The following is a 700124-nucleotide window of genomic DNA, read 5'->3' on the forward strand; positions in this document are numbered from 1 at the left end:
CGTCCGTGGACCAGGTGATCATCGCGGCGTCCTGCGACGAAGCCGCTTTCGAGAACGTACGTGACCTGCGGATATCGCTGTACGACGCGGCGTCGGCGGACGGCGGGCCGCTCGCGGTCTTCGACGTGCGCGCGGAGACCGGCGAGGAGACGGCCGTCATCTGCGGCGAGCTCTACCGGCGCGGCGAGGGCTGGAAGTTCCGTGCCGTGGGCCAGGGCTACCCCACGGGGCTCGTCGGGCTGGCCACCGCGTTCGGCATCTCCGTGGACGAGGCCGAGGCGGCCGCCGAGCCGGGACCCGCGGCCGAGCCCGGAACCGCCGCCGGGAGCGACGCGTCCACCCGGACCCTGCCGGAGCCCGGCGCGCCCGAGGCCGACAGCCAGGCCACGGTGCAGCACCAGCAGCCCGCCTACGGCTACCCGCAGCCGTCCTCGGCGGGCCCGGGCTCCTACGGCTACCCCCAGCCCTCGACGGCGGGCGGGCCCGCGTACGGCTACCCGCAGCCCTCGGACCGGCCGGCCTACGGCTACCCGCAGCCGGCGGCGGCCGCCGCACACGCGGCCGACCCGAATTTCGTGCTGCCCCCGCAGGGCCCGCAGTTCCTCCGGTCCTGAACCGGCGCCGCGGATGCCCTCGACGGTGCGCACTCAGGCCCGCGTCTTGTAGCCGCGCCCCCACTGCATGCCGAAGCCGTACATGCGGTCCAGTTCCGACTGGAAGCCGTAGACGAACTTGACCTCGCGCCGCACGACCAGCTCGCCCTTGGTGTTGTCCACGGTGAACACCGCGCACGAACGGGCCTGCGGCGCGCGCTCGTCCAGCTCGATCTCGATGCGCGGGCCGTTGCCCGGGTAGAGCGTCACCTTGGCGTGCGTACGGTCGAAGGCCGGGGTCTGGTCGTAGATGTAGACGAAGAACAGCAGGCGCTTGATCTCGTCGCGCTTGTCGAGGTTCACGTAGACGGTCTCGCCCGACGGCGCCCCGAAGCGGTCGTCCCCGCTGAGCCGGATGTACGGCGCCGCGTTCAGGTCGCCGATCAGGTTGCCCAGCGGCTGCACCACGCCCTTGGTGCCGTCCGCGAGTTCGTACATGCAGCCGAGGTCGAGGTCGACGTTGACCATGCCCTGGGTGTGGGCCTGGACCACGTCGGGCTTGAAGAGTTTCAGCGGGCGCAGCAGCCGGCCGCTCTGCCGCGACCTCCCCCCGATGTCCGAGGTGCGCATGCGCCACGACAGGTTGACGCGCAGGTTGCCCGACAGCGCGCCCTGCTTCGTCAGCGAGACCGTCGCGTTGCGCCGGGAGAGCACGATCGAGTTCGTCGCGGAGCTACCCGACTCGAACTGCGCCGCGCGACCCGGAAACAGGCCGTCCCAGAAGGCCATCCCAACCCCCATGCATCCGTAGTACTTCCCGACCCCGCGCCCTGTACGGCCCGTGCGCCCCGCACGTCACTGCGGGGCGGCCACCGGGCCGGTTCCGGGTGTTCCCGGAACCGCCGACGTGGGCCGCCCCGCAGAGAGAGCGTTCCTCAATCCCTGCCGGGTCACACCCCGGAGGAGACTTCCGCCTTGGAATCGGAGCCGCCGCCGTCGCCGCCGGCCGCAGCGATCGCCTTGTTGCGCCGGACCGAGGACCAGAACGACCAGGCGATCAGGACGACGCCGACGAGACCGGTGATGATCTCGTTGATCTCGTACCGGATGGTGACGAGCAGGATGATCGACAGGGCGCCGATCGCGTAGTGCGCGCCGTGCTCCAGGTAGACGTAGTCGTCCAGGGTGCCCTGGCGCACCAGGTACACGGTCAGCGAACGGACGTACAGGGCGCCGATGCCGAGGCCGAGGGCCATCAGCACGATCTCGTTGGTGATGGCGAAGGCGCCGATGACGCCGTCGAACGAGAAGGACGCGTCGAGGACCTCGAGGTAGAGGAACATGAAGAACGCGGCCTTGCCGGCCAGTGCCACCGCGGCGACCGGCTTCCCGGACCTCTTGGCCTCTTCCTCCGCCTCGTGCTCGCGCTCCTCCTCCTCCTCGAGCTTGTTCTCGAAGAATCCGGACAGGCCGCCGACCACGAGATAGGTGATCAGACCGGCGACACCGGAGAGCAGCACGGTCGACGTCTTGTCGGCGTGCCCGCCACCGTGCTGGTGGGCCTGGGTCGCGAACGTGAGCGCGCTGACCAGCAGGACGATGAGCGCGACGCAGACCGACAGCATGTCGACCTTGCCGAGCTTCGCGAGCGGACGCTCGATCCAGCGCAGCCACTGGATGTCACGGTCCTCGAAGATGAAGTCGAGGAAGATCATGAGCAGGAACATGCCACCGAAGGCGGCGATCGACGGATGGGCGTCCGTGACCAGTTCCTTGTACCTGTCGGGGTCGTTGAAGGAGAGGTCGACGGCCTCGATCGGGCCCAGCTTGGCGCTGATGGCGACGATCACGACGGGGAAGACCAGCCGCATACCGAAGACGGCGATGAGAACACCGATGGTGAGGAAGATTCTCTGCCAGAAGGCATTCATCTTCTTCAGGATCCCGGCGTTGATCACCGCGTTGTCGAAGGACAGCGAGATCTCGAGGACCGACAGGATCGCGACGACGCCGAATGCCTGCCACCCCCCGTAGAACACCGCTGCGACCAGGCCGAGCGCGGTGAACGCGATCGACCAGCCGAAGGTTTTCAGAAGCACTGGCTACCCCATCGTGTATGTAACGGGTCCCCCGCGCCGTGCGCGGCTTTACGAAACGTTGACCCCGAAGTCTAGAGCGATGCCCCGGAGCCCTGACGCGTACCCCTGTCCCACCGCACGGAATTTCCACTCCCCGCCGTAGCGGTAGAGCTCACCGAAGATCATCGCCGTCTCCGTGGAGGCGTCCTCGGTGAGGTCGTAGCGTGCCAGTTCCTGACCGTCCGCCTGGTTCACCACACGGATGAAGGCATTGCTGACCTGTCCGAATGTCTGCCCACGATTGTCGGCTTCATGGATCGAGACCGGAAAAAGAATCTTGTCGCAGTGCGCGGGGACCTGCGTCAGGTTCACGATGACGGACTCGTCGTCGCCGTCACCCTCACCGGTGAGGTTGTCGCCGGTGTGCTCGACGGACCCGTCGGGGCTGGTGAGGTTGTTGTAGAACACGAACCACTCGTCGCCGAGGACCCGGCCCGACTGGCACAGCAGCGCGCTGGCGTCGAGGTCGAAGTCGGCTCCCGTCGTGGATCGTGCGTCCCAGCCGAGCCCGACCAGCACCTGCGTGAGATTGGGTGCGGCCTTGGAGAGGGAGACGTTGCCTCCCTTGGCGAGCGTGACGCCCATGGTGTGTCCTCCCCGAGTCGATGGACGGTCGTTCTGGCGGCAGGCGCCTGCCGGACGCGGGGCGCTCTGCCCAGAGCGTCCGGCGCCGCACGTGGTGCGACGCCGGACGCGGTGGAGCCGGAGGGTCCGGAGCTTCCCCCGGACCGGATCAGACGTTGACGCCGAAGTCCTGCGCGATGCCGCGCAGACCCGAGGCGTACCCCTGGCCGATGGCGCGGAACTTCCACTCCGCGCCGTTGCGGTAGAGCTCACCGAAGACCATCGCGGTCTCCGTCGAGGCGTCCTCGCTCAGGTCGTAGCGCGCGAGTTCGCTGTTGTCGGCCTGGTTCACCACGCGGATGTAGGCGTTGCGCACCTGGCCGAAGCTCTGCTGGCGGGTCTCGGCCTCGTAGATCGAGACCGGGAAGACGATCTTGTCGACGTCGGCCGGGACACCGGCGAGGTTGACCTTGATGACCTCGTCGTCGCCCTCGCCCTCACCGGTGAGGTTGTCACCGGTGTGCTCGACGGAGCCGTCGGGGCTCTTGAGGTTGTTGAAGAAGACGAAATTCCCGTCGCTGCCGACCTTGCCCTCGGTGTTCGTCAGCAGAGCGCTGGCGTCGAGGTCGAAGTCACCGCCGGTGGTCGTACGGGCATCCCAGCCGAGACCGACGATGACCGCGGTCAGGTTCGGCGCGGCCTTGGTCAGCGAGACGTTGCCGCCCTTGCTGAGGCTGACTCCCACGAGTCCTCCAAAAGTTTTGAGAGGGCCGGCAGACACCAGCACCCCCGTCGTGCGTTGGCATCGGATCAACGAATGGATCCTAGTGACCGGTTCCCGGCCAAAACAGGCTTTTGGCCGGTCGCCGCCAGGAGATCCCCGGATCCGGCAGGGCACAAACCCCGGATCCCGCACATCACGGACCCCGTCGCCGCGGGAGGCGGGCCGGGCCCCCCGGGTCAGATCGAGTCGAGCGCCTTGACGTAGTCCTTCAGGTCACGCGCGTCGGGGAGGCCGTTGACGACGGTCCAGCGGACCACGCCCTCCTTGTCGATGACGAAGGTGCCGCGCACCGCGCAGCCCTTCTCCTCGTCGAAGACGCCGTAGGCGCGCGACGCGGCGCCGTGCGGCCAGAAGTCCGACAGCAGCGGGTACTCCAGGCCCTCCTGCTCGGCGAAGACGCGCAGGGTGTGGATCGAGTCGTTGGAGACGGCGAGCAGCTGGGTGTCGTCGTTCTCGAACCGCGGCAGCTCGTCGCGGAGCGCGCAGAGCTCGCCCGTGCAGACGCCGGTGAAGGCGAACGGGTAGAAGACCAGCACGACGTTCTTCTCGCCGCGGAAGTCGGCGAGCCGCACGGTCCGCCCGTGGTTGTCCTTCAGCTCAAGATCCGGAGCCTGTGTACCGACCTCGATCGCCATGAAACGCATCCCTTCACCGGCGTGACGACTTTCCCGGCATGGGCCGTCCGGGTGACACCCACCCTACGCAGCGGCCCTCCGGAACACGGTCAGGCCCCACCGGCGCGTACGAAGGCCCCCGGCGGCGTGATGCCGTCCGGGGGCCCCGGTGGTGTTGGAAGAGTCCTCAGCGCTTGGCCTTGGCCCCCTTGGGGGTGACCAGACGGCTGCCCGTCCAGTCCTTGCCCGCGCTGATGCTCTTGGTCTGGGCGAGACCAGCTGTCTGGGCAGCCTCGTTGATGTCGCTCGGTTCGACGTATCCGTCGCGGCCGGTCTTGGGGGTCAGCAGCCAGACCGCCCCACCGTCCTCGATCAGACCGATGGCATCCACCAGCGCGTCCGTAAGGTCGCCGTCCTCGTCACGGAACCAGAGCAGGACGACGTCGGCGACGTCGTCGTAGTCCTCGTCGACGAGATCCTGGCCGATTGTGGCCTCAATGCCCTCACGGAGCTCCTGCTCGACGTCGTCGTCGTAGCCGATCTCCTGGACCACCTGTCCGGGTTCGAACCCAAGCCTCGCGGCCGTGTTGGTCCGTTCCTCCGCGTGGTCCGCGGTCGCGCTCACGGGTTGCCTCCTGATCATGTTTCGGAAAATGCTTCAGCCACGCGCGTGCGCGGGGCATTGGCCGTAGTCCACACGGGCTCGGCGAATCGCGCAAGTACCCGGCGTCCGAGACCGCCTGAACGGTGACGTTCCCTGCCACGTCGCCGCTGTGTCCGGCATGTCTCCTGCGGGCCCGGAAAAGGAGTCCGGACCCTTTACGTCCTTCCTCAGCTTATGCCGTTTCGCTCCGCCATTCGGATTCGAACGGGCTTCGGGAACGCGTGGACGGGCCGGGCGTATGGTTGCGGTTCGGGCCGGACCGTCCCCGCGATGCTGATACTCGTGCCCTGGACGCGGCCTCGGCGAACCTTGTGTTACCCCACAGTAGAGGTGACGTTTGGATCCTCGCGGTACACGATGGAGGCGGCGTACAGCAGCCGCCCCGGGGGTACGTTCCCCGCAACCAGGCCCTGAAGAGCACCACCGAACAGCGAAGGAACAGCGTGGCTTCCGGATCAGATCGCAACCCGATCATCATTGGCGGCCTTCCGAGCCAGGTCCCGGACTTCGATCCCGAAGAGACCCAGGAATGGCTCGACTCCCTCGACGCCGCCGTCGACGAGCGGGGCCGTGAGCGGGCCCGCTATCTGATGCTCCGGCTCATCGAGCGCGCGCGGGAGAAGCGCGTCGCCGTGCCGGAGATGCGCAGCACCGACTACGTCAACACCATCGCCACGAAGGACGAGCCCTTCTTCCCCGGCGACGAGGAGATCGAGCGCAAGGTCCTCAACGCGACCCGGTGGAACGCCGCGGTGATGGTCTCCCGCGCCCAGCGTCCCGGGATCGGGGTCGGCGGCCACATCGCCACCTTCGCCTCGTCCGCCTCGCTGTACGACGTGGGCTTCAACCACTTCTTCCGCGGCAAGGACGACGGCCGCGGCGGCGACCAGATCTTCTTCCAGGGCCACGCCTCCCCCGGCATCTACGCCCGCGCCTTCCTGCTGGACCGGCTCAGCGAGGCCCAGCTCGACGGCTTCCGCCAGGAGAAGTCCAAGGCCGGGCACGCGCTGTCCAGCTATCCGCACCCGCGGTCGATGCCGGACTTCTGGGAGTTCCCGACGGTCTCGATGGGCCTCGGCCCCCTCGGCGCGATCTACCAGGCGCGGATGAACCGCTACATGGAGGCGCGCGGCATCGCCGACACCTCCGACTCGCACGTCTGGGCCTACCTCGGCGACGGCGAGATGGACGAGCCGGAGTCGCTCGGCCAGCTCTCCATCGCCGCCCGCGAGGGCCTGGACAACCTCACCTTCGTGGTGAACTGCAACCTGCAGCGCCTGGACGGGCCCGTACGCGGCAACGGCAAGATCATCCAGGAGCTGGAGTCCCAGTTCCGCGGCGCCGGCTGGAACGTCATCAAGCTGGTCTGGGACCGCTCCTGGGACCCGCTGCTCGCGCAGGACCGGACGGGCATCCTGGTCAACAAGCTGAACACGACTCCCGACGGCCAGTTCCAGACGTACGCCACCGAGACCGGCGCGTACATCCGGGAGCACTTCTTCGGTGACGACCCGCGGCTGCGCGACATGGTCAAGGACATGTCCGACCACCAGATCCTGCACCTCGGGCGCGGCGGGCACGACCACCGCAAGGTCTACGCGGCGTACGCGGCGGCCAAGGCCCACAAGGGCCAGCCGACCGTGATCCTGGCGCAGACGGTCAAGGGCTGGACCCTCGGCCCGAACTTCGAGGGCCGCAACGCGACCCACCAGATGAAGAAGCTCACGGCGGACGACCTCAAGCGCTTCCGTGACCGTCTGCACATCCCGATCGCCGACAAGCAGCTCGAGGACGGCAACCCGCCGTACTACCACCCGGGCCGCGACTCGGAGGAGATCCAGTACATGCACGACCGCCGCCAGGGTCTGGGCGGCTACGTCCCGACGCGGGTGGTGCGGGCGAAGCCGCTGCCGCTGCCCGACGACAAGGCGTACGCGACCGCGAAGAAGGGTTCGGGTCAGCAGTCGATCGCCACGACCATGGCGTTCGTCCGCATCCTGAAGGACCTCATGCGGGACAAGGAGATCGGCAAGCGTTTCGTGCTGATCGCGCCCGACGAGTACCGCACCTTCGGTATGGACGCGTTCTTCCCGAGTGCGAAGATCTACAACCCGCTCGGCCAGCAGTACGAGTCGGTGGACCGTGAGCTGCTCCTCGCGTACAAGGAGTCGCCGACCGGCCAGATGCTGCACGACGGCATCTCCGAGGCGGGCTGCACCGCCTCGCTGATCGCCGCGGGTTCCGCGTACGCCACGCACGGCGAACCGCTGATCCCGGTGTACGTCTTCTACTCGATGTTCGGTTTCCAGCGCACCGGTGACCAGTTCTGGCAGATGGCCGACCAGCTCTCGCGCGGCTTCGTGCTGGGCGCGACGGCCGGGCGCACGACGCTGACCGGTGAGGGTCTCCAGCACGCGGACGGCCACTCGCAGCTCCTCGCGTCGACGAACCCCGCCTGTGTCTCCTACGATCCGGCGTTCGGGTACGAGATCGCGCACATCGTGAAGGACGGTCTGCGCCGGATGTACGGCGGCGCCCCCGAGGAGAACGAGGACGTCTTCTACTACCTCACCGTCTACAACGAGCCGATCCAGCACCCCGCCGAGCCCGCCGACGTGGACGTCGAGGGCATCCTCAAGGGTGTGCACCGCCACCACGCGGGCGAGGCCGGCCGCATCCCGGCCCAGATCCTGGCGTCCGGTGTCGCGGTCCCGTGGGCGGTCGAGGCGCAGCGGATCCTCGCCGAGGAGTGGGACGTGAAGGCGGACGTCTGGTCGGCGACCTCCTGGAACGAGCTGCGCCGTGAGGCCGTGGAGGTGGAGCGCCACAACCTGCTCCACCCGGAGGAGGAGCAGCGCGTCCCCTACGTGACGCGGAAGCTGTCCGGCTCCGAGGGCCCGTTCGTCGCGGTCTCGGACTGGATGCGTTCCGTGCCGGACCAGATCGCGCGCTGGATCCCGGGCACCTACCAGTCGCTGGGCGCGGACGGATTCGGCTTCGCCGACACCCGTGGTGCGGCGCGGCGCTACTTCCACATCGACGCGCAGTCGATCGTGCTGGCCGTGCTCACCGAGCTGGCCAAGGAAGGCAAGGTCGACCGTTCGGCGCTGAAGACGGCGCTCGACCGGTACGAGCTGCTGGACGTGGCCGCGGCGGGCCCCGGCCCGGCGGGCGGCGACGCGTAACAGCCCCGGCGCGGGGCCGGAGGGCGGCGGGGCTTCACGGCCTCGCCGCCCTCCGGCGTCCCCCGGGGCGCCCACCCCGCGGAACGCACGGCTCCGGTCAGTTCTCCCAGATCTTGAACGCCCTCACCGTGTAGGGCGAGCGGGGTACCCAGGTGCCGCTGCCCGGGTACGTCTCGAACTCACCGGTCTCCGCGCATTCCCCCGACTGGTAGGTCGTGACGGGACGGCCGGTGCGGTTGACGAGTGCCTGGGCATGCCGGCCGGCCGGGAGGGGGACGCAGCTCTCGATGTCGACGGTGGACAGCTCGTGGGCCTGGGTGGCTCCCGAGAAGCCCGGCTTCGTCCAGAGGCATAGCTCGCCCGCGCCGCAGGGCGCGAGTCCCGCGGGCGCGGCCTGCGCGGCGTTGCGGGAGCGCTCGTGACCCGGGGGCCCGTGGTGGACGGCGGGCGCGGCGCCCGAGGCCAGGGCCGTGGCCGGGACGAGCGCGGTGGCCGCCAGGGCGGCGGCGAGGACGGTCGTACGCATGGTGGATCAACCCCCGTGGTCGAGCGGGCCGGACGGCTCGCATGTCCGCACTCTGACCTGCGGGGCGGCGGCCCGGGAAGGGGCGTGGCCGTGGACCACCCTGATAGGCGACAGCCCCGCCGGAACCGTCCGGCGGGGCTGTCGGATGCGCTGGGTTGACGCCCGGGGAACCGGGTCCCGCCGGGGCGGGCCGGCGTGTGGCGCGCCGTCAGATGTGTCCTGCGCCCATCCCTGCCTCGGCGTTCGCGCCGCGCTTGGTGAGGGTGGCGACGAGTGCGGCGACCACGGCGACGATGCCCGCGACCATGAAGGCGGAACTCATTCCGGACACGAACGTGTCATGGGCGACGTCCGAGATCTTCGCCGCGATCTCCGGCGGGGTGCCCGGGGCGATCGGCGGCATGCCGACCTTGATGGCGGAGGATGCCTGGTCCAGCTGGTCCGGGGTGGCCGGCGGGAGCTCGGCGGACTTCCAGTTGTCGCCGAGCGTCGCGTCGACCCGCGAGGCCATCACGGCGCCCAGCACGGCGGTGCCGAGGCTTCCGCCGACCTGCATGGCGGCCTGCTGGAGCCCGCCCGCGACGCCGGAGAGCTCCATCGGCGCGTTGCCCACGATGACCTCGGTGGCCCCGACCATGACCGGCGCGAGACCGAAGCCGAGGAGCGCGAACCAGAGGGACATGGTCAGCGTGCCGGTGCCGACGGTCAGCTGCGACATGCCGAACATGGCGACGGCGACGGAGACCATTCCGCCGACGAGCGGCACGCGGGGACCGAACCGGGTGATGGCGGCGCCGGCGAGCGGCGAGCCGACGATCATCATCCCGGTCAGCGGCAGCAGGTGCAGGCCGCTGTCGACCGGGCTCATCCCGTGGACGTTCTGGAGGTAGAAGGTGACGAAGAACAGGCCGCCCATGAAGGCGAACGCCATCAGCACCATCAGGACCACACCGGCCGAGAGCGGCACCGAGCGGAACATGGCCAGCGGGATAAGCGGCTCGCGCACGTTCTTCTGGGAGAGCGCGAACACGACGAACAGGACGAGCGAGGCGCCCAGGAAGCCGAGGGTCCTCGCGTCGCCCCAGCCCCACTCGGAGCCCTTGATCAGCGACCAGATCAGGCAGAACATCGCCTGGGACAGCAGGACGATGCCACCGATGTCGAAGGACCTCGGCGCGTTGGCCGCGCGGTGGTCCCTGAGGATCACGAGTCCGAAGACGAGCGCGATCACGCCGACGGGCACGTTGATGAAGAACACCGACTGCCAGCTGACGTGCTCCACGAGCACACCGCCGAGGATGGGCCCGCCCGCGGTCGAGGCGCCGATCACCATGCCCCAGATGCCGATCGCCATGTTCAGCTTCTCGGCGGGGAAGGTGGCCCGCAGCAGGCCGAGCGCCGCGGGCATCAGCAGCGCGCCGAAGAGGCCCTGCAGCACGCGGAAGACGATCACCAGGAACACGCTGTCGGACAGGCCGATGGCCGCGGAGGCGGCGGCGAATCCCGCGATCCCTATCAGGAACGTCTGACGGTGGCCGAAGCGGTCGCCGAGTTTGCCGGCGGTGATCAGGGAGACCGCGAGGGCGAGCATGTAGCCGTTGGTGATCCACTGGACGTCGGCGAGCGAGGCGCCGAGGTCCTGCTGGATGACGGGGTTGGCGATCGCGACGATCGTGCCGTCCAGCGCCACCATCATCACGCCGATGGCGACGGCGAAGAGCGTCAGCCACGGGTGGCCGCGCAGCCCTTTCGCCGGTGCGGGGACGACGGTGTCCTGAGGCTCCCGCGGCGCCTTCTCGACTGTGGTCTGACTAGTCATGCGCTGGAGATTATGTCAGCCACTGACAGTCGACAAACCAATTCACAAGACGGTAACCGTCATGTAGCTCACAGGTAGGCTGATCTGCGCAAAGCAGTGGAAAGAGGTCCAGCACGTGACACGCAGGCAGACACCGGGCCCCCCTCCTCCCGGGGCCCCGGCCGGATTGCGCGAGCGCAAGAAGGCGCGCACCCGTGAGGCTCTGCTGCGGGCCGCTCTCGGACTCTTCGCCGCCCAGGGGTACGACACGACCACCGTCGACGAGATCGCCGACGCGGTGGAGGTCTCCCAGCGCACCTTCTTCCGCTACTTCGCGAACAAGGAGGCGGCCGCCTTCGCCGTACAGGACGCCATCGAGGCGCGCTTCCTCGTCGAGCTCCGTCAACGGCCCGCAGCGGAGACCCCTTTCGAGGCAATGCGCCGCGCGATCCTGATCGCCTGGAACGCCGCTCCCGAGACGGCCGGCAGCGACGACACCGCCGAACTCCGGATCCGCACCTACCGCATGATCGAATCGACCCCGGCACTGCTCGCCGCGCACATGCGGCGGAGCGTCGGCCTGGAGCGGCAGACCACCCTGGTGGTGGCGGAGCGTGAGGGTCTGGATCCGGAGACGGATCCGCGCCCCCGGGTCGCGGTCGCGGCGTTCGCCGGGGTGATGCGCCTGACCGGCCAGTTGTGGAGCGGCGGCCGGGACGGCGGCCTGGAGGCGCTCGCGGAACTGACCGAACTCCACCTGGATCACCTCGGACCTGCGCTCTCCGAGAACTGGCGCGCCGCATAGGAACGCGCTCACCCGAACCGCACACATGTGCCGGACACCTCATCGTGAGGACATGGCCGAACTCACAACACGCGGAACGTATCCGGCATTTCGGACATCGACAGTCCGTCGGGCGCGCCTGAGTGTGCGTCCGGCGCGCACGGAGCGTGAGAGACGGGTGGCCAATTCCCTTCGCCCGAGTGATCCGTGTCACCCCTGCGACGACCTCGGGTGCGCGTCTCCTAGGGTGGGGCGCAGTGACTTCCTTCGACTCCTCCCCCACGATCACCGCATGGCGCGCACTGCTCGCCATCGCGGTCGTGTTCGTGATGCTGGCGACCACCGGATGGACCGCCGTGCGCCACCAGCACGCAGCCGCGCCGCGCGAGATCGCGCTCGCCTCCTGGGCGAAGGACCGTATAGCCGGTCACGCGCTGCCGGACCCCGAAGCCCCGGCCTACCGGCTGGCCCACTTCTTCGCGACGCTCACGGCGGGCCAGCAGGTCGCTCTGGCCGACTCGTACCCGCTCGTGGTGGGGAACCTGAACGGCGCGCCGTCCGCCCTGCGCTACCGGGCCAACCGGCACGCGCTGGCGGACGCGGAGACGGCGGAGCAGCAGCGCGCGAAGGACGTGCGGCTGTCACCGGACGGGCGCCGGCAGGCCGTACTCCGGCTGGAACGCTTCCGGTCCCTCCTCGCGGGGGACCGCCAGATCCTGGCCTTCGACCCCTCCGGACGCGGCCGTGCGGCCGAGGTCTTCGGCGACCTGGACCGCGCCGACCGGGTCTCGGTCGTGGTGCCGGGGGTCGACACGAATCTGCTGACCCTGGAGCGCACCGGCCCCAAGACGAACGCCGCGCCCGTCGGCATGGCGCGGTCGCTGTACGGCGCCGAGCGCGCGGCACGCCCCGGCTCCCGTACGGCCGTCATCGCTTGGGCCGACTACACGGCGCCCGCCGGCATCGGCATGGACGCGGTGCTGGGCGGGCTCGCGAGGGAAGGTGCTGAGCGACTGAACGCGCTGGTGAGCGGGTTGCCGGGGCTCTCGGACGTGACACTGGTCTGCCACAGCTACGGCTCCGTGGTGTGCGGGGTCGCCGCCCGCGCCCTGCCGTCCAGGGTGTCCGACATCGCGGTCGCGGGAAGCCCGGGGATGCGCGCGGACAGCGCGGCCGGCCTCCACACCCGGGCGCGGGTGTGGGCGATGCGGGACAGCGGTGACTGGATCGCCGACGTACCGAATCTGGCGGTCGGCGGACTGGGCCACGGTGCGGATCCGGTCGACCCGGACTTCGGTGCCCGGATCGTGTCCGCGAGCGGGGCGGTCGGGCACAGCGGCTACTTCGAGCCGGGCACGGAGAGTCTCGACAACTTCGCCGCGATCGGCGTGGGCGCCTATGACTCGGTCAGTTGCGCGAACAGCGATCAGGCGTGCCACCGGGAAATCTCCGGTGACGCGGACGGCCGACGCGCGTAGAAACTCGTCCGGCGCGCGTGAGAACGGCGAACGGCCTGCCCGATTTCGCCTGTACCGAGGGGGGACGTGCGGGGCCGTGCCACATACGATGAGGCACATGGGTGATGTGCTGGCCGGAATTCATGCCACCTGGGAGTTCGACACGGACTCCTTGCTCATCCGCTTCGAACGGGGGATCCGCACGCCGAGGCTCTTGCAGAGCCTGCGTGAACGCCGCGTTCCGTACGCGGCGTTGTCGGCGGTGACACTGACCCCCGGCAAGCGGAGCACGGTGGTTCTGCACGCGGTGCCGAGACCGGGCGCCGATCCGCTGCTCGAGGCCGCGGCCGGGCAGCTCAAGGAGGGCTGCGACCCCTACCGCCTGGTGCTGCCCGCCGAGCGGGAGACGCTCGCCGACTACTACGCCGAAGAACTGCGGGCCGTGCTGGGCCCCGAGGCCTCCCTGCCCGCGGAGCGCTTCATGGTGACGGCCCCCGAGGCGCCCGTGCACTTCAAGGCGTACGACGGCCGGGCGGGGTTCGACGGGACCGTGGTCTCCTTCCGCTGGTACTGGACGGGTGCGTCCAGCGCCAAGTGGAAGGCGGGCGACCAGACGTTCGCGGTGGCGGACCTGGGCGGGATCGAGTGGCGCTCCCCCGAGGCGTTCGAGGGGTATCTCCGGCTGGTGCCGCGCGGCGCCGAACCGGGCGCATCGGGGCAGGACACGGCGCCGCTCCCGTCCGCGCCGCGCGTGCAGCCGGACCAGGACCCCGCCTCCGTGGTGTTCGGCCTGGGATACGGGCAGGTCCACGAGTCTCTGCCCTTCGCCGCGGCGGTCCTGGAGTCCGTCCGGCGCACCCAGCCGGTACCGGTCGCGACGGCGCCCGTCCCCGTGGGCGGCCGGCGCGATCCGGCGGACATCGCCGAGCGGATACGGCACCTCGGCGACCTCCACCGGGCCGGTCTGGTCACGGACGCCGAGTACACCGCGAAGAAGACGGAACTGCTCGCCGAGCTGTAGACGGCCCCGGCGGGCCTCAGCGCTACCCGGCACCCCTACTCCGGTACGGGTGCCGGGGTCCGCGGCCGGCCCCCTGGTATGACGCCCTCCGGCGTACTCCGTGCCTACCCTGACCGGATCATGACCACGTCTCCCGCCGGGCCGCCGCCCCCGTCCACGCCCTCCGCGGACGGTCCGCCGAGCGCCGCCCGCCGCAGTCTGCGCGAGCTCGCCCACGCGCTGTCCCGCGCCTCCCACCCGCCGGTCCCGCCGTTCGCGGACTCACCGAGCCGCTGGCTGCGGCTGCTCCCGTACGCGGTGGTGACCGCCCTGACCGCCGTGTTCGTCCCCGTCACGATCCAGGTGCTGGCCGACGACTACCACCTGGGCGGCGGGGTCGCCGGAGCGCTGGCGGTCGGGCAGACCGCCCCCCTGCTCATGCTGGCGCACCGCCCGCTGCAGGCCTGGTGGATCGTCTTCACCGCCGACACCGTGGGCGCCGTGGTGCTGCTGGGACAGCCCCCGGACCCGGACGTCATCTGGCCGTGGCCCCCGCCCACGCTGATCGGCTGCCTGTTCGTGCTGCTGGCCCTCGGACTGCGCGAACGCCGGACCACGGTGATCGGCGTCTGGCTGGTCACCGCGCTGGCGGGGCTGGCGCTGCACCTGGCCGCGCCAGCCCGCAGCGACGGCGGCGCGCTGCTGCTGCTCGTCCTCGGCGGGGTGGTGCTGGTCATCGGCGCCGCCGTGCGCGAGCGGAGCGAGGTCCAGCGCCGGCTCGTCGAGCAGGAGACCATCAGCGAGGCCGAGCGGGCGCAGCGCACGCTGCTGGAGGAGCGCACCCGGATCGCCCGTGAGCTGCACGACGTGGTCGCGCACCACATGTCGGTGATCACGGTGCAGGCCGACTCGGCCCCGTACCGGGTGGCCGGGCTCTCCGCCGAGGCGCGCGCCGAGTTCGCGTCGATCGCGGCCGGCGCCCGGGAGTCCCTGGCCGAGATGCGGCGGCTGCTGTCCGTGCTGCGCAGTGACGGCAGCCGGGGCGAGCTGTCCCCGCAGCCGGGGCTGGACCGGGTGCAGCAGCTGGTGGAGGCGACGGTACGCGCGGGGCTCCCGGCCGAGCTGTCGCTCGCCGCGGGGGTGCGGGAGGCGGTGGAGCGGGGCGAGGTCCCGCAGGCCGTGGACCTGTCGGCGTACCGCATCGTGCAGGAGGCGCTGGCCAACGTGGTGCGGCACGCGCCGGGTGCGCCGACCAGGGTGTCGGTCTCGGTGCGGGACGGCCGGCTGACGGTGCTGGTGGTCAACGGGCCCGCGCGGGGCCCGGGTTCGCCCCTGGAGGTGTCGGGGACGGGACACGGGCTGGTGGGCATGCGCGAACGCGTACGGTTGACCGGCGGCAGCCTCGACACCGGCCCGCTGCCGGACGGGGGCTTCCGGGTGGCGGCCCGGCTCCCGCTGCCGCCGTCCCGCCCGCCCTCGGCAGTACCGACCCCGGAGGACCTGTGACCATCCGCGTGATCATCGTCGACGACCAGGCCATGGTGCGGGCGGGGTTCGCCGCCCTGCTGTCCGCCCAGGCCGACATCGACGTGGTGGGCGAGGCACCGGACGGGCGGCGGGGTGTGGAGGTCGGCAGGGCCGTGCATCCCGACGTCGTGCTGATGGACGTCCGGATGCCGGAGATGGACGGACTGGCGGCGGCCCGCGAGCTGTTGAGCCCGCCGGCCGGGGTGGTCCACCGGCCGAAGGTCCTCATGCTCACCACGTTCGACGTGGACGACTACGTCTACGAGGCGCTGCGCGCCGGGGCCTCCGGCTTCCTGCTGAAGGACGCCCCGCCCGCGGACCTGATCTCGGCGGTGCGGGTCGTGGCGGCGGGCGACGCGCTCCTCGCGCCGTCCGTGACCCGGCGGCTCATCGCGGACTTCGCGCGGCAGCGCCCCGCGGTGCCGGCAGGAGGCCCCGCGCTGCGGCTGAACGGCCTGACCCCCCGGGAGCGGGAGGTCCTGGAGCTGATCGCCCGGGGCCTGTCGAACCAGGAGATCGCGGCGCGGCTGGTGCTGGCCGAGCAGACCGTGAAGACGCACGTCGGCCGGGTGCTGGCCAAGCTCGGCGTCCGGGACCGGGCGCAGGCGGTGGTCTTCGCGTACGAGTCGGGGCTGGTGGCCCCCGGGGACCAGTAGCCGGGGGCGGCTTCCCCCCGCACGGCGGTGGGGGTCTCCCCCCGTACTCCCCCTACCCCGGTATCACCGCGCAGTTGGCTCCCCGGGGTGACGCACGGTCACCTGCCGCCCGCCTACTTTCCTCTCCGGCACGCCGTCCGGCGTGCTCACACCGGACGGGGAGGGCACGATGCGACGGTTCGCGAGGACGCTGGCCGCGGTCGCACTGGCGGCCACAGTGGTGGCGGGGACGGCGGGATGGGCGTCCGGGACCGGTCAGCGGGCGGTGACGGGGCCGCCGCCGGGCAGCGCCTCATGGCGGGCCGACGGGGCGCTGGGGCGGCAGCTGCCGGACCCGGGCAGCGCGGCGCCGGACGACGTGGCGCTCTTCTTCGCCGGGTTGGGCGACCGGGAGCGGCAACTCCTGCTGGAGCGCCACCCCTCGGTCGTCGGCAACCTCGACGGGACGCCGCTGGAGCTCCGCTACCGCGCCAACGCCCTTGCGCTGAGGGCCTCCCCGGACCCACGGCTCATCCGTCTCGGCGCGCCCGGCCGGCAGATCCTCGCGTTCGACCCCCGGGGCCGCGGCCAGGTCGCCGAGGTGTTCGGCGACCTGCGCACGGCACGGCACGTGTCCGTCGTCGTCCCCGGATCGGACATCGACGCAGGAACCTTCGACCGGAGGAACGACGTGTACGGCACGCCGGCGGGCATGGCGAAGTCGCTGTACGCCGAGACGGGTCCGGGCAGCGCGGTGATCGCCTGGGCGGGTTACACCACGCCGGTCGGGCTCGGCCTGGACGCGGCGACCGGGGGCCTGGCCGAGGCCGGCGCCCGACGGCTGACCCGGTTCGCGGCGGGGCTGGCGGCCGACGGCCTGCCCTCGCCCGTCGTGTTCTGCCACAGCTACGGCTCGGTGGTCTGCGGGCTCGCGGCCCCCGGTCTCGGCGCCACGGATCTGGTGGTGCTCGGCTCCCCCGGGATGCGCGCCGACGACGTGGCCGGTCTGCGCACCGGGGCGCGCGTCTGGGCCGCCAAGGACGACACCGACTGGATCGACGACGTGCCGCACGTCCGCGTCGCGGGTCTCGGGCACGGCCCGGACCCTGCCGGCGCGGCGTTCGGTGCCCGCCGGGTGCCCGCCGAGGACGCGAAGGGCCACACCGGGTACTTCGCTCCCGGCACGGACTCGCTCCGCGCCTTCGCGGCCATCGCCGAGGGGGGCTCCCGGTGAGCGTGGGAGTGCGGCAGGTGGTCTCCCGGATCGACGCGGCCACCCCGGGCCACCGCGACCGTGCGGTCGACGGGCTGCGCGCCCTCGCGCTGATGGCCGTGCCGACGGGTCACTGGCTCCTCGGAGGGTTCACCCGGGACGACGACGGCACCCTGCACAACGCCAGCCCGCTGTCCGCGTTCGGCGGGTTCGCCCCGGTGAGCTGGGGGCTCCAGATGCTGGGCGTCTTCTTCCTCGTCGGCGGCCGCGCCTCCGTCCTCTCCTACCACCGCAGGCCGTCCACCGGCAGGGCGTGGCTGCGCGGCCGCATGGTCCGGCTGGGCAGGCCGGTGCTCGGGGTGACCGCCGTGTGGGCGCTGATGATCCCGCTGCTGTACGCCGCCGGGGTGCCCGGGGACACCCTGCGCACGGGGGCGAAGCTGGTGATCCAGCCGCTCTGGTTCGTGGGGGTGTACGCCGTGGTCACGGCGCTCACGCCCTGCTGCGTGCGCCTGGCCCGGAGGTTCGGCGGGTGGGCGGCGGCCCCGCTGATCGGGTCCGTCGCGGTGGTCGACTTCCTGCGCTACGGGCCGTACGCGGACGCCGTGCCGCCCTGGACCGGGCTGCTGAACATCCTTCCCGGGTGGCTCTTCGCCTATCAGCTCGGCGTCTGCTGGGGGCAGGGCCGTCTCTCCGGGCGCGGAGCCCGGCTCCTGCTCGTCGGTGGCACCGCCCTGTTCGCCCTGCTGCTGCTCGGCCTGCACTACCCGGCGTCGATGGTCGGCGTACCGGGTGAGGCGCGGACCAATTCGCATCCGCCGTCACTGCTGGTCCTCGCGCTGGCCTCGGCGCAGAGCGGCGCGGCGGTCCTGCTGCACGGACGGATCGGCCGGGCGCTGCGCCGTCCCGCTCTCTGGGCCCCCGTCGTGGTGGTCAATCTGTCGGCGATGACGATCCTGTGCTGGCACCAGACGGCGATGCTCGCCGCCGCGGTCCCGGCCTCCCTGGCCGGCGTGGTGCCGGGGCTGACGACGAGCCCGGACTCGGCGGGCTGGATCGTGGCGCGACTGGCGTGGCTGCCGGTGTTCGCCGCTCTGCTGGTGCCGATCGCGCGGTACGCCCGCCGCTTCGAGGAGCCCTGGGAGCCGGGCGGCCGGGCGGGGAACGTCCGCCGGGCCGCCGCCGGACTGCTCGCGGCGGGCTTCGCGGTGTTCGCCCTGCGGCTGGCCTGAGCGGTTATTCGCGTGCGGTGGCCGTGCTGCTCATGTCCGGGTAGCGGTCGCCCGCCACCTGGCCCGCGAGGGGTTCCAGCGCCAGGAGTTCCCGCTCGGACAGCGTCAGCCGGGTCGCGCCGGCGTTCTCCAGCAGGCGGCTGCGCCTGCGCGTGCCCGGGATCGGCACGACGGACAGGCCGTGCACCTCGGACCGCTGCTGCACCCAGGCGAGGGCGACCTGCGCGGCCGTCGCGCCGTGTGCGGCCGCGATCTCGTGCACCGGCTCCAGCAGAGCCGAGTTGGTCCTCGCGTTCTCGCCGGTGAAGCGGGGCTGGTGGGTGCGGAAGTCGTCCGCGCCCAGCTCCTTGCCGGCGTCCGCGAACGCGCCGGTCAGGAATCCGCGCCCGAGCGGGGAGTACGGCACCAGGGTCACCCCGAGCTCGGCGGCCGCCGGGACGGCGCTCCGCTCGACGTCCCGGCTGAAGAGCGACCACTCGGACTGCAGGGCGGCGATCGGGTGCACCGCGTGGGCCTCGCGCAGTTCCGCCCCGGTCACCTCGCTCAGGCCCAGCTGCCCGACCTTGCCCTCCCGCACCAGTTCGGCCATCGCGCCGACCGATTCGGCGAGCGGGACGAGCGGGTCCCGGCGGTGCATGTAGTACAGGTCGATGACGTCGGTGCCCAGCCGGCGCAGGCTCGCCTCGACGGCCCGACGGATGTACGCCGGGTCGTTGCGTACCCCGCGGTAGTGCGGGTCGTCGGTCCGCTCAATGGCGAACTTCGTGGCCAGCGTGATCTCGTCGCGGTGCGCGGCGACGAACGGCGCGAGGAACGTCTCGTTGGCGCCGCGGCCGTAGACGTCCGCGGTGTCGAACAGGGTGACGCCCGCTTCCAGCGCGGCCTCCAGGGTGTCCCGGGCCGCCGCCTCGTCGGTGTCGCCGTAGAACTCGCTGATCCCCATGCAGCCGAGGCCCTGGACTCCGGTCCGGGGGCCGTCGGTCCCGAGCGTCGTCGTGGCGATCTTTCCGGTACCGGTCATTCGTCAGGCCCTCTCCGACGCCGCGCGGGCGCCGCCATAGAAGTCGATCTTGAAGTCGAGGACGGCGAGCGTGCCCTGCAGCTCGGCGATCCGCTCCCTCACGTCGCGGCGGGTCGCCTCCAGCAGCTCCTGGCGTTCGGCAAAGGTGTGCTCGCCCTCGCGGACCAGCTCCGCGTACCTGACCATGTCGGCGACCGGCATCCCGGTGAGCCGGAGCTTGCCCACGAAGGCCAGCCAGTCCAGGTCGCGGTTGGTGAAGCGGCGCTGGCCCGTGTGCGAGCGGTCGACGTGCGACATCAGCCCGATCCGTTCGTACCAGCGCAGCGTGTGGGCGGTGAGCCCGCTGAGCGCGACGACCTCGCTGATGGTGTAGCGGTCCTGCCCCTCGGGGCGCGGATGCGCCTTGGGGGCGGAAGCGCAGGTGTCCGTCCGTGCGGAAGTGCTCTCCATCACCGTCATGCCCCCACGCTAGAACCTTGGAGTGCACTCCAGGCAAGCGCGGCCGGGTGGCGTTCGCCGTTTAGGCTCGTACCCATGCAGAGCCTCGCGATGATCGAGAACTGGCCCGTACCCACCGCGGCCGCCGCCGTCGTCACCGCGGACGGCACCACGGTGGGCGCCCACGGTCCCACCGCGCACCGCTTCCCGCTGGCCTCCGTCAGCAAGCCGCTCGCGGCCTACGCGGCGCTGGTGGCGTACGAGGAGGGCGCCGTCGAGCTGGACGAGCCGGCCGGGCCCGAGGGCTCCACGGTGCGCCACCTCCTCGCGCACACCAGCGGCCTCGCCTTCGACGAACACCGGGTCACGGCGGCACCCGGCACGCGGCGCCTCTACTCCAACGCGGGCTTCGAGGTGCTGGGCGACCACATCGCGAAGGCGACCGACATCCCGTTCCCCGAGTACGTGCGCCAGGCGGTGCTGGAGCCGCTGGGCATGACGGCGACGACGCTGGAGGGCTCGCCCGCCAAGGACGGCGTCTCGACCGTGGACGACCTCGCGCGCTTCGCCGCGGAGGTGCAGGCCCCCCGGTTGCTCGATCCGCGCACGGTGCTGGCGGCGCAGACCGTCGTCCACCCCGGCCTCAAGGGCGTGCTCCCCGGTTACGGACACCAGAACCCCAACGACTGGGGGCTGGGCTTCGAGATCCGCGACTCCAAGGCGCCGCACTGGACGGGATCCTCGTCCTCGCCCGCCGCCTTCGGGCACTTCGGCCAGTCCGGCACCTTCCTGTGGATCGACCCGGCGGCCGGCGCGGCCTGTGTCGCGCTGACGGACCGGGCCTTCGGGCCGTGGGCCGCCGAGGTCTGGCCGGAGTTCACCGACGCGGTGCTGGCGGAACTCGCCTCCCGCTAAGGGGAGCGCGCCTCCGGGACGCACCTGGGGGACGCACCCCTGAAAATCCGCCGGGACGCACGGCCGGGGCGCACCCGACCTCACACCGAGGCGAGCTCCCAGACCAGGGTCTCGGACCGCTCCAGCGCCTCCAGCTCCAGACCGCTCGCCCCGGTGATCCGCGCCGAGTCGCCCGGACCCAGCTCCTCGCCCCCGAGGAGCACCCGCCCGCGCACGACGTGGACGTAGACGCCCACCGCGTCGGGCACGGCGGTGCGTTCGCCCTCGGACTGGCGGCGGACGTGGAGCATCGCACCCGCCTCCGGCAGGGCGTACGGCGTGGAGTCCGCTATCCCGGCGACGTGGGTGTACGCGGGTTCGCCACCGGGCTCCAGGGGCGCCAGCCACATCTGAACGAACGTCAGCGGGCTTGCCCCGTCGTTGCGCTCGACATGACGCACGCCGCCGCCCGAACTGAGGTGCTGGACGTCACCGGCCCGTACGACGGTGGCGTGCGCGGCCGAGTCACGGTGGGTGAGTTCGCCCTCCACCACCCACGTGACGATCTCGGTGTGGCTGTGCGGGTGCTCGTCGAAGCCGGCCCCCGGGGCGAGACGCTCCTCGTTGCACGCCAGGATCGGGCCGAACCGCAGGTTGTCCGGGTCGTAGAACCGCCCGAAGGAGAAGGCGTGCAGCGTCTCGATGCCCGCGGAGTCACCCGTGGCCGGGTCCCCGCCGCGGAAGCGGTCGCCGGAGCGGCGTACGTCCATCACGTCCCCACGGTATCCCCGGTGGCCGGTCGGCCGCCCCGCCCCTCCGGGTTCGTGTCCCGATAAGGCAGTCTTGTGTCCGTGCCCCGACCCGATCCTGAGCAGCCCGCCGCGAACGACGCCCATCTCCACGCCGCGACCCTGAAACGCCTGGAGCAGTCCTCCGGCCGGCTGGCCGCCAACGCCATCGCCCGCATGGACGAGGCGCTTCCGTGGTACCGGGCCATGCCCCCGGAGAACCGGTCCTGGATCGGCTTGGTCGCCCAGGCCGGCATCGCCGCGTTCACGGAGTGGTTCCGTCACCCGGAGACGCCGCAGGCGATCTCCACCGACGTGTTCGGCACCGCTCCGCGCGAGCTGACCAGGGCCATCACCCTGCGCCAGACCGTGGAGATGGTGCGTACGACGATCGAGGTCATGGAGGCCGCGATCGACGAGGTCGCGGCGCCCGGCGACGAGTCGGTGCTGCGTGAGGCCCTGCTCGTCTACGCGCGCGAGATCGCCTTCGCCACCGCCCAGGTGTACGCGCAGGCCGCCGAGGCCCGCGGCGCGTGGGACGCCCGGCTGGAGTCGCTCGTCGTGAACGCGGTGCTGTCGGGCGAGGCGGACGAGGGTGCCGTGTCCCGGGCGGCGGCGCTCGGCTGGAACTCCCCCGAGCACGTCTGCGTCGTGCTCGGCACCGCCCCGGAAGGGGACAGCGAGCTCACCGTGGAGGCCATCCGGCGGGCCGCGCGGCACGCGAAGCTCCAGGTCCTGACCGGAGTGCTCGGCCACCGCCTGGTCGTGATCGCCGGCGGCAGCGACAACCCCCTGAACGTGGCGAAGTCGCTGATCGGCCCGTACGCCGCCGGCCCCGTCGTCGCCGGGCCCGTGGTGCCCGACCTGCTCGCGGCCACCCGGTCCGCGCAGGCGGCGGCGGCCGGGCTCAAGGCTTGTTCGGCGTGGCAGGACGCGCCGCGCCCCGTGTTGTCGGACGATCTCCTTCCGGAGCGCGCGATGGCGGGTGACCCGGCCGCACGCGATCAGCTGGTGGAGGAGATCTACAGACCGCTCGAAGAAGCGGGCTCGGCACTTCTGGAGACGTTGAGTGTGTATCTCGAACAGGCGAGCAGCCTGGAGGGCGCGGCCCGGATGCTGTTCGTGCACCCCAATACCGTGCGCTACCGGCTGCGACGTGTGACCGACGTCACCGGATGGTCACCCTCGGACGTGCGTTCCGCGTTCACGCTGCGGATCGCCCTCATCCTGGGGCGCTTGGCCGACGGCGACTCCCAGCTCTAGACTTTTGTCGAACTTCAACAATTCCCCTGACGGTTCTTCGTCCCTGTCCCCACGGGCGTCCGGGGCCGTCCACAAGAGAGAGTGTGAGGGTGCTCGTACTCGTCGCTCCCGGCCAAGGCGCTCAGACGCCCGGCTTCCTGACTCCCTGGCTCGAACTCCCCGGTGCCGCAGACCGCATCGCGGGCTGGTCCGAGGCCATCGGGCTCGACCTCGCCCACTACGGCACGAAGGCGGACGCGGACGAGATCCGCGACACGGCGGTGGCCCAGCCGCTGCTCGTCGCCGCCGGTCTCCTCTCGGCGTCCGCCCTGGACGCCTCCCCCGACCTCGTCGCGGGCCACAGCGTCGGTGAGATCACCGCCGCCGCGCTCGCCGGCGTCGTCGAGGACGAGGCGGCGCTCCGCTTCGTCCGCACCCGGGGTCTCGGCATGGCCGAGGCCGCCGCGATCACCGAGACGGGCATGGCCGCCCTCCTCGGCGGCGAACCCGAGGTCACGGTCCCGCACCTGGAGAAGCTGGGGCTCACCCCGGCCAACGTCAACGGCGGCGGCCAGATCGTCGCCGCGGGCACCGCGGCGCAGATCGCCGCCCTGCTCGACGACATGCCGGAAGGCGTGCGCCGGGTGGTTCCCCTCAAGGTGGCGGGCGCGTTCCACACGCACCACATGGCTCCGGCCGTGGACAGGCTCCGCGACGCCGCCGCCGCCCTGAAGGTCGCCGACCCGAAGGTGACGTACGTGTCGAACGCCGACGGGAAGACGGTCGCCACCGGCGACGAGGTCATCTCGCGGCTCGTCGGCCAGGTCGCCAACCCGGTCCGCTGGGACCTGTGCATGGAGACCTTCAAGGCCCTCGGTGTCACGGCCATCGTCGAGGCGGCGCCCGGTGGCACGCTGGTCGGGCTCGCCAAGCGCGCGCTGCCCGGCGTGAAGACCCTCGCGCTCAAGACCCCCGACGACCTCGACGCCGCCCGCGCGCTCATCTCCGAGCACGCGGGTGCCTAAGGAGCCCGCGAGCATGTCGAAGATCAAGCCCAGCAAGGGCGCCCCGTACGCACGGATCATGGGCGTCGGCGGCTACCGCCCGACCCGTGTCGTGCCCAACGAGGTGATCCTCGAGACGATCGACTCGTCCGACGAGTGGATCCGCTCCCGCTCCGGTATCGCCACCCGGCACTGGGCCTCCGACGAGGAGACCGTGTCGATGATGTCGGTGGAGGCCTCGGGCAAGGCCATCGCGGACGCCGGGATCACTCCCGAGCAGATCGGCGGAGTCATCGTCTCCACCGTCTCGCACTTCAAGCAGACCCCCGCCGTCGCGACGGACATCGCGCACCGGATCGGCGCGGGCAAGCCCGCCGCCTTCGACATCTCGGCCGGCTGCGCGGGGTTCGGCTACGGCCTCACCCTCGCCAAGGGCATGATCGTCGAGGGCTCGGCGGAGTACGTGCTCGTCATCGGTGTCGAGCGGCTCAGCGACCTCACCGACCTGGAGGACCGCGCGACGGCCTTCCTGTTCGGTGACGGCGCGGGCGCGGTCGTGGTCGGCCCGTCCCAGGACCCCGCCATCGGCCCCACGGTCTGGGGTTCCGAGGGCGACAAGTCCGAGACGATCAAGCAGACCGTGGCATGGAACGACTTCCACATCGGCGACGTCTCGAACCTGCCGCTCAACGAGCGGGGCGAGGTCAAGTTCCCGGCCATCACGCAGGAGGGCCAGGCGGTCTTCCGCTGGGCCGTCTTCGAGATGGCCAAGGTCGCCCAGCAGGCGCTGGAAGCGGCCGGGATCTCGCCGGAGGACCTGGATGTCTTCATCCCGCACCAGGCCAACATGCGGATCATCGACTCGATGGTGAAGACACTCAAGCTGCCGGAGCACGTCACGGTCGCCCGTGACGTGGAAACCACCGGCAACACGTCGGCCGCCTCGATTCCGCTCGCCATGGAGCGGCTTCTGGCGACCGGCCAGGCAAAGAGCGGCGACACGGCGCTCATCATCGGCTTCGGGGCGGGTCTCGTCTACGCCGCGACGGTCGTTACCCTCCCCTAGGCACACCGGACCTTTCGGTCCGCTCGCCCGAACCCTGCAGAAACACATCGAAGGAGCGCCAACATGGCCGCCACTCAGGAAGAGATCGTCACCGGTCTCGCCGAGATCGTCAACGAGATCGCCGGTATCCCGGTCGAGGACGTCCAGCTGGACAAGTCCTTCACCGACGACCTGGACGTCGACTCGCTGTCCATGGTCGAGGTCGTCGTCGCCGCCGAGGAGCGCTTCGACGTCAAGATCCCCGACGAGGACGTCAAGAACCTCAAGACGGTCGGCGATGCTGCCGAGTACATCCTGAAGCACCAGGGCTGACCCCAGCCCGTTCCGTGTGTCGCCACCCGGCGGTGGCGCCGCTGATTCACGACCCTCTACACGTGGAGAAGATTTTCCAGTGAGCCCGACCAATCGCACCGTGGTCGTCACCGGTATCGGCGCAACCACTCCGCTGGGTGGCGACTCCGCATCGACCTGGGAAGGTCTGATGGCCGGCCGCTCCGGCGTCAAGCCTCTCGAGGGCGAACGTTTCGCCGAACTGCCCGTACGGATCGCCGCCCTCGCGGCCGTCGACCCGAGCGAGGTTCTGCCCCGCCCGCTCGCCCGCAAGCTGGACCGCTCGGCGCAGTTCGCGCTGATCGCGGCCCGCGAGGCGTGGGCGGACGCGGGCTTCACCGGCAAGGCCGGTGAGGACGAGAAGATCCAGCCCGAGCGTCTGGGCTCGGTCATCGCCTCCGGCATCGGCGGCGTGATCACCCTGCTCGACCAGTACGACGTGCTGAAGGAGAAGGGCGTACGCCGCGTCTCCCCGCACACCGTGCCCATGCTCATGCCCAACGGCCCGGCGGCCAACGTCGGCCTCGAGGTCAACGCCCAGGCGGGCGTCCACACGCCGGTCTCGGCCTGCGCGTCGGGTGCCGAGGCCATCGGATACGCCGTCGAGATGATCCGCACCGGCCGTGCCGACGTGGTCGTCGCGGGCGGCACCGAGGCGGCGATCCACCCGCTGCCGATCGCCGCGTTCGCCAACATGATGGCGATGTCCAAGAGCAACGACGAGCCCGAGAAGGCCTCGCGTCCGTACGACACCGGCCGGGACGGCTTCGTCCTCGGCGAGGGTGCCGGCGTCGTGATCCTGGAGTCCGCGGAGCACGCCGCCGCGCGTGGCGCCCGGGTCTACTGCGAGGTGCTGGGCCAGGGCCTGTCCGCCGACGCCCACCACATCGCGCAGCCCGAGCCCAGTGGGCGCGGGATCGCCGCCGCGATGCGGAACCTGCTGGACTCCACGGACCTGAAGCCGTCCGAGGTCGTTCACCTGAACGCGCACGCCACGTCCACCCCGCAGGGTGACATCGCCGAGATCAAGGCGCTGCGCCAGGTGCTGGGCGACGACCTGGACCACGTCGCGATCTCCGCCACGAAGTCGATGACGGGCCACCTCCTCGGTGGCGCGGGCGGTATCGAGACCGTGGCGACCGTGCTGGCGCTGCGGCACCGGATGGCGCCGCCCACGATCAACGTCGACGAGCTCGACGCGGACGTCGACGCCGACATCGTGCGCGGTGAGCCGCGCGCGCTGCCCGAGGGTTCGATCGCCGCGATCAACAACTCGTTCGGTTTCGGCGGCCACAACGTGGTGCTCGCGTTCCGCTCCGTCTGACCGTCTGATCCACGCAAGGCCCGCTCCCCGCTCGGCGGTTTCCGCCGGGGGCGCGGGCCTTTCGCGTGCCGCGTCCGGTGCGTGGGCCCCGGACGGCCGTACGGCTCGGGGTCTGCGGGGGCGGTCGGTGTCCGGGGCGGCGCGTCGGCGCGGTGCCGCGCCCGCGCGCGTACGGCGGGGCGGGCGGCGCCGGGCGGGGCGGGGCGGGGCGGGGTCAGACGACCTGGTGCAGCCAGCGGACGGGGGCGCCCTCACCCGCGTGCCGGAAGGACTCCAGTTCGTCGTCCCAGGGCTTGCCCAGGAGCTTGGCGACCTCGGCCTCCAGGTCGGTCTCGCCGCTCACCGAGCGTGCCAGGGCAGCCCGCAGCCGGTCCTCGGGGATCAGGATGTCGCCGTGCATGCCGGTGACGGCGTGGAAGATGCCGAGGCCGGGCGTGGAGCTGTAGCGCTCGCCCTCGGCCGTCGGGCACGGCTCGGCCGTCACCTCGAAGCGCAGCATGTCCCAGCCGCGCAGCGCGGAGGCGAGCTCCGACGCGGTGCCGGCGCGGCCCTTCCACGAGAATTCGGACCGCCAGGTGCCGGGCGAGGCCGGCTGTCTGATCCAGTCGAGCTGGACCCGCACACCGAGCACACCCGCCACCGCCCATTCGACATGCGGGCACAGCGCGCGCGGTGCGGAGTGAACGTACAGGACTCCACGTGTCGTCACCGGGACCTCCAGTGTGGGACGAGGTTCGCCTTCCCCAGCGGCCTCGCGCCCGTACCGCCTCTTCCCGGCCGGCTCCCGAGGTTGTCATCAGTAAACAGCATCGGGAGTGAATCTCCTGAAAAGGGACAGTATGTGACGTGAGATAACTTACCGGACCCCGCCGATTCATACGCGGGCCGGTCGGGCGCCACTGGTTCGACGGGGAAAAACTACCGTGCGCCGGGGCCGGGCGTGTGACGTACCGTCGGTCCCGGGCCCATGATTCCCTCAGCTTTCACCCGCGAGGGCGCGCGGGCCCGCCACCTGGGGCTGTCCGGTTGTGCCAGGGGCACAATCACCCGTGTGAGCGGAGGGGAGAGAGTGATGCCCGAGCGTTCGTCACGCCGCCGGGTCCGCAGGGGCGGTACCACTCTGACGGCGGTCGCGGTCGTCGCGGGCGCCGTGCTCACGGGATGCACGTCCTCCGGCCGGGAAGGCGCCGTCCCGGGTGCCGCCGGGCCGCGCAGCCCCTCCCCCTCGCCCGCCTGGGACGCGAGCCCCGCGTCCGTCGCGGCCGTCGGGGACTCCATCACCCGGGGCTTCGACGCCTGCTCGGTGCTGGCCGACTGCCCGGAGGTGTCCTGGGCCACCGGGACCGACACCGCCGTGCGGAGCCTCGCCGTACGCCTGCTGGGGGCGTCGAAGGCGCCGGCGCACAGCTGGAACCACGCGGTGTCCGGCGCACGGATGGCGCAGCTGCCGGAGCAGATGGCGCTGGCGGCGAAGGAGGACCCCGCCCTCGTCACCGTGATGATCGGCGCGAACGACGCCTGCCGCGACTCCGTGCGGCTGATGACCCCCGTGGCGGATTTCCGGGTGTCGTTCGAGGCCGCCGTACGCCGGCTGCGCGCCACCGCCCCGAAGGCACAGCTGTACGTGTCCAGCGTCCCCGATCTCAAGCGGCTCTGGTCGGCCGGGCGCGTGAACCCGCTCGGCAAGCAGATCTGGAAGCTGGGCATCTGCCGGTCGATGCTGGGCGACGCGGACGACATGGGCGCGGCCGCCGTCGCACGGCGCGAGGCGGTGCGGGACCGTGTGGTCGCGTACAACGAGGTACTGCGGGACGTCTGCGCCCGGGACGAGCTGTGCCGTGACGACCGCGGGGCGGTCTTCGCATACCGCTTCACGGGGAAGCAGCTCAGCGAGTGGGACTGGTTCCATCCGGGGCGCAACGGCCAGGCCCGGCTGGCGGAGATCGCCTACCGCGAGGTGACCGCGTCCCGGCCGCCCGCGTAGGGTCCTTGATCGTGACGACGGGTACAGCGGTACGCAGCGAAGACTTCTCCACCCTCGCCGACGGCACGCCGGTCGGGCGCTGGACGCTGGAGCGCGGGGGCACGCGGGTGCGGGTGCTGACGTACGGCGCCGTGGTGCAGTCGGTGGAGGTGCCCGGCAGGGACGGCGGCCGGGCGGAGGTGGCCCTGGGCATGCCGGACGTCAAGGGCTACGAGACGCACACGGGCCCCTACTTCGGCGCCGTGGTGGGCCGGTACGCGAACCGGATCGCGGGCGGCTCCTTCGTCCTGGACGGGCACACGCACCGGATCACCCGGAACGAGGGCCGCAATACGCTGCACGGCGGTGAGCGCGGCTTCGACAAGCGCGTCTGGGACGCCGAGGAGGTGCCGGACGGTGTGCGGCTCACCCTGGTCGCCCAGGACGGCGAAGAGGGCTTCCCGGGGCGGCTCACGGTAGGCGTGACGTACACCCTGGACGCGGACGGCGCGCTGCGCATCGGCTACCGCGCGACGACGGACGCGCCGACCGTGCTGAACCTGACGAACCACACCTACTGGAACCTGGCCGGTGCGGACAGCGGAAGCGCGCTGGGGCACGAACTGCGTCTGGCGGCCGGGCTGATCACGCCGGCGGACGCGGAGTCCGTCCCCACGGGCGAGTTCGCGCCGGTGGGCGGGACCCGCTTCGACTTCCGCGAGGCGAAGCCGGTCGGCCCGCACTACGACACGAACTACGTGCTGGAGGAGACCGGCGGGGAGCCGGTCGCCGAGCTGTACGACCCGGGGTCCGGGCGTCTGCTGACGGTCCGTACGACGGAGCCGGGGCTCCAGCTCTACACCGCGGACCACCTCGACGGTGAGCCCTTCGGTCCGTGCGCCGGGATCGCGCTGGAGACGCAGCACTTCCCGGACTCGCCGAACCGCCCGGAGTTCCCGGGCACGGTGCTGCGCCCGGGCGAGGAGTTCGCCTCGACAACGGTGTACGGCTTCTCGGTGCGCTGACGCCGGGGGGGCTCAGCCCTTGCGCAGCGAGTGCGGGGCCGGCGCGGGCTCGGGGGCGGCGGGCGGAGCCGTCAGGTCGCGGGCCAGCAGCGTCGCCCCGGCGACCGCCCCGGGCATCAGGAACACGGCGACGAGCGGGACCACGAAGGCGAGGGCGAGCGGGACGCCGAAGCCGAGGGCCGCCATCCGGCGGCCGCGCAGCAGCGCGAGCCGGTCCTTCAGGACCATGCCGCGGCGCTGGAGGGCGACGGCGGTGAGCTCCTCGGCGAGGAAGTAGCCGGTGACGCAGAAGCCGAGCGCGGGGATCACGGTCTGTCCGATGACGGGGACGAACCCGAGGGCGAAGAGCAGCACCCCGTAGAACGCGACGCGCACCAGGACGCGGACCGAGTCGCGGGCGGAGATCCAGAGCTCCCGCCACAGCGGCAGGCCCGACTCGGGCACGTCCCCGCCCTCGCTGCGGTCGACCTCCTCGGAGAGCGACTCGTAGAACGGCTGGCCCACCAGAAGGGTCACGGCGGTGAACGTGACCACCGCGAGGAACAGGCCGAGGACGAAGACCAGGACGACCAGGGTGTTGCGCAGGAGCCCCTGCCAGGGCGAGGACCAGTCGTCGGCGAACGGGGTGACCCAGCCGGCGAAGTCGTCGGCGCCGTAACCGAGTCCGACGAGCGCGCCCGCGTAGACGACGAGGGTGATCAACGCGGGCAGGAGGCCGAAGCCGAACCACCGGCCGTGCCCGAAGGCCCAGCGCTGCCCCTTTATCAAGTAGCCGAAGCCCGCCCCGAGATCGCTCATGGCGTCAGCGTACTTGCGCGAACCATTGACACCGCCCCTGGCCCGTCATTACCGTCACGCCAGCATTTCGAACGAGTGACGAAATACCGAACACCACGAGAGGCAACACCCGTGCGCATCACCGGAATCAGCACGCATGTCGTCGGCACGCCGTGGCGGAACCTCACCTACGTCCAGGTCCACACCGACGAGGGCCTCACCGGTGTCGGTGAGACGCGGATGCTGGGCCGCACCGACGCGCTGCTCGGCTATCTGCGGGAGGCCACGGCCAACCACATCGCCGGATCCGACCCGTTCGCGGTCGAGGACCTCGTCAAGCGGATGAAGTACGGCGACTACGGGCGGGCCGGGGAGATCGTGATGTCCGGCATCGCGGTCGTCGAGATGGCCTGCTGGGACATCAAGGGCAAGGCGCTGGGCGTCCCGGTGTGGCAGCTGCTCGGCGGGAAGGTCACCGACCGGGTCAAGGCGTACGCCAACGGGTGGTACACCACGGAGCGCACCCCGGAGGCGTACCACAAGGCCGCGCAGGGCGTGGTGGAGCGCGGCTACCGCGCGCTGAAGATCGACCCCTTCGGCACGGGCCACTTCGAGCTCGGCCAGGAGGAGACGCGTTACGCGGTGTCCCTCATCGAGGCCGTGCGGGACGCCATCGGGCCCGACACCGAGCTGATGCTGGAGATGCACGGGCGCTTCAGCCCGTCGACGGCGGTCCGGATCGCCCGCGAGATGGCGCCCTTCCGCCCGGCGTGGCTGGAGGAGCCGGTGCCGCCGGAGAACCTCAAGGCGCTCGCCAAGGTCGCGGAGAAGGTCGACATGCCCATCGCGACCGGTGAACGCATCCACGACCGGATCGAGTTCCGGGAGCTGTTCGAGTCCCAGGCGGCCGACATCATCCAGCCGGACGTCGGTCACATCGGCGGCATCCTGGAGACCCGGAAGCTGGCGGCGACGGCGGAGACCCACTACACGCTGATCGCACCCCACAACGTGGGCGGATCGGTGCTGACCGCGGCCAGCCTCCAGGTCGCCGGCTGCACGCCCAACTTCAAGATCCTGGAACACTTCAACGACTTCGCGGACGCCGACATCAAGAAGGTCGTCAAGGGCGCGCCCAGCGTCGATCCCGCCACCGGCTGCTTCGAGCTCTCCGACGCCCCCGGGCTCGGCGTGGAGCTGGACGTGGACGCGGCGGCGGAGTTCCCGCAGCAGCAGGCGCGGTTCGACCTGTGGGCGGACGGCTGGGAGAAGAGGCAGCCCAAGTGAGCCGCGCCTCGCGCTCGTTGGTCGTGGACCGGCCCGGCAGCCACCGGCTGTCCGAGGGGCCGCTCCCGGAGCCGGGCCCCGGCGAGGTCCGGGTGCGGGTCGCGGCGGCCGGGATCTGCATGAGCGACCGCGAGCTGTACGACGGCCACCGCGACGCGGCCTATGTGCGCTACCCCGTGGTGCCGGGTCACGAGTGGTCCGGGACGGTCGACGCCGTGGGAGCGGGCGTCGATCCCGCACTGGAGGGCCGGCGCACGGTCGCCGAGGGCTTCCGGGCCTGCGGCCGCTGCGAGCGCTGCAGATACGGCGAGACCTCCCTGTGCACGGCGGGCTACGACGAGACGGGGTTCACGCGTCCCGGCGCGTTCGCCGACCACGTGGTCGTACCCGCCAGGCTGCTCCACCCGCTGGCCGACGACGCGGACCTGCGGGCCGCCGCCCTCCTGGAGCCGGCGGCGGTGATCGCGGCCGCGGTGCGGGCCGGGGCCCCGGAGCCGGGCGAGCGGATCGCCGTCCTGGGCGCCGGCACGCTCGGGCTGCTCGCGGTCCAGCTGCTGGCCGCGGTCTCGCCCGGCCGGCTCACGGTGATCGACCCCAGGAAGCAACGGGCCTCCCTGTCACTGGACTTCGGTGCGGACGAGGCCATCGACCCCGAGGAGGCGGAGGAGACCCGCGGGCGCTACGACCTGGTCGTGGAGACGGCCGGGGCGCCGTCCACCGCCGCGGACGCCTGCCTGCTGGCGCGGCGCGGGGGCCGGGTGGTGCTGACCGGGATGTTCACCCCGGGAGCCGTGGGGATCGACCCGGTGCACCTGTCGCTGAGCCAGCTCACGGTGCGCAGTGTGTTCGGGGCGCCGTCGGCGGCCTGGTCCCACGCGGTGCGGGCGTTCACGGCCGGGCTGCTCGATCCCGCGCCGCTGATCACGCACGAGTTCCCGCTCGAACGGTTCGCCGACGCGGTGGCGCTGGTGGGCAGCGGGGCTCCGGACACCGGGAAGGTGCTGCTGCGGCCCTGACCGGTCCTCCCCGATCCGTGCGCCGGTACGGCGGCGCCCTGACCGCCCTCCGTACCGGCGCACACCCCGAGATCCGAATGTCGTCCGAAATACCGAACGTGAAGGACCTGTCGTGAACGACGCGCTCGACCCCACCCCCGGCACGGCCGGCCCCCGCCGCCCCGGCGGCGCCGTGCTCCCCGCGCTGGGCCTCGGCCCGGCGCCCCTGTCACCGGCCGACGCCTCGCCGCACGCCTTCCCCGACGGAGGGACCTGGCGCACCGAGGTGCCGTCCGTGGAGGGCCCGGAGGCCCTCGGCGTCGTACTCAAGGAGTCCTCCCGGCTCGACGTGCCCGTCCACCGCGTCAGCCAGGGCAGCGGCATCTGGATGCTGACCGACGCGGAGATCACCGAGATGGTGGAGGGCTGCGCCGAACGGGACATCGAGCTCTGCCTGTTCACGGGCCCGCGGGGCACCTGGGACACCGGCGCCTCGGTGCGCACGGACTCCGGTGGCGCGGGCCTGCGGGCGCGCGGGCACGACGCCCTGGCCGGCTGCGTCGAGGACGCCCTGCGCGCGACCGGGCTGGGCGTGAAGTGCCTCCTCGTGGCCGACGAGGGGGTGCTCTGGACCCTGCACCGGCTGCGCGAGCAGGGGGCCCTGCCCGCGGACACCACGTTCAAGGTGTCGGCACTGATCGGACCCGTGAACCCGGCGTCGTACGCCGTGTTCGAGCGGCTGGGCGCCGACTCGGTCAACGTGCCCTCCGACCTGACCCTCGCCCAGTTCACCGAGATCCGGCGGGTGTCGGGGGCGCCGATGGACGTCTACATCGAGGCCCCCGACGACCTCGGGGGCTACGTGCGGATGTACGAGGTCGCCGAACTGATCCGTCGTGGCGCCCCGTTGTACCTGAAGTTCGGCCTCTCCAAGTCGCCCGGCATCTATCCGTACGGCCAGCACCTTCGCGAACTGGCGCTGTCCACGGCGAAGGAGCGGGTGCGGCGCGGCCGGCTCGCTCTGGACCTGCTCGCGCGGCACGGGGCGGACGGGGGTATGGCCGCGCTCGGCAGCCGTCTGCCGGGCTCGCTCAACCGCTTCGAGATCTCGTCATAACGTTCCGGAAACAGTCTCCCCAAAAGACGACACAGCCGCGCACAATCCCACACACCCCTTCTCGGCAGATCCGCTTCCAGCGGTCCGGTACCTCCGGACCGAGGCCCGACCCACACCAAGGATGATGACCATGCGCAACCGCAGAGCCGCACTTGCCGCCGTCGCCTCCGCCGCGTCCCTCGCCCTCACCCTGACCGCCTGCGGCCAGAACAGCGAGGGCGGCAGCGAGGAGAACAAGGGAGGCAGCGACGGTGCCACCATCGGCATCGCGATGCCGACCAAGTCCTCCGAGCGCTGGATCGCCGACGGCGCCAACGTCGTCAAGGAGCTGAAGGGCAAGGGGTACAAGACCAAGCTCGCCTACGGCGAGGACGACCCGGACCAGCAGGTCTCGCAGATCGAGAACATGATCACGCAGGGCGTGGACGCCCTGATCGTGGCCGCGATCGACAACAAGTCCCTCGCCAACGTGCTCCAGCAGGCCAAGGACGCCGACATCCCGGTGATCTCCTACGACCGGCTGATCCTCGGCTCTCCGAACGTCGACTACTACGCCTCCTTCGACAACGAGAAGGTCGGCGAGCTGCAGGGCACGTACATCGTGGACAAGCTCGGCCTGGGGAGCGGCAAGAAGGGCCCCTTCAGCATCGAGCTGTTCGCGGGTTCCAACGACGACAACAACACCAAGTACTTCTTCCAGGGCGCGATGAACGTCCTCAAGCCGTACGTCGACAAGGGCGAACTGGTCGTCAGGTCCAAGCAGACCGCCCTCAACCAGGTCACCACGCTGCGCTGGGACGGCGGCACCGCGCAGAAGCGCATGGACGACCTGCTGACGTCCAGCTACCGCAGCGCCCGGGTCGACGCGGTGCTCTCGCCGTACGACGGCATCTCCATCGGCATCCTGTCCGCCCTGAAGTCCGACGGCTATGGCACCAAGGCCAAGCCGATGCCCGTCGTCACGGGCCAGGACGCCGAGGTCGCCTCGGTGAAGTCGATCATCACGGGTGAGCAGACCCAGACGGTCTACAAGGACCTGCGCGAGCTCGCCAAGGTCGCCTCGAACATGGTCGACGCCGTCCTGAACGACAAGAAGCCCGAGGTCAACGACACCAAGTCCTACGACAACGGCTCCAAGGTCGTCCCCGCGTTCCTGCTGCAGCCGGTGAGCGTCGACAAGGCCAACTACAAGCAGGTCCTCGTCGACGGCGGCTACTACACCGAGAACGACCTCAAGTAACCGGGCCCCCTCAAGGATTGGAAGGCAAGACCATGGCGGGACCCGTCCTGGAAATGCGCTCGATCGTCAAAACCTTCCCCGGCGTCAAAGCGCTTTCGGACGTCACGCTGACCGTCCGGCAGGGCGAGGTCCACGCCATCTGCGGGGAGAACGGCGCCGGCAAGTCGACCCTGATGAAGGTCCTCTCCGGCGTCCACCCGCACGGCAGCTACGAGGGGGACATCCTCTTCGAGAGCGAGACGTGCCGGTTCAAGGACATCCGGGCGAGCGAGCAGCACGGCATCGTGATCATCCACCAGGAACTGGCGCTGGTGCCGTACCTCTCCATCGCGGAGAACATCTTCCTCGGCAACGAGCACGCGAGGCGCGGGCTCATCAACTGGAACGACACCCTGCGGCACGCGGGCGAACTGCTGCGCAGGGTCGGTCTCGACGAGCACCCGGAGACCCGTGTCGCCGACATCGGCGTGGGCAAGCAGCAACTGGTGGAGATAGCCAAGGCGCTGTCGAAGAAGGTGAAGCTGCTCATCCTCGACGAGCCGACGGCGGCGCTGAACGACGAGGACAGCGGCAAGCTCCTCGACCTGATCCTGCAGCTCAAGGACCAGGGCATGACCTCGATCATCATCTCGCACAAGCTGAACGAGATCCGCCGGGTCGCCGACTCGGTCACGATCATCCGCGACGGGCGCTCCATCGAGACGCTCGACGTGAAGGCCGAGGAGACGACCGAGGACCGGATCATCAGCGGGATGGTCGGCCGCGACCTGGAGCACCGGTTCCCGGAGCGCACCCCGCACCACCCGGAGGAGGGCACCGCCCCCGCCCTGGAGATCCGCAACTGGACCGTGCACCACCCGATCGACCAGCAGCGCAAGGTCGTCGACGACGTCTCGATCGAGGTGCGGCGCGGCGAGATCGTCGGGATCGCCGGTCTCATGGGCGCCGGCCGCACCGAGCTGGCGATGAGCGTCTTCGGGCGCTCCTACGGCCGGTACGCGGGCGGCACGGTCCTCCGGGACGGCACCGAGATCCGCACGAAGTCCGTCCCCGAGGCCGTGAAGCACGGCATCGCGTACGCCACCGAGGACCGCAAGCACTACGGCCTCAACCTCATCGACACCATCAACCGGAACATCTCGCTGACCGCCCTCGGCAAGGTCGCCAGGCGGGGTGTGGTCGATGAGCACGGGGAGCGGCAGGTCGCCGAGGACTTCCGCCGGTCCATGAACATCAAGGCGCCGACGGTCTTCGAACCCGTGGGCAAGCTGTCCGGCGGCAACCAGCAGAAGGTCGTCCTCAGCAAGTGGATCTTCGCGGGTCCCGAGGTGCTCATCCTGGACGAGCCCACGCGCGGCATCGACGTCGGTGCCAAGTACGAGATCTACACGGTCATCGACCGGCTGGCCGCCCAGGGCAAGGCGGTCGTCTTCATTTCCTCCGAACTGCCGGAGCTGCTCGGCATGTGCGACCGCATCTACACCATGGCCGCGGGACGGCTGACGGGCGAGTTCCCGCGGGCCGAGGCCACGCAGGAAGCGCTGATGCGTCAGATGACGAAGGACAACGAGGTAACCCGATGAGTACGGACCTGACCGACAGGACCCCGGCCCCCGCACCGGCCGGAAAGGGCGGGGCGGCATCCGGCGACGGCCTGCTGCAGCTGGTGCTCGGCGGCATGCGCCGCAACATGCGCCAGTACGGCATGCTGATGGCCCTGGGCCTGATCGTGGTGCTGTTCGCGGTGTGGTCGGGCGGCGACCTGCTGCTGCCGCGCAACGTCTCCAACCTGGTGCTGCAGAACAGCTACATCCTGATTCTCGCGATCGGCATGATGCTCGTCATCATCGCAGGCCACATCGACCTCTCGGTCGGCTCGCTGACCGCGTTCATCGGCGCGATGGCCGCCGTACTGATGGTCGAGCACGATCTGTCCTGGCCGCTCGCGGTGGTGCTGTGCCTGGCCATCGGCGCCGTGGCGGGCGCGGTGCAGGGCTTCTTCATCGCCTATCTCGGCATACCGTCGTTCATCGTGACCCTCGCGGGCATGCTGCTCTTCCGCGGTCTCACCGAGATCTTCCTGAAGGGCCAGACGCTGGGCCCCTTCCCCAAGGACCTGCAGGAGATAGCCAACGGCTTCCTCCCCGAGGTCGGCCCCACCACCAACTACCACAACCTCACGCTGCTGCTGGGCTTCGCGCTGATCGCCTTCGTGGTGTTCCAGGAGGTCCGCGACCGCAAGCGGCAGCAGGAGTTCGCCCTCGACGTGCTGCCTGCCAAGCTCTTCGTGCTGAAGCTGGTCGCGCTGGTCGCGGCCGTCCTCGTGGTCACACTGCTGCTGGCCAGCTACAAGGGCGCCCCGGTCGTGCTGCTCATCCTCGGCGTGCTCGTCGTCGGGTTCGGCTACCTGATGCGCAACGCGATCATCGGCCGCCACATCTACGCCATCGGCGGCAACCTGCCCGCGGCCAAGCTGTCGGGTGTGAAGGACAGGAAGGTCACCTTCCTGGTCTTCCTGAACATGGGCATGCTCGCGGCCCTGGCGGGTCTGGTCTTCGCCGCCCGCTTCAACGCCGCTTCGCCCAAGGCGGGCCTCAACTTCGAACTGGAGGCCATCGCCGCCTCGTTCATCGGCGGCGCGTCGATGAGCGGCGGCGTCGGCACGGTCCTCGGCGCGATCATCGGTGGTCTCGTCCTGGGTGTGCTGAACAACGGCATGAACCTCGTCGGCATCGGCACCGACTACCAGCAGGTCATCAAGGGTCTCGTCCTGCTCGCGGCGGTCGGCTTCGACGTCTGGAACAAGCGCAAGGTCGGCTCGTGACGCGTCGTCCGCGAGGCTGAGTCCACGACCGGTACCGCGCCGCGGGCACCGGTCACGGCCGAGGGCCGCACCCCGCGTGGGGTGCGGCCCTCGGACGCGTACGGCCGGGTCCGTCCGGTCAGGCGACGGACAGCTCGACCTTGATGTTGCCGCGGGTGGCGTTCGAGTACGGGCACACCTGGTGCGCCTTCTCGACGAGCGCCTGGGCGGTGGCCCTGTCGACGTTCGGGATGGAGGCGCTGATCGCGACCTCCAGGCCGAAGCCGCCGGCCTCCGTCTTGCCGATGGAGACCGAGGCGGTCACCGTCGAACCCGAGATGTCGGCCTTCTCGCTGCGGGCGACCACACCGAGCGCGCCCTGGAAACAGGCGCTGTAGCCGGCCGCGAAGAGCTGCTCGGGGTTGGTTCCCGCGCCGCTGCCGCCCATCGCCTTCGGCGGGTTGACGACGACGTCGAGGTTGCCGTCGTCGGAGGAGACGCGGCCGTCGCGGCCGTTCTCGGCGGTGGCGACGGCGGTGTAGGCCACGTCTATGTGCTGGATGGTCATACGGGTGATTCCTCCTGCTGGTGCGCCGCGGCTCGCGCCCACGACCGCGACGGCCTGGGCCGAGCCTATCGGGTCACGTCCCGGGGCGGTCAGGCGTCGAGCGAAACGACCATCTTTCCGGTGTTCTCGCCGCGCAGCATGCCCACGAAGGCGTCGTAGCCGTTCTCGATGCCCCGGACGTTCGTCTCGGTGTACTTGAGGTCTCCGGATGCGATCCAGCCGGCCACCTCCTGCACGAACTTCGGCTGGAGCGCCGCGTGGTCGCCCACGAGGATGCCCTGCAGGCGCAGGCGCTTTCCGATGACGAGCGCGAGATTGCTCGGCCCCGGGGTGGGCTCCGTGGCGTTGTACTGCGCGATCATCCCGCACATGGTGACGCGGCCGTGCAGGTTGAGCGTGGAGAGCGCGGCCTCCAGGTGCTCACCGCCGACGTTGTCGAAGTAGACGTCGATGCCGTCGGGCGCGGCCTCGGCGAGCTGCTCCCGGACGGGGCCCTTCTTGTAGTTGAAGGCCGCGTCGAAGCCGTACTCCTCGACGAGGAGCTTGACCTTCTCGTCGGAACCGGCCGAGCCGATGACCCTGGACGCGCCCTTGATCTTCGCCATCTGGCCGACCTGGCTGCCGACCGCTCCGGCCGCGCCGGAGACGAAGACGGCGTCGCCCTCCTTGAAGGAGGCGACCTCGAACAGGCCCGCGTAGGCGGTGAGCCCGGGCATGCCCAGCACACCGAGGTAGGCGGACACGGGAGCCAGCGAGGCGTCGATCTTCACCGCGTGCTCGGCGGGCACCTCGGCGTACTCGCGCCAGCCGAGGCCGTGCAGGACGTGGTCGCCGACGGAGAAGCCCTCTGCGGCCGACGCCACGACCTCGCCGACCGCGCCGCCCTGCATCGGGTGGTCGAGCTTGAAGGGCGGAGCGTACGACTTCACGTCGTTCATCCGGCCCCGCATGTACGGGTCGACCGAGAAGTGCAGGTTGCGGACGAGGACGCGGCCCTCGGCGGGAGCGGTCACCGGCGCCTCGCGCAGCGCGAAGTCCTTGGCCTCGGGCCAGCCGTGCGGACGGGCGACGAGGTGCCATTCACGGCTCGACGTGGGAAGTGCTGCAGACATGGGCTCGGGTTCTCCTCGATGTCGGACGGTGCGGGAAGCCGAAAAGCTTCAGGACATGAAACAACCATGCGTCGCGATATTTCACCTTGTCAAGTAATTCGGTACGCTGGGTGTCATGGCCACCCCGAACACGGACCCCGTGACCCACGACGTCATCCGGCTCATCGGCGGCGTCGTGGCGCGCTACCACGAGGAGTACGACCGGGCCGCCGCCGCCCACGGCCTCACCGGCGCGCAGGCGCGCGTGCTCGGGCTGCTCTCGCTGGAGCCGATGCCCATGCGCAAGGTCGCCCAGAAGCTGAAGTGCGAACCGTCCAACATCACCGGGATGGTCGACCGGCTGGAGCTCCGCGGCCTGGTCGAGCGGCGCCCGGACCCGGCCGACCGCCGGGTGAAGCTCGCCGCGCCGACCGAGGAGGGCGTGCGGACGGCCGCGCAGCTGCGGGACGCCCTGGACTTCGCCCGGGAGCCGCTGGCCGAGCTGTCGGAGGCGGAGCGGACCGTACTGCGCGACCTCCTGCGCCGGATGCTCGGCGAGGAGGCCACCTGAGGCCGTACGGGACCGGGAGGCCGTACGGGACCGTCCGATGGAGGGGACCGTCCGAGGCGGGGATGCCTCAGACGCACCACCAGAGCCACGGTGTGCACGTCTCGGAGGGCGACGGCGTGGGCGTGGGGTCGCCGCCGGGCGCGGGGCTCGTCGGCTCCGTCGTCGGCCCGGTGGAGTGCGTGGGGTCCGACGGCCCCTCGGTCGCGGCGGGCCCGCTCGGCTCCGGGGCCGAGGTGGACGGGGACGGGGGTCCGGGAGGGGTGGTGGCCGGAGCGGAGGCCTCCGGCGACGCGGAGCCGGCGGGTCCGTCCTCGGCCTCGCCGGAGCGGGACGCGGTCACCGGGACGACTGTGGGCGCCTCCACCGGCACGGCGTCGTCCGGCTCCACACCGGAGGACCCCGGCGGTGCGCTGCCGGTGGAGGTGTCCGCGGCCTCGCTGACGTAGTCCGCCGCGCCGCTGTCACCCCCGGGCTCGATGGCGAGCTCGGCCAGGCTCAGGGCGCCGGCGGCGAGCACGACACCGGTGGCCGTCAGCAGCAGGGTGCGTCCGCGACGGCGGTGGCCGCGGCGCCCCCGGCGGCGCGGGGCGGCTTCTCGGGCCCGGCGGCGGTGTCCGGTGGCCTCGGAGGCACCGGAGGTCTCGCCCTCGGGCCCTTCGTCGCGGCCGGGACGGGCCGGGGCGGCGGGGACCGCGTAAGGGACCAGCGCGTCGGCGGGTGTTCCGCAACCGGCGCAGGCCAGGGCCCCGTTGAGGTGCCGTTGGCACGGGTGGCAGTAATCCATCGCGCCCGCAGACTAAACGCGTGGGGAAGCGCACAGGAAGCCGCACAGGTGAGGATCCTGTGTGGAATCCCGGACTCCGGGGCACGCCGTCCGATACGCGTGACACGCGGCAGGATGGGCCCCATGACCGCTCCCGCCCCGTTCGGGCCGCTCCAGTTCCAGCTCGTCCTGCTGCGCCGCATGGCCGATCACCGGCCGGACCTCGTCGAGGACGCACGCATCGAACTGGGTGCGTCGCTCGGGGAGATGCGGGAGGCGAACCGCCGCTGGCAGGCCATGCTGCGGGCCCCGCGCGGCCGGGGTGCGCTGCGCCGCTACCGCTCGGTGCTGGGCGAGCCCGAGGCGTCCCTGCGCCGCACGGTCGGCGACCTGGAGTGCGACGCGCTGCTGTGGCCGCTGCCGCTCTGGCCCGACCTCCGGTTCGAGGTGATGGCGGGCCCCGGCGGGGCCGTGTGGAACGAGTGGCTGGTGCGCGCGCCCGGCGTGCCGGGCCCCGAACTGAACGGTGCCGGGGACCTGCTCCCGTGGTCCTGCACCGTCGACGAGGTGGCCAGGGCCTTCGCCCCGGTCAGGCCCATGGAGGGGAGCGCGCCGACCCGCTGGGCCCTGTCGTTCACCGACCCGGCCGACGGGCGGCCGCAGGTCGCGGAGTTCACCTGGGGCCTGTTCCAGCGTCTGCTCCCGGGCCGGTCCTGACACCTGTCGCGCCGTCAGCTCCGGGTCCCCCCTACGGCTCACCCAGCGCGCGCCCGGCCAGTCCCGGCGCGACGATGCCATGAGGGCCGGCTGCCGCCGGTGCCCCCGCCAGCGCTCTCGGGAGACCCTGCCGTGACCGTCAGTCTCGATCAGTTGCGCCGTTGCCATGTCGCCGTCGATCTCGGGGCCGCGAGGACCCGTGTGTACATCAAGGGAGTGGGTCTCGTCGTGGACGAGCCCAGTGTCGCCGCCGTGAACACGCGCACCGGCTCGCTCATCGCCGTCGGCGCCCTGGCCGAGCAGATGACCGGGCGCACCCCCGCGTACATCCGGGTGGCCCGCCCGGTGTCCGGCGGAACCGTCGTGGACATCGACATGGCCCAGCGCATGCTGCGCCACCTCCTCGGCGAGAAGCTCCGCCGCCAGCTGCGCCGCAAGCCCCGGCTGCGGGCCGCCGCGTGCACGCCGCACGAGGCCGATCCGCTGGCCCAGCGGGCGACCGTCGAGACCCTCGTCGGGCTCGGGGCGCGGCGGGTCGAGCTGGTCGACACCCTGATCGCGGCCGCCGTCGGCTGCGGGCTCCCGGTCGAGCAGCCGACCGCCACCATGATCATGGTCTGCGGCGCGGCCACCACCCAGATCGCGGTGCTCTCGCTCGGCTCGATCGTGACGGCCGTACGCATCCCCATCGGCGGGGAGGCCATCGACCACGCGGTGATCCAGCACCTGCGCCAGCACCACGAGCTGATGCTGCCCAGCCAGTCGGTGCGGCCCCTCCAGCTCGCGCTCCGGGGCAACGGCCTGACGCTCAACGGGCCGGCGATGACGGAGATCCACGGCCGGGACGTGGCCACCGGCCTCGCCCGCTCGGTGCAGGTCGACACCGCCGCCGTACGCCAGGCGATCCACACCCCGCTCACCGCGGTGCTCGACGGGCTGGGCAAGGTGCTGCGCGACTGCCCGCCCGACCTGGTCGCCGACATCGCGGACTCCGGGATCATGATGGTCGGCGGCAGCGCCCTGCTGCCCGGCCTCGACCAGATGCTGCGCGAGGCGACGGGCGTGCCGGTGCACATCGCGGAGCGGCCCGACGTGTGCTCGGTGCTCGGGCTCGGCGCGATGCTGGACGGCATGGTCCAGCCGCTGGTCCTCGCCCCGATCGCGGGCTGAGAGCCGCGGGCCCGCCGGTGGCGGAGACGGGGCTCGACCTGCGGACCACGCTCCAGCACATCGTGGACACGGCGACGGCCCTGGCCGGGGCGCGTCACGGCGCCCTGGCCCTGCTCGACCCGGCGGACCGGCACGTCACGGACCTGTTCACCACCGGCATGACGGACGCCGAACGCCTGGGCGCGCGTCCGCTGCTCGACGGCCGGACGGGGTTCCTCGGGGTCCTCGTCGACGACGCGCAGGCGGTACGGCTCGACGAGCTGCCGCCCCGCCCCGCGTCCGACGGCGAGCCGCCCCCGATGCGGTCCTTCCTCGGGGCCCCGGTCCGGGTGCGCTCCGAAGTGCTCGGCAGCCTGTGCCTCACCGCGGAGGAACCCGGGCGGTTCTCCGACACCGATCTGGCACTGCTGCGGCTGCTCGCCTCCCAGGCCGCCGCCGCGATCGGCGGTGCCCACCTCTACCGGGCGGCCCGGCAGCGGGAGCGCTGGATCGAGGGTGCGGCCGCCGTGACCCGGGCTCTGCTGACGGGCGCCGGCCCGACCGACGCCCTGACCACGGTCGCCGAGCGGGCGCGGGTGCTGGCCGGCGCGGCGGCCGGGGTGATCCTCCAGCCGACCGACGACGGCGGGATGGAGATCGTCGCCGCCTCAACCCTCGACGATCCCGCGGGCCTCGTCGGCACCGCCATCGCGCCGGGCTCCCCCGTCCTCGTGCAGCTGCTGAGCGGCGAGGAGGTCTTCATCGACGACTCGTCGACCGACCCCAGGATGACGACCCCGGTGCGGTCGCGGTTCGGCCCCAGCATGATGCTGCCGCTGCAGAGCGGGGGGCGGCTCATCGGCACGCTCGCCCTGCCCCGGCGCAGGGGCGGGCTCCCGTACACGGACATGGACCGGCTGCTGGCGTCGCAGTTCGCCTCCCAGGCCGCGCTGGCCCTGGTGATGGCGGACGCGCAGCACTACCGGGAGCAGCTGGCGGTCTACGAGGACCGTGACCGCATCGCCCGTGACCTGCACGACCTCGTCGTACAGCGGCTGTTCGCGACGGAGATGATGCTGGAGTCGACCCGCCGCAAGGACCTCGACGGCGACGCGGAGACCGCCCGGCTGCTCACCCGGGCCGTCGACGAGCTGGACTCCACCATCCAGGAGGTCAGGACGGCGATCTTCGCCCTTCAGCAGCCGCCGGCCGAGGCACCCGCCACGTTCCGCGGCAGGGTGCTGCGCGAGACGGGTGGCGCCGCGGCGGTGCTGGGCTTCCAGCCGTCGGTGCACTTCGCGGGTGCGGTGGACACCCTGGTCGTGGAGCCTGTGGCGGGCCGGCTGCTCGACGTGCTGCGCGGGGCACTGGCCGCCGCGCACCGCCGGGCGGGCGCGACGGCCGTCGAGGTGGAGGTGGACGCGACGGCGCGTGAGCCCGACGGGCGCGCCGCAGTGCGCCTGGTGGTGGCGGACGACGGGCGCGACGAGGACGGCACCCGGTCGCCGACCGTCATTTGGCAGGTGCCGCTCTGAGCGCGATGCGGGTGCTGGAGTGGGCGACGCCCGCGTCCTTCTTCAGCCGGCGCAGCAGGGCGTCGAGCGACCCCGGGTCGGCCGCCGTCGCGCGCACCAGGTAGTCGTGGCCACCCGTCACGTGCACCACCTCGGTGATGCCGGGCAGGGTGAGCACCGCCCGTTCGAACTCCTCGTTCGTCGTGTCGAGGCGCAGCGACACGTCGATGAAGACGACGAGACCCGAGCGGGTGTCGGCGGCCGGGTCGACGATGACGGTGAAGCCCCGGATCACGCCGTCGCGGCGCATGCGGCGTACGCGGTCGCCCGCCGCGTTGGCGCTGAGCCCCACGCGTACACCCAGATCGCGGTACGAGATCCGGGCGTCCTCCTGGAGGATGCCGAGGATCTCTCTGTCCAGCCGGTCCATAGGCACGAGTGTGGCAGCCGGGGCCCGGAAGCGACCGCCGAGCGAGGTCCGGACCGGCTGCGGGGGCCCGTCGGCCCTAGGGGCGTCTACGTCGGAAGGGCTTACCCGGATGGCTCAGTCCACCGCGCCCCACCGGTGGGCCCGCCCTTGACTTGCGGTGTGGACACCGTCGGCAAGGCCCCCTCCCCGGACCGGACCCGGTCCACCGCCGCGTACCGGAACCTGATCATGGCCACGGTCGGGTTCACCCTCACCTTCTGGGCCTGGAACCTGATCTCGCCGCTGTCCGGGGACTTCAAGGAGAGGCTCGGGCTGAGTTCCTTCCAGCAGTCGCTCCTGGTCGCCGTGCCGGTGCTCGTCGGCTCGCTCGGCCGCATCCCCGCCGGCGCCCTGACCGACAAGTTCGGTGCGAAGCTGATGTTCCCGGTGGTCTCGGCGCTGACGATCGTCCCGGTGCTGCTGCTCATCCCGGCGAAGGACTCCTACGGGGCGATGATCGCCGTCGGCTTCCTGCTCGGGCTGGGCGGCACGACGTTCGCCATCGGCATCCCCCTGGTCAACTCGTGGTTCGCGCCCGCGAAACGGGGGCTCGCGCTCGGGGTGTTCGGCATGGGCATGGGCGGCGTGGCCCTGTCCGGCTACTTCACGCCCCGGATCGCCGACCAGCACGTGAACCTGCCGTTCTGGATCGTCGCCGGAGCGCTGGCCGTGTACTCGCTGCTGGCCGCGGTCCTCATCACCGACCACCCGGACCGCAAGGTGCCGACGGACACGCTGGGCCACCGGCTGGGGCAGGCGGGGCGGCTGCGTGTGACGTGGGAGCTGTCCGCGCTGTACGCGATCGGTTTCGGCGGCATCGTCGCGTTCGGCGTGTACCTGCCGACGTATCTGAAGACCTGGTACGACATGTCGCCGACCGAGGCGGGCACCAAGGCCGCCGGTTTCGCGCTGGTCACCGTCGTCTTCCGGCCGATCGGCGGCTGGCTGTCGGACCGGATCCATCCCGCCCTCGTCACGGCCGGGGCTCTGCTGCTGGCGGCCCTGCTGGCCATCGTCCAGGCCTTCGACCCGCCGCTGGACCCGCTGGGCACGATCGCGCTGCTGTTCATGGCGGCGGGGCTCGGCACCGCGAGCGGCAGTGTCTTCGCCCTGGTCTCGCAGGTGACCCCGCAGGCCAAGGTGGGCAGCGTGACCGGCATCGTCGGTGCCATGGGCGGCCTCGGCGGCTTCGTGCCGCCGCTGGTGATGGGCGCGATCTACAGCGCCAAGGGCACCTACTCGATCGGCTTCATGCTGCTCTCCGACCTGGCGCTGGCCGGGAGCGTGTACGCGTACGGCCGCATGCGGAACGTGCGGCGCGACGCCTGACGGTGTGTCCGGCTCGAGGGGCGGTCCAGCGGGTACCGCCTAGGCTGCACCGGGTGACCTCTCTTCTGCCCGCGCTGAGCGGAGCGTCCCGCAGGCCGGACTCCCCCGAGGCCGTCCGGTTCGGGGAACACGTCCTGACCTACGCGCAGTTGGACACGGCCTCCGCCTCCCTGGCCGCCCGGATCGCGGGGGCGGGGCGGGTCGCCGTCTGGGCCACCCCGACGCCGGAGACCGTGGTCGCCGTCGTCGCGGCGCTGCGGGCCGGGGTGCCCGCCGTCCCGCTCAACCCGAGGACGGGCGAGCGGGAACTCGCGCACATCGTCGCCGACAGCGCGCCCCGCTGGGTGCTGGCCGGGGCGGACGACGAGCTGCCGGCCGCACTCGACGGCACGGAGCGGCTGCTCGTCCGGACGGAGCTGCTGCCCGGCGGCACACCCGCCGGGGACGGGGAGCCGGCTCTCCCCGAGCCCTCCGCCGACTCCCCCGCCCTGGTCGTCTACACCTCGGGCACCACCGGTCCGCCCAAGGGCGCCGTCCTGCCGCGCCGGGCGATCGCCGCCTCGCTGGACGCGCTGGAGGACGCCTGGCGGTGGACGGGTCAGGACGTCCTGGTCCACGCCCTGCCGCTGTTCCATGTGCACGGCCTGATCCTGGGCGTCCTCGGACCGCTGCGCCGGGGCGGCTCCGTGCGGCACCTCGGCCGGTTCTCCGCCGAGGGTGTGGCACGCGAGCTGCTGTCCGGGGGCACGATGCTCTTCGGAGTGCCCACGATGTACCACCGGCTGGCGGGCGCGCTGGAGGATCCCGGGGCCCCCGCGGGCCTCAGGAAGGCCCTCGCGGGTGCCCGGCTGCTGGTCTCCGGCTCGGCGGCGCTGCCGGTCCACGACCAGGAGCGGATCGCGTCGGCCACCGGCCGCCGGGTCGTCGAGCGGTACGGGATGACGGAGACCCTGATGAACACCGGGGTGCGGGCGGACGGCGAACCGCGTGCCGGGACGGTCGGCCCGCCGCTCCCGGGCGTGGAGCTGAGGATCGTCGAGGAGGACGGCAGCGTGATCGAGGACCCCGCCTCCATCGGCGAGATCCAGGTGCGCGGCCCGAACCTCTTCACCTGCTATCTGAACCGGCCGGACGCCACGGCGGCCGCCTTCACCGAGGACGGCTTCTTCCGCACGGGCGACATGGCCACCGTCGACCCCGACGGCTACGTGCGGATCGTCGGACGCAAGGCCACCGACCTGATCAAGAGCGGCGGCTACAAGATCGGGGCGGGCGAGATCGAGAACGCCCTGCTGGAGCACCCCGGTGTGCGGGAGGCGGCCGTCACCGGCGAGCCGGACGCGGACCTCGGCGAGCGGATCGTCGCCTGGGTCGTGCCGGCCGACCCCGGGGCGCCGCCGGGGACGGCGGAACTCGCGGACCACGTGGCGCGTCTGCTGGCACCGCACAAACGCCCGCGCGTGGTGCACCATCTCGACGCGCTGCCCCGCAACGAGCTGGGCAAGATCATGAAGAGGTCGCTCGGTGTCTGAGCCCCGTGGCGACGACCGCATGTCGGCCCGGGACGCCGTCGCCGCCGTCACCAGCCGCTTCACCGAGCACCGCCCCGACGCCCGCCCGGCGGCCCCGGACGGACCGCTCGGCTGGTCCGGCTACGCCGAGTCCAGGGCGCGCGCCGTCGAGCGCACCGGCGAGGAGGAGTCCGTCCTGTACGGCACGGCCGGGGTCGGCGACCGGGAATGCGTCCTGGTCTCCTTCGAATTCGGCTTCCTGGGAGGCTCGTTGGGCGGCCTCACCGGGGACCGGCTGGAGGCCGCGTACACGCTGGCACGGGAGCGGCGCCTGCCCCTCGTCTCGCTCGTCGCGACCGGGGGCAGCCGGATGCAGGAGGGCATGATCGCCCTGATACAGCTCCAGCGCGTGGCCCGGGCCTCCGCCCTGCTGAGGGCTGCGGGACTGCCGCAGATCGCCGTGCTGCGGGACCCGACGACCGGGGGCGGCTGGGCGACCGTCGGTGCGGGCGCCGACGTGATCCTGGCCCTGCCCGGGGCGCAGATCGGGTTCGCCGGCTCCCGGGTGCGCCCGGCCGACGCCGATCCGTACGCGTACACCGCCGAGGGGCAGTCGGAGGCGGGGGCGGTCGACGCGGTCGTCGCGCCGGACGAGCTGCCCGGCGTGCTGAACCAATGGCTGACCCTGCTGACCGCGACGGTCCCGGCCGAGGCGGCCCCCGTCCCCCGCGCGCTGTCGGCCACCGCGCTGCCCTCGACCGGCTGGGAGGCGGTGGAGCGGGCGCGTTCCGCCGCCCGCCCTCGGGCCGGGGCCTACCTGGACGCGTACTTCGCCTACCGGCTGCCGCTGACCGGCGACCGCTGCGGAGGGACCGACCCCGGTCTGCTCGCCGGTGTCGGCCTGCACGACGGACGCCCGGTGGCGTACGTCGCCCAGTGCGGCACGGCGACCCGCCCGGCGGGCTACCGCACGGCGGCCCGGGTCGTCCGTCTCGCGGACCGGCTCGGCCTCCCGGTGCTGACGCTCGTCGACACACCCGGCGCGGCCAACGACGCCGAGGCGGAACGGGCGGGCGCCGGCGCGGCCATCGCCGACGCCTTCGCGGCGGTGGCCGGGGCCGGGGTGCCCGTGACCACGCTCGTCATCGGCGAGGGCGGTTCGGGCGGCGCACTGGCCCTGGCCGCTCCGGACAGCACCCATGTCACCTCGGACAGCTACTTCTCGGTGATCGCTCCGGAACTGGCGGCGGCGATCCTGAAGCGGGGGCCCGGCGAGGTGCGGTCCACCGCCGACCAGCTGCGGCTGCGCCCCCAGGACCTGGTGGACCTCGGGGTGGCGCGCTCGGTCGTGGGCCCGGCCGACGGCGCCTGACGTCCCCGCGACGCGACCGGCACCCAGGGGGCGGCCTGCGGGCCTGTCGAACGGCTGTTGGCTAGCGTGACGGAGGACCATCATCGAACGAGGAAAGGTCCGAGTCATGGCCGCAGAAACCGAGGGCACTCCGTGCTGGGCCGACGGGACGTTCGGCGACCTCGAAGGGGCGAAGCTCTTCTACGGTGAGCTCCTGGGCTGGTCGTACGGCGACTCGATGCCCGAGTACGGCAACTACACGCAGGCCTACGTGGACGGCAAGGCGGTCGCCGCCCTGTCGCCGCCCATGCCCGGCGAGGAGGTGCCGTCCGCGTGGTGCCTGTATCTCGCCACGCCGGACGCCGCAGCCGTCACCGGGAGGATCCGCGAACACGGCGGCCAGGTGGTCGTGGAGCCCATGCAGGTGGGTGACTTCGGGACGATGGTGCTCGCCCTCGACCCCGGCGGGACGCCGTTCGGCGTGTGGCAGAAGGGCACCCACCAGGGCTTCGAGGCACAGGCGGTACCCGGCGCCTACTGCTGGGCCGAGGTCTACACCCGGGACCCGGAGAAGGCGGACGCCTTCTTCTCCGCCGTCTTCGGATACGGGGTGAAGCACCTCCAGGACGACGCCATCGACTTCTCCCTCTACGACCTGGGCGCGGACCCGGTGCTGGGCAGGATGAAGATGACCGGGGACTTCCCGCCCCAGGTGCCGGCCCACATGAACGTGTACTTCACCGTCGCCGACTGCGACGCCGCCGTGGAGAAGGCCACGTCGCTCGGCGCGGAGCTGCGGTTCGGCCCGATGACGATCCCCTTCGGCCGGTTCGCCACCCTGACGGACCCTCAGGGTGCGGTGTTCTCGGTCATCGACGTCACGACGACCGCGGGTGAGATGCCCGAGGTCTCGTAGACGCACCGGCCTGCCCCGCCCGCGTCGGGGCACATGGCCGCCCGGGCCCGGGGCCGGTCCGGCTGCCGGGCCCCCGCCGCCCGGCAGCCGGGCCCCGGCAGCCGGGCGGTGCCCTGCCGTCAGTCCGCCCGGGGCGGTGGTGACGCCTGCCGCATCACCGCCGCCAGCTCCCCGCGCAGCCGTGAGAACTCCGGGGTGCCGCGCAGGGCGGCCACGTCCGTCCCCGGCCCACGCTCCAGGCCCACCTCCAGCTCGGTCACGATGCGGCCGGGGCCCGCCGCCATGACCAGGACCCTGGAGCCGAGCAGTACGGCCTCCTCCGCCGAGTGCGTCACGAACAGCACGGTGGTTCCGGAGGCCGCGGCCAGGGTGCGCACCTCCTCCTGGAGGCGTTCCCTGGTGAGCGCGTCCAGCGCCGCGAACGGCTCGTCCATCAGCAGCACGCGAGGCTCGCCGGCGAGGGTCCGCGCGATGGCGACCCGCTGCTGCTGGCCGCCGGAGAGCTCCCAGGTACGGCGCCCCTCCATGCCCGCGAGACCGACCTGTTCCAGCAGCTCCCGGGTGCGCGCGGCCCGCTGCGCACGCGGGACGCCGTGCCGTGCCAGTGCGAAGGCCACGTTGCCGCCGGCCGTACGCCACGGGAAGAGCCTCGGCTGCTGGAAGACGACACCGGTGGCGCTGCCCGGCACCGGCGCCTCGCCCCGGACCGTCGCCGTCCCCCGGGTGGGTTCCACGAAGCCGGCGGCGATCCGGAGGAGGGTGGTCTTGCCGCACCCGGACGGCCCCACGAGGACGACGAACTCCCCCGGCGCGACCCTGAGCGAGACGTCCTGCACCGCGGTGACGCGCGCCTTCGGCCGCCCGTACCCGACCGTGATCCGGTCCAGGGCCAGGTCGGCGGTGTCAGCCCGCGGCACGGGCCAGCTCCTCGGCGGCGAGGGCCTTCTCGAACGCGGCGGGTTCCGGGACCGCGTCCACGGCCTTCTGCCCCTCCAGAAAGACGGCCGCGTCGTGGAGGTACCGGGCGAACCTTCCGGGCGCGCCGGGCCTGCCGAGGTAGTCGGGACCCTGCTGCTCCTTCGCGGTCAGCAGGACGAGCTGCGCCAGCTGCCGCTTCGCCTCGGCCGGCGGGATGTTGAGTTCGGCCCCGATCGACCTGGCCGCCCGGTCGGGGTCGCTCCTGGTCTGCCCGACCGCCGCGTCCTGCGTCTTGAGCCACGTGGTGACGATGTCCGGGTGCTTCCGGGCGAACGTGTCGGTGACGATTCCCAGGTCCGCGGTGACCTTGCCCTGCTCGGCCAGTTCGCGGCTGGTGATCAGCGTCGTGCCGGTCTTCTGGATCTCGCCGAGCGTCGGCGTCCAGACGTACGCCGCGTCGATGTCGCCGCGCGTCCAGGCCGCGAGCGCGTCCTGCGGCTGGAGGTCGACGATGTTCACGTCGGCCGGCTTCACCCCGGCCTGTTCCAGGGCGGCGAGCAGCGAGAAGTGGGTGGTCGAGCCGAAGGGCGCGGCGACCTTCTTCCCTTTCAGCTCCTTGACGGAGCGGATGCCCTTCCTGGCGACCAGGGCCTCGTTGTCACCGATCACGTCGTGGATCCACAGGACCTTGTAGGGAATGTTCAGGGGAGCGGACAGTCCCTTGGTGACCGGGCTGGAACCGGCGAGCCCCAGGTCGACCGAACCGGAGATGACGGCGGTGTTGACGTCGCCGCCGGAGTCGAACTTCACCCAGCTGATGTCGGCTTCGGGCAACGCCTTCTCCAGCAGCCTCTGGTTCTTCACGACGAGGTCGGCGTTGGGTATCGCCTGGTAGGCGATGCGGACGGCGGTCCGGCCGGCCGCGCTGTCGGAGGCGCCGTCGCCGCAGCCCGCGACGGTCAGCACGGTGAGGGCGGCGGTGAGGAGGGCGGCTCGGCGGCGGATGGCCACGGACATGACGGGCTCCAGGGAGGGGATGGGCGGGGACATGGGTGTCAGGACCGGCCGCGCCACGGCACGAACGCACGCTCCGCGCCCTTGAGCAGGGCGTCGAGGAGGATGCCGGAGAGGCCGATGGCGATGAGGCCGGCGATGACGACGGCGGTCTGGTTGTAGCGCTGGGCGTCGCGGATCATGCCGCCGATACCGGGGACGCCGTTGATGGTCTCTGCGGCGACGACGCAGGTGTAGGCGACGCCGACGGCGATCCGTACGCCGGTGAGGATCTCCGGCAGGGCGGCGGGCAGCCGGACCGAGAGCAGCAGGGACACCGGCCCCGCGCCCAGTGACCGTGCCGCCTCGACGAGTTCGCCCGGCACCGAGCGCACGGCGGCGGCGGTCGCGGCGGCGATCGGCGGCAGGGCGGCGATGACGAGCAGCCAGATCTTCGGTGGTTCGTCGATCCCGAACCAGATGACGAGCAGGGAGAAGTAGGCGAGCGGGGGCAGTGTGCGCAGGAAGGTGACGGCCGGTTCCAGGACGACGGCGAGCGGTTTGACGACGCCGATGAGCAGCCCGAGCGGCACTCCGGCGAGCACCGCGTAACCGGCCCCGATGCCGATGCGCCGGAGGCTGACGCCGAGGTGCTCGATCAGCAGGTGTCCGCTGTAGCCGCGCACCCCGTCGTGGACCGTGGACGCGAGGACGAACTGGTGCCAGACCTCGCCGGGGGACGGCACGAGCACCCGCGGCCACACCTCCGCGACGACGACCGCCTGCCAGACGGCGAGGAGCACGACGAGGGCGACGGCGCGCAGGCCCGTCCAGCGCAGGGCGGCGAGCCTCGCCGGGACGCGTCGCGCACCGGCCGGACCGGTTTCCACCGGGGCGGGGGCGGCTCCGGCCGTCGCGGCGGCGCTCACGCCCGTGCTCCGGCGTCCACGCCTGCCCCTGCCCCTGCCACCAGTGCCCGCAGGCGGGGCGCGACCTCCTCGCCCACCCGGTAGGCCTCCTCCAGGTGGGGGTAGCCGGAGAGGATGAACTCACCGATGCCCAGGCGGTGGTACTCGAAGAGCCGCTGGGCGACCTCGTCGTGCGAGCCGACGAGTGCCGTGCCCGCCCCCTCCCGTACGAGCCCGATGCCCGCCCAGAGGTTCGGGGCGACATCCAGCGCCGTCGCGTCGGCACTTCCGCCGTGCAGCGCCGTCATCCTGGCCTGCCCGGTCGAGTCCATGCGGGCGAAGCGCTCCTGGCTCGCGCGTACGGCCGCCGGATCGAAACCCGCCAGGATCCGGTCCGCCTCGGCCCACGCCTCTGCTGCGGTGTCGCGGCTGATGACGTGCAGCCGGAGCCCGAAGCGCAGAGCCGGGGCGGCGGCCCGCAGGCGCCCGATGCGCTCCGCGAGGGCGGCGGGCGGCTCGCCCCACAGGAGCTGTACGTCGGCGCGGCGCGCGGCGACCGCCTCCGCCGCCGGGGACGCGCCCCCGAAGTACAGGGGCACGGGGTACTGGACGGCGGGGTCGTGGAGCCGGGCGTCCTCGATCCGCAGGTGCTCACCGCGGTGGTCGACGCGCTCTCCCCGCAGGAGGTCCCGCAGGACGGCCATCACCTCGTCGGTGCGGGCGTACCGCTGGTCGTGGTCCAGGTCGTCGCCGTACGCCCGCTGTTCCGCGGGATCGCCGCCCGTGACGACGTTGAGGCGGAGGCGTCCTCCGGCGAAACGCCGGAAGGCGTCGGCCTGTTGGGCGATCAGCGTCGGGCCGGCCAGTCCGGCGCGGAAGGCGACCAGGAACCCGATCCGGTCGGTGTGCTGGGCGAGGGCGGAGGTGAGGATCCACGGATCGACGCAGCCGAGCCCGACGGGGGTGAGCAGCGAGTGGAATCCCGCCTGCTCCGCGGCGCGCGCCACCTGCGTCAGATAGCCGATGCCGGCGGGGCGGCGGGTCGCGGCGGACGTCCTGCCCTGCACGGCGGTGACGCCGCCGGGGTCGCGGCCGTCACCGCCCGTGGGCAGGAACCAGTGGAGCAGGAAAGGGTCATCGGGCATGACGGATCCTCGTGGGACGGCAGCGGGGAACTCACCCCGGGCGCACGGATGCACGGGCGTACGGACGCACGGGTGCGGCGGCGGACCGGGGTGTCCGGGAGATCAGGGACGCGAAGGCGTCAGGGGCCGACGGCGAGGGCCGGCCGGGGTGCCGGGTCAGCAACAGGGGCGACGGCGGCGGGAGTCGGCCCGACAGAGCATGGTCGAGACACGCAGGAGATCCACGTGGCGACGCGATACGAGGGCAGGGGCCATGCGGGCATCCTGGCCGCGCCAAGGGCGTGACGACAAGCCCTGCCCGCATGCCGGACATTCCCGTATCGGTGAATGGACGGGACGGTCCCTCAGGGCCGGGGGTCGAGCGCGTCGTACCGTGCGAAGCCGCGCCAGCGCAGTCCCAGGAGGCAGACCACCAGGACGCAGGCGAGCCCTCCCCCGGTCACCGCCACGGCGGGGGACGTCAGGTCGGCCACGGAACCGGCCATGAGGTCGCCGAGGCGCGGGCCGCCCGCCACGACGACGATGAACACGCCCTGCAGCCGGCCGCGCATCTCGTCGGGCACCGCCGTCTGGAGCATGGTGTTGCGGAAGACCATGGAGATCGAGTCCGCGCATCCGGCGAGGGCGAGCAGGACCAGTCCCGGCCACAGCTGCCGGGTGAGCCCGAACACGGCGATGGCGGCGCCCCAGCAGGCCACCGATATCAGCACCGCCAGCCCGTGTCTGCGGATCCGGCTCAGCCATCCGGAGAAGACGCTGCCGAGCAGGGCGCCGAACGCCGGTGCGGCGACGAGCAGCCCCGTGGTCTTCGCGTCGCCCCCGAACCACACGACGGCGACCACCGGGAACAGGGCGCGCGGCTGGGCCAGCACCATCGCACTCAGGTCGCTGAAGAAGGTCATCCGCAGATTGGGCCGGGTGCCCAGGAAGCGCAGGCCGTCCAGCACCGAGGCCCTCCCGGCCTTCCCCTGCTCCCCCTCCCCGCGGTCGGGCAGCATCGACGGCAGCCGCCACATCGCGTACAGCGAGGCGGTGAAGGTGACGGCGTCGACGGTGTAAGCCGCCCGGTAGCCCCACCAGCCGACGATGACGCCGCCGACCATCGGCCCGGCGAGGCCGCCCGTGGTGGAGGTCATCGCGTTGAGCGCGTTGGCCGCGGGGAGCTGTCCGGCGGGGAGCAGCCGGGCGATCATCGAGCTGCGGGCCGGTGAGTTGAGCGCGAAGCAGACGGCCTGGAGCGCGACGACGGCGTATAGCAGCCCGACGTGCTCGACCCCGGCGAAGGTCACGGCGGCCAGCACGACCGAGAGCAGGAACGATCCGCCCGCGCTGAACAGCCCCAGTTTGCGGCGGTCGACGGTATCGGCGACGGCCCCGCTGTACAGGCCGAGGAGCACCAGCGGGACGAGTGAACAGAGACCGATCAGACCGACGGAGAACGCGGACCCGGTGATGTCGTACACCTGCAGGGACACGGCGAGCGCCGTCATGCCCTGCCCGATCCAGGACACGGTGTTCCCGAACCAGAGCCGCCGGTAGTCGGGCGAGGTCCGCAGCGGGGTCAGGTCGGCGAATATGCGCGTGCGGGATACACGCGGTTCGGCTGTTTCGGTCACAAGGGATGGTAACGGTCCTCTCCGGAGCCGAGGACGGCGGACGCCCGAGGGCGGCGGGGGCGGGGGCGGCACCTCGGCGCGCCCCGGCCCGAGACACGGGACAACAGGACATAGGAGATCGTTTTCAGACATAGCGGCAGGTCAGCACATCGGTAACCGGCCGATTAATCATGTACCCCTCAACTGCGGGCCCTGCGGGGCTACGGTCTCACCGGTATCCGAGGCGGTAGACGCCACGGGTGGCCCCGACGCCGCACCGGCCTCGGCCGCCCGGCAGGGGATCACGCCGAGAAGGCCCGGGCAGCGTCGCCGGGGCGCCGGAACCTCGTTCCGCCACTCCCGGACAGTCCGCACGGACGGAGCGCCCACGGGCGCCCGCTCCCCTGCCCGCTCCGGGAGCCGGCAGGCAACGGGGCCCGATCGGGACGCACGGTCCGCCGCAATCGGGACGGACGGTCCGGCCCGGCTCCGTCGCGTGGGTGGGAGCGCTCCACCCACACCCGCCCGGACCACGTGTCCCGTCCGACGGGACGCGCCGCACGCACACGCACACCAACGGGAGAACGAGTGAGATTCCGCAAGAGACGGTGGACCGCCGCAGTGGTGGCCACCGCCGCGATGTCGCTGATCACACCGGCGGCGCTGCCCGCCCACGCGGAGGACGCCCCGGCCCCCAAGGCCCAGGGCGCGGCACCGGTGAGGAGCGACGGGACGGAGCCTTCGGCCGTTCCTGCGGGCGAGCGCCGAAAGGTCCTCGGCGCGGCCTCCGACCGGGCCTGGACCACCTCGGGTGACGCAGCCGGGTTCCACGTCCTGGTGGCCGACGCGGCATCGGGCTACAGCTGGAAGACGGCCGCCAGCCTGTCGGAACCCGGTCCGGACACGGACGCGTGGATCGGCAACGCCTGTCTCACCGGGTCGGGCCGCTACGTCGTCGCGGTCTACGCGCCGAGGACGTTCACCAACAAGCCGGCCCTCATGGCGCGTGGCGCCTTCGCCGCCGTCGTCGACCTGGACACGGGCAAGGTGAGGAAGCTGCCCGTCCAGGCGTCCCTCGCGTACTTCTCCCCGGGCTGCGGGGCGGGGGACGCCGCGGTCCTGTCCCAGTTCACCGACGAGAGCATGGGCGAGAACGCGACCCGCCTGATCACCGTCGACGCGGCGAAGGGCACGGCGGGCAGGCCCCGGGAAGTCGACGGCCAGATCACCTCCGCCATCCCGTACGGCGACGGCGTCACCGTCGCCGCCCAGGGGACCCGGCTGGTACGGATCGGGCAGGACGGCTCACGGACGACCGTCGCCCGGACGCGCGGTGTTCCCTTCGAGCTGACCCGGGACGCGGCGGGCGGTGTCACGTACCTGGAGAAGACGCGCGCCCAGGACGGATCCGCGGCCGCCCGGGGCGAGGTGGCCCACGTGACGGCGGCCGCCGTGCGCTCCCCCAGGGCCACCACGAAGGCCCGTGTCCTCGCCTCGGGCCGGCTGGACGGCATGGACCTGGCCGGCACCGCGTCGGGCGAGGTCTTCGTCACCGGCTCGGCGCGGACCGCCGGCGGCGGGCTCCCCGCCCACCTGCACAACCCCGGGAAGCTCGACAAGGACGCGCGGATGACCAGCAGGGGGCATGCCGCGGTCACCTCCCGGTGGAAGAGCGGCGAAGGCTCACCGGCCCTCGCGTCGCAGGCGGTCACCGAGCGGACGGTGGCCACCGGCATCCACGTGCTCGGGACCGGCAGGGACGTCCAGCTCCATTCCGTGCCCGGCCGCTCGCCGGTGGACGCGGGACGGCTGGGCGAGGGAAGCCTGCCGGTCCGTCCGTCCGCCCCGGCAGGGACCGCCGCGGCAGGCAGGTCCGCCGCGACCGGCAGCAGGACGGCCGCGGCCTCCGGCCCCAACGACCCGGTGGACGACCCCCGCACCTGCTCGGTTCCGCGCAACGACACCAGCGCGCAGGCGTTCCAGCCGACTCCCCGTCAGGTCGAGTGGGCGGTCGACCAGGCCGTCATCGACGGCCTCGACAAGTGGATCACGCGCTCGGGCGACTGGAAGGGGATGGAGATGGCCCTCTACTCCCCTCAGGAGCTCTTCCCGATCCGGCCGCTCCTCGGGGACCCCGACGGAGTCGTCAACCGTGACGCGGACTGGCACATCCCGGCGCAGATCCTGCTGGGCATCACCGCGCAGGAGTCCAACATGTGGCAGGCGAGCCGCTACGCCGTACCGGGCGTGACCGCGAACCCGCTCATCGGGAACTTCTACGGCATCCAGTACGCCGCGGACGGCGACCAGGGCGACGCCTGGGCCATCAACTGGGACAAGGCCGACTGCGGGTACGGGATCACCCAGATCACGGACGGGATGCGACTGCCCGGCAAGGGCCAGCCGACCCTCTCGTACAACCAGCAGATGGCGGCCGCCCTCGACTACACCGCCAACATCGCGGCCGGCGCGGACAAGCTGGCCGAGAAGTGGAACCAGACGCGCTCCGCCGGCCTGATCGTCAACGACGGAAAGCCGAAGTACATCGAGAACTGGTACTTCGCGCTCTGGGCGTACAACGCGGGGTTCTACGAGCGGTCGGACGCCCCCGACAACAAGGGGAAGTGGGGCGTGGGATGGACCAACAATCCCGCGAACCCGCTGTGGAAGGCGAACCGGACCCCCTTCCTGGAGAACTCCGACGGCAAGGACGACTATTCGCATGCCGCGCACCCGCAGGACTGGCCCTACCAGGAGAAGGTGATGGGCTGGGCGGCCCGCCCCATCTCCGCCCTGTTCGCCCCGGACGACATGCAGCCGGGATACCGGGCGGCCTGGTGGAGCACCAATCAGGACCGCACCCAGATGAAGGCTCCGGAAGGTCTCTTCTGCGACGTCACGAACGAGTGCGACCCGGGCCTGATCGGACCGGACGACAAGAACGAGCCCGGCCTCGGCGCCTGCAACCGTGACGACATGTACTGCTGGTGGAACCAGCCGGTCACCTTCAAGAACTGCGACACCGGGCACTGCGGAAACGCCGTTCACCGCTTCAACAACACGGATTACCCGGAACAGGCCGACGCGACCACGTCGTACCCGCCCCGGTGTTCCGCCGGGCTTCCCTCCGGCACGCTGATCGTGGACGACGTGCCGAACAACACGACGACGGCCGGAGTGAGGTGCGGAACCGCCCATTCCGACGGCACCTTCGCCTTCACCTACAAGAGTGTCGGGGGCGCCTATCCCGGGAAGATCGACACCCACCAGATAGGCGCCGGATACGGGAACCACTTCTGGTTCTCCCACACCCGCAAGTCCGGTGACGAGAGCGGCCGCCTGGAGATGTCGGGCCTCTGGACGCTCGGACAGCAGCTGAACGGCTGGACGCGCATCCTGGTGCATCTCCCCGACCACGGGGCCCACACCCAGCAGGCCAAGTACGAGATCGACCTGGGAGGGAAGTCCTTCACCAGGACGCGCTACATCAGCCAGAAGCGCAAGGCCAACGAATGGGTCTCGCTCGGCGTGTACAACGTGAGCGGCACACCCCGGGTGAGACTCGGTACGACGACGAAGGACGGCGACGGGAGCGAGGACGTGGCCTGGGACGCGGTGGCGTTCCAGAAGCTCCCCGCGAAGCCCAAGCACATGGTCGCGGTCCTGGGTGACTCGTACACCTCGGGCGAGGGTGCGGGGGACTATCTCAGGGAGACCGACAGCGGCGTGGAGACCAAGGCGTGGAACGCCTGCCGGCGCAGCAAGAACTCCTGGTCCCGCAAGACCACGCTGCCCGGCACGTCCGCCCCGCTCGGCGAACTGGCCGACAGCAACAGTGCCACGGTCGACTTCCAGAACGTCTCCTGTTCCGGAGCCCATTCATGGGTCGGCCAGGTGCTGCCCGGCGATCCGCTGGGCAACGACGGAAAGATCCACTGGGACTGGGACGGGAGCTTCCGGGAGATCGCACAGATGGACTCGGGCATCCTCTCGGACGACACCACGCTGGTCGCCCTCACCATCGGCGGCAACGACGCCGACTTCCCCACGGTCATCCAGGACTGCGCGACGATCGGCTGCGCGGCGGAATCCGACCTCAGGGTGAAGGTGGACGACGCCGTGGGATCGGTGTCCACCGTCCTGGAACAGGTGGCGGCCCGCGCGAAGAACGCCAAGATCGTCCTCCTCGGATATCCCCGCCTGTTCAACCAGACCCTGCTGTGTTCCTCAGGGGTCGGGACGCGCGGCGTGGAAGTCCTCAACAACGTCGGCCAGTACATGATCGACGAACAGCAGAAGGCGGTCGCGGCCCTCAAGCAGCGGGGCATCTCCGTGTCCTTCGAATCACCCGACGGGGACTTCGAAGGAAAGCGGGCGTGCGACAGCACGGAGGGCATCAACAAGATCGTCAAGGCTCCGACCGGCAACGGAGGGGACTTCAAGTGCACCGTCGGCGGCACCTGGTGCATCAGCCGTGAGAGCTACCACCCCAACAAGCTCGGCACGAGTGCCTACTCCAGCGCCTTCCTCAGGGCCGTCAACGGCCTTTAGCCTGGCCTTCACCACTCCACGGACAAGGACGGAATCCTGACAACGAATTCGCCGGCGAACAGCTCGCCGCGAAGCGGAAGCACGCCGTGGGTCGTCACCCTCGGCGTGTTTCTGCTTTTCATCGCACTCTTCCTCCTCCTGAGAGTCCTCACCGGAGGAGGGGACCCGGAAGGGGCGGAGAAAAACGCCTTCGACCGCACACGGAACGACGCCGCCCGCTTCACCGCCGCCCTGGAGGCATCCCCGTATCAGCCGCCGTTCACGGAGGCACAGGTGAAGGAGGTCCTCGCGGCGAGTTCGCGGGAGAACGGCGGAGGCGGAACGCTGCGCGGCATGGTCACCACGCCCCGTTCGACCACGATGGAGGTCAGCTTCACCGGAATCTACGAGCGCGGGAACGCGATCCTCGGCACGGAGGAGGCCGCCGTCCACCGGTGTTTCACCGTCACGCTCTCCCTCCGGGACGCCACCGTCCGAAGCCTCGTCACCCCGCACGCCGCCGGCTACGCCTGCGGCGGCCCCGGCGAGTGACGCCCGGTCTCCGCCCTGCCCCCTCGGCGGCCGGGCGGAGACCGGACAGGCGGGCCGCCTTGCCCGGCCCTGCGCCGGGGCCTCACCGCATTCGGCACTCTTCATGGATGATTTTCAGACACTCGATCAAATCCAGCCAGACATATGCCTTTTCTGTGCAAAATCTGTGCACGACACACCTTCATTGCCCCGATAAATCTGACATGCCCAAAACATTTTCCCTGGTCCGGCCGACCGTGCCGAACTAAGGTCAGCCGCGGACGCCGGGGGGATCACGGGCGTCCACCGCTCCATGGGGCGGTTCACGGGGGAAGGCGACACGCGGGTTCACCGCGCCCTCCGCGGCATGCCCGCCAACGGCGACGGGTGCGGGCCGCGGACAGGCGGGTGCCCGCTCCTCACCGCATCGGTGGGTCGGCCGGCTTTCGCGACGACTGGTCCGCACATCGCCGGTCCGGGGGCTCGCGCCCGGCACGGGACCGGCTCGCCCAGGAGAGACATATGAAGACCGCAGTCACCCGCTTCGCCACCATTTCAGCCGCCACCGTCGCGCTCGGCCTCATCCCGCTCGCCGGCACCTCCTACGCCGCGAGCTGCAGCGGCACCGGCTGTGACAACCAGGGGCCCCGCGCGACCGCGTGCGAGACCTCCAGCGTGTCCACCCAGCGCACCATCACCAACAACTCCCGCAAGGCCGAACTCCGCTGGTCCGGCGGCTGTTCCGCCGCATGGGTGCGGGTCACCGACGACTCCGGCAACTCGATCTACAACTCGTTCGGCTACATCGAGAAGTACGACTCGGCCGGCAAGCTGATCCGCTCGCTGAGCGTCGAGATCCCGCACAACGGCAGCGACTGGTCCAACATGCTCGGCGGGGCCACCTACTACTACCGGGTCTGCGTCAAGTTCCAGGGCAACGAGTACCCGATGACCTGCAGCACCAAGTTCTGACCGGCCCACGGGGCCCCCGGCTCCCCGCAGGCGCGACGTGCCTGCGGGGAGCGGCCCCTCGACCGGGCCGGTGAGGATCCTCACCGGTCCGGCCCCCTTCCCCGCACCTTCTCCGCGCGAGCGGCCCCGCACCCGTGTGCCCGGCACACCGGTGTCCGAGGCCCGCCCGTGCCCGGCGGGACCACCCAGCGGCGGCCCCGCCCAGATCCTGGAGCACCATGCGTCATCGCCCTGCAAGACCCCGGGCGTCGTGGGCGGCCCTGACGGCCGCCGCGATGCTGAGCGGAACCCTTTTCACCACCTCCGCGGGAGCGGCCGAGCCATCGGCACCGTCCGCCCCCGCGGCCGTGGCCGCGCCCGCGACCTCGAACCCCACCTCCGTGCCCGCGTCGGAACGCTCCGCGCTCCTCGGTGAGCAGTGGAAGTCCTCCCAGGACGTCGCGTGGACGACGAGCGGGGACGCCGACGGCTTCCATCTGCTGACCGCGACCGGCTCCTCCGGCTACGCGTGGAAGACCCTGGCCACCCTCGCCGAACCGGGCTTCGACGCGGACGCCTGGATCGGCAACGCGTGTGTGACCGGAACGGGTCATCACGCCGTCGTCGTCTACGCGCCGCGCACCTTCACCAACAAGCCGGAGCTGATGGCCCGCGGCGGCTTCACCGCCGTGGTGAACCTGACCACGGGCGCGGTGCGCAAACTGCCCGTCCTCTCCTCGCTCTCCTACTACAACCCCGGCTGCGGCAACGGCGACGCCGCGGTGCTGACCCAGTCCGGCAGCGAGGCGCGTCCCGGTACCCGCCTGTTGCGCCTGGACGCGCGCACCGGCCGCACCGCCCCGCCCACCACGGTGAAGGGGCAGGTCACCTCCGCGGTCCCGGGCCCCGGAACCACCACCCTCGCGGCGCGCGGCGCCCAGGTGATCTCCCTCGACGCGAAGGGGCACGTCAGCACCGTCACCCGCACCGACAGCGTCCCCTTCCGCCTGGCCCCGGACGCCGACGGCGGTCTGCTCTACCTGGACCACCGGGGCGCCACCGCCACGGCGCGTCACCTCGGCGCCGGGGCACTGAAGCGCCCGGACGCCACGACGGCACGGCCGGTCCAGGTGGCCGTCGGTCCGCTGAGCCGGCTCGGAGTGACCCGCAGCCGCGACACCGTCTACGTGACGGGGCCCAGCCGGGCCCCGCGGACGGCCGCCCCCGCAGGCGTGGCGCGTGCCCCGGAGGCCGGCAAGGACGCCCAGGTGTCCACGCTGGGTTCCGCGCTCGTCTCCCACCAGCGGTGGGCCGACGGCAAGGGCACCCTGCTCCAGCCCGGCGAGAGCACGGCCGGCCGGCCCGTCGACCTCGACCTGACGGTCCGGGACTCGGGCCGCACCCGGACGCTCCGGGCCGTCACCGCCAAGGTGTCCTCCCGGCACTCGGCCGAGGGACGCTCCCTCTCCCCGGGCATACGGACCTCCGCCGCGCCCCGGACCGGCGGATCCGCCGCGGCCGGGCGGACGGCGGCAGCCGTAGCGGCGGCGAGCTCGCCGAGCGACCCGGTGGAGGACGAGCGGACCTGCTCGGTGCCCCGCAACGACCCGGGTAACCAGGCCATGCAGCCGAAGCCCCGTCAGGTGGAGTGGGCCGTCGACCAGGCGGTGCAGGGTTACCTGAACACCCACATCTCGCGTCCGGCGAACTGGCAGAACCTGGGCATGCCCGCGTACAGCCCCCAGAGCCTCTTCCTGAACCCCGCCCTCGACGGCGGCGGACGGGCCATGGCGCAGGTCATGCTGGGCGTGACCACGCAGGAGTCGAACATGTGGCAGGCGGCCCGCTCGGCCGTGCCCGGGGTCACCGCGAACCCGCTGATCGGCAACTACTACGGCATCGACCTCTACGACGGCGACAGCGCCAACGACTGGGACGTCGACTTCGCGGAGGCGGACTGCGGTTACGGCATCACGCAGGTCACGGACCACATGCGGATGGCCGGCCGCGAGGACGGTCACGGCGGTGCCGCCTGGGACTACCAGAAGCAGCGTGCCGCAGCGCTCGACTACACCGCGAACATCGCCGCCGGCCTGCAGATCCTCGTCTCCAAGTGGAACGAGACCCGGGCCGCGGGCATGATCGCCAACCATGGGACCAGCGGCCGTCCCGAGAACTGGTACTTCGCCCTGTGGGCGTACAACTCGGGCTTCCACGCCAATGAGGGCAACGGGGCTCCCTGGGGGCTCGGCTGGGCCAACAACCCCGCCAACCCGGAGTGGGACGCGGGGCGCCTGCCCTTCATGGAGAACGCCGCGGGCGGCGAGGACGCGAGCGCCGCGGCCCGGCCGCAGAACTGGCCGTACCAGGAGAAGGTGCTGGGCTTCGCCGCCCATCCGCCGTCCTTCCTCGAGTCGCCCGGCGTGATGGTGGCGGCCTTCCGCCCCGCCACCTGGAACGGCACGAACGAGAGCGTCTCCACCAAGGGCAGCGCCTTCTACAACCGCGCCCATCTGAAGGCGCCCGAGGACGCGTTCTGCGAGCCGACGTCCAACGACTGCTTCCCCGGCCGCATCTCCGACAGCGCGTCCAACGACAACGGCTCCTCGGGTCCGTGCGGGCGCGAGGACTTCATGTGCTGGTGGCACAAGCCGGTCACCTGGAAGGCCGACTGCGTCGACACCTGCGGCTACGAGTTCATCCGCTTCTCGACCAGCATGGGTGAGGAGCCGAACGGCACCGCCTACCCGCCGGCCTGCACCACCGCGGGGCTGCCGTCCGGCGCGCTGATCGTCGACGACGTGCCGCAGGGCACCGCGGTCCACCGTCCGGGGTGCGACAACAGCGGCTGGACCAGCAAGGGCTCCTTCTCCTTCGACTTCGGCAACAACGGAAGCGAGAGCGTCTATCCCTCCAAGGTCGACCTCCACCAGCTGGGCGCCGGCTTCGGAAGCCACTTCTGGTTCGGTCACACCCGCCAGGACGACGCCAAGGGCAACCGCCTGAAGATCACCGGCAGCTGGAAGCTGAACCAGACGCTCGACAAGGACGCCAGGGTGTGGGTGCACCTGCCCGACCACGGCGCGCAGACGAAACAGGCCGAGTACCAGATCAAGACCAAGAACGGCTGGTCCACGAAGACCGTCTCCCAGCCCGGGAGCACGAACCGCTGGGTCAGCCTCGGCGCCTACCGCACCAAGGGCATCACACCGGAGGTCAGACTCAGCACCATCACCGCGGACGGCACCGGCGACGAGGACATCGCGTTCGACGCCGTCGCCTTCGAGCCCGGGAACTGGAGCACCACGCCCGACATCGTCATCCCCGACGCCGTCGAGGACGCCCCCGATCCGGAGTGGGAGGACACCGACCGCCAGAAGCAGCCCGCACCCGACGGGGTGACCTCGGTGTCCAGGCTGGCCGCGACGCCGAAGGAGACCTGCCGGGACACCGACCACAAGGGCACCCGGCAGTGCATCACGCTGGACCCGGACATCGACCAGTACGCCACCCCTGAGCAGCAGAGGTCGCTGGACCGGGCGGCCGCTCTGGACACGCCGCTGGTCTCCTGGTGCGACAACGCCGACGTCTCCGGCTACACGCTCACCCGACGGGAAGGCTGCCACAAACTGGCCGTGCTGATCCGCTGGGAGCACGACGGCAAGACCGTCGGCACGGCCGTGTTCATGGTGCGTCAGGAGATCCTCCTGGAGAACAAGGCGGCCTCCCGCGAGAAGCTCTTCATGGGCGCCCTGTCCATCGACACGACGCTGGGCCCGGTGACCCTGGACTACTGGGACGCCACCTGTTCCCCGAACTGCGACACGACGTACAACGGGACGTGGAGCGGTCCGACCGTGTGGGAGCCGGTGGTGGACACGCACTGGGTGTCGGCCACCCGGACCTTCACGTGGAAGACGCCGGTCTCCGGTACGACGGAGGAGTTCGACCGCGGCACCTTCCTCGGCTTCACCTCCGCCGCGGCGGCAGCCGCCGGCGCGGTGAAGCTCAAGGAACCGAGCTGGGTGTTCTGGGGTCAGGTCAGGTGCGACAACTCCGTCAACGTGTCCAACTCGACGGGCTGCATCTTCCCGAAGCACGTGCCCACCTGGGAGACGAACACCAAGCGGTACCCGGCGGCGGCCACCTACTACTGGGTGATGCGGGAGGAGTTGTCGACCCACCCGGGCAGCCGGTCGCGGGGGAAGCCGATGCACCGCCTGGCGGACACCGCCGCCCAGGAGTACAACCGCAACACGATCTGCCGGAAGACGGGCCCGGGTGCCTTCGTCCCGCACGGCGACGCCACACCCGACGCCAAGGGTGAGGTCCAGTGCGACGAGTTCCCGTTCGCCGCGGCCAAGGAGAGCGGTGGCCAGTGGCTTCCGGTACGCAGTGGCGGCGTGTGCGCCCAGTTGTACGCCAAGCAGCAGCCGGACGACACCTGGCGTCTCTTCGACGACGACAACTACGACCCGCCGTCCTGGAACGAGCCCTGCGGCCGGGCCAGCATGGCCGGCAAGCAGAACATGGACGCCGGCCGGGGTCCCGGCCTGTCCGGGTTCTACACGAAGGCGCGCGTCGCTGACGGCGACGCCTTCTACATGGACGTACCGGGTGTCGAAGGCTGCACCCTGACCGACGTCTGCACCGTGCGTCCGCCGGCCTAGCGACCGGCGTCCTCACGGACGGAAGACCGCCTGCGGGCCCGCACCGACCGAGGTGCGGGCCCGCAGGTGCGCGCGGGCGGGGGCGGACTCAGCCGTAGTGGACGTCCCAGACGACATGGGGCAGCGGCACCCCGTCGGCCTCGATACGGGGGACGGCCTTCCGCCCGGTGGCGGTGGGGACCGGGGAGCCGCCGGCCAGTGCCTCCAGGACGGTCTCCAGGAGGTGCGACAGACTGTCCCAGCGCTTCACCCCGTTCAGGCCGACGGACGGATCCAGCTCCAGGACGGCCCCGAACCCGGGCCCCTCCCGGTGGTCGACCACGAGCTGTCCGCCCGTGTGGTTGAGCGCGACCGGGAGCCAGCGCACATCCGCCGTCACGCCGACGACGTATTCCGCCTCGTCGTCCTCGACGGCCCTGGCGACCTCCTCCTCCATGTCCCGCAGCCCGTCGGACATGCGGGCCGCACCCAGGAGCGGGAAGTCGGTGGGCACGAATGCACCGGCGGCGAGTACGCGGTCGACGGCGGAACCGTCGTGCAGTTCGAGCCAGGACCGGACGTCCGGGTGCAGGTCGAACCGGTCTGGTGCGATGCCGTCGACCAGCCGGGGATCGGCGGGCGGAGCGAGCTGCCCGAAGTCGCCCGGGGCGTGTTCCCGCAGCCACGCGTCGAGACGGGCCACGGTGTCGGCAGGTTTCACGGGTCGGTCCCCTCGTCGTGCGAGGCGGCCCCACCGGCCGATACGGCCGGGACACGCCGCGCCTCGCGCCTGTCCGGGTCGGGCCGGTGGCGTGCGTAGCATCGTGGGTGCCACGAGCGGGACAGCCGTGCGGCGAGGGTACGACCCGGCTCGCAGGTCCTGTCCCTCGTCGCAGGGCAGAACGATTTTTCAGTGGTGGGGCGGGTGGGACTCGAACCCACGGCCGACGGATTATGAGTCCGCTGCTCTAACCGGCTGAGCTACCGCCCCGTATCGGCGTGGCGCGTACACGTGTGCGCGCCGTCTGCCGCAGCATAGCCGGTCATACGATCTCCTGCTGCGGATGGCCGGCTTCGCGTGACCATGAAGACCTCGCTGCGCGCTGCCCGGTTCCGGACGTCGCGAAATCACCCCGAAAGAGTCACTGACGGGCTCGCGCGGGCACAAGAAAAAGGACCCCGTGGGGTCCTTTTCCGTCCGCTCCCCCGACTGGACTCGAACCAGTAACCCTCCGGTTAACAGCCGAATGCTCTGCCAATTGAGCTACAGGGGATCGCGCTCCCCCGACTGGACTCGAACCAGTAACCTGCCGGTTAACAGCCGGCTGCTCTGCCAATTGAGCTACAGGGGATTGCTGCGTGCCTCGAATCGTACCTGCCTGGCGGCTGCCGAGCGGCGCGCGTTCGCTGCGACACATACATTAGCGCAAGCAGGGGGGTGCTCCGCCAATCGGTATGCCCCGGGGTGATCTCGGGCGTGCGCGGGTAGGCGGGCAGCACACGTCGCACGGAGCGAAGGAAGGGTGGCAGCCATGCGGTACCGGCTCACGTTCATCGCCGGAGTGGCCCTCGGTTACGTGCTCGGCACGCGAGCCGGGCGCGAGCGTTACGAGCAGCTGAAGAAGTCGGCGCAGCGGCTCGCCGAGAATCCGGCGGTGCGCAGCGCGGCGGAGTCCGCCGCGCACGGTGGCCGGGAGTTCGCCGGCAAGGCCTACCACTCGGTGAGCGAGAAGGTGGGGGACAGGGTGCCCGTCTCCGTCTCCGACCGGGTGCGCTCGCTGAAGGAGCGCAGCGGCCAGAACGGCTCCGACGACTGGGGCACGACCAACACCTGAGGCCCACACCTGAGGCCATCACCTGACGCCGCACCGGCGGACCTTTCCCGTACCGGGCACCGGCCCGGTACGGGAAAGGTCCGCCGGTGCGGCAGAATCTTGGGTATGGGCATAGTCGCCGGCTTGGACAGTTCCTCCGCCTTCTCACACATCGTCGTCTGCGACACGGACACCGGTGCGGTGCTGCGGCAGGGGTACGCCGCGCATCCCGTGGAGGCCAAGGCCTCCGAGGTGGATCCGCAGGCGTGGCTGCTCTCACTCGGTGAGGCGGCCTCCGGAGGGCTGCTCGAAGGCGTGCAGGCGATCGGTGTGTCCGCGCAGCAGCACGGCCTGGTGCCGCTGGACGGCCAGGGCAACCTCGTGCGTCCCGCGCTGCTCGGCAACGACCGGCGGGCGCAGGCCGCGGCGGCCGATCTGGTCGACGGGCTCGGCGGACGGCAGGCTTGGGCCGAGGCCGTCGGAGCCGTGCCGCAGGCCGCGCAGCCGGTGGCGAAGCTGCGCTGGCTGGCGCGGACCGAGCCGGAGAACGCGCGGCGGGTCGCCTCCGTCCTGCAGCCGCACGACTGGCTGGTGTGGCAGCTGCTCGGCAGGCCCGCCCGGCGTACGACCGACCGGGGTGCCGCGTCCGGCACCGGCTACTGGTCCGCCGGCTCCGGGTCCTACCGTCCCGATCTCGTGGAGCTCGCGCTCGGCCACCAGGCCGCGCTGCCCGAGGTGCTCGGCCCGGCCGAATCCGCGGGGACGACTCCGGAGGGGCTGCTGATCTCGGCGGGCACCGGCGAGACGATGGCGGCGGCCTTCGGGCTGGGTGTGGCCGTGGGGGACGCGGTGGTCTCGCTCGGTGCCTCCGGTTCGGTGATGGCCGTGCACCACGAGGCGCTGGCCGATCCGACGGGGATGATCACCTCGTTCGCCGACGCGACCGGGATGCACCTGCCGGTGGTGTCCACGTCCAACGCGGTGCGCGCGCTGCGCGGGACCGCCGAGATGCTCGACGTGGACGGCCTGGACGCGCTGTCCGCGCTGGCCATGAAGTCGACGCCGGGTGCCTCGGGGCTGGTGCTGCTGCCGTACCTGGAGGGTGAGCGCACCCCGCACCTGCCGCACACGGCCGGGACCCTGAGCGGGCTGCGCCGTGAGTCGATGAAGCCCGAGCACCTGGCGCGGGCCGCGTTCGAGGGCATGCTGTGCTCGCTGGCCGACGCGCTGGACGTGCTGCGCGGCAGGGGCGTGGAGGTGCGGCGGGTGTTCCTGCTGGGCGCCGCGGCCGAGCTGCCCGCCGTGCAGGCGCTGGCTCCGGCGCTGTTCGGGACGCAGGTCGTCGTGCCGCAGCCCGCGCAGTACGGGGCGCTGGGAGCCGCCCGGCAGGCGGCGTGGGCGCTCGGGGTGTCGCAGGGCACGCTCGACCCGCGCACTCCCCCGGCCTGGCACGGCGCCGCGGCGCAGGTGCTGGAGCCGGGCGACGAGCTCGCCGTGGGCCGCGCCGTGCGCCAGCAGTACGGGGCGACCCGGGACCAGATCCACCCCGGGGCGTTCGACACGACCGTCTGACGGGCAACGGTCCGGATTTGACCCGGGCTTGAGGAAAAGTGTTGGCCGCCGCGGCGCGGTGTACCGGAGTATGGATCGGCCTCTGCCCTTCGCCGACTCCGAGAGACTCGTGTGCTCATAAAAATCCTGCGGACCTACCTGGGTCCGTACAGACGGCCGATCCTGCTGCTGGTCCTGCTCCAGCTCCTGCAGACCTCGGCAAGCCTCTACCTGCCCAGTCTCAACGCGGACATCATCGACAACGGTGTCGTGCGGGGGGACACCGGCTACATCCTTCGCTACGGCGGGGTGATGATCGCCGTGAGCGTCCTCCAGGTCGTCTGCAACGTCGGCGCGGTCTACTACGGCGCCAGGACGGCGTCCGCGCTCGGGCGTGAGGTGCGGGCGTCGGTCTTCGGCCGGGTGCAGTCGTTCTCCGCGCGCGAGGTCGGCAGGTTCGGCGCTCCTTCGCTGATCACGCGTACGACCAACGACGTGCAGCAGATCCAGATGCTCGTGCTGCTGGCCTTCACCCTGATGGTGTCGGCCCCGATCATGTGCGTCGGCGGCGTCATCCTGGCGCTCGGCCAGGACGTCCCCCTGTCGGGCGTGCTGCTGGCGGTGCTGCCCGTCCTCGGCATCTCGGTGAGCCTGATCGTGCGGCGGATGCGTCCGCTGTTCCGCACGATGCAGGTGCGGCTGGACACGGTGAACCGGGTGCTGCGCGAGCAGATCACCGGCAACCGGGTCATCCGCGCCTTCATACGGGACGACTACGAGGAAGGGCGCTTCCGGGGCGCGAACACCGAACTGACGGACGTGGCGCTGTCGACGGGCCGCCTGATGGCCCTCATGTTCCCGACCGTGATGACGGTGGTGAACCTGTCGTCGATCGCGGTCGTCTGGTTCGGTGCGCACCGCATCGACAGCGGCGGGATGCAGATCGGGGCGCTGACGGCCTTCCTGGCGTATCTGATGCAGATCGTCATGGCGGTGATGATGGCCACCTTCATGTTCATCATGGTGCCGCGTGCCGAGGTCTGCGCGGAGCGTGTCCAGGAGGTCCTGGACACCGAGTCGAGCGTGGTGCCGCCGAGCGCCCCCGTCACGAAGCTGCTCAAGCACGGCCACCTGGAGATACGGGGTGCGGAGTTCCGCTACCCGGGCGCCGAGGAGCCGGTGCTGCGTGCGGTCGATCTCGTGGCGCGGCCCGGGGAGACCACCGCGATCATCGGGTCGACGGGCAGTGGGAAGTCGACGCTGCTGGGCCTCGTGCCGCGGCTGTTCGACGCGACGGACGGCGATGTGCTCGTCGACGGTACGGACGTGCGGACCCTGGATCCCGTCCTGCTGGCGAAGACAGTGAGCCTGGTGCCCCAGAAGCCGTACCTGTTCTCGGGGACGGTCGCGACGAATCTGCGGTACGGCAATCCGGACGCGACCGACGAGGAGCTGTGGCACGCCCTGGAGGTGGCGCAGGCGAAGGGCTTCGTCGAGGACCTCGAACACGGTCTGAACGCCCCGATCGCGCAGGGCGGCACCAACGTGTCCGGCGGACAGCGCCAACGCCTCGCGATCGCGCGGACGCTGGTGCAGCGGCCGGAGATCTACCTGTTCGACGACTCGTTCTCGGCCCTGGACTACGCGACGGACGCCGCTCTGCGGGCCGCGCTGTCCGAGGAGACGGCGGCGGCGACCGTGGTGATCGTCGCCCAGCGGGTGTCCACGATCCGTGACGCCGACCGCATCCTGGTGCTGGACGAGGGCCGGGTCGTCGGGAACGGCAGCCATCGCGAGCTCATGGACGGAAACGAAACCTACCGGGAGATCGTGCTCTCCCAGCTGACGGAAGCGGAGGCCGCCTGATGGCCGGGCCTGGCGGACGGATGATGTCCATGGGACCCACCGAGAGGTCGATGGACTTCAAGGGGTCCGGGAAGCGGTTGCTGAGACGGTTCAGCAAGGAGAAGTCGTCGCTGTCCCTGATGCTGGGGGCGGGCACGCTGAGCGTGGCTCTCTCCGTGGCGGGGCCGAAGATCCTCGGTTCGGCGACGGACCTGATCTTCGCGGGGGTCGTCGGCCGGGGGCTCCAGGAGGGCACGACGAAGGAGCAGGCCGTCGAGGGCCTGCGGGAGAAGGGCAGCGGCGGTCTCGCGGACGTGCTGTCCGGCGTGGACTTCACCCCCGGCGAGGGCATCGACTTCGGGGCGGTGGGGCACGTCCTCCTGCTGGCGCTGGCGGTGTACGTCGCCGCGGGGCTCCTGATGCTGGTGTCGACACGGGTCTCGATCCGGGTGATCAACCGGGTCGTCTACCAGCTGCGCGAGGACCTGCAGACGAAGTTGGCGCGGCTGCCGCTGTCGTACTTCGACCGGCAGCAGCGCGGTGAGGTCCTCAGCCGCGCGACGAACGACATCGACAACATCTCGCAGACGATGCAGCAGACGATGGGCCAGCTCATCAACTCCCTGCTCACCATCGTCGGCGTGCTGGTCATGATGTTCTGGATCTCTCCGCTGCTGGCCCTGGTGGCGCTGGTGACGATCCCGCTGTCGGTGGTCGTCGCGACACGGATCGGGAAGCGCTCGCAGCCGCACTTCGTGGCGCAGTGGAAGGTGACGGGCGCCCTCAACGCCCACATCGAGGAGATGTACACCGGCCACACGCTGGTCAAGACGTTCGGTCGGCAGGAGGAGTCCGCGCGGGACTTCGCCGAGCAGAACGACGCGCTGTACGAGGCCGGTTTCAAGGCCCAGTTCAACAGCGGGATCATGCAGCCGCTGATGATGTTCGTGTCGAACCTGAACTACGTCCTCGTCGCGGTCGTCGGCGGGCTGCGGGTGGCGTCGGGTTCCCTGTCGATCGGTGACGTGCAGGCGTTCATCCAGTACTCCCGGCAGTTCTCGATGCCGCTGACCCAGGTCGCCTCGATGGCGAACCTGGTGCAGTCCGGCATCGCGTCGGCCGAGCGGGTCTTCGGCCTGCTGGACGCCGAGGAACAGGCACCCGACCCGGACACGGCGGAGCGGCCCGCGGAGCTGCGCGGCAGCGTCTCGCTGGAGAACGTGTCCTTCCGGTACGACCCGGAGAAGCCGCTCATCGAGGACCTCTCGCTGAGCGTGGAGCCGGGCCACACGGTCGCGATCGTCGGACCGACCGGCGCCGGCAAGACGACGCTGGTCAATCTCCTGATGCGGTTCTACGAGGTGACGGGCGGCCGCATCACCCTCGACGGGGTCGACGCCGCGCGCATGTCACGCGACGAACTCCGTTCGGCCATAGGCATGGTGCTCCAGGACACCTGGCTGTTCGGGGGCACCATCGCGGAGAACATCGCGTACGGCGCCTCGCGCGAGGTCACCCGGGAGGAGATCGAGGAGGCGGCGCGCGCGGCCCACGCCGACCGCTTCGTGCGTACCCTGCCGGACGGCTACGACACCGTGATCGACGACGAGGGGTCGGGGGTCAGCGCGGGCGAGAAGCAGCTGATCACCATCGCCCGGGCGTTCCTCTCCGACCCGGTGATCCTCGTGCTCGACGAGGCCACCAGCTCGGTGGACACCCGGACCGAGGTGCTGATCCAGAAGGCGATGGCGCGGCTGGCCCACGGCCGCACCAGCTTCGTGATCGCGCACCGTCTCTCCACCATCCGGGACGCGGACGTGATCCTGGTGATGGAGAGCGGCTCGATCGTCGAACAGGGCACGCACGACGAGCTGCTGGCGGCCGGCGGCGCCTACGCCCGGCTGTACGCGGCGCAGTTCGCGCAGGCGCTGGCGGAGGTCGACTGACCGACCCGGCCGGCGCACGGGGGATGCGGCACCGCCGCCCATGCGCCGGCCCGGCTCAGTCCAGGTAGCCGCGCAGCTGGTCGGCGTAGGCGTGGTCCCGCAGTTTGTCGAGCGTCTTGGACTCGATCTGGCGGATGCGTTCGCGCGTCACGCCGAAGATCCTCCCGATCTCCTCGAGCGTGCGGGGCCTGCCGTCGTCCAGCCCGTAGCGCAACTGGACGACCTTCCGCTCACGTTCCCCGAGGGTGGACAGGACCGTCTCCAGGTGCCGGCGCAGGAGGAGGAAGGCGGCCGACTCGACGGGGGACGCGGCGTCGCCGTCCTCGATGAGGTCCCCGAAGGCGACGTCGTCCTCCTCGCCCACGGGGGCGTGCAGGGAGACGGGTTCCTGGGCGAGCCGCAGGACCTCACCGACGCGTTCGGGGGTCAGGTCCAGCTGGGCCGCGACCTCCTCGGGGGTCGGCTCGTAGCCGCGCTCCTGGAGCATCCGGCGCTGGACGCGGACGACCCGGTTGATCAGTTCGACGACGTGCACCGGGACCCTTATGGTCCTGGCCTGGTCCGCCAGGGCCCGTGACATGGCCTGGCGGATCCACCAGGTCGCGTACGTCGAGAACTTGTAGCCCCGGGCGTAGTCGAACTTCTCGACCGCCCTGATCAGGCCGAGGTTTCCCTCCTGCACCAGGTCGAGCATGGTCAGGCCGCGGCCGACGTAGCGCTTCGCCACGGAGACGACGAGGCGGAGGTTGGCCTCGATCAGCCGGCGTTTGGCCATCCGCCCCATGACGACGAGCCGGTCCAGATCGACGGCGAGCCGGGTGTCGGGGTCGGGGGTGCTCGCGAGGCGCTCCTCGGCGAAGAGCCCGGCCTCGACGCGGCGGGCGAGTTCGACCTCCTCGGCCGCGCTCAGCAGCGGTATCCGCCCGATCTCGCGTAAGTACTGGCGGAACAGGTCGGAGGACGGGCCGCCCGCCTCCGGGCGGCTCCGCGGCTCCGGGGGCCGCGGGGGCTCCACCGGTTCCTCCAGTACCGATTCGGGCGTGCCCGCCGCCTCCGGGTGTCGTGAGGCCCGGTTCTGCGCGGGGATCGCCGGGACGTGCTCGGTCGTGGTCGGCGCGGTCCGGGTCTGCACGAGGGCGGCCTCCAGTGATCGCTGCGGATCGCGGGGGATGGAGGGTCCGCCCTGGGTGGACCGGCCGCGCTCCGATGACTCAGGCACCGCCACCCAGTGTGGGGTACGACACATAGCTGTCACGAGGGGCGTGCGGTGACTTTTTGCGTCCGATGGGTGACAGGGTGCTGATCGCCGCTCAGAGCGCGTCGGCGCCGTGGCTGCGCAACGACTGCGCGTACTGCTGGAGGACCCAGACCTCGTTCTGCGCGGCGGCCAGGTGGTCCGGGGCCACGTTGCTCCCGAGCCGGGCCAGGCTGCCCTGGACGTCGTCGATCCTGCGGTCGACGGCCCGGAGGCGGACCTGGACGAGCTGCATGCCCGCGTAGGTCTCGTCGATGGTCTTGCCGTGGAAGACCTCGACGGCGAGTTCGGTGACGAGCTTGCGCACGGTGTCGTCGGGGGTCGCGTCGAGCACCTGGACGAGGTACTCGCGGGTCTCGCCGACCCCCATCTCGGCGCCGCCCGCCTCCGCGATGCACTGGCGCACCGCCGCGTAGGGCGGGGCGGTGAACTCGTCGACGCCGTAGGCGTCGAAGGCCGGTGACACCAGGGCGGGCTTCTGCAGGGCGAGCTTGAGCAGCTCCCGCTCGGTGCGGTGGGCGGGGCTGCGGAGGTTGAGCGCGGGGCCGGACGGTGCCTTGGGCGCCTGGATCCGGTCCTGCGGGCCTCCGCCCCGGGAGGGCTTGCCCGGCGCGGGTCCGCGTTCGCCCCGGCCGCGGGCCCACTGGGCCAGCTGGTTGACCCGGTGGACGACGAACTCCTGGTCCAGGATGCCGACGAAGCCGGCGAGCTGGACGGCCACCTCCCGCTGCACGCTGCTCGTCTTGATCTTCGCGACGACGGCGGCCGCCTCGTCCAGCGCGGCGGCCCGGCCGGCGGGGGTCTCCAGGTCGTAGCGGGCGACGATCTGCCGGAGCGCGAACTCGAAGAGGGGGGTGCGGGGTTCGACCAGGTCGCGGACGGCGTCGTCGCCCTTGGCCAGCCGCAGGTCGCACGGGTCCATGTTGTCCGGGGCGATCGCGATGTAGGTCTCGGCGGCGAACTTCTGGTCGTCCTCGAAGGCGCGCAGGGCGGCCTTCTGCCCGGCCGCGTCGCCGTCGAAGGTGAAGATCACGCGGGCGCTGCCGTTGTCCATCAGGAGCCGTCGGAGGATCTTGATGTGGTCGTTGCCGAAGGCGGTTCCGCAGGTGGCGATGGCGGTGGTGACCCCGGCCAGATGGCAGGCCATGACGTCGGTGTAGCCCTCGACGACGACGGCCCGGCTCGCCTTCGCGATGTCCTTCTTGGCCAGGTCGATGCCGTACAGCACCTGGGACTTCTTGTAGATCGACGTCTCGGGGGTGTTGAGGTACTTCGGGCCGTTGTCGTCGTCGCGGAGCTTGCGGGCGCCGAAGCCGACGATGTCCCCGGAGGTGTCGCTGATCGGCCACATCAGCCGGCCGCGGAAGCGGTCGATGGGGCCGCGGCGGCCGTCCTGGGAGATGCCGGAGCTGATCAGCTCCTTGTCGCTGAAGCCCTTGCCGCGCAGGAAGCGGGTGAGGTGGTCCCAGCCGGCCGGGCTGTAGCCGACACCGAAGTGGGCCGCGGCGTCCTGGTCGAAGCCGCGCTCGGCGAGGAACTTCCGGCCGATCTCCGCCTCGGCGCCGTTCAGCTGCTCGCGGTAGAAGTCGGCGGCGATCTTGTGGGCCTCGACCAGGCGGATGCGCTCGCCGCGCTGGTGGGAGGGGTTGTAGCCGCCCTCCTCGTACCGCAGGGTGATGCCCGCCTTGGCGGCGAGGCGCTCGACCGTCTCGGAGAAGGTGAGGTGGTCGATCTTCATCACGAAGGCGATCGTGTCGCCGCCCTCCTGGCAGCCGAAGCAGTGGAACAGGCCCTTGCCGGGGCTGACCTGGAAGGAGGGGGACTTCTCGTCGTGGAAGGGGCACAGGCCCTTGAGGTTTCCGCCGCCCGCGTTGCGGAGCTGGAGGTACTCGGAGACGACGGCGTCGATCGGGACCGCGTCCCGGACCGCCTTCACGTCGTCGTCATTGATCCTGCCTGCCACGCGTGAAGTCTACGGGTGGCCCCGGACATCCGGGACCGGCCGTGCGGCGGGCCGGTCCCGTCGTGGCGTCCGCCCGCCCCGGGACGGGCGCACCGGTCAGAGCAGGGAGTCCAGCGGCACCGACGGGTCGCCCAGGGCCTCCGGGTCGACCGGCACGGCGGCCCGGACCAGCTTCTGGATGCTCTCGGTGACGTCCCACACATTCACGTTCATCCCGGCGAGGACGCGGCCGTCCTTCAGCCAGAAGGCGATGAACTCGCGCTTGCCGGCGTCCCCGCGCAGGACGACCTGGTCGTAGGAGCCGGGCGGCGCCCAGCCGGAGTACTCCAGCCCGAGGTCGTACTGGTCGGAGAAGAAGTAGGGCACCCGGTCGTACGTCACGTCCTGGCCGAGCATGGCCTTGGCCGCTGCGGGTCCGCTGTTCAGGGCGTGCGCCCAGTGCTCGACGCGCAGCCGGCCGCCGAACAGCGGGTGGTCCACGGAGGCGATGTCCCCGGCGGCGTAGATGTGCGGGTCGCTGGTGCGCAGGGAGGCGTCGACGAGGACGCCGCCGCCCTGGTCCCGTGCCGCCATGTCGAGCCCGGCGGCCTCGGCGAGCGAGAGGCGCGGTGCCGCGCCGATCGCGGCGAGCACGTCGTGGGCCGGGTGCTCCTCGCCGTCGTCGGTGCGGACGGCGAGGACCATGCCGTCCTCCCCGGTGATCTCGGTGAGGCGGGCGCCGAAGTGGAAGCGGACGCCGTGCTCGGCGTGGAGGTCGGTGAAGATCTGGCCGACCTCGGGGCCGATGACGTGGTGCAGCGGGGTCGGCGAGGGGGCGACGACGGTGACCTCGGCGCCGTAGGTCCGGGCGGCGGCGGCGATCTCCAGTCCGATCCAGCCGGCTCCGGCGATCACGAGGTGGCCGTTGTCACGTCCGAGCGAGCTGAGGACGTTGCGCAGCCGGTCGGAGTGGGCGAGCCGGCGCAGGTGGTGCACGCCGACCAGCTCCGTGCCCGGGACGTCCAGGCGGCGGGGCTCGGCGCCCGTGGCGAGCAGCAGTTTGTCGTAGTGGACGACGGTGTTGTCGCCGAGCAGCACGGAGCGGCCCTCGCGGTCGACGGAGGTGACCATCTGGCCGAGGTGGAGCTCGATGTCGGCGCCCGCGTACCAGGCGGTGTCGTGGACGAAGACGGAGTCCCGTTCCTCCTTGCCCAGCAGGTATCCCTTGGACAGGGCGGGCCGTTCGTAGGGATGGTCGCGCTCGTCGCCGATGAGGATCACCCGGCCGCTGAAACCCTCCGCCCGGAGTGTCTCGGCTGCCTTCGCTCCGGCGAGTCCTCCGCCGACGATGACGAACGTCCGATGTGCGTCGACCACTTGATGCCTCCTCGGTACTGTGCTGCGCGGCGCCACCACCCGCGAGCGTCCCGCACGCAGCGTGATGGCGAAAGAGGGTGTGCCCCGATCGGGCCGAAGCCACCGGCATGTGGCCCGGTCATGGTCCAGTCTGCCGGGCGCCCGTGAGAGTCCGGTGAAGGGAACGCGCGGAGGCGTCGGTGAGTGCGGCGATCTGGTCGACGAGCACCCGCTTGCGGGCCCGGTCGTCGGCGGCCGTGGCGAACAGGGTGTGGAACTGCGGCTCCAGTCCTTCGGGGGCGCGTGCGGTGAGCGCGGCGGCGAGTTCGGCGATGACGATCCGCTGGCCGGCGCGGATGGCCTCCTGCTCGGCGCGCTGCATGACGTAACGGTCCGCGACGGCCTTGAGGACGGCGCACTCGTTGCGGACGGAGCGCGGGACGACGAGTTCGGCGCCGTAGCGGCCGAGCCGTCCGGGGCCGTAGCGCTCGTGGGTCGCGACCTCGGCGGCGAGGCAGAACCTGCCGATGAGCTGGCTCGTGGCGTCCTTGAGCCGGGCCTGGGCGACCGCGGTGCCGTCGTAGCCGTGCGGCCACCATTCCTGGGCGGTGAGCCGGTCGAGGGCCTCGGCGAGCTCCTGCGGGTCGGTGTCCGCCGGGACGTACCGGCCGATGGCCACCTCCCAGATCTCGCGGCGCTCCGGGTCGGAGAAGAGGCAGCCCGGGTCGACGTGTCCGGCGTGCAGGCCGTCCTCGAAGTCGTGCACGGAGTAGGCGACGTCGTCGGACCAGTCCATGACCTGCGCCTCGAAGCACTTGCGGTCCTGCGGCGCGCCCTTGCGGACCCATGCGAAGACCGGCATGTCGTCCTCGTACACCCCGAACTTCGGTGAGCCGGGGTCCGTGGGGTGCGCGCCCCTGGGCCAGGGGTACTTGGTGGCGGCGTCGAGCGCCGCCCGGGTCAGGTTGAGCCCGACGCTGACGAGTTCGCCGCTGCGGGGGTCGCGCACGAAGCGCTTGGGTTCGAGGCGGGTGAGCAGGCGCAGCGACTGGGCGTTGCCCTCGAAGCCGCCGCAGTCGGACGCGAAGTCGTTGAGCGCCTGTTCGCCGTTGTGGCCGAAGGGCGGGTGGCCCATGTCGTGGGAGAGGCAGGCCGCTTCGACGAGATCGGGGTCGCAGCCCAGCGCGGCGCCGAGTTCCCGGCCGACCTGGGCGCACTCCAGGGAGTGGGTGAGCCGGGTGCGCGGGCTGGCGTCCCAGGCGCGGCCCCGGGTGCCGGGGGTGACGACCTGGGTCTTGCCCGCGAGCCTGCGCAGGGCGGCGGAGTGCAGCACGCGGGCACGGTCCCGCTGGAACGCGGTGCGCCCGGGCCGTTTGTCCGGCTCGGCGTCCCAGCGCTCGGTGTCGGCGGCGTCGTAGGGCGCCGTGCCGCGCTCCTGCGTGTCCGGGGTGGGGTGCGTACCGTCCATGCACCGACAGTAGACGTACGGGCTGACAGGAGACGTCAGGCCGTGGCCAGGAGGGGCGCGTGGGCCGGGGTGTCGTGCGCGGGCGCGGCGGCGGTGAGGGCCTGGTCGTAGCGGTGGAGCAGGAGGCGCGCCATCGCGGGGTGCGCGCCGAGCGGTGCGGCGGCGATGCCCGGTGCGGCGTCCGCCGAGGCGGTCGCGAAGCGGCCGGGGGCCGCGAAGTAGGAGGCGAGGGCGACCCGGTGGCGTCCGCGTGCGGCGAGGCCGCGCACGGCGGCGGGCACGGTGGGGGTGGCTGCCGAGGCGTACGCGGGCACGACGGGCACCCCGCCCAGGCGGGCGCTCAGCATGGCCGCGGTGCGGCGGGCGTCGGCTCCGGAGTCGGGGTCGCGCGACCCGGCGGCGGCGAGCACGACCCCGGCGCTGCGGCTCGTGCCGTCCGCGTCCCGCCAGCCCGCCTCGACGAGCCGCTCGTACAGGGTCTCCACGAGGAGGGGGTGCGGTCCCAGGGGCGCGGCGACGCGGGTCCGCAGGCCGCTGGCGGCGGCTGCCCGGGGCAGGTCGTGCCGGACGTGGTGGCCGCGGCCGAGCAGCAGCGGCACGAGCACCGCCTCGCCGTGCCCGATCCCGGCCAGGGTGTCCGGCAGCAGGGGTTCGCTGAGCTCGATGTGGCCGAGCCGTACGTCGAGTCCTGGGCGCAGTTCCCGCGTCCGGTCCAGGAGTTCGAGGGCGGTGCGCAGGGCCCGCGGGTCCCGGCTGCCGTGCGCGACGGCGACCAGGACGGGACCGGGGGTGCGGGTGCGGTGCATGGGCCTGCGGGTTCCGTTCGGGGAGACGAGGCTGAGCTGGGTTCCGAGCTGCGTGGTGATGCGTGTCAGGAGTTGCGCCGTGCTGTCGAGGGGCAGGGCTTCACGGGGTGCTTGCGGTGCCGGCTCCGTCATGGACCGATCGTGCCGGGCGGACGTTGCCGGGCCGTTTCGCACCGGTGACGGGTGTTTGCCTCGGCCTCACGGTGCACGTGTCCATGGTGTCAGTACCCGTTCACACGCGCGCGGGCGAAACCTTTCGCGCGCGCCGGTCGTCCCCTCCCGTGGAAGTCCGGTACACGAGCGGGGGGCGTCGCATGCGGCTGGGGACGACGGGGTGGTTCGCGGCCCTGCTGGGGCGGGCGGGTGGACGGGTGCGGCTCGTGTCCGCGCTGCCGCGGCTGCCGAGGACCCGGCGGGGCCGGCGGCGGCTGGTGCAGGCGCTGATGGTGGCCTGCGCGGTGGCCCTGGCGCCCATGGCGTGGCTGCACACCGCGGCCGACGCCCGGGTGCGGACCGCGGCCGGCGCCCCGGCGGCGCCGGTGGCGGTCGTGTTCGGGGCGGGGCTGTGGGAGGGCAGGCCGTCGCCGTACCTCGCGCACCGGCTGGACACCGCCGCCGAGCTGTACGGGTCCGGGAAGGTGCGGGTCGTGCTCGTCACCGGGGACAACAGCCGCGTGGAGTACGACGAGCCGGACGCGATGCGGGCCTACCTCACCGCCCGCGGGGTGCCGGACGCGCGCATCGTCAGCGACTACGCCGGGTTCGACACCTGGGACTCCTGTGTCCGGGCCAAGAGGATCTTCGGCGTCGACCGGGCCGTCCTGGTCAGCCAGGGTTTCCACATCCGGCGTGCGATCGCCCTGTGCCGTTCGGCGGGGATCGACGCGTACGGGGTGGGGGCCGACGACGTACACGACGTGACCTGGTACTACGGCGGGACCCGGGAGGTCCTCGCGGCGGGGAAGGCGCTCCTGGACGCGGTGTTCGAGCCGGATCCGCACTTCCTGGGACCGCGGGAGTCCGGGGTGGCGGACGCGCTCGACGACGACCTCACCGCGGCCGGCGGGGCGGGCTGAGGGGCGTGTACCGGGGGCGTAACCGGACGCACCGGCCCTCGTAATACCCGGATCGCACGCTGGGTGCATGGCCAGCACCGAGACGTCCACACACTGCCCGTACTGCGCACTCCAGTGCGGGATGAAACTCCGGCCCGCCACCGGCGGCGGGGTGGTCGAGGTCGTCGAGCGTACGGAGTTCCCCGTCAACCGGGGCGCCCTGTGCGGCAAGGGGCGCACGGCGCCCGCCGTGCTGGCCGCCGGTGTCCGCCTCACCGGTCCCCTCGTGCGCGACGGGCGCGGCGAGCTGGTGGCGGCCGGCTGGGACGAGGCGCTGGAGCGGATCGCGGACGGGCTGCGCCGGACGCGGGCGGAGCACGGCGCGGACGCGGTGGGGGTGTTCGGCGGGGGCGGGCTCACCAACGAGAAGGCCTACTCCCTCGGGAAGTTCGCCCGGGTGGTGCTGGGCACGTCGCAGATCGACTACAACGGACGTTTCTGCATGTCGTCGGCGGCCGCCGCGCACCAGCGGGCCTTCGGCCTCGACCGGGGGCTGCCGTTCCCGCTGGAGGACGTCCCCCGGACCGGCTGCGTGATCCTGGTCGGATCGAACCTCGCCGAGACGATGCCGCCCGCGCTCCGCTACCTGACCGAGCTGCGGGAGAACGGCGGCCGGCTGATCGTCATCGACCCGCGCCGCACCAGGACGGCCGAGCAGGCCGACCTGCACCTGGCCCCGCGGCCCGGCACCGACCTGGCCCTCGCGCTCGGCATGCTGCACCTGGTCGTGGCGGACGGCCGGGTGGACGAGGAGTTCGTCCGCACCAGGACGCGCGGCTGGGACGAGGCGCGGGCGGGCGCGATGGCGCACTGGCCGGAGCTGGTGGAGCGCCTCACCGGGGTGCCCGTGCCGCAGGTGCGCGAGGCCGTGGAGATGTTCTGCGGGGCCGCGAGCGGGATGGTGCTCACCGCGCGGGGGCCCGAGCAGCAGGCGAAGGGCACGGACACCGTCGGGGCGTGGATCAACTTCTGCCTGGCGACCGGCCGGGCGGGCCGTCCGCTGTCCGGGTACGGCTGCCTGACCGGTCAGGGCAACGGCCAGGGCGGCCGTGAGCACGGCCAGAAGGCCGACCAGCTGCCCGGCTACCGCAAGCTCACCGATCCTGCCGCGCGCCGCCATGTCGCCGGGGTCTGGGGCGTCGACCCCGACACGCTGCCGGGGCCCGGGCGCAGCGCCTACGAACTGCTGGACGCGCTGGGGCGGGACGTGCGGTCGCTGCTGGTCATGGGGTCGAACCCGGTGGTGTCCGCGCCGCGCGCGGGGCACGTCGAGGAGCGGCTGAGGTCGCTGGACTTCCTCGCGGTCGCGGACGTGGTGCTCTCCGAGACGGCGGCGCTGGCCGACGTGGTGCTGCCGGTGACCCAGTGGGCCGAGGAGGGCGGGACGACGACCAGCCTGGAGGGCCGCGTGCTGCTGCGGCAGCGGGCGGTCGCTCCGCCCGAGGGGGTGCGCAGCGACCTGGAGGTGCTGAACGGGCTCGCCGGACTGCTGGGGCACGGGAAGGGCTTCCCGACAGAGCCCGAGGAGGTGTTCGACGAGCTGCGGCGTGCCTCGGCGGGCGGGCCGGCCGACTACGCGGGCATCACGTACGCCCGGATCGCGGCGGAGGACGGGGTGTTCTGGCCCTGCCCGGACGAGGCGCACGCCGGGACGCCGAGGCTGTTCCTGGAGCGGTTCGCGACGGCCGACGGGCGCGCCCGGTTCGTCCCGGTCACCCACCGGCCGCCGGCGGAGGAGACGGACGCGGAGTACCCGGTGGTGCTGACCACCGGGCGTGTGGTGTCGCAGTACCAGTCGGGGGCGCAGACCCGCCGGGTGGCGGAGCTGAACGCGGCGGCGCCGGGACCGTTCGTCGAGCTTCATCCGCGGCTGGCCGAGCGGATCGGGGTGGCCGAGGGCGAGAGGGTCGCGGTCACCTCCCGGCGGGGGCGGGCCGTCGCTCCGGCCCGGATCACCGCGTCGATCCGGCAGGACACCGTCTTCATGCCGTTCCACTGGCCAGGCGAGGGCCGGGCGAACTCGCTGACGAACCCGGCGCTCGACCCGGTGTCGCGGATGCCCGAGTTCAAGGTGTGCGCGGTGCGGGTGGAGGCCGCCGGGTGAGCCAGTCGCCGCCGGGCACCACGGTGCCGCCGGTCCGCAGGGAGCGGGCGACGGCGGTGGCGGCGAGGTAGACCCAGGCGCGGACCGGTCCGGGAGGGGCCGGGCCTTCCGCCCGGGGCAGGACCGTCCTGACCACCCGTTCGTAGAGGTTGCGCGGGTGGTCCGGGCCGACGTACTCCTCCAGGCCGTCCAGGAGCCGGAGCAGTTCCGGGTACGCGTCCGGCGCGGCGGTGACCAGGGACCCGGTGACCGTGCCGTGGCCGTCGGTCGCGTACGGGTAGCCGGGGCCCTCGTAGAGGAGGGCGCCCGGCAGCACGGCGGGCCGCTCGTCGCGCGTGCGGCCCCGGAGGAACCGGTCGTGGTTGTGCTCGCCCGGCAGCAGGGTGCCGTACACGAAGAACGGCAGCGGCCCCTGCGTCACAGGTCCGCCGTGGGAGCCGTCTCGGCGCCCACCCAGGCGAGGTAGCGGCTGCTGCCCCGCACCACGGGCGTCGCGATGATCTCGGGGGTGGCGTAGTCGTGGACGGCGACGAGGTGGGCCTCCAGCGCGTCGTAGCGCTGTGCCGTCGTCTTGAACAGCACCTGCCACTCCTGCCCGGTCTCCACCGCCCCCTGCCAGCGGTAGACGGAGGTGACGGGCGCGGAGATCTGCGCGCACGCGGCGAGCCGTGCGTCCACCGCCCCCCTGGCCAGGGCGTGGGCCTTCTCCTCGCTGTCCGTCGTGGTCAGCACGGTCAGCACTGCGGGCTCGGTCATCGCGGACCTCCTGGTCCTCGGCGTTCGTGGCCTCCCGATTGTCGCCCTCCGGGGTGTCAGCTCCCGTACGGGTGCCGGGTCCTGGCGTCGCGGAGCGCCCTGCCCCACCAGACCAGCTGGTCGATCATGCGCTTGGCCGCGCCTTCGGCCGGTCCGGGGTCCTTGGGCTGCCCCCGGTCGTCGAAGAGGGCGCCCGCGCTGTGGAAGGAGACGGTGTCGCGCACGGTCGTGGCGTGGAGTTCGGCGAAGACCTGGCGCAGGTGCTCGACGGCCCGGAGCCCGCCGGAGACACCGCCGTACGACACGAACGCGACGGGCTTGGCCTGCCATTCGGCGAAGTGCCGGTCGATGAGGCTCTTCAGCGGCGCGGGGTAGGAGTGGTTGTACTCCGGGGTGACCACGACGAAGGCGTCGGCCGCCGCCAGTCGTGGCACGGCGGGGGCGTCCGGAGTCTCGGTCCCGGCGACGTCGACCACCGCGGCCTCGATGCCGGGGTGGCCGGCCGCCCGGCCGAGGAACCAGTCCGCGACGACGGGCCCGAAGCGGCCTTCGCGGTTGCTGCCGAGGATGACGGCCACCTTCAGCGGGGCGTCGGAGGGGCTGGGGACGAGAGGTGTGGTGAGGTCCATGAACGGAAGGCTCACACCTCGACCAAGGTTGAGGTCAAGCGTGCCGGACGGGCCGCCTACGGTGGGGCGATGACGACTCCCCCAGCCACCCCGTACGCCGAGTTCGACGGCCGCCCCGCCACCGCGGAAGACCTCCGGATCCCGGCCTTCGCCGGCTACGGCCACTTCACCGCGATGCAGGTCCGGGACCGCACGGTGCGCGGCCTGGACCTGCATCTGGCGCGACTGGACGCGGCGAGCCGCGAACTCTTCGGGCCGCCGCTCCCCGGGGACCGCGTGCGGGAGCTGATCGGACACGCGCTCGACTCCACCGGGATACGGGACGCGTCGGTGCGGGTGCACGGCTTCATGCCGCCGGGCAGCGCGGAGACGGTGACGATGGTGACCGTCCGCGGACCGGCGGACATGACCCGGGAGCCGCGGACCCTGATGTCGGTCCCCTACGCCCGGCCCGTGCCCCACATCAAGCGCCCGGGCGAGTTCGGCCAGACCTACTACGGGCAGCTGGCCGGGCGTTCGGGCTTCGACGAGGCGCTGCTGACGCTGCCCGGCGGCGTGGTGACCGAGGGCGCGATCACCAACATCGGTTTCTGGGACGGCACATCGGTGGTCTGGCCGGACGCGCCGGCGCTCACCGGCATCACGATGGCGCTGCTGGAGGACGGACTCGGCCGTACGGACCTGCCCTCGGCGCGGCGGCAGGTGACGCTGGACGGCCTGGGCGCCTACCGCTCCGCCTTCCTGAGCAATTCGCAGGGGATCGCGCCGGTCCGGGGGATCGACGGCACCGGCTTCGCGGTCGACGAGGACCTGATGCAGCGGATCCGGCAGGTCTACGAGGACGCCCCTCGCTCCACCGTGTGACCCCCTCCAGAGCACACGGGGCGGGGCCTTTCCGGGATTGCGGGGCTTCCCCCGGGCGTCCGGCCGGGGTGCGCGGGGGCCGCACCGGGGATGCGGGCCCCTCGGCGCGGCCTGGAGCACACCGGCGGGCCGCCGCCGCCCGCCGGTGCGGGACCATGGGCCCCATGCAGATCCACATCGAGGCATCGGAACTTCCGGGCCGCACCTGGGGTCCCGGCACCGGCTTCGCCGGTCTCGAAGACATCCACGTCGGCGTACAGCGCAAGGACCGGCCGGGAGAGCTGCTGGGCGTGTACCCGGGCGACGCGCCCCGTGCCGACTGGACCCTGGACTGCACAGCCGTGTCCACCCCCGAGGGCGTCGAGATCTCGGGGCCGTACATCCAGAACCGGCTCGGCGGGTGCTTCATCTACCTGTCGTGGGGCACCGTCGACGGGTCCGGCGACTTCACCATGTTCCGGCGCGCCAAGCTGATGACCGGCGACATCGATCCCGTGGTCGTCGAGGCCGCGGCGCGGTCCGGGCACCTCACCGCCCGGCTGCGCCTGAGCGACGACGGGGGCGGACCGAGGTGCGGCCGCGTCCGTCCGGCGGACATCACCTGGTCCGCGACCCGGAGTGCGTGAGGGAGCGGCGCAGCGCCGGGGCATGGCACCGCCCCCACCGGTCCCGGGGGGGGATGGGCCGGTGAGGGCGGTTGCCGGGGGTCGGCCGGGGGCTGCCGTCCCGTGGGGGGTGTGGTGCGTGTGCCCGCCCCCGCCGACTCCATTCATGTGACGTGCGCCACACCCGAAAGGCGGGGGTGTCACCCGATCGGCACCGGGCGCGTTCCGCCTCCGCCCAGCGGCGCACGACCTGGACGGAACTCCCCGGGAAAGGGCGCCACCCGGGGCCGTACGGGTGAGACCTGACCATGCGTCGACATGCGGCCCCGGCTCACGGCCCGTTACCTCGGAGGGAGGACACATCCGTCTGCCCGGAGGATTCCCATGCGCAGCCCCGCCCGCCTCGTGACCGGTACAGCCGCCGCGGCCCTCACCGCCGCCGCGCTCGGCCTCGCCGCCGCCCCGTCCGCCCACGCGGACGCGCCCGGCCTCGGCAGACCGGGGCTCACCGCGGTGGCGGTCCCGGCCACCGGCGCGGCGGAGTGCGAGTCCGGATCGCCGGGTGGCACGGACGCCTCGGCCGCCTGCGACACCGACGCGGCCCCGGCCGACGAGCTGTACCCGGCCGACGAGTCGGACACCTTCGAGGAGCCGGCCGCCCCCGACGACCTCGCGGCCACCGATCCCCTCGACGCGGCCGACGACCCGGCGGCGCTGTCCGGGTCGCTCCGGCCGGAGACCGGCGAGGACCCGCTGGACGACCCTCTGGCGGACGACCTCGGCGCCGGCGTCGCGGAGAAGCCGGGGACCCGGCCCGAGCCCCTGACCCCGCCCGGCGCCGACCCCGGGCACGCCAAGCCGCCCACGGGCCGGCCCACGACACCGCCGGGAAACCGCCCCAGTGAACCGTCCGGGCACGTCAGGACCGGAGTCGGCGGGAGCGCCGCTCCCGACACGGCGCAGCTCGCGGCGGGAGCGGGTCTCGTCGCGGCGGCGGCCGTGTGCGGTGTGCTGCTCCTGCGCCGCCGGCGCTCGGACGGCACGCACGGCTGAGCCCGCCCGGAGGAGGACGACGTGAACGGCACCGCGCTGCAGGCCAGGGCCTGGCTGGCCGGCATCGTCGCGCTGTGCGGCCTGTGGCTCGTCGAGGGCGGTGCCGCCGCCCGGCTCGCCGCACCCCAGCCGTCCACCGGGGAGGCCTTCGCCGCCGGACCCGGGGTGCGGCCCGGCGCACCGGTCGCGTCGCCCCTGCGCCCGTCGGCGCCGGTCAGGATCCGCGTTCCGGACATCGGCGTGGACGCCCCCATGACCGGGCTCCGGCTGGGCGCCGACGGCAGTCTCGACGCGCCCCCGGCCGAGCGCCGCAACCTCGCGGGCTGGTACGAGGACGGCACGCCCCCGGGAGCCAGAGGAACCGCGATCGTCGCGGGGCACGTTGACAACGCCGACGGACCGTCCGTCTTCTACTCACTGGGGTCGCTGAAGAAGGGCGCCCGGATCGAGATCGACCGCGGTGACCACCGCACGGCGGTCTTCTCGGTCGACGCGGTCGAGGTGTACGACAACGACCGCTTCCCGGACGAGCGGGTCTACGGCCCCACCGCCCACGCCTCGCTGCGCCTGATCACCTGCGGCGGCGGCTTCACCCGCGAGACCGGCTACCTGGGCAACGTGGTCGCGTTCGCGCACCTCACCGAGGTGCGGTGATCAGGCGGTCCACTGGTCGAAGCCGAGCTTGGCGACGAGCGAGAACACGACGACCAGCAGCACTCCGCGTACGAAGCCGCTGCCCTTCCTCAGAGCCATGCGCGCCCCGAACATGCCGCCGGCCAGGTTGAACACGGCCATCAGCGCGGCCAGCTGCCACAGGACGGTGCCCTGGTAGGCGAACATCGCGAGGGCTCCGGCGTTGGTGCAGACGTTCACGATCTTGGCCGTGGCGGAGGCGGTGACCAGGTCGAGGTGGAGGACCGCCGTCAGCGCGAGCACGAGGAACGTGCCCGTGCCCGGCCCGAACAGGCCGTCGTAGAAGCCGATTCCGCCTCCGACCAGGACGATGGCGGTGACGGTGCGCGCCCGGGTGACCTGCCGGCCCGTGCCGTCGCCGGCCGCCGCCGTGCCGAAGGACGGCCGCAGCATCACGAAGGCCGCGACGCCGAGCAGGACCACCATGATCACCGGGCGCAGCACGTCGCTGCTGATCCCGGCAGCGAAGAAGGCACCGGTCATCGACCCCGCGAGGGCCGTGAGCCCGATCCTCACGGCGGTCCCGACCTGGACGGGCGCCTTGCGGACGTAGGTCACGGCGGCGCCCGAGGTGCCGACGATGGCGACCGCCTTGTTGGTACCCAGGATGTGAGCGGCCGGGACGTGCGGGAGTCCGAGCAGCAGGGCGGGCAGGAGGAGGAGCCCGCCGCCGCCCACCACCGCGTCGATCCAGCCGGCAGCGGCGGCCGCGAGGCACAGGAGGACGAGGGTGGTCAGCGTGATGTCGGGCATGGACGCGACCTTAGGCAAGCGATAGGTGCCCCGTCCAACCAGTCTCACCGGCGCCTCACAGGAGGCGTGCGGGCGCGCTGAGCGCAAGGTTCCTCCCGGGAAACAGGAGGGATGCGGCCGGGTAACACCGGCCGCGCAGTCTCTTCGCCATGAGGACACGGAGCGGGAACGCGGCGCAGGTGGTGGTGATCGGCGCGGGGATGGCGGGCGCGCGGCTCGCCGCCCGGGTGCCCGGTGTCACCGTCATCGGCGAGGAGGCCCACGCACCGTACAACCGGGTGCTGCTGGCCGAGGTCCTCGCGGGCCGCTACGAGCCGGACGTGATCGCGCTGCCGCCCGCCCCGGTGCGGCGCGGGGTGCGGGTCGTGCGGATCGACCGGGAGGCCCGCGAGGTCGTGTGCGACGACGGCGGCGCCATCGGTTACGGGCGCCTGGTGCTGGCCACCGGCTCGAACCCGGTGCTGCCGCCGCTGCGGGGCATCGGCCGGGCCCTTCCGGACGGGGTGCACCCCTTCCGCACCCTCGACGACTGCCTCGCCCTCCGTGCCGCCGTCCGTCCCGGAACGCGCGCCGTCGTCATCGGCGGCGGGCTCCTCGGGGTGTCGGCCGCCCGCGCGCTGGCGGAGTGCGGCGCCCAGGTGGTGCTGGCCCAGCAGGGCGAACACCTCATGGAGCGGCAGCTGGACGCCGAGGCGGCGGGGCTGCTGCGGCGCCACCTGGAGGCGCTCGGCGTCGAGGTGCACACGGAGAGCCGGGTGCGCGGGCTGCGCTGCACGGACGGCGCCGCCCCGGCGGTACGTGCGGTGGAGATGGCCGACGGTTACGAACTGGAGGCCGAGATCACGGTCCTGGCCTGCGGGGTCCGCCCCAGGACGGGGCTGGCCGTGGCGGCCGGCCTCGACGTCCGCAAGGGCGTGGTCGTGGACGACGAGCTGCGCACCTCGGACCCGTACATCCACGCCGTCGGCGACTGCGCCGAGCACGACGGGACGGTGTACGGGCTGGCGGGTGCGGCGATCGAACAGGCCGACGTCCTGGCCGAGGTGCTGGCGGGCCGGACGGCCGGCTACCGGGGCACCAGGGCACTGACCCGGCTCACCCTGCGCTCCCCCGCGGCCGCCCCGGTGACCGCCGGGGCTCCCGGCGGCCTGGACCTGGCGGCGTTCGGCGACTCCCGCCCGCTGCCCGGGGACGACGTGGTGCGGCTGGCCGACGCCACCCGGGGCGCGTACCGCACGGTCGTCGTCCGGGGCGACCGGCTAGCCGGCGGGGTGCTGTTCGGCGATCTCGCCGCGGTCGGCACGCTCGCCCGGACCTGGCAGGACGACGAACCGCTGCCCGCCGACATGTCCCTGCTCCACCTGCTCACCAACGACGGAGGCCTCTGATGCCGGTGCCCACTCCCCCGACCTCCCCCACCGCGGGCGTGCCGACGATCGTGGTCGTCGGGCACGGCATGGTCGGGCAGCGGTTCCTGGAAGCGCTCGCCGACCGCGGTCTGACCGCCGCCGCGGGCACGGCCCGTGTCGTCGTGCTCTGCGAGGAGCCCCGCCCCGCGTACGACCGGGTGCAGCTGACCTCGTACTTCGCCGGGAGGACTCCGGAGGACCTCTCGCTCGTCGAGCCGGGTTTCATGGCACGGCACGGCTTCGAGCTGCGCGTCGGCGATCCGGCGGAGAGCGTCGACCGTGAGGCGCGCACCGTCACGGCGCGCTCCGGGGAGACCTTCGCCTACGACACGCTGGTGCTGGCGACCGGCTCGTATCCGTTCGTCCCGCCCGTACCGGGCAAGGACGCCGAAGGCTGTTTCGTCTACCGCACCATCGAGGACCTGCTCGCCATCGAGGAGTACGCGAAGGGCGCGACGACGGGGGCCGTGGTCGGCGGCGGGCTGCTCGGCCTGGAGGCCGCGGGCGCCCTCCAGGGCCTGGGACTGCGGACGCACGTCGTGGAGTTCGCGCCCCGGCTGATGCCGGTGCAGGTCGACGAGGGCGGCGGCGCGGCCCTCCTGCGCACCATCGAGGGCATGGGGCTCTCCGTCCACACGGGTGTCGGCACCCAGGAGGTCACCGCGGGCGAGGACGGCCGGGTCGACGGCATGTCGCTGTCGGACGGGTCCTCCCTCGCGACGGACCTCGTCGTCTTCTCCGCCGGAGTGCGCCCCCGGGACCAGCTGGCCCGCGACTGCGGCCTGGAGGTCGGCCCGCGCGGCGGCATCGTCGTCGACGAGCAGTGCCGCACCTCGGACAGCGCGGTGTTCGCGATCGGCGAGTGCGCGCTGGCCTCCGACGGCCGGGTGTACGGCCTGGTGGCGCCGGGCTACGAGATGGCGGCCGCGGCCGCCGAGGTGATCGCGGGCAGGGCGGCCTCCTTCACCGGCGCCGACCTCTCCACGAAGCTGAAGCTGCTCGGTGTGGACGTGGCCTCCTTCGGCGACGCGCACGGCGCGGCCGAGGGGTGCCTCGACGTGGTGTACGCGGACTCCCGCTCGGGCGTCTACAAGAAGCTGGTGATCGGCGAGGACGGCACTCTGCTCGGCGGTGTCCTGGTCGGGGACGCCGACCAGTACGGCACCCTGCGGCCGATGACGGGCACGGTCCTGCCGGTCGCCCCCGAGCAGCTGGTGCTGCCGGCCGGTGCGGGCGGGCCGGTCACGCTCGGCCCGTCCTCGCTGCCCGACGAGGCGGTGATCTGCTCCTGCCACAACGTCACCAAGGGCGCGATCTGCGAGCACACCACGCTGCCCGAGGTGAAGAAGTGCACCAAGGCGGGTACCGGCTGCGGGAGTTGCGTCAAGGTCATCGGTCAGCTGCTGCCGCAGCCGGAGGACCAGGGGCTGTGCGGCTGCTTCGCGTACACCCGCAGCGAGCTGTACGAGATCGTCCGCACCCTCGGTGTCACCTCGTACGCCGCCCTGCTCGACTCGCACGGCCGCCCGGAGGCGCGCGGCGGTGACGGCTGCGAGGTCTGCAAGCCGACGGTCGGCTCGGTCATCGCGTCGCTGGCGCCGACGGTCGGCGCGAGCGGTTACGTCCTGGACGGCGAGCAGGCGGCCCTCCAGGACACCAACGACCACTTCCTCGCCAACCTCCAGCGCAACGGCTCGTACTCGGTGGTGCCGCGCATCCCCGGCGGCGAGATCACCCCGGACAAACTGATCGTGATCGGCGAGGTGGCCCGGGACTTCGGCCTCTACACCAAGATCACCGGAGGTCAGCGCATCGACCTGTTCGGCGCCCGCGTCGACCAGCTGCCGCTGATCTGGACCCGGCTGGTGGACGCCGGCTTCGAGTCCGGGCACGCCTACGGGAAGTCGCTGCGGACGGTCAAGTCCTGTGTGGGGCAGACCTGGTGCCGCTACGGCGTGCAGGACTCCGTGCGGATGGCGATCGACCTGGAGCTGCGCTACCGGGGCCTGCGCTCCCCGCACAAGCTGAAGTCGGCGGTCTCGGGCTGCGCCCGCGAGTGCGCGGAGGCCCGCGGCAAGGACTTCGGGATCATCGCCACCGCCCAGGGGTGGAACCTGTACGTCGGCGGCAACGGCGGCGCCACCCCGCGCCACGCGGACCTGCTCGCACAGGACCTGTCGGACGCCGAACTGGTCCGGCTCATCGACCGGTTCCTGATGTTCTACATCCGCACGGCGGACCGCCTGGAGCGCACCTCGACCTGGCTGGACCGGATCGAGGGCGGCCTGGACCACGTGCGGGACGTCGTCGTCCACGACTCGCTGGGGCTGTGCGACGAGCTGGAACGCCTGATGGCCGACCACGTCGCCGGCTACCGGGACGAGTGGGCCGAGACCATCAGGGACCCCGAACGGCTGCGGCGGTTCGTCACCTTCGTCAACGCCCCCGACGCGCCCGACCCCTCGGTCCGGTTCGTCCCGGAGCGCGACCAGGTCAAGCCCGACCTGGACATCCTCGCGGGCCCGGTGCTCGCTATCCGTACTCTCGAAGGGACCCCCTCCTGATGACGACCACGACGGTGGAGACGGCGCGGGACACCCGGACGGTCCGGCTCGCGGACGGGGACGGCTGGCTGACGGTCTGCGACCGCTCGCTGCTGACCCCGGGGCGCGGCGTGGCGGCGCTCCTGCCCGACGGCCGACAGGTCGCGCTGTTCATGGACAGGTCCGGGCGGGCGTACGCGATCGACAACCGCGACCCGTTCACCGGCGCGTACGTCCTGTCCCGGGGCCTGCTCGGTTCCGCGGGCGGGCGGCCGTTCGTCGCCTCGCCCCTGCTGAAGCAGCGCTTCGACCTGGAGACGGGCGCGTGCCTGGACGACGACGAGGTGTCGGTGCCGGTGTTCCCGGTCCGCGCGGACTGACCGCGCGCCGTCTCCGCGTACTGACTCCGCCCCGTTCACGGCGCGTTGGAGCGGTGTCCACCCCGCGCCTCTACTGTCCTGACGTTCGACCCGCCGGGCCGACCGGGCCGGCGGGCCAGCACGTCACCCGTGGAGTGATCGTGGAACGTCGGACCTTCTTGCGCACAGCGGTGATCGGTTCATCGGCGGCGGCCTTCGGCGGCACCCTCTGGAGGGGTGCGGCCTCCGCGGCCCCTGCCCAGCCGGCCACCGGTCCGTACGGTGCGCTGCAGGCCGCCAACGCGAACGGCATCCTGCTGCCGAGCGGATTCACCAGCCGCATCGTCGCGCGTTCGGGGCAGATCGTCCCCGGCACCTCGTACGCCTGGCACAGCGCACCCGACGGGGGCGCCACCTTCGCCGCCGGCAGCGGATGGATCTACGTGTCCAACGCCGAGGTGTCCTCGGGCAGCGGCGGCGGGGCGAGCGCGGTGCGCTTCGACGCGTCGGGGAACGTCACCTCGGCGTACCGCATCCTGTCCGGCACGAACAACAACTGCGCGGGCGGCCGCACCCCGTGGAACACCTGGCTGTCCTGCGAGGAGGTCACCCGCGGATTCGTCTACGAGACGGACCCCTGGGGCGTGAACGCGGCCGTGCAGCGTCCGGCGCTCGGCCGCTTCAAGCACGAGGCGGCGGCGGCCGACCCCGACCACGGCTACGTCTACCTGACCGAGGACGAGACGGACGGCCGCTTCTACCGCTTCCGTCCCACCACCTGGGGCAACCTGTCGGCCGGCACGCTCCAGGTCCTGGTGGCCGGCTCGGGCACCTCCGGCCCGGTGACCTGGACGACGGTCCCCGACCCGGACGGATCGCCCACCCAGACCCGCTACCAGGTCTCCGGCGCGAAGGTGTTCAACGGCGGCGAGGGCTGCTTCTACGCGGCGGGCACCTGCTGGTTCACCACCAAGGGCGACAACCGGGTGTGGGCGTACGACGCGAACGCCTCGTCCCTCTCGCTCGCCTACGACGACTCGCTCGTCACGAGCGGCACCGCGCCGCTGACGGGCGTGGACAACGTCACCCGGTCCGCCTCGGGCGACCTGTACGTCGCCGAGGACGGCGGCACCATGGAGATCTGCCTGATCACCCCGGCCGACACGGTCGCCCCGTTCCTCAGGATCAGCGGCCAGTCGGGCTCGGAGATCACCGGGCCCGCCTTCTCCCCGGACGGGAAGCGGCTCTACTTCTCCTCGCAGCGGGGTACGAGCGGCAGTTCCTCCGGCGGCATCACCTACGAGGTCACGGGGCCGTTCCGCTCCTGACCCGCCCCCGGGGCGGGTGTCGTGGTGCGCGCACCGCGGCAGCCGCCCCGTCCGGACGTCAGGACTGTCCCTCGACCGCGGACGGGTCCATCCACACGACCTCCCAGATGTGGTGGTCGGGGTCCTGGAAGGAGCGGCCGTACATGAAGCCCTCGTCCATGGGCTCGTTGGCCGGCGAGCCGCCCGACGCGAGCGCGGCGTCGGCCATCTCGTCGACCTCGGCGCGGCTCCCGGCGCTCAGGGCGATGAGGACCTCGGTCGTCGCCGACGCGTCGGCGATCTCCTTCTTGGTGAAGTCCTTGAAGCGCGGCTCGCTGATGAGCATGGCGAAGATCGTGTCGCTGATGACGAGACAGGCGGTCGTGTCGTCGCTGAACTGCGGGTTGAAGCCGAAGCCGAGCTTCGAGAAGAAGTTCTTGGTCTTCTCCAGGTCCTTGACCGGCAGGTTCACGAAGATCATCCGAGGCTGAGGCATGGTTCCCACTCTTCCGTCCGGCACCCTGCGGTGCTCCCGCGCGCTCCGTGCGAGCGCCCACAAGAGGTAGACGGCCCCGGCGCGCGGAACTCATCGCCCGGTGCGGGGCGGCTTCCCGCGCGTCACCGCCGGTGCCGGCGCGGCGGCGCATAGCTTCGGGGCATGAGCGGAGCCACGGGCCGGAGGATCACCGGGAAACTGTCGGACGGAGCCCTGAGGGGGGCGACCGGCCGGGGCTGGGCGGACTGGTTCGACGTGCTCGACGCCTGGGACGCGACGCGGCGCACCCACGCGGAGATCGCCGCGTACCTGGGCACGGAGCACCGCATGGGCGGCTGGTACGCCCAGTCGGTCGCCGTCGGGTACGAACAGGAGCGCGGCCTGCGGGAGGTGGGGCAGTCGTCCTCGGGCGACTGGAACACCTCGGGCAGCCGGACGCTCGCGGCCCCGCCGGAGCGCGTCCTGGCGGCCTTCACCGAACCGGGGCAGCGCGGGCGCTGGCTGCCGGACGTGGAGCTGTCCGTGCGCACGCTGCGCCCCGGCAGGTCCCTCACCGCGGATCTCCGCGACGAGTCCGGGGACGCGGCGGGGCGCGTCTCGGTGCGGCTGGAGGCCCTGCCCGACGGGCGTACGCGCGTGGGCGTGGGCCACGGGAAGCTGGCGGACGCGGCGGCGGTGGCCCGCTACAAGGCGTTCTGGAAGGAGCGTCTGGCCGTCCTGAAGGCGGTGCTGGAGGAGCGGGGCTGACCCGGCTCGGGACAGGGTGTACGGGGCCGACCCCGGCTCAGGACAGGGCCAGCGGGGCCCCTCCCCGGAGCAGGGCGGCCCCGAGCGGGGTCAGCGTGTGCAGGACCGAGCTGCCGTGGCGCAGGGTGCGGACGAGACCGGCCTCGCGCAGCACGCAGGCGTGCTGGCTGGCGGAGGCCAGGGACACCCCGGTCCTGCGCGCGAGCTCGCTGGTCGTGCAGCCGTTGCCGATGGACCGCAGGACCGCGGAGCGGGTGTGGCCCACGAGCCGGCCGAGCCAGGGCCCCGGCTCCGCGAAGGCGGGGGCGCCCGGGTGGGTGACCGGGTAGACGAGGACGGGTGGCAGGAGCGGGTCTCGGTAGACGACGGGCGTGCCCCGGCAGAAGTACGAGGGCTGCAGGAGGAGACCCCGCCCGTCCAGGTGCAGCTCCCGGTCGACGGGGTAGTCCGCCTCCAGCACCGGCGCGCGCCAGCGGATCATCGGGGGCAGGGTGGCGAGGAGTTCGTCCGCCCCGCCGTCGAGCAGGGCCCGCCCCCGGACCGCGCGGTCGGCCTCGACGCTCGCCCGGATGTGCGGCCAGTACGGCTCGACCGCCGCACGGTGGTAGGCACGCAGGGTGGAGATGAGCCGGCCCAGGGGCTCCGTGCGGCCCTCGGCGAGCGCGTCCGGCAGGGCGGCCGCGGTGGGACCGCCCGACGGCCGCCTGAGCAGGGGGACGTTTTCGGCCAGGAGCGCGGTTTCCGCGCGGATGCGGTCGGGCGGGGTGTCGCGCAGCGCTTCCATTCCGGCGTCGAATCCGAAAGGTTCGGCACCCTCCGCGGAAGGCGTCAGGAAGTCGGGGAAATAGCCGCGAGGCGGAACTACGGCCGACAGCAGACGTGCTTCACCATTCAACCGGGTCCGGGATTCCTTACGCCATTTCCCGAACACCGAGGAACCACGCCGGTCCCTCAGCCTGTGAAAACTGAGGACGGTTTCCCACATCGCGTCCGGCCGCGCGGCCATCCGCACCCGCGAGAGGTCCACTCCGGACACATGGATACGCAGCACCGAACCCCCACCTGTTGCACCCGCAATTGCCCCCGTCGAAGGGTATGCACAGCGTCACAGGAGGTCACCACGGGGTTTCGGCCACAGTTGAAAAGCCTCGCCCGTATCGGCCGCACCCGAAAGGCTGTACGACGTCGGGTACGCATCCGGCGTCACCGAAAGAGCGGGTGAGGGCCGTGGGGGGCTTTGCCCGTTCGGCGGCGGTGAACGACGGTGCGGCTCCGTACCCGGCAGGGGTAAGCGGGTGCGGCCCAGGGGTGGGGATCCTTGGGCCGCACCCCTGCGGCCGTCCCCCGATTTGCGCACCGAACGGTGAAAAGAAACAACCTTGAACGGTTCGCGATTCAATTGACGAAGCGGCGGCACCCCCGCACAGGGTGCCGCCGCTTCCGGGTAATCCGGCCCCGCCGTCGGATCGTCGAGGGTGTATGTGATCCGACGGCGGCCCCGGAGTCCTGCCGCTCGCTCGCCGCGGGGACTCAGCGGCTGTCGCTGCCCCGGGATTCGGCGGCGGCGCGGCCCGCTTCCAGCCGGGCGACCGGAATGCGGAAGGGCGAGCAGGAGACGTAGTCCAGGCCCACCTCGTGGAAGAAGTGCACCGACTCCGGGTCTCCGCCGTGCTCCCCGCAGATGCCGAGCTTGAGGTCCGGGCGGGTGGCCCGGCCGGCCTCCACGGCGCTGCGCACGAGGGCGCCGACGCCGTCCTTGTCGATCGTCTCGAACGGCGACACCCCGAAGATGCCCTTCTCCAGGTACGCGGTGAAGAACGAGGCCTCGACGTCGTCGCGGGAGAAGCCCCACACCGTCTGGGTGAGGTCGTTCGTGCCGAAGGAGAAGAACTGCGCGGCCTCGGCGATCTGACCGGCGGTCAGCGCGGCCCGGGGCAGTTCGATCATGGTGCCGATGGTCAGCCGCAGCTCCGTGCCGGTGGCCGCCTCGACCTCGGCGATGACCCGGTCGGCCTCCTCACGGACGATCTCCAGCTCCTGGACGGTGCCGACGAGCGGGATCATGATCTCGGCGCGGGGGTCGCCTTTGGCGTTCTTGCGCTGCGCGGCCGCCTCGGCGATCGCGCGGACCTGCATCGCGAACAGCCCCGGGATGACCAGGCCCAGGCGGACGCCGCGCAGCCCCAGCATCGGGTTCTGCTCGTGGAGCTTGTGCACGGCCTGCAGCAGGCGCAGGTCGTTCTCGTTGGCGTCCTTGCGGGACTCGGCGAGCGCGACACGCACCGAGAGCTCCGTGATGTCGGGCAGGAACTCGTGCAGCGGCGGGTCGAGCAGCCGGACCGTGACGGGCAGCCCGTCCATGGACTCGAACAGCTCGATGAAGTCGGCCTTCTGGAGCGGCAGGAGGGCTTCCAGGGCGCTGTCACGCTCGTCGTCGGTGTCCGCGAGGATCAGCTTCTCGACCATCTCGCGGCGCTCGCCGAGGAACATGTGCTCGGTGCGGCACAGCCCGATGCCCTGGGCGCCGAAGCGGCGGGCCCGCGAGGCGTCCTCGGCGTTGTCCGCGTTCGCCCGTACCCGCAGCCGGCGTACCCGGTCGGCGTAGGCCATGATGCGGTGCACGGCGGCGACGAGCTCGTCGGCGTCGTCGGCGCCCGCGTGCATGCGGCCCTCGAAGTACTCCACCACCGGGGACGGCACGACGGGGACCTCACCGAGGTACACCTTGCCGGTGGAGCCGTCGACGGAGACGAGGTCGCCCTCCTCGACGACGGTGTCCCCGACCGTGAGCCGGCGCCGCTTGGTGTCGACCTCGATCTCCTCGGCGCCGCAGACACAGGTCTTGCCCATGCCCCGGGCGACGACGGCCGCGTGCGAGGTCTTGCCGCCGCGCGAGGTCAGGATCCCCTCGGCGGCGATCATGCCGTCGAGGTCGTCGGGGTTGGTCTCCCGGCGGATGAGGATGACCTTCTCGCCGGACCGCGACCACTTGACGGCGGTGTAGGAGTCGAAGACGGCCTTGCCGACGGCCGCACCGGGCGACGCGGCGATGCCGCGGCCGAGCAGCACACTGGCCGCGCCGTGGTCGAAGCGCGGGAACATCAGCTGCGCGAGCTGGGCCCCGTTGACCCGCTGGAGCGCCTCGGCCTCGTCGATGAGGCCCTGGTCGACGAGCTGGGTGGCGATCCGGAAGGCGGCACCGGCGGTGCGCTTGCCGACCCGGGTCTGCAGCATCCAGAGCTGGCCGCGCTCGATGGTGAACTCGATGTCGCAGAGATCCTTGTAGTGGGTCTCCAGCGTCTCCATGATCTTCATCAGCTGGTCGTACGACGCCTTGTCGATCGACTCCAGCTCAGCCAGCGGCACCGTGTTGCGGATACCCGCGACGACGTCCTCGCCCTGCGCGTTCTGGAGGTAGTCGCCGTAGACGCCCTGGTGACCGCTGGCCGGGTCACGGGTGAAGGCGACGCCCGTGCCGGAGTCGGGCCCGAGGTTCCCGAAGACCATCGAACAGATGTTGACGGCGGTGCCGAGGTCGCCGGGGATGCGCTCCTGGCGGCGGTAGAGCTTGGCCCGGTCGGTGTTCCACGAGTCGAAGACCGCCTTTATGGCCAGGTCCATCTGCTCCCGCGGGTCCTGCGGGAAGCCGCGCCCGGCGTCCCGCTCCACGATCCTCTTGAACTCCGTGACCAGCTTCTTGAGGTCCGCCGCGTCGAGGTCCACGTCGACGGTGACGCCCTTGGCCTCCTTGGCGGCCTCCAGCGCCTCCTCGAAGAGCTCGCCGTCCACTCCGAGCACGGTCTTGCCGAACATCTGGATGAGACGGCGGTAGGAGTCCCAGGCGAAGCGGTCGTCCCCGGCCTGCGCGGCGAGGCCGACGACGGAGGCGTCGGAGAGGCCGATGTTGAGGACCGTGTCCATCATCCCGGGCATCGAGAACTTGGCGCCGGAGCGGACCGAGACCAGCAGCGGGTCGTCGGCCTGGCCGAGCGTCTTGCCCATGCGCGCTTCGAGCGCCGCCAGGTGCGCACCCACCTCGTCGCGCAGCGCGGCCGGCTCGTCACCGCTGTCGAGGTAGACCTTGCACGCCTCGGTGGTGATCGTGAAGCCGGGAGGGACGGGAAGCCCGAGGTTGGTCATCTCCGCGAGGTTGGCGCCCTTGCCACCCAGAAGATCTTTCAGATCCTTGTTGCCCTCGGTGAAGTCGTAGACGAACTTCTGGGGGTCTTTGTTTTCCGACACGGGTCTCGACTCCTCGAGGACGCGGTGGCTGCCCTGACGGCGAGGAACATACCCAGATCGAAGGTGTCTGGGTACGGCCACTTGCGCGTCGTGAGGTCTCAACCACCCGTCCGCCAGCAGATCGAAAGTGGCGCGGCATCAGGGTCCGACAGCCGCCCGCGTTCACCTCTTGAACGCAAAACCACCGAGCGTGCACGTCATCGGGGTGAATCCACACGCACAGTGCCGGAAGCCTTGATCGATCAAAGTGAAGTTGCCTGGCACCCAGTGCCGTCATTTGAGAAGTACAGTCGCACTTCACGCGCTCATCTGAGCCAAACTGTTCTCAGGGGTGGCGAGAATCACGCCCTCGGGTGCGCTCAGATGTCACCATCCGGACGCCCTCCGGGCTGATGGACGTCACTCCACCGGCACACAGTGAGCGCGAGGAGTCACCGGACGGCGTGCGCCACGGGCGCGCGGGGACGCCCACCGTCGATTCTCGGCGGAATCGCCCGGATCACGCGAAACGAGCCCGCTCACATGAGCGGGCTCGTCATGGGGCACTCGGTGCCGTCGCGAGGGAGGTACGGCTCAGCCGCCTGAGGTGTCCAGCTCGGCGTCGGCGCCCACGCCCGCGCAGTCGTTGGGGTCGTCGAGCCAGCCGTCCGGCAGGGCCACCCGGTTGTTGCCCGAGGTGCGCCCGCGGGGGCCGTCCGCGCCCTCCGGCCACGGCTGGTCGAGGTCCAGGCGGTGGAGCTGCCCGGACAGTTCCTCCAGCGTCGATGTGACCGCGAGGCACTTGCGCATCTCCGAGCCGACGGCGAAGCCCTTGAGATACCAGGCCACGTGCTTGCGGAAGTCGATCACCCCGCGGCTCTCGTCGCCCATCCACTCCCCCAGCAGCGTGGCGTGACGCACCATGACGCCGGCCACCTCGCGCAGGCTCGGCCTCTGCCTCGCACCCGTGCCGTCGAAGGCGCCGGCCAGGTCACCGAAGAGCCAGGGCCGCCCGAGGCAGCCTCGGCCCACGACCACTCCGTCGCAGCCCGTCTCACGCATCATCCGCTGCGCGTCCTCGGCGCTCCAGACATCGCCGTTGCCGAGGACGGGGATCTCCGGAACGTGCTCCTTGAGCCGTGCGACGGCGTCCCAGTCGGCCGTGCCGCCGTAGTGCTGGGCGGTGGTCCTGCCGTGCAGGGCGACGGCGCTGATGCCCTCCTCGACCGCGATGCGGCCGGCGTCGAGGTAGGTCATGTGGTCGTCGTCGATGCCCTTGCGCATCTTGATCGTGACCGGGAGGTCGCCCGCCTGCGCGACGGCCTCGCGGAGGATCGCACGCAGCAGCGGCCGCTTGTACGGGAGCGCGGAGCCGCCGCCCTTGCGGGTGACCTTGGGGACCGGACAGCCGAAGTTGAGGTCGATGTGGTCCGCGAGATCCTCGTCGACGATCATCCGGACCGCCTTGCCCACGATGGCCGGGTCCACTCCGTAGAGCTGGACGGAGCGCAGCGTCTCGCTCGCGTCGAAGTGGATGAGCTGCATCGTCTTCTCGTTGCGCTCGACCAGGGCGCGCGTGGTGATCATCTCGCTGACGAACAGTCCCCTGTCCCCGGAGAACTCGCGGCAGAGCGTGCGGAAGGGAGCGTTGGTGATGCCCGCCATGGGGGCGAGCACGACCGGCGCCTGCACGGTGTGCGGGCCGATCCGGAGCGCGGGGGGAGCGGGAGCGAGCGTGGTCATGAGCCCATTGTCCCGTACCCGGCGCGAGGCCCGGATACCGCCCGCTCAGGCATCGGCGAGGGCCGACTCCAGCAGCCGCTCCAGCCCCTGCCGGGACTCCTCGTCCGCGGGCACGTACGTCACCATGCGCGGCCCCGGGGAGGGGCCGAGCCACAGGTCGGTGTGGTCGAGGCGCAGCGGGCCGACCCGGGCGTTGTGGAACAGCTTGGTGCGGTTGGCCGTCCCGACGACCTCGTGGCGGGCCCAGATCTCGGCGAAGTCCGGTGCGGCCCCCAGCCGCCCGAGCAGCGCCTTCCAGGCGGGCTCGGCGAGGTGCCCCGCCATGGCTCCGCGGAACTTCGCGGTCATCAGGCGGTGCGCCGCCGGGAGGTCGGCGACGGCGGCCCGCCAGTCCTCGTTCGTGAAGGCGAGGATCATGCAGTTGCGGTCCTCGGGTGCGATGTCGTCCAGGTCGCAGAGCAGCCGCCCGTACGTGCGGTTGTACGCGAGGATGTCGTAGCGGCTGTTCTGGACGCAGGCCGGGAAGGGCTCCAGGCGCGTGAGCAGTTCCCGCAGAGCCGGGGTGACGCCGGTGCAGTCGGCCCCGGGGGCCGGGTCGACGGCCCCCGCCAGCGAGAAGAGGTGGGTGCGCTCGCCGCGGTCGAGGAGCAGGGCGCCGGCCAGCGCGTCGAGGACCTGGGGCGAGACCTGGATGTCACGCGCCTGCTCCAGCCACGTGTACCAGGTGACGCCCACGGCCGACAGCTGCGCGACCTCCTCGCGCCGGAGCCCCGGGGTGCGCCTGCGGCGCCCGCGCGGCAGCCCGACCTGCTCGGGGGTGATGCGCTCGCGGCGGCTGCGGAGGAACCCCGCGAGTTCGTGCCGTCTGGCGCCGGACCCGGGTACCTCGGGGCTCACGGTCGTCATCCTCCCAGCCTGCCGGACGCCCCGACGCGCTGCCAGGTGCTCCTGCTACCAGGATAAGGAGACTCTGGTACCAGGCTGCGGGCTCCCCCAGAGTCGGTGGTGTGAGTGAATCCTCTGTACTGACGAACACGACCCCCGACGGCATCACCGCGGCGCGGCACCACCATCCGGCACCGGTGCTCGGGACGCTCGGGCTGTTCACCGTGCTGCTCGGCGGGGCGCTGCCGCTCGTCGACTTCTTCATCGTCAACGTCGCCCTGCCCACCATCGACCACGACCTGGCCGCGGGCCCCGCCCTCCTCGAACTGGTCGTCGCGGGCTACGGGCTGGCGTACGCCGTGCTGCTCGTCCTCGGCGGGCGCCTCGGCGACATGGCGGGCCGCCGAAGGCTCTTCCTGGCGGGGATGGCCGCCTTCGGTCTCACCTCGCTCGCCTGCGGGCTGGCACCGGACGCCTGGACCCTGGTCGGGGCGCGGGTGGCGCAGGGCGCGTCCGCCGCGCTGATGCTCCCCCAGGTTCTGGCGACCATCCAGGCGGCGACGGCCGGCCACCGCAGGGCGCGGGCCATGAGCCTGTACGGGGCGACGGCCGGGCTGTCGATGGTCGCGGGCCAGATCCTCGGCGGCGTCCTGGTCTCGGCCGCCCCGCTGTCCGCGGTGTTCGGTGCGAGCGCGGGCTGGCGCTCGGTGTTCCTCGTGAACGTCCCGGTCGCCGCGGTGGGTCTGCTCCTGGCCGCCCGCTCGGTGCCGGAGACGCGTTCGGAGCGGCCCGCCCCCGTCGACGTACCGGGCACCCTGCTCCTCGCCACCGCCCTGACGGCTCTGCTCGCACCGCTGACGGAGGGGCGCGCGGCGGGGTGGCCCCTGTGGACCTGGCTGTCCCTGGCGCTGTTCCCGTTCGCCGCGGTGGCCTTCTGGCGGGTGGAGCGGCGGGCCGACGCGCGGGGGCGGACGCCGCTGGTGCCGCCGAGCCTGCTGCGGCTGGACTCGCTGCGGCGCGGCCTGATCCTGGTGGTGCCCTTCTCCGTCGGCTTCGGCGGCTTCATGTTCGTGATAGCGGTCGCCCTGCAGCAGGGCCTGCGGATGGGTCCCGCCACCGCGGGGCTGTCCCTGGCCCCGATGGCCGCCGCCTTCTTCGCGGCCTCCCTGGCAGGTCCCCGGCTGGTCCGGCGCTTCGGCAGCCGGGTCGTGACGGCCGGAGGGCTGATCCAGGCCGTGGGCGTCACCGTGCTGGCGCTGACCGTGTGGCGAGGCTGGCCGGACCTCGGTCTGCTCGGCCTGCTTCCCGGCATGGCGGTCGCGGGACTGGGCCAGGGGCTCCAACTCCCCGTGCTCTTCAGGATCGTGCTGTCGGACGTGCCGTCCGAGCGGGCCGGGGTGGGCGGCGGTGTGATGACGACGACCCAGCAGGCGTCGCTGGCGCTCGGGGTCGCCACGCTCGGCACGCTGTTCCTCGGCGTGGCTCCGGGCGCGGGCATGCGGGACGCACTGGTCATGACGCTGCTGGTGCAGTTGGCGGCCGTCGTCCTGACCGTCCTGCTGAGCCTGCGGCTCCCCCGCACGGTGGGGTGAGAACGCGGACGGTGACACGCACACGGCGGGGTGGACGCGACGCGGGCCCGGATCACCGAGGTGATCCGGGCCCGCGCTCGTACGGGTGGCGCGAGGAGGTCAGCTCCCGGCCGGCGCGTCCCCGGCCGGTGCGGCATCGGCCGACCCGGCGCGCTCACGCATCTTGCGCACCAGCTCCTGCTTCTTGTCCTCGGCGGCCTTGCGGTCCTTGTCGCGCGCGGGACCGGCGCCCTGCTGTTCGGCGCGGGACAGCTTCTTGCGCTGTCCGCCCACACCGAGGAGGTTGTTGCGGCTCTTGGCCACGGGGTTCTCCCATTCGTGGTGAGAAGTGAGTCCGGGGTGACCGGAGATCACCTGGGGATCGGTTCGACGGTGACGGGCGGCGAGGGCCCGTCACACGCTCACTCGTAGATCTGGAAGAACGAGGACATGACGAAAAGGTACCCCGGCGCAGGAGATGCCTCATCCGGTTATTCTCGGCGCGGCCGGGACGCCGGTTCAGGCGCTCGGGTCGACCGTCGCCTGATGGGCCTCGGTGAGGTGCTCCTCCGCCTTCAGCCAGGGCAGGAACTGCGCCGTCCTGCGCCACCCGCAGGTGTCGCAGGCGAGCTGGCGCTGCATCCCCGACTTCCGTACGTGGACGACGTGTTCACGGCCGTGCTGGTCCCATCTGCTGACCTTGCTCGTGGTCATGGACGGCATCCTGGCCTCCCCTGTGGACGAGTGCGCCCAGTGTGCACGAAGCCCCCGGTTCCGCAGACCGGAACCGGGGGCTTCGTCACGTGCGACCGGGTCAGCAGCCCAGCAGACGGGAGCCGAGGTAGCCCTGGATCTGGTCCAGGGAGACGCGCTCCTGCTTCATGGTGTCGCGCTCGCGCACGGTCACCGCGTTGTCGTCGAGGGTGTCGAAGTCGACGGTGACGCAGAACGGCGTACCGATCTCGTCCTGACGGCGGTAGCGGCGGCCGATGGCACCCGCGTCGTCGAACTCGATGTTCCAGTTCTGCCGCAGGTCCGCGGCGAGGCCCTTGGCCTTCGGCGACAGCTGCGCGTTGCGGGACAGCGGCAGGACGGCGACCTTGACCGGCGCCAGGCGCGGGTCGAGGCGCATCACGGCACGCTTCTCCATGACGCCCTTGGCGTTGGGCGCCTCGTCCTCGCTGTAGGCGTCGAGGAGGAAGGCCAGCATCGAGCGGCCGACACCGGCCGCCGGCTCGATGACGTAGGGCGTGTAGCGCTCGCCCTTCTCCTGGTCGAAGTAGACGAGGTCCGTGCCGGACGCCTCGGAGTGCGCCTTGAGGTCGTAGTCGGTGCGGTTGGCGACACCCTCCAGCTCGCCCCACTCGCTGCCGCCGAAGCGGAAGCGGTACTCGATGTCAGCGGTGCGCTTGGAGTAGTGGGAGAGCTTCTCCTTCGGGTGCTCGAACCACCGCATGTTCTCCTCGCGCAGGCCCAGGCCGGTGTACCAGTTCCAGCGCTGCTCCATCCAGTACTCCTGCCACTGCTCGTCCTCGCCCGGCTTGACGAAGAACTCCATCTCCATCTGCTCGAACTCGCGCGTGCGGAAGATGAAGTTGCCCGGAGTGATCTCGTTCCGGAAGGACTTGCCCATCTGCGCGATGCCGAACGGCGGCTTCTTGCGCGAGGTCTGCTGCACCTGGCCGAAGTTGGTGAAGATGCCCTGGGCGGTCTCGGGGCGCAGGTAGGCGACCGAGCCGGTGTCCTGGGTCGGGCCGAGGTGGGTGGAGAGGAGACCCGAGAAGGCCTTGGGCTCGGTGAAGGTGCCCTTGTTGCCGCAGTTGGGGCAGTTGAGGTCGGCCAGGCCGTTGACGGGCGGCTTGCCGTGCTTCTCCTCGTACGCCTCCTCCAGGTGGTCGGCGCGGTAGCGCTTGTGGCAGGAGGTGCACTCGGTGAGCGGGTCCGAGAAGGTGGCGACGTGGCCGGAGGCGACCCAGACCTCGGGGGCAAGGATGACCGACGAGTCGAGACCGACCACGTCCTCGCGCGCGGTGACCATGTAGCGCCACCACTGGCGCTTGAGGTTCTCCTTCAGCTCGACGCCGAGCGGCCCGTAGTCCCAGGCGGCCTTCTGACCGCCGTAGATCTCACTGGAGGGGTAGACGAAGCCACGGCGCTTGCTCAGGCTGACGATGGTGTCGATCTTGTCGGCGGCCACGGTGCTCTCTTCATTACGACGGCGGAACGGGACAGGGGCGGCGCGGAGCCTCGCTGAGGGGATGCGCGCGAGGCGGGCGGGCGAATGCCCCAGATTACCGGCGGGCGCACCCCCCGGATCAAATCGGTGGGGCGCATAGCGGTACCAGGGCTGCGATCCGGGCATCTCATCAGCCTTGTTGACAATCGTTTCCAGTTTTGTTGAAAATGACTGTCATGAACGTACGCCGCCTCATACCCGCAGCCGCCGTCGCCGGAGCAGTCGCACTCGGCCTCACCGCGCTCTCCGCCTGCTCCTCGTCCGACGCGGCCGAGGGAGGGGGCGACGGCAAGCTGGACGTGGTGGCGTCCTTCTACCCGATGCAGTTCCTCGCCGAGGAGATCGGCGGGACGCACGTCTCCGTCACCACGCTCACGAAGCCCGGCGCCGAACCGCACGACCTGGAGCTCTCCCCCCGGCAGATCGGCGGCCTGAGCGACGCCGACTACATCCTGTTCCTCAAGGGCGTCCAGCCCGCCGTGGACGACGCGGTCGCGCAGGCCGGCGTGAAGAACACCGTGGACGCGGCGAAGCTGACCACGCTGGAGAGCCACGGCTCCGAGGTGGACGGCCACGACCACGGCCACGAGGAGGGCGGGGAGCACGAGGGCGAGGAGCACGGCCACGAGGAGACCGGGCTCGACCCGCACATCTGGCTGGACCCCGTGAAGTACGCCGAGGTCGCCAAGGGCGTCGGTAAGTCCCTGGAGAAGGCCGACCCCGCCAACGCCGCGGACTACCGCAAGAACACGGACACCCTGGTCGCCGAGCTGAACGAGCTGGACACGGCGTACCGGACCGGTCTGAAGGACGCGGCCACCCGGACGTTCATCACCACGCACTCCGCCTTCGGGTACCTCGCCGAGCGCTACGGCCTGACCCAGGAGGGCATCGCCGGCATCGACCCCGAGGCCGAGCCCAGCCCGGCACGGATCGACGAGATCCACACCGCCGCCGAGAAGAGCCGGGCCACCACCGTGTTCTTCGAGACGCTCGCCAGCGACAAAACCGCCAGGACGCTGGCGAAGGACCTCGGGCTGAAGACCGGAGTCCTGGACCCGCTGGAGGGAATCACGGAGAAGTCCGCCGGCGCTGACTACCTCGAGGTCATGAAGTCCAACCTGACCGCGCTGCAGAAGGCGCTCGGCGCGAAGTGACCCGTCAAGTGCCCGTAACCGCAGCAGCACCGGAGGCGACCGTGCCCGAGCCAAGTACGCCCGAACCCGTGATCAGGATGTCCGGAGCGACGGCGACGCTCGGCGCGCGCCCCGTGCTGCGCGGCGTCGACCTCGCCGTCAACCGCGGCGAGGTCGTGGCGCTGCTCGGCGCCAACGGCTCCGGCAAGTCCACCGCCGTGCGTTCCGTCATCGGCCAGGTCCCGCTGACCGGCGGCACCGTGGAGCTCTTCGGCACGCCGCTGCGGCGCTTCCGCCAGTGGTCCCGCATCGGTTACGTGCCGCAGCGCACCACGGCGGCCGGCGGCGTCCCGGCGACGATCCGCGAGGTCGTCGCCTCCGGGCGGCTGTCCCGCACGAAGCTCGGACTGCCCGGCCGGGCGGACCGTGCGGCCGTGGACCGCGCGATCGGGCTCGTCGGCCTCGCGGACCGCGCCAAGGACTCCGTGAACGCCCTCTCCGGGGGCCAGCACCAGCGGGTCCTGATCGCCCGTGCGCTCGCCTCCGAGCCCGAGGTGCTGATCATGGACGAGCCGATGGCGGGCGTCGACCTCGTCAGTCAGGAGATCCTCGCCTCGACGCTGCGCGAGCAGGTCGCCGGCGGGGCCACGGTCCTGCTGGTCCTGCACGAACTGGGAGCCCTGGAGCCGCTGATCGACCGGGCCATCGTCCTGCGCGACGGCTGCGTCATGCACGACGGCCCGCCCCCCGAGGCCATGGGCCAGCACGCCCTTCCCGGCCACGACCACGTACACCCCCACGCGGCCTCCGAGCCCGCCCGGACGGGACTGCTGACCTGATCATGCTGGAATTCCTGAACCCTCCCTTCATGCAGCGGGCCCTGCTCGCCGCCGTCCTGGTCGGGATCACCGCGCCCGCCATCGGCATCTACCTCGTCCAGCGCCGTCAGGCCCTGATGGGCGACGGCATCGGGCACGTCGCCCTGACCGGGGTCGGCCTCGGCTTCCTGCTCTCCGTCAGCCCCGTGTGGACGGCGACGCTCGTGGCCGTGGCCGGCTCCGTCGTGATGGAGCTGATCCGCTGGTACGGCCGCACCCGCGGCGACATCGCGCTGGCCATGCTGTTCTACGGCGGCATGGCGGGAGGCGTGATGCTGATCAACCTCTCGGACACCGGCTCCAACGCCAACCTGACGTCGTTCCTCTTCGGCTCCCTGTCGACGGTCTCCGAGGAGGACGTCACCGCGATCGTGGCGCTCGCCGCCTTCGTGGTGCTCGTGACGGTGGGGCTGCGGCGCCAGCTGTTCGCCGTCAGCCAGGACGAGGAGTTCGCCCGGGTGAGCGGCCTGCCGGTACGCGCGCTCAACCTGCTGGTCGCGGTGACCGCCGCGATCACCGTCACCGTGGCGATGCGGGTCGTCGGCCTGCTGCTGGTCAGCGCCCTGATGGTGGTGCCGGTCGCCGCCGCCCAGCAGATCACGAAGTCCTTCAAGGTGACGTTCGTGCTGTCCGTCGTCATCGGGACGGCCGTCACCCTGGCGGGCACAGTGACCTCGTACTACGAGGACGTGCCGCCGGGCGCGACGATCGTGCTGATGGCCATCGCCGCCTTCGTCCTGCTCACCGCGCTCGCCACGCCGCTGGCCCGCAGACGTGCCAGGGGGAGCGAGGCCGAGGCGGCCCGGTGCACCCTTGAAGTACCGGCGGCCCGCACGGCCAAGGACGACGTGCAGGTGTGACCGTGACGACGGAGCGGGCTGGCACAATGGCCCGACACATGCACGGGCGACACGAGGAGGCAGCTGTGGCGACGCCGATCAGTGGCACGAACGCGGCTCCGGTGCGCGGCCGGTCCACCCGGCAGCGGGCGGCTGTCGCGGCGGCGCTCGACGAGGTCGACGAGTTCCGCAGCGCCCAGGACCTGCACGACGTGCTCAAGCACAGGGGCGACTCCGTCGGTCTGACCACGGTCTACCGCACGCTCCAGTCCCTCGCCGACGCCGGTGAGGTCGACGTCCTGCGCACCACGGACGGCGAGGCCGTCTACCGGCGGTGCTCGACGGGTGACCACCACCATCACCTGGTGTGCCGCGTCTGCGGGAAGGCCGTCGAGGTCGAGGGACCGGCGGTGGAGCAGTGGGCCGAGACCATCGCCTCGCAGCACGGCTACGTGAACGTGGCCCACACGGTGGAGATCTTCGGGACCTGCGCGGACTGCGCGGGCGCCGGGGACTGACTCCGGCGCGGGCCCCGTCACGACGGGGCCCGCGCCGTGCCGTCTCAGCCCTCGGCGAGCTCGTCGGCGCCGCCGAAGCGCCGGTCGCGCTTGGCGAACTCGAGGCAGGCGCGCCACAGGTCGCGGCGGTCGAAGTCGGGCCACAGGACGTCCTGGAAGACCATCTCGGCGTACGCGCTCTGCCAGATCAGGTAGTTGGACGTGCGCTGCTCGCCGCTGGGACGCACGAAGAGGTCGACGTCCGGCATGTCCGGGTAGTAGATGTACTTCGCGAACGTCTTCTCGTTGACCTTCGAGGGGTCGAGCTTTCCGGCCGCGACGTCCTCGGCGATCCGCTGCGCCGCGTCGGCGATCTCGGCCCGGCCGCCGTAGTTGACGCAGAAGTACAGCGTCATCCTGTCGTTGTCCTTGGTCTGCTCCTGGGCGACCTGGAGTTCCTGGACGACGGACTTCCACAGCTTGGGCATGCGCCCGACCCAGCGGATGCGGATGCCGAGTTCGTCCATCTCGTCACGGCGGCGCCGGATGACGTCGCGGTTGAAGTTCATGAGGAACTTCACCTCGTCCGGCGAGCGCTTCCAGTTCTCCGTGGAGAAGGCGTACAGCGAGAGGTTCTTGACGCCCATCTCGATGCAGCCCTTGAGGACGTCCAGGACGACGCCCTCGCCGACCTTGTGTCCCTCGGTGCGCGGGAGTCCCCGCTCCTTGGCCCAGCGGCCGTTCCCGTCCATCACGACGGCCACGTGCTTGGGCACGAGCTCGCCGGGGATCTTCGGCGGGGTGGCGCCTGAGGGGTGCGGCTCGGGGTTCTTGTACTCACGCCGGTTACGGCCGCCGAGCATCCCGCGTACTGCCATGGGCTTCTCTCGTCTCCCTGTGTCACTTCTCTACGTACCGCAGCGAGCGCAGACCGCGCTCCAGATGCCAGTGCAGATAGGCGGACACGAGTCCGCTCCCCTCCCTGACATGACGCGCCTCGCACGCGTCCGCCGTCTCCCAGTCACCGGTGAGCAACGCGCTCAGCAGTTCGACGGCCTCCGCCGAGGGTACGACGCTGCCGGGCACCCGGCAGTCGGCGCATATGACGCCGCCCGCCGCGACGGAGAAGAACCGGTTCGGTCCAGGCATTCCGCACCTGGCGCAGGCGTCGAAGCTGGGGGCGTAGCCGTTGACGGCGAGCGAGCGCAGCAGGAACGCGTCCAGGATCAGGTTCGGCGCGTGCTCGCCGCGCGCGAGGGTCCGCAGGCCGCCGACCAGCAGCAGGTACTGCTGGACCGCGGGCTCGCCCTCGTGGTCGGTGAACCGCTCGGCGGTCTCCAGCATGGCGGTTCCGGCGGTGTAGCGGGCGTAGTCGGCGACGATCCCGCCACCGTACGGAGCGATCGTCTCGCTCTGGGTGCACAGCGGGAGGCCGCGGCCGACGAGTTCGCTGCCGCGCGCGAAGAACTGCACGTCCACGTGGGAGAAGGGTTCGAGCCGCGCCCCGAACTTCGACTTGGTACGGCGCACTCCGCGCGCCACGGCACGCACCCTGCCGTGGCCGCGGGTCAGGATCGTGATGATCCGGTCGGCCTCGCCCAGCTTCTGCGTACGCAGCACGACGCCGTCGTCCCGGAACAAGCTCATACGCCCATTGTCGCCCACGGGCGTTCCCGCCCGGCAGAGGGTCGCGCGGGCCCGGGTGCGGCGACGGGCCGCCGGGACCCTCAGGAGGCCCTAGGAGGGCGTACGGGCCGCTGCCGCGAGCAGGGCGGCCGTGTCGGCCGGGCAGAGCCTCAGAGCGCTGCCCACCGTGGTGAGCACCTCGCGCTCCGCCTGGTTGTACGCCCCGTCCGCGAGCGCGATCCTGGCGCCCTGCAGCAGGACGGCCTCGCGGCCCGTGGTGGCCAGGTGCGGCGCGAGGGGCTTCAGCGCCTCGTGCAGTTCGATGGCGAGGGCCGCGCCGCACGCCTCCGCCGCCGGGCCGGTGCCGCCGGCCCCGGTCTCGGCGGCGAGCACCTCGACGATGGTGAAGAGCTGCTCCTGGGTGCAGTCGTCGAGCCCCGCCTCACGGACCGTGGCCGCCGCGGTCTCCAGGACCGTGCGGGAGGTGGTGCCGCCCGCGGCGAGCACGGCGAGCGTCACGGTGTGCACGGCCTCACGGAGCATCGCGGAGAAGCGCGTGGTCGTGGGGTGGTCCAGGACGTCGGTCCCGAAGTGCGTCCGGCAGGCGGCGCACTCGACGACGGGGCCCGCGCTGCCGCGGGGCAGGAGCGGCAGGCCGAGGACGGTCAGACGGTGGCGCCCGGTGAGCCGGCGGTAGTTGCGGTCGCCCCCGCAGCCGGGACAGAAGAACTCGCCGTCGCCGACGGTTTCCCAGACGGTGCGGCTGCCGCAGATGCGCAGTCCTGTGGCGCGTTGTCCTTTGGCCGTCCGCACGTCGCACACCTCCGTAACCCCACGGCAACATTGCCGCGCTGGACGTGATGTTAGCCACATGCGTGATGTGGCGTCAGCATTCCGGACGTCACAACCGCCGGAGATGGCCGAACCCCGCCCACCCTCGACGGGTGAACGGGGCTCCATGGCCGTGCGGTTCAGCACTTCTGCGGGCTTCTGCCCGGTTTGCCGTGCGAGGAGGTCAGCGGGCCGACCGGTTGACCGCCGAGACGACCGCCTTCAGCGACGCCCGCGTGGTGTTGGCGTCGATTCCGATGCCCCACAGCACCTTGCCGTCGATGGCGCACTCGATGTAGGAGGCCGCCTGCGCGCTCGCGCCCTCGCTCATGGTGTGCTCGGTGTAGTCCAGCAGGCGCGCGTCGATGCCGATGGCCTGCAGCGCCCCGAAGAACGCGGAGATCGGGCCGTTGCCCGTGCCGGTCAGCACCGTGTCCGAGCCGTCGACCGTCGCCTCGACCGTGATGGTGTCCTGGCCGTCGGAACCGGTCGTCGTCTGGCCGGACCGGATCTGCACCCGCCCCCAGGCGTTCTCGGGGTTGGGCAGGTACTCGTCGGCGAAGGCGGACCAGATCTCCGCCGGCGTGACCTCGCCGCCCTCGGCGTCGGTCTTGGCCTGAATGATCCGGGAGAACTCGATCTGCATCCGGCGGGGCAGGTCCAGCTTGTGGTCGTTCTTCAGGACGTAGGCGATGCCGCCCTTGCCGGACTGCGAGTTGACGCGGATGACGGCCTCGTAGGAGCGGCCGACGTCCTTCGGGTCGATCGGCAGGTAGGGCACGGCCCACTCGAGATCGTCGACGGTGACACCCTCGCCCCGGGCGGCCGCGTCGGCCTCCATCGCGTCGAAGCCCTTCTTGATGGCGTCCTGGTGGGAGCCGGAGAAGGACGTGTAGACCAGGTCGCCCGCGTAGGGGTGGCGCGGGTGGACCTCCATCTGGTTGCAGTACTCGCTGGTGCGGCGGATCTCGTCGATCTGCGAGAAGTCGATCTGGGGGTCGACGCCCTGCGAGAACAGGTTCATGCCGAGGGTGACCAGGTCGACGTTGCCGGTGCGCTCGCCCTGGCCGAACAGGCAGCCCTCGATGCGGTCGGCGCCCGCCATGATCGCCAGTTCCGCGGCGGCGACGGCCGTGCCGCGGTCGTTGTGCGGGTGGACCGACAGGCAGACGTACGGGCGGCGGGTCAGGCTGCGCGACATCCACTCGAAGCGGTCGGCGTGGGTGGACGGCGTCGAACGCTCCACCGTGGCGGGCAGGTTGAGGATGATCTCGCGGCCCTCCTCGGGCTGCCACACGTCACAGACGGCCTCGCAGACCTCCAGGGCGAAGTCCAGCTCGGTGTCGGTGAAGATCTCCGGGCTGTACTGGTAGCCGAAGATCGTCTCGTCGCCCAGGATCTTGTCCGCGTACTCCATCACCAGGCGGGTACCGTCCACGGCGATCTGCTTGACCTCCTCCTTCGAGCCGCGGAAGACCACGCGGCGGAAGGTGGGGGCGGTGGCGTTGTACAGGTGGACGGTCGCCCGGCGGGCCCCGCGCAGCGACTCGACGGTGCGCTCGATCAGTTCCTCACGCGCCTGCGTCAGGACGGAGATCGTCACGTCCTCGGGGATCGCGCCCTCTTCGATGATGGAGCGCACGAACGCGAAGTCGGTCTCGCCGGAGGACGGGAAGCCGACCTCGATCTCCTTGTAGCCCATGCGTACGAGCAGGTCGAACATCTCGCGCTTGCGCGCCGGCGACATGGGGTCGATCAGGGCCTGGTTGCCGTCGCGCAGGTCGGTCGACAGCCAGCGCGGAGCCTGCGTGATGCGGTTGTCCGGCCATGTGCGGTCGGAGATGTCCACGGCGTCGTACCCGCGGTACTTGTGGACCGGCATCCCGGACGGCTTCTGCAGCCGCTTCGCGTTGGTCAGCGGGGTGGGGCCGCCGACGGGAGTGGCTGCGGCGTCGGCGTGCACACGGGAATTCGCGGGGGTCATGGCGTACGGCTCCTCGGAGGTCCAGCAGGGGCGGCCGACTGTGTCGCTGCAACAGCGAACTCCGCGGGGAGGGAGCCGGCCTACGACTACAGGCCCTCGCCGCGGCAGCTAAGAAGAAGCAGCCCGATACGCATGATGCGGCAACACTAACCGAGGGGCGCCCGATACGTCGGTCCGTATCAGTATGCGGGATCGGCGCCTTGTAAAGGGTGAACGGTGATACATCACTCTATTTCGTCAATCACGATCGCAACCAGTGACAGCGTGGTGACTCAGTGCCACAGTCATTTGCATGCAGCCTCGACCGAACACCGGGCTCAGGCCCGTCTTCTGCACCATCGTCCCGCCCCACCTCCTCGACAAGCTGGCCCAGGCCGACGATCCGGTCCTGGCCGGTCCGGCCCGCCGCACCCTGGAGGCCGACGGGGCCCGTCGCCACCACCGCCGGGTGACGGCGCTGGCCTGGACGCCGGCGGCCACGGGCACCTCCGCCCCGGTCCCCGTCAAACCCCACCGCACCCTCTACGACTGCCGCCACGGCACGGACCTGCCGGGCGTCAAGGTCCGCGACGAGGGCGAGGAGGCCACCCAGGACGCCAGCGTCAACCGCGCCTACGCGGGACTCGGCGCGACCTACGACCTGCTGCTCTCGGAGTACGGCCGCAGCTCGATCGACGGCAAGGGCCTGCCGCTGATCGGCTCCGTCCACTACGACGAGAAGTACAACAACGCGTTCTTCGACGGCGAGCAGATGGTCTTCGGGGACGGCGACGGGGAGATCTTCCTCGACTTCACCGTCGCCATCGACGTCATCGCCCACGAACTGGCGCACGGGCTGACCCAGTACACGGCCAACCTGGCCTACGAGGGCCAGTCGGGCGCGCTCAACGAGTCGGTGTCGGACGTCTTCGGGTCGCTGGTCAAGCAGTACTCGCTGGGCCAGAGCGCCGACCAGGGCGACTGGCTGATCGGCGCCGGACTGCTCGCCCCCCGGGTGAGCGGCGTCGCGCTGCGCTCCATGAAGGCTCCAGGTACCGCGTACGACGACGACGTGCTCGGCAAGGACCCGCAGCCCGCCTCGATGGACGACTACGTCGAGACGGACGAGGACAACGGCGGGGTGCACATCAACTCCGGCATCCCGAACCGGGCCTTCTACCTGCTGGCCACGGCCCTCGGGGGCAACGCCTGGGAGCGGGCCGGCCGCATCTGGTTCGACGTGCTCACCGGCGGCGAGCTGACCCAGGACGCGTCCTTCACGGACTTCGCGAAGCTGACCGTCGCGGCGGCACAGCACAGGTTCGGGGAGGGCGACGAGGCGGAAGCGGTGCTCAAGGCCTGGTCGGAGGTGGGCGTACCGACCAGGTGACCGGGTAGGTACGAAACGGACCGTCCGAGCGGGCCGTCCGACCGGGCAAGGCAGGAGCCGTCACGCATGCGCATTCAGGTCAGCCGGACCGGCGGGTTCGCCGGCATCGCCCGCGACGGCGAGGTCGAGACCTCGGGACGGGCCGACGCCTCGGAGTGGGAGGCCCTGGCCGAGGCGGCAGTCGGCGCCTCCCCCGGCGGACGTCCCGCGGGGGTGCCGGACGGCTTCCGCTACCGGATCACGGTCGGCGACCGGACGGTCGACTGTGCGGACCCGCGGCTGACCGAGGCGCAGCGGACGCTGATCTCCCGGGTCCTGAAAGAGGGTGCGTAGTCCGGGTCCCGGCCCCCGCCCGGTGGGGCGGGGGCCGGGACCCGGGACCCCGCTCAGAATCCCAGCTTGCGCAGCTGCTTAGGATCGCGCTGCCAGTCCTTGGCGACCTTGACGTGCAGGTCCAGGAAGACCGGGGTGCCGAGCAGTGCCTCGATGTGCTTGCGCGACTTCGTACCGACGTCCTTCAGCCGCTTTCCCTTCGGGCCGATGATGATGCCCTTCTGGCTGGGGCGCTCGATGTAGACGTTCGCGTGGATGTCCAGCAGCGGCTTGTCCGCCGGGCGGTCCTCGCGAGGCAGCATCTCCTCGACGACGACCGCGATGGAGTGCGGCAGCTCGTCCCGGACGCCCTCCAGGGCGGCCTCGCGGATGAGCTCGGCGACCATGACCATCTCGGGCTCGTCGGTGAGGTCGCCCTCCGGGTAGAGAGGCGGGCTCTCGGGCAGCAGCGGCGCGATGAGGTCCGCCAGCAGCTCCACCTGGCCTGCGCCTCGCCCGTCACCGCCCTTGTCCGAGGCGGTACGTCCCGCCTTCTGCTCTGCCTCGACCGCGGAGACCGGGATGATCTCGGCCCATTCGAAGCCGAGCTCGTCCGCCAGCGCGGAGACGGCGAGCAGCTGCTCGGCGAGCGCCTTGGACTCGACCAGGTCGGTCTTGGTGATGATCGCGATCTTCGGGGTCTTCTTGATCCCGGCGAGTTCCTTGACGATGAACTTGTCGCCGGGGCCGAGCTTCTGGTCGGCGGGCAGGCAGAAGCCGATGACGTCGACCTCGGCCCAGGTGGTCCGCACGACGTCGTTCAGTCGCTCCCCGAGCAGCGTCCGCGGCTTGTGGAGGCCGGGCGTGTCCACCAGGATCAGCTGGGCGTCGTCGCGGTGCACGATGCCGCGCACCGTGTGCCGGGTGGTCTGGGGGCGGTTGGAGGTGATCGCCACCTTCTGACCGACCAGAGCGTTCGTGAGGGTGGACTTGCCCGCGTTGGGGCGCCCCACGAAGCAGGCGAAGCCGGCCCGGTGGGGGGCGGTGTTCTCAGCCTGCTGGGCAGCGGCTTCTGTGTTCGGTCGAGCGCTCATGGCGCCCATTCTCCCCGATCCCGGCGGCGGCGATGCACAGCAGGGCGCGGCGGTCCCGGATCAGCCCGCGCTCAGCGTCGACCGGAGCGTGCCGTCGGGCCCCGCGAGCAGCACGGGTGTGTCCGGACCTCCCAGGTCACGGACGGCGGCCCGGTCGGCGTCCGAGGCGGCACCGGCCTCGGAGACCACCGCCGCCGCCTCCAGCGACGTGGCACCACTGGCCACCGCCATCGCGACGGCCGTCTGGAGCGCGCTGAGCTTCAGCGAGTCCAGGGCCACGGTTCCGGCGGCGTACGTACGCCCGGTCTCGTCCCGGACCGCCGCACCCTCCGGCACTCCGTTGCGGGCGCGGACGCTGCGCGCCAGTGTGACGATCTTGCGGTCCTCGGGGCCGAGGTCGGTGGTGTCGGTCATGTGCCGAGCATACGGAGCGGGCGCACGCCCTCTCGGCGACGGGGTGCGTTCACCCCGCTGCCGGACACATCGAGCCGCGTCTGCCCTCTGGCGAGTCCGGCCACAGCGGTCGGGCCCGCGTGCCGGTGCCGGGCAGCGGGGTGTGCGGGACGGACACCAGGTCCGTGCGGGGTGGGCAGCCGCAGTCGGGGCCCGGCGGGGACGCGGCTCCCGCTGGGCTTCACCGCCGGCACGGCGGCGGGCGGTGCTCACCGGCGCGCGGGGACGGCCGAAGCCCGACGGACCCCGTACCCCGTACCCCGTGCGCCATTCCGCCGTAGGGCCTACGGCCGGTCCAGGCGCAGCCGTTCCGCTTTCGGCAGGCCGGCCACCACGAGGTCGTAGCTGTCCTCGACGAGCTCCCGCACCATCCGGTCCGGGAGCTCGGAGACCGTCACCGTGTTCCAGTGCCGCTTGTTCAGGTGCCAGCCGGGGACGATCGCGGCGTGCTCCTTGCGGAGCCGCAGAGCCTCGTCCGGATCGCACTTGAGACTCACCTGCAGCGGCGAGGAGTCCAGCACGCTCAGGGCGAACATCTTTCCCAGGACCTTGAAGACGGAGGCGTCCGGGCCGAACGGGAACTCCTCCACGCTCGCGTTGAACTCCAGGCAGAATCCGCGCAGTTCCTGGGGCGTCATGCCGTCTCGCTTCCCTCCGGCTCCACCAGCACCGTGACGATCTTGTTCCTGCGGCCCGCCGGGGACTCCGCCGTGAGGCGGAGCTTCCGTCCGTCGGGGAGGTCGACGATCGAGGAGGCCCCGGAGATCGGCACCCGCCCGAGCGCCTTCGCCAGCAGACCGCCGACCGTCTCGACGTCCTCGTCGTCGTACGCGTCGAGGCCGAAGAGCTCCCCGAGGTCACCGATGTCGAGCCGGGCGGTCACCCGGAAGCAGCCGTTCTCCAGCTCCTGGACCGGCGGGAGTTCGCGGTCGTACTCGTCGGTGATCTCGCCGACGATCTCCTCCAGGATGTCCTCGATGGTGACGATGCCGGCCGTGCCGCCGTACTCGTCGATGACCACGGCGACGTGGCTGCGGTCCTGCTGCATCTCGCGCAGGAGGTCACCGGCGTTCTTCGTGTCGGGGACGAACGCGGCGGGGCGCATGGCCGTGGAGACCAGGTCCGACTCCGCCTCCCGGTTGATGTGCGTCTTGCGGACCAGGTCCTTCAGGTAGACGATGCCGACGATGTCGTCCTCGTTCTCCCCGGTGACCGGGATGCGCGAGAAGCCGGAGCGCAGCGCGAGGGTGAGCGCCTGCCGGACCGTCTTGTACCGCTCGATGATGACGAGGTCGGTGCGGGGCACCATCACCTCGCGCACGAGGGTGTCCCCGAGCTCGAAGACCGAGTGCACCATGCGGCGTTCGTCGTCCTCGATGAGCGACTCCTGCTCGGCGAGGTCGACCATGGCGCGCAGTTCGGCCTCGCTGGCGAAGGGACCCTTGCGGAAGCCCTTGCCCGGGGTCAGCGCGTTGCCCAGGAGGATCAGCAGCTGCGGGATCGGCCCCATGATCCTGGCCAGGGGCAGCAGCGCGTAGGCCGCTGCCGTCGCGGTGTTCAGCGGGTGCTGACGGCCGATGGTGCGCGGCGAGACCCCGATGGCGACGTAGCTGACGAGGACCATGATCCCCACCGCGAGGGCCAGCGCCTGCCAGGTCTCGCCGAGTTCCTGGAGGCAGGCGTAGGTGACGAGCACCCCCGCCGAGGTCTCGCAGGCGACGCGCACGAGCAGCGCCACGTTGAGGTAGCGGGTGGGGTCGGCGGCGACCTGCGCGAGTTTGGCGCTGCCGCGCCGCCCTGCGCGCTCGGCCTCGGCCGCCCGGAAGCTGGACGTGCGCGCGATGCCGGCCTCGGCACACGCGGCGAGCCACCCGACGACGACCAGCAGGACCGCGCCCGCGACGAGGGGGAAGCTCACGAGACGGTGGGGGCGGGGGACGGGCCGGTCAGGCCGCGCTCGCCGCGCCAGCCGTCGACGATCGCCGCCTGGAGGCCGAACATCTCGGCCTTCTCGTCCGGCTCCTCGTGGTCGTACCCGAGGAGGTGCAGCACCCCGTGGACGGTCAGCAGTTGCAGCTCCTCGTCCATCGAGTGCTGCGTCTCGGCGTCCTCACCCTGCTTCTTGGCGACCTCCGGGCACAGCACGATGTCGCCGAGGAGCCCCTGCGGGGGCTCCTCGTCGTCCTTGGCCGGCGGGCGGAGTTCGTCCATCGGGAAGGACATGACATCCGTAGGGCCCGGGAGGTCCATCCACTGGATGTGGAGCTGCTCCATGGCGGCGGTGTCCACCACGATCACCGAGAGTTCGGACAGCGGATGGATCCGCATCCGGGCGAGGGCGTAGCGGGCGATGTCGAGGATCGCCTGCTCGTCGACCTCGGTTCCGGACTCGTTGTTGACGTCGATCGACATGGTGCGCTGCGACTACTTCCCGTTGCGGCCGGTACGGCCCTCTGCGTTGTCGTACTTCTCGTACGCGTCGACGATACGGCCGACGAGCTTGTGCCGGACGACATCCTGCGAGGTGAGCCTGGAGAAGTGCACGTCCTCCACGCCGTCCAGGATCTCCTGAACCTGACGCAGACCGCTCTTGGTGCCGCTCGGCAGGTCGACCTGGGTGACGTCACCGGTGATGACGATCTTCGAGTCGAACCCGAGCCTGGTGAGGAACATCTTCATCTGCTCGGCGCTGGTGTTCTGCGCCTCGTCGAGGATGATGAACGCGTCGTTCAGCGTGCGGCCCCGCATGTAGGCCAGCGGCGCGACCTCGATCGTGCCCGCGGCCATCAGCCGGGGGATCGAGTCGGGGTCGAGCATGTCGTGCAGGGCGTCGTAGAGCGGACGCAGGTACGGGTCGATCTTGTCGAAGAGGGTGCCGGGCAGGAAGCCGAGCCGCTCCCCCGCCTCGACGGCGGGCCTGGTCAGGATGATCCGGCTGACCTGCTTGGACTGCAGGGCCTGGACCGCCTTGGCCATGGCGAGGTAGGTCTTGCCGGTGCCGGCGGGGCCGATGCCGAAGACGATGGTGTGCTTGTCGATCGCGTCGACGTACCGCTTCTGGTTCAGCGTCTTGGGACGGATCGTGCGCCCGCGGTTGGAGAGGATGTTCTGGGTGAGCACCTCCGCGGGGGTCTCGGCGCCGTCCCCTTCGCCGTTCCCGCTCGCCCTGAGCATGGCGATCGAGCGTTCCACAGCGTCCTCCGTCATCGGCTGCCCGGTGCGCAGCACCAGCACCATCTCGTCGAAAAGGCGCTGGATCAGCGCGACGTCCGCCGCGCCTCCAGTCGCACTGATCTCGTTGCCCCGGACATGGATGTCGACGGCCGGGAACGCCGTTTCGATCACGCGCAGCAGCGAATCGCCCGACCCCAGGAGCATCACCATGGGGTGTGCGGCCGGAATGCTGATCCGGGCCGTCGCCTGCGGCTGTGTAGGTGACTGCGTCATGGGCCGGCCCTCGGGCCTGCGCATACCTCCCGTTGCAGGGCCGTCGCTGCTCGACGGCCTCTGGAGTACCAGCGTACGACTCCGCACCGACAACGCAGAGGGATTTACCGCGTGATCATCCGTCCTTCACTGACGGAAGCCGATGGTCGGAACGGCCCGGCGCAGCGGCCACGCCCTGCTGGTCGCGGGCAGCAGCTCCTCCAGGAAGGCGTAGCGCTCCAGGGCGGCCGGGTCCTGCTCGGCGAAGGTGCGCACCTGCTGCCACCAGGCGCCGACCTCGGCCCATCCGGGGGCCGAGAGGGACCCGCCGAACTCCTGCACCGAGAGGGCCGCCGTCAGTCCGGCGAAGGCGAGGCGGTCGGCGAGCGGCCATCCCGCGAGGGTCCCGGTGACGAAGCCGGCGACGAAGACGTCGCCGGCCCCCGTGGGGTCGAGCGCCTCGACGTCGATGGCGGGCACCGAGGCGGCCGCCCCGGTCGCCCCGTCCACCGCGTAGGCGCCGTCGGCACCCAGGGTGACCACGGCGAGGGGGACCCGTTCGGCCAGGGCGTGGGCGGCGGCGCGCGGGCAGTCGGTGCGCGTGTAGCGCATCGCCTCCTCGGCGTTGGGGAGGAAGGCCAGGCAGTGGCCCAGGTCGGGCAGCGCGTCCAGGTCCCAGCGGCCGGACTCGTCCCAGCCGACGTCGGCGAAGAGCGTGGCGCCGTTACGGGCCGCTTCGGCCACCCAGGGCTCGCTGCGGCCGGGCGTGAGCGAGGCGATGGCGGCGCGGGCGCGCGGCGGACAGGACGGCAGTGTGCGGCCGGGCACCGCCGACGGGCCGGGGTCCGGAGCCTCGTGGCCGTGCGAGACCATCGTGCGTTCGCCCTCGTAGGCCATGGAGACGGTGACGGGCGAGTGCCAGCCGGGGACCGTGCGGGACATGGACAGGTCGATGTGCTCACCCTGTTCGAGGGCGTCCCAGCAGTACTCGCCGTAGTGGTCGTCGCCGAACGCGGCGGCCAGGGAGGTGCGCAGGCCCAGCCGGGCGAGGGCGGTGGCCATGTTGGCGACGCCACCCGGGCTGGATCCCATCCCCCGCGCCCAGGACTCGGTCCCGCGTACCGGAGCGCTGTCCAGGCCGGTGAAGATGATGTCCAGGAAGACCGGACCGGTCAGGAAGACGTCGCAGGCGGGGTCCTGGGGGGCGCGCAGCCCGAGCAGCGGGTCGATGCCTGGATTACCTGTACTCACCTTGCGCTCCCGGCCGTGGCGGATCTGATCAGTGCGAGATCCGGCCAGTCTGCCGGATCGGCAGCGCCGTCCGGAGCGCACGCGCCGGTCCCCGCGCACTCGTCCCCACCTGCATAAACATGCGCTGTTACCCGGCCTTGCGCTGCATAAACACAAGAGTGACCCAGATCACATCGAGCCGACTTTCCGTCGCCAGTGCGTGCTTGATACAAATTGGCCCGCGAGCACCGTTCGGGACAGTTGACGACGAGTGCCTCCTCTCCCGCTTTCCCCCGCTATTTCTCGCTTTACCCTCCCCTGCCTTCCTGCGCCTCACCCTCCCCCGCTCCACCCTCCCCTGCCTTCCCCTGCCCTCTTCGGCATGTCTCCAGGAACGCCCATGTCCTCGCGCCCTCGCGCCGCGTGGCCCTTGGTGGCCGTGTTCACCGCCGGTTACCTCGCCGCCTATCTGCTCCCGACCATCGTCGGCCGCCTCAGCAGCTCTCTGGGGCTGAGCCAGGCCCAGTCCGGCCTGGTCGGCAGCGCCCTTCTGCTCAGCTCCGCCTCCGCGGGCTTCACGCTGGCCGGTCGCGTCGAGAGGTACGGCTCGCGCAGACCGGCACGTGCCGGTCTGGTCCTCGCGGGCCTCGGCTACGGCTGCGCGGCGCTGACCACCTCGGTGCCCCTGGTCGTGCTCGGTGCGGTGATCGGCGGATTCGGCTCCGGCACGGCGACCGCCGTGGCCGCCTCGGGCATCGCGGCGCAGAACGACCCGCACCGGACGTCGTCGCTCGGGCTGCTCAGCGTCTCGGCGACGGCGGGCGCCCTCTACCTGACGATCCCTCACCTCGGTGGCGGCCACCGGCTGCCGTTCGCGTCGATCGCCCTGGCCGCCCTGCTCGTCTGGCCCGCCACGTCACGGCTGGGCGGTTCCGTGCCCGCGGGTGCGGCCTCCCCCGTCCAGGGGCGGCTGCCGCACCGCCGCTCCGGCCTGGTCCTGGCGGGCGGGATGCTCGTGTGGTCCATGGCGCAGAACGCCCTCTGGGGCGTCAGCAGCCGTATCGGCATCGGTCAGGCGGGGCTCTCCGAGGTGACCGTCGGCGCCGTGTTCGCCGCCGCGCTCGGCGCGGGTCTGCTCGGCGTCATGGGGGCCGGCGTGCTGGGCGCCCGGCTCGGGCGGGCGGTGCCGATCGGCCTCGGGACGATGATCATCGCGTGCAGCATCGTGCTCAGTTCGTCGGCCGACGACCTCGGGTCCTTCGCGACCGGCGAGGTCGTGTGGAACACCTTCTACCCGGTGGTCCTGTCCTACCTCATCGGTCTGGCCGCCTCGCTGGACGTGCGCGGCCGCTGGGCGGTCCTCGCCGGCTCCGCGTCGTCCGTGGGCGTGGCCTGCGGCCCGGTCCTGGGCAGCGTGCTCTCCCAGCAGGCGGGCTACGCCGTGATGGGCCTGATCCTGGGCGCGGCCACCCTGCTGGTCGCCGCCCCGGTCACCGCCGTCGCACTGCACACCGGCGGACGCCCGCTGGTGCCCGGTTCGGTCCGCCGCAGGGGCGGCGCGCCCGCCGCGCTCCTCGCCGCCACGACGGGCAGCCTGCCCGGCGCCGTACCCAAGCTGGGTGCGCCGGAGCAGGCCGTCACGGAGATCAGCGTCCCCGGCCTCCGGCGGAGGCGGCTGGTCCGCAGCGCGATCCGGACCGCCGGCCCCGCCGGTCAGTCGAACGCGTACGCCTCGACCTCGGAGAGGTAGCGCGCCCTGCGCTCCTCGTCGTGGTCGAGGAAGGCCGCCTCGAAGGAGTTGCGGGCCAGGGTGCGCAACTGCTCCCGGTCCAGGCCGAGTGCCTCGTGCACGGCGTGGAAGGTGTCCCCGACGTAACCGCCGAAGTAGGCGGGGTCGTCGGAGTTCACCGTGCAGAGCAGTCCGGCGGCCATCATGGCCGGCAGCGGGTGCTCCTCCAGTACGTCGACGGCGCGCAGCCGCACGTTGGACAGCGGGCAGAGCGTGAGCGGCACCCGGTCGGCGACGAGCCGCTTCACCAGGTCCGGGTCCTCCATCGCGCGCAGTCCGTGGTCGACGCGCTCGACGCCCAGGACGTCCAGGGCCTCACGGATGTAGGCGGGCGGGCCCTCCTCCCCGGCGTGTGCGACCTTGCGCAGCCCGAGGGCCCCGGCCGCCTCGTACACCTCGCGGAACTTCGACGGCGGGTGGCCGACCTCGGCGGAGTCGAGGCCGACGGCGCTGACGCGGTGGAGGTACGGCTTCGCGGCCTCCAGGGTTTCCAGCGCCGACGCGGCGGACCTGTCACGAAGGAAGCACATGATCAGCTGCGTGGAGATGCCGTGCTTCTCCTCGCTCTCGTCCAGCGCCCGCCCGAGCCCCTCGATGACGGTCCCGATCGGCACGCCCCGGTCGGTGTGGGCCTGCGGGTCGAAGAAGATCTCCGCGTGCCGGACGCCCTGCGCCGCGGCGCGGGCGAGGTAGGCGTCGGCCAGTTCGGCGAAGTCGTCCTCGGTGCGCAGGACCGCCATCAGCGCGTAGTAGAGGTCGAGGAAGGTCTGCAGGTCGTCGAAGAGGTAGGCACGGCGGAGCTCTTCGGTGTCCGCGTAGGGGAGGCCGACGCCGTTGCGGGCCGCGAGCGCGAAGGCCAGCTCGGGTTCGAGGGTCCCCTCGATGTGGAGGTGGAGCTCTGCTTTGGGGAGGTGCACGGTGATCTCGTTACTGGTGGCGGGTGGGTACGGGGACCCTGATCAGGTCCTGGGCGATGGTCAGTCCGCCTTCGAAGCCGGCTGCCCTGGCCTGTTGCTCGAAGACGTCGGGGTCGCTGTAGCGCTGGGAGAAGTGCGTCAGCACGAGGTGCCGTACGCCCGACTCCCTCGCCACGCGCGCCGCCTGCCCCGCGGTGAGGTGACCGTGGTCGGCGGCGAGCCGGCCGTCCTCGTCGAGGAAGGTCGACTCGATGACCAGCATGTCGCATTCCTCCGCGAGCGCGAACGCACCGTCGCAGAGCCGCGTGTCCATCACGAAGGCGAAGCGCTGGCCGCGCCGCTCCTCCGAGACCTCCTCCAGAGTGACGCCGCGCAGGACGCCGTCCCGCTGGATGCGTCCCACGTCGGGGCCCGCGATGCCGTGCTCCGCCAGCTTCCCGGGGAGCATGCGCCGCCGGTCGGGTTCGGTGAGGCGGTACCCGAAGGACTCGACCGGATGCGAGAGCCGGCGGCTGTCGAGGGTGTACGCCGCCGTGGTGGCGAGGATCCCGTCGGCGGCCACCGGGACCTCCGTCAGCTCGACGGACTCGCGGTAGGCGGTCGAGTACCGCAACCGGTCGAAGAAGTGCTGTCCGCTCGCCGGGAAGTGCGCGGTGACCGGGTGGGGGACCTGGTCGAGGTTGATCCGCTGGATCACACCGGCGAGGCCCAGCGCGTGGTCGCCGTGGAAGTGGGTGACGCAGATCCGGTCGATGTCGTGCGCGGCGACGCCCGCCCGCAGCATCTGCCGCTGCGTCCCCTCCCCGGGGTCGAAGAGGATGCCCTCGCCGTCCCACCGCAGCAGGTAACCGTTGTGGTTGCGGTGGCGGGTGGGGACCTGGCTGGCGGTCCCGAGGACCACGAGTTCTCTTACGGACACGGTCGCTTCCGGGGTCGTTCGTCGGATCGGGGCGGACCGGGCGCCGGGGCCCCTGCCGTGCGCCCCGCGGGGCATCAGCGGGCCGGTGGCGGCCCGGGGCGGTACCTTCGGGGGCCCGCGAGCGGTCCCGTCACCGTGGTGGATCAGTACGGCGTCGCATGCGGTGCACCCCACCGCGGGGGGACGTCGCACAGCGGACGCCTCCGGGGCTCCGCGACGACGTCGCGAGGTGCCGCGGCCGTCGTCGCGCGCCCGCCGGGGATCACGTGACGGTTCTCAGCCGGGGGGCCACTGCATCCCGCGTCCGCCCAGGACGTGGGCGTGCGCGTGGAAGACGGTCTGCCCGGCGCCGGCACCGGTGTTGAGGACGATGCGGTAGCCCGATTCGCCGAGCTTCTCGTCCGCCGCGACCAGACCGGCTTCACGCAGCACGTCCGCCGCGGTCTGCGGCTCGGCGGCCGCGAGCGCGGCGGCGTCCGGATAGTGCGCCCTGGGAATGACCAGGACGTGCGTCGGCGCCTGGGGGTTTATGTCGCGGAAGGCGATGGTCGTGTCGCTCTCGCGGACGATGGTGGCCGGGATGTCCCCTGTCACGATCTTGCAGAACAGGCAGTCGGTCTGCGGCTCTCCCGCCATGGCCCGGTCCCCTCGGTCGTTCGGTCCTCGTGATCAGTACACCGGCATGCTATCCGGCCGGTCCGGAGCGGCAGGGCGTCAGCCCCAGCGCCCGGTGCGCCCCATCAGCAGGGCGGCGGCCGCCGTACCGGCCGTCGAGGTACGCAGCACGCTGGGCCCGAGCCGGTAGGCGGGTGCGCCCGCCTCGGCGAACGCCGCCAGCTCCTGGGGGGACACACCGCCCTCCGGCCCGACGACCAGCACGATGCCGCCCTCGCCGGGGAGTACGGCGGTCGCGAGCGGCTCGCTGCCGGTGTCGCGGTCCTCGTGGAGGACACCGGCGAAGTCCGCCCCGGCGAGGAACGCGGCGACCTGTCTCGTCGTCATGAGGTCGGTCACCTCGGGGAAGCGCACCCTGCGGGACTGCTTGCCGGCCTCCCGCGCGGTGGCACGCCACTTCGTCAGCGACTTCAGCCCCCGGTCGCCCTTCCACTGCGTGATGCACCGGGCGGCCTGCCAGGGCACGATCACGTCGACGCCGGTCTCGGTCATGGTCTCCACCGCGAGCTCCCCGCGGTCGCCCTTGGGGAGCGCCTGGACGACGGTGATCCGGGGCGCGGGCTCCGGCTCCTCACGGACGCCCGCGAGACCGGAGACGACGAGCCGGTCCTTGCCCTCGGCCGAGCGGACGACGCCCTCGGCCCAGCGGCCGCGGCCGTCGGTGAGGACGACGTCCTCCCCGGGGTTGAGCCGCTTCACGGAGACGGCGTGCCGCCCCTCGGGGCCGTCCAGGACGAACTCCGGCCCACTGGGGAGGTGTTCGACGACGAAGACCGGTGCCGTCACGGGGCACTCCTCACGTTCACTGCCGCACGCGCGGCTTCCATTTCTGCGGCGAGCAGCCCGACGAGCTCTCCCGCGGGCATCTCGCGGGCCATCCGGTGCCCCTGCCCCGCCCACAGGGCCATGCCCTGAGCGTCGCCCGTCCTGGCGGCCTCCCTGCGCAGCGGGCCGGTCACCTGGTGGATCTGCGGGTAGGCGGCGGGGGCGTAGGGCCCGTGCTCCCGCACGAAGCGGTTGACCAGGCCGCGCGCGGGTCGTCCGGAGAACGCCCGGGTCAGGGCCGTGGTCACGAACAGCGGGTCGGTCAGGGCCTGTTTGTGCAGCGGGTGCGCGCCGGACTCCGGGCAGGCCAGGAACGCGGTGCCGAGCTGTGCCGCGTCCGCGCCCGCCGCGAGGACCGCCGTGATCTGGGAGCCGCGCATCAGTCCGCCGGTCGCGACGAGGGGCAGCGCCACGGATTCGCGGACCTGGGCGATCAGGGAGAGCAGGCCGGTGCCGGTGAGACCGCCCTGCGGGTCGTCGTGGTGCGTGGACTGGTGGCCGCCCGCCTCGACGCCCTGGACGCAGAGGGCGCCGGCCCCCGCCCACCGGGCGTTGCGCGCCTCCTGGGCCGAGGTGACGGTGACGACGGTGAGCGTGCCGGCGGCGGCGAAGGCTTCGAGGACCTCGCGCGCCGGGCAGCCGAAGGTGAAGGAGACGACGGGCACGGGGTCGTCGAGGAGGATCGCCACCTTGGCCTCGTAACCGTCGTCGCCGCATGCGTCCGGGTCACCGAGCGGCGTCTCGTACCAGGTGGCCTCGCCCGCGAGCTGGTGGCGGTAGACCTCGACGGCGCTCGGGTCGGCGACCGCGGGCTGCGGCATGAAGAGATTCACGCCGAAGGGCCGGACGCTGGCCCTCCGCATCTCCCGGATCTCCTCGTACATCCCGTCCGCGGTCTTGTAGCCGGCGGCGAGGAAACCGAGCCCTCCGGCCTCGGCCACGGCGGCCACCAGTCCGGGGCGTGACGCGCCGCCCGCCATGGGGGCCTGCACGATCGGGTACCGGCAGAGATCGGTCAGGGCCAAGGACATGACCGCATCGTGCCACGTCCGGAGAACCGCGCCGAATCAGCCGTTCCGCGGTGCGCGCGGGGTGTCGCGGAAACACCGCACCGCCCGCCGGTGAGGAACCGGCGGGCGGTGCGGTGAACGGGGTCAGCGGCCGTTGAAGGCATCCTTCAGACGGGAGAAGAGCCCTTGCTGTCCTGGCTGGAACTGGCCGGTGGGCCGCTCCTCGCCACGGAGCTTGGACAGCTCCCGCAGGAGGCGCTCCTGCTCCGGGTCCATCTTCGTCGGGGTCATGACCTCGACGTGGACGATGAGGTCACCGCGGCCGTTGCCGCGCAGGTGCGTGATGCCGCGCCCGTGCAGCGGGACCGACTGGCCGGACTGGGTGCCCGGCCTGATGTCGATCTCCTCCAGGCCGTCCAGCGTCTCCAGCGGCACCTGCGTGCCGAGCGCCGCCGCGGTCATCGGGATGGTGACCGTGCAGTGCAGGTCGTCCCCGCGCCGCTGGAACACCGGGTGCGCCAGCTCGTGGATCTCGACGTACAGGTCGCCGGCCGGGCCGCCGCCGGGGCCGACCTCGCCCTCTCCCGCGAGCTGGATCCGGGTGCCGTTGTCGACACCCGCCGGGATCTTCACCGTGAGCGTGCGGCGGGAGCGGATGCGGCCGTCGCCCGCGCACTCGGGGCAGGGGGTCGGCACGACCGTGCCGAAGCCCTGGCACTGCGGGCAGGGACGCGAGGTCATGACCTGGCCGAGGAAGGACCTGGTGACCTGGGAGACCTCGCCGCGGCCACGGCACATGTCACAGGTCTGCGCGGAGGTGCCGGGGGCGGCTCCTTCGCCACTGCAGGTCGTACAGACGACCGCCGTGTCGACCTGGAGGTCCTTGGTCGTGCCGAAGGCCGCCTCGGAGAGGTCGATCTCCAGCCGGATCATCGCGTCCTGGCCGCGGCGGGTGCGCGAACGGGGTCCGCGCTGCGACGCCGTGCCGAAGAACGCGTCCATGATGTCGCTGAAGTTGCCGAAGCCGCCGGCTCCAAAGCCTCCCGCGCCGCCACCGCCCGAGGAGGACAGCGGATCGCCGCCGAGGTCGTAGACCTGCTTCTTCTGCGGGTCCGACAGCACCTCGTAAGCGGCGTTGATCTCCTTGAACCGCTCCTGGGTCTTCGGATCCGGGTTGACATCCGGGTGCAGCTCGCGGGCGAGCCGACGGAATGCCTTCTTGATCTCGTCCTGAGATGCGTCGCGGCGCACGCCGAGTACGGCGTAGTAGTCCGTGGCCACTTACGACTCCGCCAGGATCTGTCCGACGTAACGTGCCACTGCGCGTACCGCTCCCATCGTTCCGGGGTAGTCCATGCGGGTCGGTCCGACCACGCCGAGTTTGGCGACTGCCTCGTCGCCCGAACCGTAGCCGACCGCGACGACGGACGTGGCGTTGAGGCCCTCGTGGGCGTTCTCGTGCCCGATCCGTACGGTCATGCCCGAATCCGTCGCCTCACCGAGCAGCTTCAGCAGGACGACCTGCTCCTCCAATGCCTCCAGCACCGGCCGGATCATCACAGGGAAGTCGTGTCCGAAGCGGGTGAGATTGGAGGTGCCGCCGATGATCAGCCGCTCCTCCGTCTCCTCCACCAGAGTCTCCAGGAGGACGGAGAGCACCGTCGACACGGTTCCCCGGTCCTCGCTCTCGAAGGACTCCGGCAGATCCTGCACCAGCTGCGGGACGTCCGCGAACCGCCGCCCCACGACCCGGCTGTTGAGCCGGGCCCGCAGGTCGGCCAGTGACGTGTCACCGAACGGGGCAGGGCAGTCGATCATACGCTGTTCGACCCGGCCCGTGTCCGTGATCAGCACGAGCATCAGCCTGGCGGGAGCCAGGGACAGCAGCTCCACGTGCCGGACCGTCGAACGTGTCAGTGAGGGGTACTGCACGACGGCGACCTGCCGGGTCAGCTGCGCGAGCAGCCGCACCGTGCGACCCACGACGTCGTCGAGGTCGACCGCGCCGTCGAGGAAGTTCTGGATGGCCCTGCGCTCCGGCGACGACAGGGGCTTGACGCCCGCGAGTCTGTCGACGAAGAGGCGATAGCCCTTGTCCGTCGGAATGCGCCCCGCACTGGTGTGCGGCTGGGCGATGAAGCCCTCGTCCTCCAGCACCGCCATGTCGTTGCGGACGGTCGCCGGGGAGACCCCCAGGCTGTGCCGCTCCGTGAGCGCCTTGGAACCGACAGGCTCCTCGGTGCCGACATAGTCCTGGACGATGGCGCGCAGCACTTCGAGTCTGCGTTCACTGAGCACCGCGCACACCTCCAGCTGTTGTTCTCCGGTGTCTGCCTGGCACTCTGTGCGTTCGAGTGCCAGCAATCCCCCGGTCAGTGTACGGGGGTGGGGTGGGCCCGGGGCAAGGCCGACCGGCCGGTCCGTCGTGGGACCGCGCAGGTCGATGCCGATAGCGTCGTCGTATGGACGCCTCTTGGGAAGAGTTCGGCTGGGAGCGGTTGGGCAACGGTATCGGGCGGCGGCGCCTCCCCGTCTGGGACGCGACCGTCACGCTGGTGGCGGGGGCGGACTCCGTTCTGCTCCACGACACCGGTTCGTCACTCCGCGAGGGGGCGGAGGTGCGGGCGCAGGCACAGGCCCTGCTGGGCCGGAGGGTGACGCATATCGCACTGAGCCATCCCCACTTCGACCATGTCCTGGGGACCGCCGCCTTCGCCGGTGCGGAGGTCTACGGCGCCGTGGGCACGGCGGAGCTGCTGGGGCGGAGCGGCGCCGACGGGCTGCGCGCGGACGCGGTGCGGCACGGGATGGACGAGCGGGACGCCACGGCGGCCGCGGACGCGCTGGTGGCTCCCCGGCATCAGGTCAGCGGCGAGTGGACGCTGGACCTCGGCGGCGGTCTCCAGGTGCTGCTGGCCAACGTGGGGCCCGGCCACACCGGGCACGATCTCGCGGTGCTGGTGCCGGGCTCGCCGGTCGTGGTGCTGTGCGGGGATCTGGTCGAGGAGTCCGGCGAGCCGCAGGCCGGCCGGGACGCGGTGCCCTCGCACTGGCCGGCGGCGCTGGACCGGCTGCTGGAGCTGGGCGGCGAGGACGCGCTGTACGTGCCGGGGCACGGGGCGGTGGTGGACGCCGCGTTCGTGCGGGGCCAGCGCGACCGGCTGGCCGCCCGGTTCGGCGTGTCGTGAACGGGCGCCCGCTCCTAGGGGAGAGGGCGCCCGCTTATCGTCGTGCCATGCGCAGCTACCAGCCGGACCTGACCCCGCCGTGGAAGAGGTCCTCCCCCGCCCCCGAGGTCCCCGCCGAGCCCGATCTCGTCGTCGAGGAGGCCGTGACCGGTTTCTGCGGGGCGGTGATCCGGTGCGAGAAGACGGCCGAGGGGCCGACGGTCACGCTGGAGGACCGCTTCGGCAAGCACCGGGTGTTCCCGATGGTGCAGCGCGGCTTCCTGCTGGAGGGCCGGGTGGTCACCCTCGTACGCCCCTCGGCGGGCGGTCCGGCACGCCCGTCCCGCACGGCGTCGGGTTCGGTGGCCGTCCCCGGCGCGCGGGCACGGGTGGCGCGGGCCGGGCGCATCTATGTGGAGGGGCGTCACGACGCGGAGCTGGTCGAGCGGGTCTGGGGCGACGACCTGCGCATCGAGGGCGTGGTGGTGGAGTACCTGGAGGGCGTCGACGACCTGCCCGCGATCGTGCGCGAGTTCGCGCCGGGCCCCGACGCGAGGCTGGGCGTGCTGGTCGACCATCTCGTGCCGGGCTCCAAGGAGTCCCGGATCGCCGCCCAGGTCACGGACGCGAACGTGCTCGTGGTGGGACACCCGTACATCGACGTCTGGGAGGCCGTGAAGCCGTCGTCCGTCGGCATCCCCGGCTGGCCGGTGGTCCCGCGGGGCCAGGACTGGAAGACGGGCGTGTGCCGTGCGCTGGGCTGGCCCGCGAACACGGGCGCGGCCTGGCAGCACATCCTGTCCCGGGTCGGCTCCTACAAGGACCTCGAACCGCAGCTGCTGGGCCGGGTCGAGGAACTGATCGACTTCGTCACCCTGCCCGGCTGACCCGCGCGGGCCCGTCCGCGCCGCGAGCGGCGGCGCGGACCGGGCCCTCAGTCCACCAGGTCCCGCACCACCGCGTCGGCCAGCAGGCGGCCCCGCAGCGTCAGGACCGCGCGGCCCTCGGCGTACGGTCCGGGCTCCAGCAGGCCGTCCGCGACGGCGCGGCCGGCTGCCGCGAGGCCCGCGGGGGCCAGCAGCGACAGCGGGCAGCCCTCGACGAGCCGCAGTTCCAGCAGGATGCGCTCCACCCGGCGGTCCTCGTCGCCCAGGACCTCGCGGCCCGCGCCGGGCGACCGGCCCTCCGCGATGGCCTGCGCGTACGCCCCGGGGTGCTTGACGTTCCACCAGCGCACGCCGCCGACGTGGCTGTGCGCCCCGGGCCCGGCGCCCCACCAGTCGGCGCCGCGCCAGTACAGCTCATTGTGCAGGCATCGGCCCTCGGGGGTCCGGGCCCAGTTCGACACCTCGTACCAGGAGAAACCGGCCGCCGCCATCGCCTCGTCCGCGATCAGGTAGCGGTCGGCGTGGACGTCGTCGTCCGTCATCGGCACCTCGCCCCGGCGGATGCGGCGCGCCAGCTGGGTGCCCTCCTCCACGATCAGCGCGTACGCCGACACGTGGTCGGGCCCGGCGCCGATCGCCGCGTCGAGGGAGGCCCGCCAGTCGTCCTCGGACTCACCGGGGGTGCCGTAGATCAGGTCGAGGTTGACGTGCTCGAAACCGGCTTCACGCGCCTCGGCGACGCAGGCCTCGGGCCTGCCGGGTGTGTGCGTGCGGTCCAGGATCTTCAGGACGTGCTGCCGGGCGCTCTGCATGCCGAAGGACACACGGTTGAAGCCGCCCTCGCGCAGGGCCACCAGGTAGGCCGGGTCCACGGACTCCGGGTTGGCCTCCGTGGTGATCTCGGCGTCCTCGGCCAGCCCGAACTCCTCGCGGATCGCCGCGAGCATCCTGACGAGGTCGGCGGCGGGCAGCAGCGTCGGGGTGCCGCCGCCCACGAAGACCGTGCGGACCGGCCGGGGGTCGTCGCCGAGCACCTTGCGCGCCTGGCGGACCTCCTCGACCAGATGGGCCGCGTAGTTGTCCCGGGAGGCGAGGGCGCCGCCGGAGCCCCGCAGTTCGGTCGCGGTGTACGTGTTGAAGTCGCAGTAGCCGCAGCGGGTGGCGCAGTAGGGCACGTGCAGGTAGAAGCCGAGCGGCCGGTCGGCTGCGCCTTCCAGGGCGTGGCGGGGCAGCGCCCCGTCGTCGGGCACGGGCTCACCATCGGGCAGTACGGAAGGCATACCGTCCATTGTCACTCGCCGCCGGAGCTTCCCGGCACGCCAGGCTGTGGGCCCGGTCTCAGTCGACCTGGATCACCATCAGGGCGAGGTCGTCGTCCGGCGGACGCTCGGCGAAGGTGTGGACGGCCCGCTTGATCCGGTCGGCTATCCCGGCGGCGGAGAGCCCCGCGCAGTCCGCCAGCACCCGTGCGAGCCCGTCGCCGTCGTCGAACATCAGCCGCCCGGAGCGTCTCTCCGTGACCCCGTCCGTGACGCAGAGCAGGCTGTCGCCCGGTGCCAGGTCGAAGGTCTGGCTTCCGTACGCCACGTCCTCGACCACCCCGAGCAGCACCTGCGGCTCGGCCGCGGGGCGTACGGATCCGTCGGGGCGCAGCAGCAGCGGGAGCGGGTGGCCGGCGCTGGCCACGGTGCAGCGCACGCCGCCGTCCGGGAGCGGCACCAGGTCGCCGTACAGCAGGGACAGGAAGCGGGACTGGGTGCCGTCCTGGATCTGCTGGCCGCCCGCCGCCGCGACCATGAGGGCGGCGGCCTCGGCCGCCTCCATCGCGTCGTCGAGGAGGAGCCGGTTGAGGCGGTCGAGGACCTCGCCGACGCGGAAGCCCTCCCGGGAGAGCAGGCGGAGCCAGGGGCGGGCCAGCCCGGTGACGACGGCGGCCTCGGGGCCGCTGCCCTGGACGTCACCGAGGACGAAGCACCAGCGGCCGCCGGGGCACGGGAAGAGGTCGTAGAAGTCCCCGCCGACGACGCCGTCGTCCCCCGGTTCGTAGACCAGGGCACTGGTGACGCCCGGTATCTCCGCGACCTTGCTGGGCAGCAGTCCGCGCTGGAGGATGCGGCTGATGGTGGCCTGGCGGGTGTAGGCGCGCGCGGCGCCCACGGCGAGGCCGACCCGGCGCACGAAGTCCGCGAGGAGCGCGACGACCTCGTCGGGGATGTGGTCCACGCCCTCGCGTCCCACGAGCACCGCGCCGAGGGTCCGCCCGCCCGAGATGATGCGGTGCGCCAGGGCCGCCCCGGTGACGCTCTCACGCTCCGCGGTGGCACCGCCGGGCCAGGGCATGGGCACGGGACCGGTGCCGACGCTGCCGGGCAGCCGGAGCGGTTCCTTCTCCAGCGCGGGCCGCAGCAGCGCCGTACGGGCCTCGTCGCTGTGCCAGACGCCGGCGAGGCGGGGCACGGCGGCGGGGCCGCCGCTCTCGCTCTCCAGCCATATGGCGCACCAGTCCGCGAGCCGGGGCACCAGGAGCGGGCCCGCCGTCGCGGCGACCAGGTCCTCGTCGAGCTGGCCCGCGAGCATGCCGGACGCCTCGGCGAGGAAGGCGGGACCTCCGCGCCCCGCCCAGCCGGCGTCGTCGCGCTCCGGCCGCCCGCCGGCGGGGGCGGTGCTCCCGGCCGGACGCGGGACCGGCCGGGAGCCCGCCTCCGCGGCGGACGGGGCGTCGGGCAGCCCGAACCGGTCGTCACCGAGGAGGCGGGCCCAGACGGTCTTGAGGCCGGTGCGGTAGGTGATGCCCCAGGATTCGGCGAGGGTGGCGACCAACTGCAGCCCACGGCCGTACTCGGCCGGATCGGGCCGCTCGGCGCGGCCGTCGCGCACCGAGCGTGCGGGATGGTGGTCGGTGATCTCCAGCACGAGCGCGAGCGGCTCGGGTCCGGCCGAGTCCTCCAGCCGGATGAGCAGCTCGACCGTCGTGCCGGCGTGCACGACGGCGTTGGTGACCAGTTCGCTGGCCACGGTCAGCGCGTCGTCGGTGAGCCGCTCGCCGAACCCGCCCGCGCCCGGCAGGCCGAGCCCGCTCCAGTCGGCGAGCGCGGCGCGGACGAACCTGCGGGCCGCCGACGAGGCCTGCGGGATACCCGGCAGGCTCGTGCGCGCGACCGGACGCGCGTCGTCGCCCTGACCGGCGACGACGGTCGCGGGACGGTGCACGATGTCCCGCTGCAAGGGAATGGGCCCCACGGTGCGGCTCCTGACGGTCTCGCGAACACCGCTGACGTTCTACGACAGAGTGACAGACCGACCGTGCCCATAAGCACCGAGTGACGGAAGTCGGGCGGGAAAGGGGAGGGGCCGGTGGACGCGTCCGCGTCCACCGGCCCCTCCCGATCGCCGGACCGGGCTCACTTCTCCCGGGAGCCGGCGTACATGTCGTCGATGAGGTCCTGGTACTCGCGCTCGACGACCGGCCGCTTCAGCTTGAGGCTGGGGGTGAGCTCGCCGTGCTCGATGTCGAGGTCGCGGGGCAGCAGCCGGAACTGCTTGATGGTCTGCCAGCGCTGAAGGCCCTCGTTGAGGCGCGTCACGTAGCCCTGGACGAGCTCCACGGCCTGCGGGGACGCGACCACGTCGGCGTACGGCTTGCCGCCCAGGCCGTTCTCCTCGGCCCAGCCGAGGATGGTCGGCTCGTCGAGGGCGATGAGAGCGGTGCAGAAGTTACGGTCGGCGCCGTGCACCAGGATGTTGGACACGAACGGGCACACCGCCTTGAACTGTCCCTCGACCTCCGCGGGGGCGATGTACTTGCCGCCGGAGGTCTTGATCAGGTCCTTCTTGCGGTCGGTGATCCGCAGGTAGCCGTCCTGGGACAGCTCGCCGATGTCACCGGTGTGGAACCAGCCGTCGGACTCCAGCACCTCGGCGGTCTTCTCGGGCAGCCGGTGGTAGCCCTCCATCAGGCCGGGGCCGCGCAGCAGGATCTCGCCGTCGTCCGCGATGCGGACCTCGGTGCCGGGGAGCGGCTTGCCGACGGTCCCGGTGCGGTACGCCTCGCCGGGGTTGACGAAGGAGGCGGCGCTGGACTCCGTGAGGCCGTAGCCCTCCAGGATGTGGATCCCGGCGCCGGAGAAGAAGAGACCGATGTCCGGGGCGAGCGCGGCGGAGCCGGAGACGCAGGCACGGAGCCGGCCGCCGAAGGCCTCGCGGAGCTTCGCGAAGACGAGGGTGTCCGCCACCTTGTGCTTGGCGCCGAGGGCGAAGGGCACGGAGGCCCTGCCGGTGCGCCGGAAGTTGTCCTGCGACACCGTCGCGTACTCGCGGGCGACGCCCGCCGCCCACTGGAAGATCTTGTACTTCGCGCCGCCGCCGGCCCGCGCCTTGGCCGCGACCCCGTTGTAGACCTTCTCGAAGATGCGGGGCACGGCCGCCATGTAGGTCGGCCGGACGACCGGCAGGTTCTCGATGATCTTGTCGACGCGGCCGTCGACGGCGGTGACGTGGCCGACCTCGATCTGGCCGGAGGTCAGGACCTTGCCGAAGACGTGCGCGAGCGGCAGCCAGAGGTACTGGACGTCGTCCGCGGTGATCAGACCGGTGGCCACGGTCGCCTTCGCCATGTACGACCAGTTGTCGTGCGGCAGCCGCACGCCCTTGGGACGCCCCGTGGTGCCCGAGGTGTAGATGAGGGTCGCCAGCTGATCGGGGGTGATGGCTGCGACCCGGTCGGTGATCGCGTCCGGGTTCTTCACCAGGTACTCGGCGCCCCTGGCCTCGAGATCGGCCAGCGTGAGGATCCAGCCCTCGGGATCGCCGTCGACGGGCTCGACGCCCGCCGGGTCGATGACCACGACATGGGCGAGAGCGGGCAGCCCTGCCCTGCTCTCCCTGGCCTTCGCGAGCTGGGCGGCGTCCTCGGCGATCAGGACGCGGCTGTCGGAGTCGGCCAGGATGAAGGCGGACTCCTCGGTGTTCGTGGACGGGTAGATCGTCGTCGTGGCCGCGCCCGCGCACATCACGCCGAGGTCCGCGAGGATCCACTCGACGCGGGTGGAGGACGCCAGCGCGACCCGCTCCTCCGGCAGGACGCCGAGCCCGATCAGCCCGGCCGCGATGGCGTGGACCCGCTCGGCGGCCTGCGCCCAGGTCAGCGACTTCCAGTCGTCCGGGCCCTCGCCCGAGGCGGCGGGCACCGGGTAGCGGTAGGCCTCCCCCTGCGGGGTGGCCGCCACGCGGTCGATGAAGAGGGACGCCACGGAGGGCGGCCGGCTGTCGATCAGGGTCTGTGTGTCGCTCACGACGTCCTCCGGGCCTGCGGCATTGCTACGACCGGTCTTTTCGGGGGCTGCTGCTGGTATTCCTGCTTCTCGTTCCCGCTCGGCCTGCTTGTTTAACTGGCGAGTAACTAACGGGTGGTGATCAGAGTAGAGCGCACGGGACCGCGGCGTAAGGGGCAACAGGCCGCCGCTTGATAACGAACCGGGCCCCTGTGCCGCGGACGTCCGCGGCACAGGGGCCAGTTGGGCTACTCCCGGGTACTTCCAGGTCGTCGCGCCCCGGTGTCGGCCGGGGCGCGCTCCCTGTCACCCCAGGGCCGGGAGAGGCGGGCGTTACTTCTTGGCCTTGCCCTCGCCCGCCGACTCGTCGGTCGACAGCACGGAGATGAACGCGTCCTGCGGCACCTCCACGTTGCCGACCATCTTCATCCGCTTCTTGCCTTCCTTCTGCTTCTCCAGCAGCTTCCGCTTACGGGAGATGTCACCGCCGTAGCACTTGGCGAGGACGTCCTTGCGGATCGCGCGGACGGTCTCGCGGGCGATGACCCGGGAGCCGATGGCGGCCTGGATCGGCACCTCGAAGTTCTGCCGGGGGATGAGCTTCTGCAGCTTGGCCACGAGGCGGACACCGTAGGCGTACGCCTTGTCCTTGTGCGTGACAGCGGAGAAGGCGTCGACCTTGTCGCCGTGCAGCAGGATGTCGACCTTGACCAGCTGGGCGGACTGCTCGCCGGTGGGCTCGTAGTCCAGGGAGGCGTAACCGCGGGTCTTGGACTTCAGCTGGTCGAAGAAGTCGAAGACGATCTCGGCGAGCGGCAGGGTGTAGCGGATCTCGACCCGGTCCTCCGAGAGGTAGTCCATGCCGAGGAGCGTGCCGCGCCGGTTCTGGCAGAGCTCCATGATCGCGCCGATGAACTCGCTGGGCGCGAGGACCGTGGCCCTCACGACCGGCTCGTGCACCTTGTCGATCTTGCCCTCGGGGAACTCGCTCGGGTTGGTGACGATGTGCTCCGAACCGTCCTCCATCTCGACGCGGTAGACCACGTTGGGGGCGGTGGCGATGAGCTCCAGGCCGAACTCGCGCTCCAGGCGCTCACGGACCACGTCCAGGTGCAGCAGGCCCAGGAAGCCCACGCGGAAGCCGAAGCCGAGCGCGGCGGAGGTCTCCGGCTCGTACACCAGGGCGGCGTCGTTGAGCTGGAGCTTGTCCAGGGCCTCACGCAGGTCCGGGTAGTCCGAGCCGTCCAGCGGGTACAGGCCCGAGAACACCATCGGCTTGGGGTCCTTGTAGCCGCCCAGCGCCTCGGTCGCCCCGTTGTTCAGGGAGGTGATGGTGTCACCGACCTTGGACTGCCGGACGTCCTTCACACCGGTGATGATGTAGCCGACCTCGCCGACGCCGAGACCGTCGGACGGGGTCATCTCCGGGGAGGAGACACCGATCTCCAGCAGCTCGTGGGTGGCGCCGGTCGACATCATCCTGATGCGCTCGCGCTTGTTGAGCTGGCCGTCGACGACCCTGACGTAGGTGACGACTCCGCGGTAGGGGTCGTAGACCGAGTCGAAGATCATCGCCCGGGCCGCCTCGTCCGCCATGCCGACGGGGGCGGGGACGTCCCTGACCACGCGGTCGAGCAGCGCGTCCACTCCGACACCGGTCTTCGCGGAGACCTTCAGCACGTCCTCGGGCTGGCAGCCGATGAGGTTGGCCAGCTCCTCTGAGAACTTCTCCGGCTGGGCGGCCGGCAGGTCGATCTTGTTGAGCACCGGGACGATGGTGAGGTCGTTCTCCATCGCCAGGTAGAGGTTGGCGAGCGTCTGGGCCTCGATGCCCTGGGCGGCGTCGACCAGCAGGACCGTGCCCTCGCAGGCGGCCAGCGAACGGGAGACCTCGTACGTGAAGTCCACGTGCCCCGGGGTGTCGATCATGTTGAGGATGTGGGTCGGGCCCTTGCCCTTGCCCTCGCCCTCGGTGGGCGCCCACGGCAGACGGACCGCCTGGGACTTGATGGTGATGCCGCGCTCGCGCTCGATGTCCATCCGGTCGAGGTACTGAGCACGCATCTGCCGCTGATCGACCACTCCGGTCAGCTGGAGCATCCGGTCGGCAAGCGTCGACTTGCCGTGGTCGATGTGCGCGATGATGCAGAAGTTGCGGATCAGCGCCGGGTCGGTACGGCTCGGCTCGGGCACGTTGGTAGGAGTCGCGGGCACGCAGGGTCCTGATTCTTGAGACGTCGGACGCCGTGTCTCGGGTCGATGTCGGGTCGGACGGATCGATACGTAGCCACCATGGTCCCACGCCTGCGGGACCGGGACCGGTTTGGGCCGGTCCGAGGGTGGCTGCTACCGTGGGCAGCTGTGCCTCGTGGCCCTCAGAAGCGGCGTGGCGCACATAGAAGATCCAACGAACCTGAAAAGGCTCTTTCGTGGCGAACATCAAGTCCCAGATCAAGCGGAACAAGACGAACGAGAAGGCGCGCCTGCGCAACAAGGCCGTCAAGTCCTCGCTCAAGACCTCGATCCGCAAGGCCCGTGAGGCTGCCGCTGCCGGTGACGTCGAGAAGGCCACTGTGGCCGTCCGTGACGCGTCGCGCCAGCTCGACAAGGCTGTCTCGAAGGGTGTCATCCACAAGAACGCCGCCGCCAACAAGAAGTCGGCGCTGGCGCTCAAGGTTGCCGCCCTCCAGGGCTGAGCTACTGATGTGATCGCCGGAACGGACTCAGCGGGCCCTCTCTCCCGCTCCTGACCGGCACCCCGCGCCGCACACCGAACCTGCGTTCGCCACGCGGGTGCGGCGCACCTCGCTTTGACCGAAGGCCCCGGCCGAAGTCCTCCCCAGGACGACGGCCGGGGCCTTCGTGCGTGGGGCGGGGGTGCTGCGCGGGGGCGGGTGGTACGCCGCAGGCCGGGACTCGAAGAAGGAGCACGGCTGAGCGCGCGTGCTGGGCTGGGCGGCGACTGGGCGCGCGTGCTGGGGCTGGGCGGCGGGGCTCAGCGGCCGCCGGAGCGTGCCGCGCGGGCGACGGCCACCACGGCCTTCTCCAAGGCGTACTCGGGGTCGTCGCCCCCGCCCTTGACGCCCGCGTCGGCAGCCGCGACCGCGATCAGTGCTGCGGCGACCCCGTCCGGAGTCCATCCGCGCATCTGCTGACGTACCCGGTCGATCTTCCACGGCGGCATTCCGAGCTCACGGGCGAGATCCGCCGGCCGCCCGCCACGGGCGGAGGAGAGCTTGCCGATCGCCCGGACGCCCTGAGCGAGGGCGCTCGTGATCAGGACGGGGGCGACACCGGTCGACAACGACCAGCGCAGCGCCTCCAGTGCCTCCGCGGCCCGGCCCTCGACCGCCCGGTCGGCGACGGTGAAGGAGGAGGCCTCCGCTCGGCCCGTGTAGTAGCGGCCGACGACGGCCTCGTCGATGGTCCCCTCGACGTCCGCGACGAGCTGTGAGGCGGCGCTCGCGAGCTCCCGCAGGTCGCTGCCGATGGAGTCCACCAGCGCCTGGCACGCTTCGGGCGTCGCGGAGCGGCCGAGCGCACGGAACTCCGCACGGACGAAGGACAGCCGCTCGGCCGGCTTCGTCGTCTTGGGGCACGCCACCTCGCGCGCGCCGGCTTTCCGCGCCGCGTCCAGCAGCCCCTTGCCCTTGGCTCCGCCCGCGTGCAGGAGCACGAGGGTGATCTCTTCGGCAGGGGCGCCCATGTACGCCTTGACGTCCTTGACGGTGTCGGCGGAGAGGTCCTGGGAATCGCGCACGATCACCACCTTGCGCTCGGCGAAGAGCGACGGACTGGTCAGCTCGGCGAGCGTGCCCGGCTGCAACTGGTCCGGAGTGAGATCGCGGACGTCCGTGTCGGCGTCCGAGGCGCGCGCCGCCGCCACCACGTGGCGGACGGCGCGGTCCAGGAGCAGGTCCTCCTGGCCCACGGCGAGCGTGACGGGAGCGAGCGGGTCGTCGGTGGAACTGTGTCTGGTGGCCATCGCGCTCCAGCATCCCACGCTCCACCGACAGCGACGCCGGACGGCCGCCCGCGGGCGGAGCCGCCGGGTCCGTGCCGGAGAATGGCCGGGTGAGCGATGTGAGACACGTACTGGTACTGCCCGACCGGGATTCGGCCGAGGCGGTCGCCGAGGAGTTGCCCGACCGGTTCCGGGTCGCCGAGGAGCCCCAGATCGTCCGGGACGCGCTGGCAGGGGAGGACGACGCCGAGGACGCCCAGTGGCTGGTGGTCGTCGAGGACCCCGCGGAACGGCTGGACTCCGCGGCCCTCGACGCCTTCGCCGCGGAGTACGAGGGCTGGCTGGAGACGCCGTAGCCCGCGGCGTCCGGCCGAGCCGCGCGGCTCACGCCCCCCGGGTCCCCGCCGGCCCTTCGGAACGCCCTGGGGAACGCACTTGGGAACGCACTTCGGGCACCTGGTCCAGCACCACCCCAAACCGATCGCGGTACGCACGGAGTACGTCCGCGTCGGTCGCCAACTCCTCCGTGGAGCGGTTCCCGCGCACGGTCGACACGAGGGTCCGGCCGCGGAGTGTCACCCGCCCGTCCTCGGTCAGCCGTGAGCAGACGAGGGACCGGGTGAAGTGGGACTCGGGCGAGGTGCGGTGGTACCAGGAACCCGCCCGGAAGTCCGCGAGCGCACGCGGTCGCAGGTCGAGGCGGAACTGCCGGGAGCCGTCCCGCACCAGGTCGAGGTCCCCTCGCGGTGCCTCCCTGAAGCGAAACCTTCCGCTCGCGTCCTCCTGTTCCACACGGGAGTCCAGGGCCAGCGGATCCACGGCGTGGTCGCCGAACCCCACATCGGCGAGCCACGGTCCCGTGCCGTCCTCGGTCTCCACCCGCAGCGCGACGTGGTCGTACGGGATGCCGAGGCGCCCTCCGTCGCCGAAGACCCGGGCCTGGAGCAGGGTGACCCGGAAGCCGAGGCCGCGCAGCAGTACGGCGAAGGCGCCGTTCAGTTCGTAACAGAAGCCGCCGCGGCGCTGCGTGACGATCTTGTCGACGAGTCCGTCTTCCTCCAGGACGATGTCCTGGTCCAGATGGATGGACAGGTTCTCGAAGGGCACGGTCATGAGGTGGCGGCGCTGCAGTTCCCGAAGAGCGGGCGCGTCGGCCCGGGAGGGGCGGGCGGCTCCGATGCGCTCCAGGTAGGCGTCCACGCGGGCTCCGTCGAGGCCGGGGGCAGGTCCGGGTGGTCCTTCGGTCGTCCTGGCAGATTCGTCCATGGCGGCAGATTCGTCCATGGCGGAAGTCTGTCCCCGCACACCGGGCGGTGCCATGCGCCGGTGGACCTAGGTCCGTCGGCCGAGGCGAGGTCAGCGGCCGGTCGCTAGCGTGTGGGCCATGACGGAGTCGGCACCGGCCCGCAGCCCGGAACAGCGCAAGCAGGACGTACTTCACCGTCTGGAGCACGACGAGGACGTCTGGGTGGCGACGGCGTCGCCCCAGGGTGTGCCCTGCCTCGTGCCGCTGTCGTTCGTGTGGGACCGGAACACGCTGCTGCTCGCCACCCGGCGCACCAATCCGACCGCTGTGAACGTGACGCCCAAAGGCCGTGTGAGGCTCTCCCTCGGGCACACCCGCGACGTGGTGCTGATCGATGGCGAGGCCGAGATCGTGGAGGGCGCGGAACTCCCCACCTCTTCCGGCGACGCGTTCGCCGAGAAGCTCAAGTGGGACCTCCGCGGCCGCCCCGCCTGGGTGTACCTGCGCGTCAGGCCGCACGGGATCAAGGCGTGGCGGGAGGAGAACGAGCTCGCGGGGCGCGACCTGATGACCGACGGAAGCTGGCTGGTGTGACGCCAACGCGCCACCCCGGCCACCGTGGCCTCGCCGCACCTTCGTCATCGCCCTGCCGGGCCGCTCCCCGCACGCCGTCGCCCTCATGTGGGGGCTGCCGCACCCCGACGGGTGCCCGCTTCCCGTTCATGACCGCCCCGCCGCGGAAAGTTCCTCACCGCTTCCCGTGACCGCGATCGCACCGTCCCTGTCGGTCCGAAGGATCTCCGCACCCGCCGCTTCGAGCGCGTCGAGCGTACGGGCGGCCGGATGCCCGTACGGGTTGTCCGCGCCACAGCTGATGAGGGCGAGCCGTGGGCGGGCGCTGCGCAGCAGGGTGGGGTCCTGGTGTGCGGAGCCGTGGTGCGCGACCTTGAGCACGTCCACGCGCGGCAGCACGGGGAAGGCCCGCAACACCCCCTGCTGCGAGGGGGGTTCGAGATCCCCGAGCAGCAGCAGGGTCAGTCCTGCCGATCTGACCAGGAGCGTCACACTGGAATCGTTCGGCTCCCCGGTCATCCGGGAAGGGAGCGGACCCTGCCCGCCCGTCGCCGGCCACAGCACCTGCCAGTCGACCGGGCCTGCCCGGCGTCGCTCACCCGGGGCGGCCCGGATCAGCGGAATGCGGGCCGCCGCTGCCGTCCGCTTCACGAAGGCGGCCTGCTCGGGTGGTTCGTCGAGCACCGTCGTCTGGATCACGCCCACCTCGCGGCCCCGCAGCACGCCCGGCAGCCCGCGTACGTGGTCGGCGTGGAAATGTGTCAGGAGCAGGAGGGGAACACGGGTGATGCCCAGGTCGCGCAGGCACCCGTCGACAAGGCGCGGTTCGGGGCCCGCGTCCACGACCATCCCCGCCCCCTCCCCCGTGGCGAGCACCATGGCGTCGCCCTGCCCGACGTCGCACAGGGCGAAGGACCAGCCTGGAGGTGGCCATCCCGTGATGAGCCGGGTCAGCGGCACCGGTCTCCATACCGCCAGCACCAGGAGGACCGCGGCAGCCGAGCAGAGCCACGGGTGGCGGGCCAGACGGTGGGCGGAGAGCAGCAGCACCACGGTGAGAGCGGCCAGGAGGGCGGCACCGCGCCAGCCACCGGGCCAGTCGGCCTCCGCCCCCGGCAGGTTCGCCCCCGTACGGGCCACGTACGCGATCCAGCTGACCGGCCAGCTCGCCACCGTGGCCAGCCCCACGGCCGCCGGCATCCACACAGGAGCCACCGCGAGGGCGGCGAAACCGAGTACCGTCGCGGGCGCCACCGCGAGCTCGGCCAGCAGATTGCACGGGATCGCCACCAGGCTGACCCGTGAGGCGAGTACCACGACCACGGGAGCGCAGACCGCTTGGGCGGCTCCGGCGGCCGCCAGCATCTCGGCCGGCCGGGCCGGGACCCCGCGTCGTTGCAGCGCACCGCTCCACCGCGGGGCCAGCGTGAGCAGCGCACCGGTGGCGAGCACGGAGAGCAGGAAGCCGTAACTGCGGGACAGCCACGGGTCGTACAGCACCAGGAGCAGCACGGCCGCGGCAAGTGCGGGGATCAGCGATCTGCGCCGGCCCGTCCCGATCGCGAGGAGGGTGATCAGACCGCACGCCGCCGCACGCAGGACGCTCGGTTCGGGGCGGCAGACGATCACGAAGGCGAGGGCGATGATTCCGCCGATGACGGCCGTCATGCGCAGCGTGATGCCCAGCCTGGGTGCCAGCCCACGGCGTTCGCTGCGCAGCGCCGTACCCGGTGGTCCGATGAGGAGGAACAGGAGCACGGAGAGGTTGGCACCTGAGACCGCGAGGAGATGGGTGAGGTCGGTGGCTTTGAAGGCGTCGTGCAGGTCGGGTGGGACACGGGAGGTATCTCCGACCACCAGCCCCGGCAGCAGCGCACGCGCGTCGGAACCGAGCCCGTCCGTGGCCTCCCGGAGGCCGGAGCGCAGTCGTCCCGCGCCCCGTTGGAGGAAGGTCGGGCCGGCGCTCGTCCTCGGTGGCCCGTCCGCGTCGGTGCCGAGGACGGCTGCGATGCGCTCGCCCTCGTGACGCGGCGGTGCGAGGCGCCCGCTGATGCGGAGCCGGGTCGAGGGCAGCAACCGCCTCCAGTGCGCGACCGCGTCACCGGGGGCGACCATGACCAGGACCGGGGTACGGAGCGCGGTGACCCGTCCGTCGGGAGCCGTCAGCCGGGTGACCTCGGCGTCGATGAGCAGAGACACGGGCGTGCTGTGATCGCCCTGGACGCGGGGCCGGGTCGGCCGCGGGTCGGACGTCAGGGTCAGGTCGGCCTCGACCCTCGCATACGCCTGCGCGAGGCCCGGGACGGGCCCGCTGCGGGAATCCGCCGCGTGCAGCCCTCCCGCCGCCGCGCCCGCGGCAGCGCACAGGAGCACCCCGGCCACGGCGGTGGCGCGCGGTACGGCCAGGCGCACCCGCCCCTCGGGGCCTGTTGTCGACAGCGGTGCGCCGGAACGCCCCGTCCACCACGGACTCACCCGCACAGGCGACCCCTCGGCACGGCCTCCTGCGCTCCGGAACAGGGTGAGGATGCCCAGGCCCGCGCAGCCGCAGAGTACGGCTCCCACCGCAGCCCAGCGGCCGGGCACACCCAGAGCCAGCGCTGCCGCCCCCCACACCGCCAGCGCGGGAGGCACCAGCCGGAGATCCACCGGAGCTTCCTGCTGAGGGTCCGCGGCTCCCAGCCGAGATCCTGAATCCCTGTGCAGATCGGCGCTGTTCACGGTGTGACCAGTGACCGAAGGTCCGCGAACCGGCGGTCGCCGATTCCGTTCACCTCGCGGAGTTCGTCGACGGATCGGTAACCGCCGTGTTCGGTCCGGTAGTCGATGATGTGCTGCGCGAGGACGGGTCCGACCCCGGGCAGGGTCTCGAGTTGTTCGACGGTGGCCGCGCCGAGGCTCAGCGGGGTCACCGGTCCGGTGCGCCCGGGTCCGGCCCCGGTGCTTCCGCCCGGTGGAGGCTGGGCGGCGGGCACGCCGACGGCGACCTGCTCGCCGTCCGTCAGTACACGCGCTCGGTTCAGTCCCGTGACATCCGCACCCTCACGCACGCCCCCCGCGGCCCGCAGTGCGTCCGCGACCCGGGAGCCGGCCGGCAGGTGCTGGATCCCTGGGCGGCGCACCTTTCCGCTCACGTCGACGACGATGCGTCCGCCCGGAGTCGGGCCGGCCGGCGAACCGGCTGTCAGCGGAGAGGGCACGCCGGGCCCGGAAACACCCGGCATGCCCGCCTGGACGGCTGCCGCCTCCGCCACCCGGTCGGGAGCACGGACGGTTTCGGGCCGCGCGGACCAGAAGTGGGTCGCCGCGAGGATCACCGCACCGGCCAGCACGACCGCCACCGCCGCGAGCGCACGCGGTTCCAGTCCGCATCGGAGCTGTAACCACAGAGGAAGGCGGTCCCGGAGCGCCGGGCCTGCCTCCCGCCACCACCGGGCCCGCGTTGCGGGGGTCAGGGGCACTTCTCCGTCCGATGGCCGGAGCGAGCCCGCAACGGCAGGAGCGGACAGCCCGGCCGGCTCGGGCATCAAGGGGGGCAGGCCCTCGGCCACAGGCGGAGCCGCGGCGGTGGTGCCAGGGCCCGGTCGCACGGCGGGCGCAGGAGGGCTCCCGGCGGACGTGGCCGTCATGCCCCGGTCCACAACCCAGGACGGTGCCGCGCGTGCCCGCCCGGGTGGGGCGGATGGCGCGCCGGCCCCGCTCGCTCCCGCATTCGTCGGCACGGAGGCTCCCACGTTCGTCGGCACCGGGCGCCCGCCCGCCATCAGCGCGTCCGCCCTGAGCCGTGAGGCTGCCGCGGCCTCGGCGTCGAACCCGCGCGCGAGACGCCGCCTCGCGTGCCGGGCTCCGTAGGCGGCGCCCGGCGAAGTGCCTGCCGCGCCGCCCGGGCGGACACCGGATCCGTGCCGGGAGCGGCCCGCCGGGCCGCTCCCGCGCACCGGACGCCGGCCGGCTCGATGCGTGTTCGCGCCCGCGTGCTGAGGCGAATGCGGGCGCACCTCTCCGGCCCGGTCCGGAGCGATGCGCGCGGCGTCGCCGAAGTGCTGCTGCGAGGCCGCGAGCGGTCCGGATACCGGAAGACCGGACGGCGAGAGGCCGGGCGCGGAGAGGCCGGGCGCGGAGAGGCCGGGCGCAGGAAGACCAGGCGTGGAGAGGCCGGGCGCGGAGAGGCCGGGCGCGGAGAGGCCGGGCGCAGGAAGACCAGGCGTGGAGAGGTAGGGCGTGGCGAGGTCGGGCGTCGGACAGCCCGACGCCGAGAGGTGGGGCGCCAGAAATCCGGCCGTCGGAAGTGATCGGTAGCTCATGCCGTACGACGCTAGACACTTCTGCCGGAATGCGCCGAGGCGCCCCATATCCGGTGGATAACTCACCAGTTGTGGATATCTTCGCCACCCACAGGGAGGAAAATCAGCGCGGAGACACGACCGCGCCCAGCAGTCCGGGCCCGGTGTGCGCTCCGATGACCGCGCCGACTTCGCTGACGTACAGCTCGGCGAGTCCGGGTACACGGGCCCGCAGTCGCTCCGCCAGTCGCTCGGCTCCTTCCGGCGCGGCCAGATGGTGCACGGCGATGTCCACCGCGCCCGAGCCCGCCTGCTGCGCCACGATCTCCTCGAGCCGGGCGATCGCCCTGGACGCGGTTCGCACCTTCTCCAGCAGTTCGATGCGGCCACCGTCCAGCCGGAGCAGCGGCTTGACCGCGAGGGCGGATCCGAGCAGCGCCTGAGCGGCGCCTATACGTCCGCCCCGGCGCAGGTAGTCCAGCGTGTCGACGTAGAAGTAGGCGGACGTGTCAGCGGCCCGCTTCTCGGCTGCGGAGACCGCCTCCTCCGGACCGCCCCCCGCCTCCGCGGCCTCAGCGGCGGCGAGTGCGCAGAAGCCCAGGGCCATGGCCACCATGCCGGTATCCACGACGCGCACGGGCACGGGTGCGTCCTTCGCCGCGAGCAGCGCGGCGTCGTACGTTCCGGAGAGCTCGGCCGACAGGTGGAGGGAGATGACGTCAGTGGCACCCGCGGCCGCCACGGCGCGGTACGTCGCGGCGAACACTTCCGGGCTGGGCCGCGACGTGGTCACGGAGTGGCGTTTCTGCAGGGCCAGAGCCAGCGACCGGGCCGAGATCTCCGTGCCCTCCTCCAGCGCTTGATCACCCAGGACCACGGTCAGCGGCACCGCGGTGATGCCGTGCCGTTCCATCGTCCTGCGTGGCAAGTAGGCCGTTGAATCGGTGACGATAGCGACATGGCGGGACATGAGCCGGAGATTACCTTCCAGGGCGGGGGCGCGGCAGCCCGGGACCGACCTGCTGATCTTTTCCGCTCGCCCTGCAAACATTCATCGATCGCACTCCGACACGCGTTGACGACCCCGAAAGCACGTCGCCACCTGCGCCGCCCGTGGGCCGCCGGCTCCGAACGCGCCCTCAGCGGGCCCCGACCGCGCGGCGGGCCGCCCCACCCGGCTGTGGGCATCGGCTGCCGGCTGGTTCAGTTCGTCGTCTCGGGCTTGGCCGACTTCTGCCACGGGTAGCCACCCGAGCGCGGATCCGGGGAGGTGATCGCCTGCGGTGACGGCTCGTCCGCCGGTGCGGTCCAGTGGTGCCCTGCCGCGTCACCGCCGTGTGTCTGCGGTTCCTCGGTGGTCCAGTGCCGCAGGGCGCCGGCCTCCACGTCGATCTGCGCGTTCAGTGCGGCCAGGTCGTCGTCGGCGAACTGCCGGGCCCGGTCACGCGCCGCCCAGCGCAGCGATTCCGCCGAGTGCGTGATGCGCTCGGTGCGCTCCTTGAGCGCGGGGAGCAGGGAGGCCACGGTCGCCCGGTCCGGCTCGCGTTCCAGACGCTTGAGGTCGTGGTCGAGCTCGCGCCCATGGGCACTCAGCCGGTGGAACAGGTTCAGCGACTCCGCGAGGGAGGCGTCCTCGGCCGCTCCGGCGTTCAGCGCCTCCTGCGTGGCTCGCATCGACGTCCGCAGGGCGAGCCTCAACTGGGCGAGTTCGCCGGGCACCCCCGGCTGCCCGTAGCTCTTCGCCCGCAGCGCGGTGTCCTCGACCGAGCGGCGCGCCTGCGTGATCGTCCGGTCGACCCCCCGCTTGGCGGCACGCACCGCCTTCACGCCGGCGTACACACCGAGCGCCATGAACGCGACGAACAGCAACGTCAGGATCAGGATCACGGCTTCCATGGACGCCCCTCGGTTGTCGGCTCGGCTGCCGGTGTGCGGCCCGCCCCTCCACGGTAAACGGAACGGGCAGCCCGAGGGTTCCGGAGGAACCCCCAACCTGCCCGTAGGGGAAAGCCCTGGCGGCCGGAAAATCCCTGGTCGCGGGGGAGGGCCCCGGCCGTGGAGCGGAAGAACGGTGCGACCCTGACCGCCCGGACGCGTTCCCGCCCACCCGTCACCGAGCGGCTCACCCCTCACACCGCGGGCCGCCCCGCAATCACACGGAGCGGCCCGAGGACGTCCCTATGCGGGGACGATGTTGACCAGCTTGGGCGCCCGGACGATCACCTTGCGGATACCGGCCCCGCCCAGAGCGGTCACGACGTTCTCGTCGGCCAGGGCCAGCGCCTCCAGCTCCTCGTCCGTGATCGACGGGGAGACCTCCAGGCGCGCCCTGACCTTGCCCTTGACCTGCACCACACAGGTGACGGTCTCGTCGGTGACGTACGCGGGGTCGGCGACCGGGAAGTCCTGGTGCACGACGGACTCGGTGTGGCCCAGCCGGCGCCACAGCTCCTCGGCCACGTGGGGCGCCAGCGGCGCCACCAGCAGCACCAGTCGCTCGGCGACCGACCGCGACAGCGGGCCACCCGACTTCGTCAGGTGGTTGTTCAGCTCGGTGACCTTGGCGATCGCGGTGTTGAAGCGCATCCCCGCCATGTCGTGGCCGACGCCGTCGATGGCCTTGTGCAGGGCCCGCAGCGTCTCTTCGCCGGGCTCGGCATCGACGACGGTGACCTCACCGGTCTCCTCGTCGACGATGTTGCGCCACAGTCGCTGCAGCAGCCTGTACTGGCCGACGACGGCCCGGGTGTCCCAGGGACGCGAGACGTCCAGGGGTCCCATGGCCATCTCGTACAGGCGCAGGGTGTCGGCGCCGTACTCCCCGCAGATCTCGTCGGGCGTCACCGCGTTCTTCAGCGACTTGCCCATCTTGCCCAGGACGCGGCTGACCTTCTCGTCGCCGTGGAAGTACGCCCCGTGACGCTCCTCGACCTCGGCGGCCGGGACCGCGATGCCGCGGCTGTCCCGGTAGACGAAGGCCTGGATCATGCCCTGGTTGTACAGCTTGTGGAACGGCTCGGCCGACGAGATGTGCCCCAGGTCGTGCAGGACCTTCGACCAGAACCGGGCGTACAGCAGGTGCAGCACGGCGTGCTCGGCGCCGCCGACGTACAGGTCGACACCGCCGGTCGGCAGGCCGTCCCGCGGTCCCATCCAGTACTGCTCGATCGCGGGGTCGACCAGCCGCTGGTCGTTGTTCGGGTCCAGGTAGCGCAGCTCGTACCAGCAGGAACCGGCCCAGTTGGGCATGGTGTTGGTCTCGCGGCGGTACCGGCGCGGGCCGGAGCCGTCGCCCAGGTCCAGCGTGACGTTGACCCAGTCGGCGTTGCGGGACAGCGGGGTCTCGGGCTGGGTGTCGGCGTCCTCCGGGTCGAAGGTGCGCGGCGAGTAGTCCTCGACCTCGGGCAGTTCCAGCGGCAGCATCGACTCGGGCAGCGGGTGGGCGATGCCCTCCTCGTCGTAGACGATCGGGAAGGGCTCGCCCCAGTAGCGCTGGCGGCTGAACAGCCAGTCGCGCAGCCGGAAGTTGACGGTGCCCTCGCCGACTCCGTGCGTCCGCAGCCATTCGGTGATCTTCGCCTTGGCGTCGACGACGCCCAGGCCGTCGAGCGAGATCTCACCGTTGGCGGAGTTGACCAGTTTCGCCTCGTAGGAGGAGAACGCGTCCTCCCACGTGGAGGGGTCCAGTCCGCGGCCGTCCGAGGGCTCGACGACGCAGCGCATCGGCAGCTCGAAGGCGCGCGCGAAGGCGAAGTCGCGCGCGTCGTGCGCCGGGACGGCCATGATCGCGCCGGTGCCGTAGCCCATCAGGACGTAGTCGGCGATGAAGACCGGCACCTTGTCGCCACTGACGGGGTTGGTCGCGTACGTCCCGGTGAAGACACCGGTCTTGTCCTTGGCCTCCGCCTGGCGCTCCACGTCGGACTTGGCCGCGGCCTGCTTGCGGTAGGCGGTGACCGCCTCGGCCGGGCTGGCGTGGCCGCCGGTCCACACCGGGTGCGTCCCCTCGGGCCAGGCGGCGGGGATGATCCGCTCGACCAGCTCGTGCTCCGGCGCCAGCACCATGTAGGTGGCACCGAACAGGGTGTCCTGCCGGGTGGTGAAGACGGTGATGTCGCCGGCACCGTCGACGGGGAAGTCGACGCGGGCGCCCTCGGACCGTCCGATCCAGTTGCGCTGCTGCAGCTTGATGGCCTCGGGCCAGTCCAGCCCGTCCAGGTCGTTCAGCAGCCGGTCGGCGTAGGCGGTGATCCGCATGTTCCACTGGCGCAGCTTCGCCTTGAAGACCGGGAAGTTGCCCCGCTCGGAGCGGCCGTCGGCCGTCACCTCTTCGTTGGCCAGCACGGTGCCCAGACCCGGCGACCAGTTGACGGGCGCGTCCGAGGCGTACGCCAGGCGGTACTGCCCCAGGACGTCGGCGCGCTCGGCGGCGCTCAGCCCACTCCATGCGCGGCCGTCCGGCAGCGCGCGCTCACCGCTCTCGAACTGGGCGACCAGGTCGGCGATCGGGCGGGCCCGGTCGGCCTCGGTGTCGTACCAGGAGTTGAAGATCTGCAGGAAGATCCACTGGGTCCACTTGTAGTACTCCGCGTCGATCGTCGCGAAGGAGCGGCGCTTGTCGTGGCCCAGGCCCAGCCGTCGCAGCTGGACCTTCATGTTCTCCATGTTGGCCTCGGTGGAGGCGCGCGGGTGGGTGCCCGTCTGTACGGCGTACTGCTCGGCCGGCAGACCGAACGCGTCGAAGCCGAGGGTGTGCAGGACGTTGTGCCCGGTCATCCGCTGGTGGCGGGCGTAGACGTCGGTGGCGATGTAGCCCAGCGGGTGCCCGACGTGCAGACCGGCACCCGAGGGGTACGGGAACATGTCCATGATGAAGCGCTTCGGCTTCGCCGCCAGTCCGGAGCCGTCCGCCAGGTCACCGCTCGGGTTGGGCGCCTCGTATGTGCCCTCGGCGTCCCAGAAGTCCTGCCAGCGTGCCTCGATGTCGGCGGCCATAGCTGCCGTGTAGCGGTGCGGCGCGGCCACCTCGGCTGCGGAATTCGTCTCGCTCATGATCCTCAAAGCTCCATCGATCGTCATCTGCCGGCGCCCACCGTCTACGGACACACGTCTACGGAAACGAAAAATCCCCTCGCACAGGAGGGGACGCCGCGCTGAGTCCGACCAGGCGTTCTCACCGGTCGGGAGTGGTCAGCGCGGCTCGCTGAGCAGAAGGCATACGGCACGCATGGCGTCAGGGTACCGCACGGGCCCGGAGCCCGGCCCGGCAGTTGTCCGCCGCACGCCGTGCCCGGGACCCGCCCCGACTGCCCATCCCGGGCACCCGATGGGCACGAACCCTCCGCAGGACCTACACAGTCCGGGGGTTACTCCGCGTACTGCCCCCTATCGGGGCAACACTTCAAACCTCGTACCGGCCAGTATGCGGCGACCTAGCATGCGGCAACGGGACCGCTTTGCCGAACCATTCGGAGTCGCCCCCATGAAGCCTCATCGCAGGATCCGCTCGTCCCCCTCCATGAGTCCGAGTCCAGGTATGAGCCGCCAGACACAGGGCGGACTGACCGTCGCGGCGCTGGTCCTCATTCCGCTGCTCGCCGTCGCCGGGAGCGACGGCATGCGCACCGCGTTCGACTTCACCACCGGCGTGCTCACGCTGGTGTCGCTCACCGCAGCCGTCGCATGGGGCCTGCTGGCCACCGACCGGCTGTTCCTCTCGACCCGCCAGCGGCTCGTCTGCCAGGGCATCCACCGGGCCGCCGCCGTCACCTCGCTCGGCTTCCTCCTGCTGCACGGCACCGTGAAGGTCGCTCTCGGGCACGTCGGTCTGCTGGCCGCCCTCATACCCTTCGGCACGGGTGTCGGCGGCACCGCCGGTCTGATCGGCTTCGGCTCACTGGCCGGTCTGCTGATGATCGTCGCCGCCGCCACCGGCGCCATGCGCAGCGCGTTCGCGACCCCCGGCAAGATCGCCGGCCGCTGGCGCGCGCTGCACGCTCTGGCCTACCCGGCCTGGTGCTCCGCCCTGGTGCACGGTCTGTACGCGGGCCGGCAGCCGGCGACCTGGGTCGTCGTGATGTACATGCTCTGCCTGCTCGCCGTGGCGGCCGCACTCTGCCTGCGGCTGCTCCCCGGCCCGGCGAAGAGGCTGATCGTCGAGCTGGTCACCGATCTGATCGGTTCGGCGGCTCCCCCGTCGGCGTCCGACCCGGTCGTCCGCTCCTCGCCGCTCCCCGGCGCGGAGAACGCACCTCCGCAGCCCCGCCGGGGCCTGCCGCCGGAGGCCCCCGGCTGGGGGGACGACGACGACCGCGGCGTACGCGGCACCCCGGTCCGCCCCCGGACCCTGGCTGCGCCGCCCGACGCACCCGGGTACGGGTACGGGAGGGCCTACGAGGAGGCGCCGTTCACACAGACCTCCTACGCGCAGCCGCCGTACGAGCAGCCACGGTACGAGGCCCCGTCCTACGAAGGCCCGTACGAGGCGCCGCCCCGCGTCTCCGACCGGTCCGGACCGGCACCGGAGACGTCGACCGGAACGCGGCCGGGCATATCGGCGGCCTACCGGGCGGTCTCCCGGGCCTCCGCCGCCTCGCAGCAGGCGACGGACGCACGCTGGCCCGCTCCCTCTCCCGCTCCCCCGGCGCAGGCGCCCACGCCCGCGCAGACCGTCCGTCCGACCACCGCATCCGACCAGGAGACCGAGCAGCTGCCCGGGCCGCTCTACCCGCCCCCGCCCGGGGCACCCTGGCACGCACCCGCAGGAGAACGACCTTGAACGTCCCCCTCCCCGATGTGCCCGAGGTCCGCGTCGTCGGCCTCCCCCAGCTGACCACCGGCTTCGACCTGGTGGAACGCCTGGATCTCGCCATGCACCTGAAGGTGCACGGCCCGCTCGAACCGATGACGGGCGAGCGGCTCGCCGAGCTCGCCGAGGCCATCTCCCTGCGCGGCCGGGGCGGCGCGGGATTCCCGTTCGGGAAGAAGCTCCGCGCGGTGGCCAAGGCGTCCATACGGCGCGGAGTGAGGCCCGTCGTCGTGATCAACGGCAGTGAGGGCGAACCCGCATGCCGCAAGGACACCGTGCTGCTCAACCGGGCTCCGCACCTCATCCTGGACGGCGCGCTGCTCGCCGCCGAGGCGCTCGGCGCCCGCACGCTCGTCGTGGCCGTCACGCGCAACTCCACGGAGATATCCGTCCGGTCCGCCCTGGCCGAGCGCGGCCTGTCCGACAAGCGCGGGCAGCACCTGCGGGCACGCGTGGTGCGTACCCCCGAGCGCATGGTCTCCGGGGAGGCGTCCGCCGTCATCCGGGCCGTGAACGGCGGTCCCGCCCTGCCCCCGGGGCGCCGCGAGCGCGCGGCCGAGTCGGGCGTAGCCGGCGCGCCGACGCTGCTGTCGAATGCGGAGACGTACGCCCAGCTCGCGGTCGCCGCGCGCATCGGTTCCCGCCGCTACGGGCACACGGGTCTGCACGACGAACCGGGCACGGTCCTGCTCACCGTCTCCGGAGCCGTGGCGACCCCGATGGTGATCGAGGTGCCCACCGGGGTGCCCCTGCGGTACGTCCTGCAGCTCGCGGGAGCCCCGCCCCTGCCTCAGGGGGTCCTCACCGGCGGCTATCACGGCAACTGGATCGACGCGATCGCCTCGCACGACGCCGTGGTCTCCAGGGCCTCGCTGGCGGCGGCGGGAGGCGCACTGGGCGCCGGGGCCATCCTGCCGATCGGCCCCGACACCTGCCCGATCGGCGAGTCCCTGCGCATCGCGAACTGGCTCGCCGCCGAGACGGCCGGCCAGTGCGGTCCCTGCAAGCTGGGACTGCCGGCGGCGGCGGGGGGCCTCTCGGACGTGCTGAACGGCGGCGGGCCGGCGGCCCTGGAGGCGCTGCGCGAGGTGACCCAGGCCGTGAAGGGCCGCGGGGCCTGCAAGCACCCGGACGGCTCGGCGCGCTTCCTGTCGTCCACCCTCTCCGCCTTCACGGACGACCTCGCCGCACATGTTCTGGACGGCGGCTGCGGACGCGAGACGCTCGGCGTGCTGCCGCTGCCCGCCGCCGGATACGAGGACCTGGAGGAGTCCATCCCGAGCGGGGAGAAGCTCGCCGTGGACTGGACGCTCTGCCAGGGCCACGGACTCTGCGCGGACATCGTCCCCGAGCTGATCAGACTGGGACCCGACGGCTACCCCGCGCTCGCGGACGCCGCCGTTCCGATGCACCTGCGGGGCCGCGCCCAGCGAGCGGTACGCCGCTGCCCTGCGCTGGCCCTGCGTATCGAACAGGCCCCCGCGGAACGCCCCGCCCTGCCCAGCGCACAGCGCAAGGCACTGGGCAGCGGCCGGGGCTGACCCGCCCGCACGGGAGGTGGGCCCAACGAAGAGAAGCGGGTCATCCGATCCGGATGACCCGCTTCTTCACTGTGGAGCTAAGGAGAATTGAACTCCTGACCTCCTGCATGCCATGCAGGCGCTCTACCAACTGAGCTATAGCCCCGCGCTGTTTGCCGCCCGGTTTCCCTGGCGACATCGAGAACATTACACGGTCCCCCCGGCCCATCAAAAATCGTTTCCACCTGGGCCCGACCCGACCGGCGGCCGACGGCCCGGAGCGCGGTCCGTCCGGCTCCGACGGCCCTGAGCGCGGTCCGTCCGGCTCCGGCGGCCCCCTCAGGCGGTCGCGAAGGAGTAGAACCGCTTGAGCGTGCAGTGCTCCTCCAGGAGCCGGCCGTAGATGGGCTCCCCTTCGAGCTCGCGGTACGTCTCGATGGCGTCGCCTTTTATGATCAGCGCCCGCGCGCACTCTTCGCACCAGTACTGGAAATCCGCGTTGACGGGGTCCATGTCCCTGACGATGGGCGTGCCGCTGCCGCACCAGTCGCACTTCCGCCTGTGTGCACCCATTCGGTCAGCTCCGACTGTGGCCGCAGGCCGTGCACGCGAAGGAGTTCTTCCGCGGGACGGCGAATCCGCCGTCGGCGGTGCAGCCATGGGTCGCGGTGAGGGCAAGCGGCAGGTCGGGGACCCGTACGCGGCTCGCAGGCATCGCGCTCCCTCCCGATCGGTCCGTCGCCCCCTCCGGCGCTCCGATTCTGCCATGGCCCCGCAAGGGGGTCAGCCCGAAGACGACCCCGTCATCCGCCTTTGGCCTGAAGGAACGGCACCGCGCGGGCCTGCCCGCCGCTGGAACGGGGTCCCCGGCACCCCGTCTCCCCTTGTGCCCGGCGGGGCAAGGCAGTTGGGAGGTTCCCGCGCGCGTTGCCGTCTCCGTCCCCGGCAGGGGACGAAAAAAAGATCCCGCCCCCTGCCGGGGACGGGATCTTCACTGTGGAGCTAAGGAGAATTGAACTCCTGACCTCCTGCATGCCATGCAGGCGCTCTACCAACTGAGCTATAGCCCCGCTGTCCGCTGTGTTTCCCTGCGTTTCCGCGCTGCGAACAAGAAGAACTTTAGCCTGCGACCAGCCGGAAAGTGAAATCCGGTCCCGACCGGCGGCGGAAGGCCTCGCGGCACCCGTCAGTCGTCGTCCCCGAGCACGGGTTCGGGAAGCGTCCCGGCGTTGTGCTCGAGCAGACGCCAGCCCCGCGCGCCTTCCCCCAGGACGGACCAGCAGCAGTTCGACAGCCCGCCGAGCCCTTCCCAGTGGTGGGACTCGAGACCGAGCAGCCGGCCGATGGTCGTCCGGATCGTGCCGCCGTGACTCACGACGACGAGGGTCCCCGCGTCCGGCAGCTTGCCGACGTGGTCCAGGACGACCGGGGCGGCTCTGTCGGCCACCTCGGTCTCCAGCTCGCCACCGCCCCGGCGCACGGGCTCACCGCGCTTCCACGCGGCGTACTGCTCGCCGTACTGCTCGACGATCTCCTCGTGCGTGAGTCCTTGCCAGGCGCCCGCGTACGTCTCGCGCAGGGCGGAGTCGTGCGCGACGGTCAGGCCGGTGACCGCGGCGAGCTCGGCGGCCGTAGCCGCTGCCCGGCTCAGGTCGGACGCCACGATCGCGTCCGGCCCGAGCGAGGCGAGGAGCCGGGCGGCCCGGCGGGCCTGCCCGACGCCGGCCTCGGTCAGCTCGATGTCCGTGGACCCCTGGAAGCGCCGCTCCAGGTTCCACGCCGTCTGGCCGTGGCGCCAGAGGACGATCCTGCGGCCTCTGCCGCTCCTGCTGCCGTTCAGTTCTGCTCACCTTCCGTGCCGCCGTTGAGCTGGGCGTGCTCCTCGGCCTTGCCCCGGGTCTTGACCGCGTCCTCCGGGAGGGCGATCTCGGGGCAGTCCTTCCACAGGCGCTCGAGCGCGTAGAACACGCGCTCCTCGCTGTGCTGGACGTGGACGACGATGTCGACGTAGTCGAGCAGGATCCAGCGGGCGTCGCGGTCGCCCTCGCGGCGCACCGGCTTGGCGCCGAGCTCCTTCTGCAGCCGCTCCTCGATCTCGTCGACGATCGACTTGACCTGGCGGTCGTTGGGAGCCGAGGCCACGAGGAAGGCGTCGGTGATCGACAGGACGTCGCTGACGTCGTAGGCGATGATGTCGTGCGCGAGCCGGTCGGCCGCCGCCTGGGCGGCGGCGGTGATGAGCTCGATGGAGCGGTCCGTGGCGGTCACATGCAGGCTTTCGTCGGCGGTCAGATCAACCTCTAGGGTCTCACGGACCGCCGACAGCCCTTACGACGTCGCCTTCGGGATCTCGTAGTCCCGGCCGAGGACCACGGACACGTCCGCGTTGGCGGCGGGCTTGCCCTTCTCGGCCGCGCTCTCCGGCAGACCGAGGGTCTTCGCGACCTCGACCGCCTTCGCCTTGTCCTCGGGCGCGCCGTAGACCACCGCGGACGAGGCCGCCGTGTCCGCCGTGCCCCCGTCGACGAAGGCGTAGCCGCCGTTGACCAGCTGGACCCGGGCGCTCTCGGTGCCGCGGGCGCTGCCGGTGGCGTTCTTGATGCCTACACGCACCGCCGCGTCCTGGTCCGGGGCCTTCACCTTGCCGCCGAGAACGTCCTTGACCACGCTCTCGGTGGCACTCTCGGTGAGGGTCCCGTCGTCCTGGACCGGGAGGAGTTCCGTCTTGTAGTCGCCGACCTTGGCGTGCCCGGCGAGCTTCGCCAGCGAGGCACCGAGGTCCTGCTCCGGCAGGGACGGATCGAGGATCTGCGCGAGCGTCTGAATCGTGACGGTCGCGGCCTTGGGGTCCTCCGAAAGCTTGCGGAGCACGCCGCGCATGACCTGTCCGAACCGCGTGAGCTGCTTGGCCTCGGGCTCACCAGGGCCCTGGTAGGTGGCGTACGCGACGGCCGCCTGGCCGCTCAGCGTCTGGGCCTCGCCCTTGCGGACCAGCGGTGAAGCGCCCTTCTCGGCGGCGGGCACCGCGGCGTCGGTGTCGACCTCGATGTTGCCGACGAGCTCGACGAGGTTCTCGAGGTAGGGCGTGTCGAGCCGCCAGGTGCCGCTGATGCTGGTGCCGAGCAGCGTGTCGATCGCCTCGCGGGTTCCGCTGGAGCCGTCGTCGTCGACCGACTTGCCCAGGGTGGTGGTGGAACCGTCGTCCCCGGCCACCGCGAGGGAGTTGGGCAGAAGGACGGTGGTGCCCTTCTTGGTGGTGACGTTGTCGACGAGCAGCGCCGTGGAGGTGCCGCCCTTCTTGGTGTTGTGCAGGTGGACGACTATGACGTCCCTCTTCTGCGGGCCGGCGGCCGCGGCGGTCTGCTCGTCCTTGCCCGCGACACCCGGGATCTTTCCGGCGAACCAGAGGTAGCCGGCTCCCCCGACGACCACGAGTGTCACGACGACTATCAGCGCGACCATCCGGTTGTGCCCGCGCCGCCGTGCCTCCTCGCGCCGCTCACTCCTGCTCTCGGTGAATTTCAGCCAGTCGATGACGTCTTCGGAGTTCTCGTCGGGCTCCTCGATGAAGGAGAACTGCTCCGTGCGGTAGTCACCGTCGGCGCGGCGCTGCCCGGGCACGCCGGTCCCGGCCTGCGGCTCGGGTTCACGCCGCTCGTCCGGCTGCGGCGGGGCGGCGACGGGAGCGGGGGCGGCGGCGGGCGCGGCGGGGGCGGGGACGGCGGCCCACTGCTGGGTGGAGTCGTTCACGACGGGCTGTGTGCCGGTGTCGTAGCCGTACCCGGCGTAGCCCTGGTCGTATCCGTAACCCTGCTGGCCCTGCTGCTGGGTGTGCTGGCCCTGGTGCTGCGTCTGCTGCGCCTGCTGGGCCGCGTACGGGTCGTACTGTTGCGTACCGGCGTACGGGTCGTAGCCGTAGCCCTGCTGGGGCTGCCCGTCCTGCTGGGGCTGCTGGGTCTGCTGCTGCGTGTACGGGTCGTACTGCTGCTGCCCCTGCTGCTGGTAGACCGGCTGCCCGTACTCGTCGTAGCCGATGATCTGCGGCTGCTGCTGGTAGTACGGGTCGTACGGGTTCTGGCGGTCGGTCACAGGTGCCCCTCTCCGTGGCTCATTCGCCGCGGTACAGCTGGCGCTTGTCGATGTAGCGGACGACACCGTCCGGCACCAGGTACCAGACCGGCTCCCCTTGGGCGACCCTCGCCCGGCAGTCGGTGGACGAGATCGCCAGCGCGGGCACCTCCACCAGCGAGACACCGCCCTCGGGCAGTCCGTCGTCCGTCAGCACGTGACCCGGCCGGGTCACACCGATGAAGTGGGAGAGCGAGAAGAGTTCCTCGGCGTCCCGCCAGGTGAGGATCTGGGACAGGGCGTCGGCGCCGGTGATGAAGAACAGGTCCGCGTCACCGTGGGCCGTGCACAGATCCCGCAGCGTATCGATCGTGTAGGTCGGCCCGCCACGGTCGATGTCGCTGCGGCTCACCGAGAACTGCGGGTTGGACGCGGTGGCGATGACCGTCATGAGATAGCGGTCCTCGGCCGGGGACACCTGCTTGTGGCTTTTCTGCCACGGCTGTCCCGTCGGCACGAAGACGACTTCGTCCAGGTCGAAATGGGCGGCCACTTCGCTGGCCGCCACGAGGTGGCCGTGGTGGATCGGGTCGAATGTCCCGCCCATCACGCCGAGTCGGCGCTTGCCGCGTCCGGTAGGCACTTCCTGCTCTCCCATGCGTGCAGACCCTACTGGCACAGCTGTTCGTCCTGCGCCTCAGCGGTCCCGGTTGAAGCGGGTGGTGACCCAGAGCAGGAGCAGCAGCACGACGAGGGCGCCGCCACCGGTGAGATACGGGCTGAGGCTTTCGTGGTTGCCACCGTGCTCACCTTCGGCGGCGAGGTTGGCCAGCTGGTTCGCGGTGCTCGTGAGGCTCATCTTCTGCAGGACCTATCCATCGGGGATCTGGAGGGAGACGTCGCGCACATCGTATGCGGGAGCCGCGGGCACGCTCACGCCGACTCAGTCGTTGTTGTCGTCGTTGCGGTATCCGCGCAGCAGGAACCAGCCGAGCAGAGCGGCTCCCACGAGCGAGACGAGGAGTACGACGCGGAGCGTGTCGCCCGGCCCCTGGTCCTCGGACACGGCGGCGAGCAGTACTGCGATGTGCGGCATTCCGGGCGCTCCTCAAAGTTATCCACAGCCCCCCGCACACCGTAGCGCCAGCACATACGCTGGCTTTTGTCAGGGGGACGAGCGACGTCTCGTACGAAACAGGGGGCATCCATGACCGACACCGGCCACGAGGGCGTGCCGAGCAGGCAGCGCAAGCGATTCCCGGGCATCTCGTCCCGGGCGTACGAACACCCGGCGGACCGCTCGGCCCTGGTGGCCCTGCGGAAGCTGAGCGGCTTCGACACCGTGTTCAAGGCGCTGAGCGGTCTGCTTCCCGAGCGCAGTCTGCGGCTCCTCTTCCTGTCGGACTCCGTCCGGGTGAGTGACGCGCAGTTCGCGCATCTCAACGACATGCTGCGGGACGCCTGTTACATCCTGGACCTGAAGAAGGTCCCTCCGATGTACGTCACGCAGGACCCCCAGCCCAACGCCATGTGCATCGGTCTCGACGAGCCGATCATCGTGGTGACGACGGGGCTCGTGGAGCTGCTCGACGAGGAGGAGATGCGGGCCGTCGTGGGCCACGAGGTGGGCCACGCCCTCTCGGGTCACTCGGTGTACCGGACGATATTGCTCTTCCTCACCGGCCTCGCGCTCAAGGTGGCGTGGATTCCGCTCGGCAACGTCGCGATCATGGCGATCGTGACGGCGCTGCGCGAGTGGTTCCGCAAGTCGGAGCTGTCCGCCGACCGGGCAGGGCTGCTGGTGGGCCAGGACCTGCGTGCGTCGATGCGCGGGCTGATGAAGATCGCCGGCGGCAATCACCTCCACGAGATGAACGTGGACGCCTTCCTCGCCCAGGCCGACGAGTACGAGAAGGGCGGAGACCTCCGCGACTCCGTGCTCAAGATCCTCAACGTCCTGCCCCGGACCCACCCGTTCACCACGGTGCGTGCGGCCGAGCTGAAGAAGTGGTCGGAGTCGCGCGACTACCAGCGCCTGATGGACGGCCATTACCCGCGCCGCGACGAGGACAAGGACACCTCGGTGACGGACTCCTTCCGGGAGTCCGCGGCCCACTACGCGGACACGGTGCGCACGAGCAAGGACCCGCTGATGAAGCTCGTCGGTGATATCGCGGGCGGCGCGGGGGACCTCGGCGGCAAGCTCCGGGACAGGTTCACCGGGGCGAGCGGCGGGGCTGCCTCGGGAGGCGGCGCCACCGGCAAGGGTGGCGCGTCCGCCTCGGACACGAGGACCGGCACGGACGCTACGGACGGCTCGGAGGGGACTTGGCGGCGTCCGGGCCCCGAGGAGGAGCCGGGGGCTGGGGGCTGACCGCCAGGGTGCCGCAGAGGGCGGCCGTGGGCACGCCCGTGGCGTAGGGATCGGTGCCGGCGGGCCCCCGGGTGTCCGCCCGCTCGCCTGCGAGCAGCGGGCGCAGGACACCCGCCATGTCGGCGGAGCAGGACTGCGGGCCGGCCTGGACGTAGGCGCTGCGGACCTCCAGCCGGTGGAGCCTGATGTCCTCGCGGTCGAGGAGGAAGCGCATGACGCGGCGCACGGTGAACAGCGAAGCCGCGTCGGCGCGGTGAGGGCCGGAGACCGCAGGTCGCAGTGTGTAGGTGAAGGTGTGGTCGGACACGACTTCCAGCGTGTCCGCCCCCGCCTCCGCATAGGTGAAGGTGCCCTGCACCCGGATCTCGGGGTCGGCCAGTTCCACCTTCGCCGGGTCGAAACGCACCAGCCAGCCGGTCGCCAGGTGCTCGCCGTCGGCGGCCGGCGCGCCTACGCTCCGGTCGAACTGCACCGTCTGGTCCGGGTCGAGGAGGCGCCCGACCGGCCGGACGACTCCTCCGGTGAGCACGTCGGGGTCCAGCGCCGATGCGACCAGGTAGTCCTTGACCGTGGTCAGGCCCATGGTCACCTGGCTGTCCGAGAAGTTCTTGGTCCTCCGTACGGCCGGAAGGTTGATGCCCGAGGCGCCGGTGCGGAATCCCGCTGCCGGACCGTCGTCGAGGAGGGACTCCGGTGTCCCCGCGGGGACCGGGCCCTGGGGGGCCAGCGGGACGACGGTTGTGTGCAGCGGTTCGGCCCGTCGGCCGACGGGGGCCGGGTAGGGGTTGCGGAAACCCATGTAGACGGCGGTGGCGAACGCCAGGGCGATCAGCACCACGAGCGCTATGCCGGCCCTGGAGCGGTGCCTGCGGGAGACCCTGCCGGGGAGGGAGCGTACGGCGCGGGCAGGTTCACCCATGCGTTCCCTGGCGGAGAACTCCTGAAGCCGGGCGGCGCGCACAAACGATTCGTCGAAGACGAGGGAGCGGTACTCGTCCTCGCCGCCCGAAGAGTTCTCGGGCGTCCCTTCCGGCGGTTCTCCGCGGCCTGCCATGACTCCTCCCGACCTCCGCGCGCCGCCGGGTGAGGGCGGGCGCTGGGATCCGCCTCAGCCGGGCGGCTGCGGGCGGACCTGTCCGTCACGGGTTCGGCATCAGGGCCCTCTCCCCGGAGACGGGGACGGGAGGAGGGGTCACAGGGTCGTACCTTCAGATTGGGTCGATCGTCATCACGGTAAACGCCGCGCAGGTGGGAGCGCAGTCGGAAGTCGCGCCGGCCGGCAGGCAGACCGGCCCCGCACGGCCCCGCCGACCAGGCTCCCTCGCGCGGCGGTGCTCCTACGGCCGTACGGGTGTCGCTCGCAGGCCCCAGGGCCGCGGCCGGGGCGGCTTCCACCCGGCCGTTACTCCATCCGGGTTCCCCCGGCCCGGTCCCGGCGGTGGCCCTCCCCGGCCCGGTCTCGGCAGCGGCCCTGCCCCGCGGTCCCGGCCATGACCGTCCCCGGCCCGGTCCCGGCCATGACCGTCCCCGGCCCGGTCCCGGCAGCGGCCCTCCCCCGCGGTCCCGGGCATGACCGTCCCCACCCCCGTTTCGGCCATGACCGTCCCCGGCCCGGTCTGGACGGCTGAGTCCGGACTCCTGTCGTCACGCGGAGCGCGGCGAGCGTATGTGCTGGGCTCGGGCCACAGCCGGGGTGGGGACTCACCGGCCTCAGGGACGCTCAGCCGGTCGTCCTGGAATGGAGCGCCACAGGTCGCGCAGCATGGCGATCTCGGCCATGTGGTGGATGAACTCGATGTTGCCCCCCGCCAGCACGTTGACGTAGGGGTACTCGTCGTCGTTGCTGTACGGGTAGGCCGAGAAGCCGACCGTGTCCAGCTGCTCCTCGGTGACTGTCGCGACGCTGTCGCGCCAGCGGTCGACCGACGCCCAGAACGTCTCGACAGCCACCGCGGCGGAGGGGCTGAAGTCGACCATCAGCTTCGGGTCCTGCCGCCGCTCACCGAAGGTCCACTCCCAGGCCCCGGCGAACTGCAGATGCAGGTGCCCGAGCCGCCAGGCGATGGTCGTCACCGGCGTCACGTCGGGCTCGGGTACGCCGGTGTGGGAGAGGACCTCCTGGACCCGGCCGACGCTCACGCTCCAGTCGTCGGCGATCTTCTCGACGGTCATGCCGCCGGCAACCTGCCGCGCCACCTCGGCGTACTCGCTGCCCGGGATATCGGGGGCGCCGAGGTCCATGACCCACTCGCCGGGTCCGAACGCCCGGGGTGTCCCGGCCTCGTCCCGCCGCCGGACGGACCAGCAGCCGGGGGCCGGCTCCCAGAGGTACTCCTCGTCGCCGAGTCCTGACAGCCGCACCTGGGCCGCCTCCCTGACCTGGTCGAACTGCTCCAGCAGTACGCCCAGCCGGTCCGTCCGCGCGCCGTCCGTCTCCACACCTGGCTCCCCTCGCGAGTTCGCCAGAAGTTAACGGACGACCGGCCGGACGCGCGATCGAATTCCTCCGCGCAAGGGGGCGTCGGCTGAGGGCTGTACCCGGTGGCCTGGCCACCGCCGGGCCACCCGCGCTGCGACCGTGCCGGGCGACCGCGTGCCGGCCCTCCCCGGTGGCCCGGACCACGGCCACCCGCGCAGCGCCCCTGAGGCGCCCTGCACAGCCGGCCCGGGCCCGGGCCCCTCGCCTCTCGCGCCCGGGCCTTACCGGAACGGCCTGCGGCGCCCCCGCCCGGTTCAGGGCGTGCGCGGGACCGCGGAGACGGCCGGGCGGGAGTGCCCGGCCGAGAGCGAGGGAGCCGGGCCCGGCTTGTCCACCCCGCTCGTGGCCGGGGACGGCACCTGTTCCTGCCGGTTGTTCGCCGCGCCTCGGTAGACCGCGCTGAAGGCCAGGGCGACCATCCCGATGCCTATGAGCACGGCGAGCAGCCAGGCGATCGGCCGGTGCCAGTGCGCCGTGCCGCGATAGGGGCGCAGAGCGCCGCCGTCAGGCCCGTAGGGGTCGGAGGCGTCTCCGCGCGCGCCATCGGGGTCGTCGGGGTCCCAGAAGCCGCCGCGAGCCCTCCGGTGGCCGTACGCACCCTCCGGGCCGTACCCGTCGTAGGGGTCGTCGTCCCGGGAATCGCGACGGAAGCGTGCCCTGCTCGCCTCCGCCTCGGCGCGGGCTTCCGCGGCGGCGAGAAGACGCTCGACCGCGCTGGGCTCGTGGATCTCCGCCGACCGCACGAAGTCCTCGTCGAACACCACGGAGGCGAAGTCCTCGTCCGCGCCCCCGCGGTCGTCGTCGGGCTCCCAGCCGTCCTGGAACGGCTTGCCCCCCACGTCGTCCGGCACGGCTTCAGCGTAGCCCCCGGCAGGGCGATCCGGGCAGAGAGCGCACAGAATCGTCCGTACCGCCGGGGGCCGCGCGGCTATCGGATGTGGCCGTCCCCGGTGACGATGTACTTCGTCGACGTCAGCTCCGGAAGCCCCATCGGGCCCCGGGCGTGGAGCTTCTGGGTGGAGATGCCGATCTCGGCCCCGAAGCCGAACTGGCCGCCGTCGGTGAACCGCGTGGACGCGTTCACGGCGACCGTCGTGGAATCGACCAGCTGGGTGAACCGGCGGGCCGCGGCCTGCGAGGTGGTGACGATCGCCTCCGTGTGGCCGGAGGACCAGAGCCTGATGTGCGCCACGGCCCCCTCCAGCGACTCCACGACGGCCGCCGCGATGTCGTACGAGAGGTACTCGGTCTCCCAGTCCTCGGGCGTCGCCGCCACGACCGTCGCCTTGGAGCCCTCGGCGTAGGACAGGACCCGCTCGTCGCCGTGCACCGTCACCCCGGCGTCGGCCAGGGCGTCGAGGGCCAGGGGAAGGAACTCGGCGGCGATGTCCTTGTGGACGAGGAGCGTCTCGGCGGAGTTGCAGACGCTCGGGCGCTGCGCCTTGGAGTTGACCAGGATCTCGACGGCCATGCCGAGATCGGTCTGCGCGTCCACGTACACGTGGCAGTTGCCGGTGCCGGTCTCGATGACGGGGACGGTCGACTCCTCCACGACCGTGCGGATGAGGGAGGCGCCGCCACGCGGGATCAGCACGTCGACCAGTCCGCGGGCCCGCATCAGTTCGCGCACCGAGTCACGGTTCTCCCCCGGCACCAGCTGCACCGCGTCCGCCGGGAGACCGGAGCCGCCCACGGCGTCGCGGAGGACCCGTACGAGAGCGGTGTTGGAGGCGTACGCCGACGAGGAGCCGCGCAGCAGCACGGCGTTGCCCGACTTGAGGCAGAGGGCGGCGGCGTCGACGGTCACGTTGGGGCGGGCCTCGTAGATGATGCCGACCACCCCGAGCGGTACCCGGACCTGGCGCAGGTCGATGCCGTTCGGAAGGGTGGAGCCGCGGACCACTTCGCCGACCGGGTCGGGCAGGGCGGCCACGTCCCGGGCGTCCGCGGCGATGGCGCGGACGCGCTCCGGGGTGAGCGTCAGCCGGTCGACGACGGACTCGCTGGTCCCGGTTTCCCGGGCCCGGGCGATGTCCTCGGCGTTGGCCTCGATGATCTCGCCCGTGCGCACCTCGAGCGCGTCCGCGATCGCCAGGAGGGCGTCGTCCTTCGCCGCGCGCGGGAGTGGCGCGATGTCGTCGGCGGCGGCGCGTGCCCGGTAGGCGGCCTGGGCGACCGGGGACATGTTGTCGTACGGCGAAAGCGTGGTCATGCCCGCAGGGTAGTGCGCCCACTGCGGGCATTCGTCACGTATCCCGTGATGCGAGACGGGCGTACCGGTGCCCGTGCACCCGGTCCGGTACGCCCGGTCAGTACGGGTGCACCCCGACCGGGGCCGCCGGTGGCGGACCGTATCCCTCGGCGATGCGCAGGTGGTACGTCTGCCGGTCGATGACTTCGAGGCCGACGATCTCCCAGGGGGGCAGCCGGGCGCTCGACCGGTGCTCCCCCCACAGCCGCAGGGCCACCGCCGCGGCGTCGTGCAGGTCCCGGGCCTCTTCCCAGTAGCGGATCTCGGCGTGGTCGTTGGCGTACCGGCTGGTCAGCAGGAAGGGGTGATCGTGCGCCAGTTGTTCGAGCCCGCGTCTGACCTCGCTCAGCGGGGTCTCGCCACCGGAGACGCTGAGGGTGATGTGCCAGAGCCTGGAGCGGACGCGCTCGTCGTCCGTCGTCACCGGTTCCTGTTCGAGGGCCTGGCCGGCGGGGGCGTCGGCGAAGTCGGCCCCCGCCCCGACGCTGGTCAGGGCGCGGCTGCCCGATCCGCGGGGCGGCGCCCCCGGGCGCGCTCGTCTCACCGGCGGCCTCCTGTGTGAATGCGTAGCTGTGCTGGCCCCTTCGTGTCCCCGTGACAAAGTTGACCAGCCCGGAGCGGGGTATGGGGCGGTTTTCGTGAAGGTCTCCGCCCGATGGCCGGACTTTCAGCCGTTTCGGGGGCCCGCGTGCGGGGTGAGGACGACGAGATCGTCCCTGTGTACGACCTCTCGTTCGTAGGCGGGCCCGAGTTCGCGGGCGAGGTCGCGGGTGGACCTGCCGAGGAGCTGGGGGATCTCCTTGGCGTCGAAGTTTACGAGGCCGCGGGCGACCGCGTGGCCGGCGGGGTCCCGCAGCTCGACGGGGTCACCGGCGGAGAACTCGCCCTCCACCGCGCTGATCCCCGCGGGCAGCAGGGACGTACGGCGTTCGACGACGGCGCGCACCGCCCCTTCGTCGAGCGTGAGGGCGCCCCGGGGTGTCGAGGCGTGGGCCAGCCACAGGAGCCGGTCGGCCGAACGGCGTCCCGTGCGGTGGAAGTGTGTGCCGGTGTCCCGTCCGGAGAGGGCGTCCGTCACCCGGCTGGCGGAGGTGAGGACCACCGGGATCCCGGCGGCGGTCGCGATGCGGGCGGCCTCGACCTTGGTGACCATGCCCCCGGTTCCGACACCGGCCTTGCCGGCGCTGCCGATGACGACGCCCTCCAGGTCTGCGGGGCCGCCGACTTCGGCGATCCGCGTCGTGCCGGGCGTGCTCGGGTCACCGTCGTAGAGGCCGTCGACGTCGGACAGGAGGACGAGGAGGTCGGCGTGCACGAGATGGGCGACGAGGGCGGCGAGCCGGTCGTTGTCGCCGAACCGGATCTCGTCCGTGGCAACCGTGTCGTTCTCGTTGACGACGGGGAGGGCGCCCATCTCGAGGAGCTGGTCGAGCGTGCTGTAGGCGTTGCGGTAGTGGGCCCGCCGGCTGGTGTCGTCGGAGGTGAGCAGCACCTGGCCCACCCGGATGCCGTAGCGCGCGAAGGAAGCGGTGTAGCGCGCCACGAGCAGCCCCTGGCCGACGCTGGCGGCGGCCTGCTGGCGCGCCAGGTCCTTGGGCCTGCGGACGAGTCCCAGGGGCGCGAGCCCCGCCGCGATGGCGCCGCTGGAGACCAGGACGATCTCGCGGTCCCCGCCGCTCCTGGCCTTGGCGAGCGCGTCGACCAGCGCGTCGACCCGGTCGGCGTCGAGGCCTCCCGCCGCGGTGGTCAGCGAGGAGGACCCCACTTTGACGACGATCCGGCGGGCACCGGTCACGTCCGGCCTGAGCCCGGCGTCGCCCTCCGGGGGTGTGCCGAGTGCGCCTTCGGAATCCCTTGCCCCTGACACGTACGCCTGTCCCCATCACGTCGTCCTGCGCGGTTCCCCTCAATCTACGCGAGGGGTCCGCACCGCACCGAGCCGTCTCAACTGCTGACGCGGCAGGAGGCCGCATTACGGAGGAGCCGCTCCGGCAAACGCGTTCCGACATGCCCCCGAATGGAGTCATTTACGTAATCTCCACAGGCCGTTCATCGGGCTACCCTCATTAGGTGACTGATGAACCCACCCGCCAGCGACGCATTCTTCTCCGATCAGGTAAAAGCCCCTTCGATGTGGACACACTCGAACAATCGCTCCACAGGGATGTTTTCGCTACGAACGCGGGCAACCTGATCTTCAGTGATGCGTCGCACAAGATCCTCACGACCCCACGGGCAGAGGTCTTCTCCAACGGCATCCGCACGGATCCCTCGGCGGCCGACCGCATAAACGAGGAGTTCGACGTATTCGTCGTCCCGTTGGCGAACGCGTTCCGTCCGACGTTCGAGCGGCCGCTGAAGCGGATGACACAGCTGATCAAGAAGCTGCGCATTCCCGTCGTCGTCCTGGGTGTGGGCGCACAGGCCGACCTCAAGTACGACGCGGCCAGGCTGAAGCCGATGGAGCCGACGGTCAGGGAATTCGTCACCGAAGTGCTCAACCGCAGTGCGTCCATCGGCGTGCGCGGGGAGTTCACCGAGCAGTACCTGAAGAGCATGGGATTCCGGGACGTCGAAGTCATCGGCTGTCCCTCCATGTTCATGAACGGCGAGACGTTCACGCTCGAGAAGAAGTCCGAGTCGCTCACCGCGGAATCCCGCATCTCGGTGAACGGCTCGCACAGCGCCGTGCGCTCCCACGGTCTCGACGCCATCATCCGGCAGGCCCACCAGCGCTATCCGCATCTCCGGTTCGTCGGGCAGAACCTCCTGGAGGCCCAGCTGCTCCACTGGCGGGAGACGTCGAACCCGATCGGCGCCCAGACCTCGATGCCCACCCATCCGTCGCATCCGATGTACCGCGAGGGCAAGGTCAGGCTCTACATCGACCCGGCCACCTGGATCGATGAGCTGCGCGCGTTCGACTTCTCGTTCGGCTCCCGCATCCACGGCAACATCGCCGCGCTGCTGGCCGGCGTCCCGAGCACCGTGCTCTGCAGCGACTCGCGGACGCTGGAGCTCTGCCGGTACTTCGGCATCCCGCACCGCAAGATCTCCGAGACGCCGAAGAACATCGACCCCGCCGAGCTGTACGAGGCGGCCGACTTCGGCGAGCTGGTGAACGGCCACAAGGAGCGGTTCCTCCGGTTCACCGGCTTCATGGAGAAGAACGGCCTGGAGAACACCTTCCACCACGGCGACGGCGGCAAGGCGTTCGACGCGCTGCTCGCCAAGCGCACCCTGCCGGCCGCTGTCCGCCCGTGGACCGACTCGGACCCCGAGACGATGAGCAGCCGGTTCAGCTTCATGCAGAGCCGCATGACCGAGCTCTCCGAGCAGAACGCCCTGCTGCTCAGCCAGCTCGCGAACAGGTCCGGTCCGGTCAGCATCAAGTTGCAGGCGGGCGACAGCGCGGCCGCTTGGCCCTCCGCCTACCGGCGCGCCCGCCGGGTGGTGGGGCGTCCGGTCCGCAGGCTTCTGCGCCCCGAGCAGTAGGGATCCACCCGCGAGACCGCACCGCGCCCGTCTCAGACCTTGTGGGCGCGGTGCGGCACGCGCAGGCCGGCCGATCGGACCGTCCTGCGCGCCTTGCCTGCGAGCCGCCGCAGGAAGAGGGCGAACGACTGAGGGCCCGGTACGTCGATCCGCTTGCGGCCGATCCACTCGGGGACCGTCAGTTCGTAGGCCGACAGGGGCAGCGTCGCGCTCTCGCCGAAGTGGGGGTACACCAGGTGCAACCGGCCCCGGAGCCCCTTGCGGACCGCTCTCGGCTTCTTCTTGTCCTGTATGAACTGCAGAACGTCCAGGAGCAGATCCAGCCTGCCCTCCGCGATGCAGGTCAGACGGAGCCGTTCGTTGACCTTCAGCCGACGCGCCAGGCCCGGTGACCAGTAGGCCTCCAGAATCGGCGCTGCCAGCTCCATCTTCCTCCTCCGCACCTCGTCGGACTGCCTGAGCAGCGCGGGCCCGAACTGCGGGAGGAGGGTGATGACGAACGGGCGAACCAACAGGATGTCCCGCTTCGGCCCGGGCGGCACGTGCTCGGCGATCAGAGCGGCCAGCGCTCGGGCCGAATCGAAGCGGAGCACATAACTGCCGCTCTTCGTCACGTGCTTGCCGTCGTCGCGGCCCACCAGGTAGTAGCAGGTGTAGTCGGCCACGACGGAGACCCCGGAACCCCGCAGATACGCCTCCATGGTGAAGAGCGCGTCCTCACCCGTCTTGAGGGCTTCGTCGAAGCGCATCCCCAGCCGCACGAGAAGATCCCGGCGGAACAGCTTCTGGGCGCTCAGGGTGAACTTGATGTTGGAGGAGTAGAGGTCGGCCCGTTCGAGCGTCTCCTTCCACATCGACTTCGCCGCACCTCGGTTGACGCCGACCACCTTGCCGAGCACCACATCGGTGCCCGCACGGTCGCCCATGGCCACCATGCGTTCCAGCGCCTCCTCACCGAAGTAGTCGTCGGCGTCGAGGAAGAACACGTACCGGCCGCGTGCGAGACCGAGGCCGACGTTGCGAGGGCCGCTCGGGCCGCCGGAGTTCTTCTGGCGGACGACGCGCGTCTCGATGGGAGTGCGCGCCGCGAACTCCTCCAGGTACTCCCCCGTGCCGTCCGTGGACCCGTCGTCGACGGCGACGATCTCGATGCGTCCCGTCCCGAGCGTCTGTGCCTCGACCGATTCGAGACAGCGAACCAGGTAGGGCATCGCCTCGTAGGCGCCGATGATGACGGTGACGTCCGGAACCTCGGCACGTGGTGCGCTACTGCTCATTACTCCCCGGTTCATACATGTTTGTATTTATCAGGAGAAACGATAGAACGACTTTGTTCGGTTCGTTTCGTGCACAGACACGCCGAACGGCCCGTACGTTCCCCTCCCTGAGGAGGAGACGGACGGGCCGTCGAAGAGGTTGCGTCGACAACCAGACAAGTTTCGAACAACTGGATGACGTCCGGATCACACCCGGCAGTCACCAGCGTTCGGCACGGTGGAGACCTCGCGGTCAGAGCAGCGTGGAGGGACCTGCGCCGATCTCGGCTTCGGCTTCGGCGGTCGGCACATCGGGGTCGACCGCCGCCTCGGCCTCGGCGACGATCTCCGCCGCCCCGTCGCCGACGCCGCTGGACGCCGCCTCGGGATCCGGCAGAGGTGCGGCCTGCTGCTCGCCCAGACGCTGCTCGACACCGGCGTTGCGGGCCTCGGCCCGGGCCGTGAGCGCGTGCACGGCGGCGTTGAACTGCTCCATCGAGGTCGGCTCGTCCGGCCCCAGCAGGTAGCTCTTCAGCTCGTGACGGGCTCCGGCCAGCGGGTCGGCCGACGGATCGGCGACAGCGCTCAGCAGCGTGTCGATCTCCTCCGCACCGTTGGAGAGGATGACTGCGGCCCGTACGGCGGTGTTCTTGCGCCTGAACTCGTCCGCACCGAGTTCTGCGGAGTCCGTCACCGCGTAGGGCTTGCCGCTCGCGATGAAGTCGGACACGACGCTGGAGATGTCCGAGACCATGGCGTCGGACTGGTTGAAGCAGTCGTACAGCTTGGGCTGTGCGCCCGCCACGGTCCTGTGCTCCCACCAGCCGAAGGAGCGCCAGTAGGCGTCGTTCCATTCCGTACGCAGCCTGACGAGCTCGGCCTGGCGGGCCGGATCGGCGAGCGCGACCCGCGACTCCTCCGACTCGTCGCCCCCGGCGCGGCCGGGCATCGCCAGCTCCGCCAGCCTGGCGTCGATACGGGCCAGCTCCGCCGTGGCGGCGCGCTGCCCGGCGGCGGCGGCCGACGCCTCCTTCATCCACCGGGGGTCGGTGGCACGTTCCTGCGCGGCCTTGCTGATCAGGGCCTTGATCCGCGCGTTCACGGCCTTGGCCTTGGCACTGCGGATGCCCGTGAACGGGTGGGGCTTGTAGATGACGCGCACGGGGCTGTCGGCCTTCAGCAGCCGCCGGACGATGTTCTCGCCGGCCAGCAGCAGCGAGGTGTTCCCGGGGTTGTCGTCCCAGCCCTCCCAGGTGGGGGCGTAGAGCACCGTCGGGATGGGGTTCTTCGTGGCGCCGGTCCAGCTCTCGATGGGGGCGAGCTGGGGGCGTCCGACCTCGACGATGTCCTCGTCGCGGATACCGACGTCGGCGAGCGCGTAGCGGTCGCGTCCCGCCCTGCCCGCCGTCCACACCTCGTCGTACACCTTGGAGTAGGGGTTGACGCTGGCCAGCTTGTCGCTGTCGCCGTGGCCGATGAAGACGTGCTTCATCGTCGGGACGCGCAGCATGTGGATGTTCTTGCCGACGTTCGCCGGATACAGGCAGACCCGTACGGAGGAGAGGTCCATGTTCATGAGGTGCGTGCCGGCCGGCACACAGACCACGGGGACCGACGTGTCCGCGAGCTGCGACACGAGGTTGCGCTCGCGCATGACGATCAGCGGGCGTCCCTCGACGGCGGCCATGGTGTCCAGCCACATGTTGCCCTGGTAGGCGGACTCGTTGGAACCGGAGAAGTAGAGCACGACCGTGGGCTGGTACTCCCGCAGCCAGACGTCGAGAGCCTTCAGCACCGCGGGGGCCGACGGCGCCCGCCGGCTGCGCCGCAGATAGGGGGCGAGGAGCACGTTGTAAAGAACTGCCAGCAGCAGCGTGACACCGGCGCCGACGTAGCCGGCGACGTCCTCGCCGGTACGGGCGGCGACCAGGACGCCGGCGACCGCGGGAAGGTCGAGGTGCAGCATCTTCTCGCTGGAGCGGTGCAGGAGAGCGCGCGGCGGGGCGTCGGGGATACGGACCGCGTGCAGGTCGACGTTGCGGGTGACGATCGGCAGGCTGCGTCGCAGCCGGATGAGTGTCGTCAGGGCACCGTGCGGGGCCTGCAGCCCGTAGAAGACGAGGAAGCACGCCACCGCCGCGTAGAAGAGCGGCTCCTCGGCGAGGTCCAGGCGGGCCAGAAGGAGAATGACCATCAGCTGACGCAGCAGGAAGCGGATGGAAAGTCCCGCCCGCACCTTGCCGAGCCGGTTGATCAGATAACTGCCGCGCTGGTGCAGATACCAGTCCGCGACGTACGTGACAGCCGTGGCCGCCGCGAAGAACCAGATGTCGGGGAGAAGCGCGGCGATCATGACGCAGGGATAACCCAGCGTCATCAGTATCGCCGCCACAAGCTCTGACCGGCTGCCCACACGGGCCAGGCGAATGGCTGTCGAAATCACGAAGAACCTGCTCCAGGGGGTGCCGGTTGTTTCACGTATGGAGGGAATTGTGAAGGTGCGGCTTCACGCAGTCGGGCCTCTGTGTACGCCTTTCGGCGTGCACAGAGGCCCGTAAGAGTGCATTTGTCAAGAATTATTACACATCTTCCTGACGGTCCAGAACCGAGGCCAGTGCCTGCTCGAACCCCGAGGCTTCGGAGACGTCGGCCGTCGGATCCTGCTGCCGCACATCGATGACGTGCCCCGTCATCGCGGACAGGAGGACGTCGAGCGAGGTGCGCGCGACGGCCTCGGAGGAGAGCAGCGAACCCTCCGGCTCCTGGCCGAACGCCTTCGTCCGCATGGGGGTCGCGGTGCGCTCCGGATTCACGCAGTTGACCCTGACACCCTCCCCCGCCCACTCGTCGGCCAGCGCCTGCGTGAGGTTCACCATCGCGGCCTTGGTGGAGGAGTAGAGGCTGTACTCGGCGCGGCCCCGGGTGTAGCTGCTGGAGGTGTACAGGAGCAACTGTCCCTGCGTCTCCGCCAGGTACTTGTACGAGGCGCGCGCGATCTGCACGGGCGCCAGGTAGTTGACGTTCAGCGCTTCCTGGATCGTCGCGGTGTCCGTCTCCGCCAGCTTGCCGATGCGCAGCACGCCCGCGGTGTTGATGACGTAGTCGATGCGGCCGGTCTCGGCGTAGGCCTTCGACAGCGCGTCGTCGATGTGCTCCGGGTTCTCGACGTGCGTGCCCGTGGTGGAGCGGCCCAGTGCGTAGACGCTGGCGCCGTACTGCTCGGCAAGGGTGGCGATGTCGGCACCGATGCCGTACGAACCGCCGAAGACGACCAGGGTCTTGCCCGAGAGCAGCTCGCGGTAGGCGGCCTCGTCGGCCTGGCGCGGGGCGGCGGTCGAGGCGAGCTGGAACAGCTTGTCGGTGATGAAGACGTCGACCGGCTGCGTCACCTTCATGTTGTACTCGTCGCCCGCGACCACGTAGATCGGTACGTCGGGCAGGTACCGCAGGACGACCGAACAGTCGTCGGTGGCCTGGAAGTTCGGGTCACCGGCCGCGACGGCGTACGCCTTGCGGATGGTGGACAGCTTGAAGGCCTGCGGGGTCTGGCCGCGGCGCAGCCGGGACCGGTCCGGGACCTCGGTGATGAACTCGCCGTCCTCACCGTGGGTACGGGTGACGATGATCGTGTCCGCGGACGGAATGGCGACATCCACGGCCTGATAGCGGCCGAGCGCCTCCACGCAGTCCTTGATGACACGCTGTGACAGAAGGGGACGGACCGCGTCATGGAAGAGGACGTTGCGGTCCTCACCCTCCGCGAGCCCCTCACCGAGGGCCGCGATGGCGCGCTCGGTGGTCTCGTTCCGGGTGCTGCCACCCTCGATGATCTTGATGACCTTGGTCAGGCCGGCCTTGGCGACGATCTTCTCGACGTCCGGCACGAAGCCCGGTGCCATCAGCACGATGACGTCGTCGATGTCCTCGGCGTTCTCGAAGATGCTGAGCGTGTGCTCGATGACGGCCTTACCGGCGATCTTCAGCAGTTGCTTGGGGATCGCCAGTCCCACGCGCTGACCGGTCCCACCGGCGAGCACGACAGCTGTGGTCCGGGGCTTGGCTTCATGCGGCACAGACACAGACGACCTACCTTGCGACGACACGTGGGGAACAGTGTGATGGTCGCACTCTCCGTGACCGTCTCGCAAGGCGGACGTTTACCGCTGCTCGTCCGTGGGAAACCCGCAGTTCACCGCCTGGCCAGGGAGATTGGGCTCGCCCGCGCCCGCACCCGGAGTGACGGACTCCACAGACGTGTTACGCAATCAGCACATCGACGGGTCCCCGCAGCCCGCCACCTGGCAGTTCTCCGTGAACACGGCTGCTCCCGCGCGAGGCGGGAGCAGCCGGACGACCGCCTAGAAGGGGTCGAACTCGTCGTACTCGCGCTGTGCGTCGTCACGCTCGGAGTCACGCTCGCGGCGGCGCTGCGCCGCCGGGCGCGGGGCCTCGAGACGGTGGTCCTCGCCGCGTCGTCCCAGCATCTCGGCGCCGGCGGCCATGGTCGGCTCCCAGTCGAAGACGACCGCGTTCTCCTCGGCGCCGATGGCGACGCCGTCGCCGGCCTGGGCACCCGCCTTGCGGAGCGCGTCCTCGACGCCGAGGCGGTTGAGCCGGTCGGCGAGGTAGCCGACGGCCTCGTCGTTGTTGAAGTCGGTCTGGCGGATCCAGCGTTCGGGCTTCTCTCCGCGCACGCGGTAGATGCCGTCCTCGTCCAGGGTCACCGTGAAGCCCGCGTCGTCGACGGCCTTGGGACGGATGACGATGCGGGTCGACTCCTCCTTCGGCTGCGTGGCGCGCGCCTCGGCGATGATCCCGGCCAGGGCGTAGCTGAGGTCGTTGAGGCCCTTGTGCGCGATCGCCGAGACCTCGAAGACGCGGTAGCCGCGGGCTTCCAGGTCGGGGCGGATCATGTCGGCGAGGTCCTGCCCGTCCGGGATGTCGACCTTGTTGAGGGCGACGATGCGCGGCCGGTTCTCGAGGCCCCCGTACAGCCGCAGCTCCTCCTCGATCATGTCGAGGTCGGAGACGGGGTCGCGGTCCGACTCGAGCGTCGCGGTGTCCAGGACGTGCACGAGGACGGAGCAGCGCTCGACGTGCCGCAGGAACTCCAGGCCGAGCCCCTTGCCCTGGCTGGCGCCCGGGATGAGCCCCGGGACGTCGGCGATGGTGTACACGGTCGAGCCGGCGGTGACGACGCCCAGGTTGGGGACGAGGGTCGTGAACGGGTAGTCCGCGATCTTCGGCTTGGCCGCGGAGAGCACGGAGATCAGCGAGGACTTGCCGGCGCTCGGGTAGCCGACGAGGGCCACGTCGGCGACGGTCTTGAGCTCCAGGACGATGTCCCGGCTCTCGCCCGGCTCGCCGAGCAGCGCGAAGCCCGGCGCCTTGCGGCGGGCGGACGCCAGCGCGGCGTTGCCGAGCCCGCCGCGACCGCCCTGGCCTGCGACGAAGGTGGTGCCCTGACCGACGAGGTCGGCCAGCACGTTGCCGGCCTTGTCGAGGACGACGGTGCCGTCCGGAACGGGCAGGACGAGGTCCTGGCCGTCCTTGCCGGAGCGGTTGTCACCCGCACCGGGCTGGCCGTTCGTGGCCTTGCGGTGGGGGTGGTGGTGGTAGTCGAGGAGTGTGGTGACGGACTGCTCGACGACGAGGATCACGTCGCCGCCGCGTCCGCCGTTGCCCCCGTCGGGACCGCCGAGCGGCTTGAACTTCTCACGGTGCACGGAGGCCACGCCGTGGCCTCCGTTACCCGCGGCGGCATGCAGCTCGACGCGGTCCACGAAGGTGGTCATGGTTGGTGCCTCCAGGTACAGCGGAAAAAATACGGAATGTCTCTAGACGTAACGCGCCGAGGGCGGACCCGCTTCCCCGCATACCGGGAAAGCTGAGATCCGCCCTCGGAAGGTGCTGTGTCGTTCGGTCGTCGCCTGACTCAGGCGGCGACGGGAACGATGTTCACGACCTTGCGGCCACGGTGCGTACCGAACTCCACCGCACCGGCGGTCAGCGCGAACAGCGTGTCGTCGCCGCCACGGCCGACGCCCGTGCCCGGGTGGAAGTGGGTGCCGCGCTGGCGGACCAGGATCTCACCGGCGTTGACGGCCTGACCGCCGAAGCGCTTCACGCCGAGCCGCTGAGCATTGGAATCGCGCCCGTTCCGAGTGGACGATGCGCCCTTCTTGTGTGCCATGTCTCCTCAGTCCCTTACTTCGCAGCCGCGGGGATACCGGTGACCTTGATCGCCGTGTACTGCTGGCGGTGACCCTGGCGACGGCGGTAACCCGTCTTGTTCTTGTAGCGAAGGATGTCGATCTTCGCGCCCTTGTGGTGGTCCACGACCTCGGCCTGGACCTTGATGCCGTCCAGCACCCACGGGTCGCTGGTCACGGCGTCGCCGTCGACAACGAGCAGGGTCGAGAGCTCGACCGTGTCGCCAACCTTGGCGGTGGAAATCTTGTCAACCTCAACGATGTCGCCGACAGCAACCTTGTGCTGGCGACCACCGCTGCGCACGATGGCGTACACGCGGATCTCTCTCTCACTCGGAACGGATCCCCTGATGCCAGCCGCCCGCGCGGGCCGGAGCCCACGACAGTCCGGAAGGATGAGCGGCCTCCCCCGGGGACGGATCACCGGGAGGGATGTGCTCAGGGCGTAGGCGCACAGAAACACGCCGAGAGTCAAGGTTACGGGGCGGGGGTACGGGGGGTCAAACCGGGTCCTGCGTGCCCTGGACCGGCCCTCGCGACGTCGTCGAAGTGACGTCCGCCGAAGCGGTCCACGGACCCGCGGGGTGGATTGCGTACGCCCATGTCCCACCCCGCGCCAGGACCGTATGCTCTCCTGGCAAGTCCGCCCGCCAGGAAGGCACCGCACGTGAACTACAGGGTCCAGCCCACCGCCCAGGTCGACGAGAGCGCCGAGATCGGGGACGGCAGCAGCGTGTGGGAACTCGCCCAGATCCGTGAGGGCGCCAGGCTCGGCGCGGGCTGCGTGATCGGCCGCGGCGCCTACGTGGGTACCGGCGTGCAGATCGGGAACAACGTCAAACTGCAGAACTACGCCCTCGTGTACGAGCCGGCCGAGCTCGCCGACGGTGTCTTCGTCGGTCCCGCCGTGGTCCTCACCAACGACCACAACCCCCGCTCCGTCGACCCCGACGGCAAGCAGAAGCGCGGCGGTGACTGGGAAGCCGTCGGTGTGAAGGTCGCCGAGGGCGCCTCCCTCGGCGCGCGGTCCGTGTGTGTCGCACCCGTTCGGATCGGTCGCTGGGCCATGGTCGCGGCCGGCGCGGTGGTGACCAAGGACGTCCCCGACTTCGGGCTGGTCGTGGGCGTGCCTGCCCGCCGGATCGGCTGGGTGGGCCGCAGCGGCGTCAAGCTCGTCGAGCGGACCGACGAGCCGGGCGTCTGGGAATGCCCGCAGTCGGGTGCGCTCCATGACGAGGCGGACGGCGTACTCACGGAGCGTTCCGCCCGCGCACTCTGAGCGGCGCGGGTGGCATCAGGCACCTTTGTCCCGATGCCCGTAGGCTCGTGACAAAGATGCCTGTGCCTGGGGGCATCGCTCCCGGGTGCACATGGGAGACGGCTCTTCCGTTACCAGTGCCGAGCCCGTACGGTCCAAGTTCCTGACTCGAACGTGGAGCTTCGCTGTGCAGACACCTCGCCTCTCCGACGAGCGCCTCGTCGGAATCGCCCGTTGGGCCACCAGCCGGATGGCACGCCTCGACAACCCCGTCCTGGCGGAGCGCGTGCTGGGCATGGCGGGTCACCGCATCCAGGATCCGCGGACCAGGGCCGACGTGCTGGCCGAGGGCGCCGAGGCGAGGCTCGGACTGGGCTATCTGCCGCGCCATCTGACCCAGGCCTACGCGGCCGAGCTGGCGTGCGCCGACGAGCACTACAAGGCGGGCCGGCGCAAGGCGGCCGCGGCCTCCGCCGCGAAGGCGCTGATCCTGGCCTTTCACAGGGTCGCGCACCTCGACGGCCTCACCTCGCCGCTCGCGACGGAGCCGGCCCGGTTCACCGCTCCGCTGCGCCGTAGCCGGACGCTACGAGCGCTGCGTGCGCCCCGCGGGCGTTCGGCTCCGGCGGCGGCACCCCCTGCGGGCCGGTCGCTGCGCATGCTGTTCCTGCACAGTGGCAACGACAACTTCCTGCCCGCGGTCCTGGGGCGCTACCGGCAGCATCCGGACACCGAGGTCCGGGTCCTGAACACCGCCGCCGATCCGGTCACCGCCCCCCTCGCCAAGGGCATGGGCCGGATGATCGCGTCCGGCATCGGAGTGCCCTCCGCCTACGCCGACCAGGCGGAGGAAGCCCTGCGTCCGCATCTGGACTGGGCCGATGTGGTCTTCGTCGACTGGTGCACGGCGGCGGCCGCCTTCCTGACGCTCGTCGATCCGGGCAGCGCCCGTGTGGTGGTCCGCCTGCACAGTTTCGAGGCATTCAGCTACTGGCCCCACCTGGTGGACTTCTCCCGTGTCGACGACCTCGTGTTCGTCAGCGAACACCTGCGCGATCTGGTCCTCAGCACCCTCCCCCGGTTGCGCGAGGCGCACGCTCCGGCCACACACGTCATCGACAACGCCGTCGACCTCACCCCGTTCGACCTGCCGAAGGATCCCGAGGCCCGCTTCACCCTGGGACTCGTCGGCATCGGTCAGGTCGCCAAGGACCCCCGCTGGGGCCTGGAGGTGCTGCGCATCCTCCGCCGGCAGGACGAGCGCTACCGACTGCACCTGGTCGGCGGCGGGATGAATCCGTCCGCCGGGCCGGCTCTCGCCCGCTATCACGCGGCTTACGTCGAGGAACTCACCCCGCTGGTGGCCGCCGGCGCCGTCCGCACGAGCGGGCAGACCGACGACGTCGCCGCCGAGCTGAAAGGTGTGGGCGTCATACTCAGCACCTCCGTCCGCGAGAGCTGGCACCTCGGCCTTGTGGAGGGAGCAGCGAGCGGTGCTGTCCCGGTGGTCCGGGACTGGCCGTTCTTCGCGGACAAGCCGCACGGTGCCCACTCCCTCTTCCCCCGTGACTGGGTGGTTTCCACACCCCAGGAAGCCGCGGAGCGCATCCTCGCGGTGACCGGGTCCGAGGAGACCTGGCTCGAGGAGGGGCACAAGGCCCGGAACGAAGCCCTCTCGCGCTGGGACTGGGACGTGGTGGGCCCCCGTTTCGACGCCCTGCTGCCGGAGAGGTCCCTCGACATCCCGGTCCAGCGCGGTGTGCGGACGAACGTGGAGTGAGCAGCCCGCGTCGCACTGCCCCAGGCCCCGGTCGAGGGCGCCGTGTCCGCTCCTTAGGATGTCCGGGCACGGCACCCCTCTGAGGTGCCCCGTACGAACCTGACGAGGCCGACATGCCCCAGACCGAGGTACAGGTGCCGAGCCGGCCGGCGGAGACCGCTCCATCACCGCGGGAGTCCGCCTCCAGGACTCCCGCCCCCCGCCTGCACGCCCTCGACGCACTGCGGGTCGTCGCGGCCCTCGCCGTGCTCGCCTTCCACTTCACCGGAGTGGATGCCGCGACGAAGGCCAACTGGGGCGAGAACCCGAAGGAGCTGTTCCCCTGGCTCTTCCCCGTGACCTCGTACGGTTCCTACGGCGTTCAGCTCTTCTTCCTCATCAGTGGTTTCGTGATCTGCCTGTCCGCCTGGGACCGGACACCGGGACAGTTCGTACGGGCCCGGTTCCTCCGCCTGTTTCCCGCCTACTGGTTCTCGGCGGCCGCTGCCTTCGTGGTGTGGCGAACCCTGCCGGACGGTTCGCGCACCGGCCCCAGCATCAGTGAGTCGCTGACCAACCTGACCATGCTCCAGGTGCCGCTCTCGGCCCAGCACCTGGTGGGTGCGTACTGGACGCTGTGGGCCGAGCTCACCTTCTACCTGATCTTCCTGGTGGTGATCTGGAAGGGCCTCGACTACGCCCGTGTCAGCGTGTTCTGCTGGCTCTGGCTGCTCGCGAGTGTGCTGATCCAGCAGGAGGGCAACCATGTGCCCGTGGTCGGCATCTTCGCCCAGCCGCTCAACACCGCGCTCTTCGTCGGCGGCATCGCGATGTACCTGATGTACCGCTTCGGACCGGACCTCAAGCTGTGGGGGCTGCTCGCCGCGAGCTGGCTGGTCATGCAGAGCGACCTGGTCGAGCACGCCGACGGTCTGCGTCACGACCGGGGTATGGACCGGCAGCCCTACGTCGCGCTTGCGCTCGTGACCGTCTTCTACGTGCTCGTCCTGGCCGTCGCGCTCCACAAGCTCGACCGGATCCGCTGGAGTGGCTTCGCTGCTCTGGGCGCGCTCGTCTACCCCCTGTATCTGCTTCACGAGGAACTGGGATGGGCGTTGATCCGGACCCTGTACGGGCACCTGGGCGCCTGGTCCACGCTCCTGGTGACCACAGCGTGCATCGTGCTGGCCGCCTGGTTGCTGCACCGGCTGGTGGAGCGTCCGTCGCAGCGCTGGCTGCGCGCACGGCTGGAGCAGGAAGCCCGCCGCGCGGCGGCGAGGGATCGGGTGGACCGGTCGGGAGACTGAGCATGTCGTAACGGCTCACGGCTGAGGCCCCCGACCCCCGTGCGGGGGTCGGGGGCCTCAGCCGTGAGCCGTCGGTCAGCCGCCGATGACGACGCGACGGACGCCCGCCCAGTTGGCCGGGTCCGTCGTGCGGCGCCCGTCGACCAGGACGCGGACGTCCGGCAGGTCGGAGGCGGCCAGTTCACGGTACTCGGAGTGATCCGCCTGGAGGATCGCGGCCGTGACGGCCTGGCCCTCGTGCGGCACGAGACCGTGCGCGGTCAGTTCGTCGGCGGTGTACATGGGGTCGGAGACGAACGGCACGGCGCCGCGCGCCTTGAGTGCCTCCACGACTCCGAAGACGCCGGAGAAGGCGGTCTCCTTGACACCACCCCGGTAGGCGGCACCCAGCACCAGAACGCCGACGCCGTCCAGGTCGCCGTAGGCCGCGGCCAGCAGGTCGACCGAGTACTCCGGCATCGCGGCGTTGGCCTCGCGGGCCGAGCGCACGACGGTGGCCTCCGGGTCGTTCCACAGGTACATCCGCGGGTAGATCGGGATGCAGTGGCCGCCGACGGCGATGCCCGGCTGGTGGATGTGGCTGTAGGGCTGGCTGTTGCAGGCCTCGATGACCTTCTTGACGTCGATGTCGTTCTTGTCGGCGAACCGGGCGAACTGGTTGGCCAGACCGATGTTGACGTCGCGGTAGGTGGTCTCGGCGAGTTTGGCGAGCTCGGAGGCCTCCGCCGTGCCGAGGTCCCAGACTCCGTTGGGGCGCGCCAGGTCCTCACGGTCGTCGAAGTCGAGCACTGCCTCGTAGAACTCCACGCCCCGCTGCGAGGACGCCTCGTCGATACCGCCGACGAGCTTGGGGTAACGGCGCAGGTCGGCGAAGACACGGCCGGTCAGCACACGCTCGGGCGAGAAGACGAGGTGGAAGTCGCGTCCCGGTGTCAGGCCCGACCCCTCGGCGAGCATCGGCGCCCAGCGGGTGCGCGTGGTACCGACCGGCAGCGTGGTCTCGTAGCTGACGAGAGTGCCGGGCTTGAGGCCTGCGGCGATGGCCTTCGTCGCCGCGTCCATCCACCCGAAGTCCGGGGTGCCCTCGGCGTCCACGAACAGCGGGACCACCACGACCACGGCGTCGGAGGCGGCAACGGCCGCGGTGGTGTCCGTCGTCGCGGACAGCAGGCCGGCGCCGACGGTCTCCTTGAGCTTGACGTCCAGGTCGTGCTCGCCGGGGAACGGCTCGGTGGCCGCGTTGACCAGCTCGACGACCTTCTCGTTGACGTCCGCCCCGATGACCTTGTGGCCCTTGGCTGCGAACTGCACGGCGAGCGGAAGGCCGATCTTGCCGAGTGCGACTACACAGATGTTCATCGGATTACTTTCCTCTTCAGCCTGGACAGCATGTGGCGCAGCCGCTTGCCCGCGCCGGGTTCGATGTCCCACAGCGGCGCCGTCGTGATCACGAGCCGGCCCTTGGGATTCTGGTTGGCCGCGACCCTGTACGGGACGGCCTGCCGCCAGCGACGGGCCAGAGGCAGCGGCATTCCGCCGGTCTTCACCGGGATCTCGTACGTGGAGCCCGCGACGTCCACATACACCCTGACGCCGAGCTTCGACTTCACGGCATGGACCGGCACCCGGCCCCGCAGCGTCGTCGCCCGGCCGTCCTCGGTGGTCTCGTACGTGAAGCTTCCCGCGGTGGGGGGCAGTTCATGCCCGGCCTGGAGTCGGCGTGCACCGGGCTTGTCGGCGCTCTTGGGCATGGCACCCTGCGCGAGTCGCACAGCCAGGGAACCGGTGTCTCCCAGGACACCGACCCTGGCCGTGAGCAGGAGGTGCAGGTCGTCACCTGTCTGGTCCCAGTCCGCGGCCACGAGCTTGGTGCCCTGGGCCAGCCTTCCGGGCACCGCCTCACCGACCAGCTCGAAGACGCGGTCGGGAAGGCCGAGGGCGTCGTCACGGAAGCCGGGGTACAGCGCGAAGGCCCGGCCGCCTTCCAGATGGAAGGGCGGGGCCCCGTGCTCCGCCTCCCCGGTGACGGCCCGGACCAGCGTGTCGACCGCGCCCGCCTGCGCGAGACAGATGCGGACGCGCCGCTTGACGTCCAGGGAGTCCCGCAGAGCGTCGGTCATGTACTCGTCCGCGAGCGCGGCGATGCCCGCGCAGACCTGCCTCCGGGTATCGGCGTCGAGCCTGGGGAAGTCGTCCTGGACCAGCTTAGCGAGCTCCCACGTGAAATGCCGTTTGAAGAGCGCGTCCCGATCAGGTCCCGCTTCCACGAGTGAGGCCGCGTGATTCATGATCGCTGCGGTGCAGCGCAGCCGGGACAGGTGGTCGGCCCGGTAGGTGATATTGCTCGCGTCACCGCGCTTGACGGCGTAGTAGAACGTGTAGTCCGAGAGGACCGAGATCTTCCGAGCGCGAACGCACGCTTCTATGGTGAAGGGCTGGTCGCTGCCCACCGGCAGGTCCTCCGGAAAGCGCAGCCCGTGCTTCTCGACCAGGTCGCGGCGGAAGAGCTTGGTGTTCGCCAGCGTGAACGGCAGGCTGGAACTGTAGAGGCTGATGTCCGGGTCGTTCTTCGTGTACAGCTTCTGGTGCACGTAACGGCCGTTGGTGCCGACCATCTTGCCGATGACGACATCGGACTCGTGCTCGTCCGCATATCCCACCATGCGGGCGAGTGCTTCCTCGCCGAGGTAGTCGTCGGACCCGATGAAGTACACGAAGCGCCCCGTGGCCAACTCCAGCGCCCTGTTGCTGGGCGCGGCAGGGCCACCGGAGTTGGCCTGGTGGAGGACCTTGACCGTGCCGGGGTATCGCGCGGCGAACCGGTCGAGCTCGGCACCGCTCTCGTCCGTCGACCCGTCGTCGACAGCCACGATCTCGAGCCTGTCCAGACCGATGCTCTGCCCGACGAGTGAGTTCAGGCATTCGGTCAGGTAGGGCATCGTGTTGTAGACCGCGACAATCACACTGACGTCAGGAGCCGTCGTCATCGTCTGTCATCCGCCTTCTCGCGGTCGGGAAGCAGGTTGGAGTAGAGCCCGTCGAGCACCTCGGCCTGCGCTTCCCAGGTCCAGGTGTCGAGCAGTCCGGGCTTGTCGTACGCGGCCTTGTAGCGCTCCGGATCGGCAAGCACCTTCTTGATCGCCGCGGCGAGGCCGGAGATGTCCTCGGCCTTGCAGACCTCGCCCTGACCGGTCGAACGCGTCACCTCGGACATGGTCTTGACATCGCTCACGACCAGCGGGAGCCGGGCGTGCGAGTACTCGAAGAACTTGGTGATCAGTGCGATCTCGTGGTTCGGCCAGTGGTGGATCGGGATGCACCCGGCGTCAGCCGCGGACAGGAACGGCACGACCTGCCAGTGCGGTACGTAGGGAACGGCGTGCAGACGGTCTCCCGCTCCCAGTTCGTCGGCCCGCGCCAGCAGGCCCTTTATGTAGGCCGCGGCCGGATTCGGCACGACGAAAGCCATGTGCACGCCGTCGAGCTGAGGCAGAGCCTCGACCATGTCACCGAGACCACGCTGCGGACCGGGCGATCCGCTGTAGACCACCAGGGGGACGTCCGGACCGATGCCGCACAGCTCGCGCAGGTCGGGCATCGGCTCGGCGGCGTCGGCCGCCGCGCTCCGCTCGACGGGCCTGTCGGGCGCGTTGAGCACGACCGTGGGCTGCTCGGCGAGCGAGTGCCGCTCGCGCAGCAGATCGGCGAGGCCTTCGGAAACGGTTACGACGGCGTCGGCGTAGGGGGCGTACTCGCTCTCGTGGGCCGTGTTGCCCGGAATCCAGTGCGCGTTGTCCTCCCAGGGCCTGACACCGGGCAGGAACTCATGGGCGTCCCAGACCAGCTTGACCTGACGGCCGGCAGCTCTGGCGCGGACGGCGGCGCGAGCGCCGACGCCCAGCATCCTGAAGTCGTTGGCGTGGATGAGATCCGGCTTGAGCGCGTCGATCTCCTTGCCGTAGGTCAACTCGTAGTCCCACAGCGCGGGTTCCAGTCTGCGCCACGCCCGCTTCCCCTTGGTCGCCTTCCAGGTCGCGGTGAAGGCGCGGTCCAGAGGACCCTGTAGCCTGCGGCCGGCCTTCTGCGCCTCCGTGGACTGGCGGGACCGAAGCTCGATCCAGCGCTGCATCACCTTCGAGGCGGGGCCTGCCAGTGCCAGACGCGCCTTCTCGGCCTTGCGGAAGCCCGGCTTGCCGACCGCCTCCGGAACCACCTTGAGCGCGGCACGGCGAGTCGCGACATCGGCACGCCACGCCTTGGCCCACTGCCGGCGGTAGGAGCCGAGCGGGCCGGGCGGATAGGCCAGCGGGCGACGGAACAGCGAGCGATGCCGCTCGGCATGACGCTTCGCCAGCGGGGTCTTCAGCGGCAGCAGGCGGACATCGGCGTCCCCGAGCTTCCAGCTGCGCCCGCTGCCCGAGCGCACCAGGCCGAGCAGGGTCACGTCCCAGCCGGCCGCGGCCATCGACTCCGCGGCCTTCTGTACCCGTGAATCACCTTCGACCTTGTTGTCGACGAGCATGACGACCCGGCCCCTGCGGGGCCGGCCGATGCCGACTTCCTGCGTGTCCATGAACAACCTTTCCCCCGGACGCGTCACTTGAGGAATCCGCTCAGAACCTGCGCGGTCCAACGTCCGTCGTGGTACGTACGCGCGAATTCCACCGAGGCACGGCCGATGGCTGCGGTGCCCTCGCGATCGTCGATCAGGGAATCCAGCACCGCACGCAGAGTGGCGGGTGTGGCACTGACGATGGGCAGATCGCCGTTCGTCGTGGCCTTGACCGCATCGCTGATGTAGCCGATCACGGGCTTTCCGGCGGCCATCGCCTCGACCGCGAACGTGCCGTAACTGCCTGTGGTGAACTGGTCCAGAACCAGGTCGCTGTCCTTGACCAGTGCCTGCATCTCGGCCCAGGGGATGTTCTCCACGAGCCTGAAGTCGATGGCACCGCTCTCGTGCAGCGCGGTGAGGACAGGCATGATCCGGTCCGTGCCCTTGGTCCAGCGCTTGGACGGGGCGTGCAGCACTATGGGCCGCTTGCGCTCCATCACCGGTGCCTCAGCCGCCCACGAGGCGACGTCCACCACCAGCGGTGCCCACTTGGCAGCGGGCAGATCGTCGAGCAGGTCGGGGGTCGTGACGAAGAGCGGCAGACCGGAGTCGTCAGCGATGCGCCGGTTCGCCTCGGCCTTGCTCCGGAGCTTCTCGGCGATGCCGTCCGGAGCGTCCCGGAACAGCGAGTACTCGTGCCGCTCCAGGTGCCGGTCGGGGTGGCGGATGTCGCTGCCGTGCGACAGGAGCGCCACCTTCACACGGGCCTTGCGCAGCGCGGCCAGGTCGCCGGCGATGGTATCGCCGTTGAGCCGCCCGAAGACCGGCATGAAGGCATCGACGATCAGGTGACTGTACCGGCCGACGATCCGCTTGACCTGCTCCACCTGGACGTCGAGTTCGCCGAGCCGTTCCGCGTCCACGTACACGTCGGCGGGATAGTCGAAGGACTCGGCACGCTGGTTCATGACGACTTCGACGGACACGTCCGGGTTCGCCTGCGAAAGCGCCTGGGCGAAGGCCGCACCCTGGCCGGCGTAGTTGGCGGGGCCGATGCCCAGCTTCACCGGCGTGGAGCCCAGGGGGGTCCAGACCGGCACACCGGGCTTGCCGCTGCTCGCCCCGAGCCGGGCCGCTCCCGGGGTCTCCTGGATCGTCCACGGGATCTCGGCGACCGGCACCGGCGGCGTCTTCTTCGACAAGGTTCGGTAGAGCTCCAGGAGTCCGGCGCTCTGCTGCTCCCAGGAGAGGTCCTTGAGCACGTCCTCCGTGATGGCTTCCCCGAGCTCGGCACGGCGCTCCAGCGCGCGGGACGCGGCGGCCACGAAGGTGGTCGGGTCGTCCCACGTGAAGACCTCGCCGAGTCCCTTCTCCTCGACGTACGCCTTGATGACCCGCACGTCGCTGGTGACCAGTGGAAGGCGTGCCTGGAGGTACTCGGAGACCTTGGTCGGCAGCGAGACCTCGCAGTTGGGCACCCGCCTGAAGGGGGTGAGACCGATGTCGGCGGACGAGAGGTAGTCGGCGACCTCGTGCTGGGCCACGTACGGGACCAGGTGGATACGGTCGCGGACGCCGAGGTTCTCGGCCGTCGCCAGCAACTGCTCGAGGAGGGGTGTCACCCGGCTGCAGACCAGGGCCAGGTGCACGCCCGGCAGGTGGGGAAGGCCGTCGATGACGGCGTCCACGCCCCGCTCGGGGCCGAGCCAGCCCGAGTAGACCATGAGCGGGACGTCCGGTCCCAGACCGCAGACCTCGCGGACGGAGGCCCGGACGGTGCCGGATCCGATCACTTCACGTACCGGGGAGTTCCCCACCACGAGGGGGAGCTTCGAAAGCTTGTGGTCGTTCTTCAGGAGCTCGGCCAGCTGCGTCGACACGGTGACGACCGCGTCGGCCCGGCCGATGAACTCGGCCTCGGCGGCCGGAAGGGCATACGCCTGTCGAGGGTTCGGCCATTCGACGCCCCGGACGTACTCGTGGGCGTCGTAGAGCCAGACACACCGGTGCCCGCCCGCTCTGAGTCGCGCAGCACTACGGGCCGCCGCCACGATCATGGTGGAGTCGTTGGCGTGGATGACGTCCGGCTTGAGTTCCTCGATGACCGGACCGAAGGCGAGGTCCAGATCGACGACCTGGGGCCAGTCGAGGCGCCAGTCGCGAACAGGGTCCGGGTGCTTCGGCACACGGCGCTGCTCCCACTTGAACGCCCGCACGCGCAGCTTGTACACGGCTCGGCGCGCACGCAGCACCGCCTTGAGCGAAGCCCGCCGGGGAGCTCCCGACCAGGTCGTCTCGGCGGACGTCTGCCTGACCCACGCGCGGTACGAGGCACGGTACTGGCTCAGCGCCGCCTGATCCTGGATACGGAACTGCGTCAGCGCACCTCGCAGCGGGTGCGGCCGACGGGCCTTGACCGAGCGCACGTACTCCGTGGTCACCGGGACACGGACGACCTCGATGGGTCCCATCCGCGATCTCTGGACGCGCTTGGTGTCGCTCCTGCCGATCAGTGTGACGTCCCAGCCGTCGCGGGCTGCGGCCACGGCCGTCTTCTGGACCCGCGAGTCACCCGTGATGCCATTGGCGACGATCACGGCGAGCCGCGGTCGGCGGGCAGGGGATTTCATTCTGTACTTCCTCCGGTGGAAGACGAACGAGCCGAGACCTGTTCCGCACTCCCCCGGAGTGCGGAACAGGCCCGGCAGTGGAGCGTTGTGTCCACTGCCAGGTGTTCAGCCCGCCATGCGATCGGTGTCCAGGCGGACGGTGGTGCCGTTCACTGCGGACTCGAGGACGGCTGCCGCCACCTCGACGGTACGCAGCCCCTGCCGCAGTGTGCAGATGTCGGCCGACTGGCCCAGCACGGCGTCCCTGAAGAGTTCGTGCTCGACGAGCAGCGGCTCGCGCTTCGGGATCGCGTAGCGGATCATGTCGCCCTCGGACACGCCGCGGAAGGCGCGCAGCGCCTCCCACTCGGTGGTCACGGCGGCGTTCGAGTGGAACGTCAGGTCGGCGGTGAGGGTGTCGGCGATGTAGCAGCCGCGCTCGCCGGTGACCGAGGTGAACCGCTCCTTCAGCGGGCTCAGCCAGTTGACGAGGTGGTTGACCATGGTGCCGTCGGACAGCTGGCCCACGGCGGAGACCATGTCCTCGTGCGCGCGCCCCGACTTCGACACGGTGTGTGCCGCGATCGAGGTGTACGTCTGGCCGGTGACCCACCCCGTCAGGTCGATGTCGTGGGTGGCGAGGTCCTTCACGACGCCGACGTCCGCGATGCGGTGCGGGAAGGGACCCTGGCGGCGGGTGACGACCTGGAACACCTCGCCCAGCTCACCGGCCTCCAGGCGGCTGCGAAGGGAACGCAGAGCCGGGTTGCAGCGCTCGATGTGGCCGACCCCGGCGACCAGGCCGCGCGACTCGAAGGCCTCGACGAGGCGGCGGGCGCCCTCGACGGTGTCGGCGACGGGCTTCTCGATCAGCGCGCAGACGCCGGCCTCCGCCAGCTGGAGGCCGACCGTCTCGTGCAGCGCGGTCGGGCAGGCCACGACCGCGTAGTCGACGCCGAGCGCGATGAGTTCCTCGACGGTCTCCAGCACGGGGGCACCCTGCGCCCAGCCGTTCTTGTCACCCATCGGGTCGACGACGCCGACCAGGTCCACGCCCTCGAGCCCGGCGAGCACCCGGGCGTGGTGGCGCCCCATGGAGCCGAGACCGATGAGGCCTGCCTTCAGGACTGCGGCGCTCACAGGCTCTCCCCCAGTGCGTTCACTGCGTTGGCGATGCGTTCCAGGTCACCCTCGCCGAGCGACGGGTGCACGGGGAGCGAGACGACCTCGGCGGCGGCCTTCTCGGTCTCGGGGAGGTCCCAGTTCCGGCCGGCCTTCTGGTCCGGCTCCCAGTACGGCTTGAGCCGGTGGATCGGGGTCGGGTAGTAGACGGCGTTTCCGATGCCCGCCTCGGTGAGCTTGGCCATCATGGCCTCGCGGTCGCCCTGCACCCGGATCGTGTACTGGTGGTAGACGTGGCGGGCCCCGTCGGCGACCGGCGGCGTCGTGACGTTCGGAGCGCTGATGTGCGCGTCGAGGTACGCCGCGTTCGCGCGGCGCTGCTCGGTCCATCCGCCGACCTTGCCGAGCTGGACGCGGCCGACCGCGGCGGCGACGTCCGTCATCCGCATGTTCGCGCCGACGATCTCGTTCGCGTACCGCTGCTCCATGCCCTGGTTGCGCAGGAGGCGCAGGGTGCGTGCCAGTTCGGCGTCTGCCGTGGTGACCATGCCGCCCTCGAGAGCGTGCATGTTCTTCGTCGGGTAGAAGCTGAACGTTCCGCCTTCGCCGAAGGCGCCGACCGGCGTGCCGTTCAGCGCGGCCGCGTGCGCCTGGCACGCGTCCTCGACGACGGCGAGCTTGTGCTTGGCGGCGATGGGCATCAGCTTGTCCATGGCAGCCGGGTGACCGTAGAGGTGCACCGGCATGATGGCGGCCGTGCGCGGGGTGATCGCCGCCTCGACGGCAGCCGGGTCCAGGCCGTAGCTGCCGGGCTCGATGTCGGCGAACACGACGTCGGCGCCGACCAGGCGGACGGCGTTGGCGGAGGCCGCGAAGGAGAACGAAGGGACGATCACCTCGTCGCCCGGCCCGATACCGAGGGCGAGGAGGAGCATGTGCAGCGCCGAGGTGCCGGAGTTGACGGCGACGCAGTGGCGGCCGTCGACCAGCTCGGAGAAGCCCTCCTCGAATGCGGCGACCTCCGGCCCCTGCACCACGCGACCGCTGCGCAGTACGCGTACCGCGGCCTCGATCTCCTCTTCACCGATGACCGGGCGGGCAGCAGGAATCGGCTGCTCGTTGATGCTCGTCATGGACGTCCTCCTTGAACACCGCAAGAGCTCTTCACAGGCAGAGATCTGGGGTGCGGGACGTCTCACGAGGCCGCGCATAACCCCGTCGGCGCAATGCCGACGCCCTACCGAGGAAACTGGGCCCGGTCGGTCCTGAACCGGGTCGGTCACCGACCGTAGTTCCCTTACGGGAGGTTCACAGGCGGCGACCGCCGTCACATTATCAGGGATTTCTCAGGCGATTTCGGGCCCGTTAACCGGCTGATGCATCAATTCTGAAACAAACCGCGTGTCCCGCCCCGAAGGCTTCAGGGCGGGACACGGATAGATGAACAACCGGTTACGGAATGCTCGGCGCGCGCGTCACTCCGAGGCGTCCGACGAAGTCGAAGCCGTCACGGAAGGCGACGACTGCTCGGCCGCGACGGTCTTCTTCGTCGCCGCCTTCTTCGTCGTCGTCTTCTTCGCGGTGGTCTTCTTCGCGGTCGTCTTGGCGGCGGCCTTCTTGGGGGCCGCCTTCTTCGCCGTGGCCTTCTTGGCCGTCTTGCGCGCGGCCGTCTTCTTCACCGGGGCCTCGGACTCCGGGGCCTCCGACTCCGGGGCCTCGGACTGCGGGGCAGCGGCCTCGTGAGCCTCCGGGGCAGCGGCCTCGTGAGCCTCCGGCGTGCCGGAACCGTCACCGGTGACCACGACGACCTCGGTCTCCTCGGCGCCGGCCGGGGACCCGGCGGGAGCCGTGGCCTTCCGGGTCGCGCGCCGACGCGCACGCGGCGCCGGAGCCTCCGCTTCCGCCGCCTCGTCCGAGGGGGCGGGCGCGGGGGCCTTGACGACCGGGTCCTCGATCGCGACGGGGTCCGCGGCGGGCTCGGCCGGGTGCACCGGAGGTGTCACGTCGGCCTGCTGGGGCGAACCCGCCGGAGCGGTCGCCTTGCGCGTCGCCCTGCGCCGGGTGCGGGCCGGGGGCGCGGCCTCCGCCTCGGGAGCGGCCTGCGGGACCGGGGTCACGGCCTCGACGGCGGGCTCCGCCTGCGGCTTCTCCTCGGCAACCGGCGCCGGTGCGGGCTCCGCCACGGGGGCGGGCGCGCCGGCCGGGGCCGTGGCCTTGCGGGTCGCGCGACGGCGGCCGCGTCCGCGCCCTGCCGCCGCCTCGGCCTCGGCGGGGCTGCTGTACAGCTCCTCGTCGGCGACGAACTCCGGCTCGGGCAGCGCCACCGGTGCGGCGACCTCGGCCGCCACCTCGGCTTCGGTCTCCGTGTCGGTCGCGTGCTCCGCCGTCTGCTCCGCGTGCTCGTGGTCGTGGTCGTGCTCGTGTCCGGCACCACCGCGGCCGCGCTTCTTGGACCGCTTGCCGCCACCACCGCCGCCGGCGGACGTCGGCTGCTCCATGTGGACGATCACGCCGCGCCCGTTGCAGTGGACACAGGTCTCGGAGAAGGACTCCAGCAGACCCTGGCCCACCCGCTTGCGCGTCATCTGGACCAGGCCCAGCGACGTGACCTCGGCGACCTGGTGCTTCGTACGGTCGCGTCCCAGGCACTCCAGCAGACGCCGCAGCACCAGGTCCCGGTTGGACTCCAGCACCATGTCGATGAAGTCGACGACGACGATGCCTCCGAGGTCGCGCAGCCGCAGCTGGCGCACGATCTCCTCGGCCGCCTCCAGGTTGTTCTTGGTGACGGTCTCCTCGAGGTTTCCGCCCTGCCCGGTGAACTTTCCGGTGTTGACGTCGACGACGACCATCGCCTCGGTCTTGTCGATCACCAGCGAGCCGCCGCTCGGAAGGTAGACCTTGCGGTCCAGGGCCTTCATCAGCTGCTCGTCGATGCGGTACGTCGCGAAGACGTCGACCTCGGAGGTCCAGCGCGACAGGCGGTCCGTCAGGTCGGGTGCGACGTGCGAGACGTAGCCGTGGATGGTCTCCCACGCGTCGTCACCGCTGACGATGACCTTCGAGAAGTCCTCGTTGAAGATGTCCCGGACGACCCGGACCGTCATGTCCGGCTCGCCGTAGAGCAGCGTCGGCGCGTTGGAGCTGCTGGTGTTCTTCGACTTCTTCTGGATCTCTTCCCACTGCTGCTGCAGCCGCTCGACGTCGCGGCGCAGCTCGTCCTCGCTGGCGCCCTCGGCGGCGGTGCGCACGATGACGCCCGCGTCCTCGGGGACGATCTTCTTGAGGATGGTCTTCAGCCGGGCCCGCTCGGTGTCGGGCAGCTTGCGGCTGATGCCGGTCATCGAGCCCTCGGGCACGTACACCAGGTAGCGGCCGGGCAGCGAGACCTGGCTGGTCAGGCGGGCACCCTTGTGGCCGATCGGGTCCTTCGTCACCTGCACGAGGACGGACTGGCCGGACTTGAGCGCGGTCTCGATGCGGCGCGGCCCGTGGGCCATGCCGAGCGCCTCGAAGTTGACCTCGCCGGCGTACAGGACGGCGTTGCGGCCCTTGCCGATGTCGACGAACGCGGCCTCCATGGACGGCAGCACGTTCTGGACCTTGCCCAGGTAGACGTTGCCGACGTAGCTGGTGGCCTGCTCCTTGTTGACGTAGTGCTCGACGAGCACGTTGTCCTCGAGGACGCCGATCTGGGTGCGCTCGCCGCTCTGGCGGACGACCATGACGCGCTCGACGGCCTCGCGGCGGGCCAGGAACTCGGCCTCGGTGATGATCGGGACGCGGCGGCGGCCCTGCTCACGGCCTTCGCGGCGACGCTGCTTCTTGGCCTCCATGCGGGTCGAGCCCTTGATGGACTGGACCTCGTCGAAGCCGGTGCCGGGCTCGCGGTCGGCCGTCTCCTTGCCGCGCCGCTCACGCGGCTCGCGGACCTTGACGACGGTGCGCTCGGGGTCGTCCGTGCCGCTGCCCGCGTCCTCGCCGGAGGCGTCCCCGCTGCGGCGGCGGCGACGGCGACGGCGACGGCTGCTGCTGGACCCGGAGGAGGACTCGTGCTCCTCGTCGTCCTCGTCGTCCTGGCCCTGCTCGTCCTCGGTGTGGTCCGCCGCGGAGTCGTCCTGTCCGTCGTCCGCGTCGCCGGCCTCACCGCGGCGGCGGCGACGGCCACCGCGACGGCGACGGCGCGAGGGGCGGTCCCCGTACTCGTCCGACTCGTCGTGCTCGTGCTCGGCGTCCGTCTCGGCCTCGGCCTCGTGCTCGTCCTCGTCCTCGACGGGCGCGGCGGCGGGGGCCGCCTGCTCGGCGGGAAGCGTGACGGGGGTCGCGGCCGGCTCGGTCTCCACGGCCTCGCCGCGGCGGCGGCGCCGACGGCGCGAACCGCCCTGCGCGGCTTCGGCGGGCTCCGCCGGAGCGGTGGGCTCCGCGGCCTTCACGGGCTCGGCCGCGGCCTTGCGCGGCGCGCGCTCGGGTGCCTTCTGCTCCTCGGCCTCGTCGCTCTCGTCGTAGGCCGATGCGGCCGCGGCCGCGGCGGCAGCGGTCTCCGGGGTCTGGAACATCGGCTCGGCGAAGACCGGGGCCTGGAACACGGCCACGGCCGGGCGCGTCGCGCGGCGGCCCTTGCGGGCCGGCTCCTCGGCCTTGCCGGTGAACTCCGGGCGGCCGGCGGCGGCCGTGGCACGTCGGCGCTGACGGCCGCGGGGTGCGGCCTCCTCGACCTGCTCGGTCTCGGTGGCCAGTTCCTCGGCCACCGCGGCGGGAAGGCTCTCGGCGTTCTCGGCGGCCGCCTCGGCGACCTCCTCGACGGGCTGCGGGGGGCCGGCCGGAGAGCTCGCCTTACGGGAGGCGCGGCGGCGGCCACGCGGGGCGTCGGCGGCCTCGGGGGCGGCCTCGGCCGCCGGAGCGGCGACGGGCTCGGCCTGCGTCTCGGTCTGCGCGACCTGACCGGCGTCGGCGGCCTGGGGTGCGCCGGCCGGGGCCGACGCACGGCGCCTGGTGCGGCCACGCGGCGCGGCGGCCGGTTCCGCGGGGGCGGGCTCGGCGACGGCCTCGGCGGCCTTCACGGGCTCCGCCGCGGGGACGTCCTCGACGACGGGCTCGGCCTGCGGCGGGGCGCCGGCCGGAGCCGTCGCCTTGCGCGTGGCGCGACGACGGCCGCGCGGGGCGGGGGCCTCGACGACGGGGGCCTCGTCGGCCTCCTCCTCGGTGTCCTCGGCCGGGGTCTCCACGACGGGCTCGGCCACGGTCTCCACGACCTCGGCGGCCTGCGGCGCACCGGCCGGAGCCGTCGCCTTGCGCACCGCACGGCGACGCGCACGGACCGGCGGGGCGGCCTCGGCCGGCTCGTCGGCGGGGGCCGGGGTCTCCTCGACGGGCTCGGCCACGGTCTCCACGACCTCGGCGGCCTGCGGCGCACCGGCCGGAGCCGTCGCCTTGCGCACCGCACGGCGACGCGCACGGACCGGCGGGGCGGCCTCGGCCGGCTCCTCGACGGCTTCGGCAGCGGCGGGCGTGGCGGCCTCGGCGGGGGCGGTGCTCTGCTCACCCGACGGCGGGCCGGCGGGGCGGGATGCCGCGCGGCGCCTGCGGCGCGGCGGCAGCTTGTCCCCGGGGGTGTTGTCTTCGGTGTTACCGGTCGTGCCGGTTTCGTTCTGCTCGTGCATGCGGGCGGTTCTCCCGTCGCGCTCCCGGGCGCCACACCTGATTCCGGTCCGACGCGATGCGCGCGGTGTGCGCGGTACCGCCGTCCGGGGCGCGGGCGCCGCACGGGAGCTGATGTCTGGCTCGCCGGTTCCGTACGCGCTACGCACGGCCTGGCGAAAGTCTTATGGGGCGGTGCGCGGCCCGACCCAGGTGGCTCCCGAGTCGAAGGGCTGCGCTACGACGACCGCCTTACGCGGAACCCGCACCTTCCGGCGCCGTCGCGGCGGCTGCCGGGTCGGCCGTGGAAACGGCCGGGGCTGCCTCGCGGTCGGGCGCGAGCGGGTCGGTCACCGTGCCGGACTCCTCGTCGAAGAGACCCTGCGCCAGCCTGGTCACCGCTGCGGGGACCGGCGGCGTCAGATCGGCCACGGCTCGGAGACCTGAAAGGACGTCGTCGGGTCGCACGGCAGGTGTCACGTGCCGCACTACCAGCCGCAGTATCGCACAAGGCCCGTCCCCGGGCCTATCAGCCTGTGGATCAAGGGCCTGCAGGTCGGCGACGGCGGCGCGGGCGTCGAAGCTCCGCATGCCGTTCTTCGCCCGGCGCTGGACCTCGACGGTCTCGGCCTCCAGGAAGGCGGCCACGGCCGTCTTCGCCTCCTCGGCGTCGACCCCGTCCAGACGCATCTCCCACACGGAGGCGGTCAGGCGCTCGGCGAGGCCGGAGGTACGGACCTCGACCGCGTCGATCACGTCGAGGCCGTCCGGCATCGACGCGTCGAGCAGCCCCCGGAGGGTCTCGGGGTCACGCGCCTCGGTGAGGGCGATCTCCAGGAACTCGGCCTCACTGCCCGTGCCCGTGGGGGCGGCGTTGGCGTACGACACCTTGGGGTGCGGGGTGAAACCGGCCGAGTAGGCCATGGGCACCTCGGAGCGGCGCAGTGCCCGCTCGAAGGCGCGCTGGAAGTCTCGGTGACTGGTGAACCGGAGGCGGCCCCGCTTGGTGTAGCGCAGTCGGATGCGCTGCACCGCCGGTGCGGGCGGCGGGCCTTCGGGCTGTCGCTTGCCCAGTGGTTCTTCTCCTCGGTGCGGGGCGGCCGCGGTGGCGTGCCGCCCACGAAGTACAGGGTGCCCCGGGGTGCTGCTCCGGCTCACCCCCGCTCGACGGTTCTACCGACCTGCGGGGAGATCTCGGACGCGGGCGCCGCGCTGGGGACAGTCGTTGTCCTACCCAGGGTACGCGCAGCCGACCCTCCCGTTTTCCGCGCGTCCCCGGCCTGCGGCTTTCCCACCAGCGCACGCCACGCGTCGCGGCGTGCCATGCGCAGCGTCTCCCGGGCCGTGGAGAGCGCGCCGCGGACCGCGTGACCCGCGTCCCGTGCGGCCCGCCGGGCGGGAGTCCAGACCGCGTCGCGCAGGAAGTGGCCCACCGGTGTGCACACGGCACGGAAGACCCAGGTCGCCGGCGCACCGACCAGATGCCACGCCAGCCGGGCCAGCACCCTGCCGACGGCACGCGAGATGAACCCCGCGATCCGCCAGGCGACGCCGACGGCGGCCACGACCTCCCGGCCGAGGGGGGCCAGGACACGCCGGTACGCCCAGGCGACCGGACGCACCAGAAGGGTCATGACCAGCCACACGGCACCGGTCCACAGCCCCTGCCCCAGAACCGCCATCCCCCGCCCCACCAAACCCAGCACCCACGCCACGCCCCGCCCCACCAAGCCAAGCACCCACGCCACGCCCCGCCCCAACGGCGTCAGCACACTCCCGTACACCCACACCACCGGAAGCACGAGCAAGGTCGTCACCAGCCAGGCCGCAGCGATGCCGAGCGGCCTGAGGAGGTATCGCCACAGCCCGACCGCCGGCCACACCAGCAGCAGGGTCACGAGCCCGGTCACGGCCGGGACCAGCAGTCGGGTGTACGTCCACCGCAGCCCGTGCCAGGCCGGGACGAGCACGGCCGAGTGGAGCCACACCAGCGGGACGACGACCCCGTACCGGACAACCGGCACGACGACGTGGCGCCACAGCCCCACCCAGGGCCACACGAACAGGGCCGTGGCGAGCCAGGCGAGTGCCTTCACGGCAGGAGCGAGCACCTGGTCGCAGAACCAGTCCGCCGCCCTGGACAGGGGGCGCAGCAGCAGCCTGTCGAGGAGCCGGCCGCCGGCGACGAGCAGGTCCCAGAGCATGCGGACCGGCAGGACGAGCACCAGCACGACGATCCGGACCGGAATCCTGACGAGGGTGGTCAGACAGCCCTCACCGCCCTCGTACGGCGCGGGAGTGCGGTGCTTGTCGAGGTCCATGCCGGTAGGGACGCGAACGCCCGGCCCGGGGTTTCCCGGGCCGGGCGTTCGTCACCGGGCTGTCACCCGGAGGGTCTACTTCACGACAGTGAGCGGCAGGAGCTTCTTGCCGGTCGGGCCGATCTGGATGTCGAGGTCGAGCTGCGGGCACACGCCGCAGTCGAAGCACGGCGTCCAGCGGCAGTCCTCGACCTCGGTCTCGTCGAGCGCGTCCTGCCAGTCCTCCCAGAGCCAGTCCTTGTCGAGGCCGGAGTCCAGGTGGTCCCAGGGCAGGACCTCCTCGTACGTCCGCTCGCGGGTGGTGTACCAGTCGACGTCGACGCCGAAGGCGGGCAGCGTCTTCTCGGCGCTCTTCATCCACAGGTCGTAGCTGAAGTGCTCGCGCCAGCCGTCGAAGCGGCCCCCGGACTCGTAGACCGCGCGGATGACGGAGCCGACGCGGCGGTCGCCGCGGGAGAGCAGGCCCTCGACGATGCCGGGCTTGCCGTCGTGGTAGCGGAAGCCGATGGAGCGCCCGTACTTCTTGTCGTCGCGGATCTTGTCCCGGAGCTTCTTGAGCCGGGCGTCGGTGTCCTCGGCGCTGAGCTGCGGGGCCCACTGGAAGGGGGTGTGCGGCTTGGGCACGAAACCGCCGATGGAGACGGTGCATCGGATGTCGTTCTGCCCGGAGACCTCGCGGCCCTTGGCGATGACGTTGACGGCCATGTCGCCGATCTGGAGGACGTCCTCGTCGGTCTCGGTGGGCAGGCCGCACATGAAGTACAGCTTCACCTGGCGCCAGCCGTTGCCGTAGGCGGTGGAGACCGTGCGGATCAGGTCCTCCTCCGAGACCATCTTGTTGATGACCTTGCGCATGCGCTCGGAGCCGCCCTCGGGGGCGAAGGTGAGACCGGACCTGCGGCCGTTGCGGGTCAGCTCGTTGGCCAGGTCGACGTTGAAGGCGTCGACGCGGGTGGAGGGCAGCGAGAGGCCGATCTTGTCCTCGGTGTACCGGTCGGCGAGGCCCTTGGCGATGTCACCGATCTCGGTGTGGTCCGCGGACGACAGCGAGAGGAGACCGACCTCCTCGAAGCCGGTGGCCTTGAGACCCTTCTCGACCATCTCGCCGATGCCGGTGATGCTTCGCTCCCGCACGGGGCGCGTGATCATGCCGGCCTGGCAGAAACGGCAGCCGCGGGTGCAGCCGCGGAAGATCTCGACGGACATCCGCTCGTGGACGGTCTCGGCGAGGGGCACGAGGGGCTGCTTCGGGTAGGGCCATTCGTCGAGGTCCATGACCGTGTGCTTGGACACGCGCCACGGGACACCGGACTTGTTGGGCACGACGCGGCCGATGCGGCCGTCGGGGAGGTACTCGACGTCGTAGAAGCCTGGGACGTAGACGCCGCCGGTCTTCGCGAGGCGGAACAGCACCTCCTCGCGGCCGCCCGGGCGGCCCTCGGCCTTCCAGGCGCGGATGATCTCGGTGATCTCCAGGACGGCCTGCTCGCCGTCGCCGATCACCGCGCAGTCGATGAAGTCCGCGATCGGCTCGGGGTTGAACGCGGCGTGGCCGCCCGCCAGCACGATCGGGTGGTCCACGGTCCGGTCCTTGGACTCCAGCGGGATGCCCGCGAGGTCCAGGGCCGTGAGCATGTTGGTGTAGCCGAGCTCGGTGGAGAAGCTCAGGCCGAACACGTCGAAGGCGCCGACGGGGCGGTGGCTGTCCACGGTGAACTGCGGGACCCGGTGCTCGCGCATCAGTTCCTCGAGGTCCGGCCACACGCTGTACGTGCGCTCGGCGAGGACGCCGTCGCGCTCGTTGAGCACCTCGTACAGGATCATGACGCCCTGGTTGGGGAGCCCGACCTCGTAGGCGTCCGGGTACATGAGTGCCCAGCGGACGTCGCACTCGTCCCACGGTTTGACGGTGGAGTTCAGCTCACCGCCGACGTACTGGATGGGCTTCTGCACATGCGGGAGCAGAGCTTCGAGCTGTGGGAAGACCGACTCGGCAGACATCTGTGGACCTTCGTAGCTGGCAGGGGTGACCATCTAGCGTAACCCGGTGCTCAGCCTTCCAGTGCCGCCCGCAGCCGGGGCCGCGACGCCCGCGCCCACACCTCGGGCAGTTCGCCTTCCCGCGCCCGGGCCGCCGCCTCCTCGCGGCCGTACAGGAGTCCCCAGGTGAACGCGGACTCCCCCGCGCCGTGGGCCTGGACGGCGAGGGCGCGCAGGGCCTCCCGGGCCATGACGCTGTCCTGGTGGTCTCCCAGGACCGTCTGCACGGACTTCATCCGGCGGGAGAACTTCTTCGCGGGCCGGCCCAGCGCCGGCCTGGCCGCCTCCGCCGCGTAACGCACGCGCTTGGTGGCCTTGCGCGCCTCGTGCATCGCCACGTCCCGCTCCGGGCCGGGCGGCAGGTCGAGCGCGTGGCCCACCCGGGCGGCGAGGCGGGCGTAGTCCTTGAGCACCGCGCGCGGCAGGGCGTGCCCGGGGTCCTTCGCCGCACGGCGCCTGAGCGGCGGATCGCCGATGAGGGCGTCCAGGGCGTCCAGCAGGTCCAGGTAGCGCTCGCTGTCCAGGGCGTCGACGACCCTGCGCCGCGCGCCGGCGTCCGCGGCGACGGTGGACCGCTCCAGGCGGGCCCGCACCGGGCCGAGCACCAGGGTGTCCGGCAGTCCGGCGACGCGGGAGCGGAGCCGGGCGTCGAGGACTTCCTGGTCGCGCCCGGCCCCGAGCTCGCCGGCCAGCCACTTGAGTTCGTCGCGGAGGGGGTCGGTGACGGTGCGGTCGAGGACCGGGCGGTACGTCCTGAAGGCGCTGCGCAGCCTCCGCGTGGCGACCCGCATGCGGTGGACGGAGTCGGGAAGGTCGCGGCGCACGGCGGGATCGAGCCGGACGAGGGCTTCGGTCTGACGGCGTACGTAGGCGAGCACGTGGTCGCCTGCGGTCCGCGGCGGCCCGGCCGGCTCCGGGGCTTCGCGCCGCTTCCCGGGAGCCGTCTCGGCCAGTGCCCTGGCGAGCTTGGAGGGGGAGGCGGCCGGCTGGACACCGGCCTTGCGCAGCCGTCGCTCCACGGCGTCGAGGACGGCGGGGTCCACGTCGTCGGCCAGCTCGACCTCCAGTTCCGTCCAGGCCGCGGTGGCGCCGCGGCCCTCCTCTGTGAGGCGCTCGGCGAGGACTTCGTCGACGCTGAGTTCGGCGAGCAGGCCGCCGTCGTCGTCGAGGAGGTGGTGGACGTCGCGCGAGGAGAGGATCCGGACGACGGGGACGACGCCCGCGTGGCGCACGCGGGAGCGGACCAGCCCGGCGAGTCCGGTCGGCAGGCCCTCGCTCAGCGGAGCCCGGATCTCGTCGCGGACGTCGGCGGACACGGGGAACTTGAGGTGCCATCCGGCGTCCCCGCCGCCGGTCCGGCGCCTCAGTGTGAGGGACCCGGCGGCCAGCGCGAAGTCCTCGGTGTCGTGGTAGACGGCGTCGAGTTCGGTCAGGCCCCGGTGGACGACCTCCGAGACCCCGGCCGCGCGGGTCAGGTCCGGCAGCCGGGTCCCGGGAGTCGCTTCGTACTTTCGCTCGACCTCACGCTTCGAGTCCGCCATACGACGAATCTATCCGCGATGGGCCGGTTCATGCAGGGCGGGCGTCCGGGCTCAGGCGGACATCGGCCGCTGCACCCGGATCGACTGGAGCAGCCCGATGGCCACCCAGACGGCGAACATCGAGGATCCTCCGTACGACACGAAGGGCAGCGGGAGTCCCGCCACCGGCATGATGCCGAGCGTCATGCCGATGTTCTCGAAGGACTGGAAGGCGAACCAGGCGATGATCCCGGCGGCCACGATCGTGCCGTACAGCTCGGTCGTCTCCCGGGCGATCCGGCAGGCGCGCCACAGGATGACACCCAGCAGGACGATGATCAGTCCGGCTCCGAGGAAGCCGAGCTCCTCACCGGCGACGGTGAACACGAAGTCGGTCTGCTGTTCCGGGACGAACTGCCCCGTGGTCTGCGAACCGTTGAAGAGGCCGGTGCCCGAGAGTCCGCCGGAGCCGATCGCGATGCGGGCCTGGTTGGTGTTGTAGCCGACTCCGGCCGGGTCGAGCGCCGGGTTGGCGAAGGCGGCGAAACGGGCGATCTGGTAGTCGTCGAGCACGCCGAGCTGCCAGACGGCCACCGCGCCCGCCGTGCCGGCGCCGAGGAGCCCGAAGATCCAGCGGTTGGACGCCCCGGAGGCCAGGAGCGCGCCGAGCACGATGACGGCCATGACCATGACGGAGCCGAGGTCCGGCATCAGCATGACGATCGCCATCGGGATGACGGCCACGCCGAGCGCCTTGGCGACCGTCCGGTGGTCGGGGTGCTGCTGGTCGCCCGCGTCGACGCGGGCGGCGAGCAGCATCGCCATGCCGAGGATGATCGTGATCTTGGTGAACTCGGACGGCTGGAGGGAGAACCCGCCGGGCAGGAGGATCCAGGCGTGCGCGCCGTTGACGGTGGCGCCGAGCGGTGTGAGGACCGCGAGGACCAGCACCACCGAGATGCCGTAGAGGACCGGCACCGCGCCCCGGAGGGTGCGGTGCCCGAGCCAGATGGTGCCGATCATCAGCCCGAGGCCGATGCCGGTGTTGAGCGCGTGACGGAAGAGGAAGTAGTACGGGTCGCCGTGGGTCAGCGAGTCGCGTCCGCGGGTCGCCGACCAGACCAGGAGCGAGCCGACGAACGACAGGGCGACCGCCGAGCCGAGCAGGGGCCAGTCCAGCCGCCGCACGACGGAGTCGCGGGCGGTGAGCTTGGCCCAGGCGGAACGCTCGGGGGCGTAGCGCGAGACGGAGAAGCCTGCCATCAGTCCCGCCTCCCCGGGGCTCCGGCGACGACGGCGGCCAGGGCCTGCGTACCGTCCTCGGCGGGCGGCTCGGGGACGTAGGGCTTGATCTTCGGCGACTCGATCTGCCCGTCCGGCTTGATCCTGGGCAGCGTCTTCTGGGGCTTGGGCAGCAGGGCCTTCTTGAGGTTCTGCTTGCCGGCGGAGTCGAGTCCGTAGAGCGCGTTGTAGATGTTGCGCACGGCGGGGCCGGAGGCCCCGGAACCCGTACCACCCTGAGAGATCGTCATGACGATCGAGTAGTCCTTGGTGTACGTGGCGAACCAGGAGGTCGTCTGCTTGCCGTAGACCTCGGCCGTGCCCGTCTTGGCGTGCATCGGGATCTTGTCCTGGGGCCATCCGCCGAACCGCCAGGCGGCGCTGCCCCGGGTCGCGACTCCCGCGAGGGCTTCGTCTATCTCGTCGCGCGTGTCTCCCTTGAAGGGGAGCTTGCCGTGCGACCGGGGCTTGATCTCCTGGACGCTCCTGCCGTCGCCGCTGACGATCGCCTTGCCGACGGTCGGGTCGTACAGGGTGCCGCCGTTGGAGATCGCCGCGTAGATCGTCGCCATCTGGATCGGGGTGACAAGCGTGTCGCCCTGGCCGATGGAGTAGTTGACGGAGTCACCGGCACGCATCTTGTAGCCCTCGATGCAGCCTTCGTACGCGATCTTCTCGACGTACGTGCCGTCCTTCTTGCCCTGCTTGCACCACGACGTCTTGTTGGCGTCGTAGAAGCTCTGCTTCCACTGGCGGTCGGGGACCCGGCCGGAGACCTCGTTGGGGAGGTCGATGCCGGTCTCCTTGCCGAGGCCGAACTGGTGGGCCGTCTTGTAGAACCAGTCGCCCGGGTCCTTCTTCGGCTTGTTGCCGCCGTCCTTCTGCCACTCCCGGTGCGCCAGGCCGTAGTACACGGTGTCGCAGGAGACCTCCAGGGCGCGGCCGATGGTGATGCTGCCGTAGCCCTGGGACTCGAAGTTCTTGAAGGTCTGGCCGCCGATGGAGTACGAGCTCGGGCACGGGTAGTTGCCGTTGAACGGGTAGCCGGCGTTGACCGCGGCGGTCGAGGAGATCACCTTGAAGATGGAGCCCGGGGCCGCGGTCCCCTGGATGGCCCGGTTCAGCAGCGGGAAGTTGGACTTCTTGCCGGTGAGCTTGGCGTAGTCCTTGGCGGAGATGCCGCCGATCCAGGCGTTGGGGTCGTACGTCGGCAGGGACGCCATCGAGACGATGCGGCCGGTCTTGGCCTCCATCACGACGACCGCGCCGGAGTCGGCCTTGTAGAGCTGGTTGGTGTTGCGGTCCATCTCCTTGCGGGCCGTCTCCATCGCCTTGTTGAGCTCGTACTCGGCGACGGCCTGGACCCGGGCGTCGATGGACGTGACGACGCTGGCGCCGGGCTCCGCCTCGTCGTTCTGGGCCTGGCCGATGACCCGGCCGAGGTTGTCGACCTCGTAGCGGGTGACGCCGGCCTTGCCGCGCAGCTCCTTGTCGTAGGTGCGCTCCAGGCCCGAGCGGCCGACCTGGTCGGAGCGCAGGTAGGGCGAATCGGTGTCCTGGGCCTTGGTGACCTCGTCGTCGGTGACCGGCGAGAGGTAGCCGAGCACCTGCGCGGTGTTGGCCTTGCCGGGTGCGGCGTAGCGGCGTACGGCGGTGGGTTCGGCGGTGATGCCGGGGAAGTCCTCCGCGCGCTCGCGGATCGTGAGGGCCTGCTGCGTCGTGGCCTCGTCGGTCACCGGGATCGGCTGGTAGGGCGAGCCGTTCCAGCAGGGCTGCGGGGTCTTGGCGTCGCAGAGCCGGACCTTGTCCTGGACGTCCTTCGCCTTCATGTCCAGGACGTCGGCCAGCCGGGTGAGGACGCCGACGCCGTCGTCCTTCATCTTCATCAGCTCGGTGCGGCTCGCGGAGACCACGAGGCGGGTCTCGTTGTCGGCGAGGGGCACGCCGCGCGCGTCGAGGATGGCCCCCCGGACGGCGGGCTGCACGACCTGCTGCACGTGGTTGTTCTTGGCCTCGTCGGTGTACTCCTGCCCGTTGCGGATCTGGAGGTACCAGAGCCGCCCTCCGAGCGTCAGGAGCAGCGAGAAGACGAGGACCTGGATGACGACGAGACGGATCTGGACCCGCTGGGTCCGTCCGGTCTCCGGAATGTTGCTCACGGGGCACCCCCGGTGGTGGTCGGGCCGGGGTCACGGGGGTCGCCCCCGGTGCTCGTCCGGTGCCGGTACGGCCTCACAGTCGCTTGACCCCCTTGATCCTTCCTGCGCGTGCGGCGCGGCTGCGTGCGGCCCTCAGCCGCATCCCGCTCCGCTGGCTGCCGATCCGCAGCCCGGTGCCCGTGGCGAGCCAGCCGGCGGCGACGTCGCCGCTGCCGGAGCTGTCGGCGACGGGGTCGTTCTCGGTGCGTCTGGCGAGCGCCATGATCAGCGGAACCGTGAACGGGGCGAGGAGCAGGTCGTACACGGCGGCGGTGAACAGCAGGCTGCCGAGGCCCACATGACGGGCCGCGGTGTCGCCGACGAGGGCGCCGACCCCGGCGTACAGCAGGGTCGATCCGATCGCCGCGGCCACGACGAAGGCCATCGGGGTGAACGCGGACTTCAGCTGGCCCTTCTCGGGGCGGGCCATTCCGGCGATGTAGCCGATCAGGCACAGCACCAGGGCGTAGCGCCCGGCCGCGTGGTCGGCGGGCGGCGCCAGGTCGGCGAGGAGGCCCGCGCCGAAGCCGATGAGCGCGCCGCTGACGGGCCCGTAGACGAAGGCGAGTCCGAGGACGACGAGGAGCACCAGGTCGGGCGTGGCGCCCGGGAGCTGGAGGCGGGCGAGCACGGAGACCTGGATGACGAGGGCGACCACGACCAGGGAGACGGAGAGCAGCGTCCGGTTGATACGCATGGGGATCAGCTCTATTCCTGGTCGTTCGCCGCGTCACCGGCGGGTGTGTCGGCATTCGCGGAGGGGCTGCCGGAGGCGTCCGGGTCCGGCTTCTCGTTGACGTTCCCGACGACCTTCCCACTGGCGTCGACGAGGTCGCCGTTGGGCTGCACCGTGACCGTGACGGTCGGGGTGGGCTTGGGCTTCTCCGGCTTCTTGGGCTGCTTCGGCAGGACCATGTCGCGGGGGTCCTCGCGGGGTGCCTGGACGACGACGCCGACGATGTCGAGCTTGGTGAAGCCGACGAACGGGCGGACGTAGACGGTCCGGGTCAGGTCACCGCCCGAGGGGTCCACGCGCACGACCTGTCCGACGGGCACGCCGGGGACGAAGGGCTTGTCCTTGCTCGACCCGAAGGTGACCAGCCGGTCGCCCTTCTTCACGTCGGCCTTGCCGTTGAGGAACTGGACCGAGAGGGGCCGGGAGCCCTGTCCGGTCGCGAAGCCGAGCTCGTCGGTCTTCTCCAGGCGGGTGCCGACGGTGAAGTCGGGGTCGTTGGCCAGCAGGACGGTCGCGGTGTTCGGGCCGACCGTGGTGACCCGGCCGACGAGTCCCTCGCCGTTCAGCACGGTCATGTCGCGCAGGATGCCGTCGTTGGTCCCGGCGTCGATGGTGATGGTCCAGGAGAAGCCCTGGGCCGCTCCTATGGCGATGACCTCGGCGCCCTTGATGCCGTACTGGCCGGCTCCGGCGCTCTTGAGCATGGTGTCCAGCTGGCGGACCTTGCTGGTGTTGCGGTCGTCGCTGCCGAGCCTGGTCTTCAGCGCGGCGTTCTCCTGCTCCAGGGCCGCGATCCGGTCGTGCCGGTCACCGGACTCCCGTACGGCGCCGATGGCGTTGCCCACCGGGTCCACCGCTGCCGCGACGCCGTTCTCCACCGGTCCGAAGACCGTGGCGGCGGCCTGCCGGGCCCCGTCCACCGGTGACTCCTCACCACCGCGGATGTCGACCGTGATCAGGGCGAATGCGATGGCGATCAGCAGCACCAGGAGCAGCCGGCTCTCTCGTGTGTCCCTCACGTGCGGCGGCCGTGCCTTCCTCGTAGGAATGTTCGTGCCTGTATACCAACGTTCCGCCGTACGGGGCGGTTTGCGCCCGTACGGCGGAACATCGTTCTTCTAGCGTCGGGGCTGGGCGTCCAGCACCTGCTGGAGCGCCTCGAACTCCTCGACGCACTTGCCGGATCCGAGTGCCACCGAATCCAGCGGGTCCTCGGCGATGTGGATCGGCATGCCCGTCTCGTGGCGCAGGCGCTCGTCGAGACCCCGCAGGAGCGCGCCGCCGCCGGTGAGGACGATGCCGCGGTCCATGACGTCGCCGGAGAGCTCCGGCGGGCACTTGTCGAGCGTCGTCTTCACGGCGTCGACGATCGCGTTGACCGGTTCCTCGATGGCCTTGCGGACCTCGCTCGCCGAGATGACGACGGTCTTGGGCAGGCCCGAGACCAGGTCGCGGCCGCGGATCTCGGTGTGCTCGTCCTTCTCCATCTCGAAGGCCGAGCCGATCGTGATCTTGATCTGCTCGGCGGTCCGCTCGCCGAGGAGGAGCGAGTACTCCTTCTTGGTGTGCTGGATGATCGCGTTGTCCAGTTCGTCACCGGCGACCCGGATCGACTGGGCAGTGACGATTCCGCCGAGCGAGATGACGGCGACCTCGGTGGTACCGCCACCGATGTCGACGACCATGTTCCCGGTGGCCTCGTGGACCGGCAGTCCGGAGCCGATGGCCGCGGCCATGGGCTCCTCGATGATGTGCACCTGCCGGGCGCCCGCCTGCGTCGACGCCTCGATGACGGCGCGTCGCTCGACCCCTGTGATGCCGGAGGGCACACAGACGACGACCCGGGGGCGCGCCAGGTAGCGGCGCTTGTGGATCTTGAGGATGAAGTAGCGGAGCATGCGCTCCGTGATCTCGAAGTCGGCGATCACGCCGTCCTTCAGGGGCCGCACGGCAACGATGTTGCCCGGCGTGCGGCCGATCATCTTCTTGGCCTCGGCACCGACCGCCAGGATGCCGCCCGTGTTGGTGTTGATGGCCACGACGGACGGCTCGTTCAGTACGATGCCGCGCCCCCTGACGTACACCAGCGTGTTGGCAGTCCCGAGGTCGATAGCCATGTCACGGCCGATGAACGACATTGAGTTCCCCTTGTTCCCCATGAGGATGCGTCGGGCCTTCCCAGAAAGCGAAGAATGGCTTGTTTTAGGTAGGCGAGGGTTGGCGCTGCGGGCGTGGAAGCTTCCATCGTAGTGCCGTGTGCACGGACAACGCGCGAGGGTCCTTCGCCTGACGAGCAGAACGGCTGCCCGTTCCACCCATGGTGACGTTACGTCGGAGGGATGCGTTCCCGCGATACGGGACCCTATGCCGAAGGGCGACCGAATTACTTCGGTCGCCCCAGGTCATGAGCGCTGTTTGGCGGAGCCGAAGTCAGGAGAGGCCGGGAAAGAAAAGCTTCAGTTCTCGCTCCGCGGACTCCTCGGAGTCCGAGGCGTGGATGAGGTTCTCCCGGGTGATCGTGCCGAAGTCACCGCGGATCGAGCCGGGCGCGGCGGCGATCGGGTCGGTCGGGCCGGCGAGCGCGCGGACGCCCTCGATCACCCGCTCGCCTTCGGCCACAAGAGCGACGACGGGGCCGGACGCCATGAACTCGACGAGGGGCTCGTAGAACGGACGGCCCTTGTGCTCGCCGTAGTGCTGCTCCAGGGTCGCCTCGTCGAGCGTGCGCAGCTCCAGCGCGGTGATCGTCCAGTCGGCCTTGCGCTCGATGCGGCCGACGATCTCGCCGATCAGCCCACGCCGGACGGCGTCGGGCTTGAGAAGGACGAGGGTGCGCTGGGTCATGTACGGCTCCTTGCAGACTTCCGGTGCGGGTGAGGGCGAGATTACAGGGCTGCGGGAGCGACCCGACGGCCGGGCTTACTCTGCGTCATCCTTGGGCCGGAGCCTCGACGCCGTCCTGCGCCTCGGCCTGTGCCGCCCACCGCGCCTTCGCCTCGTCGATCTTGCGGCCGTAGTGCACGGACGCCCACCACAGGGCGCCGAAGGCGATCCCGAGGATGTACATCATCGGGACGAAGAAGCCGCTCAGGACCAGAGCGATCTGCAGCGCCCAGCCGAGCTGGACGCCACCCGGCCTGGTGATCACACCGCACAGCAGGACGGACAGCAGCATTCCGACGCCGCAGACCGTCCACACCGTGCCCATGGACATGCCGTCGAGCTTCATCGCCACGAGTCCGGCGAAGCCGATGACGAAGAACTCCCCGATCAGCGTCGAGGCACAGAGCGTACGCACAGGTCAGCGCCTTCCCAGGAGCAGCCGGGCCTCGCCGACCGTGATCACGGAACCCGTCACCAGGACGCCTGCGCCCGCGTACTCGGCTTCCTCCTCGGCCAGGGTGATGGCGGCCTCCAGGGCGTCGTCCAGACGGGGCTCGACCTGCACACGCTCGTGGCCGAAGACCTCGACGGCGATCGCGGCGAGCGCGTCCGCGTCCATGGCGCGCTCGCTGGAGTTCTGCGTGACGACGACCTCGGCGAAGATCGGCTCGAAGGCTTCGAGGAGCCCCCGGACGTCCTTGCCGTCGCTGGCGCCGACGACCCCGATGAGCCGCGTGAAGCTGAACGCCTCGCTGACCCCCTCCGCGGCCGCGAGGGCGCCGGCCGGGTTGTGCGCCGCGTCCAGGACGACCGTCGGGCTGGAGCGCACGACCTCCAGGCGGCCCGGCGAGAGGACCGAGAGGAATGCCTTGCGGACCACCTCGACGTCCAGACTGCGGGCCTGCTCCGCGCCGATGCCGAAGAACGCCTCGACGGCCGCCAGCGCCACCACCGCGTTGTGCGCCTGGTGGGCGCCGTACAGCGGCAGGAAGATGTTGTCGTACTCGCCGCCCAGGCCCCGCAGGGTCAGCAGCTGGCCGCCGACCGCGATCTCCCGCGACACGATGCCGAACTCCATGCCCTCGCGGGCGACCGTGGCGTCCACCTCGACGGCCTTCTTCAGCATGACCTGTGCGGCGTCGACCGGCTGCTGGGCCAGGATGACCGTCGCGTCCTGCTTGATGACGCCGGACTTCTCCTCGGCGATCTCGGCCGGTGTCGTGCCGAGCCGGTCCGTGTGGTCGAGGGAGATCGGCGTGATCACGGCGACCGAACCGTCGATGACGTTCGTCGCGTCCCAGGTCCCGCCCATGCCGACCTCGACGACCGCCACGTCGACCGGCGCGTCCGCGAAGGCGGCGTACGCCATGCCCGTGATCACCTCGAAGAAGGAGAGCCGGTACGGCTGCTGCGCGTCGACCATCTCGACGTACGGCTTGATGTCGTTGTACGTCTCGATGAAACGCTCGGCCGTGATCGGCGCGCCGTCCAGGCTGATGCGCTCGGTCACCGACTGGACGTGCGGCGAGGTGTAGCGCCCGGTGCGGAGTTCGAAGGCACCGAGCAGTGCCTCGATCATCCGGGCCGTGCTGGTCTTGCCGTTGGTCCCCGTGATGTGGATCGAGGGGTAGGCGCGCTGGGGTTCGCCGAGCACGTCCATCAGGGCGGCGATCCGGGTGACCGACGGTTCGAGCTTGGTCTCGCCCCAGCGGCCGGCGAGCTCCTGCTCCACTGCGCGCAGCGCTCTGTCCGTCTCGGGGTCGGCGGGGCGGTCGGGCACCGCCTCGCCCTGCGGCGGACCGGACTGGGTGCGCAGCGTCCGGCTCCCGGCCTCGATCACCGCCAGGTCGGGGTCGCGCTGGGTCTCTTCGTCGACGATCTCCGCGAAGGTGCCGTCGGGATCTGACGCGTCGTGCCGGTCTGAAGGGCGGGGCTCACTCACAGGGCCAGTCTACGGATGGCGTCGGACAACGCGCGCAGCGCCCGCCGGGGTACGTCCCCGGGGCACGTCCCCGGGGCACGGAGAAGCCCCCGCACTCCCGGTCGGTCGGGGGTGCGGGGGCTCCGTGCTCAGATCATCAGCCCTGGGGCAGATTCGCCAGCTGGGCGGTGATCCGCTCGATGTCGGCCTCCGCCTTGGCGAGCCGGCCGCGGATCTTGTCGACCACGTTGTCCGGCGCCTTGGCCAGGAACGCCTCGTTGCCGAGCTTGCCGGTGGCCTGGGCCTTCTCCTTCTCGGCCGCGCCCAGGTCCTTCGTCAAGCGCTTGCGCTCCGCCTCGACGTCGATCGTGCCGGACAGGTCGAGGGCGACCGTGGCTCCCGCGACCGGCAGGGTCGCCGTCGCGTGGAAGTCGTCCCCGGCGGGCTGAAGGCGCAGCAGCTGGCGGATGGCGGCCTCGTGCGGGGCGAGCACCGTGCCGGTGACCGTCAGCTCGGCCGGGACCTTCTGGCCGGGCTGGAGGCCCTGGTCGGAGCGGAAGCGGCGGACCTCGGTGACGACCTGCTGGACGAGCTCGATCTCCTTCTCGGCCGCGTCGTCACGGAAGCCGCTGTCCTTCGGCCAGTCGGCGACGACGACCGACTCCTGGCCCGTGAGCGTGGTCCAGAGCGTCTCCGTCACGAACGGGACGATCGGGTGCAGCAGGCGCAGGGTGACGTCCAGGACCTCGCCGAGGACGCGCGCGGAGACCTTGGCCTGCTCGCCGCCGGCGAAGAAGGTGGTCTTCGAGAGCTCGACGTACCAGTCGAACACCTCGTCCCACGCGAAGTGGTAGAGCGCGTCGCTGAGCTTCGCGAACTGGAAGTCGTCGTAGAACGCGTCGGCGTCGGCGACCGTCTTGTTCAGCCGGGACAGGATCCACCGGTCGGTGGCCGACAGCTGCTCGACGGGCGGGAGTTCGCCCTCGACCGTCGCGCCGTTCATCATCGCGAACCGGGTGGCGTTCCAGATCTTGTTGGCGAAGTTCCGGGAGGCCTGGACCCAGTCCTCGCCGATCGGGACGTCGGTGCCGGGGTTGGCGCCCCTGGCGAGGGTGAAGCGGACGGCGTCGGAGCCGTAGGTGTCCATCCAGTCCAGCGGGTCGACGACGTTGCCGAAGGACTTCGACATCTTCTTGCCGCGCTCGTCGCGGACGAGGCCGGTCAGGGCGATCGTCTTGAACGGGACCTCACCGTCCATGACGTACAGGCCGAACATCATCATCCGGGCGACCCAGAAGAAGATGATGTCGTGGCCGGTGACCAGGACGTCGGTCGGATAGAACTTCTTGAGGTCCGGGGTCTCCTCGGGCCAGCCGAGCGTGGAGAACGGCCACAGGCCGGAGGAGAACCAGGTGTCCAGGACGTCGGTGTCCTGGGTCCAGCCCTCGCCCGCGGGCGGCTGCTCGTCGGGGCCGACGCAGACGACCTCGCCGTCGGGGCCGTACCAGACGGGGATGCGGTGGCCCCACCAGAGCTGGCGCGAGATGCACCAGTCGCGGAGGTTGTCGACCCAGTCGAAGTACCGCTGCTCCATCTCCTTGGGGTGGATCGCGACCCGCCCGTCGCGGACCGCGTCACCGGCGGCCTTCGCGAGGGTCTCGACCTTGACCCACCACTGCAGCGAGAGGCGCGGCTCGACCGTCGTGCGGCAGCGGGAGCAGTGGCCGACGGAGTGGACGTACGGACGCTTCTCCGCGACGATCCGGCCCTGTCCGCGCAGCGCGCCGACGATGGCGGAGCGGGCCTCGAAGCGGTCGAGCCCCTCGAACGGGCCCGGGACGGTGATGACGCCCCGCTCGTCCATGACGGTCATCGACTCCAGGCCGTGGCGCCGGCCGATGGCGAAGTCGTTCGGGTCGTGCGCCGGGGTCACCTTGACGGCGCCGGTGCCGAACTCCGGGTCGACGTGGGTGTCCGCGACGACCGGGATGGTGCGGTCGGTGAGGGGCAGCTTGATGCGCGTACCGACGAGGTGGGCGTACCGCTCGTCGTCGGGGTGGACCGCGACGGCGGTGTCACCGAGCATCGTCTCGGCGCGGGTCGTGGCGACGACCAGCGTGTTCTCGCCCTCGCCGTACTGGATCGAGACGAGCTCGCCGTCGTCGTCCTGGTAGTCGACCTCGATGTCCGAGATGGCCGTCAGACAGCGCGGGCACCAGTTGATGATGCGCTCGGCGCGGTAGATCAGGCCGTCGTCGTACATCTTCTTGAAGACGGTCTGGACGGCGGCCGACAGGCCCTCGTCCATGGTGAAGCGCTCACGGGACCAGTCGACGCCGTCACCGAGGCGGCGCATCTGCCCGAGGATCTTGCCGCCGTACTCCTCCTTCCACTGCCAGACGCGCTCGACGAACTCCTCGCGGCCCAGGTCGTGGCGGGACTTGCCCTCCTCGCCGAGCTGCTGCTCGACCTTGTTCTGGGTGGCGATGCCGGCGTGGTCCATGCCGGGGAGCCAGAGCGTCTCGTACCCCTGCATCCGCTTGCGGCGGGTGAGGGCGTCCATCAGCGTGTGCTGGAAGGCGTGGCCGAGGTGCAGGGAGCCGGTGACGTTGGGCGGCGGGATGACGATCGTGTACGGAGGCTTCTCGCTCTCCGGGTCGGCCGTGAAGTAACCGCGCTCCACCCAGCGCTCGTACAGCTTCCCCTCTACCTCGGCCGGCGCGTACTGGGTCGGCAGTTCGGGGATGCTGGCTGGCTGCTGCGCTGCGTTCTCGGTCACGCCCCACAGTTTAGGGGCGTCACAGTCGTGCACTGAAACCGGTTTGTTGAGTAACGGTGTGCCCCCGGATGCCGTGTGCGGACGCGGCTTCCGTCAGGATGTGCGGAACGCATAAGCATTCTGGAGGGGGACAGCACCATGAGCCACAACCAGCCGGGGCCGTACGGCGGTCAGCCGCCGCAGGGCCAGCCTGGACCGTACGGCCAGCAGCCGGGTCCGTACGGCCAGCAGCCCGGCCCGTACGGCGGGCCGCCGCCCCAGGGGCAGCCGCAGGGCCAGCCCGGCTACGGCTACCCGCAGCAGGCTCCCCAGGGCGTTCCGCCGCAGCAGCAGCCCCCGCAGCCGGGCTACGGATACCCGCAGGGCCAGCAGCCGGGTCCGTACGGCCAGCAGCCCGGCCCGTACGGCCAGCAGCCGCCCACTCCCCCGTACGGCGGCCAGCCGGCGTACCCCGGCATGCCCCCGCAGCCGGGCGCCCCGAAGAAGAAGACGGGCCTGATCATCGGCGCGGCCGTGGTGGCGCTGGCGGTCGTGGCGGGCGGGGTGTACTTCCTCACGTCGGGCGGTGGCAGCGGCAACAGTGACGTGGCGGACGCGACGAAGGGCTACAAGCTGACGCCCGCCGCCTCCGTGGACGACTACAAGAAGGACTCCAAGGAGACGTCCTCGGGCCCGATGACGGGCAAGGAGAAGAAGGACGCCGAGGCCCTGGGCATGAGCAACCCCCAGAAGGCCGAGGCCCAGTACGCGAGCGGCGACCTCGCGAAGAACCCGCTCATGACCAAGATGCTCATGCTCAGTGGCGCCTGGGGCGAGGTCTCCGATCCGGCGAAGGCCGTCGACGGGATGTTCGAGCAGGCCAAGGCCGGGATCTCCGAGAGCGACAAGGACGCGGAGATCTCCCTGGTCGGCAGCCCCAAGAACGTGACGCCGCCCGGTTTCAAGGGTGCGCTGATGAAGTGCCAGGACATGAAGATGCTGAACTCCAAGGCCGACGGCACCCCGTCGGGCGGCCCCAAGGAGATGGTCATGCCGGTCTGCATCTGGGCCGACTACAGCACCGTCGCGGCAGTGATCGGCTTCGACATCGGCGGCGCCATGACCAACAAGCCCATGTCGCAGGACGAGGTGGCCGCCCTCGCGGCCAAGCTCTACAACACCTCACGCACCAAGATCTGATCCGACCCGCAACGCCGAAGGGGCGCCCGGCCGTTGGCCGGGCGCCCCTTCGGCGTATGTGCCGCCGCCGCTACGCGGACTTCTCGTGGCGGCCGCCGCCCTCGTTCTTGCCGATCGTGCGCGGCTCGCGCGGGACCAGCGTCGGGTTGACGTTGTTGCGGACGACGTCCGGGGTGATGACCACGCGGGCCACGTCCTTGCGGGACGGCACCTCGTACATCACGGACTGGAGGACTTCCTCCATGATCGCGCGCAGACCACGCGCGCCCGTCTGGCGCAGGATCGCCTGGTCGGCGATGGCTTCGAGGGCCTCGCGCTCGAAGTCCAGCTCCACGCCGTCGAGTTCGAACAGGCGCTGGTACTGCTTCACCAGGGCGTTGCGCGGCTCGACGAGGATCTGGAGCAGTGCCTCACGGTCCAGGTTGTGGACCGAGGTCAGTACGGGGAGACGGCCGATGAACTCGGGGATCATCCCGAACTTCACCAGGTCCTCCGGCATGACTTCCTGGAACTGGTCGCTCGCCTGGATCTCCAGCTTGGAGCGGATCGTCGCGCCGAAGCCGATGCCCTTGGCGCCGGCCCGCGACTCGATGATCTTCTCCAGACCCGAGAAGGCGCCGCCCACGATGAACAGCACGTTCGTCGTGTCGATCTGGATGAACTCCTGGTGCGGGTGCTTCCGTCCGCCCTGCGGCGGCACGGAGGCGGTGGTGCCCTCCAGGATCTTCAACAGGGCCTGCTGGACGCCCTCGCCGGACACGTCCCGCGTGATCGACGGGTTCTCGCTCTTGCGGGCGACCTTGTCGATCTCGTCGATGTAGATGATCCCGGTCTCGGCCTTCTTGACGTCGTAGTCGGCGGCCTGGATCAGCTTCAGCAGGATGTTCTCGACGTCCTCGCCGACGTAGCCGGCCTCCGTCAGCGCCGTCGCGTCCGCGATGGCGAACGGGACGTTGAGCATGCGGGCCAGCGTCTGCGCGAGGAGCGTCTTGCCGGAGCCCGTGGGGCCCAGCAGCAGGATGTTCGACTTGGCGAGCTCGATCGCGTCGTCACGATTCGAACCGCTGCCGTTCTCGCCGGCCTGGACCCGCTTGTAGTGGTTGTACACAGCGACCGAGAGGGCCTTCTTCGCGGGCTCCTGCCCGACGACGTACCCCTCGAGGAACTCGTAGATCTCACGCGGCTTGGGGAGTTCCTCCCACCGCACCTCGGAGGTCTCGGCGAGCTCCTCCTCGATGATCTCGTTGCAGAGATCGATGCACTCGTCGCAGATGTACACACCGGGTCCCGCGATGAGCTTCTTCACCTGCTTCTGGCTCTTTCCGCAGAACGAGCACTTGAGCAAGTCGCCGCCATCACCGATGCGTGCCACGAGGTGCTTCCCCTTCGCCTGGGAGCAGCCTGGTTCAGCGGCTCCTGGTGCCTCTATCCGACGGTACCTTGCCTGGCCCCCCGTACGGGCCCCCCTTGGCACGGTTCACACGGCCGTGGCCGTGCATACGGAATGTGCCAAGGGGAAAGACCGACGTCAGACGGACGCGCCGGCTGTGGTCTTACGGGTGGACACGATCTGGTCCACCAGACCGTACGCGAGTGCGTCGTCCGCGGTAAGGATCTTGTCGCGCTCGATGTCCTCGCTGATCTTCTCCAGCGGGGTCGTGGAGTGCTTGGCCAGCATCTCCTCGAGCTGCGTGCGCATCCGCAGGATCTCGTTGGCCGCGATCTCCAGGTCGGAGAGCTGCTCGCGGCCGGTCTGCGAGGACGGCTGGTGGATGAGGACACGGGCGTGCGGGAGCGCCATGCGCTTGCCCGGGGTGCCCGCGGCCAGCAGGACGGCGGCGGCGGAGGCCGCCTGGCCCATGCAGACCGTCTGGATGTCCGGCTTCACGAACTGCATCGTGTCGTAGATCGCGGTGAGCGCGGTGAACGAGCCGCCGGGGCTGTTGATGTAGATCGAGATGTCGCGGTCCGGGTCCATCGACTCGAGGCACAGGAGCTGCGCCATGACGTCGTTGGCCGAGGCGTCGTCGATCTGGACGCCGAGGAAGATCACGCGCTCCTCGAAGAGCTTCGCGTACGGGTCGTACTCACGCACACCCTGCGAGGTGCGCTCGACGAAGCGCGGGACGACGTAGCGGTTGTCCACCTGCGGGCCGGTGTAGAGGCCGCTCGCGGAGGCGCCGGGGAAGTTGTTCATGTGGGTGTTCACCATCCTGGTGGCGTTCATGGGGCTGGAGGTCTCGGCGTACGAGAGGGTGCGGGGTGGTGCGCGCCTGGGTCAGGCGCCGGTGCCGCCGCCGCCCGGGATGCCCGACGCGAACGTGATGATCTCGTCGATGAGGCCGTAGTCCTTGGCCTCCTCGGCGGTGTACCAGCGGTCGCGGTCGCCGTCGCGGATGATCGTCTCCACGGTCTGACCGGAGTGGTGGGCGGTGATCTCCGCCATGCGCGTCTTGGTGCGGAGGAGGTACTGCGCCTGGATCTTGATGTCCGAGGCCGTACCGCCGATGCCGGCCGAACCCTGGTGCATCAGGATGTCGGTGTTCGGGAGCGCGAAGCGCTTGCCCGCCGTGCCACCGGTGAGCAGGAACTGGCCCATCGAGGCCGCCATACCCATCCCGATGGTGACCACGTCGTTCGGGATGTACTGCATGGTGTCGTAGACCGCCATGCCCGCCGTCACCGAGCCGCCGGGGCTGTTGATGTAGAGGTAGATGTCCTTGTCCGGGTCGGCGGCAAGGAGCAGAAGCTGTGCGGTGATCTTGTTGGCGATGTCATCGTCGACCTGCTGACCGAGGAAGATGATGCGCTCGCCGAGCAGTCGGCTGTAGACCTGGTCACCGAGGCCTCCACCGAGGGACGGCTCTCCGGCGGCGTAGGGCATCAGATTCGTCACGTATCCACCTGCTCGTCTCTGACGGCTCCGGCCGTCTCAGCGTCTTCGTACCGGGTGGGCCGGGACTACCCGACCCTTCCTCTTCATGGACCCTAACGCGCAGGTGGGACAACGCCATCCCGCTTCCCCAACTGTTCGCTGGGAGCGCAAGGTCCGCAGTCCGCACAAGGGTTCCAGGGCGCGGGCCGATACGACGGCGGGCCCCGGACGCGGTACGTCCGGAGCCCGCCGTGCGGTTCAGATCAACGGGAGGAGCGAGGCTCAGGCCTCGTTCTTCTCGTCCTTCTTCTCGTCGGCTGCCTCGGTGTCACCCTCGGCGGCCTCGACCGTCTCCGTGTCCTCGTCGTCCTCGAGCTCGACGACCTCACCGTTGGTGTCGACGACCTTGGCGGCCTCGACGACGACGGCGAGCGCCTTGCCGCGGGCGACCTCGCCGACGAGCATCGGCACCTGGCCGCCTTCGACGACGGCCTGGGCGAACTGGTCGGGGCTCATGCCGGAGGACTGCGCACGCCGCATGAGGTGCTCGGTGAGCTCCTCCTGGTTGACGTTCAGCTTCTCCTTGTTGACGAGCTCGTCGAGGATGAACTGGGTCTTGATGCCCTTGATCGCCTGCTCGGAGGTCTCGGCCTCGAACTCCTCGAGCGTCTTGCCCTGGATCTCCAGGTACTTCTCGAGGTCGAGACCCATCTGGCCGAGCTGGTGGTGCTCGAGGTTGTGCTTGCGGGTCTGGACCTCGTCCGCGAGCAGCTTCTCGGGGATCGGGACCTCGGCCAGCTTCAGCAGCTCGTCGAGGACGCGCTCCTGGGCCTGCGTGGCCTGGTCGTACTGCTTGGTGTTCTCGAGGCGCTTGCGGCTGTCCTCGCGGAGCTCGGCGAGCGTGTCGAACTCGCTCGCCATCTGCGCGAAGTCGTCGTCCAGCTCGGGCAGTTCGCGGGCGGCGACGGCGGTGACCTTGACGGTGACCTCCGCTTCCTTGCCCTCGGCGGAGCCGCCCTTCAGCTCGGAGGTGAAGGTGGCCTCGCCACCCGCCTCCAGGCCGGTGACGGCGTCGTCGATGCCGTCGAGGAGCTCGCCGGAACCGATGGTGTACGAGACACCCGCGGCCACGCCGTCCTCGAGGACCTCGCCGTCGACCTTGGCCTCCAGGTCGATCGTCACGACGTCGCCCTCGGCGGCGGCGCGCTCGACCGGGTTGGTGGAGGCGAAGCGCTCACGGAGCTGCTCCACGGCCTTGTCGACGTCCTCGTCGGTGACCTCGAGTGCGTCCACGGTGACCTCGATGCCGGAGTAGTCCGGGATCTCGATCTCGGGACGGACATCCACCTCGGCGGTGAAGGCCAGCAGTTCGCCGTCCTTGAGCTCGGTGATGTCAACCTCGGGCTGGCCCAGAACGTTGAGCTCACCCTCGTTGACAGCCTCGGTGTAGAACTTCGGGAGGGCGTCGTTGACGGCCTCCTCGAGCACGGCACCGCGGCCGAACCGCTGGTCGATGACGCGGTTGGGGATCTTGCCCTTACGGAAGCCCTTCACCGTGACCTGCTGGTTGATCTTCTTGTACGCCGCGTCGAGGCTGTCCTTGAGCTCCTCGAAGGGCACCTCGATGCTGAGCCGAACCCGGGTCGGGTTCAGGGTCTCCACGGCGCTCTTCACGGTTCGGTCTCCTTGGTGGCTGACTTCTTGGGGTTCTGCTGGGCCGCCGATCGGCGGCTTCGCGGACCGAGCCCGGTACATCAGACACACGGGCACGCATTTTGCATAGTAACGGCAAGGGGGATGACTCCCACAATGCGATCTTGCCGGTGGTCGGGGTGGCCGGATTCGAACCGACGACCTTCCGCTCCCAAAGCGGACGCGCTACCAAGCTGCGCCACACCCCGTCGGTGCGACACGAAGGGTACATGCAGACGCGCGGTGCGTCGGCCTCTTCGCACGGACCGTCACCGGAGCGTGGCGGGCGCCGTCACGGGGGCACGCCGATACGGGTGTGCGCGCACCTTCCCGGACCCGCTACGATGCTTCCCGTACCGCAGTCCGGACGGACCGGCGGTGCGGCACTTGCGGGCGTAGCTCAATGGTAGAGCCCTAGTCTTCCAAACTAGCTACGCGGGTTCGATTCCCGTCGCCCGCTCCACACGGAGAACCCGGTCCGGCAGTCAGCTGCCGGACCGGGTTCTTTCGTATGCCGTCAGAAGTTGATCTGGTTGATCGTGTCGGCTATCGAGTTCATGAATCTGTTGATCGACGGGGCCATGCCCGTCGAGGCGAGGAAGAAGCCGAACAGCACGGCGACGACCGCCGGCCCGCCCTTGAGGGATCCGCCGCGGATCAGCACCACCAGGACGATCCCCAGCAGAAGCACCACAGACAGTGAAATGGCCACGACTGATCACACCCTTGGTCGGTCCGCCTTGCCGGCCCGGTGGCATGCGGCCCGGCACACCTCCGTCGCGCCCATCGTGCCACCAACTCCCCCGTCACTGCTGCCGGGTGACGGAGTGGACTGACCGGATCGCGCCATCCTCGCGCCCGCGCGCGCCCGTGTGCGCTCCGGCGCGGACCAAGGCCCCGCAAGGGGGGCGCGCCCTGCCGGCGCATTCTCCGCAGCCCTCGCGCGGAGGGCGCTCCGCATATCGGCCGCCGTGATCGTTTCACTATCCCCACACTTCATCCACAGCAATTCGGCGGGCGTTCGTGCGACGTAATTCACCTTCATTAATCACCCTCCGAAATGCACCATTTAAGGCGGATGAATCAGCACAGAACGGACAGAGATGGGTGGTTTCATATTCGAGCGCCCGGGCACACGCATTATTTCTTGAGGGTTTTACGCATACCGATCGACGGGTCTAAGGTGCATCCGATGTCCAAAGCTCCGAGCGAAATCCAGCGGTCCCCGATCACCCCGGAGAGCCGGGAGTCGGAGCCCAGACGACCGCAGCCCCTGGCGGTCGCCGGGCGGCCCTCCCCGACCCCCGGAAGCACCTCCGGCACCGCCCCCGCACGCGCCGCGACGCCCGCACCGGCCAAGCGGCGCGACGCGTACTTCGACAACGTGAAATACCTCGCCATCGTGCTCGTCGCGGTGGCGCACGCGTGGGAACCGGTGATGGACGGCAGCCGCACCGCCCGGGCGCTGTACATGGTCGTCTACACCTTCCACATGCCGGCGTTCATCCTCGTCTCCGGCTACTTCTCACGCTCGTTCGACATGAGCGCACCCAAGGTGAGGCGCCTGGTCACCGGGGTCCTCGTGCCGTACGTGCTCTTCGAGACCGCGTACTCGCTCTTCAAGCGCTTCGCCGGCGGTGCGGACGACACCCAGATCACCCTGCTCGACCCGCTGTTCCTCACCTGGTTCCTGATCGCGCTGTTCATCTGGCGCGTCACCACCCCGATGTGGCAGTCCCTGCGTCATCCGCTGCCCGTGGCCCTGACCGTCGCCGTGCTCGCCTCGGTGACGCCCGGCATCGGTGACGACCTGGACCTGCAACGCGTCTGCCAGCTCCTGCCGTTCTTCGTGCTCGGCCTGCTGATGAAGCCCGAGCACTTCCAGCTGGTCCGGCGGCGCGAGGTGCGGCTGATGGCCCTCCCGCTGTTCGCCGGAGCACTCCTCTTCGCGTACTGGGCGGCGCCGCGCATGCAGCTGGGCTGGTTCTACCGCAGCAGCGCCGCGCAGGAGCTGGACGCCCCGTGGTGGTCGGGGGCCGTGATGACCCTCGCCATGTTCGGGTGCGCGCTGCTCCTCACCATCGGCTTCCTGTCCTGGGTCCCGCGCCGGCACATGTGGTTCACCGTGCTGGGCGCCGGAACGATCTGCGGCTACCTGCTGCACGGCTTCCTGGTGAAGGGCGCCGGCTACTACGGCCTGTTCGACCGCTACGAGTGGCTCAAGGGCCCCGCCGGACTGGCCGTCGTGTCGCTCGTCGCGGCCGTCGCGGTCACCCTGCTGTGCACCCCGCCGGTCCGTCGCGCCCTGCGCTTCGCCACCGAGCCCGACATGAACTGGGCGTTCCGCCGGAGCCCCGCCAAGCGCTGAACCTGTCCGGATCGACCCCGTCCCGACGGGGCCGGCCCGGCCCTCAGGTCAGGCTGCCCCGGGGTTGGCTTGATCCCGCCCTTCGCCGGGCCTTCCGCCCTCCCCGAGCCCGAGCAGCCCACGCACCTGCGCATACTTCTCGGTCAGCCGGGTACGGGTCGCCGCTTCCAGGACCGCGAGCCGGTCCGGATCCGCGTTGTGGGCGAGATCCGACTCCTTGATCAACAGCGCTCCGGGTGTGGCGAGAATCCGCTCGGTGTAAGCGCAGAGGTCCTCGCCGTCCCGCTTGGTGACGGCGAGGACCATGTCCTTGACCTGCCGGGGCAGCGCGGCGTCGTCCAGCCACTGCCGGGAGAGCGCCCCGTCCTCCACCGCGTCGTGCAGCCAGGCCGCCGCGATCTGTTCCTCACTGCCGCCCCGGATCCGCACGCCCTCCGCGACTGCGGCCAGGTGTTCGGCGTACGGGCGCCCCGCCTTGTCGGTCTGGAGGCGGTGGGCCTCGCGGGCGACGGACTCCACCTCGGACAGGGTCAGGTACGCGGTCGGCATGGGCCGACTCTACGCCGCGCCCGGGCGTCCTCCACCGGATCCGGAGAGCCGGTCACAATCGTTCGGTAAACTAATTACTGACGATTTCTTGACGCTCTCTTGACCTGACGAAGGAGACGGGCTCATCGGACACGCAGACACGCTCATCGCCATGGGAGGCGCGTTCCTCGCGGCCGCCGTCCTCGCCCGCGTGGGCGGGCGCATCGGACTCCCCACCATCCCGCTGTTCATCCTCGCCGGCATCCTGCTGGGCCCCCACACGCCCGGGGTCGTCCTGCTCGACGACCCCCACGACCTGGAGATGCTCTCCGCGCTCGGTCTGGTGCTGCTCCTCTTCTACCTCGGCCTCGAGTTCCACCTGGACGACCTGAAGAAGGGCGGGCGCAAGATGGCGCTCGCCGGCGGCACCTACCTCGCCCTGAACGTCGGCGCCGGCCTCGGCTTCGGCTTCGCGCTGGGGTGGGGCACCTCGGAGGCCCTGGTCCTCGCGGGCGTACTCGGCATCTCGTCGTCGGCCATCGTCACAAAGGTCCTGGTGGACCTGGGCCGCATCGGGAACCCGGAGACGCGCCCGATCCTCGGCATCATCGTCGTGGAGGACGTCTTCCTCGCGCTCTACCTCGCGGCGCTGCAGCCGATCCTGTCGGGCGCGGACAGCCTCGGCGCCGCGGTGCTGGACGGCGGCAAGGCGTTCGGCTTCCTGCTGCTGCTCGCCGCGGCGGCCCGGTTCGGCACGAAGCTGATCAGCAAGCTGATCAGCACCCGGGACGACGAACTCCTCGTCATCTCCTTCCTGGGTGCGGCGGTCTTCGTGGCCGGGGTCTCGGAGTGGTTCGGGGTCGCCGACGCGATCGGCGCGTTCATGGTCGGCCTGATGCTGGGCAGCACCTCGTCCGGCGAGCGCATCCTCAAGCTGGTGCATCCGCTGCGGGACGCCTTCGGGGCGATCTTCTTCTTCGCGTTCGGGCTGTCCATCAACCCGGGCGACCTGCCCAGCGTCCTGTGGCCGGTGCTGGCCGCCGTGGCGGTGACCGTGGCGATGAACGTCTTCGCGGGCATGGCCACGGCGAGGATCTACGCCTTCGGCCCGCGGGCCACGGCGAACATCTCCACCACCCTGCTGGCCCGGGGCGAGTTCGCGCTGATCCTCGCCACCATGGCCGCGGGTGCGGGCCTGGACGAAAGGCTCTCGCCGTTCATCGCCGGGTACGTGCTCCTGCTCGCCGTCCTCTCGCCCCTGGCGGCCGGCCGCTCGCACTGGCTCGCCAGGATCCTGCCCGGCGGCCGGACGGCCCCGGAGCGGGAGGCGGAGAAGGAGGCGGTACCGGTCTGAGGGGGCAAGCGGCACGGGTGCGCGGGTCCGGGGCCCGCGGACCCGGCATTGACTCACGTATGAGTGATGAGCGGGGCTTCTCGTTGACGCCTGTACCGTTTCGACCGGTTGCGCATGGTTCAGGCGCGACGGGACAGCAGCAGCAGCGCGCGGTCGTCGTTGACGTCCTTCGCGCAGGCCTCGATCAGGTGCCAGGCAGCGCCTTCGAAGCCCGTGGCGACGTAGCGGTCGGCCTCGCCTGTCAGCCGGTCGATGCCCTCCGCGATGTCCCGGTCGGAGGCCTCCACCAGCCCGTCCGTGAACAGCATCAGGACGTCACCGGGCGCCAGGGACCCCTTCACCGCGTCGAACTCCGCCCCGTCGTAGACCCCCAGCAGGGGCCCCTCGGCGGCCATCTCCTCCCACCGGCCGCTCCCCGCGTGCAGCTGGAGCGCGGGGGGATGGCCGGCCGAGAGCAGTTCGTAGTCGCCGGACTCCAGGTCCAGGACGAGGTGGATGGAGGTGGCGAAGCCCTCGTCCCAGTCCTGGCGCAGGAGATACCCGTTGGCCGCGGGGAGGAAGCCGTGCGGCGGCAGGGAGCCCAGGAGTCCGCCGAACGCCCCGGACAGCAGCAGGGCCCGGGACCCGGCGTCCATGCCCTTGCCGGAGACGTCGGTGAGCACGACCTCCAGGGTGCGCCCCCCGTTCGTCCGGGCGGCGACGACGAAGTCGCCGGAGAAGGACTGTCCGCCCGCCGGGCGGAGCGCCATCTCGCGGTGCCAGCCCTCAGGCAGCCTCGGCAGGGCGCTCTGGACCCGGATCCGCTCGCGCAGGTCGAAGAGCATCGTGCCGCCGCGCCGCCACGGCACCCCCACCCTGGCCCTGAACTGCGCGAGGATCAGGCCGAAGAATCCGCAGGCCGCGACGACCAGGACCGTGCCCGGTGTGACCCTGGCAGGGCCCTCCGAGTAGGGGCCGAGAGCCAGGGACTCCACGATCAGGGCGGCGGCCGCGGTGGCGTAGAGGCCCAGCAGGCTGGCGGGGCGCAGCAGCAGGCCGCCGGCGACGATCGGCAGCGCGAGGGCCGTCGGTGAGCACCAGACCGGGTTGAGCAGGGTGCAGACGGTGATCACCGGAATGACGATCAGGAGGCCGGCCAGGGCTATCCAGTCGCTCCCGTCACCGCGGAAGTAGTCGACTCCGGACCGGCGCAGCGCGATGCGCGCCCGGTGCATGGATCTTCGCCACCGGGCGGTGTAGGTGTCTGCTCCTCTGCGACGGGCCATTGCCCGGACCTTATCGACCCGGAGGCCTCCGGTGCAGGGGTACCCCCGTGAGAATGCCCTCGAAACCGGGTCGCCCGGTCGTCGCGGCCCTGGTAGGCAGGGCGCATGACCACAGAATTGCGTGTGCTGTCGCGTGCGGACTGGGACGCCTGGCTCAGCTGTGTCGAGGTGGCGTTCGGCGGCGTTCCGATCTCCCCCGAGGGCCGCGAGATGTACGCCGCGCTGGCGGAACCGGACCGGTGCCTCGGCCACTGGGACGGCCCGGACTGCGTGGGGACGGCCGGGGCGTACAGCTTCCGGGTGGCCGTGCCGGGCGGCCGGGTGGTGCCGGCCGCGGGGATCTCGATGGTCACCGTCGCCCCGACGCACCGCAGGCAGGGACTGCTCACGGCGATGATGCGGCGTCAGCTCGACGGCATCCGCTCCGCGGGCGAGCCCCTCGCGGTGCTGCTGGCCTCGGAGCCCGCGATCTACGGACGGTTCGGCTACGCCGCCGCGACGTCCGAGACGAACCTGCGGATCGACACGTCCCGGGTCCGGATCGCCGCGCCCGAGGGCACGGACGGGGTGCGGTTGCGCCGGGTCCCGCCGGCGGACGCCCTGGACGCGTGCGAGGCGGTGTACGGCCGGCTGGCGGCGTCGCGGCCCGGCACTCCCCTGCGGCAGCCGGGCTGGGAACGGGTGCCGGTCAGCGATCCGGAGAGCGCCCGGAAGGGGGGCTCTCCCCTGCAGTGCGTCCTCGCGGAGCGGGACGGCGAGGTGACGGGCTACGTCACCTACCACCTCCACCCCTCCTGGGACGACTCCGGGCCCAGGGGCACGGTGGCGGTGCGCGACCTCATGGGGCTGGACCCCGCCTCGTACGCGGCGCTGTGGCGCTTCCTGTCCGGCATCGACCTGACGTCGGTGGTCGAGTGCCGCAACCGGCCCGCCGACGACGCGGTGCTCCGGCTGGTCTCGGACGTACGGCGGTGCGAGGTGCGGTCGCGGGACGGGCTGTACGTCCGGCTGGTCGAGCTGGGGCAGGCGCTGGAGGCGCGGGGCTACCGCACCCCGGTGGACGTGGTGCTGGAGGTGGAGGACACCTTCTGCCCCTGGAACGCGGGGCGTTGGCGGCTCACGGCGGACGCGGAGGGCGCGGCGACCTGCCGCCGCACGAACGAGGATCCCGAACTCGCACTCTCGGTCAACGAGTTGGCAGCCGCATACCTGGGCGGTGTGTCCCTGACGATGCTGGCCGCGGCCGGACTCGTACGGGAATTGCGGGCGGGTGCGCTGGCCGTGGCGTCCCTCGCCCTCTCCTCGGACACCCAGCCCTGGTGCCCGCACGGGTTCTGAGGTCCGGGGATTGCGGGACAGTCCTTAGCGTCCGCCCGCGGACGGCTGGCAGGACGGGCACCAGAAGAGGTTGCGGGCGGCGAGTTCGGCCGTGCGGATGCCGGTGCCGCAGATGTGGCAGGCCTGCCGGGCCCGACGGTAGACGTAGACCTCACCGCCGTGGTCGTCGACCCGCGGCGGCCGGCCCATCGCCTCGGGCAGGTGCTCGGGCCGGACGGTGTCGATCCGGTTGTGCCGCACACCCTCGCGCATCAGGACGCGGAGGTCGGCCCAGAGCGCGTCCCACTCACCCCGGGTCAGGTCCTTGCCCGGGAGGTAGGGGTCGATGCCGTGCCGGAAGAGGACCTCGGCCCGGTAGACGTTGCCGACTCCCGCGACGACCTTCTGGTCCATCAGCAGGGCGGCCAGGGTGACGCGGCTGCGGGAGACGCGCCGCCACGCACGCTCGCCGTCCTCGTCGCCGCGCAGCGGGTCCGGGCCGAGCCGGTCGTGTATCGCGCGCTTCTCGGGTGCGGTGATCAGGGCGCAGGTGGTGGGTCCGCGCAGATCGGCGTGGTGGGCGTCGTTGAGCAGGCGCAGCCGGACGGTGCCGGTGGGGGGCGGGGCCGGTACCCCGCCGAAGCCGAGCTTGCCGAAGAGGCCCAGGTGGATGTGGATCCACACCGAGCCCTCGAAGCCGAGGAAGAGGTGCTTGCCGTGGGCGTCGACGCCCGTGAACGTGCGGCCGTCCAGCAGCGCGGCGCTCTCGGCGAAGGTGCCCTGCGGGCTGCTCACGCGCACCGGCCGGCCGGTGAACCGCTCGTGGTGGTCGGCCGCGAGGCGGTGGATCGTATGCCCCTCGGGCACGGCTGGTCTCCTGGGAACGCGGGTGTGCCGCCGGGCGGGAGCCCGGCGGCACGAGGGATGCGGGTGCGGGGCGGGTCAGCCCTGCTGCGGGTGGTGGGCCGGGACCGGGGGGAGTTCGCCGGTGTTCTCGTAGGCCGAGAGCATGTCGATGCGCCGGGTGTGGCGCTCGGCACCCGAGTAGGGGGTGCCGAGGAAGATCTCGACGAACTTCGTGCACTCCTCGGCCGTGTGCATGCGGCCGCCGATGGCCACCACGTTGGCGTCGTTGTGCTCGCGGCCGAGAGCGGCGGTCTGCTCGCTCCAGGCGAGCGCGGCGCGCACACCCTTGACCTTGTTCGCGGCGATCTGCTCCCCGTTGCCGGAGCCGCCGATGACGATGCCGAGGCTGCCCTCGTCGGCGACCGTCCGCTCGGCGGCGCGGAGGCAGAACGGCGGGTAGTCGTCCTGGGCGTCGTAGATGTGGGGACCGCAGTCGACGGGCTCGTGGCCGTGGGCCGTGAGCCACTCGACGAGGTGGTTCTTCAGTTCGAAACCGGCATGGTCGGAGCCGAGGTACACGCGCATGGTGCGAAGTGTGACACGGACCGGGCGGGGTAATCGTCAGCGGGGTCGGGACCCACCGGGCCGTTCCCGGATCGCCTTCCGTGCGGGATCTGTGGGCCATGCCACTCCGGCAACGATCGGGTCAAGGAACCGGACCAGGGGGTTCCGCTTCTTGCGCCGGCCGGGCTTGAATGCGTGGCCTTGCCTCCGCACCACCCAAGCGGAGGCAACACCGACACACGTGATCAGAAAACGTAAGGATTCGATCCATGACGTCGCAGACGACTCTGGCAGGTCCGGGCCAACAGCCCGGTGAGCCGGGTGAGCCGGGCTCACCGGACGGGCTCAAGGCCGGTCTCAAGAACCGTCACCTCTCGATGATCGCCATCGGCGGCGTGATCGGAGCCGGCCTCTTCGTCGGCTCGGGAGCCGGTATCGCCGCCGCGGGACCGGCCATCCTCCTGTCCTACGCGCTGGTCGGCCTCATGGTCGTCCTCGTCATGCGGATGCTCGGCGAGATGGCCGTCGCCCGGCCGAGTTCCGGCTCCTTCTCCGCCTACGCCGACCAGGCCCTGGGCCGCTGGGCGGGCTTCTCCATCGGCTGGCTCTACTGGTTCTTCTGGGTCGTGGTGCTCGCCGTCGAGGCCACGGCGGGCGCCAAGATCCTGGAGAGCTGGGTCCCGGGCGTGCCGCAGTGGGCCTGGGCGCTGATCGTCATGGTGGTGCTGACGGCGACCAACCTGGTCTCCGTCGGTTCGTACGGCGAGTTCGAGTTCTGGTTCGCCGGGATCAAGGTCGTCGCGATCGGCGCGTTCGTCGTCGTGGGCCTGCTCGCCGTCTTCGGAGTGCTGCCGGGATCGGACCACGCGGGGTCGGGCCTCGCCCACCTCACGGACACCGGAGGGTTCTTCCCCGAGGGACCGGGGGCCATCCTCACGGGTGTCCTGATGGTCGTCTTCTCCTTCATGGGCAGCGAGATCGTGACGCTGGCGGCCGGCGAGTCCGAGGACCCGCGCCGTGCCGTCTCCAAGGCGACCAACAGCGTGATCTGGCGTATCGCGATCTTCTACCTGGGCTCGATCTTCGTCGTCCTCACCCTGCTGCCGTGGAACGACCCCTCGATCGTCGAGGACGGCTCGTACGTCGCCGCGCTCAACGTCATCGGCATCCCGCACGCGGGCCAGGTCATGGACGTCATCGTGCTGACGGCCGTGCTCTCCTGCCTGAACTCGGGCCTGTACACGGCCTCGCGCATGGCCTTCTCGCTGGGGCAGCGCGGCGACGCGCCCAAGGCGTTCGCCACGGTGAACAAGCGGGGCGTGCCCCAGGTGGCGATCCTGTCGTCCGTGGTGTTCGGTTTCGTCGCGGTGTTCTTCAACTACCAGTGGCCGGACACGGTGTTCGCCTTCCTGCTGAACTCCTCCGGCGCGGTCGCCCTGTTCGTGTGGCTGGTGATCTGCTTCACCCAGCTGCGGATGCGCGGCATCATCCTGCGCGAGTCGCCGGAGAAGCTCGTCGTACGGATGTGGCTCTTCCCGTACCTGACCTGGGCGACGATCGCGATGATCTCCTTCGTCCTGGTCTACATGCTGACCGACGATGCCGGACGCGAGCAGGTGCTGCTCTCGCTGCTGGTCGCGGCCCTGGTGGTGGCCGTCTCGCTGGTGCGGGACGCCCGCAGCCGGAAGGCGGCGGCGCCGGTCGAGTGACCGGCCCGCCCGCCTGACGGCGGGGCCGGTCATGCCAGGAGGGCTCCCCCCTCGTCACGCCGCGCGGCGTACGGGCGGGGAGCCCTCCTCATGGGTCCGCGCGCGCCTTCCGCGGTGCCCCCTCCTCACGGGGTCCGCGCCCACCTTCCGCGGCTGCCCCGGGTCGATCCGCCGGGACCACCCGGGTCCGGACATACGAGAGGCCCGCCGGTCACGTGTCGCGTCACGGACCGGCGGGCCCCTTCGGTGGTGGAAAACCCGGCGTCAGCCGCGACGCCCGAGGAGCTTCCAGGAGGCGGGGAGGGCGCCCATCGCCAGTGCCGCCTTGAGGGCGTCGCCGATCAGGAAGGGCACCAGGCCCGCCGCGACGGCGGCACCGAAGGACATGCCGGTGGACAGCGCGAGGTAGGGCACGCCGACCGCGTAGATGATCAGGGAGCCGACCGCCATGGTGCCCGCGGTGCGCAGGACCGACCGGTCGCCGCCGCGGCGGGCGAGGCCGCCGACGACCGTGGCGGCGAGGAGCATGCCGAGGACGTAGCCGAAGGACGCGCCGCCGGCGCCGGAGCTGCCCTCGGAGAACCACGGCACGCCGGCCATGCCGACGAGCGTGTACAGGGCGAGCGAGAGGAAACCGCGGCGCGCGCCGAGGGCGGTGCCGATGAGCAGTGCGGCGAAGGTCTGGCCGGTCACGGGGACCGGGGAGCCGGGGACGGGCACGGCGATCTGCGCGGCGATGCCGGTGAGCGCGGCGCCGCCGAGGACCAGGGCCGTGTCGACGGCGTAACGGTTCCGGGCCGCGGGCAGCAGGTCGGCGAGGACCGCTCCGGAGCGGGCGGGGGCGGCAGCAGTGCTCATCAGGACTCCGCGGGTGAGATCGGCAGGGCAGGACTGATGGTGACGTTAGCCGACTGAATATCGCTCGATCACCATCAGCCGCCCACAAAGCGGTGGTTGACGGCTTAGTCGGGTTCGCACAAAGGGGGTTGCGCAATCTCTCCTCGACGTGATGCTGGTCACTGAGGTGAGGAAGCACGCCGGCCACGGTTCGGGACGGGGCTCCGGGCCGTGAGACTGTAGGTTCCCCATAAATGATCCCGGAGTGACCCGCACCTCATGCATGACGCGCCCCCCACGCAGTCCCCCGCACCCCCGAAAGCCCTGACGCACGGCCTGAAACAGCGCCATCTGACGATGCTCGGTCTCGGCGGGGTGATCGGAGCGGGACTGTTCGTCGGCTCGGGTGCCGGGATCGCGGTCGCCGGGCCGGCGGTCGTCGTCTCCTACCTGATCGCGGGCACGCTGGCGATGCTCGTGATGCGGATGCTGGGCGAGATGTCGGCGGCGATGCCCGCGTCCGGGTCGTTCTCCGTCCACGCGGAGCGCGCGCTCGGCCGCTGGGCCGGTTTCGGGGTGGGCTGGCTCTACTGGTTCCTGCTGGTGGTGGTCCTCGCCGTGGAGGCGACCGCCGCCGCGCAGATCGCCCACGGGTGGGTGCCCGCGGTGGATCAGTGGCTGTGGGTGCTGCTGTTCATGGTCGTGTTCACGGTGGCCAACCTGACGGCGGTGAAGAACTTCGGCGAGTTCGAGTTCTGGTTCGCCGCGCTCAAGGTGACCGCCATCGCGGCCTTCCTGGTGCTCGGCCTGCTGGCCGTCCTCGGCCTGCTCCCGGACACGGATCCGGTGGGTCTGACGAATCTGACCGGCCGGGGCGGTTTCCTCCCGAACGGCTGGAGCGGGGTCGTCTCCGGTGTGCTCACCGTGGTGTTCGCCTTCGGCGGGCTGGAGGTCGTCACGATCGCGGCGGCCGAGACCGACGATCCGGCGCGCGCGGTGGGCCGCGCGGTGCGCAGCGCGGTGGTGCGCATCCTCTTCTTCTACGTCGGTTCCATGCTGGTCGTCGTGACCGTGCTGCCGTGGACCGCGCAACGGGCGGGACTGAGCCCGTACGTGAAGGTCCTGGACTCGCTGGGCGTGCCGTCGGCCGGGCAGATCATGAACATCGTGGTGTTCGTCGCGCTGCTCTCCGCGCTGAACGCCAACCTGTACGGATCGTCACGCATGATCTTCTCGCTGGCCGAGCGCGGGGAGGCGCCGCGCGGTCTGCTCAGGGCCGCGGCCGGGCCGGCCGGCGGCGGGGTCCCCCGGCGCGCGGTGCTGGCCTCGGTGGCTTTCGGGTTCGTCTCCGTCCTGCTCAACCTCCGCTGGCCCGACACGGTGTTCCTCTACATGCTCAACTCGGTCGGCGCGGTGCTGCTGTTCGTGTGGGGCCTGATCGCGGCCTCCCAACTGCGGCTGCGGCGCACGCTGGAGCGCGAGGCGCCCGGCGGCCTGGCGCTGCGGATGTGGTGCTTCCCGTATCTGACCTGGGTGACGCTGGCCGGTCTGCTGGGCGTCCTGCTGCTGATGCTCACCGACGACACGGCCCGCCCGCAGGTGCTGTGGTCGGCGGGGGCCACCGGCGTCGTGCTGGTCGTGGCGGCCGTGCGGGAGTCACAGGCCCGGCGGTAGGCGGGTGGGCACGATGTGTGAACCCGGTGACCGTATAGCGGACAGCCGTTCCCTGTCGCCGGGACGCGTGTTCAGACTGTGGGCCGTCCCCTGTCCCCACCAGTGAACAGAGCCGCCCCATGTCCCGGACCTCTGCGCCGCCCCCCACGGACTCCGCGGCCCCCACCGCCGACTCCGCCCTCACCCACGGCCTCAAGCAGCGCCACCTGTCGATGATCGCCCTCGGGGGTGTCATCGGCGCCGGGCTGTTCGTCGGCTCGGGTGCGGGGATCGCGTCGGCGGGCCCGTCCATCGTCGTCGCCTACGGCATCTCCGGCTTGCTGGTCATGTTCGTGATGCGGATGCTCGGCGAGATGTCCGCGGCCAACCCCGCGTCCGGCTCCTTCTCCGTCCACGCGGAACGGGCGATCGGACCGTGGGCGGGCTTCACCGCCGGGTGGTCGTTCTGGGTGCTGCTCTGCGTCGCCGTCGGCCTGGAGGGCATCGGCGCCGCGCAGATCGTCACGGGCTGGCTGCCGGGGACTCCGGAGTGGGCGTGGGTGGCCCTGTTCATGCTGGTGTTCCTCGGCACGAACCTGGCCGCGGTGAAGAACTTCGGCGAGTTCGAGTTCTGGTTCGCGGCGCTCAAGGTCGTCGCGATCAGCCTCTTCCTGGTGCTCGGCGTGCTCGCCGTCCTGGGCCTCCTGCCCGGCACGGACTCCCCCGGCGCCTCGAACCTCACCGCGGACGGCGGGTTCCTGCCGCACGGCTCGAACGGGTTCATCATCGGACTGCTGGCCTCCGTCTTCGCGTACGGCGGCCTGGAGACGGTCACCATCGCGGCGGCGGAGTCCGAGAACCCGGTGCGGGGCGTCGCCAAGGCCGTACGTACGGCGATGTGGCGGATCGCGGTCTTCTACGTCGGCTCGATGGCGGTCGTCGTCACCCTCGTCCCCTGGGACGACCCCCAGGTCGCCGAAGTCGGCCCGTTCTACGCGATGCTCGACCACCTCGGCATCAGCGGCGCGGCGGAGATCATGAACGTGGTCATCCTCGTCGCCCTGCTCTCCGCGATGAACGCGAACATCTACGGCTCCTCGCGCATGGCCTGCTCCCTCGTCGCCCGCGGCCAGGGCCCGAAGGTCCTCGGCAAGGTGTCCTCGGGTGTCCCCCGCAACGCGGTGCTCGCCTCGTCCGTCTTCGGTTTCCTGTGCGTGCTGCTCAGCTACTGGCGCCCCGAGGACGTCTTCCCATGGCTCCTCAACATGATCGGCGCCGTGATCCTGGTCGTCTGGATCTTCATCGCCGTCTCGCAGCTGATCCTGCGCAGGCGGACCGAGCGGGAGGCGCCGGACCGGCTCGTCGTGCGCATGTGGCTCTTCCCGGTGCTGACGATCGTGGCGCTGGCCGCCATGGCCGGCATCTTCCTCCTGATGCTGCGCCAGCCCGGCACGCGCGACCAGCTGCTGGCGACCGGTGCGCTGACCGCCGCGCTGATCGTGACCGGCCTGGTGCGCCAGAAGCGGGCCGAGCGGACCGCCCCGGCCCAAAACTGAGTGCAGGCGGCACGGTCCTTCTGCGAGGGTGCCCCCCATGAGTCCACTTCTCCCCGCGGATCCGACCGTGCTGCACCCGATGCCCGGCCAGCCGAGGGTGGTGCAGCTGAAGCCGCTCGTCACCTCCCCCCTCATCGAGGCCGGCGCCTACTCCTACTACGACGACCCCGATGACGCGACGGCCTTCGAGACCCGCAACGTGCTGTACCACTACGGCCCGGAGAAGCTGGTCATCGGCCGGTTCTGCGCCATCGGGACCGGGGTGCGGTTCATCATGAACGGCGCCAACCACCGTATGGACGGGCCCTCCACGTTCCCCTTCCCCACGATGGGGGGCTCCTGGGCGGACCACTTCGACCTGCTCACCGGGCTGCCCGGCCGGGGCGACACCGTGGTCGGCCACGACGTGTGGTTCGGCCACGGGGTGACCGTGATGCCGGGCGTACGCATCGGGAACGGCGCGATCCTCGCCACCGGGTCGGTCGTCACCTCCGACGTGCCGGACTACGGCGTCGTCGGCGGCAACCCGGCGAAGCTGATCCGCATGCGCCACGACGGGAAGGACATCGCCCGGCTCCTCGCCCTCGCCTGGTGGGACTGGCCCGCCGAACACATCACCGCGCACGTGCGCACCCTCATGTCCGGCAGTATCGACGACCTGGAGGCGGCCGCGCCTCAGCCCGGCTGAGCCCGCAGGAGCACGTCGCCGGCCTCCGTGCGGAAGTAGAGGACGGAGCGGCCCGACCTGCGGCGCCCGGCGAGCCCCGCGTCCAGCAGCACCTTCAGGTGCCGGCCCACCGACCCGAGCCCCTGCCCGGTCAGTGCCACCAGCTCCGTGGTGCTCCTTGGCCGGTCGAGGAGCACGAGGACGCCGGCGCGCGCCGGTCCGAGCAGCCGGCCGAGGCTGTCGGGCACCACGGGCCGGCCCGCGTCGGAGAGGACCCCCGAACACGCGTACACGATCGCGTACCGCTGCGCCGACGCGTCCCAGGAGACCCACCCCTGACGGGGCGTGACCGGGACGAACACCAGGTTCGCGCCGGCCAGTTCACGTGGCGGGTAGTCACGCGGGTTGACCTGGAGCCTGCTTCCGCCCAGCCAGCGCATGCCCGGGTTCAGGCTCTCCAGAGTCGCGGCCCAGCCGCCCCGGCTCAGCTGGGCGGCGCGCGCCACGACGTCAGCCTCGATGATCCGGCGCCGACGCGGCCAGTCCGGGCGCACGACGCGCTCCCACACCCATTCCAGCAGACCGGCGGCGCACCGCGGCAGGTCGGCGGCGAGCAGCACGGCCGGCAGCGGGCCCCCTCCCGAGACCTCCAGGTCCGCACGGGCGTCCTCCCGGGACGTCCGCCGCACCCGGTCGACTTCCTGGGCGAACGTGCCGGGGCCGCTGGGCGTGGGGGTGAGGAAGTCCGCGTTCCAGTGGCCGCCGAGCCCGATCCCGACAAGACGTTCCGCGGCCGGATCGTCGGCGAGGCGGGCGCGGTAGGCGGGTCCGTGCGTGTCCAGCCACGAGCGTTCGGCGGGGTTCGCCGCCGTGCCGCGGTACAGGAACTGGAGCGTGGCCGTGACCTCGGCCAGTTCCGACACGACGAACCTGCCCGCGGCCAGTGTGTCCGCGCCGACCTGCCACCACCCCACGTTTCGCCTCCCCGCGAAACAGTAACGGCCGCACGGGGCACCGGCCGAGACTCCCCGGCATGCTCACCTACCGGGAAGTCTTCCGCGTGCCGCAGTTCGGCGCCCTCTTCGCGACCGGCGCCCTGCAGGGCGCGGCGTCGACCACGGGCGGACTGGCCCTGGGGATCCTCGTGTTCTCGGCCACGGGGTCTCCCCTGCTCTCCGCGCTCTCCATGTTCGGCTCCTCGCTGGCCCAGTTGATCGGCGCGACCCTGCTCATGTCGGCGGCGGACCGGCTCCCGCCGCGTGCGGGGCTGAGCTGCGCCGCCCTGGTCTTCGGACTCGGCACCGCCGTCCTCGCCGTGCCCGGGCTGCCGCTGCCCGTGGTGTTCGCCGTGGTCCTGGGCGAGGGTGCGGTCGCCGCCGTGGCCGGCGGGGTGCGGTACGGGCTGCTCGGCGAGATCCTGCCCAGGGAGGCGTACCTGCTGGGGCGTTCGGTGCTCAACATGTGCGCGGGCACCGTGCAGGTCTGCGGTTACGCGGCCGGAGGCGTCCTGGTCGCGGCCCTGTCCCCGCGCGGCACCCTGCTGGTCGCCGCCGCGCTGTACGCCGCCGGTGCCGCGGTGGCCCGGTTCGGTCTGTCCCGGCGGCCGGCCCGGGCGGCGGGCAGGCCCTCGGTGGCCGAGACCTGGCGGACGAACGCGCTGCTGCTGTCCTCGGCCCCCAGGCGGCGCGTCTACCTCGCCCTCTGGCTGCCCAACGGCCTGGTCGTCGGCTGCGAGTCGCTCTTCGTCCCGTACATGCCGGACCGGGCGGGGCTGCTCTTCGCGTGCGCCGCGCTCGGGATGCTGGCCGGGGACACGGTGGCGGGACGTCTGGTGCCACCGCGATGGCACGGCCGGCTCGGTACGCCGGTGCTCCTGCTGCTCGCCACCCCCTATCTCCTGTTCGCGTGGCGGCCGGGGCTGCCGTGGTCTCTCGTTCTCGCCACCATGGCGTCGACGGGTTTCTCGGCGAGCCTCCTGCTCCAGGAGCGGCTGATGGCCCTGACCCCGGAGGCGTCGACCGGGCAGGCCCTCGGCCTGCACGCGTCGGGAATGCTCGCCCTGCAGGGCGTCGCGGCCGCGCTGGCGGGCACCGTCGCCCGGTGGAGCTCCCCCGCGACGGCGATCACGGTGATGGCCGCGGCCTCCCTCGTCGTGACACTGCTCCTGGCGCCGGGGCTGCGCCGCGATCGCGCGCGGGGCACCGAAGCCCCCCGCCTGCCCGTCACCTGAGGACGAGCTCCAGCAGCGGCAGCCTCCGGCCCGGCACGGAGCCCGACGGCGTCGAGCCGATCCGCACCGCGCCCATCGCCGTGTAGATCGCCTCGGTGTTGGGGTCGGCGTCGATGGTGAGCCGTACGAACCCGGACCGCCGCGCCCGTACCACGATGTGCTCGAACAGGAGCCGCCCCACGCCCCGTCCGATGGCGTCCGGCTCGACGAACATCATGGCCAGGGAGCCCTCGGGTGGCTCTCCGGCCAGCGTGGCGAAGCCCAGGACGCGGCCGGCACGGCCGTGCTCCTCAGCGACCACCGTGCGGCCGTCCGCCGTGTCGTCGGGGCTCACCGTCAGTTCGTCCCGGCACGCCGCCAGGAACTCCTCGTCGTACCCCCAGTGCGCTTTGGACCGCAGCGCCAGGCCGGTCAGTGCGCCGGCCTCCTCGGGCCGCCCTTCCCGTACGTCCACCATCGGCTCCCCCTCCGTCATGCCGTCCCGCGATTATCCAGGCCTGAGACCAAGGGCTGATCACTTCCGTGGCCTACCCCTGCTAGCCTGCAATTGCGAATGACTAGCAACAACAACCTGTCAGCAGTTGGAGGGTTCGAACCCATGGCCACGTACACGCTTCCGGAACTCCCGTACGACTACGCGGCGCTCGAACCGGTCATCAACCCGCAGATCATCGAGCTCCACCACGACAAGCACCACGCGGCGTACGTCAAGGGTGCGAACGACACCCTGGAGCAGCTGGAGGAGGCCCGCGACAAGGAGGCCTGGGGCGCCGTCAACGGCCTCCAGAAGAACCTCGCCTTCCACCTGTCGGGCCACATCCTGCACTCGATCTACTGGCACAACATGACCGGTGACGGCGGCGGCGAGCCGCTCGCGGCGGACGGAGTGGGCGACCTCGCGGACGCGATCACGGAGTCCTTCGGCTCGTACGCCGGCTTCAAGTCCCAGCTGACGAAGGCCGCGGCGACCACGCAGGGCTCCGGCTGGGGCGTCCTCGCCTACGAGCCCCTCAGCGGCAGGCTGATCGTCGAGCAGGTCTACGACCACCAGGGCAACGTCGGCCAGGGCTCGGTCCCGATCCTGGTCTTCGACGCCTGGGAGCACGCCTTCTACCTGCAGTACAAGAACCAGAAGGTCGACTTCATCGAGGCGATGTGGCGCGTCGTCAACTGGCAGGACGTGGCCAAGCGCTACGCCGCGGCCAAGGAGCGCGCCGACGTACTGCTGCTGGCCCCCTGACGGACCCGATGCGTCCTGCCTCGTGATCGTCTTCTCAACCTTCACCGGGCAGGCGGATGAACGGTGAGCCCCCGCGAGGACATGACTCGCGGGGGCTCACCCATGCCGTGCGCCGCGGGCGTGCGTCAGATCCTGAAGACGGAACCGATGAACTCGGCCAGCAGCCGCTCCTTGAGCGCCCGGGGCAGCGCGTCGAGCAGGACGAGCACGGGTGCCATCCGGCCCGGGAGTCCACCGTCGCCGCCGAGTCCGGCGAAGGCGAGGACGGCGTCGATCTCGTCCGGGCCGAGCGTCGCGGGATCCAGCCCGGCCGCGAACGACGCGAGGGCCGGGTCGACCGCCACCGGGTCCAGCGCCCGGGCCTTCGCCAGCGCGGCGGTGAGGTCGTCGAGGAGCGGTCCGACCTGGCCGACGGTGGCGGGCGTCAGGGTGAGGTGGAGGTTGGGCGGCAGGCCGTCGAAGGAGAGCTGCGGCTGGAGGTACCAGCCCAGCTCGCGCATCTCGTCGGCCAGGTGCAGGAGCAGGCTGAGGTCGGGGGCCCCGTCCTCCCGCCCGGCGACGGTGAACGCGACGAGCCCGGCCGCGGGATCACCCAGGACGCGGACGCCGTCGATGGAGCGCAGCCCGGCGAGCAGCCGGTCCGACGCCTCCCCCACCCGGCCGGCGAGCGCGGTGTACCCCTCCTCGCCGACGTGCTGGAGGACCGCCCATGCCTGGGCCAGCAGTCCCCCGGACTTGGTGCCCTGCACCGTCGGGTTGACGACGGGGTAGCCGGGCCAGCCCGCGTGGGCGAAGTACTGGTACCGGCGGAGCGCGGCATCGCGGTAGAGGACCACGGAGGCGCCCTTGTCCGCGTAGCCGTACTTGTGCAGGTCCACGGAGAGGGAGGTGACGCCCGGCACGGACAGGTCGAAGGGCTGCACCTCGCGCCCGGCGCGCCGCAGGTAGGGCAGGATCCAGCCCCCGATGCAGGCGTCCACATGGCAGAGCACCCCGCGCGCGGCGGCGGCAGCCGCTATCCCGGCCACCGGATCGATCACTCCGTGCGCGTACGAGGGCGTCGAGGCGACCACCAGCACGGTGCGGTCGTCCAGCGCGGCGGCCATGGCCTCGGCGTCGGCGCGGAAGGTGACGGGGTCGACGGGCACCACGAAGGGTTCGACACCGAGGTAGGCGGCGGCCTTGTGGAAGGCCGCGTGGGCGGTGGAGGGCAGCACCATCCGGGGCTCGGTGATCCCGCGCTCGGCGCGGCCGTGGTCGCGGGCGGTCTTGACCGCGAGCAGGATGCTCTCCGTGCCGCCGCTGGTGAACGTCCCCTGGGCACCCGGGGCGCCGAGCAGCGCGGCGACGGCCGCCACCAGGTCGTTCTCCAGCCGGGCGACGCTCGGGAAGACCGTGGGATCGAGGGCGTTGACCGTGGCGAAGGCGGTGTACGCGTCGGCGGCCAGCTCGTCCAGCCCTTCCAGCCCGGCGTCGTAGACGTAGGCGAAGGTACGGCCCCCACGGGTGGGCGCGTCCGCCTCGCGCAGCGCGCGCAGTTCGGCGAGCACCTCGGTGGCGGGGCGGCCGTCGGGCAGGGCGGGTTCAGTCGGCACGGGCGGGCTCTTCCTGGAGGGGGTGGGGCAGGGTCGGCGTCACGCGGTAGCGGCTCAGCAGCAGGAGGCTCGCGGCGGCGAGGACGGCGGGCAGCAGGCTCATCCCCGCGGTGATGCCGGTGAGGGCCGCGTGCGGCTGCTCCACCTGGTGCGCGGCGTCGGACGAGCGGAAGCCGGTCGCGGCGAGGACGAGGGCGAACACGCCGGCGCCCAGGGCGAAGGCCAGGGTCTCGGCCGCCGTCCACAGCCCCGTGAAGGTGGCGGCCCTGCGCCTGCCGGTGACGACGGCGTCGGCGGCCAGGGTCTCCGCGAGCATGGTGAGCGGCAGCAACTGCAGCCCGGCGTAGGCGATGCCGACGAGGACCACCGCGGCGTACCCGACGGCCGGGCCCGCGACGCCGGTGAGGCCGAGGAGCACGGCGCCGCAGGTGTAGAGCAGCGACGCGCACCACTGGGCGTACGTCACGCCCTTGCGCCGGGCCAGTCTGTTCCACAGCGGCATGAAGAGGACGAGCGGGCCGATCAGGCAGACGAACAGCGGGGTGACGGCGCCCGCCGAGCCGAGGGTGTACGTCGCGAAGTACTGGACCCCGGCGAGCATCACGCCGATGGCGAGGGCCTGGAGCGTCCACATCCCGGCCAGGTGGAGGAACGGCCTGCTGGAGCGGGCGGCGGCGAGCTGTGCCCGGAGGGAGGGTTCGGCCTCGCTGCGGGCGACGGCCGGGGCGCGGCGGGTGGCGGCCCACGCCCCGAACATCCCGGCGGCCAGGAGCAGGGCGACGACGGCGCCCATCGTCCGGTAGCTCTGCGGGGTGTCGCCGTCGGCGTGGGCGATCGAGGGGGCGAGCGCGCCGGACAGGAGGATCGCGACGCCGAGGAACCCCACCCGCCAGCCGAGGACGCGCCCGCGTTCACGCGGGTCCTCGGTCATCTCGGCGGGCATGGTCACGTACGGCACCTGGAAGACGGCGTACGCGGTGGCGGCGAGGAGGAACAGGGCGCCGACGTAGGCGGCGGCCGCGGCTCCGCGCAGGGGCGGCGCCGCGAAGATCAGCGCGAAGAGCGGCGGCAGGGTGCAGGCGCCGGCCAGGAGGAACGGGCGGCGCGGTCCACCGCGCAGCCGGCTGCGGTCGGAGAGCGCGCCGACCAGCGGGTTGACGAGGACGTCCCACGCCTTGGGCAGGAACACGGCGGCGCCCGCCACGGCGGCGGGCACGGCGAGGACGTTGGTCAGGTAGTAGAGCAGGATCAGGCCGGGCACGGTGGCGAAGGTGCCCGTGCACAGCGAGCCGAGCCCGTATCCGATCCGCACGGTGCGCGGCAGGGGCGGGGCCGCGGGACGGTCCGGACCGGCAGCTGGCATGGCCAGATCATGAACGACGGTTCAGCCCTTCGGCAATACCCGGGGGCGTCCACGCCGCGCGGCAGGCGCACCGCGGCCCGGACCGGTGCGGCCGGTCCGGGCCTGCGGCAGCGCGCGGGATCAGTCGAAGACGGGGCCCTGGGTCCGGGTCCGCTTGAGCTCGTAGAAGCCGGGGATCGAGGCGACCAGCAGGGTGCCGTCCCAGAGCTTCGCCGCGTCCTCGCCCTTCGGGGCGGGGGTGACGACGGGACCGAAGAAGGCGACCTGCTTGCCGTCCGAGCCGGGTACGGCGATGACCGGTGTGCCGACGTCCTGGCCCACCTTGTCGATGCCCTCCTGGTGGGAGGCGCGCAGCTCCTTGTCGAACGCGTCGGAGTCGGCGTACTCCAGCAGGTCGGCCGGCAGACCGACGTCCGCCAGGGCGCCCGCGTACGCCTCGCGGGTGAGGCCCTCGCCGTTGTTGTGGATGCGGGTGCCGAGTGCGTTGTAGAGGGGGCCGACGACCTCGTCCCCGTGCTTCTGCTGCGCGGCGATGACGATGCGGACGGACTCCCACGCCGTCGTGCGCATCACGTCCGCGTACTTCTCGGGCAGCTCGTCGATCCGGCTCTCGTTGAGGACGGCCAGGCTCATCACGTGCCAGCGGACCTCGATGTCGCGGAGCTTCTCCACCTCGAGCACCCAGCGGGAGGTCATCCACGCCCAGGGACAGAGCGGGTCGAACCAGAAGTCGACCGGGACCTTGCCGGCGGCCGTGCTGTTCTCGGGCATGTCTCTCCTCATGAAATCGGTCTGCACCTTTCCGCAGAACACCACGGAGCACTCAGGCCATTCCCGTGCACGCCGCCGGATGCCCGCATGCGAGGATCAAAGGTGTTCGAATGAGACACGAAGGAGTGTTCCGTGCCCGGTGAAAACCTGTCCCGCGACGAGGCCCGCGCGAGGGCCGAGCTGCTGACCGTCGACGGATACGAGGTCGCCCTGGACCTGCGTTCCGCCGTCGGCGAGCCCGGCGGGGCCGACGGGGAGGCCGGTCCGCGCACCTTCCGCTCGCGGACGACGATCCGCTTCCGCGCCGCCCGCCCCGGGGCCTCGACCTTCGCCGACCTGGTGGCCCCGGCCGTGAGCGCCGTGTCGCTGAACGGGAAGGACCTGGACCCGGCGGCGGTCTTCGACGGCACCCGGATCGCGCTGGACGACCTCTCCGAGGGCGACAACGTCCTGGTCGTCGACGCGCAGTGCGCGTACAGCAGGACCGGCGAGGGCATGCACCGCTTCGTCGACCCGGAGGACGGCGAGGTCTACCTCTACACGCAGTACGAGCCTGCCGACGCCCGGCGCGTCTTCGCCAACTTCGAGCAGCCCGACCTCAAGGCGCCCTACCGCTTCGAGGTGACGGCGCCCGAGGGCTGGCGGGTGTGGAGCAACGGCGCGGAGGAGTCGCAGGACGGCGAGGTCCACCGGTTCGCGGAGACCCTGCCGATCTCGACGTACATCACCGCGGTCGTGGCGGGGCCGTACCACTACGTGACCGACAGCTACACCCGTACGTCCGACGACGGCGAGAAGCTGGAGATCCCCCTGGGCGCCATGTGCCGCAAGGGGCTCGCGCGCCACTTCGACGCGGACGACATCTTCCTCGTCACGAAGCAGGGCCTGGACTTCTTCCACGACCACTTCGACTACCCGTACCCCTTCGGGAAGTACGACCAGGCGTTCGTGCCGGAGTACAACCTCGGCGCGATGGAGAACCCGGGCCTGGTCACCTTCCGCGAGGAGTACGTCTACCGCGGCAAGGTCACCTCGGCGTCCTACGAGCGCCGCGCGAACGTCATCCTGCACGAGATGGCGCACATGTGGTTCGGCGACCTGGTCACGATGCGGTGGTGGGACGACCTGTGGCTGAAGGAGTCCTTCGCCGACTTCATGGGGACGTTCTCGATGGTGGAGGCGACCCGCTTCACCAACGGCTGGATCACCTTCGCGAACAACCGCAAGGCCTGGGCGTACCGCGCCGACCAGCTGCCGTCCACGCATCCGGTCACGGCCGACATCCGTGACCTGGAGGACGCCAAGCTGAACTTCGACGGGATCACGTACGCCAAGGGCGCCTCCGTGCTGAAGCAGCTCGTGGCCTATGTGGGACGCGACGCGTTCCTGGAGGGCGCGCGCCGGTACTTCAAGCGGCACGCCTACGGGAACACCGAGCTGGGCGACCTGCTGTCGGTGCTGGCCGAGACGTCCGGGCGCGACATGACGGCCTGGTCGCGCGCGTGGCTGCAGACCGCCGGCGTCAACACGCTGACCCCGGTCGTGACCTACGACGACGAGGGCCGCGTCGCGGAGCTCGCCGTGACGCAGGAGGCCGCCGCCTCGCATCCCGAGCTGCGGCCGCACCGGGTCGCGGTGGGCCTGTACCGGCTCACCCCCGAGGGCACGGTGGAGCGGTACGCCCGCGCCGAGACCGACGTCGCGGGCGCACGCACCGTGGTCGCGGAGCTGGCCGGGGCCGAGCGGCCCGACCTGGTGCTGGTCAACGACGACGACCTCACGTTCTGCAAGATCCGCTTCGACGAGCGGTCGCTGGACACCCTCCGCGATCACCTCGGTGACATCACCGACCCGCTGGCCCGCGCGCTGTGCTCGTCGGCGCTGTGGAACCTGACGCGTGACGCGGTGCTGCCGGCCCGGGACTTCGTCTCCCTGGTGCTGACCTCCGCCGGCCGCGAGACGGACATCGGCGTCCTGCAGATGCTGCACACCTGGGCCCGGTCCGCCGTGGACCACTACGCCGCGCCGGGCTGGCGCGAGGAGGGCGGCCGGGCCCTGGCCGAGGGCGCGCTGCGCGAGCTGCGGCGCGCGGAGCCGGGGAGCCAGCACCAGCTGACGTGGGCCCGGTTCCTCGCCGCGGTGGCCTCATCGGACGCGGACCTGCAGCTGCTGGCCGGGCTGCTCGACGGCACGGCCGTGATCGAGGGCCTGGACGTCGACCAGGAGCTGCGCTGGGCCTTCCTGTCCCCGCTGGTCTCGCACGGCGCGGCGGACGAGGCGGCCGTGGACGCCGAACTCGCCCGCGACGACACCGCGTCGGGCAAGCGGCACCACGTGCGGTGCCTCGCGTCGCGCCCCTCGGCCGCGGTCAAGGCTCAGGCGTGGGCGGCGGTCGTCGAGTCCGACAAGCTGTCCAACGCCCTGGTCGGGGCGACGATCGCCGGTTTCGAGCAGGCCTCGCAGCGTGAGCTGCTGGCGCCGTACACGGCCTCGTACTTCGAGGCGATCGAGCGGGTGTGGGCCGAGCGCTCCATCCAGATCGGCATCGACGTGGTCAAGGGCCTGTTCCCGGGGCTGCAGGACGACCCCGCGACCCTCACCGCGACGGACGCGTGGCTGACCTCGCACCCGGACGCGGCACCCGCGCTGCGGCGGCTGGTCCTGGAGGCGCGGGACGACCTGGCGCGGACGCTGCGGGGCCAGGAGCGCGACGCGGCGGAGTGAGAACCCGGTGCGCGCCCCGCACACGCGTGCGGGGCGCGCGCCGCACATTCCCCGTCGCGACCACTCTTTTCGGCACTCGAACTGCTGTGCTTTTGAACGGCGTTGTCCTGGAATGTCGACGGACGTGTAACACCGGCTACCGCGGCGCGGACCTGCGGGAACCTCCCCGGCATGACCCAGAACACCCCGCCCTCCCCCCACACCGTCGCCGCGGTGCGCCACCGCGTGCAGTCCGCCGCCCAGCTGCGCGCCCGGGGCGTGACCGCGGCGCAGACCGCCGCCCAGTGCCTGCCCGGCGGCCCCTGGCAGCAACTGCTCCCCGGCGTCTTCCTCCTGCACTCCGGCCGGGCGACGGACGAGGACCGGGTGCACGGCGCGCTGCTGTACGGCGGCAGGCCCCCGGCCGCCGCCCGCCGGGGCGTCCCGGCGCAGGCCGGACCCGGTTACGGCGAGGCGATGGTCACCGGCCTGGCGGCCCTGGCGCTGTACGGCTTCGCGTCCGCGCCCCCGACGATCGCGCTGCACCGCATCGACGTCCTGGTGCCGCGCACCAGGCGGCTGCGGTCCACCCGGTTCGTCCAGGTGACCAGGGCGGCCGTCCTGCCGAGGCCCCAGCGGCGGTCCGGGGTACCGCTGGCGCCCGTCGAGCGCGCCCTCGCCGACACGGTCTCGGCGCTCACGGACGCGTCGACGGTGCGCAGGATCCTGACCGAGGCGGTACGCGGCGGACACTGCGAACCCGCGGCGGTCGTGCGGGAACTGAACGCGGCCAAGCTGCTGGGCCGCCCGCACGTGGTGGACGCCGTGGACGCGCTGCTCGTCGAGGGCCGCTCGGTCGCGGAGGGCCGGCTGTACGAGATGGTGCGCACCCACGGGCTGCCGGAACCCCTGTGGAACGTGGAGCTGTCGCTGCCCGGCGGCCGCGTCCTGGGCGGGGTGGACGCGTACTGGCCGGAGCAGGCCGTCGCCCTCGAACTGGGCACCCGCTCGCCCCGGGAGGACGGGGTCGTCTTCGCCGCCGACCGGGAACACCTGGAGCGCCTCGGAGTCACGGTGGTGCGGGTGACACCCGCGCAGCTGCGCGAGGTCATGGCGCAGCAGGCGGTGGTGCCGCGCACGGCGATGATGGCGGCCGAGGACCGCGAGCCGGCCGCGTACGTGGTGGTTCTGCCGCGCTGAGGGCCGTCCCGCGATCCCCGGCGGGCGCGCGGCGGCCGGTCCTCGGCTGGCGCAACCGGACCAGTGGCGGATCTACGCCATGTCCCGGTTTGGTCCCCGTCAACTCTCCACAAACCCCTGTCATTTACGAAAGGCTGAGCGGTCATCGGGTACCGAATTCCGGACTCTCTCTTTCTTTCACAAAACAGGGATGCTCATGACCAAGGAATCCCCCAGCTCCATACCCGGGGCGAGACGCGCGGCCCGCATCGCGGCCGCGGCCGGCCTGGCGGCCGCACTGGCCGCCTCCGGCGCCGCCCCGGTCTTCGCCGCCGACGACCCCGCGCCCGCCCCGGTGAAACCCGCCGCCGCGAGCGTGAAGGGCGACAAGCTGGGCGAGGCCGACGCCGATGTGCTGGCGAAGGCCGAGGCCGAGGGCGAGAAGAACGTCACCATGATGGTCGCCACCACGCCCGGTGCGACCGAGCAGGTGCGCGACCAGCTGGACGCCGTCAAGGGGTCCGTCGTGGGGCAGACCTACGACAAGCTCGGTTACGTCCGGGCGACTGTCCCGACCGCGACCGCCGAGGCCACCATCAAGGCGGCGCAGAAGCTCTCGTCCGTCCAGGGGATCGACCTCAAGCAGGAGATCGAGCTGGACGACCCGACGCCCGCGGGCGACCGGGCCGCCGGGGTCAAGCAGCAGAAGGCGACGGGCAGTTACCCGGCGCCCGGCAAGCACACCCCCGCGAAGAACCCGTACAACCCGTCCTTCGAGACGGGCGCCGTCGACTTCGTGAAGCAGCACCCGAAGGCCGACGGCCGCGGGATCACCATCGGTGTCCTGGACTCCGGTGTCGACCTCGGCCACCCCGCGCTCCAGAAGACCACCACCGGCGAGCGCAAGATCGTCGACTGGGTGACGGCGACCGACCCCGTCAGCGACGGCGACGGCACCTGGCTGCGGATGGACCAGGCCGTGACCGGCCCGACGTTCACCAGCGGCGGCCGCACCTACTCGGCGCCCGAGGGGTCCTACCGGATCCGGCTCTTCTCCGAGGCCGCCACCAAGGGTGGCGACATGGCCGGGGACCTGAACCGGGACGGCGACACCACCGACGTGTGGGCCGTGCTCTACGACCCGGTCGCCGGCACCGTCCGCGTCGACCTGAACGACAACGCGGACTTCCGCGACGACGCCGCGCTGAAGCCGTACAAGGACAAGCACCAGGTCGCCTACTTCGGCACGGACAACCCGGCGACGCAGATCGCCGAGCGCATCCCGTTCGTCGTGGAGACCCGCAAGAACGTCGTGTACAACGCGGCCGGCGCCAAGGCCGACTTCGTCAGCATCGGCGTCATCGAGAGCGAGCACGGCACCCACGTCGCGGGCATCACCGCGGCCAACGGCCTGTTCGGCGGGAAGATGAACGGCGCGGCGCCCGGCGCCAAGGTCGTCTCCTCCCGTGCCTGCACCTGGTCCGGCGGCTGCACCAACATCGCGCTGACCGAGGGCATGATCGACCTCGTCGTCAACCGCGGCGTCGACGTCGTCAACATGTCGATCGGCGGCCTGCCGCCGCTCAACGACGGCAACAACGCGCGCGCCGAGCTCTACAAGCGCCTCATCGACATCTACGGCGTCCAGCTGGTCATCTCGGCCGGCAACGAGGGCCCGGGCGTCAACACCATCGGTGACCCCGGTCTCGCCGACCACGTCATCTCGGTGGGCGCGTCGATCTCCAAGGAGACCTGGGCCGCCAACTACGGCTCAAACGTCACCAAGAAGTACGACATGCTCCCCTTCTCCTCGCGCGGCCCGCGCGAGGACGGCGGCTTCACGCCGACCCTGACGGCGCCGGGCGCGTCGATCAACACCACGCAGACCTGGTTCCCCGGCGGTCCGGTCAAGGAGTCGGGCTACACGCTTCCCGCCGGCTACTCCATGCTGCAGGGGACCTCGATGTCCTCGCCGCAGGCCGCGGGCGCCACGGCGCTGCTGCTGTCCGCCGCGAAGCAGAAGCACATCGAGCTGCCGCCGGCCGACCTGCGTACGGCGCTGACCAGCACCGCCACCCACATCGCCGGTGTGCCCGCGCACGCCCAGGGCGCCGGTCTGATCGACATCGTCGGCGCGTGGAAGCAGATCGAGAAGCAGGGCGCCCCGGCGCACGAGTACTCGGTCAAGGCCCCGGTCGACACCGCGATCGACTTCGCGCTGAAGGACCCGGGCTTCGGCACCGGCCTGTACGACCGTGAGGGCGGCCTGAAGGCCGGCCAGAAGAAGTCGTACGACGTCACCGTCACCCGCACCACGGGCCCGGACAAGGCCGTGAAGCACAAGCTGTCGTGGAAGAACAACGACGGCACCTTCTCCCTGACCGGTTCGAGCACCGTCTCGCTGCCGCTCGGCACCCCGGTGACGGTCAAGGTCCAGGCGAAGCCGCGCACGGACGGCGTCCACAGCGCGATCCTGCAGGTGGACGACAGCCGGACCTCGGGCATCGACCAGCAGATCCTTTCCACCGTGGTCGTGGCCAAGGAGCTCGTGAAGCCGGGGTACGCCTTCTCGACGACCGGCTCGGTGCAGCGCAACGGCACCACGTCGTACTTCGTGAACGTGCCCGAGGGCGCGAAGACCCTCGAGGTCGCGCTGAGCGCCCTGCGCTCGGGCAGCCAGACGCGGTTCATCTCCCTCCACCCCTACGGGGTCGGCGTGGAGGACAGCTCCACGATCTTCTGCTACCCGAACTACGAGAGCCCGACGAACACCTGCCGTCCGGACGCGCGCTCCTACAAGGACCCGCAGCCCGGCGTCTGGGAGATCGAGGTCGAGTCCCGCCGCACGTCACCGCTGCTGGACAACCCGTACAAGCTGGACATCTCGCTGCTGGGCGTCACCTTCGACCCGGCGGTGCGGACCATCGCCGAGGCGAAGATCGGCACCCCGGCCGCCGTGGACTGGACCGTCACGAACAACGCCGGCGCGCTGAAGGGCTCCCTGAAGGGCGGCTCGCTCGGTTCGGCGGACGTCGAGCGTCCGTCGATCGCCACGGGCGGCGAGTACGTCAAGGAGGTGACCATCGGTGAGGGCGTCGAGAAGCTGGACGTCGCCATCGGCGGCACCTCGGACGCCAACGCCGACATCGACCTGTACGTCCTCAAGGACGGCACGCAGGTCGGCGCGTCGACCACGGCGGGCTCCGAGGAGTCGGTCAGCCTGGTGAAGCCGGCGGCCGGCACCTACACCGTCGTGATCGACGGCTACTCGGTCCCGGCCGGGACCACCGAATACGACTACCGGGACGTGTACTACGCCCCGTCGCTCGGCGCGATCAAGGTCGACGAGTCGAAGGCCGTGAACCTGGCCGCCGGCGCGTCCGCCAAGGTCGGCGCCGAGGTCGTCGTCGCCGGAGCGGCTCCCGAGGGCCGGCAGTTCTTCGGCGAGGTCCAGCTGGTGAACACCCGCGGCACCGCCGCGGGCACCGGCAGCGTCGTGATCGAGAAGGTCACGCCGTAACCGTCATGGCGGTGTGATCCGTACGACATGTGACGGCTGTGGGGCGGGCGCTCTCAAGGGCTCCCGCCCCACAGCCGTGTGCGCGCCCCGTCCGCCGGACGGACAATGGATTGGACAAGGAGGCCATGGACACAAGCATCATGGACCGGCAACCGTGTCCGTTCGCACGTCCGTGAAGGAGTCCCAGTGAAGGTCGGAATCGTCGGCGCCACCGGTCAGGTCGGCACAGTCATGCTCAGGATTCTGGCCGAGCGGAAGTTCCCCGTCGCCGAACTGCGGCTCTTCGCCTCCGCGCGCTCCGCCGGCTCCGCCATCGCGTACGAGGGCGAGGACATCACGGTGGAGGACGCCTCCACCGCGGACTACACGGGCCTCGACATCGTGCTCTTCTCCGCCGGTGGCGCCACGTCGAAGGCGCTGGCCGAGAAGGTCGCCTCGCAGGGCGCCGTGGTGATCGACAACTCCTCCGCCTGGCGCAAGGACCCCGAGGTCCCGCTGGTGGTCTCCGAGGTCAACGCACACGCGATCCGCAACCGCCCCAAGGGCATCATCGCCAACCCGAACTGCACCACGATGGCCGCCATGCCCGTGCTGCGCCCCCTGCACGACGAGGCGCGGCTCGACGCGCTGACGGTGGCCACCTACCAGGCGGTGTCCGGCTCCGGGCTCGCCGGTGTGGCAGAGCTGCACGGCCAGGCGTCCAAGGTCGTCGCCGACGCGGACAAGCTGACGCACGACGGCGAGGCCGTGGACTTCCCCGAGCCGGCCGTCTACAAGCGCCCGATCGCCTTCAACGTGCTGCCTCTCGCCGGAGCCATCGTCGACGACGGCTCCTTCGAGACGGACGAGGAGCAGAAGCTCCGCAACGAGTCCCGCAAGATCCTGGAGATCCCAGAGCTCAAGGTGTCCGGCACCTGCGTCCGGGTCCCGGTCTTCTCCGGTCACTCCCTCCAGATCAACGCCCGCTTCGGCCGGCCGATCAGCGTCGAGCGCGCCTACGAGCTGCTGAAGGACGCGGAGGGCGTCGAGCTCTCCGAGATCCCGACCCCGCTCCAGGCGGCCGGCAGGGACGCCTCGTACGTCGGCCGCATCCGCGTCGACGAGACGGTCGAGCACGGCCTCGCGCTGTTCGTCTCCAACGACAACCTGCGCAAGGGCGCCGCGCTGAACGCGGTGCAGATCGCGGAGCTGGTGGCGGCCGAGCTCAAGGGCTGACACCCACCCCACTCGCGCGGAAGGGCGGCCACCGGTTTCCGGTGGCCGCCCTTGCGCGTGCGCCGCGGGACGCCTGGGCCGCCCGCTCCCCCGGCCCCTTGGCACCGCTGCGGGAAACGGACATCGCGCGGGGCGCGTCCCACGTGGAAGGATGGCCGAAAACGTCGGATATCAAGGAGATGACCGCGTGCCTGGCACGAATCTGACCCGCGAAGAGGCACAGGAGCGGGCGCGCCTGCTGACCGTGGACGCGTACGAGGTCGACCTCGACCTCTCCGGAGCGCAGGAGGGCGGCACCTACAGGTCCGTCACCACCGTGCGCTTCGACTCCGCCGAGGCCGGTGCGGAGACATTCATCGACCTGGTCGCCCCGGCCGTGCACGACGTCGTGCTGAACGGGAAGGCGCTGGACGTCGCGGCGGTCTTCCGCGACTCCCGGATCGCGCTGCCGCACCTGCTGTCCGGTGCGAACGAGCTGAAGGTCGTCGCCGACTGCTCGTACACCAACACCGGTGAGGGCCTGCACCGGTTCGTCGACCCGGTCGACGAGCAGGCCTACCTCTACACCCAGTTCGAGGTCCCCGACGCCCGCCGGGTGTTCGCCAGCTTCGAGCAGCCCGACCTGAAGGCGACCTTCCGGTTCACCGTGAAGGCCCCTGCGGGCTGGACCGTGATCTCCAACTCGCCGACGCCGGAGCCCAAGGACGACGTCTGGTCGTTCGAGCCGACGCCTCGCATCTCCACCTACATCACGGCGCTGATCGCGGGCCCGTACCACGCGGTGCACAGCAGCTACGAGAAGGACGGCCAGACCGTCCCGCTAGGCATCTACTGCCGGCCCTCGCTCGCCGAGTACCTCGACGCGGACGAGATCTTCGAGGTGACGCGGCTGGGCTTCGAGTGGTTCCAGGAGAAGTTCGACTACGCGTACCCGTTCGCGAAGTACGACCAGCTCTTCGTCCCGGAGTTCAACGCGGGCGCGATGGAGAACGCGGGCGCGGTCACGATCCGCGACCAGTACGTCTTCCGCTCGAAGGTGACGGACGCCGCCTACGAGACGCGGGCCGAGACCATCCTCCACGAGCTGGCCCACATGTGGTTCGGCGACCTCGTCACCATGGAGTGGTGGAACGACCTCTGGCTCAACGAGTCGTTCGCGACGTACACCTCCATCGCCTGCCTGGCGGACGCGGAGGGATCGAAGTGGCCGCACTCCTGGACCACCTTCGCCAACTCGATGAAGACGTGGGCCTACCGCCAGGACCAGCTGCCCTCGACGCACCCGATCATGGCGGACATCCAGGACCTCGACGACGTCCTGGTGAACTTCGACGGGATCACGTACGCGAAGGGCGCCTCCGTCCTCAAGCAGCTCGTGGCGTACGTCGGCCGGGACGAGTTCTTCAAGGGCGTGCAGGCCTACTTCAAGGCGCACGCCTTCGGCAACACGCGCCTGTCGGACCTGCTGGGCGCACTGGAGGAGACCTCCGGCCGTGACCTGAAGACCTGGTCGAAGGCGTGGCTGGAGACGGCCGGGATCAACATCCTGCGCCCGGAGATCGAGACCGACGAGCACGGTCACGTCACCTCCTTCACCGTCCTCCAGGAGGCCCCGGCCCTGCCCGCCGGCGCCAAGGGCGAGCCGACGCTCCGCCCGCACCGGATCGCGATCGGCTGCTACGACCTCGACGAGGCCGGGAAGCTGGTCCGCACGGACCGCATCGAGCTGGACGTCGACGGCGAGCGCACGACCGTGCCGTTCCCCTCCGGTACGGCCCGTCCGGCGGTCGTCCTGCTCAACGACGACGACCTGTCGTACGCCAAGGTCCGTCTCGACGAGGAGTCCCTGCGGGTCGTCACCGCGCACCTGGGCGACTTCACCGAGTCCCTCCCCCGGGCCCTGAGCTGGGCCTCGGCCTGGGACATGACGCGCGACGGCGAGCTGGCGACGCGCGACTACCTGGCGCTGGTCCTGTCGGGGATCTCCAAGGAGTCCGACATCGGCGTCGTGCAGTCGCTGCACCGCCAGGTGAAGATGGCGCTCGACCTGTACGCGGCGCCCGAGTGGCGCGAGGCGGGTCTGAACCAGTGGACCGAGGCGACGCTCGCGCACCTGCGCGCGGCGGAGCCGGGTGGGGACCACCAGCTGGCCTGGGCCCGCGCCTTCGCGGCGACGGCCCGCAGCCCGCTGCACCTGGACGTGCTCCAGTCGCTGCTGGACGGCTCGCAGGTGATCGAGGGACTGACCGTCGACACCGAGCTGCGCTGGGCGTTCGTGCAGCGCCTGGCGGCGACCGGCCTCCTGGACGAGGAGGAGATCACGGCGGAGTACGAGCGCGACAGGACGGCCGCGGGTGAGCGCCACGCGGCTTCCGCGCGCGCCGCGCAGCCCACCGAGGAGGCGAAGGCCGAGGCGTGGGCCTCCGTCGTCGAGTCGGACAAGCTGCCGAACTCCCTCCAGGAGGCCGTCATCGACGGCTTCGTGCAGACCGACCAGCGTGACCTGCTGGCTCCCTACACGGAGAGGTTCTTCTCCGCGGTGAAGGCGGTCTGGGACACCCGGAGCCACGAGATGGCGCAGCAGATCGCGGTGGGTCTGTACCCCGCCCTCCAGGTCTCCCAGGAGACCCTGGACGCCACGGACGCCTGGCTGGAGTCGGCGCAGCCGAGCGCCGCGCTGCGCAGGCTGATGTCGGAGTCCAGGTCGGGCGTGGAGCGCGCGCTCAGGGCCCAGGCGGCGGACGCCGCCGCGGCGACCGCCTAGCGGACCCGGCGGGAACGGGAAGGGGCGCCTCCGGTGGGAGGCGCCCCTTTCGCGTGGGCGGGGCCGGTGGCATCGGCGGGCGGCGGCGTCACCGGGACGTGTGCCTGTGACCGCCCGGCGGGCGGGCGCCTGGGCGCGGCCGCCGGCCGGGCGGGTGTCCGGGGAGGAGGGCCCTCAGGCCACCGACTCCTCGTAGCGGCGGACCAGTTCGGCCGTGCCCGCCTCGGTCGGTGAGCCGTGAAGGCGCATCCGGGCCACTCCGCCGTCGGGGAAGGCGTCGAGGCGTACGTGGGTGACCACGGCCTCGGCGTCCAGGACGAAGCGGTGCGCCGTGTCGGGCTGGAGCCTGGTGCGGGGGATGATCTCGAACCACTCGCCGTCGTCCCCGTCGCGGCCCTGGAGGCTGATCCAGCCGGCCGAGTTGCCCTTGAGGTACGCCGTGTCGATCTCGACGGCGCGCACCGCGCCCTGGGCGGGCAGGCGGAAGCGGACCCAGTCGTTCGTGTCGCGTACCCGGCGGCGGCGGTTCTCCCAGCCGTCGTCCATCTTGCGGGACGTGCCGGGCAGGATGATCTGGGCCGGCGAGGAGTAGAAGCGGTCCGAGGCGTCCTCGTACATCCCGCCGTTCAGGATGGAGAGCAGGTCGATCGTGCCGAGTGCGGCGATCCAGGCCGGGTCGGGGACGACCTCGCCGTGCACGCGGAGCCGGGCGATGCCGCCGTCGGGGTGCTGGCAGAGCCGGATGTGGGTGTAGCGCCGGTCGGAGGTGATCTCGAAGGGATTGGCCGCGTGGCCGCGCACGGGGGTCGGCGGGACGATCTCCTCCCATTTCACGTCGTCGGCGAGGAGCCGCTCGGGGCTCGGGGCGCCCTCGACGGCCGTGGCCTGGACGGAGACGCGCTGGGGGTAGTTGCCGCGGAAGTGCGCGGTGTCGACGACGAGGCCCCTGATGACGCCGGGAACGCCGAGGCGGACGATCGCCCAGTCGTGGTCGCCGGGAGCGGGGAAGGGGTGGTCCGCGTCGGCGCCACGGCGGCGGCGGGTCTCCCAGCCGTCCATGATCTTGCCCTTGTGGCCGAAGCGCTCGGGGTCGAAGACGGCGGGTTCACGGATCAGCAGGTTCTCTCGCTCGGCGAAGAACTCGTCGTTGGCGGCGACGACTCCCGCACCGAGCCGGCGGTCGGCGAGGTCGACGAGGTCGGTGAAGGGGAGTCCGGCGGCGTGGCGGTAGTCGGCGTACGGGTCGCCCCCGCCGTAGGGGGCCGCGTCGTTCGCGTGGGGGTCGGTGTCGTTGAATGCGGTCTCGCTCGCGTCGGTGGTCATGAACCGAGGGTCAGGCACACGGAACCGTCAGGTCCATCGAAAGTTTTCGTACGGTCTCTTCAGTTGTGCTTAACGGTTGGTCCCTCCGGCCCCTCGCGCGTCCTTCCGGCCCCTCGCGCGGCCATCCGGTCACGCCGCCGCGGGCTCCTCCGCCACCCGGCTCAGGGCGGCCAGCACGCGCGCCACCGCGGGGCCCCGCTCGGCGCCCTGCCTCACCGCGGCCACCACGTGCCGGTGCGGCCGGTCCGCCTCCAGGACCCGCATGGCCACCGTGTCGCCCCAGCGGTCGGCGGCCGACGCCATCCGGGGCACCAGCGCCACCCCCATGCCCGCCTCCACCATGGCCAGGATCGCGGTCCAGCCCGAGGCGCTGTGGGCCTGTTCCGGAACGAAGCCCGCCGCCTCGCACGCGGCCCTCGTGATCTCCGACCACGGACCGGAGCCGCCGAAGATCCAGGGCTCCGAGGCGAGATCGGCCAGCCTCAGGCCGGGGGTGCGGGCGAGGCGGTGGTCCGCGGGCAGCGCCACGTCGAGCGGGTCGGCGAGCAGCGGGACGAGGGTGAAGCGGGGGTCCCGGGCCGTCGGGGCGTGCGCCGCCAGGGACAGGGCGAGATCCACGTCCCCGGCCGAGAGCAGCTCGTAGGCCTGGGCCGCCTCCGCCTCCCGGACGCGCACCTCGGGCCCGGGGCGGTCGCCGGCACGCAGGAGCCGGACGGCCGGTACGACGAGGGCGGGTACGGCCGTCGAGAACGCGCCCACCCGCACCTGTCCGGCCTCGCCCCGCAGATAGCCGGTCAGTTCGGCGTCCGCCTGCTCCAGCCGGGCGAAGACGGCCTCGGCGTGGCCCAGCACCAGGTGGGCGGCGTCGGTCAGCCGGACCCGTCGCCCCTGCGCTTCGAGCAGCGGCACCCCCAGCTGCCTGGCGAGGTTGGTCAGCTGCTGCGACACCGCCGAGGGGGTCATGCGGAGGGCCTCGGCCGTCGCGGTGACCGTGCCCCGGTCGCGCAGCGTGCGCAGGATGCGGAGCTTCTTGACGTCCCACTCGGTCATGGGCGCAACCTACCCGGGAGCGGACATGCCGGTGCGCCGCGCGGTACGACCTACCGGCGGCGCACTCGGAAGAGCTGTCTAGGCCTGCTTCTTGGACTTGTCGAGGACCATGACGAGGCCCACGATCACCAGGAACAGGAGGATCGGCAGCGCGACGTAGAGACCCAGGGTCTCCAGCACGCTCAGCCCCGGACCCGGGTCGTCACCGTCGTCGCGGGTGAGCGCGAGCGCGGGGGACGACATGAGCAGCATCATCAGCGTCGTACCGGCCGCGACGGCGCCGGCGCGCATAGCGTTCTTCTTGTCCACGGTGCAAACGTAGCGAACGCCTACGACGGGCGCGCGTCCGGGGGTGCCGTACGGGCCCCCTCCGCGCCCCGACGCTTCGGCGCACCCCGGCCGTTCGGGTCGCCCGCGCCGCCCCGGGGCGGCGCGAGGACGGCCATCAGCCGGTGCAGCCGCGGTGACGCGGTGATCTCCTCCAGCGTGACCGGATGGCCCTCCCCGTCGGCGATGGGCAGGCGCCAGTTGGGGTACTGGTCCCAGGTGCCGGGGAGGTTCTGCGGACGCCGGTCGCCCACGGTGTCGGGGAGCCACACTCCCGCCATCCGGGCCGGGGTGCGCATCAGGAAGCGGTGCACGGCGCGCACGGCACCCTCCTCGTCCCCCGCGCCCTCGGGCAGCAGCCGGAGCCGGGCCAGGTAGGCGAGCCACTCCGCGGTGTCGGCGGCGTCCTCGGCCAGTTCCCGGTCCAGGTCCCGGGTGAGCAGACCGAGGCGGTGGCGGAGCGTCACATGGTCGCCCGTCAGCCGCGCGGCCGTGGACGGCAGATCGTGGGTGGTCGCCGTGGCGACGCAGTCCTCGCGCCACTTCTCGGGGGCGAGCGGGCGCCCGGTGCCGTCCCAGTCGCGCTCGAACCAGAGCACGGACGTGCCGAGCACCCCGCGCCGGGCGAGCGCCTCGCGCACCCCCGGCTCGACGGTGCCGAGGTCCTCCCCTATGACGACGGCACCGGCCCGGTGCGCCTCCAGCACGAGGACGGCGAGCATGGCCTCCGCGTCGTAGCCCACGTAGGTGCCCTCGGTGGGCGGACGGCCTTCGGGTACCCACCAGAGCCGGAAGAGGCCCATGACGTGGTCGATGCGCAGGGCCCCGGCGTGCGCGAGCAGTCCGCGCAGCAGGTTGCGGTACGGGGCGTACCCGGAGGCCGCGAGGGCGTCCGGGCGCCAGGGGGGCAGGCCCCAGTCCTGGCCGTGGGCGTTGAAGGCGTCGGGGGGCGCGCCGACGGACATGCCGTGCGCGAAGGCGTCCTGCTGGGACCAGGCGTCGGCACCGTCGGGGTGCACGCCCACGGCGAGGTCGTGGACGATCCCGACCGCCATGCCGGACTCCCGTGCGGCACTCTGGGCGGTGGCGAGCTGGGTGTCGGTGAGCCAGGCGAGCCGGCAGTGGAAGTCGACCCGGTCCATGAGGGCGGACCGGGCACGGGCGCTCTCCGGGGAGCGCGGGTCCCTCAGCCCCTCGGGCCACTCGCGCCACCGGGAGCCGTGCACCTCGGCCAGTGCGCACCACAGGGCGTGGTCCTCCAGGGCGCGCCCCTGCTCGGCGAGGAAGTCGCAGTAGGCGGCGCGGCGGCCGGGCGTCAGGGGGACCTCGTGGATCAGCTCCAGCGCCTGCTTCTTGAGTTCCCAGACGGCGTCACGGTCGATCAGCGCGCCCTTGTTCAGTACGGCTTCGCGCAGCGCGGCGGCTTCCTGGCGCAGGTCGTCGAGCGCGACCGTGCCGGGCTCGGGGACGTGGCCGTACTCCGGGACCGACTCGATGTGGAGGTGGACCGGGTCGGGGAAGCGCCGCGAGGAGGGCCGGTAGGGGGAGGGGTCGGTCGGCTTGCCGGGTACCGCCGCGTGCAGGGGGTTGACCTGCACGAATCCGCTGCCCAGGGTGCGGCCCGACCAGCCGGCGAGGTCGGCCAGGTCACCGAGGTCGCCCATGCCCCAGGAGCGGGCGGAGAGCAGCGAGTACAGCTGGACCAGGAAGCCGTGCGTCCGTCCGGGGGGCTGCGGCACGCGGTCCGGGGCGACGACGAGCGTGGCGGTGGCCCGGTGGCGGTCGGGGGTGCGGACGGTCAGCCGGTGGACGCCCGGCGGCGGTCCGGCCCACCAGGCGGGCACGGCAGCCGCACCCCGGGCCGGGGCCGGTGTCACCCGCATCGTCAGGGGCGAGGACGGTCCGGCGGCGTCCGGCTCGGGGGCGATCGTCACGGCCGTTCCGGGCGGCAGCGCGGTCAGCGGGGCCGGAAGCGGCTCTCCCGACCAGACCACCACCGTCCGCGGGAGCAGGCGGGAGGCCGCTGCGGACTCGGCCGCGGCGAGCGATCTCCCCACCTCGGCGGGCGTGGCGGCTTCGACGCCCAGCGCGGCGAGCACGGCCGTGACCGTGTCGTCGGGGACGGACACCGTGACATCCGCGGACGGGGAGAAGGAGGTGGCGACGCCGTGCAGTTCGGCGAGCCGGGACAAGCCCATTCAGACTCCTGGGGACTCCATGCCCCCTGCGGTGCCGGGTGCTGTCGGCTCGCTGGTCAGAGGGGCGACGGCGGCGAGCGGTGGCTCGCTCGTGAGAGGTGTGGCGTCGGCGAGCGGAGGCTCGCTGGTGAGCGGCGCGTCGGCGAAGGCGGCTTCGGCGGTCAGGTCGGAGACGTAGGCGAGCGGCAGCTCGCTGATCATCGGAGGGACGGGAGTAGGGGAGTTCTCGGCTGCCGGCGGATCGCAATCCATGAGGCTCGGTACCTGTTTGGAGAGGGCGGAGAGCAGAAGCTGTGCGGAAGCGGGCACGTCGGCCTCCTGGCCGTGGACGACAGGACAGGGCAGACCTACCCAGCCGGCGCGGCCGCAGACGTGAACGTGACATACGCGTTATACCAACGAGCTGAACGTGCCGTGGGTCACATTCGGTTCCCCACATGCCAGGTCTGGGCGGTTTTCGGCCACTCGGCAGCACCCCCGCGTCCGCCCCGCCCGGATCACACGCCACCTCCGGCATATCCGGCACAACGGCCATGCGCGTTGACACCCTCACGCCCGGATGGTGGGCTCGGACGTCACTGGCGGGGCGGAGTCAGGACGAAGGGGACACCGTGCGGATCGGACGCATGAGGCACGCGACGGCCGTCGCCGTCGCGGTGATCGGCGGACTGCTGGCCCCTACGGCACCCGCGGCGGCGGTCACGGCCGCCCCCGCGGCGACGGCGGCCCCCCGCACCGCCGTGCCCCTTCCGGAGGTCTGGCCGCGTCCGCAGTCCATCGAGGCCACGGGCCGCCCCGTGCCGCTGGGCACCGAGGTCACGCTCCTGGCCGGCGGCGAGGCCGACCCGTACGCCGTGGACGCGCTCCGGGACCTGCTCACCGACGCCGGTGTGCGCACGGTGCACGAGGTTCTGCCGGGCCGCGGCCCGGTGATCCGGCTCGGCGGTCCGGACGCGGGCCGCGCGCTGAGGGACCTGCGCGTCCCCGAGCGGACCGATCTGCCGTCCGGCGGCTACCGCCTCGCCACGGGGAGGACCGGGGGCCGCCCCACCGTCGTGATGGACGGGGTCGGCGAGGACGGCCTGTTCCACGCCGTCCAGACCCTGCGCCGGCTCGTCACGGACGGCGCAGTCGCGGGAGCAGTGGTCCGCGACTGGCCCGGCACCGCCGTGCGCGGGACGGCCGAGGGCTTCTACGGGCAGCCGTGGACCCAGGAGGAACGACTCTCCCAGCTCGCCTTCATGGGCCGTACGAAGCAGAACCGCTACCTCTACGCGGCCGGTGACGACCCCTACCGTCAGGCCCGCTGGCGCGAGCCGTACCCCGCGGACCGGCGTGCGGACTTCCGCGCCCTGGCCCGCAGGGCCCGGGCCGAGCACGTGACACTCGGCTGGGCCGTCTCCCCCGGGCAGGCCATGTGCCTGGCGTCCGAAGGTGACGTCAGGGCGCTGACACGGAAGCTCGACGCGATGTGGGACCTCGGGGTGCGGGCCTTCCAGCTCCAGTTCCAGGACGTGAGCTACAGCGAATGGCACTGCGACGAGGACGCGGAGACGTTCGGCAGCGGGCCGCGGGCCGCCGCCGCGGCGCAGGCCCGGGTCGCGAGCGCCGTCGCCCGGCACCTCGCGGACCGGCACCCGGACGCGGAACCGCTCGTGCTGATGCCCACGGAGTTCTACCAGGACGGCGCCACCGACTACCGCACCGCGCTGGCCGCCGGACTGGACCGCCGGGTGCAGGTCGCCTGGACCGGCGTCGGCGTCGTGCCGAGGACGATCACCGGGCGCGAGCTCGCGGGTGCGCGGGCCGCGTTCCGGCGCCCCCTGGTCACCATGGACAACTACCCGGTCAACGACTACGCGCAGGACCGGATCTTCCTCGGCCCCTACACCGGCAGGGACCCGGCGGTGGCGAGCGGCTCCGCGGCGCTGCTGGCCAACGCCATGAAGCAGCCGTCGGTGTCCCGCATCCCGCTGTTCACGGCGGCGGACTTCGCCTGGAATCCGAAGCACTACCGGCCGCAGGAGTCATGGCGGGCCGCCCTGGACGACCTCGCGGACGGGGACGCCTCCGCCCGGGCGGCCCTGGGCGCGCTGGCGGGCAACAGCGCCGCGTCGGTGCTGGGCGGCGACGAGTCCGCGTACCTGCGGCCGCTGCTCACCGCGTTCGAGGAGTCCCGCGCGGCCGGGGGCCCGGCCCGCGACAGGGCGGCGCGTGAGCTCAGGGCCGCGTTCGGCGTGATGCGGCAGGCCCCGACGCGCCTGGCGGGCACGGCGGACGGGCGCCTCGGGGACGAGGTGCGGCCGTGGACCGGACAGCTGGCCCGGTACGGCCGGGCGGGTGAACTGGCCGTGGACCTGCTGCGCGCGCAGGAGCGCGGCGACGGGTCCGGTGCCTACCGGGCCCTGCTGGCGCTGGAGCCGTTGCGCGAGGAGATCGGCGCGAGCCGGGCCACGGTGGGCCAGGGCGTCCTGGACCCGTTCCTGGACCGGGTCGTCTCGGATGCCGGGGCCTGGAACGGCACGGACCGCGACGCGGGCAGCGTGACCCGGACCGCGGACGGTTACACGGTCCGGCTCGGCCGGGCCCGCCCGCTGGAGGCCGTCACCACGATGACCCGGCCGGGTGGCGCCGCGGCGGACGGGGTCCTCCAGGCCCATGTGCCGGGCCGGGGCTGGCGCGGGATCGGCCGCCTCTCCGGGACCGGCTGGACGCAGACGGAGGGCAGGGGCCTGCGTGCGGACGCGCTGCGGGTGCTCCTGCCCTCGGCCCGGCCGTCGCTCGTGGACCCGTCGGCCCCGGGTGTCACCGGAGCGCCGCCGGCCGGGCGCGCGCCGGACGTGCGTGCGGTGGTCCCGTGGTTCGGCGACGAGCCGGCGGCGCGGCTGGCGCTCGTCCGGAGCAGGACGGACGCCGTCATCGGCGGTGGCACGCACCGGGTCGAGGCGCGGCTGGCCGCCGGCCGCCCCGCCGAGGTGAAGGGCAGGCTGACGGCGAAGGCGCCCGAGGGCATCGAGGTCGAGGTGCCGAAGCGGACGACGGTGCCGCGTGGCGCCCGCACCCACGTCCCGGTGGACATCACGGTGCCCGCGGGCACCCCGGCCGGCGAGTACGAGGTGCCGCTGAGCTTCGGCGGCGACAGGCGCACGCTGACCGTCCGGGCCTTCCCCCGCACGGCTGGACCGGACCTCGCGCGGACGGCGAGGGCATCCTCGTCGGGGGACGAGACCCCGGACTTCCCGGCCTCGGCGGCCTCGGACGGCGACCCCGGGACCCGCTGGTCCTCGCCGGTGGAGGACGGCGCGTGGTGGCAGGCCGAGCTGCCCCGGCCGGTACGGCTGGGACAGGTCGTGCTGCGCTGGCAGGACGCCTACGCCTCCCGCTACCGCGTCCAGGTCTCGGCCGACGGCCGCACCTGGCGTACGGCGGCCACCGTGCGGGACGGGGCCGGCGGGCGCGAGTCGGTCCGCATGGACGCGCGGGACACGCGCTTCATCCGGGTCCGGGGCGACGGGCGCGGGACCCGGTTCGGCTACTCGCTGTGGTCGGTGGAGGCCTACGCGGTCGCCGGACGTCCGTAAGGGCATACGGGACGGTCCGAGGCGGACGGACCGTCCCTGAGGGCGTACGGGACGGCCCCGAGGGCGGCCGGACGACGGTAAGGCGGGGCGGCGAGGGCCCGGCCGGTCGTGCTTCTCAGGCGGAGACGCCGTCGATGCGGGCCATCACGTCCTCCGCGCCGAACGGCTGGAGATAGGGCAGCCAGCGCGGATCGCGGTGCCCGGTCCCGATGATCCGCCAGGCGAGCCCGCTGGGCGGGGCGGGCTGGTGGCGCAGCCGCCATCCCAGTTCCGGCAGGTGGCGGTCGGCCTTGACGTGGTTGCAGCGGCGGCAGGCGGCCACCACGTTCTCCCAGGCGTGCTGTCCGCCGCGGCTGCGCGGAATGACGTGGTCGACGCTGGTGGCGGCGGCCCCGCAGTACATGCAGCGGCCCCCGTCCCTCGCGAAGAGGGCCCGGCGTGTGAGGGGGACGGGGCCCCGGTAGGGGACCCGCACGAACCGCTTCAGGCGGACGACGCTCGGTGCCGGCACGGCCCGGGTGGCACTGTGCATGAAGGCGCCGGACTCCTCGAGGCAGATGGCCTTGTTCTCGAGGACGAGGACGAGTGCGCGGCGCAGAGGTACGACGCCGAGCGGCTCGTACGAAGCGTTGAGAACCAGGACGTGCGGCACGTGGATGCCTCCTTGTACGCCGGCGACGCGTGGCTCGCGCCGGGACGATCCGATCTCAGTCTCTCCTCATGCCTGGTCCGAGCGCCACCACGTGCGGGTAACGGGCCGGAGGGATTTTCCTCACCACCCGGCCGTGCGCGGGCCCCGGACGTCCCGGAACCGGCGCCCGTACCGGGCTGCGGACCCCGCATGAGATGGGCCACACACCGTGTATCCCCGCGTGAGCCCCGTCTCTCCCCCCGCCGGAGCAACGAACCACTCCTCCGGCTTCGTTAGTGTTGACGGTCTGCCGTCGCCCCACCTGGAGGTCCTTGTCGTGCCCTTGTCCGCCCTCCTGGCCGTCGCCCCGTCACCCGGGACCCCCGGCTCGCTGGACGAAGCAGCCGAGCGGGCCGGGAACGCCGCGGGCTGGGTCGAGGAGAACTGGTCCACCTGGCTGAACACCGGTCTGCGCATCATCCTGATCGCCGCCATCGCGCTCGTGCTGCGCTATCTGATCCGGCGGGCCCTCACCAACCTCATCGACCGGATGAACCGCAGTGCCCAGGCGGTGGAAGGCACCGCTCTCGGCGGTCTGCTGGTCAACGCGGAGCGTCGCCGCCAGCGCTCGGAGGCGATCGGCTCCGTCCTGCGCTCGGTCACGTCGTTCCTGATCCTGGGCACCGCCTCGCTGATGATCCTCGGCGCCTTCAAGATCGACCTGGCTCCGCTGCTGGCCTCCGCGGGTGTGGCGGGTGTGGCGCTGGGCTTCGGCGCCCGCAACCTCGTCACCGACTTCCTCTCCGGCGTCTTCATGATCCTGGAGGACCAGTACGGCGTCGGCGACCAGATCGACGCGGGCGTGGCCTCCGGCGAGGTCATCGAGGTCGGCCTGCGGGTCACCAAGCTGCGCGGCGACAACGGAGAGATCTGGTACGTCCGCAACGGTGAGGTGAAGCGGATCGGCAACCTCAGCCAGGGCTGGTCCACGGCCGGCGTCGACGTCACGGTCCGCCCCTCCGAGGACCTGGACGCCGTCCGCAGCGCGATCAGCGGCGCGGCCGAGGCCATGACCAAGGAGGAGCCCTGGTCGGAGCGGCTGTGGGGTCCGGTGGAGGTACTCGGCCTGGACGCGGTGCTGCTCGACTCGATGACGGTGCGGGTCACGGCGAAGACCATGCCGGGCAAGTCGCTGGGCGTGGAGCGAGAGTTGCGCTGGCGCATCAAGCAGGCGCTCGACTCGGCCGGCATCCGGATGGTCGGCGCCCTGCCGCTCGCGGCGGACGGCGAGTCCACCGCCGATCCGACGGCGGGCATGGCGGCTCCCTCCGCGTACGCGTCGACGACCTCGCCGCAGTCACTGGCCGCGACGCCGATACCGCCGCCGAACCTCACGAAGTGACGCGTCCGGACATCACGACGGAGCTGACGGGGGTGTCCTCGCGCCTTGCGCGGGGCACCCCCTTCCGCCCGCTCCCCTGAGCCCTCGCCCGGCGGAGGCCGTTCCGCCCGATCCGCCCCCGCAGGTAACGCTTCGGTTGCCTCGGGGGCGTTTTCCATTGACGGCCGGATGACGTCCGCCTACGTTCCTCAATGAACAGGAAACTTTCCTAACAGAGGGCAGGTGTCACTCATGGCCGGAACCACCCCGGGTACCCCCCGCGTGCTGCGCGCCATGAACGACCGGGCGGCCCTCGACCTGCTGCTGGAGCACGGCCCGCTCACCCGCACGAGGATCGGGAAGCTGACGGGCCTGTCCAAGCCCACCGCGTCGCAGCTCCTGGCCCGGCTGGAGGCGGCGGGACTCGTCGTCGCCACCGGCACGAGCGAGGGGCGGCCCGGCCCCAGCGCCCAGTTGTACGCGGTCCACGCGGGGGCCGCCCATGTGGCGGGGCTCGACGTGACCGCCCAGCGGATCGTCGCGGCCGTCGCGGACGTGACCGGCGCGACCGTCGGCACGTACGAACTGCCCACCTCCAAACGGCGCGCCGGAGGCGTGGTACGGCAGGTGACGGACGCCCTGGACGGCGCGGTCAAGGACGCCGGCATCACCCGGGCCGACATCCACCGGGTCGTCATCGGCACCCCCGGGGCGTTCGATCCCGGCACGGGCCGGCTGCGCTACGCCTCGCACCTGCCCGGCTGGCACTCCCCCACGCTGCTGGACGAGCTGGCCGCCATCCTGCCGATGCCCGTGGAGTACGAGAACGACGTGAACCTGGTCGCGGTCGCCGAACAGCGGCTCGGCGCGGCCCGTGGTCACGAGGACTTCGTCCTCCTGTGGAACGAGGAGGGCCTCGGAGCCGCCCTCGTGATCAACGGCCGGCTGCACCGCGGCTTCACCGGCGGTGCGGGCGAGGTCGGCTTCCTGCCCGTGCCCGGCACCCCGCTGGTGCGCCAGGTGGTGAAGGCGAACGCCGGTGGTTTCCAGGAACTGGCGGGCGCCCAGGCCGTACCGAGGCTCGCCACCGCCCTCGGCATCGAGACCCCGCACCAGCCGTACACCGAGGTCGCCGCGGGCCTCCTCGCCCGCGCCGCCGCGGAGTACGAGCGGGACCCCTCCCTCACCGAGCTCCTGCGGCAGTACGCGCAGCGCCTCGCCACCGGGCTCGCGTCCGTCACGGCCGTGCTCGACCCGGGGCTGATCGTCCTCTCGGGCGGACTGGTCTCGGCCGGCGGTGAGCGGCTGCTGTCCCTGGTCCAGTCCGAGCTCGCCGAACTGGCCGCGTCGCGGCCCCGGCTGGCCCTCGGGCTGATCGACCGGCACCCGGTCCTGCGGGGCGCCCTGGAACGCGCCCTGGCGGACACCCGCGACGAAGTGTTCGACACCTCCCGCTGACCCCCCGGCACTCCCCCGCACCTCCCGCTCCACCCTCTGTCCCTCTCCTCCTTCTCCTTCTTCCCCTGCCCCTGGGAGCTTTGTCATGCGCAGAAGCCGCACGATGACCACCACGGCCGTCGCCGTCGCCGCGATCTCGGTACTCGCCACCGCCTGTACGGGCCAGACCGATTCCGGGGCGAACGACGATCCGAACGCGAAGACCACGATCAACTTCTGGCACGGCTGGAGCGCGCCCTCCGAGGTGAAGGCCGTCCAGGACAACGTCGACCGGTTCGAGAAGACCCACCCCAACATCACCGTCAAGGTCGTCGGCAACATCAACGACGACAAGCTCAACCAGGCGCTGCGCGCGGGGGGTTCGAACGGTCCGGACGTGGTGTCCTCCTTCACCACCTCGAACGTGGGCAAGTTCTGCTCGTCCGGGGCCTTCGCCGACCTCGGCCCGTTCATCGAGAAGTCGAAGCTGGACCTGGAGAAGACCTTCCCCAAGGTCCTGCTGGACTACACGCAGTTCGAGGGCAAGCGCTGCGCGCTGCCGCTGCTCGCCGACGCGTACGGGCTCTACTACAACAAGGACGCCTTCGAGAAGGCCGGCATCACCGCGCCGCCGAAGACGATGTCCGAGCTGGCCTCGGTCGCGAAGAAACTGACGGTGAGCAAGGGCGACAGCTACGAGCAGCTGGGCTTCATGCCGACCTTCCACGGCTACGAGACGGTCGCCGACCACTACCTGTCCTCGTGGGACCACGCGTACTTCGACGCCGCCGGCAAGTCGAACATCGCCCAGGACCCGGCGTTCGCCGAGATGTTCACGTACCAGAAGAAGCTGGTCGAGGACCTCGGCGGATACGCGAAGCTGGAGAAGTACCGGGGCACGTTCGGTGACGAGTGGGGGGCGAAGCACCCCTTCCACACCGGCCAGGTCGCGATGCAGCTGGACGGCGAATGGCGCCTCGGCATGGCGTCGGACGCCAAGGTGCCGTTCGAGATCGGCGTGGCCCCCATGCCGGTCGCCGACGACGAGGCCGACAGCTACGGCAAGGGCTTCCTGTCCGGCACGATCATGGGCATAGCCCCGGCCAGCAAGAAGCAGAACGCGGCCTGGGAGCTCATGAAGTTCATGACCAGCGACACGCAGGCGGTGGTCGACTTCGCGAACGGCATCCGCAATGTGCCGTCCACCTTCGAGGCGCTGAAGTCGCCCGGCCTGAAGTTCGACCCGCGCTTCAAGACGTTCCTCGACATCGCGCAGCACCCGAAGTCCAGCACCCCGGACGGCGCGGTCAACGGCTCGACGTACCAGCAGACCATCCAGGACTTCGGCTTCCAGTACGAGAAGGGCGCGGTGAAGGACCTGAAGGCCGGTCTGGCGAAGACCGCCGAGCAGATCGACACCGACATCGCCAAGGCGGAGTAGTCCCCGATGACCACGCACACACTCCGCTCCAAGCGCCGCAGGTCGGCGCTGCGGACGGCGGCCTTCATGTCGCCCTGGCTGATCGGGTTCGCCGTCTTCTTCGCGTACCCGATGATCTCGACGGTGTACTTCTCGTTCATGAGGTACGACGGCTTCGGGGCGCCGTCGTTCAACGGGCTGACGAACTGGACGTACGTCTTCACCGACTACCCGATGTTCTGGCCCTCGCTGCGCAACACGCTGTGGCTGGTGCTCGTCATGGTCGGCTGCCGGGTGGTGTTCGGACTCGGCATCGGCATGCTGATCACGAAGATCAAGACGGGCACAGGGCTGTTCCGCACCTTCTTCTACCTGCCCTACCTCGCGCCGCCGGTGGCCGCGACGCTGGCCTTCGTCTTCCTGCTGAACCCGGGGACGGGCCCGGTCAACGCGATCCTGGGCGACCTGGGGCTGCCGGCCCCGGGCTGGTTCAACGACGCCTCCTGGTCCAAGCCCGCGCTCACGATGCTCGCGGTGTGGGGCATCGGGGACCTCATGGTGATCTTCATGGCGGCGCTCCTCGACGTGCCCCGTGAGCAGTACGAGGCGGCCGAGCTGGACGGCACGTCGGCCTGGCAGCGCTTCCGCTTCGTCACGCTGCCGAACATCTCGCCGATCGTGCTGTTCGCGGTGGTCACGGGGGTGATCCAGGCGATGCAGTACTACACGCAGCCGCTCGTGGCCGGGAAGGTCGCGTCGGGGGTGATCGGCGGCTCGGGGCAGCAGTTCGAGCCGGGGTATCCCGACAAGTCGACACTCACGCTGCCCCAGCTCGTCTACAACCTCGGCTTCCAGCGCTTCGACTACGGCTCCGCCTGTGTCGTCGCCCTCGTCCTGTTCGCCCTGGCCATGGCCTTCACCGCACTGCTGATGCGGGGCCGCAACAACCTGATCCAGGCCGGTGACTGAGCCATGACCCAACTCCTCGACCCGCCCCGGGCCCTCACGGCCGACGAGGCGCCCACGCCCGCCGAGCGCACCGCGCGCCGCAAGGCGCTGCTGCACTGGATCGCGGTGCACTCCCTGGGCGTCGCGGCCGCGCTGTTCTTCGTCCTGCCGTTCGTCTTCGTCCTGCTGACCTCGCTGATGAGCGACCAGCAGGCGCTGACCAGGGACCTCACGCCCGACACCTGGGAGTGGGAGAACTACCGGCGGGTCCTCGACACCCCGGGATTCCTGACCTGGTGGCGCAACACCCTCCTGTACGCGGGGGTGGGAACCGTCCTGACGGTGCTCTCGTCCGTGCCCGTCGCCTACGCGCTGGCGAAGTTCCGCTTCAGGGGACGCCGGCTCTCCCTGATGCTCGTCATCTCGATGATGATGCTGCCGCCGCAGGTCGTCATCATCCCGATGTACCTGTTCTGGGCGAAGCAGCTGGACCTCTCCGGCACGCTCTGGCCGCTGATCATCCCGATGGCGTTCGGCGACGCGTTCTCCATCTTCCTGCTGCGGCAGTTCCTCCTCACCATCCCCGACGAGTACCTGGACGCGGCGAAGGTCGACGGCTGCGGCGAGTTCCGCACCCTCGTCAAGGTCGTGCTGCCGATGGCCAGGCCCGGCATCGCGGCGATCGCCCTGTTCCAGTTCTTCGCCGCGTGGAACGACTACTTCGGGCCGCAGATCTACGCCTCCGAGAACCCGGCTGCCTGGACACTGAGTTACGGCCTGGAATCCTTCAAGGGCGCGCACCACACCGACTGGAACCTGACCATGGCCGCGACCGTTCTGGTCATGGCCCCCGTGATCGCCGTCTTCTTCTTCGCCCAGAAGGCATTCGTCGAGGGCGTCACACTGACCGGAGTAAAGGGCTGACATGAAGCTCGCAGTAGTGGGTGGCGGGTCCACCTACACACCCGAACTGATCGACGGTTTCGCACGTCTGCGGGACACCCTGCCCGTCGAGGAGCTGGTGCTCGTCGACCCGGCGGCCGACCGGCTGGAACTCGTCGGCGGCCTGGCGCGGCGGATCTTCGCCAAGCAGGGCCACCCGGGGCGGATCACGACCACGGCCGACCTGGACGCGGGGGTGGAGGGCGCCGACGCGGTGCTGCTCCAGCTGCGCGTCGGCGGGCAGGCCGCGCGCAACCAGGACGAGACCTGGCCGCTGGAGTGCGGCTGCGTCGGCCAGGAGACCACCGGGGCCGGCGGCCTCGCCAAGGCGCTGCGCACGGTGCCGGTCGTCCTGGACATCGCCGAGCGGGTCCGGCGCACCAACCCGGACGCCTGGATCATCGACTTCACCAACCCGGTCGGCATCGTGACCCGGGCCCTCCTCCAGGCCGGTCACAAGGCCGTGGGCCTGTGCAACGTCGCGATCGGCTTCCAGCGGAAGTTCGCGCGGCTCCTGGACGTCGCGCCGCGTGAGGTGCACCTCGACCACGTCGGGCTCAACCACCTCTCGTGGGAGCTCGGGGTGCGCCTCGGCGGCCCGGACGGCGAGGACGTCCTGCCGAAGCTGCTGGCGGAGCACGGCGACACGATCGCGGGCGACCTGCGCATGCCCCGGCAACTCGTGGACCGGCTCGGTGTCGTCCCCTCGTACTACCTGCGCTACTTCTACGCGCACGACGAGGTCGTCCGGGAGCTCGGCACGAAGCCGTCCCGGGCGGCGGAGGTCGCCGCGATGGAGAAGGAACTCCTGGCCATGTACGGCAATCCGGCGCTGGACGAGAAGCCGGAGCTGCTCGCCAAGCGCGGCGGCGCCTACTACTCGGAGGCGGCCGTCGACCTGGCGGCCTCCCTGCTCGGCGGGGGCGGCTCCGCGGTGCAGGTGGTCAACACGTACAACAACGGGACGCTGCCGTTCCTCCCCGACGACGCGGTGATCGAGGTCCAGGCCCGCGTGGACGGCACGGGCGCCGTCCCGCTCGCGGTCCCGGCCCTCGACCCGCTGTACGCGGGACTCGTCGGGTCCGTCACGGCGTACGAGGACCTGGCGCTGGACGCCGCCCTGCGCGGCGGCCGGGACCGGGTGTTCAAGGCGCTGCTCTCGCACCCGCTCGTGGGCCAGTTCGAGTACGCCGAGGCGCTCACGGACCGGCTGATCGCGCACAACCGGGAGCACCTGGCGTGGGCGTGAACGCATCGGTCCTCGCCATCGACGCGGGGAACAGCAAGACCGATGTGGCACTGATCGGCGAGGACGGCAGGGTCCTGTCCACGGCGCGCGGCGGCGGCTTCCAGCCGCCGGTCGTCGGGGTGGAGCCGGCCGTCGACATCCTGGCGGCGGTGGTCGGGCAGGCGCTCGCGCGGTGCGAGGAGGACGTCACGGGCGTCGCCCATGTGTCGGCCTGCCTGGCGAACGCCGATCTGCCCGTCGAGGAGGCCGAGCTGACCGAGGCTCTGCTGCGGCGCGGCTGGGGCGGCACGGTGGAGGTGCGCAACGACACCTTCGCGATCCTGCGCGCCGGGGTGGACGAGCCGCGCGGGGTGGCCGTCGTGTGCGGTGCCGGGATCAACTGCGTGGGCATGGTGCCCGACGGCCGCACCGCGCGCTTCCCCGCCATCGGGCGCATATCCGGTGACTGGGGCGGTGGTTCGGGGCTCGCGGACGAGGCGCTGTGGTTCGCCGCGCGGGCCGAGGACGGCCGCGGGGAGCCGACGGAGCTGGCCCGTGCGCTGCCGGGGCACTTCGGGCTCGGTTCGATGTACGAGCTGATAGAGGCGCTGCACAGGGGACTGATCCCCGACGGGCGCCGCCACGAGCTGACGCCGGTGCTGTTCGCGACGAGCGCCGCCGGGGATGACGTGGCGGGCGCCCTGGTGGACCGTCTGGCGGACGAGGTCGTCGCCATGGCGTCCGTCGCGCTGGACCGGCTCGGGCTGCTCGCCGAGGAGGTTCCCGTGGTGCTGGGGGGCAGCGTCCTCGCCGCACGGCACCCCAGGCTGGACGGCAGGATCGCGGAGCTGCTCGCCGGGCGCGCCCCCCGGGCGGCGGTACGCGTGGTCGCCCAGCCCCCGGTGCTGGGAGCCGCGTTGCTGGGTCTCGACCATGTGGCGGCGCCCCCGGCGGCCCACGGGAGGCTGCGCTCGTACTACGCCTGACACAATGACACCACTGGTGGGGGCGTCACGCGGCTTCGGCGCCGCGCGACGCCCCTTCCGCACGGGAACCGAACCGTCACGCCGTACGTGTTCATGGTGGGGGAGAGGGATCCGGTGCGCATCCGGTTGTTCCTGGTGGATACGGGTCCGTGCGGCCATACTTCTGGCCGGGCGCCAGTCCTCCTCGGCAGGGGGCCGGGGCCGTCGTCAGTGACCGAGGGGGAGGTCGAGTGACATACCCGCCGAGCGGGACCGCACCGCGGGATCCCGCGCCCGGGCCGCGGGAAGCGTCCGTGGGCGTACCCGCGCCGCGCCGTGGCGCCCGGACAGCCGCCGTCGGCCGGCTGCGCTCCGCGGCGACGACCGAACCGGGCCGGCTGCAGATCTTCGGCGCCGTACTCGCCCTGCTGGTCGTGGTGTTCGGCGCGGTCACGTACCTGGAGATCGCCGCCCGGGCCGAGGCCGCGCACGACGTGGTGACCCGCAGTCAGCCGCTGAGCGCGGACGCGGCGGACATCTACCGTTCGCTGGCGGACGCGGACACGATGGCGGCGAGCGGCTTCCTGGCGGGGGCGCAGGAGCCGAAGGACGTGCACGAGCAGTACGAGCGGGACATCAAGGAGGCCTCCAGGCTCCTGGTGAAGGCCGCGGCGAGCACCGACGCCTCGACCTCCTCGCACCGCGAGATCACCACCCTGGGCGAGCTGCTGCCCGAGTACACCGGGCTGGTGGAGCGGGCGCGGGCCAACAACCGGCAGGGGCTTCCGCTCGGCGGCGCCTACCTCCGGTACGCCAACCAGAAGATGACGAACGAACTCCTCCCCGCGGCGGAGCGGCTGTACGCCGCGGAGACCGGCAGGCTCGCCACCGACTCGTCCGACGCCCGCAGGTGGCCGTTCCTCTCGCTGGCCGCGGGCGTCGTGACGCTGGCCGCGCTGGTGTGGATGCAGCGGCGCAACTACCGCAGGACGAACCGCGTCCTCAACCACGGGCTGGTCGCCGCGACGGCCGCGGCGACCGTGGTGCTGCTGTGGCTGGCCGTCGGGCACACGGTGGCCAGGGCCGAGATGCGCGACGCGATGGTCCACGGCCAGGAGTCCCTCGACGTCCTGAACAAGGCCAGGATCAACTCGCTGAAGGCGCGCGCCAACGAGAACCTCACGCTGGTCGCCCGGGGGGCGGTGCTCACCCCGGACGGCACGCGGGACAAGTACGAGACCGACTACGGCACGGGCATGAAGGCCCTCGCCGCACAGCTCGCCGGCGCGGAGAAGCTCGCCGACGACTCCAGTGGGAGCAAGCCGGTGGCGAGTGCCATCACCAGTGTGACCGAGTGGCAGAACCGCCACCGGAAGGCCCGGACGACGGACGACCGGGGCGACTACGACGGTGCGCTGAAGCAGATCATCGGCCCGAAGGGCTCCACGGGCGAGTGCTTCGAACTGGTCGACGGCGCACTGCGGCAGGCGCTCGCCCATGAGCAGGGCGAGTTCGACACCGCCGCCAGGAGCGGGCGCGGAGCGCTGGGCGGGCTGCCGGCCGGGGCGGCCGTCCTCGCCGTACTGGGTGCGGTCGCCGCGATCGTCGGGGTCAACCGCAGGCTCTCGGAGTACCGGTGAGGGGACGAGCGATGACCGGGGCGAAAGGCTGGGCCGCACGCGGCAGGCTGCGCGGCTGGGGCGGCGTGACGGGAATGGCGGTCGCCTGCGCCGTGACGGCCTGCCTCACGCTGCTGCCGCTCGCGCACGGCGACGGGACGTTCGGCGCCGCGGGTGCCGGGCACGGCGCCACCGCGACGGTGCCGATGAAGGCCGCCGACACCTGCGAGGACCCGGAGGCGAGCCTCCCCCCGTCGGGTGCCGACGGCCCGAACGTCGCGAAGATCCGCGAGCGCGGGAAGCTGATAGCCGGCGTCGACCAGAACAGCTTCCGGTGGGGGTACCGCAATCCGGAGACCGGCACCCTCGAGGGGTTCGACATCGACCTGGTGCGGGCCATCGCGAAGGACGTCCTCGGCGACCCCGACGCGGTGATCTTCCGTGCCATACCGACCAACCAGCGCATCGAGGCACTGGAGCACGACCGGGTCGACGTCGTGGTGCGGACGATGACGATCAACTGCAAGCGCCTCGACCAGGTCGCGTTCTCCACGGCGTACTTCCAGGCCGGTCAGCAGGTGCTGGCCCCGAAGGACTCGGACATCAGCGGGTACGACGACTCGCTGAAGGGGAAGCGGGTCTGCACGGCCGAGGGCTCCACGGCGTACGACGCGCTGAACGAGAGGTCCTACGGCGCGGTGTTCGAGGACGAGCACGAGGGCACCGCTCAGGACCCCGACCGCCTGACCGTGCCCAACCAGCTGGACTGCCTGGTCCGGCTGCAGCTCGGCGAGGTCGACGCCGTGGTCACGGACAACGCGCTGGCGGCCGGCCAGGCGGCGCAGGACCCGGCGGTCGAGCTCAAGGGCGACAAGCCGTTCACCACCGAGTACTACGGCGTCGCCGCCAAGCTCGGCGCCGACGACCTGGTGGCGCGGGTCAACAAGGTGCTGGACGACTACCGCCGGGGCGGGGCCGACAGCCCCTGGATGGTGTCGTACCGCAAGTGGCTGGCGACGGGCCTGCCGGGGATCACCGGACCCCCGGCCCCGAAGTACCGGAGCAACTGACCAGTCCGGGCCCCGGCCCGGCGAATCGAGCGGAGAGGTGATCGATGGGCGTGGCGGGATCCTTCCCCAGCTTCGCGGGGAGGCCCCCCGGCCCGGTCATGGGCCGGGACGAGGCGGACCGTACGCTGGCCCGGCTCGGTGCGGAGCGCGAGGCCATCGAGACCTCGCTGTTCGCCCTGGAGGAACACGCCGGCCGCAGGCTCCTGGAGGGCGCCGGCCTGACCGGTGTCACCCAGGAGCGCTGGGCCTCCGCCGAGCGGTCGATCACCCTGCTGTGGACGTACTTCGAGGCCTATGCCGGGGCCCTGGCCTCGGCGCGCGAGATCCGGGCCAGGCGCCGCTATCCGGGCAGGAGCGACCTGATGGCCCTGACCGACCTGCTGCGCGGCGACGGCGTGACCGTCGCGAGACGGGGAGCGGCCGGCCCGGGCCCCTCGCTCACCGGCCCCGCCCGGCTCTCCGAGCGGTTCACGCTGGAGGAGCTGGTGGCCCGGATGAACGACCTGTACGCCCATGCCCTGGACGTGGTCCTCTCGGCGGACTCCGTGTGGTCGGCTCTGCCCGCCCGGATAGACCTGCTGGCCGCCGAGCTGCGCCGCACCGGGTCGCTGGCGCACTCCGTCGGTGTGCGTCCCGGGGAGCATCCGGCAGGGGACGACCTGGTGTCGATCGCCGAGGAACTGACCGCGCTGCGGGCGCAGGTGATCTCCGATCCGCTGGCGTTCTGGACGCCGGGTCCGGGCAGCGCCGCGCCCGGCGGAGGGCGCCCGGACACCGCACGCTACGACCGGGCGGCCCGTGCCCTGGAGGAGGTGCGCCGCGAGATCGAGGCGGTGCTCGCGGTCCGGCAGGACGCCGATCAGCGCCTGGCCCAGGTGCGTGACCTGCTGTCCCGGGCGAACCGCACGCTCACCGAGGCGCGTTCGGCACGCGGCGAGGTGCTGGCGAAGATCGCCGCCTCGGAGGTGCCCGCGGTGAGCGGCCCGCCCACCGCGCTGCACGAACGGCTGGCGGCCGCGGCGGAGTACCGCAGGCACGCCCAGTGGAACCGGCTGTCACCGCTGCTCGACTCGCTGGAGCGGGAGGCGGAGGACGAGCTGATGCGCGCCCGGGAGTCGCTGACGTCCGTCACGGCGCCGCTCGCCGTGCGGGCGGAGCTGCGCGGCAGGCTGGACGCCTACCGGGCGAAGGTGACCCGGCACGGCCTGGCGGAGGATCCGCTCCTGATCGAGCGCTACGACGCGGCCCGCCGGATGCTGTGGAGCGCCCCGTGCGATCTGCGCGTCGCCGGACAGGCGGTGCTGCGCTACCAGCAGGCCGCGACCGATCTGCTGACACCGCGCTCCCGGGGCGGCCACGACGGACAGGGGGAGACATCATGAGTGCGCAGTGCCAGCGCCCGGGTTGCGAGGGCGGTTACGAGGACATGGGCGGCGGTGAGCTGTACTGCGACACGTGCGGTCTCGCACCGGTCGTGTCCCCGACGGGCATGGTGAGTTCGCCGCCCACGGGCATCGCGGGCGGCGGGGCCGGCGGCCGCGGGAGCGGCAGCACCTCGCAGCGGACCGGCTCGCGGGCGTCGTCCCGTTCGTCGACCTCCCGGCGTTCGGTCTCCGGGCGGCTCTCGCGCTCGCTGTCCGGTTCCTCCGCCTCGCGCTCGGTGTCGGTCCGCTCCTCGGGGTCCTCGACGGCCTCCGCCTCCGGGCGCGGCAGGCTGGGCGTGGGGCTCGTCCTCGTCCCGGACGTGCCGAGGCCCGATCCGCGTACGGCGGTGATGGAGAATCCCGAGGTGCCCGAGAGGAAGCGATTCTGCTCGCGGTCCGACTGCGGCGCCCCGGTGGGCCGCTCCCGCGGCGAGCGGGCCGGCCGCACGGAGGGGTTCTGCACGAAGTGCGGCCATCCGTACTCGTTCGTGCCCAAGCTGCGCGGCGGCGACGTCGTGCACGGCCAGTACGAGGTGGCGGGCTGTCTGGCGCACGGCGGGCTCGGCTGGGTCTACCTCGCGGTGGACCGCGCGGTCTCGGACCGCTGGGTGGTGCTCAAGGGCCTGCTGGACACCGGTGACCAGGACGCCATGGCCGCGGCCATCTCCGAGCGGCGCTTCCTGGCGGAGATCGAGCACTCCAACATCGTCCGGATCTACAACTTCGTGGAGCACCTGGACCAGCGCACCGGTTCGCTGGACGGCTACATCGTCATGGAGTACGTCGGCGGCAAGGCGCTGAAGGAGATCGCCAACGAGCGCCGCACCCCGGCCGGGAAGCGGGACCCGCTGCCGGTGGAACAGGCCTGCGCGTACGGCATCGAGGCGCTGGAGGCGCTCGGCCACCTGCACAGCCGCAACCTGCTGTACTGCGACTTCAAGGTCGACAACGCCATCCAGACCGAGGACCAGCTCAAGCTCATCGACATGGGCGCGGTGCGCAGGATGGACGACGACGAGTCGGCCATCTACGGGACCGTCGGCTACCAGGCCCCCGAGGTCGCGGAGACCGGGCCGTCCGTCGCCTCCGACCTGTACACGGTCGCCCGGACGCTCGCGGTCCTCACCTTCGACTTCCAGGGCTACACGAACGTCTTCGTGGACTCACTGCCCGACCCGGACAACATCGACGTGTTCCGCCGGTACGAGTCGTTCTACCGGCTCCTCGTGCGCGCCACCGACCCGGACCCGGCCCGCCGGTTCTCCTCCGCCGGGGAGATGGCCGAGCAGCTGACGGGGGTCCTGCGCGAGGTCGTCGCCCTGCAGACGGGCCGGCCGCGACCCGCGCTCTCGACGCTCTTCGGCACGGAAGTCCGGGTGACGGACACGGAGTTGTTCGCAGAGCCGGCGGGCGACGCGTCGGCGCTCGGTGCCCGGCGGGCCCCGGCTGCGGGCCGGGGCCGTCCCGGACGGCGCGGCACACCGGCCCCGGTTCCCCCCGCGCCCGCTCCGGCCCCCGCCTTCCCCCCGCCGCTCGCCGCCGCCCCGCAGGGTGCGTCCCCGGGTGCGGCTGCGGTGCACGCGCCGGACACCCACGTGCGGGCGGGCACGGGGGGCTCCGCCCCGGCACGGGCCGCCGTCCCGGCCCCGCGCGCACCGGCGGCCCCGGCCCCCGTGCCGCTCCCCGCCGCCTACGCGGGGGCCGGCCCGCGGCTCGCCGTGTTCGACGCGCGGGCCACCGCGCTGGCCCTCCCGGTCCCCCGGGTCGACCCGAACGACCCGAACGCGGGTTTCCTGGCCGGGGTGATGGCGTCGGCGCCCGCCGAACTGGTCGCGGCACTGCGCTCCGTGCCGGCGGCCTCGCTGGAGACCCGCCTCCGGGAGCTCCGCGCCCGTCTGGAGATGGGCGAACCCGGCTCCGCCGAACGGGTCCTGACCTCGGTGGAGGGCCGGCACCCGGACGACTGGCGGGTCGTGTGGTACCGGGGGGTCACCTCCCTGGTGACCGGTGACCGGGAGGGCGCGGCACTGTCCTTCGACGCGGTCTACGACGCCTTCCCGGGGGAGCCGGCTCCGAAGCTGGCCCTGGGGATCTGCGCCGAGCTGCTGGGCCAGCTGGACAACGCGGCGGAGTACTACCGCCTGGTGTGGACGACCGATCCGAGCTTCGTCAGCGCCGCGTTCGGCCTGGCCCGGGTACAGATCGCCGCCGGGGACCGCGCCGGAGCGGTGCACACCCTGGAGTCCGTACCGGAGTCGTCGATCCACTACACGGCGGCCCGGGTGGCCGCGGTGCGCGCCCGGCTGCGCGAGCGCGCGCCCCAGGAGCCGCTGCTCGACGACCTGTCGGCCGCCGCGGACCAGGTGACGGCGTTGCAGGGATACGGCCTGGACGCGGTGCGCCGAGAGCAGTTGTCGACCGAGGTGCTGGGGACGGCGCTCGACTGGGTACTCTCCGGTAGTCCCACGGCTCGGCCGGCCGCTCCGTCCTCCCCCGCAGCCGCGGGCCCGAGAACGGTGCTCGGCAGTGAGCTGGACGAGCGGGGCCTCAGGTTCGGCCTCGAACGCTCGTACCGGATACTCGCCCGGCTCGCGCAGCGGGGCGACGAGAGGATCGAACTGGTGGAGCGGGCCAACCGTTTCCGCCCCCGGACCTGGGTGTGAAGATGTCACAGATCCACCAGCGGGCCTCCTTGCCGGGGTGCCCCAGCTGCGAGGAACCGCTGGAGCCGGGCGACCTGTTCTGCGGGGCGTGCGGATACGACCTCTCGGCCGTGCCCGCTCCCCCCGGGGACCGCCCCACCGTCGCCATCACGGTGCCGGCGCAGGGCGCGGAGGCCGGGGCGGCCGCTCCGGTGGAGTGGCCGGCCGCCTCCGGGACCGACAGCTCCGACCTGCCCGCTCCCACGCACCGCCCGGCCGACCTGCCGGGCGTGGACTCGGGCGGGCGGCCCCTCGCGGCCTCGGCGCCGGCGGCCGTCCGCCACGACGAGCCGGACGGCGCCGGCGGAGAACGCGGCGGTGCGGCGGCCGACTTCGAGCTCGCCGCGCCCGATCCCCGCACGGTCGAGCACGCGACCGCGGGGGGCGCGGCGGCGAAGGTCTGCGTGGCCTGCCGCTCGGGTCATGTCGATCCGGACGGCTACTGCGAGAACTGCGGCCATGCCCAGCCTCGCGAGCGGGACCACATGGAGCAGGAGCTCGGCGCCGTGGCCGCGGTCAGCGACCGCGGGCTGCGGCACCACCGCAACGAGGACGCGTTCGCGGTGTCCTGCACGGGCCTGCCGGACGGTTCGCCCGCCGTGGTGGCCATCGTGTGCGACGGCGTCTCGTCGGCGAGCCGGCCGGACGAGGCGTCCGCCGCCGCGGCTCGCGCCGCGAACGAGGCGCTGCTGGAGTCGCTGCCGCGCGGCACGCATCCGCAGACTGCCATGCACGAGGCGATCGTGGCGGCCTCCGAGGCCGTCAACGCCCTCGCGCAGGAATCCGGCCGGGCGCTGGAGCACGACCAGCACCGCCACCAGAACGCCCCCGCCTGCACCCTGGTCGGCGCGATCGCGGCCGGGGGTCTGCTGGTCGTCGGCTGGGTGGGCGACAGCCGTGTCTACTGGGTGCCCGAGGACCGTGCCCACCCGCCGGCCCGGCTCACGGAGGACGACTCCTGGGCGGCGCAGATGGTCGCGACCGGCCTGATGAACGAGGCGGAGGCGTACGCCGACGAGCGCGCCCACGCCATCACGGGCTGGCTCGGCGCCGACGCGTACGAACTGGAGCCGCACACCGCGTCCTTCAAACCGGACCGGCCCGGGCTGGTGGTGGTGTGCACCGACGGTCTGTGGAACTACGCGGAGGCCGCGGCGGAGATGGCGGCGGCCCTGCCGCCCGACGCCCACGAACGGCCGCTGCACGGTGCCCAGGTGCTGGTGGGTCACGCGCTCGACGGCGGGGGCCACGACAACGTAACAGTGGCGCTGCTGCCGTTCGCCGTGGTGCCCGCGGGGGCAGGATCCGCCTAGCCACGTCCGGTCCGCCCGGTGGGTCCGGTGATCCGTCCTGCCCTACGCCCTTAACGTCCCACGTCCTGAACCCGGCCCGCGCGATCGTCACCGACCGACCTACGTGGAGCCTCAAGGAGCCGATCAGATGGCCAACTTCTCCAAGTCGAACGTGCCGCAGTTCTCCGTCGAGGTGTACCAGAACGCCTACCTGCCCGAGGGCGGGCGCGAGGTCAACGCCATCGTGACCGTCACGTCCACGGGCGGGGGGACGACCGGCGGCGTGCCGCTGGGCGGCGCGGTACCGGCGCCGAGGGACTCGGCCGGGGCGGGGGCCGGCGCCGCCGTGGTGCTCATGGTGGACTGCTCGGGGTCGATGGACCACCCGCCGACGAAGATGCGCAACGCGCGCGACGCGACCGCGGCGGCGATCGACACCCTGCGCGACGGCACCCGCTTCGCCGTGATCGCGGGCACCCACGTCGCCAAGGACGTCTACCCGGGCGGCGGACGGCTGGCGACCGCGTCCGCGACGGCCAAGGCCGAGGCCAAGGAGGCCCTGCGCCGGCTGAGCGCGGGGGGCGGGACGGCTGTCGGGACCTGGCTGCGGCTCGCGGACCGGCTGCTCGCGTCGGCCGACGCCGGTATCCGGCACGGCATCCTCCTCACCGACGGCCGCAACGAGCACGAGTCCCCGGAGGACCTGCGGGCCGCCCTGGACTCCTGCGCGGGCCGCTTCACCTGCGACGCGAGAGGTGTGGGCACCGACTGGGAGGTGAAAGAGGTCACAGCGATCGCCTCCGCCCTGCTCGGCACGGCGGACATCGTCGCCGATCCCTCGGGCCTCGCGGGCGACTTCACGCGGATGATGGAGAACGCGATGGGCAAGGAGGTCGCGGACGTCGCACTGCGGCTCTGGACACCCGTCGGCGTGGAGATCGCGTTCGTCAAGCAGGTCGCGCCCACGGTCGCCGATCTGACCGGCCGCCGGACCGCGGCCGGGCCGCGCGCGGGGGACTACCCGACCGGTTCCTGGGGCGACGAATCCCGCGACTACCACGTGTGCGTGAGGGTTCCGGAGGCCGGGATCGGCCAGGAGATGCTGGCCGCGAGGGTCTCACTGATCCTGCCGCCACCGTCGGACGGTGGCACCCCGCAGACGCTCTCGCAGGGTCTGGTGCGTGCCGTCTGGACGGACGACATGGCCGCGTCCACGTCGATCAACCCGCAGGTGGCGCACTACACAGGACAGGCGGAACTGGCACAAGTCATCCAACAGGGACTGGATGCCCGCAAATCCGGAGACTTCGACGGCGCTACGGCGAAACTGGGCCGAGCGGTGCAGCTCGCCTCGGCATCCGGGAACGCCGATACCGCGAAGCTGCTTTCGAAGGTGGTCGACGTCGTCGACGCGGCGACCGGTACTGTGCGACTGAAAGCGAGGGTCGCAGAAGCGGACGAGATGACACTCGAAACGCGCTCGACCAAGACCGTTCGTGTCAAGAAATAGCCACACGAACGACAACGACAGAACCGTACGGAAGGCCGACCGGCCGTACGGCTGCACCGACGAGCATGGCGGCCTCCGGGCCGGACGAGGAGAGGGGGAAGCGCCGACATGCCGACCTGCCCGAACGGACACCAGTCGGGTTCCGAGGACTGGTGCGAGGTCTGCGGACATCGCATGACCGGGACGGACGCGCCCTCGGGTGCGGTTCCGCCGCCGCCCCCTCCGCCGCCGGCGCCCGGCTACGGATATCCGCAGCAGCCCGGGGCCGGCCAGCCCACCGTCCAGGCCGAGCTCTGCCCGCAGTGCCGCACCCCGCGCGAGGCGATGGCGCCGTTCTGCGAGGAGTGCCGCTGGAACTTCCTCACGAACACGGCGACGTCCTACACCCCGCTCGCACCGCAGGGCGGTACGGGCGGTCCCGTGCCCGGCCTGAACCTGCCGCCCGGCTTCCAGGCGCAGCAGGGCCCGCCGCCCCAGCAGCAGCGCGACCCCTTCGAGTACCAGGGCTCGCGGCCCTCGCAGGTGAACCGGCCCGCGGAGCCGCTCTCCCCCGAGCAGGGCGGCCGGTCCGGTCCGCCGCCGTCGTTCCGCCAGGGGCCGCCGCCTCCGCCGTCCTTCCAGCAGCAGTCGCCGTCGCCGTTCGAGCGGCAGGAGCAGCAGCCCGCGTCACCGTCGCCGTTCGAGCGGCCGGGACAGCAGCCGCCGTCGCCCTCTCCGTTCGAGCGGCAGGAACAGGGCGGCCAGGGTCCCGGTGGGCAGAGTCCCTCCGGCGCCCCGTCCCCGTTCGAGCCGCACCGCCAGGGACCCCCGCCGTCCTTCCAGCAGCAGTCGGCGGCGCCCGCTCCCGCGCAGCCGCAGGCGCCGCAGTCCGGCGGGGACGACGACTGGATGCTGCCGCCGCCCTCGCGGCAGCAGCAGCCGCAGGGCTTCCAGCAGGGCGGGCAGGCGCCCCGGCCGCCCCAGGTCCCGCAGCAGCAGTTCCCCGGCCAGGGCCCCGCACAGGGCGGCCCCGACCAGGGACCGGGCACGTGGACGGCGGTCATCGCCCCGGACCGCGACTACTTCCTGGCGATGATGCAGCGCAGCGGCCCCGAGGCCACCGGCCTCAATCTGCCCGCGTACTCCCCCGAGCAGCGCCTTCCGCTCACCGGCGGCCAGATCACCATCGGCCGCCGCCGGCACAGCACAGGTGAGTCGCCCGACGTCGACCTGGCCGTGCCGCCGGAGGACCCGGGCGTCTCCCACCAGCACGCCGTGCTCGTGCAGCAGCCCGACGGCACGTGGGCGGTCGTGGACCAGAACTCCACCAACGGCACCACGCTGAACGGTGCCGAGGACCCGATCCAGCCCTACGTCCCCGTCCCGCTCCAGGACGGCGACCAGGTGCACGTGGGCGCCTGGACGACGATCACGGTCCGCCGCGACTGAACCGCGCACCCCGGCCGAGGTCAGGAGTCCTAGGACTCCTGACCTCGGCCGGGGTGTCTGCGACGATGGACCTGTGACAGAGATTCCGCGCGACACCCTGCAGGAGCAGACCTTCTACGAGCAGGTCGGCGGCGAGGACACGTTCCGGCGCCTGGTACACCGCTTCTACCAGGGCGTCGCCGGGGACCCGCTGCTGCGCCCGATGTACCCCGAGGCGGATCTCGGTCCGGCCGAGGAGCGCTTCAGGCTGTTCCTCATGCAGTACTGGGGCGGCCCGCGCACCTACAGCGACGAGCGGGGCCACCCCCGGCTGCGGATGCGGCACGTCCCGTTCCGCGTGGACAGGGCGGCGCACGATGCCTGGCTCGGCCACATGCGGGTGGCGCTCGACGAACTCGGCCTCGCACCCGAGCACGAGCGCCGGCTGTGGGACTACCTCACCTACGCCGCGGCCTCGATGATCAACACCGCGGACTGATCCGGAGCAGGCGCCCGGTCACACACGGAACCGACCGATCCGAAGCAGTCCGATCAGTCATGTGCGAAATTCGGTGCTTCACACCCGCATAACGGTCACGATCCCATCAATTTGCGACCACAAGCGGTTTCCAGAGCGCGTGCACTCTGAAAGCATCCGAGGGACGCCGGGGGGCGTGGAAGGCGTACGGCTGCTGAGGGTGCGGGGGAACACGGGTGACGGGGTTCGTCTTTCTGCGGGTGCGCGCGCACCGGCTCCTGCTCGCCGCAGCCCTGCTGGCCGTCCTGCTCACCACCTGTGTGCTGGCCTCGCTCACCGCGTTCTCCGGCTCCATAGGCGACGCCGCGCTGCGGCACACGCTCACGCACCGCTCCGCGGAGCAGGCCTCCCTGTTCGTCTCCGCCGACGTGGACCGCGAGCGGCGCGAGAAGGCCGACGCCCTGGTGCGCCGGGCCGCCGACGCCACGTTCGACGGGCTGCCGGTCACGGTACGGAAGCTGGAGAGCTCGGGCCCGTACGCGCTGCCGCGCTCTCTCCAGACGGCGGCCGAACGGCGCGGTGAACCGGATCTGACCCATCTCGCCTCGCTGGACCGCAGCCGGGTGCGCCTCACCGCGGGGCGCATGCCCGGGGCCGGTGCCGGCGCGCCGGACGCCCCGGTGCAGGTGGCGCTGCCGCGCGCCGCGGCCGAGGCCCTGGAACTGAAGCCGGGCTCCGCACTCACCCTGACCGACCGGGTGGGTGGGACGCCGCTGAAGGTCGAGATCACCGGCCTCTACGAGGCCTCCGACCTGGCCGACCCCTACTGGCGGCTGGACCCGCTGGGCGGGCGCGGGGTCCGCGAGGTCGTCTTCACCACCTACGGCCCGCTGCTGGCGGACCCTGCCGTGCTCGGTTCCGCCCGCGTCAGTGCCGGTCCGTCGTCGTGGGTGGCCGCCGCCGACTTCACGGCGGTGACCACGGACCGTACGAAGGCCCTGCGCGAGGCGTCGGCGTCGGGGCCGAAGACCCTGGCCGCGTCCGGGGTGTTCGGCGACGGCCCGGCGGTGCGCACCTCGCTGCCGACCGTCATCGACCAGATCGAGCGGGCCCTGCTGGTGTCCCGCTCCACGATCATGATCGTCGCCGTCCAGCTCGTCCTGCTCGCCGGTTACGCGCTGCTCCTCGTGGCCAGGCTGCTGAGCGGTGAACGCGGCGGCGAGAGTGAGCTCCTGCGGGCCCGGGGCGGTTCGCGGGGCCGCATCGCCTCGCTGGCCGCGATCGAGGCGCTGCTCCTGGCGGTGCCCGCCGCCGTCGTCGCTCCGCTGCTCGCCGGGCCGCTGACCCGGCTGCTGGCGCGGCGGAGCGACCTGGGCCGGATCGGGCTGCGGCTCGACGGCGGGGTGGACGCCACGGTCTGGCTGGTGGCCGCCGCCGTGGCCCTGATGTGCGCGCTCGCCGTGGTCGCACCCGCGCTCACCGCCGGGGGGAGCGGCCGCCGCAAGGGCCGCGGCTCCACGCTGCCCGTACCGGTGCGGGCGGGCGCCGACATCGGGCTCCTGCTGATCGCGGGAGTGGCGTACTGGCAACTGGACCGGCAGACCGGGGCGTCCGGCGGCGGCGCACTCAGCGGCGACCGCGGCGGCGAACTCGGCATCGACCCGCTGCTGGTCGCCGCCCCCGCGCTGGCCCTGCTCGCGGGGACCGTGCTCACGCTGCGGCTCCTCCCGCCCGCCGCCAGGCTCGCGGAGCGCCGTGCCGCGGGCGGCCGGGGGCTGTCGGCGGCCCTGGCCGGCTGGCAGTTCAGCCGCCGTCCGCTGCGCGGCGCGGGGCCGGTGCTGCTGCTGGTCCTCTCGGTCGCGATGGGCATGCTGGCCATCGGGCAGAGCGCCTCGTGGGACCGGTCGCAGGACGACCAGGCGGACTTCAGGTCGGGTGCGTCGGTGCGCATGGTGGGCGGGCTCTCCGGCGACCCGGCGAACGCCGCCCCCTACTCGGAGTTGCCCGGGGTGCGCCAGGCGGCCCCGGCGTTCCGCGCGACGGCCGACCTGTCCGGGGGCCGCACGGCCGAGATGGTCGCCCTGGACACCGCGCACGCGGACGAGGGGATGCTGATGCGTGAGGACCTCTCCGGGGCGTCCCCGGCCGAGCTGTTCGACGCGATCGCCCCGCCGAGGACGGCACGGACCGGGGTGGTCCTGCCGAAGGGCAGCACCCGGGTGCGGTTCGGTCTGCGGATCGCCGGCACCTCGGCGGACGGCGGGGAGCCCCCGGTCGGGGCCGCGCCGTTGGTGAGCGTGCTGCTGGAGGACCGTTACGGGATCGGCTACCGGGTGGGAGCCGGTACGGTCCCCGCCGACGGCCGGGTCCACACGAAGTCCTTCCCCGTGTCCGCGTCGGGCGGACTGGCGGTGACGGGCTTCGAGGTGGACGGCCAGGTCCCGGAGGGCCCGCAGGAGCGTCTGGTCTCCGTGACGGGGATGCGCGCGCTCGCCGCCGGCGGCGTCGAGCGGCCGGTGCCCGCCTCGGACGGGGTGCGCTGGCACGCCGCCGCGACCGTGACCGAGGCCGGGGAGACCCGCCCGGGCGAGAAGACCGAGACGGTCACCGGCTCGGGCCCGGCCCCGGCCTTCCGCTACGGCACCGGCGCCGACACGGAGGACGGCGGATTCTGGGCCGGCGAGCCGGTCGGCACCCTGCGCATCACCGCGGCCCGCCCCGCCGCCCCCGCGTTGAAGGCGGTGGCCACGGACGCGTACCTGAAGTACGCGGGCGCCGAGCTGGGCCAGGAGGTCGACCTGACCCTGGCGGGGAACACGGTCCGGGTGACCCTGGTGAAGTCGGTGCGGCAGTTGCCGACCACCGGACCGGGCGCGGCCACCGGTGTCGCGGAGGGTGCCGCGACCGACGCGTCGGTCAAGCCCGGCGGGGCCGTGCTGCTGGATCTCAGGGCCGTGTCCGAGGTACTCGCCCACCGGCCGGGCGCCACGCTCGCCCCCACCGAGTGGTGGCTGAGCACCGCACCGGGCGGTGGCGCGGAGGTCGCGGCAAAGCTGCGCGCTCTGCCGGACACGGACCCGGCGCAGGTGCGGGTGCGGGACGAGGTGGCGCGGGACCTCGCGGACGATCCGCTGGGCGCCGGTCCGCAGTCCGCGCTGCTGGCGGCCGCCGTCGTGGCCGCCGCCCTGGCCGCGGTCGGATTCGCCGTCGGGCTCGTCGGTTCGCAGCGGGAGCGGGCGGCCGAGTTCGCCGTGCTGCGGGCACTGGGCGCGCCCCGGCGCCGCCTGGCCCGGATGATGGCCGCCGAACAAGGGGTCCTGATCACCCTGGCGTTGCTGATCGGGCTCGCCCTGGGGGCCGTGCTGACCCGGGCCGTCGTCCCCCTCGTCGTACTCACCGGGCAGGCGGCCAGGCCGGTGCCCGATGTGCTGGTGCTGCTGCCCGCCGGTCAGGTCGCCGTCCTGCTGGTCTCGGTCGCCGCGCTGCCGCTGCTGTTCGTCGCGGCGATCACACTGCGCCGCGCCGATCCCGCGGTGTCGCTGCGCCACCAGGGGGACAACTGACATGAACACAGGCAAGATTCAGGCCGCCTGCGCCCCCTGGGTGCGCACACGCCTGCGTACGGCCCCCGGGATCTCCGCCGCGCTCGCGGTCCTGGTCCTGCTGACGGCGTTCCTCGCCGCCGCGTTCCCGCGCGCGGTCGACGCCTACGAGACGAAGGCGCTGCGCCACGACATCACGGAGGCCCAGCCCCGGCAGAGCGTGCTGGAGGTGACGACACCGCCGCCGGCGCTCGGGCAGGCCCCGGCGGTCCGTGAGGGCGCGATGCGCGAGGACGCGCTGTCCGGAGCGGACCGGGCGCTGGCGAAGGCGTTCCCCGCTCCGCTGCGGGCCGACAGGCCGCGGTCCTCGTACGGGGTGCACACGACGACACCCGTCGTGGCGCAGGAGCCCTGGCTGCCGCGCCCCGACGCGCTGCCGCCCCAACTCACCTACGCGGCGCCCTCCGCGCTCCCCCGGCACAGCACCCTGCGGTCGGGGCGCTGGCCGGCCGTGCGCGGCGAGGTGACCCAGGAGTCCCGCGAGGTCGAGGCCGCGGTCACCGAGGAGACCGCGGCGGGGCTGAGGATGAAGCCGGGCTCCACGATCTCCGTGCCCACCACGCGCGGCGCACCGCTCACCGTACGGATCACCGGAATCGTCACACCCCGGGCGCCGGAGAGCGGCTACTGGGCGGTGGATCCGCTCTTCCGCGCCCCGTCCCTGGTCAGGGACCCGGGGTCCCCGACGCCGGTCTTCTACTGGCGGGCCACACTGCTGCTGGCGCCGGACGCCGGTCCGGCACTGCTGGCGACCATGAGCGATCCCGAGCTGTACTGGCGGTTCGCCCCGGACGCCTCCGGCCTCACCGCGGCCGACGCGTCCCGCCTGGGCACCTCCGTGGCCGTGTCGGAGAACGGCCCCGGGCTCCTGAGGCTGCGCGACATCGCCGGGCCGAACACCGCGCTCACCACCGACCTGGACGCCATCGCGGAGGCCCACCTGGGCATGCGTGCCGCGATCAGCTCCGTCGTCACGGTGGCCGCCATGGGCATCGGTGCGGTGGCCGCCGTCGTCCTGCTGATGACCGGGGGGCTGATCGGCGCCCGCCGCCACCACGAGCTCGCCCTGCTGCGCTCGCGCGGCGGGTCCCTGCGGGGCATCGGTGCCCGGCTGTTCGCCGAGACCGCCGTGGCCGTCCTGCCGGCGGCGGCGCTCGGCCTTCTGCTGGCCGTGCTGCTCGTCCCGGAGGCACGGTTCCTTCCTGCCGCGGTGGGTGCCGGCACCGTCGCGGCGCTGGTCTGCGTGGTGCTGCCGCTCCGCACGACGCTGCACCACCGCAGGCCGCTGCTCCACGGTGCGCGCGAGGACGTGGTGGCCGCCCGGCCCTCCCGCCGGCGTACGGTCGCCGAGCTGACCCTGCTCGTGCTGGCGGCCGGCGCGGTCGCCGCGCTGCGCCGCCGGGGCACGTCGGCGGGGTCGGGGACCGACCTCCTGATCAGTGCCGCTCCGGTCCTGGTGGGCCTGATCGCGGCGCTCGTGCTCGTACGCCTGTACCCCCTGCCGCTGCGGCTGGCGTCGCGCCCCGTGGCCCGGCTGCGCGGAGCGGTGGGCTTCCTGTCGCTGGCTCGCGCGGGCCGTGCCTCGTCGAGCGGGACCCTGCCCCTGCTGGCCCTCCTGGTCGCGCTGACCACGGCGGCCTTCGGCGGCTCGGTCCTCGCCGGGGTCGCCGACGCGCGCGACGCCGCCGCGCTCCGGGCGGTCGGCGCGGACGCCAGGATCAGCGGCGAGGGAGCGCTGACCCCGGTCCCGGACGCGGTCGTCCGGCAGGTGCGGGCGGTGGAGGGCGCCGAGGGCGTCGCGGCCGTGCGCATCGAGTACGCGACCCCGCTGGCCGCGTCCGCCGACGTCAGGTCCGACACGAGACGCGTGACCCTGATCGGTGTCGAGCCGGGCTCCTACGCACGGCTGGCCCGCGACACCGGCCTGCCCGCCTTCCCCGCGGACGCGCTGGCGGGCGGACGGGGCAAGGACGAGGCACTGCCCGCGGTGGCCTCGCCCGCCCTGGCCCGCCGGCTCGGGGACCGGCCGCACACCGTCCGGTCCCAGGCAGGTGACATCGCCGTGCGGGTGGCCGCCGTACTCCCGCGGACCTCGGCGGCCGGCGACTCCGAGTTCCTGATCGTCGACTCGGCGGCGCCCTCCATGAGCCGGCCCACCACCCTGCTGGTCACCGGGCCGTCCCTCGACCGGGCCCAGCTGCGGGCGGCGGCGCGCGAGGCGGGTCCGGAGTACTCGGTACGGATACGGGCCGTCGAGCGCGGGGTGTTCGTGGACACCCCGATGCAGGCGGGCGCCGAGCAGATCTACGGGGCGGCCGTCGCGGCGGGCGCCGGATACGCGCTCCTCGCCGTGCTCCTCTCCCTGCTGCAGACCGCGCCGGAGCGCACCACGCTCCTGGCCCGGCTGCGCACCATGGGGCTGACCACCCGGCAGGGCAGGCGGCTCCTCGCGTTCGAGGCGATGCCGCAGGCACTGCTGGCCGCGTCCGGCGGCCTCCTCGTCGGCTGGGCGACCATCGCCCTGCTGGCACCGGGCGTCGACCTGGCGGCGCTGGCACTGGCGGGCGGGGGTCCGGGAGTGGCGCAGGCCGCCTCGCTGCGGGCGGACCCGCTCTCGCTGGCGCTCCCGGCGCTGGGCGTCGTCGTCCTCGCGGGCGCCGTGGCCTGCGTCCAGGCGTGGTGGGCGGGCCGCCGCGGATCGATCAAGGAACTCAGGGCAGGAGACACCCGGTGACATCGTCGACAGAGACCACCCTGGCGGAGCTGGAACAGCGGGCGGCGGCCCGCCGTGACCGGCCGTCGTACGGACACGACTCCCTGATCGCCTGCGACCGGCTGGTGCGCATCTTCTCCGCGGACGGGGTGGAGGTGCAGGCGCTCCAGGGACTTGATCTGCTGGTCACCAAGGGTGAGTTGATGGCGCTGGTCGGGGCCTCGGGGAGCGGCAAGTCGACCCTGATGAACGTCCTCGCCGGCCTGGACGTCCCCACCGCCGGCTCGGCGAAGGTGGCGGGCTGCGACCTCCTGGCGATGGGCCCGAAGGAACGGCTGCGCTACCGCCGCGACGTCGTCGGCTTCGTCTGGCAGCAGACCTCCCGCAACCTGCTGTCGTATCTGACCGCCGCCCAGAACATCACGCTCCCGATGCAGCTGCGCGGGGGCGGCCGGAACCGTGAACGGGCGGCGCGCGCCGAGTCGTTGCTGGCGATGCTGGAGGTCGCGGACTGCCGCGACCGCCGCCCCGCCCAGATGTCCGGCGGGCAGCAGCAGCGGGTCGCGATCGCGGTGGCCCTGGCGAACGACCCCTCGGTGCTGCTCGCCGACGAACCGACGGGCGAGCTGGACTCGGCGACGGGCGAGCAGGTGTTCGCGGCGTTCCGCAGGGCCAACGAGGAACTCGGCACGACGATCGTGATCGTCACCCACGACCAGGCCGTGGCGAACGAGGTGCGCCGCACGGTCGCGATCCGGGACGGCCGCACGTCGTCCGAGGTGCTGCGGCACACGGAGGTGGACGCCGCGACGGGGCAGGAGTCCCAGGTGGCCCGGGAGTACGCGATGCTCGACCGGGCGGGCCGGCTGCAACTCCCGGCGGACTACACCGAGGCGCTGGGGATGGAGCACCGCGTGATGCTCGAACTGGAGCAGGACCACATCGGGGTGTGGCCGGACGCAACGGACCGATGATGCCGGTGGGGCGTGCCGGGGACGTACGGAGCACACCTTTCGGGTGACGGAACGTCACCGGCGCATGAGGCAGGGATGGGTGGGGCATCGCAAGAACAAGAGGTCACGCTGGGTGACCGGCTGACGTGCCCGCCATCCGGGCTCAGCCCGCCCTGGCAGCGCCAGAGAACATCACTCCCCGAGCCGTCCCCGCGCACGTCCGTCCGGGGCTCGGCTCTCACGCACGGTGCCGGACGAACCACAGCCGTTCTCCCCACACCCGTGGACCACCACGGCACCCCTGCACGCAATGGAGACCGCAGGAGGTTCAATGAACCGCAGGACGTTCCTGATCACCACATCCGTCACCCTCGGCAGCACACTCACCCAGTGGCCCGGCACCGCACCCGCCGGTGCCTCGCCCCCTGCGACAGGCCGCCGCATCGGCGCCCGCGTCCCCGAGCTGTTCGAAGCCCGCCTGCACCGCTTACGCCGCCTCGACGACCAGGTGGGGTCGGGCGCGGTCCACGACATCGTCCGAGCCGAACTCCCCCTCATCACACGCACCATCCGCAACTCCTCTTACGGCGAGCGGGTCGGATGCCGCCTGTTCGGCGCCGCCGCCGAGGCGGCCCGCTCCGCCGCCTGGACGGCTTACGACAGCGGCCGGATCGCCGTGTCCGAACGCTACTTCGCCACCGCTCTGCGGGCGGCCGCCAGCGCGGACGATCCGGTCGTCGCCGCGAACACGCTGGCCTTCTGGGCGATCCAGCAGTACTCGACGGGCAATCCACGCGGTGCGACCGACCTCGTGGAAGCGGCCCTGACCACGGCACCGCAGATCGGTTCCGCACGGATGACCGCCATGCTCCACGCCCGCGCCTGCCGGGCCCATGCCCGTGCCGGCGACGCCCGCGCCTCCGCCCGGTCGGCGGACGCCACCCTCGACGTCTACGCCCACGCGGGCCCCATCGCCGACGATCCGCCGTGCGTGTACTGGTTCAACCTGGGGACGGCCCACCAGCTGCTCGGCAGTTCCGCGCTCGACCTGGGCGACCCGCGCCAGGCCCTCCGGCACTTCCAGCACGCCTCCGGGGCCCACGGCACGGAGGGTGAGGCGTACGACGGGGACGAGTTCCCCCGCGCACACGCCATCTACCTCGCGCGCCTCGCCGAAGCCCACCTCGCCCTCGGCGATGTCCACGCCGCCGTCACGACCGCCCACGCGGCCGTCGCCCGTATGGGAGGCGTGAACTCCGCACGCGGCAGCCGCGCTGTCCACGGCCTCCGCAAGAGGCTCGGCCACCGTCGCGGCGTCCCTGCCGTCGCCGGCTTCCTGGACCTCACCGCCGCCCGGGCCGGGACGGACCGGGTCCGGGCGGCCGGCACCTCGGAGGGCGGGGGGCCGCCCTCGGACGGGTCCGGTCCGTGCTCACCCGGGACGGGCCGTCCGGGGTGGCCTCAGGCCGTCCCGACGGTCACGGCGAGGTTCCCGAGACCGCCGCCCGTGCCCCGCAGTGCGATCGAACCGTACGGTGTGCGCAGCCGCATCCAGGACCCGGTGGTGAGCAGCGCGACGGGGAATCCCTCCTGCGGGCGCAGGAAGCCGAGCGACTGGGCGGCGTGCACGGCGCGCAGCGGGAGTTCCGTGCTCCCGACCGTCCGGGACCAGATGTCGCGGCCGATCAGGTCGCGTTCCGTCCTGGTGCGCCGGTCCTCCGGAAGCGCGGCGTCCCGGGACCGGAACTCGGCCACGGCGTCCGCGAGCGCGGTGCGCAGGTCGACCGGCCCGGGGAGCCCGGTGCGCTCCTGCCAGCCGCCTCGGGGCGGCAGGACCCCGGTCCAGGGAGGCCCGGTCACGGGCGCCGGCAGGGCGCCGACTCCGGCCGCGTCCTCGTCCGCGCCGCCCGTGTCCAGCGCCTCGAGGAGTTCCCCGGCCGACACGGTGACGTCGAAGTCGTGCGTCCCGGCCAGCCGGACCGTGCGGATCGCGAGGACCTCGAACGAGGGGGGCCGGCCGAAGACCGCGAGCGCGCCGCCGCCCGCCTGGAGGCGGACGGCGGCGGCCCGGTCGTAGTGCAGGAGCCGGCCGAGGAAGGCGGCGAGGTCCGCCGCCTCCCTCGCGTCGGCGAACCGCAGCGACCGTACAGGCACTGTCATACGACGGCGGGCTCCTGGTCGAGGTACTCCTGCAGGAAGTGCTTCTCCTCGGCCGTGATCCGCCTCGGCCGCTCCTCCGCCAGGTTGTAGGGGACGACGACCGTCGACGCCCGTACGTAGACCTGCTCGGGGTCCTTCACCTCGTAGGCGATGGTGAGCGACGCCGCGGTTATCTTCGTGACCCACGACTCGACGGTCACCGGCGCGTGCCGGTGGACCAGCGGCCGCACGTAGTCGATCTCGTGCCGGGCCACGACGGAGCCGCCCGAGAAGGACGGCGAACCGTCCCCCGGCGCCAGCCGGAACATGAAGTCGATGCGCGCCTCCTCCAGGTAGCGGAGGAAGACCACGTTGTTCACGTGGCCGAAGGCGTCCATGTCCGACCAGCGCAGCGGGCAGCTGTAGATGTGACGGGCCAAGTCGATCAGCCTCGCGTGAGCTTCTTGTACGTGGCACGGTGCGGGCGGGCCGCGTCCGCACCGAGGCGCTCGATCTTGTTCTTCTCGTACGACTCGAAGTTGCCCTCGAACCAGTACCACTTGGAGTCGCCCTCGTACGCCAGGATGTGCGTGGCGACGCGGTCCAGGAACCAGCGGTCGTGGGAGATGACCACCGCCGCACCGGGGAACTCCAGCAGCGCGTTCTCGAGCGAGGACAGGGTCTCCACGTCGAGGTCGTTGGTGGGCTCGTCGAGGAGCAGCAGGTTGCCGCCCTCCTTGAGCGTCAGCGCCAGGTTCAGGCGGTTGCGCTCACCACCGGAGAGGACACCGGCCGGCTTCTGCTGGTCCGGGCCCTTGAAGCCGAACGCCGAGACGTACGCCCGCGAGGGCATCTCGACCTGGCCGACGTTGATGTAGTCCAGCTCGTCCGACACGACGGCCCAGAGGGTCTTCTTGGGGTCGATGTTGGCGCGGGACTGGTCGACGTAGGAGATCTTGACCGTGTCGCCGACCTTGATGGCGCCGGAGTCCGGCGTCTCCAGGCCCTGGATCATCTTGAACAGCGTGGTCTTGCCCGCGCCGTTCGGACCGATGATGCCGACGATGCCGTTGCGCGGGAGCGTGAACGACAGGTCGTCGATGAGGACCTTGTCACCGAAGGCCTTCGAGAGGTTCTCGACCTCGACGACGATGGAACCGAGCCGCGGGCCCGGCGGGATCTGGATCTCCTCGAAGTCCAGCTTCCGCATCTTGTCCGCCTCGGCCGCCATCTCCTCGTAACGGGCGAGACGTGCCTTGGACTTGGTCTGGCGGCCCTTGGCGTTGGAGCGGACCCACTCCAGCTCCTCCTTGAGCCGCTTGGCGCGCTTCTCGTCCTTGCGGCCCTCGACCTTGAGGCGGGTGGCCTTCTTGTCGAGGTACGTGGAGTAGTTGCCCTCGTAGGGCAGGGCGCGGCCCCGGTCGAGCTCGAGGATCCACTCGGCGACGTTGTTCAGGAAGTACCGGTCGTGCGTCACGGCGACGACGGCGCCCGCGTACTTCGAGAGGTGCTGCTCCAGCCAGTTCACCGACTCGGCGTCGAGGTGGTTGGTGGGCTCGTCGAGGAGGAGCAGGTCCGGGGCCTCGATGAGCAGCTTGCAGAGCGCCACACGGCGCTTCTCGCCACCGGAGAGGTTGTTGACGGGCCAGTCGCCGGGCGGGCAGCCCAGGGCGTCCATGGCCTGCTCCAGCTGCGCGTCCAGGTCCCACGCGTTGGCGTGGTCCAGGTCCTCCTGGAGCTTGCCCATCTCGTCCATGAGCGCGTCGGAGTAGTCGGTCGCCATGAGCTCGGCGACCTCGTTGAAGCGCTTGAGCTTGCCCATGATCTCGGCGGCGCCGTCCTGGACGTTCTCCAGGACGGTCTTCGACTCGTCGAGCTTCGGCTCCTGCATGAGGATGCCGACGCTGAAGCCGGGGGTGATGAACGCGTCACCGTTGGACGGCTGCTCCAGGCCCGCCATGATCTTCAGCACCGTTGACTTACCGGCGCCGTTGGGCCCCACGACACCGATCTTCGCGCCGGGCAGGAAGTTCAGGGTGACGTCGTCGAGAATCACCTTGTCGCCGTGCGCCTTGCGCGTCTTGCGCATGGTGTAGATGAACTCAGCCAAGAGAAACCGTCCGGCAGCAATAGAGGTGTGGGCAGATACACCCATCTTGCCTGACGTCCGCACCCGGACGGAAACCCGTCCGGTCCCCGGTACCCGCCCGGCGCCCGCTGCCGGGCCGCCGGAACACCGGAGGGCCCGGTACGGATGTCCGTACCGGGCCCTCCTTCGGCGCCCTCGGGCGCCGTACCGCTATGCGTCACTCACCGCTGGTCTGCGTCTTCTTCCTGCGGAGGAAGAAGACCGCGCCGCCGCCGAGGACGACGAGGGCGATCGCGACACCCGCGATGACGGGGGTGGCGCTGGAACCGCCGGTCTCCGCGAGGTCGCCCTCGGGATTCGGGGTGCTCGCGACGGGCGAGGGCTCGGAGCCACTCTGCGTCTCGGTGTCGTCACCCGGTGCGGGGGTGCCGGCCGTCTTGCAGTCCAGGACGCCCTTGAAGTTCTTGCTGAAGCCGCCGGGGCCGGTGATCGTGAAGTCGTACGCCTGGTCCTCGCCGACCGGGACCGTCACCGTGCGGGTCTCACCGGCGGGGATGGTGTGCTCGGCACCGGCCAGGGTGAAGGTGAACGGCTCGTCGCCGTTGTTGGCCGCGGTGATGTCCACGCCGCCCTTGGCGCAGTTCTTCTCCGCGGTCACGGCCGGGACGGCGCCCTTCTCGGCCCAGGTGGCGCTCGCCGTCGCGGAGACGGTGGACTCGCTGGAACCGGCGAGGATCATCGTCTGGCTCTTGATCAGCCCGGCGAAGACGCGGCCCACCGGCACGGAGGTCGAGGCCTGGACGGAGAACGAGGCCGAGCCGTCGGTGGCGTCCTCGGGGACGGAGAAGTACAGGTCGGCGCCGTCTCCGGCCTCGGTGACGGGCTTGCCGGCCTTGTCGGTGACCTGGACCCCGCTGGCGGGGGCGTCGGCGGGCGGTACCACCGAGACCTGGCCGGCGTCGGTGTGGACGGTGATCGGACCCAGCTTCTCGCCGGCCTTGCCGGAGACAGCGGCCGGGGACAGCCCCACGGACGCCTTGGGCTCCGCGACGTTCTGGGCGTTCTCCTCCAGCCAGTCGGCGAGCTTCTCGGCGTTCGCGTCCTTGGCCGTCACGTCGGCCTTGTCCGAGAAGCGCCAGATGGCGACCTGGGTACCGGCGGCGGCGGTCTTCTCGTCGAGCGGGCCGGTGCCGGCCTTCTCGGCGAGGGCCGCGAAGTCGTTGACCTGCGGGTAGGAGTGCTGCAGGATCCAGCGCACCTTGCCGGCGTTCTCGTTGGCACCGAGCGAAGACTGGTCCCAGGGGGTCTCCGAGTACTTCGCGCCGTCCTTGGTGGGCGTGTGGAAGTCGATGCAGTACGTCTGGATGGTGCCGCCGCCGTCGACCTTCATCTCGAACAGCCCGGCGGGCAGCTCCTGGGGCTTCTTGCCCTCACCGGTGTTGAGCTCGGCGGTGCCGTAGGTCTTCAGACCCTCCAGCACGGCGACCGCACCACCCTGATGCTGGCCCGTCTCGTCCGCCGGCGCGGCCGTGGCGGCCGTCGCTCCGACGATCGTTCCCGCGACGACCAGGCCGGTGGCCAGCATCGCCGCGGCCGTCCTGACCAGACCGCGGCCGTGGCCCTTGCTCAGGCCCCCTGGGGAGACCTCCGTCGACGCCGTCGACGCAGCGGATGCTGAAGACACAGAAAACACAGAATTCCCCTCCGGGCGAGACCTTCACGCTTGAGGCGCGTGTGGGAGGTGTCTCGCCAGCAAACTCAAGTGCCGCATGAGTACGGGGGAATCGTAAGGATCGAACGAAGAGGCGTCCCCCGTCATGCCGTCAGATAAGCATTCCGACTCGTAATCGTTACAGCTTTCATCGGCGCGCCCCCGTTGTTCAGGACACCGATGCCATTTCCGTGGCCGGTTTCTGACGATGCGTAGGCGCAATGAGTGCGGGGTCGGCTCTGGCCACCCGCCGGAAAGCGGCCGTCCCCCTGGTCAGATCGTGTCCCACCGCCACCGCCTCGACGTCCACGGACGTCTTCCACACCCCGTCGCGCTCCTCCTCCCTCACCTTCAGACGCCCGTGCACGACGAGCGGTTCGCCCACGGAGACGGATCCGGACAGATTCGCGGCGAGCGTGCGCCGGGCCCACACCGTGTAGAAGCTGGTGCGGCCGTCGGCCCAGCTCTGCCGTTCGCGGTCCCATCGCCTGGGCGTCACCGCCAGCCGGAACCGGGCCGTGGCCCCGGCCTCCGTCTCCCGGAAGTCCACCGGAGTCGCGCTGTTGCCCACCAGCGTCACCAAGGTCTCGTTCATTTCCGTCCCCCGTTTCCGTCGCGCGCCGCGCCGCACATTTCCGTGCCGCGCCGGCGCACCTCAGCGCATTCCGTCCGGCTTTCCGGCACAACGTCCGGCCTGCGCCGATGGGATGCGAAGACGCCCGGTCCGGCACGTCCGACGCGCATGCCCGGCGCACATGTCCGGTACGCCTGTCCGGTGCGTCCGTCAGGTCGTGCACACCATCCTGGGCGGAAACGGGAAATCCCGCTGGGGCTGTGGATTACCGGCCGGTTGTGGAGAACTCCGTCACCGTCACGTACCGCTCGCGCACCTCGCGGTAGCGCGCCAGTTCCGCCGCCACCGGATCGAGCACCCTGGCCCGCCCGCAGCCCGCGGCGGCTTCGCGCAGGCGCCGTTCCGCCTCCTGCCCGTACCGCCGTGCGGGGCCGCGCGCGGCGGCCGCGCACGACCATTCCACGAGCGGCCCGCCGATCACCCCGGCCAGCATCACCAGAGCCGGGACGACCAGCCCCGGTTCGAGGAAGCCCACGATCTGCCCCAGCAGCCACAGGCCGCCGAAGATCTGGAGCAGGGTCATGGAGGCCTGTGCGAGCACCGCGGCCGGCCACCACGCGGGGCGCGGCGGTCGCGCCACCCTCGCGCCGAGACCGCCCGGGAGGGGCACGGCCCTCACCACCGCACCCGGTCCGCGGCCGGCCGGGACCGCCGGCTTCCCCGCCGCGCCCGTCTTCCCCGCCGCGCCCGTGCCGCCCGGATCCACGGCCGCCGAGGCGGTGTCCCCGCCCCTTCCGCGGCCTCGCCCGGCCGAGGCCGCCTGCGCGTTCCGCGCCAGCTCGTCCAGTGCCTCGGGCAGGCCCTCGGCACCGCCCACCGCCGCCTCGCGCACGGCCTGCGCCCAGGGCGCCGGGAGGCCGTCCACCGCGTCGTCCGCCAGTGTCCGCACCGCCTGTTCGACGCGCTGACGGGCGGTGAGCTCCTCCTCGGGCGGTGCCAGGGCCTGGGCCATCAGGTCCAGGCCGCCGAGCTGCCGGGTGGACTCGTACCAGCGCCACAGACGCAGCCACGGCGTTCCGCAGGCCCGCCCCGCGTTCCTGCGCCACTCGCGTTCCGCCGCCTGTCCCGCGGCGGTCGCACCGACGGCTTCGGCGAGCCGGTCGGTGAACTGTTCGCGGGCCCGTTCACCGAGTCCGGGCCGCCCCTCCGCGACGTACACCGGACGGAGCCGGGCCGCCGCCGCGTCGACGTCCGCGGAGAGCCTGCGCGCCGCCGCCGTGCGCTCCTGGACGAACCTGCCGAGGAGTTCGCGCAGGTCGGCCACCCCGGCGCCGGTCAGGGCGGACAGGGACATGACGGTGGCGCCCGGCTCGCCGTGCTCCCCCACCGCCATACCGTCCTCGTCCAGCAGCCTGCGCAGGTCGTCGAGGACGAGGTCCGCCGCGTCGCCGGGGAGCCGGTCGATCTGGTTGAGGACGACGAAGGAGACCTCCGCGTGCCCGGCGAGCGGCCGGAGGTAGCGCTCGTGGAGGGCGGCGTCGGCGTACTTCTCCGGGTCGACGACCCAGATCACCGCGTCGACCAGGGCCAGCACCCGGTCGACCTGGGCCCGGTGCCCGGTCGCCGCCGAGTCGTGGTCGGGCAGGTCCACCAGGACGAGCCCCTGGAGCGCCTCGTCTGCCGGTGTGCTGCCCTGGACGGGCCTGCGCCGCAGCCGGCCGGGGATGGCCAGCCGGTCGAGCAGTCCGGCGGCGCCGTCGGTCCAGCTGCAGGCGATCGGCGCGGACGTGGTGGGCCTGCGCAGCCCGGTTTCGGAGATCTGGACGCCGGCGAGGGCGTTGAAGAGGGTGGACTTCCCGCTGCCGGTGGCCCCGGCGACGGCGACCACGGTGTGCCTGGAGGAGAGCCGCTGGCGGGCCGACGCCTCGTCGAGCACGCGCCCCGCCTCGGCGAGGGAGTCCCCGTCCAGCCGGGCGCGGGAGAGCCCGACCAGTTCGCGCAGGGCGTCGAGCCGGGGCCGCAGGGGGCCGCTCGGCAGTCCGTAGGCCTCGACCTGGGGCCCGGCCTCGTCCGGTTCCGTGTGCTCCCCCTCGGCCCGCTCCTTCGACGCCTCGGCGGCGCGGCGCGCGATGAGCCCGTCGTCCCAGCGCCGCTCGTCACCCCCGCCGGACCCCGCGGGCCGGTCGGACGCCTCGGGGGTATCGCCCGTCCCGGCCGGCTGGGTCTTCAGGAGGACGCCGGGGGCTTCGGGGGCACCGGCCCTCCCGCTGCCCGGCCCCGGTCCCTCCCCCTGTCCCTGTCCGGGTCCGTGGTCGCGGCCCTGGTCGGTGACGGCAGTCATCGCTGCTTCCTCTCCTTCTGCAGTACGGACAGCGCGGCGATGAGCTCGGCCTGCGGCTCGGGGGCCACTTCGAGGGCGTCGAGCGGCGCGAGCCGCCGGTCGCGTTCGCCGTGCAGGACCTGCCCGAGGCAGGTGGTGAGCAGTGCCCCGCCCTTGTCGCGCAGGCGCAGCGCGCCCTGGGCGCCGATCCGCTCGGCGAGCTGCTCGCCGGCGCCCCTGGCCCTGCGTCCACCGAGCAGGGCCGCGGCGAGCAGTGCCGCCACCGTCTCCGCGTCCGGAGCCGCGTTGCGTTCGAGCAGCCGCGCCTCCTCCTCGGCCAGCTCCTCCAGGACCCGCCGCCAGCGCCGTACGGCCATGCCGACCCGGCCCTGGATGTCCTCGGCGGGACCCCAGCCGCCGGCCTCCCGCCCCGCGTCCTCGAACCGGAAGATCCCGGCGGCGGGTTCGCGGCGCCAGGTCGTACGGATCTGTTCGTCCGCGGCGGCCACCGCGCACTGGAGCAGGGCCGTGAGGCTCTCCACGAGGGCGTCCAGCAGCTCTCCCGCCGTGCTGTAGAGCGGGTAGCCGCGCCAGCGGGTGCGGGCGCCGCCCGCGAGCACGGCGCCGTCCTTGAGCCGCCGCCCGACGCGCGACAGCTCCTTCCCGTACGCCTCCTCGACCACGCCCGTCAGCCGGACGGCCGCGGCGTACTGGGCGGCGACCGCGGCGGCGAGTTCGGGCATCCGTACGTTCAGCGAGTCGATGACGCCGGACGCCGTGCGCCCCACGGCCTGCTGACGGGCCGCCGGGTCCTGCGCCCGGTGGGTGAGCCAGGCCCTGAGCGGTGCCACGGCGGTGGTGGGCAGCAGCCCGCTGCCGCCTCCCGCGGACTCGGGCAGCTCCGGGATCGTGAACCGGGGCACGTCGCCCAGACCGGCCCGGGTGAGCAGGGCGGCGTACTGGCGGGACACCTCGCCGATCACCTGGTGCGGCACCCGGTCCAGGACGGTGACCAGCGACGCGTCGTACTCCTTCGCGGTCCGCAGGAGGTGCCACGGTACGGCGTCGGCGTACCGGGACGCGGTGGTCACCATGATCCACACGTCGGCGGCGCAGATGAGTTCGGCGGCGAGCACGCGGTTGCGCACGACGAGCGAGTCGATGTCGGGGGCGTCCAGGAGGGCCAGCCCGCGCGGCAGGGTCGCCGCCGTCTCCACACGCAGGACGGACTCGTCGTGGTCCCCCTCGCCACCGAGGTGGTCGAGCCCGTCGGGGTCCCGGGCCTGTCCCGGGGGCAGCCACACCCGGGTCAGCTGCGGCAGCACGCGCACCCCTGCGAACCAGTGGTGGTCGTCCGGGTGGCAGACGAGCACCGGGGTCCTGGTGGTCGGGCGAAGCACCCCGGACTCACTGACGCGGCACCCCACCAGCGAGTTGACGAGCGTGGACTTGCCGGCGCCGGTGGATCCGCCGATCACCGCGAGCAGCGGCGCGTCGGGGTCCTTGAGGCGAGGTACGAGGTAGTCGTCGAGCTGGGCGAGCAGTTCGGTCCGCGTCTGCCGGGAGCGCGGGGCTCCGGGCAGCGGGAGTGGAAGACGCACGGCAGCGACACGGTCGCGCAGGGCGGAAAGTGCGTCGATGAGCTGGGGCCGTACATCCATGGTTACCACATGTGAAGAATGCCCAATTTTGACGGCTTTTTGAAGCGTATAGGCCCCTCTGCGCGGCGGATCCGCTCCGGGGGACAGAGGGGACGAGTGGGGCGCAGGCATAACGAGTGCACAACACCCGGGGCGCGAGGCGCGAAAAGCGGTGCACGAATCGCACCTACCTGCGATTATCGGTTCGCTTCACCGAACCTCCACATCGTGCCACGCAGGTGAAGCAACCGGGACGAGGTCATCTGAGCCCTATCCTTGTCCCGGCAGCGTCGCGGATGGCTTGAACCCACGCCCTCCGGGACACCGGCCGACACCCGGCCCCCGTAGCTCAGTGGATAGAGCAGGCGCCTTCTAAGCGCTTGGCCGCAGGTTCGAGTCCTGCCGGGGGCACACCGTCCGCAGCACTTCGAGGCCCTCCGATCCGGAGGGCCTTTTCGCTGGTCGAAGGCACACCGCAGGGCGGCCCGTAGAGCGCGCGCAAGCACCGCCCCCGCCGCACCGGGACGCTGTGCGCGAAGGGCGGGCCGCCCCCGGAGGAGTGACCCGCCCCTTGGTCATGTGCCGTTGCGCTACTGCTTCCTGAGGGTGAAGTTACCGGTCACCGTGCCGCCCTTGACGAGCTTCACCGTGGCCGTGGCCGGCGCGTAGCCGTCCTTGGCCGCGATGACGGTGAGCGGGTTGTTGCGGGTGTCCAGCCACAGCGCGTAGGTGCCGTCGGCAGCCGTGCGCAGGGTGTAGGCGGACGCCCAGCTGTCGATCTCGACGGTCGCACCCGCGATCGGGGCCGTGGTCCCGTTCGCCGCCTTGCCGAGGATCGTGCCCGTGATCTTGCCCCACGTCTTCGGCGGGTTCACGGTCAGCGACACGGGGAGCTTCCACCCGCCGTACGGCGTGTCCGTGCGGAACGCCAGCGACGCGCGGTAGGTGCCGGGCTGGGTGATCTCGGGCGCCGAGGCGTCGAGCGAGACCGTGAACGTCGCGCTGGCGCCCGGCTGGAAGGTCAGTTCCTGGGTGCTCTCGCTGAGCCAGGAGACGTCGCCGGTGCCGTCCTGGTCGTAGCCCGGGAGGTACTCGGCGTGGGTGGAGGGCCTGTTCGGGGCGTCACCGCCACCGACCTTGTAGAAGCCGAGGGCGCCGGCGCCGCGGTACGTGGCGACATTCGCGTTCGGCAGGGCCGTCCACACGTCGGAGGCCGGGTCGAACGCGAAGCTCTGGTTGGTCAGCGCGTTGTCACTGACACCACCGGTGGATACGAGCTGACCGTTGGCCGCGGCGTACGAGGCGCCCCATGCCGCGACCGGCATGTCCGCGACCTGGCTCCAGCTGTCGGTGTCCGGGTCGTAGGAGTAGGCGTGCTTGAGCGTGGTCTGGCCCGAGGTTCCACCGGCGCAGTACAGCCTGCCGCCGATGGCGCCGCAGGACTGCCAGGCCACGGTCTCGGGATAGTCCGCGATCTGCGACCAGCTGTCGCTGCCCGGGTCGTACACGCTGCCGTTCTTGCTGCCGCAGGCGTCGGTGCAGCCGCCGATCACGTACAGCTTGCCGTCGAGGACCGCCGCGCCGGCGCCCGCGAAGGCGTGCGGGTTGGAGGCTCCGGTCGTCCAGCTGTCCGACTCGGGGTCGTACACCTCCAGCTTCGGGTCGGGGATCCCGGTCGACTGCCAGCCGCCGACGACGTAGAGCTTGCCGTCGATGAATCCGGCCGAGGGGCCCTCACGGCCGTCGGTCGCGGACGCCTTCTTCGACCAGGCTCCGGTCTCCGTGTTCAGGGCGTAGAGGTCGCTCAGGACACCGGATCCGCCGAAGCCGAATCCCGAGTACACCGTGCCGTCGTTCACGGCGGCGATGTTGCTCATGGCCGCCTGCGGCAGGTTGGGAGCGGTCTGCCACGTGCCGTCCGACGGCGCGGCCGCGGGAGCGGCCTTGGCCGCGGAACCGGCCGGTGCCTTGCTCGGTCCGGTCGGGTACGTGCCCTTGATCTTCTGGAGCGGAGCGCCCTGCTTCCGGTCCTGGGGCTGGTACTTGCCGGCCTGCTCGGACATCTTGAGCGTGGCGGGCGCACCGCCGGTGTTCTTGACGGTGATCTTCTGGGTGGCCTGCGCGCCCCAGGCGACCGTCTTGTCCACGGCCTGCGGGGTCACGCTCAGCCGGCCGGCCGTGAGGGTGAAGCCGGTGGACACCGCACCGTCGGCCGCCGTCCTCACGGTCTTCGACTGCTTGGTGTAGCGGCTCTTGGACGCGGTCATGCCGTGCTTGCCGAGGTCGGGCGTGAAGAGCGAGTAGAAGCCCTCGGACACCTCCGGGTCGTCCGGCGTGGCGACGGTCGTGGTCGTCACGCTCGGCTTGTCGTCGCTGGTCACGGCGGCACCCGTCACACCCAGGCCGGTGTTGGCGTCCGTCACGTCACCGACGAGCAGGCCTCCGGGGGTCGCCTTCAGGGTGCGCTCTCCGATGAAGACGTCGTCGATCTTCCACCACCAGCCGAAGAATCCGACGAAGTGGAAGCGCAGGACGACGTCCGGGGAGCCCGCGTACTCGTCCAGCGGGACGGTGATCTTCGAGGGGCCGTCGGTCGAGGAGACGGTGGACCAGACGGTCTTCCAGGTCTCGCCGCCGTCGTCGGACGCGTCGACGGCGGCCTCCTGGCCGCCCGACGCCAGGTAGTCGGTGGCGAAGGTCGCCACCGGGTGGCTGTCGGCCGCGAAGCTGTACGAGGGGCTGATCAGCTGGGTGTCCGTGGTCGAGCCGGAGCCCGCGTTGTCGCTGTCGGCGATGGCGAAGGCCCCGGAGCCGCCGGTCGTGTTGCTCCGCGCGCCCGGGTCGTCGAACTGCCAGCCGGAGTCGGTCGCGTTGACGATCTTCCAGCCGTCGGGGGCCGTGGTGGTGGAGTCGAACGGCTCCGTCTTGCCCGTGTCCTTGACCGTGTAACCGGGTGCCGTGTCCCCGAAGGCGTTCGCCTTCACCGCGATGTTCGCGGTGACCGGCTCGTCGTCCACGGAGATCTTCTCGCTCACGGCGCTGTATCCGCGGGTGGCCGAGGCGATGTTCAGGGTGTAGCCGTGGTTCTCGGGCAGCGACAGGTCGAAGGAACCCGTGGCCGGGTCCGTCCAGACCGGGGCACCCGGGACGCCCTCGACGGAGACCCGCGCGTACAGCGGCCAGCCGTGGCCACTGCCGTCCGTCACCTTGCCCGAGACCGTCTGGCTCGGGACCGCGGTGAGCGCGAAGTCCTTCGTCAGCGCCGCGCCGTCGGCGACCTCGACCGAGGAGACCGTCGCCGTCCTGTAGCCGTACGCGTCGACGGCGATGTCGTACGTGCCCGCCGGGACGTTCAGCTCGTAGGAGCCGTCCGAGCCCGACTTCGCGAGGTTGTCGCCGACCGTGACGGTCGCACCGGCGAGTGCCTTGCCCGTGCCGGCGTCCGTGACCTTCCCGGACACCTCACCGTGCGGACCGCTGCGGAACGCCTCCGCGCCGTTCGGCGTGCCGAGCCCGGTCGGGCCGTCGTAACCCGTGGCGCCTTCGCACAGGTAGTTCGGGGTGCAGGATCCGTTGCTGCCGCCCGTCACGTCGTTGAGCCCCGCGCCGTTTCCGGCGTAGGGGTACGCGTTCGGGTACGTGCCGGCGACGGGGGTGCCGGCGACCGCGTACGTCGCGGCGATCAGCGGCGACGCGGCGCTCGTGCCGCCGTAGACCGCCCAGCCGCCACCGCCGTACGTCTGGTAGACCGATACACCGGTCGCCGGGTCGGAGACCGCGGAGACGTCGGACAGGGAGCGGTTGGCGCAGCCCGTGTCCTTCTGGAACGCGGGCTTCGGCTCGTAGAGGGAGCAGCCCGAGCCGGCGCCGTCCCAGACGCTCTCGGTCCAGCCGCGCTCCGTGCCCGTGTCGCGGTGCAGCGCGGTGCCGCCGGCCGCGGTGACGTACTGCGACGCGGCCGGGTAGCTGACCCCGTAGCCGTAGTCACCGGTCGAGGCGACGACGGCCACACCCGGGTGGTTGTAGTAGGCGTCGTACTCGGTCGTCTCGGCCGGGTCCTCGCCGCCGCCACCGCGGTAGTCGGTGCCGTAGGAGTTGGACACGAACTTGGCGCCGAGCGCGACCGCCTGGTTGACCGCGGCGCCGAGGCTCTCGAAGCTCGCGTCGTCGGCCTCGACGAGCAGGATGTGCGCGTTGGGAGCCGCTGCCGACACCATGTCGAGGTCGAGCGAGATCTCGCCCGCCCAACCCGGGTCAGGGGCGGGGTAGTTCGTGCCGCCGCGCTGGTCCACCTTGGTGAAGCAGCCGTTCGCCGTGGTGCACTCCGGCAGGCCGAACTGCTCGCGGTACACCGCGAGGTCGCTCTCCGCGGTCGGGCTGTCGAACGCGTCGACGACGGCGATGGTCTGGCCCGCCCCGCCGTTGTCCGGAAGGTTGTAGGCACTGCGCAGGTCCGTCGCTCCGAAACCGGCGGGAGCGTCCGAGGCCGGCCTCAGCCCCTTGGTCTCCTTGACGTCCGTGCGGCGCAGCGAATAGCAGGTGGCGTCACCCGGCTTCGCCACGCCGCAACTCGCCTCGTACGTCACGCGGGCGTCGACGGCGGGCGCCGCACCGGCGGAGCCGGCGGCCGGAACCTGCAGACCCAGGACGCCTATGGCGGCCGCGCTCAGTGCCGCGAGCCCACCGCCGATTCTCTGCCGCGCCTGTCCGCGGCGTTTCGCCGTCTCTGATCTGCCGGACCCGTTCGATCTTTTCGATCTTGCTGCTTTGCGCAAGGCATGACTCCATGCTGCGAGCAGGTGTCGGCCCGTGATTTCCCGGCCGACAGCGAATGGTCGTATTCGCCGGGAGCCAATTAGTGAGGCACGTGCGATCAAGGTCAATACACGTTGCGTTACTGGTTCATGACGTCGAGTCAGTAAACGTACGAAGGTTGTGGAAAAGCTGTGAGAACGGCGTGAGCGCACCGGAGGGGCTCTATCGCGCCCTAAGTCGCCACTTGTCCGCCACGTGAATCCGGCCTATCCCGGGAATCGACGGGGCGGGCGACCGCCGCCCGGCTGCGCGCGTAGATGTCCGGGTTGCACGTCCGGCCTCCCGGACCACCGGACTCCACCCCGCGCATCACGCCCCACCTCCACCGACCGGCGACCTGCGCCGATCGGCCCGGGCCCGAGGGAGGCACCCGCCCACCGGCCACCTCGGCCCCGCCACCCCTCCGGGAGGCCATGTCGGACATGCGCGGCGGGGCGAAGTGGCCGACTTTATTTCCTCTGTCAAGGAAACAGGATTCCGGCCCGTGCACGAATCTTTTCCGGGCCCGGACGCTGCGGTGCGGGGCAGAGCACCGCGCACCCCTCGCGGCGGGCGGTGCAGAGGGAGGAGAAGGGTATGGGCGAGACCGGAACGCACTGCTCCCGTGGCGCCCTCCGCACCCCGCCGGGCCTTGGGGCCGCATGACGCCGTCCCGCCGGAACAGCCGGACCCCGGGCCGTCGGACCCCGGGGGCGTCTCTACCGCCGAAAGCGGCCTCCCCCCGACTTGCCGAACCCGCACGCATGGGTTTGTTTCGAAGAGGGGATGTGCGCGCGCTGCCGTCTCCTCTCTCCCCTCGGGGGTGCACCACCGTTTCCGTTGGAGGTGAACCACCGTGCTGTTCACCGACCGCACGGACGCCGGGCGACGACTGGGCGAGGCCCTGCGGCACCTGGAGCGGCGCGACCCCGTCGTACTGGGGCTGCCACGCGGCGGCGTCCCCGTGGCGTACGAGGTGGCCCGGATCCTGGATGCGCCGCTCGACGTGATCGTGGTCCGCAAGCTCGGCGTGCCGCACCACCCGGAGCTGGGCTTCGGCGCGATCGGCGAGGGCGGGGTGCGGGTCATCAGCGACGAGATCGTGCGGCACGCCGGTGTGCGGGAGGCGGAGGTCTCGTCCGTCGAACGCGCCGAGGAGACTGAGCTGCTGCGGCGGGCGGGTGCGTACCGGGCGGGCAGGACGCGCATCCCCTTGCGGGGCCGCGCGGTGGTCGTGGTGGACGACGGCGTCGCCACCGGCGCCACCGCGAGGGCGGCCTGCCAGGTCGTCCGGGCGCAGGGGGCCGCGTACGTCGCGCTGGCCGTGCCCGTGGCGTCCTCGGACGTGGCCGCGCGCCTCGGTGGGGACGTGGACGAGATCGTGTGCCTGTCCACGCCGGCCCTCTTCTCCGCGGTGGGCGAGTGGTACGGGGACTTCTCGCAGACCTCCGACGAGGAGGTCGTCGCCCTGCTGTCCCGCGCGCCCGCGGACGGTGTGACGGCCGAGAGCGTCGAGGTGGACGCGGGCGGGGTTCCGCTGACGGGCGACCTGGTGCTCCCCTCGGGCGCCGGGGCCGTCGTGGTGTTCGCCCACGGTTCCGGCAGCAGCCGTCTCAGCCCGCGCAACCGCGCCGTGGCGACGGCTCTGAACCGCGCCGGTCTGGGCACGCTTCTCTTCGACCTGCTCACCCCGGGCGAGGAGGTCTACCGGGCCAACGTCTTCGACATCGGCCTGCTGTCCGCACGGTTGTCGGACACCACCCGCTGGCTGCGGAACCGGGTGGCCCTGCCGGTCGGCTCGTTCGGCGCCAGCACCGGGGCGGCGGCGGCACTGCGGGCCGCGGCCGCCCCGGACTCGGGGATCGGTGCGGTGGTCTCGCGCGGCGGCCGGCCGGACCTGGCAGGCGTGGACCTCTCCGGGGTGCGTGCGCCGACGCTGCTCATCGTCGGGGGCGAGGACACCACGGTGATCGACCTGAACCGGCAGGCCCGGGCGGCGCTGTTCTGCGAGAACCGGCTGGAGATCGTTCCGGGCGCCACCCACCTCTTCGAGGAGCCGGGAGCCCTGGACCTCGTCGCCGACCTCGCGCGGAACTGGTTCACCGCCCACCTCCTGCCGCCGGGCTGAGCCGGGCCCCCGGGTCGGGCCGGGGCCGACGGCGGCCGCGCTCCCGGGTGCGGCACCCCTCCCCCGGAGGAGGGCTGGGCGGACGGCGCGGCAAGGCGGCGCAGACCGCGAAAGCCCTTCCCCCGGCACGACTTGACGGCCCGTCGCCCGGCCCCGTCGCTGAGCGCGGCGGCACCGGTCGGCCGGGCGCACCACCGTGCCCGCCGCCGCGCGCACCCTCGCCACACGCCGACGCCACCGTGCCCGCCGCCGTGCGCACCCTCGCCACACGCCGACACCACCGGGTCGCGCCGGATCGCTCCGGCCGCGGCGCGGGTGCCGCGTCCTATTCTTTCCGCAGCGGTTCCGGAGCTCAGGACCGGGTCCGGAGCGGAGGGGGCGGCATGCGGGTCCGGTTGATGACGGGCGGGCTCCTTCCCGCGTACGCCGACGGGATCCGGCGGGTGTACGCCGAGGTGTTCTCGGCGCCGCCGTGGAACGAGGACCCCGCGGCGGCCGGACCGTACGTCGAGCGGCTCATGACGGACGCCCTGCGTCCCGGTTTCACCGCGGCACTGGCCCTGGATCCCGCCCCGGGCACGCCACCTCGCGGAACGGAAGGCCCGGGCTCCGGCGACGAGGTGGGCGGCTTCGCCACCGCGTGGACCACGCCCGGGGTGTTCCCCACCGACCGCAGTTACGGCGATGTCGGCCGGGCACTGGGCCCGGAGCGCGTCTCGGCCTTGCTGTGCGGGGCGCTGGAGGTCGACGAACTGGCGGTCTCCCCGGCCGCACGCGGCGCCGGTCTGGGCGCAGCCCTGCTGACGGCCGTGACGGCCGCCGCGCCGGACGGACGGTGCTGGCTGCTGACCTCCGTGCACGCGGAGGCGACGCTTCGCTTCTACCGGCGGGCGGGCTGGCGCCGGGTCCCGGCGACCGTACCGGGAAGGGCGGGGCTCACGGTCCTGCTCGGGCCCGGGCACCCGGGGGCCGACGGGTTCGCGCACCGGTGAGGGCCGGACGCACGTGGTGCCGCCGCGCCCCCGGCCGGCCGCCGCCGCACCCTCCGGGGGCGCGGCGGCGTGCGGGTGAGTGGAGCGATGCGCAACCGTGACATGAATCGATTCAAAGAGCGGGAAGATAGTGGCCCGCAAAGAAGCCTGTCAAGGGCGCACGGCCATTCCCCCCATTCAGGTCGTACATCGACCTCATCCCTGGAACTTCTCGCCATCAACCCATTGACTGCGCCTGCAATCCCCGTTTAGCTTCCGAGCAACCTCATTGAAACCTTTCACGGCGTGTGGAGCGACCAGGCCACCGCTGAGGAGCTCCCATGAACCAGTCCGCCCCGGACCCGGCCCCGGTCCTGGCCCTGAAGGGCGTGAGCAAGTCCTTCGGTGCCGTACGGGCCCTGCAGGACGTCTCCCTGCAGTTGTTCCCCGGCGAGGCCCACGCGCTCGCGGGCGAGAACGGCGCAGGCAAGTCGACCCTGATCAAGGCCCTCGCCGGCGTGCACAGGCCGGACGGCGGCGAGGTGCTCCTCGACGGGGAGCCCGTCGTCTTCCACGGCCCGGCCGACGCGCGTGACGCCGGCATCGCCGTCATCTACCAGGAGCCGACGCTCTTCCCCGACCTGTCCATCGCCGAGAACATCTTCATGGGCCGCCAGCCCCGGCGGACACTGGGCCGGATCGACCGCAGGGCCGTTCACGAGACCACCGCGGCACTGATGCGCAGGCTCGGCGTCGATCTGGCGCCGGACCGGCCGGCCCGCGGCCTGTCGATCGCCGACCAGCAGATCGTCGAGATCGCCAAGGCCCTCTCGTTCGACGCCCGCGTCCTGATCATGGACGAACCGACCGCCGCCCTCACCGGCAGCGAGACCGCGCGGCTCTTCTCCGTCGTCCGCGCGCTGCGGTCCGAGGGCGCGGCGGTGCTGTTCATCTCGCACCGCCTCGACGAGATCTTCGAGCTGTGCCAGCGCGTCACGACCCTGCGCGACGGACGGTGGATCTCCTCCGAGCCGCTGGAAGGGCTCACCGAGGACGACCTGGTCCGCAGGATGGTCGGCCGCGACCTCGACGACCTCTATCCCAAGCAGGACGCCGAGGTCGGCGAGGTCGCCCTGTCGGTGCACCGGCTGACCCGGGAAGGCGTCTTCCGTGACGTGTCGTTCGACGTCCGCCGCGGCGAGATAGTGGCGCTCGCCGGGCTCGTCGGCGCCGGACGCACGGAGGTCGCCCAGGCGGTCTTCGGCGTCGACCGCGCCGACGCCGGCGAGGTGAAGGTGGGCGGCACGGTGCTGCGCCCCGGTTCGCCCACGGCCGCGATGGACGCCGGTCTGGCGCTCGTACCCGAGGACCGGCGGCAGCGCGGACTGGTCATGGATATGTCCATCGAGCGCAACATCGGCCTCACCGGCCTGGGCGAGGTCCGCAAGCGCGGGCTCGTCAGCCGGGCGCTGGAGCACGACCGGGCCGCCGACTGGGCGGTGCGCCTCCAGCTCAAGTACAACCGGCTGGCCGACACCGTGGGCGTGCTGTCCGGCGGCAACCAGCAGAAGGTCGTGCTGGCCAAGTGGCTGGCGACCGGCCCCGCCGTCCTGATCGTCGACGAACCGACCCGCGGGATCGACGTCGGCACCAAGGCCGAGGTCCACCGGCTGCTGTCCTCGCTCGCGGCGGACGGCCTCGCCGTCCTGATGATCTCCTCCGACCTCCCCGAGGTCATCGGCATGGCCGACCGCGTGCTCGTGATGCACGAGGGCCGGCTCGTCGCGGAGATCCCGCGGGAGAGCGCCACCGAGGAGTCGGTCATGGCGGCGGCCACCGGACGCAACGAGAGGGCAGCGGCATGACCACCACCATCGGGAGCCCCCCGGACCTCGCGAAGGCACCGGAGCGCAGCGCCGCCTCGCTCGTGGACGCGGTCTTCCGGGCGCGCGAGATCTCCATCGCGGGCGCGCTCGTCCTGCTGATCCTCGGCACCTACCTCGCCAACCCGCGCTTCCTCTCCGACCAGGGCATCAAGGACCTCCTGCTCAACGCATCGATCCTGGTGCTCCTGGCGGTCGGCCAGTCCGCCGTGGTGATCACGCGGAACATCGACCTGTCCGTCGGCTCCGTCGTCGGCCTCTCCGCCTTCGCCTGCGGCAAGTTCGTGGCGGGCAGTGACCACGGGGTGGTGACGGTGATGCTGCTGGGCATCGCCATCGGGGTGGTCTGCGGGCTCGTCTCCGGCGCCCTCGTCAGCTTCGGCAGGGTACCGGCGCTCGTCGTGACCCTGGGCATGCTCTACATCATCCAGGGCGTCGACTACTGGTGGGCACAGGGCGAGCAGATCAGCGCCTCCGACGTGCCGGAGGCCGTCCTGGGGCTCGGCAGCGGCAGCGTGCTCGGCATCCCGTACCTTCCGCTGCTCGCGGTGGTCCTGCTCGCCGCGACGGCGTACTTCCTGCGCAGCTACCGCTCGGGGCGCGAGCTCTACGCGATCGGGTCGAGCCCCGAGGCGGCCCGGCTGGCCGGCATCCCGATCCGCCGCCGCGTGCTCGCCGCCTACGCCTTCTCCGGGGCGGTCGCGGGCTTCGCCGGTGCCCTGTGGCTGGCCCGCTTCGGCACCGTCGTCGCGGACAACGCGCACGGCTGGGAGCTGACCGTCGTCAGCGCCGTCGTCGTCGGCGGTGTCGCGATCACCGGCGGCACGGGCACCGTCTGGGGCTCCGCGCTCGGCGCCCTGCTGCTCACCACCATCGGCAGCGTCCTGGTCGTGCTGAAGGTGGACTCCTTCTGGCAGGGCGCCATCACCGGCGCGCTCCTGCTGCTGGCCATCAGCGTCGACCGGATCGTGAACCTGCGGATGACCGCCGCACTGAGGAAGAGGAGCGCCCGTCATGACCACGGCGCCTGAGACAAAGAAGGCTCCCGCCGCGCGGGCCTCGCTCGTACGCGGTCTGGCGCTGCGCTGGGACACCGCCGTCGGAGTCCTGCTGGTGGCGGTCCTCGTCGTCGGGCTGGGCACCACGGAGGGTTTCGGCTCCGGCGAGAACCTCGCGTTCGCGTTCAACGACATCGCCGAAGTCGCCCTCATCGCCCTGCCGATGACCCTCCTCGTCGTCGCCGGGCAGGTCGACCTGTCGGTGGCGTCCATGCTGGGCCTGGGCAGTGCGCTGACGGGCGCGCTGTGGGAGGCGGGCTGGGCGTTCGAGATGATCGTGCCGGTGGTGCTCCTGGTGGGCGTCGTCGGAGGCCTGCTCAACGGCTGGCTCGTCACCAGGGTGGGACTGCCCTCGCTGGCGGTCACCATCGGGACGCTGGCCCTGTACCGGGGTCTCGCCTCGGTGGCGCTCGGCAGCGACGCGGTGACGGACTTCCCGCAGACGTACGCGGACTGGGCCGTCGACACGACGACGGTCCCCGGAACCTTCCTCACCTATCCGGTGGTGCTGTTCGCCGTCCTGGCCGTGATCACGGCCGTCGTGCTGCACGCCACGGGGCTCGGCCGCTCGCTCTTCGCGATCGGCGCGCAGGAGGAGGCCGCGTACTTCGCGGGCATCCGGGTCAAGCGGATCAAGCTGCTGCTCTTCGTGGTGACGGGGCTGTTCTCCGCCTTCGCGGGGGTCGTCTTCACCCTCCGCTACGGAAGTGCCCGGGCGGACAACGGACTCGGCTTCGAGATGCTCGTCATCGCCTCGGTGCTGCTCGGCGGTATCGACTTCGACGGCGGGAAGGGCACGCTCTTCGGCGCGGTCGCCGGTGTCCTGCTGATCGGTGTGCTGAAGAACCTGCTCACGCTCAACGACATCGCCAACGAGGTGCAGGTCATCGTGACCGGGCTGCTGCTCGTGGCGTCCGTCCTCACTCCGCGGGTCATCGCCGCGGTCGTCGAACGCCGGCACAGGCGTGCCGCGAACACCCCTTCGCCGCAGCCGTAGACCTCCTCCCTTCTCGGTACCTCTCAGCTCCTTCTCCGAAAGGCACACGCCGCCATGATGCTCCGCAATGCCGCTGGGCGCCGCGCCGTCGCGACCGCAGCCACCGCCGTCTCCCTGGCCATCGCCCTGACCGCCTGTTCCGGCACCACGAAGGACAGCAAGGACAGCGGCGGCGCGAAGGCCGGCAGCTCCGCGAAGGCCGACCCGGACGCCCCGCTGAAGAAGGGGCTCAAGCTCGCCTTCCTGCCGAAGCAGATCAACAACCCGTACGAGAAGATCGTCGACGAGGCGGGTATCGCCGCGGCGAAGGAGTACGGCGGCACGGGCAAGGAGGTCGGTCCGTCCGACGCGAACGCCTCCTCGCAGGTCTCCTACATCAACACCCTCATCCAGCAGCGCCAGGACGCCATCCTCGTCGCGGCGAACGACCCGAACGCGGTGTGCGGCCCGCTCAAGCAGGCCATGAAGAAGGACATCAAGGTCGTCGCCTACGACTCGGACACGGCGAAGGACTGCCGCCAGCTCTTCATCAACCAGGCCAGCTCGGAGGAGATCGGCCGCAGCCTGGTCCAGCACCTGGGCGAGCAGATCGGCTACAAGGGCAAGATCGCGATCCTGTCCGCGACGCAGAACGCGACGAACCAGAACACCTGGATCGAGTTCATGAAGGAGGAGCTGAAGCTCCCGAAGTACAAGGACATGCAGCTGGTGAAGGTCGCGTACGGCGACGACGCCGACCAGAAGTCCTTCCAGCAGACCCAGGGCCTCATGCAGGCCTACCCGGACCTCAAGGGCATCATCTCCCCCACCACGGTGGGCATCGCCGCCGCCGCGCGCTACCTGAGCGACTCGTCGTACAAGGGCAAGGTCGTCCTCAACGGCCTCGGTACGCCGAACCAGATGCGCAAGTACGTCAAGGACGGCACGGTCGAGCAGTTCTCGCTGTGGAACCCGGAAGAGCTCGGCTACCTCGGCTCCTACGCGGCCGCGGCCCTGGCCTCGGGGCAGATCACCGGCGCCGAGGGCGAGAAGTTCAAGGCGGGCAAGCTCGGTGAGTACACCGTCGGCAAGGACGGTGAGGTCATCCTCGGCGAACCGACCGTCTTCGACGCCAAGAACATCGACACGTTCGACTTCTGAGCAAGGGACCCCTCTCCATGCAGCGCGTCTGCTTCCTGCTGAAGGTCCGCGCGGACCGCACGGCCGAATACCGCGAGCGTCACGCCGAGGTGTGGCCGGACATGCTCGAAGCCCTGTCGGAGGCGGGCTGGCACAACTACTCGCTGTTCCTGCGCGAGGACGGCCTGCTCGTCGGCTATCTGGAGACCGAGGACTTCGACGCCGCCCGTGAGGCGATGGCGGCGACCGAGGTCAACGCCCGGTGGCAGCGGGACATGGCCGCCTTCTTCGAGCAGTCGGAGGCCGCCGACGAGGCGATGCTCCCGCTCACCGAGGTGTTCCACCTGGCGTAGGGCCGCCGGCCGGGCCGCACCCCGCCGCCCTGGCTGCCCTCCCCGGCGGCCAGGGCGCCGCCGTGCCGACGGTGCCGGGAGCCGCGAACGGCCCGGCGGGGGTCCCCCGCCGGGCCGTTCGCGGCGTCAGCCGACCTCGCCCTCGCTCCCGTTCCCCGAGGGCTCGTCGCCACCGCCGTTCAGCCGGTCCGCCTGCTCGATCATCGTCGCGAGTTTCCGCACCGCGCTGTCCTCGGTGGAGACGGCCAGCGACCGCGCCCGCTCGGCGAGTTCACCGAGCGCGGGCGTGCCGGGCAGGTCCCCGCCGCGCAGGGTGTCCGCGAAGTAGGCGGCGACCGCCGTCACCTGGAGCCGCGCTCCGGCCCCGCCCCAGAGCTTCCCGTCGACCGCGCCGGTCTCCACCGATCCGGTCGCCTCGTGCGCCTTCCTCGTCGTCGGGTCGAGCCAGCGCACCGTCGCCGTCGCCACGTGCCCGGACGCACCCTCACGGAGCCGTACCGCGTACAGCGCCGTCACCGTGTGGCCGGGGCCGACCTCGCCGCCGTCGACGGCGTCGTCACGGAAGTCCTCGTCGGCGACCTTCCTGTTCTCGTAGCCGATCAGCCTGAACTGCCGGACCGTCCCGCGGTCGAACGCCACCTGGGCCTTGGCGTCCCGGGCGCGCAGCTGGACGTGGGCGGGCAGCTGGTCGACGAAGACCTTCCTGGCCTGCGACTCGTCCGCGATGTAGGTGGTGTTGCCGTCGCCCTTGTTCGTCAGGCGTTCCATCAGCTCGTCGCCGTAGTCGCTGCCGACGCCCACGCCGAACAGTGTGATGCCGTACTCCTCGCGCGCGTCGGCGATCCGCTCCAGGATCGCGTCGGCGTCGGTCTCGCCGGTGTTGGCGAGCGCGTCGGAGAGGAGGACCACCCGGTTGGTGGCGCCCTCGCGGTGGCCTTCGACCGCTTCGTCGTAACCGCGTTCGACGCCGGCGGCGACGTTGGTGGAGTCCTCCGGCCGCATCTCCCCGATGGCGTCCCTCACCTTCGTGCGGTTGCCCCGCAGCCGGGTCATGGGGAGCAGGGTCTCGGCCCCGTCGCTGAAGGTGACCAGGGAGACCGAGTCGTCGTCGCGCAGTTCGTCGGTGAGGATGCCCAGTGACGTCCTGGCGAGGTCGAGGCGTCCGGGCTCGGCCATCGATCCGGAGACGTCGACGACGAAGGTCAGTGCGGCGGGCGGGCGTTCACTCGTGCGCGCCGCGGGGGCGGTGGCCAGTCCCACCCGTACGAGCGACCAGTCCGCGGCCCCGGCACCGGACCGGGCGCCGTCGACCGAGACGGAGAAGCCGTTGCCCTTGGGCGTCCGGTAGCCCTGGCGGAAGCTGTTGACGAACTCCTCGGGGCGCACCGTGTCCGCCTCGGGGAGCCGGCCTTCGCCCAGCGTGCGGCGCGCGTAGCCGTAACTGGCGGTGTCCACGTCGAGTGCGAAGGTCGACAGGTAGTCGGGCGCCACGCCCTTGCGGGTGCCGCCGTCCTTCGCCGCCCCGTCCGCGTCCTGCTCCTGCTCCGGTGCGGCGGGCGGTGGCTGCTTGCCGCCGGCCGGCCCGCCGCTGCCGGTCGCCCGGTCGACGGACGACTTGGCCCCGTCCGAACCCGTCCCCGCGCAGCCGGTGATCAGCGCCGCGCCCAGGAGCAGGGCCAGTGCTCCCCCGTACGTCCTCGTCCTCGTCCCACGTTGCATGCGTACCCCCCACGTCGTCGGCATCTGTGAATGTGACGTGCGGGGTGGCCCCGTGGAGTCGTCGGAAGCGTTGCGGAACAGTCTCGATGGCGCAACGGCCGCCGTCGGCGGGGCGGAACGTCGACGTCAGGACACGATGTCCTTACGACTGAACCCTCGGAAGGCGAGAGCGAACAGGATCAGGGCATAGGTGACGGACACGGCGGCGCCCTTCACCATCCCGCCCCATTCGAGGTCGGGCTGGAGGGCGTCCGCCCAGGCGAACTGCCAGTGGGCGGGCAGGAATTCACGCCAGGTGCCGAGCGCGGTGACGGCGTCCAGGACGTTGCCGACGATCGTGAGCCCGACGGCGCCGCCCACCGCGCCCAGCGGGGCGTCCGTCTTCGTCGACAGCCAGAACGCCAGCCCGGCGGTGACGAGTTGGGAGACGAAGATGAACGCGACGACGAGGGCGAGCCGGGGCACGGTGTCCGCGGTGCCGAGCGCGCCTCCGGTGGGCAGCTTCAGCGGCCCCCATCCGTAGGCCGCCGCCCCCACGCCGAGGGCGACGAGCGGCAGCAGCACCATCGCGGCGAGGCTGAAGCCGAGGGCTACGACGAGCTTGCTCCACAGCAGTCTGGAGCGGGGCACGGGGGCCGCGAGGAGGTAGCGCAGCGAGGACCAGCTCGCCTCGGAGGCCACGGTGTCCCCGCAGAAGAGGGCCACCGGCACCACCAGCAGGAAGCCGGCGGAGACGAAGAGGCAGGTCGCCGCGAAGTTCGCGCCCGACTCCGTGGCCACGTCCATCAGGTTGATGCGGGAGGCGCCCCGGCCGCCGTCGCCGCCGCCCGGGGTGCCGCCGATCGCGAAGGCGATGACGAGGATGAACGGCAGGGCGGCCAGCACGCCGCCCATGAGCAGGGTGCGTCGCCTGCGCAGCTGCCGCATCGCCTCCACGCGCAGCGGCAGGGTGCGGCGGGCACGGTAGCCGGGGGCCTCCGGGAGCGCCCGGACCTCGGTTGCGGAGCTCATGCGGATCCTTGGGAGATGAGGGTGAGGAAGGCGTCCTCCAGGCGGCGGTGCGGCCCGACGCCGGTGACCGGTACGTCGAGGCGGACCAGGTCGGCGACGAGCTGCGCGGCGGTGGCGCCGTCGAGACGGACGAGGAGACCGCGGCCGTCGTCCACGCGGACGGCTGAGCCGATGCCCGGCAGGGCGGCCACCTTGTCCACGAGCGGCTCGGCGACCTCGGCCGCGGTGGTGACGAGCAGCATGTCGCCGGAGCCGGTGATCTCGGCGACGGGACCGGCCTGGACGAGCCGGCCGCGGTCCATGACCACGAGGTGGGTGCAGGACTGCTCGACCTCGGACAGGAGGTGGCTGGAGACGATCACGGTCCGGCCGCCGGCCGCGTAGCGGATCATCACGTCCCGCATCTCGCGGATCTGGGGCGGGTCGAGACCGTTGGTCGGTTCGTCGAGGATGAGGAGGTCCGGCATCCCCAGCATCGCCTGGGCGATGGCGAGCCGCTGCCGCATGCCCTGGGAGTAGGTGCGCACGGCGCGGGCCAGGGCGTCGCCGAGTCCCGCGATCTCCAGGGCCTCGTCGATGTGCGCGTCCCCGGCGGGCCGGCCGGTGGCCTGCCAGTACAGCTCCAGGTTGGAGCGGCCGGACAGGTGGGGCAGGAAGCCCGCGCCTTCGACGAAGGACCCCACACGGGACAGCACGGGCGCGCCGGGGCGGATGGCGTGGCCGAAGACCCGGATCTCGCCGGAGTCGGGCGTGATGAGGCCCATCAGCATGCGCAGGGTGGTGGTCTTCCCGGCACCGTTGGGTCCGAGGAGTCCGAGGACCTGGCCCTTCTCGACACGGAAGCCCAGGTCCCGGACGGCGTACCGGTCCACGGACTTGGCGTACTTCTTGGACAGGTCCGTGATCTGCAGCGGTACGCCGGCGAGCGCCGGGTCGGGGGCGGGTGTCGTGGTGCGGCGGCGTGCGGTGATCAGGAGGGCTGCGGCGATGACGACCGCCGCAGCGGGAAGCCCCCAGGTCCACCAGGGCAGGACGGCCGCGGCGGTCTTCACGGCGGGTGCCGTCGGGACGGTCAGCGGTCCGTCGAGGGAGACGGTGTAGGTGGCGGGCTCGGCGGGTGAGGCGTAGCCGAGGTCGGTGGCGGAGAGCACCAGCCGCAGCCGGTGTCCGGCGTCCACCTCATGGTCGACGGCGGGCAGGGTCAGCTCGACCGGCCTGCCCTGCTGTCCGGGGGTGATCCGGTGGGGCGTGACGAGCTGGGAGGGCAGGACCTGCTGCTTCCCGTCGGGTGACACGTCGTACACCTTGCCGAACAGCACCGCGTCTCCGTGGTCCGCCGTGACGTTCACGCGGACGGTGGGCGTGCCGGTGACGCGCACGGCGGTGTCCAGCGGTGCGGACTCGTAGCGGGCGTACTGCCCGGGGAAGTCGGCCGAGAACCCGACGCCGAGGGACGACAGCTGGGAGAGCCCGCCGCCGACGCCCGGGACGGCGGAGATGGAGGGCGGGCTCGCCCCGGCCGGGTTGCGGAACGTCTGCGTCGTGCCGCTCCGGCCGTCTTCCCTCGTCGCGCCACGGCCGTCGCCCCGCTGGGCGTCCTGTCCGCCGGTGGCCGGGCCGCCGCCCGTGGCGGGCGTCGGCGTGGTGCCGGTGAGGGGGATCTCGCGGCCGCCGCCGGTCAGTCCGGGATAGGTGGCGCTGCTCGCTCCGCGCTTCAGCGCGGCGCCGTCGGTGGAGTCGACGCCTCCGGTCCGGGTCACCCGGAATCCGGGGCCGGTGTCGGCGCCCTCGTCCTGCTTCAGGTAGCGGTCGAACCAGGCGCCGATCCGGCTCTCGACACGGTCGCCCTCGTCGTCCCCGCCGTCGTGTCCGCCCGCGATCCAGTCGACCGAGACGGGAGCTCCGTTGGCGCTGATGGCCTTGGCCATGGCGTCGGACTGGCCGAGCGGGAAGAGCGAGTCGCTCTGCCCCTGGACGATGAGCGCGGGTACGTCGATGCGGTCGGCGACCGCGACGGGGGAACGTTCCGTCAGCAGGGCGCGCGCCGCGGCGTCCGGCTTGCCGCTGACGGCGACCCGCTCGTACATGTCGCACAACTGCTTCTGGAACCTCTGGCAGCCGCCGCCGGAGGTGACGAAGATCCCCGCCCAGAGCTTCTTGAACACACCGTCCGGGAAGAGCGCGTCGGCGAGGTTCCAGTAGCTGATCACGGGTGCGATGGCGTCGACCCGCTTGTCGTGACCGGCGGCGAGCAGGGACACCGCCCCGCCGTACGAGGCGCCGGTGACACCGACCCGGGGGTCGCCCTTCTTGTCGAGCTCGACCTCGGGCCGGTCCGCCAGCCAGTCGATGAGGCCCGAGACGTCCTCGACCTCGCCGTCGGGCGCGTTGAGCGTGATCTCGCCGCCGGTCCTGCCGAACCCCCGGGCGGACCAGGTCATGACGGCGTAGCCGTCGGCGGCCAGCTTCTCGGCCTGGGAGCGCACGTCGTTCTTGCTGCCGCCGAAGCCGTGCCCGATGAGGACGGCGGGCCGGCGCTGCGAACCGCCGGACGTGAAGTACGACGTGTCGACGTCCACCCCGTTCATCCGCATCATCCGGTCCTGCCGGTGCACGGACGGCTCGCCGTCGCCGTCGGCCGCGGCGGTCCAGGTACCGGCGCCCACGAGTACGGCGAGGGCGGCGACGACCGCGGCCCACCGGCCTGGGGTACGGGGCAGCCGGCGCCGCCACCGGGAAGTCGAGTGGTCCATGACCCGACCCTAAACGGAGTGCGCGGCGCGCCGGGAAGCCGCCAGGGTGAGCTGACCGGCCTCCTTGAGAGGTACGCCGCGCAGGGGCGTACTCCGTACGCGGTACGCGGTCTGCTCCGCTCACGAAAGGCACCGTCCATGGACATCGTCATCCGCCTCGCGACCACCACGGCCGAACTCCTCGGCGCCGGGCACCTCTACGACGTCGCGCCGCGTCCCGAGTGGGCGGACCGCTTCCTCGCGGCGCACGGCCATCTGATGCTCATCGCCTACGTGGACGGGGCCCCTGCCGGGTTCGTCTCGGGCATCGAGATGCTGCACCCGGACAAGGGCACGGAGATGTGCCTGTACGAACTCTCAGTCGGCGAGCCGTTCCGCCGCCGGGGCATCGGGCGGGCCCTCACGCACGCGCTGGCGGCGGAGGCCCGCACGCGCGGCTGCTACGACATGTGGGTGGGGGTGGAGCGGGACAACGAGGCGGCCCTGGCCGTCTACCGTTCGGCGGGCGCGGCCGACGACGGCGGGTTCGCCATGCTGACCTGGGAGTTCGGCAGCCCGGCCGGGACGGTGCAGCCCGGGTCGTAGGGGGTCTCGCGCGGAAGGAGCGCGGCGGCCTCGTCGTGCCGTCCGGCTCCGACGAGACCGTGGATGTCGCGGGCGAGCGGAGTGACGTCGCGCACGGAGACCAGCCACTCGTCCGCGTACCGACGCGCCGCCTCGCCGCCCAGCCCGAGCTGGAGGGAGCGGTACGGCAGCGGGTTCAGGCGGAGGTCCCGCTCGGGGTCCCACTGCACCCGGGTGGGGCTGCGGCGCAGGCCGCGCCGCCAGGCGGCCCGGTCGGGGTGGACTCCCCGTACGTAGTGGGAGAGTTCGGCGTTCTCCAGTGCCCAGGCGAAACCCTCGCGGGTGATCTCGACGGCGAGCACGGTCTCCTGGCCCTCCTTGGTGCCCCAGCCACAGCGGTACATCATCCACAGGAAGCTCGGCTTGATCCAGGTCATGCGGTCGCGCTTCCAGGCCGCCGGGAACCGTCCTTCGCGGGCCGCCGGAACACCGATGACGGGCGAGTAGGCCTGGTAGACGGTGAGCGTGTCGGCGGTGTGCAGGGCGCGGATCTCCCGGTGCGGTGCGGTCATCGCCCCAGGATGGTCCGGACGCCGTGCCCCGGGCCACGGGTTTTCGGCTGCGGCCGCACGGGCCCCCGGACCTTGCGGTCTCCCCGTGCATGCAGGCCGACGGCCCCCGTCCGTGAGGGGGCGGGGGCCGTCGGCCGGGGAGGCGGTCAGTGGTTGCGGGGGAAACCGAGGTCCACGCCGGCTGGGGCGTCGGCCGGGTCGGGCCAGCGGGTGGTGACCACCTTGCCGCGCGTGTAGAAGTGCACGCCGTCGTTGCCGTAGATGTGGTGGTCGCCGAAGAGGGAGTCCTTCCAGCCACCGAAGGAGTGGTAGCCGACGGGCACCGGGATCGGCACGTTGACGCCGACCATGCCCGCCTCGATCTCAAGCTGGAAGCGGCGGGCCGCACCGCCGTCGCGGGTGAAGATCGCCGTGCCGTTGCCGAACGGCGAGGCGTTCATCAGGGCGACGCCGTCCTCGTAGGTGTCGACGCGCAGGACGCACAGGACGGGGCCGAAGATCTCGTCGCGGTAGGCGTCGGAGTCGGTGGAGACGTTGTCCAGGAGGGACAGGCCGATCCAGTGGCCGTCCTCGAAGCCCTCGACGGTGTGCCCGGTGCCGTCCAGCACGACGTCGGCGCCCTGCGCGGCCGCCCCGGTGACGTAGGAGGCGACCTTGTCCCGGTGGGCGGCGGTGATCAGCGGTCCCATCTCGGAGGCGGGGTCCGTGCCGGGACCGATGGTGATCTTCTCGGCGCGCTCGCGGATCCTGGTCACCAGCTCGTCGGCGATCGAACGCACGGCGACGACCGCCGAGATGGCCATGCAGCGCTCACCCGCGGAGCCGTACGCGGCCGACACGGCGGCGTCGGCCGCCGCGTCGAGGTCGGCGTCGGGGAGGACCAGCATGTGGTTCTTGGCGCCGCCGAGCGCCTGGACCCGCTTGCCGTTGGCGGAGGCCGTGGCATGGATGTACCGGGCGATGGGGGTGGAGCCGACGAAGGACACGGCGGCCACGTCCGGGTGGTTGAGGAGCCCGTCCACGGCGACCTTGTCCCCGTGCACGACGTTGAGCACGCCGTCGGGCAGGCCCGCCTCGGCGGCCAGCTCGGCCAGCAGGTTGGCGGCCGACGGGTCCTTCTCGCTGGGCTTCAGGACGAAGGTGTTGCCGCAGGCGATGGCCAGCGGGAACATCCACATCGGCACCATGGCCGGGAAGTTGAACGGGGTGATGCCCGCGACGACGCCGAGCGGCTGGCGGATCGAGGAGACGTCGACCTTGCTGGACACCTGGGTGGACAGCTCGCCCTTGAGCTGCGTGGTGATGCCGCAGGCCAGCTCGACGATCTCCAGACCGCGGGCCACCTCCCCGAGGGCGTCCGAGTGCACCTTGCCGTGCTCGGCGGTGATCAGCGCGGCGATGTCGTCGCGGCGTGCGTCGAGCAGGGCGCGGTAGCGGAAGAGGACGGCGGTGCGCGCGGAGAGCGAGGAGGTGCCCCAGCTCTCGTACGCGGTCCTCGCGGCGGCGACCGCGGCGTCGACCTCCTCGGTGGAGGCGAGCGCGACCCGGGTGGTGACGGCTCCGGTCGCGGGATCGGTGACCGGACCGTGGTTGCCCGACGTGCCCTCGACGGTCCTGCCACCGATCCAGTGGTTGACGGTCTTCATGACAGGGGTCTCCTTCACAGGTGGCGGCGTCGGGCTGCGATCTGCCGGTCGTACTCTTTCCTGGCCTCGACCGCCGACGGGCGGGTCGCGGTTTCGGCTACGGGAACATCCCACCACGCCTGTGCCGGAGGAGGCCCCGACACTGTGTCTGCCGTTTCGGTCTCGACGTAGACACAAGTGGGGCGGTCCGCGCCGCGCGCCTCGGCGAGGGCCCGGCGCAGTTCGCCGACCGTCCCCGCCTTCAGCACGTGCATGCCGAGTGACGCCGCGTTGGCCGCGAGGTCCACGGGCAGCGGGGCGCCGGTGAACGCGCCGCCGTCGGCGCGGTGGCGGTAGGCGGTGCCGAAGCGTTCGGCGCCGACGGACTCGGAGAGGCCGCCGATGGAGGCGTACCCGTGGTTCTGCAGGATGACGAGCTTGACGGGGAGCCCTTCCTGCACGGCGGTGACGATCTCGGTGGGGTTCATCAGGTACGTGCCGTCGCCGACGAGGGCCCAGACGGGGCGGCCGGGGGCGGCCAGTTGCACCCCGAGGGCCGCCGGGATCTCGTAGCCCATGCAGGAGTAGCCGTATTCGAGGTGGTACTGGTGCGGGGAACGGGTCCGCCACAGCTTGTGGAGGTCCCCGGGGAGCGAGCCGGCGGCGTTGACCAGGATGTCGTCCTCGGTGACGAGTCCGTCGAGCAGTCCGAGGACCTGGGCCTGGGTGGGCCGGGCGTCCTGGTCGTCGGCGGCGTACGCGGCGTCCACGCGCCGCTCCCAGCGTTCCTTGGCGTCGGTGTAACCGGTCTCGTACGCGGGGTCGACGTGGTAGCCCCGCGCTCCGAGGGCTTCGCCGAGCGCTTCGAGGGAGGTCCGGGCGTCCGCGACGAGGGGCAGGGCGGAGAGCTTGTGGGCGTCGAAGCCGGTGATGTTGAGGTTGAGGAAGCGGACGGCCGGGTCGGCGAACAGGGTGCCGGAGGCCGTGGTGAAGTCCGTGTAGCGGGTGCCGACGCCGATGACCAGGTCGGCTTCCCGGGCGAGCGCGTCCGCCGTGGCGGTGCCGGTGTGACCGATGCCGCCCACGTCGGCGGGATGGTCGTGGCGCAGGGACCCCTTGCCGGCCTGGGTGGAGGCGACGGGGATGCGGGTGGAGGCGGCGAACGCGGCGAGCGTCTCCTCGGCGGCGCTGTGGTGGACCCCGCCGCCCGCGACGATCAGGGGACGGCGTGCGGCGCGCACCGCCCTGACCGCCTGTTCGAGCTCGTACGGATCGGGGGCCGGCCTGCGGACGTGCCAGACGCGGGGGGCGAAGAACTCGGCGGGCCAGTCGTACGCCTCTGCCTGCACGTCCTGCGGCAGCGCGAGGGTGACCGCTCCGGTGGCCGCCGGGTCGGTGAGCGTGCGCATGGCCTGGAGGGCGGCGGGGATCAGCGCCTCCGGACGGGTGATCCGGTCGAAGTAGCGGGAGACGGGGCGCAGGCAGTCGTTGACCGACACGTCACCGCTGTGCGGCACTTCGAGCTGCTGGAGCACGGGGTCGGCGGGCCGGGCCGCGAAGGTGTCCCCGGGCAGGAGCAGCACGGGCAGGTGGTTGACGGTCGCCAGGGCGGCCCCGGTGACGAGGTTCGTGGCGCCGGGCCCGATGGAGGTGGTGACGGCATGAGCGGACAGCCGGCCGGACTGGCGGGCGTATCCGACGGCCGCGTGCACCATGGCCTGTTCGCTGCGGCCCTGGAGGTAGGGCATCGCGGGTCCGCACTCGACGAGAGCCTGTCCGACGCCCGCGACGTTGCCGTGACCGAAGATGCCCCAGGTGGCGCCGATCAGGCGGTGCCGGCGGCCGTCGCGCTCGCTGAACTGCTGGGCGAGGAAGGCGATCAGGGCCTGGGCGGTGGTGAGCCTGCGGGTGGACGCGGAGGTGCGGCCGCGGGTGGACGCGGCGGCGTCGGACGTACGGCGCGGGGTGGTCACCGGGCGGCCTCCTGTCCGTGCAACGGCAGTCGGGGGTCGACGGGCTGCCCGGGCCAGGTGTCCCGGACCCAGCGGTGGCCGGGGTGGTCGCGGATGAGCCACTCGCGCTGCTCCCCCGGGCCGGCCATCACGTTGAGGTAGTACAGGGTGCGGCCGGGCGGGGCGATGGACGGGCCGTGCCACCCGTCCGGGATGAGGACGGCGTCGCCCGTGGAGACCTCGGCGAGCACGTCGGTGCCGCCCGCCCGGGACGGCGAGACCCGGTGGTAGCCGAGGCCGTCGCCCTCGACCTCGAAGTAGTAGATCTCCTCGAGTTCCGCCTCCGTACCGGGCAGGTACTCGTCGTGCTTGTGCGGCGGGTAGGAGGACCAGTTGCCGCCGGGGGTCAGTACCTCCACGGCGATGAGGCGGTCGCAGTCGAAGGTGTCGGCGGCGGCGAAGTTGTTGACCTGGCGGGAGCAGACGCCGGCACCGCGCAGTTCGACCGGTACCTCCGGCGCGGGACCGTAGCGAGCGGGGAGTCGTCGCTCGCACTTCGCTCCTGCCAGGGCGAAGCGGCCTCCTGCGCCGGAGGCGATCTGGACGCGTGCGTCGCGGGGGACGTAGGCGAAGTCGCTCACTGCGCTGAACACGTCTTTCCTGCCCAGCAGTTCAAAGATCTCATCTGCCGCCTGCACCGTACAGCCACCGGACAACGGCAGAACGATCCATTCGCTCTCCCCGGTTACCAGGGTATGAACACCACCCGGCTCGAGTTCCAGCACACGCAGACTCGACCGGTCCCACCCGGCCCGCTCCGGGTCGATGTCGAGGGCGTACGGACCACGCGCGGCGTGGCCTGCCCTGAGGTGGTGCCTCTGCTGCTCGTCGGGCGTCGTCATGACTCCATCCCTACCCGTCACCGGGCCGCGTTCACAGAAGTCCGACGGCCGTGTCGACCGCGCCCGCCACGTCGCCGTCGGCGGGATAGAGCAGCGAGCGCCCGACGACCAGCCCCTGGACGGTCGGCAGCCGCAGTGCGCGCCGCCATCGCTCGTAGGCGGCGTCCGGATCCTCCGCGACCTCGCCGCCGAGCAGGACGGCGGGCAGGGTCGAGGCGCGCATCACCCGCTCCATGGCGTCGGGGTCCTCGGTGACGGGGACCTTGAGCCAGGTGTACGCGGATGTGCCGCCGAGCCCCGAGGCGATGGCGATCGACGTCGCGACGGCCGCGGCACCCAGGTCGGTGCGGATACCGCCGGGGGTACGGCGGCAGAGGAACGGCTCGACGAAGACGGGCAGCCGGTGGGCGGCCATGGCGTTCACCGTGCGGGCGGCGGTGTCCAGGGTTTCCAGGGAGCCGGGGTCGTCGAGGTCGATACGCAGGAGCAGCTTGCCCGCGTCGAATCCCCGCCGGGAGATGTCGACGGGGCGGTGGCCGGTGAAACGGTCGTCGAGCTCGAAGGCGGCACCGGCCAGCCCGCCGCGGTTCATGGAGCCGATGACGACCCGGTCCTCCAAGGCTCCCAGGAGCAGCAGGTCCTCCAGGACGTCGGCGCCCGCCAGCACCCCGTCGACCCCCGGGCGCGAGAGTGCGAGGCAGAGGCGTTCGAGCAGGTCGAAGCGGTCGGCCATGGCGAGTTCGTCGTCGCCCACGGCGAGGGCGCCGCGTGCGGGGTGGTCCGCGGCGATGATCATCAGACGTCCGGCGGGCCCAAGGAGCGGGCGCCTGCGACGGGCGTCGGCGGCTTCCGTGACGGCTTCGGGGTGGCGTGCGCGCAGCCGGACGAGATCGGCGGGGCCGGAGGCGGCGGGCGACGACGCGCGCGGCGGTGAGGCGGCGGGCGCGGGCGGCGGTGGCGTCGGCGGGTTCGCAGGTGTGGACGGGGGCGGCGGGGTCACGGTGTGTCTCCTGGGGGGCCTGCGACTTCTGAGGTCCGGGAGCCCGCGCAGGTCGGCAGGGGCGCGGCCGCTCCGGCCGGTCCCGTACGTGTCGCGTCCGCCGCGCCCACGACACCGGCGGACAGTGCCTCCTCGACCTCGGAGGGGAACGGCATCGCCGACGAACAGGCGAGCCGTGAGGCGACGATGGCCCCGGCGGCGTTGGCGTAGCGCATCACGCGTGCCGTGTCCCAGCCGGAGAGCAGCCCGTGGCAGAGCGCGCCGCCGAACGCGTCCCCCGCCCCCAGCCCGTTCACGACGTCGACCGGGAGGGGCGGGATCTCGGCGGCGGTGCCGTCGCGGTGGACGGCGAGGACGCCGTGCGGCCCCTGTTTGACGACGGCCAGTTCCGGACCGGCGGCGAGCAGGGCGCGGGCAGCCGCGTGCGGTTCGCGTTCACCGGTGGCGATCTCGCACTCGTCGATGTTCCCGACGGCGACCGTGGCGTGGGCGAGTGCCTCCCGGTAGCGGGCGGGTGCGGCGGAGCCGTGGTCCTCCGGATGCCAGAACATGGGGCGCCAGTCGAGGTCGAAGACCGTGGTGCGGGCGCGGCCCGGCGGGTCGTCCGACGCTGCCGCCGCGCTGCGGGCCCGCAGAGCGGTGAGGGTCGCGGTCCGGCTGGGCTCGGCGCAGAGACCCGTACCGGTCATCCAGAACACGCGGGCGTCCCGCACGGCGTCCAGGTCGAGTTCGTCGCCGTCGATCTCCAGGTCGGGCGCCTTGGGCTGCCGGTAGAAGTAGAGCGGGAAGCGGTCCGGTGGGAAGATCTCGCAGAAGGTGACCGGGGTGGGGTACTCCGCCACCGCGCTCACCCACCGGTCGTCCACCCCGAACTCCCGCAGCGCCCGGTGCAGATAGTCGCCGAAGGCGTCCCGGCCGGTCCTCGTGATCACGGCCGTCCGGCGTCCCAGCCGGGCCGCGGCCACCGCCACGTTGGCCGGCGAGCCGCCGAGGAACTTCCCGAAGGTCTCGACGTCGGCCAGCGGTACACCGGTCTGCAGCGGGTAGATGTCCACCCCGATCCGCCCCATGGTGATCACGTCGTACGGCTCCGCGATCGCGTCGTACGGCTCAGGCATGCGCATCCCTTCGACCCGGTGCTCCGGCCCGGCACCCGCCCGGGGAGGCCTGGTACACATCCTGGGAACCGGCTCCGCGGGGTGGCCGACTCCCAGGTCTAACCGTGGTCCGACGCCCTGTCAACTCTTTGTCCGGACATAAGGACGAAGCCTTGACACTCCCTCCGGAGGGCTGGAGGGTGGGCGATATGACCTCCTCCGTACCCTCTCCGGCCCGCATCCGCATCGGCTCGGCACCCGATTCGTGGGGGGTGTGGTTTCCCGATGATCCGCTGCAGGTGCCTTGGGAGCGGTTCCTCGACGAGGTCTCCGAGGCGGGGTACGAGTGGATCGAACTCGGCCCGTACGGCTACCTCCCGACCGATCCCGTCCGGCTCGCGGACGAGACCGCCGGGCGCGGCCTCTCCGTCTCCGCGGGCACGGTCTTCACCGGATTGCACCACGGCCCCGCCGTCTGGGAGCGGACCTGGGAGCATGTCGCGGGCATCGCCGCCCTGACCCGGGCGATGGGGGCGGGGCATCTGGTGGTCATCCCCTCCTTCTGGCGCGACGACAAGACGGGTCAGGTGCTGGAGGACCGCACGCTCACCGCGGAGCAGTGGCGCGACCTCACCGCCCAGACCGAACGCCTGGCCCGCGAGGTGCGGGACCGCTACGGACTGCGGATCCAGGTGCACCCGCACGCCGACACGCATGTCGACACCGAGGAGAACGTCAGCCGCTTCCTCGACGCGACCGATCCCGACCTGGTCTCCCTCTGCCTGGACACCGGTCACTTCGCCTATTGCGGCGGCGACAGCGTGAAGCTCATCGAGACGTACGGCGAGCGGATCGGGTATCTGCACCTCAAGCAGGTCGATCCGGTGGTACTCGCCGACGTCGTGGCGAACGAGGTTCCCTTCGGTCCCGCCGTCGCCCGCGGGGTGATGTGCGAACCCCCGGGCGGGGTACCCCCGCTGGAGCCGGTACTGGACGCGGCGCGCGCCCTGGGCACCGACCTGTTCGCCATCGTCGAGCAGGACATGTATCCCTGCCCGCCCGACAAGCCGCTGCCCATCGCCCGCCGGACGCGCGAGTTCCTCAGGAGCTGCGGACCCTCACGGCCCTCTTCCTGAAACATCCCGCCCCTGCCCGGGCCCTGCCTGCTGCTCGTGCCCGCGCCCGGCCTTGAACCCTGCTGCCCTCGGCCTCCCCCGCGCCCGGCCTCGAACCCTTCTGCCCTCGGCCTCCCCCGCGCCCGGCCTTGAACCCTGCTGCCCTCGGCCTCCCCCGCGCCCGGCCTCGAACCCTTCTGCCTTTGGCCTCCCCCGCGCCCGGCCTTGAACCCTGCTGCCCTCGGCCTCCCCCGTTCACCCTTCGCCCATGGGCCGGCCGCTGCCCGCGCCGGCCCCCGGGCCGGGTCGCCGCCCCGCGCCCCTGAGCCCCCTGCGCCGCGCCCCCGACCCACTCTGGCCCCAGCAGTCACTTCTCTGTCACGTATGTCCGCGTTCCGCTGATCCTCCGTCACGGACCGGCGACACCCCCTGCCCGACGGTCGGCCCTCTCGTTCACGGAGCAGAGGCGCACCGAGGTACAGAGAGGTGTCATTCATGACGGACAGAACGCTCTGGTCGTACAAGGACATCGCGGCACACATCAAGGTCCAGCCGGACACCATCCGCTCGTACCGCAAGCACGGCCTTCTCCCGCCGCCCGACGACGCGCGGAACGGGAAGCCCCACTGGTACGTGGACACGGTCCTCGCGTGGATCGCGTCCCGCCCCGGCAACCGGGGCCGTTGAGAGGGCGCCTGGACACCGGCACCCCCCTGGAGCGGCGCTCCCGGCCGCCCGTACGCCGATCCCGTCCGATCCCGTCCGATCCCGTCCGCCCACTTCCGCCGGCTCCCGTCAGCGCCCCTCGCCCGCGCGCCCGATGGCCCCCGACGGCCGGGTACGACCGGGTGCGGCCGGCTCGACCACGACGGCGGTTCCAGCCACGACGGCAGACCCGGTTGCGAGCGCAGGTCCCGCTACGACGGCTCGATGATCGTCACGCCCGCCCCAGGGGTACTGCCCATGGCCGCGAGGGCCGCCGGAGCGGCGTCCAGGGTGATGGTGGAGGTCACCAGCAGATCCGGTCGCAGCACTCCCGCCCGCACCATGTCCATCATCGGCGGATAGGCGTGGGCTGCCATGCCGTGGCTGCCGAGGATCTCCAGCTCCAGCCCGATCACCCGGGCCATGGGCACGACGGGGTCGCCTCCGGCCGGCGGCAGCAACCCGACCTGGACATGCCTCCCCTGTCTGCGCAGGCTTCGCACCGAGGCGGCACACGTGACGGGCGAGCCCAGTGCGTCCAGCGACAGATGGGCGCCGCCGCCTGTCAGTTCCCGCACGGCCTCGTCCGCTCCGGACGGGTACGCCGAAGCGTCCACGCACTCCGACGCACCGAACGCCCGAGCCAGCTCCAGAGCCTGCGGCGAGACGTCGACCGCCACCACCCGCGCCCCGCTCGCGACCGCCACCATCACCGCCGACAGCCCGACCCCACCGCAGCCGTGCACGGCGACCCACTCGCCCGGTGCCACCCGCCCCTGTGCGGCCACCGCCCTGAACGCCGTCGCGAACCTGCATCCCAGCCCCGCCGCGGTGGCGAAGGACAGTTCGTCGGGTACGGCGACCAGATTCACGTCCGCCTGCTCCAGCGCCACGTACTCGGCGAAGGATCCCCAATGGGTGAAGCCCGGCTGGGTCTGCCGCTCGCAGACCTGCTGCGCACCCGCCGCGCACGCGGCGCACCGGCCGCACGCGCAGACGAACGGCACGGTCACCCGGTCGCCCGGCCTCCAGTTGTGCACACCGCCGCCCACCGCCTCGACCGTTCCCGCGAGTTCGTGCCCGGGAACGTGCGGGAGGACGATGCCGGGGTCGTGCCCCATCCAGCCGTGCCAGTCGCTCCTGCAGAGGCCCGTGGCGCCGACGCGCACCACGACACCCCCGTCCGGGACCCCCGGGTCGGGGAGTTCGCGCACCCGGGCCTCCTGCCCGAACTCCTCGAAAACCACTGCCCGCATCCGCCCCGCCTTCCGTGGCCCGGATCGCACCGTCCGGGTCGTGTCGTCCTGGTCGGGGCGCCCGGACCGCTCCGTCCCGACGAGGCCGCGTCTCCGTCCCGACGACGCCGCGCGGACCACTCCGTCCCGACGACGCCGCGTGGATCGCACCGTCCGGCTCCCCGATCCGGGGAATCTACGCCCCGGCCGTGATCCTGTCGCGCTCCCGCCCGGCCTCTTCGTCAGTCGGCCCGGCACCCTCGTCACCGCGCAGTGCCGGCTCCCCCTCGCTCAGCCCGAACCGCCGATGGAGGGCTCGCAGCGGCCCGGGAGCCCACCAGGTGAGCCGGCCCGTCAGTTTCATCACGGCCGGCACGAGCAGGCTCCGCACCACCATCGCGTCCATCAGAACGGCGAGCGCGATCCCGAGGCCGAGCATCTTGGTGTTGGTCACGCGCGAGGTACCGATGGCGACCATCACCACGGCCAGGATGACGGCGGCGGCCGTGATCAGCCCGCCGGTGTGTCTCAGCCCGAACGCCACCGCGTGGTCGTGGTCGCCCGTGCGGTCGTACTCCTCCTTGATGCGGGAGAGCAGGAAGACCCCGTAGTCCATGGAGAGGCCGAAGGCGACGCAGAACATCAGCACGGGCAGGGTCGTCTCTATGTCTCCCGTGCTGGTGAAGGAGAGGAACCCGGACAGGTGTCCGTCCTGGAAGACCCAGACGACGGCTCCGAACATCGCCGTCAGGCTGAGTGCGTTCAGCGCCACGGCCTGGAGCGGTATCAGCACGCTCCCGGTGAGCAGGAAGACCAGCAGCAGCGTCACGCCGACGATGATCGCCAGCGCCCACGGAAGCCGGTCGGCTATGGCGTCCTTGGAATCGATCAGGACGGCGGCCGTGCCGGTCACGGAGGTGTCGAACGGGGCGGCCTCGGCCCGGATGGCACGGACGAGGTCCTGGGCACCCTGCCCGACGGACTCCCCGGCGAGCTGGACGTCGAAGTACGCCACACCCTTCCCGGCGACGGGGCCCTCGACCCGCCGCACCCCGGGGAGCGCCGCGATCCGCTTCCGGTAGTCGGCGTACTGGGCGGGGCTCGCGGATCCCTCCGCCAGTACGTCGAGGCCGCCCCCGGGGGTTCCGGGGAAGCTCTCCCGGATGTGTTCCTGGACGACGCGGGACTCGGCCGCGGCGGGCAGCTGACGGTCGTCCGCCGTACCGAACTTCACCCCGAGGAAGGGGAGCCCCAGGAGGACGAGCCCGACCGTGGTGAGGACGGCGAAGACCGGGGCCCTGCGCATCACCAGCGCCGCGAACCGGCCCCACCCCCTGCTCTGCGTCCCCGTCTCCGCGACCGCGGACGCCGTGCCGCGTCGGCGCAGGAGCCGGCGCAGATCGAGGGCGTCGACCCGCGGGCCGAGCAACAGCAGGGCGGCGGGGAGCACGACCAGGGCCGCGGCTGCCGCGAGGAGCACGACGGCGATACCGGCGTAGGCGAAGGAGCGCAGGAAGTACTGGGGGAAGACCAGCATCGCCGCCAGGGAGACCGCGACCGTCAGCGCGGAGAAGAGCACGGTGCGCCCCGCCGTGCGCAGCGTGGTGCCGACCGCTGTCCGCGCGTCGGCGCCCGCGGCCAGTTCCTCCCGGAAGCGCCGGACGATGAACAGGGCGTAGTCGATGGCGAGTCCGAGGCCGAGAGCCGTGGTCAGGTTCTGGGCGAACACGGAGACGTCGGTGAACTCGGTGATGCCCCGCAGTACCGCGTTGGTGCCCAGGATCGCGATGATGCCGACGCCGAGCGGCAGCAGGGCGGCGATCGCGCTGCCGAAGACCATGATCAGCAGCACCAGCGTCACGGGCAGGGCGATGAGTTCGGCCCTCAGCAGGTCCTCCTGGATGGTGCTCTGCATCTCGTGCCGCACGGCGAGGGGGCCGCCGACGGACACCTCCACCGGTCCGTGCGTGCCCCGGAGGGCGGGAGCCGTCCGGTCGAGGATCTCCCCCGCCGCCTTCTCGTCCCCCTCGATCCGTGCGGCGACGACGGCCTCGTGTCCGTCCTCGGAACGCAGCGCGGGGGACTTCGTCCGCCAGTACGAGCCGACGCCCGAGATCCCCGGCTCGGCCGACAGCCGCTCGGTGAGCCGCTCGGCCTCGGCGGCGACCGCGGGGTCGTCCACCGAGGCGGTGCCGCTGTCCAGGAGCAGGAGCAGATTGGGCTGCGAGCCGGGGAACTCCCTCTCCAGCACCGCGGTCGCGTACGTCGACTCGGCGTCCGGTGCTTCCCAGCCCCCACTGCCCATCCGGTCGGCGACCCCGCTTCCCGCGAACACGGCCAGCACCGTGATCACCAGCGCTGCCAGCAGGGCGAGCCGTGGCCGCGCGGTGACGAGGCGGGCCCATCCCCCGACAGGCTCCGAGCTGTTGACTTCGGACATGGTGCGGTGTCCCCTTCACCGGGACCCGGGCAGCACAGGGCAGCATGGGTCGGTCATTGCCACTTACACTGGCAAACACGAGTCCCCGCTCGCGTTTCATCAGAATGCGAGCACCCACTCGCGTTTGTCAACCACGTCCTGAAAGCTGGGGATCGACGTGTCCGAGTCCGTGCCGGAGTCCAGGGCGGAGAACGCCGCCACGCCCGCACAGAGGGGCAAGCGCGAAGAGGGGGCGCGCGCGGACGGGGGCCCGACGGCAGGCACCGCGGCCCCCGCGGACGCCGGCGCGGCGCGCCCACGCCGCCGCCAGGCGCGCGGCGAGGCCCGTATCGCGCAGCTGCTGGAGGCGGCGGCGAGCGTGTTCAGCACCAGCGGCTACAACGGGGCCAGCACCAACGCCATCGCCCGCGAGGCGGGCGTCTCGCCGGGCACGCTCTACCAGTTCTTCCCCAACAAGGAGGCCATCGCGGTCGAGCTGGGCGACCGGCTCATGCACCGCTGGCGGGAGACGTACGGTGCCGCGTTCGTCGTGAGTCACCTGGAACTGCCGCTCGACCGGCTGCTCGACGCCGTGCTCGACCCTCTCATCGCCTTCAACTGCGAGAACCCGGCCTTCGCGGTGCTGACCCACGGCTCCGAGATCCCCGGCGTGATCAGCCAGGAGCACGACGCCCTGCACGCCACGATGCTCAGCCGGATCGAACAGCTCCTCGGCACCTATCTGCCGGACCTTCCGCGGGACCGGGTCGCACGCGTCGCCGGGATGTCCTTCGTGCTCTTCAAGGCCGGTCTCGATCTGGTCATGTCGCACGAAGGCGCCGAGCGGGCGGCGTACATCGGGGAGCTGAAGGCGGTGATCCACCGCTACCTCGAACCCCTGGCCTGCGACACGCCCGGTGGAGTGACCGGCGAAGCCCGTTAATACCCCCTAGGGGTATACTTGGCGTGCAGACGGGCGCACCGCGCTTCCCGGCGCCCCCTCGCGCCCCGCCTGCCGCGTCCAGTGTGCCTGCGAAGAGGAGAACGTCATGACCGCCGAGACCGAGACCCCCGAGGCCGCGGGCTCCTGCTGCTCGTCCACCGGGTCCTGCCAGGACGGTACGACCGATGTCCAGGTGGGCGGCGTCACCGCCGTCTACGAGGTGAAGGGCATGACCTGCGGCCACTGCGAGGGCGCCGTGTCCGAGGAGATCTCCGGCATCGAGGGCGTCACCTCGGTGAAGGCGGAGGCCGGCAGCGGCCTGGTCACCGTCGCCTCCGCCGCCCCGCTCACCGAGGAAGCGGTACGCGCCGCCGTGGACGAGGCGGGCTACGACCTCGTCGGCCGCGCCTGACCGCACCGGCACGGACGTGACGGTCCCGGACGCGCGGACCGCGTCGCGGCGGCCGGGCCGCAACCGGCACCCGGACGGCCGCGACGGTCCCGCAACCGGGATCACGCCCCCGATCACGCCTCCGCGCGCTCACGCCGGTGGGCACCCCCGCACGCACCCCCGTCGGCCGTTCCTCCACCCGGGAAGCAGATACTGGTGGGGAACGGCACGACTGCTCGACCCAGGAGTCCGCACATGGCCGGCACCACGGCATCCGAGGCCCCCGTGGAGGAGACCTCCCAGACCGAGTTCACGATCGGGGGGATGACCTGCGCCTCGTGCGCGGCGCGCGTCGAGAAGAAGCTCAACCGCATGGACGGGGTCAGCGCCACCGTCAACTACGCGACCGAGAAGGCCCGCGTCTCCTTCGGCACGGGAATCGCGCTCGAAGACCTCGTCGCCACCGTCGAGAAGACGGGCTACACGGCGCAGCCGGTGGTCCGCCCGGCCCCGGTACCCCCGCCCCCGCCGGCCGGTGAGGATGCCGCACGCGGTGCCGTCCCGGCGGGCCGGGAGGACGAGGGCGGCGCTTCCCCGGACAGCGCCCCGGGCGTGATCACGTCCGGGACCCCCGCCGACGCGGCGGCCGACGGGCCGCTCGCCGCACTGAGGCAGCGACTCCTGGTCACGGCGACGCTCGCCGTACCGGTCGTCCTCATGGCGATGATCCCGGCCCTGCAGTTCGACAACTGGCAGTGGCTCTCCCTCACCCTCGCCTCCCCGGTGGTCGTCTGGGGCGGGCTGCCCTTCCACCGCGCCGCCTGGGCCAATCTGCGCCACGGTGCGGCGACCATGGACACGCTCGTGTCGATCGGGACGCTCGCCGCCTTCGGCTGGTCCGTGTGGGCGCTGTTCCTCGGCGACGCCGGCATGCCGGGCATGCGGCACGGCTTCGACCTCACCGTCTCCCGGTCCGACCCCTCGGCCACCATCTACCTGGAGGTGGCGGCGGGGGTCACCGGTTTCCTCCTGCTGGGGCGCTACCTGGAGGCACGGTCGAAGCGGAAGGCGGGCGCCGCCCTGCGCGCGCTGCTGCACCTGGGCGCCAAGGACGTCGCCGTCCTCCGCCCCCGTACGGGAGAGCACCCCGGCGCCGCGGCGGGGCCAGAGGATGCCCGGCACGGGGCCTCCTCACCGGACCTCACGGAGGTGCGGGTCCCCGTCGACGCCCTCCTCGTGGGCGACCGGTTCGTCGTACGGCCCGGGGAGACGATCGCCACCGACGGCACCGTCGTCGAGGGACTCTCCGCGGTCGACACCTCCATGCTCACCGGGGAGTCGCTCCCCGTGGACGCAGCCCCGGGCGACTCCGTCACGGGCGGCACGCTCAACACCTCGGGACGGCTGGTCGTCGAGGCCACCCGGATCGGCTCCGACACCCGGCTCGCCCGCATGGCCCGTCTCGTCGAGGACGCGCAGAACGGCAAGGCCTCCGCCCAGCGCCTGGCGGACCGCATCTCGGCCGTCTTCGTCCCCGTGGTGCTGCTCATCGCCCTGGCGACCCTGGTGGCCCAGCTCCTCGTCACCGACGACGTCACGGCCGCGTTCACCGCCGCCGTCGCCGTCCTGATCGTGGCGTGCCCCTGCGCCCTGGGACTCGCCACGCCCACCGCCCTCATGGCCGGCACCGGGCGCGGCGCACAGCTCGGGATCCTGATCAAGGGGCCCGAGGTGCTGGAGACCGCCCGCAGGGTCGACACGATCGTGCTCGACAAGACCGGCACGGTGACCACGGGCCGGATGACCCTGGGACGCGTCCACACCGAGCCCGGCACGACCGAGGCCGAGGTGCTCCGGCTCGCCGGCGCCCTCGAACATGCGTCGGAGCACCCCGTGGCACGCGCCGTCGCCGCCGGAGCGGCCGCCCGGACCGGCGGGGCGCTCCCCGCCCCGGTGGACTTCACCAGCGTTCCCGGCCTCGGCGTGCGCGGCGTCGTCGAGGGCCACCAGGTGCTGGCGGGCCGCCCGCGACTCCTCGCCGACGCCGGGATCGCCCTGTCGCCGTCCCTGACCGAGGCGCTGGCGGGCGCGGCGGGACAGGGCAGCACGACCGTCGCCGTGGCCTGGGACGGCCGGGCGCGGGGCGTGCTGGAGGTCGCGGACACGGTGAAGGAGGGCAGCGCCGAGGCCGTCGCGGAACTCCGCGCGCTCGGGCTGCGGCCGATCCTGCTGACGGGCGACAACCGGGCGGCCGCGCAGGCCGTGGCCCGCACGGTCGGCATCGACGAGGTCCACGCCGAGGTCCTGCCCGAGGACAAGGCCGAGGTCGTACGGGGCCTTCAGGCGGAAGGCCGCTCCGTCGCCATGGTCGGTGACGGGGTGAACGACGCAGTCGCGCTGGCGGTCGCCGACCTGGGCCTTTCCATGGGTACGGGGACCGATGCGGCGATCGAGGCGGGCGACCTCACACTGGTTCGTGGAGATCTCAAGGTGACCACTGCCGCCATCCGGCTCTCACGGCGTACTCTGTCGACTATCAGAAGCAACCTCTTCTGGGCCTTCGGCTACAACGTGGCCGCACTGCCTCTGGCTGCGTTCGGGCTGCTCAGCCCCATGATCGCGGGTGCGGCGATGGCGTTTTCGTCGGTGTTCGTCGTGACGAACAGTCTGAGGTTGCGCTCCTTCACATAATTTCTACAAAGAGACTTAGATCACACCGATTCGAGGGTAACCATCTGATGGGTTGGTGAGTCTAAGAGTGCGATGTCATGGATGTCTTGGGGGACGTCCGATGGAGTGTCTTGGGGGACGCTCCTGGCGATCGCCGGCCGGGGCACGTGCACCGGGGAGCTTTGAGCGGCCCTCCCGTACGTACCCCGGCAGCCGCACGGCAGGACAGAACTGAATACGCGTCACCGGCAGAACGAGTGGAGTTCAGGCTCCCTTCAGACGCCCGGCCGGATCCCGTGGGGGGAATCCGCTCCGGGATATGGAAAACGCCCCGTCCGTCGACCCGTGGGGGGATCGGCAGGCGGGGCGTTTTTCCGCATGCGGGCGTGTGTCGCACCGCGCTCCCCCGGTGGCGGGTTCCGGGCCTGCGGGCGCACGCGGCACCGCTCCGGGGCCGCACGGGTTCCGCACGGCATGTAACCAGGCGGCACCGCTCCGAGGCCGGCCGGCGGCGCCCCGGGCACCCAGGCGGCCCGCCCGGTCGCCCGCACGGCACGGCTCCGGAACGCCGAATCGCCCCGACACCGCGCTCCGAACAGTTGGTCGGGCGCGGTACACGGGGCGAAGGATGCCGGCCGGTTCAGCCGGGTACGGCGGTACGGCAGCGGCTCAGGCGAGCGGGATTCAGCGGCCCTCGGCCGGGACGAAGTCGCGCAGGACCTCGCCCGTGTAGATCTGGCGCGGGCGACCGATGCGGGATCCCGGCTCCTTGATCATCTCGTGCCACTGGGCGATCCAGCCCGGAAGGCGGCCGAGCGCGAAGAGCACGGTGAACATCTCGGTCGGGAAGCCCATGGCGCGGTAGATCAGGCCCGTGTAGAAGTCCACGTTGGGGTAGAGGTTGCGCGAGACGAAGTACTCGTCGGAGAGCGCGTGCTCCTCCAGCTTGAGCGCGATGTCGAGCAGCTCGTCGGACTTGCCGAGCGAGGAGAGCACGTCGTGCGCGGCAGCCTTGATGATCTTGGCGCGCGGGTCGAAGGACTTGTACACCCGGTGGCCGAAGCCCATCAGGCGGACGCCGTCCTCCTTGTTCTTGACCTTCTGGATGAAGGAGTCGACGTCGCCGCCGTTGGCCTGGATGCCCTCGAGCATCTCCAGGACCGACTGGTTGGCGCCGCCGTGCAGCGGGCCCCACAGGGCGGAGATGCCGGCGGAGATCGAGGCGAACATGTTCGCCTGCGAGGAGCCGACCAGGCGCACGGTGGACGTCGAACAGTTCTGCTCGTGGTCCGCGTGCAGGATGAGCAGCTTCTCCAGCGCGGAGACGACGACCGGGTCCGGCACGTACTCCTGTGCGGGCACCGAGAACGTCATGCGCAGGAAGTTCTCGACGTAGCCGAGGTCGTTGCGCGGGTAGACGAACGGGTGACCGATCGACTTCTTGTACGCGTACGCCGCGATCGTCGGGAGCTTGGCGAGCAGGCGGATCGTCGAGAGGTGACGCTGCTCCTCGTCGAACGGGTTGTGGCTGTCCTGGTAGAAGGTGGACAGCGCGCTGACGACCGAGGACAGCATGGCCATCGGGTGGGCGTCGCGGGGGAAGCCGTCGAAGAAGCGCTTGACGTCCTCGTGCAGCAGCGTGTGCTGGGTGATCTCGTTCTTGAAGGCCGACAGCTCGTCGACCTTGGGAAGGTCACCGTTGATCAGCGTGTAGGCGACCTCGAGGAACGTCGAGCTCTCCGCGAGCTGCTCGATCGGGTAGCCGCGGTACCGCAGGATGCCCTGCTCGCCGTCGAGGTAGGTGATGGCGGATTTATAGGCGGCCGTGTTGCCGTATCCGCTGTCCAGCGTCACCAGGCCCGTGTTGGCCCGGAGCTTCCCGATGTCGAAGCCCTTGTCGCCGACGGTGCTGTCGATCACCGGGTAGGTGTACTCGTCATCGCCGTACCGCAGTACTACAGCGTTGTTGGTGTGCTCGCTCACGTCATCCCTCACCGACGTAGTGCCTCTTCTTCGAGGTGCCCTGACTGTCTCCACCCTCCCCCATTTGGCTCAGGAGAGTGCACTCGGGGTCGTCCATTGGACCTACTGGCGGCACTGAGTGCCGTCAACTTTCTCATCCTGCCCCCTGGACCCCGGTTCCGGAAGAGCTCAGTGATGTTTCCCACCGTTTTGATCGATCATTTTTCCGGGAAGTCTGCGGCCGTACCGCTCCGGAGCCGGAAATCCAGTGCCGTACAGCGTCTGCCTGCGGAAACGGTGCGGACCGCCTGGCCGATGGCCTTGCGCGAACCGACCAGCACGACAAGCTTCTTGGCCCTGGTCACGGCGGTGTAGAGCAGGTTCCGCTGGAGCATCATCCAGGCGCTGGTGGTGACCGGGACGACCACCGCCGGGTACTCGCTGCCCTGCGAGCGGTGGATGGTCATCGCGTAGGCGTGGGCCAGCTCGTCCAGTTCGTCGAAGTCGTACGCGATCTCCTCGTCCTCGTCCGTCAGGACCGTCAGCCTCTGCTCGTCCGGGTCGAGGGCGGTGACGATGCCGACCGTCCCGTTGAAGACACCGTTCTCTCCTTTGTCGTAGTTGTTCCTGATCTGCGTCACCTTGTCGCCTACCCGGAAGACCCGGCCTCCGAACCGCTTCTCGGGCAGGCCCGGGCGTCCAGGGGTGATGGCCTGCTGGAGAAGTCCGTTGAGATGGCCGGCGCCCGCCGGGCCGCGGTGCATCGGGGCGAGGACCTGCACGTCACGGCGTGGGTTCAGACCGAACCTGGCGGGGATGCGGCGGGCGGCGACGTCGACGGCGAGGACGCCGGCGTCCTCCGTCTCGTCCTCGACGAACAGGAAGAAGTCGTCCAGCCCCTGCGTCAGGGGCGGCACTCCGGAGTTGATCCGGTGGGCGTTGGTCACGACGCCGGACTTCTGGGCCTGCCGGAAGATGGTCGTCAGCCGGACGGCGGGGACGGGGCCGCCCTCGGCGAGCAGATCCCTCAGCACCTCCCCGGCGCCGACCGAGGGAAGCTGGTCCACGTCGCCGACCAGCAGGAGATGGGCACCGGGTGCCACCGCCTTGACGAGCTTGTTGGCGAGCAGCAGATCCAGCATCGAGGCCTCGTCGACGACGACCAGATCGGCGTCCAGCGGCCGGTCCCGGTCGTAGGCGGCGTCCCCGCCGGGCTTCAGCTCCAGGAGCCGGTGCACGGTCGACGCCTCGGCGCCCGTCAGCTCGGACAGACGCTTCGCCGCCCGCCCGGTGGGGGCGGCCAGCACCACCGTGGCGTTCCGGGCGCGGGCCAGTTCGACCACGGAGCGGACGGTGAACGACTTCCCGCAGCCGGGGCCGCCGGTGAGGACGGCGACCTTCCTGCTGAGCGCGAGCCGGACGGCGGCCTCCTGCTCGGGGGCGAGCGTCGCGCCCGTACGCCCGGCGAGCCAGCTCAGCGCCCTGTCCCAGTCGACGTCCTGGAACGCCGGCATCCGGTCCTCCGGCGTGCGCAGCAGGCGCTGCACCTGGGCGGCGAGGGAGATCTCGGCGCGGTGGAACGGCACCAGGTACACGGCGGTGACGGGCTGCCCGTCCTCGGGTCCCGGCACCCTCTCGCGCACGACTCCCTCCGGATCCTCGGCGAGTTCGGCGAGGCAGTCGATGACGAGCCCGGTGTCCACCTGGAGGAGCTTCACCCCGTCCGCGATGAGCCGCTCCTCGGGCAGGAAGCAGTGGCCCTGGTCGGTGGACTGCGACAGCGCGTACTGGAGTCCGGCCTTGACCCGCTCCGGGCTGTCGTGCGGGATGCCGACGGCCTGGGCGATGCGGTCGGCGGTGAGGAAGCCGATGCCCCAGACGTCGGCGGCCAGCCGGTAGGGCTGGTTCTTCACGACGGAGATCGAGGCGTCCTCGTACTTCTTGTAGATGCGGACCGCGATGGAGGTGGACACACCGACGGTCTGGAGGAAGACCATGACCTCCTTGATCGCCTTCTGTTCCTCCCAGGCGGCGGCGATCATCTTCGTCCGCTTCGGCCCGAGTCCGGGCACCTCCACGAGCCGCTTCGGGTGCTGCTCGATGATGTCCAGGGTGTCGACGCCGAAGTGGGTGGTGATGCGGTCGGCCATGACCGGGCCGATGCCCTTGATCAGGCCCGAGCCGAGGTAGCGGCGGATGCCCTGGATCGTGGCGGGGAGGACCGTCGTGTAGTTGTCGACCTGGAACTGCTTGCCGAACTGCGGGTGGGAACCCCAACGCCCCTCCATCCGCAGGGACTCACCGGGCTGGGCACCGAGCAGCGAGCCGACGACGGTGAGCAGGTCACCGGCCCCGCGGCCGGTGTCGACGCGGGCGACGGTGTAGCCGTTCTCCTCGTTGGCGTAGGTGATCCGCTCCAGGACACCTTCGAGCACGGCCGTGTTGGACATGGGACGACGCTACCGGCTGCCACCGACAGCCCTGCCCCTGCTCGTCCAGGAGCCGCTCCGCCCCCGGCTGCGGGTCCGCGGCATGTCCCGTACCGCCCGGAGGCGTTCGGCAGGGGCCGGGGCGCGTGCCGCCCGGCCGGGGACGGCACGGCGGAGCGCGTAATCCGGTCGACTCGCGGGAGGGCCCGCGTCGATGATGCGTCCATGGCACTGACCGATACCCTGGCGCGCGTCGACGGCGACCTCGCCGCCGGGCGGGTACCGATGGCACGGCAGCGGCTGCGCGGGCTGGTCTCGTCGTTCCCGCACGACCACGCGCTGCGCCGCCGGCTGGCCGAGGTGTACCGGCTGTACGGCGACCCCGCCGAGGCCGGACGCTGGATGTACCTCGAGCAGGACCGCTCCCCCGAGGAGACCGCCGCCTTCGCCGCGCGGTACTCCGACCCGGTACGCCGCATGAGGGCCCTGGCCTGGCGTGGGCCGGAGACGGCCGCGGGTTCGGCCTTCGCCGAGCGGGAGCTGGCGTCCGTACGGCTCGCGGCGAGCGCCTCCGCGGGGCGGGCCCTCGGCTGGGACACCCTCCCGGACTACGGCAGCGGCACCGCGGACGAGGGCTCCCCCGGCCAGTCCCTGGCCGCTCTGGGATGCCTGGCCCTGACGCTCGCGTTCCTCGCGATCTGGGTGAACGGCCTGATCGCGCTCTTCGACTGAACGGCCTGGTCGCGCTGTTCGACTGACCCGCCGGGCGGCCGGCACCGCGCGCGGCTGCCCGCGAAACCGGGTGGCTTCCGGCGGGGGCCGCGCCCTACCGTTCGCTGCCATGGCAGACGCATGCTTCGCGCACCCCAGGCTCGCCGCGATCTACGACGCCCTCGCTCCCGATCGGACCGACCTCGCCGCGTATGTCGCGATGGCGGAGGAGTTCGGCGCGCGCCGGGTGTGGGACATCGGCTGCGGCACCGGGGTACTGGCCCTTCTGCTGGCCGGTCGCGGCATCGACGTCACCGGTTGCGACCCGGCCGCCGCGTCCGTCGACGTGGCCCGGCACAAGCCCGGTGGCCACCGGGTGCGCTGGATCGTCGGTGACGCGACGGCGTATTCGCCCCTGGGGGTCGACCTCGCGACCATGACGGCCAACGTCGCCCAGCAGATCACCGGGGCCGAGGACTGGCGGAGGACTCTGCGCGCGGCGCGGGAGGCCCTGCGGCCGGGCGGGCGCCTCGTGTTCGAGACCCGCGATCCCGCGCGCCGGGCCTGGGAGGAGTGGACCCGCGAGGACTCGTACCGGGTGACGGAGATTCCGGGGGCGGGTTCCGTCGAGAGCTGGGTCGACGTCGTCGAGGTGCGCGGTCCCTTGGTGACGTTCCGGTGGACGTACGTCTTCGCGCAGGACGGCCAGGTGCTGACGTCGGACTCGACGCTGCGTTTCCGTGAGGCGCGTGACGTCGAGGCGGCGCTCGGCGCGGAGGGGTTCGTCGTGGAGGACGTGCGGGACGCCCCCGACAGGCCGGGCCGGGAATTCGTGTTCGTCGCCCGCCGCCCCGGGTGGCCGCGCGCCTGACCCCGTGTGCCAGAAGCCCGGGTGGGCGCCAGTACACCTTCGCCGGACGGGAGTTCCTCACGGAGGCGACCGGGCCGGGCGCACCCGGGTGCCCCGCTCCGGAGTACGGACGGCCTTCCTGACGGGCCGTCGCCACGGTTCCCGAAGGTGCGGAGAAAGGCACCCGCGCGCCGCCCTGCGGGACCCCGTGGCGGCCCGTGAGGGGGCCCTGCGGGGGCGGTCACCGGCACTCCGGAGCCGGCCCCCCACCCCCGGGCGATAGGGCTCCCAGATCTCCTCCGTGACGCCCACACACCCCTCCTGACCTGGGGTTATATCCTCGGCGCGACTATGCTTGCACTGTCTGGAAGGGGGTTCCGAATGGACCGGAACATACGCTCGGTGGACGACGTCCTGAGGCTCATGGACAGCCTGTTCGCACCGGAGGCCGACCGGTGGACGCAAGGGGCGGGGGCCTGGTGGGACGACTTCTACGCGGACCGGTCGAAGCCGGTCCCCTTCTTCGTGGCGAAGCCCGACGAGAACCTCGTCTCCTGTCTCGACCGGGACCTGATCGGGCCGGGGCGGGCCCTCGATCTCGGCTGTGGTCCGGGGCGCAACGCCCTGTTCCTCGCCTCGCGGGGCTTCGACGTGGATGCGGTCGACCTGTCGCCCGGCGCCATCGCCTGGGCCCGGGAACGGGCCGTCGAAGCGGGAGCGGACGTCCGGTTCCACTGCGGTGACGCCTTCGCCGAGGGGGCACCGACCGGGCCGTACGACCTGATCCACGACTCCGGCTGCTTCCACCACCTGCCGCCCCACCGCCGCGTCAGCTACCTGGGGTTCCTGGAGCGCAACCTCGCTCCGGGCGGGCACCTCACCCTCAGCTGCTTCGCCTCCGGTGCGATGGGGTCCGAGCTGCCCGACGCGGCCTTCTACGGCGAGGCGGGCCTGCTCGGAGGCCTCGCCTACACGCCGGAGGAACTGCGCTGGATCTTCGCCGGTCTGGAGGAGGTCGAACTCCGGCGGATGCGCGACGAGCCGGCCGACTCCCCCTCCTTCGGCGAGGACTTCCTCTGGACCGCGCTGTTCCGGAAGCCGGACCGGATTTCCTGATCCCCCTCGACGGCCCGGTGCGACCGGGTTCGGCCGACGGCTCGCGCAACGTCTCGCGCGCCACCGCGCGGGCGTCCCGCGAAAGCGGAATGGGGCCCGGCCGTCAGGCCGGACCCCCCTCGCTCTCCCCCTCCGTCGGGCTTCCCGAATCCCCCCGGACCCCTCCCCGGAAGTCCCGACGCCGAATACGACCGGGGAGGGTGCGGAAAGGTTGTACGCCTTGACCTCTTCTTTACCCAGGGCGTACGGCGCGGCTCTCAGCAGGCGTGTTCCGCGTAGCGCGCGGCGACCTCCGCGACCACCTCGGCGCCGTCGCGGGCCCACAGCTCCTCGTTGAAGATCTCGACCTCGATCGGGCCGCCGTACCCGGCCGCCTCCACCTGGGCGCGGAACGCACGGAAGTCGACGCAGCCGTCGCCCAGTTGGCCGCGGCCCACCAGGACTCCGGCCGGCAGCGGGGTGATCCAGTCGGCGAGCTGGAAGGAGTGGATCCGGCCGCCCGCGCCCGCCCGGGCGATCTGCGCGGGCACCCCGTCGTCCCACCAGACGTGGTAGGTGTCGACCACCACGCCGACCTGCTCCGCGGGGAACCGCTCGGCGAGGTCGAGCGCCTGGGACAGGGTGGAGACGACGCAGCGGTCCGAGGCGAACATCGGGTGCAGCGGTTCGACGGCGAGCCGCACGCCGCGGTCCCGCGCGTACGGCGCGAGTTCGGCCAGCGCGTCGGCGATCCGCTCCCGGGCGGCGTGCAGGTCCTTCTGCCCGTCGGGGAGTCCGCCGGAGACCAGGACCAGGGTGTCGGTGCCCACGCCCGCCGCCTCGTCGACCGCCGCCCGGTTGTCCTCCAGGGCGCGGGCCCGCTCGGCGGGGTCGGTCGCGGTGAGGAAGCCGCCCCGGCACAGGCTGGTGACGGTGAGGCCCGCGTCCCTGAACAGTTTCCCCGCGCGCTCCACCCCGTACGCCCTCACAGGTGCCCGCCAGAGGCCCACCTGCCCGATCCCGGAACTCAGGCAGGCTTCGGCGAGGTCCGGCAGGGACAGCTGCCGGACCGTCTCCTGGTTGAGGGACAGGCGGGACAGGTCGGTGCTCATCGGCCACCTCCGTGGACGGCCAGCAGTGCGCGCATACGGGACTCCGCCAGGTCCGGGTCGGGGAACAGGCCCAGCCGGTCGGCCAGTTCGTACGCCCGGGCCAGGTGCGGCAGCGAGCGGGCCGACTGGAGGCCGCCGACCATCGTGAAGTGCTCCTGGTGGCCCGCGAGCCAGGCGAGCAGGACCACGCCCGTCTTGTAGAAGCGGGTCGGCGCGCGGAAGAGGTGGCGCGACAGCTCGACCGTGGGGTCCAGGAGGGCGCGGAAACCCGCCGTGTCACCGGTGTCCAGGACGCGCACCGCGTGTGCGGCGAGCGGGCCGAGCGGGTCGAAGATGCCGAGCAGGGCGTGGCTGAAGCCCCGGTCGTCGCCCGCGATCAGCTCGGGGTAGTGGAAGTCGTCGCCGGTGTAGCAGCGCACCCCGCCCGGAAGCCGGCGCCGTACGCCGATCTCCCGCTCGGCGTCCAGGAGCGAGATCTTGATGCCGTCGACCTTGTCCGGGTGTTCCGCGATGACCTTCAGGAAGGTGTCCGTGGCGGCGTCGAGGTCCGCGCTGCCCCAGTAGCCCTCCAGCGCCGGGTCGAACATGGGGCCGAGCCAGTGCAGGACGACCGGCTGGGCGGCCTGGCGCAGGAGGTGGGCGTACGTCTCCAGGTAGTCCTCGGGGCCGTCCGCGGCGGCGGCGAGCGCGCGGGAGGCCATCAGGATGGGCTGCGCGCCGCTCTCCTCGACCAGGGCGAGCTGCTCCTCGTACGCCGCGCGCACCTCGGGCAGGGTCGCCGGGCCGCTGAGCTGGTCGGTGCCCACACCGCAGGCGATCCGGCCGCCCACGGACCTCGCCTCGGCGGCGGAACGGCGGATGAGTTCGGCGGCGCCGGCCCAGTCCAGGCCCATGCCGCGCTGCGCGGTGTCCATGGCCTCGGCGACGCCCAGGCCGTGCGACCAGAGGTGGCGGCGGAAGGCGAGCGTGGCGTCCCAGTCGACGGCGGCGGGGTCGCCGGGGCCGGCGTCCGCGCGGGGGTCGGCCACGACGTGCGCGGCGGAGAACACCGTGCGCGAGGCGAGCGGCACGCCGGACGGCTTCAGGTCGAGCGGCGTGGCCCGGGGTTCGTACGGCCCGTGCGGGAGCTGGATGGTCACAGGCTCAGCTCCGGCACGTCGAAGCGGCGGCCCTCGGCGGACGACCTGAGGCCGAGCTCGGCGAGCTGGACGCCCCGGGCGCCGGCCATGAGGTCCCAGGTGTAGGGCTCGTCGAGGGCGACGTGGCGCAGGAAGAGTTCCCACTGGGCCTTGAAGCCGTTGTCGAACTCGGTGTTGTCGGGAACCTCCTGCCACTGGTCGCGGAAGGGCTCGGTGACGGGCAGGTCGGGGTTCCAGACCGGCTTGGGCGTGGCGGAGCGGTGCTGGACGCGGCAGTTGCGCAGCCCGGCGACGGCGGAGCCGTGGGTGCCGTCGACCTGGAACTCGACGAGTTCGTCGCGGTTGACGCGCACGGCCCAGGAGGAGTTGATCTGGGCGACGGCGCCGCCGGCCAGTTCGAAGGTGCCGTAGGCGGCGTCGTCGGCGGTGGCGGCGTAGGGCTTGCCCTGCTCGTCCCAGCGCTGCGGGACGTGCGTCCGCACGAGGGCCGAGACGCTCGTGACCCGGCCGAACAGTTCGTGCAGGACGTACTCCCAGTGCGGGAACATGTCGACGACGATGCCGCCGCCGTCCTCCGCCCGGTAGTTCCAGGAGGGACGCTGGGCGTCCTGCCAGTCGCCTTCGAAGACCCAGTAGCCGAACTCTCCCCGCACGGACAGGATCTCGCCGAAGAACCCGCCGTCGATGAGGCGCTTCAGCTTGAGCAGGCCCGGCAGGAAGATCTTGTCCTGGACGACGCCGTGCTTGATGCCCGCGTCCCGGGCGAGGCGGGCGAGTCCGAGGGCGCCCCCGACGTCGGTCGCGGTGGGCTTCTCGGTGTAGACGTGCTTGCCGGCGGCGATCGCCTTCCTGATCGCGTCGACGCGGGCGGAGGTGACCTGGGCGTCGAAGTAGAGGTCGACGGACGCGTCGGCGAGGACCGCGTCGAGGTCCGTCGACCATTCGGTCAGGCCGTGCCGGGCGGCGAGCGCCTCCAGCGCGTGGGCGCGGCGGCCGACGAGCACGGGTTCGGGCCACAGCACATCGCCGTCGCCGAGGTCGAGGCCGCCCTGCTCCCGGATCGCGAGGATCGAGCGCACCAGGTGCTGCCGGTATCCCATGCGTCCCGTGACGCCGTTCATGGCGATGCGCACTGTCCTGCGTGTCACGAAAGTTCCTCCATACGACCGTAGCAAGCGCTTTCTATGCGGTATGACGCTAGCCTGCCGACAGCGGCCCGGACAAGAGGGGCCGCTTCACCACTCCTCGGAGGAGAGCCATGACAGTCACCCTGGCGGACGTCGCGGCCCGCGCCCGGGTGTCCCCGGCCACCGTGTCCCGTGTCCTGAACGGCAACTACCCGGTGGCGTCGTCGACCCGGGAGCGGGTCCTGCGCGCGGTGGACGACCTGGACTACGTGCTCAACGGCCCCGCCAGTTCACTCGCCGCCGCCACGTCCGACCTCGTGGGCATCCTGGTCAACGACATCGCCGACCCGTTCTTCGGGATCATGGCCGGTGCCGCGCAGACCCAGATCGGCGGACCGGGTGACGGGTCGGGCCGCGCGGGCGGGGAGAAACTCGCCGTCGTCTGCAACACCGGCGGCTCCCCCGAGCGCGAACTCACCTACCTGACACTGCTCCAGCGCCAGCGGGCCGCCGCCGTCGTCCTCACCGGCGGCGCGCTGGAGGACCCCGGGCACCAGGCCGCGATGACCGCGAAGCTCACGAAGCTGGCGGACGCCGGGACCCGCGTCGTCTTCTGCGGACGGCCCCCGCTCCAGGAGGGCGACGCGGTGCTCGCCGCACTGGCCTTCGACAACCGGGGCGGTGCACGGCGCCTGACGGAGCACCTGATCGCGCTCGGGCACCGGCGCGTCGGTTACGTCGCCGGCCCGCTGGAGCGCACCACGACCCGGCACCGGCTGGAGGGCCACCGCGAGGCCATGAAGGCGGCGGGGCTGTACGGCGACGAGGAGAACGTCACCGTGCACGGCCCGTACGACCGGAGCTCCGGCTACGACGCCACGCTCGAACTGCTGCGGCGCGAGCCCGGCCTCACGGCGGTGGTCGCCGCCAACGACACGGTGGCCCTGGGGGCCTGCGCCGCCCTCAGGGACCGCGGGCTCCGCATCCCCGAGGACGTCTCGGTGGCCGGCTTCGACGACCTGCCGTTCTCGGTGGACGCCGTGCCCGCGCTGACGACCGTGCGGCTGCCCCTCTTCGAGGCGGGCGTGCGGGCGGGCCGGCTGGCGATGGGCAAGGAGACACCGCCGCCCGGAGGCATCGCGACCATCGAGGCCGAACTCATGGAACGCGGATCGACGGCCGCCCCTTCCCACTGACCCGCCCGCACCGGCCCGGCCGGGAACGCCGTGCCTCCCGCACCGGCGCTCCGGGACCACGCCCCCGCCCCCGCCTTGTACCTCTCGTACCGTACGTACGAGCCCCTGACCTGGTGCTCCCGTACGGCCGGCCGGGCCACCCCGAAAGATGGGGGCGACTCCCCCATGTGCGCGGACCTGGAGCCCTCCAGGATGGGCACGGGAGAACCGCTCGGGCCTCCCTGGACCGGGGAGGTGAACGCGGTGGTGGAGAAGCAGGCGATCGACGGTACGGCGCTTTCGGACGGCGAGGGCCACGCCCCGGCGGCGGACACCGCCGGCCCTTTCGGAGTCCAGGGCCACGGCGAACCCTGGTGGGCCGCGGGCACGGTCGGACCGCGCCCGGCCGCCGAGCCCGAGTGGGCCCGCTTCGCCCGCGAGGCCGTCGGCCGGGCACCGCGCTCGGCACGGATCGCGGACCGGGACTACCCGGACCTGACCGGCTTCGTCGTGGTCGTCGCCCCGTTCGCGGCCCGGGCTGCCGACCGCATGGTGTCCAGGGCGTCCGGGGGCGGCGGCACGCGGCCGGGGCCGTCCCCCTGCTCCACCGCCGTGGCGGACGGCTTCCGCCGCGACGTGGAACGCCGCCTGGCCGTGCTCGCCGCCCGGACCCTCGTGTCGGAGCTGCACGACGCGCGGATCGCGGGCCGGCTGACCGGCTCCGGGCCGCGCGAGCGCTTCCGGGACTTCCTGCGGCTGACCGCGGGCCGGGCGGGCCTCACCTCGCTGGTCACCGCCTACCCGGTCCTCGCCAGGGTCCTCGCGCAGGCGGCCATGAACGCGGCGGACGCGTTCGCCGAGATGCTCGGCAGACTCGCGGAGGACAGCCGGCTGCTGGCCTCCTCACCGGTGTTCGCGGAGCAGGGCCCGGCCCGGCTCGCCGGATACGGTCCGCACGCCCTGACCGAGGTCGAGGCGGGCACGGGCGACAGCCACCGCGGGGGCCGGTCCGTGATGCTGCTGCGGTTCGCCGACGGCGCCCGGCTGGTCTACAAGCCGCGCCCGCTCGCCGCGCACCGGCACTTCGAGACCCTGGTGCAGTGGTTCAACTCCCTGGAGGGCACGCCCGGTCTGCGGGCGCCCCGGGTCCTGGACCGGGACGCGTACGGCTGGGCGGAGTTCATCGAGGACGCCCCCTGCCACACGGCGGCCGACACCGCGCTCTTCTACCGGCGCCTGGGTGCACTGCTGGCCCTGCTGCACGTCCTGGACGGCACGGACCTGCACCACGAGAACCTCATCGCGTGCGGGGCGCATCCCGTCCTGGTCGATGTGGAGACGCTGTTCCATCCACCGCTCACCCAGACGCCGCCCGCCGATCCGGCCGCCCGCGCGCTGTACAGCTCGGTGCACCGGGTCGGGCTGCTCCCGCAGCTGCTCGTCGGGGACACGACCGCGCTGGACATGTCCGCCGTCGGCGGTGGCCGGGCGGCCTCCTCGCCGCTGGAGACGGCCTCCTGGGCCGCGGCGGGCACCGACACCATGCACCTGGTGCGCACCACCGGACGGTTCGGCGCGTCGGCCAACCGCCCCACCCTGGACGGGGCGGCGGCCGATCCCTTCCACTTCACCGACGCCCTCTGCGAAGGGTTCCGCGCCGCGTACACCGCCGTCGGCGACTCGCGCGGCGAACTGCTCGGGCCCAGAGGCCTGTTGCGTCTCTTCGCGGACGACGAGACCCGCTTCGTACCGAGGCCGACCTGGACGTACGCCACGCTGATGCACGAGTCCACCCACCCCGACCTGATGCGGGACGCCGCCGAGCGCCAGCAGGTGTTCGCGCTCCTGCGGACCGGCGCCCTGGGCACCCCCGCGCTGGCCGGTCTGGAGGACGAGGAGATCGAGGACTTGTGGCAGGGCGACGTCCCGGTGTTCACCACGCGTCCCGGGCTCACGGAGGTGTGGAGCGGCAACGGGCGCAGGGTGCGGGGGCCCGCGGGGCCCGGCGGGCTGGCGCGGGTGGAGGCGAAGATCCTGGCCCTGGACACGGTGGACCGGCTGGACCAGGAACGCATCATCCGCACCGCCATGGTCAGCACCTCCACCGAGCCCCCGCACGGCGGCGCCGGGTCCGCGCGGCCCAGGACCGAGGCCACCGCGCCGGAACCGGAGCGGCTGCTGTCCGCCGCCCGTTCGGTGGGCGACCAGCTCGTCTCGCTCGCGTACGACGGCGGCACCCGGACCAACTGGCTGGGCCTGGAACTGCTCGGCGAGCGCTACTGGCGTCTCACGCCGCTGGCGGCCGACCTCGCGGGCGGCTACACCGGGCCCGCGCTGTTCCTCGCCCAGTTGGCGTCCCTGACCGGTGCCGCGCGGTACGCCGACGCGGCCCGGGCCGCGCTGGCGCCCCTCCCGGGCCTGCTGGACGCGCTCCACCAGCGTGGTGACGACCTCGGGGTACTCGGTTCCGGTGCCTTCTCCGGCCTCGGGGGCATCGCGTACGCCCTGACCGAGGTCGGGACGCTGCTGGACGACAGCCGCATCCTTGACTGGGCGGGGCCCGCCACGCGGCTCGCGTGTGCGGCGGGTGCGGCCGAGGAGGGGCTCGGCGTGCGCGGCGGCACGGCCGGGGGCCTGGTGTCGCTGCTCGCGGTTCACCGCGCCACCGGCCGGGCCGAGGCCTGGCGCGGTGCCGAGCGGTGCGCCGAACGGCTCGCGGCGGCGCCGCCGCCCCCGTCCGCGGGCTTCGCGGACGGGGCTGCGGGCGTCGGATGGGCTTTGCTGCGGTTCGCGGGGGCGGGGGGCGGCCCGCACCACCGGACCACGGGGCTGGACGTCCTGCGCGGCGCCGTACGGGCGGCCGGCGGCGGCCGGGCCTGGTGCGAGGGGACGTCCGGGGTCGCGCTCGCGGTCGCCGACAGTCCCGAGGCCCTGGCCGATCCGGAACTCCGCGACTGGCTCGCGGGGCAGGCCGGTGACGTGGCCCGGGCCGCGCCGCAGCCGGACGACAGCCTGTGCCACGGCGAACTGGGCGTGCTGGAACTGCTCGCGCACCCCGCCCTGCCCCGGCTGCGCCCCCACTGGCTGCGCCGGACCGGCACCCTGCTCGCCGCCGCCGACCGGGCGCAGTCGCACTGCGGCACCCCCGGACACGTACCTCATCCCGGGCTGCTCACCGGCCTGTCCGGCATCGGACACGGGCTGCTGCGGGCGGGGTTCCCCGACCGGATCGGCCCGGCACTGCTCATGCGCCACTCGGCGGGGCCCGACCGGGCCCACGCACCCATGACGTTCTCGACCAACGACCTGAAGAAGAGGCAGAGATGACGCAGATCAGCGAGTCGGCCGGATACGTGGACGCCACCGTGGCGCACGAGGGCGCCGTCGAGCACCCCGCGGACCGGATATCGCTAGGGAACAACGGCGGGCTGGGTCTGCGGAGCAGACTCCTCAGCGCCTCGGACGGGGACATGTCCGGCCCCGACCTGCCGTGGACGACGTTCACCGTGCCGATGTGACCCTTTCCCGCCACGGTGCACGGCATGACGGGAATGTGCCTACTGCCGCACTCTGTACGGCTCCAGTAGCCTGCGGCCATGCGTGCGAATTCGCCGGTCGTCGTCGGTCGTGACGAGGAGATCGGTCTGCTGAGCAGCGCCCTGGACGCCGCACGACGGCGTTCGGGGCGCGCGCTGTTCCTCGTCGGGGAGGCGGGGATCGGCAAGTCCCGGCTGGTGGGCGAATGCGCCTACCGTGCCTACGGGCTGGGGATGCCGGTGCTGCGCGGGCGGGCGGGGTCCACGGGCCTGGTCGTGCCGTTCCGCCCCCTGGTGGAGGCGCTCTCGTCCCACTTCCGTGCGGCGGGTACGCCGACGGATCCGGAACTCGCCCCGTATCACCCGGCGTTGTCCCGGCTGGTCCCGGAGTGGCGGAGCGGGGCGTCGGCCGGCTACACCGAGACCGTGGTCGAGCTGGCGGAGGCCCTGCTGCGGCTGCTGTCGGTCCTCGGCCGGGACAGCGGCTGCGTCGTGCTGCTGGAGGACCTGCACGACTGCGACACGGAGACCGTCGCGGTCGTGGAGTACGTCGTCGACAACCTGGCGGACCTGCCGGTCCTGCTGCTGGGCACCCTGCGCCCGGAGCAGGGCACCGCACTGGACCTCGTACGCTCCGCCGAACAGCGCCACAGTGCGACGGTGGTGGAGTTACGCGGTCTCGACGACGCGCACGTGCGGACCCTGACCGGCGCCTGTCTGGAGACACCGCCCGAGCTGATACCCGAAGAGGTCCAGCGGCGGCTCGTCGAACGCGCGGCCGGCAACCCCTACCTGGTCGAGGTGCTGCTCGACGACCTGCTCGACACCGGCAGGCTGCGGCGCACGGAGACGGGCTGGGAGGCGGCGGGCGGGCCGGACGGCTCTCTCCCGTCGCGCATCCTGCGGAGCTGGGCCCACCGGCTGGACCGGATGGACGAGCCGGTGCGCGACCTGCTGCTGACGGCGGCGACCCTGGGCGGCCAGTTCTCGGTGGCGGTGCTGCAGACCGTCACCGGACTGGAGGACCGGGCCCTGTTCACCCATCTCCGGTCCGCGGTCGAGACGGGTGTGATCGCCCCCGACGGCGCGGCACCCGACCGCTACGCCTTCCGCCACACCCTCACCGCCGAGGCGCTGGTCGCCTCGCTCGCACCGGCCGAGCGCGCCGCACTGGCCCGGCGTGCGGCCGCGGCGGTCGAGCGGTCGGGGGAGCCGCTCGACGAGGACCGGCGGCAGCTCGTGGCCTCGCTGGAGCTCGCCGCGGGCAACCGCGCCGGGGCCGCGCTCCAGTTCGCCGAGGCGGGCCGGCGGATGCTCGCGTCGGGTTCGCACGGTTCGGCCGTGGTGCTGCTGGAACGTTCCCTCTCCCTGGCGACGGACGCCGATCTCGCGGCCGTCACCGAATCCCTGGCGGTGGCCAGGGCCGAGGGCGGCGACCTCGACGGGGCCCTGGCGCTGGCCGAGGGCCTGCCACCGCTCCCCGCGCGCTCGGAGGCGGCCGCCCGTCGCGGGGACGCCCACATCAAGATCGCCTGGGTGGCGGTCATGGCGGAGCGCGCGGAGGACACAGCGCGTCAGATCGCCGCCGCGCGCACTCTCTTCGGGCCGTCGCCGTCCCCGGCCCGCCGCGCGTCACTCGCCGTCGTGGACGGTCATCTCTCGCTGCTGCCCGGGGAGGACCGCCCGGAGCCGGAGGCGGCCGAACGGGCCGCGCGCGAGGCCGCCGGGACCGCGGAGGCCGAAGGACTCCCGGTCGTGGCCTGCCAGGCCTGGCAGTTGCTCGCCCTGCTCCACCGGGAGCGGGGGTTCGACGCCGCCGACGCGTGTCTGGAGCGGATGCTCACCCTGTCCACCGAGCACTCCCTGCCGCTCTGGCGGGTGGAGGCGCTGGTGCGCCTGGGGGTGAACGGCTTCATGCGGACCGGTGACGCGGGCCGCCTGCACTCGGCCCGGGCCGCCGCGGCGGAGCTGGGTTCCCTGCTGCTGGCGCAGACGGTCGACGGACTGCTCGCGATGAACGCGGTGATGTGCGCCCGGTGGGACGAGGCGGAGGAGATCACCGCACGGTCGGTGGAGGCGAGCGCCAGGATCGGCAACCACGGCGCGCACCGCTATCTGCTGCTGGCCGGGGCGGCGGCCGCGGCGCACCGGGGCCGGCGGCGGGAGACGGACCGGGCCCTCGTCGCGTTCCGCAGGGCGGGCGGCGAGCAGTCCGCGCTCGTGCCCCTGCGCCAGGGATTCTGCGGGGCGATCGGGGCGCTGCTGGAGGAGGACCGCCCCGCCGCCGCGGCGGCGCTGGACGCCGCACTGGCCTGGGAGCGTGACCACCCCAGCTACTACTACCTGAGCGGCCGCTACGGGCTGCGCCCGCTGCTGCGGGTGCTGTCGGGCGACGCGGCGCGCGGGGAGTACGAGGAGGTGGCCGGGGCGCCGGGCGCCGCCCTGGCCTGGAATCGCCAGTTCCTCGAACTGACGGAGGCGGTGCTGCTCGGCAGGGAGGGCGATCCCGTGGGTGCCGCACGGCGGATGACGTCCTTCCACGCCCGGTCCGCGGCCTTCCCGGTGGCCCGGCATCTCGGTCTGCGGCTGGTCGCGGAGGCGGCGCTCGCCGACGGGTGGGGCGAGCCGGTCGTGTGGCTGCGCACCGCCGAGGAGTTCTTCCATTCGGCCGGGGTGCAGCCGGCGGCCGCCGCGTGCCGGTCGGCGCTGCGGCAGGCGGGGGTGAGCGTGACCCAGCACCGCGACGGACGGGACCGGATCCCCCCGACGCTGCGGACCAACGGGGTGACCCCCCGCGAGTACGAGGTGTTCGTGCTGCTGGCGGAGCGTCCGGGCAACCAGCAGATCGCCCGGCGGCTGTCCATCTCGCCGCGCACGGTGGAGAAGCACCTGGCCAGTCTGCTGAGCAAGACGGGCCGGGCGAACCGTTCGGCGCTCTGCGACTTCGCCGCGGAGTGCGCGGTCGACCTGCCCTGAGCGGGCGTCGGGCGGCCGTGCCCCCATCCGGACGGCAGGAGCGCACGCACCCGGCCGTCCGGATGGGGGCACCGCACCGCAACATGGGGGCATCGGGCGGCGGGGGTCGGGTGCGCCGCCCGGAAGATGCGGGGCGGCCACCGATGTGCCGCCTCCGGCGTCGCGGCAGCATCGGCGGAGTACGGCAACTCGTCGCCCCTCCCCCCGCCAGGAGGCCCGCTGATGCCCCTTCCCCCCGTCCGCCCCGGCGGTCCCGGCACGGTCTACTTCTCGCTGCTCGGGCCGCTCTCGGCGGTGATCGACGGCAGGCCGCTGCCGCTCGGGCCGCGCAAGCAGAGGCTGGTCCTGGCCACCCTGCTGTCACGGCCCAACACCCCCGTTCCGGTGGATGTGCTCACCGACGTGGTGTGGCCACAGGGCCCGCCGCGGACCGCGCGCAAGAACCTCCAGGTCTATGTCAGCGCCGCCCGCGCGCTGTTCGGGGCCGTGGACGGCGACGACCGGGGCCGGGTGGTGCACGACTGCGGCGGGTACCGGCTGCGGGTGGAGGAGGGCGAGCTGGACACCCTGCGCTTCAGGACGCTGGCCCGGGCGGGGCGGGCGGCGGCCGAGCGCGGCGACCTGCGCACCGCGGCCCGGCTGCTGCGGGAGGCGCTGGACCTGTGGGGGGAGCGTCCGCCGCTGCACGACCTGCGGGACTCCGCCGAGGTGGCGGAGGAGGCCGAACGTCTGGAGGCCCGCTGCCTCACGGTCTACGAGGACTGGGCCGAGGCGGAGATCGAGACCGGCCGGGCGGGTGTCACCGTGGACGGTCTGCGGGACCTGGTGGAACGCCACCCGTTCCGGGAGAGGCTGCGCGCCGCCTGGATGAACTCCCTGCACCAGACGGGGCGCCAGGCGGAGGCGCTGGCGGTGTACGACGACTACCGGCAGCTGCTCGCCCGGGAGCTGGGCCTGGAACCCAGCCCGGCGATGGCGGGGCTCTACCGGGCGATGCTCGGCGAGGGCCGGGCGGCCCGGTCCTCCGCGTCCCGGGGCGCGGCCGCCGGTGTCTCGCTGCCCGCGGACAGCCGGCACTTCACCGGGCGGGAGGACGAACTGACCTGGCTGCTGGACGTGTCGGGGTGCCCGGAGGGCGCGGTGCTGGTCGTGTCGGGCCCTGCCGGGGTGGGGAAGTCGGCGCTGGCCGTCCGGGCGGCGCATCTGCTCGCGGACTGCTTCCCCGACGGGCGGGTCCACGTCAGGGCGCGCACGGAGGACGGGGTGCCCCGTACCCGGAACGACATGCTGGAGGAGCTGGGGCGGCTGTGCGGGGTGGGCGGGCCCGGCCGTCCGGACCCGGCGCAGGCCCAGAACGCGTGGCAGGACTGGCTGTCGCGGCACCGGGCGCTGATCGTGCTGGACGACGTGGCGGACGAGGCGTCGGTGCGCGGGCTGCTGCCCCGGTCCGGGCGGAGTTCGGTGCTGCTCACCTCCCGAGGTCAGCTCGCCGGTCTCGAGGCCGTGCACCGGACGGCGCTCGCCGCCCCCGGGGAGGACGAGTCGCTGGAGCTGCTGGGGACGCTGATCGGCGGGGACCGGCTGCGTTCGGACCGGGCCGCCGCCGTGCGCATCGTGCGGGCGTGCGGGGGTCTGCCGTTGGCGGTGGCGGTGAGCGGGATGCGGCTCGCGGTGCTGCGGCACCTTCCGCTGGCGGAGTACGCGGACCGGCTCGACGACCCGGCGGCGGCCCTGGACGAGCTGGTCGCGGGGGACGTGTCCGTACGCTCCCGGCTCGCCGCGGGCTGGCGGGACCTGGGGGCCGCCGACCGGGGGGCCCTGGCCCGTATCGCGGGGCCCGCGGGGGAGGGCGGTTTCACGCTGGAGCGGGCGATGGCGGCGCTGGACCGCGACGAGCGGGGCGCGATACGCGCGGTCGAGTCGCTCATCGGCGCCGGCGCGGTGACCTCCCCCTCGGGCGAGGTCACCGCACACGCCGCGCTGTACGAGGTGCCCCGGCTCCTCTGTCTGTACGTCCGCGAGGAGACGGGCCCCGAGGCGCCCGTCGGGCGGGGGCCCGCCCCCTCGGCCGGAAGCGGCGCCGCCCGTCTCCTCAGCCGAGGGTGAGGAGGCCCAGCAGGCCGGGGAGGCCGTCCCCGGCCTGCTGGACACGGGGGCCGCGTCCGGCGGTGTCCCCGTCGCGGCCCGCGGACAGGAAGTGCAGGGCGAGCAGCAGACCCGCCGCCCCCGTGCCGAGGTCGGCGGAGAATCGACGCAGCGTCGCACCGGGGACGAGCAGCCGGTCCTCGTCGGCGACGAGGTGCCAGGTGAGGTTGCGTACGGAGGCCATGACGCCGGGCCCCGTCCGGGTCTCGGGGTCGAGCTGCCCGGCGGCGGCCGCGAGACCCGCCCGCCCGGTGAACAGCCCGGGTTCACGGACGAATTCCATGGCGCAGCCCTGGGCCACGCCCGGGATCAGCGCGCTCAGTTCCTCGTCCTCGTGGCGGGCGGTGTACGCCTGGGCGACCAGTGCGACACCCGAACTGCCCTGCCCGAGGTAGAGCAGATGGCGCCGCCCGTCCTTCACCTGGAGCGAGCCGTCGTCCATGGTGACGAGGTGTCCGGCCTCGCGTCCCAGGGCGGTGCGGGCGGCCCGGCGCAGCCAGTCCTCGCCGGTCAGCGTGTGCAGTTCGAGGAGGAGCAGGGCGGCTCCGCTCAGCCCGTGCAGCAGCCCGGCCGACTCCGGCGCCCGCATGCCGTCCACCTGTTCGCCGCGCACCAGCCGGTCCAGGTCCCGGGCGGTGCGCAGGGCGCTGTCGACCAGTCGGGGGTCGGGGGCCGTGCCGCCCACGCGCGCCATCCGGAGTGCGGCGAGCGCGGTTCCGGCCCGCCCGCCGAACAGATCGGCGGAGGCCGTCACCGGTGCGCGGGACACCGCGCGCTCCCACACCTCCCGTCCCTGATCGGTGCGGCCCAGGAGGGAGAGCACCAACGCGGCGCCGGGCAGCCCGTCGTAGAGCCCGCCGGCCCCCGCGGGGTCCCTGCGCAGGGCCGCTGCCGCGAGCCAGTCGGTCCACTCGGCGGGGACGGCCGCACCGGTCCGGTGCAGGGCGTACAGGACGCCCGCCGCACCGTTCACGAGGTCGGTGCCGCCGGTCGCGAAGAGGCCGGGGCCGCCCGGGAAGAGGCGGTCGGCGCGTCCGGGGGTGGCCCCGGCGTGGATTCCGGCCAGCAGGCGGGTGCGGATCCCGGCCCAGTCCACCTCCGGCCCCTCGAAGAGGGCGGCCACCTCGTCCTCACGCCGCCGTGACGCCTCCAGTCCGTCGAGGAGCCGTGGCCGGCGGGGTCCGGCTCCGGCCGGGAGCGAGTACCGCCGCCGGGCCCAGCGTTCCAGGGTGAGGGCCTTCGCCCCCTCCAGTCCGGCCATCTCCATGACCGGCATCAGCATGCTGAGCCAGGTCGCCCAGAGCGCGTAGGCGTCGGCCTCCGCCCCGGGGGTGCCCGGCGGCGCCTGGAGGCCCTGGGCGCCGGCCAGCGGGATGTCCTGGTCGTCGAGGGCGGTGGCGTACTCGAAGTCGACGAGGGCGATCCGCCCGTCGGGCCGGACGATGATGTTGGAGGGGTGCAGGTCGCCGAAGCGCAGCCCGCGCGCGTGGACGGCCTCCAGTGCCCGGGAGAGCTCGCCGGTCACCGACTCGGTCCAGGCGACGTAGGGGGCGAGTTCGTCCGCCGTGTCCGCCCCGCGCACGAGGGCGAAGCGGGCGACGATCTCCTCCAGCAGGGTGTTCCCCTCGATGTGCTCCTCGATCAGGAAGTGGTGCTCCCACACGGTCCGCACTCCGAACACCCGGGGTACGCAGTCGAGTCCGGCCAGCGCCGTCAGTGCCCGGTGCTCCCGGTGCAGGCGGGTGACGGCGTCGTCGCCCGCGCCGTCGAGTCCGCAGTGCGGGCGCGCCTCGCGCAGCACCACGCGCCGTCCGGTCGCCCGGTCCTCGGCGAGGTAGATCCCCCCGGCGCTGGAGAACTGGAGGGCCTGGGTGACCGTGTACGGGAAGGTGTCGTCCCGGGCGGCGGCGCGGGCCGCGAGGTGGGGGCGCAGGGCCTCGGGGACCTCGATCCAGGAGGGCATCCGGAACACCACGCCGCGCTCGTCGGGGACGAGCTTCCCGGACGGGTCCCGCAGGGCGAGGACCCGGCGGCCGTCGGCGTCGTCGCACCAGCGGGGGACGTAGGCGCCGTAGCGTGTGTAGACGGGTGCGTCGCCGATCCGCAGGTCGCTGAGGATGTAGGGGCCGCTGCGGCCCGCCAGTGCCTGGGACAGTTCCTCGGCGAGCGCGAGGAACACGGTCTCGTCGGGCGGGTAGGCCGCGATGAACTTGCCCGCGCCGCTGCGGTTCATGTGCTTGCCCGCCACCAGCAGCAACGCCTTCTCGCTGCGCAGGAACTTGAAGGGCACCCCGTGGCGGAGGCAGATCCGGGCGGTGTCCCGCAGGGTCGCCTCGGCCTCGCCGGGGACGGTGGACACGTGGATCTTCCAGCCCTGCTCGGCGGGTTCGACGTGCTCCGGCACGAGCGAGGTCCACAGGCCCACGGCCTCCCGGCGCCAGCCCGCCGGGGGCGGATCGGTGTCGAGCCGGTACCGCGACTCCTCGTCGGGCAGCCGGGCCGGGGTGTCGAAGTACGTACGGTCGGCGAGGCAGTACAGCTGGGTTTCCTGGATGCCTGGCACGCTCGGCTCTCTCTTCTCGAAGCCCGCGGGGCGGCGGACGGTGGCGGTGGGCGGCGGGTCCCGGTTCGCGGATCAGTCCCCGGTGGCGGAGGGGTTCGCGCCCGCGGGTGCGCGGGCCGGTCCTGCCCCGGGCTCGGTGACGGGCTCGGTGACGGTCGCGGGCCCGGTGCCGGTGACGGTCCCGGGCTGGGTGCCGGTGACGGTCCCGGGCTCCTCCGCACGGTGCGGGGACGGCTCGGTCCGCGCCGAGCGGGCGAAGGTGACCACGAGCGCGGACACGCCCAGGACGCAGCCGGTCAGGGCGAAGGCCCAGCGGGCGCCGAAGGCGGTCAGCAGGGCGCCCCCGGCCAGCGGCCCGAACGGCTGGACCATGGAGGACAGGAAGCCGGCCGCGCTCTGCACCCGGCCCACCCGCTCCTCGGGGGTCACGACCAGGAGCTTCGAGAGGAAGCCGATGCTGGCGATCGTCGACAGGCACATGCAGAGCGCGCACACGACTCCGGCCACGACCGGCCGGCTGATCCAGGCCATCACCCCGGCAGCCGCCACGCAGGTCCAGCAGGTGGCGACGATCAGGACCCGGGAGTGCCGGGCGGGCTTGATCCGTGGCGCGAGCAGTGCTCCGGACAGCGCCCCGGCGGAGACGCAGGTGAGGACGAAGCCGCCGCCTACGCCCGACGTGCCCCCGTCGGAGAACGCGGTCAGGGCGGTGAAGGTGAGCGCCCCGAACGCGAAGTTCATGCCCAGCCCGAACACGAGGAGGACCGTACGGAGGTAGGGCAGGCCCCACAGGAAGGTCAGGCCCGCGAGGAGTTCGCGCCGGCTGAAGACCGGCCCCGCCTTCGCCCTGGCCCGGGACCGGGTGCGTACGAGGGCCACGCAGACGGTCGACAGGAGGAGGCCCAGCGCCTCGGCCGCGAACGGCAGGGCCGGGTGGATGCCGAACAGCGCTCCTCCGACGAGGGGTCCGACGAGCCGGGCGGTCTGGGTGCGGGCCTGGAGCCGCGCGGTGGCGGTGCCCATCTGGTCGGCCGGGACGACCGCGCGCATGAGGCCGAAGACGGCGGGCCCGTAGACGCTGCCGATCACGGCGCCCGCCGCGGCGCAGAGCAGGACCAGGGGCATGGGGACGTGTCCGGACCAGACGGCCGCGGTGAGCGCGGTGACGACGATCAGGCTGCCGACGTCGCAGACCCGCATCAGCCGCCGGCGTTCGACACGGTCGGCCATCACCCCGCCGGGCAGCATCGTGATCAGCACGGCTCCCACCGACACCGTCCCGATGGCTCCGGCCTGTACCGCGGACCCGGTCTCCTTGAGCACCAGCAGCGGAAGGGCGAGGGAACTCATCTGCCCGCCCAGGACCGCGAAGAGGCCGCTCAGCCAGAGCAGCCGGAAATCCCTGTTGCCGCGCAGCGGCGTGGTCATCGTGAACTCCCGGGGACGGTCTGGGTCGTGACGAGGGGTGCGGGCCCGTCCGGGCCGCGGAAGCGACGGCGGGGCGGCTCCGTCGTGACGGAACCGCCCCACATCACCGGCCGGCCGGGCGCCGCGGCGGGAGCTCCTGAGGCTGCCCACCGCGGCGCCGCCCGGTGCGTCCGGCTAGTCCGCGAGGACGACGCTGATCACGCTGACGCAGCTGCCGCCCGGCGCCTCGATCTCCTTGTTGGCCGTCTCCTGGAGGTCCAGCACGGAGTGCGCCTCGACCTCGGGGGTCTCCTCGTTGTTGTCGTCGGCGGCGGGCTTCGTGTTCTCGGCCATGGTGGTCTCCGTCCACTCGTGACTGCACTGGTTCCGGGGGCCCTGAGGTGCCGGGTTTCCGGTGCGGCGGGCCGTTGCCTGCCGTTGCCGAGAAAGTTAGGAGGCCCCGCCTGGCGATCGCTTCGGCAGCGGTATGGCTCCGGTATCGGCCCAGCTCGGAGCCGCTCCGTACGCCGCACCCGGCCTCCTCGGCGGGCCCGGCACCCGGCCTGAGCTGCGCCCATACCGCTCCCGAACCATCGGTGGACCGGTGCCGAACCACCGCCCCGCAGCCTGGGTGCACGTCCGCGCACGCCGGTGCTCCACGGGAAACGGCCCCCGGCGCGCCCGCTCCGGCCCCCAGAAGGAGGCGGCCCCGCATGGAACTCGGCGAACTCGTCGGACGGCGGCCCTTCCCCGCCGCCGGCCTGCTGCTCGGCCTCACCCGGCGCTGCCCGCTGAGCTGCGCCCACTGCTCGACCGGCTCATCCATGACGACACGTCAGGAACCGGACGCGGCCCGGCTGGTGCGCTTCGTCGGCTCGTTCACCCGGGAGAACCGTCCCGACGTGGTGATGCTGACCGGTGGCGAACCGCTGCTGCTGCCCGCGCTCGTCGAGGAGCTGAGCACCCGGGCCCGCGCCGCCGGATCGCGTACGGCGCTGCTCAGCGGCATGTTCTTCGCCCGGTCCCGGGAGATCCCGCCGCCGGTCCTGCGCGCCGTCAGGAGCGTGGACCACTTCTCCGCCAGCCTCGACGCCCACCACGAGCGGGAGATCCCCCGGGCCGACGTGTTCCGCGCGATGCACCGGATCCGGGAGACGGGTGTGGCGGTGAGCTTCCACCTCACCGGTACGGGCGCCGACGACCCCTACCTCGCCGACATCACCCGCGCCGTCGACGAGGAGTTCGGCGGCCGGGTCCCCTCGCTGGTCAACGAGGTACGGGCGTTCGGCAGGGCCGCTTCCTGGGCCGCTCCCGCCCGCCCCGGCCCGGACGCCGGCTCGGTGTCCCCGTGCGCCATGGCCGCCTGGCCGGTGGTCGCCTTCGACGGCGCGGTGCTCGCCTGCTGCAACCAGGACACCGTGGACCTGCGGCCCGCCCCCGCGCACCTGTACCTGGGGCACGTCGACACCGACGACTGGGCGACCGTGCGCGGCCGGGCCCTGGAGTCACCGGTGCTGCGCATGATCCGCACGGTCGGTCCCGCCCACCTGGCCGCCCGCGCCGGGGCCTCCCCCGACGGTGGCTCGTACTGCCACGGATGCCGGTCCCTGGGGTCGGACGGCAGGGTCGCGGACACGGCCCGCTCGGTGGCGGCGGGCGCCGCCGGGGCGCTGCTGGACCTGACCGCGGCCCGCCGCGGGGCGGCGGAGGGGCCGGTGGGCGTCGTACGGCACCACGGCTGCGCCGCGTACGCGCCCCTGGTCGTGGCCCGCGTGCCCGCCGGGGACGGTTCCCGGTGAGCGCCCCGGCGCCGAGTTCCTCGGCACGGCTGCGGGTCACCCTGGGGCTGCTGGACGGGCGGCTGCTGGGCGCCATGGAGCACATGTGGCGCGCCGAGGAACTGCTGCCGCGCTACCGGCGCTACCTGTGCGCCATGCACGCCGTGGTGCGGGCGTCCGTCCCCCTGATGGAACGCGCCCTGGAACGGGCCACGCTGCTGGACGTCTGCGGGGATCCGCTGGCCGGCCCGCTGGCGGCCTACCTGCGCGAGCACATCAAGGAGGAGGAGGGCCACGACGCCTGGCTGCTGGAGGACATCCTGGCGGCGGGCTCGCGGCCCGGCGACGCGCTCGGTCCGATGCCGTCCCCGGTCGTCGCGGCGCTCGCGGGCTCCCAGTACTACTGGGTCGAGCACCACCACCCGGTGGCCCTGCTCGGCTACATCGCGGTGCTGGAGGGATACGCGCCCGCCGCGGACCTGACGTCCCGGATCGCGGCGACGACCGGCCTGCCGGACGCCGCCCTGCGGACGGTGCGGGAGCACGCGGCGCTGGACACGGGGCACCTGGACGAGCTGTACGCCCTGCTGGACCGGCTGCCGCTGACCCGTGGCCAGGAATCGGACGTGACGGTCAGCGCCCTGCACTCCCTCGACGCGCTCACCCGGCTGTTCGTCCGGCTCGGGCGCTCCGGTGCGGCGCCGCCGCCCCGGGGGGCCGGACCCTCCACACCGACGGGAGTCACCCCATGACCCGACCATCCGAAGGCAACGGCGCCCCCCGCGGGCCCGGCGAGGGTGGACGGCCCCCGCTGCCGGACGCGTTGTACGAGGCCGGTCTGCCGGTGGACATGCTCACCGACGAACAGCGCCTGGTGCTCAGCGAGCTCACGGAGGAGGAGCTCGCCGTGCTGCTCGACATCAAGAGCCGGCTGGACGCGGTGGAACCCGAGGTCCAGGCCCACGGCGAGATCGCCGGCGGCGCCCTGTTCTGAGCGGTTCCCGGGTGGGCGGGGCCGCTGCGGCCCCGCCCACCCGGCAGCGGCGCGGCCCCAGCCCCGGAGAGAAGGGAACGTCATGAACTGCACCACGTGCCGCCAGGACCTGCCGGAGGACGCCAGGTTCTGCTCGTCCTGCGGGACGCCGTGCGCCGTCGCCGCCGTGCCCGGGGAGGACGAACGCAAGCCGGTGACGGTGCTGTTCTGCGATCTCGTCGGCTCCACCGCACTGTCGGGGGTGCTGGACCCCGAGACCCTGCGCACGGTGACGCTGCGGTACTTCGAGGCGATGAGCGCGCAGATCGTGGCCAGGGGCGGTACTCCGGAGAAGTTCATCGGTGACGCGGTGATGGCGGTGTTCGGGGTGCCGGTGGTGCGGGAGGACGACGCCCGGCGGGCGCTGGCCGCCGCTCTCGGCATGCGGGACGCGCTGGCGGCGCTCAACGAGGAGCTGCACGGCACGCTGGGCATCCGCCTCGCCACCCGGATCGGTGTCAACACCGGCCAGGTGGTGGCCGGCGGCGACGCGTCGGCCCGTCAGGCGCTGGTGTCCGGGGAGACCGTGAACATCGCCGCGCGCCTGGAACAGCACGCCGGGGCCGGTGAGATCCTCCTCGGCCCGGACACCCTGCTCGCCGCCGGGCCCACGGTCTCCGCCGAGCCCACCGGGCCGCTCCGGCTCAAGGGCAAGCAGGACAGTGTGGAGGCCTACCGGCTGCTGGCCCTCGGCGCGGACGACCCGGAGCTGCTGCGCCGCTTCGACGTGCCCTTCGTCGGGCGCCGTACCGAGCGGGACGCGCTGGACGCCGCCCTGTCGGACACGGTGCGCGCGGGGCGGACCGGGCTGCTGCGCGTCGTCGGCGAGCCCGGCATCGGCAAGACCCGGCTGGTACGGGAGTGGCTGGCCCTGCGGTCCGCCTCGGGGGCCCTCTCCTACGGCGCCGGCCGGTGCCGCGGACACGGGGACCAGGGCACGCTCACCCCCCTCGCCGACGCCCTGCGCACCCTGCCGGCCCTCGCCGCCGGCCAGGAGGCCGGGACGGCCGGCGACGCGATGGCCCTGCTGTCGGCGGGGCTGCTGCGCGACGGTACGCCCAACGCCCCGTTCGAGGACATGTGCGCGGCGCTGGCGACGGCGCTGGGCCGTGCGGCCCGGGAGAGGCCCTTCGTGCTGGTGCTCGACGACACGCACGAGGCGGCGCCCCTGCTGACGCGCACCCTGGAGCGGCTGGCGGACGGCTCGGGGCCCGCCGGTGTGCTGATCGTGTGCGCGGGCCGGCCGGACGGGACGGAGAGCCCCGCGGACTGCCTCCAGCTCACCGGCCTGCCCCGGGAGGAGAGTGCCCGGCTCGCCGGTCTGCTGGCGCGGCTCGACGGCGGTGCGGGACCGGTGGACGGACGGCTCCTGTCCCGTGCCGAGGGCAACCCGCTCTACCTCGAACAGCTCCTCGTCGACGGCCGTACGGACGGCCCCGGGGCCGGGCTGCCTCCCACGCTCCAGGCTCTGCTGGGCGCCCGGATCGGGGCGCTGGCCCGGACCGAACGGACCATGGTCGGCCTCGCCGCCGTGATCGGCCGCGAGTTCACCTCGGCGGAGCTCCTGCTGCTGGAGACGTCCGCGCGTCTGGCGGAACTCCGGGGCCCGGCGGCGGTGAGCGTGTCCACCGCCGACCGGGCGCAGCGGCTGGAGCTCATCGAGGAGGTGCTGGTGGCGCTGGCCGGGCGGCGGCTGGTGGAGCCGGGTACGGGGCCGGAGCCGGCGGCGTACCGGTTCAGCAGCGGGCTGGTGCACGAGGTGACGTACGCGTCGCTGTCCAAGCGTGCCAAGGCGGACCGTCATGCCTGGGCGGCCGAACTCCCCGCGGTGCTGCGGGCCGGTGACGGGGCCGTCGGCGGCCATCTCGAACGGGCCTGCCGCTACCGGACGGAGCTCGGCCTGCTCGACGACCGGACCCTGCGGCTGCGCGGGCGGGCCGCCGCCGCGCTGGGCCGCGCCGGGGCACAGGCGGCGTCCCGGTCGGACCTCGCCTGGGCGGACGACCTGCTGGAGCGGGCGGTCGAGCTCGATCCGGACGACGCGGGCTCGGTCCGCAGGCTCGGCGAGGTCCGGTTGGCGCTGGGGAGGACCGCGAGCGGGGCGTCACTGCTGCGCCGCGTGGCCGCACTGGACTCGGCGTCGGTGGAGTCCGCGCACGCCAGGCTCGCGCTCGCGGTGCTGGACCCCTCGGGTCCCGGCCCCGGGCTCACGGCGACGGCGCGGGCGGTGCTGCCGGTCTTCGAGGCGGCGGGCGACGCGGTCGGCCGGGCCAGGTCCCATCTGCGGCTGGCCCAGCACCTCCAGCAGGCCGGCCGGCACGAGGAGGCGGAACGCGACCAGGCGTGCGCCCTGGAGCAGGCGGTCCTGGCCGGGGCGGAACCGGAACGGGCCGGGGCGCTCGGGGCCATCGGCATCTCGCTGTGGCGCGGCCCCGTACCGGCCCCCGAGGCGGTGGCCCGCTGCCTGGGTCTGCTGGCCGCGCACGGGGAGGGCCGCCCGACGGTCAGGCTGACCCTGAACTGCCCCTTGGCGGTGCTGTACGCGCTCCAGGACCGGCCCGGCGAGGCGTACGCCTGCCTCTCCGAGGCCCGGGAGCTGGCCGCGAAGCTGCGGTTCGCCGAGGCGGAGGTGTTCCTGCCCGTCTTCCGGGCCGCCGTCGAGGCACTGCTCGGACACGCCGGCACGGCGCTGGAGCTGCTGGCCCGGGCCGACGAGGCGGCCCGGCGTGCCGACGCGGCGGGGCTGCGGACCGCCGTGGCGCTGGACGCGGCCCGGATCGAGCTGGACGAGGGGCGGGCCGGGCGGGCGGGCGGCTGGATCGCGGGCCTGGGAGAGGCGTCGGAGCTGAGCCCGGCGGACGCCGTCGACCTGAACGGACTCCGGGGCCGCCTGGCCGCCGCGGCCGGACGGCCGGCGGAGGCCGCGGGCCACGCGGACCGGGCCGTACGGGCGTCGCTGCTCACGGACTCCCCGCTGGTCCGGGCGACGGCCGAACTGGACCGGGCCCGCACCCTGTTCGCGCTGGGGCGGCAGGCCCCCGCGCTGGCCTCGGCGCGTGTCGCGCGGGAGCACTTCGTGAGCAAGGGGCACCTGCCGGGGGCCCGCCGGGCCGCCGGCTGCGTGCCGGACGAGGCCATGGTCACCACGACGGAGAGGAGCTGACCGATGGGAACCGTCGGAACAGGCACGGTCCCGGGGCAGGGACTCACCTGGAGCCTGCGCGGACGCGGCCCCGACGACGTACCGGTCCCCGCGGACGAGGGGCCGCCGGGCGGTCTGCCCGCACGGCAGGCGACCGGGCGCGGGGTGCGCGTCTGCGTGGTGGACTCCGGGGTGGAGCTCGACCACCCGCTGGTCGGCCCGGTGGAGAGTTCCTGGGTGGTGGTCAAGGACCCGGAGAGCGGGGCGGTCACGGTCGAGCCGACGGACACCGGCGACACGTGCGGGCACGGCACGGCGTGCGCGGGGATCATCCGCCGCACCGCGCCCGACTGCGAGATCCACAGCGTCCGGGTGCTGGGCGAGCGGTTCTCCGGTACCGGCGAGGTACTGATGGCCGGGCTCCGCTGGGCCGTGGAGCAGCGCTTCGACGTGGTGAACCTGAGCCTGTCGACCACGCGCGCCCGGTTCGCCCCGGAGCTGCACGGCCTCGCCGACCGGGCCTACTTCGGCCGCACGGTGATCGTCGCCTCCGCGCACAACACTCCCGTGGAGAGCTATCCCTGGCGGTTCGCCTCGGTGATCTCGGTGGGCAGCCACCAGGAGGACGACGAGCTCCACCTCTACAACCCCGAGCCCCCGGTGGAGTTCTTCGGTCCCGGCCAGAACGTGTCCGTGCCGTGGCTGGGCGGCCGGACGATCCGCACCACGGGGAACAGCTTCGCCACCCCGTACGTCGCGGGGCTCTGCGCCCGCGTCCTCTCAGGACATCCCCGCATGACGGCCTTCCAGCTCAAGAACGCCCTCTACCTCTCCGCGGCCAACGTGCACGCGGACCCGCGTCCTTCCACAGCGGCAGGAGACACCCGTGACGACTCCGAGAACTGACGCCATGCTCCCCTCCCCGACCGTCCGCCCCCCGGGTGACGCCGCCCGCCACGAGCTGCTTCAGTCCGTCGTCGACGTGGCGCGGGCGATCTTCGGGGCGGCGGCCAGCTCCGTCTGCCTGCTGGACGAGGAGGCGGACGAGCTGGTCTTCCAGGCGGTCTCCGGTGAGGGCGAGGCGTTCCTGGTGGGGCGCAGGTTCCCCGCGGGCCGCGGCATCGCCGGCTGGGTGGCGACGTCGGGTGAGCCGATGGTGGTGGACGACCTGAGCCGGAACACGTCGTTCGACCGCTCGCTGGCGGAGTCCACCGCGTACGTCCCGGACGCCCTGATGGCCGCCCCGCTGATCAGCGAGTCGCGCGTCCTCGGGGTGCTGGAGGTGCTGGATCCCTCCCCCCAGGCGCGGTCGGGCGTCCGCGAACTGGACCTGCTGGCGATGTTCGCCCGGCAGGCGGCGGCGGCGCTGCGGGTGCTCGCTCCGCAGGCGGCGGCCACCGGCGGGCGGGCCCTGGAGGGCGAACGCCGCGAGGACGCGCTCCAGTTGCTCGGCAGCCTGGAGCGACTGCTGCGGGGCACGGGCTGAGGGTCCGTACGCTGGGGGTTCCGTGGGAGTGACGGCCTGTTCCGGGGGGCAGGAGCCGGGTGAGTGCCGGGCCGTTCCCGCGCAGGCTCCCAGCGGAAGGACACAGATCGTGAAGCTCGCTTTCTCGACCCTCGGAGTACCGGGCATGCCCGTCGCGGAGGTGGTGCGCCTCGCGTCCGGGCACGGCTACCAGGGGGTCGAGCTGCGCGCCCACCCGGAGGAGCCGGTGCACCCCGGTCTGGGGCCGGCCGAACGGGCCGCGGTGGCGGACGAGTTCAAGCGCGGCGGTGTCGAGATCCTGACGGTGGCCGGGTATGCGAAGGCCGCCGCCGCGGGTGACGACGAACCGGTGCTCGCGGAGCTCGCCGGACTGGTGGAGCTGGCCCACGACCTCGGGGCGCCGTACGTCCGGGTGTTCCCCGGAGGCGGCGACCAGGATCCCGCGGAGGCCGACGCCGTCGCCGCGCGCCGGCTGGGCGCCGCCGCCCCGCACGCCGCGGACCTGGGCGTTCGCATCCTGCTGGAGACCCACGACTCGCACCGCGCCGGGGCCGACGTGGCCCGCGTGGTGGGCACCGTCGGGCACGGGCGGATCGGCGCGCTATGGGACGTCATGCACACCTGGCTGGCCGGCGAGGAGCCTGCCGCGAGCCATGCCGTCCTCGCACCGCACCTGGGGTACGTCCAGATCAAGGACATCGCGTCCGCCGAGGACACCGCGCCGCTCGCGCTCGGCGCCGGCGTGCTGCCCCTGAAGGCCTGCCTGGACACGCTGGACGCGGACAGCTGGGTCTGCTGGGAGTACGAGAAGCGCTGGTATCCCGGAGCCGCCGGTCTGCCGGAGCTGCTGACCGCGGGACGGGAGCACGTCCTGCGGCTCGGCTCGCCGAAGCAGTAGCTCAGACGCGTACCCCTCGGGCCTCCGCCGGCGGTGGGGCCGCGGCGGCACGGGGCCGGGCGAGCGAGGTGAGCGCCACCCCGCCGACGAGCAGCGCCGCCGCGCACCAGCGCAGGGGGCTGACCGGCTCGCCCAGCAGGAGGGCGGCCGAGGACATCCCGAAGACGGGGACCAGCAGGGTGAACGGGGCCACGGACGAGGCGGGATGGTGGCGGAGCAGGAAGCCCCAGGCCGCGAAGCCGAAGACGGTGGAGATCCAGGCGACGTAGAGGACGGTTCCGGCGCCGGCCGGGTCGAGCGCGGACAGGGCCTCGGTGTCACGGTCCCAGCCCTCGAAGAGCAGGGAGAGGCCGAGCAGCGGCAGCACCGGCACGGTCGAGACCCACACCATGAAGTTGAGGGAGTCCGGCGGGGCGGCCTTGCGGGTGATCACGTTGGACACGCCCCAGCATGCAGCGGCGAGGATCACGAGGACGAAGGCGAGCACGGGCCCGCCCGCCCCCTCGTCAACGGCGGCCACCCCGATACCCGCGAGTGCGATGCCCATGCCCAGGACCTTCACCCCGCCCGGCCGTTCACCGAGCGCCAGGGCCGCGAAGAGGGCGGTGAAGACGGCCTGGACCTGGAGGACGAGGGAGGACAGCCCGGCGGGCATCCCCCGGTCCATGCCGATGAAGAGCAGCCCGAACTTGGCGACGCCGAGCGCGAGACCGACCCCGATGATCCACTTCCAGGCGACGGTGGGACGCCCGACGAGGAAGACGGCGGGGAGCGCGGCGACGAGGAAGCGCAGGGCCGAGAAGAGCAGGGGCGGGAAGTGGGCGAGCCCCAGCTCGACGACGACGAAGTTCACGCCCCAGACGGCGGCGACCAGCGCGGCCAGGGCGATGTGGGAAGGACGCATGCACCGAGCATCCGGTGCGCGGACCGTGAAGCACCAGCGCGGATTTCTTCATGGTTGGATTGAGCACTGCTTACGCTTCCAGTCCGCCCGGAGGTCACGGTGCTCGATCTGTCCCGGCTGCGCGCCCTGCACGCCGTCTCCGTCCACGGCTCCGTCGCGGGTGCCGCGGCCGCGCTGGGCTACACGGCCTCGGCGGTGTCGCAGCAGATCACCAAGCTGGAGCGGGAGACCCGCACGACGCTCCTCGAACGGCGCGGGCGCGGTGTCGCCCTCACCGACGACGCACTGCATCTCGCGGACACCGCGCAGCGGTTGCTGGCGATCGTGGAGCAGGCCGAGACGACGCTGGAGGAGCGCAGGGGCCGGCCCACCGGGCGGCTGTCGATCGGCGCGTTCGCCTCGGCGGCGCGCGGGCTGCTGCCCGGGGTGCTGGCGGATCTGGCCGTGGAGCATCCGGCGCTGGACGCCCGGCTGACGGAGGTCGACCCCCACCTGTCGGTCGACCTGGTGGCGAAGGGCGTGATCGACCTGGCGGTCGCGCACGACTGGGACATCGCACCGCTGCCGGCCCCGGAGGGCGTCTCGCAGGCGGTGCTCGGTGACGACCGGTGCGATCTGCTGGTGCCCGAGGGGCATGCTCTCGCCGGGCGGGGTCCGGTGCGGCGGGAGGAGCTGGCCCGGGAGCGCTGGGTGTGCCAGCCGCCGGGCACGGTGTGCCACGACTGGCTCGTCCGCACGTTGCGCGCGGCGGGCTGCGAGCCGGACATCCGGCATCAGGCGGAGGAGAACCACACGCAGCTCGCCCTGGTCGCCACCGGTCTCGGCGTCGCCATGATCCCCAGGCTGGGCCGGGGCCCGCTGCCGTCGGGCGTGGTGGCCGTACGCCTGGACCCCGTGCCGGTGCGACGGCTGTACGCGCTGTGGCGCACGGAGACGGCGCGGCGCCCCGCGGTCGTCGCCGCGGTGTCCGCGCTGCGGGGGCACGGGGCGGGCGCCGGGCTGTCCTGACGGCGGGTCCGGCACCGGGACCCGCGCCGCCGGCAGGGACGGCGCGGGCGGGGCCCGCCATGCCCGCCGCCCCTCTCGCGCGCCCGTCGATCTCGGACCGCCCCCTTGACTGGTAGTTACTTTCCATATATCCGTACTTCTTGGAAGTTTCTTTCAGTACCGGAAGGGGCTCACGTGCACTACCGCACCTCCAGGCGCACCCTGCTCACCGCCACGGCGGCCACGGCCGTGGCCGCCGTGACCGGAGTGGCAGCCGTTCCCGGCAGCGCCCAGGCATCCGCGTCCGGCGCGGCCTCCGACAGGCACCTCAAGCGGCTCATCTCCCGGATGAGCCTGGAGGAGAAGGTCGGCCAGCTCTTCGTGATGCGGGTGTACGGCCACTCCGCCACCGAGCCGGACCAGGCGGACATCGACGCCAACCTCAAGGAGATCGGGGTCCGCACGGCCGCCGAGCTGATCTCGACGTACCACGTCGGCGGGATCATCTACTTCGCCTGGGCGCACAACACCCGCGACCCGCACCAGATCGCCGACCTCTCCAACGGCATCCAGCGCGCGGGCCTCGCCGGACGCACCCCGCTGCCGCTCCTCGTCTCCACGGACCAGGAGCACGGCATCGTGTGCCGCGTCGGGGAGCCGGCGACCCTGCTGCCGGGTGCCATGGCGCTGGGCGCGGGCGGTTCGCCCTCCGACGCGCGCAGGGCGGGCCTGATCGCCGGGGCCGAACTGGCGGCCATGGGCATCAACCAGAACTACGCGCCGGACGCGGACGTCAACGTGAACCCCGCCAACCCGGTCATCGGGGTGCGCTCCTTCGGTTCCGACCCCCGGTCCGTGGCCGCCATGGTGGCCGCCCAGGTGAAGGGCTATCAGGGCGCCGGGATCGCCTCGACGGCCAAGCACTTCCCCGGCCACGGCGACACCAGCACCGACAGCCACACGGGCCTGCCGGTCATCACCCACACCCGGGAACAGTGGGCCGAGCTCGACGCACCCCCGTTCCGCGCCGCGGTGGCCGCCGGAATCGACTCGATCATGACGGCGCACATCGTGGTGCCCGCCCTGGACCCGTCCGAGGACCCGGCGACCCTGTCGCGCCCGATCCTCACCGGCATCCTGCGCGAGGAACTCGGCTACGACGGCGTCGTGGTCACCGACGCCCTGGGCATGGAGGGCGTCCGCACGAAGTACGGCGACGAGCGCGTCCCCGTCCTGGCCCTGCTGGCCGGTGTCGACCAGCTGCTCAACCCGCCGGACCTGAAGGTCGCCTGGAACGCGGTGCTGAATGCCGTGAAGAGCGGGGAGATCGGCGAGGCGCGCATCGAGGAATCGATCCTGCGCATCCTGCGGCTGAAGACGAGGCTCGGCCTGTTCCGCGACCCCTACGTCACCCACCGGGGAGTCGACCGCACGGTCGGGGTGCGGTCGCACCTGGCCGCCGCCGACCGGATCGCGGAACGGACGACCACGCTGCTCGCGAACGAGGGTTCGCTGCTGCCCCTCTCCCGCCGCTCCCACCGCGACCTCCTGGTGGTGGGTGCGGATCCGGCCTCGCCGTCCGGGACGACGGGACCTCCGACCACGACGCTGGCCGCGGCCTTCGGGGAACTGGGGTACACGGCGACGGCGCTGTCGACCGGCACGGCTCCCGCCCAGGCGAAGATCGACGAGGCGGTGGCCGCCGCCGCGGGCAAGGACGCGGTGATCGTCGGCACCTACAACGTGTCGGCCACCAGTTCGCAGCGCACCCTGGTCCGCGCGCTCGCGGCGACCGGCGTCCCGGTGATCACACTCGCGATCCGGAACCCCTACGACATCGCCCAGCTGGCGGGCACGGGCTACACGGCGAGCCTCGCCGCCTACTCGTGGACCGACGTCGAACTGCGGGCCGCCGCACGGGTGATCGCGGGCCGGGCCGAGCCGGGCGGACGGCTCCCGGTGCCGGTGCAGCGGGCGGACGCGCCCACGCAGGCGCTGTACCCGGTGGGCTACGGGCTGTCGTACAGGTCCTGAGTCCCCGCACACGCGGGCCCGCCCCCGGCCGGAATCCTCCGGCCGGGGGCGGGTGGGGACTACGGGGTGCGCCCGGCGGGCGCACCCCGTTCGTGCGTCAGGGGCGCAGCGTCCCCTGGTCGCGCCGGAGTTCGGCGTCCCGCTTGTCCAGCCGGGAGTCGAACTTCGCGAGCGGCTTCGCCTTCGCCGGGTCGGCCTCCACGGCCGGGGAGGCGACACCCGCCCAGCGCAGGATGGCGGCGGTGGCCTTCGCCTTCTCGTCGGCGACGAGCCCGGCGACCTTCGAGCCGTGGTTGCCACCGGGCACCGTGTAGACGTAGCTGTCACGGGCGCCGCGGCCGAGCCGGAAGGGTTCGGCACCCCACGGGTCGTTCTCGCCGTAGACGTACAGCATGTGACGGGCGTTGTTCCTGACCCAGCCGTCCACGTCCCGCATGGCCGAGGGCTTGAACTTCATGGGGATGGAACGCGGCACGAAGGAGCGCGGCGGCTGGTAGCCGTAGCGGCTCAGCTTGCCCAGCCAGGGCTGCTCGATGTCGGGCGAGCCGAGCTGGGTGCCCGCCTGGTAGTAGTACGGCGTGTACGTCTCGAGGCCCTGGTCGGCGTAGGCGGCGAAGCCCGAGATGCCGTCGACGGAGTCCCAGATCTCCTGGTCGGTGGCGCGCTTGCCGTCGGCCGGGATGCTCTCGCAGTCGGCGAGCAGGCTGTACTGCCAGAACGCCCAGACGTAGTCCATGACGACGGCTTCGTAGGCCTTGTCGAGCGTGCCGACCGTGTTGAACGTCAGGCCGTTCTCGGCGGCGTACGCCACGAACTTCTTCTCCAGCGGCCCGCGCCGGACGAGGGCCTCGCGCTGGACGCCGGCCAGCCGGTCGCGGCACTCCTTGGTCCCGACCCGGGCGAAGAAGCGGTCGTAGGCCGAGTCCTCGTCGTTGACCACGTCGTTGGGGGCGACGTAGGCGACGACGCCGTCCATGTCCTTCGGGTAGAAGCGCTCGAAGTAGGTGGCGGTCATGCCGCCCTTCGAGCCGCCCGTGGTCAGCCAGTTCTCGGAGTAGACCTTCTTCAGCGCCTTGAAGACCCGGTGCTGGTCGCTGGCGGCCTGCCAGATGTCGAGCTTCGACCAGTCGGCGGGGGCCGGGCGCGAGGGGGTGAAGAACCGGTACTCGAGGGAGACCTGGTTGCCGTCGACGATCTGCGTCGGCTCGCTGCGGCTGGGGTTGGTGTTGACGTTGTAGCCGCTGGTGAAGAAGACCGTCGGCCGGGTCGTGTCCTTGTGCAGCAGGGTGATGCGCTGCTGGAAGGTGCCCTTGGACGGGTGCTTGTGGTCGATCGGCTGGGTGTAGTTCAGGACGAAGAAGCGGTAGCCGGGATACGGCTTCTCCTCGATCAGGCTCATCCCCGGGATGGCCAGGATGCGGTCCTTGATGTCCTCGTTGCTGCTCTCGCCGACGGCGGAGCCGCTGCTCTGCTTCGCGGCCGGTTGCGCGGCGGTGGCCGCACCGGCCGAGGCACCGGTCGCGCTCACTGTGCCTATGAGCACCGCGAGCGACAGAATGCCTCTGAGCGCCTTGCGCATGCACCCTCCCCTTGATTCACGACAGACGCCGCGAACCTAGCCGGGTAACACCCGTCACGCCAGCCCTGGCCCTCCGTCAGCAGAGGATCCAGCCGGTGGAGACGGACGAGCCGGCGACGGAACCGGACGCCCTGACGCAGCGGTTCAGCGCGTGCACCGTCACCGGCCCCGCCATCGTGGTGAACCGGCCGGCGTCGACCACGGCCCGGCCCCCTCGGGGCTGCAGCGACACCCGCATCGTCCGGCGCGCTCCCGGCTTCCCGGCCACGGCCACGGCGCACGCGTAGGAGCGGCTCTCGTAGACGCGCAGCGAGCCGGTGGCGAACTTCGCCGTCCTGGCCAGCCGCCCGGAACAGCCCGAAGCGGCGTCGGCCTGAGCCGTTCCGGCGGGGCCGAGCGCCAGGCCGAGCGACCCCAGCAGCGGCAGGACGAGCATCGCGGCCCGTCCCGTCCGTCCCGGCTGCCTCACCGCGCCGTCCATCGCAACCACACCCTCGCCCCTCTCGAACACACCGACCAACACCGGACACACGCACGTACGGGCGTACGACGCACGGGGAGGGCCATCGGGTTCCGGGGACGGCGCGACGGACGGCGGACCGCACTCCCGGAACCTCCCCGAGGCACGAGCCGTCCGGCGGACCTCACACCCCGGCCGGGGTGTCCTCCCCTATGCCCTCACCTATGAAGGTGCGCCACAGCCGGGCGTACGTGCCGTCCATGGCCAGCAGCTCGTCGTGCGTGCCGTCCTCGGCGACCCGGCCCCGGTCCATCACCACGACCCGGTCCGCGCGGGCGGCGGTGGTCAGCCGGTGCGCGACCACCAGGGTGGTGCGGCGGCCCGCCAGCCGGTCCGTGGCCAGCGTCACCTGGGCCTCGCTGGCGAGGTCGAGCGAGGCGGTCGCCTCGTCGAGCAGCAGGATGTCGGGGTCGACGAGTTCGGCCCTGGCCAGGGCGATGAGCTGGCGCTGGCCCGCCGAGAGGTTGCGGCCCCGCTCGGCGACCCCGTGCAGGTAGCCGCCCTCCAGGGTGGCGATCATGTCGTGCGCGCCCACCGCCCTGGCCGCGGCCTCGACCTGCGCGTCGGTCGCCTCGGGGAGCCCGTAGGCGATGGCGTCGCGCACCGTCCCCTCGAACAGGTAGGACTCCTGGGGCACGACTCCGAGCCGGTGCCGGTACGCCGTCCGGTCGAGCCGCCGCAGGTCCGTGCCGTCCGCCGTGACCCGTCCGCTGGTCGGGTCGTAGAACCGGGCCACGAGCTTGACCAGCGTGGACTTGCCCGCCCCCGTCTCACCGACGAACGCGACCGTCTGACCGGCCGGGATCCGCAGGGCGACACCGGTGAGTGCCTCCTCGTCACCGCTGTACGCGAACGACACGTCCTCGAACGCGATCTCGCCGCGCAGCGACGTGACGTCCAGTGCCTCCTCGTCGTCGGCCGTGGACGTCGGCTCCCGCAGGAGTTCCTGGATCCGGCCGAGGGAGACGCTGGCCTGCTGGTAGCCGTCGAAGACCTGGGACAGCTGCTGCACGGGGGCGAAGAACAGGTCGATGTAGAGGAGGTAGGCGACCAGCGCTCCGGCGGTAAGCGTGCCGTTGTCGACACGGTGCGCGCCGACCATCAGCACGGCGGCCGCCGCGACCGAGGCCAGCAGCTGCACGAACGGGAAGTAGACCGAGATCAGCCACTGCCCGCGCACCCTGGCCTGACGGTAGTGGTCGCTGCGCTTCGCGAACCGCTCCGCGCCGTCGGTCTCGCGCCGGAACGCCTGCACGATCCGCAGCCCGGCGACGGACTCCTGGAGGTCGGCGTTGACGACGCTGATGCGCTCACGGGCGAGCTCGTAGGCCCTGACGCTCTTGCGGCGGAAGAAGAACGTGGCGACGATCAGCACCGGCAGTGTCGCGAAGACGACGAGCGCGAGCTGGATGTCCAGGACGAGCAGCACGACCGTGATGCCGAAGAAGGTGACGAGCGAGACGAAGGCGGTGACCAGGCCGGTCTGCAGGAACGTGGACAGGGCGTCCACGTCCGTCGTCATCCTGGTCATGATCCGGCCGGTCAGCTCGCGCTCGTAGTAGTCGAGGCCCAGGCGCTGGAGCTGCGCGAAGATCTTCAGGCGCAGGGAGTACAGGACGCGTTCGCCGGTCCGTCCCGTCATCCGGGTCTCACCGATCTGGGCCACCCACTGGACGAGTACGGCGAGCAGACCGAGCGCCGCCGCCGCCCACACCGCGCCGAGCGCCATCTTCGTCACGCCGTCGTCGATGCCGTGCCGGATCAGCACCGGCAGGAGCAGGCCCATGCCCGCGTCGACGGCGACCAGCAGCAGACTCACCAGCAGCGGGGGCCCGAAGCCGCGCAGCAGCCTGCGCAGACCGTACGACTTCTCCGGGCGCACCGCGCCCGCCTCGTCGATGTCGGGGAGGTCCGTGGCCGGAGGCAGTGCTTCGACCTGGGCCAGGAGCTCCGGTGTCGCGGGCATGCCCGCGGCCGCGGCCGCCGTCTCGCGCTGCTCCTCCTGCCTGATCCACAGGGCGGGGGTCACACCCTGGTCGACGTCGAACTCGGTGTCGAGCTCGTCCTGGAGGGCGCGGTCGTCCTCGACCCGCACGGTCACGGCGGGCCTGCGCCCCGGGGAGGTGCCGCCCAGCTCGTCCGGGTCGGTGAGCAGCCGCCGGTACAGCGCCGAGCGGCTCTCCAGCTCCGCGTGCGTGCCGATGTCGGCGAGCCGCCCCTTGTCGAGCACGGCGATGCGGTCGGCGAGGCCGAGCGTGGAACGCCGGTGGGCTATCAGCAGGGTGGTGCGGCCCCGCATGACCTCGGTCAGTGCCTCGTGGATCTCGTGCTCGACGCGGGCGTCCACCGCGGACGTGGCGTCGTCCAGGACCAGCAGGCGAGGGTCGGTGAGGATGGCCCGGGCGAGCGCGACACGCTGGCGCTGGCCGCCGGACAGGGTGAGCCCGTGCTCGCCGACCTTGGTGTCGTAGCCGTCGGGCAGCTCGGAGATGAAGCCGTGTGCCTGTGCGGCGCGCGCGGCGCGCTCGATCTCGTCCTGGGTGGCTCCCGGGTATCCGAAGGCGATGTTCGCGCCGACCGAGTCCGAGAAGAGGAGGCTGTCCTCCGGTACGAGCCCGATGGCCGCGCGCAGCGACCCCTGGGTCAGCTCGCGGACGTCGTGGCCGCCGACCAGGACGGCCCCGTGCGAGACGTCGTAGAAACGCGGGATCAGGAGCGAGACGGTGGACTTGCCGCTGCCGGACGACCCGACGACGGCGACGGTCTCGCCGGGCTCGACCGTGAGCGAGAAGCCGTCGAGGACGGGGCGGCCGTCCTCGTAGCCGAAGCGGACGTCGTCGAACTCGATGCCCGCGGGGGCGTCCACCGGGAGTTCCTTGGTGCCGTCCCGCATCGAGGGCTCGGTGTCGATCAGCTCCAGGACGCGCTCCGCGCCGGCCCGTGCCTGCTGACCGACGGTGAGGACCACGGCGAGCAGCCGGACCGGACCGACGAGCTGCGCGAGGTAGGTGGAGAAGGCGACGAACGTGCCGAGCGTGATCTCCCCCCTGGTGGCCAGCCAGCCGCCGAGCGCGAGCATGGCGACCTGCCCGAGCGCGGGCACGGCCTGGAGCGCCGGGGTGTAGCGGGAGTTGAGCCGGATGGTGCGCAGCCGGCCCGCGAAGAGCTTGCGGCTGACCTCGCGGAGCTTGCCGGTCTCCTGTTCCTCCTGCCCGAACCCCTTGACGACCCGGACGCCGGTGACGGCCCCGTCGACCACGCCCGCGACGGCGGCGGCCTGGCTCTGGGCGTACCAGGTGGCGGGGAAGAGCCGGGCCTTGGAGCGGCTCGCGATGAACCACAGGGCCGGAGCCACGGCGAGGGCGATGAGGGTCAGGGGCAGCGACAGCCACGCCATGATCACCAGGGAGATGAGGAAGAGCAGGACGTTCCCGATGGTCATCGGGAGCATGAAGAGGAGCCCCTGGATCAGCTGCAGGTCACTCGTGGCCCGCCCCACGATCTGCCCGGTGGAGATCTCGTCCTGCCGCTTCCCGTCGAGGCGGGTGAGGGTGGAGTACATCTCGGTCCGCAGGTCGTGCTGGACGTCCAGGGCGAGGCGTCCGCCGTAGTAGCGGCGGACGAAGGTGGTGATGTAGACGAGGACGGCGGCGCCGACGAGCAGGCCCGTCCAGAGGCCGATCGAGCTGGTGCTGTCGGAGACCACGTCGTCGATGATCACCTTGGTGATCAGCGGCACGAGGGCGAGCACGGCCATGCCGGCGAGAGAGGAACCGAGCGCCAGCACCACGTTGCGCCGGTACCGCCAGGCGTACCCGGTCAGCCTCCGGACCCACCCCTGTTCCTCCGCGCCTGCCACCCGTACCTCCTGTGTCGCTCCGCCCCACCTGGCCTACCGCAATTCCCCAACGCCGCCACCCCCGGATTTCATCCTTCCGCAACAAAACCCGGTCCATGGTCCGGGACACCGCTCGGGTGGTCCTGGGACGACCGGGGTAGGTATGGGCGCGCGGACGACGCGCTCATGGAACGGGGAACGACGATGGCGAACGACCAGAAGACAGACGCCTACCTCTGCGGCCGGCTGTACGCGGCGCTGGCGGAGCTGGGGCGGCTCGCCGAGGGTGATCATCACTCGCTCAGCAGGTCCGACGTGCAGCGCAAGCTGCTCCTGGAGCCCTCGAAGCACCTGACCGTGCACCTCCACCTGGCCGGGAAGTACCTGCAGACGGCGACCGCCAACAACAGGGGCGGCCGGGCGGCGGCGGTGTTCAGGTCCCTCCCGGATCTGCTGCCCTCGGGGCGGGACCTGCCGGGTTCCCTGCGTGACGGGGCGCTTCAGGAGCGCTTCCACGAGGGCGTCGCCGTCCAGAAGGCGGAGATCGACAAGACCCGGTGAAGCGGGTGCGGCCGGGGCCGGGCTGTCCGCCCGGACCCGGCCGCACGGGTTCCGCTAAAGGTGCGTCGGCTCGAACATCCTCAGCAGGGCCGGGAGCACGACCACGGACGGGCCGGGGGCCGCCAGGGCCTTGCCGAGGTCGGCGGCCAGGGACTCCGGGGTCGTGCGCACGGCGGGCACCCCGAAGGACTCGGCGAGGGCGACGAAGTCCGGGCGGGACAGCTCGGTCCCCGTGGCCTCGCCGAAGGCGCCCGTCATGTACTCGCGCAGGATGCCGTAGCCCCCGTCGTCGACGATCAGCCAGGTGACGGGCAGGTCGTACTGCCGCGCGGTGGCGAGCTCCGCGATCGAGTACATCGCGCCGCCGTCACCGGAGACCGCGAGCACGGGACGGCTCCGGTCGGCGGCGGCCGCGCCGATCGCGGCCGGGAAGCCGTAGCCGAGGCCGCCCGCGCCCTGCGCCGAGTGCATGGTGTTCGGGTGGCGGGCGTCGAAGGCCGACCAGGCCCAGTAGGCCAGGATCGTCATGTCCCAGAAACTGGGCGAGGTGTCGGGCAGCGCCTGGCGTACGGAGTCGAGCACCTGCTGTTCCAGGGTGAGCTCCTGCGCCGCGATGCGGTCGCGGACCTTGCCGAGCAGCGCGCGCACGCGCTCGGCCGCGCTCTCGTCCCGGCGGGGCTCCACCGCGTCCAGGAGGTCGGACAGCGCCTGCCGGGCGTCTGAGTGGATGCCCAGCGCGGGGTGGTTGGACTCCAGCTTCCCGGCGTCGGCCTCGATCTGGATCACCCGGCCGCGCGGGGCGAAGGTGTGGTAGTTCGAGGACAGCTCGCCGAGTCCGGACCCGACGACCAGCAGCACGTCCGCGGACTCCAGGAAGTCCGTGGTGTACCGGTCCTCCAGCCAGGACTGGAGGGAGAGCGGGTGCTCCCACGGGAAGGCGCCCTTGCCACCGAAGGTGGTGACGACGGGGGCGTCGATCCTCTCCGCGAGCGCGAGCAGCTTGCCCGCCGCGTCCGAGCGGACGACGCCGCCGCCCGCGATGATCGCCGGGCGTTCGGCCTTCGACAGCAGGTGGGCGGCCGCGACGGTCAGCTCGGGGCGCGGGTAGAGCTCGCGCGGGGTCGCGTCGAGCGCGCTGACGACGGGCAGGACCGTCTCGGCGAGCAGCACGTCCTGCGGGATCTCGACCCAGACCGGCCCGTGCGGGGCGGTCAGGGCGGACTCCCAGGCGGCCGCGATCGCTGAGGGGATCTGCGACGCCGTGCGCACCGTGTGCACGGACTTCACGACACCGCGGAAGGACGCCTGCTGGTCGCGGAGTTCGTGCAGGTAGCCGTGGCGTCCGCCGCCGAGCCCGGCGGTCGGGATCTGGCTGGAGATCGCCAGCACGGGGGCCGAGGCCGAGGCCGCCTCCTGGAGCGCGGCCAGCGAGGTCAGGGCGCCGGGGCCGGTGGAGAGCAGCAGGGGTGCGACCTCGCCGGTGATCCGGCCGTAGGCGTCGGCGGCGAAGCCCGCGTTGTTCTCCACCCGCAGCCCGATGTACGCGAGCGAGGAGCGGCGCAGTGCGTCGAACATGCCGAGCGCGTGCTGGCCGGGGAGCCCGAAGACGGTGGTGGCGCCGAGGCCCTGGAGGGTCTCGACCGCCAGGTCGCCGCCGTTGCGGCCGGGCGGCGGGTTCAGGGCGGCCTCGGCCTGCGCGGCGGTGAGCTGCGGGCGGTCGTCGTGGTCGTGGCTCACTTGGTGCGGCCCTCCGCGATCTGGCGGGACATGATCGTCGTCAGTTCGTACGCGGTGTGCGAGGCGGCGACGGACGTGATCTCCGCGTGGTCGTACGCCGGGGCGACCTCGACCAGGTCGGCCGAGACGAGGTGGCAGGAGGACAGCCCGCGCAGGATCTCCAGGAGCTCGCGTGAGGTGAGGCCGCCCGCCTCCGGGGTGCCGGTGCCGGGGGCGTGGGCCGGGTCGAGCACGTCGATGTCGATGGAGATGTAGAGCGGCCGGTCGCCGATGCGCTGCCGCAGCTGGTCGGCGATCTCGTCGACGCCGCGCCGCATGACGTCGGCTGAGGTCACGATGCCGAAGCCCATCTTGGCGTCGTCGGTGAGGTCCTGCTTGCCGTACAGCGGACCGCGGGTGCCGACGTGGGACAGCGCCTCGGTGTCGAGGATGCCCTCCTCGACGGCCCGGCGGAACGGGGTCCCGTGGGTGTACTCCGCGCCGAAGTAGGTGTCCCAGGTGTCCAGGTGCGCGTCGAAGTGCAGCAGGGCGACGGGCCCGTGCTTCTTGGCGACGGAACGCAGCAGCGGCAGGGCGATGGTGTGGTCGCCGCCGAGCGTCATCAGCCGGGCGCCGGTGCCGAGCAGGTCGTCGGCCGCCGCCTCGACGGTCTCGACGGCCTCGTTGATGTTGAAGGGGTTCGCGGCGATGTCACCCGCGTCGGCCACCTGGGCCAGAGCGAAGGGGGAGGCGTCCTGCGCGGGGTTGTAGGGGCGCAGGAGGCGCGAGGCCTCACGGATGGCGTTGCCGCCGAAGCGGGCGCCGGGGCGGTAGGAGACGCCGCTGTCGAAAGGCACGCCGACGACGGCGACATCGGCGGTGCCGACCTCGTCGAGCCGCGGCAGCCGGGCGAACGTCGCGGGTCCCGCGTACCGCGGGACGCGGGAGGAGTCGACGGGGCCGCGCGGCGCTTCGTTGCTGCTCATGGGTGCGGGTGCCTTTCGTTGAGCCGTGCACGCCTTGTGGGCGTTCATACGGTAATCAGTGTGTCAGGAGACCGGGCCGCGGTCCGGTCCGGCGGCGGGCCGGTACGGACCCCGGCCCGGCCGGACGGGGCGGCGGCCGGTCGGACGGCGGTCAGACGTTGACCGGGTCCTGCGGGGCCGGTTCCTCGGCGGCCCGGCCGGCCAGACGCTCCCGCCAGGCGGCCAGCACGGCCGCGTCGGTCGGCTTCGTCGCCAGCGAGACGACGACGTACACGGCGAGCGAGGCGATCAGCCCGTAGTAGACCGGCTCGTTGGCGAGGATCCCGTAGCCCGCCATCAGCCCGATCACGGCCGCACCGCCGACGGCCACGGCGGCCAGCGCACCGGCCGCCGTCCCGCGACGCCACAGCAGACCGCCCAGGATCGGTACCAGCAGTCCGCCGACCAGCAGGTTGTAGGCGACGGTCAGGGCCTCGACGACGTTGTTGAGCGCGATGGCGATCACGATGACGGCCACGCCCATGATGAGGATGAAGGCCCGGTTGCCCTTCACCTCGTCCCGCTCCTCGCCGCCCTCCCGGACGACGGCGCCCCTCAGCCGCGACCAGATGTCGTTGTTGGCCACGGTCGCGCAGGCGATGAGCGCGCCGGAGGACGTGGACATCACCGCGGCGAGCGCGGCGGCCAGCACCAGTCCGCGCACGCCGACCGGCAGTTCGTCCTTCACGATCGTCGCGAACGCGGCGTCGGCGCTGGGCAGCTTCGGGTACATCACCTTGGCGGCGGTCCCGATGACGGCCCCGGCGACCGCGTAGACCAGGCAGTACGTACCCGCGACGGTGCCGCCCCAGCGCGCCGTACGGTCGCTGCGGGCGGTGAACACGCGCTGCCAGATGTCCTGTCCGATGAGCATGCCGAAGGTGTAGATCAGGACGTACGTGAAGATCGTCTCGCCGCCGATGCCCAGCGGGTCGAAGTACTCCGTCGGGAGCTTCGCCTTCATCTCGCTGAAGCCGCCCGCCTTCACCACGGCGATCGGGAGGAGCAGGAGCAGGACACCGATCGTCTTGACGACGAACTGCACCATGTCGGTGATCGTGATCGACCACATGCCGCCGAGCGTCGAGTAGGCGACGACGATGGTGCCGCCGAGGATGATCGCGACGGTGCGGTTCACGTCGAACAGGACGTCGAAGATGGTGGCGTAGGCGATGGTCGACGTCACCGCGAGCATCAGCGTGTACGCCCACATCACGACGCCGGAGATGACTCCGGCCCGGCCGCCGTAGCGCAGGTCGAGCATCTCGGAGACGGTGTAGACCTTCAGCCGGGCGATGCGGGCCGAGAAGAAGACGGACAGGGCGAGCAGCCCGAGGCCGATGGTGAAGACCATCCAGGCGCCGGACAGGCCGTACTGGTAGCCGAGGCCCACGCCGCCGATCGTCGAGGCTCCGCCGAGGACGATCGCGGCCATGGTCCCGGAGTACATCCAGGGGCCCAGCCTCCGCCCGGCGACCAGGAACTCGCTCTTGGACCTGGCGCGGCGCATGCCCCACCAGCCCATGGCGAGCATGCCGGCCAGATAGACGACGATCACCGCGTAGTCGACAGCCATGGGCCTTCCTCCGTCTCGATTGCGCTCCGGGTCGTGTGGTCAGGAAGACGCTAGGTGGCCGAAAGCCGACGCTGAAGTGTACGTTTCCTCCACCCTGACCACTCCGAGTGGATGGACCATCCATGCCGGACTCCCCCGCCGGGCCGCCCGCCCCTCCGATCCCGCTGGCCGAACTGCTGGCCAGGGAGGAACTCGGCCTGCGCCGGATCGCCGGTCCGGAGCACGCCGACCTGCTGTGGGTGCACACCTCGGAGATGGCCGACCCGTATCCCTATCTGCTCGGCGGCGAGCTGCTGCTGACGGCCGGGGTCCAGCTCACGGACGCGGACACCTATGTCGCCCGGCTCGTGCAGGCGGGCGCCTCGGCACTGGGCTTCGGGGTGGCCCCGGTGCACGACACGGTCCCGGACGCGCTGGTGGAGGCCTGCGAGCGGCACGGCCTGCCGCTCGTGGAGGTGCCCCGCGAGACCCGCTTCACCACGATCGCCCGGGCGGTGTGGCGGCTCATGGCCGAGGCCCGGCACCGCGAGCTGCGCCGGGTGACCCGGGCCCAGCAGGCCCTGGCGACCGCCGCCGCCCGCCCCGACCCGGTGCCCGCGGTGCTCCGGCAGCTCGCCGTGCAGCTGGACGGACGGGTCGCGCTCCTCACCGCGGACGGCGAGGTGCTGCACGCGGCGGGCGGGCGCACGGCGCCGGACGTGCGCACGGCGCTGGCCCGGCTCGCCCGTGTGGTGGCACCCGCCGCGCTGCCCGGGGCGCCGCCCGCCCCCGGTGCCGCCCCGGGCCGGAAGCCGAGCCCCGCGTCAGCTACCGACACCCGGGGCGGCACCCATCTGTTCGCGTACGCGCTCGGCGGCGGCCAGGGACTGGCCCTCGCCCTGGCGACGCCCCGCCGCGACTCCGGCGACCACACCGTCGCGGGGATCGCCGTCGTGCTGCTGTCCCTGCTCACCGCCCCGCACCAGGGCGCCGACGCGGCGGGACGTTCGGCCGCGCTCGTACGCCTCCTCCTGGGCGCGGCGCCGCAGGACGTCGCCCCGCTGCTGGGCGCCGGGGACTCCTGGACGGTGGTCCACGCCCGCCGCGCCGACGGTTCCCCGGCCGACGCGCTGAGCGCCGGAGCCCTCGGCGCGACCCTGGGCTCGGCCCTGTCGGACACGGACCGGGAGACCGTACGCATCCTGCTCCCCGGCCCGCACGAACCGGTGGGCCCGCAGCCCGGCTGGACCCTCGGCGTCTCCGGCCCCGCCCCGGTCACCGCCCTGCCCGACGCCGACACCCAGGCATCCCGGGCCCTGGGCCACGCCGAGGCGACCCGCACCCCGCTCGGCACCCACGGCCCCGGCACCGGAGGACTGTCCGCGCTGATCCCGGCCGACCGCGCCGAGGCCCACGCCCGCGCACTGCTGGCCCCGCTCACCGAACCACTGGCCGAGACGCTGCGCTGCTGGCTGAGCCTCCACGGCAGCTGGGACCGCACGGCGGTGGCGCTCAAGGTCCACCGCAACACGGTCCGCCAGCGCATCGCCCGGTGTGCGGCGCTGCTGGACGCGGACCTGGACGACATGGACGTACGGACGGAGCTGTGGTTCGCACTGCGGCAGGGATGACGTCGCCCGGCCCGGCCCGAAGGAAAAGACGGGGCGGCGACGACGGCCCCCTGTGAGGATGGGGCGGCTCCTCCCCCTACCCCTGAAGGACGTGAACCCCCATGGCCCGCACGGTCACACTCATCAGGTCGGCTTCCCTGTCCGACGTGGCCGAGTACGCCTACGCCGCCACCGCCCCCGCCGACGCACGCCTGATCTTCCTCGCCGGGTCCTGCCCGCTGAACGAGGACGGTTCGACGGCGGCGGTCGGCGACTACGCGGGCCAGGCGGCGAAGGCGTTCGAGAACATGCGCACCGCACTCGGCGACGCGGGCGCCCGCCTGGACGACGTCATCAGCACGCGGGTGCTCGTCGCGTCCTCGCGGCAGGAGGACCTCGTGACCGCCTGGCGCGTGGTCCGGGCCGGCTTCGGCGACCACGACGCCCCGAGCACGCTGCTGGGCGTCACGGTCCTCGGGTACCGCGACCAGCTCGTCGAAATCGAAGCCGTCGCCGCCGTACGCGACGACTCCTGACGGCGGCTCCCCGGCACGCGCTGCGGGAAGGCACGTCGAGGCGGCGCACCCCGTGCCGGTCGTCGCGCACCCCGGCACCGAGGACGCAGCACGGCCCGCCCTCCGGACCGAGCGGCGGGAGCGGCCTCGGCACCCGTGAGGGACCGGCGTGTCATGCCGTCACCATCGGACCCCCGCCGGGCAGCAGAACGCTCGACCGGGGGCTTCCGGCCGAGCGTGTGCGTCGAGCCTCCTACGGCCCGGTCAGCGGTAGTGCGCCCACCACAGGTTGTAGGAGATGCCGTCACCTTCGGCGCAGTAGTAGAACTCCGGGCGGGGGTTCGTGCTGCCGTACTGACTCTTGTTCCTGTCATCGGCCTCGAACTTGCACTGCACGTACGGCGTCTGCTGAGGGGTGCCGTAGTAGGTGCCGACCCTGTCGTTGTGCAGCTCCGCGGCGTGGGCGACACCGGCGGTGACAAGACCGGTGGCGGCGGTGGTGGCCATGAGGACACCGGCACCGAGGTGCCAGAATTTCTTGATCATGGAAGGGATTTAAGCCACCTTTATTTGACACGTCAAGCGTTATATTCGGAAGGGGGAATTCCGCATGACCGGCCACCCACCGCGAACCGCGCCCGACGCCCCCGCCGGTCAGATCCGACCCACCGGCCCGGACTCTCGGGCGGAAAGGCGTTCGCCCCTGCTCCGCGCGATCCGGTGGACGTCCCGTAGCGACTCGGCGATACGCGCCACGAGGAATCGCAGTTGAGGGAGCGTCACATGCGGATCGTCGCGCATGTCGTCGGCGTGACAGAGCAGTTCGGCGGCCATGCCGAGCTGCACACTCTCGACGCCGTCCGCCATCCGGGAGACGTACCCCGTGCCGTCACCGAGGACGTAACAGGGCTTGCCCTCCGGCCCGGCCCACGGCAGCAGTCGCGGCGCGTCGGGGGTCGGACCGGTCATACGACCCACCCCACGCCGCACCCAGGGCAGCGCCTGATGTCGATCCCGTACATCGCGAGCCACAGCGACCGCTCTCGCGCCGGACCGGAATCGCACTCGGGGGGAGGGGGCGGCCGGCGGTCCGCCGGGGCCGACGGGACCGGCTGAAGGAGACGCAGCAGCGTCTCAAGGGTGCGGATGGTGCGGTGCAGCATGCCGTCAACTCCGTTGCATGGGGGCGATACCAGAGGCCGCGGTCTGCGGGCAGCCCCTGGATACGTGTCGGTCGGTAGTGATCCAGTCACAGAGTGGAACGGCCGGGACTAGGCTCGCCAGGGGGGTTTTGGTGACACGTGCTTCGTCACACAGGAGTTGACGTTGAGTAATAGCTATGGGGACTGGTTCAAGGAGCAGCGCCTCGCCGCCGGACTGACCCAGCAGGAACTGGCCGACGCCGCGATCATGACCCGTTCGCACATCGCGCACATCGAGGCGGGGCGCCGCATTCCGTCGAAGGAAGACGCGCGGCGGCTCGACAACGCCCTGAACACGGGGAATGTGCTGAGTAGTTTCCTGCCGGGGGACGACGGCACGATCGCCGACTACTTCGAGTCGGCCCGTCGGCTCGAACGCCAGGCAACGATGATCCGCGAATACGCGCTCACCTTCATGCCCGGCATCCTGCAGACGGAGCGCTACGCCAGGGCCGTCCTCAGCACGGCGTTCCCTCCCAGGAGTGATGAGGAATGTGACAGGCACGTTGTCACACGCCTGGAGCGGGCAAAGGTCCTGGACGATCCCGTAACGCCCATAGTCTGGGCGCTGCTCGACGAGGCGGTACTACGACGTCCGGCCGGTACTCCGCAGGTCATGGCCGAACAGATCATGCACGTCGTACGGCTGGGAGAGCGTGGCCGGGTGCGCGTGCATGTGCTTCCCATGAATGTGGGCATCCACCCGATCAGTCAGGGCATGGTCACGCTCATGTCGTTCGAGGATCAGCCTCCTGCCGCGTACAGCGAGGGGCTTTCGACGGGAAAGGTCCACGAATCGCCGGCTGTTGTCGCCCGGCTACAGGACATTTACGCTCTCGCCCTGAGCGACGCACTTCCACAGACGCAATCACTCGCCATGCTGCGGGCGACAGCTAAGGAGTATGGGCATGATGCTTGAGTGCACGATCCCGGACTCGTCCGAGCTGCGCGGCTGGCGCAGGTCGACGCACAGCGGTCCCGAATCGGGCAGTTGCGTGGAGGTCCTGGACCACCACCCATCCGGCGTCCCCGTCCGCGACTCCAAGTCGCCCCACGGCCCCGCCCTGGTGATACCGCCCGCAGGCTGGTCGTCGTTCGTCGCCGCAGTGAAGGCCGGGCGCTTCTCCGCCTGAGCCGCACCCCGTCGGCCGCATCACCCTGCGGGACACATGAGGCCGGACGCCGGACCGGCCTGTCCACGCCCGATCCGGCGACACGGGCCTCGACCCGACCGAAATGTCGCCCTTTCCAGCATGCGCAACCGGGGGTTGACCATTCCCGCAACCACCCCTAGGTTTCTCGCAACCCGCTGGTACATCGATTAACCACCCTGGTCAACGTCCTGGTTGGAGATATCCCGCTGTGCGCTCACCCCTGAGTCGGCGCGGTTTCCTTGCCGCTGGTTCCGGCCTCGCCGCCGCTGCCGCGCTCCCCGCAATGTCCGGCTGTTCCACGCTCGCCTCGGCCGATTCCGACCCCGGCACGCTCGTCGTCCACACCCAGCTCGGGACCACCGCGCCCGGCTCGCCCACGTACACCGCCGCCGTCAAGGCCTTCGAGGAGGAGAACCCCGGGCTCCGGGTCAAGAACCTCGTCAACGGCGACGACCTCCCCCAGGTGTACGAGACCTCGCGACTGGCCCGCAAGGAGCCGGACGTGGTCATGGTCAACCTGTACGACAAGACGCTCGCCTGGACCGACGTCGGTGCCACCGTCGACGTCAGGGGCTACCTCGACGACTGGGGGCTGCGCGAGCGCGTCCTGCCCGCAGCTCTGACGGCGTGGACCGACGGCAAGGGCAGGCTCCGCGCCTTCCCCTACTTCGCCACCAACTGGCCCGTCGCCTTCAACACCCACCTGCTCGACCGCGCCGGAGTCGGTTCCGTGCCCACCACCGGGGACCAGCTCATCGGCGCCGCGCGCAAGCTGCGGGCCAAGGGCATCGCGCCGGTCACCGTGGGCGGCAACGACTGGACCGGGCAGAAGCTGCTGGCCCAGATCATCCAGACCTTCCTCACCACCGACGAGGCGCGGCAGGTCTACACGACGGGCGACTTCAGCGGCAGCCGGGGCGCCCGCGAGGGCATCGACTACTTCGTGTCGCTGCGCGACGCCGGTGTCTTCGCCGACAAGGCGCAGGGGCTGACGTCCGACACGATGACCACGCAGTACAACACGGAGTCGGCGGCAGTGCAGTCCGCGATGTCCTCCGCGCTGGCGAAGGTGCCGGCCAGGACCGCCGGGCACACCGAGGTCGGCGGATGGCCACTCGCGCCGGGCGCCGCTCACGAGAAGCCGACCATCCTGCGCTCCTACACCCTCATCGGCTTCTGGATCAGCCCCAACGGCGTCAAGAAGCTCTCCTCCGTGGAGAAGTTCCTCCGCTTCATGTACCGCCCCGACATCGTGTCGCGCTTCATCACCGAGAGCGGCCGGGACATGGCGCTCGTGACCGACACGGTCAGCAAGGACTTCCCTCTGGTGGCGAAGGCACAGCAGCTCGGCGACCGGGTCGGCCAGGTACTGCTGCCCGACCTGTACGTCCCGCCCACCGCCACCCAGCCGCTGATCACCGCGACCAGCACCGCCTTCACCCGGGGCACGAGCGCGGCCTCCGTGCGCTCCGCCCTGGAATCCGCCTACCGCACGGCCTGATCCGCGCGCCCGAGCCTTAGCGAGTCCTCCTATGACGATGCTCTCGTCCGCCCCGGGCGGCGCCTCGGTCCGCGGGCCGGCAACTCCCCCGCCGCCCGCCGCCGCCCTCACGAAGCGCCGTACCCAGGGCGGGGTCGTCCTCGCCGTGCCCGCCCTGGCCTGGTACCTGGTCTTCATGGTCGGCCCGCTGGTCGCCATCTTCGTCATCGCCGCCCTGCACTGGCCGGGCATGCTCCAGCCGGTCTCGTTCGCCGGCACCGGCAACATCAGCGCGGTCCTGGACGACCCGGTCTTCTGGGACGCGGTGCGGAACACCGCCGTGCAACTCGCCGTCGCCGTACCCCTGATGATCGTCGGGGCGTACATGCTCGGCTACTACGTCGCCCAGAAACCGCCGGGCCACCGCGTCCTGCGGTACCTGCTCTTCATCCCCGGGCTGATCTCCACCCCGGCAAAGGCCATGGTGTTCTACGCGGTCCTGTCGCCGGACGGCCTGCTGAACGGCGCCCTGGACAAGGCGGGGCTCGGCTCGCTCACCGATGCCTGGCTCGCCTCGCCGTCCACCGCGCTCGGCTCCCTCATCCTGCTCGACGTGTGGAGCGGCATCGGGTTCACCGCCGTGCTGTTCGCGGCCCGCCTGGGCAGCGTCCCGGACGAGATCGGGGAGGCCGCGCAGCTCGACGGCGCCGGTCACTGGCGCGCCATGTGGCGCATCCACTTCCCCGTCATCCGCGACTTCGTCGGTGTCGTGACGATGCTCCAGTTCCTGTGGACGCTGTTCGGTTCGGCGCAGAACGTCCTGCTGCTCACCCAGGGAGGCCCGGGGAGCTCGTCGACGACGCTGTCCTTCCTCGTCTACCAGAAGGCGTTCATCGCCGCCGACCTCGGCTACAGCCAGACCGTGGGCGTGGTCCTCTTCCTGGTGGGTCTGGCCGGGCTGCTGACCATCCGCCGCGTCTTCCGCCAGAACTACTGATCGGAGCAGGTCCCATGAAGTTCGGAAGGTCCTGGCTGCCTGCGCACGTCTTCGCCTGGCTGTACATGGTGCTGCTGGTCGTGCCGCTCTACTACCTGCTGGTCTCGGCGTTCAAGACGAACGACCAGATCTTCGGGAGCCCGTTCTCGCTGCCCACCTCGCTCTCCACGGCCAACTTCACCGAGTCGTTCTCCTCGGCGCAGCTCGGGCCGGCCGTCCTCAACTCGATGCTCGTCACTGTGCTGGCGCTGGTGCTGACCCTGGTGCTCGCGATACCCGCCGCCTTCGCCATCGCGCGTGCCGAGGGCCGTCTCGGAGCCCTGGTGGAGCGGGTGTTCTCGCTGGGGTTCCTGATCCCGACGTTCGCCGCGCTCTTCCCGACGTTCCTGCTCGCAGCCGCCACGGGGCTGTTCCACACCCGGGCGTTCATGGTGCTGTTCCTGCCGGCGACGGCGATGCCGCTGTCCGTCGTCATCCTGGTGCAGTTCATGCGGACCATCCCGCGCGAGATGGAGGAGGCGGCGCGCATGGACGGGGCGTCGACCTTCGCCGTCCTGCGGCACGTCTACACCCCGATGTGCATGCCGGGCATCGCGACGATCCTGCTGCTGAACTTCCTGACCTTCTGGAACGAGTACCTCTACTCGCTCGTGATCGTCGGCCCGGACCCGGACCTGCGGACCGTGCAGGTGGCCCTGCCGACGCTCAAGTCCCTGACGGGTACGGACTACGGCATCCTTACCGCGGGCACGGTGCTGACCCTGGTCCCGGTCTGGGTGGTCTACACCGTGCTCCAGAAGCGGATGCAGCAGGCCCTCGTCAGCGGAGCGGTGAAGACGTGAACAAGCCTCTCGAAGGGCGTACCGCCGTGCGCCCCACCATCAAGGCCGTGGCAGCCGCGGCAGGCGTCTCCACCGCCGCGGTCTCCCAGGCCGTCAACGGCACGGGCCGGATCTCCGAGGCCACCCGCCGCCGGGTCCTGGACGCGGCAGCGGAGCTCGGCTGGTCCCCCAGCGCCTCCGCGACGGCGCTGCGCCGGGCGCGTACGCGGACGATCGCGCTCGTGGTGCGGCGGCCCACCGATGTGCTCGGCTCCGACCCGCACTTCAGCGAGCTGATCACCGGTCTGGAGGGCGAACTCGCGCCGCGCGGCTACGGTCTGCTGCTCCACCTGGTCGCCGGTATGGCCCAGGAGAGCGCGCTGTACGAGCGCCTGGTCGCGGAGAGCCGCATAGACGGCGCCGTACTGACCGACGCCCGGGCCGACGACCCGCGCCCGGACCTGCTGCGCGGTCTCGGCCTGCCCGCCGTGCTGCTGGGCGCCCCGGACCCCGGATCGCCGGTGCTCCGGGTGGGCCTCGGTCAGCAGGAAGCGGGTGTCCGGGAGGTGGTCGCCCACCTGCTGGGCCTCGGACACCGGCGCATCGCGTACGTCGCGGGCCCGGCCGAACTGCTGCACACCCGGCTGCGCCTGGCCGCGTTCGAGGAGGCTCTGGCCGAGGCGGGTCTGCGTCCGGTCGCCGTGCGGCACAGCGACTTCACCGAGCAGGCCGCCGTCGAGGTCACCGGGGATCTCCTCGCCCTGCCCGAGCGGCCGACGGCGCTCGTGTTCCCCAACGACTCGATGGCCGTCTGCGGCATCGGTACGGCGCAGCGCGCCGGGCTCCGGGTGCCGGACGATCTGTCGGTGGTCGGGTACGACAACCTCTCGCTCGGCCGCTGGGTCCACCCGCGGCTCACCACCGTCGACCAGCAGGTGCAGCGCGTCGGTGCCGCCGCGGCCCGCGCGCTGCTCGCCCAGTGCGGCGAGGACGTGCCCCCGCCCGTACTCGACGGGCGGCCCCGTCTCGTCGTCAGGGATTCGACCGGCCCGCTCCCGGCGCCGGTCTGAACGGCCGGACCGCCTCCGGCGCCGGTCCGAACCGCCGGAGCGCTTCCGGCACCACCCCCGCACATCGAAGAGGACCCGTAGCACCATGCGACGCCACAGCGCCCAGCTCACCCACGACTCCGCCGTCCTCCCGTGGCTCGGCGCCAACTTCTGGTCCCGTACCGGCGGTCCGCTGATGTGGCGGAACTACGAGCCGGGGACGGTGCGCGAGGAGCTGGCCGTGCTCAGGGAGCACGGCCTGAACATGACCCGGTCGTTCTTCTACTGGCCCGACTTCCACCCGGAGCCGGGGCGGATCGACGAGGAGCTGTGCGACCGGTTCCGCGACTTCCTGGACGCCCACCACGAACAGGGCATGGGCACGGTCCCCACCTTCATCGTGGGCCACATGTCGGGCGAGAACTGGGACCCGGCCTGGCGCGGTGACCGCGATCTGTACGAGGACGTGTGGCTCGTCGGGCGGCAGGCGTGGTTCGTCTCGCAGATGACCCGGCGCTTCAAGGACCACCCGGCGGTCACGGGGTGGCTGATCACCAACGAGATGCCCGGTTACGGGCGGATCTACCAGGTGGACCCGCCCGCCGGCGATGTCGTCACCGCCTGGGCGCAGTTCATGTGCGACGCCGTGCGCGCGGCGGGCGGCACCCAGCCGGTGTCGCTGGGCGACGGCGCGTGGGGCATCGAGGTGACGGGCCGCGACAACGGCTTCTCGCTGCGGGACACCGCCGAGTACGTCGACTTCGTCGGGCCGCACGTCTACCGCTCCGACACGGACCGGCCTCGCCAGCACTACCGGGCCGCGTTCGAGTGCGAGCTGGCCGCCGTGACCGGACAGCCGGTCGTCCTGGAGGAGTTCGGGCTCTCCACCGACACCGTCTCGGCGGCGAACGCGGGGATCTTCTACCGGCAGACCCTGCACAACTCGCTGCTCGGCGGGGCCACGGGCTGGATGGCCTGGAACAACACGGACTACGACGATCTGTGGGAGCAGTCGCCGTACGACCACCACCCCTTCGAGATGCACTTCGGGATCACCGATGCGTCGGGGCGCCCCAAGGAGCCGCTGCGCGAACTGGCCGCGTTCGCCGAGGTGCTCAAGCAGGTCGACTTCCCGCGCTGCCGCCGGACGGACGCGGACGCGGCGCTCGTCGTGCCCGCGTTCCTGGAGCGGGGCTATCCGTACAGCCGGCCCGCCGACCGGCCGCTGATCTTCACCTCGCTGCACCAGGGGTACGTGGCGGCGCGCGGCGCCGACCTGCCGGTGGGGTTCGCCCGGGAGGCGGACGGGCTGCCGGAGGACGCGTCGCTGTATCTGCTGCCGTCGACCCGCCAGCTGACGACCCGCACCCGCCGGGACCTGGAGCGGCGGGCGAAGGCGGGGGCGACGGTCTACCTGTCGTTCTGCTCGGGCGAGTACCCGACGACGCGCGGCCCGTGGTTCCACGACCTGGACGGCCTGTTCGGGGTGGAGCTCCAGCTGTCCTACGGGGTCGCCGAGCCGATCGAGGACGACGTCCTGGAGATGACGTTCACCGAGGACTTCGGCGGCATACCCGCCGGTGAGGTGCTGACCTTTCCGGTCGCGGGCAACGAGGACAGCCGCGCCTACCTGCCCGTCGTGCCGGACGGCGCACGGGTGGTCGCGACCGACGCGCACGGCCGCCCCGCCCTCCTGCGGTACGAGACCGGCGCGGGCCGCACCGTCCTGGCCACGTACCCGCTGGAGCACATGGCGGCCCGCACCGCGCGCGCCAATCCGGAGCAGACGCACCGGCTGTACGCGGCGCTGGCCCGACTCGCGGGCGCGGCACGGCCGGTGACGGTCGACACCCCGTACGTCAGCGCCGACACCCTGGTGCGGGAGGACGGTGTGCGGTTCGTGTGGCTGGTGAGCCAGTCCGCCGAGGAGCTGACCGTGCGCCCGGTCGCGGACGGGGAGCTGCGCGAGCCGGCCGGCGGTGATCCGGTGCGGGACGTGACCCTCGCGCCGTACGGCGTGCGCGTGCTCGAACTGCGCTGAACCGTCCCGCCCCGAGCCGACACCCCCGAGAGGAACCCCGATGTCCGAGCCCCTGTTCCGCGATCCCGGGATGCCCGTCGCCGACCGGGTGCGCGACCTGCTGTCGCGGATGACGCTCACCGAGAAGGTGGGCCAGGTCAACCAGCGGATGTACGGCTGGGACGCCTACGAGCGCACCGCCTCGGGACACCAGCTGACGGACGCCTTCCGGAAGGAGGTCGCCGCGTACGACGGGATGGGCGCGCTGTACGGCCTCCAGCGTGCCGACCCGTGGTCCGGTGTGACGGCGGAGACCGGTATAGGCGCGGCGGACGGGGCGCGGGTCTCGGACGCAGTGCAGCGGCACGTCGTGGAGAGCACCCGGCTGGGCATCCCCGTCCTGCTCGTCGAGGAGATGCCGCACGGCCTCCAGGCCCTGGACGGGACGGTGCTGCCGGTCAACCTGGCGGTCGGCGCCACCTGGAACCCGGAGCTGTACGAGGAGGCGGCGGCCCTCGCGGCCGGGCAGCTCCGGGCCCGCGGCGGGCATGTCGCGCTGGTCTCGGCACTCGACCTGGTGCGTGACCCGCGCTGGGGACGTGCGGAGGAGTGCTTCGGCGAGGACCCGCACCTGGCGGCACGCTTCACCGAGGCGCTGGTGCGCGGTGTGCAGGGTCCTGCCGGGGAGGCCATCGCCCCGGACCGGGCGGCCGTCGTCCTGAAGCACTTCGCCGGGCAGGGCGCCACGGTCGGCGGCCGCAACAGCGCGGCCACGGAGCTGGGCGAGCGGGAGCTGCGGGAGATCCACCTGGTCGCGGCGCTGGCGGGCGTCCGCGCGGGTGCGGCGGGGCTCATGGCCGCGTACAACGAGTTCGACGGTGTCCCGTGTGCGGCCAACCGCCGTCTGCTGACGGAAATCCTGCGGGAGGAATGGGGCTTCGACGGCCTGGTGATGGCCGACGGCCTCGCGATCGACCGCCTGGTCCGGATGGCGGGTGATCCGGTGGCGGCCGGTGCGCTGGCGCTGCGGGCGGGGACGGACCTGAGCCTGTGGGACGACTGCTATCCCCGGCTGGCGGAGGCGGTCCGGCGAGGGCTGGTCGAGGAGTCCACGCTCGACGCGGCGGTCGGACGCGTGCTGGCGCTGAAGTTCCGTCTCGGCCTCTTCGAGCAGCCGTACACCGGCGCCCGGGGGCTCGACCCGGGGCGGCTGGAGCGGCTGAGCGAGCAGGTCGCCCGCGAGTCCGTCACGCTCCTCGAACACGACGGCACGACCCTGCCGCTCACGGGCGGCCGTGGCGGGACGGTGGCGGTCATCGGACCGAACGCCGACTCCGTGCCCCAGCAGATCGGCGACTACACCGCGCCGCAGCGGCCCGGCACGGGTGTCGGCGTGCTCGCCGGTATGCGGGCGTCGGCGCCCGCGGGCACCGACGTCGTGTACGCGCGGGGCTGCGGACTGGTCGGCGGGGACCTCTCCGGCGTGCCCGAGGCGGTGGCCGTCGCCGCATCGGCCGACGTGGTGGTCCTGGTGCTGGGCGGGTCCAGCGCCCGGGAGTCCGGGACGCGCTTCGACGCCAACGGGGCGGCCGTGGTCGCCGCAGGCAACCCGGCGGAGATGACCTGCGGTGAAGGGGTGGATCTCGCGGAACTCGGCCTGCCGGAGGGCCAGTCGGCGCTGCTGCACGCGGTGACCGCGACCGGGACCCCGGTGGTCGTGGTGCTGGTCCAGGGCCGGCCCCACGCCCTGCCGGACCTCACCGGCCGGGCGGCGGCGGTGCTGAGCGCCTGGTACCCGGGCCCCTGGGGAGGCACGGCGGTGGCCGACGTCCTGTTCGGAGGGGCCGAGCCGCAGGGGCGGCTCCCCGTCTCCGTGCCGCGTTCGGCCGCCCACCTGCCCGTCTTCTACAACGGGAAGGACCACGGCTACCGCGGTTACGTCGACCAGCCCGCCACCGCCCGGCACCCGTTCGGCCACGGCCTGTCGTACACGACGGTCGTCCACGGCACTCCGCGGCTGTCCCGGGCGGCGGTGGCGGCCGGCGCGCTGGAACCGGACGGTGGCCAGGCACCCGTGCGCTGCGTGGTGCGGGTGTCCAACACGGGCGTCCGGCCGGTCCGGGAGACGGTCCAGCTCTACGTGCGCAGGGTGTCCGGCGGCACGACGTGGCCGCGGGTCCGCGAACTGCGGGACTTCGCCCGGGTGGAACTCGCGGCGGGCGAGAGCACCGAGGTGGCCTTCACCGTGGACGCGCGGACCCTGGCCTCGTTCGCACAGGACGGCCGGTGGGCCGTGGAGCCGGGAGAGTTCGCGATCGGGACCGGCCGGTCCTCGGCGCACACCATCGAGGCGCGGCTCACCGTGGCGGCGGCGCCCGGCCCGCGGTGAGCCGGTCCTCGATGGTGCGGCTTTCCCGCGCCGCCGCCGGACGCGGACCGGGCCCGGCCGGCCCCTCCGCGGACGAGGAGGGGGCCCGGCCGGGCCGCGACCGGGCTGTGCGGCATCCCGGGATTCGCTGCACGTGGGGTCACTGCACGCGGGAGGACTGCCCGCGCGAGCTCTTCCCCTCGTCCTCGTCGTCGTCATCGCCCGGGATGTGGACGTCGAAGACGTTGATGTTGATCTCGACGACTTCGAGACCGGTCATGGTCTCGACGGCGTCCGTCACATGGGTCCTGATCCGGTCGGCGAGTTCGTGGATCGGGATGCCGTATTCCACCTCGATGTCGACATCGATCGCGGTCTGCTTCTCGCCCACCTCCACCTTGATGGAGCGTCCGGCCCCACTGGATCCGGAGACCCGGCCGGTGACGGCGCCGAGGGCCTTCGAGGCGCCCTTGCCCACCGAGTGCACACCGTCCGTCTCGCGGATGGCGATTCCGGCGATGGTGGACACCACGTTGTCGGAGATGGTGGTCGTGCCGCGTCCGGTCCGTTCCGCATTCCCGTCCACATCAGCCATGACTGCCTCACAGGTGTCGGTACGACGGGCCGGTCCGTTCTCACCGGCCCCTCGTTTCACTGTGCGCCCGCCCGCCACGTACCGCCATCGGGGTTACACAGCGCTGCGCACCGGTACGCTCCGCGACCCGGAGGGGGCGCTCCGGGGACACCGGCTCCGCATCGGATCCATCCCCGACCAATCCGGGGGCGGCCCGGCTCCGAATCAGTCCCGAGGGTCCGGAACCAGCCCTCACCTCCACTGTCCGGGGGCGTGGTCCGCCCTCGCCCCCGGACAGCACCTCCGGCGGGCCGTGCGGTCACCACTCCCGGGTGGCGATCAGCGCTTCCCCGTCGGCGTCCCCGAAGCCGTAGGCGGACGCGACGAACCGGAAGTCCTCGGCTATCACCTCGCGGGCCACCGTCTCGATCTCGCTGCCGGCCGCCTCGAACTCCGCCTCCAGGGCGTTGAACTCCTCCGTGGCGGCCTCGGTCAGCGCGTACAGGGCGGCCAGGTCCGCCGGCCTCTCCGCCTCGATCCGCCCGCAGAGCCCGATCAGCACGTCCCTGCCCCGGTCGACCACGTGGTCCGGGTAGTACCCGTCCGCGTGGAGCCCGCGCAGGAACGCGTGCTCCTGGATGCGCTGGTTCCCGATCACCACGGCGTCCCCCCGTCCCCTCGGTGATCACCGGTGTCCGCTCGGTGACCTCCGGCCGATCCTGCCTCACGCCACTGACAGCCCTTGCCCGGAAAGGGCGGCGGCGTGCTCAGCATCACCCTGGACAGCCACCGTGACCGCCGGGTAACTTTTGACCTGGCCTGAGCAAGCGCTTAGCCACTGCGACCGAAGCCGAAGCTGACACCAGGAGGCACCCCGTGCGCCGTACGGTTTACAACGAGGACCACGAGGCGTTCCGGGAGACCATCCGCGCCTTCATCGAGGCCGAGGTCGTCCCCGTCTACGACGAGTGGTTCGCGGCGGGCCAGGCGCCCCGGGACTTCTACTACAAGCTCGCCGAGCTGGGCATCTTCGGCATCGAGGTGCCCGAGGAGTACGGCGGCGCGGGCGAGGAGTCCTTCAAGTTCGAGGCCGTGCTCTACGAGGAGACCGCGCGCGCGGGCGTCTCCTTCGGCGGCTCCGGGGTCCACGTCCTGCTCTGCCTGCCGTACCTCAAGGCGTACGCCACCGAGGAGCAGAAGAAGCGCTGGCTGCCCGACTTCGTCTCCGGCAAGTCGATGTACGCGATAGCCATGACCGAGCCGGGCACCGGTTCGGACCTGGCCGGCATGAAGACGACCGCCAAGCTCTCGGAGGACGGCACGCACTACGTCCTCAACGGCGCCAAGACCTTCATCACCGGTGGCGTCCACGCCGACAAGGTCATCGTCTGCGCGCGCACGGACGCCCCCAAGGCGGACGACCGCCGCCACGGCATCTCCCTCCTGGTGGTCGACACCAAGTCCGAGGGCTACTCGGTCGGCCGCAAGCTCGACAAGCTGGGCCTCAAGGTCTCCGACACGGCCGAACTCGCCTTCGTGGACGTCAAGGTGCCCGTCGAGGACCTGCTGGGCGAGGAGAACAAGGGCTTCTCCTACCTCGGCCAGAACCTCCCGCAGGAGCGCCTGGGCATCGCCGTCGGCGCCTACGCGCAGGCAGCCGCCGCCGTGCGCTTCGCCCAGCAGTACACGCAGGACCGCACCGTCTTCGGCAAGACCGTCGCGTCGTTCCAGAACACCAAGTTCGAGCTGGCCGCCTGCAAGGCCGAGGTCGACGCGGCCGAGGCCGTCTGCGACCGCGCGATCGAGGCCCTGGACGCCGGCGAGCTCACGCCCGCCGAGGCCGCGTCGGCGAAGCTGTTCTGCACCGAGGTCGCGCACCGCGTGATCGACCGCTGCCTCCAGCTGCACGGCGGCTACGGCTTCATGAACGAGTACCCGATCGCCCGCCTCTACACGGACAACCGGGTCAACCGCATCTACGGCGGCACCAGCGAGGTCATGAAGTCGATCATCGCCAAGTCCATGGGCCTCTGAGAGCGGCTGCGTCCTCCTCCATGAGCGCGGCACTCGACTCCCTGCTCGATCTGCTCGACCTGGAGCGGATCGAGCAGGACATCTTCCGGGGCACGAGCCGTTCGGCGGTCGTGCCCCGCGTCTTCGGCGGCCAGGTCGCGGCCCAGGCCCTGGTCGCCGCCGGGCGGACGGTGCCCGACGACCGGGGCGCCCACTCCCTCCACGCGTACTTCCTGCGCCCGGGAGACCCCGGTGCGCCGATCGTCTACACCGTGGACCGCATCCGCGACGGGCGTTCGTTCACCACGCGCCGGGTCGTCGCGGTCCAGCACGGGAAGCCCGTCTTCCACCTCTCGGCGTCGTTCCAGGTGCACGAGGAGGGCATGGACCACCAGGCGGACATGCCCGCCGCCCCGGATCCGGAGACGCTGCCCACCGCCGCGGAGATGCTGCCGCGGTACGCGGACCGCTTCAGCGATCCGCTCATGGTGGACCGCCTGCTGGAGGCCCGTGCCGCGGTCGACCTGAGATACGTGGACGCGCCGCCGTTCGCCACGGCGGGTGAGCCGCGCGAGCCTCGCTCGCAGGTCTGGTTCCGGACGCACGGCAAGCTGGCGGACGACCCGCTGCTGCACGTCTGCATGGCGACGTACGTCTCCGACATGACGCTGCTCGACTCGGTGCTCCTCGCCCACGGGCGCGGCGGCTGGGCGATCGGGGACGTGGTGGGGGCCAGCCTGGACCACGCGATGTGGTTCCACCGCCCCTTCCGCGCGGACGAGTGGCTGCTCTACGACCAGCAGTCGCCTTCCGCGTCCGGCGGCCGAGGTCTCGGCCAGGCGAGGATCTACACCGCCGACGGGAAGCTGGCCATCACGGTCATCCAGGAGGGCCTGGTCCGCGTCCCGAGGGACTGAAGCGACGCATTCGGACATACTGCCCACCATGAGCGACGAGCAGACCGGTGACGGCGAGTCCACGTTCACCGTCGTCGTCGCGGCGGCGGCGAACCTCGGGATCGCCGCCGCGAAGCTGGTGGCGGGACTGATCAGCGGGTCGAGCGCGATGCTCTCGGAGGCGGCGCACTCGGTCGCCGACACCGTCACCGAGGTCATGCTCCTCACCGCCCTGAAGCGCAGCGGGAGACCGGCCGACGAGGATCACCCCCTGGGGTACGGCCCCGAGCGGTACATCTGGGCGATGCTCGCCGCCGTCGCGACGTTCGTCGGCGGCGCGGTGTTCTCCCTCTACGACGGCATCCACACCCTGCTCCGGGGCGAGGAGCTGGGCGATCCGCTCGTCTCCTACATCGTCCTCGCGGTCGCGTTCGTGCTGGAGGGCTTCTCGCTGCGCACGGGGCTGCGGCAGGTGCGGGGCGAAGCGGCGCGGCTTCGGGTGCCCGCGCCGTCGTACCTGCGCCGGACCCCCGACACGGCGGTCAAGGCGGTGGTGATGGAGGACTCCGCCGCCCTGGTGGGCCTCGTCCTGGCCGCCGGCGGTCTGCTCGGTGGGCAGCTGACCGGATCCGCGGTGTGGGACGGCGTCGCGTCCGTCCTCATCGGCGTGCTGCTGGTGTACGTGGCGTGGGTGCTCTGCCGGGCGAACGCCCAGCTGCTGATCGGCCGTCCGCTGCCGGAGCCGATGCGGGCCGGGGTGCGCGAGGAACTGCTGTCCGTGCCGCACATCGTCGAGGTGCTGGAGCTGACCACGCTGATCCAGGGGCCGTCGGAGATGCTCGTCGCGGCGAAGGTCGACTTCCGGGACGCGTCGACGGCGGCGCAGGTCGAGTGGGCATGTGAGGAGGCCGAGCAGCAGCTCCGGGAGCGCTACCCGTCGATCCGGCGGGTGTACCTGGATCCGACACCGGGGCGCGCACAGCGCTCGGAGGCGCGCTCCAGGGGCTGAAGCGCACGCGGGCGGCTTCCGGTGCGCCGGTTGCGGTCCGGGACGCGGTCGTGCGTCAAGGCGCCGGGTCCGGTGCGGTGGCGACGGGTAGAAACCTGCCGATTTCTTCGCTGACGAGGAGAACCGGCCATGACCCAGCACTCCGCCCCCGTCGTCCCCGCCCCTGTCGTCCTCGACCCGGCCGCCCGCGACGCGGACGCCGAACACCGGCTCTTACGGGCCGCGGGGCCCGCCACGCGCATCGACATCCTCGGTGTCCCCGCCTGGTCGGTGACCGACCCGGCGCTGCTCAAGAACCTCCTGACCAGCCCGGACGTCTCCAAGGACGCGCGCCGGCACTGGCCCGGATTCGAGGACGCCGTCCAGACCTGGCCGCTGGCCCTGTGGGTCGCCGCGACGAACATGTTCACCGCGTACGGGGGCGACCACCGCCGGCTGCGCGGCACCGTCGCCCCGGCGTTCAGCGCGCGGCGGGTCGCCGCGCTCCGGCCGACCGTCGAAGGCATCGTCGACGGGCTGCTGGCCGGTCTGGAGGCCGTACCCCCCGGTGACGTCACGGATCTGCGGGAGCGCTTCGCGTATCCGCTGCCCATCGCGGTCATCGGGCACCTGCTGGGTGTGCCCGACAGCCGGGGCGACGAGTTCCGCGCCCTCGTCAACGACGTGTTCGACACCACCCTGACGCCCGCCGAAGCGGCCGGGAACGCGGGGCGGCTGTACGCGATGCTGGACGCCCTCATCGCCGCCAAGCGGGCCGCGCCCGGTGACGACATGGCGTCCGCGCTGATCGCCCTCAGCGAGGAGGGGGCCGAGGGACGGCGGCTGTCCGAGGAGGAACTCCGCGACACGCTCCTGCTGATGATCAACGCCGGCTACGAGACCACCGTCAACCTGATCGACCAGGCCGTCACGCTGCTGCTCTCGCGCCCCGCGCAACTGGCCCACGTGCGCGAGGGGCGCGCGACGTGGCTGGACGTCGTGGAGGAGACGCTGCGCCACTCGCCGCCGGTCAAACACCTCCCCCTGCGCTACGCGGTCGCCGACATACCGCTGCCGGGCGGCGGGCACATCGCGAAGGGGGAGGCGATCCTCGCCTCCTACGCGGCCGCGAACCGCCATCCGGACTGGCACGACGACGCCGACGCCTTCGAGGTCACCCGGATCACCAAGGAACACCTCGCCTTCGGGCACGGCATCCACTTCTGCCTGGGCGCCGCGCTGGCCAGGATGGAGGGCGAGGTCGCGCTGTCCCGCTTCTTCGAGAGGTTCCCGGACGCCGCACTCGCCTCGCCGCAGGAGGACCTGGAGCCGGTGCCCTCGCTGATCAGCAACGGCCACCGGTCCCTGCCCGTGCGCCCCCGGGAGGCGTGACCCCCGGGGACGCCGGGGCCCGCGTCTCAGCCGAGGTCCGCGAAGAACTCCCGCACGTCCTCGGTCAGGAGCTCGGGCTGCTCCAGGGAGAGGAAGTTGCCCCCGCGGTCGAACTCGGTCCAGCGGACCACGTTGTGGTCGCGCTCGGCGAAGCGGCGGACGGCCACGTCCGACGGGAGCGCGACGGCGACGGCGGTGGGGACGGTGCCGCGTTCCTTCGGCGCCCAGGCGGCCGGGTCGTGGGCCGTCTCGTAGTAGAGGTGGGCCGACGACCCCGCGGTGCCGGTGAACCAGTACACGCTGACGTTGGTGAGCAGGGTGTCCCGGTCCACGGCGTCCTCGGGGAGTTCCTTCGCGGTGTCGGTCCACTCCTTGAACTTCTCGACGATCCAAGCGAGTTGACCCACCGGCGAGTCGTTCAGCCCGTAGGCGACCGTGTCCGGCCGGGTCGACTGGATGACGTTGAAGCCCATCTTGTCGTCGCGGAAGTGCCGCAGCCGCTCCAGCCGCGTCTGCTCGGACTCCGTCAGGTCCGCGAAGTCCGCGGGGTCCTCCGAGGGGAAGGTGACGAGGCCGTTCACGTGGACGCCGATGACGCGGCCGGGGGCGATCCGACCCATCTCGCCCGCGGTCCAGGCCCCGCCGCCGTTGCCCTGGACGCCGTAACGGTCGTAGCCGAGGCGGTCCATGAGTTCGGTGAACGCCCGGGCGATCCTGCCGGTGTTCCAGCCGGGTGAGGTCAGCGGGCCGGAGAATCCGACGCCGGGGGTCGAGGTGACGACGACGTGGAAGTCGCGCGAGAGCGGCTCGACGACGTCGACGAACTGGACGAACGAGCCGGGCCAGTCGTGGATCAGGAGCAGCGGGGTGGCGTCGGGGCGGTCCGAGCGGACGTGCGCGAAGTGGATGTCCTGGCCGTCGATCTCGGTGACGTACTGGGGGAAGTCGTTCAGCCGCGCCTCGGCCTTGCGCCAGTCGAAGCCGTCCGCCCAGTACGCGGCGAGGTCCTTCAGGTAGTCGGCGGGCACCCCGCGCGACCAGTCCCCGACCCCCTGCACCCCGGTGTTCCAGCGGGTGCGGGCGAGCCGGTCCCGCAGGTCCTCCACGTCCGCCTGGGGGATGTCGATGCGGAAGGAACGGACGGCCTGAGCTGCGGTGTTGCTGCTGTTCTCCATGAGTGGAATTCTAGGATCCATATAGGCACGGTTCATTCCTAAAGAGACAGGCGGGCCGCATCCCGATGCTCGAGACCTCCGCGCGGCTCCTGCGGCTGCTCTCCCTGCTCCAGACCCCCCGCGAGTGGCCCGGCACGGAACTCGCCGAGCGCCTCGGCGTGAGCGGCCGGACCGTGCGCAACGACATCGAGCGGCTGCGCACCCTCGGCTACCCGGTGGACGCCTCGCGGGGACCGACGGGCGGCTACCGGCTGGCCGCCGGGAGCGCGATGCCCCCGCTGCTCCTGGAGGACGACGAGGCGGTCGCGGTCGCGGTGGCCCTGCGCACCGTCTCCGGGAGCGCCCTGGCCGGTACGGAGGAGACGGCGGGCAGGGCCCTGGCCAAGCTGGAGCAGGTCCTGCCCTCGCGGCTGCGCCGCCGGGTCCGCGCCCTCCAGCAGTACGCCGTGCCGGTACCGGCCGACCGGCCCGCGCCGCACACCGACCCGGAGCTGCTGATGGCGCTGACGGCCGCCTGCCGTGACCACGAGCGCCTGCGCATGGACTACCGGGACCACGCGGGCGCGACGGCACGCCGCCTGGTGGAGCCCCAGCGCGTCGTGAACTGGGGGCGCCGGTGGTACCTGGTCGCGTGGGACGTGGACCGCGACGACTGGCGCACCTTCCGCGTGGACCGGCTCACGCCCCTGCCGCCGGCCGGCCCGCGCTTCGCCCCCCGACGCGACCCGGAGGGCGACGCGGCCGCGTACGTCGCGGGAAAGGCGTCGGCGGCGGCGTGGCGCCACCGCGCCCGGGTGACGGTCCACGCCCCGGCACAGGCGGTGCTGGAGCGGATCAACCCGGCGGTGGGCACGGTCGAGCCCGTCGACGCGGACACCTGCGTCCTGGACACCGGCGCCGCCTCCCTGGACTCGCTCGGCGTCCACCTGGGCATGCTGGGCTTCGACTTCACCGTGACCGGGCCGCCCGAGCTGGTCCGCCACCTGGAGGAGCTGGCCGGGCGCTACGCCCGGTCGACGCGTGCCTGAGCCCCGGCGCGCCGGGGCCCACGGCTCGTCACGCGTCGACGGGGAGCAGTCCGGCGGCGTCCAGGAGGTAGTCGGTCATCGGGTCGTAGAACCGGGGGTCGGCGACGTGGTCGTCGAGCGGCACGGTGACCTGGAGGGTGCCCTCCGCCTCCCCGAGGAAGAGCGCGGGGTCGTTGCAGTCCGCGTAGCCGATCGAGTCGATCCCGCGCTGTCCCGCGCACCCGGCCCAGCCGTGGTCGGCCACGACCAGGTCGGGCATGGGCCGGCCTTCGCGCTCCAGGGCGTCCAGGATGGTGGCCATGGGGACCGGGGAGTGCGTGTGCCAGAGGGTGGCGCCGCGCTCCAGCACGGCGACGTCGGCGAACTGGAAGACCATGCCCTCGTCGGCCGCCAGCCCGCCGGGGATCCGGACGATCTCGCATCCGGCGGCCCGCAGTGCCTGCGCGGTCTGCCGGTGGACGTCGAGCAGCCCGCCGGGGTGACCGGTCGCGAGCAGCACCCGTTCCCCGTCGGCCGCCGCCTTGCGCAGGCGGGCCGCCATCCGGTCCAGCGCGTCGACCGTCAGCTCCGGGTCGATGGTGTCCTGCCCCTGCCGGTGCCCGGGATCGTCGACGACGCCGCACCGCTCGGCCATCACGGCCAGCACGTCCTGCTCGTCCGTCCACCGGTCACCGAGCTCCAGGCCCAGCCAGAAATGGCGGTTGCCGTTGGCGAGCTGACGGTAGTGGGAGAGGTTGTTGTCCCGGGGGGTGGCGACGTCGCCCGCGATGCGTGTGCGGACGAGGTGCTCGACGAGGGCGGCGCGGCTGGGTATCGGCATGCACCCATTGTGCCGTCAGGAGTGTGTCGCGTGCCGGGCGTCTTGCACCGCGGGACCGGGCGTGCTCCCGGCGCACCGGTGGCGGGCCATGGGCCGGTCCTCACACCCGGGCGGGCCGGGAGGCCGGTGCCGGTCCGGCGGCGGCCGCCGCCCGGGAGCGGCCCCGTCCGGCCATGCGGCAGCCGAGGCAGTCCGGGTGGCCGCCGCGCGCCCCGGTGTCCCTGACGCGCCAGCCCTGGGCCGCCTTCGGACGCAGGCCCGTGGCTTTGCCCCACCCCGCCAGATGGAGTACCCAGCAGACCAGTGCCGCCAGCACGACCACCGCCGCGCCGGCCCACAGGACCGCGGCGGAGGCGGTGACGACGCCCGCCCCCAGCACCGCGCTGCCCAGCACGCCGATGGCCGTGCCGGTCCAGCCGGCCACGGTGTGGCCCAGGTCGTAGTCACCGTGTGCGCTCACGTCGGCTCCTCGGGGTGTGATAGTTCAGCGACCGGTGGCCATCCGGCCAATAACTTACGAGCTAAGTAACTTAGATACTAAGGGGAATCTGCGTGGACGGCAAGAAGCGCCCGGAGGCGACGGCCGGCCAGGCGCTCCAGGCGATGGACCGGATGATCGCGCTGGCACAGTTCGGGCAGCACGACATCGCCGGGCGGCTCGGCCTCAACACCACCGACCTGACCTGCCTCGGCTTCGTGATGGAGGCGGCCCTGTCCGGGCAGCCGCTGGCCGCAGGCGAGCTCGCCGAGCGGGCGCGGCTGACGACCGGCGGGGTGACGGGCGTGCTCAACCGGCTGGAGAAGGCCGGTTTCGCGAGGCGGCAGCCCGTCCCGGGCGACCGGCGCAGGGTGCACGTCGTGATGGAGGAGTCGGCGCAGGAACGCGTCCTCGCGGTGTACGGCCCGTTCTACGCCCGCCTGGGCACCCTGTTCGCCGACTACGGGCCCGACGAGATCGCCGTACTCGCCGACTGGTTCGGCCGCGCCCGGGCCGCCATGCAGGAGTCGCTGGACGAGATCAGGGCCGGCGAGGGCGGCCCGGGGCCGGGCGCCTGAGAGGACCGCCCCGCGGCCCCTTCGGCATCGCCGGCCCGGCGGGCGGACCGGCCGGAGAAAGCGGTGAGCGGGGCCGGGCCTCCTCGCATCCGAAGGCCAGGACCTTCACGAGCACCTCAGGCATCGCGCCGGCGCGCGTGAGCAGCGGAAAGAAGCCCTCACCCCCCTCCGCCACCCCGGCCCGCGGCCCCGTCGCCGACGGGCCGACGCCTCAGGCGGCGGCTGCCGCGAACGCGCCGCGCGCGAGCCGGTGCAGCAGGGCCGCGGTCGCCGCGCGGTCCGGGAGGGCCTCCGGGCGGGTCAGGTGGGGCGTGGAGTTCAGCAGCCCGAACACCGCGTGGACGGTGACCCGGGCCTCGCTCTCCGCGAGCCCCGGGTAGAGGGCGCGCACGGTCTCCACCCAGACCTCGACATACTGCCGCTGGAGCTGGCGCACGCGCTTGCGGTCGGTGTCGCGCAGCCGGTCCAGCTCGCGGTCGTGGAGGGTGATCAGGGGCCGGTCGTCCAGCGCGAAGTCGATGTGGCCCTCGATGAGCGCGTCCAGCAGCGCCTCGGGCGAGCTCCCCCGGGATGCCCCGTCCTCCGTGACGCGCAGCCGCCCGCCCGCCAGCAGACGCTCGCTGATGCCGACGAGGAGCTCGGCGAGCATGGCGTCCTTGCCCGGGAAGTGCCGGTAGAGGCCGGGCCCGCTGATGCCGACCGCCGCCCCTATCTCGTCGACCCCGACACCGTGGAAGCCGCGCTCGGCGAAGAGGCGGGCGGCCTCCCGGAGGATCTGCTCGCGGCGGGTGGGAGCCGCGACTCGGGCGGCGGCATGGGTGCTCATGAGGATTCATTCTAGACAGGCGGGTTAGCGCTCGTTAACCTGAGCGCAATGCGTTAACGCTCATTAACTCTCATCCGACTACTGCGGTACGGGCAAGGGGGCTCGACAGGATGCAGCAGGCACCGGTCCTGGTGAGTGCGGCCGATCCCGCCTCGGAGGCCTGGCAGGCCAACGAGGCGGCGCATCACGCGCTCGCCGAGGAGCTGCGCACGCGGCTCGCGACGGCACGGCTGGGCGGGGGTGAGAAGGCCCGCGCCCGGCATGTGGCACGCGGCAAGCTGCTGCCCCGGGAGCGGGTGGACGCGCTGCTCGACCCCGGCTCGCCCTTCCTGGAGCTGGCCCCGCTGGCGGCCGAGGGGCTGTACGGCGGCGCCGCGCCGGCGGCCGGTGTGATCGCCGGGATCGGACGGGTCAGCGGCCGCGAGTGCGTGATCGTCGCCAACGACGCCACCGTCAAGGGCGGCACGTACTACCCGATGACGGTGAAGAAGCACCTCCGCGCCCAGGAGGTGGCCCTCGACAACCGGCTGCCGTGCCTGTACCTCGTGGACTCCGGCGGCGCGTTCCTGCCCATGCAGGACGAGGTGTTCCCCGACCGGGACCACTTCGGGCGGATCTTCTACAACCAGGCGCGGATGTCGGGCGCCGGCATCCCCCAGATCGCGGCGGTCCTCGGTTCCTGCACGGCAGGCGGCGCCTACGTGCCGGCCATGAGCGACGAGGCCGTCATCGTCCGGAACCAGGGCACGATCTTCCTGGGCGGCCCGCCGCTCGTGAAGGCCGCCACCGGTGAGGTCGTGACGGCGGAGGAGCTCGGCGGCGGCGAGGTCCACTCCCGCACGTCCGGGGTCACCGACCACCTCGCCGAGGACGACGCGCACGCGCTGCGGATCGTGCGGAACATCGTCGCGACACTCCCGGAGCGCGGACCGCTCCCCTGGTCCGTGGAGCCCGCCGAGGAGCCCAAGGCCGACCCGGCCGGGCTGTACGGCGCGGTGCCGGTCGACTCGCGCACCCCGTACGACGTCCGCGAGGTCATCGCCCGGGTCGTGGACGGCTCGCGCTTCGCCGAGTTCAAGGCGGAGTACGGCCAGACGCTGATCACCGGCTTCGCCCGCATCCACGGCCACCCGGTCGGGATCGTCGCGAACAACGGCATCCTGTTCGCGGAGTCCGCCCAGAAGGGCGCCCACTTCATCGAGCTGTGCGACCAGCGCGGCATCCCGCTGGTGTTCCTGCAGAACATCTCCGGCTTCATGGTCGGCAAGGACTACGAGGCCGGCGGCATCGCCAAGCACGGCGCCAAGATGGTCACGGCCGTCGCGTGCACCCGGGTGCCGAAGCTGACCGTCGTCGTCGGCGGTTCCTACGGCGCGGGCAACTACTCCATGTGCGGCCGGGCCTATTCGCCGCGCTTCCTGTGGATGTGGCCCAACGCCAAGATCTCCGTCATGGGCGGCGAGCAGGCCGCGTCCGTGCTGGCCACCGTGAAGCGGGACCAGATCGAGGGGCGCGGCGAGGAGTGGCCCGCCGAGGACGAGGAGGCCTTCAAGGATCCGGTCCGCGCGCAGTACGAGCAGCAGGGCAACGCCTACTACGCCACGGCCCGCCTCTGGGACGACGGTGTCATCGACCCGACGGAGACCCGGCAGGTGCTGGGTCTGGCCCTGACCGCGTGTGCCAACGCCCCGCTGGCCGAGCCCAGTTTCGGCGTCTTCCGGATGTGATGTGAGGACTTCCATGTTCAGCACTGTTCTGGTCGCCAACCGTGGCGAGATCGCGGTCCGGGTCATCCGGACCCTGCGCGAGCTCGGCGTACGGTCGGTCGCCGTCTTCAGCGACGCCGATGCCGACGCCCGCCACGTGCGGGAGGCCGACACGGCGGTGCGGATCGGCCCCGCACCCGCGGCCGAGAGCTATCTGTCGGTGGAGCGGCTGCTGGACGCCGCCCGCCGCACGGGCGCCGAGGCCGTCCACCCGGGCTACGGCTTCCTCGCGGAGAACGCCGGCTTCGCCCGCGCCTGCGCCGAGGCCGGGCTCGTCTTCATCGGTCCGCCCGCTTCGGCGATCTCGCTGATGGGCGACAAGATCCGCGCCAAGGAGACCGTCGCGGCGGCGGGCGTCCCGGTGGTTCCCGGGTCGTCGGGCAGTGGACTGACCGACGATCAACTTGCCGATTCGGCCCGGGAGATCGGCATGCCGGTCCTGCTGAAGCCGTCGGCGGGCGGCGGTGGCAAGGGCATGCGGCTGGTGCGCGACGCGTCCCTGCTGGCGGACGAGATCGCGGCGGCCCGGCGTGAGGCGCGGGCCTCGTTCGGTGACGACACACTGCTGGTGGAGCGGTGGATCGACCGGCCGCGCCACATCGAGATCCAGGTGCTCGCCGACGGTCACGGCACCGTGGTCCACCTCGGCGAACGCGAGTGCTCGCTCCAGCGCCGCCACCAGAAGATCATCGAGGAGGCGCCCTCGGTCCTGCTGGACGAGAGGACCCGGGCGGCGATGGGCGAGGCGGCCGTCCAGGCGGCCCGGTCGTGCGGCTATGTCGGCGCGGGGACGGTGGAGTTCATCGTCCCGGGCAGCGACCCGGCCTCGTACTACTTCATGGAGATGAACACCCGCCTCCAGGTCGAACACCCCGTCACCGAGCTGATCACGGGGCTCGACCTGGTGGAGTGGCAGCTGCGGGTGGCCGCGGGCGAGCGCCTTCCGTACGCGCAGGACGACATCACCCTGACCGGGCACGCCGTCGAGGCCCGGGTCTGCGCGGAGGACCCGGCGCGCGGCTTCCTGCCGTCCGGTGGCACGGTGCTGGCGCTGCACGAACCGCAGGGCGACGGGACGCGGACCGACTCGGGGCTCAGCGAGGGCGTCCCGGTCGGCAGCACCTACGACCCGATGCTCTCCAAGGTCATCGCCTACGGCCCCGACCGCGCCACCGCGCTGCGCAGGCTGCGCGCCGCGCTGGCGGACACGGTGGTGCTCGGCGTCCCGACGAACGCGGGCTTCCTGCGGCGTCTGCTGGCCCATCCGGCGGTCGCCGCGGGCGAGCTGGACACCGGGCTCGTGGAGCGCGAGGCGGACGGCCTCGTCCCGGACGGTGTGCCGGAGGAGGTGTACGCGGCGGCGGCGCTGCTGCGGCAGACCCCGCCGCCCTCGACGGGCTGGACCGACCCCTTCTCGGTGCCCAGCGGCTGGCGGCTGGGCGGTACGCCCGCCGAAACCTTCCACCACTTCCGGGTACCGGGCCACGAGCCGGTACGGGTGGGCCTGCGCACGCAGGCCCGGGAGGGCGTCCGCCTGACGTTCGGTCACGCGGGCGACCGCGAGGGCACGCCGGACACCTGCGGTCCCGTTCCTCCGCCGGTCCCCACGGCCCAGGCCCGGCTCGTCGAGCGGTCCGGGCACCGGGTCGTCGTCGAGTCCGACGGGCTGACCCACGTGTTCAGCTGTGTGTCCGCCCCGGACGGGATCTGGCTCGGCCGGGACGGGGACACCTGGCACGTCCAGGACCACGACCCGGTCGAGGCGTCCCTGGGCGGCGCCGCCCGCTCCGGCGCGGACACACTGGCCGCGCCCATGCCCGGGACCGTCACGGTGGTGAAGGTGGCCGTCGGCGACGAGGTGGCCGCCGGGCAGAGTCTGCTGGTCGTGGAGGCGATGAAGATGGAGCACGTCATCTCCGCGCCGCACGCCGGGACCGTCACCGAGCTGGACGTCGTCGCGGGCGCCACCGTCGCCATGGACCAGATCCTGGCCGTGGTCGCCCCGAAGGAGGAGTCGTGACCGGCACCGGATTGCCCATGACGGTGCCGGCCCCCGGGCTGCCGCCCCGGGTCCGCATCCACGAGGTCGGCGCGCGCGACGGCCTGCAGAACGAGATGTCCGTCGTACCGACCGAGGTGAAGGCGGAGTTCGTCCACCGGCTCGCGGCGGCGGGGCTCTCCACGATCGAGGCGACCAGCTTCGTCCACCCGAAGTGGGTGCCTCAGCTCGCCGACGCCGAGCAGCTGTTCCCGATGCTCGGCGACGTGGACGCCGCGCTTCCCGTCCTCGTGCCGAACGAGCGCGGACTGGACCGCGCGCTCGCCCTCGGCGCGCGCCGGGTCGCCGTGTTCGGTTCGGCGACGGAGACGTTCGCCGCCCGCAACCTCAACCGCACGGTGGACGAGTCACTGGCCATGTTCGAGCCCGTCGTCGCCCGGGCGCGCGAGGCCGGCGGGCATGTGCGGGGCTATCTGTCGATGTGCTTCGGGGACCCGTGGGAGGGCGCCGTGCCCGTCGCGCAGGTCGTCCGCGTCGCGAAGGCCCTCATGGACCTGGGCTGCGACGAACTGTCCCTCGGCGACACGATCGGCGTCGCCACTCCCGGCCATGTGGTGGCGCTGCTGGCCGCGTTGAACGAGGCGGGGGTGTCCACCGGCACGATCGGGGTGCACTTCCACGACACGTACGGCCAGGCGCTGTCCAACACCCTGGCCGCGCTCCAGCACGGGGTGACCACGGTCGACGCCTCGGCGGGCGGCCTGGGCGGCTGCCCCTACGCGAAGAGCGCCACCGGCAATCTCGCCACCGAGGACCTCGTGTGGATGCTCGACGGCCTCGGTGTGGACACCGGGGTCGATCTCGGCGCACTCACCGCCACAAGCGTGTGGATGGCCGAACAACTGGGCCGCCCGAGCCCGTCCCGTACCGTCCGCGCGCTGTCCCACAAGGAGTGAAGCCCCCATGTCCCTTGACCACCGGCTGACCGCCGAGCACGAGGAACTCCGCCGTACCGTCGAGGAGTTCGCACACGATGTGATCGCCCCGAAGATCGGCGACTTCTACGAGCGCCACGAGTTCCCGTACGAGATCGTGCGCGAGATGGGCCGCATGGGCCTGTTCGGCCTGCCGTTCCCGGAGGAGTACGGCGGCATGGGCGGCGACTACCTCGCCCTCGGGATCGCTCTGGAGGAGCTGGCCCGGGTCGACTCGTCCGTGGCCATCACGCTGGAGGCGGGGGTGTCGCTGGGCGCCATGCCCGTCTACCGCTTCGGCACCGAGGAGCAGAAGCAGCGGTGGCTGCCGAGGCTCTGCTCCGGCGAGGCGCTCGGCGCGTTCGGGCTGACGGAGCCGGACGGCGGCTCGGACGCGGGCGGCACGCGCACGACCGCCGTGCTGGACGAGGCGGCCGGTGAGTGGGTGATCAACGGTTCCAAGTGCTTCATCACCAACTCCGGTACGGACATCACCGAACTGGTGACGGTCACGGCGGTCACCGGCCGCAAGGAGAACGGCGCCCCGCTCATCTCCTCCATCATCGTGCCGTCCGGCACCCCGGGCTTCACGGTCGCCGCCCCGTACTCGAAGGTCGGGTGGAACGCCTCGGACACGCGCGAGCTGTCGTTCGCCGACGTGCGCGTGCCGGCGGCGAACCTGCTGGGCGAGGAGGGCCGCGGGTACGCCCAGTTCCTGCGGATCCTGGACGAGGGCCGGATCGCCATCTCGGCGCTGTCGACGGGTCTGGCCCAGGGCTGTGTGGACGAGTCGGTGAAGTACGCGAAGGAGCGGCACGCCTTCGGCAAGCCGATCGGCTCCAACCAGGCCATCCAGTTCAAGATCGCCGACATGGAGACGCGGGCGCACATGGCCCGGATCGGCTGGCGCGACGCGGCCTCGCGGCTGCTGGCGGGCGAGCCGTTCAAGAAGGAGGCGGCGATCGCGAAGCTGTACTCCTCGACCGTCGCGGTGGACAACGCCCGCGAGGCCACGCAGATCCACGGCGGCTACGGCTTCATGAACGAGTACCCGGTGGCCCGCATGTGGCGCGACTCCAAGATCCTGGAGATCGGGGAGGGCACGAGCGAGGTCCAGCGCATGCTGATCGCCCGGGAGCTGGGCATGGGCGCCTGAGCGAAGGGCTCCCACGGGCCCGCCGGCGACCACGAGCCGCCCTCCCGGCCGACGGGAGGGCGGCTTCGCCTTGCCCCGGCCACATCCGGTGTGTGAGGTTAGGCTAGCCTTCCTTTGAATCGTCAGCGGGCGCCCTCGGCGCGTACGAAAGCAGACCCACTCATGCCCAACCTCCGGACCAGCTCACTCTCCCGCCGCGGCCTGCTGGCCGCCGGTGGTGCCGTAGGCCTCGGTGCCGCCCTCGCAGCCTGCGGGGACGGTGACTCGAAGGGCTCCGGCTCGGGTTCGGCCGCGGAGAAATCCGGCCCGTGGACCTTCAAGGACGACCGCGGCCGGAGCGCCGAGGCGAAGACGACGCCGAAGAACATAGTGGCGTTCATCGGCGTCGCCGCGGCGCTCCACGACTACGGCGTCGAGGTGAAGGGCGTCTTCGGCCCGACGAAGACCGCCGACGGCAAGCCCGACGTGCAGGCCGGCGACCTCGACATCACCAAGGTCGAGGTGCTGGGCAACGTCTGGGGCGAGTTCAACGTCGAGAAGTACGCCGGCCTCGCACCGGAGCTCCTGGTCACCGCCATGTGGGAGAAGGACGCCCTCTGGTACGTGCCGGACGAGTCCAAGGACAAGATCCTCAAGCTGGCCCCCAGTGTCGCCCTCTGGGCCGCGCAGACCACGGTCCCCAAGGCGATCCAGCGCCACGAGGACCTCGCCGCGTCCCTGGGCGCCGACGTGAAGGCCAAGAAGGTCACCGACGCGAAGGCGGCCTTCGAGAAGGCTGCCGCCCGGCTGCGCGCCGCCGCCAAGTCCCAGCCGAACATCAAGGTGCTGGTCGGCTCGGCCAGCCAGGACCTCTTCTACGTCTCGCTCGCCAAGATGTCCGCCGACACCCTGTACTTCCAGGAGCTCGGCGTGAAGTTCGTCGAGCCGAAGGTCAACAAGGCGGGCTTCTTCGAGGAGCTGAGCTGGGAGAACGTCGACAAGTACGAGGCGGACATCATCATGATGGACAACCGCTCCTCGGCCCTGCAGCCCGACGCCCTGACCTCCAAGCCGACCTGGGCCCAGCTGCCCGCCGTGAAGGCCGGACAGGTCATCCCGCGCACGACCGAGCCCATCTACTCGTACGCCAAGTGCACCCCGATCCTCGACGCCCTCGCCGAGGCGATCGAGAAGGCCAAGAAGGTCGACTGACCTGGCACCCCTGCACCTGACGCGACGGCCCGGCCCGGATCCACTCCGGACCGGGCCGTCGTGCGTCGGAGGCCCGGACCGCGTGGGAACGGGCGGCCCAGGGAGGAAGGCGGCGCGGTTCTCCGCGTGACGCCTCCGCGCCGGTTATGGGGTTCTTGTGACGGTTCCCCAGGAGGGTGCAGGCGGTCAGGTTTATTAGGTTAGGCTTACCTAACCTAATCACGGCCTTCCCTCCCCCCCACCCCCGGAGGGCCGCGACGATGCCCCACATCCGGGAGGCCCCCCACCATGCGTTCCCATCTGCTCGACCACACGACCGCGGAGGACTACCGTCGCTCCGTCACCGCGGGGGTGGACCGGGTCGCGTCCGAACTAGCCGCTGTGCAGCAGCCGTTCAGCGGCGTGAGCGCGGACGCGCTCGCCCCCGCCGTCGACGCCGTCGACCTCGACCGGCCGCTCGGCGACACCTCCGCCGCCCTGGACGAACTCCGCGAGGTCTACCTCCGCGACGCCGTCTGGTTCCACCACCCCCGCTACCTCGCCCACCTCAACTGCCCCGTGGTCATCCCCGCGGTCGTCGGAGAGGCCGTGCTCACCGCCGTCAACTCCTCCCTGGACACCTGGGACCAGAGCGCCGGCGCCACACTCATCGAGCGCAGGCTGATCGACTGGACGGCCGGCCGCCTCGGCCTCGGCCCCGCGGCGGACGGCGTCTTCACCAGCGGCGGCACCCAGTCCAACCTGCAGGCGCTCCTGCTGGCCCGGGAGGAGGCCAAGGTCCGCCCGGGCCAGTACTCCCGGCTGCGGATCCTCACCTCCGAGTGCAGCCACTTCAGCGTGCAGAAGTCGGCGAAACTCCTCGGCCTGGGGCCGGACGCCGTCGTGTCCGTCCCCGTCGACCGCGACAGGCGCATGCGCGCCGACGCCCTGGAGTCGGCCCTCGAACGCTGCGTCGCGGACGGCGCCGTGCCGATGGCGGTCGTCGCCACGGCCGGCACCACGGACTTCGGCTCCATCGACCCGATGCCCGGGATCGCCGCACTCTGCGAGCGGTACTCCGCCTGGATGCACGTCGACGCGGCCTACGGCTGCGGGCTGCTCGCCTCGCCCACCCGGCGCGGACTGCTCGACGGCATCGAGCGCGCCGATTCGGTGACCGTCGACTACCACAAGTCCTTCTTCCAGCCGGTGAGTTCGTCGGCCGTGCTGGTCAGGGACCGGGCCACCCTGCGTCACGTGACGTACCACGCGGAGTACCTCAACCCGGAGCGGGCCGTCCGGGAGCGCATCCCCAACCAGGTGGACAAGTCCCTTCAGACCACCCGCAGGTTCGACGCCCTCAAGCTGTGGATGACGCTGCGCACCATGGGCGCGGACGGCGTCGGGGAGCTCTTCGACGAGGTCTGCGACCTGGCCGGGGAGGGCTGGCGCCTGCTCGCCGCCGATCCGCGCTACGACGTGGTGGTCGAGCCCCAGCTGTCCACCCTGGTGTTCCGCTACGTCCCCGCGCACGTCACGGCGCCCGCCGACATCGACCGGGCCAACCTCCACGCCCGCAAGGCGCTCTTCGCATCGGGCGAGGCCGTGGTCGCCGGCACGAAGGTCGCAGGCCGCCACTACCTGAAGTTCACCCTGCTCAACCCGGGAACCACCGCGGCCGACATCGCCGCCGTCCTCGACCTGATCGCCGGCCACGCCGAGCAGTACCTGGGAGGGCCCCTTGACCGCGCTGCCTGACCCTTCCGAGGCTCCGTACGACTTCGTCGGGATCGGGCTCGGCCCGTTCAACCTCGGACTCGCGTGCCTCACCGAGCCGATCGGTGAACTGAGCGGGGTGTTCCTGGAGTCCAAGCCGGATTTCGAGTGGCACTCGGGGATGTTCCTCGAAGGAGCCCACCTCCAGACGCCGTTCATGTCGGACCTGGTGACGATGGCCGATCCGGCGTCCCCGTACTCCTTCCTGCAGTACCTGAAGGAGCGCGGCAGGCTCTACTCGTTCTACATCCGGGAGAACTTCTACCCGCTGCGCACGGAGTACGACGACTACTGCCGGTGGGCCGCCGCACGACTGAGCAGTATCAGGTTCAACCAAACCGTTCAGTCGGTTACCCACGACGAGGGCGACGGCCTCTACACCGTCCGCACGGCGGACGGCGCCTTCCGCGCCCGTCACCTCGTCCTGGGCACCGGCACACCGCCGCACATCCCGGCGGCGTGCGAGGGGCTGGGCGGGGACCTCCTGCACAACTCCCGCTACCTGCAAGCGAAGCCGGCTCTCCAGGCGAAGAAGTCCATCACCCTGGTGGGCAGCGGGCAGAGCGCGGCCGAGATCTACCACGACCTGCTCTCCGAGATCGACGTGCACGGCTACCGGCTGAACTGGGTGACGCGCTCCCCGCGCTTCTTCCCGCTGGAGTACACGAAACTCACGCTCGAGATGACCTCGCCGGACTACGTCGACTACTTCCACGCCCTGCCCGAGGACACCCGCTACCGGCTGGAGTCCGGCCAGAAGGGCCTTTACAAGGGGATCGACGGCGAGCTGATCGACGCGATCTTCGACCTCCTCTACCGGAAGAACCTGCCGGGCCCCGTGCCCACCCGGCTGCTCACCAACTCCGCGCTGCAGAGGGCGTCCTACGAGGAGTCCACGGGGACGTACACCCTCGGCCTGCGCCAGGAGGAGCGGGGGACGGACTACGAGCTGGACACCGAGGGCCTGATCCTCGCCACCGGCTACCGGTACGAGGTGCCGGCCTTCCTGGAGCCCGTCGCCGACCGCATCCGGTACGACGGCCGGGGCCGGTTCGACGTGGCCCGCAACTACAGCATCGACACCACCGGCCGCGGGATCTTCCTGCAGAACGCCGGCGTGCACACCCACTCGGTCACCTCGCCCGACCTGGGCATGGGCGCCTACCGCAACGCGTACATCATCGGCGAACTGCTCGGCCGGGAGTACTACCCGGTCGAGAAGTCCGTCGCCTTCCAGGAGTTCGCCGCATGACCACCACGAAACAGCCCGGCCCGTTCACGGTCCGCCCCATGGAGACCGCCCCGGCCGGCCCCGGCCACCGGTCGGACGCCGAGGTGGTGCACGGCTGGGTCACCCACCCCAGGTCGGCGTACTGGATGATGGGCGACGCGCGGCTGGAGGACGTCGAGCGGGAGTACGCGGCGATAGCCGCCCACCCGCACCACCACGCCTACATCGGGCTGCGGGACGGGGAGCCCGCCTTCCTCATGGAGCGCTACGACCCCACTCACGTCGAGCTCCGGGGGCTGTACGAGGCGGAGCCCGGCGACGTCGGCATGCACTTCCTGGTGGCACCGCCCGTGACCCCGGTGCACGGCTACACCCTCGCCGTGATCACCACCGTCATGGAGACGCTCTTCGCCGATCCGGCGGTGCGCAGGGTGGTCGTCGAACCGGACGTCACCAACACCGCCGTGCAGGCACTGAACGAGGCCGTCGGCTTCGAGGCGATCCGGGAGATCGCCAAACCGGAGAAGGACGCGCTGCTCAGCGCGTGCACCCGCGAACAGTTCGCCGCCGCGACCACCGGAGCCCGCCGATGACCCCGCACCCCGCCCACGTCTCCGCGCCCGCCCACGAGGCCGTCGCCCACCTCACCCCGGAGCGCTGGGCCGACGCCTGCCGGCTGCTGATCAGGAAGGCCCTGGCCGAGTTCTCCCACGAGCGGCTGCTGACTCCCGAGCCCCTGGGCGAGGACCGCTACCTCGTGCGGAGCGACGACGGGACGGTCGCGTACTGCTTCACCGCCCGGCGCTTCGCACTGGACCACTGGCAGGTCGACGCCGCGTCGGTGACCCGGCGGCGGCACGGCACCGACCTCCCCCTGGACGCGCTGGAGTTCTTCGTCGAACTGCGGTCCACGCTGGGCCTTTCGGCGGAGATCCTGCCGGTGTACCTGGAGGAGATCTCCTCCACACTGGCCGGAACCGCGTACAAGCTGGCGAAGGAACCGACCACGTCGGCACAGCTCGCCGTGGCCGGTTTCCAGGCCATCGAGACGGGCATGACCGAAGGGCACCCCTGTTTTGTCGCCAACAACGGGCGGCTCGGTTTCGGGGTGGACGAATATCGTGCGTATGCCCCGGAGGCGGCGGCCGGAATCACCCTCGTCTGGCTGGCCGCCCGTCGTGATCACGCCACGTTCACCGCGGGCACCGGCCTCGACTACGCCGGCCTGATCGCCGGCGAGCTGGGCCAGGAGACCCTGGACGGGTTCGCCGCGCGCATGGACGGCCTCGGGCTGGACCTCGACGACTACCTGCTGATCCCGGTCCACCCGTGGCAGTGGTGGAACAAGCTGTCCGTCACCTTCGCCGGCGAGGTGGCACGGCAGCGCCTGGTGTGCCTGGGCGAGGCCGGCGACTCCTATCTCGCCCAGCAGTCGATCCGGACCTTCTTCAACACCGACCACCCCGCCAAGCACTACGTGAAGACGGCGCTGTCCGTGCTGAACATGGGCTTCATGCGGGGGCTGTCGGCCGCGTACATGGAGGCGACACCCGCGATCAACGACTGGCTCGCCGGTCTGATCGAGCGGGACGGGCTGCTGCGCGGAACCGGCTTCTCGATCATCCGCGAGCGCGCGGCCGTCGGCTACCGGCACCGGACCTACGAAACGGCCACCGCCAAGGGGTCCCCGTACCTCAAGATGCTGGCCGCGCTCTGGCGGGAGAGCCCGGTGCCGTCCCTGACCGGGGGCGAACGCCTCGCGACGATGGCCTCGCTGCTCCACGAGGACGGCGAGGGCCGCTCGGTGGCGGCCGCGCTGATCGCCGAGTCGGGGCTGGACCCCGCCGACTGGCTGCGGCGCTACCTGGACGCCTACCTGGTGCCGGTGCTGCACAGCTTCTACGCCTACGACCTGGTGTTCATGCCGCACGGCGAGAACGTGATCCTGGTCGTCGAGGACGGCGTCGTGCGGCGCACGGTGTTCAAGGACATCGCCGAGGAGATCGCGGTCATGGACCCGGACGCGGTGCTGCCGCCCCAGGTCGAGCGGATACGCGCCGAGGTCCCCGAGGACATGAAGCTGCTCTCGGTCCTCACCGACGTCTTCGACTGCTTCCTGCGCTTCCTGGGAGCCGGTCTGGCCACCGAGGGCGTCCTGGACGAGGAGTCCTTCTGGCGGACGGTGGCGGCGTGCGTCCGGGGTTACCAGGAGTCCGTGCCGTATCTCGCGGACAAGTTCGCGCAGTACGACATGTTCACGGCGGAGTTCGCGCTGTCCTGCCTGAACCGGCTCCAGCTGCGCGACAACCAGCAGATGGTGGACCTCGGCGATCCGGCGGGCGCCCTGCAGCTGACCGGCACCCTGCGGAACCCGATCGCGGGGTACTGAGCCCCGTCCCCTCGGTCCCGCGCGTCGGGGAGCGCGGGACCGAGGGGCACTCGATCGCGACTTAAGCGACATTCTCTTCAAACAGGTCACGCAGTGCGTGATTCCTGCCCGATATCGGGCAGATTTGTTGCGCAGCGAGCCCGATCCACGCAATATCGACGAGTGCTCGAACGCCGCTCCACGCATGACGACCTCATCGACCACCTCGTACGCTCCACCGCGCTCCAGCGCGGCGAGGCGGCCAGGGTGGTCCTCGACGTGCTGGCGTACTTCGACGAGACGACCGAGGCCTTCGTCCGGCGCCGCCACCGCGAACTGCAGTCGGGCGGCCTGGTCAACACGGAGATCTTCGAGCGGATCGCGGCCGAGCTGCCGCACCGCGCGGTGGCACCGCAGGAGCTCTCGCTCCGGCAGCTGCGGCGCCTCGTCTACGGCTGAACACAACGCCCGCGGCCGGGCACGGAACTCTGTACGTCGATGGAGGGCAGGAACCCATGTGCGGGATCGTCGGTTACATCGGGAAGCGTGACGTGGCACCGCTGCTGCTGGAAGGCCTGCAGCGGCTGGAGTACCGGGGCTACGACTCCGCGGGCATCGTCATCACGGGCAAGGCCGCGGCGGGCAAGCCGGGCACCCTGAAGACGGTCAAGGCCAAGGGCCGGGTCCGCGAGCTGGAGGCCCGCGTCCCCAAGCGCTTCGCCGGCACCACGGGCATCGCCCACACCCGCTGGGCCACCCACGGCGCCCCGAGCGACGAGAACGCCCACCCGCACCTGGACGCGGAGAACAAGGTCGCCGTCGTCCACAACGGCATCATCGACAACGCCTCCGAGCTGCGCGCGAAGCTCGTCGCCGACGGGATCGTCTTCCTCTCCGAGACCGACACCGAGGTGCTGGTCCACCTCATCTCCCGCTCGCAGGCGCTCACCCTGGAGGAGAAGGTCCGCGAGGCGCTGAAGTCCGTCGAGGGCACGTACGGCATCGCCGTCCTGCACGCCGACTTCAACGACCGCATCGTCGTCGCCCGCAACGGCTCCCCCGTCGTGCTGGGCATCGGCGAGAAGGAGATGTTCGTCGCCTCCGACGTCGCGGCCCTGGTCGCGCACACCCGCCAGATCGTCACCCTGGACGACGGCGAGATGGCCACCCTCAAGGCCGACGACTTCCGCACGTACACCACCGAGGGCTCGACCACGACGGCCACGCCCACCACGGTGGAGTGGGAGGCCGAGTCGTACGACATGGGCGGCCACGACACGTACATGCACAAGGAGATCTCCGAGCAGGCAGACGCCGTGGACCGCGTGCTCCGCGGACGCATCGACGACCGCTTCTCCACGGTGCACCTCGGCGGGCTGAACCTGGACGCCCGCGAGGCCCGCGGTGTCCGCCGCATCAAGATCCTGGGCTGCGGCACCTCGTACCACGCGGGTCTGATCGGCGCCGGCCTCATCGAGGAGCTGGCCCGCATCCCGGCGGACGCCGAGCCCGCGTCGGAGTTCCGCTACCGCAACCCCGTGGTGGACCCCGACACCCTCTACGTCGCCGTCTCCCAGTCCGGTGAGACCTACGACGTCCTGGCCGCCGTGCAGGAGCTCAAGCGCAAGGGCGCGCGCGTCCTGGGCGTGGTGAACGTGGTCGGCTCGGCGATCGCCCGCGAGGCGGACGGCGGCATGTACGTCCACGCGGGCCCCGAGGTCTGCGTCGTCTCCACGAAGTGCTTCACCAACACCGTCGTCGCCTTCGCGCTGCTCGCCCTGCACCTGGGCCGCATCCGCGACCTGTCGGTGTCCGACGGCAAGCGGATCATCGAGGGCCTGCGGAAGCTGCCCGAGCAGATCGGCCAGATCCTGGAGGCCGAGGACGACATCAAGAAGCTCGCCGAGGAGTACGCGGGCGCGCAGTCGATGATGTTCATCGGCCGCGTCCGGGGCTACCCCGTGGCTCTGGAGGCCTCCCTGAAGCTCAAGGAGATCTCCTACATCCACGCCGAGGCCTACCCGGCCTCCGAGCTGAAGCACGGCCCGCTCGCGCTCATCGAGCCGGCGCTCCCGACCGTGGCGATCGTCCCGGACGACGACCTGCTGGAGAAGAACCGCGCCGCGCTGGAGGAGATCAAGGCCCGCAGCGGACGCATCCTGGCCGTCGCCCACCGCGAGCAGGAGAGGGCCGACCACACGATCGTCGTCCCGAAGAACGAGAACGAGCTGGACCCGATCCTGATGGGCATCCCGCTGCAACTCCTCGCCTACCACACGGCCCTGGCCATGGGCCGTGACATCGACAAGCCGCGCAACCTGGCGAAGTCGGTCACCGTCGAGTAGCCGGCACCGTCCGCCCGTTCCGGGAGGACGCCGCAAAAGGCTCCTGACGTTATGTCAGGAGCCTTTTGCGGTGGTGCCCCTGATGGCGGATCAGGAGCGCGTCCGGCAGGTCAGGGGATGACGATGACCGGGCGCTGGGCCCGGCGCGCGAGACGGCCCGCCACGGACCCGAAGATGCGGCCCACGATGCCGTGGGTCGACCCGACGACGATCGCGTCGGCCGAGTACTCCCGGCCGACCTCCTCGAGCTCGTGGCAGATGTCCCCGCCGCGCTCGACGAGGACCCAGGGCACCTCGGCGAGGTAGTCGGCGCAGGCCAGCTCCAGCCCGAGGACCTCGGTGCGGTGATCGGGCACGTCCACGAAGACGGGCGGCTCGCAGCCCGCCCAGACCGTGGTGGGAAGCCTGTTCGCGACGTGGACGATGATCAGGCCCGAGCTGTGCCGGTGCGCCATGCCGATGGCGTAGGCGAGGGCGCGCTCGCTGGACATGGAGCCGTCGAAACCGACCACGACGCCATGCCGGAAGGCGGGATCGCAGGAAGGGCGCGACTCTCCGACCGTCTGGGGCTCCGACCCTGGGTCGGCTACCTGCTTGCGGTCTGCGGGTTCAGGGATTTCGTGACCGGCCATCGGTGTCTCGGCGAAGAGAGTCCTCGTGAGGAGAGAGCGGTTCGGAGGTGGTTCTGCGAGTGTCGAAGCTGTGTCCGGGAAACATCTTCCCAAGCCCCTACCCCCAAGGGTACGGCCCCACTCCTCCACTGCCCAGTCCTCGCGAAGCCCGCGTGCGGCAATGGAGGGAGCATGCCGGACGGCGCCCCGGTATGGCAATGCCGGTTGTGTTCTACATGCAGCTCGCGACAGCGACTGACACCTTTCGACCCGGCTTCACGCCGGCTCCCGGGCGGATCCCCGCAAGGCGGCCGAACGCGCCACGCGATCCCGCCCGTCCGGGCCGTCACACCCAGCCATCGGGTCACTGCGCACCGTCGATCCCGGGCGCCCGAGCGGCTCACAGAGGCACCTGAGGCGCATGGAGGCTCCCGGGAACAAGGGGCGTGCGCCGGTCGCATGACTGGAATGCGCGCACGCGACCGTCAGTTTTCAGCCAACTTCACCTGAACCCCATTTCCTTGGTGTCATAGCTGCCCAACCCACGTGCCAGCAGGCAGGAATAGACCGCGCGGTACGCTTTGACCCTATGGGGACGGGCCATGATCGCGAGGCGCACTTCCCAGGGGGCTCCGCGGGTGAAACGCTTCGTGATCGAACGCTTCGCGCCAAGTTGCCTTGTCGACATAGTGCCGGTGGGGGAACGTGTCACGTCGGCACCACGGGACGCAGTAGATTCGATCTTGAGTCGAAGGCTGGGGACGCGTGCAAGACCGAGGGGAAACGTGCAGGAGCGACAGGCCCGTAGGGACCAGGAAGACGCGAACACCGAGGGGGGCTTAGCGTCATGAGCCAGGACTCCGCCACCGCGACGGAGGCGGCACGGAAGCTTTCCGGGCGGCGACGCCGGGAAGTGGTAGCCGTACTGCTGTTCAGCGGCGGCCCGATCTTCGAGAGCTCCATTCCGCTCTCAGTCTTCGGAATCGACCGGCAGGACGCGGGCGTTCCGCGCTACCGCCTGCTCGTCTGCGGGGGCGAGGAAGGACCGCTGCGCACCACCGGCGGGCTCGAACTCAGCACGCCGTACGGCCTGGAGGCGATCAGCAGGGCCGGCACCGTCGTGGTGCCCGCCTGGCGGTCCATCACCTCCCCGCCGCCCGCCGAGGCCCTGGACGCGCTGCGTCGCGCCCACGAGGAGGGCGCCCGCATCGTCGGTCTGTGCACGGGGGCCTTCGTCCTCGCCGCGGCCGGCCTGCTGGACGGACGGCCGGCCACCACGCACTGGATGTACGCGCCGACGCTGGCCAAGCGCTATCCGTCGGTGCACGTCGATCCGCGTGAGCTGTTCGTCGACGACGGCGACGTGCTCACCTCGGCCGGGACCGCGGCCGGAATCGACCTGTGCCTCCACATAGTCCGTACCGACCACGGCACCGAGGCCGCCGGGGCGCTGGCGCGCCGGCTCGTCGTGCCGCCGCGGCGCAGTGGCGGCCAGGAGCGCTACCTGGACAGGTCTTTACCCGAAGAGATCGGCTCCGACCCGCTCGCCGAGGTCGTGGCCTGGGCGCTGGAGCATCTCCACGAGCAGTTCGACGTGGAGACGCTGGCCGCGCGCGCCTACATGAGCAGGCGGACCTTCGACCGCAGGTTCCGCTCGCTCACGGGCAGCGCACCGCTCCAGTGGCTCATCACCCAGCGCGTGCTGCAGGCGCAGCGGCTCCTGGAGACCTCCGACTACTCGGTCGACGAGGTCGCCGGTCGCTGCGGCTTCCGCTCGCCGGTCGCGCTGCGCGGGCATTTCCGCCGCCAGCTGGGCTCCTCCCCCGCCGCGTACCGGGCCGCCTACCGGGCCCGCCGTCCGCAGGGCGGGGTGCTGGAGAGCGTCACCGGGGCGATCGAGACGTCCGTGCCCGTCCAGGGCACTCCGTCCAGCCGGCGAGCCGCTGCCGCGGCTTCCGCCGGCCCGTCCCCGGTCACCGCGTCGACGGGTCCGGGGGGTCCCGCCGAGCGCTTCGGGCCGGGCCCCGAGGCGTACGTTCAGGGCCGCCCGGCCCTGCCGGGGCAGCGCAGCGCCCCGTAGGGTGGGCTCCATGAACGATCGCATGGTGTGGATCGACTGCGAGATGACCGGGCTCTCGTTGACGGACGACGCACTCATCGAGGTGGCCGCGCTGGTCACCGACTCGGAACTGAACGTGCTCGGCGACGGGGTGGACATCGTGATCCGTCCGCCGGACGCGGCCCTGGAGACCATGCCCGAGGTGGTGCGGCAGATGCACACCGCCTCGGGCCTCCTCGACGAGCTGGCCGGGGGCACGACCCTGGCCGAGGCGGAGGAGCGGGTCCTGGCGTACATCAGCGAGCACGTGAAGGAGCCCGGCAAAGCCCCGCTGTGCGGGAACTCGGTCGGCACCGACCGCGGCTTCCTGGCGCGGGACATGCCGTCGCTGGAGGGGTACCTCCACTACCGGATCGTCGATGTGTCCTCGGTCAAGGAGCTGGCGCGCCGCTGGTACCCGAGGGCGTACTTCAACAGTCCGGACAAGAACGGGAACCACCGGGCGCTGGCGGACATCCGCGACTCGATCACGGAGCTGCGCTACTACCGGGACGCGGTGTTCGTCCCGCAGCCCGGCCCGGACTCGGCCCGTGCCAAGGAGATCGCGGCACGCCACACCCCGCCGGCCGGACAGCAGTAGGAGACGCGCTGGTCACGGGCCCTCCGGGGCCCGTGCGCCACGCCTGAGGAACTCGGGCGCGAGCACCCTCCCGGACCCTGTACACTTTTTCTCGGCCGGTCAGGAAATGGACCGGGCGACATGGTGGGTATAGCTCAGCTGGCAGAGCACCTGGTTGTGGTCCAGGATGTCGCGGGTTCAAGTCCCGTTACTCACCCTGACAGAGCAGCCCCTGACCTGGAACGACAGGTCAGGGGCTGCTTTCTTGTGCCCGGGCGCCGCCCGGCCGTCGGGCGCCTCCCGGGCGCGGCCGGTCAGCGGGCCCCGCGGGCGTTGAGCCGGGCGGCCTGGCGCGTCAGGTGGTCCCGCTCGGCGAGGTCCGGCGCCTGGTGCGCGGCCTCGGCGTACAGCCGTGCCGCCGTCACCGGGTCGCCGTCGCGCTCGTGGAGGTACGCCGCCACGGCGGTGTACCGGGGCAGCGAGGCGTCCAGCGCGGCGAGTGCCGCCAGGCCGGCACGCGGACCGTCGGCCTCGCCGACGGCCACCGCGCGGTTGAGGCGGACGACGGGGCTGTCCGTGAGCTTCGCGAGTTCGTCGTACCACTCGGCGATCTGCACCCAGTCGGTCTGCTCGGCGGTCGGCGCGTCGGCGTGGAGGGCCGCGACGGCCGCCTGGGCCTGGAACTCGCCCAGCCGGTCGCGGGCGAGGGCGGCCTGGAGGATCGCGACGCCCTCGGCGATCGCCCGGGTGTCCCACTGGCCGCGGTCCTGCTCGGCGAGCGGGACCAGGCTGCCGTCGGACGCGGTCCGGGCGGCGCGCCGGGCATGGTGGAGCAGCATGAGGGCGAGCAGTCCCGCCACCTCGGGATGGTCGACCAGCGCCGCGAGCTGCCGGGTGAGCCTGATGGCCTCGGCGGCCAGGTCGACGTCGCCGGAGTAGCCCTCGTTGAAGACCAGGTAGAGGACGCGCAGCACGGTGGCGACGTCGCCGGGCCGGTCGAACCTCCCTCCGGGTCCCGCCCCGGCCCGGGCGGGGGTGGCCCCGTTGCCCGACAGGGTGCGTTTGGCGCGGCTGATGCGCTGCGCCATGGTCGCCTCGGGCACCAGGTAGGCGCGGGCGATCTGGCGGGTGGTGAGCCCTCCCACGGCGCGCAGCGTGAGCGCGACCGCGGACGAGGGTGTCAGCGACGGGTGGGCGCACAGGAAGTAGAGCTGGAGCGTGTCGTCCACCGCCGGTGCGGGCCCGGGGGCCGGTTCCTCGTCGACGAGGTCCTCACGGCGGCGGCGGGCTGCGTCGGCCCGTGCCGCGTCGAGGAACCGGCGCCAGGCCACGGTGATCAGCCAGCCCTTCGGGTCGCGTGGCGCGTCGGACGGCCAGACGCGGACCGCCTCGACCAGGGCGTCCTGCACGGCGTCCTCGGCCGCCGCGAAGTCGGCCCCGCGGCGGACGAGGACGGAGAGGACGCCCGGTGTGAGGCTGCGGAGCAGGGGCTCGTCCATCGGTGAGGTCACTCCGTGATGGTGGGCGGCGCTGCCAGGAAGGGGCGCACCTCGAGCCACTCGTGGATCGGCTTCCCGCCCGCCCCAGGGGCGGCGGAGAGCTCCCCGGCCAGCTCGACGGCGCGCTGGTAGGTGTCGACGTCGATCACCATCCACCCGGCGATGAGGTCCTTGGTCTCGGCGAAGGGGCCGTCGGTGACCGGCGGGCGCCCTTCGCCGTCGTAGCGGACCCACGCCCCCTCGGGGGCGAGCGCCTGGCCGTCGACGAACTCACCGGTCTTCTCCAGCCGGTCCGCGAAGTCGTGCATGTACCGCATGTGCGCCGAGATCTCCTCCGGCGTCCACCGGTCCATCGGCACGTCGTTGGCCGGAGCCGGGGCGCCGCGGTAGTGCTTGAGCAGCAGGTACTTGGCCATGGTGTCTCTCCTCGCTGGTGCGGCCGTTCCGGCCGCTGTCACTCCGGGGACGGAGCCGGACGCGGGTTCTCGACATCGCCGTCCGATTCTTCCCCGAAGGCCGCGTGAGCCGCGCCACGGACGGTCTCGCGCCGCATGGGGCGCCTGAGACCGGGCATGCGACGTGACGGCCCTGCCGCGCAATCCCCCGACGCGGCAGGGCCGTCTCCCCCGGACGGTCCCGGTGACGGCGGTCAGGAAGTGGTCACCGCTCTCCCCCACCGGAGCGGCGGGCCGGGACGCGCAGCTCCAGGGGAGCGACCACGCCGGCGTGGAACCGGTCCACCGCGTCGTCGACACTGCGGATGAATCCCGTCTCCGCGCTTCCGCGGCCGTTGCCCATGCCCTTGAACAGCGAGAGGCGGAACCCCGTCATCTCCGCCCCGTCCCTGGGGAGGAGATCGCCGGGTTCCGGGCGCAGCCGTTCCAGCGTCCCGCGGGGTCCCACCCCGTCGCCCTCGACCAGCGTCTCGATGTGCAGGTCGGCCGGGGCCGCCTCCAGCTGCCGGATCAGCCGCTTCACCTTGCTGAGCGGGTACCCCTGCTCGGACACGGGGACCTCGATCGACGTGCGGAGCTTGCCGGTGCGCAGATCCGCGGCCATCGCGAGGATCCCGGGGGTCCCCTCGATGCGGATCTCGGCGTGCAGCCTTCCGTGCGCACAGAGCTGATCGGCCAGGTCGGCCCGGCGGGCCCGGGGGTCCGACCCCCGCTTGGCGCGCTGGACGGGAAGCACCTTCTGGCCCAGTTCACCGCCGAGCCGCAGGCAGACCTGCCGGACCAGTCTCTCCCAGTTCTCGATGACCTCCGTGGCGCGGGGATCGCCCTGGCACAGCGTCTCGTCGTCGATGCCCTTGCGGACCGGCACCCAGGACGCCCCCATGTTCTGGAACCCGTGGCAGCCCGAGTGCTCGTGCTGGAGGTAGTGGAGCAGTTCCTGGAGCAGCCACGCGTGCGCCGCCGTGCCGACACCCTCGTGGCGGATCAGCATCTGCGCCTGGTGCGCCACTTCGGCCCAGGACAGGTGCCAGAGGGCGACCTTGTGCTTGCGGCGGCCGTCGGTCCTGACCTCGACGAGCGGGCTGCCTTCGAGGGCGACGTCGTTGGACAGGGTGATGACGGCCTCGTAACCGCGCCGGGCGGCGATGTCCGTGTAGGCCTGCACCTGGTCCGGCTTGAGGGCGTTGCCGTTCGTCTTCGTCTCGACGAGCGCGGTCCACAGCTTGCCCGCCCGCTCGACGCGGATGACCCCGTCGGGCCTGCGGGGCGAGTCCCCGTGCGGCAGCGACACCTCGGTGAAGGTCTCCATGCGTCCGGCGGGCGCGCCGAAGCCCGCGGTGAGCCGCCGGCCGAACTCCGGTACCTGGGCCATGACGGACAGGAGGACCGAGGTGGCCCGCGTCTCGCGCTCGCGGTCGTTCCTGAGGGCCGAGAGCGGGAACAGCCGGGCGGTCCGCCAGGACTCGTTCTCGGCGAGCGACTTCTTCGCGCTCCGGGGAAGCGTGACCTTCTTCCTGGCCGTGCGGGGCCGGGTGCGGGGCTTCGCCTCCGCGGGTCCCTCCACGGCCGGCTCGGCCGCCGGGGCGGGGGCGGGCTCCGGCGTTCTCTGCGCCGGGATGCTCTCGGGGCCGGCTTCCCGGTCCACCTCCGCTCCGGGACCGGCCCCGGCCTGCTCCTCGCCCCCCGCGTCGTCGTCGATGTCCACACCGAAGTCCGTCGCCAGGCCGGCCAGGCCGGATGCGTACCCCTGCCCGACGGCCCGGAACTTCCATGCGCCGCCGCGCCGGTAGAGCTCGCCGAAGATGAAGGCGCTCACCTCTCCGGCGTCCTCGACGGAGAACTGGACCAGACTGTCGCCGGCCCCGTCGGCGAGCGTCAGGTGGAGGTCGTCCAGGTCCCCGAACCTGGCGCCTCCGTAGCGGCTCGCCGCCACCACGATCTGCTCGACCCGCGCGGGCACCGCGTCCAGATCGAAGCTGATGCGGTCCTCGTCGCCGTCCGCGGTCGGGGTCTTGCCGAGCAGCTGCACACTGCCGTCACCCGCGACCGGGTTGTTGTAGAAGCAGAAGTCGGTGTCGCTCCCGACCTTGCCGTTCCCGTCCAGGAGAAGCACCGAGACGTCGGCGTCCCCCTGTCCGGTCGGGCTGCTCCAGCCCAGGCTCATCACCACGGAGCCCGCGTTCTCGCTGAGCTCGGCCAGCCCGACGTTCGCACCCTTGGTCATCTTCTGCATGCGGCCCCCCATGAAAAACGCCGCCGGGCCGCCCCACGGGCCCGGCAGCTCATCGCGTGACGCACGAGACGCACGTCACACACGCTTCGTACTCGGGGGAACTCTAGCGGTCACTTGCTCCGCTTATGGAGGAGTTGTGAAAGTCTTTGCTCGGTGCAGGATCTGCGGCGGACCGCCGTCAGGACGACTCCCGCACCACCAGTTCCGTGGGCAGCACGATCCGCGGACGCTCCCGGGCGCCGTCGCCCTCCGCGCGGTGCGCGATCTCCTGGAGCAGCACGCGGGCCATCGTGCGGCCCATCTCCTCGATCGGCTGGCGGACGCTCGTCAGCGGCGGGTCCATGTGGCGGGCCACCGCGGAGTCGTCGAAGCCGATCAGCGCCACGTCGTCCGGGATGCGGCGGCCGGACTCGCGCAGGACCTGACGGGCGCCCGCCGCCATCACGTCGGAGGCGGCGAAGACCGCGTCGACGTCGGGGCGGCGTTCGAGCAGTTCGCGCATGGCACGGGCGCCGCCCTCCTCACTGAAGTCGGCGGGGGCGATCAGCCGCTCGTCGGGGTCGAGGCCCGCGGCGGCGACGGCCTTGCGGTAGCCGTCGAGGCGGCGCTGCGCGCCGTACACGTCGAGCCGCCCGGTGATCGTGGCGATGGAGCGGCGGCCTCGCGCTATGAAGTGGTCGACGGCCGCGCGGGCGCCCTCGAAGTTGTCGGAGTCGACCGAGGGCAGTGTCTCCGCCGCGTGTCTGCGGCCGCTGATCACCGAGGGCATGCCGAGCTGTTCGAGGAGATCGGGCAGCGGGTCGTCGGCGTGCACGGAGACCAGGAGCACCCCGTCGACGCGGTGCGCGGTGAGGTACTGCGCCAGCCGCCGGCGCTCGCGGTCGTTGCCCGCCAGGGTCAGCAGCAGCTGCATCTCGGTGTCGGCGAGCGCCGCCCCGACACCGCGCACGATGTCGGAGAAGTAGGGCTCGGCGAAGAACCGGGTCTCCGACTCGGGCACCACGAGGGCGATGGCGTCCGTGCGGTTGCCCGCGAGGGCGCGGGCCGCCCGGTTGGGGACGTATCCCAGTTCGGCGACGGCGGCCTCGACGGCCTCCCTGGTCTGCGCGCTGACCCTCGGCGAGCCGTTGATGACGCGTGAGGCCGTGCCACGCCCCACTCCGGCCCTGGCCGCCACCTCTTCGAGCGTGGGCCGCCCGCCACTCCGTACTCGCGCTGCCGCCATGGCTGCCTCCCGTTCGCGGTCAATTTCTCACAGCGCCCTGGCCAATCCAAGTCCCGCTGTCCGATCCCTTGACACTCGTTCGGACCGAGCGGTCCCTCCCGGGTGCCACAACTCTTGGGAGCGCTCCCAAGCCTACGGGCCCGGTGCGGTGGACGCGCGGGACGGGGCATACGGAAGCGGGACCCGGCAGTGTGCCGGGTCCCGCTCCTCGTGCAGGTCGCAGCGTCAGACGGTGCCGCCGGCGGCCGGCAGTCCGTGACGGCGGATCACGTCGGAGTACCAGTGGGCGCTCGCCTTGGGGATGCGGCGCTGCGAGGCGTAGTCGACGTACACCGCACCGAAGCGCTTCGAATAGCCGTACGCCCACTCGAAGTTGTCCATCAGGGACCACAGGAAGTAGCCGCGGACGTCCGCCCCGTCGGCGATCGCGCGGCGCACGGCGTCGAGATGCCCGTGCAGGTACGCCACGCGCTCGGGGTCCTCCACCCTGCCCTCGGGCGAGACGTAGTCGTCGAAGGCCGCGCCGTTCTCGGTGACCATCAACGGCAGCCCCGGGTGGTCCCGGTGGGTGTCCATCAGGAGGTTGTAGAGCCCGTCGGGATCGATCGACCAGTCCATCGCGGTGCGCTCCTTCCCCTCGGCGAGGTGGAAGGCGATGTGCTCGGAGCCGGGCCACGGGGAGTGGTCGCTCGCGCCGTGCGCGTCGCTGCGCGCGTACCGGGCACCCTCCACCGGGTCCGAGACCAGCGTCGGCGTGTAGTAGTTGATGCCGAGGGCGTCGACCGGCCGGGAGATGGTGGCGAGGTCTCCGTCCTTGACCAGCTTCGACCAGTCCACGAGGTGCGAGGTGTCCGCGATCAGGTCCTCGGGGTACGCCCCGTGCAGCATCGGGCCCGTGAAGACGCGGTTGCCGACGGCGTCGATGCGGCGGGCCGCGTCCACGTCGGCCGGGCTGTCGGTGAGCGGGCGCACCTGGTGGAGGTTGAGGGTGACCGAGGTCTGCGCGGCAGCGGGGAGCACGTCGCGCAGGACCTCGACCGCCCGGCCGTGGGCGAGGTTGAGGTGGTGGGCGGCCTGCAGCGCCGCCGCCGGCTCGGTGCGGCCCGGGGCGTGCACGCCGGAGCCGTAGCCGAGGTAGGCCGAGCACCACGGCTCGTTGAGGGTGGTCCACATGCCGACCCGGTCACCGAGGGCGCCGGACACGATGGCGGCGTAGTCGGCGAAGCGGTCGGCGGTCACGCGCTCGGGCCAGCCGCCGGCGTCCTCGAGCTCCTGGGGCAGGTCCCAGTGGTAGAGCGTGGCGACGGGCATGATGCCGGCGTCGAGCAGCTCGTCGACGAGCTTGCGGTAGAAGTCCAGGCCGCGCTCCACGGCCGGTCCGCGGCCGGTGGGCTGGACCCGGGACCAGGAGACGGAGAAGCGGTACGCCTTGAGTCCGAGCTCCTTCATCAGGGCGACGTCGTCACGGTACCGGTGGTAGTGGTCGGCGGCGATGTCGCCGGTGTCGCCGTTGCGGACCTTGCCGGGGGTGCGGCTGAAGGTGTCCCAGATGGACGGTGTGCGGCCGTCCTCGGCGGCGGCGCCCTCGACCTGGTAGGACGCGGTCGCCGCGCCCCAGATGAATCCCGTGGGGAACTGCGTCTCGGGGGCCTGCTTGGGGGTGGTGTCGGGTCGTACGGCAGTCATACGGGAGCGCTCCCATGGGGTGGAGAGGGACTGGGCGGGAAGTGCACGGGCCCCGGGCCCCGTACGGCCTGCGGTCAGGTACAGGCCGTACGGGACGGCTTGACGGCCGGACCGGGGACGGCGGGCCCGGGCCGGGCCGGGCGGAGCGGGTGCCGGGATCGGACCGGTCGGAACGGGGGCGGGGTCAGCCCTTGACGGCGCCGGACATGATTCCCCCGACGATCTGCTTGCCGAAGATCACGAAGACGACGAGCAGCGGCAGGGTGCTGATGAGCGCGCCCGCCATGACGATGCTCTGGTCGGGCACGTAGGACGCGCTCAGCTGGCCGAGGGCCACCTGGAGCGTCGGGTTCTGCTGGTTCAGCGCCAGGTAGGGCCAGAAGAAGTCGTTCCAGGCCTGGACGAAGGTGAGCATGCCGAGCACCATCATGGCCGGGCGGGCCACCGGGAGCACGATGCTCCACACGATGCGGAGGTTGTTGGCCCCGTCCACCCTGCCCGCCTCGATGAGTTCGTACGGCAGTGCCTCCAGGAGGTACTGGCGCATGAAGAACACGCCGAACGCGCTCACCAGGGTCGGGAAGATCACCGACTCCAGCTGACCGCCCCAGCCGATGTCCGACATCATCATGAACAGCGGTACGACGCTGAGCTGCGGCGGGATCGTCAGCGTCGCGATGACCGTCGTCATCAGCGCGCCGCGCCCCTTGAAGCGCATCTTGGCGAAGGCGTAACCGGCCAGGGTGCAGAAGAACAGCGTCGCCAGCGTGATGCTGCTGGACACGATGACGGTGTTGACGATGGCCTTGCCGAGACTGGCCTGTTCCCAGGCGGCGTCGAGGTTGTTGAAGAGGTTGCCGCCGGGCAGGAGCGGCGGCGTGGTGTCCAGGACCTCGTCCTGGGTGCGCGACGCGGCGACGAGCGTCCAGTACAGCGGGAACAGCGAGCCGAGGCCGACGACGGCCAGGGCTATGTAGGCGAAGGGACCCGCGTGGTGCTGGCGGCCGGCGCCCTGCTTGAACCGGTTGCGGCGCGGGAGGTCCTGGCGGACGGCGGCCTTGGAGACCTGGCCGCGGTCCGGCGCGGTGACCGTGTGTGTGGTGGTCATTCGAATCGCTCCCCGTCAGGCCGCGGTCTTGCGCACGAAGCGCCCGATGAGCCAGTTGATCCCGGCAATGAGCAGCAGCAGGACGAGCATGGCCCAGGCGACCGCGGCGGCCGGACCGAGGTGTCCGAGGTTCCAGCCGTAGTTGTAGAGGTAGATGCTGAGGGTCTCGTACTGGTGCTCGGTGCCGCCCTGGGCCCCGATCTGGCCGCCTTCGAGCAGCAGCGGCTCACCGAACAGCTGCATGGAGCCGATGGTCGAGATGACGATCGTGAAGAGGATCGTCGGCCGGAGCGAAGGGATCGTCACGTTGCGGAACTGCTGCCAGCGCGAGGCCCCGTCGAGCGACGCCGCCTCGTAGAGGTCGGACGGGACCGCCTGCATCGCGGCCAGGTAGATCAGCGTGTTGTAGCCGGTCCAGCGCCAGATGACGATGACGGCGATGGCGATGTTGGACGACCAGTGGCCGTTGGCCCAGTTCGTCTCACCGGCGCCGAAGAAGCCGAGGACCCAGTTCAGCAGCCCGCCGTCGGCCCGGAACACCAGGGCGAAGACCAGGGCCGCCGAGGCGACCGAGGTGGCGTACGGCGTCAGGATCACGGTGCGCCAGAAGGTGCTGGCCCGGAGCTTGTAGTTCAGCAGGTGGGCCAGGCCCAGCGCGATCATCAGCTGCGGCACGGTGGAGATGACGCCGATGACGAAGGTGTTGGAGACCGCGGTCCAGAACTCCGAGTCCTGGAGGATGTTGGCGAAGTTCTCCCAGCCGACCCATTCCATCTGGTCGAGGCCGGTCATCTCCACCCGGTGGAGGGCGATCCAGCCGGTGTAGACGAGGGGGTAGAGCCCGAAGGCCCCGAAGACGAGGAAGAAGGGCGCGATGTAGGCGTACGGCGACGCCTTGTCGTCGAAGCGCCACAGCCGGCTGCGCCACGCCTGACGGCGGGCGGTCATGGGCTTGGGGGCACGGCGGCTGGGCCGTGAGCCGTGTGCGCCCCTCGTGGGGGTCGTGGTTGCCACAGGTGGGAGTCCTTCCCTGGGGTGTGCCGACACCTCAGGGGCGAGGCCGGACCTCCGGTCGGGTCCGGGCGGGGTGTCGGAGAAGGTGCGCGGTTGCCGGCGGGAACCGGCGACGGAGCGGGCCGGCCGGGACGCCGTTGGGCGTCCCGGCGGCCCGCACCGGCGAAGGTCAGCCGATCACCTTGTCGATGGCCTCGGTCGCGGCCTTCCAGGCGTCGTCCGGCTTCGTGCCACGCTGCTCCATGTTGTTGATCTGCGTGGAGATGGTGTCCTTGATGACACCGTCCTTCGGGCCGAGCACGGCCGCGGGGATGACCTGGGCCTCTTCGGCGTAGATCTCACCGATGGGGGCGTTGTTGAAGTACTCCAGCTTGGCGGTCTTCACGTCGGGGAGCTCGTAGGCGCCCTTGTTCGACGGGAAGAGACCGGCCGCCTTGAAGACGGCCGCCTGCTGCTCGGGGGCGGTCAGCCACTTGACGAGCTCACCGGCCTCCTTGACGTGCTTGCCCTTGGCGGGAACGGCGAGGAAGGAGCCGCCCCAGTTGGCCGCGGTCTCGCCCGGGGTGCGGGCGATGTCCCACTTGCCCTTGAACTCGTCACCGGAGTAGGTGGAGATCTGCGCCGCCATCCACGCGGGGCAGGCCACGGTGGCGATGCTGCCCTTGCGCAGGGCCGCCTGCCACGGCGGGCTGAACTGGGCGAGGCCCTGCGTCAGCTTCTTGTCGACGGCCTCGGTGGCGAGCTCCCAGCCGGCCTTGACGCCCGCGCTGTCCTTGTAGATCGCCTTGCCGTCCTTGGAGTAGTACTGCTCCGAGTCCGAGCTGACCACGCCGTTGTACATGGCGCTGGCGGAGTCCATGAAGAAGGTGCCCTTGGGGGCCTTCGCCTTGTACGCCTCACCGAGCGCGAGGTAGTCCTTCCAGCCGCCGGCGAACTTCGCGGCGACCTCGGTGCGGTCGGACGGCAGGCCCGCCTGCTCGAACAGGTCACGGCGGTAGCAGATCGACATCGGGCCGATGTCGGTGCCGGCGCCTATGACCTTGCCCTCGTCGGTGGTCGCCTGCAGCGCCTTCCAGTTGACCCACTGGGCGGGGTCGACGACGTCGGAGAGGTCGGCGAAGGCGTCCGCCTTGGTGTCGACGAGCTCCTTCACACGGCCGACCTCGATGCCCTGCACGTCGGCGAGTCCGCTGCCCGTGTTGAGCTGCTGGAGGAACTTGGGGTAGTAGACCGTCTCCTGGGCGGTGACGTTCTCCTTGACCGTGATGTTCGGGTGGAGCTCGTGGTACTTCGCGAAGAGCCCCGCCTCCTTGTAGCCGAACTGTCCGAAGTCGGCGACGGTCAGGGTGATGTTCCCGTTGGCGTCGGCCTCGTCGGAATCCGATCCGGAGTCGCTGCAGCCGGTCATCAGCAGGGCGGCGGCCGTGAGGCCCGTGGTGGCCATGACGGCGGTTCTGCGGCTTCGACCTGCGACGGTGCGGGTGATGCGCATTCCACTACTCCTTGTTCCAGGGTGGGACTGGCGTTCGTGCTCGGCATACGCGCTGGTGGTGCGGGTGCCAGTGGTACGGAGAGGACATGGGCGGTGCCGTCCCCGTACGAGCGAAAAACCTCGATCGATATGGGAGCGCTCCCATGCGCTGATGCCGGAAGATTGCTGCCTCAAGGTGGCGGGTGTCAAGAGTTGAAGACGCTTCTGTTGCCCGAGCGTGTCCTGCAAGTCACGCGAACGTGTCCGACCGAGGGCTTGCGTTTACTCGAACGCCCTGCATGCCGCGCGCCCAGATTCGCCAATCATCGCAGGTCAGCGAGGTGTTGCACGTCATTCTCCCGCCCCGCGCCCGCGCGGGGCGGCCGTCGGCGGCGATTTCGGCGACGGCCGCCGGCGGAGGCCCGTGCCCCGGAGGGGCCCGCCGGAAGATGAACGGGGCGGGCTCCTCCGGAGCACGCAGAGGACCCGCCGGAGGTCTCCGTGTTATTTCCCCGAACTCCGCCGGGCGGAGCGAGGGTTCCGTTTGCACCCACCGGAGGCGTCCGATGAACGGCCCGCACAGGCCGGAGACGTCCGATGGGCCGCCCGCACAGGGGGGCGCGCGCCCCGGCCGGTTGTGGGGGGTGTGGGGCCGGCCGGGGCGCGCGCGTCGAGGTGTTGGTCTTGGGGGTGGCGGCTATCCGAAGGCGCCGAACGCCTTCGTGAACGCCAGTGGCTCCTGGAGGATCGAGCTGCAGGTCGCGTCCGCGGTGGGCTTGGCGCCGCCCGGGCACTGCGCGTCGCGGGTGCCGGACCACATCGCCAGGCGCCCGATGCCCTTCTCCCGGGCGAACTTCACGAGCTGCGTGGCGTCCTCCACGGTGAAGATCTCGGTGGCGACGTCGTTCACGCCGATCATCGGGGTGACCGCGACCGCCTTCCAGGCGGCGGCGTCGGAGAGCCCGAGCACCCCCTTGAGCTGGGCCTGCGTGGCGGTGGCCGCCTGGGTGGCGTAGTCGCCCATGTCGCCGCTGTAGGACGCGCCGTAGTCCATCGCCATGATGTTGACCGCGTCGATCCCGACGCCGCTCTTCTTCGCGTCCGCGAGGAGGTCCACACCCGGCTGGGTCAGGCCCTCGGGCATCACCGGCAGCGTGAAGGAGACGTCGAGCCCGGGGTGGTCCTTCTGGAGCCGGGCGATGGCCGCCGAGCGGCGGGAGTTGGCCGCGGTGTCGGGCAGCGCGCCGCCCTCGATGTCGAAGTCCACCTTGGTCAGCCCGTAGGCCTCGACGACCTTGCCGTACGCGGCGGCGAGTTCGGCCGGCGAGGAGCAGTGCAGGGCGAGTTCCGCTCCGGCGGCGCCGCCGAAGGAGACCCGTACATCGCCGCCCTCGGCCCGCAGGGCGGTGATCTGGGCGGCCACCTTGTCGTCGCCCAGCCCGGTGACCCCGCCCCACAGCGGGGCGCAGCCGCCGCCCGAGGTGATGAACGCGAGGGTGAACTCCTTGACGCCCGTCCGGGAGACGGTGTCCAGGAGGTCGTAGGAGGGGTGGAGGGAGGTGTCGACGTACGGGCCGAAGCCGGCGCCGGTGGCCGTGCCACCGCCGGGGGTGTCCGTGGGCCGGGGTGTGGCGGGCGGGGCCGTCGCGGGTGGGGTCGTCGCGGGTGGGGTCGTCGCGCCCTTGGTCGGAGTGGCGGTCGCGGTGGGCTGCGGGGTTCCGGTCGGGCGCCCGCTGGGTTCCGGGGTGGCGCCGCCGTCCGCGGAGCACGCGGCGCCGTCGATGCGGCAGCCCGTGGGATCGGCGGCCTTCGCCGACGAGGCGGTGACGAAGCCGACCGTCACGGAGCCGCCGGGGGCCAGGTCCTTGTTCCAGCTCGCGGGCTTCACGGTGACGTGGCCGCCGCTGACGGTGTACTCGCCGTTCCAGAGCGAGTCGATCTTCGTACCGGACGGCAGGTCGAACTCCAGCGTCCATCCGGAACGAGCCGTTCCGGCGTCGTTCGTGACGACGTACTGCCCGGTGTAGCCGCCCGTCCAGCCGCTGGTCCTCGTGTACGCGGCACCGACGCCCGCCGCCTGGGCCGTTCCGGTGAGTGCGAAGACCGTGCCGCCGACGGCCGCCGCGGCGACGAGGGCGCCGAGCGCCTTCGTGCGGGTGCTCGTCGTGCGGCGGTGCGTGCTGTGGCTCATCGCGTCCTGCCTCTGTCCTGCGGGGGGTGGTGGTTGCGTCTGCACGCTAGCCGCCCCGAAACGGGCAAAAGGCACTGATGGGAGCTGAGTTGATGTTCTTAGGGTTCGCTTAAGGAGCCCATCGGCGCCGGTTAAAGATCGGGCCCCGCACCCGAGGAGCTCCGGAACTCTGTGTTCCGGCCGCTCACCGGGCGTCGCTGCCGCTTGCCGCCCCGTCCGCCCACCCGGTGCCCGCGGCGGGTACGTTCGGCCGGCCCGCCGTCGAGCCCGATCCAGATGCGCACCTCCGTGCCGCCGAGCACGGAACGCCCGATCCGCAGGTCGCCGCCGGTGGACTCGGCGACCCTCCGCACGATGTCGAGGCCGAGTCCGGTCGAGCCCACGGCGTCCCGCGACCCGTCGCGTCCGCTGGCCCCGCGGGCGAGGGCGGCCGCCGGATCGGGGATGCCGGGGCCGGCGTCCGAGACGAGCACGAGCACCGCGTCGCCGCCGTGGTGCACGTCGACGGCGAAGGCGGTCCCCTCCGGGGTGTGGCGGAAGACGTTGCCGAGCAACGCGTCCAGCGCGGCGGCCAGTTCGGGCCGGGCCACCGGGATGCGCACGGTGCGGTCCACCCCGGCCAGACGCACGGTGCGCCCCTCGTCCTCGGCCAGCGCCGACCAGAACCCCATGCGCTCCCGGATGACCTCGGACGCGTCGCACCCGGCTCCGGGACCCGGCGGGCCGCCCTGGGTCTGCGGGCGCTGCTCGCGCGCGGTGCGGATGATCGTGTCGACCTCGCGCTCCAGTTGCTCGACCGCGGCCCGGGTCTGGTCGGCGGCCGGGCCCTCGCCCAGCGAGGCCGCGTTCAGGCGGAGGACGGTCAGCGGGGTGCGGAGCCGGTGCGACAGGTCGGCGGCGAGTTCCCGCTCGTTTGCCAGGAGCTGGACCACCTGGTCGGCCATCGAGTTGAACGCCACGGCCGCGGAGTGGAGTTCGGCGGGCCCGCCCTCGGGCACCCTGGTGCCGAGCCGCCCCTCGCCCAGGTCCTGCGCGGCGCCCGCGAGGCGCTGGGCGGGCTCGACCATGCGTACGCCGAGCCGGTCGGCGACGGCCACCGAGCCGACGATCAGCGCGATCCCCACCCCGGCGAGCACCAGCCAGGCGGTGCCGACCCCGTTGGACACGTCGTCCTCCGCGACGAAGACCTCCACGACGGCGATGCCGCCCGAGCCCAGTGCGGTGGGCTGGAGCAGGACGGAGCCGCCGCGCACCTCGGCGATCGACGCGCGGCCCGTCCTGCCCACCGTCTCCACGTCCTCGCGGGTGGCCCGGCGGGTGCCGATCTCCAGGCGGGTGCCCCCCGGTTCGGTCACGGGGACGTGCACGGCGAGCCGGCCCCGGCCGCCCGGGTCGGTGGACAGGACGGCGCGGGTCAGCTCCTCGCGGTCGGTGGTGATGGTGAGGGTGGGGCCGATGGTGGCGGCCTGCCGTTCGGCGTCGGAGAACGCCCGGTCCCGGGCCATCTCCTTGATGACGAGGCCGAGCGGCACGGCGAAGGCGATCACGACCATGGCCGTGACGGCCAGGCACACCTTGACCAGCGCCCATCTCATGCGGGCTGCCCCGAGGCCGGGGGTTCGAGCTTGACGCCGACGCCGCGCAGGGTGTGCAGGTAGCGCGGCCGGGCGGCCGTCTCGCCCAGCTTGCGCCGCAGCCAGGACAGGTGGACGTCGATGGTCTGGTCGTCGCCGTAGGACTGCTGCCAGACCTCGGCCAGCAGTTCGCGGCGCGGTACGACGACGCCGGGGCGGCCCGCGAGGAAGGCCAGCAGGTCGAACTCGCGCCGGGTCAGGTCCAGGGCCGTGCCGTCGAGTTCGGCCTGCCGGCGCAGCGGGTCGATGGAGAGTCCGCCGACCTGGAGGACGCGCGGGGGCTGCGCCTGGCCGCCGGGCCCGCGGGTCCTGCGCAGCACGGCTGCCATCCGGGCGGAGAGGTGCTCCACCGAGAACGGTTTGGTCAGGTAGTCGTCGGCGCCGTCGTTGAGCAGCCGCACGATCTCGGCCTCGTCGTCCCGCGCCGTCGCGATGATCACGGGCACGTCGGTGATGGACCGCAGCATCTTCAGCGCCTCGGCGCCGTCGAGGTCGGGGAGCCCGAGGTCGAGGATGACGACGTCGAAGCGGAAGTGGGCGACCTCGCGCAGCGCTTCGAGCGCGGTCCCGACGCTCCGCACCGTGTGGGAGGCCTCGGTCAGGTGCCGGATGAGGGCGGAACGTACGAACTGGTCGTCCTCGACCACGAGCACACTAGGCATGCGCCGCACCGTAACCCATACGGAGGAACCCGGTCCCGTCCGGGACAGCACCGGGGCGGGTGGTGCAGGATGTGCCCGATGCAACGAGGATTCGTACACGCGTTGGCGTGGTCGCTCGCCACGGGGGCGGCGGTGACCCTGTCGTGGTGGGGCGTGCACACGGTGATGTCGGGGACGGTGTACGACCCTCCGCGTGCCGTGCCGATCTCGGTGGGCGCGCGGGCGGCGGACGAACCGGTCTCGTCCTCCACGCACCGGGCGTCACCGCCCTCGCCGACCCCCGCGGCGACTCGCGCCGAGCCCTCGGCCCGGCCCTCCCGGCGGCCGTCCGCCGCGCCGCCCTCCGCGGCGCCGGGACCGGCGAAGTCCCCGGAACCCCCGAAGCCCTCGGCCGCGTCGGGCGACGTGAAGAGCTACCCGACGCGGGGCGGCCGGGTCGTCCTGGAACTGCGGGACGACGCGGCGACGCTGGTCTCCGCCACGCCCGAGCAGGGCTGGTCGATGCAGGTGTGGACGAACCCGGAGTGGATCCGCGTGGACTTCGGCGACGGCGCGGGGGCGACGGTGTCCGTGTTCTGCACGTGGAACGGCCATCCGCCGGTCGTGGAGACCGTCGACCAGTGAGCGCGCTCAGGTGAAGGTGCCGGGCGGCGGCGCCGGGGACGCCTTGGCGTCGGCGTCGGTGACGGCGGCGGCGCCGCCGGTGAAGTCGGTGAGCGCACGGCCGTGTTCGACGCGGCCGGGGTGCGGGTCGCCGGCGATCCGGCGGGTCAGTTCGGCGACGGCGATCGGCAGGCCGGAGGCGACGAGCACGGCGTTGCCGAAGCGGCGGCCGCGCCAGACGGTCGGGTCCGCCGCGAGGGCCAGCTCCGGGAAGAGCGAGGCGGCTGTGGCGATCTGGCCGCGCAGGTGGGCCAGCGGCGGGCCGTCGGCGAGGTTGGCGGCGTACTGGCCGCCGGGCTTCAGCACCCGGCGCACCTCGGTCAGGAACTCGGCGGAGGTGAGGTGCGCGGGGGTCCTGGCGCCGCTGAACACGTCGGCGATCACGAGGTCCGCCCAGCCGTCCTGGACCTTGCCGAGGCCCTCACGGGCGTCCATGGAGCGCACCCGTATGCGGGCCTGCGGATCGAGGGGCAGTTCGCGGCGGACGAACTGGACGAGGCGCGCGTCCAGTTCGACGACCTGCTGGGTGGAGCGGGGGCGGCTCGCGGCGAGGTAGCGGGCGAGGGTGAAGGCCCCGCCGCCGAGGTGGACCGCCTGGAGGGGGCGTCCGGGGGGCGCGGCGAGGTCGATGACGTGGCCGAGCCGCCGCTGGTACTCGAACGAGAGGTACGCGGGATCGTCCAGGTCCACGTGGGACTGCGGGGCGCCGTCCACGAGCAGCGTCCACGCGCGGGGGCGCTCCCGGTCCGGGACGAGTTCGGCGAGGCCGCCGTCCACGGTCTCGGCGACGGGCTCCTGCCGGCGCTCGGAGCGCTTGCGGTCACCCGCGCCTGCGCCCGCTCCTCGACGTGCCACGCGCGCTCGTCCTCGTCCACCGGGTCCGGGCCGGTCACCTGGGGGTGTCCGGCTGCGGGCGGGGTTCCGCCCACCCGTTCATTATGGCTCAGCGGCAGTTGTCGGCCGCCTCGATCAGCCGGGCCGCCTGGTCGAGGGCGGCCCGCAGGACGGCGGGGTCGGTGACCGGGGCCTCCGCAGCCGGCGGCAGGAGCCAGCCGCCGCCGGTGACGGGCGGCTCGGCGGGGACGCGCAGGCCCCGGCCGTCCGTCCTCGTACAGGCGCTGCCGGGCACGTCCCACGCCTCGGCGGTCCCGGGCGGCACGAGGAAGCCGAGGACGGCGCACGCCCCGTCGTGAAGGACGGGGCCGACGGCCTCGTGGTCCGAGCCCCTGCGCAGGATGTCCACTGCTTCCAGTCCCTGACGCGCCGGGACGGTGACCAGGTCGCACGGTGTGGATTCCGAGCCCGTGTGCGGCAAGGGAACCCCTCCTTCTCGTCTCGAGACCGGGCCACGCCCCGTCGCCACATGGACCAACGCGCCGACGGCGTCAAGGGCTACGGCGGCACGCCGCCGCAAAGGGTGGCAGTTCATGGCGGATCACGGGTGAGATGTCCGGTTTATAGGTAAACGCAGCGTACGGAGTCCGTCACAGCAGGTACGTTCTTGCTCCGCCGGGACACCGGAAGCAGGAGCCCGGCTGCGCCAGAGAGGGCCCCGCCATGGTGTCGACACGGGCAGTTCCCAACCTCGTCTTCCGGCGGCTGCGCGCACAGCGCTCCGCGGGTGAGTTCGCGGCGGCGGTCCGCAGGGCCGCCCGCGAGATCGGTGAACAGGTCGCGTGCGACGCCCGGTACATCGGACGCGTGGAGTCCGGCGAGATCCGCTGCCCCAACTACGCGTACGAACGGGTGTTCCTGCACATGTTCCCCGGGGCGACCCTGGCGGACCTGGGCTTCTCGGACCGTGAGAGCGTGCGCGGCCGGGGGGCCCGCAGCGCGTCCGTACCCCCTCCCACCACACCCCCCGCGCTCGACAGTGACATCCACGAGGAGAGCGACGTGCTGCGTCGCGTGTTCATGACCAGCGGTACCGCCACGATGGCGGCCGCGTCCCTGGGCCTGGGCGGCCGGTCCGCCGCGGCGGGCCCCCTCGGCGTCCCCGCCCAGCGCCGGGTCGGCGAGGCCGAGGTCAGCGCCGTCGAGAAGGCGGTCCGCCAGATCCGGCTGCTGGACGACCGGCACGGCGCCGACGGGCTCTACCGCCGCGCCTCCCAGCCCCTGCGGGCCGCGTACGCGCTGCTCGACTCGGGGACGGCGAGCCGCCGCAGCACCGTCGACCGGCTGCACGCCGGCGCCGGTGAGCTGGCGATCTCGGTGGGCTGGCTGGCCCACGACTCGGGGCGCTTCGACGACGCCCGGTCCCACTACGCGGAGGCGCTCGCCACGGCCAGGCTGGCCGGCGACGCCGCGCTGGAGGCGCACGCGTTCTGCAACGCCTCGTTCCTGGCCCGCGACACGGGACGGGCCCGGGAGGCGGTCCGGGCGGCGGAGGCCGGGCAGCGCGCGGCCGGTCCGCTCGGCTCCCCGCGGCTGCTGGCCCTGCTCGCGCTGCGGGAGGCGGGTGCCCGGGCGTGGCTCGGGGACCGTACGGGGTGCGAACAGGCGATCGGCCGGGCCCGCACGGCGTTCGGCCGGGGGCCGTGCGACGCGGACCCGGAGTGGATGAGCTTCTTCCGGGAGGCGGAGCTCGAACTGCTGGAGGCGCAGTGCTGGTCCGCCCTGGGCGACTGGCCGAGGGCCGCACGCCACGCCCGGCGGGCCACCCGGCTGCAGGACCCGCACTTCACCCGGAACCTCGCGCTGTACCGGGCCCAGCTGGCCGGTGACCTGGCGCGCGCGGGCACGGCGGACGAGGCGGCGGCCGCGGGGCACCAGGTGCTGGATCTGCTCGACCGGGTCCAGTCCTCCCGTATCAGGGGGATGCTGGCGAGCGCCGTACGCGTGCTGAGGCCGCGCGGCGGCCCGGAGGTGGCGGCGCTGCTGGCCCGTTACGAGGAGCTCCCGCCCAGCGCCTGAGCCGGCCTCCGCCGGCCCCGGCGCGCGTGAGCGGTCCCGATCCCGGCGCGCGTGAGCGGTCCCGCGAGCCCCGGCTCCGGTGCGCGAGATCCGTCCCGCCCCGCCGTGGAGCGCCGGGGCGGGGGCCCGGCTACGGGACAGCCCTCAGCGGTCCAGGTGACCCGTGTCGTTCCAGCGTTCCAGGGCGGGAAGGCCGTACGCCCAGCCGAGCACCGACAGCGAGGTCGGCTCCAGGCGGATCCGCGCGGCGAAGGACACGTCCTCGCCCAGCCACCGCGCGCCCAGGGCCCGCAGGATGTGCCCGTGGGCGAAGACCAGCACGTCGCGGTCGGAGGACCGCGCCCACGCCACGACCTCGTCGGCCCGGGCCGCGAGCTCGGCCGTCGTCTCGCCGCCGGGGACCCCGTCGCGCCAGATGAGCCAGTCGGGCCGGTCCGCCTTGATCTGCGCGGGGGTCAGGCCCTCGTAGTCGCCGTAGTCCCACTCCATGAGCGCGTCCCACGGCTCGGCGCGGTCCCCGAAGCCCGCGAGTGCGCACGTCTCGGCGGCCCGGACGAGCGGGCTGGTCCGCACCTCCACCCCGGGCAGGCCTCCCCAGGGCTGCCGGTGCAGCCGCTCGCCGAGCAGCTTGGCGCCCTCACGACCGGCGTCGAGGAGGGGGATGTCGGTCCTGCCGGTGTGATTGCCCTGCACCGACCACTGTGTCTGGCCGTGCCGGGCGAGCAGGATGCGCGGTGCCATACGGCTCTCCCTGAAAAATACTGAGATCCGATGATCCGGGGACCCTAGGATCTGACGGGTCCGGGACAGCGGTGTCCGGGACAGCTTCGGAGCGGCGATCGCGGGCAACCGGTGGGGGACGGATGCGGGCGAGGGCCCCGCTCCATCATCCCGCACATGCTCCACGGGCAACCCGCGGGGCGGTCCCGGCGTCCCTCCCCTCGCACGAGCAGGGGCGTTCGCAGGGGGCGCCCCCGGGGGAGAACAAGGCACACGACCGCCGTACGGTTGAACGCCCGCCGTCGACCGCATGAACCTGGGGAGAGCCACCGGATGCCGCACGCCACCACCGCGACACCGTCCTCCGGTCCCCGGCCCCGTTGGTGGACGGAGCTCCCGCTGATAGCGGTGGTGTACGGGCTGTACTCGGCGGGACGGCTCCTGGTCAGGGAGGACGTGCCCGCGGCCGTGGAACACGGGCTCGCGATACTCCGCCTGGAGAAGTCACTCCACCTGAACGCCGAGCACCCCCTCAACCGGCTGCTCACCGCCCACCCCTCCCTGGGCATACCCGCCGACTTCGCGTACGCCTCACTGCACTACCTCGTCACCCCGGCCGTGCTGATCTGGCTGTTCCGCCGCCGGACCGCGGTCTACCGCGCGGCCCGCACCTGGCTGATGACCTCCACGCTCCTCGGCCTCGTCGGCTTCACGCTGATGCCGACCTGCCCGCCCCGGCTGCTCGACGCCCACCACGGTTTCGTCGACACGATGGCCCAGTACAGCGCGTACGGCTGGTGGGGCGCCGGCGCGAGCGCCCCGCGCGGACTCAGCGGAATGACCAACCAGTACGCGGCGATGCCGAGCCTCCACGTCGGCTGGGCCCTGTGGTGCGGCGTGCTGCTGTGGCGCCACGGCCGCCACCCGCTCGTCCGGGCGGCCGGCGTCGCCTACCCCCTGCTCACCGTCCTCGTCGTCATGGGCACGGCCAACCACTATTTCCTCGACGCCGTGGCCGGTGCCGCCGTGATGGCCGTGGGTGCGCTGCTGACCAGGCCGTTCATGTGGATCGCGGACGGCGTGAAGGGCAGGGTCGCGGCCCTGTTCGCCCGGCCCCCGGCCGTCGCCGTCCCCATGAGATCCACGATTGTCAGTGACGGATGCAAGACTTCCGCGGGTGAGCGAATACCCGGCAGGCGGACCCCCTCCGCAGATTCCATTGACGCGAGCACCGGCTTCGCGGCCCAGGCCAGCGACGACGCTCCGGCAGCGGCTCGCTGAGCTGCGCGGACCGTCCGTCGCGCCGCATCCGCTCGACGCACGCGCCCTGGCCGCGCTCGCCGCGAACCCGGGGTGCAGGCGACGCGCGCTGCTCGACGGCGCGGGTGTCGACAAGGCCGGGCTGGCCACCGCTCTCGGCTCGGGCGCCACGTTCGGCCAGTCGCAGTTCGCGTTCGTCCGGGGCAACGCCTTCGAGGCGAAGGTCAAGGCGGACGGCGGCACGGAGCTGCTGCGCCTGCTCTTCGAGCGCCTCGGTGACGGGGCGGACTCCCCCGGTGAGGCCTCGGTCCCCGACCTGACGGCCGCCGGGCCCGAGGGACGGGCCGCGCGTACGGCGCTGGCGCTCCGGGAGGCCACCGAGGCCGGCGGCTGGGCGCTGCTGGACCATCCGATGCTGGCCCTGGAGGTGGCGGGCTCCCCCGCCTATCTGGAACCCGACGCCGTGGTGGTGCACCCCGACGGCACCTGGACGGTCGTCGAGATCAAGTCCTTCCCCATGATCGACGCCTCGGCGGACGCCGCGAAGGTCGGAGCGGCCGCCCGCCAGTCCGCCGTCTACGTCCTCGCCCTGGAGCGGGTGGCCGCGGTGACCGAGGGCGCCCGGGTCGGGCACCGGGTCCTGCTGGTCTGCCCGAAGGACTTCTCCAACCTGCCGACCGCCTCGGTCGTGGACGTGCGCAAGCAGCGCGCCGTCACCCTGCGCCAGCTGACCCGGCTCACCCGCGTCGAGGACATCGCGGCGGCGCTCCCCGAGGGCACGACCTTCGCCCCCGACCGCACCCCCGAGGAGCTCGGCACCGCAGTGGAGGCGGTCCCCGCGGCGTACGCACCAGAGTGCCTCGCCGCCTGCGAGCTGGCCTTCCACTGCCGGGCGAAGGCACGGGAACGGGGCGCGGTGGAGTCACTGGGCCGGAGCGTGCGGGGCGAGCTCGGGGGCCTGACGACCGTCGCCGGGGTGCTGGCCGCCGCGGCCGGCAAGGAGGGCGACCCCGCCGACCCGACGGTCGCGGCCCTGCGCCGGGCCGCCGCGCTGCGGGCCGAAGCACTCGGGAGCGCGAGGGACGGCGCCGCATGTCGCTGATCACCACACTGGCCCGGCTCGAGGCGGTGGACAGCGGGCGGGCCCAGCCGCTGGCGACCGTGCGCCACCGCCATCTGGCCGACGAGCCGCTCGTGCTCGTGCCGTTGACCACCGCCGGTGAGGCCGGCGCCCCGCTCGGCGCGCTCGTCGGCACGGACCGCGCGGCGCCCCGGCTGCTGGTGGTGGCACAGCCGCGCGACCGCGACCTGCGGTTCGCCTTCCTCGCCGAACTGGCCGAGGCGGTGCTCCCGCACATCGAGTCCCACGCGGACGCCGTCGAGCCCGCCGAGCGCGCGGAGACCGATCCGGAGACCGGCAAGAAGGTCAAGGTCGAGGTCGAACTCTGCTCGGACGCTGCCCAGCTGGTGGTTCCCAGCCGGGCGGGCATCGACTTCGTGCGGCTGCTCGGCCGGTCCATGCGCTTCCGCCGCACGGTGGAGGACGACCCGGACACGCCGTATCCGGCACCCGCCCGCGTGCCCCTGCTCGGGCGCTGGCTGACGCACTACGGCGAGCGGGCGCGGGTCCCCGGTTCGTCGCTGCTGCTCGCCACGACCGATCTGCTCAACCGCCACTGGGCGACGGGGCAGAGCAGCCTGGAGGACCAGCACCTCGGCGCGCTGCTCGCCTGGGTCGACCCGCCGGCCGGCGCGTCCGGGGCGGAGGCGGCGCTGCGGGCGGAGCTGGACCGGGACCGGGCCGGCCAGCTGGTCTGGCCCCCGGCGGGTCCGGCGACGGACCCGGCGTTCGACAACAAGCTGCTGGCACCCGCGATCGAGCGGTTCGACCGGGCGCGCACGGCGCTCGCGGCGGCCGAGGACGGCCTCTCGGCCGACGCCCGGCTCGGCGAACTGGCCGCCGCCGAGCGGGACATCAGGTCGCTCCTCTCCGGGGTGCTGCTGCCCACGTGGGACGCCGTGTGGCGGGGGCTGGACCTGCTGCGGGAGCTTCCGGAGGGGTCCAGGGCCGAGGACCGCTGGACGCGGGACCGCTGGTCCTTCACCGCGCACCGGGACCGTGTGCGCGCGGGTGAGCCGCCGCAGCCGCGCCGGGACGACGCGGTGACGGCGGCGCAGAAGCTGGCCTCGCGGGAGACGGCGCAGGCCCAGCTGGACGCCCAGGAGGCTCTGGACGACCCGCTGGTGCTCGCCGGGCGCCGGCTCGCGGGCGAGGCGTTCGTCGGGGAGGTGACGGAGGTGCGGATGGCGTACAGCGAGTCGAAGCGGCCGTCGCCGCGCCCGCTGGTCACCGTGCGCACCACCGAACGCCCGCATCTCGGCGAGCGGACCAAGGTGTACCGCTCGCTGGAGGGCAAGCCGCAGACGGCGGAGTTCGCGGGGCACGCCGAGGCGGCGGACTCCGGGGGCGCGCAGGACGCGGAGGCCGTGCACCTCGTCCTGCGGATCACCGACCGCATGGGGCGCGGCAAGGAGCCCGCCCCGGGTTCGCTGCCCGAGCCGGGCGACCGGATCGCCTGGACCCTGTTCGAGCACGACCAGCGGGGCGGCCCGAAGCTGCCCGACCCGGACGACACCCCGTGGACGCACGGCGGCCCGCCCGGCGGACCGCCGGAGCAGCCCGACCCCGTGACCGCGGAGGACCTCCTGTGACAGCCGTGACCGACCCGGGCGCCGCCGCCGCGGAAGCGACCGCCGCGATCCTCGGTGACACTCTGCGCGGCACGTCGCGCGGCATCGTGGTGGACTCCCCGCCGGGCGCGGGCAAGTCGACGCTGGTGGTGCGTGCCGCGCTGGAGCTCGCGGCGGCCGGACGCCCTCTGATGGTGGTCGCGCAGACCAACGCCCAGGTGGACGACCTGGTGCTGCGGCTGGCGGAGAAGGCCCCGGACCTCCCGGTGGGCCGCCTGCACAGCAGCGACTCCGATCCGTACGACAAGGCGCTGGACGGCCTGGACCACGTGCGGAAGTCGGCGAAGGCGGCGGATCTGGCCGGACTGGACATCGTGATCTCGACGGCGGCCAAGTGGGCCCACGTGAAGAACGTGGAGCCGTGGGGGCACGCGATCGTCGACGAGGCGTACCAGATGCGGTCGGACGCCCTGCTGGCCGTGGCCGGGCTGTTCGAGCGGGCGCTGTTCGTCGGGGACCCGGGGCAGCTCGATCCCTTCTCGATCGTGGGCGCGGACCAGTGGGCCGGCCTGTCGTACGACCCCTCGGCGAGCGCCGTCTCGACGCTGCTCGCCCACAACCCCCAGCTGCCCCAGCACCGCCTGCCGGTGTCGTGGCGGCTCCCGGCGTCGGCGGCCCCGCTGGTCTCGGGCGCCTTCTACCCGTACACGCCCTTCCGCAGCGGGACGGACCACGGCGACCGGCGGCTGTCGTTCGGTGTGCCCTCGGACGGGTCGGGCCCCGACCGGGTGCTGGACGAGGCCGCGGAGTCCGGGTGGGGGCTGCTGGAGCTCCCGGCCCGGCACACCCCGCGTACGGACCCGGAGGCCGTGCGGGCGGTGGCCCTGGTGGTGCGCAGGCTGCTGGACCGGGGCGGCGCGGCGACGAGCGAGCGCGGCCCGGACCCGGTTCCGGTGACGGCGGAGCGGGTCGCGGTCGGCACGGCCCACCGCGACCAGGCGGCGGCGGTACGGGCCGCGCTGGCCGAGCTGGGTGTGACGGGTGTGGCGGTGGACACGGCGAACCGGCTCCAGGGCCGTGAGTTCGACGTGACGGTGGTCCTGCATCCGCTGTCGGGCCGCCCGGACGCGACGGCGTTCCACCTGGAGACGGGCCGGCTGTGCGTGCTCGCCTCGCGGCACCGGCACGCGTGCGTGGTGGTCTGCCGGGAGGGGGTGGCCGACCTGCTGGACGAGCACCCGTCGACGGAGCCGGTCCAGCTGGGCGTGACGGTGAAGTTCCCCGACGGCTGGGAGGCGAACCACGCGGTTCTGGCGCATCTCGCCGAGCATCGCGTGCATTGGTCGCCCTGATCCTGGGCAGCGCTCTTGCGCCCGGCTGGACAATGGAAGGTGGCCGTCCGGCCGCACGAGGAAGGAACACCACATGGCACAACCCGAGCGGAACGAGCGGCAGAGGCTGCGTCCGGCGCCGCTGCTCTTCGAGCCGTCCGCGGCGGCAGCCGACCCGGAACACTTCTTCGACCTGGAGTCGATGGACGATCCGAAGGAGCTGCTGGCCCGCGCGACGGAGCTGACGCTCGCCTTCCGGGCGGCCACCGACCGGGCCGTGGAGTTCCAGGCCGTGGCGGCCGCCCAGCTCGCCGATCCGCGCAGGTTCGACCGGCTGACCGCCGCCGACATAGCGGAGCGGGCGGAGTGGACCGAGGACTACGCCAAGAAGATGATCGAGTTCGGCAGATCCCTGCTGGACAACCCCGCGCCCTGACCGCGCCGCCCCGGGACCCCGGCCGCCGGCCGGACGGGGGCGGTCCCGGCCGCGTGCCGACCGGTGGACGTGACGACCGTGCACGTGACGGCGGTGACGACGGGTGCACGTGAGGACGGGTGCGCGCGACGACCGGTGCACGCGACGACCGGCTGCTGTGACGGCTGTGACGCGGGACACCGGGTGCGCTCAAGGGCAGTGCCCGTGACGGCTGCGACGCGTGACAACGGGTGTACGCGGGGGCGGTGCACGTGACGGCCGTACGCGTGACGGCGGGTACACCCGTGGCATATGCCGTCGGGCAAGATACTCCGTCCGTGTTCGCCCTGTCCGGCTTTCCGCGACTCTCGGGAACGGAAGCGTCACGCCCGGTAGACATGACGACATGAGCGCTTGGCTGAGTGACGAAACGACCCTGCGGACCGGTGCCGACCCGCGCCAGGGGGTGGACATCTTCACGCTGCTGCGGGAGCGGGCCGGCGACCGGGCCGCTCAGGTCACCGCCTCGGGGGCCGCGTGGCTGGCCGGCGCGTCGGCCTACCCCCGCAGCACACTGTCCCGGTGGGAGGCCAGCCCCGGCTCCCCGGGCGTGCTGCCGTGCGGATCCTCGTTCGACATCGTGAACGTCCCCGCGCTGTTCGGCCGGCGCATGCTGGAGCGGCTCTGGGCCGAGGGCCCCGGATCCGGCCCGGTCGCCACACACCGGGGCCGGATGCTGCTGTTCGCCTCGCCGGGCACCGCCCAGCGGCTCCCGTCCCTGCTGGCCTGGGAGGAGTGGGGCACCGGCTCCGGAGACGGCACCCGGGAGCAGCAGGGCGCCCTGCCCCCCGTGCTCTGCCACGGCGCGGGCGACGCGGTCACCGTCCCGCCGCTGGCCGGTGGCGCGGGAGCCGGCGGACCCCGCTGGGTGGTCGCCCCGGACACCCGCAACCCCTGGCTGCCGGGGCCGGACGTGCTTCTGTGGGCGTGCGTACGTGTGGGCAGGTCGGCGGCCCCGTCGACCACCGGATATTCGATTTTTCCTCCCGCCGATCCGGGTGCTAATGTCTACGACGTCACCAGGCGCCGTTAGCTCAGTTGGTTAGAGCAGCTGACTCTTAATCAGCGGGTCCGGGGTTCGAGTCCCTGACGGCGCACAGACGGAAGAAGCCCCCTCGCGGAAGCGAGGGGGCTTCTTCGTGCGCCCGGCACGGGCCCCGGACCGGTCGAGGGCCCCGATGTCCGGATACGTCGGCATCGGGCCGGGCCGTCGCGTGCGCGGGGCCGGGACCATCGCGCGACCAGGCCCTTTTGTCTGCCCCGACGGACGTTGACGCGTAGGCAAGATCACTCCGCTAATGGACTCCGGCCGCAGCAGGATCGCCGCCGAACCTTCACGAGTTCGTTGCTTCGCGTGTTGACAGGAGAGCCGGACATTGCGCGCTTTACGTATATCCCGCCCGCCCTTCGGGCGGGTACTGGTCACCTGGACGGCGGCGCTCGGCGCAGCCGCGGTGGCGGTGCTGGGAGTCCAGACACCGTCCTGGGCCCAGAACCCCTCACCCCCGGCCGCGACTGCGGCCACAGCCACCGCGGCGGGTGACGCAGAGGTGCCCTTCGAGGCGGCCTGCGGCGCCGCGAAGAAGGGCGAGGCCACCTGTTTCGCCCTGCGGCGCACCGATGTGCAGCCGTCGAAGGGCCTGCGGACGGCGACTGCACCGGGCGGCTTCGGACCGGCCGACCTGCGTTCGGCCTACAACCTGCCCGACGACGGCGGTGCGGGGCAGACCATCGCCGTCGTCGACGCGTTCGACGATCCGACCGCCGAGGACGACCTGGCGGTCTACCGCGAGCAGTACGGCCTGCCCGCGTGCACCACGGACAACGGCTGCTTCCGGAAGGTCGACCAGCGCGGCGGCACCGGCTATCCGCAGCCCGACCCCGACTGGGCCGGGGAGATATCGCTCGACCTCGACATGGTCTCCGCGATCGCCCCGAACGCTCACATCCTGCTCGTCGAGGCCGACAGCCCCACCTTCGAGGACCTCGGCGCCGCCGTGGACCAGGCGGTGGAGCTGGGCGCCGGGTTCGTCTCCAATTCCTACGGGACCGACTACCGCTCCGGCAGCGGTGAGGACCCCTCCGACTCGACTGAGTTGGAGGCCCACTACGACCACCCCGGCGTGGCGATGGTCGCCTCCTCCGGCGACTTCGGACACGGCGTGTCCTACCCGGCCGCGTCGCCGCACGTGACCGCCGTGGGCGGCACCTCGCTGACCGCCGACAGCGGCACCGAGCGGGGCTGGTCCGAGACCGTCTGGGACGGCGCCGGGTCGGGATGCTCGCTCTACCAGCCGAAGCCGGCCTTCCAGAAGGACACCGGCTGCGAGAACCGGGCGGTCGCCGACGTCGCCGCGGTCGCCGACCCCGCCACCCCCGTCGCCGTGTACCAGACGTACGGTGCCGGCGGCTGGGCGCAGTACGGCGGCACGAGCGCCGGCGCCCCCATCATCGCCGCGGTCTACGCGAACGCCGGCACCCCTGCCGGCGGGACCTACCCCAACTCCTATCCCTACGACGCGGGTTCCGGCCTGAACGACGTGACCGGGGGCAGCAACGGCACCTGCGCCCCGGCCTACCTGTGCTCGGGCGCCGTCGGATACGACGGCCCGACGGGCCTGGGCACCCCCGACGGCCTGCGTGCCTTCCGCGCCGGCCCGCACGGGACGCTGTCCGGCACCGTGACCGACCGGTCCACGGGCACGCCGCTCGCGGGTGCCGTGGTCAGCACCGGTGACGGCGTCGCCACCCGCAGCGGAGCCGACGGGGGTTACACCCTCGACGTCCCGGTGGGCACGCACGACGTGACCGCCGACGCCTACGGCTACGCCACCGGCACCGCCGAGGACGTGGCCGTCACCGACGGCACCACGCTGGAACGGGACTTCGCGCTGGCCCCCGTACCGAGTCAGCCGGTCTCCGGCAAGGTCACCGACGGCTCGGGGCACGACTGGCCGCTGTACGCGAGGATCACCGTGAGCGGGGTCCCCGGAGGTCCGGTGTGGACCGACCCGGCCACCGGCGCGTTCACGCTGAGCCTCCCGCAGGGGCACGCCTACACGCTGCGCGCGGAGGCCTACCTGCCCGGCTACACGCCCGTGACCAGGACCGTCACGGTCGGCGACGCGCCCCAGTCGCTGAAGGTGCCGCTGTCGGCCGATCCCTGGAAGGCCACCGCGCCCGGCTACGCCGTGCACCTGGCGGGACCCACCGAGCACTTCGCCGCCACCGACTCGGCCCCCCAGGGCTGGAAGGTCGTCAACGCCGACGGCACCGAGGGCGGCTGGGCGTTCGACGACCCGGGCGGGCAGGGCAACCAGACCGGCGGTGACGGCGCCTTCGCCGTCGCCGACAACGCCACGATCGGGTCGCCCTTCGACTCCCAGCTGATCAGCCCCGCCTTCGACCTCACCGGTACGGCCGATCCCGAACTCGCCTTCGGCGCCATGTACTGGGCGGCCGGGGACGACGCGATCTCGGCCGACGCCAGTTCCGACGGCGGAGCCACCTGGAAGACCGTGTGGAGGACGACGGCGGGCTTCGCGGACCACGCGAGGATCGAGGTCCCGCTCACCGGCTTCGCCGGGGAGCCGGACGTCCGGGTGCGCTTCCACTTCGTCACCCAGTTCGCGTGGTGGTGGGGCATCGACGACGTCTTCGTCGGCAACCGCGACTACGCCCCGACGCCCGGCGGTCTCGTCACCGGCACGGTGACCGACGCCAACACGGGCAAGGGCCTGGCCGGCGCCACCGTCACCGCGAAGGACGACCCGAAGGTGACCACGACCACGGTCGCCACCCCCGGCGACCCCGCGCTCGACGACGGCCTCTACCTCCTGTTCTCGCCGGGTACGGGCAGGCATGACGTCACCGCGGCAAGGCCCCGCTACACACAGCTCACGAAGACCGTGGCCGTCGCCGCGGACAGTGCCGTCCCGGTCTCCTTCAAGCTCAGGGCCGGGCAGCTGACGGTGAACCCGGAATCCGTCGGCGCCACCGTCGGATGGGGGAAGTCGGCCGCCCGGAACCTGACGGTGAAGAACACCGGCGGCGCGCCCGTATCGGTCACCGTGGGCGAGCGGTCGGGCGGTTTCCACCCCCAGTCCGCGGGAGCCGGCGCTCCGCTGCAGACCGTCAAGGGGAAGTTCTCCCCGTACGCGAGCAAGAAGGGCACGGCACCGGCCCGGCGGACGCCCGCCGCCCCCTCCGGCTCCGCCTGGCAGAGCGCGCCCGACCTCCCGGAGACGGTCCTCGGCAACGCGGTCGGCACCCACGAGGGCAAGGTGTACTCCGCCTTCGGGTTCGACGGACGCGGCGTCACCGGCAAGATGTTCGTCCTGGACCCGGTCGTCGGCACCTGGACGGAGGCGGCCGCGGCGGCCGACGGCCGGGAGGCGCCCTCGGGCCAGTTCGTCGACGGCAGGTTCTATGCCGTCGGCGGCTGGCGCGCGGACGGCACCACCGACCCCGAGCTGGAGATCTACGATCCCGGCACCGACACCTGGACCACCGGGGCACCGGCCCCCGTGGCCTACGCGGGGCAGGGCAACGCGGCGCTCGACGGCAAGCTCTACACCGTGGGCGGCTGCGACGTCGGCTGCGGCACCGTCGAGGCGTACGCCTACGACCCCGGCGCCGACACCTGGTCCCGGATCGCCGACTACCCGGAGCGGACCTCCTGGGAGTCCTGCGCCGGTGTCAACGGCAAGCTGTACTGCGCCGGGGGCAACGCCGACTCCGTCGGCGAGAGCGACCACGCCTACGTCTACGACCCGGGCGCCGACTCCTGGACGGCGCTTCCCGACCTCCCCATCCCGCTGTGGAGTTCGTCCTACGCCGCGGCCGGCGACCAGCTCGTGATGTCGAGCGGTATCACCCACGAGGCGATCACCAACCAGGGCTTCGCCTTCGACCCGGAGGCCGGTGCCTGGTCCGCACTGCCCAACGCCGACCTGGCGACGTACCGCGGCGGCGCGGGCCTCGGCCTCTACAAGGTCGGCGGCGGAAGCGCGCCGTACACCCCCAGCAAGACCGTGGAGCTGCTGCCGGGTTACGACCAGGGCGGGGAGACCGACGTCACCTGGCTGAGCACGGATGCCAAGCGGTTCACGCTGCAGCCGGGGGCGAGTGCGACGGTGGCCGTCACGCTGGACGCCTCGGTGCCCGAGGTCGCCCAGCCGGGTGACTTCACCGCCGTGCTGACGCTCGACAACGACACCCCGTACGGGATGCGGAAGCTCCCGGTGTCGCTGCACGTCGACCCGCCGAAGACCTGGGGCAAGATCACCGGGACGATCCGCGGTGTCCAGAGCGACGGCACCACCAAGCCGCTCGCCGGCGCGACCGTCGAGATCACCAGCTGGGCGGCGGGCTACTCCCTCCGGACGGCTGCCGACGGCACGTACTCCCTGTGGCTGGACGCCCGGAACAACCCGCTGCAGGTCATCGTCGCCAAGGACGGCTACCGGCCGGTGGCCACCACCCTGAAGATCACGAAGGGGGCGGTCGTCACCGGCGACTTCACTCTGAAGAAGCAGTAGCCACCGGAACGGGCGGGGCGGGCCGGTCCCCTCGGGACCGGCCCGCCCTGTTGTGCCGAGGGCAGGTCCGAGGGGACCGGCCTCGTCAGTGCCCGTGCCGGCCGGTGGTCACCTTCATCGTGACCGTGACGGGGGCGAGCGGGTAGGGCGTGTCGTGCGTCGCACCGAGCGCGGCACGGTACGTGCCGGCCTTCCTCGTCGCTGCCGTCGCGGCGTCCAGCACGGTCTCGACCGTGACCGAGGAGTGCGCGGGGACCGTGACCTTCTTCGCGCTGACGCCCAGCCAGCGGACGTCCGTGGAACCGGGCAGCGCGTATCCGGGCAGGTACTCGGCGGTGGTGACGCCATTGGAGCTGCCGTTGCCCGTGCTGCCGCCGACCTTGTAGAGGCCGGCGCCCGCGCCGCCGCGGTAGACGGGGGTGCCGCTCCCGGGCAGCGGCGTCCAGGCGTCGGTGTCCGGGTCGTAGGCGAAGCCCCGGCCGGTGACCGACGCGGCGGCCGCGCTGCCGGTGGAGCCGCCGGACACCAGCAGCAGGTCGTTCGCCGTCGTGTACGCCGAGCCCCACAGTCCGACCGGGAGGGCGGCCGCCGGCGACCAGGTGTCGGTGGCCGGGTCGTAGGAGTAGGCGCTGTCCACGACGCCGGTGCCGGGGGTCTGGCCGCCGGCACAGACCACGTGCCCGTCGACCCCTCCGCAGGCCAGGTAGGCGATGGGCAGGGGGTACGGCGCCAGGGTCCGCCAGCTGTCGGACGCGACGTCGTAGGCCTGGGCCCGGGTCACGCCACAGCTGTCGGCGCAGCCGCCGATCATGTAGAGCCGGCCGTCGAGCACCGCGCTGCCGGACAGCGAGTAGGCGGCGGGTGCCGCGGCGCGCGAGGACCAGGTGTCGGTGGCCGGGTCGTAGACGGCGACCTCCCGGACGTTCGCGCCGGAGTCGTTCTTGCCTCCGGCCACGTACCACTTGCCGTCGATGAAGCCGTGGACGGTGCCGCGGCGGGCCTCGGGCGCGGGGGCCAGTTCCTTCCACGCGGCGCCCTCGCCTGCCGCGGGGTCGTACGCGTGCAGCTGCCGCTGCACCGTGTCGTCGCCCTCCATGCCGAAGCCGCTGTAGACGATGCCCCGGTAGGTGTCCACGGCGTTGTCGATGATGCCGTAGGGCAGGCCCGGGAGGGACTGCCAGGTGTCGCCGGGCGGCGGACCGGTGACGGCCTCGGTGGCCTCGTGGAGGGTGACGGTGGCCGCCGCGCCTCCGGTGTTGCGCAGGGTCACCTTCTGCCGGACGGTGTGGCCGGACCGTACGGTCCGCTCGATCGTGCCGGGAGAGACCTTGATGCGCCCGGCCTCCAGGGAGAGCACCTGGTGAACGGTCCGGTCGCGGACGACGCGGACCTTCTCGGTGCGGTCGGAGTAGAGGTGCCGTGCCCCCGTCAGGGGTTGCACGGCGCTGCGTGCGGCGTCACCGGTGGGGGCGAACAGCCAGAAGAAGCCGTCGTCGAGGCCGGGGTCGGCGGGTGTGGCCGCGGAGACGGCGGGCCTCGGGGAGCTTCCCTCCACGCCGGTCACCCGGACGCCGTCGACCGGGTCGGAGGTGTTGGCGTCGACGGTACGGCCGACGACGAGCCCTCCGGGCACCGCGTCGTAGGTGCGGTCACCGACGAACACGTTGTCCACCGCCCACAGCCAGCCGAAGCTGCCGGTGAAGTGGAAACGCAGCCGGACGTCGGCCAGGCCCGCGTATCCGGTGAGGGGGATCTCCACGCGCGCGGGGCCGGCGACGGAGTCTGCGGAGTGCTTCCAGACGCTCGTCCAGGAGCGGCCGTGGTCGGTGCTGACGTCGACGGACGCGGACTGCTCCTCGTAGCCGCGGTAGTCGGTGTCGAACGCGACGTACGGGACGGTCCGGCCCGTCAGGTCGTATGCGGGGCTGAGGAGTTGGGAGTCCTGCGTGACATCGGAGCCGTAATGGTCGCTGTCGGCGACGGCGAACGCGCCGTCACCGCCCGTGGTGTTGCCACGCCCGGCGGGATCGTCGAAGACCCAGCCGCCCGTGGTGCCCTCGGCGTTGGACACGCTCCAGCCGCCGGGGGCGGAGACGGCCGAGGCGAACGGTTCGGTGCTGCCGGACCGCTTCACCTCGTAGCCGGGGGCGGTGGCCGTCCCGGCGTCCACCGGGACACCGATGTCCAGGGTGCGCGAGGTGCGGCCGAGTTCGACCGTCCGGCTCGCGGCCTGGTAGCCGGGGTAGGCACTGGCGACGCGGAGCGTGTAGTGGTGGTCGACCGGGAGCGAGACCTCGTAGCGGCCGGTCCTGGGATCGGTCCACACCGGGGCCTGGGGAGCACCGTCCACGGTGATCGAGGCGTAGAGCGGCCAGCCGTGCCCGGAGGCGTCGGTGACGGTCCCGGACACGGTCCTGCTCGGCACCGTGTGGATGGCCAGGTCGCGGGTGAGGACGTCGCCGTCGTCGACCGTGACCCCTCCGACGCGGAGGGTGCCGTAGCCGTACGCGTCCACGGTGACGTCGTGCTTCCCGGCCGGGAGGGTGAGCGCGTAGCGGCCCTGGCCGTCGGTGTCGGTGCGGTAGTCGGAACCGGCGGTGACGGACGCGCCGGCGACGGCCTTGCCGGTGCGGCTGTCGGTGACGGTGCCGGACAGGCGGCCGTGCGGGCCCATGCGGAAGGCGTCGAGGCCGTTGGGGGTGCCCAGGCCGGTCGGACCGTCGTAACCGGTGCCGGCGGCACACAGATAGGCGGGAGCGCAGGTGCCGTTGGAGCCCGCCGTCACGTCGTTGAGCGCAGGGCCGTCAGCGGCGTAGGGGTAGGTGTTGGGCTCGCTCCCCTCGGCCGGGCGGCCCGCGGTGGCGTAGACCCCCGCGATCAGCGGCGCGGAGGCGCTGGTGCCGCCGTACACGTTCCAGCCGGTGGAGCCGAAGCTGTTGTAGACGGCGACGCCGGTGGCGGGGTCGGCGACGGCGGAGACGTCGGCGACGGTCCGCTTCTCGCAGCCGGTGTCCTTCTGGAAGGCGGGCTTGGGCAGGTAGCGGGAGCACCCCGACCCGGCGCCGTAGCCGTCGTGCGACCAGACCGACTCGGACCAGCCGCGGGCCGCACCGGTGTCACGGCGCAGCGTGGTGCCGCCCACGGCGGTGACGTGGGGCGACGCGGCGGGGAACGACACTCCGTGGTTGTCGTCGCCGGACGAGGCGACCACCGCCACTCCGGGATGGTCGTAGTAGGAGTCCCACGCGGTCACCGCGGGGTCCTCCTCGAACAGGGAGTAGCGGGTGCCGTAGGAGTTGGAGACCACGTCCGCGCCGAGGGCGACTGCCTGCTGGACGGCGGCGCCGAGGTTCTCGATCTCGGGGCCGTCGGCCTCCACCAGCAGCAGGCGGGCGTCGGGAGCCGCCGCGGACACCATGTCGAGGTCGAGCGCGGCCTCTCCGGCCCAGCCCTCGTCGGGCTCGGGGTACGACGTCCCGCCGCGCTGGTCGACCTTGGTGAAGCAGCCGTCGGCGCCGGTGCAGGCCGGCAGGCCGTACTGCGCCCGGTAGACCGCCAGGTCCTCCTCGGCCTTGGGGGCGTCATGGGCGACGACGACGGCGACGGTCAGTCCGGTGCCCCCGCCCGTGGGCAGGCCGTAGGCGTCGCGGAGGTCCGCGGGGCCGTATCCGGCGGGGTCCTGTCCGGCCGCACCGAAAGCCGTCCCGCTCTGCACGTCCGTGCGGCGCACGGCGAAGCAACTCGCCTCACCGGCCGCGGGGGTGCCGCACAGCGGTTGCGTCTCCACCCGGTCGCGCCCCGTGGGAGGGGCCGCTTCGACAACGTTGTCCACGGTGGTCCGTGCTTCTGCGGGCGACGGCACCACGCATGTGGTGACGACGGCGGCGCAGAGGGCCGCGGCTGTGGCCACGGCCCGTCCGGAGGTTCTCAACGACCTCCAACGGGCACCGGCGTCAATGACTGGTATGCGCACCTGTGACTCCTTCTTCCCGCCGGGGTCTCCGGCGGGGCGTTCCGCGCAGCGATCATGCGCTTGCTGCGCGGATGGTAACGGAGTCGGATCACAGGAACTTTGCCGCGAGCGGAGTCGCCTCCGCCCACCCAAGTGAGGTGTTTTCGCAGGTGGGTGACGACGCGCGCGGGCACGGCGGCCCCGAGGCGGGGGAGGGCCGGAGCGCCACGGCTCCCGGCTGCCGCAGCAGGGTGTGCCGCCCGGACGGCCGGGCGGCCTCGTCGGCCGGGCGGGCGAGGCCGTCGGCAACCACCGGCGGGTCGTGGTTCAGACGCCGGTGGTGACCCGGACCGTCCACGCTCCCGACTTCGTCCGGTCGGTGACCTCGACGCGGACGCGCTCCCCCGGCACGGAGTAACGCTCGCCCTCCCGCAGGGGGGCGTCCGCGAGAGGCGGGTAGACCGACCGGTCCCAGCAGGCGTCGGAGCGGGGGTGGGTGTCCAGTACCTCGACCGGCCCGCCGCCGGAGGGCGTGGCGTTGCGGATGCGGTAGATCAGCACCCCCTCGGTGCAGGTGGTCAGGTCGTTGCCGGTCGCGCTGCGGGCCTCGATGGCCAGGGCGGTGTCCGGGCCGGTCCTGATGACGGCGAGCCGGGTGCCGAGGGACGCGCCGGGCACGGGCACCTCGGCCATCGGTTCCAGGGTGAGGTCGGCGGCGCCCTGCACGCAGACGACCTGCTCGCCGCCGAGCCATCCGAGCTTCCACTTGTGCCAGCCGAACAGCTCGGGCGAGAGGCCGAACTGGCTGCCCATCACGTCCCAGTCGCCGACGTAGGTGTCCCAGTCGCCCTTGCCGTCCTCGGGCCGGTGGTAGAGGTCGGCCAGGTCGAAGACGTGCCCGGTCTCGTGCGCGAGGACGTTGCGGTCCGGGGGGTGTTCCTCGAAGACGGTGACCACGCGCCGGATGTCCGTGCCGTCGGCGCGCAGCGGCCGGTCGAAGTTGACGACCTTCGTGGCGTCGGAGTCGACTCCCGGCGCGTCCGGGTCGGCCACGAGGTAGACGATGTCGTAGTCCGAGAAGTCGACCCGCGGGTCGGCCGCGGCGATCGCGTCCCGCAGATAGGCGCTGCGCCGCTCGGAGCCCCAGTCCCGCTGTATGCCGTACCAGGTGGAGGGGCGCGGCATGCGGATCCACCGGTGCTGGGGATGCGCCCGCAGCTCGAACTTCCCGTACGAGGCGCGCTCGAAGAAGCGGGTGGTCGAGGGGAAGTAGTCGGCCGCCAGCACGTCCGGGGGCACCGCCGGCTCGGAGTCCGGGAACGACAGGAAGACCATGACCGCGTCGAGGGCGTGGTCGGGACGGACGTAGGAGCCGTTCCACGTGTCGAGGCCGAGCGAGTGGTGGGCTCCGGTCCTGGGCAGCGCACAGGGTCCCGCGTCACGCGAGGCCGCCACGGCGGGGCCGGCCACGAGTCCGGTGGCGGCGAGCGCCAGGAGGGAGGTGAAGGCCGCCGCAGCGCTGCGCAGGCTCGGCCTTCCCACTCCCCCGGGTCCGTGCTGACGCGGCACATCTACCTCCGGGTGGCGAATGCGGGGCTTGTCCTCACCCTGATCCGTCTCGCCGCCGCACGCCCTGTTGTGCTGCCCCACACGGGTCAGCGATCGCCACGGCTTCGACGAGGCTCACTCACGGACAGTCACATTCGCTCACCAGGGAATCCGAAGAGATCAGATCACCACGCAATCGATCATTCCTGGGCAGAACGCAGCACGCCGCCATCCGGGGGACGGCCGTGGGCCATGCGCGTGCCGTGCGTCCGAAACCCCGGGCGCGCTGGTACCGCCGACGCACCACCCTCTATGCTTCACCTCGTTTTCCGGCGTGGTCAGCGCCTGCGGCGCGGCACGCCGCCCGAAACCCCTGCCCGGCGACAACTGTTCACGACGATCTGCACAGTGGGAGCGAGTGGTGAGCAGAACCCCCGAAGGGCCGGCGCCCCGAGCGGGCGTGACCTCCGGCGCACGGCCACCGGGCGTCACGGAGCGTGAACATCAGCGGTCGGGGCTCTCCGAGCTGCGCGACTACCGCGCCGCCTTCTCGGCCGCCGCCCTCCCCATGGCCGTGGTCGACGACCGGGGCCACGTCGTCCGGGCGAACGACGCGCTGGGCTGCCTGCTCGGCGCCGATCCCGCGGCCCTGGTGCACCGGCCGGCGGCGGAACTCGTCGGCCTCACCTCGGACAGCTCCACCTGGCGTGCGTACAGCGAGGTGCTCAGCGGCGAGCGTCAGCAGCTGCGGTGCACCCTGCGACTCAAGCACGCCGACGGAAGGCCGCTGTGGGCGGAGGTCACCGTCGTCCCCATGGGGGAACCCGCCGCCGGCACGGGCCGCGCCCTGCTGTCCCTCGCCGATGTGAGCGACCGGCGCGAACTGCGGGAGCGCCTGCGCCATCTGCGCATACACGATCCCGTGACCCGCCTGCCCAACCGCACGCTGTTCTTCGAGCGCCTCACGGGAGCCCTGGAGACCGGGCCCCTCCAGGAGGGCCCGGCAGCCCGGGAGGGCCGCATCGGCCTCTGCTACCTCGACATCGACGGCTTCAAGGCGGTCAACGACACCCTGGGGCACCGCATCGGGGACCGGCTGCTCGCCGCCGTCGCCGGACGGCTCACCGACTGCGCCGAGGCCGGCGCACACCGCACCGGCGGGCACCTGGTGGCGCGCATGGGCGGCGACGAGTTCGCGATCCTGATCGAGGACTCGGCGGGCACGCACCAGCTCACCGAGCTCGCCCGTTCGGTGCTCACCGCCTTGCAGCGCCCGTTCGACGTCTCGGGGACCCGGCTGTCGGTGTCCGCGTCGATCGGCGTGGTGGAACGGGCCTCGGCGGGCACCTCGGCCACCGCCCTGATGCAGGCCGCCGACACCACGCTGTACTGGGCCAAGGCCGACGGCAGGGCCCGCTGGACCCTCTTCGACCCCGAGCGCAACGCGCACCGGATGACCCGGCAGGCGCTCTCCTCCACGCTCCGGCCCGCCGTCGAACGCGGCGAGTTCACGCTGGAGTACCAGCCGCTGGTCGGCATGGCCGACGAGGTCGTACGGGGTGTCGAGGCCCTGGTCCGCTGGAACCACCCGCGCTTCGGGCAGCTGGCCCCGAGCCGCTTCGTGCCGATCGCGGAGGAGGACGGCGCGATCGTCGAGCTCGGGCGGTGGGTGCTGCGCACGGCCTGCCGCCAGGCGCGCCGCTGGCAGCTGGAACACCCGGACGAGCGGCCCCTGTTCATCAGCGTCAACGTCGCCGTGCGGCAGGTCTGGGACTCCGACCTGGTCGCCGACGTCGCGGAGATCCTCGCGGAGACCGGGCTCGACCCCCGCCTGCTGCAGCTGGAGCTGACCGAGTCCGCCGTGATGGGTTCGTCGGGCCGGCCGCTGCGGGTCCTCCAGGCGCTCAGCGACATGGGGGTGCGCATCGCGATCGACGACTTCGGTACCGGCTACTCCAACCTGGCCTATCTCAGCCGGCTGCCCGTCTCGGTGCTGAAGCTGGACGGGTCCTTCGTGCGGGGCTTCCGTTACGAGGACGGCGCCCACCCCAGCCCGGCCGACGAGACGATCGTGGAGGCCATGGTGCAGCTCGCGCACCGCCTGGGCCTGACGGTCACCGCGGAGTGCGTGGAGACCTCGGGCCAGGCGGAACGCCTGCGCCGGATCGGCTGCGACACCGGTCAGGGCTGGCTGTACTCGCGGGCGGTGGCCCCGGAGCGCATCGCCGAACTGATCGGCACCCGGCCCCAGGAGGGCTGAGCCCTCGGAGCCGGGTGCCGGGGGCCTTGCCGGGTCAGGCCGCGCCGGGCAGCCCGTAGGCGTCCGCGATCAGCTCGTACGAGCGCAGCCGCGCCTCACCGCCGTGCGCGTTGGCCGTGATCATCAGCTCGTCCGCGCCGGTGCGCTTCGCCAGGTCGTCCAGGCCGCTGCGGACCTCGTCGGGCGTGCCGTGGACGATGTCCTTCAGCCAGCCGTCGACGAACTCGCGCTCCATGGGGCTGAATTCGTACGCCTCCGCCTCCTCGGGGCTCGGCACCAGACCGGGGCGGCCGGTGCGCAGCCGGACCATCGAAAGGGCGCCGCTCAGCACCTGCCGCCGCGCCTCGCGCTCCTCGTCGGCGGCCAGCGCCGCGACCCCGATGAGGGCGTACGGCGCGTCGAGCACCGCGGAGGGCCGGAAGGACTCGCGGTACAGGTCGAGGGCGGGCACGGTGTTGCGCGCGGAGAAGTGGTGGGCGAAGGCGAAGGGCAGCCCGAGGACGCCGGCCAGCCGTGCGCTGAAGCCGGAGGAGCCCAGGAGCCAGACGGGGGGCCGGGCGGCCGACTGGACCCCGCCGGGCGAGGTGGCCTGGACGGGTCCGGGGACGGCGTGGATCCGGGCGTAGGGGTGGCCGTCGGGGAAGTCGTCGTCCAGGAAGCGGACGAGTTCGGCCAGCTGCTCCGGGAAGTCGTCGGCGCCCTCGTTGAGCCGGTCCGTGCGCCGCAGGGCGGCGGCCGTCGCCCCGTCCGTGCCGGGTGCGCGGCCGAGGCCGAGGTCGACGCGTCCGGGAGCCATCGCCTCCAGGGTGCCGAACTGCTCCGCGATGACCAGCGGCGCGTGGTTGGGCAGCATCACGCCGCCGGACCCGAGCCGGATGCGTTCGGTGTACGCGGCCAGGTGCGCCAGGATGACGGCGGGCGAGGAGGAGGCCACACCCGGCATCGAGTGGTGCTCGGCGACCCAGTAGCGGTGGAAGCCGCGGCGCTCGGCGAGCTGCGCGATGTCCACACTGGTGCGCAGGGCCTGGCTCGCGGTCCGGCCGGCGCCCACGCCCACCAGGTCGAGCACGGAGAGGGGCACGGGGGCCGTCCCTCCCGCGGTGCCGCGAATGCCGTCGCCTCGGTTCTCTTCCACGTGTTCGGCCTCTCCGGTGCGTCTGCGTATCGGAGGGTGCAAACAGGAGGATGGCTCCGCTTATTCCCGTGCGGCCGTTTCGGCCCGCCCCCGCGCCGTCGCCGCGGCTGCTCGCGGCTACTCGCGCACCTCGATGCCCCGCGGCTCCCCGGCGCCCACCGGGGGTTCACGGGTCGCGAAGAGGGTGCCGAGGGTCGGTGCCCAGATGCGGCGTTCGGCGAGCCGGAGCCCCTCCCAGACGGCGACCTGGTTCGCGGTGAGGACCGGCTTGCCGAGCAGTTCCTCCAGCTCGGGGACGAACGCGGTGGTGTGCAGGGCGTTGTCGGGGAGCAGGACGACCTCCGCGTCGGGGTGGTCGCCCGCCACGGCCAGCTCCTTGACCCGGTCCACGTCGGCGGCCGCGGCGTCGGACGCGTTGATGATGCCCGCGCCCCGGGTCGCGGTCACCTCGACGCCCCCGGCCGCGAGGAAGCCGGCGAAGAGCGCGGCGACGTCCTCGGAATAGGTCGCCGCGACGGCGACCCGGGACGCCCCCAGCTCACGCACCGCGTGCACGAAGGCGAAGGAGCTGCTGGAGGCGGGCAGCCCGGCGGCCCTGGCCAGCTCCGCGATCTGCTCGTGCGCGCCGTCCCAGCCGTAGACGAAGCTCCCGCCGGAGCAGGCCCACACCAGCGACTCGGCGCCGGCCATGCGCAGCTCCTCGACCCCGGCGGCCAGGCGGTGGGGCGCACCGGCCTCGCGGAGGGAGTCGGGCCTGCGGGCGTCCTCGTCGATCTCGGTGTGGAACAGCGGCACCCTGATGTCACTGTCGAGCATGACCTCGATCCGCGGGAAGTCGTCCTCCGCGGAGTGGCCCGGATAAAGAAGTCCTACGGTCGTCATGTCCATCCTTCCCGTGCGTCCGGATGTCGTGCCTCCACCGCTGCCCCTGCCTGGGACAAGTATTCCCCTTTTGGGGGCATACTGCCGCCCGCAACGTCCGTGACCTGCGGTTTCTTCAGCGGCACACGAGGCCGTGTTGACGGGCGTGTGCCCCGGTGCGAGCGTGGTCATTCCTGATGACCACTCCCGTGATCCTCGTCCTGGAGGCCGACCCGCCACCGCGCCTGGGCCGGCTGACCGGCCGTGCCCACGTCCGGTACGCCGACGCGCGGACGCTCGCCTCGCAGCTCCCCGGAGCCGACGTACTGCTCGTCTGGGACTTCACCTCCGACGCCGTCCGCGAGGCGTGGCCGGGCGAGGGTCCCCGCCCCGGCTGGGTCCACACGGCGAGCGCCGGGGTCGACCGGCTGGTGTGCCCGGAGCTGGCCGCGTCGTCCACCGTCGTCACCAACGCCCGGGGCGTTTTCGAGCTGCCGATCGCCGAATACGTCGCCGGCCTGGTGCTCGCCTTCGCGAAGGACCTGCCCGGCACGCTGGCGTCGCAGCGCGAGCACCGGTGGCGCCACCGCGAGACCCGCCGGCTCGCGGGCAGCCGCGCGGTCGTCGTCGGCGCGGGCCCCGTGGGCCGGGAGATCATGCGGCTGCTGCACGGCCTCGGGGTACGGGTGGCGCTCGTGGGCCGTACGGCACGGCGGTCGATCCACGGCGTCGAGGACCTGGACCGGCTGGCCGCCGGAGCGGACTGGGTGATCTCGGCGGCTCCGCTCACGGACGCGACGCGCGGGATGTTCGACGCGCGGTTCTTCGGCCTGCTCCAGCCCTCGGCGCACTTCGTGAACGTGGGCCGGGGACAGCTGACGGTGGAGGACGACCTCGCCGAGGCGCTCCGCAGACGGTGGATCGCCGGCGCCGCGCTCGACGTGTTCCAGGAGGAGCCGCTGGACCCTTCGAGCCCCCTGTGGGACGTGCCCGGCCTGGTGGTGTCCCCGCACATGAGCGGCGACACCGCGGGCTGGCGCGACCGGCTCGGCGAGCAGTTCGTTTCGATGTACGAGCGCTGGGCATCCGGGGAGTCGCTGCCCAACGTGGTGGACATACGGCGTGGTTACGTCCCGTCTCCGGACATCCCGCTCTGACCGTCAGGTATGACGGACAGTCACATGCGCACCTGAAGAAGGCGATACGCCCCGCACACCGGCCGTCGCCCTCCGCCCCCGACGGGACACGGGAAGGTCTCCCTCCGGCCACCGTTCGGTCACATGACAGCGCTTCCTGCATAGAAGTCCCGGACCGGGCAGGTGCTCAGCCTGTCCGGAACGTGTCACACCCGATTTCTTCAGGAGACCGCGAACCATGGCTGACTTCCCTCACCTGTCCCGCCGGGGCTTCCTCAACCGAACCGCGGCCGTGGGAGGTCTGCTCGTCGTCCCGGGCCTGCTCTCCGCCTGCAGCAGGACCGACGCCGGCGCGGCGGACGGTGAGGGCGCCCTGGACAAGCTCCGCAAGCAGGGCTTCGTCCGCGTCGCGTACGCCAACGAGGCCCCGTACGGCTACATGGAGGGCAAGCAGCTCAAGGGCGAGGCGCCCACCCTGCACCGGGAGATATTCAAGGCGCTCGGCGTCGACGAGCTGAAGCCCACGCTCTCCGAGTGGGACGGGCTGATCCCGGGACTGCAGGCCGGGAAGTACGACGTGGTCAGCGCGGGCATGGCCATCACCCCCGAGCGCTGCGCCAACGCACTGTTCTCCGAGCCGGAGTTCATCTCCCCGACCGCACTGATGGTGAGGAAGGGCAACCCGCGCAAGCTGACCGACCTGGCGTCCGCGAAGGCGGCGGGGATCACCGTCGGCGTGATGTCGGGGGCGGTCGAGGCCTCGTACGCCAAGGGCGCGGGCATCCCCGAGGACAGGATCAAGACACTGCAGAAGCCGCAGGACGGCGCGGACGCCGTGAAGGGTGGCCGGGTCGACGCCTTCCTGCTCACCGGCATCTCGCTGCGCTGGCTCGCGAAGACCAACCCGGACACCGAGGTCACCGAGCCCTTCGTGCCGGAACTGGACGGCAAGCAGCAGTTCTCCCCGGGCGGCGCGGTGTTCCGTCAGGGCAACGAGGACCTGCGGGACGCCTTCAACCGCGAGCTGAAGAAGATCGTCTCGGACCGTTCGCGCTATGTGAGCCTGCTGCGGGACTACGGCTTCGGCGCGACGGAGGTCCCGCCGGCCACGCTGAAGACGGCCGACCTGTGCAAGGGCTGACGGGGGCGGACCACACCGTATGAGTGACTTCTTCTCCACCTTCCTCGACGAACTGCCCCAGATCTCCGCGGGTCTGTGGGTCACGCTGGAGGCGACCGTCCTCGGCTCGCTGCTCGCGCTGGTGCTGTCGTTCGCCCTCGGCCTGATGGCCGGCAGCCGGCTGCTCGCGGTGCGCGGGGTCTCCCGGACCGTCGTGGAGTTCTTCCGCGGCACCTCGCTCTACGTCCAGCTGTTCTGGTTCTACTACGCGATGCCGCAGCTGACGGGCTACGAACTGACGCCCCTGCTCTGCGGGGTGGTCGCCCTCGGCCTGAACTTCGGCGCCTACGGCGCCGAGATCGTGCGCGGGGCGGTCAACTCGGTTCCGCGCGGCCAGTACGAGGCGGCCCTGGCGCTGAACATGTCCCCGGTCCACCGGATGCGGAAGGTGATCCTGCCCCAGGCGTGGGTACAGATGATCCCCTCCTTCACCAACCTGCTGATCCAGCTGCTGAAGGCCACACCCCTGCTGTGGCTGCTGTCCGCAGCCGACCTGATGACGGCCGTCGAGCACGTCCGCAGCCTGACCGGTGAGAGCCTCACGGCCTATCTCCTGCTGCTGGCCGTCTACTTCGTGCTCGCCTACGCGCTGACCCTGCTGATGAACCTGCTGGAGCGGAACGCCAAGCGGCGCCTCGGCCTGCACACCGGTGCGGCGGGTCTGTTCAGGACCCGAAGCGCCGAACCCGTCACGACGGCCGGAGGCGATCGGTGAACCCGACATTCGACTGGGAGGCGGCCCGTGAGGCCCTTCCCCTGCTGCTCGAAGGCTTCCGGGTCACGCTGCTCGCGACCGTGCTCGGCACGCTGGTCGCGGCGGTGCTCGGACTCGCGATCGCGGTGGCCGGGCGAGCCCCCTCCCGGCTCGTGACGGTGCCGGTGAAGGCCGTCATGGAGTTCGTCCGCTCGACCCCGCTGCTGGTGCAACTGGTCGGCGCGGCCGCAGTCTTCACCTCCGTGGAGCCGCTCACCGTCGGCATCGCCGTCCTGGGCGTCCACTACGCCGCGTACACCTCGGAGGTCTACAGGGCCGGGATCGACGGCGTGCCCCAGGGCCAGTGGGAGGCCTGCAGGGCCCTCTCCATGTCACCCCGGCGCACCTGGCAGGCGGTGATCCTGCCGCAGGCGGTGCGCAACGTGCTGCCCGCGCTGGGCAACTACGCCGTCTCGATGTTCAAGGAGACCCCGTTCCTGGCCGTGATCACGGTGCAGGAGATGGTCTTCGAGGCCCGGAAGTACGGGGCCGACCACTTCGCGTACACCGAGGCGTGGACGCTCGCCGGCCTGGTCTTCCTGGTCGCGAGCTACCCGACCTCGCTGCTGATGAGAAAGCTGGAGAAGCGCCTTGGCCACTGAATCCGCCCCCATCGAGGACCCCGCGGACGCGGCTCCGGTCACCGGGACGACCGGTGTGGAACCCCTGGTCCGCTTCGACAGGGTCGTCAAGCGCTACGGCGACCACGTGGTCCTGGACGAGCTGGACTTCACCGTCCGGCGCGGTGAGCACGTCACGCTGATCGGGCCGAGCGGTTCGGGGAAGACCACGATCCTGCGGCTGCTGATGACGCTGGAGCGGGTCAGCGACGGCGTGATCTGGGTCGACGGCTCGCCGCTGTCCCACGTGCGCACGGCCTCCGGCGCGCTGAAGCCCGCGGGCGAGAAGGATCTGCGCGCGTCCCGGAAGAAGATCGGGATGGTCTTCCAGCAGTTCAACCTCTTTCCCAACATGAAGGTCCTGCAGAACATCACCGAGGCACCGGTCAACGTCCTCGGTATGGACAAGGACGAGGCGGAGGCACGGGCCCGCGAGCTGCTCGACCTGGTGGGGCTCGCCGGGAAGACCGACGCCCATCCCTCGCAGCTGTCCGGCGGGCAGCAGCAGCGCGTCGCGATCGCGAGGGCCCTGGCGATGCGGCCGGAGATCCTGCTGCTCGACGAGGTGACGTCGGCGCTGGACCCCGAGCTGGTGGCCGGTGTGCTGGAACTGCTCGCCGACATCGCGAGGAACACCGACATCACGATGCTCTGTGTGACCCACGAGATGAACTTCGCCCGGGACGTGTCGGAGAAGGTCCTGATGTTCGACGCGGGGAAGGTCGTGGAGTCCGGTTCGCCGGAAAAAATCTTCTCCGATCCGGAGCACGAACGTACACGCGAATTCCTGAACGCGGTCCTGTGACCATGCTCTTGGCATAGTGCGCATGACCGGGTCATATGCCAGCGGAGTGCGCCCCAGCTGACGGAGCCGGGGCGCACCAATAACTCGTCAACCCCCTCTCCGAACAGGCCTCTTGGCGACTATCGTGGGGACGCGAGCCTGCGGTCACGACCTGGCAGAGGACCTGAGGGGGAACCCGTGGCGTTGAAGCCGGAGCCGAAGGCGCCGTTCCATTCGGTGCAGTACGCCCTGCGTGTGCTCGAGTCGGTGTCCACGCACGGTGACGGCGTGACCGGCGCCCAGCTCTCCCGCGAGACGGGACTCCCGGCCGGACACCTCGCGCCCCTCCTGCTGACCCTGCGCCGTGAGGGCTACGTCGAGCAGGTCACCGACGGCGCCTACGTCATCGGGTCCTCGCTCCTGGAACTCGGCTCCGGATCGGCCCGCCGGCAGGCCCTGGAGGCGAAGCTCCAGCAGACCCTCGTGCAGCTGCGCGACTCGGTCGGCGCGGCGGTCTACGTCAGCCGCTACGTCGACGGCGAGATCCGCGTGACGCAGATGGCGGACGGGCCGCGCACCCCCGCCGTCAACGAGTGGGTGGACTTCCGGTCGGCGGCGCACGCCAGCGCGATCGGCAAGTGCCTGCTGACGCAGCTCGACCAGAACGGCCGCCGCGACCACCTCTCGCGGCACCGCATCGCGCGGCTGACGTCGCGGACCATCACCAACGAGAAGGTGCTGTTCTCCAAGCTGGACAGCCAGCCGGCGACGGTGCCCGTCCTCGACCTGCAGGAGTACGCCGTGGGCACCGTGTGCGCGGCGGTGCCGCTGACGGCGGGCTCGTCGGCCGGATGCCTGGCGCTGTCGCTGCCGATCGAGCACGCGCACCGGCTGCGCGCCGCCGCGGCCACCCTGAACCGGCGCGCGGCGCCCGTGCTCCTGTCCCTCGCGCTCTGAGCCCGGACCCGGGGTGCTGGAGGAATCCGGTGAGCACCCCGCGCCGGACGCTCAGAGGGAGAGCCACACCGTGGTGTCCGGCGGGACCGTGCCGCCCGGGAGCGGGCCGCTGGCGAGCAGGACCCGCGCGCCGTCCGGCAGCCCGACCGCCGCGGAGGACGCGTTGAGCAGGCAGCGGAAGCCGTCCTGCCGGTCGAAGCACACCGTCCCCGGCCCGGCGTCCACCCAGGTCAGCGTCTCGGGCAGGGGGACCAGGCGTGCGCGGCGCAGCGCCAGCGCGGTGCGGTAGAGGTTCAGGACGGACTCCGGATCGTCCTGCTGCGCCTGGGCGGTCAGCCCGGACCAGGACACCGGTTGCGGCAGCCAGGAGGGCGCGGCCCCGTCGGGCGAGAATCCGAGCGACGTGCCAAAACCGCTCCACGGCAAGGGCACCCGGCAGCCGTCGCGGCCCCGGTCCGCGCCGCCCGAGCGCACGTAGGTGGGGTCCTGGAGCAGTTCGTCGGGCAGATCCTGGACCTCGGGGAGGCCGAGTTCGTCCCCCTGGTAGACGTACACCCCGCCCGGCAGGGAGAGGGTCAGCAGCGCGGCCGCCCTGGCCCTGCGGCGGCCGAGCACCGGGTCGCTCGGGTCGAGCAGCCGCTTGTCGCCCATGTCGAACGAGGTGTCCTCGCGGCCGTAGCGCGTGACGTGCCGGATCGTGTCGTGGTTGGACAGGACCCACGTGGCCGGCGCCCCCACCGGTGCGAGCCCGGCCAGGGTCTCCTCGACGACCCGGCGCAGCGCGTCCGCGTCCCACGCGCAGCACAGGAACTCGAAGTTGAACGCCGAGTGCAGCTCGTCGGGGCGCAGGTAGCGCGCCGACTGCTCAGGCGTCGGCAGCCAGACCTCTCCGACGAAGGTGCGCTCGCCGTCGTAGGTGTCGAGGATCTTGCGCCAGGAACGGTAGATGCCGTGCACCGCGTCGCAGTCCTGGTAGGGCAGGTCCGTGACGTCCGGGTCGGCTCCGACGTCGGGCAGGCCGGGCTTCTTGGCCAGGCCGTGCGCGACGTCGATACGGAAGCCGTCCACGCCCCGGTCCAGCCAGAAGCGCAGGACGTCCTCGAACTCGGCGCGCACCTCGGGGTGCTCCCAGTTCAGGTCCGGCTGTTCGGGGGCGAACATGTGGAGGTACCAGGGTCCGGCGCTGCCGTCCGCCTCGGTCACCCGGGTCCACGCGCTGCCGCCGAAGTAGGACGTCCAGTCGTTGGGCGGGAGTCCGCCGTCGGCGCCGCGGCCGGGGGCGAACCAGAAGCGCTCGCGCTCCGGCGATCCGGGGCCGGCGGCGAGCGCGGCCCGGAACCAGGCGTGCTGGTCGGAGCAGTGGTTGGGCACCAGGTCGATGAGGACGCGCAGCCCGTGGCCGTGGGCCTCGGTGATGAGCCGCTCGGCGTCGGCGAGGGTGCCGAAGCGCGGGTCGATGTCGCGGTAGTCCGCGACGTCGTAGCCGCCGTCGGCCATCGGCGAGGTGTACCAGGGGGTGAACCACAGGGCGTCCACACCGAGCTCGCGCAGGTACGCCAGGCGGCTGCGGACACCGGCGAGGTCGCCCGTGCCGTCTCCGTCGCCGTCCGCGAAACTGCGTACGTAGATCTGGTAGATCGCGGCGTGCCGCCACCAGTGGGTGGTCACTGAGACTCCTTGCTCGGTATATATGAGGTGGTGCGGGCCCGCAGGTCAGGGGCGGGCCCGCACCGGTCGGGCTACCAGCCGGTGTTGCCGGCGCCCCGGGTGATCGTGAAACCACCCGCACTGGAGAGACCGCCGGCGGCCGCGCCGCTCACGGTCACGCGGGAGAAGGTTCCGGCCCCCGCGGAGTTGATCTCGATGCCGTACGAACCGGCCTTGTCGATCGTGAGTCCGTCGACGGTGAGCGCGCTGACGTTCTTCTGCCAGGAGACGAGCAGTCCGCTGTAGGTGCTGTCGAGGATCTCGTTGTCCTTGACCAGGACGGGTGCGGTGATGTCGGAGGAGTCGGCGTAGATCCAGAGGGCGCCGAGCCTGCTCTGCCAGTTCGGCTCGTAACCGCCCGTGCGTGTCAGGGTGTTGCGCTGCACGGAGGTCGTCCCGCTGAAGGGCACCGGGGCGAAGCGGCTGCTGATGGCGATGCCGGAGGAACCGGTGACCGTGTCGGCGAGGATGTTGTCCTCGACCCGGTTGCCGTTGCCGCCGTAGACGCCCACCGTGTTGGCGAGCATCGGGAGCTGCACGGTGTTGAAGCGGAACGCGCTGCCGGTGACGGCCTGGCCCTCGGAGAACATCGCGAGTCCGTCGTCGCCGGTGTTGCGGACGCTGCTGCGGGAGACCTCGGTCGCCCTGGTGCCCTTGTGCAGGTTGACGCCGTCCGCGAAGGTGTCGCGGATGCGGAGCCCGGCGGCGTACAGGCCGTCGGTCGGGGCGTCGATCCAGAGGCCGACCTTGGTGTGCTGGATCCAGAGGTTCGTCAGGGTCGACCCGTTGCCGAAGTCGCCCTCCACCGCAGCGTCGAAGTTCGCGTCGTCGCGGTAGGAGACGTCACCGGCGATCATCAGGTCCTGGACGTTGCTGGTGCCGCCGCGCCCGAAGAGCCCGCCCTTGCCGTTCCTGCCGCGCAGGACGGTGTGCCACTGGCCGGCACCGCGCAGGTCGGCGCCGGCGAGGTCGACGTGCCCGGAGATGTCGTACGTCCCGGCGGGCAGCCAGAGGCCCTTGCCCTGGGCGGTGGCCGTGTTCAGCGCGGAGTTCAGGGCGCCGGTGTCGTCGCCCGAGTCGTTCGGGGTGACGCCGAGCGTGGTCGCGGAGACGAAGCCGGTGGACGGCATGGTGAGCGCGGTGGGCGCGGCCTCGGTCTCGACGAGGTCCAGGGTGTAGGAGGCGGCGGTGTCGCCCGTGTCCTTCTGGAACTTCAGCACGGTGCCCGCCGGGAGCGTCCCGGTGAGCAGGGTGCGGGTCTCGTCGAAGAAGTGGTGGCCGGAGCCCTGGGAGGGGTTGTTGGTGTAGGGGTAGCCGCCGTAGACCCAGCTGTACTTGGAGGTGAGGGGCAGGTCCCGGAGCTGGGTGCCGTCGGCGTAGACGCTCAGGGTGGTGTCGATGCCGGTGCCCGCCGCGTTGTCCGGGACGGAGTAGCGCAGGGTCAGGGCGTTGGCCGGCTTGGTCAGCGTGAACTGCACGTATTCGCCGGTGGCGTCCAGGACGACGGCCTTGCGGCCGGACGCCTCGGACGGGACGGTCAGGTAGGTGCGGTCGGGCCCTGTCGTGCCGGCGTTGGTGCTGCCGCTCTCGGCCTCGTAGGCGGTGTAGGGCATGGTCGCGCCGCGGGTGCTGTTGGGCGTGGAGCCGGTGACCGCGATGCCGTCGAGCTGGAGGGTGCCGTTGTCCCCGGATGCGGTGCGCAGGGTGACGTGGTTGAGCGCGGCGCGCAGCGGCACGTCGGTGGCGGCGCTCTTCCAGGCGCCCGCGGTGCCGGGGAGGGTGAGCCGCCGGACGGTGGTGCCGTTGGCGAGCAGGGTGACGGTGGACGCGGTGGCGTCGGGAGTGCGGTAGCGCACGGTCAGCGGGTAGGCCGCGGCGCCGGGGGCGTTCACGGCGAAGACGGCGCGGGCTCCGGTGGCGGTGAAGCCGGACAGATAACCGCTCCCCTCGTAGCCCGTGACGGCGGTGGTCCTGGCCGGTCCGCCGGAGGCGAAGGCGTCCTCGGCCTGGTGGGTCAGGGTGGTGGGACCGCCGGGGTCGGTCGGGGTGGTGGGGGTGGCCGGGGTGAGGCTGTCGATGTTGACGTTGCCGCTGTCGGCCGCGGTGAACGTCCAGGCGACGGTGTTGGCCCCCTTCGCGTACGTCACCGCCTCCTCCTGGGTGGCCCAGGTGTCCCAGTTCGCGGTGGGCGGCAGGCTGACCTGGCGGACCTTGGCCCCGTTGACGTACAGGCTCAGCGTCATCGTCGCGCCGGTGCCGTTCGCGTACCGCAGCGATGCCGAACCGGACCCGGCTTCGGTGGAGTCGACCGCGAAGGCGACGGAGGCGGAGCCCTTGTGGGCGTCGGTGAGGCCGCCGGCGAAGCCCGTGCCCGTGAACCCGGTGTGGTCGGCGGCGGCGACGGCGCCGCCCGAGAGCTGCGCGGACTCCGCCTCCAGCGCGCCGGCCGGGGTCGGGGTGCCCGTGCCCGCGGACGTGTCGGCGGTGCTGTGGTCGATGTTGACGTTGCCGCTGTCGGAGCCGGTGAACGTCCAGGCGACCGTGTTGGCGCCCTTGGCGTAGGTGACCGTCTCGCGCTGGGTGGCCCAGGTGTCCCAGTTCGCCGTCGGCGGCAGGCTGACCTGGCGGACCCTGGCCCCGTTGACGTACAGGCTCAGCGTCATCGTCGCGCCGGTGCCGTTCGCGTACCGCAGGGCTATCGAGCCGGTGCCGGCGGCCTGGGCCGTGACGCCGAAGGACACCGAGGCGGAGCCCTTGTGGGCGTCGGTGAAGCCGCCGACGAAACCGGATCCGGTGTAGCCGCCGTGTTCGGTGGAGACGGCGGCGCCCCCGGACAGCTGGGACGACTCGGCCTCCACGGTGACGGTGGCCGCCTGGGCGGACCCCGCCCCGTACAGCAGGGTGCCGAGCAGGGACGCGAGGACGGGGAACGTGAGCCGGACTGCGGCCCGGGAGCGCTTTCTTGGTGCAGGAGACACGGCAGTGTGCCCTTCCCTTGGGGGGCGGGTCAGCCCTTGAGGCTGCCCGCGGTGAGACCCGCGATGATGTGGCGCTGGAAGATCAGGAAGAGGACGAGCAGGGGGATGCTCGCCATGACCATCCCGGCCAGCAGCTGGTTGGCCGGCATGAACTCCGAGAGCCGGTTGAGCGCGACGGTGATCGGCTGCTTCGCCTCGTCGGGGAGGACGAGCATGGGCCAGAGGAAGTCCTTCCAGACTCCGACGACCGCGAAGATCGACACCACGGCGAGCACCGGGCGGGAAAGCGGCAGGACCACGGAGACCAGGACCCTGAGCGTGCCCGCTCCGTCGATCCGTGCGGAGTCGAGGAGTTCGGCGGGTATCTGGTCGAAGAACCGCTTGAGGATGAAGATGTTGAAGGCGTTGGCCGCGGCGGGCAGCCAGATCGCGAACGGTGTGTTGATCAGGTTGACGTGGAGGAGCGGCACGTCGACCACGGCCAGGTACGTCGGCACGAGCAGCGCCGACACCGGCAGCATCAGCGTGGCCAGCATCATGCCCAGGACCACGTTCCCGAGCACCGGACGGAGCTTCGAGAGGGCGTACGCGGCGGACACGTCCACCAGCAGTTGTGTCAGCCACGCCCCCAGGGCGAGCACGAGCGTGTTGAGGAAGAAGTGGCCGAGCCCGACGTTCGTCCACGCCTCGGTGTAGCTCTCGGGGTGCCAGCTCTCCGGGAACAGGGTGGGGTTCGGGTCGGCCAGTTCGGAGGAGGACTTCACCGCACCCGACGCCATCCAGTAGAGCGGGAGGACGAAGGCGACGGTGAAGCCGGTCAGGGTGGCGGTGAGCACGAAGCGGTGGAGGAACCGGCCGGTGCGCCGGTTCATCTCGGCGGGCGCGATCAGTGTGCGTACGGGGGTTTCGGCGGCCATGGCGGTACTCCCTCTCAGCCCTTGCTCCGGGTCAGGCGCAGATAGACGACGGAGAAGAGGCCGAGCACGACGAAGAGCAGCGTGCTCATGGCGCTGGCCAGGCCGAAGTCGTTGTAGACGAAGGCGTAGCGGTAGAGGAGCAGGAGCACGGTGACCGTGGCGTCGTCGGGTCCGCCGCCGGTCAGGACGAAGGGCTCGACGAAGACCTGCATGGTGCCGATGACCTGGAGCAGCAGGGTGATCATCAGGATGAACCGCATCTGCGGGATCGTGACGTGCCACAGCCGCTGCCGGATCGACGCGCCGTCCAGCTCGGCGGCCTCGTACAGCTCGCCGGGGATGCCGCCGAGCGCCGCCAGGTAGATCAGCGTGGTGGTGCCCATGTTGGCCCAGGTCGAGACGAGGACCAGCGAGACCATGGCGAGGTTCTCCGACTCCAGCCACTGCTGGGCCGGCAGCCGGAAGGTCTCCAGCACGTTGTTGAACAGGCCGGGACCGGGGTCGTAGAACTGGCGCCAGAGCAGCATGGTGACGACGGGCGGCAGCATGACCGGCAGGTAGACGGTCATGCGCAGGTACGCGCGCCCGCGCCGCAGCTCGTTCAGGACGACGGCGGTGGCGAACGGTGCCGCGAAGCCGAAGACCAGGGCGAGCAGCGTGAAGTAGCCGGTGTTCTGCCAGGCGGTCGGGAACAGCGGGTCGTCGAACAGCCGCCGGAAGTTGTCCAGGCCCACCCACCGGGCCGGTTCGGCGAAGGTGACCTGCTGGAAGCCGAGCAGGACCCCGCGCACGATCGGGTACCAGGAGAACAGTGCGAAGCAGAGCACTCCGGCGGCGAGGAAGAGGTGGGCGACCAGGTTCTCGCGGACGGCCCTGCGGAGGCGGGAGGCCCCGGCCCGGGCCCCCGTCCGGGGCACGGGCCCGGACGGGGGGCCGTCCTCGTCGGTGGCCTTCTCCGCTTCGGCGGAGAGCGGCTGGAGGGACATCGTCACGTCACTTCACCGAGGCGAGGATGGTGTCGGCCTTCTTGGCCGCCTCGGCCAGCAGCGCGTCGATGTCCGCGTCCTCCTTGGTCAGCACCGCCTGCATGACACCGTCGAGGACCGTGTAGAGCTGCTGGGCGTTGGGCGGCTCGACCTTGGTCTCCACCTGGGCGTTGCGCTCGATGAACGGCTGGTAGTTCTCGACCGGCGTGTTGGCGTACTGCTCGTGGATCCCGTCGATCTTCGCCTGCGCCTCACCGGCGAACAGCCGGGGCTGCGGCAGCCCGATCGGCACGCCCGTCTCCTTGGACCGCTTGCTGTCGACAGCCTCGCGCTCCGGGCTCCGCAGGTACTTCCACTGGACCCACTGGAGCCCGGCCTCGATCTTCTCCGGGGACGCCTTCGGGTTGAACATGAAGCCGTCGCCGCCGCCGAGGGTGGCGGTGCCGGGCAGCGCGGCGAGGCCGTACTCCGCGTACTCCCGCTCGAACTGCTTGACGATGGTGGGGATGTTGTCGGGTCCGGCCATGTACATCCCGAGCTTGCCGGAGCCCATCATCTTCTGGACGTCGGCTATCTCCAGGAGCTGGCGGGTGCCCATGCTCCTGTCGGTCCAGCGCATGTCGTGCAGGGCGTTGAGGGCTTTGCGGCCCGCCTCGCTGTCGAAGGCGGCCTTCCAGCGGCCTCCCTGCTTCGTGGCCACCTCCCCGCCCATGGAGTAGATCCACGAGGTGAGGTGCCAGCCGCCCTGGTTGTTCTTGCTGTAGTCGGCGTAGCCGACGGTGCCGTCACCGAGCGCACTGATCTTCTTCGCGGCGGCGCGGACCTCCTCCCAGGTGACCGGCGGCTTCGCGGGGTCGAGTCCGGCCTTGGTGAACAGCGCCCGGTTGTAGAGGAGGCCGAGCGAGTAGTTGCCGGTGGGCAGGCCGTACGTCCTGCCCTCGGCGTCCTTGAAGACCTTCATCAGCGCCGGGTCGATGTCTTCAAAGTACGGCACGTCACCGACGTACTCGCTGATGTCGGCCGCCTGGCGCCGCTGGATCAGTCCGGCCGGGTCGGTGAAGTAGACGTAGTACACGTCCTCCAGCTGGCCCCCCGCGAGTTTGGCCGCGAAGGTCTTCGGGTCCATCTGGCCCTCACGGGCGTCGATCCTGATCTTCGGATGGCTCTTCTCGAAGGCCGCGACGTCCTCCATGAAGTTCTTGCGGTCGACCGCCTGCGTCTTGGCCGGCATGCCGTTCACGCTGATCGTGACCACCCCGTCCTTGTCCACGCCGGAGGGCGAGGAGCCGGAGCCGCCGCACGCCGTGAGGGCGAGGGCGAGAGCGGCGGCCGTCGCCGAGCCGAGAACCTGACGTCTGCTGGTGCCTGGCATGCCAACCATGGGATTCGCGCCTTCCTCGGGGTCCGCTGCGGGGCTGTCGGACCCCGAGCACTGAGCTGCGCCGAAGGTAGAAGCCGGTTACGCAAGAAGTCAATGCATCAACGCAAGAAAGTAATCTCCACGGCTTGCGCAAGAAACACGGAGGACCCCCGGGGACCCTCAGGCCGGCCGGGCCGCGGTGGAGCCCCGGACGATCAGCTCGGTGTCGAACATCATGAGTTCGTTTGCACCCGCATGGCCCTCGATCTGTGCCATCAGGGAGGCCGCGACCGCCGAGGCCATGGCCTGGATCGGCTGGCGGGCGGTGGTCAGCGGCGGGTCCGTGGCCACCATGAAGGGCGAGTCGTCGAACCCCACCACGGAGAGGTCCTGCGGTACGGACACCCCCTGCCGACGGGCCCCGCGCACCACCCCGAGGGCCAGTGCGTCGCTGGCGCAAACGATGCCGGTGACCCCTTCGGCCAGCAGGCGCGGCAGCGCGGTGGCGCCCCCCTCCATGGTGAAGAGCGCGTGCACCACCAGGCGCCGCCAGTCGTCCGCGGCGACACCCCGGCGGGCGCAGAAGGCGGCGAAGCCGGCGAGCTTGCGGGCCGACGGGACGTGCCCCACCGGGCCGAGGACCATGCCGATCCGCTCGTGCCCGAGTGCCGCGAGATGGGTCAGCGCCTGGTCGGCGGCCAGCGCGTCGTCCACCCGGACCTGGGCGACCCCGAGGTTCTCGTCGGCGGCGTTGATCAGCACCATCGGGATCCGGCGTTCGCGCAGCGCACGGCCGTGTTCCGGACCCGCGTCGGCGTAACTGGCCCCGATGAAGACGATGCCTCCGATGTTCTGCTGGAGCAGCATCTCGATGTAGTGCGCCTCGGAGACGCCGTCGGCGGTCCGGGTGCACAGCACGGGTATGAGCCCGCGCTTGTTCAGCAGCCCGCACAGCGCCTCCGCGAAGGCCGAGAAGATCGGATTCTGCAGATCGGGCACCACCAGACCGATGAGGGCGGCCCGGTCCGCCCGGTACCGGCGGGGCCTTTCGATGCCGCAGACGTCGAGCGCGCTGAGCACCGCCTCGCGGGTCGCGCCCGCCACGTCGGGGCTGCCGTTCAGGACGCGACTGACCGTCGCCTCGCTGACACCCGCGTACTCGGCCACTTGAGAGAGTCGTCGTTTCGCCACGGAGCTCACCCTACAAAGAGCTACGCAAAAATGAAGATCACTTACGAAAAAAATCGACGAACTTGTCACGGCAGGTTCCGGCAGGCGCGGACGCGGGGCTTACGGGCACACGGCGGGCCTCGCCGGAAGGGGGTCCGGGGGGCCTCGCACGCACGTCGGCGAGGCGGCCGGGAGCGCGTGTCATCAGCACCCCGTTCGGCCAGGTACTATTTTCGAGTCAGCCGGCGCCGTTAGCTCAGTTGGTTAGAGCAGCTGACTCTTAATCAGCGGGTCCGGGGTTCGAGTCCCTGACGGCGCACCGACACCACAGTGGGCGGTCTCCCTCCGAGGAGACCGCCCACTGTGCGTTGTGCTGGATCAGAACTGCACGTCGGAGCACGCGTAGAACGCGTTGGTGGTGTCCGCGACGTTCCACACGGCCAGGATGATGTGCTTCCCGGTCTTCTGGGTCGGCATGGAGCCCTGGTGCGTCAGCGTCGCCGGCGGCTGCTGGTTGTTGTACGGCACCGTCATGAAGGGCTGCGATTCCAGGGCGGCCCTGGTGAGCGGCTTGGTGGGGTCCCAGCCGTTCTTGGTGATGTAGTACCGGAAGTCACTCGTGGAGTGGCGTGCCGTGAACTGCCACCGGAAGCTGTAGCCCTGCCCGGACGTGACCCTGGTGGCGGGCCAGCCGCCACCGCGCGGGTCGTCGAGCTGGGCGAACTGCCCGTTCCCGCCGGAACAGATCTTGCCGTCCGCCGGCCCTGCCGCCGGGAAGCCCTTGGGGCCCTCGACGCTCTGCGGCTCCCACTGGATGTTGCCGCAGTTGGTGACGGTGCCGTTGGCGCAGAGCTTCTGCCGGCTGATGGGGGTGTCCGTGTATCCGTGGCTGCTCGCGCTGCCGGTCGCGAACATGGAGACGCCGGCTATCGCCAGGCCGATGACGGCCGCGCTTGCCCTTTTCCGCATGCTGTGTCGCTCCTCGAGAACGTGGGGGATGTTCTGGGGATGATCTGAGCTGTGCTGCGCGCATCACTCTTGCGGTCTAGACCAAGTCCAGATTATTGACACGCCATGGACATGTCCAGACCAATGGGGAGCGGGTTTGGGCGCACCCCCTGGTACGGGAAGAGGCGATCAGGCCCCCTCGCCGCCGCTGCGCCCGGTGTAGAAAGCCACCGTCAGATCCCTGACCAGCGCCTTGTGTTCGTAGGCGTCGAGCTCGACGATGCCGCGCGCGGTCAGCCGTCCGACGGTGTCGTCCACCGCGTCGACGACCGCGGTGAGCACTCCGTCGCGGTGCTTCGCGTCGATGGCCGCCACCCGGCACCGCTGCATCGCGGCCGCGACCTCGGGGGCGTACTCGATCCCGGTCGGCTGGGCCGAGTACACCTCGACGCCCACGGGCTCGCAGTCCGCCCTCAGCACCCGGGTCAGCGCGTCGCCCACCGCTTCCGCGTCGCGCAGGGTGCGGGTGTCCTCGTGGAACGCGTCCGCCGGGAGCTGCGACAGCACCCGGGCCAGCGCCGCCTCCACCTGGTCGCGCAGATAGCGCTCGTGGTCCGCGATGCCGAGCGCGGCCCGCGCCGTGTCCTTCACCCGCCAGACGACGAGGACGACGACCCGCAGCGCGGTACCGCTCGCGTCCACGGCGGGCAGCGGCTCGCTGCGCCAGTGCCGGAGCCTCACGTCGACGCGGCGCCGCAGCAGGAGCGGGGAGACCCAGAGGAGTCCGGTGCGGCGGACGGTGCCCCGGTAGTCCCCGAAGAGGGTGAGCACCGAGGCGTACCCGACCCGCCCGCGCCCGAGGCCGCCGAGGGCGAAGAGCGCCACCGTCACCAGCAGGGCGATCAGCGCCCAGGACCCGGTGCCCATACCGGCGTACGGGCGCGCCCCGATCCCCAGCAGGTCCGGGACGGCGGCCGGAAGTGCACCGTGCCACCACAGCACGGCGAGGCCCGCGACGGCGCCGGCCGCGGCGGTGAGCAGCGCCGCCCAGCCGGGCAGCGCGGGTCCGGGGCGCTCCGCGAGCCGGGCATCGGCGAGCGGTGCGGGGCGTCCTGATGCGCGCGTCTGCGGCGAGCGCGGCATCGGCGGGCGCCGCACCGCTGTCCGCCGGGTGCCGCCCGTCGCGTCGGGTCCGGCGCCGTGGTCGTCGTCGCGGAAGAGCAGGTGGACGGGGATGGGCGCGGTCGTCTCGGTGCTGATGACGGGCTGTCTGCGCCCGGCGCCCCACCAGGCGACGGGGTCGGCGGCCCCGACGGCCATCGTCACCGCCGCGCGGGCCTCCTCGCGCGGCCGGACCGCGTCCCCGGACGGCGTGGCCGCGAACTCCGGCAGCAGGGCCGTGTCGGCGTCCGCCGCGAGTGCGCCCTCGTCCTCCGGCGCGCGGTCCGGAGTCCGGGGCGGGGCGGGAGCGGCGGACGGCAGCCGGGAGCCGAGGGCGCGGGATGCCGCCCCGGTCTCCGTATCCGTCGCGGCGCCGGTCCCCGGCTTCACCCCTGTCCCCGCCTTCGTCTCCGTCCACGTCCCGGCCGTGGGAACGGCTTCGTGGGGCCCCGCGTGCGGGGCGGGCAGCAGGGTCGCGCCCTGGGCCGCCGTGTCCGTTGCGGGCGTCGGCCCGGCGACCGGTTCCTCGTGCAGCACCGGCCCGGGGATCGCGACCGGCCCGTCCACCGGTGGCGGTACCGGGCCGGTCGCCGGGGCGGCATCCACCGGCTCGGGCTCCGTCACGGGGACGGCGTCCCGCTCCGCCTCGGTCCGCCGGTCAGGCGTGGTGCCGACGTCGGGTCCGAGGTCGATCACCGGTCCGGCGTCCGCCACGCGTCCGGCGTCCGCCACCGGTACGGCCGGCCCGGCCGCGTCCCGCACGTCACCGGCGTCCCGCACCGGGTCCGGGTCCCGCGGAGGCCGGGCCCCCCAGGCGGGCTTCGGCGCGCCCACCGGGCCCGCCCCCCACCTGGGCTGCGGGTCGCCCAGCGCCGCCCACCTCGGCTTCGGCCGCTCCGCAGCAGCCTCAGCCTGCGCGTCCAGCTCATCCGCAGCACGGGCCACGACGGGCCCCGATCCCCACCGCGGCGTGGTCTCGGGTACCGGCACGGGTTCGTGTACGGGCTCACTCAGGATCCCGCGCACCGGCTCGGTCAGGAGCGCGCGCCCGGGCTCGCCGTCCGGGTCCGGCAGCAGGTCGAGCGCGGGTCCGAGGTCCGGCGGGGCGCCGCCCGCAGCCCTGCCCACCCCTGCCACCGCGTCCAGCGCGGGCCCCAGGTCGGCCGGGATGTCGTCGACGTCGACCGCCGCCGCCGGCACCGGGCCGCACGAGGGCATGTCGACCGCCGCTGCCGGCACCTCGCCGCACGAGGGCGCGTCGGCCGTCCGCGGCAGGTCGTCGGCTCGCGCGCCGTCGTCCTCCACGGGCCGGCCGCCGCCCGCCGTCACGGCGGTCGCGTCACCCGCGCCCGGTCCGGGCACGACGACCCGCGGCCCCCTCTCCCCCAGCTCGTCCCACTCGCCGCGTACGTTCTCCGTGGATCGCATTCCCGCCTCCGTCATGTCCGTTCCGTCACCTGAGCCGTCACGCGAAGAGCCGGCGCCATGTCTCCGGCCCCGGGTATCCGTCCGCCGCGCCGCCGCTCCAGCCCTGGGCCCGCTGGAAGGCCTCGACGTTGCGCCGGTCCGCCTCCGTCCAGTCCGGCCCGGGGCCCGTCGTGTAGTGCTTGCCGTATCCCTTCTCCACCAGGCGTGTGCCGAGCTTCCGGACATGGGCGCTGGACCGGCCGGGCGCGAAGAAGCTCCGGCCCGGGTACGCCTCGGTCCCGGCGGGGCTGCCGCCCGTGGCCGCGGCGGGGATCCGCTTGCCGGTTCCGGCGACCAGCAGCCGCCAGGTGTGCGGGCCGGGGAGGCCGTCGGCCTCCTTGCCCTTCCACCCCTGCGCCAGCTGGAACGCCTGCGTGGCCCGCTTGTCCGCGTCGCTCCAGCGCGGTCCCGCGCCCTGCTTGTAGAAGCGCTTGCCGCCCTGGGCGATGAGCAGCGTGCCGAGCCGGGTCACGTGGGCGTTGTCGGCGCCCGGGCCGAACTTCCCCGCACCGGGGAACGCGGTCGCCGACCCGCTGACGGCGACGCCCTTGTAGCGGTAGGCCACGTACTTGGAGGAGTTGCTCCAGTACGCCATGGGCGTCGTCGCCTTCCGCGCGGTCGGGCGCGTCAGTTCGTAGGCGAGGTAGTGGCTGTGGGTGTGGTCGCTCCAGCCGCCGAAGACCGTGACGTGGGAACCGACCGCGGGGTCGGCCAGGTTGTGGAAGAGCAGGATGTCGCCGGGCTGCAGGTCGGCCCTGGCGATCTTCGTGCCGAAGGTGGCGAGGCTGCCGGTCCACTCGTTGCTGCCGAGGTTCCAGGCCATCGACACGAAGCCGGAGCAGTCCTGCCGGTACCCGTCCGACCAGTACGCCGCCATGTCGTACGGGACCTTCGCGGTCACCCACTTCTTGGCCCGGTTGATGATGTCGGCCCGGGTCGTGGTGCGCTGGACGGTGCCGGGGGCGGAGGGCGGGCCCGGGGTTCCGCCGCTGTTCAGGGGGCCCACCGATCCTTGCGGGGTGACCGGCTGCGGGTCGGCCGGCGTGTTGGCCCGGGTGTCCCGGGCCGAGGCGGCCGCGGCCGCCTCGTCGGCCCCGCAGGAGAGCACCATGCCCGCCGCGGTGACGAGCACCAGGGCGCGGCGCACACCGTGCGCCGCGGGGTGGCCTCCGTGCCGTACGGGCGTGGTGGCCGTCTCGCGCCGCCCCTGGGCGCACCCCGCGCATCCGCAGTCGGCGGCGGGTTCGTACTCCTCGAAGACCGGCACAGTCATGCGACTACTCCCTTTCCCTCGGCAGCCGTCCGGAGCTTCCACGACTCAGCTTTCCGGCATCACTCATGTTGACGGATTAAAGGGACAAAACGACCATGCGACAGGCCGGACGGCCGGGAATTGGTCAGGAGCACCCCCGCCCATCGGGTAAAGTTCTCCAGGTCAGCAGGCGCCGTTAGCTCAGTTGGTTAGAGCAGCTGACTCTTAATCAGCGGGTCCGGGGTTCGAGTCCCTGACGGCGCACGCAACAGCAAGGCCCCTTCACTCAGAGTGAAGGGGCCTTGCTCGTGTTCACCCCCGGCACGGAAGCGCCCCCGGGGCGCCTTGAGTCACCCCCGTGCGCCCCCTCGGCGCTCATCCGCAAATCATACGTATGGCTGGCAAACAGCCCTTTTCATCCTTGCCTTCACGCTTCCCTCTCGGACAGCCTGACCGGATGCCGTCCGGGGCGCCGCGACCCCCCGGACGGGTGGGCGGCGGGCGGTCTTCTCGCGGGACAGGGACCCCGCTCGTGTACGAACAGGCACGAATCGCGCAGGAATCCTGCGCGCAGGGGGATGACACATGACGTCGACGCCGTCAGGCGACCGGCAGCACCACGACCACCACGACCCTTCCGAGACGATCCGGCTGCGTGTGCCTCCGCAGCCGCGCCCCGGGAGACGGAGACAGCAGCAGAAGCCGCTGCCGCGCTACGACTACGAGCACTACAGCCGGCTCGCCGGGCCCCTGACCCAGCCGGACGCCGACCTGCCGTACACGGTGCGTTACCGCTCGCTCCTCTCGCAGGAGACCCACCGGATACGCGCGGCCCTGCTGCTCGGGGCCGCCCCGCTCGTCTCGCTGGGGCTCTTCGTCTGGCTCATGCAGCCCGGACACTGGACGGAGCGCGACCCGAACCTCCGCGACGACACCCTGCTCGTCCTCGACGCCGTGATGCTGGTGTCAATCGGCCTCATCGAGCTCTTCCGCACGATGAACGTGCTGTCCAACGCGCACGCGACCCTCGTGGCCCGCGACCCGGTCCCCGTCGTGCCCGAGAGCGGCACACGGGTCGCCTTCCTCACCTCCTTCGTCCCGGGCAAGGAGCCGCTGGAGATGGTGACGAGGACGCTCGGGGCCGCCGTCCGGATCCGGCACCGCGGACCGATGGACGTCTGGCTGCTCGACGAGGGCGACGACCCCGCGGTCAAGGAGGTGTGCGTCCGACTGGGTGTGCGCCACTTCTCCCGCAAGGGCGTGGCCCGCTGGAACCAGGCCACGGGCCCGCACCGCGCGAGAACGAAGCACGGCAACTACAACGCCTGGCTCGACGCCCACGGCGAGGCCTACGACTTCTTCGCCTCGGTGGACACCGACCACGTGCCGCTGCCCAACTACCTGGAGCGGATGCTCGGTTACTTCCGGGACCCGGACATCGGCTTCGTCATCGGCCCGCAGGTGTACGGCAACTACGACACGTTCGTCACGAAGGCCGCCGAGTCGCAGCAGTTCCTCTTCCACGCCCTCATCCAGCGGGCCGGGAACCGCTACGGCGCCCCCATGTTCGTCGGCACGAGCAACGCGGTGCGGATCAGCGCCATCAGACAGATCGGCGGCCTCTACGACTCGATCACCGAGGACATGGCCACGGGCTTCGAGATCCACCGCCACCGCAACCCGCTGACCGGCAGGAAGTGGCGCTCGGTCTACACGCCGGACGTCCTGGCCGTCGGTGAGGGGCCCACCGCGTGGACCGACTTCTTCACCCAGCAGCTGCGCTGGTCCCGCGGCACGTACGAGACGATCCTCAAGCAGTACTGGAAGGGCTGGTTCTCGCTGCCCCCGGGCAAGCTCTTCAACTACACGATGATGATCATCTTCTACCCGATGTCGGCCCTGAACTGGATCCTCGCCGCCCTGAGCTGCGCCCTCTTCCTCGGCATGGGCGCCTCGGGCGTGCAGATCGACCCGGTGATCTGGATGATGCTGTACGGCAACGCGTCGGCCCTCCAGATCGGGCTCTACGTCTGGAACCGCCGCCACAACGTCTCGCCGCACGAGCCCGAGGGCTCCGGCGGTCTGGCCGGCATGGTGATGTCCGCGCTCTCCGCACCGGTCTACGCACGCTCGCTGATGGACGCGGTGCTGCGGCGCGGGAGTTCGTTCGTGGTGACGCCCAAGGGCGACTCCTCCAGCCCGGACACCCTCTTCGGCACCTTCCGCATCCACCTGTTCTTCCTCGCGGTCTTCGGGGGGTCGATCGTCGCCTCCTTCGTCCTCGGACACAGCCACCCGGCGATGCTCACCTGGGCCTGTCTGGCCCTGCTGATCACCGCCGCGCCGATCGCCGGCTGGCGGTACACGGTCCGCGCGGAGCGGAAGCGGCGCCGGAGCGGGCCGCCGGCACCGCCCACCCGGCCCACACCGCCCGGGGAACCGGCCGCGGCACAGGACGAGCAGCCCACGCAGACCGCCCTTGGGGGACGTGACCGATGAAGTACCGACCGAACCGCCGCACCCACCGCCTGGCGATCGGTACGGCGGTGGTGCTCGCGCTCGCGGCGACGAACGGTCCGTGGCTGCACCGCTTCGGCACCGAGCGCTACCGCGCCTACGCGATCAACAAGCCGGACTACAAGGCGGCGAACGGCCACTGGGACTTCCTGGACGTCCCCTCCGAGTACCGGATCAACACGATCCACGCGGCGCTGCTGCACACCGGCAAGGTGCTCCTGGTCGCCGGTTCCGGCAACAACCAGAAGAACTTCGACGCGAAGACCTTCCGTTCGCTGCTGTGGGACCCGGAGAGGAACACGTACAAGGACATCCCGACGCCGAAGGACATGTTCTGCGCGGGCCACACCCAACTGCCGGACGGGAAGCTGCTCATAGCCGGCGGCACGAAACGGTACGAGAAGCTGAAGGGCGACGTCACCAAGGCCGGCGGCCTGATGATCGTCCACAACGAGGACCCGGACAAGCCGGTCACGGTGCCCGCGGGGACCCGCTTCACCGGCAGGGGCAACGGCAAGACCTTCGTGTCCAAGGACCCGGTGCTGGTGGAGCGGGCCAGGAAGGTCTTCGACAAGCGGACCGGTGCCTTCCTCCGCACCGAGCCCGGCCTCGGCCGGATCTACGTCGAGGCGCGGAAGTCCGGCACGGCGCACGGGACGGGCACCGAGGACAACTACCGGATCTCCGGGCTCTCCGGCTCCGACACCCGCAACGTGTACGGGATCGCGCAGAAGCTGGCCCTCGACAAGAAGGACTTCCAGGGCATCAGGGAGGCCTTCGAGTTCGACCCGGTCGCCGAGAGGTACATCGGCGTCGACCCCATGAAGGAGGCCCGCTGGTATCCGACGCTCACGACTCTGGCGGACGGCAGGGTCCTGTCGCTGTCCGGGCTGGACGAGATCGGCCAGATCGTGCCGGGCAAGGACGAGATCTACGACCCGGCGACCGGGAAGTGGGCCTACACGGGCGTGGTCCGGAGATTCCCCACCTACCCCGCGGTCTTCCTCATGAACGACGGCAGGCTCTTCTACTCCGGTTCGAACGCCGGTTACGGCCCCGCCGACGTGGGCCGCGACCCCGGTGTGTGGGATCTGGAGTCCGACACCTTCGAGAAGATCCCCGGACTCGGCGACCCCGACAGGACGGAGACCTCGGCGACCGTACGCCTGGCTCCCGCGCAGGACCAGAAGTACCTGGTGATCGGCGGCGGTGGCGTCGGTGAGTCACGGCGGTCCAGCGAGAAGTCCCGGCTGGTCGACCTGACGGAGGAACACCCGCGCTTCCGGGACGGCGCGTCGCTCGGCGAGGGCACCCGCTACCCGAGCGCCTCCCTGCTCCCCGACGACTCGCTGCTGGTCACCGGCGGTTCCGGCGACTACCGCGGGCGCGGCGGGTCCGACATCCTCCAGGCCAGGCTGTACGACGCGCGGACGGACTCCTACCGGCGGGTCGCGGATCCGGCGGTGGGCCGCAACTACCACTCGGGATCACTGCTCCTGCCGGACGGCCGCGTCATGGTCTTCGGCTCCGACCCGCTCTACGCGGGCCGGGCCGGCACGCGGCCGGGCACCTTCGAGCAGCGCATCGAGATCTACACGCCGCCGTACCTCTACCGGGACGGCCGGCCCGAGCTCACGGCGGGACCCGCGCGCATCGCCCGGGGCGGCAAGGGGCTGTTCACGACACGGCACGCGTCGTCGATCACCTCGGCGAAGCTGATGCGCCCCGGCGCCGTCACGCACGTCACGGACACGGACCAGCGGTCGGTCGCGCTGGGACTGGAGAAGTCCGGCGGCAGCATCACCGTGACCGTCCCCCGCGGCCGGGCGCTGGTCCCGTCCGGCTGGTACATGCTCTTCGTCACCTACGCCGACGGGACGCCGTCGGAGGGGATGTGGGTCGAGATCCCCTGACGCCCCGCCAAGGGCTGTCCCGTGGTCCCCGGCGGGATCACGGGACAGCCCTCAGATGCGGTCCGGCCCCCGCTCGGCGGGGCTCCCGGAGGGCGGTTTCGTGAAGAGCACGTCGCGGGCCTGTTCGGCGGCGCGCGTGATGCTCTCGGAGACGAAGTCCATGAAGCGGGCCACGTTCTCGAGGCGGGTACCGGCCTCGGTGCCGGGACCCAGGACTCCGACACCCTGCCGCGCGGTCTCGACGAGCTGTTCTGTCGCGCGTGCGCTCGCCATCATCGACTGGAACCAGACGTCGTTGTCGACGCAGTAGCGCTCACGGCGGCGTTCGTCACGCTCCCGGCGGACCAGGCCCTGGCCGTCGAGGAACGCCATGGCCTTGGAGACGGACGCCGGGCTGACCTGGAGGTGTTCGACGAGGTCCGCCGCCGTGAGGGTGCCGGAGTCCGTGATGGTGAGGGCGGCCAGCACGCGGGCCATCATCTTCGGCATGCCCGACTGGACGAGGACGGCGGTGTACGACTCCTCGAACGCGCGCACCTCCTCGGCGTCCCGCCCCGGCGCGACGGGTGTCGCCGACGGGTCCCGGAGCGCGGTCTGCTTGCGCCGGTGCGAGCGCTGTTCGGTGGCGCGGTGCGCACGGTCGGCCCGATAGGCGGTGGGTCCGCCGTTGCGCATGACTTCGCGCGTGATCGTCGAGGTGGGGCGGTCGAGGCCCCGGGCGATCTCCGCGTAGGCGAGGTCGTCCGCCAGTCCCAGCGCGATCTGCCGGCGTTCCTGCTGGGTGAGCCTGCCTCCCGGCATGGGGCGTCTCCTTCGTGGTCCGTGAGGCACCGACCATAGCGTTCACCTTCATCCCATTGCAACGAACTCTCCTTCCCTGTTGCGTTAGCCCACAGAACCATTGCAATGAAATAGCGGCAACTACCTGCAACTACTGGCTCGTTGCGCAATAACGTCATTGCCGGGTCCGCGAACGCAACGTAGCGTTTCTGTTGTCAGAAACGAAGAGCCCAAGGAGCACACCATGCAGAAGTTCGACACCCCCGCCCCGGTCTCGGTCGTCGTGGACGTCCCCGCGGGACGCATCCGGCTCATCGCCGCCGACCGCACCGACACCGTCGTCGAGGTCCTCCCGGCGGACGCCTCCAAGAGCCGCGACGTGAAGGCCGCCGAGCAGACCGAGGTCGTCCACGAGGACGGGGTCCTGCGGATCAGTCGCCCGGCCGCGAGGAACCGCGTCCTCGGCACCTCCGGATACGTCGAGGTGACGGTCCGGCTGCCCGTCGGCTCGCACGTCGAGGCGAAGACCGCCGACGCCGAACTCCGCGGCGTCGGACGGCTCGGCGACGTCACCTTCGACAGCGCGCAGGCCACCGTCAAGCTCGACGAGGCCGCGACCGCCCGCCTCACGGTCCTCGCCGGCGACATCACGGTCGGGCGCCTCGGCGGCCCCGCCGAGATCAGTACCAGCAAGGGCGACCTGACCGTCACCGAAGCGCTGCACGGCACCGTCACGTTGCGGACCGACAAGGGCGACATCACGGCCGGCGCCGCCCGCGGGGTCTCCGCCTCCCTGGACGCCGGCACCGCCTACGGCCGGATCGACAACGCGCTCAGGAACACCGCCGGCACCCCGGACCTCACCATCCACGCGACCACCTCCTACGGCGACATCACCGCCCGCAGCCTCTAGAAGGAGCTCTCCCCATGACGAACATGGCCATCGCCGCACACGGGTTGCACAAGTCCTACGGCGACAAGACCGTCCTGGACGGCATCGACCTGGCGGTACCCGAGGGCACCGTCTTCGCCCTCCTCGGTCCGAACGGGGCCGGCAAGACCACCGCCGTCAAGATCCTCTCGACCCTCGTCTCCGCCGACGCCGGCGAACTGCGCGTCGCGGGCCACGACCTGGCCTCCGACCCGCAGGCGGTGCGTGCGGCGATCGGGGTGACCGGTCAGTTCTCCGCCGTCGACGGGCTCATCACCGGCGAGGAGAACATGCTCCTCATGGCCGACCTGCACCACCTGCCCAAGGCCGAAGGACGCCGCGTCGCCACCGAACTCCTCGAACGCTTCGACCTCACCGACGCCGCGAAGAAACCCGCCTCCACCTACTCCGGCGGCATGAAACGACGCCTCGACATCGCCATGACCCTCGTCGGCAGCCCCCGCGTCATCTTCCTCGACGAACCCACCACCGGCCTCGACCCCCGCAGCCGCCACACCATGTGGCAGATCATCCGACACCTCGTCACCGACGGCGTCACCGTCCTGCTCACCACCCAGTACCTCCAGGAAGCCGACGAACTCGCCGACCGCATCGCCGTACTCCACAACGGCACCATCGCCGCCGAAGGCACCCCCGCCGAACTCAAACGCCTCATCCCCGGCGGCCACGTCCGACTCCGCTTCACCGACCCCACCACCTACCGGACCGCCGTCACCACCCTCACCCCCACCACCCACGACGACGAAGCCCTCACCCTCACCCTCCCCTCGAACGGCACCCAGCACGACCTGCGCACCATCCTCGACCGCCTCGACACCCACCACATCCACGCCGACGAACTCACCGTCCACACCCCCGACCTCGACGACGTCTTCTTCGCCCTCACCACCCCCACCCTCCCCACACAGACCAACCCCCACCAGGCCGACCAGCCCAACGCGACCAAGGAGAACGCCCGATGAGCAGCCTCACCCTCGCCGCCCGCGACTCGGCCACCATGCTGCGCCGCAACCTCCTCCACGCCCGGCGCTACCCGTCGCTCACCCTGAACCTGCTGCTCACCCCGATCATGCTGCTCCTGCTCTTCGTGTACGTCTTCGGCGACACCATGAGCGCGGGCATCGGCGGCGGCGGGCGGAGCGCCTACATCGCGTACATCGTCCCGGGGCTGCTCCTGATGACCATCGGCTCCACCGTGGTCGGGGCCGCGGTGTCCGTCTGCACCGACATGGCCGAGGGCCTCATGGCCCGCTTCCGCACCATGGCGATCCACCGCGGCTCCGTGATCATCGGGCACGTCGTCGGCAGCGTCCTCCAGTCGCTCGTCAGTGTGTTGCTCGTCGGTGCCGTCGGCGTGGCCATCGGCTTCAGATCCACCGACGCCACCGCCCTGGAGTGGCTCGCGGCCTTCGGGCTCCTCGCCCTGTTCGCCCTGGCCCTGACCTGGATCGCGGTGGGGATGGGCATGGCCAGCCCGAACGCGGAGGCCGCCGGCAACAGCGCGATGCCGCTGATCCTGCTGCCGCTCATCTCCAGCGCCTTCGTCCCGCTGGACTCCATGCCCGGCTGGTTCCAGCCGATCGCGGAGTACCAGCCCTTCACCCCCGCGATCGAGACCCTGCGCGGGCTGCTCCTCGGCACGGAGATCGGCGACAACGGGTGGATCGCCGTCGCCTGGTGCCTGGGCCTCACGGTCCTGGGCTACCGCTGGTCGAAGGCGCAGTTCGACCGCGACCCCAAGTAGGCGGCATGAGCACGCGGGCCTCCGCCCCCGCACCGGTCCACCCGAAGGCGGCGTACGCCGGCACCACCACGGCCCGCGCCGCCGGCCCTCCTCGCAACCGCCTCACCACCGGGCCTCCGCCCGGCGCACCACGCACCGCCCGGACAGCCACCAGGCCTGCCGGCCGAGGTCCCGCACGACGGGGCACTCGGCCGGCGGGCCTATTTCTTCGCCCCGGCCAGTCCCCGTGCGTACTCGGGCCACCAGTCCCCCGCCTTCGGGCCGCCCCGGCACTCGCCGTCCGACTCGCCGGGCCGCTTGATCCACAGGTAGGCGTCGACCAGTTCGTCGCCCGTCTCCGTCGTCGGCGGCTCGCCGAGGGCGCGGCCCGGCGGGTTGCACCAGCTCTCCGCGGGATCGCCGCCCTCGTACGGTCCGTTGCCGTTGCGGCTGGTGTCGATCACGAAGGGCTTGCCGCCGACCTTCGCCGACAGCCGCTTGCCGAAGTCCGTGCTCTCGGCCGTCGTACGGAAGTTGGACACGTTCACCGCGAACCCGTCCGCCGCCTCGATCCCGGCCCGTCGCAGCGGTTCGAACAGCGCGTCGGGCTCCTGCCATCCGGCGTTGCCCGCGTCGACGTACACCGTGGTGCCGGGCTGCCGCTTCAGGCGGTCCACCGCGTCCTTGAGCAGGCCGTAGCGCTCCGCGTGGTACTTCCGCGGCGTGCAGCCGTCGGCCAGGTGCAGTACGGCGTCCGGTTCCAGGACCACGGTGGCGCGGCGGTCGCCGATGCCGTCCGCGACACCGTCCAGCCAGGTGCGGTAGGCGTCGGCGTCTGCGGCCCCGCCCTTCGAGAACTGGCCGCAGTCCCGGTGCGGGATGTTGTAGAGGACGAGGACCGCCTCCCGGCCGGCCCGCTCGGCCGCCTCGGTGAGCTTCCGCGCGGCTGCGCGCGGGTCGTCCGGTCCGAGCCATTCGGCGACGGGCTGCTCGGCGATCCGACGCATCAGCGCGGCGTCGCCCCGCGCGCCGTCCTTCGCGTAGGCGGCGGCCTGACGTGCGGCGTTGCCTTCGGGGTTGACCCAGTACGGGGCGCCCTTCCCGGGCAGCTGTCCGCCGGAGGCCACCGGGGGCCCGGCCGCGCCATCGGGCGAGGAACACCCGGCCAGCAGCAGGACGGCCCCGATCCCGGCTGCGGCGCCCCACCGCAGACCGGCACAACTGCCGTACATGCACTCCCCCTTGAGCCGCCGCACTGCCCGTCCGTGCCATCCAAGCACAGCGTTCCGGGCGCCGGACGCTCCCGCCCGGATCCGGACAACCTGCCAGAAAAACGCTGGGCCGCGCGGGGCGGTCGGCCTACAGTGTCGGCACGAACGGCCCCGGCCTCCCACGCCGCGCCCGGGTCACTCCCGCGGCCCGGACCGCGTGGTGGAGGACCGGCCCGGCCGGCTGCTCCGAGGAGGAGCGGGCTCCGGCCGGGCCAGGTCGTTCCCGGACGTGTCAGACGCGGCTCTTCCCGCCGCCGCTCTTCTCGTCCGTCAGGTAGGCGGAGACGACGACGTTGGCCGTGTACGCGTGGGCCTCGCGGTCGTATGTCCCGCCGCAGGTGATCAGCCGGAGTTCGGCCCGCCCGTCCTCCCGCGGTCCGTACGCCTTCTGCGCGTCGAAGCGTTCCCGGGTGAAGACCTGGACGTCGTCGATGGTGAACTCGGCGACCTTGCCGTCGGACCGGCTCACCCGGACCTTCTCGCCGGGCCGGGCCGCGCTGAGTCCGTAGAAGACGGCGGGCTTCGTCTCGGTGTCCACGTGCCCGACGAAGATCGCGGCACCCTCGGTGCCGGGTTCGGTGCCGTCGGCGTACCAGCCGACGGCCTTCGGCGTCGCGTACGGCGGTGGCTCGATCGCGCCTTCGCCGTCCAGCCCGCGCCGCACGATGCCCGCGTCGATCCCGATGGAGGGGATCTCGACCCGTTGCGGCGCGGCCCCGTCGAGGGGGTCGTGGGCGGGGGGCAGCGGGACGCCCAGGGGGCGTCCGACCGCGGCGACGTCACCGGTCGTGGGGGCCGAGTTCCCGGCGGTGGCCGCGCGGCCCCACAGCCACAGTCCCAGCAGGAGCACCGCCCACGCGACACCGGTGAGCAGGCGTCCCGTGCCGGCGGGGCGTTCCGTGGCGGTCATGTCAGTGCTGGGCCGTGCGGCGGCGGCGCGTGCTGCGGAACGCGACGGCGACGGCGGCGACGGCGCCGAGTCCGAGGCCGATCACCGCGTGCCGGGTGCCCGGGCCCTCGGAGCCGGCCTTCTCGGCGAGTGCGGCGGTGCCTCCGCCGCCGGCCCGGACGGGGGCGACGGGCGAGGGGCGGCCGTGGTGCACGACGGTGACCGTGCCGGTGGCCTTGCCGTGGCCGTCCTTGCAGGTCACCCAGATCTCGTAGTCGTCGGGAGCCGCGTCGCGGCGGATCCGGGCCGTCGCGGAGAGGCCCTTCCCGCCGGCCGGGGCGAAGTGCGCCTCGGAGGCGAACGCCTCGGAGTTGCCCCGGGCCGACCTGCCCTTGCCGCAGACGTCGACCCAGAGCTCCACCTCCCCGCCCGGGGAGACGCGGGACGGGTCGACGGAGACCGTCCCGGAGCGCTTTTCGTCCCTGGAGTCGTCGGCTTTCGACTCCGCCAGGGCGGCGGACGCGGGAAGGGCTATCGTCGCGGCCGCGACGGCGGCACAGAACGTGAGGGGCAGTGAACGCATCGTAAACCTCCTGCTGGAAGGTTCACGCGTGGGGCGGCGTCCCGCATCCGCAGTCGGCCGGTCGGGTTACGGCAGCGGGAGGTCCACCAGGTCGACGAGGTCGGCGATCGAGTCGACGACCGTGGAGGGCCGGAAGGGGTAACGGTCCATGTCCGTCTCGGTGGTGAGCCCGGTGAGGACGAGGAAGGTCTGCATCCCGGCCTCCAGTCCGGCGAGCACGTCGGTGTCCATCCGGTCGCCGATCATGGCCGAGGTCTCGGAGTGCGCGCCGATGGCGTTGAGGCCGGTGCGCATCATCAGCGGGTTGGGCTTGCCCGCGAAGTACGGCGCCTTGCCCGTGGCCTTGGTGATCAGGGCGGCGACCGAGCCGGTGGCGGGGAGCGGGCCCTCGGCGGACGGGCCGGTCTCGTCCGGGTTGGTGCAGATGAAGCGGGCGCCGCCGTTGATCAGCCGGATCGCCTTGGTGAGCGCCTCGAAGCTGTAGGTGCGGGTCTCGCCGAGGACGACGTAGTCGGGTTCGTGGTCGGTGAGGACGTAGCCGATGTCGTGGAGCGCGGTGGTGAGACCGGCCTCGCCGATGACGTACGCCGTGCCGCGCGGCCGCTGGTCGTCCAGAAACTGGGCGGTCGCCAGGGCGGAGGTCCAGATGTTCTCCACGGGCACGTCGAGGCCCATGCGCTTGAGCCGGGCGTGCAGGTCGCGCGCGGTGTAGATGGAGTTGTTCGTGAGGACGAGGAAGGGCAGACCGGAATCCCGCAGCCGCTTGATGAAGGCGTCGGCCCCGGGGATCGGCGTGCCCTCGTGGATGAGGACACCGTCCATGTCGGTCAGCCAGGATTCGATCGGCTTGCGCTCTGCCATGTGACGGGCTCCTGCCGTAGGCGCTGTGCGCTCGGGTGCTGGACGCCGGCGGCACCGCGCTGTGCAGCGCCGACGCCCCGATTTTAGGCTGCCCGCTCCGCCGGAAGGAACCGTTTGATCAGGGGGGACCTCCGGTACGGATCAGCGGCGGACCGTCCGCAGCCGTCGTGCGAGGACCATGGCGGCGCCTCCCGCGAGGACGAGCGCCCCGGCGGCGAGTCCGGCCGGGAGCGCTCGCGTCCGGCCGGTGCGGGCGAGTTCGGGCTGCCCGTCGCCCGTCCCGTCGCGCAGGCCCTGGGTGTCGGCGGGCGCCTCGGTGCCGCTGTCGACGACGGCGAAGGTGTAGGCCGCCGACTCCCCCACCCACTCGCCGTCGCCCGCCTCGCCCTCGGCTCCCGGGTCGTCCTGGGCGGTACGGCGCTGGACGATGGCCGCGTGGGCCGTGACCTTGCCCGGCGAAGTGTCCGAGGTGAAGGCCATGCGCACCTCGACGGTGACCGTCTTCCTGGCCGGGACGGTGAAGCCGGGGAAGTCGTCGCCCTGCTCCCCTCCGCCGAAGACGCCGATCTGTTCGTCGCGTTCGGTGGACTCCCAGCTCACCCGGTGTTCCTCGTCGGGGTGGGCGCGCTCGGTGAACTCCAGCTGGATCTGTTCGGCTGTCAGCTTGCGGTCCTCGTCGGTGAGCACCAGGACCGGGTGGATGGAGTGGCAGGCCTCTGCCGTGGTGTTGGTCAGGTCGAGGTACCAGGTGCCGTAGCCGCCACCGGATGCGTAGGTGTCGGGACCGCCGTGGATGCGGGTCTCGATGGGGAAGTCCTGTGCGGCCGGGTCGCCGCACCCGGGCAGCTCCGGCCCCGCGGCCACGGCGCCGGTCGCGGCCGGGGCCGTGACCGGGATGGCGATGGCGGCCGGTACGCCGAGGAGGCCGGCCGGGACGACGAGGCCCGCGGCCAGTCCGAGCCGGGTGAGGGCGCGGCCGTCGCGCAGTCGTGCGGGTGGTCTGGTGGGCATAGGGGGTCACCCTTTGCTGCTCGCGAACGGTCGGGGGCGGGGGCCCCGGCCGTGGCGGCGGCGCTGCCGTGCGCGGCCGGACGCCGGGACCGTCGCCCGCGTGTCGGTGCCCGACGCTGCCACGGGACTGCGGGAAGAACCACCCGCGGGCGGCGTGCACCGCCCGTTCGGGCGTCGGAATCCGCCCGACCGGCCGTGTGAAGGCCCGCCTCCACTCCGGGTCAGGCGGGTGCGCCGCCGTCCTCCCCGGCCCGGCCGAAGAGGGGGGCGAGGACCAGGTGCGCCGCCCCCTCGGCGACCGGGCGGTCGCCGCCGCCGGCCACGGTGACGGGTACGGAGGTGCCCGTGCCCTCGCGCCGGGCGCGCTCCTCGATGACCGCGCGGACCCCGTTCACATAGGCGTCCTCGTCCTCGGCGACCGTACGTCCGCCGAGGACGACCCGGTCGATGTCCAGGAGGCCGACGAGGTTGGCGGCTCCCGCGCCCAGGACCCGGGCCGCTTCGACGACGTCCCCGCGGGCCGCGGCGGCGAGGCAGAGCGCTTCGATGCAGCCGCGCCCTCCGCAGTCGCACGGCGGGCCGTCCAGCTGCAGGGTCTGGTGGCCGAACTCGCCCGCGCCGGTGCGCGCTCCGCGGTGCACGCTCCCGCCGAGGACGAGCCCGGCGCCGAGCCCGGTGCCCAGGTGGAGGTAGGCGAAGTCGGCGTCGGCGGGTTCGCGCAGGGCGAGGCCGAGCGCGGCGGCGTTGGTGTCCTTGTCGACGACGACGGGCAGGCCCGTCGCCTCGGCGAGTGCGTCGCGAAGCGGGTATCCGTCCCACCGGGGGAAGCCGGTGACCCGGTGCAGCACACCCTCGCGGTGGTCCAGCGGGCCGGGGAGCGCCGCGCCCACGCCGAAGACGCGGCGGTCCTCGGTCCGGGGGACGTCCGCACGTACCGTCTGCACCGCGTGGGCCGCCGTCGCCAGGACCTCGGCGGCCGGGGCTCCCAGGTCGAGCGGGAAGGTGCGGGTCGCGACCGGCGTGCCGGCGAGATCGGCCAGGACGGCGGTGAGTTCGTCGCGGTCCAGGTGGAGTCCGACCGCGTATCCGGCGTCCGGGACGAGCCGCAGCACGGTGCGGGGCTTGCCGCCGGTGGAGGCGAGGCGGCCGGCTTCCGCGGCGAGGCCCTCGGTCCGCAGCCTGGCGGTGATCTTGCTGACGGCCTGCGGGGTGAGTCCGGTGCGCTCGGCGAGTTCCAGCCTGCTGATGCCCTGCTCACCGGCCGTGCGCAGCAGGTCGAGCACGAGCGAGGCGTTGTGGTGGCGCAGGGCCGGAAGATTCGCCCCGCCGCTCCTGCTGCTGCTCCTGTTCACCGCACCATTGTGCCTATCGCTTGCACTTTGGCAACAGCGTTGCTTAAGTGGTTCGCATGACTGCCCACGCTCCTCTCCAAGTCGGGCTCGTCGGCTACGGCCTGGCGGGTTCCGTCTTCCACGCCCCGCTGGTCTCCGCGACCGAGGGCCTCGTCCTCGACACGGTCGTCACCTCCAGCGAGGAACGCCGGGCCCAGGCCCGCGCCGAGTTCCCCGACGTGCGCTTCGCGGCCTCGCCCGACGAGCTGTGGCCGCGCGCGGACGAGCTGGACCTGATCGTGATCGCGTCGCCGAACAAGACCCACGTGCCGCTCGCGCGGGCGGCGCTGGAGGCGGGCCTGGCCGTGGTCGTGGACAAGCCGATCGCCGGCACCGCCGCCGAGGCCCGCGAGCTGGCCGCGCTCGCCGAGGAGCGGGGGCTCCTGCTCTCGGTCTTCCAGAACCGCCGCTGGGACAACGACTTCCTTACGCTGGCGGCACTGATCGAGGAGGGCGAGCTCGGCGAGGTCCAGCGCTTCGAGTCCCGTTTCGAGCGGTGGCGTCCGCAGCTGAAGGGCGGCTGGCGCGAATCGGGCGATCCCGAGGAGATCGGCGGACTGCTCTACGACCTGGGCAGCCACATCGCCGACCAGGCCCTGACCCTGTTCGGCCCCGCGGTCCAGGTGTACGCGGAGTCCGACGTGCGCCGCCCGGGCGCCGCCGCCGACGACGACACGTTCATCGCGATCACCCACGCGAACGGCGTCCGCTCGCACCTGTACGCGAGCGCCACCACCGCCCAGCTCGGCCCGCGCTTCCGGGTGCTCGGCTCGAAGGCGGGTTACGTGAAGTACGGCCTGGACCCGCAGGAGGCGGCCCTGCGCGAGGGGCAGCGCCCGCGCGCCGGGGCGCCGTGGGGCGAGGAGCCGGCGGAGCTGTGGGGCCGGGTCGGGTCGGGCGAGTCCCCGCTGACCGGCGGCGGCGATCCCGTCCGCACCCTGCCGGGCGACTACCCCGCCTACTACGCCGCGGTCGCCGCCGCCCTGCGCGGCGAGGGCGAGAACCCCGTGACGGCGCTCCAGGCCGCGGCCACGCTGGAGGTCCTGGAGGCCGCGCGGCGCTCCACGCGCGAGGGCACGTCCGTCACACTCACCCCCCACCACGACGAGGAGCGGCACGCGTGAACACCGGTGCTCCGACCATTTCCGAGCTGATCGCGCAGGAGCGCCGCCTGACGCTTCCGAGCTTCGGCTACGACGACGCGTACGCGCTGGGCGGCCTGCTGGTCACCCTGGCCCGCGAGCGGCACGCCCCCGTGGCCATCGACATCCGGCGCGGCGGCCAGCAGCTGTTCCACGCGGCGCTGCCCGGTTCGAGCGCGGACAACGACGCCTGGATCGACCGCAAGCGCAGGGTGGTGGAGCGGTACGGCGAGAGCTCCTACCTCGTCGGCACGCGCTTCCGCGCCAAGGGCACCACCTTCGAGGACTCCTCCCGGCTCGACCCGGACGTCTTCGCCGCGCACGGCGGTTCGTTCCCGATCGCGGTGGAGGGCGCGGGCGTGATCGGCGCGGTCACGGTCTCGGGCCTCCCGCAGGCCGAGGACCACGCGCTGGTGGTGGAGGCGCTGGAGCGCTTCACGGCACGGCCCCGGGACTGAGGGGTCCCCGTACACGAGACGGCCGCCGGGATCTCCCGGCGGCCGTTCGCGGTCCGGCCCGTCGTACAGGTCCGGTGGGTATCAAGGCCCCTCGTACGGCGGCCGTTCGCGGTCCGGCCCGTCGTGCGGGTCCGGTGGGGTCTCAGGCGTCCTTGAGTTCCTGGCGCTGGCGCCCCAGACCCTCGACCTCCAGCTCCACCACGTCCCCGGCCCGGAGGTAGGGCTTGGGCTCGGGCCGGCCCATGGCCACTCCGGCCGGGGTTCCGGTGTTGATGACGTCACCGGGGTAGAGCGTCATGAAGTGGCTGAGGTAGCGGACGACCTCGCCGACCGGGAAGATCTGCTCGGCCGTCGTGCCGTCCTGCTCGAGTTCCCCGTTGACCCACAGTTTCAGGGGCAGCGCCTGCGGGTCGGCCACCTCGTCCGCCGTGACGAGCCAGGGGCCCAGCGGGTTGAACGTCTCGCAGTTCTTGCCCTTGTCCCAGGTGCCGCCGCGCTCGATCTGGAACTCCCGCTCGGAGACGTCGTGCGACGTCGCGTATCCGGCGATGTGCCCGAGCGCCTCATCGGCGGACTCCAGGTAGCGGGCGGTGCGGCCGATCACGATCGCGAGCTCGACCTCCCAGTCGGTCTTCCGGCTGCCGCGCGGCACGAGCACGGTGTCGTCGGGGCCCACCACCGTGTCCGGTGCCTTGAAGAACAGGATCGGCTCGTCCGGGATGGCCGCGCCGGTCTCGGCCGCGTGGTCGTGGTAGTTCAGCCCGATGCACACGATCTTGCCGATGCGGCCGAGCGGCGGACCGATCCGCAGCCCCTCGGCGTCCAGCGCCGGCAGCGTCTCGGGCGTGCGGGCCGCCTCCCGCACCCGGGCCAGGGCCTGCGCGTCGGCGAGCAGCCCGCCGTCGATGTCGGTGACGAGGGCCGAGAGGTCGCGCAGGGTCCCGTCACGGTCAAGCAGCGCGGGGCGCTCGGCGCCCGCCGTACCCACTCGAAGCAGCTTCAACGGTCCATCTCCCCTTGGTCGAGGTCGAGCCCGCCGATGGGTTGCGGCCAGCGAGGGCTTGGCTGATCCTCCAAGACATCGGATCACCCCGCAAGACCCCGTTCACACACTGGACCCGCTCTGTCAGACGGCGGGGGCGAGCGCGGCCTCCTTCACGGGGACGTCGCGGTAGAGGTAGGCCCTCTCGAGGGCGGTCCAGGTGGTGCTGGTGACGATGTACAGCGCGGCGGCGAGCGGCACGAAGGCCACCGAGAAGAGCGTCAGGAACGACATCAGCGGCATCACCTTCGTCATCGCGCCCATGCCGGGGACGGGCTGTCCGTCCGGGCCGGTGGCCGGGGTGACCGGGCTGGCCGCCATCTGCCGCTTGGTCCGGCCGTAGTTGAAGGTGGCGACGGCCGCGACGATCGCGAAGAGCGCGAGGTAGACCAGTCCCTGTCCGCCGAAGGGTCCGCCGTGCGCGAGGGCGTCGTGCCAGCGCTCCCCGAGGGGGGCGCCGAGGAGTTCGTGGCCGAGCAGCGAGTTGGGATCGCCGCCGATCCTCTGGCTGGAGAAGACGTGGTAGAGCAGGAAGAACGCGGGCATCTGGAGCAGGCTCGGCAGGCAGCCGGAGAGCGGGGAGACCTTCTCCTTCGCGTGGAGCTCCATGAGCGCCTTCTGCATCTTGTCGGGGCTCTTGGCGTGCTTCTTGCGCAGTTCGGCGATCTGCGGCTGGAGCTTCGTGCGGGCCTTCTGGCCGCGCGCCGCCGCCCGCGACAGGGGGTGGACGGCGAGCCGTACCAGTGCGGTGAACAGGATGATCGCCGCGGCCGTCGACGCGTGGTGGAAGAGCGGCTGGAGCAGGTCGGCGAATCCGCCGACCAGGCTCGCGAAAGCGGACATGAATGCGGACATGGGTGAGCCCTCCGGGGGGTCTCGTCGTGCCGGGATGACTGGAACTCGGCAGGACGGAACCGCGCAGAAGGGGGTGAAGGGTGCTCTACGCGGCCGTCGGGAGGGCGGCCCCGGGCGCTCGGGGCCTGCGACGCCCTCGGGCGTCGGGATCCCGTTGCGGCAGGAACGCGGTGCGCTTCTCACGGTCGCGCATGGCCGTACGCACCCTCGTGCGGGGCACGGGGCAGGCGCAGCGGGCGCTGATGACGGAGCAGACGAGGAGCGCCGAGCCGGCGGCCGCGGTGGCGGCGAGCGCGACGGCGGCGGAGAGGCTGCCACCGTCGGCGAGCACGACCTCGGCGACGAACAGGACCAGGAAGGCGGCGGGGCGGAGCAGGCGGGCGATCCCGCGGCGCACACGGTTCGTGTCGTCGCTCATCGTCCCTCCCTTCCCCTTCGCGGCCGTCGGTGTCCTCCAGCCGTTATACACGATCGGTGTCCAGCGGCTGAAGCAGTCGCCGGGGGGTGAGCAGGGCCCTGCCGACGTGGTCGTCCGGGCCGGGATCGAGTCCGGGACCCGGCCGCATCTCCACGTCCTCGGGCGCCACCTCGACTCCGCAGGCCGGGCACTGGCCGTACGCGCCGAGCAGCGTCCCGCACGCGGCGTGGTGGAAGTAACGCATGGGCAGCGTGTCCTCGAAGTGCTCGCGGCCCCAGAGGCCGAGGGAGCGCAGGGTGGGCCAGAGCGCCTTGCCGCGGTCGGTGAGGACGTACTCCTCGCGCGGCGGCGACTCCTGGTAGCGGCGCTTCGCCAGGACGCCGGCCTCGGTGAGCGCCTGGAGGCGGGCGGCGAGGACGGCGCGCGGGATGCCGAGGTGACTCAGGAAGTCGTTGTAGCGGCGTACGCCGTAGAAGGCGTCGCGCACGACGAGGAGCGTCCAGCGCTCGCCGACCACCTCGAGCGCGCGGGCGATGGAGCACTGCTGTGCGACGTAGTCCTTGCCGAGGGCCATGCGACCACTCTACCCAGTGGGTTCATTCAACGAACCTTGTCGTGCTAGCGTCACGCCCCAGTTGGTTCATTCATCGAACCCAGGCCGTGGTCCTGCTTGCCAGGCGGGCCGTTCCCGGAGGGACGTCATGACCCAGCAGTCCGCACAGGCAGGCACCGCAGCCGCCTCCCGGCCGGCCCGCCCACCGCACCGGCCCGGCGCGACCCTCGCGGTCACCAGCGCCGCCACGACCGTCGCCCTGATGAACTACACCGCGCCGATGGCGGCGCTCCCCGCCCTCTCCACCGCCTTCTCCACCCCGCCGGCCGCCCAGGCCTGGCTCCTCAACGGGGCCCCGCTCGGCCTCGCCGTCGTCCTCCTCGTCGCGGGCAGCCTCGCCGACGACTTCGGGCGGCGCCGGATCTTCCTCATCGGCACCCTGGGCCTCGGCGTCACCGCGGGACTCGGGGCCCTGACCACGGACACCCTCGGGTTCACCCTCGCCCGGGCGGGCCAGGGCGCGGCGAGCGCGGCGATCCTGGCCACCAGCCTCGGCCTGCTGGTCGGCGCGTATCCGGTCGGCCCCGCGAGGATCAGGGCGATGGGCGTCTGGGGCGCCTTCGTCAGCGCCGGCATCGCCCTCGGCCCGCTGCTGGCGAGCTCGCTCGGCACCGTCGACTGGCGCCTGACCTACCTCGCCCTGGGGGCCGGCGCCCTCGTCACCGCGGCCTTCGCCCTGCGTACGCTCGCGGAGTCCCGCGCCCCGCGCACCGGCCGACCCGACCTCGCGGGCGCCGCCGCGCTCGGACTGGCGATGACCGCGCTGCTGACCGCGCTCACGCTGGGCCGGGACGGCTGGCTGCGCGCACCCGTGGGCCTCCTGCTGCTCGCGACGGTGGCCCTGACCGGGGTGTTCGCGGCGGTGGAGCGCCGGGCGGCGGCCCCGCTCATCGACCTGGGGCTGTTCCGCAGCCGCGCCTTCCTCGCGGCGACGGCGGGCGGCCTGTTCACGGGGCTCGCGGTGATCGGCCTGTTCAGCTTCCTGCCCACCCTCCTCCAGCACTCGCTCGCCCTCTCCGCGCTCGACTCGGCCTGGCTGTTCCTGCTCTGGTCGGGCACGTCGTTCGCCGTCGCGCTCCAGGCCCGGCGTCTGGCCGGCCGGGTGGCGGCACGCCACCAGCTCGCGGCCGGCTTCGCGCTCCACGCGGTGGCGGTCCTGCCGATCCTCGGAACCCTGACGGGCGCACCGGGCGGGGCGTCCGCCTCGGTGTGGCTGCGTCTCGTGCCGGCCCTGGTCGTCGCGGGCGCGGGCAGTGGCCTGATCAACGCGGCACTGCCCCGGCTCGCCGTCGGGTCCGTGCCCCCGGACCGGGCGGCCATGGGCTCGGGCGCCAACAACACGGCCCGCTACCTCGGCTCCTCGGCCGGCGTCGCCGTGACGATCGCCGTGGCGCCCACCGCCGCGGGGGCGGACGGCGCGGTCCTGCTGTCGGCCGGCCTGGCGGTGGTGGCCGTGGCGGCCGTCCTGTTCCTGCGGGAGCGCTGACCGCGTCCGCCCGGTCCGGGGCGCGGCAGCGGACGGGGGCGGGCGGCACCGGCCAGGGAGGGCGCACCGGGCGTTCCCCCGGCGGCCGTCCGGCCTTCACCACCACTCCAGCACGCTCCCTCTCATCCCGCCCCCGTCCCGCAGTACCGTGTGGTCCATGCGCCCCGACACGCCTGCCGACCACACCACCGAAGCCGAGCGCCTGCTGCGCACCGCGGCGCAGTACCCCGAGGACCACGAACCGCTGTTCCTCCAGGCGGCGGCCCATCTGGAGCTCGCCGGGGACCGCGCCCGCGCGACCACCCTCTACGACGAACTGCTCGGATCGCCCGACATCCCCGTCGAGCAGCCGCACCTGGTGAAAGCCCTCAAGGCGGCCAACCTCTGGGAGTACGGCCACGAGGCCGAGGCCCGCGCGATCATCGACGGCATCCGCGCGGCCGGCCCGCTCGACGCGGCCCCGTGGGAGATCGCCGCGGAGACCCTCGAAGCGCACGACGAGCTGGAGTCCGCCCACGACTTCTTCTCGACGGCACTGACCCTGCTGATCGCCCCCGGCGAGGAAGTCCCGTACGCGACCCAGTCGTTGCTCATCGGACGGCACCGGGTACGCAGGCTGATGGGCGTCGGCCACGACGCCTGGGACGAGCTGGCCGACACCCTGCACACGGCGGCCGTGCCGCTGGACGAGCTGCACGACCCGAAGCGCCTGTGGGCCCTCGGCTCGTCGGACCCGGGTGAGCTCCAGGCGGAGATCAACCGGCTCCGTGCCGAACTGGGCACCTACCGCACGGCGTTGTCCCGCCCCTTCCCCGTCGCCGTACTGCGCTGGCCCGGCGACGAGCTGCGCGAACTCCTGGCGGCCTACCCGGAGCTCGGCCAGGAGTACCTCTCGCACGAGGACCATCTCGCGCGCCTGGAAGCCGCGTTGCGCGATCTGCACGCGGCGGGCACGCCGAACCTGGGCATCGTCACGGGCACGGTCCCCTCGTACGAGGCGTTCGCCGCGTCGGAGGCCGCCTCGCCCTCCGACCCGGACCTCCTCCCCCAGTACGCCACGACGCTGGCGGCCCGGGGCCGCGCCGTCCCGTGGCCCCCGGCGCGCAGCGCGGCCTGCTGGTGCGGCGCGGAGCGCACGTACCGGGAGTGCCACGGGGCGGGATGAGCCGCCGGGGTGCGCCCGGCACGTCCGGGCGCACCCCGTTCCGCCCGGCGCCCGGCACCGGTGGCGTCCGCCGCCGATGAGTTCCGGGGCCGCCCGCAGTCTTGAGGGGTGTGCGCGGTACGGCGTACGAGCACCACACGACGGCGGACACGACGGACGGGACGACGGCATGACCGACGCAGTGAAGGGCCCCGCGAGCTACTTCCCCTCGATCGAGAAGAAGTACGGCCGCCCGGTCACGGAGTGGAAGGAGCTCATCCGCTCCTCGCCCCTGACCAGGCACATGGAGATCGTCTCCTGGCTGAAGACCGAGCACGGCCTGGGGCACGGCCACGCCAACGCCCTGGTCGCGCACACCCTCGCCGAGGACAGGGCCGCGTAGGGCGCGTCCGGGGGCGGGGGCGCCGTCAGACCCCGCTCCCCCGGAGCGTCTGCTCGGACCAGACGGTCTTGCCGTCGGGGGCGTAGCGGGTGCCCCAGAGCGAGGCGAGGTGGGACATGATGAAGAGCCCCCGGCCGCCCTCGTCGACGGCGCCCGCGTACTTCATGTAGGGGGCGGTGGTGCTGCCGTCCCTGATCTCGCAGATCAGTCCCCGGTCGAGGATCAGCCGCAGGACCACCGGCGGGGTGCCGTAGCGCACGGCGTTCGTGACGAGTTCGCTGACGATCAGCTCGGTCGCGTCCCCGGTGTCGTCCTCGATGTGCCACTCGGCGAGCGTCTTGGACGTGAGGCGGCGCGCGGTGGCCGGGGCGGTCCTGTCGTAGGGCAGTTCCCATGCGGCGTAGCGCTCCGGGGGCATGGCGTGGGTCCGGGCCAGGAGCAGCGCGGCGCCCCGTAGCTCGGCGGTGTCCGGCAGGGAGCGGGCGACCGCGTCGCACAGGTCGCGCATCGGACGGTCCGTGGGCATCAGGGCCTGGCGCAGCGCACCGGAGGACGGCTGGGAGTAGCTCCGCAGCGCGTTGGTGTGCAGGGCGAGCAGGCTGCCTTCCGGGAGCGTGACGGAGACCGCGGCGACCGGGGCGCGGTCCATCGCTCCGAGCGGCGGACCGACGGGCAGGCCCACCACGAAGGCCGCCCCGTCCGGTTCGACGACGAGCGGCGCGGGGTGGCCGGCGGACGCGACGGTGCACTTCTCGGTGAAGGGGTCGTACACGGCGTAAGCGCAGGTCGCGGCCAGCGGCTCACGGTGCAGCGGGTCGCTCTGCGGCAGGTGGGCGCGCTCCTCGGCCAGCCGTGCGGCGGTGTCGTACAGCCGCGCGAGGAGTTCGTCGGGTTCCAGGTCCAGGGCCGCGAGCGCGTGGACGACGGTGCGCAGCTGCCCCATGGTGGTCGCGGCGTAGATGCCGCGTTCGGCCACCTCCCCGATGACGAGGGCGGTGCGGGCCCCGGACAGTGCGATCGTGTCGAACCAGTTCCCGGCCCCTCCGCCGGGCAGCAGCAGGTGATCGCTCTCGACGGCGGGCTGGGGTGCCGGGCTCTGCGGCAGCAGCCTGCGCTGGAGGGCGCTGGCGATGGTGTACTCGTGCACGTAGCGGCAGGCGTTGTCGATGCCGAGCGCGGCCCGGGACGCCATCGCGAGGGCCGCGGGAAGGTCCTCCTCGGTGTACGGCTCGGAGTCCCCGCACCGGTAGAGCGTCAGCAGCCCCAGTACCGCCCCGCGCACCGTCAGCGGCGCGACGAGGAGGGTGTGGGCCCCCACGCGGCGGATGGAACCGGCCCGCGCGGGGTCGGCGTCGGCCCAGGTGAGGTCGTCCAGGGGCAGGACACGGGCCCGCAGGTCGGAGACGGCCCGCTGGTAGGGCGTGCCGTAGGGCACCGCGCGGATGTCGCCGACGGGATGGGCGGCCTCGTTCTCGCCCTTGTACCCCGCCCGCCTGAGCGGTACGTCGGGGCCGAGGGGCCCGGGCTGCGGCGTCTCGCCGCGCAGGACGTCGTCGACGACCTCGACCACGCCCACGTCGGCGTATCCGGGGACCAGCGCGTTGACGAGATCGCGGCAGGTGGCTTCGACGTCCAGGGTGCGGCCGACGGAGTCGCGGACCGCGATGAGGGCCGCTTCCCGGCCCCGGCGCCGTACCCGTTCGCTGACGTCCACCACGGCGACGGCCGCGCCCAGCACCCTGCCGAGTGCACCACGCGGAGTCTCGTGCCCCTCCTGCAGCCGGAAGGCCGTCAGGGCGAGGGTGCGCGAGCCGCCCGCCACCGCGTCGGGCCGGGTCTGGAAGGGCTGCTCGACACCGGGCACGCCGGTGCGAATGACCTCGCGTACGAAGTCCTCCACCCGGTCCGGTTCCTCGAAGTCGCACACGGAGCGGAACGGCCGGCCGTGCAGCAGTGTGGTGTCCTCGGCCCCGGCGGAGGGGTCGCTGATCCGCAGGACGTCGAGATCGGTGTCGAGCACATGGAGCCGCACACGCGCCTGGGTGAAGACCACGTCGAGCAGCGCCGTCCCGACCGCGTCACCGCCATCGCCCCCGTCGGGCGCGGCCTCCCAGAAGGCCCAGTCGGCACCGGCCAGGGGCTCCAGCCTGAGCCCCGCCGAAACCTCGCCGTCACCGGCCGCACGGCCGCTGTCACCGGCCAGCACATCCATGACGTGCAGTCCGAGCGCGTCGGCGGTGGCGGGACCGAAACGCCGCTCGGCCGCCCGGCTCCACCCGGTGACCACTCCGGCGCCGTCCACGACCATCAGGGGCGCATCAGCCATGAAGCAAGCTCCTTAGCCCCCTCGCGGGGTCCGGGACGGACCTCCGCACTCGACGACCCCTACCGAACCAGCATCGGCCCCCGCTCCGGCGCCCGCTACCGGAGGACGGGGTGGACGGCGGGGCTCCGCCCTCCGGACGGGGGCGACGGCAGCCTAGATTCTGGTCCCGTGGTCAGACTCCAGGAAAAAACGTGTCAACAAACGGCCTCGACAAGGGAATGCACCAATTCGAGACAGCAGACTGACGTTGCGTTGACGCCTACGCTGGGCGATGGCAAGACACCACAACTTGAGCCTACTCACCCCTCAAGGGCTCCACGGGCGGCCGCTCGTCAGAGCCTCCATGGCAGAAGCAACCTCCCGGGAGCGCGCGAGAATGAATTCAGAATAGTCATTCTTACGCAATGGCCCCTCCGGGATTGCGTGCGTCTTAAGTCTGAATACGGTTTCGTCGTCACCCAGACTATTGGCTTCCGCCCGGTCCCTCATGTAAACGAGAGGCTCCTTATCTCGGATTGTTCTATTAGTCTTCCATGTAATAAGGGCACAGTTAAGAGCCAGATTCGCCGCGATTTCAGATCGGACGTTTTTCAGGTACCCATCAGGGAAGATGTGATGATACTCTCGCTGAGTTACATTCAGAACCGAAATGGGCCCACCATCCGCCAAATCAGTCGCTCCACCCTTGAGGCTCACAAGAAGGATGGCGCGCGCGAGCCGGTCCTTCTTCTTGGGCCACCCCGCCTCACGAAGATCCTCTTCACTGGGAAGGTCATACCCAAAAATCGGAGGCGCCGCATCTGTCCGCCCATCACGAATCGCTTTAGTCAGTTCGCGCACGTCCTGAATCACTGCAGTGTGCGCACTGCTCTCGTAGCGCTCCGTAAAAAATCCGCGCCACATGAACTTCCGCAGCAGCGTTCGAGCCTCGCCAAGCCGATCTGGACTTAGCTTCACACCATAGGACCACAAAGCGATCAGAGCCGGAACCACGGTGAAGATGGGAAGTCGCGCCCCATCAAGAACCTTCTCAGCCTCTAGGAACTCGACAGCCTTTTCTGCCCCACCTACAAGTTCAGGCCAGTCTCTCACTACTTCATCCCAGTCCAAGCTCAGAATACTGGGACGATCCGGCGTCTTGTCCTGCATAAGCGCTGCGGTTCTCAACACAATATCCTGAACATCACCATAGCGGGAAAGTCCAGGAACACGCCCATTTAGATTCTCTAGAAGATCATGCAGCGATTCACCTACAGCTTGCTCAATATCAGCGGTGATGATATCGAAGATCGAAAGAGGTGTAGATCCAGTATTAATCCTCGTGAAAACCTCGAGAACCTGAGCGGGACTAGTCGTCGCAGGGAGAGAAAGGAAGGGGATGTTAAACGAAGAGAACCTTGCGCGCCATTCTTGAATCTTCATCAAGTGCTTCACGAACTCTGCGTGATTATCACCAGAAGCGGCTTGGATCCATTCCAGCGCATCCGCGTTCGCCGCCTCTCCCGGCTGGAGCAACTGCACCGGAATCAGTCCGCGCTCAAGCAGCTTCGTCGGATCACCCAACCAAAGGGGATATCGCCTATCGCCCCTCACGCTTACCTTCACCGACTGAACGGCTATGCCCTCATAGTCGGTTTTCTCATTAAAGCTTACAAAAAATGCCCTCTCGGGATAGTCGCCTTGAAGGCTCTTCCAGAGGGCAGTGATCCTTTGCTGTCCGTCAAGGAGCAGCTCGCTAACTTTCCCGCCAGCAGGAGCGCTGTTAATCGGTCGGGGATGAAAAGGAGGGTTTCCCTCCACTTCGAGCACGAACATTGCCCCGATAGGAAGGTCATTCAATACGCTTTCAAGCAAGCTCTGGACTTGTGAATAACTCCAAGCTTCAAACCTTTGAAACCGGGGGAGCTTCACCTGGCCCGACCTGACAGTTGCCAGCCAGTCGCTCAGCTTGCGATTCCTTGCCTCCACAGCCCCTCCACGCACTCTTCAGGCTCGTTGAAACAGCAAGGGATCAAGCTACCCTCTGTTCTCGACGCTCGTCCGCGCATTGGCCATCCAACGGCAGGGCGGTTCGCGGCTGCCTACTGACGCACGGGCTGGCAAGGGCGAGGCGTGCGGTATCGTCGCGCCCTCGTGAAAGAGGGTCACCACAGGGCCTGGGCCAGCCGCTACATGATGCGGCCGCTCAGAGGTGCGCGTCAGCAGCCAGCGCCGTGAACGCTGACCATGCGTGCGGAGAGACCGACAGCGCGGGCCTCTGCGTGTCCTTCGAGTCCCGGATCAGCACGGCCTCGGGGCTGTACGCGATCTCTACGCAGTTGCCGCCGCCACCACCGCTGTAGCTGCTCTTGAACCAGGCAGGTTCGGTGGTCCTCATAGCGCTCCTCGCATCTGCTCCAGCAGACTCGCGGTGGCTTGATGGCTCAGAGCCTGCGAGCGCATCTTGCCATAGCGCTGAAGCATCGCGCTTGCGGCTTTTGGGTCGCTGATCAGCATGCTGTTGTCGTGTGCTTCGACGTATCCCACCCATCGGTTGTCCGTCGTCTCAGCGAGCGAGAGCGGGCCCTCGAAGCCTGAGTGGTCCTCCTGGATCAGCGGCATCGCCTGAATCTCCACATTACGCAGACGGCCTACCGCGAGCAGGTGATCAAAGAGTGTCCGCGTGACCTGGTTGCCTCCCAAGCGCCTTTCCAGCAGCCCTTGTTCGATGATGAAGCCGAACGTCGTGTTCGGCCGCTCCGTCAGGAGTCTCTGCCGCTCCAGTCGGGCGGTGGCCTGATGCTCGAACTGCGCCTCGGCGAGGGGCGGCAGGCGTCGCTCGAAGATCGCGTGGATGTAGGACTCCGGTTGCAGTAGTCCTGGAACGACGCTCGACTCGTACGAGAAGAGCGTGATCGCCTCCTCCTCGATCGCCGCCCACTGCAGGAACCACGACGCCAGCCCCGCCTTACGCGTCAGGCTCTTCGCCGCCGCCTCCAGCACCCGCGCAGCCGTGTCCCCCAGCACGTCCTTCGAGCGGTCCAGCAGGTCCCGCGGCAGGTACCGCTTGCCCTGCTCGATCTTGGCGATGTACGCCGTGGAGTACTGGACCAGCGGCGCGAACTGCTCCTGCGTCAGGCGGGCTTCGTCGCGCAGGGCCTTGAGTACCGCCCCGAACGTTCTCAGGCTGTCGGACAACTCGGGTTCGCCACAGCCTGCGCCGCCCCCGACCCCGCCCCTGAGACCGCCGATGTCCGTCACCATTCGCGCCCGCAACTCCCTGTGCCGCACTGCACTACGCCCGACCGTGCTTCATGGTTACGCAACGTGACTCACCCAGTCCAGCGCGTGAACCAGTACAACGCGATCTGTATCGGTGCCGTGCCTGCCGCCGGGTCCCGCATCTCAGCAGGCTGGATTCCATGCCAGCCCCTCACACCCAAGCGACCGTCACCCCAGGCGTGTTCGCCCAGCGCTTCTCCGCCACCCGGCGCGGGGCACGTCTCGCGCGCCTGCTCGCCGCACTTCAGCTCGTCGAATGGGGGTGTCCGCGCGGTTCGGAGCACTACGACGCGGTCACGATCGTCGTCGCCGAGCTCGCCGCCAACGCCGTGCTGCACGGCCTCGTCCCCGGCCGGGACTTCGCTCTGCTCCTCGCACACGACGACGGCAGGGGCGTCCTCCGTATCGAGGTGTCCGACACCCATCCCTCCCGGCCGAGCCACGTCCTGCCCGCCCTCGACGAGGACCACGGCCGGGGCCTGGTCCTCGTCGACACCCTCGCCGTCCGCTGGGGTGTCCGCGACCGCCTCGGGCCGGGCAAGACGGTCTGGGCGGAGTGTGTGCTGTCCACGAGAGCAGGTACACCGGGCCCGGGCGGCCCGCCGGCTCACGAGTCGGAACCCGGGGAGCCCGAACCTCAGCGGTAGTCCTCGGCGGATCCTTCCCCGCCGCCGTAGAAGACGTCCTCGAAGTACGCCCAGGCGTCCGGCCGGCTGCCGTCCACATCCGTCACCCCGTACACCCGGGCGAGTTCCCCGCTGGAGGTGGACTTGCCGTTCCACCGCTGAGCGCGGTCCGGGTCCGTGGCCAGCGCCACGACCGCCCGGGCCAGGTAGCGCGGGGACTCCGCGATCGCGAACTCGGGCTGCTGCGCAATCGCGTCACGCCAGTTCTCCTCGCTCACACCGAAGTGGGAGAGCATCTGCTCGGAGCGCAGGAAGCCCGGCGAGACCGCGACCGCCGCGCCCCCGTACTCGGCCAGCTCTTGCCCCAGTCCGAATGCGAGGCGGATCGGGGCGTTCTTCGCCAGGTCGTAGTACATGTTCTCCCGATAGCGGCGATTGGAGTGCGCGGTGCCGTCGGTGACCTCCACGTGGAGCGGCGCGTCCGAGCGGATCAGCAGCGGAAGCAGCAGCGCCGCAGTGATCACGTGCGAGCGCGCCCCGAGTTCCAGGATGCGCAGGCCGTCGGCGAGCGGCGTCTCCCAGCTCTTCTTCCCGAACACCGAGGTGGCCATGAGGTGTTCACCGCCCCATAGATCGTTGACGAGGATGTCGAGCCGGCCGCACTCCCGATCGACCCGCTCGGCGAGGGCACGCACCTGGGCTTCGTCGAGATGGTCGGTGGGAACCGCGATCCCGACGCCGCCCGCTGCCGTGACCATCTCGGCGGTCTCCTCGATGGTCTCGGTGGTCCGGCCGACCTCACTGGCCCGAGCCCGGGTGGTGCGGCCGGTCACGTACACGGTGGCACCGGCCCTGCCCAGTTCCACCGCCTGAGCCCGTCCCGCACCGCGGGTAGCGCCGGCCACGAGCACGATCCGTCCCGCGAGTGAACCCGCCGGAGCAGTCTGCGGAGTGTTCCGGGTGGTGATGTTCTGGTTCTCCATGCCATCCATCGTTCCTGCCAAACCCGACAGAACACGTCACCTTTTAGGGGTTCTTTCGGTGGGTCTTTCGGAGGTTCTTCGAAGGCGTCGGACGTATCGGGGTGTGGTGAGGCAGGCCGTGAGGCCGAGAGAAGCGGGCGCCGAGCACCACGGCGGACCGACCACCCAGGTCGGGACCCGCCCCGGCGGGACGCGTGGACGGGCCCGCCCGCCCCGGACGCACGAAATCCCCGGTCCGCAATTGCCGACCGGGGATTTCCTCACGTATATTTGGTGTTTCTGTGCGCCCACAGAAAAGGCCCCACACCGGGGGCCACAAGAATCACCCTATCCGGCAGGGAGCGGTTTTGTCAACTCGCGAAAACGTCGAATTGCAGAAGGAGCAGGAATTCGTCGACCGGCTCTACGACCGTGTCGACGCCCTCCGCGGCGACACCGCGCAGGGCGTCGAGGACGCGCTGACCCCGGTCGGGAACGGCCTCCAGGCCCGCCTGGAGCGGGACGTGATCGTCTCCGAGCGCTCGGGCCTTCTCGCCGCCCTCGACGCGGTGGATGGTTCCCTGTGCTTCGGGCGCATCGATCTTCTCGGCGGGGCCGCGCACCATATCGGCCGTATCGGAATTCGCGAGGACGACACCGAGCACACGCCCCTCCTGATCGACTGGCGCGCACCCGTCGCCCGGCCTTTCTATCTCGCCACCGGACACACGCCGATGGGGCTGCGCCGACGCCGGCACATCACCAGCGAGGGCCGCACGGTGACCGAGCTGCACGACGAGATCCTCGACCTGGGGGACGACGAGCGCAGCGGTTTCGAGGACCCGACCGGTGACGCCGTGCTGCTCGCCGCGCTGAGCTCCGCCCGTACGGGCCGCATGGGCGACATCGTGCGGACCATCCAGGCCGAGCAGGACCGCATCATCCGCGCCCCGCACCGCGGTGTCCTCGTCGTCGAGGGCGGCCCCGGTACGGGCAAGACGGCGGTCGCCCTGCACCGTGCCGCCTTCCTGCTCTACGAGCACCGCGAGCTCCTCGCCAAGCGGGCGGTGCTGGTGGTGGGCCCGAACCCGGCGTTCCTCCGATACATCGGTGAGGTGCTGCCCGCGCTCGGTGAGACCGGTGTCATGCTCGCCACGCAGGCCGAGCTCTTCCCGGGCGTGCACGCCCGGGGCACGGACACCCCGCGTGCGGCGGCCGTCAAGGGCGGGGCGGGGATGGCGGAGGCGCTCGCCCTGGCCGTGCGCGACCGGCAGACGCTGCCCGAGCCCGGCGCCCCGATCGTCGTCCCGCACGACGACGGTGACCTCGTCCTGGACTGGGAGATCGCCTACGAGGCCCGGCAGGCCGCCCGCGACACCCTGCTGCCGCACAACCTCGCCCGCCCCTACTTCGCGTTCCAGATCATCGACGCCCTCACCGCTCAGCTCACCGAGCGCATCGGGGCGGACCCGTACGGCGGGCCCAACTTCCTCGGGGCGGACGACATCGCCCAGCTCGGCAAGGCGGTCGCCGCGAGCGAGCAGGTGCACGCCGCCGTCGCCGATCTGTGGCCGATGCTCACGCCCGAGGAGTTCCTCGCCGACTACCTCGACGAGCCCGTGTACGTACCGGAGGGGGAGGCCGAGGCCATCCGGCGCTCCCCCGGCGGCGAGTGGACGCCGGCCGACGTGCCACTCCTCGACGAGGCCGCCCAACTGCTCGGCTCCGACGACAGCGCCGCGCGCGCCGCGGCGGAGGCGGAACGCCAGGAGCGGGTGGCCTATGCGCAGGGTGTGCTGGAGCTGTCCCGGGGTTCGGAGACGTACGAGTTCGAGGACGAGGAGTCCGAGCGCCTGGCCGCCCACGACATCATCGACGCCGAGCGGATGGCCGAGCGGCAGGAGGAGGCCGATCACCGCAGTGCCGCCGAACGCGCCGCCGCCGACCGGACCTGGGCCTTCGGTCACATCATCGTGGACGAGGCGCAGGAGCTGTCGCCGATGGCGTGGCGGCTGCTGATGCGCCGTTCGCCCACGCGTTCGCTGACGCTGGTCGGCGACCCCGCGCAGACGTCGGAGGAGGCGGGCGTGGGGTCCTGGGAGAAGATCCTGGAACCGTATGTCGGCGACCGCTTCGAGCATGTGCGGCTGCGGGTCAACTACCGTACGCCCGCCGAGATCATGGACCTGGCGGCCAGGGTCGTGCGGGCCGAGGACCCCTCGTTCGAACCGCCGGGGTCGGTGCGTTCGACGGGCGAGAAGCCGTGGACGCGTGAGTCCGGCCCCGATCTGGCGGGTGCGGTGGCGCGTGCCGTCGCCGAGCTGACGCCGGAGGAGGGGCGGCTCGCGGTGATCGCGCCGCGTGCGCTGCACGAGGAGATCGCGGCTCCGCTCGACGGGGTCACCGCCGGGGCGGAACCCGACCTCACCCACCCCGTGGTGCTGCTCGGCCCCCGTGAGGCGAAGGGCCTGGAGTTCGACCACGTGCTGGTGGTCGAGCCCGCGCGGTTCGGGACGAGCGATCTGTACGTGGCGCTGACCCGTGCGACACAGCGCCTCGGCATCGTCCACCGGGAGGGGCTGCCCGACGCGCTGCGCTGACCGGCGTCGGCCACGCGGCGGCCTCGCCGCCCCGGCCCAGCGCCCCCGACGCCCGAGTCCCGAATCCCACGTCCCGACGCCCGAGTCCCGAATCCCACGTCCCGAGGGCACGGGCGCCCGGTTCACACGTTCGAGGGACCCGGAGCTCCTGGTCCGCCCGAAGCCCGAGCTTCGGGACCCGGGCGCCGGGATGCGGGATCCGGGATTCGAGCGCCTTCTTTACCCGGTAGGGAAAAGCAGGTTCAGGAAACCCTCCCGCCCTACCTGACCCGTCACGGCCAGCAAGTATGACTAATCGTGAGCAACTTGCGGCGGAGCGTGGCGACTGCCTACGGTGCGAGAACCAGACGACCCCGACGCGGTGTTAGTAGCACCAGGCCGGGGTCTCACCGCAAGATCGATCACGAAGGCGATCCCGTGGTTACCCAGCACAGTAGCTCCGCCCTGCGCGCCCCCGCATCCTCCAAGCCCTACCCGATGGCCAAGCCCGGCTACGGCAAGCGCGCGGCGCCCGGACAACCTCCCTGCCGCACGGCCGACTTCGCGCTGCTGCCCGAGCGTGAGCGCTACGTCGCCGGTTTCATCGACCGGCTCCCCGACGGCGCCGCGATGGACGTCAAGAGCCTCGCCAAGCAGCTGCCGCTGTACGGCCAGCAGGCCGTGGGCTCCGCCCTGAGGATCGTGGCCTACGCGGGACACCTGCGCCGCGTGAGGTGCCTGGTGCGGGTGATGGGCCAGTTCCGCTGGGTCTTCCGGACGTTCTGGTCGCGCACCGCGCGGGACGACGCGTGGTGGGCCGCAGCAGTCAGGGACCTTCCGGGCGTCATCAGGACCATCATCATCGGCGCCCGGGACACCCGCGGAGGCGTCATCGACGCGCCGTACGCCGGGGCCGTCGAGGCCGTCGAGGGACGTGTCACCGAGGAACGTGTCACCGACAGCCGTGTCGCCGGAGCGCCCGGCGGGAGTGCCGTGGAGCCGTCCGACCGCAGCGCCGTGGAGCCCGCCGACGCACTCGCGCCCGCCGGGGCCCCGGCCCCGGCTCCCGCACCCGCACCCGCACGAGCCGAGGCCCTCGAACCCGCACCGGCCGCGCAGGCCCCGGAACCTCCGTCCGCCGACTCCCCCGTCGGGCATTCCCAGGCCTACCTCGCGCTGGCGAGACTCGGCCGCATCGACTCCCGGCTGACGCTGTCCGCCGCCGACTGCGCCGTCCTCGAAGGCCGGGCAGCCGAATGGCTCGCGCGCGGTGTGAACACCGACTACCTCACGCAGGCCCTCACCGCCGGGCTCCCGCCCCAGGTGGGTTCCCCCGTGGGGTTCGTACGGCGCCGCCTCGCCGACAAGATCCCGCCGCACGTGTCGGCCGACCCGGCTCCGCCCCCACCCGGCGCTCCCGTGCACCGGGCCTTGCGCGAATGCGTCAAATGCGCCGCGCCCGGCCGCCCGGAAGCTCTCCCCGACGGCCTCTGCCGCCCCTGCCGTGTCGCCGCCCAGCCGGGAACAGCACCCGAGCCACCGGCCGGCCTGCCGAGCGAGCGGGACGTGCGCGCCTTCGCCGCCGAACTTCGCGTCCTGCTCAAGTCACCCTGAGGACACGGGCCTTCCGTTCCCGCCCATACCGGGACTTCACGGGTTCGTCAGCCGCCCGAGCGCGCCGACGAACGACACGATGCCCAGGACCCACAGCGTGAGCGTCCCGGCCAACATGCCCCTGACCGTGGGCAGAGGCGCCGGACGGTCCCGCAGTACGGCGGTGATCCAGCCGCAGAGGGCTCCCCCCACCGGCAGACCGACGATCAGCAGCGCATACCGCTGAAGCGACTCCTTGGCCCGGTGGTTGACCTCCCAGTCGGTGCTCAGGTGCTCCCGCGCGTCCGCCGCGCTCATCCACAGGGAGAACAGCGGGGGCAGCAACAGGACCGCGATGACGACGAGGTCGACGACGACCTTGCGCCGGGTGCCGCGGTCCTGGTCTCGTTCCTGGTCCTGGTCCGTGCGAGCGTCCGCCACCGGGACAGGATGCAGGACGTGGAAGCGAGCAGCCACCCGTTTGCCCACTCCCGCACACGCCGCCGCGAGCCGGGCCACCCCGGCACCCGACCGCATCGGACACAGGATGCCGGGTCCGGCAGGGTGGGCCACCCCTCCGGCCGGGCTGCCGGGCGAGCGGGTGAGCGCGCCTTCGCCGCAGGGGGCCGCGTGCTGCTCACGTCGCCCTGAGTGAGTGTCTGGAAACTGAAACTTGGTAATCAACAGGCTCGGGGGCGGGCGGCATGCCTGAGCGCAGGGTCGATATTGTGACTCGATGGCAACACCAGATTTCATCCTTGCGCTGCGCAAGAAAATTGGAAGCGATCCGCTGTGGCTCTCAGGCGTCACCGCGGTCGTCGTCAGGGATGACCAGGTCCTTTTGGCGAAGCGCGCAGATAACGGCAAGTGGACGGCAGTGACTGGGATCATCGATCCGGGGGAGCAACCGGCGGACGCCGCAGCCCGGGAGGTGCTTGAGGAGACCGGTATCGTGGCAGTTCCGGAGCGGCTGGCGATGGTTCACGTCACGGACCCTGTCGTCTATGACAACGGGGACCAGACGCAGTATCTCGACCTGGTGTTCCGCTTTGCTTGGCAGTCCGGCGTTCCGAGTCCCGACGACGGCGAGAACACGGCTGCCGAGTGGTTCGCGCTGGACGACCTGCCTCCGATGTCAGACGACATGTGCAAGCGAATCGCAGCTGCCGTGTCCAACGAGCAGGCAGCCCAGTACGTCTTCTCTCCGCCGTCGCCCGGCGGCGCCTGAGAACCCGGCTCCACCGCGCCGGGTGTGAAGCTTGGATCAGTCCTTCCTGGACCAGTCCCTCCTCCACCGTGAACAGATCGTCGCTCCCCCTGGTCACCGACCCTCCCGGCGGCCGCATCGGCTCAATGATCAAAGCCTTGTCACCCAGCGCGAACTGGGCCTTTGTGACCTGAGCGATCAGCTCGCGTGCTTGTGCGACGAGCTCTTCGTAACGCGTCCGTGAAACGTTCCCGACCCGATCCAACATGACGTCACCACCCTCGTGCCCCTGGTCCGGACCGACCACCGGCGGTGGTCGGATCAACCGTTCATCAGCCCAGGACGCGACCGGAATGGGGCCGTGCGACTTGCTCATGACAGGCGCGAACAAGGAGCGTGCGGGGCGCGTCGGCAGCCCGTCGCGCCCCTCTGAGAAAGCCCTGGGATGTGCGTTTCACCTGCGGCGTTCGACTATGACGTCACCGTCACGGAGTTCGGTGACGCCTTCGCCCGCCAGGCTCGCGTCCGACACCGCGACGAACAGAACACCGCTGTCGCCGACTTCGTCATCGGCAGCGGCACCCCGCACTCCGAGCAGTACCGCCGCACCACCCCAACCGAACCCATACAGGCCAGCTTCACGACCCCCTGGCCATACGACCAGAGATCTCGGACAGACACTGAGCGAAGACGTTTTCAGCGGGCTCCTGGATAACCGGAAGCCACCGAAGCCCTGGAGCAACTGATGCGGCGGCCGGTCCAGGGCTCAACCGGCCGCTTCAGTCGGCTTGATGCGTCCTGACGCCCCTGGCCTCGAAGTCGAAGATGTTCTGATTGACGCGGAGACCGTCGACCGCGCCGATCCACATGTGGTCACGGCCCTTGCCCACCGCAGCCGTGAGGATCGTCGCTCCGGGGCCGCCGTCGTTGAGCGCTGCCTGCAACTGCTGGAGGGAGCACCTGGCAGCCTGGTTGCAGGCGGGGGCCTCGTTGCCCGTGAGGTACCAGTAGCCGGACGAGGTGGCGTCGATGAAGTCGCTCCATCGGTTCGTCACAGGCGAGGCGTCGGGCACCCACACCATCGTGGAGTAGTCGTCGGCCGGAAGCGCGGCCAGGTTCGGATCGATCTCGAACCTGATGTTCGGCATGTTCCCCGCGCCCCCGTAAGACACGTTCTCCCCCGTCTGGAAGACGTGGAACCCGACCTGCCGCAGGCCCCGCACGGGGTCCCCGAAGAAGTCGACCTCGTTGCCGAAGTCGACCTTCTCGCTGGGAGGGTTGAGCGAGGTGGAGTTGTCCGCCACCGCGATGCCGAGACTGCCTCGCCCGTAGGGCGGTGCGGCCGAAGGATCCGCGACGTCGAACGAGCCGAACGGGCCGTTCCGCAGCTCGGCGACGGGAGAGCCGATGGTGTTACGGGCGATCACGCCCCAGTGGTCCGAGTGGCGCGCCTGGTTCCCGTCGTTCCCCTCGCGGCCGTCGTCCCCGTCCGCGACGGCGGACCCCGGTACGGCGATCGCCGATGAGACCATCACAGCCAGGGCGGCGACCACCAGGGCACGGCCTCGGGTCACACCGAAGTGAGTGCTCACACTCATTTCCTTTCAGGTAGGCGCGGAGCACTCTGCGGACGCAGGTGCCTCAGCGCGGCGCGCGCCCGCCGGACATGACCCACAGTGAGTGCGCACTCACCACATAGGGGTATGAAAGCCCATCACGCAACGGAAGATCCGACAGGCCCGTCACTCTCCGTATCAAGCGCTCCCGCCGTATCCGCCAGCAGGCGTTGCGCGGGCTCTGATGCATTGGCCGGGCCTACGTGCAGGCACCTCCGGGGTATGCGGCACCCATTGGAGGGCCATGCGGCTGAGGACGGTGCACCGCCCGGCGCCGGGGCCGCCCCAGGGTCAGCGGGCATCGGCGAAGCCGACCGGACCCGACCGCTTCGGGCACAGGATGTCGGGTACGGCAGGGTCGGCCCTTCCTAACGTGAGTGCCGAAAGGAAGGAGTCCGGGATGCTGGACAGGCTGAACCAGGCCCTGGAGCACATCGAGGCGCACCTCGACGAGCCGATCGACGTGGCAGGCCTCGCGCGCATCGCCGTCACCTCGGAGTACCACTTCCGCCGGATGTTCTCGGCGCTCGCGGGCCTCCCGCTGTCGGAGTACATCCGGCGCAGGCGGCTGACCGTGGCGGGCGCCGAGGTGCTCGACGGTGGGCGGACGCTCCTCGACATCGCGACGCGGTACGGCTACGGCTCGGGCGAGGCGTTCGCCCGGGCGTTCCGTGCGATGCACGGGGTGGGTCCGGGCGAGGCCAGGCGCACGGGTGCGGCACTGCACTCCCAGCCCCGGATGTCCTTCCGGATCGTCATCGAAGGGAGCAGCAGCATGCGGTACAGGATCGTGGACCGGCCGGACTTCCGTGTGGTCGGCAGGAAGGCCCGGGTGCCGCTCGTCCATGAGGGGGTCAATCCGGCGATCGCCGACTTCATCAGGAGCATCGGCCCGGACACGTCGAAACGCATCGCCGCACTGGCCGACCAGGAGCCCGCGGGGATCGTCGGGGTGAGCGACCAACTCGACCCGAGCCGCGCGGAGGGGACCGAACTCGACTACTGGCACGGGGTGGTGACGGGCGCCGACGTCCCTGACGACATGGACGCGCTCGACGTCCCTGCGGGACTGTGGGCCGTCTTCGACAGCTCCGGCCCCTTCCCGCAGGCTCTCCAGTACCTGTGGCGGGACGTGTTCACCCAGTGGTTCCCGTCCAACCCGTACGCGAGCAGGCCCGGCCCGGAGATCCTCAGCGTGCGGGTGGCCGAGGACGGGGCCACGGCTGACGCACAGCTGTGGATTCCCGTGGAGCGTTCGGCGCTCTGAGAACCGGCGGTACGCCGGGCCCGCCCGGATCGCGACCGTCACCGCGGGGGGACCGTCACCGCAGGGGGACCGTCACCGCAGGGGGACCGTCACCGGAGCGGGAGGCGGGCATCGGGCCCGTCGAGGAGCGGGGCTCGGGCGACGTCCGTTCAGAGGGCGCCGCCGAGTTTCTCCTCGATCCACGCGAGCCCGTACTCGACCACGTCGGCGGCCTCGAAGAGGTGGCTCTCCGCCGCGCCGACGCGGCCGGAGAGTCCTGTCCCGGCGGCGAGCATGTCCCCCACGATCGTCTCGAACGGATCCCGGCCGGCCGGCGTGACGGAGGAGTAGTCGAAGGCCCCGCCCGAGGAGTCGATGTCCCGGAAGCGGCGCCAGACCCGCTCGCCGTCGATCGTGATCGGCTGCTCGTACTCCACGTACCGCTTGCCGGGCAGGTCGGCGAGCGCCTCGGCGTGGTGCAGCAGGGTGAGCGTCTCCAGGGGAGCGCCCAGCATCAGCACCCGGCCTCCGGCGGCGACGAGCCGGGCGAGCGGACTGCCCGGGCCGTGCGGGTCGTCCCACGGGTGGTCGGCCATCAGCTCGTCGGCCGACCACCCGAGCGCGGCGAGGCTCACGTCGGGGTGCCGGCTGCGTACGGCTCCGGGCCACCGGCGCAGCGCTTCCGGGAGGCGGCCGTTGTCGTGCTCGGCCTCGCTGGTCCGGGGATCGTAGGCGGGGTGCCCGGTGCGTACGGCGTCCTGCCAGGCCTGCGGCCAGTCGGTGAAGTCGTAGGGCGGGGCGTCGTTCCAGCCGCAGGTCACCACGAGGGTGCCGCGCTCCCCCACGGCTTGCCCCAGGGCGCCGATCAGGGTCTGGGTCCCGCCGGTCACGTATCCGATGGCGGACATCCGCGTGTGGAACATGACGGTGTCGCCCTCGGCCAGCCCGAGCGTCTTCAGGTCGCGGACGAGCCGGTCCCGGGTGACGGGCCCGTCGGCGCGTGCGAGCAGGGCCGCCCGGCCCTCGTCCGGTGGCGGTGTGCCCGGTACCGGGGCGGACTGCGGGGTGTCGGAGGTCGGTTCGCGCATACGCGGGACGCTATCGGGCCTCCTTTGTCCCGGCCCGGACTCCGGCGACCACCGCCATCGGCTCCACTGCCCAGGCGGGTGCTCCGGACCGGTGACCGCCGTGCCCGCGCTCCGCCCGGTTGCGACTGCGTGACGGTCTCGCGCGCACCGCCTCTCCCGGGAACCACGGCGCGCGCCCCCGCCGTCCTCCCGCGCGAACCACCCCGCGGTCACGATGGGTGCCGCGCGGGACACGCCAGGTATCCAAGGAGCAGCATGACCGTCCCCGGCAGTACGCGACCCCGGAACAGCCGCCCCGCGAGCACCCGTTCCCCGTCGGGACACGGCGCTCGTCCGGTCCTCCTCCGCTCCGCGAAGGCGGTCCTGGCGCTCGGCCTCGTGCTGGGGGCCGCCACCGCCTGCACCCAGACGTCGGAGGGCGGCAGCAAGCCGGCCAAGGACTGGAAGGCCGGTGACTGCGCCGGTCCGGACACGTCCACGTCCAAGGACGGCTTCCAGGCCGTCGACTGCGACGACCCCAAGGCGACGATCAAGGCGCTCGCGGTCAAGGACGGCGAGATCTTCGCCGGGGCCGTCGAGTGCCCGGCGGGGACCGACGAGATCATCTCCGTGAAGGTGTCCTTCGGCGGGGACGCGTCGACCAGCGGCATCCCCAGCAAGACGGTCTGCGGCCGCAACCTCTCCGGCGACCACCCCGGCGACGCCGGTGCGGGAGGCGGCCAGCTGGTCGTGGGCGACTGCGTCGACGACCAGGCCAAGGAGATCGCCTGCGCGAGCGGCGGCAACAAGGTGCTCGCCCTGGCCAAGACCGCCGACGCGTGCCCCGCGGAAGCGGACAACCCGATCGAGCTGTTCCCGAGCCCCGGCCGTCCGTACGACGCGATCTGCACCAAGAAGGGCTGACCCGGCCGCCGACGGGGCCCGCGCCGCTCGCCGCGCGGAGCCGGGCAGGGTCCGGGGCCCTGCCGGGCACGCCCGGGGGGCGTGAGGTCGGCGCCGCACGTCATCATGACCGCATGACCACTCACACAAGTCCGGTGCAGGCACTCGTCGTTGTCGACGTGCAGAAGGCGTTCACGGGCGGTGACTGCGCCCTGCCCGATGCCGCGCGCCTCGTCGACCGGACGGCCGGCCTGATCGCGCGGGCCAGGTCGGCCGGGGCGCTCGTCGTGCACGTCCAGAACGACGGAGATCCCGGGGCGCCCGACGAGCCCGGCACCCCCGGATGGGAGCTCCACCACCCCGTCGGGAGCGGACCGGCGGAGGTGGTCGTCCGCAAGACGCACGACGACGCCTTCCAGGACACCGCGCTGGGTGACCTGCTGACCTCGGCGGGCGTGAAGTCGCTCGCCGTCTGCGGCCTGATGTCGGAGATGTGCGTGCAGGCCACGGCGCGTACGGCAGTGGCGCTCGCCTACCGGGTCGTCCTGCCGCACGACGCCCACGCGACGTACGACATCCCGGCGGAGCCCGGCATCAGCCCCGTCGTCCGGGCGGCGGCCGTCTCGCGGGTGGCCGCGTGGCCGCTCAGCCGGGACGCGGACGTCACCGCGCGCGCCGCCGACGTCACGTTCACCGCTCCGCCGCACTCCGGGCCCTGAGTCGCGGAAGGGGGCCCGGGGCAGCACCGCCTCGCAGCAACCGGCAGCCGAACGCGCCCGGTTCGCCGCCCCTCAGTACCCGTGGCCGGGCCAGTGCGGGTCGTCCCAGCGGGCTTCGCCCGTGAGACCCAGCAGCCTGACCCGGTGGAGCAGGTCGTCGGACGCGCCCGCCGACCCGATCCGCGCCGGGGCGTGCCCGACCAGCCAGGCGGTCATCTCCCCGGCCATCGGGCCGTCCCTCTCCCAGGAGTACCAGGGAAGGGCGTCCCCCAGCAGCTCGTACTCCCAGTGCTCCACGGCCGTCCTCAGGTGCCGGTCGGCCACCGGGTGCGCGGTCTCCTCCCACACCGTCAGCCACGGAGCGGCCGTGCCCGAGCCCTCGGCGCAGACCGCGAACACCTCGTACGCCGGCACGGGGCCGTCCTCGGACAGGAGCACGTCCCTGAGCCAGGCCCGCAGGAAGGTCCTGACCGCCTCGGCCTGGGCGGTGGGCCACTCCTGCCAGCGGCCGCGCGCGAAGGACTGCCCGACGTTCCCCATGTCGAAGAGCGGCCTCACCCGGCCGGCGACGAGCTCGGTCGCGAACTGCGGGAGTATGCGGCGCAGCACAGCGGCGTGGTCCGACCAGTCCACGGCCTCCCAGGTGCGCCGCAGCAGGTCCGGGTCGAGCGGCACGTCCGGCACCTTCAGCAGGGCGAGCTCCTCCGCGCCGCCCCAGTGGCACTCGCAGTTGATCTCGTCCGGCCGGGCCGTCATTCCGCCGAGGACGGCGGACAGGTCCGCCAGTGCGGTGCGCAGTTCGCGCCGGGCGGGGGTGGGTGCGGTCTGGTTCATCGGCGTCGCGCCTTCGGGACTCCGGGGGCCTGCGCCCTCCGAAGATCGTCACCTTACCGGCCTCCCCGGTTCGGCGTACGGCGTTTTACGCGGGCTCACCGGCCCTGATCACGGGCCGCGTGCGGGCTGTGCTGAGAAGGTGCTGCCATGGCCTCCCTGCCGCGTACCGCCCCGATGCTCGCCACCCCGGGCCGTCTGCCGTCCGCGGCCGCCGACGAGCAGTGGGCGTACGAGGTGAAGCAGGACGGCCAGCGCGCCATGGTCTACGCGGAGGCGGACGGGACGCTGAGACTGCTGGCCAGATCGGGGGCCGACATCACCCCCGCCTACCCGGATCTGGCGGCGCTCGGGAAGGCCCTCGGCGGTGTGCGGGCGGTGCTGGACGGTGAGATCGTCGCCCTGGACGGCCAGGGGCGCGGGGACTTCGAGCGGCTGCAGTCGCGGATGGGCCTCTCGGGATCCCCGCACAAGGCGGCCCGCATGGCGCGGCTGGTCCCCGCCCACCTGGTGCTGTTCGACGTCGTCTTCCTGGACGGGGCGAGCCTGACGGCGCGCCCCTACACCGAGCGGCGGGCCGCGCTGGAAGGCCTGATGCTCGACGGGTCCCACTGGTCGACGCCCGCGGCCGTCGTCGGCCACGGCGACAGCGCACTGGCCATGACGCGGGAGGCCGGGCTCGAAGGCGTCGTCGCCAAGCGGCTGACGTCGGTGTACGAGCCCGGGGTGCGGGCCCGTACCTGGATCAAGATCCGGCACGTCCGCACGGCCGACGTGATCGTGGGCGGCTGGGTGCCGGGACGCGGCCGTCTCGGCGGCCTGCCGGGCGCGGTGCTGGTGGGCGAGCGGCACCCGGGCGGGCTCCGGTACGCGGGCAGCGTCGGCACGGGATGGAGCGACGCCGAAAGGACCCGGCTCGCGGGGCTGCTCGACGCGGCCGCCGTCGGCACCTGCCCCTTCGACGAGGACCCGCGGGTCGCGGGTGCACGGTGGGTGCTGCCGCGGCTGGTCGGCGAGGTGGGCTATGCGACCCGCACGAAGGCCGGGCGGCTGCGCCATCCCTCCTGGCACCGGCTGCGGCCCGATCTCGCCCCCGACGACATCGGCTGAGGGGTCCGCCGAGGACCCCCGCTCTCCTCAGGACGCCGTCCGCTTCCTCGCCGCCGTCTTCCGGGCCGGCTGCTTCTTCGCCGCCGACTTCCCGGAGGCGGAAGCGGTCTTCTTCGCAGCGGTCTTGCGGGCGGACGTCTTCCCCGCCGCCGTCTTCCGGGGGGCCGACGCCGCCTTCTTCCGGGTGCGGGGCTTGCCGGGCGTCATCTCGTGCACGGTGGCGTCCTCGCCCCTCGTCTCCTTCGCCGCCTTCACCGAGGCGTTCAGCGCCGCCATCAGGTCCATGACCTTGCCCGGCTCCTCCTCCTCGCCGCCCGGCGGCGCCGGCAGGGGCTTGCCCTCGGACTTCGCCGCGATCAGCTCCTCCAGGGCCTCCCGGTAGCGGTCGCGGAAGCCGGAGATGCCGTCCAGGGCCATGCTGTCGGTGAGCTGCACGGCTCGCTCGATCTCGTCCTCGTCCAGCTCCGTCTCCCGGGGAGCCAGCGATTCGGGGCTGCGGATCTCGTCCGGCCAGCGCATCGAGTGCAGCACGATCGCGTCCTCCCGCACCCGCAGGAGCCCCAGCCGCTCACGGTTGTGCCAGGCGAACTTCGCGACGGCGACCTTGTCGCTGCGCTCCAGCGCCCTGCGCAGCAGCGTGTACGGCTTGGCCGCGACCTGGCCGTCCACCGCGAGGTAGTAGCTGTCGCTGATGCGGACGGGGTCGATGCTGTCGGCGTCGACGAACGCCACGATCTCGATGGCCTTGGCCGTCGGCAGCGGCATCCGGTCGAGTTCCTCGTCCGTGACGGGCACCGTGCGGTCCTTGGCGATCTCGTAGCCCTTGCCGATCTCCTCCTGCGTGAGGACCTCGCCGTCGAGCTCGCACACCTTGCGCGTGCGGATCCGCCCCATGTCCTCCCGGTGGTACTGGTGGAAGGAGATCGAGTGGTTCTCGGTGGCGGACACCACCTTGATGGGGATGGTGACCAGGCCGAAGCTGATCGCTCCGGTCCACAGTGGCCTCGGCATCCGGTTCCCTCCAGTACCCCCCTGGCGGCGTGTGCCGGGAGGCGGACCGGAGCGCCTGGAAGGGAGAACCGGCCCGAGGGGCCGAGGCGCAACCGGGCCACCGCCCGTAAACCGATCCTCGCGCCCCCGCCCGCGGACCGCATGTGGATCACCGGGCGGGAGGGCCGGGAGCGGGCGGCCGGGCCGCGGGGCCCTACGCCAGGTCCAGCTCGCCGATCACCTGGTCCTCGCTCATCTCGCCGGTCTTCCGGAACCCGAGCCGGAGGTAGAACTCCTCGGGTCCGTGCTCGCCCTCGCCCCACGTGACCGTCACCCGCGTCCCGCCGCGCCGCCGGATCTCCTCGCAGACCTCCGCCACCGCGAAGCGGCCGTACCCCCGGCCCTGTTCCCCGGCCGCCACGGCGAGCCGCCAGAGGCCGGAGCGGGGCCGGTCCGCCGGGTCAGCGGGGGCGAACCGCACGTCGAAGAAGGCCATCACGAAGCCGACGAGCCGCTCTCCGTCGTAGACCAGCCGGGGCCAGGCCGTGGCGGGGTCGGCGTACGCCTCGGCGAGGGACCTGGCGACCGGGGCGACGAACTGTTCCTGCTCGGGTGCGACCTTCAGACGGCACGCGTCGAGGACGTTGGCCGGGGTCACCTTCTCCAGACGGAGCCGTGTAGTCATGCGCGCACCGTACGGGCAGGTCAGGGCCTTGGGCGACCGATTTAGCACCTCGCCCGGGGCAGGGGTCACCAGGCGGCGGGGCCGGCCGCGTCGAAGAAGCCACCGGTGGGGCCGTCGGCTCCGATGGACGCCATGCGGACGATGACGTCCGCTCCCTCCTCCACCGAGTTGGTGCCGGTGTGACCGTTGAGGTCGGTGGCGGTGTACCCCGGGTCGACGGCGTTGAAGCGGATGGCGGGGAACGCCTTCGCGTACTGCGACGTCACCATGACCAGGGCCGTCTTGGACGAGCAGTAGGCGAGCGCCGGAACCGTGAACTCGATGCGGTCCGGGTCGTTCGTCGCGGCCAGCGAGCCCAGTCCGCTGCTCACGTTGACGACGACGGGCGACGGCCCGCCCTCCAGCAGCGGCAGGAAGGCCCGGGTGACGCGGACGGCGCCGAAGACGTTCGTCTCGTACGTCGTGCGCATGTCGTCGCCCGTCACCTCGCCGACCGGCTTGCGGGCCCCGGCGATCCCGGCGTTGTTGACCAGGACGTCGAGCAGCCCCGCTTCCTCGCGCACGAGAGCGGCGGCGGCCCCCACGGAGTCCTCGTCCGTGACATCGATGCGGACGAACCTGGCCCCGAGCCTCTCGGCGGCCTCCTCACCCCGCCGGACGTCGCGCGCACCGACGTAGACGGTGTGCCCGGCCTCGACGAGACGGCGGGCGGTCTCGTAGCCGAGGCCCTTGTTCGCTCCGGTGATGAGGGTGGTGGTCATGGCGGTGCTCCCGTGTTCGGCGTGCGGACGGTACGTGGCTCCAGCCTGCTCGTGCCGCCCCGCGGCAGGGAGTACCCGCCCCAGCGGGTGGACCGGCAGTACCAGGCTGTTCGACGGCCACGCCCCGATACTGGAGGGGTGAGCACACCCGACGACGCATCCGCACACGGCGCGCCACAGGCACCCGCGGGGCCGGCCACCGGACCCGCCGGGAAGCGGGCCGAGTCCAACGAGCTGGGGCGGGCGCTGCACGGCTGGCGCGACCGGATCGCACCCGGGACGGTCGGACTGCCCGCCGGCGGGGTGCGCAGGGCCGTGGGCCTGCGGCGCGAGGAACTGGCCCAGCTCGCCGCCCTGTCGGTCGACTACATCACCCGCCTCGAACAGGGCCGGGCCACCTCGCCCTCGCCCCAGGTACTCGCCTCACTGGCCCGCGCCCTGCGCCTGTCCGCCGACGAGAGCGCCTATCTGCACCGGCTCGCCGGGCAGCCCGAACCGGGCCCCGGACACGTCTCGTCCCACATCCCGCCCGGGCTCCGCCGGCTGCTCGACCAACTCGCCGGCGCGCCCCTGAGCGTGCACGACGCCGCGTGGAACCTCGTCGAGTGGAACCGGCAGTGGGCTGCCCTGTTCGGCGACCCGTCCGCCCTGCGCGGACGCGAACGCAACATCGTCTGGCGCCACTTCGCCGGCCGGACCGGCCGGGTGCGCCAGACGTCCGAGCAGCGGGCCGCTTTCGAGGCCGCCACCGTCGCCGATCTGAGGGCCGCGACCGCCCGGTACCCCGCCGATCCCGAACTCCGTTCCCTGGTGAGGGATCTGCGGTCGGCCTCCGCCGTCTTCGCGGAGCTGTGGGACTCGGGGATCGTGGGAACCCACGCGTCCGGCAGCAAGAGCGTCGACCACCCCGAGGTGGGCACGCTCAGCCTGGACTGCGACGTCCTCGTCGCCGCGGGGAGCGACCTGCGCGTCGTGGCCTACACCGCGGCTCCGGGCAGCGAGGCCGCCGAGCGGCTGCGACTGCTCGGCGTGATCGGCACGCAGGCGATGAACTGACCCGGGCCCGACCGCACTTCTCGGCCGGGCCGGGAGCCCGCGGCCGCGTTCCGTGCGGCGCACGGCTCGGGGGAAACCCGGATCGTGCTCGGCGTGGTCACGGTCTGGGCCACACCGTCGACCAGCCAGCCGGTGAACTGGAAGCCGGGGTTGGGGGTCGCGGTCACGGTGACCTGGACACCGGGGTCGTACGGGCCGTATTCACTGGGCTTGAGGCTCGCGGCTCCGGCCACGGGGCTGGAAGCGAGGTTGAGGGAGACCCGGTTGGTCACCCGGGTCGGCCGATAGGCCGCCAGGATGTCGGCGCTCCGCGTCGCGGTGGCGGCGTTGTTGTTGTTCTCGTCACCGACGGCCTGGCCGTTGAACAGGTTCTCCAGGGCCGAGTACTGGTTGACCACCTTGCACGGCTGGGCGCAGGCGCTGGAGTACGCCATGATCGTGTGGTGCTGCTGGTCCGCGGTGATGAAACCGTAGTTGGCGGTGTTGGGAGGGGTCGTCCCTCCCTCGTTCACGACCGTCGCACGGTCGTGAACCAGGCCGAAGTTGTGGCCGATCTCGTGCGCGAGGTTCTCCCATGCCGTCACGGAGAAGACGCTGGTGACGGAGAACGCGGCGCTGTCCGTGGTCGGTGCGGCGGCCGGGGTGGGCAGGTTCGCCTGGCCGGAGCTGTCCTCCGCGGGGATGGTGGCGAGGAGTGCGACGAGGTCGGCGCTGTACGTGCTCCGCGCGGTGGCGGCCGGGGCCCCGAGGACCTGGTTCGCGGGGTTGCTGAGCATGCCCAGCAGGGTCCCGGCGTTCTCGCGGGGGACTCCGGTCGTCTGGGTCTGGTAGGTGTTGACGACGTGCACGCTGGCCGGCACACCGCTCGTTGCGAGCGCCCTGTTCAGCTGGTTCACGCCACAGGTGATCCGGCCCTGGACGGCTGCGACGCTGCCGAGTTCGGCGACGCTGGCCGGGGTGTAGGCGACGACGATGTCGATGGCCGCGGGGTTCTCGGGAGTAGCGATCCTCACCCCGGGCTTGTGAGGCTTGTGGGGCTTGTGGGGCTTGCGCGCGGGTACGTCGACGGTGTCGACGCCATGCCCGTTGGGGGGCAGCGCCAGGGAGTCGATCTCCGTCAGCACGTACCCGCCCGACCGCTTGACCGTCGGCGCGTACTGGTACTGGCGGAAGCCGCCGTCGATCGCTCCGGAGAGGGTGACCGGGCCGCCGTTGCACGCGCCGATGACGGACACGGAGATGGTGTTCTCGGGGATCTTCGGGTCGTGACCGCCCCAGTACACCGTGCCGTTCGCGTCCTTGCGCCGGAAGTCCTGGACCGCCGTGAAGCCCTTGCCGTGCCGGAAGAGCGGGAAGGTGCGGCGCTCGGGCTTGCCCTCCTTCGGCTTGCCGCACAGGGAACGGAACTCCTTGGCGTCCGCGCGCATCACGGCGCTGCGGACCACCCAGGGTTCGCGCTCGCCCCCACCGGTCCCGGCGGACGCGGCAGGTGTACTCAGGGCCAGGGGCAGAGTGGCCGTGAGGGCGGTCGCCGCGGTGAACGCGGCGAGTAGGGAACGACGCATGGGAACGTCAACCTCTCTCTGGGGGGATGTGCGCCCAATGTTGGGCAACTGCGCTGAGCCGCTTCCCGATGGGCTTCGCGGACGGCCATCCGGGGCGAGGTTCACCCGGTTACAGCCGCCTCCAGCAGGCCCCGCTCCGTCCTCTCGCCGCATACCCGGGGCGGCACGGCCGGAGGGGAACTCCAGGCATACCCACGCTTTCAAAGTTGCTCGTTACCAGCTATAAATGAGCAACTTCGAGCATCACCCGCCTGGGTTCACGCAGCCCGCATCCGCGAAGGACGCCCATGCCGCTCATATCCACCGGTGACATCACCCACCGCGCCCGCACCGGGGCGACCGGCGTCGGGGCCTTCAACGTCGTGCAGATCGAACACGCGCAGGCCATCGCGCGCGGGGCGGAGGCGGCCGGGCTTCCGGTGATCCTTCAGGTCAGCGAGAACACCGCCCGCTACCACGGCTCCCTGGAGGCGATCGGGCTGGCCGCCCTCTCCGTCGCCGGAGCCGCGGGTGTGCCGGTGGCCGTGCACCTCGACCACGCCGAGTCGGCCACCCTGGTCCACGAGGCAGTCCGGCTCGGCTTCACCTCGGTCATGTTCGACGCGTCGAAGCTGCCCTACGACGACAACGTGGCCGCCACCCGGGAGATCGCCGACCACTGCCACGCCCGAGGGGTGTGGGTGGAGGCGGAACTCGGCGAGATCGGCGGCAAGGACGGGGCGCACGCTCCCGGCGTGCGCACGGATCCCGACGAGGCCCGCGCGTTCGTCGAGGCCACCGGTGTCGACGCCCTCGCCGTCGCCGTCGGCAGTTCCCACGCGATGCTGACCCGCGACGCCGCGCTCGACTTCGCCCTCATCACCCGGTTGCGGGACGCTGCGGGCGTCCCTCTCGTCCTGCACGGCTCCTCGGGCGTCGGCGACGAGGGCCTCGCCCGGGCGGTCACCGCGGGCATGACGAAGGTGAACATCTCCACCCACCTCAACAAGCTGTTCACCCGCACCGTCCGCGGCTACCTGGACGCCCACGCGGACGCCGCCGACCCCCGTGCCTACCTCGGCCCCGCCCGCGACGCCGTCGCCGCCGAGGTGGCCCGCCTGCTTGCGCTGCTCGCACGCCCCGGGCGGTAGGGTTTCGCTCGGAACGAGGAGGACCAGGTGGCGGCGCACACACGATGGACCCGGCTGCTGGAGATCCTCGGCGACCAGGGCCACCTCGACGTACTCGAAGCCGCCGAACAGCTCGGCTGCTCACCCGCCACCGTCCGCCGCGACCTCGACGAACTCGCGCGGCAGAACCTCCTGACCCGCACCCGGGGCGGCGCGGTGGTGAGCACCGTCGCCTACGACCTGCCCCTGCGCTACAAGGCGGCCCGCAGGGCCGACGAGAAGCAGCGCATCGCGAAGGCCGCCGCCGAACTCGTCCCCTCCGGCTCCACCGTGGGCATCAACGGCGGCACGACGACGTCCGAGGTGGCCAGGGAGCTGGCCGTACGGCCCGAACCCGCGGGCGGCGGCACGGCGCTCACCGTGGTGACCAACGCGATCAACATCGCCAACGAGCTCGCGGTCCGGCCGCAGGTCAAGATCGTCGTAACCGGCGGGGTCGCCAGGCCGAATTCGTACGAACTCGTCGGCCCCCTGGTCGACTCCGTCCTGCGCACCCTCGCGCTCGACTACACGATCCTCGGCGTGGACGCCGTGCACCCCCGCTTCGGCGCGGCCACGCACGACGAGTCCGAGGCCGGCGCCAACCGGGCCCTCGCCGAATGCGCCGGCACGGTGATCGTGGTGGCCGACTCGTCGAAACTCGGGCGCCGGGCCTTCGCCCAGGTGTGCGAGACCGGCGCCGTGTCGGTGCTGGTCACGGACCGGGACGCACCGGCGGACGTCGTCGGCGAGTTCACCGCACTGGGAGTCGAGGTCCTGCGGGTCTGACCCGCCGGGGTGTCCCGTCGGCCGTGCCACGGGGAGGCGCCCTCGGGCAGCCCCTCCGCGGGCCCTTCCGGTCCGGCCCTCAGCGGTAGTCCTCCGGGTGGCCCTGCATCCAGGTGTTGATCCGGTCCCGTGTGCCGGGCAGCAGGCCCCGGTGCTCCTCCAGGTTGTCCGTCGAGAGGTCGCCGTGCAGCGCCCTGCGCAGGGTGCCGATCCAGGCGACGGGTTCCCCGAAGTGCGCGGGGCCCTGCTTGTCGGCCTTCATCGACCGGTCCAGGCCCGCCAGCTCCTCGTGGACCCGGCCCAGGAAGTAGGCGCAGTTGCCGTCCCCCGGCGCACAGCCGTCCTGGTACGTCGCCTGGAGCCCGGCGAAGGCGTCGCGGACGAGTTCCGGCCCGGCGGGACCCGTCCCGGCGGCCTGGGCCGCCTCGGTGGGCACGGCCTTCGGGGACGCCTGGTCGGCGGCCGCCTGCGCCGCGGCGGAGGGATGCGTGTACGGGACGTCACCGCCCGGCCCGTCGGTGGTGGTGGCGGCGCTGCAGCCCGCCAGGCACGCTCCCAGGATCACGCCCGGTATCGCGGTACGCAGACCGGTGCGGAAGAACATGAGGCCCCCCTCGTCGACTGGCCCGGACCCTATCGCTCCGGGGGCGTCAGCCCTCCACCAGGCCCTGCAGCGCGGGGGCGTAGAGGTCCGCGAGGTGTTCGGGGGACGCCCGCGCGCCCGCACCCTCCCGGTGGAGGCTCAGGGTGGCGCCGAGTCCGATGAGGTGGCCGGCGATCAGTTCGGCGCGCAGAGCGCGCTCCCGGCCGGGGAGCCGCGCCGTCAGGCGGGCGGTCACCTGTTCGTGGAAACGGTCCCGCAGCAGGGAGCGTTCGTCGTGGTTGCCCAGGGAGAAGACCACGCGCAGGAGCGGGTCCCCCTTCTGCTCCCTGCGCCTGCGGACGAGCGTCAGCACCATGTGGCGGCCGAGCCCGTCGAGCGGGGCGTCGAAGAGCTCCGCGGCGGCCGGACCGAAGTCGGCGACGGTGTTGAAGAGTTCCTCCTTGCGGCCGAAGTGCTTGACCACGAGGGACGCGCTCACCCCCGCGTCGGCGGCGATGCCGCGGATGGTCACCTCGGCGTACGGCCGCTGGGTGAACGCCCGGCGGGCGGCGAGCAGGATCGCGTCCTTGCCGGTGGCGGCGGCTTCCGGCGCGGTCGGTACGGTGACTCGGGCGGTCATGCGCCCTCCTGGATCGGCATCGCCCGCGTGCGGCCGCTGCTCCTGCGTGTGCCTCCGACCGTACCGTCACTCCGGCGGCGGCCGGGCAGGCACAGCGTCACGCCGAGGGCCAGCACGGCGGCGCCGGCCGCGATCATGAAGACCAGCCGGTAGGCGCCGAGGGTCGGGGCCTCGCGGCCGGCCGCCAGGAACGTCATGTTGGCGAGCACGGCCGCCACCGTGGCGCTGCAGAAGGCCTGGCCGACGGACCGCATGAGGGTGTTCAGGCCGTTGGCCGCGCCCGTCTCGCTCACGGGGACACCGCGCATGACCAGCGCCGGCAGCGCGGAGTACGCGATCGCCGTGCCCGCCGAGACGACCGTGGCGCCCGCGATGATGAGCCAGAGGCTGTGGCTGGTGAAGTACCGGACCACGTAGCCGACGGCGATGATCCCGGCCGCCAGCGCCAGGCTCGTCCTCGGCCCGTGCTTCGCGGAGATGCGCGCCGACACGGGCGAGAGCGCCACCATCGTCACCCCGCCGGGCAGCAGGCACAGTCCGCTGACGACGAGCGAGGCGCCCAGGCCGTAGCCCGTGGCCTTCGGCTCCTGCACCATCTGGGCGGTGACCAGGGAGTTGGCGTAGAAGGCGAAGCCGATCAGCAGCGCGGCGACGTTGGTGAGGAGCACGGCGGGCCGGGCCGAGACCCGCAGATCGACCATGGGCGTGCCCACCCGCAGCTCGTACGCCCCCCAGACCAGGGCGATCACGAGGGCGGCCACGAGCAGGCCGAGGGTGCGGACCGAGGTCCAGCCCCAGCCGCCGCCCTGGGTGACGGCCAGCAGCAGGCAGACCAGCGCCGCGGTCAGCCCGAGCGCGCCGAGCACGTCGAACCGGCCCCGGGAGCGCAGCGGGGACTCGGGCACGAAGCGGAGCACCAGGGCGATGTCGACGATGCCGATGACGCCGGAGACCCAGAACATCGTGTGCCACTCGAAGTTCTCGATGACGACCGCCGCGAGGGGCAGCCCGACGGCCGCGCCGATGCCCAGCGTCGAGCTCATCAGCGCCACCGCCGACAGCACCCGCTCCGGCGGGAGTTCGTCGCGCAGGATGCTGATGCCCAGCGGCACGACGGCGATGGCCGCGCCCTGGAGCGCGCGTCCGGCGATCAGCAGGCCGATGTGGGAGCTCGCAGCGCACAGGACGGAGCCGGCGACGAGGACGACCAGGGACGCGACGAGGACGCGGCGCTTGCCGTACATGTCGCCGACCCGGCCGAGGACCGGTGTGAAGACCGCGCCGGTCAGGAGGGTCACGGTGACGAGCCAGCTCGCGGCGGCCGGCGTCGCCCCGGTGAGTTCCGGTATGTGTGGGAGCAGCGGCACGACGATCGTCTGCATGATCGCGACCACGACGCCGCAGAAGGCCAGGACGCCGACGGCGAAGCGGGGGTGGTCCGGGGCGGCGACGGGCGCGGGTGCGGTCATCAGGTCTCCGTACGCAGAGGGGTGCACAGGTGTTCACCCTCAGGGTAAACGCCTGTGCACCCCTCGGGCGCCGACCGGCCGGCCCGGCGCCCGCACCACCCTCCGTAGGGACATTTGCATATACATACAAGAGCATGCATACTCTTCCCATGTCTAAGGTTCTCACCTCCCTGCCCACCGGCGACCGCGTCGGCATCGCTTTCTCGGGCGGCCTCGACACGTCCGTCGCGGTCGCGTGGATGCGCGACAAGGGTGCCGTCCCGTGCACCTACACCGCCGACATCGGCCAGTACGACGAACCCGACATCGCGTCGGTGCCGGGCCGCGCGAAGGCCTACGGCGCCGAGATCGCGCGCCTGGTCGACTGCAGGGCTGCCCTGGTCGAGGAGGGCCTGGCCGCGCTCGCCTGCGGCGCGTTCCACATCCGCTCCGGCGGCCGCGCCTACTTCAACACGACGCCGCTGGGCCGGGCCGTCACCGGGACCCTGCTGGTCCGGGCGATGCTCGAGGACGACGTGCAGATCTGGGGCGACGGCTCGACCTTCAAGGGCAACGACATCGAGCGGTTCTACCGCTACGGCCTCCTGGCCAACCCCCACCTGCGCATCTACAAGCCGTGGCTCGACGCCGACTTCGTCACCGAGCTCGGCGGGCGCAAGGAGATGTCCGAGTGGCTGGTCGCCCACGACCTGCCCTACCGCGACAGCACGGAGAAGGCGTACTCCACGGACGCCAACATCTGGGGCGCCACCCACGAGGCGAAGACGCTGGAGCACCTCGACACCGGGGTGGAGACCGTCGACCCGATCATGGGCGTCCGCTTCTGGGACCCCTCCGTCGAGATCGCCCCCGAGGACGTCACGATCGGCTTCGACCAGGGCCGCCCGGTGACGATCAACGGCAAGCCCTTCGCCACCGCCGTCGACCTGGTGATGGAGGCGAACGCCATCGGCGGACGCCACGGCCTGGGCATGTCGGACCAGATCGAGAACCGCATCATCGAGGCGAAGAGCCGCGGCATCTACGAGGCCCCGGGCCTGGCGCTCCTGCACGCCGCCTACGAGCGCCTCGTCAACGCCATCCACAACGAGGACACCCTCGCCCACTACCACAACGAGGGACGGCGCCTCGGCCGTCTCATGTACGAGGGCCGCTGGCTGGACCCGCAGGCCCTCATGGTCCGCGAGTCCCTGCAGCGCTGGGTCGGCTCCGCCGTCACCGGCGAGGTCACCCTGCGACTGCGGCGCGGCGAGGACTACTCGATCCTGAACACCACCGGCCCCGCCTTCAGCTACCACCCGGACAAGCTGTCGATGGAGCGCACCGAGGACTCCGCGTTCGGCCCGGTGGACCGGATCGGCCAGCTGACCATGCGGAACCTCGACATCGCCGACTCGCGCGCCAGGCTGGAGCAGTTCGCGGGCCTCGGCCTCGTGGGCACCGCGCACCCGGCGCTGATCGGAGCGGCCCAGGCCGCCGCGACCGGCCTGATCGGGGCCATGCCCGAGGGCGGCGCCCAGGCGATCGCCTCGCGCGGCGAGGTCTCCGGCGACGACGAGCTGCTGGACCGCGCGGCCATGGAGTTCGGCACCGACTGACCGGGCACCGGCGGCCGGGCACCGGCACGATCGCCCGCCCGCGGACCGGCCCGGCCGCAGGGCACCGAGGACCCGAGAACTATTCTCGGGTCCTCGGCACATGCCGGCAGCAGGCCGGCACCCGCGAGATCGAAGGTGGCGGCAATGGCGAAGGTCCCGGCAGCGGCAGTGGCGGCGAGCGGTCTCGTCGGCGGGTACGGCATCGCCCGGTGGACCCGGAAGCGCCAGCTGGGCGGCGTCGCCCTGGCCGCCGCCGGCTCGGTGGCGGCGTACGGGTGGAACCGGCAGGCCGGACCCCGCGCGGCCACCGCCCTGACCGTCGCCTACGTCGCCGCGTTCGCCGGATCGCACCCGCTGGCCAAGAAGGTCGGGGCCTGGCCCGCCGTGTTCACCGTGGCCGGCGGCGTCGCCGCCGCGTCCTGGGCCGTCACCCGGCGCGGCGCCTGAGACGACGCACACCGCTCCCCGAGGGAACCCCGCCGCACAGAAAAACCGTGCCGGGGGATTGAACACGGGCGCCGCGGGGTGCGTACTGAACAGCAACTCCCCGCACGACCCGGGGGCGTGCTCGTACGACAGGACGGGCACGCCCCCGGTCAGCCCCCCAGGGCCCGCGACACGGAGTAGATCGCCAGACCCGCGAGCGCGCCGACCACGGTGCCGTTGATCCGGATGAACTGCAGGTCGCGGCCGATGTGCGCCTCGATCTTCTTCGACGTCTGACGGGCGTCCCAGCCGGCCACGGTGTCACTGATCAGCGAGGTGATCTCGGTGCGGTACGTCGTGACGACGTACGCCGCCGCGTCCTCCAGCCACCCCTCCAGCTTCGCCTGCAGCCGCTCGTCCGTCGACAGCCGCGCGCCGAGGGAGATCAGCGAGGCCCTGGCCCGCAGCCGCAGCTCGCTGCGCTCGTCCTCGGCCGCCGCCAGGATCATCGAACGCACGGACGACCAGGCCGACGCGATGACGTCCTGGACCTCGCCGCGCCCCAGGATCTCCGACTTCAGCCGGTCGACCCGGGCCCGGGTGTCGCCGTCCGTCTGGAGGTCGGCGGCGAAGTCGGTCAGAAACGTGTCGATCGAGCCGCGCGCCGGATGCCCCGGCATGTCCCGCATCTCCGTGACGAAGCGCAGCAGCTCCTTGTAGACCCGCTCCCCCACCCGCTTGTCGACGAAGCGCGGGGTCCAGCCGGGCGCCCCGCCCTGCACCGCGTCCATGACGGAGTCGCCGTGCAGCACCAGCCAGTCGTGCGCCCGCACGCAGACGAGATCGACGACCCGGCGGTGCCCGCCGTCCGCGACGATCCTCTCCAGCATCTTGCCCATGCCCGGACCGACTTCCGCGGCGTCCGCCCGCCGGGTGATCGCCTCCCCCACGACCGCCTGCACGTCGGAGTCCCGAAGCACCGTCAGCGCACCCCGCAGCGCCGTGGCGAGCTCGGCCGTCACCCGGTCGGCGTGCGCGGGCTCGGCGAGCCACGCCCCGAGGCGCGCACCGACCCCCAGCGCGTGAATTCGGTCACGAACGACGTCTCCGGAGAGAAAATTCTCGCCCACGAAGGAACCGAGTGACTCCCCCAACTGGTCCTTCTTGGTGGGAATGATGGCAGTGTGGGGGATGGGCAGGCCGAGCGGGCGCCGGAAGAGCGCCGTGACGGCGAACCAGTCCGCCAGCGCACCCACCATTCCAGCCTCGGCAGCCGCTGCGACGTAGCCCGGCCAGCCCCCCACACCCGAGTTCTCCGCCCATGTGGCGAGGACGTACACGAGCGCGACGAGGAGGAGCAGTCCCGTGGCGGTGGTCTTCATGCGGCGCACGCCGCGCTGTTTCTCCTCGTCGGCCGCCGTGTACGCGAACCCGCCCAACGGCAGCCCGGACGGCCGGACACCGGAGGTCCCGGGCGGCGCACCACCCGGCTCCGCCCCCGGCCGCCCGGCCCCGATGCCCGGCGGTGCGCTCTCCGGCCGCCCGGCGCCGTGGCCGTCCGGTCCGCGTCCCGTTCCCTGCCCCGCGTCCTGTTCCATCCGCTCCACCCGTCCGCGTACGCGTCACGCCGTGCCGTACGCATTGTCCCTACCCCACCTACTCCCGGGCCGCATGCCGAGTTCCCCGGGGGCTGTCGCATCATGAGAACAACTCGAACACCGCCTCGAACGCAGGACCCTGCGCCAGGCAGTACACCGCAAGGAGAAGCACCGCAGATGCCCAGGCGCCAGGGGTACGCCCTGCTCATCGCCCTCGTGGCCGGCACCGCCGCACTCGCCGCAGCCGTGGCGTTCGGTACGTCGTTCATGGCGGCGCGGCGGACGGCACCGCTCGGACCCGACGCGCACGCGGCGTCCCGCAACCAGGCCGCCCCGGTGAACTCCACCGGCTCCTGGGTCGCGACCTGGACGGCGGCGCCCGTCAGCGCCGAGCCGGACTCCGTCCACGGGTACCCCGGCCGCACCATCCGGAACATCGTCCACACCAGCATCGGCGGTGACGCGGCACGCATCACCCTGTCCAACCTCTTCGGCGCAGCACCGCTCGTCGTCGACCGGGCGGCCGTCAACACCCGCCGGGTCACCTTCCGCGGCCTGCCCCACGTCACGGTCGCACCGGGCGGACAGGTCGTCAGCGACCCGGTCGTCGTCCCCGTCGCCCCCGACGCCGAACTCGTCGTCTCGCTGCGCACTGTGGATGCCTCGGGACCGGTCACCCAGCACCCCAACACCCACCAGACGTCGTACCTGGCCGACGAGCACGGCACATGGAGCACCACCAGGTGGCGCTACCTCACGGCCGTCGACGTCCACAACGACGCCGCACCCGGCGCGATCGTCGTGATCGGCGACTCGCTCACCGCGGGCACCGGCTCCACCACCGACGCCGACCACCGCTGGCCGGACGTCCTCTCCGACCGGCTGCGGCACCGCTTCGGCGTGGCCAACGTGGGAATCGCCGGGAACCGCGTCCTGCGTGACAGCCCGCTGAGCAGCCGCGGGGTGAAGAAGCTGGGCGGCTCGAGCGCGACGCACCGCTTCGAACGGGACGTGCTCTCCGTCGCCGGAGCGAAGACCGTCGTCATCTCACTCGGCATCAACGACGTGCAGCAGGCCCCCCAGGAGGCCGACGCCCGCCGCGTCACCGCCGGACTCCGCGCGCTCGCCGACCGGGCGCGCGACCGGGGCCTCAGGGTCGTGGGGGCGACGCTGACCCCCTTCCAGGGGTACCCGAGCTGGACGCCCGGGCGCAACGCCGTACGCCTGGCGGTCAACAAGGAGATCCGCTCCGGCCGGGTCTTCGACTCCTTCGTCGACTTCGACCGCGCGGTCCGCGACCCGTACGCACCGAACCGGATCCTGCCCGCCTACGACTCCGGCGACCACCTGCACTTCAACGACGCCGGCTACCGCACCCTGGGGCATGCCGTCGATCTCGACGAGGTCGACGGGACACCGCGGAGCGACATGTTCTGACGGCCGGACACGGGCGCGTTCCGCGGGCGCGCCCGGCTCGCGCCGCCGGGCTCAGCCGAGCTCCTTGCGCCCGTCCCCCCCGTTGTCCGGCTTCCGCAGGCGCTCCGACTCCAGCTCCTTGAGCCGCCGCTTCTCCGCCTTGCTCCGCTTGCGTTCCACGCCGACGCCGCCCATCAGCGCGAACCCGGTGATCCTGACCCGCGGGGAGTCCGGGTGGGGGTCCTCCTCGTCGATCTTGGAGTGCTCGCCGAAGCCGCCCATCACGCCGAGCCCGCTCACCTGCACGTCGAGGTCCGGCGGGACCGTCACCTGCATGCCGCCCATGACGGCGAAGCACCGGATCACGACGTCGCGTTCGGCGAAGTGGGCCTCGCGCAGGTCGATCTCGCCGCCGCCCCACATCGCGAACGCGGTGAACTGCCGCCCCACCGTCCACCGGCCCTTGCGGTTGAACCCGCCCCAGAAGGCGAAGGCCCCCGACGACGTCGCCCGCCCGCCGATCCGCCCGGCCCAGTCGGCGTCCCGCCCCGTCCGGGCGGCGACCGCGGCGGGCCCGGTGCGGGCGGGGGTGCCCGGCACGGGGAGGTCCTGCACGAGCGGCTCCAACTCCCCGTGGGTGCGCGCCCGGTAGGTCGCGTCCAGCCGCTGCTCGAACTCGTCCATCTCCAGCCGGCCCTCGGCCACGGCCTCCCGCAGGGTCTCCGCGACCCGCTCACGTTCCGCGTCGGAAGCACGCATGTCCGGGTTTTCGCTTGTCATACCGCGCACCCTATAGAGCAGCGGCCGACCGGGCCCACAGGCTGTTGCGCCATTGACGGCGGACCGGCGTGCGGCACAGGATGCGCTGCCCCGAGAGGAGCCGGGCCGCCCGCACGTCCCGGACCTTCAAGGCCGGGCGGCCGGCGGCCCCGCGTGGGCACCTGGCCCGTCTGCTCCGGTACCGGAGGCCGCATGCCTCAGCCGAAGAACTTCCTCAGCTCCGCGGCAAGCGCTTCCGGCTGCTCCTCGGCGATGTAGTGGCCACTGTCCTCGATCTTGGCGTACCGGACGTCCTTGGCCCTTCCCTCCATCATCAGCTGGACGAACTCGAGGTACCGGGCGCCGATCACCAGCGTGGGCATGGTCAGCGGTGCGTAGGTGTCGTAGTCCGCCATGTCCTGGTGGACGGAGGTGTACACGCGGAAGGCGGCGGCGACTGCCTCGGGCGCGTCGTACGAGGCGGCGTAGATGGCCCGGCTCTCCTCGCTGATGCGTTCCGGATGGAGGGAGAGGGCGTCGGTCGTCGCGTCGATGACGTGCCGGAAGCGTCCGGCGAGCAGCTTCTCGGGCAGGCCCTTGATCATGGCCAGCGGATACCACCAGATGTTCGGCTCCCCGTCCTTGGGAAACGCGCTGAGATTTTCGTACACCTCGGGCCGGAAGGGCCCGCCCTCCCAGACGGCCAGTTTGTTCGTCGCCTCCGGGTGATTCGCGGCGAAACTGTAGGCGACCATCGCGCCCACGTCCGCGGCGGCGATGTTCACCCGGTCGAATCCCAGGCTTCGGATCAGTTCATGGACGTCCTTCGCCATGTTCTTCTTGTCGTAGCCGCCCTCGGGTTTGTCCGAGTCGCCCTGTCCGCGGTAATCGACGGCGATGACCCGGAACTGCTCGGCAAGGGAGGGGAGGATCTTGTGGAGGCCGTGCACATTGCGCGGCCAGCCGTCCATGATGACCAGCGGTTCGCCCTCGCCACCGATCAGGTAGTGGAGCCGGGTGCCGTTCACCTCGGCGAAGCCCTCTTCGAAGTTCTCGATCATGCTGGAAGCCTTCCGTTCTGGTGTCCCGCGAAGGACACGATGACTTTCTTCGAGTTCCCGGTGCACCGCCATGCAGGAACGTCCTGACGAAGCGAAGCCACCCTTGCGGGAGACGCCCGTGGACGCTGCCGACGAGGTCTCCGCAACGAGTGCTTCGGGTACCGCGTTCTCTCGGCACGCCCCTGTCTTCCCGCCCCGGTCCTTTCGCACAGGGCCGACCGGAGCGGGCCCCTGTCCGCCCGTGCGGCCCGGCGGGAGCCCGAGGGCCCGCGGTCGTCGGCGCGCGGACGACCGCGGAGCGGGAACTCAGGAGTGGAAGCCGAGGCCGAATCCGCCGTCGACGTTCCAGCTGGCACCGGTCACGTACCACGCCTCAGGGCCGGCGAGGTAGGCGACCGCACTGGCGATGTCCGAAGGCTGGGCGAACTTGCCGATCGGCATCAGCCCCGTCATCACCTGCGCGAAGGGACCGGAGTCCGGGTTCGACTCGGTGTTGGTCGGCCCCACCTGCAGGTTGTTCACCGTGATGCCTCGGGGAGCCAGTTCGACGGCGACGGCGCGTGTCAGCCCGGCCACCGCGGCCTTCGAGGTCGTGTACGCGCTCAACCCGGCGAAGGGGACGATGTCGGCGTTGACACTCCCGATGGTGATCACCCGGCCGCCCTCGGTGAAGTGCTCGGAAGCCGCCTGGATGGCGGTGAAAGCGGCGGTGACGTTCAGCGCCATGATCCGGTCGAAGGTCTCGTCCGGGAACTCGGCGAGCGGGGCGACCACACCCTGGCCGGCGTTGTTGACCAGGATGTCCAGTCCACCGAGTTCGGCGACGGTGGTCGCCACCGCCGAGCGGACCGAGGCCCGGTCCGCGGCGTCGGCCTGGATCGCCACCGCACGGCCTCCGGCCTCCACGATCTCCGCGACCAGGGCGTCGGCCGTGTCCTTCGCCTGCACGTAGGTGAAAGCCACTGCGGCTCCGTCGGCGGCCAGTCGGCGCACGACGCCCGCACCGATCCCACGCGAACCGCCGGTGACCAGGGCCTTCTTACCGCTGAGAACGTCTGTCATTACTCCACTTTCGGTTTGATGAAAAATCAGTTCAGGCGCGCCTCGACCATGTGCCGATCAAGCGCGCACCGGGTACGGGTCGGGGAACCGGCCGAGGGATGACACCCCCGGCTCGATTCCCCGAATCGGCCCCGGAATGGATCCGGCATGGCCATCGGAGAACGACCGCGTTCTCGCTACATGCCTTCGGGCAGGATGATGTCGCCCATACGTACGGTCGCCTCGATCATCTGTGGCGTGAACCTGTCCGGCGTCCACAGCTGCGGCGAATGACCGGGCAGCGGGTCGTCCCCGAACTCGAGGAAGAAGCTCTCCGGGCCACCGGGGGTGAAGAAGAAAGCCATCGTCACTTCTTCGGTTCCGACATTCTTGAACCGGTGCCGGGTCCCCCGCGGAACGAAGACGAAGTCGCCTTCCGACGCCATGAAGGTGTCGTCGCCGTTGAGGAACTCCAACTCGCCCTTCAGAAGGTAGAAGGCCTCGTCGCCGTGCTTGTGAAGATGCGCGACCGGCCCGTTCCCCGGCGGCACCGTGGCAACGATGAAGCCGAGGGAGCCATTGGTTTCCTTACCGGTCACCTTGATCGTGTACTCATCGCCGGCCACCCACTTGACCGGCCCCTCATCGGAACGCACATGCAGCGCTTCGCTCTTGTACTCCGTCGCGGATAACGCGGCAAGAGTGTTCACGGGCTCGTCGGACATAAAGGCTCCCTGTTCAGGATGACTTACTGCATTGAGTGGGATTCGACGCCCTCGGTACCGGATCACGGATGTCACTCGAGGCAGAAACCAGTGAACTCAGTTTTGATTGACCAGTCAAGTGATTGCTCGGACCGACGGGTGAGATCCAGACACATCCCGCGATGCGCCAGGGCGTCAAAAAGATTGCGACAGCAGACATTTGGCCCTCGTTATCGAGAGAATCAGCCAACTCGGCCGTCCCACAGGAGACTTCCACGCACCGTACCGGTAGCGCCGACGCCCGGGCGGAGCCGGTGACACCGGGTGGCACGCGGGAAGGACGCACCCTCACCCTGGCACGTCCGCCCACCCGCCCCGCGACAGCTGACTCACGACCGGCGGAAGCCCGCTCCCCCGCGCGGGACAGCCCTCATCCGCCGGCACCGGCGGTGGCAGTGGCATCCGGCACGTACATCTTCGCGATCACCGACTCGATGTCCGGCTCCCGCACCGACAGGTCGACCAGCGGATAGTCCGCCGCGATGCGCGCCACCAAGGGCGCCGCCGACGCCGTCGCCGGGAACGACAGCCATTGCCGGGGCCCCTCCACCTTCACCACCCGCACCGGGCTCTCCGACCCCAGCTCGATCGGCGGGAGTTCGCGCTCCAGGTCCACGACCAGCGTCCGCTCGCTCTCCCCGACCTCGTGCAGCCCGGCGAGCGCACCGTCGTACACCAGACGACCGTGGTCGATCACCATCACCCGCTTGCAGAGCTGCTCGATGTCGGTCAGGTCATGGGTCGTCAGCAGCACCGTCGTGGCGCGCTCCGCGTTCAGGTCGCGCAGGAAACCGCGCACCTTGGCCTTCGAGACGACGTCGAGCCCGATCGTCGGCTCGTCCAGGTACAGCACCTCCGGATCGTGCAGCAGCGCCGCGGCGATGTCCCCCCGCATCCGCTGCCCCAACGACAGCTGCCGCACCGGCACCTCCAGCAGGTCCCCCAGGTCCAGGAGTTCGACGCAGCGGTCCAGGTTCTCGCGGAAGCGGCGGTCCGGGATCCGGTACATCCGGTGCATCAGCCGGTACGAGTCGCGCAGCGGCAGGTCCCACCACAGGGTCGTGCGCTGCCCGAAGACCACCCCGATCCGGTGCGCCAGCCTCGTCCGCTCCCTCGACGGGTCGATGCCCGCCACCCGCAGCCGACCGCCGCTCGGCGTCAGGATGCCCGTCAGCATCTTGATCGTCGTCGACTTGCCCGCCCCGTTCGGGCCGATGTAGCCGACCATCTCCCCGCGCGGCACCCGGAAGCTGATCCCGTCCACCGCCCGCACCTCACGCCGTTCACGGCGCAGGAAGCCCGTCCTGCGCCGCACGTCGAAGACCTTCTCGACGCCGTCGAGTTCGATGAAGTCCATGTCGTCCACGTCCACTCCTCAGCTTCCCGTGCTGCGGTACGACCGCAGCCCCACCCGCCACACCAGACCCGCGAGCACCCAGCAGCCACCCGCGACCAACGGTGGCAGGAAAGCCACCCACCGGGGCAGGTCCAGCGGGTAGTCCCGGCCCAGCACGTACAGCGCGGGCAGCCAGCTCACGAACGCGAGCGGCACGATGAACGTCACCCCGCGCACCAGGTCCCGCGCGAAGACCGACGGGGGGTACTGGAGCAGCGTCGTCCCCCCGTACGTGAACGCGTTCTGCACCTCCGAGGCGTCCTGCGCGTAGAACTGGAACGCGGCACCCGCCACGAACACCGCCCCGAAGATCGCCGCCCCGCTGAGCACCATCACCGGCAGCAGGGCCACCTTCAGCGGGGTCCACGCGATGTCCAGCGTCACCAGGGCGTACCCCAGCACCAGCAGCGCCTGCGTGATCCGGCCCAGGCGGCGCAGCGCGAACCGGTCGGCCGCCACCTGGGCCAGCACCGGAACCGGCCGCACCAACAGCGTGTCGAGCGTCCCGTCCCGCACCCGCTGCCCCACCCGGTCGACCGAACCCAGCAGGAGATCGCACAGCCCGAACGCCGACGCCGACACCCCGTACAGCAACGCGATCTCCGGCAGCGTGTAGCCGCCCAGCGCGTCCACGTGCGAGAACATCAGCATGATCGTGACGAAGTCGAACCCGGTCATCAGGAAGTTCCCGACCGTCGTCATCACGAACGACGCCCGGTACGCCAGCGTCGAGCGCAGCCACATCGCCACGATCAGCCCGTACGCACGGACCCCCTCAACCAGCCGCGACCGGTCGGCGAAAGCGGTCTCGGCGGTCTCCGGACCCGGCGCGGCCACCGCGTCCACCCCGACGTCAGCCACCCTGCACCACCACCCTCCTCGTCGCGACGGACTGCAGGAGCCGCCCGGCCAGCAGCAGCACCAGCGCCCACCCGGCCTGGAAGGCGTACGCCCCCAACAGACCCCAGCCCGTGTACCTGCCGAGGAACACGTCCGCCGGAACCTGGAGCAGCGACGACCACGGCAGGGCCCGCGCCACCTCCCCGAGCACGCCGGGGAAGAGCGTCAGCGGCAGCAGCATCCCGGAGAAGAACAGCCCCGCCAGCATGGCCATCTGCAGGGCACCGGCCCCGTCCATCAGCCAGAACGCCGACAACGCGACCAGGAAGCGCAGCGCGAAGCTGACCACCACCCCGAGCAGCACCGACACCAGGAAGGCCGGCCACATCCAGGGCGAATCCGGCAACGCCAGGTCGAACGCCAGGGCCCCCAGCACCATCGGCGCGACCCCGCGCCCCAGCAGGTGGAAGGCCGCCCGGCCCAGGTCCCCGGCCAGCCACCACAACTGGAGGTCGGCGGGCCGGTACAGGTCGACCGCGATGTCACCCGTACGGATCCGCTCCGTCAGCTCGCTCTCGAAGCCGGCACCCATCATCGCGCAGGTCATCAGCAGCGCCTGACCCAGCCACACATAGGTCAGGGCCTCCGACTGGTCGTAACCGCCGAGCTGCGGGCGCTCGTCCCACAGGGCCAGATAGGTGTACGCGACGATGAAGCCGAAGACGGTGTTCGTGAACACCCCCGCCAGCGTCGCCGTCCGGTAGGTGGCGTACCGCCGGAACCCCCCGGCCGCCACCACCGCATAGAGCCGCACCGCGGGCCTCCCCCTCGTGTTTCCGGCACTCAGGACCAAAGCGCACGACCCTAGTCCAGGCCGTTCGGCCGCCGCGACTCCTTTTCCGCGGAGGGTCCGAGGGTTATCCGTCCGAAAAGTGCACTATGGGATAATCGTCCGCAGTCGAGGAGCCACCACAGTCATGAGCCACGAGCCACCGCAGAACGGCACAGACCCTGGTCAGCCCGGCTCCGAGGGATGGGCCCCCCGGGACCCCTCGACCGCGGCCGCTACCCCCCGGCCACCCCAGCCGGACGGCGCACGCGACGGCAAAGGGCGCAAGAAGCGCTCCAAGCGGCCCAAACGCACCGGATGGCGCCGCGCCGTACCCACCTGGCGCATGACCCTCGCCGGCTTCCTCTTCCTCGCCCTGGTCCTCGTCGGCGGATTCATCGCCGGCTACCAGCTCGTCGACATCCCCGCCGCGAACGCCAGCGCCACCGCGCAGTCGAACGTCTACCTCTACGAGGACGGCACCGTCATCGCCCGCGACGGCGAGATCAACCGCGAGAACATCCCCCTCCGCAAGATCCCCCGCACCATCCAGCACGCCGTACTCGCCGCGGAGGACCGGGACTTCTACTCCGAGGACGCCATCGACATCAAGGCCACCCTCCGCGCCGGCTGGAACACCGCCACCGGCAAGGGCAGACAGGGCGGCTCCACCATCACCCAGCAGTACGTCAAGAACTACTACCTCGGCCAGGAACAGACCCTCGTCCGCAAGGCCAAGGAACTCTTCATCTCCATCAAGCTCGACCGCGAACAGAGCAAGGACGAGATCCTCGAGGGCTACCTCAACACCAGCTACTTCGGCCGCAACGCCTACGGCATCCAGGCCGCCGCCCACGCCTACTACGGCAAGGACGTCGACCGCCTCGACGCGGGCGAAGGCGCCTACCTCGCCTCCCTCCTCAACGCCCCCAGCTCCTACGACGTCGTCGCCCACCCGGAGAACAAGGCCGCCGTGCTCGCCCGCTGGGACTACGTCCTCGACGGCATGGTCAAGCAGCACTGGCTCAGCCCCGCCGACCGTGCCGCCATGACCTTCCCCGTCCCCGGCAAGGCCAAGCCCGCCACCGCCCTCTCCGGCCAGCGCGGCTACATCGTCCAGGCCGTCAACGACTACCTCGCGGCCAACCGGATCATCGGCGAGAACACCCTCGCCACCGGCGGCTACCGCATCACCACCACCCTGCAGAAGAAGAAGCAGCACGCCCTCGTCGAAGCCGTCAAGGACAACGTCCTCGCCAAGACGAGCAAGGACCGCGAGGCCGACCACAACGTCCGTGCCGGCGGCGCCTCCATCGACCCCGCCACCGGCCACGTCGTCGCCCTCTACGGCGGCATCGACTACACCAAGCAGTACGTCAACAACGCGACCCGACGCGACTACCAGGTCGGATCCACCTTCAAGCCCATCGTCCTCGCCGCCGCCCTCGCCAACGGGTCCACCACCCAGAAGGGCCGCGCGATCACCCCCAACACCCGCTACGACGGCACCAACGAACGCACCGTCCGCAGCGCCACCGGCTCCACCGGCTACTCCCCCGCCAACGAGGACGACGTCGACTACGGCTCCATCACCGTCCGCGAGGCCACCGACAAATCCGTCAACGCCGTCTACGCCCAGATGGCCCAGGACGTCGGACCCGACGAGGTCAAGGACACCGCTGTCGCCCTCGGCATCCCCCGCGACACCCCCGACCTCACCGCCTCACCCTCCATCGCGCTCGGCCCCGCCACCGCCAGCGCCGTCGAGATGGCATCCGCTTACGCCACCCTCGCCGACCACGGAAAACAGCGCCCCTACAGCCTCGTCGCCAAGATCAGCAAGAACGGCGATTCGCTCCCCCTTCCCGCCAGGACCACCCGACGCGCCATCAGCCGCGAGGCCGCGGACACCACGACCTCCGTCCTGCGCAGCGTCGTCGACGGCGGCACCGGAACGGCGGCCCAGGGCGCCGGCCGCCCGGCCGCCGGGAAGACGGGCACCGCCGAGGAGGACAAGGCCGCCTGGTTCGCCGGATTCACCCCCGACCTCGCCACCGTCATCGCCGTCATGGGCCAGGACCCCGAGACCGGCGTACAGAAACCGCTGTACGGCGCACTCGGCCTGGCCCGCATGAACGGCGGCGGCGCACCCGCGCAGACCTGGGCCGCCTACACCCGGGCCGCACTGGAAGGCACCCCGGTGCGCGACTTCGACCTGGAGGCGGACGAGGGCCCCGAGGAACCCGACCCGGACGAGAGCGCGGGGGAAGAGGACACGGAGGAGGACACCGAGGAGACGCGGGACACCGAGGACACGCGCGACACCGAGAAGTCCCCCCGCCCCCGGGCATCCCGCGAGACCCGCGAATCCGGCGAGGAGCAGGACGGAACACGCACCACCACCGAGAACACCGCCGCCCCGCGGGCACCCCGCACCGCCACCCCCGCCGACGCGGCCGTCCCCGCCCCCCGCCGGGAAGCGGCCGGACGCGGGTCCGACGGCCACGAGAACGCCGGACGCGGGTCCGACGGCCACGAGAACGCCGGAGGCGAACCCGGAACCCCCGACGACAACCGCCCCGGCGGGGACCGGAACCACCACGCCGAGGAACACGACGGCCGGCCGGAAGCGGACGAGGGGCACGGCCCCGGAGAGCCGGCCCCCCTCGCACCCGGCCGCATCTGACCCGTCAGTGCCCGGACGTCGCCTTCAGCCCCACCACCGCGACGAGCAGCAGACAGACGAAGAAGATCCGCGCCGCCGTCACCGGCTCGTGCAGCACCACCATGCCCAGCACCGCGGCACCCGCCGCACCGATCCCGACCCACACCCCGTACGCCGTACCGATCGGCAGCGTCTTCGCCGCCTGCGACAGCAGCATCATGCTGGCCACGATCCCCATACCGGTGAACACACTCGGCCACAGCCGCGTGAACCCGTCGGTGTACTTCATCCCGATCGACCAGCCCACCTCGAGCAGACCGGCGACGATCAACAGAACCCAGGCCACGACAGCACCTCCACGACGCAACACGCGAACAGAACGGGTGCGTCGTCTTTACGGAAAACCCGGTACGGCGCGTCTCGTCGGGGTCCCACCACCGTAGCAAAGGACAGGCAAAAGGCCTGGTGAAAACCGTCACCAGGCCTCGTCGACAGACCGCCGCGCCCTACAGGTACAGCCCCGTCGAGTCCACCGAACCCTCGAACCGGTCGGCGGCCACGGCATGCAGATCCCGCTCCCGCATCAGCACGTACGCCACACCCCGCACCTCGACCTCGGCACGGTCCTCCGGGTCGTACAGCACCCGGTCACCGGGCTCCACCGTCCGCACGTTCTGGCCCACCGCGACCACCACGGCCCACGCCAGACGCCTGCCCACCGCGGCCGTCGCCGGAATCAGGATGCCGCCGCCGGAACGCCGCTCGCCCTCGGGCGAATCCGACCGGACCAGCACACGGTCGTGCAGCATCCTGATCGGCAGCTTGTCGTCGGTGTTGCTCATGCCGTTGTCGCTCACGCGCAGCAACCTACCTGCCCCGCACCGCACGACACGCCCCAGGGCCCGCCCGGAAACCGCCACCGGCACCCGACGACACGCCCGCACCGGGCCGGCGCGGGCACCGGGGGCGACACGCCGACAGCCGACAACAGCCCTCGGCGCCCCGCACCACGTGCGACGCGGAACCTCAGCGCTTCCTGCGACTCGTCGACAGCGTCAGCAGCGCCACCGCGCCGACCACCACCACCGCCGCCGGAATCACCCGCTCCAGCCGCGGCGAACCGTCCTCCGACACGAACTGGGCCCGCACGTCCGAAACCGAACGGTTCACCGCGACGAAAGCGCGCCCGGCCGTCCGGTCCACCGTCGACGCGACCTTGGCCTTCGCGTCACCCATGATCGTCTTCGGGTGCACCCGCACCCCGATCTCGTCCAGCACCAGCGCAAGCTGCTGCCGCCTGCTGATGATGTCCGCCTCGATCTGCGCAGGGGTCCTCGTATCCGACACTGCGCCGCCTCCGTGGTCGTCGTCGGTAAACCTTCATCGACAGTCTGTCAGCTCGACCGCCCCTACACCCGGCGGCACCCCCTATTACGCTCGGTACGACACACCCCGCGCGCCACCCGAGGAGAAACATGAGCGAGCGACTGCAGACAGGCGACACCGCCCCCGCCTTCACCCTTCCGGACGCCGACGGCAAGGAGGTCTCGCTCGCGGACCACAAGGGCCGCAAGGTCATCGTCTACTTCTACCCCGCGGCGCTTACCCCCGGTTGCACCAAGCAGGCCTGCGACTTCACCGACAACCTGGAGCTGCTCACCGGCGCCGGATACGACGTCATCGGCGTGTCGCCCGACAAGCCGGAGAAGCTCGCCAAGTTCCGTGAGAAGGAGAACCTCCAGGTCACCCTGGTCGGCGACCCCTCCAAGGAGACCCTGGAGGCGTACGGCGCCTACGGCGAGAAGAAGCTCTACGGCAAAGTGGTGACGGGGGTCATCCGCTCCACGATCGTCGTCGACGAAGAGGGCAAGGTGGAGAAGGCCCTCTACAACGTCAAGGCGACCGGTCACGTCGCGAAGATCATCAAGGACCTGGGTATCTGATCCCGGCTCGATCCCAGCCCCGTCCGGGGCGATCCCTCGCGAAGGGGATGTGACCGAGGTCGCAATCGGCCGCCGATTCGGTTTGCAACCGCCATGACCGCGCAGAAGCCTTTCCTGGAACACCGTTCGACGAAAGGAACCGGCCATGGCGGCCTCCGACCCCCACCAGGCGGCCGACCCTGATGCGGTCAAACGGCACCCCGCGCTCTTCCGGGCCATCCGCAAGCGCCAGAATCCCCGGCTCCGTCGCACGGACATCACCGTCACCGACGACCAGGCGGTCAAGCGCGCGGTGAAGGCCGCCTCGCTCGGCAACGCCATGGAGTGGTTCGACTTCGGCATCTACTCCTACCTGGCCGTCACCATCGGGCACGTCTTCTTCCCATCCGGGAACGACACCACCCAGCTCCTCTCGTCGTTCGCCACCTTCGCCGTCGCCTTCCTCGTACGGCCGCTCGGCGGCATGTTCTTCGGGCCCATGGGCGACAAGATCGGCCGCAAGAAGGTCCTCGCCCTCACGATGATCCTCATGGCGGTCGGCACCTTCGCGATCGGCCTCATCCCCTCCCACGGCACCATCGGCGTCTGGGCGGCGGTCCTCCTGATCTTCTTCCGGATGCTCCAGGGCTTCTCCACCGGCGGCGAGTACGGCGGCGCATCGACGTTCATCGCCGAATACGCCCCCGACAAGCGCCGCGGCTTCTTCGGCAGCTTCCTCGAATTCGGCACCCTCGCCGGATACGTCGGCGCCGCCGGCCTGGTCACCCTCCTCTACGCCCTCCTGGACACCGGCCAGATGGAGTCCTGGGGCTGGCGCATCCCGTTCCTCGTCGCCGGACCCCTCGGCCTCGTCGGCCTCTACCTGCGACTGCGCCTGGACGAGACCCCCGCCTTCCAGAAGCTCGAAGGCGGCACCGCCCACGCCACGGAGGCGGCCGACCACGTCGAGTCCACCGCCAAGGGCGACCTGGCCAAGATCTTCCGCCAGTACTGGCCGACCCTGATCCTCTGCATCGCCCTGGTCGGCGCGTACAACATCACCGACTACATGCTCCTGTCGTACATGCCGACCTACCTCTCCGACGAGCTCGGCTACAGCGAGACCCACGGGCTGCTCATCCTGCTCGGCGTCATGGTCGTCCTCATGGTGATCATCAGCCGCTTCGGCAAGCTCTCCGACCGGTTCGGCCGCAAGCCCCTGCTGATGACCGGCATGCTCGGCTTCCTGTTCCTGTCCCTGCCGGCCTTCCTGCTGATCCGCCAGGGCAGCATCCCGGCGATCACCATCGGCATGCTGATGCTCGGACTCTCCCTGGTCTGCCTGCTGGGCACGATGTCGGCGGCGCTCCCGGCCCTGTTCCCGACCAACGTCCGCTACGGCTCCCTGTCGGTCGGCTACAACCTCTCGGCCTCGATCTTCGGCGGCACGACACCGCTGGTGATCACGGCCCTGATCAGCTGGAGCGGCACGAACCTCATGCCGGCGTACTACGCGATGGCGGCGGCCCTGGTCGGTGTGATCGCGGTGGCCTGCATGAAGGAGACCGCCAACCAGCCCCTGGCCGGCTCCCCGCCCTCGGTGGAGACGGAGCAGGAGGCGGCCGACCTGGTCCAGGCCCAGAGCCCGGACCCGAAGTTCTGACGCGTCCCGTTCCCGAAGGGCCCGTACCGCTTCCCCATAAGCGGTACGGGCCTTTCCGCATCTCGCCGCATTCCGGACGTGACCATCCGATAAACGGTTCGTTGCTCCGTACGAGGCCGCGAACGCGCGGCCGGATGCGGAGGGGGACATGCCGGCCCATTACACCCGCGAGCTGCTCGAAGCGGCAGCTCGTGAGACGGCCAACTGCGATGACGCGGTGCGGTGGTGCGGAGGTACACCGACGCCGGGAAGCAGGGCCTACCTACGGCGGAAGATGGCAGAGGAGAGGATCGACATCTCCCACTTCGCAGACCCGAGAATCCGGCACACCGAACACGTTCTGCGCGACCTGGTCGCGGGCTCCACAAGCGTCGCCGAGGTCGTGCGTCGCCTCGGAATCAATCCCGTCGGGGGCAATCACAGCCACATCAGCCGCCGGATAGCCGCGCTGGGAATCGACACCTCTCACTTCGAGACCCGCTCCCGGGCACGACGGAAGAGGGTGCTCGGCAGCCTGCTGGCACTCAGGTCCCGGGCGGACGGCAGGGTCTCCGGTGAGCGGCTTCGGCGCGAACTGCTCAGGTGTGGAGTGCCGGAGCTGTGTGCCATGTGCGGCACGGGTGCGGAATGGGACGGCCGCCCCCTGCGCCTCGAGGTCGACCACATCGACGGCGCATGGTGGGACAACCGCCTGGAGAACCTGCGCCTGCTGTGCCCCAATTGCCACTCCGTCACGGACACGTATCGCGGTCGGAAGCGACGGAAATCAGCGTGAGCGTCCAGAACCGCCGCTTCTCCCGTGACGTTCTGGTGCGGACCGCGGCGGTCTCAAGCAGCCTTGTGGACCTGCTGGTACGCCTGGACGCCCCACTGGGCAGCAGGACCCTCCAGTACGTCCGTCGTCGACTGGAGCACTACGGAATCGACACCTCCCACTTCACCGACGAGTCCCTTCCTCCCGGGGAACGGCGGTCCTACACGAAGGAGAGGCTCAGCGAGGCCGCCGCCAACACCCACAGCATTCGAGAAATGTTCGAGTACATGGGATACACCCCCAGCGAAAGCCCCTACGACTACGTCAGGAGGAAGCTCGACCGGTTGGGTATCGACACCTCCCACTTCACCGGAGGGCGGAGGCACCGTCCACTGGTCACATCCCTCGAGGATCTGCGGCCGGCCCTCGCCGAATCCAGGAGCCTGGCACAGGCTCTCAAGCGTCTCGGGCTCGCGGACAACGGTGCAACGCGTACATGCCTGAAGCGGGCCATCGACGAGTACGGTCTCTCGACCTCCCACTTCACCGGGCGAGCCCACTCCCGCGGGGCGCCGTCACCTCACCGCAAGAAGGCAGCGGATATCCTCCGGCGCCTGGAGCCGGGCACACCGCGGACCCGCACCTCTCACCTACGCCGCGCGCTCGATGACCTGCAGGTGGTACGCAAGTGCTCAGCATGTGGGATCGGCGACACATGGCAGGGGAAACGCCTCGTTCTGGAGATCGACCACATCAACGGCGACCGGCTCGACAACCGGCATGCGAACCTGCGCTACCTGTGCCCGAATTGCCATAGCCTGACCGCCACATGGTGTCGCAACCGTCATCGATCCGAGGCAGTCGAGGATTGACCTCTTACGGCTTGCCCGACGGCCCCCTTGTAGACTGCCGTCACACGCGCGAGTGCTGGAACTGGTTAGACAGGCTGGTTTTAGGTACCAGTGCCCTAGTGGCGTGAGGGTTCGAGTCCCTTCTCGCGTACACACACGACAGGCTCAGCCCGCACAGTCGGGGCTGAGCCTGTCGGCGTTACCCCACCAGCTCCCGCACCACCGGCACCAGCGCCCGGAACGCCTTCCCCCGGTGGCTGATCGCGTTCTTCTCCGCCGGGGTGAGTTCCGCGCACGTGCGGGTCTCGTCGTCCGGCTGGAGGATCGGGTCGTAGCCGAAGCCGTGCGTGCCGGCCGGGGTGTGGCGCAGGGTGCCGTTGAGGCGGCCCTCGACCACGCGTTCCGTGCCGTCGGGCAGGGCCAGGGCGGCGGCGCAGGCGAAGTAGGCGCCGCGGTGGGGGGTGTCGATGTCGCCGAGCTGGGCCAGGAGCAGGTCCAGGTTGGCCTGGTCGTCGCCGTGGGTGCCGGACCAGCGGGCGGAGAAGATGCCGGGGGCGCCGCCAAGTACGTCGACGCAGAGGCCGGAGTCGTCGGCGATGGCGGGGTGGCCGGTGGCCTGGGCCAGGGCATGGGCCTTGAGGAGTGCGTTCTCGGCGAAGGTGACGCCGGTTTCCTTGACGTCGGGGATGTCCGGGTACGCGTCCGCGCCGACGAGGTCGAGGGTCAGGCCCGCGTCGGCGAGGATCGCGTGGAGTTCGGTGATTTTCCCGGCGTTGCGGGTGGCGAGGATCAGGCGCGTCATGCGTCGATTATCGCCGCCTGCCGACGGGTGCGGCCCTCCCGGTCCCGGGGTGGGGCCTTCCCGGTCAGGGGGTGCAGACCTTGCCGATCTCGGTGGCCGCGTCGGTGACGGGAGTGATGTCGGGGGTGGCGTCGCCCTTGTCGAGGGAGTCGCGGACGTTGGTGACGCCGGCCTGGAGGTCGTCGACGGCCTTGCTGAGGTCTGCGTTGTCGGTGGTGTCGCCGAGGTCCTTGAGGTCCTTGTCGATCTGGTCGAGGGCTTCCGAGGCCTGGGTGGGGTCGTCGGTGGCGTTGGATACCGCCTGCTGGAGGCTGTTGACGCTGGTGGCGATGGCGTCGGCGGTGCGTACGCAGTCGAGGGCCTTGTCGACGGCGCCGCAGCCCGTCGCGGCGGTGAGGGTCAGCAGGGTTGCCGTGACGGCGAGTGCGGTGCGGTGGTGGCGGCGCGAGGCCATGGTGCGGTCCCTCCCCGGAGCGGATACGTGGACGGGCGCACGGTTCGACCCGTGCGCCCGTGCTCGTTACGACGCTGTGCGCTGCGCTTTTGGTTGCTTCTTTACTCGCCGAGTGTGCGGGCGAGTGCTTCTTCCTGGAGCTTGGCGAGGTCGACGCATCCGGCGGTGGCGAGGTCGAGGAGGGCGTCGAGTTCGGCGCGGTCGAAGGGCTGGGCCTCGGCGGTGCCCTGGACTTCGACGAAGCGGCCGTCGCCGGTGCAGACGACGTTCATGTCGGTGTCGGCGCGGACGTCTTCCTCGTAGCAGAGGTCGAGGAGGGGGGTGCCGTCGACGATGCCGACGCTGATGGCGGCGACGGTGCCGGTGAGGGGCTTGCGGCCGTGCTTGATGATCTTCTTGCCCTGGGCCCAGGCGACGGCGTCGGCGAGGGCGACGTAGGCGCCGGTGATGGCGGCGGTGCGGGTGCCGCCGTCGGCCTGGAGGACGTCGCAGTCGAGGACGATGGTGTTCTCGCCGAGGGCCTTGTAGTCGATCACCGCGCGCAGGGAGCGGCCGATGAGGCGGCTGATCTCGTGGGTGCGGCCGCCGATCTTGCCGCGTACGGATTCGCGGTCGCCGCGGGTGTTGGTGGAGCGGGGCAGCATGGAGTACTCGGCGGTGACCCAGCCTTCGCCGCTGCCCTTGCGCCAGCGCGGTACGCCTTCGGTGACGGAGGCGGTGCAGAAGACCTTGGTGTCGCCGAAGGAGATGAGCACGGAGCCTTCGGCGTGCTTGCTCCATCCGCGTTCGATGGTGACGGGGCGGAGCTGTTCGGGGGTGCGGCCGTCGATGCGAGACATGGCGTCGAGCCTATCGGCTGCGGGCGCGGGGTCCGTTCGGGTGCACGGCAGGCCCCGCTCCTGACCGGTCGGGGGCGGAGCGGGGCCTGCGCGTGGGTTCGGGTGGGCCGGTGGTGTCAGCCGGTCACATCATGTCTTCGATGTCGGCGGCGATGGGGTCGGCGTCGGTGCCGATGACGACCTGGATCGCGGTGCCCATCTTGACGACGCCGTGGGCTCCGGCGGCCTTGAGCGCGGCTTCGTCGACCTTGCTGGGGTCGTGGACCTCGGTGCGGAGGCGGGTGATGCAGCCTTCGATCTCGTCGATGTTCTCGATACCGCCGAGCCCGGCGACGATCTTCTCAGCCTTGCTGGCCATGTCCTTCTCCCTGGTCTGTGCGTGCGTGGGGCGGCCCACCGTGGGTCCGTTTCGTCACGGTAACGCACGGTTGGCCCAACTTCACGGGCGGGTATCCGCACGGTCCCCAATGATGACGATCACCGGCACCCTGCCTTTCGACAGGGCTCCGCACCGTATCGCAACTGGTCTACACCAGTTTCCAACGACCGCCAAACCAGGCTTGTTCCGGGAGGAAGCCGATGAGTTCGAGCGCGGCGGCAGTACCGCAGCGGAAGTGGTGGAACGGGCCGGTCCAGGGCTTGCAGAAGGTGGGCCGCAGTCTGCAGCTGCCGGTGGCCGTCCTGCCCGCCGCCGGCCTCCTCGTCAGCCTCGGCAACCTCTTCGGTTCCTCGCTGCACGGCGCATTCTGGGACAAGTTCGCCAAGGTCCTCCTCAACGGCGGCGGGGCGATCCTCAACGGCGACCTGGGCCTGCCCCTGCTGTTCTGCATCGGCGTGGCCATCGGTTTCGCGAAGAAGGCCGACGGCTCGACGGCACTGGCGGCGGTGGTCGGATTCCTGGTCTACCGGGGCGTGCTGACGGCGTTCCCGGTCGACGGTTCGGTGACCGAGGCCCTGCCCGCGGGGACACCGCAGAACCCGGGGGTCCTGGGCGGCATCATCATCGGCCTGATCACCGCGGTCGTCTGGCAGCGCTTCCACCGGACCAAGCTGGTCGACTGGCTCGGCTTCTTCAACGGCCGCCGCCTCGTGCCGATCCTGATGGCGTTCATCTGTGTGATCCTGGGCACGCTGTTCGGTCTGCTCTGGCAGCCGGTGGGTGACGCGCTGACCTGGTTCGCCAAGCAGTTGATCGATCTCGGTGCCTGGGGTGCGGCGATCTTCGGGTTCGCGAACCGCCTGCTGATCCCGATCGGCATGCACCAGTTCCTGAACACGTTCTTCTGGTTCCAGGCGGGCGAGTTCACCGGCGGGGACGGGGCGACCGTCCAGGGTGACATCTCGCGGTTCTTCGCCGGGGACCCGTCGGCGGGCCAGTTCACCTCGGGCTTCTTCCCGATCTTCATGTTCGGCCTGCCGGCCGCCGCCCTGGCCATCGCGCACACCGCGCGTCCTGAGCGGCGCAAGGAGGTGTCCGGGCTGATGCTCTCCGTGGCGCTGACGTCGTTCGTGACGGGTGTGACGGAACCGATCGAGTTCTCCTTCCTCTTCGTCGCCCCGCTGCTGTACGGGGTGCACGCCATCCTGACCGGTGTCTCGATGGGCGTCACGTGGGCGTTCGGCGTGCACGCCGGATTCAGCTTCTCGGCGGGGCTGATCGACTACGTCGTCAACTGGCACCTGGACACCAAACCGTGGCTGATCATCCCGATCGGGCTGTGCTTCGCGGTGATCTACTATGTGATCTTCCGGTTCGCGATCACCAAGTTCAATCTCCAGACCCCGGGGCGGGAGCCCGCGGAGGAGGAGAGGAAGACGGAGGAGGACCTCACCAGGTGAGGCTTCTCCGCTTCCGCAAGGCCCCCGGACCCACCGGTCCGGGGGCCTTCGCCGTGTCACCCAGGGTGGCGGCGGAACTACGCCGGAAACAGGAGGTAATCGAAGGTTCCTTATCTAACCCTCACCGTGCTAAAACTGGTCTACACCACTGAGTGGTCCAGACCACGCGGCTGTCCCCCGCCGCGTTCCTCAAGTCGTCGCCTCCCCGGTAACCCGTCCCCGGCGACGCCTTGCCTTACCGGAGGAAGTTCATGAGTACGGACACCGCTGCCGCCCCGGCGGCTCCCGCGAAGAAGCGGGGTGCCGGCGTGTTCCAGGGCCTGCAGAAGATCGGGCGCAGCCTCCAGCTGCCGATCGCCGTCCTGCCGGCGGCGGGCATCCTGCTCCGCCTCGGCCAGCCCGACGTCTTCGGGGCGGAGGGCCTCGGCTGGGGCAAGGTCGCCACGGTCTTCGCGACCGCCGGCGACGCGGTCTTCGCGAACCTGCCGCTGCTGTTCTGCGTCGGCATAGCCATCGGCTTCGCCAAGAAGGCAGACGGTTCCACCGCGCTCGCCGCCCTGGTCGGCTTCCTGGTGTACAAGAACGTGCTGACCGCGTTCCCGACCTCCGACGCCGTCGTGAACACCACGGCCAACAAGGGTGTCGACGTCGCCGCGACGTACAACGACCCCAAGGTCTTCGGCGGCATCATCATGGGCCTCCTGGCCGCCGTCATCTGGCAGCGCTTCCACCGCACCAAGCTGGTCGACTGGCTCGGCTTCTTCAACGGCCGCCGTCTCGTCCCGATCATCATGGCCTTCGTGGGCACCATCATGGGTGTGCTCTTCGGTCTGCTCTGGGAGCCCGTCGGTGACGTCATCACCAACTTCGGTGAGTGGATGACGAGTCTGGGCGCTGTCGGTGCCGGCATCTTCGGTGTCGTCAACCGTGCGCTGCTGCCGGTCGGCATGCACCAGTTCGTGAACACGGTGGCCTGGCAGGAGATCGGTTCCTTCAAGGACTCCACCGGTGGTGTGTGGCACGGCGACCTGCCGCGCTTCTTCCACGGTGACCCCACGGCCGGTCAGTTCATGTCCGGCTTCTTCCCGATCATGATGTTCGCGCTGCCCGCCGCCGCCCTGGCCATCACCCACACGGCCCGGCCCGAGCGCCGCAAGGCCGTGGGCGGCATGATGATGTCGCTGGCGCTGACCTCGTTCGTCACCGGCATCACGGAGCCGATCGAGTTCGCGTTCATGTTCATCGCGCCGCTCCTCTACGTCATCCACGCGGTGCTGACCGCCGTGTCGATGGCCGTCACGTGGGGCCTGGGCGTGCACCACGGCTTCAGCTTCTCCGCCGGTGCGATCGACTACTTCCTGAACTGGAACCTGGCGACCAAGCCGTGGATGATCATCCCCATCGGTCTGGCCTTCGCGGTGATCTACTACGTGGTCTTCCGCTTCGCCATCACGAAGTTCAACCTCACCACCCCGGGCCGTGAGCCCGAGGAGGAGGTCGAGGACCTCACCAAGGCGTAAGCCCTGGCGGATCCATCGAGAAGCCCCCACCTCCCGCGCCGGGAGGTGGGGGCTTCGTCGTGGGCGCGGCCCGTGCGCGGGAGGCGGGGCCTCAGACCTCGTACACCGCGCCCGGAACCGCCAGCTCGACCGGGCCCTCGTACACCTCGCGGGCGTCGGAGAGGTTGCGGTCGGCGTCGGTCCACGGCGGGATGTGGGTGAGGACGAGACGGCCGGCTCCCGCGCGTGCGGCGTACTCGCCCGCCTCCCGGCCGTTGAGGTGGAGGTCGGGGATGTCCTCCTTGCCGTGGACGAACGACGCCTCGCAGAGGAACAGGTCGCTGCCCTCGGCGAGTTCGGCCAGCGCCTCGCAGGTGCCCGTGTCGCCCGAGTACGTGAGGGTGCGGCCCTCGTGCTCGATGCGGATGCCGAAGGTCTCGACGGGGTGGCAGACCTTCTCCGTGCGGACCGAGAAGGGGCCGATCTCGAACGACCCGGACTTCAGTGTGTGGAAGTCGAAGACCTCGCTCATCGCGTGGTCGGACGGGGTGTCGGCGTGAGCCGTGGTCAGGCGCCGTTCGGTGCCCTCGGGTCCGTACACGGGGATCGCGGCGGGTCTGCCGCCGTCGAAGCGGTAGTAGCGGACGACGAAGTACGCGCACATGTCGATGCAGTGGTCGGCATGGAGGTGGCTGAGGAAGATGGCGTCGAGGTCGTAGAGACCTACATGGCGCTGCAGCTCGCCGAGGGCACCGTTGCCCATGTCGAGGAGCAGCCGGAAGCCGTCGGCCTCTACGAGGTAGCTCGAGCATGCCGAACCCGTGGAGGGGAACGAGCCGGAGCAGCCGACGACGGTGAGCTTCATGGAGCGTGAACCTCCGAGGCGTGGGAACGGGGAGGGTTCGTGCGGTCCGTCGAGCCTAAGGCGCGAAAGAGGTGGCCGCTCCTCCATGGCCTGCCGTTGTGGGGGAACTCACCTGCGCTGTCACCGGTTCGATGGAAGACCGGGTGTCGCGGGGCGCGGGTACGGTCGGTGGATGAACTCGTGGTGGTGGGCGGCGCTGGCCGCCGTGGTCCTGCTGGCGCTCGTCGCGTCGGTGTCCGATGCGCGGGGCAGGGGCGGGCGTGGTCCTCGGCGTCCGGGCGGGCGGAGCCGTCCTCCGGGGCGGCCTCCGGAGCGGAGGAGGGGGCGGCCGCACGGTGAGCCGCGGCCCGGGGAGATCTGGTGGGCCGACGTGCCGTACGAGGACGGGCCCGGGTCTAAGGACCGGCCGTGTCTGGTGCTGTCGGTGCGGGGTGGCACGGCGGTCGTCGCCAAGATCACCAGCAGGCATCACGAGGAGCGGCCGGGGGTGATCGCGTTGCCGCCGGGTGCGGTGGGGGACGCCAGGGGCCGGCGGAGTTTCCTGGAGACGGACGAGCTGCGGGACGTGGCGGTGTCGGCGTTCCGCCGCAGGGCCGGTGAGGTGGATCCGGGGCTGTGGGACCGGGTGCGCGGTCTGGGGTGAGTACGCGGGAGGCGTGGGGCGGGTCGTGCTTCCCGCCCCACGCCTCCCGGTGTCCTGGCCCGGGTCCCGGTGGTTCACCCGGGGTCCGTTCGGTCCCGGTGGTTCGCCCGGGGTCCGTTCGTGTCCGGCCGGTGTCAGGCCCAGAGCTGGCCGTGCAGCGTCTCGATCGCCGCCTCGGTGGTGGGGGCGGTGTAGACGCCGGTGGAGAGGTACTTCCAGCCGCCGTCGGCGACGACGAAGACGATGTCGGCGCTCTGTCCCGCCGTGACCGCCTTGCGGCCGACGCCGATCGCGGCGTGGAGCGCGGCGCCGGTGGAGACGCCCGCGAAGATGCCCTCCTGCTGGAGGAGCTCGCGGGTGCGGGTGACGGCGTCGGCGGAGCCGACGGAGAAGCGGGTGGTGAGCACGGAGGCGTCGTAGAGCTCGGGGACGAAGCCCTCGTCGAGGTTGCGCAGACCGTAGACGAGGTCGTCGTAGCGGGGTTCCGCGGCGACGATGCTGACGTCGGGTTTGTTCTCCCGCAGGTAGCGGCCGACGCCCATGAGGGTGCCGGTGGTGCCCAGGCCCGCCACGAAGTGGGTGACGGACGGGAGGTCGGCGAGGATCTCGGGGCCGGTGGTGGCGTAGTGGGCGCCCGCGTTGTCGGGGTTTCCGTACTGGTAGAGCATGACCCAGTCGGGGTGTTCGGCGGCGAGTTCCTTGGCCACGCGTACGGCCGTGTTGGAGCCTCCCGCGGCGGGTGACGGGATGATCTCCGCGCCCCACATGGTGAGGAGGTCGCGCCGTTCCTGCGAGGTGTTCTCCGGCATGACGCACACGATGCGGTAGCCCTTGAGCTTGGCCGCCATGGCGAGCGAGATGCCGGTGTTGCCGCTGGTCGGCTCCAGGATCGTGCAGCCGGGTGTCAGCCGGCCGTCCTTCTCGGCCTGTTCGACCATGTGGAGCGCGGGGCGGTCCTTGATCGAGCCGGTGGGGTTGCGGTCCTCCAGCTTGGCCCAGATCCGGACGTCGTCGGACGGGGACAGCCGCGGCAGGCGGACCAGGGGCGTGTTGCCCACGGCCGCGAGCGGGGAGTCGTAGCGCATCAGCGCATGCCGCCGGCGACGGCCGGGAGGATGGTGATGTTGTCGCCGTCGGTGAGCTTGGTGGAGATGCCGTCGAGGAAGCGGACGTCCTCGTCGTTGAGGTAGACGTTCACGAAGCGGCGCAGCTGGTCGCCGTCGACGATGCGCTCGCGGATGCCGGTGTGGCGGCTCTCCAGGTCGGCGAGGAGGTCGGCGATGGTGTCCCCGCTGCCCTCGACCGCCTTGGCGCCGTCGGTGTAGGTGCGGAGGATGGTCGGGATGCGGACCTCGATGGCCATGGCGTGGGCTCCTGTCGGATGCGGGAAGTGGCGTGTGGGGCGCGCGTGCGGGCCCCCGCGCGGGGGTGGTGCGTACGTGGTGGCGCTCGGGCCGCGGCTCAGGCCGGGCGGTTCACGGGCAGGCCGGGGCCGGACACATCGCGCTGGACAGCCTGCACAGGTCGACGTGCAGCCGCGCGACGAGCAGCATGCCCGGCGTCTTGTCGCTCACGTCATGGGGAACCATGGGCTCATCGTATCGATTCCCCACCGGGAAACCGGAGTGTGATCCCACATGGTGGATGGTGAGCGTTCACCAGTCGGACAGCGGGGTGGGGGCGGCGCTTCCGGCGCCGCCCCCGGGTGTCAGGCGGTGGCGGGGTACGCCTCGACGACCTGGACCTCTTCCTCGGTGATCTCGCCGTCGACGATGCGGTACGAGCGGAACTGGAAGGGGCCGGCGTCGTCGGTGTCGGCGGTGGAGACCAGGACGTAGTGGGCGCCGGGCTCGTTGGCGTAGGTGAGGTCGGTGCGCGAGGGGTAGGCCTCGGTCGCGGTGTGGGAGTGGTAGATGATCACCGGCTCCTCGTCGCGGTCGTCCATCTCGCGGTAGAGCTTGAGCAGGTCGCCTGAGTCGAACTCGTAGAACGTGGGCGAGCGTGCGGCGTTGAGCATGGGGACGAAGCGTTCGGCGCGGCCCGTCCCGGCCGGGCCCGCGACCACTCCGCACGCCTCGTCGGGGTGGTCGGCGCGGGCGTGCGCGACGATCTGGTCGTGGAGCGCCTGGGTGAGGGTCAGCATGGCGCCAGGATAAGCAGACGGGCCCGCGCGTACCGAGGAGTGGTACGCGCGGGCCCGTATGCCGGACGCGGCCGTTGGGGCGGCGGTGTCCCGGGGGTGCCGTCGCGCGGGTCAGCGCTTGGCGAAGGCCTTGTTGTCGGGGTTGCGTGCCTTGAGCACCAGGTAGGAGACGCCCAGGATGAGGCCCCACAGCGGCGCGCAGTAGAGCGAGATCCGGGCGTCCTTGTCGACGGCCATCATGATGATGACGAGGCCGATGAACGCGAGGGCGAACCAGCTGGTGAAGGGTGCGCCCGGTGCCTTGAAGGTCGACTGCGGGAGTTCGCCGCGGTCGGCCTTGGCGCGGTAGCGGATCTGGCAGACCAGGATCATGATCCAGGCCCACATGCCGGAGATGGTCGCGAAGGAGACGACGTAGGTGAACGCGTCGCCGGGCCACTGGTAGTTGATCCAGACGCCGACGAGCATGAGTGCGGCGGAGGCGGTGGTGCCGACCAGCGGGAGGCCGTTCTTCGTCAGCTTCGTGAAGGCCTTGGGGCCCTGGCCGTTGAGGGCGAGGTCGCGCAGCATGCGGCCGGTGGAGTACATGCCGGAGTTGCAGGAGGACAGCGCGGCGGTGAGCACGACGAAGTTGACGATCGCGGCGCCGATGCCGAGGCCCATCTCCTGGAACGCGGCGACGAACGGGGAGACGCCGGGCTTGAAGGTGCTCCACGGGACCACGGACAGGATCATGATCAGCGCGCCGACGTAGAAGACGGCGATGCGCCACGGCACGGTGTTGATGGCCTTGGGCAGGACCGTCTTCGGGTCCTTGGACTCGCCCGCGGTGACGCCGACGAGTTCGACGGCGAGGAAGGCGAACATGACGATCTGGAGGGTCATCAGGGTGCCGCTGATGCCTTCGGGGAAGAAGCCGCCGTCGTTCCACAGGTTGGCGACGGTCGCGGTGTCACCGGCGTCGGAGAAGCCGATGGTGAGCACGCCGGCGCAGATGAGGATCATGCCGAGGATCGCGGTGACCTTGACCATCGAGAACCAGAACTCGAGCTCGCCGAAGAGCTTCACGGAGATCAGGTTGGCGCCGTAGAGAATGAAGGTGAACACGAGCGCGGACAGCCATTGCGGGATATCCCACCAGTACGTCATATAGGTGGCCGCGGCGGTGACTTCGGTGATGCCGGTGACGACCCAGAAGAGCCAGTACGTCCATCCGGTCACGAATCCGAAGAAGGGTCCGAGGAATTCGCGTGCGTACTCCGAGAAGGAGCCGGAAACCGGGCGGTACATGAGGAGTTCGCCCAGGGCGCGCATGATGAAGAAGATGACGAGGCCCGCGATGGCGTACGCCAGGATGAGGCTGGGGCCGGCCCTGTCGATGGCCTTGCCCGCGCCGAGGAAGAGCCCCGTGCCGATGGCTCCGCCGATGGCGATCATCTGGATCTGGCGGGCTCCGAGGCCTCGCTGGTAGCCCTCGCCCGCCGGGGCGTCGACGGCCTTCGGGCCGTCCGCCTGTCCGTTGTCGACCTGCGCCGATGTCATGGTGGTGCGCCTTTCTCCACGCCGATCCGCGCCGTCGTCGGCGTCGGATCAGGTCCTGATCCCCCCGGATATGGATGGAGTGCCGCCGGCGTTCGGCCGGCTTGTAGCGCCCCCGGGAACAGGGGTGGCGTCCCCGGGCGGTCGTGAAGATTTATCACGGTCGCCCGGCTCAGCCGACGGACATTATGTGGCGCACACCACAGGAAAAAGCGGACAAGCGTTTCCAGGCGCTGCAAAGAACGCCGTTCAGGTGACGGGATCGTTATTCGGATTTGAGCATCCGTTGAGCGAACCCGAGGACCGTCAGTCGTGCATCAGGGTTTCGACGAGGGTTTCCTGGAGCGCCCCGAGCCAGAGGTAGGCCATCACCATCGGCTTGCGGGGGTCGTCGTCGGGCAGCCGGTAGAGCGATCCGTCCTGGCCCTCGTCCTCGTCCGAGACCTCCAGCCGCGTGCCGATGGTGAGGCGGAGGTCGTTGAGCGAGCCGAGCCAGTGGTGGCACTCGTCGCCGGTGAGGCTGAGCACGGCGCCGCTGTCGGCCACGGGCGCGAGCGCGTCGAGCGACCGCACGACGGCGAGCGCGTCGTCGCGCTTGCGGGTGCGCAGGTCGTTCTCGGTGAAGCGGCGGAACTCGGCGGACGCCTCGCGCAGCTCCTTGTCCGCGTCGCCGTAGGCCTCGGGGAAGAGGCGGGCGAGGGCGGGGTCCGAGGGCGGTTCGCTGGGCCCCTCGGCGAAGAGGGCGGCGAGGGGGTCCTCGCCCTCGGCGGGCTCGTCGCCCGGGCCGATCAGTTCGAGCAGCTGCACGGCGAGGGAGCGCAGGATGGCGACCTCGACCTCGTCGAGCGCGACGGACGCGCCGCCGCCTGGGTTGGCCTCGAAGTGGCCGGCCATGAGTTCTCCGATGAGTGGGTCGGGCGGAGCGGAAGGGGGAAGAGGGCGTCCGGTCAGTTCCGGTCCTGGGTCAGGGTGGCCCAGAGCCCGTAGCCGTGCATGGCCTGTACGTCGCGTTCCATCTCTTCGCGGCTTCCGCTGGAGACGACCGCGCGGCCCTTCTGGTGGACGTCGAGCATCAGCTTGTGCGCCTTGTCCTTCGAGTAGCCGAAGTACGCCTGGAAGACGTAGGTCACGTAGCTCATGAGGTTCACCGGGTCGTTGTGCACCAGCGTCACCCAGGGGACGTCGGGCTCGGGGACGGCGAAGGTCTCCTCGGCCGATTCGGGACGTTCGATCTCTACGGGGGCAGCAACGCTCACCTACCCCATGCTGCCACCAGGGAGGGGTCGGCGCACAAACGGCGCCCCCATCTCGTCACTTTGACGAATAGGGAGTAGCATCCCCGGCATGAACTCAGCGGACCTTGGGCGACGGGTCGGTGTGCCGTCGACCGCGCTCTTCACCGACCAGTACGAGCTGACCATGGTGCAGGCCGCACTGAAGGCGGGCACCGCGGACCGGCGCTCCGTCTTCGAGGCCTTCACCCGCCGCCTCCCCGAGGGCCGGCGCTACGGCGTGGTGGCGGGGACCGGGCGCGTGCTGGACGCGGTGGAGAACTTCCACTTCGACGACGAGATGCTCGCCTTCCTGCGCGACCAGAGGATCGTGGACGGGCAGACCGTCGACTGGCTGGCCGACTACCGCTTCAGCGGCGACATCTGGGGCTATCCGGAGGGCGAGGTGTACTTCCCGGGCTCGCCGCTCCTGCGGGTCGAGGGCTCCTTCGCGGAGTGCGTGCTGCTGGAGACCGTGATCCTGTCCGTCCTGAACCACGACTCCGCGATCGCCGCGGCCGCGTCCCGGATGTCCGCCGCGGCGAGCGGCCGGCGGCTCATCGAGATGGGCGCCCGGCGCACGCACGAGCTGTCGGCGGTGGCGTCGGCCCGCGCGGCGTACATCGGGGGCTTCCACTCCACCTCGGACCTCGCGGCGGGCTTCCGCTACAACATCCCGACCGTCGGGACGAGCGCGCACGCGTTCACCCTGCTGCACGACAGCGAGCGCGACGCGTTCCAGGCGCAGGTGGACTCGCTGGGCCGGGGTACCACGCTCCTGGTGGACACCTACGACGTGGCCGAGGCGGTGCGCACCGCGGTCGAGATCGCGGGGCCGGAGCTCGGCGCGGTACGCATCGACTCGGGCGACCTGCTGCTCGTCGCGCACCGGGTCCGGCAGCAGCTCGACGAGCTCGGCGCCACGGAGACGAAGATCGTGGTGACCTCCGACCTGGACGAGTACGCCATCGCCTCGCTGGCCGCCGCACCGGTGGACACCTACGGGGTCGGGACGCAGCTGGTCACCGGCAGCGGTCACCCCACGTGCTCCATGGTCTACAAGCTGGTGGCGCGCGCACGGTCGGCCGATCCGGCGGACCCGGTGCTGCCGGTCGCGAAGAAGTCGCTCGGCGCGAAGTCGTCGAGGGGCGGCCGCAAGTGGGCGGCACGCCGGCTGGACGAGTACGGCGTCGCCGAGGCCGAGGTGATCGGCACGGGCGAGGTGCCCCAGGAGCTCGCGGACAGGCAGCTCCTGGTGGAGCTCGTCAGGGGCGGCGAGGTGGTCGCCAGGGAGCCGCTGGAGGCGGCACGGGAGCGGCACACCGCGGCACGGGCGGGACTGCCGATGTCGGCGATGCAGCTGTCGCGCGGGGAGCCCGTGCTGCCCACGGAGTACGTCTGAGGCGCTGGGGTACGAGAGTGACCCACGGGGGGGGGCGCGAGGCCCGCCCCGGCCGCCGGACGGGCCCGTGACGCCCGGGCCGCCGGAGCCGGTCCCGCATCGCGGGGCGCGCCGGGAGGGAGAGTCGAGGTGTGCGCCCCCTCCCGCACGGTGCGCCGAGTCTCTAGGCTCGATTGCATCCCCACCGTCCCAGTCCGCAGCAACCGCCGGACCCCCACCGAAGGACAACCGTCATGCATCGCGCCTTGATCGTCGTTGACGTTCAGAACGACTTCTGCGAGGGCGGCAGCCTCGCGGTGGCGGGCGGCGCCGATGTCGCCGCAGCCATCACCGACCTGATCGGCGAGGCCCAGCCCGGATACAGCCACGTGGTCGCCACCCGTGACCACCACATCGATCCGGGTGACCACTTCTCCGCGTCCCCGGACTTCGAGCGCTCCTGGCCGCCGCACTGCGTGGCCGGTACGGAGGGCGTCGGCTTCCACCCGAACTTCGCCCCTGCCGTCGCCTCCGGCGCCATCGACACCGTGTTCGACAAGGGTGCCTACGAGGCCGCCTACAGCGGCTTCGAGGGCGTCGACGAGAACGGCACCGGGCTCGCCCAGTGGCTGCGGGACCGGTCGGTGACGGCCGTCGACATCGTCGGTATCGCCACGGACCACTGCGTGCGGGCCACGGCCCTGGACGCCGCCCGCGAGGGCTTCGCCACGCACGTGCTGCTGGACCTGACCGCCGGTGTCGCCGAGGGGACGACGGAGCGGGCCCTGGGCGAGATGCGGACGGCGGGCGTGGAGCTGTCGGGCAAGCCGGTCGTCTAAGGGCTGTCCCGTACTCCCTGGTGGATCAGCGCGCGGCGCCCGCACGGCGGGCCACGGGCCCCGCCCTCAGGCGGCGGGGCGGGCCGGCCCGGCGTATCCGGACGACCCGAGCAGCGCCCGTATGGGGTGCCAGAGCTCCTGGCCCGTCTGCGGCGCGGTCCGCCACAGGAGCCCGTCCGGGTGGTGCAGGACGGCCGTGATCTCGTCCGGGGTGGGCGGGTGGGAGTTGCCCCGGAGGTAGACGGCGCGCAGTCCGAGGTTGCGCAGCCTGGTCAGGGCGCGCGCCCGGTTCGCCGCGTGGACGAGGACCCGCACGGGTCCTCCCGCTCCGGCTCCGTCCGCCGGTCTGTTCAGGGCCAGTGCCACCACCACCGTGCCGTTGGGCAACCTGCAGAAACCTCCGCCTGGCATGCTTCGCACTCCCCCGTAAGACTTCGTGTCAATAAGAATCCGGTAGGACGCACCTAAACACGATCGGCCGCCGCCCGCTAGAGGGCGACGGCCGATCATGCTGTGACCTGCTGCTTTGTCGACTACTTGCCCGAGGGGCCGACCTTGACCGTCATCGTGGAGCCGTCGCGCGGCTCGCCGACGATGGTGATCCGGGTGTTGGTGTCAGAGACCTTGACACTTCCCGTCGGGTTCTCCTTGTACCAGTAGGTGCCCTTGCGGTCGTCGAAGACCGGGACGCCCAGCGACGGCTTGATCTTCAGCGCCACGTCCGCGTTGTGCAGCGTGAAGCCCTTGTTCGGGTACCAGCTGAACGGGGCGTCGAAGGGCTGGATCTTGTTGCGCAGGAGCGAGCCGTTCGTCCACTTCAGCGGCTTGGCGTGGGAGTCCACCGGAAGGATCAGACCCTGGCCCGGGTGGACCGAGGTGTTGTTGTCCTTCTGGGAGGTGTCCCACAGCCAGACCATCAGGCCGTTCTGGTACGCGTAGTGCTCGACCCAGTCCGGGCGGCTGGCGGAGAAGCCGAAGTTGTACGGGCCGACCTCGAGGGTCTTGTCGTACGAGACGTACTGGCGGTTCTCGGCGAGGTAGTACTGCGGGTAGTCGTTGGTGAACGACTCACCGATCCGCGAGAAGCCCTTGGCGGTCCAGCCGTTGTCGTCGCCCTCGGCGTTGTCCGTGAAGAGCACGGCGCCGTCGGCGGTGACGGTGATGGCGTCGGCGGTGAAGCCCTTGCCGCCCGCGCCGCCGTCCGTCTGGTAGCGGAAGCGCAGGTCGATCTTCTTGCCCGCGTAGGCGTTCAGCGGGTACGAGAGCTTCTTGACCGCGCCGGAGACGCCGGTCAGGGCCGGCTTGTCGCTGGCGTCACGCGGGATGGCGTTGCCGTCCGCCGTGCCGTCGAGCGCCGTCCAGGAGGAGCCGCCGTTGTCCGAGACCTCGGCGTAGAGGTAGTCGTAGTCGGCCTCGATGTCGTACCAGCCGGACAGGTCCAGCGAGGCGGACGTCCTGCCGGTCAGGTCGACCGAGCGGGTCAGGGTGTTCGACAGGTCGTCGCCCATGTCGCTCCACCACTGCTTCGAGCCCTCCGCGGGCTTCGCGACGGTGGTGGTGACTTCCTTGTCGGGCAGCTCGACGACCAGCGCCTGCTTGTCCTTGGTGTTGTACTCCGAGACGCCCAGCTTGTGGGTCGAGTTCGTCGCGGCCTTGGCCACGCCGTAGTCGAGCCAGCCGAGCTGCAGCTTGTCCCAGGCGGTCATGTCGCCGGGCAGGTTGCCGATCTGGCCCTTGCCGGTGCCGAGCCAGGAGCCCGCCGACATGAGGGACCAGAAGCCGACCGAGTTCTCGCCGCCGCCGGAGGTGTCGTACAGGTCCGGGAGACCGAGGTCGTGGGCGTACTCGTGGGCGAAGACGCCCAGGCCGCCGTTCTCGGGCTGCGCGGTGTAGTCACCGACCCAGATGCCCGTGTCGCCGATCTCGGCGCCACCGGCCTTGTTGTTCGCGGGGCCCGTCGCACCGGCGTTGGTGCCGTAGGCGTACCAGCGGTGCGCCCAGATGGCGTTGGTGCCCTCGGCGCCGCCGCCCGCGGACTCGTCCTCGCCGGCGTGGACCAGCTGGAAGTGGTCGATGTAGCCGTCGGGCTCGTTGAAGTTGCCGTCGCCGTCGAAGTCGTAACGGTCCCACTGGTCGTACTGCGCCAGGTCGGCCTTGATCTGGGCCGTCGTACGGCCCTTGGCCTTCTGGTCCGCGGCCCAGGCGTTGACGCCGTCGCGGACGGTGTCCCAGACGTTGGCGCAGTTGGTCGAGCCGCAGTAGTTCGAGCCGTAACGGGCCTCGTTGTACGGGACCTTGACCCAGTCGGAGACCTGGCCGTCGACCGAGTAGCGCCCGGAGGACGTCTTCTCGTAGTACGTCTTGAGGGACTCCTTGCCCGAGCCCTGGCCGAAGTACAGCTCCTGGAAGTGGGCCTGGTTGTAGTCGGCCTGCCAGGCGGTGCTGTTGTCCTTCTTGGGGTCCGGCTTGGCTATCTTGTTGTGCAGGGGGCCGGGCGTGCCGCCGTACTTCTTGACGGGCGGCAGCGGGCCGGCGGCCCCGTCCGGGTCGAACATCGTGGTGTTGTCGACCTGGTCGCCGAACTCCACGAGGATGGTGAAGATCTTGTCGGTCTTCTCCCGGCCGAGCTCGACGTACTTGCTCTTGCCGAGCTGGACGACCTTGGAGCCGCCCCGGGCGGTCACCTTCTTGTCACCGGACAGGACCTGCTCCAGCGCGGCCTGACGCCGGGCGTCCTGCTCCTTGCTGAAGGGGCCTTCCAGGTCGTGCTCGTGCGCCTTGGCCGGCGCGGGGTCGCGCCGGTCGACGCTGGAGGCGCCGGAAGCCGACGTCCCGTCGTACGCCTGCGCGGTGGCGAAGGCGGATGCCGTCGCGGCGGTGGCGGCCAGGGCCACGGCTACCGCGGTGGCGCGCAGCGCTCGTCTCTGAGTGGTCACTTGATGCAGTCCTCCCCGGCGTTCGCGTCCGCGGCCGGGAGTGAATCGGGGCCGCGCGCGATTAACGCGTCACAAGTGACGACATTCGATCGGAGTTATGAGAGAAAAGACAGATCTTGACTTGGACAAGCCAAGTGCACTATATGGGAGCCCAGTTCCGCTATCCGGACGTGGCATCCGCCGGTTGCCGGCCCGACCGGCGCGCCGAATCCCGCCGCCGTCGGCAACGTGACTCCGTGCGCCCCTCGTGCACCGGTACCGTGGGTGAGGTCACGCTTACCGTCGGCCCCTCACGGGCATCCACCGTCGTAGAGTCGATTGACCGTGCGAACGTGTCGAGCGACTTCCCCATACGACGCCCCGAGGACGGATACCGCCATGCCGCATCCGACTGCCGCACAGTTCTCCTACGGTTCGGCCACCGTCGTCCTCTCGGCGTTCGCCATGCTGCTCCTGTCCGGCACGCAATCCGGCATCGCGATCGCCGCCGTCTGCGCCGCCGCGCTCGCGCTCGGCATCCTGGTCGCCCTCGCCGTGCCGCTGCCCGCCCGCGCGAAGGGGACGCAGAAGGCCACGGCCCCGTCGGCCGCCGCCCGGGCCCACCGCACCGTCGAGGACATCGAGCTGGCCGCCGCCCGGCGCGAGCACATCGGCGAGCACTCGCTGCACAGCTGAACAGCACGGCTCAGCGGGTACTGACGACCACCGTCTTGCCCGCCTTGTCCTCCAGGGTCTGCCGGTAGGGCTTGCTGGTGAACATCAGCACGATGTTGATCAGCCACCACAGGCACGGGCAGCACAGCAGCGCCGGGACCCACAGCACCACGGCCCGCATCAGCGAGGAACTGGTGTCCGGCACGGATCCGTCGTTGAGCATCGCCACGCGCATCTTCAACAGCCGCTTGCCGGGCGTGCGCCCGTCCTTGTGCGTGAAGTACGTGTCATAGGCGACGTACAGCACGAGGGCGATCAGCGACCAGACCAGCTGGTGCCCGCTGTAGGCGTCCCCGACGGCGTTGCCGAAGTCGTCGTCGTCCTCCGAGACGTCGACCGCGCCGCCCCAGGGCAGCGAGATCAGGTACAGCGGGACCGAGATGATGAGGAAGTCGATCAGCCGCGCCAGGATCCGCTTGCCCGGCTCCGCGAGCGGAGGCATGCCCGCCAGCGGGTCGGCACCGCCATAGGGCCCGCCGCCGTACGGGTCGTTCGGCGGGGGCGGGGGCGGCGGCCCTGCGCCGTAGGGCGAACCGCCGGACGGGGGCCCCTGCGGCGGCCTCTTGGAGAAGGGGTCGTCCTCGGGGGGCTGCCCCGGCGGCGGAGGCGGTGGTTCGTTGCTCATGGGGGCAGTGCACCCCGGCCCGCGGGGACCCGCAACGGCTCAGGTGCTTTCGGGGGACGGTGCGTCAGCACACGGGCGTACGCCCGGTCTCAGCCCGCGACGAAGGTGCGGGCCGCCTTGTCGTGCCAGCACTGGCGCCACGGCCGGTCGACCAGGCACCAGAGCACGTTGACCACGCCGACGACGACGAGGCCGAGCACACCGTAGACCAGCCAGCGGCGCAGGGCCGCCCCGAGGGAGGGCGCGTCGTGGGTCTCGATGTCACGCACCTGCAGACCGCACAGCCGCTTGCCCAGCGTGCGGCCCCACTTGGCGGTGGGCAGGGCCTCCAGCAGGAAGCCGAGCAGCAGGAACGCGGCGAGCACCCCGCCGAACAGACCGGCCGTGGTGGAGTCCAGCAGATAGACGGTGACCGTCTCACCGGACTGCTCGGCCGCCTCGATCTTCCGGTCGATGTGCTCCACGGCGCGGGTGACCAGCGGCAGGGCGACGGCTCCGACGAGCGCCCCCAGCACCAGCGTGTCGACGAGCCGCGCGGCCAGCCGCCTGCCGAGCCCGGCGGGCCGGGCGGCTGCCTGGGCACGCGCCAGCTGCTGGAAGGGGTCGTCGGCCGGCGGCTTCCAGGGCACGACCGGCTGCCCCTGCGCGGGCCGGGCAGCCTGCTGCTGCGACGGCACAGGCGCCTGCGGCAGGGGCTGCTGCGCGCGGGCCACCTGCTCGGGCCGGGCGAGCTGGTGTGCCTGCTGCGCCCAGGACGCGGACCCGCCACCGGGGCCGGGCGTCAGAGGCGTGTTCAGGCCCGGCGCCTGCGGTGCGTGAGGTGGCTGCTGCGCGGCCGGCTGCTGCGCGGCCGGCCGCTGCGGGGCCGGCCGCTGCGGGGCCGGCCGCTGCGGGGCCGGCGCCGGGGCGGCGGGCGGCGCGGTGGCGCCCGGTTGCAGGGCGCGGATCGCCATCGTGCCTTCGGCCCGCGCCGGGCCCTCCCCACGGGGTCCCGGGGTGCGGGCCGCCGGGCCGGTGGACGCGCCGCCGGCGGGGGCCGCCCCGGGCTCCGGCCGGCCGGCGGGGGCTGCGTCGCGCATACCCGGCAGGGCGCCCCGTGTCGGGTCGGGGGCGTCGTCCGGACCAGGGCCGGCGGGAGACCGCCCGGCCGGGAGCGCGGGCTGCGCGGAAGCGGCGGGGGCCGGGGCGTCGGGCGTACGCGGATCCTGGCCGCCCCACGAGACGAGGCGGTCCCGGTCCCCGCCGAAGCCGGTCTGCCGGGAGGTGGCCGCCTGCCACGCGGACGCGGGCCGGGGGCGTCCGGGGGCGTCGGACCCGCCGGTGCCGGCGGCCGGCGCGGCCTCGGCGGCAGCAGCCCCCTGCACCTCGTCGAAGTACATCGGCCCGGTCTCCTCGACCGGGGCGGCCGGGCGTCGCGGAGCCGGGTCCGCGGACGGGGCGGGCTGCGGCGCGGGGGCGGACCCGCTCTGCGCGGGTGCGGGCCGGCTCGTGCCGGGGACCCAGGAGGCGCCGTTCCAGTACCGGACGTATCCGGGAATGGACGGGTCGGGGTAGTAGCCCTCGCTGGGGCGTTCGTCACCGGGTGCCGGGGTTGGGGCGCTCATCACCGTGGTCCCGTATCTCTTCGAGGCCTCAATACAAGGGTCCACATCTATCAGACCACCGAGCGCCCCCGGGCCGGTCCTGTCGTTTGGACCACTTTCCAGGTCGCGGGAAGTTTTTCTGGGAAGTCGCGTCATAGACGTCCGGGAGGGCGCTCTCTCCCGTGCGGGCCGGTCACGGGGCCGGGCCCACGAGCATCGGAAGGTCGTGCACCCTCATGCAGAACGCCGTCGAACGCGAGTTGGAAGTGAAGCTGGTCCTGTCGCCCGAGCGGTCGGTCCCCGTGCCCGCGCGCCTCTCCTACCTGCCCGACGACCCGTACGCGGTGCACATCGTCTTCCACATCGGCTCCGAGTCGCCCGTGCACTGGACGTTCGCCCGGGAACTGCTGGTGGAAGGGGTGTTCCGGCCGTGCGGGCACGGCGACGTACGGATCTGGCCGACCAAGGTCGGTGACCGGGCGGTCATCTGTTTCGCCCTCACCTCACCCGACGGCGACGCCCTGCTGGAGGTGCCGTCCGTCGCGGTGTCCGCCTGGGTGGAGCGCACCCTGCGGGTGGTGCCGCCGGGCACCGAGAGCACCCTGCTCGGTCTGGACGGCGCCCTCGCCGATCTGCTCGCACCGCTCCCGGCCGACGACCTGTGGCTGAGCGATCCGTGGTCCCAGGAGGAGACCCCGGACGGTGAGGCCTGACCGCGCCGTGCGGCCTGTCCGCGTCCGGGGCCGTGCGGGACCGTCAGAACAGCTTGCCGGGGTTGAGCAGGTCCAGCGGGTCGAAGGCCGCCTTGATCCCGCGCTGCACCTCGACGCCCACCTCGCCCAGCTCACGGGCGAGCCACTCCTTCTTGAGCACGCCCACGCCGTGCTCCCCGGTGATGGTCCCGCCGAGTTCGAGGCCCAGCGCCATGATCTCGTCGAAGGACTCACGGGCCCTGCGGGACTCGTCGGCGTCGGTGTGGTCGAAGCACACGACGGGGTGGGTGTTGCCGTCGCCCGCGTGGGCACAGACGCCGATGGTGAGGCCGAACTTCTCCGCGATGGCGGCCGTGCCCTCGATCATCGCCCCCAGCCTGGAGCGCGGCACGCAGACGTCGTCGATCATCGTGGCGGACTTGACCGTCTCCAGAGCGGGCAGCGAGAGCCGGCGTGCCTGGAGCAGGAGTTCGGACTCGGCGGCGTCATCGGCGGGTACGACCTCCGTGGCACCGGCCGCCGTGCAGAGCTCGCCGACGGCGGCGAGGTCGGCGGCCGGATCGGGCGTGTCGAAGGCGCAGAGCAGCAGCGCCTCGGTCGACTCCGGGAGTCCCATGGAGGCCATCGCGTTGACGGCACGCACGGTCGTACGGTCCATCAGTTCGAGGAGTGACGGGGTGTGTCCCCGCTCCATGATCCGGCACACGGCGTCGCAGGCGGCCGCCGCGGAGGGGAACTCGGCGGCCAGCACCAGTTGCTGCGGCGGCTGGGGACGGAGCGCGAGGACGGCCTTGACAACGATGCCGAGGCTGCCTTCCGAGCCGACGAACAGCCGGGTGAGGTCGTACCCCGCGACGCCCTTCGCGGTGCGGCGGCCGGTGTTCAGCAGCCGCCCGTCGGCCAGGACGACCTCCAGGCCGAGGACGTATTCGGCGGTGACGCCGTACTTCACGCAGCACAGCCCGCCGGACGCGGTGCCGATGTTGCCGCCGATGGTGCACATCTCCCAGCTCGACGGGTCCGGGGGGTAGTACAGCCCGTGCTCGTTGACGGCCCGGGACAGCTTCGCGTTGACGACGCCGGGTTCGACCACGGCGATCCGGTCGACCGGGCTGATCTCCAGGATCCGGTCCATCCTGATCAGCGACAGCACGATGCAGCCGTCCGAGGCGTTGGCCGCGCCCGACAGGCCCGTCCGCGCACCCTGCGGCACCACGGGGACCCTGAGCGCGGTCGCGGTCCGCATGACGTGCTGGACCTCCTCGACCGTGCGCGGCAGCACCACGACGGCGGGGCTGCCCGCCTCGCAGAAGCTCGCCATGTCGTGGGCGTACGAGGCGGTGACGTCCGGGTCCGTGATCAGTGCGTCGGCCGGGAGACCCGCGCGCAGTCGTTCGAGGAGAGCGTCCATGATCCAAGCGTGACACCCGGGGGCCAATGGTGTGAACCCGTCTGCGCCGACGTTCGTCCAGCGCGATGCGATCTTCGTACTGACGCACAGTGATGGCCATGGATGCCATGCCGCAGCAGAACCAGGAGCCGCCCGCCTCCACCCTGCCGCCCCAGGGTGCGACGTCCCTCCCTCCGCCTCCCGCGTCGATGCGCACCACGCTGCGCCGTGCGGCCTTCGGCGCGGTGGCCGGTGCCGTCCTCGTGGCCGGGGCGGTGATCGCCGTACCCGACGGCTCGGACGAGGCCGCGCCCCCCTTGCCCGGGCCGGTCGCTCGGGCCGAGACCGCGGCGGCGGCTGGGTCCCCCGCATCCCTGTCCGATCTGACGGCGCTCATCGGCGACCGGCAGAAGTGGGTGGAGACGCACCCCTCCGACGCACCGTCATGGGCGGTGCTCGGTACGGCCTACGCGGAGTGGGGACGGCGGTCCGCCGACGCGGCGTACTTCACCCGGGCCGAACAGGCGCTGCAGCGCTCGCTGGCCGCGCAGCCCGGCGAACGCGGGAACACGGCGGCCTGGGTCGGGCTCGGGGCGCTGGCCAACGCCCGGCACGACCACCTCGCGGCGAAGAAGTGGGGCGAGACGGTGCGGGCGCGGTCGCCGAGGACCTGGACGGCGTACCCGGTCCTGATCGACGCCTACAACGGCCTCGGCGAGTACGCGGCGGCCGCCAGGGCGACGGAGAAGTTCGCGTCCCTGCGCAAGGGCGCCCCGGCGCTGGCCAGGACGGCCCAGATGTACCGCAACCAGGGCTGGCGCGAGGACGCCCTGGCGACCGCCCAGGAGGCGGCCGACCGGGCCACCGCGCCCGCCGGGAAGGCGGCGGCGCTCCACCTGCTCGGCGACCTGGCCGCGGAGCGCGGTGAACCGGCCGAGGCCCTCGCGCAGTACGACGCCGCGCTGCGCACGGACCCCGGCCACCTGGCGTCCCGGGCGGGCCGGGCCCGCGCACTGGTGGCGCTGGACCGCACGGACGAGGCGACGGCGGACTACCGGACGGTGACGACGAAGCTGCCCCGCCCCGAGTACGTGCTCGAACTGGGCGAGCTGTACGAGTCGCTGGAACTGGACGGCGACGCCCGCACCCAGTACGCCAGGCTCCGCACGCTCCTCGCCCAGGCCAAGTCCGCCGGGGTCGACGAGTCGCTGACGGAGGCACGCTTCGAGGCCGACCACGGCGACCCCGAGGCGGCGGTGGAGCTGATGCGCACCGCGTGGGCGTCGCAGCGCCGCAGCGCCGAGATCGCGGACACGCTGGCCTGGTCGCTGCACCGCGCGGGGCGGTCGGAGGAGGCGATGCAGTACGCCGACCAGGCCGTGGAGACGGGCGTGCGGGACGCCTCGTTCGCCTACCACCTGGGCGCGATCGAGGCCGCACTCGGTCAGGACGGCCCGGCCCGCGGCCATCTGGAGGAGGCCCTGCGGACCGACCCGGACTTCTCGCCGCTGGCGGCCCCGCTGGCCAGGGAGGCGCTGGAGTCCCTGGGCGATCCGGACGCCGGCGGCCCGGCGGACATGCGGCCGCCGCCCGAGCCGGAGCCCGCCCCGTCGGCCTCCGCCCCGGCGAAGCCGGAACCCACGCCCGACCCCGCACCGGAGTCCGGCTCCGCGTCCGGGTCCGGGTCCGGGCAGAAGCCCGAGCCGACGCGGTCGGCGTCCCCGTCCCCGCGTGCGGCGAAGCCGAGCGCTTCGGCGAGCGCCTGAGGGCTGTCCCGTAATCCCCAGCCGACGCGCGAAGGGTGCCCCCTCCCGGCCGGGAGGGGGCACCCTTCGTGAAGGGCCGGCCCCTAGAGGTTGCCGCGCTTCTCCTGCTCGCGCTCGATGGCCTCGAACAGCGCCTTGAAGTTGCCCTTGCCGAAGCCCATCGAGCCGTGACGCTCGATCATCTCGAAGAAGACCGTCGGCCGGTCCTGGACCGGCTTGGTGAAGATCTGCAGCAGGTAGCCGTCCTCGTCGCGGTCGACCAGGATCTTGAGCTCGCGCAGCGTCTCCACGGGGACCCGGGTCTCGCCCGCCCACTCGCCCAGGGTGTCGTAGTAGGAGTCCGGGGTGTCGAGGAACTGCACGCCCGCCGCCCGCATGGCCCGCACGGACGCGACGATGTCGTTCGTGGCGAGGGCGATGTGCTGGACGCCCGCGCCGCCGTAGAACTCGAGGTACTCGTCGATCTGCGACTTCTTCTTCGCGATCGCCGGCTCGTTGATGGGGAACTTCACCTTGAGCGTGCCGTCGGCGACGACCTTCGACATCAGCGCGGAGTACTCGGTGGCGATGTCGTCGCCCACGAACTCCTTCATGTTGGTGAAGCCCATGACCTTGTTGTAGAAGGTCACCCACTCGTTCATCCGGCCGAGCTCGACGTTGCCGACGCAGTGGTCGATGGCCTGGAAGGTCCGCTTGCCGGCCGGCTCCACGATCGGCTCCGCCGCGACGTAGCCGGGGAGGTAGGGACCGTCGTAGCCCGAACGCTCCACGAGCGTGTGGCGGGTCTTGCCGTACGTGGCGATGGCGGCCAGCACGACGGTGCCGTGCTCGTCCTTGACCTCGTACGGCTCCGTGAGGCCGGTCGCGCCGTGCTCGACGGCGTAGGCGTACGCCTTGCGGGCGTCGGGGACCTCGATGGCGAGGTCGACCACGCCGTCGCCGTGGGCGTGCACGTGGTCGGCGAGGAAGGTGCCCCACTCCGTGGACGCCTTGACGACGGAGGTGAGGACGAAGCGCGCGGAGCCGTTGGTCAGGACGTAACTCGCGGTCTCGCGGCTGCCGTTCTCCGGTCCGGAGTAGGCGACGAGCTTCATGCCGAAGGCGGTCGAGTAGTAGTGCGCGGCCTGCTTGGCATTGCCCACGGCGAAGACCACCGCGTCCATTCCCTTCACCGGGAAGGGATCGGCCTGCCGGGCGGTGTCGGGGGTGGTGTGCAGAGTCTCAGTCATGTCCGAAGGTTCCCGCCGCTCCGCAAGGTGCGCAACAGTTCGCGCATCCACTGGTCAATGTGTCCAGCCCCGCGCCAGGATGAGCGGACTATGTGTACAGCATGACCATCGGGAGAAGGATCATGGCGATCGATCATCTGGACGGCCGGCTCATCCTGCTCCTGGCCCGTGAGCCCCGTATCGGTGTACTCGAGGCGTCCAGGCGGCTCGGGGTGGCGCGCGGCACCGTCCAGGCGAGGCTGGACCGCCTTCAGTCGAATGGCGTCATCCGCGGCTTCGGGCCCGAGGTGGACCCGGCGGCACTCGGCTACCCGGTCACGGCCTTCGCCACCCTGGAGATCAAGCAGGGACAAGGGGCCGACGTACGGGCCCACTTGAGTGGCGTCCCGGAGGTGCTGGAACTGCACACGACGACCGGGCACGGGGACATGCTCTGCCGGCTGGTCGCCCGCTCGAACGCCGATCTCCAGCGGGTGATCGACCGCGTGGTCGGCTTTGATGGCATCGTCCGGGCCTCGACGGCGATCGTCATGGAAAACCCGGTACCGCTGCGTATTATCCCGCTGGTTGAGCAGGCTGCAGAGGACACCGACTGAGCCTACGGAGCAACATGTGAACTTCTGGGAGTATGTGGGCACCCGCCACCAGCAACTGCTCACCGACACGTATCAGCACGCCAGCGCCGTCTTCCAGTGCATGGTCATCGCCACCCTCCTCGGCGTCCTGATCGGTGTCGTCAGCTACCGGAGCGGCTGGGGCGGCTCACTGGCGATCACCTCCACCTCGGCGATCCTCACGATCCCCTCGCTCGCCGCGATCGGTCTGCTGATCCCCCTGGTCGGCCTCGGGGTACCGCCCACCGTGATCATCCTGACGCTGTACGGGCTGCTGCCCATCGTCCGCAACTGCATCGTCGGACTGCGCGGGGTCGACCCGAATCTCGTCGACGCGGCGAAGGGCATCGGGATGTCCCGGACGCGGCGGCTGCTCAAGGTGGAGCTGCCCCTCGCCTGGCCGCCCATCCTCACCGGCATCCGGGTGTCCACCCAGATGCTGATGGGGATCGCCGCCATCGCCGCCTACGCCTCGGGCCCCGGACTCGGCAACGAGATCTTCCGCGGCCTCGCCTCACTGGGAAGCGCCAACGCCATCAACCAGGTCCTCGCCGGCACCATCGGCATCGTCATCCTCGCTCTGCTCTTCGACGCCGCCTACGTCCTCCTCGGGCGGCTGACCATCCCTAGGGGGATCCGTGCCTGAGACCGCCACCGGGCCGACGGAGTCGACCCCGGAACGCACCACCGCCTCGGGCGCCACCATCCAGCTCGAGAACCTCAGCAAGTCCTATCCCGGCAGCCCGGCCCCGGCCGTGGACGACGTGTCCATGGACATCAAGGCCGGCGAGACCGTGATCCTCGTCGGCCCCTCCGGCTGCGGGAAGTCCACCACGCTGAAGATGATCAACCGCCTGATCGAGCCGACGTCCGGGCGGATCAGGATCAACGACGAGGACGTCACCGACATGGACCCGGTGAAGCTGCGCCGGAAGATCGGTTACGCGATCCAGTCCTCCGGCCTCTTCCCGCACATGACGGTCGCCGAGAACATCGCCCTCGTGCCGAAGATGACCGGCTGGTCGAAGTCGGGCGTGAAGGACCGTGTCGAGGAGATGCTCGACCTGGTCGGGCTCGACCCCCGCGAGTTCCACGGGCGCTACCCGCGCCAGCTCTCCGGGGGGCAGCAGCAGCGCGTGGGGGTGGCGCGAGCCCTGGCCGCCGACCCGCCCGTCCTGCTGATGGACGAGCCCTTCGGGGCGGTCGACCCGATCACCCGGGACCACCTCCAGGACGAGCTGATCCGGCTCCAGCACGAGCTGCACAAGACGATCGTCTTCGTCACCCACGACTTCGACGAGGCCATCAAGCTCGGCGACCGGATCGCGGTGCTGCGGGAGCGTTCGCACATCGCGCAGTTCGACACCCCCGAGGCGATCCTCACCAACCCGACGGACGACTTCGTCTCGGGATTCGTCGGCGCGGGCGCCGCCCTGAAGCGGCTCAACCTGACCCGTGTGCGGGACGTGGGCATCGCCGACTTCCCCACGGTGACCGTCGAGGACCCGCTCCAGTCGATCTTCAACAAGCTGCGGGACGGTCAGCACAACGAACTGCTGATGCTGGACCGGCGCAACCGGCCCTACAAGTGGCTGCGGCGCGGCGACCTGATGCGGGCCAAGGGCTCGCTCGCCCGGGCCGGGCAGCTCGTGCACGACACGGTGACCCGGGACGCGACGCTGCACGACGCCCTGGAGGCGGTGCTGACCGACAGCGGCGGGCGCGTCGCCGTGACGGGGCGGCGCGGTGAGTTCATCGGCGTCGTCGACATGCACACCCTGATGAACTCCGTGCAGGAACTCCTGGAGGCCGACCGGCTCACCGCGATGGAGCACGAGCACGACCTGGAGGAACTGCGCGAGCACCGGACGGAACAGGAGCTCGAGGGAGGTGACGGCGGACTGTGACCCCCAGTCATCAGGCGCCGCCCAAGGGGGCGCGGCCACCGGGCGAACACGACGTGAAGGGCCACGCGTTCCGTGACGAGGAGGCGGAGCCGCCGTCGCGGTCCGCGCCCGCACGGCGGATCACCTGGCAGAAGCTCGTGGTGGTCCCGGCGGTGCTCGCGGTCGTCCTGGTCGCCACGTATCTGTGGATCTCCAACGCAGAGCTCGACTCGGTGGCCGAGAACTCGATCGCGGGTGACATCGTCGAGGTGCGCTGGTGGCAGCACGTCAGGCTGACCGCGATCTCCACCTTCTGGGTGCTGATCATCGCGATCCCGCTCGGCATCGCCCTGACCCGGCGCGGCCTGAAGAAGGCGGCACCGGGGGTCACGGCCCTCGCGAACATCGGCCAGGCCACCCCGGCGATCGGACTGCTGGCGCTGCTCGTGATCTGGCTGGGCATCGGCCCGTCGACCGCGATCGTCGGCATGGTGATCTACGCGGTGCTGCCGGTGCTCTCCAACACCGTGGCGGGGCTCAACTCGATCGAGCCGACCCTCGTCGAGGCCTCCCGGGGCATCGGCATGTCGGCGATGGGCACGCTCACCAGGGTTGAACTGCCGCTCGCGGTCCCGCTGATCCTGGCGGGCGTGCGGACGGCGCTGGTCCTCAACGTGGGCACGGCGACCCTCGCCACCTTCGGGGGCGGCGGCGGACTGGGCGACCTGATCACCTCCGGCATCCAGACGCAGCGCATGCCCGTGCTGGTGCTCGGTTCCGTGCTGACGGTGGTCCTGGCACTGCTGGTGGACTGGCTGGCCTCGCTGGTCGAACTGTGGCTGACGCCGCGCGGACTGGAGGAAGCGTGAGGATACGAACGGGCCTCGCATCGGTGGCCGCGCTCGCCCTCGTGCTCACGGGGTGCGGGCTGAAGAGCGGATCGCCGCTGGTGGACGAGGTGGCACCGGGGTCGGTCGGCAAGGGACAGCCCCTCAAGGGCGCGTCCCTCACGGTGACCTCGAAGAACTTCAGCGAGAACATCATCCTCGGCAACATCATCGGCCTGATCTTCAAGGCGGCCGGCGCCGAAGTGCTGGACCGCACGAACCTCCCGGGGTCGATCAGCGCGCGCGAGGCGGTCGTCAAGGGCGAGGCGGACGCGCTGTACGACTACACGGGCACGGCGTGGATCACCTATCTGGGTCACGCCGAACCGATCGCCGACCCGCAGAAGCAGTGGAAGGCGGTCCGGGACGAGGACATCGGCAACGGGGTGACCTGGCTCCCGCCGGCCACCCTCGACAACACGTACGCCCTGGCCATCAGCAAGAAGAACAACGAGAAGTACCACCTGAAGACGCTGTCGGACGTGGCCGCGCTCGCGAAGAAGGACCCGAAGGCCGTGACGGTCTGCGTGGAGAACGAGTTCGCGTCGCGCGACGACGGCCTGCCCGGCATGCAGAAGAAGTACGGGATGAAGCTGCCGGCCGCCAACACCAAGAAGATGGACGCCGGGATCATCTACACCCAGGTGAACAAGTCGAACTCCTGCCTGCTGGGCGAGGTGTACACCACGGACGGCCGGATCAAGGCGATGAACCTGGACGTGACCGAGGACGACGAGCAGTTCTTCCCCAACTACAACGCCGCGCCGGCCATCCACACGGCGACCCTCGACAGGTATCCCGAGATCGCGGAGATGCTGGCGCCGGTGACGAAGAAGCTGACGACCGAGCTCGCGCAGGAACTCAACTCCAAGGTCGACGTGGACGGCGAGGACCCGCACGAGGTGGCCAAGGACTGGCTGCTGAAGGAAGGATTCATCAAGGAGGGCTGAGCAGGAAGCTCCACCGCCCTTGCCGGAGCCGGGACGCCCACCGCAGTGCGCGGAGGGAGTCCCGGCTCCGTTGTGCGGGCCCTCCCCCGGGCACCTTCGGACCGCGCGGGCCGACTTCCAAAGAACTCGTTGCAAAAAAAGTGTTGCAAAGCGTTCTTTGCAACACTACCGTTCCAGCATGGCCCCGAATGAACCGGCAGACCGCACGTCCCCGTACGCGGACGACCCCGAGCTCCACCACGTCGACGCCCGCACCCTGCGGGGGCTCGCCCACCCGCTGCGCATCCGGCTGCTGAACGCTCTCCGGGAGTTCGGACCCGCCACCGCGTCCGGACTCGCCGACCGTCTCGGCGAGTCCAGCGGCGCCACCAGCTACCACCTGCGGCAGCTCGCGGCGTACGGCTTCGTCGAGGACGATCCGGAGCGCGGCAAGGGGCGCGAGCGGTGGTGGAAGGCCGCCCACACGGGGACGGTGTTCGGGGCCGCCGCCGACTTCACCCACCACGCGGACCCCGAAGTGCGGGGCGCCATAGGGGTGGTGCTCCACGAGGTCGCGACCACGCACGCACAGGAACTGAACACCTGGCTCGGGACCATGCACGAGTGGCCCGACGAGTGGCAGCGGGCGATGGACATCAGCGACTTCAAGCTCCGGCTCACCCCGGAACTCGCCCTGGAACTCGTCGGGAAGCTGCACGAAGTGATGAGCAGTTACCGGGGCCGCGTCCCCGACGACACCGAAGGGGCGGGCGTCGTCCGCACCCATCTGCACATGTTCCCGCGCTCCACCGACTGAGGGGACCACGGTCATGCACTGCGACATCCACCTGGTGCTGCACACCCTGCGCGCCGCCGAACTCCAGGACGAGGCGGCCGCGTTCCGCCCGGCACGTCCCGGCCTGCGCCACCGGGTGGGCTGGACGATGATCGAACTGGGCCTCAGGCTGACCCAGGCCCCGCCGGCCCCGGCCCGTACCGTGCGGGCGGTCTGACCGTGGACGGGGGAGGACCGGTCCTGCGGAGCCGTACACCGCTCGCGGCCGTCCTGGCGGCCAACTCGATTTCGACGGCGGGCACGTCGCTCACCCTGATCGGCGTGCCGTGGTTCGTCCTGGAGACCACCGGGAGCGCGGGCCGGGCCGGGGTGGTCGCGTTCTGCGCGACCCTGCCCATCGTGATCGCCGCCCTGGTGGGCGGGCCCGTCATCGACCGGCTGGGCCGGCGCCGGGTGGCCGTGGGCTCCGACGCGGTCTGCGGCGCGGCCGTCGCCGCCGTCCCGCTGCTGCACCACGCGGGCCTGCTCGAATTCTGGATGCTGTGCGCCCTGATGGCGCTGAACGGGCTGGCCCACACCCCCGGCAACACCGCGCGCTACGTCCTCGTGCCGGACCTCGCCGCACACGCGGGCATCACGCTCGCCCGCGCCGCGAGCCTCTTCGACGCGGTGTCGCGCGGCGCCCGCATGGTCGGTGCGGCCCTCGCGGGCGTGCTCATCGCCGTCGTCGGCGCCGAGACCGTGCTCCTGCTGGACGCCGCCACCTTCACACTGTCCGCCCTCCTGGTGGCGGCCGGCGTACGCGGGGTCCGCGCGGCCGAGCCGCGCAAGGCCGCGGCCCCCGTGTCACTGCGTACCTACGGGACCGAACTGCGCGAGGGGTACGCCTACTTGCTGGGCAACAGGCTCCTGCTCGCCGTCGTCGTCATGGTGATGTTCATGAACGGCACGGACCAGGGCTGGAACGCCGTCCTGCTGCCCGTGCACGCCGAGGCCGAGCTGGGCGGGGCCACCGACCTCGGGCTGCTCACGGCGCTGTTCGGGGCGGGCGGGCTGACGGGCGCACTGCTGTACGGCGCGGTCGGCCACCGCTTCTCGCGGCGGACGGTGTTCTCGGTGTGCGTGGTGCTGTGCGGGGCGCCGAGGTTCGCGGTGGCGGCCCTGACCGGCACGACGCTGCCGCTGGCGGTCACGATGGCGCTGGGCGGTGTCGCCGGGGGCATGCTGAACCCGATCCTGACGACGATGACGTACGAGCGCGTCCCCGAGGAGCTGCGGAGCCGGGTGTCCGGCGCGCTCACGGCGGGCTGCGAGCTGGCGATGCCGGTGGGCGGCCTCGCGGCGGGGCTCCTGGTGGAGAGCGCGGGGGCGACGGGGGCGCTGCTGGCGATGGGAGGGGTCTACTTCCTCGCGACGCTGAGCCCGCTGGTCTTCCCTGCCTGGCGCTCCATGGAGGGCCCCGGGCCGCAGGTCAGCAGCTCGGGACCTTGCCCCCCTGTTCGAGGGCCCGCAGCGAGGACACCGCGTTCTTCAGCGTCGTGACGGGGACCAGCCGCAGTCCGTCGGGGCGCTCGGCCTTGGCCTGCGTGCACTCCGCCTTCGGGACGAGGAAGACCGTCGCGCCGTCACGCCGGGCGGCCTGCGTCTTCAGGGAGACCCCGCCGACCGCGCCGACGGTGCCGTCGGGGTCGATGGTCCCCGTACCGGCGACGGTGCGGCCGCCGGTCAGGTCACCGCCCGAGCCGTCACCGGCCAGCTTGTCGACGATTCCCAGCGCGAAGAACAGCCCGGCGCTCGGCCCGCCGACGTCCTCCAGGTGCAGGGTGACGTCCACCGAGCCCGGTGACCTGTCGAGGTACCGCAGCGCCGCGTCGACGGCGGAGTTCTGCGACTTCTCCATGTCCTGGAGGTTGTGCCGCTCGATCTCCTTCTCGGAGCCGCCGGTCGGGTAGACCGAGTCGCGCGGCATGACGGCGCGGTCCGCGCGGAACCAGCTGTCGACCACGCTCCCCACCCTGATGTCGGCCGTGGGCGAGGTCGCCAGGATCGTCGTCATCCGCAGCTGGCCCTCGGTGGCCCGGGTGGGCGCGCCGGTGATCGTGATGACCGGCTCCCCCTTGCTGTCCCCGAGGACGTTCGCCGTGGTGCCGGGCTGCGCCACGGTGAACGGCAGCGGCGCGAAGGCGGCCGTGCCGAACAGGGCGAGGACGGGCAGCGCGCAGAGGGCGAGGGCGCGGGGGCGTGAGAGACGAATGGCCACCCGCCCAATCTAGCCGCCACGCGCCCCCGGCTCCGCCCGCCCCGGTGCCGACGGGGCGGCAGCGCTCACCGCAGGGCGTCCGCGACCTCCCGGGCGGCGTCGAGGACCCTCGGTCCGACCCGTTCCGGTACGGCGTCCGCGAGCATCACGACCCCCACGCTGCCCTCGACCCCGGAGACCCCGACCAGGGGTGCGGCGGCCCCGCAGGCCCCGGCCTCCAGTTCGCCCTGGGTGAGGGTGTAGCCGGGGTGGTCGGCGGTCTTCTGCCGGGCGGTGAGGATGGCACGGCCCGCGGCGCCCCGGTCCAGCGAGTGCCGGAAACCGGCCCGGTAGGCCACGTGGTAGTCGGTCCAGGTCGGTTCGACCACGGCGACCGCGAGGGCGTCCGCGCCGTCGACCAGGGTGAGGTGGGCGGTGGCCCCTATGTCCTCGGCCAGGGAGCGAAGCGCGGGCAGCGCCGCCTCCCGGACGAGCGGGTGCACCTGCCGGCCCAGGCGGAGTACGCCGAGCCCCACCCTGGCCCGGCCGCCCAGGTCACGCCGGACGAGGGCGTGCTGTTCCAGGGTGGCGAGCAATCGGTAGACCACCGTGCGGTTCACGCCGAGTTTGTTGGACAACTCGGTGACGGTGAGGCCGTGGTCGGTATCGGCGAGCAGTTTGAGGACACGCAGTCCCCGGTCGAGCGTCTGAGAAGTCTCCGCGGTCACGACGCCCTCTCCCTCGTGGTGAGCGGGGCGGTTCTCCGGAGATGCCGACGCCGGTCCCACGGCGACGCACCGAGAGGCCGCCGACTGGCCATGGCACCGGCTGCGCTCCGCGGCCACACTGCCACGGGGCGTTCATGTTTCGGGGACATTAGCGAGCGGGTCCGCTCAGCGGAAGACCTCGTCCAGAATCCGGTCCTCCTCCGGAACGCGGCGGCATAACCGCCGGTCAGCGCGAAACCGTCCGGAACGCGAACATCTACGCGCGTCCAGGTCGGGTGACTCCGCGGCGACGCTCCGTGCAACACGTGTGAACGTGTGTTAACTCACTGTGAAATATCGGCCGCAGAATTTTCCCGCATCCGGCACACGACCGGCGCCTGCTGGGCCCCGCGCGCCCCGGCGCACCACGGGAGCGGGGCGGGCGCGGGGCGGCGGACCTCGACCGGAGTGGCGAGCTCCGCACGGAACGGCGCCGCACGGTCGCGCACTCACGGACGCTCGCGATCTCCCGCTCACGGCCCCTCGCGGACCCGCTTACAGACCCTCGCGATCCCGCTCGCGGACCCTCGCGATCCGGCTCGCTGACCCTCGCGATCCCGCTCACGGACCCCGCCCACGGAACGGGCCCGGCACGGGGTGTCCCCACGCACCGGGCCCTCAGGTCCCCGACGGCCCGCCTGCCGGTCACCGCATCCGGGTTGCCCACTCCTGGACCTTCTTGATCCGGTCCTGGATCTGCCCGGCCGTGGCCTCCGCGCTCGGCGGCCCGCCGCAGACCCTCCGCAGCTCGGTGTGGATCACCCCGTGCGGCTTGCCGCTCTGGTGGGTGTACGCCGACACCATCGTGTTGAGCTGCTTGCGCAGCTCCAGCAGCTTCTTGTGCGTGACGACGGGCCGGTCCTCCGCCGCCTTCTCCAGGAGGTCGGCCTCCGCGGCCGGCTTCTGGCGGCTGTGGGCGATCTGCCGGGTCTGCCGCTTCTGGAGCAGCAGTTGGACCTGGTCGGGTTCGAGGAGGCCGGGGATGCCGAGGTAGTCCTGCTCCTCCTCGCTGCCCGGGTGCGCCTGCATGCCGAACTCGGCGCCGTCGTACAGCACCCGGTCGAAGACGGCGTCGGACTCCAGCGCCTCGAAGGGCAGCTGGTCCTCGGTCTCCTCGTCCTCCAGCTTCTCCGCGTCCGCCAGGAGCTGGTCCTCCTCGGCGAACGGGTTCTCCTCGTCGCTGCCCTTCTTAGGCTTGTCGAGCACGTGGTCGCGCTCGACCTCCATCTCGTTCGCGAAGTCGAGCAGCATGGGGATCGTCGGCAGGAACACCGAGGCGGTCTCGCCGCGCCGCCTCGACCGCACGAAACGGCCGACGGCCTGGGCGAAGAACAGCGGGGTGGAGATGGTCGTCGCGTACACCCCGACGGCGAGGCGCGGCACGTCGACGCCCTCCGACACCATCCGGACCGCGACCATCCAGCGCGACCCGTCCTGGCTGAACCTGTCGATGTTCTTCGACGCGGCCTTCTCGTCGGAGAGGACCACGGTCGGCTTCTCCCCCGTGACCGACTTCAGGATCTTGGCGTAGGCGCGCGCCGACTCCTGGTCCGTCGCGATGACCAGCCCGCCGGCGTCCGGGATGCCCTTGCGGACCTCGGTGAGCCGCTTGTCGGCGGCGGCCAGCACGTTGGGGATCCAGTCGCCGGTCGGCGCGAGTGCCGTACGCCAGGCCTGCCCGATGGCGTCCTTGGTCATCGGCTCACCGAGCCGGGCCGCGATCTCGTCACCGGCCTTGGTGCGCCAGCGCATGTTGCCGCTGTAGCTGAGGAAGATCACGGGACGCACGACACCGTCGGAGAGCGCGTTGCCGTAACCGTAGGTGTAGTCGGCCGAGGAACGCCGGATGCCGTCGTTCCCCTCCTCGTACGCCACGAACGGGATGGGGTTCGTGTCGGACCGGAAGGGCGTACCCGTGAGGGCGAGCCGCCGGGTCGCCGGGTCGAACGCCTCCTGGCACGCCTCGCCCCATGACTTCGAGTCACCGGCGTGGTGGATCTCGTCGAGGATCACGAGCGTCTTGCGCTGCTCGCACCGGTTGCGGTGCAGCATGGGACGCACGCCGACTCCGGCGTACGTGATCGCGACCCCGTGGTACTCCTTGCTCACGGGTCCCGCGCTGTATTCGGGGTCGAGCTTGATGCCTATGCGGGCCGCGGCCTCCGCCCACTGCTTCTTCAGGTGCTCGGTGGGCGCCACGACGGTGATCTGCTGCACCACGTGGTGGTGCAGCAGCCAAGAGGCGAGGGTCAGCGCGAAGGTGGTCTTCCCCGCGCCCGGCGTCGCGACGGCGAGGAAGTCGCGCGGCTGGTCCTGGATGTACTTCTCCATCGCACCCTGCTGCCAGGCGCGCAGCTTGCCGGCGGTGCCCCAGGGGGCCCGGCCGGGGAAGGCGGGTGAGAGGTGGTGGGAGGCGGTAGTAGTCACGGTCTCCGGTTCGGGGCACTCGGGTACGTGGGGCGGTGTCCGCACGGGCCGGGACGGGCACGTACGCGATACGACAACCGGGCCACCCTACCGGCGGGCGCCTCGGAACCCCCTATGCCCGAGCCGCCGCCGGGTGGCGCTGAGACGCTCTTCACAGGCACCACCCCTGCGGCGGACCCGGCGCCTCCCCGGCCCACGGAGTCCGTCCCTCGTCACCCACGGGGCCTCACGCCCGCTCCCGCACCCGGCTCGCCACCCACACCCCCACCAGCGCCACCGCCGCCATCGGCAGGAAGACGACGGTGAACGCGCCGGGGTGCGCCGCCGCCGTGCCGCCGCCCACGGCTCCGTGCGCCGCCGCTCCGACCGCGCCGCCGCCGAGGGCGGCGAACGCCGCGCCCCCCGCGGCGAGCAGCAGGACGTTGGCGAGACCGTCGGAGATCTGGAGCGCCGCCGAATTGGCCCCCGCGTCCTGCGGGGCCGACAGCTTGAGCAGCAGCACGCTCGTCGACGCGATCACGATGCCCATGCCGAAGCAGCCGACGCCCCAGACCACCGCCAAGGTCCACACCGGCACCGACTCGATCAGCACGCTCGGCGCGGCCACGATGGACAGGGCGACCAGCACCATGCCCCCCACCATCAGCGCGCCGCCGTGCGGCTCCAGCCGGGGCCGGGCCAGCACGTACGAGCCGAGGGCCCAGGTCAGACCGCCCGCCGCGAGCGAGAGCCCGGCCAGCGTCGGGGACAGCCCGCGCTGGGTCACGAGCATCAGCGGGACGAAGGACTCGGCCACGATGAACGACCCCGCCGAGATCCCCCGCAGCAGGATCACCGCGGGCAGACCACGCGCGGCCCGAACGGTCCCCCGGGGCAGCAGCCCGCGTACGGCGGGGACGAGCAGCGCCGCGCCGGCGACGGCCGGAACCAGCGACGCCCAGCGGAGTTCCTGCCCGGCGAACTGCAGCAGCCCGGCGCCCAGCGAGATCCCCAGCGCGAGCCGGATGCGCCGCCGGTCGTACGGTTTCGCCGCCGCCCGCGTGTCGGCCGGCCCGCCCGCCATCCGACGTATCGCGGGCAGTGCGAGACCCAGCGGCAGGAGGATGAGCACCGGGATGCCGACGAAGACCCAGCGCCACCCCAGGTGCTCGGTCACCGTCCCCGAGGCGAGCGGACCCACGACGGACGGGACGATCCAGGCCGCCGAGAACCCGGCCATGATGCTCGGGCGGATCCGCTCCGGGTAGGCCCGGCCGATGACCACGTACAGCGCCACGATCACCAGCCCGCCGCCGACGCCCTGGACGGCCCGGCCCAGGACGAACATCCACATGCTCCCCGCCGTACCGGAGAGCAGCAGCCCCGCCCCGAAGGCCCCGATGCCGGTGGCCAGCGGGGCGAGCGGACCGCGGTGGTCGGCCCACTGCCCGGAGAGCACCATCGCGAAGAGGCTGGTGGTGAAGTACGCGGAGAACGCGAACGCGTAGAGCGGGATGCCGTCCAGCTCCCGGGCCGCCACCGGCATCGCCGTACCGACGGCGGTCGCCTCGAAGGCGATGAGCAGGACGACGGACACGATGCCGATGCTCAGCGCCCGGTACGTCCGCCCCAGCACACCCTCCGCCGGGGCGGGCGCGGTGGTCTCCACGAGGGTGGCGGTGACCTCGGCGTCATGGGGTTCCAGGGCAGTCATGAGCCCCAGAGTAAGGGGCGATCCACCCATTGACCCCTGTCGGAAGGCGGGTATCGAGCTGGTCCCTTCGACGTACGACCGAGCCGCCCGGGAGGGCCCCTGCCCGGTGCGGGGCACCTCTCGGCGGCCCACCGGACATGAACGCGGTGTGGCAGTCGTATTGCAGCCCCCGCGACACCCTTGAGGCGGCCCCGCCCGGCACGTACGGTCGACAGCAGATCAACAAACGCACGGCCGTGTGCCCGAGAGGCTCAGGGGCTCGACTGCAACTCGAGTTACACCGGTTCGATTCCGGTCACGGCCTCCAGCGGGAGAACCCGAAACGGGAACGGCCGCCTCCAGAACTTGGGGGCGGCCGTTTCCGTTTCCGTTTCCGTGTGCCGGATTCCTGCCGAGGACCGGGCGCCGCACGACCGGTCCTCGGCAGGACGAACGACCGGTCCGGCGGACGACCGGTCCCGGGCCTGACGGCTTTCCGCCGGGACAGCCTCAGCTACTTCCGCGTCGTCACCGGGGTCCTCGGGAGGCCGCCGTCGCTCTCACAACCCAATTCCTGCGCCATGGCGAGAGAGACGGAGTGAACGACGGTGGCGTAGGCGCCCTTCAGCGCCTCGGCGTCGCTCCCGGGCTCCGTGGGCATTCCGCCGGGCTCGGCGTTGACGGCCACGTGTGCCGGTGATCCCTGGGGACCCGACAGTTCCCCGCTCCGGCACGCGAAGTCGACGAACGCCCCGTCCACCGCGGCGCCCGCCCTCTCCCCCATGTCCAGCACGGTGTACTTCGACGCCGGCGCGGCATCACCGGGTCCCGCCCCCAACAGGTTCCAGGTGATCCGGACTTCGACGTCCTTCGTACCCTCGGGCGTGTGGACCCGGCAGATGTCACCCTCGCCGCTCGTGGAACCCGTGAACGTCTCCTTCAGAGCCCGTGCGGCGTCGGCGACCGTGGCCCTCGCGCCCGACTCCTCGAATGCGGACGAGCCGGTGATGACCTCCAGGCCCTTACCGGCCCCGGCGGAGATCGCGGCACCACCGCAGAGTTCCTCCGGCGCCACGGATTTCGCTGCGGTGGCCGGCTCCGTGTCCTTCTCGCCGTCACCGCCGCCGGATCCACAAGCCACCGCGCCCGCCATCAGGGCGGCCGCGACGCCCAGGCCGGACAGCGCTACCCGGCTACGCCTACTACCGATCAACATCAGCATTCCTTTGCGTCATCGACCACTCCACCGGGTCAGCCGGTCTCCGGGTCGCTGCCCTGCTGGTTCTCGCGGTCGTTGCCGGTTCCGTAACCGACCCGCATGGATTCCTTGAGGTCCTGCCCGAAGTCGCCGTTGATGTCCACGCCGTGTTGCGCCATAAACTTTTCCATGGGAGCTTCGGCCATCCCCTCGCCGGCGGAGTAGACCTTGGTCTTCTCCTCCCGGGTCAGCTCCTCGACCTTCTCCTTGTGCTCATCCACGGAGTTGTCGGAGATGTCTCCGATCACCTGCCCGATGACCTGCTCGACCGCGCCACTGGCGGTGTCGGTCGCCAGCGGGATGAGCACCGCGGCCGCGCCCACGGCTGCCGTCGCCGGGAGGAACGCGACACCGGCCGCGACACCCGCGGTCGCCCCGAACTCGATCCAGCCGGACCGCTTCGCCACAGCCTTCTCGTAGTCCTCGTGGGTCTTGAGGTTCGTGGCCTCCACCTGGTCCGCCCGCGACTGGTCGAGCATGCCCTGCACCTCGGCACCGACGTGCACCGTGGATCTCGCGGCCCCGGTGTCGATCTTCCCGTCGGATCCCACCTGGGCCTCCAGCACACTGGTGCTGTAGACCTGCTCGGCCTTGGACAGGGTGGCGTAGGCGTCCGGGTGCTGCCCCAGAACACTCAGGAACCCACGTGCGGCGTCCCTGCCGTTGCGCTCCTGGGAGTCCGAGAAGTCGAGGTGCCCCGCCGGGTTCTTGCCCGGGGCGAAGACGCTGTCGGGGTTGTTCTTGTCCAGCGACCAGTTGATGTCGTCGATGTACCCGGCACCCATGGTTCCGAGACTGTCCGCCATCGCCTCCTGCTGCTTGAGCAGCCCCGCGTCCGTCCCGTACTTCTCCATGACCTGCTTCATGACCACCGCGTTGTCCGCGTCCCTGACCACACCGGCGTCCGGATGATCGTGCGGATAGCCGAGCGTGGCCGCCTCCAGCGCGTGTCCCAGGGCGTCCGGCATGTAGTTGAGGGAGGCCTTGAGTTCCTTCTCGTCCAGGGAGTCGACGTCCCCGTACGACTCCCATTTCTCGTTGCCGAAGAAGTCCAGGTAGCTCTCGATCGCCTTCCCGTCCTTGTCCTTGCCAAGGTTCGCCGCCGCACCCGTGTCGACGGTTCCGTCCTCCTTGTACGCCGTCGGCGGGTCGGCGAAGAAGTGCTTCGCAGCATCCGGGCTGTTGCCGAGCGCCTCCAGCATGGAGACCGTCGGGTCGTAGCCGGACCCGTTCACTCCGGAGGGGTTGAACGGGTTCTTGAACGGGCTGTTCACCACCTTGTTCTCGGCGAACATGTACGGGTCCTTCTGGTGCAGCTGCGCCACGTGCTCCGCGATGGGGTTGAGGAACTTCGCGTCGTAGTTCCCGTACCGCATGATGCCGCCGAGCAACTGGTAGCCGAACGGCCCGCCGTAGTCGTGCTTCGCCAGCGGGATGCGCTCCGTGCCGAGCTTGCGCAGCTCCGGGCCCCACTCGGCGGCGAAGGCCTTGTCGTGTGAGGCGGTGGCCAGGTTGAGGCCCAGGTTCTTCTGGAGCGCCTGGACGTCCTTGAGGCGTTCCTTGTCGACCTTGCCGTAGTCGTACGTGTCCGTGGAGAGCTGCCCGAAGAACGCGAGCGACTTCTCGGGGCCGAGCTTCTCGTAGAAGTTCTTCGCGAACTCCGGCGACTTGCCGTTGTCGTGGAGGAGCTCGTTGAGGGCCTGAAGTTCGGTGTGCGTGATGTCGCGGCCCTTGGCTGCCAGCGCTGCGGCCCTGGCGGCCTCCTCCTGGTCCATCTTCGTGTACGTGGGGGCGCTGAAGTCGTTGCCCTCGGTCACGTTCGCTTCGAGGGTGTTCCGGAAGGTGACGTCGGTGTCCTCGCAAGCCTCCACGATGGCGTCGATCTTCTTCTGCCACGCGGCGATGTTCGTCTTCTGCTGACGCAGCAGGTCCGGGTAGTCGGGGTCGTGGTGGCGCTGAGCGACAGGGATGTCCTCCACCGGATGCCGCGCGGTGACCTTGCCCTTGGCGTCGACGTGCATACCGGCCGCAGGTCCCTCGTGGTCCCGGATATCGATCAGGTCGTCCTTGGCCTTCTTGATGGCCGTGTGGGCTTCCTCGAGGATCTGCTTGACGCCCTTGGCCTCGGCGGCGGCGTCCTTGAACTCCTTGGCCGTCTTGCCGATGAAGGCCCTGGTGACGCCGGCATTGGCACCCTCCCACTCCGCCTTGTCAGCCTTGACCTTCATGCCGTCGCTGGCGTCGTCGGCAAGCCGGTCCAGCTTCGTGGCCATGTCGGACCAGTCGTCGGCCGCCGCCTTCAGCTTGGCGACCGGGGCATCGACGATGTCCTCGTATTTCGGCATTGCTGTGCTCCCCCGGACGCTGCTTTCAGGATCTACTTCAGGTAATCGTTGAGCTTGGAGACGGAAATCAGATCGCCGCCGATCTGAACGTCGTCCTTCGCGTGGGCGGCCTTGGAGTAATCCAGGTGGTTGGAGATCTGGGCACACGCGTCGAGCAGTGTCTTCATATGCGTGTTCCAGCGGTCGTGCACCTTGAGCAGCGCGGAGCCACTGGTGAAATTGCCGTTGGTGAGCGCGATGGCCGCGTCGAAGGTCGAGGGGCGCGCGTGGTCGCCGTCCTTGGAGAGCCGGGTACGCAGGCCGTACGCGTCATGCCCGATGGCACCGAGGTTGTCCTGATTGACGGCGAGGTCGGCGCTGCTCGGCCCGCCGCCGCCACTGCCGCCGTCCGCCGGGACGCTGTTGAGCCGCATGTCGACCCGCTGTGTCGACTCCGCGCGAAGGGCCGCCCATTCTGCGTCGAACGTCACGAATTTCCCCGTACCTATCCGTATAGGCCACCGGAGTCACTGACTCCGGCTTCACTGACGCACTCACGCTACCGGGTCCGCCCTCACAGGCGCGGGCCGGGAGCAATTCACACTTCGCCCGCATCAAGAGGTAACCGGACCAACGGGAAGAGGTGTCGCGATGCTCGGCCCCCGAAGCTCGGGGGCCGAGCTTCGGGACGGACCCGTTCACTCTTTCAGGGGTCGAAGCGGGACACCGATCCCGACGCTCAAGCTTCGGGATCCGAGGACCGGGACACGAGGTCCGAGACCCGAGCGCTGTCAGTACCCGGTAGGGAAAACCTGGAAGGAAACCACCCCTCCCACCCCACCCAGCCCCGTCACGGCCAGCAAGTATGACTAATCGTGACCGGCTTGCAGCGGACTGTGGCGCAGGCCTACGGTGCCCACAACTGAACGACCCCGGCATGGTGTTGTCGCACCGGGCCGGGGTCTCACCTCAAGATCGAAACAGGCGACCTCGTGGCTATCCAGCACCCTAGCTCCGCCGTCCGCGCCCCCGCACCCTCACGCCCCTACGCCCGGGCGAACCCCGGCTACGGGAAGCGCACGGTCCCCGGCCAACGCCCGTCACACCTTGACGACTTCATGACACTCCCGGAGCGGGAGCGGTATGTCGCCGGTTACGTGGACCACCTCCCCGACGGCGCCGCGATGGACATCAAGTCGCTGGCCAAGTCCCTCCCACTGCACGGGCAGGCCGCCGTCGGCAGCGCTCTGCGGGCGCTGAGCGTGGCCGGTCATCTGCGGCATGCGCGGTGTCCTGCGAGCTTGCAGGGCGGCCAGGTCCGGTGGGTCACGCTGACCTTCTGGTCCCGCACGGCCCGCGACAACGAATGGTGGACGGCGTTCATCGAGGTGGAGGGAACCCGGGCCAGGACGGAGCAGGCCAATCCAACGGTTGCGGTCCCGCAACAGCGAGCCGCCCGCACGTCCGACGGCTCGCCTTCACGGGTCACGGGGCCCACGGCGGCCCCGGCCGCGGCGCGGGTCCCGACTCCGGCCGTAGCGGATGACGTGACGCCTGCTGCGGCCCCGGAGGCTGATGCAGCGCGAACGGCCTCATCGGCTGTGGTCCTGGAGACCGATGCAGCACGAACGGCAGCCTCATCGGCTCCGCCCGCAGCAGTCCAGACGGCGGCGCCTCCCGCCCCCGCTTCTGCCTCTGCTCCGGTGCCTGCTTCGGCCTCGGCACCTTCCCCCGCTTCGATCGCAGGTGCCGGGGCACAGCCGGGACAACACTCCGCTGCCTACTCCGCGTTGGCGCTCCTCGGCCGAGCCGATCCGCGCCTGGCACTCTCCGCTGCGGACTGCGCCGCCCTGGAGGAACTGGCCGCTGCATGGCTGGAGCGTGGAGTGGACACGGCGTACTTCACGCATGCCCTCACCTCCGGGCTCCCCGCACAGATCGGCTCACCGGTCGGGCTGCTCCGCCGCCGCCTCCGGGACAAGATTCCGCCTCAGCTGGCTCCTGCCACGGTTACCCGGGCCGCTGAGCCGCCCATCCGCCGCCTCATGGTCGAGTGCACCCAGTGCGCGACCCCGGGGCGCCCCGAGGCCCTCCCGGACGGCCTGTGCCGCCCGTGCAGGACCACGAGCCGGGAAGCTGACACCGCCGCCCCGCCGGTCGTACGCGACGTGGCAGCCCACGTGGGCATGCTCCGCGACCTGATGCGCCTGCCCTGAGCGACCCTGGAGCCAACTCACGGAGGGCTCCGCGTACTGGGCAACGACGAGCTGCCGCCTGAAGGCTCCCGAGCACGGACGCCGCTTGCGAGGGTTGAACCTCAGGCGCGGGGTTCCTGTGACGGAGGTCCGTCGTACGGCCCGGGAGCGCCGGTCGGCGGCGCGTAGGTCGGGTATGGGGGCTGCGCAGCCCCTAGCGCGGGCTGATAGCCGTACGGCGGCACCGCAGGGGCTGCTGCCGAAGCAGCGCTGCGCCGACGGGATCGTACGACTGCCACAGCCACCCCGGCAGCGACGAGCGCTGCCGCCCCGACGCCGAGCCCGACCCACAGACCGGTGCTCCCGCCCTCGTCGTCCGACGCCGAAGCCGCAACGGCCGGCTTCCCGCTCGCCTCGGACCCGCCTGCCGCCTTCGAGGGCGCGGCAGAGGGCGTCGGCGTCGCGGCTGCCGCGAGATCCGGGAGCGGGTACTCATCTGCGGGGCCGGGGTCGCCGGGGGTTTTCAGGGCGATGCGGGGACGGACCACACCATAACCAACGTAGTCGTTACGGTCGGCTCCGCTCGTGGGCCCGCCTGCGGTATTAAGCAGGACTCGCAGGACCTGGTTGTTGGTCCATTCCGGGTACTTGGCCCAGATGAGAGCGGCGGAGGCGGAGACGAGGGCTGTGGCGTCGCTGGTGCCGTGAGACTTACACAAACCGGTTTCGCTTGGGCAAGCGTGAATCATGTCTTCGCCCGGGGCAGACAAATCCACCTGGGGGCCGAACTGCGACTCGCCGGTTTTCCGCAGGTCCTGACCGATGGCGCCGACACCCACGGCTCCGGGAGTGGCAGCAGGATACTTCACCCCGTTGACGCTCTCGGCGTCGTTGCCCATACCGGCGAATACGAGGGAACCCTTATCCAATGCGTACTTCACGGCATCGGTCAACTGCTCGGATCCTTCGCTCATGGCCAAGGAGACGTTGATGACCCGCGCCCCCTGATCAGCGGCGTAGCGGATTGCGAGAGGCACATGGGTGTTGAACTGCTTGATGTCAGCCGCAAGGTTGGGAGCCTTGTCAGGGACCCTGATCGGTAGAATTTTCGCACCAGGAGCTAGTCCGAAGGCGCCGTCGCCACCGCGACCGTCGCCGGTTCCGGCAATCAAGGCAGCCATGCCCGTGCCATGGGTACCAAGATCAGTATGCTCGTCACCCTTTTCGCTCAACGCAAAGTCCCTGCCATCGAGGACTTGTCCCTGCAGATCCTGGTTCGAAGAATCGACACCCGTGTCGATGACAGCGACAGTTACACCTTTTCCGGTGCTTGTCTGCCACATCTCCTCAGCCTTCATTGCTGTCAGGTGCCATTGGTTCGAACGGACAGAATCCGCGTGTGCAGTCGAAGGAACGGCGCCCACCAATAGCGCTCCGAGTAGCGCGGACACTGCAACTCGACGACGGTCGACTCCGGTACCGCTGTTGCGCATCTGAATCCTTTGCAGATACTGACTAATCAGTCGATGACAGGCGGAACGATGCGCCGGCTACCTTGCTGCCAGGTCTCCTCGTCCTCAACGAGGTAATCCGGCCGCTCACTCTCAGCCCGACGTGATTCGCCAGGTCGCTGCACTGAGAAACCACGACCGCCCGCACCGCCGCCACGGCCGCCCCCAGAGGACGCGGCGTTTCGCACCAAACCCGTGCCCCCGGGTGTGAACGGGCGCCCGCTCGTACGGCCAGGCTGTTGAGGACGCCCTCCCACCACACCGCCGGCCTCGCCAGCCAAGCGACGGCCACCGACAATGCCACTTTGGCTGCTTCCGGCGCCTCCCACTCCAGCACCATTCCCCATGGGTGCACGACCAACGTGCGATCCTTCGCCGCCGACGACCGTGCCACGGGGCAGACTGCCGGTCGGTCGTCCAGTGGCTTGCGCAACGGGACGGCCTCCAGTGATCCCTCCATCACGCGGCAGCCTGCTCGCAGGGCCTGCAGTCAGTCCGCCCTGGCCAGGCAGCGAAGGTGGGCGGAGTCCGGACACCGCTTTTCCACCCGCGGACGGGCCCTGAAGCGGAATTGGACCGCCCCCGAAGGGCCGTGGCGTGTTCATCGGGCTGGGGGGAAGGACGCCTTCGGCGTTGCCCGTCGTTGGTGGCACCGACGGCGTCACCGTATTGGTGGCAGAAGTTGGCGGCAAAGTCGCCACCCCGTCGATCTCCATATCCACGGGTGTGCCCGCGTGGACCGGAGCCTTAAAGCCATGAGTGATCGAAGATCCGGGAACCCCGTTGGTATCGGATACCGAAGTGGAAGGACTATAAGCAGCCTTGCTTGACCCCGAGTGTCCACCGGAGCCGCTTCCTGTAGGCTCCCAGGTCTCGCCTTCGGCGATGGTTTCCTTGCGGTCAGGAACGAACTCCCCCGGCGGCGGCGGGAACACCGGCCGCTCCAGGCTGTCCATCTGCGAGGCCGAGAACTGGTACGACTGCGCCAGCCTCCGCATCTCCGCAGCCGCCTCCTGGCGGTTGGACTCCTTGGCGGCGAGCAGCGTCTCCAGGGACTTCTTCTCGACCGCCGACGCGTCCGGGTCGTTGTGCGCGGCCTTCGCGGCTTCCAGGTTCGCCTGGGCGCCCGCGTCGGTGCGCGGGATGGCGACCTGGGCCGAGGCGAGTGCGTCGGAGGCCTGGGCCAGCCACTTCGACGCGCCCTCGCTGTAGTCGCCGAGGCGCAGCGTCGCGTTGGCCAGGTCCGCGCCCCAGGTGCGGAAGGCCGTGGCGCCCTCGCCCTTCCACTCGACCGTCTGCGGCCGGACCTTGAGGTCCTCCGCGATCTTGCGGATCTCCGTGGCGGCGCTGAGCAGCCGGTCCGACGCGCTCTGGATCGCACCGCTGTTGGCCTTGTCCAGCCAGGCCAGCATGGTCTCGTGCGTCATGCTGTCGAACGGTGTGCCCTGTCCTGCTTCCCTGTGGTCCATCCCAGCCCCCGTCTATCCCCGCGTCATGCCGGTGTTCGTCGTCATCAGGTACCCACGACGCCGGCGGTGTCCGAGGGTGCCGCAGGCGTCCCCGGTCCCGTGTCCCCGCTCTGCTTGGCCGGCTTCGTCGGGTCGTACTCGCCGCCGTAGTGCTTCTTCGCGTCGTCCGAGATCGCGAGCATGCGGCGCCGGATATCGATGTCCAGGTTCTCGTAGCCGTTGTGGGAGGCGAGAACCGCGATGCTCATGCCCTCTATGGAGTTCGAGAGGGACTTCGACAGCGTTTCCAGTTCGGTGATGACCGTCTGGTAGGAGGCGAACAGGCTTGCGGCTTCGGCCCATTGGTTGGCTCCGCCGCCGAACTGGGTCCGCACCATGGGGTCTTCGCCGAGCTGCGCGGCGCCGGCGGGAGACTTCTTGAGGTCTGCCAGTATCTCGTCGACGCGGTTGCGGAACTTGGTGAACGACGTCAGTTCCGTGGCCAGTTCGACCGCCGCGGCCGCCGTGGTGACTCCCAGGCCCGGCACGGCCATCAGTCCCGCGCTCACTCCATCACTCGGCAGCACAGCACCCTCCCCGTATCCGGCCGGCCACGACTTCAGGGATCACTGTAGTCAGCACCGGTGACACACCGCACCCCCGGGTTGCAGGTGCAACGTGAATCACACGTCAGGACTTCGCGGCGGCCACCGCGGCCTGGGGCCGGATCGGGAGACGGTTGACGGGGCGGCCGGTCGCCGCCCGCACGGCGGACGCCACGGCTGCCGGGGAGGTCACCACCGGTGCGGCGGAGGCCGCCTTGGCGCCGAAGGGTGCGACGACGTCCCGCTCCTCCACCAGTTTCACGATGCGAATGTCCGGTGCGTCCAACGAGGTGGGAAGCGCGTACCCGGTGAGGTCCGGGTGGCGGATCAGACCGCGTGCGGTGCGGAGGTTCTCGGTGAGTGCGGCGCCGATGCCCTGGGTGATGCCCGCCTCGATACGGACGGCGAGCTGGGACGGGTTGAGGACCCGGCCGACGTCCTGGGCGACGGCCATCTCCACCACCCGGACCGAGCCGAGCTCGATGTCGACGTCGACCACGGCGCGGACCGCGCAGAAGGCGAGGCCCACGAACGCGTCGCCCTGGCCCGATTCGTCGAGGGGTTCGGTCGGGTGGGGCCGGCACTGGGCCGTGGCCCAGAGTTCCTTGCCGTCCATGGCCTCCGTGACCGTCGTGGACAGCACACCGTCGTACGAGGTGATCTTGCCGTCCGCGATCTGGAGGAGTTCGGTCGACATGCCGAACTTGTGGGCCAGCGGCTGGAGGAGCTGCGTGCGGACCATCTTGGCGGCGCGTTCGACCGCACCGCCGGAGACCCAGGTGTGACGGCCGTGCGTCGCCGGGCCCGCCGGGGGCTGGTCGGTGTCGACCGCCGCGACGTGGACCTCCTCGATGCCCAGGGTCTCCTGCACGATCTGCCGGGCCAGCGTGGTGAAGCCCTGGCCGGTCTCGACGGCCGCGCAGATCACCGTGGCGACGCCGTCGTGGACCCGGACCGTGGCCGTGGAGACCTCGTCCGCTCCCTCGGCGCCGAGCATGTGGACCATGCCGACCGCGTAGCCGACGCCTCGGCGTACGGCACCGGGCTCACCGGCGCCCTCCGGGCCTCCCGGGAGCAGCCAGTCGTCCTCCGGGGCGTCCTTCGGGAGGGTCGGCAGCGGGAAGTCGCGCAGTTCGCCCAGGAGTTCGGCGACCGGCGCGGGGCACGTCACGGTCTGGCTGGTGGGCAGGATATCGCCGGTGGACAGGGCGTTGCGCAGACGCAGTTCGACGGGGTCGATGCCCAGCTTCGCCGCCAGCTTGTCCATCTGGCCCTCGTACGCCGCGCAGACCTGCATGGCGCCTTCGCCGCGCACATGGCCGGAGGGCGGGTTGTTCGTGCGGACCGCCCAGCCCTCGATGAAGGCGTGCGGGACGACGTAGGGGCCGCAGGCGAAGGCCACGGCGGCGGCCAGGGATTCGGAGGAGGCATCGGCGTACGCGCCCGCGTCGAGGAGGATCTGCGCCTCGACCTTGACCAGCCGGCCCTCGCCGTCCGCGTGGTGGCGGTAGCGCAGCAGGGTGGGGTGGCGGTGGGCGTGGCCCAGGAAGGACTCCTCGCGGGTGGCGGCCAGTTTGACCGGGCAGCCGGTGCGCAGGGCGAGCAGGCCGAGCGGGATCTGGAAGCCGGGGTCCTCACGGTCGCCGGTGGCGCCCGGGACGCCGGTGACGACGACCTTGACGCGCTCGGGGTCGAGACCGAAGCAGGCGGCGGCGAGGTCGCGGTCGGTGTGCGGGTCGGTGGACGCGGTGTAGAGCTCGACGCCCCCGTCGGGGCGGGGGACCGCGAGTCCGGCCTCCGCGCCGATCGGGGCGGGGTCCTGGCGCCCGATGCGGTACAGGCCCTCGACGATGACCTCGCCCACGGTGTCCGGGTCGCCGTAGCGCAGCGGGATGTGGCGGATGAGGTTGCCGTCGGGGTGCAGCGCCTCGGCGGCGAAGGCCTTCTCGGGGTCGGTGACCGGTTCGAGCACCTCGTACTCGACGGTGATGGCGGCCGCGGCCAGCCGTGCGGTGTCGGGGTGGTCCGCGGCGACGGCGGCGATGGCCTCGCCGTGGTGGCGCACGAGGTCGGAGGCGAACACCGGCCGGTCGACGACCCTGCGGCCGTACGCGCCGTCCCCGGGGATGTCCTCGTGGGTGACGACGGCGCGGACGCCGGGCATCCGGGCGGCGGCCGAGGTGTCGATCGACAGGATGCGGGCGTGCGGGTGCGGGGAGCGCAGCATCGCGGCCCAGAGCAGCCCCTCGGCCCAGAGGTCGGCCGCGTAGGGGAAGGTGCCCTCGGTCTTGGCGCGGGCGTCGGCGGGCGGCAGCGACGCGCCCAGGCCGTGCGCGGGCAGTTCCCGCTCCGGTGCGGCGCCCTCGGCCTGCGGGGTGGTGCGCGTGCTGGTCGCGGTGGCTGCGTCGCTGGTCACGCCGCCTCCTTGTCGTTCGCTCCGCCGCGGCGGCTGGTGGTGGTGGTGGTGAGCGGTCGTGCGGGGGACGGCACGGCGTTCACCGGACGTCTCCCTCGTGCTGGACGCCGCCCTCACCGGGGGCGGCCTGGTGCGGGATGCGCGGTTCGAGGTCGTCCAGCGTGCCCGTCGCCGGCTCCGACACCGCTTCGCGGCCCGCGACGACCTCGCGTACGGCGTCGAGCACGCCCCGGTAGCCGGAGCAGCGGCAGAGGTTGCCGCACAGGGCCTGCCGGGTCTCCAGTTCGCTGGGGGCGTGGTTGCCCTCCAGGAGGTCGTGCACGGTCATGGCCATGCCCGGGATGCAGAAGCCGCACTGGACGGCCCCGCACGAGGCGAGGGCGCGCTGCACGTCGGACGGTTCGCCGTCCACCGCGAGGCCTTCGACGGTGCGGACCTCGCTGCCGGCGGTGGTGGCGGCGGGGACCATGCACGAGGCGACGAGGCGGCCGTCGACCTGCACGTTGCAGGCGCCGCATTCGCCCTGCGAGCAGCCGTCCTTGGCCCCGGCGAGGCCGAGACGCTCGCGCAGGACGTAGAGCAGCGACTCCCCGATCCAGGCGTCGGTGACCGGGCGGTCGGCTCCGTTCACGTGGAGGACGTACGAGGCGGAGGGGTGCTCGCTCGGCGCGTCCACGGGGACGGCGGCGAGCTCGTCGGCGGACACGGGGGCATGCTCCGGCGCGGGTTCGGCCGGCACGGTCCCGGGCTCGGGCGCGGGTTCGGCGGCCTCGGCGTCGGGAGCGGGTGCTTCCGCCGCCGGCTCCTCGACGGCGGCGGTGGGCTCCTCCGGCTCACCGGGGGTCGCCAGGCCCTCCGCGGGGGCCTCCGGGGCCGGGGCGGTGCTCTCGGCCGCCGGTGCCGTCTCCGTGGGCTCCTGCGGCTCCTCAGGGGCTTCGTGCGGCGCTTCGGGTGCCGTCTCCTCGGCCGCGGCGGGCTCCGGCGCCTCGTGGGCCGGTTGCTGCGTCGCCCACGGTGCGGGGGCCCCGCCGGGCAGGGTGGCGGGGGGCGTGTCCGCGTACCACTGCGAAGCCATCGCGGAGGCGGAGAACTCGCCGGACTCCTCCGGGATGTCGCCGCCCGCGACCGGGATCGTCCACTGGCCCGTGTGTCCGGCGGGCTCGGGGGACGGCTCGGGCTCGGCGGGGTGCACGGCCTCGGTGTAGTTCCAGTGGGCCGTCGTGGACGACGTCTGCGCGTACTGCGACGTGTCCGGGTACGGCTGCTGGTAGTGCTCCTGCTGCTGGTTCGGGTCCGGCCACCGCACCTCCTCCGCCGCGGTCTCCTGACCTGCGGCGTGCTCGGCGGCGCGTTCCTGCTGGCTCTGCGTCTGCAGGACCCAGCTGCCGGTCGCCGAGGGGTCGAGCCCGGCGGCCGGGGTCAGCGGCACGATCATCGGCGGTACGTAGCTGTGTCCCGGTGCGGCGAGCGGGTCGCCCCCGAGGTCGGGGAAGTCCTCCGGGGGCAGGTGGACGAAGGCGGTGGCCTCCGCGTCGTACTCACCGCCCTGCGGAGTCGGCTCCCAGCCGGCGTAGGGGTCGGGCTGCCCGTGCCGCTGCCCGGGGTTCTCCTCATTGCTCACGACAGTGCCCTCCCCAGCGCGCGTCGGGCGAGCGCGGCGACGGTGCGCCGCAGGTGCAGGATCGCGGGCGAGAGCGGGGGCGCTTCTCCCCCGTCCTCAGGTGGTTCCTGGTCGGGGATGCAGGCCGCGGCCACGTACTCGCCGAAGGCGGCCAGCGCGTCGGGGGCCAGGCCGCGTTCGCCGTCCCAGTCGATCAGGGAGGCGATCCAGCGCTCGGCCTCCAGGGGCCGCAGCGGCATCGGGGCGATCGCGCCGACCGCGCAGCGCACGCCGCGCCGGGCGGGGTCCAGGACGATCGCGACGGAGGCGGTGGCGCGGCCGGGGCCGGTGCGGCCGGTGGCCTTGAGGAACACCTGGGGGGCGTGCAGCAGCGGCACGCGGACGAAGCCGATCAGCTCGGCGGGTTCGAGCATCTCGCGGCCCGCCAGCAGGTGCGAGACGGGGATCTCGCGGCGGGCGCCGTCGGGGCCCGCGATGACGAGCTCCGCTTCCAGGGCCGCCAGGACCGGCAGCGCGTCGCCGGTCGGGGCCGCGGTGGCGATGTTGCCGCCGAGTGTTCCGGCGTTGCGGATCTGGGGCGGGCCCGCGGCGCGCGCCGAGGCCGCCAGGGCGGGGATGAGGGCGGCGAAGTCGGGCCGCCCCATGCGTGCGTGGGTGAGGCCGGCCCCGAGGAGGGCGTGGCCGTCCTGGTAGTGCCAGCCGCGGATCTCGCTGATGCGGCCCAGGCCGACGAGTCCCGAGGGGCGCAGCTGCCCCTTGTTGACGGCGGGCATGAGGTCCGTGCCGCCTGCCACGGGGACGGCGGCGGGCATGGCGCCGAGAGCCGCCACGGCCTCGTCGAGCGAGGCCGGCAGCGTTACCGACCGCATCGCCTGCGGTGCGTGCGTGGTCAACCCAGCTGCCCCTTCCCGGTGTCCCGGCAGTCCCGCCTGTCCGCCGTACGGTACGTGCTCACGGCCGGGACGTGGCAACTCTGGCACATCTTCCGGGCGGCCCGACGCGAGGGTCCACGAAGGGCGTTTCCGTCCCCGGCCAGGGGAAAAATCACGTTTGGCAGGTGTTCTGCCCCGTGCACGAATTGCTACTCTTCAGCGAGTTCGTACGACTTATACGGTTCCCCTGGCCGGAGGGGCGGCAGCGGTCACACGGTCGGGGGCGGTCCCTCGATCGGGCGACCCAGGACACCGGGCCGGCGTTGCCACGGCAGGGGCCCGGAGGGCGGCCGGTAGTCGACGCCCAGAGCGTCGAGCCGGGCGTAGTGGGTGCGCATCCGGCGGTCGAAGCCGGCGAAGTCCCTCTCGGCGGGCGCCGGGAGGGACGACCAGACGACCTCGGCGAAGGCCGCGAGCCGGGGGAACACCTGGTAGTCGACCCGGGCCCGGTCCTGCATGACCTCGGTCCAGACGTTGGCCTGGGCGCCCAGGATGTGTCCGGCGGCCTCCTCGGAGAGGCTCGGAGGGACGGGTTCGAAGCGGTAGACGTCCTCCAGGGTCCGCACGAAGCCGATGGGCATCGGCTCGTCGGGGCCGCCGTCCTGACGGTGGTCCAGGTACACCTGCTGCTCGGGGCACATCACGACGTCGTGGCCCGCCTCGGCGGCGGCCACGCCGCCGGCGTAGCCGCGCCACGACGACACCGCCGCGCCCTCGGCGAGCCCGCCCTCCAGGATCTCGTCCCAGCCGATGAGGCGGCGGCCCCTCTCGGTGAGCCAGCGGTCGAAGTGGCGGATGAACCAGGACTGCAGCTCGTCCTCGTCCGCCAGGCCGAGTCCGGCCATGCGGGCCTGCGCGGCCGGTGACTCCTTCCACTGGTCCTTGAGGCATTCGTCGCCGCCGACGTGGATGAACGGCGAGGTGTCCGCGGGGAACAGGTCGAGCACTTCCTCGAAGACCCCCTCGAAGAAGCGCAGGGTGTTGTCGGTGGGGGCGAGTACGTTCGGGTTGATGCCCCAGGTGTCCCAGACGGAAAGGGCGGACGTGTCGACGACATCGGTGTTGCCGAGTTCCGGATACGCGCTGATGGCCGCCTGCGAGTGGCCCGGGATGTCGATTTCGGGGACCACGCGGATATGCCGCTCGGCGGCGTACGCCACGATTTCGCGGATGTCGTCCTGGGTGTAGTGACCGCCGTGCGGTGTCTCGTCCCACAACTCGGATGCGCGGTGCCCGTATTTGGTGCGGGCCCGCCACGCGCCGGCCTCCGTGAGCCGGGGGTGGCGCTTGATCTCGATGCGCCAGCCCTGGTCGTCGGTGAGGTGGAAATGGAAGACGTTGAGTTTGTGGGCGGCGAGCAGGTCGAGCATGCGCAGCACGCCGTCCTTGGGCATGAAGTGGCGGGCCACGTCCAGCATCAGGCCGCGCCATCCGAAGCGCGGGGCGTCCTCGATCTCCGTAAGGGGAATCCGCCTTTCGGCGCCGGCGCGCACCGGGGCCCGCCGGAATGCCTCGGGACCGAGGAGCTGGCGCAGGGTCTGTGCCCCCCAGAAGACCCCTGCGGCGCTGCCGCCGGTGATCCGTACACCCCGGACGGCGTCCACGCCGAGCCGGTAACCCTCGGGCTCCAGTGCGGGGTCGACCTGCAGCTCGATGGTGTTCGCGCTGCCCGCCGCCCCCTTCGGGGCGGGGGCGAGCGGAAGGGCGAAGGCGGCTCCGAGGGTGCCGCGCAGCCAGCGTCCGGTGCTTTCGGTGCCGGGGCCCGCGGTCAGCGTCGTGGCGTCGTCGAGGACGAATGCGCGGCTGTCGTCGCCGGCGGTGCGCACCGGTGCGGGAATCAGGTTGTCCATGTCAGTCCTTCACCGCTCCGCCGAGTCCCGAGACGAGGCGTCGCTGTACGAGGACGAAGAAGACCAGCACGGGAATGGTCATCACCGTGGAAGCGGCCATGATCCCTCCCCAGTCGTTCTCGTCGGGTTTGAAGAAGACCAGCAGCGCCATGGGCAGCGTCGACTGGGAGGTGTCGCTGATGATGAACGATTTCGCGAACAGGAAGTCGTTCCAGGTCGAGATGAAGGAGAAGACGCTGGTCGCCACGAGGCCGGGGAAGACCAGTGGGAAGAGGATCTGCCACAGGAAGCGGGTGCGGCTCGCCCCGTCGATGCAGGCGGCCTCCTCCAGGGCTTCCGGGACGGCCTTCACGAAGCCGCGCAGCATCCAGATCGCGAACGGCAGGGAGAAGGCGAGATGGGGCAGGATCAGCGAACCCAGGGTGTTCAGCTGCCCGAAGTCCCGCATCAGGAAGAACAGCGGAATGGTCAGCGCCTCGACCGGCACCATCTGCGCCACGAGGAACATGATCAGCAGGGTGGTGCGGAACCTGAACCGGAAACGGGTCACGGCCGTGGCCGCGAGGAACGCGGTCAGCGCGGAGAGCACGACGACCGTGCCGGCCACGAGCAGGCTGTTGAGGAAGTAGCGGCCGAACTCCTGCTGTTCGAAGACCCTGCGGAACGAGTCGAGGGACGGGGCGAGGGTCCAGGGGCGCGCCTGGGTGGACTGGATCTCACCGGCCGGCTTGAAGGCGGACAGCACCATCCAGTACAGCGGGAAGGCGACCGCGGCCGCGACGAGGAGGGCCGCGGTCTCCGCGGCGAGCCTCCCGGGACGGCGGACGCGCAGAAGCGTGCGTGCGCTCACAGTTCCTCCCCCTGGCGCCGCACGAGGCGCAGGTAGACGAGTGTCACGGCCAGCAGGATCACCAGCATCACGACGCCGATCGCCGATCCGAGGCTGTACTGGGAGGAGGCGAACGCCTTCTGGTAGGCGTAGACGTTGAGCACCAGGTTCTGGCCCGCGATGCCGCCTCCGTTGGTCATGACGTAGATCTGGGTGAAGACCTTGAAGTCCCAGATCACCGACTGGATGGTGACGACGGTGAGGATCGGCCGGAGCATCGGCGCCATGACCGACCGCCAGATCCGCCACTGCGAGGCGCCGTCCAGCGCGGCGGCCTCCAGCACCTCGCCGGGGATCGCGCGGATGCCGGCGTACACGGTCACCATCACGAACGGGAACGAGCACCAGAGGACTTCGAGGAGCACCAGGGCGAAGGCGCTGTAGCGGCCGTACGTCCAGGAGAAGTCGCCCAGCCCCAGCACCCTGTTGACGGGTCCGAAGTCCGGGTCGAAGAGGAAGACCCACACGGTCGAGCCGGTGATCGCGGGCGTCGCCCAGGCCCCGAGCGCGGCCATCATGAGCGCGAGGCGGGGCAGGGCGCGGACGCGTGTCAGCAGGACCGCCAGGGCGCAGCCGACGAGCAGGGTGGCGAGGACGCAGGCGGCCGCGAAGAGCACGGTCGCGAGGAGCACCTGCCAGAACTGGCCGTCCGAAAAGAGCTTCGCGTAGTTGCCGAAGCCCTGGAAGGTGGTCGGTTCGCCGCCGCTGACCTGGGCCTGGGTGTACTCGAGGAAGGAGATCAGGCCGAGCTGGTAGATCGGGTAGACGAGGAGCCCGCCGAGCAGCACGAGGGCGGGCAGCAGGTACAGCCACGGGGTCCAGCCGGGCCGCAGCGCGGGCGAGGCGGGGCGGTTCCGGGGCGGGCGGGAGGGTGTCCCGGCCGCCCCGGGCCGTTCGGTGGCCTTGCGCACCGTGGTGTTCGCGGTCATCGTCAGCCCGCTTCGGCGAACGCCGCGTCCATCTTCTTCGCCGCGTCGTCCGAGGCGGCGGCCACGTCCTTACGGCCGCTGACGATCTCCTGGAACATCGTCGGCAGGACCAGGGAGGCGTCGATCCGTCCCCAGGCCGGGGAGGCGGGCACGAACCTGGCTCCCGCGTCGAGCGAGTCGACGAAGGGGGCGACGAAGGGCTCCTTCCGCGCGACGGTGTCCCGCACGTCCGAGAAGGTCGGGAGGAAGCCCATCGCGTCGAACATCTCGGCCTGCGTCTTCTTGCCGGTCAGCGACTTCATGAGGTCGACGGCGAGCGTGCGGTGCGAACTGCTCTTCAGCACACCGATGTTGTTGCCGCCCGCGAAGGCGGGTGCGATCGAGCCCTCCTCGACACCGGGCAGCGGCACGACGGCGTACTTGCCCTTCACGGTGCCCGCATCGACGGCGGCGTGGCTGAAGTCGCCGCCGATCGCCATGGCCGCCTTGCCGGCCGCGAACGCGGTGACCGTGGCGTTGCCGCCCATGGCCGCGCACTTGGCCGCCGGGCAGTTGTCGTCGCCGAAGAGGGAGGTGTAGGCCTCGATGCCCTTCCGGGCCTTCTCGCTGTTGATGGCGGAACGGTAGGTCACGCCCGTCTCCTCGGCCAGTTCGCCGCCCCGCGCCCAGATGAAGGGCATCGCGCCGTAGGTGTACGCGCCGCCGACCGCGAGGCCGTACAGGCCGGGCTTCTCCTTGTGGATCTTCTTCGCGGTCGCGATCAGTTCGTCCTGCGACTTCGGGGGCTCGATCCCGAGGTCGCCGAGTACGTCGGTGCGGTAGTACAGCGCGCGTACGCCGACGAACAGGGGCGCGCCGTAGACCTTGCCCTCCACCGTCACGGACTGCTTGGCGGCCGGGTCGGTGTCCTTGGCCTCGTCCCAGGCCGCGAACTCGGCGCTGACGTCGGCGAGTCCGCCGTCCTTCACGTAGCCGGCGGTGTCGGTGTTGCCGTACTCGATGAGGTCGGGCGCGCTCTTCGGGTCATTGAAGGCGGCCTTGACGCGCTGGGCCCGGGTGTCGACGGGTATGTACTCGATCTCGACGTCGGCGCCCTCGTGGGACTTCTCGAAGGCCGCCACCGCGGCGTCGACGACCTTCTCCTTGGGCTTGTTGCCGACCTCCTGGAAAAGCCAGACACGCAGGGTCCCCGACTTCTCGTCCCCCTTCGCGCCGGTGTCGGAGGTCTGCGGCGCGCAGCCGGTGGCGGCGACTCCCGCCAGCACAAGAGCCGCTGCGGGAGCGGCGATTCGGGCAGAAAACTTCATCCGGGACCCCAACCGGTCAAGCGTTGCATCATGTGCAACGCGCGTTTCGTTCTGCACAACTGGCAGGAGACTAAGGGCGTGGCGGTACGCCGACAAGTGGTCTCCACCACTCTGTGACCACCACGCGCGGTCCACGCGACACGCACCCGCGGACCGGCCCGCGGGAGGCCTCACCATCCGCCCGGACGGCTCCCGGACATGCGATCGGCCCCCGGGGCACGCGACGACGCGTGCCCCGGGGGCCGATGGACCGGGCGGGGGCGGACTCGCCGGGAGGACCGGGGGAGCCCCGGCGGGTGTCCGGAGAGGCGGCGGGCTACTTCTTGCCGCTGCTGTCCTTGCCGCCCTTGCCCTTGTCCTTGTCGCCACCGGCGCCCATGGACTCGTAGATCTCCTTGCACATGGGACAGACCGGGTACTTCTTGGGGTCGCGCCCCGGGACCCAGACCTTGCCGCACAGTGCGACCACGGGAGTGCCCTCCAGGGCGCTCGCCATGATCTTGTCCTTCTGGACGTAATGCGCGTAGCGCTCGTGGTCACCGTCGCCGTTCGACACCTGAGGTGTCGGCTCCACGAGGGTCCCCGTACCTGCCCCGCGCTCGGGCTCAAGAGTGCTCATAACTGCCAAGCGTACTGAAAGCTCCGGCCATCAGTTGAGCGAAGGGTCGTCCGGATACGTCGCGATCATGGCCAGTTCGCTGCGCTGGCGCCGGAGGACCGCCCGCCAGAGGCCCTCCGGGCGCGGCGAGGAGACGTCACCGGGTTCCGACTCGACCACGTACCAGGCGCCGTCCTGCAGCTCGCCGTCCAGCTGTCCCGGGCCCCAGCCGGCGTACCCGGCGAAGATCCGCAGGGAGCCGAGCGCCGCCGCGAGCAGTTCCGGGGGCGCCTCCAGGTCGACCAGACCGATCGCCCCGTGCACCCGCCGCCAGCCCAGCGGGCCCTCGTCCCCGGGGATCACCGCGACGCCCAGGGCGGAGTCGAGCGAGACCGGACCTCCCTGGAAGACCACGTCCGGCTCTCCGGCCAGGCCGGCCCAGGACGCGAGGATGTCGCCGACGCCGACCGGGGTCGGCCGGTTGAGGACCACGCCGAGCGACCCCTCCTCGTCGTGGTCGAGGAGCAGCACCACCGCGCGGTCGAAATTCGGGTCCGCCAGGGCGGGAGCCGCCACGAGCAGCCGGCCTGTGAGCGAGGACACCTCCGTCATGGCACAGATGATCCCGCATCTTCACGCCCTGCGGGGACCGCACGGCACTCCGGCCGGCGGCGGCGGCCCATGCCGCAGCTCAGGGCGCACGGGTGCCGCACGGGCGCACGGGGAGCGCACGATCGGGGGGCGTCCGGACACGGCAGCCGGACGGTGACCCTCCGCTAGGAGTGGGCAGCGGAACGTGTTGTGGCGGATCCATGACGCGATCGAGCCCCCCGGGGCCTTACTGAAGGGGGGTCTGCGGCCATTACCCTTTTGTTTGCCCCCTGCCCGACCACTCCGGAACGCGAGATACATGACCGGCACAGACGATGTCCTGCTTGTCCACGGCGGCACCCCGCTGGAGGGCGAGATCCGCGTCCGAGGCGCCAAGAACCTGGTGCCGAAGGCAATGGTCGCCGCGCTGCTCGGCAGCGGGCCCAGCCGGCTGCGCAACGTGCCCGACATCCGCGACGTGCGGGTGGTCCGAGGGCTGCTGCAGCTGCACGGCGTGACCGTCCGCCCCGGTGACGAGCCGGGCGAACTCATCCTCGACCCGTCGCACGTCGAGAGCGCGAACGTCGCCGACATCGACGCGCACGCGGGCTCGTCGCGCATCCCGATCCTCTTCTGCGGCCCGCTGCTGCACCGGCTGGGGCACGCCTTCATCCCGGGGCTCGGCGGCTGCGACATCGGCGGCCGGCCGATCGACTTCCACTTCGAGGTGCTCCGCCAGTTCGGCGCGGTCATCGAGAAGCGGGCCGACGGCCAGTACCTCGAGGCCCCGCAGCGGCTGCGCGGCACGAAGATCCGGCTGCCGTACCCGTCGGTGGGCTCCACCGAACAGGTGCTGCTGACCGCCGTGCTCGCCGAGGGCGTCACCGAGCTGTCCAACGCGGCCGTCGAACCGGAGATCGAGGACCTCATCTGCGTCCTGCAGAAGATGGGCGCGATCATCTCCATGGACACCGACCGGACCATCCGGATCACGGGTGTCGACCGGCTCGACGGCTACACCCACCGGGCGATCCCGGACCGTCTGGAAGCGGCTTCCTGGGCGTCCGCGGCGCTCGCGACCGAGGGCAACATCTACGTGCGCGGCGCTCAGCAGCGCTCGATGATGACGTTCCTCAACACCTTCCGCCGGGTCGGCGGCGCCTTCGAGATCGACGACGAGGGCATCCGCTTCTGGCACCCCGGCGGCGCGCTGAACGCCATCGCGCTGGAGACGGACGTGCACCCCGGCTTCCAGACCGACTGGCAGCAGCCGCTGGTGGTCGCCCTGACGCAGGCCGCCGGTCTGTCCATCGTCCACGAGACGGTGTACGAGTCCCGGCTGGGCTTCACCTCGGCGCTCAACCAGATGGGTGCTCACATCCAGCTCTACCGCGAGTGCCTCGGGGGCTCCGACTGCCGCTTCGGGCAGCGGAACTTCCTCCATTCGGCGGTCGTGTCCGGCCCCACGAAACTCCAGGGCGCGGATCTGGTCATCCCCGACCTGCGCGGCGGTTTCTCGTACCTGATCGCCGCGCTGGCGGCCCAGGGCACGTCCCGGGTGCACGGCATCGACCTGATCAACCGCGGCTACGAGAACTTCATGGACAAGCTGGAGAAGCTCGGCGCCAAGGTCGAACTGCCGGGCGGCTCACTCGTCTGACGCCGTCCAGGGCGCGCTCCGGCGCGCGCACAGTGCTGCCGCACACAGCATTGCGCACCCCCGCACCACAGTCCGCCGCCCCGGCCCCCCGCGAGGGACCGGGGCGGCGGACTGTGGTGCGGACGGATGAGGCGGACGAACGACGCGTCCGGACGGCGCGGACGGACGTGGCGTCCGGACGGCGCCTGCAGGCCGCCCGCCGCGGCGCGTGCGGGCCGCCCGCCGCGGCGCGTGCGGGCCGCCCGTCCCGCGGCGCGCACGGGCCGCCGCGCGGGCGGGTGCCGCTGGATGCCGCCACAGGGCCGGGCGGACCCGTCCGCCCTCCCCCGGGGCCGCCCGCGCCCGCCGGGGCGCCCCAGCGGGCCCCCAGGGCCCCGCAGAGGCGGTGTGTGCTGCGGCGAACCGCCGGGCCGCACCCGCCGGGTACGCCGAAGGGCGGCCGCCCCGGTCGGGACGGCCGCCCTTCTTGACGCCTTGGGGGCCTTACTTGCCCTTGGCGGCTTCCTTGAGCTTGGAGCCCGCGGAGACCTTCACGCTGTAGCCGGCCGGGATGTTGATCGGGTCGCCGGTCTGCGGGTTACGAGCGGTGCGAGCGGCACGGTGGGTGCGCTCGAAGGTCAGGAAGCCGGGGATGGTGACCTTCTCGTCGCCCTTGGCGACGATCTCGCCGACGGTCTCGGCGAGCGCGGCCAGAACGGCGTCGGCGTCCTTGCGGGTCACCTCGGCACGGTCGGCCAGGGCGGCCACCAGCTCACTGCGGTTCATGTTTGTACTCCCGTGTTCTTCTTGCCTGTGAGGCGTGAGATCGAAGCCGATGCTGCCAGGGCCCTCTGACAGTCCCCGGACCCGGGTCTGATGTCAGACCCTCGCGCCCGAATACGCATCCTGCCCCCACCTGCGGCGCTAACGCCAATCCGGAACCCCTCGACGTCACACGAAAAGCACCACCGATTGCCTGTGATGACGTTCCGTCGACTTGTTGGAGCGGTCCGCAGCGGCTGCAGGGCCTGTGGGGCTCGCTGCCCGCCCACCCTAAAGGGGCGTTTGGGACGCCGCGACCCGCGACGCGCCGTACGGGCGGCCCGGACGTGAGGTACGGCACCGTGCGCGGGAGCCGGGGCAGGCCCCCGCGCACGGGCGTGCGACAGGGCCGTCCGGCCCAACGGGGCTACGCCGGGTCGGTCGTGGCCTCGGCGACCCCGGCCGCCCTCGCGGCGTCCCTGACGGCACCGGCGACGGCGCCCGCGACCTTGTCGTTGAAGACGGACGGGATGATGTAGTTCGCGTTGACCTCGTCCTCGGCCACGACGTCGGCGAGGGCGCGCGCGGCGGCGAGCATCATGCCCGTGTCGACGGTGCGCGACTGGGCGTCCAGCAGACCGCGGAACACACCCGGGAAGACCAGCACGTTGTTGATCTGGTTCGGGAAGTCGGAACGACCGGTCGCGACGACCGCCGCCGTCTCGCGCGCGACGGCCGGGTCCACCTCGGGGTCCGGGTTCGCGAGCGCGAACACGATCGCGCCTTCGGCCATCGCCGCGACGTCGGCGCCGTCCAGCACGTTGGGTGCCGAGACGCCGATGAAGACGTCCGAGCCGACCACGGCCTCCTTGAGCGTGCCGGTGACACCCTCGGGGTTGGTGTTGTCGGCGATCCAGCGCAGCGGCGAGTCCGGGGTGGCGTCCACCAGGTCCTCGCGTTCCGCGTGCACCACACCGTGGATGTCGGCGACGACCGTGTGCTTGACGCCCGCGGCGATGAGCAGCTTGAGGATGGCCGTACCGGCGGCGCCCGCACCGGACATGACGACCCGTACGTCGCCGATCGCCTTGCCCACCACGCGCAGGGCGTTGGTCAGCGCGGCCAGGACGACGATCGCCGTGCCGTGCTGGTCGTCGTGGAAGACGGGGATGTCGAGGGCCTCGCGCAGCCGCGCCTCGATCTCGAAGCAGCGGGGGGCGGAGATGTCCTCCAGGTTGATCCCGGCGAAGCCGGGGGCGATCGCCTTGACGATGGCGACGATCTCGTCGGTGTCCTGGGTGTCCAGGCAGATCGGCCAGGCGTCGATGCCGGCGAAGCGCTTGAAGAGGGCGGCCTTGCCCTCCATCACGGGCAGCGAGGCCATGGGGCCGATGTTGCCGAGGCCGAGCACGGCGGAGCCGTCGGTGACGACGGCGACGGAGTTCCGCTTGATGGTCAGACGGCGGGCGTCCTCGGGGTTCTCGGCGATCGCCATGCAGACCCGCGCCACACCCGGGGTGTAGATCATCGACAGGTCGTCGCGGTTGCGGATGGGGTGCTTGGACGCCATCTCGATCTTGCCGCCGAGGTGCATCAGGAACGTACGGTCGGAGACCTTGCCGAGGACGACGCCGTCGATGCCGCGCAGGCCCTCGACGATCTCGTCCGCGTGCGAGGTGGAGGAGGCCGCGATGGTGACGTCGATCCGCAGCTTCTCGTGGCCGGAAGCGGTCACGTCGAGGCCGGTGACCGAGCCGCCGGAGGACTCCACGGCCGTGGTGAGGTGGGAGACCGCGGTGCCACTCACGGGCACCTCCAGCCTGACCGTCATCGAGTACGAGACGCTGGGCGCCGTTGCCATGGCCGAGTCCTTCGCTTTCCTGAGCTTCATTGCCGCGCGCGGACGGGGCCGGGCCCCGCACACGCGTTCCGATGGTCGCACCTACCGACCGGTAGCCGGTAATGACTGCCACGCTTCGGAAACTTTTTTCCACCATACGAGAAGTGGCTCGCCGCGCGTAACCCCGGCCGGCCGGTCATCGCTGCCGGAAACGCAAACAGACCCGCGTCACCGGCAGGTGACGCGGGTCTGTCTTCCAGCAGTCGAACGACACCGGCCCGCCATGCTCGCCTCGCGGCAAGTGGTCGCTCGTAGCGACGAAGGTTGGGCCCGGGGGCTTGGATCGAGCCGGTGCCGACTCCAGGCTAACAAAGACCCCGGAAAAGTGATTCCCGTACGGCGGGACGACTCCGGAAGACGTTCCCCGCGCGAGGCAGCGTCTTCCGGAGCCGTCCCCCTCAGTCCCTCAACTCAGTCCCTCAACAGATCCGGCACACCGTGCTCGTCCGGCATGTCACGCTCCCCCGAGACCACGGTCAGCTGCTGCGTCGCACGGGTGAGCGCCACGTAGAGCACCCTCAGGCCGGCCGGCGACTCGTCGGCGATCTCCGCCGGCGAGACGACCACCGTGGCGTCGTACTCCAGACCCTTGGCCTCCAGGCTGCCCAGCGCGACCACCCGTTCGCCGAGCTCCTCCAGCCAGGCACGGGCCTCCGCGCGGCGGTCCATCGCCACGACCACACCCACCGTGCCGTCCACCGCCGCGAGCAGCCTGCGCGCCTCCTCGCGGACCGTCGAGGCGAGGTCGCCGTCCCGCACCGTCTCGAAACGCGGCTCGACGCCCGTCGAGCGCACGGCGGCCGGGGACTCCATCCCCGGCATGGCCAGGGCCAGCACCTTCGCAGCGAGTTCGGCGATCTCCGCCGGGTTGCGGTAGTTGACCGTCAGGGTGAACCGGCGCCGCGGCCGCCTGCCGAGCGCCTCGTCGCGGGCCGCGGACGCCTCGTCCGGATCCGACCAGGACGACTGTGCGGCGTCGCCGACGATCGTCCAGGTGGCGTGCCGGCCCCGGCGGCCGACCATCCGCCACTGCATCGGCGTCAGGTCCTGCGCCTCGTCGACGATGACGTGGGCGTACTCGGTGCGCTCCGCCGCCAGCCGCTCCGCGCGCTCGCGCTGGGTCTCCTCACGCTGGGGCATCAGCTCCTCCAGCCCCGTGAGCTGGTCCAGCGGGTCGAGCTCACGCTTGCGCCTGGGGCGGGCCACGGTGCCCAGCAGCGTCTGGAGCTCGTCCAGAAGCGCCACGTCGTGGACGGAGAGCGGGCCCTTCCCGTCCTCGTCCAGCCGCTTCAGCGAGCGGGCCAGGCGCCGGACCTCTCCCTGGTTGAGGATCCGGCGCGCCCACCGGTTCAGCCGCCGCTCGTCGGCCATCGCGGCCAGGACCCGGCGGGGGGTGAGTTCCGGCCACCAGGCGTTCAGGAACGCGAGGAACGGGGTCTCGGTCGACACGTCGTCGTCGAACGTGGACCTCAGCTCCGCCACCATCTCCGGATCGGAGTAGCGGCCCCGGCCCGAGGACTTGGCCCACAGGGCGTCCAGGAGCAGTTTGCGGGCGCGCGGGCGCAGCAGGTTGACCGGGGCGGTACCGCCGAGGACGTTGTGACGGATGCGACGGAGCTCCTCGGCGTCCAGCTCGACGCGGGCGCCGAAGGCGACCACCCGCAGCCGGGTGGGGGTGCCCGCCTCCGCGGGGGCGGCGTCCCCGAACTCCAGCTGCCCCTCCTGGGCGGCGGGACGGGGAGCCGGCTGCTCCAGCGCCCCGCGTGCCGCCTTCCGCAGTACGTGGAGCATCCGCGAGGAGCCCTTGATCCGGGCGATGGCGGGCTCGTCGTACGTCGTCGCGCCCTCGACACCGGCGGCCTCGTCGGACAGGGAGCCCACGGCGCGGATGGCGACCTGGCCCTCCTCGCCGAGCGAGGGCAGCACCCCTTCGGTGTAGGCCACCAGGAGCGGGGTCGGCGAGACGACGAGGATGCCGCCCGAGTACCGCCGTCTGTCCTGGTAGAGCAGATAGGCGGCCCGGTGCAGGGCCACGGCCGTCTTGCCGGTGCCGGGTCCGCCGGACACCTCGGTGACGGACGCCGCGGGAGCGCGGATGACCATGTCCTGCTCGGCCTGGATCGACGAGACGATGTCCCGCATCGTGTGGCTGCGGGCCTGGCCGAGGGCGGCCATCAGGGCGCCGTCGCCGACCACGGGCAGCGTGTCGCCGCCCAGGTGCGCGGTCAGCTCCGGGCGCATGAGGTCGTCCTCCACTCCCAGGACCCTGCGGCCCTTGGAGCGGATGACCCGGCGGCGTACGACGCGGCCGGGCTCCTTCGGCGTCGACCGGTAGAACGGCGCGGCGGCCGGCGCGCGCCAGTCGATGACCAGCGGCGCGTAGTCCGAGTCCAGGACTCCTATGCGGCCGATGTGGAGGGTCTCCGCGATCTCGGCGGTACCGTCCTCCCCCACGGCGTCGTCGGCCGCCTCCACCGAGGTGAAGGCGCCGTCCGGACCGCGCTCGCCGTCCTTGCCCCGGAGCAGATCGATCCGCCCGAACAGGAAGTCCTCGAACTCGCTGTTCAGCCGGTTGAGGTGGACCCCGGCGCGGAAGACCTGGGCGTCCCGTTCGGCGAGCGCCCCGGGGGTTCCGACCTGGCCCCGTTTGCTGGCGTCCCGCATGAGAAATTCCGCCTCGTCGATCTTCTCTTCGAGACGGTGGTAGACCCGGTCCAGATGTTCTTGTTCGACACCGATTTCGCGGTCCCGCAACGAATCGACAGCGGCATCCTGCGCGGCCACCGAGGCCCCCTTCTGACGTGCATCGGGCAGCCGTCAACCGTACGCGAAAGGGGGCCCCGAGCGCACCTGCCGCCCGTGTCGGGTTTCCGTGTGTCCCGTCCGGACCGGGCCTGGTCCGGACGGGACGCGCTCACGCGTCGATCTCCACCAGCCGGTCCCCGTCGAAGGTGCGCACCTCGAAGTGGTCGATGTCCTGCCGCGCCATGGCCGCGCCGCCGTGCACGTACAGCGGGTGCGCGGCGCTCTCGTGGGCGGAGCCCTCGATGCCGTACCCCCATTTCGGCACGGACCAGGAGGTGACGACCTCCTCGTCGCCGCTTCTGGAGACGGCGATCAGGCTGCACTTCTGCGGGCCCTTGACGTTCTTGAGTTCCAGGACCGTGTGCGTGCCCCAGGCCTTGGCCTCCATGCCGATCGTGGCGTCGACCTTCGTCACCGGGTCGGTCGCCGCCTTCTTCTCCTGCATGTGGTTGAAGAAGGCGTCCTCGGCCGGGCTCGTGGGATGCGGGTCCGCCGCCGCTTCGACCCGCTTCCCGGAGTCCTCACCGGCCGTGGCGGTGACGGCGATCACCGGGCCGCCGATGACCAGGACGGCGGCCGCCGCGATGAGGTATCCGGCGCGCCGGCGCCGCTGGGAGCGCTTCCGCGCGACCTCGTCGACGAGCCCGTCCAGCAGCCGGGGCGCGGGAGGCACCGGCACGTGCGGGACCGGCCGCGCTCCGGGGTCGGACGAAGGCGCCTCCGCGAGCATGGCCAGCATGGGCTCCATCCCGGCGAACTCGTCGAGGTGCGCGGCGCACAGCGCGCACCCGGCCAGGTGGGCCTCGAAGGCGCTCGCCTCCGCGTCGTCGAGGATGCCCAGCACATAGGCACCGGCGGCGTCGTGGCCCGCCCCCTCCGCGGGGAAGCCGAAGGGGTCGGACGCGCGCGGGGGCCCGAAGGAGCCCGCCGGTCCGCGGGGACCCGCCCGAGGCGGCCCGAACGGCTCCCACCCGTCGTCGCTCATGCCGTGATCCCCCTTTCCTCGAGTGCGAGCTTCATGGAGCGGAGTGCGTAGAACACCCGGGACCGCACGGTCCCGCTGGGGATTCCCAGCACTTCGGCGGCCTCGTTGACCGTACGGCCCCTGAAGTAGGTCTCGACCAATGCTTCCCGGTGTGCCGGGGTCAAATCGTCGAGCGCGTCCGACAGCGTCATCAGCCACAACGCCTTGTCGATCTCGTCCTCCGCGGGAATGACCTCCAGCGGCGACGGATCGACCTCGCGCGGCCGGGCCTGCCGGCTGCGGTGGCCGTCGATGACGATGCGCCGGGCGACCGTCACCAGCCAGGGGCGGACTGAGCCGGTGGCCCGGTTGAGCGAACCGGCGTTCTTCCAGGCACGGATGAGCGTTTCCTGCACCACGTCCTCCGCCCGCTGGCGGTCACCCGCCACGAGACGGAGGACGTAGGCGAGCAGGGGCCCGGCGTGCTCGCGGTACAACGCCCGCATCAGCTCCTCGTCGGGGACCTCGGAGGAGGAGCGGACCGGTGCACCACGATGCCGGGCCCTGCGCGGACGGTCATCGGCCACGGCCGCATCCTTGCGCACACGAACCTCCCGGTCGAGACCCTGTCGAGCTCTGTTCCCATCGATACGGGAACGGGACCGGGTTCATTCAGACTCCGCCCAACTTTCTTTCCGGCAAAGGGATATGGAGGAGTTCGACACGTTCGTGGCGACGTGTCACGGAACGGCCCGCACGCGCCGTCTGTGCCGCGCCACCCGCTCCCTGTTGCCGCAGACCTCGCTGGAGCACCAGCGGCGCCGCAGCCCGCGCGACGTGTCCACGTAGAGCCGCGCGCAGGCCTCCCCCTCGCACCGGCGCAGCCCCGCCCGCGCCACCGGGTCGGTCAGCAGGTCCACGGCGTCGCGGGCGACCGCGGCCAGCAGTTCGCCGCACCCCTGGGGCCCGGACAGGACCCGGACGAGGGTGCCGTCCCGTCCGCGCACCGCCCGCAGCCCCGGAGGGGGCCCCGCCGCCAGGGCGTTGACCTGGTCCAGGGCCGTCTGAGCGCTCTCGCCGCCGAGTTGGTACGCCAGCAGGCGGTCGAGGGCGGCACGCAACTGCCGGAAGCGGGCCACCCATGCCTCGTCCACGGCCGTCAGTGGCGTCCCGTGCGGCACGAGCCGCGAGGCGACCAGCCACTCGGCGAGTCGCGCGGGGCGGTCGAGGCGGTCGCACCCGCCGGGCCCCGGCCCCGTCGCCACCAGATCCAGGCACAGGCGCCCGGAGTCGAACCATCGGTCCTGCGCACCCGTACCCGCCGCCATGGGCCTGTCACCGCCTCGGGGTCGCCTGTCGGGGAGAGCCGCCCCCAGAGTGCCCCCGGCCGGCCCGGCCCGGAACCCCTCCCGGCAGGGCCGTACCGTGTCCGCGTGGACGACGACGCGGTCACACTGACGGCCGGTGCACTGCTCCTGCGGCCCTGGCACCCGGCCGACCTGCCGCACGTGCTGTCGGCGTACGACGATCCGGCGATGCGGCGGTGGCTCAGGACCCAGGTCCCCGACGCCGGGGAGGCCGCGCGCTGGATGGCGGTCCAGCGGGAGGGGTGGGCGGCCGGCACCCGGTTCAGCTTCGCCGTGACCGACACGGACCGGGGCGGGGAGATCGTCGGCAACCTCGCCCTCAACCGCCCCGTGCCCGGCGCGGAGACCGCCGTGGCGGGCTCCTGGACGGCGGGCTACTGGACGGCGGCCTCCGCGCGCGGCCGGGGCGTGGCCCCGCGTGCGCTGGGGGCGCTCACCGACTGGGCGTTCGCCACCTTCGCGCAGGACGGGCTCCGGCGCCTGGACCTCTTCCACGAGGCGGGCAACGAGGCGTCCTGCCGCGTCGCCGAGAAGTCCGGCTTCCCGATGGCCGAGGCGGTGCCGGCCCGGCCGCCGCGGTATCTCCGGGGCGGCCACCGGCACTCCCGCGCGGTGGTGCTCAGCCCTGCGGCGGACCGTCGTGCAGGATCCGCTGGAACATCCGGTGGTCCTGCCACGCCCCGTTGATGTGCAGATAGCGCGGCGCGGTGCCGTAGAGCTCGAATCCGCATTTGGCCAGCACGCGTTGGGAGGCGACGTTGTCCAGGACCGTTCCCGCCGCGATGCGGTGCAGTCCGAGCTCGTCCCGGGCCAGTTCGCAGACCCGTGTGACGGCGGTCGTGGCCAGGCCGCGTCCCGCGCGGTCGACGTCGATCCAGTAGCCGAGCCTGGCGTTGCGGAACGGCCCGCGCTCGATCGACGCGAGCGTCATCGACCCGATGACGCGGTCGTCCTCGTCGGCCAGCACCCAGGACATCGCGCGCCCCGCGTCCCGGTCCGCGAGCAGCCCGGTCAGCCGCTGCGCCTGGCCCTCGGGGGTGTAGAAGGAATCCGGGCGCACGGGCTCCCAACGCCGCATGTAGGCGCGGCTCCGGGTCAGGGTCTCGGCGAAGGATTCCGCGTCGTCCAGGGCCGCGGGCCGCATGTGGACGCCGTCGGCCAGCGGGTGGGTGTCGTTGGTCATGCCCGCACGCTAGTACGCCCGTCAGGAGCCGTCGCACGTGCCGTCCGCCGAGGGGTCCAGCGCCAGGCGGTAGCCGCGTTTGACGACCGTCTGGATGAGCCGCGGCACCCCGAGTGCCGTACGCAGCCTGGCCATCGCCGTCTCCACCGCGTGCTCGTCGCTGCCGCTGCCGGGCAGCGCGCGCAGCAGGTCGGCGCGTGAGACCACCCAGCCCGGTCTGCGGGCCATGCTGTGCAGCAGGGCCATGCCGGCCGGCGGCACGGGGCGCAGGACTCCGTCGACGAGCACGGCGTGGCCCCGGATCTCGACCGTGTGCCCGGCGAGGGGGAGGACGCGGGCGCGCGCGGGCAGCCGGCCGCAGAGCACCTGGACGAGCGGCCCCAGGCGGAAGCGTTCCGGCTGGACGGTGTCGATGCCCTTCGCCTGCAGGGGCAGCGCCGTGACCGGTCCGACGCAGGCCGCCAGGACGTCGTGGCCGAGGGCGTCCAGCACCTCGGGGAGGATGCCGCGGGTCTCGGCCCTGTTCAGGTACGAGGCGGCGGCGGGGGCGCTGGTGAAGGTCAGCGCGTCCAGGGAGCGGGCGACCGTGGCGTCGAGCATGCGGTCGAGCGGGGCGATGTCCTCCGGGGGCATCCACCGGTACACGGGTACGCCGACGACCTCGGCACCCGCCGCCCTGAGCGCCTCCACGAAGCCGGGCAGCGGTTCGCCGTGCAGCTGGAGTGCGACCCGGCGCCCGGAGACACCTTCGTCCAGCAGCCGGTCCATGACCTCGGCCATGGACTCCGACAGCGGCGACCACGCCTCGGTGAGCCCTGCGGCCCGGATGGCGCCCTTGACCTTGGGGCCGCGCGCGAGCAGTTCGACGCCCCTCAGCAGGTCGAGCAGCCGATCGCCGATGCCCCATCCGTCGGCGGCCTCCACCCAGCCCCTGAAGCCGATGGCGGTGGTGGCGACGACGACGTCGGGGGCGTCGGCGATCAGTTGCTCGGTGGCGGCCAGGAGTTCGCTGTCGTCGGCCAGCGGCACGATCCGCAGGGCCGGCGCGTGCAGGACCGACGCACCCCTGCGCGTGAGGAGCGTCCCCAGCTCCTCGGCGCGACGGGCTGCGGTCACCCCGACCGTGAAGCCCGCGAGGGGCCCGTGCTGTGCGTCGTCGTCCTGCATGGCGTGATACCCGGCTCTCGTCCCGCTGCTGCTCGGTCGTGCGGAGGACCGAGACTGTCAACACCGCGTGACGGTCTCGGTTCTCCCGTATTTCCCGCCCGTTACGTCGTACGTCGCTGCGTGGCCATCCTCACACCTCCGCGTAGCCGAGCCGGGGCTTCGTGGCGGCCACCGCCGCCGTCCGCCGAAGGTATACCGCCCACGTGAGGGTGAAGCAGACCGCGTAGAAGAGGAGGAAGGCGGTGAAGGCGGCCGTTCCGCTGCCCGAGGTCTGGAAGGACTGGCGGAACGCCAGGTTGATCGCGAGTCCGCCCAGCGCCCCTACCGCGCCGATCAGCCCCATGGCGGCGCCCGACAGCCGGCGGCCGTGGGCCGCCGCCTCCTCGCCCCGGAGTCCCTTGGCGATGCCCTGCGCGTGGAAGATGCCGGGGATCATCCTGAACGTCGAACCGTTGCCGAGCCCCGTCAGGACGAACAGCGCGATGAAGCCGACGAGGAACACCGCCAGTGACTCGATGCCGGAGGCGTAGACGACGACACCGGTCGCGGCGGCCATCGCGGCGAAGTTCCACAGGGTGATCCGGGCGCCGCCGTACCGGTCGGCCAGCCATCCGCCCGCGGGCCGGATCAGCGAGCCGAGCAGCGGGCCGATGAAGGTGAGGGACGCGGCCTGCAGCGGGGTCCGGCCGAACTGCGTCTGGAGGACGAGGCCGAAGGCGAAGCTGTAGCCGATGAAGGAGCCGAAGGTGCCGATGTAGAGCACCGACATGATCCAGGTGTGCGGCTCGCGCACGGCCTGGAGCGCGGCCCCGGTGTCGTTCTGCACGGGCCTGAGGTTGTCCATCCGCAGGACGGCGCCGAGCGCGGCGACGACGATCAGCGGCACGTACACGCCGAGCACGATCCGCGGGTGCGCGGCACCGGCCGTGCCGATCACGAGCAGGCCGGTCAGCTGGACGACCGGTACGCCGATGTTGCCGCCGCCCGCGTTGAGGCCGAGGGCCCAGCCCTTCTTCCGCAGCGGGAAGAAGGCGTTGATGTTCGTCATGGACGAGGCGAAGTTGCCGCCCCCGATACCGGTGAGCGCGGCGACGAGGAGGAACGTGGTGTAGGAGGTGCCGGGCTCCATCACCACGAAGGCGGCGACGGTCGGCGCGAGGAGCGACAGGGCGCTGAAGACGGTCCAGTTGCGGCCGCCGAAGACCGCGACCGCGAAGGTGTACGGCACCCTGACGATCGCGCCGACGAGGGTCGCCGTGGAGATGAGGAAGAACTTCCCGGCCGGGTCGACCCCGTACTCCGGGCCCATGAACAGGACCATGACGGACCACAGGGACCAGACCGAGAACCCGATGTGCTCCGAGAGCACGGAGAACCACAGGTTGCGGCGGGCGGTCCGCTCGCCGGTCTCCCGCCAGAACGTCTCGTCCTCCGGCTCCCACTTCTCGATCCAACGACCGGCCATCGCGTGCCTCCACAGGGGTCGGGGTGCTGTGCGTCCGACGCTAGGGAGCGCGCGTTTCGGCGCGGTGCCGTGAGGTGACCGGTGCGCAACCTTGCTCTCACTCGGACACCGGCGGTGCGGTGAGCCCCGTGGCCGGCCCACCGCACCCGCCGCGGCCCCTCAGGCCTTGCGGGCCCGCCCCGGCCCGCTCGGCCACAGCCGCGGCCGGCGCTTCGCGGCGACGTCCTCGACCCAGCCGAACGCGACGATCGCGAGCCCGATCAGGGGCCAGACCGCGAACAGGACCAGCACCTCGTACGACTGCTCGATGTACGTGCCGAACGTGTCGCCGAACCACGGGACGGCCCACAGCTCGTCCACCAGGTGCGCCGCGGGGATCAGCAGCAGGTTGTGCCAGAGGTAGATCGTCACCGCCCTGTTGTTGGCCAGGGTCACCAGACCGTCCCATCCGGCGAGCCTGCCGGGGAGTTTCTGCCACGACGGGGCGTAGACCAGGAGGACCGCGCAGAACCCGAGGGACCAGGTCGCCTGGGCGAGCGGGATCTCGTCGAGGTTCCAGCCCTCCTCGGTGAGGTGGCCGGAGGCCCACCACAGGCCGAAGCCCATCACGATGGTCGCGGACGACACCGCGATGTAGCGCGGGACCTCCTTGAGCAGACCGTCGTTGTGCGCGAAGCCCAGGATCCAGCAGGAGCCGAACACCGCGAAGTCGAGCAGCCCTTCGCCGAACGTGCCGGGCACCGTCACGAGCCCGGTGCCGATCACGGCGGTGAGGGCGACCGGTGCGAGCAGCGTGACCCACGGCAGCCTGCGGAACGCCTTGAGCAGCAGGGGCGAGGCGAGCACGAACAGGAGGTAGGCGCGGATGTACCAGAGCGGGCCCGCCGCCTGGTCGGCCCAGCTCGTCTCCAGCCATCCGCCGGCCGAGCCGTTCTCCTCCGGATACGGGGGTGAGCCGAGCGGGAGGACGTAACTGCCGAGCTTGACGAACCACCACAGCCCCTCCTCCCGGACGGGCTTCCAGCTCAGCGCGAACATCACCGGTACGACGACGAGCGAGAACGCCCACATCGGGGGGAGCAGACGGCGCAGGCGGCCCCGGACGACACCCGCCGCCGGGCGGGCCAGCGAGCGCGCCATCAGCGACCCGGCCAGGGCGAACATCACGCCCATGGACGGGAAGAGGACGGTCAGCCAGGCCCAGCCGAAGAGGTGGAAGACCACGACACGGACGAGGGCGACGGCCCTGAGCAGGTCGAGGTACCGGTCACGGCCGGGCTTGGGCGGGGCGGCCGGGGCCCCGTCCGCGGCGCCGGGCGTCCGCTCCGGTGTCACCGCCGGGGCGGGGGCCGGGTGGGCCCGGGCGGCGGGGGGCGCGGGCAGCGGCGCCGTGTAGGTGGCGCCGGCGTGCGCCGGACGGGCGCCGGCCTGCGCGGGCGCCCACCGGTCGTCGCCGGGCGGGGGCGGCCAGGAGCCGTCGTCGTAGGAGTCCTGCCGGGGTCGGTCCGGAGAGGTCATGCCACCGGCCTCCGGTCCCTGTCGGACTCCGTGCGGCGCACCTGCGTGCCCCCGGGCGCCTCCACCACACCGGTCCGCCGCAGCTTCTGCCAGCGCAGCCGGCCGCCGGTCAGAGCGGTGATCCAGGACTGGAGCAGCACGACGTACATCAGCTGCCGGTAGAGGACCTGCTGGAGGGGAAGGGAGATCAGGTGGGTCATGCGTTCCTTGTCGAGCCGGAAGGCGTACGCGGCGCAGACGGCCTGCACCAGAAGGACCCCGAACCAGGCCACGACCGTCTTCCCGGTCGGCCCGAAGACCACCCCGTACAGGAGGAAGACGTCGATGAGCGGGGCCAGCAGCGGGGCGACGACCATGAACAGGGAGACGAAGGGCAGTCCCACGCGCCCGAAGCGGCCCGACGGCCCCCGTTCGACGACGGCGCGGCGGTGCTTCCAGATGGCCTGCATCGTGCCGTACGACCACCGGTAGCGCTGCGACCACAGCTGCTGCACGGACTCCGGGGCCTCGGTCCACGCGCGGGCGTTCTCGGCGTAGACGACGCGCCAGCCGTCGCGGTGCAGGGCCATGGTGACGTCGGTGTCCTCGGCGAGGGTGTCCTCGCTCATGCCGCCGACGCGGTCCAGCGCGGTCCTGCGGAAGGCCCCGACCGCACCGGGGATGGTGGGCATGCAGCCCAGGAGGTCGTACATGCGGCGGTCGAGGTTGAAGCCCATGACGTACTCGATGTGCTGCCAGGCGCCGATCAGCGAGTCACGGTTGCCGACCTTGGCGTTGCCTGCGACGGCGCCGACCCGGGAGTCGGCGAAGGGCTGCACGAGTTCGCGCACCGTGGAGGGCTCGAACACCGTGTCGCCGTCCATCATCACGACGATGTCGTAACGGGCGTTCGCGATGCCGTTGTTGAGGGCCGCGGGTTTGCCGGAGTTGCGCTGGCGCAGGACGCGGACGTTCGAGATGTGCATCGCGTCGACCAGGTCGGCCGTGCCGTCCGTCGAGCCGTCGTCGATGACGATGACCTCGATCGGGTAGTCGCTGGCCACCAGCGACCTCACGGTGGCCTCGATGCACTCCCGCTCGTTGTACGCGGGGACGAGCACCGAGACGGGCCGGGTGAACGGTTCGCCCCAGCTGAAGTCCCTGCGGCGCACCTTGCGCGCGTGCAGGAAGGAGAGCAGCAGCATCAGCCCGAAGCGGACCATCACCAGGACGCCGATGACGGCGAGCCCGACGACGAGGACACCGGTGACGTTCTCGGAGATCTCGACGGCCCCGACGAACGCCTTGCCCTTCCAGAGCGCGAGTCCGGTGACCGGGGTGTGCGCGCTGGGGGCGCCGAGCGCCGTCGTGAGGTTGGTGAAGTCGTAGCCGCGCGCCTGCATCTGTGGCAGGAACTTCCCGAGGGCGGTGACGGTCTGGGACCGGTTGCCGCCCGAGTCGTGCATGAGGATGACGGCGCCCTTGCCGTTCCTGGGCGTGGCGCGCTCGATGATCGCCTCGACGCCGGGGCGCTTCCAGTCCTCGCTGTCCGTGTTGTTCACGACGGTGAGGTAGCCGCGGCTGCCGATGTACTGCGTCACCGGCCAGGACTCGTTGTCCATGGCGTCGGCGAACGAGGAGTACGGCGGCCGGAACAGGGACGTCCGGATTCCGGCGGCCCCCGCCAGCACCAGCTGGTTCTGGGACAGCTCCCAGTCGATGCGGCTGGTGGACTGGAAGGACAGGTCGGGGTGGTTGAAGGTGTGCAGCCCGACCTCGTGGCCCTCGTCGACCATCCGCTTGACCAGGCCCGGGTAACGCGAGGCCATGGTGCCGGTGACGAAGAAGACCCCGTGCGCGTGCTGCTTCCTGAGCTCGTCCAGGACCCGCGGGGTCCAGACGGGGTCGGGGCCGTCGTCGAAGGTCAGGACGATCTTGTGATCGGGTATGCGCAGCGTCTCGGCGGGCCGGCCCTTCTTCCGGGCGTCGATGACGGGGCCGCCTTCGAGGACGCCGTCGGGCACCTGGGAGGTGGGAGCGGGCGGCTGGATGCGGTGGTCGGCGAGGATCTCGCTGTGCACGTATCCGCGCAACATGAGCATGGCGAGCAGGGCCACAAGGAGGAGCGACGGAAGCAGATAGCGCATGGGGAGCCTGCGCCGGACGGTCCGCTTCTTCTTCCGGTTGTGCCTGCCCCGCGGGGCGGGGGTCGTCATCTACTGAGCGCCTTCTTGTGGTTGCACCGTGGACTGGGTCGGGTCCGGGGACGCCGGCGGGCTCTCCTCGACGGGCGGGGCGACCGTGGCCGGCGCCGACGTCTCGCCGGCCGGCGGCACGGGGGCCGAGTTGCCGGGAGCGGGAGCCGAAGAGGTGTTGCTCCGGGGAGGCTTCACGGACGCGGACGCGGAGGCGCTCGCGCCGGGAGCGGCCGTCATCACACCGGAGGCGGAGGCGCCCGGCGACGGAGTCGCGCCGGGGACGCCGGCGACCGTGGCGGGCGCACCGGACGGCGTGGCCCCCGGGGCCACGACCGGGACGGTCTCCTTGCTCGGCGCCGGCCGGACCTCGGCCTTCTCCGCGCGTTTGTCGTCCTGCCCGGAGAGCGGCAGCCAGGGAGCGCTGGAGTTCCCGCCGAGCACGGCGACGACCAGCGTCACCGCGTACACGGCGCAGATCGCGGCGAGCACCCAGCCCACGCGCCGGTAGGTCTTGCTCCGGCGCCCGCTCTCGTCGACGAACACCGGGCCGTCGGCAGGAACCGGCGGGCCGGGTTCGACGGGCAGTTCGGAGAGCTGACGTCCTAGTCCGTCGAGCTGGACGGTGACGTCGTTCGGCTCATGGGTATGCCCGGTTCGGGTACCTTCACGCCAATTTTCCACAGGTGTTGCCACTTCCCCCACTCAATGAAGCAGGCGCGCGGGAATGACTGGAATCTTGCCAACGAACAGGGCCCCCACCCCGTCCGTGCATCACTGGTCACCGCGCACCCGAAGCACCGAATGTAGCGCACGCCGACCTTGGAGATGCCGGATATCGTCTGTTGTTCATGAACGGTGGCGCATGAGGGACGCATCGGTTCCGGGGAGCCACGAATCAGATGGGCGCACCATCCATCCTTCCGTCGCAGCCAGTTCGGCCACTGCCGCACGCAGCGCGGCCAGTCCCGGGTGGTCGGCGCCCTTGCGCCACACCATCAGGAGAGGGGACAGCGGCACGGGACGCACGAGGGGGCGCAGAACCGTTTCAGGCAGGGGCGGAAACCCGGCCACGGCCAGCACGGGGTTGCCGGTCTTCGCCATGACCCGTTGAAATTCGGCCACTCCCACCGCGAGCGGAGCGGGCGGAGCCAGCACGACGTCCCACTCCGCGAAAAGCAGCGCCGCGAGGTCCGTCCACTCCAGCGTGCGCGTATTGCCCGCCCCCGCGTAGACGGTTTCACCGGCCAGATCGCTCATGGCGACCGACTCGTGCCCGGCGAGCGGGTGATCGCGGGGCAGGAGAACGGCCATCGGCTCGTACCGCACGGGCTGTACGCCCAGTCCGGCCAGCACCGCGGGGCTCAGCCCGGCGGCCCGCCCGAAGGACACGTCGAGCCGGCCGGCGAGCACTTCACCGGCCGCGAAGGTGAGCCCGCTCTCGAAGCGCGCCATCAGCTCGCACTCCGGCGCGAGCTCCCGCGCGCGGGCCAGGACCCGGGCGGCGGTCATCCCGTCGGTGTTCAGATCGACGAGCAGCGGCCGGTCCTCGGGGCCCGAGAAGGCGGCCGTCAGTCCGGCGTGGGCCGCGAGCACCCGACGGGCGAGGGGAAGCAGCCGCTCCCCGTCCCCGGTGAGCGACACCTGCCGGGTGGTACGCACGAAGAGCTCACGCCCCAGCTCACGCTCCAGCCGGCGGATGTCCCGGCTCAGCGCCTGCTGCGCCACGAAGAGACGGGCTGCGGCACGGGTGAAGTGCAACTCCTCGGCCACGGCGACGAAGGAGCGCAGGAGGCGGGGGTCGGTGTCCTGGGCCGGCACGCGCCCAAATTACAACAGGAATGCGTGAATGGGCCCCGAGCAGGTGTTGGACGTTCCGGGGCACCGGCCCGGAGGCTGGACACGTGCCCCACGAAACCGCCGACCCGTCCACCACGGCGTCCCCCGCCGGCCTCGCCGACCCGTCCAGCACGGCGTCCCCCGCCGACCCGTCCAGCACGACAGCCACCGCCCCGTTCTCCGCCGGGGCGGGCAATCCCTACGTCCGCCTGCTCGCCACCCCCGGCGCGCGGGCCTTCACCGCGGGCAACCTCATCGCCCGGCTGCCCATGGGGATGTTCAGCGTCAGCGCCGTCATCATGATCGCCGCAGCCCACGGTTCGTACGCCCTGGCCGGGGCCGTGACCGCGACCGGGCTGGCAGCGACAGCCGTCGTCGCCCCGTGGACGGCCCGGCTCGTCGACCGGTACGGGCAGGCGCGGACAGCCGTACCCGCCACCGCCTTCGCCGCGCTCGGCTCCGTCGCACTGTTGCTCTGCGTGCACTACGACGCACCGGTCTGGACGCTCTTCGCCTCCTACGCCGCCACCGCGACCACACCCAACACCGGCGGCATGTCCCGGGCCCGCTGGGCCCATCTGCACCGGGGTGATCCGGCGGCCCTGCACACCGCGAACTCCTTCGAACAGGCCGTCGACGAACTGTGCTTCATGCTCGGCCCGGTTCTCGCCGCCTCCCTGTGCGCGGCGCTCTTCCCGGAGGCCGGCACGCTCACCGGGGCGGTCCTCCTGATGACCGGCGTCCTGGTCTTCGCGGCACAGCGCGCGACGGAGCCGCCGGTGGCGCCCCGCGCCCGGGCCGCCTCCCCGCTGCGCACCCCGGGGGTGCCCGCACTGCTGGCCGTCTTCCTCGCGACGGGGGCGGTGTTCGGTGCCATGGAGGTCGTCTCCATCGCCCACGCGGGAGGTGCGATCCTCGCCCTCCAGGCGGGCGGCTCCTGCGTCGCCGGACTGCTGTACGGCGCGCTGCGCCCCACCGGGCCCGCTCGCCGCAGACTGCTGCTCTGCCTCGCCGGCATGACGCTCCTGATGTCCCTGCCGCTCGTGGCCGCGTCGGCCACGGACTCCCTGCTCGTCCTGGCCGGCGCACTGCTGGCGGCCGGGGCGGCCACCGCGCCCACCATGGTCACCGGCATGACCCTGATCCAGCGCCTCACACCGCCCGCGCAGCTCAACGAGGGCATGACGCTCGCCGTCACCGCACTGCTGGGCGGGATAGCGGCGGGCTCGGCCACGGGAGGCTGGGCGGTGGAGCACGCCGGAACGACGACGGGCTACGCGGTACCCCTGTGCGCGGCGGCCCTGGCCCTGGCCCTGGCGGTCGCGGCGGCCGGCACCCGCAGGGCCTGAGCGCAGGGAAACGAAAAACGAGGACCCCGTCACCGAATGGCGACGGGGTCCTCGTTCACATGGGAATTGTGGAGATGGCGGGAATCGAACCCGCGTCCAACGGTGCAGAACCAGGGCTTCTCCGAGTGCAGTTCGCTGCGCTTTTCTCGGCCCCGGAGGTCACGCGAACAAGCCTCCGACAGGCCCAGTCACTGTTAGATTTCCTTCAGAGCCCCGTGACCGGGCTCAGAAGTTTAGATCCCTAGTTGATGCCAGGATCCGGGTCGGGACCAACCCCGGGCTGACACTCCGCAGAGTCTTCGCTTAGCTGCTAATTAGGCAGCGAGGGCGAAGGCGGAGGAATCGCGCTTAGAAGTGGCGATTATTGTTTGCGACATATGGTTTACGAGATCATTGTCGCTTCCTCGACTCGCTTCCCCTGCCTCGACATCCGCTGTCGAAACCGATCATCCCCATGTTGATTTTTCAATCCACGCACCTTCGCTGAGGTGCATGGCCCATCGTACGTGACCGACGTCCACGGATGCCACCGTATTCCGGTGACCCCTGGGCCGGCACCCCGGCTAGCCCTGGCGCTGCCGCCGGCGGGCCGCCGCGATCGCGCGGTTCGTCTCCCGCGTGTCCTGCTTCTCGCGGAGCGTCTGGCGCTTGTCGTACTCCTTCTTGCCCTTCGCCAGCGCGATCTCGACCTTGACCCTGCCGTCCTTGAAGTACAGGGCGAGCGGCACGATCGTGTGGCCGGTCTCCTGCGACTTGGACTCCAGCTTGTCGATCTCGGCCCGGTGCAGGAGCAGCTTGCGCTTCCGCTTGGCCGCGTGGTTGGTCCAGGTGCCCTGCACGTACTCGGGGACGTGGATGTTGTGGAGCCACGCCTCGTGGTCGTCGATCTGGACGAAGCCGTCGACCAGCGACGCCCTGCCCATCCGCAGCGACTTGACCTCCGTGCCCATGAGCACGAGACCGCACTCGTAGGTGTCGAGGACGTGGTAGTCGTGCCGCGCCTTCTTGTTCTGCGCGATCATCTTGCGCCCGGTGTCTTTTTCCTTGGCCATAGTGCGGTCATTTTCGCACTACGACCCACCCCCGAGGCCACTCAATACCGTCTCGCCCCGCTGCTGGGCCTCCGGGCCCGCCCCGACGTCCGGCGTGATGCCGCTCCCCTCGACGCTCCGGCCCGCGGGGGTGCGGTAGTGGCCGACGGTGAGCTCGGCCACCGAACCCCCCGGCAGCTTGCTGGGCATCTGCACGGAACCCTTGCCGAAGGTGCGCGACCCGACGGTCACCGCCCGTCCACGGTCCTGCAGCGCACCGGTCAGCAGCTCCGCGGCGCTCATCGTCCCGCCGTCCACCAGGACGACGACCGGCCGCTCGGTGTCCCCGCCCGGCTCGGCGTACAGCGCGCGCTGATCCCCGTGCACGTCGTAGGTGGCGACGAGCCCTCCGTCCAGGAAGGCGGAGGACGCGGTCACCGCCTCGGTGACCAGCCCGCCGGAATTGGCCCGGAGGTCGAGGAGGATGCCGGCGTCGCCCGGGGCGTCGTCCACCGCGTCGCGGACCGCCGTGCCCGCCCCCTTGGTGAAGGCGGCGACCTTGATCAGTACGGCGGCGGAGGGGCTCGGGCCCAGCCTGCGGACGCTGACCGGGTGCGTGGTGAGCCTGGCCCGGCGCAGCTCCGCGCTCCAGGTGTGGCCCCGGCGGCTCAGGCCGAGGACCACCGGCGTCCCCTCGGCCGCCCCCGTGCGGTCCCCGCGCAGCAGCGCCACGACCTCGGCGACGGGGCGCTTGCCGACCGGGCGGCCGTCGACCGTGCGCAGCACGTCGCCCTTGCGCACGCCCGCCCGGTCCGCTGGACCGCCCGGCTGGACACCCGTGACGGTGACGTCCCCGTGGGACGACCGGCGGGCGGAGACGCCCACCCCGGTGTACGAGCCGTCCAGGGACCGCTCGAAGTCCTCGTACTCGCGCTCGTCGTAGACGGCGCCCCAGCGGTCACCGCTGCGGCTGACGACCTCCTCGGCCGCGTCCTTGCCCGACTTGCCGTCGGCCTCGGCGTCGGCGACCGCCGCGGCGATCTCCTCGCGGTCCACCGGCCCGACGGTGGAGGAGACCGCGCGGGTCGCCATCTCCGTGCCCGCCTCACCGTCGCGGGGCAGTGACCCCGTCGCCGCCGCCGTGGCCAGCACGCTCGCGAAGACCAACGTCAGGGCCGCCCCGCGGCGGAGACCGCGGGGTTCCAGGTGGTGCGCAGGGCCCGGCATGTGGCCGAGTGTAGGACAACGCCCCGCGGGCACACGGCTCGTTGGCCGCATGCCGCACGGGGCGCTCGTCACACCTTCAGGTACTTGCGCAGGGCGAAGAGAGCCGCCACTGCGGGCATCAGGAGCCCGATCGCGATCACGAGGGGCAGCTTCGTGAGGACCGCGTCCCACCCTATGAACTCGATCAGGTTCAGCTTCTCCTGCAGCGCGAGACCGCCGTCGATCAGGAAGTAGCGGGCGGCGAGCAGGATGACGCAGGCGAGCACACCGCCGATGAGGCCGGCGAAGGCCGCCTCCATGATGAACGGCATCTGGATGTAGAAGCCCGAGGCCCCCACCAGCCGCATGATGCCGGTCTCGCGTCTCCGGCTGAACGCCGAGACGCGGACGGTGTTCACGATCAGCATCAGCGCGATGATCAGCATCAGCGCCATCAGGAAGACGGCGGCCACGTTCATGCCGTTCATCAGCCCGAAGAGGTTGTCCAGGATGCTGCGCTGGTCCTGTACGGACTGCACCCCGTCACGGCCGGCGAAGGCCGTCGCGACGACCTTGTACTTCTGCGGATCCTTGAGCTTGACCCGGAACGACTCCTGCATCTGGTCCGGCGTGATGTTGCCGGCCATCGGAGAGTCGCCGAACTGCTCCTGGTAGTGCTTGTACGCCTCGTCGACCGTCTCGAACTGGACCGGCTTCTCGACGACGTCCATCTTCTCGAGATCGGCCTTGATCTGCGTCTTCTGCTCGGCCGTGACGGCACCCTTGGCGCACTTGGGCACGTCCTTGGCGTCGTTCTTGTTGCAGAGGAAGATCGAGACGTTGACCTTGTCGTACCAGTAGGTCTTCATCGAGCTGACCTGCTCGCGCATCAGCAGCGCGCCGCCGAACAGGGCGAGCGAAAGGGCGACGGAGACCACGACGGCGAAGGTCATCGTGAGGTTGCGCCGGAGACCGACGCCGATCTCCGACAGGACGAACTGGGCGCGCATGGCGTCCTTTCAGTACTCGATTCTCGTGCAGGTGCCCGGTGGGGGCGGCAGCCGGAGGGCGTTGTCCCTCAGTGCTGGTAGCCGTAGACGCCACGCGCCTGGTCACGTACGAGGCGGCCCTGCTCGAGCTCGATGACGCGCTTGCGCATCTGGTCGACGATGTTCTGGTCGTGGGTCGCCATGATCACGGTCGTGCCGGTCCGGTTGATCCGGTCCAGCAGCTTCATGATGCCGACGGAGGTCTGCGGGTCGAGGTTGCCGGTCGGCTCGTCCGCGATCAGCAGCATGGGACGGTTGACGAAGGCCCGGGCGATCGCCACACGTTGCTGCTCACCACCGGAGAGTTCACCGGGCATCCGGTCCTCCTTGCCCCCGAGACCGACGAGGTCGAGGACCTGGGGCACGGCCTTGCGGATCTCGCCGCGGGGCTTGCCGATGACCTCCTGCGCGAAGGCGACGTTCTCGGCGACGGTCTTGTTGGGCAGGAGCCGGAAGTCCTGGAAGACCGTGCCCAGCTGGCGGCGCATCTGCGGCACCTTCCAGTTGGACAGCCGCGCGAGGTCCTTGCCGAGCACGTGGACCATGCCCTGACTGGCGCGCTCCTCCCGGAGGATGAGACGCATGAAGGTGGACTTGCCGGAGCCGGAGGAGCCCACCAGGAAGACGAACTCGCCCTTCTCGATGTCGAGTGAGACGTCCCGGAGAGCTGGACGGCTCTGCTTCGGGTAGGTCTTGGAGACGCTGTCGAATCGGATCACGAATGCACCACGGTCGGCCGGGGGTAGGTGAGCGTGACCATACGCGAACCAGGCTCGGGCGTGCAGTCGGCGTCCGTCAATGGGGGATTTGTGACGGAAAGCGGCCAGGAACGAAACGGGTCGTGCCGGACCTTGTCCGGCGGGCCGCGCCGAAACCGTCCCGAGCTGGCACAGTGGTAGGGGAACAGTTGCGTTTCCCGGAGCGTTGTGCGGAGAGCACGGAAATGCGGCTCCGCCGCGCGGGAGGAGGACTGCGCATGACCTATGACCGATTGGTGTGCGCGAACTGCGCGTCGCCCGTGGCCGAGGGGCGCTGCCCCGTCTGCCGGGCGAACCGGGAGCGCATGCAGGAGCAGGGGCCGTTCGCGGGCCTCAATCCGGCGATGCTGATCGCCCTGATGGTGATCCTGGTGGCCGCGCTCGCGCTGCTGGCGCACCAGGCCATCTGACACCCGCACCGCGGCCCACGCCCGCCCAGGAGGCTCTGAGGGGCGCCCGAGGCCGCTGGAGCGGTTCACGGACACGAAAGGGCCCGGGAAGGCCGTGTCGGCTCTCCCGGGCCCTTCACCGTGCGTGTGCGGACGTCAGGCGGTGGTGCGACCGCTGCCGGCCAGACGCGGCAGGATGCGGAAGCCGATGCCGCCGGCGATCATCGTCGCCGCGCCGACCAGCAGGAAGGTGGTCTCGGCCGCGCCGGTCTCGGCCAGCTCGTCCTTGCCCTTGCCCTGCTCGACCGGCTGGTTGCCGGCACTGTCCGTGTCGGTGTTGTCGGCGCAGGCCGCACCGTCGAGGTCGACGGTGCAGGTGCCGGCGCCGCCGTCGGTGCCGCCGTCCCCTCCACCGGTCACGGAGCCGGTGCTCCCGCCGTCGGTGCCACCGTCGGTGGTCCCGCCGTCGGTCCCGCCGTCCGTGGTGCCGCCGTCGGTCGTCCCACCGTCCGTGGTCCCACCATCGGTCGTCCCACCGTCCGTGGTCCCACCATCGGTCGTCCCACCGTCCGTGGTCCCACCATCGGTGGTCCCACCATCGGTCGTCCCACCGTCGGTCGTCCCACCGTCCGTGGTGCCACCGTCGGTCGTCCCACCGTCCGTGGTGCCACCGTCCGTGGTGCCGCCGTCGGTCGTCCCACCATCGGTGGTGCCACCGTCGGTGGTCCCGCCGTCGGTGGTCCCGCCGTCGTCGACACCGCCGGCCCCGGCACCGCCGTCGGTCGTCCCACCGTCGGTGGTCCCGCCGTCGGTCGTGCCACCGTCCGTGGTCCCGCCGTCCGTGGTCCCGCCGTCCGTGGTCCCGCCGTCGGTCTCACCGATCACTCCGGCGTCCACACCGATGGTGATGCCGACGGCCTGGGCGGCGCCCGCCGCGGTGAGCGAGGCGCCTGCCGCGATAACCGCGCCCGCGGCTATGCGCGCGACGCGTACTCGCGTCTTCTTCGTCATCTGTTGCTACCCCCAGTAGCTGATCTCGTCGATGGAGCAGCCGTATGCGGTCCTCGGCCCTGCGGGGTCACGCTCTCCGCGGGGCCACGCCGTACCGTGGTCATCCCGCCCTCCCCCGGCCGCGCCTGTCCCGGACATACGCGTGCTGTCCTAGCACCCTGTCCAGGGATAAGGACTACGTCAAGGCGGTTCCGGTGGTATTCGCGGTGTTATAGGGGCCCTTGACGGCTATTCAGGGGTGCGACTGTGACCCATTCACCACAACTTTCCCGCAGTCCGTGGTTCCGCCTCCGCATACGCGAAGAGCCCGGGCATCCCCTGCCCGGGCTCAACCACCGTACGGATACGGCTACTTCTCGCTCTGCTTGCGCCAGCGGATACCGGCCTCCACGAAGCCGTCGATCTCGCCGTTGAAGACCGCTTCGGGGTTGCCCATCTCGAATTCCGTGCGCAGGTCCTTGACCATCTGGTACGGGTGCAGGACGTACGACCGCATCTGGTTGCCCCAGGAGTTTCCGCCGTCGCCCTTGAGCGCGTTCATCTTCGCCTGCTCCTCCTGGCGGCGGCGCTCGAGGAGCTTCGCCTGGAGGACGTTCATCGCGGACGCCTTGTTCTGGATCTGCGAGCGCTCGTTCTGGCAGGAGACGACGATGCCGGTGGGCAGGTGGGTCAGGCGCACCGCGGAGTCCGTGGTGTTGACGCCCTGGCCGCCGGGACCCGAGGAACGGTAGACGTCCACGCGGAGTTCGGACTCGTCGATCTCGACGTGGTCCGTCTGCTCGACCACGGGCAGCACCTCGACACCCGCGAAGGAGGTCTGGCGACGGCCCTGGTTGTCGAAGGGCGAGATGCGGACGAGCCGGTGGGTGCCCTGCTCGACGGAGAGCGTGCCGTAGGCGTACGGGACCTCGACGGCGAAGGTGGTCGACTTGATGCCGGCCTCCTCGGCGTACGCCGTCTCGTAGACCTCGGTCTTGTAGTTGTGCCGCTCGGCCCAGCGGAGGTACATGCGCTGGAGTTTCTCCGCGAAGTCCGCCGCGTCGACGCCGCCGGCCTCGGCCCGGATGGTCACCAGGGCCTCCCGGGCGTCGTACTCGCCGGAGAGGAGCGTGCGGACCTCCATCTCGTCCAGCGCCTTGCGGACCGACTGCAGCTCGGACTCCGCCTCCGCGAGGGCATCCGCGTCGCCCTCGTCCTCGGCGAGCTCGAAGAGCACCGCGAGGTCGTCGATGCGGCCGCGCAGCGCCTCGGCCTTGCGGACCTCGGCCTGGAGGTGCGAAAGCTTGCTGGTGATCTTCTGTGCCGCCTCCGGGTCGTCCCAGAGGGACGGGGCCGCCGCCTGCTCCTCGAGCGCGGCGATGTCAGCCCTCAGCGCATCGAGGTCCAGGACGGCCTCGATCGACCCCATGGTCGAGGAGAGGGACTTCAGCTCTTCGGAAATATCGACGACTGCCACGGGTCCAGCCTAACGGCTGGACGAGTGAACCTGGCCCTCCCCCGGATCCGGCCCGGCACGGAGCCCGGTCTCAGGGGGTCGCGGGCGCCGAATTCCGCGTGTCCTCGGGGGCCGACCCGGTGTCGTCGCCGCCGATGGCCAGCCAGCCGCCGACACCCAGGGCCGCGCACAGGGCGACCACGGCGACACCGAGGGTGATCCTGCGCTTGCGGACGGCCGCAGACCTGTTCCGGGCGGACCCGGGGCGGGGCCGGCCCGGGGCACGCGGCGCGCGGGCGGTGCCGAGGGGGCCGCCCGCCAGTTCGTCGGGCCCGGGTACGCGCATGCTCGTGTGGGTGTCCCGGTTGGAGTCGGGGCTCGACCCGGGCACGAGCGGGACCGCGCCCCGGCGGCGCGGCTCCTCGGCGGCCGGGGCGTAGGGCTGCTCGTCGTAGGCCTGCGGCTGCTCGGTGTCCGGCTCGTCGACGTCGAGCGGGGGTATCCCCGACAGGAGCGGGAGCAGCGCGCGCAGGCCGGCGGCGAGCTCGGACGCGCGCAGGCGGGAGGCGGGAGCCTTGGCCAGGCACTGGACGAGGAGCTGCCAGAGCTCCTCGGGGATGCCCGGCAGCGGCACGACCGTCTCGGTCACGTGGCGGCGCAGGACGGCCCCGGGATGCCCGCCGCCGAAGGGGGTGAAGCCCGCGAGGAGCTCGTAGAGCACGGTCGCGAGCGCGTAGATGTCCACGGCGGCGCGCGGCGGGAGGCCTTCGACGATCTCGGGAGCCAGGTAGTCCGGCGTGCCGATGATCTTGGTGGCCTTCGTACGGCGGGGGGTGTCGATCAGCTTGGCGACGCCGAAGTCGGTCAGCAGGGCGGGGTGCGAGCCGCCGGGGCCGGCCGGGCCCTCCATGTCGAGCAGGATGTTCTCCGGCTTGACGTCGCGGTGCACGACTCCGGCGCGGTGGGCGGCGGCGAGGCCGTCGGCGACGTCGGCGATGATCGCCACCGCGGCCTCGGGTGCGAGGCGGCGCTCCCGGTCCAGACGGGTGCGCAGGTCGGTGCCCCGCACGAGGTCCATCACCAGGGCCAGGTCGGTGCCGTCCACCACGAGGTCGCGGACGGCGACGACGTGCGGATGGCCGAGTCCGAGCAGCGCGGTGCGCTCCTGCACGAAGCGGCCCACGAGCTCCTGGTCGGACGCGAGGTCCTCGCGGAGCAGCTTGATGGCGACCGGACCCTCGGGCCCCTCACCGAGCCACACCGTGCCGGCGCTGCCACGCCCCAGGATCTGGTGCGCGGTGTACCGGCTGCCGATATTCCGTGCCAAGACTGCTCCCTCAGCGGCTGGCGTTGACCCCCCGGTCGACAAAGTTACGCGGCGATCGGGGGGTCGCGTGCCCTGGATGGCGCCAACCTTCACTTCTGCGGGCGAATTGACCCCGCGGAAGTCGACAAAGACACAGGCAGGGGCGGTCTACTGGCCGGTGGAACCGCTGGAGCTGCCCGAGCCGCCCCCCAGGTCCTCGAACCACTTGGTGACGTTGTCGATGCCGTCCCCTATGGCGCTCCAGAAGCTCTGTCCCTGGGCGACCCAGTCCTGAAGCGGCGTCAGCTCCCAGATGAGCCAGGCGGCGACGATCAGCAGCACCACCGAGAACAGGCATCCCTTGAGGCAGCCGAGCCCCGGGATGCGCATCGGGTTGGCGCTGCGCTGCCTCGGCCGGCGCGGCTCCGGCGGCTGCGGCGCGGGGCGCTGCTGCGGCGCGTACTGCTGCCGCTGGGGCTGCTGCTGCGGCTGGCTGTAGCGCTGGGGCTGCTGCTGCTGCTGCGGCGGGTACTGCTGGTGCTGGGGGCGCTGCTGACGCTGGGGCTGCTGCTGCGCCTGCGGCGGCTGCTGCTGGCGCTGGGGGCGGCGGCGCAGCGGGTCCTGGCTGGGGTCGAGGTACTGGACCTGCGTCTGCTCGTTGCGGTCGCGGGCCGCCCTGAGCTGGGACTGCCAGGGGTGCGGCTCGTCGGGCCGCGGAGGGCCGTCGGGGTGCGGCGGCACGGGCGGCATCATCGCCGTCGGATCGGCCTGGCCGGCCGGCCCCCCGGTCTGCTGCATGACGCTGGTCGGGGCGGCCGGGTCGTAGGAGCCCGCGTTGCCGGGCAGCACCTGCGTGAGGTCCGCGGCGCCGGGGATGTCCGGTACGGCGGCGGGGGCCGGGTCGGGGGCGAGCAGGGCGCCCACGCCCTCGGCTGCGGCGATCTGGGCCGAGTTCGCGTGCACTCCGACGCCGGCGCCGACGGTGCGCAGCGCGCGGGCCAGGCTGACGGCGCTGGGCCGCTGGCCGGGGTCCTTGCGCAGGCAGCGCTCGATGACCGTCCACAGCGGCTCCGGCACGTTGCCGGGGCGCCGGGGCTCCTCGCTGAGGTGCCGGTGCAGGACTTCGAGTGCGGAGCCCCCGGCGAACGGCGGGCGGCCGGTGACCAGCTCGTACAGCAGGATGCCCGCGCCGTAGATGTCCACGGCGGAGGTCTGGGGGCGGCCCTCGGCGGACTCGGGCGCCACGTACGCCGGGGTGCCGACGAACTCGTGGGTCCGGGTCAGCCCCGGGGAGTCCGCGAGACGGGCGATGCCGAAGTCGGTGAGCATCGGGTGCATCTCGCCGTTGCGCTCGTCGAGGAGCACGTTGGCCGGCTTGAGGTCGCGGTGGACCACGCCGTCGGCGTGGCTGGCGGCGAGCGCGTCCGCGATCTGGGCCGTGAGCAGCGAGGCCGCGACCGGGGTGAGCGGGCCGTTCTCGCGCAGGTAGCGGTGCAGGTCGGGGCCGTCGACCAGGTCCATCACCAGGGCGAGGAGATCGCCCTCGACGACGAGGTCCCGGGTCCGGACGATGTTCGGGTGGGTGAGCCGCAGCAGCACGGAGCGCTCGCGCAGGAACCGCATCACGACGTCCGCGTCGTTGGCCAGCTCCTCCTTGAGCACCTTGATCGCAACGGTCTCGCCGGGCTGCCCGGCGACGGCCGCCTCGGCGCCCGCGGTCTCCCGCTGGCGGGCTCGCCAGACGGTGCCCGTGGCGCCGCGTCCGAGCGGCTCCTCGAGCAGGTACTTGCTGCCTACCGGCCGCACGTCATGCGCTCCCTGCTGATCGTTGTGCCGGCGGTACCCCCGGTCCCGCCCGGATATCCCGGCCCACTCTAGTGCCGCGGTACGGGGCACCGGCCGGTCGTCCTCCGGTCGTGTTCGAGGGAAGACGCCGACACGGAAGAGTTGGTTGCCGAACGAGTGTGCAGCACGTCCCGGGCAGGACCAAGCAGGCACTTTTGCACCCGTACTCGGCCAATCAAGATCACTTAGCGGTCACCCCCGGGCGTGTTGTCAGCGGCAGGTGCGAGGATGCCAGCAGCACGGAACCGTGTGGTCGCGAGACTCACGTTCCGTGACGACCTGTACCGGACGACGCGTCCGTGCCGGGTGGGGGGAATCACAGGGCGGCTCCCCCTGCCGGCACCCCGCGCAGAAGGGACCGCTGACGCGATGCAGATCCGGCTGACCGTCCTCGCGCCGCGCAGCGGCCAGACCCCGCCGCGCGCCTGCGACGTGCTCGTCACCGCCCCCGCGGGGACGGCCCTCGCGGCCGTGGCCTCCGGGCTGGCCACCGCGGTGTCCGGCCCGGAGGGATCCCTGGGCGGCGGTGCCACCGTGCTGTACGCGGGGCGCGACCGCCTGGACCCGCAGCGCTGCGCCCTCGGCGAGCCGCCCCTGGTCGACGGCGCCGTGCTCTCCCTCCAGGTGCCCGGTGAGGACGAGGCGGCCGACGACGCCGTCCCGGCGCGGCTGCACGTGATCGCGGGCCCCGACGCCGGAGGGGTCCACCTGCTCCACGGCGGGCAGATCCGCATCGGCCGCTCCGCGGAGGCCGACGTCCCGCTGGACGACCCGGACGTGTCCCGCCTGCACTGCGCGGTCACGGTCTCCCGGGACGGCCGGGTCTCGGTGTCCGACCTGGGCTCCACCAACGGCACCTCGCTGGACGGCGCGGAGGTCGGCGGGCGCCCGGTGCCGCTGCTGCCGGGCGCCCTGCTGCGGCTCGGCGAATCCACGCTGCGGCTGACCTCCGGCACCCGCACGCCCGCGCTCACGACGACACCGGACGGCGAAGGCCACCTCCGGGTCGCCCGGCCCGACGCCGGCGCCGCCCACGGCCCGGACGGGCCGGGAGCCGGCTCCGACGGGGAGACGCACGGCTACAGCGCCGCACCCTCGGGGCGGAGCGCCCACGACCCGTTCGGCGAAGGCCCGTCCGGCCATGACGCCCACCTCGACGGCGCCCACGGGCACGGCGCCGGCCTCACCCCCGGCGGAGCCACCAGACGGGGCGGCATAGGGGCCTGGGCCCGGCGCCTCGCCGGCGGCAGGGCCGAACCGGGCCCGGAGGCGTCCCACGACGCGGGGCGGGCCGACGACGCCACCGCCGCGCACACCTTCCCGGCCCCCTCCCCCTCTCCCTCGGCCCCGGCCGGGACCTGGCCCGACCCCGCGACCGTGCTCCTCACGGCGCTCGGTCCCGGCCCGCGCCTGTGGGAGCGCGGCACCGCGCACCCCGAGGCCATGGTCGTACGGCTGGGCACGACCGAGCGCGCGGACCTGCCCGCCGTTCCGGTCACCGTGGGACTCCGCGAAGCGGGCTCGCTCGGCCTCGCCGGGCCCCGCGAGAGGCTGTCCGGGCTCGTCCGCTCGACCGTGGCGCAGCTCGCGGCGCTGCACTCCCCGTTCGACCTGGAGATCGTGCTCATCAGCGCGGACCGCGCCCGGAGCCCGGAGGAGCGGCGGCGCGAGTGGTCCTGGCTCGGCTGGCTGCCGCACCTGCGCCCCATGCACGGCCAGGACTGCCGGCTGCTCCTCGCGTACGACCGCGAGCAGGCCGCCGCCCGCGCGGCGGAGCTGACCCGGCGCGTGGAGGAGGGACCCCTGGGCTCCGGCTGGGCCAGCGCGGACCGGTCCGCGGTGGCCGCGGCTGCCCGCCGGCACACCGGGCCGCGCACCGTGGTGATCGTCGACGGCGACCCCGGATCAGCGTCGCTGCGCGAGACCACCGCGGCGCTCGCGGGCTCCGGTGCCGCTGCCGGCATCCACCTGATCTGCCTGGCCGAGACACCGGCCGCCTCCCCCACCTCCCCGGTCACCGCGACCTACGACAGCGCCTGCCGGGCCTCGATCGCCTTCCGCGAGTGCGGTGCGGTGGCCCTGCTGAGCGGTGATGTGGCGACCGCGCTGCGGCTGCTGCGCACGGCGGGCGGCCAGGCCGCGGGACACGGCACCGTCGCCGCGGTGGACGCGGTCTCGGCCGCCTGGGCCGAGCGGTTCGGGCGCGCGCTGGCACCGCTGCGGGACGAGGGCTCCGCGTCCCTGACCGGCCGGCCGATGGCCGCGGCCGCTCTGCCCCCCTCCGCCCGGCTGCTGGACGAGCTGGGGCTCGCCCGGGCCACCCCCGCCTCCCTGATGGCCCGCTGGGCCTCCACCGCGGAGGACCAGCCCGGCGCGACGGTGCGCGTGGCCACGACGCCCGGCGCCGACCTGGACCCGGCCGGCTCCGGCCGCACCCTGAGCACGGGCCCGCGGGTCGGTGCCCCCCGCGAGTCCCCCGAGCACACCCCGTTCCGGGGCGGCGGGGCGACCAGCTCCGGCGCGGGCGGCTCCGCCTACCCGGCGGGCTCCGGCGGCGGTGCTTCCCCCCGGATCGGCGCCCAGCGGCGCGACAGCGGCGCCGCCGCGCCCTCCTCGCACTACGCGGGCCGTCCCGTGCTCGTGCTGGGCGCCGGCCCCCGGGGCCCGCTGTCCGTGGACCTGGCCGACGAAGGACCGCACCTCCTGGTCGAGGGCCCCGTCGGCAGCGGCCGTACGGAGCTGCTGCGCGCCGTCGCCGCCTCCCTGGCGTCGGCCGCCCGTCCCGACCGGCTCGGCATCCTCCTGATCGACGGGGCGGGCGGCGAGCACGGGGAGCGCGGCGAGGGCCTGCGCCCGTGCACGGAACTGCCCCACGTCTTCACCCACCTCGTGGCCTCGGACCCCGTCCGGATGCGGGAGTTCGCCCAGGCGCTCGGCGGCGAGCTGAAGCGCCGGGCGGAGCTGCTCGGGGACCTGGACTTCACCGACTGGCACGCGCGGTACGAGGAGTCGCGGGCACCGCAGCCCGGCCGGCGGCCCGCCGGTGCCGTGGAACAGCGCGGCGACCTCGACACACCCGCGGGCGGCACCCTGCGGCTTCGGCCCGCCTCGGCCCGCCCCGTGGACCCGGGTCCCTCCCCGCTGCCCCGGCTGGTCGTGCTGGCCGACGACTTCGACGCCCTGGTCGCCCCGGCACTCGGCAGCCCCGGCCGCCCGTCCGCCGGGTCGGTGGTGCGCGTGCTGGAGGCCGTCGCCCGGGACGGCGGGCGTCTCGGCGTCCACCTGGTCGCGACGTCCGCCCGTCCCGACCGCACCGAGGACACCGAGCTGGCCCGGGGCGCCCGGCTGCGCATCGTGCTCGACCCGCCGGTCGTCCCCCCGTCCCCGGACGAGGCCGCGCCGGGCCGCGGGCGGCTGGGCCATCCGGACGGCAGGGTCACTCCGTTCCAGGGCGGCCGGGTCACCGGCCGGATCCCGCGCACGGCGACGCAGCGCCCCACCGTCGTGCCGCTGGAGTGGGAGCGGATGGGCGATCCCCCCACACGTCGGCCCGTGCGTGAGCTGGGCAACGGCCCCACGGACCTGGCTCTTCTGGCCAGCGCCCTGGAACGGGCCGCCCGTTCCGTGAACGCCGGGCGGCTGCCTCCGCTGCTCCCGCACTCCTGACGGTCCCGGCCGGCCGCCGGGCCCACGCCGTCCGGCACCTCGCCACGCCCTCCGCCGATCGCGGACGTTCCTCCACGAGGCTGTTTCGTCATGACGTCACGAGCCCATCACGATCACCGAGTTGAGGGCGAAGACGGTATTGCGGCACCGGTGCGCCGGGCGTAGGACTGTGCGCACGGACGACGTGAACCGGGCCCCGGCGGGAGACGTGAACGACACTGCGGCGAGCCGCGGTCGGTGCCGGTTCGCGTACATGCGCACAGAAGAAACGGGGCAGAGATGCGCACAACCCTTCGAATGCGTAGGGCCGCAGTGGTGTTCACCGCCATCGGAGCGCTGGCCCTCACCGGCTGCGGTGACGACGGCGACGGCGGCAAGGACAAGGCGGACAAGGGCTCCGGCAAGGGCGAGGACAGCTCGTCGAGCGTCACCCTGCCCAAGCTCGACGGCGAGAAGATCTCCGTCGCGGCGGTGTGGACGGGCCCCGAGCAGGCCAACTTCACCAAGGTGCTGGACGAGTTCGAGAAGCGCACCGGCGCCACGGTCACCTTCGTGCCGGCGCAGGACCCGATCGTCAACTTCCTCGGCACGAAGATCGCGGGCGGCCAGCCCCCGGACGTGGCGATGATCCCGCAGGTGGGCGCCATCCAGCAGGCCGTGGCGAAGAAGTGGGCGAAGCCGGTCGGCAACGAGGCGCGGGCGCAGCTGGGCCAGAACTACGCACAGGTCTGGCAGGACCTCGGCTCGGTCGACGGCACCCAGTACGGCGTCTACTTCAAGGCCGCCAACAAGTCCCTGGTCTGGTACAACGCCCAGGCGTTCGAGAACGCGGGCGCGAGCGAGCCGAAGACCTGGAAGGACTTCATCGCCACCGCCGAGACGGTCTCCGCCTCCGGTGTCACCCCGGTATCGGTCGGCGGCGCGGACGGCTGGACCCTGACCGACTGGTTCGAGAACATCTACCTCTCGCAGGCCGGGCCGGAGAAGTACGACCAGCTGGCCAAGCACGAGATCAAGTGGACGGACGCCTCCGTCAAGGACGCCCTCACCACCCTCGCCGAACTGTTCGGCAAGCCGAGCCTGATCTCCGGGGGCGCCGACGGCGCGCTGCAGACCGAGTTCCCCGTCTCGGTCACCCAGACGTTCACCGGCGGCGACCAGCCCAAGGGCGCGATGGTGTTCGAGGGCGACTTCGTCTCCATCAACATCGCGCAGACCAAGGCGAAGATCGGCACGGACGCCAAGGTGTTCCCGTTCCCCGCGGTGGGTGCGGACTCCCCCGTGGTGACGGGCGGCGACGCGGCCGTGGCGCTGAAGGACGGCAAGGGCGCCCAGGCCCTGCTGACCTGGCTCGCGTCCACCGACGCGGCGAAGATCTGGGCCGAGGCCGGCGGGTTCATCTCGCCCAACAAGGCCCTGGACACGGCCGCTTACCCGAACGACGTACAGCGCAAGATCGCCGAGGCGCTGATCGCGGCCGGGGACGACGTCAGGTTCGACATGTCCGACCAGGCCCCGCAGTCGTTCGGCGGGACGCCCGGGAAGGGCGAGTGGAAGACGCTCCAGGACTTCCTGAAGAACCCGAAGGACATCGCGGGGACCCAGGCGAAACTGGAGTCCGACGCCGCCAAGGCGTACACGAGCTGACGGGATGACCACTGCGACAGCGGGGGGCGCGCAGGCCGCGCCCCCCGCCGACAAGCGTCCCGGTACGACGAGGACACGGACGCGCCGGAGCGTGACCGGCACCCGCAGGGCCGTCGCCGCGGCCTTCCTGCTGCCGGCCCTGGTGCTGCTCGGCGCCCTCGTCGTCTATCCGATCGTCTATTCCGTCTACCGCTCGTTCCTGGACCAGGCGGGCACGGGGTTCGCGGGCCTCGACAACTACAGGGCGCTGTTCACGGACGACACCATCCGCACGGCGGTCAGGAACAACGCGGTCTGGGTCGTCCTCGCCCCGACGGTCTCCACCGCACTGGGGCTGATCTTCGCGGTGCTCACCGAACGGATCAGGTGGGGTACGGCGTTCAAGCTGATCGTCTTCATGCCGATGGCGATCTCGATGCTGGCCGCCGGGATCATCTTCCGGCTGGTGTACGAGCAGGCGCCGGAGCGCGGGGTGGCCAACGCCGTCGTGGTGGGCGTGCACGACTCGTTCGCCGAGTCGTCCGGCTTCCCGAAGGCGCATCCGCTGCCCGTGCACCCGCTGAAGGCGGGTGGCGGCGGCTCCTTCGTCACCAAGGAGCCGGTGCGGGCCGGTGAACCGGCCGGCCTGCCGCTGGTCGGTGTGGTGCCGTCCAGGATGCCCGGCGACGCGGCGCCCGCGAAGGCGGCCGCCCCCTCCGGGGACGGCATCACCGGGACGGCGTGGCTCGACTTCACCAAGGGCGGGGGCGGCAAGCCCAACGTCGTCGATCCCTCGGAGCTGGGCCTCAAGGGCATCACCGTGGAGGCGGTCAAGGACGGCAAGGTCGTCGCGAGGACCACGGCGGGCGCGGACGGTGTCTTCACCCTGCCCGCCTCGGCGGACGGAGCGGTCCTCCGGCTCCCGGCGGACAACTTCCGCGAGCCCTACAACGGAGTCGACTGGCTCGGGCCGTCCCTGGTGACGCCGGGGATCATCGGCAGCTACGTCTGGATGTGGGCGGGCTTCGCGATGGTGCTGATCGCGGCGGGGCTGGCCGGCCTGCCGCGCGAACTCCTGGAAGCGGCCCGGGTGGACGGCGCGAACGAGTGGCAGGTGTTCCGCAGGATCACCGTCCCGATGCTCGCGCCCGTCCTCGCGGTGGTACTGGTCACCCTGATGATCAACGTGCTGAAGATCTTCGACCTGGTCTTCATCATCGCCCCGGGATCCTCCCAGGACGACGCGAACGTCCTTGCCCTGCAGCTGTACCGCTCGTCGTTCGGCACGGACGCGGACCTGGGCGTCGGCAGCGCCATCGCGGTACTCCTGCTGCTGCTGGTGATCCCCGTGATGCTGTTCAACGTGCGCCGGATACGGAAGGAGGGGCGCCGATGACCGCCCGGACCCGCACCGCACCATCCCGCTGCCGGGGGTACGGGGGTCGCCCCCCGGAAGAGCGCAGCAACGTGCGCCGGATACGGAAGGAGGGGCGCCGATGACGACGACCGAGGTCGCGAAGGCCGCACCCGGACCCCGGACCGAGGCCGCGCCCCGTGCCGGGCGGTCCCTCGGGGCGCGGATCGCCGCCCGGGCGGGCGGCGGGGGCATGCGGGTCTTCCTCGTCCTGGTGGGGCTGTTCTGGCTGATGCCGACGATCGGGCTGCTGCTGTCGTCCCTGCGCGGCGCGGAGGACATCGCCGCGACCGGCTGGTGGAAGGTCTTCACCGCCCCGTCCCAGCTCACCTTCGACAACTACGAGCGCCTGCTGGACAACTCGACCATCACCGGCTCCCTCGTCAGCACGGTCCTGATCACCGTCCCGGCCACCTTCCTCGTGGTCGTGATCGGTTCGTTCGCCGGATACGCCTTCGCCTGGATGGAGTTCCCCGGCCGGGACTGGTGGTTCCTTCTCGTCGTGGGCCTGTTGGTGGTCCCCGTCCAGGTCGCCCTGATCCCGGTGTCCGAACTCTTCGGCACGATCGGGATCTTCGAGACGACGTTCGGCGTGATCATGTTCCACACGGCCTTCGGCCTGCCGTTCGCCATCTTCCTGCTGCGGAACTTCTTCGCGGAGATCCCTCGCGAGCTCCTGGAAGCGGCGCGGCTGGACGGGGCGGGCGAGATCCGGCTGTTCACCCGGGTCGTGATGCCGCTCGGCGGGCCCGCGATCGCCTCGCTCGGGATCTTCCAGTTCCTCTGGGTGTGGAACGACATGCTGGTCGCCCTGATCTTCGCGGACTCGGAGTCCCCGCCGATCACGGTCGCGCTGCAGCAGCAGGTCCGCCAGTTCGGCAACAACATCGACGTACTGGCGCCCGGCGCCTTCGTGTCGATGGTGATCCCGCTGGCGGTCTTCTTCGCCTTCCAGCGGCAGTTCGTCTCCGGCGTGATGGCAGGCGCGGTGAAGTGAGGAGCCAGGTACCGAGCGGTGCGGTCAGAAGGCCCGCCGTGAAGTGGAGGAGGCCGGCGAAATAGCCGGTACAGCACAGACGTTCGTCAACCTCGGGGCGGTCCGTTCACTCTCGTGCGGGCCGCCCTACCTCGCACTTCCCCCGAATGCCACGTCCGGCGTAACCAAGTCACTCCATCGGCCGTTTGCGGGCCACCTGCCCGCCCGCGAGCGCCCCCTGGATGTGTTGTGCCCCGGTTCAGTGTCATCGTGCCCGCGTACCGGGTCCAGGCGTACCTGCACGCGTGTCTCGACTCCGTGCTGGACCAGTCCTTCAAGGACTACGAGATCATCGTGGTCGACGACTGCTCACCGGACGCCTGCGGCCCGATCGCCGACGAGTACGCCGTCCGCGACCCCCGCGTCACCGTCGTGCACCTGCCGCACAACGCCGGACTCGGGCCGGCCCGCAACGCCGGGGTCGCCCGGGCCACCGGGGACTACCTCCTCTTCCTCGACGGCGACGACACCTTCGCCCCCGAGGCGCTCCAGGCCATCGCCGACCGGCTGGGGGCCACCGGCGGCCCCGACGTCCTGGTCTACGACTACGCCCGCACCCACTGGTCCGGCGAGAGCGTGCGGAACACCTTCGCCGAACACCTCGCCGAGACCGGCCCGCCGTCCTTCCGCCTCGCGGACCGCCCGGAGCTGCTCAAGGTCCTGATGGTCGTCTGGAACAAGGCGTACCGGCGCGAGTTCGTCGAGGCCGAGGGCTTCACCTTCCCGCCGGGCTACTACGAGGACACCCCGTGGACCTACCCGGTGCTCATGGCGGCCGGGTCGATCGCCGTCCTGGACACCGTCTGCGTCGGCTACCGGCAGAGGCGCCGGGGCAACATCCTCTCCACCACCACCCCCCGGCACTTCGACGTGTTCGACCAGTACGACCGCGTCTTCGCCTTCATCGACTCCCGGCCCGCGCTCGCGAGCTGGCGCCCGGTGATATTCCGCAGGATGCTCGACCACTTCTCGACGCTCTTCACCTCCCGGGGGCGTCTCCCGCGCGGCACCCGGGGGGAGTTCTTCCGCCGGGCCCGTGCCCACTGCCGCCGCTACCGCACCCCCGGCGCCCCGGTGCCGCGCCGCGCCCGCCTGCGGCACGCCCTGTTCCGGCTCGGCGCCCACCGCACCTACCGGGCGCTCTGGACCGCGCAGCGGCTGCGCATCCGGCTCGGGCGCGCCGGGTCGACGGTGCGCAGGGCCGCCCGCGGGGCCGCCCTGCAGCTCCACTACCGCGTGCAGCTGCGCCTCCCCGTCAGGGCGGGGGACGCGGTGTTCGCGGCGTACTGGCACCGGGGCTACACGTGCAGCCCCGCGGCCCTGGAGGCCACGGCCCGGGCACTCGTGCCGGGGATCCGGACCTCCTGGATCTGCCGGCCCGAGGACGCCGGCACGGTTCCCGAGGCGACCCGGGTGCTGCACCCGGGCACGGCCGCCTACTGGACCGCCCTGGCCCGGTCGAAGTACCTCGTCAACAACGTCAACTTCGACCGCAGGCTGGTGAAGAGGCGCGGGCAGGTGCTGCTGCAGACCCATCACGGCACGCCCCTGAAGACCATGGGCACCGACCTCGTGCACCGTCCCGCGGCCGCCGGGTCCATGGACTTCGAGCAGTTGCTGCGCAACGTCGACAAGTGGGACTTCTCCCTGTCGGCCAACCAGCACTCCACGCTCGTGTGGGAGCGCACCTATCCGTCCGGCTACACCACGCTGGAGTACGGCAGCCCCCGCAACGACGTCTTCCACCGCGCGGCCCCCGACCAGGCCGCCCGGCTGCGCGAGCGGCTCGGCGTCCCCCCGGGCAGCACGGCCCTGCTGTACGCGCCGACCCACCGCGACTACCGGCGCGAGCAGCGGCACACCCTGGACCTGGAACAGCTCGTCCGGGTCCTGGGCCCGCACTTCGTGATCCTGGCCCGCTCCCACTACCTGGACGCGACGGCCAGGGCGACCGCCGGGCACACCCGGCACCCGCGGATCATCGACGTCAGCGCCCACCCCTCCGTGGAGGAGCTCTGCCTCGCCTCCGACGGGCTGATCACGGACTACTCGTCGCTGATGTTCGACTACGTCAACCTGGACCGCCCGGTGGTCCTGCACCTGGAGGACGCGCAGGCCTACGAGGCGGCGCGGGGGACGTACTTCGATCCGGCGGCCTTCCCGCCCGGGGCGGTGGCCCGGGACCAGGAGGAGCTGCACGAGATCTTCGCCACGGACCACTGGCGCGGCCCGCGCTCCGCCCAGCGCCGGGCGGCCTTCCGGGCCCGGTTCTGTCCGTACGACGACGGGCACGCCGCCGAGCGCGTGGTGCGCCGGGTCTTCCTCGGGGACACCTCCGGGCTGCCGGTCCCCGTGCCCCTGACGGGCCGGGGGCCGACGGGGGTGCCCCGCCAGGTGCCCGTGCGGGAGTACACCAACGGCTGAGGCGGCGGGGGCGCGGCGGCTCACCGCGCCCGGTGGCCTACGGGACGTACGCCCCGCCCGGCCGGACGGTTCCGGTGGCCCCCGCCCCGGCGGGGGTCAGCGCTCCAGGAACGCGAACAGTTCCTCCCAGCGGCACATGATCTCCGCCTCGGAGAACCGCTGGACGTTGATCCGCGCACGGTCCCCCATGGCGTCCCGCATGCGGGGGTTGCCGGTGAGCCGCAGCAGCTGGTCGGCGAGCGCCCCGATGTCCCCGGCCGGCGCGAGCAGACCGTCCTCGCCGTCCCGGACGATCTCGCGGACGCCCGGGGCGCAGTCGAAGGCCGCGCACGGCAGCCCGCTCGCCATCGCCTCCATCAGGGCCAGGGGGAAGCCCTCGCCGCGCGAGGACTGGACGAAGACGGAGGAGTCCGCGAGGGACGCCGGGACGTCGTCGGTGCGTCCGCGCCAGCCGACCGAGCCGTCCAGTCCCAGGGCGGTGCACTGCTCCTTGAGCGCCTCCTCGTCCTCGCCCGTCCCGTGGATGTCCAGCCGCCACTGAGGGCGCTGCGGGGCCACCAGCGCCCAGGTGTCCAGGAGCATGTCGATGCCCTTCTGGTCCGTGAGCCTGCCGATGCTCGCCACCGACTTCTCCCGGCGCGGCGAGGGCACCTCGGGCAGGGCCGCCAGGGCGTTGGGCATGAAGCCCACGTTGTTCATCCCGTCGCCCGCCCAGCTGTCGGCGTCCTGCGCCGTGAGGACGAGCCAGCGGTCGAGCGCCGTGTAGTGGTTCCTGATCCAGCGGTAGCGGTGGCTCGCCCGTGAGTAGTCGTACGACTCGTGGCTCATCCCGATGACGCGCAGGCCCGACGTGTCCGCCTCGCCGACCCACTCCATCGCCCACACCTGGCTGACGATCACCACCCCGCCGGGCCGGGCCCCCCGGAAGATCTCGGAGAGCCGGCCGACGGCACGCCGCTTCTCCGCCACGCGGGCGGCCTCGGCGCGCCGGGCGGCGATCCGGAAGCGGTCCCGCACCCCCTGGGGGGCCCAGGGGGTCGGCGGGTGCGCCGGGTACAGGGCGGTGACGGGGTGACCGTGCGCCTCGGGCAGGGCCATCTTCCGCTCCGAGGCGTGCACGCCGACGACGTGCACCCGGTGGCCCGCCTCCTGGAAGAGCTGGGCCATGCGGTGCGTCCAGCCGGTCACACCGCCGAGTTCGTCGGTGCTGTTGGCGACGACGAAGACGTCGCGTTCACGGCTGCCGCTCATCAGCGGTCCTCCCCGGTACGGATGGTGCGGGACGGGGCGAGGTGCCGGGCGAAGACGGTGTCGACGACCGTCCGGGCCGCGTCCCCCCGGTCGTAGGCACCGAACTCCGTGGCGAAGGCGGCACGCCGGTCCTGGAAACCGGTGTCCGCGCTCTTCAGGCGGGCCAGCACGGTGAACAGCTCCTCCTCGGTCGCCGCCACCGGCCCCGGCGCCTTCTCCCGCAGGTCGAAGTAGCTGCCCCGCTCGGCGGCGTACGCGTCGAGGTCGGGGGCGAACAGGACGATCGGGCGGTCCAGGAGCGCGAAGTCGAACATGATCGACGAGTAGTCCGTGACCAGTACGTCGGTGAGCGCGAGGAGTTCGCTGACGTCGTGGTGGTCCGAGACGTCCACGACCGACCCGGGCGGGCAGGGCGGCAGGCTCGCCGCCTCCAGGTAGTGGGCCCGCACCAGCAGCGTGTACGTGTCGCCGAAGCGCTCGGCGAAGCGCGCCGCGTCCAGCAGGAGCCGCTGCCGCCTGCGCCTTCCGGGGCCGCCCCGGAAGGTCGGGGCGTACAGCACGACCTTGCGGTGGTCGGGGAGGCCCAGCCGGGCCGCGAGCTCCGGGCGCGGCAGCCGCCCCTCGGCCTCGGTCCGGGCCCGCGCCGCGAGGAGGACGTCGTTGCGCGGGTATCCCGTGCGCAGCAGGGTCTCCTCGGGCAGCCGGTAGGCGCGCGCCAGGGTGCGCTCGTCGTGCGGGGAGCGGACAAGGAAGTGGTCGAACCGGCCCACCGCCTGCTGGAGGCGCTCGCGCTGCGGGGCGTTCTGCATCCGCACCCGCGTCTCGTCGAAACCCATCCGCTTGTACGCCGACCCGTGCCAGGTCTGCAGGTAGGTGGTGCCCCGGGGCTTGTCGAGGTTCTGCGGGAACCCCTGGTTGTCGACCCAGTACTCCGCCCTGGCCAGGGCCCACAGATAGCGCCAGGACCAGCGGCGCACCAGCCGGGCGTCCGCCGGAAAGCCCTCGGGGGTGTCGGCGTACGCCCACACGCAGCGCAGCCGCAGTCCGCGGGCCCGCACCTCCTCGTGGACGGCGCGGGGGCTGTCGCCGTAGCAACTGCCCATGTGGCTCTCGAACACCACGCTGCCCCTGCGCACGGGAAGCCGCAGGAACCAGGAGCGGTACACGGAGACCTTGAGGCCCCGGGCGTGCAGCCGGTCCCTGCGCCTGCCGAGCGCCCTCACCAGGAGCTTGACCCGGCGCGCGGGGCGGAAGTGCGTGGCGTAGTGGACCAGCCGTCGCGCCGTGCGGGCGGGCCGGCCGCGGGACTCCAGGCGGAGCGCCAGATGGTCCCGGGTGGTGACGTAGGGCTGCCAGGTGTCGCCGGTCAGCCCGCCGAGCCGGGGCCGGGCCGGTGACCGGTCGTCCGGGCCGACGAGGTCGTGGGCGGCGAAGAGGTCGCTGACCGAGCGGGTCCGGCCGTCCTCCACGACCATCCGGGCGTCCCAGACCGTGTCGCGCGGACCCAGCGGGCGGACGGCGCCGGTGAGGTCGAAGCGGGCCGACCAGTCGATGCCGGTGGCGTCGGCCCTGAGGTCGTCCACCGGGACACGGAAGGCGCGGGAGCCGTCCCGTACCCGGAACTCCAGGTGGGCGCCCAGGGTTCCGTCCGGGTCGGGGCCGGTGTGGCCGGGCAGGACGATCCGCCCCCGCAGCTGGACCGCCCGCCCGTCCGCCTGGTAGCGGGTGAGCCGGTTCATGAGCTTGAGCTCGCCGAACACGCGGTACTGGTGGCCGAGTCCGGTGACGTCGAGCGCGGGGTCGGTCCCGTCGTCCCAGTGCACGCGCCCGTCCTCGCCCGTCCGGAGGGGCGAGACCACGGTGCCCCGCCGGCGCAGGGCGTACGCCGCGCCCAGCACCCCGTCCGCGTCACCGTGCTGGAGCAGTCGTACGCCGACGCGTTCGACGGGCGGCAGGGTCAGGAGGGCCGCGTCCGGGACGCAGTCCGGCAGCACGCGGGAGGCCGTGGCGGCGATCCCGGCCCGCTCGGCGGCTGGCCGCTGGGGGAAGGTCCGCACGAGGGGGACCAACCGGTCCCGCAGGAAGGCGCGGTCCCGCTCCTCGCGCAGCTCCGACAGCCCCTGCGCCACCAGGACATGGCACACCCGCCGGTGTGCCTCCACGAGCCCGGCGAGGTCCCGTCCGTCGTCGGGCAGGGCCCTGCCCGACACGATCCGGCGGCGTACGAGTGCGATGCGGCCCACCACGGACGCGGCCAGCGGCCCGAAGAGGACGCCGCTGCGGGTGAGGTCCTCGGAGTAGCGCAGGGCGTGCCGCTCCAGTGCGGCGCGGCGCACGCAGAACCCGGACACCAGGGCGTCGTGCACGGCCAGTTCGGGTGCGTCGGTGAACCGGCGGACGGTCCTGGAGTCCGCGAACAGCTGCTGCTGCCAGGAGGGTTCGCGCTCCTTGGTCCCGTCCTCCGTGAGCCGGCTCCACCGCCCGGCGACCAGGTCGGCTCCGGTGCCCGTCCCGGCCTCCAGGAGGTTGCGGCAGGCGTGCTGCTGGAGGCACTCGCCGGCGTCGAGGACGAGGACGTACGTGCCCCGCGCCCCGTCCAGGCCGGCGTTGCGCAGGACCGCGACGGAGTCCGACGCGGCCTCCACGACGCGGACGCGGTCGGGGGACCGCCCGGCAAGTGACCCGGCCGCCGTCCGCACCTCGTCGGACGCGGCGGGGGCGAGGACCACGACGACCTCGACGGCACGCAGGCTCTGGCCCAGCACGGACTCCACGGATCCGCGCAGCGCCTCCTGTCCGCACGCGGCGGCGGTGACGACGCAGCTGAAGTCGGGAGCGCTCATGCCCGGTCCCCCTTCAGCATGCGGTCCACGACCCGTGCCGACGCCGTCCCGTCGTCGAGGTCGCAGAACGACGCACGGAAGTTCGCGTACGCCTCGCGGTGGCCGGCCCCCGCCGCGTCCGGGTCGCGCAGCGCCTCGACGACATCGGCCGACGCGGTGAGCAGGGGACCGGGCGCCAGCTTCTCGAAGTCGAGGCAGAAGCCGCGCAGGGTGTCGCGGTAGTGCTCCAGGTCGTAGGTGTGGAAGAACATCGGGCGCCCCGTCTGCGCGAAGTCGAACATCAGGGACGAGTAGTCCGTGACCAGCACGTCGCTGACCAGCATCAGTTCCGCCACGTCGGGGTGGCGCGAGACGTCCCGCACGAAGTCGTCCTCGGGGATGCTGCCGCCGACCAGGTAGTGGCGGCGCACCAGCAGGACGTGATCGTCACCGAGGGCCTTCCGGGCGTGCGCCAGGTCCAGCTGGAGATCCAGTCCGTACAGCCCGCTCCGCCTGGGCCGGTCCTCGCGCCAGGTCGGGGCGTACAGGACGACCCGCTTGCCGTGCGGCACACCGAGCGACTGACGGACGGCGGCGGCCGTCTTCGCCCGGTCGGCGGCGTACAGCAGGTCGTTGCGGGGGTAGCCGCACTCCATCACCTCGCCGGTGTGCCCGAACGCGCGGCGCAGTACCGGGGTGGAGAAGCGGTTGGGCGAGACGAGGACGCTCCACTGCGCGGCCCTCCGGGGCATGGACTCCATGTACGCGGTGTCCGCGAACGCCGTGCCCGCGAGGTCGCGGCCGATGCGCTTGAGCGGGGTGCCGTGCCAGGTCTGGACGACGAACTGGCCCTCCGCCCGCTCGAACCACTCCGGCAGGTGGGTGTTGGTCACGATCCACCTGCTGCGGGCCAGCGCCTCGTGCCACTCGGCGCTGTGCAGGGCGACCGCGCGGACCCCGGCCGGCACGGCGGCCTGCTGGTCCCGCACCACCCAGAGGTGCTCGACGCCGGTGTCACGGCGGGCCAGTTCCTCCTGGACGGCGCGCGGCGAATCCGAGAACTGGCGCCCGTCGAAACTGGAGTACAGGACGGTGTCCAGCAGTCCCGCACCGCGCGCTGCCGCGTACCGGGCGCGCAGCCGCCGCTGCCCGAACGCGCCCCGGTCGCGCACCGGCAGGGCACTGCCCGACGACAGGCAGAGCCGGTCGTGGAAGCGCCGCTCCAGGGTGAAGCGGCGGCCGCGCAGGTCGCGGTGGAGCGGCAGGCCGGCGTGCAGCTGGGGCACCGCCCGCAGCGGCAGGTACCGCTCGGGATCGGTTTCGCCGGGCGCCCGCAGGAAGGGGTACCACCGGCCCTCGGCCAGCGGCAGCGTGCCGCCGGGGCCCTCGACGGCCGAGGGCGCGACCGCCGTGCGGAAGTCCGCCCCCTCGCGCTCCACGGCGAAGGTGTTCTCCTCGTGGTGGCCGCTGTGGCGCAGGACCAGCTCCACCGCGCGCTCCGGCACGGCCGGGAAGGTCCCTTCCAGGAGCAGACCGCCGTCCTCGGTCCAGGACACGCCCGCGACGACGGGCGGGACGGCCCGGTCGGTGAGGACCAGGTCGCCGGAGGGGTTGGCCGCGGCGTACACCTCGCGGCCGCCGGCCAGGGGGTAGCGACCCGCCTCCGTCTCCGGGCGGGCGGCGACCGTCAGCCGGCGCGCCCCGCCGACCAGCTGGACGCCCCAGTCCCCGTCGGTGCCGGGAAAGGCGTCCAGCGGCACGTCCGCGAAGAACCCGCGGCCGTCCTCGCCCACGCCCGGCGCCAGGGGGAACTCCCGGGTCTGCTTCGTGCGCCACTCCTGGATGCGCAGGGCCGTCGCCGTGTCCCGGCCCAGCACGCGCACCGCGATGCGGACCGCGTCGCCGGCCTCCGTCGCCCGGTGCCCTGCGAGCACGGCGTCGATCCGCTCGGCGCGCAGCTCCAGCTTGTTGCCGGACAGCAGGGGGACGACCCGCGTGCGTTCGTCGACGTACCGCACGGCGGGCGCCGCCGGATTGCCGAGCAGGCGCATGGGGCCCCGGCGCGGCCGGCCGGCGCCGACGACGACGGACTCCAGCTTCCACAGGGTGCGGGCCCCGCGGGCCGTGCGCCTGCCCGCCAGGCGCCGCGGGTCGACGACGGTCTCGAAGCCGGAGCGCTCGTAGCCGTGCAGCGAGCGGCCGGAGCCGGCCGCCGCCTCCTCCGTCGTGCTCCGGCGCAGCCGCAGCGGGATCACCCTGCGTCCCGACCTCAGCCAGCCGGTCCCCGCCGACCTGCCGGGGGCGTTGCGCACGTACGCGTACCCCTTGAGGTGCAGCAGGCCCTCCCGCCACACGGCCTCGGTGAGGTGCGCGTGCACGGGGAGGTCCGCCCCGGACAGGGCGGTGACGCGGCGCGGGAGCGGGGCGTCGATGCCCGGATGGACGGCCCTCGGCCGCAGGGCGCCCCGGACGTGGAAGGTGTCGCGGTCGGTGCTCTCGTGGGCCAGCAGGGCGAGCAGTTCCGCCGTCCTGCGCTGCCGGATGAGGAGCCACTTGACGCGCAGGTGCAGCGGGAGCGCGTCGAGGACCGCCGGGTCGACCGTGTCGGCGAAGGCGTTCGCGTGGGTGAGGAAGGCTTCGTGGTAGCTCTCGTCGCCGTCCGGCAGGGCCTCGATGAACAGCCACAGGTCGCCGGAGAGCGCGTGCTCGTCGTAGCGCCGCTTCGCCTCGGCCATGCCCCGTCCGGCGAGGAACCGGCTGACGGTGGAGACCGCGGTGACCCGGTCGCGGATGCCCCGGGCGACGGCGCGGCGGGTGGTGATCGAGCCGTCCCGGTCCCGCCAGTGGTAGACCGGCGCGGCGACGACGTCGACGCTCCGGGCCAGGAAGTACGCCGGGAGGACGACGGCGATGTCCTCGTAGAGGACGCCCGTGGGGAAGGCGAAGGCGTGCTGGTCCCAGAACGACCTGCGGAACACCTTGTTGCACGCGATGCGGTCGCCGAGCAGGACCCAGTCCCGGGTGATGTGCGTGGCCCGGCGGGACGTCTCCATGGGCTTGCGGAACATCGGGGACTGTTCGAGCGCGCCGCCGGCGCGCAGCCTGAGCACGTTGCCGGTGGCGAAGTCCGAACCGGAGGCGTCGAGTTCGCCCAGCAGCCGGGCGAACGCGTCCGGCGGGACGACGTCGTCGCTGTCGACGAAGGCCAGGAACCCGGCGTCCGGGTGCGCGTGGCCGGCCCCGGCGTTGCGGGCGGCCCCGAGCCCGGCGTTCTCCTGGCGGACGAGACGGAAGCGCGGATCCTTCGCCGCGTACTCCCGGGCCACACCGGCGCTGCCGTCCGTCGAACCGTCGTCCACCATGACGACTTCCAGGTCGGCCATGGTCTGCCCGGCGAGTGAGCCGAGGCAGGCGCCGAGGTAGTCCTCGACGTTGTAGAGCGGGACGACGACGGTGAGACGGGGTGCCATGGCGCTGCGCACGATCCTTCCGGGAGGACGGGCGGACGTCCTCTGCGACGGACGTCCTCTGTATGGAACGAGCCCCGTGCCGGTGAGGCACGGGGCTCGCAACGGGGCCTGCGCGTTCAGGGTTTGACGGCGATCCGGCCCTCGTCCATGCGCAGCAGGAGCAGCTGCTCGCCGGTCTCCTCCAGGAACTCGTCCACGGCCTGGCGCGATCCCTGCCAGTAGCCGTAGTCGTCGATCAGCAGGACTCCGCCGCTCACCAGCCGGCCGTACAGGTGCTTCAGCTCGTGCTTGGTGGAGGCGTACCAGTCGGTGTCGAGCCGCAGGACGGAGATCCGCTCGGGCGCCTGCTCGGGGACGGTGTCCTCGACCTTGCCCTGCACGTAGTGGATGCGGTCCTTCGGGTAGGGCACCTGTTCGAAGCCGGCCTGTACGTCCTCCAGTGAGGCCACCGCCCAGATGGGCCGGTCCTTGCCCTGGGCGTCCAGCAGCTCCTGGGCGGGCCTGCCGTCCCGCCGCAGGTCCTCCGCGGTGGGCGGGGTCATGCCCTCGTAGGTGTCGAAGAGGTAGAGGTCGCGGCCGGTGTCGCCCAGCGACAGCAGCGTCTTCGCGCAGGCCTGCATGGAACCGCCGCGCCACACTCCGCACTCGACGATGTCGCCGGGGATGCCGTGCTTGACGACGTGCCGCGTCGCGAGGACGAAGGCGTTCAGCCGCTCCGGCGAGGTCATCGTGTACGGCTTGACCGCGCGGATGATGTCCTTCGCCTCGTCGTCGTAGTCCGCCGGGAACTGCGGCTTCTTCACGGCGGCCTTGACGGGGGCCTTCGCCGGGGCCGGCTTCGCCGCGGCGGGGGCCGCGGGGGCGGACCGGGGAGCGGGCACGGTCGCACGCCTGAGCTGGTATCCGGTGAGTTGCTGAAGGACGCCGTTGACGGCGTTGCGCCAAGCCATGGGGCGGGACAGTACGCGCGTTTTGCGGCTCATGTCATCTTTCGTCAACCTGTGGTTGATGGGACCGCACGCGTGTCCGGCCGCCCGCAGCGCTCACGGCCGTCGAGCGGGCGGGGCAGCGGGACCCGGTCCACCCCGCCGACCCGGTTCGCCCACCACACCGCCGCCTCCCGCACGGCGAACATGGTGAGTGCGCGGTAGCGCTGCGGCCTGCGGAAGACGCCGACGGAGTCGCCCCAGTAGGCCGCCTTCGCGTCGATGGACCCGTAGTCGTGCCAGATCCCCCTGGTGGGCGGGAAGTCCGTGTAGGCCTCGCGGAGTTCGAGGCCGGAGTACGCCGCCATCGCCCGGAAGCCGTCCGGGTAGTAGCGCCAGCAGTCCTGGGCGTCGTGGGCGTGGCCGCGGGACGGCGCGGTGATGAAGGCGTGGCCCCCGGGCTTGAGGACCCGGGCGATCTCCATCATGGACACCCAGAAGAACGGGATGTGCTCGAACGCCTGCCCGGAGAGGACGACGTCGGCGCTGCGGGAGCGGGCGGGGATGCGGTAGGGGCGCTTCATGACCGCGTCCACGTTGGGCCCGTCGAGGACGTCGACCCCGAAGTAGTCGATGTCGTGGTCCGCGAGCAGCCCCCGGTGGGTGCGGGACTGCTTCCCCGAGATCCGCGAGCCGAGGTCCACGACACGGTGCCTGCGGTCCCTGGGCAGGTACTCCTCGACGCAGATCCGCATCTGCTCGTAGGCGGACCGGTGCATGTGCCTCTCCCAACGTTGCCGTGTGCGCGCGCTGTTGAACACAACGACGGCGCGGTGCGCAGGACACCCCCGGAGATTCAGGCCGGGCCCACCGGGAAGATCCGCCGCACCACCCGCTCCGCCGCCCTCCCGTCGTCGTACGGGCAGAAGCGGCTGCGGAAGGCGGCGCGCAGGGCCGTCGCCTCCGGGGAACGCCAGGCACCGGTGCGCAGGAGCTCGAACAGCTCGTCCTGGGTGGTGGCCACCGCTCCGGGTGTGTCCCCGGGCCGCCCGGACAGCAGGTCGACGTAGGTTCCGCGCGATGCCCGGTACGCCTCCCAGTCGGGCGCGTAGGTGATGACCGGCCGGTCCAGGCACGCGTAGTCGAACACGAGGGACGAGTAGTCGCTGATCAGCCCGTCGGAGGCGACGCAGAGTTCCTCGACGCTCGGATGCCCGGTGACGTCGACGACCCGCTCCGTCGCCTCCGTCCCGGCCGAGCGCCCGTAGAAGTAGTGGGCGCGTACCAGCAGCACTCCGCCGGGGCCGAGTGCGCGGGCCAGGCGCGCCACGTCCACCAGCGGGACGAACCCCCTGCGGTAGTCCCGGTGGGTCGGCGCGTACAGCAGGACGGTCGCCCCGGGCGCGATGCCGAGCTCCGCCCGGGCCTTCGCCGTCCGTTCCGCCGTGGCGGTGCACAGGACGTCGTTGCGCGGATAGCCGTAGGGCAGCTGCTCGTACGTCGAGGGGTACACCCGGTCCCAGATCTCGGAGCTGTGCGGGTTGGCGGAGAGGCTGAAGTCCCACTGGTCGGTGTGCGCCACGATCCGCCCGAAGTCGACTCCCCCGGTCAGCGCCGGATACGGGTACTGGTCCAGGCCCATCGTCTTCAGCGGCGTCCCGTGGTGGGTCTGGAGGTAGACCTGGCCCCGGCGTTTGGTGAAGCCCCCCGGAAAACTCGAGTTGTTGACGAGGTACGTCGCGGTGGCCATGGTCCGCCAGTAGGCGCGCGAGCCCTCGATGACGTACGGCACGCCCGGCGGCATCCGGTCCCGGTGCCGGGAGGAGACGACCCAGACGCCCCTGATGTGCGGGACAAGTTCCCGGGCCTTGGCGTAGACGGCGGCGGGATTGCACGCCACACCCCGGTTCCAGTAGGCCGCGTAGACGGCGAGGCGGGGATCCAGCGGGCGGTGCAGGTCGGCCCGGTAGAGGACCCGCATCAGCCGGGCGCGTACCGACTTGTGGACGGCGCGCAGGACGGCGCGCGCCCGGCTGCGCGCGGCACCGACGGCCGCCCGGACGCGGTACGCGGTGTACGTGCCGGGCAGACCGGCCGCGCGGAAGAAGGCGGCGCGGTCGGCCGGGGCGATGCGGTCCCGGTCGCCGAGCACCTCCGTCAGGTGCGCGGTGCGCGCCGCGGCCGCCCGCGGGTCGCCGCCGGTCGCGCCGGCCAGCCGGTCGTGGGCGTCGATCACCGCGAAGTGCGCGCGGCCCGGCGTCGTGGCGGGTGTGCCCCTGCGGCGCGGCCGGTGGCGGACGCAGACCCGGTCGAGCCGGGCCAGGGTCCCCGCGTCCGCGGCGAGGAACAGGGCACGGTGGACGGGCACGACATCGCCGTACAGGCCCTCGGTGAAGCGGAGTCCGGCGTCGTCCCGGAAGGCCCGGCGGATCACCTGGCCGCGGGCGGCCGGAATCGCGGGGCCCGGTCGCGGCGTGCCCCGCCAGTCGACGCACTCGTGCCCCACGCCCAGCACGTCCGGCCGGTCCGCCGTCAGCCGTGCGGCGATCTCCGCGCCCGCACCAGGGAGCAGCAGGTCGTCGCCGTCCAGGAAGAGCAGGTACGTCCCCCGGGCCGCCGCCGCACCGGCGTTGCGGGCGGTGCCGGCGTCCCAGGGGCCGTCGAGCGTGAGCACGCTCAGGCGGGGGTCGCGCGCCGCGCACTCGCGGGCGACGGCGAGTTCCGGCGCACCGGCCGCGTCGCCGGAGCCCACGGCGATCAGCTCCAGCTCCACCGGTCCGCCCCCGGGAGCCTCCTGTGCGGTCACGGAGTCCAGAGCGGCCCTCAGATACCCGTGGGCATGGTGGGCGGACACGACGACACTGAGGAGCATGGCAGCCGAGCGTAGTGCGGCCCGCGCCGCCCGCCCTACGGATCTTCACCCGTTCGGGTCAACGGCGTGACCCCCGGCGCTCCCCCGGGTTGAGCCGTACATGAAGCCACTCCTCAGCGTCGTCGTCCCCGTGCACAACGTCGAGGACTACCTGCGGGAGTGCCTCGCCTCGCTGGCCGGCCAGTCCCTGAAGGACATCGAGGTGGTGCTGGTCGACGACGGCTCGACGGACGGGAGCCGCCGCATCGCGGAGGACTTCGCGTCACGGGACGCTCGCTTCCGCTGCGTCCACCAGCCCAACGCCGGGCTGAGCGCCGCCCGCAACACGGGGGTCTCCCACACCGACCCGGGGGTGCCGTACCTGGCGTTCGCCGACAGCGACGACGTACTCGTCCACGACGCGTACGAACGGATGCTGGCGTCCCTGGAGTCGACGGGATCGGACCTGGTCACCGGCAACGTGTGGCGGCTGGACGAGCAGGGCAGGCAGCAGGCCTGGCAGTACCGCTGGCTGACCGGCGACCGCCCGCGCACCCACATCACCCGCGACCCGCGGCTGCTGGCCGACCGGGTCGCGTGGAACAAGGTGTTCCGGCGCACGTTCTGGGACCGGCACGCCTTCTCCTTCCCGGTCGGCCGGCTCTACGAGGACACGCCGGTGATGATCCCCGCGCACTACCTCGCCGACGCGGTGGACGTCCTGCACGAACACGTCTACCTCTGGCGGGTGCGGGAGGGCTCGATCACCCGGCGGCGCACCGACGTCCGGGGCGTCCGGGACCGCATCGCGGCCTGCGAGCGGGTCAGCGCGTTCCTCGCGGACCGCGGTCCCGGGCAGCGGCTGCGCTACGACGCCTCGTGCCTGCGCGACGACTTCGTGTACTTCCTGGAAGGGCTGCCGATGGGCGGCCCCGAATACCGCGCGGCCTTCATGGAGGACGCGGGCGCCTTCCTCGACCGCGCGGGCGACGCGGCCCTGACCGGTCTGCCCGCCGAGGCCCGGATCAGGTGGCGGCTGGTCCGGGAGCGCCGGCTCGGCGAGCTGCTGGCCGTCCTGGCCTTCGAACGCGCCGACGGCAGCGGCACGTTCACCGTCACGGGACCGCCGGGGAGGCGGCGCGCCGCCCATCCCGGGGTGGCGGGTGCCGGCAACGTGTCGGCGCGGCTCGGCAGCGGCGATCTGCCCGTGGTGGCCCGGCTGACGGAGTCCTCCTGGGGCGCCGACGGCCGGCTGCGGCTGCGCGGCTACGCCTACGTCCGCAACCTCCCGGCGGACACGGCCCTGCGGTCGCTGAAGGCGGGGCTGGTGAAGGAGGCGGGCGGCAGACGGCTGCGGGCCGTGCCCGTCCGCACGGTGCGGACCGACCTGGCCACGGCGGACTCCGGCCAGTCGCTGCACCGCTACGACCACGCGGGCTTCGAGATGGTCCTGGATCCGGGGCGGCTGGGGACCGGCACCTGGCAGGTGGGCGTGGTCCTCGCCGGGCACGGCACCGTGCGCCGGGCCGCCCTGCGCGCCACGGAGGCGGCGGCCGCGCAGCCGCTGGTCCACGACCTGGGCGACGGGCTGCGCGCCGTGCTCGGCTACCGGGACGGCCGACTGGAACTGGCCGTCGAGCGGCTGCCGGCACTGGCCCTCGCCCATGACGGCGGAGCGGAGACCGCGGAACTGACCGGCCGGCTGTACGGCGGCGCGCGCCCGGACACCCTCGTGCTCAGCCGTGACGGTTCGGCGGGGCACGCCTGCCCGGTACGGATCACGGACGGCGGCCCCGGCGGCCCGGAGGAGGCGCACTTCCGCGTCCGCGTGCCGCTCGCGGCACTCGCGGCCGAGGCCGGACCGCCCCCCGTCGCCTCCCCCGGGGAGACCCCGCCGCCCGGTGCGCGGTGGCGGGCCGTGCTCCTGACCGACGGGGGCGGCCAGGTGCCCCTCGCCGCCGCGCCGGACATGGCGCCGCCCCTCTTCGCCGACGCGGCGGGCCACCTGGTGGCGGAGGTGACCGGCGAACCCCTCGTGACCGGCGCCTCGGCCGCGCCGGACGGCGGACTGCGGATCGAAGGGCTCGGGACCGGAGCCCTGGTGCTGCGTCACACCACCCTCGGCGAGACGGTGACCGTCCCCGCCGAGGAGCGGGACGGACGCTTCCGCGCCGTACTCGCCGAGCCGCCCCGCGAAGGGGACTGGGAGCTGTCCCTCGACGGCCGGCCCGTCCGCGTGACCGGCCTGCTCGCCGCCCGGCTGCCGGTCGCCGCCGGCGGTGACCGCTTCCGGCTCGGCCGGCGGCACGGCGACCGGCTGACCGTGCGCTGCGCGCCGCCGCTCGGGGACGCGGAGCGCAGCGCCCACCGCCGCGCCCGGCTGCGCTCGGCGCACTACCCGGCGCAGCGCGGACTGCCCCTGAGGGACGCGGTGCTCTACGCGGGAAACGGCGCGCCGCGCGCCGTCCACGCCGAGATCGTGCGCCGGGGCGCGGACGCGGAACACCTCTGGGTCACCGACGGATCGGCGGGCGACGCCGCCCGTGTACCGGCCACCGCAGTCCCGGTCGTGGCGCACGGCGCCGCGTGGCACGAGGCGCTGGCCCGCGCGCGCCACGTCGTCGCGGCGGGCCCCCTGCCCGCGTGGTTCGAGCGCCGCCCGGGCCAGACGGTCGTGCAGACCTGGCACGGCGCCCCGCTCGGCCGGTTCGGCCTGGACCTCGCGGGCACCCTGTACGCCGACCACCAGCACCTGGACACGCTGGCCGCCGGCGCGGCCCAGTGGTCGGTCCTGGTCTCCCCGAGCAGCTTCGCGACCCCCCACCTGCGCCGGGCACTGGCCTACGGGGGCGAGGTCCTGGAGGCGGGCTCCCCGGCCGGTGACCTGCTGTGCGCACCGGACCGGGACGGAACGGCCGAGCGGGTGCGCGGGGCGCTGGGCATCCCGGAGGGGCACCGCGTGGTGCTCCACGCCCCGACGTACCGGGACCACCTCGCGCACGCCCCGCGCAGCCTCCCCGCCGGCTCGCCGCCGCTGTACCGCTGGGACCCCGCACTCGATCACGCGGAACTGGCGCGGTCGCTCGACGGGCGCACCACGGTGCTGGTCCGCAGGCATCCCCGGGTCACGGGGAGCGTGCCGGCACACCCCGCGCTGCGGGACGTGTCCGGGCATCCGGACGTCGCCGAGCTGCTGCTGATCGCCGACGTGCTGGTCACCGACTACGCGGGGCTGGCCTTCGACTTCGCGCACACCGGCCGCCCGATGCTCTTCCACACCTACGACCTGGAGCACTACCGGGACACCGTGCGCGGCTTCTGCCTCGACTTCGAGACGCGCGCGCCCGGGCCCCTCCTCGTCAGCACCCAGGAGGTGGCCCAGGCGCTGCGGGCCACCCCGGCGTCGGCGGCCCTGCACGCGGACGCCTACGAGAGCTTCCGGCGGGACTTCTGCGGTCCGGCCGACGGCGGTGCCGCCCGCCGCGTCGTGGACCGGCTCCTCGACGGGGCGCCGGAGGACTCGCGGCCGCTCAGCCCTTGAGCGCGCGGACCGCCGAGGCGGCCAGATCGTCCAGGTAGCCCTTCGGGAGGCTGCCGCGGACGACGGCCAGACGCCAGTAGAGCGGCCCGACGATGAGGTCGAGCGCCCGGTCCGGATCGCTGCCCTCGGGAAGCTCGCCGCGTGCGACCGCCTCGCGCACGACCACGGCGGCCACGCCCTGCTGCGGGTCGAGCAGGGCGGCCTTGATGGCGTCGGAGATCTCCGGGCTGCGGGCCGCCTCGACCAGCAGATCCGGGATCACCTGCGAGGCGAGGGGGTGCCTCAGCGCGTACGAGGCCAGTTCGAGCACGGCCCGGACGTCCCCGTACAGCGACCCGGTGGCGGGCGCCGGCATGCCCTGTGCCGCGACGGCCGCCACCAGGTCCAGGACGAGGTGCAGCTTGGACTTCCAGCGCCGGTAGACGGCGGTCTTGCCCACCCCCGCGCGGCGGGCGATGCCCTCGATCGACATCCGGGCGAATCCCACGGCGGCCAGCTCCTCGAAGACGGCGACACGGATCGCGTCGGTCACGTCCTCCCGCAGCACCGCGGCGCCCGCCGGGGTGCGGCGCCCGGTTCGCCGTTCGGTGTTCATCTGCCGAATGATAGACCGTAACGACGAAACGGTTGCGTTGCGACGCACAAACGTCCTACTGTCAGCGTCACGACGATACGGTCCCGTCCCCACCGCCCGGATCGTCCGCCCCTCCCCAAGCCCCCCGTCGAAAGCGAACGTGGTGAGCCAGACAGCAGCACCGCCGGCCCCGGTGGACACCGCATCTCCCACCCTCCTCCCCGTGTACGAGCCCGGCGAGCTGGCCGCGCTCGCCGCCCGGCACGGGCTCACCGTCAGCGGGGCCCGGCCGACCCTCGGGGAGTACATCCGGCAGCTCTGGGGGCGCAGGCACTTCATCACCGCCTTCGCCACCGCCAAGCTGACCGCCCAGTACAGCCAGGCGAAGCTCGGCCAGATCTGGCAGATCATGACGCCGCTGCTCAACGCGACGGTCTACTACTTCATCTTCGGCGTCCTGATGAACACCAAGCACGGAGTCCCCGACTTCGTGCCCTTCCTCGTCACCGGCGTCTTCATCTGGACCTTCACCTCCAGCTCGATCACGGCCGGCACCCGGGCCATCAGCGGCAACACCGGCCTCGTGCGGGCGCTGCACTTCCCCCGGGCGTCGCTGCCGATCGCGCTGGCCATCCAGCAACTGCAGCAACTGCTCTTCTCTCTGGGCGCGCTGTTCCTGATCCTGCTCGTGTTCGGCCAGTACCCGCAGCCCTCCTGGCTGCTGGCGGTCCCCGCACTCGCCCTCCAGGCGGTGTTCAACACCGGCGTCTCCATGGTCATGGCGCGGCTCGCCGCCAGGACACCAGACATCGCGCAGCTCACCCCCTTCATCCTGCGCACCTGGATGTACGCCTCCGGCGTCATGTGGAGCCTCGACACGCTGCTTTCCGGGGACCGCGTGCCCCGGCTCGTCCTGCTCGCGCTCGAATGCAACCCGGCCGCCGTCTACATCGACCTGATGCGCTACGCCCTGATCGACAGCTTCACCGGCGCGCAGCTGCCCCCGCACGTGTGGGCCGTCGCCGCGGGCTGGGCGCTCGTCGCCGGCGTCGGCGGCTTCGTCTACTTCTGGAAGGCCGAGGAGAGGTACGGACGTGGCTGACACCGCCGACACCCGTGTGCCCACCGTCGTCGTCGACGACGTCCACATCACCTACACCGTGAACGGCGCCCGCACAGGCCGCGGCAGCGCCACCTCCGCGCTGAACCGGATCGTGTCGCGCAAGCAGCCCCGGGGAGCACGCGAGGTGCACGCCGTGAAGGGCGTCAGCTTCGCCGCGTACAAGGGCGAGGCGATCGGGCTGATCGGTTCCAACGGTTCCGGGAAGTCGACATTGCTCAAGGCCATCGCGGGTCTCCTGCCGCCGTCGAAGGGCCGGGTCCACACCCAGGGCCAGCCCTCGCTGCTCGGTGTGAACGCCGCCCTGATGAGCGACCTGACCGGGGAGCGCAACGTCGTGCTCGGCGGACTGGCCATGGGGATGACGCGCGAACAGATCCGCGAGCGCTACCAGTCCATCGTCGACTTCTCCGGCATCAACGAGAAGGGCGACTTCATCACCCTGCCGATGCGCACCTACTCCTCCGGCATGGGCGCCCGGCTGCGCTTCTCCATCGCCGCCGCCAAGAGCCACGACGTCCTGCTGATCGACGAGGCCCTGTCCACCGGCGACGCGAAGTTCCAGCGGCGCAGCAGGGACCGCATCATGGAGCTCCGCGAGGAGGCCGGCACGGTGTTCCTGGTCAGCCACAGCAACAGGTCGATCACCGACACCTGCGACCGCGCGATCTGGCTGGAGGCGGGCACCCTCCGGATGGACGGCCCGGCCGAGGACGTGGTCGCCGCCTACGAGGAGTTCACCGGCCCGGCGAAGCCGAAGAGGCCGAAGAAGTAATGACGCGTCCCCCGGGACGGGCCGTGAAGGCCCGTCCCGGGGGACGCGTGTGTCGCGGCCCCGAGGGCCGCCCGGGGTCAGGCGTGCGTACGGAGCAGGGTCCGCATCGTCCGCATGGCCACCGACAGGTTCGCCAGGTCGAAGGCCTCCGAGCTCCGGATCTCCTCCAGCGTGGCGCGCGAACGCGCCAGGATCGCCGCGTTCTTCTCCTCCCACGCCTTGAACCGCTGCTCGGGCGACGACGCGCCGTTGCCGACGGACAGCACGTCCGAGGTCAGCGCGGCGTGCGCGGCGTAAAGGTCCTCACGGATGGAGGCCCGGGCCATCGACTGCCAGCGGTCGGCCCGCGGCAGTTCGATGATCCGGTCCATCAGCTGCGTGATGCCCAGCCGGTCGGCCAGGTCGTAGTACACCTCGGCGACGGCCAGCGGGTCCTTGCCCGTGCGGTCCGCGATCGCCACGATGTCCAGCGCCGGGAAGGCCGACGAGAAGCCGGCCACCCGCACCGCCAGCTCGTCCGGCACGCCCACCGAGGTGAGCTCGTCGAGGATCGACTGGTACCACTCGACGTCCGCGCCCCTGAGCAGCTTGGGCAGCTCGTTCCAGACCTGCTCCACACCCTCGCGGAAGAACTCGATGGTCTCCGCGATCTCGACCGGCTGCGGCCGGTTGCCGAGGAGCCAGCGCGAACCGCGCTCGACGAGCCGGCGCGAGTGGAGCCGGATCCGGGTCAGTACGTCGGCGGCGACGGTGTTGTCGAGCGCCTCCACCGCGTCCCACACCCCGGAGAGACCGAAGATCTCCCGGGCCGCGAACTGGGCCCGCACGATCTCCTCCAGTGACGCCCCGGTCTCCTCCCGCAGCCGGTGCAGGAAGGTCGAGCCACCGGTGTTGACCGTGTCGTTGACCAGCACCGTCGTGATGATCTCGCGACGCAGCGCGTGCCCGTCGACCGCCTCCGGGAAGCGCTCGCTGAGCTGCTTCGGGAAGTAGGCGTGCACCAGCTTCTGCAGGTGAGGGTCGTCCGGCAGGCTGGTGGCGACCAGCTCGTCGGCCGCCGTGATCTTCGTGTACGCGATCAGCACGGCGAGCTCGGGCTGGCTGAGCCCCTTGCCGTGGTTGAGCAGTTCGCGGATCTGGCGGTCGTTCGGCAGGAACTCCAGCGCCCGGTCGAGGTGCCCGTCGCGCCCCAGCTTGCGCATGAAGCGCTGGTGCGCGTGCATGAGCGACGGTGCCTGGGCGCAGGCGTTGGCCAGCGCCGTGTTCTGTGCGTAGTTGTTGCGCAGCACCAGCGCGCCGACCTCGTCGGTCATCTCCGCGAGCAGCTTGTTGCGCTGCTTGACGGTCATGTCGCCGTCCCGGACGAGACCGTTGAGCAGGATCTTGATGTTCACCTCGTGGTCCGAGGTGTCCACGCCTGCGCTGTTGTCGATCGCGTCGGTGTTGATGCGGCCACCGGACCGGGCGAACTCGATGCGGCCGAGCTGGGTCGCGCCCAGGTTGCCGCCCTCACCGACGACACGGGCGCGCAGCTCGGCGCCGTCGACGCGGATCGAGTCGTTGGCCTTGTCGCCGACGTCGGCGTCCGTCTCGGCCGACGACTTGATGTACGTGCCGATGCCGCCGTTCCACAGGAGGTCGACCGACGCCTTGAGGATGTTCTGCATCAGCTCGGCGGGGGTCATCTTGACGACCTTCTCGTCGATGCCCAGCGCCGCACGCATGTGCGCGTTGACCGGGATCGACTTCGCGGAGCGCGGGTGGATGCCGCCGCCCGCGGACAGCAGGCCCGTGTCGTAGTCCGCCCAGGAGCTGCGAGGCAGGTCGAACAGCCTGCGCCGCTCGGCGTACGAGGTCGCCGCGTCCGGGGTCGGGTCGATGAAGATGTGCCGGTGGTCGAAGGCGGCGACCAGCCTGATGTGCTCCGAGAGGAGCATCCCGTTGCCGAACACGTCACCCGACATGTCACCGACACCGACGACGGTGAAGTCCTCGGTCTGCGTGTCGTGACCCAGCTCGCGGAAGTGCCGCTTGACGGACTCCCACGCGCCGCGGGCCGTGATGCCCATGCCCTTGTGGTCGTATCCCGCCGAACCGCCGGAGGCGAACGCGTCGCCGAGCCAGAAGCCGTAGGAGACGGCCACGTCGTTGGCGATGTCCGAGAAGCTCGCGGTCCCCTTGTCGGCGGCCACGACGAGGTAGGTGTCGTCCTCGTCGTGACGGACGACCTCGGACGGCGGGACGACCTCGCCGGTCACCATGTTGTCGGTGATGTCCAGCAGCGCCGAGATGAAGATCTTGTAGCAGGCGATGCCCTCGGCGAGCCAGGCGTCACGGTCGACGGCCGGGTCCGGGAGCTGCTTGGCGACGAACCCGCCCTTGGCACCCACCGGCACGATCACCGTGTTCTTGACCATCTGCGCCTTGACCAGGCCGAGGATCTCCGTACGGAAGTCCTCACGCCGGTCCGACCAGCGCAGACCACCGCGGGCGACCTTGCCGAAGCGCAGGTGGACGCCCTCGACGCGCGGTGAGTAGACCCAGATCTCGTACGCCGGGCGCGGCGCCGGAAGGTCCGGGATGGCCTGCGGGTCGAACTTCATGGAGACGTAGCCGTGCGGCTCGTGGTCGTCGGCCAGCTGGAAGTAGTTGGTCCGCAGCGTCGCCTTGATGACGGTGAGGAAGGACCTCAGGATGCGGTCCTCGTCCAGCGAGGCGACCTGGTCGAGCGCCCCGTCCAGCTCCTCCAGCAGCCCGTCGGTCAGCTCGGTGCCCGCCTTCTGGCGGACCGGTGACATCCGGGCCTCGAAGAGCGAGACCAGCAGCCGGGTCGTGTGGACGTTGTTGCGGAGGGTGTCCTCCATGTAGTCCTGGCTGAACGTCGAGCCCGCCTGGCGCAGGTACTTCGCGTAGGCGCGCAGCACCATCGCCTGACGCCAGTCCAGTCCGGCACCCAGGACCAGCGAGTTGAAGCCGTCGTTCTCCGCCTCACCGGTCCAGATGGCGGCGAACGCCTCCTGGAAGCGGTCGCGTGCGTCGTCGGCGAGGTGGTCGCCCTTGCCGGTGGACTTCGGCATCCGCAGCCCGAAGTCGTAGATCCAGGCGTGCGTGCGGTCGGAGCAGCGCAGCTCGTACGGCCGCTCGTCGACCACCTCGACGCCGAGGCGCTGGAGGGCGGGCAGCACGGCGGAGAGCGAGACCTGCTCACCGGTCCGGTAGATCTTGAACCGCCGCTCGCCGGGGCCGGCGCCGACGGGCTCGTACAGGCTGAGCGCGAAGTCCTCGCGCTCGCTCTTGAGCTCCTCCAGGTGCACCAGGTCGGCGACCGCGGCGCGGGGCGAGTGGTCGGCCTTGTAACCCTCGGGGAACGACTGGCCGTAGCGCCGCATGAGTTCGGCGGCGCGCTCCTCGCCGCACTCGGCGTTCAGCGCCTCCTGGAAACCGTCCGCCCAGGAGCGGGCGGCCTCGACGAGGCGCGCCTCGATGCGGTCCGCGTCGGCGTCCGTGAGGTGCGGCAGCTCGGTGCCGGGCGGGACGCGGACGACGAAGTGGAGCCGCGAGAGGATCGACTCGGTGTTCCAGGCGGTGAAGTCGACGCTGGTGCCGCCGAGTTCCTCCTTGAGGATGTCGATCAGCCGGAGCCGTACGCCCGTGGTGTAGCGGTCGCGCGGGAGGTAGACGAGGGCGGAGTAGTAGCGGCCGTACTCGTCCTGGCGCAGGTACAGCCGCAGCCGGCGGCGCTCCTGGAGGTAGAGCACGGAGGTGACGATGGAGCGCAGCTGGTCGACTGGCGTCTGGAAGAGCTCGTCGCGAGGGTACGTCTCCAGGATCTGCACCAGGTCACGGCCGTCGTGGCTGTCGGGCGTGAAGCCCGCGCCCTCCAGCACCTCGGCGACCTTGCGGCGCACCACGGGAACCCGGCGCACCGACTCGGTGTACGCCGCCGAGGAGAACAGCCCGAGGAATCGCCGCTCCCCGATGACGTTGCCGTCGGCGTCGAACTTCTTCACGCCGACGTAGTCCAGGTAGCTGGGGCGGTGCACCGTCGCCCTGCTGTTGGCCTTCGTCAGGACGAGGAGCTTGTGCTCCCGGGCCTTCGCCCGGGCATCGGCGGGCAGCCGGTCGAAGGACGGGCTCACCGGGTGGGCCTCGTCCTCGCTGTGCTTGGGGTCGGACCGCAGAATGCCGAGACCGGTGCCGGGCACGGCCGTCAGCGCGTCGGAGTCGCGGAGCTCGTACTCCCGGTAGCCGAGGAAGGTGAAGTGGTCCGCGGCGAGCCAGCGCAGCAGCTCGCGGGCCTCCTCGACCTCCTCGTCGGCCAGCTCGTCGAGCGGCTCGGAGGGCAGGTCGTCGGCCATCCGCAGCGCGGCGTCGCGCATCTTGTCCCAGTCCTCGACGGTCTCCCGTACGTCGGACAGGACACGCAGCAGGTCGGCGGTGATCTGCTTCAGGTCGGCGCGGTCGGTCTCGCGGTCGATCTCGACGTGGATCCAGGACTCCACGACCGCGTCGTGCGGCAGCTCAGGACCGGCCTGCCGGCCCTTCGCCCGCTTCCCGCCGTTGCCCCGGGGCCGGTCGTCGGCGAGCACTTCGATCAGCTTGCCCGCGACGTCACGGCGGACGGTCACCTGCGGGTGGATCACGAGGTGGATGCCGCGGCCCTGCCGGGACAGCTCGTTGGTCACCGAGTCGACCAGGAAGGGCATGTCGTCCGTGACGACCTCGACGACCGAGTGACTGCTCGTCCAGCCGTTCTCGTCGACCGTCGGGGTGTGCACCCGGACGTTCGCGGTGCCCTGGGGTCGGTTCTCGGCCAGGCGGTAGTGCGAGGAAGCTGCGCCGAAGACGTCGACCGGGTCGCGGCCGCTCATGTCCTCGGGAGCGGTGTGCAGGTAGTAGCGCTGGAGATAGGCGAGCAGCGTGTCCCGGCCCGGCCGGTCACCACGGCCGGCCTCGGTGCCCCCGTCCGCTCCGGTGCCGGTCGCCGCGTCGGCAAGGTGCACCCGGAGGCCGCCACCCGGGCCACCGACACCACCGCCCGGACTGTTGTCAGCTACCCGGGCCGCCCGTGCGAGCAGCTCGGCCTTGGCTTCGTCCAGCTTGGTCTGCATGTCCTCTGGCTCCTGTCGCGCGCCGTTGCGTGACGTAGGTGAAGAAGGCGGGGTCACGCCACGACGCGGGGTTTCCGGTCTGGGTCGACGCTATGCCGCCGAGGGAGATACCCGGGACCATATCGGCCGTTTCCGGCCGGGGGTCGGGGGCGCGGAGATCACGGATCGCCCGGGTGCTGTGGCACTCCGGGCCCATGCCGGGGGCTTCGCTGCCCCCGAGACGTATCGCGCTGATCACGGCACCAGGCTATCCCTCTCGCACCCACAACCGTCATGAGCCGCATATGTACAAAAGATGCCCCTGAACTTTGACACTCTGGACATCGCGCGCGGCCGTTCCAGCCCGTATCCGCACACACGCGGGCAGATGCGATCAGTCCGCCATCAGTTCGGCCAGCGCGACCGCTTCGGCCAGGGTGTCCACCACGGGCACGCCCGCCGCCTCCAGGCTGCCGCGGCTGTGCGAACCGCCGGTGTAGAGGACGGCGCGCGCGCCCACATGGGCGGCGGCCACGGCGTCGTCCACCGCGTCGCCGATGACCACGGCACGGCTGGGAGAGACGTCCCCGAGCACCTCGAAGTGCCGCTCCATGTGCTGCGCCTTGCTGCCGCCGGAGGGACCCGTACGCCCGTCGACCCGCACGAAGTGGCGTTCGATGCCGTACCCCCGCACCACGGGCACCAGGTGCTCATGACCGTACATGCTCAGCAGGGACTGACTCCGCCCGCCGCGGCTCCACCTGGCCAGCAGCTCCTCGACCCCGGCGGTCAGACCGCAGGCGACCCGCTGCTCGGCGTAGTGGCGGTGGAAGAGGGCGTCCATCCGCTCCCACTCCGCGGGGGTGGGCAGCCGCCCCATGAGCCGCTCGTAGAACCTGGGTATCGGGACGCAGTACGTCTCGCGGTACTGCTCGAGGGTGAGCGGCGCAAGGTCGACCTCCGCGAACGCGGCGTTCGTCGCCCCGAGGACGGCGTCGATGTCGTCGAGCAGTGTCCCGTTCCAGTCCCAGACCAGATGGGTGCGGTGCTTCCCCGTTGTCTCCATGAGGAAAAAAATACCCGCCACCTGCGACAGCGACCCCGGCGAGAGTGCTCCGGGGGCGGACCGCCGGTACGTGACCGACCGGCGGGCGGGGCGGGCGGCGCCCCGGCGAGCGGGCGAGCGGCTGCCGGGTCAGGCGATCAGGCCGGGGATCTCCTGGATGCCGAACCACAGGAGTTCGTGGTCCTCGGCACCGTCCACCGTGAACCGGGCGTCGTCGTCCCCGAGATCCGCGGCTCCGAGGGCGGCCGCCGCGGCGGTGACGTCCTTCTCGGCGTCGTCGGCGTCCACGTGGACCGCGGCGGCCTTCGCCAGCGGCACCGCGTCCGCGAGACGCACCTCACCGACCGAGGACGCGTCCAGGACGTGGCCGGGCTCGGCGGTCACCGCGCCGTCCGGCACGTCCAGGGCCACGACGACACGCCGCCGGGACTCGTCCGGCCTCCCGGCGATCAGCCGAAGCGAGGCGGAGGCCGCGCGGTTGAGCGCGGCGTACTCCAACTCCTCGATGTCGTCGGAGACGTACCACTCACGCAGACCGGGCGTCACCGCGTACGCGGTCAGCGGCCCCGGACCGATCTCGCCGGTCGCGTGCACCGAGGCGAGACCGGAGAGGGTCAGGGGGACGTACACGCGCATGGCTGACCGCTTTCGTAAGTCGACGACGCCCTCAGGATACGTGCGAGGTCCCCCTTCGGGGTTGCCCGTCTGCCCTCCGGCGTCCACCCCGCGACGGCCGTCACTCTCCTCGATCCCTTGCGGCGCACGGCACATCACCCTGATAGGTGATCCCGCAGGCTGCTCGATCGGCCCCAAAGGCCGCTTGCGGGCCCGCGGACCGGCCCCGTAGAAGAGCCCCAGCAGAAGTTACCGCCCGGTACTCGCCCGGGCCACGGACAGCAGCCACGGGGGCTATGAGCATGAGCACGGACAGGACGAGGCCGGCCGGCCGACGCGACCGCACCAGGCCGGGCACCGTACCGGCACAACGGACACCGCTGCGGCCACGGCGGCCGCTGCGCCCGCACCAGTGGTTCGCGGAACGCCTTCTCGCGGTCCTCAGCGGCCAGCGACCGGTGCACTGGATGCTCGGCCACACGATCGGCGAGGCCTACGACCAGCTCGCCGAGCTGGCCCCGGACGCCCCGCTCGGCGCGGGGTGCAGGCGCCCCGTCGTACGCGCCTGCCACGGCAGCCAGCCCGCCACCGGGGTGGTCGAGGCCTTCGCCAGCATCGCCACGGGCGAGCAGGTCCGCGCGATGGCGTTCCGCCTGGAACAGGGTCCGGACCAGCGCTGGCGCTGCGCCGCCGTCGACTTGGGCGGCGAGCGCCTCCCGGCGGTCCGCTGAGCGCCGGGGCACGCATCGGACGGACAGGTGACTGCCGCGTGGGCGTACCGCGGGGCGCGGTCGGCGACCCTGAGGACCGTGGTGGCCCTCGGGGCGCGGTGAGGCAGTGCGGCCCCTGAGGAACCGTGGCTGCACCTCCGGGGCGCAGGTGCAGCCACCCTCAGCCCTCGGAGCGCAGTGAGGACACCCCGGAAAGGACCGTGGTGTCCCCTCCGGGCGCTGTGAAGCCGCCCAGAGGACCGTGGTGGCCCCTCTCCGGCTCCGTCGTGGGTCGTGGCTCTCTGTGGCCGGCCTGAGCGGCTCACGGTGCCCCAGGAGCCGCCTGGGGGCTGCTGAGGCACCAAGCGGCCCGGTGCCGCGTGACGGCGGGCTCCCGGCCCGGACGGGCGGGGAGCCCGCGGCAGCCCGTGGCGCCCTCGCCCGTCCGGGAGCGCGCCACCTGGATCACGGCACCAGGGTCCCAGCACCGGGGTCGCGGCAGCGGGGTCACGGCAGCGCACCCTGCGGCGCCGGACCGGAGGATCTCTCCGGACCGGACCGGACCGGACCGGAGTGAGAGAAACGGCCTGGGCCGGACACCGCGTGGTGTCCGGCCCAGGCCGTTTCGAAAGGCGCCTCGGCGCTACTTCTTGCGGCGACGGCCGCCGCCACCAGCGCTCTTCTGCGCCTTGCGGCGCTCCGCACGCGTCATCCCGTCGCCCTCGGACGCCGCGCCGTCGCCGTTGGAGAAGTCACCCTCCACGACACCGCCCTCGCCGTCCACCGTGGGAGCGGAGAAGTGCAGCCGGTCGGGGCGCTGGGGCGCGTCCAGACCCTTGGCCCGGATCTCCGGCCGGCCGGCCGGGGCCGGAACCGCGGCGTCCTGCTTGTCGAGCGAGGTCGGCTCGCCCGCCTGCACCGGAACCTCCTCGACCTGCTGCTCGACCTGGACCTCCAGGTTGAACAGGTAGCCGACGGACTCCTCCTTGATGCCCTCCATCATGGCGTTGAACATGTCGAAGCCCTCGCGCTGGTACTCGACCAGCGGGTCCTTCTGCGCCATGGCCCGGAGGCCGATGCCCTCCTGGAGGTAGTCCATCTCGTAGAGGTGCTCGCGCCACTTGCGGTCGAGCACGGACAGCACCACGCGCCGCTCCAGCTCACGCATGATGTCCGAGCCGAGGGTCTTCTCGCGCTCCGCGTACTGCTCGTGGATGTCGTCCTTCACCGACTCGGCGATGAAGTCGGCCGTGACCCCCGCCAGGTCGCCTGCGGCGTCCTCGAGCTCGGCGACGGTGACCTTCACCGGGTAGAGCTGCTTGAAGGCGCCCCACAGTCGGTCGAGGTCCCACTCCTCGGCGAAGCCCTCCGCCGTCTCCTGGCGGATGTAGTCGTCGATCGTGTCGTCCATGAAGTGGCGGATCTGGTCCTGCAGGTCCTCGCCCTCCAGGACGCGGCGGCGCTCCCCGTAGATGACCTCGCGCTGACGGTTGAGCACCTCGTCGTACTTCAGGACGTTCTTGCGCGTCTCGAAGTTCTGCTGCTCGACCTGCGACTGCGCGGAGGCGATCGCCCGGGTGACCATCTTGTTCTCGATGGGGACGTCGTCGGGCACGTTCGCCATCGACATGACGCGCTCGACCATCTGCGCCTTGAACAGGCGCATCAGGTCGTCACCCAGCGACAGGTAGAAGCGGGACTCGCCCGGGTCGCCCTGACGGCCGGAACGACCGCGCAGCTGGTTGTCGATACGGCGCGACTCGTGCCGCTCCGTGCCCAGGACGTACAGCCCGCCGAGCTCCTTGACCTCTTCGAACTCCGCCTTGACGGCCTGCTCGGCCTTCTCCAGCGCGGCGGGCAGGGCTGCCGCCCACTCCTCGACGTGCTCCACGGGGTCCAGACCGCGCTGGCGCAGCTCCGCCTCGGCGAGGTCGTCCGGGTTCCCGCCGAGCTTGATGTCCGTGCCTCGGCCGGCCATGTTCGTGGCGACCGTGACCGCGCCCTTGCGGCCGGCCTGGGCGACGATCGTCGCCTCACGGTCGTGCTGCTTGGCGTTGAGGACCTCGTGCTGGACACCGCGCTTGGAGAGCTGCTGCGAGAGGTACTCGGACTTCTCGACGGAGGTCGTGCCGACCAGGATCGGCTGGCCCTTCTCGTGCTTCTCCGCGATGTCATCGACGACCGCGGCGAACTTCGCGACCTCGGTGCGGTAGATCAGGTCGGACTGGTCGGCGCGGACCATCGGCCGGTTCGTCGGGATGGGCACGACACCGAGCTTGTAGATCTGGTGGAACTCCGCGGCCTCGGTCATGGCCGTACCGGTCATGCCGGAGAGCTTGCCGTACAGGCGGAAGAAGTTCTGCAGGGTGATCGTGGCGAGCGTCTGGTTCTCGTCCTTGATGTCCACCCCTTCCTTCGCCTCGATGGCCTGGTGCATGCCCTCGTTGTAGCGACGGCCGGCGAGGATGCGGCCGGTGTGCTCGTCGACGATCATGACTTCGCCGTCGATGACGACGTAGTCCTTGTCCTTCTTGAAGAGTTCCTTGGCCTTGATCGCGTTGTTGAGGTAACCGACGAGCGGGGTGTTCACCGACTCGTAGAGGTTGTCGATCCCCAGCCAGTCCTCGACCTTCGCGACACCGGGCTCGTGGATGGCCACGGTGCGCTTCTTCTCGTCGACCTCGTAGTCGCCGGTCTCCTCGATGCCCTTCAGCGGGTTGCCCGCCTCACCCCGGGTGAGGCGCGTCACCAGCTTGGCGAAGTCGCCGTACCACTTGGTCGCCTGGTCGGCGGGGCCGGAGATGATCAGCGGCGTACGGGCTTCGTCGACGAGGATCGAGTCGACCTCGTCGACGATGGCGAAGTTGTGGCCGCGCTGGACGAGCTCGTCCTGGGACCACGCCATGTTGTCGCGGAGGTAGTCGAAGCCGAACTCGTTGTTCGTGCCGTAGGTGATGTCGCAGGCGTACTGCTCACGGCGCTGCGCCGGTGTCATGTTCGCGATGATGCAGCCGACCTCGAGACCGAGGAACTTGTGCACCCGGCCCATCATCTCGGAGTCACGCTCGGCGAGGTAGTCGTTCACCGTGATCAGGTGCACGCCCTTGCCGGAGAGCGCGTTGAGATACGCCGGCAGGGTGCCGACGAGGGTCTTGCCCTCACCGGTCTTCATCTCGGCGACATAGCCGAGGTGCAGCGCGGCGCCGCCCATCATCTGGACGTCGTAGTGGCGCTGTCCGAGGACTCGCTTCGCGGCCTCACGGACGGTCGCGAATGCTTCGGGAAGCAGGTCGTCCAGGCTCTCGCCGTCCGCGTACCGTTCCTTGTACTCGTCGGTGAGCGCCCGCAGCTCGGCGTCGGAGAGGTTGACGAAGTCCTCTTCGATGGAGCTGACCTGGTCCGCGATGCGGTGCAGTTTGCGCAGGATCTTGCCTTCGCCTGCACGCATGAGCTTGTTGAAGACGGACACTGAGGCTGGTCTCCTTGCCGGTCGGGCCTGGCACTGGGTCGTGTAATGGACTCGGCGCGGGCACGGCAGGTGGGCCCCACCGCAACGGCCATCGTAAGCGAGGACCCCGCCGCGCCGGGAGGGCTGCTGCCGCGTTGGCCCCGCCGCACCCTTCCAGGACAACGGACGGAGGGGACGGAAGGTGCCGGGCAGCCCGAAAAGTACTCGCATCCCGGTGGCCGGATCCTCAGTATTCCTTCATGGAACCCACCGCCTTCACCACGGACCGACTGCTGCTGCGGCCCTTCGAGCCCGGGGACGCGGATGCGGTGTACGCCGCCTGCCAGGACCCGGACATCCGGCGCTGGACGGTCGTCCCCTCCCCGTACACCCGCGCCGACGCCGAACTCTTCACGCGGGACCTGTCGCCCGCCGGCTGGCAGGACGACACGATGTACAACTTCGCGGTCCTGCGGCGGGACGGCGGGGAGCTCACCGGGGCCCTCGGCCTCGGGCGCCGCAACCCGGGCACCCTCGAGGTGGGCTACTGGACCGCGGCCGCGCACCGGGGAGCCGGCTACACCACCGAAGCGGTGCTCGGGGCGGCCCGCTGGGCGTTCACCGCGCTGTCCGCGGACCGGGTGGAATGGCGGGCGGAGATCGGCAACGCCCCCTCCCGGGCCGTCGCCCTGCGCGCCGGCTTCCGGATGGAGGGCGACCAGCGGTCGGCCCTGGTCAACAAGGGTGTGCGGCGCGACACCTGGACGGGAGCCCTGCTCCCGGCCGATCTCGGGCTCCCCGGCACCGTCCCGCACCGGCCGGCCGCGGGTGTCAGTGGCGCGCTCTAGGGTCGTACGCATGACGTCTGTGCCGCAGCCCGTTCTGGAACTCTCCGCCGACCAGGCCCGCCGGATCGCCCTGCGCTCCCAGGGCCTCCTGGGCGCCCCGGACCGCCGGGGCGGGGTCCGGGGAGTGCTGCGCGCCCTCGGGGCCGTCCAGCTCGACACGATCTCGGTCCTGGCCCGGTCGCACGAGCTCGTCCCCTACGCGCGCCTGGGGGCCGTCGGACGGCGCACCGTCGACGACGCCTACTGGACGAACGGTCACTCGTTCGAGTACTGGTCGCACGCCGCCTGCATCCTCCCGGTCGAGGAGTGGCCGCACTTCGCCTTCCGCCGCCGCGCCTACCGGGCCCGTCCGCAGTGGGGCCACGACCTGCCCGACGGTGTGTACGAGACGGTGATCAAGCAGTTGCGCACCGAGGGCCCGCTGACGGCCACCGAGCTCGGCGGCGCGAAGAACGGCGGCGAGTGGTGGGACTGGTCGGCCTCCAAGGTCGCCGTCGAGCGGGCCCTGATGTACGGCGAGGTGGTGTGCACCGAGCGGCGCGGATGGAAGCGGGTCTACGACCTGGCCGAGCGGGCGATCCCCGACGCGCTGCTCCACGACGACATGGATGACGCGGAGTGCCTGCGCCGGCTCGTGGCGCTGGCCGGACGGTCGCTGGGCGTCGGCACCCGGGCGGACATCGCCGACTACCACCGGCTCAAGGGCGAACAGTTCGACGCGGTCGTGGCGGACTCCGGGCTGGTCCCGGTGTCGGTGCGGGGCTGGGCGAAGCCGGCGTGGGCCGACCCGGAGGCCCTGGCCTCGGAGCCGCGCGGCCGTCACCGCACGACGCTCCTGTCACCGTTCGACTCCCTGATCTGGGAGCGTGCGCGCACGGAGCGGATCTTCGGGTTCACCCACCGCCTGGAGGCGTACGTACCCCGGCCCAAGCGGATCCACGGCTACTTCGCGATGCCGCTGCTGGCGGGTGGCAGGCTGCAGGGCCGGGTCGACCCCGCGAGGGAGGGAACCACGCTGGTCGCGCGCCAGGTGTCGCTGGACGGCGCGAAGTCCGTCGCGCCGATGGCCCAAGCCCTCGCCGAGGCGGCGTCCTGGGTCGGCTGCACGGATGTCCGGGTCGAGCGGGTGGAGGCACCCGGACTGCGCGCGCCCCTCACGGTGGCGGTCGCCCAGGCACTGGCCTGAGGGCCCGAGGGCCGTCCTGCCGGAACATCACCGGATCTCGAGGATCTTCTCCCGCATGGCGTAGACCACCGCTTCCATCCGGGAATGCAGCTGCAGCTTCTCCAGGATATTGCGGACGTGGTTCTTGACCGTGTTCTCCGAGATGAACAGTTCCTTGGCGATATCGCGGTTGTTCATGCCCGTGGCGACGAGTTTGAGGACCTCCAGCTCGCGCTCGGTGAGACGTGGCGCCGGCACGAGTCGGCGCTCGTCGGTGCGCTGGATCATCGATTTGAACTCGGTGAGCAGTTTGGAGGCCATCGAAGGACTGATCTGGGACTGGCCGTCCGCCACCGCGCGAATCGCCGTGGCCACCTCGTCGGTGGAGATCTCCTTGAGGAGATAGCCGGTCGCGCCGGCCTTGATCGCCTCGTAGAGGTCGGCCTCCTCGTCGCTGATCGTCAGCATGATGATCTTGGCGCTGGGGGCGACCTCCTTGATGGAGGTGCACGCTTCGATGCCCCCGCGCCTGGGCATCCGTACGTCCATCAGCACGATGTCGGGCAGCAGGTCCGCCGCCTTGTCCACGGCCTCGGCACCGTCCCCCGCCTCTCCGACGACCTGGATGTCCTCCTCCTGGGCGAGGACGATCTCCAGCCCCCTGCGGAAGAGCGCGTGGTCGTCGACCACGAGCACCCTGATCGGCTCCTTGCGGGAACTGCCGTCGTCCGCACCGGAGTCCGCGCCGCCGGCGCCGGTCGTCCCGCGCACGGGACCGAAGGTGTCCGCCATCGTTCCTCCCCCTGAAGGCCACTGCCTGAGGTCACAGGCTGCCCGCCAACGGCAGTGCACACAGCACTGATTGGCCTGGGGCGCCATGCTTTCATGCCCGGCGGCCCGAAGCAGTGCCCCCGCGTGCGCACGCGGTGCCCCCGGCCGCGCGCGAACGCTTCCGGGGGCACCGTGCATGAGCTGTGGACGGTGACGTCAGCCGCCGAGCGCACCGCCCGCGCCGCCCGCCCCGTCGGAGGCCAGCGGGTCGGTCCTCAGGTGGATGACGCCGTAGTCGTAGGCGTGCCGCCGGTAGACGACACTGGGCTCCTTGGTCTCGGAATCGACGAAGAGGTAGAAGTCGTGTCCGACCAACTCCATCTCGTAGAGAGCCTGGTCGAGCGTCATGGGCGCCGCGACGTGCATCTTCTCGCGCACGACGAGCGGCCCTTCGCCCTGCACCTCGAGCGAACCGACCCTCCTGGTGGGCACGGACTCGGCCGACTCCTCGGCAATCAACTCGCCGTCGCCGTTGAAGGAGGCGGCTTCGGGCACGACATCAGCGACCTCGGCCGCGGACAACCGCCCGCTGCCGCGCCTGCTGTAGCGCTTGTCGTGCTCCTTGCGCAGCTGTGTGTCCAGCTTGTCGGTGGCCAGGTCCAGCGCTGCGTACGGGTCGCCTGCCGCTGCTTCCGCCCGGATGACCGGCCCACGTGAGCGAAGCGTGATCTCCACCCGTGCGGCTCGGTCGGCCTGACGGGGATTCGGCTCCTTGGACACCTCGACGTCGAGGCTGATCACCTTGCCGTCGAACTTCTGGATCTTGTCCAGCTTCAGTTTCTCGGCCACGTGCTTGCGGAACCGCTCGGGCACCTCGGTCTTGCGGCCCTTGACGACGATGTCCACGCAGAACTCCGTTCCCGGATCACTCCGCTTCGGCGGCGGAGCATCTCCCTTTTGCACCAGGCTCCAGTGATCACCGGAGCCGCGGACTCGGTGACTTCCACCTCCTCCTCCCCCACCGATGAGGTGTCCACCCCACCGACTTCCATGCTTCTGGCCTGCTGGTGAGTTACCTGCCCGAAACCTGGTGGTGCATTCGTCGAGGCGCGGGATTCACCGTTCCTCACAACCGAACATAGCCTGCCCACCACCGTGTCGGCACCCGCTACTCACGCGTACCTCCGATCAGGGCCCTTTACCCACGTACTACCTGCAACGATGCAAGTTAACTGTCAGTTCCGGTTTAATTCGAAAGCAGTCGGAGAAGCTGCGACAACCGCGGCCATGAGCCCGTCCGCGCCGGCACCCCCGGCAGGCGCCGCGGCCCGGACGGCGCGTGCGGCATCGGCCAGCGAGGCACCCGTCGTCAACACGTCGTCGACGAGCACCACCCGGCCCCGCACGAGAAGTTCCGCACCCCCGTCCGCGACCGCCAGGGCGCCCGACAGATTCGCCTGCCGCTCGCGCGCCCCCAGTCCCGCTTGGTCGGCAACGGTCCGCCGCTGCCGCAGCACCGCGAGCACCCCGGCCCGCACGCCCCCGCTCCGCAGTTCGGTCGCGGCCGCGACCGCGATCCTGCGCACCGGATCGTGCCCCCGCGCGGCCGTGGCACGCCGGGCGGACGGGACAGGGACGAGGAGCACGGGCCGCGCCCCGGCCGCTTGCCCCGCCCCGGCGCGCACAGCGGCCGCCAGCGCCCCGCCGAGCGCGCCCGTGAGGCCCAGCGCCCCCCGCTCCTTGTGGGCCAGCAGCACGGCGCGTACGGCGTTCTCGTACGGCGCCGCGGCGTGGACCACGGGGAGACCGGACGGCTCGGGCGCGGGTCTCACACGGCGCGGCACAGCGCCCAGCGCCCGCGCGCACGCTTCACACAGACCGGAACGCGGCCTGCCGCAGCCCGCACAGGGCAGGGGCAGGACCAGCCCCGCGATCTCGCGCCACCATCCCCTCACCCCTCCACTGTGCGCGGCGGACCGGCAGCGGGCCACCCCTGTGGACAACCGCCGGTCAATCGCCTGTGGACGGCCGGGCCGGCTCAGCCCGGGTAGACGAGCGAGGAACCGTCCTTGAGGACCGTCTGCCAGTTGTCACCCGGTGACAGTTTCACTATGCCGTCACCCTCGGTGTCGGCCATCAGCGGCAACTGCTCGTCATCCGCCGCCGCCACCGCGGTCACCTGGTTCACACCCGGCAGCACACCGGACGACGAGGTGGACCCGTCGGCCTGCACGTAACGCACCTGCTGCACACCGCCCTCCTCCTTGCCGACCACGACGAGCCGGCTGCGGCCCGACCAGGACACCGCCGTCACATCCGCCAGCTGGGGCGCGGCCTGCCGCAGGTCCTCCACGGACACCGTCTCGGACTTCCCGGAGCCATGGCGCTCGACCCTGCCGATGCGCAGCGTCGTGTGCCCGTCCTGCGACACCCGAAGGGCGATGCGCACCCCGTCGGACGACATCCGCAGCGCCTCGATCCGGCCCCCGTCCAGCCCCGGGATCTCGACCTCCTGCGGCTTTCCGGCCCCGTCCACGAGGCGCAGCAGCCTGGGACCGGCAGGATCACGGTCGGCGACCCACACGTCCCCGTTGCCGTCCCAGCTCGGTGCCGACAGCCGGTCCGCGGGCCTCGCCGCGCCGCTGCTCACCACGGGCGCGGACGGCTCGCTGTCCGAGACCAGGGAGGACACGTAGAGGTGCTGCCCGTTCGCCGACACCGCGGCCGCCTGCTGTTCGTCCCTGGCCACACCGACGGCGCCCATGGCCACCGCACCACTGCCGAACGGGCCGGTCACCGGCTCCGGATCACCGCTCCCCTTGCTGCTGCCGGGGATGCGCTGCACGTGCCCCTTGGCGTCGACGAAGTACTGGCTGTCGGGGGTGTCGGGGGCCCTGTCCGCGGCGAACTCCTCCGCCTCGTCGGCCCCCAGCGAGCACAGCGGCCCCCGCCCGCCCTGCAGCTCCACCTGTCCCACGCGGGCCGACGTCAGGTCGCGCAGGGTGAAGAGCACCTGGGCGGCCATCATCCGGCAGGCGCCCTGGCCCGCCTTCTCCGCCTTCTTGTTCAGCGGCACCTTCAGGACGTTCTGGTCGTCCGGAGCCAGCGACGTGACCCCCTTCCTCAACGAGGTGCCGGCGGGGAAGCGCGAATCGACCACCGGCCGCAGCCAGTTCGAGGGCCCTGCCAGCAGCGCCCGCACCGTCTGCGTCGTCGTGTCCATGCGGGTGACGGGATCCGTACGGTTGCGGACGTAGACGGGGTCGGCGACCAGCGCGGGCAGCTCCTCCCCCGTCCGGCCCGCGGCGAAGTAGTACTTGTTCACGGAGCGGTAGAGACGCTTGAAGTCGGACTGTCCGAGCACCAGGCCGTCCGGCACGATGTCGATGCGCCACTCGTGCCTGCCGTCCGCCCCCTTCTCCCGGACCAGGTGCAGCATCTGGGAGTACTCGGTCGGGGCCAGCGGCCGGTAGGAGCTCTGCGCGTCGACCGCCGCCACCTGCTCGCCGGTCAGCGTGTAGGTGGTCTCGGTGCCCCTGCGCTCCTTGTCGTGGATCGTGGGCCCGTTGCGGTTGGGAGCCTTCGCGAGCACCGTGGTGCCCTCGCTCGGCTGCCAGGTGCGGGCCGCCTGCGCCGTCAGGTACGTACGGGTCGTCCGGAAGTCCGGATCGTCGCTCGTCATCGACTCGAGGAACCCGTCGACGACCTCCAGGGGCGCCGCGCCCTCCCTCGGCGGAACGGCGTACACCTGCACCTGGGAATCGCCCGGCTGCGAGGCGTCGACCGGTTTCACGTCACCGGTGTCCGGCATCGCCCCGCACCCCGCGAGCACCACCACACCGCAGCCGAGCAGCACGGACAGCCGCACCGCCCGCCCGGGAGCACCCCGTCGACGCTCACTCTCCACGAGCCGTGTCCTCCCGCTCAGGGTCCTGCGCCTCCGGATCGGCGGCGCCACCGGGCCGGTCGCCGGCCGGACGCGACACCACGCGCGCTCCGTTGCCCGGCAGCGCCGCCGGGTGGACCGATGCCGGGGTACGCGAGCCCGCCGTGCCGTGCGCGGCCGCGGTGAGCGGAGACCGCGCGGAGCCGGACTGGCTCGGTACCGACATGAGCCGGTGCTCTGACGCGGCGGGTACCGCCTCCGCCCGCTCACGCTCCTCCCGATTGCGCCGGGAGTCCTCGGGCTCCAGCGGTATCGGCGACCCGCGCAGCGGCTCGTCCGCCGTGCGCGGCAGGGTCAGCCGGAACTGTGAACCACCACCCGGCTCACCCCACGCCTGAAGCCATCCGCCGTGCAGCCGGGCGTCCTCGACGGCGATCGACAGTCCCAGACCCGTCCCGCCGGTCGTGCGGGCCCGCGCCGGGTCCGCACGCCAGAAACGGTTGAACACGCGGGTCGCCTCGCCGGGCTTGAGCCCCACGCCGTAGTCCCGCACCGCCACGGCCACCGCACCCTGGGCGGCGCCCATGCGCACGACGACGTCGCGGCCCTCACCGTGCTCGACCGCGTTGACGACGAGGTTGCGCAGGACCCGCTCGACACGGCGGGCGTCCGCCTCCGCGATCACGGGCTGCTCGTCGCCGATCACCCGGATCCGGCTGCCCTTGCGTTCCGCGAGCGGCGCGGCGCCGCCGATCACGCGCCGGACGACCGTACGCAGGTCTATCGGTTCCGCCTCCAGCGCCGCCGCCCCCGCGTCGAACCTGCTGATCTCCAGCAGGTCGGAGAGGAGCGACTCGAAACGGTCGAGCTGGTCCCCCAGCAGTTCGGCGGACCGGGCCGTGACGGGATCGAAGTCGACGCGCGCCTCGTGGATCACATCGGCCGCCATGCGCACCGTCGTCAGCGGGGTGCGCAGCTCATGGCTGACGTCGGAGACGAAACGCCGCTGCATGCGGGAGAGCTCCTCCAGCTGCTGGATCTTCAGCTGGAGGCTCTGCGCCATCTTGTTGAAGGCTTCACCGAGGCGTGCGATGTCGTCCTCGCCGGTGACCTTCATGCGCTCCTGGAGCCGGCCCGCGGAGAGCCGCTCGGCGATGCCGGCCGCCATACGCACGGGCGTGACGACCTGGCGCACGACGAACCACGCGATGGCCCCCAGCAGCACGACGACGAAGAGACCGGCCGTGGCCAGCGTCGTCGTCACGAGGGTCAGCGACTTCTCCTCCTGCGTGAGCGGGAAGAGGTAGTACAGCTCGTACGGGTTGTGGTCGATGTCGTAGAGCCGCTTGCCCACGACGAGCCCGGGCTCCGGGCTCTTGCCGTGGGAATAGCGGATCAGCGAGTACGTCTGGAAGGCGCCCGCCCCCTGACCCACGTCGTCGCGGAGCCTCTGCGGGATGCTGGACGCCTCCACGCTGCCCGAACCCCGCGGGGCCCGGCTGGTGCCCTGTCCCGCCGAGTCGGGGCTGAGCGCCACGACGTTGAACGCGTTGGTCCCGCCGCTGGCGAGCTGATCGACCAGCTCCGTGCGCCACGAGGTGTTGGCCGTCGTGCCGTCGGCGCCCTCCTCGCCCTGGTCACCCGGAAGCAGAGGGGCGTTCGCGTTCGCCTGGGCGGCCGCGAAGCCGCCGGCCGCCTGGGTCTGCGCGGCCTTGCCCTTCGCCTCGAGCAGACCGTTACGGACCTGCCCGATCACGACGAATCCCAGGAGCAGCACCACACCGATCGACATCAGCAGGGTGCCCGCGACCACCCGCAGCTGCAGGTTGCGCCGCCACAGCCGGACGGCCGGAAGCAGCGGCCCGCTGATCCAGCGCAGGAGAAGCCGGGGCACCGGACCGCCGGGCGTCCGGTCGCGGAGCAACCGGACGCCCCGCAGGACCTTGCCGAAGCGGGAGGACGTCCCCGGGGGACCGGCAGCCCGCTCCGTGCGTGCCCCGGTGCCCCCGGGTGGCGGAGCAGCGCTGCCCAGGGTCATGTCAGCTCGGTCCGGCCTTGTAGCCGACACCGCGGACGGTCACGACGATCTCCGGTCGCTCCGGGTCCTTCTCGACCTTCGAGCGGAGCCGCTGCACGTGCACGTTCACCAGACGGGTGTCCGCGGCATGGCGATAGCCCCACACCTGCTCCAGCAGCACCTCACGGGTGAAGACCTGCCAGGGCTTGCGGGCGAGCGCGACCAGCAGGTCGAACTCCAGCGGGGTCAGCGCGATGGACTGCCCCTCCCTCTTCACCGAGTGGCCCGCCACGTCGATGACCAGGTCCCCGATCGTCAGCTGCTCGGGCGCGGGCTCCTCGGACCTCCGCAGACGTGCCCTGATCCGGGCAACCAACTCCTTCGGTTTGAACGGCTTGACGATGTAGTCGTCGGCCCCGGACTCCAGGCCCACCACCACGTCCACCGTGTCGCTCTTGGCCGTGAGCATGACGATCGGCACACCCGACTCCGCCCTGATCAGCCGGCAGACCTCGATGCCGTCCCGTCCGGGAAGCATGAGGTCGAGCAGCACCAGGTCGGGCTTGGCCTCGCGAAATGCGGCCAGTGCCTTGTCGCCGTCCGCTACGAACGACGGTTCGAAACCTTCTCCCCGCAGCACGATGCCGAGCATCTCGGCCAGTGCGGTGTCGTCGTCGACGACAAGGACGCGTCCCTTCATAAACGACATCATCCCATTAGCTAATCGTTACCTGCGATGACCTGGCACACAGCTCTGCCAGTCCGACTCCCGTTACCGGGGAAACTACGCCCTCCTCCGTGACGATCGCCGTGACCAGTTCGGGCGGCGTGACGTCGAATGCGGGGTTGTACGCCTTGGCCCCCGAGGGCGCGAGAGCCCGTACAGCCCTTCCGCCCGCGGCCGGGAACCCCGGCACGGATGTGATCTCCGTCACCTCCGCGGCCGGCCGCTGCTCGACGATGATCGATGCGCCGTCAGCGGTCCCCAGATCCACCGTGGTGGTCGGTGCCACGACGACGAACGGCACGTGGTGGTACTTCGCCAGCACCGCCAGCGGATAACTCCCCACCTTATTGGCCACCGAGCCGTCCGCGGCGATGCGGTCCGCCCCGATGAGCACGGCGTCCACCTCCCCCGCCGCGAACAGCGAACCCGCCGCACTGTCCGCGAGCACGTCGTACGGCATCCCGTTCCTGCCCGCCTCGTACGCCGTGAGGCGCGCACCCTGGAGAAGCGGCCTCGTCTCGTCCACCCAGAGCCTGCGCAGCCTGCCCTCGTGGTGGGCCCGCAGCGCCACGGCGAAGGCCGTCCCCGCACCGCCCGACACCAGCGCCCCCGTATTGCAGTGGGTCAGCAACCGGTGCTGCCCGTCTCCCGGCAGGAGCTCCGCGAGCAGCTCCAGACCGTACCGCGCCATGCGCCCACTGGCCTCGGCATCCTCCCGGTGCAGCGCCCGCGCCTCGGCAAGGGCCGCCGCGGCGGCGTCCGGCAGGCCGGCCCCGCCCTCGATCGCCGACCGGTGCACCGCCGCCACCCGACGCGCCCCGTACCCCAGATTCACCGCGGTGGGCCGCGCCCGCCCCAGCAGATCCGACGCCGACTCCACGTCCTCGCCCCGGGCTGCGGCGAGCGCGACGCCGTACCCCCCTGCGATGCCCAGCAGCGGCGCACCGCGCACCGCCAGCGTCCGTATCGCCTCGACGAGTGCCGGCACGTCGGCGCACACCAGCTCCACCTCCTCGGAGGGCAGCCGTGTCTGGTCGAGGAGCACCACTGCGGGCCCCTGAGGAGGCTCCTCCCAGCGGAGCACCGAGAGGGGCGGCGGCTCGATACCCACCGGCGTTTGCGCGTCCTGATCAGCCATCCGCCCAGTCTGCCCGCTGAACCGCCCGCACACGAAGGCAAGAAGGAGACGGAGGGCCCGGCCCGCACCGCGGCCACGCGTGGCACGATGGCTGCCGACCCGCCGCCCCGATGAGCGGACGGGACCGTGAAGGAGCGACGATGAACGACTCTCCGGGCTGGGCTTCGCCCGGATCCGCCCCCTCCGACGATCAGGAAGCGGGCATCCCCAAGCCGTCCTCGCCCGTCGACGAAGGCGGTCCCGCCGGGCAGTGGTCCCCCGCGCAGCCACCCCCGGGACGGTGGACCCCGCCTGCGGCCCACGGCACAACCCCGCCCGCTCCGGGACGGGGCGGCACACCTCCGGGCCCGGGCTGGGGCGGCGCACCGATGGCCGCGAAGCCAGGGGTCATCCCGCTGCGACCGCTGAGCGTCGGGGAGATCCTCGACGGCGCCGTCTCCACGATGCGCGCCCACTGGCGCACCGTGCTCGGCGTCAGCCTCACCGTCTCCGTGTTCGCCGAGATCGTGGTCATCCTCGTGCAGCGCTACCTCCTGCCCGAGCCCACATCGGTCGACCCGAACGCCGAGGGGGCGGAAGCGCTGCGCCAGGCCACCGACTCCGCGGCCTCGCAACTCCTCACCAGTGCCCCGGGCACTCTGATCGCCATGATCGCCACGCTCGTCACGACCTCCGTCCTCACCGTGGTGATCAGCCGGTCCGTCCTCGGCCGCGGCGTGACGCTCTCCGAAGCCTGGGCCGAGGCCCGTCCGCGGCTCCTGCCCCTGCTCGGCCTGACGCTGCTGCTGAGCCTGATGAGCGCCGCGATCATGGCTGTGGGCCTGTTCCCGGGACTGCTGCTGGGTGGCGGCGCGGGAGGGATCGCCCTTGCCTTCGTCGGTCTGGTCGCCGCATGCGGCGTCGTGCTCTGGCTGATGATCCGCTTCACTCTCGCGGCACCGGCGCTGATGCTCGAGCGGCAGCCCGTACTCACCGCGCTGCGCCGGTCCGCGAAGCTGGTCAAGGGCAGCTGGTGGCGGACCTTCGGCATCCTGGCGCTCACCTACCTGCTGGTCATCATCGTCAGCCTGATCGTCGCGGTCCCGTTCGGCATCATCGCCGTGACGGTGGACAGCGACGGGCTCAGCGAGTTCCTCAACAGCAGCTCGTCCGACTTCGGCTGGCCCTTCCTCGTCATCACCGGAATCGGCGAAGTGATCATCTCCACGCTCACCTACCCCTTCACCGCGGGCGTGATGGCCCTGCTCTACGTCGACCAGCGCATCCGCCGCGAGGCGCTCGACCTCGATCTCGCACGGGCCGCCGGCGTGCCCGGCTACGACACCGCCGGGAACTGATGCGGTGAACGGGCCGGGGGGCACCAGCGCAGCGGAACACGTCACGGGAACGGGCGGGGGCATACCCGTGGACACCTCACGTGTCCCCGCCCGCGAAGCGGCCCAGGACGAACTGTCCGACCCGATGTACCACGAACACGATCCGAACCTCCTCGAACGCGGGATCAACCGCTTCTGGGACTGGATCAGCGGTCTCCTCGACGGTGCCGCCGGAGCCGCCCCCGGCGGCCCGGCCGGGCTCGTCGTGATCGCCCTGGCCGTCGTCGCTCTGGGCGCCGCCCTGTGGTGGCGCCTCGGAACCCCGCAGGGCGCCGCCCGGACACCCGACGCCCTGTTCGACGGCACCGTGCGCAGCGCGGCAGGCCACAGGAGCGCCGCGGCCGCCCATGCAGACGCCGAGCGGTGGACGGAGGCCGTCCAGGAGCGCATGCGCGCCCTCGTACGCGCCCTCGAGGACCGCGCCGTGCTCGACACGCGCCCCGGCCGCACAGCCGACGAGGCGGCGGTCGACGCCGGCGGACTGCTGCCCGCGTACGCGGTCCCGCTCCGCGACGCCGCCCGGGTCTTCGACGACATCACGTACGGCGGCCGCACGGCCGACGAGGCGGCGTATCTGAGCCTGTGCACCCTCGACCGGGACATTGGGACGGCCAAGCCTCTGCCGATGGCCACGACAGCCGGAGGAAGCGCCCTGTGACCGGCACGACAGCCGTCCCCACCACCTCCGCCTCCCGCACTCCCGGACAGGTATGGCAGCGCGTACGAGGCGTCCTGCTGGCCGTGCTCGTCCTCGTCGTCGGCGGGGTGGCCTTCGCGGCGTTCCGGTCCGGCGGGCAGCACGGCCGCCTCGACCCCCGCTCCCCCGACCCCCAGGGCAGCCGCGCCGTCGCCGAACTCATCAGGGACCGCGGCACATCCGTCGACGTCGCCACCACGCTCGCCGAGGCGACCGCCGCGGCGGGGCCCGACACCACGCTCCTGGTGGCCGGTCCCGACATGCTCACCCCGCACCAGCAGCGACGCCTCGGCTCGGCCGCCGGCGAGTCCGGGGGGCGCACCGTCCTCGTCGCCGCAGGCCGGACCTCGGTGGCCAGGCTGTCCCCGTCCGTCCGCGCGGGGTCCACCGGCCCCGTGGCAGGACGCTCCCCCGGCTGCGCCCTCCCGGCCGCACGCACCGCCGGAACCGCCGACATGGGAGGCGTGCGCTACTCCACCGGCGCGGACGGGGCCATCGCCTGCTACCCGGACGCCGGACACGGCACCCTCCTCGTCCTGCCCGAACGGCACACCGGCGACACCGTGTTCCTCGGCTCTCCCGACATCCTCCGCAACGACCGTCTCGACAAGCGCGGCAACGCCTCGCTGGCCCTGCAACTCCTCGGCTCGCGACCCCATCTCGTCTGGTACCTCCCCTCGCTCGACGACCCCTCCGCTGCCGTGACCGGCAGCGGCAACCCCGACAACAGCGACGGCGAAGCCGGCGGAGAGGGCAGCTTCTTCAGCCTGATCCCCTCCGGCTGGCTGTGGGGCACACTCCAACTCGGCGTCGCAACCGCCCTCGCCGCCATCTGGCGGGCCCGACGGCTCGGCCCCCTCGTCACCGAACGGCTACCGGTCGCCGTGCGCGCCTCCGAATCGACCGAAGGACGGGCCCGCCTCTACCGCAAGGCCAACGCCCGCGACCGCGCCGCCGCCACCCTGCGCGCGGCCACCCGCACCCGCATCTCCCCCCTCCTCGGCGTGTCCTCCTGTGACGCCGATTCGCCCGACGTCCTTCTCCCCGCTGTCGCCGTACGCCTCGGCACCCCGGGCGGAGACCTCGGCGCCCTCCTCTTCGGCCCTGCCCCCGCCGACGACGCCGCGCTTGTCCTGCTGACCGACCAACTCGACGCCCTCGAAAGAGAGGTACGCACTTCATGAGCGCCACGCCCCCGGAGACCACCGAGCCTGCGGCACCCGCGGAGACTTCTGCGTTCCCCGTGGACTCCGACAGCGCCCGGGCATCCCTGGAGGCTCTGCGTGCAGAGATCTCCAAGGCCGTCGTCGGCCAGGACCCCGCCGTCACCGGCCTGGTCGTCGCTCTTCTCTGCCGAGGACACGTCCTCCTCGAAGGCGTCCCCGGCGTAGCGAAGACCCTCCTGGTCCGGGCCCTCGCAGCATCCCTTGAACTCGACACCAAACGCGTCCAGTTCACTCCGGACCTGATGCCGAGCGACGTCACGGGATCACTGGTCTACGACGCCGGCACCGCCGAGTTCTCCTTCCAGCCCGGGCCCGTGTTCACCAATCTGCTGCTCGCCGACGAGATCAACCGCACCCCTCCCAAAACACAGGCCTCGCTGCTGGAGGCCATGGAGGAACGCCAGGTCACCATCGACGGTTCACCGAGGGCGTTGCCCGATCCCTTCCTGGTGGCAGCCACCCAGAACCCTGTCGAGTACGAAGGGACGTATCCGCTGCCCGAAGCGCAGTTGGACCGATTCCTGCTGAAACTCAATGTGCCCCTGCCCTCGCGGGAGGATGAGATCAACGTGCTCACCCGGCACGCGGACGGTTTCAACCCACGCGACCTCGAAGCCGCAGGCATACGGCCCGTTGCCGGTCCCGCCGACCTGGAAGCCGCACGCACCGCCGTCGCCAAGACCTCCGTCTCGCCCGAGATCGCCGCCTACGTCGTCGATATCTGTCGTGCCACGCGTGAATCCCCCTCGCTGACCCTCGGTGCCTCTCCCCGGGGAGCCACCGCACTGCTCTCCACCGCGCGCGCCTGGGCCTGGCTCACCGGCCGGGACTACGTCACCCCGGACGACGTGAAAGCCCTAGCCCTGCCCACGCTCCGCCACCGCATCCACCTGCGCCCGGAGGCCGAGATGGAGGGAGTCACCCCCGACTCCGTCATCACAGCCGTCCTTGCCCACGTCCCCGTCCCCCGGTAAGGCGATCACCATGGCCCTCACCGGTCGGGCCGCCCTGCTGGCGGCACTGGGATCACTCCCCGTAGCCATCGTGGCTCCGAGCTGGACCGGCGTACTCGCGGTCGATGTCCCGCTCTCACTGGCAATTCTGTGCGACTACGCCCTGGCCGCGCCAGTACGTACGCTCCATTTCACTCGATCCGGTGACACATCCGTTCGACTCGGCGAGGCCGCCACCGTAGAACTCACGGTAACCAATCCGTCGCGTCGTCCGCTGCGCGCCCACCTGCGTGACGCCTGGCCTCCGAGCAGTTGGAGCTCGGAGGCCGAACAGAGTTCCTCGCGCCACGAGTTCGTCGTGGCCGCCGGCGAACGACGGCGCCTCACCACCGTGCTCCGCCCCTCCCGCAGGGGGGACCGACAGCCGGAACGCGTGACGGTCCGCTCGTTCGGGCCACTCGGGCTCGCCGCCCGTCAGGGGGACCACCGCGTGCCTTGGGCGGTCCGGGTACTGCCGCCCTTCACGAGCAGAAAGCATCTGCCGTCGCGGCTCGCCAGGCTCCGCGAGCTCGACGGCCGTACCAGCGTGCTCACCCGCGGAGAGGGGACTGAGTTCGACAGCCTGCGGGCCTACGTCCCGGGAGACGACACCCGCTCCATCGACTGGAGGGCCACGGCACGCCAGACCGGTGTCGCGGTCCGCACCTGGCGCCCGGAACGGGACCGGCACATCCTCGTCGTCCTGGACACGGGACGTACCTCGGCGGGTCGGGTCGGCGACGTCCCCCGTCTCGACGCCGCCATGGACGCGGCCATGCTCCTCGCCGCACTCGCCACCCGTGCCGGGGACCGCGTGAACCTCCTCGCCTACGACCGACGCGTCCGAGCCCGGGTACAGCACAAGGCAACCGGCGGGGACCTGCTGTCGGCCTTCGCCGGGGCGCTGGCACCACTGGAGCCCGAACTCGTGGAGACCGATGCCCGCGGACTCAGCGCCACCGCCCTCGCCAGTGCGCCTCGACGCTCCTTGTTGGTGCTACTCACGAGCTTGGACGCCGCACCCGTCGAAGAGGGCCTGCTCCCCGTCCTCCCACAGCTCACCCGCCGCCACACCGTGCTGGTCGCCTCAGTCGCGGACCCCCAGGTCGAGGCGATGGCCCAGGCAAGGGGCACGGTGGACGCCACCTATGAAGCAGCTGCCGGCACTCAGACCCAGGCCCAGCGCCGCCGCACCGCGGACCAGCTTCGCCGCCACGGCGTGACGGTCGTCGACGCCCCTCCAAGTGAGCTCGCCCCGGCTCTGGCCGACGCCTACCTCGCGCTCAAAGCAGCCGGCCGACTGTAGAAGCAGAAACTCGGCACTGCGCGCCGGGGTGGGGGCACGGCAACGAGGCCACTACGAAGGGGGCCGCACACGGTGCCCGAGTTCGCGGTGCTCAGCTCCAGGAATCACGGAAGCCGGCCGCCGGCCTGCCGATCACGAGGACATCCGCTTTGAGCTCGTACCGTCTTCGCCGTGCACCAGGCCGGGGTGCCTGGCCAGGGCTGCCCGGGAACGCAGAAAAGCCCCGTGCCACAAGGGCACGGGGCTTTCCCGGAATAATTGTTCGGCGGCGTCCTACTCTCCCACAGGGTCCCCCCTGCAGTACCATCGGCGCTGAAAGGCTTAGCTTCCGGGTTCGGAATGTAACCGGGCGTTTCCCTAACGCAATGACCACCGAAACACTATGAAATTAACCAACACCGGAACACAACACGGCCGTTCGTTATTTCAGAACTAACACAGTGGACGCGAGCAACTGAGGACAAGCCCTCGGCCTATTAGTACCAGTCAGCTCCACCCGTTACCGGGCTTCCACATCTGGCCTATCAACCCAGTCGTCTACTGGGAGCCTTAACCACTCAAGGTGGTGGGAATACTCATCTTGAAGCAGGCTTCCCGCTTAGATGCTTTCAGCGGTTATCCTTTCCGAACGTAGCCAACCAGCCATGCCCTTGGCAGGACAACTGGCACACCAGAGGTTCGTCCGTCCCGGTCCTCTCGTACTAGGGACAGCCCTTCTCAATATTCCTACGCGCACAGCGGATAGGGACCGAACTGTCTCACGACGTTCTAAACCCAGCTCGCGTACCGCTTTAATGGGCGAACAGCCCAACCCTTGGGACCGACTCCAGCCCCAGGATGCGACGAGCCGACATCGAGGTGCCAAACCATCCCGTCGATATGGACTCTTGGGGAAGATCAGCCTGTTATCCCCGGGGTACCTTTTATCCGTTGAGCGACAGCGCTTCCACAAGCCACTGCCGGATCACTAGTCCCGACTTTCGTCCCTGCTCGACCCGTCGGTCTCACAGTCAAGCTCCCTTGTGCACTTACACTCAACACCTGATTGCCAACCAGGCTGAGGGAACCTTTGGGCGCCTCCGTTACTCTTTAGGAGGCAACCGCCCCAGTTAAACTACCCATCAGACACTGTCCCTGATCCGGATCACGGACCCAGGTTAGACATCCAGCACGACCAGAGTGGTATTTCAACGGCGACTCCACAACCACTGGCGTGGCTGCTTCAAAGTCTCCCACCTATCCTACACAAGCCGAACCGAACACCAATATCAAACTATAGTAAAGGTCCCGGGGTCTTTCCGTCCTGCTGCGCGAAACGAGCATCTTTACTCGTAGTGCAATTTCACCGGGCCTATGGTTGAGACAGTCGAGAAGTCGTTACGCCATTCGTGCAGGTCGGAACTTACCCGACAAGGAATTTCGCTACCTTAGGATGGTTATAGTTACCACCGCCGTTTACTGGCGCTTAAGTTCTCAGCTTCGCACACCCGAAAGTGCACTAACCGGTCCCCTTAACGTTCCAGCACCGGGCAGGCGTCAGTCCGTATACATCGCCTTACGGCTTCGCACGGACCTGTGTTTTTAGTAAACAGTCGCTTCTCGCTGGTCTCTGCGGCCACCCCCAGCTCACCGAGTAAATCGGATCACCAGTGATGGCCCCCCTTCTCCCGAAGTTACGGGGGCATTTTGCCGAGTTCCTTAACCATAGTTCACCCGAACGCCTCGGTATTCTCTACCTGACTACCTGAGTCGGTTTAGGGTACGGGCCGCCATGAAACTCGCTAGAGGCTTTTCTCGACAGCATAGGATCATCCACTTCACCACAATCGGCTCGGCATCAGGTCTCAGCCTTAATGTGTGACGGATTTACCTACCACACGGCCTACACCCTTACCCCGGGAACAACCATCGCCCGGGTTGGACTACCTTCCTGCGTCACCCCATCGCTTACCTAGTACAAGTCTGGTTCGTCGGCTCCACCACTACCCTCAACTCCGAAGAGATCGGGCCGGCTTCACGGACTTAGCATCGCCTGATTCAGTATTGGGCGTTTCAAAGCGGGTACCGGAATATCAACCGGTTGTCCATCGACTACGCCTGTCGGCCTCGCCTTAGGT

At 71.8% G+C, this 700124-nt stretch carries 561 protein-coding genes, 14 tRNA genes, 2 rRNA genes, 1 other RNA gene and 1 riboswitch (2 of these 579 running past the window's edge); of the genes, 254 read left to right on the top strand and 324 right to left on the bottom strand.

What is annotated here, in order from left to right; all coding sequences use genetic code 11:
- Nucleotides 1–614 carry the 3' portion of a TerD family protein gene (locus OHT61_RS09895; RefSeq protein WP_329036959.1) on the top strand. 277 nt of this gene lie to the left of the window's left edge, so 614 of the gene's 891 nt are visible here — the last part of the coding sequence; the start codon falls outside the window, past its left edge; its stop codon occupies nt 612–614.
- A 33-nt stretch (nt 615–647) separates the two neighbouring features.
- Here OHT61_RS09895 and OHT61_RS09900 read toward each other — a convergent pair whose 3' ends face one another.
- The 6 genes from OHT61_RS09900 to OHT61_RS09925 form a co-directional block, all read right to left on the bottom strand.
- Entirely contained in the window at nt 648–1382 is a 735-nt protein-coding gene (locus OHT61_RS09900) for a TerD family protein (protein ID WP_329043177.1), read from the bottom strand.
- 161 nt (nt 1383–1543) lie between these two features.
- Nucleotides 1544–2692 (bottom strand): DUF475 domain-containing protein, encoded by a 1149-nt coding sequence (locus OHT61_RS09905; protein WP_329036960.1) that lies wholly within the window; start codon nt 2690–2692, stop codon nt 1544–1546.
- A 48-nt stretch (nt 2693–2740) separates the two neighbouring features.
- Complete coding sequence (locus tag OHT61_RS09910; RefSeq protein ID WP_014156474.1) at nt 2741–3316, bottom strand: TerD family protein; 576 nt, start codon at nt 3314–3316, stop codon at nt 2741–2743.
- Nucleotides 3317–3464: 148 nt separating this feature from the next.
- Nucleotides 3465–4040 (bottom strand): TerD family protein, encoded by a 576-nt coding sequence (locus OHT61_RS09915; RefSeq protein WP_329036966.1) that lies wholly within the window; start codon nt 4038–4040, stop codon nt 3465–3467.
- 215 nt (nt 4041–4255) lie between these two features.
- Nucleotides 4256–4714 (bottom strand): peroxiredoxin, encoded by a 459-nt coding sequence (locus tag OHT61_RS09920; protein WP_329036968.1) that lies wholly within the window; start codon nt 4712–4714, stop codon nt 4256–4258.
- 166 nt (nt 4715–4880) lie between these two features.
- Nucleotides 4881–5318 carry a DUF3052 domain-containing protein gene (locus tag OHT61_RS09925; RefSeq protein ID WP_329036970.1) on the bottom strand — a complete coding sequence of 146 codons (438 nt, stop codon included), beginning with the start codon at nt 5316–5318 and terminating at the stop codon, nt 4881–4883.
- Nucleotides 5319–5800: 482 nt separating this feature from the next.
- Here OHT61_RS09925 and aceE point away from each other — a divergent pair, with 482 nt between their 5' ends.
- Nucleotides 5801–8542 carry a pyruvate dehydrogenase (acetyl-transferring), homodimeric type gene (aceE, locus tag OHT61_RS09930; RefSeq protein ID WP_329036974.1) on the top strand — a complete coding sequence of 914 codons (2742 nt, stop codon included), beginning with the start codon at nt 5801–5803 and terminating at the stop codon, nt 8540–8542.
- 97 nt (nt 8543–8639) lie between these two features.
- Here the strand turns inward: aceE and OHT61_RS09935 are convergent, their stop codons facing one another.
- Together OHT61_RS09935 and OHT61_RS09940 are read right to left on the bottom strand one after the other, a co-directional pair.
- Entirely contained in the window at nt 8640–9068 is a 429-nt protein-coding gene (locus tag OHT61_RS09935) for a peptidase inhibitor family I36 protein (RefSeq protein WP_329036977.1), read from the bottom strand.
- A 208-nt stretch (nt 9069–9276) separates the two neighbouring features.
- Nucleotides 9277–10887 carry an MFS transporter gene (locus OHT61_RS09940; RefSeq protein ID WP_329036979.1) on the bottom strand — a complete coding sequence of 537 codons (1611 nt, stop codon included), beginning with the start codon at nt 10885–10887 and terminating at the stop codon, nt 9277–9279.
- 115 nt (nt 10888–11002) lie between these two features.
- Between OHT61_RS09940 and OHT61_RS09945 the strand changes: the two genes are divergently transcribed.
- The 7 genes from OHT61_RS09945 to OHT61_RS09975 all read left to right on the top strand — a co-directional run bounded on the left by OHT61_RS09945 (nt 11003) and on the right by OHT61_RS09975 (nt 18714).
- Nucleotides 11003–11671, top strand: coding sequence for a TetR family transcriptional regulator (locus OHT61_RS09945; RefSeq protein ID WP_329036981.1), 669 nt, complete (start codon nt 11003–11005; stop codon nt 11669–11671).
- A gap of 236 nt (nt 11672–11907) precedes the next feature.
- The gene (locus OHT61_RS09950; RefSeq protein ID WP_329036983.1) at nt 11908–13128 is read left to right on the top strand and encodes an alpha/beta hydrolase; all 1221 of its coding nucleotides are present in this window, start codon (nt 11908–11910) and stop codon (nt 13126–13128) included.
- Between the two features lie 97 nt (nt 13129–13225).
- Nucleotides 13226–14128: a DUF4429 domain-containing protein gene (locus tag OHT61_RS09955; RefSeq protein ID WP_329036986.1), complete on the top strand. Its 903-nt coding sequence runs from the start codon at nt 13226–13228 to the stop codon at nt 14126–14128.
- Nucleotides 14129–14248: 120 nt separating this feature from the next.
- On the top strand, nt 14249–15613 hold the full coding sequence (locus OHT61_RS09960) for a sensor histidine kinase (protein ID WP_329036989.1): 1365 nt from the start codon (nt 14249–14251) through the stop codon (nt 15611–15613).
- The gene (locus tag OHT61_RS09965) at nt 15610–16290 is read left to right on the top strand and encodes a response regulator transcription factor (protein ID WP_329036990.1); all 681 of its coding nucleotides are present in this window, start codon (nt 15610–15612) and stop codon (nt 16288–16290) included. Before OHT61_RS09960 ends, OHT61_RS09965 begins: the two co-directional genes overlap by 4 nt.
- Before the next feature lie 169 nt (nt 16291–16459).
- A complete protein-coding gene (locus tag OHT61_RS09970) occupies nt 16460–17503 on the top strand; it encodes an alpha/beta hydrolase (RefSeq protein WP_329036992.1) in 1044 nt (347 codons plus the stop codon).
- Nucleotides 17504–17505: 2 nt separating this feature from the next.
- Nucleotides 17506–18714, top strand: a complete 1209-nt coding sequence (locus tag OHT61_RS09975) for an acyltransferase family protein (RefSeq protein WP_329043179.1) — start codon at nt 17506–17508, stop codon at nt 18712–18714.
- Between the two features lie 4 nt (nt 18715–18718).
- Here OHT61_RS09975 and OHT61_RS09980 read toward each other — a convergent pair whose 3' ends face one another.
- Both OHT61_RS09980 and OHT61_RS09985 read right to left on the bottom strand, forming a co-directional pair.
- Entirely contained in the window at nt 18719–19735 is a 1017-nt protein-coding gene (locus OHT61_RS09980; RefSeq protein ID WP_329036995.1) for an aldo/keto reductase, read from the bottom strand.
- 3 nt (nt 19736–19738) lie between these two features.
- Nucleotides 19739–20194: a MerR family transcriptional regulator gene (locus tag OHT61_RS09985; RefSeq protein ID WP_329036997.1), complete on the bottom strand. Its 456-nt coding sequence runs from the start codon at nt 20192–20194 to the stop codon at nt 19739–19741.
- Nucleotides 20195–20269: 75 nt separating this feature from the next.
- On the opposite strand from OHT61_RS09985, the gene OHT61_RS09990 reads away from it, so the two are divergent.
- Nucleotides 20270–21088: a serine hydrolase domain-containing protein gene (locus tag OHT61_RS09990; protein WP_329036999.1), complete on the top strand. Its 819-nt coding sequence runs from the start codon at nt 20270–20272 to the stop codon at nt 21086–21088.
- An 80-nt stretch (nt 21089–21168) separates the two neighbouring features.
- Here the strand turns inward: OHT61_RS09990 and OHT61_RS09995 are convergent, their stop codons facing one another.
- Nucleotides 21169–21840, bottom strand: coding sequence for a pirin family protein (locus OHT61_RS09995; protein WP_329037001.1), 672 nt, complete (start codon nt 21838–21840; stop codon nt 21169–21171).
- A gap of 78 nt (nt 21841–21918) precedes the next feature.
- Between OHT61_RS09995 and OHT61_RS10000 the strand changes: the two genes are divergently transcribed.
- The 5 genes from OHT61_RS10000 (at nt 21919) to fabF (ending at nt 26821) form a co-directional block, all read left to right on the top strand.
- On the top strand, nt 21919–23118 hold the full coding sequence (locus OHT61_RS10000; protein WP_327118978.1) for a PucR family transcriptional regulator: 1200 nt from the start codon (nt 21919–21921) through the stop codon (nt 23116–23118).
- A gap of 89 nt (nt 23119–23207) precedes the next feature.
- Nucleotides 23208–24122 (top strand): ACP S-malonyltransferase, encoded by a 915-nt coding sequence (locus tag OHT61_RS10005; protein ID WP_329037006.1) that lies wholly within the window; start codon nt 23208–23210, stop codon nt 24120–24122.
- A 13-nt stretch (nt 24123–24135) separates the two neighbouring features.
- Entirely contained in the window at nt 24136–25167 is a 1032-nt protein-coding gene (locus OHT61_RS10010) for a ketoacyl-ACP synthase III (protein WP_147963269.1), read from the top strand.
- Nucleotides 25168–25230: 63 nt separating this feature from the next.
- Nucleotides 25231–25479 (top strand): acyl carrier protein, encoded by a 249-nt coding sequence (locus OHT61_RS10015; protein ID WP_028439857.1) that lies wholly within the window; start codon nt 25231–25233, stop codon nt 25477–25479.
- 79 nt (nt 25480–25558) lie between these two features.
- A complete protein-coding gene (gene fabF, locus OHT61_RS10020) occupies nt 25559–26821 on the top strand; it encodes a beta-ketoacyl-ACP synthase II (RefSeq protein WP_329037017.1) in 1263 nt (420 codons plus the stop codon).
- Between the two features lie 214 nt (nt 26822–27035).
- On the opposite strand, the gene OHT61_RS10025 is transcribed toward fabF, so the two are convergent.
- Nucleotides 27036–27530, bottom strand: coding sequence for a DUF3145 domain-containing protein (locus tag OHT61_RS10025; protein WP_329037019.1), 495 nt, complete (start codon nt 27528–27530; stop codon nt 27036–27038).
- A 363-nt stretch (nt 27531–27893) separates the two neighbouring features.
- On the opposite strand from OHT61_RS10025, the gene OHT61_RS10030 reads away from it, so the two are divergent.
- Nucleotides 27894–28805: an SGNH/GDSL hydrolase family protein gene (locus OHT61_RS10030; protein ID WP_329037022.1), complete on the top strand. Its 912-nt coding sequence runs from the start codon at nt 27894–27896 to the stop codon at nt 28803–28805.
- Nucleotides 28806–28810: 5 nt separating this feature from the next.
- Nucleotides 28811–29809, top strand: a complete 999-nt coding sequence (locus tag OHT61_RS10035; protein WP_329037024.1) for an aldose epimerase family protein — start codon at nt 28811–28813, stop codon at nt 29807–29809.
- A 12-nt stretch (nt 29810–29821) separates the two neighbouring features.
- Here OHT61_RS10035 and OHT61_RS10040 read toward each other — a convergent pair whose 3' ends face one another.
- Nucleotides 29822–30607, bottom strand: coding sequence for an EI24 domain-containing protein (locus OHT61_RS10040; RefSeq protein ID WP_329037026.1), 786 nt, complete (start codon nt 30605–30607; stop codon nt 29822–29824).
- Between the two features lie 111 nt (nt 30608–30718).
- Here OHT61_RS10040 and OHT61_RS10045 point away from each other — a divergent pair, with 111 nt between their 5' ends.
- The 6 genes from OHT61_RS10045 (at nt 30719) to mmsB (ending at nt 38049) form a co-directional block, all read left to right on the top strand.
- On the top strand, nt 30719–31873 hold the full coding sequence (locus tag OHT61_RS10045) for a mandelate racemase/muconate lactonizing enzyme family protein (RefSeq protein ID WP_329037027.1): 1155 nt from the start codon (nt 30719–30721) through the stop codon (nt 31871–31873).
- Nucleotides 31870–32889 carry a zinc-dependent alcohol dehydrogenase gene (locus OHT61_RS10050; RefSeq protein WP_329037028.1) on the top strand — a complete coding sequence of 340 codons (1020 nt, stop codon included), beginning with the start codon at nt 31870–31872 and terminating at the stop codon, nt 32887–32889. Before OHT61_RS10045 ends, OHT61_RS10050 begins: the two co-directional genes overlap by 4 nt.
- Before the next feature lie 112 nt (nt 32890–33001).
- Nucleotides 33002–33985, top strand: coding sequence for a hypothetical protein (locus OHT61_RS10055; protein ID WP_443049391.1), 984 nt, complete (start codon nt 33002–33004; stop codon nt 33983–33985).
- A gap of 130 nt (nt 33986–34115) precedes the next feature.
- Nucleotides 34116–35225: a multiple monosaccharide ABC transporter substrate-binding protein gene (chvE, locus tag OHT61_RS10060; protein WP_329037031.1), complete on the top strand. Its 1110-nt coding sequence runs from the start codon at nt 34116–34118 to the stop codon at nt 35223–35225.
- A 32-nt stretch (nt 35226–35257) separates the two neighbouring features.
- The gene (mmsA, locus tag OHT61_RS10065) at nt 35258–36808 is read left to right on the top strand and encodes a multiple monosaccharide ABC transporter ATP-binding protein (RefSeq protein ID WP_329037033.1); all 1551 of its coding nucleotides are present in this window, start codon (nt 35258–35260) and stop codon (nt 36806–36808) included.
- Entirely contained in the window at nt 36805–38049 is a 1245-nt protein-coding gene (mmsB, locus tag OHT61_RS10070) for a multiple monosaccharide ABC transporter permease (protein ID WP_329037034.1), read from the top strand. Before mmsA ends, mmsB begins: the two co-directional genes overlap by 4 nt.
- A gap of 118 nt (nt 38050–38167) precedes the next feature.
- On the opposite strand, the gene OHT61_RS10075 is transcribed toward mmsB, so the two are convergent.
- The gene (locus OHT61_RS10075; RefSeq protein WP_329037036.1) at nt 38168–38596 is read right to left on the bottom strand and encodes an organic hydroperoxide resistance protein; all 429 of its coding nucleotides are present in this window, start codon (nt 38594–38596) and stop codon (nt 38168–38170) included.
- Between the two features lie 89 nt (nt 38597–38685).
- Nucleotides 38686–39708, bottom strand: coding sequence for an NADP-dependent oxidoreductase (locus tag OHT61_RS10080; RefSeq protein WP_329037038.1), 1023 nt, complete (start codon nt 39706–39708; stop codon nt 38686–38688).
- A 115-nt stretch (nt 39709–39823) separates the two neighbouring features.
- Here OHT61_RS10080 and OHT61_RS10085 point away from each other — a divergent pair, with 115 nt between their 5' ends.
- Complete coding sequence (locus OHT61_RS10085; RefSeq protein ID WP_329037040.1) at nt 39824–40258, top strand: MarR family winged helix-turn-helix transcriptional regulator; 435 nt, start codon at nt 39824–39826, stop codon at nt 40256–40258.
- 67 nt (nt 40259–40325) lie between these two features.
- Here the strand turns inward: OHT61_RS10085 and OHT61_RS10090 are convergent, their stop codons facing one another.
- Entirely contained in the window at nt 40326–41042 is a 717-nt protein-coding gene (locus OHT61_RS10090) for an SCO2400 family protein (RefSeq protein WP_329037042.1), read from the bottom strand.
- Between the two features lie 123 nt (nt 41043–41165).
- Here OHT61_RS10090 and OHT61_RS10095 point away from each other — a divergent pair, with 123 nt between their 5' ends.
- The 3 genes from OHT61_RS10095 (at nt 41166) to OHT61_RS10105 (ending at nt 44422) form a co-directional block, all read left to right on the top strand.
- Nucleotides 41166–41738 carry a hypothetical protein gene (locus tag OHT61_RS10095; RefSeq protein ID WP_329037044.1) on the top strand — a complete coding sequence of 191 codons (573 nt, stop codon included), beginning with the start codon at nt 41166–41168 and terminating at the stop codon, nt 41736–41738.
- A 132-nt stretch (nt 41739–41870) separates the two neighbouring features.
- Nucleotides 41871–42908, top strand: coding sequence for a rod shape-determining protein (locus OHT61_RS10100; RefSeq protein ID WP_329037045.1), 1038 nt, complete (start codon nt 41871–41873; stop codon nt 42906–42908).
- A gap of 17 nt (nt 42909–42925) precedes the next feature.
- Nucleotides 42926–44422, top strand: a complete 1497-nt coding sequence (locus OHT61_RS10105; protein ID WP_329037047.1) for a sensor histidine kinase — start codon at nt 42926–42928, stop codon at nt 44420–44422.
- Here OHT61_RS10105 and OHT61_RS10110 read toward each other — a convergent pair.
- Nucleotides 44400–44831: an Lrp/AsnC family transcriptional regulator gene (locus OHT61_RS10110; protein WP_327118930.1), complete on the bottom strand. Its 432-nt coding sequence runs from the start codon at nt 44829–44831 to the stop codon at nt 44400–44402. The two genes, OHT61_RS10105 and OHT61_RS10110, sit on opposite strands and share 23 nt — an antisense overlap.
- A 228-nt stretch (nt 44832–45059) precedes the next feature.
- On the opposite strand from OHT61_RS10110, the gene OHT61_RS10115 reads away from it, so the two are divergent.
- From OHT61_RS10115 to OHT61_RS10130, 4 genes are all read left to right on the top strand, one after another.
- Nucleotides 45060–46199, top strand: coding sequence for a nitrate/nitrite transporter (locus OHT61_RS10115; protein ID WP_329043182.1), 1140 nt, complete (start codon nt 45060–45062; stop codon nt 46197–46199).
- Nucleotides 46200–46252: 53 nt separating this feature from the next.
- The gene (locus OHT61_RS10120) at nt 46253–47731 is read left to right on the top strand and encodes an acyl-CoA synthetase (RefSeq protein WP_329037050.1); all 1479 of its coding nucleotides are present in this window, start codon (nt 46253–46255) and stop codon (nt 47729–47731) included.
- Between the two features lie 19 nt (nt 47732–47750).
- Nucleotides 47751–49082: a carboxyl transferase domain-containing protein gene (locus OHT61_RS10125; protein ID WP_329043184.1), complete on the top strand. Its 1332-nt coding sequence runs from the start codon at nt 47751–47753 to the stop codon at nt 49080–49082.
- 106 nt (nt 49083–49188) lie between these two features.
- Nucleotides 49189–49977, top strand: coding sequence for a VOC family protein (locus tag OHT61_RS10130; RefSeq protein WP_329037053.1), 789 nt, complete (start codon nt 49189–49191; stop codon nt 49975–49977).
- Nucleotides 49978–50096: 119 nt separating this feature from the next.
- On the opposite strand, the gene OHT61_RS10135 is transcribed toward OHT61_RS10130, so the two are convergent.
- The 5 genes from OHT61_RS10135 to OHT61_RS10155 all read right to left on the bottom strand — a co-directional run bounded on the left by OHT61_RS10135 (nt 50097) and on the right by OHT61_RS10155 (nt 55557).
- Nucleotides 50097–50894 (bottom strand): ABC transporter ATP-binding protein, encoded by a 798-nt coding sequence (locus OHT61_RS10135; protein WP_329037055.1) that lies wholly within the window; start codon nt 50892–50894, stop codon nt 50097–50099.
- Nucleotides 50881–51945, bottom strand: a complete 1065-nt coding sequence (locus tag OHT61_RS10140) for a taurine ABC transporter substrate-binding protein (protein WP_329037057.1) — start codon at nt 51943–51945, stop codon at nt 50881–50883. The genes OHT61_RS10135 and OHT61_RS10140 overlap by 14 nt, the downstream gene beginning before the upstream one ends.
- A 5-nt stretch (nt 51946–51950) precedes the next feature.
- On the bottom strand, nt 51951–52817 hold the full coding sequence (locus OHT61_RS10145; RefSeq protein WP_443049392.1) for an ABC transporter permease: 867 nt from the start codon (nt 52815–52817) through the stop codon (nt 51951–51953).
- On the bottom strand, nt 52814–53941 hold the full coding sequence (locus tag OHT61_RS10150) for an LLM class flavin-dependent oxidoreductase (RefSeq protein WP_329037059.1): 1128 nt from the start codon (nt 53939–53941) through the stop codon (nt 52814–52816). The genes OHT61_RS10145 and OHT61_RS10150 overlap by 4 nt, the downstream gene beginning before the upstream one ends.
- Before the next feature lie 344 nt (nt 53942–54285).
- On the bottom strand, nt 54286–55557 hold the full coding sequence (locus tag OHT61_RS10155) for an MFS transporter (RefSeq protein WP_329037061.1): 1272 nt from the start codon (nt 55555–55557) through the stop codon (nt 54286–54288).
- A 567-nt stretch (nt 55558–56124) separates the two neighbouring features.
- Here OHT61_RS10155 and OHT61_RS10160 point away from each other — a divergent pair.
- The 4 genes from OHT61_RS10160 to OHT61_RS10175 all read left to right on the top strand — a co-directional run bounded on the left by OHT61_RS10160 (nt 56125) and on the right by OHT61_RS10175 (nt 66218).
- Nucleotides 56125–60087: an SGNH/GDSL hydrolase family protein gene (locus OHT61_RS10160; protein ID WP_329037062.1), complete on the top strand. Its 3963-nt coding sequence runs from the start codon at nt 56125–56127 to the stop codon at nt 60085–60087.
- Between the two features lie 105 nt (nt 60088–60192).
- A complete protein-coding gene (locus OHT61_RS10165) occupies nt 60193–60618 on the top strand; it encodes a hypothetical protein (protein WP_329037064.1) in 426 nt (141 codons plus the stop codon).
- A 501-nt stretch (nt 60619–61119) separates the two neighbouring features.
- Nucleotides 61120–61569, top strand: a complete 450-nt coding sequence (locus OHT61_RS10170) for a DUF2690 domain-containing protein (RefSeq protein WP_329037065.1) — start codon at nt 61120–61122, stop codon at nt 61567–61569.
- A 275-nt stretch (nt 61570–61844) separates the two neighbouring features.
- Nucleotides 61845–66218 carry a golvesin C-terminal-like domain-containing protein gene (locus OHT61_RS10175; RefSeq protein WP_329037067.1) on the top strand — a complete coding sequence of 1458 codons (4374 nt, stop codon included), beginning with the start codon at nt 61845–61847 and terminating at the stop codon, nt 66216–66218.
- 88 nt (nt 66219–66306) lie between these two features.
- Here OHT61_RS10175 and OHT61_RS10180 read toward each other — a convergent pair whose 3' ends face one another.
- The 4 genes from OHT61_RS10180 to OHT61_RS10195 form a co-directional block, all read right to left on the bottom strand.
- Nucleotides 66307–66918 (bottom strand): hypothetical protein, encoded by a 612-nt coding sequence (locus OHT61_RS10180; protein ID WP_329037069.1) that lies wholly within the window; start codon nt 66916–66918, stop codon nt 66307–66309.
- Between the two features lie 193 nt (nt 66919–67111).
- Nucleotides 67112–67188: transfer RNA gene (locus OHT61_RS10185), tRNA-Ile, on the bottom strand.
- Between the two features lie 210 nt (nt 67189–67398).
- Nucleotides 67399–67471, bottom strand: a tRNA-Asn gene (locus OHT61_RS10190).
- Between the two features lie 5 nt (nt 67472–67476).
- Nucleotides 67477–67549 (bottom strand) — tRNA-Asn (locus tag OHT61_RS10195).
- A gap of 180 nt (nt 67550–67729) precedes the next feature.
- Between OHT61_RS10195 and OHT61_RS10200 the strand changes: the two genes are divergently transcribed.
- The 4 genes from OHT61_RS10200 (at nt 67730) to OHT61_RS10215 (ending at nt 73353) form a co-directional block, all read left to right on the top strand.
- A complete protein-coding gene (locus OHT61_RS10200; RefSeq protein ID WP_329043188.1) occupies nt 67730–68032 on the top strand; it encodes a YtxH domain-containing protein in 303 nt (100 codons plus the stop codon).
- A 105-nt stretch (nt 68033–68137) separates the two neighbouring features.
- Nucleotides 68138–69583, top strand: a complete 1446-nt coding sequence (locus OHT61_RS10205) for an FGGY family carbohydrate kinase (protein ID WP_329037070.1) — start codon at nt 68138–68140, stop codon at nt 69581–69583.
- A gap of 111 nt (nt 69584–69694) precedes the next feature.
- The gene (locus OHT61_RS10210) at nt 69695–71428 is read left to right on the top strand and encodes an ABC transporter ATP-binding protein (RefSeq protein ID WP_329037071.1); all 1734 of its coding nucleotides are present in this window, start codon (nt 69695–69697) and stop codon (nt 71426–71428) included.
- On the top strand, nt 71428–73353 hold the full coding sequence (locus tag OHT61_RS10215) for an ABC transporter ATP-binding protein (RefSeq protein WP_329037073.1): 1926 nt from the start codon (nt 71428–71430) through the stop codon (nt 73351–73353). The genes OHT61_RS10210 and OHT61_RS10215 overlap by 1 nt, the downstream gene beginning before the upstream one ends.
- A gap of 55 nt (nt 73354–73408) precedes the next feature.
- On the opposite strand, the gene OHT61_RS10220 is transcribed toward OHT61_RS10215, so the two are convergent.
- From OHT61_RS10220 to OHT61_RS10240, 5 genes are all read right to left on the bottom strand, one after another.
- Complete coding sequence (locus OHT61_RS10220) at nt 73409–74485, bottom strand: RNA polymerase sigma factor (protein WP_329043190.1); 1077 nt, start codon at nt 74483–74485, stop codon at nt 73409–73411.
- A 178-nt stretch (nt 74486–74663) separates the two neighbouring features.
- Entirely contained in the window at nt 74664–76571 is a 1908-nt protein-coding gene (gene dnaG, locus OHT61_RS10225; RefSeq protein WP_329037075.1) for a DNA primase, read from the bottom strand.
- 96 nt (nt 76572–76667) lie between these two features.
- Nucleotides 76668–77927: an NAD(P)/FAD-dependent oxidoreductase gene (locus OHT61_RS10230; RefSeq protein ID WP_329037077.1), complete on the bottom strand. Its 1260-nt coding sequence runs from the start codon at nt 77925–77927 to the stop codon at nt 76668–76670.
- A gap of 118 nt (nt 77928–78045) precedes the next feature.
- The gene (locus tag OHT61_RS10235; RefSeq protein ID WP_329037080.1) at nt 78046–79374 is read right to left on the bottom strand and encodes a deoxyguanosinetriphosphate triphosphohydrolase; all 1329 of its coding nucleotides are present in this window, start codon (nt 79372–79374) and stop codon (nt 78046–78048) included.
- A gap of 35 nt (nt 79375–79409) precedes the next feature.
- Entirely contained in the window at nt 79410–80312 is a 903-nt protein-coding gene (locus OHT61_RS10240) for a sirohydrochlorin chelatase (RefSeq protein ID WP_329037082.1), read from the bottom strand.
- A gap of 182 nt (nt 80313–80494) precedes the next feature.
- Between OHT61_RS10240 and OHT61_RS10245 the strand changes: the two genes are divergently transcribed.
- Together OHT61_RS10245 and OHT61_RS10250 are read left to right on the top strand one after the other, a co-directional pair.
- Nucleotides 80495–81256 carry a SanA/YdcF family protein gene (locus OHT61_RS10245; RefSeq protein ID WP_329037084.1) on the top strand — a complete coding sequence of 254 codons (762 nt, stop codon included), beginning with the start codon at nt 80495–80497 and terminating at the stop codon, nt 81254–81256.
- Nucleotides 81257–81323: 67 nt separating this feature from the next.
- Entirely contained in the window at nt 81324–83399 is a 2076-nt protein-coding gene (locus OHT61_RS10250) for a molybdopterin oxidoreductase family protein (protein WP_329037086.1), read from the top strand.
- Here OHT61_RS10250 and OHT61_RS10255 read toward each other — a convergent pair.
- From OHT61_RS10255 to OHT61_RS10265, 3 genes are read right to left on the bottom strand one after another with little or no spacing between them, the layout of a single operon-like run.
- The gene (locus OHT61_RS10255) at nt 83362–83820 is read right to left on the bottom strand and encodes a gamma-glutamylcyclotransferase family protein (RefSeq protein WP_329037087.1); all 459 of its coding nucleotides are present in this window, start codon (nt 83818–83820) and stop codon (nt 83362–83364) included. The genes OHT61_RS10250 and OHT61_RS10255 overlap by 38 nt on opposite strands.
- A complete protein-coding gene (gene cutA / locus OHT61_RS10260) occupies nt 83817–84155 on the bottom strand; it encodes a divalent-cation tolerance protein CutA (protein ID WP_329037088.1) in 339 nt (112 codons plus the stop codon). Before cutA ends, OHT61_RS10255 begins: the two co-directional genes overlap by 4 nt.
- Nucleotides 84156–84211: 56 nt before the next feature.
- Nucleotides 84212–84784, bottom strand: a complete 573-nt coding sequence (locus tag OHT61_RS10265) for an NADPH-dependent FMN reductase (protein ID WP_329037090.1) — start codon at nt 84782–84784, stop codon at nt 84212–84214.
- Between the two features lie 69 nt (nt 84785–84853).
- On the opposite strand from OHT61_RS10265, the gene OHT61_RS10270 reads away from it, so the two are divergent.
- The 4 genes from OHT61_RS10270 (at nt 84854) to OHT61_RS10285 (ending at nt 87960) form a co-directional block, all read left to right on the top strand.
- Nucleotides 84854–85648, top strand: coding sequence for an aminotransferase class IV (locus OHT61_RS10270; protein WP_329037092.1), 795 nt, complete (start codon nt 84854–84856; stop codon nt 85646–85648).
- Nucleotides 85649–85812: 164 nt separating this feature from the next.
- Nucleotides 85813–86274, top strand: coding sequence for a DUF5990 family protein (locus OHT61_RS10275; RefSeq protein WP_329037095.1), 462 nt, complete (start codon nt 85813–85815; stop codon nt 86272–86274).
- Between the two features lie 363 nt (nt 86275–86637).
- Nucleotides 86638–87306: a hypothetical protein gene (locus OHT61_RS10280; RefSeq protein ID WP_329037097.1), complete on the top strand. Its 669-nt coding sequence runs from the start codon at nt 86638–86640 to the stop codon at nt 87304–87306.
- 21 nt (nt 87307–87327) lie between these two features.
- On the top strand, nt 87328–87960 hold the full coding sequence (locus OHT61_RS10285; protein ID WP_329037098.1) for a class F sortase: 633 nt from the start codon (nt 87328–87330) through the stop codon (nt 87958–87960).
- Here OHT61_RS10285 and OHT61_RS10290 read toward each other — a convergent pair whose 3' ends face one another.
- A complete protein-coding gene (locus OHT61_RS10290; protein WP_329037099.1) occupies nt 87961–88752 on the bottom strand; it encodes a sulfite exporter TauE/SafE family protein in 792 nt (263 codons plus the stop codon).
- 149 nt (nt 88753–88901) lie between these two features.
- On the opposite strand from OHT61_RS10290, the gene OHT61_RS10295 reads away from it, so the two are divergent.
- The 4 genes from OHT61_RS10295 (at nt 88902) to OHT61_RS10310 (ending at nt 94391) form a co-directional block, all read left to right on the top strand.
- Complete coding sequence (locus tag OHT61_RS10295; protein ID WP_329037101.1) at nt 88902–90140, top strand: NAD(P)/FAD-dependent oxidoreductase; 1239 nt, start codon at nt 88902–88904, stop codon at nt 90138–90140.
- Nucleotides 90140–92725, top strand: coding sequence for a nitrite reductase large subunit NirB (nirB, locus tag OHT61_RS10300; protein ID WP_329037102.1), 2586 nt, complete (start codon nt 90140–90142; stop codon nt 92723–92725). Before OHT61_RS10295 ends, nirB begins: the two co-directional genes overlap by 1 nt.
- Nucleotides 92725–93084: a nitrite reductase small subunit NirD gene (nirD, locus tag OHT61_RS10305; RefSeq protein ID WP_329037104.1), complete on the top strand. Its 360-nt coding sequence runs from the start codon at nt 92725–92727 to the stop codon at nt 93082–93084. Before nirB ends, nirD begins: the two co-directional genes overlap by 1 nt.
- Before the next feature lie 140 nt (nt 93085–93224).
- Nucleotides 93225–94391: an alkaline phosphatase PhoX gene (locus tag OHT61_RS10310; RefSeq protein WP_329037106.1), complete on the top strand. Its 1167-nt coding sequence runs from the start codon at nt 93225–93227 to the stop codon at nt 94389–94391.
- 58 nt (nt 94392–94449) lie between these two features.
- On the opposite strand, the gene OHT61_RS10315 is transcribed toward OHT61_RS10310, so the two are convergent.
- Nucleotides 94450–94866, bottom strand: coding sequence for a VOC family protein (locus OHT61_RS10315; RefSeq protein WP_329037107.1), 417 nt, complete (start codon nt 94864–94866; stop codon nt 94450–94452).
- Nucleotides 94867–95028: 162 nt separating this feature from the next.
- On the opposite strand from OHT61_RS10315, the gene OHT61_RS10320 reads away from it, so the two are divergent.
- Nucleotides 95029–95613, top strand: a complete 585-nt coding sequence (locus OHT61_RS10320) for a DUF4287 domain-containing protein (RefSeq protein WP_329037108.1) — start codon at nt 95029–95031, stop codon at nt 95611–95613.
- 37 nt (nt 95614–95650) lie between these two features.
- Here the strand turns inward: OHT61_RS10320 and OHT61_RS10325 are convergent, their stop codons facing one another.
- From OHT61_RS10325 to OHT61_RS10340, 4 genes are all read right to left on the bottom strand, one after another.
- Nucleotides 95651–96664 (bottom strand): ArsR/SmtB family transcription factor, encoded by a 1014-nt coding sequence (locus tag OHT61_RS10325; protein WP_329037111.1) that lies wholly within the window; start codon nt 96662–96664, stop codon nt 95651–95653.
- 479 nt (nt 96665–97143) lie between these two features.
- Nucleotides 97144–99855, bottom strand: a complete 2712-nt coding sequence (ppdK, locus tag OHT61_RS10330; RefSeq protein WP_329037113.1) for a pyruvate, phosphate dikinase — start codon at nt 99853–99855, stop codon at nt 97144–97146.
- A 573-nt stretch (nt 99856–100428) separates the two neighbouring features.
- The gene (gene dusB, locus OHT61_RS10335; protein WP_329037114.1) at nt 100429–101577 is read right to left on the bottom strand and encodes a tRNA dihydrouridine synthase DusB; all 1149 of its coding nucleotides are present in this window, start codon (nt 101575–101577) and stop codon (nt 100429–100431) included.
- A 45-nt stretch (nt 101578–101622) separates the two neighbouring features.
- Nucleotides 101623–102483, bottom strand: coding sequence for an MmyB family transcriptional regulator (locus OHT61_RS10340; protein WP_329037116.1), 861 nt, complete (start codon nt 102481–102483; stop codon nt 101623–101625).
- Between the two features lie 101 nt (nt 102484–102584).
- On the opposite strand from OHT61_RS10340, the gene OHT61_RS10345 reads away from it, so the two are divergent.
- On the top strand, nt 102585–104054 hold the full coding sequence (locus OHT61_RS10345) for an MFS transporter (protein WP_329037118.1): 1470 nt from the start codon (nt 102585–102587) through the stop codon (nt 104052–104054).
- Between the two features lie 99 nt (nt 104055–104153).
- Here the strand turns inward: OHT61_RS10345 and OHT61_RS10350 are convergent, their stop codons facing one another.
- The 3 genes from OHT61_RS10350 to OHT61_RS10360 all read right to left on the bottom strand — a co-directional run bounded on the left by OHT61_RS10350 (nt 104154) and on the right by OHT61_RS10360 (nt 106230).
- Complete coding sequence (locus tag OHT61_RS10350; protein ID WP_329037119.1) at nt 104154–104357, bottom strand: DUF6243 family protein; 204 nt, start codon at nt 104355–104357, stop codon at nt 104154–104156.
- A gap of 195 nt (nt 104358–104552) precedes the next feature.
- Nucleotides 104553–104756, bottom strand: coding sequence for a hypothetical protein (locus tag OHT61_RS10355; protein WP_329037121.1), 204 nt, complete (start codon nt 104754–104756; stop codon nt 104553–104555).
- A 91-nt stretch (nt 104757–104847) separates the two neighbouring features.
- Nucleotides 104848–106230, bottom strand: a complete 1383-nt coding sequence (locus tag OHT61_RS10360) for a glycine--tRNA ligase (RefSeq protein WP_327118848.1) — start codon at nt 106228–106230, stop codon at nt 104848–104850.
- A gap of 215 nt (nt 106231–106445) precedes the next feature.
- On the opposite strand from OHT61_RS10360, the gene OHT61_RS10365 reads away from it, so the two are divergent.
- The 4 genes from OHT61_RS10365 to OHT61_RS10380 are packed head-to-tail and all read left to right on the top strand — an operon-like array spanning nt 106446 to nt 109640.
- Nucleotides 106446–107426, top strand: a complete 981-nt coding sequence (locus OHT61_RS10365) for a metal ABC transporter substrate-binding protein (protein WP_329037124.1) — start codon at nt 106446–106448, stop codon at nt 107424–107426.
- A 41-nt stretch (nt 107427–107467) separates the two neighbouring features.
- The gene (locus OHT61_RS10370) at nt 107468–108244 is read left to right on the top strand and encodes a metal ABC transporter ATP-binding protein (protein ID WP_329037125.1); all 777 of its coding nucleotides are present in this window, start codon (nt 107468–107470) and stop codon (nt 108242–108244) included.
- The gene (locus OHT61_RS10375; protein ID WP_329043191.1) at nt 108244–109143 is read left to right on the top strand and encodes a metal ABC transporter permease; all 900 of its coding nucleotides are present in this window, start codon (nt 108244–108246) and stop codon (nt 109141–109143) included. The genes OHT61_RS10370 and OHT61_RS10375 overlap by 1 nt, the downstream gene beginning before the upstream one ends.
- 38 nt (nt 109144–109181) lie before the next feature.
- The gene (locus OHT61_RS10380) at nt 109182–109640 is read left to right on the top strand and encodes a Fur family transcriptional regulator (protein WP_443049394.1); all 459 of its coding nucleotides are present in this window, start codon (nt 109182–109184) and stop codon (nt 109638–109640) included.
- 44 nt (nt 109641–109684) lie between these two features.
- Here OHT61_RS10380 and OHT61_RS10385 read toward each other — a convergent pair whose 3' ends face one another.
- From OHT61_RS10385 to leuA, 4 genes are all read right to left on the bottom strand, one after another.
- Entirely contained in the window at nt 109685–110497 is an 813-nt protein-coding gene (locus tag OHT61_RS10385) for an isoprenyl transferase (protein ID WP_329037128.1), read from the bottom strand.
- Between the two features lie 22 nt (nt 110498–110519).
- Entirely contained in the window at nt 110520–111266 is a 747-nt protein-coding gene (recO, locus tag OHT61_RS10390; protein WP_329037129.1) for a DNA repair protein RecO, read from the bottom strand.
- A 90-nt stretch (nt 111267–111356) separates the two neighbouring features.
- Complete coding sequence (locus tag OHT61_RS10395; protein WP_329037131.1) at nt 111357–112058, bottom strand: TerB family tellurite resistance protein; 702 nt, start codon at nt 112056–112058, stop codon at nt 111357–111359.
- 202 nt (nt 112059–112260) lie between these two features.
- Entirely contained in the window at nt 112261–114060 is a 1800-nt protein-coding gene (gene leuA / locus OHT61_RS10400; protein WP_329037132.1) for a 2-isopropylmalate synthase, read from the bottom strand.
- Nucleotides 114061–114352: 292 nt separating this feature from the next.
- Here leuA and OHT61_RS10405 point away from each other — a divergent pair, with 292 nt between their 5' ends.
- Nucleotides 114353–115429: a M4 family metallopeptidase gene (locus OHT61_RS10405; RefSeq protein ID WP_329037133.1), complete on the top strand. Its 1077-nt coding sequence runs from the start codon at nt 114353–114355 to the stop codon at nt 115427–115429.
- 66 nt (nt 115430–115495) lie between these two features.
- Nucleotides 115496–115762 carry a protealysin inhibitor emfourin gene (locus tag OHT61_RS10410; protein WP_329037135.1) on the top strand — a complete coding sequence of 89 codons (267 nt, stop codon included), beginning with the start codon at nt 115496–115498 and terminating at the stop codon, nt 115760–115762.
- Nucleotides 115763–115815: 53 nt separating this feature from the next.
- Here OHT61_RS10410 and OHT61_RS10415 read toward each other — a convergent pair whose 3' ends face one another.
- From OHT61_RS10415 to OHT61_RS10445, 7 genes are all read right to left on the bottom strand, one after another.
- Nucleotides 115816–116844 (bottom strand): GTPase Era, encoded by a 1029-nt coding sequence (locus tag OHT61_RS10415; RefSeq protein WP_329037137.1) that lies wholly within the window; start codon nt 116842–116844, stop codon nt 115816–115818.
- A 51-nt stretch (nt 116845–116895) separates the two neighbouring features.
- Nucleotides 116896–117249: a cytidine deaminase gene (locus OHT61_RS10420; RefSeq protein WP_329037140.1), complete on the bottom strand. Its 354-nt coding sequence runs from the start codon at nt 117247–117249 to the stop codon at nt 116896–116898.
- Between the two features lie 323 nt (nt 117250–117572).
- Entirely contained in the window at nt 117573–117926 is a 354-nt protein-coding gene (locus OHT61_RS10425; protein WP_329037143.1) for an MmcQ/YjbR family DNA-binding protein, read from the bottom strand.
- The gene (locus OHT61_RS10430) at nt 117923–119206 is read right to left on the bottom strand and encodes a hemolysin family protein (RefSeq protein ID WP_329037144.1); all 1284 of its coding nucleotides are present in this window, start codon (nt 119204–119206) and stop codon (nt 117923–117925) included. The genes OHT61_RS10425 and OHT61_RS10430 overlap by 4 nt, the downstream gene beginning before the upstream one ends.
- Nucleotides 119203–119700, bottom strand: coding sequence for an rRNA maturation RNase YbeY (gene ybeY / locus OHT61_RS10435; protein ID WP_277334053.1), 498 nt, complete (start codon nt 119698–119700; stop codon nt 119203–119205). Before ybeY ends, OHT61_RS10430 begins: the two co-directional genes overlap by 4 nt.
- Nucleotides 119701–119712: 12 nt before the next feature.
- The gene (locus OHT61_RS10440) at nt 119713–120735 is read right to left on the bottom strand and encodes a PhoH family protein (protein ID WP_329037148.1); all 1023 of its coding nucleotides are present in this window, start codon (nt 120733–120735) and stop codon (nt 119713–119715) included.
- 126 nt (nt 120736–120861) lie between these two features.
- Nucleotides 120862–121965 (bottom strand): carbohydrate kinase family protein, encoded by a 1104-nt coding sequence (locus tag OHT61_RS10445; RefSeq protein WP_329037150.1) that lies wholly within the window; start codon nt 121963–121965, stop codon nt 120862–120864.
- 379 nt (nt 121966–122344) lie between these two features.
- On the opposite strand from OHT61_RS10445, the gene OHT61_RS10450 reads away from it, so the two are divergent.
- Nucleotides 122345–123694: an MFS transporter gene (locus OHT61_RS10450; protein ID WP_329037152.1), complete on the top strand. Its 1350-nt coding sequence runs from the start codon at nt 122345–122347 to the stop codon at nt 123692–123694.
- On the opposite strand, the gene OHT61_RS10455 is transcribed toward OHT61_RS10450, so the two are convergent.
- From OHT61_RS10455 to hrcA, 7 genes are all read right to left on the bottom strand, one after another.
- Entirely contained in the window at nt 123658–124650 is a 993-nt protein-coding gene (locus OHT61_RS10455; RefSeq protein WP_329037155.1) for an adenosine deaminase, read from the bottom strand. The two genes, OHT61_RS10450 and OHT61_RS10455, sit on opposite strands and share 37 nt — an antisense overlap.
- A gap of 10 nt (nt 124651–124660) precedes the next feature.
- Nucleotides 124661–125569, bottom strand: a complete 909-nt coding sequence (locus OHT61_RS10460) for a ribonuclease Z (RefSeq protein WP_329037157.1) — start codon at nt 125567–125569, stop codon at nt 124661–124663.
- Between the two features lie 276 nt (nt 125570–125845).
- Nucleotides 125846–126205 carry a histidine triad nucleotide-binding protein gene (locus tag OHT61_RS10465; protein WP_329037158.1) on the bottom strand — a complete coding sequence of 120 codons (360 nt, stop codon included), beginning with the start codon at nt 126203–126205 and terminating at the stop codon, nt 125846–125848.
- Between the two features lie 78 nt (nt 126206–126283).
- The gene (locus OHT61_RS10470; protein ID WP_329037160.1) at nt 126284–127030 is read right to left on the bottom strand and encodes a 16S rRNA (uracil(1498)-N(3))-methyltransferase; all 747 of its coding nucleotides are present in this window, start codon (nt 127028–127030) and stop codon (nt 126284–126286) included.
- Nucleotides 127027–128100, bottom strand: coding sequence for a nitronate monooxygenase (locus OHT61_RS10475; protein WP_329037163.1), 1074 nt, complete (start codon nt 128098–128100; stop codon nt 127027–127029). The genes OHT61_RS10470 and OHT61_RS10475 overlap by 4 nt, the downstream gene beginning before the upstream one ends.
- Before the next feature lie 123 nt (nt 128101–128223).
- The gene (gene dnaJ, locus OHT61_RS10480) at nt 128224–129360 is read right to left on the bottom strand and encodes a molecular chaperone DnaJ (RefSeq protein ID WP_329037164.1); all 1137 of its coding nucleotides are present in this window, start codon (nt 129358–129360) and stop codon (nt 128224–128226) included.
- Nucleotides 129361–130377, bottom strand: a complete 1017-nt coding sequence (gene hrcA, locus OHT61_RS10485) for a heat-inducible transcriptional repressor HrcA (protein WP_327118802.1) — start codon at nt 130375–130377, stop codon at nt 129361–129363.
- Between the two features lie 164 nt (nt 130378–130541).
- On the opposite strand from hrcA, the gene OHT61_RS10490 reads away from it, so the two are divergent.
- Together OHT61_RS10490 and OHT61_RS10495 are read left to right on the top strand one after the other, a co-directional pair.
- Complete coding sequence (locus OHT61_RS10490) at nt 130542–131267, top strand: MBL fold metallo-hydrolase (RefSeq protein ID WP_329037167.1); 726 nt, start codon at nt 130542–130544, stop codon at nt 131265–131267.
- A 47-nt stretch (nt 131268–131314) separates the two neighbouring features.
- Nucleotides 131315–132133, top strand: coding sequence for a DUF3097 domain-containing protein (locus OHT61_RS10495; RefSeq protein ID WP_329037168.1), 819 nt, complete (start codon nt 131315–131317; stop codon nt 132131–132133).
- 47 nt (nt 132134–132180) lie between these two features.
- Here OHT61_RS10495 and hemW read toward each other — a convergent pair whose 3' ends face one another.
- The 4 genes from hemW to lepA all read right to left on the bottom strand — a co-directional run bounded on the left by hemW (nt 132181) and on the right by lepA (nt 139617).
- On the bottom strand, nt 132181–133413 hold the full coding sequence (hemW, locus tag OHT61_RS10500) for a radical SAM family heme chaperone HemW (protein WP_329037169.1): 1233 nt from the start codon (nt 133411–133413) through the stop codon (nt 132181–132183).
- A 58-nt stretch (nt 133414–133471) separates the two neighbouring features.
- Nucleotides 133472–135373 (bottom strand): ATP-binding SpoIIE family protein phosphatase, encoded by a 1902-nt coding sequence (locus OHT61_RS10505; protein ID WP_329037171.1) that lies wholly within the window; start codon nt 135371–135373, stop codon nt 133472–133474.
- A 161-nt stretch (nt 135374–135534) separates the two neighbouring features.
- A complete protein-coding gene (locus OHT61_RS10510; protein ID WP_329037173.1) occupies nt 135535–137424 on the bottom strand; it encodes an AMP-dependent synthetase/ligase in 1890 nt (629 codons plus the stop codon).
- Between the two features lie 312 nt (nt 137425–137736).
- Nucleotides 137737–139617, bottom strand: a complete 1881-nt coding sequence (gene lepA / locus OHT61_RS10515; RefSeq protein ID WP_329037175.1) for a translation elongation factor 4 — start codon at nt 139615–139617, stop codon at nt 137737–137739.
- Between the two features lie 215 nt (nt 139618–139832).
- Between lepA and rpsT the strand changes: the two genes are divergently transcribed.
- Nucleotides 139833–140099: a 30S ribosomal protein S20 gene (rpsT, locus tag OHT61_RS10520; RefSeq protein WP_014156344.1), complete on the top strand. Its 267-nt coding sequence runs from the start codon at nt 139833–139835 to the stop codon at nt 140097–140099.
- Between the two features lie 299 nt (nt 140100–140398).
- Here rpsT and holA read toward each other — a convergent pair whose 3' ends face one another.
- A complete protein-coding gene (holA, locus tag OHT61_RS10525) occupies nt 140399–141388 on the bottom strand; it encodes a DNA polymerase III subunit delta (RefSeq protein ID WP_329037180.1) in 990 nt (329 codons plus the stop codon).
- 89 nt (nt 141389–141477) lie between these two features.
- Here holA and OHT61_RS10530 point away from each other — a divergent pair, with 89 nt between their 5' ends.
- On the top strand, nt 141478–141723 hold the full coding sequence (locus tag OHT61_RS10530) for a hypothetical protein (protein ID WP_329037181.1): 246 nt from the start codon (nt 141478–141480) through the stop codon (nt 141721–141723).
- Nucleotides 141724–141751: 28 nt separating this feature from the next.
- Here OHT61_RS10530 and OHT61_RS10535 read toward each other — a convergent pair whose 3' ends face one another.
- Nucleotides 141752–142651: an arylamine N-acetyltransferase family protein gene (locus OHT61_RS10535; protein WP_329037183.1), complete on the bottom strand. Its 900-nt coding sequence runs from the start codon at nt 142649–142651 to the stop codon at nt 141752–141754.
- A gap of 100 nt (nt 142652–142751) precedes the next feature.
- Here OHT61_RS10535 and OHT61_RS10540 point away from each other — a divergent pair, with 100 nt between their 5' ends.
- Complete coding sequence (locus tag OHT61_RS10540; protein WP_329037185.1) at nt 142752–143207, top strand: pyridoxamine 5'-phosphate oxidase family protein; 456 nt, start codon at nt 142752–142754, stop codon at nt 143205–143207.
- Between the two features lie 126 nt (nt 143208–143333).
- On the opposite strand, the gene OHT61_RS10545 is transcribed toward OHT61_RS10540, so the two are convergent.
- The 5 genes from OHT61_RS10545 to leuS form a co-directional block, all read right to left on the bottom strand.
- The gene (locus OHT61_RS10545; protein ID WP_329037187.1) at nt 143334–145907 is read right to left on the bottom strand and encodes a ComEC/Rec2 family competence protein; all 2574 of its coding nucleotides are present in this window, start codon (nt 145905–145907) and stop codon (nt 143334–143336) included.
- Nucleotides 145904–146527: a helix-hairpin-helix domain-containing protein gene (locus OHT61_RS32510; RefSeq protein ID WP_443049396.1), complete on the bottom strand. Its 624-nt coding sequence runs from the start codon at nt 146525–146527 to the stop codon at nt 145904–145906. The genes OHT61_RS10545 and OHT61_RS32510 overlap by 4 nt, the downstream gene beginning before the upstream one ends.
- Nucleotides 146528–147593: 1066 nt before the next feature.
- Nucleotides 147594–148439, bottom strand: coding sequence for a DegV family protein (locus OHT61_RS10555; RefSeq protein WP_329037189.1), 846 nt, complete (start codon nt 148437–148439; stop codon nt 147594–147596).
- A gap of 233 nt (nt 148440–148672) precedes the next feature.
- The gene (locus OHT61_RS10560; RefSeq protein ID WP_329037191.1) at nt 148673–149365 is read right to left on the bottom strand and encodes a hypothetical protein; all 693 of its coding nucleotides are present in this window, start codon (nt 149363–149365) and stop codon (nt 148673–148675) included.
- Between the two features lie 282 nt (nt 149366–149647).
- Nucleotides 149648–152521, bottom strand: coding sequence for a leucine--tRNA ligase (leuS, locus tag OHT61_RS10565; protein WP_329037192.1), 2874 nt, complete (start codon nt 152519–152521; stop codon nt 149648–149650).
- Nucleotides 152522–153005: 484 nt separating this feature from the next.
- On the opposite strand from leuS, the gene OHT61_RS10570 reads away from it, so the two are divergent.
- Nucleotides 153006–154247 (top strand): hypothetical protein, encoded by a 1242-nt coding sequence (locus OHT61_RS10570; RefSeq protein ID WP_329037194.1) that lies wholly within the window; start codon nt 153006–153008, stop codon nt 154245–154247.
- Entirely contained in the window at nt 154244–155818 is a 1575-nt protein-coding gene (locus OHT61_RS10575) for an NADH-ubiquinone oxidoreductase-F iron-sulfur binding region domain-containing protein (protein WP_329037196.1), read from the top strand. Before OHT61_RS10570 ends, OHT61_RS10575 begins: the two co-directional genes overlap by 4 nt.
- 72 nt (nt 155819–155890) lie before the next feature.
- Here OHT61_RS10575 and OHT61_RS10580 read toward each other — a convergent pair.
- The 9 genes from OHT61_RS10580 to OHT61_RS10620 all read right to left on the bottom strand — a co-directional run bounded on the left by OHT61_RS10580 (nt 155891) and on the right by OHT61_RS10620 (nt 160961).
- A tRNA-Ala gene (locus OHT61_RS10580) sits at nt 155891–155963 on the bottom strand.
- 173 nt (nt 155964–156136) lie between these two features.
- Entirely contained in the window at nt 156137–156370 is a 234-nt protein-coding gene (locus tag OHT61_RS10585) for a hypothetical protein (protein WP_329037197.1), read from the bottom strand.
- A gap of 424 nt (nt 156371–156794) precedes the next feature.
- Nucleotides 156795–156867, bottom strand: a tRNA-Ala gene (locus OHT61_RS10590).
- Nucleotides 156868–156983: 116 nt separating this feature from the next.
- Nucleotides 156984–157637 (bottom strand): histidine phosphatase family protein, encoded by a 654-nt coding sequence (locus OHT61_RS10595; RefSeq protein ID WP_329043193.1) that lies wholly within the window; start codon nt 157635–157637, stop codon nt 156984–156986.
- Nucleotides 157634–158065: a ribosome silencing factor gene (rsfS, locus tag OHT61_RS10600; protein WP_329037199.1), complete on the bottom strand. Its 432-nt coding sequence runs from the start codon at nt 158063–158065 to the stop codon at nt 157634–157636. Before rsfS ends, OHT61_RS10595 begins: the two co-directional genes overlap by 4 nt.
- Before the next feature lie 60 nt (nt 158066–158125).
- On the bottom strand, nt 158126–159886 hold the full coding sequence (locus tag OHT61_RS10605) for an LCP family protein (RefSeq protein WP_329037202.1): 1761 nt from the start codon (nt 159884–159886) through the stop codon (nt 158126–158128).
- Between the two features lie 19 nt (nt 159887–159905).
- On the bottom strand, nt 159906–160523 hold the full coding sequence (gene nadD / locus OHT61_RS10610) for a nicotinate-nucleotide adenylyltransferase (RefSeq protein WP_329037203.1): 618 nt from the start codon (nt 160521–160523) through the stop codon (nt 159906–159908).
- 39 nt (nt 160524–160562) lie between these two features.
- A complete protein-coding gene (locus OHT61_RS10615) occupies nt 160563–160724 on the bottom strand; it encodes a hypothetical protein (protein ID WP_329037205.1) in 162 nt (53 codons plus the stop codon).
- A gap of 84 nt (nt 160725–160808) precedes the next feature.
- Nucleotides 160809–160961: a hypothetical protein gene (locus OHT61_RS10620; protein ID WP_327118725.1), complete on the bottom strand. Its 153-nt coding sequence runs from the start codon at nt 160959–160961 to the stop codon at nt 160809–160811.
- Nucleotides 160962–161072: 111 nt separating this feature from the next.
- Between OHT61_RS10620 and OHT61_RS10625 the strand changes: the two genes are divergently transcribed.
- A complete protein-coding gene (locus OHT61_RS10625) occupies nt 161073–162239 on the top strand; it encodes a M48 family metallopeptidase (protein ID WP_329037206.1) in 1167 nt (388 codons plus the stop codon).
- Here OHT61_RS10625 and OHT61_RS10630 read toward each other — a convergent pair.
- From OHT61_RS10630 to proB, 6 genes are all read right to left on the bottom strand, one after another.
- Complete coding sequence (locus OHT61_RS10630) at nt 162172–163293, bottom strand: SCO2583 family membrane protein (protein ID WP_329037207.1); 1122 nt, start codon at nt 163291–163293, stop codon at nt 162172–162174. The two genes, OHT61_RS10625 and OHT61_RS10630, sit on opposite strands and share 68 nt — an antisense overlap.
- Nucleotides 163294–163949: 656 nt before the next feature.
- Nucleotides 163950–164678: a DinB family protein gene (locus OHT61_RS10635; RefSeq protein WP_329037209.1), complete on the bottom strand. Its 729-nt coding sequence runs from the start codon at nt 164676–164678 to the stop codon at nt 163950–163952.
- 294 nt (nt 164679–164972) lie between these two features.
- Complete coding sequence (locus OHT61_RS10640) at nt 164973–165569, bottom strand: SCO2584 family spore wall biosynthesis protein (RefSeq protein ID WP_329037210.1); 597 nt, start codon at nt 165567–165569, stop codon at nt 164973–164975.
- Between the two features lie 77 nt (nt 165570–165646).
- Nucleotides 165647–166930 carry a glutamate-5-semialdehyde dehydrogenase gene (locus tag OHT61_RS10645; protein WP_329037212.1) on the bottom strand — a complete coding sequence of 428 codons (1284 nt, stop codon included), beginning with the start codon at nt 166928–166930 and terminating at the stop codon, nt 165647–165649.
- A gap of 97 nt (nt 166931–167027) precedes the next feature.
- The gene (locus OHT61_RS10650) at nt 167028–167513 is read right to left on the bottom strand and encodes a hypothetical protein (protein WP_329037214.1); all 486 of its coding nucleotides are present in this window, start codon (nt 167511–167513) and stop codon (nt 167028–167030) included.
- Between the two features lie 123 nt (nt 167514–167636).
- Nucleotides 167637–168764: a glutamate 5-kinase gene (gene proB / locus OHT61_RS10655; RefSeq protein WP_329043194.1), complete on the bottom strand. Its 1128-nt coding sequence runs from the start codon at nt 168762–168764 to the stop codon at nt 167637–167639.
- A gap of 275 nt (nt 168765–169039) precedes the next feature.
- Between proB and OHT61_RS10660 the strand changes: the two genes are divergently transcribed.
- Nucleotides 169040–170464: a polysaccharide pyruvyl transferase family protein gene (locus tag OHT61_RS10660; RefSeq protein WP_329037216.1), complete on the top strand. Its 1425-nt coding sequence runs from the start codon at nt 169040–169042 to the stop codon at nt 170462–170464.
- Between the two features lie 32 nt (nt 170465–170496).
- On the opposite strand, the gene OHT61_RS10665 is transcribed toward OHT61_RS10660, so the two are convergent.
- From OHT61_RS10665 to rplU, 6 genes are all read right to left on the bottom strand, one after another.
- Nucleotides 170497–171741, bottom strand: coding sequence for a glycosyltransferase family 2 protein (locus OHT61_RS10665; RefSeq protein WP_329037218.1), 1245 nt, complete (start codon nt 171739–171741; stop codon nt 170497–170499).
- A 232-nt stretch (nt 171742–171973) separates the two neighbouring features.
- Nucleotides 171974–174073: a hypothetical protein gene (locus tag OHT61_RS10670; protein WP_329037219.1), complete on the bottom strand. Its 2100-nt coding sequence runs from the start codon at nt 174071–174073 to the stop codon at nt 171974–171976.
- A 226-nt stretch (nt 174074–174299) separates the two neighbouring features.
- Nucleotides 174300–175799 carry a bifunctional cytidylyltransferase/SDR family oxidoreductase gene (locus tag OHT61_RS10675; RefSeq protein ID WP_329037221.1) on the bottom strand — a complete coding sequence of 500 codons (1500 nt, stop codon included), beginning with the start codon at nt 175797–175799 and terminating at the stop codon, nt 174300–174302.
- Between the two features lie 279 nt (nt 175800–176078).
- Nucleotides 176079–177515: a GTPase ObgE gene (gene obgE / locus OHT61_RS10680; protein WP_329037222.1), complete on the bottom strand. Its 1437-nt coding sequence runs from the start codon at nt 177513–177515 to the stop codon at nt 176079–176081.
- Nucleotides 177516–177655: 140 nt separating this feature from the next.
- Nucleotides 177656–177913 carry a 50S ribosomal protein L27 gene (gene rpmA, locus OHT61_RS10685; RefSeq protein WP_014045902.1) on the bottom strand — a complete coding sequence of 86 codons (258 nt, stop codon included), beginning with the start codon at nt 177911–177913 and terminating at the stop codon, nt 177656–177658.
- A gap of 14 nt (nt 177914–177927) precedes the next feature.
- Nucleotides 177928–178248, bottom strand: coding sequence for a 50S ribosomal protein L21 (gene rplU / locus OHT61_RS10690; RefSeq protein WP_014045903.1), 321 nt, complete (start codon nt 178246–178248; stop codon nt 177928–177930).
- Nucleotides 178249–178599: 351 nt separating this feature from the next.
- On the opposite strand from rplU, the gene OHT61_RS10695 reads away from it, so the two are divergent.
- The 3 genes from OHT61_RS10695 (at nt 178600) to OHT61_RS10705 (ending at nt 182256) form a co-directional block, all read left to right on the top strand.
- Nucleotides 178600–179211: an acyltransferase gene (locus OHT61_RS10695; protein WP_329037223.1), complete on the top strand. Its 612-nt coding sequence runs from the start codon at nt 178600–178602 to the stop codon at nt 179209–179211.
- Between the two features lie 166 nt (nt 179212–179377).
- Nucleotides 179378–180970 carry a hypothetical protein gene (locus OHT61_RS10700; protein WP_329037224.1) on the top strand — a complete coding sequence of 531 codons (1593 nt, stop codon included), beginning with the start codon at nt 179378–179380 and terminating at the stop codon, nt 180968–180970.
- A 113-nt stretch (nt 180971–181083) separates the two neighbouring features.
- Complete coding sequence (locus OHT61_RS10705; RefSeq protein ID WP_329037226.1) at nt 181084–182256, top strand: acyltransferase family protein; 1173 nt, start codon at nt 181084–181086, stop codon at nt 182254–182256.
- Between the two features lie 75 nt (nt 182257–182331).
- On the opposite strand, the gene OHT61_RS10710 is transcribed toward OHT61_RS10705, so the two are convergent.
- The 20 genes from OHT61_RS10710 to OHT61_RS10805 form a co-directional block, all read right to left on the bottom strand.
- The gene (locus OHT61_RS10710; RefSeq protein WP_329037228.1) at nt 182332–183615 is read right to left on the bottom strand and encodes a nucleotide sugar dehydrogenase; all 1284 of its coding nucleotides are present in this window, start codon (nt 183613–183615) and stop codon (nt 182332–182334) included.
- Nucleotides 183612–185243, bottom strand: a complete 1632-nt coding sequence (locus OHT61_RS10715; protein ID WP_329037230.1) for a glycosyltransferase family 2 protein — start codon at nt 185241–185243, stop codon at nt 183612–183614. Before OHT61_RS10715 ends, OHT61_RS10710 begins: the two co-directional genes overlap by 4 nt.
- Complete coding sequence (locus OHT61_RS10720) at nt 185240–186829, bottom strand: glycosyltransferase family 4 protein (protein ID WP_329037231.1); 1590 nt, start codon at nt 186827–186829, stop codon at nt 185240–185242. Before OHT61_RS10720 ends, OHT61_RS10715 begins: the two co-directional genes overlap by 4 nt.
- 23 nt (nt 186830–186852) lie before the next feature.
- Entirely contained in the window at nt 186853–189441 is a 2589-nt protein-coding gene (locus OHT61_RS10725; protein ID WP_329037232.1) for a glycosyltransferase family 4 protein, read from the bottom strand.
- Between the two features lie 105 nt (nt 189442–189546).
- Nucleotides 189547–190560: a Gfo/Idh/MocA family protein gene (locus OHT61_RS10730; protein WP_329037233.1), complete on the bottom strand. Its 1014-nt coding sequence runs from the start codon at nt 190558–190560 to the stop codon at nt 189547–189549.
- The gene (locus OHT61_RS10735; RefSeq protein WP_329037234.1) at nt 190557–191675 is read right to left on the bottom strand and encodes a DegT/DnrJ/EryC1/StrS family aminotransferase; all 1119 of its coding nucleotides are present in this window, start codon (nt 191673–191675) and stop codon (nt 190557–190559) included. Before OHT61_RS10735 ends, OHT61_RS10730 begins: the two co-directional genes overlap by 4 nt.
- Nucleotides 191676–192017: 342 nt before the next feature.
- On the bottom strand, nt 192018–196202 hold the full coding sequence (locus OHT61_RS10740; protein ID WP_329037235.1) for an Rne/Rng family ribonuclease: 4185 nt from the start codon (nt 196200–196202) through the stop codon (nt 192018–192020).
- 229 nt (nt 196203–196431) lie between these two features.
- A complete protein-coding gene (locus tag OHT61_RS10745; RefSeq protein ID WP_329037237.1) occupies nt 196432–197211 on the bottom strand; it encodes a TIGR03936 family radical SAM-associated protein in 780 nt (259 codons plus the stop codon).
- A 122-nt stretch (nt 197212–197333) separates the two neighbouring features.
- Nucleotides 197334–198500: a hypothetical protein gene (locus OHT61_RS10750; RefSeq protein ID WP_329037238.1), complete on the bottom strand. Its 1167-nt coding sequence runs from the start codon at nt 198498–198500 to the stop codon at nt 197334–197336.
- A gap of 75 nt (nt 198501–198575) precedes the next feature.
- A complete protein-coding gene (locus tag OHT61_RS10755; protein WP_329037239.1) occupies nt 198576–200501 on the bottom strand; it encodes a TIGR03960 family B12-binding radical SAM protein in 1926 nt (641 codons plus the stop codon).
- 50 nt (nt 200502–200551) lie between these two features.
- A complete protein-coding gene (locus OHT61_RS10760; RefSeq protein ID WP_329037242.1) occupies nt 200552–202081 on the bottom strand; it encodes a CYTH and CHAD domain-containing protein in 1530 nt (509 codons plus the stop codon).
- 51 nt (nt 202082–202132) lie between these two features.
- A complete protein-coding gene (rodA, locus tag OHT61_RS10765; RefSeq protein ID WP_329037244.1) occupies nt 202133–203323 on the bottom strand; it encodes a rod shape-determining protein RodA in 1191 nt (396 codons plus the stop codon).
- Nucleotides 203323–205500: a penicillin-binding protein 2 gene (gene mrdA, locus OHT61_RS10770; RefSeq protein WP_329037246.1), complete on the bottom strand. Its 2178-nt coding sequence runs from the start codon at nt 205498–205500 to the stop codon at nt 203323–203325. Before mrdA ends, rodA begins: the two co-directional genes overlap by 1 nt.
- Before the next feature lie 73 nt (nt 205501–205573).
- Entirely contained in the window at nt 205574–206236 is a 663-nt protein-coding gene (gene mreD, locus OHT61_RS10775) for a rod shape-determining protein MreD (RefSeq protein WP_329037248.1), read from the bottom strand.
- Between the two features lie 11 nt (nt 206237–206247).
- A complete protein-coding gene (gene mreC / locus OHT61_RS10780; protein ID WP_329037250.1) occupies nt 206248–207294 on the bottom strand; it encodes a rod shape-determining protein MreC in 1047 nt (348 codons plus the stop codon).
- A gap of 99 nt (nt 207295–207393) precedes the next feature.
- Nucleotides 207394–208413, bottom strand: coding sequence for a rod shape-determining protein (locus OHT61_RS10785; protein WP_329037252.1), 1020 nt, complete (start codon nt 208411–208413; stop codon nt 207394–207396).
- 292 nt (nt 208414–208705) lie between these two features.
- A complete protein-coding gene (ndk, locus tag OHT61_RS10790) occupies nt 208706–209119 on the bottom strand; it encodes a nucleoside-diphosphate kinase (protein ID WP_329037254.1) in 414 nt (137 codons plus the stop codon).
- Nucleotides 209120–209204: 85 nt separating this feature from the next.
- Nucleotides 209205–209573, bottom strand: coding sequence for a DUF4233 domain-containing protein (locus OHT61_RS10795; RefSeq protein ID WP_329037256.1), 369 nt, complete (start codon nt 209571–209573; stop codon nt 209205–209207).
- 3 nt (nt 209574–209576) lie between these two features.
- Nucleotides 209577–211100, bottom strand: coding sequence for a bifunctional tetrahydrofolate synthase/dihydrofolate synthase (gene folC / locus OHT61_RS10800; protein WP_329037258.1), 1524 nt, complete (start codon nt 211098–211100; stop codon nt 209577–209579).
- A 136-nt stretch (nt 211101–211236) separates the two neighbouring features.
- Complete coding sequence (locus tag OHT61_RS10805) at nt 211237–213858, bottom strand: valine--tRNA ligase (RefSeq protein WP_329037260.1); 2622 nt, start codon at nt 213856–213858, stop codon at nt 211237–211239.
- 138 nt (nt 213859–213996) lie between these two features.
- Here OHT61_RS10805 and OHT61_RS10810 point away from each other — a divergent pair, with 138 nt between their 5' ends.
- Complete coding sequence (locus OHT61_RS10810; RefSeq protein ID WP_329037262.1) at nt 213997–215037, top strand: hypothetical protein; 1041 nt, start codon at nt 213997–213999, stop codon at nt 215035–215037.
- 70 nt (nt 215038–215107) lie between these two features.
- Here OHT61_RS10810 and clpX read toward each other — a convergent pair whose 3' ends face one another.
- The 5 genes from clpX to OHT61_RS10835 form a co-directional block, all read right to left on the bottom strand.
- A complete protein-coding gene (gene clpX, locus OHT61_RS10815) occupies nt 215108–216409 on the bottom strand; it encodes an ATP-dependent Clp protease ATP-binding subunit ClpX (protein WP_329037264.1) in 1302 nt (433 codons plus the stop codon).
- Between the two features lie 156 nt (nt 216410–216565).
- Entirely contained in the window at nt 216566–217249 is a 684-nt protein-coding gene (locus OHT61_RS10820; protein WP_019992624.1) for an ATP-dependent Clp protease proteolytic subunit, read from the bottom strand.
- 66 nt (nt 217250–217315) lie between these two features.
- Nucleotides 217316–217921 (bottom strand): ATP-dependent Clp protease proteolytic subunit, encoded by a 606-nt coding sequence (locus tag OHT61_RS10825; RefSeq protein WP_327122356.1) that lies wholly within the window; start codon nt 217919–217921, stop codon nt 217316–217318.
- Nucleotides 217922–218194: 273 nt separating this feature from the next.
- Entirely contained in the window at nt 218195–219586 is a 1392-nt protein-coding gene (tig, locus tag OHT61_RS10830) for a trigger factor (RefSeq protein ID WP_329037265.1), read from the bottom strand.
- A 150-nt stretch (nt 219587–219736) separates the two neighbouring features.
- Nucleotides 219737–219813 (bottom strand) — tRNA-Pro (locus OHT61_RS10835).
- Nucleotides 219814–219993: 180 nt separating this feature from the next.
- On the opposite strand from OHT61_RS10835, the gene OHT61_RS10840 reads away from it, so the two are divergent.
- Nucleotides 219994–220067: transfer RNA gene (locus tag OHT61_RS10840), tRNA-Gly, on the top strand.
- Between the two features lie 54 nt (nt 220068–220121).
- Here OHT61_RS10840 and OHT61_RS10845 read toward each other — a convergent pair.
- Nucleotides 220122–220316, bottom strand: coding sequence for a hypothetical protein (locus OHT61_RS10845; protein WP_329037267.1), 195 nt, complete (start codon nt 220314–220316; stop codon nt 220122–220124).
- 480 nt (nt 220317–220796) lie between these two features.
- On the opposite strand from OHT61_RS10845, the gene OHT61_RS10850 reads away from it, so the two are divergent.
- Nucleotides 220797–221972 carry an acyltransferase family protein gene (locus tag OHT61_RS10850; RefSeq protein ID WP_329037269.1) on the top strand — a complete coding sequence of 392 codons (1176 nt, stop codon included), beginning with the start codon at nt 220797–220799 and terminating at the stop codon, nt 221970–221972.
- A gap of 48 nt (nt 221973–222020) precedes the next feature.
- Here OHT61_RS10850 and OHT61_RS10855 read toward each other — a convergent pair whose 3' ends face one another.
- A complete protein-coding gene (locus OHT61_RS10855; protein WP_329037271.1) occupies nt 222021–222521 on the bottom strand; it encodes an HD domain-containing protein in 501 nt (166 codons plus the stop codon).
- Nucleotides 222522–222672: 151 nt separating this feature from the next.
- Here OHT61_RS10855 and OHT61_RS10860 point away from each other — a divergent pair, with 151 nt between their 5' ends.
- On the top strand, nt 222673–223854 hold the full coding sequence (locus tag OHT61_RS10860) for a cation:proton antiporter (protein ID WP_329037273.1): 1182 nt from the start codon (nt 222673–222675) through the stop codon (nt 223852–223854).
- Between the two features lie 119 nt (nt 223855–223973).
- Here OHT61_RS10860 and OHT61_RS10865 read toward each other — a convergent pair whose 3' ends face one another.
- A complete protein-coding gene (locus OHT61_RS10865) occupies nt 223974–225119 on the bottom strand; it encodes a PP2C family protein-serine/threonine phosphatase (protein WP_329037275.1) in 1146 nt (381 codons plus the stop codon).
- A gap of 105 nt (nt 225120–225224) precedes the next feature.
- Between OHT61_RS10865 and OHT61_RS10870 the strand changes: the two genes are divergently transcribed.
- The gene (locus OHT61_RS10870) at nt 225225–226457 is read left to right on the top strand and encodes a GNAT family N-acetyltransferase (protein ID WP_329037276.1); all 1233 of its coding nucleotides are present in this window, start codon (nt 225225–225227) and stop codon (nt 226455–226457) included.
- A gap of 24 nt (nt 226458–226481) precedes the next feature.
- On the opposite strand, the gene OHT61_RS10875 is transcribed toward OHT61_RS10870, so the two are convergent.
- Together OHT61_RS10875 and OHT61_RS10880 are read right to left on the bottom strand one after the other, a co-directional pair.
- Entirely contained in the window at nt 226482–227303 is an 822-nt protein-coding gene (locus tag OHT61_RS10875) for an Fpg/Nei family DNA glycosylase (protein WP_329037277.1), read from the bottom strand.
- 75 nt (nt 227304–227378) lie between these two features.
- Nucleotides 227379–227867: a ribose-5-phosphate isomerase gene (locus OHT61_RS10880; RefSeq protein ID WP_329037278.1), complete on the bottom strand. Its 489-nt coding sequence runs from the start codon at nt 227865–227867 to the stop codon at nt 227379–227381.
- A gap of 248 nt (nt 227868–228115) precedes the next feature.
- Between OHT61_RS10880 and OHT61_RS10885 the strand changes: the two genes are divergently transcribed.
- A complete protein-coding gene (locus OHT61_RS10885; protein ID WP_329037279.1) occupies nt 228116–229555 on the top strand; it encodes an amino acid permease in 1440 nt (479 codons plus the stop codon).
- 264 nt (nt 229556–229819) lie between these two features.
- Here OHT61_RS10885 and OHT61_RS10890 read toward each other — a convergent pair whose 3' ends face one another.
- A complete protein-coding gene (locus OHT61_RS10890) occupies nt 229820–230413 on the bottom strand; it encodes a biotin transporter BioY (protein WP_329037281.1) in 594 nt (197 codons plus the stop codon).
- Between the two features lie 258 nt (nt 230414–230671).
- Between OHT61_RS10890 and OHT61_RS10895 the strand changes: the two genes are divergently transcribed.
- The 3 genes from OHT61_RS10895 (at nt 230672) to OHT61_RS10905 (ending at nt 234289) form a co-directional block, all read left to right on the top strand.
- Nucleotides 230672–232066 carry an amino acid permease gene (locus OHT61_RS10895; protein ID WP_329037283.1) on the top strand — a complete coding sequence of 465 codons (1395 nt, stop codon included), beginning with the start codon at nt 230672–230674 and terminating at the stop codon, nt 232064–232066.
- Nucleotides 232067–232185: 119 nt separating this feature from the next.
- Nucleotides 232186–233601, top strand: coding sequence for an amino acid permease (locus tag OHT61_RS10900; protein WP_329037285.1), 1416 nt, complete (start codon nt 232186–232188; stop codon nt 233599–233601).
- A gap of 37 nt (nt 233602–233638) precedes the next feature.
- On the top strand, nt 233639–234289 hold the full coding sequence (locus OHT61_RS10905; protein ID WP_329037287.1) for a CatB-related O-acetyltransferase: 651 nt from the start codon (nt 233639–233641) through the stop codon (nt 234287–234289).
- Here OHT61_RS10905 and OHT61_RS10910 read toward each other — a convergent pair.
- Nucleotides 234277–235242 carry an ArsR/SmtB family transcription factor gene (locus OHT61_RS10910; RefSeq protein WP_329037289.1) on the bottom strand — a complete coding sequence of 322 codons (966 nt, stop codon included), beginning with the start codon at nt 235240–235242 and terminating at the stop codon, nt 234277–234279. The genes OHT61_RS10905 and OHT61_RS10910 overlap by 13 nt on opposite strands.
- Nucleotides 235243–235301: 59 nt before the next feature.
- On the opposite strand from OHT61_RS10910, the gene OHT61_RS10915 reads away from it, so the two are divergent.
- A complete protein-coding gene (locus OHT61_RS10915; RefSeq protein ID WP_329037290.1) occupies nt 235302–236498 on the top strand; it encodes an MFS transporter in 1197 nt (398 codons plus the stop codon).
- Here the strand turns inward: OHT61_RS10915 and OHT61_RS10920 are convergent.
- A complete protein-coding gene (locus OHT61_RS10920) occupies nt 236491–236955 on the bottom strand; it encodes a GNAT family N-acetyltransferase (RefSeq protein WP_329037291.1) in 465 nt (154 codons plus the stop codon). The genes OHT61_RS10915 and OHT61_RS10920 overlap by 8 nt on opposite strands.
- A 141-nt stretch (nt 236956–237096) precedes the next feature.
- Between OHT61_RS10920 and OHT61_RS10925 the strand changes: the two genes are divergently transcribed.
- Complete coding sequence (locus OHT61_RS10925; protein ID WP_329037292.1) at nt 237097–237738, top strand: superoxide dismutase; 642 nt, start codon at nt 237097–237099, stop codon at nt 237736–237738.
- A gap of 125 nt (nt 237739–237863) precedes the next feature.
- On the opposite strand, the gene OHT61_RS10930 is transcribed toward OHT61_RS10925, so the two are convergent.
- The 3 genes from OHT61_RS10930 to OHT61_RS10940 all read right to left on the bottom strand — a co-directional run bounded on the left by OHT61_RS10930 (nt 237864) and on the right by OHT61_RS10940 (nt 241467).
- A complete protein-coding gene (locus tag OHT61_RS10930) occupies nt 237864–239333 on the bottom strand; it encodes a pyridoxal phosphate-dependent decarboxylase family protein (RefSeq protein ID WP_329037294.1) in 1470 nt (489 codons plus the stop codon).
- Complete coding sequence (locus OHT61_RS10935; protein ID WP_329037296.1) at nt 239323–240696, bottom strand: MFS transporter; 1374 nt, start codon at nt 240694–240696, stop codon at nt 239323–239325. Before OHT61_RS10935 ends, OHT61_RS10930 begins: the two co-directional genes overlap by 11 nt.
- A gap of 120 nt (nt 240697–240816) precedes the next feature.
- A complete protein-coding gene (locus tag OHT61_RS10940; RefSeq protein ID WP_329037299.1) occupies nt 240817–241467 on the bottom strand; it encodes a mycothiol-dependent nitroreductase Rv2466c family protein in 651 nt (216 codons plus the stop codon).
- Between the two features lie 132 nt (nt 241468–241599).
- On the opposite strand from OHT61_RS10940, the gene pepN (OHT61_RS10945) reads away from it, so the two are divergent.
- The 5 genes from pepN (OHT61_RS10945) to pepN (OHT61_RS10965) all read left to right on the top strand — a co-directional run bounded on the left by pepN (OHT61_RS10945) (nt 241600) and on the right by pepN (OHT61_RS10965) (nt 252848).
- Nucleotides 241600–244191: an aminopeptidase N gene (gene pepN, locus OHT61_RS10945; RefSeq protein ID WP_329037301.1), complete on the top strand. Its 2592-nt coding sequence runs from the start codon at nt 241600–241602 to the stop codon at nt 244189–244191.
- Between the two features lie 171 nt (nt 244192–244362).
- Entirely contained in the window at nt 244363–245370 is a 1008-nt protein-coding gene (locus tag OHT61_RS10950; RefSeq protein WP_329037303.1) for a hypothetical protein, read from the top strand.
- Nucleotides 245371–245560: 190 nt separating this feature from the next.
- Complete coding sequence (locus OHT61_RS10955) at nt 245561–248869, top strand: S8 family serine peptidase (RefSeq protein WP_329037305.1); 3309 nt, start codon at nt 245561–245563, stop codon at nt 248867–248869.
- 186 nt (nt 248870–249055) lie between these two features.
- Entirely contained in the window at nt 249056–250084 is a 1029-nt protein-coding gene (locus tag OHT61_RS10960) for an aspartate-semialdehyde dehydrogenase (RefSeq protein WP_329037307.1), read from the top strand.
- Nucleotides 250085–250271: 187 nt separating this feature from the next.
- Nucleotides 250272–252848, top strand: coding sequence for an aminopeptidase N (pepN, locus tag OHT61_RS10965; RefSeq protein ID WP_329037309.1), 2577 nt, complete (start codon nt 250272–250274; stop codon nt 252846–252848).
- Between the two features lie 174 nt (nt 252849–253022).
- Here pepN (OHT61_RS10965) and alc read toward each other — a convergent pair whose 3' ends face one another.
- The 5 genes from alc to OHT61_RS10990 all read right to left on the bottom strand — a co-directional run bounded on the left by alc (nt 253023) and on the right by OHT61_RS10990 (nt 258055).
- Nucleotides 253023–254171 carry an allantoicase gene (gene alc / locus OHT61_RS10970; RefSeq protein ID WP_329037311.1) on the bottom strand — a complete coding sequence of 383 codons (1149 nt, stop codon included), beginning with the start codon at nt 254169–254171 and terminating at the stop codon, nt 253023–253025.
- Nucleotides 254172–254300: 129 nt separating this feature from the next.
- A complete protein-coding gene (locus OHT61_RS10975) occupies nt 254301–255221 on the bottom strand; it encodes a LysR family transcriptional regulator (RefSeq protein WP_329037313.1) in 921 nt (306 codons plus the stop codon).
- Between the two features lie 78 nt (nt 255222–255299).
- On the bottom strand, nt 255300–255530 hold the full coding sequence (locus tag OHT61_RS10980; RefSeq protein ID WP_443049399.1) for a hypothetical protein: 231 nt from the start codon (nt 255528–255530) through the stop codon (nt 255300–255302).
- 20 nt (nt 255531–255550) lie between these two features.
- On the bottom strand, nt 255551–257746 hold the full coding sequence (gene malQ, locus OHT61_RS10985) for a 4-alpha-glucanotransferase (RefSeq protein WP_329037315.1): 2196 nt from the start codon (nt 257744–257746) through the stop codon (nt 255551–255553).
- On the bottom strand, nt 257747–258055 hold the full coding sequence (locus tag OHT61_RS10990) for a hypothetical protein (protein WP_329037318.1): 309 nt from the start codon (nt 258053–258055) through the stop codon (nt 257747–257749).
- A gap of 302 nt (nt 258056–258357) precedes the next feature.
- Here OHT61_RS10990 and OHT61_RS10995 point away from each other — a divergent pair, with 302 nt between their 5' ends.
- Nucleotides 258358–261327 carry a beta-N-acetylglucosaminidase domain-containing protein gene (locus OHT61_RS10995; RefSeq protein ID WP_329037320.1) on the top strand — a complete coding sequence of 990 codons (2970 nt, stop codon included), beginning with the start codon at nt 258358–258360 and terminating at the stop codon, nt 261325–261327.
- A 115-nt stretch (nt 261328–261442) separates the two neighbouring features.
- On the opposite strand, the gene OHT61_RS11000 is transcribed toward OHT61_RS10995, so the two are convergent.
- Nucleotides 261443–261979, bottom strand: a complete 537-nt coding sequence (locus tag OHT61_RS11000; RefSeq protein WP_053928608.1) for an HNH endonuclease — start codon at nt 261977–261979, stop codon at nt 261443–261445.
- A gap of 316 nt (nt 261980–262295) precedes the next feature.
- Here OHT61_RS11000 and OHT61_RS11005 point away from each other — a divergent pair, with 316 nt between their 5' ends.
- The 18 genes from OHT61_RS11005 (at nt 262296) to OHT61_RS11090 (ending at nt 289070) form a co-directional block, all read left to right on the top strand.
- Entirely contained in the window at nt 262296–263360 is a 1065-nt protein-coding gene (locus tag OHT61_RS11005) for a mechanosensitive ion channel family protein (protein ID WP_329037326.1), read from the top strand.
- Nucleotides 263361–263591: 231 nt separating this feature from the next.
- Nucleotides 263592–264797 (top strand): ROK family transcriptional regulator, encoded by a 1206-nt coding sequence (locus OHT61_RS11010; protein WP_329037328.1) that lies wholly within the window; start codon nt 263592–263594, stop codon nt 264795–264797.
- Between the two features lie 85 nt (nt 264798–264882).
- The gene (locus OHT61_RS11015; RefSeq protein ID WP_329037329.1) at nt 264883–266217 is read left to right on the top strand and encodes an ABC transporter substrate-binding protein; all 1335 of its coding nucleotides are present in this window, start codon (nt 264883–264885) and stop codon (nt 266215–266217) included.
- 6 nt (nt 266218–266223) lie between these two features.
- Nucleotides 266224–267165 (top strand): carbohydrate ABC transporter permease, encoded by a 942-nt coding sequence (locus OHT61_RS11020; RefSeq protein WP_329037331.1) that lies wholly within the window; start codon nt 266224–266226, stop codon nt 267163–267165.
- Between the two features lie 3 nt (nt 267166–267168).
- Nucleotides 267169–268068 (top strand): carbohydrate ABC transporter permease, encoded by a 900-nt coding sequence (locus OHT61_RS11025; RefSeq protein WP_329037333.1) that lies wholly within the window; start codon nt 267169–267171, stop codon nt 268066–268068.
- 1 nt (nt 268069) lies between these two features.
- Complete coding sequence (locus OHT61_RS11030) at nt 268070–269335, top strand: 6-phospho-beta-glucosidase (RefSeq protein ID WP_329037335.1); 1266 nt, start codon at nt 268070–268072, stop codon at nt 269333–269335.
- Nucleotides 269326–270300 carry an N-acetylglucosamine kinase gene (locus OHT61_RS11035; protein WP_329037337.1) on the top strand — a complete coding sequence of 325 codons (975 nt, stop codon included), beginning with the start codon at nt 269326–269328 and terminating at the stop codon, nt 270298–270300. The genes OHT61_RS11030 and OHT61_RS11035 overlap by 10 nt, the downstream gene beginning before the upstream one ends.
- Nucleotides 270301–270530: 230 nt before the next feature.
- Nucleotides 270531–271919 carry a hypothetical protein gene (locus tag OHT61_RS11040; protein ID WP_443049400.1) on the top strand — a complete coding sequence of 463 codons (1389 nt, stop codon included), beginning with the start codon at nt 270531–270533 and terminating at the stop codon, nt 271917–271919.
- A gap of 11 nt (nt 271920–271930) precedes the next feature.
- Nucleotides 271931–272968: a glutamate ABC transporter substrate-binding protein gene (locus tag OHT61_RS11045; RefSeq protein WP_329037340.1), complete on the top strand. Its 1038-nt coding sequence runs from the start codon at nt 271931–271933 to the stop codon at nt 272966–272968.
- 44 nt (nt 272969–273012) lie between these two features.
- Nucleotides 273013–274350, top strand: coding sequence for a hypothetical protein (locus OHT61_RS11050; protein WP_329037342.1), 1338 nt, complete (start codon nt 273013–273015; stop codon nt 274348–274350).
- On the top strand, nt 274347–277055 hold the full coding sequence (locus OHT61_RS11055; RefSeq protein ID WP_329037344.1) for a serine/threonine-protein kinase: 2709 nt from the start codon (nt 274347–274349) through the stop codon (nt 277053–277055). Before OHT61_RS11050 ends, OHT61_RS11055 begins: the two co-directional genes overlap by 4 nt.
- 2 nt (nt 277056–277057) lie before the next feature.
- A complete protein-coding gene (locus OHT61_RS11060) occupies nt 277058–278407 on the top strand; it encodes a PP2C family serine/threonine-protein phosphatase (protein WP_329037347.1) in 1350 nt (449 codons plus the stop codon).
- Between the two features lie 127 nt (nt 278408–278534).
- A complete protein-coding gene (locus OHT61_RS11065; protein ID WP_329037349.1) occupies nt 278535–279896 on the top strand; it encodes a vWA domain-containing protein in 1362 nt (453 codons plus the stop codon).
- A gap of 108 nt (nt 279897–280004) precedes the next feature.
- Nucleotides 280005–281324 (top strand): FHA domain-containing protein, encoded by a 1320-nt coding sequence (locus OHT61_RS11070; protein WP_329037351.1) that lies wholly within the window; start codon nt 280005–280007, stop codon nt 281322–281324.
- Between the two features lie 73 nt (nt 281325–281397).
- Nucleotides 281398–281802, top strand: coding sequence for a globin (locus tag OHT61_RS11075; protein ID WP_329037352.1), 405 nt, complete (start codon nt 281398–281400; stop codon nt 281800–281802).
- Between the two features lie 215 nt (nt 281803–282017).
- Nucleotides 282018–285344, top strand: a complete 3327-nt coding sequence (locus tag OHT61_RS11080; protein ID WP_329037353.1) for an FtsX-like permease family protein — start codon at nt 282018–282020, stop codon at nt 285342–285344.
- Nucleotide 285345: 1 nt separating this feature from the next.
- Nucleotides 285346–288117: an ABC transporter permease gene (locus OHT61_RS11085; RefSeq protein WP_329037354.1), complete on the top strand. Its 2772-nt coding sequence runs from the start codon at nt 285346–285348 to the stop codon at nt 288115–288117.
- On the top strand, nt 288114–289070 hold the full coding sequence (locus OHT61_RS11090) for an ATP-binding cassette domain-containing protein (RefSeq protein WP_329037356.1): 957 nt from the start codon (nt 288114–288116) through the stop codon (nt 289068–289070). The genes OHT61_RS11085 and OHT61_RS11090 overlap by 4 nt, the downstream gene beginning before the upstream one ends.
- A 466-nt stretch (nt 289071–289536) precedes the next feature.
- Here the strand turns inward: OHT61_RS11090 and OHT61_RS11095 are convergent, their stop codons facing one another.
- From OHT61_RS11095 to OHT61_RS11130, 8 genes are all read right to left on the bottom strand, one after another.
- Entirely contained in the window at nt 289537–290355 is an 819-nt protein-coding gene (locus OHT61_RS11095) for a hypothetical protein (protein WP_329037358.1), read from the bottom strand.
- A 155-nt stretch (nt 290356–290510) separates the two neighbouring features.
- Nucleotides 290511–291209, bottom strand: coding sequence for a hypothetical protein (locus tag OHT61_RS11100; protein ID WP_329037362.1), 699 nt, complete (start codon nt 291207–291209; stop codon nt 290511–290513).
- The gene (locus OHT61_RS11105; RefSeq protein WP_329037363.1) at nt 291206–291628 is read right to left on the bottom strand and encodes an acyl-CoA thioesterase; all 423 of its coding nucleotides are present in this window, start codon (nt 291626–291628) and stop codon (nt 291206–291208) included. The genes OHT61_RS11100 and OHT61_RS11105 overlap by 4 nt, the downstream gene beginning before the upstream one ends.
- A 5-nt stretch (nt 291629–291633) precedes the next feature.
- On the bottom strand, nt 291634–293298 hold the full coding sequence (gene ettA, locus OHT61_RS11110; protein ID WP_329037366.1) for an energy-dependent translational throttle protein EttA: 1665 nt from the start codon (nt 293296–293298) through the stop codon (nt 291634–291636).
- A 196-nt stretch (nt 293299–293494) separates the two neighbouring features.
- Nucleotides 293495–294970, bottom strand: coding sequence for a Cys-Gln thioester bond-forming surface protein (locus OHT61_RS11115; RefSeq protein ID WP_329037367.1), 1476 nt, complete (start codon nt 294968–294970; stop codon nt 293495–293497).
- Between the two features lie 187 nt (nt 294971–295157).
- Nucleotides 295158–295583 carry a single-stranded DNA-binding protein gene (locus OHT61_RS11120; protein ID WP_329037370.1) on the bottom strand — a complete coding sequence of 142 codons (426 nt, stop codon included), beginning with the start codon at nt 295581–295583 and terminating at the stop codon, nt 295158–295160.
- Nucleotides 295584–295827: 244 nt separating this feature from the next.
- On the bottom strand, nt 295828–297903 hold the full coding sequence (locus OHT61_RS11125) for a GTPase (protein ID WP_329037371.1): 2076 nt from the start codon (nt 297901–297903) through the stop codon (nt 295828–295830).
- Complete coding sequence (locus tag OHT61_RS11130) at nt 297900–299543, bottom strand: dynamin family protein (protein WP_329037372.1); 1644 nt, start codon at nt 299541–299543, stop codon at nt 297900–297902. The genes OHT61_RS11125 and OHT61_RS11130 overlap by 4 nt, the downstream gene beginning before the upstream one ends.
- A gap of 317 nt (nt 299544–299860) precedes the next feature.
- Here OHT61_RS11130 and OHT61_RS11135 point away from each other — a divergent pair.
- Nucleotides 299861–299933, top strand: a tRNA-Arg gene (locus tag OHT61_RS11135).
- A 179-nt stretch (nt 299934–300112) separates the two neighbouring features.
- On the opposite strand, the gene OHT61_RS11140 is transcribed toward OHT61_RS11135, so the two are convergent.
- Nucleotides 300113–304177 (bottom strand): carboxypeptidase regulatory-like domain-containing protein, encoded by a 4065-nt coding sequence (locus tag OHT61_RS11140; RefSeq protein ID WP_443049609.1) that lies wholly within the window; start codon nt 304175–304177, stop codon nt 300113–300115.
- 995 nt (nt 304178–305172) lie between these two features.
- On the opposite strand from OHT61_RS11140, the gene OHT61_RS11145 reads away from it, so the two are divergent.
- The 7 genes from OHT61_RS11145 to OHT61_RS11175 all read left to right on the top strand — a co-directional run bounded on the left by OHT61_RS11145 (nt 305173) and on the right by OHT61_RS11175 (nt 312825).
- Nucleotides 305173–306444, top strand: coding sequence for a phosphoribosyltransferase family protein (locus tag OHT61_RS11145; protein WP_329037376.1), 1272 nt, complete (start codon nt 305173–305175; stop codon nt 306442–306444).
- A gap of 383 nt (nt 306445–306827) precedes the next feature.
- On the top strand, nt 306828–307436 hold the full coding sequence (locus tag OHT61_RS11150; protein ID WP_329037377.1) for a GNAT family N-acetyltransferase: 609 nt from the start codon (nt 306828–306830) through the stop codon (nt 307434–307436).
- A 320-nt stretch (nt 307437–307756) separates the two neighbouring features.
- Complete coding sequence (locus OHT61_RS11155) at nt 307757–309280, top strand: sugar ABC transporter ATP-binding protein (protein ID WP_329037378.1); 1524 nt, start codon at nt 307757–307759, stop codon at nt 309278–309280.
- Nucleotides 309277–310329: an ABC transporter permease gene (locus tag OHT61_RS11160; RefSeq protein ID WP_329037380.1), complete on the top strand. Its 1053-nt coding sequence runs from the start codon at nt 309277–309279 to the stop codon at nt 310327–310329. Before OHT61_RS11155 ends, OHT61_RS11160 begins: the two co-directional genes overlap by 4 nt.
- The gene (locus OHT61_RS11165) at nt 310313–311353 is read left to right on the top strand and encodes an ABC transporter permease (RefSeq protein ID WP_329037381.1); all 1041 of its coding nucleotides are present in this window, start codon (nt 310313–310315) and stop codon (nt 311351–311353) included. Before OHT61_RS11160 ends, OHT61_RS11165 begins: the two co-directional genes overlap by 17 nt.
- Nucleotides 311354–311407: 54 nt before the next feature.
- Nucleotides 311408–312493: a rhamnose ABC transporter substrate-binding protein gene (gene rhaS / locus OHT61_RS11170; protein ID WP_329037383.1), complete on the top strand. Its 1086-nt coding sequence runs from the start codon at nt 311408–311410 to the stop codon at nt 312491–312493.
- Between the two features lie 17 nt (nt 312494–312510).
- Complete coding sequence (locus OHT61_RS11175) at nt 312511–312825, top strand: L-rhamnose mutarotase (protein ID WP_329037385.1); 315 nt, start codon at nt 312511–312513, stop codon at nt 312823–312825.
- Between the two features lie 126 nt (nt 312826–312951).
- Here OHT61_RS11175 and OHT61_RS11180 read toward each other — a convergent pair whose 3' ends face one another.
- The 3 genes from OHT61_RS11180 to OHT61_RS11190 all read right to left on the bottom strand — a co-directional run bounded on the left by OHT61_RS11180 (nt 312952) and on the right by OHT61_RS11190 (nt 318308).
- Nucleotides 312952–314544 carry a vWA domain-containing protein gene (locus OHT61_RS11180; protein WP_329037387.1) on the bottom strand — a complete coding sequence of 531 codons (1593 nt, stop codon included), beginning with the start codon at nt 314542–314544 and terminating at the stop codon, nt 312952–312954.
- Between the two features lie 126 nt (nt 314545–314670).
- On the bottom strand, nt 314671–315555 hold the full coding sequence (locus tag OHT61_RS11185; protein ID WP_329037389.1) for an ABC transporter permease: 885 nt from the start codon (nt 315553–315555) through the stop codon (nt 314671–314673).
- Nucleotides 315552–318308 (bottom strand): alpha/beta fold hydrolase, encoded by a 2757-nt coding sequence (locus tag OHT61_RS11190; RefSeq protein WP_329037391.1) that lies wholly within the window; start codon nt 318306–318308, stop codon nt 315552–315554. Before OHT61_RS11190 ends, OHT61_RS11185 begins: the two co-directional genes overlap by 4 nt.
- A 138-nt stretch (nt 318309–318446) precedes the next feature.
- On the opposite strand from OHT61_RS11190, the gene OHT61_RS11195 reads away from it, so the two are divergent.
- Complete coding sequence (locus OHT61_RS11195; protein WP_329037393.1) at nt 318447–318893, top strand: GNAT family N-acetyltransferase; 447 nt, start codon at nt 318447–318449, stop codon at nt 318891–318893.
- On the opposite strand, the gene OHT61_RS11200 is transcribed toward OHT61_RS11195, so the two are convergent.
- From OHT61_RS11200 to iolC, 6 genes are all read right to left on the bottom strand, one after another.
- Nucleotides 318800–319444: a DUF4291 domain-containing protein gene (locus OHT61_RS11200; RefSeq protein ID WP_329037395.1), complete on the bottom strand. Its 645-nt coding sequence runs from the start codon at nt 319442–319444 to the stop codon at nt 318800–318802. The genes OHT61_RS11195 and OHT61_RS11200 overlap by 94 nt on opposite strands.
- 146 nt (nt 319445–319590) lie before the next feature.
- Nucleotides 319591–321090, bottom strand: coding sequence for a CoA-acylating methylmalonate-semialdehyde dehydrogenase (locus tag OHT61_RS11205; RefSeq protein ID WP_329037396.1), 1500 nt, complete (start codon nt 321088–321090; stop codon nt 319591–319593).
- Nucleotides 321091–321104: 14 nt separating this feature from the next.
- Nucleotides 321105–323042, bottom strand: coding sequence for a 3D-(3,5/4)-trihydroxycyclohexane-1,2-dione acylhydrolase (decyclizing) (gene iolD, locus OHT61_RS11210; protein ID WP_329037397.1), 1938 nt, complete (start codon nt 323040–323042; stop codon nt 321105–321107).
- The gene (gene iolB / locus OHT61_RS11215) at nt 323039–323923 is read right to left on the bottom strand and encodes a 5-deoxy-glucuronate isomerase (protein WP_329037398.1); all 885 of its coding nucleotides are present in this window, start codon (nt 323921–323923) and stop codon (nt 323039–323041) included. Before iolB ends, iolD begins: the two co-directional genes overlap by 4 nt.
- 31 nt (nt 323924–323954) lie before the next feature.
- The gene (locus tag OHT61_RS11220; protein WP_329043197.1) at nt 323955–324803 is read right to left on the bottom strand and encodes a Cgl0159 family (beta/alpha)8-fold protein; all 849 of its coding nucleotides are present in this window, start codon (nt 324801–324803) and stop codon (nt 323955–323957) included.
- A 116-nt stretch (nt 324804–324919) separates the two neighbouring features.
- Complete coding sequence (gene iolC, locus OHT61_RS11225; protein WP_329043198.1) at nt 324920–326020, bottom strand: 5-dehydro-2-deoxygluconokinase; 1101 nt, start codon at nt 326018–326020, stop codon at nt 324920–324922.
- A 209-nt stretch (nt 326021–326229) separates the two neighbouring features.
- Here iolC and OHT61_RS11230 point away from each other — a divergent pair, with 209 nt between their 5' ends.
- Together OHT61_RS11230 and OHT61_RS11235 are read left to right on the top strand one after the other, a co-directional pair.
- Nucleotides 326230–327156, top strand: coding sequence for a sugar phosphate isomerase/epimerase family protein (locus tag OHT61_RS11230; protein ID WP_329037400.1), 927 nt, complete (start codon nt 326230–326232; stop codon nt 327154–327156).
- Between the two features lie 474 nt (nt 327157–327630).
- Nucleotides 327631–327822: a helix-turn-helix transcriptional regulator gene (locus tag OHT61_RS11235; RefSeq protein ID WP_329037401.1), complete on the top strand. Its 192-nt coding sequence runs from the start codon at nt 327631–327633 to the stop codon at nt 327820–327822.
- Nucleotides 327823–328052: 230 nt separating this feature from the next.
- On the opposite strand, the gene OHT61_RS11240 is transcribed toward OHT61_RS11235, so the two are convergent.
- A complete protein-coding gene (locus OHT61_RS11240; protein ID WP_329037403.1) occupies nt 328053–329096 on the bottom strand; it encodes a zinc-dependent alcohol dehydrogenase family protein in 1044 nt (347 codons plus the stop codon).
- A 175-nt stretch (nt 329097–329271) separates the two neighbouring features.
- Nucleotides 329272–331515, bottom strand: a complete 2244-nt coding sequence (locus OHT61_RS11245) for an MMPL family transporter (protein ID WP_329037404.1) — start codon at nt 331513–331515, stop codon at nt 329272–329274.
- Nucleotides 331516–331684: 169 nt separating this feature from the next.
- On the opposite strand from OHT61_RS11245, the gene OHT61_RS11250 reads away from it, so the two are divergent.
- The 3 genes from OHT61_RS11250 to OHT61_RS11260 all read left to right on the top strand — a co-directional run bounded on the left by OHT61_RS11250 (nt 331685) and on the right by OHT61_RS11260 (nt 335519).
- Nucleotides 331685–332437, top strand: a complete 753-nt coding sequence (locus tag OHT61_RS11250) for a TetR family transcriptional regulator (protein ID WP_443049610.1) — start codon at nt 331685–331687, stop codon at nt 332435–332437.
- 106 nt (nt 332438–332543) lie between these two features.
- Nucleotides 332544–332849, top strand: a complete 306-nt coding sequence (locus tag OHT61_RS11255; protein WP_329037407.1) for a heavy-metal-associated domain-containing protein — start codon at nt 332544–332546, stop codon at nt 332847–332849.
- Nucleotides 332850–333083: 234 nt separating this feature from the next.
- On the top strand, nt 333084–335519 hold the full coding sequence (locus tag OHT61_RS11260) for a heavy metal translocating P-type ATPase (protein WP_329037409.1): 2436 nt from the start codon (nt 333084–333086) through the stop codon (nt 335517–335519).
- A gap of 663 nt (nt 335520–336182) precedes the next feature.
- Here OHT61_RS11260 and OHT61_RS11265 read toward each other — a convergent pair.
- Both OHT61_RS11265 and recD2 read right to left on the bottom strand, forming a co-directional pair.
- Nucleotides 336183–337481 carry a citrate synthase gene (locus OHT61_RS11265; protein ID WP_145801439.1) on the bottom strand — a complete coding sequence of 433 codons (1299 nt, stop codon included), beginning with the start codon at nt 337479–337481 and terminating at the stop codon, nt 336183–336185.
- Between the two features lie 197 nt (nt 337482–337678).
- Entirely contained in the window at nt 337679–339910 is a 2232-nt protein-coding gene (gene recD2, locus OHT61_RS11270; protein ID WP_329037414.1) for an SF1B family DNA helicase RecD2, read from the bottom strand.
- A 204-nt stretch (nt 339911–340114) separates the two neighbouring features.
- Between recD2 and OHT61_RS11275 the strand changes: the two genes are divergently transcribed.
- The 3 genes from OHT61_RS11275 (at nt 340115) to OHT61_RS11285 (ending at nt 342566) form a co-directional block, all read left to right on the top strand.
- Nucleotides 340115–340621 carry a DUF6584 family protein gene (locus OHT61_RS11275; RefSeq protein WP_329037416.1) on the top strand — a complete coding sequence of 169 codons (507 nt, stop codon included), beginning with the start codon at nt 340115–340117 and terminating at the stop codon, nt 340619–340621.
- A gap of 109 nt (nt 340622–340730) precedes the next feature.
- Nucleotides 340731–341471, top strand: coding sequence for a class I SAM-dependent methyltransferase (locus OHT61_RS11280; RefSeq protein ID WP_329037417.1), 741 nt, complete (start codon nt 340731–340733; stop codon nt 341469–341471).
- A 360-nt stretch (nt 341472–341831) separates the two neighbouring features.
- A complete protein-coding gene (locus tag OHT61_RS11285; protein ID WP_329037418.1) occupies nt 341832–342566 on the top strand; it encodes a class I SAM-dependent methyltransferase in 735 nt (244 codons plus the stop codon).
- Between the two features lie 257 nt (nt 342567–342823).
- Here the strand turns inward: OHT61_RS11285 and OHT61_RS11290 are convergent, their stop codons facing one another.
- From OHT61_RS11290 to OHT61_RS11300, 3 genes are read right to left on the bottom strand one after another with little or no spacing between them, the layout of a single operon-like run.
- Nucleotides 342824–343657: a sugar phosphate isomerase/epimerase family protein gene (locus OHT61_RS11290; RefSeq protein WP_329037420.1), complete on the bottom strand. Its 834-nt coding sequence runs from the start codon at nt 343655–343657 to the stop codon at nt 342824–342826.
- Entirely contained in the window at nt 343654–344796 is a 1143-nt protein-coding gene (locus tag OHT61_RS11295; RefSeq protein WP_329037422.1) for a dihydrodipicolinate synthase family protein, read from the bottom strand. Before OHT61_RS11295 ends, OHT61_RS11290 begins: the two co-directional genes overlap by 4 nt.
- The gene (locus tag OHT61_RS11300) at nt 344793–345944 is read right to left on the bottom strand and encodes a Gfo/Idh/MocA family protein (protein ID WP_329037424.1); all 1152 of its coding nucleotides are present in this window, start codon (nt 345942–345944) and stop codon (nt 344793–344795) included. The genes OHT61_RS11295 and OHT61_RS11300 overlap by 4 nt, the downstream gene beginning before the upstream one ends.
- 110 nt (nt 345945–346054) lie before the next feature.
- Between OHT61_RS11300 and OHT61_RS11305 the strand changes: the two genes are divergently transcribed.
- From OHT61_RS11305 to OHT61_RS11325, 5 genes are all read left to right on the top strand, one after another.
- Nucleotides 346055–347119, top strand: coding sequence for a LacI family DNA-binding transcriptional regulator (locus tag OHT61_RS11305; protein WP_329037426.1), 1065 nt, complete (start codon nt 346055–346057; stop codon nt 347117–347119).
- A 192-nt stretch (nt 347120–347311) separates the two neighbouring features.
- Complete coding sequence (locus OHT61_RS11310; protein ID WP_329043199.1) at nt 347312–350425, top strand: type 2 lanthipeptide synthetase LanM family protein; 3114 nt, start codon at nt 347312–347314, stop codon at nt 350423–350425.
- Nucleotides 350422–350616, top strand: coding sequence for a hypothetical protein (locus tag OHT61_RS11315; protein ID WP_329037428.1), 195 nt, complete (start codon nt 350422–350424; stop codon nt 350614–350616). The genes OHT61_RS11310 and OHT61_RS11315 overlap by 4 nt, the downstream gene beginning before the upstream one ends.
- Nucleotides 350617–350694: 78 nt before the next feature.
- Entirely contained in the window at nt 350695–353610 is a 2916-nt protein-coding gene (locus OHT61_RS11320; protein ID WP_329037430.1) for a helix-turn-helix transcriptional regulator, read from the top strand.
- Between the two features lie 222 nt (nt 353611–353832).
- Entirely contained in the window at nt 353833–355716 is a 1884-nt protein-coding gene (locus OHT61_RS11325; protein WP_329037432.1) for an AfsR/SARP family transcriptional regulator, read from the top strand.
- Here OHT61_RS11325 and lanKC read toward each other — a convergent pair.
- From lanKC to OHT61_RS11340, 3 genes are all read right to left on the bottom strand, one after another.
- Nucleotides 355703–358318 carry a class III lanthionine synthetase LanKC gene (lanKC, locus tag OHT61_RS11330; protein ID WP_329037433.1) on the bottom strand — a complete coding sequence of 872 codons (2616 nt, stop codon included), beginning with the start codon at nt 358316–358318 and terminating at the stop codon, nt 355703–355705. The genes OHT61_RS11325 and lanKC overlap by 14 nt on opposite strands.
- A 72-nt stretch (nt 358319–358390) precedes the next feature.
- Nucleotides 358391–359746, bottom strand: a complete 1356-nt coding sequence (locus OHT61_RS11335; protein ID WP_329037435.1) for an MFS transporter — start codon at nt 359744–359746, stop codon at nt 358391–358393.
- 174 nt (nt 359747–359920) lie between these two features.
- The gene (locus OHT61_RS11340) at nt 359921–360079 is read right to left on the bottom strand and encodes a hypothetical protein (RefSeq protein ID WP_329037437.1); all 159 of its coding nucleotides are present in this window, start codon (nt 360077–360079) and stop codon (nt 359921–359923) included.
- A gap of 359 nt (nt 360080–360438) precedes the next feature.
- Here OHT61_RS11340 and OHT61_RS11345 point away from each other — a divergent pair, with 359 nt between their 5' ends.
- The 7 genes from OHT61_RS11345 to OHT61_RS11375 all read left to right on the top strand — a co-directional run bounded on the left by OHT61_RS11345 (nt 360439) and on the right by OHT61_RS11375 (nt 368062).
- On the top strand, nt 360439–361524 hold the full coding sequence (locus tag OHT61_RS11345; protein WP_329037439.1) for a radical SAM protein: 1086 nt from the start codon (nt 360439–360441) through the stop codon (nt 361522–361524).
- Nucleotides 361521–362255: an iron-containing redox enzyme family protein gene (locus tag OHT61_RS11350; RefSeq protein WP_329037440.1), complete on the top strand. Its 735-nt coding sequence runs from the start codon at nt 361521–361523 to the stop codon at nt 362253–362255. The genes OHT61_RS11345 and OHT61_RS11350 overlap by 4 nt, the downstream gene beginning before the upstream one ends.
- A complete protein-coding gene (locus OHT61_RS11355) occupies nt 362252–362497 on the top strand; it encodes an aroma-sacti cluster domain-containing protein (RefSeq protein WP_329037444.1) in 246 nt (81 codons plus the stop codon). The genes OHT61_RS11350 and OHT61_RS11355 overlap by 4 nt, the downstream gene beginning before the upstream one ends.
- An 82-nt stretch (nt 362498–362579) precedes the next feature.
- Nucleotides 362580–365699: an adenylate/guanylate cyclase domain-containing protein gene (locus OHT61_RS11360; protein WP_329037446.1), complete on the top strand. Its 3120-nt coding sequence runs from the start codon at nt 362580–362582 to the stop codon at nt 365697–365699.
- A 3-nt stretch (nt 365700–365702) separates the two neighbouring features.
- A complete protein-coding gene (locus tag OHT61_RS11365; RefSeq protein WP_329037448.1) occupies nt 365703–366584 on the top strand; it encodes a S8 family peptidase in 882 nt (293 codons plus the stop codon).
- A 4-nt stretch (nt 366585–366588) separates the two neighbouring features.
- Nucleotides 366589–367164, top strand: a complete 576-nt coding sequence (locus OHT61_RS11370; RefSeq protein WP_329043200.1) for a GAF domain-containing protein — start codon at nt 366589–366591, stop codon at nt 367162–367164.
- A 109-nt stretch (nt 367165–367273) separates the two neighbouring features.
- The gene (locus OHT61_RS11375) at nt 367274–368062 is read left to right on the top strand and encodes a sugar phosphate isomerase/epimerase family protein (RefSeq protein WP_329037450.1); all 789 of its coding nucleotides are present in this window, start codon (nt 367274–367276) and stop codon (nt 368060–368062) included.
- Between the two features lies 1 nt (nt 368063).
- Here the strand turns inward: OHT61_RS11375 and OHT61_RS11380 are convergent, their stop codons facing one another.
- A complete protein-coding gene (locus tag OHT61_RS11380) occupies nt 368064–368966 on the bottom strand; it encodes an EamA family transporter (protein WP_329037452.1) in 903 nt (300 codons plus the stop codon).
- A 99-nt stretch (nt 368967–369065) separates the two neighbouring features.
- Between OHT61_RS11380 and OHT61_RS11385 the strand changes: the two genes are divergently transcribed.
- Both OHT61_RS11385 and OHT61_RS11390 read left to right on the top strand, forming a co-directional pair.
- Complete coding sequence (locus OHT61_RS11385) at nt 369066–369974, top strand: LysR family transcriptional regulator (RefSeq protein ID WP_329037455.1); 909 nt, start codon at nt 369066–369068, stop codon at nt 369972–369974.
- 174 nt (nt 369975–370148) lie between these two features.
- Nucleotides 370149–371987, top strand: coding sequence for a glycoside hydrolase family 3 protein (locus OHT61_RS11390; RefSeq protein WP_329037456.1), 1839 nt, complete (start codon nt 370149–370151; stop codon nt 371985–371987).
- A 97-nt stretch (nt 371988–372084) separates the two neighbouring features.
- Here the strand turns inward: OHT61_RS11390 and OHT61_RS11395 are convergent, their stop codons facing one another.
- From OHT61_RS11395 to OHT61_RS11405, 3 genes are all read right to left on the bottom strand, one after another.
- Nucleotides 372085–373566 (bottom strand): S28 family serine protease, encoded by a 1482-nt coding sequence (locus tag OHT61_RS11395; RefSeq protein ID WP_329037458.1) that lies wholly within the window; start codon nt 373564–373566, stop codon nt 372085–372087.
- Nucleotides 373567–373642: 76 nt separating this feature from the next.
- On the bottom strand, nt 373643–374047 hold the full coding sequence (locus OHT61_RS11400) for a hypothetical protein (protein WP_329037460.1): 405 nt from the start codon (nt 374045–374047) through the stop codon (nt 373643–373645).
- A 163-nt stretch (nt 374048–374210) separates the two neighbouring features.
- A complete protein-coding gene (locus OHT61_RS11405) occupies nt 374211–377945 on the bottom strand; it encodes an ABC transporter ATP-binding protein (RefSeq protein ID WP_329037463.1) in 3735 nt (1244 codons plus the stop codon).
- Nucleotides 377946–378128: 183 nt separating this feature from the next.
- Here OHT61_RS11405 and OHT61_RS11410 point away from each other — a divergent pair, with 183 nt between their 5' ends.
- Nucleotides 378129–378485: a hypothetical protein gene (locus tag OHT61_RS11410; RefSeq protein WP_329037465.1), complete on the top strand. Its 357-nt coding sequence runs from the start codon at nt 378129–378131 to the stop codon at nt 378483–378485.
- A 54-nt stretch (nt 378486–378539) separates the two neighbouring features.
- Here OHT61_RS11410 and OHT61_RS11415 read toward each other — a convergent pair whose 3' ends face one another.
- From OHT61_RS11415 to OHT61_RS11425, 3 genes are all read right to left on the bottom strand, one after another.
- On the bottom strand, nt 378540–380222 hold the full coding sequence (locus tag OHT61_RS11415) for a thiamine pyrophosphate-binding protein (RefSeq protein WP_329037467.1): 1683 nt from the start codon (nt 380220–380222) through the stop codon (nt 378540–378542).
- Complete coding sequence (gene speB, locus OHT61_RS11420; protein ID WP_329037469.1) at nt 380219–381187, bottom strand: agmatinase; 969 nt, start codon at nt 381185–381187, stop codon at nt 380219–380221. The genes OHT61_RS11415 and speB overlap by 4 nt, the downstream gene beginning before the upstream one ends.
- Nucleotides 381188–381338: 151 nt before the next feature.
- On the bottom strand, nt 381339–382802 hold the full coding sequence (locus OHT61_RS11425; protein ID WP_329037471.1) for a sodium:solute symporter: 1464 nt from the start codon (nt 382800–382802) through the stop codon (nt 381339–381341).
- Nucleotides 382803–382924: 122 nt separating this feature from the next.
- On the opposite strand from OHT61_RS11425, the gene OHT61_RS11430 reads away from it, so the two are divergent.
- Both OHT61_RS11430 and OHT61_RS11435 read left to right on the top strand, forming a co-directional pair.
- Nucleotides 382925–384412, top strand: a complete 1488-nt coding sequence (locus OHT61_RS11430; RefSeq protein ID WP_329037473.1) for a PucR family transcriptional regulator — start codon at nt 382925–382927, stop codon at nt 384410–384412.
- A gap of 101 nt (nt 384413–384513) precedes the next feature.
- Nucleotides 384514–384927: a RidA family protein gene (locus OHT61_RS11435; protein ID WP_329037475.1), complete on the top strand. Its 414-nt coding sequence runs from the start codon at nt 384514–384516 to the stop codon at nt 384925–384927.
- A 243-nt stretch (nt 384928–385170) separates the two neighbouring features.
- Here OHT61_RS11435 and OHT61_RS11440 read toward each other — a convergent pair whose 3' ends face one another.
- Both OHT61_RS11440 and OHT61_RS11445 read right to left on the bottom strand, forming a co-directional pair.
- Complete coding sequence (locus OHT61_RS11440) at nt 385171–385452, bottom strand: hypothetical protein (protein ID WP_329037477.1); 282 nt, start codon at nt 385450–385452, stop codon at nt 385171–385173.
- A gap of 108 nt (nt 385453–385560) precedes the next feature.
- Nucleotides 385561–385875: a hypothetical protein gene (locus OHT61_RS11445; protein WP_329037479.1), complete on the bottom strand. Its 315-nt coding sequence runs from the start codon at nt 385873–385875 to the stop codon at nt 385561–385563.
- A 357-nt stretch (nt 385876–386232) separates the two neighbouring features.
- Between OHT61_RS11445 and OHT61_RS11450 the strand changes: the two genes are divergently transcribed.
- From OHT61_RS11450 to OHT61_RS11485, 8 genes are all read left to right on the top strand, one after another.
- Entirely contained in the window at nt 386233–387027 is a 795-nt protein-coding gene (locus tag OHT61_RS11450; protein ID WP_329037480.1) for a helix-turn-helix domain-containing protein, read from the top strand.
- The gene (locus OHT61_RS11455) at nt 387020–387241 is read left to right on the top strand and encodes a DUF397 domain-containing protein (RefSeq protein WP_329043202.1); all 222 of its coding nucleotides are present in this window, start codon (nt 387020–387022) and stop codon (nt 387239–387241) included. The genes OHT61_RS11450 and OHT61_RS11455 overlap by 8 nt, the downstream gene beginning before the upstream one ends.
- 229 nt (nt 387242–387470) lie before the next feature.
- Nucleotides 387471–388763 (top strand): ABC transporter substrate-binding protein, encoded by a 1293-nt coding sequence (locus OHT61_RS11460; protein ID WP_329037481.1) that lies wholly within the window; start codon nt 387471–387473, stop codon nt 388761–388763.
- 31 nt (nt 388764–388794) lie between these two features.
- Entirely contained in the window at nt 388795–389739 is a 945-nt protein-coding gene (locus OHT61_RS11465) for a carbohydrate ABC transporter permease (protein ID WP_329037482.1), read from the top strand.
- A 14-nt stretch (nt 389740–389753) separates the two neighbouring features.
- Nucleotides 389754–390581 (top strand): carbohydrate ABC transporter permease, encoded by an 828-nt coding sequence (locus OHT61_RS11470; protein ID WP_329037484.1) that lies wholly within the window; start codon nt 389754–389756, stop codon nt 390579–390581.
- A complete protein-coding gene (locus OHT61_RS11475) occupies nt 390578–391630 on the top strand; it encodes a LacI family DNA-binding transcriptional regulator (RefSeq protein ID WP_329037486.1) in 1053 nt (350 codons plus the stop codon). Before OHT61_RS11470 ends, OHT61_RS11475 begins: the two co-directional genes overlap by 4 nt.
- Before the next feature lie 85 nt (nt 391631–391715).
- Nucleotides 391716–393650, top strand: coding sequence for a glycoside hydrolase 5 family protein (locus OHT61_RS11480; RefSeq protein WP_329037488.1), 1935 nt, complete (start codon nt 391716–391718; stop codon nt 393648–393650).
- Nucleotides 393651–393690: 40 nt separating this feature from the next.
- Nucleotides 393691–396018: a glycoside hydrolase family 3 N-terminal domain-containing protein gene (locus OHT61_RS11485; RefSeq protein ID WP_329037490.1), complete on the top strand. Its 2328-nt coding sequence runs from the start codon at nt 393691–393693 to the stop codon at nt 396016–396018.
- Nucleotides 396019–396157: 139 nt separating this feature from the next.
- Here OHT61_RS11485 and OHT61_RS11490 read toward each other — a convergent pair whose 3' ends face one another.
- Together OHT61_RS11490 and OHT61_RS11495 are read right to left on the bottom strand one after the other, a co-directional pair.
- Complete coding sequence (locus OHT61_RS11490) at nt 396158–396592, bottom strand: Asp23/Gls24 family envelope stress response protein (RefSeq protein ID WP_329037492.1); 435 nt, start codon at nt 396590–396592, stop codon at nt 396158–396160.
- Nucleotides 396593–396890: 298 nt separating this feature from the next.
- A complete protein-coding gene (locus OHT61_RS11495) occupies nt 396891–397232 on the bottom strand; it encodes a DUF5713 family protein (RefSeq protein WP_329037493.1) in 342 nt (113 codons plus the stop codon).
- 215 nt (nt 397233–397447) lie between these two features.
- Here OHT61_RS11495 and OHT61_RS11500 point away from each other — a divergent pair, with 215 nt between their 5' ends.
- The 4 genes from OHT61_RS11500 (at nt 397448) to OHT61_RS11515 (ending at nt 401860) form a co-directional block, all read left to right on the top strand.
- A complete protein-coding gene (locus OHT61_RS11500; RefSeq protein ID WP_329037495.1) occupies nt 397448–398605 on the top strand; it encodes an acyl-CoA dehydrogenase family protein in 1158 nt (385 codons plus the stop codon).
- Nucleotides 398606–398625: 20 nt separating this feature from the next.
- A complete protein-coding gene (locus tag OHT61_RS11505; RefSeq protein ID WP_329037497.1) occupies nt 398626–399501 on the top strand; it encodes an acyl-CoA thioesterase in 876 nt (291 codons plus the stop codon).
- A gap of 28 nt (nt 399502–399529) precedes the next feature.
- A complete protein-coding gene (locus OHT61_RS11510) occupies nt 399530–400489 on the top strand; it encodes a cation diffusion facilitator family transporter (RefSeq protein WP_329037499.1) in 960 nt (319 codons plus the stop codon).
- A gap of 129 nt (nt 400490–400618) precedes the next feature.
- On the top strand, nt 400619–401860 hold the full coding sequence (locus OHT61_RS11515; protein WP_329037501.1) for a cytochrome P450 family protein: 1242 nt from the start codon (nt 400619–400621) through the stop codon (nt 401858–401860).
- A gap of 26 nt (nt 401861–401886) precedes the next feature.
- Here the strand turns inward: OHT61_RS11515 and OHT61_RS11520 are convergent, their stop codons facing one another.
- The gene (locus OHT61_RS11520; RefSeq protein WP_329037503.1) at nt 401887–403035 is read right to left on the bottom strand and encodes an epoxide hydrolase family protein; all 1149 of its coding nucleotides are present in this window, start codon (nt 403033–403035) and stop codon (nt 401887–401889) included.
- 65 nt (nt 403036–403100) lie between these two features.
- Here OHT61_RS11520 and OHT61_RS11525 point away from each other — a divergent pair, with 65 nt between their 5' ends.
- Nucleotides 403101–404063, top strand: a complete 963-nt coding sequence (locus tag OHT61_RS11525; RefSeq protein WP_329037504.1) for a helix-turn-helix transcriptional regulator — start codon at nt 403101–403103, stop codon at nt 404061–404063.
- A gap of 28 nt (nt 404064–404091) precedes the next feature.
- Here the strand turns inward: OHT61_RS11525 and OHT61_RS11530 are convergent, their stop codons facing one another.
- Entirely contained in the window at nt 404092–404883 is a 792-nt protein-coding gene (locus OHT61_RS11530) for a phosphatase (RefSeq protein ID WP_329037505.1), read from the bottom strand.
- 100 nt (nt 404884–404983) lie between these two features.
- The gene (locus OHT61_RS11535; RefSeq protein ID WP_329037507.1) at nt 404984–405343 is read right to left on the bottom strand and encodes an HGxxPAAW family protein; all 360 of its coding nucleotides are present in this window, start codon (nt 405341–405343) and stop codon (nt 404984–404986) included.
- Nucleotides 405344–405435: 92 nt separating this feature from the next.
- On the opposite strand from OHT61_RS11535, the gene OHT61_RS11540 reads away from it, so the two are divergent.
- Nucleotides 405436–405939 (top strand): MarR family winged helix-turn-helix transcriptional regulator, encoded by a 504-nt coding sequence (locus OHT61_RS11540; RefSeq protein WP_329037509.1) that lies wholly within the window; start codon nt 405436–405438, stop codon nt 405937–405939.
- Nucleotides 405940–406150: 211 nt separating this feature from the next.
- On the opposite strand, the gene OHT61_RS11545 is transcribed toward OHT61_RS11540, so the two are convergent.
- Nucleotides 406151–406765 (bottom strand): SACE_7040 family transcriptional regulator, encoded by a 615-nt coding sequence (locus OHT61_RS11545; protein WP_329037511.1) that lies wholly within the window; start codon nt 406763–406765, stop codon nt 406151–406153.
- A gap of 110 nt (nt 406766–406875) precedes the next feature.
- Between OHT61_RS11545 and OHT61_RS11550 the strand changes: the two genes are divergently transcribed.
- From OHT61_RS11550 to glmS, 11 genes are all read left to right on the top strand, one after another.
- On the top strand, nt 406876–408492 hold the full coding sequence (locus OHT61_RS11550) for a carboxyl transferase domain-containing protein (protein WP_329037513.1): 1617 nt from the start codon (nt 406876–406878) through the stop codon (nt 408490–408492).
- 13 nt (nt 408493–408505) lie between these two features.
- Nucleotides 408506–410551 carry an ATP-binding protein gene (locus OHT61_RS11555; RefSeq protein ID WP_329037515.1) on the top strand — a complete coding sequence of 682 codons (2046 nt, stop codon included), beginning with the start codon at nt 408506–408508 and terminating at the stop codon, nt 410549–410551.
- 17 nt (nt 410552–410568) lie between these two features.
- Nucleotides 410569–411486 carry a hydroxymethylglutaryl-CoA lyase gene (locus OHT61_RS11560; RefSeq protein ID WP_329043204.1) on the top strand — a complete coding sequence of 306 codons (918 nt, stop codon included), beginning with the start codon at nt 410569–410571 and terminating at the stop codon, nt 411484–411486.
- A gap of 7 nt (nt 411487–411493) precedes the next feature.
- The gene (locus OHT61_RS11565) at nt 411494–412660 is read left to right on the top strand and encodes an acyl-CoA dehydrogenase family protein (protein WP_329037517.1); all 1167 of its coding nucleotides are present in this window, start codon (nt 411494–411496) and stop codon (nt 412658–412660) included.
- A gap of 162 nt (nt 412661–412822) precedes the next feature.
- Nucleotides 412823–413851 carry an ABC transporter substrate-binding protein gene (locus tag OHT61_RS11570; protein WP_329037518.1) on the top strand — a complete coding sequence of 343 codons (1029 nt, stop codon included), beginning with the start codon at nt 412823–412825 and terminating at the stop codon, nt 413849–413851.
- A gap of 288 nt (nt 413852–414139) precedes the next feature.
- Nucleotides 414140–415588 (top strand): pyridoxal phosphate-dependent decarboxylase family protein, encoded by a 1449-nt coding sequence (locus tag OHT61_RS11575; protein WP_329037521.1) that lies wholly within the window; start codon nt 414140–414142, stop codon nt 415586–415588.
- Nucleotides 415572–416858: a lysine N(6)-hydroxylase/L-ornithine N(5)-oxygenase family protein gene (locus OHT61_RS11580; protein ID WP_329037522.1), complete on the top strand. Its 1287-nt coding sequence runs from the start codon at nt 415572–415574 to the stop codon at nt 416856–416858. The genes OHT61_RS11575 and OHT61_RS11580 overlap by 17 nt, the downstream gene beginning before the upstream one ends.
- Nucleotides 416855–417430 (top strand): GNAT family N-acetyltransferase, encoded by a 576-nt coding sequence (locus OHT61_RS11585; protein WP_443049405.1) that lies wholly within the window; start codon nt 416855–416857, stop codon nt 417428–417430. The genes OHT61_RS11580 and OHT61_RS11585 overlap by 4 nt, the downstream gene beginning before the upstream one ends.
- A complete protein-coding gene (locus OHT61_RS11590; protein ID WP_329037525.1) occupies nt 417427–419226 on the top strand; it encodes an IucA/IucC family protein in 1800 nt (599 codons plus the stop codon). The genes OHT61_RS11585 and OHT61_RS11590 overlap by 4 nt, the downstream gene beginning before the upstream one ends.
- A 162-nt stretch (nt 419227–419388) precedes the next feature.
- A complete protein-coding gene (locus tag OHT61_RS11595; RefSeq protein ID WP_329037527.1) occupies nt 419389–419664 on the top strand; it encodes a hypothetical protein in 276 nt (91 codons plus the stop codon).
- Between the two features lie 56 nt (nt 419665–419720).
- Nucleotides 419721–421550 carry a glutamine--fructose-6-phosphate transaminase (isomerizing) gene (glmS, locus tag OHT61_RS11600; RefSeq protein ID WP_329037529.1) on the top strand — a complete coding sequence of 610 codons (1830 nt, stop codon included), beginning with the start codon at nt 419721–419723 and terminating at the stop codon, nt 421548–421550.
- 110 nt (nt 421551–421660) lie between these two features.
- On the opposite strand, the gene OHT61_RS11605 is transcribed toward glmS, so the two are convergent.
- The gene (locus OHT61_RS11605) at nt 421661–422182 is read right to left on the bottom strand and encodes a universal stress protein (protein ID WP_329037531.1); all 522 of its coding nucleotides are present in this window, start codon (nt 422180–422182) and stop codon (nt 421661–421663) included.
- A gap of 826 nt (nt 422183–423008) precedes the next feature.
- On the opposite strand from OHT61_RS11605, the gene OHT61_RS11610 reads away from it, so the two are divergent.
- The 3 genes from OHT61_RS11610 (at nt 423009) to OHT61_RS11620 (ending at nt 425056) form a co-directional block, all read left to right on the top strand.
- Entirely contained in the window at nt 423009–424241 is a 1233-nt protein-coding gene (locus OHT61_RS11610; protein WP_329037533.1) for a helix-turn-helix domain-containing protein, read from the top strand.
- A gap of 10 nt (nt 424242–424251) precedes the next feature.
- Complete coding sequence (gene orn / locus OHT61_RS11615) at nt 424252–424860, top strand: oligoribonuclease (protein ID WP_329037535.1); 609 nt, start codon at nt 424252–424254, stop codon at nt 424858–424860.
- A gap of 123 nt (nt 424861–424983) precedes the next feature.
- Nucleotides 424984–425056, top strand: a tRNA-His gene (locus OHT61_RS11620).
- 97 nt (nt 425057–425153) lie between these two features.
- Here the strand turns inward: OHT61_RS11620 and OHT61_RS11625 are convergent.
- The 11 genes from OHT61_RS11625 to OHT61_RS11675 all read right to left on the bottom strand — a co-directional run bounded on the left by OHT61_RS11625 (nt 425154) and on the right by OHT61_RS11675 (nt 440017).
- Complete coding sequence (locus tag OHT61_RS11625) at nt 425154–426338, bottom strand: RNA polymerase sigma factor (RefSeq protein WP_329043206.1); 1185 nt, start codon at nt 426336–426338, stop codon at nt 425154–425156.
- Between the two features lie 8 nt (nt 426339–426346).
- Complete coding sequence (locus OHT61_RS11630) at nt 426347–426754, bottom strand: YciI family protein (RefSeq protein ID WP_329037538.1); 408 nt, start codon at nt 426752–426754, stop codon at nt 426347–426349.
- A gap of 244 nt (nt 426755–426998) precedes the next feature.
- Nucleotides 426999–429026 carry a TerD family protein gene (locus OHT61_RS11635; RefSeq protein ID WP_329037541.1) on the bottom strand — a complete coding sequence of 676 codons (2028 nt, stop codon included), beginning with the start codon at nt 429024–429026 and terminating at the stop codon, nt 426999–427001.
- A 178-nt stretch (nt 429027–429204) separates the two neighbouring features.
- A complete protein-coding gene (locus tag OHT61_RS11640) occupies nt 429205–430251 on the bottom strand; it encodes a LacI family DNA-binding transcriptional regulator (RefSeq protein WP_329037543.1) in 1047 nt (348 codons plus the stop codon).
- Between the two features lie 225 nt (nt 430252–430476).
- On the bottom strand, nt 430477–431937 hold the full coding sequence (locus tag OHT61_RS11645) for a GH1 family beta-glucosidase (protein WP_329037545.1): 1461 nt from the start codon (nt 431935–431937) through the stop codon (nt 430477–430479).
- A 184-nt stretch (nt 431938–432121) separates the two neighbouring features.
- Nucleotides 432122–433045, bottom strand: coding sequence for a carbohydrate ABC transporter permease (locus tag OHT61_RS11650; RefSeq protein WP_329037547.1), 924 nt, complete (start codon nt 433043–433045; stop codon nt 432122–432124).
- 15 nt (nt 433046–433060) lie between these two features.
- Nucleotides 433061–434059: a carbohydrate ABC transporter permease gene (locus OHT61_RS11655; RefSeq protein WP_329037548.1), complete on the bottom strand. Its 999-nt coding sequence runs from the start codon at nt 434057–434059 to the stop codon at nt 433061–433063.
- A 169-nt stretch (nt 434060–434228) separates the two neighbouring features.
- Complete coding sequence (locus OHT61_RS11660; RefSeq protein WP_329037549.1) at nt 434229–435551, bottom strand: ABC transporter substrate-binding protein; 1323 nt, start codon at nt 435549–435551, stop codon at nt 434229–434231.
- A 676-nt stretch (nt 435552–436227) separates the two neighbouring features.
- Entirely contained in the window at nt 436228–437721 is a 1494-nt protein-coding gene (locus OHT61_RS11665) for a glycoside hydrolase family 18 protein (protein ID WP_329037551.1), read from the bottom strand.
- A 131-nt stretch (nt 437722–437852) separates the two neighbouring features.
- Entirely contained in the window at nt 437853–439316 is a 1464-nt protein-coding gene (locus OHT61_RS11670) for a HAMP domain-containing sensor histidine kinase (RefSeq protein WP_329037553.1), read from the bottom strand.
- Nucleotides 439313–440017: a response regulator transcription factor gene (locus OHT61_RS11675; protein ID WP_329037554.1), complete on the bottom strand. Its 705-nt coding sequence runs from the start codon at nt 440015–440017 to the stop codon at nt 439313–439315. The genes OHT61_RS11670 and OHT61_RS11675 overlap by 4 nt, the downstream gene beginning before the upstream one ends.
- Before the next feature lie 78 nt (nt 440018–440095).
- Here OHT61_RS11675 and OHT61_RS11680 point away from each other — a divergent pair, with 78 nt between their 5' ends.
- On the top strand, nt 440096–440641 hold the full coding sequence (locus OHT61_RS11680; RefSeq protein ID WP_329037555.1) for a hypothetical protein: 546 nt from the start codon (nt 440096–440098) through the stop codon (nt 440639–440641).
- A gap of 6 nt (nt 440642–440647) precedes the next feature.
- Here the strand turns inward: OHT61_RS11680 and OHT61_RS11685 are convergent, their stop codons facing one another.
- Complete coding sequence (locus OHT61_RS11685; protein WP_329037556.1) at nt 440648–441535, bottom strand: spermidine synthase; 888 nt, start codon at nt 441533–441535, stop codon at nt 440648–440650.
- Nucleotides 441536–441623: 88 nt separating this feature from the next.
- Entirely contained in the window at nt 441624–441995 is a 372-nt protein-coding gene (locus OHT61_RS11690; RefSeq protein WP_327118329.1) for a hypothetical protein, read from the bottom strand.
- Nucleotides 441996–442237: 242 nt separating this feature from the next.
- On the opposite strand from OHT61_RS11690, the gene OHT61_RS11695 reads away from it, so the two are divergent.
- A complete protein-coding gene (locus tag OHT61_RS11695) occupies nt 442238–443593 on the top strand; it encodes a tetratricopeptide repeat protein (protein ID WP_329037559.1) in 1356 nt (451 codons plus the stop codon).
- Nucleotides 443594–443737: 144 nt separating this feature from the next.
- Here the strand turns inward: OHT61_RS11695 and OHT61_RS11700 are convergent, their stop codons facing one another.
- The gene (locus OHT61_RS11700; RefSeq protein ID WP_329037560.1) at nt 443738–444334 is read right to left on the bottom strand and encodes a histidine phosphatase family protein; all 597 of its coding nucleotides are present in this window, start codon (nt 444332–444334) and stop codon (nt 443738–443740) included.
- Nucleotides 444335–444646: 312 nt separating this feature from the next.
- Here OHT61_RS11700 and OHT61_RS11705 point away from each other — a divergent pair, with 312 nt between their 5' ends.
- The 8 genes from OHT61_RS11705 (at nt 444647) to OHT61_RS11740 (ending at nt 455610) form a co-directional block, all read left to right on the top strand.
- The gene (locus OHT61_RS11705) at nt 444647–445594 is read left to right on the top strand and encodes a phosphatase PAP2 family protein (protein WP_329037561.1); all 948 of its coding nucleotides are present in this window, start codon (nt 444647–444649) and stop codon (nt 445592–445594) included.
- Nucleotides 445491–446675: a hypothetical protein gene (locus OHT61_RS11710; RefSeq protein WP_443049407.1), complete on the top strand. Its 1185-nt coding sequence runs from the start codon at nt 445491–445493 to the stop codon at nt 446673–446675. The genes OHT61_RS11705 and OHT61_RS11710 overlap by 104 nt, the downstream gene beginning before the upstream one ends.
- Nucleotides 446666–448285 carry a hypothetical protein gene (locus tag OHT61_RS11715; protein WP_329037565.1) on the top strand — a complete coding sequence of 540 codons (1620 nt, stop codon included), beginning with the start codon at nt 446666–446668 and terminating at the stop codon, nt 448283–448285. The genes OHT61_RS11710 and OHT61_RS11715 overlap by 10 nt, the downstream gene beginning before the upstream one ends.
- The gene (locus tag OHT61_RS11720; protein ID WP_329037567.1) at nt 448282–449616 is read left to right on the top strand and encodes an AAA domain-containing protein; all 1335 of its coding nucleotides are present in this window, start codon (nt 448282–448284) and stop codon (nt 449614–449616) included. The genes OHT61_RS11715 and OHT61_RS11720 overlap by 4 nt, the downstream gene beginning before the upstream one ends.
- 73 nt (nt 449617–449689) lie before the next feature.
- Nucleotides 449690–450031, top strand: coding sequence for a hypothetical protein (locus OHT61_RS11725; RefSeq protein ID WP_327118313.1), 342 nt, complete (start codon nt 449690–449692; stop codon nt 450029–450031).
- 385 nt (nt 450032–450416) lie between these two features.
- Entirely contained in the window at nt 450417–451103 is a 687-nt protein-coding gene (locus OHT61_RS11730; protein ID WP_329037570.1) for a hypothetical protein, read from the top strand.
- Nucleotides 451094–451167: transfer RNA gene (locus tag OHT61_RS11735), tRNA-Lys, on the top strand. The genes OHT61_RS11730 and OHT61_RS11735 overlap by 10 nt, the downstream gene beginning before the upstream one ends.
- 357 nt (nt 451168–451524) lie before the next feature.
- Nucleotides 451525–455610 (top strand): carboxypeptidase regulatory-like domain-containing protein, encoded by a 4086-nt coding sequence (locus OHT61_RS11740; protein ID WP_443049611.1) that lies wholly within the window; start codon nt 451525–451527, stop codon nt 455608–455610.
- Nucleotides 455611–455695: 85 nt separating this feature from the next.
- Here the strand turns inward: OHT61_RS11740 and OHT61_RS11745 are convergent, their stop codons facing one another.
- Nucleotides 455696–459520 carry a carboxypeptidase regulatory-like domain-containing protein gene (locus OHT61_RS11745; RefSeq protein ID WP_329037574.1) on the bottom strand — a complete coding sequence of 1275 codons (3825 nt, stop codon included), beginning with the start codon at nt 459518–459520 and terminating at the stop codon, nt 455696–455698.
- Nucleotides 459521–459889: 369 nt separating this feature from the next.
- Nucleotides 459890–461131, bottom strand: a complete 1242-nt coding sequence (locus OHT61_RS11750; RefSeq protein ID WP_329037576.1) for a M6 family metalloprotease domain-containing protein — start codon at nt 461129–461131, stop codon at nt 459890–459892.
- Nucleotides 461132–461531: 400 nt separating this feature from the next.
- Here OHT61_RS11750 and OHT61_RS11755 point away from each other — a divergent pair, with 400 nt between their 5' ends.
- Nucleotides 461532–463370 (top strand): putative bifunctional diguanylate cyclase/phosphodiesterase, encoded by a 1839-nt coding sequence (locus OHT61_RS11755; protein ID WP_329037577.1) that lies wholly within the window; start codon nt 461532–461534, stop codon nt 463368–463370.
- Between the two features lie 34 nt (nt 463371–463404).
- Here OHT61_RS11755 and OHT61_RS11760 read toward each other — a convergent pair whose 3' ends face one another.
- Both OHT61_RS11760 and OHT61_RS11765 read right to left on the bottom strand, forming a co-directional pair.
- Complete coding sequence (locus OHT61_RS11760) at nt 463405–464505, bottom strand: LLM class flavin-dependent oxidoreductase (RefSeq protein WP_329037579.1); 1101 nt, start codon at nt 464503–464505, stop codon at nt 463405–463407.
- Between the two features lie 117 nt (nt 464506–464622).
- On the bottom strand, nt 464623–465387 hold the full coding sequence (locus tag OHT61_RS11765; protein ID WP_329037581.1) for a maleate cis-trans isomerase family protein: 765 nt from the start codon (nt 465385–465387) through the stop codon (nt 464623–464625).
- 176 nt (nt 465388–465563) lie between these two features.
- On the opposite strand from OHT61_RS11765, the gene OHT61_RS11770 reads away from it, so the two are divergent.
- From OHT61_RS11770 to OHT61_RS11795, 6 genes are all read left to right on the top strand, one after another.
- Complete coding sequence (locus tag OHT61_RS11770; RefSeq protein ID WP_329037582.1) at nt 465564–466523, top strand: D-2-hydroxyacid dehydrogenase; 960 nt, start codon at nt 465564–465566, stop codon at nt 466521–466523.
- A gap of 217 nt (nt 466524–466740) precedes the next feature.
- The gene (ehuB, locus tag OHT61_RS11775) at nt 466741–467643 is read left to right on the top strand and encodes an ectoine/hydroxyectoine ABC transporter substrate-binding protein EhuB (RefSeq protein WP_329037585.1); all 903 of its coding nucleotides are present in this window, start codon (nt 466741–466743) and stop codon (nt 467641–467643) included.
- A gap of 19 nt (nt 467644–467662) precedes the next feature.
- Entirely contained in the window at nt 467663–468397 is a 735-nt protein-coding gene (gene ehuC / locus OHT61_RS11780; RefSeq protein ID WP_329037587.1) for an ectoine/hydroxyectoine ABC transporter permease subunit EhuC, read from the top strand.
- Entirely contained in the window at nt 468394–469038 is a 645-nt protein-coding gene (ehuD, locus tag OHT61_RS11785; RefSeq protein ID WP_329037589.1) for an ectoine/hydroxyectoine ABC transporter permease subunit EhuD, read from the top strand. The genes ehuC and ehuD overlap by 4 nt, the downstream gene beginning before the upstream one ends.
- A complete protein-coding gene (gene ehuA, locus OHT61_RS11790; RefSeq protein ID WP_443049408.1) occupies nt 469028–469861 on the top strand; it encodes an ectoine/hydroxyectoine ABC transporter ATP-binding protein EhuA in 834 nt (277 codons plus the stop codon). Before ehuD ends, ehuA begins: the two co-directional genes overlap by 11 nt.
- Nucleotides 469862–470038: 177 nt before the next feature.
- Nucleotides 470039–470797: an IclR family transcriptional regulator gene (locus OHT61_RS11795; protein ID WP_329037591.1), complete on the top strand. Its 759-nt coding sequence runs from the start codon at nt 470039–470041 to the stop codon at nt 470795–470797.
- A 51-nt stretch (nt 470798–470848) separates the two neighbouring features.
- Here the strand turns inward: OHT61_RS11795 and OHT61_RS11800 are convergent, their stop codons facing one another.
- The 6 genes from OHT61_RS11800 to OHT61_RS11825 all read right to left on the bottom strand — a co-directional run bounded on the left by OHT61_RS11800 (nt 470849) and on the right by OHT61_RS11825 (nt 479936).
- Nucleotides 470849–472465 (bottom strand): glycoside hydrolase family 13 protein, encoded by a 1617-nt coding sequence (locus OHT61_RS11800; protein WP_329037593.1) that lies wholly within the window; start codon nt 472463–472465, stop codon nt 470849–470851.
- Between the two features lie 71 nt (nt 472466–472536).
- The gene (locus tag OHT61_RS11805) at nt 472537–475482 is read right to left on the bottom strand and encodes a carbohydrate-binding protein (protein WP_329037595.1); all 2946 of its coding nucleotides are present in this window, start codon (nt 475480–475482) and stop codon (nt 472537–472539) included.
- Between the two features lie 29 nt (nt 475483–475511).
- Nucleotides 475512–476399 carry a carbohydrate ABC transporter permease gene (locus OHT61_RS11810; RefSeq protein WP_329037597.1) on the bottom strand — a complete coding sequence of 296 codons (888 nt, stop codon included), beginning with the start codon at nt 476397–476399 and terminating at the stop codon, nt 475512–475514.
- A gap of 14 nt (nt 476400–476413) precedes the next feature.
- Nucleotides 476414–477385, bottom strand: a complete 972-nt coding sequence (locus tag OHT61_RS11815) for a carbohydrate ABC transporter permease (protein WP_329037599.1) — start codon at nt 477383–477385, stop codon at nt 476414–476416.
- Between the two features lie 7 nt (nt 477386–477392).
- Nucleotides 477393–478757, bottom strand: coding sequence for an extracellular solute-binding protein (locus OHT61_RS11820; protein WP_329037601.1), 1365 nt, complete (start codon nt 478755–478757; stop codon nt 477393–477395).
- Between the two features lie 168 nt (nt 478758–478925).
- Nucleotides 478926–479936, bottom strand: a complete 1011-nt coding sequence (locus tag OHT61_RS11825) for a LacI family DNA-binding transcriptional regulator (RefSeq protein WP_329037602.1) — start codon at nt 479934–479936, stop codon at nt 478926–478928.
- A 224-nt stretch (nt 479937–480160) separates the two neighbouring features.
- Between OHT61_RS11825 and OHT61_RS11830 the strand changes: the two genes are divergently transcribed.
- Nucleotides 480161–480234, top strand: a tRNA-Lys gene (locus OHT61_RS11830).
- Between the two features lie 59 nt (nt 480235–480293).
- Here OHT61_RS11830 and OHT61_RS11835 read toward each other — a convergent pair.
- The 3 genes from OHT61_RS11835 to OHT61_RS11845 form a co-directional block, all read right to left on the bottom strand.
- Nucleotides 480294–480884, bottom strand: a complete 591-nt coding sequence (locus OHT61_RS11835; RefSeq protein WP_329037604.1) for a lytic polysaccharide monooxygenase auxiliary activity family 9 protein — start codon at nt 480882–480884, stop codon at nt 480294–480296.
- A gap of 168 nt (nt 480885–481052) precedes the next feature.
- Nucleotides 481053–483452: an SPFH domain-containing protein gene (locus OHT61_RS11840; protein WP_443049409.1), complete on the bottom strand. Its 2400-nt coding sequence runs from the start codon at nt 483450–483452 to the stop codon at nt 481053–481055.
- 37 nt (nt 483453–483489) lie between these two features.
- Nucleotides 483490–484764 (bottom strand): peptidoglycan-binding protein, encoded by a 1275-nt coding sequence (locus OHT61_RS11845; RefSeq protein ID WP_329037606.1) that lies wholly within the window; start codon nt 484762–484764, stop codon nt 483490–483492.
- Nucleotides 484765–484933: 169 nt separating this feature from the next.
- Between OHT61_RS11845 and OHT61_RS11850 the strand changes: the two genes are divergently transcribed.
- The 3 genes from OHT61_RS11850 to OHT61_RS11860 all read left to right on the top strand — a co-directional run bounded on the left by OHT61_RS11850 (nt 484934) and on the right by OHT61_RS11860 (nt 489173).
- Nucleotides 484934–485007 (top strand) — tRNA-Lys (locus OHT61_RS11850).
- A gap of 321 nt (nt 485008–485328) precedes the next feature.
- Nucleotides 485329–487242, top strand: coding sequence for a glycosyltransferase family 2 protein (locus OHT61_RS11855; RefSeq protein ID WP_329037609.1), 1914 nt, complete (start codon nt 485329–485331; stop codon nt 487240–487242).
- Nucleotides 487239–489173: a kelch motif-containing protein gene (locus OHT61_RS11860; RefSeq protein WP_329037612.1), complete on the top strand. Its 1935-nt coding sequence runs from the start codon at nt 487239–487241 to the stop codon at nt 489171–489173. The genes OHT61_RS11855 and OHT61_RS11860 overlap by 4 nt, the downstream gene beginning before the upstream one ends.
- Nucleotides 489174–489224: 51 nt before the next feature.
- On the opposite strand, the gene OHT61_RS11865 is transcribed toward OHT61_RS11860, so the two are convergent.
- Nucleotides 489225–489974 (bottom strand): GbsR/MarR family transcriptional regulator, encoded by a 750-nt coding sequence (locus tag OHT61_RS11865; RefSeq protein ID WP_329037615.1) that lies wholly within the window; start codon nt 489972–489974, stop codon nt 489225–489227.
- Nucleotides 489975–490197: 223 nt separating this feature from the next.
- Here OHT61_RS11865 and OHT61_RS11870 point away from each other — a divergent pair, with 223 nt between their 5' ends.
- From OHT61_RS11870 to OHT61_RS11880, 3 genes are read left to right on the top strand one after another with little or no spacing between them, the layout of a single operon-like run.
- Nucleotides 490198–490866, top strand: coding sequence for a DUF4097 family beta strand repeat-containing protein (locus OHT61_RS11870; protein WP_329037617.1), 669 nt, complete (start codon nt 490198–490200; stop codon nt 490864–490866).
- A gap of 14 nt (nt 490867–490880) precedes the next feature.
- The gene (locus OHT61_RS11875; RefSeq protein WP_329037618.1) at nt 490881–491867 is read left to right on the top strand and encodes an ATP-binding cassette domain-containing protein; all 987 of its coding nucleotides are present in this window, start codon (nt 490881–490883) and stop codon (nt 491865–491867) included.
- Nucleotides 491864–492649, top strand: a complete 786-nt coding sequence (locus OHT61_RS11880; RefSeq protein ID WP_329037619.1) for an ABC transporter permease — start codon at nt 491864–491866, stop codon at nt 492647–492649. Before OHT61_RS11875 ends, OHT61_RS11880 begins: the two co-directional genes overlap by 4 nt.
- Before the next feature lie 200 nt (nt 492650–492849).
- On the opposite strand, the gene OHT61_RS11885 is transcribed toward OHT61_RS11880, so the two are convergent.
- The 6 genes from OHT61_RS11885 to OHT61_RS11910 all read right to left on the bottom strand — a co-directional run bounded on the left by OHT61_RS11885 (nt 492850) and on the right by OHT61_RS11910 (nt 498595).
- Nucleotides 492850–493860 carry a glycoside hydrolase family 6 protein gene (locus OHT61_RS11885; protein WP_329037620.1) on the bottom strand — a complete coding sequence of 337 codons (1011 nt, stop codon included), beginning with the start codon at nt 493858–493860 and terminating at the stop codon, nt 492850–492852.
- 271 nt (nt 493861–494131) lie between these two features.
- Nucleotides 494132–494809, bottom strand: coding sequence for a class F sortase (locus tag OHT61_RS11890; protein WP_329037623.1), 678 nt, complete (start codon nt 494807–494809; stop codon nt 494132–494134).
- 1 nt (nt 494810) lies between these two features.
- Complete coding sequence (locus tag OHT61_RS11895) at nt 494811–495371, bottom strand: hypothetical protein (RefSeq protein WP_329037624.1); 561 nt, start codon at nt 495369–495371, stop codon at nt 494811–494813.
- A 66-nt stretch (nt 495372–495437) separates the two neighbouring features.
- Nucleotides 495438–496232 carry an HAD-IIA family hydrolase gene (locus OHT61_RS11900; protein WP_099172790.1) on the bottom strand — a complete coding sequence of 265 codons (795 nt, stop codon included), beginning with the start codon at nt 496230–496232 and terminating at the stop codon, nt 495438–495440.
- A 141-nt stretch (nt 496233–496373) separates the two neighbouring features.
- A complete protein-coding gene (locus tag OHT61_RS11905; RefSeq protein WP_329037627.1) occupies nt 496374–497243 on the bottom strand; it encodes a hypothetical protein in 870 nt (289 codons plus the stop codon).
- A 221-nt stretch (nt 497244–497464) separates the two neighbouring features.
- Entirely contained in the window at nt 497465–498595 is a 1131-nt protein-coding gene (locus OHT61_RS11910; RefSeq protein ID WP_329037629.1) for an ROK family transcriptional regulator, read from the bottom strand.
- Nucleotides 498596–498651: 56 nt separating this feature from the next.
- On the opposite strand from OHT61_RS11910, the gene OHT61_RS11915 reads away from it, so the two are divergent.
- Together OHT61_RS11915 and OHT61_RS11920 are read left to right on the top strand one after the other, a co-directional pair.
- The gene (locus OHT61_RS11915; RefSeq protein WP_329037631.1) at nt 498652–499758 is read left to right on the top strand and encodes a Gfo/Idh/MocA family oxidoreductase; all 1107 of its coding nucleotides are present in this window, start codon (nt 498652–498654) and stop codon (nt 499756–499758) included.
- Nucleotides 499755–500234 (top strand): heme-degrading domain-containing protein, encoded by a 480-nt coding sequence (locus OHT61_RS11920; protein WP_329037632.1) that lies wholly within the window; start codon nt 499755–499757, stop codon nt 500232–500234. Before OHT61_RS11915 ends, OHT61_RS11920 begins: the two co-directional genes overlap by 4 nt.
- A gap of 142 nt (nt 500235–500376) precedes the next feature.
- Here OHT61_RS11920 and OHT61_RS11925 read toward each other — a convergent pair whose 3' ends face one another.
- The 4 genes from OHT61_RS11925 to OHT61_RS11940 form a co-directional block, all read right to left on the bottom strand.
- Nucleotides 500377–501237, bottom strand: a complete 861-nt coding sequence (locus tag OHT61_RS11925) for a fumarylacetoacetate hydrolase family protein (protein ID WP_329037634.1) — start codon at nt 501235–501237, stop codon at nt 500377–500379.
- 123 nt (nt 501238–501360) lie between these two features.
- A complete protein-coding gene (locus OHT61_RS11930) occupies nt 501361–502131 on the bottom strand; it encodes a YidC/Oxa1 family membrane protein insertase (protein ID WP_329037635.1) in 771 nt (256 codons plus the stop codon).
- A gap of 85 nt (nt 502132–502216) precedes the next feature.
- Nucleotides 502217–502549 carry a DUF6412 domain-containing protein gene (locus tag OHT61_RS11935; RefSeq protein WP_329037636.1) on the bottom strand — a complete coding sequence of 111 codons (333 nt, stop codon included), beginning with the start codon at nt 502547–502549 and terminating at the stop codon, nt 502217–502219.
- A gap of 43 nt (nt 502550–502592) precedes the next feature.
- Nucleotides 502593–503123 carry a winged helix-turn-helix transcriptional regulator gene (locus tag OHT61_RS11940; RefSeq protein WP_329037638.1) on the bottom strand — a complete coding sequence of 177 codons (531 nt, stop codon included), beginning with the start codon at nt 503121–503123 and terminating at the stop codon, nt 502593–502595.
- A 127-nt stretch (nt 503124–503250) separates the two neighbouring features.
- On the opposite strand from OHT61_RS11940, the gene OHT61_RS11945 reads away from it, so the two are divergent.
- From OHT61_RS11945 to OHT61_RS11955, 3 genes are all read left to right on the top strand, one after another.
- Nucleotides 503251–504648, top strand: coding sequence for an MFS transporter (locus tag OHT61_RS11945; RefSeq protein WP_329037639.1), 1398 nt, complete (start codon nt 503251–503253; stop codon nt 504646–504648).
- Nucleotides 504649–504805: 157 nt separating this feature from the next.
- Nucleotides 504806–505813 (top strand): SEC-C domain-containing protein, encoded by a 1008-nt coding sequence (locus OHT61_RS11950; RefSeq protein ID WP_329037642.1) that lies wholly within the window; start codon nt 504806–504808, stop codon nt 505811–505813.
- Between the two features lie 169 nt (nt 505814–505982).
- A complete protein-coding gene (locus OHT61_RS11955; RefSeq protein ID WP_329037644.1) occupies nt 505983–506195 on the top strand; it encodes a DUF4287 domain-containing protein in 213 nt (70 codons plus the stop codon).
- A 25-nt stretch (nt 506196–506220) separates the two neighbouring features.
- Here the strand turns inward: OHT61_RS11955 and OHT61_RS11960 are convergent, their stop codons facing one another.
- From OHT61_RS11960 to OHT61_RS11975, 4 genes are all read right to left on the bottom strand, one after another.
- A complete protein-coding gene (locus OHT61_RS11960; protein ID WP_329037645.1) occupies nt 506221–508521 on the bottom strand; it encodes a SpoIIE family protein phosphatase in 2301 nt (766 codons plus the stop codon).
- Nucleotides 508522–508827: 306 nt separating this feature from the next.
- Nucleotides 508828–510489 carry a GmrSD restriction endonuclease domain-containing protein gene (locus OHT61_RS11965; protein ID WP_329037647.1) on the bottom strand — a complete coding sequence of 554 codons (1662 nt, stop codon included), beginning with the start codon at nt 510487–510489 and terminating at the stop codon, nt 508828–508830.
- Nucleotides 510490–510706: 217 nt separating this feature from the next.
- Nucleotides 510707–510898 carry a DUF397 domain-containing protein gene (locus tag OHT61_RS11970; RefSeq protein ID WP_329037648.1) on the bottom strand — a complete coding sequence of 64 codons (192 nt, stop codon included), beginning with the start codon at nt 510896–510898 and terminating at the stop codon, nt 510707–510709.
- Nucleotides 510895–511764: a helix-turn-helix domain-containing protein gene (locus OHT61_RS11975; RefSeq protein WP_329037650.1), complete on the bottom strand. Its 870-nt coding sequence runs from the start codon at nt 511762–511764 to the stop codon at nt 510895–510897. Before OHT61_RS11975 ends, OHT61_RS11970 begins: the two co-directional genes overlap by 4 nt.
- A gap of 158 nt (nt 511765–511922) precedes the next feature.
- Here OHT61_RS11975 and OHT61_RS11980 point away from each other — a divergent pair, with 158 nt between their 5' ends.
- A complete protein-coding gene (locus OHT61_RS11980; RefSeq protein ID WP_329037651.1) occupies nt 511923–512429 on the top strand; it encodes an ATP-binding protein in 507 nt (168 codons plus the stop codon).
- Here OHT61_RS11980 and OHT61_RS11985 read toward each other — a convergent pair.
- Nucleotides 512420–513391, bottom strand: coding sequence for an SDR family oxidoreductase (locus OHT61_RS11985; RefSeq protein WP_329037653.1), 972 nt, complete (start codon nt 513389–513391; stop codon nt 512420–512422). The genes OHT61_RS11980 and OHT61_RS11985 overlap by 10 nt on opposite strands.
- A 371-nt stretch (nt 513392–513762) precedes the next feature.
- On the opposite strand from OHT61_RS11985, the gene OHT61_RS11990 reads away from it, so the two are divergent.
- Complete coding sequence (locus tag OHT61_RS11990; RefSeq protein ID WP_329043211.1) at nt 513763–515970, top strand: HelD family protein; 2208 nt, start codon at nt 513763–513765, stop codon at nt 515968–515970.
- Nucleotides 515971–516387: 417 nt separating this feature from the next.
- The gene (locus OHT61_RS11995; protein ID WP_329037654.1) at nt 516388–517563 is read left to right on the top strand and encodes a MarR family transcriptional regulator; all 1176 of its coding nucleotides are present in this window, start codon (nt 516388–516390) and stop codon (nt 517561–517563) included.
- A gap of 36 nt (nt 517564–517599) precedes the next feature.
- Here OHT61_RS11995 and OHT61_RS12000 read toward each other — a convergent pair whose 3' ends face one another.
- Nucleotides 517600–517983 carry a hypothetical protein gene (locus tag OHT61_RS12000; RefSeq protein ID WP_329037655.1) on the bottom strand — a complete coding sequence of 128 codons (384 nt, stop codon included), beginning with the start codon at nt 517981–517983 and terminating at the stop codon, nt 517600–517602.
- Nucleotides 517984–518278: 295 nt separating this feature from the next.
- Between OHT61_RS12000 and OHT61_RS12005 the strand changes: the two genes are divergently transcribed.
- Nucleotides 518279–518770 (top strand): NUDIX hydrolase, encoded by a 492-nt coding sequence (locus OHT61_RS12005; protein WP_329037657.1) that lies wholly within the window; start codon nt 518279–518281, stop codon nt 518768–518770.
- 433 nt (nt 518771–519203) lie between these two features.
- Here OHT61_RS12005 and OHT61_RS12010 read toward each other — a convergent pair whose 3' ends face one another.
- The gene (locus OHT61_RS12010) at nt 519204–519338 is read right to left on the bottom strand and encodes a hypothetical protein (protein WP_329037659.1); all 135 of its coding nucleotides are present in this window, start codon (nt 519336–519338) and stop codon (nt 519204–519206) included.
- A 190-nt stretch (nt 519339–519528) separates the two neighbouring features.
- On the bottom strand, nt 519529–520341 hold the full coding sequence (locus tag OHT61_RS12015) for a hypothetical protein (protein WP_329037661.1): 813 nt from the start codon (nt 520339–520341) through the stop codon (nt 519529–519531).
- Between the two features lie 424 nt (nt 520342–520765).
- Here OHT61_RS12015 and OHT61_RS12020 point away from each other — a divergent pair, with 424 nt between their 5' ends.
- Entirely contained in the window at nt 520766–521632 is an 867-nt protein-coding gene (locus OHT61_RS12020; protein ID WP_329037662.1) for an AraC family transcriptional regulator, read from the top strand.
- Between the two features lie 149 nt (nt 521633–521781).
- Here the strand turns inward: OHT61_RS12020 and aac(3) are convergent, their stop codons facing one another.
- Nucleotides 521782–522699, bottom strand: a complete 918-nt coding sequence (aac(3), locus tag OHT61_RS12025) for an aminoglycoside 3-N-acetyltransferase (protein WP_329037663.1) — start codon at nt 522697–522699, stop codon at nt 521782–521784.
- A gap of 255 nt (nt 522700–522954) precedes the next feature.
- Between aac(3) and OHT61_RS12030 the strand changes: the two genes are divergently transcribed.
- Both OHT61_RS12030 and OHT61_RS12035 read left to right on the top strand, forming a co-directional pair.
- Nucleotides 522955–523602: a hypothetical protein gene (locus OHT61_RS12030; protein WP_329037664.1), complete on the top strand. Its 648-nt coding sequence runs from the start codon at nt 522955–522957 to the stop codon at nt 523600–523602.
- A gap of 113 nt (nt 523603–523715) precedes the next feature.
- On the top strand, nt 523716–524300 hold the full coding sequence (locus OHT61_RS12035; RefSeq protein ID WP_329037667.1) for a cysteine hydrolase family protein: 585 nt from the start codon (nt 523716–523718) through the stop codon (nt 524298–524300).
- Nucleotides 524301–524372: 72 nt separating this feature from the next.
- Here the strand turns inward: OHT61_RS12035 and OHT61_RS12040 are convergent, their stop codons facing one another.
- Nucleotides 524373–525134, bottom strand: coding sequence for a hypothetical protein (locus tag OHT61_RS12040; protein ID WP_329037669.1), 762 nt, complete (start codon nt 525132–525134; stop codon nt 524373–524375).
- Nucleotides 525135–525281: 147 nt separating this feature from the next.
- On the opposite strand from OHT61_RS12040, the gene ligD reads away from it, so the two are divergent.
- Complete coding sequence (gene ligD / locus OHT61_RS12045) at nt 525282–526241, top strand: non-homologous end-joining DNA ligase (RefSeq protein ID WP_329037671.1); 960 nt, start codon at nt 525282–525284, stop codon at nt 526239–526241.
- A 27-nt stretch (nt 526242–526268) separates the two neighbouring features.
- On the opposite strand, the gene ku is transcribed toward ligD, so the two are convergent.
- From ku to OHT61_RS12060, 3 genes are all read right to left on the bottom strand, one after another.
- The gene (gene ku, locus OHT61_RS12050; protein ID WP_329037673.1) at nt 526269–527252 is read right to left on the bottom strand and encodes a non-homologous end joining protein Ku; all 984 of its coding nucleotides are present in this window, start codon (nt 527250–527252) and stop codon (nt 526269–526271) included.
- A gap of 193 nt (nt 527253–527445) precedes the next feature.
- Entirely contained in the window at nt 527446–527916 is a 471-nt protein-coding gene (locus OHT61_RS12055; protein ID WP_329037675.1) for a GNAT family N-acetyltransferase, read from the bottom strand.
- Between the two features lie 65 nt (nt 527917–527981).
- Nucleotides 527982–528677: an SDR family NAD(P)-dependent oxidoreductase gene (locus OHT61_RS12060; RefSeq protein WP_329037677.1), complete on the bottom strand. Its 696-nt coding sequence runs from the start codon at nt 528675–528677 to the stop codon at nt 527982–527984.
- A 234-nt stretch (nt 528678–528911) separates the two neighbouring features.
- Here OHT61_RS12060 and OHT61_RS12065 point away from each other — a divergent pair, with 234 nt between their 5' ends.
- Nucleotides 528912–529733 carry a helix-turn-helix domain-containing protein gene (locus OHT61_RS12065; RefSeq protein ID WP_329043212.1) on the top strand — a complete coding sequence of 274 codons (822 nt, stop codon included), beginning with the start codon at nt 528912–528914 and terminating at the stop codon, nt 529731–529733.
- On the opposite strand, the gene OHT61_RS12070 is transcribed toward OHT61_RS12065, so the two are convergent.
- Complete coding sequence (locus tag OHT61_RS12070; RefSeq protein ID WP_329037681.1) at nt 529655–531298, bottom strand: M12 family metallo-peptidase; 1644 nt, start codon at nt 531296–531298, stop codon at nt 529655–529657. The two genes, OHT61_RS12065 and OHT61_RS12070, sit on opposite strands and share 79 nt — an antisense overlap.
- Nucleotides 531299–531585: 287 nt before the next feature.
- Here OHT61_RS12070 and OHT61_RS12075 point away from each other — a divergent pair, with 287 nt between their 5' ends.
- Both OHT61_RS12075 and OHT61_RS12080 read left to right on the top strand, forming a co-directional pair.
- Nucleotides 531586–532428: a class II fructose-bisphosphate aldolase gene (locus OHT61_RS12075; protein WP_329037684.1), complete on the top strand. Its 843-nt coding sequence runs from the start codon at nt 531586–531588 to the stop codon at nt 532426–532428.
- Nucleotides 532429–532455: 27 nt separating this feature from the next.
- Nucleotides 532456–533235, top strand: coding sequence for a DeoR/GlpR family DNA-binding transcription regulator (locus OHT61_RS12080; protein WP_329037685.1), 780 nt, complete (start codon nt 532456–532458; stop codon nt 533233–533235).
- A gap of 79 nt (nt 533236–533314) precedes the next feature.
- Here the strand turns inward: OHT61_RS12080 and OHT61_RS12085 are convergent, their stop codons facing one another.
- The 3 genes from OHT61_RS12085 to OHT61_RS12095 are packed head-to-tail and all read right to left on the bottom strand — an operon-like array spanning nt 533315 to nt 535927.
- A complete protein-coding gene (locus OHT61_RS12085) occupies nt 533315–533839 on the bottom strand; it encodes a hypothetical protein (protein ID WP_329037686.1) in 525 nt (174 codons plus the stop codon).
- Nucleotides 533840–533885: 46 nt separating this feature from the next.
- Nucleotides 533886–534458 (bottom strand): TetR/AcrR family transcriptional regulator, encoded by a 573-nt coding sequence (locus OHT61_RS12090; RefSeq protein WP_329037687.1) that lies wholly within the window; start codon nt 534456–534458, stop codon nt 533886–533888.
- On the bottom strand, nt 534455–535927 hold the full coding sequence (locus OHT61_RS12095) for an MFS transporter (protein ID WP_329037688.1): 1473 nt from the start codon (nt 535925–535927) through the stop codon (nt 534455–534457). The genes OHT61_RS12090 and OHT61_RS12095 overlap by 4 nt, the downstream gene beginning before the upstream one ends.
- A gap of 149 nt (nt 535928–536076) precedes the next feature.
- Here OHT61_RS12095 and argG point away from each other — a divergent pair, with 149 nt between their 5' ends.
- Nucleotides 536077–537525: an argininosuccinate synthase gene (gene argG, locus OHT61_RS12100; RefSeq protein WP_329037691.1), complete on the top strand. Its 1449-nt coding sequence runs from the start codon at nt 536077–536079 to the stop codon at nt 537523–537525.
- A gap of 144 nt (nt 537526–537669) precedes the next feature.
- On the top strand, nt 537670–537972 hold the full coding sequence (locus tag OHT61_RS12105; protein WP_329037693.1) for a hypothetical protein: 303 nt from the start codon (nt 537670–537672) through the stop codon (nt 537970–537972).
- 149 nt (nt 537973–538121) lie between these two features.
- Here the strand turns inward: OHT61_RS12105 and OHT61_RS12110 are convergent, their stop codons facing one another.
- Complete coding sequence (locus OHT61_RS12110) at nt 538122–539549, bottom strand: DUF445 domain-containing protein (RefSeq protein ID WP_329037695.1); 1428 nt, start codon at nt 539547–539549, stop codon at nt 538122–538124.
- A 177-nt stretch (nt 539550–539726) separates the two neighbouring features.
- Here OHT61_RS12110 and OHT61_RS12115 point away from each other — a divergent pair, with 177 nt between their 5' ends.
- Complete coding sequence (locus OHT61_RS12115; RefSeq protein ID WP_329037697.1) at nt 539727–540986, top strand: SGNH/GDSL hydrolase family protein; 1260 nt, start codon at nt 539727–539729, stop codon at nt 540984–540986.
- A 51-nt stretch (nt 540987–541037) separates the two neighbouring features.
- Here OHT61_RS12115 and OHT61_RS12120 read toward each other — a convergent pair whose 3' ends face one another.
- The 7 genes from OHT61_RS12120 to OHT61_RS12150 form a co-directional block, all read right to left on the bottom strand.
- Nucleotides 541038–541724 (bottom strand): DUF1707 domain-containing protein, encoded by a 687-nt coding sequence (locus OHT61_RS12120; protein ID WP_329043213.1) that lies wholly within the window; start codon nt 541722–541724, stop codon nt 541038–541040.
- Nucleotides 541725–541942: 218 nt separating this feature from the next.
- Complete coding sequence (locus OHT61_RS12125) at nt 541943–542785, bottom strand: alpha/beta fold hydrolase (protein ID WP_329037698.1); 843 nt, start codon at nt 542783–542785, stop codon at nt 541943–541945.
- A 306-nt stretch (nt 542786–543091) separates the two neighbouring features.
- Nucleotides 543092–543847 carry a 3-oxoacyl-ACP reductase family protein gene (locus OHT61_RS12130; RefSeq protein ID WP_329037701.1) on the bottom strand — a complete coding sequence of 252 codons (756 nt, stop codon included), beginning with the start codon at nt 543845–543847 and terminating at the stop codon, nt 543092–543094.
- A 176-nt stretch (nt 543848–544023) separates the two neighbouring features.
- Entirely contained in the window at nt 544024–544551 is a 528-nt protein-coding gene (locus tag OHT61_RS12135) for a cupin domain-containing protein (protein WP_329037703.1), read from the bottom strand.
- Nucleotides 544552–544960: 409 nt separating this feature from the next.
- Complete coding sequence (locus tag OHT61_RS12140) at nt 544961–545947, bottom strand: ABC transporter ATP-binding protein (protein ID WP_329043215.1); 987 nt, start codon at nt 545945–545947, stop codon at nt 544961–544963.
- 18 nt (nt 545948–545965) lie between these two features.
- Nucleotides 545966–546832 carry an ABC transporter permease gene (locus OHT61_RS12145; protein ID WP_443049612.1) on the bottom strand — a complete coding sequence of 289 codons (867 nt, stop codon included), beginning with the start codon at nt 546830–546832 and terminating at the stop codon, nt 545966–545968.
- Between the two features lie 7 nt (nt 546833–546839).
- Nucleotides 546840–547640 carry an ABC transporter permease gene (locus OHT61_RS12150; protein WP_329037705.1) on the bottom strand — a complete coding sequence of 267 codons (801 nt, stop codon included), beginning with the start codon at nt 547638–547640 and terminating at the stop codon, nt 546840–546842.
- A 163-nt stretch (nt 547641–547803) separates the two neighbouring features.
- Between OHT61_RS12150 and OHT61_RS12155 the strand changes: the two genes are divergently transcribed.
- The gene (locus OHT61_RS12155; protein ID WP_329037707.1) at nt 547804–550341 is read left to right on the top strand and encodes a transglycosylase domain-containing protein; all 2538 of its coding nucleotides are present in this window, start codon (nt 547804–547806) and stop codon (nt 550339–550341) included.
- A gap of 4 nt (nt 550342–550345) precedes the next feature.
- On the opposite strand, the gene OHT61_RS12160 is transcribed toward OHT61_RS12155, so the two are convergent.
- The 3 genes from OHT61_RS12160 to OHT61_RS12170 form a co-directional block, all read right to left on the bottom strand.
- The gene (locus tag OHT61_RS12160) at nt 550346–550666 is read right to left on the bottom strand and encodes a DMT family transporter (protein ID WP_329037710.1); all 321 of its coding nucleotides are present in this window, start codon (nt 550664–550666) and stop codon (nt 550346–550348) included.
- A gap of 36 nt (nt 550667–550702) precedes the next feature.
- Nucleotides 550703–550769: riboswitch (guanidine-III (ykkC-III) riboswitch) on the bottom strand.
- 57 nt (nt 550770–550826) lie between these two features.
- Nucleotides 550827–551162 carry a GroES family chaperonin gene (locus OHT61_RS12165; protein ID WP_073747983.1) on the bottom strand — a complete coding sequence of 112 codons (336 nt, stop codon included), beginning with the start codon at nt 551160–551162 and terminating at the stop codon, nt 550827–550829.
- 184 nt (nt 551163–551346) lie between these two features.
- Complete coding sequence (locus tag OHT61_RS12170; protein WP_327118157.1) at nt 551347–551667, bottom strand: DUF3618 domain-containing protein; 321 nt, start codon at nt 551665–551667, stop codon at nt 551347–551349.
- Between the two features lie 128 nt (nt 551668–551795).
- Here OHT61_RS12170 and bcp point away from each other — a divergent pair, with 128 nt between their 5' ends.
- From bcp to OHT61_RS12195, 5 genes are all read left to right on the top strand, one after another.
- Nucleotides 551796–552263, top strand: coding sequence for a thioredoxin-dependent thiol peroxidase (gene bcp, locus OHT61_RS12175; RefSeq protein WP_329037713.1), 468 nt, complete (start codon nt 551796–551798; stop codon nt 552261–552263).
- A 145-nt stretch (nt 552264–552408) separates the two neighbouring features.
- Nucleotides 552409–553905 (top strand): glycine betaine/L-proline transporter ProP, encoded by a 1497-nt coding sequence (proP, locus tag OHT61_RS12180; RefSeq protein ID WP_329037715.1) that lies wholly within the window; start codon nt 552409–552411, stop codon nt 553903–553905.
- A gap of 148 nt (nt 553906–554053) precedes the next feature.
- On the top strand, nt 554054–554680 hold the full coding sequence (locus OHT61_RS12185; protein ID WP_329037717.1) for an HNH endonuclease signature motif containing protein: 627 nt from the start codon (nt 554054–554056) through the stop codon (nt 554678–554680).
- A complete protein-coding gene (locus tag OHT61_RS12190) occupies nt 554677–555531 on the top strand; it encodes an HNH endonuclease signature motif containing protein (RefSeq protein WP_329037718.1) in 855 nt (284 codons plus the stop codon). Before OHT61_RS12185 ends, OHT61_RS12190 begins: the two co-directional genes overlap by 4 nt.
- Before the next feature lie 46 nt (nt 555532–555577).
- A tRNA-Leu gene (locus OHT61_RS12195) sits at nt 555578–555661 on the top strand.
- Between the two features lie 48 nt (nt 555662–555709).
- Here OHT61_RS12195 and rdgB read toward each other — a convergent pair.
- The 4 genes from rdgB to OHT61_RS12215 all read right to left on the bottom strand — a co-directional run bounded on the left by rdgB (nt 555710) and on the right by OHT61_RS12215 (nt 558002).
- Nucleotides 555710–556312, bottom strand: a complete 603-nt coding sequence (rdgB, locus tag OHT61_RS12200; RefSeq protein ID WP_329037719.1) for an RdgB/HAM1 family non-canonical purine NTP pyrophosphatase — start codon at nt 556310–556312, stop codon at nt 555710–555712.
- Nucleotides 556313–556376: 64 nt separating this feature from the next.
- Entirely contained in the window at nt 556377–556766 is a 390-nt protein-coding gene (locus tag OHT61_RS12205) for a hypothetical protein (RefSeq protein ID WP_329037721.1), read from the bottom strand.
- 101 nt (nt 556767–556867) lie between these two features.
- A complete protein-coding gene (gene rph / locus OHT61_RS12210; RefSeq protein WP_329037723.1) occupies nt 556868–557605 on the bottom strand; it encodes a ribonuclease PH in 738 nt (245 codons plus the stop codon).
- Nucleotides 557606–557729: 124 nt separating this feature from the next.
- Nucleotides 557730–558002, bottom strand: a complete 273-nt coding sequence (locus tag OHT61_RS12215; RefSeq protein WP_078597797.1) for a glucose PTS transporter subunit EIIB — start codon at nt 558000–558002, stop codon at nt 557730–557732.
- Nucleotides 558003–558184: 182 nt separating this feature from the next.
- Here OHT61_RS12215 and OHT61_RS12220 point away from each other — a divergent pair, with 182 nt between their 5' ends.
- Nucleotides 558185–559444, top strand: coding sequence for a PTS transporter subunit EIIC (locus OHT61_RS12220; RefSeq protein ID WP_329037726.1), 1260 nt, complete (start codon nt 558185–558187; stop codon nt 559442–559444).
- Nucleotides 559445–559695: 251 nt separating this feature from the next.
- Complete coding sequence (locus OHT61_RS12225) at nt 559696–560964, top strand: PTS transporter subunit EIIC (RefSeq protein ID WP_329037727.1); 1269 nt, start codon at nt 559696–559698, stop codon at nt 560962–560964.
- 91 nt (nt 560965–561055) lie between these two features.
- Here the strand turns inward: OHT61_RS12225 and OHT61_RS12230 are convergent, their stop codons facing one another.
- Nucleotides 561056–561808: an MBL fold metallo-hydrolase gene (locus OHT61_RS12230; RefSeq protein WP_329037729.1), complete on the bottom strand. Its 753-nt coding sequence runs from the start codon at nt 561806–561808 to the stop codon at nt 561056–561058.
- Between the two features lie 172 nt (nt 561809–561980).
- Between OHT61_RS12230 and OHT61_RS12235 the strand changes: the two genes are divergently transcribed.
- Nucleotides 561981–562451: a type II toxin-antitoxin system PemK/MazF family toxin gene (locus OHT61_RS12235; protein WP_329037731.1), complete on the top strand. Its 471-nt coding sequence runs from the start codon at nt 561981–561983 to the stop codon at nt 562449–562451.
- Nucleotides 562452–562585: 134 nt separating this feature from the next.
- Here OHT61_RS12235 and OHT61_RS12240 read toward each other — a convergent pair whose 3' ends face one another.
- From OHT61_RS12240 to clpS, 7 genes are all read right to left on the bottom strand, one after another.
- Nucleotides 562586–563536, bottom strand: a complete 951-nt coding sequence (locus tag OHT61_RS12240) for a PLP-dependent cysteine synthase family protein (RefSeq protein WP_329037733.1) — start codon at nt 563534–563536, stop codon at nt 562586–562588.
- A complete protein-coding gene (locus tag OHT61_RS12245; RefSeq protein WP_329037736.1) occupies nt 563536–563814 on the bottom strand; it encodes a MoaD family protein in 279 nt (92 codons plus the stop codon). The genes OHT61_RS12240 and OHT61_RS12245 overlap by 1 nt, the downstream gene beginning before the upstream one ends.
- Nucleotides 563815–563926: 112 nt before the next feature.
- Nucleotides 563927–564040 (bottom strand): putative leader peptide, encoded by a 114-nt coding sequence (locus OHT61_RS12250; RefSeq protein ID WP_329037738.1) that lies wholly within the window; start codon nt 564038–564040, stop codon nt 563927–563929.
- Nucleotides 564041–564159: 119 nt separating this feature from the next.
- Nucleotides 564160–564594, bottom strand: coding sequence for a M67 family metallopeptidase (locus OHT61_RS12255; protein WP_329037740.1), 435 nt, complete (start codon nt 564592–564594; stop codon nt 564160–564162).
- 111 nt (nt 564595–564705) lie between these two features.
- Nucleotides 564706–566136 (bottom strand): amino acid permease, encoded by a 1431-nt coding sequence (locus OHT61_RS12260; RefSeq protein WP_329037741.1) that lies wholly within the window; start codon nt 566134–566136, stop codon nt 564706–564708.
- 303 nt (nt 566137–566439) lie between these two features.
- Entirely contained in the window at nt 566440–567027 is a 588-nt protein-coding gene (locus OHT61_RS12265; protein WP_329037743.1) for a DUF2017 domain-containing protein, read from the bottom strand.
- Between the two features lie 53 nt (nt 567028–567080).
- Nucleotides 567081–567389: an ATP-dependent Clp protease adapter ClpS gene (gene clpS / locus OHT61_RS12270; RefSeq protein WP_031100168.1), complete on the bottom strand. Its 309-nt coding sequence runs from the start codon at nt 567387–567389 to the stop codon at nt 567081–567083.
- Between the two features lie 88 nt (nt 567390–567477).
- Between clpS and OHT61_RS12275 the strand changes: the two genes are divergently transcribed.
- Together OHT61_RS12275 and OHT61_RS12280 are read left to right on the top strand one after the other, a co-directional pair.
- The gene (locus tag OHT61_RS12275; protein WP_329037748.1) at nt 567478–568806 is read left to right on the top strand and encodes a nicotinate phosphoribosyltransferase; all 1329 of its coding nucleotides are present in this window, start codon (nt 567478–567480) and stop codon (nt 568804–568806) included.
- A gap of 233 nt (nt 568807–569039) precedes the next feature.
- Entirely contained in the window at nt 569040–569624 is a 585-nt protein-coding gene (locus OHT61_RS12280) for an isochorismatase family protein (RefSeq protein ID WP_329037749.1), read from the top strand.
- Nucleotides 569625–569690: 66 nt separating this feature from the next.
- Here OHT61_RS12280 and OHT61_RS12285 read toward each other — a convergent pair whose 3' ends face one another.
- Nucleotides 569691–570035 (bottom strand): hypothetical protein, encoded by a 345-nt coding sequence (locus OHT61_RS12285; protein ID WP_329037751.1) that lies wholly within the window; start codon nt 570033–570035, stop codon nt 569691–569693.
- Nucleotides 570036–570157: 122 nt separating this feature from the next.
- Entirely contained in the window at nt 570158–572560 is a 2403-nt protein-coding gene (locus OHT61_RS12290) for an immune inhibitor A domain-containing protein (protein ID WP_329037752.1), read from the bottom strand.
- 378 nt (nt 572561–572938) lie between these two features.
- Here OHT61_RS12290 and OHT61_RS12295 point away from each other — a divergent pair, with 378 nt between their 5' ends.
- Complete coding sequence (locus OHT61_RS12295; RefSeq protein WP_329037754.1) at nt 572939–573235, top strand: hypothetical protein; 297 nt, start codon at nt 572939–572941, stop codon at nt 573233–573235.
- Nucleotides 573236–573245: 10 nt separating this feature from the next.
- Here the strand turns inward: OHT61_RS12295 and OHT61_RS12300 are convergent, their stop codons facing one another.
- Both OHT61_RS12300 and OHT61_RS12305 read right to left on the bottom strand, forming a co-directional pair.
- On the bottom strand, nt 573246–573899 hold the full coding sequence (locus OHT61_RS12300) for an RDD family protein (RefSeq protein ID WP_329037756.1): 654 nt from the start codon (nt 573897–573899) through the stop codon (nt 573246–573248).
- Between the two features lie 89 nt (nt 573900–573988).
- The gene (locus OHT61_RS12305; RefSeq protein ID WP_329037758.1) at nt 573989–575503 is read right to left on the bottom strand and encodes an RDD family protein; all 1515 of its coding nucleotides are present in this window, start codon (nt 575501–575503) and stop codon (nt 573989–573991) included.
- A gap of 215 nt (nt 575504–575718) precedes the next feature.
- On the opposite strand from OHT61_RS12305, the gene OHT61_RS12310 reads away from it, so the two are divergent.
- Nucleotides 575719–576195, top strand: a complete 477-nt coding sequence (locus tag OHT61_RS12310; protein WP_329037760.1) for an SsgA family sporulation/cell division regulator — start codon at nt 575719–575721, stop codon at nt 576193–576195.
- Nucleotides 576196–576238: 43 nt separating this feature from the next.
- On the opposite strand, the gene OHT61_RS12315 is transcribed toward OHT61_RS12310, so the two are convergent.
- Entirely contained in the window at nt 576239–577606 is a 1368-nt protein-coding gene (locus OHT61_RS12315; protein ID WP_329037762.1) for an FAD-binding oxidoreductase, read from the bottom strand.
- Nucleotides 577607–577704: 98 nt separating this feature from the next.
- Between OHT61_RS12315 and OHT61_RS12320 the strand changes: the two genes are divergently transcribed.
- Nucleotides 577705–579351, top strand: a complete 1647-nt coding sequence (locus OHT61_RS12320) for a tetratricopeptide repeat protein (RefSeq protein ID WP_329037764.1) — start codon at nt 577705–577707, stop codon at nt 579349–579351.
- Between the two features lie 83 nt (nt 579352–579434).
- Here OHT61_RS12320 and hppD read toward each other — a convergent pair whose 3' ends face one another.
- Entirely contained in the window at nt 579435–580580 is a 1146-nt protein-coding gene (gene hppD, locus OHT61_RS12325) for a 4-hydroxyphenylpyruvate dioxygenase (protein WP_329037767.1), read from the bottom strand.
- A 122-nt stretch (nt 580581–580702) separates the two neighbouring features.
- Between hppD and OHT61_RS12330 the strand changes: the two genes are divergently transcribed.
- The 8 genes from OHT61_RS12330 to OHT61_RS12365 all read left to right on the top strand — a co-directional run bounded on the left by OHT61_RS12330 (nt 580703) and on the right by OHT61_RS12365 (nt 587234).
- Complete coding sequence (locus OHT61_RS12330) at nt 580703–581176, top strand: Lrp/AsnC family transcriptional regulator (RefSeq protein ID WP_329043217.1); 474 nt, start codon at nt 580703–580705, stop codon at nt 581174–581176.
- Nucleotides 581177–581192: 16 nt separating this feature from the next.
- Complete coding sequence (locus OHT61_RS12335) at nt 581193–581840, top strand: ABC transporter permease (protein WP_329037769.1); 648 nt, start codon at nt 581193–581195, stop codon at nt 581838–581840.
- Nucleotides 581833–583101: an ABC transporter ATP-binding protein gene (locus OHT61_RS12340; protein ID WP_329037771.1), complete on the top strand. Its 1269-nt coding sequence runs from the start codon at nt 581833–581835 to the stop codon at nt 583099–583101. The genes OHT61_RS12335 and OHT61_RS12340 overlap by 8 nt, the downstream gene beginning before the upstream one ends.
- A complete protein-coding gene (locus OHT61_RS12345) occupies nt 583098–583949 on the top strand; it encodes an ABC transporter permease (RefSeq protein ID WP_329037774.1) in 852 nt (283 codons plus the stop codon). Before OHT61_RS12340 ends, OHT61_RS12345 begins: the two co-directional genes overlap by 4 nt.
- Entirely contained in the window at nt 583946–584917 is a 972-nt protein-coding gene (locus OHT61_RS12350) for a glycine betaine ABC transporter substrate-binding protein (protein ID WP_443049412.1), read from the top strand. The genes OHT61_RS12345 and OHT61_RS12350 overlap by 4 nt, the downstream gene beginning before the upstream one ends.
- A gap of 178 nt (nt 584918–585095) precedes the next feature.
- Nucleotides 585096–585713 (top strand): ArsR/SmtB family transcription factor, encoded by a 618-nt coding sequence (locus OHT61_RS12355; protein WP_329037776.1) that lies wholly within the window; start codon nt 585096–585098, stop codon nt 585711–585713.
- 13 nt (nt 585714–585726) lie between these two features.
- Nucleotides 585727–585909, top strand: coding sequence for a hypothetical protein (locus OHT61_RS12360; protein ID WP_329037778.1), 183 nt, complete (start codon nt 585727–585729; stop codon nt 585907–585909).
- 2 nt (nt 585910–585911) lie between these two features.
- Entirely contained in the window at nt 585912–587234 is a 1323-nt protein-coding gene (locus OHT61_RS12365) for an MFS transporter (RefSeq protein WP_443049413.1), read from the top strand.
- Here OHT61_RS12365 and OHT61_RS12370 read toward each other — a convergent pair.
- The 4 genes from OHT61_RS12370 to OHT61_RS12385 all read right to left on the bottom strand — a co-directional run bounded on the left by OHT61_RS12370 (nt 587164) and on the right by OHT61_RS12385 (nt 592818).
- A complete protein-coding gene (locus OHT61_RS12370) occupies nt 587164–587952 on the bottom strand; it encodes a S16 family serine protease (protein ID WP_329037779.1) in 789 nt (262 codons plus the stop codon). The two genes, OHT61_RS12365 and OHT61_RS12370, sit on opposite strands and share 71 nt — an antisense overlap.
- A 65-nt stretch (nt 587953–588017) precedes the next feature.
- Entirely contained in the window at nt 588018–588659 is a 642-nt protein-coding gene (locus tag OHT61_RS12375) for an IclR family transcriptional regulator (protein WP_329037781.1), read from the bottom strand.
- A gap of 684 nt (nt 588660–589343) precedes the next feature.
- On the bottom strand, nt 589344–591125 hold the full coding sequence (locus OHT61_RS12380; RefSeq protein ID WP_329037783.1) for a DEAD/DEAH box helicase: 1782 nt from the start codon (nt 591123–591125) through the stop codon (nt 589344–589346).
- 226 nt (nt 591126–591351) lie between these two features.
- On the bottom strand, nt 591352–592818 hold the full coding sequence (locus OHT61_RS12385) for an MFS transporter (RefSeq protein WP_329037785.1): 1467 nt from the start codon (nt 592816–592818) through the stop codon (nt 591352–591354).
- 232 nt (nt 592819–593050) lie between these two features.
- Here OHT61_RS12385 and OHT61_RS12390 point away from each other — a divergent pair.
- Nucleotides 593051–593125, top strand: a tRNA-Cys gene (locus tag OHT61_RS12390).
- A gap of 186 nt (nt 593126–593311) precedes the next feature.
- Here the strand turns inward: OHT61_RS12390 and OHT61_RS12395 are convergent.
- The 3 genes from OHT61_RS12395 to OHT61_RS12405 are packed head-to-tail and all read right to left on the bottom strand — an operon-like array spanning nt 593312 to nt 596870.
- Nucleotides 593312–594013: a hypothetical protein gene (locus OHT61_RS12395; RefSeq protein WP_329037787.1), complete on the bottom strand. Its 702-nt coding sequence runs from the start codon at nt 594011–594013 to the stop codon at nt 593312–593314.
- A 35-nt stretch (nt 594014–594048) separates the two neighbouring features.
- Nucleotides 594049–596400 carry a hypothetical protein gene (locus OHT61_RS12400; protein WP_329037789.1) on the bottom strand — a complete coding sequence of 784 codons (2352 nt, stop codon included), beginning with the start codon at nt 596398–596400 and terminating at the stop codon, nt 594049–594051.
- A 32-nt stretch (nt 596401–596432) separates the two neighbouring features.
- Nucleotides 596433–596870: a hypothetical protein gene (locus OHT61_RS12405; RefSeq protein WP_329037791.1), complete on the bottom strand. Its 438-nt coding sequence runs from the start codon at nt 596868–596870 to the stop codon at nt 596433–596435.
- Nucleotides 596871–598169: 1299 nt separating this feature from the next.
- Between OHT61_RS12405 and OHT61_RS12410 the strand changes: the two genes are divergently transcribed.
- A complete protein-coding gene (locus OHT61_RS12410) occupies nt 598170–598595 on the top strand; it encodes a hypothetical protein (protein ID WP_329037793.1) in 426 nt (141 codons plus the stop codon).
- Between the two features lie 101 nt (nt 598596–598696).
- On the opposite strand, the gene mycP is transcribed toward OHT61_RS12410, so the two are convergent.
- The 12 genes from mycP to OHT61_RS12470 form a co-directional block, all read right to left on the bottom strand.
- On the bottom strand, nt 598697–600067 hold the full coding sequence (mycP, locus tag OHT61_RS12415) for a type VII secretion-associated serine protease mycosin (protein WP_443049414.1): 1371 nt from the start codon (nt 600065–600067) through the stop codon (nt 598697–598699).
- Nucleotides 600068–600093: 26 nt separating this feature from the next.
- A complete protein-coding gene (locus OHT61_RS12420) occupies nt 600094–601512 on the bottom strand; it encodes a hypothetical protein (protein ID WP_329037797.1) in 1419 nt (472 codons plus the stop codon).
- 86 nt (nt 601513–601598) lie between these two features.
- Nucleotides 601599–602120 carry a hypothetical protein gene (locus tag OHT61_RS12425; protein ID WP_329037799.1) on the bottom strand — a complete coding sequence of 174 codons (522 nt, stop codon included), beginning with the start codon at nt 602118–602120 and terminating at the stop codon, nt 601599–601601.
- Between the two features lie 103 nt (nt 602121–602223).
- Nucleotides 602224–604554, bottom strand: coding sequence for a xanthine dehydrogenase family protein molybdopterin-binding subunit (locus tag OHT61_RS12430; RefSeq protein WP_329037801.1), 2331 nt, complete (start codon nt 604552–604554; stop codon nt 602224–602226).
- Nucleotides 604555–604633: 79 nt separating this feature from the next.
- Nucleotides 604634–606175 carry a 2Fe-2S iron-sulfur cluster-binding protein gene (locus tag OHT61_RS12435; protein WP_329037803.1) on the bottom strand — a complete coding sequence of 514 codons (1542 nt, stop codon included), beginning with the start codon at nt 606173–606175 and terminating at the stop codon, nt 604634–604636.
- On the bottom strand, nt 606172–607068 hold the full coding sequence (locus OHT61_RS12440) for an FAD binding domain-containing protein (RefSeq protein WP_329037805.1): 897 nt from the start codon (nt 607066–607068) through the stop codon (nt 606172–606174). Before OHT61_RS12440 ends, OHT61_RS12435 begins: the two co-directional genes overlap by 4 nt.
- A gap of 248 nt (nt 607069–607316) precedes the next feature.
- Nucleotides 607317–608957, bottom strand: coding sequence for a beta-N-acetylhexosaminidase (locus OHT61_RS12445; protein ID WP_329037807.1), 1641 nt, complete (start codon nt 608955–608957; stop codon nt 607317–607319).
- A 1-nt stretch (nt 608958) separates the two neighbouring features.
- Nucleotides 608959–609807 (bottom strand): carbohydrate ABC transporter permease, encoded by an 849-nt coding sequence (locus OHT61_RS12450; protein WP_329037808.1) that lies wholly within the window; start codon nt 609805–609807, stop codon nt 608959–608961.
- A complete protein-coding gene (locus OHT61_RS12455) occupies nt 609804–610775 on the bottom strand; it encodes a carbohydrate ABC transporter permease (protein ID WP_329037810.1) in 972 nt (323 codons plus the stop codon). Before OHT61_RS12455 ends, OHT61_RS12450 begins: the two co-directional genes overlap by 4 nt.
- Before the next feature lie 2 nt (nt 610776–610777).
- Nucleotides 610778–612082, bottom strand: coding sequence for an extracellular solute-binding protein (locus tag OHT61_RS12460; RefSeq protein WP_329037812.1), 1305 nt, complete (start codon nt 612080–612082; stop codon nt 610778–610780).
- Between the two features lie 316 nt (nt 612083–612398).
- A complete protein-coding gene (locus OHT61_RS12465; protein WP_329037814.1) occupies nt 612399–612701 on the bottom strand; it encodes a DUF3039 domain-containing protein in 303 nt (100 codons plus the stop codon).
- A gap of 30 nt (nt 612702–612731) precedes the next feature.
- A complete protein-coding gene (locus OHT61_RS12470) occupies nt 612732–613292 on the bottom strand; it encodes a YqgE/AlgH family protein (protein WP_329037818.1) in 561 nt (186 codons plus the stop codon).
- 298 nt (nt 613293–613590) lie between these two features.
- On the opposite strand from OHT61_RS12470, the gene murA reads away from it, so the two are divergent.
- Nucleotides 613591–614931, top strand: coding sequence for a UDP-N-acetylglucosamine 1-carboxyvinyltransferase (gene murA / locus OHT61_RS12475; protein WP_329037820.1), 1341 nt, complete (start codon nt 613591–613593; stop codon nt 614929–614931).
- Between the two features lie 483 nt (nt 614932–615414).
- Here murA and OHT61_RS12480 read toward each other — a convergent pair whose 3' ends face one another.
- The 6 genes from OHT61_RS12480 to OHT61_RS12505 all read right to left on the bottom strand — a co-directional run bounded on the left by OHT61_RS12480 (nt 615415) and on the right by OHT61_RS12505 (nt 622669).
- Nucleotides 615415–615696, bottom strand: coding sequence for an HU family DNA-binding protein (locus tag OHT61_RS12480; protein ID WP_003968811.1), 282 nt, complete (start codon nt 615694–615696; stop codon nt 615415–615417).
- Nucleotides 615697–616099: 403 nt separating this feature from the next.
- On the bottom strand, nt 616100–617533 hold the full coding sequence (locus OHT61_RS12485; protein WP_329037822.1) for an NAD-dependent malic enzyme: 1434 nt from the start codon (nt 617531–617533) through the stop codon (nt 616100–616102).
- Between the two features lie 450 nt (nt 617534–617983).
- Nucleotides 617984–620356, bottom strand: coding sequence for a HelD family protein (locus tag OHT61_RS12490; RefSeq protein WP_329037824.1), 2373 nt, complete (start codon nt 620354–620356; stop codon nt 617984–617986).
- A gap of 130 nt (nt 620357–620486) precedes the next feature.
- Nucleotides 620487–621362: an anti-sigma factor family protein gene (locus OHT61_RS12495; protein WP_329037828.1), complete on the bottom strand. Its 876-nt coding sequence runs from the start codon at nt 621360–621362 to the stop codon at nt 620487–620489.
- Nucleotides 621359–621946 carry a sigma-70 family RNA polymerase sigma factor gene (locus tag OHT61_RS12500; protein ID WP_329037830.1) on the bottom strand — a complete coding sequence of 196 codons (588 nt, stop codon included), beginning with the start codon at nt 621944–621946 and terminating at the stop codon, nt 621359–621361. The genes OHT61_RS12495 and OHT61_RS12500 overlap by 4 nt, the downstream gene beginning before the upstream one ends.
- Nucleotides 621947–622081: 135 nt before the next feature.
- Nucleotides 622082–622669, bottom strand: coding sequence for a CGNR zinc finger domain-containing protein (locus OHT61_RS12505; RefSeq protein WP_329037832.1), 588 nt, complete (start codon nt 622667–622669; stop codon nt 622082–622084).
- Between the two features lie 105 nt (nt 622670–622774).
- Here OHT61_RS12505 and OHT61_RS12510 point away from each other — a divergent pair, with 105 nt between their 5' ends.
- Entirely contained in the window at nt 622775–623395 is a 621-nt protein-coding gene (locus OHT61_RS12510; RefSeq protein WP_329037834.1) for a GNAT family N-acetyltransferase, read from the top strand.
- Here the strand turns inward: OHT61_RS12510 and OHT61_RS12515 are convergent.
- The 7 genes from OHT61_RS12515 to OHT61_RS12545 form a co-directional block, all read right to left on the bottom strand.
- The gene (locus OHT61_RS12515) at nt 623328–623891 is read right to left on the bottom strand and encodes a GNAT family N-acetyltransferase (RefSeq protein ID WP_329037836.1); all 564 of its coding nucleotides are present in this window, start codon (nt 623889–623891) and stop codon (nt 623328–623330) included. The genes OHT61_RS12510 and OHT61_RS12515 overlap by 68 nt on opposite strands.
- 21 nt (nt 623892–623912) lie before the next feature.
- Complete coding sequence (locus OHT61_RS12520) at nt 623913–625058, bottom strand: uroporphyrinogen-III synthase (RefSeq protein WP_329037837.1); 1146 nt, start codon at nt 625056–625058, stop codon at nt 623913–623915.
- A 130-nt stretch (nt 625059–625188) separates the two neighbouring features.
- Nucleotides 625189–626523, bottom strand: a complete 1335-nt coding sequence (locus OHT61_RS12525; RefSeq protein ID WP_329037839.1) for a nitrate/nitrite transporter — start codon at nt 626521–626523, stop codon at nt 625189–625191.
- Between the two features lie 159 nt (nt 626524–626682).
- Nucleotides 626683–628041 carry an acyltransferase family protein gene (locus OHT61_RS12530; RefSeq protein ID WP_329037840.1) on the bottom strand — a complete coding sequence of 453 codons (1359 nt, stop codon included), beginning with the start codon at nt 628039–628041 and terminating at the stop codon, nt 626683–626685.
- On the bottom strand, nt 628038–630236 hold the full coding sequence (locus tag OHT61_RS12535) for a glycosyltransferase (protein ID WP_329037841.1): 2199 nt from the start codon (nt 630234–630236) through the stop codon (nt 628038–628040). The genes OHT61_RS12530 and OHT61_RS12535 overlap by 4 nt, the downstream gene beginning before the upstream one ends.
- Nucleotides 630237–630899, bottom strand: a complete 663-nt coding sequence (locus OHT61_RS12540) for a hypothetical protein (protein WP_329037842.1) — start codon at nt 630897–630899, stop codon at nt 630237–630239. It lies immediately after the preceding gene.
- Between the two features lie 165 nt (nt 630900–631064).
- A complete protein-coding gene (locus OHT61_RS12545) occupies nt 631065–632036 on the bottom strand; it encodes a LysR family transcriptional regulator (protein WP_329037843.1) in 972 nt (323 codons plus the stop codon).
- 83 nt (nt 632037–632119) lie between these two features.
- On the opposite strand from OHT61_RS12545, the gene OHT61_RS12550 reads away from it, so the two are divergent.
- Nucleotides 632120–633403, top strand: a complete 1284-nt coding sequence (locus OHT61_RS12550) for an MFS transporter (protein ID WP_443049416.1) — start codon at nt 632120–632122, stop codon at nt 633401–633403.
- A gap of 66 nt (nt 633404–633469) precedes the next feature.
- Here the strand turns inward: OHT61_RS12550 and ssrA are convergent.
- The 5 genes from ssrA to ftsE form a co-directional block, all read right to left on the bottom strand.
- Nucleotides 633470–633857: a transfer-messenger RNA gene (gene ssrA / locus OHT61_RS12555) on the bottom strand.
- Nucleotides 633858–633966: 109 nt separating this feature from the next.
- Nucleotides 633967–634455, bottom strand: a complete 489-nt coding sequence (gene smpB, locus OHT61_RS12560) for an SsrA-binding protein SmpB (protein ID WP_329037844.1) — start codon at nt 634453–634455, stop codon at nt 633967–633969.
- Nucleotides 634456–634473: 18 nt separating this feature from the next.
- Entirely contained in the window at nt 634474–635661 is a 1188-nt protein-coding gene (locus tag OHT61_RS12565; RefSeq protein ID WP_329037846.1) for a S41 family peptidase, read from the bottom strand.
- Between the two features lie 68 nt (nt 635662–635729).
- Complete coding sequence (gene ftsX, locus OHT61_RS12570; RefSeq protein ID WP_329037848.1) at nt 635730–636650, bottom strand: permease-like cell division protein FtsX; 921 nt, start codon at nt 636648–636650, stop codon at nt 635730–635732.
- A gap of 68 nt (nt 636651–636718) precedes the next feature.
- On the bottom strand, nt 636719–637408 hold the full coding sequence (ftsE, locus tag OHT61_RS12575; RefSeq protein ID WP_327118012.1) for a cell division ATP-binding protein FtsE: 690 nt from the start codon (nt 637406–637408) through the stop codon (nt 636719–636721).
- A gap of 257 nt (nt 637409–637665) precedes the next feature.
- Between ftsE and OHT61_RS12580 the strand changes: the two genes are divergently transcribed.
- Nucleotides 637666–637857, top strand: coding sequence for a hypothetical protein (locus OHT61_RS12580; protein ID WP_329037852.1), 192 nt, complete (start codon nt 637666–637668; stop codon nt 637855–637857).
- Between the two features lie 135 nt (nt 637858–637992).
- Here OHT61_RS12580 and OHT61_RS12585 read toward each other — a convergent pair whose 3' ends face one another.
- The 4 genes from OHT61_RS12585 to OHT61_RS12600 form a co-directional block, all read right to left on the bottom strand.
- Nucleotides 637993–638847: a hypothetical protein gene (locus tag OHT61_RS12585; RefSeq protein ID WP_329037854.1), complete on the bottom strand. Its 855-nt coding sequence runs from the start codon at nt 638845–638847 to the stop codon at nt 637993–637995.
- 349 nt (nt 638848–639196) lie between these two features.
- Nucleotides 639197–640303, bottom strand: coding sequence for a peptide chain release factor 2 (gene prfB, locus OHT61_RS12590; RefSeq protein ID WP_329037855.1), 1107 nt, complete (start codon nt 640301–640303; stop codon nt 639197–639199).
- A gap of 70 nt (nt 640304–640373) precedes the next feature.
- Nucleotides 640374–641609: a serine/threonine-protein kinase gene (locus OHT61_RS12595; RefSeq protein WP_329037857.1), complete on the bottom strand. Its 1236-nt coding sequence runs from the start codon at nt 641607–641609 to the stop codon at nt 640374–640376.
- Between the two features lie 147 nt (nt 641610–641756).
- Nucleotides 641757–643394 (bottom strand): serine/threonine-protein kinase, encoded by a 1638-nt coding sequence (locus tag OHT61_RS12600; RefSeq protein ID WP_329037858.1) that lies wholly within the window; start codon nt 643392–643394, stop codon nt 641757–641759.
- A 408-nt stretch (nt 643395–643802) separates the two neighbouring features.
- On the opposite strand from OHT61_RS12600, the gene OHT61_RS12605 reads away from it, so the two are divergent.
- The 5 genes from OHT61_RS12605 to OHT61_RS12625 all read left to right on the top strand — a co-directional run bounded on the left by OHT61_RS12605 (nt 643803) and on the right by OHT61_RS12625 (nt 653599).
- On the top strand, nt 643803–647099 hold the full coding sequence (locus OHT61_RS12605; protein WP_329037859.1) for an FHA domain-containing protein: 3297 nt from the start codon (nt 643803–643805) through the stop codon (nt 647097–647099).
- A 279-nt stretch (nt 647100–647378) separates the two neighbouring features.
- Nucleotides 647379–648746, top strand: coding sequence for an ABC transporter substrate-binding protein (locus OHT61_RS12610; RefSeq protein ID WP_329037861.1), 1368 nt, complete (start codon nt 647379–647381; stop codon nt 648744–648746).
- Nucleotides 648747–648750: 4 nt separating this feature from the next.
- The gene (locus tag OHT61_RS12615) at nt 648751–650121 is read left to right on the top strand and encodes a carbohydrate ABC transporter permease (RefSeq protein ID WP_329037862.1); all 1371 of its coding nucleotides are present in this window, start codon (nt 648751–648753) and stop codon (nt 650119–650121) included.
- Nucleotides 650122–650221: 100 nt separating this feature from the next.
- Nucleotides 650222–651136, top strand: a complete 915-nt coding sequence (locus OHT61_RS12620) for a carbohydrate ABC transporter permease (protein ID WP_329037864.1) — start codon at nt 650222–650224, stop codon at nt 651134–651136.
- Between the two features lie 228 nt (nt 651137–651364).
- Nucleotides 651365–653599: a bifunctional glycosyltransferase/CDP-glycerol:glycerophosphate glycerophosphotransferase gene (locus tag OHT61_RS12625; protein ID WP_329037866.1), complete on the top strand. Its 2235-nt coding sequence runs from the start codon at nt 651365–651367 to the stop codon at nt 653597–653599.
- A 96-nt stretch (nt 653600–653695) separates the two neighbouring features.
- Here the strand turns inward: OHT61_RS12625 and OHT61_RS12630 are convergent, their stop codons facing one another.
- The 6 genes from OHT61_RS12630 to OHT61_RS12655 form a co-directional block, all read right to left on the bottom strand.
- Nucleotides 653696–654850 carry a glycosyltransferase gene (locus tag OHT61_RS12630; RefSeq protein WP_329037867.1) on the bottom strand — a complete coding sequence of 385 codons (1155 nt, stop codon included), beginning with the start codon at nt 654848–654850 and terminating at the stop codon, nt 653696–653698.
- Nucleotides 654850–657693 carry a bifunctional glycosyltransferase/CDP-glycerol:glycerophosphate glycerophosphotransferase gene (locus tag OHT61_RS12635; protein WP_329037870.1) on the bottom strand — a complete coding sequence of 948 codons (2844 nt, stop codon included), beginning with the start codon at nt 657691–657693 and terminating at the stop codon, nt 654850–654852. The genes OHT61_RS12630 and OHT61_RS12635 overlap by 1 nt, the downstream gene beginning before the upstream one ends.
- Nucleotides 657690–661142: a bifunctional glycosyltransferase/CDP-glycerol:glycerophosphate glycerophosphotransferase gene (locus OHT61_RS12640; RefSeq protein WP_329037872.1), complete on the bottom strand. Its 3453-nt coding sequence runs from the start codon at nt 661140–661142 to the stop codon at nt 657690–657692. Before OHT61_RS12640 ends, OHT61_RS12635 begins: the two co-directional genes overlap by 4 nt.
- 116 nt (nt 661143–661258) lie before the next feature.
- On the bottom strand, nt 661259–662125 hold the full coding sequence (locus tag OHT61_RS12645) for a TylF/MycF/NovP-related O-methyltransferase (RefSeq protein WP_329037874.1): 867 nt from the start codon (nt 662123–662125) through the stop codon (nt 661259–661261).
- Nucleotides 662126–662136: 11 nt separating this feature from the next.
- Nucleotides 662137–662847 (bottom strand): methyltransferase domain-containing protein, encoded by a 711-nt coding sequence (locus OHT61_RS12650; protein WP_329037875.1) that lies wholly within the window; start codon nt 662845–662847, stop codon nt 662137–662139.
- A 77-nt stretch (nt 662848–662924) separates the two neighbouring features.
- Nucleotides 662925–664940: a CDP-glycerol glycerophosphotransferase family protein gene (locus OHT61_RS12655; protein ID WP_329037877.1), complete on the bottom strand. Its 2016-nt coding sequence runs from the start codon at nt 664938–664940 to the stop codon at nt 662925–662927.
- Between the two features lie 100 nt (nt 664941–665040).
- Here OHT61_RS12655 and OHT61_RS12660 point away from each other — a divergent pair, with 100 nt between their 5' ends.
- The gene (locus OHT61_RS12660) at nt 665041–668460 is read left to right on the top strand and encodes a bifunctional glycosyltransferase/CDP-glycerol:glycerophosphate glycerophosphotransferase (protein WP_329037879.1); all 3420 of its coding nucleotides are present in this window, start codon (nt 665041–665043) and stop codon (nt 668458–668460) included.
- Here OHT61_RS12660 and OHT61_RS12665 read toward each other — a convergent pair.
- Complete coding sequence (locus OHT61_RS12665) at nt 668450–669055, bottom strand: TetR/AcrR family transcriptional regulator (RefSeq protein ID WP_329037881.1); 606 nt, start codon at nt 669053–669055, stop codon at nt 668450–668452. The genes OHT61_RS12660 and OHT61_RS12665 overlap by 11 nt on opposite strands.
- Nucleotides 669056–669194: 139 nt before the next feature.
- On the opposite strand from OHT61_RS12665, the gene OHT61_RS12670 reads away from it, so the two are divergent.
- Nucleotides 669195–670136, top strand: a complete 942-nt coding sequence (locus tag OHT61_RS12670) for an ABC transporter permease (protein WP_329037884.1) — start codon at nt 669195–669197, stop codon at nt 670134–670136.
- Nucleotides 670129–670929, top strand: coding sequence for an ABC transporter ATP-binding protein (locus OHT61_RS12675; protein ID WP_329037886.1), 801 nt, complete (start codon nt 670129–670131; stop codon nt 670927–670929). The genes OHT61_RS12670 and OHT61_RS12675 overlap by 8 nt, the downstream gene beginning before the upstream one ends.
- A gap of 77 nt (nt 670930–671006) precedes the next feature.
- Here the strand turns inward: OHT61_RS12675 and OHT61_RS12680 are convergent, their stop codons facing one another.
- The 3 genes from OHT61_RS12680 to OHT61_RS12690 all read right to left on the bottom strand — a co-directional run bounded on the left by OHT61_RS12680 (nt 671007) and on the right by OHT61_RS12690 (nt 677721).
- The gene (locus tag OHT61_RS12680; RefSeq protein ID WP_329037888.1) at nt 671007–676040 is read right to left on the bottom strand and encodes an NAD-glutamate dehydrogenase; all 5034 of its coding nucleotides are present in this window, start codon (nt 676038–676040) and stop codon (nt 671007–671009) included.
- A 373-nt stretch (nt 676041–676413) separates the two neighbouring features.
- Nucleotides 676414–677085: an HAD family hydrolase gene (locus tag OHT61_RS12685; protein ID WP_329037890.1), complete on the bottom strand. Its 672-nt coding sequence runs from the start codon at nt 677083–677085 to the stop codon at nt 676414–676416.
- Between the two features lie 129 nt (nt 677086–677214).
- Nucleotides 677215–677721, bottom strand: a complete 507-nt coding sequence (locus OHT61_RS12690; protein WP_329037892.1) for a DUF6912 family protein — start codon at nt 677719–677721, stop codon at nt 677215–677217.
- Between the two features lie 281 nt (nt 677722–678002).
- Here OHT61_RS12690 and OHT61_RS12695 point away from each other — a divergent pair, with 281 nt between their 5' ends.
- Complete coding sequence (locus OHT61_RS12695; protein ID WP_329037894.1) at nt 678003–678431, top strand: Rv3235 family protein; 429 nt, start codon at nt 678003–678005, stop codon at nt 678429–678431.
- A gap of 622 nt (nt 678432–679053) precedes the next feature.
- Here OHT61_RS12695 and secA read toward each other — a convergent pair.
- Complete coding sequence (gene secA / locus OHT61_RS12700) at nt 679054–681879, bottom strand: preprotein translocase subunit SecA (protein ID WP_329037896.1); 2826 nt, start codon at nt 681877–681879, stop codon at nt 679054–679056.
- Nucleotides 681880–682118: 239 nt separating this feature from the next.
- Here secA and OHT61_RS12705 point away from each other — a divergent pair, with 239 nt between their 5' ends.
- Together OHT61_RS12705 and OHT61_RS12710 are read left to right on the top strand one after the other, a co-directional pair.
- Nucleotides 682119–682706 carry a GNAT family N-acetyltransferase gene (locus OHT61_RS12705; RefSeq protein ID WP_329037899.1) on the top strand — a complete coding sequence of 196 codons (588 nt, stop codon included), beginning with the start codon at nt 682119–682121 and terminating at the stop codon, nt 682704–682706.
- 10 nt (nt 682707–682716) lie between these two features.
- The gene (locus tag OHT61_RS12710) at nt 682717–683892 is read left to right on the top strand and encodes a winged helix-turn-helix domain-containing protein (RefSeq protein ID WP_329037901.1); all 1176 of its coding nucleotides are present in this window, start codon (nt 682717–682719) and stop codon (nt 683890–683892) included.
- Nucleotides 683893–683919: 27 nt separating this feature from the next.
- Here the strand turns inward: OHT61_RS12710 and OHT61_RS12715 are convergent, their stop codons facing one another.
- The 7 genes from OHT61_RS12715 to mtnA all read right to left on the bottom strand — a co-directional run bounded on the left by OHT61_RS12715 (nt 683920) and on the right by mtnA (nt 692410).
- Nucleotides 683920–684663: a response regulator transcription factor gene (locus OHT61_RS12715; RefSeq protein ID WP_329037903.1), complete on the bottom strand. Its 744-nt coding sequence runs from the start codon at nt 684661–684663 to the stop codon at nt 683920–683922.
- 195 nt (nt 684664–684858) lie between these two features.
- Complete coding sequence (gene hpf / locus OHT61_RS12720; protein ID WP_329037905.1) at nt 684859–685548, bottom strand: ribosome hibernation-promoting factor, HPF/YfiA family; 690 nt, start codon at nt 685546–685548, stop codon at nt 684859–684861.
- Nucleotides 685549–685877: 329 nt separating this feature from the next.
- Nucleotides 685878–686597, bottom strand: coding sequence for a ComF family protein (locus OHT61_RS12725; protein WP_329037907.1), 720 nt, complete (start codon nt 686595–686597; stop codon nt 685878–685880).
- An 83-nt stretch (nt 686598–686680) separates the two neighbouring features.
- A complete protein-coding gene (locus OHT61_RS12730) occupies nt 686681–688510 on the bottom strand; it encodes an LpqB family beta-propeller domain-containing protein (RefSeq protein WP_329043224.1) in 1830 nt (609 codons plus the stop codon).
- A 28-nt stretch (nt 688511–688538) separates the two neighbouring features.
- Nucleotides 688539–690566 (bottom strand): MtrAB system histidine kinase MtrB, encoded by a 2028-nt coding sequence (gene mtrB, locus OHT61_RS12735; RefSeq protein WP_329037908.1) that lies wholly within the window; start codon nt 690564–690566, stop codon nt 688539–688541.
- Between the two features lies 1 nt (nt 690567).
- Nucleotides 690568–691257 carry a two-component system response regulator MtrA gene (gene mtrA, locus OHT61_RS12740; RefSeq protein ID WP_187282414.1) on the bottom strand — a complete coding sequence of 230 codons (690 nt, stop codon included), beginning with the start codon at nt 691255–691257 and terminating at the stop codon, nt 690568–690570.
- 4 nt (nt 691258–691261) lie between these two features.
- Nucleotides 691262–692410: an S-methyl-5-thioribose-1-phosphate isomerase gene (mtnA, locus tag OHT61_RS12745; RefSeq protein WP_329037911.1), complete on the bottom strand. Its 1149-nt coding sequence runs from the start codon at nt 692408–692410 to the stop codon at nt 691262–691264.
- Nucleotides 692411–692550: 140 nt separating this feature from the next.
- On the opposite strand from mtnA, the gene OHT61_RS12750 reads away from it, so the two are divergent.
- Genes OHT61_RS12750 through OHT61_RS12770 form a run of 5 tightly spaced genes read left to right on the top strand, consistent with a single transcriptional unit; the run spans nt 692551 to nt 698007 of the window.
- On the top strand, nt 692551–693747 hold the full coding sequence (locus OHT61_RS12750; RefSeq protein WP_329037913.1) for a glycerophosphoryl diester phosphodiesterase membrane domain-containing protein: 1197 nt from the start codon (nt 692551–692553) through the stop codon (nt 693745–693747).
- A 4-nt stretch (nt 693748–693751) separates the two neighbouring features.
- Complete coding sequence (locus OHT61_RS12755) at nt 693752–694444, top strand: DUF4129 domain-containing protein (protein ID WP_329037915.1); 693 nt, start codon at nt 693752–693754, stop codon at nt 694442–694444.
- Nucleotides 694441–695667: a DUF4350 domain-containing protein gene (locus OHT61_RS12760; protein WP_329037916.1), complete on the top strand. Its 1227-nt coding sequence runs from the start codon at nt 694441–694443 to the stop codon at nt 695665–695667. The genes OHT61_RS12755 and OHT61_RS12760 overlap by 4 nt, the downstream gene beginning before the upstream one ends.
- Complete coding sequence (locus OHT61_RS12765; RefSeq protein WP_329037918.1) at nt 695664–696683, top strand: AAA family ATPase; 1020 nt, start codon at nt 695664–695666, stop codon at nt 696681–696683. Before OHT61_RS12760 ends, OHT61_RS12765 begins: the two co-directional genes overlap by 4 nt.
- Before the next feature lie 10 nt (nt 696684–696693).
- The gene (locus OHT61_RS12770; RefSeq protein ID WP_329037920.1) at nt 696694–698007 is read left to right on the top strand and encodes a DUF58 domain-containing protein; all 1314 of its coding nucleotides are present in this window, start codon (nt 696694–696696) and stop codon (nt 698005–698007) included.
- 260 nt (nt 698008–698267) lie between these two features.
- Here OHT61_RS12770 and rrf read toward each other — a convergent pair.
- Together rrf and OHT61_RS12780 are read right to left on the bottom strand one after the other, a co-directional pair.
- Nucleotides 698268–698384, bottom strand: a 5S ribosomal RNA gene (gene rrf / locus OHT61_RS12775).
- Nucleotides 698385–698463: 79 nt separating this feature from the next.
- Nucleotides 698464–700124, bottom strand: a 23S ribosomal RNA gene (locus tag OHT61_RS12780) (it continues 1465 nt past the right edge of the window).

The sequence above is a fragment of the Streptomyces sp. NBC_00178 genome, assembly GCF_036206005.1.
Taxonomy (GTDB): Bacteria; Actinomycetota; Actinomycetes; order Streptomycetales; family Streptomycetaceae; genus Streptomyces.

What these genes read in the sequence shown, in the direction of transcription:
- OHT61_RS11345 (WP_329037439.1), top strand. Translation starts at nt 360,439, where the DNA reads ATGGAACTCGGCGAACTCGTCGGACGGCGGCCCTTCCCCGCCGCCGGC.
- OHT61_RS10270 (WP_329037092.1), top strand. Translation starts at nt 84,854, where the DNA reads ATGACGACTCCCCCAGCCACCCCGTACGCCGAGTTCGACGGCCGCCCC.
- bcp (WP_329037713.1), top strand. Translation starts at nt 551,796, where the DNA reads ATGAGCGAGCGACTGCAGACAGGCGACACCGCCCCCGCCTTCACCCTT.
- OHT61_RS10720 (WP_329037231.1), bottom strand. Translation starts at nt 186,829, where the DNA reads ATGGACACGCAGGAAGTCGGCATCGGCCGGCCCCGCAGGGGCCGGGTC.
- nadD (WP_329037203.1), bottom strand. Translation starts at nt 160,523, where the DNA reads ATGGGAGAGCAGGAAGTGCCTACCGGACGCGGCAAGCGCCGACTCGGC.
- OHT61_RS12265 (WP_329037743.1), bottom strand. Translation starts at nt 567,027, where the DNA reads ATGGCCGGCCACTTCGAGGCCAACCCAGGCGGCGGCGCGTCCGTCGCG.
- OHT61_RS10870 (WP_329037276.1), top strand. Translation starts at nt 225,225, where the DNA reads ATGACCACAGAATTGCGTGTGCTGTCGCGTGCGGACTGGGACGCCTGG.
- OHT61_RS11030 (WP_329037335.1), top strand. Translation starts at nt 268,070, where the DNA reads ATGAAGCTCGCAGTAGTGGGTGGCGGGTCCACCTACACACCCGAACTG.
- OHT61_RS10705 (WP_329037226.1), top strand. Translation starts at nt 181,084, where the DNA reads ATGCCCCAGACCGAGGTACAGGTGCCGAGCCGGCCGGCGGAGACCGCT.
- mtrA (WP_187282414.1), bottom strand. Translation starts at nt 691,257, where the DNA reads ATGATGTCGTTTATGAAGGGACGCGTCCTTGTCGTCGACGACGACACC.
- smpB (WP_329037844.1), bottom strand. Translation starts at nt 634,455, where the DNA reads ATGGCCAAGGAAAAAGACACCGGGCGCAAGATGATCGCGCAGAACAAG.
- OHT61_RS10475 (WP_329037163.1), bottom strand. Translation starts at nt 128,100, where the DNA reads ATGTCCTTGGCCCTGACCGATCTCTGCCGGTACCCGATCGTGCAGGCC.
- OHT61_RS10665 (WP_329037218.1), bottom strand. Translation starts at nt 171,741, where the DNA reads ATGAGCAGTAGCGCACCACGTGCCGAGGTTCCGGACGTCACCGTCATC.
- OHT61_RS09980 (WP_329036995.1), bottom strand. Translation starts at nt 19,735, where the DNA reads ATGACCGGTACCGGAAAGATCGCCACGACGACGCTCGGGACCGACGGC.
- OHT61_RS11650 (WP_329037547.1), bottom strand. Translation starts at nt 433,045, where the DNA reads ATGACCACCACACACACGGTCACCGCGCCGGACCGCGGCCAGGTCTCC.
- OHT61_RS10410 (WP_329037135.1), top strand. Translation starts at nt 115,496, where the DNA reads ATGCGCATTCAGGTCAGCCGGACCGGCGGGTTCGCCGGCATCGCCCGC.
- OHT61_RS12285 (WP_329037751.1), bottom strand. Translation starts at nt 570,035, where the DNA reads ATGCCAGGCGGAGGTTTCTGCAGGTTGCCCAACGGCACGGTGGTGGTG.
- OHT61_RS11150 (WP_329037377.1), top strand. Translation starts at nt 306,828, where the DNA reads ATGCGGGTCCGGTTGATGACGGGCGGGCTCCTTCCCGCGTACGCCGAC.
- OHT61_RS12185 (WP_329037717.1), top strand. Translation starts at nt 554,054, where the DNA reads ATGCCGGCCCATTACACCCGCGAGCTGCTCGAAGCGGCAGCTCGTGAG.
- OHT61_RS11625 (WP_329043206.1), bottom strand. Translation starts at nt 426,338, where the DNA reads ATGGACGAGCCCCTGCTCCGCAGCCTCACACCGGGCGTCCTCTCCGTC.
- OHT61_RS12770 (WP_329037920.1), top strand. Translation starts at nt 696,694, where the DNA reads ATGGCCCTCACCGGTCGGGCCGCCCTGCTGGCGGCACTGGGATCACTC.
- OHT61_RS12230 (WP_329037729.1), bottom strand. Translation starts at nt 561,808, where the DNA reads ATGAAGCTCACCGTCGTCGGCTGCTCCGGCTCGTTCCCCTCCACGGGT.
- OHT61_RS12020 (WP_329037662.1), top strand. Translation starts at nt 520,766, where the DNA reads ATGCTGGACAGGCTGAACCAGGCCCTGGAGCACATCGAGGCGCACCTC.
- hppD (WP_329037767.1), bottom strand. Translation starts at nt 580,580, where the DNA reads ATGACTGAGACTCTGCACACCACCCCCGACACCGCCCGGCAGGCCGAT.
- OHT61_RS12585 (WP_329037854.1), bottom strand. Translation starts at nt 638,847, where the DNA reads ATGACGAAGAAGACGCGAGTACGCGTCGCGCGCATAGCCGCGGGCGCG.
- OHT61_RS10010 (WP_147963269.1), top strand. Translation starts at nt 24,136, where the DNA reads ATGTCGAAGATCAAGCCCAGCAAGGGCGCCCCGTACGCACGGATCATG.
- argG (WP_329037691.1), top strand. Translation starts at nt 536,077, where the DNA reads ATGTCTAAGGTTCTCACCTCCCTGCCCACCGGCGACCGCGTCGGCATC.
- OHT61_RS10125 (WP_329043184.1), top strand. Translation starts at nt 47,751, where the DNA reads ATGTCGGCCCGGGACGCCGTCGCCGCCGTCACCAGCCGCTTCACCGAG.
- OHT61_RS12240 (WP_329037733.1), bottom strand. Translation starts at nt 563,536, where the DNA reads ATGCGCTACGACTCCCCGCTCGCGGCCGTGGGCAACACGCCCCTGGTC.
- OHT61_RS10900 (WP_329037285.1), top strand. Translation starts at nt 232,186, where the DNA reads ATGTCCCGGACCTCTGCGCCGCCCCCCACGGACTCCGCGGCCCCCACC.
- OHT61_RS11605 (WP_329037531.1), bottom strand. Translation starts at nt 422,182, where the DNA reads ATGGCCGGTCACGAAATCCCTGAACCCGCAGACCGCAAGCAGGTAGCC.
- OHT61_RS10725 (WP_329037232.1), bottom strand. Translation starts at nt 189,441, where the DNA reads ATGAAATCCCCTGCCCGCCGACCGCGGCTCGCCGTGATCGTCGCCAAT.
- OHT61_RS09940 (WP_329036979.1), bottom strand. Translation starts at nt 10,887, where the DNA reads ATGACTAGTCAGACCACAGTCGAGAAGGCGCCGCGGGAGCCTCAGGAC.
- OHT61_RS11820 (WP_329037601.1), bottom strand. Translation starts at nt 478,757, where the DNA reads ATGCCAGGCACCAGCAGACGTCAGGTTCTCGGCTCGGCGACGGCCGCC.
- OHT61_RS10735 (WP_329037234.1), bottom strand. Translation starts at nt 191,675, where the DNA reads ATGACGAGCATCAACGAGCAGCCGATTCCTGCTGCCCGCCCGGTCATC.
- OHT61_RS10150 (WP_329037059.1), bottom strand. Translation starts at nt 53,941, where the DNA reads ATGCCCGATGACCCTTTCCTGCTCCACTGGTTCCTGCCCACGGGCGGT.
- OHT61_RS12320 (WP_329037764.1), top strand. Translation starts at nt 577,705, where the DNA reads ATGGATGCCATGCCGCAGCAGAACCAGGAGCCGCCCGCCTCCACCCTG.
- OHT61_RS10855 (WP_329037271.1), bottom strand. Translation starts at nt 222,521, where the DNA reads ATGCCGACCGCGTACCTGACCCTGTCCGAGGTGGAGTCCGTCGCCCGC.
- OHT61_RS11935 (WP_329037636.1), bottom strand. Translation starts at nt 502,549, where the DNA reads ATGAGCGACGACACGAACCGTGTGCGCCGCGGGATCGCCCGCCTGCTC.
- OHT61_RS11610 (WP_329037533.1), top strand. Translation starts at nt 423,009, where the DNA reads ATGAGCCAGGACTCCGCCACCGCGACGGAGGCGGCACGGAAGCTTTCC.
- OHT61_RS10465 (WP_329037158.1), bottom strand. Translation starts at nt 126,205, where the DNA reads ATGGCGGGAGAGCCGCAGACCGACTGCCTGTTCTGCAAGATCGTGACA.
- OHT61_RS11575 (WP_329037521.1), top strand. Translation starts at nt 414,140, where the DNA reads ATGCGTTCCCATCTGCTCGACCACACGACCGCGGAGGACTACCGTCGC.
- OHT61_RS11320 (WP_329037430.1), top strand. Translation starts at nt 350,695, where the DNA reads ATGCGTGCGAATTCGCCGGTCGTCGTCGGTCGTGACGAGGAGATCGGT.
- OHT61_RS11480 (WP_329037488.1), top strand. Translation starts at nt 391,716, where the DNA reads ATGCGACGCCACAGCGCCCAGCTCACCCACGACTCCGCCGTCCTCCCG.
- OHT61_RS11455 (WP_329043202.1), top strand. Translation starts at nt 387,020, where the DNA reads ATGCTTGAGTGCACGATCCCGGACTCGTCCGAGCTGCGCGGCTGGCGC.
- OHT61_RS10620 (WP_327118725.1), bottom strand. Translation starts at nt 160,961, where the DNA reads ATGCCGCACATCGCAGTACTGCTCGCCGCCGTGTCCGAGGACCAGGGG.
- OHT61_RS12605 (WP_329037859.1), top strand. Translation starts at nt 643,803, where the DNA reads ATGCAGATCCGGCTGACCGTCCTCGCGCCGCGCAGCGGCCAGACCCCG.
- OHT61_RS12455 (WP_329037810.1), bottom strand. Translation starts at nt 610,775, where the DNA reads ATGACCGCGAACACCACGGTGCGCAAGGCCACCGAACGGCCCGGGGCG.
- OHT61_RS11260 (WP_329037409.1), top strand. Translation starts at nt 333,084, where the DNA reads ATGGCCGGCACCACGGCATCCGAGGCCCCCGTGGAGGAGACCTCCCAG.
- OHT61_RS11325 (WP_329037432.1), top strand. Translation starts at nt 353,833, where the DNA reads ATGCCCCTTCCCCCCGTCCGCCCCGGCGGTCCCGGCACGGTCTACTTC.
- ehuC (WP_329037587.1), top strand. Translation starts at nt 467,663, where the DNA reads ATGAGTGACTTCTTCTCCACCTTCCTCGACGAACTGCCCCAGATCTCC.
- OHT61_RS12305 (WP_329037758.1), bottom strand. Translation starts at nt 575,503, where the DNA reads ATGAGCGCCCCAACCCCGGCACCCGGTGACGAACGCCCCAGCGAGGGC.
- OHT61_RS11730 (WP_329037570.1), top strand. Translation starts at nt 450,417, where the DNA reads ATGAGCGCTTGGCTGAGTGACGAAACGACCCTGCGGACCGGTGCCGAC.
- OHT61_RS10630 (WP_329037207.1), bottom strand. Translation starts at nt 163,293, where the DNA reads ATGGCAGGCCGCGGAGAACCGCCGGAAGGGACGCCCGAGAACTCTTCG.
- obgE (WP_329037222.1), bottom strand. Translation starts at nt 177,515, where the DNA reads ATGACCACCTTCGTGGACCGCGTCGAGCTGCATGCCGCCGCGGGTAAC.
- OHT61_RS10915 (WP_329037290.1), top strand. Translation starts at nt 235,302, where the DNA reads ATGCTCACCTACCGGGAAGTCTTCCGCGTGCCGCAGTTCGGCGCCCTC.
- rph (WP_329037723.1), bottom strand. Translation starts at nt 557,605, where the DNA reads ATGTCTCGCATCGACGGCCGCACCCCCGAACAGCTCCGCCCCGTCACC.
- OHT61_RS10490 (WP_329037167.1), top strand. Translation starts at nt 130,542, where the DNA reads ATGGACGCCTCTTGGGAAGAGTTCGGCTGGGAGCGGTTGGGCAACGGT.
- OHT61_RS11315 (WP_329037428.1), top strand. Translation starts at nt 350,422, where the DNA reads ATGACGCAGATCAGCGAGTCGGCCGGATACGTGGACGCCACCGTGGCG.
- OHT61_RS10570 (WP_329037194.1), top strand. Translation starts at nt 153,006, where the DNA reads ATGAGCCGCCAGACACAGGGCGGACTGACCGTCGCGGCGCTGGTCCTC.
- OHT61_RS11635 (WP_329037541.1), bottom strand. Translation starts at nt 429,026, where the DNA reads ATGCAGAAGATGACCAAGGGTGCGAACGTCGGGCTGGCCGAGCTCAGC.
- OHT61_RS12610 (WP_329037861.1), top strand. Translation starts at nt 647,379, where the DNA reads ATGCGCACAACCCTTCGAATGCGTAGGGCCGCAGTGGTGTTCACCGCC.
- OHT61_RS11510 (WP_329037499.1), top strand. Translation starts at nt 399,530, where the DNA reads ATGAGCGACGAGCAGACCGGTGACGGCGAGTCCACGTTCACCGTCGTC.
- OHT61_RS10175 (WP_329037067.1), top strand. Translation starts at nt 61,845, where the DNA reads ATGCTGAGCGGAACCCTTTTCACCACCTCCGCGGGAGCGGCCGAGCCA.
- OHT61_RS10820 (WP_019992624.1), bottom strand. Translation starts at nt 217,249, where the DNA reads ATGGTGAACACCCACATGAACAACTTCCCCGGCGCCTCCGCGAGCGGC.
- OHT61_RS11245 (WP_329037404.1), bottom strand. Translation starts at nt 331,515, where the DNA reads ATGTCCGAAGTCAACAGCTCGGAGCCTGTCGGGGGATGGGCCCGCCTC.
- OHT61_RS11235 (WP_329037401.1), top strand. Translation starts at nt 327,631, where the DNA reads ATGACGGACAGAACGCTCTGGTCGTACAAGGACATCGCGGCACACATC.
- OHT61_RS10825 (WP_327122356.1), bottom strand. Translation starts at nt 217,921, where the DNA reads ATGCCCTACGCCGCCGGAGAGCCGTCCCTCGGTGGAGGCCTCGGTGAC.
- OHT61_RS11520 (WP_329037503.1), bottom strand. Translation starts at nt 403,035, where the DNA reads ATGGAGAACAGCAGCAACACCGCAGCTCAGGCCGTCCGTTCCTTCCGC.
- OHT61_RS11835 (WP_329037604.1), bottom strand. Translation starts at nt 480,884, where the DNA reads ATGCGGAAAAGGGCAAGCGCGGCCGTCATCGGCCTGGCGATAGCCGGC.
- OHT61_RS11815 (WP_329037599.1), bottom strand. Translation starts at nt 477,385, where the DNA reads ATGTCCCTCCAGCCGCTCTCCGCCGAAGCGGAGAAGGCCACCGACGAG.
- OHT61_RS11400 (WP_329037460.1), bottom strand. Translation starts at nt 374,047, where the DNA reads ATGGACGGCGCGGTGAGGCAGCCGGGACGGACGGGACGGGCCGCGATG.
- rhaS (WP_329037383.1), top strand. Translation starts at nt 311,408, where the DNA reads ATGATGCTCCGCAATGCCGCTGGGCGCCGCGCCGTCGCGACCGCAGCC.
- OHT61_RS11290 (WP_329037420.1), bottom strand. Translation starts at nt 343,657, where the DNA reads ATGAGCACCGACCTGTCCCGCCTGTCCCTCAACCAGGAGACGGTCCGG.
- OHT61_RS11120 (WP_329037370.1), bottom strand. Translation starts at nt 295,583, where the DNA reads ATGAACGAGACCTTGGTGACGCTGGTGGGCAACAGCGCGACTCCGGTG.
- OHT61_RS09990 (WP_329036999.1), top strand. Translation starts at nt 20,270, where the DNA reads ATGCAGAGCCTCGCGATGATCGAGAACTGGCCCGTACCCACCGCGGCC.
- OHT61_RS11155 (WP_329037378.1), top strand. Translation starts at nt 307,757, where the DNA reads ATGAACCAGTCCGCCCCGGACCCGGCCCCGGTCCTGGCCCTGAAGGGC.
- OHT61_RS11485 (WP_329037490.1), top strand. Translation starts at nt 393,691, where the DNA reads ATGTCCGAGCCCCTGTTCCGCGATCCCGGGATGCCCGTCGCCGACCGG.
- OHT61_RS10015 (WP_028439857.1), top strand. Translation starts at nt 25,231, where the DNA reads ATGGCCGCCACTCAGGAAGAGATCGTCACCGGTCTCGCCGAGATCGTC.
- OHT61_RS12495 (WP_329037828.1), bottom strand. Translation starts at nt 621,362, where the DNA reads ATGAGCGACGACGGGTGGGAGCCGTTCGGGCCGCCTCGGGCGGGTCCC.
- OHT61_RS12520 (WP_329037837.1), bottom strand. Translation starts at nt 625,058, where the DNA reads ATGCAGGACGACGACGCACAGCACGGGCCCCTCGCGGGCTTCACGGTC.
- OHT61_RS11190 (WP_329037391.1), bottom strand. Translation starts at nt 318,308, where the DNA reads ATGGACCACTCGACTTCCCGGTGGCGGCGCCGGCTGCCCCGTACCCCA.
- OHT61_RS12655 (WP_329037877.1), bottom strand. Translation starts at nt 664,940, where the DNA reads ATGCTCCTCAGTGTCGTCGTGTCCGCCCACCATGCCCACGGGTATCTG.
- OHT61_RS11675 (WP_329037554.1), bottom strand. Translation starts at nt 440,017, where the DNA reads ATGCCTAGTGTGCTCGTGGTCGAGGACGACCAGTTCGTACGTTCCGCC.
- OHT61_RS10250 (WP_329037086.1), top strand. Translation starts at nt 81,324, where the DNA reads ATGGCCAGCACCGAGACGTCCACACACTGCCCGTACTGCGCACTCCAG.
- OHT61_RS12315 (WP_329037762.1), bottom strand. Translation starts at nt 577,606, where the DNA reads ATGGACGCTCTCCTCGAACGACTGCGCGCGGGTCTCCCGGCCGACGCA.
- OHT61_RS11505 (WP_329037497.1), top strand. Translation starts at nt 398,626, where the DNA reads ATGAGCGCGGCACTCGACTCCCTGCTCGATCTGCTCGACCTGGAGCGG.
- OHT61_RS11285 (WP_329037418.1), top strand. Translation starts at nt 341,832, where the DNA reads ATGGACCGGAACATACGCTCGGTGGACGACGTCCTGAGGCTCATGGAC.
- leuA (WP_329037132.1), bottom strand. Translation starts at nt 114,060, where the DNA reads ATGACCCCCGCGAATTCCCGTGTGCACGCCGACGCCGCAGCCACTCCC.
- OHT61_RS11100 (WP_329037362.1), bottom strand. Translation starts at nt 291,209, where the DNA reads ATGACAGTGCCTGTACGGTCGCTGCGGTTCGCCGACGCGAGGGAGGCG.
- OHT61_RS11530 (WP_329037505.1), bottom strand. Translation starts at nt 404,883, where the DNA reads ATGCCGATACCCAGCCGCGCCGCCCTCGTCGAGCACCTCGTCCGCACA.
- alc (WP_329037311.1), bottom strand. Translation starts at nt 254,171, where the DNA reads ATGACCACCGACGCGAGCGAGACCGCATTCAACGACACCGACCCCCAC.
- OHT61_RS11280 (WP_329037417.1), top strand. Translation starts at nt 340,731, where the DNA reads ATGGCAGACGCATGCTTCGCGCACCCCAGGCTCGCCGCGATCTACGAC.
- OHT61_RS11700 (WP_329037560.1), bottom strand. Translation starts at nt 444,334, where the DNA reads ATGGCACCGCGCATCCTGCTCGCCCGGCACGGCCAGACACAGTGGTCG.
- OHT61_RS12030 (WP_329037664.1), top strand. Translation starts at nt 522,955, where the DNA reads ATGACCGTCCCCGGCAGTACGCGACCCCGGAACAGCCGCCCCGCGAGC.
- OHT61_RS11395 (WP_329037458.1), bottom strand. Translation starts at nt 373,566, where the DNA reads ATGCGCAAGGCGCTCAGAGGCATTCTGTCGCTCGCGGTGCTCATAGGC.
- OHT61_RS12395 (WP_329037787.1), bottom strand. Translation starts at nt 594,013, where the DNA reads ATGTTGATCGGTAGTAGGCGTAGCCGGGTAGCGCTGTCCGGCCTGGGC.
- OHT61_RS10975 (WP_329037313.1), bottom strand. Translation starts at nt 255,221, where the DNA reads ATGACCGAGTGGGACGTCAAGAAGCTCCGCATCCTGCGCACGCTGCGC.
- OHT61_RS10955 (WP_329037305.1), top strand. Translation starts at nt 245,561, where the DNA reads ATGCTCATGACCAAGGAATCCCCCAGCTCCATACCCGGGGCGAGACGC.
- OHT61_RS11725 (WP_327118313.1), top strand. Translation starts at nt 449,690, where the DNA reads ATGGCACAACCCGAGCGGAACGAGCGGCAGAGGCTGCGTCCGGCGCCG.
- OHT61_RS12105 (WP_329037693.1), top strand. Translation starts at nt 537,670, where the DNA reads ATGGCGAAGGTCCCGGCAGCGGCAGTGGCGGCGAGCGGTCTCGTCGGC.
- OHT61_RS10085 (WP_329037040.1), top strand. Translation starts at nt 39,824, where the DNA reads ATGGCCACCCCGAACACGGACCCCGTGACCCACGACGTCATCCGGCTC.
- OHT61_RS10275 (WP_329037095.1), top strand. Translation starts at nt 85,813, where the DNA reads ATGCAGATCCACATCGAGGCATCGGAACTTCCGGGCCGCACCTGGGGT.
- OHT61_RS09920 (WP_329036968.1), bottom strand. Translation starts at nt 4,714, where the DNA reads ATGGCGATCGAGGTCGGTACACAGGCTCCGGATCTTGAGCTGAAGGAC.
- leuS (WP_329037192.1), bottom strand. Translation starts at nt 152,521, where the DNA reads ATGAGCGAGACGAATTCCGCAGCCGAGGTGGCCGCGCCGCACCGCTAC.
- OHT61_RS11070 (WP_329037351.1), top strand. Translation starts at nt 280,005, where the DNA reads ATGCCGACCTGCCCGAACGGACACCAGTCGGGTTCCGAGGACTGGTGC.
- recO (WP_329037129.1), bottom strand. Translation starts at nt 111,266, where the DNA reads ATGAGCTTGTTCCGGGACGACGGCGTCGTGCTGCGTACGCAGAAGCTG.
- OHT61_RS11230 (WP_329037400.1), top strand. Translation starts at nt 326,230, where the DNA reads ATGACCTCCTCCGTACCCTCTCCGGCCCGCATCCGCATCGGCTCGGCA.
- OHT61_RS12070 (WP_329037681.1), bottom strand. Translation starts at nt 531,298, where the DNA reads ATGCGTCGTTCCCTACTCGCCGCGTTCACCGCGGCGACCGCCCTCACG.
- OHT61_RS12695 (WP_329037894.1), top strand. Translation starts at nt 678,003, where the DNA reads ATGAGCACGGACAGGACGAGGCCGGCCGGCCGACGCGACCGCACCAGG.
- OHT61_RS11200 (WP_329037395.1), bottom strand. Translation starts at nt 319,444, where the DNA reads ATGACCGCACCGCACCGGGAGATCCGCGCCCTGCACACCGCCGACACG.
- OHT61_RS10205 (WP_329037070.1), top strand. Translation starts at nt 68,138, where the DNA reads ATGGGCATAGTCGCCGGCTTGGACAGTTCCTCCGCCTTCTCACACATC.
- OHT61_RS10425 (WP_329037143.1), bottom strand. Translation starts at nt 117,926, where the DNA reads ATGACGCCCCAGGAACTGCGCGGATTCTGCCTGGAGTTCAACGCGAGC.
- OHT61_RS12665 (WP_329037881.1), bottom strand. Translation starts at nt 669,055, where the DNA reads ATGAACACCGAACGGCGAACCGGGCGCCGCACCCCGGCGGGCGCCGCG.
- OHT61_RS10810 (WP_329037262.1), top strand. Translation starts at nt 213,997, where the DNA reads ATGAGCCACAACCAGCCGGGGCCGTACGGCGGTCAGCCGCCGCAGGGC.
- OHT61_RS12300 (WP_329037756.1), bottom strand. Translation starts at nt 573,899, where the DNA reads ATGAGCAACGAACCACCGCCTCCGCCGCCGGGGCAGCCCCCCGAGGAC.
- OHT61_RS10850 (WP_329037269.1), top strand. Translation starts at nt 220,797, where the DNA reads ATGTCCAAAGCTCCGAGCGAAATCCAGCGGTCCCCGATCACCCCGGAG.
- OHT61_RS11130 (WP_329037372.1), bottom strand. Translation starts at nt 299,543, where the DNA reads ATGGATGTACGGCCCCAGCTCATCGACGCACTTTCCGCCCTGCGCGAC.
- OHT61_RS11050 (WP_329037342.1), top strand. Translation starts at nt 273,013, where the DNA reads ATGGGCGTGGCGGGATCCTTCCCCAGCTTCGCGGGGAGGCCCCCCGGC.
- OHT61_RS12445 (WP_329037807.1), bottom strand. Translation starts at nt 608,957, where the DNA reads ATGGACAACCTGATTCCCGCACCGGTGCGCACCGCCGGCGACGACAGC.
- mmsA (WP_329037033.1), top strand. Translation starts at nt 35,258, where the DNA reads ATGGCGGGACCCGTCCTGGAAATGCGCTCGATCGTCAAAACCTTCCCC.
- OHT61_RS12245 (WP_329037736.1), bottom strand. Translation starts at nt 563,814, where the DNA reads ATGGCCATCGAGGTCCGCATCCCGACCATCCTCCGCACCTACACCGAC.
- OHT61_RS11895 (WP_329037624.1), bottom strand. Translation starts at nt 495,371, where the DNA reads ATGCGTTCACTGCCCCTCACGTTCTGTGCCGCCGTCGCGGCCGCGACG.
- ku (WP_329037673.1), bottom strand. Translation starts at nt 527,252, where the DNA reads ATGCCGAGGCCACTGTGGACCGGAGCGATCAGCTTCGGCCTGGTCACC.
- OHT61_RS12615 (WP_329037862.1), top strand. Translation starts at nt 648,751, where the DNA reads ATGACCACTGCGACAGCGGGGGGCGCGCAGGCCGCGCCCCCCGCCGAC.
- hemW (WP_329037169.1), bottom strand. Translation starts at nt 133,413, where the DNA reads ATGCCTTCCGTACTGCCCGATGGTGAGCCCGTGCCCGACGACGGGGCG.
- OHT61_RS11165 (WP_329037381.1), top strand. Translation starts at nt 310,313, where the DNA reads ATGACCACGGCGCCTGAGACAAAGAAGGCTCCCGCCGCGCGGGCCTCG.
- OHT61_RS12650 (WP_329037875.1), bottom strand. Translation starts at nt 662,847, where the DNA reads ATGCACCGGTCCGCCTACGAGCAGATGCGGATCTGCGTCGAGGAGTAC.
- OHT61_RS11630 (WP_329037538.1), bottom strand. Translation starts at nt 426,754, where the DNA reads ATGGCCAAGTACCTGCTGCTCAAGCACTACCGCGGCGCCCCGGCTCCG.
- OHT61_RS11465 (WP_329037482.1), top strand. Translation starts at nt 388,795, where the DNA reads ATGACGATGCTCTCGTCCGCCCCGGGCGGCGCCTCGGTCCGCGGGCCG.
- OHT61_RS12485 (WP_329037822.1), bottom strand. Translation starts at nt 617,533, where the DNA reads ATGGCAACGGCGCCCAGCGTCTCGTACTCGATGACGGTCAGGCTGGAG.
- OHT61_RS10925 (WP_329037292.1), top strand. Translation starts at nt 237,097, where the DNA reads ATGGCCACGTACACGCTTCCGGAACTCCCGTACGACTACGCGGCGCTC.
- OHT61_RS11640 (WP_329037543.1), bottom strand. Translation starts at nt 430,251, where the DNA reads ATGGCGGCAGCGCGAGTACGGAGTGGCGGGCGGCCCACGCTCGAAGAG.
- OHT61_RS10495 (WP_329037168.1), top strand. Translation starts at nt 131,315, where the DNA reads ATGCGCAGCTACCAGCCGGACCTGACCCCGCCGTGGAAGAGGTCCTCC.
- OHT61_RS11940 (WP_329037638.1), bottom strand. Translation starts at nt 503,123, where the DNA reads ATGGCCCTCGGCAAGGACTACGTCGCACAGCAGTGCTCCATCGCCCGC.
- OHT61_RS10380 (WP_443049394.1), top strand. Translation starts at nt 109,182, where the DNA reads ATGCACGGGCGACACGAGGAGGCAGCTGTGGCGACGCCGATCAGTGGC.
- OHT61_RS11560 (WP_329043204.1), top strand. Translation starts at nt 410,569, where the DNA reads ATGACGGTGCCGGCCCCCGGGCTGCCGCCCCGGGTCCGCATCCACGAG.
- OHT61_RS11195 (WP_329037393.1), top strand. Translation starts at nt 318,447, where the DNA reads ATGGACATCGTCATCCGCCTCGCGACCACCACGGCCGAACTCCTCGGC.
- OHT61_RS12705 (WP_329037899.1), top strand. Translation starts at nt 682,119, where the DNA reads ATGGAACCCACCGCCTTCACCACGGACCGACTGCTGCTGCGGCCCTTC.
- OHT61_RS10540 (WP_329037185.1), top strand. Translation starts at nt 142,752, where the DNA reads ATGACGGAGTCGGCACCGGCCCGCAGCCCGGAACAGCGCAAGCAGGAC.
- OHT61_RS12355 (WP_329037776.1), top strand. Translation starts at nt 585,096, where the DNA reads ATGGCCCCGAATGAACCGGCAGACCGCACGTCCCCGTACGCGGACGAC.
- rpmA (WP_014045902.1), bottom strand. Translation starts at nt 177,913, where the DNA reads ATGGCACACAAGAAGGGCGCATCGTCCACTCGGAACGGGCGCGATTCC.
- OHT61_RS12165 (WP_073747983.1), bottom strand. Translation starts at nt 551,162, where the DNA reads ATGAGCAACACCGACGACAAGCTGCCGATCAGGATGCTGCACGACCGT.
- OHT61_RS11430 (WP_329037473.1), top strand. Translation starts at nt 382,925, where the DNA reads ATGCCGGACTCCCCCGCCGGGCCGCCCGCCCCTCCGATCCCGCTGGCC.
- OHT61_RS12310 (WP_329037760.1), top strand. Translation starts at nt 575,719, where the DNA reads ATGCAGAACGCCGTCGAACGCGAGTTGGAAGTGAAGCTGGTCCTGTCG.
- OHT61_RS10110 (WP_327118930.1), bottom strand. Translation starts at nt 44,831, where the DNA reads ATGGACCGGCTGGACAGAGAGATCCTCGGCATCCTCCAGGAGGACGCC.
- OHT61_RS12295 (WP_329037754.1), top strand. Translation starts at nt 572,939, where the DNA reads ATGCCGCATCCGACTGCCGCACAGTTCTCCTACGGTTCGGCCACCGTC.
- OHT61_RS10415 (WP_329037137.1), bottom strand. Translation starts at nt 116,844, where the DNA reads ATGGGCGCCATGAGCGCTCGACCGAACACAGAAGCCGCTGCCCAGCAG.
- OHT61_RS10560 (WP_329037191.1), bottom strand. Translation starts at nt 149,365, where the DNA reads ATGGAAGCCGTGATCCTGATCCTGACGTTGCTGTTCGTCGCGTTCATG.
- nirB (WP_329037102.1), top strand. Translation starts at nt 90,140, where the DNA reads ATGCCGGTGCCCACTCCCCCGACCTCCCCCACCGCGGGCGTGCCGACG.
- OHT61_RS10920 (WP_329037291.1), bottom strand. Translation starts at nt 236,955, where the DNA reads ATGGTGGACGTACGGGAAGGGCGGCCCGAGGAGGCCGGCGCACTGACC.
- OHT61_RS11340 (WP_329037437.1), bottom strand. Translation starts at nt 360,079, where the DNA reads ATGGCCGAGAACACGAAGCCCGCCGCCGACGACAACAACGAGGAGACC.
- iolB (WP_329037398.1), bottom strand. Translation starts at nt 323,923, where the DNA reads ATGACGACGCCCGACGAGCAGCAGAGGCACCACCTCAGGGCAGGCCAC.
- OHT61_RS10740 (WP_329037235.1), bottom strand. Translation starts at nt 196,202, where the DNA reads ATGCACGAGCAGAACGAAACCGGCACGACCGGTAACACCGAAGACAAC.
- OHT61_RS11065 (WP_329037349.1), top strand. Translation starts at nt 278,535, where the DNA reads ATGGCCAACTTCTCCAAGTCGAACGTGCCGCAGTTCTCCGTCGAGGTG.
- OHT61_RS10865 (WP_329037275.1), bottom strand. Translation starts at nt 225,119, where the DNA reads ATGGCCCGTCGCAGAGGAGCAGACACCTACACCGCCCGGTGGCGAAGA.
- OHT61_RS10080 (WP_329037038.1), bottom strand. Translation starts at nt 39,708, where the DNA reads ATGTCTGCAGCACTTCCCACGTCGAGCCGTGAATGGCACCTCGTCGCC.
- OHT61_RS11020 (WP_329037331.1), top strand. Translation starts at nt 266,224, where the DNA reads ATGACCACGCACACACTCCGCTCCAAGCGCCGCAGGTCGGCGCTGCGG.
- OHT61_RS10755 (WP_329037239.1), bottom strand. Translation starts at nt 200,501, where the DNA reads ATGTCTGCCGAGTCGGTCTTCCCACAGCTCGAAGCTCTGCTCCCGCAT.
- OHT61_RS10320 (WP_329037108.1), top strand. Translation starts at nt 95,029, where the DNA reads ATGAGCGGAGCCACGGGCCGGAGGATCACCGGGAAACTGTCGGACGGA.
- OHT61_RS12040 (WP_329037669.1), bottom strand. Translation starts at nt 525,134, where the DNA reads ATGAACCAGACCGCACCCACCCCCGCCCGGCGCGAACTGCGCACCGCA.
- OHT61_RS12140 (WP_329043215.1), bottom strand. Translation starts at nt 545,947, where the DNA reads ATGGACTTCATCGAACTCGACGGCGTCGAGAAGGTCTTCGACGTGCGG.
- speB (WP_329037469.1), bottom strand. Translation starts at nt 381,187, where the DNA reads ATGAGCAGCAACGAAGCGCCGCGCGGCCCCGTCGACTCCTCCCGCGTC.
- OHT61_RS12280 (WP_329037749.1), top strand. Translation starts at nt 569,040, where the DNA reads ATGCATCGCGCCTTGATCGTCGTTGACGTTCAGAACGACTTCTGCGAG.
- OHT61_RS10950 (WP_329037303.1), top strand. Translation starts at nt 244,363, where the DNA reads ATGACCCAGAACACCCCGCCCTCCCCCCACACCGTCGCCGCGGTGCGC.
- OHT61_RS11365 (WP_329037448.1), top strand. Translation starts at nt 365,703, where the DNA reads ATGGGAACCGTCGGAACAGGCACGGTCCCGGGGCAGGGACTCACCTGG.
- OHT61_RS11590 (WP_329037525.1), top strand. Translation starts at nt 417,427, where the DNA reads ATGACCCCGCACCCCGCCCACGTCTCCGCGCCCGCCCACGAGGCCGTC.
- OHT61_RS09960 (WP_329036989.1), top strand. Translation starts at nt 14,249, where the DNA reads ATGACCACGTCTCCCGCCGGGCCGCCGCCCCCGTCCACGCCCTCCGCG.
- OHT61_RS10710 (WP_329037228.1), bottom strand. Translation starts at nt 183,615, where the DNA reads ATGAACATCTGTGTAGTCGCACTCGGCAAGATCGGCCTTCCGCTCGCC.
- OHT61_RS11275 (WP_329037416.1), top strand. Translation starts at nt 340,115, where the DNA reads ATGGCACTGACCGATACCCTGGCGCGCGTCGACGGCGACCTCGCCGCC.
- OHT61_RS11565 (WP_329037517.1), top strand. Translation starts at nt 411,494, where the DNA reads ATGTCCCTTGACCACCGGCTGACCGCCGAGCACGAGGAACTCCGCCGT.
- OHT61_RS11360 (WP_329037446.1), top strand. Translation starts at nt 362,580, where the DNA reads ATGAACTGCACCACGTGCCGCCAGGACCTGCCGGAGGACGCCAGGTTC.
- ybeY (WP_277334053.1), bottom strand. Translation starts at nt 119,700, where the DNA reads ATGTCGATCGACGTCAACAACGAGTCCGGAACCGAGGTCGACGAGCAG.
- OHT61_RS11380 (WP_329037452.1), bottom strand. Translation starts at nt 368,966, where the DNA reads ATGCGTCCTTCCCACATCGCCCTGGCCGCGCTGGTCGCCGCCGTCTGG.
- OHT61_RS12530 (WP_329037840.1), bottom strand. Translation starts at nt 628,041, where the DNA reads ATGACCTCTCCGGACCGACCCCGGCAGGACTCCTACGACGACGGCTCC.
- OHT61_RS11125 (WP_329037371.1), bottom strand. Translation starts at nt 297,903, where the DNA reads ATGACTGCCGTCACCGACCAGGGCCGCGACCACGGACCCGGACAGGGA.
- OHT61_RS12645 (WP_329037874.1), bottom strand. Translation starts at nt 662,125, where the DNA reads ATGAGCCGCAAAACGCGCGTACTGTCCCGCCCCATGGCTTGGCGCAAC.
- OHT61_RS11915 (WP_329037631.1), top strand. Translation starts at nt 498,652, where the DNA reads ATGACTGCCCACGCTCCTCTCCAAGTCGGGCTCGTCGGCTACGGCCTG.
- murA (WP_329037820.1), top strand. Translation starts at nt 613,591, where the DNA reads ATGACCGGCACAGACGATGTCCTGCTTGTCCACGGCGGCACCCCGCTG.
- OHT61_RS11585 (WP_443049405.1), top strand. Translation starts at nt 416,855, where the DNA reads ATGACCACCACGAAACAGCCCGGCCCGTTCACGGTCCGCCCCATGGAG.
- OHT61_RS11660 (WP_329037549.1), bottom strand. Translation starts at nt 435,551, where the DNA reads ATGCGCATCACCCGCACCGTCGCAGGTCGAAGCCGCAGAACCGCCGTC.
- OHT61_RS11240 (WP_329037403.1), bottom strand. Translation starts at nt 329,096, where the DNA reads ATGCGGGCAGTGGTTTTCGAGGAGTTCGGGCAGGAGGCCCGGGTGCGC.
- OHT61_RS11975 (WP_329037650.1), bottom strand. Translation starts at nt 511,764, where the DNA reads ATGGTGACGGACATCGGCGGTCTCAGGGGCGGGGTCGGGGGCGGCGCA.
- OHT61_RS11860 (WP_329037612.1), top strand. Translation starts at nt 487,239, where the DNA reads ATGAAGTACCGACCGAACCGCCGCACCCACCGCCTGGCGATCGGTACG.
- OHT61_RS12135 (WP_329037703.1), bottom strand. Translation starts at nt 544,551, where the DNA reads ATGTCCGACGAGCCCGTGAACACTCTTGCCGCGTTATCCGCGACGGAG.
- glmS (WP_329037529.1), top strand. Translation starts at nt 419,721, where the DNA reads ATGTGCGGGATCGTCGGTTACATCGGGAAGCGTGACGTGGCACCGCTG.
- OHT61_RS10355 (WP_329037121.1), bottom strand. Translation starts at nt 104,756, where the DNA reads ATGCCGTCCATGACCACGAGCAAGGTCAGCAGATGGGACCAGCACGGC.
- OHT61_RS12085 (WP_329037686.1), bottom strand. Translation starts at nt 533,839, where the DNA reads ATGTTCTTCCGCACCGGTCTGCGTACCGCGATACCGGGCGTGATCCTG.
- OHT61_RS12420 (WP_329037797.1), bottom strand. Translation starts at nt 601,512, where the DNA reads ATGACGCACGAGACCATGCTGGCCTGGCTGGACAAGGCCAACAGCGGT.
- OHT61_RS12515 (WP_329037836.1), bottom strand. Translation starts at nt 623,891, where the DNA reads ATGACCAACGACACCCACCCGCTGGCCGACGGCGTCCACATGCGGCCC.
- OHT61_RS12710 (WP_329037901.1), top strand. Translation starts at nt 682,717, where the DNA reads ATGACGTCTGTGCCGCAGCCCGTTCTGGAACTCTCCGCCGACCAGGCC.
- OHT61_RS12090 (WP_329037687.1), bottom strand. Translation starts at nt 534,458, where the DNA reads ATGACCGCCCGAGTCACCGTACCGACCGCGCCGGAAGCCGCCGCCACC.
- OHT61_RS11770 (WP_329037582.1), top strand. Translation starts at nt 465,564, where the DNA reads ATGACCACTCCCGTGATCCTCGTCCTGGAGGCCGACCCGCCACCGCGC.
- OHT61_RS12115 (WP_329037697.1), top strand. Translation starts at nt 539,727, where the DNA reads ATGCCCAGGCGCCAGGGGTACGCCCTGCTCATCGCCCTCGTGGCCGGC.
- OHT61_RS12505 (WP_329037832.1), bottom strand. Translation starts at nt 622,669, where the DNA reads ATGGCGGCGGGTACGGGTGCGCAGGACCGATGGTTCGACTCCGGGCGC.
- holA (WP_329037180.1), bottom strand. Translation starts at nt 141,388, where the DNA reads ATGGCCACCAGACACAGTTCCACCGACGACCCGCTCGCTCCCGTCACG.
- OHT61_RS10785 (WP_329037252.1), bottom strand. Translation starts at nt 208,413, where the DNA reads ATGTCGTTCATCGGCCGTGACATGGCTATCGACCTCGGGACTGCCAAC.
- OHT61_RS12640 (WP_329037872.1), bottom strand. Translation starts at nt 661,142, where the DNA reads ATGGCACCCCGTCTCACCGTCGTCGTCCCGCTCTACAACGTCGAGGAC.
- OHT61_RS12035 (WP_329037667.1), top strand. Translation starts at nt 523,716, where the DNA reads ATGACCACTCACACAAGTCCGGTGCAGGCACTCGTCGTTGTCGACGTG.
- OHT61_RS12460 (WP_329037812.1), bottom strand. Translation starts at nt 612,082, where the DNA reads ATGAAGTTTTCTGCCCGAATCGCCGCTCCCGCAGCGGCTCTTGTGCTG.
- OHT61_RS10140 (WP_329037057.1), bottom strand. Translation starts at nt 51,945, where the DNA reads ATGTCCCCGCCCATCCCCTCCCTGGAGCCCGTCATGTCCGTGGCCATC.
- OHT61_RS12580 (WP_329037852.1), top strand. Translation starts at nt 637,666, where the DNA reads ATGACCTATGACCGATTGGTGTGCGCGAACTGCGCGTCGCCCGTGGCC.
- OHT61_RS10405 (WP_329037133.1), top strand. Translation starts at nt 114,353, where the DNA reads ATGCAGCCTCGACCGAACACCGGGCTCAGGCCCGTCTTCTGCACCATC.
- OHT61_RS11470 (WP_329037484.1), top strand. Translation starts at nt 389,754, where the DNA reads ATGAAGTTCGGAAGGTCCTGGCTGCCTGCGCACGTCTTCGCCTGGCTG.
- nirD (WP_329037104.1), top strand. Translation starts at nt 92,725, where the DNA reads ATGACGACCACGACGGTGGAGACGGCGCGGGACACCCGGACGGTCCGG.
- OHT61_RS09985 (WP_329036997.1), bottom strand. Translation starts at nt 20,194, where the DNA reads ATGACGGTGATGGAGAGCACTTCCGCACGGACGGACACCTGCGCTTCC.
- OHT61_RS11665 (WP_329037551.1), bottom strand. Translation starts at nt 437,721, where the DNA reads ATGAGCCACAGCACGCACCGCCGCACGACGAGCACCCGCACGAAGGCG.
- ndk (WP_329037254.1), bottom strand. Translation starts at nt 209,119, where the DNA reads ATGACCCAGCGCACCCTCGTCCTTCTCAAGCCCGACGCCGTCCGGCGT.
- OHT61_RS10535 (WP_329037183.1), bottom strand. Translation starts at nt 142,651, where the DNA reads ATGGACGAATCTGCCGCCATGGACGAATCTGCCAGGACGACCGAAGGA.
- OHT61_RS09955 (WP_329036986.1), top strand. Translation starts at nt 13,226, where the DNA reads ATGGGTGATGTGCTGGCCGGAATTCATGCCACCTGGGAGTTCGACACG.
- OHT61_RS12470 (WP_329037818.1), bottom strand. Translation starts at nt 613,292, where the DNA reads ATGACGGAGGTGTCCTCGCTCACAGGCCGGCTGCTCGTGGCGGCTCCC.
- OHT61_RS11890 (WP_329037623.1), bottom strand. Translation starts at nt 494,809, where the DNA reads ATGACCGCCACGGAACGCCCCGCCGGCACGGGACGCCTGCTCACCGGT.
- OHT61_RS12360 (WP_329037778.1), top strand. Translation starts at nt 585,727, where the DNA reads ATGCACTGCGACATCCACCTGGTGCTGCACACCCTGCGCGCCGCCGAA.
- OHT61_RS11445 (WP_329037479.1), bottom strand. Translation starts at nt 385,875, where the DNA reads ATGACCGGTCCGACCCCCGACGCGCCGCGACTGCTGCCGTGGGCCGGG.
- OHT61_RS10095 (WP_329037044.1), top strand. Translation starts at nt 41,166, where the DNA reads ATGACCGCTCCCGCCCCGTTCGGGCCGCTCCAGTTCCAGCTCGTCCTG.
- OHT61_RS10215 (WP_329037073.1), top strand. Translation starts at nt 71,428, where the DNA reads ATGGCCGGGCCTGGCGGACGGATGATGTCCATGGGACCCACCGAGAGG.
- OHT61_RS11515 (WP_329037501.1), top strand. Translation starts at nt 400,619, where the DNA reads ATGACCCAGCACTCCGCCCCCGTCGTCCCCGCCCCTGTCGTCCTCGAC.
- OHT61_RS11310 (WP_329043199.1), top strand. Translation starts at nt 347,312, where the DNA reads ATGGGCACGGGAGAACCGCTCGGGCCTCCCTGGACCGGGGAGGTGAAC.
- OHT61_RS12385 (WP_329037785.1), bottom strand. Translation starts at nt 592,818, where the DNA reads ATGACTGCCCTGGAACCCCATGACGCCGAGGTCACCGCCACCCTCGTG.
- OHT61_RS12255 (WP_329037740.1), bottom strand. Translation starts at nt 564,594, where the DNA reads ATGCTGACCCTCACCCAGGCGCTCCACGACCAGATCGTCGCGCACGCC.
- OHT61_RS10715 (WP_329037230.1), bottom strand. Translation starts at nt 185,243, where the DNA reads ATGACGACGGCTCCTGACGTCAGTGTGATTGTCGCGGTCTACAACACG.
- OHT61_RS11410 (WP_329037465.1), top strand. Translation starts at nt 378,129, where the DNA reads ATGGCGAACGACCAGAAGACAGACGCCTACCTCTGCGGCCGGCTGTAC.
- OHT61_RS12005 (WP_329037657.1), top strand. Translation starts at nt 518,279, where the DNA reads ATGGCAACACCAGATTTCATCCTTGCGCTGCGCAAGAAAATTGGAAGC.
- OHT61_RS11930 (WP_329037635.1), bottom strand. Translation starts at nt 502,131, where the DNA reads ATGTCCGCATTCATGTCCGCTTTCGCGAGCCTGGTCGGCGGATTCGCC.
- OHT61_RS12155 (WP_329037707.1), top strand. Translation starts at nt 547,804, where the DNA reads ATGAGCCACGAGCCACCGCAGAACGGCACAGACCCTGGTCAGCCCGGC.
- OHT61_RS12125 (WP_329037698.1), bottom strand. Translation starts at nt 542,785, where the DNA reads ATGATCGAGAACTTCGAAGAGGGCTTCGCCGAGGTGAACGGCACCCGG.
- OHT61_RS11055 (WP_329037344.1), top strand. Translation starts at nt 274,347, where the DNA reads ATGAGTGCGCAGTGCCAGCGCCCGGGTTGCGAGGGCGGTTACGAGGAC.
- OHT61_RS10385 (WP_329037128.1), bottom strand. Translation starts at nt 110,497, where the DNA reads ATGGCAGTACGCGGGATGCTCGGCGGCCGTAACCGGCGTGAGTACAAG.
- OHT61_RS10860 (WP_329037273.1), top strand. Translation starts at nt 222,673, where the DNA reads ATGGGAGGCGCGTTCCTCGCGGCCGCCGTCCTCGCCCGCGTGGGCGGG.
- recD2 (WP_329037414.1), bottom strand. Translation starts at nt 339,910, where the DNA reads ATGTCCAACACGGCCGTGCTCGAAGGTGTCCTGGAGCGGATCACCTAC.
- OHT61_RS11085 (WP_329037354.1), top strand. Translation starts at nt 285,346, where the DNA reads ATGAACACAGGCAAGATTCAGGCCGCCTGCGCCCCCTGGGTGCGCACA.
- OHT61_RS12685 (WP_329037890.1), bottom strand. Translation starts at nt 677,085, where the DNA reads ATGGAGACAACGGGGAAGCACCGCACCCATCTGGTCTGGGACTGGAAC.
- OHT61_RS11160 (WP_329037380.1), top strand. Translation starts at nt 309,277, where the DNA reads ATGACCACCACCATCGGGAGCCCCCCGGACCTCGCGAAGGCACCGGAG.
- OHT61_RS09900 (WP_329043177.1), bottom strand. Translation starts at nt 1,382, where the DNA reads ATGGCCTTCTGGGACGGCCTGTTTCCGGGTCGCGCGGCGCAGTTCGAG.
- OHT61_RS11715 (WP_329037565.1), top strand. Translation starts at nt 446,666, where the DNA reads ATGTCGCTGATCACCACACTGGCCCGGCTCGAGGCGGTGGACAGCGGG.
- OHT61_RS10290 (WP_329037099.1), bottom strand. Translation starts at nt 88,752, where the DNA reads ATGCCCGACATCACGCTGACCACCCTCGTCCTCCTGTGCCTCGCGGCC.
- OHT61_RS11970 (WP_329037648.1), bottom strand. Translation starts at nt 510,898, where the DNA reads ATGAGGACCACCGAACCTGCCTGGTTCAAGAGCAGCTACAGCGGTGGT.
- OHT61_RS11025 (WP_329037333.1), top strand. Translation starts at nt 267,169, where the DNA reads ATGACCCAACTCCTCGACCCGCCCCGGGCCCTCACGGCCGACGAGGCG.
- OHT61_RS10075 (WP_329037036.1), bottom strand. Translation starts at nt 38,596, where the DNA reads ATGACCATCCAGCACATAGACGTGGCCTACACCGCCGTCGCCACCGCC.
- OHT61_RS12235 (WP_329037731.1), top strand. Translation starts at nt 561,981, where the DNA reads ATGAACTCGTGGTGGTGGGCGGCGCTGGCCGCCGTGGTCCTGCTGGCG.
- OHT61_RS10450 (WP_329037152.1), top strand. Translation starts at nt 122,345, where the DNA reads ATGTCCTCGCGCCCTCGCGCCGCGTGGCCCTTGGTGGCCGTGTTCACC.
- OHT61_RS12715 (WP_329037903.1), bottom strand. Translation starts at nt 684,663, where the DNA reads ATGGCGGACACCTTCGGTCCCGTGCGCGGGACGACCGGCGCCGGCGGC.
- OHT61_RS11490 (WP_329037492.1), bottom strand. Translation starts at nt 396,592, where the DNA reads ATGGCTGATGTGGACGGGAATGCGGAACGGACCGGACGCGGCACGACC.
- OHT61_RS10645 (WP_329037212.1), bottom strand. Translation starts at nt 166,930, where the DNA reads ATGACCACGCTTTCGCCGTACGACAACATGTCCCCGGTCGCCCAGGCC.
- OHT61_RS11370 (WP_329043200.1), top strand. Translation starts at nt 366,589, where the DNA reads ATGCTCCCCTCCCCGACCGTCCGCCCCCCGGGTGACGCCGCCCGCCAC.
- OHT61_RS11205 (WP_329037396.1), bottom strand. Translation starts at nt 321,090, where the DNA reads ATGAAGACCGTCAACCACTGGATCGGTGGCAGGACCGTCGAGGGCACG.
- OHT61_RS11845 (WP_329037606.1), bottom strand. Translation starts at nt 484,764, where the DNA reads ATGACTGTGCCGGTCTTCGAGGAGTACGAACCCGCCGCCGACTGCGGA.
- OHT61_RS10670 (WP_329037219.1), bottom strand. Translation starts at nt 174,073, where the DNA reads ATGATCGCCGCGCTTCTCCCCGACATCTGGTTCTTCGCGGCGGCCACG.
- OHT61_RS11905 (WP_329037627.1), bottom strand. Translation starts at nt 497,243, where the DNA reads ATGCCCACCAGACCACCCGCACGACTGCGCGACGGCCGCGCCCTCACC.
- OHT61_RS12765 (WP_329037918.1), top strand. Translation starts at nt 695,664, where the DNA reads ATGAGCGCCACGCCCCCGGAGACCACCGAGCCTGCGGCACCCGCGGAG.
- OHT61_RS12525 (WP_329037839.1), bottom strand. Translation starts at nt 626,523, where the DNA reads ATGGCCGGTCGTTGGATCGAGAAGTGGGAGCCGGAGGACGAGACGTTC.
- OHT61_RS11185 (WP_329037389.1), bottom strand. Translation starts at nt 315,555, where the DNA reads ATGAGCTCCGCAACCGAGGTCCGGGCGCTCCCGGAGGCCCCCGGCTAC.
- OHT61_RS11305 (WP_329037426.1), top strand. Translation starts at nt 346,055, where the DNA reads ATGACAGTCACCCTGGCGGACGTCGCGGCCCGCGCCCGGGTGTCCCCG.
- OHT61_RS11355 (WP_329037444.1), top strand. Translation starts at nt 362,252, where the DNA reads ATGACCCGACCATCCGAAGGCAACGGCGCCCCCCGCGGGCCCGGCGAG.
- OHT61_RS12535 (WP_329037841.1), bottom strand. Translation starts at nt 630,236, where the DNA reads ATGACGACCCCCGCCCCGCGGGGCAGGCACAACCGGAAGAAGAAGCGG.
- OHT61_RS12620 (WP_329037864.1), top strand. Translation starts at nt 650,222, where the DNA reads ATGACGACGACCGAGGTCGCGAAGGCCGCACCCGGACCCCGGACCGAG.
- proP (WP_329037715.1), top strand. Translation starts at nt 552,409, where the DNA reads ATGGCGGCCTCCGACCCCCACCAGGCGGCCGACCCTGATGCGGTCAAA.
- OHT61_RS10935 (WP_329037296.1), bottom strand. Translation starts at nt 240,696, where the DNA reads ATGCCAGCTGCCGGTCCGGACCGTCCCGCGGCCCCGCCCCTGCCGCGC.
- OHT61_RS12060 (WP_329037677.1), bottom strand. Translation starts at nt 528,677, where the DNA reads ATGACCACCACCCTCATCACCGGAGCGAACAAGGGCCTCGGCTACGAG.
- orn (WP_329037535.1), top strand. Translation starts at nt 424,252, where the DNA reads ATGAACGATCGCATGGTGTGGATCGACTGCGAGATGACCGGGCTCTCG.
- OHT61_RS10905 (WP_329037287.1), top strand. Translation starts at nt 233,639, where the DNA reads ATGAGTCCACTTCTCCCCGCGGATCCGACCGTGCTGCACCCGATGCCC.
- OHT61_RS10625 (WP_329037206.1), top strand. Translation starts at nt 161,073, where the DNA reads ATGACCGACACCGGCCACGAGGGCGTGCCGAGCAGGCAGCGCAAGCGA.
- OHT61_RS10030 (WP_329037022.1), top strand. Translation starts at nt 27,894, where the DNA reads ATGCCCGAGCGTTCGTCACGCCGCCGGGTCCGCAGGGGCGGTACCACT.
- OHT61_RS10440 (WP_329037148.1), bottom strand. Translation starts at nt 120,735, where the DNA reads ATGACGCAGTCACCTACACAGCCGCAGGCGACGGCCCGGATCAGCATT.
- OHT61_RS11880 (WP_329037619.1), top strand. Translation starts at nt 491,864, where the DNA reads ATGAGCAGCCTCACCCTCGCCGCCCGCGACTCGGCCACCATGCTGCGC.
- OHT61_RS12220 (WP_329037726.1), top strand. Translation starts at nt 558,185, where the DNA reads ATGAGTTCGAGCGCGGCGGCAGTACCGCAGCGGAAGTGGTGGAACGGG.
- OHT61_RS11670 (WP_329037553.1), bottom strand. Translation starts at nt 439,316, where the DNA reads ATGAGATGGGCGCTGGTCAAGGTGTGCCTGGCCGTCACGGCCATGGTC.
- OHT61_RS12400 (WP_329037789.1), bottom strand. Translation starts at nt 596,400, where the DNA reads ATGCCGAAATACGAGGACATCGTCGATGCCCCGGTCGCCAAGCTGAAG.
- OHT61_RS10315 (WP_329037107.1), bottom strand. Translation starts at nt 94,866, where the DNA reads ATGCCTCAGCCTCGGATGATCTTCGTGAACCTGCCGGTCAAGGACCTG.
- OHT61_RS11645 (WP_329037545.1), bottom strand. Translation starts at nt 431,937, where the DNA reads ATGACTGCCGTACGACCCGACACCACCCCCAAGCAGGCCCCCGAGACG.
- OHT61_RS11870 (WP_329037617.1), top strand. Translation starts at nt 490,198, where the DNA reads ATGCAGAAGTTCGACACCCCCGCCCCGGTCTCGGTCGTCGTGGACGTC.
- OHT61_RS12055 (WP_329037675.1), bottom strand. Translation starts at nt 527,916, where the DNA reads ATGACTACACGGCTCCGTCTGGAGAAGGTGACCCCGGCCAACGTCCTC.
- OHT61_RS12225 (WP_329037727.1), top strand. Translation starts at nt 559,696, where the DNA reads ATGAGTACGGACACCGCTGCCGCCCCGGCGGCTCCCGCGAAGAAGCGG.
- OHT61_RS09970 (WP_329036992.1), top strand. Translation starts at nt 16,460, where the DNA reads ATGCGACGGTTCGCGAGGACGCTGGCCGCGGTCGCACTGGCGGCCACA.
- mtnA (WP_329037911.1), bottom strand. Translation starts at nt 692,410, where the DNA reads ATGGCTGATCAGGACGCGCAAACGCCGGTGGGTATCGAGCCGCCGCCC.
- OHT61_RS10365 (WP_329037124.1), top strand. Translation starts at nt 106,446, where the DNA reads ATGAACGTACGCCGCCTCATACCCGCAGCCGCCGTCGCCGGAGCAGTC.
- OHT61_RS10130 (WP_329037053.1), top strand. Translation starts at nt 49,189, where the DNA reads ATGGCCGCAGAAACCGAGGGCACTCCGTGCTGGGCCGACGGGACGTTC.
- mreD (WP_329037248.1), bottom strand. Translation starts at nt 206,236, where the DNA reads ATGCGTATCAACCGGACGCTGCTCTCCGTCTCCCTGGTCGTGGTCGCC.
- OHT61_RS11180 (WP_329037387.1), bottom strand. Translation starts at nt 314,544, where the DNA reads ATGCAACGTGGGACGAGGACGAGGACGTACGGGGGAGCACTGGCCCTG.
- malQ (WP_329037315.1), bottom strand. Translation starts at nt 257,746, where the DNA reads ATGGGCTTGTCCCGGCTCGCCGAACTGCACGGCGTCGCCACCTCCTTC.
- OHT61_RS12480 (WP_003968811.1), bottom strand. Translation starts at nt 615,696, where the DNA reads ATGAACCGCAGTGAGCTGGTGGCCGCCCTGGCCGACCGTGCCGAGGTG.
- OHT61_RS10235 (WP_329037080.1), bottom strand. Translation starts at nt 79,374, where the DNA reads ATGGACGGTACGCACCCCACCCCGGACACGCAGGAGCGCGGCACGGCG.
- OHT61_RS10940 (WP_329037299.1), bottom strand. Translation starts at nt 241,467, where the DNA reads ATGCCCGAGAACAGCACGGCCGCCGGCAAGGTCCCGGTCGACTTCTGG.
- OHT61_RS11885 (WP_329037620.1), bottom strand. Translation starts at nt 493,860, where the DNA reads ATGTACGGCAGTTGTGCCGGTCTGCGGTGGGGCGCCGCAGCCGGGATC.
- dusB (WP_329037114.1), bottom strand. Translation starts at nt 101,577, where the DNA reads ATGACCACGCTCGCTCCCGCTCCCCCCGCGCTCCGGATCGGCCCGCAC.
- OHT61_RS10890 (WP_329037281.1), bottom strand. Translation starts at nt 230,413, where the DNA reads ATGAGCACTGCTGCCGCCCCCGCCCGCTCCGGAGCGGTCCTCGCCGAC.
- OHT61_RS10340 (WP_329037116.1), bottom strand. Translation starts at nt 102,483, where the DNA reads ATGACGACCGTGAGCCCCGAGGTACCCGGGTCCGGCGCCAGACGGCAC.
- OHT61_RS12630 (WP_329037867.1), bottom strand. Translation starts at nt 654,850, where the DNA reads ATGAGCGGCAGCCGTGAACGCGACGTCTTCGTCGTCGCCAACAGCACC.
- OHT61_RS11705 (WP_329037561.1), top strand. Translation starts at nt 444,647, where the DNA reads ATGCCGCACGCCACCACCGCGACACCGTCCTCCGGTCCCCGGCCCCGT.
- OHT61_RS12690 (WP_329037892.1), bottom strand. Translation starts at nt 677,721, where the DNA reads ATGCGCGTGTACGTCCCCCTGACCCTCTCCGGTCTCGCCTCGGTGCAC.
- OHT61_RS10585 (WP_329037197.1), bottom strand. Translation starts at nt 156,370, where the DNA reads ATGGGTGCACACAGGCGGAAGTGCGACTGGTGCGGCAGCGGCACGCCC.
- OHT61_RS11955 (WP_329037644.1), top strand. Translation starts at nt 505,983, where the DNA reads ATGACCGACGCAGTGAAGGGCCCCGCGAGCTACTTCCCCTCGATCGAG.
- OHT61_RS10555 (WP_329037189.1), bottom strand. Translation starts at nt 148,439, where the DNA reads ATGTCCCGCCATGTCGCTATCGTCACCGATTCAACGGCCTACTTGCCA.
- OHT61_RS12250 (WP_329037738.1), bottom strand. Translation starts at nt 564,040, where the DNA reads ATGGTTCCCCATGACGTGAGCGACAAGACGCCGGGCATGCTGCTCGTC.
- OHT61_RS11985 (WP_329037653.1), bottom strand. Translation starts at nt 513,391, where the DNA reads ATGGAGAACCAGAACATCACCACCCGGAACACTCCGCAGACTGCTCCG.
- OHT61_RS12565 (WP_329037846.1), bottom strand. Translation starts at nt 635,661, where the DNA reads ATGCCGGGCCCTGCGCACCACCTGGAACCCCGCGGTCTCCGCCGCGGG.
- OHT61_RS12465 (WP_329037814.1), bottom strand. Translation starts at nt 612,701, where the DNA reads ATGAGCACTCTTGAGCCCGAGCGCGGGGCAGGTACGGGGACCCTCGTG.
- OHT61_RS11765 (WP_329037581.1), bottom strand. Translation starts at nt 465,387, where the DNA reads ATGACGACCGTAGGACTTCTTTATCCGGGCCACTCCGCGGAGGACGAC.
- OHT61_RS10200 (WP_329043188.1), top strand. Translation starts at nt 67,730, where the DNA reads ATGCGGTACCGGCTCACGTTCATCGCCGGAGTGGCCCTCGGTTACGTG.
- OHT61_RS11060 (WP_329037347.1), top strand. Translation starts at nt 277,058, where the DNA reads ATGTCACAGATCCACCAGCGGGCCTCCTTGCCGGGGTGCCCCAGCTGC.
- OHT61_RS11015 (WP_329037329.1), top strand. Translation starts at nt 264,883, where the DNA reads ATGCGCAGAAGCCGCACGATGACCACCACGGCCGTCGCCGTCGCCGCG.
- OHT61_RS11960 (WP_329037645.1), bottom strand. Translation starts at nt 508,521, where the DNA reads ATGGCTGATGCGCCCCTGATGGTCGTGGACGGCGCCGGAGTGGTCACC.
- OHT61_RS12660 (WP_329037879.1), top strand. Translation starts at nt 665,041, where the DNA reads ATGAAGCCACTCCTCAGCGTCGTCGTCCCCGTGCACAACGTCGAGGAC.
- OHT61_RS10420 (WP_329037140.1), bottom strand. Translation starts at nt 117,249, where the DNA reads ATGACCGACACCACCGACCTCGGCCCCGAGGACCGCAAGATCGTCACA.
- OHT61_RS09910 (WP_014156474.1), bottom strand. Translation starts at nt 3,316, where the DNA reads ATGGGCGTCACGCTCGCCAAGGGAGGCAACGTCTCCCTCTCCAAGGCC.
- OHT61_RS10760 (WP_329037242.1), bottom strand. Translation starts at nt 202,081, where the DNA reads ATGGCGGACTCGAAGCGTGAGGTCGAGCGAAAGTACGAAGCGACTCCC.
- OHT61_RS10115 (WP_329043182.1), top strand. Translation starts at nt 45,060, where the DNA reads ATGGCCACGGTCGGGTTCACCCTCACCTTCTGGGCCTGGAACCTGATC.
- rodA (WP_329037244.1), bottom strand. Translation starts at nt 203,323, where the DNA reads ATGGCAGGCTTCTCCGTCTCGCGCTACGCCCCCGAGCGTTCCGCCTGG.
- OHT61_RS11545 (WP_329037511.1), bottom strand. Translation starts at nt 406,765, where the DNA reads ATGAGCACCCATGCCGCCGCCCGAGTCGCGGCTCCCACCCGCCGCGAG.
- OHT61_RS11435 (WP_329037475.1), top strand. Translation starts at nt 384,514, where the DNA reads ATGGCCCGCACGGTCACACTCATCAGGTCGGCTTCCCTGTCCGACGTG.
- OHT61_RS10240 (WP_329037082.1), bottom strand. Translation starts at nt 80,312, where the DNA reads ATGACGGAGCCGGCACCGCAAGCACCCCGTGAAGCCCTGCCCCTCGAC.
- OHT61_RS10895 (WP_329037283.1), top strand. Translation starts at nt 230,672, where the DNA reads ATGCATGACGCGCCCCCCACGCAGTCCCCCGCACCCCCGAAAGCCCTG.
- OHT61_RS10280 (WP_329037097.1), top strand. Translation starts at nt 86,638, where the DNA reads ATGCGCAGCCCCGCCCGCCTCGTGACCGGTACAGCCGCCGCGGCCCTC.
- OHT61_RS11680 (WP_329037555.1), top strand. Translation starts at nt 440,096, where the DNA reads ATGCAACGAGGATTCGTACACGCGTTGGCGTGGTCGCTCGCCACGGGG.
- OHT61_RS11525 (WP_329037504.1), top strand. Translation starts at nt 403,101, where the DNA reads ATGCTCGAGACCTCCGCGCGGCTCCTGCGGCTGCTCTCCCTGCTCCAG.
- OHT61_RS12635 (WP_329037870.1), bottom strand. Translation starts at nt 657,693, where the DNA reads ATGAGCGCTCCCGACTTCAGCTGCGTCGTCACCGCCGCCGCGTGCGGA.
- ehuB (WP_329037585.1), top strand. Translation starts at nt 466,741, where the DNA reads ATGGCTGACTTCCCTCACCTGTCCCGCCGGGGCTTCCTCAACCGAACC.
- OHT61_RS11175 (WP_329037385.1), top strand. Translation starts at nt 312,511, where the DNA reads ATGCAGCGCGTCTGCTTCCTGCTGAAGGTCCGCGCGGACCGCACGGCC.
- OHT61_RS11010 (WP_329037328.1), top strand. Translation starts at nt 263,592, where the DNA reads ATGGCCGGAACCACCCCGGGTACCCCCCGCGTGCTGCGCGCCATGAAC.
- OHT61_RS10265 (WP_329037090.1), bottom strand. Translation starts at nt 84,784, where the DNA reads ATGGACCTCACCACACCTCTCGTCCCCAGCCCCTCCGACGCCCCGCTG.
- OHT61_RS11255 (WP_329037407.1), top strand. Translation starts at nt 332,544, where the DNA reads ATGACCGCCGAGACCGAGACCCCCGAGGCCGCGGGCTCCTGCTGCTCG.
- mtrB (WP_329037908.1), bottom strand. Translation starts at nt 690,566, where the DNA reads ATGACCCTGGGCAGCGCTGCTCCGCCACCCGGGGGCACCGGGGCACGC.
- OHT61_RS10885 (WP_329037279.1), top strand. Translation starts at nt 228,116, where the DNA reads ATGACGTCGCAGACGACTCTGGCAGGTCCGGGCCAACAGCCCGGTGAG.
- OHT61_RS12095 (WP_329037688.1), bottom strand. Translation starts at nt 535,927, where the DNA reads ATGACCGCACCCGCGCCCGTCGCCGCCCCGGACCACCCCCGCTTCGCC.
- OHT61_RS11950 (WP_329037642.1), top strand. Translation starts at nt 504,806, where the DNA reads ATGCGCCCCGACACGCCTGCCGACCACACCACCGAAGCCGAGCGCCTG.
- mmsB (WP_329037034.1), top strand. Translation starts at nt 36,805, where the DNA reads ATGAGTACGGACCTGACCGACAGGACCCCGGCCCCCGCACCGGCCGGA.
- OHT61_RS10295 (WP_329037101.1), top strand. Translation starts at nt 88,902, where the DNA reads ATGAGGACACGGAGCGGGAACGCGGCGCAGGTGGTGGTGATCGGCGCG.
- OHT61_RS12260 (WP_329037741.1), bottom strand. Translation starts at nt 566,136, where the DNA reads ATGACATCGGCGCAGGTCGACAACGGACAGGCGGACGGCCCGAAGGCC.
- OHT61_RS12275 (WP_329037748.1), top strand. Translation starts at nt 567,478, where the DNA reads ATGAACTCAGCGGACCTTGGGCGACGGGTCGGTGTGCCGTCGACCGCG.
- OHT61_RS11570 (WP_329037518.1), top strand. Translation starts at nt 412,823, where the DNA reads ATGCCCAACCTCCGGACCAGCTCACTCTCCCGCCGCGGCCTGCTGGCC.
- mycP (WP_443049414.1), bottom strand. Translation starts at nt 600,067, where the DNA reads ATGCGCAACAGCGGTACCGGAGTCGACCGTCGTCGAGTTGCAGTGTCC.
- OHT61_RS11335 (WP_329037435.1), bottom strand. Translation starts at nt 359,746, where the DNA reads ATGACCACGCCGCTGCGCGGCAACAGGGATTTCCGGCTGCTCTGGCTG.
- OHT61_RS11550 (WP_329037513.1), top strand. Translation starts at nt 406,876, where the DNA reads ATGCAGCAGGCACCGGTCCTGGTGAGTGCGGCCGATCCCGCCTCGGAG.
- OHT61_RS10615 (WP_329037205.1), bottom strand. Translation starts at nt 160,724, where the DNA reads ATGAGCCTCACGAGCACCGCGAACCAGCTGGCCAACCTCGCCGCCGAA.
- OHT61_RS10040 (WP_329037026.1), bottom strand. Translation starts at nt 30,607, where the DNA reads ATGAGCGATCTCGGGGCGGGCTTCGGCTACTTGATAAAGGGGCAGCGC.
- OHT61_RS12120 (WP_329043213.1), bottom strand. Translation starts at nt 541,724, where the DNA reads ATGCGTGCTTCCGACGCGGAACGTGAGCGGGTCGCGGAGACCCTGCGG.
- OHT61_RS11855 (WP_329037609.1), top strand. Translation starts at nt 485,329, where the DNA reads ATGACGTCGACGCCGTCAGGCGACCGGCAGCACCACGACCACCACGAC.
- OHT61_RS12680 (WP_329037888.1), bottom strand. Translation starts at nt 676,040, where the DNA reads ATGCAGACCAAGCTGGACGAAGCCAAGGCCGAGCTGCTCGCACGGGCG.
- OHT61_RS10170 (WP_329037065.1), top strand. Translation starts at nt 61,120, where the DNA reads ATGAAGACCGCAGTCACCCGCTTCGCCACCATTTCAGCCGCCACCGTC.
- OHT61_RS11865 (WP_329037615.1), bottom strand. Translation starts at nt 489,974, where the DNA reads ATGCCGGGAGGCAGGCTCACCCAGCAGGAACGCCGGCAGATCGCGCTG.
- OHT61_RS12075 (WP_329037684.1), top strand. Translation starts at nt 531,586, where the DNA reads ATGCCGCTCATATCCACCGGTGACATCACCCACCGCGCCCGCACCGGG.
- OHT61_RS12130 (WP_329037701.1), bottom strand. Translation starts at nt 543,847, where the DNA reads ATGACAGACGTTCTCAGCGGTAAGAAGGCCCTGGTCACCGGCGGTTCG.
- cutA (WP_329037088.1), bottom strand. Translation starts at nt 84,155, where the DNA reads ATGACCGAGCCCGCAGTGCTGACCGTGCTGACCACGACGGACAGCGAG.
- OHT61_RS11980 (WP_329037651.1), top strand. Translation starts at nt 511,923, where the DNA reads ATGCCAGCCCCTCACACCCAAGCGACCGTCACCCCAGGCGTGTTCGCC.
- OHT61_RS11900 (WP_099172790.1), bottom strand. Translation starts at nt 496,232, where the DNA reads ATGGCAGAGCGCAAGCCGATCGAATCCTGGCTGACCGACATGGACGGT.
- OHT61_RS12110 (WP_329037695.1), bottom strand. Translation starts at nt 539,549, where the DNA reads ATGGAACAGGACGCGGGGCAGGGAACGGGACGCGGACCGGACGGCCAC.
- OHT61_RS11440 (WP_329037477.1), bottom strand. Translation starts at nt 385,452, where the DNA reads ATGATCAAGAAATTCTGGCACCTCGGTGCCGGTGTCCTCATGGCCACC.
- chvE (WP_329037031.1), top strand. Translation starts at nt 34,116, where the DNA reads ATGCGCAACCGCAGAGCCGCACTTGCCGCCGTCGCCTCCGCCGCGTCC.
- ligD (WP_329037671.1), top strand. Translation starts at nt 525,282, where the DNA reads ATGGCCTCCCTGCCGCGTACCGCCCCGATGCTCGCCACCCCGGGCCGT.
- OHT61_RS12750 (WP_329037913.1), top strand. Translation starts at nt 692,551, where the DNA reads ATGAACGACTCTCCGGGCTGGGCTTCGCCCGGATCCGCCCCCTCCGAC.
- OHT61_RS12330 (WP_329043217.1), top strand. Translation starts at nt 580,703, where the DNA reads ATGGCGATCGATCATCTGGACGGCCGGCTCATCCTGCTCCTGGCCCGT.
- rdgB (WP_329037719.1), bottom strand. Translation starts at nt 556,312, where the DNA reads ATGACGCGCCTGATCCTCGCCACCCGCAACGCCGGGAAAATCACCGAA.
- ftsX (WP_329037848.1), bottom strand. Translation starts at nt 636,650, where the DNA reads ATGCGCGCCCAGTTCGTCCTGTCGGAGATCGGCGTCGGTCTCCGGCGC.
- OHT61_RS12205 (WP_329037721.1), bottom strand. Translation starts at nt 556,766, where the DNA reads ATGGCCTCGCGCCGCCACCACCGCACCGCACTCGCCGTCACGGCAACC.
- OHT61_RS10880 (WP_329037278.1), bottom strand. Translation starts at nt 227,867, where the DNA reads ATGCGCGTGTACCTCGGCTCCGACCATGCCGGTTTCGAACTGAAGAAC.
- OHT61_RS11945 (WP_329037639.1), top strand. Translation starts at nt 503,251, where the DNA reads ATGACCCAGCAGTCCGCACAGGCAGGCACCGCAGCCGCCTCCCGGCCG.
- OHT61_RS11810 (WP_329037597.1), bottom strand. Translation starts at nt 476,399, where the DNA reads ATGGCCGCCGAAACCCCCGTACGCACACTGATCGCGCCCGCCGAGATG.
- OHT61_RS11875 (WP_329037618.1), top strand. Translation starts at nt 490,881, where the DNA reads ATGACGAACATGGCCATCGCCGCACACGGGTTGCACAAGTCCTACGGC.
- OHT61_RS10245 (WP_329037084.1), top strand. Translation starts at nt 80,495, where the DNA reads ATGCGGCTGGGGACGACGGGGTGGTTCGCGGCCCTGCTGGGGCGGGCG.
- OHT61_RS11555 (WP_329037515.1), top strand. Translation starts at nt 408,506, where the DNA reads ATGTTCAGCACTGTTCTGGTCGCCAACCGTGGCGAGATCGCGGTCCGG.
- OHT61_RS11840 (WP_443049409.1), bottom strand. Translation starts at nt 483,452, where the DNA reads ATGCGATCCACGGAGAACGTACGCGGCGAGTGGGACGAGCTGGGGGAG.
- OHT61_RS11045 (WP_329037340.1), top strand. Translation starts at nt 271,931, where the DNA reads ATGACCGGGGCGAAAGGCTGGGCCGCACGCGGCAGGCTGCGCGGCTGG.
- OHT61_RS09935 (WP_329036977.1), bottom strand. Translation starts at nt 9,068, where the DNA reads ATGCGTACGACCGTCCTCGCCGCCGCCCTGGCGGCCACCGCGCTCGTC.
- OHT61_RS10090 (WP_329037042.1), bottom strand. Translation starts at nt 41,042, where the DNA reads ATGGATTACTGCCACCCGTGCCAACGGCACCTCAACGGGGCCCTGGCC.
- OHT61_RS10750 (WP_329037238.1), bottom strand. Translation starts at nt 198,500, where the DNA reads ATGGACCTCGACAAGCACCGCACTCCCGCGCCGTACGAGGGCGGTGAG.
- OHT61_RS11425 (WP_329037471.1), bottom strand. Translation starts at nt 382,802, where the DNA reads ATGGCTGTCGACTACGCGGTGATCGTCGTCTATCTGGCCGGCATGCTC.
- OHT61_RS11695 (WP_329037559.1), top strand. Translation starts at nt 442,238, where the DNA reads ATGGTGTCGACACGGGCAGTTCCCAACCTCGTCTTCCGGCGGCTGCGC.